This window comes from Methylobacterium sp. 10 (assembly GCF_000519085.1).
Lineage (GTDB): Bacteria > Pseudomonadota > Alphaproteobacteria > Rhizobiales > Beijerinckiaceae > Methylobacterium.
This window is the reverse complement of record NZ_KI912577.1, coordinates 422,008-1,336,911: the sequence shown is the minus strand read 5'-3', so window position 1 is coordinate 1,336,911 and position 914,904 is coordinate 422,008. Positions and strand designations below refer to the sequence as shown.

Annotated in this window: 811 protein-coding genes, 5 tRNA genes, 9 pseudogenes and 2 riboswitches (2 of these 827 cut by a window edge); of the genes and pseudogenes, 409 read left to right on the top strand and 416 right to left on the bottom strand. The window is 67.6% G+C overall.

The window, feature by feature from the left end:
* From glnT to K368_RS0106100, 4 genes are all read right to left on the bottom strand, one after another.
* Positions 1-1,246: the 5' portion of a type III glutamate--ammonia ligase gene (gene glnT, locus K368_RS0106115; RefSeq protein ID WP_027171628.1), read on the bottom strand. It extends 53 nt beyond the left edge of the window; only the first 1,246 of its 1,299 coding nucleotides appear in the window; it begins with the start codon at positions 1,244-1,246; its stop codon lies off the left edge, out of view.
* Between the two features lie 87 nt (positions 1,247-1,333).
* Positions 1,334-2,710, bottom strand: a complete 1,377-nt coding sequence (locus K368_RS0106110; RefSeq protein WP_081739505.1) for an FMN-binding glutamate synthase family protein — start codon at positions 2,708-2,710, stop codon at positions 1,334-1,336.
* Positions 2,710-3,399: a protein glxC gene (locus K368_RS0106105; RefSeq protein WP_027171626.1), complete on the bottom strand. Its 690-nt coding sequence runs from the start codon at positions 3,397-3,399 to the stop codon at positions 2,710-2,712. The genes K368_RS0106110 and K368_RS0106105 overlap by 1 nt, the downstream gene beginning before the upstream one ends.
* Positions 3,399-4,292: a glutamine amidotransferase family protein gene (locus K368_RS0106100; RefSeq protein ID WP_027171625.1), complete on the bottom strand. Its 894-nt coding sequence runs from the start codon at positions 4,290-4,292 to the stop codon at positions 3,399-3,401. Before K368_RS0106100 ends, K368_RS0106105 begins: the two co-directional genes overlap by 1 nt.
* A 642-nt stretch (positions 4,293-4,934) precedes the next feature.
* On the opposite strand from K368_RS0106100, the gene K368_RS0106095 reads away from it, so the two are divergent.
* The 7 genes from K368_RS0106095 (at position 4,935) to K368_RS0106065 (ending at position 9,255) form a co-directional block, all read left to right on the top strand.
* Positions 4,935-5,237 (top strand): hypothetical protein, encoded by a 303-nt coding sequence (locus K368_RS0106095; RefSeq protein WP_027171624.1) that lies wholly within the window; start codon positions 4,935-4,937, stop codon positions 5,235-5,237.
* Positions 5,234-5,644: a hypothetical protein gene (locus K368_RS0106090; RefSeq protein ID WP_027171623.1), complete on the top strand. Its 411-nt coding sequence runs from the start codon at positions 5,234-5,236 to the stop codon at positions 5,642-5,644. The genes K368_RS0106095 and K368_RS0106090 overlap by 4 nt, the downstream gene beginning before the upstream one ends.
* Before the next feature lie 55 nt (positions 5,645-5,699).
* A complete protein-coding gene (locus tag K368_RS27005; RefSeq protein WP_197030985.1) occupies positions 5,700-5,870 on the top strand; it encodes a hypothetical protein in 171 nt (56 codons plus the stop codon).
* A gap of 53 nt (positions 5,871-5,923) precedes the next feature.
* On the top strand, positions 5,924-7,327 hold the full coding sequence (locus tag K368_RS0106080) for an amino acid permease (RefSeq protein ID WP_036266772.1): 1,404 nt from the start codon (positions 5,924-5,926) through the stop codon (positions 7,325-7,327).
* A 7-nt stretch (positions 7,328-7,334) separates the two neighbouring features.
* Positions 7,335-8,027, top strand: a complete 693-nt coding sequence (locus tag K368_RS23995; RefSeq protein ID WP_051439773.1) for a hypothetical protein — start codon at positions 7,335-7,337, stop codon at positions 8,025-8,027.
* A complete protein-coding gene (locus K368_RS23990; RefSeq protein ID WP_051439772.1) occupies positions 7,990-8,301 on the top strand; it encodes a hypothetical protein in 312 nt (103 codons plus the stop codon). The genes K368_RS23995 and K368_RS23990 overlap by 38 nt, the downstream gene beginning before the upstream one ends.
* Positions 8,302-8,649: 348 nt before the next feature.
* Positions 8,650-9,255: an XRE family transcriptional regulator gene (locus tag K368_RS0106065; RefSeq protein WP_027171621.1), complete on the top strand. Its 606-nt coding sequence runs from the start codon at positions 8,650-8,652 to the stop codon at positions 9,253-9,255.
* On the opposite strand, the gene K368_RS0106060 is transcribed toward K368_RS0106065, so the two are convergent.
* The 4 genes from K368_RS0106060 to K368_RS0106045 are packed head-to-tail and all read right to left on the bottom strand — an operon-like array spanning position 9,240 to position 14,453.
* Positions 9,240-9,875, bottom strand: a complete 636-nt coding sequence (locus K368_RS0106060; RefSeq protein WP_027171620.1) for a sarcosine oxidase subunit gamma family protein — start codon at positions 9,873-9,875, stop codon at positions 9,240-9,242. The genes K368_RS0106065 and K368_RS0106060 overlap by 16 nt on opposite strands.
* Entirely contained in the window at positions 9,868-12,906 is a 3,039-nt protein-coding gene (locus K368_RS0106055) for a sarcosine oxidase subunit alpha family protein (protein ID WP_027171619.1), read from the bottom strand. The genes K368_RS0106060 and K368_RS0106055 overlap by 8 nt, the downstream gene beginning before the upstream one ends.
* Positions 12,903-13,190 (bottom strand): sarcosine oxidase subunit delta, encoded by a 288-nt coding sequence (locus K368_RS0106050; protein ID WP_027171618.1) that lies wholly within the window; start codon positions 13,188-13,190, stop codon positions 12,903-12,905. Before K368_RS0106050 ends, K368_RS0106055 begins: the two co-directional genes overlap by 4 nt.
* A gap of 12 nt (positions 13,191-13,202) precedes the next feature.
* A complete protein-coding gene (locus tag K368_RS0106045; RefSeq protein WP_027171617.1) occupies positions 13,203-14,453 on the bottom strand; it encodes a sarcosine oxidase subunit beta family protein in 1,251 nt (416 codons plus the stop codon).
* 221 nt (positions 14,454-14,674) lie between these two features.
* Here K368_RS0106045 and K368_RS23985 point away from each other — a divergent pair, with 221 nt between their 5' ends.
* Positions 14,675-15,580: a GlxA family transcriptional regulator gene (locus tag K368_RS23985; protein WP_245259518.1), complete on the top strand. Its 906-nt coding sequence runs from the start codon at positions 14,675-14,677 to the stop codon at positions 15,578-15,580.
* Between the two features lie 85 nt (positions 15,581-15,665).
* Here the strand turns inward: K368_RS23985 and K368_RS23980 are convergent, their stop codons facing one another.
* Both K368_RS23980 and K368_RS0106030 read right to left on the bottom strand, forming a co-directional pair.
* Positions 15,666-15,995 carry a hypothetical protein gene (locus K368_RS23980; RefSeq protein ID WP_051440011.1) on the bottom strand — a complete coding sequence of 110 codons (330 nt, stop codon included), beginning with the start codon at positions 15,993-15,995 and terminating at the stop codon, positions 15,666-15,668.
* Between the two features lie 439 nt (positions 15,996-16,434).
* Positions 16,435-17,130, bottom strand: a complete 696-nt coding sequence (locus K368_RS0106030; RefSeq protein WP_027171616.1) for an HAD family hydrolase — start codon at positions 17,128-17,130, stop codon at positions 16,435-16,437.
* Positions 17,131-17,303: 173 nt separating this feature from the next.
* Between K368_RS0106030 and K368_RS0106025 the strand changes: the two genes are divergently transcribed.
* The 6 genes from K368_RS0106025 (at position 17,304) to mepA (ending at position 20,929) form a co-directional block, all read left to right on the top strand.
* Positions 17,304-17,624 carry a hypothetical protein gene (locus K368_RS0106025; RefSeq protein ID WP_027171615.1) on the top strand — a complete coding sequence of 107 codons (321 nt, stop codon included), beginning with the start codon at positions 17,304-17,306 and terminating at the stop codon, positions 17,622-17,624.
* Between the two features lie 98 nt (positions 17,625-17,722).
* A complete protein-coding gene (msrA, locus tag K368_RS0106020) occupies positions 17,723-18,382 on the top strand; it encodes a peptide-methionine (S)-S-oxide reductase MsrA (RefSeq protein ID WP_027171614.1) in 660 nt (219 codons plus the stop codon).
* A gap of 85 nt (positions 18,383-18,467) precedes the next feature.
* Positions 18,468-18,971 (top strand): TIGR00645 family protein, encoded by a 504-nt coding sequence (locus K368_RS0106015; RefSeq protein WP_027171613.1) that lies wholly within the window; start codon positions 18,468-18,470, stop codon positions 18,969-18,971.
* A gap of 21 nt (positions 18,972-18,992) precedes the next feature.
* Entirely contained in the window at positions 18,993-19,307 is a 315-nt protein-coding gene (locus K368_RS0106010) for a DUF2293 domain-containing protein (protein WP_027171612.1), read from the top strand.
* 112 nt (positions 19,308-19,419) lie between these two features.
* Positions 19,420-19,953 carry a hypothetical protein gene (locus K368_RS0106005; RefSeq protein WP_036266000.1) on the top strand — a complete coding sequence of 178 codons (534 nt, stop codon included), beginning with the start codon at positions 19,420-19,422 and terminating at the stop codon, positions 19,951-19,953.
* Positions 19,954-19,999: 46 nt separating this feature from the next.
* Positions 20,000-20,929, top strand: coding sequence for a penicillin-insensitive murein endopeptidase (mepA, locus tag K368_RS0106000; RefSeq protein ID WP_027171610.1), 930 nt, complete (start codon positions 20,000-20,002; stop codon positions 20,927-20,929).
* 370 nt (positions 20,930-21,299) lie between these two features.
* Here mepA and K368_RS0105990 read toward each other — a convergent pair whose 3' ends face one another.
* On the bottom strand, positions 21,300-22,196 hold the full coding sequence (locus K368_RS0105990) for an AraC family transcriptional regulator (RefSeq protein ID WP_027171609.1): 897 nt from the start codon (positions 22,194-22,196) through the stop codon (positions 21,300-21,302).
* Positions 22,197-23,006: 810 nt separating this feature from the next.
* Here K368_RS0105990 and K368_RS0105985 point away from each other — a divergent pair.
* The 4 genes from K368_RS0105985 to K368_RS0105970 all read left to right on the top strand — a co-directional run bounded on the left by K368_RS0105985 (position 23,007) and on the right by K368_RS0105970 (position 27,028).
* A complete protein-coding gene (locus K368_RS0105985; protein WP_027171608.1) occupies positions 23,007-23,222 on the top strand; it encodes a hypothetical protein in 216 nt (71 codons plus the stop codon).
* 79 nt (positions 23,223-23,301) lie between these two features.
* Positions 23,302-23,505: a hypothetical protein gene (locus tag K368_RS0105980; protein ID WP_018045605.1), complete on the top strand. Its 204-nt coding sequence runs from the start codon at positions 23,302-23,304 to the stop codon at positions 23,503-23,505.
* 129 nt (positions 23,506-23,634) lie between these two features.
* Positions 23,635-24,912, top strand: coding sequence for an HlyD family efflux transporter periplasmic adaptor subunit (locus K368_RS0105975; RefSeq protein ID WP_027171607.1), 1,278 nt, complete (start codon positions 23,635-23,637; stop codon positions 24,910-24,912).
* Positions 24,913-24,916: 4 nt separating this feature from the next.
* Entirely contained in the window at positions 24,917-27,028 is a 2,112-nt protein-coding gene (locus K368_RS0105970; protein WP_027171606.1) for a peptidase domain-containing ABC transporter, read from the top strand.
* A gap of 143 nt (positions 27,029-27,171) precedes the next feature.
* On the opposite strand, the gene K368_RS0105965 is transcribed toward K368_RS0105970, so the two are convergent.
* The gene (locus K368_RS0105965; protein WP_027171605.1) at positions 27,172-28,527 is read right to left on the bottom strand and encodes a dicarboxylate/amino acid:cation symporter; all 1,356 of its coding nucleotides are present in this window, start codon (positions 28,525-28,527) and stop codon (positions 27,172-27,174) included.
* A 309-nt stretch (positions 28,528-28,836) separates the two neighbouring features.
* On the opposite strand from K368_RS0105965, the gene K368_RS0105955 reads away from it, so the two are divergent.
* Positions 28,837-30,714 carry an ATP-binding protein gene (locus K368_RS0105955; RefSeq protein WP_027171604.1) on the top strand — a complete coding sequence of 626 codons (1,878 nt, stop codon included), beginning with the start codon at positions 28,837-28,839 and terminating at the stop codon, positions 30,712-30,714.
* Positions 30,711-32,069, top strand: a complete 1,359-nt coding sequence (locus K368_RS0105950; protein WP_027171603.1) for a sigma-54 dependent transcriptional regulator — start codon at positions 30,711-30,713, stop codon at positions 32,067-32,069. Before K368_RS0105955 ends, K368_RS0105950 begins: the two co-directional genes overlap by 4 nt.
* 21 nt (positions 32,070-32,090) lie before the next feature.
* Here K368_RS0105950 and K368_RS0105945 read toward each other — a convergent pair whose 3' ends face one another.
* Entirely contained in the window at positions 32,091-32,342 is a 252-nt protein-coding gene (locus K368_RS0105945; protein ID WP_027171602.1) for a hypothetical protein, read from the bottom strand.
* Positions 32,343-32,782: 440 nt separating this feature from the next.
* On the opposite strand from K368_RS0105945, the gene K368_RS0105940 reads away from it, so the two are divergent.
* The 5 genes and pseudogenes from K368_RS0105940 to K368_RS0105925 all read left to right on the top strand — a co-directional run bounded on the left by K368_RS0105940 (position 32,783) and on the right by K368_RS0105925 (position 36,526).
* Complete coding sequence (locus K368_RS0105940; protein ID WP_027171601.1) at positions 32,783-33,112, top strand: multidrug efflux SMR transporter; 330 nt, start codon at positions 32,783-32,785, stop codon at positions 33,110-33,112.
* 6 nt (positions 33,113-33,118) lie between these two features.
* On the top strand, positions 33,119-34,318 hold the full coding sequence (locus K368_RS0105935) for a serine hydrolase (protein ID WP_027171600.1): 1,200 nt from the start codon (positions 33,119-33,121) through the stop codon (positions 34,316-34,318).
* 43 nt (positions 34,319-34,361) lie between these two features.
* Positions 34,362-34,538: pseudogene (locus K368_RS25850) on the top strand (IS110 family transposase); the annotation flags it as partial.
* A gap of 959 nt (positions 34,539-35,497) precedes the next feature.
* Entirely contained in the window at positions 35,498-35,986 is a 489-nt protein-coding gene (locus K368_RS26505; protein ID WP_155935035.1) for a DUF5625 family protein, read from the top strand.
* 69 nt (positions 35,987-36,055) lie between these two features.
* The gene (locus K368_RS0105925; RefSeq protein ID WP_155935034.1) at positions 36,056-36,526 is read left to right on the top strand and encodes a hypothetical protein; all 471 of its coding nucleotides are present in this window, start codon (positions 36,056-36,058) and stop codon (positions 36,524-36,526) included.
* A 617-nt stretch (positions 36,527-37,143) separates the two neighbouring features.
* Here K368_RS0105925 and K368_RS0105920 read toward each other — a convergent pair.
* The 4 genes from K368_RS0105920 to K368_RS0105905 all read right to left on the bottom strand — a co-directional run bounded on the left by K368_RS0105920 (position 37,144) and on the right by K368_RS0105905 (position 40,077).
* Positions 37,144-37,500: a hypothetical protein gene (locus K368_RS0105920; RefSeq protein ID WP_155935032.1), complete on the bottom strand. Its 357-nt coding sequence runs from the start codon at positions 37,498-37,500 to the stop codon at positions 37,144-37,146.
* A 162-nt stretch (positions 37,501-37,662) separates the two neighbouring features.
* Positions 37,663-38,127, bottom strand: coding sequence for a hypothetical protein (locus K368_RS0105915; protein ID WP_155935030.1), 465 nt, complete (start codon positions 38,125-38,127; stop codon positions 37,663-37,665).
* A gap of 125 nt (positions 38,128-38,252) precedes the next feature.
* A complete protein-coding gene (locus K368_RS0105910) occupies positions 38,253-38,477 on the bottom strand; it encodes a hypothetical protein (protein ID WP_027171596.1) in 225 nt (74 codons plus the stop codon).
* 85 nt (positions 38,478-38,562) lie between these two features.
* Entirely contained in the window at positions 38,563-40,077 is a 1,515-nt protein-coding gene (locus tag K368_RS0105905; protein WP_245259517.1) for a DUF4105 domain-containing protein, read from the bottom strand.
* A gap of 406 nt (positions 40,078-40,483) precedes the next feature.
* On the opposite strand from K368_RS0105905, the gene K368_RS0105900 reads away from it, so the two are divergent.
* The 7 genes from K368_RS0105900 to K368_RS25840 all read left to right on the top strand — a co-directional run bounded on the left by K368_RS0105900 (position 40,484) and on the right by K368_RS25840 (position 47,159).
* Complete coding sequence (locus K368_RS0105900) at positions 40,484-40,771, top strand: hypothetical protein (protein ID WP_051439771.1); 288 nt, start codon at positions 40,484-40,486, stop codon at positions 40,769-40,771.
* A gap of 272 nt (positions 40,772-41,043) precedes the next feature.
* Complete coding sequence (locus tag K368_RS0105895) at positions 41,044-41,934, top strand: ABC transporter substrate-binding protein (protein WP_027171593.1); 891 nt, start codon at positions 41,044-41,046, stop codon at positions 41,932-41,934.
* Positions 41,927-43,003 carry an iron ABC transporter permease gene (locus K368_RS0105890; protein WP_027171592.1) on the top strand — a complete coding sequence of 359 codons (1,077 nt, stop codon included), beginning with the start codon at positions 41,927-41,929 and terminating at the stop codon, positions 43,001-43,003. Before K368_RS0105895 ends, K368_RS0105890 begins: the two co-directional genes overlap by 8 nt.
* Entirely contained in the window at positions 42,996-43,802 is an 807-nt protein-coding gene (locus K368_RS0105885; RefSeq protein WP_027171591.1) for a heme ABC transporter ATP-binding protein, read from the top strand. The genes K368_RS0105890 and K368_RS0105885 overlap by 8 nt, the downstream gene beginning before the upstream one ends.
* Positions 43,803-43,990: 188 nt before the next feature.
* A complete protein-coding gene (locus K368_RS0105880) occupies positions 43,991-46,147 on the top strand; it encodes a TonB-dependent hemoglobin/transferrin/lactoferrin family receptor (protein ID WP_027171590.1) in 2,157 nt (718 codons plus the stop codon).
* Between the two features lie 209 nt (positions 46,148-46,356).
* Positions 46,357-46,536: a hypothetical protein gene (locus K368_RS25845; RefSeq protein WP_081739503.1), complete on the top strand. Its 180-nt coding sequence runs from the start codon at positions 46,357-46,359 to the stop codon at positions 46,534-46,536.
* A complete protein-coding gene (locus K368_RS25840) occupies positions 46,536-47,159 on the top strand; it encodes a hypothetical protein (RefSeq protein ID WP_081739502.1) in 624 nt (207 codons plus the stop codon). Before K368_RS25845 ends, K368_RS25840 begins: the two co-directional genes overlap by 1 nt.
* Before the next feature lie 142 nt (positions 47,160-47,301).
* Here K368_RS25840 and K368_RS0105875 read toward each other — a convergent pair whose 3' ends face one another.
* The 6 genes from K368_RS0105875 to K368_RS0105850 form a co-directional block, all read right to left on the bottom strand.
* Positions 47,302-48,390, bottom strand: a complete 1,089-nt coding sequence (locus K368_RS0105875) for a UV damage endonuclease UvsE (protein ID WP_027171589.1) — start codon at positions 48,388-48,390, stop codon at positions 47,302-47,304.
* 64 nt (positions 48,391-48,454) lie between these two features.
* Complete coding sequence (locus K368_RS0105870) at positions 48,455-48,868, bottom strand: hypothetical protein (RefSeq protein ID WP_245259516.1); 414 nt, start codon at positions 48,866-48,868, stop codon at positions 48,455-48,457.
* A gap of 13 nt (positions 48,869-48,881) precedes the next feature.
* Positions 48,882-49,088 carry a hypothetical protein gene (locus K368_RS0105865; RefSeq protein ID WP_027171587.1) on the bottom strand — a complete coding sequence of 69 codons (207 nt, stop codon included), beginning with the start codon at positions 49,086-49,088 and terminating at the stop codon, positions 48,882-48,884.
* A 277-nt stretch (positions 49,089-49,365) separates the two neighbouring features.
* Positions 49,366-50,331 (bottom strand): hypothetical protein, encoded by a 966-nt coding sequence (locus tag K368_RS0105860; RefSeq protein WP_027171586.1) that lies wholly within the window; start codon positions 50,329-50,331, stop codon positions 49,366-49,368.
* Between the two features lie 206 nt (positions 50,332-50,537).
* Complete coding sequence (locus tag K368_RS0105855) at positions 50,538-51,236, bottom strand: GNAT family protein (RefSeq protein ID WP_027171585.1); 699 nt, start codon at positions 51,234-51,236, stop codon at positions 50,538-50,540.
* Entirely contained in the window at positions 51,233-51,871 is a 639-nt protein-coding gene (locus K368_RS0105850) for an FMN-binding negative transcriptional regulator (protein WP_027171584.1), read from the bottom strand. Before K368_RS0105850 ends, K368_RS0105855 begins: the two co-directional genes overlap by 4 nt.
* 54 nt (positions 51,872-51,925) lie before the next feature.
* Here K368_RS0105850 and K368_RS0105845 point away from each other — a divergent pair, with 54 nt between their 5' ends.
* Together K368_RS0105845 and K368_RS0105840 are read left to right on the top strand one after the other, a co-directional pair.
* Positions 51,926-53,479, top strand: coding sequence for a PLP-dependent aminotransferase family protein (locus tag K368_RS0105845; protein WP_245259515.1), 1,554 nt, complete (start codon positions 51,926-51,928; stop codon positions 53,477-53,479).
* A 253-nt stretch (positions 53,480-53,732) separates the two neighbouring features.
* Positions 53,733-54,176 carry a cupin domain-containing protein gene (locus tag K368_RS0105840; protein ID WP_027171582.1) on the top strand — a complete coding sequence of 148 codons (444 nt, stop codon included), beginning with the start codon at positions 53,733-53,735 and terminating at the stop codon, positions 54,174-54,176.
* A gap of 130 nt (positions 54,177-54,306) precedes the next feature.
* Here K368_RS0105840 and K368_RS0105835 read toward each other — a convergent pair whose 3' ends face one another.
* From K368_RS0105835 to K368_RS0105805, 7 genes are all read right to left on the bottom strand, one after another.
* Positions 54,307-55,809, bottom strand: coding sequence for a PepSY domain-containing protein (locus tag K368_RS0105835; RefSeq protein ID WP_027171581.1), 1,503 nt, complete (start codon positions 55,807-55,809; stop codon positions 54,307-54,309).
* Positions 55,803-58,004: a TonB-dependent siderophore receptor gene (locus K368_RS0105830; RefSeq protein WP_245259514.1), complete on the bottom strand. Its 2,202-nt coding sequence runs from the start codon at positions 58,002-58,004 to the stop codon at positions 55,803-55,805. Before K368_RS0105830 ends, K368_RS0105835 begins: the two co-directional genes overlap by 7 nt.
* Before the next feature lie 297 nt (positions 58,005-58,301).
* Positions 58,302-58,500, bottom strand: a riboswitch (cobalamin riboswitch).
* Between the two features lie 97 nt (positions 58,501-58,597).
* Positions 58,598-60,937 (bottom strand): TonB-dependent siderophore receptor, encoded by a 2,340-nt coding sequence (locus tag K368_RS0105825; RefSeq protein WP_245259513.1) that lies wholly within the window; start codon positions 60,935-60,937, stop codon positions 58,598-58,600.
* A 390-nt stretch (positions 60,938-61,327) separates the two neighbouring features.
* Entirely contained in the window at positions 61,328-63,346 is a 2,019-nt protein-coding gene (fhuB, locus tag K368_RS0105820) for a Fe(3+)-hydroxamate ABC transporter permease FhuB (protein ID WP_027171578.1), read from the bottom strand.
* The gene (locus K368_RS0105815; RefSeq protein WP_027171577.1) at positions 63,339-64,235 is read right to left on the bottom strand and encodes an ABC transporter substrate-binding protein; all 897 of its coding nucleotides are present in this window, start codon (positions 64,233-64,235) and stop codon (positions 63,339-63,341) included. Before K368_RS0105815 ends, fhuB begins: the two co-directional genes overlap by 8 nt.
* Positions 64,225-65,574 carry an MFS transporter gene (locus K368_RS23975; RefSeq protein ID WP_245259512.1) on the bottom strand — a complete coding sequence of 450 codons (1,350 nt, stop codon included), beginning with the start codon at positions 65,572-65,574 and terminating at the stop codon, positions 64,225-64,227. The genes K368_RS0105815 and K368_RS23975 overlap by 11 nt, the downstream gene beginning before the upstream one ends.
* A complete protein-coding gene (locus tag K368_RS0105805) occupies positions 65,571-66,638 on the bottom strand; it encodes a siderophore-interacting protein (protein WP_036265996.1) in 1,068 nt (355 codons plus the stop codon). Before K368_RS0105805 ends, K368_RS23975 begins: the two co-directional genes overlap by 4 nt.
* 496 nt (positions 66,639-67,134) lie before the next feature.
* Between K368_RS0105805 and K368_RS0105800 the strand changes: the two genes are divergently transcribed.
* Positions 67,135-67,902 carry a GNAT family N-acetyltransferase gene (locus K368_RS0105800; protein WP_027171575.1) on the top strand — a complete coding sequence of 256 codons (768 nt, stop codon included), beginning with the start codon at positions 67,135-67,137 and terminating at the stop codon, positions 67,900-67,902.
* A gap of 533 nt (positions 67,903-68,435) precedes the next feature.
* Here the strand turns inward: K368_RS0105800 and K368_RS0105795 are convergent.
* The 3 genes from K368_RS0105795 to K368_RS0105785 all read right to left on the bottom strand — a co-directional run bounded on the left by K368_RS0105795 (position 68,436) and on the right by K368_RS0105785 (position 82,609).
* A complete protein-coding gene (locus K368_RS0105795; RefSeq protein WP_027171574.1) occupies positions 68,436-72,542 on the bottom strand; it encodes a non-ribosomal peptide synthetase in 4,107 nt (1,368 codons plus the stop codon).
* Positions 72,543-82,292, bottom strand: a complete 9,750-nt coding sequence (locus K368_RS0105790; protein WP_245259511.1) for a non-ribosomal peptide synthetase — start codon at positions 82,290-82,292, stop codon at positions 72,543-72,545.
* Between the two features lie 101 nt (positions 82,293-82,393).
* Complete coding sequence (locus K368_RS0105785; RefSeq protein WP_027171572.1) at positions 82,394-82,609, bottom strand: MbtH family NRPS accessory protein; 216 nt, start codon at positions 82,607-82,609, stop codon at positions 82,394-82,396.
* A 194-nt stretch (positions 82,610-82,803) separates the two neighbouring features.
* On the opposite strand from K368_RS0105785, the gene K368_RS0105780 reads away from it, so the two are divergent.
* The 11 genes from K368_RS0105780 (at position 82,804) to K368_RS0105725 (ending at position 93,979) form a co-directional block, all read left to right on the top strand.
* Positions 82,804-84,186, top strand: coding sequence for a lysine N(6)-hydroxylase/L-ornithine N(5)-oxygenase family protein (locus K368_RS0105780; RefSeq protein WP_027171571.1), 1,383 nt, complete (start codon positions 82,804-82,806; stop codon positions 84,184-84,186).
* A gap of 67 nt (positions 84,187-84,253) precedes the next feature.
* A complete protein-coding gene (locus K368_RS0105775; RefSeq protein ID WP_051439770.1) occupies positions 84,254-85,078 on the top strand; it encodes an ATP-binding cassette domain-containing protein in 825 nt (274 codons plus the stop codon).
* Positions 85,079-85,137: 59 nt separating this feature from the next.
* Complete coding sequence (locus K368_RS0105770) at positions 85,138-85,338, top strand: hypothetical protein (protein ID WP_027171569.1); 201 nt, start codon at positions 85,138-85,140, stop codon at positions 85,336-85,338.
* Positions 85,338-85,538: a DUF3606 domain-containing protein gene (locus tag K368_RS0105765; protein ID WP_027171568.1), complete on the top strand. Its 201-nt coding sequence runs from the start codon at positions 85,338-85,340 to the stop codon at positions 85,536-85,538. The genes K368_RS0105770 and K368_RS0105765 overlap by 1 nt, the downstream gene beginning before the upstream one ends.
* 165 nt (positions 85,539-85,703) lie before the next feature.
* Complete coding sequence (locus K368_RS0105760) at positions 85,704-86,900, top strand: MFS transporter (protein WP_027171567.1); 1,197 nt, start codon at positions 85,704-85,706, stop codon at positions 86,898-86,900.
* A gap of 95 nt (positions 86,901-86,995) precedes the next feature.
* A complete protein-coding gene (locus K368_RS0105755; RefSeq protein ID WP_027171566.1) occupies positions 86,996-87,457 on the top strand; it encodes a hypothetical protein in 462 nt (153 codons plus the stop codon).
* Positions 87,458-87,854: 397 nt separating this feature from the next.
* On the top strand, positions 87,855-88,355 hold the full coding sequence (locus tag K368_RS0105750) for an Hsp20 family protein (protein ID WP_027171565.1): 501 nt from the start codon (positions 87,855-87,857) through the stop codon (positions 88,353-88,355).
* Positions 88,356-88,456: 101 nt separating this feature from the next.
* Positions 88,457-88,969: a hypothetical protein gene (locus tag K368_RS0105745; RefSeq protein WP_027171564.1), complete on the top strand. Its 513-nt coding sequence runs from the start codon at positions 88,457-88,459 to the stop codon at positions 88,967-88,969.
* A gap of 534 nt (positions 88,970-89,503) precedes the next feature.
* Positions 89,504-91,300 carry a DEAD/DEAH box helicase family protein gene (locus K368_RS0105740; protein WP_027171563.1) on the top strand — a complete coding sequence of 599 codons (1,797 nt, stop codon included), beginning with the start codon at positions 89,504-89,506 and terminating at the stop codon, positions 91,298-91,300.
* Between the two features lie 740 nt (positions 91,301-92,040).
* A complete protein-coding gene (locus tag K368_RS25500) occupies positions 92,041-92,769 on the top strand; it encodes a hypothetical protein (protein ID WP_027171562.1) in 729 nt (242 codons plus the stop codon).
* Positions 92,702-93,979, top strand: a complete 1,278-nt coding sequence (locus tag K368_RS0105725) for a terminase family protein (RefSeq protein ID WP_051439769.1) — start codon at positions 92,702-92,704, stop codon at positions 93,977-93,979. Before K368_RS25500 ends, K368_RS0105725 begins: the two co-directional genes overlap by 68 nt.
* Positions 93,980-93,991: 12 nt before the next feature.
* Here the strand turns inward: K368_RS0105725 and K368_RS0105720 are convergent, their stop codons facing one another.
* A complete protein-coding gene (locus tag K368_RS0105720) occupies positions 93,992-94,228 on the bottom strand; it encodes a hypothetical protein (protein WP_027171560.1) in 237 nt (78 codons plus the stop codon).
* Positions 94,229-94,303: 75 nt separating this feature from the next.
* A complete protein-coding gene (locus K368_RS0105715) occupies positions 94,304-95,569 on the bottom strand; it encodes a S8 family serine peptidase (protein WP_197030984.1) in 1,266 nt (421 codons plus the stop codon).
* 250 nt (positions 95,570-95,819) lie between these two features.
* Here K368_RS0105715 and K368_RS0105710 point away from each other — a divergent pair, with 250 nt between their 5' ends.
* Positions 95,820-96,980, top strand: coding sequence for a phage portal protein (locus tag K368_RS0105710; RefSeq protein WP_027171558.1), 1,161 nt, complete (start codon positions 95,820-95,822; stop codon positions 96,978-96,980).
* Positions 96,981-96,985: 5 nt separating this feature from the next.
* On the opposite strand, the gene K368_RS0105705 is transcribed toward K368_RS0105710, so the two are convergent.
* A complete protein-coding gene (locus tag K368_RS0105705; RefSeq protein WP_027171557.1) occupies positions 96,986-97,423 on the bottom strand; it encodes a nuclear transport factor 2 family protein in 438 nt (145 codons plus the stop codon).
* 557 nt (positions 97,424-97,980) lie between these two features.
* On the opposite strand from K368_RS0105705, the gene K368_RS0105700 reads away from it, so the two are divergent.
* The 4 genes from K368_RS0105700 to K368_RS0105685 all read left to right on the top strand — a co-directional run bounded on the left by K368_RS0105700 (position 97,981) and on the right by K368_RS0105685 (position 101,431).
* Positions 97,981-98,529, top strand: coding sequence for an HK97 family phage prohead protease (locus tag K368_RS0105700; RefSeq protein WP_027171556.1), 549 nt, complete (start codon positions 97,981-97,983; stop codon positions 98,527-98,529).
* Positions 98,526-99,869: a phage major capsid protein gene (locus tag K368_RS0105695; protein WP_027171555.1), complete on the top strand. Its 1,344-nt coding sequence runs from the start codon at positions 98,526-98,528 to the stop codon at positions 99,867-99,869. The genes K368_RS0105700 and K368_RS0105695 overlap by 4 nt, the downstream gene beginning before the upstream one ends.
* Before the next feature lie 210 nt (positions 99,870-100,079).
* The gene (locus K368_RS23965) at positions 100,080-101,183 is read left to right on the top strand and encodes a hypothetical protein (RefSeq protein WP_051439768.1); all 1,104 of its coding nucleotides are present in this window, start codon (positions 100,080-100,082) and stop codon (positions 101,181-101,183) included.
* Between the two features lie 2 nt (positions 101,184-101,185).
* The gene (locus tag K368_RS0105685) at positions 101,186-101,431 is read left to right on the top strand and encodes a hypothetical protein (RefSeq protein WP_027171554.1); all 246 of its coding nucleotides are present in this window, start codon (positions 101,186-101,188) and stop codon (positions 101,429-101,431) included.
* Positions 101,432-101,566: 135 nt separating this feature from the next.
* On the opposite strand, the gene K368_RS0105680 is transcribed toward K368_RS0105685, so the two are convergent.
* Positions 101,567-102,430, bottom strand: a complete 864-nt coding sequence (locus tag K368_RS0105680; RefSeq protein WP_027171553.1) for a trypsin-like serine protease — start codon at positions 102,428-102,430, stop codon at positions 101,567-101,569.
* A gap of 109 nt (positions 102,431-102,539) precedes the next feature.
* Positions 102,540-103,301, bottom strand: coding sequence for a S1 family peptidase (locus tag K368_RS0105675; protein WP_027171552.1), 762 nt, complete (start codon positions 103,299-103,301; stop codon positions 102,540-102,542).
* A gap of 37 nt (positions 103,302-103,338) precedes the next feature.
* On the opposite strand from K368_RS0105675, the gene K368_RS0105670 reads away from it, so the two are divergent.
* From K368_RS0105670 to K368_RS0105660, 3 genes are read left to right on the top strand one after another with little or no spacing between them, the layout of a single operon-like run.
* Positions 103,339-103,899 carry a phage head-tail connector protein gene (locus K368_RS0105670; RefSeq protein ID WP_027171551.1) on the top strand — a complete coding sequence of 187 codons (561 nt, stop codon included), beginning with the start codon at positions 103,339-103,341 and terminating at the stop codon, positions 103,897-103,899.
* Between the two features lie 22 nt (positions 103,900-103,921).
* On the top strand, positions 103,922-104,272 hold the full coding sequence (locus tag K368_RS0105665) for a head-tail adaptor protein (RefSeq protein ID WP_027171550.1): 351 nt from the start codon (positions 103,922-103,924) through the stop codon (positions 104,270-104,272).
* A complete protein-coding gene (locus K368_RS0105660; RefSeq protein WP_027171549.1) occupies positions 104,269-104,724 on the top strand; it encodes a DUF3168 domain-containing protein in 456 nt (151 codons plus the stop codon). Before K368_RS0105665 ends, K368_RS0105660 begins: the two co-directional genes overlap by 4 nt.
* Before the next feature lie 580 nt (positions 104,725-105,304).
* Here K368_RS0105660 and K368_RS0105650 read toward each other — a convergent pair.
* Positions 105,305-106,408, bottom strand: coding sequence for an IS5 family transposase (locus tag K368_RS0105650; RefSeq protein WP_027171548.1), 1,104 nt, complete (start codon positions 106,406-106,408; stop codon positions 105,305-105,307).
* 557 nt (positions 106,409-106,965) lie between these two features.
* On the opposite strand from K368_RS0105650, the pseudogene K368_RS25835 reads away from it, so the two are divergent.
* A pseudogene (locus tag K368_RS25835) lies at positions 106,966-108,150 on the top strand (IS3 family transposase).
* A gap of 412 nt (positions 108,151-108,562) precedes the next feature.
* Here the strand turns inward: K368_RS25835 and K368_RS0105635 are convergent.
* The 6 genes from K368_RS0105635 to K368_RS0105615 form a co-directional block, all read right to left on the bottom strand.
* Positions 108,563-113,389: a calcium-binding protein gene (locus tag K368_RS0105635; RefSeq protein ID WP_027171546.1), complete on the bottom strand. Its 4,827-nt coding sequence runs from the start codon at positions 113,387-113,389 to the stop codon at positions 108,563-108,565.
* Between the two features lie 1,102 nt (positions 113,390-114,491).
* Positions 114,492-115,484, bottom strand: coding sequence for an IS481 family transposase (locus tag K368_RS0105630; protein ID WP_027171545.1), 993 nt, complete (start codon positions 115,482-115,484; stop codon positions 114,492-114,494).
* Between the two features lie 555 nt (positions 115,485-116,039).
* Positions 116,040-116,384, bottom strand: coding sequence for a hypothetical protein (locus K368_RS0105625; protein ID WP_027171544.1), 345 nt, complete (start codon positions 116,382-116,384; stop codon positions 116,040-116,042).
* 67 nt (positions 116,385-116,451) lie between these two features.
* Positions 116,452-116,862 carry a hypothetical protein gene (locus tag K368_RS0105620; protein WP_027171543.1) on the bottom strand — a complete coding sequence of 137 codons (411 nt, stop codon included), beginning with the start codon at positions 116,860-116,862 and terminating at the stop codon, positions 116,452-116,454.
* Positions 116,859-117,485: a hypothetical protein gene (locus tag K368_RS26495; RefSeq protein ID WP_155935028.1), complete on the bottom strand. Its 627-nt coding sequence runs from the start codon at positions 117,483-117,485 to the stop codon at positions 116,859-116,861. Before K368_RS26495 ends, K368_RS0105620 begins: the two co-directional genes overlap by 4 nt.
* A gap of 188 nt (positions 117,486-117,673) precedes the next feature.
* A complete protein-coding gene (locus tag K368_RS0105615) occupies positions 117,674-117,904 on the bottom strand; it encodes a DUF6471 domain-containing protein (RefSeq protein ID WP_027171542.1) in 231 nt (76 codons plus the stop codon).
* A 110-nt stretch (positions 117,905-118,014) separates the two neighbouring features.
* Here K368_RS0105615 and K368_RS0105610 point away from each other — a divergent pair, with 110 nt between their 5' ends.
* On the top strand, positions 118,015-118,980 hold the full coding sequence (locus K368_RS0105610; RefSeq protein ID WP_027171541.1) for an IS1595 family transposase: 966 nt from the start codon (positions 118,015-118,017) through the stop codon (positions 118,978-118,980).
* A gap of 42 nt (positions 118,981-119,022) precedes the next feature.
* On the opposite strand, the gene K368_RS26490 is transcribed toward K368_RS0105610, so the two are convergent.
* Positions 119,023-119,760 carry a hypothetical protein gene (locus K368_RS26490; RefSeq protein WP_155935026.1) on the bottom strand — a complete coding sequence of 246 codons (738 nt, stop codon included), beginning with the start codon at positions 119,758-119,760 and terminating at the stop codon, positions 119,023-119,025.
* Positions 119,761-120,393: 633 nt separating this feature from the next.
* The gene (locus K368_RS0105605) at positions 120,394-120,825 is read right to left on the bottom strand and encodes a hypothetical protein (RefSeq protein WP_027171540.1); all 432 of its coding nucleotides are present in this window, start codon (positions 120,823-120,825) and stop codon (positions 120,394-120,396) included.
* A 224-nt stretch (positions 120,826-121,049) separates the two neighbouring features.
* Here K368_RS0105605 and K368_RS0105600 point away from each other — a divergent pair, with 224 nt between their 5' ends.
* From K368_RS0105600 to K368_RS0105565, 8 genes are all read left to right on the top strand, one after another.
* Positions 121,050-121,685: a hypothetical protein gene (locus tag K368_RS0105600; protein ID WP_027171539.1), complete on the top strand. Its 636-nt coding sequence runs from the start codon at positions 121,050-121,052 to the stop codon at positions 121,683-121,685.
* 28 nt (positions 121,686-121,713) lie between these two features.
* Entirely contained in the window at positions 121,714-123,279 is a 1,566-nt protein-coding gene (locus K368_RS0105595) for a DUF2793 domain-containing protein (protein WP_027171538.1), read from the top strand.
* An 82-nt stretch (positions 123,280-123,361) separates the two neighbouring features.
* Positions 123,362-124,036, top strand: coding sequence for a lysozyme (locus K368_RS0105590; RefSeq protein WP_027171537.1), 675 nt, complete (start codon positions 123,362-123,364; stop codon positions 124,034-124,036).
* A gap of 47 nt (positions 124,037-124,083) precedes the next feature.
* Entirely contained in the window at positions 124,084-124,608 is a 525-nt protein-coding gene (locus tag K368_RS0105585; protein ID WP_027171536.1) for a hypothetical protein, read from the top strand.
* A gap of 37 nt (positions 124,609-124,645) precedes the next feature.
* On the top strand, positions 124,646-124,996 hold the full coding sequence (locus K368_RS0105580; RefSeq protein ID WP_027171535.1) for a hypothetical protein: 351 nt from the start codon (positions 124,646-124,648) through the stop codon (positions 124,994-124,996).
* 41 nt (positions 124,997-125,037) lie between these two features.
* Positions 125,038-125,223: a hypothetical protein gene (locus K368_RS0105575; RefSeq protein WP_027171534.1), complete on the top strand. Its 186-nt coding sequence runs from the start codon at positions 125,038-125,040 to the stop codon at positions 125,221-125,223.
* A 143-nt stretch (positions 125,224-125,366) separates the two neighbouring features.
* Positions 125,367-125,741: a PepSY domain-containing protein gene (locus K368_RS0105570; protein ID WP_027171533.1), complete on the top strand. Its 375-nt coding sequence runs from the start codon at positions 125,367-125,369 to the stop codon at positions 125,739-125,741.
* A 68-nt stretch (positions 125,742-125,809) separates the two neighbouring features.
* A complete protein-coding gene (locus K368_RS0105565) occupies positions 125,810-126,487 on the top strand; it encodes a response regulator transcription factor (protein ID WP_027171532.1) in 678 nt (225 codons plus the stop codon).
* Positions 126,488-126,499: 12 nt separating this feature from the next.
* Here the strand turns inward: K368_RS0105565 and K368_RS0105560 are convergent, their stop codons facing one another.
* Complete coding sequence (locus K368_RS0105560) at positions 126,500-126,904, bottom strand: type II toxin-antitoxin system VapC family toxin (protein ID WP_027171531.1); 405 nt, start codon at positions 126,902-126,904, stop codon at positions 126,500-126,502.
* On the bottom strand, positions 126,904-127,143 hold the full coding sequence (locus K368_RS0105555) for a type II toxin-antitoxin system VapB family antitoxin (RefSeq protein WP_027171530.1): 240 nt from the start codon (positions 127,141-127,143) through the stop codon (positions 126,904-126,906). The genes K368_RS0105560 and K368_RS0105555 overlap by 1 nt, the downstream gene beginning before the upstream one ends.
* Positions 127,144-127,275: 132 nt before the next feature.
* Here K368_RS0105555 and K368_RS0105550 point away from each other — a divergent pair, with 132 nt between their 5' ends.
* The 10 genes from K368_RS0105550 (at position 127,276) to K368_RS0105505 (ending at position 138,765) form a co-directional block, all read left to right on the top strand.
* Complete coding sequence (locus K368_RS0105550) at positions 127,276-128,691, top strand: sensor histidine kinase (RefSeq protein WP_027171529.1); 1,416 nt, start codon at positions 127,276-127,278, stop codon at positions 128,689-128,691.
* A gap of 176 nt (positions 128,692-128,867) precedes the next feature.
* Positions 128,868-130,397, top strand: coding sequence for a c-type cytochrome biogenesis protein CcmI (gene ccmI / locus K368_RS0105545; RefSeq protein ID WP_027171528.1), 1,530 nt, complete (start codon positions 128,868-128,870; stop codon positions 130,395-130,397).
* A 175-nt stretch (positions 130,398-130,572) separates the two neighbouring features.
* Positions 130,573-131,097: a cytochrome c maturation protein CcmE gene (gene ccmE / locus K368_RS0105540; RefSeq protein WP_027171527.1), complete on the top strand. Its 525-nt coding sequence runs from the start codon at positions 130,573-130,575 to the stop codon at positions 131,095-131,097.
* 31 nt (positions 131,098-131,128) lie between these two features.
* A complete protein-coding gene (locus K368_RS0105535; RefSeq protein ID WP_027171526.1) occupies positions 131,129-133,138 on the top strand; it encodes a heme lyase CcmF/NrfE family subunit in 2,010 nt (669 codons plus the stop codon).
* Positions 133,135-133,605, top strand: a complete 471-nt coding sequence (locus K368_RS0105530) for a cytochrome c-type biogenesis protein (RefSeq protein ID WP_027171525.1) — start codon at positions 133,135-133,137, stop codon at positions 133,603-133,605. Before K368_RS0105535 ends, K368_RS0105530 begins: the two co-directional genes overlap by 4 nt.
* Before the next feature lie 300 nt (positions 133,606-133,905).
* Positions 133,906-134,265: a hypothetical protein gene (locus K368_RS0105525; RefSeq protein ID WP_027171524.1), complete on the top strand. Its 360-nt coding sequence runs from the start codon at positions 133,906-133,908 to the stop codon at positions 134,263-134,265.
* 173 nt (positions 134,266-134,438) lie between these two features.
* A complete protein-coding gene (locus K368_RS0105520) occupies positions 134,439-136,118 on the top strand; it encodes a methyl-accepting chemotaxis protein (RefSeq protein WP_027171523.1) in 1,680 nt (559 codons plus the stop codon).
* 123 nt (positions 136,119-136,241) lie between these two features.
* Positions 136,242-136,946, top strand: coding sequence for a DUF1007 family protein (locus K368_RS0105515; RefSeq protein WP_027171522.1), 705 nt, complete (start codon positions 136,242-136,244; stop codon positions 136,944-136,946).
* The gene (locus K368_RS0105510) at positions 136,937-137,953 is read left to right on the top strand and encodes a nickel transporter (protein ID WP_027171521.1); all 1,017 of its coding nucleotides are present in this window, start codon (positions 136,937-136,939) and stop codon (positions 137,951-137,953) included. The genes K368_RS0105515 and K368_RS0105510 overlap by 10 nt, the downstream gene beginning before the upstream one ends.
* A gap of 98 nt (positions 137,954-138,051) precedes the next feature.
* On the top strand, positions 138,052-138,765 hold the full coding sequence (locus K368_RS0105505) for a hypothetical protein (RefSeq protein WP_027171520.1): 714 nt from the start codon (positions 138,052-138,054) through the stop codon (positions 138,763-138,765).
* Positions 138,766-138,790: 25 nt separating this feature from the next.
* Here the strand turns inward: K368_RS0105505 and K368_RS0105500 are convergent, their stop codons facing one another.
* Positions 138,791-139,375 carry a histidine phosphatase family protein gene (locus K368_RS0105500; RefSeq protein ID WP_027171519.1) on the bottom strand — a complete coding sequence of 195 codons (585 nt, stop codon included), beginning with the start codon at positions 139,373-139,375 and terminating at the stop codon, positions 138,791-138,793.
* A 249-nt stretch (positions 139,376-139,624) separates the two neighbouring features.
* On the opposite strand from K368_RS0105500, the gene K368_RS0105495 reads away from it, so the two are divergent.
* Positions 139,625-140,572 (top strand): tyrosine recombinase XerC, encoded by a 948-nt coding sequence (locus K368_RS0105495; RefSeq protein WP_245259665.1) that lies wholly within the window; start codon positions 139,625-139,627, stop codon positions 140,570-140,572.
* On the opposite strand, the gene K368_RS0105490 is transcribed toward K368_RS0105495, so the two are convergent.
* The 9 genes from K368_RS0105490 to gloB form a co-directional block, all read right to left on the bottom strand.
* Positions 140,526-141,248, bottom strand: coding sequence for a glutathione S-transferase (locus K368_RS0105490; protein ID WP_027171517.1), 723 nt, complete (start codon positions 141,246-141,248; stop codon positions 140,526-140,528). The two genes, K368_RS0105495 and K368_RS0105490, sit on opposite strands and share 47 nt — an antisense overlap.
* A 178-nt stretch (positions 141,249-141,426) precedes the next feature.
* Positions 141,427-142,827, bottom strand: a complete 1,401-nt coding sequence (gene lpdA, locus K368_RS0105485; RefSeq protein ID WP_027171516.1) for a dihydrolipoyl dehydrogenase — start codon at positions 142,825-142,827, stop codon at positions 141,427-141,429.
* A gap of 114 nt (positions 142,828-142,941) precedes the next feature.
* The gene (gene odhB / locus K368_RS0105480) at positions 142,942-144,264 is read right to left on the bottom strand and encodes a 2-oxoglutarate dehydrogenase complex dihydrolipoyllysine-residue succinyltransferase (RefSeq protein ID WP_027171515.1); all 1,323 of its coding nucleotides are present in this window, start codon (positions 144,262-144,264) and stop codon (positions 142,942-142,944) included.
* A gap of 58 nt (positions 144,265-144,322) precedes the next feature.
* Complete coding sequence (locus tag K368_RS0105475; RefSeq protein WP_027171514.1) at positions 144,323-147,310, bottom strand: 2-oxoglutarate dehydrogenase E1 component; 2,988 nt, start codon at positions 147,308-147,310, stop codon at positions 144,323-144,325.
* 187 nt (positions 147,311-147,497) lie between these two features.
* Positions 147,498-148,382: a succinate--CoA ligase subunit alpha gene (gene sucD / locus K368_RS0105470; RefSeq protein ID WP_027171513.1), complete on the bottom strand. Its 885-nt coding sequence runs from the start codon at positions 148,380-148,382 to the stop codon at positions 147,498-147,500.
* Positions 148,383-148,390: 8 nt separating this feature from the next.
* Positions 148,391-149,587 (bottom strand): ADP-forming succinate--CoA ligase subunit beta, encoded by a 1,197-nt coding sequence (sucC, locus tag K368_RS0105465; RefSeq protein ID WP_027171512.1) that lies wholly within the window; start codon positions 149,585-149,587, stop codon positions 148,391-148,393.
* 112 nt (positions 149,588-149,699) lie between these two features.
* Entirely contained in the window at positions 149,700-150,662 is a 963-nt protein-coding gene (gene mdh / locus K368_RS0105460) for a malate dehydrogenase (RefSeq protein WP_018045796.1), read from the bottom strand.
* A 290-nt stretch (positions 150,663-150,952) separates the two neighbouring features.
* Positions 150,953-151,603 carry a TetR family transcriptional regulator gene (locus tag K368_RS0105455; RefSeq protein WP_243979034.1) on the bottom strand — a complete coding sequence of 217 codons (651 nt, stop codon included), beginning with the start codon at positions 151,601-151,603 and terminating at the stop codon, positions 150,953-150,955.
* Between the two features lie 169 nt (positions 151,604-151,772).
* On the bottom strand, positions 151,773-152,552 hold the full coding sequence (gene gloB / locus K368_RS0105450) for a hydroxyacylglutathione hydrolase (RefSeq protein WP_027171511.1): 780 nt from the start codon (positions 152,550-152,552) through the stop codon (positions 151,773-151,775).
* 184 nt (positions 152,553-152,736) lie between these two features.
* Between gloB and K368_RS0105445 the strand changes: the two genes are divergently transcribed.
* The 5 genes from K368_RS0105445 (at position 152,737) to K368_RS0105425 (ending at position 157,005) form a co-directional block, all read left to right on the top strand.
* Entirely contained in the window at positions 152,737-153,471 is a 735-nt protein-coding gene (locus tag K368_RS0105445) for a class I SAM-dependent methyltransferase (RefSeq protein WP_027171510.1), read from the top strand.
* A 45-nt stretch (positions 153,472-153,516) separates the two neighbouring features.
* Complete coding sequence (locus tag K368_RS0105440; RefSeq protein WP_027171509.1) at positions 153,517-154,203, top strand: MarC family protein; 687 nt, start codon at positions 153,517-153,519, stop codon at positions 154,201-154,203.
* Between the two features lie 85 nt (positions 154,204-154,288).
* Positions 154,289-155,086, top strand: a complete 798-nt coding sequence (dapB, locus tag K368_RS0105435; RefSeq protein ID WP_027171508.1) for a 4-hydroxy-tetrahydrodipicolinate reductase — start codon at positions 154,289-154,291, stop codon at positions 155,084-155,086.
* A 105-nt stretch (positions 155,087-155,191) separates the two neighbouring features.
* Positions 155,192-155,830 (top strand): 2,3-bisphosphoglycerate-dependent phosphoglycerate mutase, encoded by a 639-nt coding sequence (locus K368_RS0105430; RefSeq protein ID WP_018045802.1) that lies wholly within the window; start codon positions 155,192-155,194, stop codon positions 155,828-155,830.
* A gap of 203 nt (positions 155,831-156,033) precedes the next feature.
* Positions 156,034-157,005 (top strand): hypothetical protein, encoded by a 972-nt coding sequence (locus K368_RS0105425; RefSeq protein ID WP_027171507.1) that lies wholly within the window; start codon positions 156,034-156,036, stop codon positions 157,003-157,005.
* A 63-nt stretch (positions 157,006-157,068) separates the two neighbouring features.
* Here K368_RS0105425 and grpE read toward each other — a convergent pair whose 3' ends face one another.
* Complete coding sequence (grpE, locus tag K368_RS0105420; protein WP_027171506.1) at positions 157,069-157,665, bottom strand: nucleotide exchange factor GrpE; 597 nt, start codon at positions 157,663-157,665, stop codon at positions 157,069-157,071.
* Between the two features lie 247 nt (positions 157,666-157,912).
* On the bottom strand, positions 157,913-160,702 hold the full coding sequence (locus K368_RS0105415) for a [protein-PII] uridylyltransferase (protein ID WP_027171505.1): 2,790 nt from the start codon (positions 160,700-160,702) through the stop codon (positions 157,913-157,915).
* Between the two features lie 182 nt (positions 160,703-160,884).
* On the opposite strand from K368_RS0105415, the gene K368_RS0105410 reads away from it, so the two are divergent.
* From K368_RS0105410 to K368_RS0105395, 4 genes are all read left to right on the top strand, one after another.
* A complete protein-coding gene (locus K368_RS0105410; protein WP_027171504.1) occupies positions 160,885-161,859 on the top strand; it encodes an aliphatic sulfonate ABC transporter substrate-binding protein in 975 nt (324 codons plus the stop codon).
* A 93-nt stretch (positions 161,860-161,952) separates the two neighbouring features.
* Positions 161,953-162,693, top strand: coding sequence for an ABC transporter permease (locus tag K368_RS0105405; protein ID WP_245259664.1), 741 nt, complete (start codon positions 161,953-161,955; stop codon positions 162,691-162,693).
* Positions 162,694-162,730: 37 nt separating this feature from the next.
* Entirely contained in the window at positions 162,731-163,504 is a 774-nt protein-coding gene (locus K368_RS0105400; RefSeq protein ID WP_027171502.1) for an ABC transporter ATP-binding protein, read from the top strand.
* A 91-nt stretch (positions 163,505-163,595) separates the two neighbouring features.
* Positions 163,596-164,105 carry an OsmC family protein gene (locus K368_RS0105395; RefSeq protein ID WP_027171501.1) on the top strand — a complete coding sequence of 170 codons (510 nt, stop codon included), beginning with the start codon at positions 163,596-163,598 and terminating at the stop codon, positions 164,103-164,105.
* Between the two features lie 120 nt (positions 164,106-164,225).
* On the opposite strand, the gene K368_RS0105390 is transcribed toward K368_RS0105395, so the two are convergent.
* From K368_RS0105390 to K368_RS0105375, 4 genes are all read right to left on the bottom strand, one after another.
* Positions 164,226-165,590: a hypothetical protein gene (locus K368_RS0105390; protein ID WP_245259510.1), complete on the bottom strand. Its 1,365-nt coding sequence runs from the start codon at positions 165,588-165,590 to the stop codon at positions 164,226-164,228.
* A 125-nt stretch (positions 165,591-165,715) separates the two neighbouring features.
* Complete coding sequence (locus K368_RS0105385) at positions 165,716-166,141, bottom strand: GtrA family protein (protein ID WP_245259509.1); 426 nt, start codon at positions 166,139-166,141, stop codon at positions 165,716-165,718.
* Positions 166,142-166,265: 124 nt separating this feature from the next.
* Positions 166,266-167,216 (bottom strand): glutathione synthase, encoded by a 951-nt coding sequence (gshB, locus tag K368_RS0105380; RefSeq protein ID WP_027171498.1) that lies wholly within the window; start codon positions 167,214-167,216, stop codon positions 166,266-166,268.
* 182 nt (positions 167,217-167,398) lie between these two features.
* Positions 167,399-167,689, bottom strand: a complete 291-nt coding sequence (locus K368_RS0105375) for a hypothetical protein (RefSeq protein ID WP_027171497.1) — start codon at positions 167,687-167,689, stop codon at positions 167,399-167,401.
* A 590-nt stretch (positions 167,690-168,279) separates the two neighbouring features.
* Here K368_RS0105375 and K368_RS27000 point away from each other — a divergent pair.
* Entirely contained in the window at positions 168,280-168,456 is a 177-nt protein-coding gene (locus tag K368_RS27000) for a hypothetical protein (protein WP_197030983.1), read from the top strand.
* Between the two features lie 122 nt (positions 168,457-168,578).
* Complete coding sequence (locus K368_RS0105365) at positions 168,579-169,322, top strand: hypothetical protein (protein ID WP_051440007.1); 744 nt, start codon at positions 168,579-168,581, stop codon at positions 169,320-169,322.
* 37 nt (positions 169,323-169,359) lie between these two features.
* Here the strand turns inward: K368_RS0105365 and K368_RS0105360 are convergent, their stop codons facing one another.
* From K368_RS0105360 to K368_RS0105350, 3 genes are all read right to left on the bottom strand, one after another.
* A complete protein-coding gene (locus K368_RS0105360; protein WP_026176270.1) occupies positions 169,360-169,962 on the bottom strand; it encodes a hypothetical protein in 603 nt (200 codons plus the stop codon).
* Positions 169,959-170,606, bottom strand: a complete 648-nt coding sequence (locus K368_RS0105355; RefSeq protein WP_155935322.1) for a DUF1214 domain-containing protein — start codon at positions 170,604-170,606, stop codon at positions 169,959-169,961. The genes K368_RS0105360 and K368_RS0105355 overlap by 4 nt, the downstream gene beginning before the upstream one ends.
* Before the next feature lie 74 nt (positions 170,607-170,680).
* Positions 170,681-172,909 (bottom strand): PBP1A family penicillin-binding protein, encoded by a 2,229-nt coding sequence (locus K368_RS0105350; protein WP_027171494.1) that lies wholly within the window; start codon positions 172,907-172,909, stop codon positions 170,681-170,683.
* 313 nt (positions 172,910-173,222) lie between these two features.
* Here K368_RS0105350 and K368_RS0105345 point away from each other — a divergent pair, with 313 nt between their 5' ends.
* Positions 173,223-173,744, top strand: coding sequence for a YcgN family cysteine cluster protein (locus K368_RS0105345; protein WP_027171493.1), 522 nt, complete (start codon positions 173,223-173,225; stop codon positions 173,742-173,744).
* Positions 173,745-173,879: 135 nt separating this feature from the next.
* On the opposite strand, the gene K368_RS0105340 is transcribed toward K368_RS0105345, so the two are convergent.
* The 3 genes from K368_RS0105340 to K368_RS0105330 form a co-directional block, all read right to left on the bottom strand.
* Positions 173,880-174,656: a creatininase family protein gene (locus K368_RS0105340; RefSeq protein ID WP_027171492.1), complete on the bottom strand. Its 777-nt coding sequence runs from the start codon at positions 174,654-174,656 to the stop codon at positions 173,880-173,882.
* 87 nt (positions 174,657-174,743) lie between these two features.
* Positions 174,744-175,184: a CsbD family protein gene (locus K368_RS0105335; RefSeq protein WP_027171491.1), complete on the bottom strand. Its 441-nt coding sequence runs from the start codon at positions 175,182-175,184 to the stop codon at positions 174,744-174,746.
* A 214-nt stretch (positions 175,185-175,398) separates the two neighbouring features.
* Complete coding sequence (locus tag K368_RS0105330) at positions 175,399-175,611, bottom strand: CsbD family protein (RefSeq protein WP_018045822.1); 213 nt, start codon at positions 175,609-175,611, stop codon at positions 175,399-175,401.
* A gap of 329 nt (positions 175,612-175,940) precedes the next feature.
* Here K368_RS0105330 and oxlT (K368_RS0105325) point away from each other — a divergent pair, with 329 nt between their 5' ends.
* From oxlT (K368_RS0105325) to K368_RS0105305, 5 genes are all read left to right on the top strand, one after another.
* Positions 175,941-177,248, top strand: a complete 1,308-nt coding sequence (gene oxlT / locus K368_RS0105325; RefSeq protein ID WP_027171490.1) for an oxalate/formate MFS antiporter — start codon at positions 175,941-175,943, stop codon at positions 177,246-177,248.
* 3 nt (positions 177,249-177,251) lie between these two features.
* Complete coding sequence (locus K368_RS0105320) at positions 177,252-178,028, top strand: fumarylacetoacetate hydrolase family protein (protein ID WP_027171489.1); 777 nt, start codon at positions 177,252-177,254, stop codon at positions 178,026-178,028.
* A gap of 48 nt (positions 178,029-178,076) precedes the next feature.
* Positions 178,077-179,087, top strand: a complete 1,011-nt coding sequence (locus K368_RS0105315; protein ID WP_027171488.1) for a 2-dehydropantoate 2-reductase — start codon at positions 178,077-178,079, stop codon at positions 179,085-179,087.
* A 118-nt stretch (positions 179,088-179,205) separates the two neighbouring features.
* Positions 179,206-180,741, top strand: a complete 1,536-nt coding sequence (locus K368_RS0105310; RefSeq protein ID WP_027171487.1) for an acyl--CoA ligase — start codon at positions 179,206-179,208, stop codon at positions 180,739-180,741.
* 334 nt (positions 180,742-181,075) lie between these two features.
* The gene (locus K368_RS0105305) at positions 181,076-181,372 is read left to right on the top strand and encodes a hypothetical protein (protein WP_027171486.1); all 297 of its coding nucleotides are present in this window, start codon (positions 181,076-181,078) and stop codon (positions 181,370-181,372) included.
* Between the two features lie 7 nt (positions 181,373-181,379).
* On the opposite strand, the gene K368_RS0105300 is transcribed toward K368_RS0105305, so the two are convergent.
* From K368_RS0105300 to K368_RS0105275, 5 genes are all read right to left on the bottom strand, one after another.
* The gene (locus tag K368_RS0105300; RefSeq protein ID WP_027171485.1) at positions 181,380-183,317 is read right to left on the bottom strand and encodes a KUP/HAK/KT family potassium transporter; all 1,938 of its coding nucleotides are present in this window, start codon (positions 183,315-183,317) and stop codon (positions 181,380-181,382) included.
* Positions 183,318-183,648: 331 nt separating this feature from the next.
* Positions 183,649-184,332 (bottom strand): dethiobiotin synthase, encoded by a 684-nt coding sequence (gene bioD, locus K368_RS0105295; RefSeq protein ID WP_027171484.1) that lies wholly within the window; start codon positions 184,330-184,332, stop codon positions 183,649-183,651.
* Positions 184,329-185,102: a ferredoxin--NADP reductase gene (locus tag K368_RS0105290; protein WP_027171483.1), complete on the bottom strand. Its 774-nt coding sequence runs from the start codon at positions 185,100-185,102 to the stop codon at positions 184,329-184,331. The genes bioD and K368_RS0105290 overlap by 4 nt, the downstream gene beginning before the upstream one ends.
* A 561-nt stretch (positions 185,103-185,663) precedes the next feature.
* Positions 185,664-186,614: a HAMP domain-containing methyl-accepting chemotaxis protein gene (locus K368_RS23950; RefSeq protein WP_051439766.1), complete on the bottom strand. Its 951-nt coding sequence runs from the start codon at positions 186,612-186,614 to the stop codon at positions 185,664-185,666.
* Between the two features lie 440 nt (positions 186,615-187,054).
* A complete protein-coding gene (locus K368_RS0105275; protein ID WP_027171482.1) occupies positions 187,055-187,990 on the bottom strand; it encodes a ring-cleaving dioxygenase in 936 nt (311 codons plus the stop codon).
* Positions 187,991-188,144: 154 nt separating this feature from the next.
* Between K368_RS0105275 and K368_RS0105270 the strand changes: the two genes are divergently transcribed.
* Positions 188,145-188,768: an NAD(P)H-dependent oxidoreductase gene (locus tag K368_RS0105270; RefSeq protein WP_027171481.1), complete on the top strand. Its 624-nt coding sequence runs from the start codon at positions 188,145-188,147 to the stop codon at positions 188,766-188,768.
* Between the two features lie 10 nt (positions 188,769-188,778).
* On the opposite strand, the gene K368_RS0105265 is transcribed toward K368_RS0105270, so the two are convergent.
* The 4 genes from K368_RS0105265 to secB all read right to left on the bottom strand — a co-directional run bounded on the left by K368_RS0105265 (position 188,779) and on the right by secB (position 192,468).
* The gene (locus K368_RS0105265; RefSeq protein WP_027171480.1) at positions 188,779-189,375 is read right to left on the bottom strand and encodes a HupE/UreJ family protein; all 597 of its coding nucleotides are present in this window, start codon (positions 189,373-189,375) and stop codon (positions 188,779-188,781) included.
* Positions 189,376-189,637: 262 nt separating this feature from the next.
* Positions 189,638-191,161: a histidine--tRNA ligase gene (hisS, locus tag K368_RS0105260; RefSeq protein WP_027171479.1), complete on the bottom strand. Its 1,524-nt coding sequence runs from the start codon at positions 191,159-191,161 to the stop codon at positions 189,638-189,640.
* Positions 191,162-191,257: 96 nt separating this feature from the next.
* On the bottom strand, positions 191,258-191,743 hold the full coding sequence (locus K368_RS0105255) for a DUF3429 domain-containing protein (RefSeq protein WP_027171478.1): 486 nt from the start codon (positions 191,741-191,743) through the stop codon (positions 191,258-191,260).
* Positions 191,744-191,958: 215 nt separating this feature from the next.
* Positions 191,959-192,468 (bottom strand): protein-export chaperone SecB, encoded by a 510-nt coding sequence (gene secB / locus K368_RS0105250; protein WP_027171477.1) that lies wholly within the window; start codon positions 192,466-192,468, stop codon positions 191,959-191,961.
* Between the two features lie 436 nt (positions 192,469-192,904).
* Here secB and K368_RS0105240 point away from each other — a divergent pair, with 436 nt between their 5' ends.
* The 5 genes from K368_RS0105240 (at position 192,905) to mnmE (ending at position 198,657) form a co-directional block, all read left to right on the top strand.
* Entirely contained in the window at positions 192,905-193,633 is a 729-nt protein-coding gene (locus K368_RS0105240) for a Tim44/TimA family putative adaptor protein (protein WP_027171476.1), read from the top strand.
* A gap of 52 nt (positions 193,634-193,685) precedes the next feature.
* Positions 193,686-194,840 carry a murein transglycosylase A gene (locus tag K368_RS0105235; protein WP_051440006.1) on the top strand — a complete coding sequence of 385 codons (1,155 nt, stop codon included), beginning with the start codon at positions 193,686-193,688 and terminating at the stop codon, positions 194,838-194,840.
* Complete coding sequence (locus tag K368_RS0105230) at positions 194,837-195,499, top strand: Smr/MutS family protein (RefSeq protein ID WP_027171474.1); 663 nt, start codon at positions 194,837-194,839, stop codon at positions 195,497-195,499. The genes K368_RS0105235 and K368_RS0105230 overlap by 4 nt, the downstream gene beginning before the upstream one ends.
* Before the next feature lie 251 nt (positions 195,500-195,750).
* Positions 195,751-197,094, top strand: a complete 1,344-nt coding sequence (gene rho, locus K368_RS0105225; RefSeq protein ID WP_027171473.1) for a transcription termination factor Rho — start codon at positions 195,751-195,753, stop codon at positions 197,092-197,094.
* Positions 197,095-197,349: 255 nt separating this feature from the next.
* On the top strand, positions 197,350-198,657 hold the full coding sequence (mnmE, locus tag K368_RS0105220; protein WP_027171472.1) for a tRNA uridine-5-carboxymethylaminomethyl(34) synthesis GTPase MnmE: 1,308 nt from the start codon (positions 197,350-197,352) through the stop codon (positions 198,655-198,657).
* A gap of 22 nt (positions 198,658-198,679) precedes the next feature.
* On the opposite strand, the gene K368_RS0105215 is transcribed toward mnmE, so the two are convergent.
* From K368_RS0105215 to leuS, 7 genes are all read right to left on the bottom strand, one after another.
* Positions 198,680-199,573, bottom strand: coding sequence for a ParB/RepB/Spo0J family partition protein (locus tag K368_RS0105215; RefSeq protein ID WP_027171471.1), 894 nt, complete (start codon positions 199,571-199,573; stop codon positions 198,680-198,682).
* A gap of 54 nt (positions 199,574-199,627) precedes the next feature.
* Complete coding sequence (locus K368_RS0105210; protein WP_027171470.1) at positions 199,628-200,470, bottom strand: ParA family protein; 843 nt, start codon at positions 200,468-200,470, stop codon at positions 199,628-199,630.
* Complete coding sequence (gene rsmG, locus K368_RS0105205) at positions 200,467-201,108, bottom strand: 16S rRNA (guanine(527)-N(7))-methyltransferase RsmG (protein ID WP_027171469.1); 642 nt, start codon at positions 201,106-201,108, stop codon at positions 200,467-200,469. The genes K368_RS0105210 and rsmG overlap by 4 nt, the downstream gene beginning before the upstream one ends.
* Positions 201,098-202,987, bottom strand: a complete 1,890-nt coding sequence (gene mnmG, locus K368_RS0105200; RefSeq protein WP_027171468.1) for a tRNA uridine-5-carboxymethylaminomethyl(34) synthesis enzyme MnmG — start codon at positions 202,985-202,987, stop codon at positions 201,098-201,100. Before mnmG ends, rsmG begins: the two co-directional genes overlap by 11 nt.
* A 143-nt stretch (positions 202,988-203,130) precedes the next feature.
* Positions 203,131-204,162, bottom strand: coding sequence for a DNA polymerase III subunit delta (gene holA, locus K368_RS0105195; RefSeq protein ID WP_027171467.1), 1,032 nt, complete (start codon positions 204,160-204,162; stop codon positions 203,131-203,133).
* Complete coding sequence (gene lptE / locus K368_RS0105190) at positions 204,159-204,710, bottom strand: LPS assembly lipoprotein LptE (RefSeq protein WP_036265983.1); 552 nt, start codon at positions 204,708-204,710, stop codon at positions 204,159-204,161. The genes holA and lptE overlap by 4 nt, the downstream gene beginning before the upstream one ends.
* 215 nt (positions 204,711-204,925) lie before the next feature.
* Positions 204,926-207,517, bottom strand: a complete 2,592-nt coding sequence (leuS, locus tag K368_RS0105185; protein WP_027171465.1) for a leucine--tRNA ligase — start codon at positions 207,515-207,517, stop codon at positions 204,926-204,928.
* 196 nt (positions 207,518-207,713) lie between these two features.
* Here leuS and K368_RS0105180 point away from each other — a divergent pair, with 196 nt between their 5' ends.
* Entirely contained in the window at positions 207,714-208,433 is a 720-nt protein-coding gene (locus K368_RS0105180) for a YggS family pyridoxal phosphate-dependent enzyme (RefSeq protein ID WP_027171464.1), read from the top strand.
* Positions 208,434-208,499: 66 nt separating this feature from the next.
* Here the strand turns inward: K368_RS0105180 and K368_RS0105175 are convergent, their stop codons facing one another.
* Complete coding sequence (locus tag K368_RS0105175; protein WP_027171463.1) at positions 208,500-211,391, bottom strand: phosphoenolpyruvate carboxylase; 2,892 nt, start codon at positions 211,389-211,391, stop codon at positions 208,500-208,502.
* Between the two features lie 391 nt (positions 211,392-211,782).
* Here K368_RS0105175 and K368_RS0105165 point away from each other — a divergent pair, with 391 nt between their 5' ends.
* Entirely contained in the window at positions 211,783-212,547 is a 765-nt protein-coding gene (locus K368_RS0105165) for a hypothetical protein (protein WP_036265980.1), read from the top strand.
* A gap of 25 nt (positions 212,548-212,572) precedes the next feature.
* Entirely contained in the window at positions 212,573-213,001 is a 429-nt protein-coding gene (locus K368_RS0105160; protein WP_027171461.1) for a cupin domain-containing protein, read from the top strand.
* A gap of 36 nt (positions 213,002-213,037) precedes the next feature.
* Here K368_RS0105160 and K368_RS0105155 read toward each other — a convergent pair whose 3' ends face one another.
* The 3 genes from K368_RS0105155 to K368_RS0105145 all read right to left on the bottom strand — a co-directional run bounded on the left by K368_RS0105155 (position 213,038) and on the right by K368_RS0105145 (position 216,328).
* Positions 213,038-214,342: an HlyC/CorC family transporter gene (locus tag K368_RS0105155; protein ID WP_027171460.1), complete on the bottom strand. Its 1,305-nt coding sequence runs from the start codon at positions 214,340-214,342 to the stop codon at positions 213,038-213,040.
* A 247-nt stretch (positions 214,343-214,589) separates the two neighbouring features.
* Positions 214,590-215,708 (bottom strand): 3-dehydroquinate synthase, encoded by a 1,119-nt coding sequence (gene aroB, locus K368_RS0105150; protein ID WP_027171459.1) that lies wholly within the window; start codon positions 215,706-215,708, stop codon positions 214,590-214,592.
* On the bottom strand, positions 215,705-216,328 hold the full coding sequence (locus K368_RS0105145) for a shikimate kinase (RefSeq protein WP_018045857.1): 624 nt from the start codon (positions 216,326-216,328) through the stop codon (positions 215,705-215,707). The genes aroB and K368_RS0105145 overlap by 4 nt, the downstream gene beginning before the upstream one ends.
* 322 nt (positions 216,329-216,650) lie before the next feature.
* Here K368_RS0105145 and K368_RS0105140 point away from each other — a divergent pair, with 322 nt between their 5' ends.
* Together K368_RS0105140 and K368_RS0105135 are read left to right on the top strand one after the other, a co-directional pair.
* Positions 216,651-216,803: a hypothetical protein gene (locus tag K368_RS0105140; protein WP_027171458.1), complete on the top strand. Its 153-nt coding sequence runs from the start codon at positions 216,651-216,653 to the stop codon at positions 216,801-216,803.
* Positions 216,804-216,838: 35 nt separating this feature from the next.
* Positions 216,839-217,795 (top strand): site-specific tyrosine recombinase XerD, encoded by a 957-nt coding sequence (locus tag K368_RS0105135; RefSeq protein ID WP_027171457.1) that lies wholly within the window; start codon positions 216,839-216,841, stop codon positions 217,793-217,795.
* Positions 217,796-217,816: 21 nt separating this feature from the next.
* On the opposite strand, the gene K368_RS27290 is transcribed toward K368_RS0105135, so the two are convergent.
* From K368_RS27290 to K368_RS0105120, 3 genes are all read right to left on the bottom strand, one after another.
* Positions 217,817-218,167 (bottom strand): hypothetical protein, encoded by a 351-nt coding sequence (locus tag K368_RS27290; protein ID WP_245259508.1) that lies wholly within the window; start codon positions 218,165-218,167, stop codon positions 217,817-217,819.
* Between the two features lie 1,051 nt (positions 218,168-219,218).
* A complete protein-coding gene (locus K368_RS0105125; RefSeq protein ID WP_051439765.1) occupies positions 219,219-220,370 on the bottom strand; it encodes an AI-2E family transporter in 1,152 nt (383 codons plus the stop codon).
* A gap of 138 nt (positions 220,371-220,508) precedes the next feature.
* Entirely contained in the window at positions 220,509-221,000 is a 492-nt protein-coding gene (locus tag K368_RS0105120) for a molybdenum cofactor biosynthesis protein MoaE (protein ID WP_051439764.1), read from the bottom strand.
* Between the two features lie 225 nt (positions 221,001-221,225).
* On the opposite strand from K368_RS0105120, the gene K368_RS0105115 reads away from it, so the two are divergent.
* Positions 221,226-222,245 carry a gamma carbonic anhydrase family protein gene (locus tag K368_RS0105115; RefSeq protein WP_027171454.1) on the top strand — a complete coding sequence of 340 codons (1,020 nt, stop codon included), beginning with the start codon at positions 221,226-221,228 and terminating at the stop codon, positions 222,243-222,245.
* Positions 222,246-223,023: 778 nt separating this feature from the next.
* Positions 223,024-223,839 (top strand): DUF3108 domain-containing protein, encoded by an 816-nt coding sequence (locus K368_RS0105105; protein WP_245259507.1) that lies wholly within the window; start codon positions 223,024-223,026, stop codon positions 223,837-223,839.
* A gap of 142 nt (positions 223,840-223,981) precedes the next feature.
* Here K368_RS0105105 and K368_RS0105100 read toward each other — a convergent pair whose 3' ends face one another.
* The gene (locus tag K368_RS0105100; RefSeq protein WP_027171451.1) at positions 223,982-224,551 is read right to left on the bottom strand and encodes a pyridoxamine 5'-phosphate oxidase family protein; all 570 of its coding nucleotides are present in this window, start codon (positions 224,549-224,551) and stop codon (positions 223,982-223,984) included.
* A 135-nt stretch (positions 224,552-224,686) separates the two neighbouring features.
* Positions 224,687-225,301, bottom strand: a complete 615-nt coding sequence (locus tag K368_RS0105095; protein ID WP_027171450.1) for a TetR-like C-terminal domain-containing protein — start codon at positions 225,299-225,301, stop codon at positions 224,687-224,689.
* A 183-nt stretch (positions 225,302-225,484) separates the two neighbouring features.
* Between K368_RS0105095 and K368_RS0105090 the strand changes: the two genes are divergently transcribed.
* A complete protein-coding gene (locus K368_RS0105090; protein ID WP_027171449.1) occupies positions 225,485-228,910 on the top strand; it encodes an acyl-[ACP]--phospholipid O-acyltransferase in 3,426 nt (1,141 codons plus the stop codon).
* A gap of 69 nt (positions 228,911-228,979) precedes the next feature.
* Here K368_RS0105090 and K368_RS0105085 read toward each other — a convergent pair whose 3' ends face one another.
* Together K368_RS0105085 and K368_RS0105080 are read right to left on the bottom strand one after the other, a co-directional pair.
* Positions 228,980-230,128, bottom strand: a complete 1,149-nt coding sequence (locus K368_RS0105085; RefSeq protein WP_027171448.1) for an aminotransferase class I/II-fold pyridoxal phosphate-dependent enzyme — start codon at positions 230,126-230,128, stop codon at positions 228,980-228,982.
* Between the two features lie 50 nt (positions 230,129-230,178).
* Positions 230,179-231,744: a hypothetical protein gene (locus tag K368_RS0105080; RefSeq protein ID WP_027171447.1), complete on the bottom strand. Its 1,566-nt coding sequence runs from the start codon at positions 231,742-231,744 to the stop codon at positions 230,179-230,181.
* A 145-nt stretch (positions 231,745-231,889) separates the two neighbouring features.
* Between K368_RS0105080 and K368_RS0105075 the strand changes: the two genes are divergently transcribed.
* The 3 genes from K368_RS0105075 to K368_RS0105065 all read left to right on the top strand — a co-directional run bounded on the left by K368_RS0105075 (position 231,890) and on the right by K368_RS0105065 (position 234,528).
* Entirely contained in the window at positions 231,890-233,158 is a 1,269-nt protein-coding gene (locus tag K368_RS0105075; protein WP_027171446.1) for an adenosylmethionine--8-amino-7-oxononanoate transaminase, read from the top strand.
* An 82-nt stretch (positions 233,159-233,240) separates the two neighbouring features.
* Positions 233,241-233,630: a response regulator gene (locus K368_RS0105070; protein WP_027171445.1), complete on the top strand. Its 390-nt coding sequence runs from the start codon at positions 233,241-233,243 to the stop codon at positions 233,628-233,630.
* Between the two features lie 235 nt (positions 233,631-233,865).
* A complete protein-coding gene (locus tag K368_RS0105065; RefSeq protein WP_027171444.1) occupies positions 233,866-234,528 on the top strand; it encodes a MarR family winged helix-turn-helix transcriptional regulator in 663 nt (220 codons plus the stop codon).
* 79 nt (positions 234,529-234,607) lie between these two features.
* On the opposite strand, the gene K368_RS0105060 is transcribed toward K368_RS0105065, so the two are convergent.
* Both K368_RS0105060 and K368_RS0105055 read right to left on the bottom strand, forming a co-directional pair.
* Positions 234,608-234,856 (bottom strand): hypothetical protein, encoded by a 249-nt coding sequence (locus K368_RS0105060; RefSeq protein ID WP_027171443.1) that lies wholly within the window; start codon positions 234,854-234,856, stop codon positions 234,608-234,610.
* A gap of 133 nt (positions 234,857-234,989) precedes the next feature.
* Positions 234,990-235,262 (bottom strand): hypothetical protein, encoded by a 273-nt coding sequence (locus K368_RS0105055; protein WP_027171442.1) that lies wholly within the window; start codon positions 235,260-235,262, stop codon positions 234,990-234,992.
* A 435-nt stretch (positions 235,263-235,697) separates the two neighbouring features.
* Here K368_RS0105055 and ileS point away from each other — a divergent pair, with 435 nt between their 5' ends.
* From ileS to K368_RS0105030, 5 genes are all read left to right on the top strand, one after another.
* The gene (gene ileS, locus K368_RS0105050) at positions 235,698-238,682 is read left to right on the top strand and encodes an isoleucine--tRNA ligase (RefSeq protein WP_027171441.1); all 2,985 of its coding nucleotides are present in this window, start codon (positions 235,698-235,700) and stop codon (positions 238,680-238,682) included.
* A gap of 59 nt (positions 238,683-238,741) precedes the next feature.
* On the top strand, positions 238,742-239,242 hold the full coding sequence (lspA, locus tag K368_RS0105045) for a signal peptidase II (protein WP_027171440.1): 501 nt from the start codon (positions 238,742-238,744) through the stop codon (positions 239,240-239,242).
* A gap of 211 nt (positions 239,243-239,453) precedes the next feature.
* Entirely contained in the window at positions 239,454-240,083 is a 630-nt protein-coding gene (locus K368_RS0105040) for a hypothetical protein (RefSeq protein ID WP_027171439.1), read from the top strand.
* Between the two features lie 261 nt (positions 240,084-240,344).
* Entirely contained in the window at positions 240,345-241,730 is a 1,386-nt protein-coding gene (locus K368_RS0105035; protein ID WP_027171438.1) for a pitrilysin family protein, read from the top strand.
* 64 nt (positions 241,731-241,794) lie between these two features.
* Complete coding sequence (locus K368_RS0105030; protein WP_036266755.1) at positions 241,795-243,096, top strand: pitrilysin family protein; 1,302 nt, start codon at positions 241,795-241,797, stop codon at positions 243,094-243,096.
* 202 nt (positions 243,097-243,298) lie between these two features.
* On the opposite strand, the gene K368_RS0105025 is transcribed toward K368_RS0105030, so the two are convergent.
* Positions 243,299-243,724, bottom strand: coding sequence for a MarR family winged helix-turn-helix transcriptional regulator (locus K368_RS0105025; protein ID WP_027171436.1), 426 nt, complete (start codon positions 243,722-243,724; stop codon positions 243,299-243,301).
* 154 nt (positions 243,725-243,878) lie between these two features.
* On the opposite strand from K368_RS0105025, the gene K368_RS0105020 reads away from it, so the two are divergent.
* Positions 243,879-245,204, top strand: a complete 1,326-nt coding sequence (locus K368_RS0105020; protein WP_027171435.1) for an MFS transporter — start codon at positions 243,879-243,881, stop codon at positions 245,202-245,204.
* 30 nt (positions 245,205-245,234) lie between these two features.
* On the opposite strand, the gene K368_RS0105015 is transcribed toward K368_RS0105020, so the two are convergent.
* Positions 245,235-245,771, bottom strand: a complete 537-nt coding sequence (locus tag K368_RS0105015) for a L,D-transpeptidase family protein (RefSeq protein ID WP_027171434.1) — start codon at positions 245,769-245,771, stop codon at positions 245,235-245,237.
* A 271-nt stretch (positions 245,772-246,042) separates the two neighbouring features.
* On the opposite strand from K368_RS0105015, the gene K368_RS0105010 reads away from it, so the two are divergent.
* Complete coding sequence (locus K368_RS0105010) at positions 246,043-246,729, top strand: response regulator transcription factor (RefSeq protein ID WP_027171433.1); 687 nt, start codon at positions 246,043-246,045, stop codon at positions 246,727-246,729.
* Positions 246,730-246,732: 3 nt separating this feature from the next.
* Here the strand turns inward: K368_RS0105010 and K368_RS0105005 are convergent, their stop codons facing one another.
* Positions 246,733-246,954, bottom strand: a complete 222-nt coding sequence (locus K368_RS0105005) for a hypothetical protein (protein WP_027171432.1) — start codon at positions 246,952-246,954, stop codon at positions 246,733-246,735.
* A gap of 176 nt (positions 246,955-247,130) precedes the next feature.
* Here K368_RS0105005 and K368_RS0105000 point away from each other — a divergent pair, with 176 nt between their 5' ends.
* From K368_RS0105000 to K368_RS0104980, 5 genes are all read left to right on the top strand, one after another.
* Positions 247,131-247,583: a cyclic nucleotide-binding domain-containing protein gene (locus tag K368_RS0105000; RefSeq protein ID WP_027171431.1), complete on the top strand. Its 453-nt coding sequence runs from the start codon at positions 247,131-247,133 to the stop codon at positions 247,581-247,583.
* Positions 247,584-247,679: 96 nt separating this feature from the next.
* Positions 247,680-247,943 (top strand): YARHG domain-containing protein, encoded by a 264-nt coding sequence (locus tag K368_RS0104995; protein ID WP_027171430.1) that lies wholly within the window; start codon positions 247,680-247,682, stop codon positions 247,941-247,943.
* Between the two features lie 126 nt (positions 247,944-248,069).
* Positions 248,070-248,912: a 2,3,4,5-tetrahydropyridine-2,6-dicarboxylate N-succinyltransferase gene (dapD, locus tag K368_RS0104990; protein ID WP_027171429.1), complete on the top strand. Its 843-nt coding sequence runs from the start codon at positions 248,070-248,072 to the stop codon at positions 248,910-248,912.
* Positions 248,913-249,083: 171 nt separating this feature from the next.
* Positions 249,084-249,965, top strand: coding sequence for an alpha/beta hydrolase (locus tag K368_RS0104985; protein ID WP_036265973.1), 882 nt, complete (start codon positions 249,084-249,086; stop codon positions 249,963-249,965).
* Between the two features lie 145 nt (positions 249,966-250,110).
* Positions 250,111-251,001 carry a phosphatase PAP2 family protein gene (locus K368_RS0104980; protein ID WP_027171427.1) on the top strand — a complete coding sequence of 297 codons (891 nt, stop codon included), beginning with the start codon at positions 250,111-250,113 and terminating at the stop codon, positions 250,999-251,001.
* A 177-nt stretch (positions 251,002-251,178) separates the two neighbouring features.
* On the opposite strand, the gene K368_RS0104975 is transcribed toward K368_RS0104980, so the two are convergent.
* Both K368_RS0104975 and K368_RS0104970 read right to left on the bottom strand, forming a co-directional pair.
* A complete protein-coding gene (locus K368_RS0104975; protein ID WP_027171426.1) occupies positions 251,179-251,922 on the bottom strand; it encodes a TerC family protein in 744 nt (247 codons plus the stop codon).
* A 45-nt stretch (positions 251,923-251,967) separates the two neighbouring features.
* Positions 251,968-252,906, bottom strand: coding sequence for a lipid kinase (locus K368_RS0104970; RefSeq protein ID WP_155935316.1), 939 nt, complete (start codon positions 252,904-252,906; stop codon positions 251,968-251,970).
* Between the two features lie 468 nt (positions 252,907-253,374).
* Between K368_RS0104970 and K368_RS0104965 the strand changes: the two genes are divergently transcribed.
* The 4 genes from K368_RS0104965 to K368_RS0104950 all read left to right on the top strand — a co-directional run bounded on the left by K368_RS0104965 (position 253,375) and on the right by K368_RS0104950 (position 257,190).
* The gene (locus tag K368_RS0104965; RefSeq protein WP_027171424.1) at positions 253,375-254,229 is read left to right on the top strand and encodes a hypothetical protein; all 855 of its coding nucleotides are present in this window, start codon (positions 253,375-253,377) and stop codon (positions 254,227-254,229) included.
* A 159-nt stretch (positions 254,230-254,388) separates the two neighbouring features.
* On the top strand, positions 254,389-255,690 hold the full coding sequence (locus K368_RS0104960) for a hypothetical protein (RefSeq protein WP_245259505.1): 1,302 nt from the start codon (positions 254,389-254,391) through the stop codon (positions 255,688-255,690).
* 76 nt (positions 255,691-255,766) lie between these two features.
* Complete coding sequence (locus K368_RS0104955; protein WP_027171422.1) at positions 255,767-256,759, top strand: SPFH domain-containing protein; 993 nt, start codon at positions 255,767-255,769, stop codon at positions 256,757-256,759.
* On the top strand, positions 256,756-257,190 hold the full coding sequence (locus K368_RS0104950; RefSeq protein ID WP_027171421.1) for an NfeD family protein: 435 nt from the start codon (positions 256,756-256,758) through the stop codon (positions 257,188-257,190). The genes K368_RS0104955 and K368_RS0104950 overlap by 4 nt, the downstream gene beginning before the upstream one ends.
* 53 nt (positions 257,191-257,243) lie before the next feature.
* Here the strand turns inward: K368_RS0104950 and K368_RS0104945 are convergent, their stop codons facing one another.
* Complete coding sequence (locus K368_RS0104945; RefSeq protein ID WP_027171420.1) at positions 257,244-257,666, bottom strand: organic hydroperoxide resistance protein; 423 nt, start codon at positions 257,664-257,666, stop codon at positions 257,244-257,246.
* A gap of 290 nt (positions 257,667-257,956) precedes the next feature.
* On the opposite strand from K368_RS0104945, the gene K368_RS23940 reads away from it, so the two are divergent.
* On the top strand, positions 257,957-258,502 hold the full coding sequence (locus K368_RS23940) for a MarR family transcriptional regulator (protein ID WP_051439763.1): 546 nt from the start codon (positions 257,957-257,959) through the stop codon (positions 258,500-258,502).
* Positions 258,503-258,551: 49 nt separating this feature from the next.
* Here the strand turns inward: K368_RS23940 and K368_RS0104935 are convergent, their stop codons facing one another.
* Positions 258,552-258,917, bottom strand: coding sequence for a cytochrome c family protein (locus K368_RS0104935; RefSeq protein ID WP_027171419.1), 366 nt, complete (start codon positions 258,915-258,917; stop codon positions 258,552-258,554).
* 302 nt (positions 258,918-259,219) lie between these two features.
* On the opposite strand from K368_RS0104935, the gene K368_RS0104930 reads away from it, so the two are divergent.
* Both K368_RS0104930 and K368_RS0104925 read left to right on the top strand, forming a co-directional pair.
* The gene (locus tag K368_RS0104930) at positions 259,220-260,653 is read left to right on the top strand and encodes an FAD-linked oxidase C-terminal domain-containing protein (RefSeq protein WP_027171418.1); all 1,434 of its coding nucleotides are present in this window, start codon (positions 259,220-259,222) and stop codon (positions 260,651-260,653) included.
* A 101-nt stretch (positions 260,654-260,754) separates the two neighbouring features.
* Positions 260,755-261,042: a hypothetical protein gene (locus tag K368_RS0104925; RefSeq protein ID WP_026176297.1), complete on the top strand. Its 288-nt coding sequence runs from the start codon at positions 260,755-260,757 to the stop codon at positions 261,040-261,042.
* Positions 261,043-261,075: 33 nt separating this feature from the next.
* Here K368_RS0104925 and K368_RS23935 read toward each other — a convergent pair whose 3' ends face one another.
* The 5 genes from K368_RS23935 to K368_RS0104900 all read right to left on the bottom strand — a co-directional run bounded on the left by K368_RS23935 (position 261,076) and on the right by K368_RS0104900 (position 264,966).
* Positions 261,076-261,777, bottom strand: coding sequence for a hypothetical protein (locus K368_RS23935; protein WP_036265972.1), 702 nt, complete (start codon positions 261,775-261,777; stop codon positions 261,076-261,078).
* A gap of 26 nt (positions 261,778-261,803) precedes the next feature.
* Positions 261,804-262,649, bottom strand: a complete 846-nt coding sequence (gene rlmJ, locus K368_RS0104915; RefSeq protein ID WP_027171417.1) for a 23S rRNA (adenine(2030)-N(6))-methyltransferase RlmJ — start codon at positions 262,647-262,649, stop codon at positions 261,804-261,806.
* Positions 262,650-262,667: 18 nt separating this feature from the next.
* Positions 262,668-263,327, bottom strand: coding sequence for a ribonuclease T2 (locus K368_RS0104910; protein WP_027171416.1), 660 nt, complete (start codon positions 263,325-263,327; stop codon positions 262,668-262,670).
* On the bottom strand, positions 263,324-263,791 hold the full coding sequence (locus tag K368_RS0104905; protein WP_027171415.1) for a hypothetical protein: 468 nt from the start codon (positions 263,789-263,791) through the stop codon (positions 263,324-263,326). The genes K368_RS0104910 and K368_RS0104905 overlap by 4 nt, the downstream gene beginning before the upstream one ends.
* Before the next feature lie 128 nt (positions 263,792-263,919).
* Positions 263,920-264,966, bottom strand: a complete 1,047-nt coding sequence (locus K368_RS0104900) for an extensin family protein (RefSeq protein ID WP_027171414.1) — start codon at positions 264,964-264,966, stop codon at positions 263,920-263,922.
* Between the two features lie 187 nt (positions 264,967-265,153).
* On the opposite strand from K368_RS0104900, the gene K368_RS0104895 reads away from it, so the two are divergent.
* Complete coding sequence (locus tag K368_RS0104895) at positions 265,154-265,915, top strand: methyltransferase (RefSeq protein ID WP_027171413.1); 762 nt, start codon at positions 265,154-265,156, stop codon at positions 265,913-265,915.
* A gap of 189 nt (positions 265,916-266,104) precedes the next feature.
* Here K368_RS0104895 and K368_RS0104885 read toward each other — a convergent pair whose 3' ends face one another.
* From K368_RS0104885 to K368_RS0104870, 4 genes are all read right to left on the bottom strand, one after another.
* Positions 266,105-266,365: a hypothetical protein gene (locus K368_RS0104885; RefSeq protein WP_027171412.1), complete on the bottom strand. Its 261-nt coding sequence runs from the start codon at positions 266,363-266,365 to the stop codon at positions 266,105-266,107.
* Between the two features lie 161 nt (positions 266,366-266,526).
* On the bottom strand, positions 266,527-267,753 hold the full coding sequence (locus K368_RS0104880; protein WP_245259504.1) for an adenylate/guanylate cyclase domain-containing protein: 1,227 nt from the start codon (positions 267,751-267,753) through the stop codon (positions 266,527-266,529).
* A gap of 193 nt (positions 267,754-267,946) precedes the next feature.
* The gene (gene metW / locus K368_RS0104875; RefSeq protein ID WP_036265971.1) at positions 267,947-268,630 is read right to left on the bottom strand and encodes a methionine biosynthesis protein MetW; all 684 of its coding nucleotides are present in this window, start codon (positions 268,628-268,630) and stop codon (positions 267,947-267,949) included.
* Between the two features lie 5 nt (positions 268,631-268,635).
* Positions 268,636-269,844, bottom strand: coding sequence for a homoserine O-acetyltransferase (locus K368_RS0104870; RefSeq protein WP_027171409.1), 1,209 nt, complete (start codon positions 269,842-269,844; stop codon positions 268,636-268,638).
* Between the two features lie 292 nt (positions 269,845-270,136).
* Here K368_RS0104870 and K368_RS0104865 point away from each other — a divergent pair, with 292 nt between their 5' ends.
* The 3 genes from K368_RS0104865 (at position 270,137) to K368_RS0104855 (ending at position 273,160) form a co-directional block, all read left to right on the top strand.
* Positions 270,137-271,000 carry a chorismate mutase gene (locus K368_RS0104865; protein ID WP_027171408.1) on the top strand — a complete coding sequence of 288 codons (864 nt, stop codon included), beginning with the start codon at positions 270,137-270,139 and terminating at the stop codon, positions 270,998-271,000.
* 95 nt (positions 271,001-271,095) lie between these two features.
* Entirely contained in the window at positions 271,096-272,208 is a 1,113-nt protein-coding gene (locus K368_RS0104860; RefSeq protein WP_197031059.1) for a histidinol-phosphate transaminase, read from the top strand.
* On the top strand, positions 272,201-273,160 hold the full coding sequence (locus tag K368_RS0104855) for a prephenate/arogenate dehydrogenase family protein (protein WP_027171406.1): 960 nt from the start codon (positions 272,201-272,203) through the stop codon (positions 273,158-273,160). The genes K368_RS0104860 and K368_RS0104855 overlap by 8 nt, the downstream gene beginning before the upstream one ends.
* A 210-nt stretch (positions 273,161-273,370) precedes the next feature.
* Here the strand turns inward: K368_RS0104855 and K368_RS0104850 are convergent, their stop codons facing one another.
* The 10 genes from K368_RS0104850 to K368_RS0104805 all read right to left on the bottom strand — a co-directional run bounded on the left by K368_RS0104850 (position 273,371) and on the right by K368_RS0104805 (position 283,539).
* On the bottom strand, positions 273,371-274,468 hold the full coding sequence (locus K368_RS0104850) for a DUF2125 domain-containing protein (RefSeq protein ID WP_027171405.1): 1,098 nt from the start codon (positions 274,466-274,468) through the stop codon (positions 273,371-273,373).
* A gap of 105 nt (positions 274,469-274,573) precedes the next feature.
* Positions 274,574-274,957: a hypothetical protein gene (locus K368_RS23930; RefSeq protein ID WP_051439761.1), complete on the bottom strand. Its 384-nt coding sequence runs from the start codon at positions 274,955-274,957 to the stop codon at positions 274,574-274,576.
* Between the two features lie 199 nt (positions 274,958-275,156).
* A complete protein-coding gene (locus K368_RS0104840; protein WP_027171404.1) occupies positions 275,157-275,936 on the bottom strand; it encodes a lysophospholipid acyltransferase family protein in 780 nt (259 codons plus the stop codon).
* A gap of 72 nt (positions 275,937-276,008) precedes the next feature.
* On the bottom strand, positions 276,009-277,745 hold the full coding sequence (ggt, locus tag K368_RS0104835; RefSeq protein ID WP_027171403.1) for a gamma-glutamyltransferase: 1,737 nt from the start codon (positions 277,743-277,745) through the stop codon (positions 276,009-276,011).
* A gap of 88 nt (positions 277,746-277,833) precedes the next feature.
* Entirely contained in the window at positions 277,834-278,316 is a 483-nt protein-coding gene (locus tag K368_RS0104830) for a hypothetical protein (protein ID WP_027171402.1), read from the bottom strand.
* Positions 278,317-278,325: 9 nt separating this feature from the next.
* Positions 278,326-279,612, bottom strand: a complete 1,287-nt coding sequence (gene rlmN, locus K368_RS0104825; RefSeq protein ID WP_027171401.1) for a 23S rRNA (adenine(2503)-C(2))-methyltransferase RlmN — start codon at positions 279,610-279,612, stop codon at positions 278,326-278,328.
* A 94-nt stretch (positions 279,613-279,706) separates the two neighbouring features.
* A complete protein-coding gene (locus K368_RS0104820; protein WP_027171400.1) occupies positions 279,707-280,126 on the bottom strand; it encodes a hypothetical protein in 420 nt (139 codons plus the stop codon).
* Positions 280,127-280,257: 131 nt separating this feature from the next.
* Positions 280,258-280,947, bottom strand: a complete 690-nt coding sequence (locus K368_RS0104815) for a uracil-DNA glycosylase (protein WP_027171399.1) — start codon at positions 280,945-280,947, stop codon at positions 280,258-280,260.
* Entirely contained in the window at positions 280,944-282,464 is a 1,521-nt protein-coding gene (locus tag K368_RS0104810) for a bifunctional UDP-sugar hydrolase/5'-nucleotidase (RefSeq protein WP_027171398.1), read from the bottom strand. Before K368_RS0104810 ends, K368_RS0104815 begins: the two co-directional genes overlap by 4 nt.
* Positions 282,465-282,585: 121 nt before the next feature.
* Positions 282,586-283,539: a class I SAM-dependent methyltransferase gene (locus tag K368_RS0104805; RefSeq protein WP_027171397.1), complete on the bottom strand. Its 954-nt coding sequence runs from the start codon at positions 283,537-283,539 to the stop codon at positions 282,586-282,588.
* A 127-nt stretch (positions 283,540-283,666) separates the two neighbouring features.
* On the opposite strand from K368_RS0104805, the gene hemH reads away from it, so the two are divergent.
* The 3 genes from hemH (at position 283,667) to hisG (ending at position 287,013) form a co-directional block, all read left to right on the top strand.
* Entirely contained in the window at positions 283,667-284,749 is a 1,083-nt protein-coding gene (gene hemH / locus K368_RS0104800) for a ferrochelatase (protein WP_027171396.1), read from the top strand.
* A 97-nt stretch (positions 284,750-284,846) separates the two neighbouring features.
* Complete coding sequence (locus tag K368_RS0104795) at positions 284,847-286,001, top strand: ATP phosphoribosyltransferase regulatory subunit (RefSeq protein ID WP_027171395.1); 1,155 nt, start codon at positions 284,847-284,849, stop codon at positions 285,999-286,001.
* Complete coding sequence (gene hisG / locus K368_RS0104790) at positions 285,994-287,013, top strand: ATP phosphoribosyltransferase (RefSeq protein ID WP_051439760.1); 1,020 nt, start codon at positions 285,994-285,996, stop codon at positions 287,011-287,013. Before K368_RS0104795 ends, hisG begins: the two co-directional genes overlap by 8 nt.
* A gap of 20 nt (positions 287,014-287,033) precedes the next feature.
* On the opposite strand, the gene K368_RS0104785 is transcribed toward hisG, so the two are convergent.
* From K368_RS0104785 to hemE, 3 genes are all read right to left on the bottom strand, one after another.
* Positions 287,034-287,345 (bottom strand): lysozyme inhibitor LprI family protein, encoded by a 312-nt coding sequence (locus K368_RS0104785; protein ID WP_027171393.1) that lies wholly within the window; start codon positions 287,343-287,345, stop codon positions 287,034-287,036.
* 62 nt (positions 287,346-287,407) lie between these two features.
* Positions 287,408-287,860, bottom strand: coding sequence for a protoporphyrinogen oxidase HemJ (hemJ, locus tag K368_RS0104780; protein ID WP_027171392.1), 453 nt, complete (start codon positions 287,858-287,860; stop codon positions 287,408-287,410).
* A gap of 10 nt (positions 287,861-287,870) precedes the next feature.
* Positions 287,871-288,941, bottom strand: a complete 1,071-nt coding sequence (gene hemE, locus K368_RS0104775) for a uroporphyrinogen decarboxylase (RefSeq protein WP_027171391.1) — start codon at positions 288,939-288,941, stop codon at positions 287,871-287,873.
* Positions 288,942-289,561: 620 nt separating this feature from the next.
* Between hemE and K368_RS0104770 the strand changes: the two genes are divergently transcribed.
* The 6 genes from K368_RS0104770 (at position 289,562) to K368_RS0104745 (ending at position 294,684) form a co-directional block, all read left to right on the top strand.
* Positions 289,562-290,392, top strand: a complete 831-nt coding sequence (locus K368_RS0104770; protein ID WP_027171390.1) for a pyruvate, water dikinase regulatory protein — start codon at positions 289,562-289,564, stop codon at positions 290,390-290,392.
* A 20-nt stretch (positions 290,393-290,412) separates the two neighbouring features.
* Positions 290,413-291,027 carry a Maf family protein gene (locus tag K368_RS0104765; RefSeq protein WP_027171389.1) on the top strand — a complete coding sequence of 205 codons (615 nt, stop codon included), beginning with the start codon at positions 290,413-290,415 and terminating at the stop codon, positions 291,025-291,027.
* Between the two features lie 26 nt (positions 291,028-291,053).
* A complete protein-coding gene (locus K368_RS0104760; RefSeq protein ID WP_027171388.1) occupies positions 291,054-291,896 on the top strand; it encodes a shikimate dehydrogenase in 843 nt (280 codons plus the stop codon).
* On the top strand, positions 291,893-292,498 hold the full coding sequence (gene coaE, locus K368_RS0104755) for a dephospho-CoA kinase (RefSeq protein ID WP_027171387.1): 606 nt from the start codon (positions 291,893-291,895) through the stop codon (positions 292,496-292,498). Before K368_RS0104760 ends, coaE begins: the two co-directional genes overlap by 4 nt.
* Positions 292,499-292,533: 35 nt before the next feature.
* Positions 292,534-293,259 (top strand): DNA polymerase III subunit epsilon, encoded by a 726-nt coding sequence (gene dnaQ, locus K368_RS0104750; RefSeq protein WP_027171386.1) that lies wholly within the window; start codon positions 292,534-292,536, stop codon positions 293,257-293,259.
* A 207-nt stretch (positions 293,260-293,466) separates the two neighbouring features.
* Complete coding sequence (locus K368_RS0104745) at positions 293,467-294,684, top strand: PHB depolymerase family esterase (RefSeq protein ID WP_155935020.1); 1,218 nt, start codon at positions 293,467-293,469, stop codon at positions 294,682-294,684.
* A gap of 13 nt (positions 294,685-294,697) precedes the next feature.
* Here K368_RS0104745 and panC read toward each other — a convergent pair whose 3' ends face one another.
* The 9 genes from panC to K368_RS0104700 all read right to left on the bottom strand — a co-directional run bounded on the left by panC (position 294,698) and on the right by K368_RS0104700 (position 303,009).
* Positions 294,698-295,561 (bottom strand): pantoate--beta-alanine ligase, encoded by an 864-nt coding sequence (gene panC / locus K368_RS0104740; protein ID WP_027171384.1) that lies wholly within the window; start codon positions 295,559-295,561, stop codon positions 294,698-294,700.
* A gap of 83 nt (positions 295,562-295,644) precedes the next feature.
* On the bottom strand, positions 295,645-296,019 hold the full coding sequence (locus tag K368_RS0104735; RefSeq protein ID WP_027171383.1) for a hypothetical protein: 375 nt from the start codon (positions 296,017-296,019) through the stop codon (positions 295,645-295,647).
* A 153-nt stretch (positions 296,020-296,172) separates the two neighbouring features.
* A complete protein-coding gene (locus tag K368_RS23925) occupies positions 296,173-297,426 on the bottom strand; it encodes a BatD family protein (protein ID WP_051440003.1) in 1,254 nt (417 codons plus the stop codon).
* Between the two features lie 284 nt (positions 297,427-297,710).
* Positions 297,711-298,622 carry a tetratricopeptide repeat protein gene (locus K368_RS0104725; RefSeq protein WP_027171382.1) on the bottom strand — a complete coding sequence of 304 codons (912 nt, stop codon included), beginning with the start codon at positions 298,620-298,622 and terminating at the stop codon, positions 297,711-297,713.
* A complete protein-coding gene (locus K368_RS0104720; protein ID WP_027171381.1) occupies positions 298,622-299,551 on the bottom strand; it encodes a vWA domain-containing protein in 930 nt (309 codons plus the stop codon). The genes K368_RS0104725 and K368_RS0104720 overlap by 1 nt, the downstream gene beginning before the upstream one ends.
* Positions 299,548-300,561: a VWA domain-containing protein gene (locus K368_RS0104715; protein ID WP_027171380.1), complete on the bottom strand. Its 1,014-nt coding sequence runs from the start codon at positions 300,559-300,561 to the stop codon at positions 299,548-299,550. Before K368_RS0104715 ends, K368_RS0104720 begins: the two co-directional genes overlap by 4 nt.
* 4 nt (positions 300,562-300,565) lie before the next feature.
* Entirely contained in the window at positions 300,566-301,033 is a 468-nt protein-coding gene (locus K368_RS0104710; RefSeq protein WP_027171379.1) for a DUF4381 family protein, read from the bottom strand.
* A gap of 3 nt (positions 301,034-301,036) precedes the next feature.
* Positions 301,037-301,897 carry a DUF58 domain-containing protein gene (locus tag K368_RS0104705; RefSeq protein ID WP_245259661.1) on the bottom strand — a complete coding sequence of 287 codons (861 nt, stop codon included), beginning with the start codon at positions 301,895-301,897 and terminating at the stop codon, positions 301,037-301,039.
* Positions 301,898-301,995: 98 nt separating this feature from the next.
* Positions 301,996-303,009 (bottom strand): MoxR family ATPase, encoded by a 1,014-nt coding sequence (locus K368_RS0104700; RefSeq protein ID WP_027171377.1) that lies wholly within the window; start codon positions 303,007-303,009, stop codon positions 301,996-301,998.
* 337 nt (positions 303,010-303,346) lie between these two features.
* On the opposite strand from K368_RS0104700, the gene K368_RS0104695 reads away from it, so the two are divergent.
* The 3 genes from K368_RS0104695 (at position 303,347) to K368_RS0104685 (ending at position 305,790) form a co-directional block, all read left to right on the top strand.
* A complete protein-coding gene (locus K368_RS0104695; protein ID WP_027171376.1) occupies positions 303,347-304,249 on the top strand; it encodes an alpha/beta hydrolase in 903 nt (300 codons plus the stop codon).
* A 48-nt stretch (positions 304,250-304,297) separates the two neighbouring features.
* Positions 304,298-305,014, top strand: coding sequence for an MgtC/SapB family protein (locus tag K368_RS0104690; RefSeq protein ID WP_027171375.1), 717 nt, complete (start codon positions 304,298-304,300; stop codon positions 305,012-305,014).
* A gap of 89 nt (positions 305,015-305,103) precedes the next feature.
* A complete protein-coding gene (locus K368_RS0104685; protein ID WP_027171374.1) occupies positions 305,104-305,790 on the top strand; it encodes an SDR family oxidoreductase in 687 nt (228 codons plus the stop codon).
* 4 nt (positions 305,791-305,794) lie between these two features.
* On the opposite strand, the gene K368_RS0104680 is transcribed toward K368_RS0104685, so the two are convergent.
* Positions 305,795-306,127, bottom strand: a complete 333-nt coding sequence (locus K368_RS0104680; RefSeq protein ID WP_027171373.1) for a hypothetical protein — start codon at positions 306,125-306,127, stop codon at positions 305,795-305,797.
* A 289-nt stretch (positions 306,128-306,416) separates the two neighbouring features.
* On the opposite strand from K368_RS0104680, the gene K368_RS0104675 reads away from it, so the two are divergent.
* Positions 306,417-307,283: an NlpC/P60 family protein gene (locus tag K368_RS0104675; protein WP_027171372.1), complete on the top strand. Its 867-nt coding sequence runs from the start codon at positions 306,417-306,419 to the stop codon at positions 307,281-307,283.
* On the opposite strand, the gene K368_RS0104670 is transcribed toward K368_RS0104675, so the two are convergent.
* The 4 genes and pseudogenes from K368_RS0104670 to K368_RS23920 form a co-directional block, all read right to left on the bottom strand.
* Positions 307,261-307,722 carry a low molecular weight phosphatase family protein gene (locus tag K368_RS0104670; protein ID WP_027171371.1) on the bottom strand — a complete coding sequence of 154 codons (462 nt, stop codon included), beginning with the start codon at positions 307,720-307,722 and terminating at the stop codon, positions 307,261-307,263. The genes K368_RS0104675 and K368_RS0104670 overlap by 23 nt on opposite strands.
* Before the next feature lie 39 nt (positions 307,723-307,761).
* Positions 307,762-308,277 carry a UPF0262 family protein gene (locus K368_RS0104665; protein ID WP_027171370.1) on the bottom strand — a complete coding sequence of 172 codons (516 nt, stop codon included), beginning with the start codon at positions 308,275-308,277 and terminating at the stop codon, positions 307,762-307,764.
* 7 nt (positions 308,278-308,284) lie between these two features.
* The gene (gene hisD / locus K368_RS0104660) at positions 308,285-309,580 is read right to left on the bottom strand and encodes a histidinol dehydrogenase (protein ID WP_027171369.1); all 1,296 of its coding nucleotides are present in this window, start codon (positions 309,578-309,580) and stop codon (positions 308,285-308,287) included.
* A 143-nt stretch (positions 309,581-309,723) separates the two neighbouring features.
* Positions 309,724-310,149 (bottom strand): annotated as a pseudogene (locus K368_RS23920) (DUF2948 family protein); the annotation flags it as partial.
* A gap of 216 nt (positions 310,150-310,365) precedes the next feature.
* On the opposite strand from K368_RS23920, the gene K368_RS0104650 reads away from it, so the two are divergent.
* Positions 310,366-310,746, top strand: a complete 381-nt coding sequence (locus K368_RS0104650) for a hypothetical protein (RefSeq protein ID WP_027171368.1) — start codon at positions 310,366-310,368, stop codon at positions 310,744-310,746.
* 45 nt (positions 310,747-310,791) lie between these two features.
* Here the strand turns inward: K368_RS0104650 and murA are convergent, their stop codons facing one another.
* Both murA and K368_RS26480 read right to left on the bottom strand, forming a co-directional pair.
* Positions 310,792-312,081 (bottom strand): UDP-N-acetylglucosamine 1-carboxyvinyltransferase, encoded by a 1,290-nt coding sequence (murA, locus tag K368_RS0104645; RefSeq protein ID WP_027171367.1) that lies wholly within the window; start codon positions 312,079-312,081, stop codon positions 310,792-310,794.
* A 138-nt stretch (positions 312,082-312,219) separates the two neighbouring features.
* Entirely contained in the window at positions 312,220-312,387 is a 168-nt protein-coding gene (locus K368_RS26480) for a hypothetical protein (RefSeq protein WP_245259503.1), read from the bottom strand.
* Positions 312,388-312,731: 344 nt separating this feature from the next.
* Between K368_RS26480 and hemA the strand changes: the two genes are divergently transcribed.
* A complete protein-coding gene (gene hemA / locus K368_RS0104635) occupies positions 312,732-314,075 on the top strand; it encodes a 5-aminolevulinate synthase (protein WP_027171365.1) in 1,344 nt (447 codons plus the stop codon).
* A gap of 7 nt (positions 314,076-314,082) precedes the next feature.
* Here hemA and K368_RS0104630 read toward each other — a convergent pair whose 3' ends face one another.
* Complete coding sequence (locus tag K368_RS0104630) at positions 314,083-314,601, bottom strand: TspO/MBR family protein (protein ID WP_027171364.1); 519 nt, start codon at positions 314,599-314,601, stop codon at positions 314,083-314,085.
* Between the two features lie 141 nt (positions 314,602-314,742).
* Here K368_RS0104630 and K368_RS0104625 point away from each other — a divergent pair, with 141 nt between their 5' ends.
* Both K368_RS0104625 and K368_RS0104620 read left to right on the top strand, forming a co-directional pair.
* The gene (locus K368_RS0104625) at positions 314,743-315,891 is read left to right on the top strand and encodes an aminotransferase class V-fold PLP-dependent enzyme (protein ID WP_027171363.1); all 1,149 of its coding nucleotides are present in this window, start codon (positions 314,743-314,745) and stop codon (positions 315,889-315,891) included.
* Between the two features lie 98 nt (positions 315,892-315,989).
* Entirely contained in the window at positions 315,990-316,451 is a 462-nt protein-coding gene (locus tag K368_RS0104620) for a hypothetical protein (protein ID WP_027171362.1), read from the top strand.
* A 746-nt stretch (positions 316,452-317,197) separates the two neighbouring features.
* Here K368_RS0104620 and mdoH read toward each other — a convergent pair.
* Complete coding sequence (mdoH, locus tag K368_RS0104615) at positions 317,198-319,135, bottom strand: glucans biosynthesis glucosyltransferase MdoH (RefSeq protein WP_027171361.1); 1,938 nt, start codon at positions 319,133-319,135, stop codon at positions 317,198-317,200.
* A 237-nt stretch (positions 319,136-319,372) separates the two neighbouring features.
* Here mdoH and K368_RS0104610 point away from each other — a divergent pair, with 237 nt between their 5' ends.
* The 5 genes from K368_RS0104610 to K368_RS0104590 all read left to right on the top strand — a co-directional run bounded on the left by K368_RS0104610 (position 319,373) and on the right by K368_RS0104590 (position 325,821).
* Complete coding sequence (locus K368_RS0104610) at positions 319,373-320,848, top strand: glucan biosynthesis protein (protein ID WP_027171360.1); 1,476 nt, start codon at positions 319,373-319,375, stop codon at positions 320,846-320,848.
* Between the two features lie 164 nt (positions 320,849-321,012).
* Positions 321,013-322,116: a catalase family protein gene (locus K368_RS0104605; RefSeq protein ID WP_027171359.1), complete on the top strand. Its 1,104-nt coding sequence runs from the start codon at positions 321,013-321,015 to the stop codon at positions 322,114-322,116.
* An 83-nt stretch (positions 322,117-322,199) separates the two neighbouring features.
* Positions 322,200-322,402, top strand: a riboswitch (cobalamin riboswitch).
* A gap of 162 nt (positions 322,403-322,564) precedes the next feature.
* Positions 322,565-324,667 carry a TonB-dependent receptor gene (locus K368_RS0104600; protein ID WP_051440002.1) on the top strand — a complete coding sequence of 701 codons (2,103 nt, stop codon included), beginning with the start codon at positions 322,565-322,567 and terminating at the stop codon, positions 324,665-324,667.
* A 338-nt stretch (positions 324,668-325,005) separates the two neighbouring features.
* The gene (locus K368_RS0104595; protein WP_027171357.1) at positions 325,006-325,284 is read left to right on the top strand and encodes a hypothetical protein; all 279 of its coding nucleotides are present in this window, start codon (positions 325,006-325,008) and stop codon (positions 325,282-325,284) included.
* 180 nt (positions 325,285-325,464) lie between these two features.
* Entirely contained in the window at positions 325,465-325,821 is a 357-nt protein-coding gene (locus K368_RS0104590; RefSeq protein WP_027171356.1) for a hypothetical protein, read from the top strand.
* A gap of 358 nt (positions 325,822-326,179) precedes the next feature.
* Here the strand turns inward: K368_RS0104590 and K368_RS0104585 are convergent, their stop codons facing one another.
* Positions 326,180-326,743, bottom strand: a complete 564-nt coding sequence (locus K368_RS0104585; protein ID WP_027171355.1) for a DUF1993 domain-containing protein — start codon at positions 326,741-326,743, stop codon at positions 326,180-326,182.
* Positions 326,744-326,994: 251 nt separating this feature from the next.
* Between K368_RS0104585 and K368_RS0104580 the strand changes: the two genes are divergently transcribed.
* A complete protein-coding gene (locus tag K368_RS0104580; protein WP_245259501.1) occupies positions 326,995-327,645 on the top strand; it encodes a class I SAM-dependent methyltransferase in 651 nt (216 codons plus the stop codon).
* A gap of 52 nt (positions 327,646-327,697) precedes the next feature.
* Here the strand turns inward: K368_RS0104580 and K368_RS0104575 are convergent, their stop codons facing one another.
* Entirely contained in the window at positions 327,698-328,810 is a 1,113-nt protein-coding gene (locus tag K368_RS0104575) for a hypothetical protein (RefSeq protein ID WP_027171353.1), read from the bottom strand.
* Positions 328,811-329,043: 233 nt separating this feature from the next.
* Here K368_RS0104575 and K368_RS0104570 point away from each other — a divergent pair, with 233 nt between their 5' ends.
* Both K368_RS0104570 and K368_RS0104565 read left to right on the top strand, forming a co-directional pair.
* Positions 329,044-331,374 (top strand): Tex family protein, encoded by a 2,331-nt coding sequence (locus K368_RS0104570; protein ID WP_027171352.1) that lies wholly within the window; start codon positions 329,044-329,046, stop codon positions 331,372-331,374.
* 403 nt (positions 331,375-331,777) lie between these two features.
* Positions 331,778-332,230, top strand: a complete 453-nt coding sequence (locus tag K368_RS0104565; protein ID WP_027171351.1) for a BLUF domain-containing protein — start codon at positions 331,778-331,780, stop codon at positions 332,228-332,230.
* Positions 332,231-332,338: 108 nt separating this feature from the next.
* Here K368_RS0104565 and K368_RS0104560 read toward each other — a convergent pair whose 3' ends face one another.
* The 8 genes from K368_RS0104560 to K368_RS0104520 all read right to left on the bottom strand — a co-directional run bounded on the left by K368_RS0104560 (position 332,339) and on the right by K368_RS0104520 (position 340,155).
* Positions 332,339-333,685 carry an L-serine ammonia-lyase gene (locus K368_RS0104560; protein ID WP_027171350.1) on the bottom strand — a complete coding sequence of 449 codons (1,347 nt, stop codon included), beginning with the start codon at positions 333,683-333,685 and terminating at the stop codon, positions 332,339-332,341.
* A gap of 119 nt (positions 333,686-333,804) precedes the next feature.
* The gene (locus K368_RS0104555; protein WP_027171349.1) at positions 333,805-334,311 is read right to left on the bottom strand and encodes a phosphate-starvation-inducible PsiE family protein; all 507 of its coding nucleotides are present in this window, start codon (positions 334,309-334,311) and stop codon (positions 333,805-333,807) included.
* A gap of 70 nt (positions 334,312-334,381) precedes the next feature.
* A complete protein-coding gene (locus tag K368_RS0104550; RefSeq protein ID WP_027171348.1) occupies positions 334,382-334,939 on the bottom strand; it encodes a DUF4337 domain-containing protein in 558 nt (185 codons plus the stop codon).
* A gap of 82 nt (positions 334,940-335,021) precedes the next feature.
* Positions 335,022-336,068: a sulfate/molybdate ABC transporter ATP-binding protein gene (locus tag K368_RS0104545; RefSeq protein WP_027171347.1), complete on the bottom strand. Its 1,047-nt coding sequence runs from the start codon at positions 336,066-336,068 to the stop codon at positions 335,022-335,024.
* A 4-nt stretch (positions 336,069-336,072) separates the two neighbouring features.
* On the bottom strand, positions 336,073-336,951 hold the full coding sequence (cysW, locus tag K368_RS0104540; RefSeq protein ID WP_027171346.1) for a sulfate ABC transporter permease subunit CysW: 879 nt from the start codon (positions 336,949-336,951) through the stop codon (positions 336,073-336,075).
* Positions 336,944-337,801, bottom strand: a complete 858-nt coding sequence (gene cysT, locus K368_RS0104535; RefSeq protein ID WP_027171345.1) for a sulfate ABC transporter permease subunit CysT — start codon at positions 337,799-337,801, stop codon at positions 336,944-336,946. Before cysT ends, cysW begins: the two co-directional genes overlap by 8 nt.
* Positions 337,802-338,132: 331 nt before the next feature.
* Complete coding sequence (locus tag K368_RS0104530) at positions 338,133-339,203, bottom strand: sulfate ABC transporter substrate-binding protein (protein WP_027171344.1); 1,071 nt, start codon at positions 339,201-339,203, stop codon at positions 338,133-338,135.
* 772 nt (positions 339,204-339,975) lie between these two features.
* Complete coding sequence (locus K368_RS0104520) at positions 339,976-340,155, bottom strand: hypothetical protein (protein WP_155935310.1); 180 nt, start codon at positions 340,153-340,155, stop codon at positions 339,976-339,978.
* Between the two features lie 404 nt (positions 340,156-340,559).
* Between K368_RS0104520 and K368_RS0104515 the strand changes: the two genes are divergently transcribed.
* Positions 340,560-340,781, top strand: a complete 222-nt coding sequence (locus K368_RS0104515; protein ID WP_018045985.1) for a hypothetical protein — start codon at positions 340,560-340,562, stop codon at positions 340,779-340,781.
* Positions 340,782-341,028: 247 nt separating this feature from the next.
* On the opposite strand, the gene K368_RS0104510 is transcribed toward K368_RS0104515, so the two are convergent.
* Together K368_RS0104510 and K368_RS0104505 are read right to left on the bottom strand one after the other, a co-directional pair.
* A complete protein-coding gene (locus K368_RS0104510; RefSeq protein WP_051439759.1) occupies positions 341,029-341,424 on the bottom strand; it encodes a hypothetical protein in 396 nt (131 codons plus the stop codon).
* A 76-nt stretch (positions 341,425-341,500) separates the two neighbouring features.
* Positions 341,501-341,956 carry a helix-turn-helix domain-containing protein gene (locus tag K368_RS0104505; protein WP_027171341.1) on the bottom strand — a complete coding sequence of 152 codons (456 nt, stop codon included), beginning with the start codon at positions 341,954-341,956 and terminating at the stop codon, positions 341,501-341,503.
* A 68-nt stretch (positions 341,957-342,024) separates the two neighbouring features.
* Between K368_RS0104505 and K368_RS0104500 the strand changes: the two genes are divergently transcribed.
* The gene (locus K368_RS0104500; protein WP_027171340.1) at positions 342,025-342,798 is read left to right on the top strand and encodes a cation transporter; all 774 of its coding nucleotides are present in this window, start codon (positions 342,025-342,027) and stop codon (positions 342,796-342,798) included.
* A gap of 61 nt (positions 342,799-342,859) precedes the next feature.
* On the opposite strand, the gene K368_RS0104495 is transcribed toward K368_RS0104500, so the two are convergent.
* From K368_RS0104495 to zapE, 3 genes are all read right to left on the bottom strand, one after another.
* Positions 342,860-345,211 (bottom strand): xanthine dehydrogenase family protein molybdopterin-binding subunit, encoded by a 2,352-nt coding sequence (locus K368_RS0104495; protein ID WP_027171339.1) that lies wholly within the window; start codon positions 345,209-345,211, stop codon positions 342,860-342,862.
* A complete protein-coding gene (locus tag K368_RS0104490) occupies positions 345,208-345,687 on the bottom strand; it encodes a (2Fe-2S)-binding protein (RefSeq protein ID WP_027171338.1) in 480 nt (159 codons plus the stop codon). The genes K368_RS0104495 and K368_RS0104490 overlap by 4 nt, the downstream gene beginning before the upstream one ends.
* Positions 345,688-346,162: 475 nt before the next feature.
* Entirely contained in the window at positions 346,163-347,308 is a 1,146-nt protein-coding gene (zapE, locus tag K368_RS0104485) for a cell division protein ZapE (protein WP_036265964.1), read from the bottom strand.
* A gap of 363 nt (positions 347,309-347,671) precedes the next feature.
* Between zapE and K368_RS0104480 the strand changes: the two genes are divergently transcribed.
* The 3 genes from K368_RS0104480 (at position 347,672) to K368_RS0104470 (ending at position 349,018) form a co-directional block, all read left to right on the top strand.
* The gene (locus tag K368_RS0104480) at positions 347,672-348,262 is read left to right on the top strand and encodes a GNAT family N-acetyltransferase (RefSeq protein WP_027171336.1); all 591 of its coding nucleotides are present in this window, start codon (positions 347,672-347,674) and stop codon (positions 348,260-348,262) included.
* 122 nt (positions 348,263-348,384) lie between these two features.
* The gene (locus K368_RS0104475; protein WP_027171335.1) at positions 348,385-348,678 is read left to right on the top strand and encodes a hypothetical protein; all 294 of its coding nucleotides are present in this window, start codon (positions 348,385-348,387) and stop codon (positions 348,676-348,678) included.
* 121 nt (positions 348,679-348,799) lie between these two features.
* On the top strand, positions 348,800-349,018 hold the full coding sequence (locus tag K368_RS0104470; protein ID WP_027171334.1) for a hypothetical protein: 219 nt from the start codon (positions 348,800-348,802) through the stop codon (positions 349,016-349,018).
* Between the two features lies 1 nt (position 349,019).
* On the opposite strand, the gene K368_RS0104465 is transcribed toward K368_RS0104470, so the two are convergent.
* The 3 genes from K368_RS0104465 to K368_RS0104455 form a co-directional block, all read right to left on the bottom strand.
* Positions 349,020-349,706 (bottom strand): hypothetical protein, encoded by a 687-nt coding sequence (locus tag K368_RS0104465; RefSeq protein WP_027171333.1) that lies wholly within the window; start codon positions 349,704-349,706, stop codon positions 349,020-349,022.
* A gap of 115 nt (positions 349,707-349,821) precedes the next feature.
* Entirely contained in the window at positions 349,822-351,495 is a 1,674-nt protein-coding gene (locus K368_RS0104460) for a formate--tetrahydrofolate ligase (protein WP_027171332.1), read from the bottom strand.
* Positions 351,496-351,736: 241 nt separating this feature from the next.
* Complete coding sequence (locus tag K368_RS0104455; RefSeq protein WP_027171331.1) at positions 351,737-351,958, bottom strand: heavy-metal-associated domain-containing protein; 222 nt, start codon at positions 351,956-351,958, stop codon at positions 351,737-351,739.
* Between the two features lie 295 nt (positions 351,959-352,253).
* Here K368_RS0104455 and K368_RS0104450 point away from each other — a divergent pair, with 295 nt between their 5' ends.
* Both K368_RS0104450 and K368_RS0104445 read left to right on the top strand, forming a co-directional pair.
* Positions 352,254-353,744, top strand: coding sequence for an EAL domain-containing protein (locus K368_RS0104450; protein ID WP_027171330.1), 1,491 nt, complete (start codon positions 352,254-352,256; stop codon positions 353,742-353,744).
* 116 nt (positions 353,745-353,860) lie between these two features.
* The gene (locus K368_RS0104445) at positions 353,861-354,775 is read left to right on the top strand and encodes a TIGR01459 family HAD-type hydrolase (protein ID WP_027171329.1); all 915 of its coding nucleotides are present in this window, start codon (positions 353,861-353,863) and stop codon (positions 354,773-354,775) included.
* 42 nt (positions 354,776-354,817) lie between these two features.
* On the opposite strand, the gene K368_RS0104440 is transcribed toward K368_RS0104445, so the two are convergent.
* Positions 354,818-355,357, bottom strand: a complete 540-nt coding sequence (locus K368_RS0104440) for a protein phosphatase CheZ (protein WP_027171328.1) — start codon at positions 355,355-355,357, stop codon at positions 354,818-354,820.
* A 56-nt stretch (positions 355,358-355,413) separates the two neighbouring features.
* Entirely contained in the window at positions 355,414-355,797 is a 384-nt protein-coding gene (locus K368_RS0104435) for a response regulator (RefSeq protein WP_018046001.1), read from the bottom strand.
* 282 nt (positions 355,798-356,079) lie between these two features.
* On the opposite strand from K368_RS0104435, the gene K368_RS0104430 reads away from it, so the two are divergent.
* Positions 356,080-357,093: a bifunctional riboflavin kinase/FAD synthetase gene (locus K368_RS0104430; RefSeq protein WP_027171327.1), complete on the top strand. Its 1,014-nt coding sequence runs from the start codon at positions 356,080-356,082 to the stop codon at positions 357,091-357,093.
* Between the two features lie 24 nt (positions 357,094-357,117).
* On the opposite strand, the gene K368_RS0104425 is transcribed toward K368_RS0104430, so the two are convergent.
* The 3 genes from K368_RS0104425 to K368_RS0104415 form a co-directional block, all read right to left on the bottom strand.
* Complete coding sequence (locus tag K368_RS0104425; RefSeq protein WP_036266743.1) at positions 357,118-357,888, bottom strand: anti-sigma factor; 771 nt, start codon at positions 357,886-357,888, stop codon at positions 357,118-357,120.
* A 92-nt stretch (positions 357,889-357,980) separates the two neighbouring features.
* A complete protein-coding gene (locus K368_RS0104420; protein ID WP_027171325.1) occupies positions 357,981-358,628 on the bottom strand; it encodes a sigma-70 family RNA polymerase sigma factor in 648 nt (215 codons plus the stop codon).
* Between the two features lie 48 nt (positions 358,629-358,676).
* The gene (locus K368_RS0104415) at positions 358,677-359,738 is read right to left on the bottom strand and encodes a patatin-like phospholipase family protein (RefSeq protein ID WP_245259660.1); all 1,062 of its coding nucleotides are present in this window, start codon (positions 359,736-359,738) and stop codon (positions 358,677-358,679) included.
* 474 nt (positions 359,739-360,212) lie between these two features.
* Here K368_RS0104415 and ispG point away from each other — a divergent pair, with 474 nt between their 5' ends.
* Positions 360,213-361,526: a flavodoxin-dependent (E)-4-hydroxy-3-methylbut-2-enyl-diphosphate synthase gene (ispG, locus tag K368_RS0104410; RefSeq protein ID WP_197030982.1), complete on the top strand. Its 1,314-nt coding sequence runs from the start codon at positions 360,213-360,215 to the stop codon at positions 361,524-361,526.
* Between the two features lie 311 nt (positions 361,527-361,837).
* Positions 361,838-363,775 carry a potassium transporter Kup gene (locus tag K368_RS0104405; protein WP_027171322.1) on the top strand — a complete coding sequence of 646 codons (1,938 nt, stop codon included), beginning with the start codon at positions 361,838-361,840 and terminating at the stop codon, positions 363,773-363,775.
* Positions 363,776-363,801: 26 nt separating this feature from the next.
* Here the strand turns inward: K368_RS0104405 and K368_RS0104400 are convergent, their stop codons facing one another.
* The 3 genes from K368_RS0104400 to secA all read right to left on the bottom strand — a co-directional run bounded on the left by K368_RS0104400 (position 363,802) and on the right by secA (position 368,616).
* Positions 363,802-364,680, bottom strand: coding sequence for a cell wall hydrolase (locus K368_RS0104400; RefSeq protein ID WP_027171321.1), 879 nt, complete (start codon positions 364,678-364,680; stop codon positions 363,802-363,804).
* A gap of 160 nt (positions 364,681-364,840) precedes the next feature.
* Positions 364,841-365,680 carry an aldo/keto reductase gene (locus K368_RS0104395; RefSeq protein ID WP_027171320.1) on the bottom strand — a complete coding sequence of 280 codons (840 nt, stop codon included), beginning with the start codon at positions 365,678-365,680 and terminating at the stop codon, positions 364,841-364,843.
* Between the two features lie 38 nt (positions 365,681-365,718).
* The gene (gene secA, locus K368_RS0104390) at positions 365,719-368,616 is read right to left on the bottom strand and encodes a preprotein translocase subunit SecA (RefSeq protein ID WP_027171319.1); all 2,898 of its coding nucleotides are present in this window, start codon (positions 368,614-368,616) and stop codon (positions 365,719-365,721) included.
* Between the two features lie 524 nt (positions 368,617-369,140).
* Here secA and K368_RS0104380 point away from each other — a divergent pair.
* Positions 369,141-370,040: a peptidylprolyl isomerase gene (locus K368_RS0104380; protein WP_027171317.1), complete on the top strand. Its 900-nt coding sequence runs from the start codon at positions 369,141-369,143 to the stop codon at positions 370,038-370,040.
* A gap of 95 nt (positions 370,041-370,135) precedes the next feature.
* Here the strand turns inward: K368_RS0104380 and phbB are convergent, their stop codons facing one another.
* Together phbB and K368_RS0104370 are read right to left on the bottom strand one after the other, a co-directional pair.
* Positions 370,136-370,864 carry an acetoacetyl-CoA reductase gene (phbB, locus tag K368_RS0104375; RefSeq protein WP_026176322.1) on the bottom strand — a complete coding sequence of 243 codons (729 nt, stop codon included), beginning with the start codon at positions 370,862-370,864 and terminating at the stop codon, positions 370,136-370,138.
* A gap of 226 nt (positions 370,865-371,090) precedes the next feature.
* A complete protein-coding gene (locus tag K368_RS0104370; protein ID WP_018046015.1) occupies positions 371,091-372,272 on the bottom strand; it encodes an acetyl-CoA C-acetyltransferase in 1,182 nt (393 codons plus the stop codon).
* A gap of 326 nt (positions 372,273-372,598) precedes the next feature.
* Here K368_RS0104370 and phaR point away from each other — a divergent pair, with 326 nt between their 5' ends.
* Together phaR and K368_RS0104360 are read left to right on the top strand one after the other, a co-directional pair.
* Positions 372,599-373,213 carry a polyhydroxyalkanoate synthesis repressor PhaR gene (gene phaR, locus K368_RS0104365; RefSeq protein ID WP_027171316.1) on the top strand — a complete coding sequence of 205 codons (615 nt, stop codon included), beginning with the start codon at positions 372,599-372,601 and terminating at the stop codon, positions 373,211-373,213.
* Between the two features lie 92 nt (positions 373,214-373,305).
* Entirely contained in the window at positions 373,306-373,581 is a 276-nt protein-coding gene (locus tag K368_RS0104360) for a hypothetical protein (RefSeq protein WP_027171315.1), read from the top strand.
* Between the two features lie 96 nt (positions 373,582-373,677).
* Here K368_RS0104360 and rpmF read toward each other — a convergent pair whose 3' ends face one another.
* On the bottom strand, positions 373,678-373,866 hold the full coding sequence (gene rpmF / locus K368_RS0104355) for a 50S ribosomal protein L32 (RefSeq protein WP_018046018.1): 189 nt from the start codon (positions 373,864-373,866) through the stop codon (positions 373,678-373,680).
* 325 nt (positions 373,867-374,191) lie between these two features.
* Between rpmF and K368_RS0104350 the strand changes: the two genes are divergently transcribed.
* The 13 genes from K368_RS0104350 to K368_RS0104285 all read left to right on the top strand — a co-directional run bounded on the left by K368_RS0104350 (position 374,192) and on the right by K368_RS0104285 (position 387,973).
* Positions 374,192-374,572, top strand: coding sequence for a helix-hairpin-helix domain-containing protein (locus K368_RS0104350; protein WP_027171314.1), 381 nt, complete (start codon positions 374,192-374,194; stop codon positions 374,570-374,572).
* 107 nt (positions 374,573-374,679) lie between these two features.
* Entirely contained in the window at positions 374,680-375,306 is a 627-nt protein-coding gene (locus tag K368_RS0104345; RefSeq protein WP_027171313.1) for a ribonuclease D, read from the top strand.
* A gap of 291 nt (positions 375,307-375,597) precedes the next feature.
* The gene (gene lptC, locus K368_RS23915) at positions 375,598-376,374 is read left to right on the top strand and encodes an LPS export ABC transporter periplasmic protein LptC (protein WP_051439757.1); all 777 of its coding nucleotides are present in this window, start codon (positions 375,598-375,600) and stop codon (positions 376,372-376,374) included.
* 38 nt (positions 376,375-376,412) lie between these two features.
* Positions 376,413-377,111, top strand: a complete 699-nt coding sequence (locus K368_RS0104335; RefSeq protein WP_027171312.1) for an LptA/OstA family protein — start codon at positions 376,413-376,415, stop codon at positions 377,109-377,111.
* Complete coding sequence (gene lptB / locus K368_RS0104330) at positions 377,108-378,001, top strand: LPS export ABC transporter ATP-binding protein (RefSeq protein WP_027171311.1); 894 nt, start codon at positions 377,108-377,110, stop codon at positions 377,999-378,001. The genes K368_RS0104335 and lptB overlap by 4 nt, the downstream gene beginning before the upstream one ends.
* A 402-nt stretch (positions 378,002-378,403) precedes the next feature.
* Positions 378,404-379,951 carry an RNA polymerase factor sigma-54 gene (gene rpoN / locus K368_RS0104320; protein ID WP_027171310.1) on the top strand — a complete coding sequence of 516 codons (1,548 nt, stop codon included), beginning with the start codon at positions 378,404-378,406 and terminating at the stop codon, positions 379,949-379,951.
* A gap of 157 nt (positions 379,952-380,108) precedes the next feature.
* A complete protein-coding gene (gene raiA, locus K368_RS0104315; RefSeq protein ID WP_027171309.1) occupies positions 380,109-380,720 on the top strand; it encodes a ribosome-associated translation inhibitor RaiA in 612 nt (203 codons plus the stop codon).
* A gap of 123 nt (positions 380,721-380,843) precedes the next feature.
* Positions 380,844-381,311, top strand: coding sequence for a PTS IIA-like nitrogen regulatory protein PtsN (gene ptsN / locus K368_RS0104310; RefSeq protein ID WP_027171308.1), 468 nt, complete (start codon positions 380,844-380,846; stop codon positions 381,309-381,311).
* Between the two features lie 44 nt (positions 381,312-381,355).
* Positions 381,356-381,649 (top strand): hypothetical protein, encoded by a 294-nt coding sequence (locus K368_RS0104305; protein WP_245259659.1) that lies wholly within the window; start codon positions 381,356-381,358, stop codon positions 381,647-381,649.
* A gap of 136 nt (positions 381,650-381,785) precedes the next feature.
* On the top strand, positions 381,786-383,198 hold the full coding sequence (locus tag K368_RS0104300) for a Wadjet anti-phage system protein JetA family protein (RefSeq protein ID WP_027171306.1): 1,413 nt from the start codon (positions 381,786-381,788) through the stop codon (positions 383,196-383,198).
* 151 nt (positions 383,199-383,349) lie between these two features.
* A complete protein-coding gene (locus K368_RS0104295; RefSeq protein ID WP_027171305.1) occupies positions 383,350-383,616 on the top strand; it encodes a hypothetical protein in 267 nt (88 codons plus the stop codon).
* A gap of 91 nt (positions 383,617-383,707) precedes the next feature.
* Entirely contained in the window at positions 383,708-384,343 is a 636-nt protein-coding gene (locus K368_RS0104290; RefSeq protein WP_027171304.1) for a DUF4194 domain-containing protein, read from the top strand.
* A 174-nt stretch (positions 384,344-384,517) separates the two neighbouring features.
* Positions 384,518-387,973: an SbcC/MukB-like Walker B domain-containing protein gene (locus K368_RS0104285; protein ID WP_027171303.1), complete on the top strand. Its 3,456-nt coding sequence runs from the start codon at positions 384,518-384,520 to the stop codon at positions 387,971-387,973.
* A gap of 44 nt (positions 387,974-388,017) precedes the next feature.
* On the opposite strand, the gene K368_RS0104280 is transcribed toward K368_RS0104285, so the two are convergent.
* The 6 genes from K368_RS0104280 to K368_RS0104255 form a co-directional block, all read right to left on the bottom strand.
* Positions 388,018-388,956 carry an ABC transporter ATP-binding protein gene (locus K368_RS0104280; RefSeq protein ID WP_027171302.1) on the bottom strand — a complete coding sequence of 313 codons (939 nt, stop codon included), beginning with the start codon at positions 388,954-388,956 and terminating at the stop codon, positions 388,018-388,020.
* A 25-nt stretch (positions 388,957-388,981) separates the two neighbouring features.
* The gene (locus K368_RS0104275; protein WP_036265957.1) at positions 388,982-389,245 is read right to left on the bottom strand and encodes a hypothetical protein; all 264 of its coding nucleotides are present in this window, start codon (positions 389,243-389,245) and stop codon (positions 388,982-388,984) included.
* Between the two features lie 213 nt (positions 389,246-389,458).
* Positions 389,459-391,150 carry a SpoIIE family protein phosphatase gene (locus K368_RS0104270; protein WP_027171300.1) on the bottom strand — a complete coding sequence of 564 codons (1,692 nt, stop codon included), beginning with the start codon at positions 391,148-391,150 and terminating at the stop codon, positions 389,459-389,461.
* The gene (locus K368_RS0104265; RefSeq protein ID WP_027171299.1) at positions 391,147-392,004 is read right to left on the bottom strand and encodes a GGDEF domain-containing protein; all 858 of its coding nucleotides are present in this window, start codon (positions 392,002-392,004) and stop codon (positions 391,147-391,149) included. The genes K368_RS0104270 and K368_RS0104265 overlap by 4 nt, the downstream gene beginning before the upstream one ends.
* A gap of 5 nt (positions 392,005-392,009) precedes the next feature.
* Positions 392,010-392,405 carry a DUF1987 domain-containing protein gene (locus K368_RS0104260; RefSeq protein ID WP_027171298.1) on the bottom strand — a complete coding sequence of 132 codons (396 nt, stop codon included), beginning with the start codon at positions 392,403-392,405 and terminating at the stop codon, positions 392,010-392,012.
* Between the two features lie 13 nt (positions 392,406-392,418).
* A complete protein-coding gene (locus K368_RS0104255) occupies positions 392,419-392,970 on the bottom strand; it encodes a SiaB family protein kinase (protein WP_027171297.1) in 552 nt (183 codons plus the stop codon).
* A 346-nt stretch (positions 392,971-393,316) separates the two neighbouring features.
* Between K368_RS0104255 and K368_RS0104250 the strand changes: the two genes are divergently transcribed.
* From K368_RS0104250 to K368_RS23910, 6 genes and pseudogenes are all read left to right on the top strand, one after another.
* Positions 393,317-394,390, top strand: coding sequence for an HD domain-containing phosphohydrolase (locus K368_RS0104250; RefSeq protein ID WP_245259500.1), 1,074 nt, complete (start codon positions 393,317-393,319; stop codon positions 394,388-394,390).
* A gap of 302 nt (positions 394,391-394,692) precedes the next feature.
* Positions 394,693-395,316 (top strand): FMN reductase, encoded by a 624-nt coding sequence (gene msuE, locus K368_RS0104245; RefSeq protein WP_027171295.1) that lies wholly within the window; start codon positions 394,693-394,695, stop codon positions 395,314-395,316.
* Positions 395,317-395,511: 195 nt separating this feature from the next.
* On the top strand, positions 395,512-396,300 hold the full coding sequence (ssuC, locus tag K368_RS0104240) for an aliphatic sulfonate ABC transporter permease SsuC (protein WP_051439755.1): 789 nt from the start codon (positions 395,512-395,514) through the stop codon (positions 396,298-396,300).
* 51 nt (positions 396,301-396,351) lie between these two features.
* A complete protein-coding gene (locus K368_RS0104235) occupies positions 396,352-397,197 on the top strand; it encodes an ATP-binding cassette domain-containing protein (protein ID WP_027171293.1) in 846 nt (281 codons plus the stop codon).
* A 46-nt stretch (positions 397,198-397,243) separates the two neighbouring features.
* Positions 397,244-398,407 (top strand): FMNH2-dependent alkanesulfonate monooxygenase, encoded by a 1,164-nt coding sequence (ssuD, locus tag K368_RS0104230; protein WP_027171292.1) that lies wholly within the window; start codon positions 397,244-397,246, stop codon positions 398,405-398,407.
* Positions 398,408-398,508: 101 nt separating this feature from the next.
* Positions 398,509-399,482, top strand: a pseudogene (locus K368_RS23910) (sulfonate ABC transporter substrate-binding protein).
* Between the two features lie 7 nt (positions 399,483-399,489).
* Here the strand turns inward: K368_RS23910 and K368_RS0104220 are convergent.
* Entirely contained in the window at positions 399,490-400,206 is a 717-nt protein-coding gene (locus K368_RS0104220; protein WP_027171291.1) for a hypothetical protein, read from the bottom strand.
* A 304-nt stretch (positions 400,207-400,510) separates the two neighbouring features.
* Here K368_RS0104220 and K368_RS0104215 point away from each other — a divergent pair, with 304 nt between their 5' ends.
* The gene (locus K368_RS0104215; RefSeq protein WP_027171290.1) at positions 400,511-401,221 is read left to right on the top strand and encodes a L,D-transpeptidase; all 711 of its coding nucleotides are present in this window, start codon (positions 400,511-400,513) and stop codon (positions 401,219-401,221) included.
* Between the two features lie 18 nt (positions 401,222-401,239).
* Here K368_RS0104215 and pbpC read toward each other — a convergent pair whose 3' ends face one another.
* Together pbpC and K368_RS0104205 are read right to left on the bottom strand one after the other, a co-directional pair.
* On the bottom strand, positions 401,240-403,444 hold the full coding sequence (gene pbpC, locus K368_RS0104210) for a penicillin-binding protein 1C (RefSeq protein ID WP_051439754.1): 2,205 nt from the start codon (positions 403,442-403,444) through the stop codon (positions 401,240-401,242).
* A 4-nt stretch (positions 403,445-403,448) separates the two neighbouring features.
* Positions 403,449-408,812 (bottom strand): alpha-2-macroglobulin, encoded by a 5,364-nt coding sequence (locus K368_RS0104205; protein ID WP_245259499.1) that lies wholly within the window; start codon positions 408,810-408,812, stop codon positions 403,449-403,451.
* Positions 408,813-408,987: 175 nt separating this feature from the next.
* Here K368_RS0104205 and K368_RS0104200 point away from each other — a divergent pair, with 175 nt between their 5' ends.
* A complete protein-coding gene (locus tag K368_RS0104200; protein ID WP_027171287.1) occupies positions 408,988-410,412 on the top strand; it encodes a serine protease in 1,425 nt (474 codons plus the stop codon).
* An 86-nt stretch (positions 410,413-410,498) separates the two neighbouring features.
* Here K368_RS0104200 and K368_RS26475 read toward each other — a convergent pair whose 3' ends face one another.
* Entirely contained in the window at positions 410,499-410,654 is a 156-nt protein-coding gene (locus tag K368_RS26475; protein ID WP_018046049.1) for a hypothetical protein, read from the bottom strand.
* A gap of 133 nt (positions 410,655-410,787) precedes the next feature.
* Positions 410,788-411,837 (bottom strand): cysteine synthase A, encoded by a 1,050-nt coding sequence (locus K368_RS0104190; protein ID WP_027171286.1) that lies wholly within the window; start codon positions 411,835-411,837, stop codon positions 410,788-410,790.
* A gap of 207 nt (positions 411,838-412,044) precedes the next feature.
* On the opposite strand from K368_RS0104190, the gene K368_RS0104185 reads away from it, so the two are divergent.
* Positions 412,045-412,121, top strand: a tRNA-Arg gene (locus K368_RS0104185).
* Positions 412,122-412,676: 555 nt separating this feature from the next.
* Positions 412,677-413,033 (top strand): hypothetical protein, encoded by a 357-nt coding sequence (locus K368_RS0104180; protein ID WP_036265952.1) that lies wholly within the window; start codon positions 412,677-412,679, stop codon positions 413,031-413,033.
* A 36-nt stretch (positions 413,034-413,069) separates the two neighbouring features.
* Here K368_RS0104180 and K368_RS26470 read toward each other — a convergent pair whose 3' ends face one another.
* The gene (locus K368_RS26470; protein ID WP_155935017.1) at positions 413,070-413,240 is read right to left on the bottom strand and encodes a hypothetical protein; all 171 of its coding nucleotides are present in this window, start codon (positions 413,238-413,240) and stop codon (positions 413,070-413,072) included.
* Entirely contained in the window at positions 413,237-413,446 is a 210-nt protein-coding gene (locus K368_RS0104175; RefSeq protein ID WP_027171284.1) for a hypothetical protein, read from the bottom strand. Before K368_RS0104175 ends, K368_RS26470 begins: the two co-directional genes overlap by 4 nt.
* Before the next feature lie 303 nt (positions 413,447-413,749).
* On the opposite strand from K368_RS0104175, the gene K368_RS0104170 reads away from it, so the two are divergent.
* The 3 genes from K368_RS0104170 (at position 413,750) to K368_RS23905 (ending at position 417,523) form a co-directional block, all read left to right on the top strand.
* Positions 413,750-414,415, top strand: coding sequence for an HAD family hydrolase (locus tag K368_RS0104170; RefSeq protein WP_027171283.1), 666 nt, complete (start codon positions 413,750-413,752; stop codon positions 414,413-414,415).
* A 142-nt stretch (positions 414,416-414,557) separates the two neighbouring features.
* Positions 414,558-415,010 carry an anaerobic typically selenocysteine-containing protein gene (locus K368_RS0104165; RefSeq protein ID WP_155935015.1) on the top strand — a complete coding sequence of 151 codons (453 nt, stop codon included), beginning with the start codon at positions 414,558-414,560 and terminating at the stop codon, positions 415,008-415,010.
* Between the two features lie 701 nt (positions 415,011-415,711).
* Entirely contained in the window at positions 415,712-417,523 is a 1,812-nt protein-coding gene (locus tag K368_RS23905) for a M10 family metallopeptidase (RefSeq protein ID WP_051439753.1), read from the top strand.
* Positions 417,524-417,666: 143 nt separating this feature from the next.
* Here the strand turns inward: K368_RS23905 and K368_RS0104155 are convergent, their stop codons facing one another.
* A complete protein-coding gene (locus K368_RS0104155) occupies positions 417,667-421,416 on the bottom strand; it encodes an AAA family ATPase (protein ID WP_027171281.1) in 3,750 nt (1,249 codons plus the stop codon).
* Between the two features lie 1,433 nt (positions 421,417-422,849).
* Here K368_RS0104155 and K368_RS0104150 point away from each other — a divergent pair.
* The 3 genes from K368_RS0104150 to K368_RS0104140 all read left to right on the top strand — a co-directional run bounded on the left by K368_RS0104150 (position 422,850) and on the right by K368_RS0104140 (position 430,447).
* On the top strand, positions 422,850-424,859 hold the full coding sequence (locus K368_RS0104150) for a PAS domain-containing protein (RefSeq protein WP_348625522.1): 2,010 nt from the start codon (positions 422,850-422,852) through the stop codon (positions 424,857-424,859).
* 456 nt (positions 424,860-425,315) lie between these two features.
* Positions 425,316-428,846, top strand: a complete 3,531-nt coding sequence (locus tag K368_RS0104145; RefSeq protein ID WP_027171279.1) for a PAS domain S-box protein — start codon at positions 425,316-425,318, stop codon at positions 428,844-428,846.
* A 209-nt stretch (positions 428,847-429,055) separates the two neighbouring features.
* Entirely contained in the window at positions 429,056-430,447 is a 1,392-nt protein-coding gene (locus tag K368_RS0104140) for a calcium-binding protein (protein WP_197030981.1), read from the top strand.
* A gap of 72 nt (positions 430,448-430,519) precedes the next feature.
* Here the strand turns inward: K368_RS0104140 and K368_RS0104135 are convergent, their stop codons facing one another.
* The 3 genes from K368_RS0104135 to K368_RS0104125 form a co-directional block, all read right to left on the bottom strand.
* Positions 430,520-431,500, bottom strand: coding sequence for a catalase family peroxidase (locus K368_RS0104135; RefSeq protein ID WP_027171277.1), 981 nt, complete (start codon positions 431,498-431,500; stop codon positions 430,520-430,522).
* Between the two features lie 136 nt (positions 431,501-431,636).
* Positions 431,637-432,863: an exonuclease SbcCD subunit D gene (locus K368_RS0104130; protein WP_027171276.1), complete on the bottom strand. Its 1,227-nt coding sequence runs from the start codon at positions 432,861-432,863 to the stop codon at positions 431,637-431,639.
* 110 nt (positions 432,864-432,973) lie between these two features.
* The gene (locus K368_RS0104125) at positions 432,974-433,345 is read right to left on the bottom strand and encodes a hypothetical protein (RefSeq protein WP_027171275.1); all 372 of its coding nucleotides are present in this window, start codon (positions 433,343-433,345) and stop codon (positions 432,974-432,976) included.
* A gap of 298 nt (positions 433,346-433,643) precedes the next feature.
* On the opposite strand from K368_RS0104125, the gene K368_RS0104120 reads away from it, so the two are divergent.
* Positions 433,644-434,585, top strand: coding sequence for a L,D-transpeptidase (locus tag K368_RS0104120; protein ID WP_051439752.1), 942 nt, complete (start codon positions 433,644-433,646; stop codon positions 434,583-434,585).
* A gap of 339 nt (positions 434,586-434,924) precedes the next feature.
* Here the strand turns inward: K368_RS0104120 and K368_RS27285 are convergent, their stop codons facing one another.
* On the bottom strand, positions 434,925-435,542 hold the full coding sequence (locus K368_RS27285) for a hypothetical protein (RefSeq protein ID WP_245259498.1): 618 nt from the start codon (positions 435,540-435,542) through the stop codon (positions 434,925-434,927).
* 45 nt (positions 435,543-435,587) lie between these two features.
* Here K368_RS27285 and K368_RS0104115 point away from each other — a divergent pair, with 45 nt between their 5' ends.
* Together K368_RS0104115 and K368_RS0104110 are read left to right on the top strand one after the other, a co-directional pair.
* A complete protein-coding gene (locus K368_RS0104115) occupies positions 435,588-436,301 on the top strand; it encodes a calcium-binding protein (RefSeq protein WP_245259497.1) in 714 nt (237 codons plus the stop codon).
* A gap of 377 nt (positions 436,302-436,678) precedes the next feature.
* Positions 436,679-437,215 carry a DNA starvation/stationary phase protection protein gene (locus tag K368_RS0104110; RefSeq protein WP_027171272.1) on the top strand — a complete coding sequence of 179 codons (537 nt, stop codon included), beginning with the start codon at positions 436,679-436,681 and terminating at the stop codon, positions 437,213-437,215.
* 99 nt (positions 437,216-437,314) lie between these two features.
* Here K368_RS0104110 and K368_RS0104105 read toward each other — a convergent pair whose 3' ends face one another.
* From K368_RS0104105 to K368_RS0104070, 8 genes are all read right to left on the bottom strand, one after another.
* On the bottom strand, positions 437,315-437,512 hold the full coding sequence (locus tag K368_RS0104105) for a hypothetical protein (RefSeq protein ID WP_018046073.1): 198 nt from the start codon (positions 437,510-437,512) through the stop codon (positions 437,315-437,317).
* A gap of 345 nt (positions 437,513-437,857) precedes the next feature.
* The gene (locus K368_RS0104100) at positions 437,858-438,220 is read right to left on the bottom strand and encodes a DUF6481 family protein (RefSeq protein WP_026176334.1); all 363 of its coding nucleotides are present in this window, start codon (positions 438,218-438,220) and stop codon (positions 437,858-437,860) included.
* 150 nt (positions 438,221-438,370) lie between these two features.
* Positions 438,371-438,580, bottom strand: a complete 210-nt coding sequence (locus K368_RS0104095; RefSeq protein ID WP_026176335.1) for a cold-shock protein — start codon at positions 438,578-438,580, stop codon at positions 438,371-438,373.
* A 290-nt stretch (positions 438,581-438,870) separates the two neighbouring features.
* Positions 438,871-440,154, bottom strand: a complete 1,284-nt coding sequence (locus K368_RS0104090; RefSeq protein ID WP_027171271.1) for a cation:proton antiporter — start codon at positions 440,152-440,154, stop codon at positions 438,871-438,873.
* Between the two features lie 304 nt (positions 440,155-440,458).
* Positions 440,459-441,679 carry a Gfo/Idh/MocA family oxidoreductase gene (locus K368_RS0104085; RefSeq protein WP_027171270.1) on the bottom strand — a complete coding sequence of 407 codons (1,221 nt, stop codon included), beginning with the start codon at positions 441,677-441,679 and terminating at the stop codon, positions 440,459-440,461.
* A gap of 167 nt (positions 441,680-441,846) precedes the next feature.
* Positions 441,847-443,022 carry an ABC transporter permease gene (locus tag K368_RS0104080; protein ID WP_027171269.1) on the bottom strand — a complete coding sequence of 392 codons (1,176 nt, stop codon included), beginning with the start codon at positions 443,020-443,022 and terminating at the stop codon, positions 441,847-441,849.
* Positions 443,023-443,047: 25 nt separating this feature from the next.
* A complete protein-coding gene (locus tag K368_RS0104075) occupies positions 443,048-443,533 on the bottom strand; it encodes a DUF4112 domain-containing protein (protein WP_027171268.1) in 486 nt (161 codons plus the stop codon).
* A 96-nt stretch (positions 443,534-443,629) separates the two neighbouring features.
* Positions 443,630-444,799 carry an aminotransferase gene (locus tag K368_RS0104070; protein WP_027171267.1) on the bottom strand — a complete coding sequence of 390 codons (1,170 nt, stop codon included), beginning with the start codon at positions 444,797-444,799 and terminating at the stop codon, positions 443,630-443,632.
* 407 nt (positions 444,800-445,206) lie between these two features.
* Between K368_RS0104070 and K368_RS26995 the strand changes: the two genes are divergently transcribed.
* From K368_RS26995 to zwf, 7 genes are all read left to right on the top strand, one after another.
* Positions 445,207-445,347 (top strand): hypothetical protein, encoded by a 141-nt coding sequence (locus K368_RS26995; protein WP_197030979.1) that lies wholly within the window; start codon positions 445,207-445,209, stop codon positions 445,345-445,347.
* A 271-nt stretch (positions 445,348-445,618) separates the two neighbouring features.
* Complete coding sequence (locus tag K368_RS0104060) at positions 445,619-447,034, top strand: MdtA/MuxA family multidrug efflux RND transporter periplasmic adaptor subunit (protein ID WP_027171266.1); 1,416 nt, start codon at positions 445,619-445,621, stop codon at positions 447,032-447,034.
* A 271-nt stretch (positions 447,035-447,305) separates the two neighbouring features.
* Complete coding sequence (locus K368_RS0104055) at positions 447,306-450,419, top strand: MdtB/MuxB family multidrug efflux RND transporter permease subunit (RefSeq protein WP_027171265.1); 3,114 nt, start codon at positions 447,306-447,308, stop codon at positions 450,417-450,419.
* A complete protein-coding gene (locus K368_RS23900; RefSeq protein ID WP_245259496.1) occupies positions 450,416-451,006 on the top strand; it encodes a DUF559 domain-containing protein in 591 nt (196 codons plus the stop codon). Before K368_RS0104055 ends, K368_RS23900 begins: the two co-directional genes overlap by 4 nt.
* A complete protein-coding gene (locus tag K368_RS0104045) occupies positions 451,003-454,290 on the top strand; it encodes an efflux RND transporter permease subunit (protein ID WP_027171263.1) in 3,288 nt (1,095 codons plus the stop codon). Before K368_RS23900 ends, K368_RS0104045 begins: the two co-directional genes overlap by 4 nt.
* A 140-nt stretch (positions 454,291-454,430) precedes the next feature.
* Positions 454,431-455,966, top strand: a complete 1,536-nt coding sequence (locus K368_RS0104040; RefSeq protein WP_081739671.1) for an efflux transporter outer membrane subunit — start codon at positions 454,431-454,433, stop codon at positions 455,964-455,966.
* A gap of 79 nt (positions 455,967-456,045) precedes the next feature.
* On the top strand, positions 456,046-457,626 hold the full coding sequence (gene zwf, locus K368_RS23895) for a glucose-6-phosphate dehydrogenase (protein WP_051439997.1): 1,581 nt from the start codon (positions 456,046-456,048) through the stop codon (positions 457,624-457,626).
* A gap of 93 nt (positions 457,627-457,719) precedes the next feature.
* Here zwf and K368_RS0104030 read toward each other — a convergent pair whose 3' ends face one another.
* From K368_RS0104030 to K368_RS0104020, 3 genes are all read right to left on the bottom strand, one after another.
* Entirely contained in the window at positions 457,720-458,499 is a 780-nt protein-coding gene (locus K368_RS0104030) for a restriction endonuclease (RefSeq protein ID WP_027171261.1), read from the bottom strand.
* Positions 458,500-459,345: 846 nt separating this feature from the next.
* Positions 459,346-459,843: a MucR family transcriptional regulator gene (locus K368_RS0104025; RefSeq protein WP_036265948.1), complete on the bottom strand. Its 498-nt coding sequence runs from the start codon at positions 459,841-459,843 to the stop codon at positions 459,346-459,348.
* Between the two features lie 560 nt (positions 459,844-460,403).
* Positions 460,404-461,066 carry a class II aldolase/adducin family protein gene (locus K368_RS0104020; RefSeq protein WP_027171259.1) on the bottom strand — a complete coding sequence of 221 codons (663 nt, stop codon included), beginning with the start codon at positions 461,064-461,066 and terminating at the stop codon, positions 460,404-460,406.
* 99 nt (positions 461,067-461,165) lie between these two features.
* Between K368_RS0104020 and K368_RS0104015 the strand changes: the two genes are divergently transcribed.
* Positions 461,166-463,793 carry a bifunctional acetate--CoA ligase family protein/GNAT family N-acetyltransferase gene (locus tag K368_RS0104015; RefSeq protein ID WP_027171258.1) on the top strand — a complete coding sequence of 876 codons (2,628 nt, stop codon included), beginning with the start codon at positions 461,166-461,168 and terminating at the stop codon, positions 463,791-463,793.
* Between the two features lie 98 nt (positions 463,794-463,891).
* On the opposite strand, the gene K368_RS23890 is transcribed toward K368_RS0104015, so the two are convergent.
* The 4 genes from K368_RS23890 to K368_RS0103990 form a co-directional block, all read right to left on the bottom strand.
* Entirely contained in the window at positions 463,892-464,620 is a 729-nt protein-coding gene (locus tag K368_RS23890) for an ABC transporter permease (protein WP_245259494.1), read from the bottom strand.
* Between the two features lie 214 nt (positions 464,621-464,834).
* The gene (locus K368_RS0104000; RefSeq protein WP_027171256.1) at positions 464,835-466,202 is read right to left on the bottom strand and encodes a hypothetical protein; all 1,368 of its coding nucleotides are present in this window, start codon (positions 466,200-466,202) and stop codon (positions 464,835-464,837) included.
* Between the two features lie 351 nt (positions 466,203-466,553).
* Entirely contained in the window at positions 466,554-466,934 is a 381-nt protein-coding gene (locus K368_RS0103995; protein WP_155935009.1) for a hypothetical protein, read from the bottom strand.
* A gap of 155 nt (positions 466,935-467,089) precedes the next feature.
* A complete protein-coding gene (locus K368_RS0103990; protein WP_027171254.1) occupies positions 467,090-467,575 on the bottom strand; it encodes an SRPBCC family protein in 486 nt (161 codons plus the stop codon).
* Between the two features lie 495 nt (positions 467,576-468,070).
* On the opposite strand from K368_RS0103990, the gene K368_RS0103980 reads away from it, so the two are divergent.
* The 6 genes from K368_RS0103980 to K368_RS26990 all read left to right on the top strand — a co-directional run bounded on the left by K368_RS0103980 (position 468,071) and on the right by K368_RS26990 (position 472,444).
* On the top strand, positions 468,071-469,645 hold the full coding sequence (locus K368_RS0103980) for a 2-isopropylmalate synthase (protein ID WP_027171252.1): 1,575 nt from the start codon (positions 468,071-468,073) through the stop codon (positions 469,643-469,645).
* Positions 469,646-469,747: 102 nt separating this feature from the next.
* Positions 469,748-469,823 (top strand) — tRNA-Lys (locus tag K368_RS0103975).
* A gap of 241 nt (positions 469,824-470,064) precedes the next feature.
* On the top strand, positions 470,065-470,631 hold the full coding sequence (locus K368_RS25820; RefSeq protein WP_027171251.1) for a metallophosphoesterase: 567 nt from the start codon (positions 470,065-470,067) through the stop codon (positions 470,629-470,631).
* Positions 470,632-470,820: 189 nt separating this feature from the next.
* A complete protein-coding gene (locus tag K368_RS0103965; RefSeq protein ID WP_245259493.1) occupies positions 470,821-471,597 on the top strand; it encodes an ImmA/IrrE family metallo-endopeptidase in 777 nt (258 codons plus the stop codon).
* A gap of 89 nt (positions 471,598-471,686) precedes the next feature.
* Positions 471,687-472,172 (top strand): recombinase family protein, encoded by a 486-nt coding sequence (locus tag K368_RS23885; protein ID WP_245259492.1) that lies wholly within the window; start codon positions 471,687-471,689, stop codon positions 472,170-472,172.
* Positions 472,173-472,267: 95 nt separating this feature from the next.
* Positions 472,268-472,444 carry a hypothetical protein gene (locus K368_RS26990; protein WP_197030978.1) on the top strand — a complete coding sequence of 59 codons (177 nt, stop codon included), beginning with the start codon at positions 472,268-472,270 and terminating at the stop codon, positions 472,442-472,444.
* 63 nt (positions 472,445-472,507) lie between these two features.
* On the opposite strand, the gene K368_RS25815 is transcribed toward K368_RS26990, so the two are convergent.
* Positions 472,508-472,672: a ribosome modulation factor gene (locus tag K368_RS25815; RefSeq protein WP_081739670.1), complete on the bottom strand. Its 165-nt coding sequence runs from the start codon at positions 472,670-472,672 to the stop codon at positions 472,508-472,510.
* A gap of 171 nt (positions 472,673-472,843) precedes the next feature.
* On the opposite strand from K368_RS25815, the gene K368_RS0103950 reads away from it, so the two are divergent.
* Both K368_RS0103950 and K368_RS27280 read left to right on the top strand, forming a co-directional pair.
* A complete protein-coding gene (locus K368_RS0103950; protein ID WP_027171249.1) occupies positions 472,844-473,086 on the top strand; it encodes a hypothetical protein in 243 nt (80 codons plus the stop codon).
* A 68-nt stretch (positions 473,087-473,154) separates the two neighbouring features.
* Positions 473,155-473,400 carry a hypothetical protein gene (locus tag K368_RS27280; protein ID WP_027171248.1) on the top strand — a complete coding sequence of 82 codons (246 nt, stop codon included), beginning with the start codon at positions 473,155-473,157 and terminating at the stop codon, positions 473,398-473,400.
* On the opposite strand, the gene K368_RS25495 is transcribed toward K368_RS27280, so the two are convergent.
* Together K368_RS25495 and K368_RS25490 are read right to left on the bottom strand one after the other, a co-directional pair.
* Positions 473,397-474,509 carry an AAA family ATPase gene (locus K368_RS25495; protein ID WP_051439750.1) on the bottom strand — a complete coding sequence of 371 codons (1,113 nt, stop codon included), beginning with the start codon at positions 474,507-474,509 and terminating at the stop codon, positions 473,397-473,399. The two genes, K368_RS27280 and K368_RS25495, sit on opposite strands and share 4 nt — an antisense overlap.
* Before the next feature lie 24 nt (positions 474,510-474,533).
* The gene (locus K368_RS25490; protein WP_051439749.1) at positions 474,534-475,355 is read right to left on the bottom strand and encodes an AAA family ATPase; all 822 of its coding nucleotides are present in this window, start codon (positions 475,353-475,355) and stop codon (positions 474,534-474,536) included.
* Between the two features lie 1,248 nt (positions 475,356-476,603).
* Between K368_RS25490 and K368_RS0103935 the strand changes: the two genes are divergently transcribed.
* Positions 476,604-476,792, top strand: coding sequence for a hypothetical protein (locus K368_RS0103935; protein ID WP_027171247.1), 189 nt, complete (start codon positions 476,604-476,606; stop codon positions 476,790-476,792).
* Between the two features lie 7 nt (positions 476,793-476,799).
* Here K368_RS0103935 and K368_RS0103930 read toward each other — a convergent pair whose 3' ends face one another.
* From K368_RS0103930 to K368_RS25805, 3 genes are all read right to left on the bottom strand, one after another.
* Complete coding sequence (locus tag K368_RS0103930; RefSeq protein WP_027171246.1) at positions 476,800-477,045, bottom strand: hypothetical protein; 246 nt, start codon at positions 477,043-477,045, stop codon at positions 476,800-476,802.
* Between the two features lie 353 nt (positions 477,046-477,398).
* Positions 477,399-477,761: a hypothetical protein gene (locus tag K368_RS26465; protein ID WP_155935007.1), complete on the bottom strand. Its 363-nt coding sequence runs from the start codon at positions 477,759-477,761 to the stop codon at positions 477,399-477,401.
* A 3-nt stretch (positions 477,762-477,764) separates the two neighbouring features.
* Positions 477,765-478,358, bottom strand: coding sequence for a hypothetical protein (locus tag K368_RS25805; protein WP_155935005.1), 594 nt, complete (start codon positions 478,356-478,358; stop codon positions 477,765-477,767).
* A gap of 421 nt (positions 478,359-478,779) precedes the next feature.
* Between K368_RS25805 and K368_RS0103920 the strand changes: the two genes are divergently transcribed.
* Positions 478,780-479,325 carry a recombinase family protein gene (locus tag K368_RS0103920; RefSeq protein ID WP_027171245.1) on the top strand — a complete coding sequence of 182 codons (546 nt, stop codon included), beginning with the start codon at positions 478,780-478,782 and terminating at the stop codon, positions 479,323-479,325.
* A gap of 219 nt (positions 479,326-479,544) precedes the next feature.
* Complete coding sequence (locus K368_RS0103915) at positions 479,545-481,182, top strand: inorganic phosphate transporter (protein WP_027171244.1); 1,638 nt, start codon at positions 479,545-479,547, stop codon at positions 481,180-481,182.
* Positions 481,183-481,770: 588 nt separating this feature from the next.
* Here the strand turns inward: K368_RS0103915 and K368_RS0103910 are convergent.
* The gene (locus K368_RS0103910; protein WP_027171243.1) at positions 481,771-482,037 is read right to left on the bottom strand and encodes a PepSY domain-containing protein; all 267 of its coding nucleotides are present in this window, start codon (positions 482,035-482,037) and stop codon (positions 481,771-481,773) included.
* Positions 482,038-482,185: 148 nt separating this feature from the next.
* Between K368_RS0103910 and K368_RS0103905 the strand changes: the two genes are divergently transcribed.
* The 4 genes from K368_RS0103905 (at position 482,186) to K368_RS0103885 (ending at position 485,983) form a co-directional block, all read left to right on the top strand.
* A complete protein-coding gene (locus tag K368_RS0103905) occupies positions 482,186-482,698 on the top strand; it encodes a VIT family protein (RefSeq protein WP_036265942.1) in 513 nt (170 codons plus the stop codon).
* A gap of 98 nt (positions 482,699-482,796) precedes the next feature.
* Positions 482,797-483,171 carry a transcriptional repressor gene (locus tag K368_RS23870; RefSeq protein ID WP_245259489.1) on the top strand — a complete coding sequence of 125 codons (375 nt, stop codon included), beginning with the start codon at positions 482,797-482,799 and terminating at the stop codon, positions 483,169-483,171.
* 554 nt (positions 483,172-483,725) lie between these two features.
* Complete coding sequence (locus K368_RS0103890) at positions 483,726-484,316, top strand: BLUF domain-containing protein (RefSeq protein WP_245259488.1); 591 nt, start codon at positions 483,726-483,728, stop codon at positions 484,314-484,316.
* Between the two features lie 143 nt (positions 484,317-484,459).
* On the top strand, positions 484,460-485,983 hold the full coding sequence (locus K368_RS0103885; RefSeq protein ID WP_027171239.1) for a sensor domain-containing diguanylate cyclase: 1,524 nt from the start codon (positions 484,460-484,462) through the stop codon (positions 485,981-485,983).
* 285 nt (positions 485,984-486,268) lie between these two features.
* Here the strand turns inward: K368_RS0103885 and K368_RS0103880 are convergent, their stop codons facing one another.
* The 5 genes from K368_RS0103880 to K368_RS26455 all read right to left on the bottom strand — a co-directional run bounded on the left by K368_RS0103880 (position 486,269) and on the right by K368_RS26455 (position 492,056).
* Complete coding sequence (locus K368_RS0103880; protein ID WP_036265939.1) at positions 486,269-487,375, bottom strand: FAD-binding domain-containing protein; 1,107 nt, start codon at positions 487,373-487,375, stop codon at positions 486,269-486,271.
* A 148-nt stretch (positions 487,376-487,523) separates the two neighbouring features.
* The gene (locus K368_RS23865; protein WP_051439747.1) at positions 487,524-488,153 is read right to left on the bottom strand and encodes a hypothetical protein; all 630 of its coding nucleotides are present in this window, start codon (positions 488,151-488,153) and stop codon (positions 487,524-487,526) included.
* Between the two features lie 1,165 nt (positions 488,154-489,318).
* Positions 489,319-489,747 (bottom strand): hypothetical protein, encoded by a 429-nt coding sequence (locus tag K368_RS27275; RefSeq protein WP_245259487.1) that lies wholly within the window; start codon positions 489,745-489,747, stop codon positions 489,319-489,321.
* A 780-nt stretch (positions 489,748-490,527) separates the two neighbouring features.
* A complete protein-coding gene (locus K368_RS26460; RefSeq protein ID WP_155935003.1) occupies positions 490,528-490,767 on the bottom strand; it encodes a hypothetical protein in 240 nt (79 codons plus the stop codon).
* An 839-nt stretch (positions 490,768-491,606) separates the two neighbouring features.
* On the bottom strand, positions 491,607-492,056 hold the full coding sequence (locus tag K368_RS26455) for a hypothetical protein (RefSeq protein WP_155935002.1): 450 nt from the start codon (positions 492,054-492,056) through the stop codon (positions 491,607-491,609).
* Between the two features lie 535 nt (positions 492,057-492,591).
* On the opposite strand from K368_RS26455, the gene K368_RS26450 reads away from it, so the two are divergent.
* The gene (locus K368_RS26450) at positions 492,592-493,317 is read left to right on the top strand and encodes a hypothetical protein (RefSeq protein ID WP_155935000.1); all 726 of its coding nucleotides are present in this window, start codon (positions 492,592-492,594) and stop codon (positions 493,315-493,317) included.
* Between the two features lie 6 nt (positions 493,318-493,323).
* Here K368_RS26450 and K368_RS26985 read toward each other — a convergent pair whose 3' ends face one another.
* Positions 493,324-493,992 (bottom strand): site-specific integrase, encoded by a 669-nt coding sequence (locus K368_RS26985; RefSeq protein WP_197030977.1) that lies wholly within the window; start codon positions 493,990-493,992, stop codon positions 493,324-493,326.
* A 57-nt stretch (positions 493,993-494,049) separates the two neighbouring features.
* On the opposite strand from K368_RS26985, the gene K368_RS26980 reads away from it, so the two are divergent.
* Complete coding sequence (locus tag K368_RS26980; protein ID WP_197030976.1) at positions 494,050-494,256, top strand: hypothetical protein; 207 nt, start codon at positions 494,050-494,052, stop codon at positions 494,254-494,256.
* Between the two features lie 594 nt (positions 494,257-494,850).
* On the opposite strand, the gene K368_RS27270 is transcribed toward K368_RS26980, so the two are convergent.
* From K368_RS27270 to K368_RS0103820, 7 genes are all read right to left on the bottom strand, one after another.
* Positions 494,851-495,105 (bottom strand): hypothetical protein, encoded by a 255-nt coding sequence (locus tag K368_RS27270; RefSeq protein WP_348625521.1) that lies wholly within the window; start codon positions 495,103-495,105, stop codon positions 494,851-494,853.
* Positions 495,106-495,148: 43 nt separating this feature from the next.
* Positions 495,149-495,331: a hypothetical protein gene (locus K368_RS27265; RefSeq protein ID WP_027171234.1), complete on the bottom strand. Its 183-nt coding sequence runs from the start codon at positions 495,329-495,331 to the stop codon at positions 495,149-495,151.
* 484 nt (positions 495,332-495,815) lie between these two features.
* Positions 495,816-497,351: a glycosyltransferase family 61 protein gene (locus K368_RS0103835; protein WP_027171233.1), complete on the bottom strand. Its 1,536-nt coding sequence runs from the start codon at positions 497,349-497,351 to the stop codon at positions 495,816-495,818.
* A 711-nt stretch (positions 497,352-498,062) separates the two neighbouring features.
* Entirely contained in the window at positions 498,063-498,185 is a 123-nt protein-coding gene (locus K368_RS27560; RefSeq protein ID WP_280940221.1) for a hypothetical protein, read from the bottom strand.
* A 39-nt stretch (positions 498,186-498,224) separates the two neighbouring features.
* Positions 498,225-498,476, bottom strand: coding sequence for a hypothetical protein (locus K368_RS0103830; RefSeq protein WP_027171232.1), 252 nt, complete (start codon positions 498,474-498,476; stop codon positions 498,225-498,227).
* A gap of 395 nt (positions 498,477-498,871) precedes the next feature.
* Positions 498,872-499,711, bottom strand: a complete 840-nt coding sequence (gene pucL, locus K368_RS0103825; protein ID WP_027171231.1) for a factor-independent urate hydroxylase — start codon at positions 499,709-499,711, stop codon at positions 498,872-498,874.
* A 43-nt stretch (positions 499,712-499,754) separates the two neighbouring features.
* Positions 499,755-501,089, bottom strand: coding sequence for a nucleobase:cation symporter-2 family protein (locus K368_RS0103820; RefSeq protein WP_036266719.1), 1,335 nt, complete (start codon positions 501,087-501,089; stop codon positions 499,755-499,757).
* Positions 501,090-501,317: 228 nt separating this feature from the next.
* Here K368_RS0103820 and uraD point away from each other — a divergent pair, with 228 nt between their 5' ends.
* Together uraD and K368_RS0103810 are read left to right on the top strand one after the other, a co-directional pair.
* The gene (uraD, locus tag K368_RS0103815; RefSeq protein WP_027171229.1) at positions 501,318-502,214 is read left to right on the top strand and encodes a 2-oxo-4-hydroxy-4-carboxy-5-ureidoimidazoline decarboxylase; all 897 of its coding nucleotides are present in this window, start codon (positions 501,318-501,320) and stop codon (positions 502,212-502,214) included.
* Positions 502,215-502,319: 105 nt separating this feature from the next.
* Positions 502,320-502,583 (top strand): hypothetical protein, encoded by a 264-nt coding sequence (locus K368_RS0103810; RefSeq protein WP_027171228.1) that lies wholly within the window; start codon positions 502,320-502,322, stop codon positions 502,581-502,583.
* A gap of 85 nt (positions 502,584-502,668) precedes the next feature.
* Here K368_RS0103810 and K368_RS0103805 read toward each other — a convergent pair whose 3' ends face one another.
* The 6 genes from K368_RS0103805 to K368_RS0103780 form a co-directional block, all read right to left on the bottom strand.
* Positions 502,669-503,724, bottom strand: a complete 1,056-nt coding sequence (locus K368_RS0103805; RefSeq protein WP_155934996.1) for a BMP family ABC transporter substrate-binding protein — start codon at positions 503,722-503,724, stop codon at positions 502,669-502,671.
* Between the two features lie 67 nt (positions 503,725-503,791).
* Positions 503,792-504,718 (bottom strand): ABC transporter permease, encoded by a 927-nt coding sequence (locus K368_RS0103800; protein ID WP_027171226.1) that lies wholly within the window; start codon positions 504,716-504,718, stop codon positions 503,792-503,794.
* Between the two features lie 29 nt (positions 504,719-504,747).
* On the bottom strand, positions 504,748-505,839 hold the full coding sequence (locus K368_RS0103795; RefSeq protein ID WP_027171225.1) for an ABC transporter permease: 1,092 nt from the start codon (positions 505,837-505,839) through the stop codon (positions 504,748-504,750).
* Positions 505,840-506,180: 341 nt separating this feature from the next.
* Positions 506,181-507,782, bottom strand: a complete 1,602-nt coding sequence (locus tag K368_RS0103790; protein WP_027171224.1) for an ABC transporter ATP-binding protein — start codon at positions 507,780-507,782, stop codon at positions 506,181-506,183.
* Between the two features lie 2 nt (positions 507,783-507,784).
* The gene (locus K368_RS0103785; protein WP_027171223.1) at positions 507,785-509,149 is read right to left on the bottom strand and encodes an 8-oxoguanine deaminase; all 1,365 of its coding nucleotides are present in this window, start codon (positions 509,147-509,149) and stop codon (positions 507,785-507,787) included.
* Between the two features lie 65 nt (positions 509,150-509,214).
* Complete coding sequence (locus K368_RS0103780; protein ID WP_027171222.1) at positions 509,215-510,237, bottom strand: hypothetical protein; 1,023 nt, start codon at positions 510,235-510,237, stop codon at positions 509,215-509,217.
* 235 nt (positions 510,238-510,472) lie between these two features.
* Between K368_RS0103780 and K368_RS0103775 the strand changes: the two genes are divergently transcribed.
* The 3 genes from K368_RS0103775 (at position 510,473) to K368_RS0103765 (ending at position 513,690) form a co-directional block, all read left to right on the top strand.
* Positions 510,473-511,213 carry a GntR family transcriptional regulator gene (locus K368_RS0103775; RefSeq protein WP_027171221.1) on the top strand — a complete coding sequence of 247 codons (741 nt, stop codon included), beginning with the start codon at positions 510,473-510,475 and terminating at the stop codon, positions 511,211-511,213.
* A 154-nt stretch (positions 511,214-511,367) separates the two neighbouring features.
* On the top strand, positions 511,368-512,042 hold the full coding sequence (locus K368_RS0103770) for an isochorismatase family cysteine hydrolase (RefSeq protein ID WP_027171220.1): 675 nt from the start codon (positions 511,368-511,370) through the stop codon (positions 512,040-512,042).
* 67 nt (positions 512,043-512,109) lie between these two features.
* On the top strand, positions 512,110-513,690 hold the full coding sequence (locus tag K368_RS0103765) for a hypothetical protein (protein WP_027171219.1): 1,581 nt from the start codon (positions 512,110-512,112) through the stop codon (positions 513,688-513,690).
* Between the two features lie 142 nt (positions 513,691-513,832).
* Here K368_RS0103765 and K368_RS0103760 read toward each other — a convergent pair whose 3' ends face one another.
* The 10 genes from K368_RS0103760 to K368_RS0103710 all read right to left on the bottom strand — a co-directional run bounded on the left by K368_RS0103760 (position 513,833) and on the right by K368_RS0103710 (position 525,316).
* The gene (locus K368_RS0103760) at positions 513,833-514,069 is read right to left on the bottom strand and encodes a DUF2171 domain-containing protein (protein WP_027171218.1); all 237 of its coding nucleotides are present in this window, start codon (positions 514,067-514,069) and stop codon (positions 513,833-513,835) included.
* 12 nt (positions 514,070-514,081) lie between these two features.
* Positions 514,082-514,666 carry a ferritin-like domain-containing protein gene (locus tag K368_RS0103755; RefSeq protein ID WP_027171217.1) on the bottom strand — a complete coding sequence of 195 codons (585 nt, stop codon included), beginning with the start codon at positions 514,664-514,666 and terminating at the stop codon, positions 514,082-514,084.
* Between the two features lie 195 nt (positions 514,667-514,861).
* Positions 514,862-515,485 carry a hypothetical protein gene (locus K368_RS0103750; RefSeq protein WP_051439745.1) on the bottom strand — a complete coding sequence of 208 codons (624 nt, stop codon included), beginning with the start codon at positions 515,483-515,485 and terminating at the stop codon, positions 514,862-514,864.
* 58 nt (positions 515,486-515,543) lie between these two features.
* A complete protein-coding gene (locus tag K368_RS0103745) occupies positions 515,544-515,756 on the bottom strand; it encodes a hypothetical protein (RefSeq protein WP_027171215.1) in 213 nt (70 codons plus the stop codon).
* 440 nt (positions 515,757-516,196) lie between these two features.
* The gene (locus tag K368_RS23850; RefSeq protein ID WP_051439744.1) at positions 516,197-518,548 is read right to left on the bottom strand and encodes a calcium-binding protein; all 2,352 of its coding nucleotides are present in this window, start codon (positions 518,546-518,548) and stop codon (positions 516,197-516,199) included.
* A 641-nt stretch (positions 518,549-519,189) separates the two neighbouring features.
* Complete coding sequence (locus K368_RS0103730) at positions 519,190-520,266, bottom strand: glycosyltransferase (protein WP_027171214.1); 1,077 nt, start codon at positions 520,264-520,266, stop codon at positions 519,190-519,192.
* Between the two features lie 10 nt (positions 520,267-520,276).
* Complete coding sequence (locus K368_RS0103725; RefSeq protein WP_027171213.1) at positions 520,277-521,230, bottom strand: galactosyltransferase-related protein; 954 nt, start codon at positions 521,228-521,230, stop codon at positions 520,277-520,279.
* A 34-nt stretch (positions 521,231-521,264) separates the two neighbouring features.
* The gene (locus tag K368_RS0103720) at positions 521,265-522,383 is read right to left on the bottom strand and encodes a glycosyltransferase (protein ID WP_027171212.1); all 1,119 of its coding nucleotides are present in this window, start codon (positions 522,381-522,383) and stop codon (positions 521,265-521,267) included.
* A 16-nt stretch (positions 522,384-522,399) separates the two neighbouring features.
* Complete coding sequence (locus tag K368_RS0103715) at positions 522,400-523,272, bottom strand: galactosyltransferase-related protein (protein ID WP_027171211.1); 873 nt, start codon at positions 523,270-523,272, stop codon at positions 522,400-522,402.
* Positions 523,262-525,316: an HAD-IIB family hydrolase gene (locus tag K368_RS0103710; protein WP_027171210.1), complete on the bottom strand. Its 2,055-nt coding sequence runs from the start codon at positions 525,314-525,316 to the stop codon at positions 523,262-523,264. The genes K368_RS0103715 and K368_RS0103710 overlap by 11 nt, the downstream gene beginning before the upstream one ends.
* Before the next feature lie 36 nt (positions 525,317-525,352).
* On the opposite strand from K368_RS0103710, the gene K368_RS0103705 reads away from it, so the two are divergent.
* The gene (locus K368_RS0103705) at positions 525,353-526,429 is read left to right on the top strand and encodes a glycosyltransferase family 4 protein (RefSeq protein ID WP_051439743.1); all 1,077 of its coding nucleotides are present in this window, start codon (positions 525,353-525,355) and stop codon (positions 526,427-526,429) included.
* Between the two features lie 8 nt (positions 526,430-526,437).
* Positions 526,438-527,628, top strand: coding sequence for a glycosyltransferase family 4 protein (locus K368_RS0103700; RefSeq protein ID WP_027171208.1), 1,191 nt, complete (start codon positions 526,438-526,440; stop codon positions 527,626-527,628).
* Here K368_RS0103700 and K368_RS0103695 read toward each other — a convergent pair.
* From K368_RS0103695 to K368_RS0103640, 12 genes are all read right to left on the bottom strand, one after another.
* Entirely contained in the window at positions 527,616-528,599 is a 984-nt protein-coding gene (locus K368_RS0103695; protein WP_027171207.1) for a hypothetical protein, read from the bottom strand. The two genes, K368_RS0103700 and K368_RS0103695, sit on opposite strands and share 13 nt — an antisense overlap.
* Before the next feature lie 148 nt (positions 528,600-528,747).
* A tRNA-Pro gene (locus tag K368_RS0103690) sits at positions 528,748-528,824 on the bottom strand.
* 63 nt (positions 528,825-528,887) lie between these two features.
* On the bottom strand, positions 528,888-529,643 hold the full coding sequence (locus tag K368_RS0103685) for a 4'-phosphopantetheinyl transferase superfamily protein (protein WP_027171206.1): 756 nt from the start codon (positions 529,641-529,643) through the stop codon (positions 528,888-528,890).
* A 30-nt stretch (positions 529,644-529,673) separates the two neighbouring features.
* On the bottom strand, positions 529,674-529,919 hold the full coding sequence (locus K368_RS0103680; RefSeq protein WP_027171205.1) for a hypothetical protein: 246 nt from the start codon (positions 529,917-529,919) through the stop codon (positions 529,674-529,676).
* An 80-nt stretch (positions 529,920-529,999) separates the two neighbouring features.
* The gene (locus tag K368_RS0103675) at positions 530,000-530,872 is read right to left on the bottom strand and encodes an RNA polymerase factor sigma-32 (protein WP_026176254.1); all 873 of its coding nucleotides are present in this window, start codon (positions 530,870-530,872) and stop codon (positions 530,000-530,002) included.
* A 292-nt stretch (positions 530,873-531,164) separates the two neighbouring features.
* Positions 531,165-531,767: a CarD family transcriptional regulator gene (locus K368_RS0103670; protein WP_027171204.1), complete on the bottom strand. Its 603-nt coding sequence runs from the start codon at positions 531,765-531,767 to the stop codon at positions 531,165-531,167.
* Positions 531,768-532,331: 564 nt separating this feature from the next.
* On the bottom strand, positions 532,332-532,670 hold the full coding sequence (gene fdxA / locus K368_RS0103665) for a ferredoxin FdxA (RefSeq protein ID WP_027171203.1): 339 nt from the start codon (positions 532,668-532,670) through the stop codon (positions 532,332-532,334).
* 251 nt (positions 532,671-532,921) lie between these two features.
* On the bottom strand, positions 532,922-533,221 hold the full coding sequence (locus K368_RS0103660) for a S4 domain-containing protein (RefSeq protein WP_027171202.1): 300 nt from the start codon (positions 533,219-533,221) through the stop codon (positions 532,922-532,924).
* A 111-nt stretch (positions 533,222-533,332) separates the two neighbouring features.
* Positions 533,333-536,701, bottom strand: coding sequence for a helicase-related protein (locus K368_RS0103655; RefSeq protein ID WP_027171201.1), 3,369 nt, complete (start codon positions 536,699-536,701; stop codon positions 533,333-533,335).
* Between the two features lie 82 nt (positions 536,702-536,783).
* Positions 536,784-537,149 (bottom strand): hypothetical protein, encoded by a 366-nt coding sequence (locus K368_RS0103650; protein WP_027171200.1) that lies wholly within the window; start codon positions 537,147-537,149, stop codon positions 536,784-536,786.
* Positions 537,146-537,688 (bottom strand): STM3941 family protein, encoded by a 543-nt coding sequence (locus K368_RS0103645; protein WP_027171199.1) that lies wholly within the window; start codon positions 537,686-537,688, stop codon positions 537,146-537,148. Before K368_RS0103645 ends, K368_RS0103650 begins: the two co-directional genes overlap by 4 nt.
* Positions 537,689-537,741: 53 nt before the next feature.
* Entirely contained in the window at positions 537,742-538,644 is a 903-nt protein-coding gene (locus K368_RS0103640; protein WP_027171198.1) for a DUF3108 domain-containing protein, read from the bottom strand.
* 335 nt (positions 538,645-538,979) lie between these two features.
* Between K368_RS0103640 and rpmB the strand changes: the two genes are divergently transcribed.
* The 4 genes from rpmB to K368_RS0103620 all read left to right on the top strand — a co-directional run bounded on the left by rpmB (position 538,980) and on the right by K368_RS0103620 (position 541,470).
* On the top strand, positions 538,980-539,285 hold the full coding sequence (gene rpmB / locus K368_RS0103635; RefSeq protein WP_018046086.1) for a 50S ribosomal protein L28: 306 nt from the start codon (positions 538,980-538,982) through the stop codon (positions 539,283-539,285).
* A 142-nt stretch (positions 539,286-539,427) separates the two neighbouring features.
* Entirely contained in the window at positions 539,428-540,357 is a 930-nt protein-coding gene (locus K368_RS0103630; RefSeq protein WP_027171197.1) for an AEC family transporter, read from the top strand.
* Between the two features lie 71 nt (positions 540,358-540,428).
* The gene (locus tag K368_RS0103625; RefSeq protein ID WP_027171196.1) at positions 540,429-540,902 is read left to right on the top strand and encodes a nuclear transport factor 2 family protein; all 474 of its coding nucleotides are present in this window, start codon (positions 540,429-540,431) and stop codon (positions 540,900-540,902) included.
* Positions 540,903-540,909: 7 nt separating this feature from the next.
* Positions 540,910-541,470, top strand: coding sequence for a TetR/AcrR family transcriptional regulator (locus K368_RS0103620; RefSeq protein WP_027171195.1), 561 nt, complete (start codon positions 540,910-540,912; stop codon positions 541,468-541,470).
* A gap of 86 nt (positions 541,471-541,556) precedes the next feature.
* On the opposite strand, the gene K368_RS0103615 is transcribed toward K368_RS0103620, so the two are convergent.
* The 7 genes from K368_RS0103615 to K368_RS0103580 form a co-directional block, all read right to left on the bottom strand.
* The gene (locus K368_RS0103615; RefSeq protein ID WP_027171194.1) at positions 541,557-541,979 is read right to left on the bottom strand and encodes a BLUF domain-containing protein; all 423 of its coding nucleotides are present in this window, start codon (positions 541,977-541,979) and stop codon (positions 541,557-541,559) included.
* Between the two features lie 40 nt (positions 541,980-542,019).
* Entirely contained in the window at positions 542,020-542,994 is a 975-nt protein-coding gene (locus K368_RS23845) for a cobalamin B12-binding domain-containing protein (RefSeq protein ID WP_245259485.1), read from the bottom strand.
* A gap of 193 nt (positions 542,995-543,187) precedes the next feature.
* Positions 543,188-543,664 carry a BLUF domain-containing protein gene (locus K368_RS0103600; protein ID WP_027171193.1) on the bottom strand — a complete coding sequence of 159 codons (477 nt, stop codon included), beginning with the start codon at positions 543,662-543,664 and terminating at the stop codon, positions 543,188-543,190.
* A gap of 216 nt (positions 543,665-543,880) precedes the next feature.
* Positions 543,881-545,785: a cobaltochelatase subunit CobT gene (gene cobT / locus K368_RS0103595; RefSeq protein ID WP_027171192.1), complete on the bottom strand. Its 1,905-nt coding sequence runs from the start codon at positions 545,783-545,785 to the stop codon at positions 543,881-543,883.
* A gap of 5 nt (positions 545,786-545,790) precedes the next feature.
* The gene (locus K368_RS0103590) at positions 545,791-546,288 is read right to left on the bottom strand and encodes a DUF29 domain-containing protein (RefSeq protein WP_027171191.1); all 498 of its coding nucleotides are present in this window, start codon (positions 546,286-546,288) and stop codon (positions 545,791-545,793) included.
* A gap of 20 nt (positions 546,289-546,308) precedes the next feature.
* Positions 546,309-547,292, bottom strand: a complete 984-nt coding sequence (cobS, locus tag K368_RS0103585) for a cobaltochelatase subunit CobS (protein ID WP_027171190.1) — start codon at positions 547,290-547,292, stop codon at positions 546,309-546,311.
* Between the two features lie 236 nt (positions 547,293-547,528).
* Complete coding sequence (locus K368_RS0103580; RefSeq protein ID WP_027171189.1) at positions 547,529-548,161, bottom strand: DnaJ domain-containing protein; 633 nt, start codon at positions 548,159-548,161, stop codon at positions 547,529-547,531.
* Between the two features lie 140 nt (positions 548,162-548,301).
* Between K368_RS0103580 and K368_RS0103575 the strand changes: the two genes are divergently transcribed.
* Both K368_RS0103575 and arfB read left to right on the top strand, forming a co-directional pair.
* Positions 548,302-548,580 carry a BolA family protein gene (locus tag K368_RS0103575; RefSeq protein ID WP_027171188.1) on the top strand — a complete coding sequence of 93 codons (279 nt, stop codon included), beginning with the start codon at positions 548,302-548,304 and terminating at the stop codon, positions 548,578-548,580.
* A gap of 31 nt (positions 548,581-548,611) precedes the next feature.
* Positions 548,612-549,034, top strand: coding sequence for an alternative ribosome rescue aminoacyl-tRNA hydrolase ArfB (gene arfB / locus K368_RS0103570; RefSeq protein WP_027171187.1), 423 nt, complete (start codon positions 548,612-548,614; stop codon positions 549,032-549,034).
* Between the two features lies 1 nt (position 549,035).
* On the opposite strand, the gene K368_RS0103565 is transcribed toward arfB, so the two are convergent.
* Positions 549,036-549,770, bottom strand: coding sequence for a YoaK family protein (locus tag K368_RS0103565; RefSeq protein WP_027171186.1), 735 nt, complete (start codon positions 549,768-549,770; stop codon positions 549,036-549,038).
* 174 nt (positions 549,771-549,944) lie between these two features.
* Positions 549,945-550,913 carry a methyltransferase domain-containing protein gene (locus tag K368_RS0103560; RefSeq protein ID WP_027171185.1) on the bottom strand — a complete coding sequence of 323 codons (969 nt, stop codon included), beginning with the start codon at positions 550,911-550,913 and terminating at the stop codon, positions 549,945-549,947.
* 154 nt (positions 550,914-551,067) lie between these two features.
* On the opposite strand from K368_RS0103560, the gene K368_RS0103555 reads away from it, so the two are divergent.
* The 3 genes from K368_RS0103555 to K368_RS0103545 are packed head-to-tail and all read left to right on the top strand — an operon-like array spanning position 551,068 to position 554,620.
* Positions 551,068-552,156 (top strand): ligase-associated DNA damage response exonuclease, encoded by a 1,089-nt coding sequence (locus tag K368_RS0103555; protein WP_027171184.1) that lies wholly within the window; start codon positions 551,068-551,070, stop codon positions 552,154-552,156.
* Positions 552,153-554,147 (top strand): cisplatin damage response ATP-dependent DNA ligase, encoded by a 1,995-nt coding sequence (locus K368_RS0103550; protein ID WP_027171183.1) that lies wholly within the window; start codon positions 552,153-552,155, stop codon positions 554,145-554,147. The genes K368_RS0103555 and K368_RS0103550 overlap by 4 nt, the downstream gene beginning before the upstream one ends.
* Positions 554,144-554,620 (top strand): secondary thiamine-phosphate synthase enzyme YjbQ, encoded by a 477-nt coding sequence (locus K368_RS0103545; protein WP_027171182.1) that lies wholly within the window; start codon positions 554,144-554,146, stop codon positions 554,618-554,620. Before K368_RS0103550 ends, K368_RS0103545 begins: the two co-directional genes overlap by 4 nt.
* A gap of 139 nt (positions 554,621-554,759) precedes the next feature.
* On the opposite strand, the gene K368_RS25475 is transcribed toward K368_RS0103545, so the two are convergent.
* The 4 genes from K368_RS25475 to K368_RS0103525 all read right to left on the bottom strand — a co-directional run bounded on the left by K368_RS25475 (position 554,760) and on the right by K368_RS0103525 (position 559,835).
* Positions 554,760-555,389, bottom strand: a complete 630-nt coding sequence (locus K368_RS25475) for a response regulator transcription factor (RefSeq protein ID WP_051439740.1) — start codon at positions 555,387-555,389, stop codon at positions 554,760-554,762.
* 760 nt (positions 555,390-556,149) lie between these two features.
* Positions 556,150-557,475 carry an O-antigen ligase family protein gene (locus tag K368_RS23835; protein WP_051439739.1) on the bottom strand — a complete coding sequence of 442 codons (1,326 nt, stop codon included), beginning with the start codon at positions 557,473-557,475 and terminating at the stop codon, positions 556,150-556,152.
* A gap of 48 nt (positions 557,476-557,523) precedes the next feature.
* The gene (locus tag K368_RS0103530) at positions 557,524-558,699 is read right to left on the bottom strand and encodes a glycosyltransferase (protein ID WP_027171181.1); all 1,176 of its coding nucleotides are present in this window, start codon (positions 558,697-558,699) and stop codon (positions 557,524-557,526) included.
* A gap of 149 nt (positions 558,700-558,848) precedes the next feature.
* Positions 558,849-559,835, bottom strand: coding sequence for an NAD-dependent epimerase/dehydratase family protein (locus tag K368_RS0103525; RefSeq protein ID WP_027171180.1), 987 nt, complete (start codon positions 559,833-559,835; stop codon positions 558,849-558,851).
* A 467-nt stretch (positions 559,836-560,302) separates the two neighbouring features.
* Here K368_RS0103525 and K368_RS0103520 point away from each other — a divergent pair, with 467 nt between their 5' ends.
* A complete protein-coding gene (locus K368_RS0103520; protein WP_027171179.1) occupies positions 560,303-561,694 on the top strand; it encodes a UDP-glucose/GDP-mannose dehydrogenase family protein in 1,392 nt (463 codons plus the stop codon).
* A gap of 312 nt (positions 561,695-562,006) precedes the next feature.
* Here K368_RS0103520 and K368_RS0103515 read toward each other — a convergent pair whose 3' ends face one another.
* The 4 genes from K368_RS0103515 to K368_RS25470 all read right to left on the bottom strand — a co-directional run bounded on the left by K368_RS0103515 (position 562,007) and on the right by K368_RS25470 (position 567,216).
* Positions 562,007-563,164, bottom strand: coding sequence for a DegT/DnrJ/EryC1/StrS aminotransferase family protein (locus K368_RS0103515; RefSeq protein ID WP_027171178.1), 1,158 nt, complete (start codon positions 563,162-563,164; stop codon positions 562,007-562,009).
* Complete coding sequence (locus K368_RS0103510; RefSeq protein ID WP_245259484.1) at positions 563,145-564,404, bottom strand: glycosyltransferase; 1,260 nt, start codon at positions 564,402-564,404, stop codon at positions 563,145-563,147. The genes K368_RS0103515 and K368_RS0103510 overlap by 20 nt, the downstream gene beginning before the upstream one ends.
* A gap of 140 nt (positions 564,405-564,544) precedes the next feature.
* Positions 564,545-565,636 (bottom strand): SDR family oxidoreductase, encoded by a 1,092-nt coding sequence (locus tag K368_RS23830; protein ID WP_081739490.1) that lies wholly within the window; start codon positions 565,634-565,636, stop codon positions 564,545-564,547.
* Between the two features lie 776 nt (positions 565,637-566,412).
* A complete protein-coding gene (locus K368_RS25470; protein ID WP_197030975.1) occupies positions 566,413-567,216 on the bottom strand; it encodes a response regulator transcription factor in 804 nt (267 codons plus the stop codon).
* A gap of 439 nt (positions 567,217-567,655) precedes the next feature.
* Here K368_RS25470 and K368_RS0103495 point away from each other — a divergent pair, with 439 nt between their 5' ends.
* The 4 genes from K368_RS0103495 (at position 567,656) to K368_RS0103480 (ending at position 581,080) form a co-directional block, all read left to right on the top strand.
* Positions 567,656-568,870 carry a hypothetical protein gene (locus K368_RS0103495; RefSeq protein ID WP_027171176.1) on the top strand — a complete coding sequence of 405 codons (1,215 nt, stop codon included), beginning with the start codon at positions 567,656-567,658 and terminating at the stop codon, positions 568,868-568,870.
* Between the two features lie 295 nt (positions 568,871-569,165).
* Positions 569,166-573,845 carry a MupA/Atu3671 family FMN-dependent luciferase-like monooxygenase gene (locus K368_RS23820; RefSeq protein ID WP_051439736.1) on the top strand — a complete coding sequence of 1,560 codons (4,680 nt, stop codon included), beginning with the start codon at positions 569,166-569,168 and terminating at the stop codon, positions 573,843-573,845.
* 34 nt (positions 573,846-573,879) lie between these two features.
* On the top strand, positions 573,880-580,113 hold the full coding sequence (locus tag K368_RS0103485; RefSeq protein ID WP_027171175.1) for a type I polyketide synthase: 6,234 nt from the start codon (positions 573,880-573,882) through the stop codon (positions 580,111-580,113).
* Between the two features lie 112 nt (positions 580,114-580,225).
* Complete coding sequence (locus K368_RS0103480; protein ID WP_027171174.1) at positions 580,226-581,080, top strand: FkbM family methyltransferase; 855 nt, start codon at positions 580,226-580,228, stop codon at positions 581,078-581,080.
* Here the strand turns inward: K368_RS0103480 and K368_RS23815 are convergent.
* Positions 581,058-582,560, bottom strand: coding sequence for a right-handed parallel beta-helix repeat-containing protein (locus tag K368_RS23815; protein ID WP_051439735.1), 1,503 nt, complete (start codon positions 582,558-582,560; stop codon positions 581,058-581,060). The two genes, K368_RS0103480 and K368_RS23815, sit on opposite strands and share 23 nt — an antisense overlap.
* Before the next feature lie 367 nt (positions 582,561-582,927).
* Between K368_RS23815 and K368_RS0103470 the strand changes: the two genes are divergently transcribed.
* Positions 582,928-585,120 (top strand): polysaccharide biosynthesis tyrosine autokinase, encoded by a 2,193-nt coding sequence (locus K368_RS0103470; RefSeq protein ID WP_027171173.1) that lies wholly within the window; start codon positions 582,928-582,930, stop codon positions 585,118-585,120.
* Between the two features lie 202 nt (positions 585,121-585,322).
* Positions 585,323-586,693, top strand: coding sequence for a polysaccharide biosynthesis C-terminal domain-containing protein (locus K368_RS23810; RefSeq protein WP_197030974.1), 1,371 nt, complete (start codon positions 585,323-585,325; stop codon positions 586,691-586,693).
* 337 nt (positions 586,694-587,030) lie between these two features.
* On the opposite strand, the gene K368_RS0103455 is transcribed toward K368_RS23810, so the two are convergent.
* Together K368_RS0103455 and K368_RS0103450 are read right to left on the bottom strand one after the other, a co-directional pair.
* Entirely contained in the window at positions 587,031-587,759 is a 729-nt protein-coding gene (locus K368_RS0103455; protein ID WP_018046139.1) for a Crp/Fnr family transcriptional regulator, read from the bottom strand.
* A 378-nt stretch (positions 587,760-588,137) separates the two neighbouring features.
* Positions 588,138-589,373, bottom strand: coding sequence for a polysaccharide biosynthesis/export family protein (locus tag K368_RS0103450; protein WP_245259658.1), 1,236 nt, complete (start codon positions 589,371-589,373; stop codon positions 588,138-588,140).
* 430 nt (positions 589,374-589,803) lie between these two features.
* Between K368_RS0103450 and K368_RS0103445 the strand changes: the two genes are divergently transcribed.
* The 3 genes from K368_RS0103445 (at position 589,804) to K368_RS0103435 (ending at position 593,322) form a co-directional block, all read left to right on the top strand.
* Positions 589,804-590,808, top strand: coding sequence for a UDP-glucuronic acid decarboxylase family protein (locus K368_RS0103445; RefSeq protein ID WP_027171171.1), 1,005 nt, complete (start codon positions 589,804-589,806; stop codon positions 590,806-590,808).
* Positions 590,809-590,948: 140 nt separating this feature from the next.
* Positions 590,949-591,761: a WecB/TagA/CpsF family glycosyltransferase gene (locus tag K368_RS23805; protein WP_051439995.1), complete on the top strand. Its 813-nt coding sequence runs from the start codon at positions 590,949-590,951 to the stop codon at positions 591,759-591,761.
* 103 nt (positions 591,762-591,864) lie between these two features.
* Positions 591,865-593,322, top strand: a complete 1,458-nt coding sequence (locus tag K368_RS0103435) for an exopolysaccharide biosynthesis polyprenyl glycosylphosphotransferase (RefSeq protein ID WP_027171169.1) — start codon at positions 591,865-591,867, stop codon at positions 593,320-593,322.
* A gap of 624 nt (positions 593,323-593,946) precedes the next feature.
* On the opposite strand, the gene queC is transcribed toward K368_RS0103435, so the two are convergent.
* From queC to queE, 3 genes are read right to left on the bottom strand one after another with little or no spacing between them, the layout of a single operon-like run.
* Entirely contained in the window at positions 593,947-594,657 is a 711-nt protein-coding gene (gene queC / locus K368_RS0103430) for a 7-cyano-7-deazaguanine synthase QueC (RefSeq protein WP_027171168.1), read from the bottom strand.
* Positions 594,658-594,659: 2 nt separating this feature from the next.
* Entirely contained in the window at positions 594,660-595,019 is a 360-nt protein-coding gene (gene queD / locus K368_RS0103425) for a 6-carboxytetrahydropterin synthase QueD (RefSeq protein WP_027171167.1), read from the bottom strand.
* A gap of 49 nt (positions 595,020-595,068) precedes the next feature.
* Positions 595,069-595,701, bottom strand: a complete 633-nt coding sequence (gene queE / locus K368_RS0103420) for a 7-carboxy-7-deazaguanine synthase (RefSeq protein WP_027171166.1) — start codon at positions 595,699-595,701, stop codon at positions 595,069-595,071.
* A gap of 394 nt (positions 595,702-596,095) precedes the next feature.
* Between queE and K368_RS0103415 the strand changes: the two genes are divergently transcribed.
* The 3 genes from K368_RS0103415 to K368_RS0103405 all read left to right on the top strand — a co-directional run bounded on the left by K368_RS0103415 (position 596,096) and on the right by K368_RS0103405 (position 599,747).
* Positions 596,096-597,604, top strand: coding sequence for a D-alanyl-D-alanine carboxypeptidase family protein (locus K368_RS0103415; RefSeq protein ID WP_027171165.1), 1,509 nt, complete (start codon positions 596,096-596,098; stop codon positions 597,602-597,604).
* A 31-nt stretch (positions 597,605-597,635) separates the two neighbouring features.
* A complete protein-coding gene (locus tag K368_RS0103410) occupies positions 597,636-598,754 on the top strand; it encodes a GTP-binding protein (RefSeq protein WP_027171164.1) in 1,119 nt (372 codons plus the stop codon).
* A gap of 138 nt (positions 598,755-598,892) precedes the next feature.
* Positions 598,893-599,747 (top strand): hypothetical protein, encoded by an 855-nt coding sequence (locus K368_RS0103405; RefSeq protein WP_027171163.1) that lies wholly within the window; start codon positions 598,893-598,895, stop codon positions 599,745-599,747.
* 39 nt (positions 599,748-599,786) lie between these two features.
* Here the strand turns inward: K368_RS0103405 and K368_RS0103400 are convergent, their stop codons facing one another.
* From K368_RS0103400 to K368_RS0103380, 5 genes are all read right to left on the bottom strand, one after another.
* On the bottom strand, positions 599,787-600,110 hold the full coding sequence (locus tag K368_RS0103400; protein WP_027171162.1) for an HPr family phosphocarrier protein: 324 nt from the start codon (positions 600,108-600,110) through the stop codon (positions 599,787-599,789).
* Between the two features lie 182 nt (positions 600,111-600,292).
* On the bottom strand, positions 600,293-600,694 hold the full coding sequence (locus K368_RS0103395; RefSeq protein WP_027171161.1) for a PTS sugar transporter subunit IIA: 402 nt from the start codon (positions 600,692-600,694) through the stop codon (positions 600,293-600,295).
* Positions 600,695-600,816: 122 nt separating this feature from the next.
* Positions 600,817-601,341: an HPr kinase/phosphatase C-terminal domain-containing protein gene (locus tag K368_RS0103390; RefSeq protein WP_027171160.1), complete on the bottom strand. Its 525-nt coding sequence runs from the start codon at positions 601,339-601,341 to the stop codon at positions 600,817-600,819.
* Between the two features lie 12 nt (positions 601,342-601,353).
* Complete coding sequence (locus tag K368_RS0103385) at positions 601,354-603,069, bottom strand: sensor histidine kinase (protein ID WP_245259657.1); 1,716 nt, start codon at positions 603,067-603,069, stop codon at positions 601,354-601,356.
* A 210-nt stretch (positions 603,070-603,279) separates the two neighbouring features.
* Positions 603,280-603,990 (bottom strand): response regulator transcription factor, encoded by a 711-nt coding sequence (locus K368_RS0103380; RefSeq protein WP_018046124.1) that lies wholly within the window; start codon positions 603,988-603,990, stop codon positions 603,280-603,282.
* A 337-nt stretch (positions 603,991-604,327) separates the two neighbouring features.
* Here K368_RS0103380 and K368_RS0103375 point away from each other — a divergent pair, with 337 nt between their 5' ends.
* From K368_RS0103375 to K368_RS0103345, 7 genes are all read left to right on the top strand, one after another.
* Complete coding sequence (locus K368_RS0103375) at positions 604,328-605,146, top strand: DUF2470 domain-containing protein (protein WP_081739485.1); 819 nt, start codon at positions 604,328-604,330, stop codon at positions 605,144-605,146.
* Between the two features lie 245 nt (positions 605,147-605,391).
* Entirely contained in the window at positions 605,392-608,340 is a 2,949-nt protein-coding gene (locus K368_RS0103370) for a response regulator (RefSeq protein WP_027171157.1), read from the top strand.
* A gap of 154 nt (positions 608,341-608,494) precedes the next feature.
* Entirely contained in the window at positions 608,495-608,779 is a 285-nt protein-coding gene (locus K368_RS0103365; protein WP_027171156.1) for a BrnT family toxin, read from the top strand.
* Positions 608,754-609,062, top strand: coding sequence for a BrnA antitoxin family protein (locus K368_RS0103360; protein ID WP_027171155.1), 309 nt, complete (start codon positions 608,754-608,756; stop codon positions 609,060-609,062). Before K368_RS0103365 ends, K368_RS0103360 begins: the two co-directional genes overlap by 26 nt.
* The gene (locus K368_RS23800) at positions 609,059-609,319 is read left to right on the top strand and encodes a hypothetical protein (protein WP_051439734.1); all 261 of its coding nucleotides are present in this window, start codon (positions 609,059-609,061) and stop codon (positions 609,317-609,319) included. The genes K368_RS0103360 and K368_RS23800 overlap by 4 nt, the downstream gene beginning before the upstream one ends.
* Before the next feature lie 196 nt (positions 609,320-609,515).
* Positions 609,516-611,321 (top strand): translation elongation factor 4, encoded by a 1,806-nt coding sequence (lepA, locus tag K368_RS0103350; protein ID WP_027171154.1) that lies wholly within the window; start codon positions 609,516-609,518, stop codon positions 611,319-611,321.
* 169 nt (positions 611,322-611,490) lie between these two features.
* Positions 611,491-613,026, top strand: a complete 1,536-nt coding sequence (locus K368_RS0103345; RefSeq protein WP_027171153.1) for a sensor domain-containing diguanylate cyclase — start codon at positions 611,491-611,493, stop codon at positions 613,024-613,026.
* A 100-nt stretch (positions 613,027-613,126) separates the two neighbouring features.
* Here the strand turns inward: K368_RS0103345 and K368_RS0103340 are convergent, their stop codons facing one another.
* On the bottom strand, positions 613,127-614,569 hold the full coding sequence (locus tag K368_RS0103340; protein ID WP_197030973.1) for a methyl-accepting chemotaxis protein: 1,443 nt from the start codon (positions 614,567-614,569) through the stop codon (positions 613,127-613,129).
* Between the two features lie 391 nt (positions 614,570-614,960).
* Here K368_RS0103340 and K368_RS0103335 point away from each other — a divergent pair, with 391 nt between their 5' ends.
* On the top strand, positions 614,961-618,059 hold the full coding sequence (locus K368_RS0103335; RefSeq protein WP_027171151.1) for an N-6 DNA methylase: 3,099 nt from the start codon (positions 614,961-614,963) through the stop codon (positions 618,057-618,059).
* A 2-nt stretch (positions 618,060-618,061) separates the two neighbouring features.
* Here K368_RS0103335 and K368_RS0103330 read toward each other — a convergent pair whose 3' ends face one another.
* The 4 genes from K368_RS0103330 to K368_RS0103315 all read right to left on the bottom strand — a co-directional run bounded on the left by K368_RS0103330 (position 618,062) and on the right by K368_RS0103315 (position 621,927).
* The gene (locus K368_RS0103330; protein WP_036265929.1) at positions 618,062-618,490 is read right to left on the bottom strand and encodes a hypothetical protein; all 429 of its coding nucleotides are present in this window, start codon (positions 618,488-618,490) and stop codon (positions 618,062-618,064) included.
* A gap of 145 nt (positions 618,491-618,635) precedes the next feature.
* Positions 618,636-619,022 carry a hypothetical protein gene (locus tag K368_RS0103325; RefSeq protein WP_027171149.1) on the bottom strand — a complete coding sequence of 129 codons (387 nt, stop codon included), beginning with the start codon at positions 619,020-619,022 and terminating at the stop codon, positions 618,636-618,638.
* A 65-nt stretch (positions 619,023-619,087) separates the two neighbouring features.
* A complete protein-coding gene (locus tag K368_RS0103320) occupies positions 619,088-620,944 on the bottom strand; it encodes a methylmalonyl-CoA mutase subunit beta (protein ID WP_027171148.1) in 1,857 nt (618 codons plus the stop codon).
* 179 nt (positions 620,945-621,123) lie between these two features.
* Positions 621,124-621,927 carry an undecaprenyl-diphosphate phosphatase gene (locus K368_RS0103315; protein ID WP_027171147.1) on the bottom strand — a complete coding sequence of 268 codons (804 nt, stop codon included), beginning with the start codon at positions 621,925-621,927 and terminating at the stop codon, positions 621,124-621,126.
* Positions 621,928-622,131: 204 nt separating this feature from the next.
* On the opposite strand from K368_RS0103315, the gene K368_RS0103310 reads away from it, so the two are divergent.
* The 4 genes from K368_RS0103310 to K368_RS23795 all read left to right on the top strand — a co-directional run bounded on the left by K368_RS0103310 (position 622,132) and on the right by K368_RS23795 (position 627,584).
* Positions 622,132-622,824, top strand: a complete 693-nt coding sequence (locus K368_RS0103310; protein ID WP_027171146.1) for a glutathione S-transferase family protein — start codon at positions 622,132-622,134, stop codon at positions 622,822-622,824.
* A gap of 83 nt (positions 622,825-622,907) precedes the next feature.
* Entirely contained in the window at positions 622,908-624,038 is a 1,131-nt protein-coding gene (gene queG / locus K368_RS0103305; protein WP_081739668.1) for a tRNA epoxyqueuosine(34) reductase QueG, read from the top strand.
* Entirely contained in the window at positions 624,035-624,898 is an 864-nt protein-coding gene (locus K368_RS0103300) for an SDR family oxidoreductase (RefSeq protein WP_027171144.1), read from the top strand. Before queG ends, K368_RS0103300 begins: the two co-directional genes overlap by 4 nt.
* Positions 624,899-625,904: 1,006 nt before the next feature.
* Complete coding sequence (locus K368_RS23795; protein ID WP_051439733.1) at positions 625,905-627,584, top strand: GGDEF domain-containing phosphodiesterase; 1,680 nt, start codon at positions 625,905-625,907, stop codon at positions 627,582-627,584.
* A 4-nt stretch (positions 627,585-627,588) separates the two neighbouring features.
* Here the strand turns inward: K368_RS23795 and K368_RS0103285 are convergent, their stop codons facing one another.
* Together K368_RS0103285 and K368_RS0103280 are read right to left on the bottom strand one after the other, a co-directional pair.
* On the bottom strand, positions 627,589-628,644 hold the full coding sequence (locus K368_RS0103285) for a GNAT family N-acetyltransferase (protein ID WP_027171143.1): 1,056 nt from the start codon (positions 628,642-628,644) through the stop codon (positions 627,589-627,591).
* A 243-nt stretch (positions 628,645-628,887) separates the two neighbouring features.
* A complete protein-coding gene (locus tag K368_RS0103280) occupies positions 628,888-629,280 on the bottom strand; it encodes a hypothetical protein (protein WP_027171142.1) in 393 nt (130 codons plus the stop codon).
* A gap of 160 nt (positions 629,281-629,440) precedes the next feature.
* On the opposite strand from K368_RS0103280, the gene K368_RS0103275 reads away from it, so the two are divergent.
* From K368_RS0103275 to K368_RS0103200, 16 genes are all read left to right on the top strand, one after another.
* On the top strand, positions 629,441-630,961 hold the full coding sequence (locus K368_RS0103275; protein ID WP_027171141.1) for a helicase HerA-like domain-containing protein: 1,521 nt from the start codon (positions 629,441-629,443) through the stop codon (positions 630,959-630,961).
* 258 nt (positions 630,962-631,219) lie between these two features.
* Positions 631,220-632,905 carry a HAMP domain-containing methyl-accepting chemotaxis protein gene (locus tag K368_RS0103270; protein WP_027171140.1) on the top strand — a complete coding sequence of 562 codons (1,686 nt, stop codon included), beginning with the start codon at positions 631,220-631,222 and terminating at the stop codon, positions 632,903-632,905.
* 207 nt (positions 632,906-633,112) lie between these two features.
* Positions 633,113-633,427: a 50S ribosomal protein L21 gene (gene rplU, locus K368_RS0103265; RefSeq protein WP_018041679.1), complete on the top strand. Its 315-nt coding sequence runs from the start codon at positions 633,113-633,115 to the stop codon at positions 633,425-633,427.
* 32 nt (positions 633,428-633,459) lie between these two features.
* Complete coding sequence (rpmA, locus tag K368_RS0103260; protein ID WP_018041680.1) at positions 633,460-633,726, top strand: 50S ribosomal protein L27; 267 nt, start codon at positions 633,460-633,462, stop codon at positions 633,724-633,726.
* Positions 633,727-633,881: 155 nt separating this feature from the next.
* A complete protein-coding gene (locus tag K368_RS0103255; RefSeq protein ID WP_027171139.1) occupies positions 633,882-634,352 on the top strand; it encodes a hypothetical protein in 471 nt (156 codons plus the stop codon).
* A gap of 83 nt (positions 634,353-634,435) precedes the next feature.
* A complete protein-coding gene (obgE, locus tag K368_RS0103250) occupies positions 634,436-635,470 on the top strand; it encodes a GTPase ObgE (protein WP_027171138.1) in 1,035 nt (344 codons plus the stop codon).
* Positions 635,471-635,522: 52 nt separating this feature from the next.
* On the top strand, positions 635,523-635,798 hold the full coding sequence (locus K368_RS23790; RefSeq protein ID WP_018041683.1) for a type II toxin-antitoxin system VapB family antitoxin: 276 nt from the start codon (positions 635,523-635,525) through the stop codon (positions 635,796-635,798).
* The gene (locus tag K368_RS0103240) at positions 635,795-636,217 is read left to right on the top strand and encodes a type II toxin-antitoxin system VapC family toxin (protein ID WP_245259483.1); all 423 of its coding nucleotides are present in this window, start codon (positions 635,795-635,797) and stop codon (positions 636,215-636,217) included. Before K368_RS23790 ends, K368_RS0103240 begins: the two co-directional genes overlap by 4 nt.
* A complete protein-coding gene (proB, locus tag K368_RS0103235) occupies positions 636,214-637,368 on the top strand; it encodes a glutamate 5-kinase (protein WP_081739482.1) in 1,155 nt (384 codons plus the stop codon). The genes K368_RS0103240 and proB overlap by 4 nt, the downstream gene beginning before the upstream one ends.
* A gap of 107 nt (positions 637,369-637,475) precedes the next feature.
* Positions 637,476-638,774, top strand: a complete 1,299-nt coding sequence (locus K368_RS0103230; protein WP_027171135.1) for a glutamate-5-semialdehyde dehydrogenase — start codon at positions 637,476-637,478, stop codon at positions 638,772-638,774.
* A 35-nt stretch (positions 638,775-638,809) separates the two neighbouring features.
* Complete coding sequence (locus K368_RS0103225) at positions 638,810-639,421, top strand: nicotinate-nucleotide adenylyltransferase (RefSeq protein WP_036265925.1); 612 nt, start codon at positions 638,810-638,812, stop codon at positions 639,419-639,421.
* Between the two features lie 73 nt (positions 639,422-639,494).
* Positions 639,495-639,926 (top strand): ribosome silencing factor, encoded by a 432-nt coding sequence (gene rsfS / locus K368_RS0103220; RefSeq protein ID WP_197030972.1) that lies wholly within the window; start codon positions 639,495-639,497, stop codon positions 639,924-639,926.
* 32 nt (positions 639,927-639,958) lie between these two features.
* Positions 639,959-640,459, top strand: a complete 501-nt coding sequence (gene rlmH, locus K368_RS0103215; RefSeq protein WP_027171132.1) for a 23S rRNA (pseudouridine(1915)-N(3))-methyltransferase RlmH — start codon at positions 639,959-639,961, stop codon at positions 640,457-640,459.
* 62 nt (positions 640,460-640,521) lie between these two features.
* Positions 640,522-641,853 (top strand): peptidoglycan DD-metalloendopeptidase family protein, encoded by a 1,332-nt coding sequence (locus K368_RS0103210; RefSeq protein WP_027171131.1) that lies wholly within the window; start codon positions 640,522-640,524, stop codon positions 641,851-641,853.
* The gene (locus tag K368_RS0103205; protein WP_018041691.1) at positions 641,853-643,175 is read left to right on the top strand and encodes a S41 family peptidase; all 1,323 of its coding nucleotides are present in this window, start codon (positions 641,853-641,855) and stop codon (positions 643,173-643,175) included. Before K368_RS0103210 ends, K368_RS0103205 begins: the two co-directional genes overlap by 1 nt.
* Positions 643,176-643,336: 161 nt before the next feature.
* Complete coding sequence (locus K368_RS0103200; protein WP_027171130.1) at positions 643,337-644,560, top strand: divergent polysaccharide deacetylase family protein; 1,224 nt, start codon at positions 643,337-643,339, stop codon at positions 644,558-644,560.
* Positions 644,561-644,671: 111 nt separating this feature from the next.
* Here K368_RS0103200 and K368_RS0103195 read toward each other — a convergent pair whose 3' ends face one another.
* Positions 644,672-645,865 carry a murein L,D-transpeptidase family protein gene (locus K368_RS0103195; RefSeq protein WP_027171129.1) on the bottom strand — a complete coding sequence of 398 codons (1,194 nt, stop codon included), beginning with the start codon at positions 645,863-645,865 and terminating at the stop codon, positions 644,672-644,674.
* A 133-nt stretch (positions 645,866-645,998) separates the two neighbouring features.
* Positions 645,999-648,551 (bottom strand): ABC transporter ATP-binding protein/permease, encoded by a 2,553-nt coding sequence (locus K368_RS0103190; RefSeq protein WP_027171128.1) that lies wholly within the window; start codon positions 648,549-648,551, stop codon positions 645,999-646,001.
* Positions 648,552-648,806: 255 nt separating this feature from the next.
* On the opposite strand from K368_RS0103190, the gene K368_RS23785 reads away from it, so the two are divergent.
* The gene (locus K368_RS23785; RefSeq protein WP_051439732.1) at positions 648,807-649,664 is read left to right on the top strand and encodes a class II glutamine amidotransferase; all 858 of its coding nucleotides are present in this window, start codon (positions 648,807-648,809) and stop codon (positions 649,662-649,664) included.
* Here K368_RS23785 and K368_RS0103180 read toward each other — a convergent pair.
* Together K368_RS0103180 and K368_RS0103175 are read right to left on the bottom strand one after the other, a co-directional pair.
* Positions 649,637-650,320 carry a TenA family protein gene (locus tag K368_RS0103180; RefSeq protein ID WP_027171127.1) on the bottom strand — a complete coding sequence of 228 codons (684 nt, stop codon included), beginning with the start codon at positions 650,318-650,320 and terminating at the stop codon, positions 649,637-649,639. The two genes, K368_RS23785 and K368_RS0103180, sit on opposite strands and share 28 nt — an antisense overlap.
* Positions 650,317-651,204 (bottom strand): aldose 1-epimerase family protein, encoded by an 888-nt coding sequence (locus K368_RS0103175; RefSeq protein ID WP_027171126.1) that lies wholly within the window; start codon positions 651,202-651,204, stop codon positions 650,317-650,319. Before K368_RS0103175 ends, K368_RS0103180 begins: the two co-directional genes overlap by 4 nt.
* 257 nt (positions 651,205-651,461) lie before the next feature.
* Between K368_RS0103175 and K368_RS0103170 the strand changes: the two genes are divergently transcribed.
* The gene (locus K368_RS0103170) at positions 651,462-653,162 is read left to right on the top strand and encodes an HWE histidine kinase domain-containing protein (RefSeq protein WP_027171125.1); all 1,701 of its coding nucleotides are present in this window, start codon (positions 651,462-651,464) and stop codon (positions 653,160-653,162) included.
* A 58-nt stretch (positions 653,163-653,220) separates the two neighbouring features.
* Here K368_RS0103170 and K368_RS0103165 read toward each other — a convergent pair whose 3' ends face one another.
* From K368_RS0103165 to urtA, 9 genes are all read right to left on the bottom strand, one after another.
* Entirely contained in the window at positions 653,221-654,249 is a 1,029-nt protein-coding gene (locus K368_RS0103165) for an aliphatic amidase (protein ID WP_027171124.1), read from the bottom strand.
* Positions 654,250-654,318: 69 nt separating this feature from the next.
* Positions 654,319-654,636, bottom strand: coding sequence for a zinc ribbon domain-containing protein (locus tag K368_RS0103160; protein WP_027171123.1), 318 nt, complete (start codon positions 654,634-654,636; stop codon positions 654,319-654,321).
* A gap of 232 nt (positions 654,637-654,868) precedes the next feature.
* Complete coding sequence (gene fmdA, locus K368_RS0103155; RefSeq protein WP_027171122.1) at positions 654,869-656,098, bottom strand: formamidase; 1,230 nt, start codon at positions 656,096-656,098, stop codon at positions 654,869-654,871.
* Between the two features lie 115 nt (positions 656,099-656,213).
* Positions 656,214-657,230: an alpha/beta fold hydrolase gene (locus K368_RS0103150; protein WP_027171121.1), complete on the bottom strand. Its 1,017-nt coding sequence runs from the start codon at positions 657,228-657,230 to the stop codon at positions 656,214-656,216.
* A gap of 53 nt (positions 657,231-657,283) precedes the next feature.
* Positions 657,284-657,973 (bottom strand): urea ABC transporter ATP-binding subunit UrtE, encoded by a 690-nt coding sequence (urtE, locus tag K368_RS0103145; protein WP_027171120.1) that lies wholly within the window; start codon positions 657,971-657,973, stop codon positions 657,284-657,286.
* Between the two features lie 77 nt (positions 657,974-658,050).
* Positions 658,051-658,836, bottom strand: coding sequence for an urea ABC transporter ATP-binding protein UrtD (gene urtD, locus K368_RS0103140; RefSeq protein WP_018041704.1), 786 nt, complete (start codon positions 658,834-658,836; stop codon positions 658,051-658,053).
* Positions 658,837-658,848: 12 nt separating this feature from the next.
* Positions 658,849-660,015, bottom strand: coding sequence for an urea ABC transporter permease subunit UrtC (urtC, locus tag K368_RS0103135; RefSeq protein ID WP_027171119.1), 1,167 nt, complete (start codon positions 660,013-660,015; stop codon positions 658,849-658,851).
* A gap of 13 nt (positions 660,016-660,028) precedes the next feature.
* Complete coding sequence (gene urtB, locus K368_RS0103130) at positions 660,029-660,955, bottom strand: urea ABC transporter permease subunit UrtB (RefSeq protein ID WP_027171118.1); 927 nt, start codon at positions 660,953-660,955, stop codon at positions 660,029-660,031.
* 234 nt (positions 660,956-661,189) lie between these two features.
* Entirely contained in the window at positions 661,190-662,449 is a 1,260-nt protein-coding gene (urtA, locus tag K368_RS0103125; RefSeq protein ID WP_027171117.1) for an urea ABC transporter substrate-binding protein, read from the bottom strand.
* Positions 662,450-662,788: 339 nt separating this feature from the next.
* Here urtA and K368_RS0103120 point away from each other — a divergent pair, with 339 nt between their 5' ends.
* Positions 662,789-666,223 (top strand): ATP-binding protein, encoded by a 3,435-nt coding sequence (locus K368_RS0103120; protein ID WP_027171116.1) that lies wholly within the window; start codon positions 662,789-662,791, stop codon positions 666,221-666,223.
* The gene (locus K368_RS0103115) at positions 666,216-667,118 is read left to right on the top strand and encodes a DNA-binding response regulator (RefSeq protein ID WP_027171115.1); all 903 of its coding nucleotides are present in this window, start codon (positions 666,216-666,218) and stop codon (positions 667,116-667,118) included. The genes K368_RS0103120 and K368_RS0103115 overlap by 8 nt, the downstream gene beginning before the upstream one ends.
* A 2-nt stretch (positions 667,119-667,120) precedes the next feature.
* On the opposite strand, the gene K368_RS0103110 is transcribed toward K368_RS0103115, so the two are convergent.
* Positions 667,121-668,215: an acyltransferase family protein gene (locus K368_RS0103110; RefSeq protein ID WP_155934986.1), complete on the bottom strand. Its 1,095-nt coding sequence runs from the start codon at positions 668,213-668,215 to the stop codon at positions 667,121-667,123.
* Positions 668,216-668,455: 240 nt separating this feature from the next.
* On the opposite strand from K368_RS0103110, the gene K368_RS23780 reads away from it, so the two are divergent.
* A complete protein-coding gene (locus K368_RS23780) occupies positions 668,456-668,947 on the top strand; it encodes a lipocalin-like domain-containing protein (protein WP_051439731.1) in 492 nt (163 codons plus the stop codon).
* A 359-nt stretch (positions 668,948-669,306) separates the two neighbouring features.
* On the opposite strand, the gene K368_RS0103100 is transcribed toward K368_RS23780, so the two are convergent.
* Together K368_RS0103100 and K368_RS23775 are read right to left on the bottom strand one after the other, a co-directional pair.
* Positions 669,307-669,690, bottom strand: coding sequence for a restriction endonuclease (locus K368_RS0103100; RefSeq protein WP_197030971.1), 384 nt, complete (start codon positions 669,688-669,690; stop codon positions 669,307-669,309).
* A 10-nt stretch (positions 669,691-669,700) separates the two neighbouring features.
* Positions 669,701-670,534, bottom strand: coding sequence for an alpha/beta hydrolase (locus K368_RS23775; RefSeq protein ID WP_036265921.1), 834 nt, complete (start codon positions 670,532-670,534; stop codon positions 669,701-669,703).
* Between the two features lie 254 nt (positions 670,535-670,788).
* Between K368_RS23775 and K368_RS0103090 the strand changes: the two genes are divergently transcribed.
* From K368_RS0103090 to K368_RS0103075, 4 genes are all read left to right on the top strand, one after another.
* Positions 670,789-671,526 (top strand): site-2 protease family protein, encoded by a 738-nt coding sequence (locus tag K368_RS0103090; RefSeq protein ID WP_036265919.1) that lies wholly within the window; start codon positions 670,789-670,791, stop codon positions 671,524-671,526.
* Between the two features lie 56 nt (positions 671,527-671,582).
* Positions 671,583-671,837 (top strand): hypothetical protein, encoded by a 255-nt coding sequence (locus tag K368_RS0103085; RefSeq protein ID WP_027171111.1) that lies wholly within the window; start codon positions 671,583-671,585, stop codon positions 671,835-671,837.
* 113 nt (positions 671,838-671,950) lie between these two features.
* Positions 671,951-672,958: an SDR family oxidoreductase gene (locus K368_RS0103080; protein ID WP_027171110.1), complete on the top strand. Its 1,008-nt coding sequence runs from the start codon at positions 671,951-671,953 to the stop codon at positions 672,956-672,958.
* Position 672,959: 1 nt separating this feature from the next.
* On the top strand, positions 672,960-673,880 hold the full coding sequence (locus K368_RS0103075) for an alpha/beta hydrolase (protein ID WP_027171109.1): 921 nt from the start codon (positions 672,960-672,962) through the stop codon (positions 673,878-673,880).
* Between the two features lie 28 nt (positions 673,881-673,908).
* On the opposite strand, the gene K368_RS23770 is transcribed toward K368_RS0103075, so the two are convergent.
* Positions 673,909-674,304, bottom strand: coding sequence for a winged helix-turn-helix domain-containing protein (locus tag K368_RS23770; RefSeq protein WP_081739480.1), 396 nt, complete (start codon positions 674,302-674,304; stop codon positions 673,909-673,911).
* A gap of 212 nt (positions 674,305-674,516) precedes the next feature.
* On the opposite strand from K368_RS23770, the gene modA reads away from it, so the two are divergent.
* The 5 genes and pseudogenes from modA (at position 674,517) to K368_RS0103050 (ending at position 677,174) form a co-directional block, all read left to right on the top strand.
* Positions 674,517-675,314, top strand: coding sequence for a molybdate ABC transporter substrate-binding protein (gene modA / locus K368_RS0103065; protein WP_027171108.1), 798 nt, complete (start codon positions 674,517-674,519; stop codon positions 675,312-675,314).
* Between the two features lie 12 nt (positions 675,315-675,326).
* Positions 675,327-675,536: a molybdopterin-binding protein gene (locus K368_RS0103060; RefSeq protein WP_018041720.1), complete on the top strand. Its 210-nt coding sequence runs from the start codon at positions 675,327-675,329 to the stop codon at positions 675,534-675,536.
* A 463-nt stretch (positions 675,537-675,999) separates the two neighbouring features.
* Positions 676,000-676,284, top strand: a pseudogene (locus tag K368_RS25790) (PLP-dependent transferase); the annotation flags it as partial.
* A pseudogene (locus tag K368_RS27260) lies at positions 676,277-676,387 on the top strand (isopenicillin N synthase family oxygenase); the annotation flags it as partial. The pseudogenes K368_RS25790 and K368_RS27260, both read left to right, overlap by 8 nt.
* A gap of 160 nt (positions 676,388-676,547) precedes the next feature.
* Positions 676,548-677,174 carry a carbonic anhydrase gene (locus K368_RS0103050; protein WP_051439730.1) on the top strand — a complete coding sequence of 209 codons (627 nt, stop codon included), beginning with the start codon at positions 676,548-676,550 and terminating at the stop codon, positions 677,172-677,174.
* Between the two features lie 172 nt (positions 677,175-677,346).
* On the opposite strand, the gene K368_RS0103045 is transcribed toward K368_RS0103050, so the two are convergent.
* The 5 genes from K368_RS0103045 to K368_RS0103025 all read right to left on the bottom strand — a co-directional run bounded on the left by K368_RS0103045 (position 677,347) and on the right by K368_RS0103025 (position 685,043).
* Positions 677,347-678,507: a VWA domain-containing protein gene (locus K368_RS0103045; RefSeq protein ID WP_027171105.1), complete on the bottom strand. Its 1,161-nt coding sequence runs from the start codon at positions 678,505-678,507 to the stop codon at positions 677,347-677,349.
* A complete protein-coding gene (locus K368_RS0103040; protein WP_027171104.1) occupies positions 678,504-680,840 on the bottom strand; it encodes a DUF5682 family protein in 2,337 nt (778 codons plus the stop codon). Before K368_RS0103040 ends, K368_RS0103045 begins: the two co-directional genes overlap by 4 nt.
* Positions 680,841-681,042: 202 nt before the next feature.
* A complete protein-coding gene (locus K368_RS0103035; protein WP_027171103.1) occupies positions 681,043-682,143 on the bottom strand; it encodes an AAA family ATPase in 1,101 nt (366 codons plus the stop codon).
* Positions 682,144-682,146: 3 nt separating this feature from the next.
* Complete coding sequence (locus K368_RS0103030) at positions 682,147-683,685, bottom strand: DUF5691 domain-containing protein (RefSeq protein ID WP_027171102.1); 1,539 nt, start codon at positions 683,683-683,685, stop codon at positions 682,147-682,149.
* On the bottom strand, positions 683,685-685,043 hold the full coding sequence (locus K368_RS0103025) for an SWIM zinc finger family protein (RefSeq protein WP_027171101.1): 1,359 nt from the start codon (positions 685,041-685,043) through the stop codon (positions 683,685-683,687). Before K368_RS0103025 ends, K368_RS0103030 begins: the two co-directional genes overlap by 1 nt.
* A gap of 821 nt (positions 685,044-685,864) precedes the next feature.
* On the opposite strand from K368_RS0103025, the gene K368_RS0103020 reads away from it, so the two are divergent.
* The 3 genes from K368_RS0103020 (at position 685,865) to K368_RS26440 (ending at position 687,180) form a co-directional block, all read left to right on the top strand.
* Positions 685,865-686,059, top strand: coding sequence for a hypothetical protein (locus tag K368_RS0103020; protein ID WP_027171100.1), 195 nt, complete (start codon positions 685,865-685,867; stop codon positions 686,057-686,059).
* 377 nt (positions 686,060-686,436) lie between these two features.
* A complete protein-coding gene (locus K368_RS0103015) occupies positions 686,437-686,703 on the top strand; it encodes a hypothetical protein (RefSeq protein ID WP_027171099.1) in 267 nt (88 codons plus the stop codon).
* 249 nt (positions 686,704-686,952) lie between these two features.
* A complete protein-coding gene (locus tag K368_RS26440; RefSeq protein WP_155934984.1) occupies positions 686,953-687,180 on the top strand; it encodes a hypothetical protein in 228 nt (75 codons plus the stop codon).
* A 3-nt stretch (positions 687,181-687,183) separates the two neighbouring features.
* Here K368_RS26440 and K368_RS0103010 read toward each other — a convergent pair.
* From K368_RS0103010 to K368_RS0103000, 3 genes are all read right to left on the bottom strand, one after another.
* Positions 687,184-687,259: transfer RNA gene (locus K368_RS0103010), tRNA-Phe, on the bottom strand.
* 100 nt (positions 687,260-687,359) lie between these two features.
* Positions 687,360-687,554, bottom strand: a complete 195-nt coding sequence (yacG, locus tag K368_RS0103005) for a DNA gyrase inhibitor YacG (RefSeq protein ID WP_027171098.1) — start codon at positions 687,552-687,554, stop codon at positions 687,360-687,362.
* Complete coding sequence (locus K368_RS0103000; protein ID WP_027171097.1) at positions 687,551-688,198, bottom strand: Maf-like protein; 648 nt, start codon at positions 688,196-688,198, stop codon at positions 687,551-687,553. Before K368_RS0103000 ends, yacG begins: the two co-directional genes overlap by 4 nt.
* Positions 688,199-688,501: 303 nt before the next feature.
* On the opposite strand from K368_RS0103000, the gene K368_RS0102995 reads away from it, so the two are divergent.
* A tRNA-Gly gene (locus tag K368_RS0102995) sits at positions 688,502-688,576 on the top strand.
* Between the two features lie 401 nt (positions 688,577-688,977).
* Here K368_RS0102995 and K368_RS0102990 read toward each other — a convergent pair.
* Complete coding sequence (locus tag K368_RS0102990; RefSeq protein ID WP_027171096.1) at positions 688,978-689,499, bottom strand: DNA-binding protein; 522 nt, start codon at positions 689,497-689,499, stop codon at positions 688,978-688,980.
* Between the two features lie 238 nt (positions 689,500-689,737).
* On the opposite strand from K368_RS0102990, the gene K368_RS0102985 reads away from it, so the two are divergent.
* Positions 689,738-690,724 carry a cation diffusion facilitator family transporter gene (locus tag K368_RS0102985; RefSeq protein ID WP_027171095.1) on the top strand — a complete coding sequence of 329 codons (987 nt, stop codon included), beginning with the start codon at positions 689,738-689,740 and terminating at the stop codon, positions 690,722-690,724.
* 281 nt (positions 690,725-691,005) lie between these two features.
* Here the strand turns inward: K368_RS0102985 and K368_RS26975 are convergent, their stop codons facing one another.
* Together K368_RS26975 and K368_RS26970 are read right to left on the bottom strand one after the other, a co-directional pair.
* A complete protein-coding gene (locus K368_RS26975; protein WP_027171094.1) occupies positions 691,006-691,254 on the bottom strand; it encodes a hypothetical protein in 249 nt (82 codons plus the stop codon).
* A gap of 202 nt (positions 691,255-691,456) precedes the next feature.
* The gene (locus K368_RS26970; RefSeq protein WP_197030970.1) at positions 691,457-691,639 is read right to left on the bottom strand and encodes a hypothetical protein; all 183 of its coding nucleotides are present in this window, start codon (positions 691,637-691,639) and stop codon (positions 691,457-691,459) included.
* 74 nt (positions 691,640-691,713) lie between these two features.
* Between K368_RS26970 and K368_RS0102970 the strand changes: the two genes are divergently transcribed.
* The 9 genes from K368_RS0102970 (at position 691,714) to K368_RS0102930 (ending at position 700,572) form a co-directional block, all read left to right on the top strand.
* Positions 691,714-692,076 (top strand): hypothetical protein, encoded by a 363-nt coding sequence (locus K368_RS0102970; protein WP_245259481.1) that lies wholly within the window; start codon positions 691,714-691,716, stop codon positions 692,074-692,076.
* 143 nt (positions 692,077-692,219) lie between these two features.
* Positions 692,220-693,620, top strand: coding sequence for an efflux RND transporter periplasmic adaptor subunit (locus K368_RS0102965; RefSeq protein WP_027171092.1), 1,401 nt, complete (start codon positions 692,220-692,222; stop codon positions 693,618-693,620).
* Positions 693,621-693,631: 11 nt separating this feature from the next.
* Positions 693,632-696,889, top strand: coding sequence for a CusA/CzcA family heavy metal efflux RND transporter (locus K368_RS0102960; protein ID WP_027171091.1), 3,258 nt, complete (start codon positions 693,632-693,634; stop codon positions 696,887-696,889).
* 22 nt (positions 696,890-696,911) lie between these two features.
* Positions 696,912-697,460: a hypothetical protein gene (locus K368_RS0102955; protein ID WP_051439729.1), complete on the top strand. Its 549-nt coding sequence runs from the start codon at positions 696,912-696,914 to the stop codon at positions 697,458-697,460.
* 554 nt (positions 697,461-698,014) lie between these two features.
* Complete coding sequence (locus tag K368_RS0102945; protein WP_027171089.1) at positions 698,015-698,263, top strand: hypothetical protein; 249 nt, start codon at positions 698,015-698,017, stop codon at positions 698,261-698,263.
* A gap of 244 nt (positions 698,264-698,507) precedes the next feature.
* A complete protein-coding gene (locus K368_RS0102940; RefSeq protein ID WP_027171088.1) occupies positions 698,508-698,768 on the top strand; it encodes a hypothetical protein in 261 nt (86 codons plus the stop codon).
* A 708-nt stretch (positions 698,769-699,476) separates the two neighbouring features.
* A complete protein-coding gene (locus tag K368_RS27255) occupies positions 699,477-699,605 on the top strand; it encodes an HAD family hydrolase (RefSeq protein WP_245259480.1) in 129 nt (42 codons plus the stop codon).
* Between the two features lie 29 nt (positions 699,606-699,634).
* On the top strand, positions 699,635-700,150 hold the full coding sequence (locus K368_RS23755; RefSeq protein ID WP_245259479.1) for an HAD-IA family hydrolase: 516 nt from the start codon (positions 699,635-699,637) through the stop codon (positions 700,148-700,150).
* Positions 700,151-700,176: 26 nt separating this feature from the next.
* Positions 700,177-700,572, top strand: a complete 396-nt coding sequence (locus K368_RS0102930; protein WP_027171087.1) for an acyl-CoA thioesterase — start codon at positions 700,177-700,179, stop codon at positions 700,570-700,572.
* A gap of 349 nt (positions 700,573-700,921) precedes the next feature.
* Here K368_RS0102930 and K368_RS0102920 read toward each other — a convergent pair whose 3' ends face one another.
* Positions 700,922-701,296: a response regulator gene (locus tag K368_RS0102920; RefSeq protein ID WP_027171086.1), complete on the bottom strand. Its 375-nt coding sequence runs from the start codon at positions 701,294-701,296 to the stop codon at positions 700,922-700,924.
* 313 nt (positions 701,297-701,609) lie between these two features.
* On the opposite strand from K368_RS0102920, the gene K368_RS0102915 reads away from it, so the two are divergent.
* Together K368_RS0102915 and K368_RS0102910 are read left to right on the top strand one after the other, a co-directional pair.
* Positions 701,610-701,939: a CsbD family protein gene (locus tag K368_RS0102915; protein ID WP_027171085.1), complete on the top strand. Its 330-nt coding sequence runs from the start codon at positions 701,610-701,612 to the stop codon at positions 701,937-701,939.
* Positions 701,940-702,000: 61 nt separating this feature from the next.
* Positions 702,001-702,906 carry a hypothetical protein gene (locus K368_RS0102910; protein ID WP_027171084.1) on the top strand — a complete coding sequence of 302 codons (906 nt, stop codon included), beginning with the start codon at positions 702,001-702,003 and terminating at the stop codon, positions 702,904-702,906.
* A 336-nt stretch (positions 702,907-703,242) separates the two neighbouring features.
* Here the strand turns inward: K368_RS0102910 and K368_RS23750 are convergent, their stop codons facing one another.
* The 5 genes from K368_RS23750 to K368_RS23745 form a co-directional block, all read right to left on the bottom strand.
* Positions 703,243-704,541: an alpha/beta hydrolase gene (locus K368_RS23750; RefSeq protein ID WP_245259478.1), complete on the bottom strand. Its 1,299-nt coding sequence runs from the start codon at positions 704,539-704,541 to the stop codon at positions 703,243-703,245.
* Between the two features lie 755 nt (positions 704,542-705,296).
* The gene (locus K368_RS0102895; RefSeq protein ID WP_027171083.1) at positions 705,297-705,542 is read right to left on the bottom strand and encodes a hypothetical protein; all 246 of its coding nucleotides are present in this window, start codon (positions 705,540-705,542) and stop codon (positions 705,297-705,299) included.
* Between the two features lie 155 nt (positions 705,543-705,697).
* Entirely contained in the window at positions 705,698-706,780 is a 1,083-nt protein-coding gene (locus K368_RS0102890; RefSeq protein ID WP_245259477.1) for a magnesium and cobalt transport protein CorA, read from the bottom strand.
* Positions 706,777-706,962: a DUF2934 domain-containing protein gene (locus K368_RS27555; RefSeq protein ID WP_280940253.1), complete on the bottom strand. Its 186-nt coding sequence runs from the start codon at positions 706,960-706,962 to the stop codon at positions 706,777-706,779. The genes K368_RS0102890 and K368_RS27555 overlap by 4 nt, the downstream gene beginning before the upstream one ends.
* 5 nt (positions 706,963-706,967) lie before the next feature.
* Positions 706,968-708,311 (bottom strand): TAXI family TRAP transporter solute-binding subunit, encoded by a 1,344-nt coding sequence (locus K368_RS23745; RefSeq protein ID WP_051439992.1) that lies wholly within the window; start codon positions 708,309-708,311, stop codon positions 706,968-706,970.
* A gap of 270 nt (positions 708,312-708,581) precedes the next feature.
* Here K368_RS23745 and K368_RS0102875 point away from each other — a divergent pair, with 270 nt between their 5' ends.
* Both K368_RS0102875 and K368_RS26435 read left to right on the top strand, forming a co-directional pair.
* On the top strand, positions 708,582-708,815 hold the full coding sequence (locus tag K368_RS0102875) for a hypothetical protein (RefSeq protein ID WP_027171080.1): 234 nt from the start codon (positions 708,582-708,584) through the stop codon (positions 708,813-708,815).
* Position 708,816: 1 nt separating this feature from the next.
* On the top strand, positions 708,817-709,395 hold the full coding sequence (locus K368_RS26435; protein WP_155934982.1) for a hypothetical protein: 579 nt from the start codon (positions 708,817-708,819) through the stop codon (positions 709,393-709,395).
* A gap of 51 nt (positions 709,396-709,446) precedes the next feature.
* Here the strand turns inward: K368_RS26435 and K368_RS0102865 are convergent, their stop codons facing one another.
* Positions 709,447-709,728 carry a hypothetical protein gene (locus tag K368_RS0102865; protein ID WP_245259476.1) on the bottom strand — a complete coding sequence of 94 codons (282 nt, stop codon included), beginning with the start codon at positions 709,726-709,728 and terminating at the stop codon, positions 709,447-709,449.
* Positions 709,729-709,902: 174 nt separating this feature from the next.
* Between K368_RS0102865 and K368_RS0102860 the strand changes: the two genes are divergently transcribed.
* The 3 genes from K368_RS0102860 (at position 709,903) to K368_RS0102850 (ending at position 711,394) form a co-directional block, all read left to right on the top strand.
* Complete coding sequence (locus K368_RS0102860) at positions 709,903-710,406, top strand: hypothetical protein (RefSeq protein ID WP_027171077.1); 504 nt, start codon at positions 709,903-709,905, stop codon at positions 710,404-710,406.
* The gene (locus tag K368_RS0102855; RefSeq protein ID WP_027171076.1) at positions 710,406-711,050 is read left to right on the top strand and encodes a hypothetical protein; all 645 of its coding nucleotides are present in this window, start codon (positions 710,406-710,408) and stop codon (positions 711,048-711,050) included. The genes K368_RS0102860 and K368_RS0102855 overlap by 1 nt, the downstream gene beginning before the upstream one ends.
* A gap of 65 nt (positions 711,051-711,115) precedes the next feature.
* Entirely contained in the window at positions 711,116-711,394 is a 279-nt protein-coding gene (locus K368_RS0102850; protein WP_027171075.1) for a hypothetical protein, read from the top strand.
* Positions 711,395-711,427: 33 nt separating this feature from the next.
* Here K368_RS0102850 and K368_RS0102845 read toward each other — a convergent pair whose 3' ends face one another.
* Entirely contained in the window at positions 711,428-711,826 is a 399-nt protein-coding gene (locus K368_RS0102845; RefSeq protein ID WP_027171074.1) for a hypothetical protein, read from the bottom strand.
* A 140-nt stretch (positions 711,827-711,966) separates the two neighbouring features.
* On the opposite strand from K368_RS0102845, the gene K368_RS0102840 reads away from it, so the two are divergent.
* Entirely contained in the window at positions 711,967-712,551 is a 585-nt protein-coding gene (locus K368_RS0102840) for a hypothetical protein (protein WP_036266693.1), read from the top strand.
* A 673-nt stretch (positions 712,552-713,224) separates the two neighbouring features.
* Here the strand turns inward: K368_RS0102840 and K368_RS0102825 are convergent.
* The 4 genes and pseudogenes from K368_RS0102825 to K368_RS27245 form a co-directional block, all read right to left on the bottom strand.
* Entirely contained in the window at positions 713,225-713,938 is a 714-nt protein-coding gene (locus tag K368_RS0102825; RefSeq protein WP_027171071.1) for a class I SAM-dependent methyltransferase, read from the bottom strand.
* A complete protein-coding gene (locus K368_RS0102820) occupies positions 713,928-714,392 on the bottom strand; it encodes an Rrf2 family transcriptional regulator (protein WP_027171070.1) in 465 nt (154 codons plus the stop codon). Before K368_RS0102820 ends, K368_RS0102825 begins: the two co-directional genes overlap by 11 nt.
* A gap of 897 nt (positions 714,393-715,289) precedes the next feature.
* Complete coding sequence (locus tag K368_RS0102810; protein ID WP_027171069.1) at positions 715,290-716,150, bottom strand: transglutaminase family protein; 861 nt, start codon at positions 716,148-716,150, stop codon at positions 715,290-715,292.
* Between the two features lie 400 nt (positions 716,151-716,550).
* A pseudogene (locus tag K368_RS27245) lies at positions 716,551-716,745 on the bottom strand (PHB depolymerase family esterase); the annotation flags it as partial.
* Positions 716,746-716,846: 101 nt separating this feature from the next.
* Here K368_RS27245 and K368_RS25775 point away from each other — a divergent pair.
* Positions 716,847-717,432 (top strand): annotated as a pseudogene (locus tag K368_RS25775) (transposase); the annotation flags it as partial.
* Between the two features lie 604 nt (positions 717,433-718,036).
* Here K368_RS25775 and K368_RS23735 read toward each other — a convergent pair.
* Together K368_RS23735 and K368_RS0102800 are read right to left on the bottom strand one after the other, a co-directional pair.
* Positions 718,037-719,380 carry a type II toxin-antitoxin system HipA family toxin gene (locus K368_RS23735; RefSeq protein WP_051439728.1) on the bottom strand — a complete coding sequence of 448 codons (1,344 nt, stop codon included), beginning with the start codon at positions 719,378-719,380 and terminating at the stop codon, positions 718,037-718,039.
* Positions 719,377-719,682 (bottom strand): helix-turn-helix transcriptional regulator, encoded by a 306-nt coding sequence (locus K368_RS0102800; protein WP_155934980.1) that lies wholly within the window; start codon positions 719,680-719,682, stop codon positions 719,377-719,379. Before K368_RS0102800 ends, K368_RS23735 begins: the two co-directional genes overlap by 4 nt.
* 368 nt (positions 719,683-720,050) lie before the next feature.
* Here K368_RS0102800 and K368_RS0102795 point away from each other — a divergent pair, with 368 nt between their 5' ends.
* From K368_RS0102795 to K368_RS0102750, 10 genes are all read left to right on the top strand, one after another.
* On the top strand, positions 720,051-721,109 hold the full coding sequence (locus K368_RS0102795; protein WP_027171067.1) for a zinc ribbon domain-containing protein: 1,059 nt from the start codon (positions 720,051-720,053) through the stop codon (positions 721,107-721,109).
* A 249-nt stretch (positions 721,110-721,358) separates the two neighbouring features.
* On the top strand, positions 721,359-723,920 hold the full coding sequence (locus tag K368_RS0102790; protein WP_027171066.1) for a response regulator: 2,562 nt from the start codon (positions 721,359-721,361) through the stop codon (positions 723,918-723,920).
* A 610-nt stretch (positions 723,921-724,530) separates the two neighbouring features.
* Positions 724,531-725,226 (top strand): cellulose biosynthesis protein BcsS, encoded by a 696-nt coding sequence (gene bcsS / locus K368_RS0102785; protein ID WP_051439991.1) that lies wholly within the window; start codon positions 724,531-724,533, stop codon positions 725,224-725,226.
* A gap of 299 nt (positions 725,227-725,525) precedes the next feature.
* Positions 725,526-727,973: a UDP-forming cellulose synthase catalytic subunit gene (gene bcsA / locus K368_RS0102780; RefSeq protein WP_027171064.1), complete on the top strand. Its 2,448-nt coding sequence runs from the start codon at positions 725,526-725,528 to the stop codon at positions 727,971-727,973.
* Positions 727,974-727,984: 11 nt separating this feature from the next.
* Positions 727,985-730,516 (top strand): cellulose biosynthesis cyclic di-GMP-binding regulatory protein BcsB, encoded by a 2,532-nt coding sequence (locus tag K368_RS0102775; protein ID WP_051439727.1) that lies wholly within the window; start codon positions 727,985-727,987, stop codon positions 730,514-730,516.
* On the top strand, positions 730,513-731,694 hold the full coding sequence (locus tag K368_RS0102770) for a glycosyl hydrolase family 8 (RefSeq protein ID WP_027171062.1): 1,182 nt from the start codon (positions 730,513-730,515) through the stop codon (positions 731,692-731,694). The genes K368_RS0102775 and K368_RS0102770 overlap by 4 nt, the downstream gene beginning before the upstream one ends.
* The gene (locus K368_RS0102765; protein WP_027171061.1) at positions 731,679-733,709 is read left to right on the top strand and encodes a hypothetical protein; all 2,031 of its coding nucleotides are present in this window, start codon (positions 731,679-731,681) and stop codon (positions 733,707-733,709) included. Before K368_RS0102770 ends, K368_RS0102765 begins: the two co-directional genes overlap by 16 nt.
* Complete coding sequence (gene bcsN, locus K368_RS0102760) at positions 733,706-734,710, top strand: cellulose biosynthesis protein BcsN (protein WP_027171060.1); 1,005 nt, start codon at positions 733,706-733,708, stop codon at positions 734,708-734,710. Before K368_RS0102765 ends, bcsN begins: the two co-directional genes overlap by 4 nt.
* 1,197 nt (positions 734,711-735,907) lie before the next feature.
* Positions 735,908-736,951: an LLM class flavin-dependent oxidoreductase gene (locus K368_RS0102755; RefSeq protein WP_027171059.1), complete on the top strand. Its 1,044-nt coding sequence runs from the start codon at positions 735,908-735,910 to the stop codon at positions 736,949-736,951.
* Between the two features lie 120 nt (positions 736,952-737,071).
* Positions 737,072-737,629 (top strand): TetR/AcrR family transcriptional regulator, encoded by a 558-nt coding sequence (locus tag K368_RS0102750; RefSeq protein ID WP_027171058.1) that lies wholly within the window; start codon positions 737,072-737,074, stop codon positions 737,627-737,629.
* Positions 737,630-737,639: 10 nt separating this feature from the next.
* Here the strand turns inward: K368_RS0102750 and K368_RS0102745 are convergent, their stop codons facing one another.
* A complete protein-coding gene (locus K368_RS0102745; protein ID WP_027171057.1) occupies positions 737,640-738,803 on the bottom strand; it encodes a dimethylmenaquinone methyltransferase in 1,164 nt (387 codons plus the stop codon).
* Between the two features lie 489 nt (positions 738,804-739,292).
* Here K368_RS0102745 and K368_RS27240 point away from each other — a divergent pair, with 489 nt between their 5' ends.
* Together K368_RS27240 and K368_RS0102730 are read left to right on the top strand one after the other, a co-directional pair.
* Positions 739,293-739,595 (top strand): NepR family anti-sigma factor, encoded by a 303-nt coding sequence (locus K368_RS27240; protein ID WP_036265912.1) that lies wholly within the window; start codon positions 739,293-739,295, stop codon positions 739,593-739,595.
* Positions 739,595-740,170, top strand: a complete 576-nt coding sequence (locus tag K368_RS0102730; protein ID WP_027171056.1) for a sigma-70 family RNA polymerase sigma factor — start codon at positions 739,595-739,597, stop codon at positions 740,168-740,170. The genes K368_RS27240 and K368_RS0102730 overlap by 1 nt, the downstream gene beginning before the upstream one ends.
* Before the next feature lie 54 nt (positions 740,171-740,224).
* Here K368_RS0102730 and K368_RS0102725 read toward each other — a convergent pair whose 3' ends face one another.
* The 3 genes from K368_RS0102725 to argH all read right to left on the bottom strand — a co-directional run bounded on the left by K368_RS0102725 (position 740,225) and on the right by argH (position 742,937).
* Positions 740,225-740,890, bottom strand: a complete 666-nt coding sequence (locus tag K368_RS0102725) for a hypothetical protein (protein WP_027171055.1) — start codon at positions 740,888-740,890, stop codon at positions 740,225-740,227.
* Between the two features lie 209 nt (positions 740,891-741,099).
* Complete coding sequence (locus K368_RS0102720; RefSeq protein ID WP_027171054.1) at positions 741,100-741,441, bottom strand: hypothetical protein; 342 nt, start codon at positions 741,439-741,441, stop codon at positions 741,100-741,102.
* A 98-nt stretch (positions 741,442-741,539) separates the two neighbouring features.
* Positions 741,540-742,937: an argininosuccinate lyase gene (gene argH, locus K368_RS0102715; RefSeq protein WP_027171053.1), complete on the bottom strand. Its 1,398-nt coding sequence runs from the start codon at positions 742,935-742,937 to the stop codon at positions 741,540-741,542.
* Between the two features lie 54 nt (positions 742,938-742,991).
* Between argH and K368_RS0102710 the strand changes: the two genes are divergently transcribed.
* The 3 genes from K368_RS0102710 to K368_RS0102700 all read left to right on the top strand — a co-directional run bounded on the left by K368_RS0102710 (position 742,992) and on the right by K368_RS0102700 (position 745,326).
* Positions 742,992-743,633, top strand: a complete 642-nt coding sequence (locus K368_RS0102710) for a TlpA disulfide reductase family protein (protein WP_027171052.1) — start codon at positions 742,992-742,994, stop codon at positions 743,631-743,633.
* 43 nt (positions 743,634-743,676) lie between these two features.
* On the top strand, positions 743,677-744,843 hold the full coding sequence (locus K368_RS0102705) for a YncE family protein (RefSeq protein WP_027171051.1): 1,167 nt from the start codon (positions 743,677-743,679) through the stop codon (positions 744,841-744,843).
* Positions 744,844-745,044: 201 nt separating this feature from the next.
* Positions 745,045-745,326: a hypothetical protein gene (locus K368_RS0102700; RefSeq protein ID WP_051439726.1), complete on the top strand. Its 282-nt coding sequence runs from the start codon at positions 745,045-745,047 to the stop codon at positions 745,324-745,326.
* Between the two features lie 10 nt (positions 745,327-745,336).
* Here the strand turns inward: K368_RS0102700 and murJ are convergent, their stop codons facing one another.
* Together murJ and K368_RS0102690 are read right to left on the bottom strand one after the other, a co-directional pair.
* A complete protein-coding gene (murJ, locus tag K368_RS0102695) occupies positions 745,337-746,866 on the bottom strand; it encodes a murein biosynthesis integral membrane protein MurJ (protein WP_027171049.1) in 1,530 nt (509 codons plus the stop codon).
* A gap of 259 nt (positions 746,867-747,125) precedes the next feature.
* The gene (locus K368_RS0102690; RefSeq protein ID WP_027171048.1) at positions 747,126-747,725 is read right to left on the bottom strand and encodes a superoxide dismutase; all 600 of its coding nucleotides are present in this window, start codon (positions 747,723-747,725) and stop codon (positions 747,126-747,128) included.
* Between the two features lie 239 nt (positions 747,726-747,964).
* On the opposite strand from K368_RS0102690, the gene K368_RS0102685 reads away from it, so the two are divergent.
* On the top strand, positions 747,965-748,921 hold the full coding sequence (locus K368_RS0102685) for a hypothetical protein (protein ID WP_027171047.1): 957 nt from the start codon (positions 747,965-747,967) through the stop codon (positions 748,919-748,921).
* Positions 748,922-748,928: 7 nt separating this feature from the next.
* Here K368_RS0102685 and K368_RS0102680 read toward each other — a convergent pair whose 3' ends face one another.
* The 7 genes from K368_RS0102680 to K368_RS23725 all read right to left on the bottom strand — a co-directional run bounded on the left by K368_RS0102680 (position 748,929) and on the right by K368_RS23725 (position 757,702).
* The gene (locus tag K368_RS0102680; protein WP_027171046.1) at positions 748,929-750,659 is read right to left on the bottom strand and encodes an HWE histidine kinase domain-containing protein; all 1,731 of its coding nucleotides are present in this window, start codon (positions 750,657-750,659) and stop codon (positions 748,929-748,931) included.
* Positions 750,660-750,840: 181 nt separating this feature from the next.
* Complete coding sequence (locus K368_RS0102675) at positions 750,841-751,578, bottom strand: tRNA (guanosine(46)-N(7))-methyltransferase TrmB (RefSeq protein ID WP_027171045.1); 738 nt, start codon at positions 751,576-751,578, stop codon at positions 750,841-750,843.
* A gap of 3 nt (positions 751,579-751,581) precedes the next feature.
* Entirely contained in the window at positions 751,582-752,760 is a 1,179-nt protein-coding gene (gene metK, locus K368_RS0102670; protein ID WP_027171044.1) for a methionine adenosyltransferase, read from the bottom strand.
* Positions 752,761-752,899: 139 nt separating this feature from the next.
* The gene (locus tag K368_RS0102665; RefSeq protein ID WP_027171043.1) at positions 752,900-753,322 is read right to left on the bottom strand and encodes a helix-turn-helix transcriptional regulator; all 423 of its coding nucleotides are present in this window, start codon (positions 753,320-753,322) and stop codon (positions 752,900-752,902) included.
* 623 nt (positions 753,323-753,945) lie between these two features.
* Positions 753,946-755,130, bottom strand: coding sequence for a GNAT family N-acetyltransferase (locus tag K368_RS0102660; RefSeq protein WP_027171042.1), 1,185 nt, complete (start codon positions 755,128-755,130; stop codon positions 753,946-753,948).
* Between the two features lie 121 nt (positions 755,131-755,251).
* A complete protein-coding gene (locus K368_RS0102655) occupies positions 755,252-756,544 on the bottom strand; it encodes a hypothetical protein (RefSeq protein ID WP_027171041.1) in 1,293 nt (430 codons plus the stop codon).
* 6 nt (positions 756,545-756,550) lie between these two features.
* Complete coding sequence (locus K368_RS23725) at positions 756,551-757,702, bottom strand: glycosyltransferase (RefSeq protein WP_036265909.1); 1,152 nt, start codon at positions 757,700-757,702, stop codon at positions 756,551-756,553.
* Positions 757,703-757,869: 167 nt separating this feature from the next.
* On the opposite strand from K368_RS23725, the gene K368_RS0102645 reads away from it, so the two are divergent.
* Together K368_RS0102645 and K368_RS0102640 are read left to right on the top strand one after the other, a co-directional pair.
* Entirely contained in the window at positions 757,870-759,099 is a 1,230-nt protein-coding gene (locus K368_RS0102645) for a DUF1972 domain-containing protein (RefSeq protein WP_027171040.1), read from the top strand.
* Between the two features lie 41 nt (positions 759,100-759,140).
* A complete protein-coding gene (locus K368_RS0102640; protein WP_027171039.1) occupies positions 759,141-760,346 on the top strand; it encodes a cellulase family glycosylhydrolase in 1,206 nt (401 codons plus the stop codon).
* On the opposite strand, the gene K368_RS0102635 is transcribed toward K368_RS0102640, so the two are convergent.
* Both K368_RS0102635 and K368_RS0102630 read right to left on the bottom strand, forming a co-directional pair.
* Positions 760,306-761,541 carry a VpsF family polysaccharide biosynthesis protein gene (locus K368_RS0102635; RefSeq protein WP_027171038.1) on the bottom strand — a complete coding sequence of 412 codons (1,236 nt, stop codon included), beginning with the start codon at positions 761,539-761,541 and terminating at the stop codon, positions 760,306-760,308. The two genes, K368_RS0102640 and K368_RS0102635, sit on opposite strands and share 41 nt — an antisense overlap.
* 76 nt (positions 761,542-761,617) lie before the next feature.
* On the bottom strand, positions 761,618-763,738 hold the full coding sequence (locus K368_RS0102630; RefSeq protein WP_027171037.1) for an exopolysaccharide transport family protein: 2,121 nt from the start codon (positions 763,736-763,738) through the stop codon (positions 761,618-761,620).
* A 297-nt stretch (positions 763,739-764,035) separates the two neighbouring features.
* Between K368_RS0102630 and K368_RS0102625 the strand changes: the two genes are divergently transcribed.
* Positions 764,036-765,547, top strand: coding sequence for a formyl transferase (locus tag K368_RS0102625; RefSeq protein ID WP_027171036.1), 1,512 nt, complete (start codon positions 764,036-764,038; stop codon positions 765,545-765,547).
* 6 nt (positions 765,548-765,553) lie between these two features.
* Here the strand turns inward: K368_RS0102625 and K368_RS0102620 are convergent, their stop codons facing one another.
* The 3 genes from K368_RS0102620 to K368_RS0102610 all read right to left on the bottom strand — a co-directional run bounded on the left by K368_RS0102620 (position 765,554) and on the right by K368_RS0102610 (position 769,016).
* Positions 765,554-766,741, bottom strand: coding sequence for an NAD(P)/FAD-dependent oxidoreductase (locus K368_RS0102620; RefSeq protein WP_027171035.1), 1,188 nt, complete (start codon positions 766,739-766,741; stop codon positions 765,554-765,556).
* Between the two features lie 209 nt (positions 766,742-766,950).
* Positions 766,951-768,351 carry a HAMP domain-containing sensor histidine kinase gene (locus K368_RS0102615; RefSeq protein ID WP_081739478.1) on the bottom strand — a complete coding sequence of 467 codons (1,401 nt, stop codon included), beginning with the start codon at positions 768,349-768,351 and terminating at the stop codon, positions 766,951-766,953.
* Complete coding sequence (locus K368_RS0102610; RefSeq protein ID WP_027171033.1) at positions 768,348-769,016, bottom strand: response regulator transcription factor; 669 nt, start codon at positions 769,014-769,016, stop codon at positions 768,348-768,350. The genes K368_RS0102615 and K368_RS0102610 overlap by 4 nt, the downstream gene beginning before the upstream one ends.
* A 166-nt stretch (positions 769,017-769,182) precedes the next feature.
* On the opposite strand from K368_RS0102610, the gene K368_RS0102605 reads away from it, so the two are divergent.
* From K368_RS0102605 to K368_RS0102565, 9 genes are all read left to right on the top strand, one after another.
* Positions 769,183-769,839: a hypothetical protein gene (locus K368_RS0102605; RefSeq protein ID WP_027171032.1), complete on the top strand. Its 657-nt coding sequence runs from the start codon at positions 769,183-769,185 to the stop codon at positions 769,837-769,839.
* Positions 769,840-769,915: 76 nt separating this feature from the next.
* A complete protein-coding gene (locus K368_RS0102600) occupies positions 769,916-770,338 on the top strand; it encodes a hypothetical protein (protein ID WP_027171031.1) in 423 nt (140 codons plus the stop codon).
* Between the two features lie 207 nt (positions 770,339-770,545).
* Positions 770,546-771,868, top strand: a complete 1,323-nt coding sequence (locus K368_RS0102595) for an MFS transporter (RefSeq protein ID WP_027171030.1) — start codon at positions 770,546-770,548, stop codon at positions 771,866-771,868.
* A 120-nt stretch (positions 771,869-771,988) separates the two neighbouring features.
* On the top strand, positions 771,989-773,116 hold the full coding sequence (locus K368_RS0102590; protein ID WP_027171029.1) for a metallophosphoesterase: 1,128 nt from the start codon (positions 771,989-771,991) through the stop codon (positions 773,114-773,116).
* A 43-nt stretch (positions 773,117-773,159) separates the two neighbouring features.
* Positions 773,160-774,428, top strand: coding sequence for an arsenic transporter (locus K368_RS0102585; protein ID WP_027171028.1), 1,269 nt, complete (start codon positions 773,160-773,162; stop codon positions 774,426-774,428).
* A gap of 28 nt (positions 774,429-774,456) precedes the next feature.
* Entirely contained in the window at positions 774,457-774,903 is a 447-nt protein-coding gene (locus tag K368_RS0102580) for a DMT family transporter (protein ID WP_027171027.1), read from the top strand.
* A 40-nt stretch (positions 774,904-774,943) separates the two neighbouring features.
* Positions 774,944-775,390 (top strand): DMT family transporter, encoded by a 447-nt coding sequence (locus K368_RS0102575; RefSeq protein WP_027171026.1) that lies wholly within the window; start codon positions 774,944-774,946, stop codon positions 775,388-775,390.
* Between the two features lie 307 nt (positions 775,391-775,697).
* Positions 775,698-775,928 carry a hypothetical protein gene (locus tag K368_RS0102570; protein WP_027171025.1) on the top strand — a complete coding sequence of 77 codons (231 nt, stop codon included), beginning with the start codon at positions 775,698-775,700 and terminating at the stop codon, positions 775,926-775,928.
* 29 nt (positions 775,929-775,957) lie between these two features.
* Positions 775,958-776,227 carry a BrnA antitoxin family protein gene (locus tag K368_RS0102565; protein WP_027171024.1) on the top strand — a complete coding sequence of 90 codons (270 nt, stop codon included), beginning with the start codon at positions 775,958-775,960 and terminating at the stop codon, positions 776,225-776,227.
* A gap of 57 nt (positions 776,228-776,284) precedes the next feature.
* On the opposite strand, the gene K368_RS0102560 is transcribed toward K368_RS0102565, so the two are convergent.
* The gene (locus K368_RS0102560; protein WP_027171023.1) at positions 776,285-778,477 is read right to left on the bottom strand and encodes a PBP1A family penicillin-binding protein; all 2,193 of its coding nucleotides are present in this window, start codon (positions 778,475-778,477) and stop codon (positions 776,285-776,287) included.
* Between the two features lie 438 nt (positions 778,478-778,915).
* On the opposite strand from K368_RS0102560, the gene K368_RS0102555 reads away from it, so the two are divergent.
* The gene (locus K368_RS0102555) at positions 778,916-779,869 is read left to right on the top strand and encodes a pirin family protein (protein ID WP_027171022.1); all 954 of its coding nucleotides are present in this window, start codon (positions 778,916-778,918) and stop codon (positions 779,867-779,869) included.
* Between the two features lie 72 nt (positions 779,870-779,941).
* A complete protein-coding gene (locus K368_RS0102550) occupies positions 779,942-781,693 on the top strand; it encodes a monovalent cation:proton antiporter-2 (CPA2) family protein (protein ID WP_027171021.1) in 1,752 nt (583 codons plus the stop codon).
* Positions 781,694-781,718: 25 nt separating this feature from the next.
* On the opposite strand, the gene mnhG is transcribed toward K368_RS0102550, so the two are convergent.
* The 11 genes from mnhG to K368_RS0102495 all read right to left on the bottom strand — a co-directional run bounded on the left by mnhG (position 781,719) and on the right by K368_RS0102495 (position 792,379).
* On the bottom strand, positions 781,719-782,060 hold the full coding sequence (mnhG, locus tag K368_RS0102545; protein ID WP_027171020.1) for a monovalent cation/H(+) antiporter subunit G: 342 nt from the start codon (positions 782,058-782,060) through the stop codon (positions 781,719-781,721).
* Positions 782,057-782,341 (bottom strand): K+/H+ antiporter subunit F, encoded by a 285-nt coding sequence (locus tag K368_RS0102540; RefSeq protein WP_027171019.1) that lies wholly within the window; start codon positions 782,339-782,341, stop codon positions 782,057-782,059. Before K368_RS0102540 ends, mnhG begins: the two co-directional genes overlap by 4 nt.
* Positions 782,342-782,368: 27 nt before the next feature.
* A complete protein-coding gene (locus K368_RS0102535; RefSeq protein ID WP_027171018.1) occupies positions 782,369-782,860 on the bottom strand; it encodes a Na+/H+ antiporter subunit E in 492 nt (163 codons plus the stop codon).
* The gene (locus K368_RS0102530) at positions 782,857-784,464 is read right to left on the bottom strand and encodes a monovalent cation/H+ antiporter subunit D (protein WP_027171017.1); all 1,608 of its coding nucleotides are present in this window, start codon (positions 784,462-784,464) and stop codon (positions 782,857-782,859) included. The genes K368_RS0102535 and K368_RS0102530 overlap by 4 nt, the downstream gene beginning before the upstream one ends.
* Positions 784,461-784,829, bottom strand: a complete 369-nt coding sequence (locus tag K368_RS0102525; protein ID WP_027171016.1) for a Na+/H+ antiporter subunit C — start codon at positions 784,827-784,829, stop codon at positions 784,461-784,463. The genes K368_RS0102530 and K368_RS0102525 overlap by 4 nt, the downstream gene beginning before the upstream one ends.
* Positions 784,829-787,759, bottom strand: coding sequence for a monovalent cation/H+ antiporter subunit A (locus K368_RS0102520; protein WP_027171015.1), 2,931 nt, complete (start codon positions 787,757-787,759; stop codon positions 784,829-784,831). The genes K368_RS0102525 and K368_RS0102520 overlap by 1 nt, the downstream gene beginning before the upstream one ends.
* A gap of 197 nt (positions 787,760-787,956) precedes the next feature.
* Positions 787,957-788,520 (bottom strand): DNA-3-methyladenine glycosylase, encoded by a 564-nt coding sequence (locus K368_RS0102515; protein WP_027171014.1) that lies wholly within the window; start codon positions 788,518-788,520, stop codon positions 787,957-787,959.
* Positions 788,517-789,233, bottom strand: coding sequence for a ribonuclease HI (gene rnhA / locus K368_RS0102510; RefSeq protein WP_027171013.1), 717 nt, complete (start codon positions 789,231-789,233; stop codon positions 788,517-788,519). Before rnhA ends, K368_RS0102515 begins: the two co-directional genes overlap by 4 nt.
* Before the next feature lie 51 nt (positions 789,234-789,284).
* Entirely contained in the window at positions 789,285-789,932 is a 648-nt protein-coding gene (locus tag K368_RS0102505) for an urea carboxylase-associated family protein (RefSeq protein ID WP_197031056.1), read from the bottom strand.
* A complete protein-coding gene (gene gntA / locus K368_RS0102500; RefSeq protein WP_027171011.1) occupies positions 789,913-790,635 on the bottom strand; it encodes a guanitoxin biosynthesis heme-dependent pre-guanitoxin N-hydroxylase GntA in 723 nt (240 codons plus the stop codon). Before gntA ends, K368_RS0102505 begins: the two co-directional genes overlap by 20 nt.
* A gap of 280 nt (positions 790,636-790,915) precedes the next feature.
* Positions 790,916-792,379 carry a PLP-dependent aminotransferase family protein gene (locus tag K368_RS0102495; protein ID WP_027171010.1) on the bottom strand — a complete coding sequence of 488 codons (1,464 nt, stop codon included), beginning with the start codon at positions 792,377-792,379 and terminating at the stop codon, positions 790,916-790,918.
* Between the two features lie 355 nt (positions 792,380-792,734).
* Between K368_RS0102495 and K368_RS0102490 the strand changes: the two genes are divergently transcribed.
* The 8 genes from K368_RS0102490 (at position 792,735) to K368_RS0102455 (ending at position 799,772) form a co-directional block, all read left to right on the top strand.
* Entirely contained in the window at positions 792,735-793,217 is a 483-nt protein-coding gene (locus K368_RS0102490; protein ID WP_018041839.1) for an MSMEG_0572/Sll0783 family nitrogen starvation response protein, read from the top strand.
* Between the two features lie 127 nt (positions 793,218-793,344).
* Positions 793,345-794,436, top strand: a complete 1,092-nt coding sequence (locus K368_RS0102485; protein ID WP_027171009.1) for a Nit6803 family nitrilase — start codon at positions 793,345-793,347, stop codon at positions 794,434-794,436.
* Complete coding sequence (locus tag K368_RS0102480; RefSeq protein ID WP_027171008.1) at positions 794,381-795,469, top strand: MSMEG_0568 family radical SAM protein; 1,089 nt, start codon at positions 794,381-794,383, stop codon at positions 795,467-795,469. The genes K368_RS0102485 and K368_RS0102480 overlap by 56 nt, the downstream gene beginning before the upstream one ends.
* Positions 795,470-795,477: 8 nt before the next feature.
* Positions 795,478-796,023, top strand: a complete 546-nt coding sequence (locus K368_RS0102475; RefSeq protein ID WP_027171007.1) for an MSMEG_0567/Sll0786 family nitrogen starvation N-acetyltransferase — start codon at positions 795,478-795,480, stop codon at positions 796,021-796,023.
* A gap of 2 nt (positions 796,024-796,025) precedes the next feature.
* Positions 796,026-797,000 carry a sll0787 family AIR synthase-like protein gene (locus K368_RS0102470; protein WP_027171006.1) on the top strand — a complete coding sequence of 325 codons (975 nt, stop codon included), beginning with the start codon at positions 796,026-796,028 and terminating at the stop codon, positions 796,998-797,000.
* A gap of 5 nt (positions 797,001-797,005) precedes the next feature.
* Entirely contained in the window at positions 797,006-798,184 is a 1,179-nt protein-coding gene (locus K368_RS0102465; protein WP_027171005.1) for an MSMEG_0565 family glycosyltransferase, read from the top strand.
* Complete coding sequence (locus tag K368_RS0102460; protein ID WP_027171004.1) at positions 798,177-798,464, top strand: MSMEG_0570 family nitrogen starvation response protein; 288 nt, start codon at positions 798,177-798,179, stop codon at positions 798,462-798,464. Before K368_RS0102465 ends, K368_RS0102460 begins: the two co-directional genes overlap by 8 nt.
* Before the next feature lie 24 nt (positions 798,465-798,488).
* Entirely contained in the window at positions 798,489-799,772 is a 1,284-nt protein-coding gene (locus K368_RS0102455) for an MSMEG_0569 family flavin-dependent oxidoreductase (protein WP_027171003.1), read from the top strand.
* Positions 799,773-799,857: 85 nt separating this feature from the next.
* On the opposite strand, the gene K368_RS0102450 is transcribed toward K368_RS0102455, so the two are convergent.
* The 4 genes from K368_RS0102450 to K368_RS0102435 form a co-directional block, all read right to left on the bottom strand.
* Positions 799,858-802,113 carry a xanthine dehydrogenase family protein molybdopterin-binding subunit gene (locus tag K368_RS0102450; protein WP_027171002.1) on the bottom strand — a complete coding sequence of 752 codons (2,256 nt, stop codon included), beginning with the start codon at positions 802,111-802,113 and terminating at the stop codon, positions 799,858-799,860.
* 14 nt (positions 802,114-802,127) lie between these two features.
* Complete coding sequence (locus K368_RS0102445) at positions 802,128-803,141, bottom strand: xanthine dehydrogenase family protein subunit M (protein WP_027171001.1); 1,014 nt, start codon at positions 803,139-803,141, stop codon at positions 802,128-802,130.
* Positions 803,138-803,656, bottom strand: a complete 519-nt coding sequence (locus K368_RS0102440) for a (2Fe-2S)-binding protein (RefSeq protein ID WP_027171000.1) — start codon at positions 803,654-803,656, stop codon at positions 803,138-803,140. Before K368_RS0102440 ends, K368_RS0102445 begins: the two co-directional genes overlap by 4 nt.
* A 257-nt stretch (positions 803,657-803,913) precedes the next feature.
* The gene (locus tag K368_RS0102435) at positions 803,914-804,879 is read right to left on the bottom strand and encodes a GlxA family transcriptional regulator (RefSeq protein ID WP_027170999.1); all 966 of its coding nucleotides are present in this window, start codon (positions 804,877-804,879) and stop codon (positions 803,914-803,916) included.
* 118 nt (positions 804,880-804,997) lie between these two features.
* On the opposite strand from K368_RS0102435, the gene K368_RS0102430 reads away from it, so the two are divergent.
* Both K368_RS0102430 and K368_RS0102425 read left to right on the top strand, forming a co-directional pair.
* A complete protein-coding gene (locus tag K368_RS0102430) occupies positions 804,998-805,675 on the top strand; it encodes an HD domain-containing protein (RefSeq protein WP_027170998.1) in 678 nt (225 codons plus the stop codon).
* 300 nt (positions 805,676-805,975) lie between these two features.
* Entirely contained in the window at positions 805,976-807,361 is a 1,386-nt protein-coding gene (locus K368_RS0102425) for a dipeptidase (protein WP_027170997.1), read from the top strand.
* Between the two features lie 60 nt (positions 807,362-807,421).
* Here the strand turns inward: K368_RS0102425 and K368_RS0102420 are convergent, their stop codons facing one another.
* The 6 genes from K368_RS0102420 to K368_RS0102395 form a co-directional block, all read right to left on the bottom strand.
* Entirely contained in the window at positions 807,422-808,102 is a 681-nt protein-coding gene (locus K368_RS0102420) for an AAA family ATPase (protein WP_027170996.1), read from the bottom strand.
* 227 nt (positions 808,103-808,329) lie between these two features.
* Positions 808,330-808,737, bottom strand: coding sequence for a DoxX family protein (locus tag K368_RS0102415; protein ID WP_027170995.1), 408 nt, complete (start codon positions 808,735-808,737; stop codon positions 808,330-808,332).
* Between the two features lie 168 nt (positions 808,738-808,905).
* Positions 808,906-809,394: a cyanase gene (gene cynS, locus K368_RS23720; protein ID WP_051439725.1), complete on the bottom strand. Its 489-nt coding sequence runs from the start codon at positions 809,392-809,394 to the stop codon at positions 808,906-808,908.
* 61 nt (positions 809,395-809,455) lie between these two features.
* Positions 809,456-810,418 (bottom strand): ABC transporter ATP-binding protein, encoded by a 963-nt coding sequence (locus K368_RS0102405; RefSeq protein WP_027170994.1) that lies wholly within the window; start codon positions 810,416-810,418, stop codon positions 809,456-809,458.
* 9 nt (positions 810,419-810,427) lie between these two features.
* Positions 810,428-811,267: a nitrate ABC transporter permease gene (ntrB, locus tag K368_RS0102400; RefSeq protein WP_027170993.1), complete on the bottom strand. Its 840-nt coding sequence runs from the start codon at positions 811,265-811,267 to the stop codon at positions 810,428-810,430.
* Positions 811,268-811,270: 3 nt separating this feature from the next.
* Positions 811,271-812,632 (bottom strand): CmpA/NrtA family ABC transporter substrate-binding protein, encoded by a 1,362-nt coding sequence (locus K368_RS0102395; RefSeq protein ID WP_027170992.1) that lies wholly within the window; start codon positions 812,630-812,632, stop codon positions 811,271-811,273.
* A gap of 159 nt (positions 812,633-812,791) precedes the next feature.
* Here K368_RS0102395 and K368_RS0102390 point away from each other — a divergent pair, with 159 nt between their 5' ends.
* Together K368_RS0102390 and K368_RS0102385 are read left to right on the top strand one after the other, a co-directional pair.
* Positions 812,792-814,708 carry a sigma 54-interacting transcriptional regulator gene (locus K368_RS0102390; protein ID WP_027170991.1) on the top strand — a complete coding sequence of 639 codons (1,917 nt, stop codon included), beginning with the start codon at positions 812,792-812,794 and terminating at the stop codon, positions 814,706-814,708.
* 139 nt (positions 814,709-814,847) lie between these two features.
* Complete coding sequence (locus tag K368_RS0102385) at positions 814,848-815,426, top strand: PilZ domain-containing protein (protein ID WP_245259475.1); 579 nt, start codon at positions 814,848-814,850, stop codon at positions 815,424-815,426.
* Positions 815,427-815,434: 8 nt separating this feature from the next.
* Here the strand turns inward: K368_RS0102385 and K368_RS0102380 are convergent, their stop codons facing one another.
* Complete coding sequence (locus K368_RS0102380; RefSeq protein WP_027170989.1) at positions 815,435-816,361, bottom strand: LysR family transcriptional regulator; 927 nt, start codon at positions 816,359-816,361, stop codon at positions 815,435-815,437.
* 129 nt (positions 816,362-816,490) lie between these two features.
* Between K368_RS0102380 and K368_RS0102375 the strand changes: the two genes are divergently transcribed.
* Positions 816,491-817,438: a ring-cleaving dioxygenase gene (locus K368_RS0102375; protein WP_027170988.1), complete on the top strand. Its 948-nt coding sequence runs from the start codon at positions 816,491-816,493 to the stop codon at positions 817,436-817,438.
* 56 nt (positions 817,439-817,494) lie between these two features.
* Positions 817,495-818,142 carry an alpha/beta hydrolase gene (locus K368_RS0102370; protein ID WP_027170987.1) on the top strand — a complete coding sequence of 216 codons (648 nt, stop codon included), beginning with the start codon at positions 817,495-817,497 and terminating at the stop codon, positions 818,140-818,142.
* Here the strand turns inward: K368_RS0102370 and K368_RS0102365 are convergent.
* Together K368_RS0102365 and K368_RS0102360 are read right to left on the bottom strand one after the other, a co-directional pair.
* Positions 818,082-819,329 (bottom strand): glycosyltransferase family 4 protein, encoded by a 1,248-nt coding sequence (locus tag K368_RS0102365; RefSeq protein ID WP_027170986.1) that lies wholly within the window; start codon positions 819,327-819,329, stop codon positions 818,082-818,084. The genes K368_RS0102370 and K368_RS0102365 overlap by 61 nt on opposite strands.
* A 23-nt stretch (positions 819,330-819,352) precedes the next feature.
* Positions 819,353-820,183, bottom strand: coding sequence for a methyltransferase domain-containing protein (locus K368_RS0102360; RefSeq protein ID WP_036266681.1), 831 nt, complete (start codon positions 820,181-820,183; stop codon positions 819,353-819,355).
* A gap of 311 nt (positions 820,184-820,494) precedes the next feature.
* Between K368_RS0102360 and K368_RS0102355 the strand changes: the two genes are divergently transcribed.
* A complete protein-coding gene (locus K368_RS0102355; RefSeq protein WP_027170984.1) occupies positions 820,495-821,574 on the top strand; it encodes an adenylate/guanylate cyclase domain-containing protein in 1,080 nt (359 codons plus the stop codon).
* On the top strand, positions 821,571-822,053 hold the full coding sequence (locus K368_RS0102350) for a YaiI/YqxD family protein (RefSeq protein ID WP_027170983.1): 483 nt from the start codon (positions 821,571-821,573) through the stop codon (positions 822,051-822,053). The genes K368_RS0102355 and K368_RS0102350 overlap by 4 nt, the downstream gene beginning before the upstream one ends.
* A gap of 45 nt (positions 822,054-822,098) precedes the next feature.
* On the opposite strand, the gene K368_RS0102345 is transcribed toward K368_RS0102350, so the two are convergent.
* Positions 822,099-823,040: an HD domain-containing phosphohydrolase gene (locus K368_RS0102345; protein WP_245259474.1), complete on the bottom strand. Its 942-nt coding sequence runs from the start codon at positions 823,038-823,040 to the stop codon at positions 822,099-822,101.
* Positions 823,041-823,281: 241 nt separating this feature from the next.
* Positions 823,282-824,613 (bottom strand): NAD(P)/FAD-dependent oxidoreductase, encoded by a 1,332-nt coding sequence (locus K368_RS0102340; protein ID WP_027170981.1) that lies wholly within the window; start codon positions 824,611-824,613, stop codon positions 823,282-823,284.
* Between the two features lie 269 nt (positions 824,614-824,882).
* Here K368_RS0102340 and K368_RS0102335 point away from each other — a divergent pair, with 269 nt between their 5' ends.
* Positions 824,883-825,599: a sulfate transporter family protein gene (locus K368_RS0102335; protein ID WP_027170980.1), complete on the top strand. Its 717-nt coding sequence runs from the start codon at positions 824,883-824,885 to the stop codon at positions 825,597-825,599.
* A gap of 12 nt (positions 825,600-825,611) precedes the next feature.
* Here the strand turns inward: K368_RS0102335 and K368_RS0102330 are convergent, their stop codons facing one another.
* Positions 825,612-826,769: a complex I NDUFA9 subunit family protein gene (locus K368_RS0102330; RefSeq protein WP_027170979.1), complete on the bottom strand. Its 1,158-nt coding sequence runs from the start codon at positions 826,767-826,769 to the stop codon at positions 825,612-825,614.
* Positions 826,770-827,308: 539 nt separating this feature from the next.
* Between K368_RS0102330 and sfnG the strand changes: the two genes are divergently transcribed.
* From sfnG to gltX, 3 genes are all read left to right on the top strand, one after another.
* Entirely contained in the window at positions 827,309-828,418 is a 1,110-nt protein-coding gene (sfnG, locus tag K368_RS0102325) for a dimethylsulfone monooxygenase SfnG (RefSeq protein WP_027170978.1), read from the top strand.
* Between the two features lie 193 nt (positions 828,419-828,611).
* Positions 828,612-829,862, top strand: a complete 1,251-nt coding sequence (locus tag K368_RS0102320) for an SfnB family sulfur acquisition oxidoreductase (RefSeq protein WP_027170977.1) — start codon at positions 828,612-828,614, stop codon at positions 829,860-829,862.
* Positions 829,863-829,921: 59 nt separating this feature from the next.
* On the top strand, positions 829,922-831,268 hold the full coding sequence (gene gltX / locus K368_RS0102315) for a glutamate--tRNA ligase (protein ID WP_027170976.1): 1,347 nt from the start codon (positions 829,922-829,924) through the stop codon (positions 831,266-831,268).
* A gap of 52 nt (positions 831,269-831,320) precedes the next feature.
* On the opposite strand, the gene K368_RS0102310 is transcribed toward gltX, so the two are convergent.
* Positions 831,321-833,018, bottom strand: a complete 1,698-nt coding sequence (locus K368_RS0102310; protein WP_027170975.1) for a methyl-accepting chemotaxis protein — start codon at positions 833,016-833,018, stop codon at positions 831,321-831,323.
* Between the two features lie 360 nt (positions 833,019-833,378).
* Positions 833,379-834,290, bottom strand: a complete 912-nt coding sequence (locus K368_RS0102305) for a LysR family transcriptional regulator (protein WP_027170974.1) — start codon at positions 834,288-834,290, stop codon at positions 833,379-833,381.
* 120 nt (positions 834,291-834,410) lie between these two features.
* On the opposite strand from K368_RS0102305, the gene K368_RS0102300 reads away from it, so the two are divergent.
* Positions 834,411-835,271 carry a DMT family transporter gene (locus tag K368_RS0102300; protein WP_027170973.1) on the top strand — a complete coding sequence of 287 codons (861 nt, stop codon included), beginning with the start codon at positions 834,411-834,413 and terminating at the stop codon, positions 835,269-835,271.
* 42 nt (positions 835,272-835,313) lie between these two features.
* Here the strand turns inward: K368_RS0102300 and K368_RS0102295 are convergent, their stop codons facing one another.
* The 4 genes from K368_RS0102295 to K368_RS0102280 form a co-directional block, all read right to left on the bottom strand.
* The gene (locus K368_RS0102295) at positions 835,314-836,585 is read right to left on the bottom strand and encodes a hemolysin family protein (protein WP_027170972.1); all 1,272 of its coding nucleotides are present in this window, start codon (positions 836,583-836,585) and stop codon (positions 835,314-835,316) included.
* A 155-nt stretch (positions 836,586-836,740) separates the two neighbouring features.
* Complete coding sequence (locus K368_RS0102290) at positions 836,741-837,970, bottom strand: MFS transporter (protein ID WP_027170971.1); 1,230 nt, start codon at positions 837,968-837,970, stop codon at positions 836,741-836,743.
* Positions 837,971-838,134: 164 nt separating this feature from the next.
* The gene (locus K368_RS0102285; protein ID WP_027170970.1) at positions 838,135-840,252 is read right to left on the bottom strand and encodes an OmpA family protein; all 2,118 of its coding nucleotides are present in this window, start codon (positions 840,250-840,252) and stop codon (positions 838,135-838,137) included.
* Between the two features lie 230 nt (positions 840,253-840,482).
* On the bottom strand, positions 840,483-841,517 hold the full coding sequence (locus K368_RS0102280) for a DUF2865 domain-containing protein (protein WP_027170969.1): 1,035 nt from the start codon (positions 841,515-841,517) through the stop codon (positions 840,483-840,485).
* Between the two features lie 151 nt (positions 841,518-841,668).
* Between K368_RS0102280 and K368_RS0102275 the strand changes: the two genes are divergently transcribed.
* Complete coding sequence (locus K368_RS0102275; RefSeq protein WP_155935308.1) at positions 841,669-842,205, top strand: CreA family protein; 537 nt, start codon at positions 841,669-841,671, stop codon at positions 842,203-842,205.
* A 68-nt stretch (positions 842,206-842,273) separates the two neighbouring features.
* Here K368_RS0102275 and K368_RS0102270 read toward each other — a convergent pair whose 3' ends face one another.
* Entirely contained in the window at positions 842,274-842,615 is a 342-nt protein-coding gene (locus tag K368_RS0102270; protein WP_027170967.1) for a hypothetical protein, read from the bottom strand.
* A gap of 369 nt (positions 842,616-842,984) precedes the next feature.
* On the opposite strand from K368_RS0102270, the gene cysS reads away from it, so the two are divergent.
* The 3 genes from cysS (at position 842,985) to K368_RS23715 (ending at position 845,562) form a co-directional block, all read left to right on the top strand.
* Positions 842,985-844,367 (top strand): cysteine--tRNA ligase, encoded by a 1,383-nt coding sequence (gene cysS / locus K368_RS0102265; RefSeq protein WP_027170966.1) that lies wholly within the window; start codon positions 842,985-842,987, stop codon positions 844,365-844,367.
* A gap of 108 nt (positions 844,368-844,475) precedes the next feature.
* Positions 844,476-844,814 (top strand): helix-turn-helix domain-containing protein, encoded by a 339-nt coding sequence (locus tag K368_RS0102260; RefSeq protein WP_027170965.1) that lies wholly within the window; start codon positions 844,476-844,478, stop codon positions 844,812-844,814.
* Positions 844,804-845,562: a HipA domain-containing protein gene (locus K368_RS23715; protein ID WP_051439724.1), complete on the top strand. Its 759-nt coding sequence runs from the start codon at positions 844,804-844,806 to the stop codon at positions 845,560-845,562. The genes K368_RS0102260 and K368_RS23715 overlap by 11 nt, the downstream gene beginning before the upstream one ends.
* Before the next feature lie 137 nt (positions 845,563-845,699).
* Here the strand turns inward: K368_RS23715 and K368_RS23710 are convergent, their stop codons facing one another.
* Together K368_RS23710 and K368_RS27235 are read right to left on the bottom strand one after the other, a co-directional pair.
* On the bottom strand, positions 845,700-848,198 hold the full coding sequence (locus K368_RS23710) for a caspase family protein (protein WP_051439723.1): 2,499 nt from the start codon (positions 848,196-848,198) through the stop codon (positions 845,700-845,702).
* Positions 848,199-848,422: 224 nt separating this feature from the next.
* Positions 848,423-848,632 (bottom strand): annotated as a pseudogene (locus K368_RS27235) (hypothetical protein); the annotation flags it as partial.
* Positions 848,633-848,879: 247 nt separating this feature from the next.
* Here K368_RS27235 and K368_RS23705 point away from each other — a divergent pair.
* A complete protein-coding gene (locus K368_RS23705) occupies positions 848,880-851,018 on the top strand; it encodes a TonB-dependent siderophore receptor (protein ID WP_197030969.1) in 2,139 nt (712 codons plus the stop codon).
* A gap of 185 nt (positions 851,019-851,203) precedes the next feature.
* On the opposite strand, the gene K368_RS0102235 is transcribed toward K368_RS23705, so the two are convergent.
* Both K368_RS0102235 and K368_RS0102230 read right to left on the bottom strand, forming a co-directional pair.
* Positions 851,204-851,419 carry a hypothetical protein gene (locus K368_RS0102235; RefSeq protein WP_018041891.1) on the bottom strand — a complete coding sequence of 72 codons (216 nt, stop codon included), beginning with the start codon at positions 851,417-851,419 and terminating at the stop codon, positions 851,204-851,206.
* 253 nt (positions 851,420-851,672) lie between these two features.
* Positions 851,673-852,287, bottom strand: coding sequence for a helix-hairpin-helix domain-containing protein (locus tag K368_RS0102230; RefSeq protein WP_027170963.1), 615 nt, complete (start codon positions 852,285-852,287; stop codon positions 851,673-851,675).
* Positions 852,288-852,504: 217 nt separating this feature from the next.
* On the opposite strand from K368_RS0102230, the gene K368_RS0102225 reads away from it, so the two are divergent.
* The 4 genes from K368_RS0102225 to K368_RS0102210 all read left to right on the top strand — a co-directional run bounded on the left by K368_RS0102225 (position 852,505) and on the right by K368_RS0102210 (position 859,439).
* Positions 852,505-854,370, top strand: a complete 1,866-nt coding sequence (locus K368_RS0102225) for an ABC transporter ATP-binding protein (RefSeq protein ID WP_027170962.1) — start codon at positions 852,505-852,507, stop codon at positions 854,368-854,370.
* Positions 854,371-854,573: 203 nt separating this feature from the next.
* The gene (locus K368_RS0102220; RefSeq protein ID WP_027170961.1) at positions 854,574-855,710 is read left to right on the top strand and encodes an S-(hydroxymethyl)glutathione dehydrogenase/class III alcohol dehydrogenase; all 1,137 of its coding nucleotides are present in this window, start codon (positions 854,574-854,576) and stop codon (positions 855,708-855,710) included.
* A gap of 273 nt (positions 855,711-855,983) precedes the next feature.
* Positions 855,984-856,817, top strand: a complete 834-nt coding sequence (gene fghA, locus K368_RS0102215; RefSeq protein ID WP_027170960.1) for an S-formylglutathione hydrolase — start codon at positions 855,984-855,986, stop codon at positions 856,815-856,817.
* 423 nt (positions 856,818-857,240) lie between these two features.
* Complete coding sequence (locus tag K368_RS0102210) at positions 857,241-859,439, top strand: TonB-dependent siderophore receptor (protein ID WP_027170959.1); 2,199 nt, start codon at positions 857,241-857,243, stop codon at positions 859,437-859,439.
* A gap of 73 nt (positions 859,440-859,512) precedes the next feature.
* Here K368_RS0102210 and K368_RS0102205 read toward each other — a convergent pair whose 3' ends face one another.
* From K368_RS0102205 to K368_RS0102165, 9 genes are all read right to left on the bottom strand, one after another.
* On the bottom strand, positions 859,513-860,475 hold the full coding sequence (locus tag K368_RS0102205; RefSeq protein WP_036265898.1) for an aliphatic sulfonate ABC transporter substrate-binding protein: 963 nt from the start codon (positions 860,473-860,475) through the stop codon (positions 859,513-859,515).
* A gap of 25 nt (positions 860,476-860,500) precedes the next feature.
* Positions 860,501-861,040 carry a cupin domain-containing protein gene (locus tag K368_RS0102200; RefSeq protein ID WP_027170957.1) on the bottom strand — a complete coding sequence of 180 codons (540 nt, stop codon included), beginning with the start codon at positions 861,038-861,040 and terminating at the stop codon, positions 860,501-860,503.
* Between the two features lie 26 nt (positions 861,041-861,066).
* Complete coding sequence (locus K368_RS0102195) at positions 861,067-862,008, bottom strand: ABC transporter substrate-binding protein (RefSeq protein WP_155934978.1); 942 nt, start codon at positions 862,006-862,008, stop codon at positions 861,067-861,069.
* Positions 862,008-863,111 (bottom strand): LLM class flavin-dependent oxidoreductase, encoded by a 1,104-nt coding sequence (locus K368_RS0102190; protein WP_027170955.1) that lies wholly within the window; start codon positions 863,109-863,111, stop codon positions 862,008-862,010. The genes K368_RS0102195 and K368_RS0102190 overlap by 1 nt, the downstream gene beginning before the upstream one ends.
* A 37-nt stretch (positions 863,112-863,148) precedes the next feature.
* Positions 863,149-864,291: an acyl-CoA dehydrogenase family protein gene (locus K368_RS0102185; protein WP_027170954.1), complete on the bottom strand. Its 1,143-nt coding sequence runs from the start codon at positions 864,289-864,291 to the stop codon at positions 863,149-863,151.
* Positions 864,292-864,529: 238 nt separating this feature from the next.
* Positions 864,530-864,805 (bottom strand): hypothetical protein, encoded by a 276-nt coding sequence (locus tag K368_RS0102180; RefSeq protein ID WP_027170953.1) that lies wholly within the window; start codon positions 864,803-864,805, stop codon positions 864,530-864,532.
* Positions 864,806-864,907: 102 nt separating this feature from the next.
* The gene (gene ada, locus K368_RS0102175) at positions 864,908-865,996 is read right to left on the bottom strand and encodes a bifunctional DNA-binding transcriptional regulator/O6-methylguanine-DNA methyltransferase Ada (RefSeq protein WP_027170952.1); all 1,089 of its coding nucleotides are present in this window, start codon (positions 865,994-865,996) and stop codon (positions 864,908-864,910) included.
* 141 nt (positions 865,997-866,137) lie between these two features.
* Positions 866,138-867,697 carry a PepSY-associated TM helix domain-containing protein gene (locus K368_RS0102170; RefSeq protein WP_027170951.1) on the bottom strand — a complete coding sequence of 520 codons (1,560 nt, stop codon included), beginning with the start codon at positions 867,695-867,697 and terminating at the stop codon, positions 866,138-866,140.
* Between the two features lie 162 nt (positions 867,698-867,859).
* Positions 867,860-870,127, bottom strand: a complete 2,268-nt coding sequence (locus tag K368_RS0102165) for a TonB-dependent siderophore receptor (RefSeq protein ID WP_245259473.1) — start codon at positions 870,125-870,127, stop codon at positions 867,860-867,862.
* A gap of 548 nt (positions 870,128-870,675) precedes the next feature.
* Here K368_RS0102165 and oxlT (K368_RS0102160) point away from each other — a divergent pair.
* Together oxlT (K368_RS0102160) and K368_RS0102155 are read left to right on the top strand one after the other, a co-directional pair.
* Positions 870,676-872,004, top strand: coding sequence for an oxalate/formate MFS antiporter (gene oxlT, locus K368_RS0102160; protein ID WP_027170949.1), 1,329 nt, complete (start codon positions 870,676-870,678; stop codon positions 872,002-872,004).
* An 89-nt stretch (positions 872,005-872,093) separates the two neighbouring features.
* Positions 872,094-872,279: a hypothetical protein gene (locus K368_RS0102155; RefSeq protein ID WP_027170948.1), complete on the top strand. Its 186-nt coding sequence runs from the start codon at positions 872,094-872,096 to the stop codon at positions 872,277-872,279.
* 115 nt (positions 872,280-872,394) lie between these two features.
* Here the strand turns inward: K368_RS0102155 and K368_RS0102150 are convergent, their stop codons facing one another.
* The 7 genes from K368_RS0102150 to K368_RS0102120 all read right to left on the bottom strand — a co-directional run bounded on the left by K368_RS0102150 (position 872,395) and on the right by K368_RS0102120 (position 879,291).
* Positions 872,395-874,068: a methyl-accepting chemotaxis protein gene (locus K368_RS0102150; RefSeq protein WP_051439722.1), complete on the bottom strand. Its 1,674-nt coding sequence runs from the start codon at positions 874,066-874,068 to the stop codon at positions 872,395-872,397.
* 370 nt (positions 874,069-874,438) lie between these two features.
* Positions 874,439-875,263: a 3-methyl-2-oxobutanoate hydroxymethyltransferase gene (panB, locus tag K368_RS0102145; protein WP_027170946.1), complete on the bottom strand. Its 825-nt coding sequence runs from the start codon at positions 875,261-875,263 to the stop codon at positions 874,439-874,441.
* A 357-nt stretch (positions 875,264-875,620) separates the two neighbouring features.
* On the bottom strand, positions 875,621-876,340 hold the full coding sequence (locus K368_RS0102140; protein WP_027170945.1) for a cytochrome c biogenesis protein CcdA: 720 nt from the start codon (positions 876,338-876,340) through the stop codon (positions 875,621-875,623).
* Positions 876,341-876,390: 50 nt separating this feature from the next.
* A complete protein-coding gene (locus K368_RS0102135) occupies positions 876,391-876,771 on the bottom strand; it encodes a thioredoxin family protein (protein WP_027170944.1) in 381 nt (126 codons plus the stop codon).
* Between the two features lie 77 nt (positions 876,772-876,848).
* Positions 876,849-877,454, bottom strand: coding sequence for a rhodanese-like domain-containing protein (locus K368_RS0102130; protein WP_197030968.1), 606 nt, complete (start codon positions 877,452-877,454; stop codon positions 876,849-876,851).
* Between the two features lie 8 nt (positions 877,455-877,462).
* Positions 877,463-878,308, bottom strand: a complete 846-nt coding sequence (locus K368_RS0102125) for a quinoprotein dehydrogenase-associated SoxYZ-like carrier (protein WP_027170942.1) — start codon at positions 878,306-878,308, stop codon at positions 877,463-877,465.
* A 35-nt stretch (positions 878,309-878,343) separates the two neighbouring features.
* Positions 878,344-879,291 (bottom strand): quinoprotein relay system zinc metallohydrolase 2, encoded by a 948-nt coding sequence (locus K368_RS0102120; protein ID WP_027170941.1) that lies wholly within the window; start codon positions 879,289-879,291, stop codon positions 878,344-878,346.
* 189 nt (positions 879,292-879,480) lie between these two features.
* Between K368_RS0102120 and K368_RS0102115 the strand changes: the two genes are divergently transcribed.
* The 7 genes from K368_RS0102115 to murC all read left to right on the top strand — a co-directional run bounded on the left by K368_RS0102115 (position 879,481) and on the right by murC (position 886,068).
* On the top strand, positions 879,481-880,056 hold the full coding sequence (locus K368_RS0102115; RefSeq protein WP_027170940.1) for a TetR/AcrR family transcriptional regulator: 576 nt from the start codon (positions 879,481-879,483) through the stop codon (positions 880,054-880,056).
* A gap of 92 nt (positions 880,057-880,148) precedes the next feature.
* Positions 880,149-881,135 (top strand): GTP-binding protein, encoded by a 987-nt coding sequence (locus tag K368_RS0102110; RefSeq protein WP_027170939.1) that lies wholly within the window; start codon positions 880,149-880,151, stop codon positions 881,133-881,135.
* A gap of 141 nt (positions 881,136-881,276) precedes the next feature.
* Complete coding sequence (locus K368_RS0102105) at positions 881,277-881,513, top strand: hypothetical protein (RefSeq protein WP_027170938.1); 237 nt, start codon at positions 881,277-881,279, stop codon at positions 881,511-881,513.
* 414 nt (positions 881,514-881,927) lie between these two features.
* A complete protein-coding gene (locus K368_RS0102095; RefSeq protein ID WP_027170937.1) occupies positions 881,928-882,149 on the top strand; it encodes a hypothetical protein in 222 nt (73 codons plus the stop codon).
* Between the two features lie 184 nt (positions 882,150-882,333).
* On the top strand, positions 882,334-883,500 hold the full coding sequence (locus tag K368_RS0102090) for a putative peptidoglycan glycosyltransferase FtsW (RefSeq protein ID WP_027170936.1): 1,167 nt from the start codon (positions 882,334-882,336) through the stop codon (positions 883,498-883,500).
* Complete coding sequence (gene murG / locus K368_RS0102085; RefSeq protein WP_027170935.1) at positions 883,497-884,606, top strand: undecaprenyldiphospho-muramoylpentapeptide beta-N-acetylglucosaminyltransferase; 1,110 nt, start codon at positions 883,497-883,499, stop codon at positions 884,604-884,606. Before K368_RS0102090 ends, murG begins: the two co-directional genes overlap by 4 nt.
* A gap of 55 nt (positions 884,607-884,661) precedes the next feature.
* Positions 884,662-886,068: a UDP-N-acetylmuramate--L-alanine ligase gene (murC, locus tag K368_RS0102080; RefSeq protein WP_027170934.1), complete on the top strand. Its 1,407-nt coding sequence runs from the start codon at positions 884,662-884,664 to the stop codon at positions 886,066-886,068.
* Between the two features lie 7 nt (positions 886,069-886,075).
* On the opposite strand, the gene K368_RS0102075 is transcribed toward murC, so the two are convergent.
* Complete coding sequence (locus tag K368_RS0102075; protein ID WP_027170933.1) at positions 886,076-886,465, bottom strand: helix-turn-helix transcriptional regulator; 390 nt, start codon at positions 886,463-886,465, stop codon at positions 886,076-886,078.
* An 11-nt stretch (positions 886,466-886,476) separates the two neighbouring features.
* Positions 886,477-886,731 carry a type II toxin-antitoxin system RelE/ParE family toxin gene (locus K368_RS0102070; RefSeq protein ID WP_081739476.1) on the bottom strand — a complete coding sequence of 85 codons (255 nt, stop codon included), beginning with the start codon at positions 886,729-886,731 and terminating at the stop codon, positions 886,477-886,479.
* 62 nt (positions 886,732-886,793) lie between these two features.
* On the opposite strand from K368_RS0102070, the gene murB reads away from it, so the two are divergent.
* From murB to K368_RS23700, 9 genes are all read left to right on the top strand, one after another.
* Positions 886,794-887,729 (top strand): UDP-N-acetylmuramate dehydrogenase, encoded by a 936-nt coding sequence (gene murB / locus K368_RS0102065; RefSeq protein WP_027170931.1) that lies wholly within the window; start codon positions 886,794-886,796, stop codon positions 887,727-887,729.
* 114 nt (positions 887,730-887,843) lie between these two features.
* Positions 887,844-888,767 carry a D-alanine--D-alanine ligase gene (locus tag K368_RS0102060; RefSeq protein ID WP_027170930.1) on the top strand — a complete coding sequence of 308 codons (924 nt, stop codon included), beginning with the start codon at positions 887,844-887,846 and terminating at the stop codon, positions 888,765-888,767.
* On the top strand, positions 888,734-889,708 hold the full coding sequence (locus K368_RS0102055; RefSeq protein WP_027170929.1) for a cell division protein FtsQ/DivIB: 975 nt from the start codon (positions 888,734-888,736) through the stop codon (positions 889,706-889,708). The genes K368_RS0102060 and K368_RS0102055 overlap by 34 nt, the downstream gene beginning before the upstream one ends.
* Positions 889,709-889,780: 72 nt before the next feature.
* Positions 889,781-891,103, top strand: a complete 1,323-nt coding sequence (gene ftsA / locus K368_RS0102050; RefSeq protein ID WP_027170928.1) for a cell division protein FtsA — start codon at positions 889,781-889,783, stop codon at positions 891,101-891,103.
* Positions 891,104-891,205: 102 nt separating this feature from the next.
* Complete coding sequence (gene ftsZ / locus K368_RS0102045) at positions 891,206-892,954, top strand: cell division protein FtsZ (protein WP_027170927.1); 1,749 nt, start codon at positions 891,206-891,208, stop codon at positions 892,952-892,954.
* A 316-nt stretch (positions 892,955-893,270) separates the two neighbouring features.
* Entirely contained in the window at positions 893,271-894,218 is a 948-nt protein-coding gene (gene lpxC / locus K368_RS0102040; protein WP_027170926.1) for a UDP-3-O-acyl-N-acetylglucosamine deacetylase, read from the top strand.
* 222 nt (positions 894,219-894,440) lie between these two features.
* A complete protein-coding gene (locus K368_RS0102035; RefSeq protein ID WP_027170925.1) occupies positions 894,441-895,319 on the top strand; it encodes an outer membrane protein assembly factor BamD in 879 nt (292 codons plus the stop codon).
* 182 nt (positions 895,320-895,501) lie between these two features.
* Positions 895,502-897,175 (top strand): DNA repair protein RecN, encoded by a 1,674-nt coding sequence (gene recN, locus K368_RS0102030; RefSeq protein ID WP_027170924.1) that lies wholly within the window; start codon positions 895,502-895,504, stop codon positions 897,173-897,175.
* Positions 897,176-897,273: 98 nt separating this feature from the next.
* Positions 897,274-897,483: a hypothetical protein gene (locus K368_RS23700; protein ID WP_036265895.1), complete on the top strand. Its 210-nt coding sequence runs from the start codon at positions 897,274-897,276 to the stop codon at positions 897,481-897,483.
* Between the two features lie 22 nt (positions 897,484-897,505).
* Here the strand turns inward: K368_RS23700 and K368_RS0102020 are convergent, their stop codons facing one another.
* Positions 897,506-897,757 (bottom strand): hypothetical protein, encoded by a 252-nt coding sequence (locus K368_RS0102020; RefSeq protein ID WP_051439721.1) that lies wholly within the window; start codon positions 897,755-897,757, stop codon positions 897,506-897,508.
* Between the two features lie 289 nt (positions 897,758-898,046).
* Here K368_RS0102020 and pstS point away from each other — a divergent pair, with 289 nt between their 5' ends.
* The 6 genes from pstS (at position 898,047) to phoB (ending at position 903,580) form a co-directional block, all read left to right on the top strand.
* Positions 898,047-899,081: a phosphate ABC transporter substrate-binding protein PstS gene (gene pstS, locus K368_RS0102015; protein WP_027170922.1), complete on the top strand. Its 1,035-nt coding sequence runs from the start codon at positions 898,047-898,049 to the stop codon at positions 899,079-899,081.
* A 140-nt stretch (positions 899,082-899,221) separates the two neighbouring features.
* A complete protein-coding gene (pstC, locus tag K368_RS0102010; RefSeq protein ID WP_027170921.1) occupies positions 899,222-900,196 on the top strand; it encodes a phosphate ABC transporter permease subunit PstC in 975 nt (324 codons plus the stop codon).
* A 19-nt stretch (positions 900,197-900,215) separates the two neighbouring features.
* Positions 900,216-901,112, top strand: a complete 897-nt coding sequence (pstA, locus tag K368_RS0102005) for a phosphate ABC transporter permease PstA (protein WP_051439720.1) — start codon at positions 900,216-900,218, stop codon at positions 901,110-901,112.
* A 46-nt stretch (positions 901,113-901,158) separates the two neighbouring features.
* Positions 901,159-901,977 (top strand): phosphate ABC transporter ATP-binding protein PstB, encoded by an 819-nt coding sequence (gene pstB, locus K368_RS0102000; protein ID WP_018041940.1) that lies wholly within the window; start codon positions 901,159-901,161, stop codon positions 901,975-901,977.
* 85 nt (positions 901,978-902,062) lie between these two features.
* Complete coding sequence (gene phoU / locus K368_RS0101995; RefSeq protein WP_027170919.1) at positions 902,063-902,788, top strand: phosphate signaling complex protein PhoU; 726 nt, start codon at positions 902,063-902,065, stop codon at positions 902,786-902,788.
* Between the two features lie 90 nt (positions 902,789-902,878).
* Positions 902,879-903,580 carry a phosphate regulon transcriptional regulator PhoB gene (phoB, locus tag K368_RS0101990; RefSeq protein WP_018041942.1) on the top strand — a complete coding sequence of 234 codons (702 nt, stop codon included), beginning with the start codon at positions 902,879-902,881 and terminating at the stop codon, positions 903,578-903,580.
* A 228-nt stretch (positions 903,581-903,808) separates the two neighbouring features.
* Here phoB and K368_RS0101985 read toward each other — a convergent pair whose 3' ends face one another.
* From K368_RS0101985 to K368_RS0101975, 3 genes are read right to left on the bottom strand one after another with little or no spacing between them, the layout of a single operon-like run.
* Positions 903,809-904,528 (bottom strand): cytochrome c biogenesis protein CcdA, encoded by a 720-nt coding sequence (locus K368_RS0101985; protein WP_027170918.1) that lies wholly within the window; start codon positions 904,526-904,528, stop codon positions 903,809-903,811.
* Positions 904,529-904,537: 9 nt separating this feature from the next.
* On the bottom strand, positions 904,538-904,927 hold the full coding sequence (locus tag K368_RS0101980; protein WP_027170917.1) for a thioredoxin family protein: 390 nt from the start codon (positions 904,925-904,927) through the stop codon (positions 904,538-904,540).
* A gap of 41 nt (positions 904,928-904,968) precedes the next feature.
* Entirely contained in the window at positions 904,969-905,769 is an 801-nt protein-coding gene (locus K368_RS0101975; protein WP_027170916.1) for a pentapeptide repeat-containing protein, read from the bottom strand.
* Positions 905,770-905,982: 213 nt separating this feature from the next.
* On the opposite strand from K368_RS0101975, the gene K368_RS0101970 reads away from it, so the two are divergent.
* Positions 905,983-906,657, top strand: a complete 675-nt coding sequence (locus K368_RS0101970) for a Crp/Fnr family transcriptional regulator (RefSeq protein ID WP_027170915.1) — start codon at positions 905,983-905,985, stop codon at positions 906,655-906,657.
* A gap of 116 nt (positions 906,658-906,773) precedes the next feature.
* Here the strand turns inward: K368_RS0101970 and K368_RS25465 are convergent, their stop codons facing one another.
* Together K368_RS25465 and K368_RS0101960 are read right to left on the bottom strand one after the other, a co-directional pair.
* Positions 906,774-907,223, bottom strand: coding sequence for a hypothetical protein (locus tag K368_RS25465; RefSeq protein ID WP_155934976.1), 450 nt, complete (start codon positions 907,221-907,223; stop codon positions 906,774-906,776).
* Positions 907,224-907,340: 117 nt separating this feature from the next.
* Positions 907,341-907,586: a hypothetical protein gene (locus tag K368_RS0101960; RefSeq protein WP_027170914.1), complete on the bottom strand. Its 246-nt coding sequence runs from the start codon at positions 907,584-907,586 to the stop codon at positions 907,341-907,343.
* Positions 907,587-907,791: 205 nt separating this feature from the next.
* Between K368_RS0101960 and K368_RS23690 the strand changes: the two genes are divergently transcribed.
* Positions 907,792-907,962 carry a hypothetical protein gene (locus K368_RS23690; RefSeq protein ID WP_245259472.1) on the top strand — a complete coding sequence of 57 codons (171 nt, stop codon included), beginning with the start codon at positions 907,792-907,794 and terminating at the stop codon, positions 907,960-907,962.
* 135 nt (positions 907,963-908,097) lie between these two features.
* Here K368_RS23690 and K368_RS0101950 read toward each other — a convergent pair whose 3' ends face one another.
* Positions 908,098-913,872 (bottom strand): DUF3320 domain-containing protein, encoded by a 5,775-nt coding sequence (locus tag K368_RS0101950; RefSeq protein WP_027170913.1) that lies wholly within the window; start codon positions 913,870-913,872, stop codon positions 908,098-908,100.
* A gap of 306 nt (positions 913,873-914,178) precedes the next feature.
* Between K368_RS0101950 and K368_RS0101945 the strand changes: the two genes are divergently transcribed.
* Together K368_RS0101945 and K368_RS23685 are read left to right on the top strand one after the other, a co-directional pair.
* Entirely contained in the window at positions 914,179-914,502 is a 324-nt protein-coding gene (locus K368_RS0101945; protein ID WP_027170912.1) for a hypothetical protein, read from the top strand.
* On the top strand, positions 914,499-914,904 hold the beginning of the coding sequence (locus K368_RS23685) for a PepSY-associated TM helix domain-containing protein (protein ID WP_051439718.1). Its footprint extends 1,115 nt past the window's final position; 406 of the gene's 1,521 nt are visible here — the first part of the coding sequence; it begins with the start codon at positions 914,499-914,501; its stop codon lies off the right edge, out of view. The genes K368_RS0101945 and K368_RS23685 overlap by 4 nt, the downstream gene beginning before the upstream one ends.

The window sequence follows — 914,904 nt, the reverse complement described above, 5'->3', positions numbered from 1 at the left end:
CGTTCCATTCCTCGGTCTTGAGCTTGAGATAGCTCGGCACGAACGAGCCCAAGGCCTCGTTGAGCACGTCGCATTTCTCGAGTGCCCGCATGGCGTCGAGCATGTTGAGCGGCAGACGCTTGACGCCCTCCACCGTATGGCCGTCCGTGTACATGTTGATGTCGAGGCGCTGGCCCGGATCGCGCCGGTTGCGCAGGCCGTCGAGGCCGGCGGCGAGGAGGCCCGCCTGAAGCAGGTAGGGATTGGCCGCCCCGTCGGCGAGGCGGAACTCGAAGCGCCCGCCATCGGGGATGCGGATCATGTGGGTGCGGTTGTTGCCCGTATAGGTCACGGTATTGGGAGCCCAGGTCGCGCCGGAGGTGGTGCGCGGGGCGTTGATGCGCTTGTAGGAATTCACGCACGGGTTGGTGATGGCGGCGAGCGCATCGGCGGAATGGATGAGCCCGCCGATGAAGTGGTAGCCCTCCCGCGACATTCCGATCTCGTCCGACGCATCGGCGAAGACGTTGCGGTCGCCCCTCCAGAGCGAGACGTGGGCGTGGCAGCCGGAGCCGGTTAGGTCCATGAAGGGCTTGGGCATGAAGGTCGCGCGCAGGCCGTGCTTCTCGGCGATCGAGCGGGTCATGTACTTGAAGAAGGCATGCCGGTCGGCGGTGACAAGGGCGTCGTCGTAGTCCCAGTTCATCTCGAACTGCCCGTTCGCGTCCTCGTGGTCGTTCTGGTAGGGCCTCCAGCCGAGTTCCAGCATGGCGTCGCAGATCTCGGTGATCACGTCGTAGCGGCGCATGAGGGCCGACTGGTCGTAACACGGCTTCATCTGCCGGTCGGCCATGTCCGCGGGCTCGGAACCGTCCGGCGTGATCAGGAAGAACTCACACTCGACGCCGGTCTTCATCTGCAATCCGTCGCGGGCCGCCTCGGCGATCAGGCGCTTGAGGATGTTCCGCGGCCCCTGCTCCACAGGCTTGCCGCCCATGACGAGGTCGGCGGGCAGCCAGCCGACCTCCGGCTTCCAGGGTAGCTGGATCAGACCGGCGGCATCGGGCACGGCGAGGAGGTCGGCATCCGCCGGGCTCATGTCGAGCCAGGTGGCGAAGCCTGCGAACCCGGCGCCGTTTCGACAGGTGCTGGCGATGGCGGCGGCCGGGACGAGCTTGGCGCGCTGCGTGCCGAACAGGTCCGTGTAGGAGACGAGGAAATACTTGATGCCGCGCTCTTTCGCGACGGTTTCGAGATCCGTGTTCATGGCGTCACCCTGCGTTGAATCGGGCGGCCCGCTCGGCCGTGCTGTCGAGGGGAAAGGCCGCCCCCGTGGGACGGCCCTTCGTTGTGCTCAGAAGCCGGTCTTGCCCGGAATCCAGCCCGTGCCGGCCATCGGCACCTGCGCCATGGCGGCGGCCTCGATGGTGAGGGCCACGAGGTCCTCGGGTTCGAGGTTATGCAGGTGGCTCTTGCCGCAGGCGCGCGCGATGGTCTGCGCCTCCAGGGTCATCACGGCGAGGTAGTTGGCCAGCCGCCGCCCAGCCAGGACGGGATCGAGGCGCTTGGCCAGTTCAGGATCCTGTGTGGTGATGCCGGCGGGATCCTTGCCCTCATGCCAGTCGTCATAGGCGCCGGCGGTGGTCCCGAGGGCCTGATAATCGGCTTCCCAACGCGGGTCGTTGTCGCCCAGTGCGATGAGCGCCGCCGTGCCGATGGCAACGGCATCGGCGCCGAGCGCCAGGGCCTTGGCCACATCTGCCCCCGAGCGGATGCCGCCCGAGACGATGAGCTGCACCTTCCGGTGCAGGCCGAGATCCTGCAGCGCCTGCACGGCGGGGCGGATCGCCGCCAGGATCGGGATGCCGACATGCTCGATGAACACGTCCTGGGTGGCGGCCGTGCCGCCCTGCATGCCGTCCAGCACCACCACATCGGCGCCGGACTTGGCGGCCAGCGCGGTGTCGTAATAGGGCCGTGAGGCGCCGACCTTCACGTAGATCGGCTTTTCGCCATCGGTGATCTCACGCAGCTCCTCGATCTTGATCTCGAGGTCGTCCGGCCCGGTCCAGTCCGGGTGGCGGCAGGCTGAGCGCTGGTCGACGCCCGGAGGAAGGCAGCGCATGCCGGCGACCCGCTCGGTGATCTTCTGGCCGAGCAGCATGCCGCCGCCGCCGGGCTTGGCGCCTTGGCCGATCACGATCTCGATCGCGTCCGCCTTGCGCAGGTCGTCCGGATTCATGCCGTAGCGCGAGGGCAGATACTGGTAGACCAGCGTCTGCGAATGCCCGCGCTCCTCCTGCGTCATGCCGCCGTCGCCGGTGGTGGTCGAGGTGCCGGCCAGCGTCGCCCCGCGCCCGAGCGCCTCCTTGGCCTGGGCCGAGAGTGAGCCGAAGCTCATCCCCGCGATGGTGATCGGGGTCTTGAGATGGATCGGCTTCGAGGCGAAACGGGCGCCCAGCACAACCTCGGTGCCGCAGCGCTCGCGATAGCCCTCCAGCGGGTAGCGGCTGATCGAGGCGCCGAGGAACAGAAGGTCGTCGAAATGCGGCAGCTTGCGCTTCGCCCCCGCGCCCCGGATATCGTAGATGCCGGTGGCGGCGGCGCGGCGGATCTCCGACATGACGTCGGGGGTGAAAGTCGCCGAGAAGCGGGGCTTGGTGCGCGGCAGAGGACGCGCATCCTTGAAGGTCGGGTCCTTGGCGGTCGGGTCCTTGGGAGTCTCGGCCATCAGTAGGCTCCGGCGTTGTCAACGTTGAAATGATAGAGGCGGCGGGCGGAGCCGTAGCGCCGGAACTCCGACGGGTTGACCTCACCGGCCAAACCAGCGGCCTGGAGCTTGGCGTAGAGCTGCTCGCGGTGCTCGTCGCGCATCTCCTTCTCGATGCAATCGGCGCCCAGGCTCTTGACCGAGCCGCGTACGTAGAGCCGCGCCTCGTAGAGGGAATCGCCCAAAGCCTCACCGGCATCGCCGAGCACGGTCAGCGTCCCGGCCTGGGCCATGAAGGCCGACATGTGGCCGATCGAGCCCTTCACGACGATGTCGATGCCCTTCATCGAGATGCCGCAGCGCGCGCCCGCATTGCCGTCGACCACGAGGAGGCCGCCATGCGCCGTGGCACCGGCCGACTGGCTGACATCGCCCCGCACATGGACGAAGCCCGACATCATGTTCTCTGCGACACCCACGCCCGCATTGCCGTTGATCACGACACTCGCGAGCTTGTTCATACCGGCACAGTAATAGCCGACATTCCCCTCGATCTCGACGGAGATCGGCGCATCGAGGCCCACGGCGATGGCGTGGCGGCCATCCGGGCCGTTGATGGTCCAGTGGGTCTCGTTGGTGTCGGGGCGCAGGGCGTGCAGTGCCCGGTTGAGGTCGCGCAGGGGCGCCTGGTTGAGATCGTAGGACGACATCAGTGACGCTCCCAGGCGTAGACCTTGGCGGGTTCGGGTTCGAAGACGCGGGCGGAGGCGATGCCGGGCAGTCCCACGAGGGCGCGGTATTCGGAGCCGAACGCCACGTAATCGTCGGTCTCGGCCATCACCGCGGGCTTGCAGGCGATAGGATCGCGCACGACGGCAAAGCCCGTCTCGGTGCCGACCACGAAGGTGAAGAAGCCGTCGAGATCCGAAAGGCTCGACTCCAGGGCCTGCTGGAGGGACGCACCCTCGCGCATGCGCCAGCTCAAGTAGCCGGCCGCGACCTCGGTATCGTTCTTGGTGGCGAAGGTGAGCCCCTCGCGCTCAAGGCGGCGGCGCATGTCGTTGTGGTTCGACAGCGAGCCGTTGTGGACCAGGCATTCGTCGATGCCGGTGGAGAACGGGTGCGCACCATTGGTGGTGACCGCACTCTCAGTGGCCATGCGGGTATGGCCGATTCCATGGGTGCCGATCATGCTGGCGAGATCGAACCGCTCGGCGACGGCTGCCGGCAGCCCGACCTCCTTGTAGATCTCCATCCGCCGGCCGGCGCTGACCACGTCGATGCCCGGCGCCTCGACCTTGAGCCACGCGCGGATCCGCTCCTCGTGCTCTGCCGGCACTGATAGGACGGTGTGGGTGTCCCGTTCCGTCTTCACGAAGGTGAGGGTGAAGACCTCCTCCAGGCCGGAGATCGCCTTCCTCAGCGCCGCCTGATCCGGACCACGCAGGGTGAGCTTCACGCCGTCACTGTCCGATCCGTAAACGGCGAAGCCGGCGCTGTCGGGACCGCGGTCCGTCATGGTCGCGAGCATCTTGGACAGAAGCGAGCCGAGCTGCGGCTCAAGCTTTGAGTTCTTCAAGTACAACCCGACTATACCGCACATCGCACTTTCCCGCTTCCCTCGAGCATCTTGATCGTTGCTCTCACATTCCAATCACGACGTCAACTCTCGGTCACAAAAAATTCTCCTTGAGAAATTTTTGGCCTGCGTGTCATTCAGCTGCTCGTGAGTGAGCTCCTTCGCATTGGAAGAGCTAAAAGATAAAGCAGCTGCTCGGCGTAATGTTTACCCGGCCAAAACCAAGCCTTGCAAGCAATCTGCCCCGCAAGACCAAGTTTCAAGGCACAGGTTCTTGCCGTGACAAGCTTGCTCGCCAACAAGCGCGGGCAATACCGGCCTTCGCGACAAGCGCGTCTGCTCGCCTGGATAATTGAACATTCCCTTCGGGAAATAGGGTTTCGCTAAAATCCTGGGGCCGTCAAGTCCTATAGGACGGAGAACGCGACAACACCTCGCCAGCACGGAACGGGGCGACGGCCAGTCGGGATAGCGGGCCAATGCCATCCCTTCTCCGTCATCAAATACCCAGCGGCACAAGATCGGCACCGCCAAGGAACAGGCACAAAAATTCATTACTTGTGCAATGCGCCATCATTTTAGGCATTGACAAGGGCCCATTTCCAGCAGGATCTTTCCGGAAAGGAACCCTCGGTTCTCAAAAAGAAAATCCCCGGAGGAAGTGCCGTGAATCAGGATCCCCGCATCTCAGCCATGTTCCGACGCGACAGCGCGGCCGCGATCTTCGCGGTGGTCGCCGTCTGGCTGATCTATGGTTTCACGTTCTGGAGCATGTGGAAGGCCTTCGATGGCGCTCATCTGCTGCTTCCAATGGCGATCCTCGGCGCCATCGTTCTCTTCCTCAATACAGCATCAACCTTCGCGATGATTCGCCACTACAGCGAAGACAAAACCGCGATCTACGGCACCGACATCTACTACCTCGATCAGATCCGCAAAGCGCGGCAGCACAAAGGAGCGACCGAATGAAGAAGGTTCCCTACGAGCCGCCGAGTCAGCCGATCGTCGGGCAGATCTTCGACGCGATCCTGATGCTCGTCCTGGTCTTCATCACGCTCTACCTGCCGCTCTGGCTCAAACTGGCCGGCGGAGGCACGACCACGACGAAGTATCCGAACCCATCCTGGGAATCCCTGGGTCAGAACGCGGTCATGGCGGCGCAATGGGAGAAACTGGGCATCGCACCGGAGAAGGCCGCTACGATCATTGGCACGCGCTTCGACTACAATTTCAACTGGACGGCCCTGACATTCACGGCGCTGATCATCGTCGCCTACTTTGTCTTCATGGTCCGCTATTCCGACCACGAATACCGTGAAGTCATCGCCGAGCGCTTCGGTGACGACGATTCGAGAAAGACCGTCGAGCCGCGCTGAGCCTCATCGGCCGCGGTCACGGCCAGCCCGTTCCTTTCCTACGAGGATATTCGTCATGGTCGAGATCATGAACTGGAGCGCCTGGGCGATCGCCGGAGCCCTATCGCTCTGGATGGCCGTCGATCTTGTGCGCACCAACCGGGCCTTCGGCGAGGACTACCTCCTCTCGTCCGAAGAGGGCGAGATCGTGGATGCCGATGTCGGCGAACAGGCAGCGAGGTCGTGATGCAGGATGTTCAGGTCGCCTCTCCGCCCGGAATCCAGGCCCCGAAGGTCTCCCTGGCTGACGTGTCGTCGGTGGCGGGCGCGGTGCCCACCAGGAAGGTCGCGCTCCTGCGCGTGCTCGGACCCGGTCACGTCTGGGCGCTCGGCGTCGGGATCGTGCTGGTGGGCGAGTTCATGGGCTGGAACTTCGCCGTCGGCAAGGGTGGACCGGTCGCGGCGCTGACCGCCTGCTGGCTCGCCGGGATCCTCTACACCTGCGTGGCCATGATCGATTCCGAGATCACATCCACGGTTGCCGCCGCCGGCGGCCAGTACGCGCAGGCCAAGCACATCATCGGGCCGCTCGCGGCCTTCAATGTCGGCCTCTACCTCGTGATGGCCTACACCATGCTCGAAGTCTCGAACGCCATCGTGACCGGGGATCTGCTCGAGGCATTCATGGCCAATCTCGGTGTCGCGGGCACCGTCGACAAGCGCGCTTTCATGGTGCTCACCATCGTGGCCCTCGCCTTCCTGAATTATCGCGGCGTGCTCGCATCGCTGACGATGAACCTGCTGATCACGGCCGCGGCCTTCCTCGCCATCGTGGTGCTTTTCGTGGCGACCCAGCCCTGGGCGCCGGGCGTCGTGCTGCAGCACGATGCCCTTCTGGTCGGCCTGCCATACGGGAATCTCGGCATCCTCGCCGCCATGCATTTCGGCCTGTGGTTCTATCTCGGCATCGAGGGAACGACGCAGGCCGCCGAGGAGGTGCGCTCACCCGCCCGCGCCCTGCCACTCGGGACCATGACGGGGATGATGACCCTGCTGATCGCCGCCACGGCGACCTGGTACGTCTGCTCGGGGCTGATGCCCTGGGAATATCTCGGCCAGGCCGTGACGCCGCTCTACGATGCGGGGCGTCTCACAGGGAATCGCTGGCTCGAGGTGTTTCTGTTCTTCGGCACACTGTTCGCCACCGTCGCGTCGGCCAATGGCTGCATCAACGACGCCTCGCGGGCTTGGTTCGCCATGGGGCGCGACCGTTACATGCCGGCTTGGTTCGGTGCGGTGCATCCCGCCTACCACACCCCCTACAGGTCGATCGTCTTCTTCGTGCCGGTGGCGATCATGTTCGCGGTCTCGACGCCGCTCGACCAGACCATCACCTTCTCGATCCTGTCCGGCCTGCTCGGCTACACGCTGATGGCGCTCTCCATCGTCCTGTTCCGGCGGAAATGGCCCCTCGGCACCATTCAGAGGGGCTACGTCCATCCGCTTCACCCGCTGCCGTGCCTGCTGCTTCTGCTCCTGTGCAGTGTGACCTATGTGGCGGTCTTCCTCGGCTACGGGACGCAGCTCGTCGCGATGATGACCTTCTACATCATCGCCTCAGCCTGGTTCGTGCTGCACCGCTACAAATATGTCCGGCGCGGCGACCAGTTCACGATGCACTGGCCGAAGCCGCGCGGCTATTGAGGCCGGCATGATCGACCTCCTCGTCCTTCCGATCCTCGGTGCCGCCGGCTACGTACTCTACCGTCGCAGCCGGACGGCCTCGGCGGAACGGACCGGGATGCTCCGGCCCTGCGAAGACCTACTGGCGGAGCCGGTCCATGGCCGTGACCCAACGGGCTTCGGGACCCTCGCGGGCAGGTTCCTGAATTTGCCGGTCGAGATTCGGATCATTCCTGAAGCCCTGGCCTTCCGCCGCCTGCCGCAGCTCTGGCTCAGCGTCTCGGTGCATCACCCAATGGGCGTACGCGGCACGATCGATGTCCTAAGGCGCGTGGTGGGCGCCGAATTCTACGCCCCTGCGGACAACCTCCCGGAGCGCTATGACGTGCCGGAGGGCTGGCCCGGCGAGACGCTGGTGCGGGGATCTCGCAGTGCCGAGCCAATCCTTGACCGCGCCTCCGCAGCGGTCGCGACCATCCTCGCCGAGCCACGCGTGAAAGAAGTGCTGCTCACGCCCCGGGGAATCCGAATCGTGAGCCAGCTCTGCCAGGGCGATCGCGGTGCCTACCTGCTCTTGCGGGAGAATCGCTTTCCCGTGACGCGGATCGGTCCGGAGCATCTGCGGCCAATGCTCACCCGAGCGACCGAGCTCGTCTGGAGCCTCACCGGAGAAGGCACAGTCCATGGATCCGAAGCCCCCCCTGCGCGCGCCGCAGCCTAACCCTTATCTCGTCCTCGCGGCGGCCATCGTGCTTCCCGGCATGGGCCATGTGCTGGTCGGGAAGGCGCAACGCGGCCTGGGATTCGCGTTCTTCACCCTCGTGGGAGCATGGCTGACCACGAAATTCGCTTCACCGGATATCGATGTGATCGGTCGCCACGCCGCTGGCGTGTTCGTCTGGGCGCTCTCGATCCCCGATGCTTACCGGATCGCGCGTCTGCGTGCCATGACGTCTTATGGCTCCGCCCCACGCCCAACCATTTCGATACCTTGACCCACGAGCTCCGAGGATGGCCGTGCCGAAACGGCCGCCCATCTTATCGTGAGGCGCTCCGGAATTGGCATCCTAAGCAACCTGTCCGCTGGCGCGCCAAGGATGCGCACCGTGTCCTTCACACGGACGCGTTTCGCCATTCGGCGAGCCTGCTTGGCCGAGGTTGTCAGGACCGGTAACGAAGTGCGCAAATCCTGCCACCGGCAATGATGAGTCGGATCGCCTCACTGACGATCGCGCAATCTGTTCGGTGCGGTATTCCGGTGCTAGACGAGAATTGCATGCCGACATGCTGGCTCGTGCATCGTGCTCGATGCGTGTCGCGATCAGGACGAGATCAGAAACCGGATGCTGAACACCGCCTCGAACGCACCGGTCGACGACAAGCGGACACTCGAGCGGGCGCTTGGCCACCAGATCCGCCTGTTCCGGCGCGAGCGCGACCTCTCGGTGGCCGATCTCGGAACAGCGGCTGGGATCTCGCCCGGCATGATCTCGAAGATGGAGAACGGCCAGATTTCGCCGTCGCTATCCTCGATCAACGCCGTCGCGAAGGCGCTGAACGTGCCCATCACCGTGCTTTTCTCGGCCTTCGAGGAGAGCCGCGACTGCTCCTTCGTCAGGCGCGGGCAGGGTGTCGTCATCGAGCGGCGCGGGACGAAAGCCGGCCATCTCTACGAACTTCTCGGGGCGGGCCTGCGCGGTGAGATCGTCGTCGAGCCCTACCTGATCACCCTGGAAAACGATGCCGAGTCCTATACCGGGTTTCGCCATGCCGGGACCGAGTTCATCTATATGCTGACCGGCGAAGTCGTCTATCGCCACGACAAGCACGACTACACGCTGCAGCCGGGAGACTCGCTCCTGTTCGACTCGGCGGCCTCCCACGGGCCGGCCAAACTGATCAAGACGCCGATGACCTACCTGTCCATCATCGTCTACCCGCGCGGCTGAGCCACCGGTTCCGCATTGCGCACGTCGTAGCCGAATTCGTCCGCGGCATGGCTCAGCCACGACCAGACGCTGCCTGCAAAGCTGCGTGCCACGGCAAGATCGTAGGCGGGGGATGCGTCCCGCTGCCAGACCTGCGCGCCCATATGCGCAAGGGCAGTGACAGCGACCTGCCCCGGCTGAAAGGCACGGGGATGAAGGTCGATGGCGAGGCCCTTGGCGAGGAACGCCCGGGCGTCCGGCCCGGACACGCGGACGATCGCGCGGGCGTCGCTCTGGTCGGTGACCGCAGCGAGCCCCTGCAGGGCCTGGACAAGGCCAGCCATCTCCCGGCGGGTCTCAAACAGCGCGAGCCATTGATCCGGCCCGCACCAGACCAACCCCCGCTCTCCCGTCAGGCTGGTGGTCCCCGTATCGGGCAGCGACCAGCCGAAGCGCTCGTGCAAAACCTGCCGCAGGGCGTCGGTCCGGCCCTTCACCGCGATCAGAGTGGCGAGCCCGATTTCCTCGCGCAGGGTCAGGGTGAGGCCGGGCTCGCCGCCCGGACGTCCGTGCCGGCCGACCGGTGCGATCCCCGCCCAGGCGCTCCTCGGCCGCAATGTCGTCTCGATACCGTCAGACACGCAGCTTCTCCTCTTTCGGGTCGACGAAGACCGGTGAGCAGATCTCGACTTCGATATCCCCGTCACGCACCGGATCGTAGGCGCGTACCCGTGTCCCATGGCGCTCTTGGCCGCGCCGGATCAGACCGAGCCCGATCCAGTGGCCGAGGCTCGGTGAATAGGCCACGGACGTCATGGTGCCCTCATCGGCCGCGAGGCTCGGGGCGGCACCGATGGCGAGGAAACGTGCCCCCGCGCGCAGGCGCTGGCTGCGGTCGACTGGGCGGAACCCCACGAGGATCGGCCGATCGGGATCGACGAGGGCCGGCCGTTCCTTCATCAGGCGGCCGATATAGTCCTTCTTCTTGGCGAGCATACCGCCGAGGCCAATGTCGCGCGCCGTGGTCTGGCCGTTGATCTCGGCACCGGCCGCGTGGCCCTTCTCGATGCGCATCACCGAGAGCGCTTCCGAGCCGTAGGCCGTGATGCCGTGGGCCGAGCCGGCCGCCATGATCGCCCGCCACGCGGCGTCGCCATAGGCGGCCGGCACCGCGAGTTCATAGGCGAGCTCGCCGGAGAACGAGATGCGGAACAGTCGTGCGGGGATGCCTCCACCGACCGTGACGTCGGCGCAGGCGAGGAAGGGGAAGGCCTCGTTCGAGATGTCGAAACCGGGATCCACGATGCCCAGCAACGTGTCGCGGGCTCGCGGGCCGGCCACGGCGTATTGCGCCCATTGCTCGCTCACCGAGACCATCTGCACGTCGAGTTCCGGCCACAGCCATTGGTGGCAGAACTCGAGGTGCTGCATGACCTTGGCGGCATTGGCCGTGGAGGCCGTCATCACGAAATGGCTCTCACCCAGCCGCGCGACGGTGCCGTCGTCGAGAACGAAGCCGTCCTCGCGCAGCAGCACGGCGTAGCGCGCCTTGCCCACGGGCAGCGTGCCGAACGGATTGGCGCAGACCCGCTCGATGATGGCGAGGGCGTCCCGGCCCTGGATGTCGATCTTGCCCAACGTCGTCACGTCGCAGACACCCACATGGGCGCGCACGGTGTTCACCTCGCGATTGACCGTTTTCAGCCAGTCGGTCTCGTCGGTCTTCGGGAAGTAGGCCGGTCGGAGCCACAGGCCGGTCTCCACGAACACTGCCCCTTGCTCCTCGCACCAGGCATGGGAGGGGACGTGCCGGGTCGCCCGGAAGTCCTTGCCCCGGTGATGCCCAGCGAAGGCGCCGATGGCGACGGGGGTGAAGGGCGGCCGGAACATCGTGGTGCCGACGCTCGCGACCGGCTGGCCGGTGAGCTCCGCCATGATGCCGAGCCCGGCGAGGTTCGAGGTCTTGCCCTGGTCGGTGGCCATGCCGAGGGTGGTGTAGCGTTTCAGGAGTTCCACCGCGCGGAAGCCCTCGCGATGGGCGAGTTCCACATCGGAAGCCGCCACATCGTTCTGGAAATCGACGAAGGCTTTGCCCTTCGACACCGGCACCCGCCAGAGCGGTGTATGGGCAAGACTCTCGGGATCGGTCCTCGGGGTCTCGGGCACGGCGCTGGCAAATCCACAGGCGGAGGCGGCCTCCGCCCCGGCCCGGCCGCCGGTCTCCAGGCAGGATGCCAAGGTGAAGGCCCCGCCCGCCGCCCCGACGGCCACCATGCCGGAGGGAAGCGCGCCCGGCACGAAAGCGTGGATCGTCTCGTCCCAGACCGGGCGCCGCGACAGATGCGAATCGAGATGCACGATCGGGTTCCAGCCATTGGCCATGGCGAGGCAGTCGCAGGCGATGGTCTGGCGACTGCCATAGGTGTCCACCACCTCGATCGCCTCAAGGCCGAGATGCCCCTTCGTGCCGGTGACATATCCGTCACAGATGACCCTCGCGCCCACGGCCTCGGCGGCCCGGCGCAGGTCGGCGGGGATGGAGGAGCGGGAATCGATCACCGCCGCAACCTGCCCGCCCGCCGCGGAGACATCGGTCACGGTGCGCCATCCGTCGTCGCCCGAGGTGAAGATCGCGACGGTCCGGCCCGGCAGCACGCCGTATCGGTTGAGGTAGGTCCGCACAGCGCCGGCCAGCATCACGCCGGGCCGGTCGTTGCCACCGAAGACGTGCGGGCGCTCGATGGCTCCGGCGGCGAGGATGGCCTGCTTTGCCGTGATCCGCCACATGCGCTGGCGCGGCGCATGGGCGGGAGGCAGGGCGAGATGATCGCCGACGCGCTCGATCGCCCCGTAGGCACCATGATCGTAGACCCCAAACAGGGTGGTTCGGGGGAGGATGCGCACCTCCGGCATGCTCGCCAGTTCGGCAAGGGCATCCGCCGCCCAATCCGCCCCGGATCGGCCAGCGATCTCGCGCCGGTCGGCAAGCAGGCGCCCTCCCGTCCGGTGATCCTCATCGACGAGGATCACGCGCGCGCCCGCCCGTCCGGCGGCCAGGGCCGCCGCAAGGCCGGCCGGTCCGGCGCCGATGACCAGCACGTCGCAGAAGGCAAAGGCCTTGTCGTAGGTATCGGGGTCCGGCGCATGGGCGGCCCGACCGAGGCCGGCAGCACGGCGGATGAGCGGCTCGTAGAGCTTCTCCCACAGAGCGGACGGCCACATGAAGGTCTTGTAGTAGAACCCTGCCGCGAAGACCGGCGCCGCCAGGGCGTTGACCGAGAGGACGTCGTACTTCAGGGACGGCCAGCGATTCTGGCTCGACGCTTCCAGGCCCTCGTACAGTTCGGCCACGGTGGCGCGGGTATTCGGCTCCCGGCGTGCGCCCGAGCGCAGCTCGACGAGGGCGTTGGGCTCTTCAGAACCGGCGGTGAGGATTCCGCGCGGGCGGTGGTACTTGAACGACCGACCGACGAGCCGCACGCCGTTGGCCAACAGCGCCGAGGCCAGGGTATCGCCCTGGAAACCGCCGTAGCGGTGGCCGTCGAAGGTGAAGTCCAGGGGACGGCGGCGGTCGATCATGCCGCCGGTCGCTGTGCGAAAGCCCTGCCCGGCAGCCGTTGCCGGGCGCGCGCCGCTCGGGGAGGCGGTGTCCCGAAGGGTGATCGTGGTCATGCGACCTCTCCTGTCCGGCGACTCAGCGCCACGTCGCGGGCGGAAGACACCCCGGTGATCTCATGGGTTCGCGTATCCCGATCGACGACCAGCCAAGAGCGGCAGCCGGCGCCGTGATACCAAAGCTCGCGATGAGGGCCGGCGGGGTTGTCGCGCAGGTAGACGTAATCGTGCATGGCGGCAGGCTGAGCCTCCATGCCGTCGGGCCTGGCCGGCGCGGCGTCGCCGAGATAGCTGAACTCGCCGTTGTCGCGTGTCCCGCAATGGGGGCATCGGATACGCATGATCGTTCTCCCTCAATGCAGATTCGGCTGGGCGCCCATGCCCTTCTCGTCAATGAGATGGCCGGTGGCGAAGCGGTCGAGGCGATAGGCGGCGGCGTCCTCATGCGACGTGTCGCGGGCGATGAGATGGGCAAAGCAGAACCCCGCCGCCGGGGTCGCCTTGAAGCCGCCGTAGCACCAGCCCGCGTTGAGATAGAGCCCGTCGATCGGCGTGCGGTCGATGATCGGACTGCCGTCCATGGACATGTCCATGATCCCGCCCCAGTGCCGCAGCAGGCGCAGGCGCCCGAGGCCTGGCCACAGGGCCATGCCGCCCTCCATCACGTCCTCGATCGTGGCGAGGTTGCCGCGCTGGGCGTAGGAATTGTAACCGTCGATATCGCCGCCGAAGACGAGGCCGCCCTTGTCCGACTGGCTGACGTAGAAATGGCCGGCGCCGAAGGTCATCACCGTGTCGATGAGGGGCTTCACGCCCTCGCTGACGAAGGCCTGGAGCACGTGGCTCTCGATCGGCAGGCGCAGATCGGCCATGGAGGCCAGCAGCGATGTCGAGCCCGCCACCGAGAGCGCGACCTTCTTCGCCCGGATGAAGCCACGGCTCGTCTCGACCCCGACCACCCGGCCGTTCTCCCGACGGATTCCGGTGACGGCGCAGTTCTGGACGATATCGACGCCCCGGTCGCTGGCCGCGCGGGCATAGCCCCAGGCCACGGCGTCGTGGCGTACCGTGCCGCCCCGGCGCTGGAGGAGACCGCCCTTCACCGGAAAGCGCGCATTGTCGAAATCGATGAATGGCACCATTCCCCGAACCCCCTCGCGGTCGAGGAGTTCGGCATCGATGCCTGCCATCCGCATGGCGTTGCCACGCCGGGCATAAGCATCGCGCTGCGCGTCCGAATGGTAGAGATTCAGCACGCCGCGCTGGCTCACCATGGCGTTGTAGTTGATGTCCTGCTCCAGCCCCTCCCAGAGCTTCATCGACCGTTCGTAGAACGGGATGTTCCCAGCAAGTCCATAATTGGAGCGGACGATGGTGGTGTTGCGCCCGACATTGCCGGAGCCGACATGGCTCTTCTCGAGCACGGCCACGTTGGTGATGCCGTGCTCCTTAGCGAGGTAATAGGCCGTCGCGAGGCCGTGGCCGCCGCCGCCGACGATGACGGCGTCATACTCGGCCTTGGGTGTGGCATCGCGCCATTGGGGTTTCCAGTCGCGCTGGCCGCGCAGGGCCTGACCCATGACGCTGAGGAGGGAATAGCGCATGGCGGGACATGCTCCGGGGCTGGCTGCGGCGTGTGATCCCTTGGGTAGCGTATCGCTGGCTAGCGCCCCTTGCATTTTGCGACGCCATCCAGACAATTCGCGCAGAAATGAGCAGCCGGCCCCCAGCACCCAATCCTTCGAATTCGAGTCGGAACGCCGTCGCGCCGGAAAGGTCGGCGACGCTCACCGTCGGCTTCATCCTGTTGCCCGGCTTTCCGCTCATGTCCTACGCGGCCGCGGTCGAGCCCATGCGGGCGGCCAACACCCTCCTGGACAGCGAAGTCTATCGCTGGTGGCATGCGGCACCGGGCGGAGGCGCCGTCCAAGCCTCCAACGGGATCGCGATCCTGCCGGATGTCGATGTCGGTGACACCAAACTCGACGCCGATCGGGTCTTCGTCTGTGCGGGCGGAAATCCCGCCGCCTTCGACGACCCGGCCCTGACCGCCTGGCTTCGCCATCTCGCCCGGCGTGGGATCACGCTCGGCGGAATTTCCGGAGGGCCTTACTTGCTCGCGCGCGCGGGTCTACTGACGGGGCGCCGCTGCACACTCCACTGGGAGCATGTTCCCGCCTTCGAGGAACGCTATCCGGATATCGAGGTCGTGCGTTCCCTGTTCGAAATCCAGGACGATCGGATAACCTGTTCGGGCGGCATCGCGGCCCTCGACCTGATGCTCAGCTTGATCGAACGCGACCACGGTCCGGGCCTCGCCAACGGCGTCAGCGACTGGTTCCTCCACAACCAGATCCGGGAAGGCCTGAGCCCGCAGAGGATGGACCTGCGCCTGCGGATCGGGGTGCGCGACCCTCGCCTGCTTCGGGTCCTCGCCGCCATGGAGGCCAATCTGGAAGCGCCGCTATCGCGGCAAGGCCTGGCTGATCTCGCCCGCGTCTCGATCCGGCAGCTCGAGCTGCTCTTCAGAAACCGGATCGGTATCAGTCTTCACCGGCATTATCTCGCCTTGCGGCTCGACCGAGCCCATCAGTTGCGTCGCGAAAGCGCCCTCGGTTCAGCCGACATCGCCACGGCGACGGGTTTTGCCAACGCGGCCGAACTCGCGCGCGCCGAGCGCCGGCGGCGGCTGAGGGCCGCCCCACCGACGAGTCATGTCGGCAACGGGTGAAACGCCCCCCCGAGACGCCTTGCTCGGGCGGGCGCCCATCCAAAAACAACCAAATGGACGCCCGCCTTCGATATGCGAGCGGGGCTCAGCCCCGTTGCGCTACCGGATGGACGTCGAAGGGTATCTCGGCCCTCATATGATCCAAGCGGGCCGAGGCGCCGTGCCTGCGCGGCGCGCGACGGGCCACGAAACGGTCTCGCGCCGCCTTCGCCGCCTGCTCGACGCTGCGGAAAACGAGCCCGTCGAGAGGGTCGAAGTCACGTCCTGACGAGAAGAACCGCACGCCACCCCGCTCGGGCACGGCGATGCCAGCCGTCACTTCGCCGACCTCGATCACCCGTGGCGGCGGGGCGGCATGAAGGTGGTTGCGGGCACGGGCTTGGAGATGATCCGCCTGGGCATCAGGCGTGTGCAATCGGTTCAACGCCCGATGAGCGTCGGCCTCGTGAAGATGGGGCATGGTGTCGAAGTCTCCTGGCGCGGCCTGACGGCCATCTGCTGCAAGCGATCGGATCTGACGGGTGGGTCAGCATCGACAGCGGGAGCAGGCCCACGGGAGAGCTTGAAACGACAATCGATCAATCACGGCAAGTCATCCTTTCGATGAAGGACCACGAGGCGCGAGCGCTCCGTAGTGCTTTAGCGTTTGATGACGCGGCGCAAGCTACACACTTCAAATCACCGCGGCGGACCAAGCCATTCAGCCTGGAACCGCATCTCTAAAATGAGAGCAACGCCCCGATTCGTCAACGGATGCATCTTTCGAATGCATGCTGCCTCGTAGCAGGAATGACGCCTGGCCCCGTGAAGCGCAGACGGTTTTTCGGCAGGCGGCTTTTCGGATAGTGCCGTGGTCAGGCCGACGCGGCAGCCGCAGGCTCGATCAAGCCGGCGAGGTCGCGATGGTGCCCATAAACCCGTTCGGCTCCGGCCGCGATCAGGTCCGCCCCAGTGGCGTCGTGCAGCCAATGGCCCCCGCCGGTGAAGCCGAGGACGCGCATTCCGGCGGCGCGCGCCGCCGTTACGCCCGGCACGCTGTCCTCCACCACGAGACAGCGGCCGGGGGGAACGCCCATCTCGGCGGCGGCATGGAGGAAGAGGTCGGGCGCCGGCTTGCCGCGCGAGACCATGGTCGCCGAGAAAATGCGACCGTCGAACAAGGGCAGAAGGCCGGTGAGGCCGAGCGAATGGGCGAGCCGCGCCGGATCGCTGCTCGAGGCGACGCAACTCGGAAGCTCCAGCGCCCGCACCGCGTGGGCGATCCCCTCCATGGCGCGTAGATCGCGGTCGAAGGCGCGAAGGGTTTCGGCCTTCACCGCCTCGACGAAGCCGTCCGGGGCAACGATCCCGTAATCGCGCTCGATATGCCCCATGATCGACGTCATCGACGTGCCGGCGAAGCGCTCCCGCACCGTATCCCCATCGATGGCGACGCCGATCCGGTTGAGCCCGGCGGTCAGGGTCCCGAGGCTCAGCGGCTCGCTGTCGACCAGCACCCCGTCACAGTCGAAGATCACCAATCCGGTGGTGGTTACGGGTTCGGTGGGCAAGGCGATGGTCCGCTGGAGGTGACTGCGGTGGGCTGTGCCATGGAGCCATCGCACCGCGCAATGGCGGGCCGTGGCGGCCATTGCGCGCGAGACTCCAGGAGACCTTGCGCCACGCGGCGAAGCCCCCTAACCCGGCAGGGCCGGCACGGGAGCCGGCCTGTGTGCAAGCCGCAATGCTCCGCTTTCTCAGTCGCCTCCTCGGATATATCGTCCTCGCGGCGGGCTTCGTCGGCCTCGTCTACGATGGCGCGCGTTCGATCGCCAATAACGGCGTCCGCGTCACCAGCTTGAGCGACCTTCTGATGACGCTGTTCAAGGAGCGCGGAAGCGCAGTCCAGAACTCGGTGGAGAGCGTGGCGCCTTGGCTATGGCAGGCGCTCGTCCTACCGCTCACCCTGGCCCCCGCCTGCCTCCTCGGGCTCGGTCTCGGGGCCTTCCTGCTCTGGCTCGGTCAGCCACCCCGCGAGCCGATCGGCTTTCTCAGCCGGCCCTGACGCCTCGACCGTAAGGCATGCCGTTTCGACACGGGGCGTTCAGGAAGGGGGTCCGGCACCCCATATAGGGAGCATCCCGCCCTCTCACGGAGGCCCCGATGCTCCAGTTCTTCCGCAAACGTCCCGAAATGCCGAGTGCCGCCGGCGCGCTGCCCGGCCGCTCGACGCCGCTCCCCACCACGGACACTCATTTCGTCAACGGCCATGCGCTGAAGGGCCCCTATCCCGAGGGAAGCGAGCAGATCGTCCTCGGGCTCGGCTGCTTCTGGGGCACCGAGCGCAAGTTCTGGCAGTTACCGGATGGAATCGTTGTGACGGCGGTGGGCTATGCCGGCGGCTTCACGCCCAATCCGACCTACGAGGAGGTCTGCTCGGGCATGACCGGGCATAACGAGGTAGTTCTCGTCGTCTACGATCCGGCCGTGCGCCCCCTGGAGGCGGTACTCAAGACCTTCTTCGAAAACCATGACCCGACCCAGGGCATGCGCCAGGGCAACGATGTCGGTACACAGTATCGCTCGGGAATCTACATCGCGAACGAGGGGCAGGCCGAGACCGCCCGACGCGTTCGAGAGGCCTACGGGGAGGCGTTGAAGGCACGTGGGTTCGGCGAGATCACCACCGAGATCAAGCCGCTCGATGCGTTCTACTTCGCCGAAGGCTACCATCAACAATACCTCGCCAAGAACCCTGCGGGCTATTGCGGTGTCGGCGGCACCGGGGTGACCTGTCCGATCGGAACCGGCGTCGCCGCCTGAGGCGCTTCGCCTGCCAAGCTCACCGCTTGTCGAGCTTGGCCGCACATGCCAAACCCCGCCCGATCGGGCGGGGGATTCGAGACGGATGATCGAACAGGTTTTCGAACGCGTGCTCTTCGCGTGTCGTTGGCTGCTGGCGCCATTCTACGCGGCGCTCGGCATCGGCATCGTCGTGCTCCTGATCAAGCTGCTGCAGGAACTCGCTCATTTCGTCCTGCACATGTGGAGCGCCACCGAGTCGCAGATCATTCTCGGCGTGCTAACCCTGGTGGACCTATCCTTCACCGCGTCCTTGCTCATTATCGTAATGTTCTCGGGCTACGAGAATTTCGTCTCGAAGATCGATCATACGGACCACAAGGACTGGCCCGAATGGATGGGGACGATCGACTTCACCGGGCTGAAGCTGAAGCTGATGTCCTCGATCGTCGCCATCTCGGCGATCTCGCTGCTGAAGGCCTTCATGGACATCAAGGCCACGCCGGACCGCGAGCTGTACTGGCTCGTCGGTCTCCACATGGTCTTCGTCGTCTCCGGAATCCTGATGGCCCTCACGGACAGGATCGCCGCCGGGCACCACGACAAGTAGGCGCTCCCGGGAGACGCCGCGATGACCCGCGCGGACGCAGTCGGCGAAGCGCTTCGTATCCTCGCTCCGCGCCTGCCCGCCTTCGAGACGGATTCCGTCCTCGCGCGGGCACTGGCGAGTCCGGGCCTGCGGAATGCGAGCCCCCAGAATGCGGCATGGCTCGCCCTCGTCGCCTTCACCCGCCACGTCTTCACCGAGTACGATGCTTATCTAGACGAGGGCTACGACCGCGACAGCGCCCGCCATTTCACCCTCGACGAACTCAACGAGACGTTGCGCGGTTGGGGCGTGCGCCGAACCGTGTCCGAAGACGTTGACCAACCGGACGACGAGTGATCACCGGGTCCGCGCCGTCCCGCCGAAGCGGACCGCTGCGGGAAACCTTTCCGGCCGCGCAGCCGTTCTCATGGTCGAGGGGGGGGCTGCGACCGTTCACAGGACAGTAGCCATGCGCAGAATGCTCCCGATCATCGCCGGACTAGTGCTCGCATCCGGTACGGGTCTGGCGACCGACAGAGTGTTGGCGCAGCAGGTTGCCGATCCGGCCGCCTGCACTTCGTTCGACTGGCCGGTCCTGCGGGAGCAGGCCTGGTTCGAAGCGCCCTCTCTTCCCCGCCTCGATTCCGGCGCGACCCTCTCCGCAGGGATGCCGGGCGCCGTTCTGGCGCTCAAGCCGATCGCGGCAGCCGATCTTCCTTTCACGCCCTCACGGGAACCGAATCCGGGCACATTCGGCGGCACCTTGCGGATACCGCCCGTTGTCACCCCCGGCCTGTATCAGGTGACTTTGTCGGACAATGCCTGGATCGACGTGAGTCAGGACGGCACGACGACCCGCAAACCCGTGGCGAGCACGATGCGGCCCGGATGTCCGGGCGTCTCGAAGAGCGTCCGGTTCCAGTTCGGCACCACCCCCATCCTCGTCGTCGTCAGCGGTGCGAAATCGGACTCGATCAAGATCGCGGTCTCGCCGGCGGAATAACCGAGAGCTCTCGACGGCCCGACGGCCGATGGACTAGGTTGACGCCATGCACCTGACCCCACGTTCGTTCCGCTTCGCGGCCCTCGCCTTCCTCGTCTGCGGAGGGGCCGCACAGGCCCAGGACAGGGGCAGCGTGAACCCCAAGCCGCTCCCGCCCCTGGCCGATCCCGATGCGCCCTCGACACCGGCCAAAGCCCTGTTCGGGCGGGCGACGACTCCGGCTCCCGGCCCGGCCCGACCCTACGGATCCTACGCCAAGGGATGCTTCTCCGGCGGCGAGGCACTGGCCCAGGACGGACAGAACTGGCAGGTCATGCGCCTCTCGCGCAACCGGATGTGGGGTACGCCGAATCTCGTGGATTTCATCGAGCGGCTGGCGTCCAAGGCTCCCCGCGTCGGTTGGAACGGCCTTCTCGTGGGCGACATGTCCCAGCCTCGCGGCGGACCGATGCTGACGGGCCACGCCTCCCACCAGCTCGGCCTCGACGCCGATATCTGGCTGACACCGATGCCGGACCACCGGATGTCCCGCGCGGAGCGCGAGGAGACCTCGGCTACCAACGTGGTGCGCACGGACCGCCTCGACATCGATCCGCAAGTCTGGACGACGGAGCACCTCAAGCTGATCCGACTCACGGCCCAGCAGCCCGAGGTCGCACGCCTCTTCGTCAACCCGGCGATCAAGAAGGCCCTGTGCCGGGAGGCGGGGGGCGACCGCTCCTGGCTCAACAAGGTGCGCCCGATGTACGGGCACAATTACCACTACCATATCCGCCTCTCCTGCCCGGCCGGAGACGACCAATGCGGAGACCAGGCTCCGCCGCCGCCCGGCGATGGCTGCGGCGAGGAACTCGCCTATTGGTTCAGCGCCGCGGTGCTGAACCCGCCGAAATCGACGAAACCGGCGAGGCCGAAGCCGCCGATGACCATGGCGGCCCTTCCCGCCGCCTGCCGGATGGTGCTGAAGGCCCAGTGAGCCTTTGGCTTTCGGGAACGTGAGGCCAGCGGAGGAGGAGCATGTCGCGGGACACGGTGCGACCGCCAGAAGCTCGGCGAGCAGTCATCGGTCATCGGGCTCTACGGTCAGGTTGACGTCTCGCAACTCCGTCTTGGGCGGCCAATCCGGTGGCCGCCTCCGTGACATTATCGAGGTGCGGGTACCCACCGCCAGCGCGGACACTACCCATCAGAACCAGCTTCTGTTCGGGACGAGTGCTACGCCGACCGTTCAGCCGCCTCCGGAAAATAGGACACCCCGGGGTTCGGGACTCCGCAAGAACGATGCTGACCGCTCCTATCGGTGAAGGATGGGGAGCGCGGCCGGAACGCCTCGGGAGCGGCGGGGCCTAACCCTCCGATGGACCGAGGGGTCGGGTCTCCCGCGCGCGGCGCAGGAAGGCGCGTGGCGGCTGTCCCGTGAGACGGCGGAAGGTCTTCGACATCTGGCTTGCATCGTTGAACCCCGCCAGGGGCACGATCTCGCTCAGGCTCAACGTCCCGCTGGCAATCAGGTCCTGCGCCCGGTTCACCCGTTCGCGCAGGATGAACTGATAGGGCGTCACACCGAAGGATGTCCTGAAGGCCCGAACGAGATGGCCGACGCTGGTGCCGACGGCGGCCGCCAAGTGGTGCAGGCTCAGCGGTTCGGTGAGGTGCGTGAGGATCAGTTCGCGAAGGGTCGTAGCCTGCGCCGAAGTCAGCGTGGGGCCGACGCGGCGGGGAGTCGCTTCCGCGCCCGAGAACAGCTGTAGAAGCGTCGCCGATACGCTTTCCACCAGCAGTGGCCCACTGGAGCATCCCGTCTCCAGGTCGGCCGACACGGCTTGCAGCAGGTGGCTCACCGCGATCTGTGAACGCGACGGAACGAACTGGGTCCGGACCTGTGTCTTGGTGAGGGAGACGTCGGTGATACGCTCGACGGCTTCCGGGGCTAGTCTCAACGTCATCGTACGGAACGGCCCGGTCCAGTTCTCGACCACGGCAGCTCCCGGCTCAAGAACGATGATGTTGTCCTCCGAGAAATGGTAAGTCTGGCCCGAACAGAGGAAACGCTGACTCAGCGGCGCCAGCGACAGGGCGAAGTGGATGCCCTGCTGGACGATGGACACCGTTCCCTGGCTGCCGAGCATGATGTCGCTGAAGCCGATGCCGGACCAGCCGAGGCCCGTGCTGGTCTGAAGCACCGCCTCGATCTCACCGTCGAGTTCGATGGTGCAGCCGAATTCGCTCCGATCAATCCGCATTCACGAGTTCATGGTGCATGCGAAAACTCCCGTTTGCAGCCCGCCTCCAGGACGACCCGAAAGATCCGTCTTAATGAGCCCTGCCCCCAAGCGACACGCAGAGATTTCCGACCAGCACTCTCGGCAATGAGCCGCCCTATCGAGCACTTGCCGTCGAAAGCCCATCGACCTGCATCTTCCCGCAAAGCGATGTGGCACGCAAGGATGCGATACAATGAAACTGTATCCGATGAGAGGAACCCTATTATAAAATGTCTTGCATTTGTCGTCCGATCCGGCCTCCCGAACATGACTGCCACGGCCTCGCCGGGCAGCGCGACTGCGGTTTGTTCCTCCTATAACTAAGTTCTTCATTCTGGGCACGCCCCGTTAGGCGGGACCGTAGGTCATTGCTTTCGCCTTAGCCCGTAAGAGGAGAAGCAAACTCCACACAGTCCAGTCTCTTTTCCAGCGACTCAATACGGTGCGACAAAATGTCAATTAATTCTGGAATCGTTATGTTTTTCAGCGATTTAGTCGCAAGAATGCAAAATTCCAGGCCTCATGACAACTATGGCAAGAATCGCCAAGTTTCCGCAAACCCGGCGATGGACAGCCGGCATTCCCTCACCGTCTCCCAGGGAAGGCGGCACGCAGTCACCAATCGACAAAAGATCTTTCTTAGCGCGGTCTCAGACACAACGCTAGAAAATGAGACTTGATGACTGAGCCCGGACGTGTAGCCTGATTAGCAGAAAGCAAGACCGAATGCTTTCAGACATAGACTTGAGAAAAACGATCGACGCACCGAACCTACTCTGGAGAGAAGTAATGTCTAAGACGAATGACACCATCCGCCCCCTCGATGCATCCGAGCTCGATGCGGTCGGCGGCGGCCTCTCCCTGGGTCTCGACCTCGACCTCTCGAGTGAACTCGGTGCCGTATCGGGCACGATCGACCAAGTCGGCGGTTTGGTCGGCGGTCTCGTCGGTGGCCTCCTTGGTGCCGTTGGCGGTGCCGTCGGTGGCCTCCTCGGCGGCAAGTAACCCAGCCTCCGACCCCGGCTTTCCTGATTTTCTCTGCATGGCGCGAAGCGAACGCGCGGCCTGATCCCGGAGATTTGACATGACCCAGAACCTCGACACCATCCGCGAACTCGACGCCACTGAACTAGACGCCGTCGGCGGCGGCCTCTCCCTCGGCCTGGACCTCGACCTGTCCAGCGAACTCGGTGCCGTCTCCGGTGTGGTTGGTCAGGTGGGCGGCTTGGTAAGCGGCCTCGTCGGCGGCCTTCTCGGCGCGGTTGGCGGTCTCCTCGGCGGCCACTGAGCCCTCATCCGCATCGATCCTGATCGGTAAAGAAGCGCGGCGGGCCGGTAGGGCCGCCGCGCTTCTCGTGCATAAGACGCCTGACCGTCGAAGAACGCAGATTTTAGGCGAGGAGGACCGTCGAAACCGATGACGTCGCCGCTATTCCGCGCAGAGGTCGCCCGAGCGCGCCAGGATTCCTGGTTGGGCGAAGCCCAGATCGTGCAGCCGCTCTCGATCAGGCTGATGACCGCGACCACGATCCTGATCACCATCGCGGCAATCCTGTACGTCGTCTTCGGCACCTATACCCGCCGGATCCACGCCCTCGGCATGCTCACGCCGGATGTGGGCCTCATCACCGTGGCGAGCCCCGTGGCCGGGCGCGTCAGCGCCTCGGGGGCGAAGGAGGGCGACCGGGTCGTCCCAGGCCAGTTGCTCTACACCCTCGACCTCGACGCCGTGTCGGCCAACGGCCCGACCCAGCAGCGCATCATCGACCAGTTGGCCAAGCAGAAGGAGACGATCGAGGCGCAAGCCCGCCTGCGCTCCGCCATGGCCGCCACGGAGAAGCGCTCCCTCGCCGAGCAGATCGACAACCTTCAATCCCAGTCGCGGCAATTGGAGGAGCAGGTTCAGCTGCAGGAGAAGTTGGTGCCGCCGTTGAAGGAGCGGGTCGATGTCCTCGCCAAGGCGGTGAGCGACGGGTTCGCCCGCTCGGCCGATCTCCAGAACCAGAACTACCTCTACCTGCAGGCCAGCTCTCAGCTCGCGCAGTTCCGCAATTCGCGCCTGCAGCTCATCGGCAAGGTCGGAGAATTGCAGGCGACGCTCGCCACCTTCGACGACAAGCTCGCCCGCGATCTCGCCGAGATGGATCGCACCGCCGCCCAGTTGGAGCAGCAGCGAGCCGAGAGCGAGGCGCGCCGGGCCATCGAGGTGCGGGCGCCGGAGAAGGGCATCCTCACCTCGATCAGGGTCCAGGCCGGCCAGGGCGTGGCGGCGGGTGCCACCCTGCTCACGCTGCTGCCGAGCGAGGGCCGGCTCCAGGCGAACCTGTTCGTGGAATCCTCGGCCATCGGCTTCATCGATACGGGAGAAGCCGTGATGCTGCGCTACGCAGCCTTCCCCTTCCAGCGCTTTGGCCTCTACCGCGGCACCGTCACGGAGGTAACCCGGGCGCCCCTGGAGGCCGCAGACCTGCCGGAAGCCGCCGGCGCCAAGGCGAAGAACGGCGACGGCATCTACCGCATCATCGTGCGGCCGGACGAGAACAACGTGATCGCCTATGGCGAGAGCCGCCGCCTGGAAGCCGGGATGCGGGTCGAGGCCGACATCGCCCTTGAGAAGCGCCCTCTTTACCGCTGGCTGCTCGACCCACTCTACCGGGTCAAGCGCAGCGTCGATCTCGTGACCCGGGGCGGATGAAAACGTGAGCCTGCTCAGCACCCTCCAATTCGGCTTTGGCCGGCGCGTGCCCGTCCTGCTTCAAGCCGAGGCCGCCGAATGCGGCATGGCCTGCCTCGGCATGGTGCTTGGCTATCACGGCCGCCACGTTGATCTCGGCGCTCTGCGCCGCCGCCATGCTCTGTCGCTCAAGGGCATGACCCTGCGCAACCTCATCGACCTGGCGGGCTCGATGGGCCTCGCCACGCGGGCGCTGCGGGCGGAGCTGAAGGACCTGCCCAAGCTCAAGACGCCCTCCATCCTGCATTGGGGGCTCAACCACTTCGTCGTGCTCACTGCCGTGAACGGAAGGGGGATCGTCATCCACGATCCCGCCCGCGGGCGCCGCAAGCTCACTTTCGCGGAGGCGTCGCGGGAGTTCACGGGCGTCGCCCTGGAGGCGAGCCCGACCACCAGCTTCGTGCGCGAGAAGCGGCAGCGCGGACTGGCGCTGGGCGACCTGTTCCGGACGATCGGCGGCATTCGCCCGGCCCTCGCTCAGATCCTAGCCCTGTCCCTCGGCATCGAACTCGTCGCGATCCTGATGCCGATCGCCTCCCAGATCGTCATCGACGAGGTCATCGTCAATGCCGACCTCGACCTGCTGCTGGTGGTCGCGGTGGGCCTCGCCCTGCTGCTCGTCGTCCAGCTCGTCCTCTCGGTGGCGCGGACCTGGGCGATCATGCTCACCGGGACCAAGCTGAACTACCAATGGTCGGGCAGCCTGTTCGACCACCTCTCGCGCCTGCCGCTGGATTATTTCGAGAAGCGGCACGTCGGCGACGTGATCTCGCGCTTCGGATCCCTGGCGACGATCCAGAAGGGGCTCACCACCGATCTTGTCCAGGCCGTACTCGACGGCATCATGTCCATCGGCATGCTCGCCATGCTGGTGGTCTATGGCGGCTGGCTCTCCCTCGTCGTCGTCGCCTCGACAGCGCTCGCCGCGGCGCTGCGGATCGCTGCCTACGCCTCCTACCGCGAGGGCACCGAGGAGGCGATCGTCGCCGAGGCGCGCCAGCAGAGCCATTTCATCGAGACCGTGCGCGGCATGGCGAGCGTGAAGCTCCTCGACCTGCGCGAGCGCCGCCGCGGCACCTGGATGAACCACTTCGTCACGTCGCTGAACGCCCGGCTGCGGCTCCAGCGCCTCGACCTCGTCTTCGGCCGGGCCAACGAGCTGCTGTTCGGCCTCGACCGGCTGCTGCTTCTGGTTCTCGGAGCGCGGGCCGTGATCGACCAGTCGATGACGCTGGGCATGCTGGTGGCCTTCCTCGCCTATCGCGACCAGTTCTCGCAGCGGATCGGCAACCTGATCCAGTCGGGCTTCCAGCTGCGCATGCTCAACGTCCAGACCGACCGGCTCTCGGACATCGTCATGAGCGAGCCCGAGGAAGGCTCCGGCTCCGCATTGGAACCGGCCTCCCCCGCCCTGGCGCCGGCAACGGACCGGCCGGGATCCGTCTCGGTGAAGGATCTCGCCCTGCGTTACGGCGCGGACGAGCCCTGGATCTTCCGCGATCTCGGCCTCGACGTGCCGGCAGGGACGAGCTTCGCCATCACCGGTCCGTCGGGCTCGGGCAAGACCTCGCTGATGAAGATCATGATGGGCCTCCTCCCCGCGAGCGAGGGGCGGATCCTCGTCGACGGCCAGGAGATCCGCACCCTGGGGGCGGCCAACTACCGTCGCCGGATCGCGGGCGTGATGCAGAACGACGGACTTTTCGCCGGCTCCATCGCCGAGAACATCGCCAGTTTCGACGAGCGGCCCGATCCGGGCTGGATCGAGGAATGCGCCGCGCGCGCGGCGATCCTCACCGACATCAAGCGCACTCCGATGGGGTTCGAGACCCTGGTGGGGGACATGGGTTCAACCTTGTCGGGCGGCCAGAAGCAGCGGGTCATCCTGGCTCGCGCCCTCTATCGCCGGCCCGAGATCCTGTTCCTCGACGAGGCGACGAGCCACCTCGACGAGGCCACCGAGGCCGTCATCGCCGAGGCGTTGCGCGACCTGCGCATGACCAGGATCATCGTCGCCCACCGTCCGGCTACCATCGCGGGGGCCGACCACGTCTTCACCCTGACGCCGTCGGAGTGAGCGTCCCCCGATCCATGCCGGAGACAAAACGGCTGCGGCGCCGTCATCGATCCAATGATCCATGACGGCGCCGCTACGTCCTTGCGTCCCGCATTGGCCTGGGACAGGGTTTGCTCCTCCGCCGGGCCGTGATCGGGGGTCCTTTACTCGGCCGGCTGGAGAGCCGGTTGGAAGACCGGCATCTCGCTCGCCAGAGGCATCGGGTTGCCACCGAGGGCGGCCGCGAGCCTGACGTCGTCGACCTCACCTTCCCAGCGGGCGACGACGATGCAGGCGACCGCGTTGCCGATGAAGTTGGTGAGCGCGCGGCACTCGGACATGAACCGGTCGACGCCGAGGATCAGCGCCATGCCGACGACGGGCACCGAGGGGACCACCGCGAGGGTCGCGGCGAGGGTGATGAAGCCAGAACCGGTGACGCCCGCAGCACCCTTCGAAGACAGCATCGCCACCAGGAGAAGCAGGCCCTGCTCGCCGTAGGTCAGCGGGGTGTCCGTCGCCTGGGCGATGAAGAGCGCCGCCATGGTCATGTAGATGTTGGTGCCGTCGAGGTTGAACGAGTAGCCGGTGGGGACCACGAGGCCGACGACGGGCTTCGAGCAGCCGGCGCGCTCCATCTTCTCCAGCAGCGAGGGCAGGGCCGACTCGGAGGACGAGGTACCGAGGACGAGCATCAGCTCCTCCTTGATGTAGCGGATGAGCTTGATGATCGAGAAGCCGTTGTAGCGAGCGACCAGACCGAGGACGCCGAGCACGAAGATCGCCGAGGTCAGGTAGAAGGCGCCGACGAGGTAGGCGAGGTTGGCGAGCGAGGCGATACCGTACTTGCCGATGGTGAAGGCCATGGCGCCGAAGGCACCGATGGGAGCGACCTTCATGATAATGTTGACGACGCCGAAGATGGCTTCCGAGAGCACTTTGATGATGTCGAGGACCGGCTTGCCGCGATCGCCCAGGAACGCGAGACCGAAGCCGAACAGCACCGAGAAGAACAGGACCTGAAGGATCTCGCCGCCCGAGAAGGCGCCCACCGCCGTGGTCGGGATGATGTTCATGAGGAAGTCGGTGATCGACTGCGTCTTCGCCTTGTCGGCGTACATTGCGATCGACTTCGGATCGAGGGACTTCGGATCGATGTGCATGCCAGCGCCCGGCTGGACGAGGTTCGCCACGATCAGCCCGACGATCAGGGCCAGCGTCGAGAAAGTGAGGAAATAGATCAGTGCCTTGCCGCCGACGCGGCCGACCTTCTCGAGATTGGTCATGCCGGCGATGCCGGAGACGACGGTGAGGAAGATCACCGGCGCGATGATCATCTTGACGAGCTTGATGAAGGCATCGCCGAGCGGCTTCATGTCCGCGCCGACCTGCGGGTAGAAATGGCCGAGGGTGATGCCGATCGCTACGGCGACGAGCACCTGGAAATACAGCGTGCGATAGAGGGGCTTCGGCTTTGCCGGCGCATGCGGCGCGGTGAGCGGTGACGGTATGGCGACCATGGCGGGTTTCTCCCTTGGGAATCAATCGGTTCGGATCGATGCGCCGGGGTGTCCGGGCCTCGTCGTCTCTTGGTCTTGGCGTCCGGGGTTGGATCCCTTCGGCTCACAGCCCTGCGATGAACGCAGGGCTGTGTTTCGGTTTGAGAATGGCAACCGCCGTGCCAGATCAGGAACTCCCGAAATAATTCGTTAAAGCGTTGATTTGAGACATATTTTTCAGATGGCTGCCGATCTCTTCGTCACGTCGAATGCGAATTTCCGCACACGGTCGCGAAATGCCGTCCGGGATTTCGCACTGGAGCACGCCCATTGAATTCGAATGTCCCGCCTCGCGAGGGAACCGATCGCGGAGTCCTGAAACGGTCGCGACGGAGCCTCGTCCTCGCCGCCAGCCTCGTCCTGGTATTGGTCGCGGGGTGGCTGGCCGGGCGGGCAGCCGAACGATGGGCGCTGGCCGACCTGCGCCGCACGGCGCAGTCGACCCTGGCTCTGCAGGTCGGCGCCTTGCGGTCCGAGATGCAGAAACAGGCCTCGCTCCCCCTGGCCCTCGCGGCGGACCCGGAGATCGCCGCCGTGGCGGGGCCGGCGCCGACGCCGGCCATGGTCGAGCAAGTGAACAAGCGTCTCGCCCAGGTGGCGACCGCCACGGGCTCGGCGGTTATCTATGTCATTCGCCCCGACGGCATCACCGTGGCCGCGAGCAATGCGGAGGCCGAGCGTAGCTTCGTCGGCAGGGACTACGCGTTCAGACCCTATTTCCGGCAGGCCATGGCCGATGGCGCCGGATCGCAATTCGCCTTGGGCACGGTGAGCGGCCGGGCGGGGCTCTACCTGTCGCGACGGATCGGCGAAGCCGGCGGCGTCGTCGTGGTGAAGATCGAGTTCGATGGGGTCGAGGCCGCGTGGCGGCAATCGGGAGACGGAGTGTTCGTGGCCGATGCGAGGGGCATCGTCCTCGTGGCGAGCGATCCCGCCTGGAGCTTCGCCACCCTGCGCGAGGTCGGCGACGACGAGCGAAAGCGCATCCGCGCAGCGTTGGAATTCGGCGAGGCGCCGCTCTCGGCGCTCCCGCTCCATCCCGTTGGGAGGATGCAGGACCTCGTCCGCGTCGGCCAGGGATCGCGGCCGGCGCGGATCGCCCTGGCCCTGGACGCCCCCATTCCGGGCACCGACTGGCGACTCCATACCCTGACGCCCGTGGGCTCGGCCGTGGATCGCGAGCGGGTGCAGGCCTGGATCATCGCCGCCCTGGGCACCGGTCTCGCCTGCATCGGGATCGCGACCCTGGCTGGCCGTCGCCGGCGGACCCGCCAGCACCTGGCTCAAGCCGCGGCGCGCCGGGAGGAGTTGGAGGAGAGCGTCCGCGAGCGAACGCTGGAGCTCACCGACGCCAACAGGATGCTTCGGCTGGAGATCGAAGAGCGACAGAGGGCAGAGGAGGAGCGACGGCAGGCGGAAGCCGAGCGGGAGCGTCTCGGCCGCGAACTCGCGCAGGCCGGTCGGCTCGCGGCATTGGGCCAGTTCGCCGCAAGCATGGCGCATGAGATCAACCAGCCGCTGGCCGCCATCCGCTCCTACGCCGACAATGCGGCGATCCTGGTCCGGCGGGGCCGGGGCGAGGAGGCGGCGGAGAACGCCTTCGCCATCGGCCGCCTCACCGACCGCATCGGCGGACTAACGCGGCAGCTCAAGGGATTTGCCCGGCGCTCGTCGCCCCGGCGCGAGCCCGTAGCCCTGGCCGACATCCTCGCCAACAGCCTGGAACTAGTGGAGGCACGGGCGCAGGCGGCCCGCATTGCGGTCTCGGCAGAGAGGCCGGCGCCGAGCTTGCGTGTGCTCGGCGACGGTCCGCGCCTCGAACAGGTCGTGGTGAACCTGCTCCAGAACGCCCTCGACGCGGCGGCGGGGAGCACCGATCCACGGGTCTCCGTCCTGGTGCGGGACGTCCCCGAGAATCGCGTGGCCATCGAGGTCCGCGATACCGGGCCGGGCCTACCCGAGACCATTCGGGCGCAGGTTTTCGACGCGTTCTTCACCACCAAATCCGACGGGCTCGGGCTCGGGCTCGCCATCGCGCGCGGAATCGTCGAGGATTGCGGCGGCAGCCTGAACGCCCTGGATGATCCGGCCGGCGGCGCGGTGTTTCGGATGGAACTGGCGAAAGCCCCTGTGGAGACGGCCCCGTGAGCGTTGAAGAGGGTGCGGGCGGGTCGGCAGAACGGGTCGTCTTCATCGACGACGAAGCGGATGTCTGCCGCGCCAACCGCCAGAGCCTGGAACTCGACGGGTTCACGGTGGAGACCTTCGGGGCCGCCGAACCGGCGCTGGACGCCATCCTCGCCGACCCGCCGGGCCTCGTCGTCACGGACGTGCGCCTGCCCGATCTCGACGGGATCGCCCTGTTCGGGCGGATCAAGGCGATCGATCCGGAACTGCCGGTCATCCTGATCACCGGCCACGGCGACATCCGCATGGCGGTGGGCGCCATGCGCGACGGGGCCTACGACTTCCTGGCCAAGCCCTATCCGGCCGAATCCCTCGTCGCCTCGGCGCGCCGCGCCCTGGAGCGGCGCCGGCTCGTCCTCGAGAACCGCACCCTGCGCGCCCGGCTGGAAGCGGCGGTGGAGGAGGACCCGGCCTTCCTCGGCATCTCTCCGGAAATGGTACGCCTGCGCCGCCTCGTGCGCGAGGTCGCCCAGGCCGATGTGGACGTGCTCGTCTTCGGCGAGACCGGATCGGGCAAGGAGGTTGTGGCGAGCGCCCTGCACCGCTGGAGCCGCCGGGTCGGCCGGAACTTCGTCGCCATGAATTGCGGGGCGCTGCCCGACAGCGTCGTCGAGAGCGAGCTCTTCGGCCACGAGGCGGGCGCCTTCACCGGAGCCCTCAAGCGCCGCGTCGGCCGGATCGAGCACGCGCAGGGGGGCACGCTGTTCCTCGACGAGATCGAGAGCATGCCGCTCGGTCTCCAGGTCAAGCTCCTGCGCGTTCTGCAGGAACGGGCGGTGGAGCCGCTGGGCACCAACGAGATCCGTCCCATCGACATGCGCGTGGTGGCCGCGACCAAGGTCGATCTCGGCCAGGCGGCAGCGCAGGGCACCTTCCGCGACGACCTCTACCACCGCCTCAACGTCATCACGATCGCGATCCCGCCCCTGCGCGACCGGCGCGAGGACGTGATGCTGCTGTTCCAGGAGTTCCTGACCCGCGCGGCGACGCGCTTCGGCCGCGAGCCAGCGCCGATCACACCGGCCGTGCGGGAGCACCTGCGGCGGCACGACTGGCCCGGCAACGTGCGCGAACTCGGCCATTTCGCCGAGCGTCACGCCCTGGGCCTCGGGCAGCACGAGGTCTCGCCGCCCGAGGCCGCCACCGCCGGAACCCTGGCCGAACAGGTCGACCGGTTCGAGCGGGGCCTGATCCGCGAGGAGCTGATCATGGCCGGCGGGGACGTCCGCATCGCCGCCGAATCCCTCGGCACGCCGCGCAAGACCCTCTACGACAAGATCGCCCGGCACGGCCTGACGCCCACCGATTATCGTTGAGGCGGAAGGGCTTGGCTACCCTCAGAAGCGGCGATCCTTGCGGTCCGGGTTCGGGCCGGTGGTGTGATAGCTGGCCATGCAGGCGTGATAGATCTGCGAGCCGAGGTCGTAGAGGCTGAGATTGCTCGGGTTGGCGGCGCTGAACACCTGCGCCCTGGCCTGCTCCCGGCAGGCGGCGTCCTGCGGGCTCTGGATCGGCGGCTCGTTCACCTGCTGCGCGAGGGCGGCACCCGTGAAAGCGATGAGGAGAAAGGCGGTCAGGGTCGAGCGCATGGTGTCGAATTCCGTCGCGGGGAGAGGGACATAGAGAGGTGAAGGGCCTCGGTGGTGCCGATGATCGTGCCGGGAGGCCCCCGCGGACTCGCCGGCTCCGGGCGGACGAAGAGAATCTCGCACGGTCGATGCCCGATCTGTGCCGTGAGACCCCGATCAGGGCAAGACGGCATCGACGGGCGGACCTCGAATTCGGCGCGCGCGCCCGGACCGACCGCGCCAGATCGGCAGATCGGCACCGCCACGCGGCCCCGGTTTCGACCGCCATCGGGCCGCCTTTCAAGCGCCATCCACACGGGACATTAACGGCCCTCGTGCTTTTGGAAGACCCGAGCCGTACCGGTGGATTTCCCCCCCGGCCCCGGACACGGCGCGGACATCGCCATGCGGATGGCCGCCCGACCCGCCTTCAGCCCGCCGACCGCACGGACGACCCACGCATGAACCCCTACCTCCTCCTCGCCCTGGCCATCGGCGCCGAAGTGACGGCGACCCTCGCCCTCAAGGCGGCCGACGGCCTCACCAAGCCGGTGCCGACGATCATCGTGGTGCTGGGCTACGGCACGGCGTTCTGGCTGATGTCGAACAGCATGAACATGCTGCCGATCGGAATCGTCTACGCGATCTGGGCCGGAGTGGGCATGGTCGGCGCGGCGGTCGGCGGCGCGCTGCTGTTCCAGGAGCCGATCACCCTGCCGATGATGATCGGGATCGCGGTGATCGCCGTCGGCGTGACGATTCTCGCCTCGGGCCAGACCGCGCCTCACTGAGCGGCGATGTCGAGACTTGCCCGCCTCCGGCCCCGCTTTCGCCGCCCCCGGCTGGCCGGGGCGCTGATCGGCGCCCTGGTGCTGGGCGGGCTGGCTGCCGCCATCGGGCCGCTGCTCGGCGTGCCGAACCCGATCACCCTGGCCGCCCTCGCGATCATCGAACCCTCCTCCGTGGGCACGTGGTTCGCGAGCCGGGTGGTGGCGGCGGCGCCCTCGCCCCGCGCCCTGCCCGTCCGGCCCCGCGCGATCCCACCCAAAGTTTCCTGGAAGGGACGCAGCGTTCCTCTCGCGGAGATGCTGGAGGCAACCCATACCAACGCCCTGCTGGTGACCCAGGACGGCGTCCTCATCCATGAATGGTATCGCCCCGGCTCAGGGCCGGCGACGCTGTTCCCGTCCTGGTCGGTGGCGAAATCGGTGGTCTCGCTGCTGGTCGGACAGACCATCGCCGAGGGGAAACTCACCGAGACCGACCATGTGGCGACCCTGCTGCCGTATCTGCGGGACGAGCCTGCCTTCGGCCGCATCACCGTCCGCGACCTCCTCGACATGACGAGCGGACTCGCGGTGCCGGAGAATTACGACCCGTGGGACCCGCTCACGGGCACAGCCGGCATGTACCTCACCCGCGACATACGGGCCTTCGTGCGCGACCACGCCACCCTGTCCTCGAAGCCCGGCAGCACGGGCCAATACCGCAGCATCGACACCGAGATCCTCGGCCTGATCCTCGCGGAGGTCGAGAAGAAGCCCCTGGCCGACCTCCTTTCGGAAAAAATCTGGAAGCCCATGGGCGCGCAGGCGAACGCGACCTGGAATCTCGACCGGCCGGGAGGGACGGAGAAGGCGTTCTGCTGCATCAACGCCGTGGCCCGGGATTTCATCCGCCTGGGGCTGGTGGTGGCCGACCATGGCCGCGTCGGCGGCACCGGCATCGTTCCGCCGCGCTGGATCGAGCGGATCGAGACCCCGGCCCGCCGGGACGTCGACGGCTGGCCCTACTCGGCGCAATGGTGGCACGTGCCGGAGGGCGACGACGACATCTCCGCCATCGGCGTCTACGGGCAATATGTCTACGTCAACCGCGACACCGGCACGGTGATCGTCAAGCTCAGCGATCACGGCGCCGAGCAGGACGAGGCGGACACCCTCGCCGTGATGCTGGCTCTCTCCCGCGCGCTCGCGGCGTCACGCCCGGTGCATTGACGCGACGGGCCGGGCGGCGGGACCACGCAGCGCTCTCCGTCATCACGTGATGCGGCACCGCATTAAGAAGTTGCCTGGGCTGGCGGCGCATCGCCATGGCAACAAGCGCGCAACGGTGGCGCTGGCCCACAAGATGGCGGTGGTGACGTACCGGATGTGGATGGATGGTACGACCTTCCGCTCCAGCGCGGTCGAGGCTCCGGCCGCTACCACCGCGTAGGCATCCCATGGCTTGCAGGGATTGAGATCGGGCGCGCCTGGCCCCGCAAGGTCGTCCTCACGGGGACGGGCGAGAGGTGAAGTCGGGATGACGACTGTGCCGGCCTTTGGGCCAAGTCCGGTGTCGCATATAGCATCGCCAAACATTGGAATACGATTATGCGGCGGCTTTCGTGCTGACCACAGACAGAAGCCAAGAGCCCCCGCGGGTACGAGTATAGTGGTAATGAAAAAGATAAGCTGTCTTCCTGCCGTGTTTATAACGGGGGGTTTTCTATGGATTTTTATTTGGTTTTGCTCATCGTTTTGGCCAGCAGCGGAAGCTGTCGTAAAGCTCCCAATGGGTAATGCTGTTGCTCGATCCCAGTCCTGGGTTGGGTTCTTAGAACCGCAGCCTTTCGTCCTACGTGTCGATACTCCGCACGGATCGACATCGGCGAAACTGTGGGCCGATTGGGGGCCGGCCAATGACCTTGCTCTCTACCGAACACCCGAAGATTGGCTAATCGGAATTGGAGGAGGGGGTGAAAGCGTGATCATAGACGTGATGAGTAAATTTGGACCTCGGATAGTCCTAGAAGACGAACAGAGGAAGACAGATAATAAGGAATGGGAGTTTCTTGGATATTTGTACTCACAGGGAGGCCGGCTTCACACTCCAACCGAGCGCGAGGAATGCATCGCTCTACTTGGCGCTGGGTCCAGCCCTTACAGGAAGGAACACCAAGTTCCGCATAGTTGCCGGTCGTCTAATTAATGGATATCTACATGATGCCCGACTGCTGAACCCTTGTCGCCTCCGGTAATGACATCTCATGGCAGGCCGCGATTTGAAATTAGATTGATGTTCAACGATGAATAGCTATTATTTAAAATCATTACAGAGGCGTGAAGTTGAGTACGAAGCGACTAATATTATACACATTGATCGCGCATCTCGGGCCGTTAGCATGTATTTGCATGTTGACGCATGCGAATGAATTCGATCATCAACAAATTCCTTTCCAGGCGGGGATTAAGTCTTCTGAATCTGAATTGAAATTCAAAGTCTGGAACGCTGCCCGCCATTCATTTTATCTAAATATGTATTTTACGGTAGGCGATCCTGATGACCCTAGCCGCAACAAAGATCGAGATCGTGTCAGAAAATTGGCCGGCAGTGGCGGCTATAATACTGTAACAAAACGCCCAATTGATAACGGCCTAGCGATTCCTGTACGTTTGACGTTGGTTCGCCTCAATGAGAAAGACAGCGAATTGATTCTAAATGAATTATACCAAGATCCTTTATATGAAGGGTTTTCAGAGAAATATTACTCAAAACTAATCGTTCGATACAAGCTCGAGCCTGGGACATACAAAGCTCGTATTGAAGCTCTGAAAGACTTGCCACCGCTGCAGACCGTTCCGGTTCAGTTTGACGTTCATGTTGCGCATGACCGCTTATGAGCCTTCCTCATTGAGCATCCTGCGTTTGCAGCTTAGGATCCTCAGCAGACATCAAGGGTGAGCAGGGACATGAAACCTGAGTTGCATACGCCCTTCTTCGATGCCCTCCTAAAGCAACATCCGCAGTGGCGTCATATCTCGCTTTGTCCAGCGCAATCCGACCCTCGGACAGGAATCGTGCTCACCGTGCCAGCACCGCCCGGCTCCGACCTATCTAATGGCCTTTTGATTGAAGACGATGGGGGCGAGATCACCATTGGGCTCGATTTCAGCCACATCCATCTTGAGTGGCCGCCCTCGCCACAGATTGCGTTAGACCCGATCTGGCGTGATCCACTCGCCTTCGTGGATGCGGTACTGGTTGAGAGTGTTGTCGCCTCGTCGGGGTGGATCGACGGCCAATTACGTATCGGCTCCCTTCATCACGCCACGGACAACCCCGCTCTCATCATGGCCAACCTCCAGTATCTACGGGTAAAATCATGGCTTGGCACACGCAATCGGGAGCAGACCTTAGTCGACAATGAGAGCCATGATTGAAAGGAGGAGATCCAACGCGATAGTTTGCTGAAGGTCGAAGGCGGAACGTCCACTTCGGACCGGAAGGCAATAATCTGCAAACCACCCAGGCTGTGTAAAAACGTCGGCACTTCGCCACGCCAGAGTGCAATCTTCCATGACAGACTGAAAAACATCAGCTCGGATGGCTGCGATAGCGACCTTCAAGGGACTTCGTAGAAAATCCTTCTGCTTGCATCAGCCCGAGACGCGTTTTCACACAGCCTCCACCCTCAACGGACTTTTGGCTTGTTACGCGGGGTGCTCTGCTGTCGACGCGATTTCGGCAATGCGCGGGCCGCCTTACCGAGTGCGTAGGAAGCCACCAGAGCAAAGTAGTAGATCGCGTATAGTATGACAAAAACATAGACTGAGGATTTGAGCCAGACGAGCCGGAAATCGATATCAGGACATCCCTGCTCATAGGGAGGGTCTCCAACGGCACAAGAGAACCCTTCGACCATCATCCAGCCCCACCCCAGCCCAGCTGCAGCAATCGCGCAGGATAAAGGTATGGCGACCCGAGACATGTTCAGGCTTTTCATGCCTTGCAACTGCCAGCCATATATCTATCCTTAGTGAATCATTGTCCGGAACAGTCAAATTTTGACTATAGGACGCGCGGCGTTGGCAATGAGCTTGCTTCCCGCCTCGGTCCAACGGGCGAACCGATATCCGGTCGGTTCAATGACGATCAGTCCTCGTGCTTCCAATTGCTCGTAGGCATGCTCACCGGCCGATATAGCCCCATTGTCTAGAACGACCTCGCCCGTGTCCGTCCGCTCGAGGTACTTCGAGCACATCGCAGCCAACAACTTTACTAGTTCCGGCTCGCGCGCCTCGAAGCTCCTACCTTCGGCGCCAGGGAGAGCTAAATTCTTTGATGCCTTTGTGCTCACGTACTGATTCGTCATAGCTCGAATGGCATCGACGAGCTTGCATTCAGAGTCGTTCACTCTCGATAACCTCCTATCGCCCGCCATGCATTACGGTCGGCCCGTTCCCGCAGGACATCGAGATCGAACTTAAGCCTTGGGACGGCCTGATCCGTGCCCGCCCGGTCGCGATCACCTTCAAGGTGGGTGAGCCCAGCGCGCCTCACGCATAACGTCCGCATCTCATCCTTTGCAGTCCTCAAGCTCGACGCAGACCATTCCCGACCGACAGCCTATGGCGACGGGGTGAGAACCACGCCGGTCGAACAGCGTCCACGACGGGTCGCCTTCCGCCGTCATGAACGATGCCAGCCGCAGATCGCCTGCCAGCGACAGAACCACCTCCGGTAGACGGCCAAACATCGAGAGGTCTTGGACCGTGCGGCCGAGGAGGAGCGCAAAGGTCGGGGACCACAGGTTCTCGTCGCTCCAACTACCGCAGGCGATGGACCTTCCCTCCTCGATTCGCCAACTCCACTCAATCATCAGGCCGATCTCGCCCTCTGGCTGACCGGGGAAGCCGTTGCGGCGCGTGGTTGATGTCAGCGCGCCAAACTCTACGAACAGCGCCGAGCCATGCCCACGCCAGACATGTGCCACGGCCAACCCACAAGCCGCCGTGCGGAAGTGCTGGATCCAGTCGGTCATAGGGGCGATCATGACCAACTGCGCAGGGTCCGCTATCCGCCCATCGCGGACGCTCAGGGCGGGCACCATCCGTCAGGTTTTGACCACGAGATCAACGACATCCCGGAAAAACGCGGGAGCGCCGATTAAATCCACCCGCCATCGTTGATCCGCGCCCTGATCCGATACGGCTCCGCCAGGACGTGGGCGTGGGAAATGCCGGCGGCCAGTGCCATGGCGGCGGACGAATAGGAGGTCGTCGAACGGCAGGCATGGAACCCGGCCGTCGTCACCGACCAGCGAAAGCGGGTCTTGTCGCTCCGGCATGCTGAAACGGCGACGCTGTGGTTGGGTAACGTGGGGATCTGCATTTCCCATCATGCCACGGTCGCCCCAACGCTCCAAGGTCGGGTCGTCCCCATCGGATTTCAGACCGACCCGCTGCCGTCCTACCGCCTACGCGGCCGGAGACCGCCGCCGGGCGAGGCTCCGCATCCGCGCCACCGCCTCGGCCCGCCAGTTGCGCAGGAGCCGCCGCCTCACGCCGTCCCAGCTGATGGCCGGGACCGGCGAGACGGGATCGATGAGGGCGCTGAGCGCCCGCGAGTAATCGAGCACGAGACCCGGCGTCCACGTCATCGCGCCGGCCCCGTTGCGCAGGAGGGCGGCCGCCCAGAATTCCGGGCTCATGGCCGCCTGGGCGAGCCTGCGCCACGGCTTGCCGGCCCGGCTGAACGCGCCCTCCACGGCGGCGTCGAGGGCACGGGCGACCGCCGTGGAGCAGTTCCGGCCCACGAGATTGTAGGTCGCGTCGCGGCGATACTCGGCCCAGAAGCGCGTCAGGCCCGCCCCGTCGATGCCGTGGAGGGTGACCGTGACGGTGGCCTCGCACCAATCGTCCGCCTCCTCGCGGTAGCTCGGCAGGAAGCGGCCCGGCACGTTGTTCTCCGGGCCGGCCCGCAGGGTGGCGCGCAGGTTGTCGGGGGAGCGGTCGATCTCCACGGCGGGGTAATGGCTCACATAGAGCGCCCCCTCGCCGCCGCCCTTGCCGCCCCCCTCCCCCAGTTCCAGGGCCGCGTGGCCGGTGGAGACGTGGCCGGACCCGTTCACGGAGATGACGTAGCGATGGACCAGGCGCTGCCGGGCCGGGATCGACGCCGTTCCCGTCGGCGTCCAGACATAGACGGTGAGCGCGTCCGTGCCGGCCCCGGCGGCGGCCGGTTCGGAGGCCGCCGGAGGGCGCCGCAACCGCAGCCCGAGGATCGCCACCTTGATTCCCGCCAGCATCAGGAAGGCGCCGATGCAGAACCCCACCGTGCCGGCATACCAGGTCGGCCAGGGCTGCAGGGTGATGATGCCCAGCGCCACGCCCAGGGCCCCATGCGCCGCCGACAGGCGCCAGCCCGGAAAGCGGAGCACATAGGAGAGCGCGAAGCGCGACAGGCCGTCGAACAGGAAGGCCGCCCCGAACAGCATGGCGAGGAGGAACGTGCTTGAGGACGAGGCCAGCATCGTCAGCACCGCCACCACGAGGAGGAGCGCCCCCTTGAGGAGGCGCAACCGGCGCGCGGCGCCGGTGGCGACGAGGCCGCGCAGGAACGCGCCCACCGCCTCGACCACGAGGAGGAGGCCGAACCAGCGGTCGGGAATGTGCGTGGCCCCGTCGAGGGCGTCGATCACCAGCGCGGCGCCGAACCCCGTCCAGACGAGACCCGCCCCCGTCACGAGGCCCCAGCGCCTGTGGACCGCCTCCCGGCCCACCAGCAGCAGCCAGAGCGGCAGCGCCATCTGGCTCGCCGGGGCCTCGGAGGCGGCGAGGAGATCGTCGACGGGAGCGCCCTCTCCCTTGGCCAGAGCGAGGTTCACGACGCCCTGCCCCTTCAGGCTCAGCCGCCCATGGCCGGAATCGCCCCCGGGGAGGGACGCGTCCGTCGCGGAGCCGTCGTGGTATGGTTGAGGCCGTATGGTCACCGGTGATCGCCCCCCCGCAGTGCGACGTCTCCTATCACCGAGAAGGCAGAACAGGGGAAAGGTTCGCTTAAAGCCGCCGCATCGAATCGAACTTTTTCCCGGCCGACCGCGTGTCCTCCACGGTTCGGCACGGCCACCGCGCGGGGAGGCGGCCGAGCGGTCGGGTGAGGCGCACCGCCCTGAGACGCTGATCGCGTTGTTTGTCCAAGGCTTTCCCTCATCTTGAGGTGCCGTGGAGCGGCCTCGAAGAAGCCCTCCAGGGATCGCGTGACGACTGGAGGGCTCCCTCAAAGCCCTTTGCTCGAGCAAAGGGAACCTCAGGGTGAGGTAGGCGGCTTGGAAGATTGAATGTGACGGATCCGGCAGCCCGGTTGTCGAGGCTCCCGGCTGCTGCCATGGTCGCCCGATGGCATATGCACCCCCCTCCCGCTACTCCCCGGCCGAGCTCATCGAACAGTTGCGGGAGGCCGCCGAGGAGATCGCGCCCGAACTTCCCGGCATCCGGGCGGAAGAGACGCTGGAGGGCGAGGCGGCCCAGACCATCGAGGAGATGGCCGAGGCCCTGATGCGGATCGCGAACGGGGCGGCACGCCCCCAGGACCTCGCCCGCGCCGCCCTGGAGGCCAAGGCTCCCCTGAAGCCGATCGGCCGCCCCAAGAGCACGGTGGTGAAAATGCAGAGGCCGCGTCGGTAGAGCCGGCCCGATCGGGGGGCGGCGTTCGCGAAGCCTCCGGCGCAGCAACGGCAAGAATAGACTATAATAATTCAAAAGTGATAATTTTTTAAATATTGCGTTGGACTGCGCCAGCGGGCACTCTTCTCAGACTATCGCATGATGGCGGCAGGATACGGGTGTCCCGGTCGAGGTCATGCCGCCGACGGACGGTCGCCGGGAGGTGGTCCTCGGTCCATGCCGGCGTGCGACCGGCTCCGGGCGGCCGCCAACGACAGGGTGATCCCGACCAGATGACGCATCGCCGTTCTCCTCCTCACCCGTCCCGCCGCGCGATTCTGGCCGGCGGGCTCGGCCTTGCCACCCTCGGGGGACTGGCGCGGGCGGCGGGGCCGGCCGCGCGCATCGCCTCGCTGGGCGGCGCCGTCACCGAGATCCTCTACAGGCTCTGGGCCGCGAGCCGGATCGTGGTGGTCGACACCACCAGCATCTACCCGGCGCAGGTTCTGCGCGAGAAGCCGAATGTCGGCTATCTGCGCGCTCTGTCGGCGGAGGGCCTGCTCTCGGCCGGCCCCGACCTCGTCATCGCGGCCGAAGGGGCCGGCCCCGCCGACGTGCTCACCCTCGTGCGCGAGGCCGGGGTGCCGGTCTCCATCGTCAAGGAGCCGCCGACCCCCGAGGGTGTCCTCGACAAGATCGCCACGGTGGGACGCCTCGCCGGCCTCGACCGGGAGGCCGCCGCCCTGGCCGGGGATGTGCGCGCGCAGTTCGCCGGGCTGAGCGAGCAGCGCGCCCGCATCACCCGTCCGGCCAGGGCGCTCGTCGTGCTGTCGGTGGCCAACGGCCGCGTCATGGTCGGGGGCCGCAACAGCACGGCGGACGGCATCCTGGCCCTGGCGGGGGTGGAGAACGCCGCGACCGGCATCGAGGGATTCAAGCCGATGACCGACGAGGCCATCATCGCCGCCGCGCCCGACGCCGTGGTGATGATGCAGAACGGCGCCGACGCCCCGAACCCGGAGACGACCTTCGCCCCCGGTACCGCCCTCGGCCAGGTGCCGGCGGCGGCCAGGCACGCCCTCGTGGCCATGGACGGCCTCTATCTCCTCGGCTTCGGCCCGCGCACCCCGGATGCCGCGCGGGACCTGATACGGGCGATCTACCCCGACCTCATCCGTGGCTGATCACCTTGGCGGGGACAGGCTCGCCGACCCGCGCCGCCGGGACATCGCGGTCTTCTCAGGCCTGGTCGTTCTCGTCCTCGCCGTCAGCCTCCTCTCCGTCGGCGTCGGGGCGATCCCCATCGCGCCGTCGCGGATCCTCGACGTACTGATGCAGGGCGGGGCGGATCCGACCCTCGCCCGCGACAGCCTCGTCATCCTCAACATCCGCCTGCCGCGCACCTTGCTCGGCCTGATGGTGGGGGCGGGCCTCGCGGTCTCCGGGGCGCTGATGCAGGGGCTCTTCCGCAATCCCCTGGCCGATCCGGCCCTGGTCGGCGTCTCCGCCGGGGCGGGTCTCGCGGCGGCCGCGATCATCGTCCTCGGCGACCGGCTCCTCGTGGCCTTTAGCCTGCCGGGGCCGCTTCCCTACGCGGTGCTGCCGGCGGCGGCCTTCTGCGGGGGGCTCACCGCGACGCTCGGCCTCTACCTCGTCGCCACGCGTTCGGGCCGGACCTCCGTCGCGACGATGCTGCTCGCCGGCATCGCGCTCGGAGCGCTGAGCGGTGCGATGACCGGGCTCCTCGTCTATGCCAGCGACGACCGGCAGCTGCGCGACCTCACCTTCTGGTCCCTGGGCAGCCTCGGGGGATCGACCTGGACCAAGGTGGCGGCCACCGCTCCGGCGATTCTGCCGGTGCTGATCGCCGTGCCCTTCCTCGGGCGCGGGCTCAACGCCCTGGTCCTCGGGGAGGCGGAGGCGTTCCATCTCGGCATCCCGGTGGAGCGGCTCAAGCGGGCGGCGATCCTGCTCGTCGCCATCGCCGTCGGTGCCGGCGTGGCGGCCGCCGGGGTGATCGGCTTCGTCGGCCTCGTGGTGCCCCATACCCTGCGGCTGATGATCGGCCCCGAGCACCGGCGGCTCCTGCCGGCCTCGGCCCTCCTCGGCGGCGCGCTCCTCGTCCTGGCCGACGTGGCGGCGCGTCTCGTGGTGGCGCCGGCCGAACTGCCGATCGGGATCGTCACGGCGCTCGTCGGCGCTCCCGTCTTCCTGTGGCTCCTGCTGGCGCGGACCCGGACCCTCGATGTCTGAGGCGGCGCCCCTGCTCACCGCGTCCGACCTCGCCTTCACCACGGGCGGGCGCAGTCTCGTGGAGGGCGTTTCGCTCACGGTAGAGCCGGGATCGCTGCAGGTGATCATCGGCCCGAACGGCGCGGGCAAATCCACCCTGCTGCGCCTCCTCTGCGGCGAGCTCGCCCCCACCGCAGGCACGCTGGCCTATGGCGGGACGTCCATCGCGACAATCCCGCCCTGGCGGCTCGCGGCCCTGCGCGCGGTGCTGCCGCAAACCACGCGGCTCGCGTTTCCCTTCTCGGTCTCGGACGTCGCCCGCATCGGCCTCGACGGGATCGGCCGTGGCCTCACCCGGCGCGACCGCGAGGCGATCCTCGCCGACGCCCTCGGCCGGGCCGACATCCTGCATCTCGCGGGCCGTGCCTATCAGAGCCTCTCGGGCGGTGAGCAGGCCCGGGTCCAGTTCGCGCGCGTGCTGTGCCAGCTCGCCGCCGGCCGCACCATCGCCACCGGGCAGGTCCTGTTCCTCGATGAACCGACCGCGAGCCTCGATCTGCGCCATCAGAGCGCGATCCTGGAGGCCGTGGATGGGCTGCGGGGCCGGGGCGTCGGCGTGGTGGCGATCCTGCACGATCTCAATCTCGCGGCCGCCTATGCCGACACCCTGCTGGTGCTCTCCGCTGGCCGCCTCGTGGCACGCGGGACCCCGGCGGCGATCCTGCGCGACGACCTGATCGCCGACATCTTCCAGGTGAGCTGGCCGGTCGGGCGGGTTCCCGAAGGCGGCCGGCCCTTCATTCTCCCGCGCCGCCTGTGACCGGGCGGCAACATCCCACGGGATTACAATATTGAACTGGAACACCTCCAGACAAACTCAGATACTCCTTAGATATACGCCAATCTATACACAATGAAACGGCGTTGACCGCACAGTCATGGAGCAGCATCAGCACAGGGAGCCAGCCAACCTCCCAGCGCTGTCTTTACTGTCTCGCGGAACCGGTCATGCCTCCCCGTCGCCTCCTCACCCCCCATCGCGCCGGCGCCCTCGTCGGCGTCTCGCTCATCGCGATGAGCGCCGCTCACGCGCAGACGGCGCCGGCCCTCCCCGCAGCGCGGCCACCGGACATGGCGGTGAGCCTCGACACCCTCTCCGTCACCGCGACGAAGACCGAAGAGCCCGCCATCGACGCCCTGTCCGGGAGCAGCGTCGTCACCCGCGCGCAGATCGACCGCCTTCAGCCGAGCCGTCTCTCCGACGTCCTGCGCGACGTCCCCGGCGTGACCACGCAGGAGAACCAGAACGACCCGGCCCAGGCCATCAACATCCGCGGGCTGCAGGATTTCGGGCGCGTCAACGTCCTGGTGGACGGCGCCCGCCAGAACTTCCAGACCTCGGGCCACAGCGCCAACGGCGTCTTCTATCTCGATCCCGAACTCGTCGGCGGCGTCGACATCACGCGCGGCCCCACCTCCACCATCTACGGCTCCGGCGCGATCGGCGGCGTGGTCGCCTTCCGCACGCGCTCCATCGACGACATCCTGGCGCCGGACGAGACGGCGGGCGCGGTCCAGAAATTCGGCTTCGGCTCGAACGGGCAGACGTTCCTGAACTCGACGGCGCTGGGCGCGCGCATCGGCACCGCGGCGGATGTGTTCGGCCAGTTCGTCTACCGCAACAACGACGCCTATCGCGACGGGTTCGGCACGCTGGTGCGCGACACCGGCAACGAACTGACCTCGGGCGTGGCCAAGTTCAACCTCCGGCCCGCCGACGGCCACGAGATCAGCGGCACGGCCCTCCTGCAGAACTTCGACTTCGCCAATAACGGCAGCAGCAACGCCGGCGCCCGCTTCAACAACGCGGTCCAGGCCAACACCTACACCCTCGGCTATCGCTTCGCCCGGCCCGACGTGCCGTTGATCGATGTCAGCGCCAAGGCTTACTACACCGGCACGCACAACACGCTGACCTTCCTCGACGACACCGCGAGCGGTCTCTACGGCAATCTCGGCGTGCGGGCCGGCAACAGGATCGACTACGACATCGAGACGTTTGGCGTCGACGTCCACAACACGGCCCGTTTCGACACCTGGGCCTTGAGCCACGCCCTGACCATCGGCGGCGACGCGGTGTTCGACCGGGTCAAGACCACGGACAATGCGGGCGGCTTCGGCTCCGCCTTCACGCCCTCCGGGGAGCGGACCCTGGCGGGCGCCTTCATCCAGGACGAGGTGCGCTACGCCTCCTGGCTCCGGGTCATCGGGGCTCTCCGCTACGACCATTACGAACTGTCCGGCGGCAACTCGAGCTCGAGCGGCGACCGCCTCTCTCCCAAGATCACGGTGGGGGTCTCGCCCTTTGCCGGGATCGAATTCTACGGCACCTACGCGGAAGGCTACCGGGCGCCGTCGATCACCGAGACCCTGGTCCAGGGCATCCATCCCTTCCCGGCCTTCAACATCCTGCCGAATGCGTCCCTGAAGCCGGAAGTGGCGCACACTATCGAAGGCGGCATCAACCTCAAATACGGCGATGTCCTGAGGCCCGGTGACGTCTTCCGCGCCAAGGCCAACGTCTTCCAGAACGAGATCGACGACTACATCAACATCGCCGGAGTCGGCCCGACCTATTTCGTGCCCGTGATTCCCGGTATTCCGGCCTCGGTCTGCGTCGGACGCCCCGGGCGTTTCCCGTGCTTCATCCCGGTCCAGTCCTTCCAGTACCTCAACGTGGCGCAGGCCGAAATCTCCGGCGTCGAACTGGAGGGCGCCTACGATTGGGGCGGCGGTTTCGTCTCGGTGGCGGCGACCCATACCGAGGGGCGCGACAAGGCCACGCGCGAGACCCTTCTGAGCATTCCCCCGGACCGGATCAGCGCCACGCTCGGCCTGCGTTTCCTCGACGACAGCCTCACGGTGGGAAGCCGCCTCACCTTCGTGGACAGCCGCATCGCCGTACCCGAGGGCGCGACGATCCTGGCGACCAAAGCCTACGGCCTCGTGGATTTCTTCGCCTCCTACCGGGTCAACGACCGGATCCGGGCCGACTTCATCCTGCAGAACGCCTTCGACAAGCGCTACACCCAGTACCTCAACCTGCTGCAGAGCCCGGGCCTGACGGCAAAGGCCGCGATCAGCATCAAGTTCGCGACGCGGTGACCGACGGGACGATCAGTTCGGGCGACAGAAGCACGATGCGGGAGGGCGGTGAGACGCGGGCCTCCACATGACCTGGCCCGCCTCGCTCCCCTCATGCGCCGGAGGTGGTGCCCCGTGATGAAGTCGATGCCGGTTCCAACACCGTATTCCTGCCTTGATTTGGACGGGCCGACGCGGCAACTTGAAAAGTGGCCATAAGGAACCGTGGAATGAAGGCCGAAAAGCGTGCTGCGCTCAAGTTGGCGATCAAGCATTATACGACGGCAAAGAAAGCGACGAAAGCCTTGGCATTGGGCGCCCTGGTCAAAGAGGGGACGCACAATAAAAAAGGTGAAATCACGGCTGCCTATGGTGGCGAACGAAAGAAGAAAGCGACCGCTGGGTCTTAATGTCCAGAAATTCGCCATCGTTCGTTTTAGGCTACCACGGATGCAGCAAAAAGGTAGGCCGCAAAGCTTTGACTCACGGCCTTCCTTTGGCCCCTTCCGATAAAGACTACGATTGGCTTGGCCCAGGAATCTATTTTTGGGAAAATGATGCGTTGCGGGCCTATGAGTGGGCGCAGGCAAAGGCAGCGTCTGGCGCATACGATGATCCATTTGTCATAGGCGCGATCATCGACCTGGGAAATTGTCTCGATCTATTGCAGCGAGAAAACATCGAGCTGCTGACTGATGCGTATTACAGTCTCAAGCTGCTAAACGAGCAAGCCGGCACAAAGATGCCGGAGAATAAAGATCCGAAAACGATCAATCAAGGAGATAAACTCCTACGATTTCGCGATTGCGCAGTCATCCGACACCTGCACGAGATCATTGAAGACAAAGAGTATAACGACCCAGAAAGCGAATATTATACAGATCCGTTCGATACGGTGAGAGGTCTTTTCGTTGAAGGAAGCCCAGCCTATCCGCAGGGTGGATTTTATTCCAGGACCCACACACAGATAGCAGTCAGAAACGACGCATGCATCAAAGGTATTTTCCTGCCACGTGGAGAAATTGGTTCTTAGCTTTTATACGGTTCACGATTTCTGGGCCGCTGATCTTCAGAAAATACTATAGAAAACGCTTCAAATTCGGATCAATCCGGCTAATTTCAAACTGATCCACTCCCGACTTTGTGACATGAGCAATGCCCCACCGTCGCTCCCATCACGCGGCGGAGGCGGTGCCGCGTAACGGATCGGCCGCCCGCGCTTCACCGATCTCGGCGGCGATGCCGGTGGAGGCCAGGTTCTTGCCCTTCGCCTCGATCTCGAAATCGGCCCAGGCGAGGTGACGGGCGACGAGGGAGTTCAGCGCCCGGTTGCCCATCAGGTGCGAATGGGCCGCAATGTCCCGCCAATTGTGCCCGGCTCCCACCAGGGCGGCATAATCGGGGAGCCGATCCGGGTCGTGCCCCTCCAGCAGGGCCTCGCGCGAGAGGCTGATATGGGCGATGGGGCGCACGCCGCGCCAGGACTCGCGGATGCGGGCGATCCGCGAATCGTCGGGTTCGATATAGGTGCCGCCGCTCTGGACCCAGTGGTGGTGCAGGTCGAGGACCACCGGAACGCGGTCGGCCAGTTCCAGCACCGTGTCGAGGCCGAAGGCGTTCTCGTCGTTCTCCACCGTCAGCAGGTCGCGCGCCGTCTGGGAGAGCTTGGGCAGACTGTCGCGAAAGCCCGCGATGCCGGGGTCGCGGGCGCCGACATGGATGTTGATATGGGCGCCCTGCGGGTGCCAGCCGCCGCCATAGCCCATCATCGCCATCAGCTCGGCATGGTATTCGAGTTCGGAGATGCCGTTGCGCTCGGCCTTGGGGTTGCGCGAGGCGATGACGCAGAACGGTCCGGGATGGAAGCTGAGGCGGACGCCGCCCTGCCGCGCCCGCTCGCCGATGCGCGCGAGACCGGACTCGACGAGGGCGACCATCTCGGGCTCGGCATAGATCGCCCGCGCCACCTCGTGGGTGTAGCCGGGCAGGACGTTGCTCGCCATGCGCAACAGGCGCTCCAGGGGCGGCCGGGCCGCGACCCAGGCGATCTGCCGTTCGAGCGCGCCGAGATTGTGCCGGACGAGCCCTTCGAGCTTCGCCCGCCGCGCCGAGGGCGCGAGCGTGTCGAGATGGCTCATGGTGGTGTGCGACAGATTCATGTGAAGCGTCGCCTCGCGGGCGGCCTTCAGCGTCTTGAAGCTGGCGGGATCGTTGTCGAGCACGAAGGTGCAGCAGAAACCGAGGCGCGGCGTGTCCATCATCATGGGGGGATAACGGCCTCGGCCGGCTTTGGTGTCGCCGGATCGGGCGGTTTCGGGACGCCTCGTCTCAGTCCAGGCACATGGCGAAATACAGCTCCCGGATCCGCTCCAAGGCCCGGAACCCCTCGGCGCGCGGGTTGAGGAGTTCCGGCCCCTCCGGGACGCGGCCGAAGAAGGCGCTCGACGGATCGGCCACGAAACCGCGCTCGCCGATATAAAGCCCGTCCCGGTTCTTCACGTTGACCGAGCCGCAGACCCACGACCCTTCGGCCTTGCGCAAAGCCGTCACCTTCGGGTCGAGCTCGCCGAAACGCTCTCCCACCATGCCGAGGATCGTCGCCGCCACGGCCTTGCCGATGACGGCGTCGGACCCGTCCTCGACCCGCTGCGCCTGCGCGGGAGAGGACAGGGCCGACACCAGGAGGAGCGCCCCCGCGACGCCAGGGCGGCCCGCCCTCGTCATCGACCGCGGCCGAGCCATGACGCGACGCCCCTCACTTCGCAGAACCCGCTCCGCCGCCCCCGCTGGTCGCCGGCTCGGCATCGGCGATCAGGATGTCGAGGGATTGGCGCACGATCTCCAGGGCGCTCACCCCCTTGCTCGCGGCTTCCGCCTCGACCCGCGCCCGGTCGGCGGATGGCATCCCGTCGAAGATCGCCTGCGCGACCCCCACCGATGCATGCTTGTGATGTTCGCCCATGATCAGACCAGCCGGATGATGGCGGGGCCGAAGCTCTCGTTCGATACTAATAAGCATTTCATGAGAAAACCCGAGCCCCGCACTCGCAAAAGACGGGTTCTCTTCTTTCTCACCTCGTACCAGAGATCAACGCGTTTCAGTCGGGGGCTTTGGATGAAACCACTTCAAACGATCCACCCGCCATCTGCGAGAGGGCCACTGCAGCTGTAGAGGCTCGATGGCGGACGGGACCGGACTGGATACGGCGCTCCCCGCTCTCATCGCATGATTCGCCCCGTCAGAATTCGAGGCCGAGCTTGAGGCGGACGGCGTGGCGCTCGAACTGGCCGAGGCCGAGAGCGCGCCGCGCGAAGGCGGGATCGGCATCGCGCCCCCAGACCTGGCCGGCATAGGCCAGGGTGATCCAGGCCTTCTCGGTGAAGCGGTGGTGCAGGGCCGGGCCGAGGGTCAGGGCCTCGCTCTCCAACCGGTTCAGGAAGGCCCCGTCGTAGCCGCGCAGGTAGCGTAACTCTGGCCCGAGATAGGTCTTGTCCGCCACCTCGCCGACGAGGGCGTTCGACCAGACGAAGGTCGAGGAGCGGTAGCCCTCGCCCGAGCCGCGCTGGCGCCCCACCGCCGGTTCGAAACTGACATTGCCGCCGTACCAGAGTTTGTTCGGCACGATCTGGACATCGACCTGGGCCAGGGTCTCGAGATCGAAGACGTCGGCGCCGTTGCCCTCCAGCGGCAGGATGCGGGTGAAGCGCGGCCTCACCTCCAGGGCGAACCCCACGGGCTGCTCGGCCGAGCCCTTCAGGAACTGGTACTTCACGTCGATCGAGGCGCCGTCGAACGTACCGAAGGCCTTGTCGTCGAGATCGGCGATGGTGCGGACCCGGTGCAGGGTGCCGAACGCGCTGAACTCGATGCTCAGGCGGTCGATCGGATCGAACTGGTAGCCGAGGCGCGCGTCGAAGGCGCGGTAATGCGACGGGCCGGGGCCGGCGCGGCGCTTGCCGATGCGCGAGACGCTGTCGAAGACGACCTCCTGCTGGCCCTTCTCGCCGGCATCCGATCCTTCGGTGAAGCCGAACAGGTGCTCGGTATCGACATCCTCCTTCGTCTCGGGCGACGACGGCTTTGCCTTCGACGAGCGCGCCTGACCGCTGCTCCTGCCGTCCTTGCCGTCCTCGGAGCCGGCCAGGGCCGGCGCGCAGGAACAGGCGGCGAGAAGAAGCGCGACGGCGATCCTCACGGACGTCATGGCGAGGTGTTTCCTTCGGCCCGAGGCACCGATGTCTCCCGGTCCCGTCAACTAACTAGCCGGCCGCACCCCGAGACGCTGCGCCGTCCCTGCAACAGGACGGGATTATTCATGATGCAGGGGATGATCATGCCGGATCGAACGTTGGGCGTGGCCGGGACGACCTCCGGTTTTCGCGGATCGGTGCTCCCATGGTCGGATGAGGTTCAGCCCCGCAGGGCCGCGAGGGTATGCCGCTGGCGGCCCGCATCACAAAAGTTCTCCGGCGCGAGCCAGGCGGCGAAGGCCGCCCGCAGGCGGGGCCAGTCCGCGTCCGTCACCGCGAACCAGGCCGTGTCGCGGGAGCGCCCCTTGGTGACGATGGCGTTGCGGAAGATACCCTCGAAGGTGAAGCCGAAGCGGAGGGCCGCCGCGCGGGAGGGCGCGTTGAGGCTGTCGCATTTCCATTCGTAGCGGCGGTATCCGAGATCGAAGGCGCGAGCCATCATCAGGGCCATCGCCTCGGTGGCGGCGGGGTTCCGGGCGAGGCCCGGGCCGAACTGGATATGGCCGACCTCGATGCAGCCATGGGCCGGCTCGATCCTGAGATAGGCCGCCAGACCGAGGGCGCGGCCGGTGGCGGCGTCGAGGATGGCGTGATGCATCGGGTCGCGGCTGCGGGCGATCTCGACCAGCCGCACGCGATACTCCGCCTCGTCCGACGGGGGCTCTCCGGGCAGATAGGTCCAGCGCGCCGGGTCGTGGGCCAGGGCGGAAAAGAGGTCGCCCGCATGGCGCTCGGCATCGAGGGGCTCGATCCGGCAGAACCGCCCCTGAATCGCCTCGCGCGGGGGCAACGGAGGCGGGCTCCACCCTGCGAGGGCGGGGCCGACCGGCTGGCCATAGGAATTCACGCGCTCGCTCATGCCCGAGGTCCCACCCTGTCGACGAGGTCCGCCATCGCGTCCTCTCCGCCCGCGTCCCGGCGAAGGCCGGCCGCGACGCCGGCCCGGTCCGCCTCCGTGCGGTTCTGGCTGACCTTCCATTTGCCGGTGAGCCGCGCAATCGGAATCTCGATGCCGACGATCCCCCGGATCTGCGCGGCGGTGAAGGCCGGCGGCGCGTCCGCCACCGACCAGGGCGCGTCCCGCCCCGCCTCCCGCATCCGCGTCAGGTCGTCGATCTGGCGCCGCAGCCAGGCCTCGTCCTCGATGACGCACGGGCGACCCCGCGCCTGCACGGTGGCGTAGTTCCAGGTCGGCACCACCTTCCCGGTCTCCCGCTTCGTCGCGTACCACGAGGGCGTGACGTAGCGGTCCGGCCCCTGGAACACGACGAGGCATTCGGGAAGCCCATCGAGGTCGCGCCATTGCGGGTTGGCGCGGGCAAGATGCGCCCGGAGCACTCGCTCTCCGCCCGCGCCCTCGTCGAGGAGGAAGGGAACGGGATTGGCCATCAGCCCGCCGGCACCGGCGCTCACCAGCAGGCCGAGCGGCGAGGCGCGGATGAGGGCGGCCTGGGCTTCGGTATCGTCGCTCCGGAAATGGGGCGGCTCGTACATGATGATCCTCGGCGCGGCGCGATGTTCGCAGTTTCTGTTGACGCAAAGCGGATCATGCGGAAGATCCGGTTTTCGCGAACCGACTGGACCACTTTGAAGCCGAGCCCAAGACGGCCCCCTGCCCTGCCGCTCCAACTCGACCTCGGCCCCTCGCCGGGCGGCTACGGTCCTGGCGGTCATGCCTCCCTGCACGGCCGGGTGCGCGAGGCCCTGCGCGACGCCATCCTGTCGGGACGCCTGCCGCCGGGAGAGCGCCTGCCCTCATCCCGCACCCTCGCGGAGGATCTCGACTGCGCGCGGGGCACGATCCTGCTTGCCATCGAGCATCTCGTCGCCGAAGGCTACCTCACCACCCGCCCCGGCTCCGGCACCCGTGTCGCCGACACCCTGCCCGACGACCTCCTCGTCCCACGGGGCGTGGCGGGCCGCACGGCCCCCTCCCCCGGGGCGCCGGTGCTGTCGCGGCGCGGGGCGTCGCTGGCAGCGTCGCGAGGCGAGGCCGGCGACGCCCCGATCCCCGACGCCTTCGCCCTCGGCCGCCCCGCCCTCGATGCGTTTCCACGTGAAACCTGGGCGCGCCTGCTCCAGGCCGAATGGCGCGCCGGCCCGCCCGCGCACCCTCATCCCCTCGGCGATCCGCGCCTGCGTCGTGCCCTGGCGGCCTATCTCTCCGCCGGGCGCGGGGTCGCCTGCAGCGAGGAGGCGGTGATCGTCACCGCCAGCATCCGCCAGAGCCTGCGCCTCCTGGCGGAGCTTCTGCTGGAGCCCGGCGAGGCGGCCTATCTGGAGGAGCCGGGCTTTCCCGGCCTCGCCCATGCCCTGAGCGCGGCCGGCCTGCGCACGGTCCCGGTGCCGTGCGGTGCGCCGGGATTCTCGATCGCGCAGGCGCAGTCCCTCGATCCTGGAGCGCGGCTCGCGGTGGTGACACCGGCCCAGGGCCATCCCCTCGGTGCCACCATGAGCCTGGAGAACCGCCTCGCCCTCCTCGCCTGGGCGGAGGCGCGGGATGGCTGGATCGTCGAGGACGATTACGACGGCGAGTACCGCTATGCCGGGCGCCCGCTGGCGCCGCTCCACGCCCTCGACCGGGCCGGGCGCGTCCTCTACGTCGGCAGCGTCTCCAAGGTGCTCCTGCCCGCATTGCAGATGAGCTACCTCGTCCTGCCGCAGACCCTGGTGGAGCCCGTGCGCCGCGCCCTCACCGGCAGCGGCGGCTTCGCCTCGATCCTCGGACAGGGCGCGCTGGCCCGATTCATCGCCGAGGGCCATTTCACCGCGCATCTGCGCCGGACGCGGCGTCTCTATGGCCAGAGACAGGCCGCTCTCGTGGCGTCGGCGCGCGATCACCTCGGCGATGTATTGGAGGTCCCGCCCCGCGACGGCGGCATGCATCTGGTGGCGCGCCCGGTGGCCGGGGCGGAATTCGACGATCGCCGCGCAGTGGGAGCCTGCGCCCGCGCCGGGATCGCCACCACGGCGCTCTCGCCGCATTTCACGGATGCTGCCCGGGCCGAACAGGGGTTGCTCCTCGGCTATGCATCGGTGCCAGAGCGGGCCATCGTACCCGCCGTGAGGCGGATGGCGGAGGCGTTGCGGACCGTTCGCTGACGGGGAATGGCATCCTCGTCGGTCCCTGACCGCGAGCCCGGCCCCGAAGGCGTGCAATCCAGAAACACCGCGTGTGCCTGATCGGGCGCCGTACGCGTCTCCGGATTCCGGGCTCCGCTGCGCGGCCTTGGAAAGACGGACCCGTGCGTCGCCCCGGATGCGCAGCCCCGGTCCTCGCGGCATCGTCGTTGGGGCGAGCGCGAAAAGCGGGTAACCTGCGCCGCAAATGGCAGATCAAACGTCAGGAACGTCCATGGACAAGGATCCCTCCCCCGCCAGCACCGCCGCCCACGCGGTGTTCGATGTCGCCGCTGCCGTGGCGACCTTGCCCGAGGCCTGTTCCACCATGGTGGCCGACCACCGGTTCGTCGATCAGCCGGCGGCGAGCGCGCGGGTGTTCCGGGTCTATTCGCCGACCCCGCCGCACAGCCACGCCTCCTGCGACGAGTATCTCTACGTGCTCTCCGGCCGCTGCATGATGAAATTCGCCGACGAGCCGGCGGTGGAGGTGGGGCCGGGCAAGCTCGTGATGTTCCAGCGCGGCGTGGTGCATTCGGTGCCCGAGATCCTGGAGCAGCCGATGGTGTTCCTCTCCGTCGACACGCCCCGGCGCGAGCCGCGCGACATCCGCTTCGTCTCGGACGGGACCGGCACCCCCGACAGCTTCATGCGCCAGTCGCAGCAGGCCCAGCAGTAGGGCACGCCCTCCCCCCTCTCCCCGCGGGCGGGGAGAGGACGTCGTCCTCCCCTTGCCGGGAGGCGACGTGAGCCCGTCAGGGCGAGGGTGAGGGGGCGTTCTCGGACGCGGCTCCTCCGGCCGAGCCCCCTCACCATCGGCTGCCGCCTCGCCGCGCCGACGACGGGGTCGTCGCGGCCTTCTCCCCGCGCGCGGGGAGAGGGGAATGCGCGCCGGCCTTCAGAATCAGCCGCCGCCATCCGATGACGAGCCCTGTCGTCACCAGGGCTCCGGCGAGGAGGTTGACCAGCCATTGCGCCGCGTCCCTCGCCGGCGGGTGGCCGACGAGGACCGGCAGGTCGAGGCGGTGGAGGGCGGTGAACAGCCAGCGGTTGGCGCGGCCCGACCGGTCGAGCCGGTTGAGGATCTCGCCGCTCTGCGGATCGATGTGAAGCCACGTTCCGGCCGGATCGGCGAAGCGCAGGCGCAAGACCGGGAGGGTCGCGCTGGTGAGGGGCGACCAGTAGAGGTCGTGGCTGTCGAGGCGCTCGACAGCCTCCAGCCTCGCCCCTGCCATCGCGAGACCGGCCGCCGTCTCGATCCGGGCGGCGTCGGGGGCGTCTCCGATCACCCGCGTGCCGGCACGGTCGAGCCCCATCGTGACCCAGCGCCCGCCGATGCGCACGAGATGCAGGCCGAGGGGCGCACGCGCGCCGATCTCGTGCAGCCTCGCCAGATCCAGCCCGACCGGGTTGTCCGCCCCGGCATAGGCCGCGCGCAGGTCGGCCGGCGGCGCGAGGGAGGTGAACCACCGGTTCGGGTTCATGGAGAGCCAGCCGCTGACGATGAAGGTGGTGAGCCCGATCCCGCCTACGAGCCCGGCGAGGTGGTGCCAGCGCGCCAGCCCGCGATAGGGCGTGACGCGCCCCTGCGCGTAGCGGCGCCTGAGGCGCAGGCGCCAGATGCCGAGGACGAGGCCGGTGAGCGCCGTGAATGCGGCGATGCCGGAGATCCACAGCACCACGTCGCGCCAGAGGTCGGCGCGGGCGCGCAGCGGCGTGAGATAGACCCAATGAGTGACGGCACCGACCCAGTTCCAGCCACGCTCGAACCGGGTCGTGTCGAGGACGATCTCGCCGGTGCCTCGCGAGACGTAGAGCTCGGTGCCGGCCGCGTCGTTCAGCGCGACCCTGTGGAAGGGCCGCAGGGGATCGTAGCGGGCCGTCACCGTCCATTGATCGCGCCCGACCTCCTCCACCGAGGCGCCGGGACCGGCCCCGGCGAGGCGCAGGGCCGTCCCGGCATCGACCGGCCCGGCCGGCGCGCCGGTTCGCGCCGAGAGGGTGATGCGGCGGCCGTCGCTGGCCTGCATCCGGTAGACCGGTTCGGCGCCGCGCATCTCCAGATCGAGGCTGCGGGGCAGGCCGTGCAGCCCGGCGGCGGCCAGGGCCTCGTCCGGCGAGACCGCGACCGCGTCCCACGCCATCGGGCGCAGCCGGGCGAGGCGTTCGGCCTCGGTGAGGCTCGGGAACGGCACGTAGAGCATCACCAGACCGGAGCCGATCCAGAGGGCGAAGAGCAGCCCGGTGGCGATGCCGAGCCAGCGGTGGCCGAGGACCAGCCACCGCTTCGCCGGTTTGACGAGGCTCACCACGCGACGCTGTAGGCGACCTCGAAGGAGCGCGGTCGCCCGAGGATCCAGTTGGTGCCGATTCCGTCCACGGCGTTGCCGCTGATGGCGTAGGTCTTGTCGAACAGGTTGTAGACGCGAAGGCTCAGGCGCGAGGCCGGGGTGACCTGATGGTCGAGGCCGAGATGGGCGAGGGTGTAGTCGGGCCGTGGGGCGGTGTTGGAGAAGTCGCTGAAGACCCGGCCGACATTCTGCAGCCCGATCCGCGCCTCCCAGTCACGGGCGAAGGCCCAATTGAGCCAGACATTGGCGACGCGCTGGGGCACGTCGATGGGCTGGTTTCCGGCATAGGACACCGCCCCCTCCCGGAACTCGTCGTATTGCGCGTGGAGCAGAGCGAGATTGGCGTCGATGCGCCAGCCGTCCGGCAGGCGCAGGGCGAGCGCCCCCTCCACCCCGTGCGAGGATTGTTGGCCGACCTGGGTCGAGAGCGTGGGCTGGCCCGGCACCGCCGAGATCAGGTTGTCCTTGACGATGCGGTAGCCCGCCAGCGTCCATTCGAGGGCGCCGTTCAGCGCGAGGCCCTTGGCCCCGACCTCGATCTGCTCGCCGGTGGAGAGGTCGAAATTGGCGTTCGCTTGCGACAGGCTGATGAGGCTCCCCACCGGATCGGTGGCGGTGGCGTATTGCACGTAGAGGGCCGAATCCGGCGTCGGGTTGTAGACGAGGCCGAAGCGGTAGCTCAGGGCCTCGAACGAGCGCGCGAAGGTGTCGCCGGTCTGCAGGTTGCGCCGGTGCAGGGTTGGCGCGTCGAAACGCACGCCGGTGAGGAAGGAGAGTTGGTCGCTGAGGATCAGCCGGTTCTCGGCGAAGACCGAGGCCTGGTTGGTGCTGGTGGCATAGGCCGGGCTGGCGCGGCCATTGGCCGGGAACAGACCCGGATCGTAGTTGAACGGATCGACGCTGGTGACGAGGCCGCCGCCCACGCTGGAGAAGTTGTTGGTGTGGCGGAAATCCACGTGGTTGACGTCGAACCCCACCGCGAACTCGTTGCGGAACCCGAACACGTTGCCCTTGAAGGCCGCGTCGAAGCGGTTCCCGACCTGCTCCTGGCTGTGGTAGATTTCGAGGTAGTCGGACCTGTCGATCCGTCCCGTACCACTGTTGAACCGGTACTGTTCCACATCGAGCCAGTGGCGCCGGCTCTGGAGCCGGTAGGCGGTATTGCGGATGGTGATGTCGGCGCTCGGCGTCCACTCGGTCTTGAGCTGGGTCCAGTTGTCGGACCAGACGATCTTCGAGCCGTCGACATTGTAGTTGTTGTTGCGCAGGGACTGGACGATCCGGCCATTGACCAGCGGCGTGCCCCAGTAGCGCGCGGGCTCCTGGTAGCCGAGATCGTGGCTGAGGGTGACGGCGAGATCGGGGTTGAGCTGGAACAGCAGCGCGCCGGAGACCGCGAGGTTGCGGAAATCCCCGTTCGGGCTGGTCCAGCCGCCGTCGCGGTTGCCGCTGACGTTGAGGCGGTAGGCCACCGCATCGCCGATGGGGCCGCCGAGATCGACGGCGAGGCGCGCGAGCCCGTCCGACCCGGTTGCCGCGCGGGCGGCATGGATCGGCGTGAAGCTCGGCTTCTTCGAGACCACGTTCACGACGCCGCCGATGGCGCCGTCGCCGTAGAGCACGGAGGCCGGGCCGCGCAGCACCTCGATCCGTTCCACGTTCCAGGTGTCGAACGGGAAGGTCACGGTGCCGGCGCCCACGAACAGGCGGGTGCCGTCATAGAGCTGCTGGATCGAGTTCGGCCCGGCGAAGCCCCGGCTGGAGAAGGCGCCGTTGCCGTTGCCGGGTGACGCGATCGTGGTGATGCCGGTGGCGTTCTGCGTCACCGCCTCGACCACCGTATTCTGGCCCCGGATGCGGGCGGTCTCGCCGCTGATCACGTCGATGCTGGCGGGCGTTTCCAGGGGCGTCAGGCCGAGGCGGCTGGCGCTGCGGGAGGGCGTCGACAGGTTGAGGCCGACGGGATTCGCGCGGGTGAGGCTGACGCCGCTGCCCTCGACGGTGAGCTGGTCCAGCGTGACGGAATCCTCGCCTCGCGCCGCCCCCGTGACCAGGGTGGAGGCGAGGAGCGAGAGGAGGATGGGGCGAGCGGGTCTCGCCGCAGGGGACGGCGGGTTTGCGAGGCGAGGGAGGCGGGAGGAGGTGGATGGCGTCATGATGATCGGGAAAACCGGAGTTTAGGCAGGCCGGTGACAGCGATCCGCTTCGATAGATCGTATGTTATAACGTTACAATAACTCGATCGCAGGGCAATCGGCGCGACCACGACCTGACGGTCGGGGCGCGCGCCTCGGCGGGAACGAGTGGGCAACGGAATGGACGGGAACGATCGGGCATCGCAGGCAGACGGCGGGCGCGGCTCAGCGCAGTGGCACGTCACCGCGAACGAAGCCGTCCCCTACGCGAGCGCAGGCGCCGACACCCCACCAGGACACCCCGCCCGATGCGTTTCGCGTGTGACCACGACTGACGGCAGGTCTCCTGGCTCGCGGGTCACCGCCCTCTCATCGTCTTCCCAGGCGATCACCCAGTGACGTGTTGATGAAGGACTCGCCGCTTACAGTTGCGGGGGCAGCCGCGGCATCGGGCTCAAGACCCTCACCGCGTTCCCTTTTGATCCTCCGAGGAGGAACCGTCGCGGCCAAGCTAGCCGCCGGCGGAGAGGCGCGTCAACGACGCCTGAGCAACACTTCGGGGAAAAAGCCCCGGATCTTTCGATCCGGGGCCGATCTCATCGGATGCGTGTCGCCTACCAGCGGTAGGTGACGGAGCCCGTCACGCGGCGGCCTTCGCCGTAATTGCAGCCGACGAAATTGACCTGTTGCGAGCAGGTGCCAACATAGACGCGGTCCGTGATGTTGTTGGCCGCCACCTGAAAGCGCCAGTTCTCGTAGGTGTACCGGAGCGACGCGTCGAAGAGGACGTAATCCGGCACGCGGATGTTGTTCTGGGGATCGCCGAACGATTCCCCGATGTAGCGGACACCGCCGCCGATCCCGAGCCCGCGGAACATCCCGGTCTGGATCGTATAATCGAGCCAGGTTGCGGCGGTGAAGTTGGGCACCTGTATCGGCCGCTTCCCGACCGCGCTGGGATTGCCGTCAGGCGCATTGTCCTTTGTTACTTCAGCCTGCAGGACCGTGAGCGACGAGATGAGCTTCAGGCCATCGAGGAGGTCGACCGTGGCTTCACTCTCGAAACCTTTCACCTCGACTTCACCGTTCTGGTAGAAGGCCTGCTGCAACGGATCACTGGGGTTGAAGAACAAGGCGTTGGTCTTCTTCGTGTTGAACACGGAGAAGAGGATCGAGGTAGCCTGGCCCGGCGGCTGGAACTTGACGCCGGCCTCGATGGTCTCGCCGATCTCGGGCTTGGCGGGCGTGATGTTGTAGGTCACGGGAACGAGGCCGACATCGGGAATGTTCACCGACGTGCTGTTCTGAAGGAAGACCGGCAACACGTTGAAAGAGCGCGCGGCCGAGACATAGGGCGTCAGGCCGTTGTCGAAGAGATACGAGAGCCCGACCCGGCCGCTATAGGATTGCGCGTCTTGGTTCGCACCGAAGGTGGTGGGGATGCCGTTGGGAACTCCGAAGCTGTCGAGTCGCTGGCGCACGGCATCGATGACCGGGTTCTGGGCGTTGGTCTTCGTGGTCACCCAATCGTAGCGGGCGTTCATGCTAAGCAGCCAACGATCGTAGAACTTGACCTGATCCTGAGCGTAGACGCCCACTTGCTCCTGCTGCAACCGTGACAGGAGGGAGCGCGGCAATTGCGCGACGGGCTGGCCGTAGACCGGGTTGAGGATGTTGAGCGGGCCGACGAACGGACCAACCCCGAGCAGGCCGAAGCTCGTACCGCCGTACTGGTCGCTCTTGTTGTTGATCTTGCTGTAATCGACCCCGAGCAGGGCGGTGTTCTTGATGTCACCGAACTGCGCATCGTGCTGGATCTGGGTATCGACGGTGAAGACGCCGTAATCCTCGAGCCAAGTCTGAGCCTCGCGGGTGACGGTGCTGGGTATCGCCGGATTGGTGACGCCCGTGGAATAGATCGCGTTGTAGTCGGTCGAGGCATGGGCGTAGCGCAGGTTCTGGCGCACGGTCCAATGATCGTCGAACCGGTGCGAAAACTGGTAACCGCCCTCGAAATGCTCGGCGAGGAAGCGCGAGAAGCCTGGCTCCCCGAGGAAGCGGCTGCGCATCTCCGACTTATAGGGATTACTCCCTCTGGTGTATTCGCGCGGGATCGCGCGGAACGTGTCGCCGGTGCGGTCTCTCTGATAATTGCCGAGCACCGTCAGGCTCGTATCGGCCGAGGGCGCGAAGGTCACCGCGGGCGCGATGTAGATCCGGTCCAGCGGCGTGTAATCCACCTGCGTGCCGCCTTCGCGCAGCAGGCCGGTGATCCGGTAGAGGATCGTCTTCTCAGGATTGAGAGGGCCGCTCAGGTCGAAGCCGAACTGCTTGCGGTTGAAGCTGCCATAGGAACTGAAGATTTCCCGCAGCGGCTCGACCGTCGGCTTCTTGGTGATGAAGTTGACGAGGCCACCCGGATCGTTAAGCCCGAACAGGCCCGAGGTCGGACCGCGCAGCACGTCGATGCGCTCCACGCCGTAGGGCTCGATCGGGAAGCCGGAGAAGCTCGTCTGCGGCAGACGCATCCCGTCCTTGTAGATGCCGCGCTGGGTTTGGTCGAAGCCACGGATGATCAGCTGGTCGAAGCGGCCATCCTGCCCCTGGGGCGACGCGATGATACCCGCGCTGTAGGCGAGCGCATCCGCGAGGTTCTCGGCGCCGCGATCCTCGAGTTGCTTCTGCGTCACGACGGACACGGACTGGGGAATCTCGCGGAGGGTCGCATTTGTCTTCGTTCCCGACGTGCTCCTGGGCACGACGTAGGAATTGGCGGCCGTCACGCCACCCCCATTGCCACCTCCCGAACCATTTCCCGAGCCCTGCACCGACAAGGTGTCGAGCTGCACCGCCGCCGTGCCGCCCGACGCGGCCTGGGCGAGGGCCGCTCCGCTCCACAGGGCGGGGGCCATGGCGAGCATCGCCACGGTGGAGACCCCGGCGAGACAGCGCACGCCACTCACGGTTTTGTGTGAGAACTTGCCGGAGGAGAGCAACATGCCATCAGACATAGAGAAGACCTTGATCGTCGAAAACACGGCACAGACTTGGTCGCGACAAAGCGAGATGTCCTTGCCGATGCAGGGCGTAGAACGATTCAAAAATAAAGACCGAGTCTCGGTAAGACAAATCCACACGGCGTCTTTGACAGCAAGGCGAAGTTGCGACTCGATGACCGAAGTTGTGGCTGCGTTGCCTAAGGAGCACATTCCTACTTTGGAACAATTCGAGCCAAGAGCCTCGGTGACATCGTTCCGGGAGACGCAGTATCTCTCACAAAGCTCCCGTTGCGCCGTCGTGCTCCGGGCGAAATCCACCGTGACCGGGAGTTTCGTGGGGCACGCTCAGCGGCGGGCCAGGAGCCACATCAGGAACGGCCCGCCGACCAGGGTCGCCACCAATCCGGCAGGCAGCTGGTAGGGAAAGAACGCCATCCGCCCGACGAAATCCGCCGCGACCATGATGAGCGCGCCGACGATCGCCGCACCGGCGAGCTGCGGCGCCGCGCGGGTGAGGCCCGACAACCGCGCCACCTGAGGCGCGACGAGGCCGACGAAGCTCAATGGCCCCGCCACCAGGATGGCCGCGGTGGTGAGGATCGCCGCCACGACGAGGATGGCGAGGCGGCTGCGGCGAAGGCCGAGCCCCAGCGACCGGCCGGTGGGATCGCCGAGGGGAAGGAGGTCGAGCCAGCGGGTCATCGCGGGAAGGCAGGCGGCTCCGAGGCCGAGGATTCCGAGGGCGGCCACGGCATCCTCCGGTGCCACCCGCGCCGTGGAGCCCGCCGTCCACCCGAGCAGCATCACCACGGAAGGATCGCCGCTGATCATCAGGATGGTGAGGAGGGCACCGAACCCTGTGGTGAGGCCGATGCCGGCCAGCAGCATCTGCTCGGGCGCGGTGTCGGCGCGACGGCCGAGGCTCGCGATCGCCAGGAGGGTCGCGAGGGCCCCGAGGCTGCCGGCGCCGAGGAGCGCCATCCGGTCCGGCGTGCCGAGGATGATGGTAACGGCGACGAGGCCGAGGGCGGCACCGGAACTGATCCCAAGCACTTCGGGGCTCGCCAGGGGGTTGCCGGTGAGCCGCTGCAGCAGGGTGCCGGCGATGGCCAGCATCGCGCCCGCCGCGAGCGAGGCGGCGATGCGGGGCAGGCGCCAGGGCAGCAGATCGTCGAGGCCGGCCCCGAGGCTCCAATGCCAGCCGGCCATGTCCCGGCCGAGGGTGAGCGCGATGAAGACGAGGAGGGCCAGCGACGCCGCTCCCAAGAGGACCAGGCGCCAGGGCCGCGCGATCCGGGCCGAGGCGCCCTCTTCCGGCGGATGCAGGGAGCCGACGCCGCGCAGGCGAGGCAGCAGCCAGAGCAGCATCGGCACGCCGACGAGGGCGGCGAGCGCTCCCGTGGGCACCTGCACGATGGGGGCGAGGGCCAGGACCACGGAATCGGTGAGCCAGATCAGGGCCGCGCCGAGGAGGGGCGCGGCGACGAGACGGTCTCGCAGGGTGCGCGTGCCGGTGAGGCGGACGAGGATCGGCGCGGCGAACCCGACGAAGCCGATGACGCCCACCCCCGCCACCACGAAGCCGCCGAGCGCCACCGCGACGGCCACGGCGAGGAACCGGACCCGGCCGAGGGAGAGGCCGAGGCTCTTGGCGTTCGCCTCGTCGAGGTCGAGCACCGCGAGCGGCCGTACCATCAGCGCCACCAGGAGGGCGGCGACCGCCAGGCGAGGCGCGAGATAGGCCGGGGCGCTCCAATCGTTCATGGCGAGCGACCCCGCCCCCCAGACGAACAGGCCGAACAGCCGCTCCTGATGCAGGATGACGAGGAGGGTCTGGATCGCCCCGCAATAGAGCTCGACCACGAGGCCGGCCAGCAGCAGAGCGAGGGGGGCAAAGCCCTTGGCGCGGCCGAGCGCGAAGACCGCCAGCACCGCCAGGGCGGAGCCCGAGAGCGCTACCGCCTCCCGCCCTTGCGAAAACAGGCCGGGCGCGAACAGGGAGGCCAGGGCCAGGGCGAGCTGCGCCCCGGCCGAGATGCCGAGCGTCGAGGGCGAGGCGAGGGGATTGCGCAGCACCTGCTGCAGCACCACCCCCGACAGAGCGAGGGCGGCCCCGGCGAGCCACGCAGTGACGATCCGCGGCAGCACGCTCTCATGCAGGATCACCTGGGCGATGTCGGTCCAGTCGGGACTCCACAAAGCCTTCAGCGCGGGGACGAGGGCCATGTCGGCAGTGAGCGTGCGCAGGGTGAGGAGCCCGGCCACGAGGGCCACGGCGCCGATGAGGAGCATGGTCCCGCCGATCCGCGACCGGCGCGGCACGAGGGCATCGAGGCGGGGCTCGGCGAGATCCACTTCAGCCACGGGGACAATCCCGTTTCGAGAGATCGGCCATCAGGTCGGCGAAGCGCGCGATGGCCGGCAGGCCGCCGTAGAACCAGACCGGGGCCACCACGTCGACATGATGCCCGCGCACAGCCGGCAACGTCTGCCAGAGTCGGCTGCCGGCCAGCGCCCTGGCGGCGTCGGATTGGATCGGCCCGATATGGACGATGCGCGCATCCGCCGGGCCGGTGGCGAGCTGCTCGATCCCCACCGCCGTGAAGCCGGAGGCGTTGCTGGCGCCGGTCCAGGCATTCGCGATGCCGAGGCGGTCGAGCACGGTCTGGAACAGGCTGGTGCGGCCGTAGACGACGATGTTGCGGTGATCGACGATCCAGACGAGGTAGGTCGGATGCCGGTCGGCGGGGCAGGCGCTCGCTTCGGCCCGCGCGAGAGTCGCCTCGGTCCGTGCCTCCAGGTCCCTGGCCTCATCGACGCGGCCGAGACGCACGGCGACGCGCATCGTCTCCGTCTTCGCCCGCTCGTAGGGATCGCCCCCGGCATTGGCGATGGAGACCGCCTCCGTCGGGGCGATCCGCGACAGGAAGGCCCCTTGCGTCGCTACCTGGATCGGGTTGGCGAGGATGAGGTCCGGTTTCAGGCTCGCCAGCACCTCGAGATTGGGCTCCACCACGAGGCCGAGATCGACCACGCCCTCGGGGAGCGCCGGCGCCACCACGGTCCGGTTGTAGTTCTCGGGCTGCGTCACCGCGACCGGCACGATGCCGAGGCCGAGGAGCAGCTCCACCGCACTCCAGTCGAGGGCCGCGACCCGCGGCTGGGCGGGCAGCTTTTTCTCCGCGCGCACGGCCGGAGAGGCCAGCACGAGAACGCAGGCTGCCAGGCAGACGACGGCCCTCCTAGCGCGCATCGACACCAGCCAGGGCGAGATCCTCGACCTTCTTCTTTGCTTCCGAGGCGAGGCTCGCATCCCGGAGGGCGGGCGTCAGCGCCGCGATGGCGGCGGTGGCGGCGAGGCACAGGCCGCCCCCCGCCGCCATGGCGATCCGCGCCGAGGCGAGATGGGCCGTGGTCCCCGCCTGCATGCCGCCCAGAGCCGGGCCGATCGTCTCCTCCAGCACCCACAGGCTCGACACCCGGCCGAGCATCGCGTCCGGGGTCGCTCGCTGGATCAGCGCCGCACGCAGGATGCCGGCAAGGCTCGCGGCGGCGCCGAGCGTCGCCAGGCAGAGGAGAGCGGGGACCATGCCGTCGCTGAAGCCCAGCGCGATGCAGGCGCAGGCCCAGATTGCGACGCAGGCCACGAGCCAGCGCCCGGCGAACGGGCTCGCCCCCGCGCGGCCCGAGGCCAGGGCGCCGAAGAGCGCGCCGACCGAAGGGGCGGCATAGAGCAGGCCGATGCTGTCGGGCCCTTCGCCGAGCCCATGCGTCGCGAGTTCAGGCAGCAGAACGTAGGGCACCGCGAAGACCAGGGCGACGAGATCGACGAGGAGCAGGCTCAGGACCAGGGGCGAGCGGGCGATGTAGCGCAAGCCCCCCATGAAGCCGGCCTCGTCGGCGGCGAGGACGGGAAGGGACGCCGCGGCGGACGTCTCCACAAAAGGCGGCAGGGGGGGCAGGAAGGCGAGCACGATCGGGGTGATGCCGGAGATGAGCGCCACGACTCCGTAGCAGGCGACGAGCCCCGCACCGGCGGTGATCGCCCCGGCGAGGAACGGCCCGGCGATGGCGCCCGCCTGCGCCGCGACCGCCGTGAGCGCGGCCGCTCCCGACAGGTGCTCGCGCCCGACGAGGGCCGGGGTGGCGGCCATGATCGCAGGCATGCCGAAGCCGAAGGTCGAGCCGCCGACGACGGCCGCCGCGTAGATCGGCCAGACCATCGGTTCGGCGAGGGCGGCGTTGGCCATGAGGATCAGGATGGTGAGGAGATGGGCCGTGCGCGACCAGACCATCACCGCGCGGCGATCGTAGCTGTCGGCGAGCCAGCCGCCGACGATGAGCGCCAGCCCCATCGACGCGGCCACGGCGGCGTTGAGGAACGCCACCTGCAGCGACGAGGACGTGAGCGCGTACATCTGCAGGCTCACGGCGACGCCGAGCACACCGAAGGCGAGGAACGAGGCGGCCCGCGCCGCATAGAGCAGCTGGAACCCCCGGCTCGCGCGCAGGGGAGACAGGTCGAGCATCATGGTGCCATGCCGCCCCGGACGACGCTCTTTGACACGGCTCTCCTGGCGCTCACGCTTCAATCCTCGTCCTTGGCGTCTTCGTCGGCGCCGCGCCGCCAATAGGCCACGGCGAGATGCTGGTCACGGGTGAGGCCACAGGTCCTGCGCCAATGGGCCCGCAGGGCCTTGAACGCATCGAACTCCGTGCCGGCCCAGGCGAAGACCGTGCGATCGTCCGGAAACGGGATCGCCCGGACCGCATCCGCCAGGAGCGTCGTCGTACCGGGCGCTGCGCCGTTGCGGTGGAGCCAGCGCAGTTCCACCCCGTCCGGCCGGTCGAGCGCCTGCTCGTCGGCCGGACCGTCGACCTCGATCACCGCGACCCCGCCGACATGGCCCGGCAGCCGCCCGAGGATGCGGCCGATGGCGGGCAGGCCGGTCTCGTCGGCGGCGAGGCAATACCACTCCGCCGCGCCGGCGCTGCGCCCGCCGGGGCCGAGCAGGCCGACCACGTCCCCGGCCTTGGCGCGCTTGGCGAAGGAGGCGCCCGGGCCGGCGTCGTGATGCATGACGAAGTCGATGTCGATCTCGCCCGCAGCCACGTCGATGCGGCGGATCGTGTAGGTGCGCATGGAGGGCGCGCCCTCCCCCTGTGGCCAGACCGGGATGCCGTCGATTCCCGGCGCCGGCCATTGCGGCGCATGGCCGGCGGGCGGGATGATGACGTGCACATGCATGTCGAACGCGTCGTAGCGCGCCAGATCCGTGCCGACGAAGGTGATCCGGCGCATATGCGGCGTGAGATCCACGACGCGGCGGACCGTCACTTCGCGCAAGCTCGGAATCGTCTCGTCCGCGCAGCCGTCGCCGGTCCAGACGATGGACGCGTCCGTGGCGCCGGGAAGCTCCTGGAGATGCGAGGCGAGCATGAACTTGACGACGGCGAGGGAGGTCTCGTCGGTGGCCTCCGCCTTAAGGGCGAGCAGGCCTTCGGCGGCGACGAGGGTGCCGGTGCCGACGTCGAAATCGACCCGCCCGCGTCCCGGCTCGTGAAGCACGGGGATGTCGTGTTCGAGGAAATGCTCGCACAGGTCCGCGATGTAGCGCCCGGCATCGGCGAGGCGCACCTGGGCTTCGGAAGCCATGGCTGTCACGGGATGTTCTCCACGATGGCGGGACGGCGCGAAATCTGGCCGCGGATCGGCTGGTGGCCGTAAACGAGGAATGACCGACATACAACGCAAAACAAGGTGACTGACTTCATCGAAGCGCACCCGATCGATTATTTGTAATGGATAGAAAATCTACCATCATAAGAAGTCTTTCCGCGCTTTCGTCGCCGTGAGATCGCAGCCCGATGACGGGTCGCTCGTGCTTCCGCGATTCCGGCGCCGTGATCGCGACGCCCGCAACAGGCAGGCTAAAAATTTGATCTGTGGCACACACTGACACTAAAACCCCCTGTCTGATTGAATAATTACTCCATATATTCATCATTACACTTGTAAATATGCTATATTCATCGACAAACCGTCGACAAACCGGGGCAGCCTCCCATATCAGCACGCGAACGGCACCTGCCTTCAGCAAGGAACAGGACGCGTCAGGTCTTGCCGCCATCGAACCGAAACGGGAGAATGCATGACAGATGTCGATTTTCGCGAGATGCTCGATGCCCATTGCCTGATGCAGGCGGGCTGCTACGTCTCGGGCATCGAAACCACGCCGGATGGCGGGCGCTACCTCTGGTCGAACGCAATCTCGGAGCCGGGTTTCAACGTCGGCATTGAAACGACCGACCTCGCCTGGGTGCGGGCGACCTCCGCGCGGCGCGGCCGCCTCCCGGCCATCCTCGTCACCGAGAGCGCGGACACGCTCGGCGACCATCCGGATCTGCAGGCGGCCTTCCCGACCCGCTGGATGCTGGGCGATTGCCGAGGCGCGCAGGCGCCGGTCATGCCGGAGGGGCTGACGCTCGCGACGGAGGACGCGGCCGCCCCCGGTGAGGGCTACCTGTCGGTCTGCGGCGGCCTCTACGACGACGCGTGCGTGAACGCGATCGCCGAGGCGGTCTTCCTGCCGGTGTTGCGCAACGCCCGGCCCGTCGAGGGCGTCGAGACGCGCCACCTCACCGTGAGCGCGGACGGCGTTCCGGTGGCCTGTGCCTCGATCTACCGGGCGGGCCGCCTTGCCGGACTCTACAATGTCGGCAGCCTCGCGACGCGACGCGGGAACGGCCTCGGCGCCCTGGTCACGCGGGCGGCGATGGCGAGTGCCCGGCAGGCCGGCGCAGAGACGCTGATGCTCCAATGCCTGGCCGGCGGCCATGTGGAACGGCTCTACGCCGGCCTCGGCTTTTCCGCCGCGGCGAGCCCGACCCTGATGGTGTTCGCGCCGGGCGCGATCTAGCATTGATAGGCAACGCGCCTCCCTGGCCGGTCGCCGCGATGGACCGGCTGCCCCCTCCCGCCCACGCCATTCGCGCATGTCGCGGGATGCGCGACCCTCCTCCCCAGCGGATCTCGGGCCTGCCCGAGATCCGTCGAGCTTGTGGGGAGGAGTTGGAGGTGGGGGTGGTCGGGTGACCCTCAGTGTGCGGAAACTGGCGGCCCCCCCGCTCCTGACCTCTCCCCACACGCTCCTGGACTCACACCTCTGCCCGACGGCTGTTCCCGCTTCCCAAGAGGGTTCGACCCGAGGCGCGACGGGCTCCCTCTCCTGGAAGGAGAGGGTTGGGGTGAGGTGTGGTCCATCTCCGGAGAGGCCACACACCTCACCCTGTCCCTCTCCTTCCAGGAGAGGGGACCCGTGCTGCCCGCGAGATGTGGGAACATCGTAGCCCCACGAGGGGGAGAAGGACGTGGTCTGCCCGAAAAAGCAGATGTCTGAATCCAGTAGCCCCCCGAGCGGAGGGGGCGCGCAGGCCGAGTGACGCGGTCCGGTCATAGAGCGGCCGCGAAACTGTCGTGGAAGGCCGGGGAATCCACGATTTCGCGGTGGGTGACGTCCGGGATCACGGTCACCTGTTCCACCCGGCGCGAGTAGCGGCTCCATTCCACGTGGTTCAGGCCGCGCTCCACCGAGCGGCCGGCGAGCCAGACCCGGATCGGGCAATCGAAGCCTTCCGCCCGGTAGCGGCGGTACAGCAGCGTGTTGTCGACGAAGGTCCAGAGTTCGTATTCCTTGCTGCCGACTCCCGGCCCGTCGAGGGGCAGCGGGTCGGGGGCGGCCGCCACATAGGCGAGGAACTGCTCGGTGAGTTCCGGGTCCATGCGCCGGAACAGATCCTCCCAGTCGGCCCGCATCGGCGAGCGCTCCAGCCAGGACGCGACGCCATCCTGAAGGTGGCGGCGATGCTCCGGCGTCAGCACCGGCAGGGCGCCGACCGCGAAGCTCACATCGATATCACAGACGTCGAGCATGCCGACGAAAGAAAGATCGATGCGCGAGCCCAGCATCCGCGCCGCCTCGTAGGCGAGGACGCCGCCCCAGGACCAGCCCAGCATGGCGCAGGGGCGCCCGGCGCTCTCCCTCTCGATGATCTCCGCGTAGCGCGCGGCGATGTCCTCCACCGAGACCACGCTCTTGCGCGCATCGGTCAGCGAGTAGCAGACGAAGCCGGTGACCGGCTGGTCCGGCCCGAGGCGGCGGACCAGGGGCGCGTATTCGCGGGTGTTCACCATCAGGCCGGGGAAGCAGTAGAGCATCGGCCGGTCGCCCGTCGCCCGCAGGCGCACCACCTGCGCGGTGCCGACCGCATCGGCGGTGAGAGCCGCGGCCAGGGTTTCGACGCTCTGGTTGTTGAAGATGTCGGCGATGGTCGGGCTGCGGTCCGGGAACGCCGCGCCCAGCGCCGTGAGCACGCGCAGGGCGGTGAGCGAGTTCGCGCCGGCCTCGAAGAAGTTCTGGTCCGGTGGGATGGCGGGGAGGCCGAGCGCGCTGGCCCAGATGTCGGCCACCACCGTCTCGGTTGGGGTGAGCGGGCGCGAGGCTCCGCTCGCGGTCGCCGCCAGCGGCGCAGGCTCCGGCAGCGCCGCACGGTCGAGCTTGCCGTTGGGCGTCAGCGGCAACCGCTCCAACGCCACGATCCGGCTCGGCACCATGTAGTCCGGCAACCGGCGGGCGAGGTCCGCCCGGAGCGCGCTCGCGTCGAGGACCGCCCCGGCCGCCGCCACCGCATAGGCCACCAGCAGCGGACCCGCCGGACCCTGCCGCAAAGCCGCCGCCGCGCCCGCCACGGTCTCCTGCGCCAGAAGCGCCGCCTCCACCTCGCCGAGCTCGATCCGGAACCCCCGCAGCTTCACCTGCGCGTCCGCCCGGCCGAGATACTCCACCGTCCCGTCCGCCCGCCAGCGCGCCAGATCCCCGGTGCGGTAGAGCCGGCCGCCGACCCGCCCCGACAGATCCGGGAACGGGTCGGGGATGAACCGGTCCGCCGTCTGCCCGGCCCGGCCGAGATAGCCCCGCGCCAGACCGTCGCCCCCCAGATGCAGCTCCCCGGTCACCCCCACCGGCACCGGCTGCAACGCCGCGTCGAGGATGTAGGCCCGCCGGTCCCCCACCGCCCGGCCGATGGGCGCGTAGGCCCCCTCCACCGCGTCCCCGGCCCGGGCCCGCCACACCAGCGGCGAGATCACCGTCTCGGTGGGGCCGTAGCCGTTGATCAGCAGCGTCGGGTCGAGCGCCCGGCCGATCAGCCCGAAGCTCTCCCGCGACAGGGCCTCGCCGCCGAAGGCATAGGAGCGCCGGCTCGGGCGCGGGCCGCTGGCCGCCTCGAGCGCCAGCTGGTGCATGTAGGCGGTGGGGAACCCCGCATGGGTCACGCGATGACGCTCCATGGCGTCCAGCGCCTCGCGCGGGGTCCACAGCCCGTCGGGCTTGAGCACGACGCAGCCGCCGAAGGCCAGCGGCACCATCCAGCGCTCCTGCGCCCCGTCGAAGCTCATCGACAGGACGTGGAGCTCACGGGTCTCCCGGCTCGTGCCGTAGACGGCCCCCGTGGCGCGGACATGCCGGGCCAGCGGTCCGTGCGCCACGGCGACGCCCTTGGGCGTCCCGGTGGAGCCCGAGGTGTAGATCACGTAGGCGAGCTGCTCCGGATGGGGCAGGCGGGACGGCGCGGTCTCCGGCTCGGATGAGAGGTCGAGGGCGGAGGGGTCCAGCGTCGCGCCCTCCCCCATCCCGGCCTCCCGCGCCAGCCCGTCGAGGGCCGTGCCCTGCACCAGCAGCAGGCGGGCGCCGGCATCGCGCAGGAGGGCGGCCAGACGCGCCCTCGGCTGCGCCGGATCGAGGGGCAGGAACGCGCCCCCGGCCCGCAGGATGGCGAGGAAGGCGGCGATCTGGTCCGGCCCGCGCGGCAGGGCCACGGCGACCACCGCCTCGGGACCGATGCCTTCGCGGATCAGCCGGTGGGCGAGGCGGTTGGCGGCCCGGTCGAGCTCGCCGAACGTGGTGGTGCGCGGCCCGCAGATCACCGCCGGCGCGTCGGGATCGGCCTGCGCTGCCTCGCCGATCAGCGCCGGCACCAGTGCTTCCGACAGCGGCATCCCGTCCGCGTAGGGAGAGGACAGAGCCGCGAGGGAGGAGGCCGGGACCAGCGGAAGGGCATCGACGCGGCGGCCGGTCTCCTCCACCGCGCCGCGCAGCAGAGTGAGGAAGCCGTCGCGCATCCGCTCCATGGTATCCCGCTGGAACAGGTCGCGGGCATAGCCGAACGACCCGCGCAAGGCCCCGCCAGCCTCCGCCACCGTCTCCAGAACGAGATCGAACTGGACGTTGCCGGTCCCGCGTCCGAAGGGCGACACGACGAGATCGCCCACCGTGAACCGGGACGGGCCTTCGACCCGGTGGCTGTGCATCACTTGGACGACGGGGGTGTGACTCACGGTCCGGCGCGTCTGGAGTGCCTCCACCAGACGCTCGAAGGGCAGGTCCTGGTGTCCTTGAGCATCCACCATGGCGTCGCGCACGACCCGCACATGGTCGAGGACGCTCGCACCCGGATCGACGACGACGCGGATCGCCAGGGTGTTGACGAACAGGCCCACCAGCCCCTCCGTCTCCGGCCGGTTGCGGTTCGCCACCGGCACGCCGATGCGCAGATCCGCTTCGCCGGTATAGCGCCGGAGCACCAGGGACAGGATGGCGAGGAGGACCATGGCGGTGGTGGCGCCGGCCTGCCGCGCCAGGATTTCGAGGCGGGCGGCGACATCGGCATCGACCGCGAAATCCACCGCCGCTCCACGAAAGCTCTGGACCGCCGGACGAGGGCGATCGGTCGGCAGGGGGATCACGCTCTCCGCCGCCCCGAGGCGGTCCCGCCACCAGCCGAGCTGGCGCTCGAGCTCGCCCGCCTCCAGCCAGTCGCGCTGCCAGCGCGCGTAATCGGCATAGGCGATCGGCAGCGGTGGCAGGCCCGACTCTTCGCCCGCCGCATAGAGCCGCATCAGGTCGGCGAGCAGGATCTCCACCGAGCGGCCGTCGGAGACGAGGTGGTGCATGGTCAGGAGCAGGACGTGGCGCTCGGCCTCCATCCGCACCAGCACAGCCCTCAACAGGGGCGGTGCCGCCAGATCGAAGGGCCGCCGTGCCTCCTCCCGCGACAGGGACGCGACGCGTTCCTCGGCGAGGGTCCTGTCTTCGGCCTCCAGCGAGACCTCCCGCAGGCTCGTCGCGACGATTGCAGCGGTGACCGCCTCGACCTCGTCGGTCTCGCCGGACTGGAACCCCGTCCTCAGGGCCGGGTGCCGCGCCACGAGGGCGTCGAGGGCCCGCGCCAGGGCGCCCCGGTCGAGCGGCCCGGCGAGATCGAGCCCCCCGGCGATATGGAGCAGGGCCGCGTCCCCCCCCATCCGTCCGATCAGCCACAGCCGCTCCTGCGCGTAGGACAGGGGAGCGACCCTCTCGCCACCGGCTTCCTCGTCCCCCGCCACGATCGGCAGGCGCGAGAAGTCGATGCCGCGGGCGGCCAGGGCGTCGAGGAAGACCCGCCGCTTGTCGGTGGGAAGCCGGGCGAAGCGGCGGCTGAGATCGGCGGCTTGGCCAGTCATTCAGGCCTCCAGATCGGCGAGAAGGGCGTCCATGTCGGACAGGTCGGCGGCGGCGTCCCGGTCATCGGCCGCGACCTCGCTCGACGTCGCGGCCAGGGCGTAGCCGCGCAGGGTCGGCGCCTCGAACAGGGCACGGATCGGCACGGTGAGACCGAGGCGCTGCTTCACCCGCATGGCGAGCTGCGCCGCGGTGAGGGAGTGGCCGCCCAGCGCGAAGAAGTCGTCGTCCCGGCCCAGCGTCTCGACGTCCAGCACCTCGCGCCAGATCTCGGCCAGGGCGATCTCCATGGCCCCTTCGGGCGCGTCCGACCCTCGCGAGGTCGCGAGGGGCGCCGGCAGGGCGCGCAGATCGAGCTTGCCGTTCGGGGTCAGCGGCAGGGCCGCGACGACGAGGATGTGAGCCGGCACCATATGCGACGGTAGCCGGCGAACGATTTCCTTGCGCAGCAGCTCCGTGTCGATCCCGTCGCCGACCACATAGGCGACGAGGTGACTGTCGCCGGCGGCGTCGCGCAGGATGACTGCGGCATCGATCACGCCGGGCTCCGCCCGCAGGGCGGCAGCGATCTCCCCCGTCTCGATCCGGAAGCCGCGCAGCTTCACCTGTCCGTCGGCGCGGCCGAAATAGGTCAGCGTGCCGTCGGACCGCCGCAGGGCCAGATCGCCGCTGCGATAGAGGCGCGCGCCCGGCGGTCCGAACGGATCCGGCACGAAGCGCTCGGCCGTCAGCGCGGCACGCCCGAGATAGCCCTGCGCCAAGCCGGCGCCGCCCACATGCAGCTCCCCCACCACCCCATCCGGCACGGGGTCGAGGGAGGCGTCGAGGAGGTGCAGGGTGAGATCCGGCAGGGCCTCGCCGATGGGGCTGTCGGTCCGCGTCGCGTCGTCGATCACGAGGGGGCGGTAGGTCACGTGAACGGTGGTCTCGGTGATGCCGTACATGTTGACGAGGCGGGGAGAAGCGTCGCCGAAACGCTCGAACCACGGGCGCAGGGCGGAGACGTCGAGGGCTTCCCCTCCGAACACGACGTGGCGCAGCGCCATCTCCCGTGGCCGCGCCAGGGCCGCCTGCATCAGCGGCCGGAAGGCGGACGGGGTCTGGTTCAGCACCGTCACGCCTTCGCGGACGAGAAGGTCGAGGAACGCGTCCGCCGCCCGCGCCACCTCGTGTGGCACCACGACGAGACGCCCGCCGTGACAGAGCGCGCCAAAAATCTCCCAGACCGAGAAATCGAACCCGTAGGAATGGAACAGCGCCCAGACGTCGTCCTCGGCGAAGCCGAAATCGTCCTGCGTGGTGGTCAGCAGTCGCGCCGCGTTGGCATGGGTGACCACGACGCCCTTCGGCCGGCCGGTGGAGCCCGATGTATAGATCACGTAGGCCGGCTGCTCCGGGTGGGGTGCCGGAGGCAGCCGTGTGTCTCCGTCCTCGGACGCCGCCGGACCGTCCATCAGGATCGGCCTGGGGCCGGCCTCGGGCAGACTGTCGATGAGGCCGGTCGTGGCGAGCACGTGCCGGGCCCCGCAATCGGCGATCATGAAGGCGAGGCGATCGGGCGGATAGGCCGGATCGAGGGGAACATAGCCGGCTCCGCTCTTTAGAATCGCCAGGATGCCGACGACGAGAGAGATCGAGCGCTCGGCGCAGAGGCCGACGAGATCGCCCGGCCGCACCCCTTCGCGGACCAGACGCCGCGCGAGGCGCGCGGCGCGGGTTTCGAGGTCGGCATAAGTCGCCTGTTCGCCCTCGCACGTGACGGCCACGGCCTGCGGTCGCCGACCCGCCTGCCAAGCGATCCTGAGATGGATCGCGGGCTCGGCCGGCGATGGCCGGAGGGCGGCGGCCCGATGCCGCGCCGCCTCGATCTCGTCGGGCGGGACGAGGGAGAGGGCATCGAGGGGCGCGTCGCCCGCATCCATCAGGGCATCGAGGATGTGAAGCACCTGCGCGTTCAGGCGCCGGACCTCGGCGGAGGAGATCCGGGCCTGGTCGATGCTCCAGTTCAGGCGCGGCGCGCCGTCGAGGAGAAGCGACAGGGTGAGGGGAACGTCCGTCGCTTCGAGGGTCGTGACCGGGCCGAATTCCAACCCGCCGAGGCTGCGGTCGCGGACAACGGCGTCGAGGGGGTAGTTCTCGACGACGAGGAGGCTGTCGAACAGCGGTTGCCCGCCGCGTCCGACCCAGGCCTGGATGTCGGCGAGCGAGGCGAGATCGTGCTCGCGCAGGGCCGCCGCCTCGCCTTGCAGCCGACGTAGCCAGTCCGCGACGTTCAGATGTCCGGGCAGGCCGACGCAGCGCGGTACCGTGTTGATGAACAGGCCGAGCACGCCATGCATCCCGCCATCGTCCGGCGGCCGGCCCGACCCGGTGGCGCCGAAGGCCACGGTGGAGCGCCCGGAAAAGCGGCTCAGGGTCAGCGCCCAGGCCGCTTCGAACACCGTGTTCAGCGTCACCTTCTCGCGCCGGGCGAAGGTCTGGAGACGGTCGGTCCGTGCCTCGCCGAGGGCAGTGTCGATGGCGATGTGTCCGCTCGCCCCCGTCTCGCCGGACAGAGCCGGGGCAAGGAGGCTCGGCTCGTCCAGCCCGGACAGAGCCTCGCGCCAGAACGCCTCGTCGGCGCTGCGGTCGCTTTGCGACAGGCGGGTCAGATGCTCACGGAACAGGCGGGTCGGTGCCTCGACCACCTCTCCGGCATAGTGGCGCAGCACTTCGGAGATCAGGCGCGCATTGCTCCATCCATCGAGAAGAAGATGGTGGCAGGTCCAGATCAGCCGGTGCCGGTCTTGGCCAAGATCGACCAAAAGGAGGCGCATGAGCGGTGCCTGCGCAAGGTCGAAGCCGCGGGCGCGCTCGGCCTGCGCCAGCGCATCGAGATCGGCGTCGGCGCAGTCGCTCAGGTCGAGCCGGGTGATCGGCAGTTCGGCGGAGGCATGCACGAGCTGGAGCGGAGCGGCGAGGTCGCCGGTCCAGAGGAAACTCGTGCGCAGGATCGGATGGCGGGCGACGCTCGCGCGCCAGGCCGCCGCGAACCGGTCGAGATCGAGGTTGCGGATCGTGACGCCGAGCTGGTTGACGTAGAGCCCGGCTTCCGGCGCGGCCAGCGCGTGGAACAGGATGCCGCCTTGCGTCGGGGTCAGCGGATAGATGTCCGTCACGTCCCGCAGATCGAGGCCGTCGATCCGGTCCTGCGTCAGGGCGGCCAGGGGGAAATCGGACGGTGTCGCGCCGCCGGCCATGGGGTCGAGGCCGTGCTCGGCGAGGGCGGAGAACGCGGCACCGAGCCTTTCGGCGAGGCGGTCGATGGTGGTCCCGTCGAAACGGGCGGCACTATAGCCGAGGCGCAGGGTGACCGCGCCGTTCCGCAGGAAACTGTCGACGATGAGCTCGGCGCCGAGGGGAGCGGCGGGATCCGCCGACAGCCGCATCGATTCGGCATCGATGGAGAACAGGGAACCGGCGTCGATGTCGACGACGGTGCCGAGGTGATTGAACGTCACCTCCGGCCAGGGCTGGGCCGAGAGTTTCGCGCGCTCGGATGCCGAGCCGAGGTAGCGCAGGACCGGGTAGCCCGAACCGTCCCCAGGGAGGCTGCGCACCGCCTCCTTTGCCGACTTCATATCGTGGCCGACGTGGCTCGATATCGACAGGGCGATCGGAACCAGGGTGGTGAACCAGCCGACGGTGCGATCGAGGGGAAGGTTCGCAGCGTCCCCGTCCCGCCCGTGGCGCTCCAGGGTGACGCCCAGTGATTTCTGCCCCGACCAGGCGGCGATGGCGCGGGAAAGGCCGGCGAGGAGCACCTCGTCGAGCCGCATCCCGTAGACCGCGCGCAGGCGGTCGAGCCCCGATATGAGGGATGGATCGAGGACGAGGGTCCTCGTCGCGGCGTGATGCTGGTCCCGTGCGCCTTCGGGTCGGTCGACGGGAAGGCGGCCGGCCGAAGGCGCGGGCACCCAAGCCTCGCTCCGGCCTGCGATCTCCGCCGCGTGATCTTGCAGACGATGCGCCCAGGCCCGGAAGGGGGTCGCGGCGGCAGGCGCCGATGCGTCTCCCCGATAGAGCAGGTCGAGATCGGAGACGAGGATGCGCCACGACACGGCATCCACAACGAGGTGATGGGCCGTGAGAAGCAGGCGCTGACGCCCGTCGGAAAAGTTCGCCAGGATGGCGGCGAAGACGCGGCCATCGGCGAGGTTGAGGCTGCGCTCGGCGGCGAGGAAACAGGTCCGCGCCTCGTCGTCGCTCTCCACATCGACGATGGACAGGGGCTCGGCGAGCATCGCGGGTGCTACCGGCTCCTGGATCCAGGCTCCGGTCGCATCGTGGCCGAAGGCGTAGCGCAACGCTTCGTGATGGGCCACCAGGGCGGCCAGCGCGTCGCCGAGGCGATCGGCGTCGAGCCTCACGCGGGCATCGAGTTCGAGGGACTGGTTCCAATGGTCCCGCCGGGCCATCGGCTGTTCGAAGAACCAGTGCTGGATGGGCGTCAGCGGCGCCGGGCCTTCCGGCACGGATACCGTCGCCTCCGCCCCATCGGGCCGGGCGATGACGCGGGCCAGGGCGGCGACGGTCTGATGCTCGAAGATCTGGCGCGGCGTTGCGGCAAAGCCCGCCTCGCGCAGGCGAGCGACGATCTGCAGGCTGAGGATGGAATCGCCGCCGGCCTCGAAGAAGTTCTGGTCCGGGGGGATGGCGGGGAGGCCGAGCGCGCTGGCCCAGATGTCGGCCACCACCGTCTCGGTTGGGGTGAGCGGGCGCGAGGCTCCACACGCGGTCTCCGCCAGCGGCTCGGGCTCCGGCAGCGCCGCACGGTCGAGCTTGCCGTTGGGCGTCAGCGGCAACCGCTCCAACGCCACGATCCGGCTCGGCACCATGTAGTCCGGCAACCGCCGGGCGAGGTCCGCCCGGAGCGCGCTCGCGTCGAGGACCGCCCCGGCCGCCGCCACCGCATAGGCCACCAGCAGCGGACCCGCCGGACCCTGCCGCAAAGCCGCCGCCGCGCCCGCCACGGTCTCCTGCGCCAGAAGCGCCGCCTCCACCTCGCCGAGCTCGATCCGGAACCCCCGCAGCTTCACCTGCGCGTCCGCCCGGCCGAGATACTCCACCGTCCCGTCCGCCCGCCAACGCGCCAGATCCCCGGTGCGGTAGAGCCGGCCGCCGACCCGCCCCGACAGATCCGGGAACGGGTCGGGGATGAACCGGTCCGCCGTCTGCCCGGCCCGGCCGAGATAGCCCCGCGCCAGACCGTCGCCCCCCAGATGCAGCTCCCCGGTCACCCCCACCGGCACCGGCTGCAACGCCGCGTCGAGGATGTAGGCCCGCCGGTCCCCCACCGCCCGGCCGATGGGCGCGTAGGCCCCCTCCACCGCGTCCCCGGCCCGGGCCCGCCACACCAGGGGCGAGATCACCGTCTCGGTGGGGCCGTAGCCGTTGATCAGCAGCGTCGGGTCGAGCGCCCGGCCGATCAGCCCGAAGCTCTCCCGCGACAGGGCCTCGCCGCCGAAGGCATAGGAGCGCCGGCTCGGGCGCGGGCCGCTGGCCGCCTCGAGCGCCAGCTGGTGCATGTAGGCGGTGGGGAACCCCGCATGGGTCACGCGATGACGCTCCATGGCGTCCAGCGCCTCGCGCGGGGTCCACAGCCCGTCGGGCTTGAGCACGACGCAGCCGCCGAAGGCCAGCGGCACCATCCAGCGCTCCTGCGCCCCGTCGAAGCTCATCGACAGGACGTGGAGTTCGCGGGTCTCCCGGCTCGTGCCGTAGACGGCCCCCGTGGCGCGGACATGCCGGGCCAGCGGTCCGTGCGCCACGGCGACGCCCTTGGGTGTCCCGGTGGAGCCCGAGGTGTAGATCACGTAGGCGAGCTGCTCCGGATGGGGCAGGCGGGACGGCGCGGTCTCCGGCTCGGATGAGAGGTCGAGGGCGGAGGGGTCCAGCGTCGCGCCCTCCCCCATCCCGGCCTCTCCCATCCCGGCCTCCCGCGCCAGCCCGTCGAGGGCCGTGCCCTGCACCAGCAGCAGGCGGGCGCCGGCATCGCGCAGGAGGGCGGCCAGACGCGCCCTCGGCTGCGCCGGATCGAGGGGCAGGAACGCGCCCCCGGCCCGCAGGATGGCGAGGAAGGCGGCGATCTGGTCCGGCCCGCGCGGCAGGGCCACGGCGACCACCGCCTCGGGACCGATGCCTTCGCGGATCAGCCGGTGGGCGAGGCGGTTGGCGGCCCGGTCGAGCTCGCCGAACGTGGTGGTGCGCGGCCCGCAGATCACCGCCGGCGCGTCGGGATCGGCCTGCGCTGCCTCGCCGATCAGCGCCGGCACCAGTGCTTCCGACAGCGGCATCCCGTCCGCGTAGGGAGAGGACAGAGCCGCGAGGGAGGAGGCCGGGACCAGCGGAAGGGCATCGACGCGCTGGGCCGGGGTGCCGGTCAGGCCGCCGAGCAGGGCGAGGTAGCCCTCCTCGAACCGGGCGATGGTGGCAGTGTCGAAAAGGGCCTCGGAATAGGCGAAGGTCGCAGACAGGCCGCCGTCCTTCTCCGTCACTTCCAGGACGAGGTCGTAGGCGGGAGTGCCGGTATCCCGCCCGAATGCTTCGAGCTTCAGGCCGGCGACCGTGCCGAGATCGCCCAAGGTCGCCGGCTGCTGGCTGATCATCACGCGGGCCAAGGGGGCACGGCCGGGAATGCGTTCCGGCTGCAGCGCCTCCACCAGTCGCTCGAAGGGCAGATCCTGATGGGCAAGGGCGTCGGTCAGCGACATCCATAGCTGGCTAACCACGTCGCGTCCCGGCGACGCCGGGTCGATCGATACCGGCAGCACCAGCGTGTTCGCGAATACGCCGACGAGGTGTTCGACGCCCGGCAGGTGGCGACCCGCCACGGGCATGGCGATGCGCGGGCTCCGGGTGTCGCCATAACGATGCAGGAAGAGGGCGAAGGCGCCGAGCAGGACCGTGAAGGGCGACGTGCCCGTCTCCCCCGCCAGGGCCGCGATCCGACGGCTCACCCCCTCGCCGATCATGAAACCGTGCCGGAGGACGCGGTCGGGTACTCCGACCTGTCTCCGGCGATCGGTGAGGGACAGATCGGGCTCGGGTTCACAAAGGCGTTCGCGCCACCAGGCGAGGTCGGCCTCCATGGTATCGGCACGGGTTTGGCTCGCCTGCCAGGCGGCGATATCGACCGGCTGGATCGCGAGGAGGGGCAGACTGGTTGGCAGGCCCTCCGCCTCCGCCCGGTAGAGCGCCGGCCATTCCCGCAGGATCACGCCCATGGACCAGCCGTCGGACACGATGTGGTGCAGAGTCACCAGGAGGACGTGATGGGCTCCGCCGAGGCGGACCAGGGTAAAGCGCGCGAGGGGGCCGCCGGCGAGGGTGAACGGGCGCTCCGCCGTCTCGCGGCAGACAACGGCGAACCGCTCCTCGCGTTCCTGGGTGGTGAACCCGGTGAGATCGATCTCGGGCAACGCGACGTCGCAGCCGGCCACGATCACCTGCTCGGCCCGGCCGTCGGGCCGGCGGTGCAGACGTGTGCGGAAGGCTTCGTGCCGTGCGACGAGGGCGGCGAGGCTGCGGTCCAGGGCCCTCCGATCGAGGGCGCCGTGGAGGTGAATTCCACCGGCGATATGGTGGCGCTCGTCATCGCCGAATTCCGCCTCGAACCAGAGCCGCTCCTGCGCCGGCGACAGGGGAAGCGCTCCGTCACGGGAGGCCGGAGCGATCACGAGAGCCGTCGTACCGGCCGCGATCTCCGCCCCGACCGCATCGGCGAAAGCCCCGAGCCGGGGATGCGTGAACAGTGTCTGCGGCGGGATCGCGACACCGATGGCCGCGCGAAGCTCGGTGAGCATCCCGATGGCCGCGATGGAATTGCCACCGAGGGCGAAGAAATGACTGTCACGGGTCAGGTCGCGCCGGTCGAGGATGACGGACCAGATCGCGGCGAGGCGCGCGTCCAGCCCAGTCAGAGCCATGGCCTCACCGCATCTCTGCGCGCTATCCCCATCGATGCGCCGGCCGTCCTCCACCACCGCGTAGGCGTCGAGGGAGCCTGTCTCCCATCCGCGTCGCGTGGCGCCGCGCTGGATCTTCCCGCTGGATGTGCGCGGCAGGCCGCCGGGATTGAGCAGGACCACGACGCGCGCGGTCTCGAGAAAGGCGTCGGCGACGGCCTCCGATACCAGCGAGGCGATCGCCTCGGGCGCGGCGAGCTTCTGGACGGTGCGCGACACCTCCACCGCCACGCCGATGCCCTCGCGCCCGTCGCGCTCGACGGAGAAGGCGGCGATACGGCCCCGGCGCAGGATGTCGACGCCCTGCTCCACCACCCGCTCCACGTCCTGCGGATAGATGTTCTGGCCACGCAGGATGATGAGGTCCTTCTCGCGCCCGACGAGGAAGAGCCGGCCCTGATGCAGGAAGCCGAGATCGCCCGTCCTCAGGCAACGGACGCCGTGCCGTTCGATGAAAGCGGCCGCCGTCGCTTCGGGGTTGCGCCAATAGCCCTGGGCGAGGCTCGGACCGGAGACGATGACCTCGCCGATGGTCCCGTCCGGTAGCGATCCCCCATCGGAACCGGCGATGTGGATCGGATGCCCGGGCTGCTCGAAGCCGCAATCCACCAGCCGGGTGCCGTCAGCCGCAGTGACGGCGCGGCCTTCCGCGAGGAGGGCAGGATCGAGGTCGAGGGACCGCATGCCCTCGCCGCGCGTGCCAGCGGAGAGGAAGAGCGTCGCCTCGGCCAGACCGTAGGACGGCCTCAGCGCGCGGGCGTCGAACCCGGCGGGAGCGAAGCGCTCGGCGAAATCGGCCATGGTCGAGGCCCGGACCATCTCCGAGCCCGAGAAGGCGATCTGCCAGCTGGACAGGTCGAGCCGGGCGACGGTCTCGTCATCGACCCTGTCCTGGCACAGACGGAACGCGAAATCGGGGCCTCCGCTCACCGTCCCGCGATGTCGGTGGATGGCTTCCAGCCAACGCGCCGGGCGGCCGAGGAAATGCTTGGGCGACATGAGGACGCCCAGGATGCCCGCATAGATCGGCTGGAGCATGCCGCCGATCAGGCCCATGTCATGATAGAGCGGAAGCCAGCTCACCATGACGTCGTCGGGGCGGAAATCGAACCCGACCCGGATCAGCCGCTCGTTGGCCACGAGGTTGGCATGGCTGACGATCACACCCTTCGGCACGGCCGTGGAGCCCGACGTGTATTGCAGGAAGGCCACCTCGTCCGGCGACGGCGCCGCCTCGAGCCTGTCGGCGGTGTGCGCGTCGCCGAGATCGTCCGCAGAGATGTCCTCCACCGGTAGAACCGCGCTGCGGTATCCCGCCGTGGCGAGCATGGCGTGAACGGAGTCCGCGTCGTCGCGATGGACGAGGATCAACGCCGGTTCGGCGTCACCGATGATGGCGGCGATGCGCGCCTGATGCTGCGCCCGGCGCGGCTCCGGCGGAAAGACCGGGACGGCGATGAGGCCGGCCTGGAGGCAGCCGAAGAAGCCCGCGACGTAGTCGAGCCCGGTATCGAGCAGGAGGCAGACCCGGTCGCCGGGCTTCGCCGATTGCCGAAGCCGCGCGGCGATGGTCCCCGCCCGACGGTGGAGGTCCGCGTAGGTGACCGTGACCTCGCCCCGCTGCGGGTCGTCGAGGAAATGAAGGGCGGAGACCTCCCCATGGGTCTCGGCCAGCCAGCGCAGATGACTGACGAAGTCCGTGGCGGGCGGGACCGTCAGCGACGCGCGCGGGAAACCGTCGGTCATCATGTGTCCTGGCAAGTCTGGAACTGGCAAGTCTGGAACTGGCAAGTCATTGAACTGGGATGTCATCGAACTGGGATGTCATCGAAGCGGGGCGCCGGGGTTCAGGCGCGGGCGTCGCTGGCAAGGGCGCGGCGCAGGCTCAGGGGCCGCATGTCGGTCCAGACCGTGTCGATGTGCTCGAGGCACGCGGCGCGGAGCCCGGAGAAGCCGGCGGCGCTCCATCCGGCCGGCACCGGACGATGGGCGGGCCAGACGGAGTACTGTTCTTCCCGGTTGATCACGACGAGGAACGTCGCTTCGCTGTCGTCGATGGCCATGGCGTCGCGCTCCGCGAAAGGGGTCGGTCTCCCAGCCAGAGACGGTGGCGGATCGCCGAAATTTAAGCGGCGGCGCACAATTTTTCCGGCCGGCTCCTAAATCCCTCCCCTGCCCGAACGTCCCTTTGCCTGACGACCGCCGGCGGATCGCCGCGGTGATCCGTGTCGCTCGGCGCAGGAATGGAGGTTCGGTGATGACGGAATCCTACGACCACTCGGATACGTCCTTCCCCCTGCGCGGGGTCTTCCGGGACGAAGGCGTGAGGCGCGGGGACGATGGCGACGCGCCGGCCTACGATGCGCTCGGCATCGGTTTCGGCCCGTCGAACCTGTCGCTGGCCATCGCCCTCGACGAGGCGGGACGGCGGCGGGGCCGACAGCCACGGGTACGCTTCCTCGAGCGCCAGGACGAGTTCGTCTGGCACGGCGGGATGCTCTTGCCCGACAGCGGGATGCAGATCTCCTTCCTGAAGGATCTCGTCACCCTGCGCGACCCGACGAGCCCCTACACCTTCGTCAACTACCTCCATGTCCATGGCCGGCTGATCGACTACATCAACCGCAAGTCGTTCTTTCCGAGCCGGATCGAGTTCAACGCCTATCTGCGCTGGGTCGCCGGGCATTTCGCCGATCGCTGCGACTACGGCGATACCGTGCTGGCCGTCGAGCCGGAGGGGCGCGGCGACACGATCCGCCACCTGCTCGTCCATTCGCGCAAGGCCGATGGCCGCGAGCAGAGACGGCGCACCCGCGCCGTCATCCTGGCCACGGGCGGCGAGCCGCGCATCCTGCCGGTCTTCGAGGAGTTGCATGGCAGCGCCCGGATCTTCCATTCCTCGCGCTACCTGTCCCGGATCGACGGCGTTCCCCTGCCGGACGGCCCCACGCGCCACCCGCGCATCGCCGTCATCGGCGCGGGCCAGACCGCGGCCGAGCTGTTCCTCGACCTGCAGAGCCGCATTCCCAACGCGGACATCTCCATGATCTTCCGCGGGCAGGCCTTGAAGCCCGCCGATGACAGCCCCTTCGTCAACGAGATCTTCAACCCGGACTTCACCGACTTCGTCTACGGCCAGCCCGAGACCCAGCGCCGGGCCATCATCGACGAGTTCCGCGGCACCAACTACTCGGTAATCGACACCGACCTTCTGACCCGCATCTTCGACATCCTCTATCAGCAGAAGGTCAGCGGGAAGCATCGCCACGCCTTGCGGCCGAGGACCACCGTGGTCGGAGCCGTGGAGCAGGCCGGCGAGATCGTCCTCGAAACCCTGGACGCCGCAACCGGGCTCATCGCGCAGGAACCCTACGACGCCGTGATCCTGGCCACGGGCTATCGCCGCGACCGCCTGGAGACCATCATGCCGTCGCTCGCCCCGCATCTCACCGACGGCACCATCGGGCGCGACTACCGTCTCGCCACCCGCCCCGGTTTCGAGCCCGGCATCTACCTCCAGGGCTTCAGCGAGCCGACCCACGGCCTGAGCGATACCCTCTTGTCCATCCTGGTCATGCGGGGGCATGAGATCGCGCAATCGCTCCTCGCCGACCGGCAGAGGGTGGCGGCGCGGGCCTGAGCCGGCCCTCGGTCGATGAGCTCGGGAAAGGAGCATGGCGGGTGTTGCAGGGTCGAACGGGCGAACGATGTGCTTGAGCCGAGCCGATGCGGAACCTCGTTGGGAGTCAGGTCCAGACGATGCGGTCTACAGCCTCGACCGCGTCACGTTCTCGGTTCCCGGGCGCGTACTGCTGCAGCCGCTGACCCTGACCATCCCCGCCGGCCGGGTCATCGGCCTCATCGGCCATAACGGGTCCGGCAAGTCGACGCTGATCAAGCTGCTCGGCCGCCAGCAGGCCCCGAGCGCCGGGCGTGCCCTGTTCAAAGGCGCCCCGATCGAACAGCTCGGGGACCGCGCCTTCGCCCGCGAGGTCGCCTACCTACCGCAGACGACGCCGCAGGCACCGGGCATGCTGGTCAGGGAGCTCGTCGCCATGGGCCGCTATCCCTGGCACGGCGCGCTGGGCCGGATGGGCCCGGCCGACCGCGAGGCCGTTGCCGAGGCGATGCGGCTCACCACGGTGACCCCCTTCGCCGAGCGCATGGTGGACAGCCTCTCCGGCGGCGAGCGCCAGCGCGTCTGGCTCGCCATGCTGGTGGCCCAAAATGCCGGCTGCCTCCTCCTCGACGAGCCCATCGCCGCCCTCGACGTCGCCCACCAGATCGAGGTGCTCTCCCTCGTGCGCCGGCTGTCGCGGGAGCGCGGCCTCACCGTCGTCGTCGTCCTGCACGACGTGAACATGGCGGCCCGCATCTGCGACGACCTCATCGCGCTCCATGGCGGACGCCTCATCGCGCGCGGCACGCCAACCGAGATCGTCACGCCGGAGGGGCTGGAGGCGATCTACGGGGTGCGCATGGGAGTCTTCCCCCATCCCCGGACGGGCATGGCCCTGAGCTACCTCGACTGAGGCCGGCCCGAACCCACATCGCGCTTCATGCGTTGCCCCGCCAGATCAGGGAGCGACGCATGTCCGAGACGACGAAACCGCCCGAACCGACCAGGGTGAACGAGGATCTGGCCTCCTCCACCTACGACCGATCGCGTGATGGGACGCCGGAGCAGAAAAGCGCTGCGACCGGCCCAAAGGATACCGTCACCGGCACTGTCCAGGAAACGCCGGACGAGCCGAGCGACCGCCCCGGCACCGAAGCCGAGGAGAACGCCTGATGAGCATGGATAAGTCCGCGCCCGAGGCGCCCGCCGCGGTGAGGCTGACGGAGCCCCGCGACAAGGCCTATTGGGCTCGCTATTTCCAGACCCCGAGCGAGGAGGTGGAGGCCGCCGTGGCGGAGGTCGGCCACGATCCCGCGAAGGTCGCCGAACGGCTCGGAAAGCCGTGGCCGTTCGAAGCCAGCGGCATCGTGTGAGGAGCGGTCCGCACCGCGGGGCCCGGATGCTGCGGTCGCCGACCGAGGCCGCGAGGGCCGGGGCCCGCGCGGTGTTGCCCGACGCGGGGTCGCGTCCACTTTTGGGCCGGACGGCGCAGAGCGGGTCGGGTTAGAGGGGAGCCTGCCCGCGGAGATTCCTTGTCGATGGACGCCGAAACCCTGTCCCGCCGCACCCTGCGCTTCGTCAACGTGGCGCATGCCCTCGATCACTTCGTCCTGCTGATCTACCCGACGGCGGTGATTGCCATCGCCGCGCGGACCGGCCTCGGCTACGGTGAGCTGATCACGCTCGCCACCGGCGCCTTCGTGGCCTTCGGCCTTTGCGCGCTGCCGATGGGCTGGCTCGCCGACCGGTTCGGACGGCGCAACCTCCTGGCGGTGTTCTTCTTCGGCTACGGCCTGTCGTGCCTCGGTGTCGCGAGTGCCGCGAGCCCAAGGGCCTTCGCCCTGTGGCTCTGCGCGCTCGGGCTGGCTTCGGCGATCTATCACCCGGTGGGCTCGACCATGCTGGTCTCCCATGCGCGCCGCCTCGGGCGCGACCTCGGCGTCAACGGCGTCTGGGGCAATCTCGGCGCCGCCACGGCCTCGGGCGTCACGGCGCTGCTGGCGACGGGGTTCGGCTGGCAGGCGGCCTTCGTCGTGCCGGGCCTGGTCTGCCTCGCCTGCGGGGCGGCCTTCGTGGCGATGGTCCCCGGCGACGGCGAGGGCGCGCAGGGCAAGGCCGGGGGCAAGGCGGTCCTCGCGGTGTCCCGGCCGATCCCTCTCCTCGCGGTCTTCGCCTGCGCCATCGTGGCCGGTGGGATGACCTTCAACATCACCACCATCGCCCTGCCGAAGGTGGTGGACGAGGGCATCGGCGACGGTTTGCCCCTCGCGCTGATCGGCTCCGTGGCCACCCTGGTCTTCGTGTTCGGAGCCCTGACCCAGCTGCTGATGGGGCGCCTGATCGACCGCTACAGCCTGCCGGCGCTGTTCCTCGGCCTGTCCGTGCTGCAGCCGCTCGGCCTTGGGATCGCGGCCCTGAGCACGGGCGTTCCGCTCCTCGTCGGCCTCGTCCTGGCCATGGCGGCGCTCTACGGGCAGGTGGTGATCAACGACGCGATGGTGGCCCGCTACGTGCCGCCCCTCTACCGCGCGAGGGCCTACAGCGTGCGCTATTTCCTCGGCTTCACGGTGAGCGGGTTCGTGGTGCCCCTGATCGCGATCCTGCACGAGCGGGGCGGGTTCGGCCTCGTGCTCGGGATCGCGGCGGCGTTCGGCGCCGTCATCGTCGCCTCGGCGGTCGGCTTCTTCGGCCTCACGCGATGGGAGCGATCCCGGCCCCTCGCCCCGGCGGAATGACCGCCACGCGACCGGCCTTCGCACCGCCATCGGACGGATTGATCGCGAAAGCCGGGCGAACGTCCTATTCCGGTCCCGCCAGCGGGAGCGATGCCATGCAGAAGCGCTACGAGATTTTCGCCGACTACCACCAGTTCTATCTCTGGGATCAGGCCGAGAGCCCCGACACGGCACTGGATTACACCGACGACGATCTCCAGCGGAGGATCAAGGCGGCGCCGTTCCTCGTGGTGATCCAGCCCGAGCGCAACATGTCCGTGCCGGTGGAACTCGACATCGTCGACGGGCCGCCCGACGAGGCCCTCGACCTGTGGGACCATGTGGCGGAAGCGAGCCTCGACCTGCCCTCGGGCCGGCTCGAGATCCACGAATGCACCGGCGGATCGATCGACATCCTGTCGGTGGCCCCCGGCACCTACCGCGTCCGCGCGTATTTCGGCGGCCTCGGCACCCTCACCGACGATGGCCTGGACGGCGAGGACCATTACCGCCTCGTCCTGTGGCCGGCCCCGTCCGCCCCCCTCGCGGTGATCAAGCAATTTTCCGGTGCCCGCTGATCGGGCGGCCCTTCGCAGCGACGCTGTCACAGGTCTCGCGGGATGCGCGGGGCCCTCCTCCCCCTTGTGGGGAGGAGTTGGAGGTGGGGGTGGTCGGGCGACCCTCCTCCTGCTGCGGAGGCTGGCGGAGCCACCCCCACTCCTAGCCTCTCCCCACAAGGGGGAGAGGGACGCGGTCTGCCTGCACGAGCAGATGTGTGAACCCAGTATCCCCTTGCAGCGGGGGGCGGAGCCGCAGCCCGGCCCCTCACACCGCGAAAAAAATCCACATCGGCCGGGAACCGCACCCCGCCCGCCGCGTTTCACGCGTGCGAGGCCACGATCGGCTCGCACCTTGGCGCCGGACACGGTGTCCGGCGGCCTGTGTCATCACGTTGCTCTTCAGGAGGATGTGGTCATGAGGACCTTGGATTTCGCACCGCTCTACCGCTCGACCGTCGGTTTCGACCGCATGATCTCGCTGCTCGACCAGGCGACCCGGATCGAGCCGTCGACGACCTGGCCGCCCTACAATATCGAGAAGGTGGCCGACGATGCCTATCGCATCACCATGGCGGTGGCGGGCTTCACCCCGGATGAGATCGACCTGACGCAGCACGACACCGTGCTTCAGGTGACCGGCCAGAAAACGGGTCAGGACGGGGAGCGCGCCTATCTCCATCGCGGGATCGCGACGCGGCCGTTCCGGCAGACCTTCAACCTGGCCGACCACGTGAAGGTCACGGGAGCCAGCCTCGACAACGGGCTGCTGACCGTGGACCTCGTGCGCGAGGTGCCCGAGGCCTTCAAGCCCCGCCGCATCGCCATCGCCGGCGCGACGAGCCCCATCGGCCAGGACAACACCCATGTTCAGGACGAGGCGCCCGCGCAGGTCGAGGACCGCGCCAAAGCCGCCTGATCCGCACCCGACCCACCAAAAATACCCTCGGGGGCCTCCGGGCCCGCGAGGGGCGCATCCATTTTCCAGTCCTGCCTCACGGCCCTCAGGGAGGATCGATCATGTCGATGAAGGAGACGCACCTGTCCCGTTCCGGCCTCGGAACGTCCGGCCTGATGAACGGCCCCATGAACCCCGCGGCGACCCAGCCCGCCTCGTTCGAGGCGTGGCAGGCGCTGGTGGCGCCCGGGGACGTGTTTCGTCATCCGCGCGAGGTGCTGGCGCACCCGCTCCTGACCCGCGAGGAGAAGCGGACGATCCTGGCCTCCTGGGTCTCGGATGCCTGCGCCCTCGAGAACGCCCCGGGCCTGCGCTGCCTCACCGGGGCCAGGGCCGAGCCGGTGACCGTCGATGCCCTGCTCGCGGCGCTCGCCGAGATCGACGGGGATGTGCCACCGGAGACGGCCGCCCCCGGCACCCGTCGCCCCGCCCCTCGCCGCCGGCCGCGCCTCGCGAACCTGCACCACTATCTCCGCCCGCGTCGCCGCAACGACGACGACGAGCCGCCGCCCTGCCCGGCGACGATCATGCCCCGCCCCCGGACGCCGCCGAGCGCTGATGCGATCCCGGCTTGAGCGGGGAAGCCTGACGCGATCCGCCGTCGACGGGCGGCGGTGGCGCGAGGCGGCCTGGCCCCGCGCGCGTGATGACCAAGCCCCATTCCCTTGCCGATCAAAGCGAGTGATGTCCGAGGTTGGGCGCCAGCGTGGGAGACCTGCTCAAGGTGGCAAGCGGACCCTGGCCTTACGCGCTGAAGCGGACGTTTCGCCTCCGACTCAACCTAGTCGTACATGTTGTTGCGAGCCCCACCCAAAGCGGACATAGGGCTGGGGATTAATCACCCGAATGATGCGGGCACGATGTAATTGCCAGCGAGGTCGTCTGGGAGGCTTTTGCCGGTGACCGGTTTTAGGATTGGTAAGCGATGCGCGGGACCCCGGTCGACATGTTGCCTTAGGTTAACTGAGTTTACCGAGGACCTGATCGATGAGTTGGTCGACGGAGAATAGCCAGAATCAACTGCATGCTGTGGGCGGTTAGCCCGATCATCTTGCCACGGGGAGGAAACTCGAAGAGGGTGCAAGGCTGCAATCAGAAGGTGGCTAACCGTGCCTAGTCCGTTCGAGACGCGTACACCTGCTGTCGAAGGTAATCAGCTAATCCGGGCGCCCCAGCGCGAAGCCTTTGCCCGTATCGCGGAGTTCGCAGCCGAAACGGATCGCGAAGCGGGTGTAGTTTTACCCGTTGGCTGCGGCAAGTCGGGAACCATCGCGCTCGCACCGTTTGCCTTCCGATCGCGCCGCACCCTGGTGGTCGCACCAAACCTTCATATCGCGCAGCAACTTCACAACACTTTTGATCCGGCGAAGGACGATATGTTCTATCGCATCCGGAACGTTTTGAACGGCGGGCCGTGGCCCGAACTCGTCGAGATCCGCGGAACGACGGCGAACCGATCCGACCTCGACGTCGCCGAGATTGTCGTCACGAACATCCAGCAGCTACAGGGCGCCGGGAACCGTTGGCTGACATCGCTTCCCAACGACTTCTTCGACCTGATCCTTTTCGACGAGGGGCACCACAATGTCGCCCAGTCTTGGGACGCGCTGAAGGCGGCGTTTCCTGCGGCCCGCGTGCTCAACTTTAGCGCGACGCCGATGCGTGCGGACGGCCAAATCATGGCCGGTCGGATCATTTATTCTTACCCAGTGGCGAGGGCGATACGTGAAGGCTACGTGAAGCGGCTCAAGGCCGTGGTCCTGAACCCTCGCACCCTGCGCTATGTCCGACGTGAGGACGGACAGGAGATCGAGGTCGACCTCGAAGAAGTACGCCGTCTCGGCGAAGACGACGCCGACTTCCGGCGGAGCATAGTTACCTCGACCGAGACGCTAAACACCATCGTTGACGCCTCGATCCGAGAACTCGACCGGCTGCGTCGCGAGTCAAGCAACACCAACCTGAAGATCATCGCCTCGGCGTTGAACTACGAGCACTGCCGCCAGATCGTCGAGGCCTATCGGGCACGCACCCGTCGCGCTGATTTTGTACATTCGAGGGAGGAAGGCACTGCCAATGCGCGTGTCCTGCGCAGACTCGAAAATAACGAACTCGACGTGATCGTGCAGGTCAGGAAACTTGGCGAAGGCTTCGATCACCCGCCGCTGGCCGTAGCTGCTGTCTTCAGCATGTTCGGCAACCTGTCGCCGTTCGTGCAGTTCGTCGGCCGCATAATGCGGGTCGTCACTCAGAATGCCCCAAACGACGCGGTCAACCGCGGGGTTGTCGTCTTCCATGCCGGTGCCAACTGCGCCCAACGGTGGACCGACTTCCAGACGTATACTAACGCAGACCAAGAGTTCTTTGACGAGTTGCTCCCTATGGAGGGACTCGACTTTACAAACCGGAACGAGATCGAGGTGGAGCCGGTCCCGCGCGATCTGAACGAGGGAATGGATGTCAGATTCCAGTCCGAAGTGCACATTCAAGAGATCCCGCTAATTGAGGAGGACGAGGAGGCGCTCGCCCTGATTCGACAGCTTCAGGAGCGGGGATACGACCCGGATACCGTCGCCGGCGCTATGCGTCGGTTGGAGCCGGTGGACGTCACTCGAGTTCGGCAACGCCAAGCGTCGCGCGCCTCCCTCGACACCCGCGTTCAGACTGAGGTTGGACGAATCTTCGCGCGTCGCGGGGTCAATCATCAAGGCCGGGATCTAGATAGTCAGCGACGGAGCCGGACGAACTTCGTCGTCCTGAAGTCGGCCATTGACCGGCACATCCACACGCTTCTCGGGGTCGGCGCAGGGGAACGCAGCGAGCTGTCCCAGCAACAACTCGACCACGTGAACGCCCAGTTTGATGCCCTGGTCGCGCAGGCCGTGACGGAGGTATTTGGTGCCTAGAATTCGGTCGCTCGTCACCAACGTTCAGATTGACATCGTTCAGCGGGCGCACGAATGCCAGGGCAATGGTAGCCATAAGTTGACGAAAGGACAACGTCGGTTAGCAGTGAGAAAGGACCGGGGGTGGGACAACTACTGTCTCGAATGCGGTAAGCGCATTCTGGAGCGGGATGCAGCCAAGATCGCATCTCTTCTCGAGGCCATCAACGGCAGCGTCACGGTCGTCCCCGACGACGATTAATCACTCCGCGGTTTCGGCGAAATTTACTTCACGCCGGACTTTTTTGGTATCTGGAGGACGTCACCGTCCCGTCGTTTGACGATCTCGATCATATCAAGCGAGCGCTAGGCGCACCCGCCTTTACGACAGAGTTGCTAGCTAAGCTAAGGGGCAATTTTCAGGCGCTGAGCCAACGCCCGCGCTCATGGAGCGGAGCTACCAAGCGCCGCCATTGGAATGAATGTCGGCTCCCTTGTTTTGTTACCTGAAACCGCACTGCAGATCTCCAGCCAACCCAATTATGATCTCTGTCGCGCAAGGTGGCCTGAAACCGGCCTTTCCCAGAATCTGCTAAGAATCGGGAGTAGACGCGACTACGCGTCAGACTTCCCACCGCCGCTCCACCTTCGCGCCAACCACCATCTTAAAAATCCTAAAATAGGAATTTATGATTGACACCGTGACGCTCCTCGGGTATCAATGAGGAACGCTCAAGAAGTGTGACGAGAGGGGCAGCGAGATGGAGCTTCCCCTGGAAACACGCCGGCTCGTCGAGCAATTGATGCGGACGACGAGCATGACCGGCCGCGAGATCGCGGAGCGGACGGGGGTCCGCCCCCAGACGATCAGCACCTGGAACCGCCAGCATGGCTGGCGCGAGGGGGTGAGCGACGCAGCGCGCCGCCTCGACCCCGGGGCATGGGCGCCCGCGAGACGGCGTGCCGTGGCCAAGCTCTACGGGATGGCGGAGGTCGAGACCGCGACCCTGGCGGTGGCGCTCGGCGGCACAGTCGTCGGCGCGCCGGCCCTGTTCCGCGCCTGCGGATTCGAGCGGAGGCCGCGCGCCAGCCCGGTGCCGCACCCGCCGAAGGGCGGGGCGCCGCCTTCGGCGGCGCGCGTGACGGAAAATCTGGGCGAGGCCCTGCGCGCCCATATCGGCCGCCAGATCGCGCGGTTCGACGCGGCGCTGACCGGCGAGACGCCGCCGGGCCTCGATTCGGCGAAGGTGCTGCGCGACCTCGGCGGCCTAAAACGGCTGCTCGACGACCTCTCCGGCGATGACAGGGAGCGGAACCATGCGACGTCCCGCTTACCCGCCGACGACACCCGTGAGGACGATCTGCCGGCCCTGCGCGCGGCAATCGCGGCGCGCTATGCGGCATGCTGCGGCGAGCGGCCGGATGCCGGGCTTCCTGGCGAGCCTGCCGCCGCACCTGATCCGTGCGCTGGCCTCGGACTGGCTCCATAACGCCCGGACCGACCAGCTGCCGCCCTGCCCGTCGCGGGGGGACTGGACCACCTGGGCGGTGATCGGCGGGCGCGGCTCGGGCAAGACCCGCACGGGGGCCGAATGGGTGCGGGCGCTGGCCGGGGGCGACCCCGCCTTTTGCGCGGGGGCGGTGGGCCGCATCGCCCTCATCGGCGAGACCTATGCCGACGTGCGCGACGTGATGATCGAGGGGCCGTCCGGCCTGCTGTCCCTCTCCGGGTCGCGGCCGCTCTGGTCGCCTTCCCGGCGGCGGCTCGAATGGGCCAACGGCGCCGTGGCCCTGGCCTTCTCGGCCGAGGAGCCGGATTCTTTGCGCGGGCCGCAATTCGGCGCCGCCTGGTCCGACGAGATCGCCAAATGGCGCCGGCCGGACGCCACCTACGACATGATCCAGTTCGGCCTGCGCCTCGGCGACCGGCCGCGCAACCTCGTCACCACCACCCCCCGGCCGATCCCGCTGATCCGCCGCATCCTTTCCGACCCGCTCACAGTGGTGAGCCGCTCGCGCACCGCCGACAACGCGGCCAACCTGGCGCCGTCCTTCCTCGACACCGTGGTCGGGCGCTATGCCGGCACGCGGCTCGGGCGCCAGGAGCTCGACGGCGAACTGATCGAGGACCGGCCCGACGCCCTGTGGACGCGGGAGGGGATCGAGGCCTCCCGCATCGACCGGATGCCGGAGCTCGGGCGGATCGTGGTGGCGGTGGACCCGCCCGCCTCCTCGAAGGCGGGGGCGGATGCCTGCGGGATCGTCGCCGCGGGGCTGGGGGCCAACGGGCATGCCTACGTCGTCGCCGACGCCACGATCGGCCGGGCGAGCCCGCAGGCCTGGGCCGGCGCGGCCCTGGCCCTCTACCATCGCCTGGAGGCGGACAGCCTCGTGGTCGAGATCAACCAGGGCGGCGAGATGGCCATCGCGGTCATCGCCGAGGTGGATGCCGCGGTGCCGGTGATCCCGGTGCGGGCGACGCGCGGCAAGTATCTGCGGGCCGAGCCGGTCTCGGTGCTCTACGCGCAGGGCCGCGTCCATCACGTCGGCAGTCTGCCGGCGCTCGAGGACGAGCTCTGCGATTTCGGTCCGGACGGCCTCTCCAGCGGCGCCTCCCCCGATCGCCTCGACGCCCTCGTCTGGGCCCTCACCCACCTGATGCTGGGCCAGAGGGCCGAGCCGAGGATCCGGCGGATGTGAGCGTCAACAGACCTATGAGCGCACGGCCCGGTCGCGGAACGGCATCGCGGAGACGGTCCGGTCGGCTTCCAGCGTGAGGCCCGAAATTCGCCTGAGGCTCGCCACCGCGCCGCTGTCGATAGACCCGCTGACGATGCCCAGATCCTCGTACGCCGCATGCACGACGAGGCCGAGACCCTCGGCCTCCTTCACGATGCCCTGGAAACGATCAGGGTCACTCACCGACATGTTCAGCGCGACCTCGGCCATCGGATTACTCCTCGTCTCCGAGCCGCCGTCTCGAAGGCGCTCGCCATGCCGACGAATATAGGCCTCCGCGGACCATTACGCGAGTGGCGCCTGGACCAACCCGGCGCCGACATCCTTGCTGTCGGCGGACAGGGGCTTGGCCCTTTGCATCAGATAGGCCCAGAGGGAGCGACCCCGGGCCTGAGGCGCGGCTTCGAGGAACAGGGCCGCGATGCCCGCCGCATGAGGTGCGGCCATGCTCGTCCCGTCCAGGGCCTTGTAGAGGTCCGGAGCGGGCCAACTCGCCATCACATCCATGCCCGGGGCGGCAAGGTCGATCTTCCCGCCACCCGGATTGAGACCGGCATTCGAGAACCAGGCCGTCTTCAGCGCGCGATCGACGGCGGCGACCGAGAAGATGTCGGGGCAATTGGCGGGGTGACTGACGGGATTGATCTTGCCGCGGGCACGGTCGCTGTCGTTGCCCGCCGCGGCGACGATCAGGGACCCTCTCGCGAGGGCGCGTTCGGCAATCTGCTGAAAGACGGCCGAGTATGCCTGGCCCCGTTCGACGGCGCTGCCGAGGGACAGGGAAATGACGTCACAATTGTGGGACAATGCCCATTGGAGTCCGGCGATGATTCCCGCATCGGTACCGCGCCCGCTGTTGTCCAGCACCTTGCCCACGTAGAGATCCGCATCGTAGGCGATGCCGTAACGCGGCAGATGTTGGGGCCTGCGCGCGCCGACCGCCACGCCGCAGCAATGCGTCCCATGCCCGTTGCCGTCCTGAACGCCCTGCCCGGCGATGAAGGATTGCGAAACGATCGTCCGCCCGGTGAAATCCGGATGGGTCAGATCGAGTCCCGTATCGAGGACCGGGACTTTCACGCCCCGGCCGGTGAAGCGGCTGTCGGGAACACGCGTCGCTTGAAGTCCCCAGGACAACTGACTTTCGTCATAGGAGATCTCCTGCATACGCCCGCCCAAGCCGCTGTCACTCGGACCGGCTCCGGTCATCGTGTCGTAGAGGTGATTCACGGCATCCCGGTACCCGCGAAGGTAGGTCAGGTCGATGCTTCCATAGGTGTGGACGTAGCGCTCGGGCTCCATCGCATACAGGGCCGATGACTGGGCAACCGCCGAATTGACCGCGGCGATCTGGTCCGGCGGGGAGTTCACCACGGCCACTCCGAGTTCGTGGAACACGATCCCCTGTCCCTCGGCGATGGACAATTCGTCGATCTGAAGGGCTTCGGACCCTCCGACGCTCTGGAGACTCAATCCGGCCGTGTCGTTCAGGTGGCTCTGGGCGGCAGCCGTCTCATCGGGTCCGAGCAGGATCAGGTATCGGCCCGTCAAGCGCTCGATCGAACCGGCCATGGGGTGGGATGAAACGATCGGTTGCACGCCCGGTCCGCCGGACCTGGATTGCGTGCCGCGTGATTGAGACTTCGGACCGCGTGCCTTGCCCATAACGTCGCCCCCGACATGCCCATCGGCAGTATCCGATGATTTCAGCGCAGTCATCGCGCGGTCACGACAGTCGTTCGACGCCGCGTGAAATGCAACCTGGTTTTTCAGATGCAACCCAGATTAGGATAGCCGGGTCATGCCGAACCTCCTCACCCGCCTCGCGCGGGCCGCCTTCCCCGTGGCCGAGACCAAGGCCGCTCCGGTCGCCGGCATCGGCCTCGCCTTCTACGGAGAGGGACGGGCAGTCTGGACCGCGCGGGATTACGGCGCCCTGGCGCGGGAGGGGTTCCAGCGCAACGCCATCGTCCACCGGGCGGTGCGGCTGGTGGCGGAGGCCGCCGCCGCCCTGCCCCTGGTGCTGACGGACCGGGCGGGCCCGCATCCGCTCCTCGCCCTCCTCGCCCGGCCGAATGCCCGCGAGGGCGGGGCGCGCCTGCTGGAGACGCTCTATGGCCACCTCATGGTCTCGGGGAACGCCTATCTCGAAGCCGTGAGCCTCGACGGCACCCCGCGCGAGCTCCACGCCCTGCGCCCGGACCGGATGCGGGTGGTGCCCGGCCCCGATGGCTGGCCCATCGCCTACGACCACAATGTGGGCGGCCGGACCCTGCGGCACGACCAGACCCGCGAGGGCGTGCCGCCGATCCTGCACCTCACCCTGTTCCATCCGGCGGACGACCATTACGGCCTGTCGCCCATGGAGGCGGCGGCGGTGGCGCTGGACATCCACAACGCCGCCGGGGCCTGGAACAAGGCGCTCCTCGACAATGCCGCGCGGCCCTCCGGGGCGCTGGTCTACGCCACGTCCAACGGGTCGACGTTGAGCGAGGCGCAGTTCACCCGCCTGAAGGGCGAGCTCGAGGCCAATTACCAGGGGGCCGCCAATGCCGGCCGGCCCCTGCTGCTGGAGGGCGGCCTCGACTGGAAGCCGCTCTCGCTCTCGCCCAAGGACATGGATTTCGTGGAGGCCAAGGCCGCCGCCGCCCGCGAGATCGCGTTGGCCTTCGGCGTGCCGCCCCTGCTGCTCGGCCTCTCGGGCGACAACACCCACGCCAACTACGCCGAGGCCAACCGCGCCTTCTACCGGCAGACGGTGATCCCGCTGGCGCGTCGCACCGCCGAGAGCCTCGCCCAATGGCTGGAACCCGCCTTCGGCCCCGCCCGCCTGGAACCCGACCTCGACGCCATCGAGGCCCTGGCGCCGGAGCGGGAATCGCTCTGGCGCCGGGTCCAGGCCGCGGATTTTCTTAACGAGGCGGAGAAACGCGAGGCGGTGGGCTACGGGGCGGCGTCATAGATGGGTCAGTTCCAGGTGTGCAGCACCGTGCGCCAGTCGCTGCCCTCGCGCTCGAGAACGTTGACCCAGTTGCCCTCGAACGTCTTCTTCGCGCCCCCCTCGCCGGGGCCGGACATGGACCAGCGCCCGGTGACGAGGAGAACGTCCCCCTTCATCTGCGCCGAGTTGACCTTGATCGCATGCTCCTCGAACCCCTTCGCCTTCAATCCGGCGAAGAAGGCGCCGATCTTGTCGGCGCCGGACACGGCGGCGCCCTTCGGGATCACCATGGCGTCGGCCGCGTAGAGCCCCTTGAGCCCGTCCATGTCGCCGGAATTGTAGGTCTGGTCCCAGCGGGCCGCGGCGGCCTTGGCATCGGCTGTCGGATCGGCGGCCGAGGCAAAGGTCGGCACGATCAGGCACAGCAGGACGGCTGTGCCGCGCAGCTTATTGGCCAGGCCCATGCTCGTCTCCAATTCCCGATTCGCCTCAGATCAAACGCGAATATTGTCTTTCTTTCATGAATAGGAAAGCGAAATCTCGGTACGTGCCCGCGAGATGTGGCGTTCATCTTGAGCCGCACATTGAAGGCTAGTCGTCACGATAGGCTTGGCCGATACCGAGACATCCTCCACCGCATCGAACCGCAGGGGGTCTCGCCCAGCGGGCGCACCCCGCTTGGAGCCGGACCGCGACGGCTGTGCCTCTCTCCAAGAGGCTTCGACATGAGGCACGACGGGCTCCCCCTCCTGGAAGGCGACGATATTCACCCGTCCGCTCTTGCAAGTGATCCACGTCCCTCTCCCCCTTGTGGGGAGAGGTCAGGAGTGGGGGTGGCTCCGCCAGCCTCCGCGACTTGGACTTGGACTTGGTCACGCCGGACGCCCTGGTGAGCTTCGCCACGAGACCCGCCGTCTCGTCGTCCTCGATGGAGAGCGGCATCCGCACCTCCGGGAGATCCTCATTTCGATGAGGATCTCCCACTGCGCCCACCTGTCCTCACACCCTTCGGGAGCCCGCCATGGACGGCCATTTCACCGGCTATGCCAGCCTGTTCGGCGTGGCCGATCTCGGCAACGACGTGGTGGCGCGGGGCGCTTTCGCGGGGAGCCTCGGCGAGCGCGGGGCCGCCGGCGTGCGGATGCTGTTCCAGCACGATCCGGCCGAGCCGATCGGGCGCTGGCTCTCCCTGCGCGAGGATGCGCGCGGCCTGCGGGTGGAGGGCCTCATCAACCTTGCCGTCCAGCGCGGGCGCGAGGCCGACGCGCTGATGCGCGAGGGCGGCCTCGACGGTTTGTCCATCGGCTTTCGGACTCTTCGGGCGAGCCCGCAGCGCGGGGGCCTGCGCCGCCTCCTGGCGGTCGACCTGTGGGAGATCTCCCTCGTCACCTTTCCCCTCCTGCCCGGCGCCCGTGCCTCCGTGCCGGACGGGACGGCGGCGCCCCTCGCCATGGAACTGCGCGCCTTCGCACGGCGGCTCGCCCCGCGCGCAGCGCCGTCCGCCCGGTCCTCGGCGGCCCTTACCCCCTTCACCCTCCCCTCCGTCGCCCAACCCAAGAGGCTCGCATGACCGTCCACGTGTCGCCCAACGCCGCTTCCGCAGCCCCGGAGACCAGGTCCGCCCCGGAGACCAGGTCCGCCCCGGAGACCAAGTCCGCCCCGCACCTCCCGCTGGAGAACAAGGCGGCGCGCCCCGCCTCCGACGTCGAGGTGGGCGCCGCCATGGGCGAACTCTCCCGCGCCTTCGAGGCCTTCAAGGAGACCAACGACAGCCGGCTCGCCGAACTGGAGAGCCGCCGCCCGGGCGACGTCCTCACCGAGGAGAAGCTCGCCCGCATCGACGCGGCCCTCGACACCGCCCGGACCCGCCTCGACCGCCTGACCCTCGACGGCCGCCGTCCGCCCCTGGGCGGGGACGGGCCGAGCCGTCCGGACTCGGCTTCCGTCGAGCACAAGGCCGCCTTCGATCTCTATGTCCGGGCGGGTGAGAGCGGCGACCTGAAGCGCCTGGAGGAGAAGGCGCTCTCGGCCGGTTCCGGCCCCGATGGCGGCTATCTCGTGCCGCAGACCATCGAGCGCGACGTGTTGCGGCGGCTCGCCAACCTCTCGCCGATCCGGGCGCTCGCCACGGTCCGTACCATCTCCGGCGGCCTCTACAAGCGCGCCGTCTCCGCCACCGATGCGGTCTCGGGCTGGGTCGCCGAGACCGCCGCCCGGCCCCAGACCGACGCACCGCCCCTGACGGAGCTGAGCTTCCCGGCCATGGAACTCTACGCCATGCCGGCGGCGACCCAGACCCTCCTCGACGATTCCATCGTCGATATCGACGCCTGGCTCGCCGACGAGGTGGAGACGGCCTTCGCCGAACAGGAGAGCGTCGCCTTCGTCACCGGCAACGGGGTCAGCCGCCCGCGCGGCTTCCTCGACGTGGACAACGTGGTGAACACCGCCTGGGTGCCGGGCAAGCTCGGCTTCGTCGCCACCGGCGCGGCCGGGGCGTTTCCCACCGCCAACCCGTCCGACGTGCTGTTCGACCTCGTCTACGCCCTGCGCGCCGGCTACCGCCAGAACGCCAGCTTCGTCATGAACCGCAAGGTCCAGAGCACGATCCGCAAGATGAAGGATGCCGACGGCAACTACCTGTGGCAGCCGCCGGTCTCCGCCGACCGGGTGGCGACCCTGCTCGGCTTCCCCGTGGCGGAGGCGGAGGCGATGCCGGATGTCGCGGCCAACAGCCTGTCCATCGCCTTCGGCGACTTCAAGCGCGGCTACCTCATCGTGGACCGCGCCGGCCTGCGCGTCCTGCGCGACCCCTACTCGGCCAAGCCCTACGTGCTGTTCTACACCACCAAGCGCGTCGGCGGCGGCGTGCAGGATTTCGACGCGATCAAGCTGTTGAAGTTCGCGTGATACGCCCCGCCTCCGGGACCCTGTCCCGGAGGCGGCTTGCCATCGCGGCGCGACACGCGGACATGAGCCGTCCCCGCGTCACGGCTGTGGATTTTCCGGCACTACCCTGGGATTCATGCTTATCGAACTCAAGATTGATCGAGGGGGCCTTTTCCCCCGGTGGCATTGCGCTATGAATTAATCTCAGGTTGATTTTCTGGGATAGTGAGCATGAATCTCGACGGGGCGGTGAACGCCAAGGCAGAGGTGTTCCTAAGAGCCTTCAAATATTCGGAGGTCGTCACCGCCTCCACGGACATAGGCGCTCAGCCGACCTTTTCCCCGCAGCCGGGGACGGCCGCGTATGCCGACATCGTCAAGGCCAGACGTGGCGGAGAGTTCGATCCGAAGGAGAAGATCGCGGTCGGGGTGCTTCGCCGTTCGGACAACAACGATCGGCCATCGGACCTGAAGCTCGGGCTGTTCGTGCAGCACAAGAAGTTGCTCCACCATCCCGTCGTCGAGGCTGCGCAACGAATCGCCAAGGGCGAGGCAAAGATCATCGTTACGGGCCGGGTCCGGCGTCAGGTGGCCGCGAGGGCCGACCTTTGCCGACCGTTGCTGATGGGCGAATCCGTCGGCCACCACCGTGTCACCGCCGGGACGATCGGGTGCTTCGGCATCGACGGGAACGGCGATGTGGGAATGGTGTCGAACAACCATGTCCTCGCTCACACGAACCGCGCGAAGCCTGGCGACGTCATCGTCCAGCCTGGACGGCTCGACCACGGCGACGCCGCGGACGCGACCCACAGGATCGCGAAGCTGCGCGCCTTCGTCCCCATCGACTTCGATCCGAGCGCATCGAACCTCGTCGATTGCGCCTTCGCATTGCTCGACGACCCAATGAATTGCGATGCACGGCGGGTCGGCCATGACAGCATCGATCCGCACAGATGGAATCTCGGTGTCATCGAAGATTTGATCCTGGATCAGGTCCCGGTGAAGAAGGTCGGGCGCACCACACGCCTTACGGAAGGCTTGGTGGAGGCCATCGACGTCGACAACGTTCGCGTCCAGATGATCAGCGGCGCACGCTCCAAATATGCGATCTTCAACCGGCAGATGGCGATCAGCGGAACCCAAAGGCCGTTCTCCAAAGGAGGCGATAGCGGTTCGTTGATCTGCACGGCCGAGGGCCGCCCGGTCGCGCTCCTGTTCGCCGGAACGGAGACGGGTGGCCGAAACGGGTTCGGCATTACTTATGCAAACCCCATCCGCACGGTTCTTGATGCCCTCGACATCGACCTCTACACTGGCCCGGCAGGAGCATGACAATGGTTGACCAGCGCGAGAAGTTGGTAGCGTCCCGGCCCGCTGCCCTGGCAGCGAAGGATGCGTTCACGAGCCGTTACGTGGCCGGCCACCCGGACCGTTCCGTCGGCCTCGGCCTCAACCGAACGGGCGACGACTGGGCGATGAAAGTCTTCGCGCAATCCCCCTCCGCCGCGAAGGAATTACCCGACCATTTCGGCGATTTCGCCGTGGAAGTTCAGATCACCGGGTCAGCGGCGGCGTTCTGACCCGCTGCGCCAATGCCGCCGGCATGACGACGTTGCCGTCCGTCCACGGGATGGGTCGCGCAAGCGGACCATGACGCAGTGTCGTGCGGGCGTATGCCCGTCCGACAATGAGCCTCTTCACTCCACCTGACGCCCCTACCGCCGCCCCGGTCGTGCCATCCAGTCCGAGCGGTTGGAGCGGCGGAAATTCGCGGACGCCTCGCCGGAGGTGAGTTGTGCCATCTCGGCGGCGCGGGAGGTGATCCAACCGGCATGCTGGCCGGTGGGGGTGACCGCCGTGAAGCCGCCGCAGGCGGTCCGGGCGCGCTTGTCCTGGCGCATGGCACCGCTCGACCAGCTGACCACGCCGACGATCTGGTAGCCGCCCGGACCGCCGCGCAGGATCGGCCCGCCGGAATCGCCGAGGCAGGCGCCGGCCCCCGCGGTCTCGGCAAGCTTGCGCCGGTCGGTCACCACCGTGACGGTGTTGGCGACCTGGAGCGAGCCGATGGACACGAGATGCGCCTGGCGCAGGGTGCGGGCGGTGTTGCGACGGTTCTCGGCCACCACGCCGAACCCGGCGATATCCACGGCGTCGCCGCTGTTGATGGCGCCGCCGCTCCGTGGGTCGAGAGGCTGGAAGTCCTGCCCCAAGGGCTCGGCGAGCTTGATCAAAGCGAGGTCGATGCCCGGCTGATCCTCCGGCGTGGTGCCGGGCACGAAATCGGGATGCATCGAGGCGGCGATGGCGAGGATGCGGCGCTGGCGGAACGCGCGGTCCACGGCGACCACGCTGTAGCCGGCCTGGTGCATGACGCAATGGGCGGCCGTCAGCACGAGATCGGGGCCGATCAGCGTGCCGGAGCAGATCTCGCCCTGGGTGCTCTCGATGCGGACGACGGAGGCGCGCAGGCCGTTGGGATCGCGGGAGACCTCGCCGTTGATCACGGCGAAGGCCGGAGCCGGAATCAGCCCGACCAGCGCCGTGACGACGGCCCTGCGGAGCGCGGTCGCGAACATCGTGTCTCTCCCGCGCCCGGCTGAAAGCCCCGGACGTCCCTGGAATGAAGCCTAGCCTATGGCAATCACCTGGCCAAGCTCCCGGTTCCGTCGCGGGGGCGGAGCGGCGTCAGGGCGCGGACCAGCCGGCGGAACGCCCCCAGCCCGCGAGGGTCCGGTCGATCCAGTCGCGCTGCGGCCCCAGCAGCACCCCTTGCGAGATGCCGCCGCAGGCGACGCCACCGACCCAGGCGGCGACGGCCAGCGGCGGAGCGCCGGGCGCATCCGCGATCGGCCCGCCGGAATCGCCCTGGCAGGCGCCGGACGCGCCGCCGGACGGCTTCATCCAGACCAGGATCCGGCTCTGCCCGTAAGGCTCGACAACGGGCAGCACGGCGCTGCGGAAGGTGCCGGTGGTGCGCGGCTCGCCCGGTTTCGAGACCCCGTAGCCGGCCAGGACGAGGCTCTCGCCGGCACGCGGCATGGCGGCGCTCAACGGGGTCGGCCGGAAGCGGCCGGGAAGCGGCGTGACGGTGCGGACGAGGGCCAGATCGATGGAGCGCCGGCGCCCGGCGATGGCGCCGGCATCGTAGCCGGGATGGACCGCGCGGGCCGCGAGCTCGATGAGCACCGGCTGGCCAGCCTCGTCGCGAACATGCACCCGGTGCTCCGCGCCGCCCTGGCGGGGGGAGGCCGCCACGCAATGGCCGGCGGTGAGCACCGCATCCTGCGCCACCACGATGCCGGTGCACACGCCGCCGTTCGAGGACAGCACCATCACGGCCGAGCCGGCCGCCTCCGGCGCCTCGCGGCCGCCGACCACGGCGCCGGCCGGCGCGGCGGCGAGGCCGAGCAGCAGCGCGGCACCGATCGCTCGCATGTCGAGATCCATTCCACCCGCCCCCTTCACCGCCCGCCCGGAGACGACGATGAATCCGATACGCGTCGATGCCGCCATCGTCGAGCCGGTCATCCTGGCCGACATGCGCGCCCACCTGCGCCTCGACCCGGACAACACCGCCGAGGACGGTCTGGTGGAGAGCCTGATCGCCTCGGCCCGCGCCATGGTCGAGCTGGCGACGCGGCGCGTCCTGGCGCCCGGCCGCTACCGGGTGATGCTCACGGCCTGGCCGGCGGACGGGTTCGTGCCCCTGCCCCTGAGCCCCCTCGTCGCCCTGGCGAGCGCCGGCTCGGTGGATGCGACCGGAATCGTCACGGCCTTCGACCCCGGCCTCGTCCGCCTCGCGCCGGACACGGTGGAGGCGCCGGGGCTGATCGTCTCCCCGGCAGCCCCGTCGCTCGCCCGGGCCGCCGCCCTCATCGAGGTCGATGCCGGGTACGGCGGGGCGGGTCCGCCCATGCCCCCTCCCCTCGTCCAGGCGATCCGGCTCCTCGCCGCGCACGGGTTCGAGAATCGCGGCGACCTGCCGTTGACCCTTGCCCCGATGGTGGAAGCGCTCATCGCGCCGCACCGCCGGATGCGCCTCTAACCGTACCGTTCGGAGCTCTGTCATGACGCACCCGCCCATCGGCGCGCGGCGCCGCCGCTACGTGCTCGAACGCTTCGTCGACGACCCGGACGGGTTCGGCGGCCACCTGCGCCGGTTCGTGGCCGGCCCCCTCCTGTGGGGCACGCTGGATTCCACCGGCCATGCGGAGCGCGCCCGCGGCGGCCGGTCCGATGCGGTGGCGACCCACCGCATCCGCCTCGCCTATCGCACGGACGTCACGCCCGCCATGCGGCTCGCCTCCGGCCCGCGCCGCTTCGTGATCCGCGCGGCGGGAGACCCCGACGGACGCGGGCGCGACCTCGTCTGCGAGGTCGAGGAACTGATCGACGCACCAGCGGAGGCCCTGCCGTGAGCGACCCCCTGTCCCTTCCCGCCAACCCGCTCCTTGCCCTGCGGGCCGCCATCCTCGCCGTCCTCGGCGAGGATGCGGAGCTCGGCCGGCTCATGGGCGGCCATGTCCGTATCCACGACGAGCCGCCGCGCGGCGCGGCACCCGTCTACGCCCTGTTCGGCCCGGCGGAGATGCGCGACGATTCCGTGGACGGCGCGCTGCGCCATGTGCATCGGCTCGGGCTGATCCTGTTCGCGAGGCCCGGCTCCAGCCGCGGCGCCGTCGAGGCCGCCGGCCGCGCCGCCGCCCTCCTGCACGAGGCGCTGCTCTCCCCCGCCGGCCATGCCCTCTCGATCCTGCGGGTCGAATCCCTCGCTTGCGCCCGTGACGAGCGCAGCGGCGAGACCCGCGCCACCCTCACCCTCCAGGCCGTCACCGAGCGGTTGCCGATCTCGAACGGAGCAATTCCATGAGCGCCCAGAAAGGCAAGGACCTCCTCATCCGGATCAGCGAGGGGGCGGGCTTCACGGCGGTGGCCGGCTGTAAACAGAACCGAAGTTAGCCCGCACATTACTTCGAGCGGCAACAAAACGCCCAATGAAGTCAGGCCGCACGAGGATATTTCTGCTGAAATACGCTTATCTGATAGCAATTTTTATCACAAAGTAGAATTTTACCGCTTATCTTAGATTGCCCGACTAATACGGAACCGAGGGTCATCGAGCCGTTAAGGTTCATGAACCAGCCATATTGTCGGGCCGCGTGAACTTCTTGAGCCGTTTCGGAATAAGTCCGCCGAGAGCTGCCCCCTCTCCTTCAAGCGCTCATCTTCGTAGCACTGAGCGGACTTCAGTTTGGCTATGGAGACGATCTCCTATCAATCGTTGGCGGCTCAGCCTCATCCTAACAGGCCGCTGAAGAAGTCTGGTTTGGCCCTCTGCATGGATGATGTTGGCTGTTGTGGCGGGGACCGGCGCTTTTGAGGCGGTTCGGTTCGTCACCTTCTGCGGTGCCTCCGTTTCTGGAGGTGAGCCCCGGCCCCGGGCCTACCCCTCATCCCGCCGCCCGGGCCAGAAGCTTTGGGAGGCGAACGAGGTTGTAGGCAGCCGCCGCGAAGGTGAAGGCCGCCTCGACCTTGGGCTTTGACCGGAGTTTGACCTTGGCCAACCCCGCCTGGACCTTGATCCAGCCGAAGACCTCCTCCACGCGCTTGCGGCAGCGCAGGCTGATCACGTAGCCGGGATGGCGGGTGGTACGACCATCGATGGCCGTTTTGCGCGGCTTGCCGGATTTGGACACCGCCCCGTTGATGGCGATGTGGGGCGTGACGCGGCGCGCCCGCAGGTCGCCGACGAAGGCCCGGACATCGTAGGCCTTGTCCGCCCCCAGGGTGATCCGATGCCGGCGCGGACGCTGGTCGAGCATCGTCAGCGTCGCCTCGCGCTCGGCGGTCCCCGTGGCATGGGTCAGCGTGGCGTCCACCACGAGCCCGTTGCGGCTCTCCATCAAGGCATGGCCCATGAAGCACAGCCGGCTCTCCTGGCCCGCGCTCTTGCGATAGAGCCGGGCATCCGGATCGGTGGTCGAGGCATGGGTCTCGTTCGAGCGCGTCTCCTTGCGGAAGTCGCGTTCGCCGTTGCGGCCGGGGCCCGGCGGTTCGCCCGAGCCGTCTTTCGGCCGGAAGCTCTTCATGCTCGCCCTGGCCTCGATCAGCGTGCCGTCGACGGAAGAGTGGTCGCTCGACAGGAGCCGCTTGACGGGCTTCAGGGCCATCAGGCTCGAGAGAAAGGCGCGGGCGACATCCGCCTCCAGCAGCCGGTCGCGGTTGTGCGTGAACACCGTCGGATACCAGACCGCGGCGTCCATCTCCAACCCGACGAACCAGCGGAACAGCAGGTTGTAGTCGATCTGCTCCATCAGCATCCGCTCGGACCGCACCGAGAAAAAGGCCTGCAGCAGCGTCGCCCGCAGCAACATCTCCGGCGGGATCGAGGGCCGACCCATCCCAGAATACAGTGCCTCGAAGCGTCCGTTCAGCCCGGCCAGGACCTCGTCGGCCAGCGCCTGGATCGGCCGCAAGGGATGATCGGCCGGAACGCGCTCCTCCAGGCGGATGTAGCTGAACAGGCTCTCCGACCGATCCTCACGCCCGCGCATCGCTCGACCCCCAACCCGCCACGGACAGAGTGAATCATCTCAGAGACAAGCCGACCAGCGACTTCTGCAGCAGCCTGCTAAGTGGCGGGATACCATGCATGGTCTGATAGCTGCACCGGATCTTCCCAACGAGCCCACTGCTGATCAAGTCGATGCATGGCTGAAGGTGAGCGAAGTGCTGGCAGATGTGCGTCTCCAGCGCCTGCTACGTGCTCAGGCGATCGATACGGGGCGGACCTTCGGCTGTCGTAAGGCTCGGGACGACCTCAAAGCGTGGCGAGCGCGACAGGACATGATCTTGGACCAAGTACGTTCGGCGATGCGCCAGGAAATGCCGGTGGGCTCCGCTGAAGGCCAGCGTCTCGCCGATGCGTACATCGCATTCATGGCGTGGAACCGAGGAGTGTCTGATGGTGAAGCGTTCAGAGCTTCCATTCGCGACATGTGGTCGGAGAATGGACTGATCGAACGGTTCTGGCATTTCGTCAGCGTGTTTGATCTTCCCCCGGTTCCACGGACACCTCTGATACGCTCCTTGCGGGCGGGGAAGGTGTTTGATGGCCAAGACGAGACGCGAGTTCACCCCGGAGTTCAAACGCGAGGCGGTGGCGCTGCTGGAGAGCAGCGGCCGCCCGCAGATGCAGATCGCGGCCGAACTCGGGATCCAACCCTCGATGCTGAGGCAGTGGCGCACGGGGCTGATGGGTGGCTCCCCACCGCCGCGGGTAGCAGGTCCACCGGGAGCCGCATCCGCAAGTTCGGTGGCTTCCCCCTCCGACCAGGCGGCCGAGATCGCCCGTCTGCGGCGTGAACTCGACCGGACGCGCATGGAGCGCGACGTCCTAAAAAAAGCGATCGGCATCTTTGCGGAGATGCCCAAGTGACGTTCGCCTTCATTGAGCAGCATGCGAGCACCTGGCCGGTGCGTCTCATGTGCCGCGTGCTCGAAGTCTCTCATAGCGGCTACTACGACTGGCGATCGCGTCCCGAGAGTGCGAGGTCGGCGTCCAACCGTCGCCTTCTCGACGACGTCCGCCGAATCCATGTCGGGCATCAGAAGCGCTACGGCTCGCCTCGGGTCCATGCCGTCCTGTGCGCAGAGGGGCGAACGACCAGTCGTGGGCGGGTGGAGCGCCTGATGCGCCGTCATGGCATCCGAGCCCTGGCAGGACGTCGATTCCGGCCCTGCACAACCGACAGCCGTCACGATCTGCCGATCGCGCCCAACCTCCTGAAGCAGCAGTTCTCCGCCGCGCTACCCAACACGGTCTGGCTGGCGGACATCACCTACCTGCCGACCGGAGAAGGCTGGCTTTACCTGGCGGCCGTCCTCGATCTCGCCACCCGCAAGATCGTCGGCTGGTCCATGCGCGAGCACATGCGGACCGAACTGACGTCGGCGGCCCTGATGATGGCCACTCCACGTCAGCGACCGAGGGCCGGCCTCATCTGTCACTCGGATCGCGGCAGCCAATACGCTGCCGAGGCCTATCGAAAGCTGCTCGTCGGCATGAAGGCGACGCCCTCCATGAGCCGGACAGGCTGGGGCTCACGATAACGCCCCGATGGAAAGCTTCTTCCACACCCTCAAGGTCGAACTCGTCCACCAGCGACGATGGGCGACCCGGGACGAGGCCCGACGCGACCTGTTCGCCTACATCGAAGGCTACTACAATCGGCAGCGCATCCACTCGGCTCTCGGCTACATCACGCCCGAGCAAGCCGAACGGAATGCGAGCTAAACCCCGTGTCCGTGGAACCGGGGGAAGATCATGTTGAATGGCCAACAGGCGAGCAATTCGCCTGAGTACGAATGGCTATCGGCCGCTACTGCCCTGCGATTGCAGATCGCTCGGTAAGGGCCGACATAAGGGGAAGCTTGGACCGGCGGCTTCCCCGCCGACCCGGCTGAAGGTCGGACCAAAAGACCGGCTTCATGCAACTCATGCTTTATCAGTGAACTTCACGAGTCGCAGGTGGCCAACGGGGTCCCAGCTATCGCGCCCGCTTTTGGATGCTCCCGCCCACAGGTTTGCCGTGTGTTGCGGGAGCAGCCTATTACGAATATCGTTCAAGCTGAACACGCAGATTTTTATGAGCATACAATATGCGTTTTGCATAAAATTCTTATGTAATTAGCTTTGGCTAATATACTTAGACGATTAGAAAATCAGCAAATGTTAGCTCGGTCTTGTTATCTAGGGTCGCGAGATGAATAGCTGCCGTTCCTCCGACGCCGTCGGCATCGTAGCTGAGACTTCCAGTTGCACGGTCATAGATGATGTGATCATTCCCATCTTGCGCAACGGTTCCGTTGACGAACATCCCTTTTAGGAGATGCGTGGGAACGGCGCCGTTTTCATCAGTGACCGCGGAGTAAATGTATCGGTCAAGATGAATTTTGTCCGACTCGGCCGAGTTAAAGTCGGACACATGGACAGTGGCGTTCCCGCCGCTTGACCATGTTGCAAAGAGGAACGTGTCACTGCCCTTGCCGCCAGCTAGGGTATCGGAACCACCTCCACCGTTCAGAGTGTTGCTAAGATTGTTGCCCGTCAACATGTCGTCGTAAGATGACCCCTGGACGTTCTCGATTCCGATTAGGGTGTCATCGCCGTCCGCTCCATGGGCTTCTCCTGTGGCAAGATTGACAGCCACCGAGCCAAACGCGCCGACATAAGAGACGGAATCCGATCCGTTGCCGCCATTCAAGATGTCGTTGCCTCGGCCGCCACTCAGCCAATCGTCTCCGGTGCCGGTGGTAAATCGATCGTTGCCTGAGCCACCGCTCAGTTTGATTGTCTCGACATTGGTGACGGTCGTACCATCACCTACAAGAGTGGTCGTTCCCATTGAGTCAGTCAGGATGAACGTCAGATCAGTCGTTGCCATCTCGCGATGAAGAAAGGCGATATCCGCGCCTGTCCCTCCATCGATGACGTCGACCCCATTGGAGGTTATGATCTCGTCATCGCCGCTTCCGCCAATCAACGTATCGCGGTCTGTCCAGGCGATCGTATAGGGGCTGTAGGGGTTATAGTCATCGAGGATGTCATCGTTGCCCGCACCGCCATTGAGATAATCGTCGCCGGCACCGCCGATGAGGCGATCGTCGCCAGCAGCCGTTGTGAAGCGATCATTGCCCGTGCCACCTATGAGGTTGACATTCTCGACCTGGACAATCGTGGTGCCATCTCCCACGAGCTCGGTAATTCCGCTTGATCCCGCCATGGAGAATGTAAGGCCTGCGATCGCTGAGGACCGATTGATGAAGGCCGTGTCTATACCGGTACCCCCGTTGATAGTGTCCGTGCCGCTATAGCTTGTAATGTTGTCATCGCCACTTCCACCTATCATAGTGTCTCGGTCCGGTGCGAGAAACGGGATGCTGCCGTAGTAGTCCGAGCTATCGACGAGGTAGTCGTTGCCAGCTCCGCCATTCAAGCGGTCGTTGCCGACTCCGCCGAACAGTCTGTCATCTCCGGCGGCGGCGGTGAAGCGATCGTTGCCCGCACCGCCGGTGAGACTGACGTTTTCGACATGGGTGATCGTGGTGCCGTCGCCCACGAGCTTTGTTACACCATCGGACCCCGTCATCGAGAATGACAGTGCGGCAGTCGCCGAGCCACGGTTGATGATGGCGGTGTCTGTGCCCGTACCGCCGTCGATGACATCGGCGCCAGCGTAGCTTCCAATGTCGTCGTCGCCGCTTCCGCCCAAGAGCTTGTCATTGCTCGTTGCAAAACTGAAGCCATACGGGTCGCCATCGTCGAGGCGGTCGTTGCCCGCGCCGCCATTCAGCATGTCGTCGCCGCCACCTCCCACCAGCACATCGTGGCCAGCTCCACCGTTCAGCTTATCGTTCCCGGTTCCGCCGTACAGGGTGTCATCGCCAGCAGTAGCTGTGAAGCGATCGTTGCCCGAGCCGCCGGTGAGGTACACGTTCTCGATATTCGTGATTGTGGTGCCGTCACCCACAAGTTTTGTGATGCCGGTGGACCCGGTCATGGAGAACGTCAGCGCGACTGTTGTTAATGAGCGATTGATGACGGCGGTGTCGGTACCTGTCCCGCCATCAAGGATGTCGGCCCCATCGTAGCTGGTAAGATTGTCGTCTCCACTTCCGCCTAAGAGACGGTCAATGCTCGCTACCTGGGTGAAGCCATAAAAATCGGCGTCGTAGAGGCGATCGCTACCCGCACCGCCGACCAGTGTGTCCTTGCCTAACCCGCCGTAGAGCACATCGTTACCGGCTCCACCGTTCAACTGATCATTGCCGGCTCCACCGTACAGGCTGTCATCGCCTGCACCGACAGTGAAGCGATCGTTGCCCATACCGCCGACGAGAGAAATGTTCTCGACATTGACAATTGTCGTCCCGTCACCTCCGATTTTGGTGATGCCGGTAGACCCCGTCATAGCGAATGATAGCGCTGTGATCGATGAGGATCGGTCGATGTATGCTGTGTCGGTGCCAGCGCCACCGTCGATAATATCCGCTCCATCGCGGCTCGAAATGCTGTCGTTTCCGGTTCCGCCCATGAACCGTTCGTTGCCAGTCGACGCACTGGAAGTGTAGCCGTTGAACTCGTTCAGGCGGTCGTCGCCTGCCCCGCCGTCGAGAGTATCATTCCCGGTTCCGCCGTTCAGCGTGTCGTCGCCCGTTCCACCCTTCAGCGTATCGTCCCCGGCGTCGCCGTCCAGCACATCGTTCCCAGCACCGCCATTCAGAGCGTCCTTGCCGCCGCCTCCGGAAAGGAAGTCATCGCTGGTGCCGGTGGTGAAGCGATCATTGCCCGAGCCGCCGATCAGGTGAAGGCTTTCCACGTTGACGATCGTCGTACCGTCTCCAGTGCGTCCAGTTGAGCCAGTCATGGAGAAAGTTTGAGCAACGAGGGCGGATGAGCGGTCAATGAAGGCGGTATCGAAGCCTGCTCCACCATCAATGGTGTCTGCCCCGCCGGCGCTTCTGATGACGTCGTCCCCAGTCCCACCGAGCAGTCTGTCGTTTCCGGTTGGCGCGTCAAGATAGGAGCCATCTCCGTCAATGAGGCTGTCGTTGCCGGCACCGCCGCTCAGCACGTCATTACCGAGCCCGCCATTCAGCGTGTCGGCGCCGGCGCCCGCGGTAAAGCGATCATTGCCGGAACCGCCGGTCAGGCTGATGGTCTCGATACCAACGACCGTCGTTCCGTCGCCAATGAGCGTCGTGACAGTCCCGGCATCTGCCATGGTGAATGTCAGGTTTGCGGTAGCCGAAACGCGGTTAAGAGTGAGGCTATCGGTTCCGGTTCCCCCGTCGATCACGTCCCGACCGCTATAGCTTGAGATACGGTCGTTACCGCTTCCACCCAGCAATCGGTCGTTATCCGTGGAGGTGGCGCCCGAGTAGCCATTCCCATCGTTCAGGCTGTCATCCCCGGAACCACCATCGAGAAGGTCGGACCCTTCACCGCCGGTCAGGTAGTCGTTGTCAGCACCGCCCTTCAAGCGGTCGTTACCAATCCCCCCAGAGAGAGAATCCGTGCCTTCACCACCATCGAGTTGGTCGTTACCGGCTCCGCCGTCGAGCGTGTCGTTACCTGTCGCCGCCGTGAAGCGATCGTTACCCGAGCCTCCAGTTAGGCTGATGGTCTCGACATGAATGACCCGCGTGCCATCACCGTTAAGGGTGGTCGTTCTGTCGGATCCGGCCATGATGAAGGTCAGGTCATTGACCGCTGACGAGCGGTTGATCGTGACGCTGTCGCTGTCAGCGCCGCCATCGATAAAGTCAGCGCCACCATAGCTAGCTAACCGATCGGAACCGCCTCCGCCGATGAGCCTGTCGTTGCCGATTAGGACCGTCCAGGACGGATACGTGGCGTCCGAGAGAGAGTCATTGCCGGCTCCGCCGTCGAGGAGGTTTGCTCCTCCTCCACCCGATAGAGTGTCATCGCCGTCACCGCCTCGCAGCGTATCATTACCTGCCCCGCCGTCTAAAGTGTCGCCACCGTTGCCGCCGTTCAGCTGATCATTGCCGATGCCACCAAACAAGGTATCGAACCCGTCGCCTCCGTTCAGGATGTCGTTGCTGCCACCGCCGTTAAGCAGGTCGTTGCCGCTGCCCGTGGTGAAGCGGTCGTTGCCTGATCCGCCAATCAGGCTAACAGTTTCCACATTCACGACCGTGGTGCCGTCTCCCACCAGGGTGGTCTTGCTGGTCGATCCGGTCATCGTGAAAGTGAGACCGGCCGTTGCGGTGAAGCGGTCGAGGGTGACGCTGTCTAGACCGGATCCGCCATCAATGATGTCAACCCCGCCGTTGCTCGACATGCGATCGTCGCCGTTGCCGCCAAGCATCTTGTCAGTATCATGGGGGGCTTCAGGCGAGAAGCCGAAATATGAGTAGTCACTTAGACTGTCGTTGCCGCCGCCGCCCGAAAGAATATTTCGTCCACCGCCGCCGATGAGCGTGTCGTTACCGTCGCCCGTGGTAAACCGATCATTGCCGGTCCCACCGGTAAGGCTGATCGACTCGACATTAAGGACCCTAGTCCCATCACCCACGAGGGTGGTGGAGGAGCCCGTCATCGAAAAGGTCAGGTTCGCCTTGGTCGATGAGCGATCGAGGATCAGGCTATCGATACCCGAGCCGCCGTCGATCGTGTCCACGCCGCCGTAGCTCTCGATAAGATCCTTCCCGGCTCCGCCGATGAGACGGTCATTGCCTGCGGTCGAACCCAGGACGTAGCGGTTGTCGCCGTCTCGAAGGCTGTCGTCGCCATCTCCGCCGTTCAGGCTGTCGTTGTCCGCACCGCCATCCAGGACGTCGTTGCCACCGCCACCGACCAACGTGTCGTTGCCGCCGTTGCCGTAAATATAATCGTTCCCGTTGTTGGAATTCTGATTCGACCCTGCAGGGCCGCCATATATTAGGTCGCCTTCGGCGCCACCAGTTAGATTAAAATCACTTTGGACTGTGCCGAAGATCTTTGCCATTTTTCCTGGTAGCCTATCAAGCAGCACAATTGATGGAATATCTAAGTCAACTCTGCGACGGAATTAGCATCAAGGGCTTGCGCCCAATGTTCATGGCAAATTTTTTACTAAACCTGCCGTAAATGCTTCCGCTACCAGCGACAGAGCAGAATGATTCTGAATTTCCGGACTTGGATACCGCAAATTGTTGTGGGGTGCAAAACGGTTGTTGAGGGTGCGACCTCGCTGAGCAAAGCAAATTGGCATGCTTGCCTTTTAAAAAAGGACTTCAAACGTAAAATATTGTTGTAGGATAAGGGTTTGTCTCCAGGTGTGGCCCCTGCGAAACAATTCTTGCCTTTATTAATGCAGGGTGTTCGAAGGCTTCACTCGGTAATCGCGATGATTCTTCGATCCCGATTTAATCGCGCGTTAGGCCGCAGCGAAGTCCATTCAGTGTCTCGGTATGAGGCGATGCCTAGGCTCAGTTCCTAACACAAGATGAGGGCGCTCGCGAAGCGGGGAGACCAGCCCTGCTTCCATAGAACCGTCATAAGGCAGCGTTCGGCCTTTAGCTGCACCCGTGGCTGGGACCGCACGCCTTTTGAAACTTCGTCGGTCGACACAGGGGCATGTAAGAGTTTTGCATCGGCGCTATCGCCGCCCGGGGCGGGGTGTGCTGTCGCCTCGCTCAGGGTGCTATCCGTCTAGCCGAGGACAGCGGCTGCTGACGATTGAGGAACGACGCCGCGAGGGGAGCAAGAACAGCTTGAATGTCGCCCGCGTCATCAGCCGAGAGTGGCAGGCGTGGACGCAAAGTGACGGCTGGGCCGGGACAGAGAGGATAGGGTGCAATGCGATTCATCCACGGATAAAGGGGTGCCGACTCTGGGGAAAACCCAGGCCAGAAGCCCCCTTAGAAAGCTGCCGGAACGGCAGGGGCGCTTACACGCCAGCAGCTCGCGAGAATCCACGCGGGCGGTGAAGGTCATGCAGTGTGACAGCATGCTGCCGTTCGACGAGCCGGTCACTGTCCTTCCGAACCGTCCAAGGCTTTGCTCGCAGCCGACCGGTATCTGGGTGAGGGAAGAGCGATGACCTGTCAAACGCGAGATGTTGCTGACTAGATGTTTGGTCCCGGGATTTGGTGGATCGGGTTTGACCTGAAGCGACCGGGCTCGGCAGACCATGCTTTGCAGATGGCCTCGTAGGGTGTGAGGCCACGCAGGGTCTTCAGGCGGCGGCCAAAATTGTAGGCGCTGACGAAGTCGGCCAGGTGAGCACGAAGTTGCTCGTGGCTTTCGTAGTGGTAGCGCTTGACCGTCGCGTCCTTGATCGTGCGGTTCATTCGCTCGACCTGCCCATTCGTCCAAGGGTGCCGCGGCTTGGTCAGGCGATGGTCGATATCGTTGCGGGCACAGGCGGACTCAAAGCTGTGGGCTCGGAATGTCTCGCCGGCTGCAATCGCCTCCTTGATGATGGAGGCGGCCGAGGCGATGTTGCCGGGTGTCGTGGAGTGGGTGCCATTGTCGGTGAGCACCGTGTGCACCTTGTAGGGCACCGCCTCGATGAGATGGCGGAGGAAGTCGCCGGCAACCCGCCGGGTCGCCTTCTCATGGAGCTCGACGAAGGCGAACTTGGTCGTGCGGTCGATGGCGACGAGCAGGTAGAGCCGCCCTTCCGCCGTGTGGACCTCAGCCAGATCGATGTGGAAGTAGCCGAGCGGATAGACCTTGAAGCGCGACCGCTTGGGCTTGTCGCCGTCGACCTCCAGCAGTCGGCTTATGCCGTGCCGCTGCAGGCAGCGATGCAGCGATGAGCGGGTCAGGTGCGGGATCGTGGCCTGGAGCGCGTAAAGGCAATCGTCCAGCTGCAGGAGCGTATGTCGTCGGAAAGCGACGATGATCGCCTCCTCCTCGACCGTGAGCACGGTGGAGCGCGGCTCTTTAGGTCCCATCCGGGCATCCGCCGTCGTCGCCAGTTTGCGCCACTTCTGCACCGTCGTCGGACTGACGCTGTAGCGCCGGGCCAGCGCCCTTACGCTCTCTTCACGTAGCTGGATCGCGCGACGGACTGCCTCCGTCGTGGTGGCGCTTCCATGGAGAACTTGGCCCATAGCGCTTCCCTCGCAGCATGGTGCTCAACCGTATCACCACACCGCGGGATCAAACACCTAGTTGAGCCCAGTGGCGGTCGCTTGTAGGGCTGCGGCGCCCGCCATCGGTTCCGCGCACCAACTCGACCGTGACGCCGACGACATCGTCCAGATGCGCCTAGGCATGGTCTGCCGTCAGTGCACCCAGCCCGGCTCGATTTCGCCAGCGTCAGGCAGGAAAGGTCACCGAACGCTCTGCCCCCGGCAACGACGCGCGGGAGGCCGCAGTGCCCAATACTCAGCGTTTGGGCCGGACGGTTGCCATCGAGGGCCAGAAGCGCTCAAGCGTACTTTGGAACACGCTGCGATGAGCAGAAAACGTAACGACGATCGCGACCCGTTCCCCGACCGTCGCAAAATAGTCGGTGTAAAATTCCGGCCTTATGGAGCAAATGCACCAAATATGATGGCATAGGCCATCACCCGTCATGGCGTTGGATACGATGGTGCCGCAATGCTTCGTGCCCGACCTTGCGGTCGTCCTTGAGCTTACGTCCTGAACGGCTTGCGGCTGGATCAGCCTAGTTCGGGCTGTGGCTCTGCCGCAAGCGCCGCTATGAGGTCTCGCCGCTTCTGATTGAGCCTCGCGTTGGGAGGCCATGCGGTGATGACCCGTCGCTTGACGGCCAAGACGTAAATGCGTTCGCCCGCGGTCTTGAGACGGACAGAAAAGATGGCTCGGCCCTTCGGCCTCTCGACCAACCGCAGAGCCCGCCCTTTGGTGATATCGTTGAGCATGCCGGTGAACTCGCCCGGTGCCATGACGATGCCATAGCGAGCTAAAAGCTGGCGGTGGAAGTGCCAGTGATCGGACGGGATGGACGCGCCTAGCCAGCGCTCGTCAAAGATCTCATCGACCATCACGAGGCCTACGGTTGCCCGTCCTCTTCGTCATCAATGACGGGTGGTATCCCAAAGACGGCCTCTGTCAGAAGATGAGAACCAGCACGTTCCAAACGATGATAACGACCGCCGCGCCGTTGGCGAGGGTCTGCGACCAGTTCTCTAGCGCAATCACCGGCTTGAGAATGACCACGAGCAGGGCAAGCAGGAAAAGCCAAATTAGCCCGTAGACGGAGGATCGTATGCCTGCCCGCGTCGAGATGAAGCTATTAGACTGGCCCATTCTTTCCTCAATCCCGTTCAAGGTGAGGTGAAGCTGGGCTGCAGAAGCAACCGTAATCGCGACGATAACCCCAAGAACGTTCAGAAGCTCATGATTCACAAAGGCGGCAAAAAAGGTGTTTTTGTCACCAATTACGTTTGGCGCCGCAGCAGCAAGCACAACCACGATTGCGCTGAGGCAAAGCAGAATGCAATAACTGATGGTGTTGGTCATCGCTTAAAAATACGATCCCAAATGATAGAAAGGATCGTCCTTTCGTCGGCCCCCTCAGGAGTTTCCACATTAGCAGTTTCTATTGTCTTTGACGAGCTAAAAGAGGCATTATTCATAGCTTTGGCCTTAACCTCGCCCCCGCCTTCCAATGCGTATCCGCCAATCTCCGAAATTTTGTTGTCTTTAAGCTGCATTCCGTCTTCGTTGGCTAAAACAATTCGCGCCCTTTTTGCATTAAATTTGTCTTTTGCTTGCCGCATTTCCTCGTCAACGGTAGTTCTTAGGCCAAACATGTTGGGGGTATTCAGATCGAACTGAATATATGTTATATCGTATGGGTGCTGCTCGATAAATGATTTGAAGCTGTCGATGTGGCTAATGGGGTTCGCGGCAATCGCAAAGGGTGCGTCATACCTTTTGTTAATTTGCGACACCATTGATCTCAATATAACTAGCGGAGCGCCAAGCTCCGACTGCTCAAAGGCAACTTTCTGGCCGTCTTCGTGATGACGGGGGTCATTATAGATATGGGCTGCGGTCCAACTTTCTCGTCTTATTTCCTCCAATCCACCTTCCGGCGGTTCATTTTCCTTTATTATTTTGGGTCTTCCAATTCGTCCCATCAATATTTGTGGAGCGTCATCGCCGTATCCTTCTTGGAAACGGGAACATAATGATACGTTTTGCGGCGGTGAACGAAGGTAAATTGAATATTAAAAACAATTCTTAGCCAAAGCTCTCTTGGCATATCGGTGGCAAATAGGCCCGTGTTTTTTGTAAGAACTAGTCGGATCAACTCAAAGCGCATAACTCATTCGATCCTAATGTCTTTCGCCCCAATCGCTACTAGAACTTGCAGCAGAAAAACAGCCGTAAATTTACCTCGCGCGAGCTTGTTGCGAATGTTCGGCTCGGTCTCCTTCACGCCGATGGCGGCGAGCTTGTCGACAAGCTGCGCGTAGGTGACGCCCTTACGCTTCAGTTCCGCCTTCAGGATCGCCTTCACGCGCGTATCCCAATGCTCCTCTAGGCCTTCGGTCATGCGTCTGCATCCTATCTGATTGCGGATGCAATCATACGCGATGCTTTTGCCCTTGACTACGAAGCACTCATGCCATCATATGAGATGCATAAGCATTTGATATGATGGCAATGGCCTCACACTTCCTCCTTTCCGCAGCCGCCCGCACCCTTTCGCTCAAGGCGATCTACAAGGGCGGCGAGGACGCGGCCTACCAGACCTTCAAGCGCCTTCGCTGGCCCGAGACGGATGGTGAGCCCGTGTGCCCGGCTTGCGGTTGCCTCGACCACTACGACATCTCGACCCGTCGTCGCTTCAAGTGCGCGGGCTGCGGCAAGCAGTTCAGCGTCACCAGCGGGACCATCTTCGCTTCGCGCAAGCCGGCCTTCACGGACCTGTGCGCCGCCGTCGCCATCTTCGTGAATGCGGTGAAGGGCCTCTCGGCCCTGCAACTCGGTCGCGACCTGTCGGTGTCCTACAAGACCGCATTTGTCCTTGCTCACAAGCTGCGCGAGGCCCTTTCGGCTGAGACGGCTGGCCTTGGCCTCGACGGCGAGGTTGAGATCGACGGCGCGTACTTCGGCGGTCACGTCCGCCCTGAGAACCGCAAGGAGGATCGCAAGGATCGCCGCCTCAAGGAGAACCAGAGCGACAAGCGCCGCGTCGTGATCGTCATGCGTCAGCGCAAGGGCCGGACCCTGACGTTCGTCGCCAAGCGTGAAGCCGAGGGCGTCGCCCTGGCTCAGCAGCACGTCGCCAAGGGCTCCAAGGTCTATGCTGACGAAGCCGGTCACTGGGACGACCTGAACGTCGCCTTCCCTGACATGGGCCGCATCAACCATTCCGAGGCCTACTCGGCTGACGGTGCCAACACGAACCAAGCCGAGAGCTTCTTCGCCCGCCTGCGCCGCATGGTGTCGGGCCAGCACCACTTCGTCTCCGCCCGCTACCTTCACCAGTACGCCGCCGAGGCTGCTTGGAAGGAGGACAACCGTCGCCTCCCGAACGGCACGGCCTTCGCTCAGACGATCCGCCTGACGATGGCGTCCCCCGTCAGCCGGGCTTGGAAGGGGTATTGGCAACGGGGCAATGTGTGAGGATCGACAGACAGGCTATCTCCGAAAACTCTCCTATTCCCCTTACTCAAATGAGCCAACGGCGATAGACAAAAGATCTGCCATTGATTCTGCTAACCCAGAATCAAGACAATTAATGCATTTTCCATATAATTCAGTGTTGACAGGCACTAGAATTGCAGGATTTTCTGGCTTGTGAATTAAATCTTGCTGCAACTCTGTGCATATATCTCTGCAATGGCATTCTTCACTTTGGCATAGATCTATCCTTGTCTGCATTGTTGCCAGCAGCTCTGTAAACTTATTATCAACTACTGGGCAGTCTCTGATTTTGTAATCACTATAATTGCTGGGCTGCAAATTGTGCATCCTATCAACAAGAAGTATATTGAAAACTCTGTTCTCGTCCCAAAAACCAATAACGCGTCCCAGCGCCATAGATATTTGGAACTGATAGAACTCATATTCTTCTGGGTTGTTCCTATAGTCCTCGTCGACCCATGAAAAATCCGACCGAGCCATAGGAACGTTCTTCGCATTCCAGTCAATCGAATGATATCGCCAAGCAACTTTTACTGCCGGGTCTGAATATATGTAGCTTACTGGCTTGCTTGATAAATCATGAAGTTTTTCAAGAAAGGATGCGAGCCACGATCCATCAACAACTCCAAGGCCAAATAAATCGTGCTGTTTCCAATATCTAAATGAAAATGTCCAAAGCTTTTGATCTTGGACAGCCCTTTGCGGCTTTGGAGGCGCGGGTACTTTGGTTGGGCTTGAAACAAGAACAGGCTTTGCCATCGCAGAGTCTAGCGTGCCACTCTTGCTTTATAATATTCTTGCATAGTCCTATCTGCTATTACTTCTTCGCATCGCTGGCTCGACCTGTATCCACGTCGAGCCTCAATCCACGGCAGTTCTTCGTGAGTCATCTGCTCCAACTGGTAGTCTGCATATACCTATAATACCGCATTGCAATGCTTTATCTTCTTGCGACTGATTGATTCGATGTCAAAATCGATTTGCACATCGCTGACCTTAATTGACGAATACAGCGATTTTCCTTCCTTGAACCTATCGTATATTCTCCGATTTACAGGTCCATGTACCCACGCCTGGAAATCGGCATCAAATCAGCGCTTTCCATCATGTAGTGCAAGGTGCCAAGCCTGAACGTAATATAAAAGCTTATGAAGCTTGAGCGTATTTAAAGGGCATGATTCTTCATCAAGCTTTACGATAATATAATCGCACGCCGTATTGATGTTCATCATGCATTATCGGCAAGAGTAGCTGATACGCCCATCTCGCCAGCTTCCGTTCGCTCCACGCCGTAACTGCTGGCGCCATACAAAAAATCCCGGCCGCTGCCCGGTCGGGATTTTGAAAAACGCCATCTTCGAAACCGAAAAGATGTCAAGAAAAATATCGCCGCTACCACGCCATTGCCCGCCACACCTGACCGTCCTTCGTCCGCTCCCCCTCGACCATCCGGCTCGCCCGCATCCGTCTGAGGGCGCAGCCGACGCGGCGGGTTACGTCCGTCAGTAGCCGACGGTCGCGCCCGTCCTTGCCCTCTGTCTGGCAAACAAGGACCGCTAGCTGGCGAGCCGTCAGAGGCTCGTCCGCCTTGCGTATCTCGGCCAAGAGGTAGTCCCGCAGTTCGTTGCGGTAGAACAGGACGATGCGGGCTGCGCGAGGCGTGGAGCCTACCAGTTCGCCCCGATACCCGCAGGCATCCAGCACCCTATCTAGGGCCTCTATGTCGTTGGAGAGGATCGCCATGCGCTCGCGCAGCTCGGCGTTCTCTCGGCTCAGTTCCTCGCGCTTGGCGAGCAATCCGTTGATAAGGGTCTGGTCCTGCATTTTGCCATCACAGGCGATGGCATAGGCCTTTACCTAGCGTGCTTTTTGGTGCATTTGCTCCATAAGGCCGCGATTATCCCGCCTGCCTCGGCGAGACGCTGCCGCCGGGACCGCTTTGGCGCTTCGACCGGGGAACCCGGCTCGACCTGCGCCTGCGCCATGCCGGTGCCCTGTCCTCCATCGGGGAGGGCGATGCGCTCTCCGGCGGCAACCTGTTCGCCCTCGTGGGCGAGGATGGTCGGATCGAGATCATCGCGGCGGCGGGCGCCGAACTGATCGGCCCCGGCACCTATCGCCTCAGCCGGCTGCTGCGCGGCCTGATGGGGAGCGAGGAGCTCAGCCGGCGCACCAACCCGGCCGGATGCCTCGTGGTGCGCCTCGACGACGGGGCGGTGGTACCCCTGCTGGACCGGCTCGACGAGGCGGGCCGGCCGTTCCGCTACCGGATCGGGCCGGCCACCCGCGACCCCGGCGATCCGAGCTATGTCGAACTGCAGGCGAGCGCCGGCCTCCTGCCGCTTCGTCCGCTCGCGCCGGTGCATCCGGCCGCGCGGCGCGAGGCCGGCGGGATCAGGCTGTCCTGGCTCCGCCGGGCGCGGCGGGACGCCGATGGCTGGGAGCCGATGGACATCCCGCAGGACGAACCGGGCGAGACCTACCTCGTCGAGATCCACGCGGCGGACGGATCGACCCTGCGGATTGCCCGGACGACCGAGCCGGCGCTTCTCTACGCCACCGCCGACGAGGCCGCCGATTTCGGCGCGCCTCAGACACGCCTCGACGTGAGCGTCGCCCAGGTCGGCACCGTCGCCGGCCCCGGCCCGGGCCGCCGCGCCCTCCTGCCCGTGCGCTCCGCCTGAGCGACCCGACCGACCCGGAGTCTCCCCTATGTCGCTGACGACAGACAACCTCGCCCTGCCGCTGATCGCGGCGGCGCAGGCGGGAAAACACGTCACCCACAACGAGGCCCTGCTGGTCCTCGACAGGCTCGTGCAGCTCGCCTGCCTGGACAAGGACCTGACGGCCCCGCCGCCGGCCCCCGCGGAGGGAGACCGCTACCTCGTCGCCGGCGCCGCGCCCACCGGCGCCTGGACCGGGCTCTCCGGCCGCATCGTCCATTTCCAGGACGGTGTCTGGAACGGGCTGGCGCCGAGGGCCGGGTGGCTCGCCTATCTGGCGGACGAGGACGCCTTCTACCGCTTCGACGGCACCGCCTGGACCGGCCTCGCCGGGACCCTCTCGGTCCTGCGGAACCTCGCCCTCCTCGGCCTCGGCACCGAAGCGGATGCGGAGAACCCCTTCGCGGCCAAGCTCAACAAGGCCCTGTGGACGGCGCGCGCCACGGCGGAGGGCGGCACCGGCGACCTGCGATTGGCCCTGAACAAGGCGGCTACGGGCAACGTCCTGTCGCTCCTGCTCCAAACCGGATTCTCGGCACGCGCCGAGATCGGCCTCGTGGGCGACGACAGCCTGACGGCGAAGGTCTCGGCGGACGGGACGAACTGGGCCCATGCCTGGCGGGCGCTGGGGAATAGCGGCTTCGTCGGATTCGGTTCGGCCGCTTCGCCGGGCGGCCCGGTGCCGACAGCGCCGCTCTTCGTCTCGGGCTCGTCGAATTCCGCCCTGCTCCAGCTCGAATGCTACGCCGCCGGCTCGCCGGTGGCCAACATCACCACGCGCATCGCCCGCGGCACCCCGGCCGCCCCCGCCGGCATCCTCGCCGGAGACCGGTTCTTCGGTTTCTTCGGCCGGGGCTACCAGGCGACGGGTGGGTTCTCCGGCAACATGGTCACCTTCAACGGCCTCGCCGAGGAGGATTTCACGGCCACGGCACAGGGCACGTTGGTCGATTTCCAAACGACGGAGATCGGCACGAGCACGCGCCGGTCCGTGGTCAAGTTCAGGGGCAACGGCGCCCTCGAACTCGTCTCCCGCACCGGCACGCCCAGCCAGGGCCTCGCGCCCGGGCAGATCCTGTTCGACGGCACCGCCGCCGCGTTCAGGGGCTACAACGGGACGCGCTGGTCCCGCCTCACGAACCTGCCCCGGTTCGCAGCCGCCATGAGCGCGGACACGACGATCCCGGCGGGCGCCTGGACCAAGGTGGCGTTCAACACCGCCGAGGTGAACGACCAGGGCGCGTTCGTGCCCGCCACGAACCGGTTCGTCGCACCCGAGGCCGGCACCTACACGTTCGGCGCGGGCCTCGCCTTCCGCAGGATCGGCAGCGCGTCGCCCAGCGCGCTCCAGGCCCGATTCCACCGCAACGGCGCGGCGTCCCCGCGCCACCGGGCGGGCGCGACCTCTCTCGTCGACGGCGTCTCGACCCTCGCCCTCACGGCGACCCTCGCTCTCGCCGCCGGCGACACGGTGGAGGTGTTCGCGCATTTCACCGGCGCCGAGGGCGGCATCCTCGCCGCCGACACGGCGTTCTGGGGCCTCGCAATGCCCTGAACCGCCCGGGAGGCGGCGTCCTCCCGGGTTCGCGCGTCGCAGGACGCCGCGCCTCCCCCCGTTCCCAACCCCGGAGTGAACCATGGACCTCAGCGCCATCGGCAGTGCCGTGCTCGTCGCCCGCGAGGGACGGCGCCTCGACGCCTACCGCGATTCCGTCGGCATCTGGACCATCGGCATCGGCCATACCAGCGCGGCGGGGCCACCCGTGGTGACACCGGGCCTGCGCCTGACGGCGGCGGAATGCGACGCCGTCTTCGCCCGCGATGTCGGCCGCTTCGTGCGCACCGTCGCGGCGGCGGTGCCCGACGATCTGCCCGACCATGCCTTCGATGCCCTGGTCTCCCTCTGCTTCAACATCGGCGAGGGTGCGTTCCGTCGCTCGACCGTCGTGCGGCGCCTGAAGGCCGGTGACCGCGCGGGCGCCGCCGAAGCGATCTTGATGTGGAACCGGCCCTCCTCCCTGATCCCGCGCCGGCGGGCGGAATACGACCAGTTCCGCACGCCCTACGCGACCTCCCTGCCGCGCGCCCGCTCCACCGATCCCACGGTGATCCCGCGCCCGGCCGGCCCGGTGAGGGAGCGACCGGAGGAACGGTCGGGGATCGTTCCGAACCCGGCCATCGGTTCCGAGCGCCGCCCCCTCCCCCGCACGCCCTCGGTGCGGCCCGCGCCGCCGCAGCGAAGCGCCGCGTCGGCGGGCGCCTGGGAGCGCCTCAAGGCCTCGTTCCGGGCTCTGTTCGGCGCCCGCGCCTGAACCCGGAGAACCCGGTCCCCTCCCCCTGCCGCATCCCGGAGATCGCCATGAAATCCTCGCCCCTCGTCCTTACCGTCCTTGCCGCGCTCCTCTCCTCCTGCGCCGCCTCGCCCTGCATGGCCTCGCCCACGGATGCCGCCATCCTCCTGCCCTGGGGCGACGGCGCGATTGCGCTGGCCCAACTGATCACCGCCTTCCTGGTGCCCCTGGCGATCACCGCCGCGACCGCCGCATTGGCGTGGATCGCAGGCCCGTTGCAGGTCCTGATCACGACCTCCCTCGTCGAGCGCCTCGTGCGCAACGTCGGCGATTACGCGGTCAACGCGGTCGCCGGCGCGGTACGCGGGCGGATTCTGTCGGTGCCGGTGGGTTCGGCGGTGATCGCGCGGGCGGTCCAGCGGGCGCTCGACCAGGCGCCGGCCTGGCTGGTGACGGCGGCGGGCGGGGCGGAGGGGCTGGCGGAGAAGGTCTTCCGCAGCCTGCCCCTCGACGAGGAGGCCACCACCGGCAACACCCTGCCCCCCGCCCTCGACGCCCTGCGGGCCGGCCGGGACCGGGCGTCGGCGACCTGAGTCGCGCTCCGCGGGCAGCGGGAGAGAGAGGGTTCCCATGGACAGGATCACGCTCGAAGCCGCCCGCCTGCTGTTCTCGGAAGAGGGCGCGGGTTGGATCGTCGCCACGCTTCTCGGCTTGGCCTGCCTGCACCTCCACCGGGAGGTGGGCCGCTCCCAGGAGGCCCGCATCGGTGATGCCGGCGCCACCGCGACGGCCTTGGAACGGGCCTCCCAGGCGAATTCCGCCGTGGCGCTGGCCATCGAGAGCCGGACGCGGGTGCTCGAAGACCTCTCCCGTCTCGCGAGCGAGATCGCGCACGGCGTCGACCGCAGCGACGAGCGGGCGCGGGAGAAGTTCGACGAGATCCTGCGCCGCCTGTCGGAACCCCGCCCCGAGGGCCGATGACGCGGCCCACTTCGCGTGCCCCTCCCTCGGAGATCGCCCCGATGACCCGTCTCTTCCCATCCTCCTCGCGCCTGCGCGCCGCCTCCGGCCGCCTTCGGGCCGCCGAGACCCGCTTCGAGCGCTCTATGACAGACCTGTGCCGGGTGGCCCTCGACCATGTCGACCGCCAGCACCTCCTCGGCCTCGCCCTGCAGCGCCTCGTCGCGCAGCGCGCCGGCCCCTCGTGACGCCGCTGTCGGGGAACCGGAGGGCGCGCCATCCGCTTGCCCGCTCACCGCATGTCGCGCCATGATCCGATCGTTCGGATAGGGGGCTCGACCGAACCCGCATTCAGGGCGCATTCAGTGCCCGACGACCATTGACTCAGCTCATGCGCATCCTTCTCGCCCTGCTGTTCATCGGCCTGACCGTCGCGGCCTTCGCGACGGGGCCGATTCGCACGCTGGCGGAGGGGACGATGACGTCCGGAACGGCCGAGGTCTCGGCGCCCATGCACCCGGTCCCGCCGAGCGAGAGCTGTCTCAGCCCGGCTGACCTGCGCGAGGCGGTGGCGGACAAGCGGGTGATCGAGCCGGTGGCGGCGATCCGCGCCGCGCGGACGGTGATCTCCCGGGCCGAGATCCAGCGCGCCCGGCTCTGCCGGTACGAGGACGGCCTCGCCTATCTCCTGACGGCCTTGCGCCGCGACGGACAGTTCGTCCACGTGCTGGTGGATGCCACCACCGGGCGGGTTATCGGCAAATAAAGGCGGGGGCGCCTATCGTTCTCCGCGACGGGGGCTTCACCGCCGCCTCATCTTGGGAGTGAATCGCAGTGCGTCTGCTCGTCGTCGAGGATGACCGGGACATCAACCGGCAAGTGGTCAACGCACTCGAGGAGGCCGGCTACGTCGCCGACAAGGCCTTCGACGGCGAAGAGGGCGCCTATCTCGGCGAGAGCGAGCCCTACGACGCGATCATCCTCGACATGGGCCTGCCGAAGGCGGATGGCGTCACCGTGCTGCAGAAATGGCGCCGCGCCGGCATCAAGACGCCGGTCATCATCCTCACCGCCCGCGACCGCTGGTCGGACAAGGTCGACGGCTTCGATGCCGGGGCCGACGATTACGTGACCAAGCCCTTCCACATGGAGGAGCTGATGGCCCGCGTGCGCGCGCTCCTGCGCCGTGCCACCGGCCATGCCACGAGCCAGATCTCCTGCGGGCCGGTCGTGCTCGATACCCGCTCGGGCCGCGTCTACGTGGACGGCAACCCGATCAAGCTCACGAGCCACGAATACCGCCTGCTCGCCTACCTGATGCACCATACCGGCCGCGTGGTCTCCCGCGCCGAGTTGACCGAGCATCTCTACGACCAGGATTTCGACAGGGATTCCAACACGATCGAGGTCTTCGTGGGACGTCTGCGCAAGAAGCTCGCGGTGGACCTGATCCAGACCGTGCGCGGCCTCGGCTACCTCGTCGACCCGAACCAGCCCGCGCCTCGGGTGTAGCCTCGGTGGGGTTCAGGCCGGAGCCTGCGCGATGTCGGTGTGGATGAAATCCTGGCCCTTGAAGAGGAGAGGAACGCCGTGGAGATTCGCCATGGCGTAGGAGAAGCAATCTCCCATGTTCAGCTGAGCGGGATGGCCGGTTCCTTTGCCAAATTGTTCAAAGGCGCTCAGAGCCCGATCCGCCGCCGAGCCAGGAACGGGAACCACCCGTGTATCCGTCGCGTCCAAGAACATCGTGATATCGGCCTGGATCGTCACCATCGGCCGAAGCCGCTTGCGACGGATGGCAAGCGCAGCTTCGTATATGGCGAGCGCCGACGTGAAGCGGTGAGTTGCTGCTTCGAGATGCACTGATAGTCTTTGACCTTCCGGTTCGTCGGTCATCATCGCGACGATCGCAGAGGAATCGACGTACATCAGATGTCACCACTGAGTTCGTCGTAGAACGCTTTGTCCGCCTCCAAACCCGTTGAGGGGGATTGGGCAATGCGTTCCCGGATCGGACGAATACGCTCCCACAAGGAAAGCTTCTCGTCCTCGCGCTTGAGCTCGTTGCCGACGCCGAGCTTGATGGCGTCCGTCAGTGAAATGTGCTTGCGCTCAGCGAGACGGCGCACGAGGCGGTCCGCTTCTTCGTCGCGAATATGAAGAGCCATGGTCCGTTCCCCTTCCACGAGACATGTACATAATATGGACAGGCCGTCTACACCACCTCCATGCTTCGCGGAGCGCGCGTTGCCGGCCCCTCTCGTGTACCTGGGCATAGCCCCTATGACCGCCACGCCGAGATGACCGCCTTTCCCTCCTGGCTGCCGTTCCGGCGGCGCTCCATCGCCGTGCGCCTGGCGGGCTCCGCTCTGATCGCGAGTTCGGCGATCCTGCTGATCGCGGCCTGGATCCTCACCACGCTCTACCGCGAGAACACCGAACGCTCCTTCGACAGCCGGCTCCTCGTCTACGCCAACAACCTCGCCACCGACCTCGTCTCGCCCAACGATCCCGAGAGCCGCTCCTTCAACCTGAGCGACCCGCGCTTCGACCTGCCGCTCTCGGGCTGGTACTGGCAGGTGGGGCGGCCGGATGCGCGCCCGCGCGACCTGCGCACCTCCCGCTCCCTCGTCGGCGTGCCCCTGAAGCCGGCGGGCACCCCGGACAACAATGCCGGGATCGGCCAAATCCGCCAGGGTTACGGCAAGGCCCAGGACGACCGGCCCCTGCGCATCATCGAGCGCGACGTCGATCTCGGCGAGGAGGGACGCTACACCGTGCGTGTCGCCGGCCCGGCCGACGAGATCGAGAACGATGTCGGCCGCTTCCGCTTCTCGCTGATGGTGACGTTCGGCCTGCTCGGCCTGTTCCTGGCGCTGACGACCCTGCTGCAGATCCGTTTCGGACTGGCGCCCCTGGCCAAGCTCCGCACGGCTTTGGGCGCGATCCGCCGGGGCGAGGCCGACCGGATCGACGGCGAGTATCCCCGCGACATCGCGCCCCTCGCCGGCGAGGTGAACCTGCTGATCGAGACCAACCGAGAGATCCTGGAACGGGCGCGCACCCAGGTGGGCAACCTCGCCCACGCCCTGAAGACGCCCCTGTCGATCATCGTCAACGAGGTCGGCGCCAGCGACGCCCAGGAAGACCTCGCCTTCAAGATCCGCGAGCAGGCGGCGGTGATGCGCGACCAGGTGAACTACCACCTCGACCGGGCGCGGGCGGCGGCCTTGGCCGGCACCCTCGGCACCTCCACCGAAGTGGAGCCGGCCCTCGCGGGCCTCGTGCGTACCTTCGGCAAGATCTATCGCGACAAGGACATCGCCTACGAGGTCCACGTGCCGCCGGGCCTGCGCTTTCGCGGCGAGCGCCAGGATTTCGAGGAAATGATCGGCAACCTCGTCGACAACGCCTCGAAATGGGCGCGCGGCCGGGTCTCGATCCGGGCGGAGACGGTGAGCGAGCACCATTATCCCCACCTCCTCGTCTCCATCGAGGATGACGGGCCGGGCCTGCAGCCGGAAGACCGCGCGGCGGTGCTCGGCCGCGGCCGGCGGCTCGACGAGACCAAGCCGGGCTCGGGCCTCGGCCTTTCCATCGTCGCCGATCTGGCCGCCCTCTATCGCGGCCGGTTCCGCCTGGAGGAAGCGACGCTCGGAGGCGTCCGGGCCGTGATCGAGGTGCCCGGAGACGCGCCGAATGCCAGCGCGGGATGAGCGCCGGATGAGCGCCGGACTATGCGAAACGTCCCGAATGGTGTTTCAGGCGGGGATGCCGCTTGGGCCGGCGTCGCCTGAAACGGCACAGGTTCGCGTGACACCGTGTCGCCGGACCGGTCCCTGCGCTCGGACCCGTCCGGCGCTTACATGGTGTGGCATAAGTTCGGGGTGAGATGACGGCGATCTGGTTCATACTGGCGGTGATGACGGGGGGCACCGTGCTGGCCCTGCTCTGGCCGATGTCCCTGTGGTCGAAGGCACGGCGGGCGGACGCCGCTCCCCCGCCTCAGGCCGGAGCGCTCGCCACCGAAACCGGCTTCTACGAAGATCAGCTCCGCGAGATCGAGCGCGACCTGACGCGGGGGCTGATCGCTCCCGGTGAGGCCGAGGCCGCCCGCACCGAGGCGGCCCGCCGCCTTCTGCGCGCCAGCCGCGAGACCCCCGAATCCGTCTCCGACGGGATCGCCGAGCCGGCCCTGCGCCAGCGTCGCGCGGCCTCGGCCTTCGCGCTCTCGACGATCCCCCTCGTGGCGCTCATCGCCTACGGGCTCTACGGCTCGCCGCACATGCCGTCCCAGACGGCCTCCGACCGGCAGGCGGTGCAGTCCGGCGGACAGGACATGCTCAAGGCCATCGGCCAGATCGAGGCACGGCTCGCCAGCGATCCGAGCGATGGCCGCGGCTGGTCGGTGCTCGCACCGGTCTATGTCCGCCTCGGACGCTTCGACGATGCGGCCCATGCCTACGAGGCGGCGACTCGCGTGCTCGGCGAGTCGCCGCAGCGCCTCTCCGATTGGGGAGAGGCCCTGGTCGCCGGCGCCAACGGAACCGTGACGCCTCGCGCGAAAGAGATCTTCGAACGCGCGGCGAGCCTCGATGCCGGCGCCGCCAAGCCGCGCTTCTATCTCGCGCGCGCCGCCGAACTCGAAGGCGACATCCCCGGCGCGATCCGGCGGCTGACCGCGCTGACGGAGAATGCTCCGGCCGATGCGCCCTGGCTGCCCCTGGTCCGCGAGACCCTGACCCGCCTGCAAGGCGAGGCTCCCTCCGCGACGACCAAGCCCGACGTGGCCGGCCCGGAAGCCTCCCGGGCCAAGCCCCCCGAGGCGGGCGCCGCCGCCGCGCTCCAGGCGATGCCCGCCGCCAATCGTGACGCGGCGATCAGGGGCATGGTGGAGGGTCTCGACCGTCGCTTGTCCGAGAAGGGCGGCACCGCCGACGAGTGGGTGCGGCTCGTCCGGTCCTACGGCGTGCTCGGTGATCGCGAGAAAATGAAGGCGACCCTCGACCGGGCCCGGACCGCGATCGGGACCGATGCGGAGGCCGGCGCCAAGCTCGACGAACTCGCCCGCGAGTTCGGCCTCGCCTCCGCGCCCGCGCCGACGGTGACCGCCGCGGATGCGGCCGAGCGCGCCGGGACGGATGCCGCCGTGGCCGCCGTGAAGGCGATGCCCGCGCCCGAGCGGGATGCGGCCATCCGCGGCATGGTCGCCGGCCTCGACCGGCGCCTCGCCTCGAAGGGCGGCACGGTGGATGATTGGCTGCGTCTCGTGCGTTCGTACAGCGTATTGGGCGAGCGCCAGCAGGCGAGCCATGCCCTCGACCGCGGCCGCATGGCCCTCAGCCCGGATGCCCGCGCCATGGAGAAGCTCGACATCCTCGCCCAGGAACTCGGCCTGCGCGGCGGCGACGACAAGCCGTGATGCGGGCCGGGACGCAGGACGCCCCCTGACAATCCGCCCCGGCCACGGCCCTTGACCCGGAAAGCCATGGGGCCGAAACCCGATACACGCTAGACGACAGGACAGCCGGATCTGCCATTCCGGGTCTCCTCAGCGCCCAACGATGAGGCGCCGGAACAGAAACGGGACGAAACTCGTGACTCGCAAGAGCCGCCGCCTGATCCTGATCGCCGCCTGCGGTGCCGTGCTCGCCCTGGCCCTCGGCCTGATCCTGTCCGCCATGAGCGGATCAATCGTGTTCTTCAGGTCCCCCACCGAAGTCACAGCCCAGGGCGTGGCGCCGGGCACCCGCTTCCGTCTCGGCGGGCTGGTCAAGGAAGGCTCGCTCCAGCGCGGCCCGGACCAGAACATCGATTTTGCCGTGACCGATACCAACGCGACGGTCCAGGTCCAGTATCGCGGCCTGCTGCCGGACCTGTTCCGCGAAGGCCAGGGCATCGTCGCCGAGGGGCGGCTCGAACCGGGCGGCATCTTCCGCGCCGATACCGTGCTGGCCAAGCACGACGAATCCTACATGCCCCGCGAGGTCGCCGATGCGCTCAAGGCGCAGGGACGGTGGCAGGAAGGCAGCTCCAAAGGAGCCTCCGCCGGGAAAGGCGCCGCCGAGGGCGTGACGACCGCCGACGGCGAGCCGAATCTCGGACGGCGCAGCGAACGATGACCGGTATGACGATGAGGAAGGACAATCCGACGTGCTGATCGAGGTCGGACATTTCGCGCTGGCGCTGGCGCTGGCGCTTTCCCTGGTCCAGGCGGTGATGCCTGTCTGGGCCGCCCGCTCGGGCGACGCGGCCCTGCGCGCCGTGGCGACGCCGGCGGCGCTCGGCACCTTCGCCTGCATCCTGTTCTCGTTCGGCGCACTCACCTACGCCCACGCCACCTCGGACTTCTCGGTCCAGAACGTGATCGAGAACTCGCATACGGCCAAGCCCTTCCTCTACAAGCTCTCGGGCGTATGGGGGAACCACGAGGGCTCGATGCTGCTCTGGGTCCTCATCCTGGCCCTGTTCGGCGCCCTGGTCGCCGTGGCGCGGAACTCGGTCCCGCCGGTCCTTCGCGCCAACACCCTGGCGGTCCAGGGTCTTATCACCTTCGTCTTCGTGCTGTTCATCATCACGACCTCGAACCCGTTCATGCGGGTGAGCCCGGCGCCGGTCGAGGGCAACGACCTCAATCCGCTGCTGCAGGATTTCGGCCTCGCGATCCATCCCCCGCTCCTCTACGTCGGCTATGTCGGCTTCTCGATCACCTTCGCCTTCGCCATCGCGGCACTCATCGACGGCCGCATCGACGCGGTCTGGGCCCGCGCCGTGCGGCCCTGGACGCTGATCGCCTGGAGCTTCCTGACCCTGGGCATCGCGATGGGCTCCTATTGGGCCTATTACGAGCTCGGTTGGGGCGGCTGGTGGTTCTGGGATCCGGTGGAGAACGCCTCGCTGATGCCCTGGCTCGCGGGCACGGCGCTCCTCCATTCCACCGTGGTCATGGAGAAGCGTGACGCGCTCAAGGTCTGGACGGTGCTGCTCGCCATCCTCACCTTCTCGCTGTCGCTCCTCGGCACCTTCATCGTGCGCTCGGGCGTCCTCACCTCGGTGCATTCCTTCGCCACCGACCCGACGCGCGGCGTCTTCATCCTCGCCATCCTGATCCTGTTCATCGGCGGCTCGCTCAGCCTCTTCGCCTGGCGGGCGCCGATGCTGCGGCAGGGTGGCCTGTTCGCGCCGATCTCGCGCGAGGGCGCTTTGGTGATGAACAACCTGTTCCTCGCCGCCGCCTGCGCCACGGTCTTCGTCGGCACGCTCTACCCGCTGCTCCTCGAATCCCTGACCTCCGAGAAGATCTCGGTGGGGCCGCCCTTCTTCAACTACACCTTCATTCCCCTGGCGATCCCGCTCCTCCTCATCGTCCCTTTCGGCCAGACCCTGGCCTGGAAGCGCGGCGACGTGCACGCCGCCTCCCAGCGCCTGTTCGCCGCCATGGGCGTCGCCCTCGTCGTCGGCCTCGCCGTGCTGGCCTGGACCTGGGGCGGCCCGATGATGGCGCCCATCGGCATCGGCCTCGGCGCCTACCTGATCGTCGGCTCGGCCATGGAGATCGTGTCGCGAGCCCGCGGCTACGGCAACAGCCGGGCGCGGACGGCCGGCGCCGTTCTGCGCCGGGCGCTCGGCCTGCCACGCTCGGCCTGGGGCACGGCGCTGGCCCATGCGGGCGTCGGAATCGTAGTCCTCGGCATCGCCGCCCAAGGTTGGGCCACGGAAGCCCTGAGCACGGTAAGGCCGGGTGAATCCCTCGCCTCCGGCCCCTATACGGCGACCCTCGACCGCGTCGGCCCGCGCACGGGGGAGAATTACGAGGAGACGACGGCCTTCCTCACCATCCGCAACACGGCCGGCGACTTCGTCGGCACCGTGGAGACGGGCAAGCGGTTCTATCCGAGCCGCAAGATGAACGTGACGGAATCCGGCCTGCTCACCGTCGGCGTCAGCCAGGTCTATGCCAGCCTCGGCGAGATGGTCCCCGGCGGGGCCATCGGCCTGCGGCTCTACTACAAGCCCCTGGTGCTGCTGATCTGGCTCGGCTCGGTGGTCATGGCGCTCGGCGGGGCGGTGTCCCTCACCGACCGCAGGATGCGGGTGGGAGCGCCGGCGCGGGCGAAGGAGAAGGCCAAGGCGCTACCCGGCAGCATGGCGCCGGCCGAATGAGCGCGGCTCGTCTCCCTCGTGCGCTCGTCGCCCTCATGCTGCTCGCCGGCTCGTCGGGGACAGTCCTGGCCGTCCAGCCGGACGAGGTCCTGCCGGACGCCAAGCTCGAAGCGCGGGCGCGCGACATCTCCTCCGGCCTGCGGTGCCTCGTCTGTCAGAACCAGTCCATCGACGATTCCGACGCGCCCCTGGCGCGGGATCTTCGGCTGATCGTGCGGGAGCGACTGAAAGCGGGGGACGACGACCGGCAGGTACAGGATTACGTGGTCGGCCGTTACGGCGAATACGTGCTGCTGCGCCCCGTCCTCGCCCTGCACACGCTTCTTCTCTGGTTGACGCCCCTCATGGCCCTCGGCCTCGGCGTCTTCGGGCTCTGGCGGCTGTCGCGCCGGCGTGCGGATCACGAGACCAAGCTGAGCCCGGCGGAAGAAGCCGAGATCGCCGCGCTGACCCGGCGTGACCGATAGGGCACGCATGCTGCACTGCGGCATGGACCCTCTCGAACCCTGTCCCGGATGGTATCCATACTCGGCTGCCGGACCCGTCCGGTCTGGGGAGAAGGAGGTTTGGTCCTCAGGACTATTGAGCCGTGCGTCCCAAGCATGCTCTTAGTTGTTATCTCCTGAGCCATGCATTTTTGGCATTGACGCGTTGCAACATTTCACTCTTCGCAACGCAGCGTGAAATCCGCATATGTCGATCTCCCGGTGCAACCGGCTCTCCGAACGGGCACTCCCGGCGGACAGTAACCGCACAGGTTCCTCATCATGCGCATCTCGTCCAAAGTCCTCATCGCCGTAGCCCTCACCCTCGCCTCCGCCACGGCCTCCATGGCGACCGAGCTTTCGCCCGCGAGCGCCCAGAGCGTCGATCTCGGCGCCTATCGCGGTTCGGCCTATTACACGGTGGAGAACGGCCGCTACCGCGTCGTCGCCACCCTGGCCAGCGTCAATTCCGGCCACGATCAGCCGCAGGTGATCCGTCTCGTGACGACCCTCAACCCCGAGCAGACGGTGCATCTCTCGGTGCCCGGCACCCTCGGCTCGGACGGGCGCGAGACCACCATCGCCTTCTCGCGCAGCGGCGACCGGGTCGACGTCGCCTCGGCCGATTCCACGGCCTACTGAACCACGCTTTTCAGGCATCCTCGCCAGACACCGAAACCGGAGGCCGCCCCAAAATGGGCGGCCTCGTCCGTTTTCATGAGGAATTCCAATTCGTTAGCCGCCTCGATTTAAACTCCCGTCAAGGTTGGTGCCCTCATCAGCTTCGGGAAAGCTCTCGATGACGGAACGAGTCCATGCGCCTCTCCCTCGGCAACAAACTCGCGGCTGTGATGGGGCTTCTGGCGCTCGGTGCCTGCGCCTTGTCCCTGTTCAACGATCGCATGGTCCTGCATCAGCAGGCGCGGACGGCCGAGATGAATTCGGTCTGGGAACGCGCCCTGTCGGCCCAGGGCCTCGCCCTTGAGATCGAACGCACCGTGGTCGCGGCGACGACGGTCTACACGGCAGACGATAAGGAGGACGCCAAGGCCAAGTTCGGCTCCCTGAAGGCCGCCCTCGCCGAGGTCGCCCGGCAGAAGGACGTCTTTCTCGGCCTGATCGCCGGGCATGTCTCCGATGCGGACCGCCTCAAGCTCGATCTGATGCTCAAGGAGTTCCTGGCCTATCAGACCGACACGGCGGAACTCGGCCTCACCATTTCCCCGAAGGCCGCACTCATCCAGGGCACGGACGAAGCGACCGTGGCGAGCCGCGCGAGGATGGTCTCCGCAATCACACGGATCGGCAAGGACACCCTGATGCGTCTCGCCGACGAGCGGGCGGACGCCGCGGCGGATATCGAGCGGAGCCGCATGATCAGCCTCGCGGCCTCCGGCGTGGTGATCCTCTCCAGCTTCGGCCTTGCCCTCTGGCTGGTCCTCAAGGAGATCCGCCAACCACTGGCCCGGCTGGGCTCGGCCATCGACGCCCTGGCGGCCATGGACCTCGCGCGGACAATTCCCTTGACGGAACGCCGCGACGAGATCGGAGCCATGGCCCGCTCCATCGCCGTACTGCGGATGGTCATCGTCGAGAAGGTGGAGGGGGATGCCAGAGCCCTCGCCCATTCCGCACGGGAAGCCGAGCGGGCCGCCCGCCTGGAGACGGCTGCGCAGGCTTTCGAGCAGGAAGCTCAGTCGGTGGCGCAGGACCTGTCGAGCGCGGCACAGGCCATGGCGGGTGCGGCGGAAGCGGTATCGGATGCCGTGCGGCTCACGCGGGACCAGACCACGATCGTCTCGCAGGGCGCGGCCGGCGCGGGACAGCAGGTGCGCAGGGCCGCCGCCGCCAGTGCGGACGTCGCCGGCAGCAGCGAGGCGATCGACCGGCAGTCGCGCATCCGCGACGGGTTGGGTGCTCTGGCGCAACGGGAGGTCACGGCGACGCGCCGCGCTGCCGCCTTGCTCACCGAGGCGGGACGTGAGATCGGCACGGTGGTCGAGACCATCGCCACCGTCGCCGCACAAACGAATCTCCTCGCCCTCAATGCCACGATCGAGGCGGCGCGCGCGGGCGAAGCCGGACGGGGCTTCGCCGTGGTGGCCGGTGAGGTGAAGGCGCTCGCCGCCCAGACGGCGGGCGCCACCGAGGCGATCAAGGGACAGATCGAGGCCATGCGGGGCGCCGCGCAGGATACCCTCCGGGCGGTGGAGGCGATCGGCGGAACGATGGACCAGATGGCGGGCGCGGATGCGGCCGTGGCCCTCGCCCTCGAGGCTCAGCGGATCGCGGGCACGCGCGTCAGCGACAGTGTCGCCGATGCCGAAGCCAGCGCCGACGCGGTGTCCGGCGGCATCGCCACCGTCGAGGAGGCGGCCGCTTCCAGCGCGCAGGCCGCCGAATCGGTGAGGATCGTCGCCGGGCGCGTGGCGGCGGCGAGCCTCGCCATCGACGAACGGATCGCCGGGTTCCTCGCCAGCGTCAGAGCCGCCTGACCCCGAACCACGCCTCGCTTTCGCCCCACTGAGATTGGAGGAGTTCGGCCCGGCAGTGCCATCACCTGTCGGCTTCGCAACGCGCGTTTAGATTTTGTTTACCTTGAATCGCGAGCGTCCAGCATGGCTTCGCCGATCGCTCACCGCCGTCCCCGCTCGTTCGCTCGCCCCTGGGCGGCGGCGCTCACCCTCGGCCTGGGCTTTGCCGCACCGGCATCGGCCCATCCCCATGTCTGGGTGACGTCGAAGGCGGAGATCGATTACGGCGAGGGTGGCAAGGTCACCGGCATCCGACATGCCTGGACCTTCGATGCCAGTTACTCGGCCTCGGCGATACAAGGTCTCGACGCGAACGGCGACGGGACGGTCTCCCCCAACGAACTCGCCGGACTCGCCACCGACAACACCGCCGGCCTCGCGGAATTCGCCTACTTCACCAAGCTCAAGATCGGCGGCAAGGAGCAGACCTTCGCCGATCCGGTCGAGCCGCGCATGCGGCTCGACGGCGACAAGCTGACCCTGAGTTTCCTCCTTCCGTTGAAGTCTCCGGTGGCGCAGGGACGTGGGGTGGCGGCATTGGAGGTTGCCGATCCGACCTACTTCGTCTCGTTCAGCCTCTCCGAGGATGCGGACACAGCCCGCCTCGTCGGCTCTCCCGCCGGTTGCGCGGCCACGATCACCCGGCCCAAACAGGCCGACGCCAAGACTGCCGATGCCAAGACCGCCGACGCCAAGCCGGGCCTGTCGGAAGCGTTCTTCGAAGCCCTCACCAGCGCGTCGAACTACGGCGCCCAGTTCGCCAACCGGATCATCGTCGCATGTCCGTAGGCGCAGCCGTCGCCGCGACCCCTCACAGCCGTGGCCGGCTCGTCTGGCAGATCGCGCTGGCGCTGGCGGCCATTGCCGTCATCGCCATGGTCCTCGCGGCCGTGTCGCTGCTCTTCGGCTCCAACGTGGCTCCCCTGCCGCCACGCTCGCCTTTCGGCATCGGCTTTCGCGAAGCCGCCCCTTCGGCCACCGGGATCGGCGGCTGGCTGCTCGCCATGCAATCGAGCTTCTCGCGCAGTCTGCAAGCCACCGTGGCGGCGATCAAGCAGGGCGGAAGCTGGGGGCCGATGGTCCTCATCGGCTTCAGCTACGGCGTCTTCCACGCCGCCGGGCCGGGCCACGGCAAGGCGGTGATCGCCGGCTACATCGTGGCCGGGGAGCGGGCGCTGGCGCGCGGGTTTTCCTTGAGTGCTGCCGCCGCACTGCTGCAGGCCCTCGTCGCCATCACCATCGTCGTCATCGGCAACCTCGTCCTCAACGCCACCGCCGCCGGCATGGCACGGGCCGGCACGGTGATCGAGACGGCGAGCTTTGCCCTCGTCGCCATCCTCGGTCTCACGGTGACGTGGCGGAAGGCCGGTCGGTTGGCCACGCTCGTTCGCGGCACGAGCCCGGCCGCCTGCACTCCCGGTTGCGGCCATGTCCACCTCACCGACGCGGCCGTCATCGGCCGCCTCGATTCGTGGCGCGAGCGGGCGGGGGTGGTACTCGCGGCCGGTTCACGCCCCTGCGCCGGCGCGATTCTCATCCTCGTCTTCTCCGCCTCGCAGGGCATCCTCGCGGCGGGCATCGCGGCGACCTTCGCCATGGCTTTGGGCACGGCCCTCACCACCGGACTGCTCGCCAGTCTCGCGGTCTTCGCCAAGGCCCTGGCTCTACGTCTCGCGGGCGGCCGGGGCTCGGCCGGGGCCATCGCGGTGGGAGGACTCGAGCTTCTGGCCGGAGCCTTCGTCCTGGTGCTGGGCATCGCCATGCTGATGGGACTCGCCGTGGGCGTGGGCGGCTGAGATTTTCCTCGTCACGGCGCGCGATCCCGTGGCAGGTTTCACGCGCCCCGTCGGTTCGAGCGAGGGTTTTCCCGTGAAACCAGAGGGAGCCGGCACGCATGGCAACGGGTTTCGAGCACATCCTCCATTGGCGTCTGCTGGCCGGCTCGCACCCGTTCCCCGGCCCCGATGGCGGCACTTGCATCAACGAGGCGGCGATCGTTGCCGCAGGCTTGCCCTACCAAACGATCCGCTCCTCCTTGGACTGCCCGCCCTGTTTCTCGAGACCGCTCGCCGCCTACGCCCTCGGCCTGAACGACGCGATGCCGGACGAGCAGCGCCCCCGATTGATGGCGTTCGTCCTGCGCCTGTCCGGCTCTGCCGATATCTATCCAATAGAGGAACGGCGTATGCAGTTTCTCGCCCTGGAGAGCATTCGCCGCATCCTGCCGCCGCTCCTCGACCGGGCTGGTTTCGCGGATCTCGCCGCCCGTTGCGACGAAGCGCGAGAGCTCGATGCGGGCGTCTCGGCGGCCCGTGATGCCGCATGGCGTGGAAGCGCGGTTGCGCAGGCCGCGTCCCAGCGGCGGGATTGGCGACGGGGCGCCCTCGCCTCGGCCATAGGCCGGAGCGCGGCGGCTGCGGTGAGATCGGCTAACGATGCCCGCTGCGCGGCCGAGGTCGCAGAGGGTGCAGCATCCTTCACTGAGGGCGTCTGGGACAGCGCCGTGACCATCCTCGAACAGGCCCTCGCCATCGGGCGGCAGGCGCCCGACATCGATCTCGTCCAGGCGAGGGAACGGCTGGATGCAGCGAGAGCAGGCGCAGCCTGAACGCCTGCCGCCTCCGGCAGACGATTCAGCCTGCCACCGGCCCAGATGCCAGATCGAGTTCGGTGGTCTCGCAGTTGTCGAGCCAGATGCCGGTGAGGTGGAAGAAGAACGTGCCGTGGCCGACGACAGCGATGGTGCTCTCCCGCCTCTCGGTCAACCAGTCGCGGAACGTCGCCACGCGGCGGTCGAAGAGGTGGCGCGGCTCCACGTGAACGCCCTCCGAGATCGGTTCCCCCTCGGCATGCCACCAGATCTCCGGCAGGTGATCGACATCGAGATGCGGGAATTCAGCCTTCAGCACGGAGGCCGCACGGCCGACGTCGCAGCTGCTCTCCTGACATTCGCGATGGAGCACCTCCACCAGGATCTCGGGCTTGGCCGGGTGATCGCCGAAGATGCCGGCGGTGGTCTGGATGGCGCGGGTGAGCGGGGACGTCACCACCAGATCGAACGGGATGTCCCGCAACCTCTCCCGGGCCGCCGCGACCTGGGTGAGGCCCCGATCCGTCAGTCGGGCGTCGATATGACCGGGATCGCGCCCGGTGAGGCGATGGGCAGCATTGAAGGTGGATTCGCCGTGGCGGATGCAGACGATGCGTGTCTCGGGCATGCGGGCTCGGATCGGGAGGAACGACGGAGGTCAGGTGCGTTGGACAAGCGCCTAGCCTGCATGCCGTTCCGCGAAAAGGCCGGCCACCGCCGCGACGGACTCGCCCCGTCGGCAACGCTTCGTCAACCTCGGTGGCGTTGAGTGGGTTTTTCGCTCCCGGATCACCGCGCGATGCTCCATGTCCCTCCCCCCGTTCCGGACGCCTGCGCCGTCGCCTTCCCCGGCGACGATGCGGTCCGGTCCGTCGCCATGGCGTGGCAGGACAGCCTGCTGCGCGAGCGCCGGATGGCCGCCAACACGGTGGAGGCCTATGCCCGCGACCTGAGGCAGTTCCTCTGCCATCTGCAGAGCCGAACCGGTATCGTGCGCATCGCCGGGCTCGTCGCCCTCAGGCCGCGCGACATCCGTGGGTTCATGGCCGCGAGAAGAGCGGAGGGCGTGAGCGGTCGATCTCTGATGCGGGCGCTCGCGGGCCTGCGCTCCTTCGCGCGCCACCTCGAACGGGACGGCCACGGCAGCGTGTCCGCCCTCGGCGCGATCCGCTCGCCCAAGGTCGAGCGGCGCCTGCCGCGCCCGATCCCCATCGCCGCCGCCCGCGCCCTGACCGACATCGACATCCGCGCCGGGGAGACGCGCGAGCCCTGGGTCCTGGCGCGGGACGCGGCCGTCCTCGCTCTGCTCTACGGGTCCGGCCTGCGCATTTCCGAAGCGCTCGGCCTCATCCGTCGCGATGCTCCCGTGCCCGGCGTGGATTCGGTGACGGTGACGGGCAAGGGCGGCAAGGAGCGGATGGTGCCGATCCTCCCCGTGGTGGCCGAGGCGGTGGCCGCCTATCTCGCCGCCTGTCCCCACGTGCTCGACCCCGAGGGGCCTCTCTTCGTGGGCGTGAAGGGCGGCAAGCTCTCGCCGCGGATCATCCAGTATGCGGTGGCCTCCCTGCGCGGCGCGCTGGGCCTGCCGGACAGCGCCACCCCCCATGCCTTGCGGCATTCCTTCGCCACCCACCTCCTGGCCCGGCAGGGAGAGCTGCGCGCGATCCAGGAACTGCTCGGCCATGCCTCCCTCTCGACAACGCAGCTCTACACCAAGGTCGACGCCGCCCGCCTGATGGATGCGTTCGACCAGGCCCATCCCCGTGCGGGCACGCGCGCTACGGATCGAGTTCTGGATAGCGCCGGAAGATCCCCTGCTCGTTGAAGGGGAGACGACGAGGGCTCGACAGATAGGCGGCGATCCTCGGCCGTTGCCGGACGGTGTCGTGCAAGGCGGCGACCCGTGGATTGTCCCTCAAGAACCGTTCCGTCGCACTCGGAAAGGCGTAGCGCAGCCCGGCCACGAGCTGGAACAGGGACAGGTCGGCATAGGTGATCGTCTCGCCGGTGAGGTACCGGCCGCCGCTGCGGCCGAGCACATGATCGAACCAGGCCAGATATTCCGGGATTCGGTTCACCCGAAAATCTTTCGCGCGCCGGAGAGCTTCGGGCTTCTGGTCCTCGTAGGTGAGGCTCACCGCGATGGGGTGGTGGGTATCGTGCGCCTCGGCCACGACATCGGCGATGGTCAGCTGGATCTGGTGGGTCCAGAGGCGGTCGGCTTCGCTGGCTGGCGCGAGGCCTAGCCTGGGACCGAGATAGAGCAGTATCGCCGCGGTCTGGCCGATGACGATGGCGCCGTCCCGCAGGAAGGGTGGCGCGAAGGCGGGCCGGGCGATCGACGGATCTTCCATCAGCGCGGTCATGGCGCCGAGGCCTTGCCCGTCCTCGTCCCGCCCCCGGGCGACATCCATGTATTCGGCGCCGGCATCCTCCAGGGCGAGGCGGACGAACTCGCCCCGACCCTGGATCGTCGGCCAGTAATACAGCTCGTAGGGCATCTATCCGCTCCGCATTGGAGGTGGGGGGATACCCATTCCAACCCGGAACCTCATCCAGGGGTGCCGGAGGGACGCGGAGGCCCCGAAGGAGAATCACCGTTTGCGCGGCGATCCCCGGAAGCCTCCTTGAGGCCGCTTCGCGGCATCTCGGGCCAAGGATGAGAAAGGTAGCCCTTCCTCAGATATGGATGGCCCGCTTTCCGACGGCGAGGGCCGCTTCCTTGACTGCCTCGGTGAGGGTCGGATGGGCGTGGCAGGTCCGGGCCACGTCCTCGGCACTGGCACCGAATTCCATGGCGACGGCCAGTTCGGCGATGAGGTTGCCCGCATCTGCGCCGACGATATGGACGCCGAGCACCCGGTCGGTCTTGGCATCCGCCAGGATCTTCACGAAGCCATCGGTGGTGTGGTTCACCTTGGCGCGGCCATTGGCGGTGAAGGGGAACTTGCCCGCGTTGTAGGCGATGCCGTCCTTCTTCAGTTCTTCCTCGGTCTTACCCACCGAGGCGACCTCGGGATAGGTGTAGACCACGTTCGGGATCACACCGTAATTCACATGGCCGGACTGTCCGGCCAGCAACTCGGCGACAGCGACGCCCTCGTCCTCGGCCTTGTGGGCGAGCATCGGCCCCGCGATCACGTCACCGATGGCGTAGATGCCGGTGACGTTGGTGGCGTAGTGGCTGTCCGTCTGGATGCGGCCCTTGTTGTCGAGCTGCACGCCGACGGTCTCGAGACCGAGCTTATCGGTGTAGGGCACGCGGCCGATGGCCACGAGCACCACGTCGGCTTCGAGCTTCTCGGCCTCGCCGCCGGCGGCCGGCTCCACCGAGACGGTGGCCGCACCGTCCTTCACCTCGACGCCGGTGACCTTCGAGGACAGCTTGAAGACGATGCCCTGCTTGCCGAGGATGCGCTGGAATTGCTTGCCGACCTCGCCGTCCATGCCCGGCAGGACGCGGTCGAGATATTCCACCACCGTGACCTCCGAGCCGAGGCGGCGCCAGACCGAGCCGAGTTCGAGGCCGATCACACCCGCGCCGATGACGAGGAGCTTCTTCGGCACGGCCTGGAGTTCGAGGGCGCCGGTGGAGGAGACCACGGTCGTCTCGTCGATGGTCACGCCGGGCAACCTCGTCACGTCGGAGCCCGTGGCGATGACGATGTTCTTCGTCTCCAGCATCTGGTTGCCGCCATCGTCCGACAACACCTCGACGCGGCCCGCGCCGGCGACACGGCCGAGGCCGTGATAGGCGTCGATCCCGTTCTTCTTCAGCAGGAACTCGACGCCCTTGGTGTTGCCGTCGACGCCGTCCTGCTTGAACGACATCATCTTCTTGAGATCGAGTTCGGGCGCGCTGACGATCACGCCCATATCGCCGAAATGCTTGGATGCCTCTTCGAACGCCTCGGAGGCATGAAGCAGGGCCTTCGACGGTATACAGCCGACATTGAGGCAGGTGCCGCCATGGGTCGCCCGCTTCTCCACCACGGCGGTCTTGAGGCCGAGTTGGGCGGCGCGGATGGCGCAGACATAGCCGCCGGGGCCGGTGCCGATGACGACGAGATCGTAGGACATGAGGCTTGTGACTCGCTTGTAGGTTCGGCGGGTCGGGCCCCACCATCGAAGTTCACGCACGCGGAAGCGTCCGGCCGCCCTGCGGCGGCCGGCGGACGGCAGCTGCCGGGTGTCTCAGAGATCCAGCACGAGACGTGCCGGATCCTCCAGGGCCTCCTTGACGCGCACCAGGAAGGTCACCGCCTCCTTCCCGTCGACGATGCGGTGATCGTAGGAGAGCGCGAGATACATCATCGGCCGCGCCTCGATTTTTCCGCCACGCACGACAGGACGTTCTTCAATCCGGTGCATGCCCAAAATCCCCGATTGCGGCGCGTTGAGGATCGGGGTCGACATCAGCGAACCGTAGATGCCGCCATTGGTGATGGTGAAGGTGCCACCCTGCATCTCCTCGATGGAGAGCTTGCCGTCCCGCGCCTTCTTGCCGAACCCGGCGATCGTCTTCTCGATACCGGCGATGGAGAGGTCGTCGGCGTTGCGCACCACAGGTACGACGAGGCCCTTATCGGTGCCGACGGCGATGCCGATGTGGTAGTAGTTCTTGTAGACGAGGTCGGTGCCGTCGATCTCGGCATTGACCGCCGGCACGTCCTTCAGGGCGCCGATCACCGCCTTGGTGAAGAAGCCCATGAAGCCGAGCTTGGTGCCGTGCTTCTTCTCGAAGATGTCCTTGTACTGCGAGCGGAGTGCCATGACGGCGGACATGTCGACGTCGTTGAACGTCGTCAGCATCGCCGCCGTGTCCTGGGCGTCCTTCAGGCGGCGCGCGATGGTCTGGCGCAGCTTCGTCATCTTCACGCGTTCTTCGCGCGCGGCATCGTCGGGCTTCGAGGCCGGGCGCGGCGGCGAGGGCGCCTTGGCCTGACGGGCCGGCTCCTGGGCCGGAGTGGACGGCGCCCGGGAGGTCGCCTCGATCATGTCGCCCTTGGTGACGCGGCCGTCCTTGCCGGTGCCGTTCACCGTCGAGGGATCGAGGCCGGATTCCCGCGCCATCTTGGCGACGGCCGGGCCGTTATCTCCCGCCGGGCGATCGGATGTCGGCGCGGCGGCATCGCCGTGATTGCCGTAGGCCGCGGAGGATTCCTCGGCGGGCGCCTTCGTTGCCCCTTCGGATTGCGGCTTGGCCGGTTCCTCGGTGCGGGTCTCGGCCTTGGTCTCGGTCTTCTTCGGAGCGGCAGCCTTCGCGCCACCGCCGGCGCCGGCCTCGACGATGGACCCCAGCAGGGCGCCGGGCTCCACGGTCTCGCCATCCTTCGCCAGGATCTCACCGAGCTCGCCGGCGGCGGGAGCGTTGACCTCGAGGGTGACCTTGTCGGTCTCCAGTTCCACCAGGGGCTCGTCCGCCGCCACCGCGTCGCCCGGCTTCTTGAACCAGCGGCCGATGGTGGCCTCGCTCACGGATTCGCCCAGCGTGGGGACGATGATGTCGGTTGCCATGGTGTTCTGTCCGCCCGAATGGATTGGTCGCGTCGGATGAGGGGATGTACCGGGGTCGTCAGACCGCCAGCGCTTCGTTGAGGAAAGCCTGGAGCTGGGCCTGATGCTTGGAGAGGAGGCCGACCGCCGTGGAGGCCGAGGCGGGGCGGCCGACATAGCGGGCCCGCTTCACCTGCGACTGAGCCTGGCCGAGAACCCATTCGAGATAGGGATCGACGAAGGACCAGGCGCCCATGTTCTTGGGCTCCTCCTGGCACCACACGACCTCCGCATTGCGGAAGCGCGCCATCTCGTTGGCCAGCGCCTTGAGCGGGAACGGATAGAGCTGCTCCACGCGCATCAGGTAGACATCGTTGACGCCGCGCTTCTCGCGCTCGTCGTAGAGGTCGTAATAGACCTTGCCCGAGCAGAGCACGACGCGACGGATCTTGTCGTCCTTCACGAGCTTGATGGTGTCGTCTTCGTGCTCCGCATCGTCCCAGAGCACGCGGTGGAAGGTCGACCCCTCCGCCAGCATGTCGAGGTTCGACACCGCCCGCTTGTGCCGCAGGAGCGATTTCGGGGTCATCAGCACCAGCGGCTTGCGGAACTCGCGGTTCAACTGCCGGCGCAGGATGTGGAAGTAGTTCGAGGGGGTCGTGCAGTTGGCGACCTGCATGTTGTCCTCGGCGCACATCTGCAGGAAGCGCTCGAGACGCGCGGAGGAATGCTCCGGCCCCTGGCCCTCGTAGCCGTGCGGCAGCAGCAGCGTCAGGCCGGACATGCGCAGCCACTTGCGCTCGCCGGAGGAGATGAACTGGTCGATGACCACCTGCGCACCGTTGGCGAAGTCGCCGAACTGCGCCTCCCACAGCACCAGGGCGTTGGGCTCGGCCAGAGAGTAGCCGTATTCGAAGCCGAGCACGGCCTCCTCGGAGAGCATCGAGTTGATGACTTCGAGATTCGCTTGGCCCTCGCGGATCGAGTTCAGCGAGGTGTAGCGCTGCTCGTTCTCCTGATCGATCACCACGGCGTGGCGCTGGGAGAAGGTCCCGCGCTCCACGTCCTGGCCGGACAGCCGGACCCGGTGACCGTCGACGAGGAGCGATCCGATGGCCAGGGCCTCGGCCGTCGCCCAATCGATGCCCTTGCCCGTCTCCACGGCCTTGGCGCGGTTGTCGAAGAAGCGCTGGATGGTGCGGTGGAGATGGAAGCCCGGCGGCGGCGTGGTGATGCGCCGGGCGATCTCACGCAGGGTATCGGCCGGCACGCCGGTCTTGCCGCGGCGCGGATCGTCCACATCCTCGCGCACGGCCTTGAAGCCGGACCAACGGCCGTCGAGCCAATCGGCCTTGTTGGCCTTGTAGTTACCGGCGACCTCCAGCTCCCCGTCGAGCATGGCGCGGAACTCGGCCTTGCGCGCGTCGAACTGCTCCTGGGTCAACACGCCCTCGGCGACGAGCTTCTTGCCGTAGGTCTCCAGGGCCGTCGGGTGCTTGCGGATGCGCTGATACATCTTCGGCTGGGTGAAGGCCGGCTCATCACCCTCGTTATGGCCGAAGCGGCGGTAGCACAGCATGTCGATGACGACGGGCTTGCCGAACTTCTGGCGGTACTCGATGGCGATCTTGGCCGCGAAGGTCACGGCCTCCGGGTCGTCGCCGTTGCAGTGGAAGATCGGCGCCTCCACCATCTTGGCCACGTCGGACGGGTAGGGCGACGAGCGCGAGAAGCGCGGATCGGTGGTGAAGCCGATCTGGTTGTTGATGATGAAGTGGATCGAGCCGCCGGTGCGGTGCCCCTTCAGGCCCGACAGGCCGAGGCACTCCGCCACCACGCCCTGGCCGGCGAAGGCCGCATCGCCGTGGATGAGAAGCGGTACGACGCTGGTGCGCTGCACGTTCGGCTTGGCCCGCTGGTCCTGCTTGGCGCGGACCTTCCCCAGCACCACCGGATCGACGATTTCGAGATGGGACGGGTTGGCCGTCAGCGACAGGTGGACGTTGTTGTCGTCGAAGGCACGGTCCGACGAGGCACCGAGATGGTACTTCACGTCGCCCGAGCCCTCGACCTCCGCGGGAGACGCGGAGCCGCCCTTGAACTCGTTGAAGATGGCGCGGAAGGGCTTTGCCATCACGTTGGAGAGCACGTTCAAGCGGCCGCGATGGGCCATACCGAGAACGATCTCCTTCGCGCCCAGCGCCCCACCGCGCTTGATGATCTGCTCCAGCGCCGGGATCATCGATTCCGACCCGTCGAGACCGAAGCGCTTGGTACCGGTGTATTTGAGGTCGAGGAACTTCTCGAAGCCCTCAGCCTCCACCAGCTTGTTCAGGATCGCGCGCCGGCCTTCGGGCGTGAAGGAGATCTCCTTGCCCTTGCCCTCGATCCGCTCCTGAATCCACGCCTTCTCCTCCGGGTTGGAGATATGCATGAACTCGACGCCGAGGGTCTGGCAGTAGGTGCGCTCCAGGATCTCGACGATCTCGCGGATGGTCGAATATTGCAGGCCGAGGACGTTATCGAGGAAGATCGGACGGTCCCAGTCCTTTTCCTCGAACCCGTAATGCTGGGGATGCAGCTCCTCATGGTCGCCGCGCGGGGCGAGCCCGAGGGGATCGAGCTTGGCGTGGAGATGGCCGCGCATGCGGTAAGCACGGATCAGCATGATCGCGCGGACGGAATCCTTGGTCGCCTGCTCGACCGACACGCCGCTGGCGGCGACCACGGCGGCGCCGTTGGCGACCTTGGCGCCATCGAGCTTGGCCGTGTCCGACTTCGCGCGGATCTTCTCGCCCACCGCCTTCTCGACCGTAGCCCAGTTGCCGTCGAGAGCCGAGACCATCTCGCCGTTGGCATGAACCGGCCAGTTCGGCTTCTGCCATGAGGCGCCCGCGGCGTTCTTCTCGGCGAGGCCGCTCTCGTCACCGAGGGATTTGAAGAACTCCTGCCACTGCTGATCGACCGAATGCGGATCGCGGGCATAGGCCGCCTGCAATTCCTCGAGATAGGCGGCATTGCCGCCGGTGAGGAACGAGGTTTCGAGAAGCGCGTCCTGGCGAGCCATCGTCGATCATCCTACCGCTTGGCGGGGAAGCCGCCCCTGCGGCGGGCCCCCTGCTCTCCCCGGTGGCGCCGATGGGCGCTTCGATGGGGATGTCCGTATCGACGCGGCGGTCAGGCCGCGTCGCTTCCTAGATAGATGCTGCGGGACGATTTTGCACCGCAACACGGGTGACAGATTCTCGTGAGCCTCAACCCTTGAGGACGTCGACGAGGGTGCTGCCGAGGCGCGCCGGCGAGGGCGAGACCCGGATGCCGGCAGCTTCCATCGCCGCGATCTTGTCATCGGCACCGCCCTTGCCGCCCGAGATGATGGCGCCGGCATGGCCCATGCGGCGGCCCGGAGGCGCCGTGCGACCGGCGATGAAGCCGACCATGGGTTTCTTGCGCCCGCGCCTGGCCTCGTCGGCGATGAACTGCGCCGCCTCTTCCTCGGCCGAGCCGCCGATCTCGCCGATCATCACGATCGACTCGGTCTTGTCGTCGGCGAGGAACAGTTCGAGCATCGAGATGAACTCGGTACCCTTCACCGGGTCGCCGCCGATCCCCACCGCCGTGGTCTGACCGAGGCCGGCATTCGAGGTCTGGAACACGGCCTCGTAGGTCAGCGTACCGGAGCGCGAGACGATGCCCACCGAGCCGCGCTTGAAGATGTTGGCCGGCATGATGCCGATCTTGCACTCGCCGGCGGTGACGACGCCGGGGCAGTTCGGCCCGATGAGGCGCGACTTCGAGCCTTCGAGCGCCCGCTTCACCCGCACCATGTCGAGGACCGGAATCCCCTCCGTGATGCAGACGATGAGCGGGATCTCCGCCTGGATCGCCTCGCAGATGGCATCGGCCGCACCGGGCGGCGGCACATAAACCACGGAAGCATCGGCGCCGGTGGCCTCGCGCGCCTCGACCACGGTGTCGAAAACCGGCAGGCCGAGATGGCTCGCGCCGCCTTTGCCCGGCGAGGTGCCGCCGACCATCTTAGTGCCGTAGGCGATAGCCTGCTCGGAATGGAAGGTGCCGTTCTTGCCGGTGAAGCCCTGGCAGATGACCTTGGTGTTCGCGTCGATCAGGATGGACATGGGTACTCTCAGCCCTTCTTCACGGCGGCGACGATCTTCTGCGCGGCATCGTCGAGGTCGTCGGCGGGGATCACGTTGAGGCCGGAATTCCGGATGATCTCCTTGCCCTTCTCGACGTTGGTGCCCTCCAGTCGCACCACCAGCGGCACTTCGAGGCCCACCGCCTTCACCGCCGCGATCACGCCGTTGGCGATCACGTCGCATTTCATGATCCCGCCGAAGATGTTGACGAGGATACCCTTCACCTGCGGATCGGCGGTGATGATCTTGAAGGCCGCCGTCACCTTCTCTTCCGATGCGCCGCCGCCGACATCGAGGAAGTTCGCCGGCTCCTCGCCGTAGAGCTTGATGATGTCCAGCGTCGCCATGGCAAGGCCCGCGCCGTTGACCATGCAGCCGATGGTGCCATCCAGCGCGATGTAGGCGAGGTCGTACTTCGAGGCCTCGATCTCCTTGGCGTCCTCCTCGGTTTCGTCGCGGAGCGCGACGATGTCCGGGTGGCGGTAGAGCGCGTTCGAATCGAAGGAGATCTTGGCGTCCAGGCATTTGAGATGCCCGTCGCCGGTGAGCACCAGCGGATTGATCTCCAGCATGCTCATGTCCTTGGCGGTGAACGCCGCGTAGAGCTTCGCCGTGAGATCGCCTGCTTCCTTGGCCTGCGCGCCGGTGAGGCCCAGCGCCTTGGCGACGGCCCGGCCGTGATGCGGCATGATCCCGGTGGCCGGATCGACGGAGAAGGTAATGATCTTCTCAGGCGTATCGTGGGCCACGGTCTCGATATCCATGCCGCCTTCCGTCGAGACGACAAAGGCGACCTGTCCGGTCTCGCGGTCGACGAGCATCGACAGGTAGAACTCGGCGGCGATCTGCGCGCCTTCTTCGATATAGAGGCGGTTGACCTGCTTGCCGGCCTCGCCCGTCTGGATCGTGACCAGCGTCTGCCCCAGCATTTCGCCGGCAAACTGCTTGACCTCGTCGATGGACTTGGTGACGCGCACGCCGCCCTTGGCGCCGGCGGGAGCGCCCTTGAAGGTGCCCTTGCCGCGGCCGCCGGCATGAATCTGCGACTTCACCACCCAAACCGGGCCGCCGAGTTCCCTGGCGGCCGCTTCGGCCTCCTCGGGCTTGAAGATCGGTACACCGCGGGAGACGGGCAGGCCGAACTCCTTGAGTACCGCCTTCGCCTGATATTCATGGATGTTCATTCGGACATTTCCTCGTCTCGTCCCGCGGCATGGCGCGGGATTGGAAGACACGACACCGGCATCGTTCACGCCGGCCGGTATGCGGCCGGCGCGCGACGCTTCTTGTCAGGTTTCAGGCCAGCGCCGGGTTCACGGTCTTGCAGGCTTCGATCAGCGTCTTCACGGCGCCCACCGACTTGTCGAACATGGCCTTCTCGTCGGCGTTGAATTCCACCTCGAGGACGCGCTCGACGCCGCCGGCACCGATCACGATCGGCACGCCGACATACATGCCGTCGATGCCGTATTCGCCGCTGAGATAGGCGGCGCAGGGCAGCACCCGACGCTTGTCGCGCAGGTAGCTCTCGGCCATGGCGATGGCCGAGGCGGCCGGGGCGTAGAAGGCCGAGCCGGTCTTGAGCAGGTTCACGATCTCGCCGCCGCCCTTGCGGGTCCGCTCGACCATGGCGTCGAGCTTCTCCTGGGTGGTCCAGCCGAGCTTGACGAGGTCGGGCAGGGGTACGCCGGCGACGGTGGAGTAGCGCACCAGCGGCACCATGTCGTCGCCGTGGCCACCGAGCACGAAGGCGGTCACATCCTCCACCGAGACCTTGAACTCGTCGGCCAGGAAGTGGCGGAAGCGGGCCGAATCGAGGACGCCCGCCATGCCGACGACCTTGTTGGTGGGGAGGCCGGAGAACTTCTGCAGGGCCCAGACCATGGCATCGAGGGGGTTCGTGATACAGATCACGAACGCGTCCGGGGCGTGCTCCTTGATGCCGGTGCCGACGGCTTCCATGACCTTAAGGTTGATGCCGATGAGGTCGTCGCGGCTCATGCCGGGCTTGCGCGGCACGCCGGCGGTGACGATCACCACGTCGGCCCCGGCGATGGCCGAATAATCGCTGGCGCCCGTATAGGTGGCGTCGAACCCGTCGACCGGAGCCGATTCCGCGATGTCGAGGGATTTGCCCTGGGGAACGCCGTCGACGATGTCGAACAGGACGACGTCGCCGAGCTCTTTCAGGCCGGCCAGATGCGCGAGGGTTCCGCCGATCTGTCCGGCGCCGATGAGCGCGATCTTGCTGCGTGCCATGGAAAACGAACCTCCAGTATCAGTGCCGATCCGCGATGCTCCGTCCGAACGGACGGGCTGCTTGCCGGGGTCGCGATCGCACGTTGATTTCGCCGCGACGGTGTGGCGGAAAAGTCCCCATGCTTCAACCCGACGTGGTCGGCGCCAAGCAGAGTTCGGGCCAGAGGCGGATCGGGCCGAAAGAATGTGCTTGGGATAAAACCCTGTCGTCCGAGGGATTTAGGAGGCCGAAGCTCCCGCCGGTTCGACGGCAAAGCTTAGGTGACAGGCTGTGATAATTGTCACTTTGCCTAAAGTGCGCCCATCCGCAGCACTTTCTGGATGGCCTGGATCACCGCGCCGAAGCGGGCCTGGATCAGGTCGACGGGAAGGTCGGAATCGTGCTGCATCGCCAGGGGATGGGTGAACCGGTAGCTCGCATCGAAGATGTAGGCGATCGCCCGCTCGCGGTCCCGCGCCACGAAGGCGCCCGCCGCGATCCCCTCTTCCACCACCCGTTCGACCAGGCTGCGCAGGCGCACCCGGTGACGCCGGGCGATGGGCCGTGCGGCCACGGTCGCGTCGAGATGGACCGCAAACAGGTGGGGCTCCCGTGCCAGCACCTCGCGCTGGGCACTCGCCAGGGCCATCAGCAGGCGTTCGATCTTGTCGTCGGCGGGATCGGGCGCATCGGCGATGCGGGCGAGTTCCGCCTCCACATCCCGGAGCCAGCGCCCTGCGACGGCATCGAGCAGGGCGTCCTTGGAAGGAAAATATCGGTAGACGTTGGCATGGGTCATGCCGGCTTCGGCGGCCACGGCCACGACCGTCACCCGTTTGTGCCCGAGGCGCGCCAGATGTTCCGTCGCAATCGCGAGGAGGCGCGCATCCACCGAGAGCGGTGCGGGGCTGGCCCGGCCAATTCGGGCCTTGGACCTGTCGGGCGGACGAAGACCCATCATGGGTGAAGCATCATCGCTGCCGGCCGAATCATAGCCGACCACAAAGGACGTACCTGCCGTCTCCATCGATACTCCAGCCGGCGCTGATAAGGAGGGCGGGCCGTATCCGGAGTCGGCGTCGCCCCCGCTTGTCCCGCTGAGTCCGAGACAGCCAAAGGGCCATAGCCGGTCAGAAGCTGTTCTTCCAGGCCCTTAATGCAGTGAACACTACCTCTGCGGGTGAATTAGGTGAAAGATTCACTGCTTTAGCCAAGGAGGGCTCCGTGGAACGGAGGAATGGATTGGTCGCCCGCTCGTGTTTCATCGTCGTCGGGATGAGGAAGCGGCCCGCGGCCCGGGCCTCCTCCGCTTCCCTCACGCGATTTCTCAGCGGCTGATTGTCGGGATCCGCGGCCAGAGCGAAACGGGCGTTGGCGAGTACGTAATCGTGGCCGCTGAAGACCTGGGTGTCGTCGGGCAGGGGAAGAAACCGCTCCAGCGAGCGCCATAGCGATTCGGGCCGGCCTTCCACCACCCGTCCGCAACCGAGGGTGAAGAGGGTGTCGCCGGCACAGACGATCCCTGATTCCGCGAACCAGTAGGTGACGTGGTCGAGGCAATGGCCCGGCGTCTCCCAGACCTCGGCCTCGAGGTCGCCCACCCGGACGAGATCCCCCTCGGCGACGGTGACGTCCACCTCCGGTACGTCCGGGACGGCCTTGCGTGGGGCGGTCACCTTTGCGCCCGTGCGCCGCTTCACCTCCGGAATCCCCTCCACATGGTCGAGATGCCGATGGGTCACGAGGATGTCCGTGAGCGACCAGCCCGTCTCGTCGAGGGCCTTCAGCACGGGAGCCGCCTCGGGCACGTCGATGGCGGCACAGGCGCCCGTCGCGGGGTCGCGGATCAGCACGCCAATGTTGTCGCTGCGGCAGAGGAAGGTGCGGATCTCGGGGCGGGAGACGGTCACGAGGCGTTCCTGTCTGTTGCGCGGTCGCTCGAGGCAGAACCGGACCCGGCGGCGAGGAGTTCCGCCATCCGCAGCGTGCCGGCTTGTGGGCGAGCGGTCTCGTCCCCATTGATCCGATTCAGCCCCTGCGTCAAAGAACCCTGCAACCTCGACAACGTCCGGCCACGCCGGAGCAAGCCGCCCCATGCGCCTCGACGTGACCGATCTGCGCGCCTTCTATGCCAGCCCGCTGGGCGGCGTGACCCATCGCATCGTCGGGCGGGCGATCCATGGGTTCCTCGGCTCGGTCTCGGGCTTGAGGGTTCTCGGCCTCGGCTATGCGACACCCTATCTCGGACCGGTCCACGTGATCGCCGAGCGCACCCTCGCCTTCATGCCGGCGACCCAGGGCGTCGTGAACTGGCCCGGCGGCGGACGATCCTGCTCGGCCCTCGCCGACCCGACGATGATGCCCCTGCCGGAAGCGGCGGTGGACAGGGTGATCCTGGTCCACGCCCTCGAATCGGTGGAGAGCCCCACCGAATTGCTCCAGGACGTCTGGCGCGTGCTGACGCCCGGCGGACGGATGATCCTCGTCGTGCCCAATCGGCGCGGCGTCTGGGCCCGCCGCGATGCGACGCCCTTCGGCCACGGCCAGCCCTACAGCCGCTCGCAACTCGGCCGGCTGATGCGGACCACCCAATTCTCGCCGGAAGGATGGGCCGAGGCCCTCTACATGCCTCCGGTGAACAGCCGGCTCTGGCTGCGGACGGCCGGCGCCTGGGAGAAGGTCGGCACCGGCCTGTCCCTCCCCTTCGCGGGCCTGCACGTCATCGACGCCACGAAGCAGCTCTACCGTCCGGTGGCGGTCCGTCAGGTGCAACGGGCCGCCCGCTTCGCTCCGGCGAGGGTCCTCGTTCCCACCCCTTCCCCGGGTTGAACCCGGGTCGCTCGTTCCAGAATATTGTCCAAGGCACTCGCTTCCATGTTCAGCCTCATCGACCCGGAGGCGGCGCTCCACAGCTTCGTCTTCGCCTTCTCCAGCCTGTTCTCGATCGTCAATCCGGTGGGCTCGGCACTGATCTTCTCGCAGATCACCGCACAGAACTCGCATACGGAGCGGGTGGAGATCGCCAAGCGCATCGGCTTCTATTCCGCGCTGATCATGCTCGCGGCCCTGTGGGCGGGGGCGCCGATCCTCAACTTCTTCGGGGTTTCCCTGGGCGCGCTGCGGATCGCCGGCGGGCTCGTGGTCGCGGCCTCCGCCTGGACGCTGCTCAGCGCGCCCGAGGTCCGCGAGGCCCGGAAACATGCCGAGGCGACCCATGACACCACCGACAGCGTCGCCGACGTGGCGTTCTTCCCCCTGACACTCCCTTTCACCACCGGCCCCGGCACCATCGCCGTGGCGATCGCCCTGGGCTCGAACCGGCCTGCTGCCGGCCCCGACCGCATCGGCTTCTACCTCGGCATGTCGCTGGCGGCCCTCGCCATCGCAATCCTGGTGAGATTCACCTACGGCTCGGCCGACCGGGTGGTGACGGCCATCGGCCCGGTGGGAGCACGGGTGCTCGGCCGGCTCTTCGCCTTCCTGCTGCTGTGCATCGGCACCCAGATCACCGTGAACGGCGTCGGCGACGTGCTCGGACCGATCCTCGCCACCAAGCGCTGATCGTTTCGCCTCCACTCCTCGTCGCCTTGGCATCGGCCGGCCGAGGCTGTACCGCAGGCGCGACGTTTCGAGGAAGGGCGACAGGATGCGGCTCGCAGTGGTCGGCGCCGAGGGGCGCATGGGGCGGATGCTGATCCGGGCTGTGGCGGAGGCCGAGGGCTGCACCCTGAGCGGCGCCGTCGAGCGTGAGGGTTCGCCGGCCCTCGGCCAGGATGCGGGGGCGCTGGCCGGCCTGCCGCCCCTCGGCGTCACCGTCACCGACGATCCGCTCACCGTCTTCGCCGCCACCGACGGCGTCCTCGACTTCACCATCCCGGCCGCCACGACCTTCTTCGCCGAACTCGCCGCGCAGGCCCGCATCGTCCACGTCGTCGGCACGACCGGCCTCGCCGAACCGGACATCGCCAAACTCGCAGCGGCGGCGCACCATGCCCGCATCGTGCGCTCGGGCAACATGTCACTGGGCGTGAACCTGCTCGCCGGGCTGGTGCGCAAGGTCGCCGCCGCACTCGGTGAGGATTTCGACATCGAGATCGTCGAGATGCATCACCGCATGAAGGTGGACGCCCCCTCCGGCACGGCGCTCCTCCTTGGAGAGGCGGCGGCGGAGGGGCGCGGTGTCAGCCTCGCCGAGACCCGCGTCTCGACCCGTGACGGCCATACCGGCGCGCGCCGCCCCGGTGATATCGGCTTTGCCACCCTTCGCGGCGGCACGGTGGTGGGCGACCACAGCGTGACCTTCGCTGGCCCCGGCGAGCGCATCACCATCAGCCACCATGCCGAAGACCGTGCGATCTTCGCCCGCGGCGCCGTAAAGGCGGCGTTGTGGGCCTATGCGAAACCGCCCGGCCTCTACGGCATGGCCGACGTCCTCGGCCTCTGATACCAGCGCCCGGTCATTGACTGTTCAGGTCTGCCGGTACACCAGCCCCGCCGGCGCGGATTCTGTTGCGCCGCACCATTCACCGAGACATAGGATGGACGTCTGATGGAGCGCCTGCTCGTCCTCGCTCGCCACGGCCAGAGCGAATGGAACCTCAAGAAGCTTTTCACCGGCTGGCGCGATCCGCAACTCACCGAGCTCGGCATCACCGAGGCCAGGACCGCCGGCCGCTGGCTGAAGCAGCAGGGTTACGCCTTCGATGTGGCCTTCACCTCCAACCTGCAGCGGGCGCAGCATACCTGCGCGCTGATCCTGGAGGAGATGGGCCAGGGCGGCATCGAGACGGTCCGGTCCGAGGCGCTCAACGAGCGCGATTACGGCGACCTGTCGGGCCTCAACAAGGACGATGCCCGTGAGCGCTGGGGCGACGCCCAGGTGCACCAGTGGCGCCGGTCCTACGACATTCCGCCCCCCGGCGGGGAGAGTTTGAAGGACACCGCGGCGCGCGTGCTGCCCTATTACATCCAGACCATCCTGCCGCGCGTCATGGCGGGAGAACGCGTCCTGGTAGCCGCCCACGGCAATTCCCTGCGGGCGCTGGTGATGGTGCTCGACGGAATGACCACGAAGACCATCGCCAGTCTCGAGATCGCCACCGGCATCCCCCTGGTCTACCAGCTCAAGGCCGACACCACGGTGGAGAGCAAGGCCGTGCTCGAGCGGGACATCGACCACGACGCCTGACGGGCTCGGCGGTGGTGCGGCGCCGCGGGCTCGCCGCCCTTCTCGCGGGGCGCTTGACAGTGGGGAGGTGTGGGCCGACCCATCATCGAGCGAGCCTTCCTCACGAAGTCCGCGCGAGCGCTTCGCCTTGACCGGAGACGTCTCGCGTCCGAACACCTGACCCGGAGCCGCGATCGTCGGCTCCGCCCCGGAGAACCCATCCGATGCGTCTGCGCAACCTCGTCCGTCCGGTCGTGGCACTGGCCCTGATCGCCGGGCTCTCGTCAGGCGCCGTCTCCGTGGCCCTGGCCGCCGATGCAATCTTTCCGCCGAGTTCGCGCTTCGGCTTCACGCCGGCCTCGGACATGACGCTGTCCAAGCGCTTCTCCGGCTTCGAGCGGCTGGAAGGCGGCGCGACGCTCTCCATCGTCGAGCTGCCGTCGACGGCCTTCGTCGACCTGGAGAAGAGCTTCACCGACGAGAACCTGCGCACGCAGGGGTTCGTCGTCGCGACGCGGGAGGCCATCAAGGTCGCGGGCGACGTGGATGCCGTGCTCTTCACCGGGGAGCAGCCGGCACCAGAGGGGGCCGCCACCCCGGCTATCAAGAAATGGCTCCTCCTCGTCGGCGACACCACGGTCACGGGTATCATCATCGCCCAGACGGTGCCCGATGCCGAGACGCCGGAAACCATGCGGAGCATGCTGACCAGCGTGAAGATCCGGCCTGAACTGACCCTGGACGAGCAGGTCGCGGCCCTCCCCTTCCGTATTCGCGAGTCGGCCGGGTTCCGGCCCGTCCGGGTGCTCGCGGGCAATTCGGTCCTGATGACGCAAGGCCCGAAGGACCAGATGCTGAATCTCGAACAGCCGATCCTGGTCCTGGCACAGGCCGTCCAGCAGCCGCCCCAGCCGGAGCAGCGCGACGCTTTCGCCCGCGCCGCACTCTATTCGAACCAGACGATGAAAGATTTCGCGGTGGAGCGGTCGCAGACCTACCGTCAGAACGGCGTCGACTGGCACGAGATCGTCGCCCGCGCGGTCGACGGCCCTTCGAACACGCCGGTGGTGGTGTCCCAGACCATCCGCTTCGCGCCGGATGGCTACCTCCGCGCGCTCGGCGTGGTGCGGGCCGACCAGCGCAGCGCCATGCTGTCCCAATTCCGCGCGGTCATCGACAGCGTCGAGGTGAAGTAGCGGCCTCGTCGCCTCGTCGCGGACGCATCATCCGGGACGAGGCCATTCGTTCGAGCGGATGCCTCAGGCGGCATCCGCGGGATTGGTCGCCGCCTTGGGGCCGCCCTTGGCGACACCCACGAGGGCCGGGCGCAGGACCCGGTCGCCGATGACGTAGCCGGACTGCATCACCTGCACCACCGTCCCGTTCGGCACCTCGGCATTGGGGACCTCGAACATCGCCTGGTGGCGGTTGGGATCGAAGCGCTGGCCCTGGGGCTCGATGAGCTTCACCCCGTGTCGCTCCAGGGTCTTGGCGAGATCGCGCTCGGTGAGCTCGATTCCGTCGATCAGCGCCTTGAGCGATCCTTCGGCGGTGGAGGCGGCCTCCGCCGGCACGCTCTCCAGCGCGCGCCGGATGTTGTCGGCCGCGTTCAGCATGTCGCGCGCGAAATTCGTCACCGCATAGGTCCGCGCATCGGCGACCTCGCGCTCGGTGCGCCGGCGCAGGTTCTCCATCTCGGCCAAGGTGCGCAGGACGCGATCCTTCAGCTCGTCGCGCTCGGTGATCAGGCTCGCCAAGGCAACGGCGTTGTCCTCCGCGCGCGCCTCGGGCTTCACGTCGGTCTCCGTCGCCGTCTCGGCGCGCTGCCCGTCATGCTCCATGTCGTTCGCCATCATCGCTCTTCGTCGATCGCAAGGTTGCTCGCCCCGCGTCAGTCGCCGGTCTCGTTCGCCGGAGACCGTCGGTACGCGGTCGATCGGAATGGGGCCGGGCCACGGCACCGAGAACCCGCTCGACGGGGTTCGGCACCATGCTCCGGGATCGCAGCTGATATCAGACGCGCACGGGATGAAATCAAGCCGAGCGCCGTCCCGCCCCTCTTCTCCGCCTCAGCCCCCCGCGAGATTCAAGCTTGCAGGGGGCTCAGGCTTCCCGCGGGGGCGGGGACTCCACGAGGGCTTCCAGCCCCTCTGCCCTCAACGCAGCGACGTCGCTGGCGAAGATCTCCATCACCGCGTTACGGATCGCGGCTTGCCGGTCGGGTTGGGTGACGCGGGTCCCGGTGAGGTCGGTGACGTAGAAGACGTCCACCGCTCGCTCGCCGAAGGTCGCCACATGGGCCGACGTGATGTTGAGGCTGAGGCGCCCCAGGGCGGTGGTCAGCTCGTAGAGCAGGCCCGGTCGGTCGAGGCCGGTGACCTCGACGACGGTCTCCCGGCTCGACAGGGCATTGTCGATCGCCATGTCCGGGGGGATCAGGAAGGTGTTGGAGCGGTTGCTCGGCGGGTGCCGGTCCGCCACGAGGTCGGCGATGCGGATCTCGCCCCTGAGCGCCCGCTCGATCGCCGTGGTGATGCGCTTGGCGCGGCGCAGTTCGTCGTCGTCCCGCTCGAAGGCGCGGGAGATGAAGATCGAGTCGAGGGCGAAGCCGTCGGTGGTGGTGAAGATCTGCGCGTCGACGATGTTGCCGCCCAGGGCCGCGCAAGCCCCGGTGACGATGGCGAGAAGGCGGGGATGGTCGGGCGAGTAGATCGTGATCTCGGTTACGCCCCGGGTCGGATCGGTCTCGTAGACGGTGGCGACGGTGCGCCCGTCCTCCATGACACCGCGCACGAACCCCGCATTCTTGAATTGGCGGACGGCATCGACCTTCAGCCAGTAGGCCTGGTTATGCCGGGCGGAATAGGCGTCGAAGAAGGCCGGATCCCAATCCGCCAGCTGCTCCCGCAGGCCCATCTGGATAAGTCGGACCCGGTCGGTCCGGGCGATCTCGGAATGGCCGCCCGACAGGAGCACCTCGGTCTCGTCGTAGAGGGTACGCAGCAGTGTCCCCTTCCAGGCGGTCCACACGCCCGGTCCCACCGCCTTGATGTCCGCCACCGTGAGGATCATCAGGAGCTTCAGCCGCTCCATGGTCTGCACCACGGAGGCGAATTTCTGGATCGTCTTCGGGTCCGAGAGATCGCGGCTCTGCGCCGTCATCGACATCAGCAGGTGGTGTTCCACCAGCCAGGCCACGATCTCGGTCTCGGTCTGGGTGAGACCGAAGCGTGGGCCGATCTTCTCGGCGATCGCCGCGCCCGCGATGGAATGGTCCTCCGGGCGTCCCTTGGCGATGTCGTGCAGGAGCACCGCGACGTAGAGGGCGCGCCGGTGGCTGATCGTGTCGATGAGCCGCGTGGCGATGGGGTGGTCTTCGGCCCCCTGGCCGGAATCGATGGCCGCCAGGACCCCGACGGACCGCAGCAGGTGCTCGTCCACCGTATAGTGGTGGTACATGTTGAACTGCATCAGCGCGACGATGCGGCCGAAATCGGGGATGAACCGGCCGAGCACGCCGACCTCGTTCATCAGCCGTAGGGTCGTCTCCGGCGAGTTCTTCGACGTCAGCACGTCGAGGAAGAGCGCATTGGCTTCCGTGTCCGAGCGCAGGGAATGCCCGATGAGCCGGAGCGAGCGGGTGGCGGCCCGCGTCGCATCCGGATGGATCGGCAGGTTGTGGTGGTCGGCGAGCCAGAACAAGCGGATCAGGTTCACCGGATCGCGCGAGAAGGCGTCGGCGGTGCGCAGGTTGATCCGGCCGTGATCGTCGATGAAATCCTCCGCCTCGATGGCGGTGGCGCGGAAGCGATCGCGGAAGCGGCCGATCCAGCGGTCGAGGACCGGGGTGCGCTTGGCATGGCGCGCTTCGAGGGCGGCACAGACGATGGCGGTGAGATCGCCCACTTCCTTCGCGATCAGGAAATAGGCCTTCATGAAGCGCTCGACGCCCGACAGGCCGCCGCGCGGCTCGTAGCCGAAGCGCTCGGCGATCCTGGGCTGCAGGCCGAAGGACAGGCGCTCCTCGGACCGGCCGGTGACGAAATGCATGTGGCAGCGGACGCGCCAGAGTAGCTCCTCGCAGCGCTCGAAGACCCGGTACTCCTCCGGCGTGAACAGGCCGGCGGGGACGAGTTCGCTCTGGTCCCGGACGCGGTAGGTGTATTTCGCGATCCAGAACAGGGTGTTGAGGTCGCGCAGGCCGCCCTTCCCGTCCTTGACGTTGGGCTCGACGAGGTAGCGCGAGGCGCCCGCCTTGGAGACGCGGGTGTCGCGCTCGCGCAGTTTGGCCTCGACGAATTCCGGCGCCGTCCACATGACGAGTTCGGTATCGAACCGGGTGACCAGTTCCTCGTACAGGGCCCGCGCGCCGAAGAGGTAGCGCGCCTCGAGGAGGGAGGTGCGGATCGTCATGTCGGCCCGCCCCTCACGCAGGCACTCCTCCACCGAGCGCGTGGCGTGGCCGACCTTCAGCTTGAGGTCCCACAACACGTAGAGCATCGCCTCGACGACACTCTCGGACCAAGCGGTCTGCTTGTAGGGCAGCAGGAACAGGAGATCGATGTCCGACCCCGGCGCCATCGTCCCGCGACCGTAGCCGCCGGTGGCCACCACGGCGAGCTGTTCGCCGGTGGAGGGATTGTCGTTGGGGTAGAGCCGCCACACCACCGCATCGTGGATCGTGCGGATCACAGCATCGGTGAGGTTGCTGATCCGCTGGGCGCAGGCGGTGCCGTCGCGCTCCTCCATCAACCGGGCTTCTGCATCGGCATGGCCGAGCTCGATGATGCGACGAAGCTCCGGGACGAGAAGCGCGCGCAGCTGCGTCGCCTCGCGCACGTCGCGGTCGAGAGTGGTGAGGACCGTTTTGAGGGCGGCGCCAGCATCGAACATGCGCAAACCCGTTATCATGTTCCCGGAGGGACACCAGAGACAACGCTAGGCAGGTGCGTAGATGTGATAGGCAATCCGTAGGATGTCGTTCTCTGTGCCGGAAAAATCGTTTGACGAAACGAACGGTCCTGGCTACCTCGGATGCCCCGCGTCACTGCCGGGACCATGGAGACGATTGACCGATGACTCTGTCCCGTCGCGCCATCCTGAGTGCCATCTGCGGCGCCGCGTCGCTTTTGCTGATGCCGCGCCCCGGTGAGGCGGCGGACGTCAAGGAGATCCGCCTGGATTGGGCGACCTACAACCCGGTGAGCCTGATCCTCAAGGAAAAGGGCTTCCTGGAGGAAGCCCTGAAGGGGAAGGGCATCACGGTCCGCTGGACCCAGTCCCTGGGCTCCAACAAGGCGCTCGAATTCCTCAATGGCGGCGCCATCGATGTCGGATCGTCGGCCGGGGCCGCGGCGTTGCTCGCCCGGATCAACGGTAACCCGATCAAGGCGGTCTACGTCTTCTCACGGCCGGAATGGACGGCGCTGGTCACCCGCAAGGACAGCGGCATCACCAAGCCCGCCGACCTCAAGGGCAAGCGCATCGCGGTGACCCGCGGCACCGACCCGCACATCTTCCTGATCCGCGCGCTCCAGGGTGCTGGCCTGACCGAGAAGGACGCCAAGCTCGTCCTGCTCCAACATGCCGACGGTCGCACCGCCCTCGACCGGGGCGACGTCGATGCCTGGGCCGGCCTCGACCCGATGATGGCAGCCTCCGAAATCGAGAACGACGACGTGCTGTTCTACCGGGACGCCGCCGCCAACACCTGGGGCGTCCTCGACGTGCGCGAAGATTTCGCGAAGGCCAACCCGGACCTCGTCCGCACCGTGATCGCCGCCTACGAGACCGCCCGGAACTACGCGATCCAGAATCCCGACGCCCTGAAGAGCGCGCTCGTGGCCGTGACGAAGCTGCCAGAACCGGTGATCGCCCGGCAGCTCGAGCGCACCGATCTGACCCAGCCCGCCATCGGCAAGGCCCAGGCCGAATCGATCGCGGCCGCCGGCATCGCACTGCAGCAGGCTGGGGTGATCCCCGCCGGTACCGACGTGAAGGCGGCGGTGGACGGGCTGATCGATCCGCAATACGCGCCCGCCGCCCGCTGAGCCGTGGCCGAACCCGAAGCGGACGACGCGAAGGCGGCGCCGAAGCCCCGGCGAGAGACGGTATGGGACCAGGGCGGCCGCGTCGCCCTCGGCCTGATCCTGCCCCTCGCCCTGGTGATAGGCTGGGAATCCGCCGTTCATACCGGCCTCGCCCAGGGGCGGCTGATGCCCCCGCCGAGCCGGATCGCGGTGACCCTTTACGATCTCGCCGCCTCCGGCGATCTCTGGATGCACGTTCAGGCGACGCTGGTGCGCGTCGCCCTCGGCTTCGCCTTCGGCGCGGTGGCCGGCATCGCGGCGGGTGCCCTCACCGGGGCGCTTCCCACCGCCCGCCATATCCTCGATCCGACGCTTCAGGCGTTGCGGGCCGTGCCGTCGCTGGCCTGGGTTCCGCTGTTCATCCTCTGGCTGGGCATCCTCGAGACGCCGAAGGTGGCGCTGATCGCGGTGGGGGTGTTCTTCCCGGTCTATATCGGCGTGGCGGGGGCCATCGCCTCCGTGGACCGGAAGCTGATCGAGGTCGGCCGGATCTTCCGGCTCTCGACCCTGCAGCTCGCCCGCCGCATCCTGCTCCCCGCCGTCCTGCCGGCGACCCTGACCGCCCTGCGCACCGGCCTCGGCCTCGGGTTCCTGTTCGTGGTCGCCGCCGAACTGATGGGCGCCTCGGAGGGGCTCGGCTACCTGCTCATCGACGGGCAGCAATTCAGCAAGGCCGACCAGATCCTCGCTGCGATCATCGCTTTCGCGGTCCTCGGCAAGCTTGCCGATACCGTCCTCGTCGCCGTGACCCGGCCTCTCACGCGCTGGCAGGACACGGCGCGGGAGACGTTGTAGGCCCTCCCCCCGGTTCGAAGAAGGCTGGCGCCTCGCGATGCTCACCCTCGATAGCCTGTCCAAGACCTATTCCGACGGCACGCGGGCGCTGGAGCGCATCGACCTCGCCGTGCCACAGGGCGAGATCGTGGCGCTCATCGGTGGCTCGGGCTGCGGCAAGACCACGTTGCTACGGCTCGTCGCCGGGCTCGATCGGGCGAGCGAGGGCAGCATCGTCCTCGACGGGGAGACCATCGCAGAGCCGCATCCGGGCGTCGGCCTCGTCTTCCAGGAGCCGCGCTTGCTGCCCTGGCTCGATGTCGCCGACAATGTGGGCTTCGGACTGAGCCGGCTCGCCAAAGCCGAGCGCAAGGCCCGCGTCGCCCATGCCCTGGAAATGGTCGGACTCGGTGAACATACCCGCCGCTGGCCGAGGGAACTCTCGGGCGGGCAGCAGCAGCGCGTGTCCATCGCCCGCGCCTTCGTGGCCAACCCGCGCGTGCTCCTCCTCGACGAGCCGTTCTCGGCCCTCGACGCCTTCACCCGCAAGGACTTGCACGGCCACCTCCTCGCCCTCTGGCAGGAGACGAAACCGACGATCCTCATCGTCACCCACGACGTCGGGGAGGCAGTGGCGCTGGCCGACAGGGCGGTGGTGATGCGTCCCAAGCCCGGCCGGCTCGACGATGCGATCCCCCTCGCGCTGGCCCGGCCACGCGATCCGGCCTCGCCGCATAGCGAGGCAGCCACCCGCCGCATCCTCGCCGCGCTGGACCGTTCGCTCAAGCCCGCCCAGGCGGCGGCGCCCACCGAGGCGGCGCAATGGTGGTGAGACCTTCCCTGGCGTCCGAACGCATCCCAGGTTAGACGCCGAGGCAAAGACCGAGACGACAATCGCACCAAGACGACCGAGGAAGCACCCGATGGACGCCACCACCCTGCGCTCGCTCCAGGCTCCGCTGAAGGATCAGTACCGCAGCGCCCCCGAATCGGCCGTTATCACCCTGAAGGCCAAGGGCACCCTCGACGATACCTCCATCGCCTGCAAGGTCGAGACCGGGCGGGCGCTCGCCGTCGCCGGGCTGCACCCCGCCACGGGCGGGTCGGGCCTCGAACTCTGCTCGGGCGACATGCTGCTCGAGGCGCTGGTCGCCTGCGCCGGCGTGACCCTCAAGGCCGTGGCGACCGCCCTCGAAATCGAGCTGCGCGCCGGCACCGTCTCCGCCGAAGGCGACCTCGACTTCCGCGGCACGCTGGGCGTCGACAAGGAAGCGCCGGTGGGCTTTCGCGCGATCCGCCTGAACTTCGCCCTCGACACCGATGCGCCGCAGGAGAAGCTCGACCAGCTCCTCAAGCTGACGGAGCGCTACTGCGTCGTGTTCCAGACCCTGAACCACAAGCCGGAACTCGCGGTTCAAGCGTCGAAGGGCTGAGGGGCTTTATCCAAGTACGGTCGGAGTGGCGCAGGAGGCCGCGAAAGCTCGATGGCCAGCGCCGGCCATCGACCCGCCGGGTGGCGTCTGACGCCCGCTTCAGTCACCGACATCCGGGCCCTACCGCGCGGCGGGCACGCCAGCGGCATCATGATACACAGAAGCGGTCTCGTCCTCATGGAGGAGGCGCCAGCCCTCCAGGCTGCGCAGGTGAGCGGCGCTTCGCCCCTCCCTCCGCACGAGGGCCCAGGTGACACGATAACGCGCCAGCAGGGCGGCGAAGCGGTCGGGCTCCGAGGCGGCGAGCGCTTGGTCGAGGCCGTTCATGAAGCCGTCGAGGAAGAGCTGATCGCTGCGGCCGTCGATGAAGGTCGGCACGCCGGATCGGATCAGGAATCCACCAAAATCGTAGTCGTTGTAGACCGGGCCGCTGAGGCCCCGTGCGCGCGCCGCGTCGAGTGCGGCCTGGGGCGTCATCGCTTCGTTGAGACGCGGCGAGACCACGGCCGCCGTCGCGATCGCCGCGACGGCACAGGCCAGGATGGCGAAGCCGAGCCCCCGCGAGGTGGCGATGGCCGGACCGCCGCGCAGCGCCGGGAAACGCGTCATGGCAGGACCCGCCACGAGGATCGGAGCCGCCAGGACGAACAGTTCCGCGAACCGCGCGTGGCGGATCATCATCACCCCGAGGAGCGTGACCACGCCGAGGCGGAACAGGGTCTTGCGGGTGTCGGCCACCAGGAGCGCGATGCTGCCGATAAGCAGGGCGACGGCGACGACGCCCGCCCCATCGAGCCCGAGCGGCTGCCATTCCTTGATGAAGGGCAGGGATTCACCGCTGTTGAACAGTCCGAGATTCACGAGAAACGGCGCATAGCCATAGGGCGTCAGGCAGGATGCGGCCGTTGCGACGACGAGGAAGCGTCCCCATCGCGAAGCCCTGCCGATCCATTCGGAGCGGGGGCCGGAGAACACGCCCTCGCCCGCGAGGATACCGGCGATGACGAGGCCGATCGGATAGCTGCCGTGCAGATTGGCCCAGGCCACCATCACCGGGATGAGCCAGAAGGACGGTGCCCTCCCCCGCTCCAGCGCCGCTACGAGACCCGTCATCCAGACGAGGAGGACCGGCACCGTAAAGATGTGCGGGCGTGCGAGCAGATGCGGAGCGAGGACCACGAAAACGGCCGTGACCGTCATCAGCGCCGCCGTGGCGGAAACACGCCGCTGCAGCCACAGGTGCAAGCTGCCGAGGGAGCCGGCGACGACCAGGATGGTGAGCATGCAGACGCCCCACCACCCGGCGACCGCGAAGGCCCCGTAGAACAGCACCTGCGAGGCCCATTCCTTCGCGATCCAGGGTGAACCGGCGAAGGTGTGGGAGAACAGGTCCGTCCAGGGCACGGTCCCGTGAGCGACGATCCATCGGCCGATCGCCATATGCCACTGGCTGTCCGGATCGTTGAGCAACTGATCGGCGCGCATGGAAAGCGTGAGGACCACGACCAGGAGGACGAGGATCGACGCGGCTTCCCGCGACCGAAACGCGAACGCTCGTGATGCCGCACCGAGTGGCTGCGTTGGAACCCGGGGGTAAGCTGGATCGGATCTCATGCCGTATGCCCCACCCGGTGCCGGGAACCCCGCAGCGCCTCGGAAAAGACGTGCCGGCTCAGGACCACGTAATTCACGGCGGGAATCCCGATGCAGACGATGAGGATCGAGAGCCAGGGCGGTCCCTCGAAGAGTCCGCCGATGATGGCGGGTATCGCTGCAGCCGCGCCGTAGCCGGCCATCGTCAGACAGAAAAACCGCAACGCCGCGCGAGGTGCGGGCTGCCGATCGCCGAAGGTCAGCCAGCGATGACCGGCATAGGACCAGAGCGAGGCGAGGCCGTAGGAGAGGGGCGAGACTAGGAGAAGCGGAAGCCCGGCGATCGTCGTCCCGGCCATGCTTAAGCAGGCATACAGCAGGGTCGCGATGCCGCCGACCAGAACCATCCGGGCGAGCCGTATCGGCAGGGCTCGGCCGCTCACCGGCCGGTGCCGGAGATCCAGCCGGAAGAGGGGTTCTGTTTCATGGGATGCATCGACCGGGCTGGCGGGTGTCGAGACCGACACCGAGCGTTAGGCGAGCGCGCTTAAAGGCGGCTTAATCCCGTCAGGCCGAGGCGGAGAGCCGCCCTTCGATCGCATCCCAGACCGAGACCGCGAGATCCGGTCCACCGAGCCGCTTGATGGCGCGGATGCCCGTGGGAGAGGTGACGTTGATCTCGGTGAGGTTGCCGTCGATCACATCGATGCCGACGAGGATGAGGCCGCGACGGCGAAGCTCCGGTCCGATCGTGGCGCAGATCTCCCGCTCGCGCTCGGTGAGGTCCGAGGCTGAGGCGGCTCCACCGCGCACCATGTTGGAGCGGATGTCGTTGAGCGCCGGGACGCGGTTGATGGCACCCAGCGGCTCGCCGTCCACCAGGATGATGCGCTTGTCGCCCTCGGTGATCTTCGGCAGGAAGCGCTGGACCACCCAGGGCTCGCGGAACGTCACCGAGAACAGGTCGAACATCGAGCCGAAATTGGCGTCCTCCGGCAACACCCGGAACACCGCCGCCCCGCCATGCCCATGCAGGGGCTTCATGACGATGGCGCCGTGCTCGGCCCGGAACGCCTCGATCTCCGCCTTGTCGCGGGTGATCAGGGTCGGCGGCATGAGCTGCGGGAAATCGAGGACGAACAGCTTCTCGGGCGCGTTGCGCACCTCGGCCGGGTTGTTCACCACCAGCGTCCGCGGGTGGATCCGCTCCAGCATGTGGGTCGCGGTGATGTAGGCCATGTCGAAGGGCGGGTCCTGGCGCATCAGGACCACATCCACATCGGCGAGGTCGACACGCTCCACGGCGCCGAGGGTCGCGTGGGCGCCCTCCACGTCCTGGACCCGGAGGGGCTCGACCCTCGCCGTCACCACCTGCCCCTGCATGGAGAGCCGGTCGGGTGTATAGAACAGGAGATCGTGCCCCCGCGCCTGCGCTTCCAAGAGCAGGGCGAAGGTGGTGTCACCGGCGATCCTGATCGCCTGGATCGGGTCCATCTGAACCGCGACGGTCAGGGCCATTGCGCACGAGCCTCATTCACGTTCGGGCATGGTCGAAGGTCGGGGAGCCGCCCCCGGTCTTCGACCGGAGCCGCAGGCCTATTCGATGGCTCGGCTTCCGTCGACAGGCTTCTTACCGGACGTCGCCCTTCAGCGAGACCTACCCTTCGACAAGGCTTGCCGCCCTAGCGGGACTTGCTGTCCTAGCGGGACTTGCCACCGCTGCGGCGGTCGTAATCGCCGATGGCGTTGCGGCATTCGGCCGAGAGTCGGGGACGGTTGCGCTCCATGCACTTCTCGGCCTCGTTGCTGTTGGGATCGACGCCGGCGCAGAGGCGGAAATAGTCGTTGGCGCAGCCGAGCTGCAGGCCCTGGTCTTCGCGCTGGGCCTGGGCTGGGCCGGTGGCCAGAAGCAGAAGGGCGAAGGGTGCAGCCTTCAGGGCCAGGGACCGGCCCTTCGAGGGGCTGGAGGATCGTGTGGTCGCCACGCGCATTCTGCGTTGTCCTTCGCTCGGATCGGAGTGTGGCGGCATATCGGGCGCAGCCATGGGTTAGCAAGCGCGCAGGACACCATCCCGGTTCCGGCCGAGCACGGTCGGACAGATAGGCCGAACCCTCGGCGTGTCGCCCCGGTCACAGTTTTTCGAAATCCCTCGATAAAAAGGCCCCGCTCACGGGGAGCGGGGCCGAGTGCAAGGGAGGAAACGCCCGCCATGGGCAGTAAAATTCAAAGCAAGTTGCAAGCCAGAGCAGATACCCTGGCTTCAGTTCCAGCTGGCTTCGCAGCTGCGGCGGAAATGCCACGCGGATCCAGTCCCTGCCGCCGCCTCCCGGCGTTCTCCCTTGATTCGATGGAGAGCAGCAACTTTTCGTTAACCACGCCGTGATGATCTCCGCCCTGCATCACGATGGATTGAGCACTCGACGGAGCCCGGCTCCGAGAGGGTTCGAGAGGACGTTTCCGACGGGTTCGGGTGGTGCGGATCGAGGATCGATGGGATCGCCAGCGATGACACCTGACCGCAAGTCCCAGAGTGCCAAAACACACCCCGGTGAACCATCGGGTGGTCACGGGGACCGTTCGATGCCGCTGCCGATGGCCAGTGTCGTGGCGTTCCGCCAGGCTACCGGTCGCCGATTCCGCCGGGACGACGAGAACGACAGCGCCACGCGCGGCGAGATCCTGCTGTTCACCGGCGTCCGCTACGAGCGCATGCCCGAACCGGCGATGCCCGCTCCGCGCCAGCGCCGGCGCTCCTGAGACCCACGCCTCCGGTCACCGTGAGGCCCGAGCAGGCACCGTCAACCCAAGGAAGCGCGATGCCGGCGTCCTATCCCATCAGCCACACCCGGCGCCTGATCAAGACCGCATCCGCCGCCGCGATGCTGCTGATGGGCGGCTGCGCCCAGAAAGGCGATTTCGGCCGCCCCGCCCCGAGCGCCTGGAACAGCCTCGTGGCGAGCACCGGCACCGGGGCCGCGCATTACCGCAACGAGCCGGCCTCGTACTTTCCCCTCACCGACGACGAGCGCACCCTGCGCGACCGGGCCTGGCGCTTCCTGATGCCGGCGGCCGAGAGCGAGACCTTCACCGATGCTCTCGCGAACCTCACCCGTACCCGCGTGCTGCCGCCGAGCTGGCGCAACGACGATGTCGCCAGCTACCATGCGGCCCTGATCGCGGAGCCCTTCCGCTCACCCGTCTCGCGCTATCGCCGCGTATCGGACGACATCACTGCGGATGCGCGCCTGATCCCGCTTTTCGCGGCCACGGCGGCGCGGGTGGCGAATGCCGATACCCTGCGCCTGCGCAGCCTGCCCTTCGTGAAGAGCCTCGACGACGAGAGCATCCGACAGGCCGCCATGCGGGTGGCCGAGAACCGCTGCCTCGTGGCCTGGGTCCGTCTGGAGACGGGGGTCCGGTCGGAGCGCTATCGCTACGCCCTGCAGCATCTCCTCGTCGAAGTTCCCTCCGTCGAGGCCGTGTCGGTCGAGCGCAGTCTCGCCAGCCTCGACGGACGCCGCGTGATGCTCGACCCGCTGCTACCGGCGGAAGCCGAGGCGCGCTGCGGATTGGTGGAGGCTCCCGCTCCGCGGGCGGCCCTTCCCATCGTCGCGAAATACTGAACCGGACCGCCCGTCCGGAGGGGGCGTGGGTCGTCCATCAGCCGCCGGATTTCGCAGCGTCCTCGGTCGGGCTGTCGATGGTGCAGGACACGGCCTGGACGGCTTCGTTCGCCGCCTGACGCTGGCTCGGAAGGGCCGCGACCACGCGCACCACCACGAAGCCCTCCCGCTCGGTGGCGACGATGCGCACGTCTCGGCTGACGTCGTTCTCGTCCTCGTTGGCCAGGGCCTCGTCGTATTGGGCGCGGGTGAGGATCACGAGGTCGAGGGCGCCGCGCACCGCCGCCTGGTCGGTGACGGCATAGAAGGCCCCCCGCCGGCCGTGGACGGCCAGGGAGAGCATCAGCGCGCCGGTCCGGGCCGAGACCCGCATCGGGCCGTCGGCGAGGTTGTAGGCGCAGATGCCCACCGCGACGGAGGGATCGGGGATCGGCAGCCACGCCTCGGTGGGGGCCGGGTTGATGCCGGTGGAGAGGGTGTAGACCGGCATCGCGTGGTCCAGGGCCTCGCTGGTGCGCGCCTTCGTCAGGGCGTCGGATTCCGACAGGCTCGGTATTGCCAGCACCACGGCGATATGGACCAGCCCCGCCAGGACGAGGCCGGCGAGGGTCGCGAGGAGGAAACGACCGGTCGGGTTCATTCCGCGCATTCCGTGCGGGAGATCGTGGGAACCGCGGAGCGCTCCACTGTGCCGGCGCTGGCCGCCACGGGCGTGTCGTAGAGACGGAGCGCAAGCCGCACCGGCCCTGCCGCCCGCGGCATGGGCAGCCAGTTGCCAGGCTGGACGTCCGAGGCGAGGACAATGGAGAAGCGCCCGTCGACGTCGCGCAGCACCTCCGTCGAGGTGAAGCCCTCGCGCAGCACCGACCGTTCGGGGTCGCGCTTGCCGCGCCCGGCGACGGTGAGGGTCCAGGCTCTGGCCGGAGGCGTCGCGCCGGCGATCACATAGGTGCAGCCGGCATTGAGGGCGCGCCCCTGGTCGTCCTGGGACGCGGTCAGAAGCAGCCCCTCCCCCACCGCCAGGGGAATCTCCCCGCGCCGGGCATTCACCGCGCGGGCATAGGGATCGGCGCCGAGCGAGCCCGTGCGCGGCCATGCGATCCAGCTTCCCACCGAAACGCCGCCGAACGGATAGCCGCCCCGCGTGGCGTAATCCGCCGTCGCCAGACCGAGGCCGGCGCCGAGGGCGAGCGTGTAGAAGACGAGACCGACGCGGGAGGTCCGGCGCAGGACGGCCCGAAAGGCGCTGCCTCCCCGGCCGGCGACGCCCGCGATGTCCTGCATCGCTCCGGACCGGGCAAGGTGATCTGTGGTGCTCATGCGGCGGCTGACATCCTGGGGCCGTGTGGACACCGTCGCTACGGGGTGCCGATGCGGCCGCTGACCGGGCGGGCGCCATCGGCGACGGCGCCCGTGGTCTCCCCCGCGGCGGCGCGGGCGCCGGCGGGCGGTCCCGCCTCCACGGTGCGGAACAGGCCGTTCATGCTGCCGATGACCTCGAACGAGCGCCGCGAGAGCTTGCCGGCCGCGCTGGCGGCGGCGTTGGGCGATGAGGACGGCCCGGCCTGCGCCATCGGACGCGTGTTCTCCTTGAGGCCCGGCATCGGCTTCAGCTCGATGCCCTGGTGAGCCGTTTCCATCACGTCGTGCCAGGCCATGGCGGGGAGCGAGCCGCCCGTCATCTTGTTGGTGGAGGTGGAATCGTCGTTGCCGAACCAGACGGCGCCCACGTAATTGCCGGTATAGGCTACGAACCAGGCATCCTTGTAGGCGTTAGTCGTGCCCGATTTACCCGCGACCTTGATGCCGTCGAGCTGCGCGCGGCGGCCGGTCCCCTCCTCCACCACCTTGTTCAACATGAAGTTCATGTCGGCCACGACTTGAGGAGAGAGGATCTGCTCGGGCTTCTCGTCGGCATGGCGGTAGATCACCTCGCCCGACGAGTTCTTCACCTCCATGGCCGCGTAGGGCTTGGCCTTGCGGCCGCCATTGGCGAACACCGCATAGGCCGCCGCCTGATCGATGACGTTCACCTCCGCCGAGCCGATGGGCAGGGAAACGGAATCGGTGAGCGGAGTGGTGATGCCCATGCGGTGGGCCATGTCGATGATCTTGGCGCGTCCCGCCTTGGCGGCGGGAAAATCGCCCTTGATGCCGATGGCCTTGCCCAGCGCGATCGAGATCTGGATCGGGATCGTGTTGATGGATTTCGCCACCGCAACCGTGAGGTTGGTGGCGCCGGAGAACGAGCGGCCGTAATTCTGCGGGCACCAATTGCCGAGGCAGATCGGCCGGTCCACGACCCGGGTGTCGGGCCGGTAGAGGCCGGCGGCGAGACCTGCCGCATAGACGTAGGGTTTGAACGAGGAGCCCGGCTGGCGCAGGGAATCGGTGGCTCGGTTGAACTGGCTCTCGCCGTAATCGGCCCCGCCGACCATGGCGCGCAGCGCCCCGTCCGGATCGAGGATGACCATGGCGGCCTCGTCCACGTCGTACTGGTCGCCGTACTGGCGCAGGATGGTCTCCACCGCCTGGTCGGCGCGCTTCTGGATACCGATGTCGAGGGGGGTCTTGACGATCAGCACGCGGTCGCCGCGCAGCTTGCCGGCATCCGCCATGCCCTTGATCTCGCCGAAGGCCCAGTCGAGGTAGTAATCGGCTGTGATGTCGCGGGTGCGGGTCACCGGCGTCGCCGGGTTGCGCAACGCCGTCTGGATCTGGCCTTCGGTGACGAAGCCGGCCTCCACCATGTTGTGGAGCACGTCCACGGCGCGGGCGCGGGCCGCCGGCAGATTCACGTGTGGCGCGTACTTCGTCGGGGCCTTGAACAGGCCGGCCAGCATCGCGGCCTCGGCGAGGCTCACGTCCTTCAGGGGCTTGCCGAAATAGTAATCGGCCGCCGCCACCGCGCCGAAGGTGCCGCCGCCCATATAGGCACGGTCGAGATAGAGCTTGAGAATCTCGTTCTTGCTGAGATGGCTCTCGAGCCAGAGTGCCAGGAACGCCTCGTTGACCTTGCGCTCCAGGGAGCGCTCGTTGGTGAGGAACAGGTTCTTGGCGAGCTGCTGGGTGATCGACGAGCCGCCCTGGGTGTTGCCGCCGCCCCGCGAGTTCGACACGAGAGCGCGCGCCGTGCCGATCGGGTCGATGCCCCAATGCTCGTAGAAGCGCCGGTCCTCGGTGGAGACCAGGGCCTTGATCATGCTGTCGGGAAAGTCGTCGAGCTTGAGCGAATCGTCGTGCTTGATTCCGCGCCGGCCCACCTCGACGCCATAGCGGTCGAGGAAGGTGACGGCGAGATCCTGCTGCTTCAGCCAGTTGTCGCTGGTGAGGTTGAAGGCGGGCTGCGCGAGGGCCAGCATCAGCACGGCGCCGCCGGTGCCGAGCGTCACCGCCTCGCTGGTGAGATCGAGGGCGACGCGCTTCCAGCCGCGCACCGAGAAGACCTGCATGCGCTGCTGGAAACGCTCGTAGGTCTCGGCGGTGGAACGGCCACTGTCGTACAGGCTCGCGTTCACCCAGGCGTCGAAGCCGAGGGCGGCGCGTTTCAGGCGCGTCAGGATCGAGGTGGCTTTGGGCAGGCGCACGACGTGTTCTCTGTCCCTCACCGCACGAACGGCACCGATCGCCGATGCCGCCGGCCAAGCACTACCAAGCTCCGCGCATCTTCGCGAGGCCCCGCGATCCACATCGCCCGCCCTTCCGCAGGGGGCGGCGCGGACGGCTCCCCACCATAATGCGTCCGGCGGCGAAAACGTCGCGGTGCCGGCGAGAATAACCCTTCGTCAACCCTGACTCGGGATTGGGGCGTCGAGGTGGCGCGGCTTGCCGATCGCGCCCACATGCGTCAAGGAGCCTGCGCGCTCCGCCCTCTCATGTCGAACCCCGAAGGTGCTTCCGATGAGGGACCGCACAGCCGCCCTCCTTGCCACTGACCCATCGGCCCGTCGGGCCGCGAACCCGTTCTGGCGGGAGAAGACCCTCGACGAGATGTCGTCGTCAGAGTGGGAGAGCCTGTGCGACGGCTGCGGCCGGTGCTGCCTGCTCAAGCTCGAGGACGACGATACCGGCGAGGTCTACCACACCGATGTCGGCTGCACCCTCCTCGACGGGCTCGCCTGCAACTGCCGCGACTACGTCAACCGCCAGAGGCGGGTGCCCGATTGCGTCCGCCTGACGCCGGAGGCGGTCCGGACCATCCCCTGGCTGCCGCCGACCTGCGCCTATCGCCTCGTGCGCGACGGGCAGGACCTCTACCCATGGCACCCCCTCGTCTCCGGCCGTCAGGCCAGTGTCCACGAAGCCGGCATCTCGGTGCGCGGCCGGATCTCGGGCAACGAGGAGGAGTTCACCACCGACGAACTCCTCGACCAGATCGTCACCTGGCCCGGCCGCACCCCGGAGACCGAGGACGAGGATTAATACAAGACCTCGATGAGCCTGACTCATCGAGGTCTGCCCGTGCGACGGCGCGGCGGCGGTCGTCCGCCGGACCTCAATGACCCTGACCTATGGATCAGGGTCATTGAGACTTGCTATGAGCGCGCGAAAGGCGCCTCACGGATCGAGTCGGAAGCCGTCCACGTCGCGCAGGAGGTCGAGGAAGGCTCTCGCACCGTGGTCGAGGGCCGCGAGACCGGCCTCGCGGGTGCCGAGCGTCGCATTGCCGATGGCGCCCGAGGGGTGAAGGTCCTGTGCCTTCCAGGCGAATGCCGCCGGACGGCCGGCGCGCAGGTGGGTGAAATCGCGCTCCATCGCCACCGAACGGGGCTCGAAATCGGCAATGGCTTGCCGACGTACCGAACCGGGCTTCAGTGCCAGCATCAGCGCCGTCTCGACGGCGCCGGCATGGATGCCGTGTCTGATCTCGTCTTCGGGAAACAGACCCGGCGGATAGCCGAAGCGGCTCCAGGCTGTGGTGACGGCGAGCATGCCGAGACCGCGCAAGTCGCTCGCCACGAGGTCGATCAGGCCGCTATTGCCGCCATGGGATGTGACGATGACGAGCTTGCCGCATCCGGCGCGATGGAGGCTGCGCCCGATCTCGCCCCAGGCGCGCAAGGCCGTCTCCGCCGTCAGGCTGAGCGTGCCTGGGAAGGCGTCGTGCTCGTCCGACTTGCCGATGCTCTGGACCGGCAGGACCAGGATATCGAGACGGCCCGCATCGAGTTCGGCGAGGCGGGCGAGGTAGCCTTCGGCGATGGTGACGTCGGTGGAGAGCGGCAGATGCGGTCCATGTTGCTCAACCGCCGCCACGGGGAGGACGGCGATGGAGCGGCCGACGACGGACGCGATCTCCTCGGTCGTGAGATCGAACCAGTTCCGCACCGCCATGGCCGTCATGCCCCTCGCGGCCCCATGCCGCGAGGGGCATGTCTATGCCGGATGGGCTCCCACAAGAAGGCCCATCCGAGAGTCGGATCAGCGGCGCGAGGGGCGCAGGAGCCATCCGAGGCCGAAGGCGGCGGCTGCCACGAGGGCGAGCGTGACGGCTTTGTTCTCGTCGGCACGGGCGGCGACGGCCCGTCCCTGGCGCACGGCTTCACCGCGGTAATGGCGACCACGGCGCTGGGCCTCGTCGGCGAGGGCATGACCACGGTCGGCGATTGCATGGCCGCGCTGCTGGGCCTCGTCTGCCAGAGCATGGGCGCGGGCGCTCGCCTCGTCGATGAATCGCTCGCCGCCGCGGCGAAGGCCTTTCACCGTGTCGCGGGCTTCGCCATAGGCGTACTGGGCCGCACCGGCGGCCTGATCGTAGGCGCCCTCCACCTGCTGGCGCGCACGGCCGGTCACGGCGCCGAGCGCCGTCTTGCCCCGTCCCTGCAGATTGCGGACGCCGCCGTCGAAATGGTCTCTGTTCATGGATCTATCTCCCATTCGCGAGGGGAAGACGGGCCGGGAGCCCGATCCGCCCTGTCGGAGCACCGTTCCGGATACGCGTCCGCGACGATGCTCGAAGCGATTGTTCGTCGTGGTGGTTCAAGGAGCCGCCCACATTCCATCGAGCCACGCCCCGATATCACGAGGCGTTTGAGAGGACTTGCACCGCCCCCCCGCGACGGCTCCGACCGGATCGTCAGATTTTCTTGACGGCGTCGGCTGCGCTCTGAGCCGCGCCCTTGATCCCATCCTTGGCATCACCCACGGTCTTCTGGGCCTCGCCCTTCAGCTCCTGCGCCTTGCCTTCTGCCTGCAGCTTCTCATTGCCCGTGACAGAGCCGACGCCCTGCTTGATGTTGCCGACGGCTTCGTTGGCGAGACCCTTGATCTTGTCGGTGGTGCTGCTCATCGAAATGGTCCTCATCAGCGATCGGGGAAGCCGGGACGCGGCATGCGTCGGGCACCGCGAAGTCGGAAGCCGAACGATAACAATTGCTGAAATGTTCCGATCCGAGGCTGCAGAATTGTATGATTCCTGACTGATCCGAGGGAGAAGTGCTGCGTCGCAGCACTGATTCGAAGTTAAAGACCGCCACGGTAAGAGTTTGAATTTTTTATACGCGTGATCCAAATTTTTTGTTTCGCTTTGCGACGTTCTTGCCAGCAAAGTTTCTTGAATTCAAAATATTCCCGTCTAGAACTCGGCAAACAACAGACGAGACACCGAGGAAGACGGTCATGACCGTTCGCGCCGCCCCCCCGGGTTCGGGCGGGACTACCCAGCCGACCCTGGATACGGCGTCCGCGCCGCCGTTCGGGCGCTGGGGTCAGCTGGTGATCGGGGTGATCTGCATGGTGATGATCGCCAACCTGCAATACGGCTGGACGTTCTTCGTCCCCGACATCCAGAAGAAGTTCGGCTTCGACCGGGCGGCGATCCAGTGGGCCTTCACCCTGTTCGTGCTGTTCGAGACCTGGCTGGTCCCGATCGAGGGCTGGTTCGTGGACAAGTACGGCCCGCGTGTGGTGGTGCTGTTCGGCGGCGCGCTCTGCGGCATCGGCTGGGTCATCAACTCCTACGCCGCCTCGCTCAACATGTTCTATCTCGGCCAGGTCGTCGCCGGCATCGGTGCGGGCGCCGTCTACGGCACCTGCGTCGGCTCGGCCCTGAAATGGTTCCCCGACAAGCGCGGGCTCGCCGCCGGCATCATCGCCGCAGGCTTCGGCGCCGGCTCGGCGCTGACCGTCGCCCCGATCCAGTGGATGATCGCCGATCACGGCTTCCAGGCCGCCTTCTTCAACTTCGGCATCGGCCAGGGCCTCGTCGTCTGCGCGCTCGCCTTCTTCTTCACCTCGCCGAAGAAGGGCCAGGTGCCGGAGGTCGTGGCCAACGCCAACATCATCCAGACCCGGCGCAACTACACCCCCGGCGAAGTCGCACGCCAGCCGATCTTCTGGCTCATGTACTTCATGTTCGTCATCGTCGGCGCCGGCGGCCTGATGATCACCGCCAACCTCAAGCCCATCGCCTCCGATATCGGCGTCGACAAGGTGCCCGTCACCATCATGGGCATCACCATGGTCGCCATCACCTTCGCCGCCACCATCGACCGCGTCCTCAACGGCCTCACCCGCCCGTTCTTCGGATGGGTCTCCGACAAGATCGGCCGCGAGAACACCATGTTCATCGCCTTCGCCATGGAAGGCTTCGGCATCTACATGCTCTACCTCTGGGGCCACGACCCGCTGTGGTTCGTCCTGCTCTCCGGCTTCGTGTTCTTCGCCTGGGGCGAGATCTACTCCCTCTTCCCCTCCACCTGCACCGACACCTTCGGCACCAAGTTCGCCGCCACCAATGCCGGTCTGCTCTACACCGCGAAGGGCACCGCCGCCCTCCTCGTGCCCGTGGCGAACTATCTCCAGCAGGCCACCAACAGCTGGGACGGCGTCTTCCTCGTCGCCGCCGGCGCCAACATCCTCGCATCCCTCCTCGCCATCGGCGTGCTGAAGCCATGGCGAGCCCGCGTCGTCGCCCGGAGCATCTGAACCATGGCCCGCTGGATCGGATACAGCCACGACGGTCGAGCCGGCTTCGGTCGCCTCGACGGAGAGCAGGTCACCGTGCACGAGGGCGACCTGTTCGACGCGCCCAGGGCGACGGGAGAGATCCTGCCCCTCGCCGAAATCGTCCTCGACCTGCCGTGCCGGCCGAGCAAGGTCATTGCCCTATGGAACAATTTCTCCGCCATGGCCGAGAAGCAGGGGCTGACCCCGCCGGTCGCCCCGTTGTTCCTGCTGAAGCCGGCCAACACCTATCGCCCGAGCGGCGCCGAGATCGCGGTGCCGGATTGTGCCGGGCGTATCCTGTTCGAGGGTGAACTCGGCATCGTCATCGGCAAGGTGGCGGGCCGGAGCGCGCGCGACCTCACCCCCGACGAGGCGGCCGACCACATCTTCGGCTATACCTGCGTGAACGACGTGACCGCGCTGGAAATCCTCAAGGCCGATCCGAGCTTCGCCCAATGGACGCGCTCCAAGGGACTGGACGGGTTCGGCCCATTCGGGCCGGCCATCGCCACCGACCTCGACCCCGAGGCGCTCTCGGTGAAGGTGCGGGTGAACGGGCGCGAGCGGCAGACCTATCCCCTCTCCGACATGATCTTCCGCCCGCACGAGATCGTCGCCATGATCTCACGGGGTATGACGCTGGAGCCCGGCGACGTCATCGCCTGCGGCACCTCCAACGGTTCCGGCCCGATCCCGAAGGGTGCCACCGTCGAGGTGGAGATCGAAGGGATCGGTATCCTGTCGAACCGCTTCTCCTGAACCGCACACATCAGAACGACACGGCATCCGGACAATGAGGGCACGAGCATGAGCATCGCGATCGTCGGCGCAGGCGCTATCGGCGGATTTCTGGGGGTTCGCCTGGCGAATATCGGCGAGGACGTCACCTTCATCGCACGCGGGGCCAATCTCGATGCCATCCGCTTCAACGGCATGCGCCTGATCGAGGAGAACGGCTCCGAGATCCACGTGACGAACCTCAAGGCCACGAAGTCCATGGAAGAGGCCGGCGTTCACGACGTGGTGCTGCTCACCGTGAAGGCGCATCAGGTCGGACCGATCGCCGCCGATCTCCACCACCTCATCGGCCCCGATACCATCGTGGTGACCATGCAGAACGGCATCCCATGGTGGTACTTTTCGGGTGGCCATGGGGGCGAGCTGTCCGGGACGCACTTGGAAACCGCCGATCCGGGCCGGCTCATCGCGGAGCATCTCGACCCGAAACATGTCATCGGCTCGGTGGTCTACCCGGCGGCCGTCCTCACCGAGCCCGGCGTGGTCCAGGTGATCGAGGGCCACCGCTTCGGTCTGGGCGAACTCGACGGCTCCATGAGCCCGCGGGTCCAGGCCCTGGCACAGCTCCTGATCAAGGCGGGCTTCCGCGCGCCCGTCACCAGCGACATCCGCGCCGAGATCTGGCTCAAGCTCTGGGGCAACCTCAGCTTCAACCCGATCTCCGCGCTGGCCCATGCCACCCTGGTGGATATCTGTCGGTTCCCGGAGACGCGGGCACTCGCCGCCGACATGATGCGCGAGGCGGAGACCATCGCGAACAAGCTCGGCATCACCTTCAAGCTCGGGATCGAGCGGCGCATCGCCGGGGCCGAGAAGGTCGGCGCGCACAAGACCTCGATGCTGCAGGACGTGGAGGCCGGCCGGCCGATCGAACTAGAAGCCCTCGTCGGCTCGATCATCGAACTCGGCCGCCTCACCGACACCCCGACTCCGCATATCGGCACCGTCTACGCCCTGATGCGGCTGCTCTCGCAGAGCCTCGAACGGGCGCAGGGACGCCTGTCCATCGCGACGGCCTGACCCAACGATCCCCCGGCGGTCGCAACCGACCGCCCATCCACGTGAACATGTGCCGCTCCCCATGCGGCGGACCGCCTTCACCATCCCGAAGGCAACTGACGATGAGGACACAGCTTCCATGGCCGAGACCGCAACCACCTTGCACGCGCTGATCCAGGCGGGCGCCGACGAGGCCAGCGCCCTGTCGAGCCCCGGCGGCGTTCCGCTGACCTTCGGCGCCCTGCGGGCGCTCACCGACAGCACCATCGCGTCCCTCAACGCGCAGGGGATCGGCCGTGGCGACCGGGTCGCCATCGTCCTCGACAACGGACCGGAAATGGCCGCCGCCTTCATCGCCATCGCGGCGGGCACCACTTCGGCTCCCCTGAACCCCGCCTACAAGGCGGACGAATTCGAGTTCTACCTGACCGACCTCAACGCCAAGCTGCTGGTGGCGGCAGAGGGCTCGCAGAGCCCGGCGGTGGCGGTGGCCGAGAAGCTCGGCGTGCCGGTGGTGCGCCTGACCCCGACGCCCGAGCAGGGCGCGGGCAGCTTCACCCTCGCCTTCTCCGGATCCGATGCGACGCCGGCAGCCCAGGGCGGCCCGGCCCATCCGGACGATATCGGTCTCGTGCTCCACACCTCGGGCACCACCTCGCGCCCGAAGATCGTGCCGCTGAAGCAGTCGAACGTCTGCGCCTCGGCCCGCAACATCCGCACCACCCTCGCCTTCACGGCCGAGGATCGCGGCCTCAACATCATGCCGCTGTTCCACATCCACGGCCTCATCGCCGGCATCCTGGCGCCGCTCTCGGCGGGCGGGCAGGTCTGCTGCACGCCGGGCTTCAACGCCCTGAAGTTCTTCGGCTGGATGGGGGAGGTCCGCCCGACCTGGTACACGGCGGTGCCGACGATGCACCAGGCGATCCTGGGCCGCGCCGCCCGCAACAAGGAGGTCATCGCGGCCAATCCCCTGCGCTTCATCCGCTCCTCATCGTCCTCCATGCCGCCGCAGGTGATGAAGGAGATCGAGGAGGTGTTCGGTGCGCCGCTGCTGGAGGCCTACGGCATGACCGAGGCTGCCCACCAGATGGCCTCGAACCCGCTGCCGCCCCGGCCGCATTATGCCGGCTCGGTGGGCCTCGCCGCCGGCCCGGAGATCGCCATCGTCGACCATGACGGCGAGCCCCTGGCCGCCGGCGAGACCGGAGAGATCGTCATCCGCGGCGACAACGTGATGACCGGCTACGAGAACAATGAGAAGGCCAATGCCGAAGCCTTCACCAGGCAGGGCTGGTTCCGCACCGGCGACCAAGGCACGCTGACCCCGGAGGGCTACCTCTCGATCACCGGTCGCCTGAAGGAGATCATCAACCGCGGCGGCGAGAAGATTTCCCCGCGCGAGGTGGACGAGATCCTGATGGACCACCCGGCGGTGTCCCAGTGCATCACCTTCGCGATGCCGCACGACAAGCTCGGCGAGGACGTGGTGGCTGCCATCGTCCTGCGCGAGGGCCACGACGCCCTGTCGGAGAAGGACCTGCGGGGCTTCGCGTCCGAGCGCCTCGCCCCGTTCAAGGTGCCGGCCAAGATCATCTTCCTCGAAGAGATCCCGAAGGGCGCCACCGGCAAGCTCCAGCGCATCGGCCTCGCCCAGAAGCTCGGCCTGACGTGAGGAGCAGCGCGCCGGTTCCCGGATCACCCCAGGTGTCCGGGCGTCGGCGCTACGGGTGGAGACTCGCCATTTCGATCCGCCCCCTCCCTCGGGCGCCTGCAGCGCCAGCGGACGGTGACCCGGGAGCCGGCGCGGGAAGGGCCGCGTCAGCGGTTCGAAATCCCGTCGGCTCGCGCGACCATGATAAATATTGATAAGACTTACGGTAGAGAAGAAGCCCTGCCGGTAAGTCGATCGATTTGTACGACGCTGGCTATGACAGTATCGTCCCGCCCCATACGGCCATCAACGAACGGACGACGATCCGTCGAGGCCGATGGGAGGATTCGACACGATGACGAACAGGTTGGCTGCTTTAGCCGTGCTCGCAGCGATGACCGCTCCAGCACAGGCACTGTCGATGAATGACCCGCTCACGGAATGGAGCAAGGGCACGGCCATGGACCGCATGCAGATCGCCTCGCGCCTCGGCAAGTCGTTCAACAGCATCAGTGATAGCTTCACCGCCGGCTACTTCCTGAAATGCATCGACGACGTGGCCGTCTACGGCAACGCCAAGGCCGCCAGGATCGAAGATGCCATGCGCGAATGCGTGGCGGCGCGCATGCCGCGCAGTCCGGACGCGGAGTAGGACACCGTCAGATCTCGATCTCGGTGCCGACCTCCACGAGCTGGCGGGTCGGGATACAGAACTGCGCGCCCGTAGCCTCGGCGTTGCGCAGGAGAAAGGCGAAGATGGTCTCGCGCCACGTCGCCATGCCCCGGTTGTCGCTCTTCGGGATGATGGTCTCGTGGCCGATGAAGATGGTCAGGTCGTCGAGGAACGCCTTCGGCAGCGTGCCGCATTCGACGGCGCATCGCAGGCCGTCGGGAATCGAGGCGTCCTCCATGAAGCCGTAATGCAGGACGAGGCGAAAGATGTCCGGGGTGATCTCGGTCACCTCGGCGCGCTCTGTCCGCGGCACACTCGGCGCCTCCTCGTAGAGAGCGGTGACGAGGAGGATGCGCTTGTGCAGGGCATGGCTGCGCTCGACGAAGCGCGACAGGTGAAGCGGGATCCCGCTCGTCGCCGAGGACAGGAAGGCGGCGTTGCCCGGCAGGGTGATCGGCGGCTCGCGGCGTAACTGCGCGATGAACGCCGCCTCGGGCTGCCGCAACGTCGCTCGGGCCTGCTCCACCAGCATGTTCCCCTTGCGCCAGGTCAGCATCAGGAAGGCGACGAGGCCGGCCAGCACCAGGGGAAACCAGCCGCCCTCGAACAGCTTCACGCTGTTGGCGCCGAGGAAGACGAGATCGATGGCAAGGAAGAAGCCGTTGACCGCGAAGACCGCGATGGGGTTGTAGCCCCATTTCAGGGCCACCAGGGCAGCGAGCAGGGTGGTGATCGCCATGAGCGAGGAGACGGCGATGCCGTAGGCGCCGGCCAGCCTGTCGGAGGAGCCGAAGGTGAGGACGGCGGTGAGGGTCGCTGCCGCCATCAGCCAGTTGATCACCGGCACGTAGATCTGCCCGCGCTCCTCGCGCGCCGTGTGGATCACCCGCATGGGCGGCAGGAACCCGAGCTGGATCGATTGCTGGGTGAGCGAGAAAACGCCTGAGACGATGGCCTGCGAGGCGATGACGGTGGCCAGCGTCGCGAGGGCGATCAGCGGGTAATAGGCCCAGTCCGGGCTGAGACGGTAGAACGGGTTCTCGATGGCGTCGGGGGAGACCAGCAGCAGGCCGCCCTGGCCGAAATAGTGGATGACGAGGGCCGGCAGGACGAGGCCGAACCAGGCGAGGCGGATGGGCCTCGCGCCGAAATGGCCGAGATCGGCATACATCGCCTCGCCGCCGGTGACTGCGAGGAAGGCCGCGCCGAGCATGGCGAAGCTCACGTGCCAGCCCGCATGGACGAGGAAATCCACCGCGCGCCAGGGGTTGAGCGCGCCGAGGATCTGCGGCGCGTGCCAGATGCCGCCGAGGCCCAGGAGCGCCAGGACGACGAACCATACTACCATCACCGGGCCGAAGATCCGGCCGATGAAGGCGACGCCCTTGCTCTGCACCAGGAACAGCCCGACCAGAATGGCGATGGTGATGGGCAGGACGGCATGGTCGAGGCCGGGAGCCGCCACCTTGAGGCCCTCCACCGCGCTCAGCACCGAGATCGCCGGGGTGATCGCCCCGTCACCGTAGAGCAGGGCGGCGCCGACGAGGCCAACCACGAGGAGCGCGGCTTGTCGCGTGCCGGGCTTGGCATGGCGGGCACCGAGGAGCGCGAGCATGGCGACGATGCCGCCTTCGCCCCTGTTGTCGGCGCGCAGGATCAGCACCGCGTACTTCAGCGAGACGATGAGGATCAGGGCCCAGAAGATCAGCGACACCGCGCCGACCACGGCGATGGCCTGGGGCGGTCCGCCGCCGGAGGCTGCCCGCACGGCTTCCTTGAAGGCGTAGAGCGGGCTGGTGCCGATATCGCCGTAGACGATGCCGAGCGCCCCGAGGAGGAGAGGCAGGCCGGCGCGCGGAGGATCCGCGCTCTTCGAACCTGCGCTCTCCACCGAGGCCCCAGGGGCCGATGCGTGTTGGGCCAAAGGGGCGTTTCCTTCCGCGGATAGCCCGGACGCACTGGGTTTCCGCCTGACCCAACCTAACAGTGGCGGGTCCGCCGTCCAGGGATGGCCTCCATAACATCGGGCAGGTGAGGAAACCGTGCACCGCTCTTTCATGGCGGATGCCTGTCCGCTCACTTGCCACATCGGCATCAGAGATCGGCAGACATGAGATCGAAAACCGTACAACGTATTGGCGATAAACGCTTTATTCGATGATCCCGATCGGCGGGGAGGATGGATTCCTGGAAACGCCCTCGCGGATCGAGCCTTGCTGTAGTGTCATTTGGACGGTGAAGCCGGCCGGCGGAGCCTAAACCAGCCGTGCCAGCGCCTCCGGGCATTCGCCGTCGCGGGCGATGCAGACCACCGGAGCCGGGACATGGCGGCCGATGGCGGCGGCGACCGTCTCGGGCGGCGTCGGCGCGCCGAGGCTTTCGCAGACGACGACCCCTCGCAGCGTCTGGCCGTGACAGCGCAGGGTCTCCGCCGCGGTGAGGGCGTGGCTGATCGCCCCGAGATAGCTGCCGGAGACGAGAATCGTCGGCAGGGCCAGGGCCTTGAGCCAGTCGAGACCGGTCGCTTCCGCCGTCACCGGGCTCATCAGGCCGCCGACGCCTTCGATGACGAGAATCGTCTCGGGGTCCGCACCCCGGAGCCGGTCCTCGCACCAGCCGACGAGATCGGAGAGGTGCAGGCTCCGCCCTTCGCGCGCGGCGGCGAGATCGGGACTGATCGGCGCGGCAAAGCGCCAGGGCGAACAGGCCTCCACCGTCTCGGGTGTCACCGGCAATCCCTGGGCCTCCAGAAGGACCGCCGTGTCGCTCTCGCGAAACGATGGATCGCCGAAGGGCGGGACACCGCTTGCCAGCGGCTTCAGCGTCAGCACTTCGCTTCCCCGGCGGCGCAGGGTGCGCGTCAGGGAAGCGGTGACGTAGGTCTTGCCGATCTCGGTCCCGGCGCCGGCGACAAAGACGGCGCGGGCACGCGCGCTCACTTCTCGACGAAGGCCTTCTCGATGACGTAATGGCCGGCCTCGCCGTGGTTGCCTTCCACGTAACCGCCGCCGGTCAGCATCTCGCGGGTGTCGCGGATCATGTCGGGCGAGCCGCAGAGCATGAACCGGTCGTTCTCCACCGACATCGGCGGCAGGCCGATATCGTCGAACAGCTTGCCCGAGGTCATCAGGTCGGTGATCCGGCCGCGGTTGCGGAAGGGCTCGCGGGTGACGGTGGGATAATAGATCAGGCCGGCGGTGATGACCTCGCCCAGGAACTCGTGGTTGGGCAGCTCCTGCGTGATCGTCTCGCCATAGGCGAGTTCGGAGACCTGGCGGCAGCCATGGACGAGGACGACCTTCTCGAAACGCTCGTAGGTCTCCGGGTCCTTGATGATCGACATGAAGGGGGCCAGGCCCGTACCGGTGCCGAGAAGGTAGAGGTTCTTGCCCGGCATCAGGTTGTCGAGCACCAGGGTGCCGGTGGGCTTCTTGCCGACCATGATCGGATCACCGACCTTGAGGTGCTGCAGCCGCGAGGTGAGCGGGCCGTTCTCGACCTTGATCGAGAAGAACTCCAGTTCCTCCTCGTAATTGGCCGAGACCACGCTGTAGGCGCGAAGGAGGGGGCGCCCCTCGACCTCGATGCCCATCATCACGAACTCGCCGTTGCGGAAGCGGAACGCGGGATCGCGGGTCGTGCGGAAGGAGAACAGCGTGTCGGTCCAGTGATGGACGCTCAGCACGCGCTCCTCGTTGAACTTGCTCATCGACGGGTCCGTCTCAAACTTCGCTTGCGAATCTCGGCTCTCAGCCGGGTCTTCTCGCACCTGCGGCGCGCCCGTCAAGGCATAGCAGGCGCGCAGGCAGCGAAACCGCCAACTGTCTGGAATCGCTCTGACTTAGAGATATCGCTGCCACGGGGGATGTGACCTCGTTCCAATTCCGGCTCGGGATGGTGCAGGAAGGATGGCGGGAAGAGGGGTTCGGCGCGCATCCCGGTGACCGTTGCCGGGATGGAAGAGTAGGGGTTCGGCCAGGGTGACGACGCAGGCCGCCCGCCTCACCGCAAGGCGGGTGGCACTCACAGCCCCGAACGAAGCAGGTGCGAGTGGGCTCTTGGCTCAGGCGGCGCGGAGCGTGTGCAGGAACTTACGCACCTCCGAGCTCAGCCATTCGGCCTGCTGCTCCAGTTCTATGGAGGCTTGCGCCACCGAGCCCGGGATCTCCCGGGTCGCGGCATCCTGCTGCGAGACCGATGCGGAGATGACGGCGGCCGTCTCGTCGATCCCGTGGATCGTCGAGGAGATCCCATCGATGGGACTGGTCGCCTAGCGGGTGGAGGATTGGATCGCCGCGATCTTCGCGGAGATTTCCGTCGTCGCCTTGGCGGTCTGGTTGGCGAGTTCCTTGACCTTCGAGGCGACCACCGCGAAGCCCCGGCCCGCCTCTCCGGCCCGCGCCGCCTTAATCGTCGCATTGAGGGCGAGGAGGTTGGTCTGGCCGGCAAGGTTGGAGATGAGGTTCACGAAATCGCCGATGCTGGCGGCGACCTCGCGAAGTTCAGCGTCCGCCAGTGCGGTCTGCTCCGCCTCGCGGACGGCGGCGCCGGTCATGTCCGCCGAACGGGCGACCTGACGGCCGATTTCCGCCACGGAGGCTCCGAGATCCTCGGCCGAGCCGGCCACGGCGGTGACGTTGGCCGAGGCTTCCTCCGCGGACGCCAGGACCGCGCTCGACTGCGCCGACGTCTCCTCGGCGGAGGCCGTCAGCTGCGAAGCCGTGGCCTGCATCTCGGTGGCTGCGGCGGACACCATGCTCACAATCCCGCCGACCGCCGCCTCGAACTCGTCGGCCAGGGTATGCATGCCGACCTTGCGTTCCACCTCCGCAGCGAGACGCAGGCGCTCGGTTTCGATCTCGAGGGCGCGGTTGCGGATCATGCCGTCCTTGAACACCTGTACCGCCCCCGCCATGGTGCCGAGTTCATCAGTGCGTGTCCGGTCAGGGATCGCGACCTCGACATCACCGGCGGCGAGCCGGTTCATCGCTTCCGTCATTCCGCGGATCGGACGGGCGACCCTCATCATGGAGAAGAGGGCGGACCCAGCCTGAAGGAGGATCGCCACGGAGCCGATCACGAGGCCCAGCAGGCTGGCGGTTTCCACGGCGCCGGTCGATGACAGCCGCGCCTCGTCCGTGAAGCGCTGCGCATTGGAAAGCGATTGCTCGATCGCGACGATCGCCTTCCTGCGGGCGCCATTCCGATGTTCCCCCGACACCGCCAGGGCTGCCTCGTCGATCCTCTTGCGACCCTGTTCGTACGTGATGGTGGCCGCCGACTTGAGGGCGAGATCCGTGAACTGCGCCAGCGCAGCATCGATGTCCTTGAGGACGTCGGGCTTCAGGGCGATACGGATCGGTGCCTTGAGTCCCTCACGGGCGGAAGATCGTATCCCCTGCCCTGGTGCAATAGCGTGGGGCGAGAACGATCAACGGCAGTGCCCGTCCGATCAGCCTGCCAGGGTCTGCATGCAGATGAGGGGATCATCGCCGATCGAGGCGATGCTTGGCAGCACGGTGCGCAGGGCGCGCTGGAGCACCCTTTCCTTCGTTTCGTTCGAGCAGGATGGTGCCTCCGGCTTCATCGACCGTTCGGCCACAGCCGATCCGTGGCGGCGTCCTTCTCCGACGAAACCTGCTCAGTCCGGTGGCCTTGCGATCACAGGGGCTTCAGCCCCGCTTCGATCTCGCCGCGGCGATCTTCGAGGAAGGGCGGCAGGGACAAGCGCTCGCCTAAGGTCTCCAATGGTTCGTCGGCGGTGAAGCCTGGACCGTCGGTGGCAATCTCGAACAGGATGCCGCTGGGTTCGCGAAAGTAGAGGCTGCGGAAATAGTAGCGGTCCACCGGTCCGCTGGAGGGCATGCGGCGCTGCTTCAGCGTATCGGCCCAGGCTGCGTAATCCGCATCGGGAATGCGGAAGGCGACGTGGTGGACCGCCCCCGCTCCCTGTCGCGCGGGCGGCAAACCGGGTTCGGCCAGAAGGTGGAGCTCGGCTCCCGCCCCCCCCTCGCCCATCTGCCAGACGCGAACCTCGCCTACCGGCGCGTCATAGGTCCGGACGTGGCTCATGCCGAGTACCTCAGCGAGCACCGCTTCCGTCGCCCCGATCCGCGCGAGGCTGAGGCGGATCGGTCCCAGGCCCCGGATCTGGCGTTCCACCGGCACCGGGCTCGCGGCCCAGGGATGGGCGTCGCCGGCGCCGCCGTCATCCACCAGCATCAGGCGCTGGCCTTCCGCATCCTCGAAATCCAGCGTGAGACGGCCGTCGCGCAAGACCGGCTCCCCATGCGTCACGCCCTGGCGGGCAAGATGCTCGTGCCACCAGTCGATCGCGCCCTCTCCCGAGACGCGGAACGCCGTCCGGACGATACTGTCGGTGCCGCGGCGCTCAGGCGGCGCTGGCCAGTCGAAGAAGGTCATGTCGGTGCCGGGTGAGGCGATGCCGTCGGCGTAGAACAGGTGGTAGGCCGAGACGTCGTCCTGGTTCACCGTCTTCTTCACGAGCCTCAGTCCGAGAATCCCCGTGTAGAAGGCCGCATTGTCGGCGGCCTGCGCGGTGATGGCGGTGAGGTGATGAAGTCCGGTGAGCTGCATCGGCCTATCCTGCGAACGACGATGTCCCACTGAGATGGGTTGTCCATCGCCAGAATGCGATGGCCCCGCGGATCATCCGGAACGGCGGCCTGCCCCTGGGCCGGAGCGGGACGCGCGATACATTCCTCTGCCCACCACCATTGGAGCCCTCCGCATGCCCCACCTGCTCTACGTCGAAGCGTCACCGCGCAAGGAGCGCTCGGCGTCGATCGAAGTCGCCCACGCCTTCCTGGACGCCTGGGGAGAGACGCATCCGGAGGGCACGGTGGACGTGCTCGACGTCTGGAACACGTCGCTTCCGGACTTCGACGGGGAGGCGCTGGCCGGCAAATACGCGGCGCTGGCGGGCGACACCCTGAGCCCGGCGCAGGAGGAGGCCTGGGTCGCGATCCGCGCCCTGGCGGTCAGGTTCCAGGCTGCCGACCTGATCCTGTTCGCGGTGCCGATGTGGAATTACACCATTCCCTATAAGCTCAAGCACCTGTTCGATCTGGTCTCCCAGAAGGACCTGCTCTTCACCTTCGACGAGCGCGGCCAGAACGGGATGCTCGTGGCGACGGCCGTCGTCGTCAATGCGCGGGGCGTCGCCATCGGCGATGATTTCCCCGCCGAGATCTACGATCACCAATCGACCTACATGGCGACCTGGCTGCGCATGGTCGGCGTCACCGATGTCCACCAGATCGCGGTGGAGAAGGGGCTGATGGGAGCCGATCTCGACCGGCAATCCCGCGAGCGAGCCCGCGCCGAGGCCGGGGCCCTGGCGCGAACGCTGTAGGGCTAAGCGCTCAGAAAGCGCCGGCCAGGAGGCCGAGGCCGGCGGCGGCGAACGCAGCGCCAGCGACGCGCAGGGCCGGACGCCCATTCCCCTCACCGAGACGGCCCATGCCGAGGCCGAGACCGAGGCCCGCGGCGTGGAGCATAGCGGTGGCGGCCATGAAGCCGGTGCCATAGGCGAGGCCCGAGGCCGCCTCCGGCATCTCGGCTCCATGCGCATGGCCGTGGAACACCGCGAAGACACCCACGAGGGCCATGGCCACCGCCACCGGCATCGTGAGGCGCAGGGCGACGGCGGCACCGAGCACAGCCACGGACAGGGCGATGACCGTCTCCACATGCGGAAGCGCCACGCCGGCCGCACCGAGAACGCCGCCCAAAACCATCATGCCGATGAAAGACAGCGGGACGAGGAGCATCGCCCGGCCGCCGACCTGCGCAGCGACGAGGCCCACCGCCACCATGGCGAGCATGTGGTCGAGACCGGTCAGCGGATGCAGGAACCCATGAGCGAGGCCCGCCGCATCGCCCTGCCCGGTATGGGCGAGGGCAGGGCCGGCCATGAGACCGAGTGCCAGACCCGGCAGAATTCCAACGCAGCGTCTCATTCCCACTCTCCCCTTAACCCTAGAGGCCGTCACCCGCCCTGAATGCAGGACGTGACCAGTCCTGGCAACGGTCGTGCCGACGATGGCGGGACCCTTATTTCGTGGGTTTCGTCTCGCCTTCCGCATAGGGCCAAGGGATGGCCAGCCCGGTACGGCCTCTCCCATATGAGACACAGGGCGGATAACCGCGCCCCTTCCCCCGCTGCCTGTAGCGACGCGGAAGATGAGCTGGAGCCCAGCGCGGGAGTCAGCGAAACCCGTCTCAGAAATGCCGCGCCAGCACCTCGCGGACGCGCTCGACCATCTCGTCTTCCTTCACCGAGAACTGTGCCGGGCGGGCGGCTTTCCATTCGGCGTTACTGGCGATGGCGCCCGCTGCCTTGGCGCCCTCGATCAGGTCCTTGACCTGAACCTCGCCGGCCTCGCGCTCGTTCGAGCCCTGGATGATGGCGCAAGGGCTGCCGCGCCGGTCGGCGTATTTCATCTGAGCCTTCATGCCCGAGCCGCCGAGATAGAGTTCGGCGCGGATGCCGGCCTCGCGCAGACGTGCCACCAGGCGCTGGTAATCGGCCATGTTGTCGCGGTCGAGGACCAGCACCACCACTGGGCCGGGCTTCGCGGTGCCTTCGAGAAGCGGGCTCCCGGTCAGTTGAAGCGCCGAGAACAGCCGCGACACGCCGATAGAAAAGCCGGTGGCCGGCACGGGCTCGGCGCGAAAACGGCCGACGAGGCCGTCGTAGCGGCCGCCGCCCGCCACCGACCCGAAGCGCACGGTCTGGCCGTCCTCGTTAGTGACGGGGAAGGTCAGTTCAGCCTCGTAGACCGGACCGGTATAGTATTCGAGGCCCCGCACCACCGAGGGGTCGGCCCGGATGCGGTCGTGGCCATAGCCCGCCGCCGCGCAGAGGCGCATGATGGCATGCAGTTCGGCGATGCCTTCGCGGCCCGTCTCGGACGAGCCGACGACGTCGCTCCACGAGCCGAAGAACTGCTCCCAGAAAGCCATCCGGTCGCCCTCGGCGTCGGGGGCTGCCTGGAACGAGACATAGGCGAGGATTCGCTCGATGGCGTCGGGCGCGAGCCCTGCCCCCTTCGCGAAATCACCGCTCTCGTCCTTGCGGCCCTCGCCAAGAAGTTGGCGCACGCCCTCGACGCCGAGGCGGTCGAGCTTGTCGATGGCGCGCAGTACGGTGAGGCGCTGGCCGGCCTTGTCGTCGCCCGAGAGGCCGATCGCCTCCATCACCCCGTCGAGCACCTTCCGGTTGTTGACCTTGATGACGTACTGGCCCGACAGCCCGAGCTTTTCGAGCGTATCGGCCATCAGCATGCAGATCTCGGCATCCGCCGCGACGGAGCCGGCGCCGACGATGTCGGCATCGCATTGCATGAACTGCCGGAAGCGGCCCGGGCCCGGCTTCTCGTTGCGGAAGACGTAGCCGGCGCGGAAGCTGCGATAGGGTTTGGGGATGGCGTCGAAATGCTCGGCGACGTGCCGGGCCAGGGGCGCGGTGAGGTCGTAGCGCAGGCTGAGCCAGGATTCGTCGTCGTCCTGGAACGAGAACACGCCCTCGTTCGGGCGGTCGAGATCGGGCAGGAACTTGCCGAGCGACTCGGTGTATTCGACGAAGGGGGTCTCCAGAGCCTCGAACCCGTAGAGCTCGAAGCTCTGGCGGATCGTCTCCAGCATCCGGTGCTGCGCGGCGATCTCGTCGGCCCGGCGGTCGACGAAGCCGCGCGGCAGTCGCGCCTTCAACGTGTCGGCCTTCGTGGAATCGGCCTTGGCCATGGTGTCTTCGCTTCTTCGCTCGGTCTGTCGGTATCAGGCGGGCTCTATCCCGCGCGCTCCCGAGCGGCAAGCGCACCGGGGATAGGGTCGTGCTTCTCAGACTTTCAGGGCCAGCAGGGCGCACAGGCTGAGGATGGCGATGGGGATCTGCGTCGGTCGCAGGCGCGCGAAGAAGAGCGGGGCTTCCCCGGTGCGGGCGGCGATGGGATCGAGAATCGCCACGGTGGTGAAGCCGGCTATCAGGAGAGCGAGAGCCAGCACCGTCAAGCCGAGGGAAGCCGAGACCAGGGCGAGAAAGCCAAGGCCGAACAGGCCTAGCATGGTGGCGATCTGTATGAAGGTGGGGCCGCCCTCGGTGCGGAAGCTGACGCCACGTCGCACGCCCGACAGGAACAGCAGGATGGCGCAGCCCCACAAGATGGTGAGGTAAAGGATCGCATCCCCGAGATCGTCGCGCCGCCACCAGGCCAGTGCCGCGCCGACGGCGAAGGGCAGCATCGGACCGTAGCCAAAGACGATGCCGAGCCAGGGCACCGCGCGGGGTTCGCTCACATGGAGCGTGCGTCTGTCGTCCCGAGCCATTCCCTGACTGCTCCTCGCCTCGCCGGGTAACCCTCCCGCCGGGGTGGGGTTCCGGGATGCGACTTGCCATCGATCGGCGCCGTTGGGGAAGCGCGGCTGTTTTCACGTGCAACACGCCGTTTGCATCCCGAGACAGAAACGCCCCGGCACGCGAAGAGCGGCCGGGACGTTTCCGGGATCGAAGACAGTCCGATCCTCGACGAAATCTCGCCGAATCAGGAAGCCAGCGGTCCGGCCTCGCCGGCCTGCTGGTTCTGGGCCTCGAAGGCCTTCTGCCGGTAGAGGCCGACGAAATCGATCGGGTCAATATACAGGGGCGGGAAGCCGCCGTTGCGTACGGCCTCAGCGATGATCTGGCGCGCGAAGGGGAAGAGCAGGCGCGGGCACTCGATCATCACGGCTGGGTGGAGCTGGTCCTGCGGGATGTTGCGCATGCGGAAGATGCCGGCATAGTTCAGCTCAAAGGCGAACAACACCTCGTTGTTGATCTTGGCATCGCCTTCCAGGGTCAGCTCGACCTCGAAATCGGCCTCCGCCAGCTGCTTGGCGTTGACGTTGACCTGAATGTTGATCTGCGGACCGCTTTCCTGCGGCTGGAGCGAGCGCGGCGCGTTCGGGTTCTCGAAGGAGAGATCCTTGGCGTATTGTGCCAGCGCGTTGATGGCGGGCGACTGGTCTTCGGCGGGAGCCGCGCCGTTGCCGTTCGGTGCCGGGGTATCGGCCATGGCGTTCTCGTCCTCTTTCGCGGGGTCTGTCGGGGCACCTCGGCGATCCACTGCGCGGCGTATCGTCTGATCGTCGCAGGGCCGGGTCCGAGCGACAGCGCGCTAACACGATGGGCCACCTCGGACAAGACGAGCGGCGGGAGCGGACGCAGCGCGAGAGCCGGGAGTACGGCCCAGGAAGCGAAGCCGTCTCCGGACTCGGCGATCCGCTCTTGACCCTGAACCCTCCGGCATGGCTCCTCCGTGCCTGGATACGGCGCACGGCGAGTCCCATATGCGGATCGAGCTCGTGGGTCGCGTCCTCCTCATCCAGGGCGGGATCCTTGGATTCTCCGGCTCGATCCTTGCGCGGCGCTCCGATAAAGGGCTTAGCGGCGGGATTTTCGGGAGCCCCCTCGAACACACATGTCGTGCGACGGCCACGATCGGATCGGTGATGCAGGATTCCTTCGATTTGACGACTCTGATCTTCCTGGGGCTCGCGGTGTTCGTCATCTGGCGGCTTCGGTCGGTGCTCGGGCAGAAGACCGGGACCGAGCGCTCGCCGTTCAAACCGGTGGACCGGAGCCGCAACCCGGCGCCACCGGCGCGGTCGGACGGCGACAACGTGGTGCGTCTGCCGGGTGCGGACCGTGCTCAGCCGCAGACTGATTCGGCGCCCGCCGCTGTTGCCGAGGTCCGTGACTGGCGTGGCATCGCCGAGCCCGGCTCGGCCGTCGCCCATGGGCTCGAAGCCATCGTCCAAGCGGAGCCGGGCTTCGACCCCCGCGCTTTCGTCGAAGGCGCGAAGGGTGCCTATGAAGCCATCGTGATCGCCTTCGCCAAGGGCGACCGCAAGACCCTCCGCAGCCTGCTCTCGCGGGAGGTCTGCGAAGGCTTCGAGCGCGAGATCACCGCCCGCGAATCGCGCCGCGAGACGGTCGAGACTACCTTCGTCTCTCTCGACAAGGCGGAGATCGTCGCCGTGGACGTCCGCAACAAGGTGGCGCAGGTGACGGTGCGGTTCCTCTCGCACCTCATCACCGCCACCCGCAACGCCGAAGGTCAGGTCATCGACGGCAATGCCGAGGCCGTGGCCGAAGTGCCGGATGTCTGGACCTTCGCCCGTACGCTGGGCAGCCGCGATCCGAACTGGCAGCTGGTGGCCACGGAAGCCGGCGCCTGAGGATCCAGGGTTTGTCGTGAGTGGGTTTTTCAATTGGGCGTCCGTCGTCGCCCTGGCTCTCGTCGCTGGCTGTCTCCCCGGCCCGGTCGCTATCGCGGCCGGGCCGCTTCGCGTGGGAGAGGCGATTCTGGAGCCCGTGGACCTCGCGACGCTGCCGGGATTTCCCGGCCCCGACCCGGTCGCCTCCCTCGACGCGTTCCGCCGGACCTGCGCCGCCCCCCCGGTGGAAATCGCCTCGACCGTCGCCGGCTCGGCGGAAGATCTCGCCGCCGCCTGCAGCCGTGCCGCGTCGGTAGAGCCTCGGGAGGCCGGGGCCTTCTTCACGCGGAATTTCGATGCCTATCGTATCGTCAGGCCGGGCGAGGCGGGTGGTCCGCCGCGCCGAACGGGCTTCCTCACCGGTTATTTCGAGCCTGAACTCACCGGCGCCCTCCGCGCCGGCCCCGGCTTCACCACCCCCGCCCTCGCCCGGCCGGACGATCTCGTGAGCCTCGCCCCCGGCGAGACGAAGCCCGGCCTCGACCCGGCCTTGCGGGCGGCACGGGCGACGGGGACCGGGTTCGAGCCCTATCCCGACCGTGCGTCCATCGAGGCGGGCGGGATCGGGGAGCGAGCCCGACCGCTCCTCTACCTGCGCGATCCGGTCGACCTCTTCGTGCTCCAGGTCCAGGGTTCGGGACGCGTGCGCCTTCCCGATGGGCGGGCCGTGCGCGTGCTCTATGACGGTCGTAACGGCCGACCCTACACCTCGGTGGCCAAGCTCATCGTCCAGGCGGGACACCTGCCCCTCGAAGGCCTGACGCTGGCTCGCTGGACCGGCTGGCTCCGCGCCCATCCGGCCCTCGCCAAGCCGCTGATGCAGGCCAATGCTTCCTATATCTTCTTCCGCCTCGCAGAGGTGGAGGATCCCGGTCTCGGTCCTCCGGGCGCGGCGGGCGTTCCTCTGACGCCGGGCCGCAGCCTCGCGGTCGACTCCACCCTGTGGCGCTATGGAACGCCGTTCTGGCTCGAAGGACGGATCGTGGGGGAGGACGCGCCGGGGCGTCTCGTGGTCGCCGCCGATACCGGCTCGGCCATCGTCGGCCCGGCGCGGGGCGACCTCTATCTCGGCACCGGCGAAGCGGCAGGGATCGCCGCCGGCAACCTGCGCGATGCGGTCGGCTTCGTGGTCCTGCTGCCGAAGCCGCGTGTGGTGCCCATTCCATGAGGTTGCCGCGCAGACCCCGTGGCCTGTCGGGTGAGGATGCATTCCTCTGGGGCGAGATCGCACGGCTGATCACCCCGCTGCGCGGCCGTGCCGTGCCGATGACCAAGGCTTCGATGACCAAGGTTCCGGCCGCCGGGAATCCCCCTCTTCCGAAGAAGAAGCCGGAAGCGCCGGGGCTCGTCGCCAAACCCGTGACGAAGCCGGTGCCTGAGAGGACCACCTCGCCCGGTGGCGTGAAGGCCCCGGCGAAACGCATCGTGAAGCCGATCCCCGCGCCCGTCGCGGCCCCGGCCACCGTCGTCGCGGCGCCGCCTCTGCCCGGCCTCGAACGGAAGGCACGCCTCGGCCTGCGGCGCGGATCGCTCAAGGTAGAGGCGCGGATCGACCTTCACGGCCTGTATCAGGCCGAGGCTCATGGCGCCCTGGTCGGCTTTCTCATGCGCTGCCGCTCGGCGGGCCACGCCCATGTCCTCGTCGTCACCGGCAAGGGGGGCGGAGTGGGCTATGACGATGCGTTCTCGGAGCGCGGCGTCCTGCGCCGCTCGGTTCCCCATTGGCTGCGCTCGCCGGAACTGCGCAGCATCGTCATCGGCTTCGAGGAGGCGGCGCGCCATCACGGCGGCGCGGGCGCGCTCTACGTGCGCCTCAGACGCCGCTAGGGCGTCGGTCCCGACGGCCGAACGGCTTGCCATTCGCTCGCGCGGGTGGGGCTTGAGCAGGATGCGGAAACGCGATATGGAGAAGTCCCTCCTTTTACGCCGTGTTGCATCCGAGAGCCATACGCTCCCCTTAGACGATGCGCGGAGCCGGTCTTTACCGACGCTCCGACATAGGTGCCGACAAGGCATCCGGCGCTTTTCCGACTGTCCCGCCCGATCAACCCTCGTCCATCGTCGGTTCTCATTCTCCCATGACGTCACAGAACGATTCGCTCATCCCCGTTGATCCGCCGGCCGAGGTCGGATTGGTCGCCGCAGATCTCGGTCAGCACCGCGAGGTCAAGCTTCAGGATCTGAAGTCGAAGACCCCCACCGATCTGATCGCCTTCGCCGAGGAGGTCGAAGTCGAGAACGCCTCCACCATGCGCAAGCAGGAGTTGATGTTCTCCATCCTGAAGCAGCTCGCTGCCAAGGAGGTCGAGATCATCGGCGCCGGCACGGTGGAAGTGCTGCAGGACGGGTTCGGCTTCCTGCGCTCGTCGGAGTCGAACTACCTGCCGGGGCCCGACGACATCTATATCTCGCCCACCCAGATCCGTCGCTTCGGCCTGCGTACCGGAGATACCGTCGAGGGACCGATCCGAGGCCCGAAGGACGGCGAGCGCTACTTCGCCCTGCTCAAGGTGAACACGATCAACTTCGAGAACCCGGAGAAGATCAAGCACAAGGTCCATTTCGACAACTTGACGCCGCTATTCCCGACGCAGCGCTTCAAGCTCGAACTCGATGCGCCGCCGAAGAAGGACTTCAGCCCGCGCATCATCGACATCGTGGCCCCCATCGGCAAGGGCCAGCGCGCCCTGATCGTGGCGCCGCCGCGCACCGGCAAGACCGTGCTGATGCAGAATATCGCGCAGTCCATCACCATCAACCACCCGGAATGCTACCTGATCGTGCTGCTCATCGACGAGCGCCCGGAGGAAGTCACCGACATGATCCGCTCGGTGAAGGGCGAGGTCATCGCCTCAACCTTCGACGAGCCGGCGACTCGCCACGTCCAGGTGGCCGAAATGGTGATCGAGAAGGCCAAGCGCCTCGTGGAGCATGGCCGCGACGTGGTCATCCTGCTCGATTCGATCACGCGCCTCGGCCGCGCCTACAATACCGTCGTGCCGTCCTCCGGCAAGGTTCTCACCGGCGGTGTCGACGCCAACGCACTCCAGCGCCCCAAGCGCTTCTTCGGCGCGGCGCGCAACATCGAGGAGGGCGGCTCCCTGTCGATCATCGCCACCGCCCTCATCGACACCGGATCGCGCATGGACGAGGTGATCTTCGAAGAGTTCAAGGGCACCGGCAACTCCGAGATCATTCTCGACCGCAAAGTCTCGGACAAGCGGATCTTCCCGGCCATCGACATCACCCGCTCGGGCACCCGCAAGGAAGAGCTCCTGGTGCCGCCGGACTCGCTCAAGAAGACCTATGTTCTCCGCCGCATCCTCAACCCGATGGGCGTCACCGACGCCATCGAGTTCCTCATGGACAAGCTGCGTCAGACGAAGAGCAACAACGATTTCTTCGATTCGATGAACACCTGAGGACGGTCCGCCCTCCGGCTGAACGCCCGTCGATAGACGGCGGGTGCTTCTTGGTGGGGACCGACTCTTGTCCTCGACTTCCTTTCATCTCCTCCCGGGAGCTTCGGGAGAGGTCGATGACGGAGAACACGGTATCGATGCCGGCGATGCCGACCGACGGTGCTTTCCATAGGAAAGCACTCGATTTGCCGGCTAATATAATTCGGGACAGGGAATGCTGATCCCACTCCGGCAAGCCTTGGCAGGATGTTCGCCATGAGCGACGGCACCACCATCTTCGCTCCAGCGAGCGGCTTCGGTCGGGCCGCCGTCGCCGTGATCCGCATCAGCGGTCCGGCCGCATCGTCTCTTCTCGAGGCCATGGCCGGGCGGCTGCCACCGCCCCGTCGACTCTCGCTAAACACCCTTCGCGACCCAGCGACCGAAGACGTGCTCGACTCCGCACTCATCGTCTGGATGCCAGGACCCGCCACATTCACCGGCGAGGACATGGCCGAACTCCACCTCCATGGCGGCCTTGCTGTACGGTCCGCCGTCATGGCCGCGCTCGCCACGCATCAAGGATGCCGCCACGCCGAACCGGGTGCCTTCAGCCGCCGCGCGGTGGAGAACGGGCGGATGGATCTCACCGCCGCCGAGGGAGCGGCGGACCTCATCGAGGCGGAAACGGATGCCCAGCGGCGTCAGGCTTTGCGCCAACTCGACGGTGTCCTGGGCCGCAAGGTCTCCGATTGGCGGGACCGCCTGATCGATCTCCTGGCAGGAGCCGAGGCCGCCCTCGATTTCTCGGATGAAGGCGATGTCGACGAGATGGCCCTCGACGCGACATTGCATGCGAAAGCGCGTGCGATCCGCGACGAGATCGACGTTGTCCTCGCCGATGGCCGACGAGGTGAGCGCCTGCGGGAAGGATTCGTAGTGGTGCTGTCCGGCCCTCCCAATGCCGGCAAATCGACCTTGCTCAACGCACTTAGCCGACGCGACGCCGCCATTGTCTCGGCGATTCCAGGCACGACGCGGGACCTCATCGAAATCCGCTGCGATCTCGGCGGATTGCCGGTCCTCATCGTCGATACGGCGGGACTGCGTGACACCGTCGATCCCGTGGAAGCCGAAGGCATCCGCCGCACCCGCAAACGGATGGAACAGGCCGATCTCGTCCTTGCTCTTCACTCCGGCGACGACTCTATTAATGGGGCTGTCCCCCTGCCCCATCGCACCATTCGGGTACACACGAAGGCTGACCTCGGACATGACGGGAGCGACACCATCGCCGTTTCCGCGGTCACCGGACAGGGCCTCGACCGCCTGCTGAGCATCATTGAGGAACGGGCCGAAGCAGCCCTCGGCGGCGGCGATGCGCTCGTTACCCGGGAACGCCACCGCGACGGGCTGACCCGCTGCCGCGATCACCTCGGCCGCGTGTTGTCGGGGCCTGCCCTTCCGGAACTCCTGGCTGAGGATCTGCGCCTTGCCGTACGTGCTCTCGGCGAGGTCGCTGGCCGAGTCAGAGTCGAAGACCTGCTTGACCGCCTGTTCTCCGGCTTCTGCATTGGGAAGTGAGGATAACGCTGCAGAACGCCCCCTATGCCCCGTCCGACACCTCGAACCGCTTGCACAAGGCGTCGAGTTCTTCCGCCGTCTCGTAGCGGATGCGAATTTCTCCGCTGCCCTGGTTCTTGGATTTCAGCGAAACCGAAACGCCAAGCGCCCGTGTCATGGCCTGTTCGAGGCTGCGCACCTGTCCGTCGCGCTCAGGCTTACGCGGGCGCCCGGGACGCGGCGCATCGCCCTCCGGGACTTCCGCCGAGGCAAGAGCCTCCACATCGCGCACGGACAGGCCCTCGGCCACGATCCGCCGAGCGACACCCTCGGGGTCTCTCACCGCAAGCAAAGCGCGGGCATGACCGGCCGTGATCTCGCCCGCCACGACGCGGTCTTGGATCGCGCTGGATAACTGCAACAGCCTCAAGGTGTTGGCGAGGTGGCTGCGGCTCTTGCCGATGATCTCGGCGAGTTCGGTCTGGCTGTAGCGGAATTCGCTCATTAGCCGCTCGTAACCCGCGGCCTCTTCGATGGCGTTGAGGTCGCTGCGCTGGACGTTTTCGAGAATGGCGTATTCGAGGGAGGTCCGGTCGTCGATCTCGACGACGACAATGGGCGCTTCGTGCAACCCAGCGCGCTGAGCAGCCCGCCAGCGACGCTCGCCGGCGACGATCTCATAGGTATCCGGCACGCCCGCCAGCGCACGCACGACGATGGGCTGGATGATGCCGCGCAGCTTGATGGAGGCTGCCAGTTCGTCGAGCTCTGCCTCATGGAAGCGGCGACGCGGGTTGCGCGGGTTGGGACGGAGAAACTCGACGGCCACCTTGCGCTGTGCCTGCGGCTTTCCCGCATCGCTGTTGTCGTCGCCGAAATCTCCGATCAGGGCTGCAAGCCCACGCCCAAGTCGGGGCCGCGCCACATCATCCGCCATCGCCACCTGCTTCAACTCCGATACACTACGCATTCACGAGACAGAACGAGAGATCTACGCCGCGACCGGGAGCCGCCCCTCGCGCTGGATCACTTCCGAAGCCAGGCGCAGATAGGCTTGCGAGCCGGCGCATTTCAGGTCGTAGAGCAGCACCGGCTTGCCATGCGACGGGGCCTCCGACACACGCACGTTACGGGGAATCGTGGTCTCGTAGACCTTGTCCCCGAGGAAACTGCGCACGTCGGCGGCGACCTGATTCGAGAGGTTGTTGCGCGGGTCTACCATGGTGAGCACCACCCCCTGGATCGTCAGTCGGGGGTTCAGAGCCGTGCGCACCTGCTCCACGGTGCGCAGGAGTTGGCTCAAGCCTTCGAGGGCGAAGAACTCGCATTGCATCGGCACGAGCACGGCGTCGGCGGCCGCGAGGGCGTTAATCGTCAGCAAATTCAGGGAGGGCGGACAATCGATCAAGACGTAAGTCACGCCTTCTGTCGCACCCGCCTTGCCGATATCGCGCATGGCGTTGCGCAGGCGATGGGCACGGTCCGATGAGCTGGCCATCTCCAGTTCGAGGCCAAGAAGATCCATCGTGGACGGTGCTAGCATCAATCGAGGCACGGCAGTGGGTACCACGGCCTGGGCCAGAGACGCGTCCCCGGCGAGCACGTGATAGGTCGAGACCTTCCGCGAACGACGATCGATGCCGAGCCCGGTGGAGGCGTTACCCTGAGGATCGAGGTCAATCACCAACACGCGTTCGCCAATTGCAGCGAGCGCGGTGCCGAGGTTGATGGCCGTCGTCGTTTTGCCGACGCCGCCCTTCTGATTGGCCAAAGCGAGGATTCGTAGCGGCCGCTCGGGGGTTACCCTGGAGGCGGAAGAGGGTTCGATGGTCATGAATCCACGCGGGAGAGGGTCGTAACGCGGACGATCCGCGCTTCCGACTCAGTACGGCTCGTCACCAGATCGTAAACGAATCTCCACCGTTGCGCTGCAGCGGTCAATTCTGCTTGTGCGTCACGGCCCTTCGGAAACAGGGCGGTGGTGCCGGTTGTCAACAGCGGTTCCGTCCAATCGAGCAACTGGTGAAGCGGAGCCAGGGCGCGCGCACAGACGACATCCACCCCAGCATGGTCGGAGATTGCATCTTCGATGCGAAGGTTACGCACCCGAGCCGGGGCTTTCGTGAGACGTGCGGCCTCCGTGAGGAAGGCGCATTTGCGGGCATTGCTCTCGATCAGATCGACCTGAAAGCCAGGCCGTTCGCGACCAGCGATGGCGAGGATGAGGCCGGGGATACCCGCACCCGAACCGAGATCGAGCCATGTGGTGGCGTTCGGCGCGAGATCGAGGAGCTGCAGCGCGTCCGCGATATGGCGGGTCCAGACCTCCATGAGGGTAGCCGGACCCACGAGATTCTTTACGCTCTGCCACCGTCGCAACTGCTCGACGTAGATGTCCAATGCCTCAGCTGTTTCACGTGAAACGTTCGCTTGGGCGAGAACCCGAGTGCGGTCGTCCTGTTTAGCGGCCATGAGCGGTCGCCAAGCCGGAGCGGTCGGCACGGCGTGCATGCGCCGCGAGGAGAGTGAGGGCGGCGGGGGTCACGCCCTCGATTCGCGCCGCCTGCCCAAGCGTGACTGGACGGACCGCCTCGAGCTTGGCCTGCATCTCGTTCGAGAGGCCCGGAATAGCGGCATAGTCGAGCTTGATCGGCAGGGCCACAGCCTCGTCCCGCCGAAAAGCCGCGATATCGGCACTCTGTCGGTCGAGATAAACCGCGTAGGTCGCATCCGTTCGCAAACGATCCGCCACACGGGGGGACACGCTCCGTAATTCGGGCCACACCTCGAGTAGGCGATCCCAGCCAATCTCCGGATAGGACAGTAACTGGTAGCCGCTGCGGCGGATGCCATCCTGATTGAGAGCAATGCCGTGCCGTGCCGCTGCCGCTGGTGTCAGGCTGAGGGCATTGAGTTGTATTCGTGCTGCGTCGAGCTCTCCCTGCGAGCGGGCAAAATGCTCGGCCCTCACCGAACCGACACAGCCGAGGGCCGCACCGCGCAGGGTCAGTCTCTCGTCGGCATTGTCGACGCGGAGAGATAGCCGATACTCCGAGCGCGACGTGAACATGCGGTAGGGCTCGCTGACCCCATGGGTCACGAGATCGTCGATCATCACGCCGAGATACGATTCCGCCCGGTCGAAACTGGCCAAGGGCGATCCTCCCGCGAGACGAGCGGCATTGATCCCGGCCACCACCCCCTGCCCCGCCGCTTCTTCGTAGCCGGTGGTGCCGTTGATCTGTCCTGCGAGGAAAAGGCCGGGCAAGCGCTTGGCTTGAAGGCTGGTGTCGAGTTCGCGTGGGTCGACGTAATCGTATTCGATGGCGTAGCCCGGACGCACGATCGACGCATGTTCGAGGCCGGGGATCAGGGCGATCAGATCGCGTTGCACGCCCTCTGGCAGAGCGGTGGAAATGCCGTTGGGATAAACCGTCGGGTCGTCGAGCCCCTCCGGCTCGAGGAAGATCTGGTGTCCCTCGCGATCCCCGAACCGCACCACCTTGTCCTCAATGGAGGGACAATAGCGCGGTCCACGGCTGCTAATCCCGCCCGAATACATCGGTGAGCGGTGGAGATTGGCGCGAATGAGATCGTGTACGGCCTGGGTGGTGCGGGTGATCCCGCATTGGATCTGTGGCGTGGTGATCCTGTCCGTCAGCGTCGAGAACGGTACGGGATCGTCATCCGCAGACTGCATGTCGAGGCCCGACCAATCGATGGTGCGACCGTCGAGGCGGGGAGGGGTGCCGGTCTTGAGCCGTCCCAGGGCAAAGCCCAGCCGGTCCAGGGTCTGAGCAAGTCCGACGGACGGCCCCTCCCCGACGCGCCCAGCGGGGATCTGCACCTCGCCCATATGGATGAGCCCGCGCAGGAACGTGCCGGTGGTCAGCACGACCGCCGGGCAGGAAATGGTCCGGCCGTTGGCTAGGACCACACCCGCCACCCGTTCGGCGGCCACTAAGATATCCGCGACCTCGCCCTCCACCACCACCAGATTAGCAGTGTCGGCCACCGCCTCCTGCATCGCGCGCGCATAGAGTCTGCGATCTGCCTGTGTACGGGGGCCTCGCACGGCGGGACCCTTGCGCCGGTTGAGCAGACGAAACTGAATCCCGGCTGCATCGGCGGCTCGGCCCATCAGCCCGTCAAGGGCATCGACCTCGCGGACGAGATGTCCCTTACCGAGACCGCCGATGGCCGGGTTGCACGACATCGCGCCGATCGTGGCGGCCGAATGAGTGACCAGGGCGGTGCGGGCACCGGTGCGGGCGGCGGAGGCAGCCGCTTCCACGCCGGCATGGCCGCCGCCGACCACGACCACGTCGAAAGAGGAACTCGTCTGGGACATAGGGTGATTAGGCGCGACCGGAGCGAGTCGTCAACGAGCAGCGCGCGCGCAGCCGGCGGTCGGCGGAATTCGCCATCAGACTGAGTCCGTCTTGTCATGAAGGCCACGTGGGAAAAAGCGAGCGGGGAAATGCGCTCCCTCTCTCAGCCACGTCGGCGGGCGGCCTCTGTGGCGATACGTAGGAGCGTGGCCGAGGCATGGGCATGGGCGAGGTCGGACTGGGAGCGGCGGCAGGCGAGCACAGCCTCTTGCAGCAGCTGCACCGCATGGCGGAGGGCGACGGGGGACCAGCGCCCAAGCTGAGCCTCGACGACGGCCTTGCGGCGAAAGTGGAGGCCACGCCAGTTGCCCACCATCATGCTCGGACTTTGCCCCTCCCCCGCGATCCGCGTGGTGAGGAGCGTCAGGGCATGGCGCAGGGCCGAGCCGAGCATCATCGAGGGGTCCATACCCTCGTGGCGAAAACGACGATAATCCCGCTCGACCTCCTCACCGCGGCCGACGAAGGCGGCGTCGATCAGCGTATTGAGGACGCTGCCGGCGACATCGCTGATCACCGCCTCCACATCGTCCAGGGAGATCTCCGTCTGGCCCCGAGCATAGAGCGCCAGCTTCTCGATCTCGGACAGGCTCGCACGCCGATCTCCACCCAGGCTCATGGCCAGGATGTCGCGCGCCTCACGGGCGATGCGCTGGCCATTCTCTTGAAGCGTGCGGTCGATGAGTTCGGCCAGAGCCCGCTCGTCATCGGCGTAGCAGGGGAGCGCAAGCGCCCGAGGCGACTTCTCGCAGAGCGTCCGCAAGGGCGCGCTCTTGGCGAGGTCTCCCGCCTCCACCACGATGCGAGCCCCGGCGATGTCCGCCTTCAAGGCCGCATCCACCGCAGGGGCATAATTGCGGCTTCCGGGCCGTACCCAGATGCTGCGTTGGCCGCCGAACAGGCCGACCGTACCGGCCTCGTCCACGAGCCGGCCTGCATCCGAGGCGAGGACATCGCCGTCTATCTTGACCAGGGCGAAGGGATCGGACGGATCGGTGACGAAACTCTCGGCCAGACGTTTGGCGCGCTCGAAGACGAGGCCAGTATCCGGCCCGTAGACGAGGATGACCGCGACCTGCGACGCGGGTCCGCGCCGCAGCAGGGCCTCGATATCGCCGGCCTTGACGGCGGTCAGGGCTTGGTTACCAGAACGGAAGCGATCCGCGTCTTGATCTGGTCGGCCAGGGTCTTAGCCAAGCGGATCTCGGCATCGCGGGCCGCGCGCAGGGAAGCGAAGCGCTGGATCGAGCGATCGTAGGTCGTGGTGGCCACCGCCACACCCTCTGTGATGATCTTCGCACCGTCCAGCGATTCGAGGGAGAACCGGATGGTTCCCACCAGCGTACCCGCTTCGGCACGACCCGTCTGAGACGACACGATGGGGGTCTTCACCGACTCGCTGCCCTGCATCTTCAGGCGATAGCGCTTCGGAGACGGCTGGCCCGAACCGTCGAGATCGAAAATGAGTTCGCTGCGCAGGTAATGCCCGAGCCGCTCCTGGCCCGCGGCCGTGGAGACGTCGTCCACTTGTACCGAGGCGAGGAGGGCGGCCATGGGCTCGCCCGACGCGGTCGGTCCGTAGAGCGGACGAAAGCAGGCCGACAGGTTGACGGCCATGAGGGAGACCAACGCGACCTTCGCCGCGCGGGACCGTACCGCCTGTCTCAGCCCATGCATCATCATCGCAGCACTGCTCTCCGTCCGGTCCCGCTCTTTACGGCGATCCCGCCCCTTGCGTCACCTGTATAAGCAGCAAGCTTTACGATTCCTCTGCGGCAGGACGATGGTCGCCGCCCGTACAGTTGATCTCACGGGGTTTTGCCTTCGTCCTATCGCACTCGACAGGCCTCCCATGGCCGAGATTGGGGAGATCTTCCGAATGCCGATAGAGGCGCCCATCACACCACGAGGTTCACGATCCGCCCAGGCACCACGATGACCTTGCGGGGGACACGGCCTTCGAGAGCCTTCCGCACGGCCTCATCGGCGAGGACGAGGGCTTCCACCGTCGCGGTATCGGCCGTGCGAGGCACCGTGACGTCCGCACGCTTCTTCCCGTTGAGCTGGACGGGGAGGGTGATCTCGTCCTCCACCAGCAACGCACGATCGACCACCGGCCATGCAGCTTCAGCGACAAGCCCCTGCCGGCCAAGGGCCACCCAGCATTCTTCGGCCAGATGTGGCATCATCGGCGCGACGAGCTGCGTGAGGATGCCCGCCGCTTCCGTCGCCGCATCACGCGAAACGGTGGCTGTACGGATCGCCTCATCGAGAGCGTTCGAAAGCGTGTAGACATGGGCGACGCAGCGGTTGAAGCGAAGACGCTCCACATCCTCCTCCACGGCGGCCAGAGCCTTGTGGGCGGCCTTGCGCAACGCTGAATCCGATGCGCCAGTCCCTGCCGGCACTCCGCTCGCGAGAGAGACCAGGCGCCAGACCCGCTGAACGAAGCGGGCCGCGCCCTGGACGCCATCTTCCGTCCAGATCACGTCACGCTCGGGCGGAGAATCTGACAGCATGAACCATCGAGCGGTATCGGCGCCGTAGCTCGCGATGATGTCGTCCGGGTCCACCACGTTCTTCTTGGACTTCGACATCTTTTCGATGGAGCCGATGGAAATCGGCGCATCTGTTTTCACGTGAAACGCCTGACGCTCACCGCCCTCGGCGGTGATGCGGATATCGGCGGGCTGAACCCATGCGCCCGCTGCGTCCTTGTAGGTCTCGTGGACGACCATGCCTTGCGTGAACAGGCCGGCGAACGGCTCCGAGACCCCGGACCAACCCGTCGCCTGCATCGCCCTCGTGAAGAAGCGCGCATAGAGCAGGTGCAAAATCGCGTGCTCGATGCCGCCGATATACTGGTCCACGGCCAGCCAGTGATCCACCGCCGCACGATCGGTGGGCGCTTCCTTGAGCCAGGGCGCGGTAAAGCGCGCGTAGTACCAGGACGAATCGACGAAGGTGTCCATCGTGTCGGTCTCGCGCCGGGCCGCAGCACCGCAGCGCGGGCAGGGCACGTTGCGCCAGGCATAGTCCCGCTCCAGCGGGTTGCCGGGGGTGTCGAACGACACTTCTTCCGGCAGCTTCACCGGCAGGTCGGCGACCGGGACGGAGACGGGGCCGCAGGCGTCGCAATGGATGATGGGGATCGGGCAACCCCAATAGCGCTGGCGCGAGACGCCCCAGTCGCGCAGGCGGAACTGGATCTTGCGCGCCGCCACCGGCTCGCCGTTCAGGATCTCTCCCTCCAGTCGGTTGGACACGGCATGGAAGGCCTCGTCCGTCGTCATGTCGTCGAGGAAGCCCGAATTGATCATGCGTCCATCGCCATCATAGGCGGTGTCGGTGACGATGAAACTCGCCGCATCCTGCCCTTCCGGACAGACGACGGGCGTATTGCCGAGGCCGTATTTGTTGGAAAAGTCGAGGTCGCGCTGGTCGTGGGCGGGGCAGCCGAACACGGCGCCGGTGCCATATTCCATCAGCACAAAGTTCGCGACATAGACCGGCAGCAGCCAGGATGGGTCGAGGGGGTGGCGCACCCGCAAGCCCGTATCGAAGCCGAGCTTCTCCGCCGTGTCGATCGCGGCCTGCGCCGTGCCGGTGCGGCGGCACTCCTCGATGAAGCTCTGGAGTTCGGGACGCGTTGCGGCCACGGACGCCGCGACCGGGTGATCGGCGGCGATGGCCAGGAACTTTGCGCCGAACAGGGTGTCAGGACGGGTCGTGTAGACCTTGATCTCGCCGTCACGCGAGTCGAAGGCGAAGCGGACCTCCAGCCCCTCCGAACGGCCAATCCAGTTCTTCTGCATCACCCGGACCTTCTCCGGCCAACGCTCCAGGCCGTCGAGGGCGTCGTAGAGATCCTGTGCAAAATCGGTGATCTTGAAGAACCATTGCGTCAGCTCACGCTGTTCCACCAGCGCCCCGGAGCGCCAGCCGCGCCCGTCGATGACCTGCTCGTTGGCAAGAACGGTATGATCCACCGGATCCCAGTTCACCTTGGCGGTGCGGCGGGTGACGAGTCCCTTGTCGAGGAAATCGAGGAACATCCGCTGCTGGTGCTTGTAGTAATCGGGGTCGCAGGTGGCGATCTCCCGGCTCCAGTCGAGGGACAGGCCCATGCTCTGTAACTGGCCGCGCATGGTGGCGATGTTGGCGTAGGTCCATTCGCGCGGGTTGACCTTGCGCTCCATGGCGGCGTTCTCGGCGGGCAACCCGAAGGCGTCCCAGCCCATCGGGTGAAGCACCGCGAACCCCTTCGCACGTTTGTAGCGGGCCACCACGTCGCCCATGGCGTAGTTGCGCACATGGCCCATATGGATGCGCCCCGAAGGATAGGGGAACATCTCCAGCACGTAGTATTTCGGGCGCGGATCGTCGTTCCTCGTGGCGTAGATGCCTTGCGCCGCCCAGGCCTCCTGCCAGCGTGGCTCGGCATCCTTGGCGTTGTAGCGCTCCGGAACGGGCATGGGGGAGGAGGTCATGTCGGGAACTCTGAAATACGGGCCAGGATGGCCTGGCAAGGCGCCTCACGCGGCGCCGGAGCGGTTGGATGCCGGACTAACACGGCCTGTTTGCCGGTCAACAGAGCCGTCACCGGTGAAGCCCGGCGCTTGCAGCCCGCGTTGCGGATGATAGGTCAGGCGTGAACCGCCCTTCCTCCTTTGCCCACGAGACATCATGCCTGACTCCTCCCCGCCGAGATACGCCCATCCGGACGCCGACGCCGTCGTCGCCGGCCTGACGGCCGTGCGCGAGAGGATCGTGCAAGCAGCCCAGGATTCCGAGCGGGACCCGGCCGCAATCTCCCTGGTGGCAGTCTCGAAGCTCATCGATGCGGACGGTATCGTCCCGGCCCTGGAGGCGGGACATCGGGTCTTCGGCGAAAACTACGTTCAGGAATCGAAGGCGAAGTGGCCGGCTTTGCGCGAGCGCTTTCCCGATGTCGAGCTTCACCTCGTCGGGCCGCTCCAATCGAACAAAGCCCGCGAGGCGGTGGAGCTGTTCGACGTGATCCATGCCCTCGACCGGCTGTCCCTGGCGGCGGCCCTGGCCAAGGCGATCGAGCGCACGGGCCGGACACCGAAGCTGCTGGTCCAGGTGAATACCGGCGACGAACCGCAAAAGGCCGGGGTCTCGCCCTCGCAGGTGGACGTCCTTCTCAGCGAGTGTCGTGAGACCCACGGGCTCGCGATCAACGGGCTCATGTGCATCCCACCGGCCGAAGCCCCGCCGTCGGCGCATTTCGCCCTCCTTGCGCGCATCGCCGAGCGCCACAACCTGCCCATCCTCTCCATGGGCATGAGCTCCGATTACCCTGCGGCGATCCAAATGGGCGCCACCCATATCCGCGTCGGCACTGCCATCTTCGGCGAGCGCCCCCGCGCCACCGGGGCCTGAAGAGCTGCCTATCCCACCCACGCCCCATTCCCGGGGCGCCACAGCGGCACCGGACTCGACGGCGCCCTAGCCGAACGCACCCACCTCGTGCTGGATCATGCCGGACAGCTCACGGACGCGGGCGAAGGACTGGCGGATCGGGCCGAAGATCGTCTTGTGCTCAGATTCATAGGTGCCGACGTCGCGCGGGCCGGCGGGCTCACCGAAGTTGAGGCCGAGAGTCGGGTCCGGCGTGATCGGGAAGATCTCGTCGAGCATTGCGAGGCAGCCGTCGATGTCGAGGCGCAGGAAGCGTTCGATCAACTGCTCGCGGGTGATGCCGGATTGCGGACGGAAGCCCGGAATGTGCACGGCCAGGAACCAGATCCGGTGGATCAGGGCGAGGCGCAGGGCGTGAAGCAGGGTCAGGCGCACCGACATCTTGCCGAGATCAGGAGCCGCGGATTGCAGGCTCAACCAGTCGCTGGTCAGGCGGCCGAACAGGCGGCGCAGGTCGGGCGCGAGGCGTAGGCGGTCGAGGGCGGTGGCGATGACGAGGAGTTCGTCGCGCCGGTCGTCGCGTTGCGTGCGCCGTGCCCGTTCGAGCCACATGGCCGGGTCTAGCGTGTCGATATAGGCGCGCAGCACGTCGAGGTCGCCCACCGCCGAGGCATGCTGGGCGAGGCGAAACGCGCGGGAGAACCGGACCGAATCGCGGCGCATGTCGCGGAACAGATCCGGTGCGCGGCTCGCCGCCCGGCCGAGGCCGTGCAGCGAATTGGCGAGATAGCCGAGCTGATGCAGGATCGCGTTGTTGGGAATCGCCCGCATTTGGCGGGGATGGGTGATCATGCTGGGGCCACCGCTGTCGCTCTGGCGCGCCACCGGCCGCGAGCCGGTGCGGTCGAGGAGGCTCGGGCCGAACGTGCCCAGCAGCGCCGCGTAGCCGGGGTCGTCCACCAGGGCTTCCATGTCCTGGCGGGCGACGGTGAAGAACTCGGCGGCGAAATCGGCCTCCCCGTAGATCGGGTCGTCGGTCTCGTCGGCGCCCGGCGCATCGGACAGGACGTAGTCGGCAAAGGAATCGTCGTCGGCGATGTCGAAGGCGAAGAGATGCTCGGCGATCCGCTCCACCGTCGAGCGGGCAAGGGCCTGCGTGCCGAACATCAGGTAGCCGTCCGAGCCCTGGAAGCTCGATTCCAGCCGCACCTTGATGCCGGCCTTGCGGTTCTTGTGTCGCGAATCCTCCGGCGCGAGATAGGCGAGGCGATCCCGCAGGGAGGTCGGATGGGCGCCGCGCCCGATCGATTCGCCATGGGTGTCGAAGATCGCGAGCTCGATGCCGGACAGGCCGTTCTGCGCCATCAGGTCGGTGATGCGCAGGCGCAGGCGCTCGATCCAGAAACTCGCGGCAAGCTGGCCGACATAGCGGCCCGAATCCGAATAGCCGAACTGCACGGTCAGGCGCCCGATGCGCTTGAGGTAGGCGCGCCAATGCGGATTGCGCAGGGCGTCGTCGAGGACGCGGATGCCCTGTTCCAGGGCGCTCGCCGTCTCGAACAGCGGCGTAATCTCGACCTTGTCGCTGATCCCATAATGCCGGGCCAGCCAGAGGGCGGCTAGAAGGGTGTATCCGGTCTCCGTCTCGGCGATGAGGAAGCGCACCGGATGGGTGCCATCCACGTGCTTCAGGATCTGCGCGATGGTCATCATCAGGCGCGCGGCCGAGGCGCGCTCGGCAGCGAGCGCCCCGAAATCCACGGCGACCGGATGCACGTCGTTGAGGAGCGCGTGGATGGTGGAGAGGTGCGAGCGCCGATGCGCCGCGTCCGTCGGCTCCCCTTCGAGGTCAATGACCCGGCGCACGGCGTTGTGGATCTGGCTGGCGTTGAGCCGGAAATGCGGAAGGGCATTCGAAAGTCCGTGGGTGGCGATGCCCGAGCGCAGAAGGGCGATGGTACGCTTGTCGTCATCGCTCTCGACGCCGCCCAGGGCTCCGGCGAGGCCCGCCAGGATCGGCCCGGAATCGGTCTGAGCGCGCTCGCGCTCGATGATGAGCGCCAGGGCGAAGCGGTGCACCGCCTCGAGAGAGGGCTTGGTTCCGAGGCGCGGGGCAACGGCGAGCTGCCGGTTCACGGCCGCCAGCGCGCCCTGCGTCAGGTCCCGCACCACGTTGGTGGCCGGCACGTCCGGAAGCTGCCGCATCACCCGGTCCAGCTGCATGCGCTTCGATTCCAGCCGGTAGCGCAGGGTATCCCACCAGCCGATATCGGTGCGCCCGTCCGTGTCGCAACCGACCCAGGAGGCAAGGGCGAAGGGCTTGAGCACCAGCTCCGCCCAGCGCTCGGGCCAACGGGCGCGGGCGGCGTCGAGAAGGGCGGCGTTGAAGCTGTCCAGGGCCACGCGTCCGTGATTGGCCGCGAGGCAAGCCTGCTCGAACTCGTCGTCCAGACTGATCTTCGCATCCGGTCGGGTCGAAAGAGCGGCGGCCTTCTCCATCAGGGGCAGGCGCGTGGCCTCGCTGTTCTGCGACGCGGCCTCCGCGATGAGCGCCGCCACGGCCTTAGGCATGCCGAAGGTCGGGTGGGCGGTGAACACCACGGCGAATCCGGTGCGGCTCACCAGATCGCGGAAGGTCTCGAAATCCCCCGCCCCCTTCGGAATCGCGGCCACGAGGCGCGCCGGCATCGCACTGTCCGCCGATGCCTGGGCGTCCCGGTCCAACCCGACATAGCCGCGCAGGCGCTCGGCCCGAGCCACCAGGGCCTGGGTCCGCAGTCGGGTGAACAAGCCGTCGAGGTCGTTCTCGCCGATCTCGTCGCGGTCGAAGCGGCGGGTGATCGCGAGCGTCACCGCCAGGACGGGATTGCGGAACGGATCCTCGCTCGACCGCTCGCGGGATTCCTCGATCAGGGCGATGAGATCCCGTTCCAGTTCGCCGGGATCGGGCACCGCATTGGCTGGGCTGCGGTCAAGCATGCGCATCGATCGACCTTGTCTGGGCAGGGGAGAAGAGGAGGGTGGCCCCGGAATCGAACCGTCTTAGAACGAGTCGACCGTCGGACCGGCGACAATGGGCGTCGGACGATCCGTCATCCACTGCAGGATGGCCTTGCCGGGGGGCGTCACGACCGTGCAAGGGCAATCCGTTCGCATGGTTTCGGCTCCACATGTCGTTGGGCGCGACGCAAGGACCGTTCCGGTGGTAGCGGTCCAGAAGCCAATGGCCAGTCCTTGTGCGAAAGCGCTCTCGTGATGCGCGACAAGTGGATGCAACCCTGCCGCGGCTGGGGTAACCCTCAGGACCATGCAGATCCGTCCGATCCCGCCTCGTCCTCTCGGACTTCCAGTTCCCACGTTCCGGCCGCGGATGGCGCCACGTGCGCGGTGCCGTGCGCTCGCGTGCTGCGCCGCCCTGCTCGGGCTGCTGCTGGAAGGCACGCTCGTCGTCGCCCAGGAGGATGCCGCCGCGCCGGCGGGAGAGATCGAGGCTCCGGTGGCCAAGCCCAAGCCGAAACCAAAGCCCAAGCCGAAACCCGTCGCCAAACCTGCCGAAGCGGCTTCCGGTCTGGCCGCGCCCGTAACATTGCCGGCCGTCAATCTCGCCCCCGTGAAGCTGCCCGAGCTCATCGTAGTCTGCGACAACGGTCAGGGCGCGTTCTACGAAGGGCAAGGCGCCGTCTCGCTCTGGGTGACGCGGAGCGGCGCCATCACCGTCGACAACCCGCTTCGCCCCCTGACACCGGAGACCACGCGGGTGCTGCAGGTCGTCATCGGCAACAAGGCCGCCACCGCCTTCGGCCCCGATCTCCTGGCCCTGCGCCGGGGCGGCAGTCCCGCCGCCCTGGAGGCGACGACGGGCGGACCGGTGCGCTGGGACGCACAGCTCACGGTGCTACCAGATTTCCTCAACATCGTCTCCGAGGCCGGCGAGGTTCTGGCACGGCTCGATTACCGGCGTTGCGGCGACGCCCCGGAGGTGACGGTGGCGCCGGTCGCCAAGACGAAGCCCAAGCCCGTGGCGAAGTCGCCGCGTCCCCCCAAAGCTTCCACCGCCGCGGGAGCGGGACGAGGGGAGGGCGCCGCTCCTCGCGGCCTGCAATTGCCGCAGGGCGCCATTCCGGCCGGCCAATGATGATCGCGAGACGAGGGGGAACGACATGAAAGCCGCCGAGGTGATCGCCAAGCTGGGGCTTCAGCCGCACCCGGAGGGTGGCCATTACCGCGAAACGTTTCGCGATCCGGTGGAGGTCGATGGCCGTTCGGTGGGAAGCGCGATCTACTACCTCCTCGATGTCGGCGAGACCTCAGAATGGCACCGGGTCGATGCCTCCGAGATCTGGTTCTGGCATGCCGGCGCGCCGTTGGTGATCACCACGAGCCCGAACGGGCACGATGCAGCCGCCACCTATCTCGGTCCCGATCTCGCTCGTGGCCACCAGCCGCAGATCGTGGTGCCGGCGGGGCATTGGCAGACCGCAACGAGCCTCGGATCGTGGACATTGGTGAGCTGCACAGTCTCCCCGGCCTTCCGGTTCGAGGGGTTCGAGATGGCGCCCCCGGGCTGGCGGCCGGTGCCGCGCGGCTAGGGGGGAACGCACCGCTCGCGCCGCCTCGCCGGGTTCCTAACCCTCGATCTCGTCCTTCTTCGCGATCATCGGCACCAACGGGGTGATCCTCAGGGCGGTGATGCGGTTCTTGGCCTTGCGCAGGACCTGAAACCGGAAGCCGTGGAAGTTGAAGGCGGTGCCGGTATCGGGGATCGCCCGCGCCTCGTGGATGACGAGGCCAGCGATGGTCGTCGCCTCCTCGTCGGGCAGGTTCCAGTCCATGGCGCGGTTGAGGTCGCGGATGGCGACGGAGCCGTCGGCATTCACCGAGCCATCCCCCTGGGGGCGCACCCCGGAGACCGCGACGTCGTGCTCGTCGGCGATATCGCCGACGATCTCCTCCAGGATGTCCTCGAGCGTCACGAGCCCCATCACCTCGCCGTACTCGTCGACGACGAGGGCGAAATGGGTCTTCTTGGTGAGGAAGGCCTTGAGCTGGTCGCGCAAGCTGGTCGTGTCGGGCACGAACCAAGTCTCCAGGGCCAGGGCCTCGACCTTGAGACCGGATGCGTCGCCCCCGGCAGCATCGAGCGCGCGCAGCAGATCCTTGGCGTGGAGCACGCCGATGATGTTCTCGGAGGTGCCGCGCCAGAGCGGCATGCGCGTGTAGGGCGAGGACAGCACCTCCCGCACGATCTCCTCCGAGGGGAGATCGGCATTGATGGTGCGCATTTTTGTGCGGTGCACCATGACCTCGGAGACGGACAATTCGTGCAGGTCGAGCAAGCCGCCGAGCATGTCGCGCTCGGCCTTGGCGACTCCCCCCTCGCGGTGAAGCAGGGCGACCTGTCCGCGAATCTCCTCGGTGGGTGAGAGAATCGACTGATGCTGCCCGATACTGATGCCGAAGGGGCGCAGCATCAGCCGCACCAGTTTCTCGATGGCGATGGCCGCCGGGCCGAGGAGCGCCACCGCGAAGGCGACAGGCCGCGCCATCACCAGGGCGGCCTGGTCCGGCTTGTTGATGGCGAGGGTCTTGGGCAGTACCTCGGCGAAGACGATGACGAGGACCGACATCACGCCGGTGGCATAGAGCACGCCGCTCTTGCCGAAGATCGTGGTCAGCACGCTCGTGGTGAAGGCGGAGGCACCGATGGCGACGATGTTGTAGCCGATCAGCATGGCGCCGATGAACCGCTCGCGCGAGGCGAGAATGCGGTTGACGAGGCGTGCCCGCAGGTCGCCATTGTTCTCGAGGGAGAGCATCCGCGCCCGCGACGCCGCGGTGAAGGCGGTCTCCGCCCCCGCGAAGAAGGCCGAGAGCAGCAGCGACATCACCACGATGCTCGCGGCGAGCCAGAGGTCGGTATGCGTGTCCATCAGACCGTCGTCGCACCAAGCCGTGCCGCACCGGCACGGTGCCGGTCTTGGCGAGCCCCACTCATATACCAACCCACCACCGAAGCGATGCATGGCGCCGGATTGGAGCGGAGGGGCCGCCATGGCCGCCCCTCTGTCCCGGCCGCCTGGAGCCACGTGGTGTCCCTAAAGCGGCGTCATCCGTGCGCCGAGTTCCGGATCGTCTTCCGCCGACGCTCCGGGAATCCGGGAAAGGGAGGCGATCGGGTCACGCTCCGCGCAGCTCGTCCTGGAGAAAAGCCTTCACCTCGGCGCGGTCGATGCCCGGTGCGATGAAGCTCTGGCCGATCCCGCGGGCGAGGATGAAGGTCAGCGCCCCGTCGCGCACCTTCTTGTCCTGTGCCATGGCCTCGAGGATGGCGTCGGCATCGCCGCATCCGCCGGGGACGGCCTGAAGGCGGGTGGGCAGGCCGGCCAGGGCGAGGTGGTTGGCCACGCGGCCAGCATCCTGGCCGGGGCAGAGGCCGAGACGGGCCGAGAAGCGGAAGGCCAGGGCCAGGCCGATCGCGACGCCCTCGCCATGGACGAGGCGGGCGGATTCGTAGCCGGTGAGTCGTTCCAGGGCATGGCCGAAGGTGTGGCCGAGATTGAGCAGGGCGCGCTCGCCGTCCTCGCGCTCGTCGCGCACCACGACGCCGGCCTTGGACCGGCAGCAGATCGCCACCGCCTCGTCGCGCTCGGGGCCGCCGGAGAAGATGCCGGCCCAGTTGGCCTCACACCAGTCGAAGAAGCCGGAATCGGCAATGAGGCCGTACTTCGCCACCTCGGCGTAGCCGGCGCGCATCTCGCGCTCGGACAGGGTGTCGAGGGTGGCGGTATCGGCCAGGACCAGTCGCGGCTGGTGGAAAGCACCGATGAGGTTTTTGCCCAGGGGCGAGTTGATGCCGGTCTTCCCGCCCACCGAGGAATCGACCTGCGAGAGCAGGGTCGTTGGTGCCTGGACGAAGCGGACGCCGCGCCGCAGCGTGGCCGCCGCGAAGCCCGCGAGATCGCCGACCACGCCGCCTCCGAGAGCAACCACGAGGTCGTTGCGCTCGATCCGGTGGGCGAGGAGCCCGTCGCAGACCTGGGCGTAGACCGCAAAGCTCTTCGACGCCTCGCCCGGCGCGACGGTGACGAGGCCGGAGCGCAGGCCCGCCGCCTCCAGGCTCTCGCGCAGGCGCTCGCCATAGAGCGCCGACACGGTCTCGTCGGTGACGATGGCGGCGGCACGGCCTCCGAGGGCGGCCACGCGGGCGCCGGCTTCGTCGAGGAGGCCCCGACCGATATGGATGTCGTAGTCGCGGCCCTGGTCGAGGGGGACGTGGACCGTCTGTCCGTCACTCACTGCGCGGCGACACCTTGGTTCGAGGGGCCGTTGAGATAGGCATCGAGGGCCTCCATCACGTCCTCCACCACGCGGTCGTGTGACACGTCGCGCGAGGGGATCATCACGTCGGCACTGCCATAGACGGGATGCCGGATCTCCATCAACTGCCGCATCGTCTCCTCCGGGTCGTCGGTCTGGAGGAGGGGCCGGTTGCCGCGCTTGCGTACACGGCGCATCAGCACGTCGAGCTCCGCCTTCAGCCACACCGAGACGCCACCTTGCGCGATCCGCGCCCGCGTCGCCTCGCGCATGAAGGCGCCTCCCCCGGTGGCCAGCACCAGCGGCCCCTCGCGGATGAGCCGGGCGATCACGCGCTCCTCGCCCTCGCGAAAGCTCGGCTCGCCGTAGATGGCGAAGATGTCGGGGATAGTGAGGTGGGCCGCCGCCTCGATCTCGTTGTCCGCATCCTTGAACATCAGCCCGAGACGCGTCGCCAGGCGCCGCCCCACCGTGCTCTTGCCGGCGCCCATGAGACCGACGAGCACGATCGAGCGCGCCCCGAGGGCACGGCGGAGCCTGACTTCGATGGGATCGGCGGCGATGTCGCCTCCCGATGGCTCGGTCTCGGTCTCGGTCATTGTTAAAATCTTGATACACCCCTTCGCGCGATCCTAGCGCGTTTCACCCTCCGGGCGAAGCGAGGCCGTAAGACGCGACGCGATTCTTCCCAGGACGCGTTTCTTTCGGGCAGGCTTCCCCGGCCCGCGAAGCGGTCCCGGACCGGTGAGGCCGATCGCCGCTCGGCGGTCCCGAACCTCTTGCGGCGCACCCTGTGGCTCCGAAGTCCTTGCCATCGCGCGCCCGGCATGGTGCAACCCCTTGGCTTGGCTGTTCAATGATCTGCTCGCCGGCCGACGTCATCCATGTCCGCAGAGTTCCCTCCGACCGAGGTTCGTCAGAGTGCCGACCCTGTTTCGTTTCCTCGCTACGCTTGTCATCCTCGGTGGACTGGTCTTCGCGGGCATGTTCGCGCTCGCCACCTTCGTTCAGCCCAAGCCCCGGGAAATGAGCGTCAGCATTCCCGCCGCGAAGCTGCAGCCGCCGGGCCGGTGACGGGGTCGGAAAAGGCCGATGAATGGGCCGATAAGGTGGAAGGCGCCGAAGGTCCGGACCTCATCGTCGCCTATCTCGAGATGCTCGCGGCGGAGCGTGGCGCCGCCGCCAACACGCTCGCCGCCTATCGCCGCGACCTCGACCACTACCTCGCGGCCCTGTCCGCCTCGGGACGCGATCCGCTCGATACCGATGCGGGCGAGGTCCGCGCCTATCTGGCGGATCTCGAAACCCAGGGGCTGAAGGCCTCCTCCGCCGCGCGCCGGCTGTCCTGCATTCGCGGCTTCCACAAGTTCCTGTACGCCGAAGGCCTCGCCGAGACCGATCCGAGCGCGCCGGTGGGTGGCCCGCGCAGGGGACGCACCCTGCCCAAGGTGCTGTCGGTGGCCGAGGTGGACGACCTTCTGCGCACCGCCCGCGAGCGGGCCGTGGCGCCGCAGTCCGAGGATGCGACGGGCGAGCGGCGGCGCGCGGTCCGGATGCTGTGCCTGCTCGAAACCCTCTACGCCACCGGCCTGCGCGTATCGGAACTCGTCGCCCTGCCGCGCTCGGCCGCCACCACGAAGCAGCGCTACCTCGTGGTGAAGGGCAAGGGCGGGCGCGAGCGGCTGGTGCCGCTCACCGATCTCGCGCGCGCCGCCATGCGCGAGCACCTGCCCCATCTCACCGGCGACGGCCCCTTCCTGTTCCCGTCCGACAGCGAGAGCGGGCACCTGACCCGGCAGGCTTTCGCGCGCGACCTCAAGATTGCGGCGGCGGCGGCGGGGATCCGTGAGGACCGCGTGAGCCCGCACGTGTTGCGCCACGCCTTCGCCAGTCATCTCCTGCAGAACGGGGCCGATCTCAGGATCGTGCAGGAGCTTCTGGGACATGCCGACATCTCGACGACCCAGATCTACACGCATGTCCTCGACGAGCGCCTGAAGAGCATGGTCCGCGATCTCCACCCACTCATGGACGACCCGACCGAATCCGGTACCGCGCCCGCCTGACCCGGGCGCTTCGATATCGACTCAGAACGCAATCCGTTTCCCCCTGCTGACCGCGATCGTCGTCTCATCGGTGAGCGAGAACACGATACCCGCGCTGCGCAGGGCGCCGATCACCTGATTGCGGTTGGCCACCGAGACGGAGGTGATGCAGCCCTCGAGCCGGCGGATCGTCGAGAGCGACACGCCCGAGGCTCCGCTCAGATCCATCATCGACCAGTCGAGCAGCGCGCGCGCCGCGCGAACATGTCCGGCTTCGAGGCACTGTTCGAGGCCGAGCAGAAGGCGGCCGGTGGGTCTGATCTTCAGATGGATCGGACCGACGAAGTTGGTCCAGCTTTCGACCTGCCCCGCAGCGTCGAGCACGGGAATCATCACCATGCGGTAAGTCACCGTTTCCCCATTCGCCAGTCTGAGGTTCGGCATCGTGTGGACGAGGCGCTTGGTAAGATACTGCTCTCGCCCTTAATCGCGCCAATGGCGGCGCTCGCCCTTGAGGACCGGTAGGGTCGGCTCCTGCAGGAGTTCTCCTTCGGGAAGGCCGACGAGGTTGAGCCATTCGGCCGAAAATTTCCTGAACGGGTAGACATCCGTGGTCGACGTGAATGCACCGGCGCTGTCGTCGATCGCCCGGTCCGCTGCTGCTGCTCCGCCTCGGCGCGGGCCAGCATGGCTGGGTCGCTGATGTCGGCGAGGAGGACATGCGCTCTCAAGTGCCGTCCATCGGGCGCGGTCGTCACCTCCACGCGGCTCATGACGGGACAGATCGTGGAATCCGGCCGCACGATGCGAAAGATCGAGGGCGGTACCGTTTCCGATCGCCTCACGAGGCCGGGTTTCACGGTCGGCGGGCAATCATCCGGATGGATGAGTCCGAACAGAAGCGCATAATCGGGCCCGACGAGGCCGTTGGAAATCCCTAGGATTGAATGGAGTCCGGACGACCAGGAATGGGTGTCGTGGGCAAAATCCCAGCGCCAATGCCCGGCACGTCCATAATGCTTGACCGCACTCGGGATGTCATACGCCAGGTTTCTCAGCGTTCCACTGTGCATTGTGAGGCCGCAAGTTCACGATGATCGTCGATAATGAAGCGAATCCAGGAAGCCGGGAGGACGACCTGAAATGTCAAATATATAACATTTGATAATAAGGCAATAATTTCTTCGAAACTAACGCTGTCACAGCGCAAAATCGCACGGCCAATGCCGGTTCGATCGGCCCTCCTTGCCCATGATCCCCGGCGCGTGTGCCTTGACCTCAGTAACAGGTCTTCGACGACACTCCCCGGTTACTCTGGACACTGGCGGTCACTTGGGGAAGCAACGCGAATCCCCTGGGCGGACCGTCGATCCCGTCCGCCCCGCGTGGTCGTCCCGGAAATGGTCGTCTTGGGCGTCGTCAGGCCAATCCGCCTCCTTGACGCTCAGACATCCGCTTCCTCGTCCAGCGTGTCCTCGATGTAGACCTGCTCCAGCACGACCTTGATCACCGCCATCAGCGGCAGCGCGAGGGCGATGCCCCAGAGACCGAACAGGACGCCGAGCACGAGCTGGCCGGCAAAGATAGTAGCCGGCGGGATATCCAGCGCCCGCTTCTGGATGAAAGGCGTCAGTCCGTAGCTCTCCAGGCATTGAACGACGAGATAGACACCGAAGGCGCCGAGCGCCGCGTTGGTGCCGGAGGCGAGGCCCGCCAGCACGATGATGACCCCGGCGATCAGCGGGCCGATGGTGGGGATGAACGCGAGGAGGCCCGCCTGCAGGCCAAGGATGAGGGCACCGCCGATGCCGAGGAAACTCAGGCCCGCCCAGATGCAGACGAAGATCACCGCCATGGTGATGAGCTGGCCGAACAGCCAATGCCGCAGGGTCTCGCCCATGCCGTCAAGGAGAGCGGTGGCGCGAGGACGGTAGCGTGGCGGCACGAACCGGACGGCGCCGTCGCGGTAGCTGGCAGGATCGGCCGCGCAGGCAAGGCCGAGGAACACGATGACCAGGACGTTGCCCAGCGCGCTGAACAGGCCGGTGACGACGGCGGCCGCCGGTCCCAGCACGCTGCCGGCATCGGACAGAAGAGAGCCAGGGCTCTTGATCGCCCCCGAGGCGAGGCCGCCGAGGCCCCCGGGCTTCTTGTCGGCGGCATCACCCTCGGCGTCCTGATTGCCCGACGTCGCGTCCGGTGCCGAGAAGGCGGGCAGGTCGATCCCGTATTCCTTGAGGCGGTCACGGACCGACCCCGCCTGCTTCGTGACGGTCTGGCCGAGTTCCCGGCCCTGCTGCACCACCGTGGCGCCGCCGAAGACGAGGAAGCCGAGGGTGAGGCCGCCGAGGATCAGGCTGACGATGGTGAGCCGCAGCCCGCGACCGAGACCGATCACCTGGCCGAGCAGACGCGTCAGCCCGTCGAGGAAGACTCCGAGCAGGATGCCGGCGAAGATCAGGAGCAAGGTCGAGGCGGCGGTCCAAGCGAGGATCAGCAGGGCGATGAAAGCCACCACCGCGATTCCCGAGGCCGCCAGCGACCAGTTGGCGGGGTGCGGGCCCGGCTCATCCTTGATCGGCGTACCCTGCTGCATTTGCTTGCCCCTTCGCGCGGCCTACCACGCCGCCCAGCGCGACCGGGCGCGTGAATCCCGTCACAGGCAAGGGGTGTGCGGCATGAGACGCGTCCTCGTCTGTGGATGGACCGGCGACGAATCCCCGCTTGACCGTCCTCACTCCCAGCGTGACGCCGCCTCGTCGTCGGCGCCCGTGGCCTCGACCCAGCCCCCCGTGGTGCCGTCGGTGAGATGCTCGCGCTTCCAGAACGGAGCTTTCGTCTTGAGGTAGTCCATGAGGAAGCTTGCCGCCTCGAAAGCGGCCACGCGATGGCTTGCTGCCGTCACCACGAGGACGATGCCGTCGCCCGGCGCGACGAGGCCGTGCCGGTGGATCACCCGCACGGCCTGGAGCGGCCAGCGGTCCAGTGCCTCCACCACCACCCGGCCGATCTCCGCCTCGGCCATGCCGGGATAATGTTCGAGTTCGAGCCCGGTCAGGCGCCCGCCCTCGTCGCGGCACAGGCCGGTGAAGGTGACGATCGCCCCGGTTCTGCCCCGGAGAGTCCCGCCCAGTTCCGCCATCTCCGCGGCCACGTCGAAGGGCGCGCTCTGGATGCTGATCGCGGCTGCAGCCCGATCGTCCGCCGTCGTCTCGCCTGCTGACATCCGTCGATTCCTTGACGCATCGGCGCGAAAGCCCTCGCGACCGGGTTTGATCCCCCTTAAGGGATGCGCGAGATTGCAAAGTCCGCGCGGTGGTTCCACGCTGTTGCCCATCGGTCCGTCAACGGCATCCAGGCGCCCGGCCTTACCACTCGATCGGCATGGGTTCCATGCCCCGGCGCTCCCATACCCGGTCCGCGCCACCGGCTTCGAAGGAACCCCCCTCGCGTGACGCCTGAGTTGATCCTGCCCCATGACGGCGTCCTGCCGGTCTTCTCGGCCCGTCCGGTCTGGTGCGGACGCGGAAGCACGGTCATCGGCGCCGCCACGATCGGTGCCCAGGCCTGGCTCGGCGACGACAGCGTGATCCGCGCCGACGGCGAGGCGGTGACCGTCGGCGAACGCTTCTGGCTCGGCCATCGCTCGACGCTCCATATCGCCACCGATTCGCATCCCACCCTCGTCGGCGACCGGGTGACGGTGGGCCGCAACGCCGTTGTCCATGCCTGCACGGTGGGGTCCGACGTGGTGATCGAGGACGACGTCATCGTCCTCGACGGCGCCACCGTGGAGGACGGAGTGCTCATCGAGGCCGGGGCCACCGTCTTCCCGCGCTCGCACCTCGCCGCCGGCTTCGCCTATGCCGGCAGCCCGGCGAAACCCCAGCGTCCCGTCCCCCCGGCCGAGATCGCCGAACGGGCCGAGCGCGTGCGCGAGGCCACGGGGGATACGCCGTCGCCCGTCGCCGGAGACGAAATCGATGTCGATCCCAGCGTCTACGTCGCCAGCACGGCGCGCCTTCGCGGTCGCATCGCCCTCGGCGCGGGATCGAGCGTGCTGTTCTCCTGCGACCTGCATGCGGAGGTCGGCCCCATCCTCGTCGGCGCCGACACCAACATCCAGGACAACACCGTCATCCGCGCGCGGGCCGAAGGCGTCGTCATCGGTCGCGACACCACGATCGCGCATAACGTGCGGATGGCCGATTGCCGCATCGGCGCACGCAGCCTCATCGGCATCGGCTGCGTCCTCGCCCCCGGCACCGTGGTGGCCGACGACGTGCTGCTCGCCGGCGGCTCAACCACCGATCCGGGCCAGCTTCTCGAGAGCGGCTATCTTTGGGGTGGCCGCCCCGCCCGCATCCTCAGCCCCCTCGACGCGGACAAACGCGCGATGATGACCCGCATCGTCGCCGGCTATTGCGAGCATGGGCGGGTGTATCGGCAGATGGAGAACGGGGCAGGCTGACACGGCTTTCGCATCAAGCCGGGCCGCATCATTTCAGTGAAGAGCGTCGCTGCGATCTCGCGCGCTGTTCTTGACACAGGAAACGACGGCGATCGTCTTGTAGATCAGGGAAATGGCAACAACACACGTCACTGTAATGACCAGAATGAGCGAGTTGAGCTGATGCAGGATCATCCCTCCTGTCGGGATGAGCGTTTTTCCCGAAGGTGAAGGAATGACGTGCGGAAGAGACAGGTAGAAAATCCCGTAGAAGGCCCCAATTATCGTCAGGTTCGAGAGTGCCAGGGCGCGGAGAGAGCCCTCGGCTTTTATCAGCCAAATGGGAAGAATGAACAAAAGCGCTACAGGAATAATTATAAGAAGCATTTCAGCCTAAAAAATAAAATTTGTATTTATAAATTCAATCGTCAAGAATACTTATATAACTTATTGACAAAATAATTATTCTATTGATCACTATACGACAAAAGTTATTTGGTATCAACAGGCATAAATACAAAGCTATAGTCTTGTCGTGCGTACATGAAACACGGAGTCACCTCGTGAAGGCAATACGTGCCCGCGTCAATCAGTATTCATCCGAAAATTGGCATCGTCCTCGGCAAGGATCGAAGCGAGTCCGCATGCGTCATCGCGGGAACGCGGCGCGATCGGTGCAGATTCGCACCTCTCCGGGCCTCGGCATCGTTCTAGCGTTGACGGGATTCAGGAAGGCAGGCGCATGCCCGTTGCTTTCGGTAATGCACGTACGACCCGGTCCGCCCTTCGGGGAGGCGCCGTGTTGTCGATCCTCGCCAGCATGGTCCCCGCTTCGGCCGCCCCCGAACCGCAGCGCTTCTCCATCACCTATCGCCTGTCGTTCCTCGACCTCCCCGTGGGCGAGGCCATTCTCGCCGTCGATCAGGCGGGCGGCCGCTATGCCTACGATCTGAAGGCGGGCCTGCGCGGCCTTGCCGGAGTCTTTTTCGAGGGATCGGGGACGGCGTCCGCAGTGGGGGAGCGGTCGCGAACCGGAGCGCTCACCGGCACGTTCCGGTCCGAGAGTCTCTACGGCCGCAAGCCGGTTCAGGTCTCCATGATCCTGTCGGGCGGACGCGCGCATGACGAGAGCGTGGAGCCGCCCCCGACCCCGACGCCCGACCGGATCCCGGTGGCGCCGCAGGACAAGGTCGGCGTCGTCGATCCCCTGACCATGCTGGCGATCCCGCTCGGCGCGGCGCCCCTCGACGCCGCCCTGTGCGAGCGGCGCATCCCCGTCTTCAACGGTGTGGCGCGGGCGGATATCGTCCTGTCGCGCGGGGTGCTCGTGACCGTCCAAGAGGGGCCCTATCGCGGACCGGCGCTCGATTGCCGGGTGCGCTGGGTGCCGGTCGCGGGTCACCGTCCCACTGGAAGCAGCGTGCGCCGCATGGCCGAGAACGACGACATCCGTGTGCGGTTCGCGCCCGCTCCCGGCGGCGCGATGCTGCTGCCGCTCACGATCTCCCTGGCCACCGGCTGGGGTCAGGCGGGGATCGAGGCGACGCAATGGGGTGCGCCGCTCAAGGCTGGCGGACGCGGCGCGGTGAAGGTCCACCTGCCCAACGCCCGCTAAGACGACGACCCCTTCGCGTCTTCCTGCACTGGACCCCTGCTCGCTTTCCGCCGGCGCCACAGGTGGCTGGAAAGGAGGCCTGCGAGGAAAGGGTCCGGAAGCTGGGATCCAAGGCGCGCCGCTTGCTCGACGCCGCGCGATATCAGCCAGCCACGTTTGCGTCGGCAAACAGCCCCGTGGGCAGTCCGTCCAGGCTGCGGGCATTCTTCTGGCGGCGGTAGGCGTCGAGTTCGGCCTCCGTCTTAGCTTGGGCCCAGCGGTCGAGAGTGGGACGTTCCTCGCGGTAGTCGAACAGGGGTACTCCGAAGCCGCAGGAGGTCTGCACGAGATCGATGGCCAGACGCACCATCTGGCGCGCTCCGGGCGGCTCCCAGCCGTCGAATGCATCCGAGAGGAGGCCGGAATAGGCCTCGCCGCCCCGCACCAAAACCTCTCCGCGCCCGTAGAGCCGCAGGATCGTCGGCGCGCCATCGAACGCACAGAACATCACCGTCAGGCGTCCATCCGCACGCAGATGCGCGGCGGTCTCGTTGCCGCTGCCGGTGCGATCGAGATAGACGACGGTGTTCGGGTCGATGACCCGGAACGTATCGGTGCCGCGCGGCGACAGGTTGATCCGCGTGCCCTCCGCCGCCGATGCGGTGAAGACGATGCGCTGGCGCGCGATGAAATCGCGATGGCGCTCGTCGAGAGCCGGAAACTGTTTGGCCATGAGGCTTTCGGAAGACGGTTTCGGTTGTCGAAACCTACAGCATCGTGCCGCATCTGGCATCCGTGGTGATGCCAGCCGGCGAGCGCGCAGCCTGGTCGTTTCGAAGAACCGCATCCCACGGCTAGGATTGATGCATCAACGCAGGAACCGCCCGACCAGCAGCCGTGCCAGGTCGCGCGGCGGTTCGGGGGTGAGGACGGCGAGCTTGTTGGAGGTGGAGAGGGAGGCGAGTCCGTGAAGGCCGGCCCAGAGGGTCGCCACCGCCTGCCGTCTCTCGCTCGCATCCGGGATCATGGGTTCGAGCACCCTGTCGACAAGGTCGGTCGCCCGGGCGAGGGCGGCGGCGTACCAGTCGGGAAAGGCCGAATCCGGCGCCACGGCATGCTCGAAGACGAGGCTCCAGACACGGGGGTCCGAGGCCACGAAGGCGAGATAGGCATCGGCCAGCGCCAGGGCGTTGTCGCGCGGGTCGGCGTCCTGATGGATCACACCGGTGAGCGCCGCGTGCAGGCGCTCCAAGGTGCGGGCGTTGACCCGCATCACCACCGCGTCGAGATCGCCGACGCCGTTGTAGATCGAGTTCGGGGCGTAGCCGATCACCGAGGCGAGACGGCGCATGCCGAGACCGCGCAGGCCCTCCATGCGCACCAGTCCCTCGGCTGCCTTGGTCACTAGCGCGGCGAATTCCTCGCGGTTGTGCTCGCCCCGAGGACCGGTGCCGCGCCGTGCCGGTTTGGTTGCCTTGGCCACTCTGCCTCGTCCTCGCGTGCCGCCCGGCACGCCATCACCGCATAGATTGCACGACGTGCAAAATCAATGTTGCCGCCATCTCGGCCAGCGGCTAATTTGCACGACGTTCAAAAGTTGCAGCCGTGCCGGATTTGACGGTTCGTTACAGGGTGGGCAGTCATGGTCCGCCCCGAGGAGACCAAGATGTTCCGTAGCTTGATGACGACGCGCCGGTTCGCGCCCCTGTTCTGGTGCCAGTTCTTCTCGGCGTTCAACGACAATTTCCTGAAGAACGCCCTGGTCTTCCTGATCCTGTTCAAGGTCGCCGGCGCCGGGGGAGAGGCCGCCCATCCGGGCATCCTGGTGACGCTGGCCGGTGCCGTCTTCATCGGCCCGTTCTTCATCCTCTCGGGTCTCGGGGGTGAGCTTGCCGACCGTTACGACAAAGCGCTCATCGCCAAGCGCCTGAAATTCGCGGAGGTCTTCGCCGCTGCCGCCGCCGCGATCGGCTTCTTCCTCCACTCGGTGCCGATCCTGTTCGTGGCGCTCGGCCTGTTCGGCACGGTGGCGGCCCTGTTCGGCCCGATCAAGTACGGCATCCTGCCCGACCACCTGAAGCGCAACGAGTTGACGGCGGGCAATGCGCTGGTCGAGGCGGCGACCTTCCTCGCCATCCTGCTCGGCACCATCGTTGCGGGTTTTGCCAGCGCGCTCGGCGGCGACGCCCTGGCCTTCAGCGCCCTGATCATGGTGTTCGCCATCCTGTGCTGGCTCTCGGCCCGGCAGATCCCCTCCACCGGCGAGGCGGCGCCGACACTCAGGATCGACCCAAACGTCGCCCGCTCCACCGTGGCCCTGCTGCGCGACCTCTACGCCGATACCCGGCTGTGGCGCGGCTCGCTCATCGTCAGCTGGTTTTGGCTGGTGGGTGCCGTGGTGCTCGCCCTGCTGCCGGTGCTGGTGCGCGAGAGCCTGAACGGCTCGGAGACCGTGGTCACCCTGCTTCTCGCGATCTTCTCGGTGGGCATCGCCGTCGGCTCGGCCCTGGCCTCCTGGCTCGCCAGCGGACGCATCGTCCTGCTGCCGACGCCGGTCGGCGCCCTGTTCATGGGCCTGTTCGCCCTCGACCTCGCCTGGACCGTCTCGCACCTGCCGCCGATCTCCGGCGAGGTGATGGGGGCCGGCGCCTTCCTCTCCACCGGAACGGGGCTTCGCGTGGCGGCGGCCTTCGCCGGCCTCGCCATCGCCGGCGGCCTCTACATCGTGCCCTCCTTCGCCGCCGTGCAGGCCTGGACCGACAAGGACAAGCGCGCCCGCGTCATCGGCGCCGTCAACGTGCTCACCGCCGCCTTCATGGTCACCGGGGCGCTGGGGCTCGCCGCCCTGCAGGGAGCGGGCTGGTCCATGGCCTCCCTTCTCACCCTCATCGGCGTCGCCAATCTCGCCGCCGGCGTGATCGTGCTGAAGGTGATGCCGACGAGCGCTTTTCGCGACTTCCTCTCAATCCTGTTCCGCGCCTTCTACCGCCTCGAGGTCCGGGGCCTGGAGAACGTGGAGAAAGCCGGCCCCAACGCCATCATCGCGCTCAACCACGTCTCCTTCCTCGATGCACCGCTGGCTCTCTCGCTCCTCGACAAGGAGCCGGTCTTCGCCGTCGACCACGGCATCGCGCAGCGCTGGTGGGTAAAGCCGTTCCTCCGGGTCACCAAGGCGATGCCCCTGGACCCGACCCGGCCGCTGGCCACGCGCACGCTCATCAACGCGGTGAAGAACGGCGAGACCCTGATCATCTTCCCCGAGGGGCGCCTTACCGTCACGGGCAGCCTGATGAAGGTCTATGACGGCGCCGGCCTGATCGCCGACAAGTCCGGCGCCATGGTGGTGCCGGTGAAGATCGAGGGGCTGGAGAAGACCGCCTTCTCGCGCCTCTCCCGCAACCAGGTCCGGCGCCGCTGGTGGCCGAAGGTCATCGTCACGGTGATGTCGCCGGTGGCCCTTACCGTCGATCCCGCGCTCAAGGGCAAGAACCGGCGGCGCGCGGCTGGAGCGGCACTCTACGACATCATGTCCGATCTCGTCTTCGACACCGCCTTCATCGACCGCAGCGTGACGAGCGCCCTGATCCAGGCGGGCACAGACCATGGCTGGCGCCGCACGGCGCTGGAGGACCCGGTCACAGGCACGCTCAGCTATTCCCGTCTCGTCATGGGCGCCAACATTCTGGGCCGGAAGCTGATGCCGCTGGCCGCCGAGGGCAAGGCCATCGGGCTGATGCTGCCCAACGCCAACGGCGCGGCGGTGACGTTCTTCGCCCTGGCGAGCGCCGGGCGCGTGCCGGCGATGATCAACTTCTCCGCCGGCCCCGCCAACGTCCTCTCCGCCTGCACGGCAGCGGAGGTGGACACCATCCTCACCTCGCGCGCCTTCATCGAGAAGGGCCGCCTCGGCGGCCTGATCGAGGCCATCCAGGGCAAGGTGAAGCTCGTCTATCTGGAGGACGTGCGCGCCAGCGTCACCACCGGGGACAAGATCCGCGGCTTCCTCAGCGCCCGCAAGCCCCTCGTGGCGCGGCGCGGCGACGATCCGGCGGCGATCCTGTTCACCTCGGGCTCGGAGGGTACGCCCAAGGGCGTGGTTCTCGCCCATCGCTGCATGCTCGCCAACACCGCCCAGGTCGCGGCCCGCATCGATTTCGGGCCGACCGACAAGGTGTTCAACGTCCTGCCGGTGTTCCACGCCTTCGGCCTGACGGCGGGCCTGATCCTGCCCCTGGTCTCCGGCGTGCCGGTCTATCTCTACCCGTCGCCGCTGCATTACCGGATCGTGCCGGAACTCATCTACGGCTCGAACGCCACCGTCCTGTTCGGCACGGACACGTTCCTTTCCGGCTACGCCAAGACGGCCCATTCCTACGACCTGCGCTCGCTCCGCTACGTGGTGGCCGGCGCCGAGGCGGTGAAGCAGGCGACCCGGAAAACCTGGAGCGAGAAGTTCGGCCTGCGCATCCTCGAAGGCTACGGCGTCACCGAATGCGGGCCGGTCGTCGCCCTCAACACGCCGATGTTCAACCGCTTCGGCACCGTCGGCCGACTCCTGCCGGGGATCGAATCCCGCCTCGAACCGGTCCCCGGCATCGAGGAGGGCGGCCGTCTCTCGGTGAAGGGGCCGAACGTGATGCTCGGCTATCTCCGGGCGGAGAAGCCCGGCGTGCTGGAGGCGCCGCCGGAGGGCTGGCACGATACCGGCGACATCGTCGCCATCGACGCGGAAGGCTTCGTCACGATCAAGGGCCGCGCCAAGCGCTTCGCGAAGATCGCCGGCGAGATGGTGTCGCTGGCCGGGATCGAGGCCATCGCGGGCGAACTCTGGCCGGATACGCCGAGCGCGGTGGCGGCGGTGCCGGATGCGCGCAAGGGCGAGCGGCTGATCCTGTTCACGGAGCGCAAGGACGCCACCCGCCCCGCCTACCAGGCCTTCGCCAAGGCCAAGGGCGCCACCGAGATCGCCATCCCGGCCGAAGTGGTGGTGCTGGACAGGCTGCCGATGCTGGGGACCGGCAAGGTGGACCAGGTCGGCGTGGTCAAGCTGGCGCGCGAGCGGGCCGCGGGTGATGCCACGGCGGCGGCGTAAGGGGGTCGCATCATCTCTCCCCGCCCGCGGGGAGAGATGAACGCGCATGACACCCGTCCCGATGTCGGCTCAGGTTTTCCCATCGAGGCCTTGCCCGATCACCGCCTCGGCCAACCCATCCACCTGCGCGTCCGTATGCGCGGCCGAGAACGCCACCCGCAGCCGCGCCGTCCCGGCCGGGACTGTGGGCGGGCGGATGGCGACCACGAGATAGCCCTGCTCCTCCAGAGCGGCCGAAAGGCCGAGCGCGGCGTCCGCCTCGCCGACGAGGATGGGGACGATGGGGCTCTGTGCCTCGGGCAGGCCGAGATGCGTGGTGAAGCGGCGGGCGAGGACCAGGGGGCGGGCGGCGAAATCGGGCTCGCCCTCGACGATGTCGAGGGCGGCCAGGGCCGCCGCCGCCGAGGCGGGGGGCAGGCCGGTGGTGTAGACGAAACTGCGGGCGCGGCTCGTCATCAGGTCGACCACGGCGCGCGAGGCGCAGAGATATCCGCCATAGGAGCCGAGGGTCTTCGACAGGGTGCCCATTTCCAGGGGCGCGCGGGCATCCGCCGCGACGACGCCGAGGCCGTGGGCGTCGTCCACCAGGGTCCAGGCATCGTGCGCGTCGGCGAGACGTAGGATGTCGGCAATGGGCCCCCGGTCGCCGTCCATGCTGTAGACGCGCTCCGTGAGGATCAACGCGTGCTGGTGGCGGGAGCGGTGCTTGGCCAGGAGCGCTTCGAGATCGCCGAGGTCGTTATGGGCGAACCGCAGCACCTTCGACCCGGAGAGCCGCGCCCCCGCCCAGAGGCAGGAATGGCCGAGCGCGTCCACGAGGATCAGGTCGCGCGGGCCGGCGAGCCCGGAGACGATGCCGAGATTGGCGAGATAGCCGCTGCCGAAGACCAGGGCCGCTTCGGTCCGCTTATGGGCGGCGAGGCGCTCTTCCAGGGCCGCGAGGGGCGGGTGGCTGCCGGTGACGAGGCGGGAGGCGCCGGCGCCTGTGCCGTAGCGCGCGGTCGCGGCTTGGGCCGCCGCGATGACGCGCGGATCCTGCGACAGGCCGAGATAATCGTTGCAGGAGAACGAGACGAGGCTGCGCCCGTGTCGCGTCGCCGCCGCCTGCGGGCCGCGCGTGGTTGGATGGAGATGCCGGCGCAGGGAGGTCTCGTCGAGGCGGGCGAGATGGTCGCGGGCGAACGCTTCGAGGCTGGCGGTGCGGTCGAGGTCGGACATGGGAGCGGGAAGGAGGCCCGTGCCCTTGCGATGTCAAGCACGCACCGTGGTCACTCGCGCGGCCGGTGCCTCTCGATGCGGTAGAGCGTGAATCGCGCGGATAGGCTCAGGGGCACGAGGAGGCCCGGCATCGGGTTCGGAGCCTTGTGGCCGACGACGTAGAGGTAATCGAAATCCTCGGTCCAGGCGCGGGTATAGTCGGGCGCGTCCTCGTTGGGACGGCCCCCGGCGATGTCGCGCAGGATCGCCATCGCCGTCGGGCCGCCATAGGGGACGGCCAGATGGCGGTAGCCATCGATCACCGTCACCGGCTGCTTGCCGATGGAGGTGAACAGCGTCGGCACGAACGCATCCGCATAGGCGACGGCCAGCGTCACCGCATTATAGATCGGATAATCGGAGAGGTCCTTGAGGGGTGGGTCCTCGCCGCTGCCGCTATGGCCGACGAGGACGCGGGACTTCGGCTTCAGCTGCCCGAAGGAGGTGAGGAGCGCCGCATACTCGCTCCGGTAGATCGCCGCGACGGTGAGGGCGCAGGCCAGGTTCACCAGGGTCACGCCCAGGACGACCGCAGCCGCGATGCGCTCCCAGGCTCCGCTCGGCGGCGACACCACGATGAAGCCCGGTACGATCAGGAGGGCGGCTACCGTCACCCGGAGATCGACGAAAGCGGTGTCGAACAGTCGTGTGGGCAGGGCGACGAAGAGAACCGCGAGACTGCCGGCCAGCCAGAAGCCGGATTGGACGGCGCGGAACGCACCGCGCAATGCGAGCAGGAGGGTGAGTCCGACGAGAAAAACGGTCCCGGCGGCCGAGAGCCACAGGCTGTAGCCGTTCAAGGTCGTGAAGAGCATCACGAGCTTCCAAGGGCCGTTCCAGGTGGTCCCCTCCTGACCGACGGAGCCGCCGGTCGCTTTCATGATCGAGAAGGCGACGACCGCCGGCAGGGCAAGAGCCAGGAAGCGCGCCATCGTCGTCGGCAGGGCGGAATGCCGGCTCCAGGCACGCCAGAGCTCATGGATGCCGAGGGTGAAGCCGTAGAGGCCGAGCGCGAACAGGTGGGCGCCGAACAGCAGGGCCACGAAGAGGGTGTGCATCGCAAGCCGGAGCGGCCAAGCCCGGTCCTGCAGGACGATCCAGCAGGCAATACCCCACAGCGCGATGCCGAGGGCGAACTGGAAGTTCACGAAACCCCAGGCGAAGGGAACGCTGTAGAGCACCAGCAAAGCGAGGAAGCCGCTCACCTGAAAGCGGCGCTTCACGGCGAGTTCGATGGCGATGGCCCCGGTGATCGTGAGGATCTGGCTCGCCAGCAGGAAGAGCCGGGTCGCGAGCTCGACGCTTGTGACCCGCGCGATGAGCGGGACGACGAGGTCCATGGCGAGGTTGGGATAGAGCGCCCAGGTCACCCGGTAGAAGGGATGCGCTTCCGGGGTTCTGTCACGCACGAGGATGTGCATGCGGGCGAGGTGGTTGGGATAGTCCACCATCGCCGGGATCGGCATCGCCAGCACCGGGAGCAAGGCAATGACGAACAAGATTGCAAACAACGCAACGGTCAGGGGAGAGGTGCCCCATAGCCGGCCGGGGACGAGTTCGCATCTCTCGGCAGGCACAGGACGGTCCCGGACAACGACATCCCTCCGGAAGGCCGATGATGGCCTGGAGGGCAAGGTGGCGGACCATGCCTCCGGCGGCTTTAAGATCGGGTTAGGGTACCGATCCCTTGACCGTTCCGCTGCGCACGCCCATCCCCCACGGATGCCTGCGGATCCAAAAAATTCTCTCTGGCGGCCCTATACGCAGATGCGGAATGCGGTGCCGCCCCTGGAGGCCGTGCGCACTTCGGGTTCGCGGATCGTGCTCTCCGACGGGCGCGAGCTCATCGACGGCATCGCCTCGTGGTGGACGGCGGTCCATGGCTACAACCATCCGCATATCCGCGCGGCGGTGGCGGCCCAGCTCGATGCCATGCCCCATGTGATGTTCGGGGGGCTCACCCACGCGCCAGCTGAGCGCCTGGCCTCCCGCCTCGCCACCGTGGCTCCGGGCGACCTCGACCACGTGTTCTTCACCGATTCCGGCTCGGTGGCGGTGGAGGTGGCTCTCAAGATGGCCGCGCAGATGTGGCTCAACCGGGGCATCGCGGGACGCAGCAGGTTCCTCGCGTTCCGGGGCGGCTATCATGGCGACACGATGGGAGCGATGTCGGTCTGCGACCCGGAGGAGGGCATGCACCGCCGATTCGGCACCTATTTGCCGGCTCAGCTTTTCTGCGACCTGCCGGCGGATGAGGCTTCCGCCGACGCCCTCGACCGTGCCTTGGCGGAGCATGGCGATACCCTGGCGGCGATCATCGTCGAGCCCCTGGTCCAGGGGGCGGGAGGAATGGTGATGCACGCCCCCGAGACCCTGGCGCGGGTGGCGCGGGCAGCCGAGCGGCACCGACTGCCCCTCATCGCCGACGAGATCTTCACCGGTTTCGGCCGCACCGGCACCCTTTTCGCCTGCGAGCAGGCCGGGATCGTGCCCGATATCCTCTGTCTGTCGAAGGCGCTCACCGGCGGCACCATGGCGCTGGCTGCGACGATCGCGCGGCGTCCGGTCTTCGAAGCCTTCCTGTCTGACGACCCCACGGCTGCGCTGATGCACGGCCCGACCTTCATGGCCAATCCTCTCGCCTGCGCCGCCGCGAATGCCAGCCTCGACCTGTTCGAAACCGAGCCGCGTCTGGAACAGGCACGGGCGATCGAGATCCGCCTGCGGGAGGGACTCTCCGGTCTGCGGGGCCTTGCCGGAATCGCCGACATCCGCGTCCTCGGCGCCATCGGCGTTGTACAGTTCGAACACGCGCCCGATCTCCCGGCGCTCAAGGCGCGCCTGGTGGAGCAGGGTGTCTGGGTCCGCCCCTTCGGCGACATCGTCTACCTCACGCCGGCCCTGACCATCGCACCGGACGATCTCGGCCGTTTGTGCGAAGCCGTGGACCATGCCGTCCGAACGACGTTGGACGCCGGAGCGCGGGGGTGAAAATCTGTCCGCCCGTGCCCTGCAACCTGAACGGATGTTTATCGTTGGATCAAGTTGGGTCAAACGGTGAAGGGTGGGCATCGTGGTGAATGAGACGACGCGCTCGGACGACGACAGGCCTGTGATCCTCCTCGTCGAGGATGAGGCCCTAACGATCATGGACCTCGGGGATGTTCTCGAGGATGGCGGCTATGAAACGGTGCAATGCGCATCCGCGGAGCGGGCGCTGGGCATTCTCCAGGCCCGCACCGATATCTGCGGGTTGATTACGGATGTGGAATTGTCGGGCAAGGTCAATGGGTTCGATCTCGCCAACGCGGTATCGGAAGCTCGTCCGACCCTACCGATCGTCATCGTGTCAGGCCGTGCCGCTCCCGATCCCGATCGGATTCCGGCGGGCGCCCGATTCATTTCCCGTCCCTGCACCGGAGAAGACATCCTCCAGCAGATCCAGAGCCTGATGCCCTGCTGAGACGCCGGGCGACAGTCCAGCACCGGTGCCGGCCTGTGTTTCAGGCCGGCGAACATCTCTTCGCCTTGAGGAAGATCTCTTCACCGACCGTTGGTTTCGGCGCGAATTTAAGCCGACTGTCATCTCAGCTTCACGAGCTGGACGCCATCTGCAGGCACATGGTCCGCCTCCTTCGCCGGAATCTTAATCGGCAGCTCGGGAGGGCGGCCTCCTGTGAGCGTGGAGTCGGGCGGCGATGGTTTCGGCTGAAGAGCGAGGGGCGGTATCGTCCGGCAAGGCCACATCATCGGGCGCGTCCGAATCAGCCAGGACCGACAAAGCCGGCAGGGACACCGAAGTAACGATGGGCAAGTCCGACAAGCGTATTCGCCCTCCCGGCTCGAAGAGCGTCGGCTGGGCCCTGGTCCAGGCGGCGCGGCTGCACCGTTCCCGGGTGGGGGATCGTCTCGCCGCCCTCGATCTGTTCGCCGGGCAGGAACAGGTGGTTCAGGCTTTGGCGGTTGCCGGCACCATGACCATGGGCGATCTCGCCGCCACCCTGCGGGTCCGGCCGCCCACGGCCTCCAAGACGATTTCGCGCCTCGCGGCCCTCGGCTTCGTCGAGCGGCGCGCGGAGGCCGGGGACGGTCGCATCGTCCGCGTGCGGCTTACCGATGCGGGCCTCGCCAAGGCGGAGGCCATCGAGCGCATCTGGGACGACGTCGAAGCGGAAATGCTCGACGGTTTCGACGGCAAGGAGCGCCGCCGCCTGCGCAAGCTCCTGCGCAAGGCCGCCCGCAACCTCGCCGATGTCTCGGGTGTCACCGGCCACGAAGTCGATGGCGACGCCGATATTGAGAACGACGACGACGAGCCCGATGCGCTGGTCGTGCCGATCCAGGGCGATCGGCTCGACTGAATCGGACCGTCTTTGGACGGATGGCCCTGACTCGTACTCGCGTCAGGGCATTACGAGCGGCCGGATGGTGAGGCCGCCTTCAGGTCTTCCTGGCAATGCCGGAATGGGCGTGGTGGCCGTGAAGGCGCCTGGACGCGCGCCGCCGTTTCCGCCGCGCCAGCCTGAGGGCAAGGCGCCCGGCGAGTCGGTCGATCGCCATGACGACAGCGCTGACAATGATGGCGAGGGCGCAGGCGCTGCCGATGAGGATTCCGACGATGCCCGGTGTCGGGATCACCATCAGGGAAACGAGCCCGAAGAGGGCCGTGAGGGGAACCCATTTTGCCATCGGCACAGCCGGCCCGTTCGTAAGGAACGGGCGCACGCTAGCAAGTAGGTATAAAGACAAGCTTAAACCACTGAATCGCGTTGCGAATTGCGGCCCGCCTTCTCCTCTGCGGGAAGGCCGGGCCGCAAGCGTTTCAGCGGGAGTGGCGATGGCGGTGGCGGTCATGGCGCCGCGAATTCATGCGCGTGCGGTAAGCCCTGCGGCCGGGATCGATCCCGAGGGCGCCGTTGACCGTCCCGACAGCGCCGCCGACGGCGCCGCCCACGATACCGCCGATCGGTCCACCAACGCGGTCACCCTCGGCTGCGCCGCGGCGAACGCCGCCGGGAAGGCCCTGGGCCTCTGCCGCGCCCGACAGGGCGAAGGCGGACAGGACGAGGGTGGCAGCAAGCAATGCCTTCTTCATGACGGGATTTCCTTTTCTTCTTGTCGAATGCCGGCCGCGGTCTTGCGTCCGGATCGACCTTCAGCGTCCGGATCTGCACCAGTCCCGACCGGGATGGCACGCCGTCACGCATAAACTGACAACGGCCGAGCTTCGAAAAGGTGGCATCGATCCCGATCGGCACTTGCCAGCACCCGACGGGCCGGACGATGCGGAAGGATGATAGCCTCGCGGATGCTGGTTTCTACCGTCCGGCGCTGCTAGAAGCCGGGAATGCGCGTTCTCGATGTCCCGCGCGGCCTGAGCCGCCTTCGAATTACGAGCCCGGCCTCCGCCTGAAGGCCGCTGCGGCGGCCCGAGCGGGAGCCGGGAGGGCGGCCGCACCGCCTCCGTTCGCCGACATCGGCCAGACGCCGACCGTCCTGAAGATCAGCGCACCGTTTCGCAGAAGACCCCATGACCGATTCGACATCCCCCGACACCGGCCTGCCCGCCCGCGACTATTCGCAGACCCTGTTCTTGCCCACGACCGAGTTCCCGATGCGGGCCGGCCTGCCGGTACGTGAGCCGCTTCTCCTAGAGCGCTGGGCCGCCATCGACCTCTACGGCCGTATCAGGGTGAAGGCCGCCGGCCGGCCTAAATTCGTGCTCCATGACGGCCCGCCCTACGCCAACGGCAACATCCATATCGGCACGGCACTCAACAAGATCCTGAAGGACGTCATCGTCCGCTCACAGGGCGCGCTCGGGTACGACGCCAATTACGTGCCGGGCTGGGACTGCCACGGCCTGCCGATCGAGTGGAAGATCGAGGAGCAGTACCGCGCCAAGGGCCGCAACAAGGACGATGTGCCGGTCCTCGAGTTCCGCCAGGAATGCCGGGCCTTCGCCGGGCAGTGGCTCGACACGCAGCGGGCCGAGTTCAAGCGGCTGGGCGTCACCGGTGACTGGGACCATCCCTACGCGACCATGACCTTCCCGGCGGAGGCCACGATCGCGCGCGAACTCATGACTTTCTCCATGACCGGCCAGCTCTATCGCGGCTCAAAGCCGGTGATGTGGTCGGTGGTGGAGAAGACGGCGCTGGCCGAGGCCGAGGTCGAGTACGAGGACCACGTCAGCGACACGGTCTTCGTGGCGTTCCGGGTCGCCGCCGGAGCACCTGAAGATCTTGCCGCGGCACGGATCGTGATCTGGACGACCACCCCCTGGACGATGCCGGGCAACCGTGCCGTCGCCTATTCGAAACGCGTCGCCTACGGCCTCTATCGTGTCACCGCGGCAGCCGAGGATAACTGGGCCAAGACCGGCGACACCTACCTCCTCGCCGACACCCTCGCCGCCGGGGTCTTCGCCTCGGCCCGCGTGGAGGCGTTCGAGCGCGTCCGCGACGTGTCGGCGGCAGAGCTAGTCGGCCTCACCCTCTCGCATCCGCTCGCCGGGCACGTGCCCGGCTACGACTTCCAGGTTCCGCTCCTCGAAGGCGACCACGTCACCGACGAGACCGGCACCGGCTTCGTGCATACGGCGCCGGGCCATGGCCGCGAGGATTTCGAGGTCTGGATGGCCAACGGGCGGGCGCTTGCCGCGCGCGGCATCGATACCCGCATCCCCTATACCGTGGATGCCGATGGGGCGCTCACCGAGGAGGCTCCGGGTTTCACGGGAAAACTCGTCCTTACCCCAAAGGGCGACAAGGGCGATGCCAACAAGGCTGTCATCGCGGCGCTCACGGAGGCCGGAACCCTGGTGGCGCGCGGCACGCTCAAGCACAGCTACCCGCATTCCTGGCGCTCGAAGAAGCCGGTGATCTTCCGCAACACGCCGCAATGGTTCATTGCGCTGGATAAGCCGGTGGAGTCCCTCGGTGAGAAGACGCTGCGCGAGGTGGCGCTGAAGTCCATCGACGAAACGCGATGGGTGCCCGCCCAAGGCAAGAACCGAATCAACGGCATGGTCGCCAATCGGCCCGACTGGGTGGTGTCCCGTCAGCGCGCTTGGGGCGTGCCGATCACCGTGTTCGTGAGGAAGGGCACCAGCGAGGTCCTGCGCGACGAGGCCGTGAATACCCGCATCGCCGAGGCCTTCGCCGCCGAGGGCGCCGACGCCTGGTTCACCGACCGGGACGGCGCCCGCTTCCTCGCGCCGGATCACGACCCGGCAAACTACGAAAAGGTGACGGACGTCCTCGACGTCTGGTTCGATTCCGGCTCGACCCACGCCTTCGTCCTCGACGACCCGGACCAGTTCCCCGGCCTGTCCGGCGTCGTGCGCAAGCGTGACGGCGGCCGGGACACGGTGATGTATCTCGAAGGCTCCGACCAGCATCGCGGCTGGTTCCAGTCGTCGCTACTGGAATCCGCCGGCACACGGGGACGCGCGCCCTACGACATCGTCCTCACCCACGGGTTCGTCCTCGACCCCAAGGGTCTGAAGATGTCGAAATCGAAGGGCAACGTCGTGGCGCCGCAGAGCGTCATCAAGGATTCGGGCGCCGACATCCTGCGCCTCTGGGTGGCGGCCTCCGATTACGCCGACGACCTGCGCATCGGCCCGGAGATCATCAAGACCTTCGCCGAGACCTACCGCAAGCTGCGCAACTCGCTGCGCTGGATGCTTGGTTCGCTGGCGCATTTCGAAGTGGGCGAACCCGTGCCCCATGCCGAGTTGCCCGAGTTGGAGCGGCTGATCCTGCACCGCCTCTGCGAACTCGACGGAGAGATCCGCGAGGCCTACGCCACCTTCGACACCAAGCGGGTGGTGGCGCTCCTCAACGGCTTCATGACCGGCGACCTCTCGGCCTTCTACTTCGACGTGAGGAAGGACGCGCTCTATTGCGACCCGATCTCGTCGCAGGTCCGCCGCGCCGCGCTCCAGGTGATCGACGAGACCTTCCGCCGGGTGACGATCTGGCTCGCCCCCGTCCTCGCCTTCACGGCGGAGGAGGCCTGGCTCGACCGTTACCCGTCGGATGTCGGCTCGGTCCATCTCGAGACGCTGCCCGAGACCCCCGCCTCCTGGCGGAACGCCCCACTCGCGGAGCGCTGGCAGAAGATCCGCCGGGTGCGCCGTGTGGTCACCGGTGCATTGGAGATCGAGCGCGCGGCCAAGCGCATCGGCGCCAGCCTCGAGGCGGCACCGACCGTATTCGTCGCTGATCCCGATCTGCTCTCCGCCCTCGACGGGATCGATTTCTCGGAAGTCTGCATCACCTCCGGCATCACGATCATCGAGGGTGAGGGGCCGGAAGAAGCCTTCCGCATCGATGAGGTGCGCGTCGTGGCGGTCGTCTCCGGGCCGGCCAAGGGTCGCAAATGCGCCCGGTCGTGGCGCGTCTCGGAGACGGTCGGCTCCGATCCCGATTACCCGGACGTGACGCCCCGCGACGCCCAGGCGCTGCGGGAATGGGATGCGCTGAACGTCCCGGCGGGCGTGGCGTGAGCGCTTCGCGATCCGACACGGGCCTCTCCTCCCCCTTGGGGGGAGGGGAAGGCCCTGGCATGCCCCCCTTCCGCCTCGGCCTGCTCATCCTCCTCGCCACCCTCGTCCTCGATCAGGCCTCCAAGCTCTGGCTCTATTTCGGCACCGATCTGGTGCTGACGCAGCCGTGGCATCTGACCGCCTTCGCGGATGTCGTCGTCGTCTGGAATCGCGGCATCTCCTACGGCCTGTTCCAGCAGGATGGCGGCCTCGGCCGCTGGATCCTGGTGGCGGTATCCGTGGCGGCATCGATCGGGATGATCGCCTGGATGCACCGCGCCTCGTCGTTGCTCCTGGCGGCCGCCCTCGGGCTCATCGCGGGCGGGGCGATCGGTAACGCCATCGACCGGGCGGCTTATGGCGCGGTGTTCGACTTCGTCCACCTCCATGCAGGCGCCTGGTCCTGGTACGTGTTCAACATCGCCGATGCGGCCATCGTCGCCGGCGTCGTCGGCCTCCTCATCGACAGCCTGATCCCGATGCGGCGCCCTCGCGATGAGGCCCCTCCGAGCGGCCCCTGAACATTCGCGTGGCTGTGATCCGTAAACCACACTGCGGATCGTTGTGTCGGTGAGGCTGGTGCGCTGCGGTCAAGGCGCCATACGTTCGCCTGAAACCGCCGTCAGGCCACGAGGGCAAGACCGGCATCGATCGACACCAACACGCGCCAGCACGTTCCGGGCAGGCAATCGAGCTGGCGCACTCTGCGGGCCGGCGCAATTTGGGGGCAGCATGATCGGGCATCGCGGGTTCATTCTCGGCCTTACCGGACTCCTCGCGGCGAGTGGCGCGCAGGCGCAGCAAGGCGTGTTCATGCGCGACACCCTGAGCAGCATCGGCCTGATCGAGCCAGAGAAGCCGGCCATCACCTATCGCGAGCGGGCTCCCCTGGTGATGCCGCCCAAGCTCGACGGCAAGGCGCTGCCGGCGCCGCGCGCCGCGACCGCCACGCCGCAATGGCCCAAGGATCCCGAGATCGTCCAGCGCGAGCGCGAACTCGCCGACGCGAAGAAGCCGATCTCCCGCGGAGCGCAGGGGCGGATGAACGACAACAACATGACGCTTTCGCTCGACGAGATGCGCGGCGGCCGCCGCGCCGATGCCAGCGTGCGCACCGAGCCGGGCCGTCCCGAGAGCGACGGCGCTTCTTCGTCGATCTGGAGCCCCTTCGACATCTTCGGCAAGCGCGAGGACAAGGCCGAGCCCATCCTCGCCGAGCCCGATCGCGATACGCTCACCGACCCGCCGAACGGATACCGCAAGGCCCCGAAGGCGGTCGCCAGGAACAACAGCGACCCCATCAACAATCCCTCGCGCGAGCGTGAAGAATCCGATCCGGGTGCCTACATCCGAGGTCGCTAGCCAGTTTTTGTGAGAAGCCCGGCGACGTGGCGTTCCGGCCCGATCGCCGAACCGGCACGACCTCATGGACGGTCTCGTCCCTCGTAGAGGAGATGGGCCCCGTCCCGGTGAATCCGGTGCCCGTACCGGCGCCCTGAAGGGTGCCGGTACGGGATTTGCCCTGACCTCGGCCTGCGGAATCGTGGCATCCGAGGCGTGCGCTAAGGGGCATTGCGTTCATGACGGGCGGTCACGCATGGCCGACGTATCAAGGAAAAGACGATGCATCTGTTGCGGAAGGATACGCCCGGGTTCTCGCTCAACCGACGCTACGGCCATGCCGGCCGGGCCGAGGCCGCACCGTTCGGGCGGTCCGAGGCCGGTGGACCCGAAGTCTCCGCCTTCGCCCTCGACAACGGTCTCGACGTCGTCGTGGTCCCCGATCACCGCGCGCCGGTGGTGACGCACATGGTATGGTACCGCAACGGTTCGGCCGACGATCCGATCGGGCAGTCCGGCATCGCGCATTTCCTCGAACACCTGATGTTCAAGGGCACGGAGAAGCATCCGGTCGGCGCCTTCTCGCAGGCCGTGTCCGGCCTCGGCGGCCAGGAGAACGCCTTCACCTCCTACGATTACACCGCCTATTTCCAGCGCGTCGCCCGCGACCACCTCAAGACCATGATGGAGTTCGAGGCCGACCGCATGACCGGTCTCGTCCTCGAGGATTCCGTAGTGGCGCCCGAGCGTGACGTGGTTCTGGAGGAGCGCCGCATGCGGGTCGAAACCGATCCCTCGGCTCAGCTCTCCGAGGCCATGGCCGCCTCGCTGTTCGTGCATCACCCCTACGGCACGCCGATCATCGGCTGGATGCACGAGATCGAGGATCTCAACCGCACCCACGCCCTCGACTATTACAACCGCTTCTACACCCCCGAGAACGCCATCCTGGTCGTGGCCGGCGACGTGACGCCCGATGAGGTCCGGCGGCTCGCCGACGACACCTACGGCCTCGTGACGCCGCGTGGTGCCCGGCCGGTGCGCGTGCGCGCCAAGGAGCCGGAGCCCCGCGCGCTCCGCCGGCTCAGCGTCGTCGATCCGAAGGTGGAGCAACCGACCCTGCAGCGGCTCTATCTCACCCCATCCTGCATGACCGCCCGCGACGGCGAGTGCCACGCCCTGGAATTGCTGGCCGAGGTGATGGGGGGCGGCTCGACCTCATTCCTCTACCGCAAGCTGGTGATGGAGCTCGGCGTCGCCGTGAATGCCGGCGCCTGGTACATGGGCTCGGCCATCGACGACACGCGCTTCTCGGTCTACGCCATCCCCGCCGAGGGCGTGAGCCTGGAACGCCTGGAGGACGAGGTCGACCGCGTTCTGCGCCGCGTCCCCTCCGAGGCCCTGGCTCCGGAGGCCATCGAACGGGCCAAGACCCGGCTCGTGGCCGAGACGGTCTATTCCTCCGACAGCCAGTCGTCGCTGGCCCGCATCTACGGCTCGGCGCTCGCCATCGGCGAGAGCATTGAGGAGGTCCGCCGCTGGCCATCCGACATCGAGGGCGTGACGCGAGATCGCCTTGCCGCCGTCGCGGAGCGCTACCTGATCCCCGCCCGCTCCGTCACCGGATACCTGACCAAGACGCGCGATCCCGACGCCGCCGTTGCGTGAGGCGACCCTCACGCACGATCCCGCTGATCCCGGCCCGGGCGCCCAGAAGAAGAATGAGGTTCTCATGAACTCGGTCGAAGCCAATCTGGTCGATACCGCCGCCCGCAGCGCGAACGCTCCCACCCTGGCGCTTCCGGTGGCCGCCGCCGCCGGCATCGAGGCCTGGCACGTGGAATCGCCCGTGGTGCCGATGATCGCCCTCGCCTTCACTTTCGAGGGGGGAGCGGCTCAGGATCCCGAGGGCAAGGGCGGCGTGGCGCAGATGCTGGCGCGCCTCCTCGACGAGGGCGCCGGCGACCTCTCTTCCGACGCCTTCCAGGAGCGTCTGGCCGCGCGGGCCATCGAATTGTCGTTCCATGCCGGCGCCGACGCGGTGGGCGGCTCCCTCAAGATGCTGGTCAAGCACGCCGACGAGGCCATCGACCTCCTCGCCCTGGCGCTCGCCAAGCCGCGCTTCGACCCCGACGCCATCGAGCGCGTGCGCGCCCAGACGCTGGCCGGCCTGCGCTACCAGCAGAACGATCCGGGCGTGATGGCCTCACGCCGCTTCTTCGCCGAAGCCTATGCCGGCCATCCCTATGCCCGTCCCTCGTCCGGCACGCCGGAGAGCATCGCGGCCATCACCCGCGACGACCTCGTGGCGATGCACCGGCAGATCATCGGCCGCGGCGGTCTGAAAGTGGCGGCCGTCGGCGCCATCGATGCGGACCGTCTGGCCGATGCCCTCAACCGCGCCTTCGGTGTCCTCGACGAGGCCGGACCGCTGAACGCCGTGCCGCAGACCCAGGTCGGCCAGCTCGGGCGCCGCGTCGTCGTCGATATCGACGTGCCGCAATCGGTCCTGCGCTTCGGCATGGGTGGCGTGCCGTGGAAGGACCCGGACTTCATCCCCGCCTACGTGCTCAACCACATCCTCGGCGGCGGCTCCTTCACCTCGCGCCTGTTCCAGGAAGTGCGCGAGAAGCGTGGGTTGGCCTATTCGGTCGGCACCTCCCTCGTCAGTCACCGCGCCAGCGCCATGACCTGGGGCTACACCGCCACCAAGAACGAGCGCGTCGGCGAAGCCCTGTCGGTGATCGGCGACGAGATCGGCCGCCTCATCAGCGACGGCCCATCCGACGAGGAGCTTCAGAAGGCCAAGGATTACCTCACCGGCTCCTATGCACTCGGCTTCGACACCTCGACCAAGATCGCGCACCAGCTCGTGCAGATTTCCTTCGAGGGGCTGGGCATGGACTACTTCGCCCGCCGCAACGAGATGGTGACGAACGTGACCCAAGCGGACATCCGCCGCGCCGGCGCCCGCACCTTTGCCGATGGTAGGATGCTGGTGGTGGCCGCAGGGCGACCAACGGACTTCCTGTAGAATCCGGACGCTTCGCGGCTTTGTAGTCTGAACTCCTGCTCACCTGCCGCGTCGCTGCGGGTGAGCGGGGAAGGGAGGCTTGGATTGGCGAGGGCGGCGGTCTGATCGACGTTCCGAACCCATCGATTCATTCCCCTTTCCCGGACTCCCGAAGGGCGATCCGGGACCCAGCCAAGAACGGCGTCGCGCCGGCGACCCCCTATCAGACCGACAGGGCGAGCCGCCCGGCCGCCCGGCGAAGGTCGCCTGCCGGCTCCGCTCCGTAGCGTTCCTCGAACGTCTGTTGCGCCCGCTCCCAGAAAGGCAGCGCCTCCTCGATGCGGTCTCGACCCGCCGCGGTGAGGGTAAGGGAGCGCGTGCGGCCGTCCGGTCCGGGACCGGCGGCGATGAGCCCGTCCCGGGTGAGCGGATGCAGGGCACGGCCCATCGTAGTCCGGTCCATCACCATGATCTCGGCAAAGCCGTTGATGGAGATCGGCCCGACGCGAGCGAGACCGCGCAATAGGCCGAACTGGCTGGTGCGCAGGCCGGTCGGTGCGAGATGCTGGTCGTAATGCTGCGTCAGCCGGCGCGACGCCTGGCGAAGGGCGAGGCAGTGGCACGGCAAGACCGGCGCCGGATGGTCCATCGCGAGATCCTCGAGAAACGGGTCACAGGGGTGAGAGCAACGCGCTTGTCTAACGAGTGCATATGCGCCTAAGCAAGGGTCGAACGCGTCGCGGTGCCAGGCCTCCCCGCTCGGTCATCGCGCCGAACCACCCTGCGGAACCCGAAGAGGCCTTATGCCCAGCACCGCTCCGTTCGGATCAATGTCGAACGCCGTTGCCGCGCCACTCGCCCGCCGCAACGTCCATTACGGCTGGGTCGTCGCAGGCGTCACCTTCCTCACCATGCTGGTGACGGCGGGCGCCGTGGGCGCACCGGGCGTGCTGATCCTGCCGTTGCAGAAGGAATTCGGCTGGGACACGGCGACGATCTCCTCGGCATTGGCCGTGCGCTTCGTCCTGTTCGGATTGATGGGGCCGTTCGCGGCCCAGCTGATGAACCGCTACGGCCCGCGCCGCATCGTCCTCCTGGCGCTTCTCCTCATCGTCGGGGGGCTCCTCACCTCCCTGTTCATGACCGAGGTCTGGCAGCTGGTCATGCTCTGGGGCGTCGTCGTCGGCATAGGCACGGGACTCACGGCCCTGGTGCTCGGCGCCACCATCGCGACCCGCTGGTTCTCGCGCTCGCGCGGCCTCGTGGTCGGTCTCCTCACCGCGAGTTCGGCCACCGGCCAGCTCATCGTGCTGCCGCTTCTCGCCGCCCTAACCGAGCATCTCGGCTGGCGCGCCGCGATGCTCGTCATCTGTGGCCTCCTGCTCACGGCGGGGCTCGCCGTCGCGGCGCTGATGCGCGACCGGCCGGAGGAGATGGGACTGGCCCCCTATGGCGACATCTCTATTGCCGGTACCGTTCCGGGACCGGCAGTCATGGCCGGCAGTGCGCTCGGTGCCCTGCGGGAGGCGTCGCGCACGGGCGTGTTCTGGGTGCTCTTCGCCACCTTCTTCATCTGCGGGGCCAGCACCAATGGGCTGATCCAGACCCATTTCATCCCCCTCTGCGCCGATTACGGCATCGGCCCGGTCCAGGGGGCGAGCGTGCTCGCGGCGATGGGCGTGTTCGACTTCATCGGCACGGTGGCGTCGGGCTGGCTCTCCGACCGCTACGACAACCGCTGGCTCCTGTTCTGGTATTACGGCCTGCGCGGCCTGTCGCTGATGTTCCTGCCTTTCTCCGACTTCTCCTTCGTCGGCCTGTCGGTCTTTGCCGCCTTCTACGGCCTCGACTGGATCGCCACGGTGCCGCCCACCGTACGGCTCACCGCCGCCCGGTTCGGGCGCGAGAAGGCGAACCTCGTCTTCGGCTGGGTGTTCGCGGGCCACCAGCTCGGGGCCGCCACCATCGCCTACGGCGCCGGCCTGTCGCGCACCGCCCTGTCGAGCTACCTGCCCGCCTTCTTCGCCGCCGGCGCCCTGTGCATCCTCGCCGCCATCCTGGTCATGACCCTGTCGCGGCCCGGCGACCGGCAGGACGCATCATCCGCCGCTCTGCCGGCGCGGGGGTAGACCCAGGCGAAAGGGTAGCGGATGCGGGCGTCAGAGGATCTGCAGATGCGTGCGCGGCCCGAGGCGTCGCAGCAACCGGACGAGATCGGTTCGCTTCACCGCGATGCAGCCCTCCGTCGGCAGGTATCCCGCCCGCGCCACATGCAGGAAAATCGCCGAGCCACGCCCCGGTCGGATCGGCTGCCGGTTGTAGTCGAGATCGACCACAAGGTCGTAGAGACCGTCCTCCCGCCACATCCGCTCCGCGCTCACGCCGGGGGCGGGCAGGACGATCGGGCGGTTGTAGCGCCTGTCGCGCGGGTCGTCGCACCAGCCATCGCTCCGTCGCGTCCGGCGCAGAGCCAGCGCGGTGCGGGGACGCGCTCCGAAATGGTCCGGGCGATAGGCTCCGGCCCGGAGGCGGAAGACGCCTCGCGGGGACAGGCCGTCCCCCTCCCGCTTGACCTGACCGATGCCGGAGCGGCCGAGCGCACAGGGGATGACCGCATTGGCGGCGAGAATCTGCCCGCGGGTGGGGTCGCTCACCAGCCGACGGACGCGGATGCGAGTGAGAGTCAGACGGATCATGTCCACCTTATCGTCTGGACGGACCGGTTCGAGCCAGCCCATTCCTAAGGCGAGGATGCACGCCGACGACGCCCAGGCGAAACTTTTCCGGGCGTCGAAGCGTCACGGACGTGCAAAGTCTGCCCTCGGCGTGACGTCGTTCAAGGTTCTGACATAAACCCGCCATCACTCTGCTGTGTAGGCTCGCGGCCGACGACGCGGCCGTCTCTCAAGTTTTCGGGATCGGCCCGTCCGGGCGCATCCCAGTTGCGTGTGAAAGTATCCCCGGCCGATGTCGACCACCCATCGCCTGCTCATCTGCGACGACGACGAGTCCCTGCGCGAAACCTTGATCGAACAGCTCGATCTGTACGAGGAGTTCGTCACCGTCAGCGCGGAGGACGGGACATCCGCCCTCGCCCGCGTGGCCGAGGATCGGATCGATCTCGCGATCATGGATGTCGGCCTGCCGGACATGGACGGGCGCGAGGCGGTGCGGACCATGCGCCGTAACGGGTATCGCGGCCCGGTCATCATGCTGAGCGCGCAGGATTCGGAAGAGGACACGGTGGAGGGCCTCGAGGCGGGCGCCAACGATTATGTCTCCAAGCCGTTCAAGTTCGCCGTACTCCTCGCCCGCATCCGCGCGCATCTGCGCAGCCACGAGGCAAGCGAGGACGCCGTCTTCCAGATCGGCCCCTACACGTTCCGCCCCGGCGCGAAGCTCCTCGTCTGCGAGCGCGGCTCGAAGCTGAAGCTCACCGAGAAGGAGACCGCGATCCTGCGCTTCCTCTACCGCGCCGGCCGCGAGGTGGTGGCGCGCGACACGTTGCTCGCCGAGGTCTGGGGCTACAACGCGCAGGTCACCACGCATACGCTGGAGACCCACATCTACCGTCTGCGCCAGAAGATCGAGCCGAACCCGGCCGTCACCGCCATCCTCGTGACGGAAGGCGGCGGCTACAAGCTGCTGCCCTGAAGATCAGGCGACCACAATCGGCGCATCACCGCCGGATGTATAGAAGGCGGCGATCTCCCGGATGAGGTCGCGCTGCTGCTCGTGGACGAGATCGGACAGGATCTCATCGTCGTTGCCGTCGATGACCGACAGCAGGCGGATATCCGGATACCTGCCTTCGAAGAAGACCAGGACTTCGGATTGCGCATAGGGATCGTTCGGATCCAGGCAGAGGTGATTGGACACCGGAGTTTCCGTCTTCGTCTTGCTCGGGAGACGCGTCTATCCACGGGTTTCGTGACATCCGTTTGATCGGCCCTCCTTGCACACGCGGGCGCCGCGCCGGATTTCCCCCCTCGCCCGCCTTCGGCTAAGGCTAGCTCCGCCGGAGGGACGCCTCCGTCGTGAGGGAGCGGACGGCATTGGGGCTCGACGACGACATCGCGATCCTGGCGGCCGCGCCCCTGTTCAGTTTCATGGGACGCGATGCCCTGAGGCTGCTCTCCTTCGCAGCCGAGCGTCGCAGCCTGATGCCGGGAGACGTGCTGTTCGCCCGCAACGAGCGCAGCGATGGCGGATACGTCGTCATGTCCGGAACGGTCGAGCTGGCGCCGCGTGGCGCCGGTGCCGAGCCCGTCAGGGTCGGCCGTTCCGCCCTGATCGGGCAGATGGCGCTATTCCTGCGCGGCGAGCGCCCCACCGACGCCCATGCCGTCACAGCGGCGGAGGTCGTCCGCATCACGCCCACGCTGATGCGCCGGGTGCTCGAGGAATTTCCCGATGCCGCCGAGGCGATCCACGCCGCCCTTCGCGACGACCTCGGCACGTTGATCGAGGATCTCGACGGCGTACGGGCAAGGATCGACGCCATCTGACACCGTATCGCCCTCTCGCCGGACGCACGAGCCGGCGAAACCTGCGAAGACGAGCCAAAAACCCTCCGTCCCTCAACGCTCTCTCGGGAAGTGCTCATGCGCGCCGTCGTGATTCTCTGCCTCGCCCTCCTGCCCGCCACCCCGGCGCTGGCGGCATTTCCGTGCGACGAACTCTGGGGTGAGCGCAACGCGGTCTATGCGGAGGCCGGCTACTGCTTCAGGACCCAGCGCGCGATCGCGGCCTTCGGCAACGTCAATTGTCGCTTCTCCGACATCCGCGACGTCCCACTCTCCGCCCGCGACCGGGCGAAGGTCGGCGAGATCGTGCGGGAGGAAACCCGCAACGGCTGCCGGGAGTGAGCCCACGCTTCGCCTGAAGCCCCGAGATGACAGGACAGGGCCATCGCTTCGAGCGATGGCCCGAGGTGACAGGCGCGGCCGCCTTTTGTAAGCACGGCCCTCCCCATCACCGACCGGAACGCCGCCATGTCCCACGCCGATCTCTCCGCCACCATCGAGACCGCCTGGGAGGAGCGCGCCGGGATCGACATCTCGACCAAGGGCGCCGTGCGCGAGGCCGTGGACGAGGCCCTCGACCTGCTCGATTCCGGCAAGGCCCGCGTGGCCGAGAAAGTGGACGACGAGTGGCAGGTCAACCAATGGCTCAAGAAGGCGGTGCTGCTGTCCTTCCGCCTCAACGACATGGAGATCATCCATGGCGGTCCCGATGGTGCCAATTGGTGGGACAAGGTGCCCTCGAAGTTCGAGGGCTGGAAGAAGAAGCATTTTCGCGAGGCCGGCTTCCGTGCCGTGCCCGGCTGCTTCGTGCGGCGCGGCTCCTACATCGCGCCCGGCGCCGTGCTGATGCCCTCCTTCATCAATCTCGGCGCCCATGTGGGCGAGGGCACGATGGTGGATACCTGGGTGACGATCGGCTCCTGCGCGCAGGTGGGGAAGAACTGCCACATCTCCGGCGGCGCCGGCATCGCCGGAGTGCTCGAGCCGCTCCAGGCCAATCCGGTCATCATCGAGGACAATTGCTTCATCGGCGCCCGCGCCGAGGTGGCCGAGGGCGTGATCATCGGTGAGGGCAGCGTGCTCTCCATGGGCGTCTATATCGGCGCCTCCACGAAGATCATCGACCGCTCCACGGGCGAGGTCATGTATGGCCGCGTGCCGCCCTATTCGGTGGTGGTCTCGGGCACGACGCCGGGCAAGGACCTGCCCGACGGCACGCCCGGCCCCGGCCTCTACTGCGCCGTCATCGTCAAGCGCGTGGATGCGGGCACCCGTTCCAAGACCGCCATCAACGAGTTGCTTCGCACCTGAGGCGAACCCGGGTTCGCTTGCGATCGGCATTCCCTCTTCCCGCCTGCGGGAGGAGGGGGTCCGGCACCCGTCGTCGACCATGGCGCGACACAGGGCCAACCTGTGCGGCGGCGACCGGCGCGTTAGATCTCCGATCCGATACAGACCGTCCCGGATGAGGCGTTGCGAGCGATGATCGAGCCTGCCCACTCCACCCGTGGCTTTCAGCTCGACGTGCTGGAGCGCAAGGTCCCGACGCCCTGCGATATCGTCGGGAGCGGCCCGGCGGCCCTGCTCCTGCCGGCCCTGTCATCGATCTCGGCCCGCGCGGAGATGCGGCCCCTCGCCAAGATCCTCGGCCACGACTATCGCTGCCTCATTCCCGATTGGCCCGGCTTCGGCAACCATCCGCGTTCCCGCATCGCCATGGAGCCCGAGACGTTCCACGCCTTCATGGATTCCCTGCTCGCGGCGTTGCCCGGCCCCTACGCTATCGGCATCGCGGCGGGTCATGCGGGGCCCTATCTCGTGGCGGCCGCCCGGCGGCATCCGGGCATGTTCGACCAGCTCGTCCTCATTGCCCCCACGTGGCGTGGGCCGCTGCCCACCGCTCTCGGCGACTCGCGCCGCGGCTGGCTCTCGGGCATCCGCAAAGCCATCGAGCTTCCACTGCTGGGCGAGGCGCTCTACCGCATCAACATCAGTCCTCCGATCATCGGCCGGATGATGCGTGCGCATGTCTATGCCGATCCGGACCATGTCACGCCCGGCATCATCGCCGACAAACACGCCGTCACGCTCCAGCCGGGGGGTCGTTTCGGCACGGCGGCCTTCGTCACCGGAGGTCTCGACCCGTTCAAGGCCCGCAAGGACTTTCTCGCCCTGATCGAGGCGGACGGACTTCCGCCGCTCCTCGTCCTGCGGCCGGAGCGTGCGCCCCGCCGATCCGGCGCCGAGATGGACGCCCTCATCGCCGCCGGGCACGTAGCCAAGGCTTCGGTTCCGGGGGCCTTGAGTCCGCACGAGGAATATTCGGGGGAGGTCGCCGCCGCGATCCGCGCCGGCATCCGGTAGGGGTGTCGCGCGCCGACCGGTGGCCAAACCCGTTACGGATTGGCGAAATGTCATGCGCTCAGGGTGCCATACGAGTGTCGTTCAGGAACACTATGGCTCCCCTATCGCTTGCCATTCCCGACGCCTTTGATCCTGAGCCGCTGTCATGTCCCCTCTGCTTCCCACTCTCGCGTCGCTCGCCTTCACGTCCTGCGCCCTGATGGCAGCCCCCACCCTGGCGCAGGCGCCCGCGGCGAATTCCGTCGACACCAAGACGACGGGGGGCAAGCCCCGCTCCGCGCCTGCCGTCGCGACCACGCCGTTGACGCCGGGAATGCCGGCGCGCGCGCCCTACCTGTCCGATGCGACCGCACCCGATGCCGTCGCGATCCTGCCGCCGCCCCCACGTGGTCAATCGGCGGCCGAGACGGCGGACAAGACCACCTTTGCGGCGACCCGCGCCCTGAAGGGCAGCGCGCGTTGGGAGCTCGCCACGGCGGATGTAGCGGACGGCCCTTCGGCCATCCTCGATGATTTCGCCTGCGTGCTCGGCCGCAAGATCGACCAGTCCCGCTCGCCCGCGCTGATGACGCTGCTCGAACGGACCCGCCTCGATATCAGCCGGGCCACCCGCTCGCTCAAGGAGCATTATCGCCGCCTGCGTCCCTTCGTCGGCAATGAGGCAGAGATCTGCGTGGCGCGGACCCGCGAATTGGGTGATGCCTTCAGCTTCCCCTCCAGCCACGCGACACAGGGCTGGGCCTACGCCTCCATCCTCGCCGCACTGGTGCCGGAGAAGGCGACGCAGTTCTTCTTGCGCGGCAAGGCTTACGGCGAGAATCGCATCGTCTGCGGTGTGCATTGGGCGAGCGACGTGGAAGCCGGACGCACCACGGCCAGCGTTGTCGTCAGTTCGCTCCAGGGTGATTCCAGCTTCCGTACTGATCTCGAGCGAGCCCGCGTGGAGATGGCGAAGAACCTCTCTCAGGAAGGCTCGCCCCCCGATCAGGCGATCTGTGCCCGCGAAACCTCGGCTCTACGCGAACCCATCCTGTAGGCGGTCACGGGGGCTCGGTAGTAGCCGATCTTCTGCAGAGCAGGTCATGTCGGTTGCGCCTCGGCCCATCCACGAGGCCCCTTCGAGCATGCCGGAAGGAAGAAAGGCCCGACCGGTGTCCTGGTCGGGCCTTTCTTCGTTTTCCCGTGAAACGGGAAGGGTGAGAGGCGGCACCTCTTAGCCCGCCGTGGTTTTGCTCCGTCTCCGGCGCCGGGCGAGGAGATTGAGCGCCTCGACGCCGGCCGAGAAAGCCATGGCGGTGTAGATGTAGCCCTTTGGCACGTGGGCGCCGAAACCTTCCGCGATCAGCGTCATGCCGATCATGATGAGGAAGCCGAGTGCCAGCATCACCACGGTGGGGTTGGCGTCGATGAAGCGCGCAAGCGGGTCGGCCGCGAGCAGCATGACGGTGACGGCGGTGATGACGGCGATCACCATGATCGGCACGTGATCGGTCATGCCCACCGCCGTTATGATGCTGTCGATGGAGAAGACGAGGTCGAGCACCAGGATCTGCCCCACGGCGGCGGCGAAGCTCAGCGCCACCGGGGAGGACGCATCCTCGTGGCCGTCATCGGGATCGACGGTCTCGTGGATTTCCTTCGTCGCCTTCCACAGCAGGAACAGGCCGCCGCCGATCAGGATCATGTCCCGCCAGGAGAAGGCCTTGCCGAAGACTTCGAAGACCGGCTGCGTCAGGTGGACGATGTAGGCGACGGTGCCGAGCAGGCCGAGGCGCAGGACCAGCGCGAGGCCGATGCCGATGCGGCGGGCCTTGGTCTGCTGATGGGCCGGCAGCTTGTTGGTGAGGATCGAGATGAAGATCAGATTGTCGATGCCGAGCACCACCTCCATCACGATGAGGGTGGCGAGCGCCACCCAGGCGGTGGGGTCTGCGGCGAGCTGAAGAAGAGAATCCACGGGGAGAGAACCTCGAACGTCGTCAGGTCGGAAAGCGGCGGAACGTCAGGACGCGGCGGGGATGATACCGGGGCGCTCGGCAGGCTCGGGCGCATAGATGCGGATGGCCTTGGGCACGACTTTGAAATGGGCCGGGGTGTAGGTGGAGAGTTCTCCATCCGTGTTCACCGGCCTGGGCTTCTTGGTCTTCACCACGATCTCGGTGGTGTTGAAGGCACGCACGTCGGCCGCCTTGCCCTGCGTGCCCCGTCGGAGGGCAGGCAGCAGCGCGATGAGCCGCCACCAGTGCCTCACCTCCAGGCTGTAGAAATCGAGCTTGCCGTCATCGACGGTGGCGGTCTCCTCCACGGTCATCCCGCCGCCATAGTGGCGACCGTTGCCCACCGAGACCTGGATCGTGGTGATGGTCTCGGTCTGCCCGTCATGTTCGAGATAGACCGTGAACGGACGCACCCGCCGCAGGACGCGCATGGCGGCGATGGCATAGCCGAGCGTGCCCCACTTCTTCTTCGATTCGGAGGTCAGGTCGCCGGCGAGGTCGGCCGAAAAGCCGATGCTCGCCACGTTGAAATAGTAGCGGCCGTTGACCCAGCCGAGATCCACTGCCTGAGGCTGCGCCGTGCCAATGAGCTGCGCGGCCTCCACCGGGTCGGTGGGCAGGCCGAGGGAGCGGGCGAGGTCGTTGGCGGTGCCCAGCGGCAGGATGCCGAGGGGCAGGCCGGTCTCGACCAGGGCCGGTGCGGCGGAGTTCATGGTGCCGTCACCGCCGCCGAGGATGACGAGATCGCAGTCCTTTGCATGGCGGTTGATCACCGCCGTGCAATCGGGATCACCCGGCGGCTCGAACGGCTCGATGCCGGCGGCACGCAGGGAGTCCCGCACGGCGTCGAGGGAGAACGAGCCGTTCCGGGCGTTCGGGTTGACGAGAAGGAGAGCCCGGCGGGTGGAGGCGGCGCTCACGATGCGGCCTCCGGGAAGGGGCATCCGGGGATGCCACATGAGATCATCGCAACAACCACGTGTTTCAGAACCCCCCGATGCGTTCGCGCCGCGTCAGCGCAAAGGCAGAGAAGGAGTCCGACATCGCGGCCGACGCCTCGGCCGCCAGAGGGGCCCGGACCCGTCAAGCTCTCCAGAGGTGGGCGCTTCCACGCCGATGGCAAGAGGCAATGTCCTAGAGAAGGGCAACTTGCGGTAAGATGGGCATTCACAACCTTGTCGGACGGTGATCGCCGATGGCTGGGAACAGCGGGCATAGCGCGGGGAACGGCGCGCGATCGCAGCAGCCTGGCAATGCCCCGTGCTAGATCACGAGCCACGACGCGACCCGGCCGCGAACGACCCCTCTCGACGCGGGCAACCGAACGCCCGACCTTGACGTTTCCCTTCGGCCGGGCGCTGTCATGCGGTCGTGCCCACCCTCCACGTCGCTCGCGACAGCGGTGAGATGCCATGCGCTACGGATTGTTCTCCACTTGCTCGGCGGCCCTCCTCGGGGCCTTGATATCCACCGGTAGCGCCGGGGCTCAGGGCCGCCCGGCCTGGGTCGATCCTCCCGCCAAGGCCGATACGAAGCCCGAACCGAAGGGCGACGCGAAACCCGCCGCGTCCCAGACGGCGCAGGAGGCATCCCAGGCGAGCCCGGCCCAGGGGGCGAAACCCGAGACGACGCCGAGTGCCGCCTCCGTCGTGGAGAGGAGCGCAGACGCACCGCGGCGGATCCGTCGCGGCAGCCGCCACGCAGAGGGTGGGATCAGGCATTCCTCCCGTCGGCTGTCGCAGGTTCCGCCGAACGCCCTCCCCCTCACCGTCTCCCCGGGTGCACCATCCCCGAGCATGGCGATGGCCTCCGAGGATCGCTTTCCCGAATGGGCGCGCAAGGCCCAGAGGCTGAACGAGGATTATCTCGACGCGGTCTCGGAGCCCGGCGACGGCATGGTCGCCGCCGCGCCGCGGTTCTACGCCGAATCTGTTCGCTTCCACGGCCGGACCCTGTCGCTGGCGGCGCTGATGGCGGAGAAGCGCCGCTTCGTCCGGCGCTGGCCGGACCGCCGCTACGTGGTGCAGGACGGTTCCCCGCGCACGGCCTGCAGCGTCGGCACGAGCAGTTGCATCGTGCGCTCCACCTTCGATTTCCGTGCGGCGAACCCGAGGAACGGTGCCCGCTCGCAGGGCGTGGCGGAACTGACCCTGGAAATCTCCTTCGCCGGACCGCGCCCGCTGATCGTATCAGAGTCCAGCCGAGTCCTGCGCCGGTTCGCACCGGGACCGCTGAGCGCCGCCGCATCGACACGGCCCGGCGCCTGAGCCACAGTCGAACCGATGATCGCAGCCAAGACACGCGCGGCTAAGACACACGCAGCCGGCAAGACCTCTCCGACCAAGGCATCCCCGACGAACCCGCCCGGCGAGGTCGAGGCTCCGGCTATCGTCGCGGCGCGTGCGGCACGGGAATCCGTCCGCGCGATGATTGAAGCGGAAATCCGTCGCCAGGATGCGTTTCCCGTTGCCCGGCGGACGCTGCAACTGCTCGCCGAGGCCGTGGTCGAGCCTGTCGCCGAGCCGCCCTTCTACCGGATCGTCGACCGTTCCGGGACGATGCGGCAGGGTGAGAATGGCCCTCTGTCCCTGGAGGAGCTGTTCGCTGAATTGCGGGAGCGCCATGGCGCCCTGTTCGTGCCTGTGCCGCCGAAACCCGTTGTGGACGCAGCACCCGAGCCCACCGCATCGGACGAGATCAAGGCGGCGACGGCGCGGTTCGTGGAATCGCAATCGGAATTGGCCCGCTCGGTGATGGCCCGCTCGCTTATCCGGGGAAGGTCCGCCGCAGCCGCGGTCTCGGCCACCCTGGCAGGCGCTCTGGGCACCATCCGTCACTCTCTGGCCGATCGCCCAGGCGGCGGACAGGGCTCGAGCCCACAACCGAGCCTGCGCGAGCGCGGCATGCGCATCGGCGCCTCGTTCGGCGACGGAGCCCGCGAGACGGTCGCCATCGCCCGTAAACGTTTCTCCGGCCTTGCCGCTACGGCCTCTCCTGCGACGACGCCGGTCCAGGGCGCGCAACCAGCCCGCTGGCCTGGATTGCTCGCCCGCGTCGGCGACCGGCTGCGCCGCCTTCGCCAGGATGACGGCTCGATCCTGGCCCGGCCGGGCACGCTCGTAGGCGCAGGTCTGCTCGCCAGCCTCGCCATCGTCCTGCTTCTCACCCATGGCAGTGGGGACGACAGGCCGGCCTCCGTACCGGATGCGGAGGCTCCCCGGCAGGAAGCGAAGGCGCAGGATCCGGCCCAGACGACACCGCCGCCCCAACAAACACAGACGGCGCAGAGCCGGCCCTCCACCATGGCCAATCCGCGCGAGACGGTCTCTCCGACGGCGCCCCCCGGCATTCCCGCCGAAGAGCCGAGCCCACCCTCGGCCGAGGAAAGCCGGACGAAGGCGCCGGAACCATCCAACGCCATCACCGGCAAGACGGAGGTGATCGACACCGCGACCCTGCGCGTCGGCGGCAAGCTCGTGCGCCTGTTCGGGGTGGAATGGGTCCGCGGCGGACAGCCGGAAGAACTGACGCGCTACCTCGCCGGCCGCCCCGTGACCTGTCAGCCGGTGGCCGGAAGTGCGGCCTATCTCTGCGCGGTGGAAGGGCGCGACCTCTCGGAAGTCGTGCTCTTCAACGGCGGAGGCCGTGCCTCTTCGGAAGCCACCCCCGATCTCGTCGCCGCCGAGGATCGTGCACGGACAGAGCGCCTGGGGGTTTGGGCGCGCTGACGAGGGGACAATTCACCTTGCATAGGGGGAGACGCTCGGCCTCAATGTCCCTTCCGGAAGGGTAGTGGGGACAGGCATGGATCTCTCGATCGGGTTGAGCGTGGTGGCGGTGGCGCTCGTCGTTCTCGTGGTCGTCACCCTCGCCATCGGCATCAACATCATCCCGCAGGGCCACGTCTATACGGTGGAGCGGTTCGGCCGGTACTCGCGCACCCTCGAATCCGGGCTCGGCCTCATCGCCCCCTATATCGAGCGGATCGGCCGGCGCGTGAACGTCATGGAGCAGGTCATCGAGGTGCCGAGCCAGGAGGCCTTCACCCGCGACAATGCGGGGGTGAAGATCGACGCGGTGGTGTTCTACCAGGTCCTCGACGCGGCCAAGGCCTCCTACGAGATCTCGAATCTCGAAACCGCGATGATGACGCTGACGATGACCAACATCCGCACCGTCGTCGGCTCGATGGACCTCGACCAGCTGCTGTCCCACCGCGACGAGATCAACGAACGCCTGCTCCATGTCATGGATGGGGCCTCCTCGCCCTGGGGTGTGAAGATGACCCGGATCGAGATCAAGGACATCCTGCCGCCCGCCGATCTCGCCGGCGCCATGGCGCGCCAGATGAAGGCCGAGCGCGAGAAGCGCGCCTCCGTCCTCGAAGCCGAGGGCCATCGTCAGGCCGACATCCTGCGCGCGGAAGGCCGCAAGCAATCCGCCATCCTCGAAGCCGAAGGGAGGCGCGAGGCCGCGTTCCGCGATGCGGAGGGGCGTGAGCGCAGCGCCGAGGCCGAGGCCCGCGCTACGAGCCTCATCAGTGAGGCCATTTCACAAGGCGACCTCGCGGCGGCGAACTTCCTGGTGGCCGAGAAATACGTGGATGCGATCAAGGCGCTGGCCACCGCGCCCAACCAGCGGGTAGTGGTGGTGCCGATCGAGGCAGCATCCCTCGCCGGTACCCTCGGCGGCATCGCGGAGATCACCCGCGGCGTGTTCGGCGAGGGCGCAGCGCAGCAGAGAAAACCGTCCGGCCTGCCGCCGAAGGTCGGCCCGAGCGGAGGAGGGGCCGCGTGATCGTCGATGGCGTGACGGCGCTGGGACCGGTCTGGACCTGGATCCTGATCGGGCTGGTCCTGATGGGAGCGGAACTCGCGATCTCGGGCGTGTTCCTGGTCTGGCTCGGCACCGCCGCCATGGTCACGGGGCTCGAAGTCGCCGTGGTACCGATGCCGTGGCAGGCGCAGATCGTCCTGTTCGCCGTGTTATCGGTGGGCCTCGTCGTGCTCGCGCAGAAGCGGATGACCGGGCGTCCCAACAGCCTCAACCGGGGCGCGCATAGCCTGATCGGGCAGGAATTTCACCTCGACGCCGCGATCGCGAACGGGCTCGGACGGATCAGGGTCAATGACACGCTCTGGCGCGTCTCCGGTCCCGATGCACCGGCTGGTACCCGTATCCGGGTCACCGGGATCGAGGGAACCGTGCTCACCGTGACGACGGCCTGACGGAAGAACGACGCCGGAGGGGCGGGTGGCCCCTCCGGCGTCGCGGCGCGCGTTCAGGCGACACTGATGTCGACCTGGATGTTGCCGCGGGTAGCGTGGGAATAGGGGCACACCACATCGGCGCGCTTCACCAGATCCTCGGCCTTGTCCCGCTCGATTCCCGGCAGGGTGGCCTTCAGGGTGACGACGAGACCGAAGCCCTCGCCGTCGTCACGCGGGCCGATGCCGACGGAGGACTCCACCTTGGCGTCCTCGGGGATCTTCACCTTGTCCTTGGCGGCCACGAACTTGATCGCGCCGAGGAAGCAAGCGGCATAGCCCGTGGCGAAGAGCTGCTCGGGGTTGGTGCCGTTGCCGCCGCCACCGCCGAGCTCTTTCGGCGTCACCAGCGTGACGCTGACGGCCTTGTCGTCGGTGGAGGCGGAGCCTTCACGGCCGCCGGTGGCATGGGCATGAGCGGTGTAGAGTGCCTTCATGGTCTGTCATCCTGCTTGAGATCGAAGGGGGGCGGGTCGAGGAAAGATGGTCTCACGCGATGACGGGGAAACCCGTCCGGCGGAGGGCAACGTCCACCATCATGAGATCCGGTCAAGAACCGAAACTAGCTTGCGCGCAACTTATCTTCCGTATGGCACCAAACCAGATTGCGCGCAACCATTATGCGAGAGTGCCGTGAACGCTGGTGACCATTCCGCATTATCAATTAGATAGGGTAGTTGGGCCGGACCCGACACCGGACCCGACCAACATGAGGGAGGCCCCAGGAATGGAAGGCCGACGCATCACGCAAGCAGACACCATCGACGACGTCCCGACCCCGGGCCGTGGCGTCGACGGTCAGTTGTGCTTTGCGGTCTATTCGGCGGCCCACGCCTTCGGGCGCGCTTATCGGGCGCTCCTGACCGCCCACGACCTCACCTATCCGCAATACTTGGTCCTTCTCGTCCTCTGGGAACAGGAAGGGCTGACGGTGAAGGAGATCGGAACCAAACTGTTCCTCGATTCCGGAACGCTCACGCCCCTGCTGAAGCGTCTGGAGGCGTCGGGTCATGTCCGCCGGGCTCGTGACCGGGCCGACGAACGGCAGGTCAGCATCTTCCTGACGCCCAAGGGGCGCGAATTGGAGGGGCGGATGGATTGCGTCCCCGGCCTTGCGGGAGCCCTGACCGGGATGTCGGAGGATGGGCGCCAGGCGCTCCTCGATTCCCTGGTGATGCTGCGGGGCGCGCTTCACGACAACGTGGCCGGCACGACGGCGGCGTCCACGGTCTCCGAGCCGTACGAGGATTGGAAAAAGGCCGCTTCCCGGTAAGGGAAGCGGCCTTTCCGATCACGGGTCCGAAAAGGACCGGATGCGACGCTCAGTTCTGGGTCTTGAGATAGGCGATCACGTCGGCGATCTTCTTGTCGTCCTTCAGGCCGGGATAGACCATCTTGTTGCCGGGCACCTTGGCCTTCGGGTCCTTCAGCCACTCCTTGAGGTTCGCCTCGTCCCAGGTGATGCCCGAGCCCTTGAGGGCGGCCGAGTAGCTGTAGCCCTCGTAGGTGCCAGCCTTGCGGCCGACGACGCCCTTGAGGTCGGGACCGACGCCGTTCTTGACGAAGTTGTGGCAAGCCTTGCAAGGCGCGAACGCCTTCTCGCCGGCTGCAGCGTCGCCGGCTTCCTGGGCCTGTGCGGAGATCGGAAGCATCAGAGCGAGCGCGGCGCCGAGGATGAGGTGACGCATTGTATTTTTTCCTCCGTTGGGCGGCATGAGCCAGCCGAGCTTATGGCAGAGCTTTTGGTTTTAGAACAGATCGAGACTGGGAACGTTCCAAACTCGCCTAGGGTCCGTGCGGCGGAAGGAAGCCCGAAACCGGCCATTCCGCCCTCCGGAAACGTCGACGCATCCGATCCTGATGCATCGAAACCGGTTATCGTTTAGATATCGTCCAATTCCATTGTCTTGAACGGTTCACGGCTCGTTTTTAGTCCTTCCAAGCTGAGCGGTGGCTGAAGACAGGCAGATGCGTCGAGGAGCGCCCGCCCATGTCGATCGCCTTTCCCGTGCCCGACCCCGACATCCTCGCCCGCCGCGAGACAATCATCGCCGGCCTGCGGCCGCTCGTCGCGGCGGAAGCGCTCATCGTCACCGAGGACGAGCGCCGAGCCTTCGAGACCGACGGCCTGACCGCCTATCGCAAGATGCCCCTGGCCGTGGTTCTGCCCTCGACCACCGCCGAGGTCTCCGCCGTGATGGCCTATTGCCACGCCAACGGCGTGCGCGTGGTGGCGCGCGGCGCCGGCACATCCCTCGCCGGCGGGGCGATCGCCCAGGAGGACGCGATCATCCTCGGCGTTGCCAAGATGACCCGTGTCCTCGACGTGGATTTCGAGAACCGCGTCGCGCGGGTCGAATCGGGCCTGACCAACCTCGCCATCTCGGGGGCGGTCAGCCACGAAGGGTTCTTCTACGCGCCGGACCCGTCGAGCCAGCTCGCCTGCACCATCGCGGGCAACATCGCGATGAATTCGGGCGGGGCGCATTGCCTGAAATACGGGGTGACCACCAACAACCTCCTCGGCGTCACCCTGGTAATGAACGACGGAACCGTGGCCGAGATCGGCGGAGCCCATCTCGACAGTGCCGGGTACGACCTCCTCGGCCTGATCTGCGGCTCGGAGGGTCAGCTCGGCATCGTCACCGAGGCGACGGTGCGCATCCTGCGTGCGGCCGAGGGCGCGCGCCCGGCCCTGGTCGGCTTCTCCTCGGTGGAGGATGCGGGCGCCTGCACCGCCGCCATCATCGCCGCCGGCATCATCCCCGTGGCCATGGAATACATGGACCGCGAGGCGATCCTCATCACCGAGGATTTCGCCCAGGCCGGCTACCCCCGCGACGCCGAGGCGATGCTGATCATCGAGGTCGAAGGCTCGGACGCGGAATGCGAGGCCATGCTGGCCCGGATCGAGGCCATCGCCCGCGATTACCGGCCCACCAGCATCAGGGTCTCGAAATCCGAAGCCGAGAGCGCCGCGATCTGGAAGGGACGCAAATCCGCCTTCGGTGCCACGGGCCGGATCTCGGACTACATCTGCATGGACGGCACGATCCCCACCGGGCAGTTGCCCCTGGTGCTGGAGCGGATCGGGGCGATCTGCGCAGACAAGGGGCTTCGCGTCGCCAACGTGTTCCATGCGGGCGACGGCAACCTGCATCCCCTCATCCTGTTCGACATCAACAAGCCCGGCGAGTTGCAGAAGGCGGAGGCCGCCGGAGACGAGATCCTCAAGCTCTGCGTCGAGGTCGGCGGCTGCCTCACCGGCGAGCATGGTGTCGGCATCGAGAAGCGCGAGCTCATGCGCTTCCAGTATGCGCAGGCCGACCTCGACCAGCAGATGCGGGTCCGCAACGTGTTCGACCCGAAATGGCTGATGAACCCCGCCAAGGTGTTCCCCCTGGAGGGGCGGGTGGCGGCCTGAGGCGCACTGACCGTCGCGGTTTCCCGCCATCTGCCGAACCATGCCCGGAACGCTCAGCTCCGGCTTGGTGTTTCCTCCCCGCACAATCGTGGAGGATGATCATGCGCATCGTTGCAACGCTCTCGGCCCTGGCGCTGCTTACCGTGGCAAGCACGGGAGCGGCCGAAGCCAAAGGCTGCATCAAGGGTGCGATCATCGGCGGTCTCGCCGGGCATTACCTCGCCGAGCGCGGCGTGGTCGGCGCGGTGGCGGGCTGCATCGGCGGTCGCTATCTGGCCAATCGCCGCGCCAAGCAGCAGCGCGAGATCGAGTACGGCTCGCGTGTGCAACAGCGTGGCGCCGGCTACGCTCCGAATCAGGCCTACCCGCGCCGGTCCTACAACTACTGAGATCGATCCGACCGAGGCAGGCCGGCGACGGGACTACCCGTTCCGCCGGCCTGCCTCGGGTTGCTCGTCCGTCCTCACTGCGATCCAGAGCACGTGACGGCGGCCGCCGGGATGGGCGGGATAGCGCTGCTCCTCGACATCGAAGCCGAAGCGCCGGAGCCGCTTCTTGAACCGGCGGTCCGGCCCTCCGGACCAGACGGCCAGGATGCCGCTCGGCCGCAGGGCGTAATGCGCCCGCTTGAGGCCCCAGCCATCGTAGAGGCGGTCGTTTTCCCGCCGCGTGAGGCCCTTGGGGCCATTGTCGACGTCGAGGAGGATGGCATCGTACTGAGCTTGTCCCGACTGGATGAGGCGGTTCACGTCTGCCTCGACCAGGGTCACGCGCGGATCGTCGAGGCTCCCGGTGAAGAGATGGGCAAGCGGTCCGCTCGCCCAGGCGATGACCGCCGGCATCAATTCGGCCACGACAACCTCCGCCTGCGGACCGAGGGCATCGAGGGCCGCACGCAGAGTGAACCCCATGCCCAGCCCTCCGATGAGGATCTTCGGCGCCGGGTTTCCCTCGAGCCGCGCGCAGGTGACCGTGGCCAGGGCCCGCTCCGAATCGCGGTGCCGGTCGTTCATCAGTTCGGCGGTGCCGACCATGATCGAGAAGGCATCGTCGTAGCGGACGAGACGCATCGTCTCGACGCTGCCCGGAATGGCGGCGCTGGCGATGGGAATCGCGGAATTCATCGATGGGACGACCTTCACGACAGGATTCAAGCCTCGACGCCGAACGCGTCGCAGCGGAACGCGCCGTAATCCCCTCGCGCCAGCCGCTCGGCCAGGGCGGGCAGGAACAGAGCCGCCTCGTCGGCGAGGCGCCAGGGCGGGTTGATGACGATGAGACCGTTGCCGTTGAGACGGTTCGGATACGGCTCCGAGATCATCAGGTCGATGCGCAGGGCGGGCCGGGAGAGCGAGCGATCGAGCTCCGCCACCATACGGTCGATGAGGTCGACGTCCTTGATCGGATACCAGCCGAGATAGATGCCCGTCGGCCATTTCGCCACGGCCTTGGCCAGCGCCGCGCCGAGGCGGTCGACCTCGCCGAGTTCCTCGTAAGGGGGGTCGATCAGCACGACGCCGCGCCGTTCGGGGGGAGGGATCAGCGCGTTGAGGGCGGTCCATCCGTCGAGATGCATGACCTTGGTGCGCGGATCCTGATTGTAGCGCTCGCGCAGGATCTCGGCATCGGCGGGGTGCAACTCGACGAAGACGCCCTGGTCGCTGGGCCGCAGGAATTCGCGGATGATCGCCGGAGAGCCGGGATAGATATCGGCGCCGTGCCTTGCCTTGGTGGCGGCGACGGCCTCGCGATAGGGGGCGAACAGCGCCTCCACCTCGTCGGGGAAAGGCGTATCGAGGCGGCCCCAGCCGTCGTGCCACTCACCCGTCCGCCCCGCCTCGTCACCGGTGAGGTCGTAGAAGCCGAGGCCCGCATGGGTGTCGATGGCGCGAAAGCCCGTGGGCTTGGCCTGGAGATGATGGAGCACGCGCGTCAGCACGAGATGCTTGAGCACGTCGGCGAAATTGCCGGCGTGGAAGGCGTGCCTATAGTTCATGGGCGCAGGTTCCTGGCCTCACCGGCTCGCGTCGACGGCGATCTCGCCCGCACGGCAGTTCTGCCGCGCCACTTCCGGGCAGGGCGTGAAGCCGCGCAGATCCTTGGTGAAGCAGATTCGCACCTCCTGCAACTCGCCCCGGGTGCAGGTGACCGACATCATGTCCGGGCGAAGCCCGCGATTGGCCGCCACGAACTGGCGGGCGATATCGACGGGTGCGATGCGCGTGTCGGAATCCGGCTTGGCGAAGGCGGCCGGGATGGTCACCGCCTCCCGCGCCTGGGCGGCGGCCTTGAAATACGACATCGGATCGAGGCCCGAACAGGTGCCGTGCTTGCGCCACTCGTGGCGGGCGAGCCCCTCGCTCGGATAGACCTCCCCGGCCACATCCATGGCCTGGCGGGTGGGAGAGCGTTCCACGGCGGAGCAGTCGGACGGGTAGCCCCGCGTATATTGCGGCCACAGCCCATGGACGACGAAGCCGAGGCCGCGACCCGGCCGGCATTGGCCGTCGGCGTCACGCCGCCCGGCCGTCTCGCAATAGGTCGGTGACCAGGACAGGGCCAGCACGTAGAAATCGAACTCGCCGGGCGTGCCGCCGCGTTCGTAGCCCTGCGCCTGCGCGGTTCCGGCGAGAGCCGTCAGCGCCAGTCCGGCGAGCGCGGCGACTCGTCTCACGGACGGGCTTCGCGGCAGGCCGTGGCGTAGGCATAGGCGAGGTTGCGGTCGAGGCCGTGGACGCAGAACTCGACGCCCCAGGTCACCCCGATCACGCCGAGGCCCTCGCGCACGGAATAATCGACCTTGCGCTTGATCCCGTCCGACGTGGTCGCCACCGCGCTGCAGAAGCGGCGGGGATAGGTGTCGAGGCCCCAGGGACGCCAGGCCGTCCGCTCGATCCGGTCATAGCCGACGATGGTGAGGCTCGAGTTCCAGAACTTCGCCTCCTTCTCGGCGAACTGGCTCGACATCTGTTCCAGCACCGAGGAATCCTGGCATCCCGGAATCTGCCCGTCGAAGGGAAACTCACGTTCCTCGGCGGGGGTGATCTCCTCGCGGCCCGAGCGGGCGAAGGCGGGCTGGAGGCTACCCGCGAGAACGAGGCCGAGGGCCAGGGCGGTGGCGAGGGAATTCGGGCGCATGCCGGCGTCTTTTCGCTGGAGTCCGTTCATCCGGGGACGATGGCGTCTGTCCGGGCGGTGTCAAGCGCAAGGGGCGGGGCAGCGTCGCTTTCATTCCGGCCTGGGGCGACCGGAACACAGTCCGGCCCTCAATAGATCGGGTCCGAGAGGCCCGGGGCGGCGAGGGAGAGCGGCTCCTCGGAGAAGCCCGGCGCTGGTTCGGCATAGGTCGGCGCGGAGGCCAGACGCGAGGACTGCGGGCGCGGTACCGGCCGGGCCACCGGCGTGGAGGCATAGGCCGAAGGCGCGCGGGCGGATGGGGCGGCAGAGGAAAGGCCGGGGGAGGGCGCGCGGGCGACCTGCGGGCTTGTCCTGGCCGGGTTCCGGTTCGAGGACATCGGCGTCACACCGTAGGGATCGTCCTCCTCGATATCCACGGGGGCCTGGGGCGGGGCGGGCTGGCGCTCCACCGGGCGCGGACGCGAGATCGGCCGGGGCACACCATCGGCCCCGAGCTGCGGCGTGAATTTCAGCAGCGGCTGGCAGATGCGCTTGAGGCCGCGCGGGTCGTGGCGGGCGAGATCCACGTGGATATGATCGTAGTGGAACACGTTGGAGCCGGGGGCGAGCACGGTGGAGAAGCGTGCGCAGGCGCCGATGAAGACCTCGCGCAGGAAGCCCTGCTCGGCCTCGGTGCCGCGCCAGCCGCCCTTGACGGTGATGACGTAGCCGTCGGCGAGCTTGAACGACATGATGTCGACGGCATTGCCGAACGAATGCTCGGAGAGCTTGGCGCCGGCTTGGTTATTGCGGCCCCGGCAGGCATAGGAGCCTGCGTTGATCTCGGCCACGGGCTGGCCGAAATACAAGTTGGCGGCGGGCTGGATCGTGTCCGCAAGCCATGCCTCAGCCTCGGCCAGGGCCGGGCAGGCCAGGGTCATCCGCTGTTTCAGGACGACCGAACCCCTGCCGAGACGGGTGATCCGGTAGGGTTGCAGCATGCCGCACACGCCCGGACCGTTGATCTCCTTCACCGGCGTCACGAACTCGGTGGTCTCCACCAGCCGCTTGGCGTTGCAGGCCTGTTCGGTCTGGTCGCGCCAGGCCTCTCGACTCTCGAACGGGCTGCGTCCACAGCCGGTGAGACCTGCGCCGATCAGCCCAAGAACGGAAAACGCGAGTACGCTACGCCACATATCGGAACAATGGGCAGCTTTTCGTAAAGCGTTCGTCAACGATGCGGAGCGATCCGTCGCCTGTGGAGGAGTGTGGACGGTCGACGCCCCCCCTTGCTTGCCGGGAAGGCCAAAGGTGCCGGAACGCTTGAGCGCGCCCCCCGCCCGGTCTATCGCAGCCCCACCGATAATCCCGCCGACGGCACCGATGCGTCCCTGGAAACAGGCTGTGGCCCGGGCCTTCGACGGGGCGGACAACTACGATGCCGCCGGGATCATCCAGGCGATCGTCGCCGGGCGGCTGGCGCAGCGCATCGCCGCCCTGCCCCTTCCCCCGTTGCCACGAATCCTCGAGATCGGATGCGGCACCGCCTTCCTCACGCAGGCCGTCCTCGCCCATGTGACCCCCGGCCTGATGGTCGCCTCGGATCTCGCCCCCGCCATGATCCGGCGGGGGCGAGAGCGATTGAAGCACCGGTCCGACCTGGCGTTCCTCGTCATGGACGGAGAGCGGCCCTGCCTGGCGCCGGGCTTCGATCTCGTCTGTTCGAGCCTGGCGGCGCAATGGTTCGAGGATCTGGAGGGCGCGCTCGGCCGCCTCACCGGTCTGCTGGCGCCCGGCGGGTTCCTCGCGGTGACGACCCTGGCCTCGGGTACCTTCCGCGAATGGCATGAGGCGCATGACGCCGTCGGCCATCGCCCGGCCACACCGCCCTATCCGACGGAAGAAGTCCTGGCCCGGCTCCGATTCGCCGGCTGCACAAGCAGTCTGTCCCTGGAACCGGTCGTCGAGAAGCATGCCGACGGCCGGGCCTTCCTCCGTTCGCTCCGCGCCATCGGGGCTGGAACGCCGGGCACCGTCCGCCACCTCTCGCCCGGCGCGCTGCGGACGGTGATCAGGCAGTTCGAGAGGGGGGGAGCAGCGATCACCTACGAGGTCGCCACCCTGGAGATCCGGCGCGATCCCTGACATGGAAACGGCGGGGCTCTCGCCCCGCCGCACATCGATCTCGGTGTCGAAGACGAATGATCGGTCCTACGAGCCCATGAAGGCACTGGCGGAGCCGATGATCGTCCAGATCAGGCCGCCCGCGAAGGCGCCGATCATGGCGTAGGAAAAGCCCTTCAGAACCATGTTCGTCCCTCCCGTCTCAAAGGATCAGCAGCGGTTTCCGCCGGAGGTCTGACCGTATTGCTGGACCAGGAAATTCGGCTGGTTGGCGTTGCCTTCGGCGGCCGAGCTCATTGGGCAGCCCAGATAGGCGGGCGGGCGGCTGACTTCCCTGAGGGAGCCTGTCTCGGTGACGTCGTAGGGCGAGAAAGCGGTATAGCGTGAGGGGCGCTCGAACGCCGTTGCAGAAGAGATCGAAGCAGCGCCAAGCACAAGAGCGGTAGCGACGGCGGCGATACGGTTCATCATGGCGTTTGATAAGTTCCTTTACAGTGCAGACCAGATGTTTGGCCCGCTTCGCTCTGTATGAACCTGATATAGGAAGTCTTTTTCCTTCATGACGTGTCACGGCACACGAACCATGCGGGATTAAGTGACGAGCCTGCCGATGGCATCAGACCGGATACGATTCAGCGCGCGACCGCGTAGAGCCGCGGCCCCGAAGCCTCGCTTACCGTCCCGGCCGAGATCCAGTTGAGGCCGCTGGCTCCGGAGCCGGCGAGCAGATCGCGAAAGTCCTCCGAGATGGCGATCGGGAGGTCCACGGCCTTGGCCCGCGCCTCGATGCGGGCGAGGGTGTTCATCGCCGGGCCGAGGACGGTGAATTCCGCGCGGTGGCCATCATCGAAGACACCGACGAGGACGTCGCCGGCATGCAGCGCGATGGTGACGCGCAGCGAGGGAAGGCCTTTCTCCGCGAGGCGCTGGTTGAGGGCCGCCAGCCGCAGTTGAACGGCCTCGGCGCAGGTGAGGGCCGCGCGGGCCTGCGCATTGGGCGGGCCGACGAGGAACTGAGCGAGCACTCCGTCGCCGATGTATTTGTCGATGATGCCGCCGCGTTCCGTGACGGCACGGTGCGTCAGGGCGCGCATCTCCATGAGGACCTCCACCACCTGCTGGGGCGGCCGCGTCCGCGTCAGCGCCGAGAACCCCCGGATGTCGAGGGCGAACAGGCAGGCGTGGCGCTCCTGGACCTCGCCCGGACCGCCGCCCTGCGCCAGATCCTCGGCGACGGCGGCCGGCACGAAGCGGGTGAGGATCAGGCGCTCCCGCTCCAGCCGGAACGTCGCCGCCACCGCCCAGGTCAGCCGCCGCAGTCCGTCGAGGACCACGAGGCTGGCGACCATGAAGGTGAGAAGCCCCGGCACCTCCTCGTCGAGGGTGACGTGCGGTCCGAGATGATGGCTCTCGGGCGACAGGTAGACGAACAGGATGGCTCCACCCCACCCCGCCGTCACCAGACCGGCGAACACGCAGGTGTGCCAGACGCGCATGGTCAGCGCGGTCTGCAGCAGGATCAGGAAGGCGGGGAGCCGGCTGGCGGCGGCGGCCGCCTCCTCCGTGTCCGCGGCGCCCAGAAACATGTGCTCGATGAGGACGTAGATCGCGACGCTGGCATTCAGCAGGGTCGAGCCCCAGCTCAGCCACTCTCGGCTCGGCTCCACGGGAATGCCCGCGCCCGGCGCCGTTCGCAGGCTGACCAGGGCCAGGAGGATCGAAGCTCCGGCATAGGCCGACAGGACGATCCAATGTCCCAGGCCGTGGATCGATCCGTCATAGGCCTGCGCGGTGGCGAGCAGGACCAGGACGATGAGCAGCTGCAGGGCGAAGGACCGGCCGCTCGATGCCTGCTGCAAATGCGTGATCGTCGGCGAACGTGGCTCTTCCCCGTGTGCCCGGTCTCGATCCCCGGTTTTCAATAGATGTCTCCTCCTGCGTCATCGGCCGCTCCTCATGCCGGATGCGGCCCGCGCAGGCCATCGGTGGAGATTGCCGCATACCGAGTCACCGGCAGCCGATCTCCGGCTTCGCGGGAGGGATGTGGTCGCCCTATACGGCGTCGGACGGTGATCCGTCGCCGCGCCGCAGGAGGAACACGCCTTGCGCGCCGAACAGGTTCCAGACCCACCACGGCATCGAAATCCGCATCGGCCGGCCGCGGGCGTCGAGCGCCGTGGCCTTCTCGATCTGAGCCCCGACGGTCCGGCACAGGCCGACGAAGTCGCGGATGGTGCAATGGTGGATGTTCTGGGTCTCGTACCACTCCTCCGGCATCAGCTCGGTCACCGGCATCCGACCCCGGAAGGCCAGTTCCGAGCGGACCCGCCAATGGCCGAAATTCGGGAACGAGATCACCACCTGCCGGCCGATGCGGAGCAGGTGCTCCAGCACGATGCGCGGGTTGCGCGTCGCCTGGATGGTCTGGGACAGGACCACCACGTCGAAGGCGTCGTCGGGATAATTGGCAAGGTCGGTGTCGGCATCGCCCTGGATCACCGGGAGGCCACGCGCGAGGCAGGCGTTGACGCCCTCGCGGGAGAGCTCGATGCCGCGCCCGTCGATGCCGCGCCGGTCGCGCAGGAGCGTGAGCAGGGTTCCGTCGCCGCAGCCGATATCGAGGACGCGGGCGCTCGGAGGGACGAGGCCGAGGACCACGAGATGGTCGACGCGGGCGCCGTCGCTGCGCGGCAGCGTGTCGGTCGTGCTCCAGGGGGCGGGGGCCACGCGACTCATCGACGTCACAAGCCCCTCGCCCGGGCGGCGGCATCGACGAAGCCCTTGGCGGCGTTGAACATCACCGGCTCGTCGAGAAGGAAGGCGTCGTGGCCCTTGTCGCTCTCGATCTCGACGAAGGCGACCGGTGCCGACGCCGCGTTCAACGCATGCACGATGGCGCGGGAATCGGCGGTGGGGAACAGCCAGTCGGAGGTGAAGGACATCACGCAGAACCGCGTCCTGGTGTTGCGGAAGGCGTTGGCGAGCACGCCGCCATGGTCGGCCGCGAGGTCGAAGTAATCCATGGCGCGGGTGAGGTAGAGATAGGCATTGGCGTCGAACCGCTCGACGAAGCTCAGGCCCTGATGGCGCAGGTAGCTCTCGATCTGGAAATCGGCGTTGAACGAGAAGGTCGGAGCATGGCCGCCCTGGAAGCGGCGGCCGAACTTGCGGTGCAGGGCCGGCTCCGAGAGGTAGGTGATGTGGGCGCCCATCCGCGCCACGCCGAGGCCTTTGGCGGGCCGCGTCCCGGCCTCCAGGTAGCGTCCTTCCGCCCAGGCCGGGTCGGCCATGATCGCCTGGCGGCCGACCTCATGGAAGGCGATGTTCTGGGCCGAGTGCCGAGCGCCCGTGGCGATGGGCATCGCGGCGAAGACCCGGTCGGGATAGAGCGCCGCCCATTGCAGCACCTGCATGCCGCCCATGGATCCGCCCACACAGAGGAACAAGTCGCGGATGCCGAGCCGGTCGAGGAGCATCGCCTGGCCGCGCACCATGTCGCGGATGGTCACCAGGGGAAAGTCGAGACCGTAGGGCTTGCCCGTGGCGGGATCGGTGGAGGCCGGCCCCGTGGAGCCCATACAGGAGCCGATCACGTTCGAGCAGATCACGAAGTAACGGTCGGTATCGATGGGCTTGCCCGGTCCCACCAGGGTCTCCCACCAGCCGCGCTTGCCCGTCACCGGATGGGTGTGGGCGAAATGCTGGTCCCCGGTGAGGGCATGGCAGATCAGCACCGCGTTCGACCGGTCCGCGTTGAGGGTGCCGGCCGTCTGGTAGGCGATCCGGAACGGCGCGAGATCGACGCCGGCATCCATCGCGAGCGGTTCATCGAGGCCGAACAGGGCCACCGGGCTTCGCGGATCGAGGGAGGGCGGCGCATCCGTCGGGATGCCGTCCTGGCGGAGGTTCCCCTCGTCGGGCCTTGCGAGACTGTCGAGCGACATGGTCATCAGGCGTCTTCGCGCGTTGTTCGCCGATTCGCTTCCGCGGTGATGCGAGGGGGGCGGCCGGTCGCCACCCCATCGACGCGTCGCGAAGGTCCATCCCCATCGGTGCCCGGCCCAGCCGGACGACATGTGGGCGTAATGTGCGCATGCACGGGCGTCAACGAAAGGGGCCGCCCACGAGAAGGTCACAACCGGTGCTCTGGCCCTCGGGCTTCGGGAAACGTAGACACGATACGCCGTACCCTTCATGCGGGAACGGCCATCCTCACACCCGCCGCCGGACGCGACAGCCCGCATGCGCTTCACCACGAGACCCGCACCGCCCCTCGACAACCTCGCCGAGCTGCGCGCCGAGATCGACCGGATCGATGCGGAGATGCATGCCCTGCTGATCCAGCGCGGCTCGATCATCGACCGGCTCATCGCGGTCAAGCGCACCTCGGCCAGCGGCTCGGCCTTCCGGCCCGGCCGCGAGGCTTCGATGATGCGGCGCGTGGCCGAGCGCCATCGCGGGCTCCTGCCCCTCGACACGGTGGAGGGGATATGGCGGGTCATCATCGCCACCTTCACCTGGGTCCAGGCCCCGTTCAGCGTCCATGCGGACATTTCGGGCGGCGACGCGCCGATGCGCGACTCGGCGCGATTCCATTTCGGCTTCACGGTGCCCTACCGGCCACATCCCACCTGCGCGGCGGTGATCGAGGCCGTGGCCGCCTCGCGCGGCGATCTCGGCATCTTCCGCCTCGACCCCGACGGTTCCGCGCCGCCGAGCCCGGAGGCGCCGTGGTGGGAGGGTCTCGTCGGCGAGGGGCGGCCCAAGGTGATCGCGCGGCTGCCCTTCATCGAGCGGCCGACCCATCCCGCCGGCACGCCGGTCTTCGTGGTCGCCAATCCCCTCGACGACCCGGCCGCCGCCCAGCGCGACTGGGTGCTCCACGCCGCCCGGCTCGAGAGCTGGACGCCCGAGAGCGCCCGTGCCCTGCAGGACCTCTACGGCGAGGTGGTGGCGCGCGCGGCCACAGCGGACGGTCACCGCCTTCTCCTCGCCGTGCCGGGCGGCGTCGGCGGCCGGCAGTTGCGGGAGACCCTGGAACGGGCCGGCGCGACGGTGGAGCGCCTCGACGAGATCGGCAGCCACGCCGCCCGTTTCCGGGTCTGACGGCGACGGCCGGAGCGGCCGGTTCTCTCGTCAAGGCGGGCAAGCTGCGTTAGAGGGGCAGCCTGAACTCCAGCCGGCCCGCGCTCATGTCCTCCATTCCCTCCGTGTCCCGTCCCGTTCCCCGCCCCGGAATCCTCGCCATCGAGGCCTATGTGCCCGGCAAGAGCGGCGCCCCCGGAGTGGCGAAGGTCCATAAGCTCTCCTCGAACGAGACGCCGCTGGGCCCGAGCCCGCTGGCCATCGAGGCCATGCGCGAGGAGGCGTTCCGCCTCGCCCTCTACCCGGACGGCAATTCGACCCGCCTGCGCGAGGCCATCGCCTTCCGCTACGGACTCGATCCCGCCCGCATCGTCTGCGGCGCCGGGTCGGACGAACTCCTGTCCTTCCTCGCCTACGCCTATCTTTCGGAGGGTGACGAGGGGATCTTCACCGAGCACGGGTTCCTGGTCTATCGCATCGCCATCCTGGCCGCCGGCGGCACCCCCGTAGTGGTGCCCGAGCGCGACCTGCACGCCGATGTCGACGCGATTCTCGCGGCCGTGACGCCGCGCACGAGGATCGTCTACCTCGCCAACCCAAACAACCCGACGGGTACCTACCTGCCCTTCGCCGAGATCCGGCGCCTGCAGGCGGGCCTGCCGCCGAACGTCCTCCTCGTCCTCGACGGGGCCTATGCCGAGTACGTGCGGACCAACGATTACAGCGCCGGCCTCGAACTCGTCCTCGAGGCCGAGAACGTGGTGATGACCCGCACCTTCTCGAAGATCCACGGCCTCGCGGCCCTGCGGATCGGCTGGATGGTAGGTCCGCCCGAGGTGGTCGACGCGGTCAACCGCATCCGTGGGCCGTTCAACCTGTCGGGCAGCGCCATCGCGGCCGGGGCGGCGGCCATCGCCGACGAGGCACATGTGGCGGCGGCGGTCGCACATAACGAGACCTGGCTCGCCTGGACGACGGAGGTCGTCTCCTCCCTCGGCCTCGTGGTCACGCCGAGTGTCGCGAACTTCATCCTCGTCCACTTTCCCGACGAGCCGAATCGCAGCGCTGCGGAGGCCGACGCCTATCTCGCCGCGCGCGGCGTGATCGTGCGGCGGGTCACGTCCTACGGACTGCCGGACGCGCTGCGCGTCACCATCGGCGGCGAGGAGGCCAATCGGGCCTTCGTCACGGCGCTCACCGCCTTCGTGAAGGACGGCATCCGTGCCTGAGGCGAGACCCGTCTGCCAGCGCCTCGCCATCGTCGGCCTCGGGCTGATCGGCTCCTCCATCGCGCGGGGCGCACGGCAATACGGGCTGGCGCGGAGCATCGTCGCCATCGACCGCGACCCGGCGGTGATCGGGCGTGTGCAGGCCCTCGGCCTCGCCGACGAGGCCACGGGCGAGACCGAGGGCGTTTCCGGCGCCGACCTCGTCATCCTGTGCGTGCCGGTGGGCGCGGTCGGTGCCGTCGCCGAGGCCATGGCGCCTCATCTGAAACCCGGCGCCATCGTCTCCGATGTCGGTTCGGTGAAGGCCTCCGTGGTCGCCGCCGTCGCGCCCCATCTGCCGGACGGCGTCCATTTCGTCCCGGCCCATCCCGTGGCGGGCACCGAGTATTCCGGCCCCGATGCCGGCTTCTCGACGCTGTTCTCGGGCCGCTGGTGCATCCTCACGCCGCCGGAAGGCACACACGAGGCCGCCACCGCGCGGGTTCAGGCGTTCTGGGAGGGACTCGGCGCCATCGTCGAGAGCATGACGCCGGAGCATCACGACCTCGTGCTGGCCATCACCAGCCACGTGCCGCACCTCATCGCCTACAACATCGTCGGCACGGCGGCCGATCTCGAAGCGGTGACGCAATCGGAGGTCATCAAGTTCTCGGCCGGCGGGTTTCGCGATTTCACCCGCATCGCCGCCTCCGACCCGACCATGTGGCGGGACGTGTTCCTCACCAACAAGGACGCCGTGCTGGAGATGCTCGGCCGCTTCAACGAGGATCTCGCGGCGCTGGCCCGGGCCATCCGCTGGGGCGACGGCGACGCGCTGTTCGACCTGTTCACCCGCACCCGTGCCATCCGCCGGGGCATCGTCGCCCTCGGGCAGGAGACGGCGGAAGCGGATTTCGGCCGCAGCCGTACCCCGCCGGAGCCCGCGAAGGACGAGCCGGTCAACGGACGGTAGGGTTCATCCGGCCAAGGCAAGCGCTACCCGTTTTTTACCCACCACCTCATCCTGAGGTGACGAAGCGAAGCGGAGGCCTCGAAGGAGGGCTCCAGTTCGCGCAACGGGTTCTGGAAGCCTCCTTCGAGGCGGCTGTCGCCGCGCCTCAGGATGAGGTCGTGGCCGGGTTGATCACCTCATCACACCAGGCAGAATCCGTCGACAGACCACTCAATACAGTGGCGGTACCTGGACGTTGGGGATCGGGAACGGGCCGAGCATCAGACGGCCATCGGCGAGGCGCAGGGGCGGCATCGCCTTGAGGGACGGATCTCCCGCCGCCGCAGGCGCTGCGGCCGTTTCGGCGTCCTGGCGGCGATTTCCGCCACCGAGCAGCTTGCCGACCAGCCCTCCGATCAGGGCCCCCTTCTCGGCCCCGAAACGCTGGCCCATGATCTGGCCGACCAGGGCCTCCACCCCGGCGGCGCGGATGTCGATCTGACCGCTGGGGCGGTGCTCGTCGTCGAGGGCGATCTTGCCCTGGGCCTGCAGGCGGCGGTCGCCCTTGGCCAGGGAGAGCAGGGCGATGTCGAGGCTGCCGCCGGCCCTGCGCCAGGCTTCGAGCTCGCGTGCCACCTGTCCCGTCCGGATGACGGCCGCCTGATTCACCGTGGCATCCAGCGCCATGTCGATGGGGATGGTGTTGCCGAGGAGGGGATCGAGCGCCGGCACGTTCGCCTGCGTCAGCCGCAGGCTGGTGTCGACGGCACCCTCCGTGGCGAAGCGGGCGGGTGTCGGCCGGGCGTGGAATTCAAGGTGCTTGGCCGCCACGTCGATGGGCTGCGGTCCGGCATTCTTGACGCTGACTTTCGGTCCGTCGACCGCCAGGGAGGCCCGCGTGAACCCGTCGGAGGTCCCGTGGAAGCTGCCTTCCAGCGACGTCCAGGTAGCGTCGGCGACGAGACCGTCCTGTTCCACGTGGAACGGTCCGCTCGCCTGCAGGATGCCCTGGCGCGGTTGATAGACCTGGACCACCGCCGTCAGAGGTCCGAGGGTGAAGCGACTGTCCGCCCGTGAGAAGGCGAGGGAGGCGCAGCGCAGTTCGATCCGGAAGGGATAGCCGGTGATGGAGCGATCGGCGCAGGTCCAATTGCGCCCGGCCGAGGCCTCGCGGGCCATCCAGGAATCCATCTCGGACCCGGCCTTGCCGCGAATCCAGAACCAGCCCGCGCTCCAGAGCAGGACCACGGCGAGGAGGAGGATGTAGGGCAGGAACAGGCCGGTCCGCGATGGCCGTTTCCTGGCCGTCAAATCCGGTGCCTGCGCCATCGTCCGCTCGCCTCGCTCTCGAAGCCCCGCCGCCGTCGACGGGGGTTCCTTCGTGAGTGAGCTTTGGCGGGTCTCAAGGCGGCGAAAGCATGGCCGCCCGCAGATTCAGGCGGCAACGCCCATGATCTGATCCATGGGCCGATCCACACGAAGATCGGCGACGATCTCGCACCGCTCGGCCTCGTCCTCGGCCAGGCGGTGAACATGCATCTCCGTGGCGCCGCCATGGCGCGCACGGGCGATCCAGTTGCGGGTGAGCCGCTCGCGCGGGCTCGATCCGGCCGCGGCCACGGCGATGAGTTCGCCGATCCCGGTGGAATCCCGCCGCACGGCCATCACCACCGCCTCGCCCATGTCGTCGAGTTCGAGCTCGGCCAGTTCATGGATGCCGACGACGTAGCGGCGCCCGGACCGGCCGCGCCAGGCGCTCAGCGCCAGGGCAGGAGTTCCACGCAGGCTGGCTGCCGTCCTGAGACGTACTTCGCGCATGGATGGATCTCCGGATCAGAGGATGGGCGTCGGTGAAAGCCGTGTTCCGCGCCTTGCGGCATGAGAACGAACACGGCTTTTCCGTTCGCCCTTTGTTCCAGAGTAATCTTAACAATTTCCTTCCGTCAAGAGTCGTGCTTTCGCTCACCGCAGGGTGCCTCCGACCCGCTTATCCACAGCCTGTGGATAGACGAGGCGCTCACGCGGTCCTGGATTGTTCTCCGACGGCACCGGTCTCCGGTACGGCATGCCCGCGTGCCGCCAGATCCGCCCGGCCGGACGCCAGGAGAGCATCGGAGGCGGCTTCGATCCGCGTCTGCATCTCCTCCAGGAACGCCGTGCGGTCGAGGCCGGGCGCGATGGGGGCGAGGAACTCGATCACCGTGGTGCCGGGGCGGCGGGTCAGCTGGCGGCGGGGCCAGTAGAGGCCGCTGTTGAGGGCGACGGGCAGGCAGGGCACGCCCAGTGCCGCGTAGAGATGGGTGATGCCGAGCTTGTAGGCGGGGGGCGAACCCGGCGCCTTGCGGGTTCCCTCGGGGAAGATGATGAGCTGGCGCCCGTCGCGGATGGCGCGGGACGCCGCCTCGTTCATCGCCGCCATGGCACGGGCGCCCTTCGAGCGGTCGATGGCGACCATGCCGGAGCGGGAGAGGAACCAGCCGAAGAGGGGGATCCAGAGCAGTTCGCGCTTGAGGATGTAGGCGAAGTCCGGAAAGGCGGTGACGAGGGCCAGGGTCTCGAGGGCGGATTGATGCTTGGACGCCACCAGTAATGCGCCGGGCGGGCGGTGGTGCAGCCCCCTGAACTCGACGCGCACGCCCCCGACCACGCGCAGCAGCCACAGGCTCACCTTGGCCCAGAACCGGGCGACGCGGATGCAGGCCCGCTCCGAGACGAGGGCCGGCAAGCCGCCGATCGCGATGAGGGCGGTGGCGAGGTAGAAGACGATGTTGAAGGCGATGGAGCGAAGGATGTGCATCGGAAACCCGGAATGATGCCCATCCTGTAGCGCGCGCCGTCCCGCCGCACCATCCGCCGGACCCGAACCGCCCTATTCGCCCTCGGCCAGGGTTCCGCGCTGGCGCGTATCGGCGGCCCCGGCCACGAGCCCGTCTCCCGTCATCACCGAATTGGCCGAGCCCGAGCTCGACCCCACCCGCACCGCGTGCCCCTTCGCCCGGAGCAAAGCGAGGGTGTCCGGCGAGAGCCCGTCCTCGGCGAACAGCACGTCGGGCCGCCATTGGTGATGGATGCGCGGCGCGGTGACGGCCTCGGCGAGGTTCATGCGGAAATCGATGACGTTCACGATCACCTGCAGCACCGTGGAGATGATGCGGCTGCCGCCCGGGCTTCCGGTGACGAGGACGAGGCGCCCGTCCTTGAGCACCATGGCCGGGGTCATCGAGGAGAGCGGCCGGGCGCCCGGTGCCACCGCATTGGCGGGGCCACCGACAAGGCCATAGGCGTTGACGCTCCCGGTCTTGGCGGAAAAATCGTCCATCTCGTTGTTGAGAAGGACGCCGGTCCCCTCCGCCACGAGGCCGAGCCCGTAGGAGAAGTTGAGGGTCGTGGTGGTGGAGACGGCGTTCCCGGCGCGGTCCACCACGGAATAGTGGGTGGTCTGGTCGGATTCGTAAGGCAGCGGGTCACCGGCCTTCACCGCCTCCGCCGGACGGGCGCGAGCGGGGTCGATGGCGGCGCGCAGGGTCTCGGCATAGGTCTTGGCGGTGAGGCCCCGCACCGGCACCTCCGAGCGGGACGGGTCGCCGAGCCAGGTCGCACGGTCCGCATAGGCCGGCTTCATCGCCTCGGCGAGGGTGTGGAGCGCCTGGGCGCTGCCTGCGCCCATTGTAGCGAGATCGAACCCTTCGAGGATGTTCAGGATCTCGATGAGATGGACGCCGCCCGAACTCGGCGGCGGCATCGAGACGATCTCGTAGCCGCGATAGGTGCCGCGAATGGGCTGGCGGATCGCGGGCCGGTAGGCGGCGAGATCGGCGGGCGTCAGCACCCCGCCGACGCGTCTCGCCGCCGCCGCGATCCGCTCGGCGATCGGGCCGGTATGGAAGGCATCGGGTCCCTGTTCGGCGATGGCCGTGAGGGTCGCGGCGAGATCGGGCTGGACCAGGGTCTCGCCCCGCTGGAGCGGACGGCCGTCGCGGAAGAACACGGCCCGGCTCGAGGGCCAGCGCCCGAGGCGGTCGGCGGCACGGGGCAGCGAATCGGCGAGCCCGCCCTCCACGGGAATCCCATCCCTGGCCAAAGCCCGGGCCGGAGCGATGAGGTCGGCGAGGGTGAAGCGGCCGGAGCCGTAGAGGCGGTGCGCCTCGGCCAATCCACGCACGGAGCCGGGAACGCCGACGGCCTTGCCGGTGCGGATGGATGCACCGCGATCGGGCTGCCCGTCGGGGGCGAGGAACATGTCCGCCGTCGCCGCGGCGGGCGCCGTCTCGCGAAAATCGATGGCCACGGTCTCGCCGGTGGCGGAGAGGCGGACGAGCATGAACCCGCCGCCGCCGAGATTGCCCGCCTGGGGCAGAGTCACCGCAAGGGCGAACCCGACCGCCACGGCGGCGTCGACGGCGTTGCCCCCGCCCTTCAGGATCGCGACGCCGACGCGGGTGGCCAGGGCGTCCTGCGAGGACACCATGCCGTGGGTCCCGAGAACGGGGAGGATGCGGGCATCGTCGGAAGGGATCGGCGGCAGTTCCGGGACCGCCTGCGCGAGGGCCGGTCCGGACAGGAGCGTGAAAAACGCCAAGGCGAAGCTGAGGCGACGTCCGGTCATGCCCTGTCCGTCATGCGAAGGCTCTCCTACGGCATCCTGTGCCAAAACCGATGCTCACGACAGGCAACTCTTGGGCATCTAGGCCCGTTCAGGCCCCTGCCGGCCGGTCACGGATGGCGATCCAGCCATAGACCAACCCGGCGGCCGCTCCGGCGAGGAACAGCAGGGCCGTCACCCGTCCCTCGACGGCGAGGTTCCGTGCGGTGAGGGAGGCGGACGCGCCCCGCATCAGCCAGGGCACCAGGGCGGTGGCGAGGCCGGTGCCGAGGGCATAGGCCGTGGCCTTGCGCAGATTCATCGCCTCGCCGATGAGTGCCATGGCCACGGGCGGCAGCACCAGCAGAATGAACCCGGCCCTGGCCAGGCCGGCGGCAAGGACGAGGATCGCGTCGGGTCCGATCCCGGAGGCGAGATCGGTCATCCCCTGCAGGAAGCCGAACAGGCCGATCCGGGTCAGCGCGTCGCTGGAGACCGGATCGAGGAGGATGGCGAGGACGAGCACCAGAGCCCCGCAGGGAATCGCGAGGCAGAGGGCGAGGCTCGCCCAGATCAGGCGGCCGAGGAACCGCATGGGATGCGCTCAGCCTTCGTCGTCATCGGCCCCGGCATAGACGCCCTCGGCGCCGATCCCGTCTTCCAGCATCATCCGGGCGCGGGCACGGAGCTTCTCGGTCTCGCTCTTGAGCTGGCCGCAGGCGGCGAGGATGTCGCGGCCGCGCGGGGTCCGCACCGGCGACGCATAGCCGGCCTCATAGACGATCTCGGAGAATTGCTCGATCCGCTCCCAGTCGGAGCATTCGTAGACGCTGCCGGGCCAGGGGTTGAACGGGATCAGGTTGATCTTGGCCGGAATGCCCTTGAGCAGCCGCACCAGTTCGCGCGCATCCGCGTCGGAATCGTTGACGCCCTTCAGCATCACGTACTCGAAGGTGATGCGGCGGGCGTTGTTGAGGCCGGGATAGTGGCGGCAGGCCGCCAGCAGTTCGGCCAGGGGATATTTCCGGTTGAGCGGCACCAGCGTGTCGCGCAGGTCGTCCCTGACTGCGTGGAGCGAGATCGCCAGCATGGCATGCGCCTCGACCCCGAGCCGCTGCATCTGCGGCACGACGCCGGAGGTCGACACGGTGATGCGCCGGCGGGAGAGGCCGAGACCTTCCTGGTCGGACATCACGCCCACGGAATCGATGACGTTGTCGATGTTGTAGAGGGGCTCGCCCATGCCCATGAAGACGATGTTGGTGACGGCGCGGCGGGTCTCGTCCTCGCCGGCGGCCACCGGGTTCTGGCCGACCCAGTCGTTCAGCCGGTCGCGGGCCACCACCACCTGCGCGGTGATCTCGGCGGCGGTCAAGTTGCGCACGAGGCGCTGCGTACCGGTATGGCAGAAGCTGCAGGTGAGGGTGCAGCCGACCTGGGACGAGACGCAGAGGGTGCCGCGGCCACGGCCGGGAATGTAGACGCACTCGATCTCGGCGCCGCGATTGTGGTCGTGCTTGCCGGTGGGCGCCATGCGCAGCAGCCACTTGCGGGTGCCGTCGCGGGAAATCTGCTCGGTGACGACCTCCGGCCGATCCAGGGTGTAGGCCCGCGCCAGCTCGGCTTTCAGGCCCTTGCCGACATTGGTCATCTGGTCGAAATCGGTGGCGCCGCGCGCGTTGAGCCAGTGCCAGAGCTGGCCCGAGCGCATGCGCTGCTCGCGCTCCGACACGCCGATGGCGGCCAGACGCCCTTTCAGCTCCTCGCGGGTGAGGCCGATGAGGGAGGAGCGTCCCGGCGGAACCGGGTCCGGCTGGAACTCGGGAAGCTTCTCGATTGCGGCCACGACGCTTTCGTCGCGGCCGGCGGTGTCGACCGACGCCGTCGCCATGGATCACTCAACCTTCGGACTTGGAATCGGTCCGATATAGGCGATCCCGCACCGGAACGCGAATGTGTCCCGATGCGTGCACGGAATGGCCGGTTTACTGCGCCGGCTTGGCCTCGGCGGGCGGCGTCGATTCGGCCGGTGCGCCCTCCATGGCGGCGGGCAGCAGCACGTTCTTGGTGACGTTGCCCTCGGGGCCGTATTCGCCGGCCACCGCGAGGCAGGCCTGTTCGCGGTTGAGCTGCATCTGGTTCGACATCAACGCGAAGATGGTCTGGACCTTGCCGCCGAAGGGGCCGCGCGGTCCGACATCGGCGGCGTTCACGCCCTGCTTTTGCAGGAGCGCATCGAACTGATCGACGCCGACCCGGTAGCCGCAGACATTGGCGGCGGCGAAGATGTAGGCGGCGAATTCCAGAGCACGGGGCGGCGGCGCGTTGCGGATCTGGGCCTCGGCCAGGGAGGTCATGAGCAGGCCGGCGGCGAGGCCACCGGCGAGAACGGTTCTGGGGAGCATGGACGGCGTTTCCTCGGCGACGTGATCTCGGGGCAGGCGCGGCTTCTTAAGTTCCGCTTATGCTGCCCCACCGAGATAGACCTCCGGGCCGCCCTGTCAAAGCGACCGATTCGCGACGTCGGCCGAAGGGATCAGTCGAGCGACCAGTCGATGGGGGAAAGGCCCCGGCCCGCCAGCCAGGCATTGGCCTCGTCGAAGGGGCGCGTTCCGGCAAAATCCCGCAGGCGGTTGAGGGGAGAGGGATGGCCGGTCTCGATCACCCCGCAGCGCTCGCGGTCGATCAGTGCCGCTCGCGCCCGGGCCTGCGCCCCCCAGAGCAGGAAGATCGCGGGGGTGGAGCGAGCCGAGACGGCTTTCACGGCGTCGTCGGTGAGGGCGGACCAGCCGTAGCGCAGATGCGCGCCGGACTTGCCGGCCTCCACGGTGAGCGCCGAGTTCAGGAGCAGCACGCCCCGTCTCGCCCAGGGCGTGAGATCGCCGCTCACCGTCGCGCCCGGCAGTTCGGCGAGGATCACCTTGAGAGAGGCCGGAAGCCGGCGGGGGCCGACATAGGAGAAGGCGAGGCCGTTGGCGTCACCCGGCGTCGGGTAGGGGTCCTGCCCGAGGATGACGGCCTTCACGGCTTCCAGCGGCGTCAGGGTGAGGGCACGGAAGATGGCATCGGGGGAGGGCAGGACGCTCGCCCCTTCGGCTATGCGTTCGTCGACCCGCGCGCAGACGGCATCCGCCGCCCCATTGGAGAAGAACGGCAGCGTCAGCCAGGACGAGCCCGAGGCACGGAACTCGTCGAGGGCCAGGCTCAGCGGGCCGGGCGCCGTCACCGGATCACGATCCGGCCGCCATCGGGGACGGAGAGAGGGTCATGCCGGGCGATATAGGCCATGACCTCGTTGGCCACGAGCTTGCCGTCCGTGGCGCCGATGAGGGTGCGCCCGTCGGCGAGGAGGCCGTAGCCGTTGCCGCCATCGTAGAGGAAGTTGTTGGAGGCCACCGTGTAGGCGCGCGTCTCGTCGAGGGGCTGTCCGTCCACGAGGATGGACAGGATGCGGTGTCCCGCATTCGCCCCCGGATCGACGGTGACGACGAGCCCCGAGACCTGCGGGAAACGGCCGGCGGGACGGCCGAGATCGGCAAGGGCCGATTCCAGCAGGGCCCGCACTTGAGCCCCTGTCAGCGAGACCAGGATCGTGGTGTTGCCGAAGGGAAGCTCGGTGAGGATGTCGCGCCGGGTCAGCACGGTGCCGGCCGGATAGAGCCGGTTGCCGCGGATGCCGCCGCCATTGGTGACGGCGATCTCGGCTCCCGTCGCCGCTCGGAGCGCATCGCCGACGAGGTTGCCGAAGCTTCCCTCGCGCAGGCGCACCGTCGAGATGCGGCTGTCGAGGGGCGTGCTGATCGTCCCCACCGGCACGTCGAGTTCCTTCGCCAGCCGCGCCTCGAGCCGCTGCGTCAGGGCGAGGGTCTCAGGATCCGGCGTGACGTCGGCAGTGTCGTGGATGCGGAAGGTCGGGTGCCAGGACAGGGTCCGGGCCTTGCCGGTTCCCATCACCGTCACGGCGACGTCGATGGCGGTGACGTAGCGGGCGTCGAAACTCGATTCCGCCAGGAGGCTGCGGCCGTCATACTGCACGATGAGGTCGTGGTCGTGGCCCGAGAGCAGGATGTCGACGATCCGGGCCGCTACGATGGCCTCGTCGGTGACCCGCGCAGTGTGGCAGACCCCGACGATGAGGTCGGCCCCCTCGTCGCGAAGGGCCTGCGCCGCCGCGCGCAGCGTCTCGATCTCGGGACCGAAGACGAGGTCGCCGGATTGCGATTTCTCGGGCGTGCTGGCGAGCGCAATGCCGACGAGGCCGACCCGGATCCCGCCCAAGGTCACGATCATCCGGTCGCGGAGGCCCGCGAGGGGCTTGCCGTCCGCAGCGCGCAGATTGGCCGCGAAGACCGGAAAGGCCGCCTCGCCCATGCGCTGGGCGAAGGTGGTGGGGCCGAAATCGAACTCGTGGTTGCCCGGCACGAAAATATCGGGCGGAGCGATGTTGAGAAGCTCGACGATATGCGCCCCACGGTCGAACCCCGACATCAGGGAGGGGGAAAGGGTGTCGCCGGCATGGGCGTAGAGCATCGGCACGCCGCGTGCCCGCTCGGCCCTCACCACGGCATTGAGCCGGGCAAATCCCCCCCGGCCCTCCACCTCGGACATGAGGTAGACGTCGTTGACGAGAAGCAGGGTGAAGGTCGGCTCGATCGCCCCGGCATCGGCGGGTGCGGCCAAACCTGCCGCGAGACCCGCCCCGAGGCCGAGGCTCAGGGTCTGACGACGGGTAGGACGAGGCATCGCGACAGGTCTCCGGAGGATCGGGCGACGGCGTGCCCGCTCACGGCCGAGTGTGGACGCGATCGATGAAGCCGATGCAACAATCAGCGTGCCGCCTCCGGCTTCTGGTTCGAATCGCGGCTCAGCGCGATGCGAGACCGTCACGCACCGCCTTGGCGTTGCGGCGGAGCATCGGCCAGATCCAGGCGCCGGAGACGAGATAGGCGGCGGCCGGCGTACCCTTGAGCTCGACGACGAGACGCTCGGCGAGACCGGGATTGGCGAGTTCACCCACGGGAGCGTCGGTCTTGCGGTAGACCACCGTGGTGTCCTCGCGCCAATAATCGGGATGCGGCACGAGGCCGGCCCGGCGGGCGTTGAGGTCGAAGGTCTCGCGCACGAAGCCGTGGACATGGGCGAAGTGGAAACGCTCGTGCGGCGGCTTGCCGGTGGCGGCCATGTTGGGCACCGCCGCGTAGATGACGCCGTCGGGCTTCAGCCAGCGGGACAGGCGCTCCATCACCACGGCCGGATCGCGCAGGTGCTCGAACACGTGATGGGTCGAGATCACGTCGAAATGCCCGGCGGGGAAGCGTCCGTCGTCGGCGTCGTCCAGGACCTCGACCTTGTGATGCTCGCGGGCATAGGCGGCGTAATCGCGGCCGGGCTCGATGCCGATGGCCTCGCAGCCCCTGGCGCGGGCCGCGGCCAGGAACTCGCCCGAGCCGGAACCGAAATCGAGAACCCGCGCCCCGGGCTTCAGCTTCGGCGCCAGCAGGTCTGCGCGGAAGGTCGCCTCGCGGGCCGAGCGGTTGAGATGGTGGCGCGGCGGACCGCCGGCGAAGGCGAGCTGGTAATCGGCCCGGTAGGCATGGGCGTAATAATGCGCCAGCTCGTCCGGCGTCGGCATCGGGTCGGTGCGAATCAGGCCGCACTGGACGCAAGCAACGGATTTCAGGGTCTTCAGGCGCCGGTCGGTCTCGGCCACCGTCACCGTCTCGGCCGATCCGCACAGATTGCAGACCGTCGGTCCCCCCTTATAGGGGTAGCCGGTGAACGGCATGAAGTGGTTGAAGAAGTACCGGGGAGACGGCATGTCGCGCCTTCAAGCAAGAGATGGTCGCTGGCAGGCCTCGTGCTCTAGATAGATATGCTGCGCCAGACAACTGCGCCACGAAGACCGCTTTGACAAACCGCGCCCTGCCGGGGCGCTCGGGAACCCGATGAACGAACGCGTCGAACCGACGTCCCTCAAGGACCTCAAGCCGTTGCAGACCAGCTCCTCCGCGACCGCCAGCCTGCCCTCCGACCACCCGCCCGTGCGCTGGGGCCGGGTCGGCGTGCTCCTGATGAACCTCGGTACGCCTGAGGGCACGAGCTACTGGCCCATGCGCCGCTATCTCAAGGAGTTCCTGTCGGATCGCCGCGTCATCGAGGTGCCGCGCCTGATCTGGTGGCCGATCCTCAACCTCATCATCCTCACCAAGCGCCCCGGTCCGAAGGGCCGCGACTACGCCTCCGTCTGGAACAACGAACGCAACGAGGGTCCGCTCAAGACCATCACGCGGGGCCAGTGCGAGCGCCTGCAGGCGGCTATGGGTGATTCGGTGGTGGTCGACTGGGCCATGCGCTACGGCAAGCCGGAAGTCTCCCTCCGGATCCAGGCCCTCCTCGACCAGGGCTGCGACCGCATCCTCCTGGTGCCGCTCTACCCGCAATACGCCGCCGCCACCTCGGCCACCGCCTGCGACCAGGCCTTCAAGGCCCTGATGCAGATGCGCTGGCAGCCGACCGTCAGGGTCTCGGCGCCCTATCACGACGATCCGGTCTATATCGAGGCCATGGCCACCTCGATCCGCGAGGGATTGGCCAAGCTCGATTTCGAGCCGGAGGTGATCCTCACCTCGTTCCACGGGGTGCCGAAGAGCTACCTCCTCAAGGGCGACCCCTACCATTGCCAGTGCGTGAAGACGGGCCGCCTCATCCGCGAGGCCCTCGGCTTCTCGACGGAGCGGATGCGCACGACCTTCCAGTCGCGCTTCGGCAACGAGGAATGGCTCAAGCCATATACCGACGAGACCGTGCAGGCGCTGGCGAAATCCGGCGTGAAGCGCATGGCCATCGTGGCGCCGGGCTTCACCGCCGATTGCCTCGAGACCCTGGAGGAGCTCGACGGCGAGAACCGCCACTATTTCGAGGACAATGGCGGCGAGCGCTTCGCCTACATCCCCTGCCTCAACGACAGCGATCTCGGGATGAAGGTGATCGAGAACGTGGTCCGCCGCGAGCTTCAGGGCTGGCTCTGAAACGCCGCCCGATCCGTTCGTCGAGAGCGGATGCGGTTGATGTCGCCAAAAGCGGATGCGGTTGATAAAGGACGCGGCATCAGGCGGCGGGTGAACCATGACGAGACCGGAGGCAGTCGATCCGATCGACACCGTACGAGCGGATGAGGGTACGCGGCTCCTCGCGCATTTCTCGCAAGCCGGCTACGGCGCGGTCACCCCCGCCGTGCTCCAGCCGGTGGAGCCGTTCCTCGAACTCTCCGGCGAGGATATCCGCCGGCGCATCTTCGTGACGCAGGACGCGTCGGGCGCGGAACTCTGCCTGCGGCCGGAATTCACGATCCCGGTCTGCCGCCAGCATCTGGCGCGGGGCGTGGGCGCCACCGCCGATTACAGCTATCTCGGCCCGGTCTTCCGCCTCGGCTCGGGAGAGGCGGAAGAGTTTCTGCAAGCCGGCATCGAATCCATCGGCCGCACCGACATCCCGGCGGCAGATGCGGAGGTGCTCGGCCTCGCTCTCGAAGGCCTCGATCTCCTCGGAGCGGAAGAGGTCTCGGTAAGGCTCGGCGACATGGGCGTCATCGACGCCCTGCTCGACGGGCTCGGCGTACCGCCCGCCGCCAAGCGGCGGACCCTGCGGGCACTCGCGGCGGGCCGCTCGCTGGACGACGTCACCACCGTGACAGCCGTGGAAGATCCCCATGCCGGGCTGCTGGCGGCGATCCAGGGCCAGGATCCGAAGGGCGTGCGCGCCTTCGTGGAGGACGTGCTGTCCATCGCCGGCATCTCCCGCGTGGGCGGACGCAGCGCCGGCGAGATCGCGGAACGCTTCCTCGCCAAGGCCTCGGCGCGGGCCAATGGCGGCGCGGGGCTCAACACCGAGAACCGCGCCGTCGTCGAGCGCTACCGCGCCATCTCGGGCGATCCGGATCAGGCCGCCCGGTCCATGCGCGAGCTCGCCGCGTCGGCGGGCGTCACCTACGCGCCGCTGGAGGCCGCCCTCTCCCTGTTCGAGGAGCGGACCGGGTTCATGGCCGCGCGCGGTCTCGACGTGGAGCGGTTCCGCTTCTCGGGGAGCTTTGCCCGCAACCTCGATTATTATACCGGCTTCATCTTCGAGGTGACGCGGGGACAAGGGGCTGCCCCCCTCGTCGGCGGCGGTCGCTACGACGGATTACTCCAGCATCTGGGAAGTCCCACGCCGATCCCGGCGGTGGGCTGCGCCGTCTGGCTGTCCCGTGTCCTCACGTCGGAAGGATCGTCCCGTGGCTGACACCGCTCCGACTTCCCAGGCTTCGTACGGCGCGCCCGACGGTCCCCTCGTCCTAGCGGTGCCCTCGAAAGGGCGCCTGCAGGAGAACGCCTCCGCCTTCTTCGCACGGGCAGGCCTGAAACTCGCCCAAGGGGCGGGCGCGCGCGACTATCGCGGCAAGCTCGTCGGCGTGCCCGATGTGGAGGTGCGCTACCTCTCGGCTTCAGAGATCGCCAACCAGCTCGCCAGCGGCAGCGCCCATCTCGGCGTCACCGGCGAGGATCTGATCCGCGAGAGCCTTCCCGACGCGCGCGGCCAAGTGGAGCTGCTGACGCCCCTGGGCTTCGGCCAGGCCACCGTCGTCGTCGCGGTGCCGCAGGCCTGGATCGACGTCCGCGCCATGACCGATCTCGACGAGGTCGCGGCCGAACTCCGCATCCGCCACGGGCGCCGCCTGCGCATCGCCACGAAATACGTGAACCTGACCCGGCGGTTCTTCGCCGAACACGGCGTGGCCGATTACCGCATCGTGGAAAGCCTCGGCGCCACGGAAGGCGCCCCCGCTTCGGGCTCGGCGGAAATCATCGTGGACATCACCACCACGGGGGCGACGCTAGCCGCCAACGCCCTCAAGATCCTCGACGACGGCATCATCCTGCGCTCGGAGGCCAATCTCGTCGCCTCGCTGACCGCCCCCTGGGGCCAGAGCCAGAAGAAGGCGCTGCGGACCGTGCTCGGCCGGATCGCGGCGGAGGAGCGTGCGAGGCTCACCCGCGAGATCAGGGCCGCGATGCCACCCGACGGCGATCTCGATCTCGCCGGGATCAGCGCCCTGCACGATGCGCAGCTGCCCTACGGCATGCCGGAGACCCGGAGCGCAGAGATCGTGCTCCACTGCCCGGTGGACGCCACGTTCGACCTCGTGGACGATCTCGTGAAATCGGGAGCCAGCGCGGTCAGCGTCAGGCGGATCGACTACGCCTTCGGCCCGGACAACCCGCTGATCGACCGCCTGCTCACGCGGCTGGGCTGAACCTCCGTGGGGCCTGCTGCCTACAGCGGGCCCTGCTTGGCGAACTCCGAAAAGACGCCGCGCAGGGTCTTCAGCCGGGCCTCGTAGGCCCTGGTCAGGCAGGCGACGTCCGCCGCGCAACTGCGCCGTTCCTGCAGCCAGGCCTCCTGATCGTCGCGCAGCTTGGCGTTTCCGCCCATGGGCAGGAGCCCGCGCAGGATCTCGAACCGGACCGCCATCTCCACGTCGAGGTCGTTGAGGGGAAGATGGCCGCAGATCGCCTTCTCGTCGGGCGTCTCCGCCTTCTCGCACGGGAAGCTCGCGGCCTCGGCGCCGGATGCGGCCAGCATCATGGCGGCGGCGAGGCTCCACGCCCTGTAGTGACGATGTGTCCGGTAGCGAGGAAGCGATGAGGTTATGATCCGAATCCCGGCTTGACGATGACGAGGATGACGATGGCCACCATGAGAAGCGTCGGGACCTCGTTGACCATCCGGTAGAAGCGGTGGTTCCGCGCATTCCGGTCGGCGGCGAAATCCTTGACCATCCGCGAGAACCAGCCGTGGCAGCCGCTCATGGCGAGCACCAGAGCGAACTTCGCCTGCATCCAGCCGGAGGCATAGAACCCGCTCTGCCAGACGAGGAACAGGCCGAGCACCCAGGTGACGATCATCGCCGGGTTCATGATCGCCTTCATCAGGCGCCGTTCCATGACCTTGAACGTCTCGGACTGGGCCGAGGAGGCCGCGCCTTCGGGCAGGGACGCGTGATAGACGAACAGGCGCGGCAGGTAGAGCAGCCCCGCCATCCACGAGATCACCGCGATGACGTGGATCGCCTTGATCCAGGGATAGAGCGTGTCGGCCATGGTCCGACCGTCAGCGCCGCAATCTGGCGAGCATCCGCTCCACATGGGCGATCGGCGTCTGCGGGGTGATGCCGTGGCCGAGGTTGAAGATGTGCGGCAGCCCCTCCGTCGCCTCGAGCACCCCGTCCACGGCCGCGTCGAGGGCCTCGCCACCCTCGATCAGCGTTTCCGGGTGGATGTTGCCCTGGGTCACGGTGCGGGGCGCCACGGCACCGCGCAGGGCCTTCAGATCGACACTCCAATCGACGCCGACGGCGTCCGCGCCGGTCTCCGCCATGACGCGGGCATGGCCTTCGAGGCCGGACCCACGGGCGAAGACGATGATCTTCGCGCCCGGCACGCGCGCCCTGACCCCGTCGACGATGCGGGCGATGGGGGAAAAGCTCCAATGCTGGAGGGCGTCCGCCGTCGCGCCCGGCGCCCGGGGCAGCGAGCCGGCATGGGATTCGAAGATCTGGACCGCGTCGGCGCCGGCTTCGAGCTGACGCGACAGGTACTCGATCTGCACCGAGACCAGGCGGTCGACGAGCGCTTCCACCAGGGCGGTTTCGGTATCGGCGAGCGCACGGGCGGGGGCGAGATCGGGCGTGCCGCGCCCGCCGATCATGTAGCTCGCCACCGTCCAGGGACCGCCGCAGAAACCGAGAAGCGTCGTCTCGGGCGGCAGCTCGGAGCGCAGACGCCGGACGGTCTCGAAGACCGGTTCCAGGTGCTGGAAGATGCTCGGATCGTCGGCCTGTTTGAGGCGGGCGAACTCGTCACGGCCGTGGACCGGATCGAGACGCGGGCCTTCTCCCTCGACGAAGCGGACATCCTGCCCGAGGGCGTCCGGCACCACGAGGATGTCGGAAAAGAGGATCGCCGCGTCGAAGCCGAAACGCCGGATCGGCTGCAAGGTCACTTCGGTGGCGAAGTCCGGATTGTAGCAAAGGTCGAGGAAGGAGCCGGCCCTGGCTCTGACCTCGCGATATTCCGGAAGGTAGCGTCCGGCCTGCCGCATCATCCAGGCGGGAGGAATCCGGGACGGCTTGCCGTCGAGAACCTGAAGCAGCGCACGATCGGTGCCGTCACGTCGAGTCATACCTGTATCCGCCCGCCTGTATCCGCCCGGTCCATCATGGAATGGAAGAGATCGTCTCACTTGGGACAGAGCTATGACGCTCCCGTCCGCCCTCGGGAAGGTCTTTTGCCGTGGGAGGGTGTTTTACCGCAGGACGTCCTCGCGTCTCCAACGCTCCGTCTCGAAAACCTTCTTCCCTGCGAGAGGCTCCGAGGGTGGCCGGACATCCCTGTCCCCGTCCCGTCTATCTAATAAGGAAAGAGAGATTCTAGGACTCTGTTATTTCTTTTAGACGGGGGACGATGGGACCGCGAACTTGTCCACACCCCATCCCCGCGCCACCGCCGTTAACGGGGCTTTAACGGGTTCGCGCTAACTTTCGAGAACCAGAAGTCCCATCAGCGACTTGCGCGCCGTGATGGGTCTCTCCTGCCCGAACCCTCCCTGAATCTCCCAAACCGGGATCGGGACGAGGGTCGATGGTTCGCATGTTGACGCGAGAGTCGACAACTCGCGGGAAGGTTCCGCCTCCGACCTGGACAGGGGCGTTTTATCCCCACCTGTCGACTCCGGCCGTCAGGTGTGGTGGATAACCCGGAGATCCTTCAAGCCCGTCCGCCGGCCTGGGATGGGAATTTCCGATGAGTCGCAGCTACTTCCACCTCCATCTCGTCTCGGATTCCACCGGCGAGACCCTCATCAACGTGGGTCGCGCGGCCGCCGCTCAGTACGAGGGCGTCTCGGCCATCGAGCACGTCTATCCCCTGGTGCGATCCTCGGCACAGCTCGAACGGGTGATCTCCGAGATCGAGGCGGCGCCGGGCCTCGTCCTCTACACCCTCGTCGGGCATGACCTGACCGAGCGGCTTGAAGCGGCTTGTCGCGAGACCGGATCGCCCTGCCTCTCCGTGCTCCAGCCGGTCCACGCCCTGCTGCAATCCTATCTCGGCGCCGAGACGACGGCCCGGCCGGGGGCGCAGCACATGCTGAACGCCGAGTATTTCAAGCGCATCGACGCGATGAACTTCACCCTCGCCCATGACGACGGCAACCTGCCCTTCGACATCGACGAATCCGACGTCATCCTCGTGGGCGTCAGCCGCACCTCCAAGACCCCGACGGCGATCTACCTGGCCAATCGCGGATTGAAGACGGCGAATTTCCCCCTCGTGCCGGGAATGCCGGTGCCGCCCAATCTCGAGAATGCCCGCAAGCCCCTCGTGGTCGGCCTCCTCGCCTCTCCGGAGCGGATCGTGCAGATCCGGCAGAACCGCCTGCTGAGCCTGAAGGCCGACGATACCTCGCTCTATGTCGATCGCGATGCGGTGGCCGACGAGATCGCTGCCTGCCGTAAACTCTGCAACCGGCATCGCTGGCCGACCATCGACGTCACAAGGCGGTCCATCGAAGAGACCGCCGCCGCGATCCTCGATCTGCACCGCGAGCACCGCCTCAAGTTCATCGTGGCCTGAACCACGAAGCGAGATCCGTGATGACCCGCCTCTGGCTGCCCGAACGCCCGCTCATCCTTGCCTCCGGTTCGCCGACGCGCAGGCATCTCCTCGAAGCTGCCGGCCTCGATGTGGAGGTCGTGGTCCCGAATGTCGATGAGCGCGCCATCGAGGCCCAGGCCGGCCCCCTCGCTCCCGCCGATCTCGCCCTCCGTCTGGCCCTGGCCAAGGCGCGGGCAGTGGCCGCCACGGTCGGCGACAGGATCGTCCTGGCCGCGGATCAGGTTCTCGCCTGCGAGGGGGAGGTGTTTCATAAATCCGCCTCCCTCGACGCAGCCAAACATCAACTGAGCCGACTATCGAACAGGACGCATTCCCTGCACTCCGCCGCCGCCCTCATCATGCCGGGACGGGAGACGGACCTCCTTCACGACGAGGCTCGTCTGACCATGCGGGATCTGAACGCGTCCGCCATCGATACCTATCTGGCGATCGCCGGGCATGACCGCGTCACCGGGACGGTGGGCGGATACCAGCTGGAAGGCCTCGGCATTCATCTGTTCACAATGATCGAGGGCGCCCATGCCACCATCCTCGGCCTGCCGCTGACCGGATTGCTCGACAGGCTGCGAAGCCACGGCTGTCTTGCCTTCTGATCCCGAACGCCTCGCGAGACCCCTTCATGATCAAAGCCTTCGTCGTCGGTCATCCCATCGCCCATTCCCGGTCGCCGATGATCCACGGACACTGGCTCGCGACCCTCGGGCTCGACGGGTCCTACCAGCGGATCGACGTGGCGCCGGAGGATTTCGCGACCTTCCTGCGCGGCCTGAAAGCTGATGGGTTCGCCGGTGGAAACGTGACGCTGCCGCACAAGGAAGCCGCCTTCGCCGGGGCCGAGGTGCTGACGGAGGCCGCCCGGCGGATCGGTGCGGTCAACACACTCTCCTTCGATGGACAGGGACGTCTCATGGGCGACAACACCGACGCCGTCGGCTTCACTGCCCATCTCGACGAAACCCTCGGGCGGGACTGGCTCGGCACGGATACCGGTGATGTCGTGATCCTGGGGGCGGGAGGGGCGGCACGGGCCGTCGTCGCGGGCCTTCTCGAACGGCCGGCGACCCGCATCCTCGTGGCCAACCGCACGCGCTCGCGGGCCCAGGCCATTGCCGGCCTCGACCCGTCCCGCGTCGAGGCCATCGACTGGGACGGGCTCGACGCTGCCGTCCGCGGCGCGCGGCTTCTCGTCAACACCACCTCCCTCGGCATGACAGGCAAGCCGCAACTCGACATCGCGCTGGATCATGTGCCGGTTGAATGTGCCGTTGCCGATATCGTTTATTCGCCCCTGGAGACGCCGCTGCTCGCAGCAGCCGCGGCGCGGGGGCATCGCGTGGTCGACGGGCTCGGCATGCTGCTGCATCAGGCCGTACCGGGTTTCGAGCGTTGGTTTGGGACCCGTCCCGTGGTGACGCCGGAACTGCGCGCCCTGATCGTCGCCGATCTGGTGACGAAGCGATGACACGGCCCTTCATCCTCGGCCTCACCGGGTCCATCGGCATGGGGAAATCGACCACGGCCGCCATGTTCGCCCGGCGCGGCATCCCGATCCACGACGCGGATGCGGCGGTGCGGCGCCTCTACGCCGCGGGAGGGGCGGGCGCCCGCCTCATCGCGGATCTCTTTCCCGATGCCGTCGCGGAGGATGGCTCCGTTGATCGCGCGCGCCTGCGGGACCATGTGCTCGGCCGGCCCGAATCCCTCGGCCGGCTGGAGGCCGCGATCCATCCCCTCGTCCGGGAGGAGGAGCAGCGCTTCCTCGACGAGCACGCCGACGCATCCCTGGTGATCCTCGACATTCCCCTCCTGTTCGAGACCGGCGGTGAGGCGAGATGCGACGCGGTACTGGTGGTGACCGCGGATCCCGAGGTTCAGCGGCAGCGTGTTCTGGCACGTCCCGGCATGTCCGAGGCGGCTTTTGCCGCCATCCTCGCCAAGCAGATGCCCGATGCCGAGAAGCGCGCCCGTGCCGACCTCCTCATCGATACCGGGCTCGGCCTTGCTGGCGCCGAAAATCAGGTCGACGCTCTCATCGAACGGCTCGTCGGTGCAGGCCCGGCCTGACCGACCGCTTCGTATCCCCCCGAATGGACCGCATCATGCTCCGTGAGATCGTCCTCGACACCGAGACCACCGGCACGGATGCCAAGAACGGGGATCGGCTGATCGAGATCGGCTGCGTCGAACTCATCAACCACATCCAGACGGGGGTGACCTTCCACCGCTACGTCAACCCGACGCGGCCCGTCTCGCAGGGTGCCTTCGGCGTCCACGGTCTGTCCGACGCGTTCCTCTCCGACAAACCCGTCTTCTCGGCGGTCGTCGCGGATTTCGTCGCCTTCTGCGGCGATTCCCCCCTCGTGATCCACAACGCGCCCTTCGATGTGGGCTTTCTCAATATGGAGTTCGCCCGGCTCGGCGAAGGCGGGCCGCCGCAGATCGACCTGGGTGCGGTGGTCGACACGCTGCAGATGGCGCGGCGCAAGCATACCGGCGCCTCCAACAGTCTCGATGCGCTCTGCGTCCGCTACGGGATCGATACGACGCGGCGCACCAAACACGGGGCGCTCCTCGATGCCCAGATCCTGGCCGAGGTCTATATCGAGTTGCTGGGCGGCAAGCAGACAAGCCTCGGCCTCGCCATGGTCGAGACCACGGAGCCCGCCCGGATCATCACCTCGGGTGAAGGGCTCATCGCCGCGGAACCGCGCCGATTACGCAACCGTTTGAACCCCCTGGAAGTTAATCAGCACACGGCTTTCGTCGCCACCCTCGGCGCCAGCCCGATCTGGCGCGACTACGTCAGCGAGAACGACGGTGAGTGAAGAACCGTTAGGTGCAATGCAATAAAAGACATATTGCATTGCAATAAAACCCGCTTACATCTTTGGACATCGAGTCGGCGCGGAGGCGAATCAGCCCATCGTCGATGCGGGATTTCTTTGTGTCCAGCATCGATTGGATCCGTCGGCGGCTCTCCCAACACCCAAGAAAGCGATCATGCGATGGCTGATCACCCGAACCGGACGCGTATGGACGATCTTGTCGAAGCAACCAAACTGACGGGTGCAGGGCGGCTGCAGGAAGCCGCCGATCTCATCCAGCGCGGCCTCTTCGGCCGGTCGGGCGCCGAGAGCTCGGGCCAGATGGTCCAAGTCGGGGGCGGCGAGGCCGCAACGCCCACGCATCCGACAGCCGGCTCGATGACGGAAGGCCTGCAGGACCACCTGCGCGATGCCATCGACCAAGTCGTGCGCAAGTTCGGGCTGTCGTCACCCTCCGGGCCGACGGGTCAAGGCGCGGTCACGCCGGAATCGACGCCGTCGGGATTTGCCGGGTTCAATCCCACCAACCTGTTCCGGGATGGAAAAGTCGCGACTCCCCCCGCGGGCGAGGGAACCTTTAACGAGCATGCGTTCGCCAACGACGCGGGCGCCCGCGACTACAAGCTCTACGTTCCGAGCAGAATGGCCGCCGAGCCTCCCCTCCTCGTCATGCTCCATGGCTGTACCCAGTCGCCTGACGATTTCGCGGCCGGCACCGGCATGAACCGTCTCGCCGAGACGGAGGGGTTCCTTGTCGTCTATCCCGCCCAGAGCATGAGGGCACATGGTCAGCGCTGCTGGAACTGGTACCAGCCCGGCGACCAGGGACGCGGTTCCGGCGAGGCCGAGATCATTGCAGGCCTCACCCGCGCGGTGATGAGCCAGTACAATGTCGATCCGCGCAGGGTATATATTGCAGGTCTTTCGGCCGGTGGCGCTGCCGCCGCCAACATCGCCCTGGCCTATCCCGACCTCTATGCCGCCGTCGGCGTGCATTCGGGTCTCGCCGCGGGTTGCGCCGGGGATATCTCCTCGGCACTGACGACCATGCGTCTCGGGCCGTCGGAATCCGTGGTGATCCCGCAGGCGGAGACCGCGCGGGTGCCGACCATCATGGTCCATGGTGAGAGCGACGGCACCGTCCATCCGCGCAACGGCGAGCACGTTCTCATCCAGGCCGGCGTCGAGGTTCTGCAGCCGTCCGTCTCGGATGGAACGGGGCCCGGCGGCTTGGCCTATATCCGCACGCGCTATGCCGACACGTCCGATCGTGTCGTGGTGGAAAGCTGGGTGGTGCGCGGCCTCGGCCATTCCTGGTCGGGCGGCGACCCGTCGGGCAGCTACACCGATCCGCGTGGCCCGGATGCGTCACGGGCGATGGTCGATTTCTTCATGGCTCACCGCCTGGACCGGCCGCGCCACTGATTCCGCAGTCCCGTCAGACGGCGACATTGTCGATGAGCCGCGTCGAGCCGAGATAGGCGGCGACCAGGATGCGGGTCGGTCCCGGAGCGTGCTCCACCGGGGCCAGCGTGTCGGCATCGCACACGCTGAGATACTGGACGGTGCTGAACCCGGCCCCAATCAGCCGATCGGTCGAGGCGGAGACGAGCGGTGAGGCCGCGTTTCCTGCTCTCAACCCTTCGGCGATGCGCACCAGCTCGCGGTGGAGAAGGGGTGCTATCCGCCGCTCGTCCGCATCGAGGTAGCGGTTGCGCGAGGAGAGGGCGAGGCCGTCCTCCTCCCGCAGCGTCGGCACGCCACCGATGGAGACGGGGATGTCGAGGTCGCGCACTGCGCGGCGGATGACCTGCAATTGCTGATAATCCTTCTCGCCGAACAGGGCGGTATCGGGCTGGACCTGATTGACGAGCTTGGTCACCACCGTGGCGACGCCGGAGAAGTGGCCAGGCCGAAAGGCGCCGCACAATCCCTCGCTGATGCCCGCCACCGTAAGGCTGGTGGAGAAATCCGCCGGGTACATGGTCTCCACGGTGGGAAGGTAGGCGGCATCGACGCCCGCCTCCGACAGGAGCGTGAGATCGGCCTCGGTGTCGCGCGGATAGCGCGAGAAATCCTCGCTCGGCCCGAACTGCGTCGGGTTGACGAAGATGCTGACGACGACCCGCTCGCCCAGTTCCCGCGCTCGTTCCACGAGGGAGAGGTGGCCCTGGTGCAGAGCACCCATGGTGGGCACGAGGACGACACGGTCGCCCGCCGCCTTCCAGGCGCGGATGCAGGCCCGCATGGGGTCCACCGCGTCGAACCGGACCGGGGTGACGGGCGAGGCTTGGCTGCTCATCGGGGGGACTCTAGGGGATGTCGGATAGGCCTTCGACTATCCCGAATCTGCGCCGGAAGGCCAGATGCAGCGGGCGGCCGAGGTCAGTTGCAATAGGGCAGCAACGAGCGGCCGAACGGATCGTCGACACCTAGAGCCGGCTTGAACCCGTAATAGCTCGGCTTTCCGAGCCCGTAGGTCGATCCGACATAGCTCGGATCGTCCGGCGCATCGGTGGGGATGGGCACGCTTCTCGGGATGCAGGCGACCCGCCGGGGTCTCGCACGCTCCCGTCGCGGTGCGCTATCCTCGTCCGCGCGCGGAAAGTAACGCGGCGGTGGCTCGGCCCCTGGGACAGGGCGGTTGGCCTCGGCGCCATAGGGGGTGGACCAGCGCTCCCGCCCATCGGCGGCCTGGGCCGGGCCGTACAAGACGGACGCGGCGAGGCCTGTCGCGACGAAACTTGCCGCGATCAGCACCCTCGCGGCATGTCTCCCTGCTGTCTCGCGCCCTCGGCTCATGTCACCCTGCTGCGCGCCCCGGTCGCCGGAAGGCCTGTCGATGGGCGTCCACCGCCCGACCCACCGTCCGTGGAAGACGCTCGACGCTCTCAGAAGATGGTGAATGAAAGGTTACCGGCGCAACGCCTTGCCATCGAGTTCCGCCAACCGAGAGTCCGGCTCGTCGGAAAGCTTGGCGACCTTGACCGGTTTCGATAGATCGCCGGCTAACTGAATCAGGTTCGGCGTCGTTTCCTCGGTTCGGCCATAGAGGGACGCGTCGAGGTCGGCCAGGGCCTCGGCGAGGACGGGCGTCGAGCGCCAGACCCGCGTGAGTTCGGGTTCGCGGTCGAAGACCGGGCCGAGGGTAGCGCGGAAGGCCCGTCCGTCGCCCGCCTCCGCGTGGCGTGCGAGCTCGCGCCGTGTCGCACGGTCGAGGCGCAACCTCCGCGAGCGTCTCGGAACGCCGAAGCCGATGAGGGCGAGGCCGAACCCGAAGGCGCCCACCGCCGCCGCCGCCACCACCATCGGCGAGGCCGCGGCGACGGGTTTGGCGTCCTCGTCCCGGTCGGGCAGGCCTCCGCCGATCTGGCGGGCCGGGATTTCTGCTTCCCGCAGGGTCCGAGAGACGGTGTCGAACCAGGGGATGGTGATCGCATCGAGCGGGACGATCTCGGTCACCGCGGGGCGGACATCCCATTGATAGGTGGCCCGCGCCACCGGCCCCGTCGGCGTAATGATGGTCTCACGGGTCACGGGGCCGGCGAAGGTGAGGATGCCGCGCGTGCGCATCACCGGGCGCGGCGGCAGCCCTTCGGCCACCAGCCCCTGCGCCTCCAGGGTGACGATGCGTCTCGTGGTCTCGCCGATCTTCACCGTTTCGGGGTCGGGATTCCACGAATCGGTGATGGTCACGTCCCGCGCCGGCAGCCACCACGGCTCCTTCACATCGGGGCCGCCGACCTCCTTCGTCCAGGTGGCGACCGGCAGGGAGACCGGGACTGAGGGAACGTCCACCACCTTGCGGGTGCCGCCATCGTTGATGGTCAGGCGGTGGATGAACGGCTCGATGGTGAAATCGCCCGGATGATGCGGGAAGATCGCGATGGTGCGGTCGAAGGCCACCGCCACCTGTCCGTCCGGCAGGCGGGTCTTCGACCAGGTGTCGCGGCCGAGCTGGGTCCAGCTGAAATTCGCGAGCGACGGCTGGACCACCTCCTCCAGTAGGATCGCCTGCCGGTAGACGCCGCGGATGTGGAGCAGCACCATTTCCCGCGAGAACGGCGCCGCGTTTCCGTTGAGCTCCGGCGTCACCGTCAGGGTGAGATCGCCGGGGGAGATTTCGGCATGGGCCGGACCTGCGAGGAGCAGGAACGCACCGAGCAGGAGGATGCCGCGCCGTCCGTGATTCCTCGCCCCTTTGCGGACTACGATATTCCCACATCTCGCAGGTAGCGCGGGTGCCCTCTCCTGGAAGGAGAGGGACAGGGTGAGGTGTGGTCCATCTCTGAAAAGGTCACACACCTCACCCCAGCCCTCTCCTTCTAGGAGAGGGAGGCCGTCACGCCTCATGTCGAACCCCCTTGGATGAGTGAACAGCCGTCGAGTTAGTGTGTTGAACCAGTAGCCCGCAGAGGGGGGAGGGTTGGTATCCGAGCGATACACGCCACTCACCATGGGTTGCTTCCCGCCGGGACCGCCGTGCCCGCCTCCACGCGCACCGCCTGTTCGGCTTTCAGGCGCAGCTTGAGATACCGTCCCGGATCGTCGGGCAGGGTCTGGAGCCAGAGCCGGTCGGGCCGGATCTCGTGGGCCTCGAAGCTCTTCGTCACGCGCCGCGCCTCCCGCTCCGGGGCGGCGGCGACCATGGCGGAGCCGGCGCCCGTCCGGCCGCGACCCGCCGCGTCGCTGGCCGAGCCCCTCGCCTCGCCCTTGCCGGAATCCACCGATTGCTGCTCGGCCTTGCCGCGCCGCGCCACCTTGCTGTTGCCCGGCGTCGAGGAGGAGGTGCCGCCCTCCTTGTTGCCGGCCAGCCCATCGCCGACCGAGGAGGCCTTCATGTCGTCGTTCGGATCCTGGTTCGAGGTCTTGTTGTAGCGCGAGCCCACCGTCGCCGTGGCATTGGCGAGGCCGCCGCCCTTGCCCGGATCGCCCGGTCCCTCGGCCACGAGGCGCGCGACGAGGGAGCGGTTGGCCTGCGCATCCGCATCGCGCGGATTGTATTGGAGGGCGACGTCGTAGGCGTCGATGGCGCCCTGGTAATCGCCCGAACGCGCCAGGGCGTTGGCGAGATTGTAGGCGTTGCGCCGGCCGCCGTTCCGGAAGATCGCGATGGCCTCCTCGTAGCGCCCCGCCTCGTAGAGCGCCGGCCCGCGCCAGGCCGGATCGGCGAGGATCACGGCGGCGGCACCGGGCAGGCCGAGGCCCATCAGGCTGCGACCGAGCGTCGTGCGCGGCTCGGAGACCAGGGTGAGGCCGAGAATGCCAGCACCTGCCAGGGTGACGCCGGCGATCCTCGCCCAGCCGGTCCAATGCCGGGGGAGAGGAAGACGATCGGCCAAGGAGAGACGCGCCGTGCTCATCAGGCGCTCCTGCGGAACAGGACGAGGGCGGGAAACAGCGCGAGCAGGATCAGCCAGCGTCCGAGGTCGGCGAAGGCGAGCACGGTGTAGCCGCCCGCTGCCAGATGCTGCGCCGTGCTGGCGCCCACGATGTCGAGGAGGGCGGCGGGCCTGTCGAGATCGACGGTGACACCGTCGCCCGCGCCGGTCACGCGGTCGAGGGCCGCCCGGTCGGGCTTGGGCGAACCGTCCGGCAGAGACCTGGTGGCCGGCACGAACACGGCATGGAGATGCCAGCCCTTGGTCCGGATCGCAGTGGCCTCACGCAGGGCCGCATCGCCGATCCCGTCGCCATCGGTGACGAGGATCACGTCCCCGGCGATGACGCCCGCTTCCTCCAGGGTCCGCCGCGCGATAGCGAGGCCGCGCTCGGGATGGGTGCCGCGATCGGGCACGGTGTCGCCGTCGAGAGCGAACAGGACGAGGCTGAGGGCGTCGCGGTCCGTGGTCGGCGGGGCGGCGAGATAGGCGTCGCCGGCATAGACCACCACGGCGACGCTGCGGGTGCCCGCCGCCTGGGCCACGCTGTCGGCGATCTGGCGGACCTCCTTGAGGTGGCCGCCTTCGGCGACGGAGCGCGAGAGATCGATGACGACGACCGTCGCATCGAGGTTGCGGAAGGTCGCCGCGTCGGGACGCTCGATGGCCGGCCCGGTGAGGGCGACGGCGATGATGCCGGCCGCGATGGCGGCGGCGAGGTTGGCTTGACGCCGCCCTCCGAGGACGGCTCCCCGCGACTCGAGGAAAGCCATCAGACCGGGATCGACGGCCTTCGCCCAATCCCCCAGCGGTGCCGAGCGCCAGGCCGCGCGCAGGGCGAGGACGAGGATGACGGGAATCGCCAGGAGCCACCAGGGCCGCAGGATGGCGAAGGAGAGGAAGGCGCTCATGCCTTGCGCCTCGCCGCCAGCAGGCCCGCCGCGCAGAGGAGAGCAAGTCCGGCCGGCCATGGCCAGAGGTCCTGACGCAAGGGCACCGGGGGGGCCTTGGCCCGGCCTCCCTCGATGGCGTCGATGGAATCGGCCATGGCGATGAGGTCGTCCGTGGTCTTCACCCGGAAGAAGGTACCGCCGGTGGAGGCCGAGATCTCGCGCAGGGTCTCGGCATCGACCACATCCTGTTCGCCGTCGGCGTTGGACATGTCACGGGGGCCGAGAGCGATGGTGTGGACCTTGACGCCGAGTTCCTTGGCCAAGGCCGCCACGTCGCGCGGCGTGGTCTGGCCGGCATTGTTGGCGCCGTCCGTCATCAGCACCACCACCTTCGATGTCGCCTGCGGGGTGTCGGGCGCCTCGCCGGAGGTCGCCGGCACCAGCCGCTTGAGGGCGAGGCCGAGACCGTCGCCGATGCCGGTGGAGCGTCCGACGAGGCCGATCGTCGCCTCGTCGAGGGCGCGCGCCACGGTATTGGTGTCGAAGCTCGGGCTCGCGGCCACGTAGGATTCGTTGGCGAAGATCACGAGGCCGATCCGGTCCCCGGCCCGGCGGCGGATGAAGTCGGTGCCCACCCGCTTCACGGCGGTGAGCCGCGTCACCGTCTCGCCGTCGATGGAAAAGTCGCGGCGCTCCATGCTGCCGGACAGGTCCATGACCAGCATGATCTCACGGCCCGAGGCCGGAAGCGCGGTGGCGGGCAGGACGAGGCGGGGGCCGGCGAGGGCCGCCACCAGGGCGGCCCACAGGGTCCAGATCAGGAAAGCGCGACCGCGTCCGCGCGCCGCCACGCTGTCGCCGCGGCCTGTTCCCGCTACCAGGGAGGCGGGAACGCGCAAGGCTCCGCTCGATCCGATCCGCTCGGGCGGCAGTAGCCGGGCCGCGACGAGGGGAAGTGGCAGGAGCAGCAGCGCCAGGGGCGCGGCGAGATCGAAGGCGGAGAGGAAGGCGGTGAACCAAGCTGGCATCGGGTCAGGCCCTGATCCGCGCGAAGAGGCGGCCGAGTTCGGTATCGATCGCTTCGATGTCGGCCGGAGAGGAGCGCCGGTACAGGCCCTCCGTCACGACCCTGCCGGCGCCCTTGCTGAAGAGGTCCGTGGCGAACAGGCGGTCGAGGGTGGCGGCCCAGTCTCCACCGTGGGTCGAGGCGGCCTCGTCGCCAGCCAGCGTCCGGGTAAGGCGCCGCAGCAGGCGGGCCTGCGCGACGAGGCGCGCCTCCGGGGGAAGTGCCCGCGTCTCGGACAGAGCGCGCAGGGCCGAGGCCCACACCGAGGCCCTCGACCGTGCCCGCATCAGCCTGACGAGGCCCACGAGGAGGGCCGCGACGAAACCCAGCGCGATGGCCAGCACCACCTCGCCCTGCGCGCCGCTGGCCGCATTGGCCGGTAGGTGCAGGCCGCGCAGCTGCGTGAGATCGGTGGGGGAGGTAAGCGGGTTCACGCGCTACAGCACCGCATCGAGACGTTCCATCAGCGGGGCATAGGCCTCGGGGCCGGCCTCGGCGTCGAGGCGCAAACCCTCGATCCCGCGACGGGCATAGGCGATGAGCCGGTCGTCGGGCGCGCCGTCCGCATTGGCGGCGGCACGCCCGACCTGGACCGTACCGCGCTGCCCGTCCGGTGTGGAGAACGGAAAGAATCCGGCCGGCTTCCTGCGCTCGAACGCGTCGCTGATGAGGACGAGGCGGATCGACAGGCGTTCGGCCAGCACGGTGAGGAGATGGTCGAACTCGGGTCCCGGTGCGTCGAGGGCACTGCCGATGACGAGATGACCGCCGGACGGAAGCAGGCTGGCCGCCACGGTGAGGCTTTGATCGAGGGGAGGGTCCATCCTGTCCGAGGCGGCGAGCGCCTGGGCGTGGGCCATGGCGAGGGCCCCCGTCACCGCCGTCATCGCCCGCTCTCCACCGCCGGGACGGACCACCACCGGCTCGCCCGAGGAGGCCGCCACGAGGCCGACCCGGCCGCCATCGCCGACGATGCGCCAGCCCAGAAGCACCAGGGCTTCGGCCGCCGCCACCGAGCGCAGGGCGCGGCGCGTGCCGAACAGCATGGAGGGGCGAAAATCCGCCAGCAGAACCACGGCGCGGTCGCGCTCGTCATGGTGGGTCCGCACGTGGAGGATGCCGGTGCGGGCGGTGGCATTGCGGTCGATATGGCGGCGGTCGTCGCCCTCGGACCAGAGCCGCACGTCGTCGGGCTCGGAGCCGCGCCCGCGCCGCCGCGTGACGATGCCGCCGGGGAGGCCCGCCAGGGTCCGGGTGGCCGGGGAGACGCCGCGGCGGGCGAGGTGGCGCAGGCCCATCAGGGCCTCGCCCGAGAGATGGATCCCGGGGCCGTGCGCGGAGCCCGCGGTCGGGCCGGAGGGGGACGCCATGGCTGTGCTACCCGACCATTCCGCCTTCAGAGCGCCCGGACCCGCTGGACGAGGCCCTTGATGATGCCCCGCGCGGTCTGTCCCTCGGCGGCGGCGCGCCAGGTGAGACCGATCCGGTGCGCCAGGGCGTCGGCGGCGAGATCGGAGATATCCTCCGGGATCACGTGGTCGCGGCCGCGCAGATAGGCCCGCGCCTTGCCGGCGAGCATGAGCGCCAGCGTCCCGCGCGGGGAGGCCGGATGCTCGATCGAGGCGCGGAGATCCGGTGCGGCCTTGTCGGTGCGGGTGCCGGCCACGAGCCGCACCAGATAGTCCTTGAGAGCCGACGAAACGTGGACGTTGAGGGCCGCCGCGCGCGCGGCACGGATCTCCGCCACCGTGAGCTTCACCGCCATCGCCTCGGCATGGTGGTTCAGTTCGCCCTCGACGAGGTCGAGGATACGGCGCTCGGAGGCTTCGTCCGGCATCTCCACCACCACGTGGAGGAGGAATCGGTCGAGCTGTGCCTCCGGCAGGGGGAAGGTGCCCGCGTGCTCGATGGGATTCTGGGTCGCCACGACCATGAATGGGTCGGGCAGCACATGGGTATGTCCGGCGACCGTGATCTGGCCCTCGGCCATGGATTCCAGCAGGGCCGACTGGACCTTGGGCGGCGCGCGGTTCACCTCGTCCACGAGGATCAGGGAGTGGAACAGCGGGCCGGGCAGGAACTCGAAATCGCCGGCATCCTGGCGCCAGACGGTGGTGCCGGTGAGATCGGCCGGCATCAGGTCGGGCGTGCATTGGATGCGGGCGAAGCTGCCGTCGAGCCCGTCCGACAGGCGCTTGACCGCGCGGGTCTTGGCGAGGCCTGGCGCGCCCTCGATGAGAAGATGGCCACCGGTGAGAAGCCCGATGAGCAGGCGCTCCACCAGGGTCTCCGCGCCGATGAGCCCATGGCTCAGCCCATCGCGCAAGGCAAAGATGCGGGCGCGCAGGGCTTCGTCGGCAGCCTGCGGCTGCAGGCCGGCGGGACGCGTGGCCAATGTCGCATCACTCATGAGCGGGTCATGATCGTGGCAGGGCCGGCGTACAGCACCATGCGCGTCTCCTCGGGCGGATTCTTAAGAGATCCCTATGTCGGTCGGGTGTGCCTGCTGCGGAGCACCGGCGTCAATCCCGTGGGACGTTTCCCGTGAAACACGAGGGTGAGATCGGGCAGAATGCCCGCACATCGGAATTTCATGAAGTCGAATGCGTGCAGAGCGGATTTCTCTGCCGGTCGGAAGGATTTCAGCTGGAATTCGGCGTTATGTCGCATCCCACGCGACATCAGTGGAAACCCAGGGCCGCCCTCCCGGTTTCCGTCCTCACCGAGCGGGTAGACTGGAGCAGACCATGAGTACGGACCTCTTCCCCGGCTTCAGCGCGGACTGGATCGACATTCCGGAGGGCCGGTTCTTCGCCCGCAGCGGCGGTCGCGAGGATGCGCCTCCCCTGATCCTCATCCATGGATTTCCGCAGACCCATGCCTGCTGGCACCGCATCGCTCCTTCGCTGGCAGAGACCCATCGCGTGGTGTGCCTCGATCTGAAGGGCTACGGCTGGTCGGAAGCGCCCAAGGGCGACGTCCGCCACGACGTCTATTCCAAGCGCCGCATCGGCCGCGACGTGGTGGCGGTCATGGAGCGTCTCGGCCATGTCCGCTTCGGTCTCGTGGGCCATGATCGCGGCGGGCGGGTGGGCTACCGCCTCGCCCTCGACGAGCCGGGCCGGATCGAGCGCCTCGCTCTCCTCGATATCCTGCCCACCCTCGTCCAGTGGGAGCGGATCGAAGCCGATCCCGAAGTGTCGTCCCATTGGGCATCCCTGGCCCGGACGGCCCCCGGTCCGGAGGAGGAGATCGGCCGCGATCCGGTCGCCTATTTCGAGAGGCTCCTCCGGCAATGGAGCAACGCCCGGAGCCTCGACCCCTTCGCCCCGGAGGCCTTGCGCCTCTACCGCGAGAACTGGAGCGTTCCCGAGCGCATCCACGCCTTCTGCGAGGATTACCGCGCCGGTGCGACCCGCGACCGCGAGGCGGATCTCGACGACCTCGCTGCAGGCAAGACCCTCTCCTGCCCGACCCTGATCCTCACCGGGGACGGCTATCTCGACCATTCGCACGAGACCCCGCTGGCGGCGTGGCAGCGCACCTTCGCGCCGAAGGCCGAGGCCGTGGACATCATCTCCGGCCATTTCCTGGCGGAGGAGAACGCGGCCAAGACCCTCAAAGCCCTGCGCGCCTTTCTCGCTGGCTGACACGCGAAGCGTCACCGTTTCGTCATGGGCGGGCGACATGCAGCGCCCATGACCGCGCTCCTCGCCTCGCCGCTCCCCGAATTCGTCAATTCCGCCATCAGCCTCGTCGTCGCGTTCGTCCTCGGCACGATGATCGGCGCCGAGCGGCAATATCGCCAGCGCACGGCGGGCCTGCGGACCAACGTGCTGGTGGCGGTGGGCGCGGCCGCCTTCGTCGATCTCGGCATGCGCCTCGAAGGGACGCGCGGGGCGGTGAGCACGGTCGCCTACGTCATCTCGGGCGTCGGCTTCCTCGGGGCCGGCGTCATCATGAAGGAGGGCATGAACGTGCGCGGCCTCAACACTGCCGCTACCCTCTGGTGCTCGGCGGCGGTGGGAGCCTTTGCCGGCGCGGACTTCCCCCTGGAGGCCTGTTTCGTCACGGCGGCGATCCTGTCCGGCAACACCCTGCTGCGGCCCCTGGTGAACGCCATCAACCGCGTCCCCATCGACGAGAGCCAAACCGAGGCCACCTACGAAGTGCAGATCACGGTGCAGGCCGAACATGCCGGCCCCGCCCGCGACCTCCTCGTGGAGCGGTTGGAGGCGGCGCATTACCCGGTCGGCGGCACCGAGGTGGTGGAGCGCGGCGAGGAGACGGTGGAGGTGGTGGCGACCCTGGTGGCGACGGCGGTGGACTCCGCCGAACTCGACGCGGTGGTGGCCGGGTTGGAGCGTGACGGGCGGATCAGCCATGCGACCTGGTCGGTCCAGACCGCCGATTGAGCGTGTCCGCCGCCATTGCCGCCGTGCGGGAGAAGACCAACCTAGGCCCGTGATGCCGGGCCCAGTCCCGGCGATGGAGGGCTCTCACCATGACCGGAACACGCAAGAACGCATTGATCGTCGGGGCTTCGCGCGGCCTGGGCCTCGGATTGGTGGAGACGTTTCTCCAGCGCGGCTGGGCCGTCACCGCCACGCAGCGCTCGCCCTCCGGCGGATTGGCGGCTCTGGCCTCCGACGCGCTCACCGTCGAGACCGCCGATATCGACGATGACGGGGCGGTGGCGGCCCTCCACGACCGGCTGGCGCAGCAGCGCTACGACGTGATCTTCGTGGTGGCGGGCGTGGCGACCCAGGCGCACGATCCTGCCCACGACGTCCCGCGCGACGTCGCCGCGCAGGTCTATCTCACCAACGCCATCAGCCCGATCCGCTTCGCCGAATTGTTCCGCGACCGGCTGGCGGGCAACGGCCTCATCGCCTTCATGAGCTCCGTCCTCGGCAGCGTCGCCCTCAACGAGAGCGGCGGATGGGAGACCTACCGCGCGAGCAAGGCGGCGTTGAACACGCTGGCGATCAGCTTCGAGATCCGTCATCGCGACGAGGGGTTCGGCGTCGCTCTCCTCCATCCCGGCTGGGTCCGTACGGAGATGGGCGGCGAGGAGGCGGATCTCGACGTGGCAACGAGCGTCACTGGCCTCGCCGACGTCATCGAGGGCCGCCTCGGCAAGCCCGGCATCGCCTATCTCGACTATACCGGCGCGACCTTGGCCTGGTAGGCGCTCAACGCCGCCCGTCGAGGGGGCGACCGCGCCGTTCCACCACCACCGGCGGGCGGGTGCGGCGCTCGACGATGACGGTGCGCGGCGCCCGGCTCGGGCTGCCGGCGGTGAGGATGCGCTCGGAAATCTTCTCGGGCTTCGGCTTCTCGGCGGCGAGCACGTGCGGGCGCACCTCGTCGAGGGGAAGTCCGATCAGGCCGGCGGCGATCTCGACCTGCTGTTCGAGATCGTCCGCGAGATCCTGCGCGGCGGAGATCGCCTCGGGGATCGTCGGCGGTTCGCGCCGGACACGGATCGGCGGCAGGTCCTGGAAGGATTTCGGCGTCTTCTTCACGACTCGGCCCGCGCTCCACACCCATCGAGGATAGCGCGACCCGAGCGAGAGTGCATTGCACCATTTTGGCGACGCACCCACGCGCTCCGTGCATTCCCTTTTCGCCGCCGGAATTTCTCGCAGATCCGGCAAGAGATGCCCTGCCCGCATCCGCATGGTCGTCGAATTGCCCAGGAAACGAGCATATTAACGTGTCGATATGCCACATCCATGATGGGATGGCGAAGCTGTTCCGCGCGCCGTTGCATGCGGCCACGCTGCCGCCGATACTGGCGTGATCATGTTTCCCATCACCGATCTCACCGATGTCAGGCTGGTCCCGGCCCGCCCCGATCTGGCCGACGTCCGACTACAGGGGCGTGTCGAGGCCACGCGTTACGTCGCCGGGCGAAGCGGCCGCCTCATCGCCGCCTCGGCCCCATTGCGGCGCAGGCCGAGCCAGGATGCGGGGATCGAGACCGAGGCGGTGATGGGCGACCCCGTGACCCTCTATGAGACGGGCGAGGGCTTCGCCTTCGTGCAGCTCGAGACCGATGGCTATGTCGGCTACCTGCCGGAGGCCGCCCTCGCCCCGGAGGCTCCGGCACCGACCCACCAGGTGACGGCCCTGCGGACGTTCCTCTATCCGGCCCCCAACATGAAGCGGCCGCCCCTGGGCCATGTGAGCCTCGGCGCCGGGCTCGGCATCACCGGACGGGAGGGCGATTTCCTGCGCCTCGCCGACGGTGCTTACGTCTTCGCCGATCATTGCGTGCCGGTCGGCATCGTGGAGCCCGATCCTGCCGCCACCGCCGAGCGACTCGTGGGGACGCCCTATCTCTGGGGCGGGCGCACCAGCCTCGGGCTCGATTGCTCGGGCCTCGTCCAGCTCTGCCTCGCTTTGGCGGGCGTTCCGTCTCCCCGCGACGCGGACCAGCAGGAAGCGGCCCTCGGCACGGCGCTGCCCACGCGCCTCGACGGCCTGATTCGGGGCGACCTCGTGTTCTGGCGCGGCCATGTGGGAATGATGCTGGACGAGAGCCGCCTCATCCACGCCAACGGTCACCACATGGCGGTGGCGGTGGAGTCCCTGGCGGTGGCGGTGGCGCGCATCGCCGAGAAGAGCTACGGCGCCGTGACGTCGATCCGGCGGATCACGCCTTCAATCGGGTCTTGATGCGGGTGATCAGCCCGTCCCGGACGTCGCGATAGGCCTCGAGGCGCTGCTCGCGGGAGGCCTCCTGCATCAGCGTCGGGTCCGGCGTCGGCCAGTACTCCACGTCCACGGCGTTGGTGCGGGTGACTTCCAGGGCGGCGTGGTGGGCCTCGGGCGACAGGGTGATGATGAGGTCGAAGTTCAGCCCCTCCCATTCCTCCAGTTCGAGGAGGGTCCGGGGCCGGTGCTTCGAGGCGTTGATGCCGATCTCGTCGAGGGCCGCCACCATGAACGGGTCGGCCGGCTCGCCGGAGCGCACGCCCGCCGACTGGACATACGTGGACTTGCCGAAATAGTGGCGCGCCACCGCCTCCGCCGCGAGGGACCGCACGGCGTTGAAGTTGCACATGAACAGCACCGACTGCACGCGCGTCTTCTTCGGGCCGGCCTCTTCCGCCATCCGGTGACTGCCTTGGGCTTCAAACGACGGGGAGGGCGCTCACGCCTTCCAGTGCAAGGCGAAGACCAGGGTGAACAGGCGCCGCGCGGTGTCGTGGTCGAGATCGACCTTGCCTTCGAGCCGCTGTCGCAGAAGCTCGGAGGCTTCGTTGTGCAGGCCCCGCCGCCCCATGTCGATCGCCTCGATCTGGGTGGGCGAGGCGGTCTTGATGGCGTTGTAGTAGCTCTCGCAGATCATCTCGTAGTCGCGGATCACCCGGCGGAACGGGGTCAGCGACAGCAGGTGCGTCATCACCGGCTCGCCGTCCTCGCGGCGGATCGCGAAGGAGAGCTTGTTCTCGACGAGGCCGAGGGTGAGCGCGTAGGGTCCCTCGCGTCCGGGAATCGAGAAATGGTTCTCTTCCAGGATGTCGAAGATCGCGATGGCGCGCTCGTGCTCCTGGTCGGGGTTGCCCCGGCCGATGGAATCCTCGTCGAAGGTCACCGCCGCGAGGCGGTGAATCGCCGGCGACGCTCCTGCCGATCGTCCCGTTTCCGGTTGTCCTGACTCTGCCATCGTCCCCTCACAGATTCAGGCGGATCGCCACGGAGCGGGCGTGGCCGTCGAGGCCCTCCGACCGTCCGAGGGCGATGGCTGCCGGCCCCAGGGCCCTCAACGCAGCGGGATCACAGCGCAGGATCGTCGTCCGCTTCATGAAATCGAGTACGCCGAGGCCGGACGAGAACCGCGCCGAGCGGGCGGTGGGCAGGACGTGGTTGGGACCGCCGACGTAATCGCCGATGGCCTCGGGCGTGTGGCTGCCGAGGAAGATCGCGCCGGCGTTGCGGACCTTGGCGGCCAGCGCCTCCGGGTCGGCGGTCTCGATCTCCAGGTGTTCGGGGGCGAGGCGGTCCACCAGGGGGACGGCCTCGTCGAAATCGCGGACGCAGACGATCGCGCCGTAATCGCGCCAGCTCGCCCGGGCGATGTCGGCCCGGGGCAGGGTGGCGAGAGCCCGCTCCACGGCGCTCTCCACGGCATCGGCGAGGTCCGACGAATCGGTGATGAGGATCGACTGGGCGGCGACATCGTGCTCGGCCTGGGCGAGAAGGTCGGCGGCGACCCAATCGGGGTTGGCGTGGCCGTCGGCGAGGATCAGCACCTCGGAGGGGCCGGCGATCATGTCGATGCCGACCTGCCCGAAGACCCGGCGCTTGGCCGCCGCCACCCAGGCATTGCCCGGTCCGACGATCTTGGCCACGGGGGCGATGGTCTCGGTGCCGTAGGCGAGCGCCGCCACGGCCTGAGCGCCGCCGACCCGGTAGATCTCGCTGACACCGGCGAGGTCGGCGGCGGCGAGCACCAGGGGGTTCATCTGCCCCTCCGGCATCGGCACCACCATGACGACCCGCGGCACTCCGGCGACGCGGGCGGGAATGGCGTTCATCAGGACGGAGGAGGGGTAGCTCGCGGTTCCGCCGGGCACGTAGAGGCCGACCGATTCGAGCGCCGTCCAGCGCCAGCCCGAGGTCACGCCGATCGCGTCGGTGGCCATGTGGTCGGCCGGCACCTGGCCGCGATGGAAGGCCTCGATGCGGGTCGCCGCGAGGCGGAGGGCGTCCAGGGCCTCGGCCGGACAGGCGGCGATGGCCGCCCGCACCTCATCGGGCGTCACCCGCAGGGTCGCGGCGGAAAACTCCTCGCCGAGCCGATCGAAGCGGCGAGTGTAGTCCACCAGGGCCGCGTCACCGCCGGAGACCACGCCGGCGATGATCCCGCGCACGGTCTCGTCCACATCCTCGGAGATCTCGCGCTTGACGCTGAGAAGGCCGGCGAAGGCGGCGGCGAAATCGGCGTTGCGGCTGTCGAGGCGCACCATCAGGCAGGATCTTTCCGGGTGGGATCTTTCAGGACGTCGTCCTCGGTGGAGGGAGCCGCGCCCGCATGGTCTTGGATCGGATGGTCTTGGATCGCACGGTCTTGGAACGCTTGTCCCTGGATCGCGGCACGCCCGGCTTCCGCCGCCTCGTGGTCGGGGCGGCCTTCCACCTCCCAGACCGGACCGAGATCCTTCAGCCGCGCCTCGATGCATTCCACATCGAGCTGGATCGCCGCTTTGCCGGCAAAGACCAGGGTGACGGTGCCGGAGGGGTCCTCCTTCGGCTCGAAAGTGACGGCCAGCAGGTTGAGCGGCTCGTCGGAGGTGGAGCCGGGCGTGATGCCGCGTGCGCGCACGGCCATGACCCGCTCGAAATGGAGGCCGGTGAGGCGCCGGCGCGGAGCCTCGGCATCCGGCGTCGACCAGTCGAAACGCCGCCCGACCAGCACGAAGCGGTGCGACGACGCCAGATAGGCGAGGTCCTGCGGCCGCAGGACCGCATCCTGGAGATGAGCCGAGAGGATGGCGAGATCCTCCGCGTCGAGGGCGGCGAGCTTGAGGAGCTCCATGTCGGGTTCGCATCTGGCCGGACGCCGCCGGATCGGGCGCCGGGTGTGGAAGTGGGTCGGCCGTAGGTAGCGAGGCGACCGTCCTGCGGCAACTGCGCGGCCTGGAACATTTGCAGCGTGCCGGCGATACCGGCCGTCCGCCGTGCCGACGTCAGACGACGTTCATGCGCAGGGCACTACTCCTTTCCCGACTTGTGAATCGGGACATCCAAAGCCATGACCGCCGGACCTGTACGTCGTATCGCCTTTGCTGCCTTCACCGCCCTGACGATGACGGCCGGCCTGGGGCAAGCCCAGGCCCAGGTTCCGCACTATCCTGATGACGGCTACAACCGGCCGACCTACGACCGGTCGCCTTATGGCCGTTCGCCCTATGGCGACGACCGGCGCCGGGGCGACGACCGCTACGATGGCTATGCCCGGCCCTACGAGGATGGCGAGCGCCGGCCCCTGCCGCCGCGATACGGACGCCAGCGCATGGGCAGCGTCTGCGTCACCTCGCGCGGCAATTGCCCCGCTTATCCCAGCCCGATCCAGGCGCCCTGCCGCTGCGACATCCCGGGCTTCGGCCCCAAGCGCGGCAACGTGCTGGAATAGGGCCTTCGACCGGGAGTCGCGGGCCGCCTTCCGGGTCGGACGGGGTCAGGCACGGACCCGGCTGATCTCGGCGCCGCAGCGGCCGAGCTTGGCCTCCAGCGCCTCGAAGCCGCGGTCGAGATGGTAGACCCGGTTGATGCTGGTCTCGCCCTCGGCGGCGAGGCCGGCGATGACGAGGGAAACCGAGGCGCGCAGGTCCGTGGCCATGACGGGGGCGCCCTTGAGGCGCTCCACCCCGTCGACGATGGCGAGATCGCCTTCGAGCCGGATCTTGGCGCCGAGACGCGCGAGCTCCTGCACGTGCATGAAGCGGTTCTCGAAGATGGTCTCGCGAATGTGGGACTGGCCCTTGGCTAGGGTCATCAGCGCCATGAACTGCGCCTGCAGGTCGGTGGGGAAGCCGGGGAACGGGTCGGTGGTCACGTCCACCGCCACGATGCCACCGCCGTTGCGGCGAATGCGGATCGTGTCGGCCGTGGAGGTGATGTCGGCGCCGGTGGTCTTCAGCACGTCCAGCGCACTGTGCAGGAGGTCGGCGCGGGTGTTCTCCAGGGTGACGTCACCGCCCACCATGGCGGCGGCCATGGCATAGGTCCCCGTCTCGATCCGGTCGGGCAGGACGGTATGGCGGGCACCGTTCAGGCGCGAGACGCCCTCGATGGTGATGCGCGGGGTGCCGGCTCCCGAAATCCTGGCGCCCATCTTGATGAGGCAATCGGCGAGATCGACCACTTCCGGCTCGCGCGCGGCGTTCTCGATCAGGGTGGAGCCGTTGGCGAGCGACGCCGCCATCAGCGCCACATGGGTGCCGCCCACCGTGACCTTGGGGAAGTGGATCTCGCCGCCGCGCAGGCCGTTCTTCGCCTTCGCCACCACGTAGCCGCCATCGATCTCGACGGTGGCGCCGAGGCGCTCCAGGGCCATCAGCATGAGGTCGATGGGGCGGGTGCCGATGGCGCAGCCGCCGGGCATTGAGACGCGGGCCTCGCCGAAGCGCGCGAGCAGCGGCGCGATCACCCAGAAACTCGCCCGCATCGTGGAGACGAGTTCGTAGGGCGCGGTGGTGTCGATGACGTTGGAGGCGGTGAGCCGGATGGTCTGGCCGGTCTCCGTCGTATCACCCGGACGCTTGCCCACCACCATGTGGTCGACGCCGTGATTGCCGAGGATGCGCAGCAGGGCGTGGATGTCGGCGAGGCGCGGCACGTTGATGAGTTCGAGGGATTCCCCCGTCATCAGGCTGGCGATCATCAGGGGCAGGGCGGCGTTCTTGGCGCCCGAAATCGGGATGACGCCGTGGAGCGGCTTTCCGCCGATGATGTTGATCCGGTCCATCGTCGTCCTTCGCGCGGCGTCCTGCCCTTTCCCGTGACGGGAGGGCGGCGCCGACCTCATTCTTCAATCGGTGGCGGTGCGCTCGCGGCACGGCCTTATCGAGCCGCCTATACGTGAGTTTTGTCCGAAAAAGGATCGTCAGCCGTCTTCGTCGCGATCCGGCTTCGCTTCCGTTCGCTCGCCGGCATCGCCGGTTTCCACCGCGGCCGCGGCCTGCCCGCGGACCCGCGTCTGGGCCTTGCGGCGCTTCAGGTTGTCTCGCAGGGCCGCCTTCAGCCGCTCGTTGCGCGTGGCGTCGTTCTTCATGGCGTTCACTGCGCGACCCATCGTCGCCAGGGCGAAATACCGGCTTTGCCACCCGGTCTCAACAGGCGCAGAGCTGGAATGCAGGAGTCGACTTGAACCAATTCCAAGTTCGCCTGTATCGTCGGGGCCGTGGCGTCGAAATCAGCACCGTCTGATTCCTTCCGCGCCATGCGAAGCGAGATCGTTGCGCCAGCGGGACTTGACGGTCGGAAAGACCCGCAGCGGAGAGTTTGGTGCTTCGGAACAAGCCCTTTGTAACGATGCTGCTGCTGAATGCAGACGAGCGGATGCCGGAGCCGCCAAGAGCGGCGCTGCCATGCGGTCGGCCATAGCGTGAAGGACGGATGCCCGTGAATCGGATGCCCGCGATGACGATGATCAGCGATACGACGACGCCCCGCGATTCCTCCGGTCAGGGATCGTCCACTCGCGCGTCGTTCGGGCAGGGCCGGACCGATTACGAGAGCTATTTCCGCAAGGCGGTGGACCGTCTTCACGACGAGCGCCGCTACCGGGTGTTCGCCGATATCGAGCGGATCGCCGGGCGCTTCCCCACGGCCAACTGGCGCCGTCCGGACGGCAGCACCCGCGAGATCACCGTCTGGTGCTCCAACGACTATCTCGGCATGGGCCAGCATCCGGACGTGGTCTCGGCCATGACCAAGACCGCCGCCCGCTGCGGCGTCGGCGCCGGTGGTACCCGCAACATCGCCGGCAACAATTCGCCGCTGGTGGACCTGGAGCGCGAACTCGCCGACCTGCACGGCAAGGAGGCGGGCCTCGTCTTCACCTCCGGCTACGTCTCGAACCAGGCCGGCATCTCCACCATCGCCAAGCTGATCCCGAACTGTCTGATCCTGTCGGATGCGTTCAACCACAATTCGATGATCGAGGGCGTGCGCCATTCGGGCTGCGAGAAGCGCATCTTCCGCCACAACGATCTCGCCCATCTCGAAGAACTGCTGATCGCGGCCGGCGACCGTCCGAAGCTGATCGCCTTCGAGAGCGTCTATTCCATGGACGGCGACGTCTCCGACATCGGCGCCATCTGCGACCTGGCCGACACATACGGCGCCATGACCTATCTCGACGAGGTCCATGCGGTGGGCCTCTACGGCGAACGCGGCGGCGGCATCGCCGAGCGCGACGGGGTGATGCACCGGGTCGACGTGATCGAGGGGACGCTCGCCAAGGGGTTCGGCTGTGTCGGCGGTTACATCACCGCCTCGACGGTCCTGTGCGACGCCGTGCGCAGCCACGCGCCGGGCTTCATCTTCACCACCGCCCTGCCGCCGGCCATCGCGGCGGCGGCCCGCGCTTCGGTGCGCTACCTCAAGCGCTCGCAGGTGGAGCGCGCGGCGCACCAGCGCCAGGCCGCCCTCACCAAGGTGGCGCTGGAAGAGGCGGGCCTGCCGGTGCTCCCCACCGAGACCCATATCGTGCCGGTGATGGTGGGCGATGCCGAGCTGTGCAAGGCGGCGGCCGACCACCTCCTCGAACAGCACGGCATCTACATCCAGCCGATCAACTACCCCACCGTGCCCCGCGGCACGGAGCGCCTGCGGATCACGCCCTCGCCGTTCCACGACGCGGCCCGCATCGCCAAGCTGACGGCGGCGCTCACCGAGACCTGGGACACCCTGGACCTGCCCCGCGCCGGCACGGTGTTCGTCGAGGCGGCGGAGTAGGGAGCGGTCAGTTCAACCGCCAGATCGCCACGGTGAGCACCGTCGCGAAGGTGACCCAGGCGGCGTAGGGCACGAGCAGCCACGCCGCGAACCGGTCGAAGCGCCAGGACAGGCGGATGGTCCAGAGGATCATCGCCAGCATCGCCGCGGCGACGATCCCCGCCCAGCCGAGGGCATGGGCCGAGAAGAAGACCGGCGACCAGGCCGCGTTGAGTGCCAGCTGGGCGGCGAAGGCACCGACCGCCAGCCCCCAGGCCCGCCGCGTCGGACCCGTCGCCGGAGACGCGCCGAGCAGGCGCCAGAACGACAGCGCGATCATCGCGTAGAGGATCGTCCAGGCCACCGGGAACAGCCAGTTCGGCGGGTTGAAGCCGGGCTTCGTCAGGCCGGCATACCAGCCCTCGATATTCGGCGTGGTGCTGAGCGAGCCGATCACCGAAGTGGCCACTACGGGCAGGATGGCGACCGCTAGGCGAGGCCAGAAGGAGAAGACCGGCCGTTCCGGAACATCGAGGGCGGACGTCATCGGCGTGGATCATTCCTCTGAGGCTTCAAAACGTGCGGGCGTGAAAGGCGTTTTATGTCGGCGAGGGTTTCGCCGAGGCTGGTTTCATGCCCCGGTTTCATGCCGATGACAGCCCAACGCCCTCAACGTACGGATGGTCCGATGACTGAGTCCACCACCCCCTTCACCAAGCGCACCCTGGCCGCGCAGGCCATGGGCCATGTCGATCCGGTGACGCGGGCGGTGGTGGCGCCGCTCCATGTCTCGACGACGTTCCTCCGCGATCCCGACAACGGCTACAGTTCGGGCTTCTCCTATGCCCGGCCGGACAACGCCACGACCCGCGAGGCCGAGGCCGTCATCGCCATGCTGGAGGAGGCGCCGGCCGGCGCGATGCTGTTCGGCTCCGGCATGGCGGCGGCCACCGCCGTCTTCTCGGCTCTCGAGCCCGGAGACCACATCGTCGCGCCCCTCGTGATGTACTGGGCCTTGAAGCGCTGGCTTCAGCAGGAAGCGCCGCGGCGGGGCTGGGGCCTCGATTTCGTCGCCATGGACGATCTCGACGCCCTGCGCGCCGCGATCAGGCCGGGGACGACGAAGCTCGTCTGGGTGGAGACGCCCGGCAATCCGCTCTGGACCATCACCGACATCGCCGCCGCGGCCGAGATCGCGCACGGGGCGGGGGCGCGTCTCGCCATCGATTCCACCGCCGCCTCGCCGATCCACACCCGGCCCCTGACGCTCGGGGCCGACATCGTCATGCACTCGGCCACCAAGATCCTGAACGGGCATTCCGACGTGGTCGCCGGTGTCCTCGCCTCGGCCCGCGCCGATGCGTTCTGGGAGCGGATCGGCGCGATCAGGGCGGGGGGAGGAGCGATCCTCGGACCGTTCGAGGCCTATCTCCTCATGCGCTCCCTGCGGACCCTGCCCCTGCGCGTCGCCGCGCAATCCGCCAATGCGGCGGACCTCGCCCGGCGCTTTTCGGTGCATCGGCGCGTGGGGTCGGTGCTCTATCCCGGCCTGCCGGGCGATCCCGGCCACGCGGTGGCGGCGCGCCAGATGGAGGGGGGCTTCGGCTTCATGCTGTCGATCCGGGTCGCGGCCGGCGAGGAGGCGGCCATCGCCACGGCGGCGCGGGTACGCCTGTGGAAGCGCGCCACGTCGCTCGGCGGCGTCGAGAGCCTGATCGAGCACCGCGCCTCGGTGGAGGGGCCGGGCACGCCGTGTCCCCCCGATCTGCTGCGGCTCTCCGTGGGAATCGAGCATGTGGACGACCTGTTCGCGGATCTCGACGCGGCGCTGGGCTGATTTCCTCGTCGGTTCTTGGCGCGATCCCGCCCTTCGCGCATTGTGCGAGGGACGGACCGCCGCCGGGCGGTCGCCGCGATGCGAGCGAGGACGACCCAATGCGATTCCCTGTTCCCCTCCTGACCGGCGCCCTCGCGCTCGTCGCCCTCACGACCGTGGCCCCGGCCGCCGATGGGCCGCCCAAGCTCGATGTGCAGGCCACCTGCAAATCCTCGGTCCGCGCCGAAGCCAGCGTCAGCGACAACGCCACCGTCGAGGGCTGCCTGCGTTCGGAAGAGGCGGCGCGCAAGGAAGCCCAGCGCCGCTGGGGCGACTACTCGCCGGCCGCCAAGACCCAGTGCGAGAAGCAGTTCCAGGCGGGCGGCTTCCCGTCCTACGTGGAGATGGTGACCTGCCTCGAACTGGCGAGCGGCACGGTGCCGACCCAGGGGACCGGACCCGGCGCGGATACCAGTTCCGGCGCCCGGCGCGAGAAGGCGGACGGCAATGCCGGCGCCGCCACCGCCGAGCCGAAGCCGAGCCAGCGCACCAACCCGATCGAGGTGCTGGAGAAGCCCTAGCTCCCAGGGTCAGAATGCGATGATCTTGATCAGACGGGGTGCGATTCATGACCGAAGCCGTGCTGGACGATCATGATTGGCTGTAACGCGCCGTATCGGGACCAGAGCTGATGTGATCCAGGTAACTCCCCCAACGCCAAGCAGCGGACGCACGATGCTCGGGGTGCTCCTCGCGACGGGCCTTGCGATGAGCTTGGCACTCGTCGTGTATTGGGCGTCTCTCGTCTGGCGCGCGCCATCGGAAAATGAAGCCCATCGGGTGTCCGTTTCCCGCCCTGGATCGAAGGCTTTGGTGCTTGCCTTTGCCGTCGACCCGAGCTTTTGCAGCTGGAGCGGTCGCGGATGGTTCAGTGGTGGCGAGGTAATCTGCGCTGATGTCCCCCTGCACCTCTTCGAAGATCGCAAGGTGTGCGACATTAAAGGTCTATACTGCCGACCCGAGCACGACAGTTACAGAGCGTGTGTCAGTTACGAATGGACATTAGACCTTCTTGCTAATCCCTCGAATACCATGTCGTCTGGCGACCGTCATTATGCCTCAGTGTCGACTGGCTCCCACGACTGCAACAAAGGTTGGACGCAGGACGACGTGCGTCGCCAACTTGCCGAGCTTGGTCTCGCATCGATAACGGTTTTGCGTTTCGCAGACCGCTCACGAAGCCCTTGAATGTCCGCTTCCCACTTTGAGGAACCCTTCACACGGTCAAGCCGATGGGGTCTGGACCTAGCTCCCAGCCCCTCTAACCTCACCGCGGCGCAGAGATCTCCGCTTCTGCGGCCGTCCAGACGTCCTGGCGCGCGGGCTTGCCGCGCTCCTCGCCCCGGCGGACCGAGGCCAGGTCGAGGAGCTCGGGGGCGCGGTCCGTGTCGTCGATGGAGAGGAACAGGCGGTTCCTCTGCGAGGCGCGGCCGAGATCGGCGCGGCTGGTCAGAACGCTGAAGGCCGGGCTCGTGAGGAGCGCAAGGGCCACCGGCCCCATCCACAGGGCGAGCCAGGGGTCGCCGGCATAAACGAGCAGGCCGGCGAGCAGGGCACCCGCCACCAGGGCGTCCACCTGCAGGCGGATCGCCTCGGACCACGGCACCTGACGGTCGTCGCGCACCTGCGAATCCCACCGAACCACGCGGCCGAGGAAGGTGGTGGCGACGGCGCCGGCGGCAAAGACCGTCATGACCGGCCAGAGCAGCACCCAGACGATCTGTTCGAGCACGGCGCTCTTCAGGAGCGAAGCGGTGCCGCCGAAAGCGGCGCGGCGGGCCGGCGAGGCCAGGACATGGCCGAGGCTGAGGAGCTTCGGCAGCGCCATCACGGTGACGACGAGGGCGGCCAGCGCATGGGCGGCGAGGCCCGTCCCGGTGAGTCCATAGGCCAGGAGGCCGAGATCGCCGGTGACGGCGGCCTGGATCGAGGCGGCGGCGAGGAACAGCACCCAGAGCGGGCAGGCGAGGTAGGACAGGATCCCGACGATGAGGTGCCATCGGCTCGCGGCCCGCAGACCCGGCAGGGTGGTCACGCGCAGGTGCTGCATGTTGCCCTGGCACCAGCGCCGCTCGCGCCCCAGGAGATCGACGAGGTTCGTCGGCATCTCCTCCCAGGTGCCGCCCATCTCGGGCAGGAGGCAGACCTCCCATCCGGCCCGGCGCAGGAGGGCGCCCTCGACGATGTCGTGGCACAGGATCTCGCCGCCCAGCGGCGCCTTGCCGGGCAGCAGCGGCAGTTCGGCATTGTCGGCGAAGGCCGCGACCCGCAGGATCGCGTTGTGGCCCCAATAGCTCCCGTCCGCGCCCTGCCAGGTCTCGAGGCAGCGGATCGACAGCGGCGCGTAGAGCCGCACGGCGAATTGCTGGATGCGGGCGAACAGCGTGTCCCGGCCGGTGGCGTAGGAGACGGTCTGGATCAGCCCGACCTTGGGGGCTTCCTCCATCAGCCGGGCGAGGCGGCGCATGGTGGCGCCGGTCATCAGGCTGTCGGCGTCGAGCACGATCATGAAATCGTATTCCGAGCCGTAGGACTTGCAGAACTCGGCGATGTTGCCGGCCTTGCGGCCCGCATTGTCCTGGCGCCGCCGGTAGCGGAAACGCGGCAGGCCGGGGCCGTTCAGGCGCGCCCAGGCTTCGATCCGGGCGAATTCATGCTCCTCCACCGCCGCGATGGCGCCGTCGCGGGTATCGGAGAGGACGAAGACATCGATATCGGACCCGTCGCCGCCGCCACGCTGGAGCGAGCGGGCCATGACGCGCAGGGCGGCGAACACCGCCACCGCGTCCTCGGCATGGATCGCCACCACGGCCGCCGTGCGGCTCAGGCCCGAGGCGGTGGCCGGCACCGTGGCCGAGCGGATCTCGATCGCGGATTTGGCGGCATCGCCGAACCCGGTCGCCACGAGTCCGTAGACGTATTGCCAGGCGACGAAGGATTGCCACGCCATCACGAGGCCGAACAGCACGAGCACGGCCCAGCCCAACGCTCCGTCGGGGCGTCCGTAGGCGGACACGGCGAGCCACGCGATCGCGGCCGCGGTGACCAGGGTCGGCACCGCCAGCAGGAGCCGCCGCCACAGGAGCGACGGCTCCTCGAACGAGGGCGTCTCGCTCGGCCGGCTCGCGGGAATCGCCGGGACCGGGATTCCGGCTTCCGGGATTCCGACTTGGGATGCGTCGTGCGACAACCGGGTGATGGACATGGGGCGATGGACACTCGATCGAAGTGAAGTGAGCCGTCATCCGTCACGACATGAAGGGCATCGATGACACGGGACGACGGCGGAGACGAGCGTTCGGGACGCGAGCCCCTCTCGCGGCGGCAGACCTTGCGAACCGCGCTCGGTATGACCGCAGGCATGATAATGCCTAGTGCCGTCGACCTGAATACCGCCAGAACGATGGCCGCCGACACGGTCGACCCACCCCATGACGGGCCGATGACCTTCGAGGGGGTCGTGGCCCAGGCCCGCCGCCTCGCCGCCGCACCCTACCGGCCCGCTCCGGAGGATCTCCCGGCCCCCCTCGCCGGCCTCAGCTATGACGGCTATCGGGCGATCACCTTCCGCCCCGACGCGGCCCCTCGCCTGGGCGGTTCGTTCTCGTTGCAGCTGTTCCATCGCGGTTTCCTGCAGAAGAAGCGAGTCGCCCTGTTCCTCCAGCCGCCGGACGGACCGCCGCAGCCGATCCTCTATCAGTCGAGCCTGTTCGATCTCGGCTCCGACCTCGCCGGGCAGGATTTTCCGCGCGATCTCGGCTTTGCCGGCTTCCGGCTGCATCACGCCTTCGACGATGCGAAGCCGGCTCATCAGGAAGAATTCCTGGTCTTCCTCGGCGCCTCGTATTTCCGGCTGCGCGGAAAGATCCAGGAATACGGCCTGTCGGCGCGCGGCGCCGCGATCCAGACCGGCGGTCCCGGAGCGGAGGAGTTCCCGGACTTCACGGCGTTCTGGATCTGCGAGCCGAAGGCCGAGGCCCACGCCGTGACGATCCTGGCGCTCCTCGATTCGCCGAGCCTGGCGGGCGCCTACCGCTTCGTGGTCGAACCCGGCGAGACCTCGCGGATGGTCGTCACCGCCTCGCTGCATCCCCGCGCCGCCATCCCGCGCCTGGGCCTCGCGCCGCTGACCAGCATGTTCCTGCACGGGCAGAACGGACCGGGCGCGCGTGGAGCGGAGCGCTTCGACGATTTCAGGCCGCAGGTCCACGATTCCGATGGCCTCGTGGTTTCTACCGGGGACGACCGCCTGTGGCGCCCCCTGAGCAACGGACGGCGCGATCCGCAGATCTCGGCCTTCCGGGTCGATCCCCTAGAGGGGTTCGGGCTTCTCCAGCGCGAGCGAAGCTTTGCCGCCTATCTCGACGTCCAGGCCCGGCACGAGGCCCGGCCCGGCCTCTGGGTCACGCCCCAGGCGGGGTTCGGCGCCGGGGCGGTGCAGCTCTTCGAGATCCCGTCCCGCGAGGAGTACATGGACAACATCGTCGCGGCCTTCGTGCCGGCCGCACCCGTCACGGCGGGGAGCGCCCTCGACCTCGCCTACACGCTCGTGACCGTCGGGGCCGAGCCGGACACCGCCGTGCTCAGCGCGCTGGCCCGGGTGGTCTCGACCCGGGTCGGTTCGGCCGAGCGCCTGCGCCCGACCACGCCGCCGAGGCCGGAACGGCGCCTCTACGTCATCGATTTCGAAGGACCCGGCCTGCCCACCGGCCATGACGGGGACATCGCGGCCGAGGTCTCGGCCAGTGCCGGCACCATGGTCGATCCGGTGGTGGAGCGGGTGCCCCAGACCGGGGGCTGGCGCCTCTACGTGGAATGGCGCCCGCCGACGCCGCTGCCGCCCGGCGACGTCATCCTGCGGGCGCGCCTCATGCGCGGCGGTCGCCCGATCAGCGAGACCTGGGACAACGCTGCCTGATCGCCGATCTGACGACTTGGCGAGTTGCCGCAGGGATCGGAACGGGAGGACCGGTCGGGGATTCTCAACTTGGAACACCACCAGGTTGCGGAGCCGCCCGGGTCCCTCAGGGCCTTCGAAGCGCCTCGGGGCGCGGCGTCCGCCATCCCGCCGGAGCAGCACCCTTGGCGATCGAGACCCCCTACCTGCGCTACACGCCCGCCATCGAGACCCCCGAGGCCGACGAGGCCGAGACCAGCCGGTCCCTGAGCGAGACCATGCGGTCCATCAGCGAGACGACCCTCGCCCATGGCGGCCATGCCATCCGCAGCGTCCACGCCAAGGCGCATGGCGTGCTGAAGGCGGAGTTGGCGATCGCCGCCGACCTGCCCTCCGAGCTGGCGCAGGGCCTGTTCGCGACATCGGGGCGCTATCCGGTGGTGATGCGCTTCTCGACCATCCCCGGTGACATCCTCGACGACAGCGTCTCCACTCCGCGCGGCGTGGCGATTAAGATCGTCGGCGTGGAGGGCGAGCGTCTCGAAGGGTCGGAGGGGGATGCCACGCAGGATTTCGTGCTCGTCAACGGCCCGGCCTTCTCCGCACCCGGACCGAAGCAGTTCCTGGCGACCCTGAAGCTCCTCGCCAAGACCACGGACCGGGCCGAGGGGCTGAAAAAGGTCGCATCGGCGGCGTTGCGCGGCGTGCAGAGCGCGGTCGTGGTGGCCACCGGTTCGCCGAGCCCGACCCTGGCGACGCTTGGCGGACAGCCGGAGACGCATCTCCTGGGCGACAGCTTCTACAGCCAGGTCCCGCTGCGCTTCGGCGATCACATCGCCAAGATCGCGCTCATCCCGGTCTCGCCGGATCTGACGGCGCTCACCGACACGCCGCTGGACGACACCAGCGCCCCCAATGCGATCCGCGAGGCGGTATTGGCGCATTTCCGCACCCATGGCGGCACCTGGGAATTGCGGGCGCAGCTCTGCCTGAACCTCGACGACATGCCGGTGGAGGACGCCTCCGTGGTCTGGCCCGAGGAGGCGAGCCCCTACCGCACCATCGCCACCCTCACCGCCGGGCCGCAGGCGAGCTGGAGCGAGGCCCGGGCGGCTTACGTCGATGACGGCCTGTCGTTCAGCCCGTGGCACGGCCTCGCCGCGCATCGGCCGCTGGGCGGCATCATGCGCATGCGCAAATCGGCCTACGAGATGGGCAAGCGCTTCCGGGCCGAGAAGAACGGCCGCCGCATCGAGGAGCCGAAGAGCCTCGACTCGCTGCCGGAGTAAAGCCGGACGTTGCCGCGATGCGACAGGGCGGCGGCGATGATCGGGACGGGACCATCTCGCAATTGACCGTCCCGTCGCGGCCGACCTAGCGTGGCCGCGACGGTTCCCCTCCGGGGGATCAAAAGGGAACGCGGTGAGGATCTTGCATCCGATGCCGCGGCTGCCCCCGCAACTGTAAGCGGCGAGCCCATCATCAACACGTCACTGGATGCTCCGGCATCTGGGAAGACGATGAGAGGGCGGTGACCCGTGAGCCAGGAGACCTGCCGTCAGTCGTGGTCACACGCGAAACGCATCGGGCGGGGTGTCCTGGTGGGGTGTCGGGGCGTTCGCATGTCGCGAACGCATCGGCTTCGTTCGCGGTGACGTGCCACTGCCGTCGCCCGAGGTTCCTGCCGTGTCCGCCCATCCTCCACGCGCTCTCCATCCCCTCCTCGTCCTCGCGCTCATGACATCCGCGTCACCGGTCCTCGCCCAGGCCGGCGCGGCGACCACCGCCGAGGCGACCCTCGACGAACTCTCGGTGGCCGCCGACATGCGGCCGCCCCCTGCCGCTGCCGGTCCCGGTCTCGGTGGGGCGACGGGCGGAGCCGGCGGGGCCGAGGCGTTCGGCGCCCTGTCCGCCCCCGCGCTGACGTCGAGTTCCGGCGTGATCACCGGCAAGGCCCTCAACGACCGCCCGGTCACCCGCCCCGGCGAAGTGCTGGAGGCCGTGCCCGGCCTCATCGTGACCCAGCATTCCGGCGAGGGAAAAGCCAACCAGTACTTCCTGCGCGGCTTCAACCTCGACCACGGCAGCGACATCGCCATTACCATCGACGGCATGCCCGCCAACATGCGCACCCATGGCCACGGCCAGGGCTATGCCGACATCAACTTCCTCATTCCCGAGCTCGTCGGCGCGGTGGAGTTCCACAAAGGCCCGTACTTCGCCCGCGACGGCGATTTCGCCTCCGCCGGCTCGGTGCGGATCGACACGATCGACGCGGTGCCCCGCCCTCTCGCGCTGACCTCCCTCGGCAGCTTCGGCTACAAGCGGGCCCTCACCATCGCCTCCGCGCCCCTCGGGGAGGGGACGCTCCTCGCCGCCGGCGAGGCTCAGGTCTATGACGGACCCTGGGTGGTGCCGGATGCCATCCGCAAGCTCAACGGCGTGCTGCGCTACAGCCAGGGCACGGCCCTCGACGGGTTCTCCCTCACCGGCATGGCCTATTCCAACCGCTGGACGGCGACGAACCAGGTTCCGCAGCGGGCCATCTCCGAAGGCCTGATCGGCCGCTTCGGCACCCTCGACCCGAGCGATGGCGGCGATGCGAGCCGCTTCTCCCTGTCGGGCCGCTGGAGCCGGTCCGACGACGGCGGCGTCACCCGCGCCAGCGCCTACGTCATCCGCTCGAACCTCAACCTCTTCAACAACTTCACCTATTTTCTCAACGACCCGGTCAACGGCGACCAGTTCCGCCAGCTCGACAGCCGCACGGTCGCCGGCGGCGAGATCGCCCGGGTGTTCAAGGGCGAGGTCTTCGGTCTCTCCATGGAGAACGAGATCGGCGTGCAGACCCGGTTCGACGACATCCATGTGGGCCTGTTCAACACGCGGGCGCGCACCTCGCTCTCCACCGTGCGCGACGACCGCGTGCAGGAGGGCAGCGCCGCCCTCTACGTCGAGAACCGCCTGCGCTGGACCGACTGGCTGCGCACCAGCGTCGGCCTGCGCGCCGACGCCTACGACGCCACGGTGAAATCGAACAATCCGCTGAATTCGGGCCACGCGCGCGACGGCATCGTCAGCCCCAAGCTCGGAATGGTGCTCGGGCCCTGGATCGGGACCGAGCTGTTCGTGAATTACGGCGAGGGTTTCCATTCCAACGACGCGCGGGGCGCGACCATCACGGTCGATCCGGGCAATCCCCTCTTCCCCCTCGACCGGGTGCCGCTGCTGGTGCGCTCGGTGGGCTCGGAGGTCGGAATCCGCAACCGCTCCATCGCCGGTCTCGAATCCACCGTGACCCTGTTCCAGCTCGATTTCGACTCCGAGAATCTGTTCGTGGGCGATGCCGGCACCACCGAGCCGAGCCGCCCGAGCCGGCGCACCGGCATCGAGTGGACCAACCACTACGCGGTGACGCCCTGGCTCGCCGTCGATGCCGACCTCACCGTCACCCATGCGCGCTTTGCCGACCGCGATCCGGCGGGGAGCCGCATCCCCGCCGCCCCCACCGCCATCGCGGCGGCGGGCCTTACCCTCGGCGAGTCCCTCGGCTGGTTCGGCACGCTGCGGCTTCGCTATTTCGGTCCGCGCGCCCTGATCGAGGACAATTCCGTCCGCTCGAAGCCCACCACCCTGGTGAACGGCCGCATCGGCTACAATTTCGACAACGGCGTCACCGTGCAGCTCGACATCCTCAACCTGCTCAACGTCAAGGCGAGCCAGATCGATTACTTTTACGAGTCGCGCCTGCGCGGTGAGCCCGCCGGCGGGGTGGCGGACACGCATCTCCATCCGGTGGAGCCGATGGCCGTGCGGCTGACGGTGGCGGGGCGGTTTTGAATGCGTGCTGGCCTCGTCCGGGCCGCTGCCCGTAACGCCCGTGCTGGGAACACCTTCCGACGACATGGAAACCGTTTCGTCGGGATAAGTCGTTTCGTTGCAGCGAGTTATGGCATCAGCCTCGATCCGGGCAGGGCTGCTACGCCTCGGATCGGGATTTTGTATTATCCATTTAAGTTTGCCTCTACTTGCCTAGTACAATCAACAAAGCGTGATTGCCGGCGTTTTTGACCATTTGGTCTAACTATCGCGTTGACTGTCGTTTTTGGGAGGCATATCCCCCTCTTACCGGCAACGGAGCCGATATTGACAAGTCAAAGACGACAAGGAACACAGTCATGAAGATGTTGATGAGCGCCGCCATCATCGTGTCCGCAATGATCACCGCAGCTGATGCAGCTGAAATGCCGGTCACCAATACGATCAATAGTGTGAACGATACCAGTTCGGTGAGTGATTTGATAACCAAGGTGGCATGGGTCGGACGTTACGGTCAGCTCTGCAGTCATGGCCCGGTCTGGATGGCGTCATGCCACGGGTCCGATCGGCCTGGACCCTACATTCAGGGCCATTGGAACCCGATGCGCACCCGCTGGATCCCCGGTCACTACGTCTGAGCTCTCCAGTATTCACATCGCTCGCCGTAGTATCGAGGCGCCGGCTTTGGAACGGAAAAGCAGAAACCCATCCGTCGTCTGAACGGATCGGGTTTCGTGCGACCGATGCGGTCGTGGACGGCGCCGCTGTCCCGATCCGACATCATCCGAAACCGGACTGCGAACCGAAAGGTCAATCCCATGAAAACCAGCATCCTCGCGGCGATCGGCCTGTCGGCGGTCGCGTTCCAGGCACAGGCCGCCGGCATCCATACGGCCGCTCCCATCACGATCAGGACCGAGGTCTTCGGGCGCCCGCCCTATTCCGGGGCGACATATTACATTTATCAGCAGAACAGCAAGGTCATCTGCACCAAGCTCGCCACCTGCAACAAGTACAACGATTGCGAGACGAAGTACGTCGAGGGCGAATACAAGGATCCGGACGATGCCGATGACGGCGCCCCGTTCGGCACCACGCCGGCCACGATCATCCCGCACGCCGCCCTCGGAAAGCACGCCTGCCTCACGAGCTTCAACCTCGTCGACGCCCGGTGAGGCGACGGTCTCCGGCCCGACGAGCCGAGAGAGCTCCGTCGAGCCGGTCTCCCTCATGCGAGGGGGGACCGAGCCATCCCAAGACGGAGTACTTCGCCGGATGTGCATGGCCGAGACCCGGCCGGTCGTTCCGATTGAACTCGTATCCCGGTTCTCGGTTGATGCCGCGCTGCCCGCTTGGGCACCACCATCTTCCACCCGGAACAAGAACTTCTGCGTGCGCTTGCTGGTATCCACCTCCGGGGTGAAGACGTTGCCCCGGCTGTCCACGTCGAGATTGTGGACTCCATGGACCTCGCCGGGCTCGGATCGACGGTGCCGCTTTCCGGCATGCGAGGCCCCGAGCGACCCCCTTCGGCTACGCGGACGGCAGCGATCCGGGGCGGAGATACGCGAACATGTGAGGCACGTAATCGGCCTTGCCGAGCGCGATACCGTGATGCCGCAAGATGGCGTAGGCGGTGATGACGTGGAAGTAGAACTGAGGCAGAGCCCAATCCCGAGCGTATTGTTCGCCGGTCATCTCGAACGTGATGGTGCCCGGAAGCTCGATCGCGATCTGCCGGGTCGCGCCGGCATCGAGGGCATTGTCCGAAAGGCTGTCCAGACGCGCCAATGCGTCGGCGATACGAGCCCGTGCATCCGCGATTGAACCGGGCACGTCGCCGGCATTGCGCCCCTCGGCCGCCACGGCCGCAAGCGATTGAGGAATGTCTTCACTGCGAAGGCGGAACGTCGCTTCCTGAGCTTGGTAGGCGGCAAAGCACACTTGTGACGCCAATGGGTACATGTCCGGTGCCAGACGGGCCGACAGCAGACCATCGGCCCGATCCACCACCTGCTGCTCCGCCTTGTCCAGCAGCCCGGCCAGCGTCTGCAACATGTTCCTGTAAGTCGGTACCAGAAGGTTAGTCAGCGACATAGTCAGTCTCGCGGCGACGGCTACTGTCAGGCCTACCCTACTTCCGTGAGAGCGAACACCCTGAGTCGAGGCCCACTTCTTCGCATGCCGATCTCTACGGCCCCACAGCCCGCTTGCGCACCACCAACTCTCCCATAAGAAGAGCTTCTGCGCGTCTTCCCGTGTCCGCCTCCGTCGTGAGAACACTGCTCCGGCTGGCGATGTCCTTGCACCTGACCATGGAGGGACGGTTCCGGGGGAGGATGAGACCGATGATGGGTGCAATGGGTGAGGCGCCGGAGATTCGGAGCGCTGCCGACTCGGTGCTGGAGCTCTATCAGGAGCACGCCACCGCCTGGATCAAACGGCGCGGAAACGACCGTCTCGAGCGATCATGGCTGGATGCGTTCCTCACGGCTATGCCGAGGAACGGAGGTGACGTTCTGGATATCGGCTGTGGTGCTGGCCAGCCGATCGCGGGCTATCTGATCGAGAATGACTGTCGTCTCACCGGGGTGGACGGTGCCACGGCATTGATCGACATCGCGAGAGAGCACTTTCCTCATCAGACATGGCTCACGGCCGACATGCGCGCCTTGCCGCCGCTGCCGCGATTCCATGGGCTCGTCGCTTGGCACAGCGTCTTCCACCTGAAACCCGACGACCAGCGTCCGATGTTCGAAACCTTCGGCCGCCTCGGCCATCCTGGCGCGGCCCTGCTTTTCACCTCCGGTCCCGCACAGGGTGAAGTTACGGGCGTTTTCGAGGGGCGACCGCTGTATCATGCCAGTCTCGATGCGGCCGAGTATCGCCATCTGCTGCAAGCCAACGGCTTTAAGGTGCTCAAGCATGTCGAAAACGATCCGACCTGCGGCGGAGCAACGATCTGGCTGGCTCGGAAGGTGCCGGATGCTGATTGCTAGGGGCTCACCCAGAAGAGGCGGGCTCGCCCCCGCCTTTATCTCGGATTCGGCGTCAAGGCCCCACGGCCCGCTTCCGCACCACCATCTCCCCCTTGAACAAGAACTTCTGCGCGCGCTTGCCGGTGTCCACCTCCGTCGTGAACACGTTCCCCTTGCTGTCCACGGCGAGGTTGTGGACCCAGTGGAAGTCGCCGGCCATGCGGCCGTTGCGGCCGAAGGCGCCGAGCACTTCGCCGGTGTCGCGCTTCAGGGTGCGGACCTCGTTGTTGGCGCCGTCCGCATTGAGGAGGTAGGTCTGGTCGGGGTCGGGCCAGAGGGCCAGTTCCCAGACGGAGCCGTTGGCGCGGGTGTTCTTCTCCACGAAGAACTCCTTCACGAAGCTGCCGTCGCGGTGGAACACCTGGACCCGGTCGTTGGCCCGATCGCAGACATAGACCAGCCCGTCGCGGGCGATCTGGACGCAATGGACCGGGTTGCGGAACTGCTGCGCCGGTGCGGCGGCCGGGTCGTAGGCCGGCAGCGCTTCGTCGGTGGGCGGCTTTCCGTAGGCGCCCCACATCCGCTTGAACGCCCCGGTCCCGGCGTCGAACACGATGACCCGGTGGTTGAAGTAGCCGTCGGCGACGAAGAGTTCGTTGGTCTCCGGGTCCACCTGCATGGCGGCGGGGCGGCCGAGGCGGGTGGTGTCGAGGCTGTTGGTCTGCGGACCCTGTTTGCCGATCTGCAGGACGAATTTGCCCTCCGGCGTGAATTTCAGGATCAAGCCATCCTGTTCGCCATTGCCGGCGAGCCAGACGAAGCCCTTGTGGTCGATATGGATGCCGTGCTCGTTCTGCGGCCAGTCATAGCCTTCGCCCGGCCCGCCCCATGACCGGACGAGGGTGCCCGCCTGGTCGAAGACCAGCACGGGCGGAGCGGGGTGGCAGCATTTGGTGCGCGGCGGGTCGAGGCTCGCCGCCTTCTCGTCGTCGGTCAGCGAGCGGGGCCTCTGCACCACCCAGATCCGGTCCTCGGCATCCACGGCGACGCCGGAGGCCTGGCCCATGATCCAGTTGTTCGGCAGGGGTTTGGGCCAGGCCGGATCGACCTGGAATGTCGGAGGTTCCGCCGAGGCCGCCCCCGCGAAGGCGACGACGAGCGCGGCCAGAGCAAGCCTGAGCCTCATGCGATTCTCTCCCTGACCCGTTTGTTCTTTCGACAAGTCTCCGCTGCGACGAACCCCTTGTCCATTGCGGGCAAGCGCGATCGACGTCCTCTTTCGCGACAATCGGTATCGACATGGGGGGCTTTGTCACGAACACGTCGGCCCGGGAGCCCGGCGGGGCGGCCGGATGCGGTTTGACCGCTCTCCGGCCCGGCCTGTAGACACCGCGACCCCTTCACGCGCGCGAGGATTCCATGGCCGCCATCACTGCAACCATCGCGGCGGAGCTCAAGGTCGCCGAGCGGCAGGTGAGTGCGGCCGTCGAACTCCTCGATGGCGGATCGACGGTGCCGTTCATCGCGCGCTACCGCAAGGAGGTCACCGGCGGCCTCGACGATTCCCAGCTCCGAGACCTCGAAGAGCGCCTCGCCTATCTGCGCGACCTTGAGGCGCGCCGCGCCGCCATCCTCGAGAGTATCGACGGGCAGGGTAAGCTCGACCCTGGCCTCAAGGCCCGCATCCTCGGCGCCGATACCAAGGCGCGGCTCGAAGACCTCTACCTTCCGTTCAAGGTGAAGCGCCGCACCAAGGCGCAGGCCGCCCGCGAGGCCGGGCTCGGCCCCCTGGCGGAGACCTTGCTCGCCCATCCCGAACGCGTACCGGAACAGGCTGCCGGCGCCTTCGTCGATGCGGGCAAAGGCGTCGCCGATGTCGAGGCCGCCCTGGAGGGCGCGCGCACCATCCTGATCGAGCGGTTCGGCGAAGACCCGGAACTGGTGGGAACCTTGCGCGACACGGTCTGGCAGCGTGGCCGGATGACCTCCACCGTCAGGAAGGGCAAGGAGGCGGCCGGCGAGAAGTTCGCCGATTATTTCGATTTCTCCGAACCGCTCACGCGCCTGCCCTCGCACCGCATCCTGGCCCTGTACCGGGGCGAGAAGGAGGAAATCCTCGACCTCGACATCACCGATGCCCCCGGCGACGTGGCCGAGAAGGGCGTGCCCTCCTGGCAGGAACTGCGCATCGCCCGCGCCTTCCGCATCGGCGATCACGGCCGTCCGGGGGACCGCTTCCTGATGGAGACCGTGCGCCGGACCTGGCGCACCAAGCTGAAACCCGCCCTCGACACCGACCTGCGCGCGCGCCTGCGGCAGGTGGCCGAGACCGGGGCCGTGGGCGTCTTTGCCGGCAACCTGCGCGACCTGCTGCTCGCCGCCCCCGCCGGAGCCCGGCCGACTCTCGGCCTCGATCCCGGTTTCCGCACCGGGGTGAAGGTCGCGGTGGTGGATGCCACCGGCAAGGTCGCGGCCACCGAGGTGATCTACCCGCACGAGCCGCGCCGCGACTGGAACGGCGCCCTCGTCGCCCTGGCCAGGCTCTGCCGCGCCCACAAGGTCGAACTCGTCGCCATCGGCAACGGCACGGCCTCGCGGGAGACCGACAAGCTCGCCGCCGAACTCATCGCCAAGCAACCGGAGCTGAGCCTCACCAAGGTGATGGTGTCGGAGGCCGGCGCCTCGGTCTACTCGGCCTCCGCCTATGCCAGCGCCGAATTGCCGGGCCTCGACGTGACCCTGCGCGGGGCGGTCTCCATCGCGCGGCGCCTGCAGGACCCCCTCGCCGAACTGGTGAAGATCGAGCCGAAGGCCATCGGCGTCGGCCAGTACCAGCACGACCTCGCCGAGGGTCAGCTCTCCAAGGCCCTCGACGCTGTGGTGGAGGATTGCGTGAACGGCGTCGGCGTCGACGTGAACATCGCCTCCGCGCCCCTGCTCGCCCGCGTCTCCGGCCTGTCCGAGCGGGTGGCGGCCAATATCGTGACGACGCGGGACGAGAAGGGCCCGTTCCGCACCCGCGCCGGCCTCAAGAAGGTCGCCGGCCTCGGCCCCAAGGCCTACGAGCTCGCCGCCGGCTTCCTGCGCATCCGCGACGGCGACGATCCCCTCGACGCGTCCGGCGTGCATCCGGAAGCCTATCCGGTGGTGCGCCGCATCCTCGCCGCCGCCGGGCAGCCCATCCAGGCCGTCATCGGCAACGGCCCCGTCCTGAAGAGCCTCGACCCGAAGCGCTTCACCGACGAGACCTTCGGCCTGCCCACGGTCACCGACATCCTGGCGGAGCTGGAAAAGCCCGGCCGCGACCCGCGCCCTGCCTTCAGGACCGCGACCTTCCAGGACGGGGTGGAAAAGATCTCGGACCTCCGCCCCGGCATGCGCCTCGAAGGCGTCGTGACCAACGTCGCCGCCTTCGGCGCCTTCGTCGATATCGGCGTCCACCAGGACGGTCTCGTCCACATCTCGGTCCTGGCCGACCGGTTCGTGAAGGACCCGCGCGAGGTGGTGAAGCCCGGCGACGTGGTGCAGGTGCGCGTCGTCGAGGTGGATGCCAACCGCAAGCGCATCGCGCTCAGCATGCGCTCGGAGGAAGCGGGCGCGGCGCGACCGGGGCGACAGGAGGAGCGCTCCTCCTCACGGCCCCAGCAGAGACCCGCGCCGGCTCCGGCGCCACGCGGCCCGGCTCCGGACGGCGCGTTCGCCGAGGCCCTGCGCCGGGCGGCGGAGGGCAAGGACCGCGGACGCCGTTGACGGAGGCGTGCGTCTCCTCTCCCAGGAGACGATTTCGGGTATTTTGGGCGCGATCCGGATCCAGGCATCGGCTCTGAATCCCGTGATCGGGCTCTCGGCTGGACGGTGAGCGGTCATCGCGCCGTTCTTGAAAGCTTAGCTGGGACCGTCGTGGAAGGACGACCGACGGCTCATCCCCGGCATCCGGCACGTCGCGTAAAGACCTCCGGCTGTCGCTGGCCCGAGCGGTGAAGAGGAGTCCAGAAGCAGCTTATCGTTACGTCTTGAGATTTGATTAACTTAGCGATCAAACAAGACAATGGGGTCAAGGGCGATTTGGTTCTTGCGGCGTTGGTGGGCTGCACGAGCGTAAGAGACGATCATTTTCTTACGATCCGCTTTTTAACAGAAGTGAAAATCTACGATGGTTCACCAGCTCGTCTATTATAGCCGTAACATCGTGCAGGGTAATGACCGCGCAATGCTTACGAATTTGCGGGATATCGTTTCCGCTTCTCAGCGTAATAATAGCAGGGACGGGATCACCGGCTTCCTCATTTTCGACAAGACGTGGTTCATTCAGATTTTAGAGGGTGACCAAGCCCAGGTGAGTGCCACCTATACTCGTATTGCACGCGACCCGCGCCACGCCACTGCAACCATCATGGATGCGCGCAATGTTCAGGGACGCGCCTTCCCCAACTGGACCATGGGCGGCGCGATGCGAACGCCAGAGGTGGAAGAAGTCTACCTGCAGCACGGTATCGGAAGCGCGATCGAGCCGACACGCCTGAAGAGCGCTCACGTCATCAATCTCGCCCTCGATCTTCAGGCCTTCGATGCGGCCAAGCGTCAGGCGCAGCGTCTCGCCAGCTAGCCCCGGCAGCTGAGGGTTCGCAGAGTGCACCTACGGCCATGGGTTCCGCTCGTCACCGTCTGGATAATCTGCAGAACCGGCCGTGACGGCTGAGACGGGATCGGCGGCTCAGCACGCCGCCACGTTCACCGCGAGGCCGCCGAGCGAGGTCTCCTTGTACTTCGCCTGCATGTCGTGGCCGGTCTGGCGCATGGTCTCGATGACCTCGTCGAGGCTGACCCGGTGGATGCCGTCGCCGCGCAGCGCCAGGGAGGCGGCCACCACCGCCTTGTTGGCGCCGAAGGCGTTGCGCTCGATGCAGGGGATCTGGACGAGGCCGCCGATCGGGTCGCAGGTCATGCCGAGATGGTGCTCCATGGCGATCTCGGCGGCATTCTCGATCTGGAGGGTGGAGCCGCCCAGCAGCGCGGCGAGGCCGGCCGCCGCCATGGCGGCCGCCGAGCCGACCTCCCCCTGGCAGCCGACCTCGGCGCCGGAAATCGAGGCGCGGCTCTTGATGAGGCCGCCGATGGCGGCCGCCACCAGCAGGAATTCGCGGCCGCGCTCGTCCGACCAGCCTGGGCAGAAGTCGCGGGCATAGCGCAGCACGGCGGGGACGATGCCGGCGGCGCCGTTGGTGGGGGCGGTCACCACCCGGCCGCCGGCGGCGTTCTCCTCGTTCACCGCGAGGGCGAACAGGCTGATCCAGTCCATGATCTCGTGGGCCGGCCGGGCGTTGAGGTGGCGGTTCGCCTCCAGATCCTCGAACAGCTTCTTGGCCCGCCGCCGCACCTTGAGGCCGCCGGGCAATTCGCCGGTCTGGCGAAGCCCCCTGTCGATGCAGGCGAACATCGCGTCGCGGATGGCGTCCAGCCCCTCGTCGATGGCCTCGCGGCTGCGGCTCGCACCCTCGTTGGCGCGCTGGACCTGGGCGATGGAGAAGCCGGTGCGCAGGCACGTGGCCAGGAGATCGGCGGCGCTGGCATAGGGGAGCGGAAACTCCACCGCCTCGCCCGCGCGGACCTCCTCCTCGCCGACGACGAAACCGCCGCCGATGGAATAGCAGGTGACCGTGTCGAGGACCGTGCCCTGCCCGTCGAGGGCGCGGAAGCGCATGCCGTTGGTGTGCACCGGCAGCACTTCGGCGAAGTTGAAGACGAGATCGGTCTCGAGGGCGAAGGCCGGTCCGCCGAGGCCGAGCCGGCCCGTCCGCTTCGCCTCGGCCACGTACTCGTCGACCCGGTCGGGGTCGATGGCGGAGGGGCTATGGCCGAGGAGGCCGAGGAGGATGGCGACGTCGGTCCCGTGCCCGCGTCCGGTCCAGGCGAGGGAGCCGAAGATCTCGGCGCGGATCCGGGCGAGACCGGGACGGCGCCGCGTCCGCTCGCGGAACGCGAGGGCCGCCACCATCGGCCCCACCGTATGCGAGCTCGACGGGCCGATCCCGATCTTGAACAGGTCGAAGGCGCTGATCATCGGTCCCGGTCCGTCTCATCCGCAACATCGCGCGGCGTCGCGACCGCTCGTCTCATCGGCCTGATCTGAAGATCGGGCCTCGTCTTCGCAAGTGCGAAGCCAGTTCCAGGACGGCGGGATCATTCCTTGCCGGCCACCTCGTTGTCGTCGCGGGCGCGGTGCAGGAGGAAGATCGAGATCACCATGGTGAGGATGAGCCCGGACAGCACCCCGAGTTCGATCATGGAGGCGCGGAACAGCGCCTCGCGCTCGGCCGTCATCGGCGCGTGCATCACCTCGGAGGATTGCAGGGTGATGACGAGGACGCGCCGGATCGAGGCGATCAGTCCGACGATGAGGAAGGGCTCGCAGGTGAGCTTGCCCGAGCGCATCGAGACCCGCACCGTGTGCAGGATCTCCACCAGCATCAGCAGGAACAGCAGGCTGTCGACGATCTTGAGGAGTTCGCCCGAGCCCCCGAGATGGCGGATCGCCCCGAAGAGCAGGCCCGTCGCGTCGATGAGCGCGAGGATCGCCGTCCCGGCGAGAAGCAGGCCGAGGGCGGCATAGACCGCGTGTTCGGTATGCAGAAAGACGAAGGCCGAGATCCGGGTCAGCCGCCCTTCCTGCTCGCTGTCTTGCGCCATGTCTCGCCTCCCTTTCCTTCAACTGTGGCGAAGGAGGCGAGAGTCCAGGCTCGGTGCCGGGATTCGCGCGTCAGTGGAAGAACGGCAGAAAATGCGGCGCGTAGAGGCCGAAGCCCAGCATCACGAGGCCGGCGAGGCCCAGGAACCCGCCGGCCAGCGTCAGCGCGGCGATGCCGGTGATGACCTGGGCCGAGGCGAGCACGATGCCGATCTGGAAGGCGGCCGAGCCGAACTCGTAATGGTGGTAGCGATGGAGCGCGAGGTCGCGGTGCTCCTGCGAGGACCGCGCCTTCTCCTGCAGCTCCTTGCGCCCGTCGCCGGTGGCGGGGTCCGATTCCCAGCGGGCCATGGTCTTGGCCCATTCGGCGCGCTTGGCCGCGATGGCCGGTGCGTTGGCCGTCTCCGGCGGGATCAGGGCGAGGGTCTCGTCGGCGGTCTTGAGGATGGTGCCGCGGATGGTGCGGGCCTGGTAATAGGCCCATTGATTGGAGGATTCGACGTTGGCGCTGAGCGCTTCCGTCTGCGCACCCTTGGCCAGGGTCTCGGCCAGCGCCAGGAACAGCGCCAGCACCGAGATCAGCAGCGCGACCTTCTTGTTCGAGCCCTCGATGGCTCCATGACCCGACATGCCGGCTGCTCCCTTTCGTATGCGACGGCGGCAGTCACAGCCGATCCGCGGAGGAAGCGCAACCGATTCCTCCGCCGCCCCGTCAATCCTTGAAGACGTAGCCGGCGTTGATCGTCAGGCCGACCTTGCGGCCGGCGGCGAGGCGGTGGGTGTCGGAGGCTTCCACCACCACGGTCTTACCCTCGGGGCGATCCACCTCGATCCGCTGGCGGCCCTGGCTGCGATAGGAGGAGCGGACATGGCCTTCGAGATGGGCCTGGTCGGGCTCGGCGAATTGCAGCTGCCACGGCCTTGCGTAGAGCTTGACCGGGCCGACGAGACCGGGCGGGGCCTTCACCGGGGTGAGGCGGCCGTTGACGCGGACCTCGCTTCCCTGGGCGATGGCCTCCACCTCGATCGTGTCGCCGAGGAACTTCAGCACGGTGGAGGAGACCGGGTTCTCCTGGACCTCGTCGGGGGTGCCGATCTGTTCGAGGCGGCCCTTGGACAGGACGGCGACGCGGTCGGAAAGCTCCAGCGCCTCGTCCTGGTCGTGGGTCACGAAGATCGTGGTCTGGCCGGTGCGGTCGTGGATCTCGCGCAGCCAGCGGCGCAGGTCCTTCCTCACCTGGGCGTCGAGGGCGCCGAAGGGCTCGTCCAGCAGCAGCACGCGGGGCTCCACGGCGAGGGCGCGCGCCAGCGCGATGCGCTGGCGCTGGCCGCCCGAGAGCTGCGACGGGTAGCGGTCGGCGAAGCCCGAGAGCTTGATGAGGTCGAGGAGGTCGCCGACCCGGCGCTTGATCTCGGCCTTGGCCGGCCGGTCCGCGCGCTTGCGGGCGTTGAGGCCGTAGGCGATGTTCTCGGCCACGCTCATGTGCTTGAACAGGGCGTAGTGCTGGAACACGAAGCCGACGGCGCGCTCCTGCACCGGAACGCGGGTGGCATCGTCGCCGCCGAAGATGATCCGCCCGCGATCGGGGAAGTCGAGCCCGGCGATGATGCGCAGCAGCGTGGTCTTGCCCGAGCCCGAGGGGCCGAGCAGCGCCAGCAATTCGCCCGCCCGCACGTCGAGGGAGAGGTCGTGGAGCACCGCCGCGGTGTCGAAGGTCTTCGACAGGCCCTCGACCCGGATCGCCGTGGACGATCCCACCGGGTCAGTGGCCCCGTGCGCCGGCTGCGATCTCGGCGCTGAAGCGCCATTCGAGAAGGGATTTGACGAGGAGGGTGACAAGAGCGAGGCCGGCAAGGAGGGAAGCGACGGCGAAAGAGGCAACGAAGTTGTACTCATTGTAGAGGATCTCCACGTGGAGCGGCAGCGTGTTTGTCAATCCGCGGATATGGCCCGAGACCACCGACACCGCGCCGAATTCGCCCATTGCCCGGGCGTTGCAGAGGAGCACGCTGTAGAGCAGCCCCCAGCGGATGTTGGGCAGCGTCACCGTCAGGAAGGCGTGCCAGCCGGAGGCGCCGAGGGTCAGCGCGGCTTCCTCCTCCGCCGTCCCCTGTTCCTGCATCAGCGGGATCAGCTGGCGGGCGACGAAGGGGAAGGTGACGAAGATCGTGGCGAGCACGATGCCGGGAACGGCGAAGATGATCTGGATGTCATGCTCGAGCAGCCACGGGCCGAGGAGGCCCTGGGCGCCGAAGACGAGGACGTAGATCAGGCCCGAGACCACCGGCGAGACCGAGAACGGCAGGTCGATGAGGGTCACGAGCAGGTTCTTGCCGCGGAACTCGAACTTGGCGATGGCCCAGGAGGCCATGATGCCGAAGACGAGGTTGAACGGCACGGCGATGGCCGCGGTGAGCAGGGTGAGGCGGATCGCCGAGCGGGCATCCGCCTCGGTGAAGGCGGCGAGATAGGCCGACCAGCCCTTGGCGAAGGCCTGGATGAACACCGTCACCAGGGGCAGCACCAGGAACAGGGCGAGGAAGACCACCGCGATCCCGATCAGCAGCGCGCGGACGGCGAGACCTTCGGTGACCACGCTCCCGGCGCGGGCGGGCGGGCGGGTGGCGAGGGCGCTAGACATATCCGAACCTCCTGCGGCTCCAGGCCTGGATCAGGTTGATGGCCAGCAGCGTCACGAACGAGATGCCGAGCATGATCGTCGCGATGGCGCAGGCGCCCCCGTAATCGAACTCGGAGAGCTTGATGACGATGAGGAGCGGCGCGATCTCGGAGACGTAGGGCAGGTTGCCGGCGATGAAGATGATCGAGCCGTATTCCCCGACGCCGCGGGCGAAGGCGAGGGCGAAGCCCGTGAGCACGGCCGGGATCAGCGGCGGCACCACCACCTTGATCAGGGTGTGCCAGCGGTCGGCGCCGAGGGTGGCCGAGGCCTCCTCGATCTCCTTGTCGATCTCTTCGATGAGGGGCTGCACCGTCCGCACGGCGAAGGGCAGGCCGATGAAGACCATGGCGATGTAGATGCCCACCGGCGTGTAGGCGGCCTCGATCCCGAGCTTGGCGAGCTGCTCGCCGACGAGACCGTTGGGCGCGTAGAGGGAGGCCAGGGCGATGCCGGCGACGGCGGTGGGGAGGGCGAAGGGCAGGTCCACCACCGCGTCCACGATCTTGCGGCCGGGGAACCGGTAGCGGGTGAGCACCCAGGCGATGAGGAAGCCGAAGACCGAGGCGGTGAGTGCCGCCAGGAGCGAGACGCCGAAGCTCACGCGCAGGGCGCTGGCGACGCGCGGATCGGTGGCCACCTCCCAGATCCCCCACAGGCCGAGGCCGGAGGCGCGGGCGACGAGGGCGGCCAGCGGCAGCAGCACGACGATGCCGAGGCAGGTCAGGGTGTAGCCGAAGGTGATGCCGAAGCCGGGAATCACGCTGGGCTGACGGAAGCGTCGTCTCGGACGCAGAGGCGGCTCTGCCATGGGGTGGTCCTGAGAATGGTCCTGAAGTGGGTCGCCTCTCTCACGCATCGGCGGGTCGGGAAGCGGGCACGGTGTCCGGCGGAAGGTCGCCCTCCGCTCCGTGGGCACCCTCCCCGTGACGGCGACTAGATTCACATATCTGCTGTTTCAGGCAGAGCGCGTCCCTCTCCCCCTTGTGGGGAGAGATCAGGAGTGGGGGTGGCTCCGCCAGGCTCCGCAGCATGAGGGTCACCCAACCACCCCCACCTCCAACTCCTCCCCACAAGGGGGAGGAGAGCCGCGCAGCCTACGACATGCGTGAATCCCGGAGCCGCGACGGGGGAGGGGCGGGTTACTGCGGCGGCTTGCTCAGCTGGTCGAACAGGCCGCCATTGTCGAAGTTCTTCTTCTGGATATCGTCCCAGTTGCCCTGGAGATCCTCGATCTTGAAGAGCTTCAGCTCGGGCAGCTGCGCCAGATGCTCGGGCTTGGCGGCCTCGCGCTTGATCGGACGGTAATGGTGCTTGGCGAAGATCGCCTGCGCCTTGTCCGAATAGAGGAACTGCAGGTAGGCCTCTGCCTGCTTGCGGGTGCCCTTCTTGTCGACATTGGCGTCGACAAGGGCCACCGGCGGCTCGGCGTAGATCGAGGTCGGGGGGACGACGACATCGAACTTGTCGCGGCCGAACTCGTCGAACACGAGATAGGCTTCGTTCTCCCAGGTCGGCAGCACGTCGCCGAGACCGCGCTGGGCGAAGGTCACGGTGGAGCCGCGGGCGCCCGTATCGAGCACCGGCACCTGCTTGTAGAGCTGACCGACGAAGGCGTTGGCCTTGTCGGCGCTCTTGCCCTCCTTCTCGTAGGCGTAGCCCCAGGCCGCGAGGAAGTTCCAGCGCCCGCCGGCGGAGGTCTTCGGGTTCGGGGTGATCACCTTCACGTCGGGCTTCACCAGGTCGCCCCAATCCTTCACGCCCTTCGGGTTGCCCTTGCGCACCAGGAACACCACGGTGGAGGTATAGGGCAGGCCTTCGTTGGGCAGCTTGGTGCGCCAATCGGCGGGGATCTTCTTCGAGAGGCGGCTGATCGCGTCGATGTCGGAGGGGATGCCGAGGGTCACCACGTCGGCGGGGATGCCGTCGATGACGGTGCGGGCCTGCGAGCCGGATCCGCCATGGGCCGCGCGGACGGTGACAGTCTCGCCGGTCTTGGCCTTCCACTCCTCGATGAAGGCCGCGTTAATCTCCTTATAGAGCTCACGCGTCGGATCGTAGGAGACGTTGAGGAGTTCTGCTTGTGCCTGGGCAGTGCCGGAGGTCAGCAACGCGGAGGCTAGCCCCGCCGAGACCAGGCCGACCGATCCGGCGCAGAGGGCGAGGACACGCCTTCTCCGGGAGAGACGGCGGACGTTGGGCGTCGAGGACATGGTCGAGCTCACAGGTTTGTCTCCGGCTGCATCGTGGCGAGGGACCATTGCGGTCCCAACGCCTCGGTGATGCTACGTTTCGTTCTTTTTAAAGAACAATGTCAAGCTTGACCGAACACGGATTACTCAACTCAAATAGGTAATTCTCCTTCGATATGCGAGGCCACGAACAACTATAGGCGGTGCGGAGAACGGAGTTCTCTCGCATGGTGCTTTCGGGGAAGACGATGCCTACGAGAGATAGTTCTTTAGAAAGAACGTTCTGTCGCGAATCGCGGGCCGATTCGGCTTGCGACATCCCGCCCGCATCAAGAAGCCGCGTGCTCGACGAATCGGGAGAGGCCGGATGCGCTCGGACCGATCCGGGGACGCATGACGAAGTGCCGGTCGCGGCACGCAGCGACCGTCCGTCCGGGCTGGCGCCCGTCGTTTCAGTGCCGTGATGTGGGGGGCAGGCTTGAACGCGGAGGGACTTCGCCCGCGAGAGGGCGATTCGGAGCGCTCACGAAACTCCCGGTCGCGGTCGATTCCTGCTCGGAGCACGACGGCATAGGGGGCGTTCCATGAATGACGCTCAGTCGGAGGCGAGGGCGACCAGAGAGAAGAGGGTCGCGAGAAGGATGTTTCCGGCGACGACGAGCACGAGGACGGTCATGGAAGGGGTTCACGGGTTGGAATGAGGACGCACCGGGCGGATCCGGTGCGGAGGCGGGACCCATAGCACCGCAATTCTGAACGGCGTGTGTCGTCGCGCTCATCCCCGCGTGACGAGTCAGCTCTTCTCGCGGCCGAGCTTCGTCAGCAGCGATTCGATCCGCTCGCCCGCCGGTTCGACCAGCGAATCCGCGTAGAGGCTGCGCAGGTTCAGCCCGAGGTGGCGTCGTACGCTTGCCGAGAGCGGCGCGGGTCTCGCCCGGTGCGCTCGACCGTCCTGCCCGTTATCCGGCTGCATTTTGGTCATGAGGGGTGGCTCCGCTCATATCGACCTCCTCACGGGTGGGTGAGTCGGTCGTGACCAAAAGGCTCCCATGGATTGGTTAAGAACAATTTTATCGATTCCGCAAAAAACGTGTGCGGCCAAGCTTTTGCGGCGAGCGCCAGTTTTCCCCTTTCCTGTCAATGACATTTTACAGTTTTCAGGGCGAAATAAATCCGCCGCCGGCCCCTCCGGGAGGAAACGGCGCACCTGCAAAGGGTTGCATCCGACCCTGCCCCCGGACCATCCGCCAACAGGGTTGCCGAATGGTTTCCGGCTGTGGACGACGGCGCCGAAGCGGGGTTACAACGCTCTCGCTCGACGAGTCGGATTCAAGTCTTCGAAGAGCGATCGCCGCACGAAGGGGAGATCTTCAAAGAATGCAGACCATCACCATCACAGTGCGAGAGCGCGACACCGTATTGGCGGCGTTGCGTTACTATCAATTCTATCGCCTTCAGGGCCATCCGTTCGATCCGCGGCAAGACCACCTGATCGATGCAATTGCAAGTCACTCGGGTGAAAGTCTTGATCTTGCGGAAATCGACGATCTCTGTGCCGGCATTCAGGGCAATAAACACGCTCTGAGCGCGGCCGCGTAACACAGGATCGAGGCCGGCGGTTGCGGCTTCGATCGCGTTCCATGCATCGGTTCCGGGATGCGGCAAGGTTCGGCGCGGCGCGCACCTGATCCTCGCCATGACGACATCGAACGACACCGGGTTCCGTTGCGACCCCGGAAGAAGAAACTTCTCTTTTTGCCACTCGCTGAGACGTCGTGCATTCGCGGGGCACTGAGCCGGAATGTCCCGGCCGGTGCCCCGCGACGCTCGCCCGACAATCATCCCCTCAGGGGGCGGTGGCGAGGTGGCTCTTGGCCCGTCCCACGGCTTCGTCGCAGGCCTTGGCGTCACCCTTGCCGTCGGCGGTGCGCGCTTCGTCCAGGGCGACCTTGGCCTGCATCGCGGCCTCGGCGCCCTTTCCGGCCTCGGCGGATTTCTCCGGCGGAGCGGCCGGGGTCGAAGCATTGCCTCCCTGCCCGGTTTCCCCCTGGCCTTCCCGCGCGCCGGCCGCCGCCTTGCCGGAGGTGGAGGCGGAGATGGAGCCGGTCGCCTCGTCCTTCACCTTGGCGTCGAGACGCGCGATCTCCTCCGAACAGGGAGAGGCGAGGACCGGGCTCGCCACGAGGCCGGCGGCGAATCCGGCGGCCAGCAAGGCGGCGAGGGGACGGAATCTCTGAATCATGGGGTTTCCTCAGCGGGCGGGTCTGTGACGGGACAACCCACCGCCGGCCCCTTCGGCTCCGCCGGAGCGGCGAAGTTTACGCCTCGGCGAACCCCGTCGACCCCGGCCGTGCGCCGCCATGGTCGTGGTCGCATTCGCCGTGGTCGGCCAGCACCTGGATCACCCGGCATTCGCCCACCCGTCCGTGGCCGCATTCCGTCACCATGCGCTGCAATTCCGTGCGCAGGGCGATCAGCCGGGCGATGCGCTGCTCCACCTCCGCGAGGTGACGTCGCGCCAGGCGGTCCACGTCGGCGCAGGATTCCTCCGGCTGCGCGCTCATGGCGAGGAGTTCGCGAATCGCGTCGACCTCGAAGCCGAGCTCGCGCGCGTGGCGGATGAAGTTGAGCCGCGCCACCTCCGCGTCACCGTAGCGGCGCTGCTGCCCATCGGTGCGCGGCGGCGACGGCATCAGGCCGACCTGCTCGTAATAGCGGATCGTCGGCACCTTCACCCCGGCGCGGCGCGACAGGATTCCGATCGAGAACGCCATTTTCCGCTTGATCCTCTAGTCGCTAGAGCTTGTAGGCTCCTGTTTAACGACGAAACGAGGAGAGAGCCATGGCCGAATCCTGCTGCGGCACGAGCCAGAACCAACCTGAGATCCACGCGCACGCGCACGGGCATGCACCGGGCGACGGGCATCACCATGCTGTCGCGACGCAGGCTCCGACAGCCTCGCCGCACGAGGAATCCTGCGGCTGCGGCGGCGGCGTCCCGGTCTTCGACGGGGTGGATCCGCGCTACAAGCGGGTGCTGTGGTTCGTCATCGCCCTCAACGGCGCGATGTTCGTCACCGAGATGGCGGCGGGGCAGGCGGCCGGGTCACAGGCCCTGAAGGCGGACGCCCTCGACTTCCTCGCCGACACCGTCACCTACGGCCTCAGCCTCGCGGTCATCGGCGCGAGCCTGCGTACCCGCTCGATGGCGGCCCTGGCCAAGGGGGTGAGCTTGAGCCTGATGGCGCTCTGGGTCTTCGGCTCGACGCTCTACCAGACCCTCGTCCTCGGCGTGCCGAGCGCGGAATGGATGGGCGGCATCGGCCTGCTGGCGCTGGCCGCCAACGTCGCCTCGGTGCTGCTGCTGATGCGCTACAAGGACGGCGACGCCAATGTCCGCTCCGTCTGGCTGTGCTCGCGCAACGACGCCATCGGCAACATCGTGGTGATGGGCGCCGCACTCGCCGTCTGGGGCACCAAATCGGCCTGGCCGGACCTCGCGGTCGCCGCGCTGATGGCCGGCATCTTCCTCAGCTCCTCGGTCCAGATCCTGAGACAGGCCTGGGCCGAGTACCGGGAGGGTGGTTCGAACGCCGAGGTCGTGGCGGCGGGGTGATCCGCCCCCTTCGGGTGGATCGAGAGGCCCCGGCCCGGATGTCCGGGCCGGGGCGCGTTTCCTACGAGCTCAGCTGGTCGCGGATCGGCAGCTGCCGGATGCGGCGGCCGGTGGCAGCGAACACGGCGTTGGCGATGGCCGGCGCCACGGGGGGGACGCCCGGCTCGCCGACGCCACCGAGCGGACGGCTGTAGTCGTTGTTCTGGATCAGGTGGACGTGCAGCTCCTTCGGGGCGGCGTCGAGACGGGTGATCTCGTAGCCGTCGAAGTTGTTCTGCTGCGCGCGCCCGTCCTTGAAGGTGATCTCGGCCGACAAGGCCAAGCCCATCCCCATGACGACGGCGCCCTCCATCTGCGAGCGGATGCGCTCGGGGTTGACGTGCGGCCCGCAATCGACGGCGATGTCGATGCGCTTGACCGAGACCTCACCCTTGGATCCCACCTCCACTTCGGCCGCCACCGCCGTATGGGTGACGAAGCTGTAGTGTCCGGCGATGCCGAGGCCCCGTCCCTTCGGCAGCTTGCGGCCCCAGCCGATGCCCTTGGCCGCCGCCTCGATGACCCCGCGCAGGCGCGCGGTCTCGATGGGATAGCGGGCGGGATCCTCGCCGTAGTTCCAGACGTCGCCGATGCTGGTCGGGTCGATCACCCGGTCGGGGCCGATCAGGGCCAGCAGGTACTCCTTCGGATCCCGGCCCGCCGCATGCGCCAACTCGGCGACGAAGGACTGGATCGCGAAGGCGTGCGGGATGTTGGAGACCGAGCGGAACCAGCCGATCCGCACATGCGCGTCCGCCGCCGGGTTCTCCAGGCGGATGTTGGGGACGTCGAAGGGCGTGTTGGTCAGCCCCATCCCGAGCTCGAAGGGCAGCTCGTTCTTGGCGCCGGCCGCGAAGATAGACCCGATCGTCGGGGCGGCCGAACGGTGGAGCCAGGCCACCGGCATGCCCTTGTCGTCGAGGCCGGCCTCCAGGCGCTCCACCGAGATCGTATGGTAATAGCCGTGATGGAGGTCGTCCTCGCGGGTCCAGGTGAGTTTCACCGGGGCGCCGTCCATGGCCTGCGAGCACAGGGCGGCCTCGAGCACGTAGTCGGGCTTCGACTTGCGGCCGAAGCCGCCGCCGAGCAGCGTCACGTTCACCCGCACCTTGTCGGCGGGCAGGTTGAGCTTCTTGGCCAGGCGGTCATGGGTCGCCTGCGGCGCCTGGGTGCAGGCCCAGGCCTCGCAGAACCCGTCCTTGATCCGCACGGTGGCGGCCGGGGGCTCCATCGGAGCCTGGACGAGATGGGGCACGAAGTATTCGGCCTCGATCCGCTGCTTGGCCTTGGCCATGGCACCGTCGACGTCGCCCTGGTTGCGCACCACCTTGCCGGGCGCGCGCGCCGCCTTCTCCAATTCGCCGCGGAAGGCGACCGAGTCGTAGTTGGCGTTCGGGCCGTCGTCCCAGGTGATCTTCAGGGCCTCGCGGCCCTTCATCGCCGCCCAGGTGTTCTTGGCGATGACGGCGACGCCGCCGATCGGCTGGAACTCGGACGGGATCTCGGGGGCGTCGATCTTGAACACCTTGACCACGCCGGGGACCTTCATCGTCTCGGCATCGTCGTAGCTCGCGACCTTGCCTCCGAAGACCGGCGGGCGGGCCACGAGGGCGTAGAGCATCCCGTCGAGGCGGGTATCGAGGCCGTAGATCGCCTTGCCGGTGGTGATGTCGCGGTTGTCGATGAGGCCGATCTTGCCCTTGCCGATGAACTTGAAGGCCTTGGGGTCCTTCAGGGTCACGCTCTCGCGGGCGGGCACGGCGAGTTCGGCGGCCGCTGCCGCGACGTCGCCATAGCCCAGGGTGCGCTTCGACTTCGCGTGGGTGAGGACCGAATTCTCGGCCTTCACTTCCGATGCCGGCACGCCCCATTGCTTGGCGGCGGCCTGGACCAGCATGGCCTTCGCCGCGGCACCCGCATGGCGCAGATGCGGGAAGAAGTGGCGCAGGCTCCGCGAGCCGTCGGTATCCTGGTTGCCGAACCGGGCTTCGTCACCCCAGGCCTGGGCGACCTTCACCTTGGCCCAATCGGCCTCGAGTTCGTCGGCCACCACGAGGGCGACGGAGGTGCGCACGCCCTGGCCCATCTCGGAGCGATGGCAGGTGATGGTCACGGTGCCGTCCGGCGCGATGGCCACGAACACCTTCGGGTCGTCCTGCCAGCCATGCGGCATGGCATCGGCGCCGAACTTCTTCGGCTCGTCCTTCTTGTCCTCCGCCCGGGCGGAATCCTTCCAGGACAGGGCGAGCACCAGGGCGCCCAGGCCGCCGAGCATGGCGCGGCGGCTGACATTGGCGAGAGCGCTGGGCGCTTCGGGGGCGGCGGCGGGCTTCTCGGCGACGAGGTCGGCCATGAGCTGTGCGTCGTGAATCACAGGCGCTCTCCCTTGTTGGCGGCCGGCGCGTTTCCGGCGGCCTGGTGGATCGCGGCGCGGATGCGCGGATAAGTGCCGCAGCGGCAGAGGTTGCCGCTCATGGCTTCGTCGATCTGGTCGTCGCTGGGCTTCGGCGTCTCCTTGAGGAGGGAGGCCGCCTGCATCATCTGCCCGCACTGGCAATAGCCGCATTGCGAGACGTTGAGGTCGCGCCACGCCGCCTGGACCGGGTGGTTGCCGTCGGGGGAGAGCCCCTCGATGGTCACCACCTCCTGGCCCTCGGCCGCCGAGACGGGGGTGACGCAGCCGCGCACGGCGGTGCCGCCGAGATGGATGGTGCAGGCGCCGCAGAGCGCCTGGCCGCAGCCGAACTTGGTGCCGGTGAGGCCGACTTCGTCGCGCAGGAACCACAGCAGCGGCATGTCGGGATCGCCGTCGAAGCTGCGTTCAGCCCCGTTCACGGTGAGTTTGATCATCGGTGTATCCTGTCATCGCTCAGGCCACGGACCGGTCGAGATCGGCTGGCCACCAATCTGTCGGGCTCGCGCATACCTTCGGAGGTCGTCAGTCAGGGGCGGGGCGCGCGCGACATGGTCGCCGTCCCGCATCGAAACGTCCTTGAGGTGCGGCAGCGGATCCGGCACCCCTCCACAGGGAGCCGTCGCAGTGCACGAAGCCCCCACGCCCCGTACCTCATAATGAATCCAATTAAACGGTACGGGTGCTGCAGTGCAACGTCCGGCAGCCACGGGCGCGGCTTTCGCGAAGCTCGGCCGCGGATTCGATGTGCTCTTGCGCACGGCGCGTATCGGAACGTTGCGACGCTTTCGACGGTCGCTCGTTGTCTATGCCGGCTCCGCCAACACCGCTCCGGCGAGCCTCGATAGCACGCCGAACCTTTCGAATCGCTTCGCTGTTGCTGTGGTCGAGCCATGCGACCGGTCGCGCCGCTCAGGTCTCCACGAGACCGGAACTGGACCCGCTCGCCTCGGAATCCCCCCGCCCGTGCGGCAAGGCGAGGTATTCCGACGAGCGCATCTCGATGAGGCGCGAGACCGTGCGGTCGAACTCGAACGCCTCGCGGCCGTCGGTCGCCGTGTAGAGACCGGTCGGCTCGGCCGCCGCCGAAGCGATGAGCTTCACATGGGCGTCGTAGAACGTGTCGACGAGGGTGATGAAGCGCTTGGCCTCGTTGCGGTTCGCCTCTCCCATCACCGGGATGTCCGACAGGATCACCGTCTGGAAGGACTGGGCGATGGCCATGTAGTCGGAGGCACCGAGCGGCTGGGCGCAGAGATCGGCGAAGCCGAACCGGGCGACGCCGGCGGCCTCCTCCGGCACGGCCACCTCGCGGCCCTTCACCCGGATCGTGGCCGGCTTGCCCCTCGCCTTGCCGGTGAGGCCCTTGAAGGCCTGGGCGAGGGCGGCCTCGGCCGCCTCGTCGGCGGGCACGTGATAGACCGAGGCGCCGCCGAGCTTCTCCAGGCGGAAATCCGTGCGGGAATCGAGGCGCAGAATCTCGACCCGGCTCTTCAGCTCAGCGACGAAGGGCAGGAACAGGGCACGGTTGAGCCCGCCCTCGTAGAGCCGGTCGGGCTCGACGTTGGAGGTCGCCACCACGGTGACGCCGCGCTTGAACAGGGCCCCGAACAGCCGCCCGAGGATCATCGCATCGGCGATGTCGGTCACGGTGAACTCGTCGAAGCAGAGCAGCGTCGCCTCGTCGGCGAGCGCGTCCGCCACCACCGGGATCGGGTCGTCGCCCTTGGCCGTGCCCGCCTTGAGCGCCTGCCGGTGGGCGTGGATGCGCTCATGGGCATCCGACAGGAAGCCGTGGAAATGGACGCGGCGCTTCTTGCCCGGCGCCGCCTCGTGGAACAGGTCCATCAGCATGGTCTTGCCGCGCCCGACGGAGCCCCAGATGTAGAGACCCTTGGGCGGCCCTTCGCCGTCGCCGCTGCGCCCGAACAGCCAGCCGAGCGCGCTGCCCTTCTTCGCCCGTCTGCGCCGGTCGAGATCCTGGACCAGCCTGTCGAGGGCCTGCACCAGATGGATCTGCGCCGGGTCGCGCTCGATGGCACCCGACGAGACCAGCATGTCGTAGCGTGCCGAGACCGGACCGGGAGGAGAATCGCCGCCCTGCGAACCGGCGGACGGGGCGGAACCTGAGGGGGGACTCACGACGATGGCGACCTCGGATACGGGACGGCGCGGCGGCCGCGTGCGCGTCGATGGAACCGGTCCGGCGACAGGCCCGAAGATCGGAGGCCCGAAGAGCGGAGGCTCTTGAGACCGGTCTGCCGCGCGTGGCCGGGGGGATCAAGCGTGGGGCGTCGGCGGGATGACGTTTTGTTGCATTGCACAAAATTGGGGCCGATGCCATCTGGTGTCCTCCTCGAGGGAGGTTACGCCCGGAGCCCGCGCAGCGTGCGCGCTGTCATTCCGGAGTACGGCACCACCATGCCCGACACTATTCCGACCGGACCGAATGTCCGGCGTCTCTGGCCGAGCGACCGTGCCATGGTCGAGGCCTACTTCCTGCGGCTCGACCCCGATACCCGAGCGCACCGCTTCATGGCCGCCTTGAGCGACGCGGCGGCCGTCGCCTACGCGGCTCGCGCCCTCACGGTCGAGGGGGTGGTCTTCGGCGGCTTCGTCGACGGAACGCTGCGCGCGCTCGGCGAATTGCGCCCGCTCACCGGTACCGTTCCGGGGCTGAGCCTCGGCCGTGGCGCGGAGGCCGCCTTCGCCGTGGAGCGCGGTTTTCGCCGCAACGGCCTCGGCCACGCCCTCTTCCGCCGGATCGTCTCGGCGGCGCGCAACCGCGGCGTCCGCGACCTGCATGTCCGCTGTCTCAGCCGGAACGGGCCCATGCGCGGACTCGCCACGAAGCTCGGCGCCGTCGTAACCCTGGCCGATGGCGATGCGGAGGGGGCTCTCGTCCTGGCCCGTCCGACGCCGATCTCCCTTTGGCGGGAGGGTCTCGACGAGGCGCTGGACTTTACCCTGGCGGTGGCCGCCGCGGCCGAGCCGCTGAAGCGGGCGGCGTGACGGGTGGCACCCATCGGCGGATTGGCGGCGGTGTCCCGGGGCGCTATCCTCCGGTTCCATCGGGCGGCGCATCCGCCCGGCACCCCGGTCGAAACGATCGCTCCGCCATGAAGATCCACGCCATGAGATCCGCGCTCGCCGCCTGTATCGTCCTGGCGCCGCTCACTGTTTCGGCACAGGAGCGGCCCGCGACGCCCGCCATGCTCTGCGCCGATGCCGCCGCCCTGGTGAACCGCGTCGGCGCCATCGTGATGACGACGGGGCCGATCACCTACGACAGGATCGTTCGCGACGGCGGCTTCTGCCCCCTGCCGGAAGCGCCCAAGCCCGCCTACGAACTCACCCGGGACGTGGCGCAATGCTTCGTCGGATATGTCTGCCGCGACAAGTTCAACGAGGGCAGTACGCGCGACTGAGCACCGCCACGCGCCAGCGCCATGGCCAAGCTGCCACCGTGTGGCCAAGTCTCCACCCAATGGCCGCCGCATGGCGCCGTTAAGCCCGGTCCCGTCCGACGTGAGCGAGGGGGCTTGCCGCATGACCATTGCCGAGAATCCGGCCCAGGACCGGCGGCCGCCTGACGGTGCCGCGACGATCCGTCTGGAACATTGCGTGGCCCATACGCTGCGCATCATCGCGGCGGCCCGCACCGAGCGCGACGATGCGCCGGTGAAGGCGGCCCGGCGCCAACTCGCTGAAATCTATGGCGTAACCCGCCTCAACCGACGCCTGGAGCGTGGTCGACACTCGGTCTGAATCAGCGCGGCGCGCGACCCGGTTTCATCGCCAGCCAGATCGTATGGCGGGCGCCGCTGGTGACATTGGCCCGCACCGGCACTTCCTCGACGCCAAACCCCGCGCGGCGGAGCCGCTGGGTGAAGCTCCGGTCAGGATGCGCCGACCACACCGCAAGCACGCCAGCAGGGCGCAGGGCGGCCATGGCCGAAGCCAGGCCCATCTCACTGTAAAGCCTGTCGTTTTCGGGTCGGGTGAGGCCGTCGGGGCCGTTGTCGACGTCGAGCAGGATGGCGTCGTAGGCAGAGCTGTCTGCGCGGATCGCAGCGACCACATCGCCGATCCGCATCGCCACCCGCCGGTCCGACAGCACGTCGGCCGACAGGTCCCGGAGCGGCCCGCGCACCCAATCCGCCACGTTCGGCACCAGTTCCACCACGACGAGTTCGGCGTCGGGCCGCAGGGAATCGAGAGCCGCCCGCAGGGTGAAGCCCATGCCGAGGCCGCCGATGAGACACCGTACGCCCGCGCGGTCCCCCACCAGCGCCGCGGCCAGTGTCGCCAGCGCTCTCTCCGAGCCGCTGAGGCGACTGTTCATCAGCTCGTTATGCCCGAGCTGGATCGAGAATTCCGTGCCCCGCTGAAGCAGCCGGAGCTGACCCGCATCCCCGGGGATCGGTGCGGTGTCGAGGACGAGCCAGGGGATCATGGGCGGAATCGGCGGGACGGCATGCCGTCCCGGCTATCACAGGTGAGGCGAGGGAGCACGCGTGCCGGGAAGGCGCCCCTCCCCGACAAACGGGAGAGGGGCCACCGGTGTCAGGCTAGAACAGCCCCTCGATCTGCCCGTTGGCGTCGAGATGGATGCCCTCCGAGGCCGGGACCTTTGGCAGGCCGGGCATGGTCATGATCTCACCGCAGATCACCACGACGAAGCCGGCGCCAGCCGAGAGCCGTACATCGCGCACCGAGATGAGGTGGCCCGAGGGCGCGCCCATCAGGTTCGGGTCGGTGGAGAACGAGTACTGAGTCTTCGCCATGCAGACCGGCAGGTTGCCGTAGCCGTCCTTCTCGAACTGGGCGAGCTTGGTGGCAGCCTTCGATTCCACCTGGATGTCACCGGCACCGTAGAGTTTGGTGGCGATGGTCTTGATCTTGTCGGTGAGCTTGGTGTCGGTCTCGTAGGCGAAGGTCAGGGGCTTCTGCTCGCCCTCGGCCAGCTTCACCACTGCCTGGGCCAACTCCTCGGCGCCCGCACCCCCTTCAGCCCAATGCTTGCAGGTGATGGCCTCGACCTGGAGCCTGTCGCGGCACAGCTCCTTCAGCTTGGCGTGCTCGGCATCGGTGTCGGCATAGAAGTGGTTGACACCGATGACCACGGGCAGGCCGAAGCCGCGCACGTTCTCAACGTGGCGGGCGAGGTTGGCGAAGCCCTTCTCCAGGGCGTCGAGGTTCTCGGAGCCGAGCTCCTTCTTCGAGACGCCGCCATGCATCTTGAGGGCGCGCACGGTGGCGACGATGACCACCGCGGACGGCTTCAGGCCGGCCTGGCGGCACTTGATGTCGATGAACTTCTCCGCGCCGAGATCCGCGCCGAAGCCAGCTTCGGTGACCACGTAGTCGCCGAGCTTGAGGCCGGCGCGGGTGGCGATCACCGAGTTGCAGCCATGGGCGATGTTGGCGAAGGGGCCGCCATGGATCAGGGCGGGGTTGCCCTCCAGGGTCTGGACGAGGTTCGGCTGCAGCGCATCCTTGAGGAGCACGGTCATGGCGCCCGTGGCCTTCACGTCGGCCAGGGTCACCGGCTTGCGGTCGCGGGTCTCGGCGATGACGATGCGACCGAGGCGGGCCTCGAGATCGTCGAGGTCACGGGCGAGGCAGAACACCGCCATGACCTCCGAGGCCACGGTGATGTCGAACCCATCCTCACGTGGGAAGCCGTTGGCGACGCCGCCCAGTGACTGGGTGATCGAGCGCAGGGCTCGGTCGTTCATGTCGACGACCCGGCGCCAATGGATACGGCGCACGTCGATGTTGAGCTCGTTGGCCCAGTAGACGTGGTTGTCGATGAGCGCAGCGGCGAGGCTGTGCGCCGAGGTGATGGCGTGGAAATCGCCGGTGAAGTGCAGGTTGATCTGCTCCATCGGCACGACCTGGGCCTTGCCGCCGCCAGCGGCACCCCCCTTCATGCCGAAACAGGGGCCGAGCGAAGGCTCGCGCAGACACATCACCGTCTTCTTGCCGATGCGGTTCAGCGCGTCGCCGAGACCCACCGTGGTGGTGGTCTTGCCTTCGCCCGCCGGAGTCGGGCTGATTGCGGTCACGAGGACGAGCTTGCCCTCGGGCTTCGATTCCAGCGACTTGATGAAAGCGTGGTCGATCTTGGCAATGTGTTTGCCGAAATGGTGCAAGGCCTCGTCCGGAATGCCGATCGTCTCGGCCACCTGCGTGATCGGCTTCAGGGTTGCCGCGCGAGCGATCTCGATGTCTGAGGGCATTGGTCTCTCCCGGTCTGTCGTCGCGATGGCGTGTCGCGCGGGCGTTTATTGTGGAACGTCGTGTGTTCGGAGCGTCGGGCATCGACGCCGCGGGCACCAGGCTTCACCGTTGTCATCACTGTGAGCGATGGAGCAAGCAAAAGCGCGTCGGAATTTTTCAACGTGTCTGCAAAATTTCATTTGAGAGTGCGGAATCCGGCATGGATCGCCCGCGGCGACACGGCAGCTGACTGGGCCGCTGTCAGCCCGACATCGCCGTCGCCGTGTAGCCGGCCTGGTCCAGAGCCTCGGCGATCGTCAGGGCCTGGGCATCGGTGGTGATCGCCACCCGGCCGTGATCGCGGTCGACGGCGATATGCGCCTCCGGATCGATCCGGAGGATCGCCTTGCGCACGGCCTCTGCGCACCCGTCGCAGGTCATGCCGTCCACTTGTATCAGCAGGTCTACCCGTCTCGCGTCCATCCACCCGCTCCCGTCGCTGGGTCATGTCCCGCGCCTATGTAGAGCCAAATCCCCTCCTGCCGCGAGAGGGCATGGCCCGGGCGGCGTCCGCGGCGATGCCAGACTGGCTGAAGCCAAGCTTGGAAGCTCATGCAACACATGGCGAAAAACCGGTTCACGCAGCCCGCGCCCATCTTGTGGGACTTCGTCGTCTCGGCGACAACCGGAGCCTGTCCCGACTTGCGGAATCCGTGCGGAATCCGTGACCGTGACCTCCTGATCTCCGCTCGATCGTCGTGAGGGTAAGAGTATTTCGATGGCCCGGATCGTCGGCCGACGCACGGTCCCGTGGCTCCTGAGTCTCATCGGATTCGTGGTCCTGGCGCCGCTCGCAGTGATCTCCCCCCTGGGCGGCGCCTTTGGATTGGCAGCCATGGGCGGCTTCGTCGCCATCCTGGCCGCGCGCCGGGCGCGCAAGCTCGACCAGCGCTGCGAGAAGCTTTCGGGCGAATTCGACATTCTCTCGCAACGCCTCGTGCGCCTGGAGACGGTGGCCCGTCTCATTGCCGACCAGCAGATGCGGATCGAGCGCGCCCGCGCCGACGAGGCCGGTCCGGCACAGGGCAAACAGGCCGGGAATGCCGCGGTGGATGCCGCCGTCGAGGAAGTCACGGCGGAAATCGGCCTGCTCAGCGGCATCGTCCGCGAACTAGCCGCCGTGGTCGCCACGCAGGACGGCGAGATCGCCCGCCTGAAGGCGACGCCGCCGGCCGGTCCCGCCCCGGCTCCCGTTGTCCGGCCGGTCGCCCATCATACCGTCCCTGATGCCCCCGTTGTCCCGTCCCCGCCGTTCCGGAACGACACGGGCGCGGCGCCCTGGGTGCCGCGAGCCTGGCCTCCGCTCGAGCGGTCCGAGGCCGTCACGGACAGGGCTCGGCCGGACCGGAGCCGGGATGCGGTCATGGTCGCGGCCTTCGACGGCGACGGGCTCGAAGTCCATCTCCAGCCCATCGTCTCCCTGCCCCAACGCAAGGTCGTGTCGTACGAGGCGCTGGCGCGCCTGCGCCTGGGTGCAGACATCCTCAAGCCGGAACTGTTCCTGCCGGCCCTCGAACGCCATGGGCGGACAACCGAACTCGATCGGCGCATGCTTCCCCTCGTCGCCACCGTGGCACGCCATCTCAGCGGACGCGGCAGTCAGGCGGCGGTGACCTACGCCCTGTCGCCGCATTCCCTGTTCGAGCCCGGCTTCCTGCGCACGCTGCCGCGCCTGCTCGCCGGCGAGCCCGACCTCTCCGGGCGCCTGGTGATCGCACTGCCCCAGTCGAGCTGGCGCAGCCTCGACGCCGAGCAGGCGGGCGCGCTGGCGGAACTGCGCGGCCGTGTCGGCTTTGCCCTCGACCGTCCCGTGGACCTACGCCTCGACCCCCTGGCCCTGGCCGACCGGGGCGTCAGCCAGGTCAAGGTGTCCGCCGATCTCCTGCTGCGCCCCAATTCCCGCCAGGCCATGCCCGACATCGCCCTCGACGACCTCGTCGCCTCCCTGTCCCGGGCCGGTATCCGGCTCGTCGCGGAGGCGGTCGAACACGAGAGCGACGTGCCCGATCTCATCGACCTCGACGTGCCGCTGGCGCAAGGCACCGTCTTTGCTCCGGCGCGGGCGGTGCGGGCCGAAGTTCTCGCTGTCGCGCCGCCGCAGGTCGCGCCGTCCCCGGTGCCGCCTCCGTCCCGAGAACCCGGCGGCGACGATCCGGAGCCGCCGCCACAACGCCGGCCGTTCCGCGATTTCCTGCGCCGGGCCGGCTGAGCAGGCCTGCCTGGACCCTGACGCGTCGATGTCGGTGCGTTGATTTCGGTGATCGGGCAGCCTAACCGGTCGGCCATCCTCGATGCCCCCGATCCCTTGCCAGTCAGGCCAGATTCATGAGCGAAACGATCGCGCGCGCCGCACCCTCGGCTCCGGTCCCGATTCTGGATGGGCTTTCCGCCGTCGCCGAGGGCTACGACCTCATCCTGTGCGATGTCTGGGGTGTGTTGCATGACGGGACACGTGCCCATGTAGGGGCGGGTGAGGCGCTGATCCGCTTTCGCACCCTGCCCGGGGCCGGTCGCCGGCGGCGGGTCATCCTCGTCTCCAACGCGCCTCGCCCCTGGGCCGGTGTTCGGACCATCCTCGACGGGTACGGTGTACCGCGCGAGGCCTACGACGCCATCCTCACCTCCGGCGACCTGACCCGGCGGCTGATCGCGGAGCATCCGGGCGAGCGCATCCACCATCTCGGGCCGGAACGCGACGCGACGATCTTCGATGGCCTCGACATCCGCCTCGTGGCGGCCGGAGAGGCGGATCGCGTAGTCTGCACCGGCCTGTTCGACGACACCACCGAGACGGCGGACGATTACCGTGTGACGCTGGCCGGGTTCCGGGCGCGGAACGTGCCGATGATCTGCGCCAATCCCGACCTCGTGGTCGAGCGCGAGAAGAAGCTCATCCCCTGCGCCGGCCTGATCGCGCAGGCCTATGCGGCGATCGGCGGCGCGGTGACCTATGCCGGTAAGCCATACCGCCCCGTCTACGAGGCGGCGCTCGCCATGGCTGCAGAGCTCGACGGGGACTCCGTGCCGGACGCCGCCCGCGTCCTCGCTGTCGGCGATGCCCTGCGCACCGACATCGCGGGGGCGGCGGCCTACGGAATCCCAAACCTGCTGGTGGCGCGCGGTATCCACGCGGAAGAACTCGGGGTTCTCGCCGAACACGACACGCTCGGCGAAGTGTCCGAATGGCTCGCCCGGCAGGAAGTGCGCCCGGATGCCGTCATCGAGCGGCTGGTCTGGTAGCGTCCCCGGATCTCAGCGGCCCCAAGCGGCGAGAAACGCCGATCAGGAGAACAGGGCGTCGATCTCGTCCTGGGCGGTGGCAGGTCCCTTGATCTGCGGCCCATTGAGGAGGAGGAGTTCGGCCCGAACCCGGCGCTCCACCTCAGCCGGGTCGACGCCACCCTCGTCCTTCGCCTTCACAGCGGCGGCAAAACGCGAGAGGCGGCTTTCGAGCTGGCGGAGGGATTCGCTCACCTTGGCGATCCGCTGGCCGGTGATGTCCTGGAACGTGCAGGCTTCGAAGATATCGTTCATCCGTGCCTCGACGGCGGCACGGTAGTTCTTGTCGTTGGGAAGGCCAAGAATTTCCTCGGCCGCATTCATGATGGAATTCGTCGCCCCCGCCGTCGCCTCAACGACGCTGCCGAGCTCCTCATGCGCCATTGGCAGCCGGTCACGGGTGAGCTCGTTCGCCCGCAGGGCCGCGATTTCCCTGCGGACATGCGCGATGTAGTCGGCGATCTCGACCAGCTCCCGGATCAGCGACGGTCGCGTCGATGCTGGGTCAGGGCCGGCCGTCCGTGCCTTTTCCGCCATGGCCATCGCCTGTCGCTCCACGGTGCTGTCCATCGCCGAAGAAAAGAGATCGGGTCTGCGGCTTAAGCGCCGCAGACAGCCTCGATCTTGCTCTTCAGCGTCGCCGCATTGAAGGGCTTGACGATGTAGTTGTTCACGCCGGCCTTCTTGGCCGCGATCACGTTCTCGGTTTTCGATTCGGCGGTGACCATGATGAACGGCGTGGTGCGCAGGGCCTCGTCGGCACGGACATGGCGCAGGAGCTCATAGCCGGTCATCGGCTCCATGTTCCAATCGGAGATGACGAGGCCGTATTTGCGGTTCTTCAGCCGGGCGAGGGCCGCGGTCCCGTCGGAAGCATCGTCGACCTCTTCGAAGCCGAGCTGCTTGAGCAGGTTGCGGATGATGCGGACCATCGTCTGATAATCGTCCACGACGAGGATCGGCATGCCGAGATCGAGGGCCATGGGTCGGGGTGCTCCGTCGGTGCAGGGCCGGTGCGGCATGCCGCGAGCCGGAATAAGTGGCAAAAGAATTGGGGGAGGCGCCGCCACGCGCCGCCTCTCGTCCGTGAAAGTACCGCACCCAGCATTGCGAAGCGGTTAATTGCGCGGCCTATCGTGCAGCCTCCGTCGATCGGGCCGCCGCTTCCCTTGACCCTCCTCCGGCTTTTCGACAGGTTCCCGCGTCCGGAATCCCCTCCGCGGTCGCCGCGTCGACCGCAGCTTCTTCGAGACCGCTTGAACCCGATGGCGCCAGCCGACGATCCTTCCGCGCGCCCCGGAGCCCGCTCCCCATCGGGGCGGCCCTTCACGATCTGCCGCGAGGACGAGGCCGTACCGGCGGCCCTGGCCGGGGCTATCGCGGCGATCGGCAATTTCGATGGCGTTCACCGGGGCCACGGCGCTCTCGTGGAGGCCGTCCGCGAGGAGGCCGACCGGCGCGGCGTGCCAGCGGTGATGCTGACTTTCGAGCCCCATCCGCGCGCCTATTTCGCGCCCGACCTGCCGATGTTCCGGCTGACGGGACCGGCAGCCAAGGAGACCGTCTTCGCTCGCCTCGGCCTCGACGGACTGATCGTACGCCGTTTCGACGCCATCATGGCGGGGACCACCGCTGCGGGGTTCGTCCACGACCTGCTCGCGCGCGATCTCGGCCTCACAGGCGTCGTGATCGGCCACGACTTCCATTTCGGGCGCGGACGCGAGGGCACGCCGGAGGTGCTGGCCCGGCTCTGCGCCGAAGCTTCCCTGGCTTGCCGGATCATTCCCCCCGTCTCGATCGGGGAGGGCGAGGCTCCTGTCTCGTCGAGCGCGATCCGGGAAGCCCTGCGGCAGGGTGACATCGGCCGTGCGAACCGGCTGCTCGGCTACCGTTGGTTCATCTGCGGCGAGGTCCGGCACGGCGACAAGCGCGGCCGGACCTTGGGCTATCCCACAGCGAACGTGGCGTTGCCCGATTGCGCCCTCTCCCACGGCATCTATGCCGTCCGCATCAGGTTGCCCGATGGAACGGTGTGGGACGGCGTGGCGAGCTATGGCCGCCGTCCGACCTTCGACGACGGCGCGCCCCTCCTCGAAGTCAACCTGTTCGGCTTCTCGGGGGATCTCTACGGCCAAACCATCGCCGTGGAGTTCCTCGGCTACATCCGCGGCGAGGAACGCTTCTCCGGCGCCGAGGCTTTGATCGCCAGGATGGACGTGGATGCGGCCGAGGCACGGACGCTCATCGCGGGCGACCGCGTTCCGTCGATGATCGGCTGAAGATCCAAGGCGCCGGCCGGCGGATCAGCGCTTGGCGGGATCGATCGAGGCAAGGCGCCGAGCCGCCTGCTGCAGGGCGTCCTGGTGGCCGTTGCCGCTGAGCGCATAGACCGAGCGGCCCGCCGTCCAGTAGACGGTCTCGCCGTCGCCTGGGCTCGTCACCTCTCCAGTGAAGGCCGCCTCGTTGGTGCCCCGTGCCGCGAACAGGGAGATCTCGCCGAGATCGGGTGCGTCGATCACGACCTCGACGCCGGCGCCGTGACGCGCGGGCACGATCTGGACGTCGCGCACCGACCAATCCCCCGGAAGGTCCGGCAGGACGATGCCCGTGGCGCTGGAGATGCCGGCCTTGTCGTAGCTCGGCGTGGCGCGCGAGCCGAGGCGGACGCGGATCTGAGCCACCTCCCTCGCCTGACGTGCATCAGCGACCAGAGCCGGATCCACCGGCGCGGCGAAGGTGTCCGGCACACCGAACACACCGGTATCCGAATGCGCGATCCAACCTGCGCCCACGAGAAGCACGATCACCGCCGCCCGCTTCAGCCGCTCGCCCACCCGCCGCCAGGCCATGGACCGGTCGAGGCGGCGAGCCGCCGCGCGGTTGCGCTCCGGACCCGGTCCCGGCAGCTGCGAGAAGGCTTGGCGCAGGGCATCCCTGTCATGCATCTCGGCCATCACCTGCGCCGCCGCCTCAGGCGTCCGGGCGAGATAGGCTTCCACCTCAAGCCGGCGCATGACGTCGAGTTGGCCATCGACGAAGGCGGCGAGGTCACTGTCGGTGATCGGGTCGATCATGACGGTCGTATCCAGTTCAACGGTCGGAAACAGCTGAGCTTCCATGCAGTCCTGGTACTCGTCGTCGCCGAGTACCCTCGAATTCGGGGCGGCTATGACCCGCCGATGGCTTTTGATGCGAGCCGGACGTCCTGCCGGGCATCCTGGCCGTTCCAGTCACTGACGAGGCGCAGGTGCGGTCGCTCGGGCCTGCCCGCTCCCGAACCCGGCGTGGTTTCGGAGCGGCTGCGGCCGCTACTGGCCTGGCCTTCCTCGAATGCGCGGAGGGCGGCGCGACCGCGACCGAGGCGGGACATCAGCGTACCGATCGGAATTCCGAGCACGGCCGCCGCATCGGCGTAGGCCATGCCTTCAAGGGTCACGAGGTGGAGCGCGGCGCGCTGCTCCTCCGGCAGGGTCAGGAAGGCCTGGCGTATCTGGGCGAGACGCACCTGTCCCTCTTGAGCGGGCGGTACGCTCTCGTCGCCCATCTGGACGAGGGCTTCGGCATGGCGGGCTTCCACCCGCTTGCGGCGCTGGTCGTCGATGAAAACGTTGTGCAGCACCGTCATCATCCAGGTCCGCAGATTGGTGTTGGGCCTCACGGAGAGGCCGGATTCCAGCGCGCGGACGAGAGTATCGTGAACAAGGTCGTCGGCCTTCAGCGCGTCGCGCGTCAGCGAACGCGCATAGCGTCGCAGCGGGACCAGAAGGTCGACGATAGAGGAGGCGGAGGCGGTCTGAGTGGGTTCGGCCGTCATGGTCAGTTAACGCGCGAGCCCGGCCCGCTAATCCGGCCGGGCGGCGCTCTATTGATAGGTCGCCTTGAGATTCAGGGTACAGGTCCGTCCGATGCCCTCGTAATGTTCGGCGAGCCAAGCCTGCGCCGCCGCACGGCCTTTGTCGCGCAGGCCCTCGAACACGCGCATCCGGGCATCCATCCGCGAAGAGGCCTTGTAATCGTCAAGTGCTCCCGTCCCGTCGATTCGGTGGACCAGCATGCGGTGGTAGTCGTTGCGGCCGAGCACACCGTCCTCGATCAACCCGTCGACGAAATCGATGGCGCGCAGTTCCCGCATCAGGTTCGCGTTGAAGGTGATCTCGTTAAGCCGGTCCTGGATCTCCTCGCGCGAGCGCGGGGTCTCGCGACGCTCCACCGGATTGATCTGCACCAATACAACGTCGCGGGTCCGGGCCCCATGGAAGAGCGGGTAGATCGGCGGGTTGCCGAGATAGCCGCCGTCCCAATAGGGCACACCGTCGATCTCAACCGCCTGGAACACGGTGGGCAGGCAGGCCGAGGCCATCAAATGGTCGACGCTCAAGGAATCCCGCTCGAAGATGGCGAGCTTGCCGGTCCAGACATTGGTGGCCGAGACATAGATCCCGGCGGTCTCCGCCGTCCGGAGTCGTTCGAAATCCACGTGCTTGGCCAAGGCCTTGCGCAGGGGATTCACGTTGAGCGGGTTGGAGATGTAGGGACTGGTCTTGAGCGCCCGCATCCAGAAATCCAGAACTGGGTTTTCGTTCCAGAAGTCGAAAAGCCGGTCGAACACGCCGCGCTGGGCCGGCCACAGGTCGCCGTCGAGGCTCGCCTCGCGCCAGAACCGGTCGAGGGCGGCGCGGGCGCCCTCCGGCCCTCCGGCAATCCAGCCATCGACCATCACGACCGCGTTCATCGCCCCGGCGCTGGCCCCGGTGACGGCCTCAAAGGCGAGACGGCCATCCTCGATCAGGGCATCGAGCACGCCCCAGGTAAAGGCGCCATGGGCGCCGCCGCCCTGCAGGGCCAGCGCGATGGTCTTCTCGGCATTCGGACCGGCCAAGCTGACAGGCGGGCGCGAGGCGGGGCGAGGCGGGGCTGCCTCCATATCGGTAGAGGGTGAATCGACCAGGGCCGGCTGTTGGGAATCGAGCATCGTCAGCTCCACGTGGCAGGATCACACAGGCGCATCCCGTAAGGTGCGCATGAGTATGCTGCATTGCAGCATCGAAGGTCGCAGGGCAGCAAACCTGTGACTGCATGGATCGGTTCCGCTTGGACCGTTCCTGTGGCGGACATGTCGCACTGCGCCAATTCCCTCGACATCGTCCATGGGATAAGACATGTCAGCCGACGCTGGGCCAACGTGTTGCGCGCGATCCGTCCTGCCGCGTGGTTCCCCCATGCGGTACGCGGACTTGACGCATGCGGCGCGCCATCTCAGCTAACCGGCAGGGGTCTCGATCACAGGACCCTTCACCCGATCTTCGCAAAGGATCGGCAGGATTCGATACCAGACGACCATGGCCGGGCGCTCGCTTCAGGGCAGGCCAGGCCATAAGCAAGGTCAGCGATGGACGCCATGATGGAAGCCACTTCCGCCGATCCGTTCGGCCCCGGCATTTCGATTTCCGGTCCGGAGATCGCCGGTCCGACACCGCGCCACCGCACGGTGGGGGTCACTGTGGGCGAGGGCGAGGGGGCCGTTACTGTCGGTGGAGGCGCCCCGGTCGTCGTCCAGTCGATGACCAACACCGACACGGCCGATATCGATGCCACCGTGGCGCAGGTCGCCGCCCTGTCGCGGGCCGGCTCCGAACTCGTGCGCATCACCGTCGACCGCGACGAGGCCGCGGCAGCCGTCCCGAAAATCCGCGACCGGCTGGCCCGCATCGGCGTCCATGTGCCGCTGGTTGGCGACTTCCACTACATCGGCCACAAGCTCCTGTCCGATCACCCAGCCTGCGCCGAAGCCCTGGACAAGTACCGGATCAATCCGGGCAATGTCGGCTTCAAGGAAAAGAAGGATACGCAGTTCTCGACCATCGTCGAGCAGGCGATCCGCTACGGCAAGACCATCCGCATCGGTGCCAATTGGGGCTCGCTGGACGAGGCGCTGCTCACCCACCTGATGGACGAGAACGCCCGGTCAGCGCGCCCCATCGACGCCCGCGCCGTGATGCGCGAGGCCATGGTGCGCTCGGCCTTGTCCTCGGCCCAGCGCGCCGAGGAACTCGGCCTTCCCAAGAACCGTATCATCCTCTCGGCCAAGGTCTCGGCGGTGCAGGACCTGATCGCGGTCTACCGTGAGGTCGCCCGGCGCTCCGACTACGCGATCCATCTCGGTCTCACCGAGGCCGGCATGGGCTCGAAGGGCCTGGTTGCGGCCTCCGCGGCCATCGGCGTGCTGCTCCAGGAAGGCATTGGTGACACGATCCGCTATTCGCTGACCCCGATGCCCGGCGGCGACCGCACCGTGGAGGTCAAGGCCTCCCAGGAACTCCTGCAGACCATGGGCTTCCGCACCTTCGTGCCGATGGTCGCCGCTTGTCCCGGCTGCGGCCGCACCACCTCGACCACGTTCCAGGAACTCGCCCGCGACATCCAGAACTGGATCGTCACCTCCATGCCGGAATGGAAGAAGACTTATCCGGGGGTCGAGGGTCTGAACGTTGCGGTGATGGGCTGCATCGTCAATGGACCCGGCGAATCGAAGCATGCCGATATCGGCATCTCGCTGCCCGGCACCGGCGAGACCCCCACCGCACCGGTCTTCATCGACGGCAAGAAGGCGATGACCCTGCGCGGCGCCACGCTCGCCAAGGATTTCGAGACGGTGGTGATCGACTATATCGAGCGCCGTTTCGGCCAGGGCGCCCGCACCGCCGCCGAGTGAGTCCGTCCGTCGTGACGCCCGTCGTCCCGCGCTGCTCCTGCACGCGGGGCGAATTCGCTCGCCTCCCCGGGGAGGATCTCCCGTCCATGGCGGGATCGTCGTTCTCGGCGTCATACCCGCATGATACGCCCTTGGCATGCTTCGCGCTGGGAGTCGTCTTGCGCCGGTGCTTTAATGACCGGCCGCCGGTTCGTCCGCGACATGTGGGGACGGGACTCCGCTCGCGGTTCGCCCGTCTCCATCGCCCATGTCGCGCGCCAAATCCAAGTCTCCCCATCCCTCTCCCCGTCGCAGAAGCCTGATCGCAGCGCATGACGCAAACCGCCATCCCGAGCGTCCCCGGCGCTCAGCCCGGCCCTGCGGCCAGTCCCGAGACCGGGCCCGGTGATCACGGGCATGGGAAGACGAGCTTCTGGACGCTGGTCGTCGGCTCTGTCGGCGTCGTCTACGGCGACATTGGCACCAGCCCGCTCTACGCCTTCCGCGAGGCGCTCGGCCCGGCGAGGGCGGACGGCATTCTGCTGCCCGAGGAGGTCCTCGGCACGACGTCGCTCATCCTCTGGGCACTGCTGCTGATCGTCACGATCAAGTACGTCGTCATCCTGCTGCGCATGGACAACAACGGCGAGGGTGGAATCCTCTCGCTGATGGCCCTGGCCCGCAAGGCGCTGGGCGGTTCGCGCATCGTCTTCATGCTCGGGCTGCTTGGCGCCTCCCTATTCTACGGCGACGCCGTCATCACGCCGGCCATCTCCGTGCTCTCGGCGGTGGAGGGCCTGAAGCTCGTCACGCCGGCCTTCGAGCATTACGTCCTGCCGATCACGGTGGCGATCATCTTCGCTCTGTTCATGGTCCAGAGCCGGGGCACCAGCAAGGTGGCGGCCTTTTTCGGTCCGATCATGGTGATCTGGTTCCTAGCGCTGGGGCTCGCGGCCCTGCCGCACATCGTGTCGCGGCCAGAGGTCTTCCAGGCGTTCAATCCCTGGTACGCGCTGCATTACCTCCTCGGCCACGGCACCGGGGCACTGGTGGCGCTGGGCGCGGTCTTCCTCGCCGTGACCGGTGCGGAGGCGCTGTTCGCCGATCTCGGGCATTTCGGGCGCCGGCCGATCCAAGTGGCCTGGCTCGGCCTCGTGGCCCCGTGCCTGACTCTGAACTATCTCGGCCAGACGGCGCTGGTTCTCAACGCGCCGGACACGACCGATCCGTTCTACCAGCTCGTCCCCGAATGGGGCCTTCTGCCCATGGTGATCCTAGCGACCATCGCCACCGTCACCGCGAGCCAGGCCGTCATCACCGGGGCGTTCTCCCTGTCGCGCCAAGCTATCCAGCTGGGCCTGCTTCCGCGCCTCGAGATCCGCCACACTTCGGAGTCGCATTCGGGCCAGATCTTCCTGCCGCAGGTGAACATCCTGCTGCTGATCGGGGTCGTGGTCCTGGCGATCCTGTTCCGGTCGTCCTCGGCCCTGGCCTCCGCCTACGGTATCGCCGTGACGGGCACGATGCTGCTGACCGCTAGCATGGCCTTCATCGTACTCTGGAAGTCGTGGAAATGGTCGCCGATCGCCGCCGCCGCCGCGATCATGCCGTTCATCGTCATCGAGTTCCTGTTCCTGCTGTCGAACATGCTCAAGGTGTTCGAAGGCGGCTACGTGCCTCTCGTACTGGCCGGATTCCTGATCGTCGTGATGTGGACCTGGGTGCGGGGCGTGAACATCCTGTTCAACAAGACCCGCAAGACCGACGTACCGCTGCTCGAACTCGTTGGCATGCTGGAGAAGAGCCCGCCCCATCACGTGCGCGGCACGGCGGTGTTCCTCACCAGCGACCCTTCGATCGCCCCGGCGGCGCTGCTGCACAACCTCAAGCACAACAAGGTGCTGCACGAGAAGAACGTGATCCTCACGGTCGAGACCGTGGACACGCCCCGCGCAAGCGAGGCGGACCGTATCCGCATGGAGCCGATCGGCCCGCACTTCTCCAAGATCGTGATGAAGTTCGGCTACATGGAGCAGCCCAACATCCCGCGGACGCTGACGCTCCTGAAGAAGCAGGGCTTCAAGTTCGACATCATGGCCACGTCGTTCTTCCTGTCGCGCCGCTCGATCCGCCCCGCCGCGCATTCCGGCATGCCGCTCTGGCAGGACCGGATCTTCATCACGCTCGCCAAGAACGCGAACGACGCCACCGACTTCTTCCAGATCCCCACCGGCCGCGTGGTGGAAGTGGGGACACAGGTCACGGTCTGAGGCCGAGTCCTTCCGGGTCGGAGGCCTTACGGCCTCGGAAGGTTGATGACGGGCGGCGGAGGAGGCGCCTCGGGGGCCAGGGCCGCCAACGTTGCCGGGCTTCTGGCATGGGCGACCCGCGTTCTCGCCACCGTCTTCGACAAGGATTTGGAATGTGCGCCCTGGCTTATGGCGGCGTGGGAGGCGGCGGCGCGATCCGGTTCCGCCCGAGCCGTCGAGGCGGGCTGGGTGCCCGTTTCCTCTGGCCGAGCGGCGACCGGCGGAGTCGAGGGAATGCCGGTGGGGGCCGGAGTCGCGACGGCCTGGACCGGTGCTGCCGGTGAGGCTTCGGGAATGGACGGGGTGGAGGCCGCGGCGAAGGCCAGGGCGGCCGGTGGCCGGGCCTGCTCCACGGCTCCGGGCTTGCGCTTCTCGTAGAAGGCGTTGCCGCCGGCCACCGCCACGTAATGCATGTTGTTGTAGTGGAACGTGCGGCCCGCCGTGTGGAAGTACATGGCGCGGCCGACCTTCGGATGGCGCTGGCCGGCAAGGACCGCATCGGCGGCGTCCGCGACCTTCGTCAAATCCTTCTCCGCCATGGGCTTGGTGAGAACGCCGGTAGCGAATTGACGGGGCTGGCCAACCACGGCGCAGATGCCGCCATTCGGGAAGGCGGCCGCTTCGAGGCGGTTCATCACCACCGTGCCGACGGCGAGCAGGCCTTCGGAATCGCTGCGGTTCGATTCGAAATACATGGCGCGGCCGAGACAGTCGCGCTCCTCGTCGCTCACCGCCATGGGCTTGGCCGCGAGGCCTGGGCCACCGAGGGAACCGGTCGTGGTAGGGGAATTACAGGCACCGAGGCCCATCGTCGTCATCAGCAGGACCCCGTAGAGTCCCGTCGTCGCCGATCGGGGATACCCCATGCCGTCTCGCTCCCGTCCGTTTCCTTAACGGTCTAGCTCGGCGGGAAATGTGGTTTCTTTTCGGATACGGTCCGGGAGGGTTGATCATCTTTCCGATGCTGTGGCCTGAGGATCACGTCCGGCTTTTCTCGCTCCGGCCAGGGCGAACCCGATCCTCGCTTCAGAGCATCGGCAGGTGCGCGGGCTTAGGCCTGCGAGGAAAGGCATCGTCGAGGCTCTGCCATTGACGATCGGTCAGCGTCAGGTGGCCGGCGGCGGCATTCTCGTCCACATGCGTGATGCGCGCGGCCTTCGGGATGGTGAAGACCGAGGCGGACCGCGTCAGCGCCGCGAGCGCGACCTGCCGCTGCGTTGCTCCCGTCTCGGCAGCGATCCGGCCCAGCACACGCCCACCGGCCGAGTCCGGTTCGGGAAAATCGTCATGGCCAAAGGGGCTGTAGGCAACGACGGCGACGCCGTGCGCTTCGCACCAGGGCAGGACAGCGTGCTCGATCGCCCGTTGCCTGAGATGGTAGAGCACCTGATTGCAGGCGATGCGGCCTTTGCCGGCTATGGCAAGAGCTTCCTCAAGGTCGGGAACGTCGAAATTGCTGACCCCCCAGGAGAGCAGCTTGCCCTGCCGGACCAACTCCTCGAAGGCGCCTATGGTCTCCTCAAGCGGAGTCCCTCCGCGCCAGTGCAGGAGATAGCTGTCGAGCCGGTCCGTCTTCAGGCGCGCCAGCGAGCGCTCGCAGGCGGTGACGACGGAGCGTGCCGAGGCATGGTTCGGCAGGACTTTCGAGACGAGAAACACCTCGTCGCGTCTCCCCGCAATCGCTTCCGCCACCACGAGTTCGGCCTCGCCATACATCTCCGCGGTGTCGATGTGGCTCATCCCAAGATCGAGGCCTTGTCGCAGGGCAGCCACGGCGCTGGGCCGGTGCGACTCGTCGAGGGACCACGTGCCCTGACCGATCACGGGGACGGGACGCCCGGTCGGCCCGAAGGTCTTCTCTCGCATGCGATGCTCCGATAGACGACCGTCCGTGCGGGCCTGCCTCAGGCCGTCAGGGTGCCGTGGCAGTGCTTGAACTTCTTGCCCGAGCCGCAGGGGCAGGGCTCGTTGCGGCCGACGCGACCCCAGGTGCTCGGATCGTTCGGGTCGCGCTCGATCACGGACGCGTCCGTGGACATCGCCTGCGCGGCGTAGCCGTAGACCGGTCCGCCACCGCCGACGCTGCCCGTGCCGCGATCGGAGAAGTCCATTTCGTTCTCGCCGGTGACGGGATCGAGGTGCTGGGCGAACATGGACGGCAGTTCCGGGCTCGCGAACGGGTTCGCCCCTTGCGAGTCCTGCTCCTGGTAGGTGATCTCGATGCGGGCTAGCTGCTGGGTCACCTGCTCGCGCAAGCTGCCGACAAGGCCGTTGAAGAGTTCGAACGCTTCGGACTTGTACTCGTTGAGCGGGTCCCGCTGGGCGAAGCCGCGCCAGCCGATCACCTGACGCAGGTGGTCGAGGGTGACGAGATGCTCGCGCCAGAGATGGTCGAGGGTCTGCAGCAGCACCTGCTTCTCGACATAGGTCATCACCTCCGGCGTGTTCTTCTCGGTGCGGGCGGCATAGGCCTCGTCGGAGGCGGTACGCAGGCGGTCGCGCATCTCCTCGTCCGCGATGCCCTCTTCCCTGGCCCACTCCTCCACCGGCACGTCGAGGTTCAGCACCTCGGTGACGCGCAGGCGCAGGCCCTCGATATCCCACTGCTCGGCATAGGCGTTCTCGGGGACGTGGATGGCGACGAGATCGTCGACGACGCCGTGGCGCATCTCGTCCACGGTGTCGCGCACGCTGTCCTGGCCCATGAAGTCGCGGCGCTGCTCGAACACGACCTTGCGCTGGTCGTTCATGACGTTGTCGTATTTCAACACGTTCTTGCGCATGTCGAAGTTGCGCGCCTCGACCTTCTGCTGCGCTTTCTCGATGGCCTTGTTGATCCAGGGGTGGATGATCGCCTCCCCCTTCTCCAGGCCGAGGCGGGTCAGCATCCCGTCCATGCGGTCCGAGCCGAAGATCCGCATCAGATCGTCCTGGAGCGACAGGTAGAATTTCGAGCGGCCGGGATCGCCCTGGCGGCCGGAGCGGCCACGCAGCTGGTTGTCGATGCGCCGCGATTCGTGACGCTCGGTGCCGATGATGTAGAGGCCGCCGGGCAGGGCCTTCTTGCGCCCGGCCTCCGGGTCGGCCGGCTCGCCAGAGGCCAGCACCTTGGCACGGTTCTCCTCGATCTCGGCCTTGATCGCCGCCGCCTTCGTGTCCCGCTCGGCGCCTGCGGGCAGGCCGGCGAGCTCCTTCTCCAAGCGCATCTCGAGATTGCCGCCCAGTTTGATATCGGTGCCGCGCCCGGCCATGTTGGTGGCGATGGTGATGGCGCCCGGCACGCCAGCCTCGGCGACGATATAGGCCTCCTGCTCGTGGAAGCGGGCGTTGAGCACGGCGAAGGTCTTGGTCACCCGGCCTTCGCGGGCGGCGGCGTAGACGTCGGTGAGCGCATTGAGGTCGGAATAGTCGAGCTGGCGGAAGCCGGCCTTCGTGAGCATCTCGGCCAGGTGCTGCGACTTCTCGATGGAGCCGGTGCCGACCAGGATCGGCTGGTGGCGCGCATGCGCCTTCTCGATCTCCGCGATGATGCCGTCGTACTTCTCGCCCACCGTCCGGTAGACCTCGTCGTCCTCGTCGACGCGCTCGACCTCCTTGTTGGTGGGAATGTCGACGACTTCGAGCTTGTAGATCTCGGCGAATTCGTCGGCCTCGGTGGAGGCCGTGCCGGTCATGCCCGCGAGGTTGGTATAAAGGCGGAAGTAGTTCTGGAAGGTGATCGAGGCGAGCGTCTGGTTCTCGGGCTGGATGGTCACCCGCTCCTTGGCCTCCAGCGCCTGGTGCAGGCCCTCAGAGTAGCGCCGTCCCTGCATCATGCGGCCGGTGAACTCGTCGATGATCACCACCTCGTCGTTCTTGACGATGTAGTCCTTGTCCAGGGTGAACAGGGTGTGGGCGCGTAGCGCTTGGTTCACGTGGTGGACGAGGCTGACGTTATGGGCGTCGTAAAGGTCGCCCTCCTTCAGGAGGTCGGCGCCGCGGAGCAGGTCCTCGATGAACTCGTTGCCGCTCTCGGTGAGCGAGACCGAGCGCTGCTTCTCGTCGAGGTCGTAATGCTCCTTCTCGAGATGGGGCATCAGCGCGTCCACCGAGACGTAGAGCTCCGAGCGATCGTCCACGGGACCGGAAATGATGAGCGGCGTGCGCGCCTCGTCGATGAGGATGGAATCGACCTCGTCGACGATCGCGAAATTGTGCCCGCGCTGCGAGAGCTGGCTCAGCTCGTACTTCATGTTGTCGCGCAGGTAATCGAAGCCGAACTCGTTGTTGGTGCCATAGGTGATGTCGCAGGCATAGGCCTCCCTGCGCTGCTCGTCGTCGAGCCCGTGGACGATGGTGCCGACGGTGAGACCGAGGAAGCGGTAGACTTGGCCCATCCACTCGGCGTCGCGGGAGGCGAGGTAGTCGTTCACCGTGACCACGTGGACGCCGAGACCCGACAAGGCATTGAGGTAGACCGGCAGTGTCGCCACAAGGGTCTTGCCCTCGCCGGTGCGCATCTCGGCGATGCCGCTCTCGTGGAGCACCATGCCGCCGATGAGCTGCACGTCGAAATGCCGTTGGCCGAGGGTGCGCTTGGCTGCCTCGCGCACGGTGGCGAAGGCGGGAACGAGGATCTCGTTGAGGCTCTTTCCGGCGGCGAACTCGGCCTTTAGCATGTCGGTGCGGGCGCGCAGGGCCTCGTCCGACAGGGCGGCGATCTCCGGTTCCAGGGCATTGATTTCGGCAATGCGCGGGCGATAGCCCTTCACGCGGCGGTCGTTGGACGAGCCGAAAATCTTTTTAGCGAGGGCGCCGAGCATCGTGAACCTGCGGTCGAGATATCTGAAGCGAGATATCGGAAGAGTGTGTTGGGCGGGCTTATAGAGGTAAATATTGCAGGGCGCATCCGAAAGGGCTGTGCTGTCGCGCGAACCCGCGACGATGACCCGGTCGCCTCTCATGGAGGGGCTCCGGGTGTTGCCTCCGCAGGGCAAGGGCAGCTTGCGCCCGTCCGTAAGGGCGGGCGAATCGGCTGTCGCCAAAGGGCTGGGGCCGTCAGTCGGTCTCGCAGGAACCTGCTCCGGAGTTCACGGGGCGATCCTGCGCACAGCGGACACCCTCCGCCGCACCGTCCGCTATCAAGGCCGCTTCATCGTGATCGGGGGGGGCTCCCATCAAACGACGCTTGCGCTTGCCTTCGGGCCTTGCCGGCGCCACGTGTGACCCACAGATCCTGGTGGCGTCCTGCCGCCTGTTCTGCTGCCATTTGCCTGCTGCCATGCCCCCAAACCCGGCCGGACAGAGCCTCGAGGGTGCGGCACCATTTCCCGAGGAAATCCCGTTCATGACGACGCCCCACTTTCGTCGGCGCACCTGCGCCTTGGCGCTGGCCGTTGCCCTGCCCCTCGCCTCCGTCGCGCTGCCGATGCAGGCCCTGGCGCAGACGCCGCCGGCCGCCGCCCCCGCCGCGCCTCCGGTTGCACCGGAGACGGTGGTGGCCAAGGTGAACGGTTCGCCGGTCACCGCGGGCGACCTCGCCATCGCCGCCGAAGACCCGGCGCTCTCCCTGCCCGGCGTCGACGAGGCCCAGAAGAAGAACCTGCTCATCGACTACATGGTCGACCTCAAGGTCGGCGCGCAGGCGGCCGAGGTGGCCAAGGTCGGTGACTCGCCCGAGTTCCAGCGCAAGCTCGCCTATTTCAAGAGCAAGCTCCTCCTCGACGAGTATCTGGAGCGTGAGGCAAAGAAGGCGGTGACGCCGGAGGCCGCGAAAGCCCTCTACGACCAGACCCTCACCACGATGAAGCCTGAGGAGGAGGCCCATGCCCGGCACATCCTCGTGGACAACGAGGAGGAGGCCAAGAAGATCTCGGCCCGGATCAAGGGCGGCGAGGACTTCTCGAAGATCGCGGCGGAGCTTTCCAAGGATCCCGGCTCCAAGGCCGAGGGCGGCGATCTCGGCTGGTTCACCAAGGAACGGATGGTCGCCCCCTTCGCGGAGGCCGCCTTCAAGCTGCCGGTCGGCCAAGTCTCCGACCCGATCAAGACGCAGTTTGGCTGGCACGTGATCAAGGTCGAGGAGCGGCGCACCAAGCCGGTGCCGACCTTCGCCGAAATGAAGGATCAGGTCGACCAGTACCTCACCCGCAAGTCGCAGCAGGACCTGATCCTGAAGCTGCGCGAGAGCGCCAAGATCGAACGTACCGATACCGCCGCGCCCGCCCTGGCACCCAAGGCTCCCTGAAGCTCGGTCCCTGAAGCCGGATGGCTTTCGAAAACGAAGAAGGCCTGCCCCGTCGCCGGGGCAGGCCTTCGTCTTGTCAATGCCGCGGGAGGGCGTCAGGCGATGTACTGGGCGCCGTTGATCGTCAGGGTCGAGCCGGTGATGAAGCCCGAATCCTCCGCCGCGAGGTATTCCACCGCACGGGCGATCTCGGCGGCCTCACCGAGGCGGCCCACGGGAATCGTCGAGATGATCTTGTTGCGGATGTCCTCCGGCACCGCCATCACCATGTCGGTGGCGATGTAGCCGGGCGCGATCACGTTGACGGTGATGCCCTTCGAGGCGCTCTCCTGTGCCAGCGCCTTGGCGAAGCCGATCACGCCCGCCTTGGCGGCCGAGTAGTTGGTCTGGCCGGCCTGGCCCTTCTGGCCGTTGATCGACGAAATCAGGATGATGCGGCCAAAATTGCGGGCGCGCATGCCCTCGATCACCGGACGGGTAACCGTGAACATCGAGTCGAGGTTGGTCTTGATGACCGCCTGCCACTTCTCGAAGGTCATCTTATGGAACGCGCCGTCACGGGTGATGCCGGCATTGTTCACCAGGATGTCGATGGGGCCGAGCTCGGCCTCGACGGCCTTGATGCCGGCCTCGCAGGCGGCGGCGTCGCCGACGTCGAACTTGAAGACCGGGATGCCGGTCTCTGCCTTGAAGGCGTTGGCCGCCTCGTCGTTGCCGCCGTAATTGGCGGCCACTTTGTAGCCCTTGGCCTTGAGACCCGTCGAGATCGCGGCACCGATGCCGCGCGTTCCACCCGTGACGAGGGCAATGCGTTCCTGAGCCATGGCTTCCTCCAATTTTCTTTGATGTTCGATGGCGTGCGTAATGCAATTTCTTGCAGATTCTCGGCGCGGGCGGGCTTAGCTCAATCGGCTCCGCCCGCCCATGCCATTTAAATTTGCTGCGTCCTCAAGAATTCTCCAAGACAATGTCCCCAATGTTTGCGGGCATCCTTGAAGATCTGTCATGAGCGCAGAGATTATACTGTATTCAATCGAGCCCGCTGGGGCTTCAGACGCGCTCAATGCACATGGCGACGCCCATGCCGCCGCCGATGCAGAGGGTAGCGAGGCCCTTCTTGGCGTCACGACGCTTGAGCTCGTGCAGCAGCGTGACGAGGACGCGGGCGCCGGACGCACCGATCGGGTGGCCGATGGCGATGGCGCCGCCATTGACGTTCACCTTGTCGGTGTCCCAGCCCATGTCCTTGTTCACGGCGAGCGCCTGGGCGGCGAAGGCCTCGTTGGCCTCGATCAGGTCGAGGTCGGACGGCTTCCAGCCGGCCTTGTCGAGAGCCTTGCGCGAGGCCGGGATCGGGCCGGTACCCATGACCTTGGGGTCGACGCCGGCGGTGGCCCAGGACACGATCCGGGCGAGCGGGGTGATGCCGCGACGCTCGGCCTCGGAGGCCGACATCAGCACGATGGCGGCAGCGCCGTCGTTGAGGCCGGACGCGTTGGCGGCGGTTACCGTGCCGTCCTTCGAGAAGGCGGGCTTGAGCTTGGCCATCGCCTCGATGGTGGCGCCGTCACGGATGTACTCGTCGGTGTCGACGATGGTGTCGCCCTTGCGGCCCGGAACGGTGACGGGGACGATCTCGTCCTTGAAGCGACCTTCCTTGCGGGCGGCCTCGGCCTTGTTCTGCGACTTCGTCGCGAACTCGTCCTGCTGCTCGCGGGTGAGCTGGAAGGCCTGGGCCACGTTCTCGGCTGTCGTGCCCATATGGTAGCCGTTGAAGGCGTCCCACAGGCCGTCCTTGATCATGGTGTCGACGAGCTTCACGTCGCCCATCTTCTGGCCGCCGCGCAGGTACTGCGCATGGGGGGAGAGCGACATCGATTCCTGGCCGCCGGCCACGATGACCGTGGCGTCGCCATTGGCGATCTGCTGCATGCCGAGAGCGACCGTGCGCAGGCCCGAGCCGCAGACCTGATTGACGCCCCAGGCGGTGGCCTTCTCCGGGATACCGGCCTTGATGGCGGCCTGCCGGGCCGGGTTCTGGCCGGCGCCGGCGGTGAGGACCTGACCGAAGATCACTTCGTCCACGTCGTCGGGAGAGACGCCGGCGCGCTCCAGGGCGGCCTTGATGGCGACGGCGCCGAGTTCATGGGCCGGGACGGTGTTGAAGGCACCTCCGAACGAACCCACTGCGGTCCGCGCCGCTCCGACGATGACGATGTCTTCCGCTGCCATTGACGTTCTCCTCTTGAGGGCCGGCGCGACGTTGAAGCCCTCTGATGGGCATGCGCGCTTGAGGCCAACTCAGGCGATGAAAGCGCTGGGCAGGGTGAAGTCAAGCGCGTGCGGAAGGTCGGCGAGTGACCGGCCGGCGTTTGTCACCGGAGGCGCCGCGCGGCGTGTGGCACTATTCTGCGGGGATCGGGGTCAAATTGCTGTTTTCGTCAGCGGGCGAAAGCCTTAAGGTCTGCTCACGCGCAAATACGAATGATACCCGGACGGCGCATCGGGCCTCGAAGGGATTGGGCGCTGGAATGAACGTGTCGGGAAAGGCCACGAGGATGGCGGACAACGGTAAGTCTCAGCAGACCGTCATCAAGAAATACGCGAACCGGCGGCTCTACCATACCGGAACCTCGACCTACGTCACGCTCGAGGACCTCTCGACGATGGTCCAGAACGGTGAGGATTTCCTCGTCTATGACGCCCGCTCGGGCGACGACATCACCCGCTCCGTGCTCACGCAGATCATCTTCGAGCAGGAGAACAAGGCCGGCGAGGACAATCTGCTGCCGGTGGCTTTCCTGCGCCAGCTCATCCGCTTCTACGGCGACAGCATGCGGACGATGGTGCCGAGCTTCCTCGAATTCTCCATGGCCAATTTCGCCCGCGACCAGGACGGCCTGCGCGAGAAGATGAACCAGAGCTTTGCCCCCAAGGTGTTCCAGAGCGCCATGGAGGAACAGGTGCGGGCCAATATGAGCTTCTTCGGCGACGCCATGAAGATGTTCACGACCTTCGGGACCGGGCCGCTCTCCGGTATGAAGACGTCCGCGTCGGCGCCGACGCCGTCCCATCCGGCGACCCCGGTGCCCGCGCCTGACAGTGACCTCGACGAGTTGAAGCGGCAGATGGCGGAGATGCGCAACCGCCTCGAAGACCTCGCCAAGAAGTAGTCCCCGATTGCGTCCTGAAAGAGTACTGATGAACCGTTAACGTCGGCCCACCCATTGCTCTTTTCTGCCCATTGCAGGCGGAAAGGCAGCGTGTGGCACAAACCGGCACGGGAAAGTGTACCAAAACGGGTCGCGTCGTCCCCGAGGGGGATCGGGGCACGGCAAGGACGCTCGTTGTCGTCAACGGCGGCGAGACGGTGGCCCGCAAGGCGAGTGTCGCCTATGGCAGGCCGAGCGCCGAGTTCCTGACTCAGCTTCTCGTCAGTTGCGAGCCGACCATGCGTGCCTCCCGCACGGAACGCATGCGCTCGGCCACGGCGCACTACGCCGAGACGACACGGATCGGGGTGGGCAAGCGCCGCGCCTGATTCGTCGGCACGCAGAACGCAAAAAACCGCCCGGAGGCGGTTCTCGCAAACATCATCTCGTCCCAGCCTGAGCTGGACCGTAGACGACGCGCAAAATCAGGCTTCGGCCGACTTCACCTTGAGGACCTGACGACCGCGATACATGCCGGTCTTCAGATCGATGTGGTGGGGCCGACGCAGCTCGCCCGAATCCTTGTCGGCGACATAGGTCGGAGCCTTGAGGGCGTCGGCGGACCGGCGCATGCCGCGCCGCGAGGGGGAGGTCTTTCGCTTCGGAACGGCCATGGGTAGTCCTGCTACGACAAAAAGGATGCACGGGCGCCGCCCCGCGAGGGAATAGGCAACCTCGGCACCGTGTTCAAACGGAGATTCGATGGCGGCTGTATAGCGGCACATCGGCCGTCTGGCTAGAGCCGCCCGGGGGCGGACTTTCGGAAAAGGCTGATCGATCCGCGAAGGGGACACCGGCCCTGGTTCGCGACGGGGCTCGCGAGGCTGTGAAGCCTCGTTAAGCGCCGGTTCAACCGTCGTGTCCTACCTGCGAATACGGAGACGCCTCAACGAAGACTGCGCCGCCGCATCTCGGGAGATTGCCGTGACTTCATCTCGCATGACCACATCTCTGCTCCGTGCCCTGGCCGTGCTGGGCTGCCTCGCGGCGGCTCCCGCTCTCGCCCAGGCGCCAAGCCCCTCGACCTCCACCCCTCCCACCGTCGCACCGAAGGCGCCCACGGCTCCGGCCGCCCCGGCCAAGCCCACGGCGGACAAGCCCGCTGCCCCCGTCGCGCCGGCGGCCAAGATCGATCTCATCGACCTGAACAGCGCTTCGGCCGCCGAACTCGAGGCTCTGCCCGGCATCGGTGCGGCGCGGTCGGCCGCGATCGTCAAGGGCCGCCCCTATCACGGCAAGGATCAGCTCGTGTCGAAGAAGATTCTCACCCAGGGCGTCTATGACGGGATCAAGGACAAAGTCATCGCCAAGCAGAAGTAACCCTTCCGCTCGGGCTACCCGGCACCGGTCCGGTGCCGGGTTGTTCGCCGGGGGGCACGGTGTTACGCGGCCGGAGACCTCGGTTCCCGCCGGAAGACACAAGCCAGATGCCTCCCCAGCCCATCATCCGCGTCCATCGCGGTGATCTCCCGGCCGATTACGTGCCGGGCACCGCCATCGCCATCGACACCGAGACGCTGGGTCTCAATCCGCATCGGGACCGGCTCTGCGTCGTCCAGATCTCGCGCGGCGACGGCACTGCCGACGTGGTGCAGATCCTGCCTGATTCCGCCCCGCCCGACATGCTCAAGGGCGTGCTGGCCGATCCGGCGGTGACGAAGATCTTCCATTTTGCCCGGTTCGACCTCGCCGTGCTCTTCAAGGCCCTCGGCGTGATGCCGGGGCCGGTCTATTGCACCAAGGTCGCCTCCAAGCTCGCTCGCACCTATACCGACCGGCACGGCCTCAAGGACGTGGTCCGCGAACTCGTGGGCATCGACCTGTCGAAGCAGCAGCAATCCTCCGATTGGGGCGCCGAGTCCCTGAGCCAGGCGCAGGTGGAGTACGCGGCCTCCGACGTGCTGCATCTGCATGCGGCCCGCGCCCGCCTCGATACCATGCTCGCCCGTGAGGGACGCACGGATCTCGCGCGGTGCTGTTTCGAGTTCCTGCCCACCCGCTCCCTCCTCGATCTCGAAGGCTGGGCCGAGACCGACATCTTCGCCCATACCTGATCGGGGCGGGAGGCCATCGCGGCCGGTATGGAGGGTATGCCGGCGACGGTGCGGCGGCGCACATCGATCGTGCCGCGGCGATCCCACCCGGTTGATGATTCCTCAACGCTCCGCTCATAAGGTTCCGGTACGGCCACAACTTCGCCATCGGCCGCGCGCATCCGGCGCTGGACCATGGGGAATCTGGTTCCCACGGCTCAACATATGGATGGGCGAGACGTGGCATGTTGCGGGGCGCAACCCGCCGGTGTCCCATCGGATCGGTCAGGCGGAGCGGCTCGGATCATCACCATGCACGGGGTCGACGCCATCGACGCGACAGGGACGACGGGATCGGGCGCGGATGCGCGCCGTCACCGTGCCCATGCGCGGGCTCGCAACCACAGCACGCAGGTGCGGTACCTGCGTCGTCTCATCCCCCTCTCGGCCGGAGCCGCGATCGTCGCCCTCGCCGTGGTGACGCTGTTCAACCCGTTCGGCAGCGTCCTTCCGGCCGTCACCATGGGGCCGGTCACCCTGTCGGGCACCAAGGTGAAGATGGAGAACCCGCGCCTCTCCGGTTTCCGGAAGGACAACCGGGGCTACGAGGTCATCGCCACGGCCGCCTTCCAGGACGTGCGCAAGCCGACGCTGATCGAACTCCAGGCCATGAAGGGCCATCTCGTCACCGACGATTCGGGCGGGCTCGCCCATATGGAGGCCGCCGGCGGACTGTTCGATACGGCGCGCGAGACCCTGTCCCTCGAACGCGACATCAAGTTGTGGACCGACAAGGGCGAAGACATCCGTCTCCAGACCGCCGCCATCGATTTCAAGGCCGGGACGGTGAAGTCCGATCAGGTCGTCACCGTGACGCTTCCCACGGGCACGGTCGTGTCCGACGGCCTCGACATGGTCGATAACGGCCGCGTCATCTCCTTCATCGGCAACGTGCACGCGGTCTTCCATGGGGCGGACAAGGCCGAGGACCGGACCGCCGAATCCAGATCCGAGACCGGACCCAACGGGAAATCGCCGCGCATCCTCGCCTCCGCCACCGAGCCGCGGGATGGGGAGGCACGCCGGTGAACCGCTCCCCGTCATTCGTCACTCTCGTCCTCTGCGGGATGCTGGCAGCGGGAAGCGCGATGGCGCAGATCCCCTCCGGTACCGCTCCGGCGGCCGCCGCGAAGGCGACCAAGCCGACCGCGCCGGGAAGCACCTTCGGCGCCAGCGGCGGCAAGGAACCGGTGAAGATCGACGCGGACCGGCTCGACGTGTTCGACCGTGAGAACAAGGCGATCTTCGCCGGCAACGTCGTGGCCGTGCAGGGCGACAGCACGATCCGCTGCTCGACGATGACGGTGCATTACAAACGCGGCAAGGATGCCAAGCCCGGCGCTCCAGCGCCCGCCGCCGATGGTGCCAAATCGCCGGCTGGCATGGCGGAGAACGGCATCCAGAAGGTGGAATGCGCCGGCCCCGTCACCGTGGTGCAGAACGACCAGGTCGCCACCGGCGACAACGCCGTGTTCGACCAAGAGGCCAAGCGCATCGTGCTCACCGGCAACGTCGTGCTGAGCCAGTGCCAGAACGTCACCCGGGGCAGTCGCCTCGTCTACGACATGAATACCGGCCGGGCGAACATGGACCCAGTGGCCGGCGGCCGCGTCTCGGCGATGTTCGTGCCGCAGAAGGAAGAGGCCGCCAAGGGTGGGGCCAAGGGGTGCGCCCAGCCGGCGAGTGCCGCGGGCAAGCCCGCGCCTAAACCGTCCGAGGCCGGCGCGGACAAGCCCGCCGCCAAGCCGAGAGCGCAGGCCAATTGACCTCCGCCCTGCCGGTGGCCCCGGCGCCAGACCCGATCAGCTCGCGGATCGCCGATGCCGCTTCTGCAGGAGCCGTGCGCGCGCCCTCCCTCCTGTCGCGCCTCTTTCGCCGCGGCAAGGGACGGGCGGCGGGTGGCGAGGCGGGCCTGTCCGGGAATGGTGGCGGTCCGGGCATCCTCCACGTGGAAGGGCTGCGCAAGAGCTACGGCGCGCGCACGGTGGTGCACGAGGCCGGATTGACCGTGCGCAACGGCGAGGCCGTGGGCCTGCTCGGCCCAAACGGCGCGGGAAAGACCACGATCTTCTACATGATCACCGGCCTCGTCTCGGCGGATCGCGGCTCGATCAGCCTCGACGGACTGCCGATCACCCACCTGCCGATGTATCAGCGCGCGCGCCTCGGCATCGGGTACCTGCCGCAGGAAGCCTCGATCTTCCGCGGCCTGTCGGTGGAGGACAACATCCGCGCCGTGCTCGAAGTGGTGGAGCCCAGCCGCAAGGAACGTGAGCGCAAACTCGATTCGCTGCTCGAGGAATTCGACATCGCGCGTCTGCGCAAGGCGCCCTCGATCGCGCTGTCGGGCGGTGAGCGGCGTCGCTGCGAGATCGCCCGCGCCCTGGCGACATCACCGAGCTTCATGCTCCTCGACGAACCCTTCGCCGGCATCGACCCCATCGCGGTGGGCGACATCCAGGATCTGGTGAAGCACCTGAAGCAGCGCGGCATCGGCGTGCTCATCACTGATCACAACGTGCGAGAAACCTTGGGCCTCATCGACCGCGCCTATATCGCCCATTCCGGCCGCATCCTCACCGAGGGCACGCCGGAGGAGATCGTCGCCAACGAGGATGCGCGGCGGCTCTATCTCGGCGAGGGGTTCCGGCTCTAGGCCACCGGCCCGATCCGAGTTCGCGAATCGCGCTCCCGCCCGTGCTGCCCGCATCCTATGCTGCCTAATTTCTCGCCACATTACATGACGACCAAAAGATGCATGCGTTTTGTGCATGTCTTATGGTTGGCCGTCCGCGCATGCCCGCGGTGGGGGAATCTGATTTCTCTTTGGTACGAGACAGTTGCGCGACCATGAGCCGTATCCGGCCAACCCGGGATGCACAGGACCTGATTGTGCACCGCAGCATCGCGGTGGAAATCGCGAGCATCGCGCTTTGACGGCGGCGCAAGATGGCGATAGACCTATGCGAAGATAAAAAGAAGCAAAATTCATGCCGAGCGGCGTAAGGTACTGTGCGCGCCTCCGGCTGGGCTCACCTGAAGGCGTCGGGGCAACACCATGAGCTTGCTGCAGCGACTGGAAATGCGTCAGGGCCAAGCCCTGGTGATGACGCCACAGCTTCTCCAGGCGATCAAGCTTCTTCAGCTCTCCCAGATCGATCTCGCCACCTATGTGGATGCCGAACTGGAGCGCAATCCGCTCCTTGAGCGCGTCGAGGGCGAGCCGGACGGTGACCGCGCGAACGCGGAGGCGGCCCCGGAGGCTTCGGGCGACGGGGATGGGGAGTTCGACTCGGCCGAGCCCGACAACTGGATGTCGACCGAACTCACGGTCAGCAGCGCCGAGATGGAGAGCGTCCTCGACACCCGCCTCGACAACGTCTTTTCCGACGACAATCCCAGCCATGCCCGCGAGGCGGCCTCGGGCGACATGCTCACCCTGACCCCGGCGCCCTACGGCAATAGCGGCGGCAGCTTCGACGGCGAGGCGCCGGATTTCGAGGCGACCCTGACTTCGGAAGTCTCCCTGCGCGAGCATCTCAGCGCGCAGCTCGACCTCGCCACCCGCGATCCCGGCGACAGGCTGATCGCCGGCTTCCTCATCGATGCGGTGGACGATGCCGGCTACATGCGCGAATCCATCGACGAGGTGGCCGAGCGCCTCGGCGCCAGCCTCGATTCGGTGGCGCGGGTGCTCAAACTGATCCAGACCTTCGACCCGCCGGGCATCGGCGCCCGTGATCTCGCCGAATGTCTGAGCCTGCAGCTGCGCGAGCGCGACCGTTTCGATCCGGCGATGCAGGCCCTGGTCTCCCGCCTCGACCTCGTGGCCAAGCGCGACTTCCCGAGCCTGCGCCGTCTCTGCGGCGTCGACGACGAAGATCTCGTGGACATGCTGGCCGAGCTGCGCCGTCTCGACCCGAAGCCCGGCCGGGCCTTCGGCTCGCGCGCCGTGGAGGTGCTGATCCCCGACGTGTTCGTACGGGCGGCCTCCGACGGCTCGTGGCTGGTGGAACTCAACGCCGAGGCGCTGCCGCGCGTGCTGGTGAACCAGAGCTACTATGCCCGTGTCTCGCGCGGGGCGGCGGCCGAGGGCGACAAGGCGTTCCTGTCCGAATGCCTGCAGACCGCCAACTGGCTCACTCGCAGCCTGGAGCAGCGGGCGCGCACCATCCTCAAGGTCGCCTCCGAAATCGTCCGCCAGCAGGACGCCTTCTTCGTGAACGGCGTGGCGCATCTGCGCCCCCTCAACCTCAAAACGGTCGCCGAGGCCATCGGCATGCACGAATCCACCGTGTCGCGGGTCACTTCCAATAAATCCATCGGCACCAGCCGGGGCACCCTGGAGATGAAGTACTTCTTCACCGCCGCGATTCCGGGGGCGGCGGGGACGGCCTCCCATTCCTCCGAGGCCGTGCGCCACCGCATCAAGCAGCTCGTGGACGGCGAAGCGACCGGTGATGTGCTCTCGGACGACGCCCTAGTGCAGAAGCTCCGCGACGAGGGCATCGACATCGCCCGGCGCACGGTCGCGAAATACCGGGAATCCCTGCGTATTCCCTCATCCATCGAGCGCCGCCGCGAGCATTTCGCCTACGCCCGCTGAGGGCTGCCGCGCTCTGCGGATGACGTCTGCCCGTCGGCGAAAGCTTCAGGCTCTCCCACCTGTCACCTCCCGTGCGATGCCGGCTCGCCATTCCGTTGACTTCTCCTCCCGGGGCTCCTTTACTTGTCTGCCGAACGCAACAAGAACCGGAGGATACATGGGGTCATTGCGTGTCACAGGCCACGGCCTGGACCTCGGCGAAGCCCTTCGCGGGCGTGTCGAAGAGCGAATGGCCGCCACCTTGTCGAAATATCTCGACAGCCACATGAACGGCACCTGCTCCGGCCATGTGACGCTTCGACGGGATGGGACGGCCTACCGTACCGATTGCGTGCTTCACCTCGTTTCCGGCCTCACGCTCGAAGCGTCCGCCGCCTCGCACGACGCGCATTCGAGCTTCGAGCAGACGGCGGACAAGCTCGAGAAGCGCCTGAGGCGCTACAAGCATCGCCTCAAGGATCATGGCGCCGCCCTGCATGAGGGCGCCACCGTCCAGGCGGCCTACGCCGTGTTCGCCGCGCCCAGCGACGCGGAGGAGGACGTGATCGACGACGATCTCTCCGAGGACGAGGAGGCTCATCCGCCCGTGGTCGCCGAAAGCACCAGGGTGCTTAAGCGCCATTCTGTGAGCGAGGCGGTCACCGCCCTCGATCTTACTGGGGCACCGGTGATCGTGTTCGTTCACGCTGGTACCGGCCGCATCAACGTCGTATACCGCCGCAGTGACGGAGCGATCGGTTGGGTGGATCCGCCGGAGGCGGCAGCTTAACGCGCTCTGCCGGCCGCGTGCCGACCATCGGCCGCCTCGGGATGCGTGGGGACCACGCATCCGCAGCGCTAATGTAGACGAGCGGGGGCCGGTGGGTCGCCGCCGATGGGGCGATGGTCCTTCATGCCGATTCTGGAATTCCTCAGTCCGGATTCCGTGGTGACCTCTCTGCGCGCTCGCGCGAAGAAGCAGATTCTCCAGGAATTGAGCACCCATGCGGTGCGCCAGCTTCCCGCTCTCGACGAGCGTGAGGTGTTCGAGACCCTCCTGCAGCGCGAGCGCCTCGGCTCCACGGGCATCGGCGACGGCGTCGCCATTCCCCACGGCAAGCTTCCGGGCCTCGACCGGCTTTTCGGCCTCGTGGCACGGCTGGAGAAGCCGGTGGATTTCGAATCCCTCGACGGTCAGCCTATCGACATCGCCTTCCTCCTCCTCGCCCCGGAGGGCGCGGGCGCGGAGCATCTCAAGGCCCTGGCCCAGGTGGCGCGGCTCCTGCGCGAGCCGGGCGTTCTCGACCGGATCCGGGCCGCGAGGGATGCCAGCGCCCTCTATGCGCTCCTGACCCAGCCTACCAAATCCGAGGCGGCATGATCCCGATGGACGTGAAGGCGAAGTGGGCGCCGGCGGCGGCCGCGATGGTGGGGCTCGTCCTGTCGCTGACGCCTGCGCTGGCCGACGTGACCTGCGCCCGCGACGTGCTCGTGGCCAACTCGATGCAGCGTCAGGCTATCGACCAACTCGAGCAGGCGGATGGCGACGATGCCAATCGCTGCCGGGTCTGGCGCCGCCACGTGGAGACCATGCGCCGGGTCGCCAGCGTGTACGGCCGCTGCTTGTCGGGGGCTGAGCGCGCCGCCAAGCTCGCCGAGGTGCAGACCTCCGAGAAGGATTTCTCCGGCATCATCCAGACGCGCTGCCGCGGACTGTAGTTCATCGGCCCGAATGGCCGGAACCGGTTTTCAGACGAGCCGATGCTGCAAGGTAAGGGTGCGGCCGGCACACAGGTCGTTGCGGCCGATCGATTGACTTCGGCCCGTGGCATGGGCTGTCGTCACCCGCGCCACCATGCTGTTCACCCGCCTCCCCGATGATCTGTTTAGGCCGCTCGCCTCGCCGAGCCGGGCCTTCAACGCAGCCTTGCTGCTGCACCTGCATGCCAGAGTGTTCGCCGAGACCACCGAACCCCTGCGCAAGAGCGAGCTGCTCGCCTCCATCGGTGATTTTTCAACCGACTGGTCCCAGGGCGAGATCGCCGACGACGAGGCGACGCCGGTCGATCCGGTGGAGCGACGCTCGGCGGTCTACCGACGGCTTCTCGATGCCGGCTGGCTGGTGGAACGGCGCGAGCGCTACGTGCCGGTGGTCGATTTCGATCCAGATGCCCGCCTCGTCATCGAAGAACTCGCCCGTCTCGACCGGGGTGAGACCCGCTCCTATGGCGGCGCGGTGCTGGAGGTGCTGGGCAGCCTGGAGAGCGCGGTGGCCAACCCGGCCGAGCGCTCGGAGGCACTGGTCAACGCGGCCAAGGCCTCGCGCGCCTTCCTTGGACATCTGCGCAGCCTCGCAGGCTCCATGCGCAAGATCGAGGAGCGGATCCTGCGGGAGGAGGACCAGGGCGTCGCGTTCCGCCTTTACTTCGAGGAGTTCGTGGCGCGCCATCTCGTCAGCGACTACCGTACCCTGCATACGCGCCTGAACCCGTTCCGCTTCCGCTCCGGCATCGTCAGAGAGGCGGGCCGTGCCCTGCGCGACGACCTCACCCTTCGGGCCCTGGCGGAGGCGGGCCTGCGCGAGGGGAGGGCGTCCGACCTGTCCCTCGCGGAGCGGGCGGTGCGGGCGGATCTCGCCGAGATCCTGTCGATCTTCGAGGGACTCGATCGGCATCTCGACGCCGTGGCCGACATCGTTGCACGCCTGGAGCGCCGGATCGCGGCGGCCCTGCGCTACACTGATCATCGCGATTCCGACCGGATCGAGCGTACCGCCGCGGCATTGCGGGCGGTGGGCGCCGCCGAATGGTCGGATATCGGTCCCTCTACCGAGGTCTCGCTCCTGCGTCCGCCCATCGGCGAGCCGCATCTCTACACCCCCCGCATGCGGCGCGCTGCGATCCTGTCCGAGCCGCTGCCGGAGATTCATCTCGACCCGGCCATCGAAGCCTTCATCCTGGCCAAGGACGCCTTCCGCCAGCGGGTGATGGTGACGCCGGAGCGCGTCATTGCCTTCGTCGAGCGCAAGCTTGGGGGGAGCCCCGCCATCCGGGGCTCCGAGATGGTGGTGGCGGATGTGGACGAGTTCGTAGTGTTCCAGCGCCTGCGCGAGATCGACGTGCTGTTCGACGGCATCCTGACCACGCGCTATCGCCTCTCGCGGGTCGCGGGCCGCGTCTCCAACGGCTGGCTCGACTGCCCGGATTTCATGGTGGAGCGACGAAACCCGGCGGTCCGCCCTGTATCGGTTCGCCCACGCGGCGCCTGAGTGGGGACGAGTCCCGCATCGGGCTGCAACCGGTGACGGTCCGGGACTTCTGCCTGATCACATTGATGTTTCCGGACTTGGCAGACGTCGAAAGGAGGGTCATGCTTGCCAAAGACCCGCCGAAGATGCGGGAATACCGGGAGATACGCCGATGACATCCGGGAAATGCTTGATCAAGTCCGCCTGGATCGCGGTCGAGGTGGGCAAGGAGAGATCCGAGCGCGTGCTCGTGGTCGAGACCTACATTGCCGTTAGTCCGCTTGAACGGAACTTCGACCCCTCCCGCTACGACCGGGTCGTGGCGGAGGTCCAGCGCGTGCTCGCCGAGAACCCGTCCATCGACCGCGCCTCGATCCTGAGCATGCATCGCGACACCCAGTGCCTGTCGCTGTTCAAGGCGGCTCAGCAAGCGGCGTGAGGGCTGGGCCTTTGTGAAAGGACTGCGATTCGGGTAACGAGGCGCCATGGCGGGACGGGTGTTCCGCCTTGACGCTTCATGGATTGTCGGGATGATCGAGGCCTTCCGCGCCATCGTCGACGGCGACGAGCCGCCGCCTCCGGGGACGCGGGCGCCGTCCGAAGAGGATTTGACGCGGGCGCTCCAGGTGCTGCTCAAGAGCCAGTGCGTCTATTCCGATACCCCCGGCATCGGGCGCTCCTACGACATCGCCCGGCACTACGCACCCTTCTTCAAGAACTACTTCGCCTGCCTTGGATACGGGTTCGAGGTCTCGCCCCGTGACCAGATGGTGTTCCTACGCGTGCCCCCGGACGGGGTGCGCCACGACGGCCAAGCCGAGCGCCTGCGCAAGGACGAGACCCTCGTCCTGCTCGCCCTTCGCCTCGCCTACGAGGAGGGCCTGCGCGCGCACCGCGTCACCACCGACGGCGTGGTGGAATGCACCACCGACGACATCGCCGAATCGATCCGCACCGCCGCCCGCAGCGAGGCGCCGGAAGAGACGCGCCTTACCGAGATTCTGCGCCTCTTCGCCCGCAAGGGGGGCCTGCGCCTAGGCGAGCGCGACAAGGCCGAGAAGATCACGCCGCTGATGCTGCTTCCCGGTATCGCCGTGCTCTCGCCCGATGCCTGGATGGAACAGGTTCGCGCCTGGGCGGCAGCGCGCCTCGACGACGACGGCTGAATGCGGTTCGCCGGGGCCAGCGAGCCGATGGTTAAGATTTCACATGAAAACATTCCGGCGCGGGGAGGCACCCGCCCTCCTATGGAGGAGGCGACGCTGCCTCCCGACTTGCATCACGGGCCGACGGCGTCCATGCCGGGCCACTGAAACGCCCCGCAGGGAGCCGCCCGACCGGTGTACCGCCTCACCGACATCGTCCTCTCCAACTGGTACCTGATCCGGCACGAGCAGATCCGCATCCGGGGTGCGGCTGCCCTGGTGGGGCCGACGGGCGCCGGCAAATCGACGATCTTCGATGCCGTCGGAACGGTGCTGGCCGGCAACAACGCCACCCGGCTGGCGCTCAACGCCTCCGCCTCGGGGCGCAGCGCCCGCACGGTCCGCGATTACTGCCTCGGCTGGATCAGCGACCCGGCCGAGGGCGGACGCCCGACCCGCGAGGCCTGCGAGACCCTGATCGTCCTGGTCTTCGAGAACGAGACCACCGGCCGCGTCGTCTCGGTGGGCCTTGCTCTCGCGGCCCGGGCCGAGGACAGCCGCGAGACCACGCTGTCGCGCTTCGTCGCGGTCGGCCACCGGTTCGAGATCGCCGATTACGTGCGCGAGACCGCCGAGGGCAGCTTCGTCGCGCCCTGGCCGGAGATCGCCAAGGATCTGCGCATCCAGGCCGATCGGTTCGAGGAATTCCGCTCGTCGGGCGAGCGCTTCACCGCCGAATTGCTGGCGCTGATGCGCGAGGGGGCGTCGAGCCCGGAGCCGCGGCATTTCCTGCGTACCTTCTCCAACGCCGTGGCATTCAAGCCGATCTTCGATTCCTCTGCCTTCGTGCGCTCCTTCGTTCTCGAACCGGAGCCCCTGGACGTCGCCCGCATCCGCCAGTCGGTGGAGAACTGGCGCCGCCTGCTGGAGACGATCGAGGAGCTGGAACGCCGGCTCACGCATCTCGGGCGCATCCTGAAGCGCTACGAGATCTGGGCCGAGGCCAGCCTCTCGGCCGCCCTCGACGATCTGCGCGCCGCCGGTGCCGATTTGCGCCGCCGCATCCTCGATTACGCGACCGCCCGCTCCAGGCTCGGCGAGGTGGCCGAGCGCCTGCGCATCGCCCGCGAGAGCGTCGCCACCAGCCAGGGGTTCGTGCGCGAGATCGACGGGGAGATCGCGGGGAAGAAAGCGATGCTGGCCGGGAGCCAGGGGGAGGGGCGGCTCGCCGCCTCCAATGCCGGCCTCGCCATGCTGGCGCGCGACAAGCGCGACCTCTCCGCCCGCGTCGCCGACCTCGTGGGGATGGTGCAGGAGGCGGGCAAGCTCAACACCCTGTTCTCCGAGATCCAGCGGATCGACCCCGACGCCGCCCGGATCCTGGCCGCGTGCTCGCGCTCCGGCCTGCGCCGCGAGGCGCCCCCCGAGGAGTCCCTGCGCATCGACGGCCCCCTCGGCGGGTTGATCGAGATGCTCGCGGCCCTGCCCGACATCGCCACCCCCCTCGATACCGCCGCCGAGGACATGGCCCTGCGCGCCCGTGCCCAGGAGAAGGAGGCGCAGGCCCTCTCGGCCGAGATCGGCACCGGGCGCGCGGGCGGCGCCCGCCTCTCCTCCGACACGGCGGGCTTTCGCGACGAGCTCGCCCGGCTCGGGATCGAGGCCATGCCGATCTGTGAGCTTGCCGAGATCACCGATCCGAAATGGGGGCCGGCCCTGGAGGGCCTGCTCGGCGGAGCCCGAGAGGCCCTGGTGGTGGATCCGGACAGGCTCAACGATGCCTTCGCTCATCTCGAAGCCCGCAAGAGCCAGTTCTACCGCTGCTTGCTGGTCAAGACCACGGACACCGCCCGCCGCCGGGGCGGGCGCGACGACGAGGGGCCGATCTCCCTCATCGAGACCCGCGATCCCCATGCCCAGGCCTTCCTCGCCGCGCGTCTCGGGGGCTACGATCTCGCCCCCAACGATGCGGCCCTCGCCCATATGAGCCGGGCCGTGGCGCCAAGCGGCCGCTCCACGTCGGGCATGGCCTATTCCGTGGTGCGGCCGGTCCAGTTGATGATGACCCGCGGCAGCCGCGGTCCCACGGCGGAGAGCCGGCAGAACCTGGAACACGCGGTCGCCGAGGCGCGGCGCCTGCGCGGCGAGGCCGGCGTGCTGCGCGAGGCCGCTCGCATCGCCGTCATGCTGCGGGTCCGGCTCGGTGAGGCGAATCTCGATATCGTCTCCCTGCGCCAGGAGGCCGACGCCATGGAAGGGCGCCGGCGCAGCCTCACCACCGAGCGCGAGGCGGTGGAAAAGGCCGATACCGGCGCGCTGGAGACCGAGATCAAGGAGCTCGCCAAGGAGCGCTCGGCCTATCTCACCGAACTGGTCCAGGTGCTGGAGCCCAAGCGCGACGCGCTGCTTGGGGAGGAAGCGGGCTTGAAGACGAAGGTCGCCACGGCGCGGGACGCGATACGTGCCGCCCTTCAGGCACGGCGCGGCGCCCATGCCCGTTGGATCGCCGGCGATTCCGTCCGCATCCGCCTCGTCCGGCCGGACGGGTTCGACCCCCTTGCGGTGGCAAAAGCCCGGGCCGACGCGGCGGGCCTCGATTCCAAGGAGCTGGCGGCCTTGGCCAATGCGGCGCGCGGCGCCGCCCGCGAGGCCATGGAGACGGCGCGCACGCAAGGGCGGGCGGCCGAGCGGGATCTCGCCGAGTATTGCGTGCAATGGCGGATCGAGAACCCCCTCGGCAGCGGCGATGCCCCGGCCTCGTTCGGCTATTCCTGGGTGGCCCGCGCCCATGACGAGGTGGCGGGCCACGAGTTGCGGCGCTATCGCGACCAGGCCGTGCGGGCCGAGGGCGAGATGCGCCGCCTCATGACCGAGGACCTGCTCACGCGCCTCGCCGATAAGTTCGAGCGGGTTCGCACCCGTCTCGACGCCCTGAATGAGCGGCTCTCCACCCAGACCTTCACCGGCCAGACCTACGCGTTCGAAGCCACCGTGGACCGCCGCTACGCCGCCGTGCATGCCCTCGCCACCGAGGTGGCGCGCTCAGCCGACGCGGCGCAGGCGATCCTGCCGGGGGAGGGCGAGGACGCGTCTTCGGGTCCGCTCGCCGCCGCCATCGAGGAGATCACCGCCCTGATCGCCGGGGACGAGAGCGCGGCGCGGCTGGCCGATTACCGCAACTATTTCGTCTACGAGATCGGCATGCGGGACAAGGCGGGCAACCGCACCACCATGTCGAACCGGGCCCTGCGCGGCTCGGGCGGCGAAGCGCAGGCGCCGTTCTACGTGGCCATCGCTGCCTCGCTCGCCTCGGCCTACTACCCCGGCGACCGGCCCGGTGACGAGAATCCCGGCCTTGGCCTCTGTCTTCTCGACGAGGCTTTCTCCAAACTCGACGTGCGCAATTCGCAGGCCCTGGTCGATCTCTATCAGGCCTGGGGTCTGCAACTCCTCATCGCCGCCCCGGAGGACAAGCGCACAACGCTGACCGAGGTGATGGATACCATCGTCACCGTCTACAAGAGCCCCGACCTGACCTCGGTGCGGATCGAGGCCGAGCATCCGTTGGAAACGGCCAAGCGCGCCCTCGCCGCGATCAATCCGGAACGACAGGGCATCGAAACGTTCCGGGTCTCCGACGCAGCGGAGTGAAGGGGCGCCCTTCCTCAATGCGCTCGGCTGTGACGAGCGAGCGATCAGGTCCGTCGCGACGCGGCTTCCTGGATCGCGGCGAGTGTCAGGATGGCGGGGGCACCATTCCCTGTCACCGCGAGGTGATCGGCGCCGGTCGAGAGGAGAAGCGCCAGGGCACCTTTCAACGACGTCTCGGCAGCGATGCTCGGCGCATTTTCCGCCTCGCCGGGAACCGCCACGGCACCGGCCTCCGTTAACGCCAGACGGCGCAGGGCGCGATCCTCTCCGACGAAGCTCTCGACGAAGGCGTCGGCGGGGGCGAGGAGAAGGCGGTCCGGCGTGTCAGCCTGGGCGATCCGCCCCTCGCGCATCAGCACGATGCGATCACCCATCCGCATCGCCTCGTCGATGTCGTGGGTGACGATGATGACGGTTTTCCTGAGCCGGCGAAGTATTGCACCGATTTCGATTTGTAGCCGGCTACGGGCTACGGGATCCACGGCGCCGAAGGGCTCGTCCATGAGCAGAACGACCGGGTCCGCTGCCAAAGCGCGAGCGACGCCGACGCGTTGCCGCTGACCGCCGGAGAGTTCGTCGGGTCTGCGGTCGCGATAGTCCCCCGGAGCGAGGCCGACGAGGGCAAGCATCTCGTCCACGCGGTCCGCGATCCGGGCACGGGTCCACCCGAGCAAGTGGGGCACGGTGGCGACGTTCTCGGCAACGTTCCGGTGCGGAAACAGGCCGATGCCCTGCAGGACATAGCCGATGCCACGGCGCAGCCGCACCGGATCCACCTTCGCCACGTCCTGTCCGTAGAGGAGGACTCGCCCGGCATCCGGTTCCACGAGCCGGTTGACCATGCGCAGGGTGGTGGATTTGCCGCAGCCGGAGGGACCGATGAGGACGCAGGTCGTGCCTTCGGCGATATCGAGGTCGATCCCGTCGACGGCCGGTCGATCTGCCCCGGCAAAGCGAAGGGTCACGCCCTCGAACCGGATCATCGACCGAGCCACGCGGGCTTCGATCTCAGCAGCCGAGGCAGATCGAGCCCATTGTGGTCCGCATCTTCCGGTCCCAAGCCTTGTCGCGGGCGGCGGAGACCTTCTGCGCCTTGAGCATGTCGCTTTCGGTGGAGGCCCGGTTATAGGTGGACGTCGGCGGCTTCGTCACGCCCATGGCCGTGGTCATGCGCTTGGGGGCTGGCTGCTGCGCCGTGTTCGATGGCTGTGCCTGGACGGGCACGGCGACAAGTAGGCCCAGACAGACGGACGCGGCAAGGAAGCGTGTCATGATCGATCTCGACTCTTGAGAATGTGTAGAGACGCAGCAGAGGCAAACGAAGACCGCACCTTGAAGACCGGCCCTCTTTGTCCACCATGACGGCAAGGTTGAGGCGTCGCGACCCAACCTTTCGAATGGCAGGGTGCAATAGTGCCGAATTGTCCTGTGATTTTGCGTGTGCCAGCGCACCGTGCAGCGATGCTCTTGTTTGGGGGCGGCGGGTCACACACGATGTGTCGGCCGGAACGCCACTAGGGTCATGTCGTCTCGGCGCGTCTCGAAGTCGCGATAAGCTGCAAGCTCGGCTTCCAGCGTCCCGATCTGCAGGCCGAGTTCCTCCTTGTGGGTGCGCAGGAGGATATCCGCGACGCCGCGATGCCCGAGCAGCCGGCGCTGCGTCCCGTTAGTTCCCATCTGGTCGGTGATGCCGTCGGTCATCAGGTAGAAGGTGTCGCCCGGCGCCGCATCGAGGGTGACGTTCCCGGTGCTGAACCGCTCGCTCCCATGGCGCGGGTAGCCGAGCCCACGCTTCGCCCCCCTGATGCGGGTCACCCCCGTATCCGTGACGGTGGTGAGCGAGAGGCCGGCGCCGGCAAAGGTCAGGCGCCGTGCCTCCGGATCCCAGATGCACAAGCCGCAATCGAGCCCGTCATCGGAATCCGAACCACGCCCGTCCTGGCGCAACTGGGCGCGGACCATCTCGTCGAGGGCCGTTAGGATCTCCGCAGGCGAGCGCAGGCCGCGCTCGTGCAGCACGCGGTCGAGGGCAGTGGCGACGATGAGCGTGATGAACGCGCCCGGCACGCCGTGGCCGGTGCAATCGGCCACGACGATGATGCTGACGTCACCAAGGCGTTCCAGCCAGAAATAATCCCCGCCGACCTGATGCAGCGGCTCCCACAGCACGGCGACGTCGAGGCCGGCACCGGCCAGCGCCATCCGGTCGGGCAGGACGGAGGTCTGGATGCGACGGGCGTAGCCGATGCTCTCCATCACTTGATGGTTGGCGTCGGCGAGCTTGGCATGGGCGAGTTCGAGTTCTGCGAGGAGCTGTTTCGCCTCGTCGCCGGCGCGCAGGCCCTCCACCATGCGGTTGAAGGCCGACGAGATCACGTCGATCTCGTTGCTGGCCCGTATGGCGCCGTCGAACGCCACTGTCGACCAGCGCTTGTGCTCGACCTCGAGCATGGCGAGCAGCAGGCGCTTCAGGGGGGCGAGAACGTGCTTGCGCACGTTGGCATGCAGGGTCAGCACGAAGGCGAGCATCAGCACCAGGCTCGCGCCGACCGCCAGGAGCGCCTGCTTCTCGGCATTGGCGCGCAGGGACTCGGTCGACAGACCCAGCGTCAGGCTTCCCAAGGGCTCCGCCTGACCCGCCAGGGTGATGGCGGTGGAGGCGCGGATGAGCTCGATGCTGCGTCCCCCCGGTATCTCGCCGATGGACATCACCAGGCCACCCGCCGCGTTCCAGGCACGGACGAAGCGGAACGCGGGATCGAGGGTCAGGGCCTGGACCTGCGTCGTGTAGACGTCCGGCCGCTCGCTCCAATCCGGCCGGGCGATGGCCTGGGCGGTGAGGGCGACGAGAAGGTTCGCCCGTTCGGTATAGAGCCTGAGACTGTCGTTGTAGTTCACCCAGGCGATGCCGACCTGCGTCGCCAGCACCACGATGGCGATCACCGGGTAGATCCGCAGGAACAGGGTATGCGCCAGACTGTCGAGGTCGCGCCCGCGGGCCGAACCGCGCAGGGCGCCCGGCCGCATCGTGCCGGGCGCGGATGTCGACACGTCGGTGAAACCGGCCAGTTCCAGGAAGTCGTCGCCGCGCAGGGGGCCGCCTCCCCTCAGGGAGCGCTTGCGGGTGGGGGAGGCGACGGTGGGCGATGCCCCCTCGGCCGCAGGATCGAACGTCATGGCGGCGGTACGTCCGCAGACGGGTCGCGGGACGGGCGGACACAGCCCCGTCCGGCATGTTTGGCCTCATAGAGCGCGGCATCGGCCCGGCCCAGGGTCTGCTCGAAGGTCTCGGTTCCCTCGATGGCGGCGATACCGATGCTGACGGAGAGCGCCAGCGGTCCTCCGGGCCACGCCACGCCGGTTTCCCCGACTAGGCGGCAGAGGTCTTCGGCGACCGCGAGCCCGGCATCGGCCCCGATCTCGGTGAGCAGAATCGCGAATTCTTCGCCACCCATGCGGCCGATCACGTCCACCTTGCGCAGGCGCCTCCGGCAGGTCTCGACGAAGCTGGCGAGGGCCGCGTCTCCGGCGGCGTGGCCGAACTCGTCGTTGAGACGCTTGAACCGGTCGAGATCCGCCATGAGGAGGCAGGCGGGAACCCGGTCGCGCTCGTATCTCAGCCATTCACGCTGGCTGATCTCCATGAAGCGGCGACGGCTCACCGCGCCGGTGAGGTCGTCGGTATCGGCCAAGTGCCTCAGCTTCGCTTCGAGACGGGTCCGATGCTCGATCTCGCCGGACAGCGCCTCGTTGAGGGCCTGCAGGTCGCGTTGCTGCTCGGCGAGGCGGTGATTCGCCTTCTGCAGGTCGAGCTGCATCCGATCGCTCATCCTCACGAGGCGGCGCTGCTCGCGATAACTGCGCCGGTAGGCTTCGGCGAGTTGCTGGACGCCGCCGGCGACCTGCGCGAGCCCCGCCAGCATCCCATCGGTCTTCCCCAGGACCGCTTCCTCGGTATCGTACAGACTGAACGCGTCGCCGACGACGGGGGGATGGTCGGTCGGCGGAACGGCCCCGGGCTTGACCTTCATCCGTGTCAGTTCCCCGCCTGCGAGGTCTCGACGAGATCGAAGCGTGCATGGGAAAAGTCGGAGGCGAAATCCTCCCCGGCCTCGGCGATGGTCTCGTCGCCTTCGGCGTAGAGCCAGCGGATGGTCACGCCTCGGCCTTCGCCGGCGGCGTCCTCGAGGGGCATGAACAGGTTCATCAGTCCCTTGGCGCTGGAACTGTTGAAATACACGAGGGCGACCTCGAACACGATCGGATCCGGACCCGACAGGGCGAGGTAGGACCGCAGGGACTGGAGCAGGGGGCCGAAGAAGGCCGCGGCATCCTCCGGATACGATTCGCCGCTCAGCCTGAAACGGCCGGCTGCGAAGTCGAAATCCACCTCGGGGGATCGGGCGGTCGCCGGGATTTGAATGCGGTCCATCGCCGGGGCGCCGTCAGATATAGGCTTTGAGGCAGAACAGACTGCGCTCGTCGCCGAGATCGTGAAAATCGAACTCCACGGGAGCGCTTGACCGGCGGGCGATCTCGATCAGGCCGATGCTCCCTCCGAGGCTGCCCTCGTCGGGGGGCTGGCGCAGCTTCTCGCGGTAGAAACGCTTGAGTTCTTCGCTGGACATGCCGGCAATGTGGTCCAATCGCTCATGCAGAACGGAAGCATCGGCCTTGGGGACCTCGTTGCCGCACACGACGAAGAAGCGTGCGTTCTCGACGCCGACCACGATCATCCCCGCACTGATCATGCCGCAGGACGCCTTGGCCCCGGGGAGCTTGTCGGCCGAGTAACGAATGATGTTCTGGGCCTGCTCGACGAAGATCGAGAACACCCGCTTTGCGATGGTCGCGTCCGTCTCACCCTGGATCATCCGAAGCTTCAGAACTTCGCCGAGGGAGAACAAGACGTTCTCCGAGATGTCGCCTCCGAACGAGAGGATGATACCGTTACGCTTCGAGGTCTCGAAGAAGGATTTGAAGTCTCGCGCTAGCAAAGCATCCTCCTCCCGATGGCGGCAGGTGCCGCGCGGTGAGCGCCCGCCTTCACTGCCCGACAGCACTAACCCCAATGCCTCTACAGACAGTTACCACGGCGGGATCCGGCCGAGTGCGAGCAATTTCCGTTCCATCCGGTTAACCAGAGCAACAGGATTGGACGAGGCCGCACCATGGTTCCAGCAGGTGAACTATACCGGTCCAAGGTGGCGATGATAGATCGGACCGCGTTGAGTTCGTTCTGCGAAAAGAAACAATTTATAGGGATTTGTTTCTGTAAACCTCGCAAGCGCGCCTGTGTTTGGGCACGAACCCAGACCTTGCCGGTCTGAAGCGGATCGGATCGTGACACAAGACAAGTCCGTCCTCATCGTATCGGATCGACCGGACCGGGTGAGACTGCTGGCGCGCGCCATCACCACCATCGTGCCCTGCCGAAGCGTTCTCGGGGACCAGTCGGTTCCCGCCATCCTCCCCGTCGTCGCCGTCATCGATCTGGATCCCCGTGACGGCGTGGCAGCGGCCTGGGTGGTCCGTCTCCTCGCCCTCCACGTGCCCTGCCTCGTACTCACCAACGCGCCCGCCCACGTCCCGGACAAGGCGAATCCGGCCCTGCGCGTCACGGCGGCCGACACCCCACGTCCGACCATTCTCTCCCTCCTGTTCAGCCTCATCGACGCCGGCCAGAAGCTGCGGACGCGCCACGCCCGCGAGACCGCCGCGTTGGAAGGCAAGGCACACCGAGCCTGCTCCGTGGTGGCGGCCCTGTTCCATGCGGCTCAAACCGACCGGCCGGTCTCCTCCGAGGAGGCCGATGCCGGGACCGACGTCATCCTGGAAGCGGTCTCGGAGGGTGGCATTCGCGCGTGGCTCGACGTGATCGGACGCTACGACGAGTTGCTCTACCAGCACTCCCTCAGCGTTGCCGGCTTTGCAGCGGCCTTCGGCTTCCACCTCAAGATTCCCCGGGCGGACCGGAAGCGTCTCGCCAAGGCCGCGTTGCTGCACGATATCGGCAAGTCCAAGATCCCCCTTTCGATCCTCAACAAGCCAGGTGCGCTGACCTCGAACGAGATGGCTATCATGCGCACGCATGCCGCCTCCGGTGCCGACATGCTCGCCAGGCAGGAGGGGTTCGATGCCTCCATGCTCGACGTGGTCCGGCATCATCACGAGATGCTCGACGGCAGCGGCTACCCGGCCGGCCTTTCCGGCGATGCGATACCGGATCTCGTCCGTCTCGTGACGATCTGCGACATCCACTCCGCCCTCACCGAGCGGCGGGCCTATCGCAAGCCGCTCCCGCATGCCGAGGCCCATGCGATCATGCTCGGCATGACGGGCAAGCTCGACATGCCGCTCCTGCGGGCCTTCCAGCCCATCGTCCGTCAATCGAGCCATGGCGACGCCCTGGTCTAGCTCCTCGGGTCGTTCGGTTTAACGAACCCTGATCAGATCGCAGGAAGAGTTCTTTCCGATAGACCCTGGTGATCGGCCACAATTTCTGCAGAAAATTGCCGAGTAGAAAGTTTCATCTCCTGCCGGGACGTCTCACCGAAGACCAATCTCCCACGCTTCGTTCTTTTAAAAGCACGTTTCGTTGACCTGGATCGCCGCTGCGATCACAGTTCGGCAACGATGCCGAGGGGCATTCCATGACAGGACGGTTCGTTCGGATGGATGCCTTCGGCGCATTTCCGAACCTGATCGGTAGGCGTTCGATGTCTCTTCAAGGCAGCTCTTTTCCAGGCCCGCTTCCCCGTATCGTCGGCTTCAGCGCCAACCTGCAGCGTCCCTCCAAGACACGGGCGCTGGTCGAAGCGGTGGCCGAGGCGACCGGCGCGCGGCTGCGCGCCGACATCCGCCTGTTCGACGTGGTCGATGCAGGGACCGGGCTTGGCACAGCCTGGTCGCGCGATCAGCTCTCGCTGCCGGCCAGGCGCATCCTGGAGGCGATCGAGAACGCCGATGCGCTCATCGTCGGGACGCCGGTCTACAAAGGCGCCTATACCGGCCTGTTCAAGCACCTGTTCGATTTCGTCGATCCGGCGGCCCTCGCGGGTAAGCCGGTCGTTCTCTCGGCTACGGGCGGGGGCGCGCGTCATGCCCTCGTCGTCGAACATTCCCTGCGGCCCCTGTTCGGCTTCTTCAGTGCGCAGACCGTCCCGACCTCGGTCTATGGCAGCGACGCGGATTTCTCCGACGGCGTTCTTATCGACGACGGCGTACGGGCGCGGGTGTCCGACGCGGCGAGCCAGCTCGCGGCACTGCTCGGGGCGCGGGCGAAGCCTGCCGCCTCCCACGACACGGCGCCGGCCGCCGCCTTCGCGGCGCCGAGTCGATAGACCAATTGGCCGGCCGCATGGAGGGCGGTCCGGGCAATGTCCGGGTCGGCGTCCACCTCGAGGCCTAGGTCCAGACGGTGGTGAGTAAAACTCATCACCGTCTGCCCGCGCGACGGCGGGTATCCGTCGAAGGCGCTGAGGACGGCATCGGTCGGCTCCAGCGCTGATAGGTAGTAAGTCAGCAAGGGCTGGATCATGTCACGGCAGACAACCTTTGGTTCCGACATCCTCGGCCGTCTGACGCCCTGGCTCGTGCCGGTGGCGATCATCGCCGGCTGGCAGGCGGCGGCCTCCACCGGCCTCGTGTCCACCCGCTTCATGCCCGCCCCCTCGGACGTGATCGCCGCCGGCTGGCAGGCGAGCCGGACTGGCGAGCTCTGGAGCAATCTCTGGATCAGCTTCCTGCGCGCCGCCGTCGGCTTCCTCATCGGTGGCAGCATCGGCTTCGCCCTCGGCCTCGCCAACGGCCTGTCGCAGCTCTCCGAGAAGCTCACCGACACGACCCTGCAGATGGTGCGCAACATCCCGCACCTGTCGCTGATCCCCCTGGTGATCCTGTGGTTCGGCATCGACGAGGAGGCCAAGCTCTTCCTCGTGGCCATCGGCGTGTTCTTTCCGATCTATGCCAACACCCTGCACGGCATCCGCTCGGTGGATCCGCAACTGGTGGAGATGGGCCGGGTCTACGGCATGTCGCCGACCACCCTGTTCCTGCGCGTGGTGCTGCCCGGCGCGCTGCCCTCGATCTTCGTCGGCCTGCGCTATGCGCTGGGCATCATGTGGCTGACGCTCATCGTGGCCGAGACGATCTCGGCCTCCTCCGGCCTCGGCTACATGGCGATGCAGGCGCGCGAGTTCATGCTGGTGGACGTGGTGGTGCTGGCCATCGTCATCTACGCCCTCCTCGGCAAGATCGCCGACACCCTGACCCGGCTGCTAGAGCGTTCGTTCCTTGCCTGGAACCCGGCCTACCGGAACATCTGAGGGGCATCGCGACATGCCCCCGTTCTTCGATCAACCCCACGGACGACGTCCATGACCGCCTCCACCCTGCTGCGCGCGCCCGACGCCGTTGTCGCGCCGACTCGCGAGGTTCCCGTCGTTCCCCAGGCCCGCCAAGCCGCGCGCCCCGCACCCGCCACGGGCACGGGGGTCGCCGTCACCCTGCGCGGCCTGGCGAAATCCTTCGACGGCCATCAGGTGATCGAGGGGCTCGATCTCCACATCCCGGCGGGCCAATTCGTAGCCATCGTCGGCCGCTCGGGCTGCGGCAAGAGCACCCTGCTGCGCCTGATCCTCGGACTCGAACAGCCGAGCGCCGGGCGGATCGATCTTGAGAACCAGGGCGCGCGCTCGGCCACGAAGCGGATCATGTTCCAGGAGCCGCGCCTGCTGCCCTGGGCCAGGGTCGTCGACAACGTCGCCGTGGGTCTCGGCGGGGCCGGGCGGCGCCAGGAACGGCGCGAGCGGGCGGCGGCGGTACTGGCCGAGGTCGGACTCACCGACAAGGCCGGCAACTGGCCGGCCACCCTCTCCGGCGGCCAGCGCCAGCGCGTCGCTCTGGCGCGCGCCCTCGTCAGTCGACCGGGCCTGCTCGCCTTGGACGAACCCCTCGGTGCGCTGGACGCCCTGACGCGTATCGACATGCAGGACATGATCGAGCGGATCTGGCGCAACCAGGGCTTCACGGCCATCCTCGTCACTCACGACGTCGCCGAGGCGGCCGCCATGGCCGACCGCATCCTCGTTGTCGAGGAGGGCCGCGTCGCCCTCGACCTGACCGTGGACGTGCCCCGCCCGCGCCGGCGTGGCGACCCCGAACTCGCGCGGCTGGAAGGCCGCATCCTCGACCATCTGCTGAAGGACCGTGCCCCGGTCTGATCCCCGGACGCGCGCGATCCCACCGGCACAACCTCAGGAGCATCCCATGACCGCAGAGACCGACGTCCTCTGGTTCCTCCCCACCCACGGCGACGGCCGCTACCTCGGCGCGCAGGAAGGCGCCCGCGACGTGTCGCTGGCCTATCTCCGCCAGATCGCGCAGGCCGCCGACGAGCTCGGCTATTACGGCGTGCTGCTGCCCACCGGCCGCTCCTGCGAGGATTCCTGGGTCATCGCCTCGGCCCTGGCCGCCCTGACGAAGCGCCTCCGCTTCCTCGTGGCGGTGCGTCCCGGCCTGCAGGAGCCGTCCATGGCGGCGCGCATGGCCGCGACCCTGGACCGGATCTCGGATGGGCGCCTGCTCATCAACGTCGTAACCGGCGGCGATCCGGTGGAGCTGCGCGGCGACGGCGTCTTCCTCGACCATGACGAGCGCTACGTCGTCACCGACGAGTTCCTGCACATCTGGCGCGGGCTGATGTCCGGCGAGACGGTGAATTACGAGGGCAAGCATCTCAAGGTGGAGGAGGGCCGGCTCATCTTCCCGCCGGTGCAGAAACCCTATCCGCCCCTGTACTTCGGCGGCTCCTCGCCAGCCGGCATCGAGGTCGCTGCCGAGCATTGCGAGGTCTACCTGACCTGGGGCGAGCCTCCGGCTGGCGTCGCGGAGAAGATCGCCAAGGCCAGGGAAGCCGCCGACCGCAAGGGAAAGACCTTCTCGTACGGCATCCGCCTGCACGTCATCGTCCGCGAGACCGAGGGCGAGGCCTGGGCTGCGGCCGAGAACCTGATCTCGCGCCTCGACGACGAGACCATCGCGCGGGCGCAGGCGACCCTGAAGCGCCAGGATTCCGTGGGCCAGAGCCGGATGATGGCGCTCCATGGCGGCGACCGCTCGAAGCTCGAAGTCTCGCCCAACCTCTGGGCGGGCGTCGGCCTCGTGCGCGGCGGCGCCGGCACGGCGCTCGTCGGCTCGGCCGATCAGGTCGCCGACCGGATGAAGGAATACATCGATCTCGGCATCGACCGCTTCATCCTCTCCGGCTACCCGCATCTGGAAGAGGCCTACCGCTTCGCCGAGCTGGTCTTTCCCAAACTGCCGCTTCGCGCAACCACAGGCGTCCCCCCGAGCAACGCCCGCAACAACGGCCCATTCGGCGAAGTCATCGCCAACGACATCGTCCCGAGCCGCCGCATCGCGGCGCATTGAGGGAAAGCCCGGTTCGCGTGGAGCGCATTCTCCTCTCCCCGCCTGTGGGGAGAGGAGGCTCTCACCGGACATCTGTTCCAAACGCTGCACGAGGACATTCCATGCCCCGTTCCACCGCGCGCACCCTCTCGCCGCCCGGGCAGGCGACCCTCGCCTTCTTCGCCACCCTCGCCCTTCTCATCCTCGGCACCCTGCTGGTGCGCGCCGAGGACAAGGTCATCCGCGTCGGTTACCAGAAATACGGCACACTGGTCCTGCTCAAGGGCAAGGGGCTTCTAGAGAAGAAGCTGGCGCCGCTGGGCTACCGCGTCACCTGGGCCGAGTTTCCCTCGGGGCCGCCGCTGCTGGAGGCGCTGAATGCCGGGGCCATCGATCTCGGCTCGGCCGGCGAGGCTCCGCCGATCTTCGGGCAGGCCAACAACCCGGATATTCTCTACGTCGCCCACGAGCCGGCAGCTCCCTTGGGTGAGGCGATCCTCGTCGCCAAGGACAGCCCGATCAAGACCGTCGCCGATCTGCGTAGCAAGAAGATCGCCCTGAACAAGGGCTCCAACGTCCATTACTTCCTGGTCGAAGCCCTAGCCAAGGCCGGCGTGCCTACGAGGCGGTGACGCCGGTCTTCCTGGCGCCCGGCGACGCGGTCGCGGCCTTCTCGCCCGGCGCCGTCGATGCCTGGGTGATCTGGGACCCCTTCCTCGCCTCGGGCGAACGGGCCACCGGCGCGCGGACCCTCGTCAACGGCACCGACATCGTCCCGAACCGCCAATTCTACCTATCGACCCGCACATTCTCCGACGCCAACAAGGAGGCGCTCGATACGACCCTCGCCGCCATCGGCGAGATCGACGCCTGGGCCAAGGACAATACCGACGCGGCGGCCGCCGAACTGGCCCCCGCCATCGGCATCCCGGCGCCGATCCTCACCGTCGCCCTCAAGCGCCTGACCTACGGCGTCACACTGCTGGACGCGGCAGTCGTCGCCGACCAGCAGAAGGTGGCCGATACGTTCCAACGCCTCGGTCTGCTGCCGAAGCCCATCACCGTCGCCGACGTCGTGCGCAAGTCCGGAAGCTGAGGGGGCTCTACCGCCCAACCTGCGCCGGCATCAGCCGGCGCAGGACGAGGTGGGTCGTCCCGCACAGGACGAGGGGGATGGCGACGAGGAGGCTAGCGAACCAGGCCCAGGCCGGCATCAGGGTCTGCGCGACGGCGTCGCTCATGCCCCAGACGTAGTTGATGTTGACGGGCGTGAGCCCGGCATCGGGGCGCGGCCCCGGCATCAGGAAGAAGCACACCAGCAACACGGCGACGGCAAGGCCCGACCATGCCGCCCAGGCGCGCCGGTCGTAGCCTAGGCGCCAGACCAGGTAGACGAGCAGGAACGGCAGCCAGCCGTGGAACAGCGAGAGACCGCGCAGGAACGGCGGGTTCTCGGCCTTGAACATGTAGGCGGTCATGCCGGTGAGCGGCACGCCCACGAGTTCGGCGACGAAATCCGCCACCCACAGCATCTGCGGCGCCAGGATGCCCACCGTCGGCATGGAGACGAGGAGCGGGCTCTCCCGCCAGATCCCCACCAGGGTGAGCAGCAGGGCGACGTCGCAGAAATAGAGGAAGTTGGTCGGTCCGTACCAACTCCAGTAGACGGGCACAAGCACCGCCATGAAGGCCGTATAGGCGAGCTTGAGGGCCAGCGGCAGGCGTTGTGCGCTCGCCGGTTCGAGGCATGAATCGGCGTCGGCCAGGGCCGCTTCCGCGACGGCGAGGGGGTCGGTCGCCGGGACCATGCTGCCGCTCATGTCCGATCCTCATTCATGTCCGCCGCCCCATCGTCCGTCGAATCACTCGGCCGCTTGGAAGCTTGGCCGAGCCGGAGGACATATGAATTCGCGCGCCTTCGGCGTGACGCGCCGCACGCGCGAATACTTACCATGGCAGGAGCGCCTCCTCCTGACACGGAGTGATGAGAGAGAATGCCGAACTTGCCAGCCAAGTCGAGGACCGGCTAACTCAGCTTGGCAGTCGGTTCGACGGATGTCTGCCGCAGTGTTGTGCCGTCGGCCGCAGGACATGGCGGTTCGCAGGACAGGAAAGTCCGGAATCATGACGATGGACGCTGGGAAAGCCGCTGCCGGCGGGATGGACGAAAGTGCCCGGCCCGGGGGCCGGACGGGGCGTCTCAGCCGCCGGTCGTTTCTGGCCGGCTCGGCCGCCGGGTTCGGCGCGCTGGGGCTCGCCGGTTGCGCGACGACCGACGGCCTGATCCTCGCCGAGGCAGCGAAAATCTACGGTCCGATGCCTGACGAGAAATTCCCGATCCCGGCCACCGATATCAGGAAGGTCGACCCGAAATACTATCGCCGCACGGTGCGCTACGAAACCAAGGAAGCCCCCGGCACGATCATCGTCGATCCCGGCAACTTCTATGTCTACCGCATCGAGGAGGATGGGGCCGCCACCCGCTACGGCGCCAATGTCGGCCGTGCCGGGTTCCTGTGGAGCGGTGACGCCTATGTCGGCCGCAAGTCCGAATGGGCGACCTGGACACCGCCCAAGGAGATGATCCGGCGCCAGCCCGAGGTGGCCAAATACGCCCGCGGCATGCCGGGCGGCCTCGACAACCCGCTGGGCGCCCGCACCCTCCATCTCTATCAGAACGGCGCCTATACGCTCTACACGATCTACGCCAGCAGCGAGCCTGACTCGATCGGCTCGGGCATCACGAGCGGCTGTGTCGGCCTGCTCAGCCAGGACATGATTCACCTGTATTCGCGGACGCCGGTGAAGACGAAGGTGGTCGTCCTCCCCGCGTAGGGAATAACGGCCGGCTCCTCACTCCAACCTCACCACCACGCTGTCGCTGGCCCCCGACGCGTCCATCACCGAGATCCTGGCGAAGCCCGCGCCGTCCGGTGACCATTCCGATTGGCGCCGGGCGCTCTCGGCGACGGGCAGGCTGTTGACCATCCAGGTGAGGGGCGGCACCCCGCCCAGCGCCTTCAGGGCGAGGCTCGGCACGGGGCCGGGTTCGGCGAGGCCGAGATCGATCCGGGCGCCGTCCGGCGGGTAGGCGATCTTGAGGGCGGAGCCCAGGGCCGCCGAGAGGGTCTTGGGCACGTCCCTGCGGATGTGGCGCAGGGGAGGCGGCAGGCCGGCGGTGGTGGTCACCAGGGCATCGCGGGGCATCGGCACGGAATCGGGCTCGCCGCCGAAGCGCGAGAACGCGTCGAACAGGATCGGCGCGGCCACCGCCCGCCCGACGAGACCCGGCACGGCGTTGCCGTCCGGCCGCCCGACCCAGACCGCGATGGTGACGCGCCGGTCGAACCCCACCGCCAGGGCATCGCGATAGCCGTAGGACGTGCCGGTCTTGAACGCGATCCGGTTCGGCAGCGCGTTCTCCGGCGGCGGCGCCCCGCGCAGGGTATCGGCGACATACCAGGCCGCCACCGGCTCGATGACGCGCAGCTCCGGCGGGGGCGATGCGGCCGGCCCGTCGAGGCGGCGGATCAGGTCGGGCACCGAACCTCCCCGGGCGAGGCCGGAGAACAGCCGCGCGAGGTCGGTGAGGGTGATGCCGAGGCCGCCCAGAGCCACCGGCAGGCCGGGTGCCGTGTCACGCGGCAGGTCGATCCGCGCTCCCGCGCCGCGCAGGCGGGCGATGAAGCGGGCGGCACCCACCGCCTCCAGCAGGTCCACCGCCGGCACGTTCAGGGAAAGCTGAAGCGCGCGCCGCGCCGTGACGGTGCCCTGGTAGCTGAGATCGAAATTTTCCGGCGCGTAGGAGCCGGCAAAGCGCACCGGCCGGTCGTCGAGGAGGGTCTCGGGATGGGCGATGCCGTTCTCGAAGGCCAGCGCGTAGATGAACGGCTTCAGGGCGGAGCCCGGCGAACGGATCGCCCCCGTCATGTCGATGGCGCCCGACCGGCTGGCGTCGAGATAGCCCGCGCTCCCCACCTGGGCGATCACCGCGCCGGTGCGGTTGTCGATGGCGAGGATCGCCGCCGAGATACCCGGCCCCATGGCAGCGGCGCGCTCGGCCGCGAGCCGTTCGAGGCTCGCCTGCAATCGCCCGTCGAGAGAGAGACGCTGGACCCGCGCGGCGGGATCGGCGGCTACGGCTGCTTCCGCCGCATGGGCCGCCAGCATCGGGAAGGGCTTTCGCTGGTCCGGCACCGGTTCGGCCTTGGCGGCCTTCGCCTCGGCTGGCGTGATGACGCCGCGCGCTGCGGCGATGTCGAGGACCCGGTCGCGTGCCTGCCGGGCGCGGGCGGGAAAACGATCCGGCCTGCGCGCCTCCGGCGCCTGCGGCAGGCCAACGAGGAGGGCGGATTCGGCAAAGGACAGCCGGGCGGGCTCACGCCCGAAATAGGCGAAGCTGGCCGCCCGCAAGCCTTCCACCGGGCCGCCATAGGGCGCGAGCGCGAGATAGAGGTCGAGCACGCCGTCCTTCCCCAACCGGCGTTCCAGCTGGAGCGCCCGCACCATCTGGCGGAGCTTGGCGGCAAGCGAACGCTCGGGTCTTGGTTCCACGAGGCGGGCGACCTGCATCGACAGGGTGGAGCCCCCCGAGACGATTCTGCCGTGGCGGAGCCATTGCCACGCGGCGCGCAGGGTCGCGGCCGGGTCGATGCCGTAATGGTCGGCAAAGCGCCGGTCCTCGTAGGCCATCAGCATGGCGAGCATGCGCGGATCGACCTCCGCCCCCGTCACCGGCAGGCGCCAGCGCCCGTCGGCGGTGGCGAAGGGGCGCAGGAGATGGCGGTCCCGGTCGAGGATGACGGTGGAGCGGAGACTGGCCTGGGTCAGGTCGAGGGGAGGGAGGGTCGCGACGAAGCGCCAGAGGGCGAGGGCGGGGAGGAGGAGGAGGAGGCCGATGACCACGTAGATCGGACGAAGCGCGAGGATCTCCTCCCCCTTGTGGGGAGGAGTTGGAGGTGGGGGTGGTTGCGTAGAGGTCGCACCGCATCCGGCACCACCCCCACCCCTGACCCCTCCCCACAAGGGGGAGGGGAAGCGCGTCAGCGCGCGACCCATGGCCCTATTTCGCGCTCACCTCGACCGAACCGAAGGCGGTGCGGCCGAAGCGTTCGGGGCGGTACATGTCCTCGATGGTGGCGCCGGGATGGACGTAGGTGCCCGGCGAGACCGCCCGTACGGTATAGGCCACCGTGAAGAAGGCGGATTGCTCCGGTGACCGCTCGTAAGCCGCCACGAAACGGTCGTCGCGGAACTCGGTGCTCACCGGCTGCACGTCCGACTTGGCGAAGGCGAGCCCCGCCAGGGCATCGGAATCGAGGAGCTTCGGGTTGTCGATCTCGATGCCGGCGGGAAGGCGGTCCACCAGCAGGAGGCGGCCGGCGCTGGCCTTTGACTCGGTCACCTTGAGCACCACCACGAGGCGGTCGTTCTGGCGAACCCCTTGAGCGAGATCCACCACCGTGCCGTCGAGGCGGTGATAGGTCCGCTCGATGGCGTAGTCGCGCGATTCAGCCGGCTCGGGCGCGATGGGATTGCCCGATACGCTCACCACCGTCTGGGCGGCGCTTGTCCCATCATTGGTGATGGTGACGGTCCTCCCATCGAGGGCGGGGGCGCGGTAAAGCCGCGAGACCGGGCCTGATTGCCGCGTGCCGTCGACGCTGAAGCGCAACGCCTCCGCGTCCTTGGCAAGGCCCTCGGCGGCCAGCACCATCCAGGCATTCTCCTGAGTGCTGGTGAGGCGTCCGCTGGCGCGCTCCTGGGTGATGACCTGACCCAGCGGCCGGATGGTCTCGCGGGCGAGGCCCGTTTCTGCGGCGAGGGCGAGAAGGCCGGCCCCGTCGCGCAGGCGCGAGCCGTAATCGGCGCGATAGGTCGAGGTGTCGCGCGCGGATCCGAGCGCCGTTACCGCCGACTCGAAGGCCTTGGCCGCGCGGCCCCTGTCGCCGAGGAGTGCCAGAGCCGCCGCGATCTGGCCGCGTCCGAGGGGAGTCGCGAACTCACCGAGCTTGGTATCGGCGAGGTAGCGCAGGTCGCCCATCACCGGGCGGCCGTTGCGAGCCAGAACATAGGCCGCGTAGGCGATGTCCATGCCGCCGTCACGCACCTCCGTGGTGTTGGCCACGGTGTTGCGCAGGCGGTCCAGGGCATTGGCGAAGGCGGTCTGAGGCACCGCGAAGCCGCGTTCGCGGGCGCGGGTCAGGAAGTCGGTGACGTAGGCGTTGAGCCAGACGTCGCTCGACCCTCCGACGCTCCATAGGCCGAAATCACCCGACGCGTCCTGGCGCGAGAGCACCCGGTCGATGGCCTCCCGCACCCGCTCGTCGACCTTGTCGTCGATGCCGAGCCTGTCGAGGGAGGCGAGCTTGTTGACGTAGAGAAGCGGCATCGCCCGGCTCACGGTCTGTTCCGAGCAGCCATAGGGATAGCGGTCCAACGCCTGGAGCAGGGCGGGTACGTCGAGGGCGGCGAGCGAGGAGGCCGTCACCGAGACCGACCCGGTGCCGGGGAGGATGTCGGCCAGGAGGTCGCCCGTCACCTGCAGGCTGGCGCCGGGTTCGAGGGAACTCACCGAGCGGCGGACCAGGGCGCCCGTGCCGGGGCCGATGTTCAGCGAGAAGCTCTGGCCGACCGTGCCGGTGATGCCGGGGCCGGACAGGTTCACGTCGAGCCGCGACAGGCCAGGACCGGCGGCGGTGATCGGGATCACCAGGGAGCTCTTGGCGCCCGCCTCCAGCTTTAGGGTGCTGTGGACCGCGCCGGCCGAGACCAGGACCGGGCCGGCGAGGTCGAGATCCACGGTGTAGTCGCCGGCCTGCCCTTCGACATTGTCGATGGCGATGAAGAAGCGCGAGCGGTCGCCGACATTGAGGAAGCGCGGCAGGGTGCCGGTGAGCACGACGGGATCGCGGATGATCACGTCGGTCTGGGCCGAGCCGACCCTGGTCCTGCTCCAGGCGGTCACCATCACCCGGCCGGTGCCGTTGAAGGCGGGCAGGGGGAAGTCGACGCTGGCGCGGCCGTCGGGGCCGACGACGACGACACCGGAATAGAGCGCCAGCGGCGCCTGGGTCGGGGGCGAATCGGAGAGTTCCGCCGCGCCGCCGTCACCGCCCGAGCGGATTGCGCCGAGCGTCCCCTGCATGCCGTCGATCAGGTATCCGTAGAGGTCGCGGATCTCCGGTCCCAGCGCCTTCTGGCCGAAGAAGTAGCCGAAGGGATTGGGCGATTCGTAGCGGGTCAGGTTGAGGATGCCGACATCGACCAGGGCCACGCTCACCCGCGCCTCCTCGCCGGAGGCGAGGCCGGCGAGCTGGATCGGCAAGGTCAGGGTCTCGCGGGGCCGCGTGGTCGCGGGCGCCCCGACGGTCACGGCGAGGCTGCGCTTGTCGGTATCCACCGAGAACCAGACAAGGCCCAGCGCCCGGCCCGGCAGGCGCTTGGCCGCCTGATCGAGGGGCCGGTAGGCGGTAGCGACGAGATAGGCGCCCGACCCCCATTCCGCCTTCACGGGAATGTCCACCGTGGCGCCGCTCTCCGGCACCGTGACGTCGAGGATGTCGTGGACCCTGTCGCTCACCACGGCGAGGGTGGCCGTGCCCTTGAAGCGCGGCTGGAGGCGCGCCCTCAGAGTCTCGCCGGCGGCATAGGTCGGCTTGTCGAGCTTGAGATCGAGGAGGTCGGGCACATCCGCGGTCTCGGACCCGCCCCAGCCCACGGTGAAGGTGACGCTGACCGTGGCCTCGGGCCGGCCGGCGACCAGGGCTTCGAGGCGGTAGGTGCCGAAGCCGACGGCGGAATTGACCCGGCCCGGCGCATCGGCAGCCAGATCGAGCCGCCCGTCGGCGATGCGCCGCGTCGAGGTCACCGGCTCGAACGACCAGCGCCCGCCCTCGCGGTACCATTGGTAGTTCCGGTCGACCTTGGACAGGGTCCAGGCGACGCCGTTCTGGGGAATTCTCCGTCCGTCGGGGCTCGCCATGACCACGTCGAACGTGGCGACACCGCCTTCCGTGAGGTCACCCGAAAAATTCTTGCGGATGGCGAGGACGGGACCGGAGGGCAGGATCGGCAGGGTGAGGCTGCGGCTCAGCGCCCGTCCGCCCGGCTCGCCGACCTGAAGGGTGATCTTCGCCTCGGTGGGCCGGGGCGCGCTCAGTGCCTGGACCGGGACGGTGAGCGTCGCCAGCCCCTTGGCGTCCGTGGTGGCCTTGGCTTCGATCTCGGCCGAGGTCGCCTCCACCTTCTCGTCGTCGAGGCCGATGGAGAACCCGTCGAGGCCCTTGATCCCGCTCGTCGCAGCGGCCTGGACCAGGACGGTGCCCGAAACGTCGAGGCCCGAGCCCGGCGCGCCATAGAGGTAGCGCGCGGCCACGTCGATCGTGGCCGGCTCACTCTTCGTCAGGGTCGGGCTCTTCGGGGTGAGAGTGACCTCCAGGCGCTCGGGTACGTAATCTTCGACGAGGAACGTGGCTTCCCCGACAGGCGACGCCTTCGCATCGGTATAAGCGGCGATCCGCCAGGTGCCGTGCATCGCGCCCGGCATCAGAGCGAGCGGCAGGGCGCGGCCGCCGAGGCCGGCATCGGCGACTTGGACGCGGCGATACTCGACCCCGTCGGGCCGCTTCACCACCAGGGTGAGGGGAAGGTTCGGCACGGCGATGCCGGCAGCATCGCGCAGCAAGGCCGTGACCTGAACGGTCTCGCCGGAACGGTAGACGCCGCGCTCGGGGAAGACGTAGGCCTCCACCGCGCCCGGCTGCGGCCGGCCCTTCACGCCGCGATCGGTGAGGTCGAAGGCGCTCTGGGAGAAGTCGAGGAAGCCGTAATCGTCGCCGAGTTGCGCCACGACGAGACCGGGCGCGATCCCCCCGTCGCCGCGCGCGAGGCCCGGATCGAAGGCGACGTGGCCCTGGCTGTCGGTCTTCTTCGTCGCCAACACCTCGTTGTTGCGGGCCACCAGACGGATTTCGGCGCCGGGCACCGTCTTCGCGCTCGCGAGCGACCGGGCGAAGACGTGGATGCCGTCGCGGCCCTTGAAGGCGGTGAGGCCGAGATCCGAGACGACGAACCACTGCGTGGCCTGGGCCTCGTAGCCGCCATCCTCGTCCGTCGAGGCAGCGACGCCGCTGGCCTGGGCCAGCATGATGTAGATGCCGGGCTCCAGCTTGCCGACCGCCTGCAGCACCGGGAAGGCGGTGACGGCCTCGTGATTCAGTTCGGCCTTGGCCGTATCGAGCGTGCCCTTCCAGACGCGGGTGCCCTTCTGGTCGGCGATGGTCTTCGCGGTCATGCCGCTGAGCTGGCCGAGGAACTCCTCCGAGCGCAGGGATGGCAGCAAGCCACGGTCGCCGACGCGCAGCACCTCCACGTCGATTTTCGGCGCGTTCACCGAGACCAGAGGCACGCCGGCCTGGCCGGTGCGCGGCAGGACGTAGTTGCGCCCGGTGAAGCGCACCTGGGGCGAGCGGTCCCGCACGTAGACTTCGTAATCGGCCGATTTCAGTAGGGCCTCGCCCACGGAGGACGGGATGCCCGAGCGCAGCACGAAGGCGTAGCGCTCGCCATGCTTCAGCCCGTCCACGCAGATCTGCTGGCCGCTGCCGGTGACGGCGGCGTTGGCCGCGCCCGAAACGGCGACGAACGGCGTGAAGTCGGTCTTCGGCGCCAGGCTCTCGGAGAACTGGAAGCAGACGCGCGGGGCGGCGGCGTCGGAATCGACCTTGTAGTCGAGGATGCGGAAGCCGTGCTCGGCGCGCAGACTCTCGTAAGTCTCGCGCACCGTGGCGTCGTCGGAGAGCGCGAGGCTAGCGCGGTAGGCCTCGAGGGAGGGCCGCCACTCGGATTCATCGGCATAGACCTCGCCCAGCGTTGCCAGGGCCTCGGCCTCGGCGGCGGCACCGCGGGCCTTCAGATAGGCCTGATAGGCGGCGGCCCGAGCCTGGCCGCGCAGGGTCCGGCGGTAGGAATAGTCGCCGGTCTGCTCGTCATTGCCCACCGTGCTCGCGGCGCGGGCATAGGCCAGCCAGTTCTGCGGGTCGCCCGCATCGGCGGCAACGGCGCCGGCGAGGGGCTTGAGGGCATCGGCCGGCTTCTCGGCCTCCACCAGGGCCTCGCCCTCGGCCCGCAACTTGGCCGCCGGCTTGGTGAATCCCGACGTGGCGGAATCCGCCTTCACCGTCGCTTCGAGACGGACCGCGTCACTGGCCAGCGCGTCACGCACAAAAGCCTTGGGGGATGGCGCTGGTTTTGGGGTCGCGATCCGCGCCACCGGCCGGTCCGGCGCCTGGGCGAAAGCCGGTGCCGCGCCGAGGCCGCCGACGGCCAGGGAGCCGGCGAGAACGCTTCCGGCAAGAAGGCCTCTGGCAAGAAAACTTCTGGCAAGACGGGCGGTCGCGCGCCCGAGCCCGGTTGATCCCGACATCGCCCACCTCGTCCTCGGCGGCATCCGATCCCCCCTCGGTGCCGCGCCGGACCGTAGCACCTCGCGCGGCCGCCGCAATGACGCGTTCGCCCTGACGATCCGCTGGAAATCGGGCGATCCCTCTGTCACACCTTCGCAAACGGTATCGCCAAAAGGCCATCGGGGAGCGTGGACCATGACGCAGCGCGCGCGATTCTCCTGGGTTGCGGCGGCTCTGGCCCTCCTCGTCCTGCCGGTTCAGGCGCAAGGTCCCGCTCAAGCGCCCGCCCGCCCCGCCCCGGCGGTCGACCCCGCCTTCGAGGCGGCGAAGGCGGTCTTCGAGCCCCTGCCGGAGGCGGACAGAAAGGGCTTGCAGGATGCCCTGATCTGGACCGGCGACTACAACAGCGTGATCACCGGTACGTTCGGGCGGCGCACATACGACGCCCTGCTCTCCTACCAGAAGCGTGCCGGAAACCCGGCGCCCGGCTTCCCCGACGCGAAGATGCGGGCGGCGATCCTCGCGGCCGGCGACATGGCCCGGAAGGCGTCGCGCTTCACCGTGAAGCCCGATCCGGCGAGCGGCGTCGTCATCGGCGTGCCCGAGCGGCTGCTCGCCAAGCGCAGCCCTCAGGCCGGCGGAACCCGCTGGCAGAGCGGGGATGGCCGCGTCACCCTCGACACGAAATCCTTCGCCCCGGAGGAGACCGGTCTCGACGCTCTGTTTGCCCGCGCCACCGCGCCGGCCGCTGACCGCAAGGTGACCTACAAGATCAAGCGGCCGGACTTCCTCGTGGTCACCGGTGAGACGGCAACGGGCAGATCCTACATTCGCTATGCCGCCGGCGTGGGGGGAATTCGCGGCTTCACCATCGGCTACGACAAGGCCCTCGGGCCGGATGTGGATCGCCTGGTCATCGCCATCGCCAACAGCTTCGTGCCGTTCCCGGAGACGGCCGATGCGGCTCCTGCCCAGGTGGCGGCCAAACCGAGCGGGACGCTCGACCGGTCCCTGCCGGGGCCGGCCGCGAGAGCCCTGCCACCTCTGTCCCGACCTGCGGCGACGACAGGCATCGGCCTCGTCGTCGCCCCGGGGCGTGTCCTGACGAGCTCCTCCACCCTGGAAACCTGCGCGGCGCCCCGGATCGCCGACATGGCGGCGCGCATCGTCAAAGTGGATGCAGGGCGGGGTCTGGCGCTTCTGGAAGGGGCCGGCGTGAAGGGTCGCGTCGCCCCCCTGGCCGCAAGGGGGAGTGCATTGACGCCGGGCGACGCGCTCGTGGTCCTGGGTGCCGATGCGGGAGGAGGCATCGCCGTCTCGTCGGGCCAAGCGGGCCAGGAGCGGCTCTCCGCACCGCTTCAGCCCGGATCGTCGGGGGCCGTCGTGCTCGACCGGGACGGCGCCCTGGCGGGCCTCGTCGCCCGTTATCCGTCGTCGCCCCGTCTCGTCGCCGGTGTGGCGCCGCCGATGAGCTACCCCCTGGTCGATGGCCGCGTGGTGGTGGCGTTCCTGGCCGAGAACGGCATCTCGCCGATTACGGCCACCGACAGGTCGGGCTCGACCCTAGGTGCGGTCGCCTCCAGGGCGGCCGGTTCGGTGGTCGGCCTCACCTGTCCGTAGGGAACGGGCTCGGTCCCTCTGGACCGCAATGTCCCTGATGCGTGAACGGCGGGGCGCCGGAACACCCCGCCGGTTCGGACGTGCGATCAGAGACGTCCCGTGACCAGAAGCACGATCAGGATGATGATGAGGATACCGCCCAGACCGAAGCTCTGCCCGCGATAAGCACCTCCACCGAGGAAGTTACCGCCGCCGAGGACGGCGAGGATCAGGATGATGAGCAGGATGGTGGTCAGGGTCATGGGAAAGAAACTCCGGTCACGCCCAACCAACATTGCTTGAGCTTGACCGGTGAAACGCCCATCCGCCGATTCCGTTCAACGCTTGCGCGTCTCAATGATGCAGATTGATGACGGTGTTGCAGGAAAGTCGATGTCAGGCTCGCCAGTCCGGCAGTTCGCCCGCCGTTTCCGTGAGCCAGGCCGGCACCGGCAGCCCGCGCTCGGCGAGGAAGGCCGGGTTGAACAGCTTCGACGCGTAGCGCGCCGCCCCGTCGCAGAGGATCGTCGCGATGGTGTGGCCGGGGCCGAGAAGCCGCGCCAGCCGGATCGCCCCGGCGACGTTGATTCCCGATGAGCCGCCGAGACTGAGCCCTTCCTCGCGCATCAGGCCGAACACGATGTCCAGGGCCTCCGTGTCGGGGATGCGGAAGGAATGGTCCGGTCGGAACCCTTCGAGATTGGCCGTCACCCGGCCCTGGCCGATCCCTTCGGTGATCGAGGAGCCTTCGGCCTTCAGCGTTCCGGTGGTGTAGTAGGCATGCAGGGCCGATCCCTCGGGGTCGGCGAGCGCGACGGTGACGTCGGGCTTGAGCGCCCGCAACGCCTGGGCGGTGCCGGCGAGCGTGCCGCCTGTCCCGGCCGCGCAGACGAAGCCGTCGATCCGCCCCTCCGTCGCGGCGAAGAGCTCGGGGCCGGTCGTGTCCACATGCGCCTGCCGGTTGGCGACGTTGTCGAACTGGTTCGCGAAGAAGGCGCCCGCCGGTTCGGTCGCTGCCAGACGCTCGGCGAGCCGGCGCGCCACATGCACGTAATTGTCCGGGTTGGAGAACGGCACGGCCGGCACCTCGACGAGGCGGGCGCCGGCGAGGCGCAGGGTCTCCTTCTTCTCGGCCGACTGCGTCTCCGGGATGACGATCACCGTGCGGTAGCCGCGGACCGAGGCGACGAGGGCGAGCCCGATACCGGTATTGCCCGCCGTCCCCTCGACGATGGTGCCGCCCGGCCGGATCGATCCGCGCCGCTCGGCATCCGCGACGATGGACAGGGCGGCCCGGTCCTTCACCGACAAGCCCGGATTGAGGAACTCGGCCTTGCCGAGGATGGTGCAGCCGGTGAGGTCCGAGGCACGGCGCAGGTGGATCAGCGGCGTTCCGCCGATGGCGGCGAGGACGTCGCCGGAGAGGGAAGCTTTGCGCGTGGTCATGACGGGGCGGGCGTATCCTGCAGAGGAGGGATCGACGAGCGGTTCGTCGGGGACGACCATGACCGACACCGCGCCCCGCGGCCACCCTCCCTCACGCGGATCGCAGAAAGGCACGCCGATCGGTCGAGAAGGGGTTGCCAAGCTGAAAAGGAGATTCTAGACACCCCCACCGACGGCGGAGCGCACAACTCTCCCCCGGTCAGGTCGGCGCCCGTAGCTCAGCTGGATAGAGCACCAGACTACGAATCTGGGGGTCAGAGGTTCGAATCCTTTCGGGCGCGCCATTACTAAAGCCGGTTTCCAGACCGGCTGAAAATACCAGGGGCAAGCCGGCTGTTCGCGCCGTGAGGGCCCTGGACGTTCAAGCCGATCCCGTAGTCCTCGGCATTGCTTTTCCAGCCAGATCGATCGCTGCCGCCGGCCACGGCTCCGCGGCTGACGGATGAGGCGGGCCGAAGCGGCTCTCGAAGGCCTTGGTCCTCGGTGAACTGCTCAAGTGCCTGCCGAAACACCGATCCCACATCGGATCTCGGCATCTTGGCTATGCTCGCTCGCATTGACGAGACATTGCTTCCTCCCACTCAAGTCATTGGAATACCGCAGGCTTTCGGCTGCCGAACCAGTGGCCGACTTTGCGAAGCGTATGAGACGATGGCCCGCGAGATACCGCCTTCGGCAAAGCCGCGCAGGCGGGCGCGCCGAGCAGAGAACCTCGGCAAGGAGCGGCTGCCTCGATGCCGCCGGCGCGATGGTTCGTCCACCGGGACAAGATGCGTCTGGCGGATGTAGGGGGATGGCGGATAATGCGTTAAGCACTTGATGGGGGAGGAACATCTGCCATGAACGAGAGCCCGGAGCCGTCCTCCTCAGCCTCGGATCCCGCCGGCCGGCTGTCCGAGGTGTCACGCCTCGCGAGCCTTCTGGCGGACCGCGTCCTGAGCGCACAGATCGCCAGCCAACCCATTCCAAAAGCTCACATTCACGCCTTGCTGGATGCGGCCATCATCCTCGAAAAATACGAGGTCCGGCTGCCGCCGCTGCTCGAACAGATGGTCGAGACGCTGGAAGACGAGGATGCCGGGAAGCCGGCCGGGACCGAGGCCGAAGAGCCGGCGACCGAGCCTGTGGAGGGCGAAGAGGCCGATGCCAAGCGCCTCGCCTGGTTGTTTCGTCCCTTCCAGGGGACGAAGAGCTGAGCAGGTTCGCATCGGCGAGCCGACGCTTGACCTCGCTCAAGCCTCTGAAACGTAACAGGTTTTGGTGGTCGGCGCCGGCTGGGTAAAGCCCGCGCCCTGAGCGCCGCAGGAGGAGGTGGCGTTCTGGAGGCGATGCGCGAAAGAACGTTCGGACGGCGATAAGGGTAAGGCAGCGTCATCGATGGTCGCGCGACGATCGATGGTCATGCCGCCGTTCGCGCACCGCAGTAGAACTCGGCGATCTCCTGGATCAGGTCGCGCCTCTGCTCGTCGATCAGGTCCGGAAGGATGTCGTCACCTTCGCCGTCGATGGCCGAGAGCAGGCGGAGGTCCGGGAATACCCCCTCGAACGTGACCAACACCTCCGCCTGTGCGTAGGAATCATGGGGGTCGAGACAACGATGGCTCATCATCGGGCAAACGGCGCTCAGTGGGGTCCAGAACGAAAGTGCCATACACCCGGCCCGGTTAGGGTAAAATATAGCATGATAATGCTTATTGGCATATCGAAGCGGCACACCGCCACAATCTGACCGGCCCTCCCGGAGGGGACCGGCGGCTTGGCCGATACCGCCATGCACGGCCCCGTTTCGACCGCCACGCGACCCCCTCTTCGACCGCCATCCCTCGGCCCTTGACCGCCGACCCTCGATCCGCCGCATGCGCATGGCGGAACGGCGCATCCTCCCGATGGTTGTCGGCGCGGGGGGCCTCACATGCGCGCAGTGATCTTCGACATCGACGGGACGCTGCTCGACAGCGTGGATCTGCATGCCCGGGCCTGGGTCGAGGCCTTCGCCCATTTCGGGGTGGAGGCCGATTTCGTCACGGTCCGGCGCCAGATCGGCAAGGGCGGCGATGAACTCATGCCGGTGTTCCTGCCGCCGGAGCGCGTGGAGCGCGAGGGCAAGACCATCGAGGCCTACCGCTCCGACCTGTTCAAGCGCGACTATCTCGACCGGGTGCGGCCGTTCCCCGGGGTGCGCGCCCTGTTCGAGCGGATCGGGGCGGCGGACATGCGGATCGCCCTGGGGTCGTCGGGCAAGAAGGACGAGGTCGAGCATTACCAGGAGATCCTGGGCATCGCCGATCTCGTCGACGTGGTGACCACCTCGGACGACGCGGAGCGCTCCAAACCCCATCCCGACATCTTCGAGGCGGCCCTGAAGAAACTCGCCCCCCTCGAGGCACGCTCGATCGTTGTCGTCGGCGACACCCCCTACGATGCGGAGGCCGCCGCCAAGGCCGGCCTGTCGACGATCGGCGTCCTGTGCGGCGGCGTCCCGGCGGCGGACCTTTCGAGGGCCGGCTGCATCGCCCTCTACCGCGACCCGCAGGATCTCCTCGACGGGTTCGATCGCTCTCCCCTCGCCGCCACCTGACGTGAGCTCATCGGGCCGGGGCCCGGTGGGAGCGACGGGGAGGGGGCTCGCTTCGTCGCAGCCCGGAACAGGCACGAGTGGTCGTTCTTGTCAGAGCGACACTGCGCACCGCCGGGATGCGAAGCAATCGGAGCCGAGAACGATGATGATGATTCGACAAAGCCTTGCCGTCATGGTGGCTGCACTCATCGCAGGCCCGGCTTATTCTCAAAGCAAGCCTCTGGCGCCACCGGCAAGCGATGCGATGCCGCCGGTCGAGCTGACGGTGACACTCGAAAACGGAAAGCCCGTCTGCGCACCGGCCGAGCTGAGATTGCCCGCCGATACGAATGTGGAGCTCCATATCGTGAGCACGGCGAACGCCCCGGTGACGATCACCGCCGAGGGCCAGTTCGAGAACGCCAAGGTGCTGCACGCGGATGGCGACCTCGTCCATGTCATGAGCGAGAAGGGCTACACCGTGAAGCAGAACGGCAAAGGCGTCCTGCGGCTGCGGACGATGAAGGCGGGCGAGACGGCCTATGGCTGCACCAGCACCCGCAATGCCGACGCTCCCTTCGTCGGCAAGCTGATCCTCACTCCGCCCGCCGGATGACCGGGCGACGGGCCGTTCACTCTTATTCAAAGCCTGTTTGAGGTGTCGTTCCAAGCGTTTACCTCATCCTGAGGTGCCGCGTAGCAGCTTTGAGGGAGCCTTCCAGGGATCTCTTTGGTGTCTGGAGCGCTCCTTCGAGGCCCTTTGCTCGAGCAAAGGGCACCTCAGGATGAGGTGGTCTGCTTGGATGATCTGCTTTCGCTTGAGCAGTCGTTGGAAAAATCAGACCAAGCAGGCTTCGAGAGGCCTGCCTGCGGGACTGCGCAGCGGCGGCCGTCAGCCCGACATATGGGGCGAATTCACACAAACTCGGCATAATACCAAGCGGCGCTGATCCCGACCGATGGTCGTTCTCAGCGCGTTCGGCGGACGCCCGCCGCCGCGCGGTCGCGCGGGCGGTGGACGATGAGTTCTCCTCATCGTCGGCCGGCATAAGCCCCGATGTTTGGCCTCGCGCCGGGGATCGGCCCGTCGGGGCGCTCGCGATCTGCCAAATTTCTAAGTGTCTCTCACAAAACTCCCGCTGCGCCGTCATGCTCCGAGGAGAAACGACCGTGGCCGGGAGTTTTGTGAGGCACTCTAAGCCATGTTTTAACCGGGAAGCCTCAAGACCTTCGCCTCGAGCGCTGTCGATGCGAGCCATCACCCTGACCGGCCATCACGGCGCGAACAATCACGCTCGATTGTGAAGGCGCGAGACGATGGCCGTACCGGGTTCAGAACAGACCAGCCGCAGCGACGGCAAGACCGCCCTTCTGTATCAATTCCAAGGTCGCGACGGGACGTACCATTTCGCCGGGGAGGACCATATCGACGGGGTCCTGATCGGCTCGAAATGGACGATCGGCACGCTGACCTACAGCTTTCCCGCGAGCGGGAGCTTCTACGAAGGGTCAGGCTACGAGAGTGATCCGCACCAGAGTGGCGACCCCGTCTACCACCAGCCCTTCAATCCGCAGCAGCAGGAGGCGACGCGCTACACCCTCGACCTCGTGGCCTCCTACACCCACCTGACCTTCCAGGAGATCACCGAGACCGCCACGATCCATGCCGACCTGCGCTTCAGCCAGACCTTCTGGAAAGAGGAGAACTCGGCCCATGCCAACTTTCCGTCGAGCAATCCCGAGGCCGGGGATGTCTGGTTCGGAACCTACTCCGACCAGCCGTTCTACACCGTTCCGGCGATCGGAAACTGGGGGCTGGCGACGACCATGCACGAGACCGGGCATGCGCTCGGCCTGAAGCATGGCCATCAGGATTATACAGACGCCCCCCTGAATGCCGAGCTCGGCCTCGTCGGCAGCCCGCCCCGCTACGGCACGGCGGCGCTTCCCCTGGAGAAGGACGGGCAGGACTGGTCGCTGATGACCTACCGGTCCGACCCGACCAATTTCGACCATCCGTTCGAGGGCGAGGGGTTCAACCAGCCTCAGACCTACATGCAGGACGACATCGCCGCCCTGCAGTTCCTCTACGGCGCCAATTTCCAGACCAACAGTGGAAACACGACCTATCGCTGGGACGCCAAGACCGGCGAGATGTCCATCGACGGCATCGACCAGGGCGTTCCGACCTCCAACAAGATCTCGATGACGGTCTGGGACGGCAACGGCCGGGACACCTACGATCTCTCCAATTATGCGACCGCCCTGGACGTGGACCTGCGCCCGGGGGCCTTCTCGACCTTCTCCACCGCCCAGCTCGTCAACCACCAGGCCTATAGCGGCGGCGACGCCATCGCGGTCGGCAACGTCGCCAACGCGCTCCTGCACCAGGGCGACCTGCGCTCCCTGATCGAGAACGCCATCGGCGGCGGGGGGCATGACAGGATCGTCGGCAACACGGCCGATAACCGCATCGACGGTGGTCTCTCCTCGGACAAGATGTTCGGCCTTGCCGGAAACGACACCTACCTCGTCGATAACGGGCGCGACATGGTGGTGGAGAGGGCCGGCCAGGGCACCGACTTCGTCCGCAGCACCGTCTCCTACGCCCTCGGCGAGAATGTCGAGCACCTGATCCTCATCGGCGACGCCGCCAGGGCCACAGGCAACGATCTGGCGAATGCCCTGCGGGGCAATGCGGGCGGCAACGTGCTGAATGGCGGGGCCGGACACGACCGGCTCTACGGCAATGACGGCGCGGACACGCTCCTCGGCGGCCTGGGCAACGACCGCCTCGATGGCGGCGCGGGCAACGACACCCTCAGCGGCGGATGGGGCCACGACGTTCTCATCGGCGGCAGGGGCAGCAACGTCCTGACCGGCGGGCGCGGCGACGATGTGTTCTTCCTCGGCGGGGGCGCCAACCGATCCGTGTTCGGCCTCCATTCGGGCGACGACACGCTGTTCGATTTCAGCGCCGCGAGCGGCGACCGGATCGACCTCTCCGGCCAGAGCTATTCCGTCGGCCGGTCCTCGGACGGCTATGCCCTGCTCACCCTGTCGGGCGGGGGAACGGTCGAACTGGATCACATCCGGGTTTCGCAGGTCGATTCGGGGTTCTTCGTCTGAGTCGGTTTCCAGTCGATCGGCTCTAATGCGGCCGAGACTTCCAGCCGGGAAGAATTCCGGCCGGGAATACTGACGCAGGTCCCCTCTGCTGAAACGAGAGGGATAGGGTGAGGTGCGTGACCTTTCCGGAGATGGACCACACCTCACCCCGCCCCCGCCTCCACGACACTCACCACGCTGCGGCCGTTGCCGCGCTTCTCCACCCGGACCTGTACGGCGATGCGCTCGATCATCGCCGCCACATGGGTGATGACCCCGACCTTGCGACCGCGGCCCTGGAGCGTCTCCAGGGCGTCCACGGCGAGGTCGAGGGTCTCGGCGTCGAGGGAGCCGAAACCCTCGTCGATGAAGAGGGTGTCGACGAAGGAATCGCGGCCCTCCAGGCCGGACAAAGCGAGGGCCAGCGCCAGGGAGACGAGGAAACGCTCGCCGCCCGAGAGGCTGCGGGTGGCGCGCACCTCCTCGCCCATGTCGCGGTCGACCACGTGGAGGGAGAGGTTCGCCGGGTCGCCGCGCACCAGCCGGTAGCGCGGGCTCAAGGCCAGCAGGTGCTCGTTGGCGAGCCGGACCAGATGTTCGAGCGTCACCCCTTGGGCGAAGAGGCGGAACTTGACGCCGCTGGCAGAGCCCACCGCCTCGTTCACCGCCTCCCAGACGGCGTAGTCGGCCCGCGCCTCGGCGATGGTCGCCTCCAACCCGGCCGCCCGCTCCCGCGCCGCGTCGTCCCGGTGGAGATCGGCGGTGATGGCGCCGAGGCCCTGCTGGTGGGCGGTGATCGTCTCGGCGAGGCCGGAGGCCGCCGCCTGCGTGGCGGGAGCGTCGATCTCCGGCGCATCGAGGAGGAGGGCGAGGTCGGCCCGCCGCGTCGCGAGGGCGGTCTCGGCCTCGCGCGCCTCCAAGGTCCGCCCATCGACGGCCTGGCGCAGGGAGGCGCGGATCTCCGGGGGCAACGCCAGGGCCTCCCGCACCGCCGCGATGCCGCGCGGGGCGCAGGCGGCGAGGTAAGCGGCATCGGCCTCCTCGCGCTGGCGCCGGGCCGCGTCGCGGGCGGCGGCTCCGTGCTCGGCCGCCGTCACCGCCGAGGCGAGGGCGGCCTGGGCTGCGGCGCGGGCCTCTTCCGCCTGTTTCAGCGCGTCGCGGGCGAGTTTGCGCGATGCGTTGATGCGGGTCCGGTGCGCGCCCGTCTCCTCGCCGCCGAGGAGGGGCGCCCGCTCCGCCCGCAGACCGGCGAGCCTGTCGGAGCGGATTAGCGCCTGGTGCCCGGCCGCGTCGGCGGCGGCGCGGGTGAAGCCCAGGGCCTCGGCCGCGCCGGCCCGCCGGGAGGCGAGGGATTGCGCCTCGCGGTCGAGCTCGTCCCGACGGCGGTCGAGGGCGCGGTGTTCGGCGGCGACCTTCGCCACGCGCTGGGCCGCACCGGCCCCGTCCCGGTCGAGATCGGCCAGGGACAAACCGGCGCCCGCGAGATACGGCGCGATCTCGCGGCCGAGGGAGACGACCCGCTCCGTGAGACCCGAGACGCGGACCGTCTCGCCGTTGGCGGTGAGTTCGGCGAGACGCAGGGCCTCGCGCTCGGCGGCGCGGGCCAGTTCCGCCGCCTCGATCTCACCGGCTCCCGCCTCGATCCGCGCATTGAGGGCGTCGATCTCGCCACGCACTATCCCGGCCCGCTCCAGGGCGGGGAGCAGCGGGGCGCGGGCGCGCTTCAGGGTGTCGACGAGGGCCAAGAGCGCGGGGGCCGCCTCGGCATCGAGCCGTTCCGGGATCGTCCCGTCCACCCCCGCTTCGCCCCGCGTCGCGAGGAGGTGCGGGCGCAGATCGGCATAGGCGGCCGCCGCCCGACCCTGCGTAGCCTGTGCGGACGCCGCCACCTGTTCGGCGTTGCGCAGCCTCGCCCCGGCGGCGGCGCGGGTCGAGGCGGCTTCCGCCAGGGTTTCGCGGGCGGCGGCGATGGCCGCGTCCTGCTCCGCGCGCTGCGCTTTGAGCGCCTCGGCCACCCGCCCCAGCCCATCCTGGTCTCGGGCATGCGGATGATCGGTGGCGCCGCAGACCGGGCAGGGCTGATCCTCCACGAGCAGGCTGCGCAGATGCGCCGCCTGCTGCGAGACGGCCTCCTCGGCGAGCTCCGCCAGGGGGGCGACGGCCTTACGCATCTCGATGGCACGGGCCTGCCGGGCGGCGGCCTCCTCCCCGGAGAGCTGTGCGGCCTCTTCGTCGCGGCGGGCGACCTCCGCCTCCGTCACGGCCCGCTCGACGGTGAGGGACGCCTCCCCGTGGCCGCGCGCCAGGGGCAACGCCTCGCGCAGATGCTCGGCGAGTCGGTCGATCGTGCCCAGGCGCGCCCGCGCCGCGCCTTCGCCGATCTGGTCCAGGGCGGCGGCGAGGCTGGCCCGGTGCTCGGCCGCTTGCGTCCGCGCGGCCTTCGCCTGCGCGATCGCCCGGTCCCCCGTGGCGATCGCGGCCGCGCGGCGGGCGGCCTCGTCCGTGGCCGTGCGGAGAGTGGCCTTGGCCTCGGCCAGTTCCGCGCTCAGGGTCGCGCGCTTGGCAAAGAGCTGTTCGGCCTCCTCCGCCCGGCCGGCGAGGAAGGCGCCGCCCGTATCGGCCGCGAACCGGGCGGCGACCTCGGCCCGCGCGGCCTCCGCCGCCGCGAGGCCGGCATCGAGCGCCTCCAGAGCCGTGCGCGCCGCCACTGCTTTGGCCTCGGCGGCGGTCGCCGCCTCGGTGGCATGGGCGGATTCGGTGGCCGCCTCGGCGATCCGGGTGTCGAGCTCGGCCGCCCGGGTCCAGACCGGGCCGAACGCCTTGAACCCGGCCTCCGACGCCTCGTCCGCCCTGGCGGCGTCGTCATGGGCCTCCCGCGCGGCGCGGGCCCGCGCCTCGGCCTCGCCGCGCGCCGCGAGAGCCAGCACCAGGGCCGCCTCGGCGGCAATAAGATCCCGCTCCGCCCGGGCCGCATTCCGCGCCGGTTCGCGCAGGGGCTCCACCGCGTCGAGTTCGGCGAGGCGCAGGCTGTCGGGCCGATGGGTCTCGAGGGCTTGCCGCGCGACAGTGAGGCGGCTCTCGGCCGCCGAGACCAGGCCCCGTGTGTCGGTGATGCGCCGCGCATGGGCCAGCGCCGCGTTCAGTTCCGCCAGTTGGCCGGAGAGCTCCGTCACCTCGGCCTGGAGCCGCGCCCGCTCGGCGTGTTTCTCCGCCCGCGCCGCCTCGTCGAGGAGGCCGACGGCGTCGCGATGCGCCTCCAGCTCCTTCACCGCGGCGCGCTGCGCCTCGGCCCCGGCATGGATCCGCTTCGAGATCTCGGAATAGATCGCCGTGCCGGTGATCTTCTCCAAGAGATCCGCGCGCTCGCCCTCGGCGGCGAGGAGGAAGGCGTCGAACTCCCCCTGCGCCAGCAGGACGGTGCGGCGGAACTGGTCGAAGGTGAGGTCGGTGAGGTCGCAGATCGCCGCGTCGACGAGGCCGGCCTTGCTGTCGCCGACGGAGCCCCCGTCCGCGAGCCGGGTGAGGGAGCGCGTCTTGTTCTGGAGGCGGCCGTTGGCCTTGCCCCGCGCCCGGTAGACCGACCACCGCGCGCAGTAGCCCTGTCCGTCCCGGCCGATGAAATCGACCTCGGCGAAGCCCTCCGTCGCCCCCCGCCGCAGGATCGCCCGCTCGTCGCCGATGGTGATGGGATCGCCGCCGGGATCGGGCGCCCGCTCGCGCCCGCTGGTCGCCACGCGCGGATAGCGCCCGTAGAGGGCGAGGCAGAGGGCGTCGAGGATGGTGGACTTGCCCGCCCCCGTCTCGCCGGTGATGGCGAAAATGCCGGTGGCGCCGATGGGGCCGCCGGAGAGGTCGACGGAGAAGGGGGCCGCGAGGCTCGCGAGGTTCTCGCCGCGGATCGCCAGGATGCGCAAGGGTCGTGGCCTCGTCTCGAATATGACAGGGGGATGCGGGGAAGGGTGTCATAGCCCAGGATGACGGGCGGACGAGGGCGATGCAGCCGCCGCGCAACGATGTCCACACGCAGCGGGATGGCGGCAGGGCTTCGAACTCGAGTGAATGGGATGTGGCATGACAATGAACAGGCCACGTCGTCATTCCGGGTCCGCATCGCGGAGCCCGGAATCCAGGGCCGCTCCGTGGGCTCGATAGGGCCCGCCCGGCGGATCTGGATTGCACGCCTCTGGCGCGGCCCTCCGGGGCCGGGCTCGCCTTCGGCGCCCCGGAATGACGGCGCGGGTGTCAAAATCGGTGTGAACGGTCCCGCAGATCGGATGGCATCAACCCGCATTCGGAGCCCTTGGGATGGCGGGCGCCCATAGTCGCTCATTTTAAATTTGGCGCCCCTGAGAACGCCGGGAGGAAACGAGCGGTCTCTTCGTAGGAGATAAAGAGATCGAAGAGTGCGGCGTCTGCCTCGTGGCGCGCTTGGAAGCTCTTCAGCGCCTGTCATGAGGCCGCATCTCACGACCTTATCGCTGACGACCCGTCCGCAATCCACCCAACCCAGCCGTAAACGGACAGGCCGGTCCCGACGCGTTGCCGACCCTCGAAAGGTCCGCTTTCCGGCCGCTGAGGAGAGGAGGATCTACGACCGGGCTGGGTAGTTCGCGGTCGGTCCACTCTCGGTTTTAAAAAATTTCGACGCGAACAGTGTGGCCAGTGCGGTAAGCTTCCGCATGTGAGGCGGTATGGCCCGGATTTCCGCTGGAACTTGCCCTGACCGATTCGCGGTGGCCGCCAGCTTTCACGGCGGCAATCTTGCGACTGACGCGCCCTCACCTGTTCGCGCCAAAGTCGATGGCCGAGATCAACGTCGCAGCGGCCGAGAACCACGGCAGCTAACCGCCCGCAATGGCCGCGCGGATGGAGAGCGCCCTCATGCAAGTCAACGTGCGGTAGACGACGCAGATCTAGCCGGCCGCGCAGGGTTGGATGTTGCCGGACTTTCCCGCCTACGATCACGCCGCCGCCGTGCGCGGTCGGAGCGAAATGCTCGCGCTCTTCAGCCGGTCCATGTTTCGGCCAAATCAAACCAGTGTACCCCTGCAGTGATTGGCAGAATTGCAATTCAATACATTCCAAGATATCAATGAAATATCTTTAGTGTATCTACGCTAAATTATTATAAATTACGCCGTAATTGACTACATTCCGCCACCATATTGGCGGACCAATTGAAACATAATGAGATGCACAACCTCAGAAATATGATTCTTTAACATAACAGACTTTAATTTTAATTGCATCGATCGATTAATACCTGCCGGTGATAGTCAAAAAATTTGCAGTTCGCATTAAGGTTGTTTCAGTTTTGTTTAACTAAAGGCTGTCAACGAGGAAGGGAATGCGAACAACGCATCGTGGGGACAGCTACGTGCCGTTTTTTGATACTGATCTGCGTGCGCTTATGACCGCGATCGACAAGTCAACAGCCCGGATCGAGTTTGCTCCTGACGGCACGGTGCTCACTGCCAACACTCTATTTCTCGACCTGATGGGCTATACTCTCTCCGACCTGAAGGGGCAGAACCACGTTCGATTCGTGTCTGCCGCGGAGCAAGCCAGCGAGGCTTATCAAGCGTTCTGGGAGGCGCTTCGCCGTGGCGAGCCTCAGACGCGCGAGTTCAAGCGCTTCGCAAAGGATGGACGCGAGGTCTGGATCCAGGCCACATATAATCCCGTCCTTGATCGTGCCGGACGTGTGATCCGAGTGGTCAAGTTCGCAACCGATGTCACTCAGCAAGTATTGCGCAACATCGACCATGACGGACAGCTCGGCGCTCTGCAGCGCTCACAGGCCGTCATCGAGTTCGCGCTCGATGGCACGATCCTGGATGCTAACGCCAACTTCCTTTCGGCCGTGGGCTACGCGCTCGACGAGGTCCAAGGACGTCATCACAGCATGTTCGTGGAACCGGCCGAGCGCGAGGGTGAGGCCTATCGTGAGTTCTGGTCCGTTCTGGGCAAAGGCCAGTTCAGCTCAGGGGAGTTCAAGCGGATTGCCAAGGGCGGTCGCGAGGTCTGGATCCAGGCAACCTACAATCCGATCCGTGATCGGGATGGTGTTCCGATCAAGGTCGTGAAGTTCGCCACCGACATTACCGGGCAGAAACTGCAGGTAGCGGATGCAATGGCTCAGCTGGCGGCCGTCAATCGCTCACAGGCCGTCATCGAGTTCGCCCCCGACGCGACGGTCCTTAATGCCAATACGAATTTCCTGAAGTCGCTCGGCTACGGGATCGAGGAGATAAGGGGGCGACCGCACGCCATGTTCGTGGAGCCTGGCTACGCGCAGACAACGGACTACGCCGCGTTCTGGGACCGCCTGAGAGGCGGCAGTTTTTCATCGGGCATGTTCCAGCGCTTCGGCAAGGGCGGCCGTGCCGTGTGGATCCAGGCCAGCTACAATCCGATTTTTGACCCGAGTGGCCGATTGATCAAGATCGTCAAGTACGCTTCCGACGTCACCGCCAACATGGAGGCGCGGTCGGTCGCGGTAGAGGCAGCAGAGCGCACCCTCGATAACGTTCAGGCGGTCACGGATGCGGCGGACGCCATGAATGCGTCAGCGCTTTCGATCTCTCGCAGCATGATTCAGTCCAAGACCGTCGTGGACGACATCCATGGTCGAGCCGGCGTGGCTGACGCCGCAACCGAGCGGCTGCGTGCGGCAGCGCATTCGATGAGCGGCGTTGCCACGATGATCACGGACATTGCGCAACAGATCAATCTGTTGGCGTTGAACGCGACGATCGAGGCGGCACGGGCCGGCGAGGCAGGGCGCGGCTTTGCGGTGGTCGCGACAGAAGTGAAGAACCTGGCTGGTCAGGCCGCAGCGGCCACGAACCGGATTAGCAGCGAAATTACTGGCATGCAGGCTGTCTCGAGCGAGGTCGCGACCACCCTGGCCTCGATCACTGCGGCGATCGGTACGATCAGCCAGCATGTCGATGGCGTCACTGCCTCGATGGAAGAGCAGGCGCACGCCACGGGTGAGATCCTGGCCAGCATGCAGCAGGCTGCCGACGGTGTGTCGAGCATCAGCACGGGCTTGGACAATTGGACCATCGGGATGGAGGAACGGCGCGCTAATCGCCGAACGCGTATCCTGCTACCTGCTCACATTCATGTCTCAGACGGCGGCCGCATCGCCTGCTCGATCCGCGACCTATCGGACGGCGGCGCACGGTTGCATGTGCGCCTGCATACCACGGTGCCAGAACGGTTCGTCCTCATCGTCGATGTCGACGGACGCCGGTTCGACTGCCTCGTACGGCATCGCTTCGGCGCAAGCATGAACGTGCAGTTCCTTCAATCTGCAGATACCAAACCCGCGCGTGCCGTCGGCTTTTAAAGCTTACGTCTCTGGTGACTTAAGGTCCGCTTGCACGTGAACTGCCTTTCCAGAGAGCGACGAGGTTGGGTCGGAAGCGGAACGTCTGCTCCACGGCGAACGGTCAAGGTCCGCTTGCCACCCTTCGCAGACGTTTAGGGATGGGTACCAAGCGTCGGATTTCCACGACTCGGAATCGGAACGAGAGCGTGGGGGCGATGTTTCAGGACGACATTTCAAACGGAGATACTGACCGGCGGGTGCCTCGACTTTGACATCGCACACCGGCCCGTGTCATCGGGCCGCGATGACGATGCGAGACCTTCCCCCCGGTGGAGGCCCCCTCGGCGCGGGCCCTCGCGGGGAACGGCGGGTCGACCTTGGCCGTTGGCAGGGACGTCGATCCTGTGCGGGCGCGCGATCCGACTCCGCGTCGCGCCATCCCGGATCGACCCTCGCGACGGAAAGAGGGTGGCAGTGAGTGTCCTCGTTGATGGGGGCGAGTGCGGCGCGCTGATCGAGGCCATCGATTGGTCCGCGACGCCCCTCGGACCCTTCGAATCCTGGCCCGGCTCCCTCCGCACGCTGACGGGGATGATGGTCGCCGCGCGCCAGCCCATGTTCGTCACCTGGGGGCCGGGGCGGATCGTCCTCTACAACGACGCCTATTCCCGGCTCATGGGCGCCAAGCATCCCGGTGCGATGGGGCGGCCCATCGCGGAGGTCTGGTCCGACATCTGGAGCGACCTCGCCCCCATCGTCGCCGATGCCTATGCGGGACGCTCTATCCAGATGGACGACGTCGCCTTCGTCATGGAGCGCAACGGCTTTCCCGAGGAGACGCATTTCGCCTTCTCCTACACGCCGGTGCGGGAGGAGGACGGCACCGTCGCCGGCTTCTTCTGCGCCTGCACCGAGACCACCGGCCGGGTCAGCGCCGAGAGCCGGCTGCGCCAGAGCGAGGCCGAGGTGCGGGGCGTCCTCGACGGGATGGGCGAGGGTTTCCTGCTGCTGGACCGCGACTTCCGGGTCCGCCGCATCAATGCCGAGGGCCTGCGCCTCGACGGGCGGCCCCCCGAGGCGATCCTCGGTCGCCATCTCCTCGACGTGTGGCCGGATGCCGAGCGGATGCCGACCTGGCCGCTCTACCGCCGCGCCATGGCGGAACGGGCCTCGGCGGAACTCACCTACCGCCATACCTCCACGCTGCAGGACATCTGGATCGAGGTGCGGGTCTACCCGTCGGGAAGCGGCCTCTCGGTGTTCTACCGCGACATCAGCGAGCGCCGGGCGGCCGAGGAAGCCCTGCGCGAGCGCGAGGAGCGCCTGCGCCTCGTGATGGAGGGCGCACGCGACCACGTCGTCTTCACCATGAACCCGCAGGGGATCATCACGAGCTGGTCGGCCGGCGCGGTCGAGGTTCTCGGCTGGAGGGCCGCCGATGCGCTCGGCCGTCACGGAGCGATGATCTTCACACCCGAGGACCGGGCGGCCGGAATCGATGCGGCGGAGCTCGCCGAGGCGGTGGACCACGGCCGCGCCGATGCGGAGCGCTGGCACCGGCGCGCGGACGGGGCGCCGGTGTTCCTCGCCGGCTCCCTCCACCGCCTGCCGCCGGACCTGCAGGGCCGCTCGCCCGGCTTCCTCCGGATCGCGCGGGACGAGACCCAGCGCAGGGCGCAGGCCGAGGCGCTGACGGAGAGCGAGGCGCGTTTCCGCAACATGGCCGACCACGCCCCGGTGATGATGTGGGTGACCATTCCCGACGGGTCCTGCATCTACCTCAACCGGCGCTGGTACGAGTTCACCGGGCAGACCGAGGCGGAGGCCCTCGGCCTCGGCTGGACCAAGGCGACCCATCCCGACGACGAGGGGCTGGCGGCGGACACGTTCCTGTCCGCCAATGCCGCGCAGGAGCCGTTCCGGGTCGAGTACCGCCTGCGACGGGCCGATGGCAGCTATCGCTGGGCCATCGACGCGGCGACCCCTCGCTTCGGCACCGATGGCGAGTTCCTGGGCTATGTCGGCTCGGTCATCGACATCGACGAGCGCCGGGAGGCGGAGGAGCGCCTGCGTCAGAGTGAGGGACGCTTCCAGGCGATCGCCGATTCCATCGACCAGATGGTGTGGTCGACCCTGCCGGACGGGCACCACGATTACTTCAACCAGCGCTGGTACGACTATACCGGGGTGCCGGCGGGCACCACCGACGGCGCGGGCTGGAACGGCATCTTCCATCCCGACGACCAGGACAGGGCCTGGAACGTCTGGCACCACAGCCTCGCCACCGGCGAGCCCTACCATATCGAGTATCGCCTGCGGCACCGCTCCGGGCAGTACCGCTGGGTACTGGGACGGGCGCAGCCGGTGCGCGACGCGGACGGGCGGATCGTGCGCTGGTTCGGCACCTGCACCGAGATCCAGGAGATCGTGGAAGCCCGCGACGTGCTGGCCCGCTCGCGGGCGGAGCTCGAGCGCCAGATCGCCGAGCGCACCCAGGAGCGCGTCCGGATCTGGACGCTGATCCCCGACCTGCTGATGTCGGGCACCCTGGACGGCCGCTTCCTGAGCGTGAACCCGGCCTGGAGCGAAGTGCTCGGCTACGACGAGGCGACCCTGCTGGCGACGCCGTTCTGGCAGATCATCCACCCCGATTTCCTCGATGTCAGCGCCGGAATCGTCGAGGGGATGCGCCAGGGCCGCACCATGCGGCACCAGAACCGGGTCCGCACGGCGAGCGGCGAGTATCGCTGGTTCGATTGGGTCAGCGCGCCCGTGGGCGAGGTGTTCTACGCGGTGGCCCGCGACATCACCGACGAGAAGGCCCGTGAGGCGGCCCTCGCCCAGACCCAGGAGGCCCTGCGCCAGTCGCAGAAGATGGAGGCGGTGGGCCAGCTCACCGGCGGCATCGCCCACGATTTCAACAACCTGCTCACCGGCATCTCGGGCAGCCTCGAACTGCTGCAGACCCGGATGGCCCAGGGGCGGCTCACCGAGCTCGACCGCTACATCAACGCGGCGCAGGGCGCCTCGCGCCGGGCGGCGGCCCTGACCCACCGGCTGCTCGCCTTCTCGCGGCGCCAGACGCTCGACCCGAAACCCACCAACGTGAACGCCCTGGTCGCGGGGATGGAGGATCTGATCCGCCGCACGGTCGGTCCGGCGGTGACGATCGAGGTGGTGGGGTCCGCCGGTCTGTGGCCGGCTTTGGTCGACCCGAACCAGCTCGAGAACGCGTTGCTGAACCTCTGCATCAACGCGCGCGACGCCATGCCGGATGGCGGCCGCCTCACCATCGAGACCGCCAACAAGTGGCTCGACGGGCATGCCGCCCGCCAGCGCAACCTCGACCCCGGCCAGTACCTCTCCCTCTGCGTCACCGACAACGGCATCGGCATGACGCCGGAGGTGATCGCCCGCGCCTTCGACCCGTTCTTCACGACGAAGCCCCTCGGCGAGGGCACCGGCCTCGGCCTGTCGATGATCTACGGCTTCGTGCGGCAATCGGGCGGCGAGGTGCGGATCTATTCCGAGCTCGGCGAGGGCACGACCATGTGCCTCTACCTGCCGCGCCATTACGGCGAGGCCTCCGAGGTGGACGAGACCGGCGCGTTCGCCCCCGCCCCGCGCGCGCAGCGGGGCGAGACCGTGCTCATCGTCGACGACGAGCCCACCGTGCGCATGCTCGTCACCGAGGTGCTGGAGGAGCTCGGCTACACCGCCATCGAGGCGGCCGACGGCGCCTCCGGCCTCAAGGTGCTGCAATCGGACGTGCGCATCGACCTCCTCGTCACCGATGTCGGCCTGCCCGGCGGCATGAACGGCCGCCAGATGGCCGACGCGGCGCGGGTATCCCGGCCCGACCTCAAGATCCTGTTCATCACCGGCTACGCCGAGAACGCCGTGGTCGGCAACGGCCATCTGGAGCCCGGCATGCAGGTGCTGACCAAGCCCTTCGTGATGGAGGTGCTGGCCAGCCGGATCAAAGAGATGATCCTCTCCGGGTAGGGCAGAGGACGGGACGCGGCCTCGTCTTCCGCCGGGGCGACCCGGCGCGCGGGAGGCGGCGCACTTCACCCGCCCGCAAGAGGGAGAGTATTTGGCTCGGAAGGGCTTTATCCGGCTGTTTCCAGACAAAGCTATAACTGTATTTTAAAAGATGGAGTCATATTGAAGCAGAGCGGTTTAAGCACGAACCTGTTCTGTGGGGGCTGAAGATGGCGCTATTTCGTTTTACGTTGAACGGCAACTACGACCTCGCCAATTCCAATTTAGGATATCAAGAATCAGTCAACACGGAAGCCAGGACGCTCGATTTCGGCCCTGGTGCCGTGGTTGATGGATATGAAGAGTTCGAAAATTTTCTCGTATACTTCTTGGATGGGCCGGGGATCGAATATGAGTCCCGGATCTTCCAGCTGACGGCCCAGATGGCCGGCCTCTACGGCGATTCCAGCGACTTCGATGACGTCACGCGGGTCACCGGCGGAGATTTCGGGGATGTGTTCCGCACGGGCGATGGCGACGACGTCCTGAACGGCGGCGGCGGCAACGATGTGCTGGAGGGCGGTCGCGGCATCAACACCTTCGACGGCGGCACGGGTACGAACACCCTGAGCTACGAGCATTTCGATGCGCCCACCGAAGACGAATCGGGCGGGGTCGGGATCGATATGAGGGCCGGTCAAGGCTACGATTATGCTAGCAACACTCAACAGGACACCTTTATCAATATTGCCAACATTCGCGGATCGCGGTATGGCGACGGCATAGATGGCAACACTGAAAACAATGTCATCGAGGGTGGTGCGGGTTCCGACTATATGACCGGCGGCGGTGGCATCGATACATTGAGTTATGCGCATTCCGAAGAGGGCGTGACTGTCGATCTATTTGGAGGAAACGGCTTCGACGGCGACGCGCAGGGCGATTATTACCTGGGTTTCCCGAACGTGCTTGGCAGTACGTCCAATGATGTCCTTCGTGGAACCGGCGACGCCAATACGCTGAACGGCAATGGCGGCAACGACGAATTGCATGGCCGGGGCGGCAACGATCGCCTCGTCATCAGCAGCTCGCCCGTGATCGTGCAGGGCGACCAGGGGACGGACCTGCTCTTCATCGCGAAGGACAGCACCGTCACCCTCACCGATATCACGTTCGCCAGTATCGAGAAGGTCTATGTCCGCGACGGCGCGTCCCTCACCATGACGGACGTCGAGGTCGGCACGAAGATCTATTCACAGAGCCTGACCGATGGCCGCGCCACGATCACCGGCACGGACGGCGCCGACCGCATCCAGGCCGGACGGGGCAACGACCTCGTCACCGGCGGACAGGGCGGCGATGCCCTCTTCGGCGGCGCGGGGGCCGACACCTTCGTCTACGCCTCGGGCGATGGCCGCGACGTCATCCGCAAGTTCGACGTGGCCAAGGACAAGATCGATCTCAGCGCGTTCGCCGACCGCTTGGACGACGTGAATGTCACGTCGTTCCGCGGCGAGGCCAACACGATCGTTACCTTCGGCGGCGATTCCGGACCTGCCGACAAGATCATCCTGCTCGACGTCGCGCTGACCTCCCTGACGGAAGGCAGCTTCATCTTCTGATGTCTGCGCCGTCCTCCGCCTGCCCGGGCGCGTGATCCCATCGCGACCGGGCAGGCGTGGTCGGGCGTGTCTCTACTGCGCGCGGCGCGACAGGGACACGGCGTAGGCCGGAGAGCGGATCGCGAACATCGGGTCGTCGGCCGGGCCGGCGATGCCCGCGGGGAGGTCCACCACCGGATCGAAGGTGGCGGCGTCGCAGGTGGCGGCGGGCTCGAGAGCCGTGATCGCGAGGGTGCCGAGACTCGTGGTCCTGCGGCTGTCCTCGGGCCACAGCGCCGTCGGGTCGGCGGTGGGGTCGCCGGCCTCGCCGTGGATCGCCACCAGGGAGAAGCTGGCCGGCCCCTTGGCGAGACGCTCCTTCAACTCGTCGGCATAGAAGCTGTCGGGCTTGGCCTTCAGCTCCTCGTCGGTGAGGCCGAGCTGGCCCGCCGCCGCCACGGTCTTCAGCTTGACCACCTTGGCCTCGTTCTGGGCGTTGGTCAGCGTATAGGCGTGGACGCCCCAGTAATCGACGCCGGCAAAGCTCGCCGGGACCGGGCGCGCGTTGAGCCAGGCCGCCTGTCTCGTGGTCTCGGGATTGGCGGCGGCGAAGGCCTTGACCTTGTCGGCATCGGGCTTGCCGTCCGGGCCGGGGGCGCGGACGGTGGCGAAATCGAGGAGCTGCTGGGGCGTGCGCGTCGAGAAGACCGGGGCCGAGATGATGACGAGGACGAGGTCCCCGGAAGGATCGCGCAGGCGCATGGCGAAGCCCCGCGTCACGGGCTTGGCCTTGTCCGAGATGCCCGGGTTGCTGCCGCCCATGGAGAAGCGCGCGGTCACCGGCACGGGCTTGGCGAAATGCGGCGCCTTCGACAGGCCCGCCGCCTCGGGAGAGGGGGTGAACTGCCCGGTGACGCAGACGCCCTTGGCGCCGCTGGCCCGCACGCCGGGCTTGTTGCCGCCGGCCGTCATGAGCGCGCCGACGATGGCGGCGGCATCCGCCTCCTCGGCCTGCACCGGAGCGGTGAAGGCCAGCGCCATGGCGCAGCCGGTGGCGACGATCGAGACTTTCATGGCGCTGTTTCCCCCGGGCGCCCGGCTCGCATCGGTATGGTCCGACGAATCTCGATGGCGCACAATCGAATTGTAATATCTACAGGGTAACGGCTGCGTGACAAGGACCGGTGCGGCGGGTTCCAGGCCTCGGGGTTCAGGCTTCGGCCTCGGCCCGGATCCGGTGGAACACCTCCAGATGCGCCGGCTCCGGCGGCGCGCCCCGCACGCGGGCGAAGGCGAGGCGGAACAGGTCCTCCGGGTCGCGCTCGGAAAGGCGCACGAGGGGCGCCGCCTCGGCGGCCTCCGCCACCGGCTCGGCGGCCGGCGCCACGCGGGTGTCGACGATGCGCACGGGAAAGCCGTCCGCGATCCGGTCCACCTCCGCCCGGTGGCCCGGCCCCAGCCCCTCGCGGGCGAGGCGGACCTGGATATAGGGCCGTTCCTCCAGGGGCAGGGCCGGGTCGAGGTCGAGGGCCTTGAGATGGTCGGCGAGGTCGGAGAGCCGCATGTCGCCGCGCGGGGGCAGGCGCAGGAACGGGACCGGGCGCGGGATCTGGATGTGCTCCACCCGCACCGGTCCGTCGCCGAGGGTCACGAGGCTGACCCCGTGGATATAGGGCTGCTCGGTGGCCGAGAGCGGGATCAGCGAGCCGGAATAGCGCACCATCCCGCCGCCGATGGTCTGGGCCTTGTGGAGATGGCCCAGCGCCACGTAATCGGCCTCCGCCGGGAACACGTCCGGCGGTACGGCATGCTCGCCCCCGACCAGGATGCGGCGCTCGGCCCCCTCCGATTCGGTCCCCCCGGCCACGTGCAGGTGCCCGGTGAGGAGGAGCGGCAGGCCGGAGAGATGCGGCGCCGCCGCCTCCATCACCTGGGAATAGAGGGCGCGCACGGCCCGGACGATGGGCGATCCCTCCTCCCGGCGCAGGGGCGGCAGGCAGGCGGCGGTGGGGTAGGACACCGCAAGAATCTGCGCCGCCACCTCGCCGTTCCTCAGGACCGGCACGAGATGACGCTCGATGGACAGGGCGCCGTCGCGGCGGCGGACATTGCCGATGACCCGGACCCCGATGGCCTCGAGGATCGGGCTCGGCGCTTCGAGGCGCCCGGCCGCGTCGTGGTTGCCGGCGGTGAGGACGATGGTCATGGCGGGGCGCGCCCGGTGCAGGCGCACCAGCACGTCGTAGAGCAGCGCCTGCGCCTCGCCGGACGGGTTCTGGCTGTCGTAGACGTCGCCCGCCACCACGAGGGCGTCGACCTCGTGGCCGACGACGATGGCTTCGAGATGGGCGAGCGCCCGCGCATGCTCGTGGGCGCGGGAATAGCCGCGCAGGGACTGCCCGATATGCCAGTCGCCGGTATGCAGCACGCGGATCACGTCATCGCTCCCACCTCGCCCGGACATCGCCTGTGCGGGCCGGGGCCTTGTAGCGCGCCGCAGCGGGCGGTCCTACCCGACGGCCCGCCTCCGCTTTTCTGCAGAGATGCTTAACGGCAGACGGTCACGGTCTTGACCACCCAGCCTTCGCCCGCCTGCCACAGCTTGCGGCGGCTGCGCCCGCACCGGAGCTCGTCCGGCTCGGCCGAGGTCCAGGTCACGCCGGGCGCCTCCGTCGACGGGGTCTCGCCGGCGGCTTCCTTGGCGAGGGATCCGGTGGCGACGGGCGCCGGCTTGGCCTTGACCGTCCGCGACCGCTTGGCGGCCTTGGTCCGGGAGGAATCGACGGCCTTCGCCTTGGCCGTCGACGATGAGGGGGCCGGCTTCGGGCCGGCCAGGGCTGGGCCGGGCCCGGCGATGAGAAGCCCGAGGGCGAGCGTCAGGGCTGACGCGCCAAGGCGTGCGAACGAAGAGATCGGCACAGGATTCGTCCGTCTTCCAAGGATTCGATGGTGTTGAAATGCAGAGACCTATGTCGATGCGAACAGAGGTTTTTGCAATCGCAAGACTCGATGAAATCACCACATCTCCCGCTCATTCTCGCGCCATGATGAAAGGTCCGTCGCTAGGCCGGCCTCATGCCTGCCCGGCGACCCCACCCGGCCGCAATGCTGATGAGCGGCGGGCCGGCGTGACGCCGGCCCCAGGTCTTGCTAAGTCACCGCACGATCTTGGCTTTAGTCCTCGCGCCCTGGCGAGGGGCCCATCCTCGAGTACCCCATGTCCGAACGCTTCATCTCCGAACGGCCCGTTTGTCCCGTCAGCCGGCGGACCCTGCTGAGCGGCGCGGGCGCGACCCTGGCCCTGATCGGTTCTCCGCTCGCCGCCCTCGCCCAGGTCCGCGGCCGGCTCTCCATCGACTCGGAGGACGGTTACGGCCCCTATGACGACGACCGTCTCTATCGGGACGAGGCCGGGCGGCTCTACCGCCGGCGGGGCGGGCGCTACGAACCCTATGGCGAACGCACGGCCGCCCCGCGCTTCGAGGACGATCCCGATGCGGACCCCTATGCCGATCCCAATGCCCGCCGCCGGGCGCAGCAGCCGCCGTCGCCGGCGAACCAGGGCAACGCGGTGGCGCGTCCGGTGGATGACGGGCCGATCGACTACGCCAAGGCCTATGCGGCGATCACCGACGAGCCGTTCCCGGTCCATGCCTTCAACTGGCGCAAGGCGAACCCGGTCTTCCTGCGCCAGGAGATCGCCTATACCGGCCGCGAGCCCCCCGGCACCATCGTGGTCGATCCGCGCGCGCACCACCTCACCCTGGTTCAGGCCAATGGCCGGGCGCGGCGCTACGGCGTCGGCGTCGGCAAGCAGGGCTTCTCCTGGTCGGGCGTCTCGACGGTGAATTCCAAGCAGATGTGGCCGGACTGGTATCCGCCCAAGGAGATGATTGCCCGCACGCCCAAGCTCGCCCGGTCGGTGACCCAGCTCCAGAGCGGCCTCGGCGTTCCCGGCGGCTCCCGCAACCCGCTCGGTGCGCGGGCGCATTACCTGTGGCAGGACAACAAGGACACGCTCTACCGCATCCACGGTACCCTCGAGCCGGAATCCATCGGGCTCAGCGTCTCGTCCGGCTGCATCCGCATGATCAACCAGGACGTGATCGACCTCTACGGCCGCGTCGAGATCGGCTCCCGCGTGGTCGTGCTGACCTGAGAGTGCCAGTTCCCGGCGGGCACGGCCCGCCGGGCTCTTTTCGCGATGGCGTAAATCCGGGCGCGCGCGATCCCCGGAAGACTCCTCTGGGAAAAACAAGTCGAACAGGTCCCCGGCAATCCCACACGCGTATCGTGTGCTCGAACGGGTTCCGGGCGAATGGCTCCGCCCGGTGATGCCACGGCAATGCCGGAACCAGGGACGCACCGGATCATCCGGCCTCCTCCTTAATAGTTCTCCTAAAGCATTCGGCCGCGTCATCGACATGGTGCTTATCGGTACAATTGCCGATGTGCAGAAATTCTGCTCTCTAACCCCCCTCGACGATCAGTAGCTACCTCACTTCGTGTTGGGTGTGGCACTGTTCCAAAGTTTGATTGTCTGGGGGACATCATGCCTGTCGTTCATTATAGTCGCGGATCCGTATTCGATCCGGATCAATACAGCTTTGTATATATTTATGAGCCAATATACGACTCGAACGAGTCGCCTTACACGTATATCGCGAATTGAACGCCCGTAAAAAACGATGCTTTCAACGGAACTTTCAAGAACGACCATACCGGTGTGAAGTATGACCACAGATTTTACTTTTGGGAACAAAGCTTTCTTATAGATTTTTCTGACAACAAAGGCGCCGTTTTTTTGCAGGGGCACGTGTTCGACGACATCCTTCGCGGCGGGTCCGGTGCGGACACGCTTCTGGGCCTGGACGGCAATGACGTTCTCGAAGGGGGGAGGGGCCAGAATCGCCTGGACGGTGGAGGCGGCAACGACACCCTGCGCAGCACCGGTGAGGCGGACACGCTCCTGGGCGGGAACGGCAACGATCGTCTCGTCCTTCACCGCTCCGGAGCGGCCGTCGATGGCGGCGCGGGCAAGGACACGCTGTTCCTGCAGGGAGCGGATGCGTTCAGCTTCACCGACGATACGTTCAGGAGCATCGAGGCCGTCCATGTCGGGTCGGGGTCGTCGCTGGATCTGTCGGAGGTCACCCAGGGCGTGGCCATCGTCCTGTCGACGACGGGAAGCGCACCCCGCACCCTCGTCGCGACCCAGGGCGCCGACCACGTCACCGGCGGCAACGGCCTGTCGACCATAAGGGGTCAGGACGGCGACGACGTCATCGAACTGGCCGGCGGAATGGCGTCCGTCTTCGGCGATGGCGGCGACGACACGATACGCCTCGGTTCCGGCGGACGCTATGCGAGCGGGGGGATCGGCAACGATCACATCACCGGTGGTGCCCAAAGCAACTTTCTTCAGGGAGACGCGGGCGACGACTGGCTCAGTCTGGGGACGGGGTACGGTAGCATTTCCGGGGGAGCCGGCAACGACGTCATCATCGGGAGCAGCCGCTACCCGAGCGATCTCAGCGGCGGGGCCGGCAACGACCGCATCGTCGCGCGGTCCGACGACGCCGAAATCCGTGGCGGCGACGGCTCGGACAAACTCTTCGGCGGAGGGGGGCGAGACACCTTCTCCTTCGCCGGCGACTTTGGGCGGGATGAGATCTTCAGATTCGCTATCGCCCACGATTTTCTCGACGTATCGGCGCTCGCGTCGAAGATCGGGGACCTGACCTTGACCTCGGTACACCGAGGCGCGGACACGCAGATCACCGTCGTGGGCGACCCCGACCCGACGCATAAAATCATCCTGCATGACGTGACGAAGGCAGAGCTGATCGATGCCGGGCACTTCCTGTTCGCCTGAGCCGGCGGCCGGAGATCGGGGGCCGATCGCCACGGCATCGGCCTGATCGACCCGGAACGGCTCGGCGCGGATCACGCCGGGCCGGCAGAAGCGTCACCCCTCTCGCGATCGCACTCACGACATTGAGAGATTCGCGGAATTGCCAGTCGGGGCGGGCCGCGCCCGGCGCCGGGGGCGGCCCGCTGCAATCCGAATCATCGATGCCGAGCAAAGGCTTGGTGGATCCCTTCTCCGGGGCATGTCCCGAGGCCGATCGGCGGGCTTCGCTCCGCTCATGGCTGGGATGCGGAACTTCCCCCCACTCTCTGGCTTTTTCCCGTCACAGGGCGTGCGCTGGACGCCGCCCGCTATCGAAATTCAAACGGAGTTATGACGTCATGGCAAAGAGCTTGAGCGGCCGCACGCGCGTCGACGGGGATCGCCTGAACACCCCCACCGATCTCGCCCCCGAGGCGACGAAGAAGATCGCCGAGGGCCTGACCGTCCTGCTGTCGGACCTCTTCGCCCTGTACGTGAAGACGAAGAACTTCCACTGGCATGTGAGCGGCCCGAACTTCCGCGACTATCACCTGATGCTCGACGAGCAATCGCAGCAGATCTTCGGCATCATCGACGATGTCGGCGAGCGCGCCCGCAAGATCGGCGGCACCACCCTGCGATCGCTGGGGCAGGCCTCCAGGCTGTCCCGCGTCGAGGACAACGACGCCGAGTATGTCAGCCCCCTCGAGATGCTGGCCGAGCTGCGCGACGACAACAAGAATCTCACTGCCAACATGCGCGAGCTGCACGAGGTGACGGACGAGGCCAAGGACGTCTCCACCACCAGCTTGCTGGAGGAGTGGATCAACCAGTCCGAGGAGCGCACCTGGTTCCTCTACGAGGCGACCCGCAACGCTACCGAGGGTGGTCACTGACCTCGGCCGGCTGAACGGAATACACTATGAAAAAGGCCCCGCATCCTCCGATGCGGGGCCTTTTCGGTCTCTGCGTCCGGACGGGCCGGACGCCACGTCTCACGAGGCGAGGGTGATCTCGCCTTCGCGGACGGCACGCTCGCCGCCGCCGGACTTGATCCGGTAGAACGGCTCGCCGGTCTGGTCCTCGGGAACGAGGCGGACGATCTCGAACACGTCGGCGGGGTCGGCCTTGACGTCGGCATAGCCGATGCGGGCGCGGCGCACACGCTGCCCGAGCTTGAACTTATGGGCCATGGGAGTGCCTTTCTGAGTTGACGCGAAAGGGTCTCCGCGTCCCCGGACGGGTGTTCGTGGTCGCGCGTCGCCTTGCCGAAAGCCTGTGGCCTTACGGAAAGGGACGAGATGGGTGGCAGCTCCGTCCGGCGCCGCCACCCTGCGCCCGAACCCTCATGAAGGACCGAGCCAACCCATTCGACGTCACAGGCCCGATCGCTGACGAGCGGCCCCGATGTCGAACCCAAGTGATGCCCGTCCCGAACCTCGCGGTCGGAACGGCACTCCGGGATTTCGTTTCGCAGCACCGGTCTTCGGGAAACGGGATCCGCCTCTCACTGAAGACCGATGCGGCATTGGTCCGCCTTATTTGCGGGCTTTGGCCTTGCGGGCAGCGTAGCGCGCGTCGCGCTGCTGCTTCTGCTCGATGCGCGCGGCAGCGGCGAGGGCGATCTTCTCTTCGGCGACGCGAGCGGCCTCGATGGCCTGACGCTCACGCTCGGCCTCGGCTTCGGCGACGGCCTGCGCGGCGGCGGCGGCACGCTCGGCCTCGCGGGCGGCGACGCGGATCTCGCGCTCGCGGGCGATCGCCTCACGCTCGGCCTTGCGAGCGACCACCGTCGGATCGTCGGCGGCCGGGCGGTCGCGGAAACGCGCCAGCGCGGCCTGACGGGCTTCCTGCGAAGCCTTGAGGCGGTCGGTCATGGAGTTTTCGTTGAATTGGCTCACACAGAATCCTGGTTTGGAATGCGGCGGGGCGAGGCCGCATAGGAAGAAGACGTCATCGAAAACGCAGGAAGCCGCTCCCCAATGGAGAGCGGCTCCGTAACCAGTGTCGGGTTCTCAGGGAACCCGGCATGGCTCATGCGGCACGGTGGCTCAGGCGGCCTGGAGGCTGCCGGCGGACTGCTTGCCGCTACGCTTGTCGGTTTCCATTTCGTAGGAGACCTTCTGGCCTTCGGCGAGACCGCGCATACCGGCGCGCTCGACGGCGGAGATGTGCACGAACACGTCGTTGCCGCCGTTATCCGGCTGGATGAAGCCGAAGCCCTTTTGCTCGTTGAACCACTTAACAGTACCGACAGCCATCATAATCCTTCGCCCTTGCGGGCATCATAGTTCGGAGGTCCAGACGAAGATGTCCGGCCTTCTCCGTTGTCTCGATTCGCACCCGACTTTCATTATGCAAAAGCCGTTTGGCTTCGGCAAATGAAGATCTGATCACGCTCCGATCACCGTCATGTACTCCCAATGGCGGGATTTAGCAAACGCCATGAAAAACTTGGGCTTTGTTTTTGGGTGGGTGCGGGAAAATTGGGAGGGCGGCCGGCCAATACGGGCGCTGATTTCGCTCAGCCGACAGGCCCCGTTCCCCGGCCTCATTCTGTGCGGCGGGAGGCCAGCGGCAGGTCGAGCTGGGCGCTCTCGGTATCGCGTCCGCTGCGGCGGTCGAGGAAGCCCAGGACCGGCGAGACACTCACGCCGTGCAGGACGATGGAGAGGAGGATCGTCAATCCCGCCGTGCTCCACAAAAGGCCCGCTTGCTCGAACCGCGCATGCCCGAGGGCGAAGGCCAGATAGTAGATCGTACCGAGTCCCCTGATCCCGAAGATGCTGATCACCGCCCGCTCGGCGAAGGGCTGGTCGTGCCCGACGAGGCTGAGCCAGCCGCAGAGCGGGCGCACCACGAAGATGACGAGACACGCGAAGGCGGCCCCCGCCCAGGTGAGGTCGCGCAGGAGCCCGCCGCCGAGGGCGAGGCCGAAGCCGACGAGGAGGATCATCATCGCCAACCGCTCGAACGCCTCCGCCGACCCGTGGAGGGCGTGATGGTAGTCGTGCCCCTGGTCGGACCACCGCATGGCAAGGGCGGCGACGAAGACGCCGACGAAGCCGTAGCCGTGCACCGCTTCCACGGCGGCATAGGTGAGGCAGGTGATGCCGAGAGCCACGAAGCCGTCGCCGGTGCGCGACAGGCGCGCCCGGTTCGGCAGGTGGAAGGTGAGCCAGCCGAAGCCCCGCCCGATGGCGGCCCCCAGGGCCACGCCCGCCAGCATCTTCCAGACCAGCGAAAGGCCGACCCATTCGGTCCACCCGGCGGCGTTCAGGCCGGTGGAGGCGGCGAGGGCGATGGCGAGGTTGACGAAGGGAAAGGCGAGCCCGTCGTTCAGCCCCGCCTCGGAGGTGAGGCCGAAGCGCATCTCGTCCTCGTCCCCCTCCGACGGCGGACCGACCTGGACGTCGGAGGCGAGGACCGGGTCGGTGGGCGCGAGGGCGGCGGCGAGGAGCAGGGACGCGGCGATGCCGAGGCTGAGGAGATGCGAGGCCAGGAACCCGAGGGTGAGGATCGTCAGCGGCATGGCGATGGCGAGAAGGCGCCACGTCACCATCCAGCGCCTCCATCCGACGCGGCGGTCGAGTTTCAGCCCGGCTCCCATCAGCGAGATGATGACGACGAACTCGCTGACCTTCTCGATGAGGCGCAGGTGATGCTCCGGCCGGGGCGAGAATTCGCCGATCCCGGGAATCAGCGACAGGCCGGCCCCGATCGCGACGCAGCAGATCGGCAGTGACAACGGCAATTGCCGCAGCACCATCGGCAGCCAGGCGGTGAGGAGCACCAGGGCTCCAAAGCCGCCGAGCGTGATGACATACGTGTCCATGGCACCCGTTTCGTTCCTGCACGCTCCCCGCCGGAATCACCACGACCCATACGCAAGACCGATTTTCTTTGTCCGTTTCCGGATGGGAGCGCCGCTCCCTCTCCGCCGCCGGCTACGGAATTCATATATCTTCTCGACGGCTGCTTTCTTGAGCCGAAGGCATCGATATGAGGCGCGACGGGCTCCCTCTCCTTCCAGGAGAGGGGACCCGCGCTGCCCGCGAGATGTGTGACCATCGTAGCAACAAGGGGGAGAGGGACGCGCTCTGCCTGCAAGAGACGATGTATGAATCCGGTAGCCGCCGTCAGGGCGCGCCCGTCCGCATCGTCATGTCGGGGTTGAGATCGACCCATCGGCGCGTCGCCGCCGCCTGGTAGAGCGCCTCGATCAGGCGAACGTCGCGCAGGCCCATCTCGCCGGGCGTGCGCAATTCCCCGCCCTCCGCGATGACCTGCGAGAAATGGTCGATCTCGCCGGTGAACTGAACCGCGTCGCCCTCCGCCGTCAGGATTTCGTCCGCGCGTTTGGCGTTGCCGATCACGAGGCGGTTGCCCTGGTAGGCGGTGCCGGGATCGAGGGTGGCGACCGCCTTGTCGCCCCACAGGTCGATCCGCTTCTTGTCGGCGCTGTAGCCCGACGAGACGGTGGCGCGCCGGCCCGAGGGGAAGACGAGCTGGGCCGTGAACACATCCTCCACCTCGGCGAAACGCGGATCGCCCGCCGGCGCATGCATCGAGGCGGAGACCGAGGACGGGCTCTCGCCGAAGAACCATTGCACGCCGTTGAGGCCGTAGATGCCGATATCGACGAGCGAACCGCCGCCGGCGACCGCCTTCAGCATGCGCCACTGGTCGCGGGGCTTCCCCGGTTCCAGGGGCCGGTGATGGTCGGAGGAGGCGAAGCGCACCTCGCCGAGCTCGCCCGCATCCATCATCGCCTTGGCGCGCAGGTTGTGCGGCTCCCAATGCACCCGGTAGGCGATCATCAGGCGGCGGTCGGCGGCCTTGGCGGCGTCGATCATCCGCCGGCACTCGGCGGAACTCGTCGCCATCGGCTTCTCGCAGAGGACGTGCTTGCCCGCCTCGAGCGCCTTGACGGTCAGATCGGCATGGGTGGAGTTCGGCGTGATGACGTAGACGGCGGCGATGTCGGCGTTGTCGGCCATCTTCCCCATCGAGGCGTAATCGTAGAGGCCGCCCGGTCCGATCCCATGGCGGTCGGCGACGGACTTCGCCTTGTCCGGATTGCCGGAGACGAGGGCGACGGCCCGGGAGCGACGGGCGCGCTGGAAGGCGGGCAGAATCTGGGCCTGGGCGAAATCACCGAGGCCGACCACCGCCCAGCCGAGATGCGCCTCGCGCGGCAGCGGCGGCGGCTGGTCGAGCTGGGGTTCGGGCCGACCGATCGGGGTGGTGGGGATCGTCTGCGATGCCGCGCGCTCGGAGGCGAGCGCTCCTCCGATGCCGGCGAGGGTGCCGGCCATGAACAGGCGGCGGGACGGTGTCGTGGTCGCGGCGTCGGACATCGAAACTCCGGATCCGGGAGGGATGAATCTCGCGGCCGGATCGAGAATGCCGCTGCTCGACAACGCGTGACGCTCCGATCGGATTCCATCGGAACCTGCGGTGGAGGCGCGCGGGGGGGGATTAAAACGCGAGACCCACCTCAGCGGGTCTGCGCTACAGGCGATTTTTAATTGAACGTCTTGCGGGGGTCGAAGGCGTCGCGGACGGCCTCGCCGGCGAAGATGAGCAGGCTCAGCATCACCGCCACCACGAAGAAGCCGGTCAGCCCGAGCCAGGGGGCCTGGATGTTGTCCTTGCCCTGCGCCAGCAGCTCGCCCAGCGAGGCCGAACCGGGGGGCAGGCCGAAGCCGAGGAAGTCGAGGGAGGTCAGCGTCCCGATCGAGCCGTTGAGGATGAACGGCATGAAGGTCAGCGTCGCCACCATGGCGTTGGGCAGGAGGTGCCGGCTCATGATGCGGATGTTGGAGAGGCCGAGCGCGCGGGCGGCGCGGACGTATTCGAAGTTGCGCGCCCGCAGGAACTCGGCGCGCACGACCCCCACCAGGGCCACCCAGGAGAACAGCAGCAGGATGCCCAGCAGGACGAAGAAGCCCGGCGCGATGAAGGCCGAGATGATGATGATCAGGTAGAGGGTCGGGATGCCGCTCCACACCTCGATGAAGCGCTGCAGGGCGAGATCGACCCATCCGCCGAAATAGCCCTGCACCGCGCCGGCGATGACGCCGATCACCGAGGAGACGATGGCCAGGATCAGCCCGAACAGCACCGAGATGCGAAAGCCGTAGATGACGCGGGCCAGCACGTCGCGGGTGGTGTTGTCGGTGCCGAGCCAGTGCATCTCGAGGCCCCTGCACCCCTCCCGGCCCGTGGTCTCGGCGCCATCCTGCCTCGCCGCCGCCTGGCATTGCGCGTCGGTGAGCATCCAGGTGGGGGGAGAGGGCGAGGGGGTCGGCAGCCCGTCGATGATCGTGTCGTAGGAATAGGGGATCGGCGGCCAGATCGCCCAGCCGTTCTCGGCGATCTCCCGCCGGGTCTCGGCCGAGCGGTAGTTCGGCCGGGCGTAGAACCCGCCGAACTTCTCGTCCGGATAGTCGATGAGGACGGGAAACAGGATCTCGCCCTTGTAGGACACCACCAGGGGCCGGTCGTTGGCGATGAACTCGGCGAACAGGCTCAGCGTGAACAGGGCGACGAAGATCGTGAAGGACCAGAAGCCCAGTCGGTTTCGGCGAAAGTTCGTGAGCCGCCGCCGGTTCAGCGGCGACAGCCCCCGCGCCACCGGCGCAAGGGGAGGCGGGGCGGCGACGGGGACGGCTTCCGCGGGGCGGGCGATCTCGTTCATGAGACCGCCCCTATTGGATTGTGCGTCAGCCGTCGAGACGGACGGCCGTTCCCTCGATCTCGTTGGGGCGAAGGCCGCCGGTCTTCTCGAGGTGGCGGCGCAGCAGCCGGACGTTGCGGCGATTCGCCTTGAACGCCGCATCGAAGATGTCGCCGGCCAGCGGCACGGCGCCGATCACCCCGTCGAAGGCGACGTTCATGGCCATCCGGGCGAGCAGCCATCGCGGTGCCCCGAGGCGGCGCGCCTCGTAGACGATGTAGGAGGCGAGCAGCATGCCCGCCGCATCGCCGATGATCGGAACGAGGCCGATGACGGCATCGAGCCCCACCCGGCGGTTGATGCCGGGGATCACGAACGCCGTGTCCATGATGTGGGCGAACTGCTCCAGCCGCAGCAACGCCGCCTCCCGGCTGTCGGGCTCGGCGCGGAAGCGCGTCGCCGTCGCGTCGCGCTGGCCGAAGGCGCCGTTGGGCAATTCGCGGGCGGAGAAGACGGCGTCGTTGAAGGCCATGGCGGGGCTCCGGGGGATGCGCGTCGTGGTCATGATACGGGATGTGGCCCCGCCCGGTGCCGACCGCAAGCGGCGGAAGCCCGAGACCTCCCGGCCTCACGCGGCCCGCCCCCGCATCAGGCCGGAGAGGCGCTCCAAGGCGGCGTCGAGGGTCGCATCCTGCTTGGCGAAGCACAGGCGCACGAGGTGGCGCACCGCCCCCCTAGCATAGAAGGCGCTGATTGGGATCGCGGCGACGCCATGCTCACGCACCAGGGCCTGGCAGAAGGCGACGTCGTCCGCGCAGCCAAGGCGCGGCCCCAACTCGCCGATGTCGATGGTGAGGAAGTAGGTGGCCTGCGAGGGTAGCACCGAGAAGCCGAGCCCGGTGAGGCCGGCGCTCAGCCGGTCGCGCGAGCGGGCGAAGCGCGCCCGCATGTCGAGGAAATAGGCCTCGTCCTTGGACAGGCCGTAGGCCACCGCCTCCTGGAGGTTGGGCGGTGTGGTGAAGGTGAGGAACTGGTGCGCCTTCGAGACCACCTTGAGCAGGGGAGGCGCCGCCATGACGAAGCCGACTTTCCAGCCGGTGAGGCTGAAGATCTTGCCGGCCGAGCCGATCTTCACGGTGCGCTCCCGCATGCCCTCGAACCCGATCAGCGGGCGGTGGGGACGCCCGTCGAAGGTCACGTGCTCCCACACCTCGTCGCAGACGGCCGTCACGTCGAACCGCTGGCAGAACCGTGCCAGCAGGGCGAGGTCCTCGTCGCGGAACATCGTCGCGGTGGGGTTCAGCGGGTTGTTGAGCACGACGACGCGGGTGCGATCGGAGAAGGCCTGCGCCAGCGCCGCCTCGTCGAGGCGGAAATGCGGGGGGCGCAGGGTGACGAAGCGCGGGATGCCGCCGGCCTGCCGGACGATCGGCAGGTAGGCGTCGTACATCGGCTCGAACAGCACCACCTCGTCGCCCGGCGAGACCAGGGCGAGCAGGCTCGCGGCCAGGGCCTCGGTGGCGCCCGAGGTCACCATCACCTCGGTCTCGGGATCGAGGGCGAGGTCCTGGTGGCGCGCGTAATGGGCGGCGATGGCGCGGCGCAGGGTCGGCAGTCCCATCATCGGCGGGTATTGGTTGTAGCCGTCGCGCAGGGCCTCGGCGGCCTTCTCGCGCACGTCGGCCGGGCCGGGATCGTCCGGAAAACCCTGGCCGAGATTGATCGCGCCGAGGTCGCGCGCCAGCACCGACATCACGTCGAACACGGTATTGGGGAGGTCGGCGAAGACAGGGTTCATCCGCAAAAACGCTCGTGGTCGGCGGGGCTTCGATCGGGCTCCGCCCATGGGCGGAGAGGCGTCCATCCTCGGTAGCACGGGCGTTTCGGGGCGGGAAACGCGGGAGCCGAAATGTGCGCGTTCGCACGCTCCTTGGCCCGGCGCCCCAGGTCGGGCCTGACGATTGTTGACATTCATCAGGCGTAACGTAGGTTCTGGTCATGGCCGGAGCGGTCGCCGCTCAACGGAAACACCGCCCCCTCGTTTCTGTTGGGCGACGCGCCGCTCCGGTCCGTTTTCGAAAATCTGATCCTCCCCGAGAGGAAAGCCGTCACACCGTCTCGGCGTGGCGGCTTTCTCGTGTTCCGCTTGTGCTTCGATGGTCCTCCGGGGTAGCGACCTCGCATCGGATCACGAGGACGAACCCTTTGAGCACCCGCGCCTGTTGCGCTCTCGCCCTGCTCATCGCCCTGGCGGGGGCGGGATTGCGCCTCGCCGTGCCGGTGACGCCGCCGGACGCGGCCTATCGCGCGGTGGTCGAGGCCTACCCGTCGAAACCGCTGCCCTGACGGCGTCGGGGGGGCCGGAGCGGGGCCTCGGAAACAGGCCGGAAACCTCTGCGCCGCACTGGCGTCGCAATAGTCCGGCATCTCCGGCGGCGATGCTGAGCGAACGATCGATGGGCAAGGCCCCCCGGCCAATGTGCGCAACCTCCTGCGCGGCCCTGGATCGTCGCGCTGCTGCGAGGTGGTCGCGCCCCCTGTTCCGTCGGGACTCCCGTCTCCATTTCGGTCACACTGCTTGGTGCCGGTCGGAAACGAGCGGCCGGATTGTCGAGGCATGAACGAACAATCGCCCATCCGGACCGAGACGGCCCGGGAAATCGGACCGGAGACACCGGCGCCCACGCGCCGGCGAAGCCGCGCGGGGACGTGGCTCATCCTGCTCCTCCTCCTCGCAGGGGCTGGCGCGGCCGGCTATCGATTCTATCTCGCGCCCAAGACCGCGACGGAGACCTCCGCCGACGGCACGCCCGCGCGCGGCAAGGGCGCCCGTGGACGCCCCGGCGACATGCCCCAGGCGGTGGGCGTCGCCACGGTCTCGTCCGGCGAGATCCCGGTGGTGCTGTCGGGCCTCGGCACGGTGACGCCGCTCGCCACCGTGACGATCCAGTCGCAGATCAGCGGCTACCTCATGGAGATCGGCTTTCGCGAAGGCCAGAACGTCAAGAAGGGCGACTTTCTCGCCCAGATCGACCCGCGCATCTACGAGGCCCAGCTCGCCCAGTACCAGGGCCAGCTCGCCCGCGATCAGGCGCTGCTGCAGAATTCCAAGCTCGATCTCGCCCGCTTCCAGCGCCTCAGCCTGCAGGACTCGATCTCCAAGCAGAACGTGGACACGCAAGGGGCCCTGGTGAAGCAGAACGAGGGCACGGTCGCCATCGACCAGGCCCAGGTGGATCAGCAGAAGCTCAACATCGCCTATACCCGCATCGTCTCGCCCGTGGACGGCCGGGTCGGCCTGCGCCAGATCGACCAGGGCAATTACGTCACCGCCGCCTCCACCAACATCGTGGTGGTGACGCAGCTCCATCCGATCTCGGTGGTGTTCACCCTGCCCGAGGACGACGTGGCGCGGGTGATGCGGCGCCTGCGCTCGGGCGCGAAGCTCACGGTCAGCGCCTACGATCGGGGCGACGCCAACGTGCTCGCCACCGGCACCCTCGACACGGTGGACAACCAGATCGACACCACCACCGGCACGGTGAAGCTGCGTGCGCTGTTCGAGAACAAGGACGAGAGCCTGTTCCCGAACCAGTTCGTCAACGCCAAGCTCACCGTGGACACGGTACGGGACACGCCCATCATCCCCACCGCCGCGATCCTGCGCGGCACGCCCGGCGCCTACGTCTACCTCCTCGACGGCGAGGACAAGGTCGTGGTCCGCCCGATCACCGTGGGCGAGGCCGAGGGCGCCCGCACCGCCGTCACCAAGGGGCTGGCGGTGGGCGACCGGGTCGTGGTCGACGGGACCGATCGCCTGCGCGACGGCGCCAAGGTCCGCGTCACCGAGGGCGGCAAGGGCCAGGCGCCGCCTCCCGGTGAACCCGCAGTGCCCGGCCAGCCGGCGGCGCCCGGCCAAGCGGCACCTGCAACCGACGCCACGGCCACGACGTCGACGCCCGCCGCCGGGACACCTCCCGACAACCCATCGCAGAAGCGCGAGCGCCGCAGAGAGCGGCCGGCGGCGCAATGAGCGCCTTGTCGCCTATGACTGACGTGCTGTTCGACGCATCCATGGGCGCACCGGACGTCACAGTGATCCGCTTCCTGGCGAAGGCTTGGCCGGATCGCACGGTTAGCGCGGGTCCCCTCTCCTGGAAGGAGAGGGACAGGGTGAGGTGCGTGGACTTTTCGGAGGTGTCGCACACCTCACCTCAACCCTCTCCTTCCAGGAGAGGGAGTTCGTGGCGCTTCACGCCGACGGTTGGGCAGGTCCGAGACCCGGTGGGGGGAGGGCTCGCCCCATGAACCCGTCCCGCATTTTCATCCTGCGCCCGGTGGCCACCACGCTGTTCATGCTGGCGATCCTGCTCGTCGGCATGGTGTCGTACCTGAACCTGCCGGTCTCGGCCCTGCCGTCGGTGGATTACCCGACGATCCAGGTGCAGACCTTCTATCCCGGCGCCAGCCCGGAGGTGATGACCTCGGCGGTGACGGCGCCGCTCGAGCGGCAGTTCGGCCAGCTCGCCAACCTCAACCAGATGACCTCGCAGAGCTCGGCGGGCGCCTCGGTCATCACCCTGCAATTCAGCCTCGATCTCGGCCTCGACATCGCGGAGCAGCAGGTCCAGGCGGCCATCAACGCGGCGGGCAACCTCTTGCCCTCCGACCTGCCGGCGCCGCCGGTCTACGCCAAGGTCAACCCGGCCGACGCGCCGATCCTGACGCTGGCCCTGACCTCGACGACGATGCCGCTCACCGAGGTGCGCGATCTCGCCGAGACGCGGCTCGCCCAGAAGATCAGCCAGGTCTCCGGCGTCGGCCTCGTCAGCATGGGCGGCGGCCAGCGCCCCGCCGTGCGTGTGCGCTTCAACTCTCGGGCGCTCGCCGCCTACGGCCTCAACATCGACGATCTGCGCACCACCATCACCAACCTCAACGTCAACACGCCCAAGGGCACGATCGACGGGCCGACCCAGTCCTACGCCATCAACGCCAACGACCAGATCCGCGACCCGAAGGCCTACGAGCAGGCGATCATCGCCTACAGGAACGGCTCGGCGGTGCGGCTCTCGGATGTGGCCGACGTGGTCAACGGCCCGGAGAACACCAAGCTCGGCGCCTGGATGGACGAGACGCCCGCCGTCATCCTCAACATCCAGCGCCAGCCCGGTGCCAACGTCATCGCCACGGTGGACAAGATCAAGGCGCTTCTGCCCCAGCTCCAGGGGACGCTGCCCGCCGCCGTCACGGTGACGCCGCTCACCGACCGCACCACCACCATCCGCGCCTCGGTGCACGACGTGCAGGTGGAACTGGCCCTGGCCATCGGCCTCGTGGTGCTGGTGATCTTCCTGTTCCTGCGCAGCCTGTCCGCGACCCTGATTCCGAGCCTGTCGGTGCCGCTCTCGCTGATCGGCGCGCTCTCGATCATGGACCTCTACGGCTTCTCCCTCGACAACCTGTCGCTGATGGCGCTCACCATCGCCACCGGCTTCGTCGTCGACGACGCCATCGTGGTCATCGAGAACATCGCCCGCCACGTGGAGGAGGGCGATTCGCCGATGGAGGCGGCCCTGAAGGGCAGCCGCGAGATCGGCTTCACCATCATCTCCCTCACGGTCTCGCTCATCGCGGTGCTGATCCCGCTCCTGTTCATGGGCGACGTGGTCGGGCGCCTGTTCCACGAATTCGCGATCACGCTGGCCGCCACCATCGTGATCTCGGCGGTGGTATCGCTGACCCTGGTGCCGATGCTGTGCGCGCGCCTGCTCAAGCACGCGCCGGAGGCCAAGCGCCGGGAGGGTGTCATCGCCCGCGCCGGCCGGCGGGCCATGGACGGGGTGATCTCCGGCTACGGGCGTATGCTGCGCATCGTCCTCAACCACCAGGGCCTCACCCTCGTCGTCACCCTCGCCACCATCGCGCTCACCGCCTACCTGTTCGTGGTCATCCCCAAGGGGTTCTTCCCGGTCCAGGACACGGGCGTGATCCAGGGCGTGACCCAGGCCGACCAGACCGTGTCCTATGCGGAGATGGCGGACCGCCAGCAGCAGCTCGCGCGGATCGTCCTGCAGGACCCGGACGTGGCGAGCCTGTCCTCGTTCATCGGCGTCGACGGGCAGAACGTGACGCTCAATTCCGGCCGCTTCCTCATCAACCTGAAGCCGCACGAGGGCCGCGCCACCGACGCCGGCGCGATCATCCGCCGCCTCAAGGAAGCGACGCGCGGGGTCGCCGGCATCCGGCTCTACATGCAGCCGGTGCAGGACCTCACCATCGATACGGCGGTGAGCGCGACGCAGTACCAGGTGATCCTGGAGAACCCGAACCTCTCCGAGTTCGAGACGTGGGTGCCGCGCTTCGTCCAGGCGCTGCAGCGCTCGCCCCTGCTGTCGGACGTGGCCAGCGACCTCCAGGGCAACGGGCTGGCCGCCTACGTCACCATCGACCGGCCCACCGCCGGCCGCTACGGCATCACCCCCGCCACCGTGGACAACGCCCTCTACGACGCCTTCGGCCAGCGCATCGTCTCGACGATCTTCACCCAGTCGAACCAGTACCGGGTAATCCTCGAAGCCGATCCCGACCTGCACAAGACCCTCGACAGCCTCAACGGCATCTTCCTGCCCTCCTCCACGGCGGCCTCGGGGCAGGTGCCGCTCTCGGCGGTGGCGCGGATCAGCGAACGCCGGGCGCCGCTCCTCATCAGCCATCTCGGCCAGTTCCCGGCCACCACCGTCTCGTTCAACCTCGCCGAGGGGGTGGCGCTGGGCGATGCGGTGAAGACGATCGAGGCGGCGCGCAAGGAGATCGACCTGCCGCCGAGCTTCCGCGTGGTGCCGCAGGGCTCGGTCTTCGCCTTCCAATCGGCGCTCTCGAACCAGCTCTTCCTGGTGATCGCCGCCATCGTCACCGTCTATATCGTGCTCGGCGTGCTCTACGAGAGCTTCGTCCACCCGATCACGATCCTCTCGACCCTGCCCTCGGCGGGGATCGGCGCGCTAGTCGGCCTGATGCTCTACGGGCTGCCGCTGGACATCATCGGCGTCATCGGCATCGTGCTCCTCATCGGCATCGTGAAGAAGAACGCGATCATGATGATCGACTTCGCCCTCCAGGCCGAGCGCGAGGAGGGGATGGCTCCGCGCGACGCGATCTACGAGGCCTGCCTCCTGCGCTTCCGCCCGATCCTGATGACGACGCTGGCCGCCCTGTTCGCGGCGGTGCCCCTCATCCTCGGCACCGGCGTCGGCTCGGAACTGCGCCAGCCGCTCGGCATCGTCATCGCCGGCGGCCTCATCGTCTCCCAGGTCCTGACCCTGTTCACCACCCCGGTGATCTACCTCGCCTTCGACCGCCTGGAGCGGCGGTTCAAGCGCGGCGGCGGGGCGAAGACGGTGGGGGTGACGCCGTGAGCCGGGAGTTCGCCGCCGCTCTCCCTCCCCCCCCTGCGGGGGAGGGTGGCCCCCGAAGGGGGTCGGGAGAGGGGAGCCCGGTTTCCGGATCGGACGCGAAGAGCGACGAGGGGCGCACCCTCGTCAGACCCACTCCCCATCTGCGCGCGTTCGCCCGCGAGCAACGGCGGCTCCGTACCCTCGCCGAGGATGCGTTCTGGCAGCAGGTGCGCGGTGGCCGCTTCCGCGGGCTCAAGTTCAGACGCCAGGTTCCCCTGCCGCCCTACATCGCCGATTTCCTCTGCGCGTCCGCCCGTCTGATCGTCGAACTCGACGGAGCCCCGCATGACGAGGACGCGCGCCGTGATCGCGATGCCGCGCGCGATGTCTGGCTGCGGAAGCAGGGCTTCGAGGTTCTGCGCTTCCCGAATGACCGTGTCCTCAGCGATCTCGTTTCGGTCCTCGACACGGTCGGTGCGACCGTCGCGGCGCGGCTCGCTCGCGCCGCGTCCGGCCGCGTCGCTCCCCTCTCCCGACCCGGCCTGACGGCCGGGCCACCCTCCCCCGCAGAGGGGGGAGGGAGTATGCGCCCGGCCCCCCGCCCATGAACGTCTCCGAACCGTTCATCCGGCGCCCGGTCGCCACGACGCTGCTCACCATCGGGGTGTTGCTGGCGGGGATCTTTGCGTTCTTCAAGCTGCCGGTGGCGCCGCTGCCCCAGGTCGATTTCCCCGTCATCCTGGTCCAGGCGCAGATGGCCGGGGCCTCGCCGGAGACCATGGCGACGACGGTGGCGGCGCCGCTGGAGCGGCGGCTCGGCATCATCGCCGATGTGGGCGAGATGACCTCCACCAGTTCCGTCGGGACGGTGCGGATCGTCCTGATGTTCAACCTCAACCGCGACATCGACGGGGCCGCCCGCGACGTCCAGGCGGCCATCAACGCCGCACGGGCCGACCTGCCCACCGCCCTGCGCTCGAACCCCACCTACCGCAAGTTCAACCCGGCCGACGCGCCGATCCTGATCCTCGGGCTCACCTCGAACACCCTGTCGCCGGGCCAGCTCTACGATTCCGCCGCCACGGTGGTGCAGCAGAAGATGTCCCAGCTCCCCGGTGTGGGGAATGTCGATATCGGTGGCTCGTCGCTGCCGGCGGTGCGGGTCGAGCTCGATCCCACCGCCCTCTACCATTACGGGATCGGCCTCGAAGGGGTGCGCGCGGCCCTGGCCTCGGCCAATGCCAATTCGCCCAAAGGCGCGATCGAGACCGACACCCGCCACTACCAGCTCTACGCCAACGACCAGGGCCGGGTGGCGGCGGATTACCGCGACATCGTCGTGGCCTACCGCAACGGGGCGGGGGTGCGCCTCACCGATGTGGGCAAGGTCGAGGATTCGGTGGAGGACAAACGCAACCTCGGCCTCGTCAACGGCCGGCCGGGCGTGATCCTGTTCATCTATAAGCAGCCCGGCTCCAACGTGGTCGATACGATCAAGGCGGTGGAGGCGGCTCTGCCGCAGGTGAAGGCCGCGCTGCCCGGCGACATCGACCTCACCGTCACCGGCGACCGCAGCGCCACCATCCGCGCCTCCCTCGCCGAGACCGAGGAGACCCTGGTCATCGCCGTCGTCCTCGTCATCGGGGTGGTGTTCGCCTTCCTGCGCTCGTGGCGGGCAACCCTGATCCCGGCGGTGGCCGTGCCGATCTCGATCATCGGCACCTTCTCGGCCATGTACCTCCTCGATTACAGCCTCGACATCCTGTCGTTGATGGCCCTCATCATCGCCACCGGCTTCGTGGTCGACGACGCCATCGTCGTCCTGGAGAACATCCAGCGCCATGTGGAGCTCGGCAAGCCGAGGCTGGAGGCCGCCCTCGTCGGGGCGAAGGAGGTCGGCTTCACCGTCATCTCCATGAGCCTGTCGCTGATCGCGGTGTTCATCCCGATCCTGCTGATGGGGGGGATCGTCGGGCGGCTGTTCGAGGAATTCGCCGTCACCCTGTCCCTGGCGATCCTGATCTCCCTGGTGCTCTCGCTCACCACCACGCCGATGATGTGCGCCCTGCTGCTCAAGCGCGAGGGCGGGCATGGAGGCGGCGGGGGCGGGAGCGGCGGGGAGACGCGCTCGAACCTCCTCATCCGCGCCCTGGAGGGGGGCTTCGCCGGGACGCTCGGCGCCTACGAACGCACGCTGCGGGTGGCGCTGAACCATCGCCGCCTCGTCCTCGCCACGCTGTTCGCGACGATCGGGCTCAACGTCTACCTCTACATCATCGTCCCCAAGGGCTTCTTCCCCGAGCAGGATACCGGGCAGATGATGGGCGGCATCCAGGCCGACCAGCGCATCTCGTTCCAGGCGATGAAGCAGAAGCTGGAACAGGCCACCGCCATCGTGCAGGCCGACCCGGCGGTGGACAGCGTCGTCGGCTTCACGGGCGGGCGCGCCACCAACTCGGCCAACGTCTTCGTCGGCCTGAAGCCGCGGGGCGAGCGGGTCTCGATCACCGAGGTGATGACCCGTCTGCGCCCCAAGCTCGCGCAGGTGGCGGGCGCCCGGCTGTTCCTGTTCCCGCGTCAGGACCTGCGCATGGGCGGGCGCCAGAGCTTCGCCCAGTACCAGTACACCCTGCAGGGCGACACGGCCGACGAGCTCTACGCGGCGGCCCCCCGGCTCGTGGAGGCGCTGCAGAAGAACCCGGTCTTTTCCGACGTCACCTCCGACCAGCAGGAGGGCGGGCTCGAGAGCCGCCTCGTCATCGACCGGGCCACGGCCTACCGCTACGGCATCACGCCAGACAAGATCGACAACACCCTCTACGACGCCTTCGGCCAGCGGCAGGTCTCGACGATCTTCAACCCGCTCAACCAGTACCACGTCGTGATGGAGATCGCGCCGCGCTACCTGCGGAGCCCGGAGACCCTGAAGACCGTCTTCGTCTCGACCTCGGGCGGCAAGGCGCGGGGCTCGGCCGTCACCAACGCGGTGGCCGGGACCGTGGCCGGGGCTGCGGCGACGGGAACCACGGCCTCCACCATCGCCGCGGATTCCGCCCGCAACGCCGCCTCCAACGCCATCGCCGGCGGGGCGGGCGCCTCGTCCAGCGCGCCCGTTTCGAGCGCCAAGGAGACCATGATCCCGCTCTCGGCCTTCGCACGGGTGGAGACCGGCAACGCGCCCGTGCAGGTGAGCCACCAGGGCCTGTTCGTGGCCACCACGATCTCGTTCAACCTGGCGCCGGGCAAGAGCCTGTCGGACGCCACCGCCGCCATCGAGGAGGCCGAGGCGGCCTTACGCCTGCCGGCGACGATCCACGGCGAGTTCGCGGGCGCGGCCAAGACCTTCCAGGCCTCGTCCTCGCGCCAGCCGCTGCTGATCCTGGCGGCGCTGGTGGCCGTCTACACCATCCTCGGGATCCTCTACGAGAGCTTCGTCCACCCGGTGACGATCCTCTCGACCCTGCCCTCGGCCGGCATCGGCGCGCTGCTGGCGCTTCTCGTCTCGGGCACGGAATTCACCATCATCGCGCTCATCGCGGTGTTCCTCCTCATCGGTATCGTCAAGAAGAACGCCATCATGATGATCGACGTGGCGCTGGACGCCGAGCGCACCCGCGGGGCCACGCCGAAGGACGCGATCTTCGAGGCCTGCCTCTTGCGCTTCCGGCCGATCATGATGACAACGCTGGCGGCCCTGCTCGGCGCCCTGCCTCTCATCCTCGCCGGGGGCGAAGGCTCGGAAATGCGCCGCCCCCTGGGCATCGCCATCGCCGGCGGCCTGATCGTGAGCCAGATCCTGACCCTCTACACCACGCCCGTCGTCTACCTCTATCTCGACCGCCTCCGTCGGCGGCGCCCGGCCTTAGGCGTGGTTCCGGGCGCGGCCGAATGAGCGTGGGCGGTTTGACGGACAGTCGCATGAGCAGGCTCGGCGCTTCCCTTTCGAGCGGGAGCGCGCCGCTCTCAGATGACGGCGCAGGTCCCCTCTCCTGGAAGGAGAGGGACAGGGTGAGGTGCGTGGACTTTTCGGAGGTGTCACACACCTCACCCCAACCCTCTCCTTCCAGGAGAGGCAGCCCGTCGCGCTCGCTCGTTACCGTCCTCCTCCTCGCAACAACCCTCTCCGGCTGCATGGTCGGGCCCGACTACTCGCGCCCGTCCGTGGAGACGCCTCTGGCGTTCAAGCAGGGGGGGATGCGCGAGGACAGCGTGGCCCATGTGGCCACGCGGAAGGGGTGGCGCGCGGTGCAGCCCAATGACGGGGCCGAGCGCGGCGATTGGTGGCGCGTGTTCCGCGACCCCGCCCTCGACCGGCTGATCCGCCTCGTCGACGTGGACAACCAGAACCTGCGCGTCTCCCTGGCCTCCTACGACCAGGCGCGCGGCCTCGTCGCCCAGGCGCGCTCGTCGCTCTACCCCACGGTCATCGGCGCGCCGACGATCACGCGCTCGCGGACCCTCGGCACCGAGCGCACCTCGGTCTCGCTCCAGGCCCAGGCCTCGTGGGAGCTCGACCTGTTCGGCCGCATCCGGCGCAACATCGAGAGCGAGGTGGCCAACGCCCAGGCCAGCGCGGCGGACCTGGCGGCCGTGCGCCTCGCGATCCAGTCCGAGGTCGCCACGAACTATTACAGCCTGCGCTACCAGGATTCCCTGCAGCGCCTGCTCGACGAGACGGTGGTGGCCTACAAGAAGAGCCTCGCCATCACCGAGAACCAGTACAATGCCGGCGTGGCGGCCCGGTCCGACGTGATCACGGCGCAGACGCAGGTGCAGTCGACCCAGGCCCAGGCCATCGCGGTGGGCCTGCAGCGGGCGACCTTCGAACACGCCATCGCGACGCTGATCGGGCGTCCGCCCTCCGAACTGTCCCTGCCGAAGGGAAGCCTGCCCAAGGCGCCGCCGGCGGTTCCGGTGGGCATCCCCTCCGCCCTGCTGGAGCGGCGGCCGGACATCGCGCAGGCCGAACGCAGCGTCCAGTCCCAGAGCGAGCAGATCGGCGTCGCCGTGGCGGCCTTCTACCCGACCCTCGTCCTGTCGGGCTCCGGCGGCGTCTCGGGCCTGACCAGCAACGGCGTGTTCTCTGCGGCCAACCAGGTCTGGTCGGTGGCCGCGGCCGGCAGCGAGACGCTCCTCGACGGCGGCGCCCGCACCGCCGCCGTGCAGATCGCCCGCGCCGCCTACGACGCCACGGTGGCGACCTACCGCCAGACCGTGCTCACCGCCTTCGCCGAGGTGGAGAACGGGCTCGCCGGCGTGCGCATCCTCGCCCGCCAGCAGGCGGCGCAGGAGGAGGCCGTGGCCTCCGCCCGTCGGGCGGTGGAGATCACCCTCAACGAGTACCGCGCCGGCACGCAGAACTTCACCACGGTCATCACCGCCCAGGCGCTGGAACTGAACAACGAGGTGACCGCGCTGCAGGTGCGGCTCAACCGCTTCACCACGGCGGTGACCCTCATCCGGGCGCTGGGCGGCGGCTGGGACGTGCGCAGCCTGCCGACCCCCGACGAACTCAAGGGCGACCGCCTGCCGATCGACCGGGGACAGGCGGTCCGCACGGACGAGTGATCGCTGCCTTGCACCCTGGATCGGAACGGCGCAGGGCATCGGCGGTTTGACCGCCGTCGATGCCCGGAGTGCCCTTCCCATGACCCTTCCCGATGCCCCCACGAGCGACGGCAAGCAGCGCCGCGCCAACGACGAGGTCAGGACGGCGCCGGCCTGCACCCTCGTCATCTTCGGGGCAGCCGGCGACCTGACGAAGCGCCTGCTGATGCCGGCCCTCTACAACCTCGCCTCGGACGGCCTGCTCGCGGAGGGGCTGACGATCGTCGGCATCGACCATAACGACCGCACCAGCGAGCAATGGCGCGACGACCTCTCGCAGACCATGCAGTCCTTCACCCAGGACCGGACCTCCGAATTCCATCCGGACTCCATCGATCCCGGCTATTGGGGCTTCGTCCGTGAGCGCCTGACCTTCACCAAGGGGGATTTCGAGGCGGCGGAGACCTATCGGCGGCTCGCGCAGAACATCGGCGGCAACGCGATCTTCTATCTGGCCGTGTCCGCGCGCTTCTTCGGCCCGGTGGTGGACCATCTCGGTGCCGCGGGCCTGCTGAAGGAAGGCGAGGGCGCCTTCCGCCGCGTGGTCATCGAGAAGCCCTTCGGCACCGATCTCGCCTCGGCGCGCGCCCTCAACGCCCGCATCCTGGACCAGGCCGCCGAGGCCCAAGTGTTCCGCATCGATCACTTCCTCGGCAAGGAGACGGTGCAGAGCATTCTGGCGCTGCGCTTCGCCAACGCCATGCTGGAGCCGATCTGGAACGCCGACCACATCGACCACGTGCAGATCACCGCCGCCGAGACCATCGGCGTCGAGCAGCGCGGCGGCTTCTACGAGCCCACCGGCGCTCTGCGCGACATGGTGCCGAACCACCTCTTCCAGCTCCTGTCCATGGTGGCGATGGAGCCCCCCGGCAGCTTCGATGCGGAGGACATCCGCACCGAGAAGGCGCGGATCCTGGAGGCCGTGCGGCCGGCGACGCCGGACCTTGCGGTGCGCGGCCAGTACGCGCCCGGCGAGGAGCAGGGCCATGCCGTGCGGGGCTACCGCGAGGAGGCCGACGTCGCGTCGGATTCCCGCACCGAGACCTACGCCGCCCTGACGCTCACCATCGACAACCCGCGTTGGAATGGCGTGCCGTTCTACCTGCGCACGGGCAAGCGCCTGGCGGGGCGCCTCACCGAGATCGCCGTGCACTTCAAGCCGCCGAGCCACGGCCTGTTCGCGGGCACCGCTCTCGCGCCGAACGTCATGCGCCTGCATATCGACCCCGAACAGGGATTGAGCACCCAGTGGAACGCCAAGCGACCGGGGCCGGACATGCGCCTCGGCGCGGTCACCTCCTCGGTGCGGTTCGGCGATTTCTTCGCCCAGGCGCCGAGCGTCGGCTACGAGACCCTGATCTACGACTGCATGGTCGGCGACCCGACCCTGTTCCAGCGGGCCGACGCCATCGAGGCGGGCTGGGCCGCCGTCGATCCCCTCATCCAGGCCTGGAGGGATGCCCCGGTGGAGACCTATGGGGCGGGCAGCGACGGACCGGCGGGGGCGGATGCCCTGCTCGCCCGCGACGGGCGGGCCTGGCTTCCCCTCGTGGAGGGGATCCTGGATCCACCCATCCGCTCGACGGCTGCTCCCTCCATCCAAGAAGGTTCGCCATGAGGCGCCGCGGACTCCCTCTCCTGAAAGGAGAGGGGACCCGTGCTGCCCGCGAGATGTGAGAACATCGTAGCGCGGAGGGGTGAGGCCCGCGCGTCAGGCGGGTTCGGCGTCGATGCGCCGGGATCTGCGGATGGGTGCCAGAGTGCGCAGGGCATCGTGGTGGAGGAGAAGGACGCCGGTGGCGCCGGACAGCCTGCGCGCGGCGGGGGTGAAGCCGGCATTGGAGACGACGGCCGCCATATCCGCCTGCCAATAGCGCGCCGCCGCCGAGGCCTCCTGCACCGCTGCGTTGCCCACGGGCTTCGTGTAGCGCTTGCACTGGAGGACGAGGCGAATCCCAGAGCGCTCGGCGACCACGTCGGCTCCCTGGTCGCCGCTGGCCTTCGTCGGTCGCGCCGACCAGCCCGCCTCGCGCAGGGCCTCGGCGCAGAAGCGCTCATAGGCGATGCCGTCCTCCGGCGCCTCGTCCTCGTCCGGCAGATCGACGGACAGGGCGACATCCTCGATGATGTCGAGGACCACGGACCAGCGGGTATCGGCGAGGTCGGTGAAGCCCCTTGCGTCGAGATGAGGCAGGATCGTCCGCTCGGCGAAGTAATCCCGCTCGCGCAGCCAGCCGTCGTCGATCCGGTTGCCGTAGGCATCCTCGAAACATTCCTGGCGGCGGCGCAGGGCAAGGGTCTCGGCATGGGCGCGCGCGAGCCGGCGGACCGTTCTCCGGAAGCGGCGGGGCCTGTCGAGGCGATGCAGCAGGATCAGGCAGAGGCAGAGGCCGGTGGCAGCCAGGGCGGGTGGACCGAACCAGAAGGCGAAGCCGCCGCCGACGATCGTGGTCCAGAACAGGCGCGCCACGAGGCTCGATCGACCGGACATGCGCATCCCTTCCTGCTTTCGGCGCGTCCGCATCGGCCGCCTGCCTCATCCGCAGAATGCAGGGAGGGCCTTGCGACCGGCCTAACGGCGCGGTGGCGACAGGCTGCCGGAGGGGGCGTCATCGTCTCGCGGCATGAAAGAGGACGGGGCGTCCTCAGTCTCTCTCAAGAAGATCCGGTGTGATCCCCGGTTCGATCGGGCACGGATCTTGTCATGCTGTGGACGTTCGACGGACATCATGTCCCGATCCCGGCATCGCTTCTCGAGCCTGCTGGATAGGAATGAGTCTCATTCAAATGTATCGTGGAAACAGGTTCGATTTTTTTGATAAACGGACCAATTGCCACGTGTATGGCTGGTTGTCGTGACGAACTGAACAGTCACCAGCTCCACAACTCTCCTGTGGATAGGTTTGCGGCCGTGGGCTGTTTCGCCGCGACGGTGCTCCGGGCACCTTCGTCCGATGCCTGTCCGTGGAGGTCTCGATCGTCGCGAGACATGTCGAGCAGCCTCGGATCGATGATCGAACGAGAATGGGTCATCCCATCCCCTCGTCACACGCTCTGCTTCGCCTTCACTAAGCAGGTTCGCGTAGGCAAGCCTACGCTTCACCTCGCTTTGGCTCTCGAAGTATCGCAGGTTTCAGGACGCAAAACCGGTGACCACTTTTGCGAAACCTGCTTAGGGTTGGACGAAGCGCCCGGGAAACCGGACCGTGTCCTGGTGGCTCTGCCCTGGCCGTCGCCTCGCACCTCGAAGTCCCGCACCTCGAAGTCCTGTACCTCGAAGTCCCGCACCTCGGGGTGAGGATGCGCCTCGGCGAAGCGAGCCACACACTCGTCAGGCTCAGGAGGCGCTGGTGGCCGTGCGAGGGCGGCGGCCACGCGGCGCGGGTGTCGGCGGTGCCTCCACGACGGGTGCCTTCATCCGGGATTTTCTGCGTTGTTGGCCGAGACCCATGTTCTTCGCCAGTTCCGACCGTGCGGCCGCATAGTTCGGTGCCACCATCGGATAGTCGCTCGGAAGGCTCCACTTCGCCCGATACTCTTCCGGCGTCATGGAATAGCGCGTCCGAAGGTGGCGCTTCAGGGATTTGAACTTCTTGCCGTCTTCGAGGCAGATGACGAAGTCCGGCGTGATCGAGCGCTTGATCGACACGGCCGGTGTCAACGGCTCAGCCTTCTCCGGGGTCTTCGCCGTCGTCAGGCTTCCCAGAGTCGCATGAACCGATGCGATGAGGGCTGGGATATCCGAAACGGGCACGGAATTGTTGCTGACGAACGCCGAGACGATATCCGCCGTAAGCTCAATGTAATCCGCCACGAAGTCGTTTTCGATTTCCACGCTCACCCCCGAAAGTAGGACGGCCTTGGACCGCAGCGAGGCGCCGATCGAGTCCGGCCAAAAGGTCTTGCCATCAGCTTGGATTGACTAGGCAGTTAGTATGATAGCCATTAACAAAGCGCAAGTGGCTTTGGCAAGACCAGGGTAACCGAAACAATTTGAGCGAAGCTTCAGGTGTGCTGCGGGAGCTTTCGGCATCTGAGAAACGGCCGATGGTCGTGGCATGAGAGGGGATTTTCTAGCTCCCTAGGCCTGAAAAAAAATACAACTGAACAGAGAATACAAAAGTTATTTGTGGAATCGGAACCTTTATGCTGGTTGGTGAACTTTTTTAGCTCACCCTCGCAACTTCAGATGTGCGAAGCGGTAAAAAACTACACACGGCAGCGGCTAATCCTTGCGGCGCGTGACGCGGCCGGCGGGGTGGCCGAACGCCTGCGCCGGGAAGAATTTTTTTGGGAAATCCGCCGACGGGAGGCCGCTCACGGCCTCCGAGGGCGCGTGCCGAGCAACCTCTACGTAATCATCGCGGACCGAGCCATCGGGACGAAGGGGCGACCTCAAGGCGTTTCTGCCCGGCTTCGTGGCCCATAGTTTTCGAAGCGCCTGATCGTTCGCGCGATCTCGGCGTCGGACAGTATGACCGGCTTCCCTACCTGCAGGGCGACGGCGTATTGGCGGCACAGGGCCTCCATCTCTACCGCCAGCCACAAGGCCTTGCCGAGATTACTGCCGATCGCGATCATGCCATGGTTGGCCAGGAGGCAGCCGAGGCGGTCGTCGAGCGCGGCCACCGCCGCCACCGACAACTCCTCCGTTCCATAGGGAGCATAGGGCGCGCAGCGTATCGTCGGGCCGCCGGCGGCGGCGATCATGTAATGGACGGCGGGGATCTCGGCTCCGCACATGGCGAAGGCGGTGCAATAGGTCGGATGGGCATGCACCACGGCGCCGATCTCGGGCCGCTGCCGCAGGATGTCGCGATGGAAGCGCCATTCGGAGGAGGGAGCGAGGGCATGGCCGTGCTCCCCCTCCATGCTCATCGGCACGATGTCCTCCGGGCGCAGCGCATCGGCCGGGATGCCGGAGGGTGTCATGAGAAAGCCGTCGCGGACGCGTACCGAGACGTTCCCGGCGGTGCCCTGGCTCAGGCCCAGGGTAATGAGGGAGCGCATCGCCTCGACGATCGCGCAGGAAATCTCGTAAGCTGTGGGTTCTGACATGTGGTTCCCCCGGTCGAGAGTGATCCGCGCCCTATACCTTGCCGTCCGGCGCGATGTCGCACGCCGTCTCCCCGGTCTGATCGAAGGTCACGCCAGTCCATGAGCACCTATCGCTTCGAGGCGTTGCTCGCCCCGCGGGCGATCGCGGTCGTCGGCCTCGGTCAAGGCGCACTCGGTCAAGGCGCGCTCGGCCAGGCCGTGGTCGGCAACCTGGGCAAGGCCGGGTTCGCCGGCGCCGTCCATCTCGTCGGCGAGGCGGGCCTTCCCACCCTCGACGACCTGCCCGAGACGCCGGATCTCGTGGTGATCGTGGCGGAGGCCGCTGCGGTGGAGGGCTGGGTGGAGAAGGCGGGGCTGCGGGGTGCCGCCGTGGCCGTCATCCTCACATCCGATCTGCCGGACGATCTCTGCGAGGCGGTGCGCAACCGGGCCCGGCAATGGGGCATGCGTCTCCTCGGCCCCAACAGCATGGGCCTGACCGTGCCGCGCGCGCGGCTCGACGCCAGCCTGTTCGCGGCGGCGCCGAAGGCGGGCGATCTCGCCCTGATCTCGCAATCGGGCACGGTGGCGGCGGGCATCGTCGCCTGGGCCGCGCATCGCGATGTGGGGTTCTCGGCCATCCTGTCCCTCGGCACCGCCTGCGACATCGACATCGCCGATTGCCTCGACCATTTCGCCGCCGACATCCACACCCGCGCGATCCTGCTGTCGCTGAACGTGATTCCCAACGCGCGCAAGTTCATGTCGGCGGCCCGCGCCGCGGCGCGCGCCAAGCCCGTCCTGGTGCTGCGCACAGGACGCCACGAGGCTCCCCTGCGCCATACCGTCACCCATACCGGCGCCCTCGCCCGGCCGGATGCGGTCTACGAGGCGGCGTTCCGGCGGGCGGGATTGCTGAGCGTCGACGGGCTCGACGCCATGTTCTCGGCGGTGGAGACGCTGGGCCGGCAGCGCCCCTTCCCCGGCCAGCGCCTCGCCATCCTGGGGAACGGCGAGGGCATCGGCGCGCTCGCCGCCGACAGGCTCGCGGACCGGGGCGGCACGCTGGCCGCGGCGGGGCTCGGCGGCAACCCCGCCGATCTCGGCGTCGAGGCGGATGGAAAAGCCTATGCCGACGCCCTCACGCCCCTCCTCGCCGATCCCGCCAACGACGCCGTGCTGGCCATCCACGTGCCGACCGCCCGCTCCGACAGCGCCGGCGTCGCCGCGGCCATCGCCGACACGGTGAGCGCGGCCCGGCGCAGGGGCGGACGGCGCAAGCCCGTCTTCGCGGTGACGGTGGGCGATGACGGGGAGGCCGGGGCGGTGCTCGCCGCCGCCGGCATCCCGCGCTTCGCCACGGATGCCGACGCGGTGGAAGGATTCATGCACCTCGTCCGCTACCGCGAGGCGCAGGACGACCTGATGCGCACGCCGGATTCGCTGCCGCGGGAGTTCTCACCCGACGTGGAGGCCGCCCGCGCCATCGTGGCGGCCTCCCTCGAAGCGGGGGAGACCTGGCTCGATCCCCACGCCGTGGCGGGCCTCCTGGCCGCCTACCGCATCGACAGCGTGCCGCTGACCCTCGCCCCCGACATCGACGCCGCGGCGGCGGCGGCTTGGCCCATCATCGCCGAGGGCGGCGCGGTGGCGCTGAAGGTGGTCTCGCCGGACATCGTCCACAAATCGGATGTCGGCGGGGTGCGCCTGGACCTCACCAGCGAGGCCGATGTGCGGGCCGCTGCCGCCGATATCCTCACCCGTGCCCGCCGCCAGCGGCCGGATGCGCGGATCATGGGGTTCGCGGTCCAGCCCATGGTGCGCAAGGGCAAGCGCCGCGAACTCATCGCCGGCCTCGCCGAGGATCCCGTCTTCGGTCCCGTGGTGGTGTTCGGGCGGGGCGGCGTCGCCGTGGAGGTCATCGACGACCGGGCGCTCAGCCTGCCTCCCCTCGACCTCAGGCTCGCCAGCGAACTCATCGACCGCACCCGCGTGGCGCGGCGGTTGGCTGCCTATCGCGACGTCCCGGCAGTGGACCGCAGGGCGCTCGGCCTCGTCCTCGTCAAGCTCGCGCAGCTCTCGGCCGACCTGCCGGAGGTACGCGAACTCGACATCAATCCCCTGCTGGCCGATGCTAACGGCGTGCTGGCTCTGGACGCCCGCGTGCTGGTCGGCCCCGCCCCGGAGCGGCGCGGCGGCACCCGCAATCCGCGCTTCGCCATCCGCCCCTATCCGGTGGAATGGGAGCGCAACCTCGTGCTGAAGCGCGAGAAGGTCACCGTGCGCCCGGTGCGACCGGAGGACGAGGGGCTGTTCAAGAGCTTCTTCGAACAGGTCAGCGCCGAGGATCTGCGCCTGCGCTTCTTCATGCCGGTCCGCGATTTCAGCCACGCGTTCCTGGCCCGGCTGACGCAGCTCGACTACGCCCGCGCCATCGCCTTCGTCGCCATCGACGCGGAGACGTCGTCGATGCTCGGCGCGGTTCGCCTGCATGCCGATGCCAACCACGAGAGCGGCGAATATGCCATCCTCATCCGCAGCGACCGCAAGGGCACCGGCCTCGGCTTCGCCCTGATGCAGCTGATGATCGACTGGGCGAGGGCGGAGGGGCTCCTGCGCATCGAAGGCACGGTGCTCCGGGAGAACCGCCCCATGCTGGCCGTGTGCCGCAGCCTCGGCTTTTCGGTCCATCCGGACAAGGAGGACGGCACGGTGATGAAGGTCGGGCTGACACTCGGCGAGCCGTAGACGGAGACGGGCGAGGCTCGGTGTCTCTTCTGAAACTCCTGCTGCGCCGTCGTGCCTGGAGCGACAACCGGAGCTGGCCGGGAACTGCGTGAGCGTTCTCAGTCCTTGGCTTTGTTGTTGTACAGCAGGATCCCAACGAAGATCGTGCCGATGCACCATTTGGTGAGATAGATCGCATCGAAGCTGGCATGCGGATAATTCGGGTAGAAACCCAGTCGGAACAGTTCGATCACATGCGAGAGCGGATTCCATGAATAGATCGTCCGCATGGGTTCCGGGGACAGATCGACGGTCTTGAACGCGCCGCTGAACATCATCATCGGCCGGCTCAAGAATGCGTAGATTTTGCCCCAGCCGGGAAAATACGACTGAATGCTTGAATTGATGAGCGCCATTCCTAGGGATAGGCAAGTGATAGCAAAAAGGCTGATGAGGCACATATCAGGAGACCAAGGTGCGGCCTCTCGAATTCCATAAATGTAAAGTCCAAGAAAGAAGATTGTCATCAAAATGAAATTTTGTATGACTTGAATCAGAAAACGAGACAGAAGGAAATCAAATGGCCTGACGAAGTAATACTCTGCCGCCCGCGACTTCAGGCTACGAACGCCGCGAGCACAGCGCCGGAAGACATAGAACGGGAATACGCCGGTTCCCATGAAGAGAAGTACCGACGGGCCAAAAGGAGGCTCCTTTCCAAAGAGATAGATTCGCAATCCTGCTACGGTCGCGATGACGACGATCGGTTCGATGAACAGCAGAATGCCGATGGCCGGATGGAAGTTGCGAAAGCGAACTCCGAAATCACGGACGATCAACGACGTCATGATCGTCAGCCACGGTCGTGCCCTCTGCTTCGAGATAGCGGCCGGAAGGACGATCGAGGAATTTGCCATCGTTCAGTCGCGATCCAAGGATGTCGGGTGACGCGGAGTGGCGGGTTACGGGACCGGCACCTCGTGACGGGTGTTGCCTCGTCACGAGACCGGAATGTTGTCCGAGGCCGCGCCGGCGGTCATGCCGATCGAAGGCCGGGCTCGCTCAGGCGCGGCTGTTCACGATCGAGCGCACGGCGAGCAGGCCGATGAACCAGATCGCTGCCAGGATGAAAGCTCCGAGCGCCATCGACAGGAAGACGCGCGGGCCGCCCGCGCTTTCGGGCAGGGCCGGGCGAACGTAGGGCGTGAGATAGAGATGCTGGGCAGCCGCGCTGGCCCGTGCACGGTCGAGGGATTGCAGGGAGGTGAGCAGGATCGCCTGCGCATATTGCCGGTCCATGTCGAGGGCCTCGAACCGGGCGACGACGCCGGCCAGGACGTTGCGGCCGGAGCGGCTGCCCGAAACCTCGCGCTCCACGGAGGCCAGCTGCTCGCGCGCGGCCTGGACGCGGGACTTGAGGGCCAGGACCGACGGCGCCGACTCGCTGAGGTTCTGCCTCCGGATCGTGTCGTAATCGGCCTCCAGCTGCGACACCGATCCGCGCAAGGTACCGATGAGCTGGGTATTGCCCGTAACGACGCTCGGCATCGGATCGATCACCCCTTCCTTCTCACGGAACTCGGCCATGGCGGCGCGGGCCTTGTCGAGGCTGGCCTTGGCCCGGACGACCTCCTGCTCGGCGAACTTGACGGCATCCTCCTCGGCGCGCTTGGCGATCTTGTTGACGAGGTTCTCCGACAAGGTGACGAGCTGGCTGGCGATGGTCAGGGCATCGTCGGGCCGGAACGCCTTGATCTCCACGGAGGCGAGCCCGGTGAGCGGGTCGTAATTCGCCCAGACCATCTTGTTCCAGTATCGCACCAAGTGCTCCGTCGATCGGCCCCTGTCGAACCGGTTCGGCCAATCGATCTCGGGACGGCTGTAGATCTCGCGGATGTTGACGGTCTGGGACAGCTCGTCGACCACCTGACGGCTCTTGAGATAATCGATCACGACGAAGTTCTGCGCGGTGCCGCCGCTGACCGCCCCGCCGTGGCCGCCCATGGCGCTGGCGACCGCCGCTGCGGCCGTGCCCCCGCTGCTCCCTCCGCCGAGGGGGCCGGCCGACGGCGTCACCTCGGTCACGGAGAAGCGGAATTCGGCGAAGTATTGCGGCGTGGCGAGGAACAGGAAATACAGCCCGAGCAGGCACAGCGGCAGGAGCACGACGAGGCCGAAGCTGATCAGCGTGCGGCTCCAGCTATGATCGGGCTGCGGCAGGGGGACGAGGGAAAACGTCTCGTCTTCCGCGGCATCGAGCGCCAGCTCCCGCTTGGCTTCGTCGTCCCGCCGGGGGACCAGCTCGCGGTCGTCGTTCACCGCCAGTTCGCTGGCCCGGGCCCGCTCTTCCTTGGCCACGGCTTCCTTGGACTCGAGCGCGGTGGCCCTCGCGGTCGGCAGGCGCGTGATGTTGTTGGGCGCTGAGCTCATGCGTCGCGGGGCCTGTCACCGAAATTCCGTCGCCCGCGACAGTAGGAGATTTCCCGGCCCTTTTATGGCAACGCAGCACGGATGTGACAGGTGTGGCTTTCCAGTCACCGACAGGAACGCCCACAATGTTCGTCGACGAAGCGGGCTGAGTGCGGCAGTCATCCGCAATGGTTCACCAGAACAACCGGATCTCGCCTGCGCTCTTTGCGGTCCCATGTCCCGGCGCCATTCGCCACGAGCCGCGTTCACACTTTCGTGAAGGGCTCGAGTGCTTCGGTACCGCTCGCGACGTCGATCCGTGACGCACGGCCTGCTTCGTCGGATGCGGCGATCCTGAACGAACGCTCGTGCCTACGGGTAGCCGTAGCGCGATTTGGCGGCGGCGAGCAGGCCGATGGCCTCACGCTCCCGCCCGGCGCTGCAGGCCTCGGAGGCGTGCGCGAGGTCGGCCGAGAACCGTGCGCCCACCGGCGCGTTCAGGTTGCCGGTCGCCACGTCGCTGTCCACCACGGCCTGGGTGCGGGCGATGCTCGGACCGCAGCCGGAGCCTGCCGGCAACGGGGCCGAGGCGGGGGCGGCAGCGACCGGGGCGGCGGTCGGTGCCATGACCGTTTTCGGGGAAGGGCCGGACCCGGTGCAGGCTCCGAGCCCTGCGGCGAGGCAAGGGACCAGTAGGAGGCGGGTGACGAGCATCAGGCTGGCCCGTTGCGGCGGCACGACGTTCCTGGTCACGAGGGCTCTCCTTCACGCTCCGGCGCGACGGCCGGCACGGCATGGACGCCGCGCCGGGTTCTTGCCTTCACGCGAGGGGCCGGTCAATCGCCGGTATCGGGTCTCCGGCGACGATCCCGGGCCCGTGTCAGCGCCTCACTTTGAGCGCGAGCGCCTCACTTGGCCTTCCCGGCGATGGCCGCGAGGCCGGACTCGTAGATCCCTGTAATGGCATCGGTCGCCACCGTGTCCGGGACGCCCTTGGCCTTGAAGGTCCCCGTCCACGTCACCGTCGATCCTGAGCCTTTCGGGGTCACCGCGAGGGTGGAGGAATAGTCGGAGACCGGCAGCGGGCTCTCGACGATGGCGTAGGTGTAGCTCATCGCCGCGTCGTCGCGCGCCGTCTGCGATTCGACGATGGCGCCGCCGCCCTTGAGGCTGAGAGTGCGCAGCATCGTGCCGCCCTTGGTCGAGGGCTCGCATTTGGCGATGGCCGGGTGCCAATTGCCGATGCCACAGAAATCGCCGATCGTCGACCAGACCTTGGCCGGGGGAGCCGCGATATCGATGGTCTTGGTGAGGTCGATGGCATAGCCGGGGGCGGTGCCGGCAAACAGAACGAGGCCGGGCAGCACGATTCGACGCAGGAAAGTGCGCGACATGGACGGGTGTTTCCTTCCGATATTGTTATGTCGGCGCGGTACGGGGTGCGCGCCGTGCCGTTGAACGGACGATTGTCAAGCTAGTCGCGAACCGGCACGCGACAATGGCCGGGATCCTGCCCACGGAGATTTGATGGACGACGGCGCGTGCCGGACGATCCTTGTCAACGCGTGCGTCGAGGGGTACGAAGCCGCTCGGTCGCATCATTCGCGCGCCCGCTACGCCATTCGGGAGAGACGAGCCTTGGCCAGCGCCGGCTCCACGCAGGGAACCGCCGACATCGCCTTCACGGCGGTGCGCGGTCATGCGCGTCCCCGGGCGCTCCTCGCCGGCCTTCTCCTCCTTATCCGCCCCTGAGGGCCGTCCGGGCGCGTGCGCCTGGGCTCTCAGGGGATCGTTTCGCGACCGGGGCTCCCGATGGGCCTCGTCGAGCCGATCGATGGATCAAGGCGCCGCGTCCCTCAGCGACCGCGCCTCCGACAGGACGACACGCCATGACCGACATCACCGCCCAGCCCAACGCCTCCCCGAAGGACCGGGTCCTCATCTTCGACACCACCCTGCGCGACGGCGAGCAATGCCCGGGCGCCACCATGACCCTCGACGAGAAGCTGGCGGTGGCCGAACTCCTCGACACGATGGGCGTCGACATCATCGAGGCGGGCTTCCCCATCGCCTCGATCGGTGATTTCGAGGCCGTCTCCGAGATCGCCCGCCGCTCGAAGCGGGCCACCATCGCCGGCCTCGCCCGCGCCATCCCCGCCGACATCGCGCGGGCCGGGGAGGCCGTGCGCCTCGCCCGGCGGGGGCGCATCCACACCTTCGTCTCGACCTCGCCGATCCACCTCGCCCACCAGATGCGCAAGTCCCAGGACGAGGTGGTCGAGATCATCCTCAAGACCGTGGCCCAGGCCCGCGACCTCGTGGAGGACGTGGAATGGTCGGCCATGGACGCGACGCGCACGCCGATCGACTATCTGTGCCGCTGCGTCGAGGCCGCGATCCGGGCCGGCGCGACGACGATCAACCTGCCCGATACGGTGGGCTACGCCACGCCGGACGAATATCGCAGCATGTTCCGCCAGGTGCGCGAGCGGGTGCCGAATTCCGACAAGGCGATCTTCTCGGTGCATTGCCACGACGATCTCGGTCTGGCCATCGCCAACTCCCTGGCCGGCGTGGAAGGCGGCGCCCGGCAGGTGGAGTGCACGGTGAACGGGATCGGCGAGCGCGCCGGCAACGCGGCCCTGGAGGAGATCGTCATGGCGATCCGCACCCGCGGCGACGTGATGCCCTACGAGACCGGCATCGAGACCACGATGCTCACCCGCGCCTCGAAGCTCGTCTCCCACGCGACGAACTTCCCCGTGCAGTACAACAAGGCCATCGTCGGCCGGAATGCCTTCGCGCACGAGAGCGGCATCCATCAGGACGGGATGCTCAAGCATACCGAGACCTACGAGATCATGACGCCCGCTTCCGTCGGTGTCGCCAAGACCTCCCTGGTGATGGGCAAGCATTCGGGCCGCGCCGCCTTCCGCTCTAAGCTGGAGGAGCTCGGCCTGCATCTCGCCGACAACCAGCTGCAGGACGTGTTCGACCGGTTCAAGGCGCTGGCCGACCGCAAGAAGCACGTCTACGACGAGGATATCGAGGCCCTGGTCGACCAGGGCCTCGCCACGGCGCATGACCGAATCCGCCTCGTCTCGCTCTCGGTCATCGCCGGTACGCGCGGGCCACAGCGCGCCACGATGAAGCTCGCCATCGACGACCGCATCGTCACCGAGGAGGCCGATGGCAACGGCCCGGTGGACGCCGTGTTCAACGCGATCCAGGCCCTGGTCCCGCACGAGGCGCAGCTCGAACTCTACAAGGTCGACGCCGTGACGCAGGGCACCGACGCCCAGGCCGAGGTCTCCGTCCGCCTCAAGGCCGGCGACCGCAGCGTAACGGCGCGGGGCGCCGACCCCGACACGCTGGTGGCCTCGGCCCGCGCCTATCTCTCCGCCCTGAACAAGCTCTCGGCCACGGCCGTGCGCCTGCACGCCCAGCACGCCGCATCGGTTTAGCCAGGAAAATAAGGCCCCGGGGGTGGACAGCCTCCGGGGCCTTTGCTATCAGCCCCCTCGTCGCAGCGGGTTTGGTGGCTGCCGCGACTGCCGCAAGGCAATGGGTGCATAGCTCAGTTGGTAGAGCAGCTGACTCTTAATCAGCGGGTCCAAGGTTCGAACCCTTGTGCACCCACCAATATATTCAATGACTTAGTCGATGGTTGCTAGCTGCCTTAAATTTCCTAGCGACCATATAGCTACCACTTCGCTGTAGAGGTACTCGCCTGTTTCGAGGCTGGCTCTGAGCGGACTGAAGCGCCTAAGGGCGGCGAGTTCGTAACACTCTCCAGTTTTTTCGAGTTGGGTCGATCCTAGCTGAGTCGGATGAGTTTGAATGGCAGGCCGCTTCATGAAGCAGGCGGCGCCGTTGGATTTGCATGGCTACCTTCTTCACCTCAGATACACATTTTGGGGACGCTCACATTCTGCGTCAGCGAGGAGCGGTTTTCGGCTCACTCGAGGAACACGACGCGGCTCTGATCCAGGGTTGGAACGACGTCGTCGGTGCTGATGACGAAGTCTGGCATCTCGGCGATTTTGCAGCTGATGCGAGCCGGGCGCGCTGCGCGGAGATCTTTGAGGCCCTAAGAGGCCGAAAGCGGCTGATCCGAGGAAATCACGACACCAATCGCATCCTCGAATTACCGTGGCGCAAGCCGCCGCAGGAGAGTGCGCGGATCACTGTAAGCGATGCCGCTGGCGCGGAATGGCGGCTGTTTCTTGCTCACTATGCGCATCGAGCCTGGCCCGGCCTGTGGCGCGGGACGCGGCACCTTTATGGCCACACGCATGGATCGCTGCCTGACACCCGCTTCTCATGCGATGTTGGCGTTGATGCCTGGGGCTACCGACCCGTAGGTGTCGCCGAACTCATAGCCCGCCAAAACCATGCTCACGCTGTCCCAGAAGAGCTTCAACGGCAGAATGATACTCGGACAGCATGATGAGTGCCGACGCTTGATACCGCGAGTGCGTAGCAGCCTGATGGATCGGCTCGACGATAGGAAGGGGCTTTGCGAATGCCCATTAGCAGGAAGGATCTGGCGGACGCTGGCTCGCCGGAGGCGCTTGTCAAACGCATCCTAAAGGCCGAGCCAAACCTTTCGGTGCCCGTGCCGATCCAAGAGCTATGCGTGAGCCTCGGTATCGTAAAAACTGAGGACTTCGACACTGACGAGTTCGAGGGCGGCCTCGTCACCGATGCCAAACGGTCCGAAGGAACCATCTTCGCGAAGCGCGGGGGCGAACCGCGTCGCCGCTTCACCATCGCGCATGAACTCGGCCACTTCCTGATGGCGCACCACGTCCCAGATCAGCCCGGCCGGTTCCTGTGCAAGAGTTCTGACCTACTGCGCGTGCAAGCGAAGGAGGGCGACCAGCGGCAGCGCAGGGAGGTCGAGGCCAACCGCTTCGCCGCTCTCGTGCTGATGCCCCCACATCTGCTGCGAGGGGCCATGACTGCCTTTCGCGAGCCCGATCTGCAGCACGTTCTTACGCTCGCACGCGACTTCGCGGTCGGTAAGGAGACGGCGGCTCGGGCCTACGTTCAGTACCACCCCGAGCGGATCGCCATCATCGTGGCGGGCAATGGCCGGGTGCAGCGGTGCTACCGCAGCCTCTCCTTTCCAACCATCATCTGCGGGGTTGGCAGCCCGGTCCCGACACGCTCGCGCTATCAAAGCAGTTCGCATCGGCCGAACATCGCGGGCGACATCGCCGCGTGCAGTCCCGATCTTTGGATTGATGTGAAGCGCGACCTCCGCGCGCCGGCCCTCTACGAGCAGGTGTATCTCCAGCAGAACGGCTTCGCGATGATCCTGCTGCGTCTGGAACCTGTCCCAGAGGAAAGCACAGAGGAGCGCAAGCTAGAGGAGGGCTGGCGCTACCGATTCCACTCGGGGCGACGGTAGCTGAGACCCATGCAGGGCCGGATTGGGCGGGGCGCTGGTTTCTGGCGATCCCGCGTGGCTTAAGCGGCCTCTGGTGGACGAGCGTCTATTTGGACCACATCGGGTGCGAGAAGGTCTTCCAGGAGCAAGTCTCTTTGGTCGCCCCGCGCAAGGTTCTCAATGCCGCCTTTGAGTTCGCCCGCTGCGGCGACACACTATTGGTCACCAAGCTCGACAGGCTCGCCCGCTCTGTCACCCATCTCGGCAACATCATCGCCATGCTTGAGGACAAGGGCGTCGCGTTGCGCATTGTGAACCTCGGGGTGGATACTGCCACGCCCATCGGTAAGCTCATGCTCAACGTCCTGGGAGGCGTGGCTCAGTTCGAGCGGGAGATGATGCTGGAGAGGCAGCGGGAGGGCATCGCCAAGGCGAAGGCGGAGGGTGCCTACAAGGGCCGCAAGCCCACCGCACGGGCCAAGGCGGAGGAGGTGAAGGCACTCGCGGCGAAGGGGCTGAGCATGGCTGTCATCGCCTTGAAGCTCGGGATCGGCAAGGGGTCGGTGCATCGAGCACTGAGTGCGAAGGGAGCGTGAGGGCTGGCTAGCATTTTACTGCGCAACCCTTGCTGGCCAGGCAGCATTGTTCACGATTGCCCCTCATCCAGACGGGGCCAACCGGAGCATGATCGATGAGTGCCGGCTACCCGCTTCTGTTCCTGGCGCTAGGAACGCTCGGAGGTATCCTTTTCCTCGCCCTCGGCGCACGCAAGCAGCTCGCAGACCTGAAGGGCGACCCGGAGCGCTCCAACTTCGTGAAAGATCACGGTGGCCCACCGAGACCCAACATGCCCGGCACAGAGCATTGAGCGTTTTTGGTTCACTGCCCGTGTGCTCACGGTGATCCCAGGGGAGTAGGCCTGATAGGTGGACTACTCCTCTTTCCGTTCCCGCACCGCCTCGTCATACCCGGCGGTCCATTGAGCATGCGGCTCCGTGCCCTCCGCATAGGGGCAATCCTCGCGCCTCAGCCCCTTTCCCGGAGCGTAGTAGCCGAGGGCGCGATGGTCGAGGTTGTCGTCTGGCGGCTGAGTCATCGCTGCAACGTAGTGCGACAGGAGGCCGGACCAAGTGGCCCCTGGGCCTGGGCAGCGGCCTGATAGCATCACCTAAGCGCATCCCGCGACATGCGGCTACAGGGATCATGCGAAGGCAGCCACCTAGGGAGTACAAACCGCTCCGGGGAGCCCCTTCAAAGGCCACGGGCAATGCCACGGTACTTCATCGACATCCACGACGGAGCCACGCACGTCAGAGATACGGTTGGCTTCGATCTCCCAGACCCCGACGCCGCACGGGCAAGGCTTGTGCAGATCATGCGGAGAGTGGCCGAAGGGTTCGACCCGGCCAACGACCGCCACGACTACCTCGGAGTGGTGCGAGACGATGCTCGGAGGGTGGTCTTCCGTGCCCACCTCTCGCTCGACATCGAGGCCGTTGGCGCACCTTGACTGAAACCCTCTGGCCGTGGCGTGTTCACTTTCTGTTCTCATAGTGAGTCGGAAGGGGAAGGCACAGAGTGGCACCGAGAGACAGCACACGGCCACGACCACCATCAGCCCAAGGCTGCCCCGTAGAGGCCATCGCACAGGCGTACCTCAGAACCACCGAGGGCGATGCATCCCAGGCTCTTCGCTTCGCTATCACCGATGCAATGGCCGACCTCATGGCCGCCGACATGCGGACCCGGGGCCTCAGCCGTCTTATCTCCCGAGGGTATGTGCGGGGCGGTCTGGACGAGCACGATGGCTCCGAGACGGCCTAATGAGCTGTGCAGAACGCCAAGATCGAGTCGCACATCCGTTCCAAGCAGGCCGGCTGGCACCGGTCTTTAAGAAGCGCGTCGAGCCGCGCCGCTACGTGCAAGGAATTCTTCTTCAGACCACCAGCGTTGCCGTACATGCGGCTCGCGGCCTCTGCGGATTGAGACCACCGTTGCGCACCCACCTCTGTCTCTGTGACCTTCGCTAGGTCCGTGGGCCACATCACGAACCGGTCGTGCCAATGGGTGTTGGACGGGAAAGGGTCCCAGCCTGCCGCGCCTAGCAGGTTTAGAAGCGCCTGATTATCTCGCTCATGCGCGGTTCGCCTAGACCGGGCCGTGTCTGCATTGGCGTGGGTGAGCTTATCTCCGTCACCATCGAAGACGACGAAAGCCGCAATGCCCAGTGCATCGGCCACAATAAGGGGCTGAATGATCTCGCTCTTTCCGTTCACGGGCACCAAGTGGCAGCTGTGCTTTCTCATGGTCGCCCAGCGGCCTGTCAGCACCATCCAGGCATTGATGTAGGCAACGTCCTCTAAGCCCTCGACAAGAACGATGCGTGGCGCAAAGAACATCTCATTGAGCATCGGCGGCATGACCTGGTGCAGCTTTGCGAGAACACCATCCCTCGCCAGCAATGGCTCTCCGGTAACTTCCGCCAGGCGTCGGCTTACATCCTCAAGTCTAGCGCTGCTCACCCGCGACATGCGTTGAGCCCTATCCTTGCGAACAGGACGCACGCTATCGAACCCCCGGCCCTCGATAAAGAATGGGCTGTGCGTGGTGATGATGACCTGTGAGTTAGTATCGCTGAGCTTTTGCAGAACCGAAGCCAGGTGCCTAGCTTGCGACGGGTGCTGGTACAGCTCTGGCTCCTCGCACCCGAGGATCAGCTTCGGACCCTGTTCATCGTCGTTAGACGCCAAGCCTTGCAGCAGCGCCATAATGTAGGAGCGCTGCAGGCCGTGCCCGAAGCGCGATATCTGGCCTTCGAATTCGCCATCTCCGGCAAGCAGTCTCGCAGACGGTTCCTCAAGCCGGACGGAGGTCTTAGCGTCTTGATGCCAAAGCAGTTTCGCCGTTGCCTCCGGGTGAGACCACTCGGCCAAACGCCGTTGTAGGGATGCCGATATCTAATCAAGGGCGCCTTGTTCGGCGGCGAACATCTCGCGGTACTGCGCTTCGGCAGCGTCCCGAAGGCCCTTCATCTTCTCCGAAAAGTTGACGCGAGCCCGCACCGTTCGGCTTAGAAGCCGACTGAATGCTGTGTTCTTCGCTTCGGCTTGCTCATCAGCCGCATCTTTGACGGCCGGGATGTAGACCCACTGCACATAGGCTCTGAGCCGGCCTACCGCTTGGCTCACCCCGTAGAATTGATCCTCACTCGGTAGAAGGGCGCATAGCTCAGGATGGCTGGTCTCGAACTCGCGTAGAGCGGCGGCCATATCCACCATCGAACTTGCGGTCTTCACACCATCGTGGTCGCTTCGAAGGCGCAGGAAAATCTCTTTCAGTTCCGACGCTTTGGCGCCGTCTGAGGCCCGCTCGAAGTACGGCGCAAAGGGCTCCATACCCAGCCGGTTGCCGTACTGGACCACGACCGCATGGCCCGCCGCCGTGTCGTAGCTGGCGCGAGCCGTGATAACCAACTGCCCTTGCCTATAGTAATCCCTGAAGTCAGTCTGAGCTGCTTCGTTGAGGTCTTCGAAGGTTACCGTGATCTCTATGGGCTGAAAGGTATCCTTCTGATAAAAGTCCTCTGCGTCGAGATGGCTTAGACTTGTTGCACCGTTCTCTGTCTCTCTGAAGAATATATTCAGGGCACAGAGGATGGTTGATTTGCCCGCGCCATTGGCTCCGGCCAAGCAGGTGTATTCGCTCATCTCAATAGTTTGGTCTCTTAGCGACCGCAAATTCTGGATACGAACGGACTTTATTTCATGGGCCAGCGGCACATCTTGAGAAACGCCGGGAGCATATCCGAAGTCGCTCAGCCGAATGCAGAATATCTCTGGCCGCCTAGGTCTTTTGAACGGCCGATGCACAAACGCCACAGTTGCGTCGCGAGGCCTGAGGCACCTTGTCGGGTAATTCGGCAAAGTCCGTTTCAGCAGATTAGCTCTGAAAGGAGCGAGAGGTCTACCGGCCCCTTATCAACTACTTAGCCCTATTCGACCTCGGTTGGCTTCGCGCCGGCCGGGGGCTTGTCGTTTGGCGTGGTAGCGGCGCGGAGCTGCCTGCCCCGGGCCGTCAAGTGACCCTACTGGATCAAGCAACACACGGCCATGCGGTATGCCCTTCCTTGCGCACAGCACCTATCGCGCCGTCCCACGGCCCCTGGAGCCCATCTTGGAGGAAATGCACCAAGCTCCAAGCGGTCTCGGCGTGGGTGGCGAAGGTGCCGGCCCCGTCCTCGCAGACCTCAATCCCCCTCGCCCGCGCCTCGAGACCTGCACACGACAATCCTCTCAGTCGCGCCGCATCAGGGGTGGGTGGCATCGCAGAGAGGGCGAGCGCATTGAGGTGCCGGTCCTCAGTTCGTGAGGCGGAAGCCAGCCTAAGGGTCCGGCCGGGAGGGGCTTTAGGTAGGCGATGAGGCGGCCGGGGATGGGCATGAGGTGCTTGCTCCCGGCTGCCGCAAGGCCTGGCCCTTGGTATGTGACTTATTAAACACTTGAAAGTATGAAAGCATACAGAGTTGCGGCGAGCGGGAGCGGCAAATGTCGGAGGAAGGCTCCAGTCCAGTCCTAGGCCAAATGGTGCGCAGCGAGGAGCGCAGTCCTACAAGTTGGATCGCTACCCTTCGCCTTTCTGACGGCTCGGAAATCGCTTGTACTGTGAAGGATGTCTCGAAGTCCGGTGCGCGGTTGGGCATCCCGTCCCAGCAAGTTTTGCCCGACACCTTCCTACTGCGCATCGTCGGTCGAGACTTCATCTGCATGGTTAGGCTTGCTTGGAGGCGGGGCGACTATGCAGGCGTCAGGATCGAACGCGTCGGCAAGGCAGCCAAAGTGGCCAAACAGGAAGCCGCACCAGTGGCCCCGCAAGAGATGGCATCCGAGAAGCGAACGGCTTCCGTCGAGGGTGGAGGCGTTGGAGTACGCTCTCGCAGAGCGGGACGCTCATCCTTCTGAAAACGCCTATGGATCGTTTTGTGCAGTGCCGACGTTTCACATGGTGCGTGACAGCATGAGGATACCGCGATGCCGTCGTTGCTCGAAGCCGCCGAAGACGAGTTGGCCGCCATGGCTCAGGCCGCGCGTGAGGCCATCGACCTCCGCTTGCAGATGTCTCCAGGCGAAGACGGGGTCAGCTTCTGGGCAGCCGTCGCCAAGCTTTATGCTCGGGGTCTCGTAGAGCCCATAGCGGTGCCTGAGGAATGCGCCGCGTAAGCTCGGGCTAAGACAGCCCGTATTGAGCGAGAAGTGCCGCCCTTTTGGCCCGCATCTGCATGGCTTTGATAGCGTGCTGACGGCTTGCTTGGAGCAGGGCCTCCTCCCCTTCGCTCTGACCATCGCCCATTGCGCGTGCTAGGCGGCCTAGCCCAGCCGCCGCATCTTGCTCAGCCTCAATCCCGCTGTCGAGCGTATCGAGAACGCCTTGAACCATCGGGATGAGCTGGGCGTAACCAACGTTCGTACTCAAGTGCTCCTCCTCTTCGGCCCACGGATCACAGGTGGAGAGGGCCGATCAGATGGCGTTCTGTCAGTCAGGTGATGATGCACCAGAAGGGAAGCGACAGGTAGGCCGACTCTCGAGGGGTTCAAGGCCACTGTACGGCCGGATACAGCGGGGCGGAGGAGCAAGGGGTTCGGCCGGGCGGGAGGAGCCGAGGTAGGCCAATAGGCAGCCGAGCGTGGGCATAGGTGCCGCTCCCAGCTTTTATTGCATACCGTTCTGCCAAAGCAACAGCTTTATCTAACTTAGGCTGATGATAGATATGTCTATTTATTCGGAATTGGAGTGCCCAATCTATTGGATATTTCAGGCAGGGATTTCTACCTTTCGATTAGGTGCAAGCAGGCATTGATGGTTGCAAGATAATGATAGAACATCCAGCTAAGCCATACGGCTCGGTCATAATCGAGCCTTTGATCTTGCCTAAGATGTCTAATTCCAAAATTATTGGCAAGTTTAAATAATTCTTGCTCGTCGTTCTTAAGCAGTGTTGCCTTAATCTGAGGTCTCAACCATTCCAGCACATCGGCAAGATCGCGTACAGCATTTTGCCGCTCATCCATGCTGCTCCCATAGCGCCGAAAGCGCTCGACCGCCCGGCGCACCTTGTCGGTGACCGTACTATCTTTCGTCGGAAGCTGAGCATTCAAAAGGCTTGATACGCCATGAAGTGCAAGCGTCATGATCTAGCCGCGCTCATTTAGCTCGTAGGTATCACCATATCGCTGCAATAATTTGTTGATCCGTTCTCGATAATCAGCCTTCCCAAGCGCGGCGTCGAAGTCGCCATAATGATAGCCGCAATTGTCCCATGAGTGCCAGTCCTTTTGACGAGGGCGGCTGACGTGGTCGTGCAAAAATTCTACTACATCAAACAAGTCGCTTTCATTGTAGGCTGATATGTTTTCTTTTATCGGCCAGATATCCTTCTTCATAAGGGTAAAAAGAACGTACGCATCTACTGCGCTCCCGATGGTGCCCTCCGTGAACCCAGCATCGACACAGTGTGAGCCAAAAGCTTCATCGAAGTAGCCATTAAAGGCTAAATGCTCGTATGAGCTGAGGAATAGCGTTTTGAGGGTATCTAGGTCGATACGAGGAACCTCCCGGTCGCTCGAAGCGCGGGCACTGTAATACAGCCGGGGCGGGCTTTGCATAGACATTCGCCCATCATACTTTAGGGATTGAGCATTCGCCAGCGCCCTTAACCCAAAGCCGCCCTCGTGGCCGCGCTCGATACTGTCGCCGTTTCTGTGCCCGGAGAGTGCATCGGGGACCACCGTTTAATGCCTTGAGCCCACCGCCAAACCCGTGCTGCTGAACCGTGCCACAAAGGCGTTTCGCTAATCTCGCGGACCCTTTAAAATTAACAACTAAGCGGTTTGCCAGTCCAATCCTTACCTGGGCACGATCAGCCGGCTAGGTAGCTGATCCATTGAAGTAAAAAGCAAAATAAGCGCCTTAGGGTAGCACGTACAATACAATCGGGTGATACAAGTGACCCTGAAAATGGCGCAGCTATGGCCCCACCAAAAGAGCATTTGTCTCTGGTTCAGGCGTGCGGTGCCAGTGTAGTCGGGTGACATCAGGGTATACCCTGGCGTGACGTAACATAGCTGACGCAGTTAATCGTAACATCTGGGTTGACACCGGCTATTTGTAACAAGGTAGCCTCGGGCCTAAAGCTTGAGGTTACAAACTATGGCCCGTATCGGTTACGCCCGCGTCAGCACCCTTGATCAGAATCTTGAAGGGCAGGTCACTCGGCTGAAGGCCGAAGGCTGCGGGGTCATTCGTTCGGAAAAGGTTTCAGGCGGTAGCCGCGACGGTCGCGCTGAGTTGGCGACAGTGTTGGAGTTCCTACGGCCCGGCGACGAATTTGTGGTCACGCGCCTCGACCGCCTCGGCCGTGACACCCGAGACGTACTCAACCTTATTCATGAGGCCGAGCAGCGCGGGGTGCATGTCACCGTGCTCGACCCGCATGTTTCGACCCGAGGCGAAATGGGTCACGTCGTTCTGACGGTGCTCGGCATGGTCGCTCAGATGGAGCGTCGATTCATTAAGGAGCGCCAGCGCGAGGGCATTGAGCGGGCGAAAGGTAGCGGTGTGTATGCCGGTGGCAAGCGCCGCCTCGACCGCGATAGGATCGTTACGTTGTCGAAGGCCGGAAATGGGGCCGCTGCGATTGCGACGGCCTTGGGCTGCTCCCGCATGCAGGTTTATCGGGTGCTACGAGAGTCCTGACGGGCCGACTGTCTCGGGCCATACCGGTTTCTTGGTTGGGCTGGATGCGGATGTCCCTTGGGCTGCCGCTAGTGAAGGCCCCGGGGGAAAGTTGACGTTCTACGTTTGAGCTAGCCGTCTTAATCCGCGCTTGCCAACGTATTTTGAATGCGTGTCACAGGACCGTTATGTCCTCGACCTACTGCCAGGATTACCGATTTCTAGGGTCCTGAGGCCATTATGTCCGATGCTATTGCTGCTCCGACTGGCTTGCCAAAGAGCGCCATTGCGCCCGCCGCTGGGCCGAAGCTCGACCACGGCATTCACCCGGGCGGGGTCATCGCGTTCCTGCTCGTCTTGGTCGCCGGATTAGTCTACGCGCTCTACAGCCTCGTGACCGACATGAACGCTGTCGGCCAGTCGCCTCTCGCCATCGGCGCCTTCGTGCTGCTCGGCCTGGCCCTGCTCATCGCCCTGGCCTTCGAGTTCGTGAACGGGTTCCACGACACCGCCAACGCCGTGGCCACCGTGATCTATACCCACTCGATGCCGCCGCTCGTCGCAGTCATCTGGTCGGGTGCCTTCAACTTCCTCGGTGTGATGCTGTCGTCCGGCGCGGTCGCCTATGCCATCGTCACCCTGCTGCCGGTGGAACTGATCCTGCAGGTCGGGTCATCGGCCGGTTACGCCATGATCTTCGCGTTGCTCCTCGCCGCGATCCTCTGGAACCTGGGCACCTGGGCCTTCGGCCTGCCGAACTCGTCCTCCCATGCCCTGATCGGATCGGTCATCGGCGTCGGTCTCGCCAATCAGCTCATGGCCCCAGAGGGACAGGCCACCTCGGGCGTTGACTGGGCGCAGGCCCTGGGGGTGTTCAAGGCGCTGCTGTTCAGCCCCGTCATCGGGTTCTTCGCCGCCGCCCTGCTGCTGCTGGCCCTCAAATTCACCGTTCGGCGCAAGGATCTCTACGAAGCCCCCAAGGGTGAGACCCCGCCGCCTTTGTGGATCCGAAGCCTGCTGATCCTGACCTGTACCCTCGTGTCGTTCTTCCATGGCGGCAACGACGGGCAGAAGGGCATGGGCCTGATCATGCTCATTCTCATCGGCGCGGCCCCCACCGCCTATGCCCTCAACCGCACGATGTCGGACGACACCACCCCGGCCTTCATCCAGACCTCGCAGAACGCCAGCACGGTGTTCGCGAGCCATGCCGGGAACATGCCGAAACCCAATGCCGCCGATGCCCGCAAACAAGTGTCGGAAGCCCTGAAGACAAAGGACCTGAACCAGCCTGCCGTGTACGGGGCGCTCGCCGCGCTCTCCACCGACATCGCCGACAACGTGAAGGGTTACGGCGCTATCAAACAGGTGCCGGCGGCGGCGACCTCGAACCTGCGCAACGACATGTATCTCGCCGCCGACGCAATCAGGCTCCTGCCGAAAAACGGCGCGACGTTCTCGGAGGCCGAGACCGGCACCCTGAAGACCTATACCGGCCTCCTCAACGACGGGACCCGCTACATTCCGACCTGGGTCAAGGTCTGTGTTGCCTTGGCCCTCGGCCTCGGCACCATGGTCGGCTGGAAGCGCATCGTCGTCACCGTGGGCGAGAAGATCGGCAAGACCCATCTCACCTACGCGCAGGGTGCATCCGCCGAGATGGTGGCCGCCGGCACCATCGGCCTCGCCGAACTCTACGGCCTGCCGGTCTCGACCACGCACATCCTGTCGAGCGGCGTCGCCGGCACGATGGCGGCCAACGGCTCGGGCCTGCAGATGTCCACCGTCCGCAACATGGCATTGGCCTGGGTCCTGACCCTGCCCGCCGCCATCACCCTGGCGGGCGTCCTCTTCTTCATCCTACGACACGTGTTCTGAGATGACGGATACTACGCGAAGTGACCGCGCTCATGCTGCGAGCGCGGCCGGTGGCGCGGGTACCCATCAGGCCAGCGGCGCGCTCGGCCTCGGCCTTCTCTCCGGCGGCAAACCGTGAGGCGTGGGGGCGTTGTCGTTCGTTGCGGCCGAACAGGATCAGGCCAGGGGGTATGGCTGCGGCTGTCGTGGTTGCAGTGTTCAGGGTCATCGAAGGGCTCCAGAAACGACGAAGGCGGCTCGGAGGCCGCCTTGCGTTGAGTGTGAGGGGGGGATGCACCCGCCTGTTGCCATTGAGGCTCGAGTGGTGGTTGGCGTCGCAACAGCAGGGGCATCGGGGGCATCCGGTTCGCTGCGAAAGCAGCCCGCAGCGACCCCTACATTATAAGATTGTCATCCTAGTGTCAATCTTAGGTTGTTTCGACCAAAGATCTTGATCGATGAGTTGCGTCGTGGTGATCTATTAATTGGGGCCTCAAATCCGCAACATCTGGTAGACAGCAGCCGTTGGCCCGATGCTAAGACTAGGACGTACAGCTGGCTGCGGTTGGCTCGGTGGTGAAATACAGGAAGCAGATTGGCAGCTGCAGCCTATTCCGGTGCCTCGCCGAGGATAGCACCCGTCTTCGGGTCGGCGTCGAACTTCATCTTCTGGCCGTCCTTGATGCCCTCGCCGTCCCAATGGTTCTCCTCGGCTTCGAGCTTGGTGATTTCCGAGTAGCCGGAGGCTAGTAGTCCCTTCCTGACCTCCTCGATAGGCATCCAGTCCGGACCGGGCAGTTCTGCCAATGCGAGACCGGAGGCGCCCACCAATGGTGCGGCGAGCAGTGCGATGCTGATGAGTTTGCGCGCGCGCATGGTCTTTCCCTCGCTGCCAGTGGTGTGAGCGCCGAGCGCTCTTGTCGGGCACCGGCCCGTCGCCGGCCGGGGACGATTTCATAGTCTGGAACTTGTCTAAATTATAAAAACACCTTAGACAAGTTCTAGACTGGTTCGGGAGAACCCTATGGCCCATACGTTGCCTCCTTTGGTTCAGACCGTGCCGCCGCGCGACCACGCCTTCGTGCTGCAGAAGGTGCAGCCGGCGCTCCTCGGCCTGATGGACGGCTCGGTCTCGACGCTCGCGCCTCTCTTCGCCGCCGCTGGCCTCACGGGGCAGCCGCTCAGCGCCTTCTACGTGGGCACGGCCGCCTCACTCGGGGCGGGCATCAGTATGGGGCTGGCCGAAGCCTTATCCGATGACGGTACGATCACGGGGCGGGGCTCGCCGTTGACGCGCGGTGTCATCACGGGCGTGGCGACGGTTGTGGGCGGGATGCTGCATACCCTACCGTTCCTTATCGCGAACCTCGCCTTGGCGCTGCAACTCGCCTATGCCGTGGTGGCGCTCGAACTCCTCGTCATCGCCTATATCCGCTGGCACTACATGCGTTCGAGCCTGTCTAGCACAGTCGGTCAGGTCTTGATCGGCGGCGGCATCGTCGTCTGCGTGGGGCTCTGGCTCGGTGGCACCGCGTGAGCGAACAGCGATCACCCCAACCGACCGGCGCCGAGCGGTCGCGCCCCGCGCGTCGCGGCCTCCGGGGCTGCCCCGCTTCGGAAGCCCGTGACCGCTTGGTGAGCGCCGGCCTGCGCCCTACAGCGCAACGCTGCGCTATCGCGTGGCTGCTCAATGGCCCGAAGCACCGTCATGTGACGCCCGAGGGGCTGTATCAGGAAGCGAGCAAGGCCCGGGTGTCGGTGTCGCAGTCGAGCATCTACAACATTTTGCGACAGTTCACGGAGGCGGGCCTTCTCCGACAACGTACGTTCAGGGGGCTCGTCATTTACGACACTGACGTGAGCGACCATCAGCATTTCCTAGTTGAGGAGACGCAGGAGGTGATCAACATGCCGGGCACGCCGATGCGGGTCGGCGGCCTGCCGAGCGCACCGGAGGGCTACGAGATCGTCGGAGTTGAGCTGATCGCACGAGTGCGCTCGAAACGTTGAGCGTGGATCACGCCTAGCCGCCAAGGTGCGGGAGGATGCTTGTCGTCTCTAACGCGATGATGATGGCCTACTTCGAGAGGCGCCAGGCGGTGCTCAGCGGGAAGTCGGCGAGTTCCGCCTCAGAGTGGCACGGCCTAAGGCCTGCACTCATTCAAAATCGTTTGCAGAGGGCCGCCGCGAGGTTACCAACTATGATGACGTCGGTGCCGCGCCTTCGGATCGGATGGGCATCGCCCCAGTATGGCACCGTTCATTAAGCGACGGCGGACTGCTTGCTCGTAGGCGATCTCTAGCATTGTGCGTTTAAGCAGGTCGAGGATTGCGTCCACGCGTGGCACGTCAGTCGTGATTTCATGTGTAGCATATTCTTTGGATGAGCGGGTCTGACGAGCCCATTTAGCTTGCAGGTCAAAAACGAGATCAGCGGGCGCTTAGCCTTTTCACGATTAATGTCTATCGCCCAACGATGCGCAGGAACTGCTTCCTGAGCGATTGAGCGCTTAATATCGCCGCGCAGGGGGGCTAATTGCGTCATCTTGCCGTGGCTTCGTACAGTGCGGCATCTGCGACAGCGTATTGAGGAATTCTTAGAGCATTTCCAGGCACTCTTCGAAATCGACGGGTCGATCCCAAAGCGGTTCCGCAAGCTTTCGACTTCGTTGTCAAAACAACCAAAAAGTGAAGCGAACGCCATGATCCACCAGCCTGTCTACTTTAGTCGCAACACAGTTCAGGGTGGTGATCGCGCAATGCTAACTAATCTGCGCGACATCGTGTCAACCTCGCAGCGCAATAACAGCCGCGACGGGATCACCGGCTTCCTGATCTTCGATAAGACTTGGTTCGTGCAGATCCTGGAGGGGGACAAGACCCAAGTTATGGAAACGTATAATCGCATCGCGCGTGATACCCGCCACTCCACAGCGACCATCATGAACGTGCGGGACGTCGAGGCGCGGCTGTTCCCGAACTGGACGATGGGCGGCGCAATGCGCACGCCTGAAATGGAGGAGGTGTACCTGGAGCATGGGGTGGGGAGCGCGATGGACCCATCACGCCTAAAGAGCGCACAGATCATCGCCTTGGCACTTGATCTCCAAGCTTTCGAGGAGACCAAAAGGAAGGGACAGCGTCTCGCTAGCTAGTATCGTTCCGTTCAGTCCGCTTGCCCCAAGCCTTAGAGAACAACGCACGAGTCGGAACCGCTAGTGCGTTGACCTGTCCGGAACCGCCCGGGCGGAACGGTGGCATAAAATCTTAGCAACGAAACATTTGGGAACGCTCGGTGATGCCGCTTCTCAAACGCCTGCCGCGCGCCCTGCGGTCCAGCCAGAGCTGGGTCGCGCTCGGTGTGCTCGCGCCGATTGGCATGCTGGTCATATCAGGTCTCCTGCTGCTCGACCTCAGGCGTGACGCCTGGGAAAGGGCCGAGCAGACATCTCGCAACCTGCTGCAGGTAGTCGAGCGCGACATTGCTCGAAATGTCGAAGTCATAGACCTGTCGCTGCGGGCCGTCGTTGACAACCTCTCCGCCTCAGAGACGGCAGAGGCCAGTCCGAAGCTGCGTCAACTGATCCTGTTCGACCGCGCTGCAACGGCGAAGGATCTTGGTACCCTGCTGGTTATCAACGAGAACGGTGAGATCACTGTCGATGCTGGCTCCTTGCCGCCACGCAATGGGAGCTTCGCAGACCGAGGATACTTCCAGGTCCACAAGGGGCGGACCAACGTCGGATTGTTCATCGGTCAGCCTGTCGTTTCCCGCCTGACCGGTGAGCGGATGCTTCCGTTCAGTCGTCGCATTGATAAGCCGGATGGCTCCTTTGGCGGCATCGCGCTTGGAACCCTGAAACTGTCGTACTTTAATCAGCTGTTCGAACGCATCGGCCTCGGACGCGACGGGGCTATCAACCTCTTTCTGCGCGACGGCACACGCATCGTGCGTCACCCAGACGGTGAGGCTGACGTCGGCGTGAGCCTCGCCGGCACGCCGAACTTCGAACGCTTCGTCCGCGAGGGCAGTGGCGCCTTCGTAGGGACGTCGGTTCGCGACGGCGTCGAGCGGCACTATGCCTTCACCCAAGTAGGGGACTTGCCGCTCGTCCTCAACGTGGCCTTCGGCACTGCGGAGGTCGAGGCGCAATGGCGGATCAAAGCCTTTGGCATCGCCGCCATCGTACTGGCCCTATGCGGCGTGACCATCTCCCTGTCTTTGCTGTTCGGACGTGAGCTCCGGCGTCGCACAGAGATGCACGCCGAGGTGGCTCGGCTCTCTCAGACGGATGCGCTGACTGGCCTTGGAAACCGTCGTCGCTTTGAGGACGCTTACAAACGTGCCGGAATGGAAGCGAGTAGAACTGGAAAGACGTTGTCGCTGCTCGTGGTCGATGCGGATCATTTCAAACGATATAACGACGATTATGGGCACGCCATTGGTGATGAAGTGCTCAAGGGCCTCGCAAACTGCCTCGGGCAAAGCGTGACCCGCCCGGGTGACTTGGTATGTCGGGTGGGCGGCGAGGAATTTGTGCTGCTTCTTCCAAATACGGACGAGGCCGGTGCGCTCCGCATCGCCGACGAGGTGCATGCCCGAGTATCGCGATTGGCGGTGGCGATGGCTGGTATTGCGCCGGGGACCGTTACGGTAAGCATCGGGACGGCTTCCGGAGCCTCCCAGGCCGAGGAACTCTACGCTCGGGCCGACGCGGCGCTTTACGAGGCCAAGGTGGCCGGCCGCAATCGGACGCGAAGCGCCCCAGCCGAAACTTCGGAGCGTATCGGCGACAGGCCAATTCGCTTTGTCGAGGTCTGATTGTTAGTCGGTTTTCGGAGCGCAGTGATAGTGATCCACACGGTTCGAAATACGCTCGCTGCGCTACGCCACCCGAATCGCCGATATCCCGGTCGTAGGGGCCGCTTAGCTTAGGAAGAGTCATCGCGGCCCCACGTCGTCGGCGGCCATCCGCCCTGAAAGCATGCTGGCTCCCGGCGATGGTTCAGCATTAGTGCCGCTGTGAATGGTCGTGAGTACCGCTCGCCCGCGACCGCAGACGAAGGCAAGCTCGGTAAGCAGTCCTACCAATCAGCCGGCAACCCCTCATAAGAGCTTAGGGATGGCCTTCCTCATCCTGGAGTAGCCGCGATTCGCCAAAGGCCAAGCTGCCTTGTCCCAAGTCCGCCGCATGCGGCGGCAACCCTCTGGCAGCGCCATCGCTGATGGCCCGACCGGGGCCCAGGCGGTCACAACCGGCAGGCTGTCCGCCCAACCGCTATCAGCGTGGCCAACCGCGCATCCGAAATAGGCTTCGGCTCGCACCAGGGCATCCGCCATCGCGGCTTCATCCGCAGCCTTGACCCGGTCAGAGGCGCCGTCAGCATGAGCGATCAGCCCTCCGATTTGGGCGACCCGGGCGGTGCCGAGGGGGAGGCTCTCCGGGTGCAGGTCGTCGAGGTGCAGAAGAAGCGCGATCTCACCATCCGGCACGGGGTCCGCCAGCGGCAACGGCATTTCTCGGGGCGGCATCGGCTCGTCGAGCGCATCGGGGTACTCATCGAGGCCGACCGGGTCGAAGCGGCCATCAGTGTAGCGACGGATGTTCTCGGCGCGGGCGACATAGTGCTTGCCCCGGGTGTGCAGGCCGGCGACCCAGCGCCAGGAGAGCGTATTGCTGGCCGGATCGCCATCGACGAGGTGGCGCATGAAGAACTCGGCGCCGAGGGACCAAGGCAGGCGAAGGGTGAAGATCCAGATTGAGGCGAACCACATGCGTGCGTGGTTGTGGAGCCACCCTGTCTCGACGAGTTCGCTCGCCCAGGCGTCAAAGCAGTCGATGCCGCTCCGCCCCTCGACCGCAGCCTCATAGATCCTCCGCAGGCCAGGCTCGGCAGTGAGCCGCTCATGGCCCTCAGATGCCAATGAGAGGTAATCTGTCCAGACGGCGGGATGAGTTTCCAGGTGGCCCTTAAAGTAGGTCCGCCAGAATACCTCGCTGACGAACTTCTCAGCCCCCTCGTCACCAAAGGCGGAGGCGGCCGCAGCGACGACCTCGGCCTCGGTGATCAGGCGCCGGCGCAGGTAGGGTGAGAGCGCCGAGGTCGTGGACCTCGCTTCGGGCCCCCGATCAAAGTTGCGGGACCCGGCATATTCCCCTCCTTCATTTGCGAGAAAGGCAGTGAGGCGGTCGAGCCCAGCTGCACGGGTCATGGGAAAGGTACGATCCATGACTGTGAGCTAGCGCGCGACGGAGCGAAGCCGATGCGACGGATTCCCTGAGCATTGGTCCTCAGTTTGGGAAGGCTACAAACGGCAGCGGGGCTCAGCGACGGGCGAGATCGTTGTCATGCCGCTGCCCCTACGCCCCGGGGTCGAGTGGGCTGAGCAGCGCGAGCGCGTCGCGATGCCGAACGAAGTGCGCTTCGTCAGGCCAATCACGCCAGCGCAGTTCGAACAGGCTGTCGGCCTTTGTGTAGACGACAACCGATTCGAACCAGCCCTCCTGAGGCCCGGTCGAGGCGAGCACCAAGCTGCCGACCTTGACCGCATCCCAACTGGCAGGGCGTGCGAAATCACCGGCAGGCGAAGTGGCATCGTTTGAGGGCGGTGAGCTCACCATGGTTTGTATCGGGCGCGGTGGCGCCTCGCCCAGCCCCGCCAAAGTCGTCAGGCGCTCGTACAGGGCCTTCTTAACGAACGGCACGAACCCTCGCCCGCTTTGGGCAAAGATCCGGCCTGCGGGCAGCTGAGCGGCGACGGCGCGATGCTCGTCGGTTGTGATGTGCAGTACCCGTAAGCCCATTAGCCCGGCCGCTCGCTCGGCGAGCTCGACTTCGGCGTGGGTGAACGTCGAGGCGTGTGGCTTGCCGCCCTCATCGGTGCCGAACAAAATCACGGCCGGCGTGGTGGCGCTGTCGGCAGTAGCCGTTGCCGCGGCGTCATTGGGTTCGTTGGCGGCTTCGCTTGCGGTGGTTGTTGGCGTGGTCATCACAGGGCTCCTGAAACGAAGAAGGCGGCCCGAAGGCTGCCTTGCTGTGTGGTCGATGGACAGGGGTCGAGGCCGACGCCTTCGAGCGCATTTCTCAATGTGGCGTTGCGTGGTGCTCGGGGGCATCGTCATCAGCAATCGGCGCATCGCAAAAGCAGCGACTGACACCGGTATATAGGAATAATATCCTTTTGTCAACCGTATGCCTGAAGATGGGTTTGTGCCCTTCGCTGGCAACCATGCTAAGTCATCAAGAACCGGTAGTTCATTGGCGGCGTTGACCGATGTGGACGCATCCAAGCTGATCCGGTCAGCCTGAACAGCTGTCACCGCATTTGCTCGTGGGGACGCATCAAGCGGGAAGCGGTCATTCGCTCACCGATCATAGCCATCAAGAGCTTTTGCTTAATATGTACACAATGTAGGGAATCAAAAATGGAAATGTCCATAGAGGCAAAAAGATGAGTCCGAGCCGCCAATGACGCCATCCGGCGGCGATAGACAATAACTGGGCCAAAAGTGCGAAGGGCCCATAGATGAGCACGACCAAGCCTATAGCGAGCCCAATATCGCCTTGCGAGGCGGAATCATGGGTGCTTGGCAGGAGGTACAGAAGCCAGATACCGCCTGCCATAAACAGGAGCGCGGCTATCCAGCCGAGCCGGAAAGGCAAATGAACGATCATTGAGATATTATGAATATTGATAGACTGAAGCGATAGTTATCTTGTTTGTGGCGTGCTGCCGTCGCCGCCTTATCATTGCCGGATCGATACGATGGGTAACAAGCCGTCCCCACATAGGCTCTCTCCCCTTTTGGACCAATCCGATTGAGCTGATTTCGTACCCACGGGACTCTTGGCTGTGGCAAGGAAACAGTCACCTGATGCGCCAGAAAATGCGCTGCGTAGAAGGCCCTTCTAGCCTCTCGGGCTGAGGCTGCGTTTCCACACAGCCTGGGTCGTGAGTGGACGATGCCAACCGTCAGATTTCCACCACTAGCTGCCGCGTGTTGCCTATGGCTAGGAGGTCGCTCACCTTCGATACCTTACCTGAGCAAAAATCCAAGCGTCGGCTGCGGCCTTGGCGTTATCTCAACTTGTAACCCACGCGGGCGATTAAATGCGTCGGCCACATTAAAATAAGAACGCGACCGGCTTCTACCCTCACGTTGATTCACGAAGGGCAACCCGATCACAGCCTGAGTGGGCGGGACAGTAGATTTGCTGGCAAGGGTTAGTGTCATCGATCTTGCGACCATTGCACAGGTTCAGGCCCCACTCCGCGCACCAAAGCCAAACCGCGTGTTGGACGAAGTGCGGGAAAGTCGCGGGGAAGGCGGGGTTGAACTCACGCGCATCGACGCGCTCGGCAAGGCGTTCAATGATAGCGGCACACCCACCTGCAGCGTAGCAGGCGGGTCCGTAGGTGTGGTCGGTACCAAATCGCTGAAGTACGCCGCTGCGATGCAGGAAGTTGTGCACGAGGCTGTCGATGGCGATCATGCTGGCGCCGGTGGTCACCCAACGCTCACGGTTCGGGTCGGCGACAAGCAGCAACTCGGCAAGCATCATTGACCAAAGCTTGTCCGACACGCCTGCAATCGACGTGAGGGGGCTAGGACGGCCGCGCGCATGGCTTGGCTTCGGTTGCGCATGCCAATGCCGGGATCGGCCTCAGCGAGCCGCATGTCGAGCCAGCCGATGAAGTCACCGCCACACACATCCCGAATGAACAAGGCGAGGCTGTAAGCGGCTTGGTTCAGCCCCCCCTTCCGCAGCGGTAGGGTCGGCAGCGGGCAAGCTGGGCGATGGCGAGCTTCAGCGCATGTGCCCGCAGTTTTGCGATAGCCGCAGTCCGCAAAGGCCCAGTACCTGCGAAGGCGGGGGCACGAAGGCAAAGCGTTCAACGCTGCGACGACAGCAGCCCACGTGGCTCTTCCATGCTGTTCGGCATAATCGAACGCGATTGCATCGGAGATACCCTGCAGCGGTACAAGGGTCATAAGCCAATCGTACACCGGCCCGGTATCGCCACGAGCTACGGCATCGATCACACCGGCTTCGGCAAGGCGGCCAGTGACGTTCTCAAGCAGTGTTGGCGGGGCAAGCACGAGAGCGGGCCGAGTCACTGCAAGCAGGTGGGCATAGGGATCACCCAGCCCGAGGTTTTTTAAGGGCGAGCTTGGCGACTTTGGCATGTCGAACGCCCTAGCAGGTCGTCAATAAGCCCAGTCAACCTTACCCGGCTGCCGATGAAGCGCTCCTCCCGTGATCCACTCGCTTTCGGGAGGATGAGGCGCTACCCGACGTCGTGATAGTTTGAGCTGCGGGTTCTGCACACCAGCGCCCGCAGCCCAGAGTGTTTGCGTTAAATTACTTCACTCGAATTCCGCGTTTTTCACAAGCGAAAATAAAGCGATGTGCAAGCGCAGCGTTACGTTCAGGCTGCAGTACGCTGATCGTTCCGACCGCGTAATCCAGCACGGCTTCCAGCACCTCAGACGGCTTGCCCTCCCAGTCCGCAAGCAACTCATCCAGTTGTCTCCGCACCAAATCCTGCGCAAGACGTTGCCTTTCCTCTCTCACGCGAGCCTGTTGGATTCTTGTCGGCATTGGTAAAATTCCTTCCTGTTTGTAATGCACATGTCGTTAGGTTCAGGATTGGCGCATTCGCCATCCACATAGCCTTTACGCAAAACAATGGGGCCCACGCTTGCGTCTGCGTCATGGGGCAAACACAGCCCATAAAACCTAATCTCATAGGCATAGGTGGCTTGGTGATGGGGCCATGCGCATACTTTGCGAGAGAATGGCTATCGGCCCTATTAAGCGGCTATGTGTCGATTCGCGGAGCCACCACCGCAACGAAAATAAAGCTATTCACCGACACTGTGAGCGGCTGCAGCTATTGAGTTGATGGGAAACAACTTGATACGGCAGGGTATAGGGGCGATGTGCTGTATATCAACCCGACACTACCACAATGATCAAATAGCCCCAACTAACTCTGTATCACCCCTGAAACTACCGTTATGGGGTACACAGGCGTATTCGCATTGGCTTTCGTGATGTCACTGGCAATGCTGATCATTGCAACAAAACCAGCTTGCCGTGAACCCGCCTAAGGCCACACAGGATCAGTGGCTGAGTCGGCCGTAGGCCAAGTAGCCACGTTTCATGCTCCAAGCTGGCCTGACGGCTAATTGGCACCTTCCAACGATCCTGCGTGCCACGCGAGCCGGTCATAGGCACTCGCATAGCTGGCGCTCGCTTCCCGCTGTAGCTAAGGGCGTTCCCCAAATTGTAAACCGCTTTCAGTACGACCGGCCGGGCGCCTCGCGGCAAAACACCCGCAGGCCGTAGGGCTGCTTTTAGTTCAGCCTCCGGGCAGCGCGTTGCTATCGCAAAATGTGAATGCGGCCCCCAGTACGGTTCACCGTCGCGCCCAAACTCTAAGCTGACTTCAATGGCGCCGAAAACATGGAGGGGCCGTAGGCCCGCTCAATAGGCTTCAGGCGCCTGCGAAGGCCTCGTTGCATGGCATCCAGTGACAAAGCCCCAAGCTTGCCGGCCGACACCTCATAACGGGGGTCAACTATCGTGACGAACCAAAGGGGCATACCAGTTTGGCTAAGCAGGTCATGCGCCTGCGCAGCCAAGGTCAGAAACGTCACTCGTTCGCCGTACCAGCACGCTGATGAACATGTGCGGTTCGGACAACCGCGCCCTTCGCACGCAATAAGTTGTTCCCATCGATGGCGTGGCACATTTCCATGCACGAAGCTCGCCAGCATTTTCGTTTGCTTCAATTGGAGCAATTCGACGGTCGGCAGGTGCTTGGCGCCCTTCTCCTCGAGCTCGGCCAAAAGTTCGGGCGACAGATCGTGAGGTAGGCTGGTCATCGGCCGCCCCCCTGATCGCTGGTGCTGCTACGCAGGCAAGTGGCTTCCCATGCAACGACGTCGCTGAGGCGGTACCGCACCAAACGTCCAAGTTTGAGGAATGGTATGCCGTCGCCAGCAACACGTTGATTACGTAGGGTTTTGACAGATCGTCCTTGTCGCTGGGCTACAGCCGTTTCGTCCAGGAGTACATCAGGGTTGGGTATGGCGGTCGCATAAGTGCCGCATGCTTCAGCTGCCGTGTCGTGAATGTATCGATTTGCCATCACTGCGTTCCTCGGGTTCGTGACGACAATTTTTACGCAACCAAGGCACGCGCTATCGGTGCGGTTAGCTGCAGGTGCAGTTAGCCATCGGCGTCATACGGGTGAGTTGTTTTCGGGCCGGGCTGCGATTTGGCGAAGTCAGAGAGGGGCATTGGCAGCGCGCTTCATCGCTGGTATGTTTCCGTTAAACGGAATGAGGACATGCAATGAAAGCGTCGAGAACACCCAGCGGAAAGCACGACACACGGCCCCGTCCAGTTTCGAATGAGATGGACAGCGCCGACGCCCACATCATATTTCGACCAGAACACAATGACCCTGCAGTTGTTCAGGATGCCGAGGCTCATCTCAATCTGGCATTTGATATAGATTATGTCTCAAACAGCGATGACTATGATATCAACAAGGCACTAAAATTAGCAGTGTCAAAATTTTCAAAAAATAGCGAATTAGCACATCTTGAAGCAATTATTTTAGCATACTCATTGTTGATCGTCATAGATGAAAAACAAAATATAAGATTACTTAATAGTTTAGCTAAGAATCTGAATCGAAAGCTGACGAAAGACAATAAAGTACGTCTCGTAGTCGAGAGTCTTATATCATACGGTGCTAAAAACGACGTTGAACGCAAAAAGGCCGAACGCTTGTACAGCCGCGATAAGCGAGCCATTGATTATTTACAGCACTCAAAAATTCACCCGACCAAAGTTTCTGAAAAATCCAAAGTTAAGGGAGAGGGTGTTGATCGTTGGGCGCGTGAAATGAGTAAGGTTAGTCCCAAAAAACAAAGGGCAGCCGCACCAAGCATAGCTGCAAAGCAAAAACAGCCATTTGCGAGCGAAAATTTAATTGATATTCGTTGTATTGACCGGGCAAGTGGCAAGATTATCGATCAGATCACAGCGGAGAATAATGAAAAAACTAGAGAGCTTATAAAGTTAATAATGACGCAATTTAAGCCTTCTTTTGATTATCTTAGTATCGAGCGTTAACGAACCCTATGACCGCTTTGCTTTTAGCAGGGCGCTTAGCTGTTGGCCAATAAGTTCGTTGGCCGCCCTCAGCGGGTCAACGGCGAGGTGCGCATACCTTGCCGTCGTCGCCGCCTGGGTATGCCCAAGAAGGGCGCCGATCATTGGTAGGCCGAGGCCCGCGCCGGCGCCGATGGAGGCAAAGGAATGTCGCAGGTCGTGAAGCCTCACATCGTCCAGGCCCGCACGAGCCCGAACCCGCTGCCATGGCTTCTCAAGGTTGACGAGGTGGCCGCCCGACCGCTGGCCGACGATCACGTAGGGGTTATCAAGTTCGCGCGGCATGGCGTCGAGAACGGCGAACGCAGCCTCATTGAGGTGAATTTCCTTTGCCCCGGTTTTGCTGTCCGGCAGTTTGAGGCAGCCGCGCTCGCGATCCACATAGTTCCATCGAAGCGTGAGGATCTCGCCTAGCCGGGCGCCGGTTAGCAGCAGCAACCTGATCGCCGCGATTGGATGAGGGGAGACTCCGCCTTCGGTTTCGAAAGCTGCCAGTGCTTCGCCTAGGCGGCCGAGCTCGGCCGTTGACAGGTAGCGGCGGCGCTTCTTCTCGACAAATCGTTCGATGCCCGTGCAGGGATTGATTTCGCCTCTACGCCCCGACCAGCTGAACATTTTCGAAAGCAGGGCGATCAATCGATTGGCCTGATAAGGCGTAGCTCGAAGCTTCACATGGAGCCGGCGAACCTCCTCATGCGTGACTTCGTCAGCCCGCTTGCTGCCAAGCTGCGGTTTCACGAGCCGCTCGACGAGCCGGGCATACTCAGCATGTGTGCTGCCCTTATTTTTCGCCTCTACGTGCTCGCTGAGAAAAAGGTCCGCGAGTTCGGCGACAGTTGGTGCGGTTCGAGCGACGGCCTTTTTCGTCGCTGGATCCTCGCCGCTTGCAACCAGCCCTAACAGGCGCTTGGCTTCCCGACGGGCTAGATCGGCCGTCCAGGGCGAACCGTGCTTTCCAATGGTGAACCACCGCTGCCGCCCGTCGAGGCGGTACTTCAGCCGTAGACGTGGTCACGACGCTGACAGCGAGCTGCGAAGCCCTTCAGTTCGGAGTTCCATAGGGTCTCCCCTGGGATAAGGGCTTCGACGGCTGCTTTCGTAAGGCGCTTTGGCTGAATCATGATTGGTCGCTAGGGGCTCAACTAGCAACCGTCGTAGCGTGATCGCGATGCCCCAGCAAGGTAATCCCGGGCAGTCAGCTTAACAAAATCAGTTACTTAGGGACGTGGTAGGTACCCCTGAGATAGAAACACCGCAAACTCTTAATCAGCGGGTCCAAGGTTCGAACCCTTGTGCACCCACCAAATATCTCGCTGACCTGATCGCGATATCGTCCAGTACTATCCGGAACAGTTAACCTCGGTCGGGACCACGATCGGGGGTTTTTCTGCTGGTTCGTACGTCTCGGTCGCGGCCTTTCGAAGGCGCGATCTCTGCGTCCGGGCATCCCGCCTGCGCTGGGAGCCACGATGCGTCCGAGTATTCCGCGCGTGGTCATTTTTTCCTTGAGAATGGGTCAGCCCGGCGAGACCGCGAACGGCGGGGTCGGTGAGTGTGTGTCGGGCGGCAGGGCTCGTCGGCGCCCTGATCGTCGAAGCGCTGGATTAGCCAGCGGCTCGCGGGGCCCGGCGGTCCGGAAGATTGCGCGGCAAAGGACAGCCGGCGGTGCTTGGCCTTCGGCAGGTGCAGTTCGATGAGGCGGCCGGCCGCCAGGCCTGCCTGCAGCATGTGCGTCGGCATGCTCCCCAAACCGATCCCCGCGAGCAGCGCAGCGGTGCCGGCGGTTCGGCTATCAGCGGCCGCACATCCTGCTTCGCCGGGACACGCCCTTGAAGCTGATCGTGTCGCTGCCGCTCCCCGAGAACATCTTGTCGCCGCCGCGCGTGCCCTCAATGACAGTGTTGCCCCTGGAGAGCTGGATGCGGTCGGCTCTCACGGCGCGGACAATCTCCACGTCTGCAGAGGTCTGGAACATGATCCGGTTCCTTTAGGCAAACCTCAAACATGTCGAGATCCGTATCGCTGCAGATCTAGACCGTCTCGACGCTGGAGAAGTTGGTGTTGGTCAGGCTCACGGAGCCGCCGCCCATGACGAAGAGAGGGAGGCGGTTCCCGCGCCGCCATTCACATAGGCAGGCGTTTCGTAGATGACGAATCGGTCGCCGCCGCCATTGTCGTTGAGGGTACTGTCGCCATCGTCCCATTCATCGTCGAAAGTGCGGCCGAGCGGGATGCGTGCGAATCAATCGGTCTACGGCGAAGGTGCGGACGGGTTTGCTGGCCGCCATTGAGCGAGGGCAAGCCATCGAGAACCGGACGCATGGCCGGGACGCGCATGCTGAGCGTGTCCCACTCCCCTACATGACACGACGCGCTTGATCGCCGGTATCGATCGTCCCACGAGACAGTGCCTTGACCCGCCCGGCTTACGCCGTGACGGGTTCTTCGTTTGTCGCGCTCTACTCGGCAGCGCGAGCCACGGAACTGCTTTCGGATCTGGCATGGTGCAACACGCTCTTGATGAGCGCGCCGTCGGCGGTCCAATCGGAAACGGTTGGGTTTGCCGGGTACAGGATCATCGTGTGGTCAAGCCCGAATGCCCTCGATATCATCGAGAAGCAGGTTCTGATGTTCATCTGGGTCACTTGGCTCATCGCCGCTGGCATCATCTCGACGACCTGCAGGCCAGGTCTACCGAACACCAAGTGCGCTAGGCCGGCGCCGTGTGCGCTGACGACGACATCGGCGTTGTGAAACAGACTCACCTTCTCGATGAGACCGAGCTTGCTCAGGATCACTGGCACAATGCCATTGTCGGCCATCGTCTGCTCAAACTCGACTTCGTTCAGCATGGCTCGACGAGGTGTGTCGCGCCGCGAGATATAGAAACGTCGCGGCGTCGATCCGTCGTTCCTCTTTGCTGCTTCCTCGATCAGACGCCCGTACGTGTGATGGTACGCTGCCTTGCGGGGCATGGCCTGCGTCGATGAGGTTCCAAGATACAGCTTTCGGCAGAATACGACGCCTTCAAGGGCGACAATCCGATCCGCCGGAACGCCAAGGGTACCCAGTGCATCCAAGGCAAGGCCACGCTGCTCTTTCCTGACAAGGATGGCGCAGTCCGGTGTTTCGGGCGCCAAGCACCAGCTCAGTTTTGCAAGCCGGTCGGCGATCCAATCGTAATAGCCCTTGCTCCCGCCGATGCACAGGTAGGCTTCGTCTATGTTGGGCACTGTTGCGGGATCGGCGAGTGCTTCCTTCGCGGCGCTGGAGGCACGAAGGTCCGTCCCATCGAGCGTCCAGATCCGCCCCTCCTGGTTGACGAAGACATCCGTGAACTCTCGTACGAACGGATAGGGCTTCCGCTCCATCCGCTTCTCGAACAGCCTCCACAGATCGTGGATGTAAGCCTCGAACGAGGGACCGACACCTTCGAGCGCCACGGTCCTCATCTGTGAGTTCGGAATGGCAAAATCATCGACGTCGCCGGGGTGCCGGATCACGTCGTCGGCGCCCAGCTTCTTCTTGGGACGCGGCGCGACGAGGTGCTGGACTCGCTTGAGAGCCGTAGCATCCTTGGTCGTCGCTCTAATGCGGCGGACGACGTTCGACGCTTGAGAAGACCTGAAATCGGCCGGCAGCGAGCCTATGATCGCCGCTGCTTCGTTCGGCAGATTGGCGTTGACCAAAGTCGAAGCCAGCTTGACCCGATAGGCCTCACTCTCCACCGCGATGACCAAGGGCTGGCACCGCTCTATCTCGGACTTGTCATCAAGCTCGATAGCGGCGCGAAGGCGGAACTCAAGAATTTCGGGCCGTCCTGCAAAATCGCTGTCGTCAGCGACCTGAATGATCTTCCGCCACCGGCCCTGCGCAGCCAGAGTCTGTGCCTGACGCATCAGCTTGCGGACCTCGGGGCCGGGTCGATGGCTGGGGGGGCCACCCTCTGCGGCGGACGCCTCGTCCGGCCCCTGCTCAGAAAGCTCAGTGTCCATCCGGAAAGCCCCGCGTCGTCACGAATGTGTGAGATCACGAGAGTTTGATCGAAAACAATTAGGCAGCACAACGATCAAATGTATGTTTTGAACGATGCCACAATCTATGGTGGCGAATGTTGCATTCCAGGCACAATGTCTGAAGGGGCTTCCTCACATGTCGTCCGGTCGAGGTGGGGCAGGGGCGCTTGTCCATTTCCGGTCCAGCAAACCGATCAGTCCGCGTCTGCGCGATGACGCAGGCAATCTCCACAGCCTCGGTTTTCGTGACGCGGGGGGGGGGCGCCCTGTCGGTGAATCCGCTCGTCCACGAAATAGACGTATCGACCCCGTTCCGATGGCATCCCTCATCACCACAGCCTCGTTCTCAACCTGCACTTGAAGCGGTAATCTGATCGCTGTCCCCATTCCCCACGTTCCAACGCCCGTCTGTCAGATCAATGGTTTGGCTGTGCCTTTTGATCAGCGGGTCCAAGGTTCGAACCCTTGTGCGCCCACCTAGCAAATCGCTGATCTGATCTCGATATCGTCCAGTATAATCCTGAACAGCCAGCCGCGGTCGCGACTGCATTGGGGTTTTGGCTGCCGGTTCGCGCGTCTCGGTCGCAGCCTGTCGAGGGGGCGATCTCCGCTTGCCTGCATCCCGCCTGCGCTAGGGACCGCGAGGCGTCCGAGCATTCCGCGCGTGATCGCCTTTTCCTTGAGAATGAGTCAGCCCGACAAGACCGCGCCCGGTGAGCGCGCGTCGGCCGGCATGGGATCGTCCGCTGCCTGCTCGGCGAAGCGCTGGATCAGCCAGCGGCCCGTGAGGCCGGGCGGCCTAGTAGATCGCATGACCAGGCAGCCGGCGGTGCTTGGCCTCCGGTCGAGGCCTCAGTAGCGATGCCGTGGCGGCGTCTGCCTCACCGATCCCGTCGTGACCGCACCGCCTGCATCGATCCGGGCGCGTACGGGGCGGGAGAAGCGGCTGTCGTACTCGCCGATGTTGCGGGCGGCGGCCAGTCCGTCGAGACCGCCGGGGGCGGTCGCAGCCGGGATGCCGGCCGGCGCGGTGTAGCTTTGCGCGAAGGCGGCGCCGGAGAGGGTGAGACCGAGGGCGGCTCCCAGAATGAGGTGTGCGGTCATGGATCGAGTCCCAGGTTCGGGCCGGACGGCCTGAGGAGAGGAGTGGCCTCGCCTAAGAACCTAGAATTTGTGCATCGCTGCCTCGCAGGGCAACACGGAATGAACAAGGCGTGTGCATCATGTTCAGGCGCCGAACGCGCGAGCCCTCTCCTCCGGTCCGGGAGCATTGGAAATAAGCTGTTTCATATCATGGCCTTGGTTGCGGCTGCGACATTTACTGGCAGAAATGGGCAGCATGGCATGCATCTTTCCCGGTCCATGCTTCTCCACTTCAGAAGCGCTGTCCAGGCGTGCGGGGGAAGGTCCGACGCAGAGGCGGTGCTCCACAGGCACGGCCCTGCGGAAAGCCGTTCGGAGAACGGTCCCCACGGCCCGAAGGCCGGGGATCGCGCGGCTCAGCCTCGCCCGATCGTCGCCTCGATCTGACCGTGGGGCTCGTCGGTGGGCAGGAACACGGTGTTGGGGTTCTCCAGGCCGAACGGCGTCAGGTTGATCGGGATGTAGTGCTTGTTCGGCATGGCGAACCCGATTTCGGCGATCTCCGGAATGGCCGCCAGGACCGACTCGCCCATGCGGTACATGCTGTCCTGCACGCTGGCGCTGTAGGTCGTGCCGAAGACCTCGATCAGGATGTCGAGCACCCTGGCATTGGTCGCGGTGTAGTCGGCGGGCGCGCTCGCCCAGGTCCAGGTGGCGTCCATGGCGGTCGCGGCGATGCGGTCGGTGGCATCGGCCAGGGTGCGGTACTGGTCCTCGACGAAATCGGCCCAGCCCGATTGCGTGGTCTTCATGAAGGTGAAGCCCCGCAGCCCCGATTGCATCACCGCGCCGTCGCGGCTCGCCACGAGCTTGACGTAGCCCGTCCCGTTGCCGTCGAGGGTGAAGACGTGGCCATGCGGCCGACCGCCGATGGCCTGGCGCAGCCATCGCGTCTCCCTGCCCTCGATCCGGATCTCCTCGACCTGCGGATACGTGTCGAGGAAGGTGGCGGCGACGGCCTCGGCGAAGGCTTCCTTGTCGAGGGACAGGTTTTTGGCCGCGACCACGTTGACGATGTTCTTCACGCTGTCGGTGGCGACGCAGGCCCGGTTGTCGCCGTCGGTCCAGGCGGCATCGAAGGCGCCCTTCATCAGAACCGCGAGGGACAGTTCGCGCGGGGTGTGGTCATCGCCGTCGCGGGTCAGGCGCATCACCCGCACCCGGCCCTTGCCGTATTTGGAGGCGATCAGGGGCATGCTTGTCTCCCAGGAGGGGGGCGGTGGATGAAGACGGCCGTCGTCAATGCTCGGAGGACGCCGCCTGATGCCGGGCGGCGGCGCGGGCGGCCTCGTCGCCGGTCAGGCCGTTGAAGAACAGGTTCAGGCTCACCGCCGCGATCGCGCAGAGCAGGATTCCGGATTCGAGGAGCGGGTGCAGCGCATGCGGCATCTGCTTGAAGAAGGCCGGGGCGACGAGGGGGATCATGCCGAAACCCATGGAGACCGCAACGATGAACAGGTTGTTGCGATTGCGGGCGAAGTCCACCGCGCCGAGGATGCGCACGCCCGTCGCGCCGACCATCCCGAACATCACGAGCCCGGCCCCGCCGAGCACGCATTGCGGCACCGCCTCCACGAGGGCCGCGAGCTTCGGAATGAGGCCGAGCCCGAGCATGACGAACCCGCCGACCACCGCGACGTAGCGGGTGCGCACCCCGGTGACGCCCACGAGCCCGATATTCTGCGAGAACGAGGTGTAGGGGAACGTGTTGAAGACGCCGCCGATGATGGTGCCGAGACCGTCGCCGCGCAGGCCCCTGGTCAGGCGCCTCTCGTCGACAGGGTCCGCGCAGATCTCGGCGAGGGCCAGGAACATGCCGGTCGATTCGATCATCACCACGATCATCACGATGCAGAGGGTGACGATCGAGACGGGATCGAAGGTCGGGGCACCGAAGGCGAAGGGCCGCACCACGTCGAACCAGGACGCGGTGGCCACATGCCCGAGATCGACCAGCCCGACGAATCCGGCCACGAGCATCCCGGCGACGATGCCGATGAGCACCGAGGCCGAATTGACGAAGCCGGTGCCGTAGCGGGTGATCGCCAGGATCACGCACAGCACGAAGGCGGCGATGGCGAGATGGAGCGGCGCCCCGTAATCCGGGTTGCCGATCCCTCCGGCGGCCCAGTTCACGCCCACCTTCATCAGCGACACGCCGATCACCAGGATGATCGTGCCGGTCACCACGGGCGGGAACAGCGGCAGCAGCCGTCCGATGAGGGGGGCCACGAGAAACGCGAACAGGCCGGACGCGATCACGGCGCCGTAGATGCCGGTCAGCCCGATCTCGGGATTGGTGCCCATGGCGACCATGGGCGTGACGGCGGCGAAGGTGACGCCCATCATCACCGGCATGCGCACGCCGATCCCCGGCAGGCCCCAGCTCTGCAGCAGCGTCGCGAGGCCGCATGCGAACAGGTCGGCGCTCACCAGCATCGCCACCTGATCCGGCGGGAGTTTCAGGGCTCGCCCGACGATCAGCGGCACCGCGACGGCGCCGGCATACATCACGAGGACGTGCTGCAGCCCGAGCAGGCCGAGGGCGACGGGAGGTACCGTCGCCACGGGCATGCCGGCCGGTCCGGCGGTGTCGGGAGGTGCGGCCATGGTCGTGGCACTGGTCATGGGGTCGACGCCTCCGCCGCTCCGAGTCGATCCCTCACCGGGGATGCGCTGTCCGAGGGCGCAAAGCGTGTGCCACCGGGCCGGACCCCGCGATGGCGCGCATGGCCCGTTGCCTGCACCGGCCGGGCCTGCGATGCGTCGTCATCGCCTGCGTTCAACGGGGACCCGGCCGCCATGGCATCGACACTCGCAGCTCTGAACGAGGCCTCGGACGCGGATTTCGTCGCCGTGCTCGGTGCCGTGTTCGAACACGCGCCCTGGGTGGCCGAGGCGGCCCTGCCGCAGCGGCCCTTCGCCACCGTGGAGGCGCTGTTCACCGCCATGCGCGATGCGGTCCACAATGCGCAGGACACCCGTCGCCTCGCCCTGCTCACCGGGCATCCCGAACTCGCCGGGCGCGCCGCCCGCTCCGGGGCCATAGCCCTCGAGTCCATCGCGGAACAGGCCGCGGCCGGCCTCGATCGGATGTCGCAGGCGGAATACGCCCGGTTCGAGGCGCTCAACGCGGCCTACCGCGAAAAATTCGGGATCCCCTTCATCCTGTGCGTCAAGCGGCACGGCCGTGCCTCGCTGCTGAAGACCTTCGAGGCGCGGCTGGCATCCGTTCCCGATGTGGAGCGGCGCACGGCCGAGGCCGAGGTGATGCGGATCGCCGCGATCCGCCTGAACGCCCTGGTGAGCGGCCCCGGGCCGCTCTCGACCACGGGCCGGATCTCGACCCATGTCCTCGACACCGTCCGGGGGAAGCCGGCCGCCGGGGTGGCCGTCGACCTCGTCGAGTTCGTCTCGGCGACGGAGACGGTGCTGGTGGCGCGCGCGGTCACCGACGCGGACGGCCGCACCGACATGCCCCTGATCCATGGGCGCCCCGTGCCGATCGCCACCTACGAGCTGCGCTTCGGACTCGGCGACCATTTCCGGCGGGTCGGAGCGGGTCCAGGCCCCGCCCTCCCCGAACCGCCCTTCCTCGACATCGTGCCCCTGCGCTTCGGGGTGGGCGACCCGGAAGGCCATTATCACGTGCCGCTGGTGGCGACCCCCTGGAGCTATCAGACCTATCGCGGGAGCTGACGCGGAACCTCTCCGACCCTGCATCGATTTTCTTCGAGCGGCCAAAGACTTGCTTCTCGTTTTACGGTTCTCTTGCTCTTTGCCTCTCTTGAAAGGTCATCGACCATGCGTATGACGATGTCGGCCCTCGCTGTGTGCGGGCTCTTCGGGTTGACCGGCGCGGCCCTCGCCCAGGGGACCGGTGCGCCCGCCGGCCGCGACCCGGCGACGGCGCCCGGCGGGACCGAGGGCATCGCCGGCCCGCAGAACGAGCGGGAGGCGATCCGGAGCGGCGATGCCATCGCCGCGCCGCGCGGAGTCGGTGTGCCGGCTCCCCCGCCCTCCGACGAGCCGAAGGCCGACCGGCCGGCGCGCCACCACAACCACTGATCGCAGTGGCGCTCTCATGAACGAAGAAGCCCCGCCGGGACGCTCCGGCGGGGCTTCTTTCCATGCGACGGCGTAGAGTCCGGGGTTATTGGGTCAGCTTGTCGTCGATCCCCTTCACGTACCAGTTCATGCCGAGGATCATCGCGTCGGGGGCGGTCTCGCCCTCCTTCACGGCGACGCTTCCGTCCTGCTTCAGCACCGGCCCCGCGAAGGGGTGGATCTTCCCGTCGGCGATGGCCCGCTTGGTCTCCTCGGCCATGGCCTTCACGTCGTCGGGCATGTTGGTGAAGGGGGCCAGCACGACCATGCCGTCCTTGATGCCGCCCCAGGTGTCGTGGCTCTTCCAGGTGCCGTCGAGGACCGCCTTGGCCTCCGCGATCACGTAGCCGTTCCAGTCGTCGGTGATGGAGGTGAGCTGGGCCTTGGGGGCGAAGCGGTACTGGTCGGAGGACTGGCCGAAGGCGAGCTTGCCCTGCTTCTCGGCTTCCTGGAGGGGGGCGGCCGAGTCGGTGTGCTGGGTCAGGATGTCGGCCCCCTGCGCGAGGAGCGCCTTGGCCGCCTCCGCCTCCTTGCCCGGATCGAACCAGGTGTTCACCCAGACGACCTTGATCTTGATGTTCGGGTTGACCGCCTGCGCCCCGAGCATGAAGGCGTTGATGCCGCTGACGACTTCCGGGATCGGGAAGGACGCGATGTAGCCCACCGTGCCGGATTTCGAGAGCGTGCCGGCGATCTTCCCGCAGACGTAGCGGCCCTCGTAGAACCGGGCGGAATAGGTCGAGACGTTGTCGGAGCGCTTGTAGCCGGTGGCGTGCTCGAACTTCACCTTGGGAAACTTCCGCGCCACCTTCAGGGTCGGCTCCATGAAGCCGAAGGAGGTGGTGAAGATCAGGCCGGCGCCGGAGCGGGCGAGTTTCTCGATGGAGCGCTCGCTGTCGGCCTCGGGCACGTTCTCGAGGAAGGTGGTCTCGACCTTGTCGGGCAAGGCCTCCGCCAGGGCCTTGCGGCTGAGGTCGTGCTGGTAGGAGTACCCGAAATCGGCGACCGGCCCGACATAGACGAAACCGACCTTCAGCTTGTCGGCCGCAAGCGCCGGCCCGGCGGCGAGCATCGCGCACAGAACCGCACCGCCGAACCTCATTGACCTGCCCCGCATCGTGTCGTCCCTCTTGATCCAGTGCCGCACGGTCGTCGGAATCGCTCGCGTGTCATCGGCTCGGCGTGAAGACCCGCCCGAGCGAGGCGGGCGCCAGCGAGCCGCCGTGGCGCTGCCCGAGTGAGAGCAAGACCAGGGCCAGGATGGTGGCGAGATAGGGCAGGGCGGAGAGGAGCTGGCCCGGCAGGCCGAGGCCGGCGGCCTGGGCGTGGAGCTGCAGCACCGTCGCCCCGCCGAACAGCAGGGCCCCCGCCGCGACCCGCAGGGGCCGCCACGAGGCGAAGACCACCAGGGCGAGGGCGATCCAGCCGCGGCCCGCCGTCATCCCCGGCGACCAGAACGGGGTGTAGGCCAGCGCGAGATAGGCCCCGCCGAGCCCGGCGCAGGCGCCCCCGAACAGCACCGAGAGGAAGCGGACCTTGCGCACCTTCAGTCCGAGGGCGTGGGTCGCCACGTGGTCGTCGCCGATGGCGCGCAGGGTCAGGCCCGCCCGCGTCCGCCACAGGAACCACGACACGGCGACGACGAGGGCGACCGCCGTATAGACGAAGGCGTCCTGGCCGAAGACGAGGCGGCCGAGTCCGGGCAGGTCCGTGAGACCGGGGAGGGACAGGTGCGGTGCCGGATCGCGCTTCATCCCGACGTAGTTCGCGCCCACCAGCCCCGACAGGCCGAGCCCCAGGATGGTCAGCGAGAGGCCGGAGGCGACCTGGTTCGCGGCGAGCCCGACGGTGAGGATGCCGAACAGGGCGGCCAGCAGCAGGCCGGCGGCGGCGCCGCCGAGTGCGCCGAGGAAGGTCGAACCGGTCTGCACCGCCACGGCGAAGCTGACGGCCGCGCCGAAGATCATCATCCCCTCCACGCCGAGGTTGAGCACGCCGGAGCGCTCGGCGACGAGTTCGCCGATGCCGGCGAGGATCAGGGGGGTCGCGGCCGCCAGGACCGTGATGAGGACCATCTGGACGATGTCGAGGGTCATGATCGGCTCCGATATCCCTCGAAATGCCTCTACGAGACCGGGCGGCCGGACGGGCCGCCCGGCACGAGCCGCACGTGATAGCCGGCAAAGACGTCGGCCCCGAGGACGAGGCCGAGGAGCAGGCCCTGGAAGGCGCGGGTCAGGTCGAGGGGCAACTTCAGATCGATCTGCGCGCCCTCGCCGCCGATGGTGGTCAGCGCGATGACGATGGCGGCGATCAGGATGCCCGGCGGTGAGAGCCGCCCGAGGAAGGCGACGATGATCGCGGTGAAGCCGTAGCCCGGCGAGATCTCCGGCTGGAGCTGCCCGATCTTTCCCGCCACCTCGACGATGCCGGCAAGGCCCGCCGCGCCGCCGGAGATGGCGAAGACGGCGAGCGTCAGGCGGGCATCGGAGAAACCGGCGAAACGCGCCGCCCTCGGGCTCGCGCCGACGACCCGCACCTCGAATCCGAACAGGGTGCGGGCCAGCACGACGGTGGCCAGCACCACGGCGAGAAAGGCGACCACCACGCCCGCATGCAGCGTCTCGCCCTCCATGAGGTAGGGCAGCCGCGCCGCGGGATCGAAGCCGACGCTCTGGGGAAAGTTGTAGCCCGCCGGATCGCGCAAGGGACCGCGGACCATGTAGTCGAGGAGGAGCTGGGCGACGTAGACGAGCATCAGGCTCGTGAGGATCTCGGAGACGCCGAGGCGGACCTTCAGGACCGCCGGAATCATCGCGTAGGCGGCGCCCGCGAGCGTCCCGGCGATCAGCATCGCGGGCAGGATCCAGAGCGTGAACCCGCCCATGCCGTGCGTGGCGACGCCGACCCAGCCGCCGGCCAGGCCGCCGACGACGAACTGGCCCTCGGCCCCGATGTTCCAGAGATTGGCGCGGTAGCAGAACGCGAGACCGGTGGCGATCAGCGCCAGGGGCGCGGCCTTCAGGGCGATCTCCTGGAGCGACCAGACCTCGCTCAGGGGGGTGACGAAATAGGTGACGAAGGCGTCGCCCGGCGAGACCCCCAGGGCCGCCACGGCGATGCCGCCGATCAGCACCGCCGCCACGAAGGCCAGCGCCGGAGAGAGGATGTCGAGCACCGGAGAGCGGCGGGTGCGGGGAACGAGGTCAAGACGCATGATGCGCTCCGCGTGTCGTCGGACCCGGCGCGCGATCCCTTGCCCGCCCACGCTGCGTCTCGGGATAGCTTCCGAGGAGGGAGAGCATCCCCTCTTCCCCCGCGCCTACGATGTTCACCCATCTCGCGGACACCACGTGTCCCCTCTCCTGGAAGGAAAGGGACAGGGTGAGGTGGGTGAGTTTTCCGGAGATGGACCACACCTCACCCCAACCCTCTCCTTCCAGGAGAGGGAGACCGGCGCGCCTCATAGTGATGCCTCCGGTTGGCGAGAATAGCCGTCGAGCGGATGTGTGAATCCGGTAGCCCCGCGTGCGGGGAGAGGGGATGCGCGGGCATCGGTCAGTGCGCATGGGTCACCGCCTTTGACGCGTCCCGAGGTTCGGCCGACGCGTCTCCCGATCCGCCCATGAGCAGGCCGATGGCCTCGCGGGTCGTCTCGCCCGCGGGCACCGCCGTCGAGAGCGTGCCATCGTGTAGCACGGCGATGGAGCCGGCGATCTCGAACAGCTCGTCGAGGTCCTGGCTGATGACCAGGATCGCGGCGCCGCGCGCGGACAGGTCGATCACCGCCTGCCGGATATGCGCCGCCGCCGCCGCATCGACGCCCCAGGTCGGCTGGTTGATCACGAGCACGCCGGGCTCCGCCAGGATCTCGCGGCCGACCACGAATTTCTGGAGGTTGCCGCCCGACAGGGTGCCGGCGGCAGGGTCCGGCCCCGCCTTGCGCACGTCGAAGGCCTCGATCACCCGTCTGGCGAGATCGCGCGCGGCCCCGAGACGGAGCAGGCCGAAGCGGGTCAGCGGCGCGGTCGGGTAGCGCGAGAGCAGGGCGTTCTCGGAGAGGCTCATGAGGGGGGCCGCCGCGTGGCCGTTGCGCTCCTCCGGTACGAACGCCGCGCCGAGGCGCCGGCGCGCGTTGATGCCGAGCGCCCCCACGGCCGCACCGTCGATGCGCACGGCGTCCGGGTCCGGCGCGCGGGTCTCGCCGGACAGGGCGGCGAAGAGTTCGGCCTGGCCGTTGCCGGCGATGCCGGCGATGCCGAGGATCTCACCGCCGGAGACGCCGAGGGTGACGTCGCGCAGCGAGGTGGCGTGCAGGCCCGGAGCGGGGAGGGTGAGGCGGTCGAGGCGCAGGCGTTCCGCGCCCACCGTCCCGGCCGCGCGCCCCGTGACCTCGCGGACCGCGCTGCCCACCATCATGGCGGCAAGCGAGCGGGCCGTCTCCTCCTGGGGGTTGCAGGCGCCCACCACCTTGCCGCCGCGCAGGATGGTGGCGCGCACGCAAAGGCGCCGCACCTCATCGAGGCGGTGCGAGATGTAGAGCAGCGCCCGGCCCTCCGCGCGCAGGCGCTCCAGCATGGTAAACAGCACCTCCGCCTCGCCGGGGGTGAGCACCGAGGTGGGCTCGTCGAGGATGACGAGGCTCGGGTCCTGGAGCAGGCAGCGGACGATCTCGATGCGCTGGCGCTCGCCCGCCGAGAGCGACCAGACCGGGCGATCCGGTTCGAGATGCAGGCCGTAATCGATGCCGAGCTTGGCGATGCGGTCGGCCAGCGCCCGGCCGGACAGGTCCTTGGGCATGACGAGGGCGATGTTCTCGGCCACCGTCAGGTTCTCGCAGAGGGAGAAATGCTGGAAGACCATGCCGATCCCGAGCCGGCGGGCGGCTTCCGGGTTGGGCAGCTGCACGATGTCGCCCTTGTGCGTGACGACGCCCTCCGTCGGCTCCAGCAGGCCGTAGAGGATCTTCATCAGGGTCGATTTGCCGGCGCCGTTCTCGCCCAGAAGGGCGTGGATCTCGCCGGCGCGGATCTCGAGATCGACGCCGTCATTCGCCGTGAAGCTGCCGAAGCGCTTGACGATGCCGTAGGCGCCGAAGAGCGGGGTCGGTCCCGGCCTCGGGCCGGGCGGCGGGGCGGAGGGAAAGGGTGCGGTCGCCATCGTCAAACCGTGCCGAACAGGTGTCGGGCCAGGCGCGAGTGCTCCTCGCGAAGCCGTCGCGTGTCGAGCCCGACCGGGTGCCCGTCGATCACCCGCCATTGCCCGGCGACCATCACCCGGTCGGCCCGGTGCGCCCCGCACAGGACCAGGGCCGCCAGCGGATCGTGGCTGCCGGAGAAGCGCAGTTCGTCGAGGGTGAACAGGGCGAGGTCGGCCTCGCGGCCCTCCTCGATCCGTCCGATGTCGCTGCGCCCGAGGCAGGCGGCGGAGCCCTCGGTGGCCCAGCGCAGGGCGTCGAGATGGGTGACCTTCTCCGCGCCGTAGGTGAGGCGGTTCAGCATCAGGGCGTGCCGGACGCCCTCCATCAGGTTCGAGTTGTCGTTCGAGGCCGAGCCGTCGACGCCGAGGCCGACGGGGCTTCCCGCCGCCTCGAGATCGCAGGTGCGGCAGCACCCCGAGGCCAGGGTCATGTTCGAGGTCGGGCAATGGCAGACGCCGACCCCCGCCTTGCCGAGGCGGGCGATCTCCGCGTCGTTGAAGTGGATGCCGTGGGCGAGCCACGCACGCGGGCTCATCCAGCCGACCTCCTCCAGGTAGTCGACCGGGCGCAGCCCGAACGTCGACACACAATAGGCTTCCTCGTCGAGGGTTTCCCCGAGATGGGTGTGCAGGCGGCAATCGTGGCGTTCGGCCAGTGCCGCGCTCTCCTGCATCAGCCGCTTCGTCACGGCGAACGGCGAGCACGGCGCCAGCCCGATCTGCACCATCGCGCCGGGCGCGGTGTCGTGGAACAGGTTGAGCACCCGTTCGCTGTCGGACAGGATGGTGTCGTCGTCCTGAACCAGGGTGTCCGGCGGCAGGCCGCCGTCACGCACCGACACGCTCATCGAGCCACGGGTGACGACGGCGCGGATGCCGAGGCTCTTCGCCTCCTCGACCTGGATGTCGACGGACCTCTCGAGCCCCTTTGGGAACAGGTAGTGGTGGTCGCCCGCCGTGGTGCAGCCCGACAGCAGGAGTTCGGTATAGGCCAGCCGGGTGGCGAGGCGGAACGCGTCCGGGGTGAGCTTGTCCCAGACCGTGTAGAGCGCCTTCAGCCAGGGAAACAGCGGCTTGTTGATCGCCAGGGGATGGGCGCGCGTCAGCGTCTGGAAGACATGGTGATGGGTGTTGACGAGGCCGGGAATGACCACGTGGCGCGAGGCGTCGAAGGTCTCGTGCACCGGTGCCGCCGGCGTCCCGCCCGACGCCACGAGCTCCACGATGCGCGACCCCTCGACGACGAGGCCGCCGGCGGACTCCGCCGCGAGGATCGTCAGCGGGTTCCTGATCCAGAGGCGGCGGGCTCCGGCGTCTCGTTCGCTCATCCTGGCTCCCGATGTCATGTGCCCCGGAGCGGAGCACATTTCAGGCCCTTCGGGTATCCGTGCCTTCAGAAGATGTGAAAGGCGAGGCCGGCAAGGAAGCTCTTCTCTTCGTTTCCCTTGAAGTTCGCGCGATCGACGTTGCCGAACTTGTTCAGCCAGTACTGGAACCCGATGAAGGCATCGAGCTTGTTGGGCTGATTCCAGATCAGCTTGCCGATATCGAGGACGAGGTTCGTCCGCGACAGGAACTCGACGCCCGTCCCCGGATAATAGCCGCCCGGATAGTTGAACGGGTCACGGATACCCTTGCCCTTCGGCGTCACGATGTTGTTGAAGCCGGCGATGCTCAGCGGAAGGTTCGGGAGGAAGGTCAGCGGGAAATTGTAGACGATCTCGAACTCTGGAACGGTGTCGAAGCTGACGTCACGGTCGGGCTGGACGTTGAAGCCGTTGCGGTTCCATTCCTTGTAGGCATGGACGCTGATGTTGAGGAAGCCCGCCGGCACGTCCACCGAGAATGTCAGGCCCCCGACGACGTCGCGCTTCTTGGGACCGAAGGCGGTGTTCTTGGCGTTCGCATCGAAACCGAAGGAGAGCGAGACGTCCTTGACGATGCCGGGAATGGCGAAGGCCTTCGTCCCGGTGAGGGCGTTCAGGCTCAGGGTGCCGCGATAGAGGCCGTAGGCTTCCGTGGCGCCGTGATCGTATTGCGCGAAACCGCCCGGGACGTTGGTGGTCCCCGCCGGATCCTGTGACGTCGATTGCAGGATGTCGAGGGAGAAGAAGTTCGTGCCATAGGCCCAGGCGTCGGCATGGGAGATGTTGGTGATGTATTTCGGGATGTCGCGATTGCGGAAGCTGCCATCCGCCTTCTGGATCTGCACGCCCGGCTCCGCGGCCGGGAACTGATAGCGAAAGCTCACCTGCGTATCGGAGAACAGGAAGAAGGACGGCGCCTTCACCGGTGCCGGCTCGGCGACCTTGAGCGTCTTCACCGGATCGATGTCGGCCGCCATGCTGCCGTCGATCATGCCGCATCCGATCATGCCGAGCGACAGAGCCGCGACCGTGAGCCCCCGTGCGACCATCGTGCTTCTCCTCATTCGCAGCCTGTGAGGGGATGTCCGCAACCGATGTGCCATCGCGGGCCACCGGCCAACCGCCGATGGGTGGAGTCATATAATTGCAACGCATTCCCGGCATCGGGCCGCAACGCCGTCACGTTGCGGCACGCGGGAAACTCGTCGTACTCATGGCGCGCGCAGGCTCATGGCGCGCGCATGCCGTCCCTGCGCCGATCGCGTGTCGTGAACCGAGACCACAGTGCCTGCGTCCCCGACCCACTCCGAAAGCCTGTCCGACAGAATCGCCGACGCCATCCTGTCGGGTGAATTCCCTCCGGGCGCCCGGCTGGACGAACAGGTCCTGGCCACGCGCTTCGGCGTCTCGCGCACGCCGGTGCGCGATGCCCTGCGGCTTCTCAACGGCACCGGCCTGATCGACCTGCGCCCCCGCTTCGGCGCCACCGTGCGGACGATCACGCCGGACCAGCTCGACATGCTGTTCATCGCCATGGGCGAGATCGAGGCGACCTGCGCCCGCCTCTCGACCCTCAGCATGACGTCGACGGAGCGCGGCCAGCTTCGGATGCTGCATGAGCGCATGGGCGCCCTCGCCGAGGCCGGGGACCACGACAGCTACGTCGTCGCCAACCGGGATTTCCACGGGCTCCTCTACGAGGGCGCCCACAACACGGTGGTGGACGAGATCGCCCGCAATCTGCGGCGGCGGCTGACGCCGTACCGCCGCGTCCAGTTCCAGGCACCGGGGCGCCTCGCCCGCTCGCATGCCGAGCACGGCCTCGTCGTCCGCGCCGTCCTCGCGCGGGACGCCGCCGCCGCGAATTCCGCGATGCTCGTCCACATGAGCGTCGTCGAAGACGCCTTCGAGACCCTTGACGCCCAGAGCGCCGCCGCGCGCGAAGCGGCCGGAGAACGGGCGCGCGACCGCCTAGAGCGGATCGCCGCGCCGGTCCGCGCGGGCAAGGCGCGCCCGCCGCGCTGACGGGGTCGGCTCCCCTCGGGGAGCATGCATAGAAGCTCGCCAGGACGAGGCCAATCTTCGGGCATCGAAGTGTATGGTTTGGGCAGGGTTTTTCCGGTCCTTGCATACATCATGAAGCCCAGCCGGTCCGATTCGCGATGGCGCGAGGCCCCTGATGCCCAACCTCCTCGAAGCCCAGCCGTCCCCGCTCCCCTTCGATGCATCGAGCACGGCCCTCGTCATCATCGACATGCAGCGCGACTTCCTCGAGCCCGGCGGCTTCGGCGAGAGCCTCGGCAACGACGTCTCGCTCCTCGCCTCCGCCGTGCCCCCGACGAGAGCCCTCCTCGACGCGGCCCGCGCGTCCGGACTCCTGGTCGTGCATACACGGGAGGGGCACCGGCCGGACCTCTCGGATGCGCCGCCGGCCAAGCTGGAGCGCGGTGAGCCCACGGCGCGGATCGGTCAGCCCGGACCGATGGGCCGCATCCTGATCCGCGGCGAACCCGGGCACGACATCATTCCCGCGCTGGCGCCGCAGGATGGGGAGCCGGTGATCGACAAGCCCGGCAAGGGCGCCTTCTACGCCACCGAACTCGCCGACGTGCTCGCGGCCCGCAACATCGCCACCCTTCTCGTCTGCGGCGTGACCACCGAGGTCTGCGTGCACACGACGGTGCGCGAGGCCAACGACCGCGGCTATCGCTGCGTCGTCGTGGCCGATGCCTGCGGTTCGTACATCCCAGAGTTCCACGCCGCCGGGCTCGCGATGATCAAGGCGCAGGGCGGCATCTTCGGCTGGGTCTCGGATTCGGACAGCGTCATCGCTGCCCTCGGCCGGCACGGCTGAACCCCTTTTTTCCGGCGCGGCACCTTCGCCCCGCCTCGGCACGATGGAGGGCACCACGGTGAGCGGCATGACGAACACGGCCGGCGCATCCCGCGGCCCGGCCCTCTGGGTGCCCGGCGACTGGAACGCGTTCTTCGGTTTCGGCACCAACATCCTCGTCAACATGCTGGTGCTCACCGGCCTGCTGCGCTTCGTCCTCGGCATGCCCGACGCGATCACCTTCGGGCGCATCCTGCCCGCCGTCGGCCTGATGCTCTTTCTCTCCACCGCCTATTACGGCTGGCTCGGCTACCGGCTCGCCAAAGCCACCGGCCGCGACGACGTCTGCGCGCTGCCCTCCGGCATCAGCGTGCCGCACATGTTCATCGTGGTCTTCGTGATCATGCTGCCGATCAAGCTCTCCACCGGCGATCCGGTGAAGGCCTGGGAGGCGGGACTCGCCTGGGTGTTCATCCAGAGCTTCATGCTGATGATCGGCGGGTTCATCGCCCCCGTCATCCGGCGCATCACGCCGCGCGCGGCGCTCCTCGGGACGCTGGCCGGCGTCTCCGTCACCTTCATCGCCATGCGCCCGGCGCTGGAGCTGATCCAGACCCCGGTGATCGGCGTCGTCGCCTTCGCCATCATCCTGCTCGCGTGGTTCGGCGGCGTGCGCTATCCGGGCCGCCTTCCGGCCGGCCTCGTGGCCATCCTGTTCGGCATGGCCGTGGCCTGGGGGGCGAAACTGTTCGGGATCGATATCGGCGGGGTCAGCGGCCCCGGCCTGACGAGCGCGCTCTCCGGCATCGGCTTCTCGGTGCCGCTGCCGGCCATCGGCCATGTCTTCGGCGGCTTCGAGTTCATCGGGATCATCCTGGTGACGGCGATCCCCTTCGGCATCTACGACCTCGTGGAGGCCATGGACAACGTCGAGAGCGCGGAAGTGGCGGGCGACGCCTACCCGACCACGCGGGTGCTCACCGCCGACGGGGTGGTCAGCCTGATCGGCTGCCTCATGGGCAACCCCTTCATCAACGCCGTCTATATCGGCCATCCCGGCTGGAAGGCGATGGGCGGGCGGATCGGCTACTCCTTCGCCACCGGCATCGTCGTTCTGCTGCTCGCTTGGCTGAACCTGATCTCACTGATCTCCAGCGTGGTGCCCATCGTCGCGATCTCGCCGATCCTGCTCTACATCGGCATGCTGATCGGGGCGCAGGCCTTCCAGGAGACGCCGCATTCACACGCGCCGGCCATCGTTCTGGCCTTCGCGCCGCATCTCGCGGCCTGGGCCAAGACGCTGATCGACGGGGCGCTGGGGGCGGCCGGCACCAGCGCCGCTGCGGTGGGCATGGACAAGCTCGGACAGGTCGGCGTGCTCTATCACGGGCTCGCCGTGCTCGGCGAAGGCGCGATCCTCGGCGGGCTGATCCTCGGTGCCATCGCGACCTTCATCATCGAGCGCGACTTCCCGAGGGCCTCGGCCTTCGCGGCGGCCGGGGGCGTGCTGACCTTCTTCGGCTTCATGCACGGGCCCGCCGTCGGCTTCGCGGTGACCCCGACCCTGGCGCTCGCCTACCTGCTCGTCGCCGGCCTGCTCTTCGTCGCGGCCCGTGGCACGGTCCCGGTCCCGGCGATGGCGCGGACCACACACGCCCCGGCGGAATAGGTGACGGGTCGCCCGCGGGCATCGACCGCATCCGTCCGGTCTGGCCTTCGGCCTGCGGTCCCGATTCCCAGACCTGGGTGACGCCGAAAAAAAGGGGTTGCTGCCTCGGCAACCCCTCCGGATTCCGGCCCGACGCGTCAGGCTATTCCGCGGTGCCCCACTCGTCCTTGGCCTGGGCGGAGGTCCGGTTCAGCTTGACCTTGCCGTCCTCCACCGCATCGATCGAGTCGATGTGGAGGAAGTGGTGCCGGCCCTGCGCTTCGGGATCGGTCCGGGTGAGCTTGATGCGCTGCCCGTCGAGATGATCCACCGTGCCCACATGCCCGTCATCGGAACCGACGACCGGCATATGCTCCTGGATCTTGCTGGTATCGACCATGATGCGATCTCCCTACTCGGCCTTGGCCCTGGACTCAGCTTTGGCGCCCTTCTTCCGGGGAGCCGCCTCGTCTTCCGTCCCGGTCTTGTTTTCGATCGCGGTCTCTTCGGAGCCCTCGACGTTGATGGTCTGAGCGATCTGCGTGAGGAGTTCGTCGGTCTTCTTCTCCTCCTGAAGGGTTTCGTCGAGGAGCTTGGCGGCATCCTCGTAGCCGAGCTGGCTCGCCCAGGTCTTGAGGGTGCCGTAGCGGGCGATCTCGTAATGCTCCACCGCCTGTGCGCAGCCGATCAGGACCGCATCCGCCGCCGGGCTGTCGCCGAAATCCTCGAGATCCTCTTCCATCTCGGCGGTCAGGCCCTGCATGGCCTCGCAGGTCTTGGCCCGCGCCGACTTGCCGATGATCTCGAACACCTGCTGAAGGCGCTCGACCTGAACGGCGCTCTCCTCGGCATGGGTCTCGAACGCCTGACGCAACTCGTCGTGCTCGGCGGATTTGGCCGACTTCTTCAACGCGCGAACGGATTGCTTCTCCGCGTAATAGACGTCCTTGAGAGTCTCGTAGAAAGCATCATGCAAAGTTTTCTGCTTGGCTGCCATGGACATCATCCCACTTGAACGAGTGTATTATTTCGTACCGACGCGGCATGGCGCTGTCAGTCCTCCAAAGAACGCTCGCTTTGCCTTGCGGCTCCCAAAAAATAGAGATCGATATTTGGGGGAAAACTATGGGGATTGCGTCCGGCCGTGGAACCTTTCGCAGCCGGGCTGCCATGCTTGGCGGTCGAGCCGACGTCAGGACGCGGTGGGAGGATGGAGCCGCAGCCGCCCGGCCTCGCCGCAGGCCGTGAACCAGGCCCGCTCGGCGTCCCAGGGATGGCCGGACCAGCCGGCGAAGCCGAACCCATAGACGTCGATCGGGGGCAGGGTCGGGCTCCGCCCCTCGATGATGGCGAGGGCCACGAGGAAGCCCGTGCTCGGATTCGGGGTGCCGGAGACGTGGGGGGCCAGCAGGTGGCGGGCGCGGTCATGCAGGGCGGATGGGAGGACATGGACCGGGCGGCGGGCGAGCTTGTCCCGCAGGGGAGCCGTCCAGCAGACGCGCTCATGGGCTCCCTCCTCGTCCGGCGCGAGTTCGGGGAAGGCCAGCAGGTAGCTGCGGGCCTGCCGGATCACGGGGCGATCGAGGAACCCGAGATCCTCCATCCAGGCGCGGGCCTGGCCTCCGCGATTGACGAGGGCGAGGTGGGTCACGCGCGATCCCGCCGGGCCGCCGAAACCCGCGGCGTTGTTGAAGCGCACCACGCAGGACGCTCCGTCGATGGCCCGGCCGTGATCGCCGATCTCCCGCGCGTTGCCCACGAGGGCGAGGTGGGGATCGTCCAGGGCAGGCCATGACCACATGGGCTGAGTCGACATGGGCTGAGTTCCTTGAGCGGGCCACCGGTGCGGGGATTCGTGGATGGGGCGGCGGGACCTATGACGATCCGTCCGACCGGGCCAGGGACGATCCGGGCGCCGTCCGCTCCATGGCGTTGAGGACGTCGGCAAGGGCGGCAGCCGCCTCCCGGCTCAGTCCGACCTGCCGGACGCTCTTCACCAGCGCCGGCTCCAGCGTCTTGGTGTCGTAGACCGTCCACCCTCCGAGCTCGGGAGCGATGGCGTAGACGGCATGTTCGTTGTCGTTCATGGCGCGCCTCGCATTCGAGGAGAGAGGATAGGGCGCGAAGGCCCAACTCCCAGCCTTGCGCGTCGGCGCCCTGCGCTCGCACCGCGTCTTTCCGACCCATCGGCGGCTGGAATCATGGCGCGCGGGTTCGGACAATACGGAAAAGCCCGCCTCGGCCGAAGCCGGGCGGGTGAAGTTTTGCTCATAGGAAGGCTCCTCTCGAGGAGCGAGAGCATCATGTTCCTTCTGGTATACCAGCGTCAAGGCCGGAACGACGCAGGATCACCGGAAACCGCAATTCCATCGGTTTGGCTCACACCATGAGGATCGTCGCGTGATCCCTGCGCCGAGATCCTTCGAAAAAAGCGGGGAGCCGCCGGCCCCCCGCTCTTCGTGTGGTCGTCGCCGGCGTGTCGGGCCATCCGGGGCCGGAGGGCGATCGACCGCCGGTGGAGCCCGGGTCAGAGGATGAACGACCCGCTGTCTATGGCCTGATGACCCTGGACGATGAAGTCGAAGTCTGATGCACCGTCGCCATTCGTATCACCCTGTATGAGAGCGTTGCCGCCAGCGAATTTCACTCGCAGCTCGCCAGCCTCGCCGGAGAATGCCTGGGTTCCGACGAACTGGAAGCCCTGGTCCCCGGCCAGCCCGAAATTCGCATCGATCGCGCTCAGGTCGATGCGGTCGCCCGCGGCGAAATCGAAGTCCTTGATGATGTCGCGTCCGCCGATGGCGACGTCGCTGTCGGTGACGTCTTTGAACACGAACGTGTCGGCACCGCCGCGGCCGTAGAGAAGGTCACGGCCGTCACCGCCGTAGATCTCAGTATCGCCGGCGTTGCCGAAGATCTCGTTGTTGCCGGCATTGCCGTTGGCGACGAGAGCCGCGTTTCCGCTAAGAACCATCTTCTCCGTATCGGTTTCCATCGTGTGACTGACGGTCGAGCGGATCGTATCGAAGCCCTCGCCCGGCTGTTCGATGGCGCGATCCCCGGCATTGTCGATGAGGTAGGTGTCATTGCCGGTGCCCCCGCGCATGGTGTCGGCTCCGCTGCCGCCGAGCAGGGTGTCGTTTCCGCCATGGCCCGTCATGACGTCGTCGCCGGCACCGCCGCTCAGACGGTTGTTGCCGTCGTTGCCGGTGATGTCGTTGTCGAGGTCGTTGCCGAAACCGCTGAGGTTGCGAGCCCCTGTCAAGACGAGGTTCTCGACATTGGCCGCGAGGCCGTAGGTCACCGAGGCATAGACCGTGTCGTTGCCCTCGCCGGGGAGCTCCACGATCTTATCGCCGACCCTGTCGACGAAGTAGGTGTCGTCACCGAGACCGCCATGCAGGGTGTCGTTGCCGGTTCCGCCATCGAGAATGTCGTTTCCGCCCTTGCCGAACAGGAAGTCGCTCCCGCCCTCGCCGTGGAGGGTGTTGTCCCCGCCGGTGCCGAAGAGGGAGTTGTTCAAGGTATTGCCCGTCCCATCGAGATTTCCGGCGCCGGTCAACACGAGGCGTTCGACATTGGCCCCGAGGGTGTAGTCGATCGAGGAGCGCACGGTATCGGTGCCCTCGCCGGCCAGTTCGATGACTTGGTCGCCAGCATCGTCGACCACGTAGGTGTCGTCGCCGGTGCCCCCGCGCATCGTGTCCGCGCCGGTGCCGCCGAGAAGGGTGTCATCTCCCCCGCGTCCCGAGAGCATATCGTCGCCGGCGCCCCCGTCGAGGCGGTTGGCACTGTCATTGCCCACGAGGCTGTTGTCGCCCTCGGTACCGGTGGCGTCGATGGCGTCGGTTCCGATGAGGATGACGTTCTCGACATTGGCGCCGAGGCTATACGTCACCGACGAGCGGACGGTGTCGTTGCCCTCGTCGGCGGCCTCGATGACCTGATCGCTCGTGGAATCCACGACGTAGACGTCATCGCCGGTACCGCCGCGCATGATGTCGTCACCGGCGCCGCCGATGAGGACATCGTCGCCGCCGCGTGCGGTGAGACGGTCGTTGCCGGCGCCGCCGTCGAGGCGGTTGTCGCCGTCGTTGCCGACGATGCTGTTGTCGAGGGCATTGCCGGTTCCGTCGATGCTGCCGGTGCCGGTGAGGATCAGGTTCTCGACGTTGTCGGGGAGTGTGTAGGTCACGGAGGAGCGCACGGTGTCGTCGCCCTGGCCGGGGGCCTCCACCACGCTGTCGCCGGGTGAATCGACGATGTAGGTATCGTCGCCGCGGCCGCCGATCATGGTGTCGTTGCCGGCGCCGCCGTCGAGGGTATCGCTGCCGATGCCGCCGCGCAGGGTATCGTCGCCATCGCCGCCGGTCTGGGTGCCGCCGGCATCGATGACGATGTCGATGAGGTCGGGGGTGGCGTCGAGATTGAGGCCGACCAGGGAGACCGTCTCATCGAGGGTTCCGAGGAGGATGTCCACGGTGCCGCCGACGAGATCCGTCACGAGGGTTCCGACGCTCCCGAGAATGCCGGGGCTGGTTTCCGTTCCGAGATTGACCGGCTGGAAAGGCAGGTCGAGCGTCGCCAGGACCGTATCGCCGAGCTTGACCTCGACTCCGTCATAGCCGCCGCTGGCCGAAACTGTCCCTGTTAAGACGCCGGTCGAGGCCTCGATTTCCCAATTGCCACTGTAATTGTAGGTGAGGCCGTCCGCCTCGATCGTGAGAACGTTGAACGTATCGGTTCGGCTGCCGTCGAGAAGGAGGTTCCCGACGCTGCTGACGAGCCCTGTGAACGACAAGTCGGCGTTGGCTAGGTTTGGAACGAAGAAGTCACGAACGTCGAAGCCGGCATTGGTCAGGATTGATACAGTGGCCATTGTGTTCTCCAAACCCACAAAGCGGGATTAACTGGATAACTTGAGTGCCATGCCTGTTCACATGGCAGGAAGTAGGCGCTTAGCCCGACTTTCAAAGGCACGGTACGCTCGATCTGTTCCCGTATTACAGTCCGATTGCGCTTGAGTTGGCGCTTCGGTACAAATTTGTACTTAACAACAGTTTTCATTTGCTTGAGGTTATGTATTCATTCCGACAATTTGAGTGTTCGATTTGTGCCATGCAGCATTCGCTGGCGGCGCAAGGCTAAATCATTCGATTTCGGGGCGGCTCGAGTCGTGGGGTCAGGTCCGCGCAGAGCGGAAAGGCATCGCCGCCGGGGTCGCCGGTTCGGCTGCCCCATGTCGGGCCGTCCCTCCCGCCGTATGCCGCCGGCTCGGCAGATCGACGGTTCACTTCGCTGTTGCGAGATCGTCCGTCCAAGCCCGGGCGTCGAGGATGCCGCCTCGGGGCGGTGCCACGGGCTCGATGTCGGGAGTGGCGGTCAGGGGCGGCCGGCCGAGGGAGCCGGGGCCGGCCACGAACCTCAGGATTTCGGGACGGCCACCCGACGACGCCCGAGACGGACCACGCATCCCGGCGGGAGGCGGGTCAGGTCGGGAGGCGCGTCACGTCGGGCTCTCTATCGATTCCGGCTGCCGGGATGCGACTGTCTGACGTCGGCGTACAGCGCCTCGCACGCGTCCAGCCAGACGTCGTGGGTGAAGTGGCGGCGGACGCGGTCATGCGCGCTCCGTCGCGGGATGGCCAATGCCCGCCCGATCGCGTCGGCGAGGGCGGTGTCGTCTCCGGGCGGGGCGAAGGCGCCTGCCTCGCCGATGACCTCGCGAGCCGCTCCCCTGTCGATGCTGGCCACGGGCAGGCCGCAGGCCATGGCCTCGATGGCGACGAGGCCGAAGGGCTCGTCCCAGCAGGGTGTGAACAGGAAGACCGAGGCCCGGCCGACTTCCGCTGCGAGCGAGGCTCCATCGAGATGGCCGCCATAGCGGATCGCCCCGCCGAGGAGTGGCCTGACCGTCTCCTCCCAGTATCCGGCATCCTCCGTCGAGCCGAAGAGGGTGAGGGCGATGCCCGCCTTCCGCGCCGCCTCGATGGCGAGGTGCGTCCCCTTGTAGGGCGTGATCCGGCCGCACCAGACGGCGCTGCCGTCGCCACGGTCGCGGTAGGGCCAATCGGCCGGGTCGATGCCGTTGGGGAGCACCGACACCTCGGGCGGCGCCCCCTCCGGGAACCAGGCACGCAGCTGCCCTTGCGACGTCACCGTGATCCGGTGCGAGGGGGCGACGCCGTCGTGAACGAACCAGCGCAGGGCATCGTAGGGCGGCACGTGGAGGGAGGTGACGGTGGGCACCGCCTCCGTTCGCCCGCGCGCCAGGGGCAGGCGGCTGAGGCTATTGTTGTGGACCACGTCGAAGCCGCCGGCGGCGATCCGATCGCAGGCGGCGGCGTAGCCGGCATCGAGATGGGCGATCAGCGCCGGGTTGCCGGTATGCTCCTGGCCGGGGAACGTCCGCTCCTGGTGCTCGGGCAGGACCGGGTCGAGGGTGAAGCGCGGGTCGCTGTCGCCGGAGGCGAACAGCACGACCTCGTGGCCGCGAGCCTGCAGCCCCCGGGCGAGGTGCCAGCTATGGGCCTCCATGCCGCCCTTGAAGGGCTGGGCGATGGGCTGGCGCACATGGGCGAGGAGCGCAATCCTCATCGGATGGCTTTCATGCCGGCTCGGGCTCCGCCGCGAGGGCCCCGGCCCGTTCGCCGAGGGCGGCGGCGTTCCGTGCATCGAGGATGCGGATGACCGAGGCCGTGTTGGAATAGGGCTGGTGGCTCTGCTGGCCCGTGAGCGCGAGATCGTCGGCATCCGGTGGGCGCAGGATGCGGATCGGCCGCCCGGGCGTGTCGTCGATCAGCCCCATGAGGCGGAACGCATGGAGCCAATGGCCCATGGTCCGGTAGCCCCACTTCGCCTCGAACAGCTCGGCGTTGCGCACCACGCTGTCGAGATGATGGATCGGCGGCATGTGGTGCGGATGGTACTGGTGATAGACCCGCGCACCCTCGAGCCAGGCGATGGCGATGCCGCGCTCGTCGAGGAGCTTGCCGAAATCGGTGTCCTCGCCGCCATAGCCCGCGTAGCGCTCGTCGAAACCGCCGACGCCGAGGAAGGTCGCCCGCCGCATGGCGAAGTTCAGGGACCAGAAGCAGCGATAATCATTGCAGATCTCGATACCCTCGGCCGGCGGGCCGCGCCGGTCCGAATGCCGGACGGCGACATCCGCGAAGCCGTCGTAGTTCCACGCGCCGGCGGTGGCGCCGCCGGGGAGGTAGAGCACCTCGCCCATCAGCAATCCGTCGCATTCCTCGAGGCGGCGGGCGTAATCCGCCACGAGGGTGGGCGCGGGGATGCAGTCCACGTCGAGGAAGACCACCGCCTCCCCCGATGCGACCGCCACGGCGCGGTTGCGCGCGGCGGCGAGCGGCAGCGGGTCGCCCGCCACCGGGATCTGGCGGATCGGGAACGGCGCCTCCGGCAGGTCGTAGGGATCGTCCTGCATGCGGGCGACGACGAGTTCGGCGGGAGCTTGCGTCTGACGCATCAGGCCGAGGACGAGGTTGGTGAGATGCGTAGGCCGTCCCTTGGCCAGCGTCACGACGGAAACGGTCGACATTCTCGAGGTCCGGTTCTTGGGGGAGCGGAAGGGGTCAGGCGCCTGGCGCGGCGGGAGCGCCGGCCCAGAGTTCGTCGGTGAGGGTTTCGAGCCAGCCGGCGGCGCGGGCGGCGGCCTCCGGGGCGTGGAGCGGGCGCAGGGTCTCCCCGTCGAGGCGGCGCGCCCGGTCGAGGAGGTCGCGCCAGCCCTGGAGGTCGCCGGGCCAGTGCGGGGCCTGCACGGCGACGCCGAGGCGCACCAGGGCCTCGGCCTTGCGCGTCTGCTCGCCGAAATAGCGCCATTCGGGCATCACCACGAGGCGCCCTCCCACCCGCGCCACCTCGTGGACCGTGTTGTCGCCGGCGGACGCGATGACGATGTCGGCGGCGGCGAGGTAGTCGGTCACGGACGGCACCCATCCGAGTTCGCGCAGATTGCCGAAATCGGTCTCGTGCCCCTCGCGGTGGGTCGGCCCCAGGGTCAGCCAGAGGGCGTCGGGCACGGCGCGTGCCGCCACGGTGAGAGGCGCGTAGGGCGTGCCGCTGCCCCCGCCGCCGGTCACGGCGACGACGATCTCCCGGTGGGGATCGAGCCGCAAGCGGGCGCGGGCCTCGGCGCGGGGGAGCACCGGATCGACGCTGGTGCACAGGCCGCCGCTATAGAAGGTCCTGGCGCGGAGGTAGTCCGGGTAATCGTCCTGCTCCAGCCGCTCGTCGAAGGGGGCGAGCATGCCGATGCAGGCCTCGTAGGCGCCCACATGGCCGATGTCGGAGCGGTCGCCGTGCATGCGGATCTGCACAGCCGGCACGCTCGCCGCGCGCGCCAGCAGGGCGATCTCGGCCGAGACGTCCACAACGAACAGGCCGACCTCCCGGTCGTCGAGGTGGTCGAGGATGGTGCGCATGGTCCGGCGCGTCTCGCTCACGCCCAGCGGCACGCAGTGCATCACGCGGGGTGTCGGTTCGGCGAACAGCCGCGCGGTGGGCACCCTGGCGCCGATCATGTTGGGCAGGGCGACAATCTCGATATCGCGGGAGAACCCGTCGAACAGGCTCGGATCGGCAGTGAGGACGGAGACGGGCCGCGTGGCGGCGAACTCGGCCACCACGGCGCGGGTGCGGTTGGCGTGCCCGCGCCCCTGGTGGTGGACGAAGAAGGCGATGGGTTTCGTCATGGGACTCGAGGTGGGTTCAGGAGAACAGGCGCGTGCCGGGCTGTCGGGCGGCGGCGATCTCGGCGGGGTCGGGTGCGCGCAGGCGCCGGATGGAGGTGGCCTGCGCGTCCCAGGCGATGAGGCCGGCATCGCGGAACTGGCCGAGCCAGTATTCCATGCACCAGGTGCCGTGCCGGGCATGGAAGCGGGTGGCGTTGCGCAGGATCGACTCGAAATGCGGCAGGGGCGGCACGTGGACCGGGTGATGCTGGTGGTAGGCCCGCGCGCCCGCGATCCAGAAGGTCGGCAGGCCGGAGGCCGCAAGGCGCACGGCGAAATCGGTTTCCTCGCCGCCATAGCCCGAGAAGCCCTCGTCCATGCCGCCGACGCTGCGGTAGGCGGAAGCCGGGAGGGCGAAGGACAGGCCCCAGAGTTCCCGCGCCTCCGGTTCCGGGCGCAGGCCGGTCTCCGGGATCGGGGGCTTGGCCGGATGCACCCGCCCGGCACGGTCGAGCGCCTCGCAATCGAGGCGAGGGCCCACGGCGCCCTCGGGCAAGTAGAGCACTTCGCCGAGCAGCAGAGCCTCGGCCTCGGCTCCGGCATAGGCCGCGACCAGCCCCGGCCCGGGGATGCAATCCACGTCGAGGAAGATCAGGCGCTCGCCCTGCGCCGCCTCGGCGGCGCGGTTGCGGGCGGCGGCCAGCGGCATCGGCTCACCCGGCACGTGCAGGTGCCGGACGGGACAGCCGGGATCCGGGAGGTCGGGGACCGGCTCCGGCTGCATCCAGGCGATCACGAGTTCCAGGGGCGCCACCGTCTGTCGGGCGAGCCCGCGCATCAGGTTGCGCAGATGCTCCTCGCGGTGGCGGACCAGGGTGAGAACGCTGACGGAGAGCGCTCTAGCCGGCATGGACGGGCATCTTCCGGAAATGCGCAACGCCCTCGATGACACCGCGCGCATGCGAGGCGCGGGCGACGTAGGAATGGCCGAGCGCCGCATGGGTGGCGAGGTCGTCGGAGAAGTTGGCGACGATGATCGCCTGTCGCCGCACCCGCAGCATCTCCACGTCGTTGCCGGAATCGCCCGCAACGAACACGTCGCCTTCGGCGAGGCCGTAGAGTGCGCGGACGTGGTCGACCGCCGTCCCCTTCGAGGCCGCGGGCGGCAGCACGTCGAGGTAGCGGCCGTGGCTGTGGATGATCGAGGCGGCGAGGCCCGAAGCGTCGAGTCTGCCCCGCACGCGCCGGGCGGTGGCGGCATCGCCGAAATAGCTGAGCTTGTGCGGGCGCTGTTCCAGGGGGCCCTGCGGAACGAGGTCGGGAACCTGCCCGAGCACGGCCCGCACCTCCTCCCGGCTCCAGCCACGGGAGACCGTGTCCCGCCAGGACCGGTCGGCGGTGTAGCTCACCCCGTTGGCGTCGAGATGGTAGATCTCCGAGCCCACCGACGTGATCATCACCTGGGGGCGCGGGCTCGCCTGCTGCTCCAGGATCGCCATGGCGCTGTGGAACGACCGCCCGGTGGCGACGCCGAAGGCGAGGCCCTCCTGCTCGCTGCGCCAGAGGCGGAACGCGGTGAGGCCGGCGTCGCACCCGACCAGGGTGTTGTCGATGTCGCAGATCAGGAGCTGGCGCGGATGGCTCGGCGGCGCCTCGGCCGCCCCGAGGGCGCGCAGCAGGGCGTGGTAGCGCAGGGCGTGCCGGTCCCAATCGTAGGCCGCCGCCGCCCGCTCGCCGCCGGCGACGAAGCGGTCGCGCAGGCCGGGCTCGGTGAGGATGCGCAGGCAGGCCCGCGCGATCCCGGCCGGATCACGCGGATCGACGAGGAGGCCGTTGCCGCAGGTCTCGACGATGTCGTTGGGGCCGCCGCTGTCGGTGGCGACCAGGGGCAGGCCGGCGGCGGAGGCCTCGAGCAGGGTCAGGCCGAAGGGCTCGTTGAGGGCCGGGTTGACGAACACCCCGCCGCGCTCGCGGGCATAGGCGTACAGGGCCGGCACGTCGTCGGGGCGGTGGGTCTTCGGATAGGCCACCCGCCCGTAGAGGTCGTGGCGGTCGATGAGCACGAGGAGGTCGCGCATGGTCTCGGCCATGCCGCCGTCGAGGTCGGCGAGGTCGTCGCGGGTTCCGGCCACGAGGACGAGGTTGGCGCGGGCCTGGAGCTCCGGGCTCTCGCCATAGGCGGTGACCAGGGCGGCGAGGTTCTTTCTCGCCACGGGCCGGGCAAGGGCGAGCAGGGCGGGTTTTCCGGGTTCGCGCAGGAAGCGGTCGATGGAGGCGTCCACCCTCGGGCAGGTCCGCGCCGCGTGGAAGCGCGCCAGGTCGCTGCCCGGCGGCAGGACGCGGATGCGGCCGGGATCGTAGGCCGCATAGGTCGCGTATTGCACCTCGGCCTCGTCGCGGGAGGAAGCGACGACCAGGGCGGCGCGGGCAAGGGCCGTCTCCTCGGCCGCGATCCGGTGCGCCAGGGACGGGGTATCCGTCGGCGGCCGGCCCATGGCGCGGACCTTCACCCGCCCGAGGGAATGGGCGGTGAACACGAAGGGGATGCCCAGCCGGTCCTCGACCAGGGCGGCGACGGCGGCGGCATCGGCATAATGCGCGTGGATCATGTCGGGGCGCACGGGCTGCGCGGCGATCCAGGCGACGAGGGCTTCTGAGAAGCTTTGCACCTCCCCGCGCAGCGCTTCCTTGGGCAGGTAGTCCGGCGACGCGCTGGCGAGTCGCACGATCGTCACCTTGTCCGATACGACTTCCTCGGGCACGGCGTAGTCGGCCCCGAGCGAACTTTCGAACAGGCGGGTGGCGATGACGATCCGGTCCGCAGCCGCGTCCCGGGCACAGGCCCGGACGAGATCGAGCAGGTAGCGGATATGGCCGCCCGTATCGGCGGTGAGGCCGTAGGCGACATCGTCCCCGCGAAGACATCCTTGAAGCGCGATGTGAAGAACGAACATCAGCGGCGGGGTGCCGACACATCGAGCACGGATAAAATGTCGACTTTCATACCTAAAACACAAGAACAACCCGTAATCCGTGTCGCACAGGTTGCACCCAACATCTTTCCGACCCCTCCGACGCATCATGGCGGGACGGAGCGCGTCATCCACGATCTCAGCATAGCACTGCGAAACTTGCAGGTGGAGGTAACGCTCTTCGCCCCGGCGGACAGTGTGACAGATATACCAAGGGTCGGGGATCATCTCAGTCTCGCCGCCCTGGAGGCCCGTGAGGGCCGGGTGGCTCCGGGGGTACCCGCGGCCCTTGAAGCCCTGCAGATGGAGGCGCTTGCCCGTCGCCTCGACGACTTCGACATCGTCCATTGCCACGGCGAATTCGCGCATGCTCCCGTACTCGGCGCGCGGCGATGCCGCAGCCTGACGACGGTGCATTGGCGCGTGGACGAGCGCGACCGGGCGCTGTTCTTCGCCGGCTTCCCCGACCTGCCCGTAGCGGCGATCTCGGCGGCGCAGGAAGCCGGCATCCCGGCGGCGAACCGCGCCGGCATCGTCCATCACGGTATCGCTCGCGACCGTTACGTCCTGCGGACGGAGCCGGAGGGCTATCTCGCCTTCATCGGCCGGATGACCGACCAGAAGCGGCCCGACGTCGCCATCCGCGTCGCACGGGCGGCGGGCCTGCCGATCCGCCTCGCCGGGACGGTGGATGTGGGTAACCCGGACTATTTCGACCGGGCGGTCCGCCCGCTGCTCGGTGACGACGCCGTCTATGTCGGCCCGGTGGACGATGCCGCAAAGGGCCGGCTCCTCGGCGGCGCGCGCGCCCTGCTGTTTCCCATCGACTGGCCGGAACCCTTCGGCCTCGTGATGATCGAGGCCATGGCCTGCGGCACCCCGGTGATCGCCTGGAACCGGGGCTCCGTGCCCGAGATCGTCGAGGACGGGGTCACGGGCTTCGTCGTCTCCTCCGAGGCCGAGGCGGTGGCGGCCCTGGCGCGGGTGGGCGAGCTCGACCGGACGCAGGTGCGCCGCCGCTTCGAGACGCGCTTCACCGCCGAGCGCATGGCCGCCGACTACCTCGCCATCTACCGGCGCCTGCTCGGCCGGTGAGGGGGCGCATGCGCACGGCGCTCCTCGCCTGGGACTATCCCCCGGCCCCGAGCGGGCTCTCCACCGCCGCACGCGAGATCGCCGAGAGCCTGAGCGCGCTCGGCGTCACTGTCACGGTGTTCACCCTCGACCGCACCGGGTCCGGCGACCATGCGGGCGTGGGAATCGAGGGGATCGGCCTCCCGCCGGGCTCCTCCCTCGCGCGGCTGCGCCTGTGGGGATCGGCCGGGCACCTCGCTGCGCCGATGGCCTTCCGCCGGGCGGTGCTGCGGGCTCATGCCCGGCATCCCTTCGATTGCATCGAGGCCACGAACTGGTATGGGCCGGCCTCCCTCCTCGGAGGCGGCGATGCCCCGCCCCTGGTGACCCGCAACTCGACGCCCGCCGCCTTCTCGCGCGAACCGGCCACCTCCCTGCGCAACCGCCTCGACGGTCTCGCTGCCGACCGGCTGGAACGCCGGCAGGCCAGGGCGAGCGCCGGCCTCATCTCGAACACCGGCGAGCATGCGGCGCGAATGACGGCGCTCTATGATCTCCGCCCCGCCCGACCCCACGCGGTGATCGGCCTGAGCCTGCCCCCGGAGATGCTGGAACGCGCCCGCGCCGCGCCCTATCCGGAGGCCAGGGACGGTCCGGTCCGCCTGCTGTTCGTCGGCCGGGCCGAGCCGCGCAAGGGGTTCGATCTGCTGCTGGCCGCCGCCGCGATCCTCGGTGCCGAAGGCGAGGCCGGAACGCTTCCCTCCTTCGAGATCGCCCTCGTCGGCGTAGCCGAGGCCGACCTCCCGGTGGATTGTCCCGTTGCCGCGCGACGGCGCCTGCGCCCCCTCGGCCGGATCGATGCCGCGGCCCTTGAGGCCGCCTATGCGCGGGCGCATGCGGTGCTCGCCCCCTCGCGCTACGAGAGCTTCGGCCTCGTCTACCAGGAGGCCCTGGCCCATGGCCGCCCGGTGGTGGCCTGCGCCGAGGATGCCAGCGCCCGCGCCTTTATCGGCGTGCCGGGGGCAGGGACCCTCGCGCGGGAGGCGACGGGGGTGGCCCTGGCCGAGGCCATCCGTCCGCTGCTCTTGGATTCCGTCCTGCGCCTGCGCCTGCGGGACCGCGCCCTGGCGGCGAGCGGCGCGTTCGATCGGGCGCGGCTCGGGGCCGAGACCCTGGCGCTCTACGAACGGGCCATCGCGGGAACGCGTCAGGGCCGGTAGGGCCGCAGCAGCGCCGTCTCCTCCTCCGGCCGCCCCCGGCCGGGGTCCATCGCCTCGTAGCGCCGGGACCGCGCCTCCACATGGGCACGCGAGAGCCGGTGCTCGATGGCGCCGTGGAGGGTGATGAAGCCCCGCCGCCACGCGCCGCCGAGATCGGGACGCTCGTGAACACGCCCGCGGAAGCGGACATGCGCGCGATTCAATCGGTACTGAACGTCCGGATAGACATCGGACAAGATCCCGTCGACGCGGTTGCGCCGGGGCAGGCCGATGGAGAGGATGTCCCCCTCCTCGGCCAGGGCGGCCAGCGCCGGAAGCAGCTCACTCACGGCGGGTGCCAAGTCCTCGTCGGCATCGAGCTGGAGCATCCAGGCACGCCGCGACAGATCCTGCAGCGCGTTGCGCTGGGCCGCGAAATCGCCGGCGAGGGGACGGGCGGCGATGCGCACGGCGCCGGTGGAATAGCCGCGGATGGGCGCGGCGGAGGGCGGGCCGTCGGGGGCGTCGACGAGGATCGCCACGTCGCTGGTCCAGGCCGCATGGGCGGGGAGGCGGGCCAGTACGGTCTCCAGATCCTGCGGCCGGCAGAGGAGGCCGAGCGAGACCGTTGCCGGCAACGCGGCGTTCAGATCGAACAGGTCTCCGGCGGCGGCCCGTTCGGAATGCGGATGCAGCAGGGCCACGCGGTCGGCCTCGCGGACCGCCCGCACGCCACGGCGGAGGCGGGTCGCGGCAAGGCGCAGGGTGTAGATGTCGAGGCCGTAGGGCGCCTCGGGATCAAGGCGGAACGCGCGCCCGGCCAGCCCCCGTGCGAGATGGGCCCAGCAAGCGGAGGAATCCGCCCCGGCCTCGACCAGCACGCCGCACGAGGCGCAGGCGAAGGGAAACGCCCGCCGTTGCCCACCCTCATGGACGATGTGCCGGTCCGTCGGCTCGAGGCTATCGGCCTCACAGACGAAGCAGCGTCGCATGGATCTCATTCATCGCAGCCGGCCTCACTATGCCAAGAGCCTTTGCGGCTCCGGCCAAGCGGCATCTCGCACGAATCTCGACAACCGGCTTTGCGGGGGGATTCTCTCGGTTCAACTGTCGGGACAGCGTCCAGAACCGGTCTTGAATTGGTCGGAGTGGCAGGATTTGAACCTGCGACCCCCACGTCCCGAACGTGGTGCGCTACCAGACTGCGCTACACTCCGACGGCCGGCGTCTCCACCGGCGAGCGGACGTATAGCGAGGCCGGCGCGGAGCCGCAAGCGCCATCATGGCCCTTGTTGCGATATGGCCGAGAGACCGGCGGCCCAATCGGGGGCAAGGGTGCGGCGGACGCAGCCAACATTCGCCGCCATGATGGCGATGGCGGCGGCATAGCCCGGTGCCGTGGAAAGGGCGCGCAGGCTCCACGCCGTCGTCCCGTCCGGCATCGCCAGCAACTCCGCCGTCTCCGGCGTCACGGAGACGGCAAAGCTGTCGAGGGACAGGGAGAGGCCCTGGCCGGTGGCCTTGGCCACGGCCTCCTTGCGCGTCCAGCAGGCGAAGAACCCCGCCGTGAGGTCGCGTGGCCCGAGGGCTTCCAGGGCGGCGATCTCCCGTCGCGCGAAATGGGCCCGCGCGATGCGCAGCAGATCGGGCATCGGGCGTATTTCTTCCACATCGACGCCGATCTCCACGAGGGAGGAGAGCCCGATCAGGGCACGGCTGCCGGAATGGGACAGGCTGAAGCGGCATGATCCGGCCTGCTCGCCCACGAGATGCGGCTTGCCGGAGGGCGTCGTGCCGAAGACGATGCCCCGCGGGTCCGAGCCGAGCCGATGCCCGAGCACGAGCCGCAGGGCCGCATGGCTCGCCTCGAACCGCCAGCGATCCACGTCGCGGACGAATCTGGTGGCGCGCGCGATCTCGTCGTCGGAGAGAACGTCCCGGCACTTCGCCCGGTGGTCGATGGCCTGGGTGAGGTCGACGTCCCAGACCGTCACGGGGGCATCCGGGCCCGCGCGATCCGGCGTCTCGTCGCCCATCGGCTCTTTCGGAGAAGCAGCGCTCACTCGTCAGATCGATCGGCCGGGTGCGCCGTCCCACTCTTGAAGGACGACGAGGCCGAGATAGGCGATCTGGCAAAGGGCGACGAGACCGTAGAACGTCCCCACGGCCGCCGGCCATGAGAGATCGTGCTTGCCGACGAAGGCGGCGGCGATCGCCATGCTCGCGACCAGGATCACCGCGAGCGCCATCAACGGCTTGTGCGTCGCACCGTTCGTGTCGTTGACGTTCTGCACCACGCGCCTCGACAGCATCACCGATCGTGCACCCCACCAATGGGATAGCCGAAGCTGTAATGTGCCGGGGCCGGGCTCAGGCGGCAAGCGCCGTCAGGTCAGACGTACACGTTGCCGGCGGTCTGTGGAAAACGCTCGGCAAGCGCACGTCGAAGCTTCTCCAGGGCACGGTTCTCGATCTGCCGGACACGCTCCTTCGAGATGCCGAGGCGGCGGCCGAGGGCCTCCAGGGTGGCCTGATCCTCCGTCAGCCTGCGCTCTCGCAGGATCCGCAACTCGCGCTCGGACAGGACGGTGAGCGCCTCGTTGAGCCAGGTGAGCCGGCGTTCGCCATCCACCGAGGCGGAGACCGTCTCGTCGGGCAGGTCGGAGCCGTCCACGAGGAAGTCCATCCGTTCGGAGGAGGCCTCGCTCTCCTCGCCTACGGGGGCGTTCAGGGACATGTCCGGTCCGGACAGTCGCGCATCCATCAGGGCCACGTCCTCGCGGGATACGCCGATGGCGGTGGCGATGCGACGATGGATCTCGTCGCCCACATGCTCCTCGGTGGATTGCATCAGCTTGGCGCGAAGACGGCGCAAATTGAAGAACAAAGCCTTCTGGGCCGAACTCGTGCCGCCGCGGACGATGGACCAGTTGCGCAGGATGTAATCCTGGATCGAGGCCCTGATCCACCACGTGGCATAGGTGGAGAAGCGGACTTCCCGCTCCGGCTCGAACCGAGCCGCCGCTTCCATCAAGCCCACATGCCCTTCCTGAACGAGGTCGGCCATGGGCAGGCCGTAATGCCGGAAGCGTCCGGCAATGGCGATGACGAGACGCATATGCGCGGAGATCAGGCGGTGGAGCGCATGTTCGTCACGCTCGTCCTTCCAGCGGACGGCGAGACCACGTTCCTCGTCTCGCGCCAGGAAGGGCGCCTCCATGGCCGTACGAATGAACTGTCGCCGTATCCCCGCGATGTCCGCCATTCCCGCCTCCGCCTTTCGTCCGTTGCGTGCGCGCGCCGCGAGGGGCTCTCCAGGTCGAGCGACCCGAAGGATCCGAAAAGCGTGGGCACTGACCTGGGGGCATGGCCCAGGCACCCGGACAACGGAGCCGTTGCACCGATAGTTCCGCATGGGTGGACGGGGAGGGGACGCGACGCTGCGTCACTCGCGAGCACCCGAGGGACGCCTTTCGAGGAGGCCGGCACAGCAAAAAGCCCGGCGCTGGTGCGCCGGGCCTTTTGATCGAACGAATATGTCTAGGATGGCAGGCCGATCAGGCGGCCTCTTCCCGGATGTCGTCGCCTTCGCCATCCGCCTCGGCATCGCCCTCGGCTTCCGCCTCGCCCTTGGCGCGGCGGGGCGACTTGGCGAGGCTCTGCTCGATGAGCTTGAGCGCCTCCGTCTCGGTGATCTTGTTCACCGAAGAGATCTCGCGCAGCACGCGGTCGAGGGCGGCTTCGTAGAGCTGGCGCTCGCTGTAGGATTGCTCGGGCTGGGCCTCCGAACGGTAGAGGTCGCGAACCACCTCGGTCACCGACAGCAGGTCGCCGGAATTGATCTTGGCCTCGTATTCCTGGGCGCGGCGCGACCACATGGTGCGCTTGATCCGAGCGCGGCCGGTAAGCACGTCGAGGGCCTTCTTGACGAGTTCGGGCTCGGCGAGCTTACGCATGCCGACGCTGTTGGCCTTTGCAGTGGGCACGCGCAGGACCATCTTGTCCTTCTCGAACGAGACGACGAACAGCTCGAGCTTGTAGCCGGCGATTTCCTGCTCCTCGATCGCAGTGATGCGGCCGACGCCATGAGCTGGATACACCACCGCTTCGCCGGTCTTGAAGCCTTGGCGGCCTGCCGTCGTCTTCTTGGCTGTGGTCATGCGAGAAGCGCCTCCAGAACATCGCGCGGGTCGAATCGCGCCGAACCTTCATTCCCGGGGTGGGTGACCCGGCTTGAGCCCCTTGTCCGCCGGCCATCGATGCGTCATGCATCGGCCGAGCGGGTCCCAGGCTAGCCGATCATCCACACCATGCGATCAGGGCCGCGGAAGGCGCATGCGCCTCCAGCGGTCGATCACATGCCGCCTCGTCTCGCCGAGGTAGCGTCCCACGAAGATGGGAAGCCGACTCTGTCGAAAAGTTTGGAAACCACCGGTCAGGTAGCCAAGGGCAGCACGTCAGGCACGAACGACGGCAGGTGGTCTACCTACCACAAACCGGGCGCCGAATCAAAGGATTGCCGACGCAGGGCATGCGCGCGCGACCGGCCGGGCCGGGCTTCGGACGGCGCTCGATGGACGCGGGGCGTGACGCTCCGGGGAGAAACCCCCCGGAGAGTTGCCAGGCGGACGGTTTCACCGTTCGACCCGCCATCCGCGGCTCCGTGAAGGACCCGTGTCCTTCGCCCGACCCGGAATCCCGGCCCACCGGCCCGGAGGCGGAGATCAGTCGCCGGTGCCGGGGGAGGCCGAGAAATGCGCCTCGAGCTTGCCGCCGACGCCGTCCCAGTCCTTGGCGTCGGACGGGGCGTCCTTCTTCTGCGTGATGTTGGGCCAGCTCCGCGCGTAGTCGGCGTTGAGCTTCAGCCAGGTCTCCAGGCTCGGCTCGGTGTCGGGCTTGATCGCCTCGGCGGGGCATTCCGGCTCGCAGACGCCGCAATCGATGCACTCGTCGGGGTGGATGACGAGCATGTTCTCGCCCTCGTAGAAGCAATCCACGGGGCAGACTTCCACGCAGTCCATGTACTTGCACTTGATGCAATTGTCGGTGACGACGTAGGTCATGTGCCCTTCAGCCTTATCCGTGGTGGGATGGATCGCAAGACCCGAGCCCGCTTTGGCCCCGATTCTAGACCGGCCTCCCGCACGGCTCGGTTAACGCGTCCGTGTGTCACGCGCCTCGCGGACGGCGCGCCGACCGCCCCGTCCGTCATTTCCGCACGGCTCTATCCCCTGCCAGAGTGGCTGACAAGCAGCCGCGGCCCATGCCGGCGGCGGCCGGTGCGTCCGTGCCACACCCTCGGAGGAGAAGCGGATCACGCCGTGCCGTCGTCGGAGTCCGGGGACGGGCCGCCCGACAGGATGTCGTAGAGGCCCCGCGCCTCGGGGGCGGGGCCGCGCCGATCACCGAGATCCACCACCCGCACCACCGCCGTCACATGGGCGGCGGCGACGGTGACCACGTCACCGATGCCGATCCCCTTGGCGGGGTTGTCGGCGCGCGTCCCGTTCACGCGGACGAAGCCGTCCTCCACCAGGGCAGCGGCAAGGGACCGGCTCCGCGCGAAGCGGGTGAACCAGAGCCACTTGTCGAGACGCTGCCGCCCCGGCTTCATCCAGACCTAAGCAGGTTTAGCAAAAGTGGTCACCGGTTTTGCGTCCCCAAAACCTGCGACACACCAAAGGCCTAAGCAAGGTGAAGCGTTGGGTTGCCAATGCGAACCTGCTCAGCGCTTGCCGCCATCGCCGGCTTCGAGCTGAGCCTTGAGCGCCGCGAGCTTGGCGAAGGGCGAATCCGGGTCCGGAGCCCGCTCGCGGCGTTGCGGGCGCTGCTCCTGCTGCGCTGCGGGCCGGCCCTCGTCGCGGCGCTCGGGACGGACCCGGCCGGGCTCGAACCGCTCGCGGCGGGGGGGACGTCCCCCCTCGGGCCGACCGCCATCGCGACGTCCCCCTTCGGGCCGGTCGCCCTGTCCGCTGCGGTTGCGCTCGGCCCCTTCGGCGCCGGCCGCACGGGGAGCGCCGGCATGAGCGGGGCGCCGATCCTGACGGCCCTCGCCGGGAGCGCGGCTGCCCGCGGGCGCGCCGTCACGGCCGCCGCGTGGGCGGTTCTGCCGCGGGGCGGAACTGCGCTGATGCCGCTGGAGACGCCAGATTTCCACCAGCACCGGCTCGGGCGAGGCGGATTCCGTAGCAGTCTCGGGCTGGGTCTCGTCACCGGAGGCCGTCTCGACCGCGTCCGGCTCGATACCCGCGAGGGTCGCTGATTCCGCCACGGGGACGGGAGCCGCCTCGGGCTCCTCCGCGGCATCCGCCGATGTCTCGGCGACGGCGGGTCCCTGCTCCGCCTCGACGGTGCCGGTCTCGGTCGGGGCGGCCTCCTCGGACACAGCCTCGGGATCGGGCACGCCCTCCGCCACGGGCTCGGCCGTGTCGGGCGAGGTCTCGGCTTCGGAAGTCGTCCCGTTCTCGGAAGTGGTCTCGCCTTCGGACGTTATTTCGCCTTCGGGCTTGGTCTCGTCGTCGGTGGCGGGTGCGGCCTCCTCGGACACCGTCACCGCCTCGTCGGTGGATGCGGTCACCGGGGCGATGGGCTGGGTCGCGGCGGCGGGGCGCAGCGGCACGGTGATGGCGGGCCCGGGCCGGCTCTCGGCGACGTAGCCGAGGGATTTCAGGATCGATCCGAAATCCTCGCCCGAACAGCCGACGAGGGAGGTCATCCCCACGGTGGCGACGAAGGCATCGCCGTCGGCGGTGCCGGCCGGGGCCTCGCCGGGGGTGGTGCCGGGCACATAGGTCACCGCCGGGCGGATCAGGTCGGCGAGGCGCTCCAGGATGTCGACGCGCACGGCGCGCTCGCCGCAGACGCGGAAGCCGGCAGCGCGGTAGAGGCCCTTGGCGATCTCGGGATCGACCTTGATCGAGGTGCGGCCGGAGCCGGCCAGATGCGCGATCTCGTCGAGGCCGCGCTGGTCGAGGCCGCCGTTCTTCAGCGCCCAGAGCTGGGCGGCGAGGGTGCGGGGCGCCGGCTTGAGCAGAGCCGGCAGGAAGATGTGATAGGCGCCGAAGCGGACCCCGTGGCGGCGCAGCGCCCCGCGTCCTTCCTGATCGAGGGTGCGCATCTCGTGCATCACCTTCGAGCGTTCCAGGACGCCGAGCGATTCGACCACCTGATAGCCGATGCCCTTCGAGAGGCCGACGAGGTCGGCCGCCGTCTCGATCTCGATCAGCGGACCGAGGAGGCGGACCACATAGGCCTTGAGCCAGGCGACCAGCCGGGTCTCGACCTTGTCGCGGGCCGGGCCCGTGAGCTGCTCGTCGGCCAGCAGCCGCACATGCGGCTCGAACAGCTTGTCGCCCGGCGTCAGCTTGGCGACCGGGTCTCCGGTCCAGCGGATGATGCCGTCATGGGACAGGACCAGGGACGAATCCGCCGCGGCCGAGAAGCGCTCGGCGCGCGCCTCGATCTCGCCGCCGAGCGCCTTTTCGGCGGCACTGCGCAGGGTCTTGGCCTCGTGGCCTTCCGCGCCCGGGTCGGCGACGAACTGGAACCCGTGCAGATGGCCGACATGCTGGCCCTCGACGGTAACGTCCCCGCCGGCGGTGATCTCAGCTTCCAACATCGTATTCTCTCTCAGGCGCCGCATCAGGACGCTAGTGCGCCGATCGACGAAACGGCTCGCAAGGCGCTCGTGCAGGGCGTCAGACAGTCTGTCCTCTACCCGACGTGTCTCGCCCTGCCAATGGACGGGATCAATCAGCCAATCGGGCCGATTGGCGACGAAGGTCCAGGTTCGCCCCTGCGCGATGCGCTGGGACAGGGCGTCGATGTCGCCGTCGGTGCGGTCGATCATCGCCACGTGCTTGGCGAACCAGTCGTTGGGAATGCGCCCGGCCATGCCCCGCATGAGGAAGCGGAACAGCTGGGCGACGAGATCCGCATGGGTCTGGGGGTGGACCTTGCGGTAATCGGGCACGCCGCAGGTGTCCCACAGGCGGCGCACCACCGTCGGATTGGTGGCGATGTCGCGGATATCGTCCTCGCGCATCAGGATTTCGAGGGCCGACTGGTCCTCGCCCATGGGCGCGCGGGTCAGCCCCTTCTCGTTGGGATGCGCGTCCAGACTCTCCTGAAGGGCTTTCAGCGAGGAAAAGTCGAGGTCGGGATTGCGCCATTGCAGTACCCGCAGGGGCTCGAAATCATGGTTCTCCAGGGCCTCGATCATCTCGGGCTCGAACGGGGCGCAGCGTCCCGTCGAGCCGAAGGTGCCGTCCGAGAGGTGACGACCGGCGCGTCCCGCGATCTGCCCCATCTCGGGGGGCGTCAGCCTGCGGAAGCGCGTGCCGTCGTATTTCCAGTTCGCCGCGAAGGCGACGTGATCGACGTCGAGGTTGAGGCCCATCCCCACCGCGTCGGTGGCGATGAGGTAATCGACGTCGCCCGACTGGTAGAGCTCCACCTGGGCGTTGCGGGTGCGCGGAGACAACGCACCGAGGACCACGGCGGCCCCGCCGCGCTGGCGCCGGATCAGCTCGGCGATGGCGTAGACCTCCTCGGCCGAGAAGGCGACGATGGCCGTGCGCCGGGGCAGGCGCCCGAGCTTCTTCTCGCCGGCATAGGTGAGTTTCGAGAGGCGGGGGCGGGTGGTGGTGTGCACGCCGGGAATCAGCGACTGCACCAGGGGCAGCATGGTCGAGGAGCCGATGAGCAGCGTCTCCTCGCGCCCGCGCTGGTGCAGCAGGCGGTCTGTGAAGACGTAGCCGCGGTCCATGTCGGCGGCGAGCTGGATCTCGTCGATGGCCACATACGCCACGTCGAGGTCGCGCGGCATCGCCTCGATGGTGGAGATCCAGTAGCGCGGCCGGTCCGGCTTGATCTTCTCCTCGCCGGTGACGAGGGCGACGTGCTCCACCCCCACCCGCGCCACCACGCGCAGGTAGACCTCCCGCGCCAGCAGGCGCAGGGGCAGCCCGATCATCCCGGTGGGATGCGCGAGCATCCGCTCGATGGCGAGATGGGTCTTGCCGGTATTGGTCGGCCCGAGCACCGCCGTGACGCCGCGCGAGCGGGCCTGCGGGGGGAGGGAGCGGCGCGTCATGTGCGAGGGGCTGGTCCCTTCGGCGAAAGAGGCCGGCGGCGGGGGGCTCGGGAACAGCCCGTCGTGAGGGCCGCCCTAGTATTCAGTCACCACTGCGCAGGGGCCGTCCGGGCGGCCGGGTCCCACGCTGCGTCTCCCCGCCATATGGGGCGCCACCGCCCCGATAGCCACCGCCCCGGTATCCATAAGGATCGACGTAGATCTCCACCGGGTCCGCCGGCCGCTGCGGCGCGAGATCGGCGCAGAGCGTGTCGGGCATGGCGATGAGGGGCCCGCGCCGGGGCGGCCGGCCCTCGATCACCTCGGCGGAGGAATAGGCATCGCCCCCGCAGGGCAAGATGTCCGTGCTCAGCCCGCCGGCACGGGCCGGGCCTGATCCTCCCGGCGCGCCGATCAGGATCGCGACGAGAGCGAGGAGTCCAGTGAGAGGGACGGAGCCGCGCTTCATCGGGTCGCCTCAAGTCCGGGAGGAATGCGCCAGGCGGCCGTACCGGACAGGGCCTCGCCGAGGGCCGCGAACCCGCCCTCGAGATCGTTGCCGGACAGGGCATAGCCGTGCGCCCCGAGGCCTGTGAAGCGCGCGCTCGCCCTGCGCCGGGGGAGAATCGGCAATGCGGCCGACCGCTCCGGATCGACACGCAGCACGAAGAAGCGCTGGCGGCCGAGCATGACCGGCCGCAGGTCCTCGATCGCGTCCCACGGGATCCAGTCCGTCGACAGGCGCCGGTCGAAGATCCCGCTGCGTCCGACGGACACCATCGTGCCCGAGCGGAACATCCGGGGAGCGCCGACGAGGCTGGCCGCGCCGAAGAAGATCAGGCCGAACCAAAGCATGAATTCGGTGTACCCGCCGGGCGCCATCGCATGCCCCCGCGTTTCCGGACGCGCATGGAGCATCCATGCGGCGGCGGCCGTGAACCCGACGGCGATGAGGAACAGCCCCGCCGAGCGAAGGCGCGAGACCGCGATGTCGACCTGCCCGTCCACGGCTTGCCTCTTCCTCGTTCAGACGATTCCCGCCCAGCCGGCCGGAGCCATTTCTATTGATCGACCAGGGTCGCCTGGACCACCGGGTCCGACGGCTGCCCTTCGGCTCGAGCGGTCACGATCTGGGGTCCGACGCGGTTCCACCGGGTCGCCTCGATGATGTTGGTGCCCAGCGTCGTGCGCACCGAGATGCGCACCGGCAGCAGCACGCGGGTGCCCTCCACGGGCGCCAGCCACACCGACATGTCGCGGTTGTCCTCCATGAACTTCACCCCCGGCCGGTCGGGACGGTGCCCGGCGATGGCCTGATAGCGGGCGTTGCAGACCAGGACGGGGCCGGCATAGCCCGGCTTCTCGATGGTGCGCGTCTCGCCGTAGCTGAGCACCACGTTGAAGCGCGTCGCGCCGTCGAAGACCGGGATGGTGCGGTTGCAATTGGCCTGGTCGGTGAGGTCGCCCCGGCTCACCGCCGGCATCATAAGAGCGCTCGCCGGATCGACGATGCCGCGCTTGTTGGCCGGGGTCACCGGCACCCGGTCGCCCATGTCGATGAGGGGCGGCGTCACCTCCGATTGGGTGACGTTGCCGCGCGCCAGCGCCATCCGCACGGCGATGCCGGAATTCGAGGTCTTGGTGGAGATGGCGAAGGCGCTCGGCTGCGGCCCCTCGGCGATCAGGCCGCTGGCGCGGGCCGAGCCCATGCCCCCGGTCACCGCGCCCACGAGGCCGGTGAGCCGGGCCGAGACGTCCATGCGGTAGCGCGCGCTCTCGAACTGGCCCGAGACCTGCGCGGTGCCGATGGGAATGCCCGCGAGCGCGATGCCGTAATCGACGGTGACCGTCGCCGGGGCGGCGGATCGGGCGGAGGTGGCTTTCGGCCGGGCGAATCCCTCGGAGGCGGGAATTACGCCGAGGGCGGCGAGGAGGCTGGCGCGGAGGAGGCGCGTGGCGCACATGGCGGTGAGGCTCTGAGGTTCCAGGGCTTGGAGCCGTGCGGCGTAAGAGACCGGACGGCATTGTTCCGCCATCGTCTCCGCTCGTGGTTAACACATCGTATGGATGACGCGGCGCGAGGCCTCGTGAATGCCGCTGCGCCGGCCTTGGAGCACGGCTTTTCCCATGGGCAAAACGCAGCTCCGCCCTTGACGGATACCCTGCCGCTCCCCTATAGGCTCGCGCCTTCAATGAGACGCCGCTCGATCGGTTCTGGCGTGCGTGAGGCCCGTGGCGCATTGCGACCGGCCTTCCGCCAACGCCCGGTCTGACGCGGAACGAGACGGGAAGTAGATCAATGTCGCGCCGTTGCGAACTCACGGGCAAAGCCGTGCAGACCGGCCACCTCGTGAGCCACTCGAACCGTAAGACCAAGTGCCGGTTCCTGCCGAACCTGTGCCAGGTCACCCTGCAGTCGGACGCCCTGAAGCGCCGGGTCCGCCTGCGCGTCACGGCCCACGCCCTGCGCTCGGTGGAGCACCGCGGCGGCCTCGATGCCTTCCTGATCAAGGCCCGCGAGATCGAGCTGTCGCAGACGGCCCGCCTGATCAAGCGTGAGCTCCACAAGAAGCTCGCCGAAGTCGAGACCCCGGCCGCCGCCTGAGGGTGCGATATCGAAGCGCCGGCGAGAGCCCGCTTCGATCACGCTCGACGTCTCATTTTAATCTCGAACGGCCGCCGCATGCACCACGCATGCGGCGGCCGTTCGCGTTGATTCCGACTGACCCACTATCCGGCTCTCCCCGATGACCGTGCTGTCGCTCATCGCCCCGATCTTCGGGCTGATCCTCATCGGCTGGGTGGCGGCGCTCGCCGGGTTCCTGTCGGAGAAGGTCAGCGACGGCCTCTCCGAATACGTCTTCGCCATCGCGGTGCCGGCCCTCATCATCGCGACGCTGACCCGGCCGGGTCTCACCGGCGAGATCACCTGGTCGTACTGGTTCAGCTATTTCGGCGGCGCCGCCCTGTCCTGGCTCGTCGGGTCGCTGATCGGCCTGCGTCGCGAGGGCGTCGGACGGACGGGGGCGATCCTGCACGGATTCGCGGCGAGCCAGTCGAATACGATCTTCATCGGCGTGCCGATGATCCTCCAGGCCTATGGCGACGCGGGCGCGTTCCCGCTCTTCATGCTGCTGGCCGTCCACCTGCCGCTGATGATGGGCTGCGCCACCTTCCTCATCGAATCGGACGGGCAGCAATCGGTCCTCCAGCGGCTGAAGGGACTCGGCCTCGTCCTCTTCCGCAACCCGATCTTTCTGTCGCTGATGATCGGCCTCACCCTGAAAGGCGTCGGCATCGCGCCGGGCGGCATGGTCAAGTCGCTGGTGGATGCGCTGGCCGGCACCGCCTCCACCTGCGCGCTCATCGCCCTCGGCGCCGGCCTCGTGCGCTACCGGGTGCTGCACGACCTGCCCGGCGCCATGGTGGTGACCACCTTGAAACTCGTCCTGCATCCGCTGGCGGTCTGGGTGCTCGCCTTCCACGTCTTCACCATGCCGCCTGCCTATGCCGGGGTCGCCACCCTGTTCGCGGCGATGCCCGTGGGCATCAACTCCTACCTGCTGGCCGCGCGCTACAAGACCGAAACCGGGCTGATCGCCGCCGCCGTCATGCTCTCGACCCTGCTCGCGGCCGCGACGACCATCGCCTGGCTGTCGATCCTCGGCCACGCCTGAACTCGGTCCCCTTGACCGGCGCTGCGCTTGTTTGTACCGATCGGTACAGAATATAGCAGGAGCCTGAGCCGATGTCCGAATCCCGCCCACCGCTGCCCCCCTTCACCCGCGAGACCGCGATCCAGAAGGTCCGCGCCGCCGAGAACGGCTGGAACGGCTGCAACCCCGAAAAGGTCTCTCTCGCCTACACGGCGGACAGCCGCTGGCGGAACCGATCGGAATTCTTCTCGGGCCGCGCGGCCATCGTCGGGTTCCTCACCCGCAAGTGGGCGAAAGAGCACGAATACCGGCTCATCAAGGAGATCTGGGCCTTCACCGAGGACAGGATCGCCGTGCGCTTCGCCTACGAGTTCCACGACGCCGCCGGCGACTGGTTCCGGGCCTACGGCAACGAGAACTGGGAGTTCGATGCCCATGGTCTGATGCGGATGCGCCATGCCAGCATCAACGACCTCGCGATCCCCGAATCGGAGCGCAAGTTCCACTGGGACCGCGCCGCGCCGCGCCCCGACGACCATCCCGGCCTCACCGATCTCGGGCTCTGACCGGAATATGGCGAAGAAGCCGGTGGCGCGGGAGGACGCGTTGCCCGCCATCGCCGAGGTTTTTCGCGAGTATGGCTACGAGGGGGCGAGCCTCGCCCTCATCGGAGCCCGCACCGGTCTCGGCAAGGGCAGCCTCTATCACGCCTTTCCCAACGGCAAGGCCGAGATGGCCGAGGCCGTCCTCGACGCCATCGGCGGCTGGTTCGAGGACAAGGTCTACGCGCCCCTGCGCGACGATCCCGATCCGCGGGCGGCGATACGGCTCATGCTGTCGGAGACGGACGCCTATTTCCGCTCCGGCCGGAGAATCTGCCTCGTGGGCGCCTTCGCCCTCACGGAGGGGCGCGACGGGTTCGCGGACCGGATCGCCGGTTACTTCCGGGATTGGCGAGCCGCCCTGGCGCAGGCCCTCCTCCGTGCCGGGCGCCCGGCCGCCGAGGCGGACTCTCTCGCCGAGGATGCCGTCCTGACGATCCAGGGCGGCCTCGTCCTCGCCCGCGCCCTCGCCGATCCGGCCGTGTTCGGCCGGATGCTGGGGCGGTTGGAAGGGCGGTTGGTGTCGGTGTAGGCGACCCCTGACGGCGTGGTGCCCGCTTTCACGTCAGTTCGAACGCGAAGCGGTCATCTCATCGATGCGAGCCGTTCGATCGCACATCATACGATGGTGAGCTGAGGCCGTTCAGTCGGCTCGGCTGCGAGCCGTCGAAAAATCCCGAGCACGTGTTCCGGCGACGCCCGAGTCGCTGCCCCGTTGGCCACTTCATCCTGGGACCACATCCAGGAACGTGCGGGATCGCTACGCATGGCCCAGGCCGGGAAAAGACGCTTGGTCGTGACTTCATAGGACAGGCGATTGATCTCGAGATGTCGATCGTCTCTGACGATCCGCGCATACGTCGCATCGATGGCGTCCGCCTCGCCTTCCAGAAGCTGAAGGTAGATGTCTCCACGACAAATCAGGGCGCCCGTCAGACCGTCCCGCGTATTGCAGCGCCGCGACTGGGCGAGGATGCTATCCAGGGCAGAGTGATCGAACCCGAACGGACGGGACGCATAGATGAGCTGCACGAGGTTCATTGTATCAGCCTCACATCGAGTTAGGTCTGAAACTCTGGGATCACGCTGAAGTCATGGCCTTCGTATCGGGGCGAAGCCTGGTTTCGAGACTGATGTCGAGGAGCCTCTGAGCCAACAGGACAGCCGTCGGTGCGTCGACGGCCGATGCGTCCGCTCCGACACGCTCGACGAGTTCGGGCTTGTCGAGGAAGACGGGGCCGCCCACCATGATGCCCACGTGACGATTGCGTGAGACGTCGCGGATCGACCGGATCGAGGCCGTCAGCCCATCGATGCGAGTCTCGCAGCTCAGCGTCAGCCCCACGACGTCGAACCAGGTGGAACCTACGAGGCTCGAGATCTGATCAGGGCTGGACGCCAGGCCGCTCACGACCTGCCATTCGGCGACTTGCAGGAACTGTTCGACGACGGCGATGCCGAACGTATGCAACTCGCCTGGCGCTCCCATCAACAGTGCGGAGCGGCGCTCGTCGCGGGAGGAAGCCTTTGGTTCGGATCTGTATTGCGAGAGGAGCAGCTGAAGGCGAGCGACGCCCACGGTCACCTCGATGAAGTCGCAGAAATCTTCGTCCCATAAGCGTCCAAGCAAGGACGCGGCAGGCGCCAGAAGTTCGAGGAACATGCTCTCGGCGGAGTAGCCTTTGGCCAGATGATCTCTGACGGCGTCCGATGCTGGCGCGAGGTCCGAACCGAGGAGGAGCTGCGTGAAGGCTTCGATCTGCTGCGCATTGGGTTTGGCGAGCGGAGCGCTCGCCGCGGGCGCGAGCTGCGGGTGAAGCAGCTTCAACCGAGGGATGATGTCAGTTTCGACGATGCGGCTGAGAGCGAGGGCGCGATGGCGGCTTTCCTCGGCCGTGCGTTTGCGCGCATATGCAAGCCGAGCCTCCGAGACCCAACCGGCTTGACGCGCCGACGGGTCGGTCCACGCAGCGATGGACGAAGCGAGGTTTGACATGGTCCGCTCCCCTGAACTCTCTTCCTTTGCAGGGGGCACTTGCCGGTCGATGCCGTGCACCTCTTGGGCACATCAGAACGCCGCTCCGAAAAAATGTAAAGGAGCTTGCAAAAAAGTTCCGGGTCCGGATTGCATCCGATCCGTCGGGAGGGCCGGCAATGACGTCACGTCTTTTCGCCGGGGTCGCGGCCATGATGATCATGGGCACGACGCAGATGCCGGATCGGGATAAGGCTACCGGGCGCTGTTCTAACTAGCTTCGTCCAAGTGAATGGATGGGACCCGAGTCGAGTTGCTGGATTATTCGCGTCAGTGCCGCGACATTGTCTTTGTCATCGGTGCTTTCGAGGGCGTCCTGTAGGACGAGGCGGATATCGTCGGCTTCGACCTTCTCCATGTCCCAGTTCGGATAGAGACGCTCCCGCTCTTCCTCGCTCTGGCTCAGCGTAACGATGTCGTGATGGCGTGAATCATGGTGCAGGCTCGCGATGAGGTTTTGCATCTGCGCGGCCGGTCCCTCGATCCACTGGAAGAAGATGCCGCTGCCGAAAACCAATACGCCGGTGATGCCACGCGCAAGGTTGTGGCGCTGGGCCGACTCCACGATACGGCCGACCTCCGCGTCATCGACGCCGTCGGCGGCACGGCTGCAATAGACGAAATGATAAAGAGCGGGTAGCGCGCCCTCGTCCAACTCAGCGCCACGGAGAAAGCCGTATTCGTCCAACATGGGTCGATCAGCTCCATTGATGCAGTACGGGCCGTTCCGTCCAATGCACGGGTGGCACGATAGCGCATCCGATCTGATTTGAAACCGAAACCGGGTCGCCCGGGTCGTCGCGCGGAGATGGCGGGTCCGGCACTCCGTCCAGTCTTCAGCAAGAACCGAACAGAGGGCCAATCATCCCGCTTCCGCACGCACGTTTCTACTGCCAGATGATGGAAACTAGCGCCGCCCGCCCGCAGCCCTGCGCCTCGGCACGGCGCCACCGCCGGCATCCTCCTCGAACAATTCCGCCAGCTTCTCCGTCATCGCGCCGCCGAGTTCCTCGGCGTCGATGATGGTGACGGCGCGGCGGTAGTAGCGGGTGACGTCGTGACCGATGCCGATGGCCAGCAGTTCCACCGGGGAGCGGGTCTCGATGTCCTCGATCATCCAGCGCAGGTGGCGTTCGAGATAGTTGCCCGGATTGACCGAGAGGGTCGAATCGTCGACCGGCGCGCCGTCCGAGATCACCATCAGGATCTTGCGCTGCTCCGGCCGGGCGAGCAGGCGCTTGTGCGCCCAGTCCAGGGCCTCGCCGTCGATGTTCTCCTTGAGCAGCCCCTCGCGCATCATCAGCCCGAGGTTTTTTCGCGCCCGGCGCCACGGCGCATCCGCCGACTTGTAGACGATGTGGCGCAGGTCGTTGAGGCGGCCCGGCGCGTTGGGCTTGCCCGCCGCCAGCCACGCCTCGCGCGATTGGCCGCCCTTCCAGGCGCGGGTGGTGAAGCCCAGGATCTCCACCTTCACGCCGCAGCGCTCCAGGGTCCGCGCCAGGATGTCGGCGCAGGTGGCCGCCACCGTGATCGGCCGCCCGCGCATGGAGCCCGAATTGTCGAGAAGCAGCGTCACCACCGTATCGCGAAAATTCGTGTCCTTCTCGCGCTTGAACGAGAGCGGCTGGAACGGATCGGTCATCACCCGCACGAGGCGCGCGGGATCGAGCTGGCCTTCTTCGAGGTCGAATTCCCAGGCCCGGTTCTGCTGCGCCAGCAAACGGCGCTGCAGCCGGTTGGCGAGCCGCCCGACCACGCCCTGGAGATGGGCCAACTGCTTGTCGAGATAGGTGCGCAGGCGCGCGAGCTCCTCGGCGTCGCATAGGTCCTCGGCGTCGATCATCTCGTCGAAGCGCGGGTTGAACACCTTGTATTCGGGGCCGCGCGGCTCGACGGGCCGGTTGTTGGGCGGACGCTTGGCCTCGGAGGCCTCCTCGGATTCGGCGTTCTCGGACTCGTCCGGCAACTCGCCCGAGGGCGCGTCGGCGGCTTCCGTCGCACCGTCCTGCAACTCGTCGGACGCCTCCTCGGACGTCTCCATCTCGGACTTGTCGCCCTGAGACTGCTCCTCGGCCTCGCCCTCGCTCGGGGTCTGCTCGTCGTCCTGCCCCTCGTTCTCGTCCTCGTTGTCGTCGTCCTCGGGGTCCAGCGGCGTCTCGTCCGCCATGTCGAGGGAGGACAGCAACTCGCGCACGGAGCGGGCGAAGGAGCGCTGGTTCTCGAGATTGCCGATGAGGCCGTCGAGGCTGGGGCCGGCCTTCTCCTCGATATGGGAGCGCCACAATTCCACGATCTTGCGCGCGGCTTTGGGCGGAGCCTCGCCGGTCAGGCGCTCGCGCACCATCAGGGCGACGGCATCCTCCATGGGGGCGTCGGCCCGGTCGGTGATGTCCTCGTACTTGCCGCCGCGATGATAGCGGTCCTCCAGCATGGCCGAGAGGTTCGAGGCGACGCCGGCCATGCGGCGGGAGCCGATGGCCTCCACGCGCGCCTGCTCGACGGCATCGAATACCGCCCGCGCGCCGGCATTTTCCGGGGCCAGGCGGCGATGGACGGCCACATCGTGGCAGCCGAGGCGCAGCGCCATCGAATCGGCGTTGCCGCGCAGGATCGCCACGTCCTCCGGGGTCAGCTTGCGCGGCGGCTCGGGCAGGCGCGCCTTGTCGCCGGTAAGCGCGGGCCGGTCGCTGGCATAGACCACCTCGATCTCGGAGCGCTTGGCGATGGCGCGCAGGCATCCGGCCACCGAGCGCTTGAGCGGCTCGGCGATGGGCTCCCGGCGTTCGCCGGCTTTGCGGTTCGAGATGGCCACGATCGCTACTTCTTCACCGAGTCGAAATCGAAGGGACGGCGCAGGATGTCGTCCCAGGAATAGGGGCATTCGGAGGGAAACTCATCCGGCGGCAGATGGGTCTCGTCGGCGGCCCAGTCGCGTGCATCCGGGTAGGCGTTGCTCAAGGCCTCGTCGATGCGGGGCTTGAGACCGGGGTTGCTCGCCAGGATCCGCGAATAACGCCGCCGCTGCTCGCGGATCGAGAAGATCCAACTCGCCGTGCGATGCTCCGGCTGCTGGTCCCATTTGAGCATGTGCATCACGAGGACGCGCAGGGCGCTCTGGAGCTTGGCGAACTCGCTCTTCGACAACCCTTCCAGCTCCTCGGCGATGTGTTCGACGTCGAGTGCATCGACCCGCCCGGCCCGGAGCAGGGCGACCTGCTCCTGAACCCAGGTGTAGAGGTCGTCCTCGTAGCGCGTCCGGCCCGAGCGGGAGGTCGCGCCTTCGGTCGGTTCACCCTTCAAGGCCGGTTCGGCCATCGCGTCCTCCGCGTCGTTCCTCAGCTCAGGGCCACGTTCATCGCGCTCTCGGGCAGTTCCTTGCCGAAGGCGCGCTGGTAGAATTCGGCCACCAGGGTGCGCTCCAGCTCGTCGCACTTGTTGAGGAAGGTCACCCGGAAGGCGAAGCCGATATCCTGGAAGATGTCGGCGTTCTCGGCCCAGGTGATCACCGTGCGCGGGCTCATGACGGTGGAGAGGTCGCCGTTCATGAAGGCGTTGCGGGTCAGGTCGGCGACCCGGACCATGCGGTTGACGATGTCGCGGCCGCCGTCGCGCTGGTAATGCGCCGCCTTCGACAGGACGATGTCCACCTCGCGGTCATGGGCGAGGTAGTTGAGCGTCGTCACGATCGACCAGCGGTCCATCTGGCCCTGGTTGATCTGCTGGGTGCCGTGATAGAGGCCGGACGTGTCGCCGAGGCCCACGGTGTTGGCGGTGGCAAACAGCCGGAAGGCCGGGTGGGGCCGGATCACGCGCTTCTGGTCGAGGAGCGTCAGCCTGCCCGAGACCTCGAGCACGCGCTGGATCACGAACATCACGTCCGGGCGGCCGGCATCGTACTCGTCGAAGACCAGGGCCACGTTGTTCTGCAGCGCCCAGGGCAGGATGCCGTCCTGGAAGGCTGTGATCTGCTTGCCGTCCTTCAGCACGATCGCGTCCTTGCCGACGAGGTCGATGCGCGAGACGTGGCTGTCGAGGTTGATCCGGATGCAGGGCCAGTTCAGGCGGGCAGCGACCTGCTCGATATGGGTCGACTTGCCCGTGCCGTGATAGCCGGTGACCATGACGCGGCGGTTGCGGGCGAAGCCCGCCAGGATCGCCAGGGTGGTCTCGCGGTCGAAGATGTAATCCGGGTCGAGATCGGGAACGTGCTCCGCGCTCGCCGAGAAGGCCGGCACCTTGAGGTCGAGATCGATGCCGAAGGCCTCGCGGACGGAGACCATCCGGTCGGGAAGCGAGGCGGGGGTGTCGTCAGAGAGCATACGGGACCTCGTCGGGGCGGGCTCCGGCATGGACCGGGCTCGCGGGATCTATCACGGTGGGCATTGCCGGTTCCCGCGCGGGGCAGGATGTGGAATGCCACCTTGTAAGGGGCTGCGTCGGCGGACGCCAAGGGGTGCGAAGACTCGATATAGGGCCTCTCGCGCGGATTGCCGCCTCACGCCGCCCGAGATTTCGAAAAACGCTGCATCGATCGTGCCGCGTTCCGGAATCGGGCTCAGCACAGGCCGGCGGCGCGCAGGGTGTCGTGGGCGCGGATGATGTCGCGCAGGCGCTCCTCGAACGAGCGGTCGCCGCCATTGGCGTCGGGGTGGAAGCGCTTCACCAGCACCTTGTACTGCGCCTTGATGGCGGCGGTGTCTGCGTTCTCGTCGAGGCCGAGGACGTCGAGGGCCTTCAGGGCGGCCACCGTGAGGCGCGGCCGGCTCGGCTCGGGCTTGGCCCGGCGCGAGGTCTCGCCGACGCCTTCGCTGCGCAGGATGTCGAGGGGGTCGACATAGGCCCAGTCGCGCTTCGGATCGCCCGGCTTCGCCCCGGCCGCCCGCGTCGCCGGGTTCACGCCCATGGCCCAGGTCGGGCGGTGCCCGATCACGGCGTCCTTCTGGTAGGCCTGGACGGCGGCGTCGTTCATGCCGTCGAAGTAGTTGTAGGTGGCGTTGTAGGCGCGCACGTGGTCGATGCAGAAACGCCAGTACTGGCCTTCCGCCTTGCGGCCCTTGGGGGCCCGGTAGAGCCCGGCATTGGTGCAGCCGGGGGTCTCGCAGCCCGTCTGGGACGCGGCCTTGGCCTCGTCGCAGGTGGGCTTGCGCTTGATGCGGATGCTGTCGAACAGACGCGAGTTGAGATCCATGGTGGGGCGATTATGAGAGGGCGTGTCCGAGACACAAGGGCGGCGGGCCTGATGACGCATGCGGAGATCGGGGGTTGACGACCCCGAAGCCTCCAGGCGCCTACGGGACGGGAACGAAGCGACGCAAACGCGAGGACACGATGGCCGGCACGCTCAAGGATTGGATCACCGGAGCGCTCGACGCGCAACTGGCGCCGCAGGCCCTGGTGGTGGTGGACGAATCCCACCTCCATGCGGGCCATTCGGGCTCACGGCCCGAGGGGGAGACGCATTTCCGGGTGGAGATCGTCTCGGCCGCCTTCGAGGGGAAGAGCCGGGTCGATCGCCACCGCATCGTGAACGGCGTCCTCGACGAGGCGTTCAAGCGCGGGCTCCACGCCCTCGCGGTGAAGGCGAAGGCGCCGTCCGAGGCCGCCTGAACGGTCCCGGCAGACGAGGAAGATGGTGGCGATGGCCCTGCAATGCACCCCGCATCTCGCCATCGACGAGGCGGAACTCGAAGAGACCTTCGTGCGCTCCTCGGGGCCGGGGGGGCAGAACGTCAACAAGCTCTCCACGGCGGTGCAGCTCCGCTTCGATGCGCGGCGCTCGCAATCCCTGCCCGACGCCGTGGCGGTGCGCCTGATGCGCCTCGCCGGGCGGCGGCTGACGCTGGACGGCGTCATCGTCATCATGGCCCAGCAGTTCCGGACGCAGGACCGCAACCGGGCCGATGCGCGCGAGCGCCTCGCCGCCCTCGTCGCCGAAGCCGCGGTGCCGCCGACGCCGCGCCGGGCGACACGCCCGACCCTCGCCTCGAAGAAGCGCCGCCTCGACGAGAAATCCCGCCGCGGCGCCACCAAGCGCCTGCGCAGCGACGGCGGGGGCGATTGAGTTACTTCACCGGTCCCCGGGCGTCCGGCGGATGGTACTCCTCGGCGCCGGTGACATAGGCGCTGCCGGGCTTCAGGACGGTGAGCGCGATGGCGACGAGAGCGAGGAGCGCCGCGAGGGCCGCCGGGAACAGGAAGGCATCCTCGCCGTAATGGGTCTGGAGGAAGCCGCCGGTCACCGCGCCGGTGCTCAGGGCTCCCCAGAGGGGGGCCTGGATCCAGAACGAGGGCGCGACCTTGCCCATCATGAGGTTGGCGAGCCCGGTCCCGAAGCGCACCACTGCGCCCGTGACGTAGGTGAGGGCGAGGCTGCGCCCGGCCTCGTCCTGCAGCGTGGCGTTTTGGAGGCCGAGCGCGATCACGATGGGATAGACGTGCAGCGGCCAGGAGAAGGTGCCGTAGGGCATGACGAGGCCGATGGCGAGGAGCACCGCCTGCAGCAGCAGCATCACCGAGAGCCGCCAGCGGCCGACCCAGGCCGCGATCAGCGTCCCCGCGAAGGCGCCGAAGCAGAACATGACGATGACCGAGCTGACCCGCGCCGTGCTCTCCCAGTCGAACTTGCTCACCGACACGCCGAAGCGGGTGGTGTTGCCGCTCATGAACGACATGAAGAGCTGTGAGAATTCGAGGAAGCCGATGGAATCGGCGCAGCCGGCCAGCGCCGAGAGGGCGAGGGCGAAGGGGATGCGCGTCGTCGGGCTGGCGGGAAACGACTTGTCGGTCTTGTCGGCCATGCGTCTGCACAGGCTCCTTCGGAAGAACGGATCGGACTGATTGAGGCCCGACCTTACCGATCGGGCGCCGCGGAGGAACCGCCGGCGTCCGCTCGACGGACAGGGCTGGGGAGTGCCGTGCCGTGCAACACATGACGAGGGGGTTCGGTTCAACCCAATCGTGCACAATCGGGATTACGGATCGCAGGGCCCGGTCTTGCGCAGCACCACCACTCGTCCCGGAACGTCGATCCCGCGCTCGCGGCGGATCGCGGCCGGATCGAGGCTCGCGAGATCGAAACCGGCCTCGTCCGCAACCTGCCGGAGGTAGCGGTCGCCATGGGCGTAGCGGGCGTCCATCCCGAGGACGAGGCCGCCCTCGGGGTGCCACTGCACCGTGAAGGCGACGAGCCCCGAGGGCCGCAGGATGCGGGCCGCCTCCGTCATCACCCTTGTGAGGCCGCCCACATAGATGAAGACGTCCGCCGCCACGACGAGGTCGGCACTGTCCGGGGGCTCGTCCGCGAGAAGGCGGGTGAGATCCCCCTCCACCAGACGGTGGTAGCGCTTGCCCCGGGCGGCCTGCGCGAGCATGCCGGGAGAGACGTCGATCCCCGTGAGGGTCCGGGCCCGGCCGGCCAGCGCCTCGCCCATCAGGCCGGTGCCGCAGCCCAGGTCGAGCACGTCGCCGAAGCTCTCCGGCGCCGCTTCCAGGGCGTCGAGGGCCGCCACCAGGAGTTCCGGCCCGCGATAGTGCAAATCGTTCACGAGGTGGCGCTCGAAGCGGGGGGCGTAGCCGTCGAACAGGGCGCGGATATAGGCCGGCGAGATCGAGCCCAGGGCGTCGCCCTGGCCGATCTGGACGAGGCGCAGCCGCGCCCCGAGTTCGTCGTGCGGGTCGAGATCGAGGGCGTTGCCGTAGGCCCTGAGCGCGGCGTGGTGATCGCCGGGGTCCGCCGTGGCGAGGTGGCGCGCCTCCCGTGCCCTCCCGAGGAGGAACCAGGCTGCCGCGTAGCGCGGCGCGATCTCCAGGGCCTGCTCGGCCATCTCCGCCGCGCCCTGCGCGTCGCCCTCCACGAGGCAGGCCTCGGCATAGGCGTAGCGCCGGTCGGCGAGGAGGTCGCCGGAGCTGTTCTGGAGGGACGTGAGCGCTCGCGGGTTCATCTCGGCAGGGTCCGCAAAAGTGGTCACCGGTTTTGCGTCGACGACCCGCGGCACAAAAGACCCAGGCCGGTTCGCGTTGGCGAGCCGACGCGAACCGGCCTGGGCGCCCTATATCACGTCGCATGAGCTGCCATCCCGATCTTCGGCCCCGCGCATGAGCCTTCGCGCGGGCGACCTCCTGACCCAGACCCGCGAGGGCCTGTACTGCCCGCTGGGCGGATTCCATGTGGACCCGACCTGGCCGGTGCCGCGTGCGCTGATCACCCACGGCCATGCCGACCATGCCCGGTCCGGCCACGGCAAGGTGCTGGCCACCGGCCAGACCCTGCGGATCATGGCCGTGCGCTACGGCGAGGATTTCTGCGAAGCACGCCAGGAGGCGGTGCTCGGGCAGGAGATCCGCATCGGCGACGTCACCGTGCGCTTCGCACCCGCAGGCCACGTCCTCGGCTCGGCCCAGATCTCCATCGAGGCCCAGGGCGTGCGGGTGGTGGTGTCGGGCGATTACAAGCGCGCCTACGACCCGACCTGCCTGCCCTTCGAGGTCGTTCCCTGCGACGTCTTCATCACCGAGGCGACCTTCGGCCTGCCGGTCTTCCGGATGCCGGACACGGCGGGCGAGGTCCGCAAGCTCCTCGATTCCGTCGCCCTGTTCCCCGAGCGCGCCCATATCGTCGGCGCCTATGCGCTCGGCAAAGCGCAGCGGGTGATGGCCCTGCTGCGGGAGGCGGGCTACGACGAACCGATCTATCTCCACGGCGCCATGGAGAAGTTGACCGAGCTCTACAAGCGCGAGGGCATTCCCCTGGGCGAGACGCCGAAGGTGGTCGCGGCGGAGCGCGGCAAACTCCACGGGGCCATCGTGCTCTGCCCGCCCTCGGCGATCCAGGACGTGTGGTCGCGCAAGTTCCCCGATCCCGTCACCTCCTTCGCCTCGGGCTGGATGCGGGTGCGCGCCCGCGCCCGGCAGAAGGGCGCCGAACTGCCCCTCGTCATCTCCGACCATTCCGACTGGCCCGACCTGTGCCGCACCATCCGCGAGACCGGGGCCGGCGAGGTCTGGGTCACGCACGGGCAGGAGGACGCCCTGGTACATTGGTGCGGGACACAAGGGATCGCGGCGAAGCCGTTGCACATGCTCGGCTATGGCGACGACGGCGAGGCCGAGCCTGCGGCGGCACGAGAGGAGCCTGCGGCGGCAGTGGACGAGGCTCCGGCGATTTCGGACGAGGCCGTGGCATGAACGACTTCGCCCATCTCCTCGACCGCCTCGCCTACGAGCCGCGCCGCAACGCCAAGCTGCGCCTGCTGCAGGATTACTTCGCCCATGCGTCGGACCCGGATCGGGGCTGGGCGCTCGCCGCCATGACGGGCAACCTCAGCTTCCGCGAGGCCAAGCCGGCGATGATCCGCGGGCTGGTGGAGGCACGGGTCGATCCGGTGCTGTTCGCGCTCTCGCACAACTATGTCGGCGATCTCGCCGAGACCACGGCCCTGATCTGGCCGCCGCTCGCTGCTCCCCCCCTCCCCGCTGGGCGAGGGGAGGGCCGCGACGACCTCGGCGTCGGCGCGGCAAACCCGCAGGGCGAGGGTGAGGGGGTGTCACCGGACGAGGCTCGTTCGGATTCGCCCCCTCACCCCCGGCTGCCACAATCTCGCGGGCAGCGCGGGTCCTCTCTCCTGGAAGGAGAGGGACAGGGTGAGGTGTGCGACCTCTCCGGAGATGGACCACACCTCACCCCAACCCTCTCCTTGCAGGAGAGGGAGCCCGTCGCGCCTCGTGCCTACCTGGCGGGCGATCCTTTGATAGGCCCCGGCCACAACAACCCACCTCCGCACATCCCCAGTCTCTCCGAGGTGGTGCAAACCCTCGCGACGACGAAAAAGTCCGATCTTCCCGGCCATATCGCCGATTGGCTCGATGCCCTCGACGAGACCGGGCGCTGGGCGCTGTTGAAGCTCATCACCGGGGCGCTCCGCGTGGGCGTCTCGGCGCGCCTCGCCAAGACGGCCGTGGGGGCGCTCGGCGGCCACGAGGCCGATGCGGTGGAGGAGGTCTGGCACGGGCTCGAGCCGCCGTATCTCGGCCTGTTCGCCTGGGTCGAGGGGAGGGGGGAGCGCCCCACCACCCTCAACCCGGCGCCGTTCCGCCCGCCGATGCTGTCCCACCCCATCGACGAGGAAACGGATTTCGCGAAACTCGACCCGTCCGCCTTCTCGGGGGAGTGGAAATGGGACGGCATCCGCGTCCAGCTCAGCGGTGGCCGCGACGAGGTCGGCGAACAGGTGGCGCGGGTCTATTCGCGCACCGGCGAGGACATCACGCATGCCTTCCCCGATCTCGCCGAGGCGATCGCCTTCACCGGCACCATCGACGGCGAGTTGCTGATCCTGCGGGAGGAGCGGGTTCAGAGCTTCAACGTCCTGCAGCAGCGCCTCAACCGGAAAGCCGTCACGCCAAAGCTGTTGGAGGAGTTCCCCGCCCATGTCCGGGCCTACGACCTCCTCACGGCGGAGGGCGAGGACCTGCGCCCGCTGCCCTTCGCCGAGCGCCGCGCCCGGCTGGAGGGGTTCGTCGCCGCCTTGGATCACGCCCGCATCGACCTCTCGCCGCTCGTGACCTTCGCCACCTGGGACGATCTCGCCGAGGCCCGCGCCGACCCGGCTTCGGTGGGGGCGGGCGAGGATGCCGACGCCATCGAGGGGGTGATGCTGAAGCTGCGCGACAGCCCCTATCTCCCCGGACGCCCCAAGGGGCCGTGGTGGAAGTGGAAGCGCGAGCCGCACCTCGTCGACGCGGTGATGATGTATGCCCAGCGCGGCCACGGGAAACGCTCGTCCTTCTATTCGGACTACACGTTCGGGGTCTGGCGCGAGCGGCCGGAGGGCGGCCGCGAACTGGTGCCGGTGGGCAAGGCCTATCACGGCTTCACCGATGCGGAACTGGCCAAGCTCGACCGCTACGTCCGCAACAACACGACGAAGCGCTTCGGCCCGGTGCGCGAGGTGGCCTACGGCCTCGACGAGGGGCTGGTGCTGGAGATCGCCTTCGAGGGCGTGCAACGCTCCACCCGACACAAATCCGGTGTCGCCATGCGCTTCCCCCGGGTCCACCGCATCCGCTGGGACAAGCCGGCGGCCGAGGCCGACCGGATCGAGGCCCTGGAGACCATCCTGGCCCGCGGCGAGCGCGAGATCGCGCCGGGCGCCGTCATCGAGGGAGAGACAGCATGAGAGGTTCGGGCAGGATCGGCGGGATCGAAGGCTTTCAGGAGGGCGAGATCCGGCGCCAGGCGAGCGCCCGATTCACCGTCTCGACGCCGGGGCAGGGATTCACGGACATCACCGCGTCCGTGGCCGATTTCCTGCGGCGCAGCGGCATCGGGCAGGGCCTGCTCACCCTGTTCTGCCGGCACACCTCGGCCTCCCTGACGATCCAGGAAAATGCCGACCCGGATGTGCGGAGCGACCTGATGACGGCGCTGGACGGCCTCGCCCCGCGCCTCCCCGGTGGCGGGTACATCCATTCGGCGGAAGGCCCCGACGACATGCCGGCGCATATCCGCACCCTCCTGACGGATTCGGGGCTCACGATCCCCGTCACCGACGGGCGGCTCGTCCTCGGCACGTGGCAGGGCATCTATCTGATCGAGCATCGCGACCGGCCGCATCGGCGCGACATCGTCCTGCACGTCGCCGGGGCGTAGAGCGCTCTGCGCCGAAGTGGATACCGGTTCGGCGAAGAAGAGCGCGGCACGACAAAGGCCCAGAGATGTGCCCCGACACAACGTGGTCGGGCGCAGCTCTAAGGCGGCGCGCCCTCATCGGACGCGCCGCCGGTTCAGCTCACGCGGCCCGCCCGTTGCGCCGGGCGCCGACCTTCGGCGTTCCGTGCTTCGAGACCCAGACCGCGGCCTGCGTCCGGTTGCTGACGTTGATCTTTCTCAGCACGTTCTTCACGTGGATCTTCACGGTCGCCTCGGAGATCCGCAATTCCCGGGCGATGGACTTGTTCGAATGCCCTGTGGCCAGGCAGGCCAGAACCTCGATCTCGCGGTTGGAGAGATCCGAGGCCGTCGCCGTGGACCCGTCGGCGGTCTTCGGAAACGTCATGAGGGACGGTTTCGGGAAGCCGTACGCCCCGCCGGTCAGGTGAGACGCGGCGCCGATGGAGATCACGATGTTGCCGCCCATCACCACGTTCAGCGATCGGATCAGCGCGATCGGCTGCGCGCTCCGGTTGAGGCAGGCCTGGATGCCCATCTGAAGCAGGTACCGCGGCACCGCCGGATCGGTCTCGGCCGTCAAGGCGACGATGCGGGCCAGGGGAAAGTGGGATTGCACCACCGGAACCAGCGCCGCCTCGATCTGCTCCTGGCCGAACTCCGTGAGGATGATCAGGGCCGGCAGGTGTCCGGGGCTCATGTCGGAGATGTTATCGATGGAATCGAGGATCGAATATCCGTTCTGGTTCAAAATTCCGACGAGTCCGTCGCGCTCCAGGCCCCGCGGCCCAATAATGATGGCGGGTATGCTTGCAAGGGAAGGCATCCGATCGTCCGGTCTGCCGATGATGCTGGGAATGAAATCGGATTTGGGAGGTTCTGAGGCAGCTGTGGCACTGACTGGCATCTGACTTACTCCAATTTGGATTTGGGAAATCGCTGGCATTGGCAACATTCTGCCGACAGTGACGGATCTGGCCGCCGCTCGATTGGCAGGGTCGTCCTTGCGCCGAAGAGGCAAAACTCACTCGTATTTCAGCAAGTCTGAAATAACCGTCCGTATCAGCCGAAGCGAATTTGAATGTTCGCAATTATTATTATATGTTAATAAATCTACCGACCCCTCGGCGCCCCTTTCGAATATTGAATTTCGCTGCAGTCAGCTAACACGACAATATCGAGCGTCACAAGCAAAAATGGGAACTCTAATTCATGGCATTCGTGTCGTCGAAATCGGTGTAGCCCGATGTCGCCGGAGTCCGGCAAAGCATCCGTTTCGGATAGATTCGCCCCTTGCGGCGCTCTTACTCGCAGATCGAAACCTCGACGTGCCCCGGTGGGTGCGCGCCGGCAACGAGGCCCCGCACAGCCTGGATCAGCGAGACCTTGTCGGAATCTGTGCCGTGGTATGACTACTTAGATCGAATTCTATCGAAGACTGTCGATGATCGAAGCACGGCGACGACCATCGACGGCACGGGCAGAGCTCTAATTGCGCGTCCGGCGACCTTCTATTGTACGTTGCGCCCGAGAGGGGAGCGGAAGATCATGCTGGCACCGATGCCGAAACCGAAGACGCACCAGAACCAGATGCCCAGCATCGGTCCTTCGAGCGCCACGTCGAAACACGCGTCCACGAACATGCCGAGGCCGTAGCAGGCGATCCAGATGAACAGCTTGGCCCAGTGCTCCTCTCCGCGCCGGCGGGCCCAGAGCAGGCTGTGGAGCAGCATCGTGAACCAGGTCGCCAGGACGCCGAGCCACAACACGAGGCCGGGGACGCCCGACCGCGCCAGATAGGTCATGTTCACGTTGTGAGGGCTGCGCAGCACCGCGTCGGCCGTCACCCATTGCTTGTAGCCGTCCTCGAGGGCGATGTTCACGCCGAAGCCCTTGCCCGTCCAGAAATACGGCCCGCGCAGGGTGTAGTCCTGGATCGTCGCCCACCAGCGCAGGCGGAACTCCTTGGTGGCCTCGAAATTCGAGGTCTCGCTGACGCCGACCACGCTCTTCAGGCCCTCGACGAGCTGCTTGGGTCCGGTCGCCCGCTCGTTGCCGGGGAGCTGGATGCTGAGATCGAACACCGTCGCGATGATCGCGGCGACGAGGAAGACCAGGACGATGGGCATGAACTGCCGCAGCCGGCGCCCGGCTATGGCCGCAACCACCACCGGCACGAGGCAGGTCAGCATGGCGCCGCGGCTCGACGTGACGACGATCATGCTCGCCATCAGCACCGCGATCCAGAGCCGCGAGAAGCGGCCGAGCCCGAGCATGACGAAGACGGCGATGGCCGCGAGGTGGCTGGCGGCCTCGCCGGCCCGGACGCTGGGGATCTGGATCTCGGTGCCCGGGATCTTCAGGAACGCCGAACTCAGGCCGTACACGATGCCGCCGGCCAGGGCATAGAACCGCGCGAACCGGCCATAGGTGTCGATGGCCCGCCAGAACCGGCCGGGCTCCTCCAGCAGCAGGGCGACGACGATCAGGGCGAACAGGCCGTAGAGGGCCAGCACGCTGTCGCGGGGGGCGTCCATCCCGTAGGGGCCCACATACGGCACGGTCCGGTAGATTACCCAGCCCATCAGGACGATGAGCATGCGGCTCGCCGGCGTCGCCAGGACGGCGAGCCAGCATCCCGACCGCAGCAGGGCGATGAGCCCTCCGGCCAGGGCCATCTCGCCGACGAAGAGCGGCGGGATGCCCAGATAGGCGAAGGTCTTGCCCAGGATGGCGTAGCCCAGGAGCACGATGACGAGGGCCCGGGAGTAGCGCTCGTTGAAGTCGTCGGCGGACCGGCCGAGGGGAAGGGCGGTGTCGAGGCGGGACTGGATCACGCGGGCGACCTCATTCGACGGGGCCGGGGCGGCGACCGGATACGGCTCCTAGACCGCGATCGGCATCGTCCGGTGCGATCCCATCGCCTCGGCGTAGATCCCCAGGAGCTGGTTCGTTGTGACGGTCTCGCTCCAGCACGATTCGTATTTCGACCGTGCCGCCCGGCTCATGCGCTCGGAGGCGGCGCGGTCCGTCAGGATCCGCGTCATGGCGCGGGCGAGGTCGGCGGCGTCGCCCGGGGCGGAATGCAGGCCGGTCACGTCATCCGAAACGATCTCGGCGAGAGAGCCGATCCGCGACGCGATCACCGGCAGGCCCATGGCGAAGGCCTCGACCACCACCATCGGCAATCCCTCGTACCAGAGCGAGGGGACGATCAGGGCCCTGGCCTCGCTCATCGCCGCGCGGACCTGCGCGGGGGTGACCTGGCCCCGGTAGTCGAGATCGGGCGAGGCGGCGACCTGGTCCGCCAGCGGCCCCGTGCCGACGACCGTGACCCTGCGGCCGGCGATCTTCGCTGCCGCGATCAGCGTCTCGATGCCCTTCTCGCTGGTGAGACGCCCCACGAACAGCAATCCTTCCCGCTCGCCGGCCCCGACCGGGCCGGGATCGGCGAGCCCGTTCGCCTTCACGGCGATGCGGCCGCCGGGCAGGCCTGCCGCGATGAACCGCCCGCGTTCGAATTCGGTGAGGGCGATGAAGCGATCCACATGGTTCGCCCAGGTGCCGATCTGCTTGTGATGCTGGATCGATCGCGCCACCGCCAGCGATCCGAGCCGGGAATCCCGGTAGCACCGGTGCAGCACCGCATTGTAGGCGGAGCCGCCGACGCAGACCTCACAGGGCGCGCCGTTTCGCGTCAGCATCGCATTGGCGCAGATGATCCGGTAATTGTGGAGCGTCTGGATCGTCGGTGTTCCCGTCTTGCGGACGGCCACATGCACCATCGGCGAGATCAGCGGGAAGTAATTGTGCACGTGGACCACGTCCGGCCGGAAATCATCGACCTCCTTCAGGACGAGGCCGATGTTCTTGGGCGAATTCACCGACTGGAACGCTGCGCGCAGGCGGTCGATCGGCGTGACGATGGATGTGTTGCTCAAGGTGAAGAGCCGGACGTCGCACCCGGCCCGTTCGAGGGCGCCGATCTCCTGGGCCACGACGGAATCCTCGCCGCCATGGAACTGGTACTCGTTGTGGACGATCAATACGCGCTTCGACATCCGGATCGCCTCACGGTCGTTGCTGTGACTGCTGCTGCGTCGTCATCCCGTGGCGGCGCGAGGCCGCAGCCGCCTCCATGAAGGGGAAAGCGGATGCGGCGCCGGGCACGGGTGCAGGCGTCTCGTCCGAGGCGCCGACGGGCGCGCCGTTACTCGGCGGCGACAGAATGCCGGACCGGATGGGCCTGGGCGATCTCTTCCTCGATCCAGCGATAGGTCGGCACGAGCCCCTCGCGGATCATGATCGTGGGTTCCCAATTGAGGACCTTGCGGATCAGGCCGTTGTCGCTGTTGCGCCCGCGCACGCCCTGGGGCTTCGTCAGGTCATGGCGCTTGGTGATCGTCTTGCCCGCGATCTCCGCCGCGATGTCGACAAGATCGTTGATGCTGATCATCTCGTCGGTGCCGAGATTGATCGGGGCCGAGTAATCGGCGCCCATCAGCCGGTACAGGCCCTCGACGCAATCGTCGATATACATGAAGGAGCGGGTCTGAAGACCGTCGCCCCAGACCTCGATCTCGCCGCCGTCGGGGCAGAGCACCACCTTGCGCGAGATCGCGGCGGGCGCCTTCTCCCGGCCGCCGTCATAGGTGCCGAGCGGACCATAGACATTGTGGAACCGCACGGACCGGGTCGGGATCTTCCAATCCTCGGTCATGTATTGGCACATCTTCTCCATGTAGATCTTCTCGAGCCCGTAGCCTTCCTCCGGCTGGGCCGGCCAGGCGACGTCCTCGGCGAGGGGGGTGACGTCGGGCGAGAGCTGGAGGTGCTGGGGATAGACGCAGGCCGAGGAGGAGAAGAGGAACTTCTCCAGGCTGCTGTCGCGCGCGGCCTCGATCATATGCGCGCTGATCAGGGTGTTGTTGAGGGTGATCTCGGCATGCGAGCCGCTGATGAAGCCGATGCCGCCCATGTCGGCCGCGAGGTGATAGACCTCGTCCATGTCCTTGACGGCGATGGCGCAATTGTCACGCATGCGAAGATCGACCTGCAGGAAGTCGTGCGCGGCCGAGGCCTCGTATTGCGGGAGCTTGATGTCGGCCCCGCGGACCCAATAGCCCTTGCTGACGAGGCTTTTGACGAGATGGTGTCCGATGAACCCACCGGCCCCGGTCACAAGTATCTTTTTCATGACAGACAGCCCTTATTCAATGCGTGCCGCCAGAAGGACTGCATGATCGTCGACTGTATTGGTAGGAAACTTGAGAGTTAGATCGAAAGCGTTCGGCCCGCCGCGTATAGCCCCCTTGCGCCGGACGAGCCGAACTTGGCGGGGGCGAGGCCGACTTGGCGGCCTTGGGTCATGGGCACTGGGGCGCGAAAGCCATCCGCATCGTCCGGATTCCCCGAATCCCGTCCCACGCGGATCCTGTCGGGCTACCGAATCGGGGTGCAGGAATGCTGGAACGACTGTTCAACGCGAATAATTCGCGTCGGTCACGTAGCTTTCGGACTATGCGATGCCCACTCGGAAGAGATGTTCTCCGGGACAGGATGATATTCTAAGGTTGTCGCTCGCGGAGGTTGCTGTTCGACACAAGCGACCGCCTTCGCTCATCTGAACGATCCATCTCATCTGAACGATCCATGGAGGCTGGAATGCGGGTGGCGGTCATCGGCGTCGGATATGTCGGGCTCGTATCCGGGGCGTGCTTTGCCCAATTTGGGCACCATGTGCATTGCGTGGACAAGGACCCTCAGCGGATCGCCGCCCTGTGCGCCGGCCGGATGCCGATCTACGAGCCGCATCTCGATGCCCTCGTCGCCGACAACGTCGCGGCCGGCCGCCTGACCTTCGGCACCGACCTCGCGGCGGCGGTCCGCGACGCGGAGGTGGTGTTCATCGCCGTCGGCACGCCCGCCCGGCGCGGTGACGGCCATGCCGACCTCGCCCACGTCTTCGCCTGTTGCCGCGACATCGCCGGGGCGATCCAGGGCTATACCGTGGTGGTGACGAAATCGACCGTCCCGGTAGGGACGGGGGACCGGGTCGAGCACATCATGCGCGTCGTCCAGCCCCAGGGGGCCTTCGCCGTCGTCTCGAACCCGGAGTTCCTGCGCGAGGGCGCGGCCATCGCGGATTTCCAGCATCCCGACCGGATCGTCATCGGCACCCAGGACGAGCGGGCGCGGGCGATCATGACCAACCTCTACCGGCCCCTGGCGGAGGCCGCGGTGCCCCTGTTCTTCACCACCCGGCGCACCGCCGAGCTGGTGAAATACGCCGCCAACGCCTTCCTCGCCATGAAGATCGGCTTCGTCAACGAGATGGCCGATCTCTGCGAGCGGGCGGACGCCGATGTAGCGGGCGTCGCCTACGGGATCGGCCTCGACCGGCGGATCGGCGCGCAGTTCCTCCAGCCCGGCCCGGGCTTCGGCGGCTCGTGCTTTCCCAAGGACATCCAGGCGCTGATCAAGTCGGCGCAGGATTACGGCGTCCCCTCCCGCATCATCGAGACGGTGGCCGCCGCCAACGAGCAGCGCAAGCGATTGATGGCGCGCCGCCTCATCAAGGCCTGCGGCGGCTCCGTCCGGGGGCTGACCATCGCGGTGCTCGGCCTGACCTTCAAGGCGGATACCGACGACGTCCGCGAGGCGCCGGCCACCTCGATCATCACCGCCCTGGAGGACGAGGGCGCCGAGATCCGCGCCTACGATCCGCAAGGGATGGACCAGGCCCGGACCCTGATGCCGGACATCGCCTACGCCACCGATCCCTATTCCTGCGTGGCGGGCGCCCATGCCGTGGCGATCGTCACGGAATGGAGCATGTTCCGCACCCTCGACCTCGCCCGTCTCCGGGCACGCATGGCCGGCCCGGTCCTCGTCGATTACCGCAACATCATCCCGGCGGCGGACGCGACGGAGGCGGGCTTCCGCCACGTGGGCATCGGCCGCCGCAGCGTCACGGCGGAGCGCCCGGCGCCACGGATCGAGCTCACCCAGCCGCAGGGCGCCGTCCTGCCGGAACTCGCGGTTGCGGCGGGGTAATCCAGCGGGGGCAATCCGTTGAACGACAGCCGCCGCGCAAATACGGGGCGGCTGTCGTGCATCGGATCTACTTGGAAAAGTCGGTCTTGTCTCACGGTGACGGACCCTCCCACCCGCTCGCCTCATCCTGAGGTGCGCTTTGCGCAAGCAAAGGGCCTCGAAGGAGTCCTCCAGTTCGCCTAGCGAGTCCTGGAGCCCCCCTTCGAGGCCGCTTCGCGGCGCCTCAGGATGAGGTAGATATCCGGGATGACGGGGGAAACGGTGCTCGGCAGGCGCGATGCGGGAGCGAGGCTCCCGTCATCGGCCCCCTGCTCACCGTCCGGTCGCGGTCCTCAGGGCGGGCTTCGGCCAGAACGCGGAGGCCTGGGCCAGCACGGTCTCGATCACCTCGTCCTGCTCGTCGATGCGCAGGTCCGGGAAGAGCGGCAACGAGAGCGTGCCCTCGCCCCATTCCCGGGCGACGGGCAGGGACGATGCTTCCGGTACGTCGCGGTAGAGGGTCAGCGTGGGCACGCTGCGGTAATTCACCGTCGTGCCGATGCGGGCCTCGCCCAGCGCCCGGAGCATGTCGTCGCGCCGCCCGTCGGGCACGTGGATCGGGAACAGGTGGCGCGCCGAGACCACGCCCGGCTCCATGGCCGGACAGGTGAACGGGGTCCCGGCGAGCGCGGCCTCGTAGCGCCGGCTCAACGCCTCGCGCCGGGCGCACTGGACCTCGACCTGCTCGATCTGGGGGGCGAGCAGGACGGCGAGCAGGTCCGGCAGGTTGGCCTTGGTGCCGAGGCGGTCGATGTCCCAATGGTTGTAGGTGCCGCCCTGGAAGCGCTGGGCCGCGCCGGCGGACATCCCGTGCAGCACCGTCTGGACCAGAATCCGGGCGAGGACCGGATCGCGGGTGACGACGGCGCCGCCCTCGCCGCAGGTCACGTTCTTCGTGGCGTAGAAGGAGAAGATCGCCGCATCGCCGTCCTGCCCCGGCCGGCGCCCGTTGCGGCTGCCCTCGAAGCAATGGGCCGCGTCCTCGATGATCCGGATCGCGGACGGGATCGCCGCCCGCAGAGCCGGGATGTCCACCATCTGGCCGTAGAGATGGACCGGGATGATCGCCCGCGTCCGCTCCGTCACGGCCGCCGCCGCCAGGGCGAGATCGATGAGGAGCGTGTTCGGGTCGCTGTCCACGAAGACCGGCGTCGCGCCCACGAGCCGCACCACGTTGGCCGTCGCCGCGAAGGTCATGGCCGGCACGATGACCTCGTCGCCGGGGCCGATCCCCAGGGCGAGGAGGGTCGCCACCGCCCCTTGCGTCCAGCTCGAGGTGAGCTTGGCATGCGGCACCGCGAAGAAGTCCCGGAGCAGATCTTCGACGCGCGCGCCTTCGGGGCCTGTCGTCAGGAACGCGCTGCCCAGCACCGAGGCGACCCGCACGGCGTAGTCGGGCGAGAGCGCATGCCTATAGAACGGGACTGCCATCGGTTGCCTCCATGGGGTCGCTGAGGGCCGGCGATGCCGGTGTGGTTCGGTAGAGGGCCTGCAGGCGCGCCGCGACCACGGTCCAGTCGGCCGAGCACCCCATCCGGTGGGCGCCGCGCGACATCGCCTGCCATTCCGCGGAATCGAGGGAAGAGGCCCGGGCGAGGGACCGGGCCACGGCCTCGGCCGTCAGATCCTCGATGAGAAGGCCGGCGCCGTGGCGTGCCATCGCCTCGGTCATGCCCGCCTCGGCGGTGATGAGGAGCGGCACGCCGAGGATCTGCGCTTCCAGTGCCGCCGTCGGCCAGCGGTCGAGCCGCGAGGGAAAGGCGAAGAAGTCCCAGGCCCGCACGACCTCGTCCCGGTCGGCTCCGTAGCGCGGCGCCTCGAAAATCACGGCGGTGTCGACCCCGAGGCGGCGGGCCATCGCCGCCAGTGCCTCGCGCTCGTCGCCGGGGCCCATGACGACGAGGCGGCCCGCGCCGCCCTGCCGCCGGTAGAGGGCGAACCCCTCGATCAGGAGGTCGAGGCCCTTGTGGAACGTCGCGAGCCGGCCGCAGAAGCCGAAGACGGGCGAGCCTCCGGCCGGGCCGGGCCTGTCGACGAATCCCGGACGCCCGCCGACCGCGCTCGAATAGACCCCGTGGGGCACGAGGACCGACCGGGCCTTCGGCGCCAGGCGGCGCAGTTCGGCCTGTTCCAGGGCGGTGATGACGTGGACGAAGCGCGCGCCTTCGAGAACCCTGCGCTCCAGCAGCCGGACGTAGAGGGCCGTCGACGGCTTCACCAGCCGGCCCGCCCGATCGTAGAAATGCGAGAAGCAGGCGTGGAGGCTGATGACGTAAGGGATGCCGCGCCGCCGCAGCATCCGTGTCAGCGGGACCAGGAGCGGTTGGCGCGCCCCGTGGAAATGAAAGATCGTCCGCGTGTCGGCCCCGTCGAGGAAAGCCTCGCGGGAGCGGCGCGACAGGCTGACCGTGCGGCCGAGGATCCTGCGCCCGTCCAGCGGGATATGATCCAGCCGGATGCCCGCCGGCACCGTCATCCCGAACGGATCGCGCGACAGGAACAGGATGCGGGACGCCTCGCCCGACAGGGTCTGTTCGGTGACGAGGGAGCGGGTATTCTGATGAATACCGTTGGCGAAGGAAGGATATCCCTCCTTGTTCTCGATGATGACGTGACGGACGGACAGCGGGGAGCCGCCATCCGGCCGTCGGACCGGGGACGAGGAAGGCATGTCATAGGCTCGCATGGCTGTCCTCCAAAGCAGGTTTCGCAGAAGTGGCCCCCGGTTCTGCGATCGAAAACCTGCGACACGGCACTCTTGGGCCGGTCGATGGGAGGCGCGGGTCCGGATCCGCGCAAGGCGCGTCCTGTTCAGGCGCGCGCCACGTCCGCGGCGGTCTCGAATTGCGGACGGGGGAAGACGCTCGGGCTCGCGGCGACGGTCTCCTCGGCCGCGATGGGCAGGCTCAACCCCTGGAGCGGATCGGCGAGCAGCATCTTGTACCACTTGACCGTGTTGCAGGCGGGCGTGTTGCGCAGGAGCTTGGCTTCGATGGCGTTCTGGATCTCGATGACGGCGTCTTCGATCCGGTGCCGTGCCCCGAAGCCGAAGTGTTCACGCGCCTTGGCGAAGCTCACATGGTAATCGCGCCGGTCGGGTCCGCCGGGCATGAACTCGATCTCGCTCGGCCTCGTGACGGTGTTCTTTACCGCGAGCGCGATGTCGACGATCTGGCGATTGTCCCAGCCGACGTTGAAGGCCTCCCCGGCGACGGCTCCGGCGGGAGCGCGCAGGGCGCCGAGGAACGCGGCGGCCACGTCCCGCACATGGACCAGGGGGCGCCATTGCGAGCCATCGCCCCCCACCGTGATGCGGCCGCGATCCAGGGCGTCGAAGGTCATCTGGTTGACGACGAGGTCGAACCGCATGCGCGGCGACAGGCCGAAGACGGTGGCGTTCCTGAGCGCGGTGGCGACGAAATGGCCGGTGTTCAGGGCGAGCACGGCCTCTTCTGCCCTGGCGCAGGTCTGCGCGTAGACGGTGAGCGGGCGTAGCGGCGTGTCCTCGGTGAGGAACATGTCCTGGCCGGCGCCGTAGACCGCGCAGGAACTGGCGAAGAGGTAGCGGCAGACGCCGGCACGCTTGGCGGCCATCGCGGCCCGTATCCGGCCCTTCTCGTTGATGGATCGTGTCAGCTCCGGGTCGAGATCGCCGGAGGGATCGTTCGATAAGGCGGCGAGATCGATGGCATAATCGCAGTCGTCATAGGCGCGGTGGTCGATGGTTCTGATATCCTGCTTGACGAGCTCGAGCTTCGGGTGGCCGTCGTACTTCGAAAGGGTAGGCGTTCCGAAATAGAACGTGTCGATGGCCCTGACCCTGTATCCGTGGCGAAGCAGTTCTCCGACCATGACGGATCCGATATATCCGCCGGCCCCCGTAACAGCAATTCTTGCGTTCATGGCTCTCTTCCATCACGTCATGAAAACGATCTTCATTAGTCTTGATCATCAATTTAATGTGATGGATTTTGTAAATCAAAAGAACAATCGGACTAATAACTAATGAAAACCGATGTCTTCGATCGTGCCCAGTCAAGGCAAGCTGGTGCTCGAAGGGGTTAGTCGGGGCAATTTCTGATGCGACAGGCTTCATCCGCGCCGATCGACTGGACATGACCGTTGGTGCCCGACATCGGGGCAGGGCAGCGCATGGTGCGTCAGTCGACGGGATCGGCGTGGCGACGCCGTCGCGGATGGGGGCATGGCCGGTGCCGAAAGCGGCTCGGTACGGTCTCGGCGGGGCCAAGGGTCTCGCGGGCGGTCTCGATGCGTCTCTCGCGAGACTCCCGCTGCGCTGTCGTGCTCGGGGCGAGAGCCCCTCGTCACCGGACGTTGCGTGAGATTCTCGGAGCCCGCTCGCTCGAATTTCTCAGAGGATGCTCATGCCAAAGTCGATCATCCAAACAGATCTCCTCGTCCTGAGGTGCCCTTTGCTCAAGCAAAGGGCCTCGAAGGAGACCTCCAGACGCCGAAGCGATCCCTGGAACCCTCCTTCGAGGCCGCTACGCGGCGTTTCAGGCTGAGGTCAATCGTTGGAAAAACGAGCAGAGCAGGCACTTATGCCGGACCTCGACGAGCCTGACTCATCGAGGTCCGCCCGCGCGACGGCGCGGCGGCGGTCGTCCGCCGGACCTCGGTGACCCTGACCTATGGGTCAGGGTCACCGAGACTTGGTACTACACGGCCGCCATACCTTCGAGCACGTCGTTCAGGGACGCGACACCCGGATGATGCACGACCAGACGGGTCCGGTCTCCGGCGTTACAGTATTTGATACCCCAGAGAGCGGCCTGTGTTCTATTTCGAACATTGATCTTCCGGAGGATCGACTTCACGTTGCCCTTCACGCGCCCTTCGGCAATGGCCAGGCGCTCGGCGATCGCGCGGTTCGAATCGCCCTTGATCAGGCAGGCGATGATGCTGAGTTCCCGCTCCGAGAGATGGAATGCCTGATCGTCCGAGGGAGGTCGATCCTCGCTGGTGGACGCGGGTGCCTGATCCTCCTCCTGGCATGGCTCGGTCTTCACATTCGCACGAATGGACAGGTGCGGCACGACGCAGTGATCGAGAAGGATCAGTTCCAGGGCCTGCACCAGCGTATCCGAACCGGCGCTGGAGAGAAGGATGGCCGCCGCGCCGCTTTCCAGCATCGGAGCCACATGCTCGGCTTCACAGGTCGCGCAGATGCAGATGATGAAGCTATGGGGAAAACGAAGACGAGCGCCAAGGATGTCTTCGGTCGGCGCATCTGCTTTCGGTTGAAGACTCATGATAATAATAAGATTTGATTCAAATGTTTCGTTAAAATCTTGGACTTGATCCAGGCTTCCCACCATGGAAACCACGTCGAAGCCGCTCTTTATCAAGATATAGCGTAAACCTTCCCTGTAGAGCGCCGTTCCACCGCTAATGACGATGGCCGGACGTTTTGCGGGAGCAAAATTGAGTCGTGGAAAGGTAGTTCCCGATACATGAATCATCGCTGGACCCCCACCAAATCGCGTTGAATAAATCGATCTCTCCGTCTTCAAGTAATGTACAGTTCGATACATTAAATTGAGAGTCTGGTATGAATTGGAACAATCTAATCGTCAATGAAAAATGGGTTAGATAATCCTTATTTGGTCATCCCATTTGATCGATGGCAGATTCCGACTTCTCCGGTCCATCTGGAATATCTACGCAAATGCTAATTTGCGACGGTTTTCTGTGCGAACATTGAGAGGTGCACTCGCGGATTCCTGCGGCATCTCACATTCAGGGACTGTATTGATTCCGCTCGGATCGTTCGGGTCGGGTCATACGCCCAGATCGTCCGTTCGGAGTAGGTCTCTTTCGATCTCCGATGACTGGCAGTGCGAGGTACAATCGGCGGCATACAGCTGCAGTCATGTGAGATTCGATATGTTGGGCAGGTGGTTGGACACTCATAACAGCTTTGCCGGCTCCAAGAGATCGATCGGCTCCTGCGATCCGGCGCAGGCCGGTTCGGTCCGCGCGCCGTTTCCCGGGGGAGGGGGGTGGGCCGAGTCGTTCCGACACGACCATGCCGACCTCGTCGGCCCGATGCGGCCGGGGTCCCGCTTTTCGGGCAACCTCTATTGGCTGCTGGCCGCGACCTCCATCCTCAGCGCGATCGTGTTCGGCTTCGTCGTCGAGACGACCCGGTCCGTGGGAGCACGCGAGGCGCGCCAGACTCAGGACGGATATCGAGCCGCCTTGCAGCAGGCCGAGGACAGGATCACGACCCTCGCCCTGGAGCTTCGTTCGGAGAAGGACGCGGCCGAGATCGCCCGCTCCCTCCTGGGCCGGCAGGTCGATGAGGGGCGCCGGGCGCTGGAGGCCGTGGAGGCCGACCTGAAGCGGACGCGTTACGATCGCCAGCTCCTGTCCGCCCGCGCGGAGGACCGCGAGCAGGCGCTCCGGCGCCTCGAAGGGCAGTTCGAGGCCAGTCGCGGGGAGGTGTCGACCCTCCGGTCCGAGGCTGCGGATCTCCAGGCCCGCGCCGATGCCGCGATCCGGGCGCAGACGCTGGCGGATGAGGCCCGCCGGGTGTCCGAGACCGCCCTGGCGGAGGCCGGGCTCGCCCGCGATGGGGATGCCCCGGCGCGGATGGAGCTGGCGTCAGTCGATGCCGACGCGGCAATCGACGCCGCCAAGGCCGACGTTGCGGAGGGCGGGTCCGGCGCGGCGCGGGCCGCTGCCGCCAAGGTCCCGGAGCTCGCGCCGGTGGACGATGCGCCCGTGAGCGACCTGCGCCCGAGATGGTTGACGCTCGGCGGCGCCACCTTCGCCTCCCTCGACGCCCTGTCCTATGCGAGGGGCATCGCCCCATCGAAGCCGAAAGCGACGCCGACGCCCCCCGTCCTCCGCCGCGCGTCACCGCGCCCGAATCGCGGGCGGCCCCCGGCGAACGCCGCCGCGCCGGCACCGGCAGAGTCTTCCCCCACCGCGAAGGCGCGGTCCGATGACGGAGGCGCCGGCCCGAACGGCGAGGTCCACGAACCGGTCCGGGCCTCGCGTCTTCCGGTTTCGTCACTCACACGCCCGCCGCTGACCCAGGGGGCGCCGCAATTGAAATCCGCCCGCGGCGACGGGGCGCCCTCGGGGAAAAAGCTCAGTAATCCGAAGTAGCGCTTCTCTTGCGCGGATTAAAACAGCATTCTTTATTTGGAAGGTCGATGAAACGATTTCGGTGCGTCATGCGGCCCCGGGTTCGTCTCAATAATCCCTTTCAGGAATGATGACGGGTGCGGATTTTGTCCGGATCGTTATCCAATATTCGATCTTCATCCCAAATTGTTATTGTAATTGACGTCATTGTTTGCCGGAAACAAGCCTTTCGTCTCGATGTCCGACATTCGAAAGCTGTTTTCTTGTTTCATGCCATCGATTCCCATGACGTGCAGCGGTGCCGGAGCCTGTCGAGATGGAATTCATCGGGAACCGTCCTCGGGACGATACGGTCGCACATCACGCTGAGGACGATGCGAGACCCACCGCCTGCTTCATCGGCGATGGGACGCTCCTGATCCGATGCGCGGAGCTCTTCCTGGCCGCGGGGCATTCGATCTCCGCCGTTGTGACGCGAGATCCCCGCGCCGCCGACTGGGCGCGCCGCGCGGGGCTCGCCATCATCGAGAAGGATGCGTTCCTGAAGGGGGGCCAGGGCCAGGCACCGGTCGATTTCCTGTTCAGCGTCGGCAACCTCGATGTGATCCCGCCGGCGGCCCTCGCCCGTGTCCGGCGCCGCGCGATCAACTTTCACGATGGCCCCCTGCCGAGGCATGCCGGCCTCCATGCCACGACCTGGGCGATCCTCGCCGGGGAGACCTCCCATGCCGTGACGTGGCATCAGATCGACGAGACCGTCGATACCGGCGCCATCCTGGCGCAGGAGCATTTCGACATCCTGCCCAATGATACCGTCTTCAGCCTCAATGGCCGCTGCTACGAAGCCGGAGCCTCCAGTTTCGCCGCCCTCCTCGACGGGCTCGTCTCGGGCCGCGCGGAAGCGAGGCCGCAGAGGGGCGAGCGCAGCTACCATGGCCGGCTCAAGCGCCCGGATCGTGCGGCGACCCTGGATTTCCACCAGCCCGCCGCCAGGATCGCGGCCCTCGTCCGCGCCCTCGATTTCGGCCCGGTGCACAATCCGCTGGCGCGGCCGAAAATCTTCACCGGGCAGGATCTCGTTCTCGTCCGGGGCGCGGACATCGGTCCCGCCTCCGATCATCGGCGGCCCGGCACGATCACGCGGGTGGGGCCCGATCTCGTCTGCGTCGCCACAGCCGATCGCGAGATCGTCCTCACCGGCCTCACGACTCCGCGTGGCGAGCCGGCCGGGGCGATGTTCGACGTCGGCACGGTCCTGCCGGAGATCGAAGGGCCGCGCGCCGAGGCGATCACCGCCGCCCAGCGCGTTGCCGCCGCCCACGAGGCGTTCTGGATCGAGCGCATGGCCGATGTCGCCGCGCCGACGCTGCCCTATCCCCGTCGCGGGTCCGGCGGCACCGACGCCGCGCCGTATTCCGTCGCCATCCCGCTTGCCCGGACCGCGAGCCTGGACGACACGGCGGCGGCCTTCGTCGCCTGGATCGGCCTCGTCTGCGACGCTCCACGGGTCACTGTGGCGCTGAGCGGGGAGGCCAAGTCCGAGACCAAGTCCGAGACCAAGACCGAGACCAAGTCCGAGGACGAAACGGGGAGCGGGCTGGAGCCGTGGTTCCTGCCGGACCGTCCCCTGACCCTGGCCCTCGACCGGGACGGCACCGTCTCGGACCTCCGGGCCGCATACGGACAAACGCGCGCGGACCTCGCCGCCAGGGGGATTCTGGCCGCCGATCTACCGCCACGCGTCGCCTCGCCGGACTTGCGCGAAAGGGCCGTCGGATGGCGCAAGATCGGCATGGCCCATGGCGGTGCGAAACCGGGTCTCCTGGCGCGTTCCGGCTCCGAGTTGTTGCTGGTTCTGAGCGAGAGCGGGGACCGGGCTCGGCTCCTCATCTGCGGCCGGACCTTCGAGGTTGAGGTCGCCGAGGCCATGGCCGGGCAGTTCGCGGCCTTCCTCAAGGCGTTCCTGGCCGATCCCGGAATCCGCCTCGGAGCGCTCCCCCTCGTGCCGGAGGAAGAGGCGGCGATCGTGGCCGCGCTCAATGCCACCACCGCGCCCTTCGCGGAGGATCGCAGCATCCACGACGAGATCGCCGCCAGGGCCGCAGCGTCACCGGAGCGGGATGCCGTGATCGCCGGTAAGGCCCGCCTCACCTATGGCGACCTCGACCGCTCGGCCGGGGAACTCGCCGGCCGCCTCGTCGCGGCCGGGATCGGGCCGGGGACCATCGTCGGCATCTGCCACGAGCGGGTGCCCGACCTCGTCGTCGCCGTCCTCGCGACCCTGAAGGCGGGTGCTGCCTACCTGCCCCTCGATGCCGAGTATCCGCGCGAGCGCCTCGCCTACATGCTCGAGGATTCCGGCGCCGAGGTGCTGCTGACGAGCCGCCCCATCCAGGAGCGCCTGGCCTTCGCCTCGACGACGGTGCTCTACACCGCGGAAGCCCAAGGCGAGGTCGCCTCGCCGCCCGGGCGTGCCGGCGGTGCGGACCTCGCCTACGTCATCTACACCTCGGGTTCCACCGGCCGGCCCAAGGGCGTCGCGATCACCCATCGCAACCTGATGAATTTCTGCGCCGGCATGGATGCCCGCATCCCGCACGATCCCCCCGGCATCTGGCTCGCGGCGACGAGCCTGTCCTTCGATATCTCGGTGCTCGAAATCCTCTGGACCCTGGCGCGCGGCTTCACATTGGTGCTGCACGGCCAGCGCTCCGAGCCGAGTTCCGGCCCCGGATTCAGCCTGTTCTACTTCTCGAACGACGACGCGGCGGACCCGCAGGACAAGTATCGCCTCCTGCTGGAGGGCGCGCGCTTTGCCGACCGCAACGGTTTCGAGGCGGTGTGGACGCCAGAGCGGCATTTCCACGCCTTCGGCGGCCTCTACCCCAATGCGGCCCTCAGCGCCGCCGCCCTCGCCAGCTGCACGGAGCGCGTCAAGATCCGGGCGGGAAGCTGCGTCCTGCCGCTCCACCATCCCCTGCGCGTCGCCGAAGACTGGGCGATGATCGACAACCTGTCGAAGGGACGGGCCGGCATCGCCTTCGCGTCGGGTTGGCAGCCGAACGACTTCGTCCTGGCGCCCGAGCGCTTCGCGGAGCGCAAGGAGAGAATGGCGGGGCAGATCGACGACATCCGCCGCCTCTGGCGCGGCGAGCGCCTGCCGTTCCCCAACCCGCTGGGCAAGATCGTGGAGATCGGCACGATGCCCCGGCCGATCCAGCCCGAACTGCCGATGTGGCTGACGGCCGCCGGCAATCCCGACACCTTCGTCCAGGCCGGGCGGCTCGGATGCGGCGTCCTCACCCATCTCCTCGGCCAGACCCTCGAGGAACTGGCCGACAAGATCCGCCAATACCGCATGGCGTGGCGGGATGCCGGTCATGCCGGCGAGGGGCACGTGACCCTCATGCTCCATACCTTCGTGGGCGAGGACGAGGATTTGGTCCGCGAGACCGTCCGCGAGCCGATGAAGCGCTATCTCGGCAGCGCGATGGACTTGGTCAGGCAGGCCGCCTGGACCTTCCCGACCTTCGTCCAGCGCGCGGCGTCCGACGGCCGCACGCCGGCCGACATCCTCGATGCCGGGGATTTGTCGGCCGCCGATCGCGACGCGCTGCTGGACCACGCCTTCGAGCGCTATCACCGCACCAGCGGCCTGTTCGGCACCCCGGAATCCTGCCTCGGCATGGTCGAGGCGGTGCGGCGCATCGGGACCGACGAGATCGCCTGTCTCATCGATTTCGGGGTGCCGACCGATCTCGCCCTCGACCATCTCGAGAACCTGAAGCGGCTGATGGTCATGGCCGGAACCCTCACCGCGACGGTGCCGGCCTCGGTGCCCGAGGACATCGTCCGGCACCGGGTCACCCACTTCCAGTGCACGCCCTCCATGGCCCGGATGCTGGTGGCCGATGCGGCGGGCCGCCACGCCCTGGGGCAGCTCGGAACCATGATGGTGGGCGGCGAGGCGCTGAGCGCGGAGCTCGCCGGCCGGCTGCGCGACCTCCTGCCCGGCAAGCTTCTCTGCATGTACGGGCCGACGGAGACGACGATCTGGTCGGCGGTGGTCGAAATCGACGGCGTCGGACGCGCCATGACTCTCGGCGAGCCCATCGCCAACACCACGTTGCACGTGCTCGACGCGCACCGGCGCCCGTGCCCGGCCCATGTGGCGGGCGAACTCCATATCGGCGGGGAGGGCCTCGCCCGTGGCTATCTCGGCCGCGAGGACCTGACGGCGGAGCGGTTCGTCCCCAATCCCTTCGGTCCGGGACGGCTCTACAGGACGGGCGACCTCGTCCGCCGGGACGCCTCGGGAGCGTTGGTTTTCCTCGGGCGGCTCGATCACCAAGTAAAGGTCCGGGGGCACCGCATCGAGCTCGGCGAGATCGAGGCCGCCTTGGCGCGGCAGCCCGGCATCGCCGCCGCAATCGTGGTGGCGCGCGAGGACAGCGACGGGGACCAGCGCCTGGTGGGCTACGTCACCGCCAGGGACGGCGCGGTCCTGCGGCCCGAGGCCCTGCGCGAGGCGGTCGCATCGACCCTGCCCGCCTTCATGGTGCCGGCCGTGATCGCCGTCCTGCCCGCCCTCCCGATGACCCTGAATGGCAAGGTCGATCGCGGCGCGCTGCCCGCGCCGCAACAGTTACCGGAGACGCAACCCGCATCGCCCGAGGTGCCGATGAGCTCGGTGGAAGCGCTGATCGCCGGCATCTGGGGCGAAGCGCTCGGGCGCCCGGTCGTCGCCACCACGGAGAACTTCTTCGATCTCGGCGGTCATTCCCTCCTCGTGGTGCAGGTCCAGCGCCGTCTCGGCGAGGAACTCCGCCGCGAGATCGCGATCACGGACCTGTTCCGCTTCCCCACGATCCGCACCCTCTCCCTGCATCTCGGAGGATTCGCCACCGGCCCCTCGGCGGCGGACCGGGGACACGACCGGGCCAAGGCGCGGCAGGCGCTCCGACGCCGCCAGGAGATGCCGGCGACGGTCGCCTGAGTCCTCGGCCATCTAAAGACACGTGAGGTACGCCATGAATTCGCCGACCCCCCACACAGCAGGTGATGCACCCGGCCGGATCGCCATCATCGGCATGGCGGGGCGTTTCCCGGACGCCGCCACGACCGGCGACCTCTGGAATCTGCTGAAGGCGGGACGCGAGGCGACCCATTGGTTCAGCGACGAGGAGCTGCTGGCCTCCGGCGTCTCCGCCACGCACTTGCGCGACCCGCGCTACGTCAAGGCCGGCATGGTCCTGCCCGACATGGAGGCGTTCGATGCGGGCTTCTTCGGCCTGAGCCCTCGGGAAGCCGCCATCCTCGACCCCCAGCACCGGCATTTCCTCGAATGCGCCTGGGAAGCACTGGAGGATGCGGGCCATCGTCCCGAGGCGTTTCCGGGCCCGATCGGCGTTTTTGCCGGCTGCGGGATGCAGGCCTATTTCGCCAACAACCTGATGACGAATGCCGAACTCGTCGATCAGGTGGGGCTCTTCCTCCTGCGCCACACGGGCAACGACAAGGACTTCCTCGCCACCCGGGCCTCCTACCTCCTCGACCTGCAGGGGCCGAGCATCTCGGTGCAGACCGCCTGCTCGACCTCACTGGTGGCAGTCCATTTTGCGGTCCAGAGCCTGCTGTCCGGCGAATGCGACATGGCGCTGGCCGGCGGGGTGACCATCGAAGTGCCGCACCGGCAGGGCTATCGGGCCGCCGAGGGCGAAATCCTGTCGCCGGACGGGCATTGCCGCGCCTTCGACGACGAGGCCAACGGCACCCTGTTCGGCAGCGGGGTCGGCATCGTGGCCCTGCGCCGGTTGGAGGACGCCGTCGCCGCCGGGGATCACATCTACGCGGTCATCTGCGGCTCGGCGGTCAACAACGACGGCTCGACCAAGGCCGGCTACCTCGCCCCCAGCGTCGAGGGACAGGCGCGCGCGGCGGCCGAGGCCCTCGCCGTCGGGGGGATCGCCCCCGGAAGCGTCAGCTACATCGAGGCGCACGGAACCGGCACGCCGGTGGGAGACCCCATCGAGCTCGCGGCCCTCAGCGAGGCCTATTCCATCCCCGGCCGGCGCCAGTTCTGCGGCATCGGCTCGCTCAAGACCAATATCGGGCATCTCGACACGGCGGCTGGGGTGGCGGGCCTGATCAAGGTCGCCTTGGCCATGCATCACGAGGAACTGCCAGCGAGCCTGAACTGCGCCCGGCCCAACGGCCGGTTCGATTTCGCCGCGAGCCCGTTCGCCGTGGTCACGACGGCCAGACCCTGGCCACGGACCGGGACACCCCGGCGCGCCGCGGTGAACTCCCTCGGGGTCGGCGGCACCAACGCCCACGTCATCCTGGAGGAGGCACCGCCCGTGCCTGTGCCGGGTCCCGCGCGAGACTGGCAGATCCTCGCCCTGTCGGCACGAACTGCCGAGGCCCTCGACGGGGCGAAACGCAAATGGCGCGAGAGGCTGGCCGACCCCTCGCCGGGGCTGACGCTGGCAAACGCGGCCTTCACCACCCAGGCCGGCCGCCGTGCCTTTCCGCATCGCTGCGCCGTCATCGCCCGCGATGATGCGGGGGCGTGCGAGATCCTGGCCAGCCACACACACCGCCGCATGGGCCTGGGCAACGCCGGTGCCGGGACCGTCGGCGCGGTCTTCATGTTCCCCGGCGGCGGGGCGCAGTATCCGGGCATGGGTCGCGATCTCTACCGGGACGTCCCGGCCTTCCGCGAGGCGCTGGAGGCCTGCCTCGCGCTGCTGCCGCCCGATGCCCCGGACGGCCTGCGGGCGCTGCTCCTCGACAGCGAACCGGGCGACGCCGCCGCGGCCGCCCTCCTCGCGCGGCCGCGCTACACCATCCCGGCCCTGTTCGTCGTCGAATACGCCACGGCGCGCATGATGCTCGCCTGGAACATCCGGCCCGCCGCCGTGATCGGGCACAGCATGGGCGAGTATGCCGCCGCCTGCATCGGCGGCGTAATGTCCCTCGCCGATGCCCTCTCTGTCGTCGTCCTGCGCGGGCAGATCTTCGAGGCCGTGCCCGCAGGCGCCATGCTGTCGGTGTCGCTGCCCTCGGCGGAATTGCGCGAGCGCATCGGCGGTGCCCTCGACATCGCGGCGGAGAACGCCGCGACGCTCACGGTGGCGACCGGCTCCGTCCACGAGATCGCCGCCCTCGAACGGCGGCTGGCGGAGGACGGGATCGAGTTCCGCCGGCTGCGCATCGACGTCGCCGCCCATTCGCGCATGCTCGACCCCTTCCTCGACCGCTTCCGCGCGCGCCTGGCATCGATTACCCTGCGCGACCCGACGATCCCCTTCGTCTCGAATCTCAGCGGCGCGTTCGTCGGGCCCGGTGAACTCACGCGGCCGGACTACTGGGTGTCGCATCTCCGGCACACCGTTCGCTTCGGCGCCGGCGTCTCGGCGATCCTGGCCGAGCCCGATCGCGCGCTTCTGGAGATCGGGCCGGGCCACAGCCTCGGCGCTCTCGCGCGCCTCGCGGAAGGCGGGGGCTTCGCCCCGCTGGCCATTGCTCCCACCTTGGGCCAGCCCGGCGATACGGAACCGGATGTCTGCGTCGCCCTGACCGCGATCGGCAAGCTCTGGGCCTGCGGCCATGACGTCGATTGGGCGGCGATCCGCGGGGGCGACGACGCGCGCCGGGTTCCGGTGCCGACCTACGCCTTCGAGAAGCACCGGCACTGGATCGCGCCGGTGCGGGCGGCAACGATGCCGTTGGCCCTCGATGCCGGGGCGGACGGGCTCCAGCGCCTCGATTCCATGGAGAACTGGTTCTCGGTGCCGCACTGGATGCCGGTGCCGGTTGCGTCCCGCGCGGCCGCGCCGGATCGGACATGGCTGGTCTTCGCCGACGCCTCACGCCTGAGCACCGCGATCCTCGCGGCCCTGGAGAAGCGGGGCGCGAGCGTGACCGTCGTGCGGTCCGGCGAGGCCTTCACGATCCGCAACCGTCTGTTCCAGCTGCGGCCCGACCAGCCGACCCAGTACCGGGACCTCGTCGCGGCCCTCGACCGCGAGGGAATGGCGCCGGATCACATCCTCCACCTCTGGTCGATGAGCGCGCCGGACCCGTCCCCGGAGCGACCCTGCGCCGAACAGGCGCTGGCCTTCGACAGCCTTCTCGCCCTTTGCCAGGCAATACAATATTGCGACGTCGCATTGCCGCAGCGCCTGAGCGTCGTGACGCGGGAGAGCCAGTCGCCCCCGAACCATGCGGCCCGGCACCCGGAGCGCGCGACCCTGCTCGGCCTGTGCCGGGTCCTGCCCCGCGAGATGCCGGGCCTGGCGACGCAAGTCATCGATCTCGGCGGCCAGGATGCTCCGAGCCGCGACGAGGATCCGGTGGCGGAAGCCGCCCTCGTTCTCGCGGAATGCGATGCCGAGCACGGCGTCGACCTCGTGGCCTATCGCACGGGCGCGCGACTGGTTCAGCGGATGGTGCCCACGCGTATCGAGGGGCCGGCGGGGCTTCCCCATCGGCTGCGCCGGAGCGGCGTCTATCTCGTCACCGGCGGGTTCGGCGGCCTGGGCCTCGCCCTCGCCGGGTGGCTGGCGCGCGATGTGAACGCGCGGCTCGTGCTGGTGGGGCGCGATGCCTCCGCGCATGTGGCGGCGATCCGCGATCTGGAAGCCGAGGGGGCGGAGATCCTCGCGGTGAGCGCCGACGTGACCGACCGCTCGGCCATGGAGCGGGTCATCGTCGCCGCGCGGCAACGCTTCGGCGCGCTCCACGGCGTGTTCCACGCGGCGGGCTCCATCGACGATGGCCCGATCATGGAGAAGACCGTCGAATCCAGCCGTCGGGTGATGGCGCCGAAGCTGGCCGGTGGCCTGATCCTCGACGCTCTGCTGCCGCAGGGAAGCCTCGACCTGTTCGTGGTGTTCTCCTCCACCAGCGCCCAGATCGGCCCGCCCGGCCAGGTCGATTACGCCGCGGCCAACACCGCCCTGGACGCCCTGGCCGCCCGGCGCGGCGACGGCCTCTCGGTGGCCTGGGGAATCTGGGGCGATATCGGCATGGCGGCCCGGATCTACGGGGGAGCGGCCATGTCCGGTACCCCCGAGGGTCATCCGCTCCTCGGGGTCGAGACCGGCCGCACCGAGACCGCCATCACCTTCCAGGCCCTCTACGACCCCGCCCGCATGTGGGTGCTGGCGGAGCACGTCCTCGACGGCCGTCCGATCCTGCCCGGCGCGGCCTATGCGGAGATCGCGCTCGCGGCCGCCACGGCGGGGTTCACCTCCTCCGGCGTCGATCTGCGCGGGCTCACGGTCGATCTTCCCCTCGTGTTCGAGCCCGGCGTGAAGCGCCTCGTGCGCACCACGCTCACGGCTCTCGACGGCGGCGGTTTCGCCCTCTCCGTCGAGAGCCGCCCCCTCCTGGGCGAGGAATGGGTCGAGCATGCCCGCGCCACCCTGTGGCCGGGATCGACCCTGCCCTGGGCGGTCCGGCGGGTAGCCCGCCGGGCGGCGCGCCGGGAGGGGGTGCACGCGCTTCCGGGCCTCGGCTTCCCGCAGGGCGAGACCGTGACGTTCGGGCCGCGCTGGCGCACGATACGCTGGATCGAGCGCGGCGATTGGGAGGCCGTGGCCGAACTCGAACTGGCCGCCGAGTTCGCGGGCGACCTCGACGGGATCACGGCGCACCCGGCGCTCACCGATATCGCGACCACCTTCGGGCTGCATCTCCTCGCGCCCCCGGCCGACGACATGGTCTACGTCCCGACGTCGATCGAGCGCATGCGGATCGCGCCGGGCCGCTGGCCCTGCCGGATCCGCAGTCACGCCCGGCTCACGGCGCTGCAGCACGGCGCCTCCGCCCGGTTCGACGTGGTCATCGGCGATGTGAACGGGGTGCCGCTCGCCGTCTTCGAAGGCTTCACCCTGCAGAGCGTGTCCCGCGCGGTGAAGTCCTCGCAGGCCGAGGCGCATCCGCCGAGCCTCGAGGCGCGGCTCAAGGCCGGCATCATGGCGGCGGACGCTCCCGACCTGTTCCGCCGGGTCCTCGAGTGCCGGGGCGTCGGGATCGTCGCGTCGTCGATCGCCCTGTCCGACCTGCGCCGGGAGGCCCTGGCCGCGATCCGCCCGAAGCCGGTGGCGGCACAGCGTTCGGCCCGGCCGGCCGGCGGCGAGCCGGACTACGCGAGCGAGATCGAACGCCAGATCGGCGGGTACTGGGCGGACCTGCTCGGCGTCCCCGCGGTGCGTCCCCAGGACGACTTCTTCGAGCTCGGCGGGTTTTCGCTGCTGGCGGTGCGGCTGTTCGCCCGCATCCGCAAGAACCACGACGTGGACTTGCCGATCGCCACCCTGTTCCGCGCCTCCACCCTGCGCCAGCTGGCGAGCCTGGTCGGCGGGATGATCGCGCCGGAACCCGCGGCGGACGGCACCGAAGGAGCGGCGGCGTCGGACAAGGTGCTGGCGATGCCGCCCGTGGCCTGGTCGCCCCTGGTGGAGATCTGCCGGGGCGTCCCCACCCGGGCCCCGATCTTCTGCATCCATGGCGGCCAGGGCAACGTCCTCAACTTCGAGAAGCTGAGCCGGCGCCTCGGCCGGGACCAGCCCTTCTACGGATTGCAGGCGCGCGGCGCCGACGGGCGGCTCGCGCCGCTGGAATCCATCGAGGAGATGGCGGCCTCCTACATCGCGGCCATCCGCGAGGTCGACGCGCATGGTCCCTACCGGATCGCGGGCTATTCCGGCGGCGGGGTGATCGCCTACGAGGTCGCGCAGCAGCTGACCCGCGCGGGCTATTCCATCGCGCTCCTCGTCCTCTTCGACACCCTATCGGCCACCAGCGCCGCACGGCATCACAGCACCGTCGAGCGGCTCTGGGCGGTCCGCCGCTGGAGCCTCGGCTATACGCTCGGCTGGCCGTCCCGCCTGATCGAGCGCCGCCGCCGCGCCGCGGAATTCGCGCGGGAGCGCTTCGACCCGAACGTCCCGATCCCCGACATGTACCGCGCGCAGTACATCATGAACGCCTACCTCGTCGCGCAGAGCCGCTACACCCCGGAGCCCTATGCGGGGAGCATGCTGCTGTTCCGCTCGACGGATGCGTATGTCCCCTATCTCCTCGCCGGCCCGGATCTCGGCTGGGGCGGCCTCGTCCAGGGGGGGATCGACATCCACAAGATCGCGGCGACGCACGAGACGCTGTTCCAGGAGCCCGCCGTGGACAAGCTCGCCGGCATCCTCCGGCGCAGGCTCGACGCCCTGATGCACTATCCCGTGCGCAAGAGCGCCTGATGCGGGCGCCGGCCGATCACCCCGGATGCCGCATCGCCTAGGCCCGACCGAGCGTCTGCGTCGCCCCGCTCCGCACATGACGATACCCCGTTGCCCGGCAGGGAGACCGAAGATGGATTTCGTCGATCGCGCCTACAGGAACTACAGCGACGTCAAGCAACTCGGCCTGCCCGTGCTCCTGCGCGGGCTCCACCGCCGCGCATCCTCCCGCGAGGGCCGTCTTGTCCGGACGGTCCACGGCGCGTTCTACATCCGGCCGCACACGTCGGACATGGAGGTGCTGAGATCCGTCTTCGGTGACATGACCTACAACCTCGACCGGGTCCGCCAGGGGGCGGCCACCCGGAGCGAGTACGAGCGGATCTGCACCGCCGGAAAGACGCCGATCATCATCGACGGAGGCGCCAATGTGGGAATCGCGGCGCGCTACTTCGCGAAGGCCTATCCAAGGGCGGTCGTGCTGGCGGTGGAGCCGGACAAGGACAACCTCGTCGTTTGCCGTAAGAACACCGAGGTCTGCGCCAATATCTGCGTCGTCCCCACCGCCCTCGGCGGCCGGCGCGGGTGCGTCAATCTCGATTACAGCAACGGCGGCGCCGACAGCGGGCCGACCGGGCGGTCGGACCACGGCATCCCGATCACCGTCATCGCGGAACTCAAGGATCTGATCCCCAATGGCGAGTTGCTGATCGTCAAGATCGATATCGAAGGCTTCGAGAAGGACGTTTTCTCCGGCGAGATCGGCTGGGTCTCGGAGCCGCATGCGATCATCGTCGAACCGCACGACTGGATGCTGCCGGGCGATGGAACCAGCTTTCCGCTGCAGGACAGCCTCCTGCGCGAGCGGCGGGAGATGATCCTGTCGGGCGACAACCTGATGCTCTTCAAGTCCCCCGCCGCATCCGCCAGGGGCGACACGTCGAGCTGGCCGACAAGGGGGCTTCTCAGGGTGGTGCCGTCCGCGTGACGAGGCGGCCCAGCGTCTCCTGCCCGGCATCGCGGAAGCCCGCATAGTCGATGGGCGTCCGCCCCCAGATGAAGACCGGCTTCACGTCGGCAGGCGCGGCGTAGGTGTTCCTGTCGAAACTGTTGCCGCCCTCCTCGATGATCCGGGCATTCGGGGCGGCCTCGTTCGTATCCGTGACGCCGCCGGCGCTGCCTCTGCCGGTGAACAGGATCCGGTTGTCGTGGACGCGGTTTCCGGTCGTCCTGTAGAAGCCGCCGCCGTCCTTCTCGCGGCCCTGGTCGACGAGCACGATGGCGCGGCCGTCGGGCCGGACGGTGATGGTGTTGTCGGAGACCTCGACGCCGCTCGAGGCCGCCACCTGAATGTCGGCCCCCCAGAACCAGACCGGATGGCCCGCGCCGTTGAAGCGCAGCGTGTTCCCGCGGATCACGGCGTCGTAGGAGATCTCGAAGAAGATCCCGGCGGTGGAATTGTTCTCCACATTGTTCCTCTCGAACAGCACCTCCCGGCAATCGATGTCGCACCAGAGGCCGGGACCCGCATTGTCGTGGACGTGGTTCCCGCGCAGGACCACCTCCTGGCTCTGGGTGATCTTGAGGCCGCCGGCCTCCCATTCGGGGTCGAAGCCGGACGTGTTGTTCGAAGCGATGCGGTTGTTCTCAATCAGGATCCGCCGGCCCTGCGCGGCCGCGCCGAGCTGGCCGTTCCGCTCGATCGTGCTGCCCGTGATGGCCCCGTCGGTGCCGACATCGACGCCGAGCCCGGCATTCAGGCGGATCTGCGAATTCTCCACGCGCCACCCGGTGCCCTCGCCGCCGCGGATCGCCCCCATCTGGGTCGGCGTGTCGTATTTTTGGACGACGAGTCCCCTGATCCGCACATCGGCGGCCCGGCTGCGGAAGGCGAAGCGCGCCCCGCTGGCCTCGACGCGACGTCCCTCCGGGTTGTCGGCGAGGATCGCTCGGCCGGCCGCTGCCTCCACAACGTAACGTCCGGGACTGAGATCACCGCGCGACGCGACGCGGGTGAGCGGCTGGCCGTCGAGGAACACGGCCAGCGACAGGAGACAGAGCGAGCCGCCGCCGCGACACTGGCCGGCGCCCACATGGCGTGGGTACAATCCGGTGAGGGCCCAGAACGGGCCCACCCGCTCGAACTGCCGGACGATGCGCGAGCCGTCGAGGATGCTGCCGGGCTCGCCGAGGAACGTTTGACCGCGCAAGGGGGCGATCTCCTGCATCCGGTAGAGGCCTGCGCCGATGCAGATGGTCCCGCCTTCTCCGGCGCGGATCGCAGCCCGCTGGATGGACTCGCCGGCGGCGACGCGCACGGCCGTGGCGGGGCAGCCGCTTTCCGCCCCCTCTCCCCTTGCGGGGCCGCCCCCCTGCCAGAGGATCAGTCCGGCGAGGGGTAGCGCATGGCGGAGCGCGCACCGCGTCATGGCTCCTGCCGCCCGGTAAGCGAAGAGGGCGGCGGGCATCGCTGCCGATGTGGCCTTTGCCGAGCGGTCATCCACAACTCCGATCATTCAGGAAGCACTTTTGCCTGCCGGTACAGTCACGGCCGGGACGAAATCTCGACGCCGCCGGCCCTGTACCGGATTTTTCAAAACAGTGAGCGTTCATTCTCGCGGAAAGGAAGGTGAAAAACGGTCTAGATCGCCGGGGCGAACGGGTTAGTCCGTGATCTCACTTCCCAAGCGAAGCCGAAATCCCGCTCAATCGCACCGACCAAGCGGTGGATCGGCCGGATGGTGGATGGAAGCTCCCCCATCACGCCCCGGATGCCCGGAAGACGTCCGATCCCCCGACCGGAGCGCCGCGCTTGCCACGATCAACGAGGACGGAATGAACCGGGTTCTGGACCACTCGAAGAGCGGGGTCAGCGTCGTGCTCCGCCAGACCTACGAAGCCCAAACCCTGGGGTTCCTCACCGCGATCCTTCGGCACCGCCGGTTGATCGTCGGGCTCGCTGCCGCCGCCCTGGTGCTCGCGACGGCCATCTGCTGGTCGCTGCCCGACAAGTACAGCGCCGAATCCCTGATCCAGGTCGATCTCAGCCGGGTCGGCGCCTCTCAGGCCACGTCGCCGAACCAGCAGGCAGCGACCAGCCTCGATGCCGGCGCCATCGTCGAGAGCGAGGCGCGGGTGATCCGCTCGTTGGCCATCGTGAGACACGCGGTGGAGGATCTGAAGCTTCAGGATGACCCGGCCTTTGCGCGGGGGCCGGGCATCGTCTCCCGCATCCTCTCGACCCTGCTGCCAGGATCGGCGAAGCAGCCCGCCGATGCCACAGCCTCGGTGGAGGCGGTGACCCGCGAACTCTCGCGGAACCTGACCGTGACCAACGATACGCGGGCCTACCTGATCAACGTATCCTACAACTCGACCTCACCGGAGCGTTCGGCGCGGATCGTCAACGCCGTGGTCGACGCCTATCTGCGCAACCGCCTGGAGATGGGGGTGGCGGCGGCCGAGCGGACCAGAACCTGGCTCGAGGAGCAGATCGGCGAGAGCCGGCGGGAGCTCGAGAACGCCGAGGCGGCCGTCGACCGCTACAGGCGGGAGACCGGCTATGTGGAGGGCGGCACGCAGGGCATGAGCCTGCCGCAGCAGGAGGTGCGCGATGCCGTGGCACAGCTCGCCGCCGCCCGCCAGACTCGGATCGCCGCCGAAGGCCGCCTGTCGCGGGCGCAGGAGGCCTTCGCCGCCGGCGGCACCCCCTCGGCGCAGGACCTGTCCGGCGCGCCCCTGATCCAGAGGATGCTGGAGAGCGCGGAATCAGCCACGCGGGAATTCGCCAACGTCGCCGCGACTGGACCGCGTCATCCGGCCTACCTGCAGGCCAAGGCGAATATCGAGGCCGCGCAATCGCGGCTTCGCGAGGAGATCAAGCGCGCGATCGGCAACCTCGAAAGCGACGTCAAGGCGGCCATCGCCGACGAGGCGAACCTCGCCGACAGGGTCGGGGTGATGAAGACGAACCTCGTCGAGGGGATGGGGCAGGACGCGAAGCTACAGAGCCTGCAGACCAACGCGGTGGCCATCCGCGAGCGCCTCAAGCTGCTGAGCGATGGCCATGCCCAGGCGCTGGCGCTCACCGGGATGAAGTCCTCGACCACGCAGATCGTCATGGCGGCCAAGCCCGTGACGGTCCCGTCGGGGCCGAACCGGCTCATGCTGATCTGCCTCAGCGTCCTCGGGGCGAGCGGCGTGGGGATCGGCTATGCCGTGATGATGGACCGGCGCGACACCGGCTTCCGGTCCGATGCCGAGATAGCGCACGAAACCTCCCACCGCTGCCTCGGCATGGTGCCGGAACTCACCAGCGGCTCGTCGGCCGCCGAGGTCCGGATGTTCGACGAATCGATACGTCTCGTCAGCGCATCGCTCACCGTAGCCCGCACCCTGGCCGAGCCCCGCGTCGTCATGGTGACGTCCTCGGTGCCCGGCGAGGGCAAATCGCTTCTCTGCATGGCGATGGCGAGCCTCCTGGCTCAGCGCGGCATTCGGACCCTCGTGATCGACAGTACGCCGCGCCTCCATGCGGAGACCGACCAGCCCAGTCTCGAGGATGTCGTGTTCGGTGACCCTGCCGGCTTCCCGTTGCAGAACGACTCCGGAAGGGTCGTGGTGCTGCATCGGGCCGAGCACGGCGACTCGCACGAGCTATTCCTGACGCCGGCCTTCGAGAGTTTCATCGAACGGGCTCGGGAAAGCTTCGATCTCGTCCTCGTCGAGGCTCCCCCCGTGATGCTGTCCGTCGATGTCCTGACAATGGGCGGCCTCGCCGACGTCACGGTCATGGCCGTTCACTGGAACCGGACCCCGCGCGAGACGGTCCAGGCGGCGTTGCGGCGGCTGCAGGACAATTCCGTGCGTCTGCGCGGCATGGTCCTGACGCATGTCAATCTGACGGAGCACAAGGACTACCGCGTGGTCGACCAATGCTCCCATTACAACGATTACCGGGGGCATTTCGAGGAAGCCGCGTCGCACCACGCGCGAGGCAATCTGCTGCCGTCCAAGCTGTCCTCATAGGACGGACTCCGCAGGCACGATTCCGACCTGCGTGATGTTTCTGGCGCGATTTTTTCTTGCGCGATTTTTTTCTTGGCGGCCATCCAGCGGATGTCGATCATGGCTTCGATCATCATCGTGTTCACGCCTGTCGGCGGAGGCGGCGCGCCGCGCCACCATGTGGCCGGTGCCGGCCAGACGCGACCGGCGGTGGAGCCGGCCGGTGCTCGCTAGAGAGCGGGCTGCGCGGATCGCCTGGCCCCTGATCGATCAAGGCGTCGCGAGCCTGGGCAACTTCCTGTTCACGATCACCCTCGCGCGGACATTGCCGCCGCAGGAATACGGTGCCTTCGCGCTGCTCTTTGGGATCCTGATGATCCTCTACACCGTCATGGCGTCGGTGCTGTTCTATCCGATGTCGGTCCTGGCCGATCCCGCGGACCGGGGCCGCATCGCCGAACTGATGAGCGTGAGCTTCATCCTGCTCGTCGGTCTGTGCGTTCCGGCCGGTCTCGTCCTCGCCGTCACGGCCTTGCTCATCGGTCGGCCGGACCTCATCGCGGCACTGCTCGTCTACTTCTTCATCTGGCAGATCCAGGAGGCGTTTCGGCGCTACCTGTTCGTGGAACTGCGCTTCGGAGCCGCCGTTCCCGGCGAGATCATCAGCTATATGGGGCAGATCCTGATCGCCCTCTGGCTCGCCCTCCGGGGTGAACTGACCCTGGAGACCGCCCTCTATGTCATGGCCGTCACATCGGCGGCGGCGGCCATCCTCCAGGGAATTCAGGTGGGTTTTTCCCTGCGCCGGCATGCGATGAGCCGCATCCGGAGCGTCGCCCTGGAATTCTGGCGCCTCGGCGGATGGGCGCTGGCGAACAACCTCTGCGCCGCCCTGCGGGTCCAGTTCCTGTTCTGGTTCCTGGCCGCCCTTTCCGGGGCCGCTTTGCCGGCGCTGCTCCAGGCCGGCTTCAATATCGTCAACCTGCTCAACCCGCTCATGATCGGGCTCGGTAACGTCATCCTTCAGGTCTCCGCGCGGGCGCATGCCGGGGGAAAGGCAGAGGCATGGCGTGCCACCCACCCCCTCGTCCTGTCGGGGATGCCCATTGTGATCGTGTTTCTGGCGGCCATCATCGCCTTTCCCCACGCGGTCCTCGGCCTCATCTACGGCGCCGGGTCTCCCTATGTGGACATCGCGACCCCAGTCCGGCTCCTCGCCGTAGCGGCCCTCGCCGCGTTCGTGACGGACATCGTGTGCGCCTATTTCCACGGTGTCTCACAAGCCAAGCAAGCTCTGATCGTGAATGCGGCCGGGGCCGTGGCGACGATCCCGATTGCTATCCCGCTCATCATCGGGTTCGGCCTCAACGGAGCCTGCATCGCTCTCTGCCTCGCGAACGCCGTGCGCCTGAGCGTGCTGCATCTCCTCTTCAACAGGATGATCGCTGCTGACACCGCCAACACTTCATCCGGCAGGGGGCGAGACCAGCCAATCTCGCCCCGCTCCGCAGTGGACGATCCGGGTGAGGCCATGGGCAACGCCGTGGCGTCACGCGTCGCGGCGATGCCGGCTTCGGAACTGAGGCAGACCTGACCGGCGCTCACGCCGAATCCGGCCCCGCCGCGGACGAGGGCATCCGCCGGTGCCGCAGGGCCTCGCCGGTCCTCCCGGCACCTGTCCGACCAGTCTTTACGGGGGCACCAGGGCGACGAGCGTGAGTGGGTCACCCCAACAAATAGCCTTATCGTCAGGCGCTTCTGGGGGGCTGCTACGCGGTGCCTCTGCGGTTTGGGCATGCAGACCCAACGCGCCGTCATGGCAATCGGCACAGGTTCCGACCGATGCTCGGCCTTGGCGCGTTCGGCGGACCCAAGCCGCCGCGCCATCGCGCGGGCAGAGAGTGAGGAGTTCCCCTCGCCACCCTCAGGTATCAGATGAAGGGGCCGATCAGCCGCTCGTACTCGGCCTCGGCGAGCCCATAGCTGTCGCCGGCCAGTTCCACGAGCTTGAGCCGGTCACGGATCGTGATCTGCCCGCGCCGCATCACGATCATCCGCGTGCGCTCCAACTCGTGCAGGGCGACGGTGACGCGCGGGCGGTGCATGCCGAGCATCAGTGCCAGCATCTCGTGAGTCATCACTACGCGGCCCTCGTCGAGCCTGTCACTGGCCAGGAGGAGGCAGAGCGCCAGGCGCTCCTCCACCGAATGGTGCCGGTTGGCCAGGGCCATCTGGCTGGTCCAGAGGATGACGACCTGGACGTAGCGCAGGAGGATGTCGCGCAGGGCACTGCTCTGGGCCATTGCCTGGCGCAGTGCACCCGCGCCCATCCGCAGGGCGCGGCCCGCCACGCGGACTTCCACCGTGAGGGGCGTATGCTCGATGCCGAGCACGAGGGCGGTGCTGACCATTCCATCGCGCCCGACGACGGCGATTTCCACGGTGCCGCGTTCGGCGATCGCCATGGTGACGGAGGCCAGTCCGCTCTCGATGAAATACGCGTGCGGGATGGGCTCGTTGGCCATGACGATCCGCTCGCCGACGGTCAGCACCACCTCTTCGAGCTGCGGCAGCATCTGGCTGAAGACTTCGATGGGAAGCGCCCGCAAGAGGCGGTTTTCGACCAACGGCGCCTGGAGCGGCTGGAGTCGTGAGTTCATTAGTGACGCTCCGGCAAGCATCTCGCCTATACTTTCAAGAAACTCGGAACAAACAATGGCGAAGACTCGTATTCTGCAGAGTATTGATTAAAATTCCAGTAAAATAGCACAATATTAAGTACTAATTCCGACATCAGAGTGTATTTTAATTCGTAGCATTTGAGATTTGGCGATGCGCGTGGGCGATCCGGGTACCAAGGCCGAGCCTCGTGTCCAAGGCGGCCGGCTCCCGCCTCCGCCCGTGGTGGGGCGAGCCTGCGCCCACACGCATCCTGCAAGTGCGAGGCGGATGGTCGTTGGGACGCCGACGGCCTCGCGACGCCCCAACCGTGTCGGTGCCCGCCGCATCGGCCGTGGGGGGAACTGCCGGTTCCCGTGTCAGCGCGCAGGGAGGGAGCCCGGTTCGGGCAGGGCCAGGCTCGTCCGGATCGGAATCGTCGGCGGCTCGCGGCGGACGTCGATGATGTCGCCCGGCTGGAGGAGCGCACGCTCGTTCGCCTCGAAGGTCTCCGTCCCCTCGCCTACGGTGCGCGTGATGAAGACTTTCCGCGCCGGGGTGCCGGGGCCGGCGGCACCGAGCGTGCCGCCGGATTGGAGGCGCGCCTCCCGGATCTCGCGGGCGCTCGGCAACTGCATCTCCACTTCCGTCAGGCGCGTGGTCACGTCCTGAAGTTCGGTGAGGATGCGGCGATGATAAGTATCGGTGATTTCCTGGCCGCGCAGGGCGAGGTCGCCGATCGCCAGATCGAGCCGGGCGAGTTCGGAGTTCAGCCGCGCGATGGTTCCCTTGTTCCGAGCCTCCTCGCGCTGCAGTTCGATCCCCTGGTATCGCCGCGCCAAACCGTTGCTGATGAGCTTCTCGTAATCTTCGAGATGGGACTGGATCAGCCGGAGCTGGGTCTCCTCCGCCTTGCGTTGCGCCTCGACGCCGGCGATCTCCGCCTCGATCCGCGGCTTCTGCGCACGGAGCATCTCGGCGGATTGCGCGAAGGCACTCCGCTGCGCCTTCAGGATCCCGCGTTCCTCCGCGAGGAGGCGGGTGAAGCCCTCGTCGCGTTCACTGCCGCGCGGCGGGGTGAAATCCTCGCGGTCTTGCCGCTGTGCTTCCAGCCTCTCGCGCCGGACCATGAGCAGGCGCAGGGTCGCCTCCAGGACCCGGACCCGCTCATCGGCGCTCAGGAACTCCGTGCGTTGGGAGATCTGCGCCTGTTCGGGCAAGGCGAAGCCGCCGGCCAGGGCGATGCCGCTGAGGACCGAGGCCCCGTAGCGGAACGGGTAGCTCCCCGCGACGCGCACATCGCCGAGGAGGTAGATCGGCCGCATCTCCGTGATGCGCAGGCTCACCACCGGCTGCTGCAGGAAGCCGTCGGCCAGATGGCTGACGATCTGCTTCTGCGCCTCCGGCAAGGTCATCGCCGACACGGAGACTTCGCCGACCAGGGGCAGGAACAGGGCGCCGCTGCCATTGACCACGAACTCCCCCGAGAGTTCGGCTTGGCCATAGACCGACAATCCGAGCCGGTCTCCGGGCGCGAGGCGGTAAGTGGAATCCTGGGCGCTGGCCGCCCCCCCGAGGGCGATCCACAGGGCGAGTGCCGCGATGCGGTGGGGCACGCGCGCCAAGCGCGTCCGTCGATGCTGTCTCATCATGGATCAACCGACCGCTTATCTGGTGAGGCCTATCTCGCAGGACCGCCGATAGTCTAAACTGCGGCAACTCCGGCTCCGGCATCGCCTTTCGGACGATCACGGTTCTACAAGGAATTAATCCTTCCGACGAACGGCTATGTTCTGAATTATAGCCGGTGATTTTTGGTGCCGAGTCGCGGTAATATTCGATGGTACTATTCCTTATTCGGGCATGAAGTCTGTCCTATGCACCGGATGCGCCACTTGTAGTGTGCGATGATTGTCCTCCATGGTTCAGCGACGCTCCGAGTTCCTCTCCGAGGGGACGGTAGGGCGAGATCACCGACGGAACGCTCGTTCCAGTCTCGGACGCGACCATCGTCGGTCCTGGGAATGAGCCGGAGGGGCACCGACAATGAAGCGCATCCTCGTAACGGGTGGGGCCGGGTTCATCGGGTCTCATCTCTGTGGACGGCTGATCAAGCAGGGAAACGAAGTTCTCTGCGTCGATAACTTCCTGACAGGTGCGCGCTCGAACCTGGATAAGCTGCTCACGCACCAATCCTTCGAGCTCCTTCGCCACGACGTGACGTTCCCGCTCTACGTGGAGGTCGACGAGATCTACAATCTCGCCTGCCCGGCTTCTCCGGTTCACTATCAACGCGACCCCGTCCAGACGACGAAGACCAGCGTGATGGGGGCGATCAACATGCTCGGCCTGTCCAAGCGTCTTCACGCTCGCATCCTCCAGGCCTCGACCAGCGAGGTCTATGGCGATCCGGACGTTCACCCGCAGCCCGAGGGCTATTGCGGCCATGTCAGCATCGTCGGGCCGCGCGCCTGTTACGACGAGGGCAAGCGCTGCGCCGAGACGCTGTTCCACGACTACCGCCGACAACATCGGATGTCGGTGCGCGTGGCGCGGATCTTCAACACCTACGGACCGAACATGCACCCGCAGGATGGCCGGGTGATCTCGAACTTCATCGTCCAGGCGCTGACGCATCAGCCGATCACGATCTACGGCGACGGCTCCCAGACCCGGTCGTTCTGCTACGTGGACGATCTCGTCGAAGGCCTGCTCCGCCTGATGGCGGTGGAGGAGGAGCCCGGCGACGTGGTCAACCTCGGCAACCCGTCAGAGATCAACGTCCTCGCCCTGGCCGAGCGCATCGTGCAGCTGTGCAACTCGCGCTCGACGATCGAATGCCGCCCCCTGCCCCAGGACGACCCGAAGCGGCGCTGTCCCGACATCTCCCGCGCCCGCGAGAAGCTGAGATGGTCGCCGCGGGTCGATCTCGATACCGGCCTGGTGCGGACGATCGCCTACTTCGAAGCGCGGCTCATCCAGAAGGGCTCGCCGATTCATGCCCTGCGCGAACTGGCCCGCTCCGAACCCCTGACGCAGGTCGCGGGATGACCGACGATCTCACGCCGAGCGGCGCCGACCTGAATCGCTGGGCGCGATCCGTACGCCCGGAAACTCACCGCCGCCACGCGGTCGAGGTGACGGGCGCGGAGGCGGCGGGGGCCTCATCCGCGCCCGCCGGGCGCTGGGAAATGCCGCGCGCCAAGGTTCTGGGGCTCGGCGTCAGCGCCATAACCTTCGCGGACGCCATCGCCGCCATCGATGCCTTCGTCCGCTTGCGGACGCCGCATTACGTCTGCATCACCGGGGCCCATGGGGTGATCGAGAGCAGGAGCGATCCGCACTTGCTCGCGATCCACAACGCGGCGGATCTCGTGACGCCGGATGGCATGCCCCTCGTCTGGATGTCGCGGCTCCTCGGCCATACGGCGACCGAGCGAGTCTACGGCCCCGACCTGATGCGTGCGATCACGCGCCTGTCGCCGGCCCGCGGCTATCGCCATTTCTACTATGGCGGAGCACCCGGCGTAGCCGATGCCCTGAGCGCCCGCCTCCGCGACGCGCATCCGGGACTGTCCGTGGTCGGCACCTGTTGCCCTCCGTTCCGCAGCCTGTCGCGGGAGGAGGACGAGGCGGTGGTGGCACAGATCAATGCCGCGCGGCCGGACATCGTCTGGGTCGGCCTCAGCACGCCCAAGCAGGAAAACTGGATGGCCTCCCATCTCGGACGCATCGATGCGCCGGTGATGATCGGCGTCGGCGCCGCCTTCGATTTCCTGGCGGGCACCAAGCGGCAGGCTCCGGTCTGGATGCAGAAGCGGGGCCTCGAATGGCTGTTTCGCCTCGTAAGCGAGCCGAGGCGGCTCTTCGCCCGCTACATGAAGATCGTTCCCCTATTCCTGCTGCTCGCCGCTGGGCAGCTTCTCAAGACGTGGCTCGCTTCCCGCATCCGGGGCGGGGCCGCCTCTACGATGCCGGCCCCGCCGCCTCATCGGCCCGGCTGATGCCCACTCCCGGGCCGTGCCGGGCGTTGGCCCCGTCGCGACGGTATCCGGCCTCCTCTCGTTCCAGGGCCAGCATGGCCTCGAGCTTCCGGAATGGCTTCCCATGAGCACCACCGACAGCATTATCCTTGCGGGCCCTGCGGTCGAGCGGACCAAACCGGTGGAGGCCAAACTCCGGCCGGTACGGCGGCGGAGCATCGTCACGGCGGTTCTGGTCGGGGGGGACATGTTCTTCTCAGGCGTGGCGGGCCTCGTGCCCTGGCTGCTGACCGGCTGGCTGCCAATGACGGATTGGTTGGGCCCCTCCGCCCCGATGCCGATTCCCCCCGTCGGCGTCGTGCTCATCCTGGCGGTGTTCGGGCTGTATTCCAGCTACGGGCCGAGCCCGCCGGAGCGGTTGCGGCTGCGCGTCCTCGGGGTCTGCATCTACGCGATCAGCTGCCTCCTGGTCATGAGCGCTCAGGGGCCGTCGGCGCGGGGCGTCGCCGATATCGCGGCGGTGGCGGCACTCTTGGTGGTGATCGGCTTCTATGGCGAATCCGCGCTGCGGAGCATGCTGATCCGGTGGAAGCTCTGGGGGGCTCTCACCGTGATCGTGGGGGCCGACACCGCCGGGCGCAGCCTGGCCGATACACTCCTCGCCCAGCCCGAACTGGGATTTCGGCCGGTGGGCTTCCTCGCCGAGCGCGGGCAGGAGCCGGTCCGGATGGAGGGGCTGCCCATCCTCGGCATGATCGACGAGACCCCGGCGGTGCCCGTGGAGGTGCTGCTGTTTTCGTCCTGCGCCACCCTCGCCCTGTATGATGGCAAGGGGACGGGCCGGGCTCCCGCTCCGCGCACGGTGCTGGCCCAACAGATCCACGAGTTGCAGAACATGTGGGTTCAGGTGCAGCCCCTCGGCAGCGCCATCGGCCTCGAGATTCGGCGCGAGCTGTACCGGCCGCGCAACCTCGCCCTCAAGCGCGTGATCGACTGCACCCTGGCTGGCCTCGGTCTAATCCTGGCCCTTCCGGTGATCGCGATCCTTGCCGCGACGATCCGCAGCCTCGATCCGGGCAGCCCGTTCTATGTCCAGATCCGCGTGGGACGGCATGGACGGCCGATCCGGGTCCTGAAGTTGCGGACGATGTATTCCGACGCGGAGCGCCGGTTGCACGCCCATCTCGAATCCTGCCCGGTGGCCCGCGAGGAATGGCAGCGCTTCTTCAAGCTCTCCGCCGATCCGCGGATCTTGCCGAAGGTCGGGCATTTCATCCGACGCACGAGCCTGGACGAACTGCCCCAGCTCTGGAACGTCCTGCGTGGCGACATGAGCCTCGTCGGCCCGAGGCCGTTTCCCGCCTATCACATGGATGGGTTCGATCCCGATTTCCGCGCGCTTCGCACCAGCGTGCCGCCCGGCCTGACCGGCCTCTGGCAAATATCGTCGAGAAGCGACGGCGATCTTCACGTCCAGCGCAGCCAGGACACCTACTATATTCGCAACTGGTCGCCGTGGCTCGACCTCTACATCCTGATGGGGACGGTCTCGGCGGTCCTGGGCGCCAAGGGCGCTCGGTAACCTCCGGCCATCCGGGGCGACGAGGGATGATGGTCGACGAATTCGCCGAGCCGATCCGCGGGCGGGCCGGTCACCAACTCGCTCAGCGAGGATGCGGGCAATACCAGCGATATCCTATGGGCCGATGTCACCGAGGCGGACATGCGCCCCCGGGCGCACTCGACAAACGCGTTGGCTTGGAACGCAAGACCAATTCGACGAAATCGGGCATCCGGGCCGATGTTCTTGTCCCGAAGATCTATTTTAAGGGACGGGCGTTCTTATAGTATTCATTCAATCGGTGGAGTGATCGTCCCACTCAATATGCTGACGCTTCTCAGGCCATAGAAATATAACAATCAGCCCGATGCTGCCAAAAATCGAAACAAAGGCAGAGATCCAAAATATGATTTCCAGCACGGCACCCTCCGGTCGTGCAATGGCGCCGAATCCTTTTTCACCGATGAAGAATCAACTGTCAATTATCCTACGATTTCTATGATCTTTTGATCGAAGATTTGAGATACGCCTGAATCCAGTCCTGAGACAGGACGGATGTCGTTGATCGTCTCGTGCGCGAAAAGGCAGGGGAAGGCCGGCACGGCGAAGGGGGTCCCGCTGTCCGCGACGGCGCAGGCGCCCACTCTACTCCGTCACCGCCTCGGCCACGAACTTGGCATGGCCCTTCGCCCGCAGGTCGCAGGCGGGGCAGGTGCCGCAGCCGTAGCCCCAGGCGTGGCGTTCCCCACGCGTACCAAGGTAGCAGGTGTGGGTGTCCTCGACGATGAGGTCCACCAGAGGCTGGCCGCCGAGGTCCTTGGCCATCTTCCATGTCTTGGCCTTGTCGATCCACATGAGGGGCGTGTGGAGGACGAAGCGGCGGTCCATGCCGAGGTTCAGCGCCACCTGGAGCGCCTTGATCGTGTCGTCGCGGCAATCGGGATAACCGGAGTAATCCGTCTCGCACATGCCGCCGACGATGTGGCCCAGGGACCGGCGGTAGGCTAGGGCCGCGGCGAAGGTCAGGAAGATGATGTTGCGGCCGGGCACGAAGGTGTTGGGCAGGCCGCCCGCCTCGAAGGCGATCTCGGTGCTGCGGGTGAGCGCGGTCTCGGAGACCTTGCCCAGAGCATCGAGGGCGATGGTGTGGTCGCGGCCCAGACGCCGGAACCAGGCCGGGTTCATGGCCGCCATCGTCTCGCGCAGGGGTGCCCGCCTGTCGAGCTCGACCCGGTGGCGCTGGTTGTAGTCGAAGCCCAGGGTCTCCACCCGGGGAAAGCGCTCCAGCGCCCAGGCGAGGCAGGTTGTGGAATCCTGTCCGCCCGAGAGCAGGACCAGCGCGCCGTCGTCGCTCATCGTCAGGCTTCGCCTTCGTATTCGGCCCAGGACATCGGCGTCTCCATCACCTTGACCGCCGACAGGCCGGGCAGGGCGGGCTTCGTCCGATGCCAGATCCAGGCCGCGATATGCTCGGCGGTAGGGTTCTCCAACCCCTCGACCTCGTTGAGGCAGTAATGGTCGAGCTGGGCCAGGATCGGCGCGAAGGCGTGCTCCACGTCGAAGAAGTCCACCACCCAGCCCGTCGCCGGGTCCACGGCGCCGGAGATCGTCAGCTCGACCCGGTAGGAATGCCCGTGCATCCGATGGCAGCGATGTGTCTCGGGCACGTTGGGAAGGCGATGCGCCGCCTCGAAGGTGAAGGCTTGGGTGATCTTCATGGACGAGGACTCTATAAAATCGGAACGCGACGGGGCGGCCGGATGACGGTCATGGAATGCCAATGATCTTGTGGGTCTGCAGCGACAGCCGCCAGCGCGCGTCGTGGCGGCAATACTCTACCGCCGCCCGGGTATGAGCAAGGCGGTCGGGTCCGTCCATGGGCTGGAGCCAGTGGTGGCGGAAGTCGAGAGCGGCGAAGCGCTCGGGGAGGGCCTCGTCCTGCGGGTAGACCAGCTTCAATTCGTGTCCGGTGGTCTGGACCAGGGCATTGCCCGCTTTCGGGCTCACGCAGATCCAGTCGATCCCCTCGGGGGCTGCCAACGTGCCGTTGGTCTCCACCGCGATCTCGAAGTCGCGCACATGCATCGCTGCGATCAGGGCGGGGTCGAGCTGCAGCAGCGGCTCGCCGCCGGTGAAGACCACGTAATGGTGAGAAGCGCCGCCCTCCCAGGTGGCGGCGATGGCGTCGGCCAGAGCCTCAGGCGTCGAAAAGCGCCCACCGCCCTCGCCGTCCATGCCGATAAAGTCCGTGTCGCAGAAGGTGCAGGCGGCCGTGGCGCGGTCCTCCTCGCGGCCGGACCAGAGATTGCAGCCGGCAAACCGGCAGAACACCGCGGCCCGGCCCGCCTGGGCCCCCTCGCCCTGGAGGGTGTGGAACAGTTCCTTGACCGCGTAGCCCATCGCTCTCTCAGCCGATCTCCCCCGAAGGCCCCCGTCCCGCAATGGGAACGGCCTGCCTCCAACATCGCGACGTGATGTGAAGCCCATAGACGCCTCCCCGCTCCGAGGCCATGGGGCAGGGCCCAACGCAACCATGCGCACGCGGCAACGCCCGTCATCCGCACGCAGCACGTCCGGTCCGGCCCGCCCGGACGGGCCTGTGCAATGCATCAATCGTCCGGTCGCATCGCCATGGTCTCGCCACGGAGACGGCGTTGATGGGCATTCGCGCCAAGCCTTCTCGCAGGGCTGGCCGAAGGCTGGCATCCCTCGCCAAAGCTCGGCCGGTGCGCTATTTTTCTTCGGACGGACCGGCCGTGATGGCGTCGGGGCGTTCCCTTTCGAGACGGGCCTGATGTCGAACCGATTGTTGCGCCGCCTCGTCCTTGGTCTCGCCACGGCTGCGGGATTGCTCGGAGCGGGTGCGGCCGGCGCGGTGACGGCGCCGATCCTCGTGGTCGAGGTCGATTCCGGCAAGATCATCTACGCTCAGGGTGCCACCGACCCGTGGTTCCCCGCCTCCATCACCAAGCTGATGACTGCCTACGTCGCCCTCGACATGGTGCGGCAGGGCAAGGTCTCTCTCGACTCGCTCATTACCATCTCGCCCGCCGCCGCCGCCGAACCGCCCTCGAAGATGGGGTTCCGTCCGGGCACGCAGCTAACCCTCGACAACGCCCTGAAGATCATCATGGTCAAGTCGGCCAACGATGTCGCCTGGGCGATCGGCGAGAATCTCGGCGGCTCCGTCGAAGGCTTCGCCGCGCTCATGAACGAGACCGCCGCCCGGATCGGCATGCGCGAGAGCCGCTGGACCAATCCCAACGGCCTTCCAGACGCCCGGCAATGGACCTCGGCCCGGGACATGGCGGTGCTCGGCCGGGCATTGATCCGCGACTTTCCCGACAACCGCGCCCTGTTCTCGATCAGCGCGATCCAGTTCGGCAAGTCGATCATGGCCAACCACAACGGCCTGCTCGGCCGCTATGCCGGGGCCGACGGCATGAAGACCGGCTTCATCTGTTCGGGCGGTTTCAACGTGGTGGCCAGCGCCACCCGCAACGGCCGCCGTCTCATCACCATCGTCATGGGCCAGCCGAGCGCCCGCGAGCGCGACCTCAAAGCGTCCGACCTGTTCGATTACGGCTTTGGCCAATCGGCAGGATGGACCGCGCCAACCATCGATTCCCTGCCCGCTTCCGCCATCTCCGAGCCGCCGGACCTGCGCCCCTATATCTGCGACAAGCGCAAGGCCCTGCCGGTGGACGAAGGCCCGGGCCCCATCGCCTCGCAGGCCGGCAGCGAGAATGCCTCGATCCTGGCCGCTGCTGCGCCCGTGGGCTCGGCTCTCGCCTTCGCGACCCTCAACAACGGCTCCCTGAAGGGGCGCGCCCTACCGCCGCGCGCGCCCCTGCAACCGATCCTGGTGTGGATTGGCCGCGATCCGGCTGAAGGCGCCATTGCCCTGAACGAGCAGGCCGAGGCCGAGAAGGCGGAACGCGCCGCCAAAATCGCGGAGGCCCGCAAGACGAAGCTCGAGGCCGCGAACGCCAAGCGCGAGGCATCGAGGCTCGCCAAGCCGGTCGCGAACGGCAAGGGCGCCGTGCCCGCCACCGCCAGCGCCTATGCTCCGGTGGAGACGACGCCGGTGATCGCGGGGGGCGCGAGATCCTCCGCCAAGGCCGATGCCGGCAAGAAGCCCGCTGCGAAAGCCGCGACGAAGCCGGCCCACAAGGCCCCGGAAAAGCCTGCGGCGAAGGCTGCGGACAAGTCCGCAGTCAAGCCCGCTGCGAAGCCTGCGAAGAGCGCCGCCAAGGCATCCGGCATTAGCAAGACCTCCGCTGCGCGATCCGCCGAGGATTGAGCCGGCGGCGGCGGCGGGGTAGGCCGGTTCCATGGCCAATCCCTCACCGCTCACGTCTTCGAACGACGATCCCCGCCGTCCGGAGCCGATCCCGCTCACGGTGCTCACCGGCTTCCTCGGGGCCGGCAAGACCACGCTCCTCAACCGGATGCTGCGCGATCCGGCCCTGTCGGACACCGTGGTCATCGTCAACGAGTTCGGCGAGATCGGCCTCGATCACCTGCTGATCGAGACGGTGGACGAGGACATGATCCTGCTCGGTGCCGGGTGCCTGTGCTGCACCGTGCGCGGCGACCTCATCGCCACCCTCGAAGATCTGCTGCGCAAGCGCGACAACGGCCGCATCACGCCGTTCCGCCGGGTCGTCATCGAGACGACGGGCCTCGCCGATCCGGCCCCGATACTCCACGCTCTGATCTACCACCCCTACCTCGCCCTGCGGTACCGGCTGCAGGCCGTCGTCACCGTGGTGGATGCGGTCAACGGCGCGTCCACCCTCGACGCTCATCCCGAGGCCCTGCGCCAAGCCGCCGTGGCCGACAGGATCGTGCTGGCGAAGGAGGATCTCGTCGACACCGGCAGCGACGCCCTGCGCGCCCGCCTCCAGACCCTCAATCCCACGGCGCCCATTCATGGCCCCGACGTGGCGCCGTCCGAGCTTCTCGGCGGGTTCTTCGGCCTGGACGGCAAGAGCGAGGATGTCCGCGCTTGGCTCGGCGCCGGAGCCTTCCCGGACCACGATCATCATCACGGTCACCACCATCACGACGTGAACCGGCACGATGCCGCGATCCGGGCCTTCACTCTGACCAGCGACGTGCCGGTGAAGCGGGCGGCTTTCGAGATGTTCCTCGATCTCCTGCGGTCCGGGCACGGCCCGAAGCTCCTGCGCTTGAAGGGGCTGGTGGCGCTCGCCGACGAACCGGATCGTCCCGTGGTGGTCCACGGCGTCCAGCACGTGATCCATATGCCGGTCCAGCTCGCCGCATGGCCCGACGACGATCACCGTTCGCGCCTCGTCCTGATCGTGCGCGATCTCGATCAGGCTTTCGTCACCGGCCTGTGGGACGCCTTCCTGGGGCGTCCGAGGATCGATGCACCCGATGCTGCGGCGCTGACAGCCAATCCGCTGGCGATTCCCGGGGGCTAGTTCAGTGGTCTTCTCGGCTGAACCCGTCCTATTTTGGGAATAGATGGGCGGCATTCATTTTGATTCTATATACCATGCTTGGCTGCAAAGCGGGAAGCGATGTCCCATTCTGGGGCGTATCGGTAGCGGGATCACCGAATGAGACAGGGGCTGAGCATCATCGAGGGAGGCCGGTTCGTGGAAGCGGGCCGGATCGGGACGGATATCGATGCTGATGAGTGTCGCATCGTTCTGCGGCGGCCCAACGTGGTGGAGCCGGTGGAGGTCGAGGCATGGCGCGCGCTCCTTACCCGCATCCGTTGGCCGGAACCGATCTACGCGGACCCCGACTACCTGCTCACTGCCGCCGTGCACGAGTCCGGCGGCCGCGATCTTGTCTTTGCCTTCGCCTGGAGCGGGCAGGGCGAGCGCGCGCGCCTGCGCGGCGTCATTCCTCTCTCTATGCCGCACGGCCTGTGGGGCAATGGCCGGGCGCAGGGCTGGTACCCGCCCGGTCCGGTGGTCGCGCCCACCATCGAGCCTGGGTTCCTCGATGAAGTCGAAGCGGCGTTGAGGGCAGCGGTCAGGGCGGTCCACCCCCGCTCGACGCTGATCATGATACCGCCCCCCGTCGTGCCCACACCCGAGGAGACGGTCCTTTTGACGGATGCGTCCGATGCCCAAGTCGTGCCGGCGCGGGATCGCGTGGGCGTGCGGCTCGCCGGGCCGTGGACCCGCGATGGCGTCGAGATCGAGCGCATTACCGAACCCTTCCGCATCCGCGATGCCGTGGAGGCCTATCTCTCCTTCGATGCGCAGGTGTCCGGAAATCCGATCGTGCGGGATCCGTCCGCCTCGTCCATGGTCAGGGTGGTGACGCGACGCTTCGCCCAGAGGCGCCAGACCAGCGTCGACTTCGCGCGCAAGGACGGCGTCATCGTCGCAGCGGTCCTGCGTCTCGGCGCCGGTCCGGGCTCGATCGTGTGGCGGCAGGCCGAGACCCGGGCGGCCTGACCATCCCCTGAGCTCCGGATATCTAAAGGCCGGACCGGCCTATTCGTCCTCGCCGAACTTGTTGGCGAGGAGGTCGGTGATGGCTTGGAGGCAGGCTTCGGCATCGCTGCCAGAGGCCACCACGGCGATGGAGGTGCCCTGTGCCGCGCCGAGGGTGAGCAGGCCCATGATGGAACGTCCGCCTACGGTTTCGCCCGAGCGCGTGACGGTCACCGCAGCCTCGAACTTCTCCACCGTTTGTACGAACTTGGCAGAGGCTCGCGCGTGCAGGCCTCGCCGGTTGATGACCGGAAGGATCCGGAGGTGACCGCCCTCCGGGACCGTGATCTCGGGCTCGACATCGTCGTCGTAAGCGTCGCTCATGGCCTGTGCCGTCCCTGTCCCGTCCCTGTGGCCGGTCCGCCAACGGTTAGCCCGACGCGCCCGGCCCGATCCTCGTCCAGTGATGGCACGGCCGAGCCGGGACAACGCCGCGCGAAATCGCCACGCTTGCCTGATAAGCCGACGGAGGATGTTTGGGAAAGTCCGTTCGTCTCGCGGAAGTGTTATTTGCCTGCGAGGACGCGGGAGGCGACGTTGATGTACTTCCGGCCCGCCTCCTGGGCATGGAGCACTGCATCCCCCAGGGGTTCGGCATCGCGTACGCTGGCGAGCTTGATCAGCATTGGAAGGTTGATTCCGGCTACCACCTCGACGGTCCCGCCATTCATGCAGGACAAGGCGAGGTTGGACGGCGTGCCGCCGAACATGTCGGTGAGCACGACGACGCCTTTGCCGGTATCGACCCGGTCCACGGCGGAGACGATATCGAGCCTGCGCAGCTCCATATCGTCCTCGGGGCCGATCGTGATCGTCTCGATCTGCTTTTGCGGGCCGACCACGTGTTCAAGTGCAGCCTTGAACTCGGTGGCGAGCAGCCCGTGGGTGACCAGCACCATTCCAATCATAGACGCGTGTTCCGACACCCAGTGGGAGCCGCCATTTTGTGCAGCGCAAGGTCGGGCGCAAGACGAGAGTGACGTTTTGCGTCTCCTAGCCCCAGGATCATGTCATGTGGGTGGGCGCCACGCTATATGGGAGAGCCGAATTCGCATGAGACGGTGCGGAGGTGCGTCCGTGGGGCAACGCTCGCCTTCCGGGTGAGGGCGTCGAACACGAGACCCGGCGCCAACGCGCGGTCGCGGATGCTGCGGTCCAGCATGATTCTGCGAATCGCGACGCCGAGGAGATCTACCGAATCCATGGGTGTGTCGGGCAGTCGCGGCAGCGTCCCGACGAGATCGACCACGAGGCGGATGACGGCCGCATCGGCCAGCGGGGATGCCTCTACGAGCCCCATGCCCCGGATCTCGATCAGGCCGCGAAGAGTGGGGTGGCCGCGAGCGACGATGCGTCCGTGATGGGGCATGAGCCCGATACGGTCGTCGCCCACCAGCGCGCCGTAGCCGCCCTCCTGCCGCGCCCGGTCGAGGAGAGCAACGGCCAGGGACGATTTGCCGGTGCCGGATTCGCCCCTGATGAGGATTCCCGCCTCGCCCAGGACCAGGCAGGTGGCGTGGACCGCGAGGGCCGGCGCGGGAAGGGGCCAGTCCACGGGCCGGCGCGCCTAGCGGGAGGCCGCAGGAAGGCGCACGACGAACCGCGCACCGCGCACTGTCGCTTCCCCGTTCTCGTCAGCGGGTCCGGGGCGGTTCGCGGCCCTGATCGTGCCGCGATGGGCCTGGACGATCTGGCGCGAGATCGAGAGGCCGAGGCCCGAATTCTGGCCGAATCCCTGCTCCGGGCGGTCCGTGTAGAAGCGCTCGAAGATGCGCTCCAGGGCGTGTTCCGGGATGCCGGGGCCCTCGTCCTCGACGATCAGTTCCACCTCGGCACGGACCCGGCGGAGGGCCACCCGCACTTTTGCATCGGGGGGCGAGAACGAGCGGGCGTTGTCGAGGAGGTTGTTGACGACCTGTCCGAGCCGGCTGTCATGCCCGAAGATCATGAAGGGGGCCTCCACGTCGCCGGGGGGCGTGTCCACGTCGAACTGGATGAGCGCGTCCTTCGGGCGCCGGCGCTCGTTGGCGACGGAGACCACCGTCGTCATCAGCTTGTGCAGGTCCACCTTGCGCGCCTCGGCGCGGGCGAGCTCCGCATCAAGGCGCGAGGCGTCGGAAATGTCGCTGATGAGGCGGTCGAGGCGCTTCACGTCGTGCTGGATGATGGCGAGCAGGCGCGAACGGGAATCGTCGGTCTTGGCGAGGGGAAGCGTCTCCACGGCGCTGCGCAGGGAGGTGAGGGGGTTCTTCAGCTCGTGGCTGACATCGGCGGCGAAGCTCTCGATGGCGTCGATGCGCCGGTAGAGGGCCTGGGTCATGTCGCGCAGGGCGCCAGACAGATGGCCTATCTCGTCGGTCCTGCCGGTGAAATCGGGGATCTCCTCTCGCGACTTGATGCCGAGGCGGACCTTCTCGGCGGCATCCGCGAGGCGGCGGACCGGACCGGCGATAGCGCCCGCGAGGAGGATCGACAGGACCAGCATGACGGAGGCGGCGATGAGGAAGACCTGGAGCAGGCCGAACCGCTCCGAGGCGATGACCCGGTCGATGTCGCCCCCTTGGGTCGAGAGCATCAGCGCGCCGCGCACCGCCCCCGAGCGCAGGATCGGGACCGCCACTGAGACGTTCGTCTCTCCCGCCTCGTTGCGGCGGACCAGGGTGCCGCGGGCGCCGCCGAGCGCGACCTGGACCTCCTTCAGGCTGTGGCCGCTCGCCGGGCCGACCTCCTCCGGAACCGGCGTCCGGGTGGTGCCGAACAGCTTGGCCTGGACGAACTCCCAGGCCTGTTCGAGAAAATTGCGCTTGCTTCTGACAACGATGCCGTCGCTGCGGCCCATCTCGCCGCGGGCCGAGAGCGTGCGGGTGTCGAACAGCAGGCCGCCATCCTGATCGTAGACCCGCGCGCGGTTGCCGGTGGGCGTGATGAGGCGGCGCAGGAGCGGTGCAACCCGCTCGGGATTGAGGGAAAAGGTGAGCGGGGAGGGCGTATCGTCGCCCGCTCCGCCTTCGCCGGCCTGGAGTTGGAGCAGCTTGTCGGGGTCGATGCGGATCGCGTCGGTATCCACCGAGGCCGAGGAGGAGATCGCCCCGGCGATGATCTCACCCTGGATCAGCAGACTCTGCACCCGCGCCTGAATCAATCCCTGCCGGAACTGGTTCAGGTAGAGGAAGCCGAACAGCAGGGCGATCAGCCCGACGAGGTTGAGGACGACGATCCGGCGGGTCAGGCTCGACGAGGCGCGCTGGCCGATGCCGCGCCAGATCGTGCGCGGCAGGGCCAGGAGGCCGCGTTGCGGAGCGTCGGCTTGGTCTTGGGAATCCACGATCGTCCGAGGTTGGACAGCCGGCCCGGAACGGGCGCCATCGTTGTAGGAAAAACACCGCCACGGAACACCTGAAAACACCGCCACGCGACGGCGAAACCCGTCCGTTGGGGCGGGCGTCGCGTGGCGGTGGCGGCCGGGCGGGCGTTCGACGTCCGTGCGTCGGGTTTAGCCTTCCTTGAAGCGGTAGCCGACCCCGTACAAGGTTTCGATCATGTCGAAGTTGGTGTCGACCACCTTGAACTTCTTGCGCAGGCGCTTGATGTGGCTGTCGATGGTGCGGTCGTCCACGTAGACCTGATCGTCATAGGCCGCATCCATCAGGGCGTTGCGGCTCTTCACGACGCCGGGCCGGTGGGCCAGGGCCTGCAGGATCAGGAACTCGGTCACCGTGAGGGTGACGGCCTCGCCCTTCCAGGTGCAGGTGTGCCGCTCCGGGTCCATCATCAGCAGGCCGCGCTCCAGGGAGCGGGCGGCGGCATCGGCCTCGCGCGCGGCGGCGCCCGGCCCGTCCTTGGGGGCGAAGCGACGCAGGACGGCTTTGACCCGCTCCACCAGGAGGCGCTGCGAGAATGGCTTATGGATGAAGTCGTCGGCGCCCATCTTGAGGCCGAACAATTCGTCGATCTCCTCGTCCTTCGAGGTGAGGAAGATCACCGGCAGGTCGGATTTCTGGCGCAGGCGGCGCAGCAGCTCCATCCCGTCCATGCGCGGCATCTTGATGTCGAAGATCGCGAGATCGGGCGGCGAGTGCTTCAGGCCGTCGAGGGCCGAGGCGCCGTCGGTATAGGTCTGGATCCTGTAGCCTTCGGTCTCGAGGGCGATCGAGACGGAGGTAAGGATGTTTCTATCGTCGTCCACGAGGGCGATGGTGGGCATTTCGCGTTCCCTGTTGCTCGGATGCGGCCTTCGCGGACGTCGGTTCGCTCATGTCGTCTCCGCATCCCGCCCTCCGAAGACGAGGACCGGCAAGACGCGCTGGCGAACCCTTCGGGAGCGGGGCCGCATTCGCGCGGAGAGTCAGGCTGTGTAAAGACTTCGGTTGAAAAAAGCGAGCTTGCCCGATGGATAGGTCGGTTTGACGCTTGACTGAGGCCGTCGTGCCGCAGTCCGGCGGCCTCGCGCAAGCGGTCCAAGAACCCCTATCATCGCGATTCTGAATGAAGGCCGGCGGTCGGAAAACCCGGCGCGAGCCCACATAAGAGCAGGATGCAGCATGGCTGATGGAAACCGGATCGAGGATGGTCGGGGCGAGGCGGGCGAGGCGCCGCCGCAGCGGCGGGGGCCCGCCGTTCCCCCCCCGGCGTCGGAGGCTCCGTTCGACGCAGTCGGCCTCGCCCGGCATCTCCTGCGCAGCATCCGCTCCGGTGCGCTGGCGACCCTCGACGCCCAGGACGGAACGCCCTTCGCCTCGCTGGTGACGATCGCCACGGATGTCGACGGCACGCCGCTGATGCTGCTATCGCGCCTCTCGGCCCATACGCGCAACCTCCTGGCCGATCCCCGCGCCTCGCTGCTGTTCAGCGCCGGCGGCAAGGGCGACCCCCTCGCCCATCCCCGCCTCACCGTCACCGGGCGGGTGATCCGGACGACGGAGCCGCGCATCCGCGAGCGCTTCGTCGCCCGCCACCCCAAGGCGAAGCTCTACGCGGATTTCCCCGATGTCGGCTTCTTCGCCCTCGAAGCGAGCGCCGGGCATCTCAACGGGGGCTTCGCCAAGGCGGCGACGCTGACCCCCGGCGAGCTCCGCCTCGACCTTTCGGGGGCCGAGGCCCTGATCGCCGGCGAGCGCGGGGCGGTGGATCACATGAATGCGGACCATGCCGACGCCCTCGCCCTCTACGCCAAGGGCGAGGGTGGGGGCGACGGGCCCTGGCGCCTGACCGGCCTCGACCCGGAGGGCATGGATCTCCTGGCCGGCGACCGGACCGCGCGCATCCGCTATCCGGCACCGGTCACCGACATGGGCGGCCTGCGCAAGGTTCTGGTGGAGATGGCCGCCAAGGCGCGCGAGACCCCGGCTTCCGGCGAATGATACCAGGCCTCACCGCCCCTGACCCATAGGTCAGGGGCGGTGAGGTCCGGCGGACGACCGCCGCCGCGCCGTCGCGCGGGCAGACCTCGATGAGTCGGGCTCATCGAGGTCTGGTATGACTACGCATTCGAAACGACTTTGCGCCTAGGAAAGAGCGAGGCGGCGTCCCATCGGGGCGCCCGGCGACAGGGTAGCGAGCGGTGCGCAGGCGCGGAGAGCGGGGGCAACACTCGGCGGTGGCGGCCATGATGGTCCTCGCCCTCGCCATTGCGCTTCCCCTCGTGGTGATCGCCGTCGTCACCACCGATTGGTACGTGACCGCCGAGCGGGCCCGTCTGCAGACGATGGGGCAGCTCACCGGAGACCATCTCCGCGAGCGCCTCGACCGCGATCTCTCCGAGATGAGCGCGATGGCGAGGACCCTGGCGACCTCGCCCTCCATCGACGCCAAGGACTGGGCGCGGTTCGACGCCCAGGGCAGGGCTCTCGTGGACACCACCGAATTCACGGTGTCCCTCGTCCATGTCGATGGCCGTCAGATCGTGAACACGCGGATGCCCGCGGGCGCGGCCATGCCGTCCTACCCCCGTCCCGACCTCGCCGCGGCGCTGATCGCGACCCGGCGCCCGGTCATCTCGTCGGTGATCAAGAGCGCGTTGACCGGGGCCGACATCGTCCTGATCTGCGCGCCGGTCCTGCGCGGCGGCGCGCCGGAGATGTTCGTCTCCATCGCCGTGCGCACGGATCACTTCGCCCGCCTGCTGGCTCAGGCGGAGATCGCCGACCCGTTCTCCGCCGTGTTCGCCGATGGCGCGAAGCGCGTCGTCGCGCGGACCGGCGATGCGCCGAACCCCTCCGCTTCCTCGGCGAAGGAGCCGCCCCCGACGCCGGCCAAGCTCCTGCGCCTGGAGGATTGGGAGAAGGCGGAGGCCCGCGTCATGGAGTTCCACCACTACTCCGGACTCTCCGATTGGACGGTGGTCACCGGCCTCGACCGGGATGCGTTCGAGGCCCCGCTCCATCGCTCGCTCGCGGTCCTGGGCTTCCTCGCCGTGGCGCTGCTCGGCAGCGGCGGGATCGTCGCCTGGATCTATGCCCGGCAGGTGGCCAGGGCGGTGCGGAACCTGAAGCGGGCCGCCGGGGCGATCGGGCGCGGCGACCCCGTCCACCTTCCCGCCAGCGAGATCCGCGAAGTGGAGCAGATCGGCAGGGCGCTGGTGACGGCGTCCCGCGTCTCGGCCGAGCACCACGCCGCCATCGCGCAGGCCAATGCCAGCCTGGAAGTCCGGGTGGCCGAGCGCAGCCGCGAACTCGCGGCAAGCCAGGCGCATTACCGGCTCCTCGCCGAGACCATGACCGACGTCGTCATCCTGCGTCATGCCGATTGGCGCATCGCCTATGTCTCGCCCTCGGGCGCGGCGCTGTTCGGCACGGAAGGGTCGGATTTCGATCCGCGCGAGCGCATCCACCCCGACGATCTCGCCGCCTTCTCCGCCGCGGATGCCCGCCTCGGACCCGGCCGGCCGAGCATCGTCTCCCTGTTCCGGATGCGCCATGCGGATGGCCGCTCCATCTGGATCGAGGCGGTCAACGACCTTCTCACCTCCGCCGCGCCGGGGGCGCCCAACGTGATCTCGACCCTGCGGGACGTGACGAAGCGGCAGGATCAGGCCGATGAACTGCGCATGGCCCGCGATGCCGCCGAGCTGGCCCAGGCCAAGGCCGAGAATGCGAGCCGGGCGAAATCGGAGTTCATGGGTCTGATGAGCCACGAGATCCGGACGCCGCTGACGACGATCAAGGGCTTCACCGACCTCCTCACCCGCACGACCGGTCTCTCCGCCGATCAGGTCCGCCACCTCGCCCTCGTGGGGGCGGCCACCGACTCCCTCCTCGCCACGGTGGACGACGTTCTCGACTATGCACGGGCGGGGGCCGGCGACCTGCGCCTCGACAGCCTCCCCCTCGACCTGCCCGCCCTGGTGAGCGGGGCGGCCGACCTCGTGAGGCCCATGGCCGAGGCGAGAGGCTCCGCCATCGACGTGGCCGTCACCTGCGAGGGCCCCCGCCACGTCCTCGGCGACGAGCGCCGCCTGAGGCAGATCCTCCTGAACCTGCTCAACGACGCCATCGGCACGCTGCGCCGGGGCACCGTCACCCTCGCGCTGCAGGGGCCGCGCGCCGGCGAGCCCGTCGAGCGCTGGCGCGTCTCCGTCGCCGCCCATGCCGGCCAGGACCCGGAGCATCCCGCATCCCGCACCGCTTCCCTCGACGGCAGCGGCCTCGGCTTCATCATTGCCCAGCGCCTCGTCGGCCTCATGGGGGGCGGGCGCATCGACCGGAGCACGCCCCTGGGCGAAACGGCCGCCTACCGGTTCTCCCTCTCCCTGGCGCCGGCCCCGGTGCTGACACGATACGCCCCGGCCCCGAGCCCGGACGCGGCCTTGGCCGGCCGCATCCTCGTGGTGGAGGACAACCCGATCAACCGGGAGGTCGTGGAGGCGATGCTGAGGCGCCTGGGCTACGGCGTCGACATGGTGGCCGGCGGAGAGGCGGCCATCCTGGCGGTGCAGGCCCGCGCCTACGATCTCGTCCTCATGGACGTGGCGATGCCCGGAATGGATGGGACCACGGCCATCCGGCGCATCCGCTCCCTGCAGCATCCGGCGCGCCGGGTGCCGATCGTGGCCATGAGCGCCAGTATGATGCCGGACCGGGTCCGGGCCCTCACGGAGGCCGGCGCCGACGGCCATCTCGGCAAGCCGTTCGATCTCCCGACCCTGTCGCGGGTGGTCGGCGAGCAGGTCTCCTCCATCGTCCTGCGCGAGAGCGACGCGGGCGCGCCGATGCCGGAACGGCCGCCGATCTTCGACCGGAGCGCCTTCGACGCCCTGAATGCCGAGATCGGCGAACAAGCGGCCCGCGAGGCCGTGCGCGCCTTCGTCAGGCTCGTCGACCGCTTCGGACCCGACACGGACGCGGCCGGCGTGGAAGCCCTCGCCGCCCAGGCCGACAGGACGGGATTTCGCGACCTCGCCAAAGCCTACCGGACGTTTGCCGCACTATCCGCCGGTGCCGCGCGGGACGAGGCCCACGGGCGCTGCCTCATCGCCCGCGACCTGATGAACCGCATGGTCCACGAGATCACGGGGCCGACCATGCCCGAGATCCGCCAGACCGTGGCCCTGCTCTGAGATCGAGATGTACGCTCCGCGGCATCTGTGACCGCATGACCCTTCCAGACCTCAAAGGAACGGAATTCGCGACTTTATAGGGTCGTATGGGCTATTTTCCGCTACAGCGAAAAATTGCTTGCGGCTGCCATCAAGCGCCCCTACATCTAATCGTGTGACCGCCACCTGGGACGAGCATAAGCGCAAGGCCAACCTGCTCAAGCACGGGCTGGACTTCGCCGACTTTGATGCTTTGTTCGATGCGGAGCGGGCGCTCATTCGCCCGACCCGGCCGAGCCGCACCGGCCGCAACCGCTACATGCTCATCGGCGAGTGGAACGACGTCCTCGTCGTCGTCATCGTTTCACCCCTGGGGACAGAAGCGTTCGATATCGTCAGCCTTCGCCCTGCCGACGGGAAAGAGAGGAAGACCTATGACGATCATCGATCCCAAGCCTGAGGGCGTCGGCTTCTCCCAGGAGGACTGGGACGAGGTGTCCGACTCGCCCCCGATGACCGACGCCGAACTCGCCGAACTCAGGCCTCTCAAGGAAGGGGCGCCGGAGATCTACAAACTCATGACGAAGCGCGGGCGCGGCCGACCGCCCGTCGAGTCCCCCAAGGTGAACCTGACGCTCCGCGTCGATCCCGCCGTGCTCGACGCCTACAAGGCGACGGGCGCCGGCTGGCAGACGCGGATGCACGAGGCCCTGGCGAGGGGCGCGGCCGAGCTGGCGCGATGATGGGCGAACGGATCTATTCGGTCGCGCTTCGCCGGGAGGAGTACGGCGCGCTCCACGCCTATTGCTCTGCCGTACCGGAAGCGATCGCCCGGGGGGCGACCCGCGAGGAGGCATTGCATGAAATGGGCGACGCCCTGTTGGCCGTCCGGCGGGGGCATGAGCGCCGTGGCCTTCCTATGCCGCAGCCGACCGAGGGGACGCTGGAGGAGACCGAGCGCGTCGCCTTACGGGACGTCGTTTCTACCAGACGACGATGAGGTCTCCTCACCGTCGTCTGGTATTGAGACCCGTCGCGCCCGGAACCGAGGGGCGCGACCACGTGCGGATGCGGCTCCGCTTGGCGTGCCGGTGCCGCACTGCTATCTCCCGACGCGCGTCCACACACCGAAAAGCCGTGCGCCGGGCCCGTCCTTACGCCGACGGACCGCGACCGCGCCGGAGACAGACCCCTCGATGACCACCGTCCCCATCGACAACATCCGCAATTTCTCCATCGTCGCGCATATCGACCATGGCAAGTCGACGCTGGCCGACCGGCTGATCCAGACCACCGGCACGGTGGCGCTCCGCGACATGAGCGAGCAGATGCTCGATTCCATGGACATCGAGAAGGAGCGCGGCATCACCATCAAGGCGCAGACCGTGCGCCTCGAATACCGTGCCGAGGACGGCAAGGACTACATCCTCAACCTGATGGACACGCCCGGCCACGTGGACTTCGCCTACGAGGTGTCTCGGTCGCTCGCCGCCTGCGAGGGCTCGCTCCTCGTGGTCGATGCCTCCCAGGGCGTCGAGGCGCAGACCCTGGCCAACGTCTACCAGGCGCTCGACGCCAACCACGAGATCGTGCCCGTCCTCAACAAGATCGACCTGCCGGCGGCGGAGCCCGAGCGCATCCGCGCCCAGATCGAGGAGGTGATCGGCATCGACGCCTCGGAGGCGGTGGCGATCTCGGCCAAAAGCGGCCTCAACATCGAGGCGGTGCTGGAGGCCATCGTCAAGCGCCTGCCGCCGCCCAAGGGCGACCGCGACGCGCCCCTGAAGGCGCTCCTGGTGGACAGCTGGTACGACGTCTATCTCGGCGTCGTCGTGCTGGTGCGCATCGTCGACGGTGTGCTCAAGAAGGGCATGAACATCCGCATGATGCGGGCCGACGCCGTGCACGGGGTCGACAAGATCGGCGTGTTCCGGCCGAAGATGGCCGATATCGGCGAACTCGGCCCCGGCGAGGTCGGCTTCTTCACCGGCTCGATCAAGGAGGTCGCCGACACCCGCGTCGGCGACACGCTCACGGAGGACAAGCGCCCCTGCAAGGAGATGCTGGCGGGCTTCAAGGACGTGCAGTCGGTGGTGTTCTGCGGGCTCTTCCCCGTGGATGCCGCCGAGTTCGAGACCCTGCGCAGCGCCATGAGCAAGCTCCGGCTCAACGATGCCTCGTTCTCGTATGAAATGGAGACCTCGGCGGCCCTCGGCTTCGGCTTCCGCTGCGGCTTCCTCGGGCTGCTCCACCTCGAGATCATCCAGGAGCGCCTGGAGCGCGAGTTCAACCTCGACCTGATCTCCACGGCCCCTTCCGTGGTCTACCGCCTGCAGATGACGGACGGCACGATCAAGGAACTGCATAACCCGGCCGACATGCCGGACGTGATGAAGATCACCGCCATCGAGGAGCCGTGGATCCGCGCGACCATCCTCACCCCCGACGAGTATCTCGGCGGCGTCCTGAAGCTGTGCCAGGATCGGCGCGGCACCCAGGTCGACCTCAACTACGTGGGAAAACGCGCCATGGTCGTCTACGACCTGCCGCTCAACGAGGTGGTGTTCGACTTCTACGACCGCCTGAAGTCGATCTCGAAGGGCTACGCCTCGTTCGACTACCACATCTCGGATTACCGCGAGGGCGACCTCGTGAAGATGTCGATCCTCGTCAATGCCGAGCCGGTGGACGCCCTCTCCATGCTGGTCCACCGCAGCCGCGCCGAGCATCGCGGCCGGGCCATGTGCGAGAAGCTGAAGGACCTGATCCCGCGCCACCTGTTCCAGATCCCGGTCCAGGCGGCTCTGGGGGGCAAGATCATCGCCCGCGAGACCATCAAGGCCCTCTCCAAGGACGTCACCGCCAAGTGCTACGGCGGCGACATCTCGCGCAAGCGCAAGCTGCTGGACAAGCAGAAGGAGGGCAAGAAGAAGATGCGCCAGTTCGGCCGCGTGGAGATCCCGCAGGAGGCGTTCATCGCCGCCCTGAAGATGGACGATTGAAAAGGAACCGTAGCGGGAGCCTCCGTCTCCACCTCCGGTTGTGATTCGGCGCGTTTAACCATGCCTTAAGGCCTGTGGCTTAGACGCTGCGGCACGCTGTGTCCTGGCTGGAGAGGCGGGTGACATGGTCTGAACCAGGTACCTTCGGGTGACCTGGGAGGGGGTACCGATGATCCTGCCGCGTCCATTCGCTCGCAGGTTCCGCTCGGCTCGCACCTGGATCGTGTTCGGAATCCTGGCGCCGGTCGGCATGCTCGTGGTGTCGGCTATCATGCTGCTCGACCTGCGCAAGGACGCCTGGGAGAAGGCCGAACAGACCTCGCGGAACCTCCTCCAAGTCATCGAACGCGACATCGCCCGCAACATCGAGATCATCGATCTGTCGCTGCAGGGCGTCACCGAAAACCTGAAACTCCCCGCGATCAACAATCTGTCGCCGGACCTGCGCCAGTTGATCCTGTTCGACCGGGCGATCTCGGCCCGGGACATGGGCGTGATCCTCGTCCTCGACGAGAAAGGCGACAGCATTCTCGACGGCCATGCCATCCCGGCGCGCCACACCAACAATTTCGACCGCGACTATTTCCAGGCCCACAAGGGCCAGGGCGACCGTGGCCTCCTGATCAGCCAGCCGCTGATGTCGCGTCTCACGGGCGCACGCGTCATGGTGCTGAGCCGACGCGTCGACAAGCCCGACGGGTCGTTCGGCGGGGTGGTCCTGGGGACCCTGAAGCTGTCGTACTTCACGCGGCTGTTCGACCGCATCGGCCTCGGGCGCGACGGCGCGATCAACCTGTTCCTGCACGATGGTACGCGCATCATGCGCTACCCGAGCCAGGGCGGCGATGGCGGGGTGAACGTTGCCGGAGCGCCCAATTTCAAGCGGTTCCTCAGCGAGGGCAGCGGCAGCTTCGTCGGAACCTCCAGCCTGGACGCGGTGGAGCGGCACTATGCCTTCACGCAGATCGGCGCCCTGCCGCTGATCCTCAACGTCGCCCTGGCCGTGGAGGAGATCGAGGCCGAATGGCGCGCGAAGGCCATCGTCATCACCGCCATCGTGGTGGCGCTCTGCGGCCTGACCGTCTGCCTCTCGCTGCTGTTCGGACGGGAGTTGGAGCGGCGCAGCGCGATGCAGGTCGAACTCGCCCGGCAGTCGCTCACCGATGCGTTGACCGGCCTGCCGAACCGCCGCCGGTTCGAGGAGGCCCTGACCACCCTGCGGGGCGATGCGGCCCGCCCCTTCGCGCTGCTGGTCATCGATGCCGATCACTTCAAGCGCTATAACGACCTGTATGGACATGCGGTGGGTGACGACGTGTTGCGCGGCCTCGCCCAGTGCCTGCTGGGCAGCATCCAACGTCCCGCCGACATCGTCTGCCGAGTGGGCGGCGAGGAATTCGCGATCCTGATCCAGGACGGCGACGAGGCGGAGGCCCTGCGCATCGCCGAGAGGGTTCATGCCCGGGTGGCGCTCCTGTCGGTGGAGTCGACGCGGATCGAGGCCGGATCGGTCACGGTGAGCATCGGCGTCGCGACCATGGGCGCGCCGGGAGCCGACCCCCTCACGCCGTCGGACCTGTACAGTCTCGCGGACGCCGCGCTCTACGAGGCCAAGGCCAACGGCCGCAACCAGACCCGCTTCGTCGAGCGGCGTCGCGGCGTGGCGGACCGGCGCCAGGCCAGCTTTCGTCTGGCCGGCGCCTGAAGGGTGCGCACCACCCCGCTTCGCCGATAACCGAGCCCATCGGATTGGCCCATCGGATCGCGAGTCCGGAACGTGACGGCGTTCGGGACACGACGCGCGGTCAACGGGCCGACACCGCCAGGAGCCGCGTGGCCTCGCCGAGGTCGCGGCCCTGGTCGCGCAGGTGCCCGGAGGTCTCGCCCAGCGCCTGGGACGAGGCGAGCGCTTCCTCGGTGGTGGCGCGCAGGGCGTCGAGATGGCGGGTCGCTTCGAGGATCGTCGTCTGCACCCGTGCCACGCCCCCGGCGATCGTGCCGGCGGCGTCCTGGTGAGAGGCGCTGACGCGGGAGATGTCGGCGGCCGTGCTCTGCACGGTTTCCATCTCGGCCCTCACCGAGGCGAGGGAGGCGGTGGACTGGGCGGCCACGTCCTTCAACCGCCCGATCTGCTGCGCGATCTCGGCCGTCGCCGCGCTCACCCGGTTCGACAGGTCCTTGACCTCCCCGGCCACCACCGCGAAGCCGCGCCCGGCGGCGCCTGCGCGGGCCGCCTCGATGGTCGCGTTGAGGGCGAGGAGATTGGTCTGGGCCGCGATGGTGCCGATGAGGTCGCTGATCCGCCCGATTCCGGCGATCCTCTCCTGTAGCTCCGAGAAGACGTCCACCGCCCCGGCGAGGAGCCCGGTGGTCCTGTCCGCGATGGTCTCGACCCGTTCCGCATGGGCGCTCGCCTCGCGGGAGAGCACGACGAGGCCGTGGGCGGAATCCGAGACCGCGTCGATGTCGCGGGAGGCGGCGAGGTTCGCCCGGTCCACACGGCCCCGGCTCTCGTCCACGGTCTCGGCCACCGCCAAGACCGTGCGGGCCCCCGCCTCGACCTGCATGGTGGTGTCCGCAAGCCCGGAGGCGATGCCGCCCAGGGACGCCATCAGCGTGCGGACACGGGCTCGCTGCGCATGCTCGGTCACCGTGATGGCGAGGCGGTCGGCCACGTAGACCATGAGTTCGAGGAGCGCGTCGTTCAGCTCGGCCCTCTCGCGGGAGAAGAATTCCAGCACGATCTCCACGTCGCCGCCGATGCGGACCGGAAACATGAAGCAGCCGCGCACCCCGTTCTCCCGCGCCGTCGCCGCGCGGACGAAGCCGGGCAGGACCGTCACGTCCTCGCAGGAGACCGCCCGTCCCTCGGCGCAGACACGTCCGACGAGACCCTGTCCTGGGGCGAAGACGGCCCCCTCGGAGGCGACGACGAAGGCTTCGGTGTGGTGACCCTCACCGCACGCGGCGAGGTACCACGCCTTCATCGACGTCATCCTGCCGCTGCCGTCGGGCAGCAGGCGATAGGCATGGGCGATCGGCCAGCCGGTGAACCGGCCGGTTTCGGCGAGGCATTCCGTGGTGGCGGCCTCGGGCGTCGGCGCCTCGGCACAGGCCCGCGCGATCGCGTTCAGGAAGGCGAGGACCGCGCCGAGGTCGTGCGAGAGCGCGGGCGATGGGGCTTCGCCTGCCTCGGTCGGGCGAGACTTCCATCGTCCGAGCCATCCAGTGCTCAATGACTTGTTCACCGATCCCTCGCGCAGAAATGGCCCCGACGTCAGTTCGTCTAGCCCATGCCTAAGAACCAAGTCTTCGCGCATTGCTTCGACAACGCTGGATGTAGCCCGACACTCCTTGATCAAAGCTTCGAACGAGGCCCGTGTCCTGCGCAAATTGTCACCAGAGCTGCGCGTTTCTTGAGCCGGCATGTCTTGCCCTCCTCATGGCTTGGCCCCCTCATGGCTTGGCCCTTTCATGGCCTCGCCCTTCCCGACATGGCGGATGGATGCCGGCCGTCGCGGGGGGAGGGGGCACCCGCCTCCGCCGCGCTTTTGCACAGGCTCCCGCGGACGAACCGAATCGCTCCTTGATAGGCAACCTCAGGTATATATAGTCCGCAACCTCACGTGAGGGCTGCCGATGCCGATCCATGACGACGCTCTGACTGCGATGATCGCGGAACTCTCGATTCGTCCGGGACATGAGAAGGTCAGGGCGCTGATTTATCGCCTGCTGATCGAGGCCCTGGGCGCCAAGAGCGAGCGGATCTTCTTCGAGAGAAAGATACCTGAGGTTAGAGGGCGCCTGGATGCCCTGCTCGGCCGGACCATCATCGAGATCAAGTCGGACCTGCGCCGGGAGGCCAGGGACGCCGAGGCGCAGCTCACGCGCTACCTGCCGGAACGGGAGGGCGCCACGGGCCAGCGCTACGTCGGGCTCGCCACCGACGGCGCCACCTTCACCGCCTACGAGATGCGGGACGGCGCCCTGGTGCGGCTCACCGAGCACGAGGTGAAGCTGGCCGATGCCCGTGGCCTCACAGCCTGGCTCGAAGGGGTCGTCGCCGTCCTCGATTGGCTGCCGGCGGATGCGCCCGGGATCACCAACGAACTCGGCCGCCAGAGCGCCGCCTTCGCGCGGACCCTCGGCCTCCTCGCCAAGGCCTGGGAGGCGCTGGCCGCCGACCCCGAGGCGGTGCTGAAGCGCCAGCTCTGGTCGCGCCATCTCGGCTTCGTCTACGGCAAGGCCATCGACGACGACACGCTGTGGCTCCAGCACACCTACCTCGTCATCCTGGCCAAGGCGATCGCCGCCGGAACCATGGGCGCCACCGGCCGCTCGCCCGAGGATCTGCTCTCGGGGCGCGCCTTCCACGAGGCGGGGGTCCACGGCGCGGTCGAGACCGATTTCTTCGGCTGGGTGATCCAGGCGCCGGGCGGGGAGGCCATCGTCGCCGGTCTCGCCGCCCATGCCGCCCGGTTCGATCTCGGCAGCGTCGATGTCGACCTTCTCAAGGTGCTCTACGAATCCCTCATCGATCCGGCGCAGCGGCACGATCTCGGCGAGTATTACACGCCCGACTGGCTCGCCCGGAAGGTGGTGCGGCGTGCCGTCGACCGCCCGGCCGAGCAGACCTGCCTCGATCCCGCCTGCGGCTCGGGCAGCTTCCTGTTCCACGCCGTGCGCCTCAAGCGCGAGGCCCTGATGGCGGCAGGGGTGCCCCTCGACGAGATCGCGTCGCGCTGCTGCGCCTCCGTCACGGGGCTGGACGTCCACCCCGTCGCCGTCATCTTCGCCCGCGTCACCTATCTCCTCGCCCTGGGCGATGCCCTGCCGGGGCGCGGCGGCGACATCTCCCTGCCGGTCTATCTCGGCGATGCGCTGCAATGGAACGTCAAGCGCGACGCGTTCGAGAGCGACCTCGTGGTCGAGGTGCCGCGCGACTCCCGCGAGGGCCGCAAGGGCGCGCCGACCCTGCGCTTCCCCCTCGGCCTCTGCGCCGATCCGCCTCTGTTCGACCGCGTCGTCACCGCCATGCACGATGCCAGCGAGGCCGGGCGCACGGCCGAGGTCTTCGCGCGCGGGCTCGCGGGCCTCGGCGTCCCGGCCGATCAGCACCCGACCTTGATCACCACCTTCACGATCTACGACCGCCTGCGCTGGGCCGGACGCGACCATGTCTGGGGCTTCTTCGCCCGCAACCTCAGCCGTCCGGTCGCCCTGTCGGACGGCGCCAGGGTCGACGTCGTCATCGGCAACCCGCCCTGGCTGTCCTACCGCTTCATGGCTCCCGCCCTGCAGGCGCTGTTCCGCGACACCGCGCGCCGCCTCGGCATCTGGGTCGGCCCCGACGAGGCGCGGCTGGTGACGCAGACCGACCTGTCGGGGCTGTTCTTCGCGCGGGCGGCGGAACTCTATGTCCGGCCGCCGGAGGGCGACCGGCCCGGCGGACGCGTCGCCATGGTGCTGCCGCTCGCCGCCATGAGCCGGGGCCAGTTCCGCGCCTTCCGCACCGGGGACTGGACGGGCGTCCGGGTCGCGTTCTTTGAAGCCTGGATGCTCGACAACCAGGCCGTCTCGCCGCTGTTCAGGGTGCCCACCTGCGTCCTGTTCGCCGACGTCACCGCGGGGGAGGCGCAGCCAACGCCCCGACGGGTCACCGCCTTTACCGGGTTCCTCGGCAAGAAGGACGTGCCCGAGGAGGTAGCGGATCGCTGCCTGCGCCAGCAACAGGCCGACGCGCCGATCCCTACGAACTTCGAGGCCGTCTCGCCCTATCGTGGCGTGTTCCGGAACGGCGCGACCCTCTACCCGCGCATCCTGTGTTTGGTGACGCGCGTTCGCGGCAGCAAGATCGGCGTCAGCCCGAGTTCGCCCATCGTCTGCAGCGAGGAGCGTGAGCGCAAGGGCGAGTGGAAGAACGTCACCGGGCTCCGGGGCTCGATCGAGTCGTCGTTCCTGCGCCCCGTCTATCTTGGCGAGTCCATCGCCCCTTTCCGCGTCCTGGCCGCGGCGGAGGGTATCGTTCCGGCCGCTGCCGGAGGAACGGTCCTGTCCTCGGTACAGGCTGCAGGTCATTTCCCGGGCTTGGCCAAATGGCTCGCGGAGGCCGAGCGGTTATGGGCCGAGCTCGGCTCCGAGAAGGTTTCGCTCAAGCAGCAATTCGACCATTACGGCAAGCTATCAAGCCAGATCCCCGTCGCGCATCAGCGTGTCGTCTTCGCCAAAGCCGGAAAATGGCCTGCGGCCTGTATCGTCAGGGATCACCGGGGGATCATCGACCACAAGCTGTACTGGGCGGACGTTCCGTCCGACGGCGAAGCCCGCTTCCTCGTCGCCATCCTCAACAGCGAAGCGGTCCGTATCCGCATCGCCCATCTGCAGAGTCGGGGTGAACAGGGCGCGCGGGATTTCGACAAGCTGATGTTCACGCTACCCATCCCCCGCTTCGACCCGCGCGAGGCGGTCCATGCCCGCCTCGCGGCGGAAGGCGCGGTGGCGGAGGCAGTCGCGGCCTCCGTGGCGCTGCCCGCGGAGGCCGCGTTCCAGAAGGCGCGGGCCCTGGTGCGGGAGGCCCTGCGGGAGGAGGGCGTGTCGGCCCGCATCGATGCCCTGGTGGAGACGCTTCTCGGGCCGGATCCGCGCCTCGCCTTGCCGGACAGCGCCTTGCCAGACCTCGTCTCGCCGGACGATGCAGCCCGTCCCGTCCCCGAGGAGGCGGAGACCGTCGACGCGTGAGCCTACCGCGCCGTGTCGACCGCCTCTTCGGTGGCCTTCTCGGCGGGCGGTTCGGCGGTCGCCACCGCCATGCGTTCCAGCATCGGCTGGAGGCGGACGGCGAGTTCGCCGCCGAGATGGCGGGTATAGGCGGCCTTGAAGTAGCGCTCGCCGGTGCCGGGACCGAAGAGGCGGTCGTGGGTGCGGATCATCGCGTCCACCTCGGGGCGGCACAGGAAACCGATGATTCCGGCGGCCTCGTACCAGCGGCCCGCCCGGGCGTGCCGCATGGCCGCCGGGTTGGCCATCACCGTCTCGGCGAAGCAATCCGTGGCCGCGCGCTCCAGCGGCGCCATCGCCGCATGGGCGTGGCCGGGGGTGCGGGGAGCGGCGTCGGCGGTACCCGCCGTCGCCACACCGATCAAGAGAGCGCCAAGCAGCCGAGCTTTCATCGCGCGCAAACCTCGAAGTCGATCGAACCCGATTCGCCCCAAGTATTCATCCAAGAATTGGACCGGAACAGGGCATTTCGGCCCGCGAAATCTTCAGCGCGAGATTTCGTGAGCCGACTGTGCCCGGCCGATCACAGGGGCCGGATCAGCCCCGCTTCTCGGCGTTCCAGCGGCCGGAGCAGCGGATCATGCCGCTGCTCGACCAGGTGCCGCTGCCATAGCCGCCGCGATCGAGCTGGCCGACAACGTTGGCGCCATCCGAACCGCGCATGATCGTCGCCCGCACGGTACCGTTGCCGGACACGCGGCCCCGGATGTCGAAATCCCCGCCGGGATAGCTCGCCTCGCCCTTGGCGATCCGCACGCCGTAGCGATAGGCGCGGTCGCAGGGACCGTCCTGGGTGACGACCTCGATGCTCCAGTTGCCGTCGTAGCGGTTCGGCACCGAGACTTTCCGCTTGGCCGCCTCCGCCGTTCCGAAGGAGGCGGAGAGGAGGGCGAGGGAGCCGGCGGCAAGGAGGAAGCGTCGCATCGTAGCCCGTTCTGCAATGACGTGATCGGAGCTGGGAACGTCCCGGATCGCGTCTCGGTTGCGATTCACGCTCGTGTGGCTTCGCCCAAGGCGGCCTGAAGCAGCGCGAGGAGGTCCCCTCCCGCATGCAGATAGGCATCGACACCGGCCGCTTCGAGCCCTTCGGCGAGATCGCCCGGCTTGCCCGCGAGATACACGGTTCTCGCGCCCGCCGCCTTCAGGGCTTCGGCGGCGGCGGCGGCGTGGGTGGCGTAGAGGGCGTCCGACGAGCAGATGCAGGCGATGCGCGCGCCGGATTCCGCGAAGGCCCTGGCCAGGGCGTCGCTCTCCGAAAAACCCTCTTCGTTCACCGCCTCGATGCCGCCGGCCGCGAAGGCGTTGGCGGCGAAGGTCGAGCGGGCGTTGAAGACGGCGACCGTCCCGAGATTGGCAAGGAACACAAGCGGGCGCCGTCCGGTCTCGGCGAGATGGGCGTCGGAAGCGTCGCGAAGCGCCTCGTAGGGCTCGGCGAGCCGCGACGAGGGCAGGGCCTCGCAGGTGGTCGTGCCGCTCCCGTCGAGGGCGAAGGCGGGCGCCAGCGTCGCTGAGGCGGGCAGGTCGAGGACTGTCACCGGCTTCTCGGCGAGGAAGGGGAACTCGCTCGCCCCGGTGAGGGGTTCGCGGCGCGTGGCGACGTTCCTCACGCGGGTGGCGCGGGTCTCGCCGATCCGGGCCTGGATCGCGCCGGCCTGCAGGCTCGCGACGATGCCGCCCTCGCGCTCGATCGCCTGGAAGGCGGCCCAGGCCGTGGTGGTGAGCTCCTCGGTGAGCGCCTCGAACCCGCCGGCCCCGGCCGCCGGATCGGCGACGCGGGCGAGGTTGGATTCCTCGATGAGGACGATCTGGCTGTTGCGGGCGACGCGCCGGGCGAAGGCGTCGGCGAGGCCCAGCGAGGCGGTGTAGGGGATGACGGTGACGGAATCGGCGCCGCCGAGCCCCGCCGAGCAGGCGGCCATGCCGGTGCGCAGGATGTTCACGAACGGGTCGTTCCGGTTCATCATCCGCCACGCGGTCTCGGCATGCAGGCGCAGCGGCTTCGGGTCGAGCCCGCAGGCCGCCTCCACCCGCGCCCAGAGGCGGCGCATGGCGCGGAACTTGGCGATGGTCAGGAACTCGTCGGCATCGGCCACGAGCAGGATGGCGACGGCATCGCGGGCGCGGGCGAGGTCGTGTCCGCCGGCTTCCAGCATGCGCAGATAGGCGACGGCGGTGGCGAGGATAGCGGCGAGTTCCGCCGCCTCGCTGGCCCCGGCCTCGTGATAGGGGCGCCCGTCGGCGAGCATCGCCCGGCCGGTGAAGCCCGCCCCGTCGAACTCCGAGAGCAGCGACGACACCGCCGCGCCGATCTCGGGCATCGTCGCGTCGAGGCGGCCGGTGGTGGCGAGCGTCCCGATCGGGTCGAGGCCGAGATCGAGATCGAGGGCGCCGAGATCTTCGTTCCGGTGGGCCGCCAGCGCCTTGACCAGGCGGGGCCCGCCGGCATCGAGGCGGGTCGCGATCAGGGACAGCATCACGCCGGAGAGGGCGGTGTCGAGGGCCGACACGTCGTCGGCGGCGAGGCCGAAGCCGCGTGCGAAGACGGAGCCCGAGAAGACGAGGTTCAGCGCGTCGGCGCCGCCTTCGAGGTCGGCCATGGCGAGACCGTGCGCGGCCTGCGCGTCCGGGTGGTCCACCCGCTGGGCGATGCGCCAGGGGCCGGGTGCCCGCACGGGCTGCGCCACCGGGGCGGCCGGCTCGTAGAGGGGCTCGATCCGGATGCCGTCCGCCGTCTTCGAGACCAGCCGCTTCTCGAAATCGCCGCCCTTCAGCACGCCCTCGACCAGGCCGAGCCAGCGCTCGCGGGTCGGCGTGGGGAACAGGTCGGCGAGGGGGCGATCTTCCATTTCGTCAGGGCCTTGGCGCACGCTTCCGCCGGCCGCGCGTGGCCGGACGCTCTCGGCGACAGCCCTCGCATGGCGAGGCTCGCCGGGCAACACGCGCAGGTTATCAAAGAAATCGGAGCGGATTCAAAGAAAAGCGGCAGCCCTCGCCCGTGGGCTGCCGCCCCGCGCGGCGGTGCTCCTCAGCCCACGAGGATCAGCCCCGCGAAGCCCAGCGAGCCGACGATGATGCGCCACCACGCGAACAGCCGGAAGCCGTGCGACGAGACGTAGTCCAGCACCGTGCGCACCACGACGAAGGCCGAGAGGAAGGCCACGACGAAGCCGATGGCGATCAGGCCGAAATCGTCCTGCGAGAGGTTCTTGTAATTGTCGAGGAGGTCCTTGGCGAAGGCCCCGGCCATGGTCGGGATCGCGAGGTAGAACGAGAACTCCGTGGCCGAGCGCTTGTCCGCCCCCATCAGCATGGCGCCGACGATGGTGGCGCCGGAGCGCGACACGCCGGGGATCATGGCGATGCACTGGAACAGGCCGATCCTGAAATCCATCGGCAGGGTGAAGTCGAAGACGTCGCGCTTCTTCACCTCGAGCTCGGTCTCGTCGAGGACGAGGAGGACGAGGCCGCCGGCCACCAGGGTGGCGCAGACGATCCACGGGTTGAACAGGTAGTACTTGATGTATTTCGAGAACAGGCCGCCGATGATCGCCGCCGGCAGGAAGGCGAGCAGGATGCCGAAGACGAAGCGCCTTGCGTTCGGATCGGTGGGAAAGGCCGTGGCGATGCCGAGGAGGCGGCGGAAATAGACCGCCAGGATCGCCAGGATCGCGCCGAGCTGGATCAGCACCTCGAAGGTGTTGTTGGGCGATTGGAAGCCGATGAAGTGCCCCACCAGCAACTGGTGGCCCGTGGACGAAACCGGGATGAATTCCGTCGCGCCCTCGACCATGGCGAGAACGACCGCCTTCACGATGCTCATCGCATCCATCATGTCATCGCCTCGGTTGTCGTGGGGGGAAAGCCGGTCGCCGCACGGTGTCGGCGATCAGAGTTGACGAGCGGTTACCGGAACAGGTCCAGCGTGTTAATGAGGCGGCAATGATCGGGCAATAAGTCTCGACCGGCGACCCTCTCTCATTGTTGGTCTCGACACGGCGCGTCCCGCGATTCCATCCCCTTCGAAACGGCCTCTATGGCGACGCTTCACCACTCCCCCTTCTGTCCGCATTCGCGCTTCATCCGCCTCGTTCTCAGCGAGATGGGCATGGAGCCCGCGCTCGTGGAAGAGCGGGTCTGGGACCGCCGCGAGGCCTTCCTCCTCATCAATCCGGCCGGGACGACGCCGGTCCTGGTGGAGGAGACCGGGCTCGCGGTGCCGGGGGCCGGCATTATCGCCGAGTATCTCGACGAGACCCGCGGCCTCGGCCTCACCGGGCGCCGGCTGCTGCCGGAGGCCACCGCCGATCGCGTGGAGGTCCGCCGCCTGCTCGACTGGTTCCTGGTGAAGTTCAATGCCGAGGTGACCGAGTACCTCGTCACCGAGAAGATCTCGAAGCGCTTCATGACCAGCGCCAATGGCGGCGGCCCACCGGACATGCATGCCATTCGCGCGGCGCGCACCAATGTGCGCTACCATATGAAATACATCGGCTACCTGATGTCCCGCCGGAAATGGATCGCCGGCGATCATCTGACCTATGCGGATCTCGCGGCCGCGGCCCACCTCTCCTGCGTGGATTATCTCGGCGACGTGCCATGGGACGAGGACGAGACGGCGAGGGACTGGTACGCGCGGCTGAAATCGCGCCCCTCGTTCCGGACGCTCCTGGCGGACCGGGTGCCGGGCATGGCCCCGGCGGATCATTACGCGGACCTGGATTTCTGAACGCCCCTTCGGGCCAGTTCCGGAAAGAGGGCAGGCAGGCGGCCGGCCGCCGGGAGCAGCGCAAGGTGCTTTCCGGCGATGCCCTGCGGCAGGCGCTCGAGGCCCGCGCCCGGCATCTCGGCTTCGATACGGTCCGGGTGACCACCCCAGATGCGGTGCCGGCCCTGCGCGAGCGGCTGCCGGCCTGGCTCGCCGCCGGGCACCATGGCGAGATGGACTGGATGGTGGAGCGCGCGGACCAGCGCGCCGATCCGTCGATTCTCTGGCCCGGCGTTCGCAGCATCGTGATGCTGGGCATGAATTACGGCCCGGAGGTCGATCCGCTCTCGCTGCTGGCCCTGAAGGATCGCGGCGCCATCGCGGCTTACGCCCAGAGGCGGGATTATCACGAGGTCGTGAAGGGCAAGCTGAAGGAGCTCGGCGGCTATCTCTCCGCCAAGGGCGACGCGCGGGTGAAGGTCTTCGTCGATACCGCGCCGGTGATGGAGAAACCGCTCGCGGCTGCCGCTGGCCTCGGCTGGCAGGGCAAGCACACGGTCCTCGTCTCGCGCGAACACGGCAACTGGCTCCTGCTCGGGGCGATCTACACCTCCGCCGACCTCTTGGCCGACGCACCCGAGGCCGACCATTGCGGCTCTTGCCGGCGCTGCCTCGACATCTGCCCGACGGCAGCGTTCCCCGCCCCCTACCAGCTCGATGCGCGGCGCTGCATCTCCTACCTCACCATCGAGCACGAGGGGCCGATCGCGCCGGAATTCCGCGGGGCCATCGGCAACCGCGTCTTCGGCTGCGACGATTGCCTCGCCGTCTGCCCCTGGAACAAGTTCGCCGCCACGGCCTCGGAGGGACGCCTCGGCGCGCGGGCCGATCTCGCCGCGCCCCCGCTCGCCGAACTGGCGCGCCTCGACGATGCGGCCTTCCGGGCGCGGTTCGCCGGGACGCCGGTGAAGCGCACGGGGCGCGACCGTTTCCTGCGCAACGTCCTCATCGCCATCGGCAATTCCGGCGAGCCGGCCCTTGCCGCCGAGGCGGAACGCTGCCTGTCCGATGCCTCGCCCCTGGTGCGCGGCATGGCGGTGTGGGCGCTGGCCCGTCTCCTCGCTCCAGCGGCGTTGCGCGGGCTTTTCAACGGCCACGCCATGGGCGAAACCGATACGCATGTCCGCGCCGAATGGCGCGCGGCGCTCGATCACGCGGGAAACACGGCGGCATGAACCTCTTCGTCTTCGGCCTCGGCTTCACGGCGCGCCGCTTCGTCGAGCGCGCGGCCGGGCGGTTCGGCCAGGTCCGCGCCACCGTCACCGATCCGGCCCGGCCGGGCGCCGGCCTCGGCGACGTCGCCCTGCGCGGCTTCGGCCCCGAGACGGACGACGCGCGGATCGCGGGCGACCTCGCCGACACGGACGTGCTGCTGGTGTCCGCCCCACCGTCTCGCGACGGCGACACGGTGCTCGCCCGCTACCGGGACGCCATCGCCCACAGCCGGATCGGCTGGATCGGCTATCTCTCCACCATCGGCATCTACGGCGACCAGCAGGGCGCCTGGATCGACGAGACGACGCCGCCCAACCCGGCCAGCGGCCGCTCTCATGGCCGCATCGCCGTGGAGAAGGCTTGGCTCGCCTTCGGGGAGGAGACCGGCAAGGCGGTGCAGGTGTTCCGGCTGTCCGGAATCTACGGGCCGGGCCGCAACCCCATCGTCAAGCTGCGCGAGGGCAAGTCGCAGCGCATCATCAAGCCGGGTCAGGTGTTCAACCGCATCCATGTGGACGACATCGCCACGACCCTCCTTGCCTCCATCGACAGGCCGAGGGCGCAGGCGATCTACAACGTCACCGACGACGAGCCGACGCCGCCGCAGGTGGTGACGGAATACGCCGCCGGCCTCGCCGACCTGCCGCTGCCCCCCGAGATCGACTTCGAGACGGCGGATCTCAGCCCCATGGCGCGCAGCTTCTACGGCGAGAACAAGCGCGTGCGAAACCGCCTGATCCGCGAAGAGCTCGGGGTCGATCTCGCCTATCCGACCTATCGCGAGGGGCTGGCGGCCTTGGTCGCCGACGCCAAGGTTTGAGGCTCGGGCCCGATTTTCTTGACGCGCAAAGCAGCTTTTCGGTCTTTTACCTCAGCTGCGATAGACGTGACGTGGCAGGACGTCCGTTATCGCAGTGGCGTCCATGCTAAAAATAATGAACAATCCGGAATGAGATGCCATGTTTTATTGTTATCGAGTGGAAATTTGATGACTACGAGGCGAATTGTTAGGTGGATTAGCTGTTTATTTTGGATGTAACCACGGCGTCTATCGCTCGTGGCGGGAAATAATCACTTATGTGATTTTTCAAAACTATACCAGCCATGCTCAGGATTGAAAATTCGCAGTGAAAGTGCTCTTCGCATATCTTTGATTTCTCGGGACCACATGCGCGTCTGGTCGTTGATTGACGCCGACGACATCGTCGCCGCTCCAGCATACTTTCATCTTTGATGCTTGGTATCCCACTGATCTCACTGGGCGACGAGGGTAAAGGCCGCTCATGGTATATCTGTACCGGTAAAATGCCGGATTGGTGCAGCGACTCACACTAAAGCGCGATGCGACAATTTGAATGCAATTCGATCCGGCTCCCGCCGACGCCTCATTGACTTTCCATTAACGGAAGCTTCGCATAACGATGCTTGAAATATGAGGGGCGCAGGCTGATTCTTGCGGTTTGCGCAAGTATCGCTCTTCAAATGGGAAAGCGGGTCGTGACGGCAAACGGTTCACGGTCACTGCGGAATCCATTCAGCCTGCGAGATCGCGTGCGATTCCAGGATCCGCATCAAACGTGCCGATTATGAGCGGGGCGATGTCGCCACTGAAGACGACCGCGTGGCTTCGAACGATCGTCAGGCGGATGACCCCGGTCGCAACCGACGCCGGCTCCGCCACCGGGGAGTCGCGGATGGACATGTCTGGCCGGACGCAATCCCTTTTCCGTGTCTTCTCCGGCGCGGGTGTCGGACGAGCCGGCCTCCGCATCGATCCGGGGGGCTGGTTGAGATCCGTGCGGGCATCGCGCGCGGGCGGGTCGAGGATGCGGCTGAGCAAGGAGCGGCTGACGCTCGCCCTCGATAGCGGCGTCGAGGGGATCTGGGACTGCAACCTCGCCGATCGATCGATCTGGATCTCCGAGCGCTGGCTCGCCCGCCTCGGCTATGCCGTCGACGCCATCGAGGCCAAGCAGCCGCTGGATCACATCGTCGACGTGGAGGACCGCGAGCGCCTGACCCTCGCCATGGTCGCGCACGTCAAGGGCCTCACCTCCACCTACGAGTGCGAGCATCGCGTCGTCTGCCGCGACGGCACGTCGTTCTGGGTTCTGACGCGCGGGCGGGTCGTGGAACGGGACGGCGCGGGCAAGGCCCTGCGCGCGGTGGGGACCCAGATCGACATCACGCACCGCCGGGAAGCCGAGGCCCGCGTCGAGTATCTGGCCCTGCACGACGACCTGACGGGCCTGCCCAACCGCCGGCTGCTCCGCCAGCGCCTCGACCGGGCCGTGATGCGCGCTCGGGACGGCCGGTTCACCGCGGCGGTGCTCGCCTGCGACCTCGATGGCTTCAAGGCCGTCAACGATACCCTCGGCCACAGCGCCGGCGACCGTCTCCTCCGCATCGTCGCCGATCGCCTGAACGAGGCCGTGGACGTCGGCGATACCGTGGCCCGGCTCGGGGGCGACGAGTTCGCGCTCGTGATCGAAGGCCTCGAGGGGCCGCACCAAGCGGACGCGGTGGCCAAGCATGTGATCGCGGTTCTCGGTGCGCCCATCGAGATCGACGGCATGGTGGTCGAGATCGGTGTCGGTATCGGCGCGGTGATGGTGCCGAACGAAGGGATCACCGCCGACGACCTGCTCCGGCGGGCGGACATCGCGCTTTACGAGGCCAAGACGACCGGCCGCGACACGTATCGCCGGTTCGAGCCGGCTCTGGCCGCGCGCCGTTCCGCGCGCCACCTGCTCGCCTTCGACATGAAGGACGCGATCCGGCGGGGCGACTTCTATCTCGTCTACCAGCCGGTCATCGACCTGGCGGCGGAGACGGTCACGAGCTTCGAGGCGCTGATGCGCTGGCATCACCCCGAACGGGGTCTCATCTCGCCCATGGAGTTCATTCCGGTGGCGGAGGAGACCGGGCTGATCGTGGCCCTGGGCGCCTGGGCCCTGGCCGAGGCGTGCCGCGAGGCGATGGCGTGGCCCGGCGAGATCCGCGTCGCCGTCAACGTGTCGACGGTGCAGTTCCAGCACGACCTCGAACGCTCCGTGTCGAGCGCCCTCGACGGGGCAGGCCTGTCCCCGGATCGGCTCAAGCTCGAAGTGACCGAGAGCGCGCTGATGCGGGACCCGGAGGGCGTCGTGGCGACGTTGCACCGCCTGCGGGCGCTGGGCGTCAGGATCGCCCTGGACGATTTCGGCACCGGGTACTCGTCTCTGAGCTACCTGCGGCGGTTTCCCTTCGACAAGATCAAGATCGACCGCGCCTTCATCAAGGACATCGCCGAGCCGGATGCGGCGGCCATCGTGAGGGCGGTGGTGGGCCTCGGCGAGCGGCTGGGGATGGGCATCGTGGCCGAGGGGGTCGAGACGGCGGAACAGCTCGATCTCGTCAGGAGCGAGGGCTGCGACGAGGTCCAGGGTTTCCTGTTCAGCCGGCCTCTCCCCGCCAACGAGGTTCAGGCGTTCCTGCGGTCCCGCCGCGTGAGCGCGGCGGCATGAACGATTACGCCGCGCGCTTGTTCGCGGCCGGTCCGAAATGGCCGATGTAGCGGGCGGCGATCGCCGAGACCGGCAGCACCACGAACACGTCCGTGGTGCCGAACTGATGGTCGATCACCGCGCCGTCGCCGAAGGTGGCGCCCACCCGCAGGTAGCCCTTGATCAGCGGCGGGAGCGACTGGAGCGCGGCCTTGGCGTCCACCACCTCGCGCGGCAGCCGGTCCATGGCCACATGCCGCCCCGGCAGCGCCCTGGCGCACCAGGGCTCGGGGGCTCGGGCATGGTGGTGCAGGAAGCTCAAGGCGAGGGCGAGCCTGTCCGGGTCGGTTCCCTCCAGGCTGGCGCAGCCGAGCATCGCGTCGATGCGGTGGTGCTGGACATAGGCCCAGATCCCGGCCCAGAGCAGCTCCACCGTGCGCTTGGTCCGGTAGGGTTTCAGCACGCAGGAGCGGCCGAGTTCGAGGAAGCGCTTGCCGGGATGCGCGGCGAGCAGGGGCGCGATGTCGTATTCGCCGGCGGTGTAGAACCCGAAATTGCGGTCGGCGGCGTCCTGGCGCAGCAGGCGGTAGGTGCCCACCACCTTCGGCCTCGGGCGCCGGAACGGTTTCGCCTCCGTCGCCGCGTGGTCGATCACCAGCAGATGGTCGCAGACCGTGTCGTAATCGTCGATGTCCCGCCGCGACAGCAGGGACATTCCCGAGGCCACCGCCGACATCTCCTGGTAGAACACCCGGTAGCGCAGGCGCTGGGCCCGGCGGATCTCCGAGACGGTGGTGGCCAGACGCACTTCGAGGTCGCCGATGCGGCCGAGGGTCGGGTCGAGGCCGGGGGCGGCCAGGGGCTTCTTCAGGCGCGGCTTGAACCGGATCGGCGTTCCGCCCGGCGGGATCAGGGACCGGCCACCGGCGCCGGGAAGGCCCGGGAAGCCCGGCAGGCCGGAGAAGCCGGCATGTCCCGCCTCCAGGCGCTTCTGCTTGAACCGGGCGAAGGGCGCGTGGACATGGGCCTCCCAGCCGTTGAGCCAGGCCGTGGATGCATCGCGCGCGAAGTTCGGGACCATCGTCCAATCCGCTCTGCCGGACCCGCGAGGCCGGCTCCCGATGGAGCCTGGAGCCTCATGTCGGCGTGGCCACATCATCACGAAGCCCGAACGCTTTTATGACAGGCTTTTGCGTGAGGCCAGAGGCGGTTACGCCACCCATCAATGGGGTCGGCAGCGGCTGCCGCATGGGTAGCCGCCGAAGCATCCGGTGTCGCTCCTTCCCCCCGACGCGGTCGCGGGGAAGGGCTCGGGACGTGGCCGTCAGACGAACTGGTTGAGGCCGGGGATCGAGCCGACGATCGGGCCCATCACGTCCTCGCCGGCCTTCTCGCGGCCGAAGGCGAACAGTTCGGCGCCGAGCGGCTGCATCTGTCCCATGGGGACGCCGGCCGCCATCAGCTTCTGGCCGAGCGCCATCACGCCCCCGCCCATCATGCCGCCGAGCATGCCCATGAGGCCGCCGCCGCTGCCACCCTCGCCCTGGTTCGACTGCGCCGCCGCCGCGTCCGCGCCGGGCATCGCCGCGAAGAGCTGGGCGACCTCGGTGGCCGGGCCTTCCTTCTGGAGGAAGGCGAGGATGTGGCCGATGGCCGCCTGCGCCGTCGCGGCGTCGAGTCCGGTCTTCGTGGTGACGCGGGCGATCAACTCTTCCATGTGCAATTGCTCCAACGCATGCGGGTCGTCCCGTCCATCTGGGCTCGACGGGGCGAAATCAAGCGCTTCGGGGCGGCGTGCTGGAAAATGTTGGCTGCGAACGGCATAACTCCAGCGTCGGCGCAGAGGGCGCGACGCGAAGCGGTGGGTTCAGGCGATCATGCAGAGCGACGGTACCATCCTCGTCGGCAAGAGTGGCACCAAGCCGGAGGCCCTCACCCTCAAGCTCGCCAACCGCCATGGCCTCGTGGCCGGGGCCACCGGCACCGGCAAGACGGTGACGCTCCAGGTCCTGGCGGAGGGGTTCTCCAATGCCGGCGTCCCGGTCTTCGCAGCCGACATCAAGGGCGATCTCTCGGGCCTCGCGGCTGCCGGCGAATCGAAGCCCGTCTTCGTCAAGCGGGCCGAGGAACTGGGCATCACCTACGAGCCCGACCGGTTCCCGGTGGTGTTCTGGGACCTGTTCGGCGCGCAGGGGCATCCGATCCGCTGCACGGTGATCGAGATGGGGCCGCTGCTGCTGGCCCGGCTTCTCGAACTCAACGATACCCAGGAAGGCGTGCTCAACATCGCCTTCCGGGTCGCCGACGACAATCAATGGCCTGTCCTCGACCTCAAGGACCTGCGGGCGCTGCTGCTCTACGTCACCGAGAACCTCAAGGAGATCTCGGCCAAGTACGGCAACGTCTCGGCTGCTTCCGTCGGCGCGATCCAGCGCCAGCTCCTGATGCTGGAGAACCAGGGCGCCGACCAGTTCTTCGGCGAGCCCGCCCTCGACCTCAACGACTTCATGAAGGTCGATCGCGAGGGGCGGGGCATCGTCAACATCCTCGCCGCCGACAAGCTGATGCAGCGGCCGCGCCTCTACGCTTCGTTCCTGCTGTGGATGCTGTCCGAACTGTTCGAGCAGCTGCCCGAGGTGGGAGACCTCGACAAGCCGAAGCTCGTCTTCTTCTTCGACGAGGCGCATCTCCTGTTCGACGACGCGCCCAAGGCCCTCCTCGACGCGGTGGAACAGGTGGTCCGCCTCATCCGCTCGAAGGGCGTCGGCGTCTATTTCGTGACCCAGAACCCCCTCGATTTGCCGGAATCGGTGCTCGGCCAGCTCGGCAACCGCGTCCAGCACGCCCTGCGCGCCTTCACCCCCCGCGACCAGCGCGCCGTGAAGGCGGCGGCCGACACTTTTCGCCAGAATCCCGGCTTCGACGTGGCGAAGGCGATCACCGAACTCGCCGTCGGCGAGGCCCTGGTGAGCTTCCTCGAGGCCAAGGGCACGCCCTCGATCGTGGAGCGAGCGCTCATCGCCCCGCCGCAGGGCCGGGTCGGGCCTCTGACGCCGGCCGAGCGCGCGGAGCTGATCGTGAAAAGCCCGCTGCGGGGCAAGTACGACGAGGCGGTCGACAACGAGAGCGCCTACGAGATCCTCGCCCGGCGCAAGGGACTCGATTCCGCTCCGGCCGAGGCCGCGCAGCAATCGGAAGGCGGTTTGAGCGGCATGCTCGGCGGCCTCTTCGGCAGCGTGCTGGGCTCGAAGCCCGCGGCCAAGGGCGCGCGCCGCCCGCCGCAGAGTCTGGCCGAACAGGTCATCGGCAACGCCGCCCGCTCCATGGCGCGCACCGTGGGGACGCAGGTAGGGAACGCAATCCTGCGCAATGTACTGGGCGGATTGATGAAGCGGTAGCTTCATTGAATATTTGAGTTAATCTGGACAAACCTCCAGTCATCACCGGTCATCGCTTTTGATGCCGACCGTCGAGGAGGAGGGTTTTCGAGAGGCGCCCTGCCTAGATTTCGGTTTCTCAATTCGGCGGGGATATCAGGGTGAGGGCATGCTTCCTTGATCTGATAAAGCCACCTTTTTCATTCTGGATTTTTTGAATTAACCTGATATTGAGTGATGTACTTTATTTTCCGTGGCCTCACTCAAAGGCTGCGTGTCATGCTCGGACGTCTCAAGGTCATCTACAAAATAGGGCTCGCCATCGGGTTGGTCTGCGTCGTCCTGGGAGCGTGCATATGGTACACGACCGGACGCCTCGTGGAGATCGGTGGGAATTACGGTCGGTTCATCGCTCATGAAGCGAAGGCTGCAGCCAATGCGCGGCGTGCCAACCGGTTCGTGTTTGAGATGAACCATGCGCTCTACCGGGCCATCACCGAGCCGGATGCCGAGGCCAAGAAGCGCTATCTGGCGCAGATGGATGATGCCTATCCCAAGCTCAAGCGACTGATGATCGACCTGCCCAAAGAGGCGCCGACTTTCGCGGCCCGCATCCAGACGATCGCCACGCGGATCGATCGTTTGGTCGAAGACAGTCTCAAGGTGCGTGCGCTCGTGGAGAAGGGTGAGGCCGCCCAGGCGCTCGACCTGATGCATGAGACGGTCGATCCGAACTTCAAGGAGATCTACACGGCCTGCGGGGCGCTCTCCACCGACGTCGCCGACTATATGGATGCCGGGGCGGCTTCCCTGGCTTCGCTGACCGAGTCGACCCGGACCACTGCCTTTGCGACGAGCGGGCTCGGCATCGTGCTGAGTCTGGTCTGCGCCGGGCTCATCTCGATCTTCGGCATTGCCCGGCCCATGGGCAACCTCGTCTCCGTGCTCCAGCGCATGGCCGCAGGCGCCACCGACATCCGCATCCACGAGGCCGCGCGCGGTGACGAGATCGGTGCGGTCGGTCGCGCCGTCGAAGGAATTCGGACCATGGTCGCGGCCAAGGCCGCCGAGCAGGCGGAGATCACGCGCATCGCCGACGCGGCCGCCGCGACCGAGCGCCGCCGCGCGATGATCGAACTCGCCGATGGGTTCGAATTGGCGGTCGGCGGGATCGTCGGCATGGTGTCCTCGTCCGCGACCGAATTGCAGGCGACCGCCTCCACCATGACTTCCACCGCCCATGAAACGGCCACCCAGTCGACGACGGTCGCGGCGGCGGCCGAAGAGACGGCGACCAATGTCGGCACGGTCGCGGCGGCGGCGGAGGAGCTGGGCTCCTCCGTGCAGGAGATCAGCCGCCAGGTCGCGGGCTCGGCGACCCTCGCCCTCACGGCGGTCGGCGAGGCGGACCAGACCGGCCGCCTCGTGAACGAACTGAGCCAGGCGGCCAGCCGGATCGGCGACGTGGTGAGCCTGATCTCCACCATTGCCGGACAGACCAACCTGCTCGCCTTGAACGCCACGATCGAGGCCGCGCGGGCCGGCGAAGCGGGACGCGGCTTCGCGGTGGTCGCCACCGAGGTGAAGGAACTCGCGAGCCAGACGGCTCGGGCGACCGAGGAGATCTCCAGCCAGATCGCACGGATCCAGGGGGCGACGGGCGATGCGGTTCATGCCATCGGCGGGATCTCGATCCGTATCCGCGAGATCAACGCAGTGGCCGCCACGATCGCTGCGGCCGTCGAGGAGCAGGGCGCGGCGACCCAGGAGATCGTTCGGACCGTCGCCCAGGCGGCGATCGGCACCAACGAGGTGACGAGCAACATTTCCGGCGTGGCGGGCGCCGCGGAGGAGACCGGAGCGGCCGCCTCCCAGGTGCTGTCGTCGGCCTCCGAACTGTCGCGCCAGTCCGAGCATCTGAGAGCCGAGGTCGGCCGTTTCCTGGCGAACGTGCGCGCAGCCTGAGCGGCGCTCGAGACCGAACGGAAGGGCCTGTCCGTTCATTGACAGGCGGGCGAAACCCGACTAGTCGACATACGCAACGCGCGGCTTCCTCGACGAAGTCCGCGCGTTTCGCGTTCGCGCATCGCTCGATCGGTGTCGCGGATGACCTGAACAAGAAGACGGTCCAGGCGAAAGCCGGAGGCCGGCAGAGAACACGAAGAGAGAACGATGTTCGCAGTCATCAAGACGGGCGGCAAGCAGTATCGCGTTGCCGCCAACGACACCATCACGATCGCCACCGTCGAGGGCGAGCCCGGCTCGGCCGTGACCTTCGGCGAAGTCCTCCTGTTCGCGGACGACGCGGGCGCCACCCAGGTCGGCGCGCCGCTCCTGTCGGGCATCAGCGTCGCCGGCGAGATCGTCAGCCACGGCCGCGACGCGAAGGTCATCGCCTTCAAGAAGCGCCGCCGTCAGAACTCGCGCCGCAAGCGCGGTCATCGCCAGCACCACACCGTGGTGCGCATCACCGGCATCAGCGCCTGACGTTCTGATCGAGACATTCGGAGTCAACCACAATGGCCCATAAAAAAGCAGGCGGCTCGTCCCGCAACGGCCGCGATTCGGCCGGTCAGCGCCTCGGCGTGAAGAAGTTCGGTGCCGAAGCCGTCATCGCCGGCAACATCATCGTCCGTCAGCGCGGCACCAAGTTCCACCCCGGCGTGAATGTCGGCATCGGCACAGACCACACCCTGTTCGCCAAGGCGGATGGCCGCGTGCTGTTCCAGGTGAAGCGCGGCCGCGCCTTTGTCGCCGTCGTGCCGCACCAGGAAGCCGCGGAGTAGTCCACGGCCTCCCACAGCGAGGCGGCGCCCGCACCGGGCATCCCGTCATCGACGATCGTCGGACATCGAAGGGAGGATGGTGCGCCATCCTCCCTTTCGTCGTCTGCGCGGGTCTCCGTCACCTGGACGGTGCCGCGCTCGGAAGCGGAACCGCGATGACGCAACGCACGCTCGTTCTGGCGGCACTCGCCGCTACCGGTTCGGTCGCGGTCGCCCTGGCGCTTCTGAGCGGCGGAGGCGAGCCCCCCGCGACCCCGGTCGCGGACATTCCGAGACCGTCGCCACGGAGCCCGACGCTCTACTGCGAATTCTACAACTTCGTCGGGCGGAGCCCCAAGGTCGGCTTCACCTTCGCGATCTCCGACCATGACGAGCGGCCGGTCTTCGCCCAGGTGAGCCAGTTCGAAATGGACGGAAGCCGTGCCGAGTTCGGCGCCGATTCCCGCCCGACCTGGGCCTTCGACGACGCGCAGGTTCCGGCGACCCTCACGTCTCCGGACGGCGCCATCGTCATCAATCTCTACGCCTACGACCGGACGAAGTCGGGTGGGGCGTGGTTCGAGGCGGGCCTGCGCAGCGTGCAGTACCTGAACCTCGACGGGAAGTGCCGACAAGGCGCAGCCTGAACCCGAACCCGGATGTGATTCGCCAAGGTCTGGAGCCGGCAGGCCCCGCCCTCGGCGAATGAACGACAGAGACGAGAACACCCGTGAAATTCCTCGACGAAGCCAAGGTCTATGTGCGCTCCGGTGACGGCGGCGCCGGCTGCGTCGCGTTCCGGCGCGAAAAGTTCATCGAGTTCGGCGGCCCCAACGGCGGCGATGGCGGCCGGGGCGGCGACGTCTGGGTCGAGTGCGTCGACGGCCTCAACACGCTGATCGACTACCGCTACCAGCAGCACTTCAAGGCCAAGAAGGGCGAGCACGGCATGGGCTCGAACCGCCACGGCGCCAACGGGGCGGACGTGGTGCTGAAGGTGCCCGCCGGCACCGAGATCATCGCCGAGGATGGCGAGACCCTGATCGCCGACATGACCCATGTCGGCCAGCGTGTGCGTCTGGCCAAGGGCGGCAACGGCGGCTTCGGCAACGCCTATTTCACCACCTCGACGAACCGCGCCCCGAAACACGCCAATCCGGGCCTGGAAGGCCACGAGCAGTGGATCTGGCTGCGCCTGAAGCTCATCGCCGATGCCGGCCTCGTCGGCCTGCCCAATGCCGGCAAGTCCACCTTCCTCGCCACGGTGACGGCGGCGCGCCCCAAGATCGCCGATTATCCCTTCACCACCCTGCATCCGGGTCTCGGCGTGGTCCGCTCGGACGAGCGCGAATTCGTGCTCGCCGACATTCCCGGCCTGATCGAGGGCGCCCATGACGGTGTCGGCCTCGGCGACAAGTTCCTCGCCCATGTGGAGCGCTGCCGCGTGCTGCTCCACCTCGTGGAGGCGACGAGCGAGCATGCCGGCAAGACCTACAAGCTCGTGCGCAAGGAGCTGGAGGCCTACGGCAACGGTCTCGCCGACAAGCACGAGATCGTGGCCCTGTCGAAATCCGACGCCGTCGATCCCGACACGCTGAAGGAGCAGGTAGCGCGTCTGAAGCGGGCCTCCAAGGCAAAGCCGCTGATCCTGTCCTCGGCCACGGGCCTCGGCGTGCAGGACGCCCTGCGCGCGATCACCCGCGAGATGATGGAGGCCAAGGCCGCCGAGGCCGAGGCGCAGCCGGCGGAGGCCTGGCAGCCTTGAGGACACGGGCATGTAGCCCTAAGCTACGTGCTGCTGGCGGTGGAGTTCGGGGATGACGAAGCAACTGAATGTGAGGAGCGACGTCGCCTACGAGATCGCACATTCTCTGGCTCGCTCCAGCAGGACATCCATCGCCGATGTGGTCGAAACGGCGTTGAGGGAATTCAAGGATCGCCGGTCCCAGGCATGGGACGTGCTGGCCCCCGAGGAAGTGGAGCGGCGGTATCAGGAATTGCGGGCCTTGTCGGCTCGGAGTGCGGCCACCAAACTGCCCGGCGCGACGTCGGACCATTCCGACATGTACGATGAGAACGGCCTGCCGATTTGACTGCGGCGGATCATACGATCGCCGTCGACACGTCGGCCCTCGTGGCGATCTTCCTGCGCGAAGACGGACCTGTCGATTACGGCCGCCTTCTCCACCGTTCCATCTGCCTGATCGGGACGCCGACTCTTGCGGAACTTCACCGGGTCATGACCGCGAAGACAGGGCGCGACGATCAGTGGACACTTGTCGAGTATCTCGATGAGCAGCCCAACATTCGCTTCGTGGCCTTCGATGTGATGCACCTGCGACTGGCCACGGAGGCCTTCCTGCGCTTCGGCAAGGGACGCCATCCCGCCGCTCTCAATTACGGCGACTGCTTCGCTTATGCCGTGGCGAAGTCGGCCGGTGTGCCGCTCCTGTTCAAGGGCAACGATTTTTCACGAACGGACCTCGCCTGCGCCGTGCAAAGCTCCCGATGATGACCTCTTCTCAACACGTCACCTCTCCCCAGATCCCCGCCCTTCAGGATTTCCGCCGCGTCGTCATCAAGGTCGGCTCGGCGCTTCTCGTCGACCGCGCGCGCGGGCGCCTGCGCCATGCCTGGCTCGCGGCGCTCGTCGAGGACATCGCCGAGCTGCATGCGCGGGGCGTCGACGTCCTCGTCGTCTCCTCGGGCGCCATCGCCCTGGGGCGGACGGTGCTCGGCTACGCGCCCGGCACCCTTCGCCTGGAGGAGAGCCAGGCCGCCGCCGCCGTGGGGCAGATCGCGCTCGCGCGCTACTGGGCCGAGGCCCTCGGCCATCACGGCATCGCGGCGGGCCAGATCCTGGTGACGCCGCAGGACACCGAGGAGCGCCGCCGCTACCTCAACGCCCGCGCCACCGTGCTGAAGCTCCTCGAAGTCCGGGCCGTGCCCGTGGTCAACGAGAACGACACGGTCGCCACCAGCGAGATCCGCTACGGCGACAACGACCGACTCGCCGCCCGCGTCGCCACCATGATCGGGGCCGACGTGCTGGTGCTGTTCTCCGATATCGACGGCCTCTACACGGCGCCTCCCGCCAGCGACCCGAACGCGCGCCATCTGCCCCTCATCGAGCGGATCACGCCGGAGATCGAGGCCATGGCGGGCGGGCCGGCCTCGGAACTGTCGCGGGGCGGCATGCGCACCAAGGTCGAGGCGGGCAAGATCGCCGCGAGCGGCGGCACCCACATGGTCATCGCAGACGGGCGCGAGAAGAACCCCCTGCGCACCATCGTCCAGGGCGGGCGCTGCACCTGGTTCCTGTCGGGCTCGAACCCCGTCGCCGCCCGCAAGGCCTGGATCGCCGGATCGCTCGAGCCCCGCGGCACCCTCGTGGTCGATGCCGGGGCGGCCCGCGCCCTGCAGGGCGGCGCGAGCCTGCTGCCGGTGGGCGTCACCGCGATCGCCGGAAACTTCGGGCGGGGGGATGCGGTGATCATCCGGGACGTGCAGGGCCGCACCCTGGGGCGTGGCCTCGTGGCTTATGACAGTGCACAGGCGGCACAGATCATCGGTCGCCCGAGTCGGGAGATCGCAGAATTGCTCACTCATCCCGGTCGCGCTGAAATGGTGCATCGCGATGACCTCGCAATGGCGGGGGAATAGGCTCGACTATTATGCAATGTGCTTGTTTTGCCGCCTCGACGCATGGCATGAGGGCACGATCGACATGCTGCCATCGCCTTGAACGGTGAGCTGCGAGGAAACAGACCGTGCCCGTTCTGAACCTGAGATCCGATTTCGCCGCCGCCCCCGATCTCACCGAGCAGATGCAGGAGATCGGCCACCGCGCCCGCGCCGCCGCCCGCAAGATCGCCCAGGCCTCGGCCCAGGCGAAGGATGTCGCTCTTCGCCAGGTGGCCGATTGCCTGAGGGCGAGCCGGGACGCGATCCTCGCCGAGAACGCCCGCGATGTCGCCGCCGCCAAGGCGAGCGGACAGACCCAGGCGCTGATCGACCGCCTCACCCTCGACGAGGGTCGGCTCGCCGCCATGGCCGATGCGGTGGCCAAGATCGGCGCGCTGCCCGATCCCGTCGGTCGCCAGCTCGCGGCGTTCGAGCGTCCCAACGGTCTCCTGATCGAGCGGATCGCCGTGCCGCTCGGCGTCGTCGGCGTCATCTTCGAAAGCCGCCCCAACGTCACCGCGGATGCGGGCGCCCTGTGCCTCAAGGCCGGGAACGCGGCGATCCTGCGCGCCGGGTCGGACAGCCACCGCACCGCCATGGCCATCGCCCGCGCCATGCGCGAGGGCCTTGAGGCCGCCGGCCTGCCGGCCGACGCGGTGCAGATCGTCCCCACCCGCGACCGCGCGGCGGTGGGCGCGATGCTGTCGGGCCTCGACGGCTGCATCGACGTCATCGTGCCCCGTGGCGGACGCGGCCTCGTGGAGCGGGTCCAGTCCGAGGCCAAGGTGCCGGTCTTCGCCCATCTCGACGGCATCTGCCACGTCTACGTGGCGGCGGGCGCGGAGCTCGACATGGCCCGCACCCTGGTGGTCAACAGCAAGATGCGCCGTACCGGCATCTGCGGCGCCGCCGAGACGCTGCTCGTCGATGCCGCCGTGGCGGAGACCCACCTCGCTCCCCTGGTCACGGCGCTGATCGAGGCCGGCTGCAGCGTCCGCGGCGATGCGGCGACCCAGGCGGTGGATGCGCGGGTCACCGCCGCCGCCGAGATCGACTGGCGCACCGAATATCTCGACGCGATCATCGCCGTGAAGGTGGTGGACGGGCTCGACGCGGCGATCGCCCATATCGAGGCCAACGGCTCGCACCACACCGACGCCATCGTCACGGCCGACGCCGCCGAGGCGACGCGCTTCCTGGCGGAGGTCGATTCGGCCATCGTCACCCACAATGCCTCGACGCAGTTCGCCGATGGCGGCGAGTTCGGCTTCGGCGCCGAGATCGGCATCGCCACCGGGCGCATGCATGCGCGCGGTCCGGTGGGCGTCGAGCAGCTGACGACCTTCAAGTACCGGGTCCATGGCCGTGGGCAGACCCGTCCTTGATGCGGCCTGCCTGATGCGGCTCGCCGGCTCCACCCGTGCGGCTTGAGGCGGAGGGGCTCGTCCGGCTGCCTCCCGCCGTGCCCGGCCTGCGGATCGGCCTCTATGGCGGGTCCTTCAATCCAGCCCATCTCGGCCATCGCCATGTGAGCCTCGTGGCGCTGAAACGGCTGCGGCTCGACCGCATCTGGTGGATGGTCACCCCCGGCAACCCGCTCAAGGACCGCACGGCTCTCGCCCCCCTCGAGACGCGGATCGCGGTGGCATCCGCCGTCGCCGACCATCCGCGCATCGCCATCACCGGTTTCGAGACGCGGATCGGCGCCCGCTATACCCGCCAGAGCCTCGCCTACCTCCAGGCCCGCCACCCCGCCGTGCGCTTCGTCTGGATCATGGGAGCCGACAGTCTCGCGGCATTTCACCGCTGGCGTGATTTTCGTGCTATCGCCGCCACGATGCCGATCGCGATCATCGATAGGCCGGGCTTCACCCTGACGGCGCCGAGCGCCCGAGGGGCGCAGGCGATGGGACGGTGGCGCATCGACGAATCGGATGCGGGTCTCCTCGCCGATCTCGAACCCCCGGCCTGGGTGTTTCTCCATGGCCCGCGCTCGACCCTGTCGTCCACGGCCCTCCGGGCCGCACGATGACGAGCGCGTCGCGACTCTTGAAAACGGAGAGTGATCGTTCCACTCTCTCCAGACTATAGATTGTTCAGGTAAAATGACCGCCGTCACTTCGGGAATCGAGACACTGACCGATTCGCACCCTTCCGGAACCACAGGTTCCGACCACGCCACCGATCAGAGGATCGGCGATCTCAAGGCGCTCGCGCTCGATTGTCTCGAAGACATGAAGGCCGAGGAGACCATCGAGATCGATCTCGCCGGTCGGACCTCGCTCGCCGACACGATGATCATCACCTCCGGCCGCTCGCAGCGCCATGTCAGCGCCATCGCCGACCGGATCCTGCAGGAAATGAAGTCCAAGGGCTTCGGAACGGCCCGGGTCGAGGGCTTGCCCGCCTGCGATTGGGTGCTGATCGATACGGGCGACATCATCGTCCATATCTTCCGCCCGGAAGTCCGCGGCTTCTACAATCTCGAGAAGATGTGGGGCGCCGATCGTCCCACCACCGACCTCTTGGCCGGCTGAGTACCGGCCCGGTGGCGCGGGGCGCCTGACGCGTGCGTCTGCTGGTGACGGCGGTGGGCCGCCTCAAGCCCGGCCCCGAGCGGGATCTGGCTTCGCGCTACCGTGACCGGGCGGTCCAGTTGGGTCGCGGGTTGGGTCTCACCGCCTGCGACGTCGTCGAGATCCCGGAGAGCCGGGCCCGGCGTCCCGTCGACCGCAGCGTGGAGGAGGGGGCGGCGATCCTGTCCCATGCCCCGGCCTCGTCGAGCGTTCTGCTGGTCTATGACGAGCGCGGGCGCTCGGACTGGACCAGCGAGCGCATCGCCGAGCGGATCGCATCCTGGCGCGATGCGGCCACGGCGACCCTCGTCGTCGCCATCGGCGGCGCGGACGGGCTCGCGCCGGCAGTGCGCGCGCGCGCCGACCTCTCCCTCGCCTTCGGGGCGGCCACCCTGCCTCACGGCCTTGTGCGCGTGCTGGCCCTGGAGCAGGTGTACAGGACGCTGACGATCCTTGCGGGACATCCCTATCACCGGGGCGACATCGACGCATGAGGGGCGGATACGCGCGGCGCGGGCCTGACGGCGGAGCGATCCGCATCGCTGCCTTGGCGGCGATGGCGGTTCTGGCGCTCGGTCGTGCCCACGCCCAAGACGCTGCGAAACAGCAGGACACTGCGAAACAGCAGGACGCGCCGAAACCACAGGATGCCGCCGCCGCCGACGCGATCCAGCGCGCCATCGACGAGAAGGCCCGCCGCGCCGAGACCCTGAAGCGGATCGAGGAGCAGCTCGCCGCCTCCACCGGCGCCCGGGCCAAGCTCGAAGCGGAGATCGCCTCGGTCGCCGGAGACCGGGCCAAGCTGAATGCCGCCCTCCTCGATGCCGCACGCCAGGCGCAGGCTACCGAGGACAGGATGAGCCGGCTGGAGGAGCGCCTGAAGACGCTCACCGCCAGCGAATCCGGTATCCGCCGCTCCCTCGAAGCGCGACGGGGCGTCATCGCCGAAATCCTCGCCGCCCTGCAGCGCATGGGCCGGCGGCCGCCTCCGGCCGTCCTGGTCCAGCCGGAGGACGTGCTCGCCGTCATCCGCACCTCTATGCTGCTCGGGGCCGTGGTGCCCGAGCTGCGCGGCGAGGCCGAGACCCTGGCCGCGGACCTCACCGAGATGGTGAGGCTGAAGGGGCTCATCGCCGCCGACCGGGAAGGCCTGCAGAACGACCTCACCGGCTGGGCTAGGGAGCAGCAGCGGATCAACGCCCTCATCACGGCCCGCCGCACGCGCCTCGCCGAGGTGGAGAGCGGTCTCGTCACCGAGCGCGCACGCACGGCGGAGCTCGGTATCCAGGCAAAAAGCCTGAAGGAACTCCTCGACCGGATGGAGAACGAGGTCGCCTCGGCGCGCCGGGCGGCGGAAGAGGCGCGCGCCGCCGAAACGCGGGAGGCACGGGCGACCCAGGAGCGATTCGCGGCGGCCGGCGCACGCGATCCCGCGCGACTCGCCCCGAAGATTCGCTTCGTCGATACACGCGGCGACGTGCCCAAGCCGGTGAGCGGCGCGACCCTGCGCAGCTTCAACCAGCCCGACGGCAATGGCGGAACGACCCGCGGCATATCGCTCGCGACCCGCCCGAAGGCGGTGGTCTCGTCTCCGTCCGATGGGTGGGTGTCGTTCGCCGGGCAGTTCCGCTCGTATGGACGACTCTTGATCATCAATGCCGGCGATGGCTACTATCTGCTGCTGGCCGGTATGGATCAGATCAGCGTCGAGGTCGGACAGTTCGTGCTTGCGGGGGAACCGGTGGCGGCCATGGGTGAGGGCGGCCAGGGCGCCGCTCCGGGCGACCGTGACGGGCCGGTTCTATACGTCGAGTTCAGGAAAGACGGCGGCTCCATCGATCCGGAGCCGTGGTGGGCGAAGAGCCCCAGCGAGAAGGTTCGCGGATAATGCGCAAGATTTCCCTAGTCCTGGCCGGCGCGTTTCTTGGCGTCGGTTCCTCCCTCCTCGCGACCCAGACGCACCTGCTCTCCGGGACCAGCGCGGTGGCGGCCTCCGCGGAGACCTATCGCCAACTCAGCCTGTTCGGCGACGTGTTCGAGAAGGTGCGGACCGACTATGTCGAGAAGCCCGACGAGGCCAAGCTGATCGAGGCGGCCGTCAACGGCATGCTCACCTCGCTGGACCCGCATTCGAGCTACATGGACTCGAAGAGCTTCCGTGACATGCAGGTGCAGACCAAGGGCGAGTTCGGCGGCCTCGGCATCGAGGTCACGATGGAGGACGGCCTGATCAAGGTGGTCAGCCCCATCGACGATACCCCCGCCTCCAAGGCCGGCATCCTCACCAACGACATCATCACGCAGATCGACGAGGATCAGGTCCAGGGCCTCACCCTGAACCAGGCCGTCGACAAGATGCGCGGACCGGTGAACTCGCCGGTGAAGCTCAAGATCTCCCGCAAGGAGTCCAAGGATCCCATCGACGTCGTGCTCAACCGCGACGTCATCAAGATCAAGCCGGTGCGCTCGCGGGCCGAGGGCGGCGATGTCGGCTACATCCGCCTGACGCAGTTCACGGAGCAGACCTATGACGGCCTGCGCAACGCCATCGACAAGCTCTCCACGGAAGTGGGCCAGGACAAGCTGAAGGGCTACGTCCTCGACCTGCGCAACAATCCGGGCGGCCTCCTCGATCAGGCCGTGTCGGTCTCAGACGCGTTCCTCGACCGGGGCGAGATCGTCTCCACCCGTGGCCGCAACCCGGACGAGACCCAGCGCTTCTCGGCCAAGTCCGGCGACCTCACCAAGGGCAAGCCCATCGTCGTCCTGGTGAATGGCGGCTCGGCCTCGGCCTCGGAGATCGTGGCCGGCGCCCTGCAGGATCACAAGCGCGCCACGGTGCTCGGCACCCGCTCCTTCGGCAAGGGATCGGTCCAGTCGATCATTCCGCTAGGCGGCAGCGGCGCGCTGCGCCTCACCACGGCGCGCTACTACACGCCGTCGGGCCGCTCCATCCAGGCCAAGGGCATCGAGCCGGACCAGGAGGTCCTGCAGGAGATCCCCGACGAGCTGAAGGGCAAGGACGAGACCAAGGGCGAGGCCGGCCTGAAGGGTCACCTCAAGCAGAAGGACGTCGAGGAGCGCGGCGGTTCATCGGCTTACGTCCCGCCGGATCCGGCCAAGGACAAGCAGCTCATCGCCGCCGTCGACTTCATCCGCGGCATCCAGAAGGGCGCGGCCAACACGCCCAAGGCCGCCGTTCCGAACTGACGATCCCGGTACTGTCCTGAAACGCGACTCGTGTCGTCGGATTTAAACAAACGTTAACCAGCGCGGCCCGCAATGTCGGTGAGAACCGACTCTGCGGGCCGCTTCGTTTCTCGCATCGTGCGCGCCCAGCATCCGTCGGTCGCGAGCCCTCAGGGAAACGGCTGACCGTGGCCACCGACGACATCCTGACCCGTCCGCTGGGAACCGTGAATGCTGCGGCGCCCCGCTCGCTCGGCCAGCGGTTGCGCGCCGTCTCGATGCCGAGGATGAGCCCGGCGGCCGTGGTCGCCATGGCGGTGGCGAGCCTCGCCGTCGGCGGCACCATCCTGGCGATGACCGGCGATCCCCAGGGCGGCGAGCCGTCCGCCGTCGCTACGATCACCCTGCGCGAACCGGCCGCGCCTCCCCCGGTGGTGAAAGCACCCGAGCCTCCGGCATCGGCCGCGCGCTCGGCCGGCGAGGTCGAAACGGCATCGGGTGTCCAGGTGGTGCGGCCGGCCGGCACCGCGGCGCCCACCGATGCGGTGATCATCCGCGTGCCCAATGCCGAGCCCGTGCGTCTCGCCGCCCCCGATCCCCGGCTGATGGAACGGGGCCGCCACGGCAGCGTGCCGAAGATCGGCGAGGGCCGCCGCCGGCCCCTCGACGTCTATGCCCGTCCCGATTCCGATGCGGGCGTACCGGGCGCGCGCATCGCCCTTCTCGTCACGGGCCTCGGTGTCGGGCAGGCAGCGACGGCGGGTGCCATCACCAAGCTGCCGCCCGCAATCAGCCTCGCTTTCTCGCCCTATGGCGGCGATCTCGAACGCAGCGTCGCCCGCGCCCGCGATTTCGGCCACGAGATCCTGGTCCAGGCGCCCATGGAGCCGTTCGATTATCCCGACAGCGATCCCGGCCCGCAGACCCTGCTGACGAGCTCGCGCCCGCCTGAGAATCTCGACCGGCTGTCCTGGGCGATGAGCCGGTTCGGAGGCTATGTCGGCGTCGTGAACTTCATGGGGGCCAAGCTCGAGGGCGATGCGGCCGCCTTCGAGCCGGTGCTGCGCGAGATCGGCGCCAGGGGGCTCGGCTTCGTGGATGACGGCACCTCGTCGCGCTCCCTGGCGACGTCTCTCGGCGGCAAGCTGAAGGTTCCCGTCGCCCGCGCCGAGATCGTCCTCGACGCCATGCCCCAGGCCGAGGCGATCGACCGCGAACTCGCCCGGCTCGAAGCCCAGGCCAAGGCCAACGGCTTCGCCCTGGCCTCCGCCGGGGCAATGCCCATGACGATCGAGCGGATCGCCCGCTGGTCACGCGACCTCGAAGCCCGCGGCGTTCGCCTCGTCCCCGTCAGCACCGCCCTGCGAGGGACGCCACCCGCGCGCCTGTCGAGCGCGGGACCGTGAGTGGGTGCGGCGGTGTCATTCAGCTGAGCCGACCCACCGCATGCGATCCCTGCGTGAGCATCCCCTCGCCCCGCTTGCGGGGAGAGGGGAACCCGCTCATCCGCATGCGCGTCAGCGCTGCGCCAGGGTCTCGACGATGGCCGGCGGGGTCGGGGCCGGCATCTGTCCGGCGAGGGAGGCCGAGAGCATCGTCGGCAGGGTCTGGTCGTAGCGCATGACGAGGGCGGCGAAGCGCGGCGGTGCCTGCTCGTAGGCCGGCTTGAACCCGCGCACCCGCATGAGCGCGGGAACCGAAGCCGCCGCCATCCAGCGCGACCAGACCGCCTCGGCGACGAGGATCGGGCGGCGCTGGGCCGGGATCACGATCACGTCCTGGCCGGCATAGGCCAGGGCCTCGGGTCGGCTGACATCGCCGAGGGAGACGCCCTTGGCGGAGAGGGCGGCCCAGAACGGATGTTGCGCCCCGTCCGAATAGGTGGTGCGCACGGCTGCACTCCCTTCCTCCACGAGGCTCGCGATGCGCGCCTCCTCCTGCACCCGGCGCGCCGTCACCAGGGATTCCAGGGCGGGGTCCTTGTAGGGGAGGAAGGCGTAGCGGCCGGCGGTGACGGTGACGTTGGGCTCCTCGCTCGTGGCCTCGAACCGATCGGAGCCTTCCTTGAGCTGGCGCCAGAAGGCGATGTTCGGGTCCGTGCGGTAGCGCGCCATGTTCGCCGCATTCATCCGGAAGGGGAAGGACTGGAACTGGAACGCCGCCTGCCCGCCGGCGAAGGCGTCGCGGGCGATGGCGTAGATCTCGCCGACCACCTGGTCGGTCATGGCGAAACACCCCATCGACGAGCAGACGCCGTGGACCATCACGGCCGAGCCGGTTGAGCCCTGCGCACGGTCGTAGGCATTGGGATAGCCGACATCGAAGGAGAGGTAGTAGCTCGAATTCGGATTCATCTGGCGCTGGGGCACCGTGTAGAACCCCTCCGGCGTCTGTCGGTCGCCGGTCTTGCGCTTGGGGCCGAGCTGGCCCGACCAGCGGCAGATCGGGAAGGTCTTGACGAGGACGAAGCGCCCGTTGGCGGCCTTCTTCCAGACCTCGATCTCGGATTCCTTCTTGTAGGCCCTGAACAGGACCGGGGCCGAGGCGCTGGTGCCCTTCTGGCTCATCAGCGCAAGGGTCGCCGCCGGGATCGGCGCGGTGGCCTTGGCCGATTGCGCCCGTGCGATGTCCGGCACCACGAGAGGCAGAGCGAACAGGAGAAGCCAGGCGACGGCGCGGGGCGGGATGAGTGGCGAGGGTAGAACGACCATGCCCGGCCCTGGAGAGGGATCCGCCGACTTGCCGCCAGCGTCGTGCAGCGAGGTGCACGCTTCCCTGCCTATCCCATCCCAATGGGGCGGCAATAGGGGAGGGGGCCCGTTCCGTTGGTTTGTCCTCACCGTGTCAGGCGGCGAGCACAGTGTTGCGCTCCACATGCAGCACCGCGCCGAAGGGATCGTTCGCATCGAGGGGGTCGGCACTCGGCAGGCAGACGATGAGGCCGCGACCGGCTCTCGCCGCGCGCAGGCTGGCGAGGCGCTCCTTGATCTCGGCTGCCTTGCCGTCGTCGAGGGCGATGGCGACGACCACGATGTCCGGCTTGCGCACGAGGCAGCGGGCGAGGTCGATGCCGATGCGCTCGCGCGAACCGATGGCGTTCTCCCCGAGGCTCGCCCCGCCGCCGCCCATGCCCGGCTCCACGCGGCTGGCGAGGCCGAGCCGGTAGACGGCGGATTCGAGATGCTGCTGGACGAGGACGCGGCGTACCAGCGCCCGCACGCGCTGTTCGGCCCCCGCCTCCTCGCCGTTGATCCGGCCGAACAGCAGGTTTTCCTCCAGGCTGGCGGCGGGATTCAGCCGGGTGGGATCGTAGAACTCGACGCTCGCGCGCAGGCTCTGCGGCATCAGCCGCGCGAAGGAATGGCGCGCGGCGACGATGCGGTCCTCGAAGGCGGCGTCGATCAGGCCGAACCGGTGCCGGGTCTCGCTGTAGCGGAGTGCCAGCCCGATCAGGCGCTTGCGGTCACGCTGGCCTGCCGGTCCCCGGCGCCAGCCTTTCGCCTCCGGCTGACGGCTGACGAGATCCTCGAAGAACCCGCGCTCGGCCGCCGGGAACAGCGAGAACGCATCGAAGAGGGGGTGGTCGTCCGGCAGGTCGGCGAAGATCTCGATGGTGCTGCGCGCCACCTGCAGCCCGATCTCGGTGAAGGGCCGGGTCAGGTCCTCGGCCTCCAGCACCGCGCGCAGGTAGGGATGGGCGGCGATATGGCTGCCGGAGAAGGCGGACCCGACGGCCTCGCCGAACAGGATGTTCTCGCCCACCGTCGCCTGATGGTTGTAGCGGGCGGGATCGAACGGCTCCACCAGCCGCGCCGCCTTGTCCGCCACCAGGGCCTCGCGCACGGCGTGACGGGCGGCGACGATCGTCTTCGCGACGGCCGGCTCGGCCGCCGGGTCCACCGTGCCTTCGAGGCCGCGGGCATAGACGAAGGCGTCGAGCCCGGTCAGGCGCAGCACCTCGATGAGGTCCGCCTCCGAGGGACGCTCCTGGCGCGCCGCGCCGTAGAGAATGTTCTGCTCCAAGGTGCCCTCGATCAGGATCGCCTCGGCGCCCGCCAGGGCGATGTGGCTGGCCCGCTCGGCCGGATCGAGGCTGCGCAGGTCGATCCCGTCATAGGTCACCGACCCCGCGGTGGGTTCGAGCTGGCCGGCCAGCAGGGCGGCCAGCGCCCGCGCGCCGCTGCCGCGCTCGCCCACGATCGCCAGATGGGAGGGCATCGCCACGGTGACGTCGACACCGGTGAGGCGCTCCCCGCTGGCGGGATCGTAGGCGCCGACCCCCGATGCGGCCAGCGCCCCGCCCTTCGGCAAAGCGGCGAAGGGGCCGGGCCTGTAGCTGCCGCGACTTTCCAGGGAGACGAGGGTCGCCGCGAGATCGCGGAAGACCGGGGACACCCCCTCGTGGATCGAGCGCAGGCGCAGGGTCACCGCGAGGGCGAGGACGGCCAGGGCGAAGCCGCCGCCGGCCGTCACCAGGGCGCCCGGCGCCACCGGAGGCGCGGTGCCGCTCTCGCCGCGCCACAGGGCCACGGCCAGCATGATGGCGGGAAGCAGGACGCCGAGGGCCAGGGAGGGCGCCCGCGCGAAGGCGAGGGAGGATTCGGCGGACGCAAGGGCATCGCGGATCGCCGCTCCCTTGTCCGCGAGGCGGCCACGCTCGAAGGCCTCGGCCCCATGAGCGCGCACCGCCGGAACCCGCCGGATGAGGTCGGAGAGGAACCGTTCCGCCGAGACGCCGGAACTGAGGCGCAGGATCGTCCGCTCGCGGGTGCGGCGGAGGATCAGGATGCGGGCGAGGGCGGCAGCGAGAAGGCCCACCGCCACCGCCGGCACCAGCCTCGGGGCCGCGAGGCCGGCCATGGCGAGGGCCAGGATCATGGCGGCCAGAGCGGTGACCGGGACGACGACGCCGAGGCCGAACAGCGTGTCGATCCGCGCCAGCATCGCGCCCACATGCTGCGTCAGGCTGCGGGCCTCGTCCCGCGCGGCGGTGGGGGCATGCAGGATCGCCGTGGTCACCCGCTCGTTGAGGAAACGGATCGTCCGGGACTGGGCGGAAAAACACAGGCGGGCCACGATCCAGCCCAGGGCCGCCGCGAGCACCGCGACGGCGGCGAGGCCGGTCAGCGCCCACAGGATCACGTCGACGGGGGGAAGGGGCCAGCCGGAGACGGCCACCAGGGCCGGCCCACCGGCCGCGTTCCAGGGCCGTTCCATGGCGATCCGGAGGAAGGGGACGGTCTGCGCCGGTGCCTGGACCAGGACGCTCACGAGATCGCGCAGGCAGAGCAGGGCGAAGAGGGCGAGGGGAAGGCCGATTCCCAGCGTCAGGGCGATGGCGGAAACCTGGAGTGTCCGCGCCGACTTCCAGGCGAAGACGATCGGATCACGATCCATCGACGTTTCCCTCCGGCGGCCCGCGCCGGGTACGGTCCATCATCCGAGGTCGGCTTAGAGGATCGCCGCCGGGCAGGGAAGGCGCGAGTCCACCGGTGAGGAATCTTGTCGTGTCGCCCGGCACATGCGCCTCCGAGGTTGTTCGGCGTGCCAAACACTCCTAGGTTTGTGTCTCCCCGGCGTCCTTGGCGCCCAATCCCCCCCATAGTCCGCTTTCTCGTCGCAAGCGCATCGCCAGAAGCTGCAAGATTTTCCATGTGCGAATTGCTCGGCATGAGCGCGAACGTGCCCACCGACATCCGTTTCTCCTTCGCGGGCCTCGCCCGGCGCGGCGGCGAGACCGGGCCCCACGCGGACGGATGGGGCATCACCTTCTACGAGGGGCGGGGTGCGCGCGCCTTCCACGAGCCCGAGCCGAGCGCGCGCTCGGTGCTGGCCAAGCTCCTGCGCGACTACGCGATCAAGAGCCGGATCGTCATCGCGCATGTGCGCAAGGCCAATCGCGGTCGGGTCGGGCTCGAGAACACCCATCCGTTCAGCCGCGAGCTCTGGGGACGGCGCTGGACCTTCGCCCATAACGGCCAGCTCAAGGGCGTGAAGAAGTGGCCGCTCACCTGGTTCAAGCCGGTGGGCTCCACCGACAGCGAATACGCCTTCTGCTGGATGCTCGACCGGCTGCAGGCGCGCTATCCCAGCCTGCCGAGCCCTGCGCGGCTCGACAGCGCCGTGGCCGAACTCTGCGCCGAGCTGCACGGGCTCGGTGTGTTCAACATGCTGCTCAGCGACAGCCGGACGCTCTACGCCCATTGCGGCAAGCGCCTGTGCTACCTCACCCGCTGCGCGCCCTTCGGCACCGCGACCCTCATCGACGAGGATTGGCACGTGGATTTCGCGCAGGAGACGCGGACCGACGACGTGGTGACGGTCATCGCCACCAAGGCGCTCACCCGCGACGAGTGCTGGACCGACGTGGAGCGCGGCCACATGCTCTCCCTGCGCGACGGCATCGTCCGCATCGTCAAGCCGGGAGCGCCGAAGCCGGTGCGGGTTCCTCCCCCCTGTTCCGGGAGCGGGCGTCCCGACGGTCAGACCGGCCAGGCCGCGTCGCGGTAGGCCCCGTCCCAGAACATCCATTCGAGCTGCGTCGCGCGGGTGAAGGCACGGTGCATCCGCGCCCGCAGCGAGGGCGAGACATCCCGCGCGGCGGCGTCCGTGGCTGCGATCATCTCGGCGACGGCGGTGCCGAATTCCTCTCCCGCGTAGGTGTCGATCCAGGCGGCGTAGGGATTGCCAGTACTCGCCCGCGACAGGATGTCGGTGCCGATCTCGGCATAGATCCAGAAGCACGGCAGCAGGGCGGCGACCAACACTTCGTAGGGTTCGCCGTAGGCCGTGGCGAGGAGATAGGACACGTAGTGGTCGCAAGGCGGCGACAGCGGCGTGGCGGCGAAGGTCTCGGCCGAGATGCCGTAATCCCGGAAGAACCCGCCATGGAGCGAGCGCTCGACCACGATGGCCGTCTCGGCGGCTTTCGCGAACTGCACGATGCCCTCCGGTTCCGGCGACTTCGCCGCCGCCATCGCTAGCGCCCGGCCGAAGCCGATGAGATAATGTGCGTCCTGCAGGATGTAGTGGCGGAAGCGCGCCTCGCCGAGGGTGCCGGCGGCGAGTTCCGCGTTGAACGGCATGGTGCGGATGGTCTCGTAGGCTGCCTCGTTCCGCGTCCAGGCTTCGGCCGCAAAGCCGTTCTCGTCGGTGGGGCGGATCATGAGCGCGGACCTTCCAGGGTGAGGCTGACCCCGTGACGGGCACGCTGGCCGGGGGCGATGAGGCGCTGCGAATCCCGGCGGGTCAGGTCGCCGCCGAAACCGGCCCAGTCGGCATGGCCGGTCCAGCATTCGAGGGACAGGAACGGTGCCGTCGGTTTCGTCCAGATGGCGAGATGCGGGAAGTCCGAGACGTTCATGCGGATGGCGCTGCCGTCGGGGGCGGTGAAGCGCATCCGCGCGCTCGCCGCATCGCGCAGGACGATGGCCTCGGCGAATAGGTCCGGATCGAGGGGGAGTATCCGCCCGTCGAGGGGGAACGGCCGCTCCCGGCGCAGGAGCAGGCCGCCATCCCCCACCTCGGGCGCCATCGCCCGCTCGGGGTGCTCGAGCTCCACCGCGTAGCCGCCTCCCGCCTTGCGCTCGCCACCGGCGAAGGGCCAGGGAAAGGCCGGATGGAAGCCCAGCGCGTAGGGCAGCGGCACCTCACCGGTATTCTCGATCCAGATTTCGAAATCGAGATGGGCCGGGCCGATCCGCGTGGTGATATCGAGTTGGAACGAATAGGGGTAGTGGCCGCGTGTTGCCTCGCTCTCGGTGAGGCGCAGGGTGACGGTGTCGTCGCTCTGGGAAACGATGGCGAAGGGCAGGTCGCGGGCAAAGCCGTGCTGGCCCATCGGATAGGCCGTGCCGTCCACCCGGACCACGCCGCCGGACGAGGCGCCGACCACCGGGAAGAGCCAGGGAGCATGGCGGTTCCAATGCTCCGGATCTCCGCTCCAGAGATACTCCCGGCCGCCCACCTGCCAGGAGACGGGCTCGGCACCCGCCGACGAGACCACCGCCACGGTGCCGTCGCCGGCCTTGAGAGTGATGCGGTCGCTCATGTCGTCTTCCTCGGGGTTTTCACGCTCGGGGCTGTCACGCTGGCGTGGTTGTGGCCGCAGGCGGAGCGCCGGTCCAGCCTCAACATCGGCGGGAGCGGACGTTTCAGCGTTCACCGCCGCGGAGAAATCGCGGCGCCGCGCCAAATTACCGATACGACCGCCCCGGCAAGTCAGGCATACAATATATAGCCAAGCTGATTCGGTCGGCCGAACCCGGTCCGCCTGCCTGATACGTTCCCCTGGGCCGACCTCTTGTCATGACGCTCACCTCCCGTATCGTCGCGCTGGTCGTGCTCGCCCTCGTCCCCGCCATCGCGGTCCAGAGCTTCAACGAGCACGCCCTGCGCAGCGCCCGCGAGGATGCCGTCACGGCCTCGGCCCTGCGCAACGCCAGTGCGGTGGCCGAAGATCTCACCCAATTCGCCGGCGGGATGCGCCAGCTCCTCGACATTCTCGCGGAGGCGCCGTTCATCCGCGATCAGGACGCGGCGGGCTGCACCAGCTTCCTGCGCTCCATCATCCGCAAGCTTTCGGGGGCGACGATCCTCATTGTCGCGGATGCGAAGGGGCAGCTCGTCTGCAACAGCCTGGGAATGGAGCAGGGCGCCTATTCCATCGCCGACCGAACGTATTTCCAGAAGGCGATGCAGTCCGGCGTCCCGGTGATCGGCGAATACGTGGTCGGTCGCGGCAGCCGGGTTCCCACCATCCAGTTCGCCTATCCGATCCGTAATTCCGGCGACAGATCGTCCGGCCTGCTCATCTTCGGCTTCGATCCCGCATGGCTCGGGGAGAGGCTGGCCCATGCCGGGCTGCCCAAGGACGCCGCCGTGACGGTGATCGACCGCAGCGGCACGATCATCGTCCAGAACCCCGATCTCGGCTCCTGGGTCGGCCAAGCGATGCCGGCGGCCTTCGCGTCCGGCCTGAGCAAGGCCAACGCCCTGGGAAGCGCCATCGAGATGCCCGGTCTCAACGGAACCCGCCGCATCACCGGTGTGGTCCGTCCCGATGGCGCCCTCGACGGGATGACCGTCGCCGTGGGCCTCGCCCGTGACACCGCCTTCGCCGACATCGACGCGGCGACCCGGCGCGGCGTGATCCTGATCTTCCTCGGGACGCTCGTCGCCATCGTCGCGGCGCTCATCGGCGGCCGCGTCTTCATCCGCAAGCCGGTGCGGCGCCTGTTGAAAGCGTCCCGTGCCTGGCGCTCCGGCCAGCTCTTCGCCCGGTCGGGCCTGACGGGCCGCTCCGAGTTCGGCCAGCTCGGCCAGGCCTTCGACGCCATGGCCGCCACGCTGGAGACGCACGAGGATGGTCTGCGGGCCGAACTCGAGCGCACGCGCACCCTACAGGAGCAGCAGGTGACGATGATGCACGAGCTGAATCACAGGGTGAAGAACACCCTCGCCACGGTCCAGTCCCTCGCCCGGCAATCACGCGGCGGCGAGGAGCAGGCGGCGCAGCTCGAGGGCCGCATCCTTGCTTTGTCGAAGACCCACGATCTCCTGACCCGCGACGACTGGACCGGCGCGCCGCTCCGGGCCGTGCTCGAGAACGAGCTCAGCCCCTACCGCAGTTCGGCCGACCACATGGAGCTCGACGGTCCCGATATCGACCTGCCGCCGCGCTACGTGCTGGCCCTGGGCATGACCGCCCACGAACTCACCACCAACGCGGCGAAATACGGTGCCCTCTCCGGTACTCGGGGCCGCCTGTCGGTGATCTGGCGTGTCACCGAGGACGGCATGGGCGGGCGCCGCCTGGAAATCGAGTGGCGGGAGCGCGGCGGCCCGGCCGTGGCGCAGCCGAAGCGCCGCGGCTTCGGCACCCGGCTCATCACCGGCGGCATCGCCCGCGAACTCGCGGGCTCGGTCGAGCTCGATTTCCAAGCCGAAGGCCTGCGTTGCCGCATCGACGTCCCCATCGAGACCGCGCCGCCGGTCCGCTTCCACTGATCTTTCGATACAAAGCCTCGATGAGTCGAACTCATCGAGGCTTTGTCTTCGCGAAACCCTACTTGGCGGCGTTGGGGATGCCCTCGATCGGGCATTCCGGTGTGCCGAGATCGGGGCGGGTGATGGCGCGGACCGCCTCGCGGGTGCCGGCCGGGTCCTCGATCCAGCGGCGATAGAAGTCGTAGGGACAATCGGCCTTGCCGGGCTCGTTCTCCTTGGAGTTGATCATGCCCGTATAGCCACGGTGCAGCAGCTTGAAGAGGTGGTTCTCCGACTGCATGTTGGCGCGGGCATCGCGGATGAGGAACTTCGAGAGCGCGGCATATTGAACGCCCATTTCCTCGGTGCCGCATTCGCCCAGGGTCCGGCCGTCGAAGCCGATGATCGCCGAATGCCCGAAATAGCTATAGACGCCGTCGAAACCGGCCGCATTGGCCACGGCGACATAGGTGTTGTTGGCGAACGCCATCGCTTTCGACATCAGGATCTGCTGCTCCTTGGCCGGATACATGTAGCCCTGGCAGCGGATGATGAGCTCGGCGCCCCGCATGGCGCAGTCGCGCCAGATCTCGGGGTAATTGCCGTCGTCGCAGATGATGAGGCTGATCTTGAGGCCCTTCGGCCCGTCCGAGACATAGGTGCAATCGCCCGGATACCAGCCCTCGATCGGGGTCCAGGGCATGATCTTGCGGTATTTCTGCACGATCTCGCCCTGATCGTTCATGAGGATGAGGGTGTTGTAGGGCGCCTTGTTCGGATGCTCCTCATGGCGCTCGCCGGTGAGCGAGAACACGCCCCAAACCTTCGCCTTCCGGCAGGCCTCGGCGAAGATCGCCGTCTCCTCGCCGGGCACGGCGGAGGCGGTCTCGTACATCTCCTTGCCGTCATACATGATGCCGTGGGTCGAGTATTCTGGGAAGATGACGAGGTCCATGCCGGGCAGGCCGGACTTCATGCCCACCACCATGTCGGCGATTGTTCGCGTGTTCTCCAAGACTTCCGCCTTCGTGTGGAGACGCGGCATCTTGTAGTTGACGACCGCGACGCCGACGCTGTCGTTGCTCGAGGAAATGTCGCCGTGCATCATCGGTGGGTTCTCCTGTTGTGTCCGACGTCCTCTCCCCGCCCGGCGGGGAGAGGGGTAGGCGCCCAGCCGTCAGTGGCTGATCATCCACGGCCGCGCGTTGGGGAAGCTTTTCGCGGCCGCCGGTTGCTTGGTTTTCGAAGCACCCGAGCAGCAGCCGCAGCCGGCTCCGTGGCCCGATGACTTGCGGGGCGCGTGCGCGCTCCGCTCGTTGACCGCATGCGCCTTGCGCCGGCCCGCATCCATGGAGGCGAGGTTCGGCGCGGTGAGGAAGGCGCGGCCGCAGGACGACCCGCAATCGGGGCAGTCATGCGGATCCTTGAACTGCGCCATGGGGCGCAGCACCGTGAACGGGCCGCAGCCCTCGCAGGAATAGTCGTAGACGGGCATGGGGGCCTCTCGAAGGATCGACAATGGGCGACGCGACGGGGGCAACGTACTCCCCCTCAAGGGCTGTCGGTCTCATGCATCGCGCGCCTTCCCTCCCCCTTGTGGGGAGGGATCGAGGGTGGGGGTGGTTGGGTGACCCTCGAACTCTGGAGGCTGGCGGAGCCACCCCCACCCCTAACCCCTCCCCACAAGGGGGAGGGGGACGCGCTTGACTGAAGGGCAGAACCGCCTCTCAAAGATCCGGCGAGAGCGGCATCTGGATCGAGCCGTCGATATGCTTGATCGGCCCGTCGGCACCCGGATTGATGTCGAAGTCGAAGATCTTCGTCGGAATCCACAGCGTGGCGCAGGCGTTGGGGATGTCGACGACGCCGGAGATGTGGCCTTGGACCGGGGCGGTGCCGAGGATCGAGTAGGCCTGTGCGCCCGAATAGCCGAACTTCTTCAGGTATTCGATGGCGTTGAGGCAGGCCTGTCGGTAGGCCACGGTCACGTCGAGGTAATGCTGCTTGCCGTATTCGTCGACGGAGATTCCCTCGAAGATGAGGTGGTCGTCGAACTTTGGCGTCATCGGCGACGGCTTGAAGATCGGGTTCTTGATCCCGTATTTCGACATGCCGTCCTTGATCAGGCTGACCTTGAGATGGACCCAGCCCGCCATCTCGATGGCTCCGCAGAAGGTGATCTCGCCGTCGCCCTGGCTGAAATGCAGGTCGCCCATGGAAAGGCCCGCGCCCGGTACGTAGACGGGGAAGTAGATCTTGGAGCCGCGCGACAGATCCTTGATGTCGCAATTGCCGCCATGCTCGCGGCCCGGCACCGTGCGGGCGCCCTCCGCCGCCGCCTTGTCCTTCGCCTCGCCCTGGAGCCGGCCCATATGGGCGGTGGGGCCGAAGGGGAGGGTGGCGAGCGCCGGCACCCGGCCGGGATTGGTGTCGTAGAGCGCCTTCTCGCGGGTGTTCCAGGTCTCCAGCATTTTCGGGTCGGGCAGGCAGCCGATCAGCCCCGGATGGATCAGGCCGGGGAAGCGCACGCCGGGGATGTGGCGCGACTTCGTGAACATGCCCTCGAAGTCCCAGATCGACTTCTGCGCCTGGGGGAAGTGTTCGTCGAGGAAGCCGCCGCCGTTCTTCTTGGAAAAGAAGCCGTTGAAGCCCCACTGGCTCTCGGGCTTGGCGCCGATGTCGAGGAGATCGACCACGAGGAGATCGCCGGGCTCGGCGCCCTCGACGCCGATGGGGCCGGAGAGGAAGTGGACGATCGACAGGTCGATGTCGCGCACGTCGTCGGCGGAATCGTTGTTCTTGATGAAGCCGCCGGTCCAGTCATAGGTCTCGACGATGAAGTCGTCGCCGGGCTTGACCATGGCCACCATCGGAATGTCCGGGTGCCAGCGGTTGTGGACCATGTCGTTGTCGTAGGCCGACTGCGTCAGGTCGACCTTGATCAGGGTCTCAGCCATCGTTGTTCGACTCCCTCTGGCGTGACCGGGGCGTGCGCCCCGTTTGGGCCGGCCGGATCATCCGGCGGGCCGTGGACGATGGCCGGCGGCGCCCTTGACGGCGCGGCCCGGCTTGTCAGCTCGCGAGCAGCTCTTTCAGGGCTGCGTCCAGCGTGGCGATGTCGTCGGGGCTGGTGCCTGGGCCGCCGGCGAAATGGCCCCACCAGGTCTCGATCACCCGCAATTCGGCGTTCGGCATCGATTCCGCCTCGATCCGATTGTCCTCCGGCGGGAAGTACAGGTCGGTGGAGGCCGGCATCAGGATCGCCTTGGCGCGGATCGCGGCGAGGGCGGCCTTGGTATCGCCCTTGAAGACCGGGTTGGCCCCGATATCGCCGTTCTGCCAGGTCCAGAGCATGGCCAGCAGATCGTTGGCATCGCGGGTGTAGAACAGGCCTTCCCAGAATCCGACGAGGAAATCCTCCAGCGACGCGTAGCCCATATGGGTCAGGTCGGCCTCGATCCGGTAGAAGGTCTGAGACAGGCCCCAGCCGGCATAGACCCGGCCGAAGGCGCGCAGTCCCTTGTTCGGTGGCGACGTGTACCAGCCCTCCGCATAGGCGGCATCGGCCTGCAGGGCTGCCTTCGCCCCTTCGAGGAAGACGAAGTTGTGCCGCGAACACTTGGCCGAACCCTGAAACGGCAGGATACGCGGGACCATGTCGGGATAGAGCGCACCCCAATGGTAGGTCTGGAGCGCACCCATCGACCAGCCGGTCACCAGCACCAGCTTCTCGATGCCGAAATGCTCGGTGACGAGGCGGTGCTGGGCCACGACGTTGTCGTAGGCCGTGACGTTGGGAAAGCGCGGCCCGTCCCAGGGGGCGGGCGTGTTGCTCGGCGAGGATGAGAGCCCGTTGCCGAACATGTTCGGGATGATGATGAAGTACTTGTCCGGATCGAGCGCCATGCCGGGCCCGATCAGCCATTCGTTCTCCGTGTGCTGGCCCGAATACCACGTCGGATAGACGATGGCGTTGTCCTTGGCCGCGTTGAGCGTGCCGAAGGTCTTGAAGGCGAGCTTGGCCCCGCGCAGCGTCTTGCCGCATTGGAGCACGTGGTCGCCGAGCTCGAAGATCTCGTAATCCGCCATGGGGGCTGCCTGGAGCTGTGTTGCGGAACGGCGGGCGGATGCTCCCCCGGCAATCAGACCGAGAGGAAGCGGGCGACCTGCGCCTCGTCGATATCGGCCCGCATCGCCTCGTGGACGATGTTGCCGTTCTCGATGACCAGCACCCGGTCGGCGACGTCGAGGGCGAAGCTCAGCACCTGCTCCGAGACGACGATGGAGAGGCCGCGCTCGTCGCGGATCTTCTTCAGGGTACGCCCCATCTCGCGGATGATCGAGGGCTGGATGCCCTCCGTCGGTTCGTCGAGGAGGAGCACCTTCGGCCGGCTGGCCAGCGCCCGTGCAATGGCGAGCTGCTGCTGCTGACCGCCGGAGAGGTTGCCGCCGCGCCGGCCCTTCATCTCCAGCAGGACCGGGAACATCGTGTAGAGGTCCTGCGGAACCTTGCGCTCCCTGGTGACGGTCAGGCCGGTCTCGATGTTCTCCTGCACCGTCATGGCCGAGAAGATCATCCGGCCCTGCGGCACGTAGGCGAGGCCGGCCGCCACGCGCTGGTGGCTCTTGAGGGCGGTGATGTCCCGACCGTCGACGGTGATGGTGCCGGACTTCACCGGAACGATCCCCATCAGGGTCTTCATCAGCGTGGTCTTGCCCATGCCGTTGCGGCCCATCACGGCGACGATCTCGCCCGGCGCAATGCTGATGTCGAGGCCGTGCAGCACCTCGCTCTGGCCGTAGGCCGAGTGCAGGTCGCGGATCGCCAGCATTGGCTGAGCCCCGAGGGCGGGCGCCGGCGGGAGGGTGGCCGTGGCGGAGCTGGTCTGAAGCATGGCGCCGGTCCTGTTCAGTGGCCGAGATAGACTTCGATGACCTTCGGGTCGTTCTTCACCCGCTCCATCGAGCCTTCGGAGAGCACCTTGCCCTGGTGCAGCACGGTGACCCGGTGGGCGATGTCCTCGACGAACTTCATGTCGTGCTCAATGACGAGCACCGAGCGGCCGACGATGATCTGGTTGAGGAGTTCGGCGGTCTTGATGCGCTCGCCGACGCTCATGCCGGCCACCGGCTCGTCGAGCATGAGCAGTTCCGGGTCCTGGATCAGCAGCATGCCGATCTCGAGCCACTGCTTCTGGCCGTGGCTGAGGAATTCCGCCCGCTCCTTGAGCTGATCCTTGAGGAAGATCATGGTCGCGACTTCGTGGATACGGTCGCGGACCTCGGCATCGCGCTTGAAGGTCAGCGCGCCCCAGACCGTGCGACCGCGCGGGAACGAGATCTCGAGGTTCTCGAACACGGTGAGGTCGTCGTAGATCGACGGCGTCTGGAACTTGCGGCCGACGCCGGCCTGGACGATGGCGCTCTCCGAGATCTTGGTGAGTTCCTGGCCCTTGAACTTGATCGAGCCGGCGCTGGCCTTGGTCCGCCCGCAGATCAGGTCCAGCACCGTGGTCTTGCCGGCGCCGTTGGGGCCGATGATGACGCGGATCTCGTTGGGATCGACGTAGAACGACACGTCGTTCACCGCCTTGAAGCCGTCGAAGGAGACGGTGAGGGCTTCCACCGAGAGGAGGAAATCCTTCGCGTCGGGGGATTCGCCGATGATCGGCGAGCTCAGGATGGCGGCGTTCATCTCAGGGCGCTCCTATTCGGCGGGGGTGCCGTGGGGGACGGGCGCACCCACCGGCGCCAGGGCCTTCACCTTGCGGGTCAGGCGCGGCTCGACGTAGCTGCGGTAGATGCCGGCGAGACCGTTGGGGAAGGCGAGCACGACGGCGATGAACAGGGCGCCGAGGCCGAAGAGCCAGAGTTCGGGGAAGCTCTCCGAGAAGGTGGTCTTGGCCCAGTTGACCAGGAGCGTGCCCCACACCGCGCCGAACAGGGACAGGCGCCCGCCGACGGCGGCGTAGATCACCATCTCGATGGAGGGCACGATGCCGACGAAGGACGGCGACATGAAACCGACCTGCAGGGTGAACATCGCCCCGCCGATGGCGGCGAATCCGGCCGCGAGGCAGAAGGCGAAGACCTTGAACCCGGCCACGGAATAACCCGAGAACCGGACCCGGTCCTCCTTGTCGCGCATGGCGAGGAGGATGCGCCCGAGCTTGGCCTTCTTCACGTATTGCGCCGCCAGGATGCAGCCGATGAGCAGCCCGCCGTTGAGGAAGTAGAGAATGAACTTCGCGCTGTCGGTGCGGATGTCCCAGCCGTGCAAAGTGCGCAGATCTGTGATGCCGTTGATGCCGCCGGTGTAGCCCTGCTGGCCGACGATGAGGATCGTCAGGATGGCGGCGATGGCCTGGGTGATGATGGCGAAGTAGGTGCCGCCGACCCGGCGGGTGAACATCGCGAAGCCGATGACGAAGGCGAAGAAGACCGGCACGGCCACGACGAGGATCAGCGTCAGCGGCAGGCTCTGGAACGGCTTCCACATCAGGGGGAGTTCGGTGATCTGGTTCCAGTCCATGAAGTCCGGGATGCCCGGCGTCGACTGGATCTTGGTGTTCTCGACGCTGGAGGCTTCGAGCTTCAGGTACATGGCCATGCAATAGCCGCCGAGCCCGAAGAACACGCCCTGGCCCAGAGACAGGATGCCGGCATAGCCCCAGCACATGACGAGGCCGAGCGCCACGAAGGCGTAGGTGAGGTACTTGCCCACCAGGTTGAGGCGGAACGCGTCGAGGGTCGCCGGCAGGACGATGAGGATGAAGGCGGCGAGCAGCGCGAGGCTCACCCACTCCATCGGCTTCATGAACGGGTTGTCGTTCACGGTGAGCGACTTCGACAGGGTCTGGACGGGGCTTGTCATCGGGAGGGCCTCCTCAGCGCCGGACCTTGAGGGTGAACAGACCCTGCGGGCGGACCATCAGGATCCCGACGACGGCGAGCAGCGTCAGGACCTTGGCGGTGGAGCCGGACAGGAAGAATTCGAGGGTCGACTGGGTCTGCGAGATCGAGAAGGCCGAGGCGATGGTGCCGAGCAGGCTGGCCGCGCCGCCGAAGACCACGATCAGGAAGGTGTCGACGATGTAGAGCTGGCCCGAGGTCGGCCCGGTGGAGCCGATCATGGTGAAGGCCGAGCCCGCCACGCCGGCGATGCCGCAGCCGAGGCCGAACGTGTAGCGATCCACCTTCTCGGTATCGATGCCGACGGCGCCGGCCATGGGGCGGTTCTGCATCACCGCGCGCACCTGCTGGCCGAAGCGCGAGCGGTACATCAGCAGGCCGACGCCGACGGTGATGAGAGTGGTGATCGCCATCACGAACAGGCCGTTGATCGGCACCTCGATCGTGTCGGTGACCTGGACCGAGCCGATGAGCCAGGACGGCAGCTCGACGCCGACCTCGCGGGCTCCGAAGATGGTTCGGTAGGATTGCTGCAGGATCAGCGACAGGCCCCAGGTGGCGAGCAGCGTGTCGAGGGGGCGCTTGTAGAGATGGCGGATGAGCGTCCATTCGACGATCATCCCGAGGGCGCCCGAGGCCAGGAAGGCCAGGATCATCGCCACGAAGAAGTAGATGCCGAACAGGCCGGGCAAGTGCGTCTGGAAGAAGGTCGAGCACAGGTAGGTGACGTAGGCGCCGAGGATCATGAACTCCCCGTGCGCCATGTTGATCACGCCCATCTGGCCGAAGATGACCGCGAGGCCGAGGGCCATCAGTACGTAGACCGAGAACAGGATCAGTCCGGCGAAGCCCTGCATCGCGAAGATCGCGCCGAGATCTCCGAGGGAATAGTCACCGAGCATGTTTTCGACCTTCCGAAGAATCCGACGTCTGCTTTGCAAGCATCAGGCCGTTTGTGTGCTGGCGCCAAGCGGACGAAAGCTTTGCAGCCGGCGCCCTCTCCTCGAAGGAGAGGGTTGGGGTGAGGTGTGGTCCACATCCGCAAAGGTCACACACCTCACCCTGTCCCTCTCCCTCCGGAAGAGGGGACCCGCGCCACGGCTGGAACTCGTCCTGCTATGGCGGGTGGCTTGGTCCTACTGGTAGCCCTTGGGGAAGGGGTTCGGCTCGATCAGCGCGGGGCTCTCGTAGACGATCTCGAACTGGCCGCTGGGCAGGGCCTTGGCGACGCGGGTCTTCGACCAGAGGTGATGGTTCGGGTGGATCTTCACGTAGCCCTCGGGGGCTTCCTTGAACTCGATGTCGGCGGAGGCCGCGACCACCTTGTCCACATCGAAGGAGCCGGCCTTCTCGCAGGCCATCTTCCACAGGAACGGGCCGAGATAGGCGGCCTGGGTCACGTCGCCGATGACGGTCTTCTCGCCCCACATCTTGTGGAAGGCGGCGACGAACTTCTCGTTGTTCGCATTCTTGAGCGACTGGAAGTACTTCATGCAGGAATAGGCGCCTGCGATGTTGTCGCCGCCGATGCCGTCGATCTCGTCTTCCGTCACGGAGATGGTCAGCAGGGTCTGCTTGGAGAGATCGATGCCCGCTGCCTTGAGCTGCTTGTAGAACGCCACGTTCGAGCCGCCGACGACGTCGGTGAAGATCACGTCGGGCTTGGTGAGCTTGATCTTGTTGATCACCGAGTTGAACTGCGTGTGGCCCAGCGGGAAATATTCCTCGCCGACGACCTTGGTCTTGAGCACGTTCTCGATGTGCTTGCGGGCGATCTTGTTCGAGGTGCGCGGCCAGATGTAGTCCGAGCCGATGAAGAAGAACGTCTTGGCGCCCTTCTCCTTGGTGACCCAGTTCAGCGATTCGAGGATCTGCTGCGTGGCTTCCTGGCCGGTATAGATGACGTTCTTGGACTGCTCCAGGCCCTCGTAGAAGGTCGGGTAGTACAGGAGCCCGTTATACTGTTCGAAGACCGGCAGGGCCGCCTTGCGCGAGGCCGAGGTCCAGCAGCCCATCACGGCGGCGCAATGGTCGTTGACGAGGAGCTTCTTGGCCTTCTCGGCGAAGGTCGGCCAGTCGGAGGCGCCGTCCTCCTGGATGACCTTGATCTTGCGGCCCAGCACGCCGCCCATCTCGTTGATCTGGGCGATGGCTAGCTTCTCCGCCTGGATCGAGCCGGTCTCGGAGATCGCCATCGTGCCGGTGGCCGAGTGGAGGATGCCGACGGTGACTTCGGTATCGGTCACCGCGAGCCCGGTGGTGTTCACCGCCGAGGTCGGAGGGGCCGCAGCAAAGGCGCTGCGCGGCATCATGGCCATGGCTGGAATGCTCGCCAGACCCATCAGAAGTTTGCGACGCAGGGCCGAGTGCGGTCCGTGCTCGTTGTCGGCTGCCATCGTGCGTGAACCCCTTCCACGAGATATCCCGCCGGCTCCTGCATAAGGCGGGCCGTTGCGGATGGCGGAAGCTAGGCGGGATGGCGCGGCGCAGCATATACGCTGTTTTGCGTAGGGAGGGAGGCTGCGCGCCTCGCCTCCCGCGCGCCCCGGAGAACGATTTTCCCCGTGCGGGGCATGCCTTCCCTGTGAAGGGAGGCCTCGACGCGGCTCTCCTGGTGTACCAATGTCTCCCGGCCCCGCGGCACGGGGATTGCTCAATGACCGACGTTTGCCCGCGACCGCATGCGGGCCGGCCTTTCTCACACGTGACGCCGACCGGGCAGACTGAACGACCCCATGAGCGGCCGCCAGCAGATTCCCCCGATCCGGCGAGCCTATAACCGCTTCGTCGCGGACGAGACGCTCGAGGATTACGCACTTCGCTTCACCGCCAAGAAGGCGCGGCGCTGGTCGAGCCTGCAGGTGGCGCAGACGGCGCTGGGGTCGCTCTCGTTCCTGGCGCTGGAGGCGATCGGCGGCACCCTGGTTCTGGCCACCGGCTTCACCAACACGGTGACGGCGGTGCTGTTCGTGGGCGTGCTGATCTTCGCCACCGCCGTGCCGATCAGCCTCTATGCCGCGCGCTACGGCGTCGACATCGATCTCCTCACCCGCGGGGCCGGCTTCGGCTATCTCGGCTCCACCATCACCTCGCTGATCTATGCGAGCTTCACCTTCCTGTTCTTCGCCATCGAGGCGTCGATCATGGCTCTGGCGCTGCAGCTCTGCCTCGGCCTGCCGCTGGGGATCGGCTACGTCGTGAGCGCGGTGGTGGTGATTCCCCTCGTCGTCTACGGGATCAGCCTGATCAGCCGGTTCCAGATCTGGACGCAGCCGCTCTGGATCGGGCTCAACCTGCTGCCGCTCGGCTTCATCGCGTGGAAGGGCGGTCCCGCCTTCGGCAACCTCCTGTCCTATCCGGGAGCCTCGGAAGCGGTCGGCTCGATCTCCACGGTCCTGGGCTACCCGGTCTCGGGCTTCGACCTCGCCCAGTTCGGCCTCGCGTCCGGCATCCTCCTCGCGCTGTTGGCCCAGATCGGCGAGCAGGTGGATTTCCTCCGCTTCGTGCCGCCGGCCGAGACATCCGAATCGGGGAGCAATCCGCGTTGGTGGCTCGCCGTGCTCGGGGCCGGGGCGGGCTGGATCCTGCCCGGCATGTTCAAGATCATGCTCGGCGCCTTCCTGGCGGTGCTGGCCCTGGGGCAGGGCGTGCCGCACGAACAGGCGGCCGAGCCGACGCAGATGTACGTGGTCGCCTTCGGCACCGTCATGCCGTCGCGGGAGGGGGCGGTGCTCCTCACCGGCCTGTTCGTGGTGATCTCGCAGCTCAAGATCAACGTCACCAACGCCTATGCCGGCTCGATCGCCTGGTCGAACTTCTTCTCGCGCCTCACCCACAGCCATCCCGGGCGCGTGGTCTGGCTCGTCTTCAACGTCGCCATCGCGCTGCTGCTGATGGAGCTCGGCATCGACAAGACCCTCGCCAGCACGCTCTCGCTCTATGCGGTGGTGGTGTCGGCCTGGGTCGGCGCGCTCTCGGCGGATCTCGCCGTCAACAAGCCTCTCGGCCTGTCGCCGCCGGGCATCGAGTTCAAGCGGGCGCATCTCTATGCCGTGAATCCGGTGGGCACCGGCGCCTCGGCCCTGGCGCTGCTCGCCGGCTTCCTCGCCCATGCGGGCCTGCTCGGCGCGGGACTCCAGAACTTCGCGCCGCTGCTCTCCCTCGTCACCGCCTTCGCCGCGGCCCCCGCCATCGCCTTCGCCACCGGCGGGCGCTACTATCTGGCGAGGCCCGCCATCGCCGATTGGGGCGGCCGCCCGGAGATCCAGTGCACCGTCTGCGAGCACCCGTTCGAGGGGGAGGACATGGCCCATTGCCCGGCCTATGCCGGGCCGATCTGCTCGCTCTGCTGCTCGCTGGACGCCCGCTGCGGCGACCTGTGCAAGCCGCATGGCCGCCTGGAGGCCCAGGCCCAGAGCGCCTTGACCCGGATCATGCCGGCCAAGACCGCCGCCTGGATCGGGGCGCCGCTCGGGCGCTACCTCGCGCTGATGGTCACGCTGGTGTCGGTGATCGGGCTGATCCTCGGGATCGTCCATGCCGGCATCGCCACTGCCCAGCCCGAGCACGGCGAGACCCTGCGCGCGGCGCTGACCAGCGTGTTCTTCATCCTCGTGGTGATCCTCGGCATCGTCGCCTGGCTGTTCGTCCTCGCCCAGGAGAGCCGCCGCGTGGCGCAGGAGGAGACCGCCCGCCAGACCGCCCTCTACGAGGCCGAGATCGAGGCCCACAAGATCACCGACGCCAAGCTGCAGCAGGCCAAGGAGACGGCGGAGGCCGCCAACCTCGCCAAGAGCCGCTACGTGGTGGGCATGAGCCACGAACTGCGCACCCCGCTCAACGCCGTCCTCGGCTACGCGCAATTGCTGGAGGGCGACGACGACATCCCCATGGCCCGCCGCAACGGCATCCGCGTCATCCGGCGCAGCGCCCAGCACCTGTCGGGCCTGATCGACGGGCTCCTCGACATTTCCCGCATGGAGGCGGGGCGTCTCCAGATCCACCGCAACGAGTTCCGCCTCGTGGATTTCCTGGACCAGATCGTCGACATGGTCCGGCTCCAGGCCAACGCCGCCGGCCTCGAATTCCGATTCTCGCGCCCGCCCATGCTGCCGGCCGTGGTGGCGGCGGACGAGAAGCGCCTGCGCCAGATTCTCCTCAACCTCCTCTCCAACGCGATCAAGTTCACCGAAACCGGCTGGGTCTCCCTGGAGATGAGCTATCGCAGCCAGGTGGCGGTGTTCTCGATCCGCGACAGCGGCCTCGGCATCCCCGAGGGCGACCTCCAGCGGATCTTCGGACCCTTCGAGCGCGGCTCGCTGCCGGCCGCGCGCAATACGCCCGGTACGGGGCTCGGGCTCACCATCGCCCATCTCCTCGCCCAGGTGATGGGCGGCGAGATCACCGTCACGAGCGAGGTCGGACGCGGCACCTGCTTCAGCCTCCGGCTCATGCTCGCCTCGATGCATCGGCCGACCGGTCCCAGGCCCGTGGAGGCGCCCGAGCCCGTCGGCGGCCATCGACGGGCCAAGCCGGCCCATGACGGGCCGCCCCGCGTGGTCCTGGTGGCCGACGACGATTCCGCGCATCGTGCGCTCATGCGCGACGTGCTCGAACCCCTCGGCCTCGTCGTGCTGGAATCCCCCGACGGGCCGCATTGCCTGGCGCAGGCGATGGAGCGGCGGCCCGACATCATCCTCCTCGACATCGCCATGCCGGGGATGAGCGGCTGGGCCGTGGCCAAGGCCCTGCGCGATGCCGGGCTCTCGTCCCGCATCGCCATCATGTCCGCCAACGTCCACGAGATCAGCCCGATCCGGGGCGACGACGCCCCGCATGACGAGATCATCCCCAAACCCTTCGACCTGCGCGATTTCCTGGAGCGCATCGAGCGGCTGCTGGCCCTGGGCCAGCCCGCCCCGCTCCCCGCCGCCGCGGCGAAGGCCTCCCCGGGGAGCGGGAACGGCGGGGCCTCCCTGCGCCAGGACCACATCGCCGAGCTGATCCGCCTCGGCCGGATCGGCCATGTCCGCGGCATCGAGGCCAAGCTCACCGAGCTCGAAGGCCACGCCGCCATCCCAGCCGAGATCGCCGCGCAGATGCGCGGCCTCGTCGCCTCCTACGATCTCCGGCGCTACGTGCGCGTCCTCGAAGGGATGCGCGATGGCTGAGATGCAGCGCGACATCGTCCTCGTCGTGGACGATTCCCCCGAGACCCTGAGCTTCCTCACCGAGGCGATCGAGCGCTCCGGCGCCACCGTCCTGGTGGCGGTGGCCGGCGATCTCGCCTTGGCGCTGGTGGAGGAGATCACCCCCGACATCATCCTGCTCGATGCGATGATGCCCGGCATGGACGGGTTCGAGACCTGCCGCCGCCTGAAGGCGCGCAGCGACCTCGCCCTGGTGCCGGTGATCTTCATGACCGGCCTCTCCGAGACCGAGCATATCGTGAAGGGCCTGGAGGCGGGCGGCAGCGATTACGTCACCAAGCCCATCGCCCCGGACGAGATCCTGGCCCGCATCCGCGTGCATCTGGCGAGCGCGCGGGCGGCCCAGAGCGCGCGCGCCGCTCTCGACACCACGGGCCGCACGCTCTTCGCGGTGGACCGACAGGGTGTCGTCCTCTGGAGCACGCCGCAGGCCGCCCGCGTGCTGGCCAAGCTCGGCGACGGGGGTGCGCGCCTGCCGGAGACCGGCCGCGCCTGGCTCGCCGAGCAGCTCAAGGGGGGCAATGCCGCCGCCGTCCTCCTCCTGGATGCGGAGGGGGCCGCCCACAGCCTCAGCCTCATCGGCACCACCGGCGACGAGGTACTGCTGCGCCTCTCCCGCGACGCCTCCGCCAGCGGCATCGAGCGCCTGCGCGGCAACCTGCCGATCACCGCCCGCGAGGCCGACGTGCTGTTCTGGCTGTCGCGGGGCAAGGCGAGCCGCGACATCGGCGAAATCCTCGGCCTGTCGCCGCGCACGGTGACGAAGCATCTGGAAAGCATCTACGCCAAGCTCGGCGTGGAGAACCGCACCGCCGCCTCGATGATCGCCTCCCGCTACATCGACGATCAGGCCTGATTTCAGCGCGCCGCCGCCGTCCTCGCGGATCGAGGCGGGGTTTCCGCGACGATGTGGAACGCCGCCGGGCGGCGGAACAGGAAGACGAACGGCGTGTGGCGCACCGCTCGTTCGATGGCGAGGGGGACGAGCACGGCGACGATCGTCACGGTGAGGCTGGCGAGCCCGATATCGGTGATGGCGCCGGTCTTCACGATGAGCGTTCGCGTGGCCGCCATGGGCAGGAAGAACGCGAGGTAAATGACGATCGAGCGCTCGCCGCAGGCTCTGAGCGCCGCCGTGACCGGCCCGCCCGCGAGGGTCAGGAGGGCGCCGGCGGCCACGATGGCGAGCGCTCCGGCGCCGCCGAGGGCGAGGCTGACGAGGGGCAGGCTCCCCAGGGTCGGGAAGGTCGCGTGGCCGGTGGCGGTGAAGGCGAAGACGCCGTTCACCACGGCCCAGGCCGCGAGGCCGCCGAGGGCGGCGAGGGGGCGGCGCTGGACGAGGCCGGCGAACCGGAAGATCCGGTCCGCGAACAGGTAGCCGGCGACGAACCAGACGTAGCGGCCGCAGAATTCGGTGACGAGATCCGAGTATCCTTCGAGGGGGAGGCTCTGGAGCAGGGCGGCCCCGCCGAGGAGGAGCGCCGGATGCAGGCCCCGCAGGAGCTTCGTCAGCACCGAGAACACGGCGAGCAGGTAGATGAACCAGAGGGTGGAATAGGGCTCCACCAAAGCGTGGGCGAGATGGGCGAGAAAAGCCCCCGGCCCGGCGCCGTCGACGATCTGGCCGTACTTCACCGCCGATTGGATGAGGACCCAGAGCAGGTAGAAGTAAGCGAAATGGACCACCCGCCGGTCGGCGAAGACGCGCCAGTCCCGGTCGATCACGCGGCCGACGAACAGACCCGACAGGAGGAAGAAATCGGGGATGCGGAACGGCTTGGCGAAGGCGACGACGGTGTGGAGGAAGCCTTCGCCACCCATCTCGTTGCCGGTGCCGAGGGTCGAGTGCATCATCACCACGAGGACGATGCAGAGGCCCTTGGCGACATCGACCCAGGCGAGTCTCAGGGCCTCCTCGGCGCCGGGGCCTGGGATTTGGGTCGCTGGCGCCAAAGCTGCACTCCGTCGAGATCCGGGGACGAGCATGGCCGATCCGGGGTTAACGCCGGCTGCGGCTGATGCGGTTGTCCTTGATCCATGCCGAATGCCCGGTCAACGCGAGGGCTCGGATGCCGGATAACCCGCGGCGGCCGGTCCGCGCCGTGAAATCTTCGATCCCATGGCGGAATATCAAGTATTCGCATAACTTGTCGCGTTTCGCCGTTGGCGAGCCGAAAGACAGGGGAGGGACTCGTGAAAATATGTGTTCCCGCCGCAGCGTGGTGCTTCGTTGCCTCGTCTGCCTGTGCGCTCGAAGCGCACGACATTCATGGAACGTGGCGCCTCGCGAATGCCACCCGCAGAATCGTCGACACCAACGAGATGATCGACGCTTACGGTGGACCCCGCCCCAGCGGTTGGCTCACCTACGGCAAGGACGGGCGCATGATGGTGATCTGCGCCTTCGATGGGCGCGTGAAGCCCATCGCGAACGACAAGATGACCGATGAGGACCGCATCCGCTTGCACAAATCGTTCTTCGCTTACGCTGGCACGTACGAGCTCGACGGCCAAAAGATCACGCACGCCATCGACACGTCATGGAACGAGGCCTGGACCGGAACCTCGCAGGTGAGGGATGTGGAATTCAAGGACGGCCGGATCACGCTGACGACCCCACCCTTCAAATTCAACGTCGATGGACGGACGAGCGTCATTACCCTCGTCTGGGAGCGGTATCCCTGAACACCGCTCCGTCCCCGGTTTGGGGAGCCCCGCCCACTCCCGCTCCCTCAAAAGTCGAGGGAGGCGGACAGAATGAAGGTCCGGGGCGATGCGACGGTCACGAACATAGGCGGTCAGCCAATCCGTGAGGTCGTATTCCACGAAGGAGGCGACGGTGTTGTCGCGCTGCTTGAGCAGCGTCCCTGGAAACCAGTTGCTTCGGGCATTGGGCGGCTGGGGAATGAAGGGGATATCCGATTGCAGGGTCAGCTGCGGCCGGAAGCTCTTGGTGTCGTCGTTCTGGGAGATGATATCGAGGGCCCGGCGCAGGGCAGCGGGCACTTCGATCCGCCCCGGCCGGCCCCCGAAATGGCGGGACGTCAGGAAACCTTGCGACGCGAGAGCTTGCGAGCCCGCGTCATCCGCGTGGCGGCGTGGAAATCATCCGGCTTGGTCCGCACCCAGGCGAGGAAGCCGCTGATCTCGGGATCGGCCCGCAGAACCTCGATATCGGCGAGGCGGCGGGCGATCTCGGCCTCGCTGTAGCGGGCATGGATCGCCGAATGGCAGATCTGGTGCAGGCGGACGGTGCCGGCTTTCGCGCCGCCCTTCAGCTTGGGTGTGAGATGATGCAGGCTCGATTTGGCGCGCGGCGGGATCGGCCTCTCGCAGAGCGGGCAGATCGCCGGACCGGCCGACCGGTCCGCGTTCTCCTCGTCGTCCCGCCATTGCCGGGCGCGTCGTCCCAAATCCCCGTCTCCCATCCTGCCGGTATCAACGCGGCATCCCCGGAATGGGATCGCCGCTCCTGACGGGACGGAACGTCGCTTCCGCCTCCGCGTCACGCTGGCCGAGGAGCGAGACGTGGTCGCCCGGCACGGCGACGAATCTCGCCCTCGGTCCGGCCATGGCCGCGAGGTCGCGCCCATGCGCCACGGGAATGACGGGATCGTCGGTGCCGTGGACGATGAGGATGCGCCCCGCCGCCCCGCCGATGCGGCGATCCGAGCGCCAGGTGTCGCGCAGGAGCAGCCCGGGGAGCAGAGGGAAGTGTTCGCCAACGAGGCGCGCGAGGGAGACGAAGGGCGCTTCGAGATAGAGGCCGAGATGCGGCTCGCGCGCGGCCACGGCCACGGCCACCGCCGCCCCCATGGAATGGCCGTGGAGCAGGATGGGCGCACCGGGGGCGCGACTGGACACGAAGCGGTAGGCAGCCATCCCGTCCTCGATCAGGCCCGCCTCGCTCGGGGAGCCGGTCGAGCCGGGATAGCCGCCATAGGCGATGGCGAGGGTGCCCCAGCCGGCGTCGCGCCAGACCCCGCTCGAGAATCGCGCGGCATGCGGTTCGGGCAGCGAGCCGTTGCCGTGGAAGGTCAGCACCACGCCGCGTCCGGGTTCGGGCGCCCGCCACAGGCCGTAGAGTCGGCGTCCGTCGGCCGTCGTCACCGTGACCGCCTCCGTCCCGGCCGGCACCCCGCGTTCGCCCTCGCCGAGGCCGGCCCCGAAGGCGCCGGGATAGATGAGATGGCGCTGGAACAGGTACAGGGCGCCGAGGACCGAGGCGGAGAGCCCGAGGGCGACGAGCAGGATGACGCGGAGCAGGATCATTCGCGGCGGGCTTGGCTCATGGGATGGGAGGGGCGGTCGAAGGCGGCGCGCTGTTGAGACCACCACCCGATCGTGTCATGCGCACGAAGCTCCCGCGATGCGACGGTGCCGCGCGCGGGGCTACGAGCGTATGAGGCGTTCGGGAATGGCGGAATTTGGGAATTCGACCCGCCGCCGCCCGTCCTGCGGTCCGAGGCTCCATCGGGGGTGAGATGTCGTCAGAGCTTCCGCCAAGCCAGGTTCGAGCCGCGGCCGTGCCGGTCGGCCCCAGCGCGAACTTCCTGCTCATCGCCCTGATCTTCCTCGGGACCGGCCTCGCCATCGGGACCGGCGCCGTGGCGGGCTCGGGTGTGGCGTTCGTCTTCGTGATAGCCGGCTGGCTGCTCAGCCTGTGTCTGCACGAATTCGGCCATGCCTTCGTTGCCTGGAAAGGGGGCGATGCGGACATCCCGCAGAGCGGCTATCTCACCCTGGACCCGCGGCTTTATGCCGACGCCCTCTCGTCCATCGTCCTGCCGCTGCTGTTCACGATTCTCGGAGGGATCGGGTTTCCCGGCGGGCGCGTGTTCGTGAACACCCATCTCCTGCGCAGCAAGGTCTGGATCTCCGCCGTGGCGGCGGCCGGCCCGGCGATGAACGGTCTCGTCCTCCTCGCGCTCGCCCTGCTCTATTCCCTCACGGGCGAGGAGTCCGACACGCTCCGGGCGGTGCTCGCCGTCTCCGCCCTGTTCCAGGGCACAGCCATCATCCTCAACCTGATGCCGTTTCCGGGCCTCGACGGCTACGGCATCCTTCAGCCCTGGCTGCCCGAGCCGGTGCGCCGCGTCGCCGACCGGGCGGCCCTGCACGTCAACCTGATCCTGGCGGGCCTCTTTCTGTTCTCCAGCGCCTTCGGCCCGGCGGTGTTCCGGGCGAGCCTCTTCATCATCGGCCTCCTCGGCATCGAGATCGTGGATGCGCGTGTCGGCTACGGCCTGATCCGTCTCTGGTAAGCCGTCCGCACCCGGCCTATGAGGCAGGGAGGGCGGCGCGGCCCACGGAGATGGCAATGGCCCTGAAGACGACGTTCGTGGTCCAGACCTTCGTGATCAAGCGCAAGCGCCTCGTGCCCGGCGACCGCGAGGTCGCGCCCACCGAGAGCGGCGCCCTGAAGAAGGCGGAGGCCATGTCCGGCCGCATGCCCGGCACCGCCGCCCTGAAGGTGGTGGCCGACGACGAGACCGGCGAACTCGAGAGCGCGACGATCCTCGGCCAGTTCGGCGAGGTGCCCGACGATTTCGCCGAGAGCCTCACCGGGGGCTGACGCGGCGGCACGCGTGATAAGCGCGCAGGCCGGCGCCGCCGGCAACGCATCCGCCCCTCGTGCGTAGGTCCGGAGATCCATCCAGACCCCCGCAGAGACCGGAACCCCCGCCGATGAAACACAAGCCCCTGCGCGAGCAGGTGATCGTCATTACGGGTGCGTCGAGCGGCATCGGCCTCGCCACCGCCCGCATGGCGGCCGAGCGGGGCGCGCGCGTCGTCCTCGCCGCACGGAGCGGGGATGTCCTCGCCAGACTTTGCGAGGAACTCGGAGGCCCTGGCCGGGCCGTCTCCGTCGTCGCCGATGTGGGACGCCGCGAGGATGTCCAGGCCATCGCCGACACCGCCATCGCGATCTTCGGCGGTTTCGATACCTGGGTGAACGTCGCCGGCCTCACCGTCTACGGCCCGCTCTCGCAGATCGCCCAGGAGGACCACGAACGCCTCATCCGGACGAACCTCTGGGGCACGGTGAACGGGTCCCTGATCGCGGTGGAGCACCTGCGCCGGCGCGGGGGAGCACTCGTCAATGTCGGCAGCATCGCCTCCGACCTCGCTTTCCCGTTCCAGGGCCTCTACGCGACCTCGAAACACGCGGTGAAGGGCTTCACCGATACGCTGCGCATGGAGCTGATCGCGGAGGATGCGCCGGTCTCCGTCACCCTGATCAAGCCCGCCTCCATCGATACCCCGCTCCCCGACCGGGCCCGCAACTACATGGACCGCCGGCCGACCCTGCCGCCGCCGATCTACCCGCCGGAGGAGGTCGCCAACGCCATCCTTCACGCAGCGGTGCATGGCCAGCGCGACATCATCGTCGGCGGGGGCGGCAAGCTGTTCGTCATGGGCAAGGAATTCGCGCCCGGCGCCTACGACCGTCTGGCCTCCGCCATCATCGCCCTCCAGAAGCGATCCGAGCCTGCGGAGCATTCCGAGGGTGCCCTGCACGCGCCGCGCGGTGCCGGCGCGGTGAGGGGCTCTCCGCCGTTTCCCGTCATGCGGTCGAGCGCCTATACCCGGGCGACCCTGCACCCCCTCGTGACCCTGGGCGCGGTGGCGGGCCTCGCCGCCACTGCCGCCGTGCTTCTCGGCCGCAAATCGTCCCCGCGAAGGCGGTCCTGAGATGGCGGGAGCGATCGTCGTCCAACCCCGGCGCGGTGCGTCTCCCCCGCCGGTGCCGGTCCGGGCGGACATGCCGCCGCGTCGTTTCCTCGACATCCCGAATGGGCCGAGGATCGCCTATGTGGAGGCGGGGTCGGGCCCGGATCTGATCCTCGTCCACGGGGCGGTGATGACCCTGGACGACATGTGGCTCGGCCCGATGGAGGCGCTGGCGCGGCATTTCCGCGTAGTCGCCATCGATCGGCCCGGCCATGGCGAGAGCGAGCATGTCCGCCTGAGCGATGCGTCGGTCTGGCGGCAGGCTCAGATCGTCCGTGATGTCGCGCGGGGCCTCGGGCTCCGGCGTCCCGTCCTCGTCGGCCATTCCTTCGGCGGGGCCGTCTGCCTCGCCTTCGGCATGGCCTATCCCGACGAGGCGGGCGGCGTGGTCGCGGTATCGCCGATCTGCTTTCCCGAGCTTCGCCTCGAACAGATGTTGTTCGGGCCGCGCGCCAGCCCGATGGGCGGGGACGCGCTGTCGTGGATGCTCGCCGGCAGCGACGCGTTCCTGATGCCGTTGCTGTGGCGGGCCATGTTCCTGCCGCAGCCGATGCCGGCGCGTTTTGCCGCCGAGTTCCCCTTCGGCCTCGCAGGCCAGTCCCGGCGCCTCGTCGCCGATGGCGAGAACGCCAATATGCTGTGCAGCGACCTGTCCCGCAGCGCGCTGTCCTATGCGGCCTGCCGCGTGCCCGTGGCCATCCTGTGCGGCAGCGCCGACATCGTCACCAACCCGCTGATGCACGGGCGGCAGGCCGCGCGCCTGATCCCGGATGCGACCTTCCGGTGGCTGCATGGCCTCGGCCACATGCTCCATCACTTCGCTGGTGAGGCCGTCGTGGAGGCGGCACTCGAGATCGAGCGGCGACGCGCGAGCTGCGACTGAGCCCGGCCGTGGTCCGGCTGTGGCTCCCTCACCCGGTGCGTCCGACGGGCGCTCCTTCGCCCTGGCCGGAGGCGGAGTCGGCATCGGGCGTGAACGTCTCCCCGGCGAGCCCGTTCAGGAACGGAGCCGCAGCCTCGGCCGCCGCCGCGTCGATGGCGCGGTAAGCGCGGACCAGAGCGGTGCCGAAAGCCGTCAGCCGCGCCCCGCCGCCGCTCCTGCCGCCGATCTGGACCTCCACCACCGGCCGGCCGAAGCCGGTGTTCAGCGCCTCGGTGAGCGTCCAGGCCCTTCTGTAGGACATGCCGATGGCCCGGCCCGCCGCCGAGATCGAGCCATGCTCGGCGATCATTTCGAGGAGCTGGATCTTGCCCGGACCGACGCGGTTTCCGGGGCCGAGATCGATCCGGATGCTCAACGTCGCCATCTGCCCGTCTCCCGCTCACCCAGCGCCCCGGGCCCGTTCCGATGTGGAGCGACGATAGGCCGAATGGAGGGCCATTTCGACCGCGCGCTGGCCGATCGATCCTTGAGCAATCGATATGTCCAGATGTATATAGCGTGACGTCGGGCCATCGTCATCGACGCGGCCGCCTGACGGCTGTCCCCTCATTGTCCGCCTTCGAGAGACGATCCGTCATGTTCACCTCCCTCCGTGCCCTCGTCCTCGCCGGCTCCGTCATCCTGGCGCCTGTGATCCTCGCTCCCGCCGCCCGGGCCGCCGAGACGACCACGGTGTTCGCGGCAGCGAGCCTGAAGAACGCCCTCGACAATGCCGGCAAGGCTTTCACCGCCAAGAGCGGCGTCGAGGTAAGGGCGAGCTACGCCGCGTCCTCGGCCCTCGCGCGGCAGATCGAATCCGGCGCACCGGCCGATCTCTTCGCCTCGGCCGATCTCGAATGGATGGATTATCTCGGAAAGAAGAACCTGATCCGTCCCGAGACCCGGGTGAACCTGCTCGGCAACCGCATCGTCGTCATCGCTCCGAAGGATGCCGGGACCGCCGCCGTGCCGTTCACCGCCGAGGGTTTCGCTGCGGCGCTGGGGCCCGACGGGCGTCTCGCCACCGGCGAGGTCAATTCGGTGCCCATCGGCAAATACGCGAAAGCCGCCTTCGAGAAGCTCGGTCTGTGGGGAGGCCTGCAGCCGCGCCTCGCCCAGGCCGACAACGTGCGGGCCGCTTTGCTGCTGGTCTCGCGCGGGGAGGCGCCGCTGGGCGTGGTCTACGAGAGCGACGCCAAGTCCGATCCGGGGGTGAAGGTGGTGGGGGTGTTTCCGGCGGACAGCCACCCCCCGGTGGTGTACCCGTTCGCCGTCACGGCCGAGGCCAAGGGAGAGGGCGCTGCGAAGTTCCTCGACTTCCTCCAGGGAGTGGACGCCAAACCCTTCTTCGAAGCCCAAGGCTTCACCATCCTCGGCCCCAATTCCGCACGATAAAAGGGAAACGTCATGAAGATCAGCGCGCGTAACACCCTCAAGGGCAAGATCGTCGCCGTCGAGAAGGGCGCCACCACCGCCCATGTGAAGATCGAGATCGCCGACGGCACCGTCGTCACCGCCTCGATCACCAACGAGTCGGTGGATGCGCTCGGCCTCACCGTGGGCGGCGAAGCCTATGCCGTCGTCAAGTCCTCGGACGTGATGATCGCCGTCGACTGAAGAGTTGCGGGAGGCATCGTCCCCACCGGGGCGTTGCCTCCCGACCGATCGGGCATCCGCATTCCCGCGACCACAGCCGTTCACCGCTTGACTGCACTGCCAGTCCGCTCGTGACGAGGCGCCAGGTCCACCGAAGATCGAGGCCGTTCAGGCCTGGTCGGTGAGATAGGTGAAAATTCACTCCCCCGATGCGTTCGTCGCCGAAGACTTTGCATCGTTCCGCGCTGAAAATCGAAAATCCATTCCGTTGACAGGGACGGCAAGTGCCTCATGATGCGAAGGCAATCTTGATTAGTTTCTGTGCGTGACCGATCAGTAGTAGAAAAATCTGTCATTTATATTGTCGCTGACAGTCTCTGAACTTCTGTCGCGGTCCGGTTCACGCCGTTCTTTTGGAGCGGTGATCGGCCTCCCATGGCCAGTCCGAATCTCACGCCGCCCCGACGTCCAACGGAGCTGTGCCATGTCCAATCAGAGCACGACGACAACGCGCTCCGCCGCCTCGCTTCACCCCGAGATCCTCGCTCTGCATGCGGGCTGGCGCGCCGATCCGACCTCGGGCTCGGTGGCGGTGCCGATCCACCAGACCACCTCGTTCCAGTTCCGCGACACGGCCCATGCCGAGAACCTGTTCGCCCTGAAGGAGCTCGGCCATCTCTATACCCGTGTGACCAACCCCACCGTCGACGTGCTGGAGCAGCGCCTCGCCGCCCTCGAAGGAGGGGCGGCGGCCCTCGCTCTCGCCGCTCTTCCACGAGGTCGGACGCAACGACCTCAAGGGCCGCCTGCGCTCTCATCCCGATGTGGCGGCTCGGTTCTACGGCGACCTCGCCGTGACGGGGTCCGCATGAGCGGCGGCCCCTGGCGCGTGATCTCCGGCCTGCTGAACGCGTTCCTGCGCGGTCCGCCCTGGCACGACGACGGTCAGCGCGGCATTCCCGACGCCGCTCATCTCGGCGGTGTCGCCGCCATGTTCAGCCACGCCACCTTCCTCAGCGAGGTTTCCCCTCCATGGCAGCCGACATCGCCGTCTCCGACCTGGAGCCCCAGGCCTATCGCGACATCCGCGCGGCCAACGAGCGCTACGTGGAGAGCTTCGACAAGGGCGACCTCGCCCTTCCGCCGGCCCGCCGGTTCGCCATCCTGACCTGCATGGATGCGTGCCTCGATCCGGCGAAATACGCCGGCCTCGGCGAAGGCGACGCCCATGTCATCCGCAATGCCGGCGGGCGGGCCAGCGACGACGCGATCCGCTCCCTGGTGATCTCGCACAAGCTCCTCGGCACCGAGGCGTTCTTCGTGATCCACCACACCCATTGCGGGATGGAGCTGTTCACCGACGCCGTCATCGGCGATCTCCTCGCCGACAGTCTCGACACCGCGAGCTTCGACGGCACGGGATGGTCGAACCCGCTCCATGGCGGCGGCTCGCCGGCCGGCTACGCCATCGACTGGCTGACCATCCCCGAGCAGAGCCATGCCGTCACCTCGGATGTCCGGCGTATCCGTGCGCATCCCCTCGTGCCGAGCCGCATCCCGATCTTCGGCTTCGTCTACGACGTCGCCACGGGGCGCCTGAACGAGATCGCGGCAGCCAGCGAGGCCGGCCGGCCCACGCCGCCGCTTCATCTCGGATAGGGGCAACGTCATGAGACGTGCCCTGTGGCCGATCCGGTCCCGCTCCCGCCGGATGCTGAAACGCAGGCTGCGGAGGGCGAGGGCGTTCCACCCGGCCCTGCTTCGCGAGCGAACCAGGCTCCCGGCCGATGCGTCGGCTGACGAAACAGCTTCGGAGTAGACGCCTCTCGGCTCAGCCGGGCGGGCCCGCCGCCGGGATCGCCGCGATGCCGGCCGAGGCAGCCCAGGCCGTGAGGTCGGATTTCCGGATCGCCGCCGCCATCAGGTCGGGGAACAGGTCCGGCGTGCAGGCGAAGGCGGGCACGCCCAACGCGGCGAGCCGGCCCGCCAGCGCCCGGTCGTAGGAGGGCGCGCCCTCGTCTGACAGGGCCAGCAGCGCCACCACCTGCACGCCCGATGCCACCATCCGCTGCGCGCGCGCCAGGAGCCCGGCCTCGACGCCGCCCTCGTAGAGGTCGGAAATCAGGACCAGGATGGTGTCCTCGGGGCGGGTGATGCGGGATTCGCAATAGCCCATCGCCCGGTTGATGTCGGTGCCGCCGCCGAGCTGGACCGAGAACAGCACCTCCACCGGGTCTTCCAACTCGTCGGAGAGGTCCACCACCTCGGTGTCGAACACCACGAGCCGGGTGGTCACCGCCGGCAGCGAGGCCATTACCGCGCCGAAGATGCTCGAATACACGACCGAACTCGCCATCGAGCCGGATTGGTCGATGCACAGGATCACGTCCTTGAGGCTGGCGCGCTGGCGCCGGCCGTGGCCGAACCGGGTCTCGGGGATGATGGTGCGGTACTCGGCCTGGTAATGGCGCAGGTTGGCCCGGATGGTCCGGTTCCAGTCGATCTCCGCATGGCGCGGGCGTCGGTTCACGCTGGCGCGATCGATGGCCCCGGTCACCGCCTGGCGCAGGGGCTCTTCGAGCTTGCGCATCAGGGCCTCCACCACCTTGCGTACCACGAGGCGGGCGGTGTCCTTGGTCTTGCCGCCCAGCAGCCCGCGCATGGAGATTAGGGTCGAGACGAGGGCGACGTCGGGGACCACCGCCTCCAGCATCTCGGGCTCGGTGAGCATGCGCCTGAGGTCGAGGCGCTCGAAGGCGTCGCGCTGCATCACCTGCACCACGGAGGCCGGGAAATACTCGCGGATGTCGCCGAGCCAGCGCGGCACTGAGGGGGACGAGGCGCCCAGCCCTCCCTTCCGGTCGGAATCGTAGAGGGCGCCGAGCGCCCGGTCGATGCCGACATCGCGGCCGGACAGCCCGCAGCCGGTGCCGTCCGCCGCGCCCCCACCGAGGACGAGGCGCCAGCGGCGCAGGCGCTCGGTGTCGCTCATGGCGTGTCCTCCGTCGTCTCGTCCCCACTCGGCGCCATGAGGAGGCGCAGGATCGGCAGCACCCTGGCGGCGCGTCCGGCATTGAGGATGCGCCCGGATTTCTCGCCGGCGGAAACACCCGTCGCGTGGCGGTTCAAAGCCTCTCCGATGGCGCGCCGTTCGCCCCGCGAAATCGTCGCGAACGTGCGGCGCAGGAGGGGGAGCAATTCGGCAAAGAGCGTCGCGTCGAGGCCGGAGAGCCATTCGTCGAGGATCGCGAGCAGGGTGCCGCCATGGATCAGGACCGTGCCGCTCTCCTCCAGGAAACCCTCGATCCAGGCGGCGGCCGCCATCGTGCCCGAGGCGCGGGACAGGGCGAGGCGAAGCCGATTGCCGGCCTGCTCCGCCGTGAGGGCCCGGTCGTCGAACAGCAGCCGCACGGCGCGTCCGACGACGCGGCCATGCACATGGGTCTGGTCGGCCAGGCCGCGAAGGGCCTCCTGCCAGACCGCCTTCAAGTCGGGCTCCTCCAGGAGCGAGATCGCGCCGTTGACGCCGACGATCCGCCCCATGGCCGATGCGGCGGCCTCGTCGTCGAGGCTCTGGCAGGCCGCCGTCAGCCCGGCGGCGGCGCGGGGCACCAGCCCGTGCACCACGCCGAGGACCGGGCCTGTATCGGAGGAGCGCACGGACCCGTAGCGCGCCAGTTCGGCGAGCGGCGGCAGCGCCTCCATGAGGTCGAATACGTCCGCCGAGACGGCGGCCCGGTCGTTGATGGCGCGGATCACATCCTCCCCGGCTCCGGCGAGATCGGCGTCGAGGAGCGTGCTGATGAGGCTCGACAGCTCCGCGACGCGGGTCGCCTCGCGAGCCCGCCTCCGCACCCGGCTGGCGGCGGCCTCCGCCACGGTGCCGCCATCGGCCGAGGCGGCGACCAGATCCACCACCCATTCGGGCTGCCAGGACAGGAACCACGCCTCCTTGAAGGTGCCGCGCCCGCGCGCCTGCTGACGCTGGCCCCAGGGGATGCCGATGAGATGGAGCCGGTTGAGGAAATGGCTGCGGGCGAGGTCGTTGTCCTTGCGTAGGTCGAGGACGAGTTCACCCGCGACCGCCTCCGGCTTGAGGCGCAGGCTCTTGCAGGTCGCGGCGAAATCCGCCTCCACCGGCGTGCCGGGACTGTCCGGTGGGGTGGCGCCGAGGCGGTCGCCGATGACGAGCTTGCGCCGGATCAGCGCCATCGGCGCCGGATCGGCGAAGCACAGGGTCGCCTGCGCGGCCTCGTGCAGGTCGTCGAGGGACGGGCGCGCCCGTCCCCGGAAACCGGCCAGCGCCTCGGCGAGGCGGACGGCCTCGATCACGGAGGCCGGCGAGGCGTCGAGATCTTCGGCACGGAGCAGGGCCGCCGCGCGGGCGAGCCAGCGCGCTGCGACGCGGCCCTCGTGGTTCCACAGGGTATCGTACCATTCCGGCGAGAGCACCCCGGCCCGGTAGCCGCTGGCGGTGGCCAGACGCTCGTAGGACCAGGGCGCCCAGGCGGCGGCGACCTTGGTCTTGGGCAATCCCTTCAGGGTCGCCGCATCGAGGCCGACCTGTCCCTTGGCGTCGTGGCGCGCCAGCGCCGGGGCGTGCCAGGCGCCGCAGACCACGGCGATGCGGGCGAACCCCTCCTTGCCGGCCTTGCGGATCGTGCTGCGCATATGGGCTTCGCGCGCCTCCTCGCGGGAGGCCTCCTCCGGGTCGGCGCCGGCATCTTCGCGCAGCGCTGCCATCGCCTCGGCGATGGCGTCGAACACGTCGCCGTCCTCGCCCGCCCGACTCTCAACAAGCGCGTCCCACCAACGCTCGCCGTCCGGAAAGCCGGCCAGCGCGGCGAGTTCTCCGAGCGGGTCGCGCCGGATCGCGGTGGATGCCGGAAGGGGAGTGTCCTCCTGCCCCGCCTCTGCCGCCGGCTCAGCGTCGAGGGGCGCCGGAGCATGAGATTCCTGGTCCGGCGCTTCTTGCTCGAGGGGGCCTTGCGGCGCGCCGAACCCGTCGGCGAGCTGGATCGCATGCGGCAGGTCGATGAAGCGCAGGGTCGCCCCATGGTCGAGGCCGTGGCGCATGGCCACCCATTCGGGCGAGAAGACCGCGAAGGGGAAGAAGGCGCAGGTCTGCGGCCGGTCCGCCCGGTAGACGAGCAGGGCCACCGGCGGCGCCATCGCCGGGTCGGCGACCAGCGGGATCAGGGCGTCGGCATCCGGCGGCCCCTCGATGAGCAGGCAATCGGGCCGGAAGGCATCGAGGGCCGCGCGCAGGGAGCGGGCCGAGCCCGGCCCGTGGTGGCGGATGCCGAAGATCCGAACCTCAGGCATCGCGGCCGGGGGTGTTGGGGCGAAGGCTCATGGCACGAACGGTCTCGTGGGTGGGATGTCGCGGTGGATGGCGCGCGGGGGAGGGTGGCCCTCGCGTCAGCGAGGGTCGGGAGAGGGGAGCGCCGTATCCGGAGAGGTCGCCCCCTCCCCCGCCTGCTCCGCAGGCACCCTCCCCCGCAGAGGGGGGAGGGTGAGCACGGCCTCACGCGCTCTCGCGGGCGGCGCGGTAGAAGTCCTTCCATTCCGGCCGTTCCTTGACGACGGTCTCGAGATATTCTCGCCAGACGATGGCGTCCTGCACCGGATCCTTGATCACCGCGCCACTGATCCCGGAGACGAGGTCGTGAGCCGAAAGGTGGCCGTTGCCGAAATGCGCGGCCAGCGCCAGCCCGCTGCCGACGACGCTGATCGCCTCGGCCGTGGAGAGCGTGCCGGACGGCTGCTTGACCTTGCTCTTGCCGTCGGCCGTCACGCCTTCCCGCAACTCGCGGAAGATGGTGACGACGCGCCGGATCTGGTCGGCGCCGGGCGGTTCGGCGGGGATCTCGAAGGCGCGCCCGAGGGCGGCCACGCGGGTCTCGACGATGGCGATCTCGGCCTCGATCGTGGCCGGAGGGGGCAGCACCACGGTGTTGAAGCGGCGCTTCAGGGCGCTCGACAGCTCGTTGACGCCGCGATCCCGATTGTTGGCGGTGGCGATGAGGTTGAAGCCCCTGGCGGCGGCGATCTCCTCGTTGAGTTCGGGGATCGGAAGGGTCTTCTCGGAGAGGATCGTGATGAAACTGTCCTGCGTCTCGGAGGGGATGCGGGTCAGTTCCTCGACGCGGGCGATTCTGCCTTCCTCCATGGCGCGCACGATCGGGCTCGCCACCACCGCCTCGCGGCTCGGTCCCTTGGCGAGGAGCAGGGCGTAGTTCCAGCCGTAGCGGATCGATTCCTCGCTGGTGCCGGCGGTACCCTGCACGATGAGGCGCGAGGTGCCGCAGATGGCCGCCGCCAGATGCTCGCTGACCCAGCTCTTGGCGGTGCCCGGCGTGCCGAGGAGGAGGAGCGCCCGGTCGGTGGCCAGTGTCGCCACCGCCACTTCCATCAGGCGCCGGTCGCCGATGTATTTCGGCGAGACCTCGAAACCGGAGCCTAGCCGCCCGCCCATGAGGTAGGTGACGACCGCCTGCGGCGAGAGCAGCCAGTTCGGCGGACGCGGCCTGTCATCGGCGCCGCGCAAGGCCTCCAACTCCTCGGCGAAGGCATCCTCGGCGGCCCGTCGGAGCTGCGTCGTCTTGGTTCGGTTGGTCTGGCTCATGGCTCAGGCGAACTCCCGTCGGATGGTGGCGCGCAAAGCGAGAATCTCGGCGAAGTCCTCGATCTGCCGGCGCAGGTTCTCCTCGGCCTCGTCCGGCAGCCGGGCGAGGATGGCGGCGGCGGAGGCCGCATGGTCCTCGCCGGGCCGGGCCCGTTCGGCGAGGCGGGCGAGCAGATGAGCGGAGGCGAGCCCGCGGCAATCCGACGACGAGGTTCGCGTCACCGAGGCGACCCAATCGAGGAGGACCGCCGTGAAGGCCTCCGACAGGGCGGAGGGTGCCTGCCGCAGGAGGGCGAGGATCGTATCGATCTCCCCCTTGTCGAGCATCCGCGCCACCGTCGCCTCCCATTCCGCATCGGGGAGCGACCGCACGGCGCGGGTCCAGATTTCGCGGAGCGCTTCGCTCGGCTGAATCCCGGACAGGCGTCCGGCGACTCCCTCGGCCAGCACCGTGACCATCACCCGCGCCCAGTCCAGGTTGCGCTCGCGCCGCGCGGAACTGAGGAACCCATCGACGATGGGCTGTGGCCATTCGCTGCGCAGCGCCAGTTCGATCCAGAGCCCCGGCGGATGTTCGGCGAAGGCGTGCAGCGGGGCCGCGGCGACGATGGCACGAAGCAGGCTGGCCTTCGCGCCGCCCCTATGCCGCTCGTAGGCATGGGCCTCGATCCCGTCCCGGGCGAGCGTCGGCGATTCCTCCGGCAGCGTCACCACCAGGGTGTGTTTCGTCCCGCCGAGGAGCTTTCGGCGGCTCTCGATCACCAGGATCGTCCTCGCCCTCGCCGCCATGCGCGAGGCGAAGAGCGATCCGGCAAGACGCGGCAGCAGCGCTTGTGCCGCCGACCGGACGCCGCTCGCGCGATCGTCGAGGCAGGTCTCGAGGAAGGGCGCGTCCGCCTCCGACAGGCCGATCTCCAGGGCGGAGACGAGGTTCTGGCGCATCTCCGCCTTCTCGGCGCGGAAACCTGATTCCAGTTCGAGGCGGGCTCCTTCCGGATCGCGCAGGCGGAAGGCGACGAAGGCCGCACGTCGCTCGGCGGGGCTTGCCTCCGCCCCATCCGGAGCCGTCGGCGCGGCGCCGGCGGCGCAGGCCCTGTCGAGCCAGTCGAGCTCCTCGCCCGCGATCGCGTCGATGGTCTCGCCCCACTCGCGCCGGTAGGGTGCCAGGGCCGGAAGCAGCCAGGGCGGCGCGCGCATCCCCGCTGCAGCGGCGAGCTCGCACCATTCCTTCAAACGGCCCCGCGCCGCCGTGCCCCCGGCGAGGAGGAGGCCGAGCCGCGCCGCAGCTTCAGGCGGGCAGGGACGGCCCTCCACCAAGCGCGGCGGCACCGGAGTGAAGGCCTCGGGCGGAAGGCCGCTGCCGGCGAGATGGTGGATGCCCGCGACCGCGACCCGCGCCAGCAGGGCTGTGCCCGGCTCTCCGCACGGAAGCGCGCCGGCCACCGTCTCGAAATCGGCGGGGGCGGGGGAACGGTCGGCCCCGAGCAGGGCGGAGACGAGTGCCGATTCCCAATCGTCGGGGGTGAAGGCGCCGAGACTCATCAGGCCGCCCTCACCAGGATCGGCCGGGGATCCTGGGCCGGGACCGCATAGAGGTGCCCGTCGGCCACCATGGCCAGGGGTGCCAGCGCGAACCCGTCATAGAGCCCGAAAAGATCGATATGGCCGCCTGCCGCAACCGCCATCAGAGGGGGGAAATGTGCGGAATCGGCAAGGGTGAAACAGCCGGTGGCATCACCCGCGGCCATGGCGCCATCCGCCCTATGCCCGAGGCGCAGGCCGGACAGCCGAACCGGCCAGCGGTCGATCCATGGCGCCCTTGCCAGGGCCTCGGCGAAACCGTCGAGGGCCGCGGCGACGCTCGTCGCGCCGGGCAGGGAGCCGGCCGGTGCCGGCCCGGCGCGCCCCTCGTGAAACACGGCCCTGAGCGGCGGATCGCCGGGATGGAAGACGAGCGCGCCCGAGAAATCCTGTCCCGCCGCCGGGACCGGCGGCAGCGGCGAGCCGGTTGTGCCGTAATCGACCACCTGAGCCATGGCGCCGCTCGTCCGTCCGGCGAGCCAGACGGTGCGGGCGGTGAGCTTGTCCTCGTCCTCCACCGCATGGGCGAGGACGGCCCACTCGTCGACGACATCCGGCCGGCTCGCCATCTCCTCGGCGGTCACGGGATAGCCGATGGCCGCGCGGACGCCCGCCGCCTGTTCGGGCGTGAGCTTGTCCAGACGCCGCGCGGCGCGGACCAGCAGGGACAGGCGGCCGAGGGCGAGGGCGAGGGTGGCTTCCGGACGTGCCACCCCCGAGACGGGCGCGGCCGCGACGAGGCCCGGCATGGCCCGAACCCTGCGGGCGAGGCCCGGGGCCTGTCCATCGACGAGACGCCCCGCCATGCGGTCCCAGAAGGCATAGGGCTCGCGCCGCACCGTCGCGAGACCGCGCCGCATCAGGTCGCCGAGCCAGAGATCGAGCTCGTCGAGGGCCGCCGAAACCTTGCCCTCGCGGGCGTGGCGGCGTTTGGCCTGCCCCTTCTCGTCCACGGGGGCCGGGACCGCCTGAGCCCGCGCCTCGGCGGAGACGGCACGGCTCTCGCGCCCCCTGATCCACGCGGCGACCCAGTCGGGCGGTTCGGTCTCGGAGATCGGCGTGGCGGCATCCACCAGCATCAGGCCGAGGGCGTGCTTGCAGGGGAATTTCCGGCTCGGGCAGGTGCATGTCGAGGCCGGACCGGAGAGATCGGCGACCGTGCGATAGGGGTTCGCCCCACTTCCCTTGATCTCACCCCAGACGACGTCGCCAGCTCTCCCGAGTCCGCCCCACTTGGCCGGTTTCGCCTGATCCTGGCCGGCCTTGCGGCTCGATGCATCGGGAGCGAGGTCGAGGATTTGCGCGGAGGTGAGGCTCATACGGCGATGGGATGGCGATTCCGAAGTGGGATGCTTCGCACGAGCGTAACAAGCCGAAACTGTAACGCAAGCATAAATCTATAGTTTAACTTCATAATAAGAAGACATCCTATAAGGATGTCGGGGAACGGGCCGGCATAAGGTGTATGCAAGGCTAAAGCGCCAAGGAGACAGCATCCGACTGGAAGATGGGAGTGATCGAAGCTCAGCTCTCCAGCGATCGTCGGGCTTGCTGCCGTAATTTGACCTCGGAAGTGGCTCTCGTTCTTCCGACTGCAATCTCGTTCGGTGTCATCTGTAGAGCTGAGGTGGCGGTTCGGTGTCTCTCCCAAAACTCCCGCTGCGCCATCGTGCGCCGACCGTGACCGGGAGTGTCGTGAGTGCTCTCAACGATGAGCCTCCCTGATCGACAAGGGCGCGGACTTTTGCCCGGAGTTGCCCTCGCGCAAGACTGCCGGTTTCGCGAACGGTCCAATTCCAGGGCATCCGCGCTCCCCGCGCGGGCGGCTGCTGGATTCACACAGCTGCGTCTTTGAAAGCTCGACGTGTTCCTCTTCACCCTTGTGGAGAGAGTTTATGAGCCGGGGGGCCGGGGGTGGCTCCGCCAGCCTCCGCAGCAGGAGGGTCGTCCCACCACCCCCTCCAACTCCTCCCCAGCGGATCACGGGCAAGCCCGAGTTCCGCTGGGGAGGACAGTCGCGTAGCCCGTGAGAAATGTGAATCCCGTAGCCGCCGGAGGGAGGGACTTCCCCATGGGCCGCGACATATGAACCTATCTCCGAACTTCGCGTTTACAGTCCTTGTGTCAGCGGGGGAATGGGATGCGCATCGAGGAATACCGCGAGCCCACTTGGCCTCGGCCCCGTGCCACGGATCTGAACAGTGCGCTGACCGAGACGACACGGCGGCGTCTCGGCGAAGAGCTGCAAGCCCTCTACGAGCCGGTCATCGACGAGCCGTTGGACCCACGCCTTGCCGAACTCATGAAGCAGCTCGAGGCGGACCGGGACCGGTAGCGTCGAGTCTGGTCGAAGGATCGAGGAGCATCCTCTCCGTGTTGTCCGACGATCTCTCTTGCGGGCAAGGGGCTCCGCTCAGATCCTGCCGGGTTTCGGATGCCGATGGATGGGCGGAGCGGGATTGCAGCGCGCCCATGCATTGGCCGGCCCCGTCAGGGCAAGAATGCCCGAGGCCTGGATCCCGCGGCGACTCAATGAGTGACCGTAGATAGCTTTCGATCTCGGCGAGGCGCCAGTGCGGCACTGTCCGTGGCTCGTGGTCATCGAGGCGCCGACGCTGGTCGAGGGGGGGCGGCAACGACAAGCTCTTCCTTCAGGGAGCCGAAAACTTTACGATCACCGACGCGAACTTCAAGAAGATCGAAGCGGTCTACGTGCGCGATGTACTACTGACCCTCGATATGTCTGATGTCAGCACGAAAGTCGCGATCACCGTACAGAATGCCGCAACTACGCTTGCTACGGTGATGGGTACCAAGGGTAACGACACCATCACGGCCGGCGCGGGTGACACGGTCATTGACGGTAGCACCGGGAGCGACAAACTTTATGCCGGCGCAGGGACCGATACCTTCACTTTCAAATCGAACTTCGCACGCGATAATGTCTATGGCTTCGAGTCGGGCCCAGACACATTTTGATGTTTCGGCTCTCGTCAACAGCTTCAATGACATCAACATCAGCGAGCTGATTGGTGGGGCGAACACCCTTATCACCTTCGACGGTGCTGGGTCTGGCAACAAGTTCATTCTTCATGATGTTGCCGCCTCATCGCTTCAGGCAAGTGATTTCGGCTTCCTACTCCCTTAGGCCCACGCCTCATGCATCACCAAAAGCCTGGCCGGATCACACCGTGCCGGGCTTTTTGCTGGCAGGATGCCAGCCGCCGCATGGCGCTTCTCACCGGGCATGCTGGTATTCTCGTCGGCGATCCGCCGAAATCGCCCGTGGACCTCGCGCGCCCAGTGCCGGAGTTCGTCGTCGCGACGGCGATCCGCCAAAGCAACTTGGGAGGCGTGCCGCCGAAACCACAGAAGGACGCGGCAATGCCGCCCGGTTCCGTAGCCCTGCACGGACGAAACAGCCAACCGGGCTCAATGCTGGAATGGCATAAATAGTAATGGTGCCCAGGGACGGAGTCGAACCGCCGACACTGCGATTTTCAGTCGCATGCTCTACCAACTGAGCTACCTGGGCCTCCGCCGAAGCGCTTGGCGCCGTCGACTGGAGCGGGGGTATAGTGAGGTGATGGGGCCCTGTCCAGCCTCCTTCTCACGCATCCTGCAATCGGATTGATTCAGGATGAGCGCGGCGGAGCATCGTCCTCGGTTTCGTCCTCGTCGGTGGGGATCGCATAGCGGTCGGTGAGCCAGCGGCCGAGGTCGATATCGGCGCAGCGGGCCGAGCAGAAAGGCTGGAACTCCGGCTGCGCGGGCTTGCGGCAGACGGGGCAGGGCTCGGGCTTGCGCTTGGAGGGAGCGGTCCCGGTCATGCCATCGCTCCCCAGGCTTGCCGCACGGGAAACCCCTCGCCTTCGAGGAGGTTGATCGTCTCGTAGAGCGGCAGGCCGACCACGGCGCTGTGCGAGCCCACGAGCTTGACCACGAAGGCTCCGGCGAGGCCCTGGATGGCGTAGCCGCCGGCCTTGCCCCGCCACTCGTCCGAGGCGATGTAACTCTCGATGTCGCGGCCGGAGAGGCGCTTGAACCGCACCCGCGTCTCCACCACGCGCTCGCGGCGGTTGCCCTTGGGGGAGAGCACGCACACCGCCGTATAGACGCGATGCTGCCGCCCGGAGAGCAGACGCAGGCAATCCGTCGCCTCGTCGGCCAGTTCCGCCTTTGGCAGCACGCGCCGGCCCACGGCCACCACCGTATCGGCGGAGACGATGTAGCTGTCGCGCATGTCGTCGCGGCGACGGGCGGCGTCCCCCGCCACGTCGAGCTTGGCACGGGCGAGGCGCCGGGCGAGTTCGCGCGGTGCCTCGGACTTGTTGGGGGTTTCGTCGATATCGGCGGGCAGCAGGGCGTCGGGTTCGAGGCCCGCCTGCTGCAGCAGCGCCAGCCGACGCGGCGACGCCGAGGCGAGGACGAGGCGCGGGCCAAGGCGGGGCGTCCCGCCGGAGGCGGCATTCATCGTGGCGTGCGTGCCGCCTTGCGCGGAAGAGATATCCATCGGTGCTTTTTGACAATCCGCATGCTGGGGATGGGCGCCGTGCCGAAGAGGCGAGCCGACCCGGTCGCGCGATGGGCCGGATCTAATGGGCCGGTTCGACATGCCGAACCGTCCGCCACGCTATCGGAAAGCCCGCCCCTTGGGAACGTAGACCTTCGCAACCCGCCGCGACGAGACCGTGGACAAAGCAAGCCGCTCTGATATGGTCCGTCCCGCTGGATCGAGGAAATTCGCCTGTCGAGGCGTTTTTCTGTCTATCGGCACGCGGGCGTAGTTCAGTGGTAGAACGTCAGCTTCCCAAGCTGAATGTCGTCGGTTCGATCCCGATCGCCCGCTCCAATCATTTCAAACACTTAGCTGGTGCGGCGAGTTGCTCAGAAATAGGGCTATACCACATCGATTCCATCGTTCCGGCCTGCCAAAGATGTCGCCCTGGCGGTCGGAAAGATGTCTGACGGCTTTGAATGCGATTTCAAGTTGCACCCATGTCGACTGAAGGACGGCATGGATGGCTAAATCGCGACTAGCCGTCACTGCCCCGAGGGGGGCGACCTAATCCACGCACCGGTCAGCCGGCCTGACGCCCGAAGCGACCATCGCCCAGCGCGACCAAATACCTGCTCCAATGAGCCCGGTCTTCCATTTTCGTTTTGAGTGTTCCAGGGTTCAGCTTCTGCTTGGCGACCGATGCCCCCCCCGTTTCGTCCATGGCTGCAGGGACGCCAGGATCTCCTCAGGCGTCATGCCGCCCTCTGCCGGCAGGATCGCTCGCACCTCCTGCATACCGCGATCCCAGAAGGCCTCGGACCGAGAGCGCCGGAGCTGGTCTTCACAGACCGCAGGGCAGATCGTAGCCTGTCCGCCTCTGCGACGGCCATTGCGAGCTGCGCGGCGATTCCTTCTGCTTTGACTTCAGATTCCCGAAACAAGCCGAGGAGGTGCTCGCAATCCTCAGCCTCGTCCCGCCGGATCTCATCCAAGGAGGCACGCTCCTGTTGCCAGCCGAGCGCTGCCTCACCCTGGGCCAACAGCCGTGTTTCCTTCACCAGGGCGCTGGAACGCTCCTGAACGCTTGTTGGAAGATCCTTGAGTTCCAGCTGACGCTTAAATCTCCCGGCCTCCCGCCACGCAGCGAGGTGCTTCAAGATCACATCCGGCGATCCCCCGTTTGCCAGTCGTTCGTGCACGCGCCGCCTGGAGGGGCGCTGGCCCCCTGCCAGAAGCGCGTCCGCCGCTTCGAACACTTCGTCTTGCGTTGGCATGTGAAGGGGATCCTCGAATGACAAGAGGATGAAGCAAAACTGCTAACTTTCATTTGAGCGCTCTAATACCAGGAACCGGTACGCGGTACCTGGTATTGACCGTGACCAGACCAGACCAGACCAGACGGCGTGCTGCTGGGCTGATTATAAGAATTAGCCGGGGTCGCGACGCTTCCAGCGCCCGCCGAATGAGCCCCTATCAGACCCAGCAAATGCCGAAGACCGGTACAGGACGACCATGACATCGCACGACGCACACGCCGGCCACGACCACGGACCGCATGACCATGAGACCTGTGCATCCGATGGCCATGACGTACATTCCCACGGGCCTGGCCACTCCCACGCCCCCGCGAACTTCGGGAAGGCGTTCGCCATCGGCATTGCCCTCAACGTGGGTTTCGTCGCCGTCGAGGCGACGTACGGGGTATTGGCGAACTCGATGGCCCTGCTGGCGGATGCCGGCCACAACCTGTCCGACGTGCTCGGCCTCGTCGTCGCCTGGATCGCGACGGTTCTGGCCAAGCGTGCCCCGAGCGCCCGCTACACCTACGGCCTAAAGGGCTCGTCGATCCTGGCGGCGCTGTTCAACGCCATGTTCCTGCTGGTGGCCGTCGGGGGCATCGCCTGGGAAGCCATCCAAAGGTTCGGCGAGCCGGCCCCGGTCGCCGGCAAGACCGTGATGATCGTGGCCGGAGTCGGCATCCTCGTGAACGGCCTTACCGCCTGGCTGTTCGCATCGGGTGCCAAAGACGACATCAACATCCGGGGCGCCTTCCTGCACATGGCAGCCGACGCCGCCGTCTCCGCGGGTGTGGTCGTCGCCGGCCTCGTCATCCTTTCCACCGGCTGGACCTGGCTCGATCCCATGGTCTCCCTCGCCATCGTGGCCGTCATCGTCTGGAGCACCTGGGGACTTCTTCGCGATAGCCTCACGCTGTCCCTCGCCGCCGTTCCCCCCGGCATCGACCCGGACGCCGTCCGCGGCCACCTCGAAGGACTTCCTGGCGTAATGGCACTCCACGACCTTCACATCTGGGCGATGAGCACCACGGAGACCTGCCTGACGGCTCACCTCTTCATGCCGGGCGGACGTGCCGACGACGCCTTCCTGATGAGCGCGGCGCACGGGATCAAGGAGCGCTTCGGCATCGGCCACACGACCCTTCAGGTGGAGACCAGCGCTGACACCGTCTGCGCCCTCGCACCCGAGCACGTGGTCTGAGCGACAAGCTCCGCACAAGCCATGGGCCGTCTCTTCAGGGGAACGATGAAGCAGCTGCACGAGGCTCGCCATATGGGCGGAGTAGATATCCCGGGCCCGGACATGCCGATCACGCGTTGACGACTTGGAAACCCTGAGACGGACTGCGCGATCTTGTTAGGCGCGTCAGGTTTCATGCACTTCGGCTTGTCGGAGGACACGAGGTAATCTTGGATCGGTTTGGGATTATCGCATGTTCCTGGCCGTAGAATGTTTCCGGGAGCACGACCATGAAGTTGAGCCTACTCGCCTGCGCCGCCGCCCTTTCGTTGGCCCTCTCGCCGGTCGCGGCCCTCTCGCCGGTCGCGGCCCTCGCGCAGCACATCGACGTCGGCTGAGGCGGCGTGGGCGTCCACGGAGACAGCCATGGCGAACGCCACGGCGAGGGCCATCGCGACCGCCATGACGACCGCCACGAGGTCGTGCGCGAACATCACCATCACGACGACCATCATGGCGGCGAGCGTCGCACCACGATCATCGAGCGCCACTGAGCCCTTTCGATCCGGAATCTCGTGAACCCATTTTCGCGAGGTCCCGGGTCATCGGGTTCCGAATCGATGAACGCGGGTTTCAGGCCCCGTTCAACTCACCGCGCCCATCCTGAGGGCATATCCCCTTGAGGAACGTGACATGCGAATTCGGATTCCAGCCTTGGTCGCCGTCAGCCTGATCCTTGCCCCCGCCGCGGCCTCAGCCCAGTATTACGGTGGCGACTTTGACAGGCGCGGTGGCGACGTTCACGTCGACCGGTACCACCACGGCGATCACGACGATGTCGTGATCCACCGTCAACGCCGGGATTATGGTGACCGCGCATACTACGGCGAGGGCAGGTTCTACGGTGAACCCCGTCATCACCATCATCACCACCACGACGATTGAGGTTCCGCCCTCATCTTGGGCCCCCCGGCATGTACGGGTGGCCCTGAATCGTTCATAAGGCGATCATGACCACCGGACCCCGGACCAGGGCCTACAACACGATGCACGGCTGGTGGGCGACCACCGTCCGCATGCTTTCGTTCGTCCTCGTCCTGGCGCTCGTCGTCCCCGGCGCGATCCATTCCGCCGAGGCCCATCGTACGGCCAGCCACGAACTTTCGGTGTCCGCACCGGGCCAAGCGGCGGCGACGGACCATTCTGACGCCTGTCCGGCCTGCCATGCAAATTGCGGCTGCCATCAGGGTCTGAGCATCGACGGGACACTAGCCCTGCCGTCCCCCGGGACCGGGCGCGCCTCCTACGCGACTGTGACGGCCTCCCTCGGGTCCGTCTCACCGGACCGCCTCCCAAGGCCGCCTCGCGCCTGAGGCGACGCCGCCACGCTCATGGCGCGTCCCTGCCGGCCCCTCGCGGGTTCCGGCTGCCTCACCATCGCGAACTCCCAGTACGGGACCGTCCCCAGCCGCATGAGCGGCGACGCGACGTCCCGGTCGGAACCCGGCCCATTCCCATGCGTGCATTTCTCTCCGTGGCTTTCCTAGCCATCGGCATCGCCATCGGCGGTGCGTTCCCCCGCGTGTCCGAGGTGGTGCAGGGCGCCCTCGCCGCCGCCGGCCTGACGAATGCCCGGGCGGCACCACCAACCAATGCGGCCATGACCAAGCCCGCCGCCGCCGCAACCGACGACGGGCACGGCGACCACGGCCACGAGCACGCCGAGGGCGAGCCCAAGCCGGCGGGCGAGGCCAAGCACTCGGAGGGCGAGGCCAAGCCGGAGGCCGGCGGCCACAAGCATGCCGAGGGCGAGGTGCACGGCCACGGCGAGGAGGGCGAGGGCAAGATCAGGATGACGGCCGAGCAGGCCGCCGAGCAGGACATCAAACTAGCCAGGGTCGAGGGCGGCATCCTCTCGCGCCACTTGCTGGTGCCCGGCACCATCGCGCAGGATGCCGATCGGATCGCCCGCGTCCCCGTGCGGGTCGTCGGCACCGTCTCCGAGATGCGCAAGCGCCTCGGCGAGGAGGTCGCCAAGGGCGAGGTCGTGGCCGTCCTCGACAGCCGCGAGGTCGCCGAGGCCAAGAGCGACTTCCTGTCCGCGACGGTCAAGGCGGACCTAGAGAAGACGAATTTCGATCGCCAGCAGGCCTTGTGGGACAAGCGCATCTCGGCGGAGTCCGCATTCCTGAACGCCAAGGCGGCCTACTCGGAGGCGACTCTGCGCGTCGACCTCGCCCGCCAGAAGCTTTCGGCGCTGGGGCTGAACGCCGCCGAGGTCGCGACCTCCGCCAAGAAGGACGAGACCACCCCGAACCTGTCGAGCCTGCGCCGCTACGAACTGAGGTCACCCCTCGCCGGACGTGTGGTCGAGCGCAAGGTCGACGTCGGGACCGCCGTCGGCAAGGAAGGCGACCCGGCCGACGTGTACACGGTCGCCGACCTGTCCTCGGTGTGGATCGAGCTCGCCGTCCCGACCACCGAACTCCCGAAGGTCCGCGAGGGCGCCAAGGTGACCATCGTCGGGGGCGACGACGCGGCCCGCGGCGAGGGCAAGGTCGTGTTCGTCAGCCCGATCCTCAACGCGGAGACCCGCTCGGCCCGGGTCATCGTCGCCCTGCCGAACAAGGAGATGGCCTGGCGGCCCGGCACCTTCGTCACCACCGAGGTCGAGATCGCCCAGGACAAGGTGAAGGTGCGGCTTCCGAAGTCCGCGATCCAGACCATCGGGGCTGAGAAAGTCGTCTTCGTGCGGACCCAGGAGGGCTTCGTGCGCCGGGACGTGACCATCGGCAAGGCCGACGACGACGCCTTCGAGATCCTCACCGGCCTGAAGCCCGGGGACGAGGTCGCAGTGGCCAACTCCTTCGTCCTGAAGGCCGAGCTCGGCAAGGCCGAAGCCGACCACGCGCACTGAGGGCGGCCATCATGATCTCGAAGATCCTCGACTTCTCCGTCCACCAGCGCTGGCTCGTGGTGCTCCTGTCGCTGCTGGCGGCCGGCTTCGGCGTATTCTCGCTGACGAGGCTGCCCATCGACGCGGTGCCGGACATCACCAACAACCAGGTGCAGATCAACACCACGGCGCCGTCGCTCTCCCCGGTCGATATCGAGAAGCAGGTGACCTACCCGGTCGAGACCGCGCTCGCCGGTATCAAGGGCCTCGAATACACCCGCTCCCTCTCGCGGAACGGCTTCTCCCAGGTCACGGCCGTCTTCTCCGAAAAGCTCGACATCTACTTCGCCCGCCAGCAGGTCGCCGAGCGCATCGGCGAGGCGAAGTCGACCCTGCCGCCGGGGGCCGAGCCCCACATGGGCCCGATCTCCACGGGCCTCGGCGAGATCTACATGTGGTCGATCCACTACGCCAAGCCCGAGGAGCGCAAGGTCTCCCCCGACGGCAAGGCGGGCTGGCAATCGGACGGAAGCTACCTGACGCCGGAGGGCCAGCGGCTCACGACGGAGCTCGCACGTACCGCCTACCTGCGTACGGTCCAGGACTGGATCATCCGCCCCCAGGTGAAGACCGTGCAGGGGGTGGCCGGCGTCGACAGCATCGGGGGCTTCGACAAGCAGTACCACGTCCAGCCCGACCCGATGAAGCTGACGGCCCTTGACCTGTCCTTCGCCGACATCGGCCGGGCGCTGGAGGCCAACAACGCCAACCAGGGCGCGCGCTACCTGGAGGACAACGGCGAGGGCTACGTCGTGCGCGCCGCCGGCCGCCTGGAGACCATGGAGGACATCGCCGGGGTGGTCGTGACCACGCGCGGGGGCGTGCCGGTCCGCATCTCCGACATCGCCGAGGTCCGGATCGGCCGCGACCTGCGCACCGGATCAGGCAGCGAGGACGGGCGCGAGGTCGTCATCGGCACCGCCCTGATGCTGATCGGCGAGAACAGCCGCACCGTGGCGGCCGCGGTCGACGCCCGCATGACCGAGATCCGGCGCACGCTCCCGCCCGGCGTCGAGGTCCAGACCGTCCTCAACCGCACGGTCCTCGTCGAGGCCACTATCCGAACGGTGGCCAAGAACCTGGCCGAGGGCGCCGCCCTCGTCATCGTCATCCTGTTCTTGCTGCTCGGCAACATTCGGGCTGCCATCGTCACGGCCCTCGTCATCCCGGTGTCGATGCTGATGACCATGACGGGAATGGTCCAGGGCCGCATCAGCGCCAACCTGATGAGCCTCGGCGCGCTCGACTTCGGCCTCATCGTCGACGGCGCCGTGATCATCACCGAGAACGCCCTCCGTCATCTCGCCGAACGGCAGACCGAGCTCGGGCGCAAGCTCGACCTGGAGGAGCGCCTCGTAACCGTGCGCGCCTCGGCCGAGGAGATGATCAAGCCGTCCCTCTACGGGCAGGCCATCATCATCCTCGTCTACGTGCCGCTCCTCACCTTCACCGGGGTCGAGGGCAAGATGTTCGAGCCGATGGCGCTCACCGTCATCATCGCCCTCGTCTCGGCCTTCGTCTTGTCTCTCACCTTCGTGCCGGCGATGATCGCCATCGTCATCACCGGCAAGGTCACGGAGAAGGACAATTTCATAATCCGCGGGATCAAGGCGGCCTACCGGCCGGTCCTCGGCGCCGCCCTGCGCGTCCCGATGACCTTCGTCGCCGTCGCGCTCCTGCTGCTGGTCGGGGCCGGGTTCCTGTTCACCAAGCTGGGCCAGGAGTTCATCCCCCAACTCGACGAGAAGAGCATCGCGCTCAACGCGCAACGCATCCCGTCGACCTCCCTGACCCAGTCCCAGGCGATGCAGCTGAAGGTCGAGCAGGTCATCAGCCGATTCCCCCAGGTCGCCTACGTCTTCTCCAAGACCGGCACCGCGGAGGTGGCCTCCGACCCGATGCCGCCGAGCTCGTCCGACACCTTCGTCATCCTCAAGCCGCAGGAGGAATGGCCCGACCCGAGCCTCACCAAGGCCGACCTGCAGGAGGACATCGAGAAGGCCCTCGGGGCGCTCGCGGGCAACGTCTACGAGTTCTCCCAGCCGATCCAGCTTCGCTTCAACGAGCTCCTTGCCGGTACCCGCGGCGACCTCGCCGTGAAGGTGTTCGGGGAGGAGTTCGAGCCGATGCTCAAGGCTGCCAACCAGGTCGCTACCATCCTGCGCGGCACAGAGGGTGCCGACGACGTCAAGGTCGAGCAGACCGCCGGCCTGCCGTTCCTAGAGATCAAGATCAACAAGACCGAGGCCGCCCGCCTCGGCCTCAGCACGTCCGCGATCCAGGACGTCATCGGGGCGGCCATCGGCGGGCGGGAGGCCGGCATGGTGTTCGAGGGCGACCGCCGCTTCCCCATCGTCGTGCGCCTGAACGATAAGGTCCGCGAGGACCGCGAGGCCCTGGAGAACATCCCCGTGCCGCTGCCCCCGGGCGTCAACGGGCGGGCCTCGTCGGTGCTGCTGAAGCAGGTCGCGAGCTTCTCCGTCACCGAGGGGCCGAACCAGATCTCGCGCGAGAACGGGCGCCGACGGGTCGTGGTCACCGCCAACGTGCGCGGCCGCGACATCGGCTCGCTCGTCGCGGAGGCGCAGGCGAAGGTCGCGTCCGGGGTCCAGCTTCCGGCCGGGTACTACGTCACATGGGGCGGGCAGTTCGAGAACCTGGCCTCGGCACGCCAGCGTCTGATGGTCGTCGTCCCGGTGTGCTTCTTCCTGATCTTCCTGCTGCTGTTCTCAGCGCTGAACTCGGCCAAGGACGCCTTGCTGGTGTTCAGCGCGGTCCCTCTGGCGCTGACCGGCGGCATCGCGGCCCTATGGCTTCGGGGCATGCCGTTTTCCGTGCCGGCCGCCGTCGGTTTCATCGCCCTGTCCGGGGTGGCGGTGCTCAACGGGCTCGTGATGCTGACCTACATCAAGCAGCTCATCGCGGAGGGGAAGCCGCGCCGCGAGGCCATCCTCGAAGGGGCCATGACCCGCCTGCGCCCGGTGGCGATGACGGCCCTGGTGGCGTCGCTCGGATTCGTGCCCATGGCCTTGGCGACGGAGACGGGGGCCGAGATCCAGCGTCCCCTTGCGACCGTGGTCATCGGCGGCCTCATCTCCGCGACGCTCCTTACGCTGGTCGTCCTGCCGGCGCTGTATGCGCGCTTCGCGGGGGGCATCGCCCCGAAGACGGTCCGGGGCACTCAGGCCGGACATGGCACGCGTCCGGTCATTCCCCAGGCTGCGGAGTAGCCCCGGCAAAAGGGCACAGGCCATGGAGGGCAAGGTTTTCGCGGTGCTTCTCTGGTTCGGGTGGCTGTCCCCGGCCCAAGCCCGGGAGGATCCCCCGGGGCTCGCCTGGGGACTCGTGTCGTGGGGACTCGTGTCGGAGGTGCCGAGGCCCTCGATGGTCGATCGGGAGGCGAACGTCACGGCGCTGATCTACTTCCACGGCAGCGCTCTGGCGGCGGGCGCCGACACGGACAGGGGCATCCTGGAGGTCTGCAAGGACGAGGGACTTCAGCAGGTCATCTCGCTGAGCCGCTCCCTGTCCGACGCGGAGCCGCCCGGGCGATACGACACGATCGAGCGGGAAGGGGTGAGGCGCCATGGCCGACCGCGGAGGGACGACGTCACCGGGGATGCGCTGTGGCCGTCGGCGCAGGTGTTCCTCACGGTGCGGCAGGCGGCGCCTGAGGAACGGCGTCTCTCCATGATGTCGCGAGGCCCGCGATACGCATCCTGCTCGGTTGCCCACGAGGCGGCCACGGGCTATCCCGCCGCGGACCATGGCGCCCGGCTCCTCGGTCCCGGCAGGCCATGAAGGATCAGGACCTGGAACGTGTCCGAAACAAGCGCACCCGGGCGCGCCGGCTTCCTAACTCGCCGTCGGCACGGGCCCTACACGGTGCCGTGGTGATCGTCGCCGGAGGTATTGGTCCAGAGGATCAGGCGCCAAAGTACGGAGCCTGCCTGCGGATGCTGGTGATGGTTCTGGGGCGGGAACGGGGCGTCCGCATTGCAGGTCACCTCTTTTCCACAATTCCACAGCGATAGATCCCCGATCTCGGCACCGTGGCACCCGGCTTGTAATCGGTGGTCCACACCGGTTCGCTGCCTTCACACTTCACGACCTTCTGCGCGTTCTTGTACCAAGCCACGGCTTCGCAACCCCACACTGTTTCATCCGCATCTTGATGCAAGATAATGCCTGGCCTGCCCCTCACAAGGACATTGGGGACCGGTGCACGAGTTGGAGCGGAGTTATCCCGCATTGCCTTCCGCCAACGCTTTACGACGTTCCGACCGCATGACGGGACCGTCGCACATCAGACTTCGATACGGCCGGGCTGCGGCCTCGCCCGATGTTCCGCCTCGATGAGTAAGAAGGCCGCACGGACCATCACTGATTGGGGTGGCAAGGGCACGCGTCGCCGACGCCGGGTCTGGCCGCATGTCCTGAGGGCGGCCCGGCTTGCGTTCCTGATCGCCCTCATGGGCATTCCGGTCAGCGTCTACTTCTGTCACAGCCTCTTCCACACGGCAGTCTGGACGCAGGGCGATCCATCGTGGGCGAACAGGAACCTCATCCCTTCCAACCCACCGGCGGGCACCGCTGCCCGGTGAGGCCCAAGCCGTTGGAGAGCGCCATTCCCTGGGCGGGTCCGTCGGGAGTGGTTTTTACGGTTCCGTCAGCCAGGATGCGGCGGTACGGAGGATAATCTTTCGTTGACTACGGCGAGGCGCGGGGTGGCCTCCCATCGGAACCCTATCGGGAGCAAGGCCGTTCCTGGAGGTCGCCCTGCGCCAACGGTGCCTGTCTTCGCCGGCGCTTGGCCAAGGGCCACCAACAACCAACGAGGAAGCCCCTATGAGGAAGTCCCTTTTCGCAATCGCCGCTCTGGCCGCGCTTGGAGCCGTCGGCATCGCGGCACCCGCCTCGGCCACCCCGGGCATGGTCGGCGCCGTCGACGCCCCGACGAGCATCGTCGACGTCCGCATGCATGACGGCCACGGCCATCGTGGGCATGGGATGCGCCACCGCCATCACGGGGGGCACGGCATGCGCCACCACCATCACCGTGGGCGCATGATGCGGCATGGCCACGGCCATCGCCACCACCGCATGTGATCGTCAGGGGTCCTTCGGGGCCCCTTTTCGTTTCAGGGCATCCCGATCGATTCGGGTGCCGATCCCCCCGGGCCGTGCGTGACCGTCAGGGTGGCGGCGTCGCAGCGGCAAGTGCGGCCCTGGCGGCGTGCGTTCGCTGGAAGCCGCCGTGACGCTGGCGGCCGAGCGGGTCGGAATGCACGTGCTGTATCCATCCGCGTCGGACCATGACATCGAGCGAGCGCGCATCGAGACGCGCGCCCTCGATCCAGCCCTCGTCCGGGACCTTGAGGAGAAGCGCGCGGTGCCGATCGGTGAGGCGCCAGGGCGATGGGCCCGCGGTCGCCTGCCGAGCCGCCAGGCCCTGGTGGACGGCCTCAGGGAGCCGAGCCCGAGCGACTTCAGGATCGCATCGACGCCGTCCGTCAGGGCCGCGGGACCGGGCTGCAGGATCAGGGTCACTCTTGGCATCATTGCAATCCGAGGGTGGGAACGCTGCGTGGATCGACAACCTGCACGCTTCGCTACGCCACTCCGCTTGCCGGCCCTGCCGTGTCTTCCACGGGGGGCCCATCCACGACTCGGACAGGTCCGAGGACGAGTGTCGAACGAACTTCACCGTCGGCCTCGTCACGTCACCGGCATGCCGCAGTGGCTGTGTCGCGTCCTCGAACCGAAACATGCGACCCCAACCACCGCTTCCGTAAGGGTAGAGGAAAAAAGCGTCTCATGCCCGCAGCAGTGATCTTCGACGTCGATGGCACGCTCATCGACTCGGTTCCCCAGCACGCCCAGGCTTGGCAGGACGCCTTCCGCGACTTCGGCCACGACAGCCCCTTCGAAGACCTTCGGAGGTAAATAGCAAGGGTGGCGACCTTCTGCTCCCGGTGTTCCTGTCCGAGGACGAGATCGTGGAGAAGGGCTACGTGCTGGAGAAGCACCGCTCAAAAATCCTAAAGCAACGCTACCTGCCGACGATCAAGGGTTTGCCGCAGGTCCGAGCGTTCGTCGAACGTTTGCTGGCCGACGGGAAGAAGCTCGCGTCGGCCTCTTCCGCCAAGGGAGACGAGCTCAAGGTTTATGAGAAGATCGCCGGCATCGAGGACCTTATCAGCACCGAGACGTCCTCCGACGATGCCGAGGAAAGCAAGCCGAACGCGGACATCTTCCTGGATGCCCTGAAGCGGCTCGAAGGAATCGAGGTCGATGACGCCATTGTGGTCGGCGACACGCCCTACGATGCGGAGGCCGCCAGCAAGGCGGGCATACGCACGATTGGGCTGCTCAGCGGCGGTTGGACGGCGGATGAGATGAAGCAGTCCGGCTGCATCGCCACCTGCCGGGATCCGGCGGACCTGCTGGCCCAGTGCGTGACCTCCCCGCTTGTCGGGTCGCAGGCCTGAATGTTAGCGCTCGCGGAGCATCCGTCATGGGCGACACGATCCTACGCCTCTCCCATGGTCCGCACCTGCGCACCATCGCCATGCCGCGCGACACGAATGCAGGCGGTGCGATCTTCGGCGGTTGGACAGTGTCGCAGATGGATCTTGCCGGTGGCACCTTCGTGGCTCAGCGGGCCCAGGGACGCGTGGCAACGGTGAGCATCGATGCGATGCCCTTTCTACGGCCGATCACAGTGGGCGATGAGGTGAGCTGCTACTGCGCCTTCCAGGAAGAAGGCGAGACCTCCTTGGCCGTGAGGATCGAGGTTTGGGTCTGGGACCGCACCGGCAGCAACCCGGAGAAGGTGACGAAAGACGTGTTCACCTGCGTCGCGCTGGATGATGAGGGGAAGCCGCGCCCCCTTCATGACAAGCAGACATAATGAACGGACGCCCGGAGCGAAGGGTCCGCCAAGCCCCTTTCAGATGAAGCGAGCGACCCCGTCGGCGTGCGCCGCGAAGTCCACGAGAAACGCCATGCCCAAGCTGATGGTGATCACGTAATCCGCATCTTTCCGGCCGATGTCGCGTACTTCACCGTCTGTGAGATCGACTGGGTGCCTCCGGACGGTAGACCGCATTGTTGATCGGCTTAGTAGGCCCTTCAACTCCGCGTTCGTTACTGGTTCGAGCGATGCCCGTGGCGAACATCATACTAGCGGTTCGATCCAGCGTCCGCGAAGCCAAAAAAGTCATGTTGTGCCATGCCGATCAACAAGGGCAGGCGAGGGTTTAATCGGCGTTGCGAATGGCCTCAATGACCTGATCCGTGCTGTATGGCTTCGGAACGAATAGACCGTGGTCGGGGACCTCGCGGTCCGCAAACCGATGGCGCCCGGAAGTCAGGACCAGTCGGATGTCCGGCCAGTGATCATTCACACGCTCGGCGAGCGCCACACCGTCCATCGTTCCTGGCATGTCGACGTCTGTGAACAGCACGCCGATATCCATGCGCTCATGAAGGACGAACCATGCCTCATCGGCATGGCGTGCCTCGACCACGATGAAGCCGGCATCCTCAAGCATCTCGACGGCGCACAACCGGACGAGATCATCGTCCTCGACCACGAGGACCCGGGATGTTTCAGGCGAACGTTTCTTCGGCATCTCTGAACAACATTCGGGTGTAGGGTAGGTTGCCTCACGATCTGTGCCTGCAACCTGGTCGGGACCAAGCAAGTCCAGGGAAATCAGTTCCGCCATTGCGACCGAACTGCGAAATCGCGGCAGCACACGCTTAGGCTAATAGTGCGTACGTACCAGAAATCACGAGCTTGACCGGAACAAGATTGCGCACAACTCGTTTGTGCTGCGCTGCCGACGCATCGTGGTGACGTGGTTTCGACCCGTCATGCCGGAACCGCTGAGCAACTCGCGGGACGTCGCATCCCCATCCGACTAAGAAAACTTGGAGAGCGTCATGGTTGATACGAGCCGCATCACGGGTGCCGCAAACAATCTTGGGGGAAAGGCCGAGGCCGCCATCGGCGACTTGGTCGGTTCCAGGGAGCACTCGGTCAAGGGCCGTGTCCGGGAGGCCCAGGGGACTGCGGAGAACCTCTACGGACAGGCCAAGGATGTCGTCCGGAACGTCGCCGACGAGGTCTCGGACTACGCCGAGGACGCCTACGACCATAGCAAGCGTCAGATTCACGAGGTTCATGAGCGTTCCACCGAGTGGCCGCACGCCTCCCTTCTGGTCGCGGGTCTCGTCGGCTTCGGCCTCGGTCTCCTCGTCGCCAAGCTTTAACGACCTCGCTTTCGTTCAAAGACCACCCACGTTCCGGAGTAGCCCAGTGTCCGCTTCCCCCATGCTTCCGACCGCGTCCGCCGCGGCCCCAGCCGATACCCGCACCGTCCTCCTGAATCAGGTTTCCTGGGGAGCCATCTTCGCTGGGGCCGTCACCGCCCTCGTGACCCAGGTCATCCTGAACATGGTCGGCGTCGGCATCGGCCTGTCCAGCGTCGGAGCGAACGCCGCCGACAATCCGGCCGCCTCGACCCTGTCGCTCAGCGCCGGTATCTGGTTCATCGTCTCGGGCATCGTAGCCGCTCTTGCAGGTGGTTTCATCGCCGGGCGCCTTTCGGGCAAGCCGGTGACGGCCGCCGCCGGACTGCACGGCCTGGTCTCCTGGGCGGTGACCACCCTCGTGGTCCTCTACCTGCTGACCTCGGCGGCCGGCGGCCTCATCGGCGGAGCCTTCTCGGGCGTGACCAGCACCCTCGGCGGCGCCGGTTCCCTCGTTGGCGGCACCGTGCAGACGGCGGCCCAGGCGGCGGCACCCTCGCTGTCCAAGATCACGACCCCCCTGGACGGCATCGAGCAGTCGGTCCGCAACCAAGCCGCCGGCCAGGACCCGCAGGCGGCCAAGGATGCCGCGGTGGCGGCGATCCGCGCACTGTTCACGGGTGACCCGGCCCAGAAGGCCCAGGCCGAGAACCGTGCCGCCGACGCCCTCGCCAAGGCCCAGGGCATCCCGGCCGACCAGGCCAAGGCCCAGATCCAGGACTACAAGAAGCAGTACGAAGAGACCGTCGCTACCGCCAAGCAGAAGGCCGAGGCCGCCGCGGTCGCAGCCAAGTCCGCCGCCACCCAGGGCGCCTTCTACGGCGCGCTGGCCCTGATCCTCGGCGCCCTGGCCGGCTTCCTCGGCGGCCGTCTGGGTACCATCGCCTCCGTCGGCCTCACCGAGCGTTACGAGACCCGTCGCGCCTAATCCCAAGGGGGTCGACCGCTCGGGTCGGCCCCGCCCGCACCTTCTCACCCAGGGCTATTACAATGATCCGCAAGCTCCTCACCGCCTTCCTCTTGCCGAAGGTCATCGCATACGTCAGCCGCCGCTTCGGTGGCCGTGCCTCGGCGCCGACACGCCGCCACTGATTGGAGCGTCGCGTCTCCGTCGCCGTGCGAACCGTCCGGCCGGGACCATCAGGTACAGTCTCACGGTTCCCGTAGTGGACGACGGTCCAACACCGATCTGGATAGAGAAGAAAAAAGCCGCCCTGTATCCAAGGCGGCCTTTCTCGTGTCGATCAATAGAGCGAGTTGGCCATCATCGTCCGCCGGTGACCGCCCGCATAGGCGCCGAGGCAAGGTCGGCCGTCGAGCCGACGGTGTCCTGGATCCCGGACCCAACGTTCGACAGATGCTCGCCATAGGTCTCGCGCGTCTGCGGGTCGATCAGCGCCACGGGGGCCGCGACGGCGAGGGCCGCGCCGGTCGCCACTGTCGATGCGGCGCCGGCCGCCGTGCTTACCAGACGGTCGCCGATGCCGATCTGACCGTCCGAGATCGGCTGGCCGTCGGCGAGCCGCTTGCCGAGCAGCGCCACCACGTCGCCCGAGGCGAACTTGGCGTGGTTTAGGGGGTCGTCCGACTTCACCGACGACAGGTTGAGGACCGAAACGTTCTCACGCTCCAACTCGGACCGGTAGGGCTCGACCCGCGGGTCGATGGCCCCAAGCCGTACGCTATCGCCCCAGACCAGCCGGGAGACAGCCAGGGCTTGGTCGTCGCCCGATACCATCAGCGTCAGGCGCGGGCGGTCCTTGCCCATGTCGTGAAAGGCCGCGCGGGCCAAGTCCATGTCGACGTCCGGGGCTGCCAGGATGACGTTCCTGATCTTGGGGGCGATGCGCCGGTCGCGTATGGCCATCTGGCGCAGGCTTTCCAGGGCGAGCCAGTTGCCCATGGAATGGGCCAGGACCGTCACCTCCCCGACGTTCGGGTCCTTGGCGAGATCCCGGAGAAGGGTCTCAAGTCCGTTGCGGGAGAAGTTGGTGCTCTCCCGGTCATAACCATAGGCGAGCACGGAGCCACGCGAGGGCCACGTGAACAGGACCGGCGCGACCTCGGCACCGGAATCGTGGACGATCTGGGCGAAGCGGAAGACCGCGTCCGCGAACTTGTTGTTGAAGCCGTGCACGAACACGAGGACGTGCCGTTTCGCGGCGCCACGAAGAGGACGCTTGGTCCAGGCGGCGACGTTCGCGCGCTCGACCGGATCTGCGCGCAGGGCGACGAAGTCGGTTGCCGGGTTTCCCGGCACGGATTTCGGCCATTGTACCGACCCTGGCTGCCGGATGGCATCAGGCGGAATGGATACGGACAAATCGGTGTAGGTGACGGCGTCGCCGCGCTCACCCGAGAACAGAACTCCGCTGTCGGCGGAGGACTTCCGCGTCGTGGCCACGAGCATGTCGACGCGCGAGGCGCCGGGAATCCGCCCGACATCAGCGATGGGCAGGAGCACCCCGGTCGGACGCCCCGCACAGGCCGCCAGGGAAACCAGCACCGAGACGGCGAGCCCTGCGCCCGCACATCGACCAAGCCATTCGAACACCAGCGCCACCAAACAGATCCAGCCGTGAGAAGCCATGAGCGACACGCCCACGGTTAACGAAGTGTGTCCTGGGTGCTCGCAGATTGCGGCGGTTAGACGGGGCGCTTCGCCCAGGTGACGATGCCGGAGGCGGGACCATCGCGGGCCCCGCACGTTAGTCACGGGCGGCGCCCTGGACGCGGCCGGTTGGAGAGGAACAAGGCACATGCAGTCAGGCACCCCCCCGCCCAGGTGACGACCCGCTTCCGCCCATCGGCGACCCTACCCCCGAGCCGCAGACACCTGAGATCGATCCGCCCGTCGAGCTGCCGGCTCCGCAGCCACCCGGGCCCATCGAAGAAGGCTGACCGCGGAAAGTTTCCGTCCGTATGGTCTCGCCCATGGGATGGAACTCAGGCGCGTCGCCGGGCCTTTGTGGTCACTGTGAAGGAGAACAGGATGTACCGGTGCTGCTAAGACCTGCGGAAGCCGCCGCTGCGGTTGACTTATGAAGTGCAGGCGAGAATATCGGACATTCGGAGGCTCTTATACTGTATTCATCCGGACGCCCGTTCGGTCGCCCGACCAATCGTCAGCACTACCGCGGCCCCCAGGACGACGGCGACGCAGGCATAAACAGCGAAACCCCACTCGCTACGGGCTCTGCTAAGTCAGCGCCTCGTCCTCCACACGGTCCAGTGCGCGACCGGCTCCAGTCCAGATCGGACCTGAAGCCGGTACGGTTCCAATCATCCCACTCATAGGGAGAGAAGCTATGGCGAGCCTCAGCCCTTTTTCTGGTAGGCCTTGATCGCTGCTTGGCACCCGGGCGACAGCTTGGACATGTTCTTCTGGAAACAAGCTTGCGTCTCGGGACCGTCGGTCGGCGGCAGGCCGACACAAAAGGTCGTGAAGTCCCCGGCACACTGCTGCTGCAGGACAGCCTTCTCCTCGGGTGACATGGGAGCCGCCAAGGCAGCGCCCGTCATGAAAGTGGCGAGCACGATGCCCAGCCCATAACGTATCGACATGATTGATCCTACCAGCATCCGGCCAATTGAGGGTGCGGGGTCCAGAACGCTTTCGGCGGCTTGGCAGTTGCACCCATAGCGCCTGGTAGCCACTCGTATCGGGCACCATCGCGAACCATTGAGGAGATGCAGGCCATAAATCCGGGCCTGCATCGCTAAAGCCATCCGTTCTTCCGGAACCGCCAGTACAGTACGGCGCAGGCCGTGACGATGCCACCGAGCACGACGAAGTAGCCGTAGCGCCACTTCAGCTCGGGCATGACCTCGAAGTTCATGCCGTAGATCCCGGCGATGGCGGTGGGAACCGCGAGGATGGCCGCCCAGGCCGCGAGCCGCCGCGTGATGCTGGTTTGCTGGGCCTGCCCGAGCATCAGGCTCGCCTCGAACGCGAAAGCAAGGACCTCGCGCAGGGTGTCGATCTCCTCCTGCACGCCTCGAAGGTGGTCGGAGACGTCCCGGAACAGTGGCTGCATCTCCTCGTCAATAGCCACCATGTCGTCGTGTTCGAGCTTGCGGCAGACCTCGACGAGCGGGACCACGGCCGTCCGCAGGCGCAGTAGGTCGCGACGCAGCAGGTACAACCTTTCCACCTCAGCCGGGAGCAACTGGCGCTTAAGGATGCGGTCCTCGATGGCCTCGACCTCGGCCATGACCGTCTCCATCACCGGTCGGTAATTGTCGACGATGAAGTCGAGGACGGCATGGAGGATGTAGTCCTCGCCGTGGGCAAGCTGCTTCGGGCAGGATTCGGTTTTCTCGCGGACGGGCGCGTAGGAGGCCGAGGCCCCGTGCCGGACAGTGACGACGAAGCCTTGACCCACGAAGATCTGGGTCTCGCCGAGCGCGATACGGCCATCGACCAACTGGGCCGTGCGCACCACGACGAAGAGGCAATCGCCGTATCGCTCGACCTTGGGACGCTGGTGGGCATGCCGAGCGTCATCGATTGCGAGGCGGTGCAGTCCGAACTGCTCCTGTATTTCGACGAGCAGTTCCATCGAGGGCTGGTAGAGGCCAATCCAGACGACGTGGCCGGGGCGCCGCGCCCAATCCCCGGCCTCGTCGATCCGAATGTCCGCGACCCGGCATCCGCCGGCGTAGACGCCCGAGGCCACGAGGCCGGGAACGCCCGCATCGGGCAGGGCGACGGGCGGACCTTCGCCGGCCGGGTCGCCGGGCCGCGTCGTCGGTGTGCCTGAAACGCTCCGTTCGTCCTTCGCCATGGTTTCGGCCGTCATGCGGTACGCTTCCCTTCGGCCTCATCGGCCTCGGCCGCGTGCCCGGCCTTGCGTGCATCCTCCGCTTTGAGCTCACGTTCCGCGACCAGCCAGAACTGCATGTCGAGACCTCCCGGCCTATGGTTGCGATCCCAGAGCTCGTACGCCCGCGCGCGGATACGGTCCGGGGCGATAACTGGCATTGCGGTCATCGTTTCCTCTCTCCGTCCGGTTCTTCCCCGACGACGGCGACGCCGCCGTTCGGGTGACCGCCAAGACGTCTCGTGATCGTGGAGCGGGTCGCGTCGATGGCGAAGGTCGCGGCCGCCAACGTACGGGGCTCGGTCGCCCGCCTCATGGAATGGCGGGCGATGCTGGCCGCCAGGTCGTCGGTCTCTCCCGCTATCGCCTCCAGCTTGGCCCTGTCGATCTCCCCCCGGGCGTTCGAGCGGAGCTCCAGCAGGCGCAGGGTCGCCACCTCGATCCGCTCGCGCCGGATGCGACCCACGCGCTGGCGCAGCCATGCGACCACCGACCCAAGGCCGCCGCCGAAGATCGCCACGAGGTAGATCCAGCTCTCGTAACGTTCGATGAAGCTCTCCTGCTCGCGCTCGTAGTAGTCGATGGCACCTGGGTGGATGGGCAACCGTGCGCTGGTTGCGCCGACGGTGGTTTCATAAGCCGGGTGAGAGACGTCCTCTGCCGCATGCGTCGCCTCCGACAGGAGCGCGCGCATCTCGAACAGATGTTGGGTCACCTCCGCGGCGACGCTGCGCGACAGGGTCGAGCGTGCCATCAGGCGGTAGGATGATCCGACCGTGGAGAGGTCCTCCGCCGGCAGGCGCGGGTCACCGTCGAACAGGCCGGCTGGGACGGTGACAGCCTGGAGGCGCGGCATGCGGGCCAGGGTCGCCGGGATGTCGGAGATCCCGAACAACGCAGCCTCGCCGTTCGTGTCTGCATCCCGGACGAGCCCGACGATGCGTTGGGCGGCCGCTGACGTCGGCGTGGTCAGCAGGATCACGGCGTCGATACGTCCGGCGGCGAGGTAAGTCGAAAGATCGGCCTCCTCGACGGGTACCAAGGTCACCGCCTTTGCGGATGCGCCCCCGTCGGGAATGTCGTCACGCAAGTCCAACCCGTGGCGAGCCATGAGGCCGCGTACCAGGGCATGGTCTGCCTTCCGGGGCGCCAATATGCCTAGACGCTTGCCGGCAAGGGCAGGAAAGCCGTCGATGCTAGCCTGACGAGGCGCGACCACGAAGGTCGCCTGCTCGCGCAGGACCGCAAGGGTGAGCCCGTTGCGCGGCATCGACACGTCCGGACGGACCACGGCGAGGTCGACCTTGCCGTCCCGGAGCGCCTCGGCGCTCTCGCGGACCCCGCCGAAGGGAACGAGACGTAACCGGATCGACGCCTTTCCCTTCGTCAATGCATCCGCGTAGGCCCGCATCAAGGCTGGCTCCGATCCGCCGTTGGGCGCCACGGCGACGATCAGTGTGGTCGGATGTGTGAGGTATGCGTAGGCGAGGCCGGCGACAGCCAGCGCCATGAGCGGCGCGCAGAACCACGCCACGCGCCAAAACGGTGCCCCCACCTTGCCCAAGCGAATATCCCCCGATGGCGGCTCATTGCCACCGGGCGAAGGTGGGCCGCAGTAGCCTCCCTTGCGAGTGAGCATCGCCGCAGGTCCGTCGATTCGCGCGGAATCCTGATGGGACACTTATGTGGAAGGCCAGGTCTCCCGCTCGAACCCTTATGCGACCAGGCTCAGGTTACGGATGCGGTCCCGACGATGGATCGCGCGAACCCAAGCCGATCCATGCCTGTCCCCCTCCCGGTCCCCGCCATCGTAGCCGAGGCGCCCCGATCCCCTTCCACCAGCTTCATCGTCGGCCAGGACCCGCAGGGTCACTGGGTCGCCGTCGAGACGCACGGCCTCGGCGGCGGCCTCTTCCGTACCCGGCACGACGCCCTCCACTACGCGACCGACCTCACCGACCATCGTCCGGACGCGGTCGTGATCTCGACGGACCGCGTCGAGCTCAGAATCTGAGATGGACACCGCCGGACCCGAGACCGCCGCAAGACGCCTGCGTGAGCGGCATGCCCGCAAGCTCGTGATCCGGTACGTCGAGACTGGCGCGGTTCTCGCCGTGCTCGAAAGCATCGGGTGGATCCTGGGGTTGACCGCCCAAGCCACCGTAGCGGCGCTGTGCGTCGGTCTGCCAGTCATGGCGCTGGTCCGCCACATCGCGGTGCGGGCAATCCGCTGCCGCACGATACGTGCGTTCCGGACGAGCTCGTTCGCCCCGTCCCGGCCCAACACCCTAGGCCCGCAAGCCGGGATTGGTTCAGCAGGAAATGTCCGGCCATCGTTCCGAAGGCCATCCAATGAGGGGGGCGCAAACCGCCGACAGGCCGAGGGCGACGACCAGCCGCTTTCTCGCCGCGTGGGAAAGAAGCGGGATCGCGGCGATCACGGACATGACCGCCATCATCGGCGCGTAGGCGATGATGGTCCAGACGAACACGGCAACGGCTACGCAACCCGCTACGAAGAATCCTGTTCGGGCTTTTTCACGATGCAGGAGGTCCGTGGGATCTCTCTCAATCCAATGAGGGCTTCCACCTGACCGTCGAATGAAACGCGCCGCCGCCCCGCTCTGGGGACCGGGTCGTCGATCTCAACCATCCGCGTCGTGCGTCTGGTCGAGGGATTTCAGCACATCCGGTTGCCGCCTGTAGCGCCGCCGCATGCGCTGCTCGTCCGCCTCGACGGTGTCGCAGCGTAGGCTTCTCACGGCCTCGCCAATCTCCCGGCCGCGCGCCGCGTCGTAGGCGTCCTCCCCACCCCAATGGTTGCAACCCATCCGCCGCGTCACGTAGGCTTTCGCGTCCGCGGGCAGGTCGGGTCCGGCCCGGACGAGTTGGGGTCCGAGAAGCGGAACGGCTGAAAGGATGGCCAAGGCCGTCCTTAGGATCATCCCACCCTGCCTTTCATCGAATACTAGGGGCTGGAATAGCAGAGGGTCGGCGTCAGACGGAACCGTTTCGCCCCGTGAGGGGAGCCTGTCGCCGACATCGAACCGTCGCACCGGGCCCGCACTCCAGCGTCGCAACCCCACCGGAGGAACCGCTGCATGATCTCACGCCGTCACGCCCTTGCCTCTACCCTTCTGGTGGTTCTGTCCGCCCCGTTGGCTAGGGCCGAGCCGACGGTCGGCCTCGTGGAGCGCCGGGCTATCGCGACCTATCGCCAGGACCGATACCCCACCCAGGAGACGGTGATCCAGGAGGCGGCTGGCTTTCCCGTTCCAGTGGAAGTCGCGTGCGATCAGCTCACGATTCCCGGCGACGCCAAGTATTATTCCGACGAGGGCTACTTCGAGAAAACCATCTTCGAGCCGCTCGCAGCCGGGCTGAAGGAGGTCGGCAAGGACCCGATGGGACGCGAGGCTTTAGCCAAGAAACTCAAGGCGATCCGCGTCCGTTTCGACGAAAAGACTGCCCCCGCCTCGAATTACCCCAACGGCCTGAAGTTCGATGGCGGCACCCTCGACGTGAACTGGCGCCCCTTCGCCAATGTCGCGGAGTTCAAGGACCGGGTCGAGGCCGTGGTGAAGGTCCTGGAGAAGAACCTCTGATGGCGCGGGGTGAGGCCCGGGTCGCGACGTCGCGAACGGTTTGGCCCGCCTTGGGCCTCGCCGTCCTGCTGGCCACTTGCGGAGCGGCGGCAGCCGAACCGGCCGCGCGATCCGGCAACTACGAGAGCTTGACCCTGGCGGTCTCCGGCAGCGCGGTGGCGGGCGTCTTCGCCGAGCAGCGCGGGACGGCCGATCCCGGCGGCCCGCAGTTCAGTTGCATCTTCCTGATGCGCGGGACCCTCGCGGGCGACGGGGCAACGGTTGAGACGTGGTATCCAGGCGAACCGGAACGCATCGCGGGGCGCCTCGATTTCACCAGGGGCGGGGCCGCACTGACCCTCTCGGAGAACCACGGCGGCTGCCTAATGACCACGGGCAGCATGGTGGGCACCCCCTACGCGCTCTCCCGTAACGCGGGCGAGGTCTCGACGGAATGGGTCGGCGTCGGCCTGGTGACGGCCAAGCGCACGGCCTTCCGTCACGAACCCGGGCCGGTCCCGGCGCGCGCGCCCTACCTCGTCCAATACGATCCGGTCGCGGTGCTGGAACGGCGGGACGACTGGTTGCGCGTACGCTACCGGGGCGAGAAGGCTCCCGTCATTGGCTGGCTGCCGGCGGTGGACCTCGCCGTGGTCATGCCCTGAACGGCACGGGCCAGAAGTGCGCTTCGGTCCGGTAGCTATCGCAAGACCAAAAGATAGGACTTCACATGCGCCGCCCTCTTCCGCACACCGTCCTCCTACTGATCTTAGCGAGCGCCCCCGCCATCGCCCAGGCGCCCGCCATGCCGCCGCGTCCCACGACCGTCTGGGTACCGGTCGAGGAGCCGATGAGCGTGCTCCTCAACGGCGGCCACCGCATCGTATCCGCCATGGGTCCCAGCTTCACCCTGGAGCGCGGCGGCAAGTATGTGGTTTGCGAGATCCGGCCGGCGGGCGGCATGCGCGGAACGCCTGAGACTACCTCGACCTGCCACCGCCTGAACTGACGGCCGACGTGGGCTCTCCCCTTCGCGCGCGCTTCACCGTCGACGGATAGGCCGGAGCGGGCCGTGAAGGAACCCGGGTTCCATACCCATCTCCGCAGCGCGCTCCCCGATCACGCCCAGGCCGCCCATCAGCCCGGCGATGGGTGGGTCCTGCAGGCCGGGATGGTTCAGGGCCTTTCCGATCTGGCGGCCCTCCCACCAGAGCTCCGCGAACAGCAGGGCCAGGAGCCCGATCAGCCACCAGGTCACCAGCCCCTGCCCTAGGAAATAGACGCCGTAGGGCGGCGACAGGAAAGTGCTGAGATGCGACACGCCGATGATACCGGCAAAGCCCAGGACGAGGATCGCGGGGAGGCGAAACAACATGCGCCGGTAGAGGCGCAGAGCCAGATCGAGTTCCTCGACGGATGACTGGTCCAGCCGCAATTGCATGCGAGGTCCTTGCGTGAATGGCCGACGAGATATGGCCCACGGGTGAAACGCCCGCAACCGAAGCGCGGGCGATTGCGTCCGACGTGTCCGTGGACGACGCGACGGGCGCGGCCGGTCCCGTTGGGCGCCGGAGGCATCCGATGAGTGGCGCGGCGTTCGGCATTCGCGTCGCCTTGATCGCGACGGCCGTGCTCCCGTCTCTTCCCCTCCCGGCGCGGAATGCCGAGGCGGCCACCTTTCCCCTCGCCTGCCGTAACGTCCATGCCGACCTCGACCGTTACGCGCACTGCGCCCGCCGCGATGGCGTGATGGTGCGCATCGACCCCGCCTACCTCGCGCGCATGCGCTTTCACGGTGGGCTGACTGAGATCGTCGTCGACGGGGTCGGTTGGCTCTGGGCGCGTCGCGACGGGCTGGCGCTGCCCGTTTTCATCCTCGATAACGGGCCGGACCCCTTCGCATCGGGGCTCGTGCGTGCCTGGCACGTGGGCAAGGTCGCTTTTTATGATCGACGCCTGCGTCGTGTCCTCACCACCGCATACGATTGGTCCTTCCCATTCAACGCACGTGGCGAGGCACTGGTTTGCCAAGGCTGCCGTTCGGACGGCCGCGTACCGTCCTCCATGGTCGGTGGTCTGTGGGGGCTCATCGATCGGAGCGGTCGCATCACGATGCCGCTGGGCGAGGGCGGGCAGGCGTCCGACCGGTATCTTAACCAGCCCTGATGGATCGTTGAACGGCCTCGCCGGGCGCGCGCACGCAGGAGGCGTTTCGGCATGATACGCACGCTGGTCTTGGTCACGTTGGTCGGCTCGGTCATTCTGCCGCCGTGTGCTCGCTCAACCGAATCCAGCCAATCTGATGTCCGCACGGCTCCGCGAGCCCGATTTTCCGGAACGACAAGTGCCGGCCCCATCGGGGTGGCGACACGGGAGCCGGACGGCAGCCTCGTCCTGATCCTGCGCGCTGGGTCGGTTGGAGGCGCCATGGGAGACGCTCGAATTCGCTACGCTCTGTCGGATCCGGCCTATCCCGGCATCGCCCGCCATCTCGGACCGATCCCGCCGGGCGGCTCCGTACCGGTTCGCCCCTTCGAGGAGCGATGATCGGGATGCGAACCGTGGAACGCGTTCTCCTCGTCTTCGGCCTGATGGTCTAGCTGCCTACCCTCCCGTTCGCCGTCGCGCTTCTCGTCGCCAATCTTGCCGGCTGTACCCTGAGCGAAGGCTCCGTCCATCCCTGCTCGATCGCCCGGGTCGATCTTGGCCTGCCGCTGACAAGGATCACGCTGATGGAATGGCTCGTCATCACGATGCTGCCCTTCATGGCCCTTTCGCTTGTGGCTGGGTTCGTGTGGGGCAGGGTCCGCATCCGTATCGCCCCCCCTCCGTCGAACCCTTAGTATCCGGCCCGTGCCACCCAGCCGCGCCAGGTGAGCGCCGCGTAGAACAGTTCGACATCGTTGAATCCTCCGGCATGCAGGATCGCGGCATCCCGGTCGGGATCGAGGATACGAAGGCTCGCTCCCACGGCCGCCCGGGCCTTGGCTGCCATCTCCGGCTCCGCGCCGGAAGCGATGGCGTACGCCTCGTATCGGCCCAACGACCGCTTCCGTTCGTCCCCGGCCTGCGAAAAGCTGGCGTGGGCGGCGACGAACGGCGCCCCTGGCCTCAGGCGCCGGTGGATCGCGCGGACCGTGGCCTCCCGTTCGACAGCATCGAGGAAATGCAGCGTGAGAAGGCAGGTCGCGGCATCGAAAGGCCCGTCCGGCGCATCGTCGACGTAGCCGTGGATCAGGGTCACCCGTTCCATCAGGGGACCAAGCGTCCGCTCCGCCTGCAGCAGCATCTCTCGAGCCGGATCGACGCCGACGAAGGTCCATCCCGGATGGGCCTCGGCCAGGGCCCGCAACTCCAATCCACCCCCGGCACCGAGCACTAGGACCCGCGCGTCGTGCGGGGCCTCCTCGGCAAGGAGAATGCCGGTCATACGGTGAAGGGCGTCGAAGCCCGGTACGAACCGGCGCGGCCCCTCCGAGTATTTCGCTGCCGCCGTCGGGTCGTCGAAGGCGGCGACGAGGTCCAGGGGTTCGTGTCGGCCGCTATGCGCCATCGGGACAGTCTTCTTTCAGATTGGGTCGCCGCTTAGCGAGCCGGGCGTGGAAATCGATGCTGATCTGCCCGAGGGTGACGTCGCCCAGGCGCGACAGCAGCAGGCGCTCCGCATCCTCGAAGGCCGTCGCGAGGGCCGCGTTGACCACCTGCTCAACGAGGCATTCCGGTGCCTCGCTGCGATGGCCCATCGCGAAGATTTCGGGCGCTCCGAGGGCGAGGTAGACGTCGTGCAAGGTCACGCGGTCGAGGTCGCAGGAAAGGGTCCATCCCCCGCCATGCCCCTTGCCCGAGGCAACAAGGCCGAGATCGCGCAGCCCGGCCATGACGCGCCGTACGACAACCGGATTGGTGTGCATCACCACGGCGAGACGCTCGGACGTCACCGGCTTCTCGAACTCGGCCATGTGCAGGAGGACGTGAAGCACGCCCGACAGTCGACTGTCACGTCTCATGCAACTTCGATAGTGCCATGAAAGTGCACATGTCAACGTGGTCCCCCCATGGTCATCGAGGGATGGTCCGGCCATCGAATGCGTGAAGAGCGGAGCGTGCAGGCTCTCGTCACCACCGCGCACCCGCCCTCAGGCAGTCCAGTGGACACGTTCCGACTTGATTATCGTCGATAGCGTGCGGTTCGCCGGTGGCACTCTCTGGACGGACTTCCGCCTGGGCTCGGTCAACCTGAATCACGGTTTTCGGACCGCCCAGGGGCGCGGTGGGATGGTGGATTACCGCCGGATCCGGACGGGTCCGAGGTCGCGCAATCGCATCGAGCCCGAGGAAGTGCTCGCGATGCACTGGGGCACCCGGGCCTTCATTGATGACACCCGGGCCGTAAGCCATCCCGGTCACACGGTGGTGGTTACCCATCACGCTCCGCACCGGGCGAGCCTATCCAGGGCCGATGCGGACCTACGGTGGTGCGATGCTTCGGACCTGTCGGATCTTATCCTTGACCGGGGCCCGGACGTCTGGGTCCACGGACATGTCCACCATGCCTCGGATTACCGGGTGGGGTCGACGCGGGTGGTCTGTAACGCAAGGGGGCAGATCGAGGAACCGACCGGATTACGGCCGGGGAAGGTAGTCCAGGTCCGCAAGGGCGCTTGCCCTGGATCGCCCAACGCGGAGCTAAAGGACTACTCGTCGGGTAGCGTGTAGGACGTACTGCTATCTGCTACGCGCTACGAAGTGAAATCTGTGAGTGTGGAGGCATCGATACTGATGTGAGAGGGGCTGCGCTTTTGATGGATTGTGACCGTGCCTTCGCATGATGCAGGGTCAATATGATTTGGCGGGTTCGAGACACCCGTTCCGGACGATGGGATTTCCTACGTCGGCCCTAGCCCTCAGGCCGTGACGCTAACCGCGACCGACATGTCCAGGAAGGCTTCGGATGGTCCGATGAAGCTGCCGGTCACCGGCATGGCTTGACGGATGTCCCGCGCCACGGCGACCGGGATCAGGTTTGCCCCGCCCACGCTGCGGTTGGTTGGATCGAAGGTGACCCAGCCCGCGCCGGGCAGATAGACCTCGGCCCAGGCATGGGTGGAACCAGCATCCGCGGAGCCAAGCAGGGTACGCGTCGGATCATGCAGATAGCCCGATACGACCCGAGCCCCGAACCCTAACGAGCGGACAGCTTCCACGAACAAGGTAGCAAGGTCCCGGCAGGAACCCGCGCCCAACAGAAGGGTCTGACTGGGGGCTTGCGTACCCTCGTCCTCCCGAGCCTGATACGTAATGGCGTTGCCGACGCCGGAGTTGATGTCCTTGAGTAGTGAAAGGGTGTCGGTGGGGCATCCCGCGACGAACGCTTGCGCCCAGGCCTGTAGGCCATCATCGTCTGGGTACTGCCGTGATGCCAGCGCCCCAAGATCGGTCCAATCGCCGTCGGGGTACCGGAAGGGAAACGATATGGCGGAGGCCGCGATGTCGAAGACTGGATAAGCGACCGCGGAGAGTTCGACGCAGGACAAGCTGTCGATGACGAGAGTGTCGGAAGGCGTAGCGAACGTAACGGTGGCGATGGCGTTCCCCGCGACGTCGTTGGCCCAGCTGACCGTCGCATCCGGCATCACGGTGACCGTGTTCGATACGAGCCTCAGGTCCCGAGTTTCCCGCGGTCGCAACATGAGGCGGTGCGGGCCAAGGCCGACCGACTGCCGGTATCGGTAGGTTGTCCTGTGATGGATGCGAAGCTCGACCAAGGGATGCTCCTGAGGAACCGGTTCGGCTCGCGCTGCCCTTGGAGGGGTCAGTACTGGCGCGAACCGTAAACCTTCGCGTGGGACATGAAGAACCGTAACATCTCACGACTGGCATCGGGACCTGTCGGGTCGGTATGCGAGCCGATTGGGTCGCCGCCGGCCCATGCATGGCCTGCGCCGTGCACGACCCACCGTTCCGACGACCACTGGCCTTCCGGATCTGTCCGGACGGTTTTCGTATAGGCTGTTCCACCGGCCGAGCGTCCTTCGGCCATTGCGGTGACCAGTTCGACATCCGGCCTCGCCTGGGCGAATGCCTGATCCCCATCGATGGGGACTCGGTCGTGTCCCGGTCGCCATGGAAGACGACGGTCGGAACGGGATGCGTCGCCTGCCGTGGCTTGACCGCGGAGCCTAAACGCATTGCCGCGAGGGCCGCGGATAAGGACCCGGCGGACCCGCATGCCAGCCCGGAATGGATGCCGACGGCGGCGTAGACGTCCGGGTAGGTCATCCCCATAACTGCGGCCGCAGCGCCACCCGACGACAGGCCGCCGATGCAGACCCGTGCGGAATCGACATCGAACTCGCCCATTATTTGGTGCGTGAGGCCGGCCAAGATGGACGGTTCACCTGATCCTCCCCCGGTTTCACGGACACCTCTGATACGCTCCTTGCGGGCGGGGAAGGTGTTTGATGGCAAAGACGAGACGCGAGTTCACCCCGGAGTTCAAACGCGAGGCGGTGGCGCTGCTGGAAAGCAGCGGCCGGCCGCAGATGCAGATCGCCGCCGAACTCGGGATCCAACCGTCGATGCTGAGGCAGTGGCGCACGGCGCTGATGGGCGGCTGCCCGCCACCGCGGCCAGCGGGATTGCCAGGAACCGCGCCGATGAGCCCGGTGTCATCGCCGTCCGATCAGGCGGTCGCGATCGCCCGTCTGCGGCGTGAACTCGACCGGACGCGCATGGAGCGCGACGTCCTAAAAGCGGACCGAGCTGACATCGGTCGCCCTGATGATGGCGCCCCGACGGCAGCGACCGGCCTCTGGGCTCATCTGTCCCTCGGATCGCGGCAGCCCATACGCCGCCGAGGCCTACAGAGCGCAGCTTGCCGACGTGAAGGCGACACCTTCCATGAGCCGAACCGGCTGCTGCTACGACAACGCCCCGATGGAAAGCTTCTTCCACACCCTCAAGGTCGAACTCGTCCACCAGCGACGATGGGCGACCCGGGACGAGGCCAGACGGGACCTGTTCGCCTACATCGAAGGCTATTACAATGTTCAAACGGCCGGCCGCCACTGGCCCGGTTTTACTCCACCACAGCGGCCTGGAATTGGTCCGCCCTTTACAGTTTGCACTGGATGTCAGCAAGCTCGCGATGAGCGGGGCTAATCGTATAGCGATCCTGAAAACGATTCGTCCTGAGTAAGGTAGCGGGCCTTGCAGGCCTATCGGACAGGAAATGGGGCGCCCAGGGTCCCGTGCGTTTTTTTCTCTCGATTGGGGGGCGATGAGATGTGGTCGTCCGCCCGAGTAACGAGTTTGCCCGGGCATTCCGGGCGACCGGGCGCAGTCAGGAAGGGCGACTCGACAGGATGCGGGATGCTGGATGGGCTTCCGGCGTTCCGCTACCAAATAGGCTGGCTTCCTTAACCCGGGTCGGTGGAAGTCCAGAAGCCCGCCCAAGCCACGGCTCAGGAACCCGCCGAGCCCCTCGCCCCGCGCGGTGCCCGTCATTGAGGGCGCCTGAAGGCTGTTTTTAGGCGTTGTGGGGGTATGCCCGCTGCCCGGGTCGGGGCTGGAAGCGCTCGGTCCGAAGGCGCTCTTGAGCCCGATCAGGTAACCGGTCGGCCTTCTTCGGTCGATGGCCACCGTTCGAGGTTCACGGCGCGAATGCCGCCGTTTCCTCCTCGTCCTCCGGCTCTGCTACAATTGTTTGAGCATCCTCGCGTCCGTACCGGGCGGCGAGGTACTTGCAGCGTACGCCCACGGCGTCGGCGAGCGGCACGGTCATTTTATGGGATAGTCCGCCCTCTATGGCTTTGTGGGAGGCGTCGGAGAAGGCGTCGGGTAAGCGTGCGATCAGGTCGCGCAGCGGCCCAACGGCGTCCTCAGGCTGCATGCCACACGCGCGCGCCTCGGCCTCCCAGTGCCGCAGCAGGATCTCGTCGAACTTGTACTTGCCACCCACCCGCATCGCCATCTTGAGCTTGCGCGTGTCCCGCTCGTACGGCCAGACCGAGGCGATGTCGTAGAGAGGGGCAAGCCGCATCTTCCCGAAGGCCGCGTGCTGTATCGAATAGTTCTTCGCGTGCGCGTCCGATCCTCCGATGATCTGGTTGAAGACTACGGCCTTGAGGAAGGTGCGCCGCGTCGCGAGGGAGTCCTCGCTCCAACGCAGCACGTCGGCGACGACGGCTCGGACGCCGGGCCCCCCCTCGTTCTCGTACTTCCGCCACGGGGGTACCCCGAGGGCCTGGCACATGTCCTCCTGGTGGCTCCGCAGGATGCGGTCCCCCCGGACGATGCGGTCGTATCGTTCGACCACGATGGCCACCTCATCCGCGAAGCGCATCACGCGCGTCTTGGCCGCGCGCATGCCCATGGCTGCGGCGACGCTCAGGCAGACATGCTCGTTCTCCGCATGACCCTCCAGGTTAAGCACTGGCGGCTTGAGGATGTGGGTGGTCGGCATCCTACCTGACGGCACGCCCCATCGGCCTTCCAGCAAAGTGAGCGCCGTCTTGGGCTGGGCCCCGGCCAGCGAGAACTGGCCCGTCTCGCCGCTGACACGACCTGAAGTCCCTGCGTCGCGGCGCAGCTCCGCCAGACGGCGTCCGATCTCCTTCTCGTCGATCCACTCGATTTCGCCACGCCCGGTGACGGCGTTCAGACGCTCCTCCCGCACTAGCTGGATGGCTCCCGGGCAGTCCTCGCCCGTGTGTGCGAGGAGAGAGAACGGATTTCGGGCCGAGACCTGGAACTTTCGGGCCCAGCCATCGAGGGTCGGCTCGCTGTCGGGCAACAGGTTCCAAAGGAAGTTGGCGACCACGTCGCCCTGGTGGACAGGCGCCGTGAGCGGCATCGACAGCGATAGCGTGACCGCGCGGTCCCCACGGCGGAGCCACCGTGGATCGTAAGTCAGAACGTGCCGGTTGCCCTCCTGGGCGATTCGGCCAAGCGGAACCCCGCCCATGAGGACGTGCAGCAGCTTGGGTGTGCTCATGGCGTGAACCCGCCGGCATCATCCTGGAAGTCCAGAGCTAAGTCGGCGTCGTCGTCGTCCTCATCGGGACCGGCGTCGTACCGAGCCTCCCGCGAGACCGCGTTGAGGTCAAACCCAGCCAACGAGAGAATCTCCAGCATGGTGCCGATATAGATGTTGGGAGTGACGTTACGTTCGAAGTCGGAGACCCAGGACTGGGTCTTGCGGATGCGCGCCGCGAACTGGGTCTGGCTTTCGCCGAGCTCCAGCCGCCTACCCTTGAGGAGTGCCACGAGGTCGTTCGGTGTGCGAATGGCTGGCACGGAGGCCGTCCTTATAGCCGAGTCGGTATTTAAAGTAATTTATGCATAAGTCGGTATAAATCAAGCCATATATCCAAGTCGGCATAAAACCGTTTTATATTGAAGTCGGTATAACTTGGAGCGCCCGGATTGCATGGAATCCAAGCCGTCCGTGCACCGAGGGAAGCTCGACCTTGCCGATCAAGTCGCCTGACGGCGCCCGTTCCGCGTCGGTGGGCGATCCGGCACCGTTCCCGGCTCGGGTCTGTTCCCGTGGATCCAAGGCGACTACACCCGGCAGCGCCGGCTTCCGGCGCCGTCACCCACGCGCGGCGGACCAGCCCCGACTTCGCGGATTGGGGGGCGGGGCATTCGACAGGAGTCATCGCATGCGTTCCAGCCGTAGATTGTCCGAACGCTGGCTGACGCTCGGGCTCTGGCTCATCGCCTTCCTCTTCGCTTGGTTCCTCATCGGCCTCGGCTCCCTCGTGGTCGGCGACCTGCCGCAGGTGGAGCACCGCCAGACCCTCGAACAGTTCCTCGACGGGCCAACGGACGAGGCGGCGGTCGAGTCCCTGAAGCGGATTCGCCGGGAGCAGGACGACAACCGACGCCGGACGGAGCAGGAGCAGTTGGCCCTCGATGCCGCGCGCTCGGCCTCGGAGGCGGCGCGCGAGACCTTCGCCAACTGGTTGAGGACCCGCGACGCGACGCAGCGCGTCGACCAGGATCCCGACCTGATCGCCCGCACGCAGGGGCTCGATGCCTTGAAGGGGGCCGAGCGGACCATCGAGGAGCGGCTGGAAGGGTTGGCCAAGGCCCGGCTCGATCTCTCCGAGGAGGAGGAGCCGCTCACGCGGGCGGAGAGCGAACGGCGCATGGCGGCCCAGGTCAAGCTCGACGCCGCCGAGCGGGAGCAGGAGCTGCGCGTCTTCGGATATCGCCTCGCCCTGACGCTGCCGCTCCTGGCGCTGGCCGGCTGGCTGCTGCTCAAGCGGCGGCGGAGCCGCAACTGGCCCTTCGTCTGGGGCTTCGCCTTCGCGGCGACCTTCGCGTTCTTCGTGGAGCTCGTCCCCTACCTGCCGAGCTACGGCGGCTACGTGCAATACGGTGTCGGCGTCCTCGTGACCCTCATCGCCGGCCGCGCCGCCATCGGCGCCCTGCAATCCTACAACGAGCGGCAGAAGCTCGCGGAAACGCGCCCGACCGAGGAGCGCCGGGGCGAGATCGCCACGGACCAGGCGCTGGAGCGCCTCGCCAAGAAATCCTGTCCGGGCTGCGAGCGGCCCATCGCCCTCGACGATCCGAGCCTGAACTTCTGTCCTCATTGCGGCCTCGGCGCCTTCGAACGCTGCCCCGCCTGCGACCACCGCAAAAGCACCTTCGAGCGCTTCTGCCGGGCGTGCGGAACACCCTCGGCCCATGAGGAGAGCCCGGTCGTCACGTGACGGCGGGGTTCGGACCCGCGGGCCGACCGCCGGGGGCGGAAGCCCGCTGGCGGCGGCGCCCTCGCGGCCTCGGGAAAGGACCGGGCGCTCCGGCCAAAAATCCCGCTTCGTTCGAAACCCCTCAACGATTGCAACCCACTAACCGTCGAGCTTAAATGAATTTTAACGCTGATTGGTGTGATTGATCGAGGCCTGGCAGTCTGGAACGCTGTCTCGGCGCGATGTCGAGAACGATCAGCGTGAGATGAGATGAAGAAGTCCGGCTTGAGCCTGATGTCGCTGAAGTCGCTCTATGCCCTGGTGGCGGGGGCCTCCGCCCTCGTCGGAATCGCCGTCGTCGCGGGCAGCATGACGATCGCCAGCCTGAACCGGACCGACGCGCGCAAGCCCCTCGATGCCGCCCGGACCTCCCAGCGCTTCGCCGCCGCGATCGATCGCGGAGTCTATGACGTCGTCCAGGATCTCAAGACCCTCGCGATCACCCTGAAGCAGACGTCCCAGCGCCTCGATGCGGATGAACTGCAGCCGATCCTGAGCGCATGGCTCAGGTTGCGCCCCGATTATGCCGAACTCAACCTCGTGGCCCCGAATGGCCGCGTGAAGGTCGCCGGCAACGATCTCGGCTTCGGCCGGGACGTATCCGGCCGGTCCTGGTTCCTGCGGGCCAGGGCCTCCCAGGCCATCGTGGCCGTCCCGTCCCCGGGGGGCAGCGGCCAGACCGTCTTCGACATCGCGCTCCCGGTTTCGGCGAGCGTGTCCGGAGGCGACGATATTCTCGTCGCGCGCCTGAACGAGGCGTGGCTCGGCGATATCGGGGACAAGGTACTCGGACCGTCGCGCGCGGCGGGCGGTGCCATGAGCCTGTCCGTCCTCGGCGCCGACGTCCGGTCCGGTTCCGGCCTCATGGCGCAACAGGCGGCAGGCGCACGGGAGGTGGTGGAACAGGCGACGCCGAGCGCAGGGTTCCGTGATCTCGGCCCGTCGGGCTGGCTCGCCGTGGCGCGGGCGCCGAATGCCGGGCTGCCGCGGAGCATCGAAGCATCCCTCCCCGATAACGGGAGCGTGGCGCTGTGGTTCGCCGTCTGCCTCCTGACGGCCTGCGCCGGCTGGGTCGTGGGCGACCGCATCGTGCGGCGTCTCAAGCTGATCGGGGAGAGCGAGCAAGGCGTCTCGTCGCCTTCGCGAATCGTGGAACTCCTGGAACACGAGGAACGCCTCGTCGCGCGGGAGCGCAGCGGCGTTCGTGCCTTGCAGGAGACGCGCTCGGCCCTCTCGCGCATTCGCGACCGCTTCCGCACCTTCGAGGCCATGTCGGGCTGGACCTATTGGGAGATCGACATCGATTCCGGCAGCGTCACCTGGTCCGATCCCGCCACGCGCTCGACCCATGCCATCCCGGACCGCGCCGTCGCCCTCACCGACCTGAAGAGCGGCATCGCCCCGGAAGACCGCGACCTCATGGATTTCACGATGCAGGCGGCGCTGGATCAGCCGGGCCCGCACGACGTCGTTCTGCGCACCACCGGGAGCATGGCCGAGAATGGCCAGCGTCGCCTCTTCGTTCGCTTCATTCGTGCCGAGGGCGACACGCAAACGGCCAAGCTCACGATCCTGCATGCGCTGAGCCGCGAATTCGTCGGGGAGACCGTCAAGGACGCGGATCTCGTCGGCGGCTCGCCGACGGATGGCGATGCCTCTCCGATCGAGCGCCGTCGCCGGGAGAGCGATGCCCCCGCGGAATCCCGCACCGGCACTGTCCTGCGCAAGGTCGTGGATGGGGTGATCCACGACTTCAACAACGTTCTCACCGTCGTCATCGCCAATCTCGCGACCCTTCAACGGCGGCACGACCTTCCCTCGGATCAGGGGCGCCTGATCGATGCCGCCCTGGCGGGCGCGCAACGCGGATCGAGCCTGACCCGGCGCCTCGTGAACTTCGTGCGCCGTGACGATACCGGCCTTCAGGAAACCGACGTCGGCGTGACGCTGGCCGCCTTCGGCCCGTTCCTCGGCGCCAACGTCCTGCATCAGACCACCGTCGAGACCCGCGTCCGCCCAGGGCTGGCCAAGGTGCTGTGCAGCGAGAAGGTCCTGGAGGCCGTCCTCCTCAACCTTGCCTTCCATGTCCGCGACATCGGGTCGGAAGGGTTCGCCATCGGCGCCGACGAGAAGGTGCTCACGGACGACGAGGGGATCGCCCTTCCTTCCGGCCGCTACGTGCGGATCGTCCTGGCCAGCGGAACGCCGGGCCGCCATGCCGCGGAGATGCCTTCGAGCGACAGCGAGGCGACCAAGGCCGTGGCGGCTCTCCTCACCCAGGTCGGCGGCGGCTTTCGGCTCCTCTCGGATGGCAGCGGTGGCACGGGCTTTCTCGCCGAACTCTGGCTCCCGGCCGGGGAGGCGCCCTCGGAAGCCGAGGCGTCGGAGGCCGGTGCGCGGATGCCCGCCCTTCGGGTCCTCCTCGTCGACAGCGACAGCCTCGTGCGCCAGAGCTTCGCCGATGCCCTGGTCGATCTCGGTCACGTCGTCGTCCAGGCCGGCTCGGCCGAGCATGCCCTGGCGCTCCTCGACGAGGCGACGGATTACGACGTCATGATCGCGGACTGGGCCATGCCCGTGGTGAGCGGCCTCCAGCTCGCGGTCACCATGACCAACCGCCATCCCCAGATCCGCGTCATTCTCGCGAGCCCGGGGGGGCAGCTGCCGGCGAGCGCCCGAGCCTTCCTGCATATCGAGAAGCCGTTCCGCTATCCCGCCCTCGCAGCGGTCATGCGCGATGCCGCCCGGAAGAACGCCTCGGCCGCGGCCTGAGGCGAGCCGGAGCCCGCATCATCCCGTGCGCGCCGGTTGGAGACATCGATGGGCGTCGAGCCCTAACAACGCTTGCCTAAGCAGGTTTCGCAAAAGTGGTCACCGGTTTTGCGTGCCAAAACCTGGGAAATTTCAAAGGCTAAGCAAGGTGGAGCTTTGGCACTGCCAATGCGAACCTGCTTAGCGAGAGGCGGATCGGTGGTCAGCCTTGCCCGGAAGGCGTCGAGCGGATTGCCCGCGTCGAATACCCGGTCCCCCGCCGACCACCATGTCGATCGGCCGTTCCCGGTGACGCGCGCCGTTCGGGGCTGCCGTGAGGCTCCGACACTTGGTTCTGGGATCGGCCGCCCCGCGACGGATCCGTCAGCGTCCGATTACGGCACGGAGTGAAGTCAAGCCAAGCAAGGTTTCAGTAAGGTTTCGAAAGCGTTCCAACTTCTTATATGCTGTTAGGCCCCAGTTAACGTTGACCTAACATAAAGGAACCAGCGTCGATGGTAACGAAACCCGCTGCGGGATGCATCCGGGCGCGTGGGGACAACAGGGTCGTGCCGCTATGAAGCGCTTTGCAGGTCTTACCGCTGTCCTCATCCCCGCCTTCCTCGGCGGGATGCCGGCACAGGCGGCGGATTGGTACACGGGTGCCGAGCCGGTCGCCCGCGACGATGCCTGGACGACGGCCGTGGATGCCTCGGCGGCGGTCACCTCGAACAGCTCGGCCTTCGGCTCGGTCACCGGCACGTTCGCGACGGAAGGCACCCTGCTTCAGAGCGGCCCGCGCGTCCGGGTCGAGGCCGTGGCCGGAACCTACAGTTATCCCGGTCAGGGGGTGGGCCAGCGGGTCGACGGCTACCAGCAGGAAGGCGCCCTCAGCGCCGGCTACGAGTGGATCTGGCGCGACGCCGCCTTGGCCGGCTTCGTCGGCTTCAACGTGCGGAGCAATCAGCTCTCGATCCTTGACCCGGGCAACCCGGTGGTCGGAACCGGCGTCGGCGCCAAGGTCGCTGCGAATTTCTATGCCCGACCTTCGGAAAACACGATGGTCTCGGCCTTCGGCTCCTACTCGACGCAGTTCAGCGCCTATTACACGCGCTTCCGCGCCGGATACATGGTCGCCGATGGGGTGTATATCGGACCTGAGGTGATGTTCCTGGGCGACAACTTCTTCAGCCAGTATCGCATCGGCGCCCATGTCACCGGCTTCACCATCGGCCCGATCAAGATGGCCGTCGGCGTCGGCTACGTGAAGGACCGGATCCAGGGCGGCGGCTATTACTCGAGCGTGGAGGCCCGGGCCGCGTTCTGACGTCGCACAGGCGGTGTTCCGTTTTGGTGCACCGCACTATCGTGCATGACCGCGGCGTCGTAGACGGTCATTTCTGTCCAAAACGACACATTAAGAACGCGATTTCTCTATTTCGAGCCTGGCAAGACAATCGCAACCGGTTGGCCGCACTCTGCCTGCGCGACCTGTCTGGCTCTGTCGTGATACGGGATTTGCGAAGTGAAGCATCCTTCCTCACGACAGCTTCATCAAGCCGCGCGATAATTGCCGACGTCGACCCATTGCCCGCCCCCAGAGGGATACTCGTTTTGAGATCTGCATTGCGCTGGACCGTGTGGATGGTGTCCACGGTCGCCGTACTCGCTCTGCTGAGCCAGCCGATCAGCACGCAGGATCAGCTGGCCATGAGCCTGTGCGCCATGGCGGCGATGATCGTGCTGTGGATCTTCTTCGACAACCCGCCGGCGCGGTTCGTCTTCCTGGCCCTCGGGAGCCTCGTGGTCCTGCGCTACATGTTTTGGCGCGTCACCAACACGCTGCCGTCTCCGTCCGATCCGGTGAGTTTCGGGTTCGGCCTCGTCCTCTTGCTCGGCGAACTCTACTGCGTCTTCATCCTCTTCATCAGCCTCATCATCAACGCCGATCCGTTGCGCCGCAGCACGCCGCCCATGGACGCGCCCGAGGATCTCCCCACCGTCGACATCTTCGTGCCGAGCTACAACGAGGATGCGGGGATCCTCTCGACGACCCTGTCCGCCGCCAAGCTCATCGACTACCCGGCCCACAAGCTCCACGTCTGGCTGCTCGACGACGGCGGCACCGACCAGAAATGCGCCGATCCCAACCTCGCCAAGGCGCAGGAGGCGATCCAGCGGCGCAGTGAACTGCAGGCCCTGTGCAAGGCACTCGGCGTCACCTACCTGACCCGGTCGCGCAACCAGCACGCCAAGGCCGGCAACCTCAACAACGGTCTCAAGCATTCCCAGGGCGAGATCATCGTCGTCCTCGATGCGGACCACGTTCCGTTCCGCTCGTTCCTGCGGGAGACGATCGGGCATTTCGCCGCCGATCCGCGCCTGTTCCTGGTCCAGACCCCGCACGCCTTCCTCAATCCGGATCCGATCGAGCGAAACCTGCGCACCTTCGACCGCATGCCGTCCGAGAACGAGATGTTCTATTCGGTGACGCAGCGCGGCCTCGACAAGTGGAACGGGTCGTTCTTCTGCGGCTCGGCCGCCCTCCTGCGCCGGCGCGCCCTGGACGAGGCCGGCGGATTCTCCGGCGTGACGATCACAGAGGATTGCGAGACCGCCTTCGAGCTGCATTCCCGTGGCTGGAACAGCATCTACGTGGACACGCCCCTCATCGCCGGACTGCAGCCCGACACGCTGGTGGCCTTCATCGGCCAGCGCTCGCGCTGGTGCCAGGGCATGTTCCAGATCCTGATGCTCAAGAACCCGCTGTTCAAGCGCGGGCTCCACCCGATCCAGAAGCTCGCCTACCTGTCGAGCATGACGTTCTGGTTCTTCCCGGTGCCGCGCATGATCTTCATGTTCGCGCCTCTGCTGCACATCTTCTTCGACCTGAAGATCTTCGTCGCCAGCGTCGACGAGTCGATTGCCTACACGGCGACCTACATCGTCATCAACCTGATGATGCAGAACTACGTCTACGGCAAGTTCCGCTGGCCGTTCGTCTCGGAGCTCTACGAATACGTCCAGGGCCTCTATCTCTTCCGCGCGATCATTTCGGTGATCGTGTCGCCGCGCAAGCCGACCTTCAACGTCACGGCCAAGGGCGCGGCCCTCGACCAGGATCATCTCTCGCCCATGGCCTGGCCCTATTTCGCGGTCTACGGCCTTCTCCTCATCGGCTGCGGCACGGCCCTCTACCGCTACCTGTTCGAGCCCGGCGTCACCAACCTGATGCTGGTCGTGGGCCTGTGGAACTTCTTCAACCTCCTCACCGCCGGCGTGGCCCTCGGTGTGGCGGCCGAGCGCCGGACCACCGAGGCGAGCCCTTCGCTGGCGATCGACCGGCAAGGACGCCTCGTCTTCGGGGGACGCGCCCTCGATGTGGCCATCGAGCGCGCCTCCGCGCTCGGCTGCACCATCCGTTTCGGAGCCGAGGGCCTGCCGCCGGGGGCCGGGAGCACCCACCGCATGGGCCAGCTCTCCGTGGTTCCCATCGACGGCGCCCCCGTGCAGGTTCCGCTGCCGGTGGAGATCGGAGAGATCACGCAGGCCGGCGACGAGATGGTGGTCACCCTGCAGTTCCAGCCCCTCGATCCCAAGGGCTACGGGGCGCTGGCGAGCCTGATGTACGGCGATGCCGGCGCACTCTTACGCTTCCAGCAGGGTCGCCGCCGGCACAAGAACATCGTCTCCGGCACGCTGCAGCTGATCTGGTGGGGCCTGGTCGAGCCGTTTCGCGCGGCGAGCTATGCCTTCAAGGCCGGGCACGCCTCGACGGAGGCCGCCGCCCCCAAGGCCGCCAAGGCGCCTGCCGTCCTGCCGAAACAGGGCGCGACAGCCCCCCTCCTGGCTCAGCGCCCGGCGCCCTTCACCGCCCCCACAGAGACGCCCACCGCCCCGCCCGGCCCATCCGACAATCCCCTCGTCGTCCGTCAGGGACCGAACCGTATCCCCGGCAGCGAGGCCGCCACGGACTGGGTCCGGCTGATGCTGGAATTCGAGAACGACCGCCTTCTCGAAGGAGCCGGAAAGCAGGCGAACCGCGGGTCCAACGACCCGCTCGTGCGGACGTGAGGGAGATCGCAATGCCGTCCGTTCGCGTCCTCGCCTGCCTCACCGCCCTCGGCCTCCTCGTGCAGGTGCCGGCGAGCCAAGCCCAGAGCTTTCTCGGATCGGGGCCGACCGAGCGCTTCTCGGTGCCCCCCGTCGGCGATGCCATGCGCCGCCCCGACGCCCCACCGCCCCGCGCCAGCGCCCCGCCGGAGGAGGCCCGGCGCGACACGCCCGCCGCCAGGATCGCGCCGGCGCGGCGTCTGGCGGCCACCACCGACGGGTTCCGGATGGAGGGCGAGGAGGCGACTCTGCGCTTTCCCGTCTATCTGACGGAAGCACAGACGCGGGGCCGTCCGCGCCTGCGCATCTCCTACCTGTCGGCGATCTCGGTGGCGCCGGAAGCCTCGGAACTGACCGTGAGCGTCAACGGCGCGGTGGTCGGCCGCACCAGCATCCAGGCGCCGGGCGCGGTGAAGGTGGTGGAGTTCGAGATACCGGAGGGGAGCCTCAAGCTCGGCTACAATTCTGTCTCCCTGCAGGCGAGTCAGCGCCACCGGGTCGATTGCTCGCTCAACGCCACCTACGAACTCTGGACGCAGATCGACCCGTCGCGGTCCGGCCTCGTCGTCGCGCCGGTCGCAGCGGCCAGCCTCGAACTCAAGGATCTCCCCGCCCTCGAGCCCGACGACAGCGGTGCCCTGCCGGTCCGGGTGGTGGCGAACGACAAGCCGAACCTGCCCCGGCTCGAGCGCATGATCCACGCCGTGGAGGCGGTGGGTCTCATCGGCCGTATCGCCCGGCCGGTGGTCGAGTTCGGCCCGCCCATGTCGGGCCGGGCCGGCCTCAACCTCATCGTCGGGACGGCGGCGGAACTGCGGGAGATGCCCGATCTCGAATCGATCGGCGCCACCGGCGGGCCGAGGCTGGTGGTGCTCCCGCCGCGCGCCGACAGGGCGCCGACCCTCGTCGTCAGTGGCACCAGCTATGCCGAGATCGAGGAAGCCATCGCCACCCTGGCGCGGGGAGGCGAGGTCTACGGCACCCCGGCCGGCCTGAAGGCTGCGTCCCTGGCGCGCGGTACCGTCATGGAGGGGGACGAGACGGTCTCGCTGCAGAGCCTCGGCGTCTCGACCCGCGAATTCTCGGGGCGGCTCCTGCGCACCGCCTTCGACGTCTACCTGCCTTCGGACTTCCTGCCCGCCGACTACGGCAAGGTCATGCTGAACCTGGCGGGCGCCTACGCGTCCGGCCTGACCTCGGAAGCCCGCATCCTCGTGGATCTCAACGGCAGCAATGCCGCCAGCGTGCCCCTGGCCCAGACCCGCGGCGAGGTGTTCGAGAACAACACGATCCCGCTGCCCCTCGCGAGGTGGCGTCCGGGCCTCAACCGGGTGGCGATCATGGCCCAGGTTCCCACCCCGGCGGACGAGACCTGCGGCCTCAACGCCATGGATTCGAAGCGGGAGCGGTTCCTGATCCTCGACCGCGCGAGCCTGTCGATCCCCACTTTGGCGCGCGCGGCCAGGATCCCCGACCTCGCTGCGACGACGAGCGGAGCCCTGGCCTTCGTGAAGTCCGAGCGCCGTCCGCGCCTGGTTCTGCCGACCCTCGACAAGGACACGGTGGCCGCCGCCGCGACCCTCGCCGCCAGGCTGGCGGGCGCCGCCGGGCGGATGATCGACTTCGAACTCGCCGGCGACATGCAGGGCGGCTCCTCCGGGCCGACCCTGGTCGTCGGCCCGGTGCGCTCCCTGTCCCCCGCCACCCTCTCGGGGCTCGGCCTCGACCCGGACCAGATCAAGGCGATCTGGCAGGCGCGGGCGGAGACGGCGCGGGCTCCCGGTCAGTCCGGCTCGGTGCCGGCGCCGACGCTGGACCGGCTTCGCCGCAACCTGCCGCCGCGCTGCAGCCTTCCCGAACTGATCCTGCGCCCGGCGCCGGTCTCGATCCCCGCCGCGCCCCCCGCCGCAGAGACGCGGCGCGCCCCCCAGGCCAGGCTGTCGGACGGTGATCTCGTGACCAAGTGGGACGAGACCCTGCGTGCGCGCCATCCCATCCTCGAAGCGGCGGACGGCGTGGTCGAGCGGGCCGGTGCCCTGATCGGCACCCTCATCGGCGATCCCCGCGCGTTGTTCAGCGCGGGGCCATCGACGCCCGCCACCGTCACCGTCCCTTCCGGCGCCAGCCTGCTCATGGCCCAGGGCTTTCCGTCGAAGGCGGCGGTGCAGAGCGGCTTCGATGGGTCGGTCACCGTGGTCACCGCCCCCAACGCCCTGCTGCTCAAGGCCTCGACGGCCTGCCTCGTGGATCCCGAGGTCTGGTCGCGGATCGACGGGCGCTTCGCATTCCTCGATGCATCCGACGGCTCCCTCGAGACGGTGGGCCCCCGGAACGTCGACATCATCGAGACGAAGACCCGCTCCCTCTCCAACATCCGCCTCGTCACCGCCGGCTGGCTCTCGATGAACCCGGCGATCTACGTGGCCCTCACCCTTGGCCTCGCCCTGCTCCTCGGCCTGGCGACGACATCGCTGGTGCGCAATATCGGCCGGAAGAACGGATGACCCGCACCCTGCATCCCATACTGGGCCTTGCGCTCGGCGCCGCGCTCGCCGTCGCGAGCCCCTGGATCGGTCCCGCGAGGGCGCAGGACGGCGCCTCGCCGGTCCCGCCCGCCACCGCGATCCCCGGTGCCCCCAACGCGAAAGGCGATGCCATGCCCGGAGCCTCCAGGGCGACGGCCCTCGCCGATTCCTTGAAGAACCCCGATGTCTGGCGCTCCTACCGGTCCCGCTTCATCACCGAGGCGGGCCGGGTGGTGGACACCGCCAACGGCATGATCAGCCACAGCGAAGGGCAGGGCTACGGCATGCTCCTCGCCGTGGCCGCCAATGACAGGGTCACTTTTGAACGGCTGTGGGGATGGACCCGCGCCAACCTGATGGTTCGCTCCGACGAGTTGATGGCCTGGCGCTGGGAGCCCGGCAAACGGCCGGCCGTGGCCGATCTCAACAATGCTTCCGACGGCGATGTCCTCGTCGCCTGGGCCCTCACCGAGGCGGCCGAGGCCTGGGACGAGGCCTCGTACCGGGTGGCCGCGCGGCGCATGGCCGTGGAGGTCGCACGCAAGACCATCCTGTTCAAGGACAGGAACGGCGCCCTGCTGCTACCGGCGGTCTCCGGTTTCTCCGCCGCGGAGCGCGCGGACGGACCGCTGATCAACCTCTCCTACTGGGTGTTCCCGGCCTTCGCCCGCCTCCCCATCGTGGCCCCCGAATTCGACTGGGCGGCTCTGACCGCCAGCGGCCTCAACCTGATCCGCCGCTCCCGCTTCGGCACGGCGAAACTGCCGACCGAGTGGATCTCCCTCAAAGGAGAGGAGCCGCATCCGGCGGACGGCTTCCCGCCGCTGTTTTCCTACAACGCCATCCGCATCCCGCTCTACATGGTCTGGGCGGGAGTCGGGCGCCCCGCCGATTACGAGCCTTTCGTCGCCCTCTGGTCGGGCCCCGACCGCGAGCGTCTGCCCATCGTCGATACCGCCGACGGCCGGACGGTCGAGTCCTTGAGCGAGAGCGGCTACACTGCCCTGTCGGCGCTTCTCCTGTGCGACAGGAAGGGCACGCCGCTGCCCGACGGGTTCGGACGGCCACAGGCCGGCGAGAACTATTACCCGACGACGCTGCACCTCCTGTCGATGGTGGCGCTGCAGATGAGGAACCTGTCATGTCCGGCACGGTGATCCGCGTGAGGGAAAGGCCGGCCAGCGCTTCTGCGATGGCGCGCCCGCGACGGCTGGCACTGCTGTGCGGCGCCTCCCTCGCCGGGTTGTGTCTCGTCGCTCCGGTGGCGGCGCAGACCGAGAACCCGGACGAGGCGGCGCGGGCGCCCGCGATCACCGCCGCGCCCGGCAGTTCCGGCGCCGCCGGCATGGTCGACGAGAGCGCTCTGCGCTACTACGCGTCGCAGAAGCAGACGGCTCGGATGAACGCCGAGGCTGCCCGGCTGAAGCAGCTCTATCCCGGCTGGGTCGAGCCCACCGACCTCGACACCCTCCAGCCGAGCCCGCCGGAAGAGGCGCCGCTCTGGGACCTGTTCACCGCCGGGCGTTTCGACGACCTCGACGCGGCGATCGCGGCCCGGCGCGCGGCGGACCCGAACTGGCGCCCGTCCGACGAGCTGTCGCGCAAGCTCCTGCGGGCCAGCTTTCGCAGCCGCCTGAAGGCCCTGACCGCCGCGCACAAGACGGCGGACATCGTGGCCCTCTACCGGGCGGACCCCTCCGCCCTCGATCCCAGCGACGTGGAGAGCTACTGGACGACGGCGGAGGCCCTGGCCTCCGAGGGGGGCACCGCCGAGGCCCTGGCCCTCTACAAGTCCGTGCTGGACGCCAGCAACGACACCGGCGTGCGGCTTGCGACGATCCAGAAGGCGATGGCCACCCTGCCGATGACCATGGCGGAGAAGCTCGTCGCCATGGGCCGCACCGATGCCGAGGGAGGTTCCGAGTTCAAGGCGATCTCCAACGACATCACCCGCGCCCGCATCGTCGCCGATCTCCACGGCGCTCCGGCCCAGGAGCCGAGCCCGGCGGACATGGCCGCGTTCCAGGCCTATGCCCGCGCCTCCGGCGATTCGAGTCAGACCGGATTGCTCGGCTGGTACACCTACAACCACCGCCAGTTCCGGGCGGCGCTCGACTGGTTCAAGCTCGCGATCAGCCGTGGCGGCGATGCCATGATCGCCCACGGCCTCGCCCATACCCTGCGCGAACTCGGGATGCTGCGGGAGGCCGAAGAAGTCGCCTATGCCTGGCGGGACAAGTATGTCGGCAACAGCATCCTGTTCATCGACCTCATGGGCCGCAAGCTCACCCAGGCCAATCCGAGCTTCATCGACCTCGACCGGATCAACCGCTACGCCAAAGTGACCCTGGCCACGGCGTCGGGGGAGGGGGCCGAGGCCCTGGGCTGGTACGCCTATAATTCCTGCCAGTTCGAGGCCGCCCTCGAGTGGTTCCAGCACGCGGTAGCCTGGCTTCCGAGCGAATCCGCCGTGTCCGGCTACGCCCTGTCGCTGCAGCGCCTCAAGCGGAAGCAGGACTACCTCACCCTCGTCAACCGCTATGACGGCCTGTTCCCGAAGGTGGTGGACCTGGTGTTCCGCGAGGGACCGGCCGGACCGCCCCTGGCCTGCGCGGCGACCGCGGACGCGTCCCCGCCCCAGGGCGGGCGCCCGGCACCTGCCGCCTCCGTCCCCCCCACCGCGCCCGCCCGGAACACCGCCGCCTATGGCCGGGTGCCCAAACCGGATTCGTCGGGGGACGGCCAGGCGAAGCCGCTGCCGGTCCAGCGCAGCGAGTTCCCCCTCGCGGTGCCGGCGGAGAACCCCCTGCGCTACGCTCCCCCCTCCCTGGCGCGGGTGGTCGCGGATCGGCAGGACGGGGCCTTCCTGCCCGAGCCGCCCGCGTCGAAGACCATGCCGCTCGTGGCGCGCCGGGTGTCGGGAGCGGGGCCGATGCCCTATGAGAGCTATGGCTTCAACCTGATGCCGGGCTATGACGGTTCCGAGCGTCCTTCCACCCTGTCGGAGCCGGGCGAGGGCACCCTATGGCGAGCGCAGCAGGCCGCGCGAAGCCGTGCCCCGCAGGAGCGGGCGGCGTCGGAGACGGACCGCTTTACTTTGCCCAATTCTCAGGCCGTCAACCGCGGCTACGATAACCCCGACACCGCGCCGAGCTCGATGCAACGTCCATGATCCGCTCCAATCGGCCCTTAGCCGCCCCGCGATCCGGCGTTTTCGCCGCCTTGATCCTCCTGCCGTTGGTGTTCACGACGCGGGCGGCCCTGGCGGAGTCCGTGATCGAGATCCCCGGCGCGGGCCGCATCGCGGATGTGGCGCAAACCGCGTTTCGCGATGGCTACGCCCAGCGCGTCACCTATGCCGGGGGGGCGCGCAACTACGCCGAAATCAGCGTTCGCAACGGTACCGATACGGGCGCTCGCTTCGGCCCGACTCTGTCCATGGGAAAGCCGAGCCGCCTCGGCATCGCCGCGGAGCTTCTGGCGCGATTCCCCGGGGAAAGCATGCGCGTCTCCACCGTGCCCAAGCGGAACGCCTACGGCCCGGTGGGCCTCGCGGTGGGCAGCAACTGCCTCTACGCCTGGCAATGGATCGACCTCGCTCCACGGTCGGGCGGGCGATCGGCTCCCGACAGCCTCTTCGGCGGCAGTACCGAGCGCGCGGCGTCCCTTCGGGTCAGCCTGTGCCGGACGGCCACCGCGACCCTGGCGGATCTCGTCTCCGGCGTTGAACGCATGCATCTTTCCATCGGCGCCGGACGAGATGGCGGTGGCGCGCGCGTGTCGAGCCGTCCAGCGCCCAAGGTGCGGCGCGAGCGTCCCTCCGCCCAGGCCGCGAAAGCGGTCGAGAAGCCGGCAAAGGCGGATCCGCAGCCCCCCGGAGCCATGGAGCGGCCGAGCACGCGGGCTCAGAGGGCCGAGGACAACCGGCGTGAGCCACAGCCGCCGAGCTTGGAGCGCAGCGTCCCAACTGTTCCACAGCCCGCCGCCGGCACCGCCACCGTGCCCCTGCCGGCCGGTCCCGCCGCCGGGGCACCGCGGTACATTACTGATACCGCGCCCGCTCTCGCGCCCACGGCTCCCGTCGCCGCGCCCAAACCCGCGCCCAGAAGCGTGGAAACGGAAGACCGTCTGTCTCCTGACCTACCCCTACGAGCCTATCGTCCGCCGCCGTAACAGTATTCGCACCCATCGATTACGCCCCGACCCCGTACCCGCAATCAACGCCAGGCCAATGGCCTCTCACGGTGTGATGTCGGAGAGTCTGAATCGTTCGTTCTTGGCCCATGGGGCGCACGAATACATCGTTACCGGGTTGCCTCAGCATGATGACGGTACTTGTCTGGTTGCGTGCTGTGTCGATCACGGGCGGAGTTATAATTTGAAGATCGCATATCTGCGCTCTCTATCACTCTATGATTGAATGGCTGCCTGTAGCTAATATTGATCTCGTGATGCTCATTGTGATGCCAAGATAAAATGATGCATTCGCCTCGTGCTGAGGTGACATTGTGCACCTTTCGGGCGCAAGATCTGTTTTTTCAACTTGTTCGTGTATTTTCGCCGTGTCTTTAAAAGGCTTCGGAATGGTATATGGATTGCTAAGATTGAATTAGTAATTTCGCGTCGGGGCGATATTCGCAATGCAGCATTTCGACAAAGGGCATTTGCCCGATTCAAGTCGTCATTTTGCCGATCATCTGGCCATCAAGGCCATTTTAGTCTGTCGAGTTGTGATGGAAGTTGTCTTGATCGGGGCGGTGTTGTTTGGAGCTCTGTCTCTGCTTCAAGTCTAACATCAGATCTGAGATATTTTTTATATTTTTACGGCGAATTTATATTTATGATAAATATAAAAATATGATAATTTATTGATATGATGTCATTATATCGATCATATGTTCGAGGGGTAGTCGATTGATTCCAAATAATCATCGATGTTACGAAAGTCGAGCCCATTCTGTCTGATCAACCGGAGGCCGGGCGACCGCTCTGCTCCTCTCGACGACACGAAGCGTCGCCGGTTTGCCGGCAAGAGGCGGGGAAACATTCGTCCGCAAAAGCACTGAAATTCAAAAAAGTGTTTTCTTGCGAACGCGCAACTCATCTCGCTAAGACATGGCACGTCGACGTGATCCTTCATCGGACGGGTTGATGATCAGCAGTCGAGACCAAGCTTTCGTCACGGCTTGAGCTAGGTCTCGTTCCTTGCCGGACACGCTTTCCCAATCTGGAGACGATGATGACCGACGACACGCCGCGGGCCGGGTCGGGCGCCGCCTTGCCGCCGCCGGCCCATGCCGGCAAGTGTTTCGTCCACTGGAGCGACCGGCGTTCATCGACCCCGCCCGTTGGGCGGGTTGGGTGAGGCCCATGAGTGACGCACCTCGCTTCGGGATCTGGGCGGCCGTCCACGGCTCGCGCGCGTCCCACCACGATCCGGACGAGCCGGACGATGCCAGCTGGACCCGTAACCGGGCCCTGGTGTTGGAGGCCGAGGCACTGGGCTTCGACTCGGTCCTGGTCGCCCAGCACACGGCGAACCCTTACGATGACGAGCGCGACCAACTGGAAGCCTGGACCGCCTCCGCTTCCCTCGCCGCCCTGACGAGGCGGATCGAGATCATCGCGGCGATCAAGCCAGGGCTCTACCATCCCGTCGTGCTCGCCAAGATGGCCCTGCAGATCGAGCATGTGAGCGAGGGCCGCTTCGCCCTCAACCTCGTGAATGCCTGGAACAAGGCCGAGTTCGAGCGCGCGGGCCTGCCCTTTCCGGCCCATGACGACCGCTATGCCTATGGCCAGGAATGGATCGGCCTCGTCGACCGCCTGATGCGGGGCGAGCGCGTGACCCATGCGGGCCGGCATTTCCAGGTCGAGGATTATCAGTTGCGCCCGGCCGGGACCTTCCGGCCGCGGCCCACGATCTATCTCGGCGGTGAATCCGAGCCGGCCCGCGCCCTGGCGGCGGAGCGGGCGGATGTCTGGTTCATCAACGGACAGCCCCTCGACGATGTCACAGCCCTGGTCGCGGATGTGGCGCGCCGGCCCGCCGCCAACGCACCGCTGCGCTACGGCCTCTCGGCCTTCGTGATCGCCCGCGAGACGGATGCCGAGGCGCAGGCCGAGCATGCCCGGCTCTTAGGCTTGGCCCGGCGCGACGAGGGGCTACGGAATGCCACGAGAGCCCGAACCGACACGGCGAGCGTGATGTTCGCCAAGACCGATGCGGCAGCGACCCAGCATGTCGGCACCAATGGCGGCACGGCGGCCGGGCTCGTGGGCAGCTACGAAACCGTCGCCACGCGCATCCGCGCCTTTCATGACGCCGGTATCGACCTGTTCATGCTGCAGTTCCAGCCGTTCGAGGCCGAGATGCGGCGCTTCGCCGAGCAGATCCTGCCTCGGGTGCGCTGAGCCTGCGGGACGGAGGGGGAGGCCCAACCCTCATCGTCTGTCCCGGGGGGGTGTCACGATGTCTCTTTTGCATGAGGGTGAACATCTATATATCGGGAGGTCACGCAGGAGGATCTCACCGTGCCGAAGGTCTCACAGGCGCAGGCCAAGCTGAACCGGCAGCGGGTCGTCGAGGTGGCTGCCGCCCTGTTCCGCGAGCGCGGGCTGCACGGCGTCGGCGTCGCCGATATCATGGCCTCGGCGGGTCTGACGCATGGCGGCTTCTACGGCCAGTTTGCCAGCAAGGAGGCGCTGGCGGTCGAGGCTTTCGACCTGGCCGCCAACCAGAACTGGCGCCCCGATGATCTCGACGGATGGATGGCCGGTTACCTGACCCTCGGGCACGTTCGAAATCCGGGGGTCGGCTGTCCGCTGGCTGCCATGGTCAACGACGTGTCGCGCGAAGCGCCCGGTTCTCCGCTGCGGGCGCGGTTCCTCCACGGTGCCCGCGACCTGATCGAGCGCATGACGGGCCTGCTTCCCACGGCCCTGGCGAAGCGGCGGCGGCAGCGGGCCCTCGCGAGCCTGTCGCTCATGATCGGAGCCGTCGCCCTGGCCCGCGCCATCGACGACGATGAGCTCAGCGAGGAGGTGCTGGCGGCGGCCCGGAGCGTCCTGACCACGGGCAAGGTCGCCTGACGGGGCGGGATCAGCCCTTCCAGGCCTTGAGCGCCGCGAAGGGGCTGGATGCCGGATCGGGCTGGGGCGGGTTGAGCACCGGCTCGACCTGAGCCACGGCATCGGCCAGGGAAAAGGCCGATCCGGCATTCAGCTTGCCGCCGGCCGCATCCTTGTGGCCGCCGCCACGGAACTTGCGGGCACCGTCCAGCGCCGTCTCGTTGTTCGAGCGGAACGACAGCGAACCCGTGCGCTGGACATTGACCACGCGGGTTGCCCTGCCTCCCTCCATCACGAGGTCGGACACGCGCTGGAACATGCCCGAATCGAGGCCGAAGGACAGCAGCGTGCCATCCGAGAGCCGCTGGAACAGGGCATCCGACCGGGCGAGCGCCCTGGCCATCCGCATGCGGGTGGTGAGGGTTGGGTCGTCCTGGGGCTCGTCGGCCAGGAGCGCATCCACGAGGCGACGCCGGGTCGCGGCGATCTCCGCCTCGACACGGGCCGGCGATGCGCCCTCGCGCAGCAGGGCGGAGACTGCTCGCAGCAACGCGCTGATGAAGCGGTCATGCCAGGGATGGCCCACCGGGATCAGGGTCGCGACGTTGTCCCAGAAGATCTCGTCCAGGGCGAGACCGCCCCGGAAAGTCGGGCGCTCCTTCTTCCACAGGTCGAGGGCATCGACGGCGGCCACCAGGGTCTCGAGTTCCTCGGTCGTCTCGCCCTCCACCTCGCGCGAGGCGTAAAGCTCCCGATGCTCGTAGGCGAGGCGGGTGGCGCAGCGGTCCTCGTCGATGAGGACGACCACGTTCGGGTCGGAGAGTTCGACTTTGGTGAGGCCGGGTCTCTCCGGCACGGGCGCGAGGGTCAGGCCCTGCTCGCGCAGCTGGTCGAGGGACGAGGCATGGTGGTCGAGCACGATCAGCCGGTGCCGCACGGCCTCGTCGCGACGCAGGTTCATGGCGGTGAACCGGGTGATGAAGGTGACGGCGACGGCCTCCAGCCCGAGATCCGTCATGATCAGGCATTCGGGCGCCGGGACGCGGGAGAGCCGCTTCAATTCCGCGTCGACCACCGGGCCGACATCGGCATAGCGCGGGATATGGACGATCCGCGACACGTCGAGGAAGGCACCGACGATGGTCGACGCGCCGTAGCCGTCGAGGTCGTGGTGGGTCAGCTGGGTGACGGTCAAGATTCGTCCTCGTGGCTCGGGTCTTCCGCTCGCCTTATGGGGCAGACGGACGGCCGCGGCGAGCCATACCACCGGGGATCGGGTGAAATTACCCGGCGCGGCAGGTTACGCCGCGCGGTGCGGCATCTGCGGTTCGATGTCCAGGGCGCATCCGGCGCCGTGCGTCCATATTTCCGTTCGGTTTCGGAGGACGCGATCCATGCCCCGCTCGTCCACGGCCGAGGCGGTCAACCTCCGGCGTTCGGGGATCGGATTCCACGGTGTCTGCGCGCGTCATCGTTTTCGTTCAGCGTCCGTGCAGCTTTGCAAATGTAGGGTGGATCAACGGCTCAGCTTGGTCGGGTGCGTCGTGGTAACAATTCGTCCTTCGATATATCAATTCACGACAGAGACGCTGCTTTTACAAGCTTAAAGATTTATGAATACATTTTTCAGAACGCGTTAAAGCGCTCGCCACTAGGACCGACACCGACATAACGGTGGAGAGCCATGACGATCGACGCCAGCGATATCCACGGCCCTTTCGAGGAGCTGGACGCGGGGAAACGGGCCTCCGGTTTCCACACCGATGGCGGCGAAGCGTCGTCTCCCGAAGCAGCCTTGGCCGCCCCCGGCCCGGTTGGCGCCCGAGCCGGCGTGAACCGAGCCGGCATGGACACGGAGTCCCGGCGCCGGATCGGACGAAACCTCCGTATCCTCTACGGCGACGTCCTCAATCTGCCGCTGCCCGACCGGTTCGAGGTCCTCCTCGCCGAACTGTCGGCCAAGCCTGCTTCGCGGGAGATCTCATGATGACCAGCCTCCTCCATCCTATCGGAACGCCCGCCGGCGCCGATTCCGAAATGCGCGATCTCCTGCTCGGTGCGATCCCGGCCCTCAGAGCGTTCGCTTATTCGCTGACCTATGATCTCGACCGCAGCGACGACCTGGTTCAGGACACGCTGGTGCGAGCCTGGACCAAAGCGGACAGCTTCGCCCGCGGCACGAACCTGACGGCGTGGCTGTTCACCATCCTGCGCAACCTGTTCTATTCCGAGCAGCGCAAGCGCAAGCGCGAGGTCGAGGATGCCGACGGTGCCCATGCCGCGCGGCTGACCAGCCTGCCCGAGCAGGAGATCCGGGTGGAGATGCGCGAGTTTCAGGCCGCCCTCGACCTCCTGCCGCTGAGCCAGCGCGAGGCCCTCGTCCTCGTGGGCGCTCAGAGCTTCACCTACGAGGAGGCCGCCGAGATCTGTGGCGTCGCCGTGGGGACGATGAAGAGTCGTGTCAGCCGCGCCCGTGGCCGGCTGATCGAGACCCTGGGCATGAACGGCACCGACGATATTGGGGCCGACGCGCTCACGCGGGCGGCGCTTGGCGGCCCCTGACGCCGCTGCGCCGGCTTCCCGTGACGGCGGCTCGGCGTATCGCGGAAGGTGCCCTTACTTGCACTCCTCGCGGGCGCGCTTCATCGCGTCGCCGAAGCCCGCCAGCGCGTACTCGTCGCTGGTGGAGGTGCCGCGCATGGACACCGTCTTGACCTGGACCTTGGCCAGTTTGGCCATCTCGCCGACGAGGCGGGCTTCCTCGGACGGATTCTGCAGCCAGGCATTCTCATCCTTCACCACAAGGCCGTATTGCGAACTGCCGAGACTCAGGGTTGGGTCAGAGGCGGCGGTGGCGTTGGCCTTTGCCTGGCTGGCGGCCGGTTTGGGCGGGAAGCCGAACATCACCGCGACCTCGTTCTGGACGTTGTCCCCCTTGCGGATGGTCACGAACAGGTAGGCGGTGTCACGCTTGAGGGTCTTCGGCGAACGGGTCTGCGGCTGGGCGATGGCGTAGCAGGTGCGCGACTTGCCCTGGCCGTTTGCGAAGACGTTCCAGTCCCCGAAGATCGCCACCGGCGTCGCCTGCTGCATGCCCGGTGCGCTCACCGCCTTCTTTCTCTCCCGCCCGCGTCCCCGGGATTTCGCCGGAGCCTCGGTCTCGGCGGCCGCCTCTTGCTGCGCCATGGCCGATGAGGGGCCGGTGATAGGGGCCGGGCCGAGGGTCGACAGGATAGCCGCTGTGGCGCTGACGACGAGAAGGCGGCGGAGAGGATGCAGCATCGTGTTCAGGTTCTCGAATACGAAAGAAAGGCCGCCGGCCGCGCGCGCGGCGGACCTGCGTCGGCAGCGGCGGATCGGCGGCGTTCGTCGTGGTGTCGACACATGCCGCAAAATTGTCCGGAATTGCGGCGGGATAGCATCGGGCGGCATCCCGTCGGGCCTGATCGAGCATCAGATCCGCGCGCATGAGCCCCGCATGCGGGGACGGTTCAAGCCGGGTGCGCCTCCGGTCCGAAGGTCGCTCCGGCGAGGATGGCACCCATCGCCACCTCCACCTGAGGCGGCTCGGCGATCGCCACACCGACCGTCGACGGATCGGCGATGGAGGCCGGCACATGCGAGGTGGTGACTGTCGCTTCCATCACGTCGCGGACCGGAAGGGCGCGGGGCTTCGGGTCGTTGTAGGGCGTGTTGTAGCATTTGCGGATCGATGCCCAGAACGCCGCCCGGTCGGACTCCGGCAGGCGGGCGAGGACGGAATCGATCACGGTGGTGGCGTCCGCCGCGAGGGCGGCGGTCTCTTCGGGGTTCATCCAACTCTCGACGGGCATCGACATCTCCGGCGTGCTTGGTCCGAGCTTTAGGCAGGATCACATAGCTCGACCGTGAACGCATCCGCTGCGGCCGAGCTTTTTTGTCGCCCTGTGAATCACGCCGCTCCGGAGGGCGCGTCGAGCAGCGCCAGCCAGCGCGTGGCCTGCGTCCGGACGTTGTCCGGAGCGGTGCCGCCGTAGCTGGTGCGGCTGGAGACCGAGTTCTCCACGCCCAGCACCGCATAGACCGCATCGGTGATCCTGGGCTCTGCCTCCTGCATCTCGGAGAGGGATAGCTCCTCCAGCCCGATGTCCCTGGCCGAGGCGGCGCCGACGAGGCGGCCGGTGACGTGGTGCGCTTCGCGGAACGGCAGGCCGAGTTCGCGCACCAGCCAATCGGCGAGGTCGGTGGCGGTGGCGTAGCCGGAGCCGGCGGCGCGGGCGAGTACGTCGGCGTTGGGCTTCAGGTCGCGCACCATGCCGGTCATGGCGGCGAGACACAGGGAGAGCGCCTGGAGTGCGTCGAACGTACCTTCCTTGTCCTCCTGCATGTCCTTCGAATAGGCCAGCGGCAGGCCCTTCATCACGATGAGCAGGCCGGTGAGCGCGCCGATGACGCGGCCGGACTTGGCCCGCACGAGCTCGGCCGCATCCGGGTTGCGCTTCTGCGGCATGATCGACGAGCCGGTGGTATAGCCGTCCGACAGCCTGACGAAGTTGAACTGCGCCGAGGTCCAGACCACCAGTTCCTCGGCGAAGCGCGACAGGTGCACGGCGCAGATCGAGGCGGCGGAGAGGGATTCCAGCGCGAAGTCGCGGTCGGCCACCGAGTCGAGGGAGTTGGCGGTGGGCCGGTCGAAGCCGAGCGCTTGCGCCGTGGCGTGACGGTCGATGGGGAAGGAGGTGCCGGCCAGTGCCGCGGCCCCGAGCGGGCACTCGTTCAAGCGGGCACGGGCATCGCGAAAGCGCCCGCGGTCGCGGGCCAGCATCTCCACATAGGCGAGGCAATGGTGGCCGAACGTGACGGGCTGGGCCGATTGCAGATGGGTGAAGCCGGGCATCACGGTCGCCGCATGGGCCAGCGCCTTCTCGGCCAGGGCCCGCTGCAGGCCGGCGGCCTGCTCGTCGAGGCTGTCGAGGGTGTCGCGCACCCAGAGCTTCATGTCGGTGGCGACCTGGTCGTTGCGCGAGCGCGCGGTGTGCAGGCGCCCGGCGGTGGGGCCGACGATCTCGGTGAGCCGGCTCTCGACGGACATGTGGATGTCCTCGAGCTCGCGCTTGAACACGAAACCACCGCCCTCGATTTCCGCGCGCACGGTCTTGAGACCGTCCTCGATCGCCGCCACATCGGCGGATGGCAGGATGCCTGACTTGCCCAGCATCGCCACATGCGCCAGCGAGCCGCGGATATCCTGGGGTGCGAGGCGCTTGTCGAATCCGATGGAGGCGTTGATCTCCTCCATGATCTCGGCGGGGCCGCTCGCGAAGCGCCCGCCCCACATCCGGTTGCTCATGTCGACACTGTTCCTCTCCGCCGCCCCATCCACCCGTCGGGCGACGCAACGATGATGCCCGGAGCCAAGGCGACCCTGGCTGCGGGAGCCGTCGTCGCCGTCCTGATCGCGGGCGGTCTCGTCGTATACGGGACGCGTCCGACCGGCGGCAACAGCGAGACGGTGGCCGAGCCGTGCCGTGGCGCCGTCGAGACGATCGCGCGCATCGCCCCCCATGCCCGTGGCGAAGTGGCGGCCATGGAGGTCTCGAAGGTTCCGCGCCTGGCGCCGGACCTCGTGTTCAAGGGACCGGACGGCACCGACCGGACCCTCGCCCAGTTGCAGGGCCGCCTCGCGCTGGTGAACCTGTGGGCGACATGGTGCGCCCCCTGCAAGGCCGAGATGCCGGCCCTCGACCGGCTCGAGCAGACGCTGGGGGGGACGGACTTCACCATTGCAGCGATCAATGTCGACACGCGCAATCTCGAGAAGCCGCTGCAATGGCTGAAGGAGAACGGCATCGTGAATCTCGCCTACTATGCCGATCCCGGCGGGCGGGTGCTGCCGGCAATGCAGAAGGCGACCGGCTCGCTGGGCCTGCCCACCACGATGCTGGTGGACGTCAAGGGCTGCATCCTCGGCGTGATGAAGGGACCGGCGGATTGGGGCGGCGAGGATGCCAAGCGGCTGATACGCAGGGCGCTCGGCCGCGATTGATCTCCCCGCCTCGAGGGGGCTACCGCCGACTGGAGGAAGAACGATGCGCCTGTTCGGATGCCTGCTGGCGGGGTTGCTCGGCCTCGCGCCCGCCTGCGCCGCCGACGCCCCGCCCTTCCTCTTGGTCGGGCTCGACGGAAAGACCTTCTTCCCGCCCGAGGGTGGCCGGAACGGCCCCAATGGCCGCGATGCGCTGGCTATCGTCGATGTGAGTGACGAGGCCCGCCCCCGCCTCGCCCATGTTCTGCCCCTCGACAATTCCGTCTACGGGCCGCCCACCAATCTGCAGATCACCCCGGACGGGCGGCTGGGACTGGTGGCGAGTTCGGTGCTCATGCGGCAGGAGGGCGAGGCCTGGTACGCGCAAGCCGACGACCGGCTCCACGTGATCGACCTCCTCGCCGACCCGCCGCGTCCGGTGGAGACGATCCGCGTCGGGCGCCAGCCCTCGGGCCTCGCCATAGCGCGGACGGGGAACCTCGCCCTCGTCGCCAACCGCGAAGGCCGCAGCGTCACCGTCCTGTCGATCGCGGGAACGAGCGTACGTGCCGTGTCCACCGTGGATGTGGGCGACGAGGCGGCGGCGGTGGCCATCGCCCCGGACGGACGTCGCGCATACGTCGCCAAGAACAAGGCCGCCAAGGTGGGGGTTCTCGCCCTCGATGGCGCCAAAGCCACCTACGATTCGGCCCTCGACCTTCCCGTCGGTCCCGGCATCTATGGCCTGGAGGTCACGCCCGACGGGCGTTTGGTGCTGACCGCCAATACCGGCCCTGAGCCCAGTGACGGCCATGCCGACAGCGTCAGCGTGATCCGGGCCGATGCGCCGCGCCCGGTGGTGACCGATCATCTCGGCATCGGCGACACGCCGGAGACCCTGGCGATTTCGCCGGATGGCCGGCATGCGGCGGTGGCCGTGGTGCGCGGATCGAGCGCGCCTGCGAGTGGCCCCGGCTACACCCCGACCGGGGCGGTGGCGCTGCTCACCATCGATCCGTCGGGGATCGTCCGCCGCACGGGAGAGGCCGAGGCGGGAGCGGTGACGCAGGGCATCGCCTTCAGTCCCTCCGGCGCGCATGTCTATATCGGCAACTACGTGGACCGGAGCATCGGTGTCTATCGTGTCGAGGGAGATGCGGTTCACGATACGGGGTTCAGGCTGAGCCTGCCTGGCCAGCCGGCCTCGATGCGGGGGCGGGCAGGGCAGTGAGACTGCCGCAGCCGGAGGATCGCGCCCGATCGGAGCGGCATCATCGGGCGATGGCACGACATTAATCCGCACATCGCCAGCAATTTAATTCTGGAACTTCCGCGACTTAACGCCGGTTTCGGGTTTCGATGCCGGAAGAGGCGCGCAAGCCCGAAACATGGGCCAAGCGGGCGTGCCGGCGATACGAGGCGGAGAAGGTTGATGCAGAGGCGATATAAGAGTTCGGCGGGATCGGGACGTCACCATCGCGTGCTCGCTGCCATTCTCGGTCTGTCATTCCTTGCGGGCCTGCCCGAGGCCCGGGCCGCCGTCACCGGGACAGGGGGCGGACCTGAAACCACCGTCACGGCGCCCCATACGTCGACCACGGGCCAGACCGTTCCGCCGGGTGCTGCCGGCGCCCCCATCGTCGATCCCAATGAGCGGACCGAGCGGCAGAAGCGGCTGGACCGCGTCCTGAACGGGATCTGCCAGGGCTGCTGATCCGAGAGGATCAAGCCCGGCGCAGGCGCAGGCCGAAGGCCCGCAGGGTTCCCAACAACAGGGCCGCGTAGACGAGGGCACCGAAGAGCCCGAGAAGCCCGAGCACCACGATCTCGCGGAAATGCGGCAGGGCCGGTACCGACCGTTCCACGATCGGGAGGCCATAGATCGCCGTGGCGGCGAGGGCGGTGCAGGCGACGACCACGCCGATGACGGTAATGCCGAGGCCTCGGCTCGGCGCAGTCCAGCCCCGGCGCCAGGCGAGCCCCACGAGGAGCGCGAGGTTCAGCCACTGGCTGAAGGCGGTAGCGAGCGCCAATCCGGTCACCCCATAGGGGCCGGTGAGCATGATCTTGAGCGCGACGTTGAGGGCGATGGAGGCCAGCGAGGCGATGAGCGGCGTCATCGTGTCCTGGCGCGCGTAAAAGCTCGCCACCGCGCTGCGCACCAGCACCACGGCGGGCAGGGCGAGACCGTAGGCGGCGAGCACCGAGGCGGCGCGTGCGGCATCCTCGGCGCCGAAGGCCCCGCGCTGGAACAGGGCCGTCATCATCAGGCCCGGCAGGGTGAGGAAGGCAATGGTGAAGGGGGCCGACAGGGCCAGGGAAAAGCCCGCCGCCCGGTTCTGGGCCGCATGCGCCCCCGCCACATCGCCCTTGGCGATCCGCCGGCTCATCTCCGGGAGCAGCACCGTCCCGGCCGCGATCGCTATGACGCCGAAGGGCAACTGGTACAGCCGGTCGGCGTAGTAGAGGGCCGACACTGCGCCGGTGGGCAGGAAACTCGCGATGATCGTGTCGGCGAAGGAGGCGATCTGGAACCCGGCCGCGCCGATCACCGCCGGGCCGAGCACCTTGAAGAAACGCGTCATCGCCGGATCGCGCAGGGTCGGTGCCCCAAGCGCCGGCGCGACGTCCGCGCGCCGGCAGGCGAGCCAGACGAGACCGAATTGCAGCACGCCCGAGATCGAGACGCCCCAGGCGGCGGCATAGGCGGCATTCGGGAAGAATCCCGCCAGCGCCAGGGCGACCAGCATCGACAGGTTCAGAAGGACCGGCGCTCCCGCCGCCACGGCGAAGCGGCGATGGGCATTGAGGATGCCCGACAGCAGCGTCACCAGGGTGATGAAGAGGAGGTAGGGGAAGGTGATCCGCGTCAGCGAGACGGCGAGATCGAAGCGGAGGGGATCGTCCGAGAAGCCGGGTGCCAGGGCACGCACCACCCACGGCATCGCCGACCAGGCGACGGCCAGCAGCACGATCTGCGTCAGCAGCAGCAGCGTGAACACGCGGGTGGCGAAACGCCTGGCTGCGCTCGCCTCGCCGGTCTCGGAAAGGCCGGCATAGGCCGGGACGAAGGCGGTGTTGAACGCCCCCTCGCCGAAGATGGCGCGGAAGTGGTTCGGCAGCCGGAAGGCGACGACGAAGGCATCGGCCACCGGGCCCGCCCCGAGCACGGCCGCCATCACCACGTCGCGGGCAAAGCCGGTGACGCGGGAGACCAGCGTCCAGCCGCCGACGGAGAGGATGCTGCGGATCATGCGAATCGACCGGAGAGAGGGAAACAGAACGCTTCGCCGATGCGCGTTATTCCCTCCCCCTTCCGGGGAGGGAGCGAGGGTGGGGGTGGTTCCGCCGAGCTCCACAACGGGTCGCCCCACCACCCCCACCTCCAGCTCCTCCCCACAAGGGGGAGGAGAGCCGCGCTCCGACGGTTTCGTCAGGCCCGATGGATGCAGGCAGTTGCGCAAGACAACGCCGCGAGCCCGAAGACCCGCGGCGCGACAAGGAAACGGGACGTTACTTCGAGGCTTCGCCGTAGAGCTTCTCGACGTATTCCCAGTTCACCAGATTCTCGATGAACGCCTTGAGGTAGTCGGGGCGGCGGTTGCGATAGTCGATGTAGTAGGAGTGCTCCCACACGTCGACGCCGAGGATCGGTTTGGCACCGTGCACCAGCGGGTTCTCGCCGTTGGGGGTCTTCAGGATCGCGAGCTTGCCGTCCTTGACCGCGAGCCAGGCCCAGCCCGAGCCGAACTGGCCGACGCCCGCCTGGATGAAGTCCGCTTTGAACTTGTCGAAGCCGCCGAGATCCTCATCGATCTTCGCGGCCAGGGCCGCCGGGGCCGCGCCGCCGCCATTTGGCTTCATCCAGTTCCAGAAATGGAGGTGGTTGAAGTGCTGGCCGGCATTGTTGAACAGCGGCTGGTTGGTGCCGTAGGACGCCGTGACGATCTCCTCGACAGTCTTGCCTTCGAGACCCGTGCCTTCGAGCAGCTTGTTGCCGGTATCGACATAGGCCTTGTGGTGCTTGTCGTGGTGGAACTCGAGGGTCTCCTTCGACATGTAGGGGCCGAGCGCGTCGTAGGCGTAGGGCAGTTCGGGCAGGGTGAAGGTCATCGGCAGGTCTCCCGGGTCTGATGGCGCAGTGGGGGTGAGGCTCGCTCCGAGGGATGCGAGGGGTACACCGTCTGCTCTCCAACGCGTTCGTACCTAAGTCGGTCCTCCGCCAAGGGCAACGGGCGTCCGGCCTCGAACGGCGAACGAGGAATTCCCTGCGGATCGATTTTGCAAAACCTGGGCCGAGCCTTACTGTGCGCGCCGCACTTCTGATGTGCAGGCGTTGTTTAGAGAGTTCCATGATCCTCGCGCTGTTCGCGCTCGCCGTCGTCATGATCGTCGGCGGCATTGCCTCCGTCGTCCAGGGCTTTCCCTATGTCAGGCTAGAAAGCGGATGGACGATGACCATCGCGGGTGCCGCGACGGCCTCGTCCGGAGCGCTCCTCCTCGGGCTGGCCGTGGTGGCCACCTACCTGAAGCGCCTGGAGCGCGCCGTGCTGGAGCAGGGGGCCGGGCTTGGCGTCGATCCCTCGGTATTCGAGGCACGGGGCCGGATCGAGCCGCCGGGGCTCGACGCGGCCGATGTCGCGGAGGAGCCAGTATCCCCTGGACGGCATCGCCCGAGCGCGGCGGGGCTCGCCGAGCCGAGGCTCGTATCGCCGCCGCTTTTCGCCGCCGATCCCGCGCCCGCCTTGCCACTCGGCAGCGATCCGGCGTCGCCGCTCCTGCCGGATCTCCTGCCCGAACCGCCTCCTCTTCCCGCGGAGGACAGCCGGCAGATCCCGATCCGTGCGGTCGAACCAGATTCCGAGGCCGCACCGGCGCGCCGGATCAAGCCGAACAAGCCGCCTCGGGCGGTCAAGCCGACGGCCATGGTCGATACGGTCATTCCGGCACCGGAGCCCGCGCCCATTGTTGCAGATGCCCGCCCCACGCCCGTCGCGGTGCCGCCATCTCCGCCTCGCGAGGCCGATCGGGAGGAGCCCCTGGGCCTGCGATCGTCGGTCGTCGACGAGCCGGAGCCCGCGCCGGTCCCATCGCCACCCGAGGAAGCCGATCCGGCCGTGAGTACAGCCAAGGGCGGTCTTGCCGTGGTGGGCACCTACGCGTCCGGTGGCAACACCTACGTGATGTATTCGAACGGCTCCATCGAGGCGGATACGCCGCGCGGCCAGTTCACCTTCGACTCCCTCGACGAGCTCAAGGCTTTCGTCGAGGCGGGCGGCGAGGAGGGTGCCGCCCGCGGAGCGGCGTGAAGCCCTATCAAGCCAGCGGGTTCAGCCCCTCTGTCCGGGCGGGAAGCGGCGCCGTCATCGCCAGGCGAAACCCTTCGGGGGGATAGCTCGCCGCGATGTCGGCGCGGACCTGCGCCGTGAGCACCCGCTGCAGCAGGCGTGAGCCGAAGCCCTGGCGGGTGGGCGGCCGCACGGGCGGCCCATCGGATTCCGACCAGTCGAGATGCAAGGTTTTCCCGGCCGCATCCTCGGTGACGCTCCAGACGATGGCGACCCGGCCCTCCTGCGTCGAGAGAGCGCCGTGTTTCGCCGCGTTGGTGGTCAGTTCGTGGATCGCCATGCCGATGGGGACCGCGATCTCGGAGGCGAGGTCCACAGGCGGCCCGTCGAGGACGACCCGCCTCGCCCCCGGTCCGTCCGAGGCGCCGTCGCCATAGGGCCTGAGCTCGTTCTCAAGGAGGTTGCGCAGGGAGGCAGTCTGCCAGGTATCCTCGGTGAGGACGGAATGGGTGTGGGCGAGCGACATGATCCGCCCGACGAAGGCCTCGTAGAAACTCTCGATGCTCGATGCCGTGCGGGCGGTCGAGCCGACGATGGCCTGGACGGTCGCCAGAGTGTTCTTCACCCGGTGGTGCAACTCGCGGATCAGCAGGGCCTGCCGCTCCTCGGCGATCCTGCGTTCGGTCACGTCGGCGACGACGCCGATGAGCCTGCGGGGGAGACGATCGGGGGCATCGCTTTCGAAACGTCCGGCCATGTCGATGATGCGCCAGGCGCCGTCATGCGCGCGCTGGATACGGCCGCTGGCCTGCAGGGTGGAATCTTCGCGCAAAGCTGTCGAGATCGCCCGGCGGAACGCGGGGCGGTCGTCGGGATGGAGGACGGTGCTGAGGAACTCGCGCTTGCCGAGAGCCCCTTCTTCGGAACGACGCCCGAAGATCTCGAACATGCGCTCGTTCTCCCAGACGGCCTGATCGTCGAGCATATGCCATTCGAAGATGCCGAGTTCCGCGAGCGACGTGGCGATGCGCAGGCGCTCCTCGCTCTCGCGCAGGGCGTCGCGGGCCCCCACCCGCGTCGTCACGTCCTGCAGCACCCCCACCACGATCCCAGTCCGGTCGCCCGTGGCGGCGATTGCCTGACCCCTCGCGCTGATCCTGACCTCGACGCCGTCGCCCGCACGGCGCAGGCGTGCCTCGATGGCGAAGGGGGCACGATCGCGGATCGCCGCGCGGATCGTCGTCTTCACCTTCTCCGCCTCGGGCGCATCCATCAGGTCGGACAGCTGCGTCCAGGTCAGCGATGCGCCGGGAGGGGAGCCGAGGATATGGGCCGCCCGCCGCGATAGCCTGAGGAGCCCGTCCGCGAGATCGAGGCGCCATTCCCCGAGCCCGGCGGCGGTGAGGGCCGAGCGGTTCTCCTCCGAGTGGACGATCTCGTCGGTGTCTACCCGCTCCACCACCAGGGTGCGGAGGGCAGCGGTATCGGATGAGGGCGATGTTCTGATGCGGACGTCGAGGGGGCTCCCGATCGCGGTGATCCATCTCCGGATGCCGGCGGAGAGCAGGTCGGGACCGTCTCCGAGCATCGTCACGGGTCGGCCCGTCAGGCTTCCCGCATCGTATCCGAGGAGAGTCGTCAGGAATGGGTTGGCGTCGAGGATGCGCTCCGTGCCGCAATCGAGGATGACGAGACCGATTCCGGCCTCGTCGAAGCCGCGCCGATAGGGGTCGGCCTGAGAACGCGCATCCCCCGGCATTGGCGATCCTCGATCAGATCCGCTGCCCACTCCGCAACCTCACTCGGCGGCGCCCCGGACTCGCATGGGGCATCATCGCTCGCCCCGGTAACCCCGGATGCTCATTGCCCCGGCATCTGAGGTCGCAACGCTCTGCGCCGCAAGGGCTCACGATGAAAAAGCTGTTCCGGAGCGCACCCGTTCAGCCGTGACGGCGGAACTCCAGGTAGGTCGGACCACGGCCGGCCGCGATCGCCTTGGCCTCGTAGCGGGTGCCCGGCCATTCCGGGAATGGCCGCGTCCAATCGGCCGCCGCTTCGGCGGTCCAGCTGAGGGCGTCGCACCGGGCCGCCCGCACCAGGGTCCAGCCGGCATAGTCGTCGATGTCGCTGGCAAAGCGGAACACGCCGCCGGGCTGCAGGACCCGGGCGATCTCGGCGAGGGTCTCGTCCGAGACGAACCGTCGCTTGCGCTGCCGGCGCTTGGGCCAGGGATCGGGATAGAGCAGGTAGACGCGGGCGAGGCTCGCATCGGGAATGGCGGCGAGGAGCTGCGTGGCGTCCTCGTCCCAGATCCGGACATTGCCGAGGTCGCCGTCATCCACGGCCCGCAGCAGCTTGACGACACCGTTGACGAAAGGCTCCGCACCGATGATGCCCGCCTGCGGGTGACGGGTGGCCTGGGCGGCCAGATGCTCGCCGCCGCCGAACCCGATCTCGAGCCAGACTTCGTCCACCGGATGCGGGAACAGTCCGGGCAGGTCGAGTCGTGCCCCCTCCGCCGGCAGCGCGACGCGCAGGCGCGGCAGCAGATCGACCAGCCGCTGTTCCTGGCCGGCCCGCAGACGCTTGCCCTTGCGCCGGCCGTAGAAGGCGCGGTCCGCGCCTTCGATTGCCGTCCCGCCCTCATCGGGCGGGAGTTCATCCCGCCCGTTCTTCACGGGTCAGGACAGGGCCGACTTGAGCTTGTCGGCGAGGTCGGTGCGCTCCCACGAGAAGCCGCCGTCATCCTCGGGCTTGCGGCCGAAATGGCCGTAGGCGGAGGTGCGGGCGTAGATCGGCTTGTTGAGGCCGAGGGCAAGGCGGATGCCGCGGGGCGAGAGGTCCAGGGCATCCATCAGCACGGTTTCGAGCTTGGCCTCGTCGACGGTCCCGGTGCCATGCAGGTCCACGTAGATCGAGAGCGGCTTGGCGACGCCGATGGCGTAGGCGAGTTGGATCGTGGCGCGGGTGGCGAGACCCGCGGCCACGACGTTCTTGGCGAGGTAGCGCGCGGCGTAAGCCGCCGAGCGGTCGACCTTGGTCGGATCCTTGCCGGAGAATGCGCCGCCGCCGTGCGGTGCCGCGCCGCCATAGGTGTCGACGATGATCTTGCGGCCGGTCAGGCCGGCATCCCCGTCCGGCCCGCCGATGACGAACTTCCCAGTGGGGTTGACGTGCCAGACGGTCTCCTCGCCGACCCAGCCCTGGGGCAGGGCCGCCAGGATGTAGGGCTCGACGATGGCGCGCACGTCGGCGGAATCGAGGGACTCGTCGATGTGCTGGGTGGAGAGCACGATCTGGGTGACGCCGACCGGGCGGCCGTTCTCGTAGCGGACGGTGACTTGGCTCTTCGCGTCGGGGCCGAGCTTGGCGGCATCGCCCTGCTTGCCTTTGCGGGCGTCGGCAAGGTCCTTGAGAATCTTGTGGGCGTAGTAGATCGGCGCCGGCATCAGCTCGGGCGTCTCGTCCGAGGCGTAGCCGAACATGATGCCCTGGTCGCCGGCACCCTCGTCCTTGTTGCCGGACGAATCCACGCCCTGCGCGATATCGGCGGACTGGGCATGCAGGTGGATGGCGATGTCGTTGTTCTTCCAGTGGAAGCCCGACTGCTCGTAGCCGATGTCTTTCACCGCCTCGCGGGTAAGGTGCTCCAAGTGCTCGAAGGTGACGGAATCCGGGCCGCGCACCTCGCCCGCAATGACGATGCGGTTGGTGGTGGCCAGGGTCTCGACCCCGAGGCGGGCTTCGGGCATCGCGGCGATATAGGCATCGACGATGGTATCCGAGATTCGGTCACAGACCTTGTCCGGATGGCCTTCGGAGACCGACTCGCTGGTGAACAGGTAGTTGGAACGCGGCATCTGAGGCCCCCCGGTTTCGGGTTCGCCTCGGCAGCGTTCGACCCGGTCTTCGGAACGGAGAGCTTCTGGCACTCCCTCCCCAGGCGGTCAAGATGACAAACCGAACGTATCCGCTAAAACGAACGAAACATACTGTAGATCAGCCGTTCAGTTTCTCGTCGAGGGCATGGATGGCGGCGGCGAAATCGCGGCGGTTGGCGTCCGAGAAATGCTCCGTCACGTGCTTGGCGACGACATCGACGAGACCGCTCCACGGGGCCTGCGCTCCGTCCTGGGGCACGAAGACTTGCTGGGGCGGCTCGCTCAGTCCACGGCTCGGGGCATCGTCGCTACGGTTCATGCCATCGAAGAAGTAATCGATCGGCATACCGGTCATGCGACTTAAAATCTCAAGATGGATCGCGCTGATGCGGTTGATGCCTTTCTCGTACTTCTGGAGCTGTGCCGCAGACATACCGAAGCTCTGGGCGACACGTTTTTGGGTCAGGGCCGATTTCTTCCTTTGCTCGGCGATGCGCATGCCGACATGTACATCGCGTGCATCGGTCTTTTGCCCAGCCATGTCAGATCCCGTCCAGTCTCATGAGCTTTCTTGCGCATCTTGCCCTTCGGCAGACCATCGCCGCTCATGGTTCCCGTAGACACTGTTTCTTCCACGTTCCCCTGTTCAACCCAACCCGAAAAAGACGACATGGCCGCACTATTCCACGCCCTTGCCCGGCATGGGGACCGGGGAAGGGACGATGGGTCGAGGATGGGGTAATGGTGGCGTCCCCGGCAGGTCTCGAACCTGCGACCCCAGGTTTCATCCCACTTCGGCTTCCGCCGCCGCCCCGTGTCGGGGCGTTCGTGGTCTGGACTATCCCTTCGCCATGGATCGGTGGGGAATGACCCTTCGCGATCTTTAGGCGCCGCCCGTCTAGTCTCTACACCTTCCCCAGATGGCTCCGGGGCTTGGCTCGGGATCGGCCGAGCCAGCGAGCATGCCGGCTGTGGGCGTTCCCCGAATTTGAGCGGATCCGCCGCGTGGTTTCCCCTCGCGACGCCCAATTGAAGTTTAGGAAACCTGTGCTCTGTCCAGCTGAGCTACGGAGACTCACCAAGCACGTCCCTAGCACCATCGGGCGGGCAGGCCAACCGGTGCGAGGGAGCGTCTCGCGGCGCGTCCCGCGTCGAGTTGGTCCCTCAGGCTACCTTGCGTCGCAGCCACCGGCGCGCCTTCTGCGCGCGGGCGAACCATTCCGGATGGCTGCGCAGCCAGACCTTGGCCACCTCGGCTCCCGTGATCGTATGCTTCACCATGTACCCGCGAAGGGTCACCACCTCCGCAAGCTCGCTCAGGTCGCGAGGCTGGACGCCGAAATCGGACTTGTAGGGCATCACGCCGACGGTGAAATCGAAATAGCCGAGCCCCTCGGCGCGCGCCCAGCGCAGGGTTTCGGCGACGATGTGAAGGCCCGGCGAGGTGTTGCGCCAGGCCTCTCCCGCCATCGTCAGCAGGATGCCGTGGAAGGTCCCGCCATGGACGAGGCCGTAGGCGCAGGCGATCCATTCCCCGTCCACCGCCAATCCGAACAGGCGGACCGGTCCGCCGGCGAGGCCCCGATGGGCGCCTTCACGGTAGAACGCCTCCACATCGGGGCGTGAGAGCAGGTTGAACCGGCCGATCTCGGCAAAGCGCGAGCGGCGCTGCTCCACCAGCGCATCGAAGATCCGGTCGATCTCCCCGGTGCTTCGCGCCTCGACGAAGGTGACGGTGCCCGCCCGCTCCAGCCGGCGGCGCAGCTTGGCCATGTCCTTGAGGGTGCTGGGGCGGCACAGGCGCGCGAGCAGCGTCTCGGCATCGCCCTCGATGGCGACGCCCGAGGCCTGCATGTCCATCCGGCGGCAGCCGGGCAGGGTGGCGAACGGGTTGGGCCGGCCACCCACATCGTCCGGGATCCGGCTGATCTGGATCAGGTCGGCTCGCGGAAGCACGCCCCGGATCGCAGTCCAGGCCAGGGCCATCTCGTCGGCCGAGAGGTCGATGCCGGGGGCGAGCACCGGGGCCGCGTAATCGCAGACCCCGAGATCGAGCCAGGTGATCGTCCGGTAGCCGCGATGGCGCAGGCGCGCCAGGGGCACCAGCATGACCGGACGCCCGGTGGCGTCGATCACCTCGACGATGACCGGTTCGGCCTTGGAGGCGGCGCCCAGGCGCTCGATGACGGCCGTCGCCCAGTCGAAGCGCTGATAGGCCGTGGCGGTCCCATCGGTTTCGAGCCTGCTCCAGAGGCGGGCCACCGTCGCCATCGTGGTGTGGAAGCGGGCCTCGTAGCGGCCGAGGGAGACGGTGCGCGTCGATGCGGGGAAGTCTTGGATCACGCTCATGGCTGGGATGTCCTGCGTCGGGATGTCCTGGCTATCGCGGCACGGCGAGACACACTCGCGTGAGCGGCGGACGTGTGGGGATCGGGGCCGCGACGGTGACCGTCGTCGAGGAGGGAACCGGTCACCGGCCGGCCCCCGCCTCGGCATCGCGGCCGAGGTCGGGCCGCATCAGAGGCATGGCGGCGCGCCAGGGCTTCAGCATCCAGAGGCAGCCCGCCAGCACCACCACTTCGGAGATCAGCACGCCGAAGAGCGACCAGGCCGGTTGGGCGACCAGGAGCAGGCCGATCACGACGACGGCGCCGATTCCCACGCTCACGCCCGCGATGACCGCCAGGGGACGGAACTCTTGCATCGTCTCCATCAGCACCCGCATCGGCGCGTGGATGAGCGAGACCGTGACGATGGCCCAGGCCGCCACCGCGATCAGGGTCATCGGCGCCGCCGCGAACTGACCGGCGAACAGCTTGTGCTCGATGAGTTCGAGCGCCGAGAGGATGATGGCGCCGTAGGCGATGCAGCCGAGCCCGAGGAGGCCGGAGCAGATGAGGGCGAAGCGGCGGGCGAGGGTGAAGTCGCCCCGGGCGAGATGCCCCGCTACCTCGGGCTGGACCATGTTGATCAGGGCCGATGCCGAGAGCCGCAGGGGCGAGAACAGCACGAAGGTGGCGGCCATGGGCGCATAGGCGGCCGGTCCCGCCATGGCGGCCACGAGAAGGCTCTGTCCCTGGCCCTGGACGTTGGCGGTGGTGACGTTGACGAGAGACCACGACAGGGTCGGGATCATGGCCCCGTAGCGGCGGCGCATCGAGCGGCCGAGGCTGAGCCTGATGGGTTCCCGCAGCAGCACGAGCGAGGCGACGATGCCGAGGCCGTTGGCGCAGGCCAGGGCGAACAGCGTCTCGTCGAGGCCGGGCGCGCCCTGAAAATGGATCATCGCCACGGTGAAGGCGGTGCCCGAGAGGGCGAAGACCACGTCTCCCAACCCCGAGATCGCCGGCCGGTGCTTGGCGAAGAGCGCAAGGCGCAGGTAGCTGCGCAGCGACCAGAGGCCGACGAAGAGGCTGCCGGCCAGGGCGTTGATGTCCGAGGTCGCCATCAGCGCCGCGCAGACCCCGGCCGCGATCGTCGCGGAGAGGATGACCGCCACCGTACCGAAGGTCACGTCGAACCCGCGCGCCGCTCGTCGTCCGGCGCGCGGCGGAATGGTGATGGTGGCCGGCACCCCGGCGAGCGAGCGGATGTAGGTGAGCGCCAGTCCGCCCACGAGGAAGAGGATGGCGAAGCGCCCGTAATCATGTGGGCTCAGGCTTCGCGCCAGGACGATGTTGATCCCGAAATGGAAGGCGCTCTGGGTGACTTCGCCCCCCAGCATGAGGATGAAGCGGCGCACGAGGCGGCTCAGACCGTTCATGGCGATTCAGCCCGCCACGACGGTGCTGGCATCGGCGCCGGCGCGACCGCCGATGCGGGCGCGGACCATCGCCACCAGCCCCTCCGCGGCGGCGGCCTCTCCGAACAGAGCCGCGTAGCGGGCACGGGCCGCGGCCGGGAAGGTGTGCCAGGAGGCGGGATCGGTGACGATCCGCTCCAGGGCGGAGGCGAGGCTGCGGGCATCGTCGGGCGCGACGACCCAGCCGCTTGACCCGTCCTCGACCACTTCCGTCAGGCCGCCGATGCGGGAGACCACGGGGGGGCGGCCATAGGCCATGGCCTCGATCGCCACCCGGCCGAGGGATTCCGGCAGGCGCGACGGCACCGTGACCACGTCCGCCCAGCGATAGAGATCGGACGGGTCGTCGACGAAGGGAGACAGGCGGACGATGGAGCCCAGTCCCGCATCGGCGATCTGTCGGCCGAGCGCCTCTTCGCGCGCCGTATCCTCGAAGGCGCTGCCGACGATGCGCACGTCGAGCCGCGCGCGCACCTCCGGCGGCAGCGAGCGGATCGCCTCGACCAGGATCTCCTGGCCCTTGATGCGGCTGATCCGGCCCAGCATCAGCAGGCGCAGGGGGCGGGCGCCGTCATAGGTCGAGGGTGGTGGCGCCTCGGGACCGGCGATTCCATTGTAGACCACCCGCATGGCCACCTTCGAGGTCAGCGAGAAGGCGCTTGCGGTGGCGCGGGAGTTGAACACGATGTCGGCCCCGCTCCAGCGGATCAGCCCGCGCAGCAGCTTCAGGGTAGCCCCCTGCGGGATCTCATGGACATGCACGATGGCGCGGCCGGGACAGAACCGGGACGCCAGAAGATAATCCGCCACCACGGAGGTGTTGATGTAGACGAGGTCGCTCGCGCACAGCCGCCGCCAGGCGCGCAGCATCGCCACCGGGAGCGTCAGCAGGCCGAGGGTCGCGAGGCGCGGCAGGTCGCGTCGCCGGAGTATCCAGAGCGGCTCGAACACGATCCGCGAGGCGACCCCTTCGAGGGCGCCCACGATCGGGCCGGTCCGGGGCAGGACCACGTCGATGACGGCGCCGGGATAGGCCGCGCGAAAGATCCGCACGCTTTCAACGAAGCTGCGGTCGGAACCGTAGAGTTCGTATCCCTGGTGGACGCAGGTGATGCGCATGCCGATTCGACCTCGATCCCGACCTCAACTGCCCCAAGATGACATGCCGCCCTATTTTCAATCGTTACCGAGCAAGAACCTCACCCGGTGTAATCACGGCGCATGGTTGCCTGGAGATGTTTCTCGTGTCCCGTCTCGGGACCATTGGGGGCTACAAGGAGACTCGGATGTCGTCGCACAAGCCCTCTCTGCTGATCCTGGGGACTCGCGGCATTCCCGCATGTCATGGCGGGTTCGAGACCTTCGCCGAGAAGCTCGCTCTGTTCCTCGTGAATCGCGGCTGGCATGTGGGGGTCTATTGCCAGGACGAGGTCGAGGCGGTGACGGAGCGTTTCCGCACGACGACCTGGAAGGGCGTCGAGCTCATCCATGTGGCCGTGTCCACCAGCGGACCGCGGGCGACCCTGGATTTCGACTGGCATTGCGTGCGCGACGCGGCCAAGCGGGGCGGCGTCAGCCTCGTCCTCGGCTATAACGGGGCGATCTTCCTGCCGTATCTGCGTCTCGCCGGCGCGAAGATCATCACCAACATGGACGGCATCGAGTGGAAGCGGCCGAAATGGTCGATGGCGGTGCGGGCCTGGTTCTGGACCAACGAGTGGATCGCCGCCTGGGCCTCCCACCGCCTCGTGGCGGACCACCCGGCCATCGCCGATCACGTCGCCACGCGCCGTCCGCGATCCGCCATCGCCACCATTCCCTATGGCGGCGACCCGATCTCGGCGGCGCCGACCGCCCCCATCGAGGCCCTCGGCCTGGAGCCGGGGCGGTACATGACCTCGATCGCCCGGATCGAGCCCGACAACAACATCCTCACCATGGTCGATGCCTTCTCGCGCAAGGTGCGGGGCATGCGGCTCGTGGTGCTCGGCACGCTCTCCGAGAGCAATCCCTACCACCGCGCGGTGAGGGAGGCAGCCAGTGACGAGGTCCTGTTCCCCGGCGCCATCTACGAGACGGAGACGATCCGATCCCTGCGCTTCCATGCGCGGGCCTACCTGCACGGGCATACGGTCGGGGGGACCAACCCCTCCCTGGTGGAAGCCCTGTGGGCCGGCAACCCGGTGATCGCCCACGACAATCCGTTCAACCGCGGCACGGCGGGCGAGGAGCAGTTCTACTTCACCGACACGGATGCCTGCGAGCGGCACATCGAAATCCTGATCGCGGACGATGGCGCCGCGAGGAAGGCGGGTGTCGCCTCGCTGGCCCGTGCTGCCGACCGCTTCGAATGGTCGGAGATCCTGAAGCAATACGAAACGGAGGCGATGGCGCTCGGGGGCTTTGCGGCACCGGCGGGCCAGGAGGCGAAGCACCCCTCGACCTCGTCCGCCCAGATCCCCCCAGCTCATGCCTCGATGGCGATCGGAGGACGGGGCCGGGATCGCGCTTCGTGAGGCCGCCGCCCACACGCAGGGCAATCCTGGCGGCTGCGGCGCTGACTGCGGGATTTGTGCCGTCCGCCGCCCCGGCGCCGCTCCGCCTGACGCGCGGCATCAACACCTGGCCCTGGTTCTCCCTCACGCGGGAGTTCCCGGCGCCCCACACGGATTACGGGACGCCGCCGTTCCAGGAGGGCCGGCCCGTTCCGACGGGCCGCGACCTCGCCCGCCTGCGCGCGGCCGGGTTCGACTTCCTGCGCCTGCCCGTCGATCCCGGACCGTTCGCCGCCGCCGGGCCGGAGGAGCGCGGGCGCCTCATGGCCGAGCTCAAGGTCGCCGTGGAGGCGGCGTTGCGCGCGGACCTCGCGGTTCTGGTCAACGTACAGGCCAACGGCGCGACGCATCACTGGAACCCGCAGAATTACTACGGCGAGCCCGGCGCGCCGCTGTTTCCCGCCTATCGCCGCTTCGTCTCCGACCTCGCCCGCCTGCTGGAGGGCATCGCCCCGGAGCGGTTGGCGCTGGAGCCCGTCAACGAGCCGCCGCAGGCATGCGGCGCGGCATCGTGGCTGACGATTCAGGACGACCTCCTCGGCGAGGCCCGCCGGGTCGCCCCACGCCTGACCCTCGTGGCCTGCGGCGCCTGCGGCAGCATGGTCACGGGACTCACCGCCCTCGACCCCGTGCCGCTGGCCCGCTTCGCGCCGCTCCTGTTCACATTTCACTATTACGAGCCGTACCTGTTCAGCCATCAGGGGGCGCCCTGGATGCGGGAGCCGGTCTACCGCGCCCTCAACGCGGTGCCTTGGCCGGCCTCCGCCGGCAGTCTCGAGACGACGCTCGCCGCCGTGCGGGCCAGGATGGCCGGTGATACCGGCCTGTCGGCGGAGGCCAAGCGCGAGGCTTATGCCCTCACCGAGGCCAAGCTCGCCGAGTACTTCGCCGCCCAGCCCAACAAGGGTTACCTTGCCCGCCACCTCGCCACGGTGGGCGAATGGGGCCGCCGCCACGGCATCGCGCCGCGGAACATCGTGCTCGGGGAGTTCGGTGCCCTGCGCAGTGATGCGCGCTACGTCGCCTCCCATGCGGAGGACCGGGCGCGTTACGTCCGCGACGTCCGGGAGGCGGCCGAGGCCGAGGGCTTCCCCTGGGCGTTCTGGAACCTGTTCGACGGGATGGGCCTGATGGACGATGCCACCCGGCGCTTCGATCCGGCCATCGTCACCGCCCTCGGTCTGCGCGTCCCGACGGACGATCGCTGACCGCGTGGAACAGGCCCAGGAGCAGAATGGCGAACTTAGCGAGCAGCGTGGTCTTGGCGCCGATCCCCTCGAACGTGTTCACCAGAATGACGAAGGCGATGACGGGAAGGAACGTGCCGGGGCGGCAATGGCGGACCAGCTCCATCATGTAGAGCGTCACCGCGACGGTGAGCAGGACCGTCATGAAGATCCCCTGGTAGACGAGGGTCCGGACGATGGGGTTCTCGATGCCCCATTCGAGCCCGCTTACGCGCCGTAGTGAATCCACCAGGCTCATATCCGGGCCGACCAGCAATTCGCGGAAGGGGATGCTGGCGACGAGGTCGAGCATCTCCACGCGGGCATTGGCGCTCCCGCCATCGGCCATGAACCGGCTGAGCAGCGCGTCGAAGAACCCGCCGGCCGCGAGACCGCCGATGCCGAGGGGCACGAGGGTGAAGAGGAAGATTCCCGCCGCCGCTGCCAGGAGCGGGATCCGGCCCGCGCTCAGCACTTTGTGCAGGGCGAAGAGGCCGTAGCCGCCGCCGAAGATCAGCGTCACCACCATGGCCGAGCGCCCGCCGAAGGCGACGAGGGCGGCGAGCTGTAGCCCGATCATCGCGAGGCGCTGCGGAACCGTCATGCGCCCGCCGCCGCCGATGAGGCCGAGGACGTAGCAGGCCGTGAGGGTGGCGTTGCCGAGGGGGTGTCCCTGAAGTGCGGCCGAGCGCGTATCGGTAGCGAAGACCTGCCCGTCGAGCCGATAGGGAAAGAAGAGGGTCTTCGTCGCGAATTCCGTCAGGCCCAGCAAGGCGTTGACGAGCATCACCGCATGCACCGTCAGTTCGAGGCGCCTCCAGGTCAGCGCGTCACGGTCGGCCAGCAGGACGACGAAGAGGCCCGGTAGCAGGAACGTGTCCAGCGCCCCCGCCATGCCCGGGCCGCTGCGCAGGACGATGTGCAGGAACAGCCCGATACTGCACGCGGCGAGCAGCATCCCCGCCGGCCGCACCTGCACGGCATAAACGAGATACCCCGCCGGGTTGCCGGACCTGAGGGCGGCCCAGCCGAACAGGACGATGACGAGATAGGTCGAGGGATGGATCTTCTGCGGCGCCGCCCCCGTGAGCCCATCGTAATTGATGCCGACATTCCACAGCATGCCACCCGATACGCCGAGGATCAGCACGGTAAGGGCGATCAGGCCGAACGGCATCGGACTTCGGGAGGCCGCTCCGGCCTCCTTCCGTCCTCGGGCCGGGGAATGGACGGCGCTCCTCATGGTCCGCCCGTCACGCCGCCGCCGCGTAGCGATCGACGAAGAGACTGCCCGAGACCGGGCTGCCCAGCACTTCCGAGATATCGAGGATATCGAGGAGGTCGCGCTGGCGCGTGGCCCCGTTCTTCGCGACGATCAGGAGCCTGTCGCTGGCGGCGGCGAGGGGCCCGATCCGCAGGTTTCCGGTGAGGACGCCGCCATCGATGAGGATGAGGTCGAAGCTCGATTTGGCGGCTGCGAGGAACTGCTCGATATTGGCTCGGCTAAGGGCCTCGCGCGAGGCCTTGGCGATATCGCCGATGCCGATCCGCGCGGCACCGCTCTCCGAATCCGCCTTGGCCGCCGCCGCCATGCCGGCCTCGCCGCGCAAGACCTCGATGAGGCCCGGCCCGGAGGCGTTCTCCTCCGGCGGCGCTTCCAGATCCGCCTCCACGAGGAGCACGCGCTCGCCGCGCGCCGTTGCCACCGCTGCGAGCAAGTGGATCGTCGAGCGCCGGTCCGCCGCATCCGAGGCCGCCGAGGTGACGAGCACGCTCAACGCCTGACCCGGCGGATGGATCTGGCCGCGCACGCTGGCCAGCCGGTCGAGGGTCAAGCTCGCGGCAACGCTGGCCGGACGCTCGCTTCCCGCCTTGAACTCCGGATAGGTGGCGACCACGGACGTGTGCGAGAGCCGCTCCATCTGGCGTCGGGACAGGACGGTGGGGTCAAGATACTCGCGCACGAAGGCTAGACCGGCCCCGAGGCCGAGGCCGCTGACGAGACCGCCAGCGAACAGCAGGAGCCGCAGGGGCCAGCTCCGCTCGGCGGGCGGCCGGGCCCAGCTGATGACGCGGGCATTGGTGGTGTCGATGCCCGTCTGTTCCTGGATCTCGCGCGAGCGGTTGAGGAAGTTGCTGTAGACGGCCCGGCTGGTATCCACCTCACGGTCGAGTTCGCGCAGGCGGACCGAGGCCTCGCCGGTGACAATGGAGCCCCGCTTCAGCTCGTCGAGGTTCGAGGTCAGCGCCTTCTCGTTGGCGGCGGCGCGCTGATAATCCGTCTCCGCCGAGCGGGCGATGCGGGCCAGCTCCACCTCTGTGAGGCGTTTGACGTCCTGCATCTGGGTCCGCACCGCCTCGATATAGGGGTGGCGGTTGCCGAGCTGGGTGCGCAGATCCGCCTCCTTGCTCGCGAGTTCCGCATATTGGCTGCGCAGCCGCTCGATCACCGCGGACTGGATCGCCTCCGGGGCCGAATCCGGTCCGAAGGCGGTGCCGCGCGCGTCCTTGATCTGCTGCAGTCTGGTGCGCGCCTCCGCCGTGCGGGCGCGGGCGGCCACGATGCGGTTGTTGCTCTCGGCCAGTTGCTGCTCGCTGATGAGCTGGCCGCTCGCCGTGATCAACCCGTTCTCGGCCTTGAACTTCTCGACCTTGTTCTCGGCGACGTTGACGCGCTTGCGCAGGTCGTCGAGGCGCGATGCCATCTCGGCCGAGGCCCGCGAGGCCGCGTCCGCGCGGGCGGAGGTCTGGTCCTTGAGGTAGGCGGCGGCGATGGCGTTGACGATCCGGGCCGCCTTGTCCGGGTTGCCGGCGGTGACGACTACATCCACCACGAAGACCTTGTCGGCGCGCTTCACCGCGAGCCTGCGCCGGAGGGCGCGGACGGCCCGGCCTTCGGCGGCGGCATCGGTGCTCGGAGCGTAGCCTTCGCCCTGGAGCGTGCGCAGGGTCCAGCTGAGGAAGCCGGTGCCGACGCCGCCGAAATCCGGGTCGTCGAGCAAACCGGCATCGCGGGCCGCCCGGGTCAGGACGGAATCGGATTCGATCACGCGCGCCTGGCTCTCGACCTGGATCACGCCGCCATCCGGCGCCATGGCGACGGGATTGACGTCGTTGGTGACGATCTGCTTGTCGCGCGGGTCGATGAGGATCTGGGCGGTGGCCGCGTAGAGCGGCGGTGCGAGAAACCCGTAGGCCACCGCGATGAACGTGAGCAGCGCGGCGGTTCCCAGCACCCAGGCCCGGCGCACGGTGAGGATGCGCCAGAGATCGCCGATCTCGGCGCTCTTGTCGGGCTCGGAGGAGGGCGGCCGGTCGATGCTGGATCGACCGATCCAATCCGCCGCCGCGATGTGTCTGTCGATCTGTGCCATCGGATGCTCGGGCCGTGGCCGGGATACAGCCCGTCCTTCGAATACAGGCATGATCCGACTTTACTGACGATTCACCAACACCCGGGGATTTCCGCGATCTCGGCCCTCTTCGTGCGGAGCATGGTTAGCGAGGCGTTAAGATGAGCCCCCGGCCGGCGCTTGGTGCCGGGAGCGGTCAAGGGTTTCTCAATCGTGATGCTGTAACTGGACAACATGGAGGGGACGTCCCGCGTCGGACCGATCCCAACAGCCGGCGGCTTTCGGCCTCGGCTTTCGACTGTCCGGGGACTGACGACGATGCGCCTGCGACTGAGGCTGGATGGACGCGCTCCCCGCCGCTGGCATCTCCGTCTTCTGGAACGGCTCGCAGCGCTTCCCGGGCTCGAAATGGAGGTCGACCGCTCGCCGGGGCCAGGCGGCCTGCCGGGCAATGCTGCGCTGCTGTTCCGCCTCGAAGCCCTACTGAACCGCCTGTCCCTCGGCGGTCTGTCCGCCCCCGTCCCGGTGAACGCATTCGCCGCCTATCCCGAACCAACGGAGGGTGCGTCCTGCATCCTCGACCTCTGCGGCGATGCGGAGGGAGGCCCGGACCTGCCGGTCTGGCGCCTCGGCTTCGACGGCGTAGCGGGCGAAGGCGCCCTTCTCGCCGCGCTGCTCGGCGGCCGCTCCCCCGTGGCCGCCCTCTCCACGGATGGCAGGATCATCGCCTCCGGGCGCTTCGGCGCCGAGGATCGAGGCACCATGCTCAGTGCGTTCGAGGATGGGCTGATCCGCAGCATGACGCTCATCGTCGGCGCGCTGTCGGGCGCCCGGCCGCTTCTCCGGGACGGCGCCCTCGCATCAGCCGAGGCGCCCGCCCTGACCGTGAAGGCGATCGGCACCCGCGCCGCGAAGATGGCGGCGCGTCTCGTCGTCCGGCGCCTCTACTACCTCTGCTATCGCGCCCCCCATTGGCGCGTTGGCTGGCGCCGGCTGGCCGGCCCCGATCTCGTGGACCTGCGTGCGCATCCCTCGTCCGGCTGGCGCGACCTGGCGGATGACGGCCTGCGTTTCTACGCCGATCCGTTCGGGATCGAGCACGAGGGCCGCACCATCCTCTTCGTCGAGGATTTCCCGCACGCGACGGGCAAGGCGCTGATCTCGGCTGTGGCCTTCGATGCGAACGGCCCGGTCGGAGCGCCGGTCCCGGTGCTGGAGGAACCCTATCACCTGTCCTACCCGTTCGTGTTCGAGCGTGAGGGGTCGTTCTGGATGATCCCTGAGAGCTGCGCCAACGGCACGGTCGACCTCTACCGGGCCACGGCCTTTCCGGGCGGTTGGGTCAAGGAAGCGACGCTGCTCAGCGGCATCACGGCCAGCGATCCGACCCTGCTGGAGCGGGACGGCCGCTGGTGGATGTTCGCCACGGTTCGCGATCAAGCCGCCGATATCGGCGGAGGAACGGTGCTCGGCTCCTACCACGACAGCCTGCATCTCTGGTCGGCCCCGGATTTCCGTGGCCCCTGGACGCCGCATGCCCGCAATCCGGTGCTCATCGACATCGCCTCGGCGCGGCCGGCGGGACGCATCGTGGAGCGGGACGGCGCCCTGATCCGTCCGGTCCAGGATTGCCGCCTGGGCTATGGCGAAGCGCTGGCGCTGGCGCGGATCGACCGCCTCGACGACGAGGGCTACGTCCAGACCGTCGAGACGATCCTGCGCTCGGGCCCGCTCTTCCCCGGCACTCGCCTCCACACCCTCAACCGTACCTCGGCCTTCGAGTTCATCGACGGTTCGGCCCGCTCCCCCCGCTGGCGCGGGGGACGATAACCCGGCTCAGACGGTCTTGGTTTCCCCGATGGCCGGACGGCGCGGCCTGGCGATCGTCGTCCGCAGAATATGGAGGGCGTGCAGGCCGTAGCGGCCGATGCGGTTGCGCAGGCGCCGCAGGGTCCACACGGCGCCGCGTCCGACTGTGATCTCGCGGGCATAGAGGCTGGCCCGGAGGCATTGCTGGTCCGAGGCCTGCTTGATCGGGTCGGCGTAGAACGCGGCGATCTTGTCCTTGCCCATCCCCGGGGTAGCGAACCAGCGTGGCAGATGCTCGGAGCAGAGCCGGTCGACGTCGGTGAGCACCTTGCCGATCCCGGTCCCGGGGATCGGGCAGGGGGTCAGGAAGGCGTCGCCGAGGAGGACGACCCCGTCGCGTTCCGCATCGGCCGCGTGGACGATGTCGATCGGCCGCATCTCCACCGGCCCCGTCACGGTGAGGTTCGGGCAGAGGCGGGCGAGGCCGGGCATGGCCTGCCTCATGAGCGCCTCGGGGGATTTGCGGAACTCCTTCACCCACGGATCGGAGGGCGCGCGGTAGACGAAGAGGTTGGCCCGCATGGTCGCGCCGATGGGAAAGAGCGTGACATAGGCCACTGCGCTGTCGGCGCTTTCTCCGTAATAGGTCAGGGATTCGAAGCCGAAGGACGAGGGCGGGGCCGCCATGTCGAAGCCGAAGCACAGGGAGTGCTTCTCGCTGACCATGGTCCTGCCGATGCCGACTTTCCGTCGAAGCACGTCACCGAGGCCGGTGGCCAGAAGCACCAGCCGCGCGGTGCGTACACTGCCATCGGCGAGGGTGACACGCTGCCGTTCCGGGCCGGTCTCGATCTCCGCCACGCGCCCGACCACCAGGGGCGAGGAGACGGGCAGGGCGCCACGCAGGTCGTTGATGAGGGGCGTGTAGTGGACGCCGTATTCGCGCACGGCATGGCGCGAGAACAGATGGCCGAAGCGCGAGACGCAGACCTCGTCCACCGGCGTCGTCACGGCCCGCGCCAGTTCCCCGAAACCGAGTTTCTCGAACAGGTCCATCTGCGGCACGCCGAGCTTCTCCGCCCGGAAATCGGGGGGATAGACCGCGTGGGTGTCGATGATCGCCGTGTCGTAACCGGCCTTGGCGAGGGCAATGGTCGCGGTGGTCCCGGCGAGGCCCGCTCCGATGACGATGACGTCGTGGTCGATCTCAGACATCCAGAACCTCCCGCCCGAGCCCGAATGGGCCGCCTGTCCTCTGCCCTATGCCCCCGCCGTGCCATCTTGGAACGGATGCGGGACGCATGCGGAGCGGGACGACTCTTCACAGCAGGCCATATGCCGCCTGCTCGGTCCCGTTCAAGGTGCGCTGCCTGCCTTAAAGAATCCGTGCGGTTGAAGCTGCCATTTCGAGTCACGCCCACAAGTTACGCGGGCAAGTCGAGCCGCGCGCGAAGACCATGGAAGCTTCCGCGGTCGAGACGAAGCGACCCGCCATAGAGTTCAGCCAGTTCCGTGGTGATCGACAGGCCGAACCCGTGGCCGGGCACGGTCTCGTCCAGGCGTTTGCCGCGCCCGAGAACCCCGGCGGCCGCATCCGCGTCGAGGCCCGGCCCGTCATCCTCCACGGTGACGGTGATGCCCCGTTCGGTGAGCGCGGCGGCGATCCGGACTCGCGCCCGGCACCAGCGGCTGGCATTGTCGATGAGGTTGCCGAGCATCTCGTCCACATCCTGGCGGTCGCAGGCCACCGCGACGCCGTCTGGGACCTCCACGCTGAAGGCGATGCCCTTCTCGGCATAGAGCCGCGCGAAGGTGGCGCGCAGATCGGCCACGGGTGCCTCCAGCGCCGTCCTCTCGCGGGTGGCGCCGCCCAGGGCCGACGTGCGGGCGCGGCGCAGATGGTGGCGGATCTGCCCATCCATGCCAGAGACGAGGGTCGTCAGCCGGCCGTCGGGGTCGCGCTCCCCGTCCCGGAGGGCCATGGTCAGGGTCGCCAGGGGAGTCTTCAACCCATGGGCGAGGTTGGCCACATGGGTGCGCGCCCGTTCGAGATTCGCTGCGTTCTGAGCCAGCAGCGCGTTCACCTCGTGCACCAGGGGGCGGATCTCCGCCGGCTGCTTCTCCGGCACCTGTGCGCGTTGGCCCGCGCGAACTTCGGCGAGGTCCCGGCGCAGGCGCTCCAGCGGTCGGAGGCCGAGGCGGACCTGTACGACGATGCCGGCGAGGAGGCAGAGGCCGAGCACGGCGAGGATCAGCGCCAGGGCGAGACTCGCTTCGCGGACGGGGCCGCGCAAGGCCGCCATGGGCGCGGAGGCGACGATCGTCGCCGGGCCTGCCCCCGCCGCATCCGGCAGGGCGAGGATACGCAGGATCACCGGGTTGCCCCATGGGTCGACGGTGTCGCCCGGGCGGGGATGGTCGCGGTGTCGGCCCCCGCCATCCCGGCGGTCGTCTTCGGGAACGGCGAGGTCGCGGCCTTCCAGGGAGCCGGAGCGGAGGATCGCGTCGCCCTGACGGACCTGCCAGGACCAGCCCGACCGGTCGCGGTCGAAGGGCGGCCCGTCCAGGTTGCGCCCGAGGGCGAGGCGACCGTCGCGGCTCCGCTCGAGACTCGAGGCGATGGCGACGATCTGGCTGTCCAGGCGGCTGTCGATCTGGCCGCGCACGAAGCGGTGCAGGATGAAGCCGATGGCCACCCCCGCCACCACGAGGGCCACGGTGACAAGGGCGAGGGCGGCGAGGATCAGGCGCCGCTGCAGGGAGCCGCGATGCGGATCAGGCGGTCCGTGGGGAGCCGGTCCGTGAGGAGGATGTGGCGGGGTCATGGCGTCTCCCCCGGCACGAGCTGGTAGCCGTGGCCGCGCACGCCCTCGATCCGGGCCGGGGCGATCTTGCGGCGCAGGCGGGTAATGATGACCTCCACGGAGTTGGAATCCACCTCGGCATCGCCGTCATAGACCCGCTCGATCAGCTGGCCACGGGGCACCACTCCGTCCTTGCGCAGGATCAGGCACGAGAGCACCCGCCATTCGAGCCCGGTCAGCTTCAGCGGCAGGCCATCCCGCTCGAACGTGCCGAGGCCTGCATCGTAGGTGAGAGGCCCGCAGACGATCCGGTTGGCCCCGTGCGCCGAGGCGCGGCGCACCAGAGCGCGCAGGCGGATGACGAGCTCCTCCACCCGGAACGGCTTGACGAGATAGTCGTCCGCCCCCGCCTTGAAGCCCGCGACCTTGTCGCTCCAGCCATCCCGCGCGGTGAGGATCAGCACCGGCATGGTCCGCCCGGCGGCCCGCCAGGCCTGAAGCACCGAGACGCCGTCGCGCTTGGGCAGACCGAGGTCGAGCACCACGGCGTCGTAGGTCTCCGTCTCGCCGAGATGCTGGCCGTCCTCGCCGTTGACCGCGTGGTCGAGGGCGAAGTTCTCGGCGCGCAGGGCCTTGGCGATCTCGGCGGCGAGGGCCGCATCGTCCTCCACCAGAAGGAGCTTCATCGGGATCCGGATCCTTGGGAGCGCGGTGGCCGCATCGGGGAGCCCCGGCGCCTACGCGCCGCGCTTTAACCGGGGCTGAACCGCGCGGTTCAGATCAAGTTGGAGGGGCGAGCCTAGAACGGCGTCAACCCGAGAGGGGATCCGCTTTTTCCAGGACATCCACACCATGACGATCGAGAAGACCATGGACGGAACCGCCACCGAGATGCCGAGCCGCGCCGCCCCGCGCCGCTCGCGCCGCGGCTGGATCGTCGGCGCCATCGCCGCTCCCCTCGCCTTCGGGGCCGTCGGCCTTTCCCTGGCGCAGAATTCCGGCGTGACCCTCACTCCCGTCGCGCCGGTCGCCATCGCACAGCTCGCTCCTTCCGCCGCTATCGCTGCCAAGGGCGACGTCGCCGAGATTTTCGGCAACAAGTTCGTCCTGCAGGACGGGTCCGGCCGCGCCCTCGTCGAGACCGGCAAGCAGGGCGAGGGCGGCACCCTCGTCACCAAGGGCGAAGCCGTGACGGTGCAGGGCCGCTTCGAGAACGGCTTCCTCCACGCCACCCTCCTCACCCGGGCCGATGGCAAGACGGTGCTACTCGGTCCGGCGCGCGGTCCGAAGCCGGGCGGCCTCGATTGGGCGAAGGACAAGGTCGGTCTCGGCCCCGCCGTCGATGCGCCGGCCCTGACCGCGAAGGTCGAGGCGGCCGGCTATTCCGACATCCGCGTCACCGGCCGCGGACCGCGCCATCTCGACATGGCGGCCAAGGGCCAGGACGGGCGTGAGCGCCTGCTCCATGTCGGGTTCGACGGCGACATCCGCGAGAAGCGCAGCTTCTGACGATGACGATTCCCTCCCTCGGACCTCCGGGGGGGGGGGAAGTGATCGGCCTTCTCACTCATCGGGATCAACGACTATGCCAAAGACCGCGACCGCTACCGGAATCGTCTGGGCCGTGTTCGGCCATTGCTTCGCGCTGGAGGGGAATGGCACGAGGAGCCTCGCCGATCTCGGTCCGAAAGCCACGACGGAAGAGATGCCCACGGTCGGAGAGGCCGTCACCGTCGAGGGCGAGGTCACGCCCTGCGAGATCAAGGTGTCTCGCCTCATCATCGCCGACGGTACGGTCCGTATCATCGAGCGGCCGGACAAGACGCACGGCCCAGGCGATCCGGATACGGCCCTGCGCCTCGTCCGGGATGCCGGTTACCGCGTCGAAGGACCGCCGATACGCAAACCAAGGCATTTCGAGATTCGCGGCATCCGGGACGGAGTCGCCTTCGACGTCCATGTGCATGACGACGGCAGCATCCGGAAGGAGAGGCAGCTCGCAGCCTAGAAGCCCAGTATTTCACATGAGCAAAACACTGTCGGTTTGACCCGCCACGCCGGGGGTTCGACGCTCACGCAGAATTTAATCCCTGGTGAGGAACCTTCATTTCGGGCCGGGGTTTGCCGCTCCGATCGACGCGAAGCTTTGGCTTGCAGAGCCAGTGACACGCGCCGATCGGTCCCTTCCATGAAAAACTTGCCAAGGATCGATCGGATGACGAGCGTCACCGCCGCCGGCCAGGATCGGGGTCGCGCCCCGTCGCAGCGGACGCTGCGCGGGCTCGACGCCCTCAACTTCTTTCTGGCCGACGTCCGTGACGGGCTCGGCCCCTACCTCGCCATCTACCTCATCGCCGTGCGCGGTCCCGACCAGGGTTGGAACGAGGCGACGACGGGGATGATCATGACGATCGCCGGCATTGCCGGGCTGATCGCGCAGACGCCGGCCGGGGCCCTGATCGACCGGACCAACCACAAGCGTGCCATCGTCATCGCCGGGGCGCTGGCGGTCACGGCGAGTTGCCTGCTCCTGCCCTTCGTCACGAATTTCTATCTGGTGGCCGCGACCCAGTCCGTCGCCGGCATCGCCGGGGCGGTCTTTCCGCCGGCGCTCGCCGCGATCACCCTCGGCGTGGTGGGGCCGAAGATGTTCTCCAAGCGCATCGGCCGTAACGAAGGCTTCAACCATGCGGGCAACGCGGTCTCGGCGGCCATCGCCGGCTCGACGGCCTATTTCTTCGGGCCCATCGTGGTGTTCTGGCTGATGGCCGTGCTCGCGGTGCTGAGCGTCGGGGCCATGCTCATGGTGCCGGCCAAGGACATCGACGACGACCTCGCCCGCGGCCTCGACGAGTCGGCGGGGGAGGGCGGTGAACAGGCGTCCGGGATCAAGGCCCTGCTGCAGAACCGCACCCTGATGCTGTTCGCCCTGCTCGCCGCGATCTTCCACCTATCCAATGCCGCGATGCTGACCTCGGTGGGCCAGCTGTTGACCAAGCTGTCCGGTAAGGAGAGCGCGACCTCCCTCATCTCCGTCTGCATCGTGGCCGCCCAGTTCGTCATGGTGCCGGTGGCGGTCTTCGTCGGCGCCAAGGCCGATGCGATCGGGCGCAAGCCGATCTTCCTCGTGGCCTTTGGCGTGCTCGCCATCCGAGGCGTACTCTACACGTTCTCGGACAACCCGTTCTACCTCGTCGCCGTCCAGCTCCTCGACGGGATCGGCGCCGGCATCTACGGCGCGCTCTTCCCCATCGTCGTCGCCGACCTCACCCGAGGCACCGGACGGTTCAACGTCTCGCAAGGGGCGGTCGCCACGACGCAGGGGCTCGGCGCCTCGTTCTCGGCGACGCTGGCCGGTCTCATCATCGTGTCGGCGGGCTATTCGACGGCGTTCCTGGTCCTGGCCGGGATCGCGGCGGTGGGATTTATCCTCTACCTCGTGGCCATGCCTGAGACCTACGGGTTCGAGCCGCCGACCACGGCCTCGAAGCCGCCGAGCGCCAATGGGCCGGAGTCCATGGCCTCCGCCATCGCCTGACGACGCCATCGGTCGAGCACCGAATCCTCCGTTCAGCACCCTGAACATCCGGTTCCTTCCGACGCCCCGCCGGCACCAGGCGGAGCGACGCTGGAGACATGCCATGACACGTGCCAAGCCATGACACACGCCACGAGCGGACGGGACGACATCCTCGCCTTCGCCCATATCGGTGACCTGCACCTCACCGAGGGGCATCTCCAGAACGCCCGCGATTTCTTCGCCATTGTCGCGCAGCTCGGCGCGGTGGAGGGACTCGATTTCGCGTACCTGCCCGGCGACAACGCCGAGAACGGCCTGCCCGAGCAATATGCCCTCGTCCGCCAGGGCCTGGCCGGCCTCTCCCTTCCCGTCCATGTCGTCACGGGCGATCACGACATGGAGAGCGGCAGCCTCGATGCGTTCCATGCCGGCCTCGGCGCACGGCGGCTTCCCTACGCCATCGACATCTCCGGCATCCGTTGCCTCTTCCTCGACATGTGCGGACCGGGAGGCGGCGGTCCGGATTTCCGCCTGGGCGACACACAGCTCGCCTGGCTCCAAGGCGAAATCCACCTGGCCGAACGCGACGGTCTCGACTGCGCGCTGTTCATGCACAGCTACCCCGCCGACCTTAAAGGCGACGGCGAGGCCGCCCGCGTCGCCCATCTCGTCTCGCAGTCGCGCGTGCGCCTCGTGGAAATGGGCCACACCCATTACAACGAGCTCGCCAATGACGGTCGCACCATCTTCGCGGCCACGCGCTCCACCGGGCAGGTCGAGGAAGGGCCGGTCGGCTATGCCGTCGCCGCCATCGATGGCGGCGTCGTCAGCTGGCGCTTCAAGGAACTGGCCGCGCCCTGGCCCTTCGTCCTCGTCACCGCTCCGGCCGACCGGCGCCTTGCCCATGACGACGGGCACCGCGTGCGCGACAGGGTGGAGGTGCGGGCGATCGTCCTCGGCGCCTCGCCCGTCACTGCCTGCGAGGTCAGCGTAGATGGCGGGCCGTGGCAGGCGATGACCCGCGCCGACGGCGACCGGCGCTACCGGGCATCGATCCCCTGGGACGCGGTGGCGTGCCGTCTCACCGTGCGGGCCTCGGATGCAGCCGGGGGCACGGGGCGGGACGTCGTCGAGCCGGCCACCGACCGGTCCCTCTTGCCGGTCTCGAAGGGGATCGGAAGCGACGCGGATTCCATTGGCGCCTGGCCCGAAAAGGGCCTCCTCGGTACCCAGCTCGGACCCAACCGAAACGGCCGACACTGGTAGCCCTCGCTCCGCTTCTCCGCCCCTGACAGGAACTCGCCCGCCCATGTTCGCACTCCCCGTGACGCCGCATCTGGCGACCTGGATCATCGCCGGACTGGCGACCCTCGGGGTCATCACCCGGCCCTTCGCCTGGCCGGAGGCGGTCTGGGCAGTGCTCGGTGCCGGGGCGCTGCTGGCGCTGGGCCTGATCTCGCCGGAAGCGGCCTGGGACGGCGTGCGCAAGGGGACGGATGTCTACCTGTTCCTCGTCGGCATGATGCTGCTCGCCGAGATCGCCAGGAAGGAGGGCCTGTTCGACTGGCTCGCCGGCATCGCCGTGCGTCAGGCCAAGGGGTCGGCGACGCGCCTGTTCCTGCTGGTCTATCTCGTCGGCACCGTGGTCACGGTGTTTCTCTCCAACGATGCCTGCGCCGTGGTGCTGACGCCGGCGGTCTATGCCGCGGCCAAGGCGGCGGAGGCCGAGCCGCTGCCCTACCTTTTCATCTGCGCCTTCATCGCCAACGCGGCGAGCTTCGTACTGCCGATCTCGAACCCGGCCAATCTCGTCGTCTACGCCGCGCACATGCCGCCGCTCACCGAATGGCTCGCGCGGTTCGCGCTGCCCTCGGCCCTGGCCATCGTCGCCACCTACATCGTCCTGCGCCTGACCCAGAACTCGGTCCTGAGGCAGCAATTACTCGCCAGGGACGTCGAGGCGACGCCGCTCTCGGGCACCGGCAAGGTCGCCGGTCTCGGCATCGTCGCCACGGCCGGGGCCCTCATCGCCGCCTCGGCTTACGATCTCGAACTCGGCCTGCCGACCTTCGTCGCGGGCCTCGCCACCACGCTCCTCGTCCTCGCGATCAAGCGCGGCGGTGCGGTCCAAGTCGTCAAGGACGTGTCCTGGGGCGTCCTGCCCCTGGTGGCCGGGCTGTTCGTGCTTGTGGAGGCCCTGGAGAAGACCGGCGTGCTCGCCATGGTCGCCGATCACCTCAAGCGGGCGGCGCAAGCCTCGCCCGAGGCCGCGGCCTGGGGCGGCGGCACCCTGGTGGCGGTGCTCTCCAACCTCGTCAACAACTTGCCGGCCGGCCTGATCGCGGGGGCGGCCGTGCAGCAGGCCGACGTCTCCGAGAAGGTCGCCGGGGCGATCCTCATCGGCATCGATCTCGGCCCCAACCTGTCGGTGACCGGATCCCTCGCCACCATCCTGTGGCTCACCGCCATCCGCCGCGAAGGCGAGAATGTCGGATTCTGGCGCTTCCTCAAGCTCGGCCTGCTGGTGATGCCGCCGGCCCTGATCCTGGCCCTGGCCGGCCTGCTCCTCCTGCCCTGATCCCCCTCCATTCCGAGGACGACCCGACATGAACGCGGCCCTGCTCTATCCCTTTATCCTCCTCGCCGGCGCGCTCCAGGCGGCGGGCAATTCCATGAACGCGCGACTGCGCGTGGCCCTCGTCAATCCGTGGCTGGCGGCTTCCGTCTCGTTCTCGCTCATCGTCTTCGTCTTCGTCACGCTGTTCGTGGTGATGCCGACGCCGCTGCCCAGCCTGGAACAGCTCGGCGGCATGCCGTGGTGGGCGCCGTTGGGCGGGCTCGCCGGAGCGGTGGCGGTGTTCGGCGGCCTCGCCTTCGTCGACAAGGTCGGGGCCGGGCCGTTCAACGGGCTGCTCATCACCGCCAACATCCTGACCTCGCTGGCCATCGATCATTTCGGCTGGCTCGGGATGCAGGCGAATTCGCAGGGGCTGCTGCACCTCCTCGGCGGCGGCCTGATGGTGGCCGGCATCGTCCTCATCGCCCGCTTTTGAACCCGTCCGGCCCGAAACATCCACGGGAGATCCCACGCTCATGACCGGCCCTCTCTTCTATCCCTTCATCCTCGTCGCCGGCGCCCTGCAGGCCATCGGCGTCACCATGAACGCGGCGCTTCGCGGCGCCCTGGTCAACCCGTGGCTCGCGGCGGCGGTCTCGTTCCTGCCCATCGTCTTCGTCTTCGTCGCGATGCTGGCGATCCGGCCAGTCCCGCTCCCCACCCGCGACGATCTCGCAGGCATGCCGTGGTGGGCCCCGCTCGGCGGCATCGCCGGGGCGGTGGCGGTGTTCGGCGGCCTCCTCTTCGTCGACAAGGTGGGGGCGGGCGCCTTCAACGGGATGCTCATCACCGCCAACCTGTTGACGTCGCTGGCCATCGACCATTTCGGTTGGCTCGGGATGCCGAAGCACCGCGCCGGCAAGGCACGGATCGCAGGTGCCGGGCTGATGGTGGCCGGAATCGTCCTCATCGCGGCGTTTTGACGGGGACATCCACCGGGATTTCCCTATGCAGCCACCGCGAGTCCTTGCCAGGGTTCGCTTTTTGGTCCCCGGACGTGCTATGTCCCGGCGATCCCGCCCGAAGCCGGTCCCGTGCGAAGGGTGTGTGGATCACCCTTCCTTGCCGCCGATCGCGGATTTTCACGTCCGTCGGCACTTGTCTCGATCTTCGACATGATGCGCCGCGCGAGCGGGCACGAGCGGTTCATCCGCCGCTGCCGCCTCCGCCAGGGCGAATGATGCGATCGATGCGTGGGCGGCGAGGCGAGGGGAGCCAGGAAGGACGACGATGAGCGACGAAACCGACGCCAGGACTAGGTCCGAAGAGCGCGCCGAGCGCGCGGAGCGGATGGCCAAGGAAGGCGCGCAGGCGATGGCGGAGCATCTGCAGTCGGTGAAGGAGATCGACGAGCGCACCGTGAAGCTGCGTGCCCTTCGCCTCGCCAAGGAAGCCGCCGATGCAGCGGAGAAAGCTGCCGCTCCCGCGCCGGCCCCCAAACGCAAGCGCTCCGCGAGCTGAGCCAGACAGCCTTACCAGGAAACCGACCCATGGCATTCGATCGGACCCGTCGCGCCAGCGACCCCCGCCAGGCGGCGGAAGCCGCCTTCAAGGCCGCCACCACCAAGGCGACCGATGCTCCCAAACCCGCCGAACGAGCCCCCGCCGAACGCGCGCCCGCCGCGCCGCTCAGCCCGCCCGGTGCCCGCGAGATGGTGTCCCTGCGCCTCGACCGCGCCGTGCTGGAGCATTTCCAGAAGGACGGCCCCGGTTGGCAGGACCGGATCAACGCTTCGCTGAAGGGCCTCGTAGGACTGTAATAGCAGCCCAGGTCTGGCGGCGGCTCGCCGCCCTCGGGAGGTGTTTCTCTCCCGCGCTTATTCCCCCACCCCGAACAGCTTCTCCAGGAAATTCCGGTCGTCCTGGCTCGGCCCGCGGGCGCGCTGGTTGGCGGCGACGCGCGGGGGCGGGGCGGCGGATTGCGGCTCTCCGAGGAGGGCGCCGATGAGGCCCCCCGGTGCGGTGCCTGTGGTGGCGGGAACCTCCGCCGGGGCACGGTTGCGCCAGTGGTTCGCGCCCGGTAGCATCGTCGGAGTCTGGCCCTTGAGGGCCACGGTCATGTAGGTTTTCCAGATCTCGCCGGGCAGATTGCCGCCGGAAACCTTCTTGGTCGATTCGCCGTCGTCGTTGCCGAGCCAGACGCCGGTGACCAGAGTCGCCGAGTAGCCGATGAACCAGGCATCGCGGAAATCCTGGCTGGTGCCCGTCTTGCCGGCGAGATCCCAGCCCGGAATCTCGGCCTTGCGCGCGGTACCCGAGACGAAGGTCTCGTGCATCATCGCGTTCATCATCGAATCCGTCTCGGCGCTCATCACCCGGCCGAGATTGGTGTCCTTTCGCTGGTAGAGCGCCTTGCCCGTCGTGCTCTTCACGTTGGCGATGACATAGGGGTTCACCCCCGTGCCGCCATTGGCGAAGGCGGCGTAGGCACCCACCATCTCCAGCGGGGTCACCTCCGAGGTGCCGAGCGCCAGGGAGCCGTTGGCCTGCAGCGGCGAGGAGATGCCGAGGCGCTGAGCCGCCTGGACCACGGCCTTCGGGCCGACTTCCTGGCCGAGGCGCACGGCCACCGTGTTGAGCGACAGCGCCAGCGCCTCGCGCAAGGGGACCGGACCGCGATAGTCGCGCGAATAGTTCTCCGGGTTCCAGCCCTTGATGCTGATCGGCGCGTCGTCGCGCACGGTGTCCGGGGTCAGGCCGCGCTCCATGGCGGCGAGGTACACGAAGGGCTTGAACGACGAGCCCGGCTGGCGCTTGGCGGTGGTGGCCCGGTTGAACTGACTCTGGGCGTAGTCGCGCCCGCCGATGAGCGCCCGGATCGCCCCGTCCGGTCGCACCGAGACCACGGCCCCCTGGGCGACGTTGTAGCGCGAGCCCTTCTGGTTCAGCTCGTCCACCAGCGCCTTCTCGGCCGCGCCCTGGAGACGGGTATCGACGGTGGTGGTGACGACGATGTCGGTGTCGAATTTCGGCAGGAAGTCGTCGAGCACGTCCATGACGAGATCGGCCACGTAATTGGCCGAGCCGCCGCCGCGGCTGCTCGCCGGCCGTGCCGGTGTCGCCAGCGCCAGCTTCACCTCGGCGGGCTTGGCGAAACCGAGCTCTTCCATGGCCGCGAGGACCTGAGCCGCGCGCGCCTGGGCGGCGGGCAGGTTGCGGTTGGGGGCGAGGCGCGAGGGCGCCTGGACGAGGCCGCCGAGCATGGCGGCCTCCGCCAGCGTCACCGCCTTGGCGGGCTTGCCGAAATAGCGCTGGGCGGCGGCCTCGATGCCATAGGCGCCGGCGCCGAAATAGACCCGGTTCAGGTAGAGTTCGAGGATCTCGTCCTTGGTGTAGCGGTGCTCCAGCCACAGGGCGAGGATCGCCTCCTGGATTTTTCGCGATGCGGAGCGCTCGGGCGTCAGGAACAGGTTCTTGGCGAGCTGCTGCGTCAGGGTCGATCCGCCCTGCGAAACGCCGCGGCGGGTGATGTTCTGGGCGACGGCACGGGCGATGCCCACCGGGTCGACGCCGAAATGGCTGTAGAAGCGCCGGTCCTCGATCGCCACGAAGGCGCGCGGCAGATAGGGCGGCAGCTCGCCGATGCTCACCACCCGTCCGCCGGTCTCGCCGCGATTGGCCAGGAGCGAGCCGTCGCTGGCGAGGATGGCGATGTTGGGCGGACGCTTCGGGACGGCGAGCTGGTCGATCGGCGGCAATTGCGAGGCATGGTAGGCCACCAGCCCCGCGATGGCGATGATGCCCCACAGGCCGAGCACGAGGGTGCCATAGAACAGGCCGCCGAGGAACGAGCGCCGGCGCGGCTTGCGGGCCGGTGCCTTGGCCCGCGCCGAGGGACGCCGGGGGCCTTCGCCCTGGCCGTTGCTACTCGTCCCGCGTTTGCCCACACCGCCTCCGGCGCGATCGTCGCCGCTGAGCCGCAGATCGAGATCGCCGCGACCACCGATGCGCCCCTCGGGCACGTCGAAGTTCGGCTCCTCTCGCCCGCGTCCCTTGCGTCCGTTCGCCATGCGTTTCGTCTGAACCTGTGAGTGTCCCGCGATCCGAGATGCTCAGGTACCGCAGGGTAAATACGGCGGGTTTAAGGGTTCTTAACCCGCTTCTTTTTAAGCTTTTGAAACCATAGGGAAATTTTAACCGGTCGGCCGTGCCGGTCCGGATCGTGATTTCCGCTCTTCGAACCTCGCCCACAATCTCCACGGCCGTGACTGGAGCGGGCGTTTCCGGAAACGATCGGTTTCCGTCGTTTCTATTTCATTCCGCTCGGATGGGCCGGATAACCATGCCGGTGCGGACATGCCGGCTTTCTTCAAGACACGGTGCCCGACGGGAACGTATGCCCCGGCCTGATCGTGAGGGCCGATGGAGACGGTCGCGTGGACCCAGGCCGAGCTTGCCCCGCGACCCGCGATACATTTCAGTCGGACCAAGCAGGAGGGAAACGGGCAATGAGCTGGCACGGTGCGGACGACCCGGTTCCGGGCGATCATTTCTCCTGCGACGTGATCAAGACCCTGATCGTTCCCCGCTCGCGGGATCTTGGCTCGTTCTCCGTCCGGCGGGCCCTGCCGTCGACTGAGTGCCGGATGGTCGGGCCGTTCATCTTCTTCGACCAGATGGGGCCGTCCGAGTTCCTACTCGGCCAGGGCATGGACGTGCGGCCGCATCCGCATATCGGCCTCTCCACCGTCACCTACCTGTTCGACGGCGAGATCATGCACCGGGACAGCCTGGGCACCGAGCTGCCGATCCGCCCGGGCGAGCTCAACTGGATGACGGCCGGTCGCGGCATCACCCATTCGGAGCGGACCGGCGCCGGGCTGCGCCGGACCGGCTCGAACCTGTTCGGCATTCAGGCCTGGGTCGCGCTCAGCGGCAAGGACGAGGAGACCGCCCCCGCCTTCGAACATTACGATGCGGATGCGCTGCCGGTCCTCACCGGCGAGGGCAAGATTGTCCGGCTCATCGCCGGCGAGGCCTTCGGCGCCAGGTCGCCGGTGCGGACGTCGAGCCCGATGGTCTATGCCGACGTGACGCTGGAGGCGGGCGCCGTCCTGCCCCTCGACCCGACCTATGACGAGCGCGCGATCTACACCGTCTCCGGCGCCATCGACATTGCCGGGGACGGGTTCGGTCCCGGCCAGCTCCTCGTCTTCAATCCCGGCGACCGCATCAGCGTGCGGGCGACCGAGGCCGCGCGCTTCATGGTGCTCGGCGGCGAGCCCATGGACGGGCCGCGCCATCTCTGGTGGAACTTCGTCTCCTCGCGCCCCGAACGGATCGAGCAGGCCAAGGAGGATTGGCGCCAGGCCCGCTTCGACACCGTGCCCGGCGATTTCGAGTTCATCCCACTGCCCGAAGTGTCTCCGCCGGAAGCGCCCTCGCCCGTGCGCTATCCGTAAAGATGCGCGAGACCGGGGCGAGGCCGATGGGGCGCCGCCCGCGAACCCTCTTCGAGCGGAGACGTCGACATCATGGCAGTTGAAGCATCCGGTGCCGCGAGCGAACTCGTCCAGGTCGTGGCACTCCTCTCCGCGGGCGTCGTCGCGGTGCCGGTCTTCAAGCGGATCGGCCTCGGTTCGGTCCTCGGCTACCTCGTGGCGGGGCTCGCCATCGGTCCGTTCGGCCTCGGCCTGTTCTCGGATGCCCACGCCATCCTGCACGTGGCGGAACTCGGCGTGGTGATGTTCCTGTTCATCATCGGGCTGGAGATGGAGCCGTCCCGGCTCTGGGGCATGCGGCGCGAGATCTTCGGGCTCGGCCTCGCCCAGGTCGCCGCCTGCATCGCGGCGCTGATGCTCGTCGGCATCGCCATGGGGTTCTCGCCCGCCATCTCGTTCGTGGCCGGCACCGGCTTCGTCCTCACCTCCACGGCCATCGTCATGCAGCTTCTCGAGGAGCGCGGGTCGATCTCGACGCCGAAGGGCCAGCGCATCGTGGCGATCCTCCTGCTGGAGGACCTCGCCATCGTGCCGCTGCTCGCCATCGTCGCGCTGCTGGCGCCCGGCGGGCAGGCGACCGGCACGATGGAGCGCGTCTCCAGCATCGGCATCGCCCTCGGGTCCGTGGCCGCCCTGGTGGCGGCGGGGCGCTGGCTGCTCAACCCACTGTTCCGCCTGCTGGCCGCGGCCAAGGCCCGCGAGGTGATGACGGCGGCCGCCCTCCTCGTCGTGCTCGGCTCTGCCCTGGCCATGCAGCTCGGCGGGTTGTCCATGGCCATGGGCGCGTTCCTGGCGGGCGTCCTCCTGTCGGAATCGAGCTTCCGGCACCAGCTGGAGGCCGATATCGAGCCGTTCCGGGGCATCCTACTCGGTCTGTTCTTCCTCGGCGTGGGCATGTCCCTCGACCTGACGGTCATCGCCGCGAACTGGGCGCTCATCCTCACCGGTGTCGTCGCCTACATGGTGGTGAAGAGCATCGTCATCTATGCCATCGCGCGTCTCCTGCGCGCCTCGCATCCCGAGGCGATGGAGCGTGCGGCCTTGATGGCGCAGGGCGGCGAGTTCGCCTTCGTGCTCTATGCCGCCGCCGCGAGCGCGGGCATCATCGACGGCACCACCAACGCCATCCTGACGGCGACGATCATCCTCTCCATGGCCGTCACGCCGCTGATGGTCATCGCCTTCGATCGCCTCGGCCCGAAGGCCTCGGTCTCGACGGAGGGTGTCGAGGTGCCGGAGAACCTCGTGGGTAGCGCCCTCATCATCGGCTTCGGCCGCTTCGGTCAGGTGGTGAGCCAGCCGCTGATCTCGCGCGGCTGCTCGGTCTCGATCATCGACACCAACCCCGCCTATATCCGCGTCGCCGAACAATTCGGCTTCAAGATCTATTACGGCGACGGTACGCGCCTCGACATCCTGCACGCGGCCGGGGCCGCCACGGCACGGGCGATCCTGATCTGCATCGACGACCGCGAGGCCGCCCGGCGGATCGCAGAACTGGCGAAGGCCGAGTTCCCCCTCGTGCCCGTCCTCGCTCGCGCCCGCGACCGCGAGCACGCGATCGAGCTCATCCATGCCGGCGTCGCCTACCAGCTCCGGGAGACGTTCGAATCGGCCCTGGCCTTCGGCGAGCAGGCGCTCCTCGCCATCGGCGACGAGCCCGACGCAGCCAGCGCGGTCATGGCCGAAGTCCGCCGCCGCGATGCCGAGCGTCTCGAGATGGAGACCGTGGGCGGGATCTATGCCGGGCGCGACCTGATCCGGGGGAATGCGGCGGAGGCCTGAGGAACGGCGATGCGCCGGCCGCGCCTCACATGTCCGGCGGAGCGTCGGGATTGCCTTCGTGGCGGTCGCGTTGCGCCGCCGCGCGGGCGAGGAGGAGCAGCGTCACCGGGGTCGTCACGGTGAGGAACACGCCGATCAGGGCGTCGCGCAGGACCAGGCGGCCCTCGATCAGGGACAGGAGCAGCATCGAGCTCATGAGGATCAGGGCCATGCCCAGGGTCGCGCCCAGGGTGGGAGCATGGACGCGCTCGTAGAACGTCCGGAGGCGAATGAGGCCGAAGGCGCCGGTGAGCGAGAAACCCGCGCCGACGATCGCGAGCGTCACCACCAGCCACGCGGCCCAGACGGGCAGGTCGACACCGTTCACTGGATCACCTCGCCCTGCATCAGGAACTTCGCCAGTGCCACGGTGGCGGTGAAGCCGATCATCCCGAGGATCAGCGCGGCCTCGAAATAGAGGCCGCTGCCGGTGCGCATGCCGTGGACCACCACCGCCAGCATGCCGTTGAGGTAGAGGGTGTCGAGGCCGAGGATACGGTCCTGGGCGCGGGGCCCGCGCAGCATCCGCCATGCGGCGAGCGCCATGGCCAGAACCAGCATCCCCTGGGCGAAGCCGAGCCCCCAATCGAGAACGGTGGTGGCGCTCATGGAAAGAACCTCATGGGACGAAGAAAATCATGGGGCGAAGATCTGCATCAGGGGGCGCTCGTAGCGGTCCTTTACCCGCCGCACCCATTCGTCCCCATCCGTGTAGTCGAGCACGTGCATGAGCAGGCTGCCGGTATCGGAATCGTACTGGACCCAGAGCGTGCCCGGCGTGCCGGTGAGGATGATCGACAGGAGTGCGATTCCGAACGGCTCGCGCATGTCGAGGGGAATGGTGACGAAGCCGGTCCGCCGCTCCCCCCGGCGAAGCCCGAGTATGATGCGGGCGACGTCGATGTTCGAGCGCACCATGTCGGAGAGCACGGTCACCGCAAGTCGGGCGAGGGTGCCGGGCGCGCGTACCTGCACCGCCTGAGGCCTCAGCGCCAGCATGACGGCGGGAACGGTGAGGCCGATCGACAACGCCAGCAGGACGTTGCCCGGTGAGAGCGGCGCGTTCAGCAAGAGCCAGGTCGCGGCGAGGCTGGCCGACAGGATCGGATAGGGCAGGATGCGGCTCACGATCCACCGCCTTCCCGGGTCGGCCCAAGGACGGCGCGAACGTAATCCTGCGGCTGCGCCAGCCAGCGCACGGTCTCGTCTGCATAGGCGAGGGCCGGGCCGCCCCAGAGGGCCAGCGCCAGACAGGCGGCGAGCAGGCCGGCGAGAGCGGTGAATTCCGAGAGGCGCAGGACGGGAGGCGGGTCGTCGTTCGGAACCCAGAGGTTCTTGATCCCGAGGCGCACCATCGGCATCAGCGTGGCGAAGCTGGACAGCGTCAGCGCGGCGATGAGCCACCAGGCCGAAGCCGTCATGGTGCCCGTCGTGAGCCCCATGAAGATCGCGAGCTTGCCGACGAAACCGGAGAGCGGGGGAACTCCCGCCAGCATCAGCGTACAGACGAGGAAACCGCTGCCGAGCAGTGCCACCGAGGCGGGGATCGCCCGGCCGATCTCGGTGGCGTCTGCATCGTCGAAGGGATCGCGGTACTCATCGGCGAAAACGGCCTGGGCGGCCTCCAGCGGGTCGCGGCCGCGCTGGAGAATCTCGGCGAGGAGGAACAGGGCGCCCGCCGCGAGGGTGGAGCCGAGGAGGTAGTACAGGGCGCCCGAGAGCGCCCCGTCGTTGCCGCTCCCCAACGCCGCCAGAACCGTGCCCGACGAGATCATCACCGCGTAGCCCGCCGCCCGCGTGAGGTCGCGCGCGGCCAGGATGCCGATGGCCCCATAGGTCATCGTCGCGAGACCGGCGGCGAGGATCCAGGTCTGTCCGAACCCCTCCGACAGTCCCGCCCCGAACAGCAGCAGGCTCAGGCGCACCACCACGTAGACGCCGACCTTGCTGAGGATCGCGAGGATCGCGGCCGCCGGCGCGCTCGCCGCCGCGTAGGTGGTGGGCAGCCAGAACCCGAGCGGCCAGGCGCTGCACTTGATGAGGAAGGCGATGCCGAGGATGGCGCAGCCAATCTCGAACAAGGCGAGCTCCCCCGCCTCCGGCGCCGCAAGACGCCGGGCGAGGTCGGCCATGTTGAGGGTTCCCATCGTACCGTAGATGAGGCTGACGCCGACGAGGAAGAACAGCGAGGCGACGAGGTTGACCGCGATGTAGCCGAGGCCGGCCCGGATGCGCGTCTCGCCCGATCCGTGCAGGACGAGACCGTAGGAGGCGGCCAGCATCACCTCGAAGAACACGAACAGGTTGAACAGATCTCCGGTGAGGAAGGCGCCGTTCACGCCCATCAGGAGCAGCAGGAACAGGCCGTGGAAGCGCGGCCCCGCCCGGCCCCAGCGGGCGAAGGAGAAGATCAGGGCGCACAGGCCCAGCACGCTGCCGAGCGCCAGCATCAGGGCCGAGAGCCGGTCGGCCACCAGCACGATCCCGTAGGGCGCGGCCCAGTTGCCGAGGCGGTAGATCTGCGCCGCCTCGCTCGCCCGCCAGACGAGGACGAGGGCGACGCCGAGGAGGGCCAGCACCGTGGCGAGGCTGAGCGCCCCCTTCAGCCGACTCCGGCGCTCGTCCATGAGGAACATCGCCCCGGCCACCGCGATCGGCAGAACGATGGGCAGCACGACGAGATGGTCGGTCCAGTCACCGACAAGGGGGGCATTCAGAACCGTGGCGTTCATGGATGCGGGTTCTCTGGATTCGGCTCTGCCTGGTGCGGCTCGCGGCCGTCCACATGGTCGCTGCCGGTGATGCCGCGGGCGGCGAGCAGCACGACGAGGAAGAGCGCGGTGAGCGCGAAGCCGATCACCAGGGCGGTGAGGACGAGGGCCTGCGGCACCGGGTCGTCCACGGAGACGATGTCGGCCCCGGCCCCGAGCACCGGCGGCGCGCCCACCGTCAGGCGGCCCATGGCGAAGATGAACAGGTTGACGGCGTAGCTCAGCAGCGAGATGCCGAGCACGACCTGGAAGGTACGGGGACGCAGCATCAGCCAGATGCCCGAGGCGGCGAAGACGCCGATCCCCAGGGACAGCACGATCTCCATCAGGCGGGCTCCTTCTCGACGGCCCGCTCCACCCCCGCCTCGGCGGGGCGGGTGCGCCGCAGGGATTGGTGAGCCAGGGCGACGAGCATCAGCGCGCTGGCGCCTACCACCAGCACCATGATCCCGAGATCGAACAGCAGGGCGCTCGCCACCGGGACCTTGCCCAGGAGGGGCGGCTCCCAATAGGCGAAATAGGCGGTGAGGAACGGACGCCCGAACAGCCAGGAACCGGCGCCGACCAGGACGGAGACCAGCAGGCCGATGCCGATCCACGAGATCGGCTGGATCCGCAGCCGCTCTTCGACCCACTGCGCGCCCTGGGCCATGTATTGCAGCATGAAAGCAATGGTGAGCGCGATGCCCGCCGCGAAGCCGCCGCCCGGCAGGTCGTGGCCGCGCAGGAATAGGTGCAGGGCGAGGAGGACGATGAAGGGGAACAGCCACGTCATCACCACGCGGGGGACGAGGAGAGCATCGGCGGTGGTGTCGCCGAGCTCGCGGCCCTCGCGGGCATCGTCATAGGCGTCGTGATTCACCTGCTGCTTGGGAGGCCCCAGACTGTCGGAGGCGGGTCGGAAGCGGCGAAGGAGCGCGAACACCGTCAGGCCGACGATGCCCAGCACGCAGATCTCGCCCAGCGTGTCGAAGGCCCGGAAATCCACCAGCAATACGTTGACGACGTTGCGTCCGCCCGCCTGCGGGTAGGCCTCCTCGATGAACCAGCGGGCGATCCCGTCGACGGCGGGCCGGGTCATCACCGCGTAGGCCAGCCCGGCGAGCCCGAGGCCGGCAAAGGCGGCGATGCCGAGATCGATCATCCGTCGACGGCGGGACCGCGTCTTCTCCCAAGCCGGTGTCGGAATCGCCGCGTCGCGCTTGGGCAGCCAACGCAGGCCCAGCAGCAGCAGGACGGTGGTGACGATCTCCACCAGGATCTGCGTCACCGCGAGATCCGGGGCGGAGAGCCAGAGGAAGGTGAGGCTGCTCACGAGGCCCGCCCCGCCGACGAAGATGGCGGCGGACAGGCGGTGGTACTTCGCCCGCTCCGCCGCGCCGATGGCGCAGGCCGCGCCTACGAGCCACATCAGCGCGAAGGCCGGGTCGAATTCCGTGGTCTTGCCCGGCGCGAACAGGTCGAGCCCCCGCACGACTCCCGTCACCAATGCGGCCAGGAGCACGGTGAGGAAGAGGATGCGCAATTGCGCCTGGAGGCGCTCGGCGCCGAGCCCGGCTTCCAGCCGGCGGGCACCGTTCACGAGGCCGGTCATCGTCCGCTCGAACAGCCATCCGCCGTCGATCCGATCCATGAGCCAGGGGCCGCCGCGGGGATTGGTGTTGATCCGCCGCCCGAACGCCACATAGAGCGCGATGCCGCCCAGCAGCGCCACCACGCTGAGCGCCAGCGGCGCGTTGAAGCCGTGCCAGATGGCCAGATCGTAATCGGGCGTCCGTTCGCCGAGGACAGACCGGACCGCGCCTGCGAGGAGGGGACCGATTGTGAGGTTCGGCACGAGGCCGATGGCGACGCAGACGAGGACGAGGAGCTCAATCGGGATGCGCATCCAGCGGACCGGCTCGTGCGGGGCATGCGGCAGGTCGTGGGGGGCGGGTCCGAAGAAGGCCTGGCGGATGAAGCGCACGGAGTAGAGCATGGTGAAGGCGCTCGCCAACGTCGCCAGCACCGGCAAGGCGAGGTTGAGCAGGTGGCCGTCCGCATTGTCCACCGCCTCCGCCAGGAACATTTCCTTCGACAGGAAGCCGTTGAGGAGCGGCACCCCCGCCATCGCGGCGGCGGCGACCATCGCCAGGGTGGCGGTATAGGGCATCGCCCGCCACAGGCCGCTGAGGCGGCGCATGTCGCGCGTCCCGGTCTCGTGGTCGATGATGCCCACCGCCATGAACAGCGAGGCCTTGAACGTCGCGTGATTCACGGTGTGGAAGATCGCCGCTACGACGGCCAGGGGTGAATCGAGGCCGAGGAGCAGGGTGATCAGCCCGAGATGGCTGATGGTGGAATAGGCGAGCAGTCCTTTGAGGTCGTGCTGGAAGATCGCGCTCCAGGCGCCCACCAGCATCGTGATCATGCCGGCGGTGCCGACGATCCAGTACCAGGCCTCGGTGTCGGCCAGCACCGGCCAGAACCGGATCATCAGGAAGATGCCGGCCTTCACCATGGTCGCCGAATGCAGGTAGGCGCTGATCGGCGTCGGTGCCGCCATGGCACGCGGCAGCCAGATGTGGAACGGGAACTGCGCCGATTTGGTGAGCGCGCCGGCCAGCACCAGCACCAGGGCCGGCAGGTAGAGCGGGCTGTTCCGGATCGCATCGCCGGAGGCGAGCACCACGGAGAGGTCGTAGCTGCCGACGATCTGCCCGATCAGCACCAGCCCGACGAACAGGCAGAGGCCGCCCGCCGCCGTGATGGTCAGCGCCATGCGCGCGCCGTCCCGGGCGGAGGCGTTGTCGGACCAGTAGCCGATGAGCAGGAACGAGACGATGCTCGTCAATTCCCAGAAGACGAAGAGCTGGATCAGGTTGCCCGAGAGAACGATGCCCAGCATCGCGCCGACGAAGGCGAGGAAATACGAGAACAGACGAGGCACCGGGTCCGCTTCCGCCATGTAATAGCGCGCATAGAGGACCACGAGCGCGCCGATGCCGAGCACCAGGACGGCGAACAGCCAGGACAGCCCGTCGAGCCGCAGCACGAAGCGGACGCCGAGCGTCGGCAGCCAGTCCACCGTCCAGATCACGGGGTCAGGGCCGGCGACGGCGGGGTAGAGGAGACCGATGCAGGAGAGGCAGGTCACCATCACGAAGCCCGCGACGATCGCGGCGGCGTTGCGCGCATGGCCGGGCAGGCAGATCGCCACGACGCTGCCGAGGAAGGGCAGGATGGCGGCGGTGGCGAGGAGCAGGTGAGGCGGCATCGGCTCGGGCAAGACCCTCGTTGGGCGGGACCGCCATCCATCGGGCGCGGAGGGGAGTCCAGCGAAGCGAAGAGCGTGGCGCTCGCGCGGATAAGCTGCGGTATAGGCCGCAACATCAGACGTGGCGAGGGCGGAGAGCCGCGAGAATCCGGGAATTTCCGCGACATCGAAGGCACTTCCGCCCCTTTTTTGGCGGCCTAGTCCCGTCGGCGCGACACCGGTTTGCTCAGATAGGCCGAGCCCGCGAGGAGGAAGCGCCAGGGGGTGTCCGCCCCGCGCGTGATGCCGATGCGACGGTCGGCCCGGATCTCCGGCGTCGCGTATCGTCCCTCCAGCTCGAACGGCGGCCGGTCGAGGGGGAGGCCGTCGTGCAGGCTCGTCACCGCCAGGGCCTGACACAGGCGGCCCGGCCCCGCGCAGAGGAGACGGAGGGCGTCGAGGCTGCGCCGCTCCCGCATGATCTCGATTCCTTGCCCCGGCTCGACGGCGCGGATCAGCACCGCGCTTCCCGGTTCGCAGACGAGGTTGAGGCACCAGTGCATGCCGTAGGAACGGTAGACATAGGCATGGCCCGGCGGTCCGAACATGCTGGCGTTGCGCCGGGTCGGGCCGTTGAAACTATGGGAGGCCGGGTCGCTCCGGTCGTAGGCCTCCGTCTCGACGACGAGCCCGCCGATTCCGGAGACGAGGAGGCGGCATCCGATCAGCTCGGCGGCGACGCTCGCCGCAGGCCGGGCGTAGAAATCCGCGCCGAGACTCACGGCTTGGCGGAACCACCATCCAGCACCCGGGCGATGCCGTCCGGCCCGAGTTTCAGCGCCACGCGGATCGCGCGTTCGACGAAGGCCTGGGGCGTCAGGCCGGCGAGCTTGGCCCCCCGCGACACGTCGAGGCCGAGGCCGAGATCGATCGCCACCTGCGTCGTGCGGGGGGCAGGAGCCGGTGGTTCCGCCGCCACGCCCGGCGGGGGCACCACCGCCGGGACGGCGGGGGGCGGCACTGGCTCGCTCGCCAGAGCCAGTCCCAGAGCCTGCCGCCGGCCCTGCGCTGCCAGCCGGTCGGCGCGCTCGTTGCCGACATTGCCGGTATGGCCCCGCACCCAGGTCCATTTCACATCGCGGGCGGCGTTGAGGGCGTCGAGTTCCTGCATCAGTTCGACGTTCTTCACCGGCCCGGTGCTGGTGCGCCAGCCCTTCGCCTTCCAGCCGCGCATCCATTCGGTCACCGACTTGATGACGTACTGGCTGTCGCAGCGCATTTCGATCGCCGAGCCGGCGGGGAAATGCGACAGGGCCTTGATCGCCGCCGTTAATTCCATCCGGTTGTTGGTGGTGGCGCGGTCGCCGCCGCAGAGTTCGACCTTGCCCTCCGCTCCCTCGATCACCACGCCCCAGCCGCCGGGGCCGGGATTGGGATCGCAGCCGCCATCGGCATAGGCGACGGCGCGGGCGAGGGCGGGCTTCGTTGTCGTCATGGCGCTGGTCTCGTGTCCGGGGCAGCGCGGCCCCTAGCACGAGGCGCAGGGTCAGGGCGATTGCGGCGCTGCACCTGCGGGTCGGATCTCGTAGTGGATCGGCTTGAAGGCATTATTGTTCGATTGCAGGGCAGAGCAGGCGGTGAGCCCGATGATGAGGTCGGTCTCGGCCTCGAACGTCACGTGATCGCCGGCCCGGCTGAGCGGCGGCTCGACCTTCAACTCCCCGGTCTCTCCGTTCACCACGACGTTCATGAACACGTTGAAGGCCACCGGGATACGGTCCGGCTCGATTCCATAGGGCGCGAGTGCGGCGGCGAGGTTGCCGAAGCAACCCCGGTGCGGATGCGCGTCGCCATAGATGATGCGGAACGTATCGGCCGAGCACGGGGTGAGGAGGAAATCGTGCCGCCCCACCGTATCCTCGACGATGCGCAGGAGGACGTTGGAGCGGTTCGAATAAATCGGATCGCCCGTCGTCAGGTAGATACGGCTGGCGTAATCGAGGGTCCGGCCCGACGAAATCACCTCGTCGCGGTCAGCGGCGGAAAAGGCCAGAAGGTCGGCAACCTGCTCGCCGTTCGGATCGATCACGGTGAGCCGCTCGCCCTTGGCAAGCTCGAAGGCGACGCCGCTCCGGGGCGCGATCTCGTGGCGGTGGATCGGGGGGAGGGCGGTGTCAGGCGGCATCGCGGCCATCCTCGGCGAGGCGGTCATTGTCGCCCTTGGCTCGACCCTGGAACGGGCAGACCCAGTCGCCGCCAACGGCGCGACCGCTGTACTGGCGGGCCTCGGAGGCATCGCCGTGCCGGGCCAGCATGGGGTTGATCGATCCGGCCAGCGCCTCGTCGCGGGCGAGGATCGCCGAGCGAAGCCCCTCGTAGCGGCCCTCCTCGCGCAACTGCTCGAACTGCGCACGTACATTGAAGACGAGGACGGGATGCGAGAAGCGGCGGGCCGGCCGGCTCGCGCCGGGATGCATCCCGACGAGGAAGAATGCCTCACCACCGAAGGACAGGGCGAAATGCGGGTCGTCCGGGTCGGCCTGCACCCGCTTGTCGTAACGCTGGCCGAGGAAGGCGTCCTTGTCGGACAGCGACTGTACCCGGTCCCACAGGTGCCCCTCGAACCGTTCTTCGGAGAGGGGCGAAGCGTCCTCGAACACCACGGCGAAGCTCTGGAACAGCTTCGGGTTCGCCCTGTAGCGATAGATGAAGGCGAGGAGCGCCGGATAGATCCGCGTGTCGTCCCAGCCCGAGGCGACGTCGCGCGCGACCAGGACCTTCAGCTGCCCCTTGGCGAGGGCCGATTTCGCGCCGACGCAAGGGAAGGGTTGATCCTTGATGAAGGCATGGAATTTGAGCGCCAGGGGATGGGTAGCATCGTCGGTGGGAAACAGCATGAGGCTCCGGATCGTCGTCGGTCGAGGCTGGCTCGTGAGGCTGGCCCTGAGGAGGACATGGCAAACCGATCGCCGCCTGGGAGGTTCCGCGCCGTGCAGGGACAGGACGTCGCTATCCACAGCTTTGCTAGAGTCAATGAAAGTCAATGCCAGGATCGCCGGTACCATCGGATTAGATCGATCAGTACTGATTCATACGATCCATCGATATTCAGGCTGTGTGTCTCGCGAGACATCTTGACGCTATTGCCGCATGCCGGCGACGAGGTACTTCGCCTCGTCAGATATAGGCCGAAGCCAGCGCGGGCGAGTGCGACAGGGCATGGGCGAGGATCTCCAGCGATTGCGCGATCTCCGCGCGGCTGGCGAGGCCGCCGAGGCAGATCCGCACGGCTTCCGGGGCTTGGCCGGCGGCGAGGAAGGCGTCGCTGGCCACGGCGCCGATCCCCGCTGCGCGGGCTTGGCTGGCGAAGGCCGAGCGGGTCCAGCCCTCGGGCAGGGATAGCCAGAGATGGAAGCCGGCGGGGTCGGCGGTCACGCCGTGCCACCCCAGCATCCCGGCGGCGATGGCCTGCCGCGCCCGGGATTCCGAGCGGACGAAGGCGAGGATCGCCTCGGCGGTGCCGTCGTCGATCCAGCGCGTGGCGAGGGCCGTGGTGATCGGCGAGGCCATCACCGTGGAGGCGCGCAGGGACGCCGTCAGCTGGAGCGCCGCCCGTGCGCTGGGCGCGAGCATGTAGGCGAGCCGCAGCCCCGCCCCGAGGCATTTGGCGAGGCCGGCCACGTGATAGGTAATCTCCGGCGCCAGCCGGTAGAAGCTGGTTGCCGGCTTCACCGGCACGAAACCGTAGGCGTCGTCCTCGATGATCGCCACGTTGTAGCGCCGCGCCACGGTGACGATGGCCTCGCGGCGCGCCGCCGAGATGGTGATCGTGGTCGGGTTCTGCAGGGTCGGGTTGAGGTAGAGGGCCTTCGGCGCATGCCGCGTACAGAGGGCCGCAAAGCCCGCGGCGTCGATGCCTTCTCCATCCATGGGCACCCCGACGAGGCGCAGGCCGAGATGGGCTGCGAGCGCCCGCGCGCCGGGATAGGTGAGCGTCTCGCAGCAGATCGTGTCCCCTGGTTGCGCCACTAGGCTCATCACGGCGCCGAGGGCGGCATGGGCGCCGGGGCAGATCAGCAGGCGGTCGCGCGACGCTTCGAGGCCGCGGCGCCGAAGCCACTCGATCGCTGCGTCCTTGTCCTCGGCCGTGCCGCCGAAGCCCTGGTAGCGCAGCAGGTTCGGCAGATCGTTGGACACCGCCGCGAGGCCGCCCTGCATCCGCGCGAGCAGAGCGGGATCGTCGGGTTCCGGCGGCAGGTTCATGGTGAAGTCGACAGGGCCGTGCCGGCGCGGGGCCACGGTCCTGGGCTGCGGCATCGGCATCGCGGGACCGGCCACGAAAGTCCCCTGGCCGACCCTCGCCTCCACGAGGCCACGACGCTGCGCCTCCACGTAGCCGCGCGCCACGGTGGTGAAGTTCAGCTCCAGCCGCTCGGCGAGAACCCGCTGGGGCGGCAGGCGTTCGCCGACGGCGAGCCGTCCGGTACGGATATCGTCGGCGATGGCCTCGGCGATGGCGAGGTAATGCGGCTTGCCCCAGCGTCCGAGGTCCGGCGTCCAGCCGTCCGGCGGCGGAGATGGGCTTGTCCACGATGGCCCGGGGCGACGGCCCGGCTTCCTGGATCCTCGTCCGGTGATCATCGCAGAACCAGTCAATGTGCGTTCCATGTCGAATTGTATGGATAGCAATCGTCGTGCCGCCGCATCGCGGCCCGACGCTGCATGGCGATTTGCAGTCAATACAGTCAAATAAAATACTAGTATCCGGATGCATATGTTGAGTATCTATGCATCGAATGCTCGGTTTTTGGGCGCCATCGCGAGCGAGGGAGGCGACGCGCCGCGCTGCATATTGACTGCACGATTGCATGTATTCCCCAGCGTGGAATTGGCCGGATTGCACTATCTTCGACGCTGGCACACGGATTGCCATCCCCTCATAGGCCGTCGCCGGCAATGATCGCGGCGGACATCGCGATATCAGGGAGTGTTTCCGATGCCAGCCGTCAGTGCCGAGCACCATAAGAAGGGCGATTACTTCGTCGATTACGAAGAGAAGGTCTTCGAGGACGTGAAGGCCGAGCCGGGCCAGAAGGCGCTCGTCACCTTCCATACCGTGGCCTTCGAGGGGTCCATCGGCTTCGTGAACCTGCTCCAGGCGACCCGTCTGCTTCGCAAGGGCTTCGAGACCTCAGTCCTGCTCTACGGGCCGGGCGTGACGCTCGGCGTTCAGCGCGGCTTCCCGACCCTCGGCGACGAGGCCTTCCCCGGCCATATGAACATGAACAACCAGATCGTGAAGTTCCTCTCCGAGGGCGGCAAGGTCTATGCCTGCCGTTTCGCCCTCCAGGCCCTCTACGGCCACGGCGAGCCCTCGCTGATCGAGGGCATCCGCCCCATCGCCCCCACCGACGTCCTCGACCTCGTCCTCCTGCACAAGCGCGACAACGCGGTGGTGATCGACACTTGGACGGTGTGAGGCGCGCCTGACCCCTCTCCCCGCGGGCGGGGAGAGGGGGTGCTGCGCCGAGAGTCCTGCGTGCCGGTCCCTGCGGCGGCATGGCAACCACTGATCCCCAAGGAACGGACCCATGTCCGAGTCACGCTTGTCCGAGTCACGCATCGTGCGCGCCGCCGCCGTCCAGATCTCACCCGATCTGGAGCGGCCGGGCGGGACGCTGGAGAGAGTGCTCGCCGCGACCGAGGAGGCGGCGGGCAAGGGCGCTCGGTTCATCGTGTTCCCCGAGACCTTCGTGCCGTACTACCCGTACTTCTCCTTCATCGCCCCGCCGGCGGCGCAGGGGCCGGAGCACCTGCGGCTCTACGAGGGCGCGGTGACGGTGCCGGGGCCGGTGACGCAGGCGGTCTCGGCCGCCGCGCGCAAGCATGGCGCGGTGATCGTGCTCGGCATCAACGAGCGCGATCACGGCTCGCTCTACAACGCGCAGCTGATCTTCGATGCCGACGGCACGCTCCTGCTCAAGCGCCGCAAGATCACCCCGACCTACCACGAGCGTATGATCTGGGGGCAGGGCGACGGCGCCGGGCTCACGGTGGTCGAGACGGCGGTGGGCCGGGTCGGCGCCCTGGCATGCTGGGAGCATTACAATCCGCTGGCCCGCTACGCCCTGATGGCCCAGCACGAAGAGATCCACGCGGCCCAGTTCCCGGGCTCGATGGTGGGTCAGATCTTCGCCGACCAGATGGAGGTGACGATCCGCCACCACGCGTTGGAGGCGGCCGCCTTCGTCGTGAACGCCACCGGCTGGCTCACCGAGGCGCAGGTCGCCGCAATCTCTCCCGATGAGCGGATGCGCGGGGCCCTGCGCGGCGGCAATTGCACCGCCATCGTGTCGCCGGAAGGCAAGCACCTCGTCCCGCCGATGACGGAGGGCGAGGGCATCCTCGTCGCCGACATGGACATGGCGCTGGTCACCAAGCGCAAGCGGATGATGGATTCGGTCGGCCATTACGCCCGCCCCGAACTCCTCAGCCTCAACCACGACGCGCGTCCCGCCCGCACGGTGGTGACCACGCCCGCATCGGACATCCCGCATCCCCGGAGCACCGACCATGAGCGACTCTCCGCTGCTGACCTCCCCGGCCGCTTCGTCGCCGGCGCACGCCCCAGTCTACCAGGGGATGCCGACGGAGCACCTGATCAACGCGCTCCAATCCTACGGAGTCAGGCTGGCTGACACCCGCGCCGGGGTCGCCAGCCGCCGGGGCGGGGCGGGGCCTTCCGACCACAAGGCGATGACCATCGCCGGCCGCACGGTGATGGTGCCGGTCCATACGGCGGGCGCCTTCGATTCTCCCTACCTCGTGCGCCGGCCGGATGCCGACGGGTCGAGCGTGATCGAGCATGACGGCACGGTGATCGGCCGGGTGACGTTTCCGGGCAAGCCTAGGTTCTACGGGCTCCAGACCCTCGACGGGGTGCCCTATTCGAAGATCGCCGTGCTGCACGGGCGCGACGTGCTCGCGACCACGGTGCTGCAGACCTGCATCCGCTACCAGAGCCGGACCAAGACCTGCCAATTTTGCTCCATCGGTCAGTCGCTCGCGGCTGGTCGCACCGTCGCCCACAAGACGCCGCAGCAACTCGCCGAGGTGGCGCGCGCCGCCGTTCTCCTCGACGGCGTCAGGCACATGGTGATGACCACGGGCACCCCCAACGCCACCGACCGGGGGGCGGCCGTGCTCTGCGAGAGCGCCTTCGCGGTGAAGGCGGCGGTGGATCTGCCGATCCAGGCCCAATGCGAGCCGCCGGACGACGACCGCTGGTTCGCCCGGCTGAAGGCGTCGGGCGTCGATGCGCTCGGCCTGCATCTCGAGGCGGTGACGCCGGAGGTGCGCGCCGCGATCATGCCCGGCAAGGCGAGCGTGCCGTTGGAGCGCTACTTCCAGGCGTTCGCCGCCGCCGTGCCGATCTTCGGCAAGGGTCAGGTCTCGACCTACATCCTCGCCGGTCTCGGCGACACGGCGCAGGCTATCCTCGCCATGTCCGAGCGCCTGATCGGCATGGGGGTCTACCCGTTCGTGGTGCCGTTCGTGCCGATTTCCGGCACGCCGCTGGAGGACCATCCCGCCCCCTCGCCGGATTTCATGCATTCCGTGCTCCAGCCGCTCGCGGCGATGCTGGCGGGGGCGGGTTTGCGCTCCACCGACATCAAGGCCGGCTGCGGACGTTGCGGCGCCTGTTCGGCCCTCTCCACCTACGAGCGGTGAGCGGGACGATGTTCGAGCCCGTCCCCGCCTACCGATCGAGCCATTTCCGGATCAAGTTCGCCACCGCGCCCTGGGAGCGGGCCGGCACGGCGTCCCTGCGCCGGCAGGTCTTCTGCGCCGAGCAGGCGATCTTCGAGGGGGACGATCGCGATGCGATTGATGCTGTGGCGATCCCGATCTGCGCCCTCTCGACGCTCGGCGGTGCGCCGGATGCCGTCGTCGGCACCGTGCGCATCCACGAGACCGCCGACCGGCCCGGCGAATGGTGGGGCTCGCGCCTCGCGGTGGCCCGCGATTACCGCCGGGTCGGCGCGCTCGGCGCCGGCCTGATCCATGTGGCGGTGGCCTCGGCGCATGCGCGGGGCTGCACCCGTTTCCTCGCCCATGTGCAGAGCGCCAACGTGTCCCTGTTCCAGGCGCTGAACTGGACCAGCCTCACTGAGGTCGACCTGCACGGCCGCGCCCATCACCTGATGCGGGCCGATCTCACGTATTACCCGCCCATGACCGACCCTGAGCGCGGCCTCGTCACGCTCCTCCGGCGGGCGGCCTGACCATGACCCTGCCGCCCTCCCTCGCCGAGATCGCACACGGCATCCGCCACGGGCGCGGCCTCGCCCACAAGCGGGACATCGACGCCGTGATCGGCCGGCTCGGCCTCGGCGGGCGCGCGGTCGCCGTGCCGCTCGGCGACGATTGCGCTGCCATCCCCGACGGCGACGGCTACCTGCTCCTGGCCATCGAGGGGTTCATGGACGAGTTCGTGGCCGCCGATCCATATTTCGCCGGGTTCTGCGGGGTGATGGTCAATGTCAGCGACATCGCCGCCATGGGCGGACGCCCCATCGCGGTGGTCGATGCCCTGTGGAGCCGCGATCAGGCCCATGCCGATCCGGTCCTGGCCGGCCTGAGGGCGGGGGCCGAGACCTTCGGCGTGCCGGTGGTCGGCGGGCATAGCAACACCCGCAACGCGGGCGAGCATCTCGCCGTCGCCATCCTCGGCCGGGCAAAGAGCCTCCTCACCAGCTTCGACGCCATGCCCGGCGACAGCCTCGTCGCGGCGATCGACCTGCGCGGCGGCTTTCGCGATCCGCACCCCTATTGGGACGCGGCCACCGGCGCCCCGGCGGAGCGCCTGCGCGGCGACATCGCGATCCTCGCCGGCATCGCCGAGGACGGCCTCGCCAAGGCCGCCAAGGACATCAGCATGGCCGGCCTCGTCGGCACGGCCCTGATGCTGCTCGAATGCTCCTGCGTCGGCGCTGCGATCCGCCTCGACCGCATCCCTCGGCCGGAGGGCGTCGACCTTGCCCGCTGGCTCACCGCCTTCCCGAGCTTCGGCTACCTCCTCGGCGTGCCCCCCGCGAATGTCGAGCCGGTCCTCCGGCGCTTCACGGATCGCGGGATCGCCGCCTCCGTCATCGGCGGCGTCGATGCGGGCCGCATCGCGACGGTGTCCGACGGGACGGAGGAGGCCGCGGTCTGGGACTTCGCCGCGAGCCCCCTCATCGGCTGCGGGCAGAGGACATGACGAGAATGACCGGGCCTCTCCGCATCGCGATCCTCGCGCATTCCACCCATCCGCGCGGCGGGGTGGTCCACGCCCTGGCGCTGGGCGAAGCGCTCGCCGCCCTCGGTCACCGGGCCGTGGTCCATGCGCCGGACCCGTCCGGCAGCGGCTTCTTCCGCAAGACGGCCTGTCCGGTGATCTCGGTGGCGGCGCGGCCAATCTCGGGTTCGACGGTGGATCTCGTGCGCACCCGCATCGAGGATTACCTGCGCCATTTCGCATCGCCGGCGGCCTGCGATTACGACGTCTTCCATGCCCAGGACGCGATCAGCGGCAACGCGCTCGCCACCCTCACCCGCCGCCGCCTGATCCCCGGCTTCGTGCGCACGGTCCACCACGTCGACCTCTTCTCCGATCCGCAACTCGCCTACTGGCACGACCGGGCGATCTTCGACGCCACCGCACTGCTTTGCGTCAGCAGCCTGTGGCAGGGCGCGCTCACGCGGGATTACGGGCTTACCGCCCTCAATGTCGGCAACGGAGTCGATACCGGCGCCTTCGGACCCGAGCCGGGAGAGGGGGACGCCGCATTGCGGAGCGAGTGGGGCCTAGGCGGGGGGCCGATCCTCCTCAGTGTGGGCGGGTTCGAGGAGCGCAAGAACAGCCTCGCCATCATCCAGGCATTCGCCCGGCTGAGGGAAGAACGGCCGGATGCTCAACTCCTCGTCGTCGGCGGCGCCTCGCTCCTCGACCATTCCGGCTACCAGGCCCGCTGCCGCGCGGCCCTCGACCGCAACGGCCTCGATAGCGGCCCTGGCCGCCCGGTGGTGCAGACGGGGCCGGTGCCCCAGGCCGCGATGCCGGCTCTCTACCGCCTCGCCGACGCCCTGGTGTTTCCCTCGCTGAGGGAGGGCTTTGGCCTCTGCGTGCTCGAAGCGATGGCAAGCGGCACGCCGACCATCGTCTCCGACCGGCCTCCCTTCACCGAGTATCTCACGGCCGCGGACACGGTGTTCGTCGACCCGGAGGACGAGGGATCGGTCCTCCACGGCATGCGTGCGGCCCTCCGGCCTTCCGCCATCGAGCGGTTGATCAATGCGGGCCTCACCGTCGCCGAGGCGCATTCCTGGCGCACCTGCGCCGAGAAGCACCGGCCGGCCTACGCGTCCCTCGCCGCCCGCAAGCAGGAGATGTCGGATGCCTGAAATGCATGTCCACGTGCGCTGGCCCGATGGCCGGCGCGAGGCCTGCTACTCGCCCTCCCTCGTGATCAAGGAGCATTTCGAGGTCGGCGAGACCTATGCCGTCGCCGACTTCGTCGCCCGCAGCCGGGTGGCCCTGACCATCGCCAGCCAGCGGGTGGAGGCACGCTACGGCTTTCCCTGCAGCCTCGCTTTGGGACAGCTCGCCCGGATCGAGGCGCGCGCCACGGCGCTCTCCGCCACGCCCGACGCCCGCGTCACCGTCGAAGCCTTCGAGGAATAGCGGCCCGAGCCGGAAGGACGCCCCATGGACCAGACCCTGACGCCCCCCTCGCACCATTCCGTCATCGTCGTCGGCGGCGGCCAGGCCGGCCTGTCGATGAGCTACCAGCTCCGCCGGTGCGGCATCGACCACATCGTGTTCGAGAAGAACACCATCGCGCATGCCTGGAAGACCCAGCGCTGGGACAGCTTCTGCCTGGTGACACCGAACTGGCAGTGCCAGCTGCCGGGTTTCCCCTATCCGGGGGAGGAGCCGCACGGTTTCATGCCCAGGGACGAAATCGTCGGCTATATCGAGGCCTATGCCCGGATGATCGAGGCGCCCGTGATCGAGGGTGTGGCGGTGACCGCGATCCGGCGTCGACCTGAGGGCGGTTTCACCGTCGCGACGAGCCGGGGCGAACACACCGCCGATCAGGTGGTGATGGCGATCAGCGGCTATCACGTACCCTCGATCCCGGCCTTCGCCGCGCGCCTGCCGGCGGGACTCCGGCAGATCCATTCCTCCGCCTACCGCAATGCCGGCGGCATGCCGGACGGCGCGGTGCTGGTGGTCGGCTCCGGCCAGTCCGGCTGTCAGATCGCCGAGGATCTTCACCTGTCCGGCCGAAAGGTCCATCTCGTGGTGGGCTCGGCGCCGCGCTGCCCACGCGTTCATCGCGGGCGCGATGCCGTCGATTGGCTCGCCGAGATGGGCCAGTACGACCTCCCCGTGGAAAACCACCCGCTCAAGGAGGATGTGCGGCGCAAGGCCAACCATTACCTCACCGGCCGAGATGGCGGCCGTGACATCGACCTGCGCCGCTTCGCCCTGGAAGGCATGAGCCTCCATGGCCGCCTCGAATCCATCGACGGGCCGGTGCTGCATTTCACCGACGATCTGCGCCGGAACCTCGACAACGCCGATGCGGTCTATACCGGCATCCAGGGCGCCATCGACAGGCACATCGCCGCCACGGGGATCGCCGCTCCCGAACAGGCGCACTACACCCCGCTCTGGACGCCGGGACCACAGGAGCCCAGCCTCGACTGCCTGGCGGCCGGCATCGGCAGCGTGATCTGGGCGACGGGCTTCCGCGCCGATTTCAGATTCATCGACGCCCCCGCCTTCGACGGGCGCGGCCTGCCGATCCACACGCGCGGCGTGACACCGGTGGACGGCCTTTACTTCGTCGGCCTGCCCTGGCTCCACACCTGGGGCTCCGGCCGCTTCTCCGGGATCGCGCGGGATACGGAACATTTGGCTGAGAGGATCGCCGACCTGCGCTTGAGCCGGTCCATCCGGGAGCCGTTGCCGTTGGCGAGTTGAGACAGCAAACACTGCCTTAGGCGAAAGATCCGGACCATCGAGGATGGCCCGGATCGTTTGACTGATCTCCGTACCGACTATTCGATCACCCGATGATCTTGTCGATGGTGATCGGCAGGTCGCGGATGCGCTTGCCGGTGGCGTGGAACACCGCGTTGGCGATGGCCGCTGCCGTGCCGACGATGCCGATCTCGCCCAGCCCCTTCACGCCCATCGGGTTGGCCTTGTCGTCCTCCTCCACGAAGATCACTTCGATGTCGTGGATGTCGGCATTCACCGGCACGTGGTACTCGCCGAAATTGTGGTTCATGAACCGGCCAACCGTGTGGTCGAGCATGGATTCTTCCTCCAGCGCCGAGCCGATCCCCATGACGACGCCGCCGAGGATCTGGCTGCGCGCGGTCTTGAGGTTGATGATCCGGCCCGCCGCGATGGCCGAGACGATCCGGGTCAGGCGGACCTGGCCCAGTTCCTCGTCGATCTTCACCTCCGCGAACACGGCCGAGTGGGTGTAGGAGGAGAACTCCTTCATGTGGCCCGCATCCGGCCCGGCACTCTCGGTGGCTTCGACCTTGTCGATGCCGGCCGCCTTCATGGCATCCACGAGGGAGACGCTGCGAGACGGGTCGCCCGCCACCTCGATCCGGCCGCCGGTGAAGACGACGCGCTCGAGATCGACATTGGCGAGGGGCGAATCGTCCATGGCGCGGGCCATGGCGAAGACGTCCGCCGCGATCTTGCGGCAGGCTTTCATCACCGCCGTACCGGACGAGGCCGCCGTCCACGAGCCGCCGGCCACGGGCGCCTCGGCGAGGTCGGTGTCGCCGAGCTTCGTCGTCACGTCCTCCATCGGCAGGCCGAGGGTATCGGCCGCGATCTGGGTGAGGATGGTGTAGGTGCCGGTGCCGATATCGCCGGTGGAATTGCCGACCACGAGCTTGCCGTCGACGGTCAGCGTGGCCTGCGCCGCGGATTTCTGCATCAGCGCTTCCCACACGCCGGTGGCCATGCCCCAGCCGACGAGCTCCTTGCCGTCGCGCATGGAGCGGGGCTCAGGATTGCGCTCCGACCAGCCGAAGCGCTCCGCGCCCTCTTCGTAGCAGGCGCGCAGGGCCTTCGAGCCGAAGGGCTTGTCCTCGGTAGGGTCGCGGTCGGTGTAGTTCTTGAGCCGCACCGCGATCGGGTCCTGGCCGGTGGCGTAGGCCAGTTCGTCCATGGCGATCTCGAGGGCGAACACCCCCGTCACCGCTCCCGGCGCCCGCATGTCGGCGGGGGTGTAGGTGTCGATCTGCGTCAGCTTGTAGTCGAGGGAGACGTTCTCGCAGGCCCCGTAGAGGATGGCCGACCAGTTGACCACGACCTCCTGGTAATCCTCGAACCGTGAGGTACCCGACAGGGCATCGTGCTTGATCGACCGGAGCTTTCCCCCCTCATCCGCGCCGAGGGAGATAGTCTGGCGCACGTCGGGACGGTAGCCGAAGGTGAACATCTGGTCGCGGGTGAGGGTCACCCGCACCGAGCGCTCCAGCTCGCGCGCGGCCATGACCGCGAGGAAGAGCTGGTATTGCGGACGCAGGCCGAGGCCGAAGCCGCCGCCGAGATACGGGTTCAGAACCCGCACCTTGTCCTTGTCCATGCCGAACACGCCCGCGATGTAGCCCTGGCTGTTCGAGACGCCCTGGATCTTGTCGTAGACGGTGATTGCGCCGTCGCCGTCCCAGACCACGGTAGAGGCGTGCGGCTCCATCGGGTTATGGTGCTCGACGGCGAGGGTGTAGTCGCCTCTGAGCTGGATCGGGGCCGAGGCGAAGGCGCCGTCGGCATCGCCCCAGGGCTTCGGCGGGGGCTTGATGCCGCCCCGCTTCTTCGGCGGCTCATAGCCGAACTCGCGCTGGCGCTCGACGTCGGTGAGCGGCTCCTCGGCCTCATAGGCGACCTTCACCAGGGACGCGGCATAGCGGGCGGTGCCGAAATCCTCGGCCACCACCAGGGCCACCGGCTGGCCGCTATAGTGGATCCTGTCGTCGTAGAGGGCGCGGAACGGGGATCCGGGGGGCGCCACGGCGTCCTGGTAATTGTAGTCGAGCCAGGCCGTGCGCGGCCGGTTTTCGTGGGTGAAGACCTTGAGCACACCGGGCACGGCTTCCGCCGCCGCGCTGTCGATGGCGGTGATGCGCCCCTTGGCGATGCCACCCGAGACGACGTAGCCGTGGGCGAGGTCGATGGCGGTGAACTCGCCGGCATATTTCGCCTGGCCTGTGACCTTGGCGGGGCCGTCGACGCGACTACGCGCGGTGCCGACGAAGCTGTCCGTGCCGGTGGAGGAGATGCTGTTGGCCATGTCTGGACGGGTCCTCAGGCGATGCGCTTGTCGGATTGCGACTGGGGCGTGCCGGACGCGGCCTGGGTCAGGCCGCGGATGATGGCGCGCCGGGCGAGTTCGATCTTGAATCCGTTCTCGGATTGGGGCTTGGCCTCCCGCATCACGATCTCGGCGGCGCCCTCGAAACTCTCGCGGGTGGCGGGCTTGCCCGTGAGGAAGGCCTCGGCCTCGGCGTTGCGCCAGGGCTTGTGGGCGACGCCGCCGAGCGCAAAGCGCGCCTCGCCGATCGTGTTCCCGTCGAGGCGCACCAAGGCGGCCACCGAGACCAGGGCGAAGGCGTAGGAGAGCCTGTCGCGCAGCTTCAGGTAGGTGTGGTGGCCGGCAAAGCCTTCGTCCGGCAGATCGACGGACAGGACGATTTCGTCCGCCTTCAGGGTGGTGTCGTATTGCGGCGTATCCCCCGGCAGGCGGTGGAACTCGGCAAAGGGGATGCGGCGCTCACCGCCCGGCCCGGTGACGCGGACCTGGGCTTCGAGAGCCGCCAGCGCCACGCACATATCGGACGGGTGGGTGGCGATGCAGTTCTCGCTAGTGCCGAAAATGGCATGGATGCGGTTGACGCCGCCGATCGCCTGACAGCCCGAACCCGGCTCGCGCTTGTTGCAGGGCGTCGCCTCGTCATAGAAATAATAGCAGCGGGTGCGCTGGTTGAGGTTGCCGCCGGTCGTGGCGGCGTTACGCAACTGGCCCGAGGCACCGGCCAGGATCGCGCTCGACAGGAGCGGGTACCGGTTTTGGATGCGCTCGTCATAGGCCAAAGTGGAATTGGTGACGAGGGCGCCGATGCGCAGGCCCCCCTCATGCTCTTCGATGCCTTCGAGGGGCAGGCGGGTGATGTCGACGAGGCGCTCGGGCCGCTCGACATTGTACTTCATCAGGTCGACGAGGTTGGTGCCGCCGGCGATGAAGCGGGCATTGGCGGCGGAGCCGATGGCTTTCACCGCCTCTTCGACCGTAGTCGGGCGAACGTAATCGAAGCGGTTCATCGGGCGGCTCCCGCGTGCATCACGTCTTCGATGGCATCGACGATGTTGGTGTAGGCGCCGCAGCGGCAGATGTTGCCGCTCATGGCCTCGCGGATTTCTTCACGCGACGTGGCGTGACCTTCCGCGATCATGCCGGCGGCGGAGCAGAGCTGGCCGGGGGTACAGTATCCGCACTGGAAGGCGTCGCGCTCCACGAAAGCGGCCTGGAGCGGGTGCATCGCGCCGTCCTGGCCGGCGTGTTTGGCCAGCCCCTCGACGGTGACGATCTCGGCGCCGTCCTTCATCACGGCGAGGGCGAGGCAGGAATTGATGCGCGTGCCGTTCACCAGCACGGTGCAGGCGCCGCACTGGCCGTGGTCGCAGCCCTTCTTGGTGCCGGTAAGGTCGAGATCCTCGCGCAGCAGGTCGAGGAGGGTGGTCCACGGCGCCACCTGAAGCTCACGGACCTCGCCGTTGATGGTCAGGCTGATGCCGATGGTGGCCGGAGCGCCGGGCGATCCGCTGTCGATGAGCATGGGCGTGTCCTGAAAACTCAGGGGCCGGGCAGGGCACCGGCCGCGTTTCTCGAATGGGCGGTGGCGCGAGGGGAAGGAACGTCCACGCCCCGCGCCGGTCCACTCGATAACCGTTCCAATCTGTGCCTGTTCCCGGGAGGGTGGTTTCCGCCTTCGGGAAGGATGCCGGGCGCTCGCTGGCGCTTGCGGCTGGACGAGCGCCGATTCTGCTGGCCTGAAATGTCGAGCGGGCGTGCAGCTTCGGATGTGCGGTCGGCTCAGCGATGCAGATGCCGTCGCCGATACTCCGCGGGCGTCGTCCCGACGCGCCGCATGAAGGCCCGCCTCAGGGTGTCGGCGTCGAGGAACCCGCAAGCGCTGGCCACCTGCTTGAGAACGATCTCGTCCGTTTCCAACAGGCGGCGAACAGCCTCGATCCGGACGTTTTCCACGTAGGCGGCCGGTGTCAGTCCCGTCTCGGTCCTGAACAGACGCGCGAAATGGCGCGGACTCATCCCCGCCCGCCCCGCGAGCTTCTCGACCGCGTGATCCTCCGCGGGATACGCGGCCACCCAGCGCTGCACCTCCTGCAGGGCCGAGCGGCCGGCCGGTGCACTGAGCCCGCGGCGGCTGAACTGCATCTGCCCACCGCCGCGTCGAAAGAACATCACGAGTTGGCTGGCGACCCGGCGCGCAATCTCCGGGCCGAGATCCTCCTCCACGAGCGCCAGCGCGAGGTCGAGTCCCGCGGTGACCCCGGCCGCCGTCCTCAGCGGACCGTCGAAGAGGCAGATCGCATCGGCCTCGACCGACGCCTCCGGGTAGCGCGCCGCCAGCACCTCTGCCACGGCCCAATGCGTCGTCACCCTCCGACCGTCCAGCAGGCCGGCCTGACCGAGCAGGAACGCCCCGCTGCAGACCGAGCCGTAGCGCCGGCAGCGCCTCGCAACCGTCACGAGCCAGTCCAGGAGACCGCCATCGACGTCCGTCTCGTGCATGCGCGGCGCTCCGGCGACCAGCAGGGTGTCGAAGCACATCGGATCGGCACCGGGAGCCACGAGATCCGCGACGAGGCGCCGTCCCGACGACGTGAGGATCGTATCGGCGCCCGTTCCGACGACGGCGAGATCGTAGACGTCCTCGCCGCTTTGGATGTTTGCCTCGGCGAAGACGTCGAGCGGGCCGGCCACATCGAGCAATTGGACCCCGGGAAGGGCGAGGATGGCGACGGGTCGGGGCGCCATCGGAGCTCCATGGCTGAGGATGCATGAAGGATGGCAGAAAACGCCGTTAGACGACGATTGATGCCAATGATGGAGTCTCGTAGCCCGATGGGAGGATCAGCGCAAAGGAAACCCGATCATGAGCATTCCAACCTTGGCCACCGTTCCGGACAGCAAACTGGCCCGTGCCGTCACCGAGTTCGTCCGGGACACGGAAACTGAGCTCCTCTTCCATCATTCGAGCCGGGTCTACCAATTCGGTGCCCTGGCCGGCATCGGCCGCGGCCTGACATTCGACCGCGAGCTTCTCTATGCGGGCGCGATGTTCCACGACGTCGGCCTGATGCCAGACCACAGCAGCGCGGAGGAGCGCTTCGAGGTCGACGGCGCCAACGCGGCCCGCGACTTCCTGAAGGCGCACGGGGTGCCGGAGGCGGACGTCTATACGGTCTGGACCGCCATCGCGCTGCACACGACGCCCGGCATCCCGGTCCACATGCATCCGGTGGTGGCGCTCGTCACGGCCGGCGTCGAGATGGACGTGCTCGGCCTGACATACGGAGAATACTCCGACGCCGAGCGTGAGGCGGTGGTATCCGCTTTCCCGCGGACGCCCGACTTCAAGGAGGACATCATCCAGGCCTTCTACGACGGCATCCGGCACAAGCCGGACACAACGTTCGGCAACGTCAAGGCGGACGTCATCGCCGACAAGGAACCGGGCTTTCGCAAGGGCAACTTCTGCGCCTTGATCCGTCACTCGCGCTGGCCCACCGGCGCCCATTCTGCAGGATGCGGCTGCGCTCACCACGCCTGAAGCGCGGGCCCTCTCGGTGAGCGAGTACATCCTCATCCTGCGCCGCGTCCGACGGCTTCATAGCCGTGCGGTACGGTGCAGGCGCAGGGGGGGGCGCCTTGGCTTCAGATGCCGTCGACGTGGATCCGAACACTGCTCGATGCCCCGGAATCACGGTTCCGGGGGCATCGCCGCCTGAACCTTCCTCATCGAAAGCCTTCCTGCCGGGTTTGCAGTTCTGAACGGCCATGTCCGCGGTTTGCGCCCGCCCATCCCCTCGGCTAACCCTGTCGCCATCCCCGACCGCCACAAGGACCTGCGATGGCCGCCCTCGACCCGGTTCTCAACGACATCGACCGCGACCTCGACAATGCCCTGGAGCGGCTGTTCGCCTTCCTGCGGATTCCGTCGATCTCCACCGATCCAGCCTATGCCGGCCATTGCCGCGAGGCGGCGCAGTGGCTCACCGGCACCTTGACGGCGCTCGGCTTCGACACCGCCATCCACGAGACCTCGCTGCATCCGGTGGTGCTGGCGCATGCGCCCAAGCCCGGAAAGCCGCACGTGCTGTTCTACGGCCATTACGACGTGCAGCCGGTGGACCCGCTGAACCTCTGGGAGACGCCGCCCTTCGAGCCGCGCATCTCCCTGAACTCCAAGGGTGAAAGGCAGATCGTGGCGCGCGGCGCCTCCGACGACAAGGGTCAGGTGATGACCTTCGTCGAGGCCTGCCGCGCCTTCATCGCCATGGAGGGGGAGCTGCCCTGTGGCGTCACCCTCCTGATCGAGGGTGCCGAGGAGAACGGCTCGCAGGGCCTGCCCGAATGGGTCGCGGCCAACCGCGACAAGCTTGCCGCCGACATCGTCCTCGTCTGCGACACCAGCATGTGGAACTCCACCACGCCGGCCATCACCACCTCCCTGCGGGGCCTCGCCTATTTCGAGGTGAAGGTCACCTGCGCCGACCGCGACCTGCATTCGGGCTTCTTTGGCGGGGCGGCGCGCAACCCGATCCACGTCCTGTCCAAGATCATCGCCGACCTGCACGATTCGGATGGAAAGGTGGCCCTTCCGGGCTTCTACGACGGCGTGCGCGAGACGCCCCCGGAGATCCTGGAGCAATGGCGCGGGCTCGACTTCACGGCTGAGAAGTTCCTCGGCCCCATCGGCCTGTCGGAGCCGGCGGGCGAGCGCGGGCGCATGCTGATCGAGCTGATCCAGTCGCGCCCGGCCTGCGACGTCAACGGCATCATCGGCGGCTATACCGGCGAGGGCACCAAGACCGTCATCGCGGGAGAGGCCAGCGCCAAGGTCTCGTTCCGTCTCGTGGACGATCAGGACCCGGAAGTGCTCGCCAGGACCTTCGAGGCCTTCGTGCGTGAGCGCATTCCGGCCGACTGTTCGGTGGAGGTGATCTGCTACAAGGGCAGCCGCGCCATCAGCCTGCCCTTCGACATGCCCGAGCTGGACACCGCGAGGGGGGCGCTCGCCGAGGAATGGGGCGTGCCGGCCGTGACCATCGGCGCGGGCGGCTCGATCCCCATCGTCGGCGACTTCAAGCGGCTGCTCGACCGCAACACGCTCCTCATCGGCTTCGGCCTCGACGACGACCGCATCCATTCGCCCAACGAGAAGTACGATCTCAGAAGTTTCCACAAGGGCACCCGCTCCTGGGCGCGCATCCTGGCGGCATTCGGGGAACGCTGAGCGGGTTCTGTAGAAGCAGTCGCCGGTGTCGCGTCCTGCAACCCGAGACTGCGAACCCGCTCAGGACGCTTCCGCATCCGATAGGCTCATCTTCGCGTCGAGCCAGCCCCACAGGGCGCGGATCTCGTCGGCGGCCCGGCCCCGGGGCGCGTATTCGGTGACGCCGAGGCCGGAGGCCACGGCGTCCTGATGATCCACCCGATGCACGATGCTGGGTTCGGCCAGCACGCCCAGCGAACGCAACTGCGCCGCATAGGCATCGGTGCGCGGGGAGGGCGGGGGTGGGCATTGGTTGAGGACCAGGGCGAGCCGGTTCCGCATCCCGAGGCCGACGAGGGTCTGGAGGGTCGGTCTCGCGGCCACGAGGTCGAGCCGCGACGGGCGCACCGGCACGACGACGAGGTCGGCCGTGCGCAGGGCCGGGGCCAGACCCGTGGCGGTGCCTGCGGTGTCGATGACGACGACGGTGGTTCCGTTCTCCCGGCAGCCTTCCAGGATCTCGGGCATCTGCCCGATTTCCCAGGCCTGGATTCGCTCGACGGTCACTCCGCCCTTCCGGCGCAGGGCGCCCCAGCCGGCCAGCGACCCCTGCGGATCCAGGTCGAAGGCGATCACGCGCTCACCATCCTCAGCCGCCGCCACGGACAGGGAGGCGGCAAGGCTCGTCTTGCCGGTACCGCCCTTCTGCACGGCCACGGCGACGACGCGGATGCGCCGGCCGTCGGCCGGCTCTTGCGTCATTTCGCCGGCCTGCCGACGCGCGGCCCCGGAGTTTCGTCAGGCGCCATGCGACCTGCCTCCGTCACCTCGACAACCGGGCATCGGCTGCGCCCGGTTCGGGCGTGAAGGCAACACGCCTGCCGGCTTCAGGGGACGCCGTACGGCAGGGATCGTCTCTGCATCGGACGGAGCGCGGCCCCTCCGATCAATCCGGCCGGGCATCGCCGGCGCAAGCCCCGAGCCCCGGCTCAGAACCGCCCGCGGCGCTGTGCGTCCAGGCTCCACGGACCGGCGCCGGCAGCGGCGAGGTAAAGGAAGAGGAAGCAGAACAGGATGGCTGCGTCGCCGCCGTTCAGGGCTGGGAACTGGCTCTTGGGCGCATGGGCGATGAAATAGGCGAAGGCCATCTGGCCGGAGAGAATGAACGCCACCGGCCGCGTGAACAGGCCGAGGATGATCAGTGCGCCGCCGACGATCTCGAGGACGGCCGCGAACCAGAAGAGTGTGAACAGCGCCGGTGCCGCCCCGCCGCCCATGCGCACGGGAAATCCGAACAGCTTCTGCGTTCCGTGCTCGAGGAACAGCACGCCGGCGACGATGCGCAGGACGCTGAGAAGCCGGGGTGCCCAGGTTGACGAGATCGCGTTGAGGTTCATGCGGAAACAATCTCCGAGGGGGAGGACCGTGCGTGCGGCCAAGTCTCCGCAATCAGCACGAAACCCCCTCCGCCGTCGACTCGCCACGCGTGAGAAAAGTCACCGCGGCCTCCTTTGAAGCCGCGGTGCCGCTACAGTCTAGAACGCTTTCGAAGTATGGCCGCAGATTTACGGCTCCTTGAAGCCGTAATCCGGCACTCCTTCTTCATTGTCATAATATTTATACGGCAAAAACTTTCCGGACAGGTTCATTTTCACCCGGTCGCCCTTGTTGTTCGGCTCCCGTTCCATGGTCATGTTGAAATCGATGGCCGACATGATGCCGTCACCGAAATCCTCCTGGATCAGTTCTTTCCAAGTGGTGCCGTAGACCATCACCAACTCGTAGAACCGGTAGATGAGAGGGTCGGTGGGCGGCATCTGCGGGATCGAGCCGCGATACGGCGCCTCGTTCAGCATCCGCTCCTCGGATTCGGACAGGCCGAACAGCTCCGCCGCCTTCCTGGCCTGGGCTTTCGGCAACTTCATCTGTCCCATGCAGGCGGCGGTGATGAGGATCGGCGAGAGGCCGCCGATCTCCGCCTGGATATGCTTCCAGGTCCAGCCCTTCTCGCGCTTGATGTCGAGGAGCTTTTCCGTGAGGTCTTCGCGCTTCATGTGAGGTCTCCGTTCGAAATACGTGGGTGAGAGGGCGCGCGCGGATTTACGAAGCGCGGATCTACGAGGCGGCGGGGACGGCGATCGATTCCGGCCCGTCGGAACCCGGCCGCACCACCGGCGGGTGGCGCTGGTCGTAGCCGGCGGGCATGGCGTCCCGCAGGGTCTTCGAGCGGCTGACGAGGAAGTCCATCAGGTGGTTGCGCAGGGCGTAGTAGCCCGGCGCGTGATGGAGCTCGGCGCGCTCGCGCCGCTTGGGCAGAGGGTTCTCGACGATCTCGGCCACCTTGGCCTCGGGGCCGTTGGTCATCAGCACGATGCGATCCGCGAGGTAGATCGACTCGTCGACATCGTGGGTGATCATGAAGACGGTCTGGCCGGTCTCGGTGCAGATGCGGCGCACCTCATCCTGCAGGGTGCCCCGCGTCAGCGCGTCCAGCGCCGAGAACGGCTCGTCCATGAGCAGGATCTTGGGCTCGATGGCGAGCGCCCGCGCGATGCCGACGCGCTGCTTCATGCCGCCGGAGAGTTCGGAGGGGCGCTTGTGCTCGGAGCCGGCGAGTCCAACCGTGGCGATGGCCTTGCGGGCACGCTCCTCCACTTCGGCGCGGGACGCCTTGCGCCAGCGCGAGGAGACCGCATAGGCGACGTTGCCGAGCACCGTGCGCCAGGGCAGCAGGGCATGGCCCTGGAAGATCACCGCCCGGTCGAGGCTCGTCCCCTCGATGGCCTGCCCGTCTACGATGACGACACCCTCGCTCGGCGCCTCCAGCCCGGCCAGGATGTTGAGCACCGTGGTCTTGCCGCAGCCGGAATGGCCGATCATGCAGACGAACTCGCCCCGCCGCATGGGCAGCCACAGGTTCTCGAACACGGTGTTCTGCTTTCCGCCGGGGGCGGGATAGCGCCGGGCGATCCCCTCGATGGAGATGAACTTTTCGGAGTACGACATGCGGCTGGTCCCGGCGGCGGGGTCGGGAGCGGCACTCGCGGAGCGCCGCGCGAAGGGGATGAGCTTGCTCATGGCGCGACCTCACTCGGGGAAGGTGACGAGACGCTGCGCGCGCGCCAGCAACTGGTCGAGGATCATGCCCACGAGGCCGATGACCAGGATCGAGACGATCACATTGGTGATCGAGAGGTTGTTCCACTCGTTCCAGACGAAGTAGCCGATGCCGGTCCCGCCCACGAGCATCTCGGCCGCCACGATGACGAGCCAGGCGATGCCGATGGAGATGCGCATGCCGGTGAGGATCGTCGGGGCGGCGGCCGGCAGGATCACCGTGAAGGCGCGGCGGATCGGCCCGACCTCCAGGGTCCGGGCGACGTTGAGCCATTCCTTGCGCGTTCCGGCGACCCCGAAGGCGGTGTTGATCAGCATCGGCCAGAGCGAGCAGATGAAGATCACGAAGATCGCCGACAGGCTGGAATCCTTGATCGTGTAGAGGGCGAGCGGCATCCAGGCGAGCGGCGAGACCGGCTTCAGGAGCTGGATGAAGGGGTCGAGGGCCCGGCCCATCAGCGGCGACATGCCGATGAGGAAGCCGATGGGGATGGCCACCAGCACCGCGAGCCCGTAGCCCAGCGCCACCCGGCCGATGGAATAGGCGAGCTGGATGCCCAGCCCCTTGTCGTTCGGCCCCCGGTCGTAGAACGGGTCCTTGAGGTGCTTCCAGGCGGTGGCGGCGACGTCGAGGGGGCCCGGCATCGCCGATTTGCCGGTGGTGGCGCTCGCACCCATCAGGGCTGCGTATTCCGGGTCCATGGCTTCGGTCTTGGCGACCCCGCCCACCGCGATCTGCCAGAGCAGCAGGAAGGCGGCGAGGACGGCCAGGGAGACGATGCCGGCGCGGAGCGAGAGGGAGGCCTTCATGGCTCAGCCCGCCCGCTTGATGGCGAAGGAGTTCAGGTACTCCTCGGGTCTGGCCGGATCGAAGACCTTGCCCATCACCGAGAAGGATTTCGACGTGGCTGTCGGCGGGGTGAGGCCGGCCTCCTTCATCAGCCGTGCGGCGTCGGTGGCGAGGTAAACCTTCTCGGCCACCGCCCTGTAGTCGACATCGCCCTTGATCTGCCCCCAGCGCTTCATCTGCGTCATGATCCAGACCGCGAAGGACGACCACGGGAAGGCGTCGAAATCGACGCGGTCGGGCACCTTGCGGACGTTGCCCAGGCCGTCGGCGAAGGTTCCGGTGAGCACCTGCTCCACCACCGTCACCGGCTGGTTGAGGTAGTTGGCCGGCGCAATCTGCGCGGCGATCTCCTTGCGGTTCTCGATCTTCGAGGCGTAGGCCGTCGCCTCGATCACGGCGCGGAGCAGGGCGGCGTAGGTGTTGGGGGTCTGGGTGACGAAATCCTGCGAGGCGGCGAAGGCGCAGCACGGGTGCCGGTCCCAGATCTCCTTCGACAGGATGTGGATGAAGCCGACGCCGTCATAGACCGCGCGCTGGTTCACCGGGTCGGGTGCGAGGAACCCGTCGATATTGTCGGCCCGCAGGTTGGCGACCATGTCCGGCGGCGGAACAGCGCGGATCTGCACGTCGGTATCGGGGTCGATTCCTGCTTCAGCCAAGTAATAGCGCAGCAGGTAATTGTGCATCGAATAGTCGAAGGGCACCGCGAGCTTGAAACCCTTCCAGCTCTTCGGGTCGCGTCTGTCCTTGTGCTTCATCGCCAGGGTGATCGCCTGGCCGTTGACGTTCTCCACCGCCGGCATCGTGTAGGGAACGGGGTTCGATCCGACGCCGAGCGAGATGGCGATGGGCATCGGCGCCAGCATGTGGGCGGCGTCGTATTCCTTGTTCAGGGTCTTGTCGCGGATCACGGCCCAGCCGGCGGTCTTCACCACCTCGACGTTCAACCCCTGCTTCTCGTAGAAGCCCATGGGTTTCGCCATGATGATCGGCGTGGCGCAGGTGATCGGGATGAAGCCGACCTTGAGGTCGGTCTTCTCCGGCTTGGCCCCTTGCGCGAAGGCCTCGGCCACGAATTTCGTCGGGAAGAACTGGCTCACGGCGGCGAGCGCCGTCGCCGCGCCGACGCTCCTAAGGAAGGCGCGCCGCTGCGCATCCTCCGGGAACAGGGCCCGCATCACCGCGCCTTCGACGGCCCGCGTGATCGCGGCGTCGCCGGACGGAGCTTCGGCATCGTGCGCGGTTTGATCGTGATGGTTGCCGCAGGAGCAGCCCCCGCGCTTCAAGGTCAGCCGGGCGTTGAACGGATCGTCGAAGAGCGCCATGTCGCGAACCTTTCTGCGGAACGCTCTTGTCATGGCAAACGCTGTGCCAGCCGTAGCAACAGTGTAAAACACAATAGAATCATTTGGTTACTCAAAATCATATAACTACGAAATATCGTCGGATACGGTTTTTCGTGACGTGTGTTACGATATGTCGTGATGACAACATCGGTCCCGTCGCCCGCCTCGCTCTACGGCCCCGCCTTCGACAGTGCGGCGGAGGCGATGCTGGTGCTCGATCCGGTGGCCGACGAGATCCGGGACGCCAACCCGGCCGCGGCGCAGCTGCTCGGCTACGATCCCGCTGTCCTGCGGGGCATGCGTGTCACCGGTCTTCATCCCGATCAGGTGCCGACGCTCATCGTCTTCACCCAGGCGGTTCAGGCGCGGGGACGCGACTGGACCCACGCCCTCTCGCCGAGACACGCGGAGGGGCATGGTCTCCACATCGAATATAGCGGGACGATCCTGCCGGGCGAGCCGGCGCTCCTCCTCGTCAGCCTGTTCGACCTCGACGAGCGCCGCCGCCGCCTCGTGGATACGGAAGCCGATGCGCATATGCGCGCCGGCCTGACCGAGTGGCAGCGGATGGAGCGGATCTTTCGCGATATCGAGCGCGAGAACCAGCTGATCCTGCGCGCGGCCGGCGAGGGCATCTACGGGGTCAATGCCGAGGGCATCACCACCTTCATCAACCCGGCGGCGGAGCGCATGCTGGGCTGGGACGCGGCCGATCTCGTCGGGCGCGACATGCATGCCACCGTCCACCACAGCCACCCGGATGGCTGCCATTACCCGCACCAGGATTGCCCGATCTACGCCGCCTTCCGCGACGGAGCCGTGCACCAGGTCGACACCGAGGTGTTCTGGCGCCGGGACGGCACGCCGATCTTCGTGGAATACACCTCGACGCCGATCCGCGACCGAGGCCGGCTCCTCGGCGCGGTCATCGTGTTCCGGGACATCAGCCAGCGGCGCGAGGCGGACGAGCGCCTGCGCCAGGCCCTGGCGGAGGTTGATTCCCTGCGCCAGCGCCTGGAGCTAGAGAACGCCTATCTGCGCGAGGAAATCCGCGAAGGCGGGCACCACCAGGGCATCATCGGCCGCTCTCCGGCCATCGAGGCGACCCTCCGGCAGATCGATCTCGTGGCCGGCACCGACGCCACCGTCCTCGTCACCGGCGAATCCGGCACCGGCAAGGAGCTCATCGCCCGCGCCATCCACGAGGCGAGCCGGCGCCGGGACCGGCCCCTGATCCGGGTGAACTGCGCGGCGATCCCGCGTGAGCTGTTCGAGAGCGAGTTCTTCGGTCATGCCAGGGGGGCCTTCACCGGGGCCCTGCGCGACCGGGTCGGGCGGTTCGAACTCGCCGATGGCGGCACCCTGTTTCTCGACGAGGTCGGCGAGATCCCCATCGACCTGCAGGGCAAGCTCCTGCGCGTGCTGCAGGAGCGGCAGTTCGAGCGGATCGGCGAGGAGCGGACCCGCCTCGTCGACGTTCGCCTCGTTGCCGCCACCAACCGCGACCTCAAGGCCGAAGTGAAGCGCGGGCGCTTTCGCGAGGATCTCTATTTCCGCCTCAACGTCTTCCCAATCGCGGCCGTGCCTCTGCGCGAGCGGCCGGAGGATATCCCCCTCATCGCCCAGCACTTCCTCAAGGGCGTGGCTCGGCGCCTCACCATGCCCGACCTGCGGCTCACGGAAGGGGATGTCCGCCGCCTCGTGCGCTACGACTGGCCCGGCAATGTCCGCGAGCTGGAGAACATCGTCGAGCGGGCGGCGATCCTGGCCGTACGCGGGCGGCTGCGGTTCGACCTGCCCGAGGCCGAGGGAGCCGGTCCCATCGAGGGGCGGCGCCCGCAGGGCGAGGTCTCGACAGGGGCCATCCCCGCCACCGAGGCCGAGCGAAGGGCCCGCGACCGCGCCGACATCTCGGCCGCCCTCGCCTTGAGCAAGGGCCGCGTCTTCGGGGCCGGGGGGGCGGCCGAACTGCTGGGCGTCAAGCCGACGACGCTCGCCTCTCGCATCAAAGTGCATGGCCTGACGGGGGTGGGGCGGTCGGGCGGCAAGGCCTGATCCCGGTCCGTTGAACTCGTTCCGCGGGTATTGCCCATGCGCCGATTTGTTGATGAAGGGTTTTGAATCGAATTTTCGCGATCGTGAAAGCTTCGCCTGAAGACTCGCCAGCATAGGAAGGCTCAAGGCAACAAGGACCATGATGAGCGACAGGCGGTCGGAGGCGCGATACAAAGTCACCCTGCCGGCTCTCTGCTGGGGGCGGCATCGGCCAAATTTCTATGCGGTCACCGACGATCTTTCCTCGGACGGAATTCGCTTCAAGTCGTCCGTCGTGCCCGCCGTCGATGAACGACTGACCTGCAGTATCCGTCATGCCGGATCCATCGAGGCCATCGTCGTGCGAACGGAGACGTCAGCCTTCGCCATCCGTGTGCTCAGTGCCGACCATCCCCTCGGCCTCGTGGTCCAGAGCCTCCTCAGCCATGCCAGATCGCAGAATCCCCCGCCCCTGCTGACGCGTGCCTTTCCGCGTATCGTGCCGGAGAGTCAGGAGGTGCTGGTCACCACCGAGTCCGGATCGATGCGGCAGGGGCGTGTCATCAACATCTCGGCATCGGGCGTGGCCGTCTCCATGGTGGAGCCCCTCGACGTCGGCACCCTGATCGTCATCGGAAAGACCAGGGCCAAGGTCGCCCGCCGGTTCGACAACGGCATCGGCGCGGCCTTTCTCTCGCCGCTCCACGAAGACGCGGTCGGCCCGCATGTGGTGCTCTGATCACCGCCTCACGGTTGTGCGGAGGGGCCGTCGGACCAGGGTGCCGCCGCGAATCGGGCTGCCAGGAAGGCGATGAGCGCGAGGACGCGGGCGGGGCGCGGGTCGCCCGGCGGCGTGACCAGATGCAGGGCGATGGGCGGCAGGTCCCAACCGTGCAGCACCCGTTCGAGCCGCCCGGCCCGAAGATCCTCCCAGACCATGAAATCCGGCTGGACGGCGAGGCCGAGCCCGGCGCGAAGGGCAGGCGTGAGGGCATCGGCATTGTTGGCCCGCAATGGCCCGGCGGGGACGATCACCGCCTCCTCGCCCTCCCGGCTGGTGAAAATCCAGCGGTCCGGGCTCGGCAGGTAGGCGTAGCCGAGGCAGGCATGGCGGGCGAGGTCGCGCGGATGGTCCGGCCTGCCATGCCGGTCGAGATAGTCCGGCGCGGCCACGAGCGCGCGGTTCACGAGGCACAGGCGCCGCGCCCGCAGGGAGGAATTGGCCAGGGCGGCGATGCGCAGGCCGATGTCGAAACCTCCGCCCACGAGATCGACGAGGGCATCGCTGAAATGGAGATCCACCGAGACCTCCGGGTACTGGCCGAGGAAATCCGGAAGGATCGGGGCGACGTGGAGGATGCCGAACGACATGGGGGCGGCGAGCCTCACCATGCCGCGCGGAACGGATGACGAGGCCGTGGCCTGCGCCTCCGCCGCCTCGCCCTCCGCCAGGATGCGTGCCGCACCCTCACGCGCCGCATGGCCCAGCTCCGTCAGGGCGATCTTGCGCGAGGTCCGGTGGAACAGGCGGCCGCCGATCCGGGCTTCGAGGCGGGTGATTGCCTTCGAGACCGTGGCCTTCGACAGGCCGAGTTCGACCGCCGTCCGTCCGAACGCCCCCGTCTCGGCGACTTTGGCGAAGATCGCCCAGGCTTCGAAATCGGGCAGCTTCATAGGCGTGTTTCCAGAAACGATAGGTTTCCATCGTTTCTGTTTTCGTTCGGCCTGCCAAGGGCCAGATTGTCTCCATCACGAAGCGGCGCGGTGGTCATCCACCGGCCAGCGCGTCCGGGAGACACGATCATGTCCGATAACGGCCTGCACCACGTCACCGCCTATGCCGGCGACATCCAGCGTAACCTCGATTTCTATCGGCGCGTCCTCGGCCTGCGCCTGGTGAAGAAGACCGTCAATTTCGACGATCCCTCGACCTATCACCTCTATTACGGTGACGAGGCCGGCCGCCCCGGCACGATCCTGACGTTCTTCCCCGTCGCCCATGCCGCGCGGGGGCGGATCGGGATCGGCGAGACGCAGGAGACCGCCTTCCGCGTTCCCCGCGCCTCCATCGGGTGGTGGACGCACCGGCTGATCGAGAAGGGCGTCGACCACGACGCCCTGGTCCAGCTCTTCGGCGAGCCGGTCCTCCGTCTGCGCGATCCCGACGGGATGGTGCTGGCCCTGGTGGGTGTCGACGAGGTGGCCGAGGCAGCGCCTGCCTGGACCGGTGCCGAGGTTCCGGCCGAACATGCCATCCGGGGCTTCCACGGCGTCACCCTGCTGCTGAACGAGGCGGAGCCGACGGCACGGATCCTCACCGGGGTGTTCGGCTTCTCCGAGGCCGGGCGCGACGGGGCCGGGCGCGAGGGAGCGATGATCCGCTACGCCAATGGCGGCACTCTCGGGGGGTACGTCACCCTCCGGGCGGTGGGCGAGTTCCTGCGCGGCCGGCCCGGTGCCGGCTCGGTCCATCACATCGCCTTCCGGGCGAAGGACGATGCCGAGCAGGCATCCATGGTGGTCGATCTCACCGGCACCCACGGCCTCCAGGTGACCGAGCAGCGGGATCGCGCCTATTTCCGCTCGGTCTACTTCCGGGAGCCCGGCGGCGTGCTGTTCGAGATCGCCACCGACATCCCGGGCTTTGCCGTCGACGAGCCGGCCGAGGCCCTCGGTGAGGCGCTCAAGCTCCCAACCTTCCTCGAAGCGCACCGCGCGCGGATCGAGGAGGTTCTCCCCACCATCGCCTGACATGGCCACCCCTCCGTGAGGAGGGGCGGTTCCCACGCACTCTTCGCGAGGCCGTCATGACCAAGCTGTCCTTCACCCACCGTTTCGAGCCCGCGACCGTGGCCGGCTCGCCGCCGCTTCTGCTGCTTCACGGCACCGGCGGCGACGAAAGCGACCTGCTGCCCCTGGGCCGAGCCGTGTCGCCGGGCTCCGCCCTGCTGTCGCCCCGCGGGCCGGTCCTGGAGAACGGCATGCCGCGCTTCTTCCGCCGTCTCGCCGAGGGTGTCTTCGACGAGGCCGACCTGCGGCGCCGCGCGCGGGACCTCGCGGCCTTCGTGGCGGAGGCCCGTGACGCCTACGGCATCGCCGCACCCGTGGCGCTCGGCTTCTCCAACGGCGCCAACATCGCCGCCGCCCTTCTTCTGCTCCATCCGGGCGTGCTCGCCGGAGCGGCGCTGCTCCGGCCGATGATGCCGCTGGCGGAACCGCCCGCCCCGGACCTGACGGGGACGGCCGTGCTGATGCTGTCGGGCATGGCCGATCCGATCGTACCGGCCGAGAACGCCGCGCGTCTCGCGAGCGTCTTTGCCCGCGCAGGGGCGAACGTCGCGCACGACATCCAGCCGGCCGGGCACGGGCTCGGCCAGGCCGACGTCATGGCGCTTCAGGCGTGGATGGCCCGGATGGTCGAGGGTGAGGGCGCGGAAGCGAGGCTGCTTCGGTAGACCTCCTCGATGCCGTCGAGGTGCCGGTCGAGGGTCAGCGGGTCGTCCCAGAACAGGTCGTAGGCGGCATCCGACATTCGGCGGGCCACCGCGTCGTCGGATAGGCGGCCAAGGGCAGCGGCAAGGGAACCCGGTTTGCCGGATGCGAACCAGAGACCGTTGACGCCGTCCTCCACTGCCTCCCGGCCGGCGCAGATGTCGCTGACGATCACTGGCGTCCCCGCCGCCAGGGCCTCGAGCACGGTGAGGGGCTGGCCCTCGTACCAGACCGAGGGAAACACGAGGGCACGGGCCGAGCGCATCAGTGCCTTCACCTCGGCCGGGTTCTTCCAGCCGAGGAAGCGGGCCTCCGGATAGTCCGCCTCCAGTTGCGCCCGTTGCGGGCCGTCGCCGATGAAGATCGCCGTCACCCCGGCGAGGCGGGCGGCCTCGGCGAAGATGGTGGCACCCTTCTCCGGTGAGACCCGCCCCACGAAGACGATGTCGCCGAGAGGCCGATCCGGCTTCCGGCCGAGGGGCTCCGCATCCACCGGGTTCGAGACCTCGAAATAGCGTGTCCGTCTCGGCAGGTAGGGGGCGAGAACGGTCTTCTGCAGCCGGCTGATGGTGATGACGGTCGCAGCACTGCCGACCAGGCCCGACCCCCGCATCAGCGCATGGCGGCCGACCCGCATCAGCTTGCGGGCATAGCTCCGGGAATCGCAATTGTAAGCGATGCAGGCGGGCGAGAGGGGGGTTCGGTGGCAGGCGGCCGAGATCGGGTAATCGTAGAAGCCGCCATTGGGGCAGGCGATGTAGTATTCGTGCATGGTGAACACCACCGGCACCCTCGTCGCTTTCAGCACCGGTCCGATGGAGGGCGACAGGGCCTTGGCCCAGCCATGGACGTGGACGACGCTGTCGCTCGGATCGTAGCGGTCCAGCAGCGCCTTCAGGCGGAGCGCCGCCGGCCGGTTCCAGAGCCATTGCACGCCGAAACTGGCGAGCGAGGTGGTGAGCGCCACGTCGGTCTGGCCGAGGACGATCACCTCGATCCCGACTTGCGCCAGACGCGGATCGGCCGGGCCGACGGCTGCGAAGAACACGACCCGGTTGCCGCGCCCGGCGAGGCCGATGGCGCTCTCGATGGCGACCTTCGCCTGTCCGCCGTTGATGAAGGCGTGATCGGCGACGATGATGACGTTCATGACCGCATCCGTCTGCGCGGAACCTATTTACGGGCGATGACGAAGGCGAAGCTCGTGAAGGTCCGCCAGTCGCGACTCCGGGCGAGGCGGGTGAACGCATCGTCGATCTGGCGCAGGCCGGGCAGCTTGTGGAAGTAGCTGTAGCCGTAGAACGGCAGCACGACGATCTCGCGAAAGCCGATTTCCTTCAGGAGCGGCACGATCGCCGCCTCGCTGCCCCGGCAATAGTTGTAATGCGCCGGGAATTTCGGATTGTCGCCGTCGTCCCTTCGGTCCGGGAACAGGGTGTGGAGCACCGCGCGCGACAGGGCCTCCGGCATGAGCTGGTTGGCGACGAAGGGTGGGGCGAACAGGGTGGGAAAGAAGCTGAGCGCCGCGCCGCCCGGTGCGAGGAGGCCATGGATGTTGCGCCACATCTGCGCCACGTCCGGCACGTGCTCCATGACCATCGAGCAATAGGCGAAGTCGAACCGGTTCGCGCCGATGGTCTCCAGGGTGGATGGCGAGGCGATGTCGCAACAGAGTTTCGCGAATTCGGGCGGCGCGAGATCGAGCTCCTTCTGCGAGATGTCGTTGATCGTCACCTTGATCCCATGCCGGACCAGCTCGGGCGGCTGGAAGACCGGGTCGCGCCCGCCGCCGATCTCGAGATGGTCGCGAAGGCCGTACTCGTTGGTGAGGGCGACGATCGTGTTCTTGTAGTTCTCCCAGCTCCAGTTCCAGTCGGGGGAATAGCCGAGGTCGCGTGCGATCGCGCGGATGTCGCGCGGGGCGACCAGGGGGCGCGTGGCCGGCTTCCCGGCAAAGGTCGGGCCGGGAGAGGCTGGGTCTGGGTTCGCCCTCGTCATGCTCATCGCGATGCGCGCCTTCTGAAGCGGCCGAGCCGCGTTGCAGCGGTCAAACTGCCTGTCCGGCAACGAGCCTAAAGGGTGCCGGGTTACGGAGATCTCACTGTCTTCCTGGCAGAACATGAATTTCCATGGCAGCCTTAACGGCCGATGGCCTTAATCGCGCCATCATGGACCGATGTTCAGGGTGTGCTGAACGTCTTGGCGCGGCGACTCGTCCGCGCCTTCCGACGATGGCCTTCCGAAGGATGCCACGCCTTGCTTCTCCCCGCGCGACGCCGTCGTCTTCGTGACGAGCCAGACCGGGGTGATGCCTGATGCTGCCGCCGCATCGCTGGTTCTGGATCCTCATCCTCGTCGCCTGCAGCGGCGCCGGGCTCCTCTACGACCTTCTGTTCGCCAACGGCGCCTCACCGCTGGCCGGTGTGATCTATGGCCTCGCGGTGGGGGCGACCACCCTCGCCTTCGACCGTGGCCTGATCTTCGGCGGCCTTCAAGCGCGCTTGCGCCAGTTGCCGGCGAAGATCTACGTGCTCACGGCCGAGCTCGCCTACGTCCTGATGATCGCCAGCGGCATCGCGCTCGGCGGTCTCGTCGTCTGGGCCCTCGGCCTGACCGGGGATGCGCTCAAGGACGCCGTCAAGATCACCCCGCGGGTTCTCGCCTATTCGCTGGCGGTGTCGGCGATGCTCGTCTTCGTCATCCGCATGCGCGATCTCATCGGCGGCGAGGTGTTCGTGAACTTCCTCGTCGGGCGCTATCACCGGCCGGTGCGCGAGGACCGCATCTTCCTCTTCCTCGACGTGGTCGGCTCCACCGCCTTCGCCGAAACCCATGGCGACCTCAAGGCCCAGGCCTATCTCGGCGCGGTCTTCGCCGCTCTCGCCGAGCCCGTGCGCCGCAATCACGGCTCCACCGACGATTACATCGGCGACATGGCCATGATCACCTGGCCGATGGAGCGTGGCCTCAAGGACGCCCGCTGCGTCGCCTGCGTCTTCGACGTCCTCGACCGGATCGAGGCCGAGGCGGCGGCCTGGCAAGCCCGCTTCGGTGTGGTGCCCCGCCTGCGGGCGGCGCTGCATGGAGGGTCCATCGTCACCGCGGAAGTCGGGGTCGACCGGCACAAGATCGCCTATTTCGGCGATACGGTGAACGTCACCTCGCGGATCGAGGCCCTGTGCCGGCCGCTGGGCACCGAGATCCTGATCTCGGACGATCTCCTCGGCCGTCTGCCGCGCCTGCCCGAAGGCGTCCGCGCCCGCTCGCTCGGAGCCCATGCCCTGCGCGGCCGGGGCCAGCCGCTCGCGGTCTCGACCCTGGAGCGGGCAGCCCCGGCCATCGAGGAGCCCGAAGTGGAACGGAACGTGGCCGCGCGCTTGGCGGCGTCCGTATGAGAGCGCCGGAGCCCGACCGGTCGATCGTCGTCTATATCGATGCCGATGCCTGCCCGGTAAAGGACGAGACCTACCGGGTTGCCGGCCGCTACGGCCTGCATGTCTACGTGGTGGCGAACAGTTTCATCACCCTGCCGCGCGAGCCCTGGATCGAGCGCGTCATCGTGAGCGACGGTTTCGACGCCGCCGACGACTGGATCGCGGAACGGGCGAGACCGGGTTCGGTCGTCGTTACCTCGGACGTGCCGCTCGCCAGCCGCTGCGTGAAGGCAGGCGCCGAGGTCCTGGCACCGACCGGAAAACCCTTCAGCGAGAGCGGGATCGGTCTCGCTCTGGCCACGCGCAACCTGATGCAGGACCTGCGCGAGGCGGGCACGGTCACAGGCGGCCCGCGACCGTTCTCGGCCCGGGACCGCTCCGCCTATCTCGGCGCGCTGGATCGGACCGTGATGCGGCTCAAGCGGGGCGGCTTCGGCTGACGTTCGCCCTGCCCCGAGCCGCGTCCGGGATTCGTTTCGGCCTCGTCACGAGCCGTTCCCCATGGCCTCGCCGAAGGACTGGACCAGCCTGTCCTCCAGCCGACCCTTCATGTCCGAGAGGATCGCCATGGCGACGGCGTTCGGCATGGCCGGCTTGTAGGCGCGCTTCTCGGTCAGCGCCGAGTAGATATCGCAGATCGTCATCAGCCGCACGGTATCGCCGATGGAGTCCCCGCTGAGGCGGTCGGGATAGCCCGAACCGTCGAGCATCTCGTGGTGATGCCGAACGGCGCCGAGGGTGAGGGCATCGCAGCCGGACTCCTTCAGCTTCTCGTAGCCGATGACCGGATGGGTGCGCATGATCGCCATCTCGGCATCGTCGAGCCGGCCAGGCTTGTTGAGGATCTCCAGCGGAATCCGGGCTTTCCCGAGGTCGTGGAGCAAGGCGGCGCGGACGAAGTGATGGCGGTCGCTGGCCGAGAAGCCGAGGTGAAGCGAGAACTTGGCGGCCACGCCCGCTACCAGCAGGCAATGCTGATAGGTGGCGTCGTCATGCGTCCAGACCCGGTCGAGCCAACGGGTCAACCCACCTTCGCGAACCGCCGCGATGATCGGTTCGAGGCTGGCATCGACCCGCGTCAGGGAAACCGGATCGTTCGACCGCGCCCCGTCGAACAGGCGGGTCAGGACTTCCGTGGCCCGTGCCACGCCGCGCTCGATGCTCCGGGCCGGCTTTTCAGCGCGATCCTGGACCACCTGCGTCATCATGGTGCGGGCAATCATCGCGGGGGTCGTCAGAGCCGACAGGCAGCAGGTCGCGCCGAGATTTTTGGCGTTGCGCAGGCCGATCTCGCTCATGTTCCGAAGGAGGCAGATGACGGGAACGTCCGCGATCCTCAATCGCGCGAAGGCCCGGCGCATGGCGGAGGCGGCGTCGCGCCGGTCCAGGGTGACATCCGACACCGCACCGATGGGCACCGGCGTCATGTCTATCGCCAAATCGTATCGGATAACCTTGCAGTCCGCGACGAGGCTCAGCTCGTGGCGCAGAAGTTCACTGCTGTCGGGCCGGTCCGTAATGAGAATGACTGTCCCGTCTAGCATTCGTGGCAAGCCAGAGATCCGATGATACCCGCAGGTTCGTGATAAATTGCAAATATGGAGAGAGGCTTAATCCAGTCTTCCAGTATAAGACTACGGATAAGACGTGACATTGGGCAAGCTAAAACTACCGCTCGCGCAACTTGAGATATGTCGTGATGGAGGATGCAACCTCAGCCGCCGCTCTCAGACCTTCCTCGTAGGCACCGCCGGCCGTGCCCCATTGCAGGCGAGACAACGCCTCTCCGGCGAACCAGATCTTGTCGGCCAGCGGTGCTTGAAGGTGTCCGCGTGCCGGAGCGTGTCCGGGCGGGACCACGGCCCACGAACCGAGCGACCACGGGTCGTGGCGCCACTCGCTGATGGCGGGAATGGAAAGATCGTGCAGGGCGCGGTGGCCGACATGCTCCGCCAGGACGGAGCGGACCAGGCGGCGGGTGGAATCCGGGTTCCTGTCCCGTGCATCGAGAGCCCGCGTCATCGGCGTGTCGAGTTCGAAGAGGTGGAACGGCGTCCCGTCCACGCGGGTGAGCAGTCCGGGGGGCTTGTGGCGTCCGCCGACCAGGGCGGCGAGACGGTCGCGACCGACGAAGGGCGCGGACGGCCAGTGCAGCACGGCGTGTTCGTAGATCCCGCCGGAGAACCCGTCGATGGCCGCGCGCGTCTCGGGCGGCAGGGACGGGGTGAACAGGGGCGAGGCGCGCAGCACCATCATCGGAATCGTGACGATCACCGCCTTGGCCCGCCGAACCGATCCGCCCGCCGTCTCGACGGTGACACCCGTCCCCGACCAGTCGATGCGCACCACCGGCGTGTTCAGCGCGATGGGCAGCCCCTGCGCCAGCCGGGCGAGATAGCCGCCGAAGCCGCCGGCGATGAAGCGGTTGTCACCGTATTCCATGCTGGGAAAATCATGGAGGGAGACCTCCGTCAGGGGCCGGCCGGAGACGAGGCCGTGGACGAGGGCGATGCGCTCGGCCCATGGGCCGAGGCCGGGCGGGAGCGCGCTCGAGGCCGGGCGGTCGGGACCGCCGAACCCGGCCTGGGTTGTCAGGGCCCGATCGGCCACTGAGAAGGCGCGGGCATGGGCGGCGGCCTCGGCCGGGCGTCCTTTCCGGCCCGACACCAGCAGGTGCCCGTCCTGCGCCGCGATCCGGAGGGGTTCGCCCCGCCTCTCGCCCAGGCGCACCAGAGGGTTGATCGGGCCTGCATGGAGCCAGTGTCCGCCGAGATCCACCGGATGGCCGCGCAGCATCGTAGTGATCAGCCGCCCTCCGACTCTGTCGCGGGCCTCCAGCACGGCCACGGAGACGCCGCGCTCCGTGAGCGTCCGCGCTGCGGCGATCCCGGCGGCACCCGCGCCGACGACGATCACATCCGCGTGGTCGGGCAGGGGTGCCAAGCGCGGAGCGATGCTCGGACGGACATGCGCGTGGGCGGGACGGGGTGTCGGGATCATGCAGAGGAATGTTTCCGAGGGGAGGTCCGTGATCGGCGAAGCGGGGGAGAATGCGCGGTGATTCTCTACCAGCCGTTACGGTGGGAGGACATGACACGGACTCGTGCGTCGCCCTTCGGTCATGTCGCATCGCCGGAGAGACGGTGCCGGTCGGGTACGACCGGCCGGGGGGTTGCGCCGCAGCTCGAGCGACGCCAGAACCCGGCGCTGACGGCCGGGCCCGTGCGGGCATCCGTCCTCTCTCGTGCGGAACAAGGAGTTCGGGCGGCATGCTCATTCAGGCAGCCTACGCTGCGTTCAAGCAGGTGCTCTCGCCGCCCTTGCGCGCGATCCTGTGGAAGTCGCTGGCCCTGACGCTCGGGCTGCTCGTCCTGATCTGGGCCGGCCTCACCAAGGCGATCGACTGGTTCCTCGCGAACCATCACCTGTCGGCGAGCTATCCGTTCCTCGATACCCTGGCGGTGTTCTTCGCCGGGACGGGTCTGTTCATCGGCCTCGCCTACGTCATGCCGGCGGTCTCGATCCTGGTGGCGGGCTATTTCCTCGACGACGCAGCGGCCATCGTGGAGCGCACCGACTTTCCCGGAGACGCGCCGGGAACGGCTCTGCCGATCGGCTCGGCGATGCTCTACGCGCTGCGCTTCGCGGGCCTCGCCCTGCTGGTCAACCTCGTGGCGCTGATCCTGTTCTTCGTGCCGGGCGTGAACCTCGTGGCGTTCTTCCTCGCCAACACCTACCTGCTCGGGCGCGAGTATTTCGAACTCGCCGCCGGGCGCTTCCGGCCGATGGCGGAGGCCGGCGCCATGCGTCGGCATTTCAGCCTGACCACCATGACCGCCGGCGCCATGCTGGCGGGCCTGATGGTCGTGCCCGTCCTCAACCTGCTGACGCCGCTCTTCGGCATCGCCCTGATGGTCCATGTCCATAAGGGGCTCAGCCGGAAAGCGGCCCTGGCCGGACCGGATGTGCGCAAGCGGATCGGTTGAGCGCGGCTCGCCTCAGCCCCGCGTTCCCCACCGCACGCCCATCCTGCTCGGCGCCGTCGCGTCGGGGCCGATCGGAGGACCGCTCGGCCGGGTGACCGGCGGGGATGACGGTTCCGCGGCCTCCTCCTCGGAGGTGGTGATCGTCTCCTTCGCGAACTGGCCGGCCTTGCGGAAGGTCCAGAGATAGCCCGGCACGACGGCCGCCATGGCGGTGGGCAGGATGCCGAGGCCGTCGAGGGTGCGGCCTTCTGCCTTGGCCGCGTCCGAGACCACGTTGTCGGTCTGGAGCAGGGTGACCTGGTCGCGCGTGAGCTTGAGGCTGTCCGGAAGCAGGCCGAGGCTCAGCGTGTCCACGGTCTCGATCACGCGGGCCTGCAGCATGGCGAGGGGCTTGGGCAGGTCGACCACGAGGCGTTTGCGCATGGTGGTCTTGAGCATGTAGCGGACGAGGGCGTCGAGGGTCTCGATTTCGGGGCCGCCGAGTTCGAAGACCCGGCCTGCCTCGGCCTGTCCGTCCACCGCACTGGCGACCGCCTCGGCCACGTCTCCCACGAAGACCGGCTGGAAGCGCGTCCCGGCTCCGGCCAACGGCAGGACCGGGAGCACGCGGGCGAGCGACGCGAAGCGATTGAAGAAGCTGTCGCCCGGGCCGAAGACCAGGGAGGGGCGCAGGATCACCGACCGAGGCTGGGCCGCCAGAACGCGTGCCTCGCCCAAGGCCTTGGAACGGGCGTATTCGGAGCCGGACCTTTCGTCCGCTCCGATGGCCGAGACATGGACGACAGGCGCGCCGACGCTGGCGGCTGCCCGCGCGATCTCGCCCGCCCCTTCCGCCTGGAGGCGCAGGAAGCTCTGCTTGCCGCTCTCCTGCAGGATGCCCACGAGGTTCACCACCACGTCGGCGCCCTCCACCGCCCGGACGATAGAGTCGGGATAGCGCAGGTTCGCCTGCACGGCGACGATCTGCCCGACCTTGCCCAGCGGCTGAAGGAAGAGGGCGAGGTCCGGGCGGCGGACGGCGACGCGCACGCGATAGCCGCGCTTGGCGAGCGCCCGCACCACGTGGCGTCCGAGGAAGCCGGATCCGCCGAAGACGGTGACCAATTGCGATGACGGACGCGGCAAGGACGGTCCGGCGAAAGGAGAGGTCGAAGCGTCGAAGCCGGTCATCGCCTGGGTTCCCACCTGTCATCCGACATGCCCCGCCATGCCCTGTCCGGGGCGGGGCCGAGTCTGTGTCCGTCACCACTGAATGTCTCTCGCAAAACTCCCGCTGCGCCGTCGTGCTCCGAGCGAGAACCGACCGTGACCGGGAGTGTGTGAGGCACTCTGACTGCGGGGATTACCATCGCTCGCGCATCGATAGCTAGGGCCGTCTGCCGCCGTGCGGGAGGCTCCCGCGACCGGAAAAGCCGTCGCCCGAGAAAACCTCACGGACCGGCCGTCGCGAGCGGCCTCGCCGTTGCCGATGCCGATCCTGTCGGAACACGATCGTGTCGTGCGGGGCCTGTTTGCCGGAAGATTGTCCCGGCATGGTCCAAGAAAAAGTATTTCTCTTCCTTTGACTATGCCCCATCTTCGTAAGACATTCATCGCGCCAAAGTCACAACGCAAGCAAATCTTCAATGTGTGCTTGATATCATAATGTATTCACTTGCGGTCACACTGTCGATTGGGCCGCACGATGTCTCGAATTCGCGGATAGATGCATGATTCTCCCGAACCATCTCGGCCAAGCCCCGATCCGTTTTGCCTATTGGGTGCCCAACGTGTCCGGCGGCCTCGTCATCAGCAAGATCGAGCAGCGCACCAGCTGGGATGCCGACTATAACCGCAAGCTCGCGCAGATCGCGGAGGAGGCCGGGTTCGACTACGCCCTGACGCAGATTCGCTTCACCGCCGGCTACGGTGCCGAATTCCAGCACGAATCGGTGGCGTTCAGCCACGCCCTGCTGGCGGTGACCACGAAGCTCAAGGTCATCGCCGCGCTCCTGCCCGGCCCGTGGAACCCGACCATCGCGGCCAAGCAGATCGCGACGATCAGCCAACTCACCAACGGGCGCATCGCCATCAACGTGGTGTCGGGCTGGTTCTCCGGTGAGTTCCGCGCCATCGGCGAGCCCTGGCTCGACCATGACGAGCGCTATCGCCGGTCGGAGGAGTTCATCCGCTCCCTGCGCGGGATCTGGACGCAGGACGACTTCACCTTCCGCGGCGATTTCTACCGCTACACCAACTACACCCTGAAGCCGAAGCCGGCCGATCCGCAGCCCGAGATCTTCCAGGGCGGCTCGTCGCGCGCCGCCCGCGACATGGCCGCCCGCGTCTCCGATTGGTACTTCACGAACGGCAACACCCCGGAGGGCATCCGGGCGCAGGTGGACGACATCCAGGCCAAGGCCTCGGCCAACGGGCACTCGGTCAAGGTCGGCGTCAACGCCTTCGTCATCGCCCGCGACACTGAGGAGGAGGCCCACGCCGTCCTCCAGGAAATCATCGACAACGCCGATCCAGATGCGGTGAAGGCCTTCGGCCACGAGGTGAAGAACGCCGGCAAGGCTTCCCCGGAAGGGGAGGGCAACTGGGCGAAATCGAGCTTCGAGGACCTCGTCCAGTATAATGACGGCTTCAAGACCAACCTGATCGGCACCCCCGACCAGATCGCCGAGCGCATCGTCGCCCTGAAGGATGCCGGCGTCGATCTCGCGCTCCTCGCCTTCCTGCATTTCCAGGAGGATGTCGCCTATTTCGGCGCCCACATCATCCCGAAAGTGAGGGCGCTCGAGGCCGCACGCGAGCACCGGGCCGAGGCCGCTTGAGCGGCCCTCTCCCTCCCCCCTTTGCGGGGGAGGGTGCCTGCGGAGCAGGCGGGAGAGGGGGCGACCTCGCCGAATAGCGCACTCCCTTCTCCCGACCCTCGCTGACGCGAGGTCCACCCTCTCCCGCAGAGGGGAGAGGGGATCGCGTGGGGCCGACCCGAGCTTGATCGAAACCTGAATGCTGGAGCCACTCATGAACATCGCCGTCAGCGCCCAGTCGCTCGAAACCGCCCGGGGCGCGCCGCCGGTCCCCCGTCCGGCATCCCCCGCCCATGTCATCCGCGACGATGCCGAGGCGATCCGCGTCGCCCATGCCCTCGCCAGGGAGTTCCGCGAGGGCGCGTCCGAACGCGACGCCGCCAACCGGCGGCCCTATGCCGAGCTCGACGCCTTTTCCCAGAGCGGGCTGTGGTCGATCAACGTGCCCAAGGCCTTCGGCGGGCCGGAGGTGTCCTACAAGACGCTGGCCCGGGTCGTCGCCATCATCTCGGCCGCCGATCCCTCGATCGGCCAGATCTCGCAGAACCATCTCGGCATCGTCGCGGCGATCCGCACGGTGTCCGGCCCGGAGCAGCAGGCGCTGCTGTTCGGCGAGGTCCTGAAGGGCACCCGCTTCGGAAACGCCTTCTCCGAAATCGGCACCCCGCGCGCCACCGACTTCAAGACCCATTTCGTCGATGACGGCGACCACGTCATCGTGCGCGGCAAGAAGTTCTATTCCACCGGCGCGCTTCTCGCCCATCTCGTCCCCATCGTCGCCCTCGATGGCGAGGGCCGCGCCTGGTACGCCATCGCCGACAGGGGCGCTCCCGGCCTCACCGTCATCGACGACTGGTCGGCCTTCGGGCAGCGGACCACGGCGAGCGGCACCGTCCTCATCGACGACGTCCGGGTGCCCAAGACCCATCTCGTCCCGGCCTGGAAGGGCTACGAGCAGCCGCGGTCGGACGGCGCGGTGTTCCAGATCATCCAGGCGGCGGTGGATGCCGGCATCGCCCGCGAGGCCATCGACGACACCATCGCCTTCGTGCGCACCAAGACCCGCCCCTGGGTCGATAGCGGCCAGGACCGCGCCTCCGACGACCCCTATACGATCCAGGCCATCGGCGAACTGACGATCCGGCTCCATGCGGCCGAGGCCATCCTCGACCGGGCCGGCCTCGCGCTGGACGAGGCGGTGGTCAACCCGAGCGCGGAGACGGTCGCGGCGGCCCAGCTCGCCGTGGCAGAATCAAAGGTGCTCACCACCGAGATCGCGGTGCTCGCGAGCAGCAAGCTGTTCGAGCTTGCCGGCACCCGCTCGACCCTCGCCGAGAGCAACCTCGACCGTCACTGGCGAAACGCCCGCACCCACACCCTCCACGACCCGGTGCGTTGGAAATACGCGATCATCGGCAACCATGCGCTCAACGGGGTCAATCCACCGTTCCACGCCTGGAGCTAGCAACACGCCCATCGGAGCCGGCAGTCCCCAGCAGGGAGAAAATCGGCTAGGAGGCGGGCATGACATCCGCCCCCCTCGTCCGCTTCGCGCCCTCGCCCACGGGCTACCTGCATATCGGCAACGCCCGCCCGGCGCTGTTGAACGCCCTGTTCGCGCGGGCGCGCGGCGGGCGGTTCCTGCTGCGCCTCGACGACACCGACCGCGAGCGCTCGACGGAGGACTTCGCGAGTGCCATCGAGGAGGATCTCGCCTGGCTCGGGATCGTGCCCGATCTCTTCGTCCGCCAGTCGGACCGCTCCGCCATCCACGACGCGGCGGCAGAGCGTTTGAAGGCGGCGGGCCGGCTCTACCCCTGCTACGAGACCCAGGACGAGCTGGAGCGCCGCCGCCGGCGCCAGTTGGGCCGCGGCCAGCCGCCGATCTACGACAGGGCGGCGCTCGGCCTCACCGATGACGAGCGCGCGGCTTTGGAGGAAGAGGGGCGCACGCCGCATTGGCGCTTCAAGCTCGATGCCCGCACTGTTGCCTGGGACGATCTCGTGCGGGGGCAAGCGCATGTGGATTGCGCCTCCCTCTCGGACCCGGTGCTGATCCGCGCCGATGGCAGCTACCTCTACACGCTGCCCTCGGTGGTGGACGATGCCGAGATGGGGATCACCCATGTCATCCGCGGCGAGGACCACGTCACCAATACCGGCGTGCAGGTGCAGATCTTCGAGGCCCTGGGCCAGCCGATCCCGGTCTTCGGCCACCACAACCTGCTCACCACCGCCGATGGCGAAGGCCTGTCGAAGCGTCTCGGCCACCTGTCGCTGAGGGGCCTGCGCGAGGCGGGCTATGAACCCGGCGCGGTGCGCTCGCTTGCCGTGCTCACCGGCTCGGCCGAAGCGGTGCGCGCGGTCCCGGGCCTCGACGAGCTCGCCGCCCTGGTCGATCTCTCCCACATCTCGCGGGCGCCGGCGAAGTTCGATCCGCAGGAACTCGACGGGCTCAACGCCCGGCTGATCCATGCCATGCCCTATGACGAGGCGCGCGAACGCCTCCTCGCCCTGGGTATCCCGGAAGAGCGTGCGCAGGCGTTCTGGGCGGTGATCCAGCCCAACCTCGCCAAGGTCGGGGACGCCGCCGAATGGTGGCGGATCGTGGCCGGGGAGGTGACGCCGGTCATCGCGGATGACGGCTTCATCGCCGCTGCCTTGGACGTGCTGCCGCCCGAGCCCTGGGACGGCCAGACCTGGAAGGCCTGGACCAACGCGGTGAAGGAGCGGACCGGCGCCAAAGGCAAGGCCCTGTTCATGCCCCTCCGCCTCGCGGTGACGGGGCTGGAGCACGGGCCGGACCTGTCGGGCCTGCTTCCCCTCATCGGCCGGGGCACGGTTGTGTCCCGGCTCGGCGGTCGAGGCTGACAGCCCCGGCCCGAAAGGCGGCGCTCGCCGTCCGGGCCGGGTTCCCTTTCGTTCAGGCCGCTCTCACGGTGTCGAGGAAGCGGCGGACCTCGCCGTTCAGGTGTTCGGACTGGCGCGAGAGTTCGCCTGCCGCGCCGAGGACCTGGGATGCGGCGGCCCCCGTCTCCTCGGCGGCCCCCGCGACGCCGGAGATGTTGCTCGTCACCTCGCTCGTTCCCGTCGCGGCCTGGGCGACGTTGCGGACGATCTCCTGGGTCGCGGCCCCCTGCTGCTCTACCGCCGCGGCGATGGTGGTCGCCACCGAATCGATCTCGCGGATGCGGGCCGTGATGGAGGCGATGGCCGAGACCGCCTCGCCGGTCGCGCCCTGGATCTGGGCGATCTGGCTGGAGATCTCCTCGGTGGCCCGCGCCGTCTGGCTGGCCAGTTCCTTGACCTCCGTGGCCACCACGGCGAAGCCCCGGCCGGCCTCGCCTGCGCGGGCCGCCTCGATGGTGGCGTTGAGGGCGAGAAGGTTGGTCTGCCCGGCGATGTTCGAGATCAGGCCGACGACGTCGCCGACGCGGGAGGCCGCCTGGGCCAGGGTCTGTACCAGGGCCGCGGTCCGGTCGGCCTCGGTCACGGCGCCCTGCGCGAGGTCGGCCGATCCGCTGACCTGACGGCCGATCTCCTGGACGGAGACGCCGAGCTCCTCCGCCGCCGCCGCCACGGTGTTGACGTTGGTGGCGGCTTCCTCGGCGGCGGCGGCCACGGTCATGGACTGGCTCGCCGTCTGCGTGGCGGTGGAGGTCATGGTCTGGGCCGTGGCCTGGAGTTCCGTCGCCGAGGCCGAGACCATCTCGATGATACCGCCGACTGCACCCTCGAAGCTGTCGGCCATCGCGATCATCGTGCGCTTCCGTTCCGCCTGCGCGGCGTCCTCGGCGATGCGCCGGATCTCGGCTTCCTCGGCGGCCTTCCGGGCGACCATGGCCTTGATCTGCTCCACGGCCTTACCCACGGCGCCGATCTCGTCGCCGCGCTTGGCCTCCTCGATCTCGGCGTCGATGTCGCCCTGCGCCATCCGCTGCAGAACCGAAACGAGATGGCCCAGCGGGCGGGTGATACCGAAGGTGACGATGAGGCCGGCCAGGATCGCGGCGACGGTGAGGCCGATGGCCGCGATGGCGATCAGGCGCTGGATGGTGTCGGCGACCTCCGCTTCGAGGGCGTGCTTGCCGGCCTGCATCTCTTCCGTGATTCGCTGGGTGCGCTCCTCGATCAAGCCGTTCAGTTTCGCCCGAGCCGGCTGCCCTTCCCGCTGCACGATCTGCAGCGCCTTGGCGATCTCGTTCTCCAGGGCGAACGCCGTCGAACGACGTAGAATGTCAAAATACGCCTCGGCCATCTGCCGGACGTCCTGGCCGATCTTGCGACGTTCCGGGGAATCGGCCAGGAGGATCAGCCTGTCGACGAGCTCGAGCGTCGTCTGGGCTGATTTTTCATACCGATCCTTGTAATCGACGATCTTTTCCGGCTGCTTTTCAAGAAGAATGTTGCGGCTCAGCAGTGCCGCTTCCGCGAGTTTGAACTGAGCCCGCAGATAGATTTCCTGTCGGACGGTCAAAACGTCGGCATAATACTTGGTTCGTTCTGCGACGCTGTTCAGGACCGTGCGCGAATAGACCACCAGTCCGACCGCCATGAGGCCCATCAGCGCCAGCGGTATGGCGATCTTCAGCATCACGCTGGCTTGCCTAACGATCTTCATCTCAAACCTCGGAATGATATGCATTCACATGCAGCATTGTGCGAAGAAAGCTTACAAAATATCGTCTAAAGATAAGCTTAAGCGCGCATCTGTGCGTGCGAGATTTCTCGATGTCCATGTCGATTAAGCAAGCGAGAATGCAGCGCTGCGCTAAACGGCAAGATCATGCCGAATATCAAGACCGGGATGTCTCATGACTTGGGTCTGACACGAGCGATATTGCCGTTCGGTGCAGTGTCACTGAGTGGAGCCCACCCTATGGCGTAGCTTATGGGGTTTTGCCTGCGAGGAGGCGAAGTGCTCCATCGCGCTCACTGTTTTCAGCCCGGTGGCCTCGGCCCGCTCCGGCGCGGCCCGGCTTCAGTCGCCGCCGCCCGCCGTCTTCGGCAGGAGGGCGTTCCGTTCCCCGAGCAGGTGTCCGACGAGCCGTTGCGCCGCCTGGCTCGGCGGTCGTCCCGCCGGGCGGATCAGCATCGTCTCGATGGGCAGGCGCGGCCGGAACGGTCGCAGCACGATGGGAAGGCCGGTGAGGTCGCGGGCGGGAAGCGGATCGACGATGGCGATCCCCAGCCCTTCGGCCACGAGGCCGCAGCGCGCGGACGTATACTGCGCCATGAGGCCGAACCGCGGGACGATGCCGGCCTCTGTGAAGGCCGCTTCGATCGCCTGCTGGAACACGCCGGTTCCACCCGCGATCAGGGGCTCGTCGGCGAGATCGCCCACCTCGATCGCCCGTCTGGCCGCGAGGGCGTGCCCCCGGGGCAGGGCGCAGACTGCATCGATGGCGAGAAAGGGCTCGCAGATCACGCCCGCATAGCCGGAGCGGGGCCGCACCAGGCCGAGATCGCATTGCCCGGAGGCGGCCCAGGACCAGATCGTCTCCGGTGCCGGCACATGGACAGCGACGCGGATGCCCGGCGACTCCTCGTTCAAGCGCCGGATCGCCCGCGGCAGCAGCCGCGAGGCCAACGAGGGCTGGCAGGCGACGCGCAACGGTCCCGTGCCGAGATCGCGGATCTGGCGGGCCGCCCGGGACAGGTGGTCGAGCCCCGCATAGGTCCGCTCGACTTCGCGGGCGAAGGCCTCTCCCTCCTGCGTCGGCAGGGCGCTGCCATGGCCGCGCACGAACAGCGTGAAGCCGAGATCGGCCTCGAGCTGCGCCATGGCACGGCTGATATGAGGTTGTCCGATCCCCAAGGCGGCGGCGGCCCGCGTCATCCCACCATGGCGCAGGACCGCGCGGAAGAGATCGAGATGAGCCGGGTTCATCATGCCTGTTCTGCATGGATATCGAAAGGACGAGCATTTGACGGCATGAGTGCAGAATGGTTGTCAAGGCATCCGCACCGGGGCTTCTCCGGTTGCGCGGCGCGATCGGGCTTGGACGACGCAATGCAACGGACTACGGCAGGGTGGGGCAGCGGTCTCCTGGGCGTCATCATCTTCAGCGCCTCGCTGCCGGCGACGCGGGTGGCGGTGGCCGACTTCACGCCGATCTTCCTCACCTCGGCGCGCGCGGTGATCGCGGCCCTGCTCGGCGCGGCGATGCTCCTCTCCTTGCGCCAGAAGCGACCCGAGAGGTCCGATCTCACCTCGCTGGTCATCGTGGCCATCGGCGTCGTGGTCGGCTTTCCCCTCCTGACGGCGCTGGCCCTCCAGCACATCACATCCGCCCATTCCATCGTCTTCATCGGCCTCCTGCCGCTCGCCACCGCCATCTTCGGGGTGATCCGCGGCGGGGAGCGGCCGAGCCCGGTCTTCTGGCTGTTCTCCGGCATCGGCGGTCTCACGGTGGCGGGTTTCGCGCTGCTCCGGAGCGGGGGCGGCTCGCTCACCGGCGATCTGCTGATGGTGTCCGCGATCCTGCTCTGCGGCCTCGGCTACGCGGAGGGCGCCACGCTGTCGCGTCGCCTCGGCGGGTGGCAGGTGATCTCCTGGGCCCTGGTCCTGGCCCTGCCGGTGATGGCCGTCATCGCCCTGGCGAGCCTGCCCCCGGCCTGGACCGGCATCGGCCTGCCGGCCTGGATCGGCCTCGCCTACGTCTCGGTCTTCAGCATGCTGGTGGGATTCGTGTTCTGGTATCGCGGGCTGGCTCTGGGCGGGATCGCCGGCGTCGGGCAGCTCCAATTGCTTCAGCCGTTCTTCGGCCTGGCTCTCGCGGGCCTGCTGCTCCACGAGCCCGTCGCCCCGAGCATGCTGGCGGTGACCGGCCTCGTCGTCCTCTGCGTGGCGGGGGCCAAGCGCTACGCCTGAGCGCGCCCGCTTCTTCGAAGGAACGCTGGGTCTGCGGGGAGGTCAGGCGATCCGCGACACCAGGATCTTGTCGATCCGGCGTCCGTCGAGATCCACCACCTCGAAGCGCCAGCCGGCGATGTCGCAGGTCTCGCCGGTCTCCGGCAGGCGCTGCAGCTTGGCGATGACGAGGCCGGCGGCGGTCTCGTAGTCCCGGCTCGATTCGATCTTGATGCCGAGCTGGTCGGCCATCTCGTCCACCGGCATCCAGCCGGCGATGAGCCAGGACCCGTCCTGGCGCTGTACCGCTTCGGGCTCGGGATCCTCAGAATGGAAGGCGCCCGCGATGGCATCGAGGATGTCGGCCGGGGTCACGAGACCGTCGAAATGGCCGTATTCGTCATGGACCAGGGCCATCGGAACCTCCGCCGCCTGGAGGGCGGTGAGCGCGTCGAGAGCGTCGAGGGTGTCGGGGAGCACCGGGGCGCTGCGGATATAGGCGCGCAGGTCGAACCGCTCGTTCTCGATGAGCGCCTTGACCAGTTCGCGCACCTGCACGACGCCGAGCATGTTGTCCGGATTGCCCTCGCCGACCGGGATACGCGAATGCGGGCTGGAGACCAGCATCGCGCGGATCTCCTCCGGCTCCTTGTCGAGATCGATCCAATGGACGTCGGTGCGCGGGGTCATGACGCCCCGCACGGCGCGGTCGCCGAGGCGCAGCACGCCGGCGATCATCTTGCGCTCGTCGGTCTCGATCACCCCCGCCGTCTCGGCCTCCGCGACGATGGTGCGGATCTCCTCCTCGGTCACGGCGCTGGCGCTGGAGGCTTCCTGGCCGAACAGCCGGAACACCGCGCGGGTGGAGGCGTCGAGGAGCCAGACCGCCGGAAGCGCGATCCGCGAGATCAGCCGCATCGGCCGGGCGACGAAACAGGCGATGCCCTCCGGGTCGCGCAGGGCCACGTGCTTGGGCACGAGTTCGCCGATGATCACCGAGAGGTAGGTGATGATGGCGATGACGATCCCGTAGCCGAGGGGATCGGCCACGGGTTTCGACAGGCCCGCCTCGGACAGGATCTCGGTGAGGCGCTCGCCCAAAGCGGCACCGGAGACGGCCCCCGACAGGATGCCGACGAGGGTGATGCCGATCTGAACGGCGGAGAGGAAGCGTCCCGGATCCTCCGCCAGGGTCAGGGCGGCCTGGGCGCCGGGCCGGCGTGCCTCCACCATCATGCGCAACCGCGTCTTGCGCGACGAGACGACGGCGAGTTCGGACAGCGCGAAGGCGCCGTTGAGGGCGATCAGGGCGACGGCGACGGCGAGCTCGAACACGTTCGGTTCCGTAAGCCGGAGCCGCTTGGACCAAGCGTGCCGGACTTCCTCAGTTGGCGGCGATGGCTCGCCTGTTGCTCAGTTGGCGGCGATCGCTCGCCTGTCGCTCCGGTGAGCGACGACGAGCGCCTAGATGGGCCGTCGCGGCGGGCCGGTCAACGGTCGAGGCCGGGCGATGTGCCCGCAACCAGGGGGGGCAGGCGCGAAAGACGGAGCGCGATGGCGAGGGCAAGGGCGTAGAGGCCGCCGAAGAAGGCGACGACCCCCGACCATCCCGCATGTTCGAAGAACCAGCCCCCCGCCGTGCCGAGCACCGACGAGCCGAGGTAGTACAGGCACAGATAGACCGAGGAGGCCTGCGCCCGGTCGCGCAGGGCCCGCCGCCCGATCCAGGAACTCGCCACCGAATGGGCGCCGAAGAAGCTTACCGTCACGACGACGATGCCCGCGATGATGAGGGGAAGGCGCTCGGACAGGGTCATGAGGATGCCGACGAGGCCGAGCAGGATCGCGAGCCACAGCACCCTGCGCCGCCCGAGCCGGCTCGCGATCTCGCCGGTCACCGCCGAGCTGAACGTACCGGCGAGATAGACCACGAAGATCGCCCCGATGGCCGACTGGCTGAGGTTGTAGGGCGGATCGAGCAGGCGGAAGCCGACATAATTGTAGACGCTGACGAAGCCGCCCATGAGCAGGAACGCTTCCGCGAACAGCCAGGGCAGGCCGGGATCGCGGAAATGCTGGCCGAACGTGCCCGGCACCTGACGCCAGCGCATCCGATTGGCGAGGAAGCGCCTCGATGGCGGCAGGCCGCGCCAGAACAGGATGGCGGCGAAAAGTGCCAGAACCCCGATGGTCCCGAGACCAACGCGCCACGAGGCATGGTCGGTGATGATGCCGGCGATCAGGCGCCCCACCATGCCGCCCATGGCGTTGCCCCCGATGAGGAGCCCCATGGACAAGCCGATGGCGCGGGAATCCATCTCTTCGCTGAGATAGGCCATGGCGACCGCCGGCAGGCCGCTCGCGGCCAACCCCGTGAGCGCGCGCAACGCCAGGAAGCCATGCCAGCTCGGCACGATCACGGCAATGAGGGTGAGGATCGCCGAGGCGAAGAGCGAGGCGACCATAATCGGCTTGCGCCCCCACACCTCGGAGAGCGGGCTGACCACGAGGAGCGCCAGGGCCAGCATCGCGCAGGGGAGCGATAGCGACAGGCTGCTTTCGGCCGGCGAGACGTGGAACTCATCGGCGAAGACCGGCATCAGCGGCTGGACGCCGTAGAGCACGGCGAAAGTAGAGAAGCCCGCTGCGAACAAAGCGAGCGTGGTCCGACGAAAGATCGGCGTCCCCGCCGTGATCAGCCGGTCGCTCTCCTCGGCCATGGTCGCCAGTCTCCTGATGTCGCGCGCTCACCGGGCGGCGGGTCAGCAAGTCGTCTCCGCGGGAGTGCTGGGGAAGCACGGAACGGCGCGGGCCGCACCCCTCTTTCGAGACATGCGGCCCGTGACGTCACGACAATGCGGCCAAGGCGGCTTACTTGGACGACTTACTTGGGCGGCGCCTCGGCGGCCTCGCCCTGCTGTTGGATCAGCGGGGTGATGCGGCGTACCGTGACCCGGCGGTTCTCCCGCGAGGCTTCCTGGGTGTTCACCTTGAGGGATTGCTCACCGTAGCCCTGGGTGGTGAGGTTCTCCGGCGGCACCTGGAAGTTCTGGCTGAGCACCGTGGCCACCGACTGGGCGCGACGATCCGAGAGCGAGAGGTTGTCGACCTCGCTGCCCACCGCATCGGTGTAGCCCTCGATCAGGAACACTTCCTGCGGGTTGGCCTTCACCGCCTGGTTGATCGCCGCCGCGATGTTGCCGAGTCGCGAGGCCTGATCAGGCGTCACGTCGAACGATCCGGTATCGAAGGTGATCGTGTCGATGTCGACGCTGCGCATCCGTGCCCGCAGCTGCGGGCTGTAGCGCACCTGATCGAGGGTATAGCGCCGGTCCACCGCCGCCACCGGCGGGGCGGACAGGGCCTCGTAGACCTGCCGCTCGTCGGCCCCTTCGTAGTTCACTACGTAGCGGTCGCGGGGGATGCGGATGTCCGGCGGCGGCAGGTCGACCACGTCCTCGTAGATGGGACGCTGCGGACCGCCGAAGCCGTTATCGATGATCACGACCTCGCGGCCGTCGCGGAAGCGGCGCGAACGGCGCACGAGGCGGCCGTCATCGTCCACCACGGTGACGATCTGGATACCGCCCGGACGATCGAGATAGGTGATCGTGTCGCCGCCACGGCGCTCGCTGCGATAGGCACCGCGGTCGAGATACCGGAAGCGCTCGTTCTCATCGTGACGAATAAAGTAATTGTCGCGATCCCGCACGATGATGCGGCCGGGCTCGCGGATATAGGTCCGTCCGCCCTCGTTGAACTCACGCCGGTCGCGACGGACTTCGTCGTAGCTGCGCACGTCGTTGCCACGGAAACCGCCCTCGACATAACCGGGCCGGCCCGGTCGGTTGAACACGTCGCGGCGATCACGCTCATCCTTCCGTTCGAAAGCCTCGCGGCGTTCGCGATCGCGCCGCTCGATCTCGCCGCGCCGCTCGGGATCACCCGCTGCCGGGCGGTTGGGCGTGCCGGCTCTGTTGTCGTCCGGCGTCCCGCGTCGGTCGTCCGGCCCGCGTCGGTCGTCCGCTCCACGCTTGTCGTCCGGCCCGCGCCTGTCGTCGCGATCGTTCTTTTCCTGCGCCTGACCGGGCGGGACGAAGGGCTTTCCCGGAACGCCCGGCCGGGCATTGGGAGCCGGCTTCGCGTCGGGGGCTTTGGTCTCGGGCGTCTTGGCGTCCGGCGTCTTGGCGTCCGGCGTTGCGTCCGGTGCGCCGCGACGGGTGGGATCGGTCTTATCGTTCCGGTCGGGCTTTTCGTTCCGGTCCGGCCTGCCCTCACGCTCGGGCTTGTCCCCGCGCTCGGGCTTGCTGCTCGGATCGGGCCTTTCGCCACGCTCGGGCTTGGCGCTTCTGTCCGGCTTGTCCCCCCGGTCGGGCTTCTCGGGTCTATCCGGCTTCTCGTTCCGGTCGGGCCTGTCGCCACGCTCGGGGCGGGCAGGACGATCGGGCGTCGCGTCGCGCTCGGGAGCGGCCGGGGCACGCTCGCGCGGGGCCGGAGCCTCCTTCGGCGCCGGCTTGGCTGGGGCCGGATCGGGATTGCGCTCGCGCGCAGCCGGCGGGGCCGGCCGTTCGGCCGGGGCGCGGTCGGGCTTCTCGGGACGGTCGGGGCGATCAGGACGCTCCGGGCGGTCAGGACGTTCGGGGCGGTCAGGACGTTCGGCGCGGGCGGGCCGCTCGGCCGGGGCACGCTCTTCCCGGGCGGGGACCTTCTCCTGGCGCGGCTCGGGGCGTTCGGCCCTCTCCGGTCGTTCGGCGCGCTCGGGGCGTTCGGCCCTTTCCGGGCGCTCTGCACGCTCCGGACGCTCGGCTCTCTCCGGCCTCGCCGCGCCGCCACGGGGGGCATCGCCGCCTCCACGCGGGTCGCCGCGCTCGGCTCCCGGACCCGCCTGCGCGAGCAGCATCACGCCCGACCCGCCCCTGTCGGGGCTGGCCGAGAGGGGGCCCGATAGGATCAGGGCCGGTAGCATGGTGCTGGTCAGAAAAAGCAGGCGGGTGGTCCGCATGGATGGTCACTCACAAACGTGGATGTGGCCATCGGAACCGAATGGAGCCCGGATGGTTCCGGATTCACTGACGGATCATTCACCCGTATTCCGCCGTCCCGCCGGGGGTCATCGGCGGCGCGAATTGGAAAGACCGTTTTCGGTCAATACGTTGCCCGAGGAATGCCGGGACGGATCGGCGATCTCGCAGAGGATGCGGCATCGGCCGCACCTCGCCCCGGCAAAGACCGTCAGGGCGCGGCCGATCGAGCCGGCGTCGCGATCATGTTCGGCGCGATGATGCGGACACTCGGCCGCGCTTCGCCGCCTGCGACGACCGCCACCGCCGTCGCGCCCGGATTGGCTTCGGCACCCGCTCCCTCGCGAACCGTGCCGGCCTCGGAGACGACCGCCCCGTTCCGGTTCGCAGCATCGGCGGCGAGGATGGCGGCGGTCTTGTCCGCGCGGCCCGCGAGGGTGACGCGCACCTTCGGCCGCGACATGGCTTCCGCCTGCATCGGCGTCACGAAGATGTCGCCCTTGTGCCGGACGAGCATGCTCTCGGCCTTCACCAGGGATTGGGCCCAGGTCTGGTTCGCCTTCTTGCACGAGCAGTCCGGCGTGAAGCTCTTCTGGAACTTGAAGGCGTTGGCGAGCGAGACATAGGCCCGGCTGCCCTTGACCGACGCGGCCTGTTTCAGCGCGTCATCGCCATGGGGCATCGAATAGGCCACCGCCTCCGTGCCGGGGCACAGGGCCTGGCACAGTTCGTTGGCGCCTTCGCGGCCATCGGGCAGGTTGTTCATCGGGAAATAGGCGCCGTCGCAGGTCCGGACGCAGACCACCTGCGGCCCGCCCCGTCCGCGCTGCTCGCCGGTCACGCCCTCGACGATCTTCGGGCCGCTATCGGCGCAGGAGGAGGCGATGGCGGCCGTGAGCTGGCGCCGCCGGGCGGCAGTGACTTCGCCGTTCTCGGCGCCGTAGCCGGCCTGGAGCGCCCGGATGCGCTGCTCCACCGCGCCGCATTGCGGGGGGCGCGAATCGAAGAACAGGAACTTGCCGCCCTCGCAACTCAGGGTCCGGTAATAGGCCTCCAGCCGGCCGATCTCGTTCTGAAGGGCGCGGGCGGTATTGGCGCCGTCGCTCAGATTGGCGAGTTCGAAGCGGTATCGCTGGCACTGGGCGTTGGGTGCCTGCGCCTGAACGGCTGTCCCGAACGCGATGGCGGCCATGGCGGCGCCGAGCGTTGCGACGAGCTTGCGGATCTGTGGAGGGATCAGCGGCATGACCTGTCAGAAACGGGTGTGAAGCTGGGCGGTTCCGGCCCTCGGGCAGGGTACGGAAGAACGCCTTTGCAAAGGGTGTCTAACCGCCCTCGCCTAAGCGGGACAGTGTTCCCACATGCCCATCGGCAAACTTGAGGGGAATGATGTGATGATGTGTCTTCGGAGTCTCACAAGCCGGGCGGTGGCGGCGGGGTTGGCGGCGCTGGTCATGGGCGGGACGGCGGCGCGCGCCGACGATACGGACCGGATCTTCGACAAGTCCACCGTGTGGCGCCCGCTCACCCCCAACGACAAGCTCGTGGTCTACGGCATCGACGACCCCGAGGTCGCCGGCATCGCCTGCTGGTACACGCAGCCCGAGAAGGGGGGAATCAAGGGTACGCTCGGCCTCGCCGAGGACGTCTCCGACATCTCCCTTGCCTGCCGGCAGGTCGGCCCGGTGTCGTTCAAGAATCCGAAGGACAAGCTCAAGCAGGGCGAAGTCGTATTCAGCGAACGGCGGTCGCTGATCTTCAAGTCGATGCAGATCGTCCGCGGTTGCGACGCGAAGCGCAACACGCTGATCTACATGGTCTATTCCGACAAGGTGATCCAGGGCTCGCCCAAGAACTCCACCACGGCTGTTCCGCTGATGCCGTGGGGCACAGCCGAGGCGCCGCCCCGCTGCGGCGATTTCTTCAAGGGCTGATCCGGCCCGGAGGCGGTGCCGGCACGAGGCCGGGCCGCCTCGAACACGGAGAGGTCGCTCCTCGCGGGTCAGTCCTTGCAGGTGATGCGGATCGGCGGCTCTACGGGCGTCCGCGTCTCCGGCTGGTCGATCGCACCGGTATGGTCTTCCGGAGCGGCGAGGCCGAAGGAGCCGGCCACCGCGAACCCTTGCGCCTCGCACCAGGCATCGGCCACGACCTGCCCGCACGAGCCGCTGCCCGCCGCCAGACATTCGCCGACGCCGTAGCCTTCGCCGGCGGGGATCAGGAACGTCTTCTCCGCATGGCCCGGGACGCGGGCCGGGGTCTCGCCGTCACCGATGGCCAGGGCGGCGGAGGAAATGAGCGCGAAGGCGCAGAGAGCGCCGAGACCGGCAGCCGAGCGTCGCATGGGCAGTGACCTTGATGACGGGATCCACGAAAGGCGGGATTCACCGGTTGGGAGGATTCGCGTTTGGGAAAATCTCGGCGTCGTCGGTAAACAAATCCTTTCCGGATTGTCGCGACCTTGACCGAACCTCTTCCGGCGTCGTTCTCGAATTCATCACCGTTTTAGGGTAGCGCAGTTGGTCGGCAGGGTCCGTCGCCTCCGTGCAACACGTAGGGTGCATGGCGTCCGGCCGATCTGATCATCGCGGTTTCCGGGCGCATGCCCCGCGACTCGTAAAAGTTGATCGGTTCTCGGGATTTAGGGCATGGGGACAAGCGGCATCCGCCGGTGGCGGAGCCGTCTCGTTCCAGGGTTACGAAAGACGGTTTCATGGCGCCGATGTTGCGGCTCTACAACACGCTGACCCGCGAGAAGGCGCCATTCGCGCCGATCGATTCGACGCATGTGCGGATGTATGCCTGCGGGCCGACGGTCTATGACGCCGCCCATATCGGCAATGCCCGGCCGATCATCGTGTTCGACCTGTTGTTCCGGCTGCTGCGCCACCTCTACGGCGAGGCGCACGTCACCTATGCCCGCAACGTCACGGACGTGGACGACAAGATCAACGCCCGCGCGGCCGAACGCGGCATCACCATCCGCGAACTCACCGACGGGACGCTCGCCGCCTTCCACGGCGACATCCGCGACCTCGGCGTGCTGATGGCCGAGGATGTGAACGTGGCGGGCGAACGCCCCCGCTTCGTCGAGCCCCGCGCCACCGACCACATCGCCGAGATGCGCACGATCATCGACGGGCTCGTGGCATCGGGCCACGCCTACGTGGCGGACGGCCATGTGCTGTTCGACGTGCCCTCGATGGCGGATTACGGCGCGCTCTCCAAGCGGCCCCTCGACGAGATGGAGGCCGGCGCCCGCGTCGAGGTGGCGCCCTACAAGCGCTCGCCCCTCGATTTCGTCCTGTGGAAGCCCTCCAAGCCCGGCGAACCGTCATGGCCCTCTCCGGCCGGCATCGCCGCGCCGGGGCGGCCCGGCTGGCACATCGAGTGCTCGGCCATGTCGTGGAAGCATCTGGGCCGGACCTTCGACATCCATGCCGGCGGCATCGACCTGATCTTCCCCCATCACGAGAACGAAGTTGCCCAGTCGCGCTGCTGCTTTGCCACCGACGTCATGGCCAATGTCTGGCTCCATAATGGCTTCCTCCAGGTGGAGGGGCAGAAGATGTCGAAATCGCTCGGCAACTTCATCACCCTGCGCGAGGTGCTGAAGGACTGGCCCGGCGAGGTCGTGCGCCTCGCCATGCTGAAGACGCATTACCGCCAGCCCATCGACTGGACCGTTCGCGGGCTGGAGGAGGCGGCGAAGATGATCGACCGCTGGTACGGCATCGTCGGCGACGTGGCCGCCGTCGCCCAGGTGCCGGCCTCCGTGGTGGAGCCGCTCCTCGACGACCTCAACACCGCCGCCGCCCTCGCCGAGTTGCACCGCCTCGACGATCCGGCGGCGCTGAAGGCCGGGGCGGGTCTCCTCGGCCTCCTCGGGCGGACGCAGTCGGCGCGGGCGGACAGCGCCATCGCCGCCGCAGGCGTCGACGTGGCGGCCGTGGAGGCCGCGATCGAGGCCCGGCGTACCGCCCGCGCCGCCAAGGACTGGCCCGCCTCCGACCGCGCCCGCGACGCCCTGGTCGCCATGGGCGTCACCGTGAAGGACAACAAGGACGGCACGACTACGTGGACGGTGTCGCGATAAACGCGGATGCCGATTCCGGAGACGCCGCAGCTTATATTCGATGGGAGGAATCCTCCGAAATAGAAAACATACTTTCATCTAAGCTGCCTGGGATGCAAGGATGATTGCATGACGAACGAACGCTCGGCACATGCTCCCTTCGAGGTTTCGGAGGGGCTTCGCGAGATCGGGCAGGCCATCAGGGCCGCGCGACTGCGCCGACGTCAGCCTGCATCCGACCTCGCGTCCCGCGTGGGGGTCTCCCTCCCGACATTGCGCAAGCTCGAAAAAGGCGATCCTTCGGTGTCGCTCGGCGTCTTCGCCAGGGCCGTCTGGACCCTTGGCCTGTTCCCGGCCGTCCGGCGCGCGGTCAGCCCCGAGAACGACCACCTGGCCGCTTCCATCGAAACCAGCCGCCTTCCCAGCCGTGCGCGTCGCCCGCGCGATGTGAACCTCGATGACCTCTGACGTCTATGTCCATGTCCGCCGCGAGGACGGCGCCACGGACCTCGTCACCCGACCGAAGGCCGTCATCGAGTACGAGGGTGCCTTATGGATCGCCAAGTTCCAAAGGCGGGACGACACCTACGACCAATGCGGCGCAGAGCACGCGACGATGCGTCTGACATCCCGTTGCGGGATCGACGCCGCCGAAACCCGGGTTCTCGCGGTCGGGCCTCGCAAGGTCGTCCTGGTGAAGCGCTTCGACCGCGATGCGGCCCCCTACCACCCGACATGCCACTACATGAGCGGATTGACCGCTCTCGGATTGGATGAAACCTCCGATTCCGGTTCCTACCCCGACCTCGCCATGTTCCTCCTCCGGCACGGCGCGCGTCACGTGTCCGACCGCCATGAACTGTTCCGCCGCATGGTGTTCAACGTCCTGTGCGGCAACCGGGACGATCACCTCAAGAACCACGCCTTCCTCCGATGCGGCGACGGGTGGCGGTTGTCCCAGGCCTTCGACGTGGTCCCCCAACCGGATATGGATCCCCAGCAGGCCATCGGCGTCGGTCGATCCGGGAGCTACCCGACCACCGGCAACTGCCTGACACGGGTCGAGGATTTCGACCTCTCGCCGGACGAGGCCCGAGACATCGTCGCCACCCTCGCCATCCGCATGCGCTCCTGGCGTGCCGACTTCGTCGCCGACGGCGTCGACGATGCAACGGTCGAGCGGCTCGCGCGCGCATTCTCGAAAGACCTCGACTGACCTCAGGCGCGGCGGGCGTCCGCAGAACGCGCTGAGGACGACCATCGGTGGGGATCCGCGCCGATGGATGCAAGTCGGTCTCAGCGAAGCCCGACACGAGGTCCGGGCTCATCCTCCCCTTCCTGGGAGAAGCCGCCTCAGCGGCAGGGCCGGCCCGGATGGCAGTGCGGGTTCCCGCCCGATGGCGGAGCCTGCCTCTGCTGGCGCTGAGCCGCCTGTTGCTGCTGCTGTTGCTGCATCATCTGTTGCCGCTGGGCAGCCTGTTGCTGTTGTTGCTGGGCCTGCATCTGCTGGCGCTGTGCCTGTTGCTGCTGCTCCATCTGCATGCGCTGCTGCTGGCGGTTCTCCTGGATCTGCTGGCGCTGCATCATCTGCTGCTGCTGGGCCTGGCCCTGCTGGCGCCGGGCGGCCTGTTGCTGCTCCATCTGCATCCGCTGTTGCTGACGGGTCTCCTGGATCTGAAGCCTCTGCTGCTGGCGCTGCAGGGCATCGGAATCCGGGCCGCGTCGCGGCGGCTGCCCGGCTGCTTCGCGATTGGGGTTGGCTGGCTCCCGTCTGGCGCGCTCGATGCCGTTCGGCTCGACGCCCGGCCGGGCCACCCGATCATGGCCCGGACGCCCCTCGCGGGCGCGGTCGTCTCGCGGCTGGTCGAGGGCGGGACGCAGCTGCGGTCGTTCGGCTTTGGCGGCGGCGCGGGCCGCCTCCCGGCGCTGCTCGATCCGTTCCCGTCGCAAGGCCGCACGGTCGGCGGGATCGGCGTTGCCGCGTCCGGCTCCGGGGCCGACGGGGTTCGCCGCATCGGGCGGGGGACGACGGTCGATGGCGGCCTTCCGGTCCGGCCCGGTCTTGCCGTCCCCCGGGCGCACGCGGTCCGGCGGTCCGCCGACGTCACCGGACGGGCGCGTGTTCGCGACCGGCCTCGGGTCCGGCAAAGCCTTCGGGTCCGGCCGTGCGGCGCGCGGGTCTGGGGCGCCTACCGCGGGGAGCGGGCGGCCGATGCGGGGACCGTTCGGTCTTTCGTCGCGGGCGCCCGGCGGCAGGCCGGGGCGGTCGCGTCGAGGGCCGTCGGCGGTGGGGCCGGCGTCGTGACGGCCGGCGCGGTGCGACAGGGAGGGCGGCAGCGCCACCCGGGCGGCGAGTGCCGCCGCTCCGAGACCGGCGGCACCGCCCACGAGAGCCGCCGCCGAAGGTCCGCGCGGCCGCTCGATGACGCGCCGGTTGATCTCGTTGATCACCACCGTGTTGTGGATGTTCTGATAGATGACGTTGTCCGGCGGCGCGACGATGTAGGCGGGCGCGCTCACATAGGCCGGAACCGGCTCGAAGAGGGGGACGGGGAGGGCGAACGACTCGTCCTCGGGCGGCGGCGCCGCGATGTCCACGATATAGGCCGGGCGGGGTGCCAGCATGCCGGGGGGCGGCGGGGGCAGGGCATAGGCCGGGTCGTCGAAGGCGACGACCTGCCGGTCGAAATAGCTCTCCTCCTCCGGCGGCGGCGGGGGCAGATCGAAGGAGAGCGCTGTGAAGGCCTCGGGGGGCCTCGGCGGGGCGGAGAGGCGGGCGAGGCGACGGCGCGCATCCGCCGCGTGCGGTCCGCGCGGGTAGCGCGAAAGGTAGGACCAGTAGGCGTCCTGCGTGCCGGACGACAGGGCGCGGCGCCAAGTCGTCGCCTCGCGCCGCGCGGCCACGATGGCGCGCACGCGCTTGGCCATCGGGTCGTCGGGATAGGCCCCGAGGAAATCCTGGTACCCCTGCAGGGTGTCGCGCTCGACGGCGACCGAATAGGCGTCCCGCGCGCCGATCTCGCGCAACGGCCGGTCGCGGAGGGCCGCGATCGGTTCGGCCTGCGCCGGGGCGGGCGCATCTGCATTGCGCTCGAAGAATACGAACGGCACCTCGATCTTGGAATCGTCCCAGGGCATGGCCGCGCCCCCGGTGGTCTCGCTCACCCGCAGGCGCACCCGGTCGAAGAGCGCCGCCGGCTGGAGACCGCCCTCGCGGATCATCTCCACCAGGGCCTGCGCATAGGTGCCATAGGCCCCCGTCTCGGGCGGCGCCACGGTACCGGGCGCCGCGTTGTAGGCGATGAGGCTGCCGGGTTCGGCCTCCACCAGGGCGAGACCGCCGGCCAGCGGCTCCCCCGTCTTCACGAACGGGTTGGCGCGGGCCGCATCGAGCACGACGAACCGGGCCTTCAAGGGAACGGTGGAGAGGCGCTTGATGTAGTCTGACACGCGCAGGGCCGCGACGGGAACGTCGACGGCGGTGGCGATGCGGGCATCCACCGGGGCGAAGAAGGTCTCGCCCTCAAGCTGCAGCCCGTATCCGGCGAGATAGACGAAGGCCACCGTGTCCGGTCCCGATGCCGCCGCCTTGTCGAGGAAGTCGCGCAGGGCCTTGCGCAGGGTGTCCTCGTCGAGGTCGCGCGCGCCCACGACGTCGAAGCCTGCCGCCTGCAGCGTCTGCGCGATGAGGCCGGCATCGTTGGCGGCGGTGGCGATGGGTGCCCCCTCATAGGCGCCGTTGCCAACCACGAGGGCGATGCGCTTCTCGGCCTGCTGCGCGTTGGCCGGCACGCAGATCAGCAGGGCGGCGAACAGGGCTGCGAAGACGGCAACATAGCGGGACAGGACCATCGCCGGGAACCTCCGTCGCCGCCTGCAGCGACGACCGACACCATACGGAGCATCGCGGACGACCCGAGCGCGAGCGGTCGCACCATCGTGCAGAATCTTGCGGTCGTCCAGGGATGCCCGGAATCGGGCTTACCAAATCGTCGCTCGGAGCGGCCCCGATCCCGGCGCATGCATGCGCCTCTCCGCCGGGCCGGTGACCGAGGAACTGCGTTTCGTGTTCGCCATTGCTTGGCGCGATTGATCCGCGCGCGGAGCGCTTTCGCCGCGGTCTCGGTCTCGGTCACGTTCCCGCGGTCCTTCTCAGGAGCGAGCTGGCCGTTGTGATAGATGTCCTGCTCCACATAGAGCTGCCCGCCATCCCACCGCACCACATTGTCGATCTTGGAGGTCTCGGTCACCCCGAGATCGTCGCGCAGGGTGATGGTGTTCGGCAATAAATGAACTGCTCTACTATGAATTTCCTCTTTTATATCTTGATCGTAAATAGTTTAGAGCTTTTCCAAAGCGTCATCGAATTACAACAGGGGTGTATGAACTGAGTTGTGCCCCCTCGTGTTGAGTGAAACGTGCTTGTTGCGGAGAGGTCTGTCCTTCAACAGATCTCGATATCGACAATGACGTGCCGAGACTTGAGACGACGACACAATGAGCAAATTAGTGGCTGAATTATATTGCAGCACAATGCTGCGCCCGCTCGTCGTCCTGAATATAGTCACCATTCTGGCGGTCGGTGTCGGGCCGTTCTCCGCCGCGAAGGCCCAGACGCTTCCGGCCGAGAGCGCGGTGGTCCTGTCGGAGCTGTCGGTGGTCGGCAGTGGCGAGCGGGCGAGCGGCCCCGTCACCGGCTATCGGGCGAGCCGTTCCGCGACCTCGACCCGGACGGACACCGCCCTGCGCGACTCTCCGCAATCGGTCCAGGTCGTTCCCCGTGACGTGCTCGTCGACCAGCAGGACATCCGCCTGACCGATGCGCTCACCAATGTGAGCAATGTCCAGCCCGCCGGCACCATCCAGGGCCGGTCCGACACCTATGTGCTGCGTGGCTTCAACACGCAGACCTACGCGATCGACGGCGTCCTATTGAACCCAGCCAACACTTTCCAGCCGACGCAGCGCGACCTCGCCAATGTCGAGCGCGTGGAAGTGCTCAAGGGTCCCACTTCCGTCCTTTATGGCAGGGGCGATCCCGGTGGCCTGATCAATATCGTGACGCGCCAGCCGATGCTCACGCCTTCCGCGGACCTCACCCTGCAGGGCGGGTCTTACGCCTTCCGGCGGCTTCAAGGCTCGGTGACGGGAGCGGTCCCGGGGACGGACGGGCTCGCCGCCCGCTTCAGCTTCGCCACGCAGGACGACCCCACCTTCCGGGATTTCGGTGGCCCTGCCAATTCACGCCATTTCTTTGCGCCGTCCCTGCTGTGGACCCCCGATGCTTCGACGCGGATCTCCCTGAATGCCGAGTTCTCGCGCCAGCACAGCCAGTATGACGAAGGTCTCACGGCTTTCCGGGGCCGGGTGCCCCTGGACAATATCCGCCGTTACTATGGCGAGTCATGGTCCCGGTATTATGGGGAATCGAACTCCATCACCCTGAAGGCCGAGCATGACGTCAACGAAAGCCTGACCTTGCGGCAGGTGATCAACGGCCAGTGGGGCAGGTTCGACGTGTTCGCCACCCGTGCCACCGGAGTGAGCGCGAACGGGGCGTCGCTGACGCGGCGCCTGACCGAGGTCGAGTCCATCTACAACTCGATCGACAGCCAGACGGAAGCCGTTGCCCGTTTCGATCTGTTCGGCTTCCGCCACACGGCCCTGTTCGGCGTCGAGATCGTCGATGGTTACCGGCATCCCTATTCGCAGCAGGGCACGGCCAGCCCGGTCTCCTTCCTCAACCCGATCCGGGGATCGATCCCGCAGATCGGAACGCTCGCCCTGCAGAGCGACCTGCGGCAGAAGCTGTTCATGGTCGGCACCTACATGCAGGACCAGATCGAGCTGGCCGAGGGGCTGCAACTCGTCCTCGGTGTCCGCCTGGATACGGCCAACCAGTTGTATTTCCAGCGCACCGCCACCAACAACACCGTGCCTCCGACTCAGGACGTCACCGGAACCTCGCCGCGCGTCGGCCTGGTCTGGCGGCCGATCGAGCCGCTCACCGTCTATGGAAGCTTCACGACCTCCTTCACGCCCCAGACCGCCAATGTGATCGGTGGCCTTACGCCGGCGCCGGAAACAGGCGAGCAGGTCGAGATCGGCACGCGGATCGACCTGATCCCCGATCGTCTCACCCTGAGCGCCGCCGCCTTCCGGATCATTCGCGCGAACGTCGCCGCGGCCGACCCTTCCAATACCGGTTTCTCCATCATCACCGGCGAGCAGCGTTCGCAGGGCGTCGAGGCCGACATCGCCGGCGAGATCCTGCCCGGCTGGAGGATCATCGGCGGTATCGGCTATCTCGATGCGCGGGTGACGCAGGATACGACGATCGCCATCGGCAACCGGCTCCCGGCCGCCCCGACCTTCAGCACCAGCCTGTGGTCGACCTATCAGTTCCAGAGCGGCCCCATGCGGGGTTGGGGATTCGGCGGCGGCGTCACCTATGTGGGCGAGCGCTTCGGTGACATCACCAACAGTTACAAGGTCGGCGCCTATGCGCGCCTCGACGCGACGGTGTTCTACGAGATCGACCCGACATGGCGTTTCGCCGTGAACGGACGCAACCTCACGGATCGCCGCTACATCGAGCAGCCCTTCAATCAGTTCAACAACCTCCCCGGCTCACCGCTCACCGTCCTCGCCAGCCTGACGGCCCGCTACTGAGGCGAGGCGTCCGCCTTGCGCTGTTCCCACCCCGCGCCCGGCCTTTGACGGGATGTGACGCGCTCCTGCGACCGCCATCACTGAGATCGGTGATGGGTTTTGCGGCCCCATCACCGGCCCCGGCAGGGCCGATCCCGCTAATGGGCGGCGGTCTTCTCCGACCGTGGGGCCTGACGGCGCCGCGCCTATTGCTTGGCGCGGTTGATCAGCGCCTGGAGCGCCCGCGCCACGGGCTCGGTGACGTTCTTGCGGTACTTCTTATGAACGAGCTGGCCGTTGTGATAGATGTCGTGCTCCACATAGAGCCGCTCGCCGTCCCACCGCACCACGTTGTCGGTCTCGGAGGTCTCCGTCACCCCGAGGTCGTCGCGCAGGGTGATGTTGCTAGGCTGTGTCAACATATCGGATCCTTTCAAGGGTTTCTGGCGCGATGGACGCGGGCGGGGTCCCGCGAGGCGGGCCATGCGGAACGGGTCCGCGCGATGCCGGCGAACCGGGCCGTCCCTCGCCGAGCCGTGGTGGCACGCATCTCACCCATCCGGCCCCGACGCCTCGTTGTCTCTTCGGTGGATCGCATGGCTGTCGCCCACGATCCTCTCGCCGATCTTACGAAGCGGCGGCGCCCGATGCCAGCACCAAGCCAGCCTCCATCGCTCAACGCACGGTCACCTGGTTCTTGATCCGCTCGTAGGTCGACCGGCTCAGGACGCGTTTCGAGAGGAGTTGATCCACCGAGGCATAGGGCCGGCGCTGGGCGATGGCGCGGCCGATCATGCCGCCGCCCTTGAGGCCGTTGAGCTCCGCGACCGAGGCGGTGTTGAGATCCACCACGGAGACCGCCGCCGGTCCCGCATTGTCGCTGGCCTGCTGCGTCTCGGAGGGTGTCGCGTTCAGGGGAGGGCTCTCGGCCAGGGGCGCCACGGGGCCGCCATAGGGGAGGGGGGCCGGGTTGAGCGCGGAATTCGCTCCCTCCGGCGGGCCGGGCGGCGTTTGTCGCGGCAGCGGCCGGATCGGAGACGGCGGAAGGACGGCTTGCGGGGCCGCAGGAGCGGCAGGGACGGGCTGCTGTGCCGAGGGCGCCGGCTCCGCGCGACGCTCGGGCGGCACGGGCGCGGATTGTTGCGGACTGGCCTTGGTCGGCTCGGTGCGCTGCACCGGCGGCGCCGGATCGTCGCTGCCCTGCGGCCAGAAGGCCTGGACCAGGCCCGCCAGCGCCGCCGCCACGACGAAGAGCACGACCACCCGTAGAAGAGTCGAACCGCTGAGCATCCAACCCGCCTCACGCGCACAGTGCGGGCGGGATTCTAACATGGGACAGAAAGCAAAGTCTTGCCGTCATGCCCGATGTCCTCAGGCGTCTGCGCGATGAAGCGGATCATCTGAACGCCCGTCGCATGAGGCTGCCGCGGCGACGCCGCCGGGGAAGTCCATCGCGCACCCTACGACGCATCGACGGACGGGGCCGGCCACGGCATGGTCCGCCGCGATGTCCGCCACCTCCTTCGCTCCCTCGCTGAACCGGTTCGTCGTCGAGCGCGTGGGCGCGCTGCGCTACCTGCCGGCCTTGTTCCGCCTCGTTCATGCCGCGAGCCCCCGGCTACTGATGGCGAGCCTCGCCCTGCGCCTTGTCCGGGCGAGCCTGCCGGTGCTGATGCTCTATCTCGCCAAGCTCATCCTCGACGCCATCGTCGCGGAGCATGCCCGGCCCCATCCGGCCGGAACCGGCCTCGCCGGCTGGATGGCGGACCCCGCCCTGAGCCGTCTCGCCGGCCTCGTCGCCGTCGAGCTCGGCCTCGCCATCCTGTCCGATCTGCTGGGGCGGTTGAGCACCCTCACCGACGGGTTGGTCGCGGACCTCTACGCCAATGCCGCCACCCTCCGGCTGATGCGCCATGCCGCCGCCCTCGACCTCGAACAGTTCGAGGACAGTGCCCAGCAGGACCGGCTGGAACGCGCCCGCCGGCAGGTCACCGGGCGCTCCAACCTGCTGTTTCAGCTCTTCGGGCAGGGGCAGGATCTGATCACGCTCGTCGCCTTCGGTATCGGTCTGGCCGCCTACGCCCCCTGGCTGATCCTGCTGCTCGCCGGCTCCCTGGTCCCGGCCTTCCTCAACGAGCTCTACTTCAACAGGCAGGGTTATCGCCTCGCCTGGACCCGCACCCCGGAGCGGCGGCAGATCGATTATCTGCGCTATCTCGGGGCCAGCGTGGAATCGGCCAAGGAGGTCAAGCTCTTCGGCCTCAACGCCTATATCGCCGAGCGCTACCGGATCGTGGCCGCCAAGCTCCTGGCCGACAACCGGGCGCTGGCCATCCGCCGGGCCGGCTGGGGCGGCCTTTTCGCGGCGTTGGGTACGCTCGCCTATTACGCGGCCTATGCCACCATCGTCTGGCGCACGGTGGCGGGTGCTTTCTCCATCGGCGATCTCGCCTTCCTGGCAGGCTCGTTCCAGCGCCTGCGCGGCCTGATCGAGGGCCTGCTGCTCGGCTTCTCGCAGATTTCCTCGCAGGCCCAGTATCTCGAAGACCTGTTCTCGTTTTTCGAGGTGGAGCCCTCCATCCGCTCGCCGGAGCGGCCCGTCCCGTTCCCGCAGCCGATCACCGATGGCATCGTCTTCGAAAAGGTCGGGTTCCGCTATCCCGGCACCGAGACCTGGGCGGTCCGATCCTTGAGCTTCCGCCTGGCCGCCGGGGAAGTGCTGGCCCTGGTGGGCGAGAACGGCGCCGGCAAGACCACGATCGTCAAGCTCCTGACACGGCTCTACGACCCCACCGAGGGCCGTGTGCTGCTCGATGGCCGCCCGCTCTCCGATTACGATCTCGACGACCTGCGCGCCCGCATCGGTGTCATCTTCCAGGATTTCGTGCGCTTCGATTTCACCGCCGCCGAGAACGTCGCCGTCGGGCGCATCGACGAGCGTCAGGATGCTGCCCGCATCGCCCGCGCCGCCGGGCGCAGCCTCGCCGACGGCGTGATCGAACGCCTGCCGCTGGGCTATGACCAGCCGCTCGGCAAGCGCTTCGCCGACGGCGTCGACCTTTCCGGCGGCCAATGGCAGAAGATCGCGCTCAGCCGGGCCTATATGCGCGAGGCCGAGATCCTGATCCTCGACGAGCCCACCGCCGCCCTCGACGCCCGCGCCGAGTTCGAGGTGTTCCAGCGCTTTCGCGATCTCAGCCGGGGACGCAGCTGCGTGCTGATCTCGCACCGTTTCTCCACCGTGCGCATGGCCGACCGCATCCTCGTCCTCGACGGGGGCAAGGTCATCGAGGCCGGAACGCACGAGGAACTCCAGGTCAGGGGCGGGCGCTACGCGGAGCTGTTCGAATTGCAGGCTGCCGGCTACCGCTGAGGGGCCGGCGGGTATGCTTCCGCGACAACACAGGGGTGACGCGACCTCCCGCGCGGCCCGAGGGCGTTGCATCTCGCCTCCAGAACCATCATTGCACGAACCAGATTTTCGGGCCGTTCGGCTTGCCCTCCCCTGGATGAGGCGAAGCCGAAGAGTCGGCAGTTCGACACCGTCCGTGATCGTCCAGACATGAGAATAATGATATGAAGACGCGCGCTGCGGTCGCGTGGGAGGCCAAGAAGCCCCTCACCATCGAGACCATCGACATCGAAGGCCCCAAGGCCGGCGAAGTCCTCATCGAGTTGATGGCCACCGGCATCTGCCACACCGATGCCTATACGCTGTCGGGCCTCGATTCCGAGGGAAAGTTTCCGGCGATCCTCGGCCATGAGGGCGCGGGCATCGTCCGCGAGCTCGGCGCCGGGGTCACGGACCTGAAGGTCGGCGATCACGTCATCCCGCTCTACACCCCGGAATGCCGCAGCTGTAAGTCCTGCCTGTCGCAGCGCACCAACCTCTGCACCGCGATCCGCTCCACGCAGGGCCAGGGCGTGATGCCGGACGGCACCTCGCGCTTCTCCTGCGTCTCCACCGGCGGCAGCCCGAGCGGCGCGAACACCCTGTTCCACTACATGGGCTGCTCGACCTTCTCGAACTTCACGGTCCTGCCGGCCATCGCCCTGGCCAAGATCCGCGAAGACGCCCCCTTCGACAAGATCTGCTACATCGGCTGCGGCGTCACCACCGGCATCGGCGCGGTGATCTACACCGCCAAGGTCTGGCCCGGCGCGAACGTCGTGGTGTTCGGTCTCGGTGGCATCGGCCTCAACGTGCTCCAGGCCGCCCGGATGGTCGGTGCCGACAAGATCATCGGCGTCGACATCAACCCGGACAAGCAGGAGATGGCCCGCAAGTTCGGCATGACCCACTTCATCAATCCGAAAGAGGTCGGCAACGATCACGTGGTCGCGGCGATCCTCGACGTCACCGGTGGCGGCGCGGACTTCTCGTTCGACTGCACCGGCAACGTCCACGTCATGCGCCAGGCCCTCGAATGCTGCCATCGCGGCTGGGGCGAGTCCATCGTCATCGGCGTGGCCGAGGCCGGCAAGGAGATCTCCACCCGTCCGTTCCAGCTCGTCACCGGCCGCGTCTGGAAGGGCTCGGCCTTCGGCGGCGCCCGTGGCCGCACCGACGTGCCGAAGATCGTCGACTGGTACATGGAGGGCAAGATCAACATCGACGATCTGATCACCCACACCATGCCGCTCGAAGACATCAACCACGGCTTCGACCTGATGCATGAAGGCAAGTCGATCCGCTCGGTGGTGGTTTACTGAAGAAACGAGCATCCTCTCTCCCCGCTTGCGGGGAGAGGGACGCGACGCCCCCGTCGTCGGCGCGTCGAGGCGGCAGCCGACGGTGAGGGGGCGCCTCCGTACAAGACTCCTCCGAAACCGCCCCCTCACCATCGCTTCGGCTTCGCCTCCGCTCGTCGCGGACACGGCAAGGTGTCCGCGACCCTCTCCCCGCGTGCGGGGAGAGGGGGCATGCGCACCTTCCGATGAGATTCGCTAAATACGATCCACTCACCCCCATCAGGAGATCACCGCATGGAAACCATCTCGAAGGCCCGCGCCCATGGCGGAACGCAGGGCGTCTACAAGCACGATGCCAAGACCACCGGCTGTCCCATGACCTTCGCGGTGTTCGTGCCGCCGCAGGCCGAGAACGGCCCGGTGCCGGTGCTCTGGTACCTGTCCGGCCTGACCTGCACCCATGCCAACGTCATGGACAAGGGCGAGTACCGCCGCGCCGCCGCTGAGCATGGCGTGATCATCGTGGCGCCGGATACCAGCCCGCGCGGCGCGGACATTCCCGACGAGGCCGGCAACTGGCAGTTCGGCTCGGGCGCCGGCTTCTATGTCGACGCGACGGAGGCGCCCTACGCCACCAATTACCGGATGTGGAGCTACGTCACCGAGGAGCTCCCCGCCCTCATCGCCGAGAACTTCCCCGCCGACATGTCCCGCCAGGGCATCTTCGGCCACTCCATGGGCGGCCACGGCGCGCTGACCATCGCGCTCACCTATCCCGACCGTTTCAAGTCCTGCTCGGCCTTCGCGCCCATCGCCCAGCCCTCCACCGCCGGATGGTCGAAGCCCGCCTTCGAGAAGTATCTCGGGACCAACGAGGCGGCCTGGCGCGCGCATGACGCCACCGCGCTGATCGAGGACGGCAAGCGCTTTTCGGAGTTCCTGGTGGACCAGGGCACGGCCGACAGCTTCCTGCAGGATGGCCTGCGCCCCTGGCTCCTGGAAGAGGCCTGCGAGAAGGCCGGGATCCCCCTGACGCTGAACATGCGCGAGGGCTACGATCACTCCTACTTCTTCATCTCGACCTTCATGGACGACCACATCGCCTGGGCCGCCGACCGTCTGAAGTAAGGCCTCCGCCACTCCCCTCATCCCCGGCCGGCCGCGCCGGGGATGAGTTCCATCGGCCGTCATCCAGGACAGGCCGCACTCCGCCACGCACAGCGTCGCGTCGAGAACGGGCCCCGGCCCTGATCCGGTTCCACCTCCCGATCCGCTGGCTCCCGCCCCGATCCCGCATCGTCCTGGGCGCGGACATCTCGCACAGGCTGAGCGTGCGACCGCAGGACAACCCTTGCGCTCTGTGTCGAACCGGCAACGGCGACCAACGAATAGTGTTGGGTATCTTGCCACCTCCCAAGCCGAAAGCTACGGCGGAAGGGCGAATACACGTTGTATTACAGTAGTTTATCATAATTCTAAACAACGCTGCAGGGCAAGTCTCGCCGTTTCCGCGAGCCCGTTCTGCTGTCCGTCACCCGGAGCCGCACTCCCATGTCGTCCCCTTCCTTCGCCTGTCCTGCCACTCTCGCAGCCGGCGTGTCACTCATCGTGCTCGCCTTGACGGGCGCCGCCGCGGCGCAGGAACGGGCCGTGACGCTCGAGACCCTGAGCGTCGAAGGCTCGGGAGGTGGGAACGGAGCGGGAGCAGGCAATGGGCGGCGCGCGCCCGAGACCGCCCGCGGCCCGGTGGACGGCTATGTCGCCACCCGCAGCGCCACGGCGACGAAGACCGACACGCCGATCATCCGTACCCCGCAATCGATCAGCGTCGTCGGTGCCGAGCAGATCAAGGCGCAGGGCTCCCAAACCCTGTCCGAGGCCGTGCGCTATACGCCGGGGATCTACGCCAACCAGTTCGGCCCCGACACCCGCCTCGACTGGTTCCTGATCCGCGGCTTCTCGGCCACGGAATCCGGCCTGTTCCGGGACGGGCTCCAGCTGTTCCAGACCTCCTTCGCCAATTTCCGCATCGACCCGTTCGGCGCCGAGCGCATCGAACTGCTGCGCGGCCCTGCCGCCACCCTGTTCGGCGGCAGCCCCGTGGGCGGCCTCGTCAACATCGTCTCCAAGCGTCCGACCTTCACGCCCCTGCGCTACCTCGAACTCGGCGGTGGCTCGTTCAGCCAGCGCTACGCCGCCTTCGATCTCGGCGGCCCGGTGGACGAATCCGGCCACTGGTTCTACCGGCTGACCGGCCGCTTCCAGAACGGCGACGCCCAGGTGAACTTCGCGCCCGAGGACCGCTACTACATCGCGCCGAGCATCACCTATAAGCCCGACGGTGCCACCACCTTCACGGTGCTCACGAGCTTCCAGCGCGACGAGACCGGCGGTGCCGGCCAGTTCCTTCCCTATGCCGGCACCGTGCGCAACAACGCGTCGGGCTTCCGCATCGACCGCAAGCTCAACGCCAGCGACCCGCTCATCGATCGTTACACCCGCAACCAGGCCAATCTCGGCTACGAGTTCGAGCATCACGTCGACGATGTCTGGACCGTGCGCCAAAACTTCCGCTATTCGTTCACCGAAGTCAGCGACCAGCGCTACGTCGCCAATGGTTACACCGATGATTCTCAGACGGTGCTGAACCGATACGGTTTCCAGACTACGCCAAGGGCGGGGATCTTTACCGTCGACAATCAGGCGGAAGCTCGATTCAACGACGGTTACTTCGGCCACACTCTGCTGATGGGCGTGGACTACAAGCGCTACAGCCTGTCCGATACCCAGGCTACGAGTTTCACTGTGCCGCCTCTCAGCGTCCTGTTCCCACGCTATTACCAGGCAGCCGGGCCAACGGCTCCCTACCGGGTAGCAAATCAGCAACTCCAGCAGGTCGGGCTCTACCTTCAGGATCAGGTGGCCCTAACCGATCACCTCACGTTTCTGATTGGTGGACGTCAGGATTTCGTTGAGAACAACGTAGTCAATAAACTGCCTGGCAGTGTGTCGACGCAGATCAACGAGAGTGCTTTTAGCGGCCGACTCGGCCTCATCTATAATTTCGACAACGGTCTTGCGCCCTACGTCACCTACGGAACCTCCTTCAACCCAACGGCTGGCTTGCTCGCTGGCAATGTCCCCGCAAAATCCGAGAAGGGCGAGCAGATCGAGGTCGGCGCTAAGTTCCAGCCGGTGGGTTGGAACACCCTGTTCACGGTGGCGGCCTTCGATCTTGTGCGCGACAATGTGCTGACCGCCACCGCGGAGGATCCCTTCGTCAACATTCAAGTCGGCAAGGTCCGTTCGCGCGGGTTCGAGGCCTCGGCCGTAGCGACCCTGGCGGAAGGGCTGAACCTCACCGCCTCGTACACGATCTACGGCCTACGCACGCTCGAGGGCGCCGGCCCGACCGATCCGCGCATCGGCTTCGTACCGGTGGGCATCCCCGAAAACCTCGCCTCGCTCTGGGCGGATTACACGATCCCTCTCGGCGACTTCAAAGGGTTCGGCTTTGGCGGCGGCGTCAACTATGTCGGTCGGTCCTTCGCCAATATCGACAACACGCTCACCGTGCCGGAATACGTCACCTTCGATGCAGCGGTGCATTACGACTACGCCGGCTGGCGTGCTGCCGTGAACGTCATCAACATCGGCGACCGCCGCTTCGTCTCGTCCTGCTCATCGGAGGCCGCCTGCTTCTACGGCACTCAGCGCAAGGTCGTGGCGAGCGTTTCCTACAAGTGGTGAGCCCGTTTCTCATGCGGTGAGGAACGCTTCGATCCCGATGAGCCCGGCTCATCGGGATTTTTCGTGGGCGGCGTCAGGACTTGGTCGGCGCCCAGATGCCGAGCGCCGAGGCATCGACCGGGCGCGGCAGCAGGCCCTCGGCGCGAAACGCATCGGCGATGGTCTGCTGCTCGGAGAGCCCGTCGCGGGTCACCGGCTCGACGACGTAGGTGCGGCGGGCATTGGCCTTGGCCACGATGGCCGGATCGAGCTTCCACAGGGCGCCGAGGCGGGTGGCGGCCTCGTCGGGATGGGCCTTCACCCAGGTTCCGGTGTCGCGCAGCTTGGCGAAGACGATGTCGAGGATGTCGCCGTGCTTGGCTGCGTACGCGTCGGAGGCGAGGTAGTAGCGCTTGTAGAGCGACAGGCCGGTGCCGTCCTTCAGGATGCGGGCGCCCGATTGCAGTTCGGCGGCCGACAGGAACGGATCCCAGGCGACCCAGGCCTCGACTCCGCCGCTGGCCAGCGCCGTTCGCCCGTCGGCAGGGGTGAGATAGGCGGGCGTGATCGCCTTGAACGGAATCCCCTCCGCCTTCAGGGCGGCGAGGAGGAGGTAGTGGCTGCCGGCGCCCTTCGTCACCGCGACCTTGCGGCCCTTGAGGTCGGCCACCGTCTTGATGGGCGAGTCGGCCCCTACCACGATGGCCTGCGCGGCAGGGGAGGCGGCCTCCTGCGCCACGTAGGTGATCCGCGCATTGGCGGCCTGGGCGAAGATCGGCACCGTGTCGGCCACGTCCGCCGAGAGGTCGATCTGGCCTGCGTTGAGCGCCTCCATCACCGGCAGGCCGCTGGTGAATTCGTGCCAGGTGAGGCCGACCTGGAGGGGCTCCAGCGCCTTTTCCAGGCTGCCGTCCTGCTTGAGCAGGGCGATCAGGGTCGAGGATTTCTGGTAGCCGATGCGCAGCGTCCTCGCCTCGACGGCGAGCACGCGTCCCGGAGCGAGGGCGAGAAGACTCAGCGCGGCGGCGGCCCGCAGCGCGTGGCGACGATGGATCATGAAAGGAGGTCTCGCAGGCGGCAGGTCAGGGATGCTTGTGGATGGGGTCGACCCAATGGACCGTCTCGGGCCGTTCCACGGGTTCGACATCGGTGATGTTGACCACCACCGCCTCGTTGTCGGAGCGCACCAGGACGCAGTTCAGGGGCTGGTCCGGATCGGCGTTGATCTCCTGGTGCGGCACGTAGGGCGGCACGAAGATGAAGTCGCCGGGGCCGGCTTCGGCCACGAATTCGAGCTTGTCGCCCCAGCGCATGCGGGCGCGGCCGGAGACCACGTAGATCACGCTCTCGAGGGCGCCGTGATGGTGCACGCCGGTCTTGGCGTCGGGGGCGATCGCCACCGTGCCGGCCCAGATCTTCTGCGCGCCGACACGGGCATGGTTGATCGCCGCCTGCCGGAACATGCCCGGCGTCTGGGCGGTGTTGGAATCGAGCTTGTCGCCGGGGATCACCCGCACGCCGTCATGCTTCCAGCGCTCGGTGGCGGGCGCCGCCTCGTGGTCATGCGCGTGGTCGTGATCGGAATGGGCGTGGTCGTGGCTGTGGTCGGAAGGGTCGTGCATGGGTCCGGTCCTCGGCGGCAATCGTGTCAACGTACCGCGATCGCCGGCGGTTCGAAGCTCCTGTCGAGGATGAGGTCGGCGCGCGGCGCCCGCGCGGCGGGGATCAGCCCGGAGCGGACATAGAGGTTGATGTTGCGCTGCTCGTCGGCGATCACCGCGTCGTCGATGGGAACGGCACGGTACTCCGCCCGCGAGAACCAGCGCAGCGGCACCGTCTCCGGCAGGCCGATGAGCTTCGACCAGACCGCCGCGTAGGGGGCGGGATCCTTCAGCGCCCATTCCCGCGCCTTCACGAGGCGCTGCCCGAAATCGGCGAGCTGCGTCCGCTTGGTCTTCAGGGCGCTGTCGGAGGCCACCGCGAAGCTCAGTCCCGGTGTGATGCCGTTGCCGTCGCGGACCACGCGGGCGAGGCCGGCGAGCTCGGCGGTGGAGGTGTAGGGCTCCCAGGTCGACCACGCATCGACGCTGCCACTGGCCAGCGCGATCTTTGCATCCGCCGGCGGCAGGAAGCGCAGGGTCACGGCATTGGCCGGAAGGCCGGCCTCCTCCAGGGCGGCCAGCACCACCTGATGGCCGATGGAGCCTCGGTTGGTGGCGATGCTCTTGCCCTTCAGGTCGGCCACCGTCCTGATCGGCGAGTCCTTGGCCACGAGGATCGCGAGACCGTCCTGCTTGTTGCGGAAGGCGACGAAGGCCTTCACCGGGACCCCGGCGGCGGCCGCGAAGGTAAAGGGCGCGTCGCCGACGCCGCCGGCATCGATCGCCCCGGCGTTCAGGGCTTCGAGGAGGGGGGCGGCGGCGGGAAACTCGCTCCATTCGAGCTTGTAGGGCAGGTCGGCGAGGACGCCGGCTGCTTCCATCAGGGCGCGGGCATTGCCCCGCTGATCGCCGACGCGGAGCACCGCCTCGTCGGCGCGGGCGATGCCGGTGAACGCCAGCAGGGCGAGGATGGTGACGAGGGCGCGCATCAGGCGGCCTCTGCCCGCTCGCCACGCCGGGCGAGGAGGCGCTTGAAAGCGGGGATCAGATCGCGGCCATAGGCGATGGCGTCCTCCAGCGGGTCGAAGCCGCGGATCAGGAAGGTCCGCACCCCGAGGTCGTGATAGTCGAGGAGGGCGTCGGCCACCTGCTCCGGCGTGCCCACGAGGGCGGTGGAATTGCCCGAGGCGCCCGTCTCCCGGGCGATGGCGGTGTAGAGACGCTTGTCGAGCCTGGACCCTTGAGAGGCCGCCGCGAGCAGGCGCCGCGAGCCCTCGTTCGCGGGCGCGGGTGCCGGGCCGAGACCCCTGGCGGCGCGGGTGGCGCGGGTGCGGGCCAGGATGTCCTCGGCCCTCGCCCAGGCTTCCTCCTCCGTCGCGGCCAGGATCGGCCGGAACGACAGGCTGAAACGCGGGTCGCGGCCATGAGGGGCGGCCGCCGCCCGGACCCTTGAGATCGCCTCCCGGACCTGATCGAGGCTCTCGCCCCACAGGGCGTAGGTGTCGGCGTGCCGCCCGGCCACCGCGATGGCGGCCGGCGAGGCCCCGCCGAAGAAGACCGGGATGCCGCGCGGGTCCACCGGCTTCACCTCGGAGAAGCCGCGGTCGATCCTGTAATGCGCACCGGCGAAATCGAACGGCGCCTCGGCGGTCCAGACCTGCCGGGCGATGGTGAGGAACTCGTCGGTGCGGGCGTAGCGCTCGTCCTTGGTGAGGTGGTCGCCGTCCTGCGCCAGCTCCCTGTCGTCGCCGCCGCTGATGGCGTGGATGGCGACCCGCCCGCCGGTCAGCTGGTCGAGGGTCGCGAATTGGCGCGCGGCCACCGTCGGCGCGGTGAAGCCGGTCCGATGGGCGATCATCAGTCCGATGCGGTCGGTCACCGCCGCGATCTGGGCGGAGAGCAGCAGCGCGTCGGGCTGGGTGGCGTAGAAGGCCACCAGGATGCGGTCGAACCCGCCCCATTCATGCGCCTGGGCGAGCAGGCGCAGGTATTCGCGGTCGATGGCCGGTCCCGAAGCCGCATGGGTCTCGGAGGTGTAGCGGGGGGCGGCGAAGCCGATGAACTCGACGGCGTCCGCTGGAAGGAAGCTCATTGCGATCTCCTTGTCCGTGTCGGAAGGGGAAGTGATGTCAGAGCCCGAGGGCGGCGCGGCCGGCGGACACGCGGACAGCATCGGCCTGCGGCCAGTGGATGCGCCCGCACAGGACGTCGCGCAGGTGCCGCTCCAGCGGGTTCGCCCGCGACAGGCCGGGATTGCCGGCCAGCTCCACGGCCCGCTGGACCACCTGGATCGCGTTCTCGGTGACGGTGGCCTTGAGGAAGCCGGATTCCACCACCGAGGGGCAGGCGCCCCCGTCCACGTCCGCGGCGACGCTCCGGATCAGGCGGGCGTTGACGGCGAGCAGCCGCTCGTTCTCGCCGATGGCATCCTGGAAACGCGGCAGGGTGGCGAGGCTCTGGCCGAGGCTTCCGGGCTTGCGGTCTTTGGCGAAGGCGATGAACCAGGCCTGCGCGGAGCGGGCGACGCCGTCGTAGAGGGCCGACAGCATCGTCGTGCTCCAGGCCTGCTGGTCGGTATCGGCCTTGCGCCAGCCTTCGGGCGGGCGAAGGTCCACCGCATGGTCTGCCGGCACGTCCACATCCTCGAAGATCACGTCGTGGCTGCCGCTGGCGCGCAGGCCGAGATGGTCCCATGTCTCCTCGATCCGCACGCCCGGCGAGGCCATGGGCACGAGGATGTTGCCGATGCGCGGCTCCGCCTCGTCGGTGCGGACGAAGACGAGGCCGTGCGTGAGGGCCGGGCTGCCGGTGGAGTAGATCTTGCGGCCGCTGACGCGCCAGCCCGTGGCCGTCGCCCGCGCCACCGTCTCCGGCAGTCCGCCCCTGGCGGGGGTGCCGAGCTCGGGTTCCACCCGCAGGGCGTTGATGAGCGCACCGTCCTGCACCGCCGCGCGGCCGAGCCGGTCGGCGATGGCCCGGGGCCAGCTTTCCCGCGCATGGATCAGCCCGTGCTGGAGGAAATGCATGGTGACCACCAGGGCGGTGGAGGGCTCGCCCCGCGCCAGGGTGCCGACCACCATCGCGGCCGCCCCCAGCCCCGCGCCGCCGCCGCCGAGCCGACGCGGCACGATCAACCCCGGCAGGCCGGCATTCCGGAGATCGGCGATGTTGTCATGCGCGAATCGGCCGGCGCGGTCGTGCCCCTCGGCCCGTTCGGCGAAAAGCCGGGCGAGCCCTTCGGCGGTGTCGCGCAGAGGCGGGGAGAGGATCATGGGGAGGCGGGATTCTTTGGACGGATCGGAGGGCCGGGCTCACGGGACAGACCCGCTCGATGGCCCTGGCCAAGTGCCGGGATGGTCCCGCCGAAAGCCTGTCCTGTCAACGAGAACGTTCTTTTTTAAGAACGGGAGCTCGGAGAAGGCCCTTGCTGTCGCTGCTCCCTAAGCCGAAAGTCGTTTCCCCGAAGCTTCTAGGCAAGGGGGCAGCCCGTGTCCCGAGCCCCGCCGGCCGTCATCTGGTCCGCGCTCGTTCAGTTGGGGTCGTTCGACAAAACAAACGGTCCGTCGGCGCGGACGGATGCGCTGCGGCAAGCGGCGGCGGCTCGGCGGCGTCGAGATCGTCGGGATCGGGGCTAGCGGCGGAGGCGAACTTGCCGAACTCCCAGCCGTCGATCCAATCCTGCCTGTCGGCGGATTCCTCGCCGCCCGGGGCGCGATCGATGGTCTCGCCACGCCCGTAGGCTTCGAAACCCAGCCAGTAGAAATCCGGCGTCGCGGCGCTCGTCACGGCATTCTCCCTCTCCGGGGACGGTCATGCCACGGGACGGTGCGGGCCACATCCTCCGGATGGGGTAGCGCGGCCATCGATATCAGTGCGCGAATGTCGCGGTCAGGGGGCGACGCCCTCTCGGGTGAGGAGGTCGCGCTTGCGCGCGACGCCCCAGCGGTAGCCGGAGAGCGCCCCGTCCGAACGGACAACCCGGTGGCAGGGAATCGCCACGGCGATGGGGTTCGCGCCGCAGGCCCGCGCCACGGCACGGGTGGCCGCCGGCGCGCCGATGGCGCGGGCGATCTCCGCATAGGTCGCTGTGGTGCCGATGGGGATCCTGCGCAGGGCGTCCCAGACCCGCTGCTGGAAGGCGGTGCCGCCGATGTCCAGCGGCAGGTCGAGACCGCGCGAGGGGCAAGCCACGAACCCCACCACCTGCGCCATCCACGCCTCGAAATCCGGGTCGCCGCCGAAGAGTTCGGCCTTCGGGAAACGGTCCTCGAGGTCGCGGACGAGGATCTCGGGATCGTCTCCGAGCAGGATGGCGCAGAGTCCCTTGGCTGTCGCCGCCACTAGGATGGCGCCGAGGGCGCATTGGCCGATGCCGAACCGGATCGCGACCCCTTCGCCGCCCCGGCGGTAGATGTTCGGGGCCATGCCGAGGCGGTCCGTCGCGTCCGCGTAGAAGCGGCTCGGCGAGGCGTATCCGGCCTCGTAGATCGCCTGCGTCACCGATGGGGACCGGCCCAGGCCCGAGGCGAGGGCCTCCGCGCGCCGTGCCGCCGCATAGGCCTTCGGCGTCACGCCGGTGACCGCCTTGAACACCCGGTGGAAATGGAACGCGCTGAGCCCGGTCGCCTCCGCCAGCACCCCGAGGCCCGGCACCGTCTCGGATTCGTCGATGAGGCGGCAGGCGCGGGCGACGGCCTCGGCCCGACGCACGGCGAGGCTCGGCGCGTTGGGCCGGCAGCGCTTGCAGGGGCGAAAGCCGGCCTCCTCCGCCTCGGCGCAGGTGGCATGGAAGCTGACATTCTCGCGCCGTGCCGGGCGGGCGGCGCAGCTCGGACGGCAATAGATTCCGGTGGTGCGTACCGCATAAACGAAGCGGCCATCGGCGGCTTCGTCGCGGGCGGCGAGGGAGGCCCATTTCGCCGCGTCGTCGCCGTCGAGGTGGCGGCCTGTGGCGGGCAGGACATCTGGGCGGGACATCGATTCGGGGGCGGACACGGCGTCGATCTCCTGACCGGGCGACGACGGCGCGGGGAGCGCCGCCGCCTCAGGTCGTCATACTGGCCCTGAGGATCGCCGGCCGCATCCCGGTTCTTGCTCCCGCTTTCGCTTCACCCGGATTCAGGCGGTCCTCGGCGCGCCGACGGGGGCGGGTTTCGCGCGCGTGCGGGTCTGGAACCGTGCCACCTTGCGGGCAACGAGCGCGAACAATCCCGCCAGGGCGGTCATGGCGGCATCGAACCAGAGGAAGCGCGGGTCGTGCCGCAGCAGGGCGCTCGGGCCAGGCGCGGCGGCGGCGGCGAGATCCGCCAAAGCCACGGCGAGGAACAGGGCGGCGGTGACGAGGGCCATCTCCCGCCATGCGGCCCGGTGAGGCCGGAACAGCGAAACCACGCTCATCACGATCCAGGCGGCGAAGAAGGCCCGGACCTCCCAGTCGAGGCGGCCGGTGAGGCCCGGAGGGAGGATCCGGTTGGCGAGGAAATACACCGCGATCGCCGCCGGCAGGCCGATGACGGTGCCGATGTTGAGGGCCTGCACCACACGAAGGCCGAGAAACGAGGTCTCGCCGGGTTTCGGCAGCCGGGCGACGGACCACAGGATCAGGCCGCTCGCCACCATGACGCATCCCATCAGGCCGCAGAGGAAGAACAGGATTCGCAGGGCTGGCCCGGCGAAATGGGCCTCGTGCAGGCCGACCATGGTGGTGAAGGTCTTGGCCGCCGGCTTCAGCCCACCCTGCAGGACCTCGACGATCTCGCCGGTGGTCCCGTCGAAGGCGATCTGCGGATGCTGATGGGCGAGCCCGTGCGGCTCCTCGAAAATCGCGATCACGGTGGCCCTGGCATCGCCCGGATTGACGATGGACAGGCGCTCGAGCGGTTCGTGGATCGTGGCCACGGCACGGGCGACCATCGGCCCGATCGGGGCGAGGGTTCCGGGCTGACCCAAGGGCGGGCGCTGCGTCGTGATCTGGGACGTCTCGGCGTAGAAGCGCGTCGCATCACCCTGATAGGCGGTGGTGACGCCCCAGGGCATGTACATCATCGCCAGGGTGACGATGCCCGTATAGGTGATCATCAGGTGGTAGGGCAGCGCCAGCACGCCGGTGACGTTATGCGCGTCGAGCCAGCCGCGCTGGGCGGATTTGTCCCGGCGCAGGGTGAAGAAATCGGCGAAGATCCGGCGATGGGTGATGATGCCGCTGATGAGCGCCACCAGCATGATCATCGCGCAGATGCCGACGATCCAGCGCCCCCAGAGCGGCGGCATGTGCAGTTCGAAATGGAAACGGTAGAGGAAGTCGCCGCCCCTGGTCTTCCTGAAGGAAGCCGGCTCGCCGGTGCGTCCGTCGAGTTGGACGATGCTCGGGGGCGCCCCCGGCTTCGTCCGCCAGAACAGGTCGATGATCGGCCGGTCCGGCTGCGGCAGGCCGATGGACCAGGTCCGCGCGCCCACGGCGTGCGCCTGGAGATGGGCGAGCCCAATCTCGGCCGCGCGGGGCAGGTCGAGGGCGGTCTCCGCCGATTCCCGGCGCAGTTCCGGCTGCATCCAGGCCGTGATGTCCGTGCGATAGTAACTCGCCGTCCCGGTGACGAAGACGGCGAACAGCACCCAGCCGACCACGAGGCCGGACCAGGCGTGCAGCCAGGCCATGGATTGGCGAAGGCCGTTCTTCATGCCGCACTTCCTCCAGGCATGTCGCTTTCCCCAGGCATGTTGCTTTCCCCAGGCATGTCGCTCTCGAGCGGTCTCGGTAGAGGCGCGGCGGCGCGCAAGGCCGAAGGGCGTGCCGCATGCACGTCCCGCCCTTCGGATGCGGCCCGCCGCGAGACCATGGTTTTACCAGCGATACCGGAGCGTCGCGAGCACGGTGCGCGGCGCACCGTACCAGCACCAGGCCTGGAAGGCACAGGATTGCACGTAGGTCTCATCGAGGAGGTTCTGAGCGTTGACCTGCAACTGCATGCCTTTCAGGCTCGGAGACAGGTAGCTGAAGTCATAAGATGCGACGGCGTCGACAACGAGGTTGGCCGGCACCTTGATGCTGTTGGCAGCATCGCCCTGCGAGCCCCCGAGATAGCGGAAGCCGCCACCGAAGCCGAGCCCGGCGAACATGCCCGTGCGGACCTGGTAATTGCCGAAGAGCGAGATCGTGGTGTCCGGCACCTGGATCGGGCGCAGGCCGACGAGGTTCACGGTCTGGCGGGTCGTCTCGTTGATCGTTGTACCGGTGCCGGCAGAGTTGATGGCATCGATGAGGGAGAAGCCGCCGATGACGGTGAGGTTCTCGGTGATGCTGGCCCGCGCTTCGAACTCGATGCCCTGTACGCTCACCTCGCCGTTCTGAATGGAAAAGTTCCGGCCGTTCACTAGATCGGGCGAAAGCGAGTTCTGGCGCTTGATGTCGAAGGCGGCGGCCGTGAGCAAGATGTCGGTGCCGGGTGGCTGGTACTTCACGCCGGCTTCGAACTGCCGGCTGGTGATGGGATCGGGCAGGCGGCCGAAGCTCGGGTCACCGGTGAAGATCTGTCCGGAGAACTGCGGCTCGAAAGCCTCCGAATAGCTGACATAGGGGGCGATGCCGCTGTCGAAGAGATAGAGGAGGCTCGCCCGACCGGTGAAGGCTTCGCTCGGCGCGTCCTGAGTGCTGACGATGGCGCCCGCCATGTCTCGGGTCGGGCCGCTCTGTCTCACCCAATCGTAGCGACCGCCGAGGGTCAGCGTCAGGCGGTCGATCTTGACCTGATCCTGGAAGTAGATCCCGGTCTGGTGAGCAGTGATGTCGGAGTAGCCCGAAAAGGCCGGGAAGGGGATGTTGGTCAGCCCGTAGACCGGGTTGAGCAGGTCGAGGCTCTGGGGAACGGGCGGGAACGGCGTGCTGAACGTCTTCGTATAGAGCGTCTGGTGATCGAGGCCGACGAGGACGGTATGGGAAAGCGGGCCGGTCTCGAAATTGGCCACGATGTTGTTGTCGTTGGTGAAGGCGTCGATGGCCACGTTGGTGCCGCCGGCGGCCCGTCCGAGGAAGCGGCCGCCCCAGGCGAGGTTGTTCGAGGTGGCGTCGTAGAGGCTGCGGTAATCGCCAAGGGTGCGCAGGAAGCGACCCGAGGAGTGGACGCGGATCCCCTCGTCGAAACGGTGATCGAAGATATAGGTCGCCGAGGCCTGGGTGCGGTCGGAGCGCTCGATGTTCGGGTCGCCGTCGTAGAAGTTGCGCGGCAGGCGGCCGAGGGGCCCGTTGGCGACGCCGAAATTCGAGGGGAACAGCGTGCCCTTGGCGGGCAGGGCGCCGTAATAGCCGGAATAGGGGTCGCGCTGGTACAGGCCGATGACCGTCAGCGAGGTGTCGGCAGACGGGCGCCACGTCACGCTTGGATTGATGAAGCTGCGCTCGATAGAGGTGGTCCTGGCCGGGCCGTCTGCATTCCAGCCGGCCGCGATAATGCGGTAGGCGAACTGGTCCGCGAGGACGCTGTGGCCCTCGATCGGGCCCCCGACATCGACGCCACCGCGCACGGTGTTGTAATCGCCGCCCTGGATGAAGATCTCGCCGTGGCGGACGAAGGACGGGACCTTGCTCACGAGGTTGACGATGCCGCCCGGACCCGACTGGCCGTAGAGGACCGAGGCCGGTCCCTTGATGATGTCGACGCGCTCCAGGCGGAACGGATCGACGGACGGGCCGGCGTCGCGGCTGCTCGGCAGGCGCATGCCGTCGAGGAAGAGGGGAGCCGTGAAGCCGCGGATGAGGAACTGCTCGAGCCGGGTCGAGCCGGAGCCGCCGCGCTGCTCGGTGGTGACGCTCGGCGTGTAGCGCAGGGCTTGGTTGATGGTGAGCGCGTTCTGGTCTTCGATCTGCTTGCGGGAGACGACGGAAATCGACTGGGCGGTTTCGAGAATAGGCGTGTCCGTCTTGGTGCCGACGATGCTGCGCGTGGCGGTATAGCCTCGGACCGGGCCGACGGGACCGCCGGCATCCGCTCCCGATGCGCTCGGCCGGCCGCCTACTCCGTCGACCGACAAGGTATCGAGGGTCACCGCGTGGTCCGCGCCCTGCGCCAAGACTGGTTTCGACAGAACGGCCAGGACGGCGACGCTCGACAGCATAGCAAGGATGACATGCCCGCGAACGGACGATACCGCGGCTTGGCCGCGATGATTGAGCGAAAGCTGATGCACAGCGGGACCCGATTTGCCAGAATTTGATGAGATCAGAAACGTTGTAAAGAACGACTGCTCTCGAACTCGTGTTCTGCATTCATCTGGCAAAGAAGGTAATATGCATGCAAGTGCTATCTTCTGGAATTGGTATAGATCCAAACTACGATCTTATACTTCCAGTGGTACCTCGTTGATTGCCTCGATGAGGCGATTTTCGGCACCGATCGAGGCTCCGCGCAGTGCGTCGTCCTGCAAGCGGGACGCACCTTGGGTTGCATGTCCAAGCGACCGTTTCCGATTTGGCGATGAAGCGGGATCGCCGTTTCGCTGTGGAGCGTCATCGCCGTGCAACATCGCGGCAACGCTGCTGCAGCCGCGCTTTCGACCACACGAACGATCCTGAATTTTAATCCGTGGTATATTGTATGCCTTGAATTTTGATGCATGATGGCCGGAGCGACGCCACGCATCACCAAGCAAGAATGGATTCAGGGATGGCAACAACGGATACCGGGACGGAACGCCAGGACCCGCCTTCCGCCAAATGGCGGCAACTCGCCTTCGGCGTGCTCTGCATGGCGATGATCGCCAACCTGCAATACGGCTGGACCCTCTTCGTCGATCCCATCGACGCGAAGTTCCACTGGGGCCGGGCGGCGATCCAGTTCGCCTTCACGATCTTCGTCGCCACCGAGACCTGGCTGGTGCCGGTGGAGGCCTGGTTCGTGGACCGCTACGGCCCGCGCATCGTGGTCTGTTTCGGCGGCGTGATGATCGCGCTGGCCTGGCTCATCAACTCCCAGGCCTCGTCCCTGTGGATGCTCTACGGCGCGGCGGTGGTCGGCGGCATCGGCGCCGGCTCGGTCTACGGCACCTGCGTCGGCAACGCCCTGAAATGGTTTCCGCATCGGCGCGGCCTCGCCGCCGGCGCCACGGCGGCCGGCTTCGGTGCGGGCGCCGCGGTGACGGTGGTGCCGATCGCCAAGATGATCGCCAGCAGCGGCTACCAGGACGCCTTCCTGTATTTCGGCCTCGGCCAGGGCGCCATCGTGGTCCTGCTGTCGTTCCTGCTGCGCAAGCCCTCCGTCGCCGTGCCGATGCAGCGCAAGAGCCTGCGCCTGCCCCAGACCAAGGTCGACCGCACACCGCGCGAGGTGGTGCGCACCCCGGTCTTCTGGGTGATGTACGCGATCTTCGTGATGGTGGCCTCGGGCGGCCTGATGGCGGCGGCGCAGATCGCGCCCATCGCCCATGACTTCAAGGTCGCCGACGTGCCGGTCAGCCTGTTCGGCCTGCAGATGGCGGCGCTGACCTTCGCCATCTCTCTGGACCGGATCTTCGACGGGTTCGGGCGCCCGTTCTTCGGTTTCGTCTCCGATACGATCGGGCGCGAGAACACGATGTTCATCGCCTTCGCGACGGCGGCGGCGGCGATCGTCCTGCTCCTGAGCTACGGCACCAACCCGCTGGTCTTCGTCTTCTCCACGGCGATCTATTTCGGCGTCTTCGGCGAGATCTACTCGCTGTTCCCAGCCACCTGCGGCGACACGTTCGGCTCCACCTTCGCCACCACCAATGCCGGCCTGCTCTACACCGCCAAGGGGACGGCCTCGTTCCTCGTGCCGGTGGCGAGCGTCATCTCGGCAACCTACGGCTGGTCGGCGGTGTTCTCGATCATCATCGGGCTGAACGTGGCGGCGGCGGCGCTGGCGATGTTCGTGCTCCGGCCGATGCGGGCGCGCTACCTCGCGCAAGGCCCGGCTCTTGCTCCGGACACGATGGAGGAATCCGGCCCCGCCCGCCTCGCACGGACATCCGTCTGATCCGTCCAGGTCGCGTCACCGGTCCGGCCTCAGCAGACCCGGCCCCCGGGGAGGGGCCGGGACTATTCCCCGACCCTTCGAGGACCGTCATGCACCTTCCCGCCATCCTGGCGCTCCAGACCGTTCCCTTCGCCGGCCTGATACTGGCCGGCAAAGAGGACAGGGACCTGTTCACGGTCGTCTATATCGCGGCCCTCGGGCTCATCCTGGCCCTCGACATCCTGCTCGGCGGCACTTCTGAGATTGCCACGGCCTTCGGAGGCGGGGTCCGCTAGGGGCATCCGTGCCCGGCCTCTTTCTGGAGCGCCGCTCACGGGTGGATGGGGGACGGTCCGCGTTCCATTCCTGTCGGGGCGGAGGCGGACCGTCGAGGCGTGGCGTGAGGTCGGGTCAGGCGGCGCGGATGGTCGAGAGGAAGCGCGAGACCTCCGCGCCGAGATGCTCGGACTGGCGCGACAGTTCGGAGGCGGCGGACAGGACCTGTCCGGCCGCCATCCCGGTCTCCTCCGAGGCCTGCGCCACACCGGCGATATTGCCGGTCACCTCGGTCGTGCCCGCCGATGCTTGGGCGACGTTGCGGACGATCTCCTCCGTCGCCGCCCCCTGCTGCTCCACCGCGGCGGCGATCGAGGCCGCCATGTCGTCGATCTCGCGGATCCGCCCGGTGATGCCACCGATCGCCATCACGGCCTGTGCGGTGACGCCCTGCACCTCGCCGATCTGGCGGCCGATCTCCTCGGTCGCCTTGGCGGTCTGTGCGGCGAGGGCCTTCACCTCGCTCGCCACCACCGCGAAGCCCCGCCCCGCCGCGCCGGCGCGCGCCGCTTCGATCGTGGCATTGAGCGCCAGCAGGTTGGTCTGGCTGGCGATGGTCGAGATCATGCCCACCATGTCGCCGATCCGGGCCGACGTGGTTTGCAGGGCCTGGACCAGATGCACGGTCTGGTCGGCCTCGCCCACGGCCGATTGAGCGAGCATGGCCGAGCCGGACACCTGGCGACCGATCTCCTGCACCGACGAGCCCAATTCCTCGGCCGCCGCCGCGACGGTGTTGACGTTGGTGGCGGCCTCCTCGGCGGCCGCCGCGACGGTGGAGGACCGAGCCGCCGTCTCGTTGGCGCTGGCGGTCATCTGCTGGGCAGTGGCCTGGAGTTCGGTGGCCGATGAGGACACGGTTCCGACGATACCGCCGACGGCACGCTCGAAGCCGTCCGCCAACTCGATCATCGTGCGCTTGCGCTCGGCCGCCGCAGCCTCGTCCGCCCGGCGCTTGACCTCGAACTCCTCGGCGGCCTTGCGGGCGACCATGGCCTTGATGCCCTCGACGGCCTTGCCGACGGCGCCGATCTCGTCACCGCGGGCGGCTTCCTTGATCTCCGCATCGACCTCACCCCGGGCCATGCGCTGGAGAACGCTGACGAGGTTGCCGAGCGGGCGGATGACATGCGCGATGATCGTATAGACGCCGTAGGCAATGGTGAGCGCGGCGAGACCGAGGGCGGCGAGCAATGTGAGCCGCGTCCAACCGGACGTCGCCTCGGAGCGCCGGTATTCCGCCTCCGCCTCACGCACCTGCAGCGTGGCCAGTTTCGTCAGTATCGGGTTGGTCGCCTGCAAGCCTTTCAGCAAGTCCGCATGCGTCGTCTCGAAATCCGAACCGTTCCCGGCATCGACGCGCTTGAGGATCTCAGCCATGACGAGGCCGTTCCCGTCGATCCGCCCCTGCAGGTCCTTGGCGAGAATGTCCTCTTCCGGTGTCAGGTAGGTCGCCAGATAGGCCGACCATTGCGTGGTGATGTTCGAGAGGTCGCGCTCGATCTTCTGCCTGGCCTGAGCCGGTTCGATCTGCCGGCCGCGCAACGCGCGCGAGACGTTGGTCAGGTCATCATAGGAATCTCGGATGACGATGAATTGCCGGAGGGGAATGACACGATCATCGAAGGTGGTCTTGAGGCTTTGTTGACTCCAATTCAAAGCAAGATTAGCGATGCCTGAAGTCGCGAGGAGAACCAGCCCGATACAAGCCAGAAGTGCTACAAGCCTCAGCTTGATCGTCATCTTCATTGCGAATGCTTTCAAACTATACAGATTAGGTGTCGCGGGCCACAAATTGGTCCACGACATCATCCAATTTGCTTAATATTTATGCAAAATGCTTATAATCTTCTAAAAACTTCCGTTCAGGCGATGAACAATCAGCCTTCTGCGTCGATTTGGCGTCATGGGAAAAAGTGCGGCGGCACAGCCTGACGCCGTCTACCTATGAGCCTTCGACAACGGGGATCGAAGACGACCGTCGCAAGGGCGATCGAGGACCCGAACGACGTCTTTCGGCTGCCGCTCAAGCCGCGGTCGTCAACGGGTTCGGCGCGGCATCGGCCTCGCTCGCGGGCGCCCGGCAACGGGCGAGCCCGAGGCGGTGTGCCAACCTCGCTCAGACGGGATCGTAGGTGTGCTCGTCCGCCGGGAAGCGGCCGGCGCGGACCTCTTCCGCATAGGCTTCCACGGCACCCTCGATCTGCCCGCGCAGGGAGCCGAAGCGCTTCACGAATTTCGGCACCCGGTCGCTCAGGCCCAGCATGTCCTCGAGGACGAGGATCTGGCCGTCGCAGGCGGTGGAGGCGCCGATGCCGATGGTCACCGTGGTGATGGAGGGGTTCGTGGCGATGGCGCGGGCCACGGGTTCGACGATGCCTTCCATGACGATGGCGAAGGCTCCCGCGTCGCTGATCGCCTGGGCGTCCCGCATCAGCTTGCGCTCGCCGTCCTCGCCGCGTCCCTGCACCCGGAACCCGCCCATCGTGTTCACGGATTGGGGGGTGAGGCCGATATGGCCCATCACCGGGATGCCCCGCTCCACCAGGAAGCTGACCGTCTCGGCGAACCGCGCGCCGCCCTCCATCTTGATCGCGCCGGCGCCGGTCTCCTTCAGCACACGGGCGGCGCTCATGAAGGCCTGCTGCGGGCTCGCCTCGTAGGAGCCGAACGGCATGTCGACGACGATGAGGGCCTTCGATGTGCCGCGGATCACGGCCTGCGCCTGGACGATCATCATCTCCAGGGTCACCGGCAGGGTCGTTTCCATCCCGTGCATGACCATGCCGAGGGAATCGCCCACCAGGATGAAGTCGCAATGGGGATCGAGGATGCTGGCGGTGTGGGCGTGGTAGGCCGTCAGCGCGATGATCTTGGCGCCTTCGGCCTTGCGCTTGGCGAGGTCCACGGCTCGGATGCGGCGTGACTGAACGACTTGCGACATCGATCTCAACCCGGTTCGGCCGGCGGCGCGAAGGCCGCAGGCATGTCGGGGATGTCTATACGCTCGGGGTGCCGAAATCACGCGCCGAGATGACGGTCACGGTCGCCTGTATCCAAGTCGCCTGTATGCAAGAAATCGGAGAGGCTGACGGATCTTATGCTGACGATGTCGGCGATGGCGTCGCCTGTCGTCGCAACCCTTGCCGGGCGTTTCCTCCCTAGACGTCGGGCCGTCTCCGGTGCCTTTATTCTGCCACAACCAGGGCCGTGTCAACGGGCGACTTTAGTCCATAAGCCCCTGATGGTGCTGAATTCGTCGGCAAGTCGCGGTCTTCCGCATGGGGACGCGTGGTATACCTTAAAAACGGGTGGTCAGGGCGGTCAGCCAGTCCGGCGAGGCCGCCACGAGGGCCGTCTCGAGACGCTTGTCGAGCCCCGTCAGAATCGCGAGCCCGGTCAGGACGAGGACGAGTCCGAGCGCGGCCTTGAGGCCCGTGCCGGCCCGCATCATCCGCGCCCGCCACGCGATCAGCACCCGTCGCGACAGCAGGCCGAGGCCGAGCAGGGGCAGGGCTGCACCGAGGCCGAAGACCAGCATGGTGAGCGCGACCTGCGCCAGATCCTTTCCCTGCGCGGCGAGGAGGGAGGCGGCGCCCAGGGTCGGCCCCACGCAGGGGCTCCACACCGCACCGAGCAGGAGGCCGACGCTGAACTGGCCAGCGAGGCCGGTGGTCGCGATGCCGCCGAAGCGCCGCTCCACCCGGTCGCTCAACGGCCCGGCGGCGGCGGCGAGACGGGTCTGAAGGGCGGGCACGATGAGGACCGCGCCGACGATGACGAGCAGGAGCGCCGCCACCGGGCGAAAAACGTCGCCGTCGAGGCCGAGACTGAACCCCACCGTCGCCACGAACAGGCCGAGCGCCACGAAGGACAGAGCGAGCCCAGCCGCCAGGGCCGCCGGCCCGAAACGATGCTCGGAAGCCGCAGCCCCCAAAACGATGGGAAGCAGCGGCAGCACGCAGGGAGAGAGGATGGTGAGAAGGCCGGCGAGGAAGGCGAGGCCGAGCGAGGCATTCATGGAAGGGACGTATTCATGACAGGGGTGCCCGCTGGATTGCCGGCGCCGCTCTACAGCGCCTTCTCCACCAGGGACTCGATCCATTCGCCCTGCGTCTCGCCCACGGAGCGGCCGACCTCCTCGCGTCCCTTGAAGACGATGAGCGTGCTCTGCATGCGGGCATCGAACCGGCGCATCAGGGCCTTCTGCGTATCGAAGTCGATCTCGTAGATTGCCAGATCCTTGAAGCGCGGCTGTTCGGACAGCGCCTTCAGGATCGGCCGCTGGGTCTTGCAGATCGGGCACCAGGGGGCCGTCACCTCCACGACGACCGCCTGGCCGGCCGCCTGGGCAGCCGCGAAGGCCGCCTCGTCGAACGGTTCGGCCGCCGAGGCGCCATAGGGGGCGGCGAGGAGGGCCGTCGTGAGGAGGAGGGCGCGACGGCTGATCATCGGGGCTGTCTCGATCGGGGATCGTGTGCGGGGCAGAGCCGGCGGCGATCCCGCGCGCCGGTTCCCCTCGTCCGTCTTTACCGCAGGGCTTCGCCAATGGGCTTGGCCGCCCAGGCGGCGTCGACCTTGAGGATCGTCGTCTCGTGGCTGTCCTGCCAGCCCTCGACCCCGTCGGCGAACCAGTAGACGCGGGAATAGCCGTTCTGGATCAGGCGCTTTCCGGCATTCCAGCTGCCCCAGCATTCGGGGTGGCAGAAGGTCACCACCGGCTTCGTCTTGTCGCCGCCGGTGAGGTCGGCGACGCGGGCAAGGAACTGCGCCTCCCGCGCCGGGTCCATGGGCGCCGCGCCCGCGCCGGGCATCCAGACGCTGCCGGGAATCGAGCGGTGGGCCGGCAGCCAGGGCCGGTCCTCCGGAAAGCCCGCCGGCTTCCGGTCGGCCAAGGCCACGTCGATCATCACCGGCTTCTCGGCGGCCACGAGGCGGTCGAGGGCACCGATATCCACCACGGTGGCGCCCGTCAGGGTTTTAGGGGTGTAGCCCTTCGGCGGCCCGGTCCAGAACCCCTCGGGTTCCGGCACGTTCACGGGCGAGTCCGCTGGGCTCGCAGCCTGTACGGTAGCGCCCGACAGGGCGGCGAGGGCGAAAGCTGCGGCTCCGATCAGTCGGATCATGCTCGGCATCCCTGTCCTCAGTTGCTCGGGCCGGGCGGGTTGAAGCTGTGCTCCCAGCGGCCCTGCTGGTTGTCCGAGGCGACCACCTTGATCGGCCCCTTGGCGTCGGGCGCGAGGCCGAAATTGATCACCGGGTTCGAGGCGATGGAGATGTCGCCGTTCATGGAGAAGACGAGCGTGCCGTTGGCGGTGACGTCGAGTTTGTTGATGTAGCGGGCCGGCGTGTAGTCCCGCGTGATCTGATTCATCTGCATCCCGCTGAAATTCGGGTGCCGGATCATCAGCGTCGCCTCCGTCGGTTTGCCCTGGCCTCCTTCGGCGAACTTCATCCTCATGTCTCCGGCGCCCTTCAGCGCCTCCTCGTCACTCATCCCCATGGGGGCCGAGCATCCGCCCGAGGCTTTGACGAACTTCACGGCCTCGTAGAGCTTGCCGTCCTTGGTCTCGGCCACGGCGTGGACGTTGGTGTAGTTGTTGATCCGCACCCGGAGCTTGATCTCGTTCGGGTCGGCGGCGGGGCCGAAGGTGATGTGCGCCGCATAGGGCGACGGGTTGTCGTCGATGACGAGATGGATCGCGGCGATCCGGTCCTTCTCCGGCATCATCAGGGTGATCGGCACCAGGGCGGCGTCGAGGGCGCGCGGCGGGGCGTCGACCTTGATCAGCGTGTCGGTGGCCTCGATCGCGCGGTCGCCGAAGATCGATGTCGAGATCTCCTTCCAGCGCTCGAGCCGCTCCGCATCGGTGTCGCTGGAACCGGCGGCGAGGGCGGAACCGCCCGTCAGCAGGGCGGCGGACAGGCACAGGGCGGCGGAAAACGACCGCCGGGTCCGGGAGGCTCGTGTCGGCGCGTGGGTAATCATGGCGTCTCTCCTCGTCGTGATGATGTGGCGCGTACTCATTCCCACTCAAGCTCCTTGTAGGCCTGAGTGACGTTGCGGCCGTTATAGGTGTCGAACAGGACCCATTTCTCGCGCTCCGACCGGCCGATACTGTCCACCGCCTTGTCGATGGGCTGGTCGGCGGCGATGGCCTTGCGGGTCTCGTCGCGCAGCATGGTGAGGTAGCGCGTCAGGTCGGCGAAGGCGGGGGCGGCGTCGACCAGGGTCGGGCCATGGCCGGGGACGGCCTTGGATGCTCCGAGCCCCGTCAGCGTCTCGACCTCCTTGAGCCAGCCGAGCAGGCTGCCGTCGAGGGACGGAACCCGGGTGACGAACAGGAGATCGGCCGGGAACAGGATGCCCGTCGCCGTATCGACCAGGGAGAGGTCGCAATTGGTGTGGGCGACGCCGTGCGCTCTGAAGCGCAGAACCCGCCCGCCGAGGTCGATCTCGGCCGTGTCGGCGACCTCCATCGTCGGGTAGACCGCCGACCCGGCCTTGTCGGCGCCGAGGATCTCCACGAGACGCGTCCTGTAGAAGTCGCCGCGCGAATCGAGGGCCGAACGCAGGGCGTGGTGGCCGATGAAGACCGGCTTGTCCCGCGCGAACGCTTGCGCGCCGAAGCAATGGTCGGGATGGACATGGGTCAGCACCACGTGGCTGACGGGCTTCGACGTGCGTTTCGCGATCTCGGCGCGGAGCCATTCCCCGTCCGTGAGGCTTCCGCCGGATTCGGTCACGAGCACGGAGTTTTCACCGACGATGAAGCCGATATTGGCGATGGCGTCGCCGTTCTCGGGCGTCGCCTCGGCATCGAGACCGCGCCGCATGAAGATGCCCGGGCCGACCTCGTCCATGGTGAAGGAGTCGGCCGCCCGGCCGAGGCTCGGCAGGCAGCACAGGCACAGCCCGCCGAACAGGGCATCGCGGCGCGTGGCCATGGTCCGCTCACGATGCGAAATCATGGCATATCCTGCGATGATCGCCCGACGAAGCGACCCGACATGAATTATCCTCCCGTTTTTATGGCTACCATCTAGTAGGTAGATTTTTGCTGCCGTCAACGGCATAAGTGCCTGGGACCGGAGCGGGCGCATCACGCCTTCGTGGCCGCCTCGCCCGTTCCGCGAAGCCAGAACCATGATCGACCGGCCATGAGAGACACGAGAGCGGAGTTGCTGGCCCGGGCCGAGATCCTGGTGCGCGGCCGGGGCTATTCCGGCTTCAGCTATGGCGACCTCGCCGAGGCGGTGAGCATCCGCAAGGCGAGCATCCACCACCATTTCCGCACGAAGACCGACCTCGCCCTCGCTCTGGTGGCGGCCTACGACGCCCGCTACGATGCGGCGCTGGCGGCCATCCTCGCCACGAAAGGGGACGCGGCCTCGCGGATCGAGGCCTATGGCCAGCTCTATCTCACCGGGGTCGAGGACGGGCTCGGCTGCCTCTGTGCGGTGCTCGCCATCGAGATGGATACTTTGCCGGACGTCCTGCGCGCCGACATCGCCCGGTTCTTCGACAAGCACATCGCCTGGCTGGAGCGGGTTCTCGCCGGGGGCTGCGCCGACGGGAGCCTGCGCCCCGGTCTCGACCCCGCCGCCACGGCCCGCTTGGTGGTGGCGACCCTTGAGGGCGCGCTCCTGCTGGAACGGCTGCTCGCCGGATCGGCCGGCTTCCGCTCTACCCTCATGGTCCTGTGCGACAGCCTCAGACCTCCTCGGATCGGGTGAGCGAACGCCCTTTCATCGGGACGGGGTGATACAATATAACAGCCACCACACAGCCGACGCGGGAGACATCCCGCGAACCCGAAGAGCCTCGCATGTCCGACAGCCCGTCCCCCGCCTCCTCGAAGATCCCCGTGACCGTGCTCACCGGCTATCTCGGAGCCGGCAAGACCACGCTCCTCAACCGCATCCTCACCGAGAATCACGGCAAGCGCTACGCCGTCATCGTCAACGAGTTCGGCGAGATCGGCATCGACAACGACCTCGTCATCGGCGCCGACGAGGAAGTGTTCGAGATGAACAACGGCTGCGTCTGCTGCACCGTGCGCGGCGACCTCATCCGCATCATGGACGGCCTCGTGAAACGGCGCGGCAAGTTCGACGCGATCATCGTCGAGACCACCGGCCTCGCCGACCCGGCGCCGGTGGCCCAGACCTTCTTCATCGACGAGGATGTGGGCGGGGCCGCCCGCCTCGACGCGGTGGTGACGGTGGCCGACGCCAAATGGCTCGCCGACCGCCTCAAGGACGCGCCGGAGGCCAAGAACCAGATCGCTTTCGCGGATGTGATCCTGCTCAACAAGGCGGACCTCGTGGAGCCCGCCGATCTCGACCGCGTCGAGGGCCTGATCCGCGCGATCAACCCCTACGCCAAGGTCCACCGCACCAGCCGCTGCGACGTCCCCCTCGATCAGGTGCTCGACCGCAACGCCTTCGACCTTTCGCGCATCCTCGACATCGAGCCGGACTTCCTCGAAGAGGGCCACCATCACCACCACGACGATGAGATGCAGTCGGTCTCGGCCCGGATCGACGGCCCGGTGGACCCGGAGAAGTTCATGCCGTGGATCTCGACCCTGACCCAGGTCCAGGGACCGGACATCCTGCGCTGCAAGGGCATCGTCGCCTTCCCCGACGAGCCTCAGCGCTTCGTCTTCCAGGGCGTCCATCAGATCCTCGACGGCGACCTGCAGGGACCGTGGAAGGACGGCGAGGCCAGGGTCTCCCGCGTCGTCTTCATCGGCCGCAAGCTCGACCCGCAGGCGATCCGCGAAGGGTTCTACGACTGCAAGGCGGCCTGACGGGACCGAGCAGGTTTCGCAGAAGTGGCCCCCGGTTCCGCGATAAAGACCTGCTTATGCCGGAAGGCGGGCTTTGTCCGGAACCGAACCGATCGGGGGCGGGCGCATTGTCCGCACGTGCCCCTCCGTCCGGATGTCCCGATGACCCTGCGCTTCGCCTTCGCCTCCCTCCTCGCCCTGACGGTGGCGGTCCCCTTGGGAAGTGTTGCGCTCTCCACGCCGGGGGAGGCGAAATACGCGATGGATCGCGAGAAGCGCTTCGGCCGCATGTGCAAGCCGCCGCTGAAATTCGCGGCCGGGGCCTGCGTCAAGCGCTGCCCCGCGGGGTATCGCGATACCGGTCGGGGCTATTGCCGCTTCAGGAACATGAACCGCTGAGATCTGCCCGCCCGCCCGCCCGTCTTCCGGACGGAACCGCCGATGACGGTGTCCGTCGCCCGGTTGGCACTCCTGGCGGTACTCCTGCCACTCGGTACCCCTGCCACTCGGTACCCCTGCGCTGGCCGCTCCCAGGGGAACGGCGCAATCCGCGAGCCAGGAAGAGCGGTTCCGCACCCTGTGCGAGCCGCCGCTGAAGCTCGCGGCCGGCGCCTGCGTCCGGGAATGCCCGGCCGGCTATCGCGACAGCGGCCTTGGCTGTTGCAGCTTTCAGCGCATGAGCGATTGAATGGGAGCGATTCTCCGCCCCGGATCACGCCCGGCCATCTCATGCGGATAATCTTGACCGAGTCGCCAAGGTATCGTCGCCAAGGTATCGGCGAGTCGCCCAACCCTTCTCGATCGGAACCAGCGATGATCCTGCGCCTTGCCTGCTCCACCGCTCTCCTGTTCGCGGTGTCCCTGCCCCATGCCGCGATGGCCGGCCCGGCGCAGGATTACGAATTCCGGCCGCGGAGCGTGCGCAACGCCTGCCGCCCGCCGCTGAAATTCGCGGCCGGCGCCTGCGTCCGCCGCTGCCCCGCCGGCTATCGCGACAACGGCTCCACCTGCGGCCTCAAGTCCATGAGGCACTGAGCCAAGGCGTCCAGCGCCCCACCGATCGACGGTCGCTCGCGGATCGAGACGGCCGACGCGGGCTTGCGTGAAAGACTTGGTTTACCATTCCGGCACAGGATCGCATCCGAGCCGGTCCGATGCTGCCGGCGGCTGTCGGCTGCTCGTTCCGGGCGCCGAAAGGCTCACGGAGAGCGCCGATCCCATGATGTCCCGCGCGGAACGCACGCCCCTGACCGATTGGTGGTGGACCGTCGATCGCGGCCTGCTGGCCGGGCTCACCGCCCTGATGGTGGCCGGCCTCGTCTTCCTCATGGGCGGCGGACCGCCGGTGGCCGAGAAGATCGGCCTGCCGACCTTCCACTTCCTCAACCGGCAGGCGATGTACCTCGCCCCGACGATCCTGATCATCGTCGCGGTGTCGTTCCTATCCCTGCGCCACATCCGGCGCGTGGCTCTGGCCACCTGGATCGTCGGCGTCACCCTCTGCATCCTCGCCGGCAAGTTCGGCCCCGAGATCAAGGGCGCGCATCGCTGGATCCAGTTCGGCCCCTTCGGCCTGCAGCCCTCGGAATTCGTGAAGCCCGCCTTCGTGGTCGTGGCTGCCTGGGCCTTCTCGGAAGGGGCGCAGCGCCGCGACATGCCCGGCGGCCTGCTGGCGATCCTGCTCCTGCCCGTCACCATCGTGCCGCTGATCCTGCAGCCGGATTTCGGCCAGACCATGCTGATCACCATCGTCTGGTGCGCGCTGTTCTTCGTGGCCGGCCTTCACTGGTTCTGGGTCGCGGGCCTCGGCGTCGCGGGCCTCCTGGGCGTCGGCGTCGCCTACCAGTTCCTGCACCACGTCCGCGAGCGCATCACCCGCTTCCTCGACAAGGATTCCGGCGACAGCTTCCAGGAATACTGGGCGCGCGAATCGTTCAATTCCGGCGGCTGGTTCGGCACCGGCCCGGGGGAGGGCGTGGCCAAGCGCCACCTGCCCGACGCCCATACCGACTTCATCTTCTCGGTGACCGGCGAGGAATTCGGCGTCCTCGTCTGCCTCGGCCTCGTCTGCCTCTTCGCCTATATCGTCATGCGCGGACTGAAACTGGCGCGGCGCACCGATGACACCTTCACCCGCCTGGCGATTACCGGCCTCACCACCCTGTTCGGCCTTCAGGCCTGCATCAACATGGCGGTGAACGTGCGGCTCATGCCGGCCAAGGGCATGACCCTGCCCTTCGTCTCCTATGGCGGATCCTCGCTGATCTCGCTCGCGCTCGGCATGGGCTTCCTCGTGGCGCTCACCCGCAAGCGGCCGCGCATGTCGACCCTGAGCCAGAAGCCCCCGGGCACCGCGCCCGCCACCGTCGCCGGAGTGATGCGGTGACCGTGCGGACAGCCACCATCCTGCTCTGTGCCGGCGGCACGGGCGGGCACCTCTTCCCGGCCGAGAGCCTCGCTCATGCCCTGCGGGCGCGCGGAATCCGCGTGGTGCTGGCCACCGACGCCCGCGTCGATTCCATCGCCGGCGAGTTCCCGGCCTCGGAGATCGTCACCATCGCCTCGGCGACGCCGTCGGGCCGCTCCATCGTCAAGCGGGCGGGCGCGCTCCTCACCCTCGGGCGCGGCTTCGGCGTGGCGGCCAGGGAAATCAGGCGCATCGACCCGGCGGCCATCGTCGGCTTTGGCGGTTACCCCACCGTGCCGCCGGTTCTCGCCGGGCAGATCCTGCGCGTGCCGACGATCCTGCACGAGCAGAACGCGGTGATGGGCCGCGCCAATGCCTTCCTCGCGCGCGGCGCCCGGGCCATCGCCACCGGCTTCCGGCAAGTGCGCGGCATCCCCGTGAAGGCGCTGGCACCGCGCACCCATACCGGCAACCCCCTGCGTCCCGCCGTCCTCGCGGCGGCCGAGAGCCCCTATCCGCCGCTCGGCGAGTCCGACGGCCTGCATCTCCTCGTCTTCGGCGGCAGCCAGGGCGCGGCGGTGATGGGGCAGGTGGTGCCGAAAGCCATCGCGCAGCTGCCCGCCGACCTCCGCGCCCGGCTGACGCTGGTGCAGCAGGTGCGGGCGGAAGACCTCACCGAAGTCCAGAACCTCTACCTCTCCCTCGGCCTCGCAGGGCTCGAGACGGCGCCGTTCTTCAAGGACCTGCCCGCCCGCATGGCGCGCAGCCACCTCGTGATCGGGCGCTCGGGCGCCTCCACCGTGTCGGAGCTCGCCGCCATGGGGCGGCCGTCGATCCTGGTGCCGTTGCCCGGTGCCCTCGACCAGGACCAGGCCGCCAACGCCGCGACCCTCGGGAGCATCGGCGCGGCGCTCGCCATCCAGCAGAGCGCCTTCACCCCAGACCGCCTCACGGCCGAGCTCCTCGACCTCTTCACCCATCCGGCAAAATTGACCGCGGCGGCCGCAGCCGCCAAAAGCGCGGGCATCCACGATGCCGCCGAGCGGTTGGCCGATGTCGTCCTCCAGACGGCAGCCCGCACCTGATTCCGAGCCGGGGCGCCCCCACGCGCTCCGCGACACGACGAGACTGGTTCACACCATGAAGCTGCCCGACAAGCTCGGTCCCATCCATTTCATCGGCATCGGCGGCATCGGCATGTCCGGCATCGCCGAAGTGATGTCGAACCTCGGCTATACCGTCCAGGGGTCGGACGCCAACGACAACGCCAACGTCCGCCGGCTGGCCGAGAAGGGCATGAAGACCTTCATCGGCCATGCCGCGCAGAACGTGGAGGAGGCCGCCCTCGTGGTGGTCTCCACCGCGATCCGCCGCGACAACCCCGAACTCATCGCCGCCCGCGAGCGCCGCCTGCCGGTGGTGCGCCGGGCCGAGATGCTGGCCGAACTGATGCGCTTCAAGTCCTGCGTCGCCATTGCGGGCACGCATGGCAAGACTACCACCACCTCCCTGGTGGCGACCCTGCTCGACGCCGGCAACATGGACCCCACCGTCATCAACGGCGGCATCATCAACGCCTACGGCACCAATGCCCGTATGGGCGAGGGCGAGTGGATGGTGGTGGAGGCCGACGAATCCGACGGCACCTTCCTGAAGCTGCCCGCCGATGTCGCCATCGTCACCAACATCGATCCCGAGCATCTCGATCATTTCGGCTCGTTCGAGGCGGTGAAGGATGCGTTCCGGCGCTTCATCGACAACATCCCGTTCTACGGCTTTGCCGTGATGTGCATCGACCATCCGGTGGTGCAGGACCTCGTCGGCCATATCGAGGATCGCCGCATCATCACCTACGGCGAGAACCCGCAGGCCGATGTCCGCCTCATCGACGTGGACCTGCGCGGCGGCCAGAGCCGCTTCCGCGTCATGATCCGCGACCGTCGCCCCGGCTTCCGCATGGAGATGGAGGATCTCGTCCTCCCCATGCCGGGCAAGCACAACGCGCTCAACGCCACCGCGGCCCTCGCCGTCGCGCACGAACTCGGCGTCGAGCCCGAGGCGATCCGCAAGGCGCTGGCCGGGTTCGGCGGCGTCAAGCGCCGCTTCACCAAGACCGGCGAATGGAACGGCGCTCTGATCTTCGACGATTACGGACACCATCCGGTGGAGATCAAGGCGGTGCTGAAGGCCGCCCGCGCCTCCACCGAGGGCAACGTCGTCGCCATCGTCCAGCCGCATCGCTACACCCGGCTCGCCTCGCTGTTCGACGATTTCTGCACCTGCTTCAACGATGCCGACACGGTCATCGTCGCCCCCGTCTACGCGGCGGGCGAGGCGCCCATCGAGGGCATGGACCGCGATGGCCTCGTCTCTGGCCTGAAGTCGCGCGGCCACCGCGACGCCATCGCCCTCGATCGCACCGAGGACCTCGCCGGCCTCGTGGCGACGCGGGCGAAACCCGGCGACTACGTCGTCTGCCTGGGCGCCGGCAACATCACGCAATGGGCCTATGCCCTGCCGGGCGAATTGGCGGCGCTGCAGGGGTGAGCCCCGCTCAGATCACCGGCGCGGCCGGGACGAGGTCTTCCACGTCGACGCCGAGCGCGTCGGCCAGTGCCCGAAAGACGACCATGTCGCTCATCTTGGTCCCGTCTTCGGTGGCCGTCAGATCCGCGTATGAAATGCCGCTGCTGGCCGCCAGCTCGGCCGCCGACAGGCCACGTCGGACGCGCCAGAAGGCGAGCGGAGACGGCGCCCGGCGCAACGCATCGAGATCGGCTTCACTGAGCATCTCGTCCTCGCCGGAAGCGAGCCGGGCCTGCGATGTGACCAAGGTCTGCAGGTCCGACGCATCCTCGGCCAAAGCGGCCAGCCGTTCGAACTCGGCCTCGGGCATGATGACGATGGATTCGCCGGACGGCGTCTGCGTGCGCACGATGGTCATGATGCTGGATCCTACCCGTAGATCGAGCCGCGGGGACCGACGGCATGCACAATGACCCGATCCGGCTCGATCGTGAAGATCACGCGCCAATCACCGATCCGCAGGCGAAAGCCCTCGGCCCCTTTCAGGGCCTTGATGTTATTGGGCAGAGCCGCGGGGTCGTCGGCGAGCGTTCTCAGTTTCTCGCGTATCAGCGCTTCGGTGTTGGCCGGCATACGGGCGAGCGCCCGAGCCGCGGGACGGGTGTAGACGATCGTACGGCCCATGCCACCGCCTGTCGCGGACGCCGACAACTTTCCGTTGAATACGCCGGAAGGCAAGAGATTCGATGACCGCCTTTCCCGACATCACTCCCGCCATCCGCGCCGCCGCTCCCGCTTTGCGCGGGCGGCTCCTGGCGAATCCGTCGCTCGCCGACCTCACCTGGTTCCGCGTCGGCGGTCCGGCGCAGGTGCTGTTCACGCCGGCCGACGAGGAGGATCTGGCGCATCTCCTTGGCGCCCTCGACCCCGAGCTTCCGGTGACCGTGATCGGCCTCGGCTCGAACCTCATCGTCCGCGACGGCGGCATTCCCGGCATCACCATCCGGCTCGGCGGCAAGGCCTTCGGTTCCGTTGAGATCGACGGCGAGACCCTGCGCGCCGGGACCGCCGTGCCCGACATGCGCCTCGCCAAGGCGGCGGCCGAGGCGTCCCTCGACGGATTGGCCTTCTTCCGGGGCATTCCCGGCTCCATCGGCGGCGCGCTCCGCATGAATGCCGGCGCCCATGGCGGGGAGACCACCGACGTGCTGGTGGAGGCGCGGGGCATCGACCGCACGGGGGCGCTGCGCCGTTTCACCCATGCCGAGATGGGTTTCACCTACCGCCACAGCGAGGCGCCCGAGGACGTGGTCTTCACGAGCGCGCTGTTCCGGGGCCGTCCCGGCGACCGGCAGGACATCGAAGCGGAAATGGACCGCGTCACCGCCGCCCGCGAGGCGGCCCAGCCGATTCGCGAGCGCACCGGCGGCTCGACCTTCAAGAACCCGCCGGGCGGCAAGGCGTGGCAGCTCGTGGACGCCGCCGGCTGCCGTGGGCTGACGATGGGCGGCGCCCAGGTCTCGGAGATGCACTGCAACTTCCTGATCAACCGCGCCGGCGCCACCGCCGCCGATATCGAGGGGCTTGGCGAGGAGGTCCGCCGCCGGGTGCGCGAGACGTCCGGCGTCGAGCTGCATTGGGAGATCAAGCGGATCGGCGTCCCGGCATCCGAGCGCGGATAAGGGCGACCCCGAATCGATTGCGACGCTCGGAACGGCGGCTGATGCCACCGGGCGGATTCTAGCACGACCGTGCTCCGGCCATGGCCGGCGGCACGACATCGGAAGGAACCGGAAATGTCCCAGCACGTCGCCGTCCTCATGGGCGGATGGTCCTCCGAGCGTCAGGTCTCCCTGAACTCGGGCCGCGCCTGCGCGGACGCCCTCGAAGGGGAGGGGTTCCGCGTCACGCAGGTGGATGTCGGGCCGGACATCGCCACCGTGCTCACGGAGCTGCGTCCCGACGTGGCCCTCAACGCCCTGCACGGCCCGGCCGGCGAGGACGGCACGATTCAGGGGCTGCTGGAGATCCTGCGCATCCCCTACACCCATTCGGGCGTCCTGGCCTCGGCCCTGGCGATGCATAAGGAACGTGCCAAAACGATCATGAAGGCCGCCGGGGTGAGCGTTCCGGAAGGGTGTGTCGTTAACCGTCATGATGCCGCGAAGGCACACCCGTTAACTCCGCCCTACGTGATCAAACCCATCGCCGAAGGCTCCTCCATGGGTGTCATCATCGTGCGGGACGGGCGCTCCCACCCACCCCAGATTCTCGCATCGGACGAGTGGGTCTACGGCGAGCAAGTCCTTGCGGAGACTTACGTTGCTGGCCGCGAGCTCACCTGCGCGGTGATGGGGGACAAGGCCCTCGGGGTGATCGAGATCAAGCCCGCTTCGGGGGAGTGGTACGACTTCGATGCGAAGTACGCCGAGGGGGGGTCGATCCACGTCCTCCCGGCAGAAATTAAACCAAAAATTTACCAGCGTGTCCAAGAGTTGTCGTTAACGGCGCATCAAGCACTTGGATGCCGGGGCATCAGCCGTGCGGACCTTCGTTACGACGACACACCGGGTGGAACCGGTGCCCTCGTCGTCCTGGAGGTCAACACGCAGCCCGGGATGACCAAGACGAGCCTTGTGCCGGAGATCGCAGCCTACGCTGGCTTGAGTTTCGGTGAGCTCGTCCGATGGATGGTGGAGGACGCTACTCTGGGTCGTTGAACGCCGCCGAACAGGCCGGCGTCGACGGACCCCCTGCGCCCGGATCGGGCTCGCTCGTCGCCGGTCTGGCGGCGCGCCTGCCGCGACTGGTGCGCCCCTTCATGCGCTCGCGCCGTTCGCGGCTCGGGCAGCCGATCGAGCGGCGCATCCCCCGTCATGCGGGCACGCTGACCCTCGCGGTGACCTTCGCCGCCCTGTCGGTGACCGGCTTCGTCGCCAGCGGCCGCTACGACCGCTTCGTGCTCGAGAACGGGCACGTCTCGGACGTCCTGGCCCGGCTGGCCGGTTTCGGCGTCGAGCGCGTCACCATTTCCGGCATCGCCCGTCTCTACGAGCGGGAAGTGCTGCAGGCGGCCGGCATCGACGGCCACTCCTCCGTGGTCTTCCTCGACGTCGCCGAAGCGCGTCAGCGCCTCCTCGACGTGCCGCTGATCGCCAGCGTCTCGGTGCGCAAGGTCTATCCGAACGAGATCGTCATCAGCCAGGTCGAGCGCGAGCCCGCCGCCCTGTGGCAGCGCAACGGCGAGATCTCGGTCATCGCCGCCGACGGCACCGTCATCGACGAGATGCGCGACGACCGCTACGCCGCGCTCCCCCTCGTGGTGGGCGAAGAGGCCAACGAGCGCCTCAAGGATTACCTCGCCCTCATCGAGGCGGCGGGCGAACTCGGCGAGCGGGTCAAGGCCGGCACCTACGTGTCCGGCCGGCGCTGGACCCTGAAGCTCGACGGCGTCGACATCCGCCTGCCGGAGACCGGGGCCGCCGAGGCCCTGGCCCGCCTCGTCAAGCTCGAGCGCGACAGCCGCATCCTCGAGAAGGACATCATCGCCGTGGACCTGCGGCTGCCCGACCGGGTGGTGGTGCGGCTCACGGAGGAGGCGGCCGCCACGCGCGCCGAATCCCAGAAGAAGAAGCCGAAGGGCAAGGGGACCGAGACATGAGCCGTACGATCCGTCCGGCGCCTCTCGCGTCCCGCCAGCCCGCCCTTCCCGCCTCCTTCGCCCGGTAATCCGATGCACGCGCAACACGGCCTCACGCCGCGTATGAAACCGCTCTCCGCGCGCCGGAGCACCATCCTCTCGGTGCTCGATATCGGCACGAGCAAGGTCGTCTGCCTCATCGCCGAGCTCCAGCCGGCCGAGGCCCTCACCACCCTGCGCGGACGGACCCATTTCGCCCGCATCATCGGCATCGGGCATCAGCGCTCGCACGGCCTCAAGGGCGGTGCCATCGTCGATCTCGAAGCCGCCGAGGGCGCGATCCGCCAGGCGGTCCACGCCGCCGAGCGGATGGCCAAGGTCGAGGTCCAGTCGGTCATCGTCAACATCTCCGGCGGCCGCCTCGGCTCGCAGCATTTCGAGGCGCAGGTCGGCGTCCGCTCCGGCACCGTCATGGGTGCCGACGTGGAACGCGCCCTGGAGACGGCGAGCGCCCATGGCGTCAGCCCCGGCCGCACCGTGCTCCACGCCCTTCCCACCGGCTACGCCATCGACGGGCAGGGCGCGGTCATCGATCCCACCGGGATGATCGGCCAGTCCCTCGGCGTCGATCTCCACGTGGTCACGGCGGAGGCCGCCGCCGCCCGCAACCTGATGCTCGCGGTGGAACATTGCCATCTCGGCGTCGAGGCGGTGATCGCCACCCCCTATGCCGCCGGGCTCTCCGCCCTGGTGGACGACGAGGCCGAGATGGGCGTCTGCGTCGTCGACATGGGCGGCGGCACCACCAGCTTCGGCGTGTTCGAGGGCGGGCACCTCGTCCACGTGGACGCCCTGGCGGTAGGCGGCCACCACGTCACCATGGACATCGCCCGCGGCCTCTCCACCCGGGTGGTGGCGGCCGAGCGTCTCAAGACCCTCTACGGTTCGGCGATCTCCACCGCCTCCGACGAGCGCGACATGATCGCGGTCCACGGGGTCGGCGAGGACGAGGGCGACGCCCCCACCCACGTGCCGCGCTCGCAGCTCGTGCGGATCATCAAGCCGCGGGTGGAGGAGATCGTCGAACTCGTTCGCGATCGTCTGCGCAACGCGGGCTTCGCCGCCCAGGCCGGCCGCCGGGTGGTGCTGACGGGGGGCGCGAGCCAGCTCGTCGGTCTGCCCGAGGTCGCCCGCCGGGTGATGCAGGGCCAGGTGCGGATCGGCCGGCCGCTGGGCATCCGCGGCCTGCCGGAGGCCGCCAAGGGACCCGCCTTCTCCGCCGCGGTGGGCCTGCTGGTCTACCCGCAGGTGGCGCATGCGGAGCATTTCGAGCCGCGGGGGCAGGGCGCCTTCGCGGGCACCGGAACCGACGGCTACATCCCCCGCGTGTACCGCTGGTTGCGGGAGAGTTTCTAGGGACGAGGCCCGCCCCCGGAAGGGGGTGGGGCGACGACACAATCGGCGCCTCTGCGGAGGCGCTCATCGGCAACGCGAAAACGGCACGAAGGGCTCGACACCATGGCCATCTCTCTCCAGGCGCCTGACATCCGCGAACTCAAGCCCCGCATCACCGTCTTCGGTGTCGGCGGCGCCGGCGGCAACGCCGTCAACAACATGATCGAATCCGGCCTGCTGGGCTGCGAGTTCGTCGTCGCCAACACCGATGCCCAGGCGCTCACCTCCTCCAAGGCCGAGCGCGTGATCCAGATGGGCCTCGGCGTGACGCAGGGGCTCGGCGCCGGCTCGCACCCCGAGGTCGGCTCGGCCGCCGCCGACGAGGTCATCGACGAGATCCGCGACCAGCTCTCGGGCGCCCACATGTGCTTCATCACCGCCGGCATGGGCGGCGGCACCGGCACCGGTGCGGCTCCCGTCATCGCCCGCGCCGCCCGCGACATGGGCATCCTCACCGTCGGCGTCGTGACCAAGCCGTTCCAGTTCGAGGGCGTGCGCCGCATGCGCACCGCCGAGGCCGGCATCCAGGAGCTCCAGGCCGCCGTCGACACCCTCATCGTGATCCCGAACCAGAACCTGTTCCGGGTCGCCAACGAGAAGACCACCTTCGCCGACGCCTTCGCCATGGCCGATCAGGTGCTCTATTCGGGCGTCGCCTGCATCACCGACCTGATGGTCAAGGAAGGCCTCATCAACCTCGACTTCGCCGACGTCCGCGCGATCATGCGCGGCATGGGCAAGGCGATGATGGGCACCGGCGAGGCCTCCGGCGAGAAGCGCGCCAACCGCGCCGCCGAAGCCGCCATCGCCAACCCGCTCCTCGACGACGTGTCGATGAAGGGCGCGCGCGGCCTGCTGATCTCGATCACCGGCGGCAACGACCTCACCCTGTACGAGCTCGACGAAGCCGCGACGCGCATCCGCGAGGAAGTGGATTCGGACGCCAACATCATCCTCGGCGCCACCTTCGACGAGAGCCTCGACGGCATCATCCGCGTCTCCGTGGTGGCCACCGGCATCGAGCCGGCGCTGATCACCGCGCATTCGCAGAACAACCCCGAGATCGTCCAGACCGAGCAGCGGATCGCGGAAGTGGCCGAGCGCCTGCGTGCGGAAGCGAGGGCCAGGGCGGCACAGCCCGCCCCCACCTTTCGTGCCCCCGAGCAGCCGCTGACCGCTCCGGCCCCCGCACCCCAGGCGCAGATCCAGCCGCAGGCCCCGCGCCCGGTGGCGTCCGAGCCGGTGGCCATGGCCCCCGAGCCCCTGCGCATGGAGGCCCAGGCCGCCCCGATGACCCGCGACGAGGTCGTCCTGACCCAGACGCAGCCGCGCACCGCGATGGCCTACGAGCCCGCTCCCGCCCCGGTCCAGGCTCCGGCCCCCGTGCAGCAGGTCGCCGGCCCGTTCGTGCCGCCGCGTCCGGCCGTGGCGGTGGCCCGCGCCCCGCGCATGCCGCAGATCCAGGACCTGCCGATGCCCGGCCAGGCCCAGCTCCGCGCCCAGCGCGGTGAGGAGCCGGCCGAGCCGGCAGGGGATTCCAAGCGGATGACCCTGCTGCGCCGCCTCGCCACCGTCGGCTTCGGCGGACGCCGCGAGGAGGCCGAGGCCGCCCCGCTGCCGCCCATGCGCGCTCCCGCCCCGCAGCCGGCACCCCAGCCGGAATACGCCAAGCGGGCGCCCGTGGCGGCTCCCCCGGCCTATCGTCCGGCCCAGGGCAACCTCGACGCACAGGGACGTGTGGCCCCCCAGCCCCGTCTGATGGATGACGACCAGCTCGAAATCCCGGCCTTCCTGCGTCGCCAGGCGAACTGAAACGCCACGCTAAGCGGCCGTAGCGGTTTTTATGCAACAAGCCCGGGGTCTCAGGACCCCGGGCTTAACCTCGTTTTAAGTCCTTGTCCGGAAACGGTTATCCGGAACGTCTCCGGAAAGCGTGTCTGTAACAGAGCGTAAGAAAGCGTGATTTGGCTAACGCTTCGGCCGCCGCGTATACGATTTTTGGAACGAAAAAGGCGCGGCGGTTTCGCCGTCAGCGCTCGCAGGGGCTTCAAGCAGCGGACGGGTCAAAGAGGCGGCGCAATCCCGTAATCCAGGGAGAGCGAGCCTGATCACGGCCGAGGGCTAGGGAATGCGGACGAACCAACAGATCACACTCAAGGGCCCGGCCACGCTTCGTGGCATCGGTGTCCATTCCGGGAAGCCGGTGGAGATCACTCTCCACCCCGCTGCGGCCAATCACGGTATCTGCTTCCTCCGTACCGGAATGCCCACGGGCCACGATCGGCTCATCAAGGCCCACCATGCATGCGTCTCCGCCACAGAGTTGTGCACCGTCATCGGTGACGTGGAGAGCGGCGCGGTCGCCACCATCGAGCACCTGATGTCCGCCCTCTTCGGGCTCGGCATCGACAACGTCCTCGTCGAGATCGACGGGCCGGAAATGCCGATCCTGGACGGCAGCGCCCGCCTCTACGTCGAAGCCATCGACGCCGTCGGCATCACCACCTGCGGGGCTCCCCGCCGCTGGATCAAGGTGCTCCGCACCGTCCGCATCGAGGTCGGACGCGCCTTCGCCGAACTCCGCCCCATCGACCGGGGCTTCCGCCTCGACGTCGAGATCGACTTCGACAATCCGGTGATCGGCCGCAGCCGCAAGGCGATGGACCTGAACCCCGCCTCCTACCGCCGCGAGATCGCCGGCGCCCGCACCTTCGGCATGATGAAGGATGTGGAGCGCTACTGGAAAGCCGGCTTCGCCCTCGGCGCCTCCCTCGAGAACACCGTGGCCGTCGGCGACAACGCCGTCGTCAACCCCGAGGGCCTGCGCTACGCCGACGAGTTCGTGCGGCACAAGTATCTCGATGCCGTCGGCGACCTGGCCCTCGCCGGCCTGCCGATCCAGGGCGCCTACCGCTCCTATTGCGGCGGTCACCGGATGAATGTCGGCGTCCTCGACGCGCTGTTCGCCGACCGCGCCAACTACACGATCGTCGAAGCCCCCGGCGCCCGCCGCGAGACCACCCGGCCGGAATTCGGCGTCGGTCTCAGCCTCGCCGCCTTCGCCAGCGACCTGTAACCGACAAGCAACATCCTCGCTTCGAATGCGTCCGCCGCTCGGCCGCCGCTTTCACGCCCAAATCGGACGCCACTGGTAAATCGTCCGTGACAAGAGGCGAGGTCGCGTGTGCCCCATCGAGGCACATGGGCCGTGGCACCGTGCCGTCAGCCGCTCGACCGACATTTGTGATGGCTTGACGATGCGGCCCCCTTGACGGGTCCATCTGTTGGGGGAACCGGAATGCGTCTCAACGATCGTAACCGCGGGGCGACGGCAGCCGTGCTCCTGACGCTGTGCGGCCTCGGCCTCGGCGGCTGCGACGCCCTCGACTCGATCAATCCCTTCGCCGAGAAGTACAAGCCCGAGGTCATTCCGGACGTCCCGGCCGACAAGCTCTACAGCGAGGGCCTGGCCAAGATGGAAGACAAGGACTTCGAGGGCGCGTCGAAGAAGTTCGGCGAACTCGACAAGGCCTATGCCTATTCCGACTGGTCGCGCAAAGCGCTGCTGATGACCGCCTACTCGAATTACGAGGGCGCCAAATACGACGACGCCATCAACGCCTCGAAGCGCTACCTCCAGCGCCACCCGGCGAGCAAGGACGCGGCCTACGCCCAGTACCTGATGGCGATGTCGCATTATAAGCAGATCCCCGACGTGACCCGCGATCAGGACCGCTCCGAGAAGGCGCTGGCCGGTCTCCAGGAGCTCGTCCAGAAATACCCGACCTCGGAATACGCCGCGGACGCCAAGGCCAAGATCCAGATCACCCGCGACCAGCTCGCCGGCAAGGAGATGGAAGTCGGCCGCTTCTACCTGGAGCGCCGCAACTTCCCCGCCGCGATCAACCGGTTCCGCGATGTGGTGAGCAAGTACCAGACGACCCGCCACGCCGAGGAGGCGCTGGAGCGTCTGGTGGAGGCCTACATGGCGCTCGGCATCACCGCCGAGGCGCAGACCGCCGCCGCCGTGCTCGGCCACAACTTTCCCGACAGCCCCTGGTACAAGGATGCGTTCGCGCTCCTGCAGAACGGCGGCCTGGAGCCCCGCGAGGAGAAATCCTCCTGGCTCAGCAAGGTCTATCGCGGCGTCATCGGCCGTACCGCCGACGCGCGCTGAAGCGCCCTTCGCCGAAACGATTGCCGGTTCCGCGAGAAAGAGCGCGGCAGACCAGAGCTCTTGAGCGCATCGTCTCGGCCCGCGACGACACGCTTTCGGTGGCGGGCCATTTTTTGGGGTGAAGCGGTCGCCGCTTCGCCGTAAGACGTGGCCACCGTATCCAACGAGGCCAACCCCGCGGCATGCTGAGCCAGCTCGCGATCCGCGACATCGTTCTCATCGATAAGCTCGCCCTGAACTTCCGCGAAGGCCTCAGCGTCCTGACCGGGGAGACGGGCGCGGGCAAATCGATCCTGCTCGACGCCTTCGCCCTGGCCCTGGGCGGGCGCGGCGATGGCGGCCTCGTGCGCCACGGAGAAGGGCAGGGCGGCGTCACCGCCGTGTTCGACGTGCCCCTCGACCATCCCGCCCGCCGCCTCGCCGCCGAGGCCGATCTCGATACCGAGGGCGATCTGATCCTGCGCCGCGTGCAGATGGCCGACGGCCGCACCCGCGCCTTCGTCAACGACCAGCCGGTGGGCGTGCAGGTCCTGCGCGCCATAGGCGCGGCCCTGGTGGAGATCCACGGCCAGCACGACGACCGGGCGCTCGCCGATCCCGGGACCCACCGCGCCATCCTCGATGCCTTCGGCGGGTTGCAGGGCCCCCTCGCGGCGGTGGGGGAGGCGGCCAAGCGCGTGCGCGCCGCCCGCTCCGCCCTGGCCGAGCACCGCGCCAGGGTGGAGGCCGCGCGCAAGGAGGTCGACTTCCTGCGCCATGCGGCGTCGGAGCTGGAGACTCTCGATCCGCAGGCCGGCGAGGAGACCTCGCTCGCCGAGCGCCGTATGGTCATGCAGCAGAGCGAGAAGGTGGCCCGCGAGCTCTCCGAGGCGATCGAGGCGGCGGGCGGTCCGAATTCCGCCGTGTCCCACCTCTCCTCGGCCATGCGCAAGCTGGAGCGGCGGGTGAGCCAGATCCCGGCCCTGGTGGAGCCCTGCATCGCCGCCCTCGACGCGGCACTGTCCGCCCTAGACGAGGCCCATTCCGTCCTCGACACGGCCCTGCGCGAATCCGAGTTCGACCCGCGCGAGCTTGAGCAGGTGGAGGAGCGCCTGTTTGCGCTGCGCGCGGCCTCCCGCAAGTATCAGGTGCCGGTGGACGATCTCGCCGCCCTGCGCCAGCGCTACGAGGCGGATGTGGCTGCCATCGATGCCGGCGAGGAGGCCCTCGGCGGCCTCGAAGCGACGCTGGCGCAGGCCGAGGCGGCCTATGCCAAGGCCGCAACGAAACTCGGGGAGGGCCGCCGCAAGGCCGCCAAAGCCCTCGACCTCGCGGTGAAAGCCGAGTTGCCGCCTCTGAAGCTGGAACGCGCCCGCTTCATCACCGAGATCGTCACCGACCCCGAATCGCGCGATCCGGCGGGCTACGACCGGGTGGAGTTCTGGGCGCAGACCAATCCCGGAACCCGGCCCGGCCCGATGATGAAGGTTGCGTCGGGCGGCGAGCTCTCGCGCTTCATGCTCGCCCTCAAGGTGGTGCTGGCCGACAAGGGCTCGGCCCCGACCCTGATCTTCGACGAGATCGATACCGGCGTCGGCGGTGCCGTGGCCGATGCCATCGGTGCCCGCCTCGCCCGTCTCGCGGCAGGTGTCCAGGTCGTGGCCGTGACCCATGCGCCCCAGGTCGCCGCGCGGGCCGAGACGCATTTCCTCATCGCCAAGGACCCGGTGAAGGGCGGCGACCGGGTCGCCACCCGCGTCTCCGCCTTGGAAGCGCCCGCCCGCCGGGAGGAGATCGCCCGGATGCTCGCCGGCGCCACGGTCACCGACGAGGCCCGCGCGGCGGCCGCCCGCCTTCTTCAATCCACGGATGCTTGACGCGCGATCTTAACCTTCGGTTAACCATCTTGCGCGATGGTATGGGTACGACGCAGGGAATCTTATGGAAACGCGTCGGCACATCGGGAGATCGCGTGATGGATCTGGGAGACGGTGAGACCGATCCCCGGCCCGTGAACGAAGCGGACGGGCTGCCGATTCTAACAAGTCCGACCCGCCACCATCTGGGCGGCACTCTTCGGGCGATCTATGAGGACACGTTCGACACCCAGCCGATCCCCGACGGGCAGATCGACCTGCTCCTGCGCCTCCGGCACAAGGAACGCGACCGCCGCCGCGTGGGCTGAGGCGTCCCCCGGCCTGTCGCCGCTACCAGCGGCGAGCCCCCGGCATGCGCTGGTACTCGGCGCCGCGGATCAAGGTCATCACCGCGTCTAGCTCAGCCAGCAGGGCGCGCTCCTCCTCGCCCGCTTTCTCCACCTCGTCCGGATCGGTCCCGAACTGCCGGCGCTGCTGGGCACGGGAGAGGTCGAGCTCCAAATCCTCCCTGCGTGCATGCAGGGCAAGGAAATCGGCATCGCCATCACCCCCTGTGGGCGTCACGCTCGATTCGTTCTCCAAGTCGCTGACCTTCCAGGACGTCTGGCGAGACGGGCTGCTCCGTCGTCGCCATTGCCGAATCGTATAACGCACGAGGCCGTCAAACCGTGCCGCCTCGTCCGGGCACCGGTCCACACCCCGATTTCTCCCTGTCCCACACTGCTCATGCGGTCAACGGGTGGCCCCTGTCATCGATCTGTCATGGCTCCGTCATAGAGCCAGCATGATCGGGCGGGTAACGGTGCGCTGCAGCAGGATTGCTCTTGCAGCGCGGCACGTACAGCGCCCGGACAGATTACGGAGAGCCACCGTGAAACCCTTCCATTTCGCCCTCGCCATCGGGCTCGCGACCGCTCAGTTCGGCGCCGTCGCCCAGGCCGCCGACATCACCGGTGCCGGCGCGACCTTCCCCTTCCCGGTCTATTCGAAATGGGCCGAAGCCTACCGCAAGGAGACCGGCACGGGCCTCAACTACCAGTCCATCGGCTCGGGCGGCGGCATCAAGCAGATCCAGGCCAAGACCGTCGATTTCGGCGCCACCGACGCGCCCCTCAAGGGCCCGGCCCTGGAGAAGGACGGCCTCGTCCAGTTCCCCACCGTCATGGGCGGCGTCGTCACCGTGGTGAACATCGCCGGTGTCGAGCCGGGCAAGCTCAAGCTCACCGGTGAGCTCATCGCCGACATCTACGCCAACAAGATCACCAAGTGGAGCGATGCCAAGATCGCCGCGGTCAACCAGGGGCTGAAGCTCCCCGACTCGCCGATCACTCCGGTCTACCGTTCGGACGCGTCCGGCACGACCAGCATCTTCACCACCTATCTCAGCGCGGTCTCCGAGAGCTGGAAGAAGGAATTCGGTGCGGCCACCACGGTCAGCTGGCCCGCCGGCCAGGGCGGCAAGGGCAACGAGGGCGTCACCGCCACCGTCAAGCAGGTGCCGAACTCCATCGGCTACGTGGAATCCGCCTACGCCAAGCAGAACAAGCTCAGCTACTCGCTGATCCAGAACAAGGCCGGCAAGTTCCCGGCTCCCGACGACAAGGCGTTCCAGGCCGCCGCCGCCTCCGCCGACTGGAAGGCGGCCCCGGGCTTCGGCATCTCCCTCGTCAACCAGGCCGGCGACGATGCCTGGCCGATCACCGCGGCCACCTTCATCCTCGTCTACAAGGACCCAGCCGATCCGGCGAAGTCCGGCGACGTGCTGAAGTTCTTCGATTGGGCCTACAAGAACGGCGACAAGCTCGCCACCGACCTCGACTACGTGCCCCTGCCCGACAACGTCGTCTCCCTCGTCCACACCGAGTGGAAGGAGATCAAGGGCAAGGACGGAAAGCCCGTCTTCTAAGGCAGCCTTCCAACCGAACTCCCGAACCGCGCGGGCCCGGCAAAAACGCCGGGCCTGCGCCACGAGAGGGCGCGGTGTTGCACCTCGCCACTCGCTACCTCGCACGATACGAGCCCTCAAGGTGAAGAAGCAGACGTCGGATGGCCGCCTTGACTGATCAGATCTCGCTGGCCCGCACGGGCTCCCCAGCCCGCAAGAAGCCGGGCGGCCTCGGCGACCAGCTCTTCCGCGCCGCCTCCTACGCCTCGGCGCTGCTGGTTCTCCTCTTCCTGGCAGGCATCCTCGCCTCCATCGCCTATGGCGGGTGGCCGGCCTTCGCGGAGTTCGGCCTCGGCTTCGTCACCTCCAGCGCCTGGAACATCGGCCAGGAGCAGTACGGTGCCCTCGTGGCCATCGTCGGCACCCTGGTCTCGGCTCTTCTCGCCCTCGTCATCGGCGTGCCGATCTCCATCGGCATCGCCGTCTACCTGACCCAGCTCTGTCCCGGCTGGGCGAGGAAGCCCGTCTCGATGACGATCGAGCTTCTCGCCTCGGTGCCGAGCATCATCTACGGCATGTGGGGCCTGTTCATCTTCGCCCCGCTCTTCGCCCATTACGTGCAGATGCCGGTGTCGAGCCTCGTCGAAGGCCTGCCCATCGTCGGCACGCTGTTCTACGCGCGGGTGCCCTCCGGCGTCGGCATCCTCACGGCGGGCATCATCCTCGCGATCATGATCGTGCCCTTCGTGGCCTCGATCACCCGCGACATGCTCGACCAGATCCCCACGGTGCTGCGCGAGAGCGCCTACGGCATCGGCTGTACCACCTGGGAGGTGGTGCGCCACGTCCTGGTGCCGCAGGCTTCGGTCTCGATCATCGGCGCGGTGATGCTCGGCCTCGGCCGCGCGCTCGGCGAGACCATGGCGGTGACCTTCGTCATCGGCAACGCCAACCGCCTGTCGGGCTCGATCTTCGATCCGGGCTCCACCATCGCCTCGCGCATCGCCAACGAGTTCAACGAGGCCGACGGCCTGCAGCTCAATTCGCTCATGGCTCTGGGCTGCATCCTCTTCGTCATCACCTTCGTCGTCCTGATCGTCGCACGCCTGCTCGTCCGGCGCGTGAAGGTCGCCTGAGCCCTCTGGAGCCCGAACCATGGACGCCGTGAACACCCTCCGGACCAACGACGCGCCGCCGCTCAAGGCCAGCCGCGTCCGGTCGAGCCGCCGCGTGGCGGACAAGATGCTCATCGTCGGAAGCACCCTGGCGACGCTGATCGGCATCGTCGTCCTCGGCTCGATCCTGCTCATGCTCATCGTCGAGGGCGTGAAGGGCTTCTCGCCCCTGCTCTTCACAGAGCCGACCCCCGGCCCCGGATCGGAAGGCGGCGGCATCGCCAACGCCATCCTCGGCAGCCTGGTCCTGACCCTGATCGGCATCGTCATCGCGACGCCGGTGGGCGTCATGGCCGGCACCTACCTCGCCGAGTACGGCCGCCACTCGAAGCTCGCCGACGTGATCCGCTTCCTCAACGACATCCTGCTCTCGGCCCCTTCGATCCTCATCGGCCTCTTCGTCTACACCCTGATGGTGCGGCCGATGGGGACCTATTCGGGCTGGGCCGGCGGTGTCGCGCTCGCCATCATCGCCACCCCGGTGATCGTGCGCACCACGGAGGACATGCTCCGCCTCGTGCCCTCGACCCTGCGCGAGGCCGGCGCGGCTTTGGGCGCACCGCCCTCCGTCGTCATCAAGAGCATCACCTGGCGCGGTGCCAGCGCCGGCATCGTCACCGGCATCATCCTGGCGCTCGCCCGCATCGCCGGCGAGACAGCGCCGCTGCTCTTCACCGCGCTCAACAACAACAGCTGGTTCTCGCCCAACCTCATGGGCGGCATCCCGAACCTGCCGGTCATGATCTACCAGTTCGCCCTCTCGCCCTACTCGAACTGGCAGCAGCTCGCCTGGGCCGGTGCCCTCCTCATCACCGCCACGATCCTCGCCCTCTCGATCGTGGCCCGCTTCGTCATCAAGAGCGAGCGGGCGCGCTGATCCCGCGCCCCCGTCCCTTCCCGCCCTCGACAAGGACACGCACCCGATGAACGCCGCTCCCGCGATCACGCAAGCTCAGCTGACCGGCCGCCACAAGGCCGACGAGCAGGCCCCCGTGCGCATCGCCGTGAAGGACCTGAACTTCTATTACGGCTCGTTCCACGGCCTGAAGTCGGTCAACCTCAACTTCCATGACCGGCAGGTCACCGCCCTGATCGGCCCGTCCGGCTGCGGGAAGTCGACCCTCCTGCGCACCTTCAACCGGATCTACAGCCTCTACCCCGAGCAGCGCGCAGAGGGGCAGATCCTCCTCGACGGCCAGAACGTCCTCGACGCGAAGGTCGATCTCAACGAGCTGCGCTCGCGCATCGGCATGGTGTTCCAGAAGCCGACGCCGTTCCCGATGTCGATCTACGACAACGTCGCCTTCGGCCTGCGCCTCTACGAGAAGCTGCCCAAGGCCGATCTCGACGTCCGCGTCGAGGAGAGCCTGCGCAAGGCCGCCCTCTGGGACGAGGTGAAGGACAAGCTCAAGCAGTCCGGCATGGGTCTCTCCGGCGGTCAGCAGCAGCGCCTCTGCATCGCCCGCACCGTGGCCCAGCGTCCCGAGGTGATCCTGTTCGACGAGCCGACCTCGGCCCTCGACCCGATCTCCACGGGCCGCATCGAGGAGCTGATCGAGCAGCTGCGCTCCGAGTTCACCATCGTTATCGTCACGCACAACATGCAGCAGGCGGCACGCATCTCGCAGTTCACGGCGTTCATGTATCTCGGCGAACTGGTGGAGTTCGGCCCCACCACGCGGATCTTCATGAATCCCGAGAAGCGCCAGACCCAGGACTACATCACCGGCCGCTTCGGCTGAGCCCGCCGGGGCCGCGCTCCGCGGCACCGGTCCCGATCTACGCGATGCAGGCTGCCCGAGGCGGCCTCGGTCGAGGAGTGCGAGCATGCCCAACCACATCGTCAGTTCCTACGATACGGAACTGGAAAACCTGCGCCGCTCGATTTCCGAGATGGGCGGGATCGCCGAGAAGATGATGACCGATTCCGGCAACGCCCTGGTGCGCCGGGACGTGCCCCTGGCGCAGGCGGTGATCGGCGCCGACAAGCGCCTCGACGCCCTCCAGCACGAGATCGAGGAGCGGGCGATCCTGCTCATCGCCAAGCGCCAGCCGCTCGCCATCGACCTGCGCGAGACGGTCTCGGCGATCCGCGTCTCCAACGACCTGGAGCGGATCGGCGACCTGTCGAAGAACGTCGCCAAGCGCGTGGTGGCCATCGCCGAGCAGATCCAGCCGCAGAAGATCGTCGTCGCCGTCCAGCACATGGGCGATCTGGTGCAGGAGCAGCTGAAGGACGTCCTCGACGCCTATGCCAGCCAGGACGTGAAGTCCGCCCTCGACGTCTGGGAGCGCGACGATTCCATCGACGCCCTCTACAACTCGCTCTTCCGCGAGTTGCTGACCTACATGATGGAAGACCCGCGCAACATCTCGTTCTGCACCCATCTCCTGTTCTGCGCCAAGAACATCGAGCGGATCGGCGACCACACCACCAACATCGCCGAGACGATCCACTATCTCGTCACCGGCACCAACGAGCTGGCCGAGCGGGACCGCCCGAAGAACGACGCATCCAACTACGCCACCGTGTCGTTGCCCGTCAGCGCCTGATCGCCCCTCCGGTCGGGCCATTCCGGCACGATCTTCGCGCGGCCGTCCTGTGCGTGACGGGACGGCCGCCATCACCCTGAAAACACCCGCATGAGTACGCGCATCCTGATCGTCGAGGATGAGGAGGCCCTCACCCTTCTCCTTCGCTACAACCTCGAGGCGGAGGGCTTCGTCGTCGATACCGCGGCGCGCGGCGACGAGGCCGACCTGCGCCTTCAGGAGCAGGTTCCCGACCTCGTCCTCCTCGACTGGATGATGCCCGGCCTGTCCGGCATCGAGTTGTGCCGCCGCATCCGTGCCCGGCGCGAGACCGAGCGGCTGCCGGTCATCATGCTGACGGCGCGCGGCGAGGAGGGCGACCGCATCCGCGGCCTCGGCACCGGCGCCGACGACTACATCGTCAAGCCATTCTCGGTGCCGGAGCTGCTCGCCCGGGTTCGCGCGCTCCTGCGCCGGGCCAAGCCCAGCCACGTGGCGGACCTGCTGATCGCCGGCAATATCGAGCTCGACCGCGTCAGCCACCGCATCCGCCGACAGGGCCGCGAGATCCATCTCGGCCCCACCGAATTCAAGCTCCTCGAATTCCTGATGCAGAGCCCTGGCCGGGTCTTCTCGCGCGAGCAGCTCCTCGACGGGGTCTGGGGCCACGACGTCTATATCGACGAGCGCACGGTGGACGTGCATGTGGGCCGCCTGCGCAAGGCCATCAACCGCCCGCGCCAGAGCGACCCGATCCGCACCGTGCGCGGCTCCGGCTATTCCTTCGACGAGATGTTTTCCACGGACGAGTGAGGCCGGGTCCGGCTTCGCGCCGCTCCGTCCGGAACGAGCGCCCCCATCGTGACGAGGGCGGGTGGCCTTGCCTCCGGGCGGTCATCGCGAACCGATGCCGTTCTTGGATAGAGGGAACGGCCGTCGAGCAGATGCGCGAATCCGTCAGCCCTAGTGGGAGAAATCCGACGTTTGGTACTCGCTGCCGGGGCTGCATTCGACCGATAGCAGGCTTTGGGAAGGGCTGCTTTACAGACGAGTCGTCAGGCCGGTGAGCCAATCCGGCGAGGCGTTGACCAGCGCGGTCTCCGCCGCCTTGTCGTAACCCGATGCGATCATCAGGCCGGTAGCGATGAGGATCAGGCCGAGTGCCGCCTTCAGCCCCTTGCCCAGGCCCATCATCCGGTCGCGCCAACGCATCAGGACTTCGCGCGAGAGGGCGCCGAGTAGCAGGAGCGGCAGGGCCGCGCCGAAGCCGAACAGGAGCATGGTCAGCGCCACGACGCCTAGGTCGCGCCCCTGCGAGGCGAGCAGCGAGGCCGCACCGAGGGTCGGTCCGACGCAGGGGCTCCACACCGCCCCGAGCAGCACACCGACGCCGAACTGACCAGGCAGGCCCGCAGTCGAGAAGCCGCCGAACCTGCTCTCCGTCCAGTTGCTCGCCGGGCCGGCTGCTACGGCCAACCGCGTCTGGGCCGCCGGGACCATCAGGACCAGCCCGATCAGGATCAGCATGATGGCCGCGCCGGTCCGGAAGATGCCGGCGTCGAGGCCGATGGCGAAGCCGACGGTCGCCACGAACAGGCCGATGATCACGAACGACAGGGCCAGGCCGGCGGCGAGGGCAGCCGGGCCTAGCCTGTGCTCCGACGCCGCCGCGCCGAGCACCAGCGGCAGCAACGGCAGCACGCAGGGGGACAGCACCGAGAGGATGCCGGCGAGGAAGGCGAGGCCCAGGCTCGTGACCATGGCGTGGCCTCAGATCGCTTTATCGAGGAGCGAGGAGATCGCCTCGGGCTTGGTCTCGCCGGCCGAGCGCCCGGTCTCCTTCTCGCCCTTGTAGGTGATCAGCGTGCTCTGCATCGTGGCGCCGAACTTCTTGACCACGTCCTTGCGGCTGTCGAAGTCGACGTCGAACACCTGAAGGTCCTTGAACTTCGGGTCGGCCTCCAGCTTGGCCAGGATCGGCTTCTGGGCGGCGCAGGTGGTGCACCACGGGGCGGTGATGTGCACCAGGATCGGCTTGTCGGCCTTCTGGGCGGCCTCGAACGCGGCGGGCGTGTAGGTCATCTCGGCGGCGCCGGCGGCGGTGCCGAACAGCATGGGGGCGACGGCGAAGGCGGCGAGCAGGATGCGACGGGTGGTCATGGATGTCTTTCCTTCGTGGATTGGTCGAGGTGAAAGAGGGCTCAGTTCGAGACCTGCGTGATGGCGCGGTCGACGTTCACGCGGGCCGACCAGTCCTTGGCGCTGTCCTGACCCTTGAGATCGATCAAACGGGCGGCGGTGACGTCGACGTTCTTGAAGTCGGCCCCCGCGACGGTCGCGCCGGTGAGGTTGGCCCCCGACAGGTCGGAGCCCATCAGGATCACGTCGGTGAGGTCGGCGTCGGTGAGGTCGGCGTATTCCAGGCGCGAGCGACCGAGGTTCGCCCCCTTCAAATTGGCGCCCTTGAGGTTCACCGAGACGAACACGGCCCGCATCAGGCCCATGGACTGGTTCTTGATATCGGCGCCGCCCTTGAGGTCGACCAGCGTCGCCCCGCTCATGTTGGCACCCTTGAAGTCGCCGATGGGCATCGACAGGCTCAGGTCGGCCCCGCTGAGGTTGGCATCGCGGGCGGTGATGCCGAACATCTTGGCGCCGACGAGCTTGGCGCCGCTGAGGTCGGCCTTGATGAACCAAGCCTGTTCCAGGTTCGCCCCGGTTAGGTCGGCACCGCGCAGGTTTGCCTTGTTGAGGCGGGCGGTGCGCAGGTTGGCACCCTTGAGGTTCAGGCCGGAGAGATCGAGGCCGGCGAGCGCCTTGTCGGAGAGGTCGATGGGCTTGCCGTCTGCCTTGGCGATCAGCGCCTCGACGTCGGCCCGGCTCATCTCGGCCTGGGTCATCGCAGCTGAACCCATATCGGCGCCCAGGAGCAGGTCCTGCTCGGCGTGAGCCGGGGCGGCCAGAAGGACGGAGGCGAGCAGAAGGGGGACGAGGCGGCGCATGGTTTCTCCCGGATCATCTCGCCCTCGTCCATGGAAAGCCTGTGCTTCCTCGAGACGTTGTTCGAGCGGATTTTTGTTCTCTGGAGATGATGGTACTGGGGTCTAATCCCACCGTCTGTGACCCAGGTCACCGATGGCTCCAGAATGCGAAGATCCATTGCTTAAACGGGGTATGGCGGCATCCAACGACCGCTGGCTTCCGGGAGGACGACCATGCAGAGCGCCCATCAGGTCGAGCGCTGGATCGAGCGCTTTCCGCTGGTCCGGAGCTTCAGTGCCAGCCACCTCCAGATCGCCCGCGGCACGGTGCACTTCCCCGTGCTTGAGGCCGGCGCGATTGCCTACGAGCTTCAGGACGCCTGCGCGAACTACCTCATGTGCATAGATGGCCGAACCCGCGTGTTCCGGATGTCTGAAGGCGGACGGGAGATGCTGATTTACAAGGTCGGCGCTGGCGGTACCTGTGTGCTCACCACTCAGTGCCTGCTGTCAGGCGGAGGCTTTCCGGCGCAAAGCATCGCGGAAGCCAGGACCGAACTAGCGGCGCTGCCGGCAGATACCTTTCGCCAGTTGATGCGGGAGAGCGACACGTTCCGGGACTTCGTCCTCGATGACTACACGAGGCTCCTGTCCGGCATGTTCGACTTGGTCGAGGAGATCGCCTTCGCGCCCCTGGAGCAGCGCCTCGCCAGGCGGCTGCTGATCGAGGCCGACGCTGATGGCATCGTCTGGAAGACGCACCAGCAACTCGCATCGGACGTCGGCAGCGTGCGTGAAGTCATCAGCCGCCTTCTTGGTGAATGGGCGGACATCGGGCTTGTCGAGATCCGCCGAGGCCAGGTGCAGGTGATCGACCGGGCGAGCTTGGCAGCGAGAGGACCGAACTGACCCTACGTCAGGTTAAGACCGACCGGTGGAACAGACAAAATGACCAAATCGGGTCGGAGGCGGAACGTCCGCTTCTCGCCGAGGGGCCAAAGTCCGGTTCCCACTCTTTACGGTCCTTACGGCTCGACGCCGACCACTCCCGACCGACAGCCTACGGCGATGGGGCGAGGACCACGCCGGTGGAACAGCGTCCACGCCGGGTCGCCTCCCGCCGTCATGAACGATGCCAGCCGCAGATCGCCTGCCAGCGACAGAACCACCTCCGGTAGACGGCCGAACATCGAGAGGTCCTGGACCGTGCGGCCGAGGAGACGCGCAAAGGTCGGGGACCACAGGTCCTCGTCGCTCCAACTGCCGCAGGCGATGGACCTTCCAGCCTCGATCCGCCAACTCCACTCGATCATCAGGCCGATCTCGCCCTCTGGCTGACCGGGGGAGCCGTCGCGGCGCGTCGTTGATGTCAGGGCGCCAAGCTCGACGAAGAGCGCCGAGCCATGCCCGCGCCACACGTGTGCCACGGCCAACCCACAAGCCGCCGTGCGGAAGTGCTCGATCAAGTCGGTCATAGGGGCGATCATGACCAACTCCGCAGTGTCCGTTCCCACCCATCTCGGACGCTCAGGTCGGGCACCATCGGCCAGATCTCGACGACCGGAGGGCGCAGGCCTCCCGTCGATGCCGGCTCAGCGGTCGAAGCGTCGCATCGAACGGCTGTCCCGCTCGGCGTTGCGCCGGGTCCTGTCATCCGCTCGGGCCCGGTCGCGCTGGACGGTCTCCATACGCCGGAGCGTCTCCGTCTGCTCGCGGTGCGCCCGCGCCAAGTCGCTCACCGCGTTCATCGCACGCACCCGGTTCGCATCCTCTGCTCTTGCGTCGAAGGACCATGCCGCCAGCAAAAGGGCGACGACGGCTGAGATGGGGCGGGGCATCGGGCTGGGACCTCCGGGCAGGATAGGGGTGGATCGCGCTTACTACTCGACATGCACCATAGTGCGTTAAATGCAGGGCTTCGCAGGATATCGTGCATCTCATGCACGGACTGCATGAGTGGTATTTGGCGTTTGGTATACCAGTGCGACGGGGAGGCTGTCATACATGCTGCAACGCAAACGCATCGCCCCGAGGAACACCGACATGACCGCTCTCATTCTCACCGCCGTCGCCGTCGCCGCTGCCGCCAACGTCTCCCTGGTGGCTTTCGTGGCCGATCGCCTGACCCCCACGACCGGCACCTCCACCGTCACGGCGGGCGAGCTCGTCCTCGTGAACGACAACGCTCCCGAAGCCCTCAAGCTCGCAGCCTAATCCACGTCGCACGGCTTCAAAGTCACCGCCATCGGCCCCGCCTTACCAGGCGGGGCTTTTTCATGTCGCGTACCGCCATAAACCCCGGCGCATGGCGGTCGAAAGGGGCGTCGCGTGGCGGTCGATCCGCCCGTCTCATCCGACGGGTTTCGGGGCCGACGCTTCGCTCTCCCGCGCGAGCGAGGCGGCCTCGGCGAACCGGGTGCGTACCGCCTCGCTCATCCGCCCAAGGCCCAGTTGCGCGGCCATCCGCGCCTCGATGCCGGGTGCCGGATCGAGGTCGCGGGCGAGGCCTGCGAGCTCCTGCAGCGGGATGTCGCCGGGCCCCCGATTCTCCCTTCCCGCCGGCCTGAACCTCACCGGCCCGGCAGGGGCGGCTTCCGGCCAGAGCACGATGCGGTCGCCCTCGCTGGTGTGGGGGCAGTGGGGATCGACGGCCCCCAGCGCGCGCTGACGCAGGCGGGCCGTGATCCGCGAAAAGCCGTGGGCGCGCAGGAGGCGCTCGGCGAGAATATCAGCGAAAACAGGGCCTTCCCGCGCGACGACCTCGGCCGCCATCGCGGCGAGCGTGGCCTCGTAACCCGCATCGTGGAACCGCCCGGCATCGGGAGAGAAGCCCGACAGGTGGGCCGGTTCATAGAGGCCGGGGGGCTTCGCCGGAGGGACGTCAGGGGCGGCCGGCTCGGTCACGACCGGCTCCGGTTGCGCCCTGTCGGCGTCGAGATCGGCCCGCAAAGCCCTGTCGAGCCGGTCGAGGGCGCCCTCGGCATCGTTCCACCAATCCGTGCTCCAGACCCGGTGGATGCGCCAGCCAAGGTCGGTGAGCACCCATTCGCGCAGGCGGTCCCTGTCCCGCGCCGTCGCCGCCCGATGGTAGGTCGCCCCATCGCATTCAACCCCCGCGAGGTAGCGACCCGGAGCGTCGGGATGGACGATGCCGAGGTCGATCCGAAAGGCGGAAACGCCCACCTGCGGTACGATTCTCCAGCCCCGCGCGGCCAAAGCCGCCATCACCGCGCCCTCGAAGAGCGATTCGATGTCTCCCCCCGTCGGCGCGGCCGCCGTTTCGAGGGCGCGGGCGCCGTGTTCGGCGAAATCAAGGAAGTGCTTGAAGTCGCGCACGCCGCGCGCGCTGCCGCGTCCGAGATCCACCTGATCGGCCCGCATCGACGAGAAGACCACCAGTTCGCGCCGGGCGCGGGTGATCGCCACGTTGAGGCGGCGGTGGCCACCCTCGCGGTTGAGCGAGCTGATTTGTCCGGTGATCCGGCCCGCCGCGTCGGGGCCCGCCGCCACCGAGAACAGGATCACGTCGCGCTCGTCGCCCTGAACGGTCTCGAGATTCTTCACGAAGACCGGCTCCTTCCAGGTCCGCCCGTCGAAGAACCGCTCCAGTTCCGGCCTTCCCCGCCGCTCGGCATCGAGCAGGTTCTCGATCAGCCGCTGCTGCTCGCCGTTGAAGGTGACGATGCCGAGCGAACGCTCCTCCGCCGCGAAGGCCGGTGCCGTGAGGCGGGCGACCACCTCCGCCACCAGGACGCGCGCTTCCGGCCGGTTCACCCGCGCGCCGCCGCGCTCGTAGAGGCCATCGGCCACGTAATGCAGCCGCACCGCCCGGTCTTCGGTGACGGGAGAGGGGAAGGTGACGAGGCCGCCGCGATAATAGTGCCGGTTCGAGAAGGCGATGAGGCTCTCGTGCCGGCTCCTGTAGTGCCAGGCGAGCCGCCTTTGCGGCAGGTTCGCGGCCAGGCACTCGTCGAGGATGCTTTCCTGGTCGGCGACGTCGAGACCGTCAGCGATCTCGTCGACGCCGCGATCCCCCACAGTGGTGGGCGGCAATTGCTCAGGGTCGCCGACGATGACCACCCGCCGGCCCCGCGCGATGGCGCCGATGGCGTCCCAGGGGGCGATCTGCGAGGCTTCGTCGAAGATGACGATGTCGAAGGGCTTCGCCTCGGCCGGCCAGTACTGGGCGATGGAAAGCGGGCTCATCATCAGGCAGGGCGTCAGCCGGGTCAGCGCGTTCGGCATCCGCGCGAAGAGCTGGCGCAGGGGCATGTGCCTCGCGCGCTTGGTGATTTCGCGGGCCAGCGTGCCCCATTCGGGGTCGGTGCCGAAGGCGCCGGCGAGCGGCACACCACCACCGATACGGGCACGCACCGCCGCGCCTGCGAGGCCGGAAAGGCGGGAATCGGCCTCGCCGAAGCCCCAGATCGCGTCCTCGTGCCGCTGGCCCATGAAATCGCGCAGGCGGACGTCGTCGGTGACGGCATGGTCGATCCACCAGCGCGCATACGCGCCCTCGAAGGCCGTCAGGATGGCGTCGTCCCGCAGCGTCCCCGCCTCGATCGCGGCGACGAGCGGGCCGAGTCCCACCTTCGTCGCTTCGCCCGCCGCCATCTGCCAGCTCGTCCAGGCCTGTGCCTTGGGCAGCGCTTTGCGCCAGCGTTCCGCCACGGCGAGGGTACCGGCCACCCAATCACCGTCCGTCTCCACCGGGCGGTCGGGCTTGGCCCTGCCGACCAGACGCCCGAGCGTCTCGATCGCCTTCACGGCGGCGCTCTTCCGGGTCCCGAACTCGTCCTTCGCCAGGGCGAGACTGCCGCCGGCCTCGAGACGGCCATCCTCGGTGTCGAGGAAGCCGGCGAGCTTCGCCCTGACAAAGTCCGGGCCTCCAACGAGGGGAGCCATCGCGGTGATGACCGGCGCCAGCCGCGTCGCCCAGGCCATCGGGGCGGTGAACAGCTCGGCGGAGGCCGCCGGATCCGACCAGGGATGCCCGAGCTCCGCGGCGGCGCTCGCGAGAACCTCCGCCAGAGGGGCCTGTGCCGTCTGCAGGGCCTTGATCTCGGCGAGGGTGACAAGGTCCGGCCCCATATCCTCCGGCGCGTTGCCTTGCGCGAAGGGGGCGAGCAGGCCGCGAATCCGGCTGAGGCGCCGCCCCCGGAGGAAGAAGTTCGAGGCTTTCGCCTCGCGCCACTCGGCCAGCAGGCGGTCGAGGTCGCTGCCGAACACCGAGGGGGCGTAGGGGACGAAGAGCCGGGCGTTCCGCCGGGCAAGCTCGTCCTGCCGGGTGCGGCGGGCGTCAACGGCTTGGCGCAAAGCCGCACCTCCGGGGCCGAGGAAGCGCAAGCCCATGCGCGCCTCCGGCCGGAACAGGGCGGTGGCGAGGGAGGACAGCGCGCGCAGGCCGTCATAGGTGCGGCCGAGGGGCTCGAGTCCCATCGCCTCGGCGAAACGATGGCCGGATCTGACGAAATCCGGAAGGGTTCGGATGAGTTCGGGAACAGCCTGTTCCATCTCGGCCCGCCACAGGGGCGACCATGCGATCGCGCCGATGCCCCGGAGGGGATGGTTAGCGATATCGCCAACGATGGGGCGAAGGGCTGCAAGCTCCTTGCACTGGGCGCGCAGGCTCTCCCGGTGGCCGGGCGCGGAGGTCGCGTCCTTCGGCCAGACAAGGCTGAGCCCGTCCCGGCCGGCCTGCCGGTCGGCGATGACCCGGCCCATGGCCGAGTGAGCGCTGAGGCCGTTCGCTCGTGTGCCGTGCAGGCTCTCCACCACGCCGTTCAGGCCCTCCCGGCGGCGCTGGAGGTCGGCGGCCGCCTCGTTCCAGGGGACGGGCTCGCCGCCCCTCGCGGTCCAGGCATCGCGCAATTGCGCGATGACATGCGTTTTCTGAGCCTTGGCCGCATGGACTTCGAGGCAGCAGGCGCCCAGCCCCACCGCGTCGAGGCGTCGGCGAACCACGTCCAGGGCGGCGCTCTTCTGCGAGACGAACAGCACCGTGCGCCCCAGGGCCAGGCATTGCGCGATCATGTTGGCGATGGTCTGGCTCTTGCCGGTGCCGGGCGGCCCGAACAGCACGAAATCCTTGCCCGCCGCCGCCGCGAGGATCGCCGAGACCTGGGAGGAATCGGCCAGCAGCGGCGTGAAGATGCCGGAGGGCGGATGCTCCGCGTCGAGGCGTTCCGGCACGGGAAAGCCCGTCCCGTCGCCGTAAGCCTGTTTCGGCGTGTCGAGGAGGTGGCGCACCACCGGGCTGCGCTTCAGCAGATCCGCGCGCTCGCTCAGATCCTTCCACATCAGGAACTTGGTGAAGGAGAAGGCCGAGAGCACTACCTCGGTCGTGACCTCGAACCCCTTGAGGTCGCGGATATGGGTGCGCACGATCCGCCAGATGCCCTCGACGTCGATGCCGCCTTCGTCGCCCGGCAGGCCATCCGCGAAAACCGGTATGTCGAGGTCGAAATCCCGGCGTAGCATCTCCAGCAGCGTCGGGTTGAGGCGCGCCTCCTCGTCGTGGCGGACGAGGCGGAAGCCGGCGCGCACGCTGGCGCGGGTCAGGGCCGCCGGCACCAGCAGCAGCGGTGCCCGGGCGGGCGGCATGCCGTTGCCACGGGTCCAGGTAAGGAAGCCGAAGGCGAGGAACAGGACGTTGGCGCCGCCCTCCTCGAAACTGCCCCGCGCGAGCCGGAACAGGTCGGTTAGGCGGGCCTCCAGTTCCTCCGCCCCGACATCGGCGGCGATCTCACCGCGTTCGTGGTCCGCGGCGCCGTTCGGCGCCTCGGGAGCGGGCCGGGCGACGAGCCGGAAGGCGCGGCCCGCCGCGAGGGCGTCCTCGAACGCGCCCGGCTCTGTGCAATCGAGGGTGAGTGATCCCTTGCCCGGTTTGAAGTTGAGGAGCTTGTTCCGAAGGGTCAGGTCGAGGAGCCGCAGCTTCCAGGCTTCGAGCCGGTCGCGGGGCTCCCGCCGGGACGGGTCGATGCGGGCAGCGGGAAGATCCTCGACGAAGGATGGCGGCGCGCCGAGCGCCTGGGCGAGCGGAGCGGCGATCTCCGGAGTCACCGCCTGTGCGCTGGGCTCGTCCGTATCGAGAGGCGAGATGCCGGACAGCCGGGCGCGCCGCAGATCGAGGACCATCTCCAGGGGCACCTCGGCATCCGGCTCGATCAGGCGCGCGCCGGCCGCCACCGCGTCCGTGAAAGACCCTGGCGGATCGGCTGCGAGAACCGTGGTCTCGATCAGGATCAGCTCCTGCAGGTCACGGCGCTTTCGCAGGGCCTGGGCGTCGTCGCCGACCCTTTCCGGCAGGATCTCGTCCATGAGCCACAGCCCGAGGAGCGCGTGACCGCGGGTAAGGATCAGGAGCGGATTGAGCCCGGCCTGCTCGCAGCAGGCGGCCCAGAGCAGGGTGAGGTCGAGGCAGGTGGCGAGTCGCCGCTCCACGATCGCGCCGGGCTCGCGGACCTTTTGTCCCGACCGTTCGAAGCTCGCGGTCGGCAGGATGTAGGTGATCCGCAGGGCCGCCATCGCCGCGTGGATCGCCTCCGCCATCTCCCAGGCCCTGGCTCGCCTGCCGCTGCGATAGCCGTCGAAGGCGGTGCTCCGCCTTGCCCGTTCCAGGATTGCGGCGGCGGAACGCAGGATGCCGTCCACCGCCGGGTCGTTCGGTCTCACGAAGGCCGCGAGCAGTTCGGGCGCCGCATCCGCGCCTCCCCAATGGGAGGGGGGCAGGAGCCGCAGGTCGAACTCCTCCCGGGCGATCTCGCCCGCCAGATCGGTCCCCTCGGTTGGAGCCGTCAACGACAGCGTGACGGTACACAGCCGGCTCTCCCGCAATCCGGCGAGGATCGCTCCGTCGATCCGGAGGTCCGGCGCATCGATGCGCTGGAGGCCCCCCGCCGCGATTCGCTGGATCGGCAGGGTAAGGGGGCGAAACAGCGGCGGTATCGCCGAGATGCTGAGCGTCACATCGCAAAGGTCGGCATCGCCGCCATGGGTCAGGGTGATGTCCCGGATGAGCGGGATCCCGTTCTGCCAGGATGCGACGCTGGCATGATCGGCGATCGTGCAGGCGAGACCGCAACGCGTGCGAGCCTCCTCCGACACCTCGAGCGTATCGTCCATCGCGCCCGGTTCCTCGCCAGTCGCCGAGGGTTCTACAGGCCTCGCGCTCGTGCCCGCAAGCGTTGCGCGGCGACCGCTCCGATGCTCGTCGGGCCCGCGGTTCGTCTGACTCCCGTGGTTCGCTGTGCTTGGAATCGTTCCACAACATAGCGATTGCCCGGGCAAGACGAGGCTCTGTATAGCGATGGGTGATCGGCATCTCGATGAAGCTGCCGGTCGTCGCGGCGTGGAGGCCATTCGTTTAGCTGGCGTTCCGTTGCCGAGCCCGCCTGCCGTTCGCTCCTCGCAATCCGGTGCTGCCTGCCAATGACGGATACGACCAAGCCGAATGCATGGCCATCGCAGGGACGCTACCGCCTGATGGTGGCGGGCCGGACCCTCCTCGCGATCTTCGGTGGCTATGCTCTAGCAGCGATCGCCACGGCCTTCCTCTCCCTGACCTTGCCCCTCGACCGTTCGGAGGCGGTTGCCGCCGCCACCCTGGCGAGCTTCGCGATCATGGCGGCAGCGGTGATCTGGGTCTTCTCCGCCCGGACCCTAGCCCGCGCCGCGATCGGACTGGCGCTTCCGGCTTTGTGCATGGGCGCCGGTCTCTGGCTCGCCCTCGGCAGCGTGGTGCAACCCGCATGAAGCATGGGTTTCGCCAATCGATGGCGTGGCTGCACACCTGGGCGGGGCTCATCACCGGCTGGGTGATGTTCGCCGTCTTCGTCACCGGCACCGCCACCTATTACAAGTCCGACATCTCTCTCTGGATGCGGCCCGAGCTCCGGGCGCAGGCGGAATACGACGTGGTCCGCGCGGCCGAACTCGGCGTCGCCCATCTCAAGGTCCACGCGCCGAAGGCCATGGCTTGGTTCGTCGGCATGCCGCAGCCCGACAAGCCGTATATCGGCGCGTATTGGATGGTCACGCCGGACGGCGAGTTCGGCAAGGCCCTCCTCAATCCCGACACCGGGGCGCCGACAGAGGCCCGGGCGACGCAGGGCGGCGACTTCTTCTACCGCTTCCATTTCGAATTGCAGATGCTCC

What these genes read in the sequence shown, in the direction of transcription:
- K368_RS0103515 (WP_027171178.1), bottom strand. Translation starts at nt 563,164, where the DNA reads ATGGCAGTCCCGTTCTATAGGCATGCGCTCTCGCCCGACTACGCCGTG.
- K368_RS0101945 (WP_027170912.1), top strand. Translation starts at nt 914,179, where the DNA reads ATGACGGATACGACCAAGCCGAATGCATGGCCATCGCAGGGACGCTAC.
- K368_RS0103345 (WP_027171153.1), top strand. Translation starts at nt 611,491, where the DNA reads ATGATCCTGCCGCGTCCATTCGCTCGCAGGTTCCGCTCGGCTCGCACC.
- K368_RS0104450 (WP_027171330.1), top strand. Translation starts at nt 352,254, where the DNA reads ATGGCCCGGATCGTCGGCCGACGCACGGTCCCGTGGCTCCTGAGTCTC.
- K368_RS0102425 (WP_027170997.1), top strand. Translation starts at nt 805,976, where the DNA reads ATGGCCGCCCTCGACCCGGTTCTCAACGACATCGACCGCGACCTCGAC.
- K368_RS0105270 (WP_027171481.1), top strand. Translation starts at nt 188,145, where the DNA reads ATGCCCCACCTGCTCTACGTCGAAGCGTCACCGCGCAAGGAGCGCTCG.
- K368_RS0102095 (WP_027170937.1), top strand. Translation starts at nt 881,928, where the DNA reads ATGATCCTGCGCCTTGCCTGCTCCACCGCTCTCCTGTTCGCGGTGTCC.
- K368_RS0105590 (WP_027171537.1), top strand. Translation starts at nt 123,362, where the DNA reads ATGGACCTCAGCGCCATCGGCAGTGCCGTGCTCGTCGCCCGCGAGGGA.
- K368_RS0103600 (WP_027171193.1), bottom strand. Translation starts at nt 543,664, where the DNA reads ATGTTGGACGAATACGGCTTTCTCCGTGGCGCTGAGTTGGACGAGGGC.
- K368_RS0105025 (WP_027171436.1), bottom strand. Translation starts at nt 243,724, where the DNA reads ATGGACCATCCGGCGCCGGTCTTGCCGTGCCACTGCCTCGCCCTTCGC.
- K368_RS0102790 (WP_027171066.1), top strand. Translation starts at nt 721,359, where the DNA reads ATGAAGAAGTCCGGCTTGAGCCTGATGTCGCTGAAGTCGCTCTATGCC.
- K368_RS0103590 (WP_027171191.1), bottom strand. Translation starts at nt 546,288, where the DNA reads ATGGCCGAACCGGCCTTGAAGGGTGAACCGACCGAAGGCGCGACCTCC.
- K368_RS0103830 (WP_027171232.1), bottom strand. Translation starts at nt 498,476, where the DNA reads ATGACCGCACACCTCATTCTGGGAGCCGCCCTCGGTCTCACCCTCTCC.
- K368_RS0104275 (WP_036265957.1), bottom strand. Translation starts at nt 389,245, where the DNA reads ATGACACGCTTCCTTGCCGCGTCCGTCTGTCTGGGCCTACTTGTCGCC.
- K368_RS0103285 (WP_027171143.1), bottom strand. Translation starts at nt 628,644, where the DNA reads ATGGTCCCGAACTTCGCGCGCGATGCATCCACGGCCTGGCTCAACGGC.
- K368_RS0105120 (WP_051439764.1), bottom strand. Translation starts at nt 221,000, where the DNA reads ATGTCAGCAGGCGAGACGACGGCGGACGATCGGGCTGCAGCCGCGATC.
- K368_RS27000 (WP_197030983.1), top strand. Translation starts at nt 168,280, where the DNA reads ATGCCGCTGCCGATGGCCAGTGTCGTGGCGTTCCGCCAGGCTACCGGT.
- phoB (WP_018041942.1), top strand. Translation starts at nt 902,879, where the DNA reads ATGAGTACGCGCATCCTGATCGTCGAGGATGAGGAGGCCCTCACCCTT.
- phoU (WP_027170919.1), top strand. Translation starts at nt 902,063, where the DNA reads ATGCCCAACCACATCGTCAGTTCCTACGATACGGAACTGGAAAACCTG.
- K368_RS0105175 (WP_027171463.1), bottom strand. Translation starts at nt 211,391, where the DNA reads ATGCTTGACCGCAGCCCAGCCAATGCGGTGCCCGATCCCGGCGAACTG.
- K368_RS23715 (WP_051439724.1), top strand. Translation starts at nt 844,804, where the DNA reads ATGACCTCTGACGTCTATGTCCATGTCCGCCGCGAGGACGGCGCCACG.
- K368_RS0105650 (WP_027171548.1), bottom strand. Translation starts at nt 106,408, where the DNA reads ATGCGCGGGCGTGAGGATCGGTCGGAGAGCCTGTTCAGCTACATCCGC.
- K368_RS0103400 (WP_027171162.1), bottom strand. Translation starts at nt 600,110, where the DNA reads ATGAGCGACGCTTACGACGACGATGTCGAGCCCGAGATCACGGTCCCG.
- K368_RS0103620 (WP_027171195.1), top strand. Translation starts at nt 540,910, where the DNA reads ATGGCGAAGAAGCCGGTGGCGCGGGAGGACGCGTTGCCCGCCATCGCC.
- K368_RS0103880 (WP_036265939.1), bottom strand. Translation starts at nt 487,375, where the DNA reads ATGACCCGTGCAGCTGGGCTCGACCGCCTCACTGCCTTTCTCGCAAAT.
- K368_RS0105520 (WP_027171523.1), top strand. Translation starts at nt 134,439, where the DNA reads ATGCGCCTCTCCCTCGGCAACAAACTCGCGGCTGTGATGGGGCTTCTG.
- K368_RS0105570 (WP_027171533.1), top strand. Translation starts at nt 125,367, where the DNA reads ATGCGCATCCTTCTCGCCCTGCTGTTCATCGGCCTGACCGTCGCGGCC.
- K368_RS0105895 (WP_027171593.1), top strand. Translation starts at nt 41,044, where the DNA reads ATGACGCATCGCCGTTCTCCTCCTCACCCGTCCCGCCGCGCGATTCTG.
- K368_RS0104945 (WP_027171420.1), bottom strand. Translation starts at nt 257,666, where the DNA reads ATGAAGGCACTCTACACCGCTCATGCCCATGCCACCGGCGGCCGTGAA.
- K368_RS0105090 (WP_027171449.1), top strand. Translation starts at nt 225,485, where the DNA reads ATGTTCCGTAGCTTGATGACGACGCGCCGGTTCGCGCCCCTGTTCTGG.
- K368_RS0105755 (WP_027171566.1), top strand. Translation starts at nt 86,996, where the DNA reads ATGCAGAAGCGCTACGAGATTTTCGCCGACTACCACCAGTTCTATCTC.
- K368_RS0104190 (WP_027171286.1), bottom strand. Translation starts at nt 411,837, where the DNA reads ATGACCACGCGCAAAGCTTCCCTCTCCGGCGACGTCCTCGCCGCCATC.
- K368_RS0102305 (WP_027170974.1), bottom strand. Translation starts at nt 834,290, where the DNA reads ATGATGAACCCGGCTCATCTCGATCTCTTCCGCGCGGTCCTGCGCCAT.
- K368_RS0104820 (WP_027171400.1), bottom strand. Translation starts at nt 280,126, where the DNA reads ATGCTCCCCAGAACCGTTCTCGCCGGTGGCCTCGCCGCCGGCCTGCTC.
- ntrB (WP_027170993.1), bottom strand. Translation starts at nt 811,267, where the DNA reads ATGAAGGCCTCCCTCTCGCTCCGCGCCGGCATCGTCTCCCTGGCCGTC.
- K368_RS0104935 (WP_027171419.1), bottom strand. Translation starts at nt 258,917, where the DNA reads ATGCGTCACCTCATCCTCGGCGCCGCGCTCGCTCTGATGCTTCCGATC.
- K368_RS0103545 (WP_027171182.1), top strand. Translation starts at nt 554,144, where the DNA reads ATGAGAGGTTCGGGCAGGATCGGCGGGATCGAAGGCTTTCAGGAGGGC.
- K368_RS0103375 (WP_081739485.1), top strand. Translation starts at nt 604,328, where the DNA reads ATGGCTGATGGAAACCGGATCGAGGATGGTCGGGGCGAGGCGGGCGAG.
- K368_RS0105310 (WP_027171487.1), top strand. Translation starts at nt 179,206, where the DNA reads ATGGCCGAGACCGCAACCACCTTGCACGCGCTGATCCAGGCGGGCGCC.
- K368_RS0102720 (WP_027171054.1), bottom strand. Translation starts at nt 741,441, where the DNA reads ATGCCCGTCGAGAGTTGGATGAACCCCGAAGAGACCGCCGCCCTCGCG.
- rpoN (WP_027171310.1), top strand. Translation starts at nt 378,404, where the DNA reads ATGAGCTTGCTGCAGCGACTGGAAATGCGTCAGGGCCAAGCCCTGGTG.
- K368_RS0102300 (WP_027170973.1), top strand. Translation starts at nt 834,411, where the DNA reads ATGCAACGGACTACGGCAGGGTGGGGCAGCGGTCTCCTGGGCGTCATC.
- K368_RS0103275 (WP_027171141.1), top strand. Translation starts at nt 629,441, where the DNA reads ATGCAGAGCGACGGTACCATCCTCGTCGGCAAGAGTGGCACCAAGCCG.
- K368_RS0103950 (WP_027171249.1), top strand. Translation starts at nt 472,844, where the DNA reads ATGCCACGGTACTTCATCGACATCCACGACGGAGCCACGCACGTCAGA.
- K368_RS0102055 (WP_027170929.1), top strand. Translation starts at nt 888,734, where the DNA reads ATGGATGGTGGAGGACGCTACTCTGGGTCGTTGAACGCCGCCGAACAG.
- arfB (WP_027171187.1), top strand. Translation starts at nt 548,612, where the DNA reads ATGGCCCTGCAATGCACCCCGCATCTCGCCATCGACGAGGCGGAACTC.
- K368_RS0104110 (WP_027171272.1), top strand. Translation starts at nt 436,679, where the DNA reads ATGGCAAAGAGCTTGAGCGGCCGCACGCGCGTCGACGGGGATCGCCTG.
- K368_RS0106050 (WP_027171618.1), bottom strand. Translation starts at nt 13,190, where the DNA reads ATGCGTATCCGATGCCCCCATTGCGGGACACGCGACAACGGCGAGTTC.
- K368_RS0102150 (WP_051439722.1), bottom strand. Translation starts at nt 874,068, where the DNA reads ATGAAGATGACGATCAAGCTGAGGCTTGTAGCACTTCTGGCTTGTATC.
- K368_RS0104215 (WP_027171290.1), top strand. Translation starts at nt 400,511, where the DNA reads ATGACGATGGACGCTGGGAAAGCCGCTGCCGGCGGGATGGACGAAAGT.
- K368_RS0102985 (WP_027171095.1), top strand. Translation starts at nt 689,738, where the DNA reads ATGACATCGCACGACGCACACGCCGGCCACGACCACGGACCGCATGAC.
- K368_RS0104760 (WP_027171388.1), top strand. Translation starts at nt 291,054, where the DNA reads ATGATCAAAGCCTTCGTCGTCGGTCATCCCATCGCCCATTCCCGGTCG.
- rlmN (WP_027171401.1), bottom strand. Translation starts at nt 279,612, where the DNA reads ATGGCGACGGCGTCGGTCGACACCGCCGGCCGCGACGAAAGCGTCGTG.
- K368_RS23770 (WP_081739480.1), bottom strand. Translation starts at nt 674,304, where the DNA reads ATGGCGACGTTGAGCATCCGGATCGATCTCGGCCCCGGAAACCGCGTC.
- K368_RS0105265 (WP_027171480.1), bottom strand. Translation starts at nt 189,375, where the DNA reads ATGAGACGCTGCGTTGGAATTCTGCCGGGTCTGGCACTCGGTCTCATG.
- K368_RS0102595 (WP_027171030.1), top strand. Translation starts at nt 770,546, where the DNA reads ATGACGAGCGTCACCGCCGCCGGCCAGGATCGGGGTCGCGCCCCGTCG.
- pucL (WP_027171231.1), bottom strand. Translation starts at nt 499,711, where the DNA reads ATGCCCCTGATCGCCTCCAAATACGGCAAGGGCCGGGTGCGGGTGATG.
- K368_RS0104085 (WP_027171270.1), bottom strand. Translation starts at nt 441,679, where the DNA reads ATGTCCGACGCCGCGACCACGACACCGTCCCGCCGCCTGTTCATGGCC.
- proB (WP_081739482.1), top strand. Translation starts at nt 636,214, where the DNA reads ATGATGACCTCTTCTCAACACGTCACCTCTCCCCAGATCCCCGCCCTT.
- K368_RS0102390 (WP_027170991.1), top strand. Translation starts at nt 812,792, where the DNA reads ATGACAACATCGGTCCCGTCGCCCGCCTCGCTCTACGGCCCCGCCTTC.
- K368_RS0105815 (WP_027171577.1), bottom strand. Translation starts at nt 64,235, where the DNA reads ATGCGCGCTAGGAGGGCCGTCGTCTGCCTGGCAGCCTGCGTTCTCGTG.
- K368_RS23700 (WP_036265895.1), top strand. Translation starts at nt 897,274, where the DNA reads ATGGATCTGGGAGACGGTGAGACCGATCCCCGGCCCGTGAACGAAGCG.
- K368_RS0102475 (WP_027171007.1), top strand. Translation starts at nt 795,478, where the DNA reads ATGTTCGAGCCCGTCCCCGCCTACCGATCGAGCCATTTCCGGATCAAG.
- K368_RS0102615 (WP_081739478.1), bottom strand. Translation starts at nt 768,351, where the DNA reads ATGACCCCGCCACATCCTCCTCACGGACCGGCTCCCCACGGACCGCCT.
- K368_RS0105725 (WP_051439769.1), top strand. Translation starts at nt 92,702, where the DNA reads ATGCCGGGCTTCCTGGCGAGCCTGCCGCCGCACCTGATCCGTGCGCTG.
- K368_RS0103625 (WP_027171196.1), top strand. Translation starts at nt 540,429, where the DNA reads ATGTCCGAATCCCGCCCACCGCTGCCCCCCTTCACCCGCGAGACCGCG.
- recN (WP_027170924.1), top strand. Translation starts at nt 895,502, where the DNA reads ATGCTGAGCCAGCTCGCGATCCGCGACATCGTTCTCATCGATAAGCTC.
- K368_RS0104565 (WP_027171351.1), top strand. Translation starts at nt 331,778, where the DNA reads ATGGTTCACCAGCTCGTCTATTATAGCCGTAACATCGTGCAGGGTAAT.
- K368_RS0104175 (WP_027171284.1), bottom strand. Translation starts at nt 413,446, where the DNA reads ATGATGAGCCATCGTTGTCTCGACCCCCATGATTCCTACGCACAGGCG.
- K368_RS0102205 (WP_036265898.1), bottom strand. Translation starts at nt 860,475, where the DNA reads ATGATCCATCGTCGCCACGCGCTGCGGGCCGCCGCCGCGCTGAGTCTT.
- urtC (WP_027171119.1), bottom strand. Translation starts at nt 660,015, where the DNA reads ATGACAAGCCCCGTCCAGACCCTGTCGAAGTCGCTCACCGTGAACGAC.
- grpE (WP_027171506.1), bottom strand. Translation starts at nt 157,665, where the DNA reads ATGATGGCGAACGACATGGAGCATGACGGGCAGCGCGCCGAGACGGCG.
- K368_RS0103800 (WP_027171226.1), bottom strand. Translation starts at nt 504,718, where the DNA reads ATGACCCTCGACATCGTCCAGATGGTCCTCATCACGGTCCTGGCGGCC.
- K368_RS26435 (WP_155934982.1), top strand. Translation starts at nt 708,817, where the DNA reads ATGGACACCGCCGGACCCGAGACCGCCGCAAGACGCCTGCGTGAGCGG.
- K368_RS0105945 (WP_027171602.1), bottom strand. Translation starts at nt 32,342, where the DNA reads ATGCGCTCGACCCTGACCGCCTTTCTCCTCATCGCTTTCACGGGTGCC.
- K368_RS0104745 (WP_155935020.1), top strand. Translation starts at nt 293,467, where the DNA reads ATGGACGATCTTGTCGAAGCAACCAAACTGACGGGTGCAGGGCGGCTG.
- K368_RS26470 (WP_155935017.1), bottom strand. Translation starts at nt 413,240, where the DNA reads ATGACCATCGATCGTCGCGCGACCATCGATGACGCTGCCTTACCCTTA.
- K368_RS0104805 (WP_027171397.1), bottom strand. Translation starts at nt 283,539, where the DNA reads ATGCCGTCTCCCCGGTACTTCTTCAACCACTTCATGCCGTTCACCGGC.
- K368_RS0103755 (WP_027171217.1), bottom strand. Translation starts at nt 514,666, where the DNA reads ATGGCAGCCAAGCAGAAAACTTTGCATGATGCTTTCTACGAGACTCTC.
- K368_RS0103730 (WP_027171214.1), bottom strand. Translation starts at nt 520,266, where the DNA reads ATGAGGATTGCGCTCCTCGCCCATGTGCGCCAGCCCATCGCCCAGCCC.
- urtB (WP_027171118.1), bottom strand. Translation starts at nt 660,955, where the DNA reads ATGCTCGGTGACTATTCCCTCGGAGATCTCGGCGCGATCTTCGCGATG.
- K368_RS0105125 (WP_051439765.1), bottom strand. Translation starts at nt 220,370, where the DNA reads ATGCAGCAGGGTACGCCGATCAAGGATGAGCCGGGCCCGCACCCCGCC.
- ada (WP_027170952.1), bottom strand. Translation starts at nt 865,996, where the DNA reads ATGTCCCGCCCAGATGTCCTGCCCGCCACAGGCCGCCACCTCGACGGC.
- murJ (WP_027171049.1), bottom strand. Translation starts at nt 746,866, where the DNA reads ATGATCCGCAGCATCCTCTCCGTCGGCGGCTGGACGCTGGTCTCCCGC.
- K368_RS0105230 (WP_027171474.1), top strand. Translation starts at nt 194,837, where the DNA reads ATGAGGTTGCCGCGCAGACCCCGTGGCCTGTCGGGTGAGGATGCATTC.
- K368_RS0102135 (WP_027170944.1), bottom strand. Translation starts at nt 876,771, where the DNA reads ATGATCAGCCGTCGCGCCCTCCTCCTCACGACGGCCCTCCTCGCCGCC.
- mdh (WP_018045796.1), bottom strand. Translation starts at nt 150,662, where the DNA reads ATGGCACGCAGCAAGATCGCGCTCATCGGCGCCGGACAGATCGGCGGA.
- gntA (WP_027171011.1), bottom strand. Translation starts at nt 790,635, where the DNA reads ATGCTGTTTCCCACCGACGATGCTACCCATCCCCTGGCGCTCAAATTC.
- K368_RS0104515 (WP_018045985.1), top strand. Translation starts at nt 340,560, where the DNA reads ATGCAGACCATCACCATCACAGTGCGAGAGCGCGACACCGTATTGGCG.
- ssuD (WP_027171292.1), top strand. Translation starts at nt 397,244, where the DNA reads ATGACCGCAGAGACCGACGTCCTCTGGTTCCTCCCCACCCACGGCGAC.
- K368_RS0104380 (WP_027171317.1), top strand. Translation starts at nt 369,141, where the DNA reads ATGACGACGCCCCACTTTCGTCGGCGCACCTGCGCCTTGGCGCTGGCC.
- K368_RS0105855 (WP_027171585.1), bottom strand. Translation starts at nt 51,236, where the DNA reads ATGAGCGAGCGCGTGAATTCCTATGGCCAGCCGGTCGGCCCCGCCCTC.
- cysT (WP_027171345.1), bottom strand. Translation starts at nt 337,801, where the DNA reads ATGGCAGAGCCGCCTCTGCGTCCGAGACGACGCTTCCGTCAGCCCAGC.
- K368_RS0102230 (WP_027170963.1), bottom strand. Translation starts at nt 852,287, where the DNA reads ATGCTCAGCGGTTCGACTCTTCTACGGGTGGTCGTGCTCTTCGTCGTG.
- K368_RS0106100 (WP_027171625.1), bottom strand. Translation starts at nt 4,292, where the DNA reads ATGTGCGGTATAGTCGGGTTGTACTTGAAGAACTCAAAGCTTGAGCCG.
- K368_RS0104075 (WP_027171268.1), bottom strand. Translation starts at nt 443,533, where the DNA reads ATGGCCTTCAACGACGCCGTCTTCTCCGCCCGCGAATTGCCCAACGGC.
- K368_RS23830 (WP_081739490.1), bottom strand. Translation starts at nt 565,636, where the DNA reads ATGAACGCAAGAATTGCTGTTACGGGGGCCGGCGGATATATCGGATCC.
- rsfS (WP_197030972.1), top strand. Translation starts at nt 639,495, where the DNA reads ATGACCGCCGTCACTTCGGGAATCGAGACACTGACCGATTCGCACCCT.
- K368_RS0105255 (WP_027171478.1), bottom strand. Translation starts at nt 191,743, where the DNA reads ATGGCTCGGGACGACAGACGCACGCTCCATGTGAGCGAACCCCGCGCG.
- K368_RS0102915 (WP_027171085.1), top strand. Translation starts at nt 701,610, where the DNA reads ATGGTTGATACGAGCCGCATCACGGGTGCCGCAAACAATCTTGGGGGA.
- hisS (WP_027171479.1), bottom strand. Translation starts at nt 191,161, where the DNA reads ATGGCCAAGGCCGATTCCACGAAGGCCGACACGTTGAAGGCGCGACTG.
- K368_RS0103560 (WP_027171185.1), bottom strand. Translation starts at nt 550,913, where the DNA reads ATGAACCCGCGAGCGCTCACGTCCCTCCAGAACAGCTCCGGCGACCTC.
- K368_RS0104170 (WP_027171283.1), top strand. Translation starts at nt 413,750, where the DNA reads ATGCGCGCAGTGATCTTCGACATCGACGGGACGCTGCTCGACAGCGTG.
- K368_RS27265 (WP_027171234.1), bottom strand. Translation starts at nt 495,331, where the DNA reads ATGTTCCAGACCTCTGCAGACGTGGAGATTGTCCGCGCCGTGAGAGCC.
- K368_RS0103045 (WP_027171105.1), bottom strand. Translation starts at nt 678,507, where the DNA reads ATGAGCGACACCGAGCGCCTGCGCCGCTGGCGCCTCGTCCTCGGTGGG.
- K368_RS23890 (WP_245259494.1), bottom strand. Translation starts at nt 464,620, where the DNA reads ATGACGTCGTTGATCGTCCGTGATTTCGGAGTTCGCTTTCGCAACTTC.
- K368_RS0103790 (WP_027171224.1), bottom strand. Translation starts at nt 507,782, where the DNA reads ATGGCGACCGCACCCTTTCCCTCCGCCCCGCCGCCCGGCCCGAGGCCG.
- K368_RS0104570 (WP_027171352.1), top strand. Translation starts at nt 329,044, where the DNA reads ATGGCCGCCATCACTGCAACCATCGCGGCGGAGCTCAAGGTCGCCGAG.
- K368_RS0102540 (WP_027171019.1), bottom strand. Translation starts at nt 782,341, where the DNA reads ATGAGCGCCACCACCGTTCTCGATTGGGGGCTCGGCTTCGCCCAGGGG.
- K368_RS0102355 (WP_027170984.1), top strand. Translation starts at nt 820,495, where the DNA reads ATGCTGCCGCCGCATCGCTGGTTCTGGATCCTCATCCTCGTCGCCTGC.
- K368_RS0104520 (WP_155935310.1), bottom strand. Translation starts at nt 340,155, where the DNA reads ATGCAGCCGGATAACGGGCAGGACGGTCGAGCGCACCGGGCGAGACCC.
- K368_RS0104970 (WP_155935316.1), bottom strand. Translation starts at nt 252,906, where the DNA reads ATGCCCCTTCCCGGAGGCCGCATCGTGAGCGCCGCCTCCACCCGCCGG.
- K368_RS0103555 (WP_027171184.1), top strand. Translation starts at nt 551,068, where the DNA reads ATGAGCCTTCGCGCGGGCGACCTCCTGACCCAGACCCGCGAGGGCCTG.
- K368_RS0103650 (WP_027171200.1), bottom strand. Translation starts at nt 537,149, where the DNA reads ATGAAGCGCGGCTCCGTCCCTCTCACTGGACTCCTCGCTCTCGTCGCG.
- K368_RS0103885 (WP_027171239.1), top strand. Translation starts at nt 484,460, where the DNA reads ATGCCGCTTCTCAAACGCCTGCCGCGCGCCCTGCGGTCCAGCCAGAGC.
- K368_RS0103210 (WP_027171131.1), top strand. Translation starts at nt 640,522, where the DNA reads ATGGCGGTTCTGGCGCTCGGTCGTGCCCACGCCCAAGACGCTGCGAAA.
- K368_RS0102130 (WP_197030968.1), bottom strand. Translation starts at nt 877,454, where the DNA reads ATGCCGAGCATGATCCGACTGATCGGAGCCGCAGCTTTCGCCCTCGCC.
- K368_RS0102335 (WP_027170980.1), top strand. Translation starts at nt 824,883, where the DNA reads ATGCTCATTCAGGCAGCCTACGCTGCGTTCAAGCAGGTGCTCTCGCCG.
- K368_RS0102470 (WP_027171006.1), top strand. Translation starts at nt 796,026, where the DNA reads ATGACCCTGCCGCCCTCCCTCGCCGAGATCGCACACGGCATCCGCCAC.
- K368_RS0103395 (WP_027171161.1), bottom strand. Translation starts at nt 600,694, where the DNA reads ATGATTGGAATGGTGCTGGTCACCCACGGGCTGCTCGCCACCGAGTTC.
- K368_RS0103320 (WP_027171148.1), bottom strand. Translation starts at nt 620,944, where the DNA reads ATGGAAGATCGCCCCCTCGCCGACCTGTTCCCCACGCCGACCCGCGAG.
- K368_RS0103175 (WP_027171126.1), bottom strand. Translation starts at nt 651,204, where the DNA reads ATGAGCGACCGCATCACTCTCAAGGCCGGCGACGGCACCGTGGCGGTG.
- K368_RS0105490 (WP_027171517.1), bottom strand. Translation starts at nt 141,248, where the DNA reads ATGCCCTACGAGCTGTATTACTGGCCGACGATCCAGGGTCGGGGCGAG.
- K368_RS0104830 (WP_027171402.1), bottom strand. Translation starts at nt 278,316, where the DNA reads ATGCGGTTCCTCGGCCGCCTGATCTGGGCGAGCCTCGCCCTCTGCCTC.
- K368_RS0103075 (WP_027171109.1), top strand. Translation starts at nt 672,960, where the DNA reads ATGGCGGGAGCGATCGTCGTCCAACCCCGGCGCGGTGCGTCTCCCCCG.
- K368_RS0103720 (WP_027171212.1), bottom strand. Translation starts at nt 522,383, where the DNA reads ATGACGAAACCCATCGCCTTCTTCGTCCACCACCAGGGGCGCGGGCAC.
- K368_RS0102820 (WP_027171070.1), bottom strand. Translation starts at nt 714,392, where the DNA reads ATGAGACGTGACAGTCGACTGTCGGGCGTGCTTCACGTCCTCCTGCAC.
- K368_RS0103810 (WP_027171228.1), top strand. Translation starts at nt 502,320, where the DNA reads ATGCGTATGACGATGTCGGCCCTCGCTGTGTGCGGGCTCTTCGGGTTG.
- K368_RS0105430 (WP_018045802.1), top strand. Translation starts at nt 155,192, where the DNA reads ATGGAGCGCCTGCTCGTCCTCGCTCGCCACGGCCAGAGCGAATGGAAC.
- K368_RS0103415 (WP_027171165.1), top strand. Translation starts at nt 596,096, where the DNA reads ATGTCGAACCGATTGTTGCGCCGCCTCGTCCTTGGTCTCGCCACGGCT.
- K368_RS0105505 (WP_027171520.1), top strand. Translation starts at nt 138,052, where the DNA reads ATGGCAACGGGTTTCGAGCACATCCTCCATTGGCGTCTGCTGGCCGGC.
- K368_RS25500 (WP_027171562.1), top strand. Translation starts at nt 92,041, where the DNA reads ATGGAGCTTCCCCTGGAAACACGCCGGCTCGTCGAGCAATTGATGCGG.
- K368_RS26505 (WP_155935035.1), top strand. Translation starts at nt 35,498, where the DNA reads ATGTTGACGCATGCGAATGAATTCGATCATCAACAAATTCCTTTCCAG.
- K368_RS0102680 (WP_027171046.1), bottom strand. Translation starts at nt 750,659, where the DNA reads ATGCCGGGGGATGCGCGTTCTCAGGCCGACCCCTATCGGCGCGGCTTC.
- K368_RS0102360 (WP_036266681.1), bottom strand. Translation starts at nt 820,183, where the DNA reads ATGAGCATGACGAGGGCGAACCCAGACCCAGCCTCTCCCGGCCCGACC.
- lepA (WP_027171154.1), top strand. Translation starts at nt 609,516, where the DNA reads ATGACCACCGTCCCCATCGACAACATCCGCAATTTCTCCATCGTCGCG.
- K368_RS0104475 (WP_027171335.1), top strand. Translation starts at nt 348,385, where the DNA reads ATGAGATCCGCGCTCGCCGCCTGTATCGTCCTGGCGCCGCTCACTGTT.
- K368_RS0104350 (WP_027171314.1), top strand. Translation starts at nt 374,192, where the DNA reads ATGACCACATCTCTGCTCCGTGCCCTGGCCGTGCTGGGCTGCCTCGCG.
- K368_RS0102920 (WP_027171086.1), bottom strand. Translation starts at nt 701,296, where the DNA reads ATGCCGAAGAAACGTTCGCCTGAAACATCCCGGGTCCTCGTGGTCGAG.
- K368_RS0102665 (WP_027171043.1), bottom strand. Translation starts at nt 753,322, where the DNA reads ATGGCTGGGCAAAAGACCGATGCACGCGATGTACATGTCGGCATGCGC.
- rsmG (WP_027171469.1), bottom strand. Translation starts at nt 201,108, where the DNA reads ATGGCCGCTAAACAGGACGACCGCACTCGGGTTCTCGCCCAAGCGAAC.
- zwf (WP_051439997.1), top strand. Translation starts at nt 456,046, where the DNA reads ATGACCCTTCCCGATGCCCCCACGAGCGACGGCAAGCAGCGCCGCGCC.
- K368_RS0105585 (WP_027171536.1), top strand. Translation starts at nt 124,084, where the DNA reads ATGAAATCCTCGCCCCTCGTCCTTACCGTCCTTGCCGCGCTCCTCTCC.
- K368_RS0103000 (WP_027171097.1), bottom strand. Translation starts at nt 688,198, where the DNA reads ATGAATGCCGCCTCCGGCGGGACGCCCCGCCTTGGCCCGCGCCTCGTC.
- K368_RS0102465 (WP_027171005.1), top strand. Translation starts at nt 797,006, where the DNA reads ATGACCGGGCCTCTCCGCATCGCGATCCTCGCGCATTCCACCCATCCG.
- K368_RS0104420 (WP_027171325.1), bottom strand. Translation starts at nt 358,628, where the DNA reads ATGACGGCCGAACCCACTCAGACCGCCTCCGCCTCCTCTATCGTCGAC.
- K368_RS0103280 (WP_027171142.1), bottom strand. Translation starts at nt 629,280, where the DNA reads ATGGAAGAGTTGATCGCCCGCGTCACCACGAAGACCGGACTCGACGCC.
- K368_RS0105400 (WP_027171502.1), top strand. Translation starts at nt 162,731, where the DNA reads ATGCTCACCCTCGATAGCCTGTCCAAGACCTATTCCGACGGCACGCGG.
- K368_RS0105865 (WP_027171587.1), bottom strand. Translation starts at nt 49,088, where the DNA reads ATGGGCGAACATCACAAGCATGCATCGGTGGGGGTCGCGCAGGCGATC.
- gltX (WP_027170976.1), top strand. Translation starts at nt 829,922, where the DNA reads ATGACATCCGCCCCCCTCGTCCGCTTCGCGCCCTCGCCCACGGGCTAC.
- K368_RS0102165 (WP_245259473.1), bottom strand. Translation starts at nt 870,127, where the DNA reads ATGCTGTCGAGCGTCGCCGTCCTGGCCGTTCTGTCGAAACCAGTCTTG.
- K368_RS23735 (WP_051439728.1), bottom strand. Translation starts at nt 719,380, where the DNA reads ATGAGCACACCCAAGCTGCTGCACGTCCTCATGGGCGGGGTTCCGCTT.
- K368_RS0105830 (WP_245259514.1), bottom strand. Translation starts at nt 58,004, where the DNA reads ATGACGCCATCCACCTCCTCCCGCCTCCCTCGCCTCGCAAACCCGCCG.
- K368_RS0104625 (WP_027171363.1), top strand. Translation starts at nt 314,743, where the DNA reads ATGACTGAGTCCACCACCCCCTTCACCAAGCGCACCCTGGCCGCGCAG.
- sfnG (WP_027170978.1), top strand. Translation starts at nt 827,309, where the DNA reads ATGATTCTCCCGAACCATCTCGGCCAAGCCCCGATCCGTTTTGCCTAT.
- K368_RS0105375 (WP_027171497.1), bottom strand. Translation starts at nt 167,689, where the DNA reads ATGCGCGTGGCGACCACACGATCCTCCAGCCCCTCGAAGGGCCGGTCC.
- K368_RS0101975 (WP_027170916.1), bottom strand. Translation starts at nt 905,769, where the DNA reads ATGCGCCGCCTCGTCCCCCTTCTGCTCGCCTCCGTCCTTCTGGCCGCC.
- K368_RS0104725 (WP_027171382.1), bottom strand. Translation starts at nt 298,622, where the DNA reads ATGAGCACGGCGCGTCTCTCCTTGGCCGATCGTCTTCCTCTCCCCCGG.
- K368_RS0102960 (WP_027171091.1), top strand. Translation starts at nt 693,632, where the DNA reads ATGATCTCGAAGATCCTCGACTTCTCCGTCCACCAGCGCTGGCTCGTG.
- K368_RS27240 (WP_036265912.1), top strand. Translation starts at nt 739,293, where the DNA reads ATGACGATCGACGCCAGCGATATCCACGGCCCTTTCGAGGAGCTGGAC.
- queC (WP_027171168.1), bottom strand. Translation starts at nt 594,657, where the DNA reads ATGAGCGACGACGGCGCGCTGGTCCTGCTCTCGGGCGGACAGGATTCC.
- K368_RS0103655 (WP_027171201.1), bottom strand. Translation starts at nt 536,701, where the DNA reads ATGACGCGCCGCTCCCTCCCCCCGCAGGCCCGCTCGCGCGGCGTCACG.
- K368_RS0102430 (WP_027170998.1), top strand. Translation starts at nt 804,998, where the DNA reads ATGAGCATTCCAACCTTGGCCACCGTTCCGGACAGCAAACTGGCCCGT.
- lpxC (WP_027170926.1), top strand. Translation starts at nt 893,271, where the DNA reads ATGCGGACGAACCAACAGATCACACTCAAGGGCCCGGCCACGCTTCGT.
- K368_RS0102945 (WP_027171089.1), top strand. Translation starts at nt 698,015, where the DNA reads ATGAGTAAGAAGGCCGCACGGACCATCACTGATTGGGGTGGCAAGGGC.
- K368_RS0105425 (WP_027171507.1), top strand. Translation starts at nt 156,034, where the DNA reads ATGCGTCTGCGCAACCTCGTCCGTCCGGTCGTGGCACTGGCCCTGATC.
- K368_RS23795 (WP_051439733.1), top strand. Translation starts at nt 625,905, where the DNA reads ATGCGGCTGAGCAAGGAGCGGCTGACGCTCGCCCTCGATAGCGGCGTC.
- K368_RS0103765 (WP_027171219.1), top strand. Translation starts at nt 512,110, where the DNA reads ATGACGAACACGGCCGGCGCATCCCGCGGCCCGGCCCTCTGGGTGCCC.
- K368_RS0103745 (WP_027171215.1), bottom strand. Translation starts at nt 515,756, where the DNA reads ATGAACGACAACGAACATGCCGTCTACGCCATCGCTCCCGAGCTCGGA.
- K368_RS0102765 (WP_027171061.1), top strand. Translation starts at nt 731,679, where the DNA reads ATGTCCGGCACGGTGATCCGCGTGAGGGAAAGGCCGGCCAGCGCTTCT.
- K368_RS0105060 (WP_027171443.1), bottom strand. Translation starts at nt 234,856, where the DNA reads ATGGCAAAATGGGTTCCCCTCACGGCCCTCTTCGGGCTCGTTTCCCTG.
- K368_RS0104435 (WP_018046001.1), bottom strand. Translation starts at nt 355,797, where the DNA reads ATGGCCCTCGATCTCGGCATGCCGATCCTCGTCGTGGACGATTATCAG.
- K368_RS0102460 (WP_027171004.1), top strand. Translation starts at nt 798,177, where the DNA reads ATGCCTGAAATGCATGTCCACGTGCGCTGGCCCGATGGCCGGCGCGAG.
- K368_RS0105160 (WP_027171461.1), top strand. Translation starts at nt 212,573, where the DNA reads ATGAAAGCCGCCGAGGTGATCGCCAAGCTGGGGCTTCAGCCGCACCCG.
- K368_RS0102550 (WP_027171021.1), top strand. Translation starts at nt 779,942, where the DNA reads ATGGCAGTTGAAGCATCCGGTGCCGCGAGCGAACTCGTCCAGGTCGTG.
- K368_RS0102775 (WP_051439727.1), top strand. Translation starts at nt 727,985, where the DNA reads ATGCCGTCCGTTCGCGTCCTCGCCTGCCTCACCGCCCTCGGCCTCCTC.
- K368_RS0103770 (WP_027171220.1), top strand. Translation starts at nt 511,368, where the DNA reads ATGCCCAACCTCCTCGAAGCCCAGCCGTCCCCGCTCCCCTTCGATGCA.
- K368_RS0103050 (WP_051439730.1), top strand. Translation starts at nt 676,548, where the DNA reads ATGGCAGCCGACATCGCCGTCTCCGACCTGGAGCCCCAGGCCTATCGC.
- K368_RS0105760 (WP_027171567.1), top strand. Translation starts at nt 85,704, where the DNA reads ATGGACGCCGAAACCCTGTCCCGCCGCACCCTGCGCTTCGTCAACGTG.
- K368_RS0105925 (WP_155935034.1), top strand. Translation starts at nt 36,056, where the DNA reads ATGAAACCTGAGTTGCATACGCCCTTCTTCGATGCCCTCCTAAAGCAA.
- K368_RS0104590 (WP_027171356.1), top strand. Translation starts at nt 325,465, where the DNA reads ATGAAAACCAGCATCCTCGCGGCGATCGGCCTGTCGGCGGTCGCGTTC.
- K368_RS0102895 (WP_027171083.1), bottom strand. Translation starts at nt 705,542, where the DNA reads ATGTCGATACGTTATGGGCTGGGCATCGTGCTCGCCACTTTCATGACG.
- K368_RS0105780 (WP_027171571.1), top strand. Translation starts at nt 82,804, where the DNA reads ATGACGGAATCCTACGACCACTCGGATACGTCCTTCCCCCTGCGCGGG.
- K368_RS0105360 (WP_026176270.1), bottom strand. Translation starts at nt 169,962, where the DNA reads ATGAACCCGACCGGTCGTTTCCTCCTCGCGACCCTCGCCGGCCTCGTC.
- K368_RS0103820 (WP_036266719.1), bottom strand. Translation starts at nt 501,089, where the DNA reads ATGCCCGTGGCGACGGTACCTCCCGTCGCCCTCGGCCTGCTCGGGCTG.
- K368_RS0103795 (WP_027171225.1), bottom strand. Translation starts at nt 505,839, where the DNA reads ATGCGTCTTGACCTCGTTCCCCGCACCCGCCGCTCTCCGGTGCTCGAC.
- K368_RS0103335 (WP_027171151.1), top strand. Translation starts at nt 614,961, where the DNA reads ATGCCGATCCATGACGACGCTCTGACTGCGATGATCGCGGAACTCTCG.
- K368_RS0105915 (WP_155935030.1), bottom strand. Translation starts at nt 38,127, where the DNA reads ATGACCGACTGGATCCAGCACTTCCGCACGGCGGCTTGTGGGTTGGCC.
- K368_RS0105165 (WP_036265980.1), top strand. Translation starts at nt 211,783, where the DNA reads ATGGCGCCACGTGCGCGGTGCCGTGCGCTCGCGTGCTGCGCCGCCCTG.
- K368_RS0102365 (WP_027170986.1), bottom strand. Translation starts at nt 819,329, where the DNA reads ATGAACGTCATCATCGTCGCCGATCACGCCTTCATCAACGGCGGACAG.
- dapD (WP_027171429.1), top strand. Translation starts at nt 248,070, where the DNA reads ATGTCCCACGCCGATCTCTCCGCCACCATCGAGACCGCCTGGGAGGAG.
- K368_RS0103785 (WP_027171223.1), bottom strand. Translation starts at nt 509,149, where the DNA reads ATGAGCGAACGAGACGCCGGAGCCCGCCGCCTCTGGATCAGGAACCCG.
- ftsA (WP_027170928.1), top strand. Translation starts at nt 889,781, where the DNA reads ATGCACGCGCAACACGGCCTCACGCCGCGTATGAAACCGCTCTCCGCG.
- K368_RS0103695 (WP_027171207.1), bottom strand. Translation starts at nt 528,599, where the DNA reads ATGCGACGCTGCTTCGTCTGTGAGGCCGATAGCCTCGAGCCGACGGAC.
- K368_RS0105880 (WP_027171590.1), top strand. Translation starts at nt 43,991, where the DNA reads ATGCCTCCCCGTCGCCTCCTCACCCCCCATCGCGCCGGCGCCCTCGTC.
- K368_RS0105615 (WP_027171542.1), bottom strand. Translation starts at nt 117,904, where the DNA reads ATGACCGAAGGCCTAGAGGAGCATTGGGATACGCGCGTGAAGGCGATC.
- K368_RS0104695 (WP_027171376.1), top strand. Translation starts at nt 303,347, where the DNA reads ATGAGTACGGACCTCTTCCCCGGCTTCAGCGCGGACTGGATCGACATT.
- K368_RS0105665 (WP_027171550.1), top strand. Translation starts at nt 103,922, where the DNA reads ATGACGCACCCGCCCATCGGCGCGCGGCGCCGCCGCTACGTGCTCGAA.
- K368_RS0104930 (WP_027171418.1), top strand. Translation starts at nt 259,220, where the DNA reads ATGTCGATCGCCTTTCCCGTGCCCGACCCCGACATCCTCGCCCGCCGC.
- K368_RS0105015 (WP_027171434.1), bottom strand. Translation starts at nt 245,771, where the DNA reads ATGATCCGTCTGACTCTCACTCGCATCCGCGTCCGTCGGCTGGTGAGC.
- K368_RS0105335 (WP_027171491.1), bottom strand. Translation starts at nt 175,184, where the DNA reads ATGAACAGAGACCATTTCGACGGCGGCGTCCGCAATCTGCAGGGACGG.
- K368_RS0102210 (WP_027170959.1), top strand. Translation starts at nt 857,241, where the DNA reads ATGTCGTCCCCTTCCTTCGCCTGTCCTGCCACTCTCGCAGCCGGCGTG.
- K368_RS0102700 (WP_051439726.1), top strand. Translation starts at nt 745,045, where the DNA reads ATGCAGAGGCGATATAAGAGTTCGGCGGGATCGGGACGTCACCATCGC.
- K368_RS27005 (WP_197030985.1), top strand. Translation starts at nt 5,700, where the DNA reads ATGGTCGAGATCATGAACTGGAGCGCCTGGGCGATCGCCGGAGCCCTA.
- K368_RS0105445 (WP_027171510.1), top strand. Translation starts at nt 152,737, where the DNA reads ATGCGCCTCGACGTGACCGATCTGCGCGCCTTCTATGCCAGCCCGCTG.
- K368_RS0104960 (WP_245259505.1), top strand. Translation starts at nt 254,389, where the DNA reads ATGATTGAAGCGGAAATCCGTCGCCAGGATGCGTTTCCCGTTGCCCGG.
- K368_RS0104530 (WP_027171344.1), bottom strand. Translation starts at nt 339,203, where the DNA reads ATGTCCTCGACGCCCAACGTCCGCCGTCTCTCCCGGAGAAGGCGTGTC.
- K368_RS0105560 (WP_027171531.1), bottom strand. Translation starts at nt 126,904, where the DNA reads ATGTACGTCGATTCCTCTGCGATCGTCGCGATGATGACCGACGAACCG.
- K368_RS0102855 (WP_027171076.1), top strand. Translation starts at nt 710,406, where the DNA reads ATGGCGCGGGGTGAGGCCCGGGTCGCGACGTCGCGAACGGTTTGGCCC.
- K368_RS0103615 (WP_027171194.1), bottom strand. Translation starts at nt 541,979, where the DNA reads ATGAACCTCGTGCAGCTCATCTATGCGTCCCGTCCGTTCGGGTTCGAT.
- K368_RS0103715 (WP_027171211.1), bottom strand. Translation starts at nt 523,272, where the DNA reads ATGCCGGCTAGAGCGCTCTCCGTCAGCGTTCTCACCCTGGTCCGCCAC.
- K368_RS0105670 (WP_027171551.1), top strand. Translation starts at nt 103,339, where the DNA reads ATGAATCCGATACGCGTCGATGCCGCCATCGTCGAGCCGGTCATCCTG.
- K368_RS0104105 (WP_018046073.1), bottom strand. Translation starts at nt 437,512, where the DNA reads ATGGCCCATAAGTTCAAGCTCGGGCAGCGTGTGCGCCGCGCCCGCATC.
- ccmI (WP_027171528.1), top strand. Translation starts at nt 128,868, where the DNA reads ATGACGGCGATCTGGTTCATACTGGCGGTGATGACGGGGGGCACCGTG.
- dnaQ (WP_027171386.1), top strand. Translation starts at nt 292,534, where the DNA reads ATGCTCCGTGAGATCGTCCTCGACACCGAGACCACCGGCACGGATGCC.
- urtA (WP_027171117.1), bottom strand. Translation starts at nt 662,449, where the DNA reads ATGGCAGCCGACAACGAGCACGGACCGCACTCGGCCCTGCGTCGCAAA.
- K368_RS0105530 (WP_027171525.1), top strand. Translation starts at nt 133,135, where the DNA reads ATGAGCGCGGCTCGTCTCCCTCGTGCGCTCGTCGCCCTCATGCTGCTC.
- K368_RS0104270 (WP_027171300.1), bottom strand. Translation starts at nt 391,150, where the DNA reads ATGACGTTCGATCCTGCGGCCGAGGGGGCATCGCCCACCGTCGCCTCC.
- K368_RS0103310 (WP_027171146.1), top strand. Translation starts at nt 622,132, where the DNA reads ATGGCGACGCTTCACCACTCCCCCTTCTGTCCGCATTCGCGCTTCATC.
- K368_RS23800 (WP_051439734.1), top strand. Translation starts at nt 609,059, where the DNA reads ATGATGGGCGAACGGATCTATTCGGTCGCGCTTCGCCGGGAGGAGTAC.
- K368_RS0105410 (WP_027171504.1), top strand. Translation starts at nt 160,885, where the DNA reads ATGACTCTGTCCCGTCGCGCCATCCTGAGTGCCATCTGCGGCGCCGCG.
- K368_RS0102260 (WP_027170965.1), top strand. Translation starts at nt 844,476, where the DNA reads ATGACGAACGAACGCTCGGCACATGCTCCCTTCGAGGTTTCGGAGGGG.
- K368_RS0102560 (WP_027171023.1), bottom strand. Translation starts at nt 778,477, where the DNA reads ATGGCGAACGGACGCAAGGGACGCGGGCGAGAGGAGCCGAACTTCGAC.
- K368_RS0102420 (WP_027170996.1), bottom strand. Translation starts at nt 808,102, where the DNA reads ATGACGCAAGAGCCGGCCGACGGCCGGCGCATCCGCGTCGTCGCCGTG.
- K368_RS0102910 (WP_027171084.1), top strand. Translation starts at nt 702,001, where the DNA reads ATGCTTCCGACCGCGTCCGCCGCGGCCCCAGCCGATACCCGCACCGTC.
- ptsN (WP_027171308.1), top strand. Translation starts at nt 380,844, where the DNA reads ATGCCGATTCTGGAATTCCTCAGTCCGGATTCCGTGGTGACCTCTCTG.
- K368_RS0104400 (WP_027171321.1), bottom strand. Translation starts at nt 364,680, where the DNA reads ATGGGGTATCCCCGATCGGCGACGACGGGACTCTACGGGGTCCTGCTG.
- K368_RS0103805 (WP_155934996.1), bottom strand. Translation starts at nt 503,724, where the DNA reads ATGAGGTTCGGCGGTGCGGTTCTGTGCGCGATGCTCGCCGCCGGGCCG.
- K368_RS0102955 (WP_051439729.1), top strand. Translation starts at nt 696,912, where the DNA reads ATGGAGGGCAAGGTTTTCGCGGTGCTTCTCTGGTTCGGGTGGCTGTCC.
- K368_RS0104430 (WP_027171327.1), top strand. Translation starts at nt 356,080, where the DNA reads ATGGCGCCAGCCGACGATCCTTCCGCGCGCCCCGGAGCCCGCTCCCCA.
- K368_RS0103780 (WP_027171222.1), bottom strand. Translation starts at nt 510,237, where the DNA reads ATGGTCGCACGGGGGCTCACGGTCGCGGCTCTGTCGCTCGGCATGATC.
- K368_RS0105525 (WP_027171524.1), top strand. Translation starts at nt 133,906, where the DNA reads ATGCGCATCTCGTCCAAAGTCCTCATCGCCGTAGCCCTCACCCTCGCC.
- K368_RS0103685 (WP_027171206.1), bottom strand. Translation starts at nt 529,643, where the DNA reads ATGGGCGACGAGACGCCGGATCGCGCGGGCCCGGATGCCCCCGTGACG.
- K368_RS0103330 (WP_036265929.1), bottom strand. Translation starts at nt 618,490, where the DNA reads ATGAAAGCTCGGCTGCTTGGCGCTCTCTTGATCGGTGTGGCGACGGCG.
- K368_RS0105940 (WP_027171601.1), top strand. Translation starts at nt 32,783, where the DNA reads ATGAACCCCTACCTCCTCCTCGCCCTGGCCATCGGCGCCGAAGTGACG.
- K368_RS0105850 (WP_027171584.1), bottom strand. Translation starts at nt 51,871, where the DNA reads ATGTACGAGCCGCCCCATTTCCGGAGCGACGATACCGAAGCCCAGGCC.
- queE (WP_027171166.1), bottom strand. Translation starts at nt 595,701, where the DNA reads ATGGGCTACGCGGTCAAGGAACTGTTCCACACCCTCCAGGGCGAGGGG.
- K368_RS0102220 (WP_027170961.1), top strand. Translation starts at nt 854,574, where the DNA reads ATGAAGACGCGCGCTGCGGTCGCGTGGGAGGCCAAGAAGCCCCTCACC.
- K368_RS0105985 (WP_027171608.1), top strand. Translation starts at nt 23,007, where the DNA reads ATGTCTAAGACGAATGACACCATCCGCCCCCTCGATGCATCCGAGCTC.
- K368_RS0103485 (WP_027171175.1), top strand. Translation starts at nt 573,880, where the DNA reads ATGAATTCGCCGACCCCCCACACAGCAGGTGATGCACCCGGCCGGATC.
- K368_RS0104345 (WP_027171313.1), top strand. Translation starts at nt 374,680, where the DNA reads ATGCCTCCCCAGCCCATCATCCGCGTCCATCGCGGTGATCTCCCGGCC.
- K368_RS0104370 (WP_018046015.1), bottom strand. Translation starts at nt 372,272, where the DNA reads ATGGCAGCGGAAGACATCGTCATCGTCGGAGCGGCGCGGACCGCAGTG.
- K368_RS0102520 (WP_027171015.1), bottom strand. Translation starts at nt 787,759, where the DNA reads ATGCCGCCTCACCTGCTCCTCGCCACCGCCGCCATCCTGCCCTTCCTC.
- K368_RS0105085 (WP_027171448.1), bottom strand. Translation starts at nt 230,128, where the DNA reads ATGTCCGACCTCGACCGCACCGCCAGCCTCGAAGCGTTCGCCCGCGAC.
- rnhA (WP_027171013.1), bottom strand. Translation starts at nt 789,233, where the DNA reads ATGACGACAACGAAGCCCGCCCTCGCCCGCGCCGTCGCCTATGCCGAT.
- K368_RS0103980 (WP_027171252.1), top strand. Translation starts at nt 468,071, where the DNA reads ATGACCGACATCACCGCCCAGCCCAACGCCTCCCCGAAGGACCGGGTC.
- K368_RS23850 (WP_051439744.1), bottom strand. Translation starts at nt 518,548, where the DNA reads ATGGCCACTGTATCAATCCTGACCAATGCCGGCTTCGACGTTCGTGAC.
- K368_RS0102310 (WP_027170975.1), bottom strand. Translation starts at nt 833,018, where the DNA reads ATGAAGATCGTTAGGCAAGCCAGCGTGATGCTGAAGATCGCCATACCG.
- K368_RS0104405 (WP_027171322.1), top strand. Translation starts at nt 361,838, where the DNA reads ATGACGCAAACCGCCATCCCGAGCGTCCCCGGCGCTCAGCCCGGCCCT.
- K368_RS0104685 (WP_027171374.1), top strand. Translation starts at nt 305,104, where the DNA reads ATGACCGGAACACGCAAGAACGCATTGATCGTCGGGGCTTCGCGCGGC.
- K368_RS0105065 (WP_027171444.1), top strand. Translation starts at nt 233,866, where the DNA reads ATGGTTTCGGCTGAAGAGCGAGGGGCGGTATCGTCCGGCAAGGCCACA.
- K368_RS0104900 (WP_027171414.1), bottom strand. Translation starts at nt 264,966, where the DNA reads ATGTGGCGTAGCGTACTCGCGTTTTCCGTTCTTGGGCTGATCGGCGCA.
- cobS (WP_027171190.1), bottom strand. Translation starts at nt 547,292, where the DNA reads ATGCTCTCTGACGACACCCCCGCCTCGCTTCCCGACCGGATGGTCTCC.
- K368_RS0105990 (WP_027171609.1), bottom strand. Translation starts at nt 22,196, where the DNA reads ATGCGGATTGATCGGAGCGAATTCGGCTGCACCATCGAACTCGACGGT.
- K368_RS0105415 (WP_027171505.1), bottom strand. Translation starts at nt 160,702, where the DNA reads ATGTTCGATGCTGGCGCCGCCCTCAAAACGGTCCTCACCACTCTCGAC.
- K368_RS0104490 (WP_027171338.1), bottom strand. Translation starts at nt 345,687, where the DNA reads ATGATCAAACTCACCGTGAACGGGGCTGAACGCAGCTTCGACGGCGAT.
- K368_RS0102685 (WP_027171047.1), top strand. Translation starts at nt 747,965, where the DNA reads ATGATCCTCGCGCTGTTCGCGCTCGCCGTCGTCATGATCGTCGGCGGC.
- K368_RS0103835 (WP_027171233.1), bottom strand. Translation starts at nt 497,351, where the DNA reads ATGGACACTGAGCTTTCTGAGCAGGGGCCGGACGAGGCGTCCGCCGCA.
- rpmA (WP_018041680.1), top strand. Translation starts at nt 633,460, where the DNA reads ATGGCCCATAAAAAAGCAGGCGGCTCGTCCCGCAACGGCCGCGATTCG.
- K368_RS0102660 (WP_027171042.1), bottom strand. Translation starts at nt 755,130, where the DNA reads ATGAGCGTGATCCAAGACTTCCCCGCATCGACGCGCACCGTCTCCCTC.
- K368_RS0105210 (WP_027171470.1), bottom strand. Translation starts at nt 200,470, where the DNA reads ATGACCATCGAACCCTCTTCCGCCTCCAGGGTAACCCCCGAGCGGCCG.
- K368_RS0102075 (WP_027170933.1), bottom strand. Translation starts at nt 886,465, where the DNA reads ATGACCATCGTGCGCACGCAGACGCCGTCCGGCGAATCCATCGTCATC.
- K368_RS0103255 (WP_027171139.1), top strand. Translation starts at nt 633,882, where the DNA reads ATGACGCAACGCACGCTCGTTCTGGCGGCACTCGCCGCTACCGGTTCG.
- K368_RS0104870 (WP_027171409.1), bottom strand. Translation starts at nt 269,844, where the DNA reads ATGACCATGTCGCTCGACAGTCTCGCAAGGCCCGACGAGGGGAACCTC.
- cynS (WP_051439725.1), bottom strand. Translation starts at nt 809,394, where the DNA reads ATGAAGCGCGAAGACCTCACGGAAAAGCTCCTCGACATCAAGCGCGAG.
- urtE (WP_027171120.1), bottom strand. Translation starts at nt 657,973, where the DNA reads ATGCTGGCGATCCGCGACCTGCACTCGGCCTACGGCCAGAGCGAGGTG.
- panC (WP_027171384.1), bottom strand. Translation starts at nt 295,561, where the DNA reads ATGAGCAGCCAAGCCTCGCCCGTCACCCCGGTCCGGTTCGACGCGGTG.
- modA (WP_027171108.1), top strand. Translation starts at nt 674,517, where the DNA reads ATGTTCACCTCCCTCCGTGCCCTCGTCCTCGCCGGCTCCGTCATCCTG.
- K368_RS0105805 (WP_036265996.1), bottom strand. Translation starts at nt 66,638, where the DNA reads ATGGCTTCCGAAGCCCAGGTGCGCCTCGCCGATGCCGGGCGCTACATC.
- K368_RS0104600 (WP_051440002.1), top strand. Translation starts at nt 322,565, where the DNA reads ATGACATCCGCGTCACCGGTCCTCGCCCAGGCCGGCGCGGCGACCACC.
- K368_RS0102120 (WP_027170941.1), bottom strand. Translation starts at nt 879,291, where the DNA reads ATGATTTCGCATCGTGAGCGGACCATGGCCACGCGCCGCGATGCCCTG.
- K368_RS0104300 (WP_027171306.1), top strand. Translation starts at nt 381,786, where the DNA reads ATGCTGTTCACCCGCCTCCCCGATGATCTGTTTAGGCCGCTCGCCTCG.
- hemJ (WP_027171392.1), bottom strand. Translation starts at nt 287,860, where the DNA reads ATGGCCGACACGCTCTATCCCTGGATCAAGGCGATCCACGTCATCGCG.
- K368_RS0105320 (WP_027171489.1), top strand. Translation starts at nt 177,252, where the DNA reads ATGGCCCGCTGGATCGGATACAGCCACGACGGTCGAGCCGGCTTCGGT.
- K368_RS26450 (WP_155935000.1), top strand. Translation starts at nt 492,592, where the DNA reads ATGGACAGCGCCGACGCCCACATCATATTTCGACCAGAACACAATGAC.
- K368_RS0105145 (WP_018045857.1), bottom strand. Translation starts at nt 216,328, where the DNA reads ATGACCGAGACCGAGACCGAGCCATCGGGAGGCGACATCGCCGCCGAT.
- K368_RS0102635 (WP_027171038.1), bottom strand. Translation starts at nt 761,541, where the DNA reads ATGCCGTTCGGCCTGATCGCCCTTACCGTGCTGATCCTCGGCGTATCG.
- mnmE (WP_027171472.1), top strand. Translation starts at nt 197,350, where the DNA reads ATGAGCGACGGCACCACCATCTTCGCTCCAGCGAGCGGCTTCGGTCGG.
- K368_RS0102350 (WP_027170983.1), top strand. Translation starts at nt 821,571, where the DNA reads ATGAGAGCGCCGGAGCCCGACCGGTCGATCGTCGTCTATATCGATGCC.
- K368_RS0104795 (WP_027171395.1), top strand. Translation starts at nt 284,847, where the DNA reads ATGACGAGACCGGAGGCAGTCGATCCGATCGACACCGTACGAGCGGAT.
- secB (WP_027171477.1), bottom strand. Translation starts at nt 192,468, where the DNA reads ATGGCCGATACCCCGGCACCGAACGGCAACGGCGCGGCTCCCGCCGAA.
- K368_RS0103680 (WP_027171205.1), bottom strand. Translation starts at nt 529,919, where the DNA reads ATGCTGTCGAGGCGCGTGGTGCAGAACGTCAACGACACGAACGGTGCG.
- K368_RS0102110 (WP_027170939.1), top strand. Translation starts at nt 880,149, where the DNA reads ATGTCCGACAGCCCGTCCCCCGCCTCCTCGAAGATCCCCGTGACCGTG.
- metW (WP_036265971.1), bottom strand. Translation starts at nt 268,630, where the DNA reads ATGAGTCGCGTGGCCCCCGCCCCCTGGAGCACGACCGACACGCTGCCG.
- K368_RS0102840 (WP_036266693.1), top strand. Translation starts at nt 711,967, where the DNA reads ATGAGTGGCGCGGCGTTCGGCATTCGCGTCGCCTTGATCGCGACGGCC.
- K368_RS0105510 (WP_027171521.1), top strand. Translation starts at nt 136,937, where the DNA reads ATGTCCGTAGGCGCAGCCGTCGCCGCGACCCCTCACAGCCGTGGCCGG.
- K368_RS0103435 (WP_027171169.1), top strand. Translation starts at nt 591,865, where the DNA reads ATGAGCACCACCGACAGCATTATCCTTGCGGGCCCTGCGGTCGAGCGG.
- K368_RS0102490 (WP_018041839.1), top strand. Translation starts at nt 792,735, where the DNA reads ATGCCAGCCGTCAGTGCCGAGCACCATAAGAAGGGCGATTACTTCGTC.
- phaR (WP_027171316.1), top strand. Translation starts at nt 372,599, where the DNA reads ATGGCGGACAACGGTAAGTCTCAGCAGACCGTCATCAAGAAATACGCG.
- K368_RS0104030 (WP_027171261.1), bottom strand. Translation starts at nt 458,499, where the DNA reads ATGTCCGGTCGATCGAGCCTCGTGGCGCGCCTGTTCTGGACCACGATC.
- K368_RS0102570 (WP_027171025.1), top strand. Translation starts at nt 775,698, where the DNA reads ATGAGCGACGAAACCGACGCCAGGACTAGGTCCGAAGAGCGCGCCGAG.
- murB (WP_027170931.1), top strand. Translation starts at nt 886,794, where the DNA reads ATGACCGCCTTTCCCGACATCACTCCCGCCATCCGCGCCGCCGCTCCC.
- K368_RS0103080 (WP_027171110.1), top strand. Translation starts at nt 671,951, where the DNA reads ATGAAACACAAGCCCCTGCGCGAGCAGGTGATCGTCATTACGGGTGCG.
- K368_RS0103915 (WP_027171244.1), top strand. Translation starts at nt 479,545, where the DNA reads ATGTCCGATGCTATTGCTGCTCCGACTGGCTTGCCAAAGAGCGCCATT.
- fmdA (WP_027171122.1), bottom strand. Translation starts at nt 656,098, where the DNA reads ATGGCTGAGACCCTGATCAAGGTCGACCTGACGCAGTCGGCCTACGAC.
- K368_RS0105020 (WP_027171435.1), top strand. Translation starts at nt 243,879, where the DNA reads ATGCCCAGCACCGCTCCGTTCGGATCAATGTCGAACGCCGTTGCCGCG.
- K368_RS0104090 (WP_027171271.1), bottom strand. Translation starts at nt 440,154, where the DNA reads ATGGACACGTATGTCATCACGCTCGGCGGCTTTGGAGCCCTGGTGCTC.
- K368_RS0104205 (WP_245259499.1), bottom strand. Translation starts at nt 408,812, where the DNA reads ATGTCGGGATCAACCGGGCTCGGGCGCGCGACCGCCCGTCTTGCCAGA.
- K368_RS0105010 (WP_027171433.1), top strand. Translation starts at nt 246,043, where the DNA reads ATGTCGACCACCCATCGCCTGCTCATCTGCGACGACGACGAGTCCCTG.
- K368_RS0106105 (WP_027171626.1), bottom strand. Translation starts at nt 3,399, where the DNA reads ATGTCGTCCTACGATCTCAACCAGGCGCCCCTGCGCGACCTCAACCGG.
- K368_RS0102575 (WP_027171026.1), top strand. Translation starts at nt 774,944, where the DNA reads ATGACCGGCCCTCTCTTCTATCCCTTCATCCTCGTCGCCGGCGCCCTG.
- K368_RS23805 (WP_051439995.1), top strand. Translation starts at nt 590,949, where the DNA reads ATGCCGCGCGCCAAGGTTCTGGGGCTCGGCGTCAGCGCCATAACCTTC.
- K368_RS0105860 (WP_027171586.1), bottom strand. Translation starts at nt 50,331, where the DNA reads ATGACGTCCGTGAGGATCGCCGTCGCGCTTCTTCTCGCCGCCTGTTCC.
- K368_RS0103120 (WP_027171116.1), top strand. Translation starts at nt 662,789, where the DNA reads ATGAGCGGCCGCCAGCAGATTCCCCCGATCCGGCGAGCCTATAACCGC.
- K368_RS0104885 (WP_027171412.1), bottom strand. Translation starts at nt 266,365, where the DNA reads ATGATGAACCGTATCGCCGCCGTCGCTACCGCTCTTGTGCTTGGCGCT.
- K368_RS0102630 (WP_027171037.1), bottom strand. Translation starts at nt 763,738, where the DNA reads ATGGCACAGATCGACAGACACATCGCGGCGGCGGATTGGATCGGTCGA.
- K368_RS0105870 (WP_245259516.1), bottom strand. Translation starts at nt 48,868, where the DNA reads ATGGCTCGGCCGCGGTCGATGACGAGGGCGGGCCGCCCTGGCGTCGCG.
- K368_RS23785 (WP_051439732.1), top strand. Translation starts at nt 648,807, where the DNA reads ATGTGCGAATTGCTCGGCATGAGCGCGAACGTGCCCACCGACATCCGT.
- K368_RS0104550 (WP_027171348.1), bottom strand. Translation starts at nt 334,939, where the DNA reads ATGTCGGGTCATGGAGCCATCGAGGGCTCGAACAAGAAGGTCGCGCTG.
- K368_RS0104895 (WP_027171413.1), top strand. Translation starts at nt 265,154, where the DNA reads ATGCGTCCCTGGAAACAGGCTGTGGCCCGGGCCTTCGACGGGGCGGAC.
- gshB (WP_027171498.1), bottom strand. Translation starts at nt 167,216, where the DNA reads ATGGCCCTGACCGTCGCGGTTCAGATGGACCCGATCCAGGCGATCAGG.
- K368_RS0105595 (WP_027171538.1), top strand. Translation starts at nt 121,714, where the DNA reads ATGTCGCTGACGACAGACAACCTCGCCCTGCCGCTGATCGCGGCGGCG.
- metK (WP_027171044.1), bottom strand. Translation starts at nt 752,760, where the DNA reads ATGCCGCGTTCCAACTACCTGTTCACCAGCGAGTCGGTCTCCGAAGGC.
- K368_RS0103035 (WP_027171103.1), bottom strand. Translation starts at nt 682,143, where the DNA reads ATGAGCCAGACCAACCGAACCAAGACGACGCAGCTCCGACGGGCCGCC.
- K368_RS0104395 (WP_027171320.1), bottom strand. Translation starts at nt 365,680, where the DNA reads ATGCGAGAGAAGACCTTCGGGCCGACCGGGCGTCCCGTCCCCGTGATC.
- K368_RS0103530 (WP_027171181.1), bottom strand. Translation starts at nt 558,699, where the DNA reads ATGTCGAAGCGCGTATTGATCGTCCACAACGAGTACCAGTTCCATGGC.
- K368_RS0104555 (WP_027171349.1), bottom strand. Translation starts at nt 334,311, where the DNA reads ATGGCGCAAGACAGCGAGCAGGAAGGGCGGCTGACCCGGATCTCGGCC.
- K368_RS0105240 (WP_027171476.1), top strand. Translation starts at nt 192,905, where the DNA reads ATGCAGGATTCCTTCGATTTGACGACTCTGATCTTCCTGGGGCTCGCG.
- pstB (WP_018041940.1), top strand. Translation starts at nt 901,159, where the DNA reads ATGAACGCCGCTCCCGCGATCACGCAAGCTCAGCTGACCGGCCGCCAC.
- K368_RS0104560 (WP_027171350.1), bottom strand. Translation starts at nt 333,685, where the DNA reads ATGATCAGCGCCTTCGACCTGTTCAAGATCGGGATCGGCCCGTCGAGC.
- K368_RS0103380 (WP_018046124.1), bottom strand. Translation starts at nt 603,990, where the DNA reads ATGCCCACCATCGCCCTCGTGGACGACGATAGAAACATCCTTACCTCC.
- K368_RS0105455 (WP_243979034.1), bottom strand. Translation starts at nt 151,603, where the DNA reads ATGATGGGTCTTCGTCCGCCCGACAGGTCCAAGGCCCGAATTGGCCGG.
- K368_RS0102495 (WP_027171010.1), bottom strand. Translation starts at nt 792,379, where the DNA reads ATGATCACCGGACGAGGATCCAGGAAGCCGGGCCGTCGCCCCGGGCCA.
- K368_RS23775 (WP_036265921.1), bottom strand. Translation starts at nt 670,534, where the DNA reads ATGATCCTGCTCCGCGTCATCCTGCTCGTCGCCCTCGGGCTCTCCGCC.
- K368_RS0103910 (WP_027171243.1), bottom strand. Translation starts at nt 482,037, where the DNA reads ATGCGCGCGCGCAAACTCATCAGCATCGCACTGCTCGCCGCACCATTG.
- K368_RS0103170 (WP_027171125.1), top strand. Translation starts at nt 651,462, where the DNA reads ATGACGCTCACCTCCCGTATCGTCGCGCTGGTCGTGCTCGCCCTCGTC.
- K368_RS0102705 (WP_027171051.1), top strand. Translation starts at nt 743,677, where the DNA reads ATGCGCCTGTTCGGATGCCTGCTGGCGGGGTTGCTCGGCCTCGCGCCC.
- K368_RS0104470 (WP_027171334.1), top strand. Translation starts at nt 348,800, where the DNA reads ATGACCATTGCCGAGAATCCGGCCCAGGACCGGCGGCCGCCTGACGGT.
- K368_RS0105965 (WP_027171605.1), bottom strand. Translation starts at nt 28,527, where the DNA reads ATGGTCGCCATACCGTCACCGCTCACCGCGCCGCATGCGCCGGCAAAG.
- K368_RS0103370 (WP_027171157.1), top strand. Translation starts at nt 605,392, where the DNA reads ATGATGGTCCTCGCCCTCGCCATTGCGCTTCCCCTCGTGGTGATCGCC.
- K368_RS0102345 (WP_245259474.1), bottom strand. Translation starts at nt 823,040, where the DNA reads ATGACGCCGGTGCCCATCGGTGCGGTGTCGGATGTCACCCTGGACCGG.
- K368_RS26475 (WP_018046049.1), bottom strand. Translation starts at nt 410,654, where the DNA reads ATGACCCTGACCACCATCCTGCTCATCATCCTGATCCTCGCCGTCCTC.
- K368_RS0103920 (WP_027171245.1), top strand. Translation starts at nt 478,780, where the DNA reads ATGGCCCGTATCGGTTACGCCCGCGTCAGCACCCTTGATCAGAATCTT.
- K368_RS0104425 (WP_036266743.1), bottom strand. Translation starts at nt 357,888, where the DNA reads ATGATCGACCCGATCACCGACAGTGACCTCGCCGCCTTCGTCGATGGC.
- K368_RS0103040 (WP_027171104.1), bottom strand. Translation starts at nt 680,840, where the DNA reads ATGCCTGAGGTTCGGATCTTCGGCATCCGCCACCACGGGCCGGGCTCG.
- K368_RS0102285 (WP_027170970.1), bottom strand. Translation starts at nt 840,252, where the DNA reads ATGCGGACCACCCGCCTGCTTTTTCTGACCAGCACCATGCTACCGGCC.
- K368_RS0102875 (WP_027171080.1), top strand. Translation starts at nt 708,582, where the DNA reads ATGCCTGTCCCCCTCCCGGTCCCCGCCATCGTAGCCGAGGCGCCCCGA.
- K368_RS0104165 (WP_155935015.1), top strand. Translation starts at nt 414,558, where the DNA reads ATGATGATGATTCGACAAAGCCTTGCCGTCATGGTGGCTGCACTCATC.
- K368_RS0105315 (WP_027171488.1), top strand. Translation starts at nt 178,077, where the DNA reads ATGAGCATCGCGATCGTCGGCGCAGGCGCTATCGGCGGATTTCTGGGG.
- K368_RS0103670 (WP_027171204.1), bottom strand. Translation starts at nt 531,767, where the DNA reads ATGACCACAGCCAAGAAGACGACGGCAGGCCGCCAAGGCTTCAAGACC.
- K368_RS0103760 (WP_027171218.1), bottom strand. Translation starts at nt 514,069, where the DNA reads ATGGTCGATACCAGCAAGATCCAGGAGCATATGCCGGTCGTCGGTTCC.
- K368_RS0102395 (WP_027170992.1), bottom strand. Translation starts at nt 812,632, where the DNA reads ATGGCGCTCTTCGACGATCCGTTCAACGCCCGGCTGACCTTGAAGCGC.
- K368_RS23705 (WP_197030969.1), top strand. Translation starts at nt 848,880, where the DNA reads ATGCTGCGCCCGCTCGTCGTCCTGAATATAGTCACCATTCTGGCGGTC.
- panB (WP_027170946.1), bottom strand. Translation starts at nt 875,263, where the DNA reads ATGTCGCAAGTCGTTCAGTCACGCCGCATCCGAGCCGTGGACCTCGCC.
- K368_RS0102405 (WP_027170994.1), bottom strand. Translation starts at nt 810,418, where the DNA reads ATGAGCAAGCTCATCCCCTTCGCGCGGCGCTCCGCGAGTGCCGCTCCC.
- K368_RS0104810 (WP_027171398.1), bottom strand. Translation starts at nt 282,464, where the DNA reads ATGCCTCGTCCTACCCGTCGTCAGACCCTGAGCCTCGGCCTCGGGGCG.
- K368_RS0103705 (WP_051439743.1), top strand. Translation starts at nt 525,353, where the DNA reads ATGTCGACTTTCATACCTAAAACACAAGAACAACCCGTAATCCGTGTC.
- K368_RS0105975 (WP_027171607.1), top strand. Translation starts at nt 23,635, where the DNA reads ATGACGTCGCCGCTATTCCGCGCAGAGGTCGCCCGAGCGCGCCAGGAT.
- K368_RS0102530 (WP_027171017.1), bottom strand. Translation starts at nt 784,464, where the DNA reads ATGAACGCCACGGTTCTGAATGCCCCCCTTGTCGGTGACTGGACCGAC.
- K368_RS0105680 (WP_027171553.1), bottom strand. Translation starts at nt 102,430, where the DNA reads ATGTTCGCGACCGCGCTCCGCAGGGCCGTCGTCACGGCGCTGGTCGGG.
- K368_RS0106015 (WP_027171613.1), top strand. Translation starts at nt 18,468, where the DNA reads ATGATCGAACAGGTTTTCGAACGCGTGCTCTTCGCGTGTCGTTGGCTG.
- K368_RS0105100 (WP_027171451.1), bottom strand. Translation starts at nt 224,551, where the DNA reads ATGGCCAAACAGTTTCCGGCTCTCGACGAGCGCCATCGCGATTTCATC.
- K368_RS0102770 (WP_027171062.1), top strand. Translation starts at nt 730,513, where the DNA reads ATGACCCGCACCCTGCATCCCATACTGGGCCTTGCGCTCGGCGCCGCG.
- mnmG (WP_027171468.1), bottom strand. Translation starts at nt 202,987, where the DNA reads ATGTCCCAGACGAGTTCCTCTTTCGACGTGGTCGTGGTCGGCGGCGGC.
- K368_RS0104665 (WP_027171370.1), bottom strand. Translation starts at nt 308,277, where the DNA reads ATGGCAGAGTCAGGACAACCGGAAACGGGACGATCGGCAGGAGCGTCG.
- K368_RS25815 (WP_081739670.1), bottom strand. Translation starts at nt 472,672, where the DNA reads ATGACTCAGCCGCCAGACGACAACCTCGACCATCGCGCCCTCGGCTAC.
- K368_RS0104865 (WP_027171408.1), top strand. Translation starts at nt 270,137, where the DNA reads ATGCGCTTCACCACGAGACCCGCACCGCCCCTCGACAACCTCGCCGAG.
- K368_RS0102380 (WP_027170989.1), bottom strand. Translation starts at nt 816,361, where the DNA reads ATGAAGCTGCCCGATTTCGAAGCCTGGGCGATCTTCGCCAAAGTCGCC.
- K368_RS0103315 (WP_027171147.1), bottom strand. Translation starts at nt 621,927, where the DNA reads ATGGATGCGATGAGCATCGTGAAGGCGGTCGTTCTCGCCATGGTCGAG.
- K368_RS0105625 (WP_027171544.1), bottom strand. Translation starts at nt 116,384, where the DNA reads ATGGTCGATGAGATCTTTGACGAGCGCTGGCTAGGCGCGTCCATCCCG.
- K368_RS23965 (WP_051439768.1), top strand. Translation starts at nt 100,080, where the DNA reads ATGAATCTCGACGGGGCGGTGAACGCCAAGGCAGAGGTGTTCCTAAGA.
- K368_RS0104235 (WP_027171293.1), top strand. Translation starts at nt 396,352, where the DNA reads ATGACCGCCTCCACCCTGCTGCGCGCGCCCGACGCCGTTGTCGCGCCG.
- K368_RS23865 (WP_051439747.1), bottom strand. Translation starts at nt 488,153, where the DNA reads ATGACCACGCCAACAACCACCGCAAGCGAAGCCGCCAACGAACCCAAT.
- coaE (WP_027171387.1), top strand. Translation starts at nt 291,893, where the DNA reads ATGACACGGCCCTTCATCCTCGGCCTCACCGGGTCCATCGGCATGGGG.
- K368_RS0105775 (WP_051439770.1), top strand. Translation starts at nt 84,254, where the DNA reads ATGTGCTTGAGCCGAGCCGATGCGGAACCTCGTTGGGAGTCAGGTCCA.
- K368_RS0104785 (WP_027171393.1), bottom strand. Translation starts at nt 287,345, where the DNA reads ATGATGCTGGCCGCATCCGGCGCCGAGGCCGCGAGCTTCCCGTGCGAG.
- K368_RS0102620 (WP_027171035.1), bottom strand. Translation starts at nt 766,741, where the DNA reads ATGTCTGAGATCGACCACGACGTCATCGTCATCGGAGCGGGCCTCGCC.
- K368_RS0102525 (WP_027171016.1), bottom strand. Translation starts at nt 784,829, where the DNA reads ATGGAGATCGTGCTGTCCCTGGGGATCGGCGTCTTCGCCGCCTCGGGC.
- K368_RS0102105 (WP_027170938.1), top strand. Translation starts at nt 881,277, where the DNA reads ATGACCCTGCGCTTCGCCTTCGCCTCCCTCCTCGCCCTGACGGTGGCG.
- K368_RS0103990 (WP_027171254.1), bottom strand. Translation starts at nt 467,575, where the DNA reads ATGTCGCGCACTTTCCTGCGTCGAATCGTGCTGCCCGGCCTCGTTCTG.
- fdxA (WP_027171203.1), bottom strand. Translation starts at nt 532,670, where the DNA reads ATGACCTACGTCGTCACCGACAATTGCATCAAGTGCAAGTACATGGAC.
- K368_RS0103725 (WP_027171213.1), bottom strand. Translation starts at nt 521,230, where the DNA reads ATGTCGACCGTTTCCGTCGTGACGCTGGCCAAGGGACGGCCTACGCAT.
- K368_RS0104180 (WP_036265952.1), top strand. Translation starts at nt 412,677, where the DNA reads ATGAACGAGAGCCCGGAGCCGTCCTCCTCAGCCTCGGATCCCGCCGGC.
- K368_RS0106065 (WP_027171621.1), top strand. Translation starts at nt 8,650, where the DNA reads ATGCTGAACACCGCCTCGAACGCACCGGTCGACGACAAGCGGACACTC.
- K368_RS26455 (WP_155935002.1), bottom strand. Translation starts at nt 492,056, where the DNA reads ATGACCAGCCTACCTCACGATCTGTCGCCCGAACTTTTGGCCGAGCTC.
- K368_RS0102850 (WP_027171075.1), top strand. Translation starts at nt 711,116, where the DNA reads ATGCGCCGCCCTCTTCCGCACACCGTCCTCCTACTGATCTTAGCGAGC.
- K368_RS0102590 (WP_027171029.1), top strand. Translation starts at nt 771,989, where the DNA reads ATGACACACGCCACGAGCGGACGGGACGACATCCTCGCCTTCGCCCAT.
- K368_RS0102990 (WP_027171096.1), bottom strand. Translation starts at nt 689,499, where the DNA reads ATGCCAACGCAAGACGAAGTGTTCGAAGCGGCGGACGCGCTTCTGGCA.
- K368_RS0102725 (WP_027171055.1), bottom strand. Translation starts at nt 740,890, where the DNA reads ATGCTGCATCCTCTCCGCCGCCTTCTCGTCGTCAGCGCCACAGCGGCT.
- K368_RS0102070 (WP_081739476.1), bottom strand. Translation starts at nt 886,731, where the DNA reads ATGGGCCGTACGATCGTCTACACCCGTCCCGCGGCTCGGGCGCTCGCC.
- K368_RS0105030 (WP_036266755.1), top strand. Translation starts at nt 241,795, where the DNA reads ATGAACTCGGTCGAAGCCAATCTGGTCGATACCGCCGCCCGCAGCGCG.
- K368_RS0105040 (WP_027171439.1), top strand. Translation starts at nt 239,454, where the DNA reads ATGATCGGGCATCGCGGGTTCATTCTCGGCCTTACCGGACTCCTCGCG.
- K368_RS0102340 (WP_027170981.1), bottom strand. Translation starts at nt 824,613, where the DNA reads ATGATCCCGACACCCCGTCCCGCCCACGCGCATGTCCGTCCGAGCATC.
- K368_RS0102235 (WP_018041891.1), bottom strand. Translation starts at nt 851,419, where the DNA reads ATGTTGACACAGCCTAGCAACATCACCCTGCGCGACGACCTCGGGGTG.
- urtD (WP_018041704.1), bottom strand. Translation starts at nt 658,836, where the DNA reads ATGAACGCCGCCATCCTGAGCTCGCCGATCATCGGCGAATCCCCCGAC.
- K368_RS0104150 (WP_348625522.1), top strand. Translation starts at nt 422,850, where the DNA reads ATGCGAACAACGCATCGTGGGGACAGCTACGTGCCGTTTTTTGATACT.
- K368_RS0102580 (WP_027171027.1), top strand. Translation starts at nt 774,457, where the DNA reads ATGAACGCGGCCCTGCTCTATCCCTTTATCCTCCTCGCCGGCGCGCTC.
- K368_RS23820 (WP_051439736.1), top strand. Translation starts at nt 569,166, where the DNA reads ATGGAATTCATCGGGAACCGTCCTCGGGACGATACGGTCGCACATCAC.
- K368_RS0105875 (WP_027171589.1), bottom strand. Translation starts at nt 48,390, where the DNA reads ATGATGATGGACACGCCGCGCCTCGGTTTCTGCTGCACCTTCGTGCTC.
- K368_RS0104840 (WP_027171404.1), bottom strand. Translation starts at nt 275,936, where the DNA reads ATGCACATCCTTCGCTCCATCGCCTTCAACATCGTCTTCTACCTCGCC.
- ispG (WP_197030982.1), top strand. Translation starts at nt 360,213, where the DNA reads ATGATGGAAGCCACTTCCGCCGATCCGTTCGGCCCCGGCATTTCGATT.
- K368_RS0103905 (WP_036265942.1), top strand. Translation starts at nt 482,186, where the DNA reads ATGGCCCATACGTTGCCTCCTTTGGTTCAGACCGTGCCGCCGCGCGAC.
- K368_RS0105630 (WP_027171545.1), bottom strand. Translation starts at nt 115,484, where the DNA reads ATGGGCCAAGTTCTCCATGGAAGCGCCACCACGACGGAGGCAGTCCGT.
- K368_RS0103675 (WP_026176254.1), bottom strand. Translation starts at nt 530,872, where the DNA reads ATGGCGGACATCGCGGGGATACGGCGACAGTTCATTCGTACGGCCATG.
- K368_RS0102280 (WP_027170969.1), bottom strand. Translation starts at nt 841,517, where the DNA reads ATGCCGCTGATCCCTCCACAGATCCGCAAGCTCGTCGCAACGCTCGGC.
- K368_RS0105635 (WP_027171546.1), bottom strand. Translation starts at nt 113,389, where the DNA reads ATGGCAAAGATCTTCGGCACAGTCCAAAGTGATTTTAATCTAACTGGT.
- K368_RS0103060 (WP_018041720.1), top strand. Translation starts at nt 675,327, where the DNA reads ATGAAGATCAGCGCGCGTAACACCCTCAAGGGCAAGATCGTCGCCGTC.
- K368_RS0105395 (WP_027171501.1), top strand. Translation starts at nt 163,596, where the DNA reads ATGGACGCCACCACCCTGCGCTCGCTCCAGGCTCCGCTGAAGGATCAG.
- K368_RS0105610 (WP_027171541.1), top strand. Translation starts at nt 118,015, where the DNA reads ATGGCCTCACACTTCCTCCTTTCCGCAGCCGCCCGCACCCTTTCGCTC.
- K368_RS26465 (WP_155935007.1), bottom strand. Translation starts at nt 477,761, where the DNA reads ATGACGCTTGCACTTCATGGCGTATCAAGCCTTTTGAATGCTCAGCTT.
- K368_RS0102330 (WP_027170979.1), bottom strand. Translation starts at nt 826,769, where the DNA reads ATGACCGGCTTCGACGCTTCGACCTCTCCTTTCGCCGGACCGTCCTTG.
- K368_RS23985 (WP_245259518.1), top strand. Translation starts at nt 14,675, where the DNA reads ATGTCCTACGCGGCCGCGGTCGAGCCCATGCGGGCGGCCAACACCCTC.
- K368_RS0103180 (WP_027171127.1), bottom strand. Translation starts at nt 650,320, where the DNA reads ATGATCCGCCCCACCGACGAGAACGGCTTTGCGGCCGAAGCCTGGACG.
- K368_RS0104505 (WP_027171341.1), bottom strand. Translation starts at nt 341,956, where the DNA reads ATGGCGTTCTCGATCGGAATCCTGTCGCGCCGCGCCGGGGTGAAGGTG.
- K368_RS23990 (WP_051439772.1), top strand. Translation starts at nt 7,990, where the DNA reads ATGGATCCGAAGCCCCCCCTGCGCGCGCCGCAGCCTAACCCTTATCTC.
- K368_RS0104020 (WP_027171259.1), bottom strand. Translation starts at nt 461,066, where the DNA reads ATGTCAGAACCCACAGCTTACGAGATTTCCTGCGCGATCGTCGAGGCG.
- K368_RS0103085 (WP_027171111.1), top strand. Translation starts at nt 671,583, where the DNA reads ATGGCCCTGAAGACGACGTTCGTGGTCCAGACCTTCGTGATCAAGCGC.
- K368_RS0104335 (WP_027171312.1), top strand. Translation starts at nt 376,413, where the DNA reads ATGCTGGCAGCGGGAAGCGCGATGGCGCAGATCCCCTCCGGTACCGCT.
- K368_RS0105345 (WP_027171493.1), top strand. Translation starts at nt 173,223, where the DNA reads ATGAGGGACCGCACAGCCGCCCTCCTTGCCACTGACCCATCGGCCCGT.
- K368_RS0105685 (WP_027171554.1), top strand. Translation starts at nt 101,186, where the DNA reads ATGGTTGACCAGCGCGAGAAGTTGGTAGCGTCCCGGCCCGCTGCCCTG.
- K368_RS0105885 (WP_027171591.1), top strand. Translation starts at nt 42,996, where the DNA reads ATGTCTGAGGCGGCGCCCCTGCTCACCGCGTCCGACCTCGCCTTCACC.
- ftsZ (WP_027170927.1), top strand. Translation starts at nt 891,206, where the DNA reads ATGGCCATCTCTCTCCAGGCGCCTGACATCCGCGAACTCAAGCCCCGC.
- ileS (WP_027171441.1), top strand. Translation starts at nt 235,698, where the DNA reads ATGACCGATTCGACATCCCCCGACACCGGCCTGCCCGCCCGCGACTAT.
- K368_RS0105340 (WP_027171492.1), bottom strand. Translation starts at nt 174,656, where the DNA reads ATGGCGGTGCGGAACTGGTTCGATCTCACGACCGAGGAGATCGCGTCC.
- K368_RS0102970 (WP_245259481.1), top strand. Translation starts at nt 691,714, where the DNA reads ATGACCACCGGACCCCGGACCAGGGCCTACAACACGATGCACGGCTGG.
- K368_RS0105910 (WP_027171596.1), bottom strand. Translation starts at nt 38,477, where the DNA reads ATGCAGATCCCCACGTTACCCAACCACAGCGTCGCCGTTTCAGCATGC.
- K368_RS0103115 (WP_027171115.1), top strand. Translation starts at nt 666,216, where the DNA reads ATGGCTGAGATGCAGCGCGACATCGTCCTCGTCGTGGACGATTCCCCC.
- sucD (WP_027171513.1), bottom strand. Translation starts at nt 148,382, where the DNA reads ATGTCCATCCTGATCGACGCGAACACCAAGGTCATCTGCCAGGGCTTC.
- K368_RS0103325 (WP_027171149.1), bottom strand. Translation starts at nt 619,022, where the DNA reads ATGCGACGCTTCCTCCTTGCCGCCGGCTCCCTCGCCCTCCTCTCCGCC.
- K368_RS0103025 (WP_027171101.1), bottom strand. Translation starts at nt 685,043, where the DNA reads ATGAGCCTCACCTCCGCGCAAATCCTCGACCTCGCTCCCGATGCATCG.
- K368_RS0102605 (WP_027171032.1), top strand. Translation starts at nt 769,183, where the DNA reads ATGACGATCGAGAAGACCATGGACGGAACCGCCACCGAGATGCCGAGC.
- K368_RS0102825 (WP_027171071.1), bottom strand. Translation starts at nt 713,938, where the DNA reads ATGGCGCATAGCGGCCGACACGAACCCCTGGACCTCGTCGCCGCCTTC.
- msrA (WP_027171614.1), top strand. Translation starts at nt 17,723, where the DNA reads ATGCTCCAGTTCTTCCGCAAACGTCCCGAAATGCCGAGTGCCGCCGGC.
- queD (WP_027171167.1), bottom strand. Translation starts at nt 595,019, where the DNA reads ATGAAGATCACCCAAGCCTTCACCTTCGAGGCGGCGCATCGCCTTCCC.
- K368_RS25470 (WP_197030975.1), bottom strand. Translation starts at nt 567,216, where the DNA reads ATGATTCATGTATCGGGAACTACCTTTCCACGACTCAATTTTGCTCCC.
- K368_RS27255 (WP_245259480.1), top strand. Translation starts at nt 699,477, where the DNA reads ATGCCCGCAGCAGTGATCTTCGACGTCGATGGCACGCTCATCGACTCG.
- K368_RS0102625 (WP_027171036.1), top strand. Translation starts at nt 764,036, where the DNA reads ATGCGCCTGCGACTGAGGCTGGATGGACGCGCTCCCCGCCGCTGGCAT.
- cysS (WP_027170966.1), top strand. Translation starts at nt 842,985, where the DNA reads ATGGCGCCGATGTTGCGGCTCTACAACACGCTGACCCGCGAGAAGGCG.
- K368_RS0105495 (WP_245259665.1), top strand. Translation starts at nt 139,625, where the DNA reads ATGGCGTGGCAGGACAGCCTGCTGCGCGAGCGCCGGATGGCCGCCAAC.
- K368_RS0102435 (WP_027170999.1), bottom strand. Translation starts at nt 804,879, where the DNA reads ATGGCGCCCCGACCCGTCGCCATCCTCGCCCTTCCCGGGGTCCAATTG.
- K368_RS0105790 (WP_245259511.1), bottom strand. Translation starts at nt 82,292, where the DNA reads ATGACCGACGGTTTCCCGCGCGCGTCGCTGACGGTCCCGCCCGCCACG.
- cysW (WP_027171346.1), bottom strand. Translation starts at nt 336,951, where the DNA reads ATGTCTAGCGCCCTCGCCACCCGCCCGCCCGCCCGCGCCGGGAGCGTG.
- hemH (WP_027171396.1), top strand. Translation starts at nt 283,667, where the DNA reads ATGAACGAACGCGTCGAACCGACGTCCCTCAAGGACCTCAAGCCGTTG.
- K368_RS0104280 (WP_027171302.1), bottom strand. Translation starts at nt 388,956, where the DNA reads ATGATCCGGTTCGAGGGCGTGACCCTTCGCTTTGCCGGGGCAGATCGA.
- K368_RS0102455 (WP_027171003.1), top strand. Translation starts at nt 798,489, where the DNA reads ATGGACCAGACCCTGACGCCCCCCTCGCACCATTCCGTCATCGTCGTC.
- K368_RS0103630 (WP_027171197.1), top strand. Translation starts at nt 539,428, where the DNA reads ATGACCGTGCTGTCGCTCATCGCCCCGATCTTCGGGCTGATCCTCATC.
- phbB (WP_026176322.1), bottom strand. Translation starts at nt 370,864, where the DNA reads ATGGCTCAGGAACGCATTGCCCTCGTCACGGGTGGAACGCGCGGCATC.
- K368_RS0105390 (WP_245259510.1), bottom strand. Translation starts at nt 165,590, where the DNA reads ATGCGCGCCGATCAGTTGCTCAACGATCCGGACAGCCAGTGGCATATG.
- K368_RS0104080 (WP_027171269.1), bottom strand. Translation starts at nt 443,022, where the DNA reads ATGAACGAGATCGCCCGCCCCGCGGAAGCCGTCCCCGTCGCCGCCCCG.
- K368_RS0104305 (WP_245259659.1), top strand. Translation starts at nt 381,356, where the DNA reads ATGGTGGGGCTCGTCCTGTCGCTGACGCCTGCGCTGGCCGACGTGACC.
- K368_RS0102690 (WP_027171048.1), bottom strand. Translation starts at nt 747,725, where the DNA reads ATGACCTTCACCCTGCCCGAACTGCCCTACGCCTACGACGCGCTCGGC.
- K368_RS0102445 (WP_027171001.1), bottom strand. Translation starts at nt 803,141, where the DNA reads ATGAACCGCTTCGATTACGTTCGCCCGACTACGGTCGAAGAGGCGGTG.
- K368_RS0102275 (WP_155935308.1), top strand. Translation starts at nt 841,669, where the DNA reads ATGTGTCTTCGGAGTCTCACAAGCCGGGCGGTGGCGGCGGGGTTGGCG.
- K368_RS0105180 (WP_027171464.1), top strand. Translation starts at nt 207,714, where the DNA reads ATGCCTGACTCCTCCCCGCCGAGATACGCCCATCCGGACGCCGACGCC.
- K368_RS0104650 (WP_027171368.1), top strand. Translation starts at nt 310,366, where the DNA reads ATGACCGCCGGACCTGTACGTCGTATCGCCTTTGCTGCCTTCACCGCC.
- K368_RS0104700 (WP_027171377.1), bottom strand. Translation starts at nt 303,009, where the DNA reads ATGAGTGATGCGACATTGGCCACGCGTCCCGCCGGCCTGCAGCCGCAG.
- K368_RS0102225 (WP_027170962.1), top strand. Translation starts at nt 852,505, where the DNA reads ATGTCCGCCACCTCCTTCGCTCCCTCGCTGAACCGGTTCGTCGTCGAG.
- K368_RS0102930 (WP_027171087.1), top strand. Translation starts at nt 700,177, where the DNA reads ATGGGCGACACGATCCTACGCCTCTCCCATGGTCCGCACCTGCGCACC.
- K368_RS0104690 (WP_027171375.1), top strand. Translation starts at nt 304,298, where the DNA reads ATGACCGCGCTCCTCGCCTCGCCGCTCCCCGAATTCGTCAATTCCGCC.
- K368_RS0105770 (WP_027171569.1), top strand. Translation starts at nt 85,138, where the DNA reads ATGTCCGAGACGACGAAACCGCCCGAACCGACCAGGGTGAACGAGGAT.
- K368_RS0103190 (WP_027171128.1), bottom strand. Translation starts at nt 648,551, where the DNA reads ATGGATCGTGATCCGATCGTCTTCGCCTGGAAGTCGGCGCGGACACTC.
- K368_RS0106005 (WP_036266000.1), top strand. Translation starts at nt 19,420, where the DNA reads ATGCGCAGAATGCTCCCGATCATCGCCGGACTAGTGCTCGCATCCGGT.
- K368_RS0105605 (WP_027171540.1), bottom strand. Translation starts at nt 120,825, where the DNA reads ATGCAGGACCAGACCCTTATCAACGGATTGCTCGCCAAGCGCGAGGAA.
- K368_RS0103935 (WP_027171247.1), top strand. Translation starts at nt 476,604, where the DNA reads ATGCCGTCGTTGCTCGAAGCCGCCGAAGACGAGTTGGCCGCCATGGCT.
- K368_RS0105840 (WP_027171582.1), top strand. Translation starts at nt 53,733, where the DNA reads ATGGACAAGGATCCCTCCCCCGCCAGCACCGCCGCCCACGCGGTGTTC.
- K368_RS0102940 (WP_027171088.1), top strand. Translation starts at nt 698,508, where the DNA reads ATGAGGAAGTCCCTTTTCGCAATCGCCGCTCTGGCCGCGCTTGGAGCC.
- K368_RS0104630 (WP_027171364.1), bottom strand. Translation starts at nt 314,601, where the DNA reads ATGACGTCCGCCCTCGATGTTCCGGAACGGCCGGTCTTCTCCTTCTGG.
- K368_RS0105500 (WP_027171519.1), bottom strand. Translation starts at nt 139,375, where the DNA reads ATGCCCGAGACACGCATCGTCTGCATCCGCCACGGCGAATCCACCTTC.
- K368_RS0104200 (WP_027171287.1), top strand. Translation starts at nt 408,988, where the DNA reads ATGACGCAGCGCGCGCGATTCTCCTGGGTTGCGGCGGCTCTGGCCCTC.
- K368_RS0102505 (WP_197031056.1), bottom strand. Translation starts at nt 789,932, where the DNA reads ATGGCCGCGATGCCGCCTGACACCGCCCTCCCCCCGATCCACCGCCAC.
- K368_RS0102795 (WP_027171067.1), top strand. Translation starts at nt 720,051, where the DNA reads ATGCGTTCCAGCCGTAGATTGTCCGAACGCTGGCTGACGCTCGGGCTC.
- fghA (WP_027170960.1), top strand. Translation starts at nt 855,984, where the DNA reads ATGGAAACCATCTCGAAGGCCCGCGCCCATGGCGGAACGCAGGGCGTC.
- K368_RS0102200 (WP_027170957.1), bottom strand. Translation starts at nt 861,040, where the DNA reads ATGCACGACCCTTCCGACCACAGCCACGACCACGCCCATTCCGATCAC.
- K368_RS23935 (WP_036265972.1), bottom strand. Translation starts at nt 261,777, where the DNA reads ATGAATTCCGCGATTCCCATCGCCAGCGCCGCCATTCCGGGCAGCGTC.
- K368_RS23815 (WP_051439735.1), bottom strand. Translation starts at nt 582,560, where the DNA reads ATGCCCGCCGCCCTCTTCGCTTACCGGGCGGCAGGAGCCATGACGCGG.
- K368_RS0104905 (WP_027171415.1), bottom strand. Translation starts at nt 263,791, where the DNA reads ATGCGCCCGAATTCCCTCGCCACCGCCCTGGCCCTCGGCCTCGTTCTC.
- K368_RS0104770 (WP_027171390.1), top strand. Translation starts at nt 289,562, where the DNA reads ATGAGTCGCAGCTACTTCCACCTCCATCTCGTCTCGGATTCCACCGGC.
- K368_RS0105330 (WP_018045822.1), bottom strand. Translation starts at nt 175,611, where the DNA reads ATGAGCAGCACCACCGACAAGATCAAGGGTCTCGCCAACGAAGCCGTC.
- K368_RS0105155 (WP_027171460.1), bottom strand. Translation starts at nt 214,342, where the DNA reads ATGGACACGCATACCGACCTCTGGCTCGCCGCGAGCATCGTGGTGATG.
- yacG (WP_027171098.1), bottom strand. Translation starts at nt 687,554, where the DNA reads ATGACCGGGACCGCTCCCTCCAAGCGCAAGCCCGAGCCCTGCCCCGTC.
- pstA (WP_051439720.1), top strand. Translation starts at nt 900,216, where the DNA reads ATGGACGCCGTGAACACCCTCCGGACCAACGACGCGCCGCCGCTCAAG.
- K368_RS0103270 (WP_027171140.1), top strand. Translation starts at nt 631,220, where the DNA reads ATGCTCGGACGTCTCAAGGTCATCTACAAAATAGGGCTCGCCATCGGG.
- pbpC (WP_051439754.1), bottom strand. Translation starts at nt 403,444, where the DNA reads ATGGGTCGCGCGCTGACGCGCTTCCCCTCCCCCTTGTGGGGAGGGGTC.
- K368_RS23710 (WP_051439723.1), bottom strand. Translation starts at nt 848,198, where the DNA reads ATGGTCCTGTCCCGCTATGTTGCCGTCTTCGCAGCCCTGTTCGCCGCC.
- K368_RS0105900 (WP_051439771.1), top strand. Translation starts at nt 40,484, where the DNA reads ATGGCATATGCACCCCCCTCCCGCTACTCCCCGGCCGAGCTCATCGAA.
- K368_RS0103700 (WP_027171208.1), top strand. Translation starts at nt 526,438, where the DNA reads ATGCGCACGGCGCTCCTCGCCTGGGACTATCCCCCGGCCCCGAGCGGG.
- K368_RS0105550 (WP_027171529.1), top strand. Translation starts at nt 127,276, where the DNA reads ATGACCGCCTTTCCCTCCTGGCTGCCGTTCCGGCGGCGCTCCATCGCC.
- lptC (WP_051439757.1), top strand. Translation starts at nt 375,598, where the DNA reads ATGCACGGGGTCGACGCCATCGACGCGACAGGGACGACGGGATCGGGC.
- K368_RS0104510 (WP_051439759.1), bottom strand. Translation starts at nt 341,424, where the DNA reads ATGATTCAGAGATTCCGTCCCCTCGCCGCCTTGCTGGCCGCCGGATTC.
- K368_RS0102600 (WP_027171031.1), top strand. Translation starts at nt 769,916, where the DNA reads ATGCCAAAGACCGCGACCGCTACCGGAATCGTCTGGGCCGTGTTCGGC.
- K368_RS0102195 (WP_155934978.1), bottom strand. Translation starts at nt 862,008, where the DNA reads ATGCGCGCCCTCGTCACCATCCTCGCCCTGCTGGCGTTCACCGGCATC.
- K368_RS0102860 (WP_027171077.1), top strand. Translation starts at nt 709,903, where the DNA reads ATGATCTCACGCCGTCACGCCCTTGCCTCTACCCTTCTGGTGGTTCTG.
- K368_RS0105275 (WP_027171482.1), bottom strand. Translation starts at nt 187,990, where the DNA reads ATGCAGCTCACCGGACTTCATCACCTCACCGCCATCACCGCGCAGGCC.
- K368_RS0105750 (WP_027171565.1), top strand. Translation starts at nt 87,855, where the DNA reads ATGAGGACCTTGGATTTCGCACCGCTCTACCGCTCGACCGTCGGTTTC.
- K368_RS0106090 (WP_027171623.1), top strand. Translation starts at nt 5,234, where the DNA reads ATGAAGAAGGTTCCCTACGAGCCGCCGAGTCAGCCGATCGTCGGGCAG.
- K368_RS0105580 (WP_027171535.1), top strand. Translation starts at nt 124,646, where the DNA reads ATGGACAGGATCACGCTCGAAGCCGCCCGCCTGCTGTTCTCGGAAGAG.
- K368_RS0104455 (WP_027171331.1), bottom strand. Translation starts at nt 351,958, where the DNA reads ATGGACGCGAGACGGGTAGACCTGCTGATACAAGTGGACGGCATGACC.
- K368_RS0105845 (WP_245259515.1), top strand. Translation starts at nt 51,926, where the DNA reads ATGCGGAAGATCCGGTTTTCGCGAACCGACTGGACCACTTTGAAGCCG.
- K368_RS26490 (WP_155935026.1), bottom strand. Translation starts at nt 119,760, where the DNA reads ATGGCAAAGCCTGTTCTTGTTTCAAGCCCAACCAAAGTACCCGCGCCT.
- K368_RS0105575 (WP_027171534.1), top strand. Translation starts at nt 125,038, where the DNA reads ATGACCCGTCTCTTCCCATCCTCCTCGCGCCTGCGCGCCGCCTCCGGC.
- K368_RS0105980 (WP_018045605.1), top strand. Translation starts at nt 23,302, where the DNA reads ATGACCCAGAACCTCGACACCATCCGCGAACTCGACGCCACTGAACTA.
- K368_RS25465 (WP_155934976.1), bottom strand. Translation starts at nt 907,223, where the DNA reads ATGACCGACTTGATCGAGCACTTCCGCACGGCGGCTTGTGGGTTGGCC.
- K368_RS0104670 (WP_027171371.1), bottom strand. Translation starts at nt 307,722, where the DNA reads ATGGCGGAAGAGGCCGGCCCGAAGAAGACGCGCGTGCAGTCGGTGCTG.
- K368_RS0104415 (WP_245259660.1), bottom strand. Translation starts at nt 359,738, where the DNA reads ATGGAGGCAGCCCCGCCTCGCCCCGCCTCGCGCCCGCCTGTCAGCTTG.
- K368_RS0105475 (WP_027171514.1), bottom strand. Translation starts at nt 147,310, where the DNA reads ATGGCTCGCCAGGACGCGCTTCTCGAAACCTCGTTCCTCACCGGCGGC.
- K368_RS0105675 (WP_027171552.1), bottom strand. Translation starts at nt 103,301, where the DNA reads ATGGATCTCGACATGCGAGCGATCGGTGCCGCGCTGCTGCTCGGCCTC.
- pstC (WP_027170921.1), top strand. Translation starts at nt 899,222, where the DNA reads ATGGCCGCCTTGACTGATCAGATCTCGCTGGCCCGCACGGGCTCCCCA.
- K368_RS0102170 (WP_027170951.1), bottom strand. Translation starts at nt 867,697, where the DNA reads ATGAAGAACGGCCTTCGCCAATCCATGGCCTGGCTGCACGCCTGGTCC.
- sucC (WP_027171512.1), bottom strand. Translation starts at nt 149,587, where the DNA reads ATGAACATCCATGAATATCAGGCGAAGGCGGTACTCAAGGAGTTCGGC.
- K368_RS0104120 (WP_051439752.1), top strand. Translation starts at nt 433,644, where the DNA reads ATGTCCGAACGCTTCATCTCCGAACGGCCCGTTTGTCCCGTCAGCCGG.
- K368_RS0102190 (WP_027170955.1), bottom strand. Translation starts at nt 863,111, where the DNA reads ATGAGCTTCCTTCCAGCGGACGCCGTCGAGTTCATCGGCTTCGCCGCC.
- K368_RS0103710 (WP_027171210.1), bottom strand. Translation starts at nt 525,316, where the DNA reads ATGTTCGTTCTTCACATCGCGCTTCAAGGATGTCTTCGCGGGGACGAT.
- K368_RS0102730 (WP_027171056.1), top strand. Translation starts at nt 739,595, where the DNA reads ATGACCAGCCTCCTCCATCCTATCGGAACGCCCGCCGGCGCCGATTCC.
- K368_RS0104500 (WP_027171340.1), top strand. Translation starts at nt 342,025, where the DNA reads ATGGCCGAATCCTGCTGCGGCACGAGCCAGAACCAACCTGAGATCCAC.
- K368_RS0103160 (WP_027171123.1), bottom strand. Translation starts at nt 654,636, where the DNA reads ATGCCCGTCTACGACTATTCCTGCGAGGGCTGCGGCCCGTTCACGGTG.
- K368_RS27555 (WP_280940253.1), bottom strand. Translation starts at nt 706,962, where the DNA reads ATGCCAGTTATCGCCCCGGACCGTATCCGCGCGCGGGCGTACGAGCTC.
- K368_RS26480 (WP_245259503.1), bottom strand. Translation starts at nt 312,387, where the DNA reads ATGAAGAACGACGCCACGCGCAACGAGCGGCTGAAGGCGGCCCTGCGA.
- hisD (WP_027171369.1), bottom strand. Translation starts at nt 309,580, where the DNA reads ATGGTGCGCCTCGACAGCCGCAACGCCGATTTCGCCGCCGCCTTCGCC.
- K368_RS23745 (WP_051439992.1), bottom strand. Translation starts at nt 708,311, where the DNA reads ATGGCGCTGGCTGTCGCCGGCCTCGCCTACGCATACCTCACACATCCG.
- K368_RS0105705 (WP_027171557.1), bottom strand. Translation starts at nt 97,423, where the DNA reads ATGGGCCTGGCCAATAAGCTGCGCGGCACAGCCGTCCTGCTGTGCCTG.
- K368_RS0102090 (WP_027170936.1), top strand. Translation starts at nt 882,334, where the DNA reads ATGATGTCCCGCGCGGAACGCACGCCCCTGACCGATTGGTGGTGGACC.
- murA (WP_027171367.1), bottom strand. Translation starts at nt 312,081, where the DNA reads ATGGACCGGATCAACATCATCGGCGGAAAGCCGCTCCACGGCGTCATC.
- argH (WP_027171053.1), bottom strand. Translation starts at nt 742,937, where the DNA reads ATGAGCAACCGGATGTGGGGCGGGCGCTTCGCGAGCGGCCCCGCCGAG.
- K368_RS0102125 (WP_027170942.1), bottom strand. Translation starts at nt 878,308, where the DNA reads ATGATTACCCACGCGCCGACACGAGCCTCCCGGACCCGGCGGTCGTTT.
- K368_RS0104260 (WP_027171298.1), bottom strand. Translation starts at nt 392,405, where the DNA reads ATGGACCGCATTCAAATCCCGGCGACCGCCCGATCCCCCGAGGTGGAT.
- K368_RS0103565 (WP_027171186.1), bottom strand. Translation starts at nt 549,770, where the DNA reads ATGGCCGACAAGACCGACAAGTCGTTTCCCGCCAGCCCGACGACGCGC.
- K368_RS0101985 (WP_027170918.1), bottom strand. Translation starts at nt 904,528, where the DNA reads ATGGTCACGAGCCTGGGCCTCGCCTTCCTCGCCGGCATCCTCTCGGTG.
- K368_RS0104445 (WP_027171329.1), top strand. Translation starts at nt 353,861, where the DNA reads ATGAGCGAAACGATCGCGCGCGCCGCACCCTCGGCTCCGGTCCCGATT.
- K368_RS23930 (WP_051439761.1), bottom strand. Translation starts at nt 274,957, where the DNA reads ATGCGCGAAGTACGTCTCAGGACGGCAGCCAGCCTGCGTGGAACTCCT.
- K368_RS23725 (WP_036265909.1), bottom strand. Translation starts at nt 757,702, where the DNA reads ATGCGCATCACCTGCGTCCACCAGGGATACGAACTCTACGGTTCCGAC.
- rlmJ (WP_027171417.1), bottom strand. Translation starts at nt 262,649, where the DNA reads ATGAACTATAGGCACGCCTTCCACGCCGGCAATTTCGCCGACGTGCTC.
- K368_RS27560 (WP_280940221.1), bottom strand. Translation starts at nt 498,185, where the DNA reads ATGCGATCTACTAGGCCGCCCGGCCTCACGGGCCGCTGGCTGATCCAG.
- K368_RS26990 (WP_197030978.1), top strand. Translation starts at nt 472,268, where the DNA reads ATGAGTGCCGGCTACCCGCTTCTGTTCCTGGCGCTAGGAACGCTCGGA.
- rho (WP_027171473.1), top strand. Translation starts at nt 195,751, where the DNA reads ATGACGTCACAGAACGATTCGCTCATCCCCGTTGATCCGCCGGCCGAG.
- lptE (WP_036265983.1), bottom strand. Translation starts at nt 204,710, where the DNA reads ATGATGATGCATGGGCTGAGACAGGCGGTACGGTCCCGCGCGGCGAAG.
- K368_RS0102890 (WP_245259477.1), bottom strand. Translation starts at nt 706,780, where the DNA reads ATGACGGCCGAAACCATGGCGAAGGACGAACGGAGCGTTTCAGGCACA.
- K368_RS0105720 (WP_027171560.1), bottom strand. Translation starts at nt 94,228, where the DNA reads ATGGCCGAGGTCGCGCTGAACATGTCGGTGAGTGACCCTGATCGTTTC.
- K368_RS0104140 (WP_197030981.1), top strand. Translation starts at nt 429,056, where the DNA reads ATGGCGCTATTTCGTTTTACGTTGAACGGCAACTACGACCTCGCCAAT.
- K368_RS0103195 (WP_027171129.1), bottom strand. Translation starts at nt 645,865, where the DNA reads ATGGTCGTTCTACCCTCGCCACTCATCCCGCCCCGCGCCGTCGCCTGG.
- K368_RS0102115 (WP_027170940.1), top strand. Translation starts at nt 879,481, where the DNA reads ATGAGAGACACGAGAGCGGAGTTGCTGGCCCGGGCCGAGATCCTGGTG.
- K368_RS0105440 (WP_027171509.1), top strand. Translation starts at nt 153,517, where the DNA reads ATGTTCAGCCTCATCGACCCGGAGGCGGCGCTCCACAGCTTCGTCTTC.
- K368_RS0105215 (WP_027171471.1), bottom strand. Translation starts at nt 199,573, where the DNA reads ATGGCGGATGATGTGGCGCGGCCCCGACTTGGGCGTGGGCTTGCAGCC.
- K368_RS0106110 (WP_081739505.1), bottom strand. Translation starts at nt 2,710, where the DNA reads ATGGCCGAGACTCCCAAGGACCCGACCGCCAAGGACCCGACCTTCAAG.
- hemE (WP_027171391.1), bottom strand. Translation starts at nt 288,941, where the DNA reads ATGACTCGACGTGACGGCACCGATCGTGCGCTGCTTCAGGTTCTCGAC.
- K368_RS0104620 (WP_027171362.1), top strand. Translation starts at nt 315,990, where the DNA reads ATGCGATTCCCTGTTCCCCTCCTGACCGGCGCCCTCGCGCTCGTCGCC.
- K368_RS0102655 (WP_027171041.1), bottom strand. Translation starts at nt 756,544, where the DNA reads ATGAACGGTCTGAGCCGCCTCGTGCGCCGCTTCATCCTCATGCTGGGG.
- odhB (WP_027171515.1), bottom strand. Translation starts at nt 144,264, where the DNA reads ATGGCAACCGACATCATCGTCCCCACGCTGGGCGAATCCGTGAGCGAG.
- K368_RS0102370 (WP_027170987.1), top strand. Translation starts at nt 817,495, where the DNA reads ATGACCAAGCTGTCCTTCACCCACCGTTTCGAGCCCGCGACCGTGGCC.
- K368_RS0104295 (WP_027171305.1), top strand. Translation starts at nt 383,350, where the DNA reads ATGACATCCGGGAAATGCTTGATCAAGTCCGCCTGGATCGCGGTCGAG.
- K368_RS26460 (WP_155935003.1), bottom strand. Translation starts at nt 490,767, where the DNA reads ATGCCGACAAGAATCCAACAGGCTCGCGTGAGAGAGGAAAGGCAACGT.
- K368_RS0102440 (WP_027171000.1), bottom strand. Translation starts at nt 803,656, where the DNA reads ATGCTCATCGACAGCGGATCGCCCGGCGCTCCGGCCACCATCGGCATC.
- K368_RS0102155 (WP_027170948.1), top strand. Translation starts at nt 872,094, where the DNA reads ATGCACCTTCCCGCCATCCTGGCGCTCCAGACCGTTCCCTTCGCCGGC.
- dapB (WP_027171508.1), top strand. Translation starts at nt 154,289, where the DNA reads ATGCGGCTCGCAGTGGTCGGCGCCGAGGGGCGCATGGGGCGGATGCTG.
- K368_RS23690 (WP_245259472.1), top strand. Translation starts at nt 907,792, where the DNA reads ATGACCGCTCTCATTCTCACCGCCGTCGCCGTCGCCGCTGCCGCCAAC.
- K368_RS23790 (WP_018041683.1), top strand. Translation starts at nt 635,523, where the DNA reads ATGACGAAGCAACTGAATGTGAGGAGCGACGTCGCCTACGAGATCGCA.
- rplU (WP_018041679.1), top strand. Translation starts at nt 633,113, where the DNA reads ATGTTCGCAGTCATCAAGACGGGCGGCAAGCAGTATCGCGTTGCCGCC.
- K368_RS0102415 (WP_027170995.1), bottom strand. Translation starts at nt 808,737, where the DNA reads ATGAACCTCAACGCGATCTCGTCAACCTGGGCACCCCGGCTTCTCAGC.
- K368_RS0104985 (WP_036265973.1), top strand. Translation starts at nt 249,084, where the DNA reads ATGATCGAGCCTGCCCACTCCACCCGTGGCTTTCAGCTCGACGTGCTG.
- K368_RS0102585 (WP_027171028.1), top strand. Translation starts at nt 773,160, where the DNA reads ATGTTCGCACTCCCCGTGACGCCGCATCTGGCGACCTGGATCATCGCC.
- rpmB (WP_018046086.1), top strand. Translation starts at nt 538,980, where the DNA reads ATGTCGCGCCGTTGCGAACTCACGGGCAAAGCCGTGCAGACCGGCCAC.
- K368_RS0103525 (WP_027171180.1), bottom strand. Translation starts at nt 559,835, where the DNA reads ATGAAAAAGATACTTGTGACCGGGGCCGGTGGGTTCATCGGACACCAT.
- msuE (WP_027171295.1), top strand. Translation starts at nt 394,693, where the DNA reads ATGTCTCTTCAAGGCAGCTCTTTTCCAGGCCCGCTTCCCCGTATCGTC.
- K368_RS0105055 (WP_027171442.1), bottom strand. Translation starts at nt 235,262, where the DNA reads ATGAAGAAGGCATTGCTTGCTGCCACCCTCGTCCTGTCCGCCTTCGCC.
- K368_RS0102375 (WP_027170988.1), top strand. Translation starts at nt 816,491, where the DNA reads ATGTCCGATAACGGCCTGCACCACGTCACCGCCTATGCCGGCGACATC.
- K368_RS0106045 (WP_027171617.1), bottom strand. Translation starts at nt 14,453, where the DNA reads ATGCGCTATTCCCTCCTCAGCGTCATGGGTCAGGCCCTGCGCGGCCAG.
- K368_RS0104465 (WP_027171333.1), bottom strand. Translation starts at nt 349,706, where the DNA reads ATGATCCCCTGGCTCGTCCTCGACACCGCACCGATCCCCGGGGATGCG.
- K368_RS0103455 (WP_018046139.1), bottom strand. Translation starts at nt 587,759, where the DNA reads ATGAACTCACGACTCCAGCCGCTCCAGGCGCCGTTGGTCGAAAACCGC.
- K368_RS0104220 (WP_027171291.1), bottom strand. Translation starts at nt 400,206, where the DNA reads ATGAGCGGCAGCATGGTCCCGGCGACCGACCCCCTCGCCGTCGCGGAA.
- K368_RS0103100 (WP_197030971.1), bottom strand. Translation starts at nt 669,690, where the DNA reads ATGGGAGACGGGGATTTGGGACGACGCGCCCGGCAATGGCGGGACGAC.
- K368_RS0102035 (WP_027170925.1), top strand. Translation starts at nt 894,441, where the DNA reads ATGCGTCTCAACGATCGTAACCGCGGGGCGACGGCAGCCGTGCTCCTG.
- K368_RS0105700 (WP_027171556.1), top strand. Translation starts at nt 97,981, where the DNA reads ATGGACGGCCATTTCACCGGCTATGCCAGCCTGTTCGGCGTGGCCGAT.
- K368_RS23905 (WP_051439753.1), top strand. Translation starts at nt 415,712, where the DNA reads ATGGCCGTACCGGGTTCAGAACAGACCAGCCGCAGCGACGGCAAGACC.
- K368_RS0104965 (WP_027171424.1), top strand. Translation starts at nt 253,375, where the DNA reads ATGCGCTACGGATTGTTCTCCACTTGCTCGGCGGCCCTCCTCGGGGCC.
- K368_RS0104955 (WP_027171422.1), top strand. Translation starts at nt 255,767, where the DNA reads ATGGATCTCTCGATCGGGTTGAGCGTGGTGGCGGTGGCGCTCGTCGTT.
- K368_RS0105290 (WP_027171483.1), bottom strand. Translation starts at nt 185,102, where the DNA reads ATGAGCAAGTTCAACGAGGAGCGCGTGCTGAGCGTCCATCACTGGACC.
- ssuC (WP_051439755.1), top strand. Translation starts at nt 395,512, where the DNA reads ATGTCACGGCAGACAACCTTTGGTTCCGACATCCTCGGCCGTCTGACG.
- hemA (WP_027171365.1), top strand. Translation starts at nt 312,732, where the DNA reads ATGCCCGTGAATCGGATGCCCGCGATGACGATGATCAGCGATACGACG.
- K368_RS0104480 (WP_027171336.1), top strand. Translation starts at nt 347,672, where the DNA reads ATGCCCGACACTATTCCGACCGGACCGAATGTCCGGCGTCTCTGGCCG.
- K368_RS0104045 (WP_027171263.1), top strand. Translation starts at nt 451,003, where the DNA reads ATGAACGTCTCCGAACCGTTCATCCGGCGCCCGGTCGCCACGACGCTG.
- K368_RS0102140 (WP_027170945.1), bottom strand. Translation starts at nt 876,340, where the DNA reads ATGAATGCCTCGCTCGGCCTCGCCTTCCTCGCCGGCCTTCTCACCATC.
- mdoH (WP_027171361.1), bottom strand. Translation starts at nt 319,135, where the DNA reads ATGTCCATCACCCGGTTGTCGCACGACGCATCCCAAGTCGGAATCCCG.
- K368_RS0104135 (WP_027171277.1), bottom strand. Translation starts at nt 431,500, where the DNA reads ATGAAAGTCTCGATCGTCGCCACCGGCTGCGCCATGGCGCTGGCCTTC.
- K368_RS0102645 (WP_027171040.1), top strand. Translation starts at nt 757,870, where the DNA reads ATGTCGTCGCACAAGCCCTCTCTGCTGATCCTGGGGACTCGCGGCATT.
- K368_RS0103660 (WP_027171202.1), bottom strand. Translation starts at nt 533,221, where the DNA reads ATGAAGCCGGGGCGGCAGCGTCTCGACAAGTGGCTCTGGTTCACCCGC.
- K368_RS0102845 (WP_027171074.1), bottom strand. Translation starts at nt 711,826, where the DNA reads ATGCAATTGCGGCTGGACCAGTCATCCGTCGAGGAACTCGATCTGGCT.
- K368_RS27290 (WP_245259508.1), bottom strand. Translation starts at nt 218,167, where the DNA reads ATGATTCCCGTGCTCGACGCTGCGGGGCAGGTCGAAAGCTGGACCAAC.
- K368_RS0105075 (WP_027171446.1), top strand. Translation starts at nt 231,890, where the DNA reads ATGCCTGCGGATCCAAAAAATTCTCTCTGGCGGCCCTATACGCAGATG.
- K368_RS0103150 (WP_027171121.1), bottom strand. Translation starts at nt 657,230, where the DNA reads ATGGCGGATTACGAGATCTTCGAGCTCGGCGACCACGTGCTCCAATGC.
- K368_RS0106055 (WP_027171619.1), bottom strand. Translation starts at nt 12,906, where the DNA reads ATGACCACGATCACCCTTCGGGACACCGCCTCCCCGAGCGGCGCGCGC.
- K368_RS0104925 (WP_026176297.1), top strand. Translation starts at nt 260,755, where the DNA reads ATGCGCATCGTTGCAACGCTCTCGGCCCTGGCGCTGCTTACCGTGGCA.
- K368_RS0104460 (WP_027171332.1), bottom strand. Translation starts at nt 351,495, where the DNA reads ATGCCCTCAGACATCGAGATCGCTCGCGCGGCAACCCTGAAGCCGATC.
- K368_RS0102185 (WP_027170954.1), bottom strand. Translation starts at nt 864,291, where the DNA reads ATGATCCTCTCCCCGCCTCTGCGCGACACCGCCGAAGGGCTCGCCCGG.
- K368_RS0104610 (WP_027171360.1), top strand. Translation starts at nt 319,373, where the DNA reads ATGACCTTCGAGGGGGTCGTGGCCCAGGCCCGCCGCCTCGCCGCCGCA.
- K368_RS0104095 (WP_026176335.1), bottom strand. Translation starts at nt 438,580, where the DNA reads ATGGCTGTCGGTACTGTTAAGTGGTTCAACGAGCAAAAGGGCTTCGGC.
- K368_RS0105355 (WP_155935322.1), bottom strand. Translation starts at nt 170,606, where the DNA reads ATGCAGGACATCGCGGGCGTCGCCGGCCGGGGAGGCAGCGCCTTTCGG.
- rpmF (WP_018046018.1), bottom strand. Translation starts at nt 373,866, where the DNA reads ATGGCCGTTCCGAAGCGAAAGACCTCCCCCTCGCGGCGCGGCATGCGC.
- K368_RS26980 (WP_197030976.1), top strand. Translation starts at nt 494,050, where the DNA reads ATGCGTGACTTCGTCAGCCCGCTTGCTGCCAAGCTGCGGTTTCACGAG.
- K368_RS0104070 (WP_027171267.1), bottom strand. Translation starts at nt 444,799, where the DNA reads ATGAACCCTGTCTTCGCCGACCTCCCCAATACCGTGTTCGACGTGATG.
- K368_RS0104290 (WP_027171304.1), top strand. Translation starts at nt 383,708, where the DNA reads ATGATCGAGGCCTTCCGCGCCATCGTCGACGGCGACGAGCCGCCGCCT.
- K368_RS0104980 (WP_027171427.1), top strand. Translation starts at nt 250,111, where the DNA reads ATGTCCCCTCTGCTTCCCACTCTCGCGTCGCTCGCCTTCACGTCCTGC.
- K368_RS0102320 (WP_027170977.1), top strand. Translation starts at nt 828,612, where the DNA reads ATGAACATCGCCGTCAGCGCCCAGTCGCTCGAAACCGCCCGGGGCGCG.
- K368_RS0103520 (WP_027171179.1), top strand. Translation starts at nt 560,303, where the DNA reads ATGCGGGTGGCGGTCATCGGCGTCGGATATGTCGGGCTCGTATCCGGG.
- K368_RS0102755 (WP_027171059.1), top strand. Translation starts at nt 735,908, where the DNA reads ATGAGTGACGCACCTCGCTTCGGGATCTGGGCGGCCGTCCACGGCTCG.
- K368_RS0103640 (WP_027171198.1), bottom strand. Translation starts at nt 538,644, where the DNA reads ATGTGCGCCACGCGCCTCCTCCGCGCCAGCCTCCTCGCCGCCCTCGGC.
- mepA (WP_027171610.1), top strand. Translation starts at nt 20,000, where the DNA reads ATGCACCTGACCCCACGTTCGTTCCGCTTCGCGGCCCTCGCCTTCCTC.
- K368_RS0103445 (WP_027171171.1), top strand. Translation starts at nt 589,804, where the DNA reads ATGAAGCGCATCCTCGTAACGGGTGGGGCCGGGTTCATCGGGTCTCAT.
- K368_RS25840 (WP_081739502.1), top strand. Translation starts at nt 46,536, where the DNA reads ATGTCCAGAAATTCGCCATCGTTCGTTTTAGGCTACCACGGATGCAGC.
- K368_RS0104055 (WP_027171265.1), top strand. Translation starts at nt 447,306, where the DNA reads ATGAACCCGTCCCGCATTTTCATCCTGCGCCCGGTGGCCACCACGCTG.
- oxlT (WP_027171490.1), top strand. Translation starts at nt 175,941, where the DNA reads ATGACCGTTCGCGCCGCCCCCCCGGGTTCGGGCGGGACTACCCAGCCG.
- K368_RS0103205 (WP_018041691.1), top strand. Translation starts at nt 641,853, where the DNA reads ATGCGCAAGATTTCCCTAGTCCTGGCCGGCGCGTTTCTTGGCGTCGGT.
- K368_RS0105935 (WP_027171600.1), top strand. Translation starts at nt 33,119, where the DNA reads ATGTCGAGACTTGCCCGCCTCCGGCCCCGCTTTCGCCGCCCCCGGCTG.
- K368_RS0102450 (WP_027171002.1), bottom strand. Translation starts at nt 802,113, where the DNA reads ATGGCCAACAGCATCTCCTCCACCGGCACGGACAGCTTCGTCGGCACC.
- K368_RS0102060 (WP_027170930.1), top strand. Translation starts at nt 887,844, where the DNA reads ATGTCCCAGCACGTCGCCGTCCTCATGGGCGGATGGTCCTCCGAGCGT.
- leuS (WP_027171465.1), bottom strand. Translation starts at nt 207,517, where the DNA reads ATGACCTCCTCCCCCATGCCCGTTCCGGAGCGCTACAACGCCAAGGAT.
- bcsN (WP_027171060.1), top strand. Translation starts at nt 733,706, where the DNA reads ATGATCCGCTCCAATCGGCCCTTAGCCGCCCCGCGATCCGGCGTTTTC.
- K368_RS0104575 (WP_027171353.1), bottom strand. Translation starts at nt 328,810, where the DNA reads ATGAGGCTCAGGCTTGCTCTGGCCGCGCTCGTCGTCGCCTTCGCGGGG.
- oxlT (WP_027170949.1), top strand. Translation starts at nt 870,676, where the DNA reads ATGGCAACAACGGATACCGGGACGGAACGCCAGGACCCGCCTTCCGCC.
- K368_RS0105745 (WP_027171564.1), top strand. Translation starts at nt 88,457, where the DNA reads ATGTCGATGAAGGAGACGCACCTGTCCCGTTCCGGCCTCGGAACGTCC.
- K368_RS0105305 (WP_027171486.1), top strand. Translation starts at nt 181,076, where the DNA reads ATGACGAACAGGTTGGCTGCTTTAGCCGTGCTCGCAGCGATGACCGCT.
- K368_RS0106025 (WP_027171615.1), top strand. Translation starts at nt 17,304, where the DNA reads ATGCTCCGCTTTCTCAGTCGCCTCCTCGGATATATCGTCCTCGCGGCG.
- K368_RS0102710 (WP_027171052.1), top strand. Translation starts at nt 742,992, where the DNA reads ATGCCCGGAGCCAAGGCGACCCTGGCTGCGGGAGCCGTCGTCGCCGTC.
- K368_RS0104000 (WP_027171256.1), bottom strand. Translation starts at nt 466,202, where the DNA reads ATGAGCTCAGCGCCCAACAACATCACGCGCCTGCCGACCGCGAGGGCC.
- zapE (WP_036265964.1), bottom strand. Translation starts at nt 347,308, where the DNA reads ATGCTGGTCTCGTCGGGTGCCATCGAGCGCGACCCGGCGCAGATCCAT.
- K368_RS0102565 (WP_027171024.1), top strand. Translation starts at nt 775,958, where the DNA reads ATGGCATTCGATCGGACCCGTCGCGCCAGCGACCCCCGCCAGGCGGCG.
- K368_RS23940 (WP_051439763.1), top strand. Translation starts at nt 257,957, where the DNA reads ATGGAAGGCCGACGCATCACGCAAGCAGACACCATCGACGACGTCCCG.
- K368_RS0105620 (WP_027171543.1), bottom strand. Translation starts at nt 116,862, where the DNA reads ATGACCAACACCATCAGTTATTGCATTCTGCTTTGCCTCAGCGCAATC.
- K368_RS0105695 (WP_027171555.1), top strand. Translation starts at nt 98,526, where the DNA reads ATGACCGTCCACGTGTCGCCCAACGCCGCTTCCGCAGCCCCGGAGACC.
- K368_RS0105710 (WP_027171558.1), top strand. Translation starts at nt 95,820, where the DNA reads ATGCCGAACCTCCTCACCCGCCTCGCGCGGGCCGCCTTCCCCGTGGCC.
- ggt (WP_027171403.1), bottom strand. Translation starts at nt 277,745, where the DNA reads ATGACCGGACGTCGCCTCAGCTTCGCCTTGGCGTTTTTCACGCTCCTG.
- uraD (WP_027171229.1), top strand. Translation starts at nt 501,318, where the DNA reads ATGGCATCGACACTCGCAGCTCTGAACGAGGCCTCGGACGCGGATTTC.
- K368_RS0104060 (WP_027171266.1), top strand. Translation starts at nt 445,619, where the DNA reads ATGAACGAACAATCGCCCATCCGGACCGAGACGGCCCGGGAAATCGGA.
- raiA (WP_027171309.1), top strand. Translation starts at nt 380,109, where the DNA reads ATGGGGTCATTGCGTGTCACAGGCCACGGCCTGGACCTCGGCGAAGCC.
- K368_RS0104765 (WP_027171389.1), top strand. Translation starts at nt 290,413, where the DNA reads ATGACCCGCCTCTGGCTGCCCGAACGCCCGCTCATCCTTGCCTCCGGT.
- K368_RS26495 (WP_155935028.1), bottom strand. Translation starts at nt 117,485, where the DNA reads ATGGGACGAATTGGAAGACCCAAAATAATAAAGGAAAATGAACCGCCG.
- lspA (WP_027171440.1), top strand. Translation starts at nt 238,742, where the DNA reads ATGCCCCCCTTCCGCCTCGGCCTGCTCATCCTCCTCGCCACCCTCGTC.
- K368_RS0101960 (WP_027170914.1), bottom strand. Translation starts at nt 907,586, where the DNA reads ATGCCCCGCCCCATCTCAGCCGTCGTCGCCCTTTTGCTGGCGGCATGG.
- K368_RS0104265 (WP_027171299.1), bottom strand. Translation starts at nt 392,004, where the DNA reads ATGAAGGTCAAGCCCGGGGCCGTTCCGCCGACCGACCATCCCCCCGTC.
- K368_RS0102555 (WP_027171022.1), top strand. Translation starts at nt 778,916, where the DNA reads ATGAGCTGGCACGGTGCGGACGACCCGGTTCCGGGCGATCATTTCTCC.
- K368_RS25820 (WP_027171251.1), top strand. Translation starts at nt 470,065, where the DNA reads ATGGCTACCTTCTTCACCTCAGATACACATTTTGGGGACGCTCACATT.
- K368_RS0104850 (WP_027171405.1), bottom strand. Translation starts at nt 274,468, where the DNA reads ATGGCGCAGGCACCGGATTTGACGGCCAGGAAACGGCCATCGCGGACC.
- murC (WP_027170934.1), top strand. Translation starts at nt 884,662, where the DNA reads ATGAAGCTGCCCGACAAGCTCGGTCCCATCCATTTCATCGGCATCGGC.
- K368_RS27285 (WP_245259498.1), bottom strand. Translation starts at nt 435,542, where the DNA reads ATGGACGGCCTCGATGCTCCTGAACGTATCGTCGGTGAAGCTGAACGC.
- K368_RS0103750 (WP_051439745.1), bottom strand. Translation starts at nt 515,485, where the DNA reads ATGTCGACTCAGCCCATGTGGTCATGGCCTGCCCTGGACGATCCCCAC.
- K368_RS0102965 (WP_027171092.1), top strand. Translation starts at nt 692,220, where the DNA reads ATGCGTGCATTTCTCTCCGTGGCTTTCCTAGCCATCGGCATCGCCATC.
- K368_RS0103480 (WP_027171174.1), top strand. Translation starts at nt 580,226, where the DNA reads ATGGATTTCGTCGATCGCGCCTACAGGAACTACAGCGACGTCAAGCAA.
- K368_RS0105515 (WP_027171522.1), top strand. Translation starts at nt 136,242, where the DNA reads ATGGCTTCGCCGATCGCTCACCGCCGTCCCCGCTCGTTCGCTCGCCCC.
- K368_RS0103300 (WP_027171144.1), top strand. Translation starts at nt 624,035, where the DNA reads ATGAACCTCTTCGTCTTCGGCCTCGGCTTCACGGCGCGCCGCTTCGTC.
- K368_RS25845 (WP_081739503.1), top strand. Translation starts at nt 46,357, where the DNA reads ATGAAGGCCGAAAAGCGTGCTGCGCTCAAGTTGGCGATCAAGCATTAT.
- K368_RS0103405 (WP_027171163.1), top strand. Translation starts at nt 598,893, where the DNA reads ATGAGACAGGGGCTGAGCATCATCGAGGGAGGCCGGTTCGTGGAAGCG.
- K368_RS0106010 (WP_027171612.1), top strand. Translation starts at nt 18,993, where the DNA reads ATGACCCGCGCGGACGCAGTCGGCGAAGCGCTTCGTATCCTCGCTCCG.
- K368_RS0102385 (WP_245259475.1), top strand. Translation starts at nt 814,848, where the DNA reads ATGATGAGCGACAGGCGGTCGGAGGCGCGATACAAAGTCACCCTGCCG.
- lpdA (WP_027171516.1), bottom strand. Translation starts at nt 142,827, where the DNA reads ATGTCCTACGATCTCGTCGTCATCGGCACCGGCCCCGGCGGCTATGTC.
- K368_RS0103410 (WP_027171164.1), top strand. Translation starts at nt 597,636, where the DNA reads ATGGCCAATCCCTCACCGCTCACGTCTTCGAACGACGATCCCCGCCGT.
- K368_RS0103165 (WP_027171124.1), bottom strand. Translation starts at nt 654,249, where the DNA reads ATGATGCACGGCGACATTTCCTCGAGCAACGACAGCGTCGGCGTCGCG.
- K368_RS0104720 (WP_027171381.1), bottom strand. Translation starts at nt 299,551, where the DNA reads ATGAGCGCCTTCCTCTCCTTCGCCATCCTGCGGCCCTGGTGGCTCCTG.
- K368_RS0103550 (WP_027171183.1), top strand. Translation starts at nt 552,153, where the DNA reads ATGAACGACTTCGCCCATCTCCTCGACCGCCTCGCCTACGAGCCGCGC.
- K368_RS0104595 (WP_027171357.1), top strand. Translation starts at nt 325,006, where the DNA reads ATGAAGATGTTGATGAGCGCCGCCATCATCGTGTCCGCAATGATCACC.
- K368_RS0104585 (WP_027171355.1), bottom strand. Translation starts at nt 326,743, where the DNA reads ATGTCGCTGACTAACCTTCTGGTACCGACTTACAGGAACATGTTGCAG.
- K368_RS0104705 (WP_245259661.1), bottom strand. Translation starts at nt 301,897, where the DNA reads ATGGGCCTGCGCCACCTCGCCCGCCGCGGCGTCTCCCCGGCCACCCGG.
- K368_RS0104440 (WP_027171328.1), bottom strand. Translation starts at nt 355,357, where the DNA reads ATGGCCATGGCGGAAAAGGCACGGACGGCCGGCCCTGACCCAGCATCG.
- K368_RS0104580 (WP_245259501.1), top strand. Translation starts at nt 326,995, where the DNA reads ATGATGGGTGCAATGGGTGAGGCGCCGGAGATTCGGAGCGCTGCCGAC.
- bcsS (WP_051439991.1), top strand. Translation starts at nt 724,531, where the DNA reads ATGCCGGCACAGGCGGCGGATTGGTACACGGGTGCCGAGCCGGTCGCC.
- K368_RS0102610 (WP_027171033.1), bottom strand. Translation starts at nt 769,016, where the DNA reads ATGAAGCTCCTTCTGGTGGAGGACGATGCGGCCCTCGCCGCCGAGATC.
- K368_RS0102270 (WP_027170967.1), bottom strand. Translation starts at nt 842,615, where the DNA reads ATGCGACGCTCGGCTGCCGGTCTCGGCGCTCTCTGCGCCTTCGCGCTC.
- K368_RS23995 (WP_051439773.1), top strand. Translation starts at nt 7,335, where the DNA reads ATGATCGACCTCCTCGTCCTTCCGATCCTCGGTGCCGCCGGCTACGTA.
- K368_RS0101980 (WP_027170917.1), bottom strand. Translation starts at nt 904,927, where the DNA reads ATGACCACCCGTCGCATCCTGCTCGCCGCCTTCGCCGTCGCCCCCATG.
- K368_RS0101950 (WP_027170913.1), bottom strand. Translation starts at nt 913,872, where the DNA reads ATGGACGATACGCTCGAGGTGTCGGAGGAGGCTCGCACGCGTTGCGGT.
- K368_RS0101970 (WP_027170915.1), top strand. Translation starts at nt 905,983, where the DNA reads ATGCAGAGCGCCCATCAGGTCGAGCGCTGGATCGAGCGCTTTCCGCTG.
- K368_RS0102290 (WP_027170971.1), bottom strand. Translation starts at nt 837,970, where the DNA reads ATGGCCGAGGAGAGCGACCGGCTGATCACGGCGGGGACGCCGATCTTT.
- K368_RS0103360 (WP_027171155.1), top strand. Translation starts at nt 608,754, where the DNA reads ATGACGATCATCGATCCCAAGCCTGAGGGCGTCGGCTTCTCCCAGGAG.
- K368_RS0103510 (WP_245259484.1), bottom strand. Translation starts at nt 564,404, where the DNA reads ATGCCTTCCTCGTCCCCGGTCCGACGGCCGGATGGCGGCTCCCCGCTG.
- K368_RS0103030 (WP_027171102.1), bottom strand. Translation starts at nt 683,685, where the DNA reads ATGAGTCTCGGCGCCTTCACCCCCGACGATTGGGAATCGGCACTCGTC.
- K368_RS26440 (WP_155934984.1), top strand. Translation starts at nt 686,953, where the DNA reads ATGGCGCTTCTCACCGGGCATGCTGGTATTCTCGTCGGCGATCCGCCG.
- K368_RS0103470 (WP_027171173.1), top strand. Translation starts at nt 582,928, where the DNA reads ATGAACCGGGTTCTGGACCACTCGAAGAGCGGGGTCAGCGTCGTGCTC.
- K368_RS0104015 (WP_027171258.1), top strand. Translation starts at nt 461,166, where the DNA reads ATGAGCACCTATCGCTTCGAGGCGTTGCTCGCCCCGCGGGCGATCGCG.
- K368_RS0103020 (WP_027171100.1), top strand. Translation starts at nt 685,865, where the DNA reads ATGCGCATCGAGGAATACCGCGAGCCCACTTGGCCTCGGCCCCGTGCC.
- K368_RS0105365 (WP_051440007.1), top strand. Translation starts at nt 168,579, where the DNA reads ATGCTGCTGATGGGCGGCTGCGCCCAGAAAGGCGATTTCGGCCGCCCC.
- K368_RS0105555 (WP_027171530.1), bottom strand. Translation starts at nt 127,143, where the DNA reads ATGGCTCTTCATATTCGCGACGAAGAAGCGGACCGCCTCGTGCGCCGT.
- K368_RS0103575 (WP_027171188.1), top strand. Translation starts at nt 548,302, where the DNA reads ATGGCCGGCACGCTCAAGGATTGGATCACCGGAGCGCTCGACGCGCAA.
- K368_RS0104995 (WP_027171430.1), top strand. Translation starts at nt 247,680, where the DNA reads ATGCGCGCCGTCGTGATTCTCTGCCTCGCCCTCCTGCCCGCCACCCCG.
- K368_RS0105795 (WP_027171574.1), bottom strand. Translation starts at nt 72,542, where the DNA reads ATGACTGGCCAAGCCGCCGATCTCAGCCGCCGCTTCGCCCGGCTTCCC.
- K368_RS0105785 (WP_027171572.1), bottom strand. Translation starts at nt 82,609, where the DNA reads ATGGCCATCGACGACAGCGAAGCGACGTTCCTCGTCGTGATCAACCGG.
- K368_RS0105800 (WP_027171575.1), top strand. Translation starts at nt 67,135, where the DNA reads ATGACAGATGTCGATTTTCGCGAGATGCTCGATGCCCATTGCCTGATG.
- K368_RS0102480 (WP_027171008.1), top strand. Translation starts at nt 794,381, where the DNA reads ATGCCGACGGAGCACCTGATCAACGCGCTCCAATCCTACGGAGTCAGG.
- K368_RS0105765 (WP_027171568.1), top strand. Translation starts at nt 85,338, where the DNA reads ATGAGCATGGATAAGTCCGCGCCCGAGGCGCCCGCCGCGGTGAGGCTG.
- K368_RS0103580 (WP_027171189.1), bottom strand. Translation starts at nt 548,161, where the DNA reads ATGGATCTCAACTCGCGTCTGTTCGACAGCATCCGCATCAAGCGCAAG.
- K368_RS0104715 (WP_027171380.1), bottom strand. Translation starts at nt 300,561, where the DNA reads ATGCCAGCTTGGTTCACCGCCTTCCTCTCCGCCTTCGATCTCGCCGCG.
- K368_RS0105035 (WP_027171438.1), top strand. Translation starts at nt 240,345, where the DNA reads ATGCATCTGTTGCGGAAGGATACGCCCGGGTTCTCGCTCAACCGACGC.
- secA (WP_027171319.1), bottom strand. Translation starts at nt 368,616, where the DNA reads ATGCTCGGCGCCCTCGCTAAAAAGATTTTCGGCTCGTCCAACGACCGC.